Source organism: Pseudomonas sp. GW456-L13, from assembly GCF_017350115.1.
GTDB lineage: Bacteria > Pseudomonadota > Gammaproteobacteria > Pseudomonadales > Pseudomonadaceae > Aquipseudomonas > Aquipseudomonas jessenii.
This window is the reverse complement of the sequence record NZ_JACNAS010000002.1, coordinates 687,397-1,517,500: the sequence shown is the minus strand read 5'-3', so window position 1 is coordinate 1,517,500 and position 830,104 is coordinate 687,397. Positions and strand designations below refer to the sequence as shown.

Genomic DNA, 830,104 nt, shown 5'->3' with positions numbered 1-830,104 from the left:
TGCTTCCAAGAAAAGCTTCTAAGCTTCAGGTAACCAGGAACCGTACCCCAAACCGACACAGGTGGTTGGGTAGAGAATACCAAGGCGCTTGAGAGAACTCGGGTGAAGGAACTAGGCAAAATGGCACCGTAACTTCGGGAGAAGGTGCGCCGGTGAGGGTGAAGGACTTGCTCCGTAAGCCCACGCCGGTCGAAGATACCAGGCCGCTGCGACTGTTTATTAAAAACACAGCACTCTGCAAACACGAAAGTGGACGTATAGGGTGTGACGCCTGCCCGGTGCCGGAAGGTTAATTGATGGGGTTAGCTAACGCGAAGCTCTTGATCGAAGCCCCGGTAAACGGCGGCCGTAACTATAACGGTCCTAAGGTAGCGAAATTCCTTGTCGGGTAAGTTCCGACCTGCACGAATGGCGTAACGATGGCGGCGCTGTCTCCACCCGAGACTCAGTGAAATTGAAATCGCTGTGAAGATGCAGTGTATCCGCGGCTAGACGGAAAGACCCCGTGAACCTTTACTATAGCTTTGCACTGGACTTTGAATTTGCTTGTGTAGGATAGGTGGGAGGCTTTGAAGCGTGGACGCCAGTTCGCGTGGAGCCATCCTTGAAATACCACCCTGGCAACTTTGAGGTTCTAACTCAGGTCCGTTATCCGGATCGAGGACAGTGTATGGTGGGTAGTTTGACTGGGGCGGTCTCCTCCTAAAGAGTAACGGAGGAGTACGAAGGTGCGCTCAGACCGGTCGGAAATCGGTCGTAGAGTATAAAGGCAAAAGCGCGCTTGACTGCGAGACAGACACGTCGAGCAGGTACGAAAGTAGGTCTTAGTGATCCGGTGGTTCTGTATGGAAGGGCCATCGCTCAACGGATAAAAGGTACTCCGGGGATAACAGGCTGATACCGCCCAAGAGTTCATATCGACGGCGGTGTTTGGCACCTCGATGTCGGCTCATCACATCCTGGGGCTGAAGCCGGTCCCAAGGGTATGGCTGTTCGCCATTTAAAGTGGTACGCGAGCTGGGTTTAGAACGTCGTGAGACAGTTCGGTCCCTATCTGCCGTGGACGTTTGAGATTTGAGAGGGGCTGCTCCTAGTACGAGAGGACCGGAGTGGACGAACCTCTGGTGTTCCGGTTGTCACGCCAGTGGCATTGCCGGGTAGCTATGTTCGGAAAAGATAACCGCTGAAAGCATCTAAGCGGGAAACTTGCCTCAAGATGAGATCTCACTGGGACCTTGAGTCCCCTGAAGGGCCGTCGAAGACTACGACGTTGATAGGTTGGGTGTGTAAGCGCTGTGAGGCGTTGAGCTAACCAATACTAATTGCCCGTGAGGCTTGACCATATAACACCCAAGCAATTTGCTTACTTCGAAAGAAGCATCAGATTGCGGTGTGTGAAGACGAAAGAACCGAAAGTTCGACGCTCACAAAACACCGATTTTTATCACATACCCAATTTGCTGAAGCGAGGCCAGCCGGCCACGACTCAGTACCCGAATTTCTTGACGACCATAGAGCGTTGGAACCACCTGATCCCATCCCGAACTCAGCAGTGAAACGATGCATCGCCGATGGTAGTGTGGGGTTTCCCCATGTGAGAGTAGGTCATCGTCAAGATTAAATTCCGAAACCCCTATCTGCGTATGCAGGTAGGGGTTTTGTTTTTGTCGTAGAAAAAGCACGATCAATCAAGCACAAATTGGCGCAGTTATTTTTGTCCCGGGACACTAGAATAGGTCCAACTTTTTCAGAGTCAGAGCGCTTATGCCGGATTCGGTTGACGCCAAAGAGCTGTCAGAAATACCACTGGAAAATCTGGTTGCCTGCCATGAGTGCGACTTGCTCATGCGTAAACCCGAACTCGCCCATGGCGAAAAAGCCATGTGCCCGCGCTGTGGCTACGAGCTTTATGCCAATCGGTACAACGTCGTACAGCGCAGTCTCGCCCTTGTCATAGCCGCTTTGTTGTTGTTTATTCCGGCGAACTTTTTACCCATCATGCAGCTCAATCTACTCGGGCAGTCTTCGCAAGACACTGTCTGGAGCGGCGTTGTTGCCCTTTTTGACACGGGTATGCAAAGCGTTTCAGTGATTGTATTCCTGTGCAGCATGGGGATCCCGCTGCTCAAGCTGCTGTGCCAACTGACCGTATTGTTGAGTATCCGTTTTGATGTCGGACGCAGCTACGGCTTGCTGCTCTATCGCATTTATCACCATATACGCGAATGGGGGATGCTCGAGGTTTACTTCATGGGCGTACTGGTGGCGATCGTAAAACTGGCAGATATGGCAGCCATCACCGTAGGCCTCGGCTTGGTGTGCTTCATTGGTTTGTTGCTGATTCAAGTCTGGCTGGAGGTCGTAATGTCTCCACACCAGATCTGGCAGGCGTTATCAGGAGAGGATGCCCATGCGGGCGATTGATGCGGGCATTCTGATTTGCAAGGAATGTCATGAATTGAACAGGCAGGAAGCTGATACCGATGAGCAAGTCTGTACGCGCTGCGGGGCGCTGGTACACGCCCGCAGCCCGAATAGCCTGGTGCGCACCTGGGCATTACTGATTACCGCCGCCATTCTTTACATACCGGCCAATTTGCTGCCGATCATGACCGTGAACTCCTTGGGCAAAGGTGCGCCGAGCACGATCATGGCAGGTGTGATCGAACTGATGCACTACGGAATGTTCCCCATTGCGGCCGTGGTGTTTATCGCCAGTATCGTGGTGCCCACGTTCAAGCTGGTGGGCATCGCTCTGCTGCTGTTTTCCGTGCAGCGCCGTCAGCCCCTTTCGGCTCGCCAGCGTATATGGATGTACCGTTTCATTGAATTCATCGGCCGCTGGTCGATGCTCGATATCTTTGTGATTGCCATCCTCGTGGCGGTCGTGAATTTTGGCCGGCTTGCCAGCATTGAAGCCAATCTTGGCGCCATCGCTTTCGCCACGGTGGTGATTCTGACGATGCTTGCCGCGGTAACTTTTGATCCCCGACTGATTTGGGATAACACGGAGTCGGACGACGACCATGACTGATTTGCCTGTAGCGAAAACCCGACCGGCTTCGAACTGGTCTGCCATTTGGGTGTTGCCCCTGATCGCCTTGATCATCGGCGGCTGGCTCGGCTGGCGTGCCTATAACGAGACCGGTATCGAGATTCAGGTGCGTTTTGAGAGCGGCGAGGGCATTCAGGCCAACAAGACCGAAGTTGTCTATAAAGGCATGTCGGTCGGTAAGGTCAAAAGTCTCAAGCTCGACGACGAAGGCAGTTCCAAAGGCGTGATCGCCAGCATCGAAATGAACAAGGACGTAGAGCCATACCTGCGAACCAGCACGCGTTTCTGGCTGGTCAAGCCGAGCGTGACGCTGGCAGGGATTACCGGTCTCGAGACGCTGGTTTCAGGTAACTATGTCGCCATCAGCCCGGGGGAAGGCGAGCCGGTCCGCAAGTTCAAGGCCCTGGCCCAGGAACCGCCGCTCTCCGATGCCCAGCCCGGTCTGCACTTGACTATCAAGGCCGACCGCCTGGGCTCGCTGAACCGTGGCAGTCCGGTGTTTTACAAACAGATCAAAGTGGGCCAGATCAAAAGCTATGTATTGTCCGAGGACCAGAACACTGTCGAGCTCAAGGTCTTCATTGAGCCGACTTACGCCAAACTGGTGCGCAAACACACACGTTTCTGGAATGCCAGCGGCATCAGCATCGACGCCAATCTGTCGGGTGTGAAGGTCCGCAGTGAGTCCCTGGCCAGCATCGTCGCCGGTGGTATTGCGTTCGCCACACCCGAAAACCGAAAGGACAGTCCGCCTACCGATCCGAGCCTGCCGTTCAGACTCTATGAAGACTTTGACGCCGCCGCCGCCGGTATCCGGGTGAAGGTCAAGCTCAGTGATTTCGACGGCTTGCAGGCCGGTCGCACACCGGTGATGTACAAGGGTATTCAGGTGGGCAGCCTGAAAACGCTGAAGGTCGATGCGGATCTGTCTGGCGCAACCGCCGAGTTGACGATGGACCCATTGGCCGAGGATTACCTGGTCGAAGGCACCCAGTTCTGGGTGGTCAAGCCGTCGATTTCCCTGGCGGGGATTACCGGCCTCGAAGCGTTGGTCAAAGGCAACTACATCGCTGTGCGGCCTGGCGACAAGGGTTCGGCGCCACAGCGGGAGTTTGTAGCCCGGGCCAAGGCACCGCCGCTGGATCTGCGTGCACCGGGCCTGCACCTTGTTTTGTTCACGGAAAACCTCGGTTCGCTGGAAGTCGGCAGCCCGGTTCTCTACAAGCAGGTCAAAGTCGGCTCCGTACAGAGCTATCAGTTCTCCCGCAAAAAGAAACAACTGATCATTGGCGTGCACATCGAGAAGGAATATGAAGGCCTGGTCAACGCCTCGACGCGCTTCTGGAACGCCAGTGGCATCACCCTCACGGGCGGACTGACCGGCGGGGTCCAGGTTAAAAGCGAGTCATTGCAAAGCTTGATGGCCGGCGGCATTGCCTTCGAGACCCCGCAGGACAACGCCCCGTTGCAGAAGCGTATTCCACGTTTCCGTCTGTTCGCGAACCATGAAGACGCTACGCAGAAGGGCGAAGTCATCACGCTCAAGCTCGATCGCGCTGATGGCCTGCGTACCGGCACTCCGATTCGTTTCAAGGGGCTGGATGTCGGCAAGGTGGAGGATGTTGATCTCAGCGAGGACCTGCAATCGGTGCTGTTGACCGCGCGGATTACCGAAGTGCCAGAGCGCATTGCCCGGGTCGGCAGTCAGTTCTGGGTGGTCAAGCCTGAACTGGGCCTGATCAAGACGTCCAACCTCGAAACCCTGGTGACCGGGCAATACATCGAGGTACAACCGGCGCCGAAGAACCTGGGACCGCAGAAGAACTTTGTCGTTTTGGCCGCCGCGCCCGAAACTGCCAAGCAGGAAGCGGGATTGAGTCTGGTGCTGAGCGCGGCACGTCGCGGTTCGCTGAAGGCCGGCGTGCCGGTGACGTATCGCGAAATCACCGTGGGCAAGGTGACCGGTTATGAACTGGGCCAGACCGCTGATCGCGTGCTGATCCATATCCTGATCGAGCCGAAGTACGCGCCATTGGTACGCAGCGGTACACGATTCTGGAACACCAGCGGTTTCGACTTCGATGTCGGCCTGTTCAAAGGTGCAACGGTGCGTACTGAATCACTGGAGACGATGATTCAGGGCGGTGTCGCCTTTGCCACGCCGGATGGCGAGCGCATGGGTAGCCCGGCGCGACCGGAGCAGACGTTCGCGCTGTTCGACAAGTTCGAAGAGGAGTGGCTGGGCTGGGCGCCGAAGATTTCACTCGGTAAGTAGTTTTCTGGCGTCTGTGATGACGCCTTCGCGGGCAAACCCGCTCCCACAGGGGGGGCTGGGTTGTTCCTGAAGATATGCGATCAAATGTAGGAGCGGGCTTGCCCGCGAAGAGGCTCTGAAGTTCACTGCAAAGCTAAATGACACACCTATGAAAAAGGCCGCGATCCATTGGACCGCGGCCTTTTTATTGCCTTCGATTCAAGCCTCAGACCGCATCCAGCTCCGGTTCATCCGCTTGTTCGTTGATCGTCGCCCTTACCTGATCGTGACGACGGATGTACTTCCAGTCCGCCTCATCGATGTAGATACCGGCCGGGCCGCTGCCACCTTCCAGGTCGATGGCGACACTGGCGCAGACCTGCGGCTTCACGCTCGCCAGGATCGGCACGAAGCCCAGTTGCAGGCTGGTTTCCAGCAATGCGGCCTGGTTCTTCTCATCGATGTCCGCCGCCTCGTCGAGGTAGTACGGCAGGCGCACGCGACCTGCCTGGTCACGGTCCATCAAGTGCAGCAACAAGTACATGTTGGTCAGCGCCTTGATGGTCATGGTGGTGCCGTTGGACGCCGCGCCGTCGATGTCGGTGTGGATCACCGGTTGGCCGTTGACCTTGGTGATCTCGAACGCCAGTTCGAACAAGTCCTTGAGGCCGAGCTGGTTGTGGTTGGCCGCCACCAGCCGCGCCAGGTATTCCTTGGCCTCTTCGTTCTTGTTGTCCTGCTCGGCACTTTGGCTCAGATCGAAGACCGACAGGGTTTCGCCTTCTTCGTACTGACCTGCGCTGTGAATGATCTGGTCGATGTGCTTGAGCGCTTCCTTGTTCGGTGCGAGCACGATGCGGAAGCTTTGCAGGTTGGAGACCTGGCGTTTGTTGATCTCGCGGTTGAACAGTGCCAGTTGGTGTTCGAGGCTGTCATAGTCGCTGCGGATGTTGCGCAGGGTCCGGGCGATGTCTGTCACGGCGGCACGGCGAGCCTTGCCCAGGGTCAGGGCTTCGTCGGTACGGTGCGCATAGGCGTTGATCAGCAGTTGCAGGCGACGCTCCATATCGTCTTCGCTGTCGAACTTGGCCACGCCCTTGAGGCGTACCTGGGCGTACAGCGCTTCGATCTGGCCGTCGGCCCGCAGCAGGCCTTGCCAGCTGTCCTGATAGTCGTTGAGCAGTGGCAGCAGGTTGTCCATGGAATCGTCGATCGGGTCCATGAACGGTGTGCCGAACGGCAGGTCCGCCGGCAACAACTGGCGACGGCGCAGGGCGTCGTCGAGGGTGCGTTGCTTGGCTTCCATGTCGCCGATCTGCCGGCCGACCAGTTGCAGCTTGGCCGACAGTTGCTGGACGCGCTCGGTGAAGGCATCGCTGGAACGCTTCAATTCGTCCTGTGCGGCTTCCATCTGTGCCATCTGTTCCAGCTTGTCGCCTTCCTCGGCGCTCAGGGTTTGCGCGCGACGGAAATCTTCCAGGGCTTTCTGAGCATCCAGCACTTGCTGGTACAGCACTTCAGTCTGGGTCTTGCTCGCGGCGCGGTCGGCCGCCACGGCCTGCTGGGTCTTCAGTTGCTTGAGTTCTTTGTCCAGGCGCTCCTTCTGGTCGCGCAGGGCTGCGCGGTCAGCCAGGGCCTGCAGCGCCGGTGGTTCGATGTGCGAGATGTCGATGGACAGGCCCGGCACTTCGAAGCGTTCGCCTTTGAAACCGTCGAGGATCAGCTCCACGGATTTGACCCACTCGCCGTCGTCGTCGAGGGTGATCCCGTGTTCACCCAGCGGCAGGCTGAACAGTGCGCTGTTGAACAGGCGCATCAGGCGTTCGACGTCTTGCTGCGAGAATTCTTCACGCAGACGGGCGTAGCTGTTGTTGTCGGCGTGATCGAGCTGCTGCTTGACCGACTTCAGGCGTTTTTCCAGGTCGCGCAGGCGCTCGTCCAGGTCTTCCGCGCTGAACTGGCGGGACTGTGCCAGCGCACCGGCCAGTTCATCGTGAGCGTCCTTGGCGGCCAGCAGCTGCTGCTCCAGCACCTTGACGTCATCGACCAGGGCAAAGCGATGCTTGAGCACCGACAATTCGCCGAGCCAGCGCTGGATGCCGGTGATTTCCCGTTCCAGACGCATCAGTTCCTGGGTGCCACCGCGCTGGTCGTTTTGCAGGGCATCCTGCTCGTTGCGGTAGTGCTCGGCCTGAATGGTCAGCTCTTCCTTGCGCGCACTGGCGTAATCCGACCAGGTGCCCAGCAGCGAGTCGAGCAGCGGCGAGATCCGGTGCAGTTTGCCGCGCAGGATGTCGCGTTGCTTCACGCCGTTGGCCAGGGCTTCGACCAAGGGGCCGGCGGCGACCAGCGAGTTGTAGTCCTGCTCCATGCGTCGTACATCGCGGAACGCTTCTTCGCACGCGGCAATGTAATCGACGCTGCCGGAACGCAGGCTGTGCTCGAAGGCGTCGAGGAACAGTTGCTTGAGCTTGGCCGCGGTGATTTCGCGCATGTGCAGCAGGTTGATGAACAGCGCACGGAAGGTCTTCAGGCTTTGCTCGCTGGTGGAACGCAGCGGGATCAGCGTCAGGTCCAGCGGGATCGAGGTGTGGCCACCGACCAGCAAACGGCGCAGTTCATCCGGCTTGAGTTCGTAGGCTTTCAGGCCTTCACGCTCAAGGTTGGTGAACAGTTCTTTCTGGCGCAGGCAGGTGTCGTTTTTCTGGTAGTGGGCCAGGTCCAGTTTGCCGGCATAGGCAAAGAACTGGTGACCGAAGCCGCCGCCCGGGCCGCGGCCGACCACACCGATCACGTGGGGGCCGTGGGGCAGGTTCACCTCTACCAGGATGTAGCTGGTGTCCGAGGCGAAGTAGAAGCGCCGGGACTGCTCCAGGCTGTACTTGCCGAAGCTCATGTCCGACATGCGCGCCAGGATCGGGAACTGCAGGGCGTTGATCGAGGCGGATTTACCCAGGTTGTTGGCGCCGTATACCGATAGCGGCTCTTCCAGCGGGAACAGGCCGAGGCTGTAGCCGGCGGTGTTTAAAAGGGCAAAGCGGCGGATGCCGTAACGTTCCTTGCTCATGCGTCGAGCTCCTGTTCTTCGGCGATGGCGCGGGCCATCGCGTCTTCTTCGCTTTCGTCTTCAAAACCCGCGAGGTCGAGCGGGTCATCGGTCTGCAACAGCTTTTCGTCGCTGTCTTCGTCGATCAGCACCGGCACCGGCAACGGCAGGACACTGTGCAGGCTGGCGGCCAGGTCGCGGTCCTGCTGCACCGACAGGCACACATCGAGGAAACGGTGCATCGGTGGCAGGAAACGGTAGACGCCGTTCTCTTCGCTGGCGAAACCGAGCTGGGTCATGCGGCGCATGATCTTTTCTTCGAGCTCGTCCTGGGTCTGCACTTCGGCCTGGATGAACAGGTCGCGGTACTTTTCCAGCAGCGACGGCAATTCATCGCGACCGAGGCTGCCGCCGTCGAGCACGGCGATCGGGTCGCGGCCCTGATCGGCCAGGTGCTCGACGAGGATAAAGGTGAACAACGCCAGACGCTGGGCAGTCTTGTTCACCGCCGCCGCCGCGAGGTCCGGCACGAAGTAGTAGAAGCCACGGGTGTCGCAGACCAGTTCAAAGCCCAGGGCCTTGAACAGCGTGCGGTACTGGTCCTGGAAGTTCGACAACTGTGCGTACAGCTCCGGATCGCGGCGGCTGACGTGATAACCCTTGAACAGCTCGCGAAAGATCGGCGCCAGCTGGGACAGTTCGGATAGATCAAGATGCATAGGGAGTGCTCGCAGAATCCTCGGCGGCGGTGTCGCTGACCGAGAGCAGGGCGAAGGAGCGCAGGCTGACCTGGTGCTCGTGAGTATGGTATTCGCGACGTTCCAGGCGCTCGCGCTTGAAGCGTTTTTCCCGCGACAGGCGCGAGAACCAGTACAACAGTTCGTCGGTGGCACCGTCCGGTTCCTGCTCCAGCAGCCAGGTCATCAGGTCCGGCATCGGCAGGGCGTCTTCGCAGCGTTCGAGCATTTCCCGAACGGTGCGTGGCGCCCGTGGCGCTTCGCCTTTCTGGGTCTTGTGAGCCTTGGGGAAGCGCGCCGGTTTCGGTTCGAAGCGGGCCAGGGCATACACGTAGGCTTCGACCTGGCTGGCACTGCCGAGGAAGGTGCTCTGTGGGCGAGTGAACATCGGCATCGCCGCTTGCGGCACGGCGTCGATGCCTTTGCGGCGGATCATCGACAGGGCCAATGCGGCGCCACGGGTCACGGCGTTGTGCCGGCGCGCTTCTTCGCGCAGCGGCAGCAGCAGCTCGCGGGCGTGACGCAGGGTCAGCTGGGCGCTGGTCTGCATTTCGAGGATGCGCGCGTGGGTGCGCAGCAACATGTCGTCGTCGACCAGGTGGCCGAGGCGCTGCTGTTCGCTGAGCATCTTCAGCAGGACGGTTTCGACCTTGCGCACGCCTTGTTCGAAGGCGCCGTCGGCGTTCACCAGATCAATCATCGGCTCGACGTATTCGTCCCAGGTCGCCAGCACTTCGGCGTAACGCTGGCGCAACGGAATCTGCCGGTCGCTGGTTTTCGCCCGTTCGGCGACGGCCACCAGTGCCTGTTCGTCGTTATCGAGTTTTTTCAGCACGTCACGCACGCGCATGTCGAGCAGGCGCAATTGGCGGGCGAGGTCGTTGCCGTCGCGGATATCGAATGCGTCCTGGATGTAACCGGCCAGACGCTCGAGGTGGCGCAGGTAGGCTTCGATCTCCAGGCACAGGCCCAGACGGTGTTCACGGCGCAGATAGGCGAGAAAGTCGTGAATCTGCGCATTGAGCTCGAAACGGTTCGGGCTTTTGGCCACGGGAACCAGTATGTCGAGGCGAATCCACACATCCAGCAGGCTGGTGATGTCCTGCGGCGTACTGTCGAGTTGCTGGGCGGCCAGTTGCGTGCGCAGTTCGTTCAGGCTCAGTGTGCCTTGGTCGAAGTGCTCGCACAGTGGCTCCAGAAGTGCCCAGTGTTCAGCGAGGGCGCGCAAGACGCGCTTGGGTTCGATCATCGGAATGGCCGGCTGGTTGGCGATTAAAAGCCGCGATTGTACTGCATCGGGGGCAATGCGATTCACTCTCGGGACGGACTGTCGCCTTCTTTTCGGTAAGGTGCATCGATCAACTGCGGGCGATCTTCAGCGAACGGCGGTAGAATCAGCGCACTTTAGTTATCCACAAGTGGCCGACCTTTGCTTATCGAGTCCCGTCGTCGCGCTTATCTGGCCGCCATGCAGGTGGTCAACTGGCTGCCGCGCACCGAATTGCCCTTTGCCGCGCCGTCGCGGCCCGAGCTGCTCGAGATTCCCGAGCCGGTTGTGGTCGCGCCTGTCGTGCCCGCTGTTGTGGCCGATACGCCCGTGGCGCCTGTGGCCAAGCCGGCCGAGCGGGTGAAGATCGAGGTGCCACGGCCATCGCTGGCCAGCACCCGCACCGGCGCGAAACCGGTGGAAGAGGCCGAAGAGACGCCAGCCGTGGTCAAGGCACCCATCGTGCCGCCCCCGCGTTTCGCCCTGCAATTATTGCGGGCCGGGCGTTGCCTGCTGCTGGTGGAGTTACCCACAGGTGAATCCTTCCAGACTCGCGATCCTGCCTACCTGCTGCTCAAGGACATGCTGCGCGCCGCCGGTCTGCCGGACAGTCCGCAGATCGTCGGTGAGCCGGTGCGTTGGCCGTTGTTGGTGCGTGGCACGATGGATCAGGGCCCGGAAGCGGCCCGCGACTTCGTGCAAGGTTTTCTCTCGGTGCGCATGGAAGAAACGCCCTGCGCCTGCTTGTGGCTGATCGGCTTGCCTGCGGTGCGATTTGCCGGCGAAGCGGATGCCGAGGCGTTCAATCGCGAATTGCAGATCGAAGGCCTGGGCTCGGCCTGGGCGGTGCCGGGCCTGGAATTATTAATGGAAGAGCCACAGCGTAAGGCTGATGTCTGGCAAGCCATGCGTCGGCTGATGGCGCGCTGGAAAGAATCGAATGAGTGACGCTGTATCGTTTCGCCCGATGACCGAGGCGGACCTGGAAGCTGTACTGAAAATCGAATATGCGGCCTATAGCCATCCCTGGACCCGCGGGATTTTCCTCGATGGCCTGGGCAAGTATCAGATCTGGCTGATGTTCGAAGGTCAGCAACAGGTCGGCCACGGTGTGGTGCAGATCATCCTCGACGAGGCGCACCTGCTGAACATTACGGTCAAGCCGGAAAACCAGGGCCGGGGCCTGGGACTGACATTGCTTGAGCATTTGATGTCGATCGCCTACAAGGCAGACGCCCGGGAGTGTTTCCTGGAAGTGCGCGACAGCAATACCGCGGCGTTCAAGCTGTATGAGCGATATGGTTTCAACGAGATCGGCCGGCGACGGGATTACTACCCGGCGGTGGGCGGGCGCGAAGATGCGGTGGTCATGGCCTGCACTTTGGTGGATTGAGCTTCAAAAGCTTCGCGAGCAGGCTCGCTCCCACAGAGATTTGTGTCGTACATAAAACCTGTGGGAGCGAGCCTGCTCGCGATGGCGATCTTTCAGACACTGAAGATCAGCGCTTGCCGTCCATCGGATCGCGCTGAGCCAGTTCAGCCTCATCCAGGCCATTGCCACCGCCGATATCGTCCTCGTCGACGATGCTCAGGTCCCAATCCGCACGGCTATCATTGCCCGCCTCATGGGCATCCCGGGCGCCGTCCTCACGGATCAGGGTTTCCGGGCTCAAGTCGTCATCGGTAGGTTGATGGTCACCGGTCGAGGCAGCGGTCAGGCCCGCTTCACTTCCGCGCTTGCGCGACAGCAGTCGCTCGCGCTCCTTTTCCGGCAGTTCGTCACCGATTCTGGTGCTGGGTTCTTCAGCGTCGAAATCCAGCTCACGCACCGAGCCCATGCGGTCTTCGTTGTCATCGACGGGTTCCGGTTGCACCGCATCGTACGGACGTCGTGAATCATTCATGGCAATTCCTCATACTGTAGTCCCTACTACGGTTGACCCCCGTGGCTACCGAGAATTCCACCGGCATGGAGCCCCGTGTTCCGGATCAGGAGAGCATCTGCATTTTCGCGCGTGACCCCGACGGACGGTTGTCAGTCAAAGCTGCGCATCATTCTTGAGGCTTCAAAGCATGAACGAATTACAAGATCTGATTGATAACAACGAGCGTTGGGCCGCTGCGATCAAGGAGGAAGATCCTGACTTCTTCGCCAAGCTGGCTCGCCAACAGACCCCAGAGTTCCTGTGGATCGGTTGTTCCGACGCCCGGGTGCCGGCCAACGAGATCGTCGGCATGCTGCCGGGCGATCTGTTCGTACACCGTAATGTGGCCAACGTCGTGCTGCACACCGACCTCAACTGCCTGTCGGTGATTCAGTACGCGGTCGATGTACTGAAGGTCAAACACATCCTTGTCACCGGCCACTATGGTTGCGGCGGTGTGCGCGCTTCGATGCAGGATCGCCAGTTCGGCCTGATCGACGGCTGGCTGCGTTCGATTCGCGATCTCTACTACGAGAAGCGCGAAGAGCTGGCCAAACTGGCCACCGAAGAGGAACAGGTCGACCGCCTCTGCGAACTCAACGTGATTCAGCAAGTGGCCAACGTCGCCCATACCAGCATTGTGCAAAATGCCTGGCACCGCGGGCAGAGCCTGTCGGTCCACGGTTGCATCTACGGCATCAAGGACGGTCGCTGGAAAAGCCTGAACACCACCATCAGCGGCTTCGAGCAACTGCCGCCGCAGTACCGCCTGCGTCCGGTCGACCCTCAGTAATACCGTCAATAATGACGTTGCCGACGCCAGCGTTGCAGAAACGCCTGGCCGTCGGCGTTTGGCGACTCGTCGTAGCCGGTAATCCAGCCACGGCACTCGTATGAGCCGCACTGGCAGGCAAATTGGCGTTGCAGTTTGTCTTCGGTGGCGGCGAAGTCCATGGTCAGCCAGTCCCCCTTGCTGATGTCCTTCAGCGCCCATAACCACAACTCGCTCAAGTCCAGAAAGACATTGGGGTCGCAGGAGTGTCGCAACAGTCCGCAGAAGCGCGGGTCGTAGACGTGTATGCCCGGGGCGAGCTGGCGGGTATGCCGGCAGCGGTAGGGCAGCAAATGCCCCGACGCCCGGCAGATACGGGTGATTCGCGGGAATTCGCGCCGTGCGGCAATACCCGTGGCTTCGCCCTTGGCGTTTTCAATGATTTCGAAGTCGGCCAGGGAAGGAAATCCCAGGCGAACGGGCAGCTCCGAAAAGGGGTAAACACCTTGCGGCGGTTGTGGGCGCTTTCGTTGAGGGGCGTGAGCTTTCATAACAATCCCTGTCTGCTGGGTGCTGCGACTTCCTTGCACCGACGGTCCTGTCAGCACAGCAGCACATGGGTTCAGCCCAAGCCTCTCGCAGATACCACGGGCGGTCTACTGTCATAAGTGACAGATTTTTCGCCGTTCATCGGGTTACAGCGGCGGAGCAGGTTTCGCCGTGGCTGGCGCCGGAGCCTTGAGCTGCTTGAGCTGGGACACGATCGAAGCTGTCGCGCATTTGCCCACAGCCTGTTGGGGCGACAGGTTGCGGATCGAGGTGTAGAACAGCTCGCAGGTTTTTTCTTTCTGGGCCACTTGCCAGGTTTGCCTGCAGGTATTGAGCTCAACGTCCGGATTGCTGTCCGGTTGGCGGCCCATGGCGGCCTGCCAGCACGCAGCACTCAAATCCTGACCCATGACTTTCAGGCCTGCCGCATCGGCCTTGGCCTGGGCGTCACTGCCGGTGTAGCTTGCCGGATCGGCGGCATACCAAATGTAGCTCGGATGGTTGGAGCCCAGCACGGGGACTTTCACGCCGTTGTCCGGGGTGATCTGGACCAGGCCCAACACGTTCACCGTCTGCCCGTATTGCTCTTTGATCCAGTTACGCACCGGTGCGCCGAAGGCGACCATCGGCAGGGCTGCGCCGCTGGCGTTCAGGCTGACTTCCTTGACCATGGTGGTCTGGTAATCCTTGAAGTAGCCGTAGACGCCTTCGAGGTCTTTGCCCGCGTTGGACGGCGCGGCAATCGGGGCGATGTCGATGATTGTCTGGTAGCCCGGTGTCTGCCCGGCCGGGATGCCGTTGGCAGTCAGCAGCGTGGCCCAGCGATCCGTAGTGGCGGACCTCAGGTAATCCTGGGCCTGGGTCAGCGAATAGTCTGGCGGGAAGTGCAGCAGTTCGACGCTTTTGCGATTTTCCAGGGCCATACCCAACGGCAGGAACAGGTACCAGCTATACGCCCACTTGCCATCGGCATTCAGTTTGCTGGCGCCGTTGTAGGCCAGGTCACCGGCGTCGAGCAGCGCGGCCAGAGGCTTTTCATAGCCGTTGGGTACGCCGCTGATTTCGGCATAAAGCTGATTGTTATCGGTCTTGATCAGAACCTTCGCTCCGGTGTAGCCATCACGCTGCACGCTTTGGGTCAGGTAATGCTCGACGGTCTGTTCAAGTGTCCAGTTGCGAAAGCAGATCACGTTGCAGTTGTTGGGATAGGCGAAGAGACGGGTAACGCGTTCGGTACTGCCCAGTTTCAGGGCGACATCGGCGTGGGCAGCGGCGCTCAGGGTGAGGGCCGCGAGAGTCAGTCCTGCAAGTTTTAGCATGCTCAGATCCTTTTCAGCGTGGTTTCCCGTTGGCGTGGGTGCTACATACTGAAACCGCAGGCGGCGGTTGGTCTAGAGGGGGGAGGTAAAAAGCTGTCAGGCAACGTGCACTCTCAATGTGGGAGAAACCACAGTGGGAGCGGGTTTGCTCGCGATGGCGTCGGCACATTCAGTATCAATATGTCAGTGACATTGTCATCGCGAGCAAGCTCGCTCCCACAGGGTTCTATGTCATCACCACCATTTGGGTCACGGCATCACCGGCGGCGTATACGTCAGCGTCGTGCCCAGTGCCCACAGCAAAAACAGCACCAGTGGCGTGTGCACCAGCAACTGCACGAACGAGAAACCGATCAGGTCCCGCGCCTTCAACCCCAGTACGCCCAGCAACGGCAGCATGTAGAACGGATTGATCAGGTTCGGCAAGGCTTCGGCGGCGTTGTAGATCTGTACGGCCCAGCCCAGGTGATAGTTCAGGTCATTGGCCACCTGCATCACGTACGGCGCTTCGATGATCCACTTGCCGCCGCCGGACGGAATGAAGAAGCCGAGGATCGCCGAGTACACACCCATCAGCAGGGCATAGGTGTCGTGGGAGGCAATGCTGACGAAAAAGGTCGAGATGTGGTGCGCCAGGGTCTGCGCATCGGCACCCTTGACCGTAGTCATCAGCGCGGCGATCGAGCCGTACAGCGGGAACTGGATCAACACACCGGTGGTGGTCGGTACCGCACGGGACACGGCATCCAGAAAGCTGCGCGGACGCCAGTGCAGCAGCGCACCCAGCATGATGAACAGGAAGTTGTAGGTGTTCAGCCCGGAAATCGCGCTGATGGCCGGTTTGGTCGAGAACTCATGGAACAGCCATCCGGCTGCCAGCAGCACCAGCAGAATCGTCAGCAGCGGGCTATGTTCCAGCCATTCGCCGGGGCGGGTGCGTGGTTGCAGCGGTGGCAGGTTGAAGCTTGGGTCGATCCCGCAGGCGTTGGCGTCTCGCGCGGAGTTCGGGCCGGGGGCGGTGGCGTAGGCAACGATCAGTGAAACGATGATCAGAGCCAGCAACATCACACCGGACTGCCAAAGAAAGATCGTCTGGGTGAAAGGGATCACCCCGGTGATCGACAGGATCGACGGCGGCAGGCTGGCCGGGTTGGCCTGCAATTGCGCAGCGGACGATGACAGGCCCAGGGCCCAAACCGCGCCGAGACCCAGGTAGACAGCTGCACCGGCGGCGCGATAGTCCATCTTCAGATCGGTTCTGCGGGCCAGAGCGCGCACCAGCAAACCGCCGAACACCAGCGACAGACCCCAGTTCAGCAGCGAAGCAACCATGGAAATCAGCGCCACCCAGGCCACGGCGGAGCGGCCGTTTTTCGGGATTTTCGCCAGGCGGTCGATCAGCTTCACCGCCGGTGGCGAACTGGCGACCACGTAACCACCGATTACTACGAACGCCATCTGCATGGTGAACGGGATCAGGCTCCAGAAGCCGTCACCGAACGCCACCGCGGCATCGGTGGGCTTGGCACCCATCGCCATGGTGGCCAGGGCCACGATAATCACCGCCAGGGCAGCAAACACCCAAGAGTCGGGAAACCAGCGTTCGGCAAAACTTGAACAGCGCAGGGCAAAGCGGGCGGAGCGGCTATCTTCGATATCAGCGGCCACGGGGGGGTACCTCGGATTTATTATGTTTGTAGTGGTCTTCGGGGCAGTAACCGCCCGTCTGGACAGGCGCCAACATTAATTCAAGCCGAGGACTTTTGCGGGGCTGTTTCGTGGCTATGGGACTTTGGTCTAACGGGTTGTCCGCCGGTGCATTTGCGTAGACCATGGGCGCCTTGGTTTTTGCCTGTGCCAGAGTTCTTTTCATGACTAACACCGATTCGCTCCCGAAGCCGTTCAGCCGCTCGGACTACAAGACCCTGGGGCTCGCCGCTCTCGGCGGGGCGCTGGAAATCTACGACTTCATCATCTTCGTGTTTTTCGCCCTGACCCTCAGCCAGTTGTTCTTCCCGCCGGAAATGCCCGAGTGGCTTCGATTACTGCAAAGCTTCGGGATCTTCGTCACCGGTTACCTGGCGCGACCGTTGGGGGGCATCCTGATGGCGCACTTCGCCGACCGTCTGGGGCGAAAGAAAGTCTTCAGCCTGAGCATCCTGATGATGGCGTTGCCCTGTCTGCTGATCGGGATCATGCCGACCTACGCGCAAATCGGCTATTTCGCACCCTTGCTGCTGTTGGCCCTGCGCATCCTCCAGGGCGCGGCGGTGGGCGGTGAGGTACCCAGTGCCTGGGTATTCGTCGCCGAGCACGCACCCATTGCCCACCGCGGCTATGCCTTGGGCTTCTTGCAGGCGGGGCTGACCTTCGGCTATTTGATCGGGGCATTGACCGCGACCTTCCTGGCGCAGGCGTTCACTGCGGCGGAAATCCTCGATTACGCCTGGCGTTATCCCTTCCTGTTGGGCGGCGTGTTTGGGGTGATTGGCGTGTGGCTGCGTCGCTGGCTCAGCGAAACCCCAGTGTTCACGGCCATGCAGGCGCAGCGCGAGGCGGCTGGCGAACTGCCGCTGCGTACGGTCTTGCGCGAGCATCGCCTGGCCATTTTGCCGGCGATGATTCTCACTTGTGTGCTGACCTCGGCCGTGGTGGTGTTCGTGGTCATCACCCCGACCATGATGCAGAAAACCTTTGGTATGACCGCCAGTCGTACCTTCGCCTTGAGCGCGCTGGGCATCGTGTTCCTGAACATCGGCTGCGTGCTCGCCGGGCTGCTGGTCGATCGCATCGGCGCCTGGCGCACGGTGATGCTCTATAGCCTGCTGCTGCCGCTGGGCATCGGCGTGCTGTATGCCTGCCTGATCATGGGCGGCGACTGGAGCGGCCTGGCCTACGCGGTGGCCGGGCTGTCCTGCGGGGTAGTTGGCGCGGTGCCATCGGTGATGGTCAGCCTGTTCCCGGCGCGGATTCGCGTTTCGGGGATCTCGTTCACCTACAACATTGCCTATGCCGCATGGGCGAGTGTCACACCGCTGTTGTTGATCGGTCTGATGCCATGGAGCCCATGGATCTGCGTGATGTTCAGTGCGGTGATGGGCGCGGTGGGCATGGGCAGTGCGGCGTACTTCGGTGCGCGGATGCCGAGAATCTCAGGCTGTCCTGCGGCTGGCGCGCATTGATCGGACATGTCGTAACTATTTTTTGTAGGACAAGCCTGAAGCACGCTTAAGAAAATGTTTCCAAGGCCGATGGTTAGGCTGCATATCGCTTTCTACCCCTGTCCATCGGTGCTTTCCCATGTTCAATAAACGCTTGAAGCAGGAGCTGTCGGCTCTTCGTGAAGAACTCTCCAGCCTCCAGCAAGTGAAGGAAAGTCTGGAAAGCGAAATGCTGGTGCTGACCCTCGACAGCAACGGGCGGGTTCAGTCGGTCAACCAGAACTTCCTTGGCGAAATGCATTACAAGAGCGGCGACCTGATTGGCCGACACATCGACGATCTGGTCCCGGATCAAGTGAAATCCGATGAATTCCAGCTGCGCTTCAAGAACGCGTTGACCCGTGGCGAGCACTTCGCCGGCGCAGTGCGTCTGTTGCGCGGTACCGGCCAGGAAGCGTGGTTGCGTTCGATCCTGCAACCGGTGCGCTCGGCGGACGGGCGGATCAAGTGTTTTTCGATCTTTTCCAGCGACCTGACCCGCACCATCGAGGCTTCCCGCGAACACGAGAACCTGATCGGCGCGCTGGTGCGCTCCACGGCGGTGATCGAATTCGACCTCAACGGCAACGTGCTGACCGCCAACGACCGCTTCCTCAGCGGTATGGGTTACAGCCTGGCGCAGATCAAGGGCAAGCATCACCGCACCTTCTGCCTGCCGGAAGAATACAACAGTGACGCATACCATAACTTCTGGCGTCGCCTGAATGCGGGCGAGTACGTGGCCGACCGTTTCAAACGTGTCGACAGCCATGGTCGTGCGGTCTGGCTTGAGGCGTCCTACAACCCGGTGGCCGATGCCAACAATAATCTCTACAAGGTGGTGAAGTTCGCCACGGTGATTACCGATCAGGTCAATCAGGAGCAAGCCGTCGCCGAGGCGGCCAACATCGCCTACAGCACCTCGCAGCAAACCGACCAAAGCGCTCAGCGCGGCAACGCCGTGGTGACCCAGGCCGTGGACGTGATGCGCGACCTGGCCAGGCATATGCAAACCGCCGGCGATGGCATCGAAGCGCTGAACGAGCAGTCGCTGGTGATCGGTACCATTGTCAAAACCATCAGCGGCATTGCCGAGCAGACCAACCTGCTGGCGCTCAACGCGGCCATCGAAGCGGCCCGTGCGGGCGAGCAGGGGCGGGGGTTCGCCGTGGTGGCTGATGAGGTCCGGCAACTGGCTTCGCGCACCAGCCAGGCCACCGACGAAATCGTCCTCGTGGTGCGGCAGAACCAGGACATGGCGCGCAACGCCGTAGCGCTGATGTCCGACGGCAAGCTTCAGGCCGAGCAGGGCCTGGCACTGGCGGCGGAAGCGGGTACGGTGATTGTCGAGATCCAGGACGGCGCGCAGAAAGTGGTCAACGCGGTGGGGCAGTTTGCCAATCAACTCACCAACTGACCTGAGATCAGCTCTTGGTGGGAGCGGGCTTGCTCCGGGCGGCGTTCCGACGAAAGCGGTGTGTCATTCAATCCAGCGGTGACTGAATTGACGCCTTCGCGAGCAAGCCCGCTCCCACAGGGTTACGTGGGCGCTACAATCGGCTCTTTTCCCCCAGGAGCAGACTTCCATGAGCGTTCCCCACCGCCGTTCGGTTCCCTTGTCCAAGGCCTATCGTCTGCTCAATCATGGCCCGACCGTGCTGGTCAGCGCAGCCCACGATGGCCAGCGCAATATCATGGCGGCAGCCTGGGCCATGCCGCTGGATTTCGAACCACCGAAAATTGCCGTGGTGCTGGACAAGTCCACCTGGACTCGCCAGTTGCTGGAAGCCTCGGGCACGTTTGTGTTGAACGTTCCGTGCGCTGCACAGGCCGACATTGTGCAGACCGTCGGTTCGACCTCCGGCCTGGAGTTGACCCAGGGCCAGGGGCGCGACAAGTTTGAGACCTACGATTTACAGACGTTCACCGGCCAGTCGGTTGATGCGCCGATGCTCGAAGGCTGCGTGGCCTGGCTGGAATGTCGCCTGTTGCCGGAGCCAAACAACCACCAGCAGTACGATCTGTTCCTGGCTGAAGTGATTGCCGCCCAGGCTGACGAGCGCGTGTTCAGCGAAGGCCGCTGGCACTTCGAAGGGCAAGACGCCTTGCGCACCTTGCACCACGTGGCGGGCGGGCACTTCTTGACCATTGGTGATCCGGTGGACGGCAAGACCTTGCAGGCGTGAGGCGGCCAGCGCTCAAATCCAGACATCATTCTCGGCCGTGCGCTCGCCACCTTCGCGGCCGGTATTGAGCACGCCCTTGGGTTCGATCAGCAGGAGTTTTACCTCCTGCCCAGCGCTGGGTTTGTGCTCGACGCCTTTGGGCACCACATACATCTCCCCGGCGTTCACCAGCACATGGCCATCGCGAAAGTCGATACGTAACTGGCCCTCCAGAACGATGAAGGTTTCGTCGGTATCGAAGTGGTCGTGCCAGATGAAATCCCCCAGCAGCTTCACCACCTTGAACTGGTAGTCGTTCATTTCGGCGATGACCCGGGGCGACCAGTGCGAATCGATCCGGGCGAGTTTTTCCGCGAAGTTCAGGCTTTCGTAGGCGTTCATCATGGGGCTCTCGTGGTTGATCCTGGGCCACGATAGCCAGCAATCCGGCGCGATTCTTGAACGATTGTGCGTGGCTCAGCGCCGCTGCAGGTTCAGCCAGCGGGCCGGTGGCAAGCCGTAGGTTTTGCTGAATTGCCGAGTCATGTGGCTCTGGTCGGTGAAGCCGGCGATCAGCGCGGCGCTGACCAGTGTCTGCCCCTGAGTCAGCAGCGCGCGAACCATGTCCAGGCGTCGCATGGTCAGGTAGCGATAGGGACTGGTACCGAACAACAGGCGAAAATCCCGGGACAGGCTCCAGCGATCCCGGCCACTGTGTTGCGCCAGCTCATCGAGTGTCACGGTGCGATCGAGGGCGCTGTGGATGTATTCCCGCGCGCGCTGCGCGGCCACGTAATCGAAACCCGAGCGTTTGGCTGTCACACCGGAAACGGTGCTCAAGGCCTGCGCCAGATCGAACAGCGCATCCTGTTCTTCCAGTGGATCGAGCGGGCAATCAAGGCTGCGCAGCAAGGCTCCCGTGGCAGCAAACAGGCGGGGGTCGTCCGACAGTCCGGTCTTGATGAACGGCAGCGGTTGGCCGCCGAGCATCTGCTGGATCAGCGCCGGTTCGATGTACATCATCCGGTACTGGAAACCGGACTCGGTGCCGGCCTCGCCATCGTGGGCTTCGTCCGGGTGCAGCACGATCGTTGCGCCTGGCTGGCTGTGACGCCAGCCACCGCGATACTGAAAGCTCTGCACCCCGGCCAGGGTGTGGCCGATGGCATAGGTGTCGTGGCGGTGAAGATCGTAGCCATGGCCGGCGAAAAACGCCTCGAAACGCTGTAGCCCGCCGACATCGGGCGCGCGATGGAACCAGTCATTGCGAGGCAGGTACTTGGCCATGGTGATGATTGTCTTGAGCTCGATGCGCAACACGGTAACCCAGTCAGCGACTCCCTGTCTTCTGATCGCAAGGCGACAGGTACGCTAGAAAACCAAGGGCAAATACTGCACTGTGTGGCGCATTCTCTGCAGGTCGTTTTTTCTATTCGTCAGGTGAGGCCAGGTCATGAGCAAGCTGCGCGTGGGGATCATTTTCGGGGGCCGTTCGGCTGAGCATGAGGTGTCGCTGCAATCGGCGAAAAACATCGTCGATGCGCTGGACCGTTCACGCTTCGAGCCGGTGCTGATCGGCATCGACAAACAAGGCCACTGGCACCTCAACGATCCTTCGAATTTTTTGCTGAATCAGGAAAATCCGGCGCTGATCGCCCTCAACCAGTCCAACCGCGAACTGGCCGTGGTGCCGGGTAAGGCCAGTCAGCAACTGGTGGAAACTTCCAGCCAGGAGATGCTCGGCCACGTCGATGTGATCTTCCCGATTGTCCACGGCACCCTCGGTGAGGATGGTTGCCTGCAAGGCTTGCTGCGCATGGCCGATCTGCCGTTTGTCGGCTCCGATGTGCTCGGCTCGGCCGTGTGCATGGACAAGGACATCAGCAAGCGCCTGCTGCGCGATGCCGGCCTGTACGTGACACCGTTCGTGACATTGACCCGCGCCACGGCGGCGCGCACCGGTTTTGCCGAGGTGCGGGGCAAGTTGGGTTTGCCGCTGTTCGTCAAACCGGCGAATCAGGGCTCTTCCGTGGGCGTGAGTAAGGTCACCGACGAGGCTGAGTACAGCGCAGCGGTGGAGCTGGCCTTGAGTTTCGATACCAAGGTGTTGATCGAATCTGCCGTCAGCGGCCGCGAGATTGAATGCGCAGTGCTCGGCAATGAAGACGCCATCGCCAGTGGCTGCGGCGAGATCGTGGTTCGCAGCGGGTTCTATTCCTACGACAGCAAGTACATCGACGACAAGGCGGCTGAAGTGGTGGTGCCGGCCAATATCAGCGTCGAGGCCAGCGAGCGCATTCGCGCCCTGGCCGTCGAAGCGTTCCAGATACTGGGCTGCTCCGGCCTGGCCCGCGTCGACGTGTTCCTGACCGACAGCGGCGAAGTGCTGATCAACGAAATCAACTCGCTGCCCGGCTTCACCCGCATCAGCATGTACCCGAAACTGTGGCAGGCCACCGGCATGACCTACAGCGAGCTGGTGACGCGACTGATCGAGCTGGCGCTGGAAAAGCACCAGGTTCGGCAGGGGTTGAAGATCAGTCGATAGCGACTTGCTCATAAACAAAGGGCCTACCCACCGGTAAGCCCTTTCTCATCCCCGCGTACGACTCAATCCCCCAGCGCTTGCCCTTCACGTCGCGGATCGGCTCCGCCTGTCAGCGACGCTTTGCCTTGGGCGTCCTTGACCCGAACAATCGCCTGGGTCCCGCTGGTCATGTCGATCTCGCTCACGCTGTGCCCTTTGTCTTTCAGCGCCTGAATCAGCGTCGGGCTGAACTGCCCCTGTTCCAGTTCGGTCGGGCCGTTGCGGCTGCCGAAGTTGGGCAGGTTGATGGCGGCTTGTGCATCGAGGTTCCAGTCGAGCAGGCCGATGGTGGATTTGGCTACGTATTCGATGATTTGCGAGCCGCCGGGGGAACCGACGGTGGCGAGGAATTCGCCGCTCTGGCGGTCGAAGATCAGGGTTGGGGCCATGGACGAACGCGGGCGTTTGCCGGGCTCGACGCGGTTGGCGACTTTTTGCCCGTTTTCCTCGGGGATGAACGAGAAGTCGGTCATCTCGTTGTTGAGCATGAAACCCTGAACCATGATGTGCGAGCCGAACGCCGACTCGATGGTGGTGGTCATCGACACGGCGCCACCCGCGTCATCGACGGCCACCACTTGCGAGGTGGAAATCCGCAGCGGCGAACGGTCCGGCGCATAGGCCACACGGATGCCCGGCGGAGTGCCGTGTTTGGCCGTGCCCATGCTGCGTTCACCAATCAGGGCGGCGCGGCTGGCGAGGTAGGCCGGGTCGACCAGGCCCTTGACCGGCACGGGGACGAAGTCTGTATCGGCTAAGTATTGAGCGCGGTCGGCGTAGGCCAGGCGTTCGGCCTCAGAGATCAGGTGCACGGCTTGCGGGTCGGGTTCGATGCCGGCCGGGGCCGTGGTCTTGACCGGTTGCAGCGGTGCCAGCGCCAGGCGTTTATCGCGGGTCTCCAGGGCTTGCAGCGTGCCGAGGATCTGCGCCACGGCGATCCCGCCCGACGACGGCGGTGGCATGCCGCAGACCTGCCAGCGCTTGTAGTCGGTGCACAGTGGCGCGCGCTCCTTGGCCTGGTAGTTGGCGAGATCGGTCAGGGACAGGCTGCCGGGGTTGTCGTGCCCCTGCACCTTGGCCGCGATTTCCTCGGCGACCGGGCCTTTGTACAGGGCATCCGGGCCTTCATGGGCAATGCGCTTGAACACGGCGGCCAGTGCCGGGTTCTTCAAGTTTGTGCCGACGGCTTTTGGGCTGCCATCGGCATTGCGAAAGTAAGCCATCATTTCCGGCGAGCGAGGCATGGACGAATCCGCGGCGATCAACCGGTGCAGGCGTGGCGAAATGGCGAAGCCTTGTTCGGCGAGCTGGATGGCCGGTTCAAACAGCTGCGCCCAGGGCAGGCGTCCGTGTTTTTGATGGGCCAGTTCCAGGGCGCGCAGCACGCCGGGTGTGCCCACCGAACGACCGCCAATCTGCGCCTGGGTGAACCCCATCGGTTGTCCGTTGGCTTGCAGGAAAAGCTTTTCGGTGGCGCCGGCCGGGGCGGTTTCACGTCCGTCGTAGGTGCGCACGGCCTTGCCATCCCAGAGGACGATCAATGCGCCGCCGCCGATGCCCGAAGACTGTGGCTCGACTAGCGTCAACACGGCTTGCATCGCAATCGCCGCGTCGATGGCCGAGCCGCCCCGGCGCAGCATCTCCCGCCCGGCTTCGGCCGCCAGCGGATTGGCCGCCGCTGCCATGTATTTGTCGGCATGTTGAGTTTTCAGGTCGGTGCGGAACCCGGAAGCGCTTTCCGGAGCGAGCGGCAGCGTCGGCACCGAAGCGTTGTGGCACGCGGCCAGGGTCAAGGCACTGGCGAGCAGAACCAGGGTTGGCAGGCGATAGCGGCGCAATGGAAAGTTTGAGAACACGTGGGGGCACTCCGTCCGTTGGATCTACGATCAGTGGACTTTATCGGCCGACCGGGAGGGACGCAAACCAGGTCCCACGGCATTGACCCTTTTTGTCCTTCATCAAAAGCGGGATTTTCTGTAGGGTCGTTGCCAACAGGCAGGCCGGAAAATCAACAAGAGGCAGACATGCAAACCGAGTTCCCCACCCAGTCCAGCTATCGCACCCAGCGTGAACAGTTCCTGGCCGCCGCGACAACGGCAGGCGCAATGCTGACGGAGTATCCACACCCGCTCAAGGGGCCGTTTGGTGAGTCCCTGAGCACGGATGTGGCGGTATTGGGTGATCCGGGCGCCAAGCGCCTGTTGATCGCGCTGAGCGGCACCCACGGAGTCGAAGGCTTCTACGGCTCGGGTTGCCAGATCAAATGGCTGCAGGAGTTGGGCAAGCGTTCTCTGCCAGCGGATGTCGCCGTGGTCATGATCCATGCTATCAACCCTTGGGGCATGGCGTGGTTGCGCCGGGTCAACGAAGACAACATCGACCTGAACCGCAATCACCTGGATTTCCAGCGACCGCTGCCGGACAACCAGGCCTATGACGCCCTGCATGAAATCTATGCCTGCCCACAGTTGCAAGGTCCGGAGCGTGATCGTGCCGATGCCTTGCTCGACGAACAGATTCGCCTGCACGGCTGGCCGGCAGTCATGTCGATTGTCGAGGGCGGTCAGCATGCTCACCCCGACGGTCTGTTTTTCGGCGGGCTGGCGCCGAGCTGGTCGAACCGCACGTTGCACAAGATCGTGCAAATGCACGTAGCCCATGCCGAGGTCGCCATGTGTTTCGACTTGCACACGGGCGCTGGCGAATACGGTCATCCGATGTTGTTGACCATCACCGAGTCCGCCTATCCGGCGCTGGCGGATGCGCAGGCGATTTATGGCCCGTGGCTCTACAGCCTGCAGACCGGTGCCGATACCCTGAGCGAAACCGGCGTGGCGGCAACGGCCACCGGCTATACCTCGCAGGCATTGATCGATGCGCTGCCGCAGGTACGGCTGATGCCGTTTGTCATTGAGTGTGGGACTTACCCGGGGCCGGACGTTCACCGGCATCTGCGCGATGATCACTGGCTGCATCTGCACGGCAATCCGAGTGACGCAGCAGGACGCGAGATCAAGCTGAATCTGCTGGAGCAGTTCTATCCGGCCGACAGCGACTGGCAGGCGATGGTCTGGTTGCGCACGTGGCAGATCTGGGAACGGGCTTTGTCGGCATTGCCGACCATTGGCGTCTGATCGATGCGCGCATGCGGTTCAGGATTTCCTGCAACCGCAGCGTATTTTTTCAAGGCATAAAAAAACGGCTTACCTTGCGGTAAGCCGTTTTTAGTACTTGGTGGCTACACAGGGACTTGAACCCCGGACCCCAGCATTATGAATGCTATGCTCTAACCAACTGAGCTATGTAGCCAAGTGGCGCGCATTATTCACCGGTAACGGGGATGCGTCAAGCATAAATCTAAAATATTTCTCTGCGCTTTCAACCGTTTATCAAAATCTATCCTCTGAGCAGCGGTGAAGGGCAGCGCTGGAACCAGCGGCTGGCCTGTTCGTAGGTGTGGGCCAGTTGCAGGACAGCGAAGTCGGCCTGGTGTTTGCCGATGATTTGCAGGCCCATGGGCAGGCCGCTGGCGCTGAAGCCGACCTGTACGTTGGCTACCGGGCAGCCGGACAAGGTGCCGGGAATCACCACCTCCATCCAGCGGTGATAGGTGTCCATGGTCACGCCTTCGATGGTGGTGGGCCACGGTTGGGTTTTATCGAAGGGGAACACCTGGGCGCTGGGTAGCAGCAGGTAGTCGTATTTTTCGAACAACCTGGAGATCGCCCGATACCAGTCGCTGCGCGTCACCGAGGCGGCAAACACATCGGTGGCCGAGAGTTTCAGGCCGTTTTCCACTTCCCAGCAGGCTTCCGGTTTCAACAGCGCACGTTTTTGCGGGTCGGCATAGGTCGCGCCCAACGAGCCGGCGACCATCCAGTGGCGCAATGTCCGCCAACTGCTCCACAGCTTCTCTGGCGCGAATTCGCACTGGACGGGCTCGATGCGGCAACCCAGGCTTTCGAAATCGGCAAAGGCCTTTTCGCACAGCGAGAGGATGCCTTTTTCCATCGGCAGGTAGCCGTTGAAGTCGCCGAGCCAGCCCAGACGTGTGCCTTTGAAGTCCCGATCCAGCGGTGCCGCAAAGGCGCTGCCGGACTCGGCAATCGACAGCGGCGCCCGTGCATCGGCCCCGGCCTGTACCGATAGCAGCAACGCTGCATCGCGCACGCTGCGAGCCATGGGGCCTTCGTAGCCGAGTTGGTCGATGAACAGGTCGGCACTGTCATCGAAAGGCACGCGGCCCTGGGACGGACGGAAACCGAAGATGTTGTTGAAAGCCGCCGGGTTGCGCAGCGAGCCCATCATGTCGCTGCCGTCGGCCACCGGCACCAGGTGCATCGCCAGCGCCGCCGCTGCACCGCCGCTGCTGCCGCCAGCGGTCTTGCTCGGGTCGTAGGCGCAACCGGTCGCGCCGAACAGCGGGTTATAGCTTTGCGAACCGAGGCCGAATTCCGGGGTATTGCTCTTGCCGATGATGATCGCGCCCGCCGCTTTGATTCGCTCGACCATGATGCCGTCGCGCTCGGGGATGAAGTCCTTGTACAGCGGCGAACCCAGCGTGGTGCGGATGCCACGGGTCAGGGACAAGTCCTTGATGGCGTGGGGCAGGCCGTGCATCCAGCCACGGTATTGGCCTTTCGCCAGTTCGGCGTCGCGGATATCGGCCTGGGCCAGCAGGTCTTGCGGCGCTTGCAGGCTCACCAGTGCATTGATCTTCGGATTGAAACGTTCGATATGGGCAAGATAAGTCTGCATCACTTCCCGGCAGGAAACCTGGCGCAGGCGGATGCGTTCGGCGAGCTCGTGGGCCTGCAACAGGACCAGTTCGCTGATGTTATTAGAGTTCATTGCAAGCGGCCTTTCAGACGGCTGGAAAAACGCCCCGCCATTGCGTCGGGGCGGTAGAGGTCAACGCATCAGGTTGGTCCAGAGACGGTCGGCCAGGCGGATCGCGCCTTCGCCGCAGGTCTTGCTGAATACCACCTGGGTGCCTTCGGGAATGTGCAGTTCCGGGGCGTCTTTGAGGCCCGCGTCGAGGAACGGCTCCACACCCTTGATCGGGCTCTGGTGCTTGAGGAAATTCTGGGTCATCGCCGCGTTTTCAGGCTGGCTGAGGAACGCGATGAAGGCCTTGGCGTTTGCCGGGTTCTTGCTGCCGGTCGGGATGACCATGTTGTCGACCCAGGCCAGCACACCTTCTTTCGGGTACAGGTATTTCAGGCTCGGTTTCATCTCCCGGGCGCGCATCGACGAGCCACCCCAGAAGGTCGACATGTCGATTTCGCCGGAGGCGAGGTTTTCGCGGATCGAACCGGCCTTGGAACTGTAGGTTTTGACGAAGGGTTTCTGCGCCTTGAGCAGGGTCAGAATCTGCTGCATCTGCTTCGGGTCTTCGCTGCACAGTGGAATGTTCAGATACAGGCTGGCCATGTCCACCACGTCGCTGACCGAGTCGAACATGTTGATTCGTCCTTGCAGCTCGGCCGGTGGCTCGTAAAGCACCTTGAGGCTATCGGCAGGCCCCTTGTAGCGCTCGGTGTTGAGTACCACGCTGGTGGTGCCCCAGATGAACGGCACGGAATAGGCACCTTCCGGGTCCCAGGTGGGTTTTTTCAGGTTGTCGACGACGCTGGCGTAGTAAGGCTCGTTGACCGGGTCGAAGCGCTCCAGCAGTTTTTCCTTGATCAGGATCGGCACGAACTGGTGCGACGGGATCGCCACGTCATAACCGGCACCGCCCTGTTTCAATTTGGCCAGCAGGGTTTCGTTGGAATCGTAGGAGTCGACTGTAACTTCGATGCCGGTCTGCTTCTGGAACTTGGCGAGAATCTCCGGCGAAAAGTAGCCGCTCCAGCTCACCACGTTGAGTTTTTCCGCGGCCTGAACGCTGCCGACCATGGTCAGCGGTAAAGTCAGGAACAACGAAGTGCCGATGCTTTTAATCCACTTGCTCATGCTATTTCCCCACAGTGCGTAGAAGGTTCAGGTTTTCTTTTTGCCCAGCAGATAAGAGAGCGTGACGAACAGCACCGAGACGCCCAGGATCAGGGTCGAGACAGCGTTGACGTCCGGTGTCACACCCATGCGCAACAGGCCGAAGATGAAGATCGGCAAGGTGGTGGTGCCGGCCTGGGAGACCATCATCGAGATCACGAAGTTATCCAGCGACACGATGAAGGCCAGCATCAGCCCGGAGAAAATCCCTGGCATCAGCAGCGGCAACGTGACCTTGCGAAAGGTCCGCCACGGGCCGGCATAGAGGTCGGCCGAGGCCTGTTCCAGGGACAGGTCCATGTCGTTCAGGCGTGCCCGTATTGGCAGAAAGGCGAACGGGATACAGAACACCGTGTGCGCGATGATCAGATTGCCGTAGCCCAGGGACAGACCGATGGTGGAGAACAGCGCGAGGGTGGCGACGCCGACCACGATTTCCGGCAGCACCAGGGGCAACATGATCGCGCCCATGGACAATTGCAGGCCTTTGAACTTCGCACCCCGTGAAGTGCCGAGAGCGGCGAGGGTGGCGATGGCCGTGGCGACCATGCTGGCGCAGACCGCGATCAACAGGCTGTTGCCGGCCGCCTGGCGCAGGGCCTGGTTGGCGAAGGCCGCGCGATACCAGTCGAAGCTGAAACCGGTCCACACCGTGGCCGACTGGTTGGCGTTGAACGAAAACACCACCAGCACCACGATCGGCGCGTAGAGGTACAGGTAGAACAGGAAACTGAATCCGCCGAAGCCGGGGAAGTCCTGCACCCCCAGCGTGTTGCGTTTGAACAGGCCGATCATCACGCACCTCCTTTGGCGATGCGCTGGCGTTCGGCACGCAAGGCATAAACCGTCAGTACCAACATCACCGCCGCCATCAGCACCAGCGACAGAGCCGCACCGAAAGGCCAGTTACGCGCATCGCTGAACTGGCGGAAGATCAGGTTGCCGAGCATCATTCGCGTGCCGCCACCGAGCAGTTCCGGAGCGATCATCGCGCCCAGGCAAGGCACGAAAGTGAGGATGGCGCCGGCGAGAATTCCCGGTTTGGCAATCGGCAACACCACCTTGCGCAAGGTTCGAACGCGTCCGGCGTAGAGGTCTTGAGCGGCTTCGAGCAGGCGGATGTCCATTTTTTCCAGGGTGGCGTAGATCGGCAGCACGACGAAGGGCGCATAGGTATAAACCACCCCCAGTAGCACCGCGCCGTCGGTGTAGAGCAGTTGCAGCGGCTGGTCGATGACCCCGAGGCCCATCAGGCTGTTGTTGATCACCCCGGTGTTGCGCAGCAGCAGAATCCAGGCGTAGGTACGGATCAACAGGTTGGCCCAGAACGGCACGGTGATCAGGAAGATCAGCAAGCCACGGCGATGGGCCGGTTGCATGGCCAGCCATACCGCCACCGGAAAACCGATCAACAGGGTGATGAGCGTGGTCAGCCCGGCGATGCCGATGGAGCGCAGGGCAATGATCAGGTAGGAGTCGGCGAAGGCCAGGCTGTCGTCCAGTTGCCGCTCGAACAGCAGGGAGGTGTAGGCGTCACTGCTGAATACTTTGTTCACCCCGCCATAGGGGTTGGCCTCCATCAGCGAGTAACCGATGACGATCAGGATCGGCACGATCAGAAACAGGCCGATGGCGATCAGCGCGGGGCTGACACCGAGAAAGCTCTGGAAGGCCCGCCGACGTTCCAGTGTGTTGGCAATCGGTAAAGCGTGCATGGCAATTCCTCGTGCTCAATCGTGCAGGACGCTGGCGCTGCCCTGGTCGAACAACAGACCGGCCTGACTGCCGACGGCGAAGCGTTTGCTCTGGTCGACGCAGTTGGGGGTGCGCACGGTGAGGCGTGAACCGTCGCTCAGGCTGACCTGGTATTGCAGGTCGGTGCCGAGGTAGATCTGCGCTTCGATCCGGCACGGCAGAGCGTTCTCAGTGGTGGCTGGCACCAGATGCAAACGCTCGGGGCGCACGGACAATGTGACGTTGGCACCGACTCGCACATCGCTGCATGGCTGTGCAGGCAATGGATGACCGGCCGGACCGGCGAACCAGGCCAGGCCGTCTTCAACGCGGGTGACCGTACCTTCGATGAAGTTGGTTTCACCGATGAAGTCCGCCACGAAGCGATTGCGCGGGCGTTCGTAGATGTCTTCCGGACGACCGACCTGCTGCACCTCGCCTTCGGACAACACGGCGATGCGGTCGGACATGGTCAGGGCTTCTTCCTGGTCGTGGGTGACGAAGATGAAGGTGATGCCGGTGCGCGCCTGAATGGTTTTCAGCTCTTCGCGCATGGCCTGGCGCAGCTTGAGGTCCAACGCCGAAAGCGGTTCGTCGAGCAGCAAGACCTTGGGATGCGGCGCCAATGCACGAGCGAGGGCGACACGCTGTTGCTGACCGCCAGACAGTTGCGCTGGCTTGCGGTTGGCAAAGCGCTCCATCTGCACCAGGGCGAGCATCTCGCGCACCCGTTCGGCCAATTGCGTTTTGTGCAGGACTTTGCCCATCGGGTGGGACTCAAGGCCGAAGGCCAGGTTCTCGGCGATGGTCATGTGCGGGAACAGCGCGTAATGCTGGAACACCGTGTTGACCGGGCGCTGGAAGGGCGGGCGGTCGGCGATGTTTTCGCCGTAGAGCAGAATTTCGCCTTCGGTAGGGAATTCGAACCCGGCGATCATCCGCAGGAGCGTGGTTTTGCCGCAGCCCGAAGGGCCGAGAAGGGTGAAGAACTCGTTGTCGCGAATGTCCAGGTCGATGCTTTTGAGCGCCACCGGGCCAGTCTTTGGATCACCGTAGACTTTGCGCACTGAGCGGATGGACACCGCCAGCGTTTGCAGCGAATGCAGGGCATTCATGCGTTACCTCCGATTCCCCCATCGCCTGCGCACGTGCTGAAAACAGCTGTGTCGTCGGGCCATGGATATTATTTTTCTGGGCAGGATCGAGATTGCGTTCGGGTGTTGTAACCAGCTGTTTTGTTGTTCTGCTGTGGATCGATTATCAGCGAGGGGTTGCGGGGGCGAAACTTCAATTTTAACATAGGGGCTGTTAAAAAATTTAACAGCAGAAGGCGCCCGGAAACCATGCCTGACCACCGTTTGCCGCCGCTCAACGCGGTGCGTGCCTTTGATGCCGCGGCCCGGTTGGGCAGCTATGTCGAAGCCTCCAAAGCCCTGCACGTGACCCAGCCGGCCATCGGCCGCCACGTGAAATTGCTGGAAGACTGGCTGGGCATCCAACTGTTCGAGCGCACCTCTCGCGGGGTCAACCTGACGACGGCGGGGGAGAAGTACCACCGCAAGATCACCGCCGCCTTGCAGCTGATCATCGAAGCGGGAAAAGAGGCGCAGCCAAAACACGCCGAACGCTGGCTGCGCATCATGGTGGTGCCGGGGTTTGCCAAGCGCTGGCTGATGCCGCGCATCGAGGCCATGCGTCATCTGCGCCCGGGCTTGAAGTTCGCCATCGAACCCAACTCCACCTTCACCGAAGTGGATGGCAAAAGCGCTGACCTGGGCATCGTCTACGGGTTGGACGGCCAATATGCGCACTCGCGCACCAGCTTGATTTGTCCTCGGGTGTTTCCGATCTGTTCCCCCGACTATCTGGCCAGCGTCGAGCCCATCGACAGCCCCGCGGACCTGGTGAAACACAACCTGATCCATGTGGATGACGGCGAGTGGTGGAACCTGTGGTTCGCCGCCAACGACCTCGACATGCACCTCAATTCGGACATGCTCTACGTCAACAACGACCACGCGCTGTCGGTGGCCGAGAGCGGGCAGGGCATCGCACTGGCCAACGAAGTGCTGGTGCGCGACGAACTCCATAGCGGCAAGCTGGTGCGGGTGGTGGACGCGCAAGTGAAGCTGGAAAGCTATCGAGTGCTGACGCCGTCCGCCGAACTCTCGGCGGACGCGGCGTGGTTTATCGACTGGCTCAAGAGCGAACTGGAGCAGGACTTCCCGGAGGCGGTGATCCGCGCCTGAGAAGTCCTGGCGGGTTCAACTCAAACGGAAGCGCCCGGTGTTGTCGCTTAAGGCTTTGCTGCCGTGGCTCAGGGTGTCCGCGGCCTGGTTCACCGCGCGAGCCCCTTCGAGCAAGCGCACCGCCGCTTGATCGACCTGCTGGATATTGCCGCTGACCTCGTCGGCGGTACTGGCCTGTTCCTCCACCGCCGTGGCGATTTGCGCCAGGGTATCGGTGACGCTCTGCACCGCACTGGCGATTTCCCCGAGCCGTTCACCGAGGCCGGTGACCGCTTGCGCATCGCTCTCTGCCTGACTGCACGCGGCTTGCATCAGGCTGACGGCCTCATTCACGGTGTTGCGCAGGCTGTCGACCGTGCCGGCGATCTGTGCGGTCGACGACTGGGTGCGTTGGGACAGGCTGCGCACTTCATCGGCCACCACTGCGAAGCCACGCCCTTGCTCGCCCGCCCGGGCCGCCTCGATGGCGGCGTTGAGTGCCAACAGGTTGGTCTGCTCGGCGACGCCGCGAATGGTGTCGACCACCAGTTGAATCTGCTGTCCTTGTTCACTGACCCGGCCCAGCGCCGCAGCGGTCTCGTTCAGACGTTGATTGAGCTGCTGGATACTCGCGGTGGTGCGCTGGCTGTCACGGCTGCTGTCGGCGGCAATGCGCCGGGTGTGCTGGGCGCTGCCGGACGCCTGTTCGCAACTGTGGGCCACCCCTTGTGAGGTGGCGGCCAGTTGCGTCGCCGCAGCGGCAATCTGGCTGATCTGCAACTGCTGGGCTTCGACTTCGCCCAGGGCGTCGCTGGAATGATGGTTGAGGGTTTGCACCGCGTTGCTCAGTTGCAGGGTTTCGTGATCCACCCCTTGCAGGCTGGTGCGCAGTTGCACCACGGCGACGTTCAGCGCGGTGCTGATGACCGCCAGTTCGTCCCGGCCTTGAACCGGCACTTGCAGGCTCAGATTACCATCGCGCAGGGCCTCGGCCAGTACCGTGATGCCGCTGGCGCTGCGGCGGATCGAGGCCTGCAAACAGATGAACAGATACAGCGCGGCCAACAGCAGGCAGCCCAACACGGCGGCCACAACAACGAACTGGCGGATCGCCGAGTCGTGGTAGTAATCCAGTCGTTGATCCAGCGACACCAGCGACTGCTGACGCAACGAGGCGAGGTCAGAGAGCAGGGCATCGAGACTGCGTTCGAAGTCCTCCGGCTTGAGGTTGATGCTGCCGCCGAACACGCCGTCATCCAGCACCTTCAGGCCTGCATCGAGGCGCTTGAGGCTGTCGTGGTATTGCCCGGCCCAGGTTTGCAGGGCGCTGGGCAAGCGCGCTTCGAGCAGGCCAGCGGTTTTCACCAGCTGCTCTCGCGCATCGCCGATGCGGCTGCGCAGGTCGCGCAGTTGCAGGCGGCTTTGCAGGGTGAACTGTCCGGACACCACCGAGGCTTGGCCCACAGCAGCCAGACGGCCGACCCGTTCGATCAGGTCTGGTGCGTGCTGGGTGGAGATCTGCGTCAGCAAATAAGTTTCCAGCCACGGTGCCAGCGTCAGGCGATTGTCCATGGCGATCTGCTCGCGCAAGGCTTGCAGGGCGCTCAAGGCGTTGGTGAAGCGATCGTAGCCATCGGGCCACCAACCGACAGCACTCAGGCTTTTTGAGTCGAGGCCATCGAGGGCGGTTTGCAGGGCCTGATAACGCGACAGGGTTTCGCCCTCGGCGCTTTCTTTTTGCAGGGCATTGCCCAATTCGGCAGTGGCCTGGCTGACGGCGGGCTGAACCCCATCGAAGGCGGCCATCGCGGCGAGGGTGGCCGGCGTTGGCTGGCGATTGGTTTCCGTGGCGCGCCACCTGGCGGCGCGATCACGCTGGGCGGCGAGCAGGTCATCCAGCGCATCGAGCGCAAGCAGTTGCCGCACCCCGGCGCGTTCGCCGGAGATCAGGCTGAGTTTGTCGCGATAGTCCTGGCCGATCATCCACAGGCTGCCGGCCAGCGGCAGGATAAACAGCAGAAACAACAGCTGGAATTTACGTGCGAAGCCAAAACGCCCCAGCAGCCCGATCCCCGGTGATAAAAAAGCCTGCATGCCCCATGACTCCTCTGGACACCACGCACTATTGGCGTGCGACGGAGGTTGTCGCACCCCCGACTCGTGCCCTCTAAAAAGGCCTCGAAAGTTCACCCTTGTCCGCTCTGTAGGCTGACTCTGTAGCGAAACTTCCCATTGTCGGTCTCCTTTGTAAGGAGGCCGCGTTCAAGCAGACAAGGAAGGCAAGATTCAGACCATGGCTTTGCGCCATCAAGGTTGTGGTGATGAAAAACGAGGTCGTTAGCAGGCTAAGGGGATGGCGTTGCCGCACCGAAAAATGGCACATTGGCGCACCTGCACGTTCGTACCTCCTGTTGTCTGGAAATTCCCATGGCTATCAGCAACGCCCAGACCGGCTCAGTGCCGGCGTCCGCTACGCCCCAAAGCAGTCCCCTGGTGATGCGCATCATTGGCGCGGTAGCGCTGGCGCATTTGATCAACGACCTGATCCAGTCGGTGCTGCCGTCGATCTATCCGATGCTCAAGGCCAACTATGGGCTGACCTTCACTCAGGTCGGCCTGATCACCCTGACGTTCCAGTTGACGGCCTCGCTGCTGCAGCCGTGGGTCGGTTACTACACCGATCGTCATCCCAAGCCGTGGTTGTTGCCGGCGGGTACGGTCTGCACCCTGGTCGGGATTCTGATGATGTCGGTGGTCGGCAGCTTCCCGCTAATCCTGTTGGCGGCGGGGCTGATCGGCATCGGTTCATCGACCTTCCACCCGGAAGCGTCCCGCGTGGCGCGCCTGGCTTCAGGCGGGCGCTTCGGGCTGGCGCAATCGACCTTCCAGGTCGGCGGTAACGCAGGCTCGGCGTTCGGCCCGTTGCTGGCGGCGGCGATCATCATTCCCTACGGTCAAGGGCAGGTGGCCTGGTTCGGCCTGTTCGCGGTGTTTGCGCTGTTTGTCCTCTACCGGATCAGCCGCTGGTACGCCAACCACTTGAACCTGTTCAAGCTCAAGCAGGGCCAGGCGGCGACTCACGGTTTGTCCAAGGGCCGAGTGACCAGTGCGCTGGTGGTGCTCGGGTTACTGGTGTTCTCCAAGTATTTTTACATGTCGAGCCTCACCAGCTACTTCACCTTTTATCTGATCGAGAAGTTCGACCTGTCGGTGGCTAGCTCGCAGCTGCACCTGTTCCTGTTTCTCGGCGCGGTCGCGGCGGGGACGTTCTTTGGCGGGCCGATCGGTGACAGGATCGGGCGTAAGGCAGTGATCTGGTTCTCGATCCTCGGCGTTGCGCCGTTCACCTTGCTGCTGCCCCATGTCGACCTGTTCTGGACCAGCATTCTCAGCGTGGTCATCGGCTTCATTCTCGCCTCGGCGTTCTCGGCCATCGTGGTGTACGCCCAGGAACTGGTGCCGGGCAATGTCGGGATGATCGCCGGGATATTCTTCGGCCTGATGTTCGGCTTCGGCGGGATTGGCGCGGCGTTGCTGGGCCATTTGGCGGATATTCACGGCATCGAATACGTGTACTACCTGTGTTCGTTCCTGCCGCTGTTCGGGGTGTTGGCGATCTTCCTGCCGCGAACCAAAAAGGCCTGATCCAACACAAATCCCCTGTGGGAGCGAGCCTGCTCGCGATGACGGAGTGTCAGTCAGTATCTTTGTTGGCTGACACACCGCTATCGCGAGCAAGCTCGCTCCCACAGAAAAGCAAAAACAAGGCACAAAAAAGCCGCGTATCAAACGCGGCTTTTTCTTGGGCGTATGGCTTAGACGTTGAAACGGAAGTGCATCACGTCGCCGTCTTTAACGATGTAATCCTTGCCTTCCAGACGCCATTTACCGGCTTCCTTGGTACCGGCTTCGCCCTTGTACTGGATGAAGTCGTTGTAGGCGATCACTTCGGCGCGGATGAAGCCTTTTTCGAAGTCGGTGTGGATCACGCCAGCGGCTTGTGGTGCGGTGGCACCGACGCGGACGGTCCAGGCGCGGACTTCTTCGACACCGGCGGTGAAGTAGGTCTGCAGGTGCAGCATTTCGTAGCCGGCGCGGATCACGCGGTTCAGGCCAGGCTCTTCGAGGCCCAGGGCTTCGAGGAACATGTCTTTTTCTTCGCCGTCATCGAGCTCGGCGATTTCCGCTTCGATCTTGTTGCACACCGGAACAACCACGGCGCCTTCTTCTTCGGCGATGGCGCGTACAACGTCCAGGTGCGGGTTGTTCTCGAAACCGTCTTCAGCGACGTTGGCGATGTACATGACCGGCTTGGTGGTCAGCAGGTGGAAGCCCTTGATCACCGCTTTCTCGTCGGTGCCCATGTTCTTCATCAGGCTGCGCGCCGGCTTGCCTTCGGTGAAGTGAGCGATCAGTTGCTCCAGCAGGCCTTTCTGGACCACTGCGTCCTTGTCACCGCCCTTGGCGTTGCGCGCGACTTTCTGCAGTTGCTTCTCGCAGCTGTCGAGGTCGGCGAAGATCAGTTCCAGGTCGATGATTTCGATGTCGCGTTTCGGGTCGACGCTGTTGGAAACGTGAATCACGTTCTCGTCTTCGAAGCAGCGGACCACGTGGGCGATGGCATCGGTTTCACGGATGTTGGCCAGGAACTTGTTGCCCAGGCCTTCACCTTTCGACGCGCCGGCAACCAGGCCCGCGATGTCGACGAATTCCATGGTGGTCGGCAGGATGCGCTTTGGATTGACGATGGCTGCCAGGGCATCCAGACGCGGATCCGGCATCGGCACGATACCGCTGTTAGGCTCGATGGTGCAGAAGGGGAAGTTCTCGGCCGCGATCCCGGATTTGGTCAGGGCGTTGAACAGGGTGGACTTGCCGACGTTAGGCAGGCCGACGATGCCGCAATTGAATCCCATGGTGTTTCCCCTCGGATAAGAGTCAGGCCTTCTGGCTGTGCAGGTTTTTCATCGCGCGGTTCCATTCCCCGGCGAGGATATCCGGCAGCACGCCGAGGGCAAAGTCGATGCTGGCATCGAGTTTTTCCTGTTCGGCGCGTGGCGCACGACCCAGGACGAAATTTGAAACCATACTGGCGACGCCCGGATGACCGATGCCAAGCCGCAGGCGGTGGAAAGTGTTCTGATTGCCCAGTTGCGCAATGATGTCGCGTAGCCCGTTGTGACCGCCATGGCCACCGCCCACTTTGAGTTTGGCGACGCCTGGAGGCAGGTCGAGTTCGTCGTGTGCCACGAGGATTTCTTCAGGCTTGATGCGGAAGAAACCTGCAAGGGCCGCCACGGCCTGGCCGCTGCGGTTCATGTACGTGGTGGGAATCAGCAGACGAACATCCTGACCCTGATGCGAATAGCGCCCGGTCAGGCCGAAATATTTGCGGTCCGCCACAAGGTTTACGCCTTGTGCGTTCGCGATGCGCTCAACAAAAAGGGCCCCTGCGTTATGCCGGGTCTGTTCGTATTCAGCGCCTGGATTTCCCAGGCCAACGATCAGTTTGATGGCAGTCACGATAGGGGCCCTTCCTTGGAGTGGTGGATAACATCGCCGCAATCAGGGATAGCGGCGAAAGTGGACGAAAATTGCTCATTTACCATGATGTAAACTCCGCGTTCTCGCCCGCTTTCTCGCTATGCTCTAGTCCGCGATGTTTCCGGTCACTCCGGCGTACAGAGTAAAATTACTCTGCAGCGCCTTCTGCAGCTTCTGGAGCAACACGTGGAGCGTGGACGTTGGCAACAGCCTTGTCATCACCGTGTGCCAGGGCCACGAACTCAACGCCTTTAGGAGCCTTGAGGTCCGACAGGTGAATGATCGAACCGATTTCAGCGTTAGCCAGGTCGACTTCGATGAACTCAGGCAGATCTTTCGGCAGGCAGGAAACTTCGATCTCGGCAACAACGTGCGAGATTTCGCCGCCTTTCTTGGTCGGTGCTTCTTCGTTGATGAAGTGCACTGGAACGATAGCGGTCAGTTTCTGGCCGGCTACTACGCGTACGAAGTCAGCGTGCATCACGTGGCCTTTGGCCGGGTGACGCTGCAGGGCTTTGATCACGACGTTCTGCTTGGTGCCACCAACGTTCAGCTCGATGATGTGGCTGTAAGCCGCTTCGTTTTCGAGCAGTTTGGCAACTTCTTTGGCCAGCATGCTGATGGATTCAGGGGCTTTGTCGCCACCGTAAACTACAGCTGGAACCAGGCTTGCGAGACGACGCAGGCGGCGGCTCGCACCTTTCCCCAGGTCGGAACGCACTTCAGCATTCAGAGTAAAATCGTTCATGTTGTATCTCCAAAATAACCACACTCGCCCCAGCGTTTGCGACCAGCGCTAAAGGCGATATGGGCAAAAAAGCCCCGCCCCGACAGGAATGCCGGGGCGGGGCGCTTTTCGTCAACGAGACATTTCGAGAAGGGCAGGGCCCTTAGCGGAACATCGCGCTGATCGATTCTTCATTGCTGATGCGGCGGACCGCCTCGGCAACTACCGGTGCGATATCCAGTTGGCGGATACGCGCACAGGCTTGTGCTGCAGCGGACAGAGGAATGGTGTTAGTCACCACCAACTCGTCCAGCACGGAATTTTCGATGTTTTCGATTGCCCGACCCGACAGCACAGGGTGCGTGCAGTAGGCGAAAACCTTGGCAGCGCCATGCTCTTTCAAGGCCTTGGCCGCGTGGCACAGGGTGCCGGCGGTATCGACCATGTCATCGACCAGAATACAGGTACGCCCTTCGACATCACCGATGATATGCATCACTTCAGAGTGATTGGCTTTCTCACGGCGTTTGTCGATGATCCCGAGATCCACGCCCAGGGATTTGGCAACGGCACGTGCACGCACGACGCCGCCAATGTCCGGGGACACGATCATCAGGTTTTCGAAGCGCTGATCTTCGATGTCATCCACCAGAACCGGGGAGCCGTAGATGTTATCTACCGGAATATCGAAGAAACCCTGGATTTGGTCAGCATGCAGATCAACCGTGAGAACACGGTCGATGCCGACTACGGTAAGCATGTCAGCCACGACTTTCGCGCTGATAGCCACACGTGCGGAACGCGGACGGCGATCCTGACGGGCATAACCAAAGTAAGGAATAACAGCAGTGATACGAGTAGCCGAGGAGCGGCGGAAGGCATCAGCCATCACTACCAGTTCCATCAGGTTATCGTTGGTCGGAGCGCAAGTCGGCTGAATAATGAAGACGTCTTTACCGCGAACGTTTTCATTGATCTCGGCTGTAATTTCGCCGTCGGAGAATTTACCGACAGAGATGTCACCGAGAGGGATATGCAGCTGACGTACGACACGCCGAGCCAGATCGGGGTTAGCGTTCCCCGTAAAGACCATCATCTTGGACACGCGCAGTACCTGAAGGCTGAGGGTAACCTGGATGAGTATAGGAAAATGGCAGGGGCGGCTGGATTCGAACCAACGCATGGCAGGATCAAAACCTGCTGCCTTACCGCTTGGCGACGCCCCTGTATCTGTTGCAACGATTACCCAGTAATCGGTTCCTTTAGAGCAGACTTTGCAGCTTGCGATGCAACATCGAAACGTTGCTTCCTTTTGCTACAAATCCTGTAAGGGTCTCTGTCAGAAGGGCCGAGACTTTATCAGCTTCAGCTTTGCTTGGGAAGCCCCCAAACACACAACTTCCAGTTCCGGTGAGTTTTGCTTCGGTAAATTTACCTAACAAATTCAAAGCGTTACGTACCTCTGGATAACGCCTTGTTACCACCGGCAAGCAGTCATTTCGACTGTTTCCCTTGGGAACGGGGCGCACTTTAATGGGAGGAGTGTTACGTGTCAACAACGGATCTGAAAAAATTTCTGCCGTACTAACAGAGACTTGCGGCACCAGCACCAGATACCACGGTTCTTCCGGGTCCACAGGGGTCAGTTTCTCCCCCACGCCCTCGGCGAAAGCTGCGTGGCCACGTACGAAAACCGGGACGTCGGCGCCCAGCGTCAACCCCAGCCCGGCCAGGCGATCTTCATCCCAGCCCAATTGCCACAGATGATTCAAGCCCAGCAATGTTGTTGCGGCATTCGAGCTGCCGCCACCGATGCCGCCGCCCATGGGCAGGATCTTGTCGATCCAGATATCGACGCCTAGCGAGCAAGCGGATTGTTCCTGAAGTTTTCTGGCGGCCTTGACGATCAGGTTGCTGTCGTGGGGAACACCTTCGAACTCAGTGTGTAGATGAATGACACCGTCATCGCGCAGGGCGTAGGTGATTTCGTCGCCGTAATCGAGAAACTGAAACATTGTCTGCAGTTCGTGGTAGCCGTCTTCGCGGCGACCCAGGATGTGCAGCATCAAATTGAGTTTGGCTGGCGAGGGCAGCGTCAGGCGATTGGCTGGCATGTCATGACCCCAGTTTGCGCGGTTGCCAGATCTTGATCACCAGCGTGACATCAAGGTCGGTGCCGCTGAGCTTGATGCGCTCGGGTAGCCAGAAACCGTTTTGCTGGGTGTAGGCGGTGTAGTCGACCTTCCAGCCATCCTGTTCAAGGCTCGCCAGGCGGCTGTCGCCGTCCAGGGTCAGGCGACTTTTGCTGTCGGGAGCCGGGAGCCCGCGCACCCACCAGGCCAGGTTGGACACCGGCAGCTTCCAGCCAAGTTGTTCTTCGAGCAGCACTTCCGGATTCGGCGCGTCGTAACGTCCCTGGTTGGCGACTTCCAGCGACACCTTGCCCGGGCGTCCGGTCAGGCGAGCCGCGCCGCGGCCCAGTGGTCCCGACAGGCGAATGTCGTAGTAATCCTGGCGCTGCAACCAGAACAGCGTGCCGCTGCCCGAGTCTTTCGGGGCACGGATGCCGATCTTGCCGTCGATCTGCCAGCCATCGAGGCCGGTCAGTTGCTGTTTGTGCTCACGCCATTGGGCGGCGTTGCCATGGCCCTCGACCGACTCACGGGGACCCAGGCCTGCGCAACCGGCGAGCAGGGCGATAAAGCTGAAAACGATGAAATGGCGCAAAAACATAATCTTAAAGAGTCTCTGATCCGGTCAGGCGTTTGATGGTGCCGCGCAGGGTCGGGCTGTCAGGCTGTTCCTTGAGGAACTTGCCCCAGACTTGTTTCGCTTCACGCTGTTTGCCGTTGGCCCACAGGACTTCACCCAGGTGAGCGGCGACTTCCTGATCGGGGAAGCGATCCAGGGCCTGGCGCAGCAGGCGCTCGGCTTCGTCGAGATTGCCCAGGCGGTAATTCACCCAGCCAAGGCTGTCGAGTACCGCCGGGTCTTCCGGACTGATCTGGTGTGCCTGTTCGATCAGGGCCTTGGCTTCGGCGTAACGCGTGGTGCGGTCGGACAGGGTGTAGCCCAGGGCATTCAACGCCATGGCATTGTCCGGGTCGCGCTTGATGATCGTACGCAGGTCTTTTTCCATCTGCGCCAGGTCATTGCGTTTTTCCGCCTGCATGGCGCGGGTGTAGAGCAGGTTCAGGTCGTCCGGGTATTTCTGCAAGGCCTGTTGCAGAGCATTCCAGGCCTTGTCGCCCTGATTGTTGGCGGACAGGGTTTCGACTTCGATCAGGTACAACTGGATGGCGTAATCCGGCTGCTCATCGCGTTCTGCCGCCAGCTTACGTTGCGCTTCGGCGGTCTTGCCGTTGTTGATCAGGATGTCGGCCTGACGCAATTGCGCCGGCAGGAAGTCGTTGCCCGGGCCAACCTTGGCGTATTCGATCAGCGCGCCTTGCGGGTCGTTTTGTTCTTCGGCGATGCGGCCGAGGTTCAGGTGCGCCGAGTCAACATGGCTTTCCCGGGCGATCAGGTCTTCAAGATGACCCTTGGCCTCATTCCAGTCCTTGGCTTCCAGGCACACCAGCGCCAGGGAGTAACGCAGTTCGTCGTCTTCCGGGTATTGCTGGACCAGGCTCGAGAACTCGGCCTTGGCGTCGTCCATGCGGTCCTGTTCAACCAGCATCCTCGCGTAAGTCAGGCGCAGGCGCTTGTCGTCCGGGTATTTCTTGATGCTTTTCTGCAGCAGCGGCAGGGCTTCGTCACCGCGATTCAAGGTTTGCAGCAGGCGTGCACGCAGCAGGATCGGCGCAATTTCGCCGTCGTCCGGCGGATTGTCTTCCAGCAGCTTCAGCGCGCCCTTGGCGTCGCCATCCTGTTGCATCAGCAAGGCCTTGCCGAAAATCAGCTGGCCGTTGTCCGGATGACGCTGCAACAAACGATCGAAGCTTTTCATCAAGCCGTTGCGGGTGTCCTGGTCGGTGTCGGCCGCGGACAGCGCAAGGAAGTCGAAATGGGTGTCGCCTTTGCCTTGCAGGACTTTCTCCATATAGACCATGGAGTCGTCATAACGCCCGGCGCGTGCCAGTTGCACGGCGGCGGCGCGTTGCGCTTCGAGGTCGTCGGGGGCGTTCCTGGCCCAGATCAGCGCAGTATCCAGGGCTGCCTGGTCGGCGCCCAGATATTCGGCGATACGAAATGCCCGCTCGGAGATGCCCGGATCCTGGGTGTTGATGGCCTGGGTCACATAGTTGTCCAGGGCAATGTCAAAACGATTGCGCTGGCCGGCCAGTTCGGCGCTCAACAGGCTGAAGATGGTTTCCTCGCTGAATGGGCTGTAGACCTTGGGCTTTTCAGGGGCCGGGGTGCTGTCTTCAACCGGCGGCGCACCGTCCGACGAAACGGGTGCCAAGGCCTGGCAGCCGCTGAGGAAGACAAGAGCGAGGAGCAACGCGGAGGATCTATTCATATAGGAAGAGGACGACTAACCTGCGGTCGGATCATCATGACACAAGCTTTCGAGCAAACATAACCGGCCCGGCAATTTACCTGCCAGCCCGATCCGCGTCGCCCTGATGCTTGTGTAAACGAGAACTGCTCGCAACCCGCGGCGGCGCCTGATGGGGCGATAGATATCGAGTAGTTGTTCTGATTCCGTCGAAGTAGGACAATTGCCGGCTTCACGTCACCATCAGCGACTTTGAATGGCCTTCCTTGCACTCGGTATTAACCACAAGACTGCTTCAGTAGACGTCCGCGAGCGCGTGGCTTTTACCCCTGAGCAGCTGGTTGAGGCCTTGCAGCAGCTCTGCCGACTCACCGACAGCCGCGAAGCTGCGATCCTCTCCACCTGCAATCGCAGTGAACTCTATATAGAACAGGATCACCTGTCGGCGGACGTCGTGCTGCGCTGGCTGGCGGAATATCATCATTTGAGCTACGACGAGCTGCGCGAAAGCGCCTATGTGCATGAAGATGATGCGGCAGTTCGTCACATGATGCGGGTGGCTTCCGGGCTCGACTCGCTGGTGTTGGGCGAACCGCAGATTCTCGGCCAGATGAAGTCGGCCTATGCCGTGGCCCGCGAAGCCGGCACCATCGGGCCGTTGCTCGGTAGGCTGTTCCAGGCCACGTTCAATGCGGCCAAGCAGGTGCGCACCGACACGGCCATCGGCGAGAACCCGGTGTCGGTAGCGTTTGCCGCGGTGAGCCTGGCCAAGCAGATTTTCAGCGACCTGCAACGCAGCCAGGCCTTGTTGATCGGCGCCGGCGAGACCATCACCCTGGTCGCCCGCCATCTGCATGACCTGGGTGTAAAGCGCATCGTGGTCGCCAACCGCACCCTGGAGCGCGCGAGCATCCTGGCCGAACAGTTCGGTGCCCATGCGGTGCTGCTGTCGGATATTCCGGCAGAGCTGGTGCGCAGCGATATCGTCATCAGTTCCACCGCCAGCCAGTTGCCGATTCTGGGCAAGGGTGCGGTGGAAAGCGCCTTGAAACTGCGCAAGCACAAACCGATCTTCATGGTGGATATCGCTGTTCCCCGCGACATCGAGCCAGAAGTCGGCGAACTGGACGACGTTTACCTCTATAGCGTCGACGACCTCCACGAAGTGGTTGCCGAGAACCTCAAGAGCCGCCAGGGCGCAGCCCAGGCCGCCGAAGAGATGGTCTCGATCGGTGCCGAAGATTTCATGATCCGCCTGCGCGAATTGGCGGCGGTGGACGTGCTCAAGGCCTATCGTCAACAGAGCGAACGCCTGCGCGACGAAGAATTGCAAAAGGCCCAGCGCATGCTGGCCAACGGCACCAGTGCCGAAGAGGTGCTGGTGCAACTGGCCCGCGGGCTGACCAACAAACTGTTGCACGCACCGAGCGTGCAGTTGAAAAAGCTCTCTGCCGAAGGTCGCCTGGATGCGCTGGCGATGGCCCAGGAACTCTTTGCCCTCGGTGAGGGCTCATCGGATAGCTTTTCGGATAAAAAACCGCAATGAAAGCGTCACTGCTCAATAAGCTGGATATCCTCCAGGACCGTTTCGAGGAATTGACCGCCCTGTTGGGCGATGGCGAGGTCATTTCCGATCAGAACAAGTTCCGCACCTATTCCAAGGAGTACGCGGAAGTTGAACCGATCGTGGGCGCCTATAAAGAACTGCTGAAAGTGCAGGACGACCTCGAAGGCGCCCAGGCACTGCTCAAGGACAGCGACCCGGACATGCGGGAAATGGCCGTGGAAGAAGTCCGCGAGGCCAAGGAACGCCTGGTCACGCTCGAAGCCGACCTGCAGCGCATGCTGCTGCCCAAGGACCCGAACGACGGCCGCAACGTGTTCCTCGAGATCCGTGCCGGTACCGGTGGTGACGAAGCGGCGATTTTCTCCGGCGACCTGTTCCGCATGTATTCGCGTTACGCCGAGCGTCGTGGCTGGCGGGTGGAGATCCTTTCGGAGAACGAGGGTGAACACGGCGGCTATAAAGAGGTGATTGCCCGGGTCGAGGGCGACAACGTCTACGGCAAGCTGAAGTTCGAATCCGGCGCGCACCGCGTGCAGCGGGTTCCGGCGACCGAATCCCAAGGCCGCATTCACACGTCGGCCTGCACCGTGGCGGTATTGCCCGAGCCGGACGAACAGGAAGCCATCGAGATCAACCCGGCCGATCTGCGCATCGATACCTATCGCTCCTCCGGCGCCGGTGGCCAGCACGTCAACAAGACCGACTCGGCGATCCGTATCACGCACTTGCCATCCGGTATTGTGGTCGAGTGCCAGGAAGAACGTTCACAGCACAAGAACCGCGCCCGGGCGATGTCCTGGTTGTCGGCCAAGCTGAACGATCAGCAGACCTCCGCCGCGGCCAACGCCATCGCCAGCGAGCGCAAGTTGCTGGTCGGTTCCGGCGACCGCTCAGAGCGTATCCGCACCTATAATTTCGCCCAGGGCCGGGTCACCGATCATCGAGTCAACCTGACCTTGTATTCCCTCGACGAGATCCTCGCCGGCGGCGTCGAGGCGGTGATCGAGCCGTTGCTGGCCGAGTACCAGGCCGATCAACTGGCAGCGATAGGTGAGTAAATGACGATCATTGCCAGTTTGTTGCGCGCCGCCGATTTACCCGACTCGCCGACGGCGCGTCTGGATGCCGAACTGCTGCTGGCGGCGGCCTTGGGCAAGTCCCGCAGTTTCCTGCATACCTGGCCGGAGCGCATCGTGCCGAGCGAAGCGGCGCTGACGTTCGCCGAGTATTTGCAGCGTCGCCGCAGCGGCGAGCCGGTGGCCTATATCCTCGGCCAGCAGGGTTTCTGGAAGCTGGACCTGGAAGTGGCACCGCACACGCTGATCCCGCGCCCCGACACCGAACTGCTGGTGGAAGCCGCGCTGGAACTGTTGCCGGCCACACCGGCCAAGGTACTCGACCTTGGCACGGGCAGCGGCGCAATTGCCCTGGCCCTGGCCAGCGAGCGTCCGGCCTGGAGCGTCACTGCCGTGGATCGTGTTCTGGAAGCCGTGGCCCTGGCCGAACGCAATCGCCAGCGCCTGCACCTGGACAACGCCACCGTGCTGAGCAGCCATTGGTTCAGCGCCCTGGAAGGTCAGCTTTTTCAACTGATCATCAGCAATCCGCCCTACATCGCAGCGGCCGATCCGCATCTGGTCGAGGGCGACGTGCGCTTTGAACCGGCCAGCGCCCTGGTGGCGGGTGTCGACGGGCTCGACGATCTGCGCTTGATCGTTGCCCAGGCACCGGACCATCTGGACGCCGGCGGTTGGCTGATGCTTGAACACGGCTATGATCAGGCCGAGGCGGTTCGCGATTTGCTGCTGACCCGGGGTTTTGAAGAAGTCCACAGCCGCACCGATCTGGGCGGTCATCAACGCATCAGTCTGGGGCGCCTGCCGTGCTGAATGATCAGGAATTGCTGCGCTACAGCCGGCAGATTCTGCTGCAACACATCGATATCGACGGCCAGTTGCGGCTCAAGGAAAGCCGCGTATTGATCGTCGGTCTTGGCGGCCTTGGCGCGCCAGTGGCGCTGTATCTGGCGGCCGCCGGCGTTGGTGAGTTGCACCTGGCGGACTTCGATACGGTCGACCTGACCAACCTGCAACGCCAGATCATTCACGACACCGACAGCGTCGGCATGACCAAGGTCGATTCGGCAATCAAGCGCCTGACGGCGATCAACCCCGAGATTCAACTGATCGCCCATCGTGCGGCGCTGGACGAAGACTCCCTGGCCGCCGTAGTGGCCAGAGTGGATCTGGTCCTCGATTGTTCTGACAATTTTTCCACCCGTGAAGCGGTCAACGCCGCTTGCGTGGCGGCCGGCAAACCGCTGGTCAGCGGCGCGGCGATTCGCCTCGAAGGGCAGCTGTCGGTGTTCGATCCGCGTCGACCGGAGAGTCCGTGCTACCACTGTTTATACGGGCACGGCAGCGAAGCCGAATTGACCTGTAGCGAGGCCGGCGTGGTCGGTCCGCTGGTGGGGCTGGTCGGCAGTCTGCAAGCGCTTGAAGCGTTGAAGTTGCTGGCCGGATTCGGCGAGCCGCTGGTGGGGCGCCTGTTGTTGATCGATGCCTTGGGCACGCGCTTCCGTGAACTGCGGGTCAAGCGCGATCCGGGCTGCAGCGTCTGTGGGCCGAAACATGCGTGAAGCGCCGATCGGCGTGTTCGACTCCGGTGTCGGTGGGCTCTCGGTACTGGCCGAGATCCAGCGTTTGCTGCCCAATGAGTCTCTGTTGTACGTCGCCGACTGCGGAAATGTTCCCTACGGCGAAAAATCCCCGGCATTTATCCAGCAACGTTGCAGCGTGATGGCCGACTTCTTTCGGCAGCAGGGCGCCAAGGCTTTGGTGCTGGCGTGCAACACGGCGACGGTTGCCGGGGTCGCCGACCTGCGTCGCGACTATCCGGAATGGCCCATCGTTGGCATGGAGCCGGCAGTCAAGCCGGCCGCCGCCGCAACCCGTTCCGGCGTGGTGGGGGTGCTGGCCACCACAGGCACTTTGCAGAGCGCCAAGTTCGCCGCGTTGCTCGACCGCTTCGCCACGGATGTGAAAGTGATCACCCAGCCCTGTCCAGGGCTTGTGGAGCTGATTGAAAACGGCGACCTGCGCAGCCCCGAGTTGCGCCAGCTGTTGGCCGGGTATGTCGAGCCACTGCTGGCTGCCGGCGCGGACACTCTGATTCTCGGCTGCACCCATTACCCCTTTCTCAAGCCGATGTTGCGGCAGATGATCCCCGAGGACATCAGCCTGATCGACACCGGCGCCGCCGTCGCGCGACAACTTCAGCGTCTGCTGGTCGAAGGCGAGCTGCTCGCCGAGGGGCCTGCCCGTGAGGCACAGTTCTGGACCAGCGCCGATCCGCTTCATTTCAGAAATATCTTGCCGATACTGTGGAATACCTCTGGTGTTGTGCGAAGCTTCAACAGGTAGATGGCTGTCCGGGGGGATACGAAGAGTCGGGGTAAACTTCTGATAAATCGCTGACTTCTATAGTTTTGCAGGGCTTGGTAACAAAAAAACCATACGAAATCGTTCGGAAAAGGAAGTTTCAAGTGAAGCGACTATTCTGCTTGGCCGCGATTGCGACCGCACTTTTGGGGCACACTTTTACCGCGCAGGCGGCAGGTGTGGAATTTGCCGTGGGGCAAACCGGCGAGTCGACCATGACCTATCGATTGGGGATGCAATTCGATTGGGACCAGAGCTGGTGGCAGAGCGACGTTGGTCGTCTGACCGGTTACTGGGACGGCGCCTATACCTATTGGGAAGGTGACGAGAAATCCAGTAACCACAGCCTGTCGTTCTCACCCGTGCTTGTTTATGAATTTGCCGGCCAGAACGTCAAACCCTACATCGAGTTTGGGATTGGCGTGGCGGCGTTTGCCAGCACCGAAGTCGAAAGCAACGATCTGGGCAGCGCCTTTCAGTTCGAAGACCGCTTTGGTTTCGGTTTGCGCTTTGCCGGCGGACATGAAGTCGGGGTTCGTGCGACGCACTATTCCAACGCCGGGATCACCACTCCGAACGATGGTGTAGAAAGTTACGCATTGCATTACACGATGCCGTTGTAAGCACCACGGTTTCAGCGGGTTGTAAATCCCTCTGTGGGAGCGAGCTTGCTCGCGATGACGATGTTTCATTCAACATCAATGTTGAGTCTGAAATCGCTATCGCGAGCAAGCTCGCTCCCACAGGGGGGACACGTGGTTTTCCAGTTCAGCGATACGCCGTCGAAATCCCCTGGCGTTCGTCGATGCACTCCGGAGCGCCCATCTCGAACTCCCGGCAGATCAGCGGGCGTTTTTCGTAGATCGTGCACATCATCGTGTTGCGATCCAGCGCGGCACACCAACCGTCATCCAGGCGCAACATCACTTCCCCGCCCCAGTCATCGGTATCGATGAACCGTTCAGGCACGCCCGTATCTGTGATCAGCATGACTTCGAGCTGGCAGCAGCAGGCTGCGCAGGTCGAGCAGGTGACCGCGGGTTCCGCGATTTGCGTATGGGGGATGGTTTTCATGGCGCGCAGTGTAAGGCAGTCACCGGGTACTGTGTGAAAGGTCTGACGGACGCTCAAATATCGGAGCGCCCGAGACACCGCCGCCATTGATGACGACTTTCAGGGTTGATCCTTGATCGGCGGCTGGCTGCGCACCATGCGTTTGCCGATCTCCAGTTTTACTTGGTCCGGCCGCTTGGAGAGTGGCCAGAGGGCGGCCATGAACGCTGCCGGGAAAGCGATTTCCAACGGGCGGTCCTTGAGTTTTTCGAAGATGTGCCGCGCGGCTTTCTCCACCGGCCAGCTCAAGGCCATGGGCGAGTCGTTTTTTGCCGTCAGCGGCGTATCGACGAACCCGGGGCTGATTACCGTGAGTTCTATGCCTTCCGGGGCCAGGTCGATGCGCAGGGATTCGAACAGGTAACGTAGCCCGGCCTTCGAAGTGCCGTAGGCTTCTGCCTTGGGCAGCGGCAGGTAGGTCACCGTACTGGCCATGGCCACCATATGCGGTGCGGTGCCGGCACGCAGCAATGGCAGGGCGGCGTCGATGCAATAGCTGCTGGCCAACAGGTTAGTGCGCACCACATGCTCGACAATCGACGCATCGAACTGCTTGGCATCCACGTACTCGCAGGTGCCGGCGTTCAGTATCACGGTGTCCAGCGAGCCCCAGTCCTGGGCAATCTGCTCGCCGATCTCGCGTACGGTCTGGCTGTTGGTCAGGTCTCCGGGGACCACCAGCACTTGCCCCGGATAACGTAGCGACAAGTCTTTCAGGGGGGCCACGGTGCGCGAACTGACGGCCAGGTGCGCACCGGTTTTCAGGATTTCTTCGGCCAGGGCGGCACCGATGCCGCTGCTTGCACCGGTCAGCCAGTATCGTCGTGCGAGTGTCCGACTCATCCCAATCTCCTTTTCAGCCAGGCGATTGCCCGGCCCAATACGGGTAAATGTTCATAAAGCAAAGCCCCCGGCATCGAAGTAATCCCGGTGGCGGTAATTCATGACCCAACGGCGGCGTATTGCCGTGAGGGCAGGTTTTTGAATGCCGTCAACGCACGTGTACGGGAAGTACCCAGGTCGACGATCGGTGAGGGGTAATCCACAACACCGAAAAGGCCGCCGAGATTGGCGGGGTTGTGCACGTCTTTTTTATTCAACCCGGCCAGTTCTGGCAACCACTGCTTGATGAATACGCCTTCGGGGTCGAATTTTTCCGACTGGCTCAGCGGGTTGAAAATCCGGAAGTAAGGCGCCGAGTCGGTGCCGGTGGAAGAACTCCACTGCCAGCCACCATTGTTCGCCGCCAGGTCGCCATCAATCAGGTGACGCATGAAAAAGCGTTCGCCTTCGCGCCAGTCGATCAGCAGGTTTTTGGTCAGGAACATCGCCACCACCATGCGCAGGCGGTTGTGCATCCAGCCGGTTGCCAGCAGTTGGCGCATGGCGGCGTCGATGATCGGCAAGCCGGTGCGTGCCTGTTGCCAGGCGGCCAGTTCTTCGGGGGCGTTGCGCCAGGCCAGGGCTTCGGTTTCCGGACGGAACGCGCGGTGCCGGGAAACCCGTGGGTAGCCTACCAGGATGTGTTTGTAGAACTCGCGCCACAGCAGCTCGTTGATCCAGGTGACAGCGCCGGTCTTGCCGCTTTCGAATTCACCTTGATTGCTGTTCAAGGCCGCGTGCAGGCATTGGCGCGTAGAAATCACCCCGGCGGCGAGATAGGCCGAGAGCTGACTGGTGCCGGGCTTCGCCGGGAAATCCCGTGCGCTTTGATAGTGCTCGATCTGCACATCGCTAAAGCTGTCGAGGCGACGCCGGGCTTCGGCTTCGCCCGCCGGCCACAGGTTGCGCAGGTTATCAGCGGGTGTTGCGAAGCCGTCGATACCCAAGGGGATCGCATCGCTGGCAATGTTCAGCGGCGCTTGTTTGTGCGGCGCGCGTACCAGGCTGGGCAGCGAGTGGTGCAGTCGTTCGTAGCAGACTTTGCGGAACTGGCTGAAGACCTGAAAGTAAGTGCCGGTGCGGGTCAGTACGCTCCCGGGCTTGAACAGCAATTGATCGAGGTAGCGGCGAACTTCGATCCCTTCAGCCTGTAGCGTCCTGGCGACCGCTGCATCGCGACGTGACTCGTGGATGCCGTATTCCTCGTTGAGGTGCAACGCATCGACCTGCAGCTGTCGGCACAGGTTCAGCAATACGCCGGGTGCGTCATCCCAGCGAGGGGCCAGGCGGATCAGCAGGGGAATGTTCAGTTGACCCAGTTCGCGGCTCAACTCGCGCAGGTTGCGCAGCCAGAAGTCCACTTTGCAGGGCGCATCGTCGTGTTCCAGCCATTGTTCCGGACTCAGCAGATACACCGCCACGCACGGGCCGCGAGCCGCGGCGGCCGAGAGGGCGGTGTTGTCATGTAGGCGCAAGTCGCTGCGCAGCCAGATCAATTGCATTTTGGTATCCACGCGATCCATTTAAATCAGCCCGCGCTGAACGAGTGCCTGATGTGCCGACAACGGATCTTCGGCCAGGTACAAATCAGCGATCACGGCAGTACTTGCGGACAACTCGGTGTGGTGGATGCATACCGTTGGTCCGGCAATCATTTTTGGGCAACTGACGCCTTTGAAAAGTTTCGGCAGCTGCGCCGGATTCAGGGCTTTGCTTGAGTACAGCAGAACCCCTCGGGGTTGCAGAAGTTCGACCGCCAATGCCAATTCTCCGACAGGCAGTGGCCAGTCGAAGACCTCCACCGGGCAATCCGCGCTGCTGATCAGCCAGGCCGTGAGCCACAGGTGCGGTTCCACAGGCAGGTCCGAGTGGTTGACCAGCAGCAGCGGCGCGGTGCGCAACTGACGATTGTTATGGTAGATGCGCGCTCCGAACTTGCTGCGCAGCCAGGCACAAAAAAAGCCCCGCTCCATCTGCGCCCCGAACTGGCCTTGCCAGCGTTGCTCCAGAGCGGCCAGCAAGGGCATCAGCAATTGCTCGCACAGGGTTCGCGGCGGATACAGCGCCATGGCCTGATTGACGCTGTCATCCAGGGCGCGTTCCTGCAATCGGCTGACTGCCTGCAGCAACGTTTGCAGCAAGGCGTGCCAATCGTTGTCGACGGACTCGCTGAAGGCTTGCGGCGTGTCTAGCAATGGTTTGACCTGGCTGACGGCAACGCCACGGTTGAGCCAGGTGAGGATGGTCTGGATGCGTTGTACGTGGTCGGCCGAGAACAACCGATGGCCCTTGGGCGTGCGTAGCGGCACGATCAGACCGTAGCGCCGCTCCCAGGCACGCAAGGTCACGGCATTGACTCCGGTTTGCCGCGCCACCTCACGGATCGGCAGCCAACCTTCGTCCAGCGCCTTTTTAAAGTCATCGCCGAGGTCTTCGCGGGCGCTGGTGTCGAGTGCTTTTTTCATCAAATGGCGTTTCGCAGGCTGAGGTTTTCCGGGTGCGGTTGCAGGTAAACCTGCTGCGCGATGTACGGATCGGGGTGTTGGCGAAAGTGATGTTTGAGCAGTGTCAGCGGCACCACCAGCGGCACGATGCCCAGACGGTACTGGCTGATCACGTGCTGCACTTCCCGCTTGTCTTCGCCGCTGATGGCCTGTTTCAGGTAGCCACTGAGGTGTTGCAGGACGTTGGTGTGAGTGCGACGTGTGGCGCATTTTTTCAGCGCAGCCATCAGTTCGCTGAAATATCGGGGGCCCAGTTCCTGTGGATCGGTTTTGCCCATGTTGCCCAGCAGGTTGCCCAGGGTTTTGTATTGCACCGGGTTGTGGGCCATCAGCAGGTATTTGTAGCGCGAATGAAAGTCCGTGAGACCGCGCCGGCTCATGCCCTCTTGGCGTAGCTGCTGCCAGGCGTTGTAGGCGAACACCCGGGTGAGGAAGTTTTCCCGCAGCACCGGATCGTTGAGCCGGCCGTCTTCCTCCACCGGCAAGTCCGGGTGCCGCAGGCAGAAAGCCCGGGCGTAGATCCCGCGCCCGCCACTGTCCGCCCGTGCGCCGTTGGCGTGGTAGACCTTGACCCGCTCCAGGCCGCAGGACGGAGAATTTTGCATGAAGATGTAGCCGCAAATTTCCCCCAGCTGCACTGCCATTTCCTGGCCGTAGGTGGCCAGCGGTTGTGTCACGTTAAGGTTGTGATCGAGGGTGCCCAGGGCTTCGGGTTGATCTGCACTGCCCACCAGCCGAATCGGTTGGCGGGGTACGCCCAGGCCGATGGCCACTTCCGGGCATACCGGGATGAAATCGAAGTAGTCAGTGAGGGTGCGGCTGCACAACCGCGATTCCTTGTGTCCGCCGTTGTAGCGTACGTCGAGCCCCATCAGGCAGGCGCTGATGGCGATTTTCGGTTTGGCGGGGGAGTGGAACATCGGAGCACCTCGAATCTAAACCTGTACAAACATTCGGGTCTGTACAAGATAACTTCATCATAGATTCGAAGTTCTACAAGTCAAATTCTTTGTATAGGTTTTTGGCGGGCTGCTGTCAGGGCGACAGCAGCGATTTGCTCGGGTTGATGCTCTTTACTGCAGGTGCTCATGCAAGCGGCGGGCGGCCTCCTGACCGCTGAGCCAGGCCCCTTCGACGCGTCCGGACAGGCACCAGTCGCCACAGGCGTACAGCCCCAGGTCGGCATCGGCCAGGGTGCCCCATTCGTGACTGCTGGCGGGGCGGGCGTAGAGCCAGCGGTGGGCGAGGCTGAAGCTCGGCGCGGGCATTGAATCGTGCAGCAGTTCGGCAAATGCGCCGTGCAACTGTTCGATCACCGCTTCCTTGGACAGGTCGATGTGCTGGCGACTCCAGGCGCTGGTGGCATGCAAGACCCAGGTGTCGAGGGTGTTGTCGCGTCCGGGTTTGCTGCGGTTTCGGGCCAGCCAGTCGAGGGGGCTGTCCTGTACGAAGCAGCCTTCCATGGGCGTTTCCAGCGGTGTTTCGAAGGCCAGGGCGATGGCCCAGGTCGGGTCCATTTTCACCCCGGCGGCGGCCCCGGCGAGTTTCGGCGCAGATGCCAGCAGAGCCGTGGCCTGTGGGGCCGGCGTGGCGATGACCACATGGCTGAACGGTCCGTGGGTGAAGCCTTCGGCGTCCTGCAGGTGCCAGTGTTCTTCACCGCGATAGACCTCGGTGATCCGGCAGGCGAAATGCACTTCGAGGTCACCGAGCAGGGCGCGGGTGATGGCGCTCATGCGAGGCGTGCCGACCCAGCGGGTCTGCTCGTCCGGCGACAGGTTGAGTTGGCCGCCATGGTAGGTGTACAACTGCGGCGTCCACTCGGCGACCCAGCCCTTGGCTTGCCAGCGCTGGACTTCGTTGACAAAACGCCGGTCGCGGGCAGTGAAATACTGCGCGCCCATGTCCAGAGCACCCGCATCGCTGCGCTTGCTCGACATGCGCCCGCCGCTGCCGCGACTTTTATCGAACAGTTGGACCACGTGCCCGAGGTCCGTCAGGGCCTGGGCGGCGGAGAGTCCGGCAATGCCGGTGCCGATGATTGCGATAGGTACAGTCATAGGGGCCTCGTTTACCTTTCTGTACAGACTACGCCGGGGTTCAAACCTGTACAATATTGTTTTTTGGTATAACTTTTAGCGTTCTCGATCTGACAGGTTGGCCTATTGTTAAACACAGAGCCTGCTCGATACCAAAGATCCCTGCTTATAAAAATAGACTAATGGACAAGGTAAAACGCCACGCGAGGAAGAAGTCATGCACATATTGCTGACCGGCGGTACTGGTTTGATAGGACGTCAGCTCTGCCAGCACTGGTTGGGCCAAGGTCATCGCCTGACAGTCTGGAGTCGCCAACCTGAAAATGTCGCGAAAATATGTGGTGTCCAAGTGCGTGGAGTTGCACGGCTGGAGGATCTGGGGCAAGAACCTGTCGATGCGATTATCAATCTTGCCGGGGCACCGATCGCCGACCGACTCTGGACGCACAAACGCAAAGCCCTGCTGTGGAGTAGCCGAATCACGCTCACCGAAACCCTCCTGGCCTGGCTTGAAAGCCGCGCACAGAAACCGCAGGTGCTGATCTCCGGTTCTGCAATCGGTTGGTATGGCGATGGTGGCGAACGTGAGTTGACCGAAGAATCGCCACCGGTCATCGATGATTTTGCCAGCCAGTTATGCATCGCCTGGGAAGAGACCGCACAGCGAGCTGAGGTGCTGGGCATTCGCGTCATCCTTATTCGAACCGGTTTGGTGCTGTCGGCAGAGGGCGGCTTTTTGTCGCGGCTGTTACTGCCGTTCAAACTGGGCCTGGGAGGGCCGATCGGCAACGGCCGGCAGTGGATGCCGTGGATTCATATCGACGATCAAATCGCCTTGATTGATTTTCTTCTGCATCGCAACGAGGCCAGCGGTCCCTATAATGCGTGCGCGCCCGAACCCGTGCGTAATCGCGAGTTTGCCAAAACACTGGGTAGCGTGCTGCATCGCCCGGCGTTCATGCCGATGCCGACCCTTGCCTTGAAAGTGGGCCTGGGCGAATTGTCTTCGTTGTTGCTGGGCGGCCAGCGCGCCACTCCAGTGCGTTTGTTACAGGCAGGTTTCACTTTTAAGTTCACGGATTTGCACGCGGCTTTGGACGATCTGTCCAGTCGCCTTTGAAATAGGACGTTGCATGACCGATCACGCGTTGCTTCTGGTCAACCTGGGTTCACCTGCCTCCACCTCGGTGGCGGATGTGCGCAGCTACCTCAATCAATTTCTGATGGACCCGTACGTGATCGACCTGCCATGGCCGGTTCGACGGCTGCTGGTGTCGCTGATCCTGATCAAGCGTCCCGAGCAGTCGGCCCATGCTTATGCCTCGATCTGGTGGGACGAGGGCTCGCCGCTGGTGGTGCTCAGCCGTCGCCTGCAACAAGCGATGACCAGTCAGTGGCAACACGGCCCGGTCGAGCTGGCAATGCGTTACGGCGAGCCGTCGATCGAATCGACGCTGGTGCGCCTGGTCGCGGCGGGGCACAAGCGAATCACCCTGGCGCCGCTTTATCCACAGTTCGCCGACAGCACCACGACTACGGTCATAGAAGAGGCGAGGCGCGTGGTACGCGAGAAAAACCTCGACGTGCAGTTGTCGGTGCTCCAGCCGTTCTACGACCAACCGGAATACCTCGATGCGCTGGTGGCCACGACCCGGCCGCATTTGCAGCAGGATTTCGATCACTTGCTGATGAGCTTTCATGGCTTGCCGGAACGGCATCTGAAGAAGCTCAACCCCGGTCACAGCTTCGAGGGTGGCGGTGATTGCTGCGCCGGTGCGCCGCCGGAGGTGGTCGCCACCTGTTATCGCGGCCAGTGCCTGCGTACGGCGGCAGAGTTCGCCAAGCGCATGGGATTGCCGGAGGGCAAGTGGTCGGTGTCGTTTCAGTCGCGGTTGGGGCGCGCCAAATGGATCGAACCCTACACCGAAGCGCGCCTCGATGAGTTGGCCAAAAGCGGCGTGAAAAAGATTCTGGTGATGTGCCCGGCGTTCGTAGCCGATTGCATCGAGACCCTGGAAGAGATCGGTGATCGCGGCAAGGAGCAATTCCGCGCAGCGGGGGGGGAGGACCTGGTGCTGGTGCCGTGCCTCAACGATGACCCGCATTGGGCGAAGGCGTTGGCGACCTTGTGTGAAAGGGCACCGATTGCATTGTAGGCATACAAACTGTGGGTTGACGGGCTGTTGTGGCGAGGGGGCTTGCCCCCGTTGGGTCGCGGAGCGGCCCTGAATCCTTCAACCGCGAGTCAACTGACAGACCGCGCTCGCTGGATTTACGACTGCTTCGCAGCCGAACGGGGGCAAGCCCCCTCGCCACAAGGTATTGCCTGAGGCTTTAGATCAGCGGCTCATTCGCCTTCTTGTGCTTCCAGCTGTCATTGCCCGGCAGGATCAGGTTCAAGCCGATCGCCACCACCGCGCACAGCGCGATACCCTTGAGGCCGAAATCGTCCGGCCCGGTGCCGGTGCCGATCAGCACGCCGCCGATCCCGAACACCAGGGTCACCGAAACAATCACCAGATTGCGCGCCTCGCCCAGATCGATCTTGTGGCGGATCAGCGTATTCATCCCCACCGCCGCAATCGAACCGAACAACAGGCACAGAATCCCGCCCATCACCGGCACCGGAATGCTTTGCAGCAGTGCGCCGAATTTACCGATGAACGCCAGGCTGATGGCGAAGATCGCCGCCCAGGTCATGATTTTCGGGTTGTAGTTCTTGGTCAGCATGACTGCGCCGGTCACTTCGGCGTAGGTGGTGTTGGGCGGGCCGCCGAACAGACCGGCCGCCGTGGTGGCGATGCCATCGCCGAGCAGGGTGCGGTGCAGGCCGGGCTTCTTCAGGTAATCGCGACCGGTCACGCTACCCACGGCAATCACGCCGCCGATGTGTTCGATGGCCGGGGCCAGGGCCACCGGAACGATGAACAGAATCGCCTGCCAGTTGAATTCCGGTGCGGTGAAGTGCGGGATGGCGAACCACGGTGCCGCCGCAATCTTCGCGGTGTCGACCACACCGAAGTAGAACGCCATGCCAAAACCCACCAGCACGCCGGAGATGATCGGCACCAGGCGAAAGATGCCCTTGCCGAAAACCGCGACGATCAGTGTGGTCAGCAGTGCGGGCATCGAAATCATCATTGCCGTCTGGTAATGAATCAACTCACTGCCGTCGCCGGCCTTGCCCATGGCCATGTTGGCGGCAATCGGCGCCATGGCCAGGCCGATCGAAATGATCACCGGCCCGATCACCACCGGCGGCAGCAGGCGGTCGATGAAGCCGGTGCCTTTGATCTTCACCGCGAGGCCGAGGAAGGTGTAGACGAAACCTGCCGCCATCACGCCGCCCATGGTCGCGGCCAGGCCGAACTGGCCCTTGGCGAGAATGATCGGGGTGATGAAGGCAAAGCTCGATGCCAGGAACACCGGCACCTGACGCCCGGTGACGATCTGGAACAGGATCGTCCCCAGGCCGGCCGTGAACAGCGCCACGTTCGGGTCGAGACCGGTAATCAGCGGCATCAACACCAGGGCGCCGAAGGCCACGAACAGCATCTGTGCACCCGACAGTACCGTGCGCCAGAGCGGATCGTTGAACTCTTGCTGCATGGTCACGCGTCCTTCTGCTTGGTGCCGAAGATCTTGTCACCGGCATCGCCCAGCCCTGGGATGATGTAGCCGTGTTCGTTCAGTTTTTGATCAATGGAAGCGGTGTAGATGATCACGTCCGGGTGAGCTTTTTCTACAGCGGCGATGCCTTCCGGGGCGGCAACCAGCACCATGGCGCGGATGTCGCGGCAGCCGGCCTTTTTCAGCAGGTCGATGGTGGCAACCATGGAGCTGCCGGTGGCGAGCATCGGGTCGATGATCATCGCCAGGCGTTCGTCGATTTCCGGAACCAGTTTTTCCAGATAGGTGTGGGCCTGCAGGGTTTCTTCGTTGCGGGCAACGCCCACGGCGCTGACCTTGGCGCCCGGGATCAGGCTGAGCACGCCCTCAAGCATGCCGATGCCGGCGCGCAGGATCGGTACGACGGTTATCTTCTTGCCGGCGATTTTCTCGACCGACACTGTGCCGCACCAGCCTTCGATATCGTAGGATTCCAGCGGCAGGTCTTTGGTGGCTTCATAGGTCAGCAGCGCGCCGACTTCCTGAGCGAGCTCACGGAAATTCTTGGTGCTGATGTCTGCGCGGCGCATAAGGCCAAGTTTATGACGGATCAGCGGGTGGCGGATCTCATGGATGGGCATGGGGAAAGGCTCCGGCGGCGGGCAAAAAAACCGGCCTAGATTAATCTATCCGAGGGTGTTGTCCTATAGACATACAGTACGTTAGTCCACAAACGCTTGATCTGGCCTCGCTTGATGCGTACCTTTGCCCGCTTTTCCTGATTCCGCCACCCCTTTGGAGAGCACCATGTCTGCTGATCTCGAGCATATCCGTCAAATCATGCGAGAGGCTGACTGCCTGTACACCGAAGCTGAAGTCGAGGCGGCCATCGCCCGCGTCGGTGCACAAATCAACGATCAACTGGCGGATTCCAACCCAGTGGTGTTCTGCGTGATGAACGGCGGGCTGATTTTCTCCGGCAAGCTGCTGACCTATCTGCACTTCCCGCTGGAAGCGTCCTACCTGCACGCCACCCGCTATCGCAACGAAACCAGCGGCGGCGACCTGTTCTGGAAAGCCAAGCCGGAAGTTTCTTTCATCGACCGTGACGTACTGATCATCGACGACATCCTCGACGAAGGTCACACCCTGGGCGCGATCATCGACTTCTGCAAACACGCCGGTGCCCGCAAAGTGCACACCGCCGTGCTGATCGACAAAGACCACGACCGCAAGGCCCGCCCGGACCTCAAGGCCGATTTCGTCGGTTTGCCGTGCATTGACCGCTACATCTTCGGTTATGGCATGGACTACAAAGGTTACTGGCGTAACGCCAACGGGATTTTCGCCGTTAAAGGAATGTAAGACATGGATACGCCTCGCTTTCTGGATCAGACCTTGTTCGCCGAACTGGCCGGGAAAGCCGCGGCCAATCCTCGTGGGCGCCAGCACCACAATTTCCATCAGATGGAAGACGCCTGTCATCGCATGGCGGTGGGGCTGCAGCCGTCCACGTATATCCCGCCTCATCGGCATTTGGGCGATAACAAGGCCGAAACCCTGTTGGTCCTCAAGGGGCGGCTGGGTGTGTTGATCTTTGACGAGGCCGGTGCGGTGTTGAGCAAGACCGTGCTGCAGGCCGGTGGGGACTGTGTTGGCGTGGACCTGCCAACCGGTGTGTTCCACGGTTTGGTGGTGCTGGAGGCCGACAGCCTGATGTTCGAATGCAAGGCCGGTCCTTACCGCCCGGTCGGCGAGGGTGAGCTGGCGCATTGGGCGCCGCGCGAAGGCGAGCCGGGTGTTGCCGAGTATCAGGCCTGGATGCGCGCGCAGTTCGACTGATCGGTACCCTGTGGGAGCGAGCTTGCTCGCGATGGCGATGTCACTGACACATTGATGCTGGATGTGCCGACGTCATCGCGAGCAAGCTCGCTCCCACAGTGGCTTCTGTGCATTTGAACCACGTCCGTTTGCTCATGCTAGAGTGTTCGGCCCCGATTCCGGAACCTGTCATGAGCCCTTTGATCCGCAGTTGCGCCGCCCTGTTGCTGACCCTCAGCCTGCCACTGGCCGCCGCGCCGGCGCTCATGCACAGCCAATTCCTGCCGCCGGACGATCTCACGCTGCGCGATGCCGATCCCGAGCAGCAGCAACTGATGCAGGTCACCGATTATTCGGTGGTGGTCGGCGCTCAGCGTCAATCCAATCAACAGCCGATTCCGGTCACTTCGCCGCTGATGATTCGGCTCAAGGGCAAATCCCTGAACAAGGGCGCCACCATCAGTCAGGTGCTGGTCAACTTCGATGGTGAAAGCAAAAGCCTGAAGAAGCCGGTCTACGACGATAAGAGCAAAACCCTGACCCTCTTTTACCCGCTCGCTCAATACCGGGTGGTGATCGACTTGTTGCGCAACGACACGGTGTATTGCCAGTTTCTCAGCTACGCCAATGGCCATGTCTGGGCTGATCTGCACACCGGCAGCACTCGTGCGCGTTGAGCCTTGAGCCCGCGCAGGGGTAAACTGCCCGCCCCGTGAAATGTCTGCGAGCTGGAGTCGGCAATGCGTAAAGATAAAAAACAAGTGATTGGTGACGAGATCGGTGATGAGCAGATCAAGTTGTTCCTCGATTTCGAACCGGTCGACGCGACTTCTCCGTCCCTGCACAAACTGGTCAAGGCCTACCGTGGCCTGCGCATCGACGATTTCGAGCGTTTCCTGACGTTCTTCGTCGAAGCGGGTTACGACGTGAATGGCAAGGATGAGCACGGCAATGACTTCGTCGCCCTGATCAAGGATCAGCGCAACGCGCCGGACTACATTGAGCTGATCGAAAAAGCTCGCGGCTGAGTAAATTTCAGCCATAAAAAAAACGCCCCGCTCTCAGTGAGAACGGGGCGTTTTTTATAAGGCCGAATCAAGCGTAGCTTTCGGTCTCGCTGCTGGCTTCAACCAGTTCCAGGGCAACGTTGTTCTGCGTGTTGATCTTGCGATACAGCGCAGCGTCGGTTTCCAGGACCTTTTCCCGGGCCGGGAAAATTTCGGCCAGTTTGGTGGCCCATTCGCCCTTGGCTTTGCCCGGGAAGCATTTTTCGATCAGCTCAAGCATGATCGAAACGGTCACCGAGGCACCTGGCGAAGCGCCGAGCAGTGCCGCCAGGGAACCGTCCTTGGCCGCGACCAGTTCGGTACCGAATTGCAGGACGCCGCCTTTCTTCGGGTCTTTCTTGATGATCTGCACCCGTTGACCGGCCACTTCCAGGCGCCAGTCTTCAGCTTTCGCCTCAGGGTAGAAGCGACGCAGGGACTCCAGGCGCTGCTCCATCGACTGCATCACTTCGCTGACCAGGTATTTGGTCAGGTCCATGTTGTTTTTTGCCACGGACAGCATCGGCCCGATGTTGCCGGCGCGAACCGACATCGGCAGGTCCATGAAGGAACCGTGCTTGAGGAACTTGGTGGTGAAGCCGGCGTACGGTCCGAACAGCAGGGATTTCTTGCCTTCAACGACGCGGGTGTCCAGGTGCGGCACGGACATTGGTGGCGAACCCACGGCAGCCTGGCTGTAGACCTTGGCCTGGTGGTGCTTGACCACTTCCGGGTTGTCGCAACGCAGCCATTGGCCGCTGATCGGGAAGCCGCCGAAGCCTTTGCTCTCTTCGATGCCCGAGGCCTGCAGCAGCGGCAATGCCGCACCGCCCGCGCCGAGGAAAACGAACTTGGCGTCGACTTCACGGGTGTTGCCGCTGTTGACGTCCTTGATGCTGACAGTCCAGCCGCCGTTGCTGCGCTTGAGGCCGGTCACGCGCTTGCAGTACTTGACCTGGGCATCGGGTGCGCTGGTCAGGTGCTTGAGCAACTGGTTGGTCAGGGCGCCGAAGTTGACGTCGGTGCCATTGATCACGCGGGTCGCGGCGAGGGTTTCGCCAGGATCGCGACCAGGCATCATCAGCGGCATCCACTCGGCCATTTTGGCCTTGTCTTCGGTGTACTCCATGTCGGCGAAGGCGTGGTGCTTGCTCAGCACCTTGAAGCGTTCCTTGAGGAAGGACACGCCGCTGTCGCCCTGCACGAAACTCAGGTGTGGCACCGGGCTGATAAACGATTTGCACGAGCCGAACGTGCCTTTTTTGGTCAGGTACGACCAGAATTGCTTCGACACCTCGAACTGGGTGTTGATGTGCACGGCTTTCTTGATGTCGACGGCGCCATCGGCGGCCTGCGGCGTGTAGTTGAGCTCACACAGCCCGGCGTGACCGGTACCGGCGTTGTTCCACGGGTTGGAACTCTCCGCGGCACCGGAATCCATCAGCTCGACGACTTCCAGCTTGATCGCGGGGTCGAGCTCTTTGAGCAGTACTGCAAGGGTGGCACTCATGATGCCGGCCCCAACCAGTACTACGTCGACTGCTTCGTTATGCGCCATTTAACGCGTCTCCAAAATCTGCAGCACCAAATTGTCGGCATGGCTGCCAGGAGTGACGGGGCGTGTCAGTGTTGCCCCAGGTACCCATGGCAGGATCGCCATGTCCGAATCTTCGCAATTTATCGCAACTTCGACGGACGCTACCTGCCAGGCCTAATGAGCCATATGAACTCATTTCAGCGCGCGGGAGGCAATTCGACTTATGGTCGATACATCCGTTTGTGCAACCAAATCCGTAGCGGACAGGCTTCAGGCTCCGGTGTTCGAGAAATACTCGGTCCTGTGTCGTTGGGCTGTTGTAGACGCTAATGGTGCATGTTCAGACGCAAAACTATTCATTTGCTCGCCACACTCTTGTGAAGTTGTGAAAACCCGTTTTTTTCACGCTCTTTTGAAGACGTGAACCTCAAAAAGGGCTGTCCCAGCCTGGCACCGTGCCCGGATGGATTGCCGCCATGGGATACAGGGCAGGCAAAACGGGCAAACAGCTCAGTGACCGAGCGTAATGACAGCTCTGCAGATTCGCGAAAAGTGGAGGTTTTGCTCAACAAAACAGCAAGCGCGCCAGCTTCACTCGATCTGTGTGGGCGGCTCTCTGTGGGCGGTGCGGGGGTGTCAATACAAGCGCATTGACGATGCTGCGAGGCCCGATCAGGAGACGTCCTTATAATCGGGGGGAGATTGTATCTAAGAAACGCAGGGAAATGGTCGTGTTTAATGACTTTTATTAGGTGTTTGGTCAGGTCGTCATCATTTGCTGTGCACGCGAGCGTGGCCGGTGCTGCTGCGAAACAACGCGGGCACCGGCAGGCAGCGGCTGATTCAGCCAGTTCAGGCGGATCTCTTCGATTTCAACCCAGCCATCGCCCATGGGCTGGAGGCTGCACTGTTTGAAGGCCTGGCAACGGCCGTTGCGGTCGAGCAGGGCGAAGCAGCGATGCAGTGGGCGTGGCGCGAACAGAGAGATCAGATGGCGCATGGCGATATACCGTTTGGGTGTCTGCCGAGAAGATTGCCTGCAGGCCATTACGTGCAAGTGTATGGGGGGTGACATCTGCATGACAGGAACCGCGTTGCCAAGGGCTTGTCAGAGATTTCATCAAACACTGTGAGGTGCTGGTTACCCGCAGTGGCGCACCGCTATACTGCCGGCCTGTTTGTGCCTGATTCTGGAGAGAAGAGCATGTTGCAACGCCTGTTGTTCGGTTTGATCACTGTGACCAGTTTGACCCTGGTTGGCTGCGCCCACAGCCCGCAACAACTGAGCCCGGAACCCAAGCTGACGGCTCAACTGGCGCCCGTCGGCCACGGTCAGCCTGTTGTGGTGCGTGTGGTGGACGGACGTCCGTCGCCAACCCTCGGCACCCGTGGTGGCCTGTACCCGGAGACCAGCGCGATTACCGTACAAGGCGCGCAGATCCTGCCGAAACTGCAGGCTCAGGCCGAAGCTGCCGTGCGCCTGTTGGGTTTCACCCCGACCGCCAATGCGGCGAACGCACCGCAAATCACCGTGACCCTGGCCGAGCTGAAGTATCAGTCGCCTAAAGAAGGCATGTACGTGACCGAAGCGACCATCGGCGCGACTTTCCGCTCGGATGTGCAGAACGCCAACCGTCGCTACAGCGGCCGTTATGGTGCTTCCCTGGACCAGCGCTTCGGTATGGCGCCGAACCAGGAAACCAACACCAAGCTGGTCAGCGATGTGCTCAGTGATGCGTTGACCCGCCTGTTCAAGGACCCGACTGTGGGGCAGGTTCTCGGCGAGTAATGCGAGCCCTCTGTAGGGGCGAGCCTGCTCGCGATGGTCGTTAACGATTACGCGGGGAATCTGATACCCCGCGGCGTCCTCAAGTCCATCGCGAGCAGGCTCGCTCCTACAGATCGGTATCAGGCAGCTTGCGAGTAAAAATCCAGCACGCTCACGCCCGTCAGTAAATCCGCCTCCGGCAAATCCGCATGCTGGTGGCCGCCGAGTGCGCAATACACCAGCCAGTGGCGGTCCTGAACGTTGAAGGCGAGGCTGCCGACGAGGGCTTGTTGTTCTTCGCTGGGGGTGATGAGGTAAAGACGATCCTGGTTTTCGGCGTGGAGCATGACGTGATCCGTGTCGGTTTCGAGGCGCGCATGTTCGCCGATACAGATGACGAAGCCGTGACTCAGGACAGCTATTGATCAAACGCTTCGTTATTTGTCGGAAACATAGGGCAGGCGCGCAGGCTTTCGGTAGAATCCGCGCCGCGGTCGCCGGTCCGGCACCTGCCACCTGTGTTACTTGAGGTTTGTGATGTCGCTGCACTTGATGACGCTGTTTACCGCCCATCCCGCCAAATTGATCAATCTGCTGGCCTTGTTCTTTGCCTTCCCCGGCGGCTGGTTGCTGCACGCCACCCGTCGTCGCGAACTGCGCGCGATGGCCAGTCTGCAGGCGCAGCGCCAGAGCAGCCCCAGCGTAGAGCCCACGCTGGACTGGGCGACCTTGCGCAAGAACCGGTTTTTCTACATCTTCGGCTTTGCCTGCATGGGAATGGCACTGCTGGTGTCGTGGATCAGTACGCAGGTCTGAGGCTGAAGTAAACCCTGTGGCGAGGGGGCTTGCCCCCGTTCGGCGGCGAAGCCGTCGTCACCTCGACAGGGACGCTGTGTCAGAGGGAAAACCTTCTTGGGTTTTAGGGCCGCTTCGCAGCCCAACGGGGGCAAGCCCCCTCGCCACAAAAAGCGCCGTCAGGCCGATACCGCTTACAGCGGCAACCCTGCCTTCACCCGGTACTGATTGCGCACCGGTGTCGCATATTGCAGCACCAGGAATGGACGATGCTCTTCAGGGCAGGCGTCCAGGCGGCGTTGCCATTCTTCCTGGGCCTTGGCCAGTTCCTCGGCCGGGAACACTTCGGCGGCTTTCGGCACCTGCAACTGCGGATCGGTGTCCTTCCACTGCGCGTAAGCCAGGTAGTGCACGGGGAACAAGCGGTATCCGCTGAGGATTTGCCGGTCCATCTCGACCGCCAATTGCTTGGTGTCTTCGAACAGTTCAGTGATCGGTGCGGCAAAGTTCACATGCACCCGGCCCTTGTAGCCGGTGATGCCCTTGGCGATGCTCACGTCATCCTCGCCCGGCACCTTGGTGTAGCTGCCGGTGGTGGCGCGGATGTAAAGCTCGCGGGCCTTGGCCTGATCGCACGGGTCGTACTCGTAGCTGATCGACACCGGGGTCAGGTTCAGCGACTGAATGACTTCGCCGAACGGCTCGTCCTTGCGGCTCATGTGGAACATCTTGAGGATTGCCGATTCAGTACGGTCGTCACCGTCCTTGGCTCGTCCTTCGGCCTGGGCGATCCAGATCGAGGCGCAATCGTTGCGGATCGAATGATTGATGTACGCCGACAACAGCTGATAAGCCGCCATTTTTTCCCGACGTCCGCTGATCGAGCGGTGCACGATGAAGCTCTTGTTCAGGCGCATCAGGTCGCTGACGAAAGGCTTTTGCAGCAGGTTATCGCCAATGGCGATGCGTGGCGTCGGCAGGCCTGCGTGGTACACGGCATAGTTGACGAAGGCCGGGTCCATCACGATGTCGCGGTGGTTGGCGATGAACAGATAGGCGCTGCCGGACTTGAATTGCTCCACCCCGGTATAGGTGACACCGTCGGTGGCACGCTCAATGGTGTGGTCGACGTAAACCTCGACTTTGTCCTGCAGCGTGGCCACTGAGGTAATGCCGGCAAACTCACGGCGCAGCCGATGGGCTATAAGAGGTTTGAGTGCCCAGCCTAAAGCGCCGGCGAAACGCGGGAAGCGGAAGTGGGTGAGGATATCTAGAAACGCCTTGTCGCCGAGCAGCCGGTCCAGCACCGCTGGGACTTCGCTGTCGTCGTAAGGTCGGATGGCATCGAATTCGCCCATCATGCTCTCTTGTTAGAAACGGCTAGGGTAAGTAAAGGTTTTGATCGAAAACCGGCGGGGTACGGTCTGAAAAAGTAGTCAGACAAAAATAGCCCTGCAAATAGACCGGCGATTATACGCACAAGTCACTTGGGAGACCGCGATGCTGGAAACTGCGCAATATGAATGTCCGTATTGTGGTGAGGAAGTCGAGACGACGCTGGATTTGTCCGGTGGCGATCAGACCTATATTGAAGACTGCCAGGTGTGCTGTCGGCCGATAACCTTCGTGTTGCAGGTTCATGAAGAGGAATGGCATCTCGAAGTGTTCAGCGAAAACGAGTGAGGAGCGTGTATGCAGCGCATCTACGACCCGGAAAACCTGATGGAAGGCGAGTTGCTGCAAGGCATGCTCGCCAGCGAGGGCATCGAGGCGCATCTGGTGGGACGCGATCTGGTGGGAGCCACCGGTGAGTTGCCGATTTTCGGTTTGCTGGGTTTGGCAGTGGATAACGACCAGGCCGAATACGCCCGCGAGCTGATCACCGCGTACAATGCCGCGCTGCCGCTGTCTGGCGATGAACCGGACAGCTTCCCCGGCACGCTGGTCTGTTAGGCTGGCGTTCGTTTGATCAAGAGTCGTGCTGCCCCATGTGTGGACGTTATGCCCTGTTTCGCTGGAACCCCGCCTTCGCGGCGCTGCCCGGTTTTCCCGCCGACCAGCAGGCGCAGTGGAACATTTCCCCCAATGATTCGGTGTTGATGCTACGGGCCGAGCCAGACGGTCAGCGCACGCTGGCCCGCGCCCGCTGGGGCCTGACGCCACCCTGGCTGACCGATCTGTCCCGCACCCCGGCCCACGCCCGCGCCGAAACCGTTGCCGAACAGCCAATGTTTCGCCAGGCCTTGCGTGAGCGCCGCTGCCTGTTGCCGGCCAATGGTTTCTACGAATGGCGCGGCACGACGCGCAAGCGCCCGTATTGGCTGACACCAGGGGAGGGCTCGTCATTATTTTTTGCGGCGATCTGGGAGGCGTATCCGGTACAGGAGCAGGTGTGGCTGAGTACCGCGGTGATTACCCAGCCGGCAGCGAGCCAGCGGCGGCCGTTGATTCTTGATGAGGCGGGGCAGGCCGCGTGGCTGGATCCCGAGACGCCGCTGCATGCTTTGCAAGCATTGCTGGCCAGTGAACCTGCGGCATTGCGCGAACGGGTCCTGGCCAACATGGTGAATGATCCGAAGCTCAATGGACCGGAGTGCCTTACTCCGGGTTGAGCTATTGGGTGGCTGAACCGGCCCCATCGCGAGCAAGCTCGCTCCCACAGGGAATTTGTGGCGCCACAGATCCAATGTGGGAGCGAGCTTGCTCGCGATGGGGGCTTCGGATCAGACCCGGAACTGATTGATCAACCGCCGCTGCTGCTCAGCCAGTTTGGTCAAGTCCGCACTGGCCGCGCTCGACTCATCCGCACCACCGGCCACTTCATTGGCCACCTGGCCGATGTTGATCACGTTGCGGTTGATGTCGTCCGCCACCGCACTTTGCTCCTCGGCCGCGCTGGCAATCTGGGTGTTCATGTCGTTGATCACCGACACGGCCTGAGTAATGGTTTCCAGTGCTTCGGCAGCCTTCGATGCGTGCAGTACGCTTTCGTCCGTGCGGTTCTGGCTGTCCTCCATGACTCGCACCACATCACGCGTGCCTTGCTGCAGTTGCTGGATCATGGTCTGGATTTCTTCGGTGGCCTTTTGCGTCTTCTGCGCCAGGTTACGCACCTCGTCGGCCACCACGGCAAAACCTCGGCCCTGTTCACCGGCACGGGCGGCTTCGATGGCTGCGTTCAGGGCCAGCAGGTTGGTCTGCTCGGCGATCCCGCGAATGGCGGTGAGGATGGCGTTGATGTTTTCGCTGTCCTTGGCCAGGGTTTGCACCACGCCGACGGCCCGGCCGATCTCCACGGCGAGGGCACCAATGGAGTTCGAGGTGTCGCGCACGATCTGCATGCCCTGGCTGGCGGCCTGATCGGCATGGCTGGCGGCCTGTGCGGCCTGGGTCGCATTGCGCGCGACGTCCTGGGCGGTGGCGGTCATTTCCTGTACGGCGGTGGCCACTTGATCAATCTCGGCCATTTGCTTGTGCACACCGGTGTTGGTGCGGATGGCGATGTCGGCGGTGTGTTCCGACGAATCGCTGACGCTCTGCACCGAAGTCACCACTTGGGTGATCATCGCCTGCAACTTGGCCAGGAAAGTGTTGAAGCCTTTGGCGATCGAGCCCAGTTCATCGGCGCGATCGCTGGTCAGGCGTCGGGTCAGGTCGCCTTCGCCCTGGGCGATATCGTCGAGCATGGCCACCATCTGCTTGAGCGGGCGGGCGATGCCGTGGCCCACCAGCCAGATCACCAGCAAGCCGATACCGGCAATCACCAGGCCAACCATCGCCATGCCGAAGGTGTCGGATTTGCGCTGCGCGTCCAGGTCGGCCTGGAGCTTTTGCAGGTCGGCCATGACCGCATTCAGCGGCAACTGCAGCATCAGGGTCCAGCGGGCGTCGGTCTGGCCGATGCCGAACGGCAGGTACAACTCGATCCGGCCCTGGGCCTTGTCGACGGTATAGGTGACTTCGCCGCGCTTGAGATTGGCCATGTTGGCGATCTGTTTGCTGTCGAGGATGTCGCTGACCTTCTCGCCGAATTTGCTCGGATCCTTGGTGTAGGCAACGATCCGGCCATTGCCGCCGATCAGGGCCATTTCCCCGGCGCCGCTGTAAAGCTTCTGGTTGGCGCCCAGGAGCATTTCCTGGATGAAGTTCACCGACAGGTCGGCGCCGACGATGCCCTGGAAGGCACCGTTGAGCATGATTGGCTCAATAAAGGAGGCGAGCATGACGATTTTGTCGCCCACCTTATAAGGCGCCGGGTCGATCACGCAGGATTTTTTGGTTTCTTTCGAGCACAGGTAGTACTCGCTGGCGCGCACGCCAGTGGACAGGGTTTTCTGGTCGTCGACGTCCACCAGTTTGTCCAGACCCAGGGTGCCGTCGTCGTTGCGGAACCACCAGGGCAGGAAGCGCCCGTTGCTGGCGTCGATGCCGACCACCTGGGTGCCGACGTAGGCCGCATCGTTGTGATCCAGCGCGTCTTTTTCCCAGCCGATGTAGGTGCCGAGGATTTTCGGGTTCTTGACCACGTTTTCCTTGATCAGGCCGATCAGTTGCTCGCGGCTAAGGCTCAGTGAAGGCTGGCCATCGGTACCCGGTGTGCCGATCAGGGCGTTGACCCGCACCAGTCCGCCGGCAATCAGCAGCGGTGCTTCGAGTTCGCGCTGGATCTGGCTGACCTGGGTTTGCGCCAGGGACGTCAGGCGTTGTTCGATGACTTGCTCGAATTGGGCCTGGGTCCGCTCCTGGACCATGTCTTGCGTCCGGGCGCCGGAGAACAGTGCGTACACAACCAGCGCTGCCACGACACTAAGGACAATGGCGCCGGCAAGGGCCGCCACGGAAAACTGGATCGACTTGAATTTCATGGGGGCTCCGCACGCGAAAGGACGTCTGCCCAGGTGTATCGGCAGGGTGACGGGCGGGCATGAGCGTGGGCAGTTGAAAGGACCGTTTTTGCGTGCCGGATGTCGTAATTGAATCAATGAGCGGCGTGATGGGCAGCGGGTTGTCGTCGTATGTGAATTTTTTTCTACGGCGATGAGAGCTTTGTCCGAATTGTGCGTCTTACGTCCACTGTATCTGGCGTCGATACATTTCCACGCCTAGGATACTCGGCATGTTTTCAGGGAGTTTTTTGATGAACAAGATTTTGGGTGTCAGTGCACTGAGCGCAGCGCTGCTGCTCACCGGCTGCCAGTCGGTCAATACCACCAAAGGCGGCGCTGTAGGCATTGAGCGCAAGCAGTACATGTTCAGCATGTTGTCCTCGCAACAGGTCGACCAGATGTACGCCCAGTCCTATCAGAAAACAGTGGGCGAGGCGTCCAGCAAGGGTGTGCTGGACAAGACCAGCAATGAAGCCCAGCGGGTTCAGGCGATTGCCGACCGGCTGATTGCCCAGGCGCCGAACTTCCGTCCGGACGCGGCCCAGTGGAAGTGGGAAGTCAACCTGATCAAGAGCGATGAGCTCAACGCCAACTGCGGCCCTGGCGGCAAGATCATTTTCTACACCGGGTTGATCGACAAACTGCAACTGACCGACGATGAAATCGCCGCGATCATGGGCCATGAAATCGCCCACGCCCTGCGTGAGCACGGTCGTGAAGCGATGTCCAAGGCTTACGGCATCGAAATGGCGAAGCAGGGCGCGGGTACCTTGCTTGGGTTGGGGCAGGACAGTCTGGCCCTGGCCGATACCGTGGCCAACTACGGCATGACCTTGCCCAACAGCCGTGCCAATGAAAACGAAGCGGACCTGATCGGCCTGGAACTGGCCGCCCGCGCCGGTTACAACCCGAATGCCGCGATCACCCTGTGGAACAAGATGAGCAAGGCCTCGGAAGGTTCACCACCGGAGTTCATGAGCACTCACCCGGCGTCGTCGAGTCGTATTGCGGCGTTGCAGGCGGCGATTCCGAAGGTCATGCCTTTGTATGAGCAGGCCAAGAAGTCTTGACTATCAGATGCTGAAAATGTGGCGAGGGGGCTCGCCCCCGTTGGGCTGCGAAGCGGCCCCATTACCTGCAGCCACAATTCAACAGTTACACCGCGGTTGCAGGATTTACGACTGCTGCGCAGCCGAACGGGGGCAAGCCCCCTCGCCACAGATTGATCTCAGTACCCGGGTCAAACCCACCCGCTGCTCTGTATCGCCTTGTACACCGCGACAATCGCCAGGATGAAGAACGCCGACGCCGCCAGTCGACGGATCAGGGTCAACGGCAATTTGTCCGCGGCAAAGTTACCGGCCAATACCACGGGCACGTTGGCAATCAGCATGCCGAGGGTGGTGCCGATGATCACCAGCCACAGCTCCGGATACTGCGCAGCCAGCATCACGGTCGCGATCTGCGTCTTGTCGCCGATTTCCGCCAGGAAGAACGCGATCAGCGTGGTCAGGAACGGCCCGAACTTGCGGGCGGTGCTGGCTTCGTCGTCATCCATCTTGTCCGGGACCAGGGTCCACAGCGCCGTGGCGGCGAAGCTCGCGGCGAGGATCCAGTGCAACATCGTATCCGAGAAGAAACTGCCGACCCAGGCGCCCACTGCACCGGCGGCCGCATGGTTGGCCAGGGTCGCGGCGACGATACCGGCGATGATCGGCCAGGGCTTGCGGAAACGGGCAGCGAGAATGAGCGCGAGCAGTTGCGTCTTGTCGCCGATTTCGGCCAAGGCAACGATTGCGGTAGGTACGAGTAGTGAATCCAGCATCAGGGGTTTTCCTAAGGGGCGGGTCGACACGGCTATGACACGTACAGCCTCCCCGCCCCGGGTAAGGTGTTCGTGTCATAGGTCTTGTCAAACCCTGCGATCCATCTGATGTGGATGCTTGGGTCGCATGCGCCATGGTCTGAGGACCAAGTATGTTGACGCATGCCGGACGAGCGTGGCGCTCGTGGGAGACTACTCCCCTAGGACGGAGCGGATTCTGCCTTTGCAAAGCCCATTCGGCAAGCCTTCTTTTTCAAAGCAGTTCTATCCGCGCTTGGCTCGGTAGATCCGGAAGCCCTGTCCTTCGGCCTTGATCGCGCACACACCAAGATGCTCTTCGATCAACGGTTGATACTTCAGGAAGCTGTTCGCTACCAGACGAAGTTCGCCACCGTTTTTCAGATGTTTGGCCGCTTTTCGCAGCAAGTTCTCCGTTGCGAAATAGTCGGTGTGCACGCCGACATGGAACGGCGGATTGCTCAGGATCGCACTCAAACCCATCGGGGCGGCATCGATGCCGTCACCGGTAATCACCTCGGCTTCCAGACCATTGGCCGCCAGGGTCAGGCGACTGCTGGCAGCGGCAAAGGCATCCACATCCAGCAACGTGACCTGGTTATGCGGGTAACGACGTTTCACTGCCGCGCCCAAGACCCCTGCGCCGCAACCGAAATCGAGCAAGTGACCGCTGGGCAGTTTGTCCAGATGTTCCAGCAGCAGCGCGCTGCCGCGATCCAGGCGACCATGGCTGAACACCCCCGGCAGGCTGATGACCTTCAACGGGCCTTCGGCCAGCGGCAGTTCATAGGTCTGCGCCAGGCTTTCCAGCGGTTTGGCTTCAGGCGCGTTGGCCACGGTGACCAGCCAGAGCTGGCAGTGGCGCGCGCTGTCGAGTTTGCGTGGCTTGCCGAACGGGTTGAGTTGTTTGGCGGCACCTTCGATGCCGCTTTTTTTCTCGCCGACCAGGTACAGCTCACGGCCAGCCAGCCGCGAGGCGAGGGCGTTGAGAATGTAGTCGGTCAGGTCCTTGGCCTTGGGCAGAAACACCACCGCTGTATCGAACTCGCGCTCAGGAGCATTCACACCAAAATGGCTGCGCTCGGCGAAGCGGGCGTCCAGCGCGGCCTGATCGCCGGCGTGCCAGCACCAGCCATGAGCTTCGGGCAGACGGCCCAGCAAATCGTCGGCGGGCAAGCCGGCCAACAACACCGAGCCCTGGAATAACTCGGCCTGACGAAGCAGTACTTCACTGCGCGGATCCATAACTGCTCCTGTGAAAAAAAGTGCCGCAGTTTATCAACTGACGACCCGCAGCGCCTTACCGCTGAAGTATCCCAGTGCGTTTTCGGTCACCTGGCCAACGATTCGCTGGCGCGCTTCGCGGCTGCCCCAGGCGTTGTGCGGGGTGACGATCAGGCGCGGGATGTCATGGGCCAGCAGCGGATTGCCGTTGACGGGAGGCTCGACGCTCAGCACGTCAGTGGCGGCGCCGCCCAGATGCCCGTTGCGCAAGGCGTTGGCCAGCGCCTGTTCGTCGATCAGGCCACCGCGGGCGGTGTTGACCACGAACGCGCCGGGTTTCATCGCGGCCAGTTCGCGGGCGCCGATGAAGTGGCGGGTGTGTTCGTTGAGCGGGCAGTGCAGGGTCAGGGCATCGACTTGCGGTAGCAGTTCATCTAGTGGCAGGCGGTCCGGCCGTGCAGGGCGCCCTGGAATTTGCCCCAGCACAACGCGCATACCGAAGGCTTCAGCCAGCCGTGCGACCGCGCCGCCCAATTCGCCATGGCCCAAAAGACCAAGGGTTTTGCCTTCGAGTTCGACAATCGGGTAATCCAGCAAACAGAATTGTTTGGCTTGCTGCCAGCGGCCTTCGCCGACGGCTTTTTGATAATCGGCCAGGCGCGTGGCCAGGTTGAGCAGCAGCATGATCGTGTGCTGCGCCACCGACGGTGTGCCGTAGCCCTGGCAGTTGCACACGGTAATCCCGTGGGCGCGGGCGGCGGCGAGGTCGACATTGTTGGTGCCGGTGGCGGTGATCAGGATCAGCTTGAGATCAGGGCTGGCGGCCATGGCGGCGGCATCGATCAGGATCTTGTTGCTGATTGCGACGGTCGCACCCTTGAGGTGTTCGATGACTTGATCGGGCAAGGTCTGGGCGAACAGTTGCAAATCGCCGAAACAACTGCGCAGCGGGTCGAGGTCAAGGTCGCCGAGGTCCAGGGACGGGTGGTCGAGGAATACGGCGCGGCGAGTGTTCGTCATCAACTGTACCTTTTGTGCAATGAACTGAAGGCGTAATCTGCCGAGCCTACCAGATGAAATAAATAGTTACGCTTGGCCTGAAGGAGCCCCCAATGTACTGGACAGAGTTCTTGACCGTTGCCCTGATTCACCTGCTGGCCGTGGCCAGCCCTGGCCCGGACTTTGCCGTGGTGGTGCGCGAGAGTGTTACCCACGGTCGTCGCGCGGGCACCTGGACTGCGCTGGGCGTGGGCACGGCGATTTTCCTGCACGTGGGTTACTCGCTGTTGGGTATCGGCCTGATCGTGTCCCAGTCGATCGTGCTGTTCAATGCCTTGAAATGGGCCGCCGCCGCTTACCTGCTGTACATCGGTTACAAGGCGCTGCGCGCGCAACCGGCCAAGTCTGTGGCTGACGACCTGCACAAGGAAGCCGGCGAGCGCACCGCCCGTGGTGCCTTCACTTCGGGTTTCGTCACCAACGGTCTCAATCCGAAAGCCACGCTGTTCTTCCTCTCGCTGTTCACTGTGGTAATCAACCCGCACACGCCGCTGGCCGTGCAGGCCGGGTACGGGGTTTACCTGGCGGTGGCGACAGCGACCTGGTTCTGCCTGGTGGCGATGTTGTTCAGCCAGCAGCGCGTACGCGCCGGTTTCGCCCGCATGGGCCACTGGTTCGACCGGACCATGGGCGCGGTGCTGATCGCGATTGGCGTGAAGCTCGCTTTTACCGAGATGCACTGATCAGATATCTATCCCTGTAGGAGCTCGCTCGCGATGCGCGTCAACGATAACGCTTGATATCTGACCCCCCCGCGGTAATCCCGGGTTCATCGCGAGCAATCGAGCGTCGACCGGCTGCTCCTACAGATGATCAAACCTTGCAAATGATGGCGCAACGCTATCATTCATGGGGTTCTGCAAATCATTCCTTTGGCTGATTTGGCTGACGTTCAAGGGCACTACAGTGCGTACTTTCAGTCACGACCGTGCAGTCAGATTAAAGGGATTATTATGTTGAAGACTCGCGTTATCCCCCCGGCCGAAGGCGCTTACCAGTACCCGCTGTTGATCAAACGGCTGCTGATGTCCGGTGCCCGTTATGAGAAAACCCGCGAGATCATCTACCGCGACAAGTTGCGCTATAGCTACCCGACCCTGATCGAACGGGTAGCCCGCCTGGCCAACGTGCTGACAGCGGCCGGAGTCAAGCCCGGGGATGCCGTGGGTGTGATGGACTGGGACAGCCATCGTTACCTGGAATGCATGTTCGCCATCCCGATGATCGGTGCGGTGATCCACACCATCAACGTGCGCCTGTCGCCGGAACAGATCCTCTACACCATGAACCACGCCGAGGACCGCTTTGTGCTGGTCAACAGCGAGTTCGTCGGTCTCTACAAGGCCATCGAGGGGCAACTGACCACGGTCGACAAAACCCTGCTGTTGACTGACCTGCCGGAAAAAACCGCGGACCTGCCGAATCTCGTCGGCGAATACGAGCAACTGCTGGCCGCGGCGAGCCCGCAATACGACTTCGAGGATTTCGACGAAAACTCGGTCGCGACCACGTTCTATACCACCGGCACCACCGGCAACCCCAAGGGCGTGTACTTCACCCATCGGCAACTGGTGCTGCACACCATGGGCGTGTCGACCATCATGGGCGCGATCGATAGCGTGCGCCTGCTGGGCACCAACGACGTGTACATGCCGATCACCCCGATGTTCCACGTGCACGCCTGGGGCTTGCCGTATGTGGCGACCATGCTCGGGCTCAAGCAGGTGTATCCCGGCCGCTATGATCCGGAGTACCTGGTGGAGTTGTGGCGCAAGGAAAAGGTCACGTTCTCTCATTGCGTACCGACCATTTTGCAGATGGTCCTCAATGCCAAGGCCGCGCAGACCGTCGACTTCGGCGGTTGGAAAATCGTCATCGGCGGCAGCGCCCTGAACCGCACGTTGTACGAGGCGGCCAAGGCCAAAGGCATTCAGCTGACTGCCGCCTACGGCATGTCGGAAACCGGGCCACTGGTTTCGTGCGCGCACCTCAACGACGAATTGATGGCGGGTACCGAAGACGAACGCACCACTTACCGGATCAAGGCCGGCGTGCCGGGGCCACTGGTGGAGGCGGCGATCGTCGACTCCGAGGGCAACTTCCTGCCCGCCGATGGCGAGACCCAGGGCGAACTGGTGTTACGCGCGCCATGGCTGACCGAGGGGTATTTCAATGAGCCGCAGAAGGGCGCCGAGCTCTGGGCCGGAGGCTGGCTGCACACCGGTGACGTGGCGACCCTGGACAGCATGGGCGTGATCGACATTCGTGACCGGATCAAGGACGTGATCAAGACCGGTGGCGAGTGGATCTCCTCCCTGGACCTGGAAGACCTGATCAGTCGTCATGCGGCGGTACGTGAAGTAGCAGTGGTGGGGATCCCCGATCCGCAGTGGGGCGAGCGGCCGTTTGCCCTGCTGGTGCTCCGTGAGGGGCATGCAATCGGGGCGCGGGAACTCAAGGAACACCTCAAGCCGTTTGTGGAGCTGGGGCACTTGAGCAAGTGGGCGATTCCGAGCCAGATCGCCCTTGTTACTGAAATTCCCAAGACCAGTGTCGGCAAGCTCGACAAGAAGCGCATTCGTGTCGACATCAGCGAATGGCAAGCCACCAACAGCACCTTCCTCTCGACGCTTTAAGCGTCACCTGGCGTGCTCGAAAGGGCACGCCAGCCCCCACCAAGCAAGCGCTTGGCTTGTCAAAACGAAATTTTCAGCCATCCTTGCCGTGCCGACGGGTGTCGGACTGGCGAAAGGACTGTTCCAGAGTGGCTGGCAGCTGCAAATCACACTTTAGAGGGATCAAGCGCTACTACCTGCTGGCTATAGTCCACTCAAGGATTTTTAAGAACGGGGCAACCGCACGAACCGGGGCGATGCAACTTTGGAATGACTTTGGGATGCCATGGCTCCCGGTTATCCACAGCGTTTTTAGAAGTGCTCTTGCCATAAAAATAAAATGCACATGGAGTAGCGTCGATGACATCAGCAAACCAGTTCTGGCGCCGGGCGAAACTGCCCCTGGCTGTCAGTCTTGCCTCTACGCTCGCCGGGCCAGCATTCGGCGTCAGTTTCAACGTCGGTGAAATCGAAGGTCAGTTCGACTCATCCCTGTCGATCGGTGCCAGTTGGTCTACCGAAAGTGCCAACAAGAACCTCATCGGTGTCAACAACGGCGGCAAGGGTCTGTCCCAGACTTCTGATGACGGTCACCTGAACTTCAAGAGCGGGGAAACTTTCTCGAAGATCTTCAAGGGCATCCATGACCTTGAACTGAAATACGGCGATACCGGTGTTTTCGTCCGTGGCAAATACTGGTACGACTTTGAACTGAAGGACGAAAGCCGTCCGTTCAAGGACATCAGCGACGACAACCGCAAGGAAGGCGCCAAGTCTGCTGGCGGCCAGATCCTCGACGCCTTCGTCTACCACAACTACTCCATTGCCGATCAGCCAGGCTCCGTGCGTCTGGGCAAGCAGGTCGTGAGCTGGGGGGAAAGTACATTCATCGGTGGCGGCATCAACTCGATCAACCCGATCGACGTGTCCGCGTTCCGCCGTCCGGGGGCCGAGATCAAGGAAGGCCTGATCCCGGTCAACATGTTCTATGTGTCCCAGAGCCTGACCGAAAACCTCTCGGCCGAAGCGTTCTACCAAATTGAATGGGACCAGACCGTTGTCGACAACTGCGGCACGTTCTTCTCCCAGCCAGACATCGTTGCCGACGGCTGCGACGACAACCTGCGCGTACTGGCCAAGCGCTCGCAAATTCCGGCCATTGCCCTGGGGCCTTTGGCCGCCAACGGCGTCGACGTCAACAATGAGGGTGTTCTGGTGCGTCGTGGCCCCGATCGCGATGCCCGCGACAGCGGCCAGTGGGGCGCGTCCCTCAAGTACATGTTCGATCCGCTGGACACAGAGTTCGGCGCCTACTTCATGAATTACCACAGCCGTGCGCCGATCTTCAGCGCTACCGGTGCGCCGCAGTCGGTCTACAACACTGCAGCGGCCCTCCAGGGCGGCCCGTTCGCCGCACTGGCGCCATTGCTGGTGGCGGGTAATTCGCAGTACTTCATCGAATACCCGGAAGACATCCGCCTCTACGGCCTGAGCTTCTCCACCACCCTGCCTACCGGTACGGCGTGGAGCGGTGAGATCAGCTACCGTCCGAACGCTCCGGTGCAGCTCAACTCCACCGACATCCTGTTCTCCGGTGTTCGTCCTATAGGCAATAACAACCCGAACAACCCGTTGACCAATGCATCGCTGCTTACCGGCGTGCCGGGTCAGGACCTGCACGGGTATCGTCGCAAGGAAGTCACCCAGTTCCAGACCACCCTGACGCACTTCTTCGATCAGGTCATGGGCGCCAGCCGTCTGACCCTGGTGGGCGAAGTGGGCGTGACCCACGTTGGCGGCCTGGAAAGCACTTCCGACGTTCGTTATGGCCGCGATCCGGTCTACGGTCCGGGTGAATTGCCAGCCTCTGGCGCGCTCAATACCTGCGTGACACTCAACAACAGCACCATCAGCGGTGCCGGCCCGGGTACGCCGACCAACAACCGCAGCCGCAACTGCACCGACGAAGGCTTCACCACCGCGACTTCATGGGGCTACCGCGGTCGTGCCATCTGGGAATACAACGACGTGTTTGCCGGTGTGAACCTCAAGCCAAACGTAGCCTGGTCTCATGACGTGGAAGGCTACTCCCCTGGGCCTGGCGGCAACTTCGAGGAAGGCCGCAAGGCGGTGAGCCTGGGTGTCGACGCCGAGTACCAGAACACCTACACCGCGAGCCTGGCCTACACCAACTTCTTCGACGGCAGGTACACCACCGTGGATGACCGCGACTTCGTTGCGCTCAGCCTCGGCGTGAACTTCTAAGCACTGAATTTTCAGGACGAACGAACATATGAAAATAACAAAGAGTCTGTTCCACGCCGGTGTTCTGGGGCTTTCACTGCTGGCGACCAGCGTCATCGCAGCGGTTCCCCAGGCCGAAGCCGACAAACTGGGCAAGAGCCTGACCCCGATGGGCGCTGAAATGGCGGGTAACGCCGACGGTTCGATTCCGACCTGGAAACCGTTGCCGAAGAACGCCGGAGCGGTCGACAGCAAGGGCTTCCTGTCCGATCCGTACCCGGGTGAAAAACCGCTGTTCACCATCACGGCGCAGAACGTCGACCAGTACAAGGAAAAGCTTGCCCCGGGTCAGTACGCGATGTTCAAGCGCTACCCGGAAACCTTCAAGATGCCGGTCTATCCGTCCCACCGCGGTGCCACCGTGCCGGATGAGGTGTTCGCCTCCATCAAGAAGAACGCCACCAACACCAAGCTGGTGTCCGGCGGCAACGGCCTGGAGAACTTTGAAACCGCCATTCCGTTCCCGATCCCGAAAAGCGGCGTTGAAGTCATCTGGAACCACATCACCCGCTATCGCGGGGGCAGCGTGACCCGTCTGGTAACCCAGGCCACGCCACAGCCGAACGGCTCGTTCAGCCTGGTGTACTTCCAGGACCAGTTCGTGTTCCGCGACAAGATGAAGGACTACGATCCGGCGAACCCGGGCAACATCCTGTTCTACTTCAAGCAGAAAGTGACCGCGCCGGCGCGTCTGGCCGGTGGTGTACTGCTGGTTCACGAAACCCTCGACCAGGTCAAGGAGCCGCGCTCGGCATGGGTCTACAACGCCGGCCAGCGTCGTGTGCGCCGTGCGCCGCAAGTGTCCTATGACGGCCCGGGTACCGCAGCCGATGGCCTGCGTACCTCCGACAACCTGGACATGTACAACGGTGCACCGGATCGTTACGACTGGAAGCTCGAAGGCAAGAAAGAGATGTACATCGCTTCCGATGCCTACAAGCTCGACGATCCGAAGCTCAAGTACACCGACATCATCAAGGCCGGTCACATCAACCAGGACCTGGCTCGTTACGAATTGCGTCGTGTGTGGCATGTAGTTGCCACCCTGAAGGAAGGTCAGCGTCACATCTACGCCAAGCGTGACTTCTACATTGACGAAGACACCTGGCAGGCAGCGGTCATCGACCATTACGACGGTCGCGGTCAACTGTGGCGCGTCGCCGAGGCCCATGCCGAGAACTACTACGACAAGCAAGTGCCGTGGTATGCCCTTGAAACCCTGTACGACCTGCAATCGGGTCGTTACCTGGCGCTGGGCATGAAGAACGAAGAGAAGTCGGCTTATGACTTCGGCTTCACTGCCACCACCAGCGACTTCACCCCGGCCGCCTTGCGTCAGGATGGTGTTCGCTAAAGTGAACTGAGTAGAGGCCGCACCCTCTGAAAACGCCCCGACTGGTTCGGGGCGTTTTTTTTGCTTGTAGACTTTTTGTAGCCATTTGTAGCAATTACCTTCATTCCCTATCCGTTTACGGCTAGTCTGCGGACATCTGCAACGCCGCCACCCGCAATTCAAACAAGAGCCGGCTATGACTGATTTGTCTACATCCCCAGGTTCTGCAAACGTTGCTGTCGCGACACTCGACGGGCGCTTCTTCCGCCCGCCGTTGCCCGACGGCCATGTGCTGCGTCCACGTTTGTGCGAGCGCCTGAGTGCCGGGCTCGGTGGCAGGTTATTGCTGGTCAGCGCACCGGCAGGGTTCGGCAAGAGTTCGTTGGCGGTGGAGTTTTGTCAGGGGTTGCCGGCGCACTGGCAAAGTCTCTGGCTGGGTTTGAGCCCGCGAGACAGTGACCCGGGACGTTTTCTCGAGCGCCTGCTGGAAGGCCTCCAGGACTACTTCCCGCACCTGGGCAGGCAATCGCTCGGGCTGTTGAAAATGCGCCAGCGCCATCAGCCTTTCGCATTCGAAGAATGGCTGGATGGCCTGCTCGACGAATTGGCCGAGCACTTGTCTACCGCGACGCCATTGCTGCTGGTGCTGGATGATTACCATCTGGCCCAGGGGCCGGTACTGGACCGTTGCCTGCAATTTTTCCTCAATCATCTCCCTGATGGCTTGCTAGTGATGGTCACCAGTCGCCAACGTCCCGACTGGCATCTGGCGCGGCTGCGGCTGTCGCGACAACTGCTTGAATTGCATGAACAGGATCTGCGCCTGACCCACGACGAGGCCTTGAGCCTGCTCGACCGGCACAGCAGTTCCTTGCGCGGTGAAGCGCTGGAAAACCTGATCCAGCGCAGCGAAGGTTGGGTCGCGGGGTTGCGTTTCTGGCTGCTGGCCGCCTCGGAGGCGGGTACCGACGGCGCGCTGCCGCAATCCTTGCACGGCGGGGAAGGGCTGATCCGCGATTACCTGCTCGAAGAGGTCATCGATTGCCTGCCCGCCGAGGTCCAGTCGTTCCTCTACGACACGGCGCCCCAGGAACGTTTTTGCAGCGAACTGTGCGACGCTGTTCGCGACGCCCATGACAGCGGGGAAATCCTGCGCTTCCTGCTCGCCCACCAGGTGTTCCTGGTGCCGCTGGACGAGCACGGCCACTGGTATCGTTACCACCACCTGTTTTCCGATCTGTTGCGCACGCGCCCGACTTCCCAGTCGATGGTGCCGGCCGCCAGCCTGCACCTGCGTGCCTGCCGCTGGTTCAATGCCCAAGGACTGCTCGATGAGGCCGTGGAGCAGGCCTTGCGCGCCGGTCACCTGGACGTCGCGGCGAACCTGGTGCAGAACCTCTCCGAAGAGCAGCTGCTGGCCGAGCAGAATGTCGGCATGTTGCTGCGCTGGAAAATGGACTTGCCTGACAGCTTGCTGATCAGCACGCCGCGGCTGATCGTGCTTTATAGCTGGGCGTTGGGGATGGCTTGCCAACTGGATGCCGCCGAAGAGCTGGCCAGCCATTTGAGCCGTTTCCTGCCTGCTCCGTCGGCCACCGCACAGAAGTCGATGCTCGCGCAATGGCTGGCGTTGAGCGGCATCATTGCCCGTGGACGCGGCAACCGCGAACTGACGCTGCGGTACTGCCGCGAAGCGTTGGAAAGTCTTCCGTCCAAGCGTTACGGCCAGCGCCTGATGTGCCTTTCGACCCTGTCCAACCTCGCCATTGCCGACGGCGATTTGTGGCGGGCACGGGGATTGAACCGCGAATCGCTGGAGTTGGCGCAACGGGTCGGGAACCCCTTGTTCGAAGCACTGGCGCACTACGACCGCGCCCGGGTGTTGCAAGCACGCGGGGAAATCTGTCGGGCGCTGGAAGAAGTCCGTCAGGGAATGCAGCGCCTGCAGAGCTTGCCTGCGCAACGGCTATATGCAGTTCGCGCCCGGCTGACCTTGTACGAGGGCTTTTTGCTGGCCCTGCGCATGCAGCCGCAATTGGCGCGGGTGCGATTGCAGGCCGGTTTGAGCGAGGCGCGCGCCTGCCGTGACATCAGCGTGCTGATCGGCCACTGCGTGATTGCCAGGCTGGAAGGCAGCAGTGGCGAGTTCGCCAAGGCCTTTGCCGAACTTGCCGAAGCCGAACGGCTCATGCACATCTGGGATGTGCCACCGATCTACTACCTGGCCATGATCACCCTGGTCAAATGTGAACTCTGGCTGGCCCAGGGGCGCACCGATCTGGCCGAAGCCTGGCTGGCGCGTCTGGGACAGACCTATAACGGCGAAAACGCGGCGGCACCACCGGAGTTCCACCCGCAATTGCCGCTGCATATCGAATTGCAACAAGCCTTGCTCGACGTCATCCAGGGCCAACCGATGCTGGCCGAAGGGCGTTTGAATGCACTGCTCGAACATGGCCAGCAAAGCGGTCGGCAGATGCTCAGCGCCATGGCGCTGACCCAGAAAGTGGCGTTGTTGCTGGGTAGTGGACGGGAACCGGAAGCACGCAAGGCGCTGGCCCAGGCGCTGGACGCCGCCGGCGGAGGGGTGCTGCAACCCTTCGAGGGCTTGTTGGCCGAGCACCCGGACTGGCTGCGTGGGCAGCTTCAAAGCTGTCCGCCAACCCCCGTTTCCCTGAGCCTCAGTGAAAAACTGCCGGCATTGGCTGCCCGTCCCGGGCTGGAGTCCTGTGCAGCCGCGGAGCAACTCAGCACCCGGGAAATGGCGGTCCTGCGATTGATCGCCCGGGGCTGTTCGAACCAGGAAATCAGCGATCAGCTGTTTATTTCCCTGCACACGGTCAAGACCCACGCCAGCCATATCAATAGCAAGCTCGGGGTCGAGCGACGTACGCAGGCGGTGGCGCGAGCCAAGGAATTGGGGGTACTGGGTTAAGGATTTTTCACGTTACACATCGCGGCCATTGGCTGGATACTCAATTGTGAGAAAATCACTCATCCCCCGTTTATCGAGCAGGCCCCGCCGATGTCCCAGCAACCCACCCTCATTCGCGAAACCTTCCCCGTCGGCCCGTTGCAGTGCAACTGCACGATCATCGGCGATCCGGTAACGAAAAAGGCCATCGTCGTCGATCCGGGTGGCAATCATGAGCTGATCCTGGCGCGTCTCGATGCCCTTGGGCTGAAAGTGGTCAGCATCATTCACACCCACGCCCACCTCGATCATTTCCTGGCTTCCGGTCAACTCAAGGAGAAAACCGGCGCGACGCTGCATCTGCACAAGGAAGACCAGTTTCTCTGGGACAACCTGGAAATGCAGTGCCAGATGTTCGGCGTTCCTTATACCCCGGTGCCGTCCCCGGATCGCTGGCTGGCCGATGATGAAGAACTGGCCTGCGGTTGCGGCGTGGCGCTGCACACGCCAGGTCATACGCCGGGCTCCATGAGCTTCTGGTTTTCCGAGGCCAAGCTGCTGATTGCCGGAGATACCCTGTTTCGTCGCGGCGTCGGACGCACGGATTTGTGGGGTGGCGACCAGGCGACCATCGTGCGCTCGATCAAGCAGCGGTTGTACACCCTCGACGAAGACGCAACCGTGGTGACCGGGCATGGTCCGGACACCCGTCTGGGCGATGAAATGCGCGAAAACCCCTTTGTTCGGGGCTGATTTGTAACATTCGGAATTTTTACCCGTTAACATGATCCAACGCCCGCAAAGGCTGATGCCTTGGTCCGTTGCACCACAGAATGCAAAAAAAGTAGGAGCTTTACATGTTCACCATGCGTCGTTTGATGATTGTCGCTACTGCCGTGGCCGTACTGTCCGGCTGTGCCTCGCCCAACCCTTATGACGGTCAGCCGCAGGGTCAGGCGGATGGCAGCTCCCAAGGCATGAGCAAAACCGCGAAATACGGTGGCCTCGGCGCTCTGGCCGGTGCGCTGGCCGGTGCTGCGATCAACCACGATAACCGTGGCAAGGGCGCACTGATCGGTGCTGCGGTGGTCGGTGCTTCCGCCGCCGGTTACGGTTACTACGCCGATCAGCAAGAGAAAAAGCTGCGCGCCAGCATGGCCAACACCGGTGTTGAAGTGCAACGCCAGGGCGACCAGATCAAGCTGATCATGCCGGGCAACATCACGTTCGCTACCGATTCGGCGAACATTGCCCCAAGCTTCTATCAGCCGCTGAACAACCTGGCGGGCTCGCTCAAAGAGTTCAACCAGAACCAGATCGAGATCGTCGGCTATACCGACAGCACCGGCAGCCGCCAGCACAACATGGACCTGTCCCAGCGTCGCGCCCAGAGCGTGGCAACCTACCTGACCTCGCAAGGTGTCAGCGGTGCCAATCTGAGCGCCCGTGGCGCCGGTCCGGATAGCCCGGTTGCCAGCAACGGCGACGCCAATGGCCGGGCGCAGAACCGCCGTGTAGAGGTCAACCTCAAGGCGATTCCGGGCCAGCAGTATGGTGGTCAGCAGCAAGGTCAGGTTCAGCAGTACCCTTGATCGTCTGATTGAACCCCAGGCGTAGAAAAGCCCGCTCGATCTTCTACGGATCGGACGGGCTTTTTTTTTGTCGTCAGTTCCGGCCCCTTCGCGGGCAAGCCCGTTCCTACAGGTCATGTGTTGGATGCAGATTTTGTGTACGACATCGACCATTGTGGGAGCAGGCTTGCCCGCGAAGAGGCCAGACCAGGCAGCAGAAATCTGGAACAGACAGAAACAAAAAAGCCCCCGGACCAGTGAAAGTCCGGGGGCTTTTTGTATGGCGCGAAAGCTGATTACTTCTTCAGGCCATAATGCTCATCGAGCATGCCCGGCGAGTTCGGGGCTTTCGGTGCGTAATCGCGAGGCGGCTCCTGATCGCGCGGTGGCGTCAGGCGTTCACGGGGTGCCTGCGCCGCGTCAGCGTGCAGGGAAGCCAGCAGGCGTTGGCGAGTCTGTTCGTCCAGGGCCAGGCGGTTGGCGCCCTCGGCGAGATGGTCCTGCACTTCCTGATAGCTCTGAGTCAGTTTCTTGACCAGTGTCGCGGTGCTGTTGAAGTGGGTCACCACCTCGTTCTGATAACTGTCGAAACGTTCCTGAATATCGTCCAGCTGACGCTGCGTGCGGCTGGGCGCGGCGTTCGGTGCAACGCGAGCGATCAGGAACCCAATGGCGACACCCACAACCAGGGCAAGAGTCGGTAACAACCAAACTAAGAGCGAGTGTTCCACGAGTCCTTCCTCTATAAACGGCTTTGCTTTACGTTAACGGCTCGAACCTGCGCTGTATACCGCGATTCACTCGCAATAGACAGCCACAGACAATTTGCTAGACGAGTCGACCTGATCCGAGGTCACGGAGTTCCTTCCTTGCTTATGCGTGAAACCCCTGTAGTGATTGATGGCCCGGTGGGTCAACTGGAAGCACTGTACCTGGACAACGAGCAGGCGCGTGGCCTGGCGCTGATCTGCCATCCGAACCCGGTGCAGGGCGGCACCATGCTCAACAAAGTGGTCTCGACCCTGCAGCGCACCGCGCGTGATGCCGGTTTGATTACTTTGCGTTTCAACTACCGCGGGGTGGGTGCCAGTGAAGGTACACATGATATGGGCACCGGCGAAGTCGATGATGCCCAGGCTGTGGCCGAATGGTTTCGCGCCAGACACCCGCAATTGCCACTGACCCTGTTCGGTTTCTCCTTCGGTGGGTTTGTTGCAGCAAGTCTTGGCGGACGCCTGGAAGCGAAGGGCGAACCGCTCAAACATCTATTCATGGTCGCACCGGCGGTCATGCGCCTGAGCGCTCAGGACTCACTGCCACAGCAGGGCGAACTGACCCTGATCCAGCCGGAAACCGACGAAGTGATCGATCCGCAGTTGGTTTACCAATGGTCCGACACGCTTGAACGTCCCCATGAGCTGCTGAAAGTGGCAGAATGCGGACACTTTTTTCATGGCAAGCTGACCGATCTCAAGGATCTGATCCTGCCGCGTCTCTCGAATTGATTGCAGTCTGACAAGCGATTACCCATGACGACTCGTACCCGTATCCTCACCGGCATCACCACCACCGGCACGCCGCACCTGGGCAACTACGCTGGTGCCATCCGCCCGGCGATCCTGGCCAGCCGTGACAGCAATGCCGACTCGTTCTACTTTTTGGCGGATTACCACGCCCTGATCAAGTGCGATGACCCGCTGCGCATCCAGCGCTCGCGTCTGGAAATCGCTGCGACCTGGCTGGCCGGTGGCCTGAATGTCGACCGCGTGACCTTCTACCGCCAGTCCGACATCCCGGAAATCCCCGAACTGACCTGGCTGCTGACCTGCGTCGCCGCCAAGGGCCTGCTCAACCGCGCCCACGCCTACAAGGCTTCGGTGGACAAGAACGTCGAGACCGGCGAGGACCCGGATGCAGGCATCACCATGGGCCTTTACAGCTACCCGGTGCTGATGGCCGCGGACATCCTGATGTTCAATGCGCACAAGGTGCCGGTCGGTCGTGACCAGATCCAGCACGTGGAAATGGCGCGGGACATCGGCCAGCGCTTCAACCATCTTTTTGGCCAGGGCAAAGAGTTCTTCACCATGCCCGAGGCGTTGATCGAAGAGAGCGTCGCCACGTTGCCGGGCCTGGATGGCCGCAAGATGTCGAAGAGCTACGACAACACCATTCCGCTGTTCAGCAGTGCCAAAGAGATGAAGGACGCGATTTCGCGGATCGTCACCGACTCCCGCGCACCGGGCGAAGCCAAGGATCCGGACAACTCGCACCTGCTCACCCTGTTCCAGGCGTTCGCCACCCCGGCGCAAGCCGACGAGTTCCGCAGCGAACTGTTGCAGGGCCTGGGTTGGGGCGAGGCGAAGAATCGTCTGTTCCAGTTGCTCGACAACGAACTGGGCGAATCCCGCGAGCGTTACAACCAGCTGATCGAGCGCCCGGCGGATCTGGAGGACATCCTGCAACACGGCGCGAAAAAGGCCCGTGCGGTAGCGACACCCTTCCTCAACGAACTGCGTGAAGCGGTGGGCCTGCGCTCCTTCGTTGCCCAGACTCAAGTGGCGGCGACCACCAAGAAGAAAGCCGTGAAGGCTGCGCGTTTTGTCAGCTTCCGTGAAGACGACGGCAGTTTCCGCTTCCGTCTGCTGGCGGCAGATGGCGAACAACTGCTGCTGTCGCGCAACTTCGCCGACGGTAAAACCGCCGGGCAGGTGACCAAGCAACTGCAAGCGGGCCAGGCATTGGACGTGCGCAGTGAAGACCTGGGCTTCAGTGTCTGGCTGGAAGGCGAGTGCGTTGCCGACAGCCCGGCGTTTGCCGACAGCGCCGCCCGTGACGCTGCCATCGAAGCCTTGCGCATTGCCCTGACGCCGGTTCAGGAATAAACAACGGTTCGGCCCGACCAAGGGCCGATTGCCATTCCTCGGGGTCGTCGCTACAGTGTCGGCCCGTTTTTGTTGCCTTGCTAACGAATTATGACGCCCCTAGAACGATATCAAGCTGATCTGAAACGCCCGGAATTCTTCCATGACGCCGCGCAGGAAACTGCCGTGCGTCATTTGCAGCGCCTGTACGACGACCTGGTCGCGGCCGAGCAAAACAAGCCGGGCCTGCTGGGCAAGTTGTTTGGCAAGAAGGATCAGACCCCGGTCAAGGGCCTGTATTTCTGGGGCGGCGTAGGTCGCGGCAAGACTTACCTGGTGGACACCTTCTTCGAAGCGCTGCCCTTCAAGGAAAAGTCCCGCACCCACTTCCACCGATTCATGAAGCGCGTGCACGAAGAGATGAAAACCCTGGGCGGCGAGAAAAACCCGCTGACCATCATCGCCAAGCGCTTCGCCACCGAAGCCCGGGTCATCTGCTTCGATGAATTCTTCGTTTCCGACATCACCGACGCCATGATCCTCGGCACCCTGATGGAAGAACTGTTCAAGAACGGCGTAACCCTGGTCGCGACTTCGAACATCGTGCCGGATGGCCTGTACAAGGACGGCCTGCAACGCGCGCGCTTCCTGCCGGCCATTGCGCTGATCAAGCAGAATACCGAGATCGTCAACGTCGACAGCGGCGTCGACTATCGTCTGCGTCACCTCGAACAGGCCGAGCTGTTCCACTATCCACTCGACGAAGCCGCCAACGAAAGCCTGCGCAAGAGCTTCCGTGCACTGACACCGGAATGCACGGCAGCGGTCGAAAATGACGTGCTGATGATCGAAAACCGCGAAATCCGTGCCCTGCGCACCTGTGATGACGTGGCCTGGTTCAACTTCCGTGAACTGTGCGACGGCCCGCGCAGCCAGAACGATTACATCGAGCTGGGCAAGATCTTCCACGCCGTGCTGCTCAGCGATGTCGAGCAGATGAGCGTCACCACCGACGACATCGCCCGACGCTTCATCAACATGGTCGACGAGTTCTACGACCGTAACGTGAAGCTGATCATTTCTGCTGAAGTCGAGCTAAAGGATCTCTACACCGGCGGGCGCTTGAATTTCGAATTCCAGCGTACCCTCAGCCGACTGCTGGAAATGCAATCCCACGAATTCCTGTCCAGGGCGCACAAGCCGTAAGACAGTTCGGAAAATGAAAGAGGCCTGCAAATGCAGGCCTTTTTTGTGCGCGGAAGAACCTCTTTGGGCTCACCAAAGTCTGTGTGGGAGCGAGCTTGCTCGCGATGACGGCGGCACATTCAGTATTGATGTGACTGATGCGCCGCTATCGCTAGCAAGCTCGCTCCCACTGGGGGGCATTTGTATGCCTGTGATTACGCCGCCTGCTGAAACTGCTGCCGATACTGATTCGGTGACAACTCCGTGTGCTGGCGGAACAGCCGGGCGAAGAAGCTCGCATCGTCATAACCAACCTCGTAGCTGATGGTCTTGATGCTCTTGCGGCTGCCGGACAGCAAGCCCTTGGCGGTTTCGATGCGCAGGCGTTGCAGGTAATGCAGTGGCTTGTCGCCGGTGGCGGTCTGGAAGCGGCGCATGAAGTTGCGGATGCTCATGCCGTGTTCGCGGGCGACGTCCTCGAAACGGAACTTGTCGGCGAAGTGTTCTTCGAGCCAGTGCTGGATCTGCAGGATGATCACGTCCTGGTGCAGTTTCTGCCCGCCGAATCCAATCCGTCCTGGTGAATAGCTGCGCTGCACTTCATAGAGGATGTCTCGGGCTACGGCCTGGGACACGTTGGCGCCGCAGAAGCGCTCGATCAGGTAGATGTACAGGTCGCATGCCGAGGTGGTGCCGCCGGCGCAGTACAGGTTGTCGGCATCGGTCAGGTGTTTGTCCTGATTGAGCTGGACCTTGGGGAAGCGTTCGGCGAAGGCATTGAAGAAGCGCCAGTAAGTGGTCGCTTCCTTGCCATTGAGCAGCCCGGCTTCGGCCAGCCAGAAAACACCAGTGGCCTCGCCGCACAGTACGGCACCGCGTGCATGTTGCTGGCGCAGCCAGGGCAGGATTTGCGGGTAACGTTTGCTGAGGTTGTCGAAATCGTCCCAGAACGCGGGAAGAACGATGATGTCGGCGTTTTCCAGTCCGCCGTCCACCGGAATCATCACATCGCTGAAGGTGTTGACCGGCTTGCCATCGGGGCTGACCAGGCGGGTTTCGAACGCCGGTGTCAGGCCCTGGCCCAGCTGTTTGCCGTAGCGCAGGCTGGCGAGATGGAAGAAATCCTTGGCTTGCATGAGGGTGGAAGCGAAAACCCGGTCGATGGCCAGGATGCTGACGCGCCGCAGGGGCGTGGAGGCTTGGTTAGACATAATTCAACTTTATTTTTATAGGGGGAAGTGGTCACCAGACGGCTGGATCGTCTTATTTTTTGTCGGATGTGTCCAGTGTCCTGTATCGGAAGCGAGGCATAGTCTCTGAAGGTCAACTCCTTCTAAAAACAAAGAAAAGGTGCCGCATGATCCCCAGAACCCTGCTCAGTCCCGAGCACGAGCTTTTCCGCGACAGCGTGCGGACGTTTCTCGAAAAAGAGGCGGTGCCGTTCCATGGGCAATGGGAAAAACAAGGCTATATCGACCGCAAACTGTGGAACAAGGCAGGGGAGGCGGGGATGCTTTGCTCGCACTTGCCGGAAGAGTACGGCGGCCTGGGGGCGGACTTTCTCTACAGTGCGGTGGTGATCGAAGAAGTGGGGCGACTTGGCCTGACCGGCATCGGTTTTTCCTTGCACTCGGACATCGTGGCGCCCTACATCCTGCATTACGGCAGTGAGACGCTGAAGCACAAATACCTGCCGAAACTGGTGTCCGGCGAGATGGTAACCGCGATCGCCATGACTGAACCGGGCGCCGGTTCCGATCTGCAAGGGGTGAAAACCACGGCCGTGCTCGATGGCGATGAGTACGTGATCAATGGCTCCAAGACCTTTATCACCAACGGCTACCTGGCCGATCTGGTGATCGTCGTCGCCAAGACCGATCCGAAGGCTGGCGCGAAGGGCACCAGTCTGTTTCTGGTGGAGGCCAATACGCCGGGCTTCGACAAGGGCAAGCGCCTGGAGAAGGTCGGAATGAAAGCCCAGGACACCTCGGAGCTGTTCTTCCAGGACGTGCGTGTGCCCAAGGAAAACCTGCTGGGCCAGGCCGGGATGGGCTTTGCCTACCTGATGCAGGAGTTGCCCCAGGAGCGCCTCACGGTGGCCATTGGCGGGCTGGCTTCAGCCGAAGCGGCGCTGCAATGGACGCTGGACTACACCCGTGAGCGCAAGGCATTCGGCAAGTCGATCGCGGATTTCCAGAATACCCGGTTCAAGCTGGCGGAGATGGCCACGGAAATCCAGATCGGCCGGGTCTTCGTCGACCGTTGCCTGGAGCTGCACCTGCAAGGCAAGCTCGACGTGCCGACGGCGGCGATGGCCAAGTACTGGGGCACCGACCTGCAGTGCAAGGTGCTCGACGAGTGTGTGCAGTTGCACGGTGGCTACGGGTTCATGTGGGAGTACCCGATCGCGCGGGCATGGGCGGATGCACGGGTGCAGCGGATCTATGCCGGGACGAACGAGATCATGAAGGAGATTATTGCGCGGTCGCTTTGATTTGCGCTGACCGGGCGGACGCCATCGCGGGCAAGCCCGCTCCCACAGGTATCACCGAACCTGTGGGAGCGGGCTTGCCCGCGATTGGTTTTAAAGATCAATCAAGGCGCAGGATTCGGGTGATCCTTGTGAATCGCCTCGATCCCTTCCAGTACTTCCTCCGACAGCTTCAAGTCGAAACTGGCGATGTTGCTCTCCAGTTGCTCCATCGTCGTCGCGCCAATGATGTTACTGGTCACGAACGGCTGCTGCGTCACGAACGCCAGGGCCATTTGCGCCGGGTCCAGGCCGTGCTCGCGAGCCAGGGCCACGTAACGGCTGCATGCCGCTTCCGACTGCGGGTTGAAATAGCGGCTGAAGCGACTGTAGAGGCTCAGGCGACCTTTTGGCGGGCGGGCGCCACCTTCGTACTTGCCTGACAGGAAGCCGAACGCCAGCGGCGAATAGGCGAGCAGGCCGCATTGCTCGCGGATGGCGATTTCCGCCAGGCCGACTTCGAAGCTGCGGTTGAGCAGGTTGTACGGGTTCTGGATCGACACGGCGCGCGGCCAGCCACGGGCTTCGGCCAGGGCCAGGAAGCGCATGGTGCCCCATGGCGTCTCGTTGGACAGGCCGATGTGGCGGATCTTGCCGGCGCGGACCTGCTCGTCCAGCGCTTCGAGGGTGTCCTCCAGAGGCGTCAGGTTGGCTTCGATCTTGTGCTTGTAGCCCAGTTGCCCGAAGAAGTTGGTGCTGCGCTCCGGCCAGTGCAATTGGTACAGGTCGATGTAGTCGGTCTGCAGGCGCTGGAGGCTGGCATCCACCGCTTCGGTGATGTGCTGGCGGTTGTGGCGCAGGTTTTTGTCGCGGATGTAGTCGATGGTGTTGCCGGGGCCAGCGATCTTGCTGGCCAGGATCCAGTCGGCGCGATCGCCGCGGCTTTTGAAATAATTGCCGATGTAGCGTTCGGTGGTTGCGTAGGTTTCGGCCTTGGGTGGCACCGGGTACATCTCGGCGGTGTCGATGAAGTTGATCCCGGCGCTCTTGGCTCGCTCAATCTGGGCGAAGGCGTCTGCCTCGCTGTTTTGCTCGCCCCAGGTCATGGTTCCGAGGCAGAGGGCACTCACGTTCAGATTGGTTCGGCCTAGCTGGCGATAGTCCATCGGGTGCTCCTTGGGCAAAACAATCATAAAAGCAGGTTGAATTATTTTTCGCAATCTGCATAATTGCGCACCTCTTTCTGCAGTGGAAGTGATGCGCCGCCGCCGAAGAATCTTGCCGTTGAACGGACGCGCCGACCCGAGCCCCCGAAAGCGTCTGTATCCGGCTGCCTTTGACTTGTCAAAGTACGCACTATTCAGTAAGATCCGCCGTCTAATTTACAGGGCGGCCCCTGAGGCTATAAAGAATGAAAACTTTTACTGCTAAACCGGAAACAGTAAAGCGCGACTGGTTTGTCGTCGACGCTGCTGGTCAGACCCTGGGTCGTCTGGCCACCGAAATCGCGAGCCGTCTGCGTGGCAAGCACAAGCCTGAGTACACTCCTCACGTTGACACCGGCGACTACATCGTCGTAATCAACGCTGAGCAGATTCGTGTTACCGGTGCTAAAACCACTGACAAAATGTACTACTCCCACTCCGGTTTCCCGGGCGGCATCAAGTCGATCAACTTTGAAAAGCTGATCGCCAAGGCCCCTGAGCGCGTGATCGAGACCGCGGTTAAAGGCATGCTGCCTAAGAACCCACTGGGTCGCGACATGTACCGTAAGCTGAAAGTCTATGCGGGCGCTGCACACCCACATACTGCTCAGCAGCCCCAAGAACTGAAGTTTTAACGGAATAGTACATTATGTCGGCGACTCAAAATTACGGCACTGGCCGTCGCAAGACCGCAACCGCACGCGTTTTCCTGCGTCCGGGTACTGGTAACATCTCCATCAACAACCGTTCGCTGGATAACTTCTTCGGCCGCGAAACTGCCCGCATGGTAGTTCGTCAGCCGCTGGAGCTGACTGAGACCGTCGAGAAGTTCGACATCTACGTCACCGTGATCGGCGGTGGTGTGAGTGGTCAGGCTGGCGCAATCCGCCACGGCATCACTCGTGCTCTGATGGACTACGACGAGACTCTGCGCAGCGCCCTGCGTAAAGCCGGCTTCGTAACCCGCGATGCTCGTGAAGTTGAACGTAAGAAAGTCGGTCTGCGTAAAGCGCGTAAGCGTCCGCAGTACTCGAAGCGTTAATTCGCTTTCACGTTCAAAAAAGAACGCCCAGTTTCCTCACGGAGCTGGGCGTTTTTTTATGTCTGCGATTTATCAAAGAATTGCGCTGTGACAACTTGCCACATCCGCAGACACCCTATACTACAAGGCTTGGGGGTGATGGGTTCCGGTAATTACCTTGTCAGAATTGGGGCTTTTCATTACCATTCGGCAAAATTTTTATAAGTACATAGTTTTACTTAGTAGATGCCTGATTTAACAGGCCACAAAGCTGATGGGAGAGGACTGAATGAGCAATGACGGCGTGAATGCAGGCCGGCGTCGCTTCTTGGTAGCAGCCACATCCGTGGTGGGTGCTGCAGGAGCGGTGGGGGCTGCGGTCCCGTTCGTGGGGTCATGGTTTCCCAGTGCCAAGGCGAAAGCCGCAGGTGCACCGGTGAAAGTGAATGTCAGCAAAATCGAGCCAGGCCAGCAGATGATTGCTGAGTGGCGCGGCCAGCCGGTGTTCATCGTCCGCCGTACACAGGAAATCCTGGGGAATCTTAAGAAGATCGAGGGCCAGCTCGCTGACCCGGCCTCCAAGAACTCGACACAACCGACTTACGTTGATCCGGAAACCCGTTCGATCAAGCCCGAGGTCCTGCTGCTGATCGGTATCTGCACGCACCTGGGTTGCTCGCCGACCTTCCGTCCCGAAGTGGCACCTGCGGATCTGGGTAAGGACTGGGTAGGCGGCTATTTCTGCCCTTGCCACGGTTCCCACTACGATCTGGCTGGTCGCGTCTACAAGTCGCAGCCTGCGCCTTTGAACCTGCCAGTTCCCCCGCATTCCTATGAGACCGATGAAATTATTATCATTGGCGTCGATACGGAGAAAGCGTGATGAGCAAGTTCATGGATTGGGTTGATGCGCGCTTTCCCGCCACCAAGATGTGGGAAGACCATCTCAGCAAGTATTACGCTCCGAAGAACTTCAACTTCTTCTACTTCTTTGGCTCCCTGGCGCTGCTCGTTCTGGTCAACCAGATCGTTACCGGTGTCTGGCTGACCATGAGCTACACCCCGTCGGCGGAAGAGGCATTCGCCTCCGTCGAATACATCATGCGCGACGTCGAGTACGGCTCGATCCTGCGTCTGCTGCACTCCACCGGCGCTTCGGCGTTCTTCATCGTGGTCTATCTGCACATGTTCCGTGGCCTGCTCTACGGTTCGTACCAGAAGCCGCGTGAACTGGTGTGGGTCTTCGGCATGCTGATCTACCTGGCGCTGATGGCCGAAGCCTTTATGGGCTACCTGCTGCCGTGGGGCCAGATGTCCTACTGGGGTGCACAGGTGATCATCTCGCTGTTCGGTGCGATCCCGGTCATCGGCAACGACCTGACCCAGTGGATTCGTGGTGACTACCTGATTTCCGGTATTACCCTGAACCGCTTCTTCGCCTTGCACGTGGTTGCCCTGCCGATCGTTATCCTGGGTCTGGTAGTGCTGCACATCCTGGCGTTGCACGAAGTCGGTTCGAACAACCCGGACGGCGTGGACATCAAGAAGCACAAGGACGAAAACGGCATACCGCTGGACGGCATTGCCTTCCACCCGTACTACACCGTGAAAGATATCGTCGGCGTGGTGGTGTTCCTGTTCATCTTCTGCTCGATCGTGTTCTTCTTCCCGGAAATGGGCGGCTACTTCCTCGAAAAGCCGAACTTTGAAGTGGCGAACGCCTTCAAGACCCCAGAGCACATTGCTCCGGTCTGGTACTTCACTCCATTCTACGCCATCTTGCGTGCGGTTCCGGACAAGCTCCTGGGTGTGATCGCCATGGGCGCGGCCATCGCCGTGCTGTTCGTCCTGCCGTGGCTCGACCGCAGTCCGGTCAAGTCGATGCGCTACAAAGGCTGGCTGAGCAAGATCTGGCTCTGGGTGTTCTGCATTTCGTTCGTGATCCTGGGCGTGTTGGGTGTTCTGGCTCCGACTCCAGGCCGTACGCTGTTGTCGCAGGTGTGTACCTTCCTGTACTTCGCCTACTTCATTCTGATGCCGTTCTACACCAGGCTCGAGAAGACCAAACCGGTTCCGGAAAGGGTGACTGGCTGATGAAAAAACTATTTGCTGTATTGATGCTTGCTGCGCTGCCAGTGTTTGCTTTCGCAGCTGAACACGGTGGCCCCGAGCTGGAAAAAGTCGACATCGACGTTTCCGATAAAGCGGCCATGCAGGACGGCGCGCGTACCTTCGCCAACTACTGCATGGGTTGCCACAGTGCCAAGTTCCAGCGCTATGAGCGTGTTGCCGACGACCTGGGCATTCCCCATGAGTTGATGCTCGAGAAGCTGGTGTTCACTGGTGCCAAGATCGGCGATCACATGAGCATCGGCATGCAGCCAGCGGACGCCAAGGCCTGGTTTGGCGCAGCGCCGCCGGACCTGACCCTGGTTGCCCGTGTTCGCGGCACCGACTGGCTCTACGGTTACCTGAAGTCGTTCTACGAAGATCCTTCGCGCCCATGGGGTGTGAACAACAAGGTCTTCCCGAACGTGGGCATGCCTAACGTCCTGGTCGGCCTGCAGGGTCGCCAGGTGGTGGGTTGCAAACAGGTTCAGATCGTCGAAGACGGCAAGAAGCAATATGACCCTCTGACCGGTACGGCGCTGACTCATGAAGCGTGCGATCAGTTGACCATCGTGCCGAAAAGCGGTGCCCTGACTGCAGAGCAGTTCGATGAGAAGGTCAAGAATCTGGTAACCTTCCTGGCTTACTCGGCTAACCCGGTTAAGCTGCAACATCAGCGCATCGGTACATACGTATTGTTGTACCTGGCGTTCTTCTTCGTCTTCGCTTACCTGCTCAAGCGCGAATACTGGAAAGACGTGCACTGATAAAGCTTCAAGCTATTGCTGTTAATCGCGCGCGCCCAAGGGCGCCTCTGAAGATGTAGCGAAACTGGTGATCCAGTCGTTACGGGAGGCGCCCTCTGGGCGCGCTCGTTTTTCCGCTTTCGATAATTTCTACAAGCGAGGAGGATCGCCATGGGCGTGACCAATCGGTTGGCCTGTTACTCCGACCCCGCCGACCACTATTCCCACCGAGTGCGCATCGTACTGGCAGAGAAGGGTGTCAGCGCCGAGATCATTTACGTGGAGGCTGGTCGCCAGCCACCTAAACTGATTGAGGTGAACCCTTACGGCAGCTTGCCTACGCTGGTCGATCGCGACCTGGCGTTGTGGGAGTCGACTGTGGTGATGGAATATCTGGATGAGCGTTACCCGCACCCGCCGCTACTGCCGGTTTATCCCGTGGCGCGCGCCAACAGTCGCCTGCTGATGCACCGCATTCAGCGAGACTGGTGTGGTCTGGTGGACCTGATTCTGGATTCGCGGACCAAGGAAGCGGCTCGTGCCGTGGCTCGAAAAGAGTTGCGCGAAAGCCTGACGGGTGTGTCGCCACTGTTTGCCGACAAACCGTTTTTCCTCAGTGAGGAACAAAGTCTGGTGGATTGCTGCCTATTGCCAATACTCTGGCGATTGCCGATTCTGGGTATAGAACTGCCGCGGCCGGCGAAGCCGCTGCTTGATTATATGGAGCGCCAGTTTGCGCGTGAGGCTTTCCAGGCGAGTCTGTCTGGTGTCGAACGCGACATGCGCTAAGGCTTAAGGAGCCGTTATGAACTCCAGTCGACCTTATCTGGTCCGCGCGCTCTATGAGTGGATTGTGGACAACGATTGCACCCCGCACATGCTGGTCAATTCCGAGTACCCGTCGGTGCAGGTGCCTCAGGGGTTTGCCAGTGACGGACAGATCGTCCTGAACGTATCGCCACAAGCCGTGCGTCACTTGCACATGGATAACGAGGCGGTCAGTTTCGAGGGGCGCTTTGGTGGCGTACCGCACACCTTGTACGTGCCAATTGCTTCGATCCTGGGTATCTACGCCCGGGAGAATGGTCAGGGCATGGTGTTCGATCTGGAATCGCCCATGGGCGAGGACGACGAGATCGAGCCGGATGACGATCTTCCACCACCCGACAGTGAGCCACCGCGTCCAAGCGGTCGCCCGAGTTTGAAGGTGGTGAAATAAAAAAAAGGGTGATCCGCAAGGGTCACCCTTTTTTATTCCACCGCCTTCAAACGATGTAGGAGCGAGCCTGCTCGCGATGGGCGTGAGCGATGACGCGGGCTGTCTGGATGAGTGCATTCACCGGACGTTTTTCGCGAGCAGGCTCGCTCCTACAAGATGTAGATCAGTCGATGTACTCGAACAATTTCACGATCTTCTGCACACCGGAAACCCCTTGCACCAGGTTGGTCGCCTGCGCGGCTTCCTGCTTGGTCAGCAGACCCAGCAAGTAGACGATGCCGTTTTCAGTGACTACCTTGATGCGCGAGCCAGGGATGTTCGCATCGGCGAGCATCTGGGTCTTGATCTTGGTGGTCAGCCAGGTGTCGTTCTGGCGTGCCAGCAACGAAGAGGGTGGCAGGACTTGCAGTTCGTTGTGCACCTTTTTCACGCGCTGGACAGCGGCGGCAGCCTGTTCGGCCTTGGCCTTGAGGTCTGCGCGTGGCGTTTGCCCGGCGAGCAGTACGACACCGTTGAAGCTGGTGACGACGATATGCGAATCCTTGTCCAGGGCCGGGTCGGCCTTGGCGACGTTCACGCCAACCTTGGTGTCGATCAGGGAATCGTCGATCTTGCTGCCCAGTGTGCGAGTGCCGCGGTCATCTTCAATCGGTGCTTCACGGCTGGCAGTCACCACCGAGGTGCAGCCGCTGATGCTGAGGCACAGGGTCAAGGCCAGTAGGCCAAGGCGATTAGGGGTCATTCTTCACTCCCGAACAATTGGCTGTCGATCAAGTCGCAAAGGCAATGGATCGCCAGCAGGTGGACTTCTTGAATACGAGCGGTGACGTTGGCCGGTACGCGAATCTCGACGTCCTCGGGCAACAGTAGCGACGCCATGCCGCCGCCATCACGTCCCGTCAATGCTACGACAATCATTTCGCGATCATGTGCGGCCTGAATCGCTTGAATTATGTTGGCCGAGTTGCCGCTGGTGGAGATAGCCAGCAACACATCGCCCGGTTGGCCAAGCGCACGGATCTGCTTGGAGAAGATTTCGTTGTAGCTGTAGTCGTTGGCAATCGAGGTGATCGTTGAGCTGTCGGTCGTAAGGGCGATGGCCGGCAGGCTTGGGCGTTCGCGCTCAAAGCGATTGAGCAGCTCGGAGGAGAAGTGCTGGGCATCGCCGGCAGAGCCGCCATTGCCGCAGGAAAGCATTTTGCCTTCGTTGAGCAGGGCGTTGACCATGACCTGGCTGGCTTGCTCGATGTGCGGTGCAAGTACTTCCATCGCCTGTTGCTTGGTGTCGATACTGGCCTGAAAAAGCTGGCGAATTCGGGATTGCATGTCCATCTGTGTGACCTTAAGTAGCGCGGCTGTTCGGCACGTGAATGTGCAGCCCGCAAAGCAAAGAGCAAAATGTTGGGTGATAGTGTCCGGTTCGCAATGCCGGCGATCAGCCGTCGAAGGCATTCTGTAGCCAGTTCAACTGATCGAGGTGGCTGTCGATGGCAATCACGTCGAAGCGGCAAGGGGAATTGGCCCAGCGCGGCTCGCGCTGAAGATAATATTGCGCGGCGAAAATCAGTTTTTGCCGTTTGCGCTCATCGATGCTATCGAGCGCGTCACCCCATTGAGTGTTTTTTCTGTAGCGGACTTCAACGAATACTACTGTATCGCCGTCTAGCATGACCAGATCAAGCTCGCCGCGTTTACACAACCAGTTCTGCGCCAGCAGGCGCAGACCCTGTTGTTGAAGATGCTCGAGCGCATGGCGCTCGGCATCCTTGCCGCTTTGCTGGCGTGACCTGTCAGGCATCAGCGAGCGGTGTCCGGCAGGCGCTGAATCTGGCCATTGGCGAACTCGGCCCATGGTAACTGGCGCACGACCCGCTGGCTCTGGGACATGCCAAGGCTGCCCGATTCACCGTCGATGCGGCTGTCCGGCAGTGACTTGAGCTGGCCCAGGCGTGGCGCCAGACGATAGGCGTCCACACCCATGGCATACAGGCGCCCCAGGCTACCGGCGGCTTGTGGCCACTGGGCAGTGACCTGGCGGCGTAGTGGATCATTGGCGTCCAGCAACCATGGCGTCTCGCAGAAGCGAATGCCATTCATGTCGTTGTACTGGTTGACGTCACCGTTGGCGCTGAACACGTGGGAGGTGGCGTAGACCGGAACATCGCCGGCGTACTGGAAGTTCAGGGTCGGTTTGATCTGCTGGGCCTGTTGCGGTGTAGCGGCGAGGAAAATGAACTCGATGTCCTGGCGGCGCGATGGCTGGGCAGCCACTTGCGAGCCAACGGTGCTTTGCAGGCTCTTGGCGCGACCTTCGCTCTGACGCAGCTGGAACATGTCGGCAATTTGCTGGGCCAACTGGACCGGTTGGTCGACGCGTTCGGTGGCGACGATGGTGCCGCCATTGGCTTGCCAATCCTGGCTGAACGCCTTGAGCACGCGGTCGCCCCATTCACCTTTCGGCACCATGATGGCTGCGCGATGCAGGCCGTCGGCGCGAGCGCGGCGCGACACTTCGCGGGCTTCGTCTTCAGCGGCAAGGCCGAACTGGAACAGCTGCGCCGGGCCTTGATCGCCCTCGCTGTAATTCAGTGCCAGGGTGGTGATCGGCAACTGCGGGCGAGTGCTCAGCTGTTTGACCAGCGGCTTCTCCAGCGGGCCGACGACCAGTTGCACGCCATCGGCCTGGGCCTTGCGGTAGAACTCGTCCATGGAAGTCAGGCGCGAGCTGTCATAAAACTCGATGGCGGGTGGTTTCTGCCCGGCCTGTTGGGCCTGGTAGTGAGCGGCCATGAAGCCGTCGCGCAGCGCTTTGCCAACCGCGGCCAGTTGGCCGTCCTGAGGCAGCAGCAGGGCGATCTTGTTCAGGGGCTGGCTGGCCAGTTCCTTGAGTTGGGTCAGTGGCTGCGGCAATTGAATGGCTGCCGGGTGCTTCGGATTCTGCGCGCGCCAGTTGTCGATGGCGGCCTGTTGCTGCTCCAGGGTGCCGGCGGATTTCACGGCCAGTGCCAGGGCCATCCAGCCGCCGAGATCGTCGGTGGCACTTGGCTGCAACTGATTGGTCGGCAGCGAAGCGATCAGGGTCCAGATGGCTTCGTGGTTTTTGCTCGCGGCTTCGCCTTCGAGCATCGGGGCGATGAAAATGCGCTGGCGAGCGGCGGCAAGGGTCTGGCCATCGGCTTCAAGTGCGCGGGCGTGGATGGTGCCGGTGCGGACCTGTTGTTCGTCGGGCAGTTCGCTCAAGTATTGCAGGCTCGGATGGCTCAAGGCGGCCAGCGCGGCCTTGGGCTGATTGCGCGTCATGGCCAGTTCCGCCGCCAGGGTGTTGGCGAAAACCTGTGGGCCCGGCTTGAGCTGTTCGACAGGAACCTGTTGCAGGATTTGCGCGGATTGGCCGGCATTGCCCTGGCGATAAGCCAGGTCGGCGGCGCTCAGGCGCAGCAGGGCGGCATCTTCCGGTGATTTGCTTTGGGAGGCCTTCTCAAGCAGTTGCTCGATACTGGCGTCCGGTGTCCGTGGAAGCTCGCCAAGGCTGGAGGAGGGCGAGCTGGCGCAAGCCGTCAGCAAGGCAGCGAGGCAGAGGGCAGATAACAGCCGCAGGCAAGCGATCATGTAAGCGTTCCTGATACTCGATCAAATTAGCGTGGAATTGTACCCAAGCACTGGCCGGGGTGCGATGTTACTGGCGTGAATCAATCAATTTAGCTGGTGTAAATGTTGCGCCAGCGCACAAACGGTCACCGATACCTCGTTTGCTTGCGGGTATCGTGAGTCTCGCTACGCGCTACAATGGCGACTTTTACCGATCATGAGGTGTGCGCTTTGACTGCTCCAGGTGCTTTGAATTCCGCTGCTGGCTCGCTTTATGTGGTGGCGACGCCCATCGGCAACCTGGATGACATCAGTGCGCGGGCGCTGAAGATTCTCCGTGAAGTGGCCCTGATCGCCGCGGAAGACACCCGTCATTCCCAGCGCTTGATGCAGCACTTCGGCATTGCGACGCCATTGGCGGCCTGCCATGAACACAACGAGCGGGATGAAGGTAGTCGCTTTATCACTCGTCTGCTTGCCGGTGACAACGTGGCGTTGATCTCGGATGCCGGGACGCCGCTGATTTCCGATCCGGGTTATCACCTGGTGCGGCAGGCCCGGGCAGCGGGCATTAATGTAGTGCCGGTTCCGGGTGCCTGCGCGTTGATTGCAGCGCTGTCGGCAGCAGGGCTGCCTTCCGACCGCTTCATATTCGAAGGTTTTCTGCCTGCAAAGGCTGTGGGGCGACGTGCGCGTCTCGAGCAGGTAAAGGAAGAGCCTCGCACATTGATCTTCTATGAGGCCCCGCATCGCATCCTCGAATGTCTGCAAGACATGGAACTGGTGTTCGGTCCAGAGCGCCCGGCGCTGCTTGCCCGCGAGCTGACCAAGACGTTCGAGACCCTCAAGGGGCTGCCGCTGGCTGCGCTGCGCGAGTTCGTCGAGTCGGATAGCAACCAGCAGCGCGGCGAGTGCGTGGTACTGGTGGCGGGCTGGTCCGCGCCCGAAGAGGAAGGTGCCGTCAGCAGCGAGGCGATGCGCATCCTCAACCTGTTGCTTGAAGAAATGCCGCTCAAGCGTGCGGCGGCATTGGCGGCGAAAATCACCGGCGAGCGAAAGAATGTGCTGTACCAAATCGCGCTGGATCAGCAGAAGGGCGAGTAAAACCCGACGCGCAGGCGTGCCCAATGGCGCTTGGTGCTTGTTCTTCGGGCGCTCTGCCGGTAACCTTCGCGGCGGAGAGTCGATCGGACAGTCGCTGCCCCCTATGAAAATTAGGGGGGGGAGGAAAGTCCGGGCTCCATAGGGCGAAGTGCCAGGTAATGCCTGGGAGGCGTGAGCCTACGGAAAGTGCCACAGAAAATAACCGCCTAAGCGCTTCGGCGCCGGTAAGGGTGAAAAGGTGCGGTAAGAGCGCACCGCACGTCTGGCAACAGTTCGTGGCTAGGTAAACCCCACTTGGAGCAAGACCAAATAGGGTCCCAAGGCGTGGCCCGCGCTGGGACCGGGTAGGTTGCTAAAGATGTCCAGTGATGGCCATCGTAGACGAATGACTGTTCAAGACAGAACCCGGCTTACAGATCGACTCTCCACCTTTTTCTTTCCTCTGCTTGAATCATTGAGCAGGGGGTTGGGTGATAGCAATTTCCCTCCTTACACATTCATCCGCAGAACCTCTTTTGTAATACCAAAAAAATCTTACTCTTAATAAATTACTTTAACTTTCGAACGCAGCCTTCTGTGCTGATTCAAGTTATCGATCAGTTTCATCTGCCGGATTCTCGTTGTCCCTCCGTTAATGCTCCTAAATCTCAGTTCTGTAAGGGTTTTCCTTTACTCCGCGCCTTGACGGTGTGGTGGGCGCATTCCTATAGTGTGCGCAAGTGGCGGAAAGTGGCATGAAGTGGGTTTTTTGAACTCAAAACGCTAGAATTTGGAGAAACGCAGACGTGTTTCGCGGAGCCAACGCTATCAGTCTCGATGCAAAGGGCCGTCTCGCAATGCCGAGCCGGTACCGTGACGAGCTCGATTCGCGCAGTTCCGGGCAATTGATCGTGACAATTGATGCCGTTGATCCTTGTTTGTGTGTTTACCCCCTCGATGAGTGGGAAATTATTGAAACCAAACTGCGCGCACTGCCTTCGCTTCGCGAAGAGAACCGCCGCCTGCAACGTTTACTGATTGGTAATGCCGTCGACCTCGAGCTCGATGGCAGTGGTCGTTTTCTGGTTCCGCCGCGTCTTCGTGAATATGCCAAGTTGGATAAGCGCGCGATGTTGGTAGGCCAACTGAACAAGTTCCAATTGTGGGACGAGGATGCCTGGAACGCGGTTTCTGCCGCCGACCTGGCTGCCATTCAACAACCGGGCGCGATGCCTGATGAACTGCGTGATTTGATCCTGTGACTATTGATAGCGGCTTTAACCACATCACCGTACTGCTTGACGAAGCCGTCGAGGCTCTCGCCGTACGTCCTGATGGCTGCTATCTGGACGGCACGTTCGGACGCGGCGGACACAGCCGGTTGATCCTCAGTCAGCTCGGTCCCGATGGTCGGTTGCTCGGATTCGATAAAGATCCACAAGCGATTGCCACCGGGCAGACGCTAGCGGCCGAAGACGGCCGCTTTGTCGTTGTGCAGCGCAGCTTTGCCGAGCTCGGTTCGGAAGTCGCCGAACGCGGTCTGGCCGGCAAGGTCAGCGGCGTGTTGCTGGATCTTGGCGTGTCCTCGCCACAGCTCGACGACCCTGAGCGCGGCTTCAGCTTCCTCAACGACGGTCCGCTGGACATGCGCATGGATCCGTCCCGTGGCATCAGCGCCGCCGAATTCGTCAACACCGCGCCCGTGGAAGAAATCGCCCGGGTGTTCAAGGAATACGGCGAAGAGCGTTTCTCCGGCCGCATGGCCCGTGCTGTGGCCGAACGTCGCGACATCAAGCCATTCGAGCGCACCGGTGACCTGGCAGAAGTCCTGAAAGTCGCCAACCCAGCCTGGGAAAAGGGCAAGAACCCCGCAACCCGCGCGTTCCAGGGGTTGCGTATCCACGTCAACAACGAACTGGGTGATCTGGAAACCGGCCTCGAAGCCGCGCTGGAGTGCCTGGAAGTGGGCGGTCGCCTGGTGGTGATCAGCTTCCATTCGCTGGAAGACCGTATCGTCAAACTGTTCATGCGCAAACTGGTGAAAGGCGAAGCCGACAACCTGCCGCGCAACCTGCCGGTTCGGCATGTCGCCTTCGAACCGAAAATCAAAGTCCATGGCAAAGCGCAGACGGCCTCCGACGCCGAACTCAAAGCCAACCCACGTTCCCGTAGCGCTGTCATGCGTGTGGCGGAGAAGCTGCGGTGAGCAAGCTTTTCGCCAAGCCATTGCCCGGCGGAAGCTTCTTCATGCTGCTGCTGTTTGTCGGCGTGCTCGTGTCGGCCATCGGCGTGTCTTACAGCGCGCACTGGAACCGTCAGCTATTGAATTCGCTGTACAACGAACTGAGCGTGCGCGACAAGGCGCAGGCGGAGTGGGGCCGGTTGATTCTGGAGCAGAGCACCTGGACCGCCCACAGCCGTATCGAAGTGCTGGCCACCGAACAATTGAAAATGCACATCCCCGGTGCCGCTGACGTGAAGATGGTGGCGCCATGATGAAACTCGAAGGTGCACTCTTTCCTTGGCGGTTCCGCGTGGTGCTGGGTTTGCTCGGCATCATGGTGGCCGCGATTGCCTGGCGCATCATCGATTTGCAAGTGGTCGACCGTGCCTTCCTTAAAGGTCAGGGCGATGCCCGCAGTGTTCGTCATATTCCGATTCCGGCTCACCGTGGACTGATCACCGACCGTAACGGCGAGCCTTTGGCCGTGAGCACTCCGGTCACCACCCTTTGGGCCAATGCCAAGGAAATGCAAACGGCCAAAGAGAAGTGGCCGGCACTGGCGGCTGCCCTGGGGCAGGACCCGAAAGCCCTGGCCGAGCGCCTTGAAGCGCAGGCCAACAAGGAATTCATTTATCTGGTGCGCGGGCTGACGCCTGAGCAGGGCCAGGCGGTGCTCGATCTCAAAGTGCCTGGCGTCTATGGCATCGAAGAGTTCCGCCGTTTCTATCCGGCCGGTGAAGTGACCGCGCATATGGTCGGCTTTACCGACATCGATGACCATGGCAAGGAAGGTATCGAGCTGGCCTATGACGAATGGCTGGCCGGGGTGCCGGGTAAACGACAAGTCATCAAGGACCGGCGCGGCCGGTTGATCAAGGATGTCCAGGTCACCAAAAACGCCAAGGCCGGCAAGCCCTTGGCGTTGTCCATTGACCTGCGCCTGCAATACCTGGCCAACCGCGAACTGCGTAACGCGATCATCGAGAACGGCGCCAAGGCCGGCAGCCTGGTGATCATGGACGTGAAGACCGGCGAGATTCTCGCGATGGTCAACCAGCCGACCTACAACCCGAACAACCGCCGCAACCTGCAGCCGGCGATGATGCGTAACCGCGCGATGATCGACGTGTTCGAGCCAGGCTCGACCATGAAAGCGATCTCGATGAGCGCCGCCATCGAAACCGGCCGCTGGAAACCGAGTGATACCGTCGAGGTGTATCCGGGCTCCCTGCAGATTGGCAAGTACACCATCAAGGACGTATCCAAGACCGAAGGCCCGGTGCTCGACCTGACCGGCATCCTGATCAATTCCAGTAACGTCGGCATGAGCAAGGTCGCGTTCGATATCGGCGGCGAAACCATTTTCCGTCTGGCGCAGAAAGTCGGCCTCGGCCAGGACACTGGCCTGGGCTTCCCGGGCGAGCGCGTCGGCAATCTGCCGAACTACCGCGAATGGCGCAAGGCAGAAACCGCCACGCTGTCCTACGGCTACGGTGTTTCCGTGACCGCGATCCAGCTGGTCCACGCCTTCTCGGCCCTGGCCAACAACGGTCGCCTCGCACCGCTGACCCTGATCAAGACCGACAAGGCGCCGCAAACCACCCAGGTACTGCCGGAGGCCGTCGCAAAAACCATGCAAGGCATGCTGCAACAAGTGATCGAAGCCCCGCGCGGTGTGTTCCGTGCGCAGGTGCCGGCGTATCACGTGGGCGGCAAGTCGGGTACTGCGCGTAAAACCTCGGTCGGCACCAAGGGTTACGCCGTGAACTCCTACCGTTCGCTGTTCGCCGGTTTCGGCCCGATGAGCGATCCGCGTTACGCCATCGTGGTGGTCATCGACGAGCCGACCAAGGCCGGTTACTTCGGCGGCCTGGTTTCCGCGCCGGTGTTCAGCCGTGTGATGTCGGGGACCCTGCGCCTGATGAACATTACCCCGGACAACCTGCCACCTACTCAACAAGCGAACGCAACACCGGTCGTTCCGCTGAAAGCCAATGGAGGGCGCGGCTGATGTCCCTGAGCCTGAACAAGATTTTCCCTCACGCCGGCCACGATCTGCTGATTCGCGAACTCGCCCTGGACAGCCGCAATGTGCGTGCGGGTGATCTGTTCCTCGCTGTGCCGGGCGGGAAATTCGATGGGCGCGCGCATATGGTTGACGCCTTGCAGCGTGGTGCTGCCGCGGTGGCCTATGAAGTAGAAGGCGCCACGGTCCTGCCGATCACTGAAGTGCCGTTGATTCCGGTCAAAGGTCTGGCGGCTCAGCTGTCGGACATCGCCGGGCGTTTTTATGGCGAGCCGAGCCACCACCTGAACCTGGTGGGCGTGACCGGTACCAACGGCAAGACCAGCGTGACTCAATTGATCGCCCAGGCGCTGGACCTGCTCGGCCAGCACTGCGGCCTGGTCGGCACGCTCGGTTCGGGTTTCTATGGGGCGCTGGAAAGCGGCCTGCACACCACGCCGAACCCGATTGCCGTGCAAGCGACCCTGGCGGACCTGAAAAAGGCCGGGGCCAAGGCCGTGGCGATGGAAGTTTCTTCCCATGGCCTGGATCAGGGGCGCGTGACTGCCCTGGCGTTCGATGTGGCAGTGATGACCAACCTGTCCCGCGATCACCTGGATTATCACGGCACCATGCAGGCCTACGGCGAAGCCAAGGCCAGGCTGTTTGACTGGAATGACTTGAAATGCCGCGTGGTCAACCTCGACGACAAGTTCGGCCGGCAACTGGCCGCCGACAAGCGCGAGTCGCGGTTGATCACCTACAGCCTGGAAGACTCCAGCGCCTACCTGTATTGCCGTCAGGCGCAATTCGACGACGAAGGCGTGCGCGCCACGCTGGTCACGCCACAGGGCGAGCACCACTTGCGCAGCACCTTGCTCGGTCGCTTCAACCTGAGCAATGTCCTGGCGGCGGTCGGTGCGTTGCTCGGTCTGGATTACGCCCTGGACGAAATTCTCAAGGTGCTGCCGAAGCTTGAAGGCCCTGCCGGGCGCATGCAGCGCTTGGGCGGTGGCTCGCAGCCGCTGGTGGTGGTCGATTACGCCCACACCCCGGATGCCCTGGAAAAAGTGCTGCTGGCTCTGCGTCCACACGCCAAGGGCCGGTTGCTGTGCCTGTTCGGCTGTGGCGGCGACCGCGATCGCGGCAAGCGTCCGTTGATGGCCGAAGTGGTTGAGCGCCTGGCCGATGGCGTGCTGGTGACCGATGACAATCCGCGCACTGAAGACCCTGCAGTGATTTTCGATGACATCCGCGCCGGTTTCACGGCTGTGGATAAAGTGGAGTTCGTTGCCGGTCGTGGTCAGGCGATTGCCCGGTTGATCGCCAGTGCCTCGGCGGATGACGTGATTGTCCTGGCCGGGAAAGGTCACGAGGACTATCAGGAAATCAACGGCGAACGCCATGCCTTTTCCGATCTGGTCGAGGCCGATCATGCCTTGACCGCGTGGGAGGTGGCCCATGCTTAAGGCCTTGAAACTGAGTGAACTGACCGGTGCGCTGAGTGCTCGCCTGGTGTCCGCCGATGCCAGCTTCGACGGCGTGAGCATCGACAGCCGTGCAATCAAGCCGGGCCAGCTGTTTATTGCCCTGACCGGTCCGCGTTTTGACGGTCATGACTATCTGAATGAAGTCGCCGCCAAGGGCGCCGTGGCTGCGCTGGTCGAGCGTGAAGTCGCTGGCAGCACGCTGCCGCAGTTAGTGGTCAGCGACACTCGCCAGGCCCTCGGCCAGTTGGGCGCGCTCAATCGCGCCGCCTACACCCATCCGGTCGCGGCCGTCACCGGTTCCAGCGGCAAGACCACGGTCAAGGAGATGCTTGCGAGCATCCTGCGCACCCGTGGTCCGGTGCTGGCGACCCGTGGCAACCTGAACAACGACCTCGGCGTGCCGCTGACCTTGCTCGAACTGGCACCGGAACACACCGCTGCCGTGATCGAACTGGGCGCTTCGCGCCTGGGTGAAATTGCCTACACCGTCGGCCTGACCCGGCCGCACGTGGCCATTCTCAACAATGCCGGGACCGCCCACGTCGGCGAGTTCGGCGGCCCGGACAAAATCGTCGAAGCCAAGGGCGAGATCATCGAAGGGCTGGATGCCGATGGCGTCGCCGTTCTCAATCTTGACGACAAGGCATTCGGTATCTGGAAGGCACGCGCCGGTGATCGCAAAGTGCTGACGTTTGCGTTGAGCAACGCCAGCGCCGATTTTTACGCCAGTGACCTGACTACCGATGCCCGTGGCTGCCCGGCGTTCAACCTGCACAGCCCTGAAGGCGTGGAGCGCGTTCAATTGAACCTGCTCGGCACCCATAACGTCGCCAATGCCATGGCCGCCGCCGCAGCCGCCCATGCCCTGGGTGTGTCGCTGTTCGGTATCGCCACCGGCCTTGGCGCGATGCAACCGGTCAAGGGGCGCACCGTCGCGCAACTGGCCAGCAACGGCATGCGCGTGATCGATGACACTTACAACGCCAACCCCACCTCCATGTGCGCTGCCGTTGATATACTGGCCGGCTTTTCCGGTCGCACCGTCCTGGTGCTCGGGGATATCGGCGAGTTGGGCGAATGGGCGGAGCAGGGGCACCGCGACGTGGGCGCGTACGCCCGTGGCAAGGTTTCTGCGCTGTACGCCGTCGGGCCAATGATGGCTCACGCCGTGAACGCATTCGGTCCTCAGGCTTTTCACTTCAGCACGCAAGCTGAACTGATCAAGGCCCTGGACGCCGAGCAAGACACAAACACCACCATTTTGATCAAGGGGTCGCGCAGCGCTGCGATGGAAAACGTCGTCGCCGCCTTGTGCGGGTCCAGTCTGGAGAAACATTAATGCTGCTGCTGCTAGCGGAGTATCTGCAACAGTTCTACAAAGGCTTCGCGGTCTTCCAGTACCTGACCCTGCGCGGGATTCTCGGTGTACTGACCGCGCTGGTCCTGTCGCTGTGCTATGGCCCGTGGATGATCCGCACGTTGCAGAACCGTCAGATCGGTCAATCCGTTCGCAACGACGGCCCGCAGTCGCACCTGTCCAAGTCGGGTACACCGACCATGGGCGGCGCGCTGATTCTGTCGTCCATCGGTGTCAGCACCCTGCTGTGGGCTGACCTGAGCAACCGTTACGTCTGGGTCGTTCTGCTGGTGACCTTGCTGTTCGGCGCCATCGGCTGGGTCGACGACTACCGCAAGGTCATCGAGAAGAACTCCCGTGGCTTGCCGAGCCGCTGGAAATATTTCTGGCAATCGGTGTTCGGTCTGGGCGCGGCGATCTTCCTTTATATGACTGCCGCCACGCCAGTGGAGACCACGCTGATCCTGCCGATGCTCAAGGACTACAGCATTCCGCTGGGCGCCGGCTTCATCGTGCTGACCTATTTCGTGATTGTCGGTTCGAGCAATGCGGTCAACCTGACCGACGGCCTCGACGGCCTGGCGATCATGCCGACCGTGATGGTTGGTGGTGGCCTGGGCATTTTCTGCTACCTGTCGGGTAACGTGAAGTTCGCCGAATACCTGCTGATTCCTTACGTACCGGGCGCAGGCGAGTTGATTGTGTTCTGTGGCGCGTTGATCGGAGCCGGCCTGGGCTTCCTGTGGTTCAACACCTATCCGGCACAAGTCTTCATGGGTGACGTCGGCGCACTGGCGCTGGGCGCGGCCCTGGGCACCATCGCGGTGATCGTCCGTCAGGAAATCGTCCTGTTCATCATGGGCGGCGTGTTCGTGATGGAAACCCTGTCAGTCGTCATTCAGGTCGCCTCTTTTAAACTGACCGGTCGCCGCGTATTCCGCATGGCGCCCATTCACCATCACTTTGAACTCAAGGGCTGGCCCGAGCCGCGCGTGATCGTCCGTTTCTGGATCATCACCGTGATTCTCGTGCTGATCGGCCTTGCCACCCTGAAGCTGAGGTAGAAACAAGTGTCTCTGATCGCTTCTGACCACTTCCGCATCGTTGTCGGCCTCGGCAAGAGCGGCATGTCCCTGGTTCGCTTCCTGGCGAACCGGGGCGTGGCGTTTGCCGTGGCCGATACGCGGGAAAATCCACCGGAACTGGCCGCGCTCAAGCGTGACTATCCGCACGTGGAAGTGCGTTGTGGCGAGTTGGATGTCGAGTTCTTGTGCCGCGCCGACGAGCTCTACGTGAGCCCCGGCCTGGCGCTGGCGACCCCGGCCCTGCAGGCCGCCGCCGCCCGTGGCGTGAAATTGTCCGGTGACATCGAGCTGTTCGCGCGTAACGCGAAGGCGCCGATCGTGGCCATCAGCGGCTCCAATGCAAAAAGCACCGTGACCACGTTGGTCGGCGAAATGGCGGCGGCGGCGGGCAAGCGTGTTGCCGTCGGTGGCAACCTTGGCACGCCGGCGCTGGACCTGCTCAGCGACGATATCGAGTTGTACGTGATGGAGCTGTCGAGTTTCCAGCTGGAAACCACCGACCAACTCAACGCCGAAGTGGCGACCGTGCTCAACATCAGCGAAGACCACATGGACCGTTACAGCGGTCTGCCGGCCTATCACCTGGCCAAGCACCGGATCTTCCGTGGCGCCAGGCAGTTCGTGGTCAATCGCCAGGACGCCCTGAGCCGTCCGCTGATGGGCGAGGGCCAGCCATGCTGGACCTTCGGCCTGAGCAAACCCGATTTCAAGGCTTTTGGTATTCGTGAAGAAGACGGCGAGAAATACCTGGGCTTCGAGTTCCAGAACCTGATGCCAGTGCGCGAATTGAAGATTCGCGGCGCCCACAACCAGTCCAACGCCCTGGCAGCCCTGGCCCTGGGCCATGCGGTCGGCCTGCCGTTCGATGCCATGCTGTCGAGCCTGCGCACCTTCGCCGGTCTCGAGCATCGCTGCCAATGGGTCCGCGACCTCGACGGCGTGGGTTACTACAACGATTCCAAGGCCACCAACGTCGGTGCCGCACTGGCGGCCATCGAAGGCCTCGGCGCGGACATCGACGGCAAGATCGTGCTGATCGCCGGTGGCGACGGCAAGGGGGCCGAGTTCAAGGACCTGCGCGATCCGGTGGCGGCCAACTGCCGCGCCGTGGTCCTGATGGGGCGTGACTCCGACAAGATCGGTGAAGCCATCGGCGATGCCGTACCGCTGATCCGCGCCGGTTCCCTGGTCGAAGCCGTCGAGCAATGCCGCGCTGCAGCCCAGCCGGGCGACGTGGTGCTGCTGTCGCCTGCCTGCGCCAGTTTCGACATGTTCAAGAACTACGAAGACCGTGGTCACCAGTTCGTCCAAGCCGTGGAGGATCTGGCATGAGCCTCAAAGGCATCATCAAGCCGTATCCATCGCCGCTCATCACCGGGCGCGGTATCGACCTCGACTTCCCGATGCTCGCCGGCTGCCTGACGCTGCTCGGCCTGGGGCTGATCATGATCGCCTCGGCATCGACCGAAGTGGCGGCCGTGCAGTCGGGCAGCGCCCTGTATTACATGATTCGCCACCTTATTTACGTGGTGCTGGGCCTGGGTGCCTGCATCGTCACCATGATGATCCCGATTGCCACCTGGCAACGCCTGGGCTGGCTGATGCTGTTGGGGGCGTTCGGCTTGCTGGTGATGGTGATCATCCCGGGGATCGGCCGTGAAGTGAACGGTTCGATGCGCTGGATCGGATTCAGTTTCTTCAACGTCCAGCCATCCGAGATCGCCAAGGTGTTCGTGGTGATCTACCTCGCCGGTTATCTGGTGCGTCGCCAGAAAGAAGTGCGTGAAAGCTGGATGGGCTTCTTCAAGCCGTTCATCGTGCTGCTGCCGATGGCGGGCCTGCTGCTGATGGAGCCGGACTTCGGTGCCACCGTCGTGATGATGGGGGCCGCGGCGGCGATGCTGTTCCTTGGCGGCGTCGGGTTGTTCCGCTTTTCCCTGATGGTGGTCCTGGCCGTCGGCGCAGTGGTGCTGTTGATTCAAATGCAGCCGTATCGAATGGCGCGTCTGACCAACTTTGCCGACCCATGGGCCGACCAGTTCGGCGCTGGCTATCAGTTGTCCCAGGCATTGATCGCCTTCGGTCGCGGCGAATGGCTGGGCGTGGGTCTGGGCAACAGCGTGCAGAAACAGTTCTACCTGCCGGAAGCCCACACTGACTTCGTGTTCTCGGTCCTGGCCGAAGAGCTGGGTGCGGCGGGTTCGTTGTGCACCGTGGCACTGTTTGTCTTCGTGTGTATTCGTGGCATGTACATCGGTTTGTGGGCTGAAAAGGCCAAGCAGTTTTTCGCAGCTTATGTGGCATACGGTCTGTCGTTCCTGTGGATCGGCCAGTTCCTGATCAACATCGGCGTGAATGTCGGCCTGCTGCCGACCAAGGGGCTGACCCTGCCGTTCCTCAGTTATGGGGGTAGTTCGTTGGTGATTTGCTGCGCCTGTCTCGGCTTGTTGCTGCGCATCGAGTGGGAAAGTCGAACCCACCTGGGCAGCGAAGAGATGGAGTTCCATGAGAGCGACTTCGCCGAGGAGCCGAACCATGGGCGCTAACGTCATGATCATGGCTGGCGGTACCGGTGGCCACGTGTTCCCGGCGCTGGCGTGTGCCCGCGAATTCCAGGCGCGCGGCTACACCGTGCACTGGCTCGGCACCCCGCGTGGGATCGAGAACGATCTGGTGCCGGCGGCCGGTATCGAACTGCATCGGATCAATGCCAGCGGTCTGCGCGGCAAGGGCAAATTGTCCCTGCTAAAGGCACCGTTCATGTTGTTCAAGTCGGTCTGGCAGGCGCGGGCGATCATTCGCCGTCTGCAGCCGGTCTGCGTCGTTGGCTTTGGTGGGTTTGTGACCGGTCCTGGCGGCGTCGCGGCCAAACTGGCCGGTGTACCGGTGATCGTTCACGAACAGAACGCCGTTGCCGGTACCGCCAATCGGTTGCTGGTGCCGTTGGCCGCCCGAGTCTGTGAAGCGTTCCCCGACACCTTTACCCTGTCGGACAGCCGCCGGACCACCGGTAATCCGGTGCGCACCGAGCTGTTCCTCGAGACATCGCGACCTGCCCTGGCCGGTCGCAAGGCGCGTTTGCTGATCCTGGGCGGAAGTCTGGGCGCAGAACCGTTGAACAAGTTGCTGCCTGAAGCCCTGTCGCAAGTCGCTGCCGATTTGCGTCCGGAAGTGTTCCATCAGGCCGGCAAAAACCACGATGAAGTGACTGCAGAGCGTTATCGCGCGGCTGGCGTCGAGGCGCAGGTGCAGCCCTTCATCAAAGACATGGCCCAAGCCTACAGCTGGGCCGACCTGGTGGTATGTCGCGCAGGCGCGCTGACCATCAGTGAACTGGCCGCCGCCGGTCTGCCCTCGATGCTGGTGCCTTTGCCTCATGCAATCGACGATCACCAGACCCGCAACGCCGAATATTTGGCCCGTGAAGGTGCAGCCTTCCTGATGCCACAAAGAACGACTGGCGCAGCGGATCTTGCCGCTCGCCTGACAGAGGTCCTGATGCAACCACAACGACTCAACGAAATGGCTACCGCGGCACGCCGCCTCGCCAAACCCGATGCCACCCGTAACGTGGTCGATAGCTGCCTGGAGGTGGCCCATGGTTGAGAGTCAGAAAGCCATGCCGCAACCGGAAATGCGCCGCATCCGTCGCATCCACTTCGTCGGTATCGGCGGTGTGGGCATGTGCGGGATTGCCGAAGTGCTGCTGAACCTGGGTTATGCCGTGTCCGGCTCTGACCTGAAGGCTTCGCCGGTGACTGAACGCCTGGAGTCCTTCGGCGCGCAGATCTTCATCGGCCATCGCGCCGAGAACGCCGCGGCCGCCGACGTGCTGGTGGTGTCGAGCGCCGTGAACACGTCCAACCCGGAAGTCGCTACCGCGCTGGAACGCCGTATCCCGGTGGTGCCACGTGCAGAGATGCTGGCTGAGCTGATGCGTTATCGCCACGGTATCGCCGTTGCCGGTACCCACGGCAAAACCACGACCACCAGCCTGATCGCTTCGGTGTTCGCCGCCGGTGGCCTGGACCCGACATTCGTGATCGGTGGCCGCCTGAATGCCGCGGGCACCAATGCCCAGCTTGGCACCAGCCGCTACCTGATCGCCGAAGCCGACGAAAGCGACGCCAGCTTCCTGCACTTGCAGCCGCTGGTGGCTGTGGTCACCAACATCGACGCCGATCATATGGCGACCTACGACGGTGACTTCAACAAACTGAAGAAAACCTTCGTCGAGTTCCTCCACAACCTGCCGTTCTATGGTCTGGCCGTGGTGTGCCTGGACGATCCGGTGGTGCGTGAAATCCTCCCGCAGGTCAAGCGCCCGACCGTTACCTATGGCTTTGGCGAAGATTGCGACGTGCGCGCCATCAATGTGCGCCAGCAAGGCATGCAGACCTTCTTCACCGTGCTGCGCCCTGACCGTGAGCCGCTGGATGTTTCGGTCAACATGCCGGGCAACCACAACGTGCTGAACTCGCTGGCGACCATCTGCATCGCCACCGACGAAGGCGTCAGCGATGAAGCCATCGTCCAGGGCCTGTCCGGGTTCCAGGGTGTCGGCCGACGCTTCCAGGTCTACGGCGAACTGCCGGTGGACGGCGGCAATGTGATGCTGGTCGATGACTACGGTCACCACCCGACGGAAGTCGCGGCCGTGATCAAGGCCGTACGCGGTGGCTGGCCGGAGCGCCGCCTGGTGATGGTCTACCAGCCGCACCGTTACAGCCGCACCCGTGACCTGTACGACGATTTCGTCAATGTGCTGGCCGACGCCAACGTACTGCTGCTGATGGAAGTCTATCCGGCCGGCGAAGAGCCGATTCCAGGCGCCGACAGCCGCAAGCTGTGCAACAGCATCCGTCAGCGTGGCCAGCTCGACCCGATCTACATCGAGCGTGGCGTCGACCTCGCGCCAGTGGTCAAGCCGCTGCTGCGCGCCGGCGACATCCTGCTGTGCCAGGGCGCCGGTGATATCGGCGGTCTCGCACCAAAACTGTTGAAAAGTGAGTTGTTCGCCGGTGCCGTTGCCGCACCGGAGAAGGGGAAGTTGAAATGACTGTTGCCTACGCCAACCTGGTCTCCACGATCGCGCCGAAAGACTTCGGCCGCGTCGCCGTGCTGTTCGGCGGCAAGAGCGCCGAGCGTGAGGTCTCCCTGAAGTCGGGTAACGCCGTTCTGGACGCACTGCAAAGCGCCGGTGTGGACGCGTTCGGCCTCGACGTGGGCGATGACCTGCTGCAGCGTCTGCTCAACGAAAAAATCGACCGCGCCTTCATCATCCTCCACGGCCGTGGTGGTGAAGACGGCAGCATGCAGGGCTTGCTCGAATGCCTGGGCATTCCGTACACCGGCAGCGGCATCCTGGCTTCGGCCCTGGCCATGGACAAACTGCGCACCAAGCAGGTCTGGCACAGCCTGGGCATTCCAACCCCACGTCACGCGGTACTGAGCAGCGAGGCCGATTGTATTTCGGCGGCGACGGAACTGGGCTTCCCTTTGATCGTCAAACCGGCCCATGAAGGTTCAAGTATCGGTATGGCCAAAGTGAGTTCCGCGTCCGAATTGATCGACGCATGGAAAGCGGCCAGTACCTACGATTCGCAAGTGTTGGTCGAGCAATGGATTCACGGTCCGGAGTTCACCATCGCCACCCTGCGTGACCAGGTGTTGCCACCGATTGCCCTGGGTACCACGCACAGCTTCTACGACTACGACGCCAAGTACATCGCCAACGATACCCAGTACCGCATTCCGTGCGGTCTGGACAGCGCCAAGGAAAAGGAACTCATGGACCTCACGGCGAAAGCCTGTGAAGCGCTGGGTATCGCCGGTTGGGGCAGGGCAGACGTGATGCAGGACGCCGAAGGGCAGTTCTGGTTCCTGGAAGTCAACACCGCACCGGGCATGACCGATCACAGCCTGGTGCCGATGGCGGCCCGTGCCGCCGGTCTGGATTTCCAGCAACTGGTTCTGGCCATTCTGGCCGAGAGCGTTGTCGGCAAGACTGCCGGTAACCAAGAGTCGACGAGAGGTTAAGGCCATGCAAGGCGCTCAGCTCAGACATCAGCCCACCGCACCGACCGGCCGCAAGCCGGTACCGCGGGGTGCCAGCCGAATGGTGGCCAAAGAGCCGATGTCCGCGCGCCTGCCGAAAGCCAACTTCGGTTTTCTCAAAGCGTTGTTCTGGCCGGTACTGCTGGTGGCTTTGGGGTTCGGTACTTACGAAGGCGCGACACGGTTGTTGCCGTATGCCGACAGGCCGATCACCAAGATCAACGTGCAGGGCGACCTGAGTTACATCAGCCAGCAAGCGGTGCAGCAGCGGATCGCCCCTTACGTGGCGTCGAGCTTCTTCACCATCGACCTGGCGAGCATGCGCACCGAGCTGGAACAGATGCCATGGATTGCCCACGCCGAAGTGCGCAGGGTGTGGCCGGATCAAGTGGTGATCCGCCTGGAAGAACAACTGCCGGTGGCCCGTTGGGGCGACGAGTCGCTGTTGAACAACCAGGGCCAGGCCTTCACCCCGCGCGAGCTGGCGAACTATGAACACCTGCCACAGCTGTTCGGCCCACAGCGGGCTCAGCAGCAAGTGATGCAGCAATACCAGGTACTGAGCCAGATGCTCAGGCCGCTGGGCTTCTCGATTGCACGCCTCGAACTGCGTGATCGCGGCAGCTGGTTCCTGACCACCGGCCCCGGCAGTGCGGGTCCCGGGATCGAGCTGCTGCTGGGACGCGGCAACCAGGTGGAAAAGATGCGCCGTTTCATCGCCATCTATGACAAGACGCTCAAAGAACAGATTACGAACATTGCGCGCATCGATCTGCGCTACGCCAACGGCCTCGCTGTTGGCTGGCGGGAACCTGTAGCGCCCACGGCAGCCCAACCCGCTGTCGCGAAGAATTAAGAAGAGGCAGGACCCATGGCAAACGTGCAAAGCGGCAAAATGATCGTCGGTCTCGATATCGGCACCTCCAAGGTGGTGGCGCTGGTGGGCGAGGTCGCGGACGACGGCACGCTGGAAATCGTCGGGATCGGCACCCATCCGTCCCGTGGCCTGAAAAAAGGCGTGGTGGTGAACATCGAGTCCACCGTGCAATCGATCCAGCGCGCCATCGAAGAAGCGCAGCTGATGGCTGGTTGCCGCATTCACTCGGCGTTCGTCGGCGTGGCCGGTAATCACATCCGCAGCCTGAACTCCCACGGCATCGTGGCGATTCGTGATCGCGAAGTCAGCTCGGCGGACCTTGAGCGTGTGCTCGACGCTGCCCAGGCCGTGGCGATCCCGGCTGACCAGCGCGTGCTGCACACCCTGCCGCAGGATTACGTAATCGATAACCAGGAAGGCGTCCGCGAACCGCTGGGCATGTCCGGCGTACGTCTGGAAGCCAAGGTCCACGTGGTCACCTGCGCCGTCAACGCCGCACAGAACATTGAAAAATGCGTGCGCCGCTGCGGTCTGGAAATCGACGACATCATTCTCGAGCAACTGGCTTCCGCGTACTCGGTACTGACCGATGACGAGAAAGAGCTGGGCGTGTGCCTGGTGGACATCGGTGGCGGTACTACCGACATCGCGATCTTCACCGAAGGCGCGATCCGTCACACCGCGGTAATCCCGATTGCCGGTGACCAGGTGACCAACGACATCGCCATGGCGTTGCGCACTCCGACCCAGTACGCCGAAGAAATCAAGATCCGCTACGCCTGTGCCCTGGCCAAACTGGCCGGTGCCGGTGAAACCATCAAGGTGCCAAGCGTTGGTGACCGTCCGCCGCGCGAACTGTCCCGTCAGGCCTTGGCCGAAGTGGTCGAGCCGCGCTACGACGAGCTGTTCACGCTGATCCAGGCCGAACTGCGCCGCAGCGGCTACGAAGACCTGATCCCGGCCGGCATCGTGCTGACCGGCGGTACTTCGAAGATGGAAGGCGCTACCGAACTGGCCGAGGAAATCTTCCACATGCCGGTGCGCCTGGGCGTGCCTCACGGCGTGAAAGGTCTGGATGACGTGGTACGCAACCCGATCTATTCCACCGGCGTCGGCCTGTTGATGTACGGCCTGCAGAAGCAGTCCGACGGCATCTCGTTCTCGGGCATCGGCAGTCGCGACAGCTACAGCAATGAAGAGCCACAGGCTCCGCTGCTGGACCGCCTGAAGAAGTGGGTCCAGGGCAATTTCTGAAGATTTACCGCAATACCGTTACACCGAAGCACGCAGTAGGCGAAAAAACTAGAGAATGTAAAGGAGAGGGAAAATGTTCGAACTCGTAGACAACATCCCCGCAAGCCCGGTAATCAAAGTTATCGGTGTCGGCGGTGGCGGCGGCAACGCTGTCAACCATATGGTCAAGAGCAACATCGAAGGCGTCGAGTTCATCTGCGCCAACACCGATGCTCAAGCGCTGAAAAACATCGGCGCGCGGACCATCCTGCAACTGGGCACCGGTGTGACCAAGGGTCTGGGCGCTGGCGCCAACCCTGAAGTCGGCCGTCAAGCCGCTCTGGAAGACCGTGAGCGCATTGCCGAAGTGCTGCAGGGCACCAACATGGTGTTCATCACCACTGGCATGGGCGGCGGTACCGGTACCGGTGCTGCGCCGATCATCGCCGAAGTGGCCAAGGAAATGGGCATCCTGACCGTTGCGGTCGTGACCCGTCCGTTCCCGTTCGAAGGCCGCAAGCGTATGCAGATCGCCGACGAAGGCATCCGTATGCTCTCCGAAAGCGTCGACTCGTTGATCACCATTCCCAACGAGAAGCTGCTGACCATCCTCGGTAAAGACGCCAGCCTGCTGTCGGCTTTCGCCAAGGCAGACGATGTACTGGCCGGTGCCGTCCGCGGTATCTCCGACATCATCAAGCGTCCGGGCATGATCAACGTCGACTTCGCCGACGTGCGTACCGTGATGAGCGAAATGGGCATGGCGATGATGGGCACTGGCTGCGCCAGCGGTCCGAACCGTGCACGCGAAGCCACCGAAGCGGCCATTCGCAACCCGCTGCTGGAAGACGTGAACCTGCAAGGCGCTCGCGGCATCCTGGTGAACATTACCGCCGGTCCGGATCTCTCCCTGGGTGAATACTCCGACGTGGGTAGCATCATCGAGGCATTCGCCTCCGAGCACGCGATGGTCAAGGTCGGTACCGTTATCGATCCGGACATGCGCGACGAGCTGCACGTGACTGTCGTTGCCACAGGTCTGGGCGCTAAAATCGAGAAGCCTGTGAAGGTCATCGACAACACCGTCCACACCTCGATGGCTGCACAGCCACAACAACAGGCCCCTGTTCGTCAGGAAGCTCCAGCGGTGAACTACCGTGACCTGGACCGTCCGACCGTCATGCGCAACCAGGCTCAGGCCGGTGCTGCGACTGCCGCGAAGATGAATCCGCAAGATGATCTGGACTACCTGGACATCCCGGCTTTCCTGCGTCGTCAGGCCGATTGATGGAATGTATCAGGGCTATGAAGGTGATTGGTGTTCAGCAAAGGCGTGGTCTGCTATCATCGCCAGCCTTTGTTGATACCAGTTCGCAATTTGCGCTGAAGCGGCCCAAGCCATGATTAAACAACGCACACTGAAAAATATTATCCGTGCCACAGGTGTAGGCCTGCACTCCGGGGAGAAGGTCTACCTGACCCTCAAGCCTGCGCCTGTCGACACTGGCATTGTGTTTTGTCGCGCTGACCTCGACCCTGTGGTGCAAATTCCTGCCCGCGCGGAAAACGTCGGTGAAACCACTATGTCGACCACGCTGATCAATGGCGACGTCAAAGTGGACACGGTAGAGCACTTGCTCTCGGCCATGGCTGGCCTGGGCATCGATAACGCCTACGTCGAGCTCTCCGCGTCCGAAGTCCCGATCATGGATGGCAGCGCTGGACCCTTCGTATTCCTGATTCAATCGGCAGGCCTGGAAGAACAGGACGCCGCCAAGAAATTCATCCGCATCCTGCGTGAAGTGACAGTGGAAGACGGCGACAAGCGCGCCACTTTCGTCCCTTTCGAAGGGTTCAAGGTGAGCTTCGAGATCGATTTCGATCACCCGGTTTTCCGGGACCGCACCCAAAGTGCAAGCGTGGATTTTTCCAGCACTTCGTTCGTAAAAGAAGTCAGCCGCGCCCGTACTTTCGGTTTCATGAGTGACATCGAGTACCTGCGCAAGCACAACCTCGCACTCGGCGGCAGCGTTGAAAACGCTATTGTGGTCGACGCCGATGGCGTACTGAACGAAGACGGCCTTCGCTATGAAGACGAATTCGTGAAGCACAAGATTCTCGATGCAATTGGTGACCTCTACCTGCTGGGCAATAGCCTGATTGGTGAGTTCAAGGGCTTCAAGTCCGGCCACGCACTGAACAACCAGCTGCTGCGCAAGTTGATTGAGCAGACAGATGCCTGGGAAGTCGTGACGTTCGAAGACGCCAGCACCGCACCGATCTCTTACATGCGTCCGGTTGCGGCCGTGTAAGCAAAAAACCTCTCTAGTTTTTTAAAGGCTACCTTCGGGTGGCCTTTTTTTATGTCCGAAGTTTGTAGTGCCTGGGCTGACCTCATCGCGAGCAAGCTCGCTCCCACAGTGGATTGCATTCCCCTGTGGGAGCGAGCTTGCTCGCGATGGCGTCCGCCCATCCAATGAAAATCCTACTCGGCACACACCACCCGGTTACGCCCCCCTTCCTTGGCCTGATACAGCGCCTTGTCGGCACTGAACAGCAATTGCTCCAGGTTGATATCGCTGGCCGCCGTCCAGGTGGCAATACCGATACTCACACTCATCGGCGGCTCACCGACGTCCACCAGTGGCAGTTTCTGCACCGCCTCGCGGATGTACTCGGCGATCTGCTTCGCGCCTTCACTGTCAGTTTCGGCCAGGACCACCGAAAACTCCTCGCCGCCATAGCGCGCCACCAGATCCGTCGGGCGATGGACATTGGCGCGCAGGACCTCGGCCAACGCCCGCAAGGCTTCGTCGCCGGCCTGATGTCCGTGCCGGTCATTGAAGGCCTTGAAGTGATCGGCATCGATCATCAGCAACGACAACGGCCTGCCACTGCGCTGCGCACGAAACCACTCATGGCGCAGGGTCTGATCAAGGGATCGACGGTTGGCCACGCCGGTCAAGGCATCGGTGGCCGCCAGTTGCGCCAATTCCTGCTCGGCACTTTGGCGCCGTCGCAGCTCGCGGCAGAGCAGCCAGGTCAGCCACAACAGGCCGATGCACAAGACCCCTGTTGCACCGCTGATCACATAGGCCGTGCGGTTCCAGGTGGCGAACACTTCGTCGATGGAAAGGGCCACGATGACGGTCAGCGGAAGATTGCCGACCCGGGTAAAGGTGTACAGGCGCCGTTGATGATCGACACTCGATACGCTTTCAAAGGTACCACTGCGCTCGCGCAGCATGCGTACGACGTTGGGACGGCTGGAGAGGCTATTGCCGATGGCGTTTTGCTCCCGGTACGGTTTCTGCGCCAGGAGGATCCCGTCATCGTTGATGATGCCCAGCGTACTGCCGTTGCCGATGTCGAGGCTGTTGAACAGTTGGTCGAAGTAGCTCATGCGCATCGACGCCACCGCGACCCCCAGAAACTCACCCGTGGGCGAAGAAATGCGCCGGCTGAAACTGATGCGCCATTCGTCGCTGTCATCGCAGTCGCAGCGTGGCTTGAACGGTCGGCTAATAAACATGCCGGTGTCGTGATTGAAGGCATGGGCCAGGAAATAATCGCGGTCAGCGAAGTTGCCCGGTTTCGGCTCGATTAATGATGAGTCGGCCAGCACGTCGCCGTGCTTGTCCAGCAGCAGGATGTCGCCCTTGTAGCGCGCAGTGGTGGAGCGGTCGAACAGCACCAGATGACGGATCTGCGGTGCAACCTGTTTAAGGTCGTCCCGTTGGGCGGCGGCGATCAGGCCCTGCAAGGTCAAGTCATAGAGCTCGACCGTACGCAGGACATCGGTATCGATCAGTTGCGCGATGGTGGTCGCGCTGCGTGTGGCGGTCTGCTGGGCGTAGGCGTGTTCGCGGATCAGCAGGAAAGTGACGATGCACAGGATCGAGATGACGGTCAGGGTACTGCCGAAGATCACCATGATCTCGGGTCGCCCGGTCGGGCCTTGAAAATGTGCAGTGCGGCTTGCGGTCATAGGGCTGACGTTCGCTTAAGGGACGCTCTAAGCGTAGTTGCATAAACGTAGCAGCCGAGTGAATCGTTCCCGTTGCTCGAACGATTGATCTTGGGTGTGGGCGTCAGTGCCTTTCGTTGCGCAAATTGCAATGAAGGCCGAGTCGCCACTATAAAAAAAGCCGCTGACAGCAGCGGCTTTGAAGACAACTTCTCAAAGGGAAGAGCCGATGAAAAGTGTCGAGGGAAACGGGAGTGATCGGTGCGGATCAGCTGTCTTTCTCGGCCAGTGGCTGGGCCTGGATGCTGGATGCCTGCGGGGCTTGGGAGTCTTGAGCAGCCTTGGCCGTCATCTCGATCTGATGCTCTTCGAACGTTGCAGCGCGTGCGGCGTTATGCGCAACGAAAGTCTGCGATTCTTCCGCCATCGCCAATGGCGACAGGAACAAAGAGGACAAAACGAAAGCGCTGGCAATACCCATACTGTTGGACATTTTTAAAACCTTCTTGCTTGGCAAGTGCTGTTTGGTGCGGGCAAAGATAAGGATATGAGGCGAGGGGAAAAAGAGCGGATTCATGAAAGGACTGTTACAGCAAAAGCAAAGATCGATAGGAGGGAGCACACATTCACTGTGGCGAGGGGGCTTGCCCCCGTTCGGCGGCGAAGCCGTCGTAAATCCGGTATGCAAGGTGTATCAGATAAATCGTGGTTGCAGATTTTGGGGCCGCTGCGCAGCCCAACGGGGGCAAGCCCCCTCGCCACAGGGGTTGTGCCCGTCAGACGGGAAGGTGTATGCCGAACGTATTCATCCCATGATCACTGCGCACGAACACATCGCCGCCATGCATCAGCGCAATTGCCTTGACGATGGCCAGCCCCAGACCGTGATTGTGGCCGCTGTTGCTGCGCGACGCATCGACCCGGTAGAAGCGTTCGAACAGGCGCGGCAGATGTTCGTTGGCAATCGGCGAACCCGGGTTGGCGACGCCGATGCTGACTTGATGCTCCTGGGCTTCGATCCGCACTTGAATCACCTGCCCGGGCGCGGTGTGCTGCACCGCATTACTCAGCAAGTTGATCAACGCCCGGCGCAGATGAGCGATCTCGATGCACACCTGCGCGTCACCACTGACCTCAACCTGGACCTGAGCGTCTTCGAGAATGAAATCCAGATATTCCAGGGTCGTGGCCACCTCATCGGCCAGCGAGGTTGAGGTGAGCTTGGTCGCCTTGCTGCCCTGGTCGGCGCTGGCGAGAAACAGCATGTCGTTGATGATCGAACGCAGTCGCTCAAGCTCTTCGAGGTTCGATTGCAGCACTTCGAAGTAGTGCTCGGCGGAGCGCCCGCGGGTCAATGCGACCTGGGTCTGGCCGATCAGGTTGGTCAGTGGCGAGCGCAGTTCGTGGGCGACATCGGCGTTGAATGACTCAAGGCGCGAGTAGGCTTGCTCGACCCGTTCCAGGGTCGAGTTGAACGAGCTGACGAATTGATCGAGTTCCGGCGGCAACGGTGACAATCGCAAGCGCCCCGAGCGCAACGGCGGGGCCAGGCGCTGGGCTTCCTGGGACAGTTTGATCAGCGGCTTGAGCCCGATCCGCGCCACCCAATAACCCAGTGCCGAGGCAAGCAGAACACCGGCAATCGCCAGGCTGATCAGTGCGACCAGCAGGTGATGCTGGGTATGGAAAAACGTTTCGGTGTCGATGGCGATCATGAAGCGCAACGCTGGGCGCTGGTCCTTGGCCGGAAACTCGCTGACCAGCACTTTCAGCGGATACGGGTGCTCCGGCAGATGCATGTCGCGCGTGCCCAGCGGGCCTTGGGCAAAGGCACGGATCTGCGAGGTCAGGTTGCCGTATTCGTAGTGTGGATCGCCGCTGATGATCCAGAAACTGATGCGCTTGTCTTCTTCGCTCAGCAGGTTGAGCTTGTTGTTGATCTTCACCCAGTGCTCAGGCGTGCCGTAACGGCCGACCGTGGATTCGAGCACGCTGTAGCGCGCATCGAGTTCGGCTTCTGGCAGCAGGCCCAGGCCCTTGTCGACCTGCTGGTACAGCGCCCAGCCGATCAGCAGGAACACCAGCAGCGCCACCAGCGTGAACATTGCGCTCAGACGCAGGGCGATGGAATTACTGGACACCACGGCTCTCCAGCACATAACCCATGCCACGAATGGTGTGCAGCAGTTTCTCTTCGAACGGCCCGTCGAGCTTGGCCCGCAGGCGTTTGATCGCGACTTCGACGACGTTGGCGTCGCTGTCGAAATTGATGTCCCAGACCATCTCGGCAATGGCGGTTTTCGAGAGGATTTCACCCTGGCGCCGGGCCAGTACACTGAGCAGCGAGAACTCCTTGGCGGTCAGGTCCAGGCGTGTACCGGCGCGGGTGGCCTTGCGGCTGATCAAATCTATCCACAGGTCGGCGATGCTCACTTGCACCGGTTCATGACCGCCACTGCGCCGGGTCAGCGCTTGCAGGCGTGCCACCAGTTCAAGGAAGGAAAACGGTTTGCCCAGATAGTCATCGGCGCCTTCACGCAAGCCCTTGATGCGGTCTTCCACACGTTCGCGGGCGGTGAGCATGATCACCGGGGTTTGCTTGCGCGCACGCAAGGCGCGCAACACACCGAAGCCGTCGAGGCCCGGCAGCATGACGTCGAGGACGATCACCGCGTAGTCGCTCTCCAGCGCCAGGTGCAGACCTTCCACACCATCGCGGGCCAGATCCACGGTGAAACCCTGTTCCGTCAGGCCGCGATGCAAATAGTCTGCGGTTTTTTCTTCGTCTTCGATAATCAGAACGCGCATGACCCCGCCTCAGTCTGTGGTCGCCAGCACCGGTTCTGGCGCAGGTTTAGGTCGATGGAATAACCGCTCAAGCCACAAGTATATGACCGGTGTGGTGAACAGCGTCAGCGCCTGGCTCACCAGCAAACCGCCGACCACCGCGATCCCCAGGGGCTGGCGCAGCTCGGCACCGGTGCCATAGCCGAGCATCAACGGCAGAGCGCCGAGCAGGGCGGCGAGGGTGGTCATGATGATCGGCCTGAACCGTGTGATGCAGGCCTTGAAAATCGCTTCCTCAGGCGACATTCCGCCATTGCGCTGCGCTTCGAGGGCGAAGTCGATCATCAGGATGCCGTTCTTTTTCACGATACCGATCAGCAACACCAGCCCGATCAGCGCCATGATCGAAAAGTCCTGGCCGCAAATCCACAGCATGATCACCGCGCCGAGGCCTGCCGAAGGCAAGGTCGAAATGATCGTCAGCGGGTGCACGAAGCTCTCGTAGAGCACGCCGAGAATGATGTACACCGCCAACAGCGCCGCCAGGATCAACCACGGCTGGCTGGCCAGCGAACTCTGGAACGCCTGGGCCGCGCCCTGGAAATTACCGCTGATGGCGGTCGGCATGCCGATGTCGGCCTTGGCCTGGTTGAGCATGATCACCGCATCACCCAGTGCCACACCGGGGGCCAGGTTGAACGACAGGTTGGCGGCGGGGAACATCCCGTCATGGGCGATGGACAGCGGGCCGACAGTCGGCGCATCGAACCTGGCCAGGGCCGACAGCGGCACCATTTCCCCGCTCAGGGGCGAGCGCAGGTAGAAGTAGTTGAGGCTTTCGGCCTTGCCGCGCTGCTTGGTATCCAGTTCCAGGATCACGTTGTACTGGTTGATCTGGGTCTGGAATTCATTGACCTGACGCTGGCCGAAAGCATCGTACAGGGCTTCGTCGACGTCACTGGCGGTGAGGCCGAAACGTGCAGCGGCGCTACGGTCGATGCTGATGTGGGTGATGCTGCCGCCCAGTTGCAGGTCGTTGGAAATATCGCGGAACGCGGGGTTGCTGCGCAGTTTTTCCGTCAAGCGTTGGGTCCAGGTGCTGAGGGTCGCACCGTCGTTGCTCTTGAGCACGTATTGGTACTGGGCGCGGCTCGGGCCGGAGCTGAGGTTGATGTCTTGCCCCGCACGCAGGTACAGGACGATGCCCGGGACTTTCATCAGTTGCGGGCGAATCCGGTCAATGAATTCGCTGGCCGAAACATCTCGGTCGCCGCGTTTTTTTAGAGCGATCCAGAAGCGACCGTTAGCGATGGTCTGGTTGCTGCCCGAGACGCCGACCGAGTGGGAAAATGCTTGAACCGCAGGATCAGCGGCGACGATTTCGGCCATCACCAGGTGTTTTTTCACCATGTCGCCGTAGGAAATATCCGCAGCTGCTTCGGTGGTACCGAGAACAAAGCCAGTGTCCTGAATCGGGAAGAAACCTTTAGGGATAAAGATGTACCCGGCGACCGCCAACCCCAGGGACAAACCGAACACGCCGATCATCAATTTCTGGTGGGCGAGGGCACGGCGCAGGCCTTTTTCGTACCACGCCAACAGGCGCTCACCGAACCCCGGTTTGTCGTGGGCATGATGCACGGGCGCGCGCATGAACAGCGCAGCGAGGGTCGGTGCCAACGTCAGCGAAACCACCACCGAAATCATGATGGTGGAGGTGGCGGTCAGGGCGAACTCCTTGAACAACCGGCCGACCACACCGCCCATGAACAGCAGCGGAATGAACGCCGCCACCAGCGAGAAACTGATCGACACCACGGTAAAACCGATCTCGCCGGCGCCCTTGATCGCCGCCTCGCGCATGCCGTCGCCGGCTTCCAGATGCCGGTGAATGTTCTCCACCACCACGATCGCATCGTCCACCACAAAGCCCACGGCGACCACGATCGCCACCAGCGTGAGGTTGTTCAGGCTGAAGCCCATGACGTACATCAGCGCAAAGCTGGCGATCAGCGACACACCGAGCACTGCCGACACGATCAGCGTGGCCGACAGTTGGCGCAGGAACAGCGCCATCACCGCCACCACCAGCATCACAGCGATCATCAAGGTGATTTCCACCTCGTGCAGCGAGGCGCGGATGGTCTGGGTGCGGTCGATCAACACCTTGACCTGTACCGAGGCGGGCAACATCGCTTGCAGCGCCGGCAGCGCGGCCTGAATGCGATCCACGGTCTCGACGATGTTGGCGCCTGGCTGGCGGAAAATCACAAGGTTCACGCCCGGTTGCGAACCCGCCCAGGCCTGAACGTAGGCATCTTCCGAACCGTTGACGACTTTCGCGACATCCTTGAGGTGAACCGGTGCACCGTCCTTGTAGGAAACGATCAACTGGCTGTATTCGTCGGGGTGGAACAACTGGTCGTTGGTCGACAGGGTTGAAATGCTCGATTCGCCGTACAGCGCCCCTTTGGCCAGGTTGAGGCTGGTCTGCTGGATCGCCAGGCGAATGTCCGCCAGGGTCAGGCCGATGGCGGCGAGTTTGTCGGCGGACACCTGGACACGGATCGCCGGACGCTGCTGACCGGTGATGACGACCTGTCCTACACCGTCGACCTGACTGAGCTGACGGGACAACAGGGTTTCCGTCAGGTCGCTGAGCTCAGGACCTGGCATCAGCGAGGAGTTGACGCTGAGGATCAGCACCGGGCTGTCGGCCGGGTTGACCTTGCGCCAGGTCGGCAGGTTCGGCATGTCCTTGGGCAGTTTGCCCGCGGCGGTGTTGATCGCCGCCTGCACTTCCTGGGCGGCGGTGTCGATGCTCTTGTCGAGGGTGAATTGCAGGGTCAGGTTGGTCGAGCCCAGTGCACTGCTCGAGGTCATCTGGGTTACGCCGGGAATGGCACTGAATTGCACTTCAAGGGGTGTGGCCACCGAGGAAGCCATGGTTTCCGGGCTGGCGCCGGGCAGTTGCGCGGCCACCTGGATGGTCGGGAATTCTGCTTCCGGCAACGGCGCTACCGGCAGGCGCGGAAACGCGATGACACCCAGCAGCACCAGGGCGAACGTCAGCAGGACCGTGGCCACCGGGTGGTCGATGCACCAGGCTGAAATCGAACCATGGCCCTTCATTGCGCCGCCTCCGATCGCACCACTTGAGGTGGCTCGGTCAGCACTTGCACAGTAGCGCCGGGCTTGAGCCGCGACTGACCATCGCTGACCAGTACATCACCCGGCTTCACACCCTTGATGATGTCCTGGCCGCTGCCTTGATAGACCATCTGCACCTGCACGGCTTCGACCTTGTCCCCATTGACCCGGTACACGAAGTGCTGGTCGAGGCCGCGTTGTACGACTGTCGGCGGCACCACCAGCGCATCTTTATCCAGGGCAGTCTGAATCTTTACCGTCACCAGCAGGCCCGGCCAGAGTTTCTGTGCGTCGTTGTCGAATTCGGCTTTGGCGCGGATGGTGCCGGTGTTGGCGTTGATCTGGTTGTCGATCAGGGTCAGGTGACCTTCGCCGAGCAGGTTGCCGGTTTCGCCGTCGGTGTCGGCCCCGATGTAGGCCTTGACCCGGGCGTGCTGTGGGTCGTTGATCAGGCCTTGCAGGGTCGGCAGCATTTGCTGTGGCAGGGAGAATTCCACAGCGATCGGGTCGATCTGGGTCACGGTGAACAGGCCTTGGGTGTCGGTCATGCGCAGGAAGTTGCCTTCGTCGACGGTACGAATGCCGACACGACCGCTAACCGGGGAGCGAATTTGTGTGTAGGAAAGCTGTACCTCGGCGGAGTCAATCGAGGCCTGGTTACCTTGGGCGGTGGCCTTGAGCTGGTTGACCAGGGCTTGTTGCTGGTCGTAAGTCTGCTTGGACACGCCGTCGTCGACACTCAACAGCTTGTAGCGCTTGAGGTTGACCAGCGCCACTTGCAGTTGCGCCTGGCTTTCGCCCAGTTGTGCCCGGGCCTGGTCGAGGCTGGCGCGGATCGACCGGTCGTCGATGGTGGCCAGCAGGTCACCTTTTTTCACCAGTTGGCCTTCCTTGACCAGCAGTCTGGTGAGGATGCCGTCGATTTGCGGGCGGACCACGACGCTGTGCAGGGACAGTACCGAACCGATGCCGCTGACGTAGCGCGGTACGTCTTTTTCGGCGACGGCGACCACGCGCACCGGGATGGCGGTGGGGGTGGCGAGTTTGGCCTTGGCCGGTTTGGTGGCGTACCACAGGCCCAGCGCTGCCAGGACGATCAGAAGGGCGACGAGCAGGGCGGATTTTTTCTGGATTCGCATGCGAGTGGGGCGCCGGGGCTGGGTGGTCGGTAGGTGGGTAAGGTAGTTTCCTTTATAAACCTGTTTGCTGGTCAGGAGGGTGACGGCTAACTGACGGCGCTGTCAGTTTGGGGGGACTTGGCGGCCTTTGGGCCGACCATGTTCTTGGTTGACCGTGTACATATCCGTTTCTTCGGTAACGGCCACTTCTGGTTTCGCCCTTACGGCGACTCACTTTTTTTAACAAGCGCCTCAAAAAAAGTAAGCAAAAAAAGCGCTCGCCCCCAACGTCCGGCCCCTCGCTGGGGCTCGGCGTTCCTTCGCTCCGGCATTCATCCGGGGGCATCGCCTCCGGTCGGCTTCGCTTCGACCTCCTCTCGATGTGTTCGGCTTCGCCGAACGGCGCTGCGCGCCCACCCCCGGATGAACGCCTCCACTCAGCCTTCCGAGGGGGCGGGTGGATCAAGATCAAGAGCTGCAGGCGAGCTAACGCTCGGCCTGATGAGTGGTGAGAAGCGACGCGGTGGTGCGGGATGCTCTGCTTTTTGCTCTTCTGTGGGGGCGAGCCTGCTCGCGATGGCGGTGTATCTGCTCACAGAGATTTGAATGTGAGTACGCCATCGTGAACAGGCTCGCTCCCACAAGGGATCAATCTGATATGAGCCGGGCTCGGGCATCCATCAATTCGCCACCCGAACCCCACCCAGGCTCCCGCTCAATTCATACGCCGCCAATTCCGCCTGATGCGCCGCCAGCAATTCCGGCAACGATCCACGCAAATACTCGACCCAGGTCTTGATCTTCGCGTCCAGGTACTGGCGCGACGGGTAGATGGCGTACAGGTTCAGTTCCTGCGAGCGGTAGTTGGGCATCACGCGCACCAGTGTGCCGTTGCGCAGGCCTTCTATCGCGGCGTACAGCGGCAGCACCCCAACGCCCATGCCGCTGATGATCGCGGTTTTCATCGCGTCGGCGGAGTTCACCAGGAAGGGTGAGCTGTTGATGGTGACCATTTCCTGGCCATCAGGGCCGTCGAAGGCCCATTTCTCCAGCGGAATCACCGGGCTGACCAGGCGCAGGCAGGCGTGGTTGAGCAGGTCGCTGGGTTTTTGTGCGCAGCCGTTGGCTTTGACGTAGGCCGGCGAGGCGCAAACGATGCTGTAGGTGATGCCCAGGCGCTGGGAGACGAAACCCGAATCCGGCAGTTCGCTGGCGAGGACGATGGACACGTCGTAACCCTCGTCGAGCAGGTCCGGCACGCGGTTGGCCATGGTCAGGTCGAAGGTCACGTCCGGGTGGGTCTTGCGGTAGCGGGCGATGGCGTCGATCACGAAGTGCTGGCCGATGCCGGTCATGGTGTGCACTTTCAGTTGCCCGGCCGGGCGTGCGTGGGCGTCGCTGGCCTCGGCTTCGGCTTCTTCGACGTAGGCCAGGATCTGTTCGCAGCGCAACAGGTAGCGCTTGCCGGCTTCGGTCAGGGCGATGCGGCGGGTCGTTCGGTTGAGCAGGCGGGTTTGCAGGTGGGCTTCCAGGTTGGAGACCGCGCGCGAGACGTTGGCCGTGGTGGTGTCCAGTTGAATGGCGGCGGCGGTGAAGCTGCCGGCTTCGGCCACGTAACTGAAGGCGCGCATGTTTTGCAAAGTGTCCATGGGGTGCTCTCTCGTCGAATGACAAATTGTGACACGAAGTTTCTGTTTATTTACAGGCGACTAAAGATCTACCAACGGATTATCTCGTTAACGGTAACAAAGATTCACAGGAATCCCAGCTTATCGCCCTTCAGGCCGCCCCATAGAATTGCGCAACTTGGCAAACCGGGGGCACGGCCCCAGCCGCACAACCTGTGGGAGCGAGCTTGCTCGCGATGGCGGCGGTTCAGCCAACACAGATGTTGAATGTGGCTCCGCTATCGCGAGCAAGCTCGCTCCCACAAATGCGGCGCTGTTTCCAAAAAACGTGTACCTCTCCCTATTTCAGGAAATCGCAGCAGTGCCGCGTCGCATCAGCAGAGCGCTTCAGCCGCTCAGTGTTTTGGCTTTAACCCTGGCAATCAGCGGCTGCATCGGAACCGGAGGTATTGCCCCACAGGGCAAGGCGCTGGAGGCCAATTCACTGGCTACCGACGAAGCGATCCAGAGCGCCGCGCAGGATGCCCACTGGCCCACCGCACAATGGTGGCAAGCCTACGGCGACCCGCAACTGAATCGCTGGATCGACCTCGCCCTGCAAGACAGCCCGACCTTGGCCATGGCCGCCGCCCGGGTGCGTCAGGCCAGGTCCATGGCCGGCGTGGCCGAAGCGGCCGAATCGCTGCAGATCAATGGCGAGTCCACCCTCAAGCGTCACAACTGGCCTACCGACCAGTTCTATGGCCCCGGTGAGCTGGCCAACAGCACCACTTGGGACAATAACGCAGCGCTGGGTTTCAGCTATGCCCTCGACCTCTGGGGCCGCGAAAGCAATGCCACCGAGCGCGCCGTGGACATGGCGCACATGACCGTCGCCGAGGCTCGTCAGGCCCAGCTCGAATTGCAGGACAACATCGTCCGGGTCTACATCGAGTTGTCGTTGCACTACGCCCAGCGGAACATCGTTGAAGCGACCTTGAAGCAGCAACAGCAGATTCTCGAACTGGCGCAAAAGCGTCTGGACGGTGGCATCGGCACCCATTTCGAAGTCAGCCAAGCTGAAACACCGTTGCCGGAAACCCATCGTCAGATCGACGCCCTCGATGAAGAAATCGCCCTGAGCCGCAACCAGCTCGCCGCCCTCGCCGGCAAGGGCCCGGGGGAGGGCGCGCAGTTGCAGCGGCCAACGCTGTCACTGGGTGCGCCGCTGAAACTGCCGTCGTCGCTGCCGGCGCAATTGCTCGGTCAACGCCCGGACGTGGTCGCCAGCCGCTGGCAAGTGGCGGCGCAGGCGCGGGGTATCGATGTCGCCCATGCCGGTTTCTACCCGAACGTCGATCTGGTCGGCAGCCTTGGCTACATGGCCACCGGCGGTGGAGCCCTGGAGTTCTTGACCGGCAAGAAACTCAACTACAGCGTGGGACCGGCGATTTCGTTGCCGATCTTCGATGGCGGGCGCTTGCGCTCGGAGTTGGGCGAAGCCTCGGCGGGTTATGACATCGCCGTGGCCAAGTACAACCAGACCCTGGTCAACGCCCTGAAAAACATCTCCGACCAGTTGATCCGCCGCGAGTCCATGGACAAACAGCAGGCGTTCGCCGCCGAGTCGGTGGCCACTGCGCAGAAGACCTACGACATCGCGATGATCGCCTACCAGCGTGGCCTGACCGACTACCTCAACGTGCTCAATGCCCAGACCTTGTTGTTCAAGCAGCAGCAAGTGCAGCAGCAGGTTCAGGCGGCGCGCCTCAGTGCCCATGCCGAACTGGTGACGGCGTTGGGCGGTGGTCTCGGTGCCGGTATTGACGTGCCGAACGCCGAACAGACTCAAGTGCCGAAAACCCCGAGCCTTTTGCGTTGAACACGAACCCACAGGTCCTGAGTCTGACCTTATTTTTATTGAGCAGGATTTCATGACTCCCTTGCCCGCACCCTTGCGCTGGCTGTACTCCCTGGAATGGCGCCGGGGTTTCTTCGACTGGGCACGCAGCGACGGCGTGACTTGGGTCTACATTTTCAAGGTACTGTTCGCGGCATTCCTGACGTTATGGCTGGCCATGCGCCTGGAGCTGCCGCAACCGCGTACGGCGATGATCACCGTGTTCATTGTCATGCAGCCGCAAAGCGGCCAGGTGTTCGCCAAGAGTTTCTATCGTTTTCTCGGCACCCTGGCCGGTTCGGCGGTGATGGTCGCGCTGATCGCCGTGTTTGCGCAGAACACTGAGTTGTTCCTCGGTTCGCTGGCGATCTGGGTCGGTATCTGCACGGCTGGCGCCGCCCGCTGCCGCAACTTCCGCGCCTACGGTTTCGTACTCGCCGGATACACCGCGGCGATGGTCGGCTTGCCCGCGCTGGCCCATCCAGATGGCGCGTTCATGGCGGCGGTCTGGCGGGTGCTGGAAATCTCATTGGGCATTCTCTGTTCGACCCTGATCAGTGCCGCCATCCTGCCGCAATCGGCTAGCGCGGCGATGCGCAATGCCTTGTATCAGCGCTTTGGCGTGTTCGCCCTGTTCGTCACCGATGGCTTGCGCGGACGCAGTCAGCGGGAGGCGTTCGAGGCCGGCAACGTGCGTTTCATCGCCGAAGCCGTGGGCCTGGAAGGCTTGCGCAGCGTGACTGTTTTTGAAGACCCGCACATGCGTCGGCGCAATGGCCGGCTCAGTCGCCTGAACAGTGAGTTCATGGGCATCACCACGCGCTTCAATGCCTTGCACCAGTTGCTCGAACGCTTGCGCAGCAGCGCGGCGGACACCGTGGTGGCGGCCATCAAGCCGGGTCTGCAGGACCTCGCCGAGTTGCTCGACGGCTTCAGCGGTCGTGCCCTGACCAGCGCCGATGCGGCGCGTCTGGTCATGGTGCTGAGCGCCTACAAGGAAGGTTTGCCGGCGCGGGTGCGTTGTCTGCGGGCAACGTTCCAGCAGAGCGATCCGAGCGATGCCGAGCAACTGGATTTCCACACCGCGTACGAGCTGCTTTATCGTTTCGTCGACGACTTGCACGGTTATGCACAGACCCACGCCTCCCTGGCCGACCACAGTCACGAACGGGAGCGCTGGGACGAGCCGTTCACCCCGCAAACCAACTGGATGGCAGCGGCAGCATCGGGAATTCGCGCAGCGTTCATTCTGGCGGTATTGGGCAGCTATTGGGTGGCAACCGCCTGGCCGAGCGGGGCGACCATGACCCTGATTGCCGCCGCGACGGTGGGCCTGTCCGCCGCCACCCCGAACCCGAAACGCATGGCCTTTCAGATGGCGTGCGGGACATTGCTCGGGGCGCTGATCGGCTTCGTCGAGATGTTTTTCATTTTCCCGTGGATCGACGGATTCCCGTTGCTGTGCGTGATGCTCGCGCCGGTGATCGTGCTGGGCTCGTTCCTGACTTCGCGGCCGCAATACGTCGGCGTCGGCCTGGGTTTGCTGATCTTCTTCAGCACCGGTTCGGTGCCGGACAACCTCACGGTCTACAACCCCTACACCTTCATCAACGACTACATCGCCATGGTGCTGGGCATGCTGGTGTGTGCAGCGGCCGGGGCGATCATTCTGCCGCCCAACAGCCGCTGGTTGTGGCGTCGGCTGGAGCAGGATTTGCGCGGCCAGGTGGTGTACGCCATCAGCGGCAAGCTCAAGGGATTGGCGTCGAGTTTCGAAAGCCGCACCCGCGATCTGGTGCATCAGGCCTACGGCTTCGCGGCGGGCCAACCGCAAGTGCAGCGGGACTTGCTGCGCTGGATGTTCGTAGTGCTGGAAGTCGGCCACGCGATCATCGAGTTGCGCAAGGAACAGGCGATTTTGCCGGTGCATCCGGCCTATGCCGAATCCCGGCCGTGGCGCCAGGCGATCCGGGTGATGGGGCGTGCGCTGGTGCGGCTATTCCTGCAACCGAACAGCAGCAATCTCGAACGCGCGCTGATTGCCGTCGATCACGCGATCAGCCGTGTGCAGTCCACCGACGAACCCTTCGCCCCGCACTTCGATACCTCGGCGTTGCGCCGGGTGAAGAGCTACCTGCACTTCATCCGCACCTCTCTGCTCGATCCGCAATCACCGCTCGCCACCTTCGCAAGCAGCCAGCCCCAAGGACTTGAACATGCCTCGTGAAATCGCCTTCCACGGCGTGTACATGCCGACCATGACCCTGATGTTTTTCATCGCCGCGGCGCTTTCCTGGGTGCTGGACCGGTTCCTGTCCGGGTTCGACCTGTACCGTTTTTTCTGGCATCCGGCGTTGCTGCGCCTGAGCCTGTTTACCTGTCTGTTCGGCGCGTTGGCGCTGACTGTCTACCGTTGACTCTCTATCATTGAGAATGCCCCGATGAAAAAGTTTTTCAGCCTGCTCGCGACCTTGCTGGTGCTGGCCCTCGCGCTGTGGATCGGCCGCTCCTTGTGGGAGCACTACATGAACACGCCATGGACCCGCGACGGCCGCGTGCGCGCCGACATCATCAACGTCGCCGCCGACGTCACCGGCGAAGTGGTGGACGTGCCGGTGCGCGACAACCAGTTGGTGAAGAAGGGCGATTTACTGATGCAGATCGACCCCGAGCACTACCGTCTCGCAGTGAAACAGGCACAGAGTCTGGTGGCATCGCGCAAGGCGACCTGGGAGATGCGCAAGGTCAACGCCCATCGTCGCGCCGATATGGACAACCTGGTGATCTCCCGGGAAAACCGTGACGACGCCAGTAACCTCGCCGACTCGGCCCTGGCCGATTACCAGCAGGCCCAGGCGCAACTGGAAGCCGCCGAGCTCAATCTCAAGCGCACTGAGGTGCGCGCGGCGGTGGATGGCTACGTGACCAACCTCAACGTGCACCGCGGTGACTACGCGCGCATTGGCGAGGCGAAAATGGCCGTGGTCGACATGAACTCGTTCTGGGTCTACGGCTTCTTCGAAGAAACCAAGCTGCCCCACGTGCGCGTGGGTGATAAAGCCGACATGCAACTGATGAGCGGCGAAGTGCTCAAGGGCCACGTGGAAAGCATCTCGCGTGGCATCTACGACCGCGACAACCCGGAGAGTCGAGAGCTGATTGCCGATGTGAACCCGACGTTTAACTGGGTGCGTTTGGCGCAGCGGGTGCCGGTGCGGATTCACATCGATGAAGTGCCGGAGGGTGTGCTGTTGGCGGCGGGGATCACTTGTACGGTGGTGGTCAAGCAAGGTGATGGGGCATAATCCATTCCCCTGTAGGAGCGAGCCTGCTCGCGAAAAACCTGAGAGCGACGCGTGCTTTCTGAATGCCTGCGTTATCGTTGACGTCCATCGCGAGCAGGCTCGCTCCTACAGTTGATCAGCAAAACGTCTCCTGCAAATGCCGCCAAAGGATCTTGCCATCCACCTGCTCGAACACCACGGTCGAGCGACGATCCGAGTGCAGCCCGGTCGCATCGGTCTGCTGTTCGCGGTAACTCACGGTCGCGCCACCGTCGTGCAACGCAATACCACGCAACTCACTGAGCTCGATGCGGAACCCGAGCTTCTTGCCGCCCGCCAGCGAGAACAATTCGTTCAGCGCGTCAAAGTCCAGCACCCGGCCGAGCGGCGAGACCATGGAGAACTGCGGCGAAAAACGTGTCAGCAGTTTTTCGAGTTCACACGCGTCACGTTCTTCGGCCAGCCATTGTTCGATGGCCACGTGGGCCTGGATCACTTCGTCGAAATATTCGGTGTAGTCGGTCATGTTGATACCTGAATTCTGGGGTGTTTGTTCCGGCGCCATCGCGAGCAAGCTCGCTCCCACAGGGGGCATCTGGGTGGCATAGATGGCATTCATACCCACAATCCCTGTGGGAGCGAGCTTGCTCGCGATAGGGGCACCGTGGTCTCAGAGCTGCCCACGCAGCCCGAACCGCTTCATCAGCCCGGACTCGAGCCAACCCTTGGGCAGCAAACCCGCCAGCAGCGGCAACGCGCGGCTGCCATTGCCCAAGCGAATCAGTCGCGGTGGCTTGTCCTGCTGCACAGCCTTGAGCAAACCGACGGCAAATTCACTGGCCGGGGTCGGGTTGTCCTGAGAGGCTTTGGCCCGGGCACGTATGCCTTCGCGCAGCGGAAACCATGGCGACTGTTCGCTGATCAGTTGCTCGGCTTCGTGCCCGGCATTCCTGGCGAAACTGGAAGCGATGGCTCCCGGCTGGACTTCCATGACCCGCACACCGAACGGCGCCAGTTCCATGCGCAAGGCATCGCTCAAGGCATGCACGGCGGCTTTCGAGGCACAGTAGGCCCCGGCGAATGGCGTGACCAACACACCCGAAACGCTGCCGATATTCACGACCAATCCTTTGGTCCGGCGCAGCACGGGAAACATCGCGCGAGTGACGCCGACGATGGCGAACACATTGGTTTCGAACTGGCGCTGCATGGCTGGTACGCCACCATCGAGCAGCGGTCCCATGGCGCCATAACCTGCGTTGTTGATCAGCACGTCGAGACCACCGCGCTCCTGGTTGATGCGCTCGCTCAACTGCTCAAGGGCAACACCGTCGTTTACGTCAAGTTGCACGGCGGTAAAACCGGCAGCGCTCAGCATGGCAACATCTTCGGTCTTGCGCGCACTGGCCCAGACTTCATAGCCGGCGACTTTGAATGCGTCGGCAAGGGCGCGGCCAATGCCGCTGGAGCAACCGGTAATCAACGCAACGGGCATGGCGCATTCCTTGTGCAAAAGAGGGGGGAGGGATCAGTCGGAAAAACTACCCTGCAATCGCTCGGCGCGAAACTCCAGGGTTTCCGGACGGTAGCCAGGGCGCAGTGGCGGCAGCGGCAAACAGTCTTCCCAGTTGCCACCGGCCTGCAGTTCACCAGGGCCACGATAGCGCGGGGCGGTGTATTGATTGTCGGCCAGGTTCACCGTATCGCCCGGTGCATAAGCCGCGACCCGCCAGCGCAACTCAGTGAGCGGCACGTCATTGCCGTTGTTCAGGGTCAATTGCAATGGGCGGTCGGCGGGACACTGCTGCGGAGCGTAACTGATGCGCAACTCCAGGCGTTGCAGTTGCTTGAGTTCGTGGTGGTCCATCCAGATGACCCAGGTGGCGACGATGCCCAGCCCCACGGCGGCAGCCACGGATACGGGCAAGGCCTTGGCCGGATAGCGCAGCAACAGGATCAGCCAGGTGATGACCAGCAGGACGCCGATGAACATGACGTGAAATCTCGGGAATAGAGAGGGTCATCCTACCTAAGCGCAGGTGGGGTTGGCGATGGGCGATCGGTGGTGTGCCGACTGGCCCCATCGCGAGCAAGCTCGCTCCAACAGTGTACCGAGCCGAGCACAAAATATGTGATCAACCCAACACCCTGTGGGAGCGAGCTTGCTCGCGATGGGGCCAGGCAAGGCACTACAAAAACTCAGTACAAAAAAGCCCCCGCCCAGCCTGCTGCGGATAGGGAACGCAGCAGGCTGGACGGGGGCTTCTGTTTTACTGAACGTTACTGCGCGATGGTTTTCACCGACACGCCACGCTCGACCGGCGTCGAGCGCCCGTAGATATCTTCAAACCGCTCGATATCGTCTTCGCCCAGGTAGCTGCCCGATTGAACTTCGATGATCTCCAACGGAATCTTGCCCGGGTTGCGCAAACGGTGAACCGAAGCGATCGGAATGTAGGTCGACTGGTTCTCGGTCAGCAGGAACACGTTCTCGTCACAGGTCACCTCGGCGGTGCCGCTGACCACGATCCAGTGCTCGGCGCGGTGGTGGTGCATCTGCAGGGACAGGCAAGCCCCCGGTTTGACCGAGATGTGCTTGACCTGGAAACGGCCGCCCATGTCCACCGAGTCGTAGGAGCCCCACGGACGGTAGACCTCGCAGTGGTTCTGGGTTTCGCTGCGGCCTTGTTCGTTGAGGGTGTTGACCATCTGCTTCACGCCTTGGACCTTGTCCTTGTGGGCGATCATCATGGCGTCCTTGGTTTCGACCACGACGATGTTTTCCAGGCCGATCACCGACACCAGCTTGCCGTTGCCGTGGATCATGCAGTTTTTGCTGTCCTGGATCACCACGTCGCCTTTGGTGACGTTGCCGTTGGCGTCTTTTGCATTGACTTCCCACAGCGACGACCAGCAGCCGACATCGCTCCAGCCCGCGGTCAGCGGCACGACGCAGGCGCGTTGGGTTTTTTCCATCACCGAGTAGTCGATGGAATTGTCTGGGCAGCACGCGAAGGTGGCTTCGTCGAAGGTGATGGTGTCGGCATCCTGGTGGCTGCGCTCCAGGGTCAGCACGCAGGTGTCATAGATGTCCGGATCGTGCTTCTTCAGCTCTTCAAGGAAGCGGCTGGCGCGGAACAGGAACATGCCGCTGTTCCAGAAATAACCACCGGACTGGACGAACTCGGTGGCGCGCTTCACGTCGGGCTTTTCGACGAAGTGCGAGACGCGGCTGACGCCTTCAGGCAGCAGCGAGTCGTTGGTCGACTTGATGTAGCCATAACCGGTTTCCGGCTTGGTGGCCGGCACGCCGAACAGCACCATTTCACCGTTTTCTGCGGCGACGGTGGCCAGGGCCAGGGCGCGTTGCAGGGCTTTCTGGTCTTCCAGCACGTGGTCCGCCGGCAACACCAGCATCAGCTCGTCGCGACCTTCATTGACCAGCATCAACGCGGTCAGGGCCACGGCCGGCGCGGTGTTGCGACCGAACGGTTCCATCAGGATGCGCTGGGTTTCCAGCTTGCGCGCGGCCAACTGCTCGTTGACGATGAAGCGGTGGTCCTTGTTGCAGACCACGATTGGCGAATCCATGCCTTCGAACACCAGGCGTTCCAGGGTTTGCTGGAACAGGGTGTGTTCGCCGGTCAGGGCCAGGAACTGCTTGGGGAATTGCTTACGGGAAAGCGGCCAAAGACGTGAGCCACTACCACCTGACAAGATCACCGGAATCATGTTTTTACTCCTTGAAAATCGATTGGTTAGAGCTACTGCGTTCTGTCGTTTCACTCTTGTTTTTGTTCCGTGTCCGGATTGACGCCTCGGTCCTTGTGGGAGCTGGCTTGCCTGCGATGGCGGTCTCAAGGGCCTCATCGCGGGCAAGCCCGCTCCCACAGGGATTGGGTCAAGCCAGACGAATGTATTAGCGCGTCGACACCGGGCGTTTCACCCAGACCGGCGACAGGCTGCTGCCGCTGCCGGTGACGTACAGCACCGCGGCTTCACCGCGTTCCAGGGCGACCGGTTTCACGTCGCCGACTTTGGTGGTGCCGTCGTACAAGGCCAGGCTGACCTTGACCGGGTTGATTTCACGCTCGCCGCGACCCTTGGGCGCAACGTTCGGGACCACGTCGGTCTTACCGTCGGCGGTCTTCAGGGTCAGCGCCTTGTCACTGAGGTTTTGCACGCGTACCAGGGACTTCTGCTTGTTCTTGAACGGCGGCTCTTCGATCAGTTGCGGGGCGCCGCTGGCGTTGTTGACCAGGGTGTAATAGTGGTCGCCGGCCAGTTTCACCGGCAGGGTCTGGCTGCCAACCTTGGCGCTGTAGTCGCCGCCCGGCATGAAGCTGAAGTCAGTGCTGGACAGTGGCGCGACGTCGCTCAGGTTGGTGCTGCCGACGGTGGCGCTGACTTCGGCGTTGCCGGCGTTGTAGATACGCACGAAGGTCGAGCCTTTCGGTGCGGTCGGGCCGTACAGGGCGGCGTCGCCTGCGGCGAAAGCCTGTACCGACAGCACGCTGAGGCCGGCAACCAGGGCAAAGCTTTTAGCGAGACGACGAGGAGTTGTAGTGAAAGTCATGGTGTACCTCTCTTTCAGTTTTGCGCCCGGTCGGGCGTCTCGGATTTAGTGTTTGCAGCTACGTTTTGTTGGCGGGCGCCGGCTTGTTTAAGCTCTGCGACCCACTGCGGGTCGGCGTCGCCGATTTCGTTGTTCACGGGCAGATATCGTTCAGGGAACTCCCAGATCAGCACCTGTGGCGGGCTGTTCTTGAAGGCGTCGCTCTTGAGGTAGCTGAGCATCGGCAGAATCGGGCCGTGGCCGTCTTCGGCGTAATTGACCACGTCGCTGTTCAGCGCTTGCTTGAGCGCACCGACGAAGTTCCAGTTGGGGTTGGCGCTGTAGCTGGTGCCGATCAGGGCCACCGGCACTTCGGTGTTGGCGAACAGCGCGTCGTCACCGGCGGATTGATCTTCAGCCACGACCGTATTGCGCTTCTGCAATTGCTCCTGTTTAGGCATCAGGTTTTCGAACAGCGGGTCCAGTGGCAGGAACAGACGCAGGTCGCCCTTGTGCGTAATGGTTTCGGCAGGTTCAGTGACGAAACGCTGGGGCTCGCCGCTTAGCGGGTACTTGTCGGCAATGGTCCTGGCCAGACGGTTGGCGGCGATCTCGGCACCTTGCGGCGTCCAGTGGGTGTCGGTGCGCAGGAACACTTGCTGGCCATTCTGCTTGGCCTGTTGCAGCGGGCCGAGCAGGTCAGGGGCCGGAATACGGTCGGCGGCCAGGCGCTGGTGGAAGTCCTTGTAGAGGTTGGCGTGGATGCTCGCCGGTTTCACTTCACCGAGGTGTTCCGGGTACAGGCGCACCTTGGCCGGCACCACCGCCATCACCAGTTGCACGCCTTTTTCCTTCAAGGTCTGGCGTACGCCTTCGACCAGCGCGTAGTTGCCTTGCAGGTTCAGCTCTTCGTTGACTACCGGGTGGAATTCTTCATCGCTGTACAACCACTGGTCGCGACCGAGCACCACGCCCGGACGACCTTCGTTGAACAGTTTGAAATCCAGCGCGGCCCAGAGGTTGGTGCCCAGGCGTTTGATCGGGAACTCGTCGTCGTAGTGCGTTTCCACGGCTTTGCTCCAGCGGCCGTTGAGCACAGTCGCATCGGCGTTGGTGCTGAAGCCGAAGAAGCTGCGCACCGACCACAGACCGAGCACCAGCAAGGTCACCAGGAACAGCGCGATGTAGAAGATGCGTAATGAGCGGGTCATGGTCAGATCCCTCAGAACTGGAAGTAAAGGAACGGCGAGAAGCTCTGCGCCGAGAGTTTGAGAATCGAGGCAATGAACAGCAGCAGCACCAGCGCACGCATCACGTAACGCGACCAGTCAGCGGTCCAGTAGGCCGGTTGCACCTGGGCTTCGACGCCGACGGTGTAGCCTGGCTGGTGGATGCTCGCCGGGTTATCCCCAGGCACGGCCTTGATCGTTCCCGGTGTCGCAGCGGCCGGGCCGTCGGTGTCGACGCTCACGGCAGGCTTGGTCTTGACCGGAGGCTGGTTGGTGTAGAAGTCGCGCAGGCCGAAGAACGCCAGGGTCACGTAGGCCACGATCAGGGTCGCCACTTGCAGACCGGTGAGGCTGGCCTGGTTGAGTTCCGACAGCGACCAGTCGCCGAAGCTGAACATCGCGCCGTACATGCGCCCGGCGACGTGCAGGTTTTCCGCGCGGAAGATCACCCAGCCCATCACCACCAGCAGGAAGGTCAGTGCCCAGCGGATCGGGTTGAAACTGCGTGGCGAGGTGTTCAGGCCGATGGCTTTTTCAATCGCCAGCCACATGCCGTGCCACGCACCCCAGACGATGTAGGTGATGTTCGCGCCGTGCCACAGACCACCAAGCAGCATGGTCAGGAACAGGTTGCGATAGGTCATCAGCGTGCCTTTGCGGTTACCGCCGAGGGTGATGTACAGGTAGTCACGCAGCCAGGTCGACAGGCTGATGTGCCAGCGCCGCCAGAACTCGGTGATCGACTGGCTGATGTACGGCTGCTTGAAGTTTTCCATGAAGCGGAAACCCATCATCAAGCCCAGGCCGATGGCCATGTCGCTGTAACCGGAGAAGTCGAAATACAACTGCGCGGTATACGCCAGGGCGCCGAGCCAGGCATCGCCCGTGCTCGGGTTTTGCAGGGCAAAGCAGTGGTCGGCCACCACCGCCAGGGTGTCGGCGATGAAGACTTTCTTGATGAAACCCTGCATGAACCGCGTGCAGCCCTCGGAGAACTTGTCGAGGGTGTGGGTGCGGTTGTTGAACTGGTCGGCCAGGTCACGGAAACGCAACACGGGGCCCGCGATCAAGTGCGGGAAGATCGCCACGAACGCTGCGAAGTCGATCAGGTTGCGGGTCGCCGGGGTGTCGCCACGGTAGACGTCGATGATGTAGCTGATGGACTCGAAGACGTAGAACGAGATCCCGATCGGCAGCAGCACGTGGGTCAGGATGAAGGGTTCCAGGCCCACCGACGTCATCATTGCGTTGATGCTGTCGACGCCGAAGTTGGCGTACTTGAAGTAGCCGAGGATGCACAGGTCGACAGCCACGCCGAGCAGCAGCCAGCGCTGCGCCGGTTTGGTCCTGACCCCGGCGGCACCGACTTTCAGGCCGATCCAGTAGTTCCACAGCGTAACGCCGGCGAACAGCGCGAGGAAGTCCACACGCCACCAGGCGTAGAACACGTAACTGGCAATCAGCAGCAGCAAATTGCGATAGCGTTGCCCGCTCAGATAGTACAAGCCGAGGAAGATCGGCAAGAATAAAAACAGGAACACGTTGGACGAAAAAACCATCCCGATCTCTCCTTGTTTGAACCAACAGTCAAGGGCCAACGGCCCCCCCAAACCCCCCACGGAAATCCGGGGGGCTAACTCACAAAACTCACTTTCGACACCGACCCTGTGGGAGCGAGCTTGCTCGCGATGAGGGAGTGTCAGTCGACATCGATGTTGAATGTCAGACCGCTATCGCGAGCAAGCTCGCTCCCACAGGTTTTGTGTCTGTCTTCAAGAACCCTTGCTGCCCTTTTCATTGGCCGGGTCGTAGACCTTGGTCAGGTCACCGCCGAGGCGGAAGGTCTTGAACGGTTGCATCTTGTGCTTCTTCGCCAGCACCTCGGGCGAGCAGGTGTAGAGCGAGCAGAACGGTTCGAGCCAGGCGAATTTCGAGTCGACCTTCAAGTCGGTCATGTCCTGTTCCTTGCCGTTCTTTTCCTCGAACTCATCCGGGTCATTCACCCCGGCGAGCACGCGATCACCCAGGCGTTTCAATGCGCCGTTGTTTTCCTGACGCAAATCCACACCGTTGACCTGGGCGAAACTGGCGATCATCGCCAGCGGCGGCAGGGCGTAGTTGTGGTAGGCCAGGGCCCGTTGCTGACGCTTGAGTTCGTTGGGCAGGTAGCCGTCGGCGTCGACCTGGTTGGCGCCGACCTTGTATTCCTTCACTGCCCAGTCGAACAGGTCGCGACGGTTGGTGGCGACGGACGTGGCCATCACCGACCAGGCGGCCCAGTACGAGTGGTTGTTGGTCTGGTCGAGCGGCAGGTTGTCCCAGTCGCTGACCACCTGGTCGGCCATCTTGCTGAACCAGGCTTCGATCAGCTGCGACTCTTGCTGATGGTTGGCCAGCGGACGGGAGTCGGAGAATTTCAGGCGAATGTACGACGATGCCATGCTGCCCAACGCCCATTTGCGCATGGACTTGCCGGTGTGGTTGAAGTCCTTGGACATCAGCGCATCGGCCTTGGCCCAGGCGGTCAACCAGGTCAGCGTGCACTCCAGTTGTTCCGGGCGGCCGTCACGCATGAACTGCATCACGCGCTTACTGATGCCTCGCTCGATCTTGGTGATGTCGGCGGTGCTTTCGCGGAAGGCTTTTTCCGACTGCTCGTTCAGGGTCGCGCGGGCCTTGTCCGAACCTTCGTATTTGCTGCGAAATTGCAGCGAGCCGGTGTACGGCGTCGGCATCGCATCGCAGCCTTCGCTCTTGTCGCCGGTTTTGATTTTTTCAATCGGCGCGAAGTATCCCTGCGGCGGGCGCAGTGGCGCCGCAGCCTGCGCTGCACCGGCGAACATCGCCAGGCTTAACAGGGTGGGTGCCAACAATTTTGAAAGTATCGGATTTCGCATAGCAGACCTCATTGCCCGACCGAAGCAGTACGCTGTTCGGCGCTCGGGAATACGTTGCGTTTGCAGATTTTCGCTTCGACTTTCTGTGGCGTGGTGGCGTTTTCAGGCCCCTGGATTTCGACGGCCAGCAGATTCTGCGTGGCCCAGTCTTCGTCCGTGCGCAACTCGAAGGCGAAACGCCCGTCGGTATCGGAGGTTTCCGGTTTTTCGATCTTGATGTCCTCGTGGCGTCCGTTCATGTACCAGAGGGTGGCTTGCAGGGTTTTCACCGAGGTGTCGGCGAAGCGGATGTCGACCTGGTGACTGCCGTTTTGCAGGTTCAGGTTTTTGCTGTTGACCATCAGTTCATTCTTGCCCGGCTTCAGGGTGGTGCTGCCGGACATCTGCGCATCCTTGCCTTCGCAACCGTTGTCCAGCAGCGCCATCATCTGGCGGTAGATGGTTTCCTGGTCGAGGCGATACAGCGGCGAGAATTCCCAGATGAGAATCTTCGGCGGGTTCTTCTGGAACTCGTCGCTGCCCAGGTACTGCAGCATCGAACCTTCCAGGCCGCCGCCGGGGAACGCCACGTTGAGGATGTCGGCGCCGATGGCTTCTTCGAGGAAACCGGCGAAGTTGTAGTTCTTGCCGCTGTGGGAGGTACCGACCAGGGTGATTTCCGGATTGCCGGAATCGCCGAACAGATCGCCATCGCCCGCTTCGCCCTTCGGCTCGGTGGTGAACTGATCCATGTACTGGATCGCGTAGCTGGTGCCACAGAGTTGACCGGCCATGTTGTGCAATGTTCCGGTCTTGCCCATGCGACCCGACTTGTGGGTCTCGAATTCGCGCTTGGGAATGTCGGCGAACTCAGGCAATTGCTTGACCTTCTCGGCGACGATTTTCGCCGTGCGCTGGGCACCATACGGGGTCCAGTGCTGGTCGCCACGGAAGTAGAAATCGTGGGCGGGCAGGGTGTCGGGCAGTTGCTCGTTGGTCAGCGGCGACAGGTCCGGAACGACATAGCCCATCTGCGCAAAACGACCGAGCATGGACTTGTAGTTCCTCAGCGCCTTGTCGAAGTCGAAGCTGGCTTTCTCTGCCGGATTGAGCTTGTTGCGGTTCACCAGGCCACGGGTCGGCTGATAGACCACGACCAGTTCGACACCTTTGCTCTTGAACGCATCGTGCAGTTGTTTCATGCGTTTGTAACCGGCGGGTGTGGTGTCGAATTCGGTGCGCAAGTCTTCTTGCGTACGGAACAACCAGTCGCCCTGGGCCTGTACCAGCGTGGTGAAGTTCTGCTGATAACGGGTGGTGTAGTTCTTCGCGTCGTGGGCGGCCGGGCACAGGCTGCAGCACGGTTCTGCGGTGAAGCTAGGCGCTTTGACCTCATCGGCGCGAGCACCACCGCTGGCGGCGAGAATGCCGGCGGTCAAGGCCGACAGGCTGAGTAATTTGATCAAGTGTGGGTGCATAAGATTATCCTCAGTCCCGCATTTCGGTCTGGCGTTCGACGGGGTCGATCAGCACGGCTTTCTGCTGGCGCACCAGCAGGTCGAGAATTTCATCCTGGCGCTCGCCGAGAATCCCCGAAAAGCTGATGCCGCTGGATTTGGTCGGGGCGAGCATGGACACGCGATACAACTCGACACTCAGCGGCGAGTCGATGGACAGCGGCCCGCTACCATTGGCCGCCAACTCACCGCCGACCACGATCAGCGACACCTGGGCGTCGAACGGGTCGAGCTTGATGTCACGGTCGGTGTTGCTCAGGTCCTTGATGTGGCCATAGACGCCGGTCAGGCCGTTGGCCATGGCGACGTTTTCGTACAGGCGAATGTTCACGCTGTTACGAATGCGGATGCCGTGGCGACGGTTGCTGACGACTTTGTTGCCCCACAGCAGGTTGTCGGCACTCTCGTAGAGGGTGATGCCGTCGGTGTGGTTCTGGTAGATCTCGTTGTGGGCGATCAGGTTGTTCACGCTGTTACGGTCGATCACCAGGCCCGACAACTTGTTGTCGTAGCTGCGGTTGTTGAAGATGAAGCTGTCGTTGACCTCACGGGAAATAATGATCCCGTGCTTCTTCTTGGTCCCGTACACCGTGTTGTCGGCAATGATCAGACCGTGGGAACGGTCGTGGGGGTCGATGCCGTAGACGATGTTGTCTTTGTAGGTGTTGCCCTTGACCACGAAGTCGCGGGTTTCATAGCAGTAGAAGCCGTACCACATGTCCGAGAACTCGGATCCGACGATCCAGCCGGTCGGCTCAGGGCGCTTGAGCACCTTGGCCATGTTCGGCGTGTACTGGGAAATACTCACGCCGTAGGATTTACTGTTGGCGTAGCCGAAACTGGCGATCTTGCTGTTGGCGATGTAGGTTTCGGTGCCGCCCCAGGACAGCAGGAACGGACGGAATTCCTTGGGCGAATTGAACGTCGCCGGGCCGTTGTCCTTCTCGCGCCAGCCAGTGATTTTTGTGTCACGCACGAACAGCTGGCCGTCGTTGACCAGGAACGAGCCGGCCTCCTGGGACAGACGCAGTTCCTGGGTCTGCTTGTCGATTTCCAGGATGCCGTGGCGACCGACCACGATCGGCAACTTCGCCAGGAACACACCCGGCGAGGTTTCGCTGAAGTACTGCTTGGGGACCTTTTTCGCCAGGTCCTTGAGGTTCATGTAGCCGTCGTCGACGAAGATCGCCTGGGGGATGCCGTGCTGACGCACTACCCACTCGGCCATCTTGTTGTCGCCACCGATGAAGTCCTTCAGGGCGTCTTCCTGCATCATCCGGCGCAGGCTGATCTTGCCCGGTTTGCTGCGCACGATCTTCGCGGCGATGGCTTCGGCTGTGTAGCCGGAAACGTCCGGCAGTTTCGGCGTGGCCAGTTCCAGCGGCGCGGTCGGTGCGCTGCTGACGGTGTAGGTCTTGGCCTGTTGCAGTTCCTTGGCCGTGGTTGCCGGCTTCGCCGGCTCCACATTGGCGAAGCCAGTCGCACTGGCCAGCAGCATCGCGCCGGCCAGCAGGCTGATCGAGCCTTTTCGGGCTGGATGATTCATCTGGGAGACTCCCTTCGCAATGTGCATCAGAAGCGCCAGATCACGTCGATGAACGCGCGGTGCATGTACGAATCGACTTCCTTGCCGTACGCATCGCCTGGCTTGAACACGCCGCCACGCAAGCGCACCAGGGCCGAAGGCTCATCGATCGCCTGACTCATCGAAGCCGGCAACAGGCCTTGTTTGAAGTACTTAGTCACCACCAGGTCCATTTCCTGACCGAGGTCTTTCTCGCCATCGTTCAGCGGCAGGGACGTACTGGAGAGGATCGCGCCAGTCACGTCATCGGTATTGTTCTGCACAGCGTCGATGCCGTTGCTGCCGACCGGCTTGTTGCCGTCGACGCGCCAGAATTTGTGGTAGATCAGACTGGCGTCGTATTCGTCGTTGAGCATCCACGAACCGAACAGAGTGGCGCTCTGCATGTTGTTCATTTCGCCACGGAAGGCTTCGCCGAAACGGTGCACGCGCGAGCGGGTACCGGTGTAGTTCGAGCGGTTACTTTCCAGACCGTTCTGTTCATAGTCTTCGCTGGCGCGGGCGTAGGCCGCACCGACTTGCCATTGCGGATCGAGGCGCAGGCGAACACCCAGATCGGTGGCCCAGCCATCGACGTCGCCGCTGCGCTTGGCTTGTGCGGGAGCGGTGCCATCGGCGTTCAGCGGATTGACCGTGTCGCGGTCGCCGCTCATGCCGGTGATGCTGCCCCAGTAGTTGACTGTGTTGGTATTGCGCCAGTTGTAGGCGTCGCTGTCGGCGGTGAGGCCGAGCCAGCTGATGTCGCCGTTCTGTTTCTTGTCCAGCGAATCGCTCGGCACGCCCGGTTGTGCGTAGTCGAGTTTGCCGTCGTCGTGGGTGTGATGACCGCGGATGCCCACCCAGTTGCCCGGTGTCCACTGGTACGCCGCATCGGCGTAAGCGTGCAGGCGATCCTTGTCCTCTGGTGCGAGCTCCTTGAGGTCGGTGCGGTACTCGCTGAAGCGTTCGGCGATACCGACGTTGGCGCGCAGCAGGGTGGTGTCGAAGGTCCAGTTAAGGGCTTCGATGTTGGTGTCGCGCCATTGGCCGTCGTCATTGCGCAGGCGCTGGCGACCGAACTTCAGGATCTCGCCGGGGTAGGGCGTGAAGCCGCTGTAGCCGACCCAGAACTCACGCATCGCCAGGTAGTTTTTCTTGGTCTCGCGATCACCATTGTCGGTGTTCTCAGCGCCATCGGATTGTTGCAGGGTGTCGGTCTCGATGATGTCGGTGGACGTCACCGCCTGACCCATGGCGTAGGCGCTCCACGCGCCGCTTTCGCCGTAGACCCACGGACGCAGGTCGAGACCGACGCCGTTGACGTCGCCGCCGTCGGCGGTGCCGAGGTCACGGTCGTCTTCGGACTGGCCGGTGATTTTTACGTCCAGGCCGAAGTTCTTGGTTTCTTCAGTCATCGCAGCCAGCGTCGGGCAAGACCAGATCAGCGCGAATGTCAGGCCGATGCCGGCCTTCATGAATGGATTCAACTTCATTGGGATTCCTCGCCATCTTCTTCTTGCAGGGCATGCAGTTCCGGCGTGTTCGGGCTCAGGGCACCGCGCACGGCCTGTTCTTGTTTCAACAGGCGTTGGGCCTCGGCCAACCGGTCGGGCGGCAGTTGCGTTTGGATTGTTTGCGCAAGCTCGGTGGCTTGCGGAGTGTTCTGGGCCAGGGCCAGTTGGCTGAAGACATAGGCGTTCAGCGGATCCGGCTTGGTGCCCTTGCCTTGGGAAAACAGTTGGGCGATGGCGAAGTCGGCGCTGTTCTGGCCGTTGCGCGCAGCGGTCAACAGATGGTCGAGGGCCTTCTGCGGATAGACCTTGCCCAGGTAGCCACGGCGATAAATCTGGCCGAGGTAGTAATCGGCAGCGACTTCACGGCCGACGGCTTTCTGGAAATGCGCTTCGGCGACCTTGGCGTCGGCCGGCACCAGTTTGCCTTCGAAGTAGAGCTTGCCCAGCAACAGCTCGGCGCGGGGCTGGTCGGCGGCGCGGCCGTTGTCCAGGTACTTCATCATCTGGTCGACGTCGCCCAGTTCGGGGAAGTCGTAGAGCAGTTGCGCGAGGGAGACCCACGACGCCGGGTAGCCCGGTGCGATCGGCTCTAGCAGCGACTGCGCGGTTTTCTCGTCGGTCTTGCCCAGGGAGGCATCGGCGAGCACGCGGGCAACGCTGTCGACGCGCTGCGCGGAAACGGTGCCGTGTGCGTGCGCCGCTTGCATCTGCTTGATCAGCTCGGCCTGTTGCTCTGGCTTGGCCTGTTTCTGATAGACCGTGGCCAGTTCGACGTAGCAGATGTCGCTGGTGTTGAGCGCGGCCTTGCAGATTTTTTCCACGTCATCCAGATGCTGGTCGTAGGTGCCCTGGGTGCGATAGAGCAGCACCTGCGCCAGACCCGCTTCCGGCTTGCCTTCGGCGCGCCATTGGCTGATCTGCTGCTGGGCATTCACGTTGGGGAAGCTGTGCGGGTATTGCAGGTACAGCATCGCCAACGGGATCAGCGTATTGCCTTCGCCCGCTGCAGCGGCTTTTTTCAACAGGGTTTCGGCTTCGTGTTGTTCCGCTTCGGTGGAGCCGGGCTTGGCCACCAGCAGACGACCGAGGCGTGCCTGGGCGCGCGGCGAAACGCTGGCCGCGGCGCGGTAAGTCGCCTCGGCCTGTTTCATCTGCGTCGGGTCACGGCTGTCGACCTGGATATCGGCCAGGCCGACCTGGGCTTCGCTGTAGCCCAGGTCTGCCAGTTGCCGATAGTTCTGCGCGGCGGTGGCGGTATCGCCACGTTTGAGCGCTTCGTTGGCCAGGCGCTGGTCGGGCAGGCCGGCGCAGCCGCTGAGGCTGACCGCCAAGGCTAGCGAACAGAACGCAAATCCCATGTGGGAGCGAGCTTGCTCGCGATGCGGCTGGCTCGGTGCATCAGACAGACCGCGTCGATCCCATCGCGAGCAAGCTCGCTCCCACAGGGTCGGCGGCGTGTTGAGGGTTGGAGTAGTCACAGGCATGTCCTCGACTTAAAGACCGACAGCCATGGCTTTGTCGATCAGCCAGTTCAGGTTCGGGCCACGGTCGCTGTTCACTTCCACCGGGCGGCCGGCGAGGGAGCTGTCCAGGGTTTCGTCCGGCTGGATCAGCACGCGGATGTCCGAAGACAGGTCGGCGCTTTTCAGGCTGGTGCTGCTGACGATCTTGCCGGTGCGGCTCTTGTCCTCGCCGGCGATCTGGAAGCGCACCGAAGTACCCGGGCGCACGTCGCCGAACTGGCGATAGGAGAAGCGCGCTTCAACATTGGCTTCGCTGTTACGCGGCACCAGTTGGAAGATCACGTCGCCCTTGCTGGCGTACTGACCGTTGGCGACCATTTGCTGGGCCACGGTGCAGTCGCAAGGCGAGGTCAGGGTGCCGGTCATCTGCTTGCCGAACAGTTCTTCAACCTTGGCCGGTTGCAGTTGGTCTTCGTCCAGATGGCCCTTGAGCACGTCGAGCATGCTGGTACTGAAGGTCGCCAGCGGTGCGCCCTTGGCGGCCACGCCGTCGGCTTTCACCAGGCTCTGCACGGTGCCGTCGCGGGGCATGGTGATGTTCACGCCCGGCACGCTGACCAGACCGGCCTGGGCGTGGCTGACGAAGTACATGCCATACACCGATTTGAAGACAAAGCCGAATGCAGCCACGCCGACAACGAAGATCCCCAGGCTGAAGGTCACGGCTTTCAGGCGTCCGAACGCGGACATGCCGTGGCCGCCGTCCTTGACCTTGCGCGCCTTGGTGAAGTTGTCGCGCTGCAGGGTCGCCAGCATTTCACCCACGCTGACGATGTCGCCAGCCAGGTGCGAAGTGATCAGGTGGCGCAGGGTCGAGATGTCCCGTGGTTCCAGGTTCTGGAACTGGCAGCCGGCGCGTCCGGTCTCGCGATCGAAAGAGCGGACCTGCAACTCGACGTCCATGGCCAGGCCGAGGTTGTCGATGACGAATTGCAGGCGGGCCTTGTACACGTCACCCATCTTCAGCGGCAATTGACCGGCATTGAACGCCAGGCCACCGGCGGACAGGTCGATCACCCGGGCTTCGACCGGCGTCCGGTCAGGGCCGAAGAAACGCAACTTGGCCGGGATTTTCACTCGGGCGTGTTGGCGCTGGGCTTCGGATTCGTGCACTACGTTGGCGTTGACGGCGGTATTCATAAAGGCGATTTCCTGGTTAATTCAATAAGGGGGCGGTCAGACCATCAACAGCAGCACGGCGACAAAAATGCTGCCGGCAGAGAAGGTCATGGTCCGAGACGACCAGGTGTTGAACCAACGTTGAAAGCTGGCGAGATCACGGGTCAGAGACGTGGGTTGGCGGGTCCAGGACTGTTGGTCGAGGCGGAAGAACACGTAGATCTTCACCAGCGCGCCGACGATCTGGTTGTAATAGAGAATCGCCGGGTAAGCCGGGCCGATCCGGTGTCCGGAGCACGACAGCAACAAGGTCAGGATGAACCGGGTGATGCCGATCCACAGCAGGTACACCAGGATGAACGCGGTGCCGTACTTGAAGCTGGCGATCAGTGCCACGGTCAGGCCCAGCAGCGAGGTCCACATCGACACGCGCTGGTCGAACAGCACCACCGAAGTGAACACGCCGAGGCGTTTGACTCCCAGGCCCAGGGCACGGGAGTTCTGCCGCAGGTTGTTGCCGTACCAGCGGAACATCAGTTTGCGGCTGGCCTTGATGAAGCTCTTTTCCGGCGGGTGTTCAACGGTGTTGATCGCCGCGTCGGGCACGTAGAACGTGTCGTAGCCCAGGCGCATCAGGCTGAACCAGCTCGACTTGTCATCGCCGGTAAGGAACTTGAAGCGACCCAGGCGCCAATGTTGCAGCGAGTCGCTTTCCACGTCGGCGATGAAGTCCGGGTTGGTGACCACGGTGGCGCGGAACACCGACATGCGGCCAGTCATGGTCAGCACGCGCTTGGACAAGGCCATGGAGCACATGTTGATGTGACGCTGGGCGAAACGCAGCTTGTGCCATTCGCTCATGATGTAGCCGCCGCGCACTTCGCAGAATTCGTTGGTGGTCAGGCCACCGACGTTGCCGAACATCTGGAACCACGGCACGGTCTTGAGCACCACGCCTTCGGCCAGCACGGTGTCGCCATCGATCACCGCGACCACGGCGCGATCATCCGGCAGGTGCCGGGAGATGGCGCGGAAGCCGTAGGCCAGGCCATCGCGTTTGCCGGTGCCGGGAATGCGCACGAAGTCGAGCTTGACCCGGGACGGCGGGTTCATCCGTTTCCACAGGCTTTTGACCAGCAGCTCATCGGACATTTCCACGATGGAGCAGACCACGGTGGTCGGCAGACCGCAGTCGATGGCCTCGCGGATCACCGAGCTGTAGACCTGCGCGGTGGTCAGGGCGTCGATGCGGAAACTGGTGACCATCAGGAACACGTGGGACGGGTCAGCCGCTTTGCCCAGCTTGCGCACTTTGCGCCGCAGGTGCGGGTAGACGATGTACAGAAAAATCATGCCGCGCACAAAGTGGGTGGCACCCATCGAATAGCGCCAGATACCCACGGCGCCAATCAGGAAAATAAAGTCCTTCGACTCGGAGTCGAACGTGGACACGGGCAACGCCATGGCGAGGCCCATCAGTAAACTCAGGTAGAACAGCCAACCGGCGGCCTGGAGTAGGCCGTGTTTTAGCCTGTGCATAATCGGAATCCTAAAGTCAGTTGCAAGCCCCAAGCTTCAAGCCCCAAGCGAGGAGCTTTGAACTTGCGGCTTGGAGCTTGAAGCTTGCGGCTGCTTTACCAGCAGATACCTTCAGTCCGGCCAGTCACGCTGGTGGCCTTGGACATGAAACCGACCAGGTCGATCACTTGCTTGCCGTGTGGAACTTCCTGCACCAGCGCGCGGAACTTCTCGTCGCGGTTGCCGAGGATGATCACGTCGGAGTTGTTGATCACCGCGTCGAAGTCGGAGTTGAGCAAGGACGAGACGTGAGGGATCTTCGACTCGATGTAGTCCTTGTTCGCACCGTGAACGCGGGCGTACTCGACGTTGCTGTCGTAGATGCTCAGGTCATAGCCCTTGCCGATCAGCATTTCCGCCAGGTCGACCAGCGGACTTTCGCGCAGGTCGTCGGTGCCGGCCTTGAAGCTCAAGCCCAGCAGGGCGACTTTGCGTTTGTCGTGGCTGGAAACGATGTCGAAAGCGTTCTGCACCTGGGATTCGTTGCTGCGCATCAGCGAGTTGAGCAACGGGGCTTCCACGTCCAGGGAACCGGCGCGGTAGGTCAGGGCACGTACGTCTTTTGGCAGGCACGAGCCGCCGAAGGCGAAGCCTGGGCGCATGTAGTACTGGGACAGGTTGAGGGTCTTGTCCTGGCAGACCACGTCCATCACTTCACGACCGTCGACGCCGACCGCCTTGGCGATGTTGCCGATTTCGTTGGCGAAGGTGACCTTGGTGGCGTGCCACACGTTGCAGGTGTACTTGATCATCTCGGCGACCGCGATGTCCTTGCGGATGATCGGTGCGTCGAGCTCTTCGTACAGCGATTGCAGAACGTCGCCGGACGCCTTGTCGAATTCACCGATGACGGTCATTGGCGGCTGGTCGTAGTCGGCGATGGCGGTGCTTTCGCGCAGGAACTCAGGGTTCACGGCCACGCCGAAATCAACACCGGCCTTCTTGCCGGAGCAGTCTTCGAGAATCGGGATGACCACATTGGCCACGGTACCCGGCAGTACGGTGCTGCGCACCACGATGGTGTGGCGGGTGGTCTTGTCACGCAGGACAAAACCGATTTCGCGGCACACTGCCTCGATGTAGTTCAGTTCCAGATCGCCGTTCTTCTTGCTCGGCGTGCCTACGCAGATCATCGACAGGTCGGTGTCGCGAATCGCCTCGGCGAAGTTGGTGGTGCCACGCAGACGACCTGTCTGGATGCCTTGGGCCAGAAGTTCACCCAGGCCTGGTTCAACGATCGGCGATTTGCCGGCATTGATCATATCGATCTTGTCTTTGGCCACATCGACGCCAACGACGTCATGGCCCCGTGCAGACAGGCAACCGGCACATACTGCGCCGACGTAACCCAAACCAAAAATGCTGATGCGCATCGCAATTACCTCTCTGTTATCAAGCCTGTAAACATCAAGCCATTAAATGGCCGGAGTTAATGGTATTCAGCGTGTTTTAGTGCACTCGCAAGTGTGCCTTACAGGCACGACAATGCCCTGTGCTGGCATATAAGTTACGAGTGTCTAAATAAATGCACTCAAGGGGTGCGCAACTAGGCCTTGTTGTTATGATTTGCCCTGTTATGCAGCCGATCCTCCTGTCGGAAGGATGCAGGTGCAACAGCCTTGCACGCCTGATGTCAGGCCGAAAGCCCGTGGATCAAGCGGTTGGGTGCTCGGGTGAGCACGTTTATAGGGGCGCTGTCGTGGCCTTGTAGGGGATAGTCATACCGCGTTATCTCCTGTCCGATTGCTGTTGTCCAAATCGGTGATTAGTCAGCGCAAGTTAATATTACAACTTCGCTACACGAATCGCTTATCTGCGTAAGTTATCTCGTACACGCTCGGCGAGAATCGTTACCGGTGGTATGAGCGGCTCGTTTGGACATAGTTCCAGCCCACTCATCGCGAAATCTGAAATTTCTTGAAATATTGAGAAAGATGGCACTGCTCTCAAATTGATAGCACTTGCCGTTTCGCCCTTTATATATAGGCGGCTCAACAGAGGGGATATTTTTTTGCCACTACTGTTAAAAAAAGTCAGTGCCACTACGCAAAAAAATGATTGAAGTCGAGTGAAACTAAAGTTAGAAAATCAGCTGGTGTTTTTATGGCGCCAAAAAAATGGCGAAATGGCAGGGAAGTCTGAAGTGAATCAAGGGTCGGCGCACGAGGGTTTGTGGAGGTCGTGCACCGACCGGATGCATCACTCTGGTGCGTGATCGCGTAGAAACACCAGATTGTCCGGCTTGGACTGTTCGGCGCTGTAGCGATAGCCTTGAACGTCGAACTGCTTGAGGGTGGCCGGGTCGTTAATGCGTTCTTCGATGACGAAGCGACTCATCAAGCCACGGGCCTTTTTCGCGTAGAAGCTGATGATCTTGTACTGGCCGTTCTTCAGGTCCTTGAATTCGGTATTGATGATGCGCGCGTTCAAGGCGTTGCGTTTGACGGCCGAGAAGTACTCGTTGGACGCTAGGTTGAGCAGCACGTCATCGCCTTGATCGACCAGGGCTTCGTTCAGCCACTCGCTGATGCGCGTGCCCCAGAAGGCATACAAATCCTTGCCCCGAGCGTTGGCCAGTTTGGTGCCCATTTCCAGGCGATAGGGTTGCATCAGGTCCAGCGGGCGCAGCAGGCCATAGAGGCCCGAGAGCATGCGCAGGTGTTTTTGGGCGTAATCGAAATCGGCTTCGCTGAGGGTTTGCGCATTCATGCCGGTGTACACATCGCCCTTGAAGGCCAGCAGCGCCTGCTTGGCGTTTTCCGGGGTGAACGCGGGCGTCCAGCTGCCGAAACGCGCGGCGTTGAGCCCGCCGATCTTGTCGGAAACGTGCATCAATTCGCTGATTTGCGCGGGCGTCAGCTCGCGCAACTGCAGGATCAACTCCTGGGAGTGGTCGAGGTACTGCGGCTGGGTGAAGCGCTGGGTCGCCGGCGGTGTTTCATAGTCGAGGGTTTTGGCGGGTGAAATCACCATCAGCATGAAGTCGTCTCCTTTAATCGTGGCGGCGATTCTAGGGGGTTGTCCTCGTTGACTCCAGCTATCGCGTCCATAGGTGATGACTGGTGGCATAGCACAAAACCTGTGGGAGCGAGCTTGCTCGCGATGACGGTGTGTCAGCTGACATCATTGTTGAATGTCAGATCGCTATCGCGAGCAAGCTCGCTCCCACAGTGGTTCAGTGTTGCTGCAGGAGGTGTGTGTGGATCAGCTATAGTGCCGCGCGGGTTTTGTTATGGAGACATCCCATTGCGTATCGCTTTTCTCATTTCGATCTGGCTACTGAGCTTCGGCGCCATTGCGGCTCCGGGCGATGTGGCGACGCTCGATCGCAGCACCTGGCCGGAGAAACTCGGCAACCCGACACTGTTCGACGTGGCGTCCAGGGCCGAGATCCTCATGTTTTCCAGTGTCCTGTTGGCCAGCGAGTCGCTGGATGAACCCGCCCTGGCCCAACGCCTGGGCCTGCGCACGATCAATCTGGAGTCGGTCGACCGGGTTCGTCAGCGCATGTGGCAACGGCTGCTGGCCAACTACAACTTCGCCCAACAGAGTTGCGACCAGGATGCCTCCTTCTGTTTTCTGGTCGAAGACATGCCCACCTTGCGCGAGCAGGCTGCCAAATTCCAGGTCGGCGCAGACAGCTATTACATCAAGTGGGCCGAGCCGAGCCGTGTGTTCCACACCCAGTACCTGGACGAACAGCTGCGCAAGGCCGCTTTGTTCCCGCAAACCAGCAGCGAAGTCGATCATTTTGGCGACTATGAGCGCAGCGGCGACGGGATGCATGACCGGCTGTTTCTGCTGACCTTCGACAGTGCCGCCAACGCCGCACCGGATAACACCGCCTGGGTCGCCGAGTACCTGCGCAAGTCGAACATGAGCGGGACGTTCTTCGTCCTCGGCAAGGACATCCAGGCCCGTTTGGCCGAACATTCTGTGAGTAACCTGCAAGCGACCTACTCGAGCCAGTGCATCGGCGTACAAGGCTGGGAGTTCCGTTCCCACAGCCACTGGCAGGACTGGCAGGACTCGGTGCGCCGCAGCGCCGAACTGGTCAAGAGCAAGCTGCCGGAGAACTACGTGCCCCTGTTCCGTCCGCCCGACGGTCAGCGCCGTTCCGATGCCGAAGGCTTCTTCAAGACTCAGGGGTTGCAGGTAGCGTTGTGGGACATCGACGCCCAGGATGGTGCCGGCAAACTCAAGGGCAACCCGAGTGCGCAACGGGTGCTGACCCTGATGCTGCTGTGGCGGCACGGAGTGATCAATTTCAATGTGAAACAGGATGCAGTGAAAACGGCGTTGCCGTGGCTGGTCACGCAAACGGCGCCTGTCGGGATCGGCTGGGAGGATTGCCAGGATGCGTTTCGCTGAAAATGACAAAACCCCGTAAACATTGGGTTTTTGGCAATTTTGGAAGGGGATTCGTTGCAGGTGGACTTCCGACTTTAAACGGGTGATGGCAGTCCGCCAAGTGCTATTGGTCAATCTGCAAAATAAACTTCAAAAAAGCGTCAAAGTACTTTTTTCTGTCACACGTTTTGGAGTATTACGAAGACAGACCGCCGAAACCTGCAACACAGGTGGCGTCTTCCAAGACCCCGCATGTATGCAGAACACTTGAGTCCCCGCAGGTGTATTCGGCAGTCACTTCGAGGCGCAGCACCGTCAAGGTATTGCGTCGAATGGCTCCCACAAAGGTGACCGAGTATGGATGATCACGGACGTAGCTCTTCTTCCAACCAGCCAATCCTTTATGTACTCGATACCAACGTATTGATTCACGATCCAAACGCGCTGCTTAACTTCGAAGAACACCACGTCGCGATCCCGATGACCGTGCTTGAAGAGCTCGACAAGCTCAAGAGCGGGCATCACAGCGTAGCCGCCGAATGCCGCCAGGCCATCCGCCTGATCGACAAGACTCTGGGCGATGCCTCACCCGAGGACGTCGAGCAGGGTGTGCCGATCCAGCGTGGCAAAAGCGGACCCAAGGGTTTGCTGTCAATTTTGATGAGCAAGCATGCCGAGCCGAACCTGATTCTGCCCGAGCACCTGAACGACAACAAAATCATCAATCAACTGATCGACCTGCACGCGCGCGATCCGAAGAAGCCCGTGGTGCTGGTCACCAAAGACATCAACATGCGCCTCAAGGCGCGCGCCTGCGGAATCGCGGCCGAGGACTACAGCACCGACCAACTGGTCGATGACGTGTCCTTGCTGCCCAATGGCTACCACAACATGACCGGCTCTTTCTGGGACCGCGTGAGCAAGGTCGAAACCCGTCAGGACCACGGCCGCACCTGGCATCAGGTGCAATTGATCGACAACCTGCCGGCGGTGCACATCAACGAATTCATCATTGATGAACAGGGCTTTGTCGGCTGGATCAAGGAGATTGAAGAGGACCGCTTGCTGATCCTCGACCTGCACCAGGAACCGCTGCTGCACCAGGAAGCCTGGGGCCTCAAGCCGCGTGATATCTATCAGAGCCTGGCGTTGTACGCCTTGCTCGATCCGGATATCCACCTGGTCAACCTGTCGGGTGCCGCGGGCTCGGGTAAAACCATCCTGGCGCTGGCCGCTGCGATCGAGCAGACCATGGTCAGCAAACGTTATCGCCGCATCATCGCTACCCGTAGCGTGCAGGGCCTGGATCAGGAAATCGGCTTCCTGCCCGGTACCGAGGCGGAAAAAATGGAGCCGTGGCTGGGCGCCATCACCGACAACCTCGAAGCCTTGCACATGGATGACGAAAGCACCCATGGCAGCGTCGACTACATCCTCAGCAAAGTGCCGTTGCAGTTCAAATCCCTCAACTACATCCGGGGCCGCAGCTTCCAGCAGAGCCTGATTCTGATCGACGAATGCCAGAACCTCACGCCGCACCAGATGAAAACCATCATCACCCGTGCCGGTGCCGGTTCCAAAGTGGTGTGCCTGGGCAACCTGGCACAGATCGACACCCCTTACCTGTCCGCGACCAGCTCCGGGCTGACCTACCTCACTGAACGCTTCAAGGACTTCCCGAACGGGGTGCACATCACCCTGCAAGGGGTACCACGTTCGATCCTGGCCGAATACGCCGAATCGCATCTGTAACTGTCCACCGGAACCGGGCGGCCCTAAAGCCGCCCGGTTTTTTATGGGCGTATGAAAAACCTGTGGGAGCGAGCTTGCTCGCGATGACGGTGTGTCAGTCGACATTTCAGGTGAATGGCAGGTTGCTATCGCGAGCAAGCTCGCTCCCACATTGGTTTGTGGTGACCCGATAATCGTGCGTGCGGAAAATTGACCCGCAGGTTTACAATCGACGCTCCTGATCAGGAGTAATCCCGTGCTGACTCATCTCGATTCCCAAGGTCGCGCCAACATGGTCGACGTCACTGAAAAAGCCGTGACGTTCCGTGAGGCGACCGCTCAAGCGCTGGTGCGCATGCTGCCCGAAACCCTGCAGATGATCGTCAGCGGCGGCCACCCCAAGGGTGATGTGTTTGCCGTGGCTCGCATTGCCGGTATCCAGGCGGCGAAGAAAACCAGCGATCTGATTCCCCTGTGCCATCCGCTGATGCTGACCGGTGTCAAGGTCGAGCTCAGTGCCGAAGGCGAGGATTCGGTGCGCATCGTGGCGCGTTGCAAGCTGTCAGGGCAGACCGGTGTCGAGATGGAGGCCCTGACCGCCGCCAGTGTCGCCGCGCTGACGATCTACGACATGTGCAAGGCCGTGGACCGTGGCATGACCATCGAAAGCGTGCGTCTGCTGGAGAAGGTCGGCGGCAAGAGCGGACATTTCCAGGCGGAGCAGTCATGAACGTTACCGTAAAGTTTTTCGCCCGTTATCGTGAAGCGTTGGGTCTGGATTCGGTGAAAGTAGAAGGCAACTTCGCTACCGTCGACGACGTCCGCGCACTGTTGGCCCAACGTGATGGTGCCGAGGTGTTGAGCGAGCAGAACCTGATGTGCGCCCGCAACGAAGACCTGTGCCAGCTCGACGAACCGGTCAGCGACGGCGATGAAGTGGCGTTCTTTCCGACTGTGACCGGAGGCTGAACCATGGCGATTCGCGTGCAGTCCACGGCGTTCGACCCTGGGGCCGAAGTCAACGCCATGCACGATGCCAATGTCGGCGTGGGTGCAGTGGTGAGTTTTGTCGGCTACGTGCGCGACTTCAATGACGGCCTCGACGTCGCCGGGATGTTCCTCGAACACTATCCCGGCATGACTGAAAAAGCGTTAGGCAAGATCGCCATCGAGGCAGAGCAGCGCTGGCCGCTGCTCAAGCTGGAAGTGCTGCACCGCATCGGCGCCCTGGAGCCGGGCGAGCCGATAGTCTTCGTCGGCGCGGCCAGCGCCCATCGTCAGGCGGCATTCGACGCCTGCGCCTTTGTCATGGATTACCTGAAAACCCGTGCGCCGTTCTGGAAGAAAGAAAACACCAGTGACGGGCCGCGTTGGGTCGAGGGGCGTGACAGTGATCATGCGGCGGCGGATCGCTGGAAGCAGTAGTTTCTGCGGCGTTCTTTAGTCAGTCTTCGCGGGCAAGCCCGCTCCCACAGGGTTCTGCGTCGTACACAAAGTTAGTGTTCATCCAGATCCACTGTGGGAGCGAGCTTGCTCGCGATGAGGCCTTTCGATTCAACCAATCACTCCCGGATTCACCACCCGACCATCGGCCGGAACGGGCTGCATTTACCTCATTGACGGTTCATACATAAAAGTCCAGTATGGAATTATAAGTACAAAAAAGTTTCCACCCGTTTCAGCTTTTTCTTCTGTCTTGCCAAACCAACAACAACCGCGAGAAAACGAACATGAAGAAGTTCCCCCTCATCACCGGTCTGGCCCTGAGCCTGTTGGCGTGCAGCTCTGTGTTCGCCGCCGAGAAAACCCTGCGCATCGGTATCGAAGCGGCGTATCCACCGTTCGCCTCGAAAACCGACAAAGGCGAAATCGTCGGTTTCGACTATGACATCGGCAATGCCTTGTGCGCACAGATGAAGGCCAAGTGTGTGTGGGTCGAAGGCGAGTTCGATGGTCTGATTCCGTCCCTGAAGGTGAAGAAAATCGACATGGCGCTGTCGTCCATGACCATCAATGAAGACCGCAAGAAGTCGGTGGACTTCACCCACAAGTACTATTTCACTTCGTCGCGTCTGGTGATGAAGGACGGCGCGGTGGTGGATGACCAGTACGCCAGCCTCAAGGGCAAGACTGTCGGTGTGCAGCGCGCCACCACCACCGACCGTTACGCCTCCGAGGTGTTCGAGCCCAAGGGCATCAACGTCAAGCGCTACAGCAACAACGAAGAAATCTACATGGACCTGGCCGCCGGTCGCCTCGACGCGATTTTTGCCGACACCATTCCACTGAATGACTTCCTGTCGATGCCCCGTGGCAAGGGTTACGCCTTTGTCGGGCCGGAGCTCAAAGATCCGAAATATGTAGGCGAGGGTGCCGGGATTGCAGTGCGCAAGGGCAACACCGAGTTGGTCAGCGAGCTGAACACGGCCATTGATGGCATTCGCGCCAGTGGTGAGTACCAGAAGATTTCCGAGAAGTACTTCAAGTCTGATATCTACGGCGACTGACAAACCGCCATCGCGAGCAAGCTCGCTCCCACAGGTTCAGTGGTGTACATATCTCTTGCGCACGACTCGGACACTGTGGGAGCGAGCTTGCTCGCGATGAGGCCCTGCCAGCCAGTACATCTCTCAGGGTTCAGCCCTTCAATTCCTTCAAATGCTTGTACACCGTCGCCCGGCCCATGTTCAGCACATTGGCCACGTAGTTCGAGGCGCTTTTGCCCTTGAATGCGCCTTCGGCGTGCAACGCCAGCACCAGTTCGCGCTTGTGGTCGCGGGTCAGCAGATTCAGGCTCAACTGGCGCTCACGCAGCCAGGCGTGGAGGAAGGTGTTGATCCGCTCCTGCCAGTCATCGCGGAACAGTGCATCCGGTTGCGGGATCAGCTTGGTCGGCGACAGGAACAGGTCCAAAGCGGCCTTGGCATTTTCGAACAACGAAATATTCAGGTTGATGCACAGCACCGCCAGCGGACGACTTTCGCTGTCCCGTAGCACCGTGCTGAGGCTGCGAATCTTCTGACCATCCCAGTTGAGCTTTTCGTACGGCCCGATGTTTCGTTCGCTGACATCGTCGCTGAGCATGTCTTCCAGCGCCGAGTCGTCGCCGATTTCCCGCTTGGACAGGTTGTTGGCGATGTAGTCGACCTTTTGCGTGCGCAGGTCGTGCAGCACCACTTCGGCGTGGGGGAAAAACAACGTGGCGATGGCGTCGGCGATCGCGTGGAAGTTATCCAGGGACGTGTCGTCCAGGGCCGAGTCTTTTTCGGGGGCGTTCATACAGTGGAACTCCAGGCAGCGTCAGCGCCCCATCAAAGGGGCGCTGAAAGTGTGCCGTAATCGTGTGGACACGTCACCTGAGGATCAGGATCAGCCGAGGCGGGCAGGGGAGAGCATTTCGGCATTCAGGCCGAAACGGCCGAGCGACTCGGGCAACGCTGCACCGCGCACCAGTGCCGCGCTGGCCTGGCCCATGGCCGGCGAAGTCTGGATGCCATAACCGCCTTGTGCCGCGACCCAGAACAACCCCGCTACCTGTGGGTCGAAGCCGGACAACAGGTCGCCGTCGCTGACGAAGCTGCGCAGGCCGGCCCAGGTGCGGGTCGGGCGGCGAATGGTCAGGGTCGTGGCTTCTTCGATCTGGTAGATGCCCATGGCGATGTCCAGCTCTTCGGGCTGCACGTCGTGGGGTTCCACCGGGTCGGCGTTGGCCGGCGAGCCGAGGAACATCCCGGCGTCGGGTTTCATGTAGAAGGACTCGTCGAGGCTGACCAGCATCGGCCAATGGTGGATGTCCACGCCTTCGGGGCCGGCGAAGATGAACGCGGCACGGCGTTTGGGTTGCAGGCCCAGCGGTTTGGCGCCGGCCAGTTTGCCGATCTTGTCGGCCCAGGCGCCGGCGGCGTTGATGATGATTGGCGCGCTGAACGTCTGGCTGTTGGTCTGAACGTGCCATACACCTTGGCCGTCGCGGCTCAGGCCGACGACTTCGCTGTCGGTATGCACTTCGCCCTGGTTGCGGCGGATACCGCGCAAATAGCCCTGGTGCAGGGCGTCGGTGTCGATGTCGCTGGCGGTCGGGTCGTAGATGGCGCCGTGGACCTTTTCCCGGCGCAGGATCGGCACCAGCGCGCAGGCCTCGTCGGCGCCGAGCAATTGCATCTCCGGCACCGTGGTTTTTGCGCTCTGGTATTGCCTGTTCAGTTCGTCCGGGTCGCCGGTCAAGTCCACGGTCATTTCGCCCCGCGGGGTCAGCAGCGGGTGTTCGCAGAAACCGCTGGGCGGGTTGTCGAAAAAGTCCCGGCTGGCCAGGGTCAGCGCCCGTACTTGCGGGGTGCCGTAGGCCGCGGTGTACAGCGCCGCCGAACGGCCGGTGGAGTGATAGGCCGGATGGGATTCGCGTTCGAGCACGATCACGCGGCCGTGCTGCGACAACCAGAAACCTGTGGAAGCACCGGCAATTCCGCCGCCGATGATGATGAACTCTGCCTGGCTCATGAACGTCTCCTGATGGGGCGTAAGTGCCTATGGTGAAGAAATTTTCTGTGGGAGCGAGCTTGCTCGCGATTGCGGTCAATCATTCAGCATGGATGTCGACTGACTTGACGCTATCGCGAGCAAGCTCGCTCCCACAGATGAGTGGTGGTGTCAGTGAGATAGGCGATAGATCGCATTGGCCAGTGCAATGTCTTCCAGGCCCAAGCCGATGGAGCGGAAAAACACGTGACGGTCGTAGTCGGGGCGCTGCACCTTCTCGCTGAGCAGGTCGGGCAGGTCGCCGACAATCGCGCCCTTGTCCCAGCCGTGCCGTTCGGCGGCGATCAGCATTTCACCGGCCGAGCCCGGGGTGGTCAGGCGATAGTCGCAGAACACCTGCATGTCGTTGAGGCTCTGCGGCGGCACTTCGTGGGCACGCGGCGCATTGGTGCTGATGGAGGTGATCAACGCCGGTTTGCGCAAGCTCGATGGATCGATCACCGGACCGGCGGACGAGGTGCAGAGCATGATCACGTCGGCGTCCTGAACGGCAGCTTCGCGACTGTCGACGATGTTCAGGCGTGGCTCGATGTTTTTCAGCAGGCTCACGGTTTCGGCATCTTCGCTCAGGCTCGGCGAGTACAGGCAGATGCTCTGCCAGTCGCGCAGGCCTTTCACATAGTGCAGGTGCGCCTGGGCCACTTTACCGCTGCCGATGATGGCCAGGCGATTGGCTGTGAGTGGCGCGAGGGCGTCGACCGCCACGGCGGTGGTGGCCGCCGTGCGCGCGGTGGTCAGTTCTCCGGCATCGCACAACAACAGCGGCTGGCCGGTCTGCATCGACATCAGCAGCGTCCATGCAGTCACCAATGGCCCCTGTTCACGGACGATGTACGGTGACGTCTTGATCCCGTACACGCCGTCTTCAGCCAACACGCCCAGGTAGTTGATGAAATCGCCCGCGCCCTGTGGAAACTCCACCAGTTGCTGCGCCGGTTGTACGGCCTGCCCGGCGGCCAGCTCGCGGAACAGTTTGCGCAGGATCTGCGGTACATCGACCTGCGCCAGTAGCTCGCGAGCCTGGGCTTGGGGGATCACTTGGGGCGTGCTGGACATGGTCGGCTCCGGAGTTTGAAATAAACTAATTTGTCTATTATGGACTTTTAGTTATCGCGAGCAAGCTCCTGTTGAAAAAAAGCCGGGCGAAAAAAAAGCGCAGTCCGTTTCCGGCTGCGCTTGTCTTTTCAGCGTCGCTTAATGAGGACGCTTGCGTTCAACGGGCCGCAACAGATGCGTCGGTGGCGTTTCACAGCTGATCTTGCGCCCCAGCTTTTCCTCGATGGACGGTAGCTGGTAGGAGTCGTCTTCACCGGCAAAGCTGATGGATACGCCGTCGGCACCCGCACGACCGGTACGACCGATGCGGTGCACGTAGTCGTCCGGCACTTCCGGCAGGGTGAAGTTGATCACGTGGCTGATGCCGTCGATGTGGATACCGCGACCGGCCACATCGGTGGCGACCAGTACGCGGATCTTGCCTTCGCGGAAGCCTTCGAGGGTCTTGATGCGCTTGTGCTGCGGCACGTCGCCGGACAGTTGCGCGGCGTTGATGCCGTCGCGCACCAGGCGTTCTTCGATGCGCCGCACTTCATCCTTGCGGTTGGCGAAGACAATGACCCGCTCCCAACCATTGTCGTTGACCAGGTTGTAGAGCAGTTTGTACTTGTCGGCACCGGCCACCGCGTAGATGTGCTGCTCGACGTTTTCGTTGGCAACGTTCTGCGACTCGATCTCGACGATCGACGGATCGGTGGTCCATTGCTTGGCCAGGTTCATCACGTCTTCGGTGAAGGTCGCGGAGAACAGCAGCGTCTGGCGCTCGGACTTCGGCGGCGTCTGGCGGATGATCTGGCGCACTTGCGGGATGAAGCCCATGTCGAGCATGCGGTCGGCTTCGTCCAGCACCATCACTTCGACCATGTCCAGATGCACGTCGCCGCGCTGGTTGAAGTCCAGCAGGCGGCCCGGCGTGGCCACGAGGATGTCGCAGTGGCGGGCTTCGAGGTGCTTGAGCTGCTTGTCGAAGTCCATGCCACCGACGAACGTCATGACGTTGAGGCCGGTGTACTTGGTCAGGTCGGCGGCGTCCTTGGCGATCTGCACCACCAGTTCGCGGGTCGGCGCGATGATCAGTGCCCGTGGCTCACCCATGTAGCGCTCTTTCGGCGGCGGGGTCTGCAGCAACTGGGTGATGATCGAGATCAGGAACGCAGCGGTCTTGCCGGTACCGGTCTGGGCGCGGCCGATGGCGTCTTTGCCCGCGAGGGTGAAGCCCAGCACCTGTGCCTGGATCGGCGTGCAATACGGGAAGCCCAGATCCTGGATGGCGTGCATCAGTTCAGGGGCGAGTTTGAAATCGTGGAAGCGGGTCTTGCCTTCCTGGGGTTCGACGACGAAGTCTTCGAGTTTCCATGGGATGACCGGTGCCTTGGGCTTGGGTTCGCGGCGCGGTTTGGCGGGTTTCGGCGTGTCGCTGCGCGGCTGCTCCGGGGCTGTGATCGCCGCAGGCTGGGCGTCTTCTACGGTCTTCGGCTCGTGCTTGGGTGCAGTCGTGGTGGCGGTCCGTTCAGACTGATTGCCGTCGGTGCGGTGGCCGGGAGCGTGAGACGGAGCGCTGGGGACTGGCGCGAGTTGCTCAGTCTCGCTTTTACCGAACATTTTCTTGAGTGCTTTGAGCACGGTCATCTCATCAATTGGTTAAGGAATGTACGCCGGGCAGTGTAATGCAAGAATCGGGCGCGGCGTAGTGGGATGGATCAAAGGGCGCTTTTAAACAGAAATGCTTAACGCAAGCGCTCGGCGAGCCAGACGCCGATGTCGCGAATTTCTTCGGGTAACACTTCGTGACCCATTGGGTATTCCTGCCATGTCACGGTGACACCACGCAGCTTCAAATGCTCGTAGGCGCTGCGCCCCATCGAGTTCTGCACCACATCGTCGTACTGGCCGTGCAGGCACAGCACTGGAATGCGCTGCTGGCTGGCGGACATTTCCAGTTGGTCACTGAAAGTCGGTGCATAAGTGGAGAGGGCGAGTACGCCACCCAATGGTCCCTGCCATTTCAGAAACGCGGTGTGGAGCACCACCGCACCACCCTGTGAAAAACCTGCCAGGAAAATCCGCGAGGCGTCTATTCCGCTGGCCTTCTGCGTTTCGATCAGTTCGATGATCCAGTTGGCAGATTCTTCCAATTGCTCGCGGTTGATCGCGCGCGCGGGGCTCATGGCCAATATGTCGTACCAACTCGGCATCTCGTATCCGCCATTGATGGTGACGGCGCGGCTCGGCGCCTGGGGCAAAACAAAGCGGGTGCTCAACAGGGTTTCCTGCAGGGCTTCGGCCACTGGCAGGAAGTCGTAGCGATCGGCACCCAGGCCGTGCAGCCAGATAACGCAGGCATCTGCGGTCTTGACGGGTTCAAGAATCAAGGGGTTGGTCATGGCTGCTCCAAAAGTGTGCGTGCGCTCTTATTGAGTGCTAAGGCTGAGTGCGTGTCTGGTTGATCAGTTACGAAGATGTCGCAAGGTTACAAGTTTTGCTATTGACCTGCAGCTGAACCGCTTCGGAGAGCAGTGTGGTACGGGCTTTGCTATGGCGAAGTCTGTATGAAAAATCCCACGCCTGTCGGTAACACTATCAGGCCAAGGTTATTAGTGGGATTGAAAAGAATCCGGTGATGGATGTTCGCCAAAGGCCGATATGGGGCTTCGCGAACGTGAAAGGGCTACAGCCCGTTCGGCCGACTGGTGAGAGTGAGTTTTCCATGACGTGGATTTTCTCCTACTAGACTCATAGCTAACGTCTTACGTCGGTTGACCCCCAAAACAAGCCAACACGGGTCGACTACGCCTCAAAAGGGTGCGACAGGACTCACGCTCCGACACAACAAGAGCAAAACTGGAGGTTTGAATGAAGATGTTGAAATCCACCCTGGCTATCGTGACTGCAGCCGCAGTACTCGGTGTCAGCGGGTTTGCCCAGGCGGGCGCAACCCTGGATGCAGTGATGAAGAAAGGTTTCGTGCAGTGTGGCGTCAGCGATGGCTTGCCAGGCTTCTCGGTTCCGGATTCCACCGGCAAGATCGTGGGTATCGATGCTGACTACTGCCGTGCAGTAGCGGCGGCAGTCTTCGGCGACGCGACCAAGGTCAAGTTCAGCCAGTTGAACGCCAAGGAGCGCTTCACCGCGCTGCAGTCCGGCGAAATCGACATTCTGTCGCGCAACACCACCATGACCAGCTCCCGTGACGCGGGCATGGGCCTGAAATTCCCGGGCTTCATTACCTACTACGACGGTATCGGCTTCCTGGTAAACAACAAGCTGGGCGTCAAGAGCGCCAAGGAACTGGATGGTGCAACCATCTGCATCCAGGCCGGTACCACTACCGAGCTGAACGTTTCCGACTACTTCCGCGGCAACGGCCTGAAATACACCCCGATCACCTTCGACACCTCCGACGAAAGCGCCAAGTCGCTGGAATCCGGTCGTTGCGACGTACTGACCTCCGACAAATCCCAGCTGTTCGCCCAGCGCAGCAAGCTGGCTTCGCCGAAGGACTACGTGGTTCTGCCGGAAACCATTTCCAAGGAACCTCTGGGCCCGGTCGTACGTAATGGCGACGACGAGTGGCTGGCCATCGTGCGCTGGACTGGCTACGCCATGCTCAACGCTGAAGAGGCCGGCATCACTTCGAAGAACGTCGAAGCCGAAGCCAAGGGCACCAAGAACCCTGACGTTGCCCGTCTGCTGGGTACCGACGGTGAATACGGCAAAGACCTGAAAGTGAAGAAAGACTGGGTCGTGCAGATCATCAAGCAAGTCGGCAACTACGGCGAAGTGTTCGAGAAAAACCTCGGCAAGAGCACTCCGCTGGAAATCGACCGCGGGCTGAACGCTCTGTGGAACGCTGGCGGCATTCAATACGCACCACCAGTGCGCTGATGGTTCTATCACCCGGTGGGCCAACCACCGGGTGATGTTCTGTTCCATTATTTCCGGGGCACTTCATGCAAAATTCAATCGGCGCACCAAAGCAGAGGCTCAGCCTCAGCGATCCACGCGTGCGTGCTTGGGTATTCCAGATCATCACGATTATCGCGGTGGTCTCGCTGGGCTGGTATCTGTTCGATAACACCCAGACCAACCTGCAACACCGGGGCATTACCTCCGGTTTCGACTTTCTGGAGCGCAGTGCCGGTTTCGGCATCGCTCAACACCTGATCGACTACACCGAAGCGGACACATACGCCCGGGTGTTTGTCATTGGTCTGCTCAACACCTTGCTGGTGACCTTCATCGGCGTGATCCTGGCGACGATCCTGGGTTTCATCGTGGGTGTGGCGCGGCTGTCGAAGAACTGGATCATCGCCAAGCTGGCGACGGTGTATGTGGAAGTCTTCCGCAACATTCCGCCGCTGCTGCAGATCCTGTTCTGGTACTTCGCGGTGTTCCTGACCATGCCGGGGCCGCGCAACAGTCATAACTTCGGCGACACCTTCTTCGTCAGCAGCCGTGGCCTGAACATGCCGGCTGCGTTGATGGCGGACGGCTTCTGGCCGTTTATGACCAGTGTTGTAGTCGCCATCGTCGCCATCGTGCTGATGAGCCGCTGGGCCACCAAGCGCTTCGAAGCCACCGGTGTGCCGTTCCACAAGTTCTGGGTTGGCCTGGCGATGTTCCTGGTCATCCCTGCGCTGTGCGCGCTGATTTTCGGTGCACCGGTGCACTGGGAAATGCCGAAGCTGCAAGGCTTCAACTTCGTCGGCGGCTGGGTGTTGATCCCGGAACTGCTGGCGCTGACGCTGGCTTTGACCGTGTACACCGCGGCATTCATCGCCGAGATCGTGCGTTCGGGCATCAAGTCGGTCAGCCACGGCCAGACCGAAGCGGCGCACTCCCTCGGCCTGCGCAACGGTCCGACCCTGCGCAAGGTGATCATCCCGCAAGCCCTGCGCGTGATCATCCCGCCGCTGACCAGCCAATACCTGAACCTGGCGAAGAACTCCTCGCTGGCGGCCGGTATCGGTTATCCGGAAATGGTCTCGCTGTTTGCCGGGACCGTGCTCAACCAGACCGGCCAGGCGATCGAGGTGATTGCCATCACCATGAGCGTGTACCTGGCGATCAGTATCAGCATTTCCCTGCTGATGAACTGGTACAACAAGCGCATTGCGCTGATCGAGCGGTAAGGAAAAGCGCATGAGTACTCATACTTTCAAACCCGACATGCCACCGCCGGCCAAGGTCTTCGGCCCGATGGCGTGGATGCGCGCGAACATGTTCTCCAGCTGGCTCAACACCCTGCTGACCCTGTTTGCGTTCTACCTCATCTACCTGGTGGTACCGCCGATCCTGCAGTGGGCGATCCTTGACGCCAACTGGGTCGGCACCAGCCAGGCCGATTGCACGAAGGAGGGCGCCTGCTGGGTGTTCATCCAACAGCGCTTCGGCCAGTTCATGTACGGCTACTACCCGCCGGTACTGCGCTGGCGCGTGGACCTGACGGTGTGGCTGGCGATTGTCGGCGTGGCGCCGTTGTTCATCTCGCGCTTTCACCATAAGGCGGTGTACGGGCTGAGCTTCCTGGTGCTGTACCCGATCATTGCCTGGTGTCTGCTGCATGGCGGCGTATTGGGTCTGGACGCCGTGGCGACCAGCCAGTGGGGCGGCCTGATGCTGACCCTGGTGATTGCCACCGTCGGCATCGCCGGTGCGTTGCCACTGGGGATCGTCCTGGCGCTGGGCCGTCGTTCGAACATGCCGGCGATTCGCGTGGTCTGCGTGACCTTCATCGAGTTCTGGCGCGGCGTGCCGTTGATCACGGTGCTGTTCATGTCCTCGGTGATGCTGCCGTTGTTCCTGCCGGAAGGCATGAACTTCGACAAGCTGCTGCGGGCGCTGATCGGCGTGATCCTGTTCCAGTCGGCCTACGTGGCCGAAGTGGTGCGCGGTGGTCTGCAAGCAATTCCCAAGGGACAGTACGAAGCGGCGGCGGCGATGGGCCTGGGTTACTGGCGCAGCATGGGTCTGGTGATTCTGCCGCAGGCCCTGAAACTGGTGATCCCCGGCATCGTCAACACCTTCATTGCGCTGTTCAAGGATACGAGCCTGGTGATCATCATCGGCCTGTTCGACCTGCTCAACAGCGTCAAGCAAGCCGCCGCCGACCCGAAATGGCTGGGCATGGCCACCGAAGGCTATGTGTTCGCCGCCCTGGTGTTCTGGATTTTCTGTTTTGGTATGTCGCGCTATTCCATGCATCTGGAACGCAAGCTCGACACTGGCCACAAGCGCTAAGTCGCTACCTAATTTAGGAAGTTTTGTGATGAGCGAAGCAATCAAACAGCCTGTGAGCCCTGAAGGCATTATTCAGATGCAGGGCGTGAACAAGTGGTACGGTCAGTTTCACGTACTCAAGGACATCAACCTCAACGTCAAGCAGGGCGAGCGTATCGTGCTGTGCGGCCCGTCGGGTTCCGGAAAGTCCACCACCATCCGCTGCCTCAACCGTCTGGAAGAGCACCAGCAGGGCCGCATCGTGGTCGATGGCGTGGAGCTGACCAACGACCTCAAGCAGATCGAAGCGATCCGCCGTGAAGTCGGCATGGTGTTCCAGCACTTCAACCTGTTCCCGCACCTGACCATCTTGCAGAACTGCACCCTGGCGCCGATGTGGGTGCGCAAGATGCCCAAGCGCAAGGCCGAGGAAATTGCCATGCACTACCTGGAACGCGTACGCATTCCGGAGCAGGCGCACAAGTACCCGGGGCAACTGTCCGGCGGTCAGCAACAGCGTGTGGCGATCGCTCGCGCGCTGTGCATGAAGCCGAAGATCATGCTGTTCGACGAACCGACGTCGGCACTCGACCCGGAGATGGTGAAAGAGGTACTGGACACCATGATCGGCCTGGCCGAAGACGGCATGACCATGCTCTGCGTGACCCATGAAATGGGCTTCGCGCGTACCGTGGCCAACCGCGTGATCTTCATGGACAAGGGCGAAATCGTCGAACAGGCAGCGCCGAACGACTTCTTCGACAAGCCGCAGAACGAGCGCACCAAGCTGTTCCTGAGCCAGATCCTGCATTGATCAGCCCCTGGCACTGAAATAAACCCGGACTGAGTTCCGGGTTTATTTTTGTCTGCGGAAAACTCATACCCCAGTAGGAGCGAGCTTGCTCGCGATGGACTGGAGAGCGCTGCGGGGTGCCTGCCAACCAGCGTTATCGTTGACGACCATCGCGAGCAAGCTCGCTCCTACAGGGGGAGGGCTGTTGCCGTTCTGGGATATGTTGACTAACATGTCAGAAAATTCATCCTATGATTGGATGACAGGGCGAATTCCATGTCAGAAATTTCTCCATTAGTGAAACGATCCCTGGTCGATCAGGCCCTGGATCAGTTGCGCCTGCGCATCAACCAGGGCACCTGGGTCGTGGGTCAGCGCTTGCCCACCGAGCCTGAGTTGTCCGCCGAGCTGGGCATCAGTCGCAACACCGTGCGCGAAGCCATGCGCGTGTTGGCGTTTTCCGGGTTGATCGAAATCCGTCAGGGCGACGGCAGTTACCTGCGGGCGGTGGTCGATCCGCTCGATACTTTGAAGGCGCTGTCCCGTTGTTCTCTTGATCAGGCCCGGGAAACCCGGCACATCCTCGAAGTCGAGGCCATTGGCCTGGCGGCAGTGCGCCGAACCGATGAAGACCTGGTGGCATTGCGCGAGGCCCTGAGTGTCAGCGGCAGCCACTATCACGGCGATCTCGACACCTACATCGCCTGCGACCTGGTGTTTCACCGCCGGTTGGTGGACGCCGCACACAACCCGACCCTCAGCGAGTTGTATCGCTATTTCTCCAGCGTCGTCGGCGCCCAATTGCGCCAGATCCTGAACATCGTCCCGCGCCGTCAGGAAGTGTTCGACCTGCACATCGCGTTGCTCGATGCCGTCGAGCAACGCGACCCGGAACGAGCCAAAGCCCTGTCGAGGCAGTTGATCAATGAACCTTGAAACCGAGAAGTCCATGCACCGCAGTGAGTTATCCACAGCCCTCAAACGTTCGGCCGAGCTGGAAGAGTTGCTGATCGATGCCGAGGCCGATGACGAACAGGTCCAGCAAGCTCACCCGGTTCTGCACCGGCCCTGGCTGTTGCTGCTGGGCCTGATTTTGGTGGCGCTGAACCTGCGTCCGGCGCTGTCGAGCATGGCGCCGATGCTCAGCGAGGTCTCGAAGTCCCTTGGCTTGTCGGCGTCCGCGGCGGGGTTGCTGACCACGTTGCCGGTGCTTTGCCTTGGCCTGTTTGCGCCGTTGGCACCCGTGCTGGCGCGGCGATTTGGTGCGGAGCGGGTGGTGCTGGGCATTCTTCTGACCCTGGCGGGCGGGATCATCCTGCGTAGTTCGTTCGGTGAAATCGGTCTGTTTGCCGGCAGTGTGCTGGCCGGTGCCAGCATCGGCGTGATTGGCGTGTTGCTGCCGGGCATCGTCAAGCGCGACTTCCCGAAACAGGCCGGGACCATGACCGGTGTCTACACCATGGCCCTGTGCCTGGGCGCGGCGATGGCGGCGGGTGCGACCGTGCCGTTGAGTGAACACTTCGACAAGAATTGGGCGATGGGCCTCGGCTTCTGGGTCATTCCTGCATTAGCGGCCGCGCTGTTCTGGTTGCCGCAAGTCGGCCAGAAACACGGCGCGCACAACGTCGCCTACCGGGTTCGCGGATTGCTGCGCGATCCGCTGGCCTGGCAAGTGACCTTGTACATGGGCCTGCAATCGTCCCTGGCCTACATCGTATTCGGCTGGTTGCCGTCGATCCTGATCGGACGCGGCCTGACTCCGACACAGGCCGGTCTGGTGCTGTCGGGTTCGGTGATCGTTCAACTGGTCAGCTCCCTCGCCGCGCCATGGCTGGCGACGCGCGGCAAGGATCAGCGCCTGGCGATTGTGATCGTGATGGCCCTGACCCTCGGCGGTCTGTTCGGTTGCCTGTACGCCCCGATTGAAGGTCTGTGGGGCTGGGCGATTGTGCTGGGGCTGGGGCAGGGCGCCACGTTCAGCCTGGCATTGACTCTGATCGTGCTGCGCTCGCGGGACTCCCACGTTGCGGCGAACCTGTCGAGCATGGCCCAGGGCTTCGGTTACACCCTGGCGTCCATGGGGCCGTTCGCGGTCGGCATCGTGCATGACTGGACCGGCGGCTGGACGGCCGTGGGCTGGATCTTCGGTGTCATCGGCTTAGGTGCGATCCTCGCCGGCCTGGGGGCCGGACGTGCGTTGTTCGTGCAGGTCGAAAGCGAAAAGGTCTGATTCCCGCACACTGTCGGTATTCGTCTTGCGAATGCCGATAGTGTTCGACCCATTTGCAGACTATCGTGCAGGCAATCTTTCGATACCCATTGCACAACAGGGAGTCTGCCCATGAGTGAAGTCCACAGCGCCTTGATCACCCGTTTCTACCAGGCCTTCCAGCGTCTCGACGGCGAGGCGATGGCTGCCTGCTACACCGATGACGTGGTGTTCAGTGACCCGGCGTTCGGCGAGCTTCGTGGTCGTGATGCTGGCGATATGTGGTGCATGCTCACCACCCGCGCCAAGGATTTCTCCCTGACCTTCGATCATGTCCGTGCCGATGATCGTATCGGTAGCGCCCATTGGGTCGCGACCTATCTGTTCAGCCAGACTGGCAATACCGTGGTCAATGACATCCAGGCACGCTTTGTCTTTCGCGATGGCAAGATTTGCGAACATCACGACAGTTTCGACCTGTGGACATGGTCACGCCAGGCCCTGGGTTTCAAAGGTCTGCTGCTGGGCTGGACGCCACTTGTTCGCAACGCCGTTCGCTCACAGGCCCTGAAGGGGCTGAAGGCATTCCAGGCCAGTCGCTGATAAGATCGCGGCTTGTTTTCCTTCAAGCCCTGATCGTTACGTGACCACCCTCAGCGAAAGCCCTGTCGACGCCGACATCCCCGCGAGCAAAACCTGGTTCGTCTACCTCGTTCGCGCGGCCAACGGTTCGCTCTATTGCGGGATCAGCGATGATCCCGTGCGTCGCTTCGCCAAGCATCAAAGCGGCAAGGGCGCGCGATTCTTTCTTTCCAGCCCGGCCATGGCCCTGGTCTACACCGAACGCTGTCGCGACAAAAGCGATGCGTTGCGTCAGGAGCGGCTGATCAAGAAACTCAAGAAGAGCGCCAAGGAATGCCTGGTGGCGAGCGCAGCGAGCACAGCCCCTGGCTTATCACTCTGACTGATCGGTTCCCATCAGGCAGATCTGTAGGCTGCCAGGTGATTGCGCGCTAAGCTGCGGACTCCTGATCCTTGCGGCGGAGCCGAGCATGTCCGAGTTGATTCTGCATCATTACCCGACGTCCCCCTTTGCCGAGAAGGCCCGCCTGCTGCTGGGCTTCAAGGGCTTGTCCTGGCGCTCGGTGAAGATCTCGCCAGTGATGCCAAAACCGGATCTCACGGCGTTGACCGGTGGCTATCGCAAGACACCGGTGTTGCAGGTCGGTGCCGATATCTATTGCGACACGGCATTGATTGCCCGGCGACTGGAGCAGGAAAAGGCCTTGCCGGCGTTCTTCCCGGAAGGTCAGGAAATGATCGCCGCGTCCTTTGCCGCCTGGGCTGATTCGGTGGTGTTCCAGCATGCGGTGAGCCTGGTGTTCCAGCCGGAATCGATTGCCGTGCGTTTCGGTAATTTACCGCAGGAAGCGATCAAGGCGTTTCTGGCCGACCGCGCCGGTTTGTTCAGTGGTGGTAGCGCGACAAAATTGTCTACCGAACAGGCGAAGCACCAGTGGCCGACGATCATGTCGCGTCTGGAGCAACAGTTGCAGCGCGAGGAGGGTGACTACCTGTTTGGCGAGCCGTCGATTGCCGACTTCGCCCTGGCTCATTGCCTCTGGTTCCTCAAGGCCACGCCGGTGACGGCTCCGCTGGTCGAAGCTTATCCGGCAGTCAATGCATGGCATGCGCGGGTGTTGGGCTTCGGTCATGGCGCATCCAGCGAGATGAGTTCCGAGGAGGCTCTGGCAGTGGCGCGCACGTCCACGCCAGCGGCTTTGCCGGATGAGCAATTCGTCGATCCCAACGGGTTCACGGCGGGTCAGCAGGTGGTCATCGCGGCCACGGACTACGGTGTTGATCCGGTGGCGGGGGAATTACTGTTTGCCGGCCGCGAAGAACTGATTGTACGGCGAGAGGACGAACGCGGCGGTGTGGTGCATGTGCACTTCCCGCGGTTTGGTTTCCGGATCGAAGCCTGCTGAAAAAACTTTGTGGGAGCGAGCTTGCTCGCGATGGCGGACTGACATTCGACAAAATTGTTGGCTGTGTTGGCCTCATCGCGAGCAAGCTCGCTCCCACAGTTACTTCAACGCAGCCAGAATCGCATCCGGGTCATACCCGCGAATCAGCGTCCCGTTCACATCGATGATCGGAATGCCCCCACCGCCCAGCGCCTGATAGTCCTCGCGCGCGGCAGCATCCTTCTCGATGTCGAACTCCTTGTACGCAATGCCTTTCTGATCGAGGAAGCGCCGGGTCAGCTTGCAGTAACCACACCATTCGGTGGCGTAGAGCACAACGTTGGCCTTGGCCTGCGTCTGCGCCGACACCACTTGCGATGGATTGAACACCCGCTCGATCTTGCCCCAGTTCTGATAGGCCACGACCACCAGCAGGATCAGCAGGAATTTCTTCAGTACGCCGCCGAGCATCAGTTGCGACGCTTCAGCTGATCGGTGAGCGAAGTGGGCAGGCCCTTGATGATCAACGTGCCGGCTTCCTCGTCGTACTCGATCTTCGAGCCCAGCAGGTGTGCTTCGAAACTGATCGACAGGCCTTCGGCGCGACCAGTGAATCGGCGGAACTGGTTCAGGGTGCGTTTATCGGCCGGGATTTCCGGCGAGAGGCCGTAATCCTTGTTGCGGATGTGATCGTAGAAGGCCTTCGGGCGTTCTTCGTCGATCAGCCCCGACAACTCTTCCAGGCCCATCGGCTCACCGAGCTTGGCCTGGCTACTGGCGTAATCCACCAGGGTCTTGGTCTTCTCGCGGGCGTCGTCTTCCGGCAGGTCTTCGCTTTCAACGAAATCACTGAAGGCCTTGAGCAGGGTGCGGGTTTCACCCGGACCGTCGACGCCTTCCTGGCAGCCAATGAAGTCGCGGAAATACTCCGAAACCTTTTTGCCGTTCTTGCCTTTGATGAACGAAATGTACTGCTTGGACTGTTTGTTGTTCTGCCACTCGGAAACGTTGATCCGCGCCGCCAGGTGCAACTGGCCAAGGTCGAGGTGGCGGGATGGGGTCACGTCCAGTTCGTCGGTTACGGCCACGCCTTCACTGTGGTGCAGCAGGGCGATGGCCAGGTAGTCGGTCATGCCTTGCTGATAGTGTGCGAACAGCACGTGGCCGCCGACCGACAGGTTCGACTCCTCCATCAGTTTCTGCAGATGCTCGACCGCCACGCGGCTGAACGCAGTGAAATCCTGACCGCCCTCGAGGTACTCCTTCAGCCAGCCGCTGAACGGGAACGCGCCGGATTCCGGATGGAACAGGCCCCAGGCTTTACCCTGTTTGGCGTTATAGCTTTCGTTGAGGTCGGCGAGCATGTTCTCGATGGCCGCAGACTCAGCCAGTTCAGAGTCGCGGGCGTGGAGAACTGCAGGTGTGCCGTCGGGTTTTTTGTCGATCAGGTGGACGATGCAATGACGGATCGGCATGGGCTTCTCGGCTGAATGAAGAGAGGAGGGCGCGCTCCCCCGAAAAAGCGCCCAGTGTACCGCAACCACTGGTTTTGGCGCGGTGCGAAGGCCAATTCCCGGGCGACCGGCGGCGCTTATGCGATTTTTTCCCGATTTAGAGCAATAAAGCTGACCAAATGGGTAGCTGGAGGCGGATATTTCCCCGTCTCTGTGCTAGCTTTGCCCGGTCTTGCGCGAAGTCACTGCGTTAAGCGTGCAGTCAGCATTTGTCAGGTCGAACCAAACCCTGATTTCGGTATCTATAACCCCGATCCCGAGGTTATTTGGCCGAGGGTGCCAGATCCAGAAGATCGGGCTCGATAGCTGACATTGCACTCTGCAATCCATATGAATTTGATAGGGAAGGAACACTAAATGGCTCTTACTAAAGACCAACTGATCGCCGACATCGCTGAAGCTATCGACGCGCCGAAAACCACCGCGCGTAACGCTCTGGACCAACTGGGCCAAATCGTTGCCGATCAGCTGGAAAACGGCGGCGAAATCACTCTGCCAGGTATCGGCAAGCTGAAAGTGACTGAGCGCCCTGCCCGTACTGGCCGTAACCCTTCGACTGGCGCTGCCATCGAAATCGCTGCCAAGAAAGTGATCAAGCTGGTTGTGGCCAAAGGCCTGACCGACGCTGTTAACAAGTAAGACTTGTTAAAAAAAAACCGTGCACCGGAGCGATCCGGGCACGGTTTTTTTGTGCCTGCGATTGTAGGAGCGAGCCTGCTCGCGATGGGCGCAAACGATAACGCGGGCAGTCTGAATGAACGCGTTGCTCTCAGGTTTTTCGCGAGCAGGCTCGCTCCTGCAGGTGGACGTGTTTTAGTTTTTAGGCGCCCAACGTTCGCGCCAAACCTGTTGCTGGACTGGAGTCTGGAAAGTCCACGCCACGAAGCGGCTCTGCTTCTGTCCCTGACCCATTTCCACTACCTGACTGTCCAGCGCGCCAGCCTTGTTCAGGGCCGCCTGGATCGCCGGCAGGTTCGACGCCTTCGACACCAGTGTGCTGAACCACAGCACTTGTTGCGCCACCTGCACACTCTCGCTGACCAGTTGCGTGACGAAACGCACTTCTCCGCCCTCACACCACAATTCCGCCGCTTGGCCGCCAAAGTTCAATACCGGCAGCTTGCGTTTCGGATCGGCCTTGCCCAGGGCTCGCCATTTGCGTGTGCTACCCCGTGTGGCCTCGTCCAGCGAGGCGTGGAATGGCGGGTTGCACATGGTCAGGTCGAACCGCTCTGCGCTCTCCAGCAGGCCGGTGAGGATCTGCTTGGGGTTGCTCTGCTGGCGTACCTGGATCGCTTTGTTCAGGCCATTGGATTGAATGATGGCCTTCGCCGCGGCGATGGCGGTCGCATCGATATCGGAACCGAGGAACTGCCAGCGATAGTCGCTGTAACCGATCAGCGGATACACGCAGTTGGCGCCCATGCCGATGTCCAGCACCTTCACGGCGGCGCCACGGGGGATCACACCGTCATTGCCACTGGCCAGCAGGTCGGCGAGGAAGTGCACGTAATCGGCGCGGCCTGGCACCGGTGGGCACAAGTAGTCGGCCGGAATGTCCCAGTGAGCGATGCCATAGAACGACTTGAGCAGCGCTCGGTTGAACACCCGCACGGCTTCCGGGCTGGCGAAGTCGATGCTTTCCTTGCCGTACGGATTGATGATTACGAATTTCTTCAGTTCCGGGGCACTTTTGATCAGCGCCGGAAAGTCGTAGCGACCCTGATGGCGATTGCGCGGGTGCAGGCTGGCCTTTTCCTTCGGGGCGACGGCCGTGGCCGGGGTCTTCGGGGCAGGCTTTTTGCGCGCAGGCTTGGGGGAGCGGGGGGCGGTCATGGCGGTGGTCGATTCGGGTATGGCTAAAAGTGGCGGGCATTGTCCCACATCCGGCCCGTGTGAACCCAATTGTGGCAAACACCGCTGTCCCTTGTGGGAGCGAGCTTGCTCGCGATGGCGGTCGGTCAGTCAATATTGATGTTGAATGTTATGGCCTCATCGCGAGCAAGCTCGCTCCCACAGGGGATTTTTGGCGTTTGGGAAAATGGGACAACAGGCACAAAAAAGGGAGGCCATTGCTGGCCTCCCTTTTTCATTGCGACTCGCCGTTACAGGCTGGCAATCCGCGCATGCTGCTCGGCCAGCTTGCCCAGGGCCTGTTCGGCCTCGGCCAGTTTGGCGCGTTCTTTCTCGATGACTTCAGCCGGTGCCTTGTCAACGAAACCGGCGTTGGACAGCTTGCCGCCGACTCGTTGCACTTCACCTTGCAGACGCTGGATTTCCTTGTCCAGACGCGCCAGTTCCGCACCTTTGTCGATCAAGCCGGCCATTGGCACCAGCACTTCCATCTCGCCGACCAGTGCGGTGGCGGACAGCGGTGCTTCTTCGCCAGCAGCCAGCACAGTGATCGATTCCAGGCGCGCCAGTTTCTTCAGCAGGGCTTCATTCTCGGTCAGACGACGCTGGTCCTCGGCGCTGACGTTCTTCAGGAACAGCGGCAGCGGTTTGCCCGGGCCGATGTTCATTTCGCCGCGGATGTTACGGGTGCCGAGCATCAGGCCCTTGAGCCATTCGATGTCATCTTCGGCCGCCTGATCGATGCGTGTTTCGTTGGCCACTGGCCAAGGTTGCAGCATGATCGTCTTGCCTTCGATGCCGGCCAGCGGCGCGATGCGCTGCCAGATTTCTTCGGTGATGAACGGCATGAACGGGTGCGCCAGACGCAGGGCGACTTCCAGCACGCGCACCAGAGTGCGACGGGTGCCGCGCTGGCGTTCGACCGGTGCGTTTTCGTCCCACAGCACAGGCTTGGAGAGTTCCAGGTACCAGTCGCAATACTGGTTCCAGATGAACTCGTACAAGGCTTGTGCTGCCAGGTCGAAACGGAACTGGTCAAGCTGGCGGGTCACTTCGGCTTCGGTGCGCTGCAGCTGCGAAATGATCCAGCGGTCAGCCAGGGACAGCTCAAAGGCTTCGCCGTTCTGGCCGCAGTCTTCGCCCTTGTCCAGTACGTAGCGCGCCGCGTTCCAGATCTTGTTGCAGAAGTTGCGATAACCTTCGACGCGGCCCATGTCGAACTTGATGTCACGACCGGTGGACGCCAGCGAGCAGAAGGTGAAGCGCAGGGCGTCGGTGCCGTAGCTGGCGATGCCTTCGGCGAACTCGTCGCGGGTCTGCTTCTCGATCTTCTTCGCCAGTTTCGGCTGCATCATGCCGGAGGTGCGCTTCTGCACCAGGGCTTCGAGTTCGATGCCGTCGATGATGTCCAACGGGTCCAGGACGTTGCCCTTGGACTTGGACATCTTCTGGCCCTGGCCATCGCGCACCAGGCCGTGGACGTAGACGGTCTTGAACGGAACCTGCGGAGTGCCGTCTTCGTTTTTCACCAAATGCATGGTGAGCATGATCATCCGGGCAACCCAGAAGAAAATGATGTCGAAGCCAGTCACCAGGACGTCGGTGGAGTGGAATTTCTTCAGGAACTCGGTTTTTTCCGGCCAGCCGAGGGTGGAGAACGTCCACAGACCCGAGCTGAACCAGGTGTCGAGAACGTCGTTGTCCTGTTGTAGCGCAACGTCCGGGCCGAGGTTGTGCTTGGCCCGCACTTCGGCTTCGTCGCGACCGACATAGACCTTGCCCGACTCGTCGTACCAGGCCGGAATCCGGTGGCCCCACCACAACTGGCGGCTGATGCACCAGTCCTGGATGTCGCGCATCCACGAGAAGTACATGTTTTCGTACTGCTTCGGCACGAACTGGATACGACCGTCTTCAACGGCGGCAATCGCAGGCTCGGCCAAAGGTTTGGTGGACACGTACCACTGGTCGGTCAGCCAAGGCTCGATGACGGTGCCGGAGCGGTCGCCTTTCGGTACCTTCAGGGCGTGATCGTCAACGCTGACCAACAGGCCGGCGGCGTCGAACGCGGCCACGATCTGCTTGCGTGCTTCGAAGCGGTCGAGACCGGCGTATTCGGCCGGGATCTTGCCGTCGATGGTTTCGTTCAGCGTGCCGTCGAGGTTGAACACCTGGCAAGCCGGCAGGACCGATGCGTTCTTGTCGAAGATGTTCAGCAGCGGCAGGTTGTGACGCTTGCCGACTTCATAGTCGTTGAAGTCGTGGGCCGGGGTGATTTTCACGCAGCCGGTGCCGAATTCAGGGTCGCAATAATCGTCGGCGATGATCGGGATGCGGCGGCCAACCAGTGGCAGCTCGACAAATTTGCCGATCAGGGCTTTGTAGCGTTCATCGTTCGGGTTAACGGCCACGGCGGAGTCGCCGAGCATGGTTTCCGGGCGAGTGGTCGCGACGATCAGGAAGTCGTTGCCTTCAGCGGTCTTGGCGCCGTCGGCCAGCGGGTATTTCAGGTTCCACAGGAAACCTTTCTCGTCGTGGTTCTCCACTTCGAGGTCGGAAATCGCCGTGTGCAGCTTGGTGTCCCAGTTGACCAGGCGCTTGCCGCGGTAGATCAGGCCGTCTTCGTGCAGGCGGACGAAAGCCTCTTTAACGGCCTCCGAGAGGCCGTCGTCCATGGTGAAGCGCTCGCGGCTCCAATCTACGGACGAACCGAGGCGACGGATCTGACGGCTGATGTTGCCACCGGACTCATCTTTCCACTCCCAGACTTTCTCGAGGAATTTCTCGCGGCCCAGGTCATGGCGGCTCTGGCCCTTGGCTTCGAGCTGACGCTCCACCAACATCTGCGTGGCGATACCGGCGTGGTCGGTGCCCGGCTGCCACAGGGTGTTGCGACCCTGCATGCGGCGGAAACGGATCAGGGCGTCCATGATCGCGTTGTTGAAGCCGTGACCCATGTGCAGGCTGCCGGTGACGTTCGGCGGCGGGATCATGATGGTGTAGGACTCGCCCGCGCCTTGCGGGGCGAAGTAATTCTCTGACTCCCAGGTGTTGTACCAGGAAGTTTCAATGGCGTGCGGCTGGTAGGTCTTATCCATGCGCGGCGGGACCCTATTGGCATTTATTCAGGAAAAGCCGGGAAGTATAGCGGGGATGAGCCCATGCGCGTAGAGCGAGGTGACAATGGGTGGGGGAAAAGTTGTGGTTTTTCGGGGAGTGTTTTGTCTGCAATGACGCCATCGCGGGCAAGCCACGCTCCCACAGGATCAGTGTCGATCACAAAATAGTGGTTCGACAAAAAAACTGTGGGAGCGGGCTTGCCCGCGAAAGCAATCTGTCAGGCGACCTGATTCAAATCGTTATGCCGCGTTTCCTTCAGGCACAGCACCGCGATCAAACTCAGCACCGCCGCCGCGGACACATAACCGCCGACATAACTCAACCCGCCCATCGCCACCAGTTTCTGGGCGAAGAACGGCGCCGCGGAAGCACCGACGATACCGCCCAGGTTGTAGGCCGCCGAGGCGCCGGTGTAGCGCACGTGGGTGGGGAACAGCTCCGGCAGCAACGCCCCCATAGGCGCAAATGTCACACCCATCAGAAACAGTTCGATGCACAGGAACAACGCCACGCCCCAGGTCGAGCCTTGGGTCAACAGCGGTTCCATGAGGAAGCCGGACAGGATCGCCAGCACACCGCCGATGATCAGCACCGGTTTGCGACCATAACGGTCGCTGGCCCAGGCCGACAGCGGGGTGGCGGCAGCCATGAACAACACCGCGAAGCACAACAGGCCGAGGAAGGTTTCGCGGCTGTAGCCGAGCGTTGCCACGCCGTAACTCAGGGAAAACACGGTGGAGATGTAAAACAGCGCGTAGCACACGACCATCGCGCCGGCTCCCAGCAAGACGGGTACCCAGTATTGGCCGAACAGCTCGAACAGCGGGATCTTCACTCGTTCCTGGCGCGCCATGGCGTTGGCGAATACCGGGGTCTCATGCAGCTTGAGACGAACATACAGGCCGACCATCACCAGTGCGGCGCTGAGCAGGAACGGAATACGCCAGCCCCATGAGCGGAACTGTTCGTCATCCAGCACCACGGCCAGGGTCAGGAACAGGCCGTTGGCCGCCAGAAAGCCGATGGATGGACCCAGCTGCGGGAACATGCCGAACCACGCGCGCTTGCCTTTCGGCGCGTTCTCCGTGGCCAGCAATGCCGCGCCGCCCCATTCGCCGCCCAATCCAAGGCCTTGGCCGAATCGCAGGACGCAAAGCAGGATCGGTGCCCAGGCGCCAATGCTGTCGTATCCCGGCAGCACGCCGATCAGCGTGGTGCACACGCCCATCAGCAGCAGCGAGGCGACCAGGGTCGACTTGCGGCCGATACGGTCGCCGAAGTGACCGAAAAGAGCCGAACCCAAGGGGCGTGCAAGGAAGGCGATGCCGAACGTGAGAAAAGCCGAAAGCATCTGGGCGGTGCCGGATGTCTGCGGAAAGAACACCGGGCCGATCACTAGCGCGGCGGCGGTGGCATAGACGTAGAAGTCGTAGAACTCGATGGCGGTACCGATGAAGCTTGCGGTGGCCACGCGGGTGGCGGAGTTCGTCGGTTGCGCAGGTGTGGAGTCGCTGTAAGTCGTGCTGGTCGTCATGCGGTTATCCCTGACAGTCATGTGCTCCAGTGGAGCGAATTATTATGGTCGAGAACCCAGGGATGTGGGCGGAGGCACGGTCGCTGTTCAAGGTAGGAACAGTCGTCGGTTTGTTGCGGACTTTGCTGGTGGACAGGCCGGATGCTGCGAAGTGCGGGGTAAGCACGGGGCCGGCGAGGCTTGGGTAAGCGTTTCGATTATAGGAAGGTGGCTAACGATCGAACAAGAGGGCTTGCGAGGACATTGTGGCGAGGGGGCTTGTCGGAACGCCGCACCGCCCCGTTCGGCTGCGAAGCAGTCGTAAAGTCGGCAGCCACGGTGTACCAGATGAAAAGTAGTTGCATGGTTTAGCACTGCTTCGCAGCGCAACGGGGGCAAGCCCCCTCGCCACAAGGATTTGTGTTGGGTTTTAGATAACGACAGGCATCGGGCTGGTCTGCCAGATCAGCACTCGCGTGACACGGTTTTCCTCGGTCTCGAGAATTTCCAGGCGATACCGGCCGATCTTCAGGCACACCGCGCTTTCGGGAATGGTTTCCAGGGCCTCGGTGACCAGACCGTTCAGGGTTTTCGGGCCATCGCTGGGCAGGTGCCAGCCGAGGCTCTTGTTCAGCTCGCGAATGGACGCGGCACCGTCGATCACCAGGCGTCCGTCGGCTTGCGGATGAATGTGTGGGTTGTCCAGGCTCTGCTGGCTTTCGAACTCGCCGACGATTTCTTCGAGAATGTCTTCCAGGGTGACGATGCCCAGCACTTCGCCGTATTCGTCGACCACCATGCCCAGGCGCCGCTGCTGCTTGTGAAAGTTGAGCAGTTGCAGTTGCAACGGGGTACTTTCCGGCACGAAGTACGGCTCGTGGCTGGCCGCCAGCAACGCTTCCCTGGTCAGGCTCGCATCGGGCAGCAAGTGAAGGATGTGTCGGGTGTTGAGGACGGCTTCGACCTGGTTGATATCGCTGTGGAACACGGGCAGGCGCGTGCGTTTGTTGTGGCGCAATTGTTCGATGATTTCTTCGATGGAGTCATCGAGATTGATGCCGTCCACGTCGCTGCGCGGTACCAGGATGTCATTGACGGTAATGTTGTCCAGCGCGTGGATGCCTGGCAGCGGGTGAGGGCGGCTTGCGGTTTCGGAGGGCGCATGCCGCTCCGTCAGCGTTTCGTCCTCGCTTTGTTGCACCACTTTGGCTTTACGGGCGAATGGGCGCGTCAGCAGCTGACTGATGCTGTTGAGCAGCCATGCCGCGGGATAGATGATTTTCAGCGGCAACCGCAGCAGGTTGTTGCCCTGGGCCAGGATCGCATCCGGATAGCGGGTGGCGAGGGCGCGTGGCAAATAGTCGGAAAACACCAGCAACATGGCGCCCGCTCCGAGGCAGGCGACCCACGGGCCGTTCTCGGCCCAGGTGAACAAGGCCAGCAAGGTGCTGATGACCACCACGAGTGCACGGCAGAGGGTGTTGCAAAAAATCAGGCTGGCCAGTGGGAAGCTGAGTTTTGCTACCGGTTTGTCGCTGGAACGCGTTGCGGTGCGCTGGGCCAGCAAATGCTGGTGCGCCGCTTCGATGGCGGTAAACAGCCCTGACCATAAAACCAGCAGGGTCACTACCGCGAGCATCGGCCCTATGGGCAAGTCGTCCATTAATGCCGCCCGTCAGATATGCAGGATGTATTCACGAACCAGCTTGCTGCCGAAATACGCCAGCATCAGCAGGCAAAAACCGGCCAGGGTCCAGCGAATGGCTTTGTGCCCGCGCCAGCCAAGGCGATTGCGTCCCCACAGCAGCACGCTGAAAACGACCCAGGCCAGGCAGGCCAGCAGTGTTTTGTGCACCAGATGCTGGGCGAACAGGTTCTCGACGAACAACCAGCCGGAAATCAGCGACAGCGACAACAGCGTCCAGCCGGCCCATAGGAAACCGAACAGCAGGCTTTCCATGGTTTGCAGCGGCGGGAAGTTCTTGATCAGCCCGGATGGGTGTTTGTGCTTGAGCTGGTGGTCTTGAATCAGCAGCAGCAAGGACTGGAACACCGCGATGGTGAACATGCCATAGGCCAGAATCGAAAGCAGGATGTGGGCGAGGATGCCCGGCTCCTCATTGATGATCTGTACCGTGCCGGCGGGGGCAAAATGCGCCAGCAACACGGTCAAGGCCCCAAGCGGGAGCAGCAGGACCAGCAGGTTCTCCACCGGAATCCGCGAGCAGGCCAGCAGGGTCAGTGCGATGACCGCCACGGCTATCAGGCTGGCGGCACTGAAGAAGTCCAGGGCCAGGCCGGTCGGGGTCAGCAGGTGGGTGAGCAGGCTGACGCTGTGGGCCAATACGGCGAGCACGCCGAGCATGACCAGCAGGCGTTTGTTGACCTTGGCGCCGGACGCCAGGCGAGTGCCCTGGTAAATGGTCGCAGCGGCGTACAAGCAGGCGGCGGCGAGAGTAGTTAGCAAGCTGGGTGACAAGGGGAGCATAAATCCTGTTAGGCAAGCCCGAAAGTCGCTGAGTTTGGCATAGAACCCCCGCCACACGAAAGACCGCGCAACCCGACGGCGAGGTGTCCGCCGGCCGCAGTCTTCGCTATAATCCGCGACCTGCCCACGCCGCAGGCTCGCCGAGCACACGTTTAGTCCGGTCCGGGCCGCCATTATCCCGGTCTACACAGGGCCTGAAAGGATCGCGCAATGTTTGAAAACTTAACCGACCGTCTCTCGCAGACGCTGCGCCATGTCACCGGCAAGGCCAAGCTGACTGAAGACAACATCAAAGACACCCTGCGCGAAGTGCGCATGGCGTTGCTCGAAGCCGACGTCGCCCTGCCGGTGGTCAAGGACTTCGTCAATTCGGTCAAGGAACGCGCCGTCGGCACAGAGGTGTCACGCAGCCTGACGCCGGGCCAGGCCTTCGTGAAGATCGTCCAGGCCGAACTCGAAAGCCTGATGGGCGCGGCCAACGAAGATTTGAACCTGAGCGCAGTGCCGCCAGCGGTCATCCTCATGGCAGGTTTGCAGGGCGCTGGTAAAACCACCACCGCCGGCAAGCTCGCGCGCTTCCTTAAAGAGCGCAAGAAGAAGTCGGTCATGGTCGTGTCCGCCGACGTTTATCGTCCAGCGGCGATCAAACAGCTGGAAATGCTCGCCGGTGAAGTCGGCGTTACCTTCTTCCCGTCCGACCTGAGCCAGAAGCCGGTCGCGATCGCGCAAGCGGCTATTAAAGAAGCCAAACTCAAATTCATCGACGTGGTCATCGTCGATACCGCCGGTCGCCTGCACATCGATGAAGAGATGATGGGCGAGATCAAGGCCCTGCACGCCGCGATCAACCCGGTCGAAACCCTGTTCGTGGTCGACGCCATGACCGGCCAGGACGCCGCCAACACGGCCAAGGCCTTCGGCGATGCATTGCCGCTGACCGGTGTGATCCTGACCAAGGTCGACGGTGACGCCCGTGGCGGTGCCGCACTGTCGGTGCGCGCCATCACCGGCAAGCCGATCAAGTTCATCGGTATGGGCGAGAAGAGCGAAGCGCTCGATCCGTTCCATCCTGAGCGTATCGCCTCGCGCATCCTCGGCATGGGCGACGTGCTCAGTCTGATCGAGCAGGCAGAAGCGACCCTCGACAAGGACAAGGCCGACAAACTGGCCAAGAAGCTGAAGAAGGGCAAGGGCTTCGACCTCGAAGACTTCCGCGATCAGCTGCAACAGATGAAGAACATGGGCGGCCTCGGCGGGCTCATGGACAAGCTGCCGAACATGGGTGGCGTGAACCTGGCGCAAATGGGCAACGCCCAGGGTGCGGCAGAGAAGCAATTCAAGCAGATGGAAGCCATCATCAACTCCATGACCCCGGCCGAGCGCCGTGACCCTGAGATGATCAGTGGTTCGCGCAAGCGCCGGATCGCCATGGGTTCCGGCACCCAGGTGCAGGACATCGGCCGCTTGATCAAGCAGCACAAGCAGATGCAGAAGATGATGAAGAAGTTCTCCGCAAAAGGCGGAATGGCCAAGATGATGCGCGGCATGGGCGGAATGTTGCCCGGCGGCGGCATGCCAAAGATTTAGTGTCCAGTCACGCCAATACTGCTCAATTTTGGCGGCGCCTGTGGACCTCATGCTGCGTTGCCGCTCCTCGCCATAGCCAGCTATGACTCGTCGCGGCGCCTTGCCTGAGGTCCACAGTCACTCGCCAAAATATGAGCATTATTGGCGAGACTGGACAGAAGAATCCGCGCCGGTCATCGCACCGGCGCAGACCCGCAAGGAAGCGGGATCTCCAGCAAACCCGCACTTGGCGGGAGCTGACCGGCCGTTTTCAACGACGGCTCTATAGCAAATCTGCATGGCGGCCGATAGACCGCCGGAAAAAGTCATTTGCAAAAGTCCGGATATTCCTTAGAATATGCGGCCTTTCGGGCACCCATGCCCGCTGTGCCTTTAGATTTGCAGCACCGACTACAGGAACGATGTTCACATGCTAACAATCCGTCTTGCCCTTGGCGGCTCCAAAAAGCGCCCGTTTTACCACTTGACCGTAACCGACAGCCGCAACCCGCGCGACGGTTCGCACAAGGAACAGGTTGGCTACTTCAACCCTGTTGCCCGTGGTCAGGAAGTTCGTCTGTCCGTGAACCAAGAGCGCGTAGCCTACTGGCTGAGCGTTGGTGCACAACCTTCTGAGCGCGTTGCTCAGTTGTTGAAGGAATCTGCTAAGGCTGCGGCCTGAGCAATATGAACGCGACGCCTGCCATTGCTGATGATTTGATCGTTATCGGCAAGATTTATTCTGTTCACGGCGTTCGCGGCGAAGTGAAGGTGTACTCCTTTACTGATCCGATTAAAAACCTGCTGGACTACAAAACCTGGACGCTCAAGCGTGACGGTAATGTAAAGCAGGTAGAGCTGGTCAGCGGACGCGGGAATGACAAGTTCCTGGTCGCAAAGCTCAAGGGTCTCGATGATCGCGAAGAAGCTCGTCTTCTGGCCGGTTATGAGATCTGCGTGCCGCGCAACCTGTTCCCTGAACTGACCGACGGCGAGTACTACTGGTACCAGCTGGAAGGTCTCAAGGTCATCGATACGCACGGACAACTGTTCGGAAAAATCGATCACCTGCTGGAGACCGGCTCGAACGATGTCATGGTGGTCAAGCCTTGCGCTGGCAGCCTGGATGATCGCGAACGCCTGTTGCCCTATACGGAGCAATGCGTGTTGGCCGTCGACCTGGCCGCGGGCGAGATGAAGGTGGATTGGGACGCGGATTTCTAAGCGTGGCTAACTTGCGCGTAGAAGTGATCAGTCTGTTTCCCGAGATGTTTTCCGCCATCAGCGAGTACGGCATCACCAGTCGGGCGGTGAAACAGGGGCTCTTGCAGCTCACCTGTTGGAATCCGCGAGACTACACGACGGATCGACATCACACTGTGGACGATCGCCCGTTTGGCGGTGGTCCGGGCATGGTGATGAAGATCAAGCCCCTGGAAGATGCTCTGGTTCAGGCCAAGGCAGCAGCCGGGGAGGCGGCGAAGGTGATTTACCTGTCCCCCCAAGGCCGTCAACTGACTCAGTCGGCGGTACGCGAGTTGGCGAATCTGGATGCATTGATCCTGATTGCCGGCCGCTATGAAGGCATTGACGAGCGTTTTATTGATGCTCATGTCGATGAAGAGTGGTCGATTGGCGACTATGTACTGTCTGGCGGCGAGCTGCCGGCGATGGTCCTGATCGATGCGGTTACACGACTGCTGCCTGGAGCTTTAGGGCATGCGGACTCCGCAGAGGAAGATTCCTTTACGGATGGTTTGCTGGATTGCCCGCACTACACCCGACCGGAGGTGTATGCGGATCAGCGTGTTCCCGACGTATTGCTAAGTGGCAATCACGCGCACATCCGGCGTTGGCGTTTACAGCAGTCCCTTGGTCGGACCTTTGAACGACGCGCCGATCTTCTGGAAAGCCGCTCGCTTTCTGGAGAAGAGAAGAAGCTGCTCGAGGAATACATCCGCGAGCGGGACGATAGTTAACAACGTATCGATGGTAGATCCGACGATTTACCTTAGGAGCACAGCATGACTAACAAAATCATCCTTGCACTCGAAGCAGAGCAGATGACCAAAGAGATCCCTACCTTTGCCCCGGGCGACACCATTGTCGTTCAGGTGAAAGTGAAGGAAGGCGACCGTTCGCGTCTGCAAGCGTTCGAAGGTGTTGTTATCGCCAAGCGTAACCGCGGCGTAAACAGTGCATTCACCGTTCGTAAAATCTCCAACGGTGTTGGCGTAGAGCGTACTTTCCAGACCTACTCCCCGCAAATCGACAGCATGGCTGTCAAGCGTCGCGGTGACGTACGTAAAGCCAAGCTGTACTACCTGCGCGACCTGTCGGGCAAAGCAGCTCGCATCAAGGAAAAACTGGCTTAAGTCCAGCTTCCGATGCAAAAAAAGCAGCCTGCGGGCTGCTTTTTTGTTGCCTGCGGTTTAACGAATTCTCCGGATCGCGGCCTGACGCGAGACCGAGTTGCGGCCATCGCGAGCAAGCTCGCTCCCACAGTAGATCTTCTGCGACCGCAATGCCTGTGAACGCCATAGATCCCCTGTGGGAGCGAGCTTGCTCGCGATGCGATTTACGTAGCGTCGCTGGTTTCAGGCTGAATCAACGCCAACAACGTCCACCCTGCTGAAGGCTTGACCGCACTGTCCGGCGTCACCACATGCACCCAGCCACTGTCATCACGAGCAAACAGCAGAGTCGCACGCTCGCCATGCAACGCCTGATAATCCTCCCAGCCAAAGCCCTCGGTCAGGTTCGTGCTGTACAACTCACCCCCCTGATGCAGCTGATTGGCCAGCTTGATGTAGGTTAACTCCTCATTGCCTAGCAAACGCCCGCGATGTTCATGGCTGGCGCGATGTTTGTCGGTGCGTCGGCTCTCCTGGCCGCTGGCCAGTCCGAACAGCCGTTGATGGCCGAAATCATGGCGAAAACGCATTGCGGCGAGGGTGTTCAACTCCCCGGACGGTGACAACGCCAGCAAATGCCCGAGGCCGACCAGATCCAGATGCGCATCGGCATGTTGCGAGGCCGGGTTGCCAAAATAGGTCGGCAAGCCTTCCATCCGGGCTGCGCGAATGTTTTCCCAGCTCGAATCTGTCAACAGTACGCGACTGCCCAGTTGCTGCAGGGCCTTGCCCAGCGTGCGCGCAGGTCCGTTGGCGCCGATGATCAGAAAGCCGCTCGGTGCCGGTTCCGCCACCTTCAGCAGGCGCGCCAGCGGTCGTGCCGTGGCGCTTTGCAACACCACCGTGCCGATGATCACCGCAAAGGTGAGCGGCACCAGCAGCAACGCTCCCTGGTGACCGGCCTCATGCAGGCGAATGGCGAAGATTGCCGACACCGCCGCTGCCACGATGCCCCTTGGGGCAATCCACGCCAGCAGCGCCCGTTCGCGCCAGCCCAGGCTGGAGCCCGCCGTGCTCAGCAGCACATTCAAAGGGCGGGCGATGAACTGAATGACCAGCAGCAAAATCAGCACCAGAGGCCCGAGGCCGATCATGGCGTTCAGGTCCAGCCGTGCCGCCAGCAGAATGAACAGGCCGGAGATCAGCAACACGCTGAGGTTTTCCTTGAAATGCAGGATGTGCCGTACATCCACGCCTTTCATGTTGGCCAGCCACATGCCCATCAGTGTCACGGCCAGCAACCCGGATTCATGGGTGACCTCGTTGGAGGCAATGAAAATACCCAGGACTGCCGCGAGCGCCGCCAGGTTGTGCAGGTATTCCGGCAGCCACTGGCGGCGAATCAGGGTGCCGAGCAACCAGCCACCAAAAATACCGAACAGGCTCCCGCACAAAATCACGCCGCCGAAGGTCAGCAGGCTTTCCTTGAGGCCGTTACCTTCGGCACTGGCAATGATGAAGCTATAGACGACTACCGCCAGCAGGGCGCCGATGGGGTCGATGACAATGCCTTCCCAGCGCAGGATATTGGCAATCGACGCTTTCGGGCGCACGACGCGCAGCATCGGTACGATCACGGTCGGCCCTGTCACCAGGGTCAGGCTGCCGAACAGGATGGCCAGCAACCAGTCGAACCCCAGCAGCCAGTGAGTGGCGACAGCAATGACCACCCAGGTGGAGAGGGCGCCAATGGTGACCAGGCGATGGACGACGCTGCCGATTTCGCGCCACTCGGACAGATGCAGGGTCAGGCTGCCTTCGAACAGGATCAGCGCCACCGCCAAGGACACCAGCGGCATCAGCAATGGCCCGAACATTTCTTGCGGGTCGAGCAAGTGCAGCACGGGGCCAGCCAGGATGCCGGTCAGCAGCAGAAAAAGAATCGCCGGCAATTTCAAGCGCCAGGCCAGCCATTGGCAAAGCAGCGCCGCCGCGCCTATCCCGCCAAATGCCAATAAAATCTGCTGCTCGCTCATTGCTGCTCCCTGTTCCTTGAAATGGCGGCCTATGAAAGACTAGCGGCCGTTTTCATGTCCAATCTTAATTTTGCGTGCAGCCTCAAGGCTGCATGATTCGAGTACCCATGCCTGCCATCGATCACCCGCTGATAGACCAATTCCTCGATGCCCTGTGGTTGGAGAAAGGTCTTTCCGACAACACCCGCGATGCCTATCGCAGTGACCTGGCGCTGTTCAACGGCTGGTTGCAGGAAAAAGGGCTGGAGCTGATCAACGCTGGCCGCGAACTGATCCTTGATCACCTGGCTTGGCGTCTGGAACAAAACTACAAGCCTCGTTCCACTGCGCGATTTCTCTCCGGTGTGCGTGGGTTCTATCGCTACTTGCTGCGGGAAAAACTCATCGCCGTCGATCCGACCCTTCGCATCGACATGCCGCAGCTGGGTAGGCCGCTGCCGAAATCCTTGTCGGAAGCCGACGTGGAGGCGCTGTTGAAAGCGCCGGACCTGAGCGAAGCCATTGGCCAGCGTGACCGGGCCATGCTTGAAGTCCTGTACGCCTGCGGTCTGCGAGTGACGGAGTTGATCAGCCTGACGCTGGAGCAGGTCAATCTACGTCAGGGCGTGCTGCGCGTGATGGGCAAGGGCAGCAAGGAGCGTCTGGTGCCGATGGGTGAAGAGGCAATTGTCTGGGTCGAGCGCTACATGCGCGATGGCCGTGGCGAACTGCTCGGCGGGCGTCCCAGCGATGTGTTGTTCCCGAGTCAGCGTGGCGAGCAGATGACGCGTCAAACCTTCTGGCACCGGATCAAGCACCAGGCCAAGGTGGCCGGGATCGGCAAGTCGCTGTCGCCGCACACCTTGCGCCATGCCTTCGCCACGCATCTGCTCAATCACGGTGCAGACCTGCGGGTGGTGCAGATGCTGCTGGGGCACAGCGATTTGTCTACGACGCAGATCTACACCCATGTTGCCCGGGCGCGCTTGCAGGATCTGCATGCTAAGCATCATCCACGCGGGTGAACTTCCCGAGATTCGCTTTTCTGTGGGAGCGGGCTTGCCCGCGAAGAGGTCGGCACATACAACATTGATGTCGCCTGATACGACGCTTTCGCGAGCAAGCCCGCTCCCACAGGAGATTGTGTCGCCACAAATGTCTTGCATCAGGTGCATTCGGCCATGTGGGCCTTATGTGATAGGCTGGGCCGGTTTGCACGATGGGCGTTTATGACCCGGTGTTTCGGCACGGGCGTTCTGATCGTCCCATTTGTCCGTCTTCAGGAGTTCTCATGCGTCTGACCCAGATTTTCGCCGCCGCAGCCATTGCGTTGGTCAGCACCTTTGCCGTCGCCGATGACGCGGCCGACAAAGCCATTCGTAAAAGCCTGGAAAACCTCCAGCTCGAAGTGCCGGTAGAGACCATCACCGCCAGCCCGTTGCCAGGCCTGTACGAAGTCAAGCTCAAGGGCAGCCGTGTGCTGTACGCCAGCGCCGACGGCCAGTACGTGGTTCAGGGCTACCTGTTCGATCTCAAGGACGGCAAGCCGGTCAACCTGACCGAGAAGACCGAGCGCCAGGGCATCTCCAAACTGATCAACGCCATCCCGGTTGCCGAAACCGTTGTCTACCCGGCCATTGGCGAAACCAAGTCGCACATCACTGTATTCACCGACACCACCTGCCCGTACTGCCACAAGCTGCACGCCGAAGTGCCTGAGCTGAACAAGCGCGGCATCGAAGTGCGTTACGTTGCGTTCCCGCGTCAGGGCCTGGGCTCGCCGGGTGACGAGCAACTGCAAGCGGTGTGGTGCTCGAAAGACAAGAAAGCGGCCATGGACAAAATGGTCGACGGCAAGGAAATCAAGGCCGCCAAGTGCGATAACCCGGTCTCCAAACAGTTCGCCCTCGGCCAGTCGATCGGCGTGAATGGCACACCGGCCATCGTTTTGGCCGACGGTCAGGTCATTCCGGGCTACCAGCCTGCGCCACAAGTCGCCAAACTGGCGCTGGGCGCGAAGTAAATTCGCATCGTCACGGCAAGCCTTGACGATCATGGTCCGGTAGCGACATTCGCCGGGCCATCAATAGAGAGCCGCGAGTCTGCGGTTGTTTTCACGGCCGGCCTCGAGTCGGCCGTTTTATGGGGAGTTCACAGTGAAACCGGTCAAAGTAGGCATCTGTGGGTTAGGAACCGTCGGTGGCGGTACCTTCAACGTACTTCAGCGCAACGCCGAGGAAATTGCTCGTCGTGCCGGGCGTGGAATCGAAGTGGCACAAATTGCCATGCGCACGCCAAAGCCTCAGTTCCAAACGACCGGTATTGCGATTACCAACGATGTCTTCGAAGTGGCCACGAACCCTGAGATCGACATCGTCATAGAGCTGATGGGCGGCTACACCGTTGCCCGCGAGCTGGTACTCAAGGCCATCGAGAATGGCAAGCATGTGGTCACCGCGAACAAGGCGCTTATCGCCGTTCACGGTAATGAAATTTTCGCCAAGGCCCGCGAGAAGGGCGTGATCGTTGCGTTCGAAGCGGCGGTGGCCGGTGGCATCCCGGTGATCAAGGCGATCCGCGAAGGCCTGTCCGCCAACCGCATCAACTGGGTAGCCGGCATCATCAACGGCACCGGCAACTTCATCCTGACGGAAATGCGCGAGAAGGGTCGCACCTTCGAAGACGTATTGGCCGAAGCCCAGGCCCTGGGTTACGCCGAAGCCGATCCGACCTTCGACGTCGAGGGTATCGACGCCGCTCACAAGCTGACGATCCTGGCATCCATCGCGTTCGGTATTCCGTTGCAGTTCGACAAGGCTTACACCGAAGGCATCACCAAGCTGACCACCGCCGACGTGAACTACGCCGAAGCGCTGGGCTACCGCATCAAGCACCTGGGCGTGGCGCGCAGCACCGCGGCCGGTATCGAACTGCGCGTGCACCCGACGCTGATCCCGGCCGATCGCCTGATCGCCAACGTCAACGGCGTGATGAACGCGGTGATGGTCAACGGCGATGCTGCCGGTTCGACCCTGTTCTACGGCGCTGGCGCCGGCATGGAGCCGACCGCTTCGTCGGTGATCGCCGACCTGGTGGACGTGGTCCGCGCCATGACTTCCGACCCGGAAAACCGCGTACCGCACCTGGCGTTCCAGCCGGATTCGCTGTCGGCTCACCCGATCCTGCCGATCGAAGCCTGCGAAAGCGCCTACTACCTGCGCATCCAGGCCAAGGACCATCCGGGCGTATTGGCTCAGGTCGCGAGCATCCTTTCGGAGCGCGGCATCAACATCGAGTCGATCATGCAGAAGGAAGCCGAGGAGCACGACGGCCTGGTGCCGATGATCCTGCTGACCCACCGTGTGGTGGAACAGCGCATCAACGACGCCATCGCTGCTTTGGAAGCCTTGGCGGGTGTGGTCGGTCCAGTTGTACGGATCCGTGTCGAGCACCTGAACTAAGCCGATATCGTTGACCGGGCTCGCTTGCGGGCCCGGCACTACGAACACTGTCCATTGGAGTCAGTCATGCGTTACATCAGTACCCGCGGCCAGGCACCGGCCCTGAATTTCGAAGACGTCCTGCTGGCTGGTCTTGCCACCGACGGCGGTCTGTACGTCCCGGAAAACCTGCCACGTTTCACCCAGGAAGAAATCGCCTCCTGGGCCGGCCTGCCGTATCACGAACTGGCCTTCCGCGTCATGCGCCCGTTCGTCACCGGCAGCATTCCAGACGCCGATTTCAAAAAGATTCTTGAAGAAACCTACGGCGTGTTCGCCCACAGCGCCGTTGCGCCGCTGCGTCAGCTGAACGGCAACGAATGGGTGCTGGAGCTGTTCCACGGCCCGACCCTGGCGTTCAAGGACTTCGCCCTGCAACTGCTCGGTCGCCTGCTCGACTACGTGCTGGAAAAGCGCGGCGAGCGCGTGGTGATTGTCGGCGCTACTTCCGGTGATACCGGCTCGGCCGCCATCGAAGGCTGCAAGCACTGCGAAAACGTCGACATCTTCATCCTGCACCCGCACAACCGGGTATCCGAAGTGCAACGTCGGCAGATGACCACCATTTTCGGTGAGAACATCCACAATATTGCCATCGAAGGCAACTTCGATGACTGCCAGGAAATGGTCAAGGCGAGCTTCGCCGATCAGAGCTTCCTCAAAGGCACTCGCCTGGTCGCGGTGAACTCGATCAACTGGGCGCGGATCATGGCCCAGATCGTTTACTACTTCCACGCATCCCTGCAGTTGGGCGGCCCGGCGCGTTCGGTGTCGTTCTCGGTGCCAACCGGCAACTTCGGCGACATCTTCGCCGGTTACCTGGCGCGCAACATGGGCCTGCCGATCAATCAGTTGATCGTCGCCACCAACCGCAACGACATCCTGCACCGCTTCATGAGCGGCAATCAGTACGTCAAGGACACCCTGCACGCCACGCTGTCGCCGTCGATGGACATCATGGTCTCGTCGAACTTCGAACGCCTGCTGTTCGACCTGCACGGTCGCAACGGTGCGGCCATCGCCGGGCTGATGGATTCGTTCAAGCAGGGTGGCGGTTTCAGCGTCGAGCAAGAGCGCTGGACCGAAGCCCGCAAGTTGTTCGACTCGCTGGCCGTGGATGACGCGCAAACCTGTGAAACCATTGCCGAAGTCTACGAGCAGACTGGCGAAGTGCTGGATCCACACACGGCCATCGGCGTGAAAGCTGCCCGGGAATGCCGTCGCAGCCTGGATATTCCAATGGTGATCCTGGGCACCGCCCACCCGGTCAAATTCCCGGACGCCGTGGAAAAAGCCGGTGTAGGAAAAGCGCTCGAACTGCCGGTACATCTTTCTGATTTGTTTGAGCGAGACGAACGTTGCACCGTATTGCCAAATGACCTGAAGGCCGTGCAGGCCTTTGTCAGCCAGCATGGCAACCGCGGCAAGCCGCTGTAACCGGTCAGCACTGTTACATTTTGAAGCCCGTCTCCTGACGGGCTTTTTCATTTCTGCATGCACACTTGTCGTGTTATCGCCGCGAAGGGACAGGCGAATGGATCACCAAGGACGTGGGAATGCTGTTTACAAGTGTGTTCAAGCCAGTCGCGCGCTGGCTGTTTTTATTCGGCATGCTGGGAATCGCCGAATGGGGAGGGGCAAGCCCTGCATCGATTCAGGAGCGTGGGAAGTCTGCCGCACGGTCAATGGTCGTGCTGGATGACCAGGAGTTGCAGTGGATGGCCAAGCATCCTCGGGTCGTGGTCACGGCGCTGGAATACCCGTTGTACCTGTTCAAGGATGAACATGGCCAATGGACGGGCTTGAACAGTGACCTGCTCAAGCGCATCAGTGACATGACGGGGTTGCAGTTCGTTTACCAAGAGTCTTTTTCCACCGATCAGATGCTGGCCCATCTGGAAAGCGGCGCTGCGGATTTGAGTACGACCCTGGCGATGAATGACGAACGCAAGGCGTTTCTTGATTTCAGTCATGCGTTCGGCGGTGCAGGATGGGTCTTTCTCGGGCAGGCCGGAGCACCACCGGTGCAGTCGCTGGAGGATCTGGCGAAGCGGGTACTGGTGCTGCCGACCCGGCATGCACTGGAAGCGATGATCCGTCGCAATTATCCGTCCATCGAGTTGCGTTCGGTTAAAACCTACGCCGAAGCCCGTGCCTGGGTGGAAAGCGGCGAAGCCTACGCCACCATCGAAAGCGAAATCGGCGCCCAGCTTATTCCGTCGGGCCGGCTAAAGATCGACGCCGTGGTGCCGGGAAAATGGGATGCGGATTATCTGGCGGTGCGCAAAGGCCAGCCGCAGTTGCTGAGTATCCTCAACAAGGCGCTTGAGGCGTTTCCTGAACAGGAGTTGCGCGGCCTTCGCCTGAAGTGGTTCGGCGGCGCTACCGCGCCACAGGCGCCTGGCCTCTGGCAGCGGATTGACCAGTGGGTTTGCTGGGGCGTGTTGGTGGTCAGCCTGTTCGGTCTGTTGTCCCTGCTCTGGAATCGGCGGTTGGCGGTGGTGGTCAGGCAACGGGTCGAGGCTCAAAGCAGTCTGCGCGATCAGCTCGCCTTCCAGCATGCCCTGATGGATGCCATGCCTGACCCGATGTTTGTCCGTGATCTGCAAGGGCGCTTGATCATGTGCAACAAAAGTTATGAGGACGCCTTGTCGACGCGTTTTGACCGGATGCAGGGGCGGCAGTTGATCGAGGTCGATGCCATGCCCAGACAAACCGCGGAACTGCTGCATGCCGAGTTCATGGCGCAATTGAGTACGCGCAGGACGCGCTTTTTCGAGCGTCAATTGATGTTCAAGGACGGTGTCAGGGATATCTACCAGTGGACAGTGCCCTTTTATACGGCGGATGGCCAGCTACGAGGATTGTTGGGGGGATGGGCCGACATCGCCCGGCGCACCCGACAGACGTGATGGTTGGGTTTTTTCTCTGTCATGTTCGCCGTGCATGCTCTCTTGACTGGGCTGCAGGTTAGCCTGCAGTCAGTACCCAGAACTTTCTTCTCGGGCCAGCGGTCATTTGTAGTAGGCATGCCCCAGGCACGTTGTTTTCGGACTATTGAGTGGTGATCGGGATGGAAAGTATCAGTCTGTTGCTCGGTGAGGCGCTAAGCCCGTATCAGGTTACGTTGACCCCGTCAGGCATTCGTGGCGAATGCCGGGTGACCCTGAAGAATGCTATCGGCGCGACCGTGGTCGAGCGCGAGTTCAATCAGGCCCAGTTGAATGACAAACGCCTGCTGACGGATGTGGTCGACGGTTTGCATCGCGACGTGCTGATTGCTGAAGGACGTCTTGAGCCTTGTGTGATCGCGGCATTGCGTAATGCGGCGCAGGACAAGCTGCTGACCAGCCGCAATTGAACGGTTTTTTGCGGGAACCTTCCCGCGCCCAGGTCAGTCAGACTTTGTAACAGCAGGATCAAGCATTGTGCTCCGGTGCTTGTAGCTTGCTGCTACTGGTCTCCAAGCAGACCACGTTTGACCCCGAGTCGTCTCCCCACTTCTCGGGGTTTCTTTTGCCCGGGATTTGTCAGGGGTGCGCCAGATTATCGAAAAACGCCTTGGTGTCTTTCAGGTAGTCGCTGCGGCTTTCGGGATCCAGCCAGGCGGCGTAGGCCTCATCTAGGCGTTCACGGGGAAGGGTGCGCAACACCTGATTGATTTCGACAATGGCCTGCCGGCCCTTTGGCGTGTCGGTGCAACCGATATAACCGGACAGGTATTTGCCCGTGCCACGGATCGGATAGAACTGCAATTCATCCTCGGCAATGCCTTGCAGCGAGGCCTGGTAGCGTATTTCCGGGCGATAACCCAACAGCAGGCGCAAGCGTCCCAGGCGCTGCATCTGCAGCAGGCTGCCCAAGGCGTCGTTACCGTAATGAGGGGCCAGCGCGTCAGCTGGCGCTTGCTTGAGCAGTCCGTCGAGGTATTCGCCGTAATTGCGCTCGGCAATAATTCCCAGTTTTTCGCTACCGCTGGCGAGCAGCGCTGCCAGGTCCACTTCGTCGTCCTTGATGAAGGGTGTCAGCACTTTCTGGTCGACGCGCCGCACGGCCAGGCCATTGCTCATGGCGCGGAAGACCGGAATGGAAAAGGCGATCCACTTTTCCCGTTCCTTGCTCCAGTTCAGCGCCGCGTCGCAGACGAGGGACGGTTCGTGGAGCATTTGCAGTCCACGCGCGCGATTGACCCTCATCACGCTGTGCTGGTATTGCGGCATGCCGGCAATCAATAGTGGAAGCAATTGATCGATAACGCCCAGACCCTTTTTCGGCCCGTCGAAAATCGTCAGCGGCGGCAGGTCGCGCTTGAGCCAGATCAGGGGTTCCCCGGTTTGCGCCAGGGCTGACGGGATCGGTCCAGGGAGCAGGAACAAGATCGCCAGCATGCACAGCAGCCGCCCGCCGCGTGGCGGGCAGTGTCGAACGGGCCATGCGGGCAGGTGCCTCAGCCTAGATGGCTCCGTCTTTGCGCAACTGTGCAATCTGCGTCGCGTCATAGCCAAGTTCCTGGAGTACCTGTGCGTTGTGCTCACCCAGTTGTGGCCCGACCCATTCACATTCCCCGGGTGTCTCTGAGAGTTTCGGCACAATGCCCGGCATCTTGAAGTCTTTGCCGTCCGGCAGCTTGGCTTGCAGGAACATTTCCCGCGCCAGGTACTGGGGGTCATTGAACATGTCTTCGGCGCTGAAGATCCGGCTGGCCGGCACCTCGGCCTGATTGAGCTGCGCCAGCACCCTGTCCAGCGGCAACGAGTTGACCCAACGATCGATGACGCCATAAATCTCGTCGCGTCGGGCATCGCGGCCATCGTTGCTGGCAAGCTGGGGGTCGTTGGCCAAGTCTTCCCGGCCAATGATCAGCATGAAGCGTTTGAAAATCGCGTCGCCATTGGCGCCGATCTGCACGTGCTTGCCATCGGCACTGGTGTGGATCGAGGACGGGGTGATGCCGGGCATGATATTTCCCGTGCGTTCGCGGATGAAACCGAATACGTCGAACTCCGGAACCATGCTTTCCATCATCGCGAAGATGGCTTCGTACAGCGCCACGTCCACCACTTGCCCCAGACCGCCGTTGACTTCGCGATGACGCAGGGCCATCAGCGCGCCGATCACGCCCCAGAGCGCGGCAATCGAGTCGCCGATGGAAATGCCGGTGCGCACGGGTGGGCGGTCTTCGAAGCCGGTGATGTAGCGCAGGCCCCCCATCGACTCACCGACCGCGCCAAATCCGGGCTGATCCTTCATCGGGCCGGTCTGGCCGAAACCCGACAGCCGCACCATGACCAGCTTCGGGTTCAATGCGTGCAGGACGTCCCAGCCCAGGCCGAGTTTTTCCAGGACGCCGGGACGAAAGTTTTCGATCAGTATGTCTGCCTCACCCAGCAGCTGTTTCAGGATGGCCTGACCGTCGGGGTGCTTGAGGTTGAGGGTCAGGGACTTTTTGTTGCGGGCCTGGACGAACCACCACAACGAAGTGCCTTCATACAACTTGCGCCATTTGCGCAATGGATCACCGCCGTCCGGGGATTCGATCTTGATTACGTCGGCGCCGAATTCCGCGCAAATACGCGAGGCAAACGGGCCGGCAATCAAGGTGCCCAATTCGATGACTTTCAGACCGGAAAGCGGTTTGGCGGTGAACGGCATGCTGGATCCTGTGGGGCAAAGGTTGAGCGGATAGAGCGTTTTAACATAGCCGACTGTCAGACGCTCCAGCTTGATTGTGTTCAATTCGTGGATTGCCCGTCGCATCGGTTAGACTTGCCGCCTTTCCTCGTATCAAGAAGCCCGTACATGGCCCAGCCGTCCACGACCTACAAGTTTGAACTGAACCTCACCGACCTCGACCGCAGCGTCTATGAGAGCGTGAAGCAGACCATCGCCCGTCACCCTTCGGAAACCGAAGAGCGCATGACCGTGCGCCTGCTGGCCTACGCCCTCTGGTACAACGAGCAGTTGTCTTTTGGCCGTGGTCTGTCGGAAGTGGATGAACCGGCCTTGTGGGAAAAAAGCCTGGATGACCGCGTCCTGCACTGGATCGAAGTCGGCCAGCCGGATGCCGAGCGCCTGACCTGGTGCTCGCGCCGCACTGAACGTACCAGCCTGTTGGCCTACGGCAGCCTGCGCGTGTGGGAGGGCAAAGTGGTGCCGGCGGTGAAAAACCTGAAGAACGTCAACATCGCTGCCGTGCCTCAGGAAGTCCTGGAAACCCTGGCCAAAGACATGCCCCGCGTCATCAAGTGGGACGTGATGATCAGCGAAGGGACGATCTTCGTCACCGACGACCGTGGTCAGCACGAAGTCCAGTTGCAGTGGCTGGCCGGTGAGCGCGGCTGATTTTTCGCAACTGCCCCGCGTCACCCGGTTTTATCCTACGTATTGAAGAGAAGCATCTTTCACCCCATGCGCATCGAACCTCGCCTGCTGCCCGACACCCTGCCATTCCTCGGTGATATTCCGCCGCTGTTGACCCGCCTGTACGTGGCTCGGGGCGTGCTGTCCGAGGCGGAACTGGACAAGAGCCTGGCGCGGTTGATTCCGTTCCAGCAACTCAAGGGCATCGATGCCGCGGTGGATCTGCTGGTGACTGCGCTCGAACAGCGTCAGCGCATTCTGATCGTCGGCGACTTTGATGCCGACGGCGCGACGGCGAGCACCGTGGGCACCTTGGGTTTGCGTCTGTTGGGGGCGGCACATGTCGACTATCTGGTGCCCAACCGATTCGACTACGGCTATGGCCTGACACCGGAAATCGTCGCGGTGGCGCTTGAGCGTCAGCCGCATTTGCTGATCACCGTCGACAACGGCATCTCCAGCGTCGAAGGCGTGGCAGCGGCGAAAAAGGCCGGGCTCAAGGTGCTCGTCACCGACCACCACTTGCCCGGTGACGAGCGGCCGTTGGCCGATGCCATCGTCAATCCGAACCAGCCCGGTTGCGAGTTTCCGAGCAAGGCGCTGGCCGGCGTCGGGGTGATTTTCTATGTGTTGATGGCCCTGCGTGCGCGGTTGCGCGAGCTGGGCTGGTACACAAGCAGGCCGCAGCCGAATATCGGCGAACTGCTCGATCTGGTGGCTCTTGGCAGCGTGGCCGACGTGGTGCCGCTGGATGCCAACAACCGGATTCTGGTGCATCAGGGCCTGGAGCGGATTCGCGCTGGACGTGCCCGGCCGGGAATCAAGGCGATCCTCGAAGTGGCCAAGCGCGATCATGCGCGTATCACCTCCACCGATCTGGGCTTCATTGTCGGCCCGCGCCTGAACGCAGCAGGGCGCCTGGACGACATGAGCCTGGGCATCGAATGTCTGCTGACCGAAGACGCAGGTCTGGCCCGTGAGATGGCGGCGCAACTGGACGGCATGAACCAGGATCGCAAATCCATCGAGCAGGGCATGCAGCGTGAAGCGCTGGCGCAGCTCAAGGATTTGCCGGTGGAGTCGATGCCGTTTGGCTTGTGCCTGTTCGATCCCGAGTGGCACCAAGGCGTCATCGGTATCCTCGCGTCACGGATGAAAGAGCGCTATTTCCGCCCGACCATCGCCTTTGCCGATGCCGGGGATGGTTTGCTCAAGGGCTCGGGGCGTTCGGTCCAGGGCTTTCACATCCGCGACGCCTTGAGTGTGGTGGCGGCGCAGCATCCGAATCTGATCACCAAATACGGTGGCCACGCGATGGCGGCCGGCCTGACGCTGCCGGAAGCAAATTTCCCCTTGTTCGCCGAAGCCTTTGACGCTGAAGTGCGCCGGCAGCTGCGCGAAGAAGATCTGACTGGTCGCCTGTTGTCGGACGGCACCCTGGCGGTGGAAGAGTTCCACCTGGAGCTGGCTCGTGCCTTGCGGCATGCCGGTCCTTGGGGACAACACTTCCCGGAACCGTTGTTTCATGGGGTGTTCCAGTTGGTCGAGCAGCGCGTCGTTGGCGAGCGGCATCTTAAAGTCGTGCTCAAAAGTGAATGTGGTTCGGTGAAACTCGACGGCATTGCCTTCGGGATCGATCGCGAAATCTGGCCGAATCCGACCATCAAATGGGTGGAGCTGGCCTACAAACTCGACCTCAACGAGTTTCGCGGGAACGAGACGGTTCAATTGATGATTGCCCACATCGAACCGCGTTGACCCCCTGTAGGAGCGAGCTCGCTCGCGATGGACGACAGGACACCGCGGGGTATCAGGTCCCCAACGCTATCGTTCACGCCCATCGCGAGCGAGCTCGCTCCTACAAGGGGGCAACATCCCTCGATGTCGACTAGGCTCTAAGCACTGCTTGATTTTGGCCTTGTGACGTCTTGTCGAATTTTTTGCCCGCGGGGGCGGGTGTTGTACCTTTTTCCTGTCACTCGTCGACTATTCAAACAGAACCTGGAGCCTGCCCACTGATTCGAGAGGTGCCCCATGAGTCTGCTGCTTGAACCCTTTACCCTTCGCCAATTGACTCTGCCCAACCGCATCGCGGTATCGCCGATGTGCCAGTATTCCAGTGCCGATGGCCTGGCCAATGACTGGCATCTGGTCCACCTCGGCAGCCGTGCTGTCGGCGGGGCCGGGCTGGTGTTTACCGAAGCCACGGCGGTCACCGCCGACGGGCGTATCACGGCCGAGGATCTCGGTCTGTGGAATGATGAACAGATCGAACCCCTGCAACGCATCACCCGCTTCATCAACGCCCAGGGCGCCGTTGCCGGCATTCAGCTGGCCCATGCCGGGCGCAAGGCCAGCACCCACCGGCCGTGGCTCGGCAAGCATGGCAGCGTCAAACCCGACGAGGGCGGCTGGGTACCGGTCGGACCTTCGCCGATTGCGTTCGACCCGCAGCACACCCAACCCAAACAACTGGATGACGACGAGATCGCCAAGGTGATCCAGGCCTTTGTCGATGCGGCAAAGCGCTCACTGACGGCCGGTTTCAAAGTGGTCGAAGTGCACGCGGCCCATGGTTACCTGTTGCATCAATTCCTGTCGCCGTTGAGCAATCAGCGTCGCGATCAATATGGCGGTTCGTTCGAAAATCGTATTCGGCTGGTGCTGCAGGTCACCGAAGCGGTGCGTGCGGTGTGGCCTGAAGAGTTGCCGGTGTTTGTCCGGGTCTCGGCCACCGACTGGGTGGAAGACGGCTGGAACCCCGATGAAACCGTGGAGCTGGCCCGCCGCCTCAAAGCCTTGGGGGTCGACCTGATCGACGTCTCGTCGGGCGGGACGGCAGTCAATGCCGAAATTCCCACAGGCCCCGGTTACCAGACCCGCTTCGCCGAGCGGGTGCGCAAGGAGTCGGGCATGGCCACCGGCACAGTCGGCATGATCACCGAACCGGCCCAGGCCGAGCACATCCTGCGCACCTGTCAGGCGGACATCATCTTCCTGGCCCGTGAGTTGTTGCGCGATCCGTACTGGGCGCTGCACGCGGACGACGACCTGGGCGGGCACAAGGCCGTGTGGCCGGCGCAATATCAGCGGGCGACTCACCGTGAGCAGCCCATTCATGAATCGGATTTGCGCGACTGAAATCCATCGATACGAAAAAGCCCCTGAATCGTGAGATTCAGGGGCTTTCGTTTATCCGGATCGTGGTCAGGCCGCTTCGATCTTGTTGCGGTTTTGCTCGATCTTGTTCAGGTAATCCTTGAGTTTTTCCTGTTCGGCCGCCGTCGTGAACAAGCCGAGCTTGCTGCGACGCCAGAGGATGTCGTGTGCGGTAGTGGCCCATTCTTCACTGCACAGGTAATCGACCTCGCGGGTGTAGAGACCGCCGCCGATATGCTCGCCCATATCGCTGAGGTCCTGTACGCCTTCGAGCATGCGCCAGGTACGGCTGCCGTAGGAGGTGGCCCAGCGGCGAGCAATATCGCTTGGTACCCAGTCGAATTTGTCGCGGATACGTGAGCTCAAGGCCTGCGGGGTGGTCATGTCTTCACCGCCCGGCAGCGTGGCGCTTGCGGTCCAGCTTGGCTGGATGTGCTTGAAGTAGGGTGCCAGTTGCGCCAGCGCCGACTCGGCCAGTTTGCGATAGGTCGTGAGCTTGCCGCCGAACACCGACAGCAACGGAGCCTCTTCGCCAGTGCCAGACAGCGCCAGGGTGTAATCGCGGGTCACGGCCGACGGGTTGTCGGATTCGTCGTTGCACAGCGGGCGCACACCGGAATAGCTGTGCAGGATGTCCTCGCGGCTGATTTGCTTTTTGAAATGGGCGTTGACCACGTTCAACAGGTAATCGGTTTCGCCGTCGGTAATTGCAACCTTCGCCGGATCGCCGGTGTACTCGCGGTCGGTGGTGCCGATCAGGGTGAAGTGATTCAGGTACGGAATGGTGAACACGATGCGCTGATCTTCGTTTTGCAGGATGTGCGCGTGTTCGCCTTCGTACAGTTTCGGCACGATCAGGTGGCTGCCCTGGATCAGGCGGATGCCGTAAGGCGATTCCATCTTCAAGTCATCGCGAATGAACCTGGCGACCCAAGGCCCGGCCGCATTGACCAATGCCTTGGCGCGGATCGAAAACAGGCTGCCATCGGCGCGCTCCAGGTGCAGGTGCCACAGGCCCTTGGTGCGACGTGCGCTGACGCAGCGGGTCTGGGTGTGAACGTGGGCGCCTTTTTCCCGGGCGGCCATGGCGTTCAACACCACCAGGCGGGCGTCGTCGACCCAGCAGTCGGAGTATTCGAAGCCCTTGGTGATTTCGCTTTTGAGCGCGCTGTCGGGGCCGAACTTCAGGCTTTTCGAACCTTGCAGTTGCTCGCGCTTGCCCAGGTTGTCATAGAGGAACAGACCGGCGCGAATCATCCATGCCGGGCGCAGGTGTGGGCGGTGCGGCAACACGAATCGCATTTGCTTGACGATGTGCGGCGCCTTGGCCAACAACACTTCGCGTTCAGCCAGGGCCTCACGCACCAGGCGGAACTCGTAATGTTCGAGGTAGCGCAGGCCACCGTGAATCAGCTTGCTGCTGGCCGACGAGGTATGGCTGGCCAGGTCATCCTTTTCACAAAGGAACACCGAGAGACCGCGTCCGGCGGCGTCCGCTGCGATCCCCACGCCATTGATCCCGCCACCGATGACGGCGATATCGTAGACCTCGGCGAGAGGGGGCGTAGGCAAGGTGGAAGTGGGCATCGGCTCGGCCTCGGAATTCTTTGATGTTCTGTATTTGAATTCGAACATTAATGTTCATTTGCGAAAATACTAGCCCATAAAGACGCCCACAGCCAGTCAGCTTCGATTGAAAATACTCATCGAAGGGCCGTTAAAGGAAAATTTACGAACATTGAAAGGTTGCAGGCTGCTTTTGTGGCGAGGGGGCTTGCCCCCGTTCGACGGCGAAGCCGTCGCAGGTTGGGGCTATGAATGTGCCTGTCTGAACTCGGCTGAATGGTTTTAGGGCCGCTTCGCGACCCAACGGGGGGCAAGCCCCCTCGCCACAGGGGAAGGAGGGGGGTTAAACGACTTCCAGCCGAACCTTGTGCTGGTTCAACAACTGCGCCAGCGCCGGGGAGGGTTGCTGATCGGTGACCAGGCAATCGACCAGGCTGATCGGTCCCAGGCGAATCATGGCGTTGCGCCCGAACTTGCTGGAGTCGGCCGCGAGGATCACCTGCCGGGCATTGGCGATGATCGCCTGGGATACCCGCACTTCCTGATAGTCGAAGTCCAGCAGGCTGCCGTCTTCATCGATGCCGCTGATGCCGACCAGGGCGAAATCGACCTTGAACTGATTGATGAAGTCGACACTGGCCTGACCCACCACGCCACCATCGCGCCGCACGTTGCCGCCAGTGAGCAGGACATCGAAATCGTCCTTGGCGCTGAGCATGGAGGCGACGTGCAGGTTGTTGGTGATGATCTTCAGGTGACTGTGGTTGAGCAGTGCCCGGGCAATGGATTCGGTGGTCGTGCCGATGTTGATGAACAACGAGGCATGGTCGGGAATCTGCGCGGCAATGGCTTCGCCGATACGCTGTTTTTCATCGCGCATCTGATCGGCGCGCATGGCGTAGGCGGTGTTTTCAACGCTGGAGTCGTAAGCCGCGCCGCCGTGGTAGCGACGCAACAAATTGGCTTCCGCGAGCTGATTGATGTCGCGGCGAATGGTCTGCGGGGTAACTACGAACAGCGTGGCCATTTCCTCGATGCTGACATAGCCGCGTTCGCGGACCAGTTCGAGGATTTGCTGCTGACGGGGAGGCAGATTCATGGGGCGTCCTTTGGGCTGCCGTGCAAAATTTGCCCATGATGCCGCAGGAATCTGCTCCCGACCAGTTACATACAGATACGAGCCTGCGTCTTGGCTTATTCAGTCTCGTCTTCAGCCGCCCAATCGCGGGTACGGCTGACCGCTTTTTTCCACCCCGCGTAGAGTTTTTCCTTCGCCGTTTCATCCAGCGTCGGCTCGAACTTGCGTTCGATCACTGCCTTGCCACGCAACTCTTCCAGGCTGCCCCAGAAGCCGCAGGCCAGGCCTGCCAGGTAAGCCGCACCCAGAGCCGTGGTTTCGCGCATTTGCGGACGCTCGACCTGCGTGCCGAGGATGTCGGCCTGGAACTGCATCAGGAAATTGTTCGCCACCGCGCCGCCGTCCACGCGCAGGGCCTTGAGGCGTTCGCCGGAGTCCTGTTGCATGGCGTCGAGCACGTCGCGAGTCTGGTAGGCAATCGATTCCAGCGCTGCGCGAATGATGTGATCTACGCGTACGCCGCGGGTCAGGCCGAACAAGGCGCCACGGGCGTACGGGTCCCAGTAGGGAGCACCAAGACCGGTGAAGGCCGGCACCAGGTACACACCGTTGCTGTCTTTGACCTTGTTGGCGAAGTATTCGGTGTCGTGGGCGTCGTTGATGATCTTCAGTTCGTCACGCAGCCATTGCACGGTAGAGCCGCCGTTGAACACCGCGCCTTCCAGCGCGTAGGCCACTTCGCCACGTGGGCCGCAGGCGATGGTGGTGAGCATGCCGTGTTGGGACTTGACGGCTTTGTCGCCGGTGTTCATCAACAGGAAGCAGCCAGTGCCGTAGGTGTTTTTCGCCTGGCCTGGCTCGACGCACATCTGGCCGAACAGGGCAGCTTGTTGGTCGCCAGCGATGCCGCCGATGGCGATACCGCTTTTGGTGTGACCGTAGATTTCCGAAGAAGACTTCACCTGCGGGAGCATCTCACGCGGGATGTCGAGGACCTCCAGCATCTTCGCGTCCCACTCCAGGGTGTGGATGTTGAAGAGCATGGTGCGCGACGCGTTGGTGTAGTCGGTGACATGCACCTTGCCACCGGTGAATTTCCAGATCAGCCAGCTGTCGACGGTGCCGAACAACAGCTCACCGTTGCGCGCGCGCTCGCGGCTGCCTTCGACGTTGTCGAGGATCCACTTGAGCTTGGTGCCGGAGAAGTACGGGTCGGTGACCAGGCCGGTGGTGTCGCTGATGTATTGCTCGTGGCCATCGCGCTTGAGCTGCTGGCAGATCTCGGTGCTGCGTCGGCACTGCCAGACGATGGCGTTGTAGATCGGGCGGCCGGTGTTCTTGTCCCAGACCACGGTGGTTTCGCGCTGGTTGGTGATGCCGATGGCCGCCACCTGGTCGTGGTGCAGGCCGGCTTGTGCCAGGGCCTCGACCATCACGGCGCTTTGGGTAGCGAAGATTTCCATCGGATCGTGTTCGACCCAGCCGGCTTGGGGGTAATGCTGTGCGAACTCCCGTTGGGCGGTGCAGACCACGTTCGCGTCGCGGTCGAAAATGATCGCGCGGGAGCTGGTCGTACCCTGATCGAGGGCAATGATGTAGTTCTTATTCTGTGTGTCGGTCATGTCGATTGCCTTGGACGAAATAAGGGAGTGAGGTCTGGCGCGCGATTAAGGGGCAGGGGCACGCGCCAACGGTATCAAGAAGTTCTGGGTTTGCCGTCAATGGCAGCTGTTGCATCCTTTGTAGCAGGTACGGCGCTGGGCAGATGGCGGGCAATCAGCCCGCGATAGGCGGCAGCCCCGAGGCAGGCACCGACAATCGGTGCAAAAACAGGAATCAGGAAATACGGGATATCGCGTCCGCCAGTGAAGGAAATTTCACCCCAGCCAGCGAAGAAAGTCATCAGTTTAGGGCCGAAGTCCCGCGCAGGGTTCATGGCAAAACCGGTCAGCGGTCCCATCGAGCTACCGATCACCGCAATCAACAGGCCGATCAACAGCGGTGCCAGCGGGCCTTTGGGCAGGCCATTGTTGTCATCGGTCAGGGACATGATCACGCCCATCAGAATGGCCGTGATGATCACCTCGACCAGAAATGCCTGGGCGGTGGTCAGCACCGGGTTCGGGAAGGTGGAGAACACGGAGGCCAATTCGAGGCTGGCTTGAGTGCCGCGAACCATATGGTGCGTTTGTTCGAATTCGAAGAATAGATTGCTGTAGAGCGTGTAAACCAACAGCGCTCCACAGAAGGCACCCGCCACTTGGGCGAATATGTAGAAAGGCAATTTACGTTTTTCGAAGTCCGCGAAAATGCTCAGGGCAATGCTGACGGCAGGGTTCAGATGAGCCCCGGAAACCCCAGCGGTAAGGTAGATCGCCATGCTGACGCCGACGCCCCAGATAATGCTGATTTCCCACAAGCCAAAACTGGCACCCGCGACCTTGAGCGCGGCAACGCAACCTGTACCAAAAAAGATCAGCAGCGCCGTACCCAGAAACTCGGCCATGCATTGGCTCGAGAGCGACGGTTGTTGTAAATCAGTTGTCATTGAAACCTCATTTTTTTTGTTGTCTGGCGCTTTTTCCATCATGGTCGGAGCGCGTTTTTCGCCGAGGCAGGATCCCCATCCTGGTCGCAGTTTACTGCTGGGTGCAGCGGTAGGATGTTTCGTGCAGTTTCATAAACGAAAAAATATAGACAAGAAACGCTGCTGTCAAAGGTCGAAAGTGAACCATTGGTCACAAAGAAACTATTCGCTGTATGAATGACCGGGTTGTTGAGGAATGGGGTGGCCAGGCAATGGCGTCATGAATGCGCCGCCGTAGAGCCTTTTAATGATCAATGTCCTAGAATCGGGCGCAGTATTTTTCTTCTGCCGCCCAGTCTGGAGCTGTCATGACCCCCGCATTGGATTTGTTGAAAAAGGTTCGGGCCGAACATCGCGTACACAGTTACGAACATGACCCCAAGGCGGCCTCCTACGGGTTGGAAGCGGCGGAAAAACTCGGGCTCGATCCGGCGCAGGTGTTCAAGACCTTGCTGGCGGCCAGCGAAAAGGGCGAGTTGCTGGTGGCCGTGGTGCCGGTTGTCGGCAGCCTGGACTTGAAAGGACTGGCCCACGCCGCGGGCGTGAAAAAGGTCGAAATGGCCGACCCGGCGGCAGCGCAGCGCTCTACCGGCTATCTGTTGGGCGGGATCAGTCCGCTGGGGCAGAAAAAGCGCTTGCGTACCTTCATTGATAATTCGGCCCAGCCCTTCGCCAGCATTTTTGTCAGTGCGGGGCGGCGTGGGCTGGAAGTCGAACTGGCACCGGCGGTGCTGGCCGAGCACACCCAGGCCAGATTTGCCGATATCGGCCGTGCGTGAACATCATCGGAGTCCGCGCAGCGCTGTATGGTGAAAATCAGCCTGCTCTGTCACTGGTGCCGGCTGAGCCAGCGCGGCATGCTTGGTGGTCTGACAAAGGGAGAAGGTCATGCAACTGGAGTTTCATCAGGTCGACGCGTTCAGCAATCAGCCATTTAGCGGCAATCCGGCGATGGTCTATCGGCTCGACACCTGGCTCGCCGATGAGTTGATGCAAAAGATTGCCGCCGAACACAACCTCGCCGAAACGGCGTTTGTCGTGCGTGAAGGGCAGGGCTGGCACATCCGTTGGTTTACACCGACCACCGAGGTGCCATTGTGCGGTCACGCGACGCTGGCTAGCGCTCATGTGCTGTTCGAGATTTATAAGGAGCCCGTCGAGCGACTGGACTTCACCTGCAAATCCGGCCCGTTGGGTGTGACCCGTGAAGGTGGGCGGCTGTGGCTGGATTTCCCGGCGATCACTGCATCGCCGGTGAACGTGATCTCGGACATCGAGCGTGCACTGGGCGTGAAGGCTGTTGAGGTACTGGCTTCAAATGAGCTGTTTGTGGTGCTGGAGTCGGAGCAAGCCGTGCTCGACTGCAAGCCGGACATGGTGGCCCTGGCGAAACTGCCATGGCTGGGCGCCATCGTGACGGCGCGGGGCGAACAGCACGATTTCGTTTCCCGCTACTTCGCCCCGGCAATCGGTATCAATGAAGACCCGGTGACCGGATCGACCCATTGCCTTCTGATTCCGTACTGGTCAAAGCGTTTGGCCAAGTCGAGCCTGACGGCTTTTCAGCGTTCGGCGCGGGGTGGGGAATTGTTCTGCCAGCTGGAAGGCGATCGGGTGAGGATCGGCGGCAATGCGACCCTGGTTGCCAGTGGCACGCTGATGCTGGGATAACGCAAACCCACTGTAGGAGCGAGCTTGCTCGCGAAAAACGTCTGGATAACGCGTTCATTCCGGTTGCACGCGTTATCGTTGTCGTCCATCGCGAGCAAGCTCGCTCCTACAGTAGGGGGGGGTATCAGTTGGCCGTGCTGTAGCGCCGGACACCTGATTCAACAGTTGGAATCTGCGCCGCGGTGCTGCCGGACGCCTGGAACAGCACCAGGTGTTCAGCCGCGACACGAATACCCACCTCCGCCCCAACCTGACGATCGACATGGCTCGGGAAAATCGACTCCAGCTGTGCGCCTGTCGGCAGTTGCAAGCGATACAGGGTCGATGCACCCAGGAACGTCTTGCCGGCAATTCGCGCCTTCAGTGCGCTGTCCGGCGCATAGACGATATCGTCCGGGCGCAACAACACGTCCACGGCGCCGCCTACCGGCCAGGTGTAGGCCCGATTGCCGCGCAACTCACCCAGTTCGGTTTGCACCGATTCGGGGCTGCTCAACTGACCGCGAATGAAATAGCCCTGGCCGATGAAGCTCGCGACAAAAGGTGTCAGGGGTTCGTGATACAGGTTGTAGGGCGTATCCCACTGTTCCAGGCGACCTTCCTTGAACACACCAACGTGGTCGCTGACCGCGAAGGCTTCTTCCTGGTCGTGAGTCACCAGAATCGCGCTGGTGCCACGGGCCTTGAGGATGTCGCGTACTTCATGGCTGAGCTTGCGGCGCAATTCGCCATCAAGGTTGGAGAAGGGTTCGTCGAGCAACAGCAGTTGCGGTTCCGGCGCCAGGGCACGGGCCAGTGCGACACGTTGCTGCTGACCTCCTGAAAGCTCGTGGGGGAAACGCTTGCCGAGATTCTTCAGGTTGACCAGTTCCAGCAGCTCTTCGGTCACGCGATCTTTTTGCGGATGCTTGCGAATGCCGAAGGCGATGTTGTCGGCCACGCTCAAATGCGGAAACAGTGCGTAGTCCTGGAACACCATGCCGATGCGACGTTTCTCCGGCGCAAGGGTGAAGCCGGCGCTGGAGATGGTCTCGCCAGCCAGCTGGATTTCGCCTTCGTGCACCGGTTCGAAACCGGCAATCGCCCTCAGGGTGGTGGTCTTGCCGCAGCCCGACGAGCCCAGCAGGCAACCGATGTCGCCTGCGTTCAGGTGCAGGTTGAGGTTCTGCACCACGCGCTGGTCTTGATAGCCGCAGGCGAGGTTGCGCAGGTTAAGCAGTAATGGCTGGCTCATGCGTGGTGATACGCCGGTTCGACGAGGAACTCGAGCAGGGCTTTTTGCGCGTGCAGACGGTTTTCGGCTTGATCCCAGGCCACCGAGCGCTTGTCATCGAGCAGGTCGATGCTGATTTCCTCGCCGCGGTGCGCTGGCAAGCAGTGCATGAACAGCACGTCTTCAGCGGCCAGGTCGAGCAGGGCGCGGTTGACCTGATACGGCGCGAACAGTTGCAGACGCTTGGCGGTTTCCTCTTCCTGGCCCATGGAGGTCCAGACGTCGGTGCTCACCAGATGTGCACCACGCACGGCTTCCTTCGGATCGCGAACGATGGTGACCCGATCGCCGGCCTTGGCCAGGAACACCGGGTTGGGTTCATAGCCTTCCGGGCAGGCTACGCGCAACTGGAAGTCGAACTGGATCGCCGCTTCTATATAGCTGTTGCACATGTTGTTGCCGTCGCCAATCCAGGCCACGGTCTTGCCCTGGATGGAGCCGCGATGTTCGAGGAAGGTCTGCATGTCGGCCAGCAACTGGCACGGGTGCAGGTCATCGGACAGGCCGTTGATCACCGGTACGCGGGAGTTGGCGGCGAATTCGGTCAGATTGCTGTGGGCAAAGGTACGGATCATCACTGCATCGAGCATGCTCGACATGACGATGGCGCAGTCGCCGATCGGCTCGCCACGACCCAGTTGGGTGTCACGTGGCGACAGGAAGATCGCCTGCCCGCCGAGCTGGATCATGCCGGCCTCGAAGGAGATCCGGGTACGGGTCGAGGATTTCTCGAAAATCATTCCCAGGACGCGGTTTTTCAGAGGCTCGAACAGTACGCCGCGGTTACGCAGGTCCTTGAGCTCAACGCCTCGACGGATCACGCTGACCAGCTCTTCGGGCGTGCAATCCATCAGGGAGAGAAAGTGCCTTGCGCTCATCATTGACTACCTTTTGCTACAAACCGCAGATGCTCAAAGCCTTGTTTAACGGAACAACGGGCGAGACCTGCGGCGTAAGCCGCACGGGGCGACGAAATAGGGGAAGGCGCGATCTTATAATTAAATGTCGCGTCTTACCAATAGGGCTACAGTTTTTAGGGAGTTTCAGAGGTGCTACGGGTTTACCGAGGTAGCGCTTTTGAAGCCTGTTTCCTGATAGCGGCGGTTCATTTGTACACCGGCCCCTCTGGGCTTGGCAATCAGGCGCGGCGGCAATGGTGCGCTGACAGTCGGTTTTTGACTTGTCATTCATCAGCGCCGGGCTTGATGGGCACTGGCGCCTGATCGGCGAGCAGACCGGCGCGCATGGACCCCACGGACCGATTGAAACCCTTCAGGAATTTCAGTTGCAGGCGCCGCCCAGGCTGCCTTCGAACTGAACGCGGACGGCCATCGGCTGGCCTGATAACCCTCGATTCACAAGACGAACGTCGCTGGCGTGTCGGCGGCTCTGGCGCCATAGTTTTGTTTCCGCGGCCTACGTTGCCCGCCCATAACAAGACAGAGACTGGCCATGACCAAGACTCTCCATCACCGTGCTTGCCATTTGTGCGAAGCCATCTGTGGCCTGACTATCGAAACCACCAGGGGCGAAGGCGGTAACGTCCAGATCACTTCGATCAAGGGCGACCCCCAGGATACGTTCAGTCGTGGGCACATCTGCCCCAAGGCCGTGGCGTTGCAAGACATTCAGAACGATCCGGATCGCCTGCATCAGCCGATGCAGCGGGTGGGCAATGAATGGCAGCCCATCGAGTGGGAAGCGGCATTCAATCTGGTCGCCGAACGCCTCGCTGCCATTCAGGCGCATCACGGGCAAAACGCCGTGGCGGTCTATCAGGGCAACCCGAGTGTGCACAATTACGGACTGATGACCCACAGCAATTACTTCCTCGGCCTGCTGAAAACCCGCAACCGTTTTTCCGCCACCTCGGTCGATCAATTGCCCCATCACCTGACCAGTCATTTGATGTACGGCCACGGTCTGCTGCTGCCGATCCCGGACATCGACCACACCGATTTCATGCTGATCCTGGGCGGCAATCCACTGGCTTCGAACGGCAGCATCATGACCGTGCCGGATGTGGAGAAACGCTTGAAGGCGATACAGGCCCGGGGTGGCAAGGTGGTGGTGGTCGATCCGCGCCGTAGTGAAACGGCGGCGATTGCCGACCAGCATCTGTTCGTACGCCCGGGCGGTGATGCAGCGCTGTTGTTCGGCCTGCTCAATACCTTGTTCGCTGAAGGTCTGACCCGCGACAGCCATCTGCCGGTGGACGGCCTGGAGGACGTACGGGAGGCCGTCGCACCGTTCACTGCCGAGGCCATGAGTCCGTTGTGCGCCGTACCGGCCGAACAGATCCGCCAGTTGGCGCGGGACTTCGCCGCGGCACCGAGTGCAGTCTGCTATGGCCGCATGGGCGTCTCGACCCAGGCCTTCGGTACTCTGTGCCATTGGGTGGTGCAGTTGATCAACCTGGTCACCGGCAATCTCGATCGCGTGGGTGGTGCCTTGTGTACCGAGCCAGCAGTGGATCTGGTGGCGTCGACCTCGGGCGGGCATTTCAATCTGTGGCAGAGCCGGGTTTCCGGGCGCCCGGAGTACGCCGGAGAGCTACCTGTCTCGGCGCTGGCCGAAGAGATGCTCACTGAAGGGGAAGGGCAAGTCCGCGCGCTGATCACCGTGGCGGGCAATCCGGTGTTGTCCACACCCAATGGCCGACAACTCGAACAGGCGCTGGACGGGCTGGAGTTCATGGTCAGTATCGACCTGTACATCAATGAAACCACGCGTTACGCCGACCTGATCCTGCCGTCCACATCGGCGCTGGAAAACGACCATTACGACACCACGTTCAACCTGTTCGCGGTGCGCAACGTCAGCCGTTTCAACCGCGCCATCCTCGCCAAACCCCAGGGTGCATTGCACGACTGGGAGATTTTCGTCGGCCTGGCCAAGGCATTTGCCGTCAGGACCGGCAAAGAACTGAAGCCCACCATCGCCCCAGCGCAAATGATCGATCTCGGCTTGCGCATGGGAATGTACGGCGACAATTCAGAGCACAAGCTGTCGCTGGCGACTTTGTTCGATCATCCCCATGGCGTCGATCTGGGCGCGCTCAAGCCTAACCTGACGCCACGCCTGAAGACTGCCAATCAACGCATCCAGGCCGCGCCTGCGGCGATTCTCGCTGACCTGGCGCGCTTTGCAGCCTTGAAGGCGCCGGCCGCCGACGAGTTGTTGATGATTGGCCGCCGGCATGTACGCAGCAACAATTCATGGATGCATAACTATCATCGGTTGGTAAAGGGCAAGCCACGTCACCAGTTGCTGATGCATCCGGACGATCTGGCCAGTCGCGGGCTCAGCGACGGACAGCGTGTTCGGGTCAGTTCGCGGGTGGGTGTGATCGAAGTCGAAGTGCTTGGCAGTCTGGACATGATGAAAGGCGTGGTCAGCCTGCCTCACGGCTGGGGGCACGCGCGGCCGGGCGTGCAAATGTCGATTGCCAGCAGTCAACCGGGCTCCAGCGCCAACGACCTGACCGACGAACGCCAGATTGACGAACTGTCGGGAAATGCCGCGCTCAATGGTGTGCCGGTGATCGTGGTGGCGGCTTGAATCAGTCAGACGGAGAGACCGAGCAGGGCGCTCGGCTTTCCGTTACAATGCGCCACCGTGCCGACCCATGAGTCGGAAAGTTCAGCCGAGGTGCTCCATGGATATCATCGAAACGATTAAAGAGCAGATTGCCAACAACACCATTCTGCTTTACATGAAAGGCTCGCCGAATGCCCCGCAGTGCGGCTTCTCCGCGAAAGCCGCGCAGGCCGTGATGGCGTGTGGCGAAAAGTTTGCGTACGTGGACATCCTGCAGAACCCGGAAATCCGCGCCAACCTGCCAAAATACGCTAACTGGCCAACCTTCCCACAGCTGTGGGTTGCCGGTGAGCTGGTCGGCGGTAGCGACATCATGACTGAAATGGCTGCTGACGGTTCGCTGCAGAGCCTGATCAAGGACGCCGCCGCCAAGGCTGCTGCTCCAAAGACCGAAGCCTGATTCGCTTCCTGTAGGAGCGAGCTCGCTCGCGATGGACTAAAGAACGCCGCTGGGTGTCAGGCTCCCAGCGTTATCGTTAACGTCCATCGCGAGCAAGCTCGCTCCTACAAGAGCAGGCAATAAAAAGCCCCGCCACTCGAAAGAGGGCGGGGCTTTTTATTGCATCGAGATTAATGGCGTAGAACTTACTCGTCTTCGCCCATCTGCGATTGCAGATAGTTCTCAAGGCCCACTTTATCGATCAGGCCCAACTGGGTTTCCAGCCAGTCGATATGTTCTTCTTCGGACTCGAGGATATCTTCAAGCAGTTCACGGCTACCGAAGTCGCCAACTTTTTCGCAATGCGCGATAGCCACTTTGAGATCGGCATGGCCGGTTTTCTCGATACGCAGGTCACACTCAAGCATTTCCTTGGTGTGCTCGCCGATGTGCAGCTTGCCCAGGTCCTGGACATTCGGCAGGCCTTCAAGGAACAGGATGCGCTTGATCAGCTTGTCCGCGTGCTTCATCTCGTCGATGGATTCGTGGTACTCGTGCTTGCCGAGCTTGTTCAGGCCCCAATCTTCATACATGCGCGCATGCAGGAAGTATTGATTGATCGCGACCAGCTCATTGGCGAGGATCTTGTTGAGATGCTGGATGACTGTAACGTCGCCTTTCATGATGGGGTCCTGCCCTGTATTAGCTGTCAATAGAGCAGAGTTTGAGCCTCGTATTTAATAGTGTCAAACCTAAGTTATTGAAACTTAAATGAAAATTAATCGGAATAAGAATGTTTGTGTTCCGCGTCTAGAGCATAACTAGTTGATTTTGAGGCATAAAAAAACCGGACATATGTCCGGTTTTTTGAAATTCGATGTTTAAGCCGCGGTAAATTCTGCTGGATAAGGAATTGCAGCCTGGGCCGTTTGCAGTTTGGTCAGGGTCTCGCGGACCACTTCCTTGGCGAGGCAGGCACATTTGCCGCACTGGCTCGCAACGCCGGTGGCCACACGGACTTCCTTGTAGCTGCAGCATCCTTCATAGATCGCATCGCGGATTTGACCGTCGGTGACGCCAGTGCAGAGGCAAACATACATAGGGAAGGACCGTCGCTGATTGTGACTCAATTGCGATGGATCTTAATGTTAACGAGAATGATTGTCAAAGTGGTTTCAGAGCACTTTTCGTCATAAACGGGTATGGCTGACGAACGGTCTGCCTGGCAAATCGGTGATCCAAAACCGGCGGGGATTTCATCGTACGGGGAAAAAACAGCTAAGCCAGCTCAAACACGCGGTGTATGATGGCCGGTCTTTTGCGACCGGGGATCGTGTCACAGGGCTGTCGCCTCAGGGTGGCAGGCTGATGCGAACCCTGTTTCTCACGCTATTACACCAGGAGATATCCAATGAGCGTACTCGTAGGCAAACAAGCCCCTGACTTCACCGTACCGGCCGTACTCGGCAATGGCGAGATCGTTGACAGCTTCACCCTGTCCTCGGCGATCAAAGGCAAATACGGCCTGGTGTTCTTCTATCCACTGGACTTCACCTTCGTTTGCCCGTCCGAGCTGATCGCTCTGGACAACCGCATGTCTGACTTCAAGGCACGCAACGTTGAAGTGATCGCTGTTTCGATCGACTCGCACTTCACCCACAACGCATGGCGCAACACTCCAGTGAACAATGGCGGTATCGGCCAGGTTCGCTACACCATGGCTGCCGACATCAAGCAGGACATCATGAAGGCCTACGACGTTCAGTCCGCTGATGGCGTGGCTTTCCGTGGCGCGTTCCTGATCGACGACAAAGGCGTTGTCCGCTCGCAGATCGTCAACGACCTGCCGCTGGGCCGTAACATGGAAGAGCTGATCCGTCTGGTCGACGCTCTGCAATTCCACGAAGAGCACGGCGAAGTCTGCCCTGCCAACTGGAAAAAAGGCGACAAAGGCATGAACGCTTCGCCAGAAGGCGTTGCCGCTTACCTGACCGAGCACGCTGCCGCTCTGTAAGGCGTTCCAGGTATAAAAAAACCGGCCTTCGAGGCCGGTTTTTTTATGTGCTGAAGTCCTTGTAGGAGCGAGCTTGCTCCGGGCGGCGTTCCGACGATGGAATCATGAACACTGCGGGGAACCAGGCTCCCCGCGTTATCGTTCACGACCATCGCGAGCAAGCTCGCTCCCACATTGATTCGTGAGTGCACTCAGTCGCCGAAGTCTTCCCAACCACCCATCTGTTTCCAGCGATTGACGATGCCGCAGAACAGCTCTGCCGTCTTCTCGGTGTCGTAGCGAGCCGAGTGAGCCTCGCGACCGTCGAAGTCGATGTCCGCTGCCTGGCACGCCTTGGCCAACACGGTCTGGCCGTAAGCGAGACCGGCCAGCGTTGCGGTATCGAAGCTGGAGAACGGATGGAACGGATTGCGCTTCATGTCCAGCCGCGCAACCGCCGCATTCAGGAAGCCCAGGTCGAAACTGCTGTTATGCCCGACCAGGATCGCCCGTTTGCAACCGTTGGCCTTGAGGGCCTTGCGCACGCCGCGGAAGATATCGTTCAGGGCAGACTCTTCACTCACCGCCATGCGCAGCGGGTGATCGAGCTTGATCCCGGTGAATTCCAGGGCTGCCGCTTCGATGTTCGCGCCTTCGAACGGCTCGACACGGAAAAAGTAGGTGTGATCCGGGTAAACAAAACCCTTTTCATCCATGGCGATGGTGGTCGCGGCGATCTCCAGCAGGGCATCGGTGGCCGAGTTGAAGCCACCGGTCTCTACGTCGACGACAACCGGCAGGTAACCACGAAACCTTGCCGCCATTGGATGACGAGGGCCGCCTCCGCCGCCATTGCCTTCCAGTTCGTCGTCGAAATGGTCTTCACTCACGCGTGTTCCTCCAGCAGGCGCCAGCGCAGTTTTTCACCGGCGCGCAGCGGGATAACGGTCAGCTCGCCAAATGGCAGGCTGGTCGGGGCGGTCCACTCTTCGCGGACCAGGGTGATGCGATCGGTGTTGGCCGGCAGACCATAGAAGCGAGGGCCGTTGAGGCTGGCGAAGGCCTCGAGCTTGTCCAGCGCATTGCGCTGTTCGAAGGCTTCGGCGTACATCTCGATCGCCGCATAGGCGGTGTAGCAACCGGCGCAGCCGCAGGCCGCTTCCTTGGCATGCTGGGCGTGGGGAGCCGAGTCGGTGCCGAGGAAGAACTTGTCGCTGCCGCTGGTGGCCGCGTCGAGCAGGGCTTCCTGGTGGGTATTGCGCTTGAGGATCGGCAGGCAATAGAAGTGCGGCCGAATCCCGCCCACCAGCATGTGGTTGCGGTTGTACAACAGGTGATGCGCGGTAATGGTCGCGCCCACGTTGGCCGAAGCCGAGTTGACGAACTGCACGGCGTCCGCGGTGGTGATGTGTTCGAAGACCACTTTGAGGGTCGGGAAACGCTCGACCACACGACGCATGTGCTCGTCGATGAAGATTTTTTCTCGGTCGAACACGTCGACATCGCCCCGGGTGACTTCACCGTGGACCAACAACGGCATCCCGACTTCGGCCATGGCCTCTAGTGCAGGGAAGATCTTGTCGATGCTGGTGACGCCAGAATCCGAGTTGGTGGTCGCGCCGGCCGGGTACAGCTTGGCGGCGTGAATGAATCCGCTGGCCTTGGCCTCGCGAATTTCTTCAGGCTGGGTGCGGTCGGTCAGGTACAGGACCATCAGTGGCTCGAACAGGCTGCCGGCCGGGCGGGCAGCGAGAATCCGCTGCCGATAGCCGTCGGCTTCGGCCGCATTGCGTATCGGTGGAACCAGGTTGGGCATGATGATGGCGCGGCCAAAGGTGCGCGCGACATCCGCGACGGTATTGGTCAGCACGGCACCATCGCGAAGATGAATATGCCAGTCGTCGGGACGCAGCAGGGTCAGGCGGTCGGACATGAGGGGATTCCAGGCGGGTCAAACTCAAGGGAATGCTACCGGAAAAGACTCTTGCAGGCACTCGCTATCAAGTTTTGCAGGAAGCTTCCGATATCCAACAGGTATGCCGTAAACATGTGTGTGTCGGTCTTTTTGTTGTAGAAGCCAGTGGAGCCTCCCGTGCGCCAGCGTTATTTAGCCTTGCTCAGTGTGTTTGCCAGCCTTCCGGCGATGGCGCTCACTTTCCAGACACGTCTGGAGAACATTGAGTGGACGGTCGAGGGCGACAAGTTCGAATGCCGCCTGACTCAGCCGGTTACCGATTTCGGTTCTGGCGAGTTCGTGCGTCGTGCCGGCGAGCAGGCGACTTTTCGTCTGAAAGCCTACAACCCGATGATCGGCGGTGGTTCGGCCACCTTGCTGGCCGCCGCCGCGCCGTGGCAGCCGGGCCGTGACGATATCAACCTGGGCACGGTGAGAATCGGCAGTGGCAACGTATTGTTCAATAGCTCACAGGTTCAGGCCGGGCGTCTGATCAGTGGCCTGATGGACGGTCGCAGCCCGGTCGTTCGACATTCCTCGGGGGATGGGCGGGTGTCGGAAGTACGCTTGTTGCCGGTCAGGTTCACCAAGGCGTTTGCCGACTACCAGGGTTGCGTGGCGAAACTGTTGCCACAGAATTTCGAACAGGTGAAGCAATCGGAAATCGGCTTCCCCGGCGGCGGAATCGAACTCGACAGCGCCGCAAAAGCCAAACTGCAGGTAATGCTGGAGTACATGAAGGCCGATCCGACGGTCAATCACATCGAGCTCGACGGTCACTCCGACAACAGCGGCAACCGCCTGACCAACCGCGACCTGTCGCGGCGACGAGCCCTGGCAGTGATGGAGTTCTTCAAGGCCAACGGCATCCAGGAATCGCAAATCACTCTGCGTTTCCATGGCGAGCGTTATCCGGTGGCGCCGAACACCAACAACACCAACCGCGCGAAGAACCGTCGAGTAGCGGTGCGCCTGGAGCGCGGAGCACCCGCGGAACAAGTTGCCCCGCAAGCGACGAAAGCGGCCACTTCGGCCACTTCCTGACCCGGCTGTAATCGTCGCGCCCTCGACATAATCTGTCGCTTCGTCGTCATAAGCTGTCGCGCCACTGTAAATTATTCTGCATGAGCGGTAGACTTCCCGGCTTTCCGTAGAACCCCGTGGAGTGATGGCATGGCGGACGTAAACAAGGTCGTTCTGGCGTATTCCGGCGGCCTGGACACTTCGGTGATCCTCAAGTGGCTGCAGGATACTTATAACTGTGAAGTAGTGACCTTCACCGCTGACCTGGGTCAGGGCGAAGAGGTCGAACCTGCACGCGCCAAGGCTCAGGCCATGGGCGTCAAAGAGATCTACATCGACGACTTGCGCGAAGAGTTCGTGCGCGATTTCGTTTTCCCGATGTTCCGCGCCAACACCGTTTACGAAGGCGAGTACCTGCTGGGTACTTCCATCGCTCGTCCGCTGATCGCCAAGCGCCTGATCGAAATTGCCAACGAAACCGGTGCAGACGCCATTTCCCATGGCGCCACCGGCAAGGGTAACGACCAGGTTCGTTTCGAGCTCGGTGCGTACGCCTTGAAGCCAGGTGTGAAAGTGATCGCTCCTTGGCGCGAGTGGGACCTGCTGTCCCGTGAAAAGCTGATGGATTACGCCGCGAAGCACGCGATTCCGATCGAGCGCCACGGCAAGAAGAAGTCCCCGTACTCCATGGATGCCAACCTGCTGCACATCTCCTATGAAGGCGGCGTGCTGGAAGACACCTGGACCGAGCACGAAGAAGACATGTGGCGCTGGACCGTTTCCCCGGAAAACGCTCCAGACAAGCCGCAGTACCTGGAACTGACCTACCGCAACGGCGACATCGTCGCGCTGGACGGCGTCGAAATGACTCCTGCCACCGTGCTGGCGACCCTGAACCGTATCGGTGGTGAGCACGGTATCGGCCGTCTCGACATCGTCGAGAACCGCTACGTGGGCATGAAGTCCCGTGGCTGCTACGAAACCCCTGGCGGCACCATCATGCTGCGTGCCCACCGTGCGATCGAATCGATCACCCTGGACCGCGAAGTGGCTCACCTCAAGGACGAGCTGATGCCCAAGTACGCCAGCCTGATCTATACCGGCTACTGGTGGAGCCCTGAGCGTCTGATGCTGCAACAGATGATCGATGCGTCCCAGGTCAACGTGAACGGCGTTGTGCGCCTGAAACTGTACAAGGGCAATGTGATCGTCACTGGCCGCAAGTCCGACGACTCGCTGTTCGACGCCAACATCGCTACCTTCGAAGAAGATGGCGGCGCGTACAACCAGGCGGATGCCGCGGGCTTCATCAAGCTCAACGCCCTGCGCATGCGCATTGCGGCGAACAAAGGCCGGAAGCTGTTCTGAGACCTTTGACATCGTGATGGATACCTGACCTCGCCCTCGACGAGGTCAGGTACCTGAAAACGGGGTGTGATGCCAGTTACTGTGTTGTCGGGTGTTTTCGTTTCCGCTGATGATTTACTGTTTTTCTCCTTCTCGATGGCCTGACCTGTACTACAGGTTGCTGTTCGCCGGTTGCCCGGCGTGATCAATGACCGACAATCTGTGCGAGTCCGGATTGTAGGCCACATAAAAGGCGGCACCGCGTTTGCTGGCCTGCTTTGTATGTCCAAGCGCACTGGCTTTCAGTAATTTCTCCGAAACGGCACAAGTGACAAACAGAATCACGTACGCCGTCTTTTCCCGTGGCCTCTGGATTTTTTCCAGCAGCGCTCCAAACTCGACCTCTTCGCTCATCCAGCGTACATCAACGATGTACAGGTCTTTTACCGGTTCCGGTAACTGAAGGTGATGCTGAACAGAGACCGTGGTTTGCAGACCAATCCCGGTTGGCGGGTCCTGTGCGCCACAGGGCGTTCGGGCTGACCGCCAGTCATTCGCTGACGCTTCCAGTGTGGGGTTTTCAGGTGGTTTTGCGGACGCTTTTTTTTCCGAGCGCCCAACATCATCCATGACCTTCATGAAGTGCTTTCCCTTTTCAAAATCGGAGGGTGCATAAAGTGATTTATAGTTGAAGTTGAGTGTCGCGAAAAAAAGCAAAAGTAAATAAAACGGAAAGCTGATCAGGAACCAGACGTAGAGTTCTCTTTCCTCCTGATCAAGGAAGGGTAGAGAGACGGCTGCCGACGTTTCAGAGAGCGCTGCGAATATCGCGATAATTGTCATTGGGTTGGTGATTCGTTTTTTTATCATATTCTGTACTCATGCCGGGTTGTCTGTTCTCGAGTGGTTTATGAAGTTGGTTCGATGTGGTGCCTATTGTAGTGATTTTGATTGTCTGCTGGTTTTTGACAGGTTTTTATTTGTTTGTTGTATTGCTCTTCGGTTTCTTGAGTTTTTGGCGTGTTTTAATGATTGCTCAAAAAATATTATTTGCTGTAAGAGTAATTGGATGCGAAGTGTGTGATATTTCTGGTGTGAGTGTTGAGTGCGAAAATATCAGTTACGTTTTAGCGGAAAGGTAGAGGCTAGTGTTTGTCAGGGCGGGACCGGATCAAGCTGGCTCTCGAAAAAAACTGGTCGTAAATCGACACAGGTGGCTGCTGGAAAGTGCGACACACTGACGCTGATACAGTTTTAAATTCATTCTGTTCGAGGGATTTTTGTAGGAGGAATCCGTGTTGTTTGTAGGGGATGTCTCTTGGTGTGGGTGGCCGGGAGGGGCGACATGCCATGGGTGAAACGACTAGGCTATTGTGCGGGCTCTAAAAATTCGAACAGCGAAAATTGGACTTGCCCATGAATAAAGTGCTGATCGTGGATGATCACCCCGTCATTCGTCTTGCGGTACGTATGCTAATGGAGCGTCATGGCTACGAAGTTATTGCAGAAACCGATAATGGTGTGGACGCACTGCAACTAGCCCGAGAACTTATGCCGGACATTGTCATTCTGGATATCGGGATTCCGAAGCTGGACGGGTTGGAAGTCATCGCGCGTTTGTCTTCGACTTCAATGCCGATGAAAGTGCTGATTTTGACTTCCCAGGCGCCGGGACATTTTTCGATGCGTTGCATGCAATCCGGTGCAGCCGGTTATGTCTGCAAACAACAAGATCTCACGGAGTTGCTCAGTGCAATAAAGGCCGTTTTGTCAGGCTACAGTTACTTTCCTAATCAAGCCTTGCATACCGTACGATGCAGTTTGGGGAATGCCAGTGAGGCCGATATGGTCGATCGATTGTCGGGGCGGGAAATGATGGTCCTGCAGCAGTTGGCCCGAGGAAAGACCAATAAAGAGATTGCCGATGGGATGTTTCTCAGCAATAAAACAGTCAGTACTTACAAGACCCGCCTGTTGCTCAAGCTGAATGCGCGGTCTCTGGTCGATCTGATCGAACTGGCACAACGCAATGGTCTGGTGTGATGGCATAACTGCGCGACAAGGGGCGCCTATCGGGGTACGGCACTTAGCAAAAAAAGCCTCCGTTTCGGGAGGCTTTCAGGTGTCATAAATCAAAATCGTAATCGGCCAATTGCTTTTGCAGTCGGCGCTCCTCCAGCAGGTTGTCGATGGTGCGGCGTTTGCTCAGATTAGTTTTCGCTACTTCAACCACCGGTTCAGCGTCATCGGATTCGGCGGTGGTGAAATCGTCTTCTACGTCTAATTGCTCTTTGCCAGTACTCATTTAGTTGCTCCAGGCTAAGAAGGCCTTTGGCGCCCCTTATATCGACATTCTCCCGGCGGGTAAAAAAGATTTTTTCAATCGACAAATCAATAAACCCAATAGCGCCTCAATCGTCGGAGGTTTTGTGCTTGTATTCGCACAAATCCTCGATCCGGCAGCTTCCGCATCGGGGCTTGCGGGCCAGGCAAACATAGCGACCATGAAGGATCAGCCAGTGATGGGAGTCGAGCAGGTACTCCTTGGGCACGAACTTCATCAGTTTTTTCTCGACTTCCACCACATTCTTGCCGGGAGCAATGCCAGTCCGGTTGCTGACCCTGAAAATATGCGTGTCGACGGCCATGGTCAGCTGACGGAATGCCGTATTGAGTACCACGTTGGCGGTCTTGCGGCCGACGCCGGGCAGTGCTTCCAGCTCTTCGCGGGTTTGTGGGACCTCGCCGGCGTGACGCTCGACCAGCAAACGGCAGGTTTCGATCACGTTTTTCGCTTTGCTGTTGTACAGCCCGATGGTCTTGATGTACTCCGACAGCCCTTCGACACCCAGGGCATGCATCGCTGCCGGGGTATTGGCGACCGGGAAAAGCCTGGCTGTGGCCTTGTTGACGCCGACATCGGTGGACTGCGCCGAGAGAATCACGGCAATCAGTAATTCGAAGGGGGAGGAATAGGCCAGTTCGGTCTTTGGTTCCGGGTTGTCCTCGTGCAGTCGGCGGAAAATTTCCAGACGTTTTGCGGCATTCATGGGCAGTGCGTTTCCTCGAAGGCAATCAATGTGTGGGCGTGGGGTGCCAGGCCTGCCAGGCGGCGATCATGAGTCCGAGCAGGATGAACCCGCCAGGGACCAGTGTGGTCAGGCGCAGTCCGCCGTCAGCCACCAGCACCCAGCCATGCCAGTCAGTTTGCGTTGCACCGAACAGCCACGATAGATGGTTTCCAAGTGTTCCGTTGCCGATGAGTTCGCGCAGCAGGCCCAGCGTGATCATCAGCGTGGCAAACAGGCTATTGAGTCGCAGGCGTTGACGCCAATCGCTCTGAAAGACCCCGGTGTGTTCCAGTACAACGCATTGCAAGGCGATCAAGGCTCCATAAATCCCCAGATGCTGCTGCCATTGCAGCGACCAGGCTTGTGCCATGAGTTCCGCGCAACTGGTGAGGGTGGCTGCCAACAGGATGCTGGCCAGCATACGGGTCGCCGGGACCAGTCGAGATCGCAGGGCACCCATGGCCAGACCGAACAACTGAGTCACCACCAAGAACATCAGGCACAGGCCAACTGCAGCCATCAGCGAGTGGGTGACGCCGATCAGTGGCGTCAGCATCAAGGCGTTGCGCAGAGTCGATGAGTTATCCATGGGCAGGGATTCCGAGCAGTTGTTGCCGGTGTTCATCGAAGTAGCGCAAGGCATCGTGGACGGCATTGATCACCGCTCTTGAGGTGATGGTTGCGCCTGCGATCTGATCGAACTGTCCCTGATCCTTTTTCAGCGCCCAGCCGCTGTCACCGGGTTCTGTTCGAGACTTGCCGGAAAAAACCTGGAGCCAGGCATTGGGCCAGTCGGCGATCCGAGCCCCAAGTCCTGGTGTTTCCGACTGTTTGAGGGTTTTGACGCCCAGCAACCTGCCATTGGCGTCGACTGCGATCAACAGGTCGATGGCACCGGCGTAGCCAAGGGTTTGACTGCGCAGCAAGACCGCGACGGGTTGATCGGCCCGGGTCGCCAGATAACCACCCAGCAAGGTGCTGTTGGTCAGTGCGGCTGCTTCAATCGTTATGGGGTGTTCGAGTGGTTGATTGTCGTAGCTGTCCGGCGCGATCAGGTCCAGCAGGTTACGGCTGTCGATCAGGCGCTGTTCGGCTGCAATGCGTGGCGCGCTGCCGAGTTGTACGAAGTACGTCACGCCAAGGCCCAGTGCGGCCAAAAGCACCACAAGCGCGATGCTTGATGTCCGGTTCATGGCGCCTCCGGCTGTTGCCTGGCCGCCACGAACCGCTCCAGCGCCGGCACGCACAGGTTCATCAACAGCACAGCGAAGGCGATGCCGTCCGGGTAGCCACCCCAGGTACGAATCAGATAAGTGAGAAGCCCAACACCAGCGCCGAACAACAGTTTCGCGCCAGGGCTTCTGGCGCCGGACACCGGTTCGGTGATGATGAAGAACGCACCCAGCATGGTCGCGCCGGTCAGCAGATGAAACAACGGCGAGCCATGGGAGTCGGAGCCCGAGCCGTTCCAGCACAACAGGCTGATGATGAACAGGCTGGCCAGCATGCCGACCGGTGCATGCCAGCTGATCACCCTTCGTTGCAGGAGAAACGCTCCACCCGCCACAAATGCCAGGTTCACCCATTCCACCCCCCGGCCACCAAAGTGGCCGAATGCCGGGTTGCCGGCAAACAGTTCATCCATGGTCAGGCTTTTGTTGATCCGCAGACTGTCCAGTGCCGTGGCCTGCACCCACGCATCCGGCACATGGCCGATGCCAAACACGTGCTGCAGGCCGCTCAACAGATCCATGCCATGGGGCAATGGCCAATGGGTCATTGGTTGGGGAAAGGTCACCAGTACCAGAGCCAAGCCAAGCATCGCCGGGTTGAAGGGATTCGAACCGACGCCACCATACAAGTGCTTGCCGAACACCATCGCAGAAGCGGCAGCACTGAGGGTCAGCCACCATGGGCAGTAAGGCGGCAGTGCCAGAGCCAGCAATGTGGCACTGACCAGCGCGCTACCGTCACTCAAAGTTGGCCCCGGCGGCTGCTTGCGCCATTGCACGACGGCGGCCTCGACGGCCAACGCGGCAGTGGCCGCCAGAAGCAGATTGATCAACACACCCCAGCCGTACAGCCAGAACGCCGCCAGGATTCCCGGCAGCGTGGCCAACAGCACCAGTTTCATCGCCTGTTGCAGGCGATCATCCACCGCGTCAAGGGCTGGCATGGGCGTCCACCAGGCGTTCGGCTTCACCGAGTGCGCGTTCCAGGGCTTCGATTTGTTCCGCTGGTGCTTCGTTGGCCTGAGCCTTCTTGAGTTCGGCGCGGCGCATGGCCAACTGGATTTTGGCCCGTTTCAGATCGGCATCATTTGACGACGCAGCCGCGACCGTCGGTGCAGGGGAAGGTGGAGCGGCGCTTTCCAGTTGCGCCAGGTTTTGTTCGGCGGCTTCGAACTGTTGTTGCAGTGCGATCAACTGCGATTGCTGTTCGAAGGTCGGCGGATGCCCGAAGGCCTTCAGCGATTTGTGCAACTGCGCCCGACTCATCGCCACCTCGATCTTGGCCTTTTTCAGCGCGGCATCGGCATTGGCGGTTTTCTGTGCGCGGACGCGCTCGAGGGCCGCCTGCACCGGGTCGGCTGTCGTCTCGGCAGGTTGCGCGGCTCGCTGCCTTGCCTGGCGCTCGGCGATTTTCTGTTGCTCCTCACGCTGCAAGCGGGCATTGCGTTGTTCGAAGCGGCGCCGTGCGTGATCGCGCTTGAGGTTGCGGGCCTGCCGCGCCTGCGGTGTGAGGGCCAGGCCCCCGACAACAGGCAGTACAGTGTTCGGCGGCAGTGGGCGCATTTCGATGCAGTCCACCGGGCACGGTGCCACGCAGAGGTCGCAACCGGTGCACTCATCAATGATCACCGTGTGCATCAGCTTGGCCGCGCCGACGATGGCATCGATCGGGCAGGCCTGAATGCACTTGGTGCAACCAATGCACTCGGCCTCGCGGATATAGGCGATCTGCGCAGGTGCCGAGCCGCGAGTGATGTCCAACTCCAGCACCGGCACCTTCAGCAGTTCAGCCAGGGCCGCGATGGTTTCGTTGCCTCCGGGAGGGCACTTGTTGATCGGCTCACCGCTGGCGATGCCTTCGGCATACGGCTTGCACCCGGGGTGCCCGCACTTGCCGCATTGGGTTTGCGGCAAGAGTGCGTCGATGCATTGAATCAGACTCATGTTTTGATCAGTCCGCTGAATCCGAGAAAAGCCACTGCGATCAGGCCGGCACCAATCAGGTCGATCGGCAAGCCGCGAAAGGGCAGGGGAACATCGTTGTCGGCCGTGCGTTCACGCAAATCAGTGAACAGGCTCAACACCAGCCAGAAGCCCAACCCTGCACCGAGGCTCAAGGCAGTGGCGTGAAAGAAGCCCTTGTCTTCCTGAGCATTGAGCAGGGCCACGCCGAGTACGCCAGCATTGCCCAGCAGCAACGGCCAGAGGCCTTCGAATGGTAGTGTCGAAAACAACCGCGCCAGCAACTTCAGCAACGGGCTGATCAGCAGCACGCTCAATGGCAGAAACACAAACAGACGCAGCGGCGTCAATTGTAGTGGCACCAGCATCCATTGATAGAGCGCGTAGCCGAGCATGCTCACGACCAGCATCAGGCATGTCGTCGCAATGCCCAGGGCATGTACCTGACGACGCTGACCGGCCAACAGTGGATCGACGGCCAATGGCCATTGCAACACGAGGTTGTTGATCAGGGCAGCGCTGATAAGCGTAAGCAGGATTTCGGTCATTGTTCGTGCCGACAAGAACGGTAGTTTTTGTAGGAGCGAGCTTGGTCCGGGCGGCGTTCCGGCGATGGACTCAAGGGCGCTGCGTTCAACCTGTGGACACGCATAATCGTTAACGACCATCGCGAACGAGCTCGCTCCTACAGGAGATGGTCTAAAAAGCTTAGGCATTATCCGGCAAGGCGGGAGGGTGGGCCAGACATGAAAATCCCACAGCCGCGCCAGGCACGACTGTGGGATCGATTTGCCGCAGACCTTACTTGATGCGCTGGCCAGGCTTGGCGCCGCTGTCAGGGCTGAGCAGGTAGATTTCTTCTCCGCCAGGGCCTGCCGCCATCACCATGCCTTCGGAGATACCAAACTTCATTTTCCGTGGCTTGAGGTTGGCGATCATCATGGTCAGGCGCCCATCGAGCTTGGACGGGTCCGGGTAAGCGCTCTTGATCCCGGAGAACACGTTGCGTTGCTCGTCACCGATATCCAGGGTCAGGCGCAACAGCTTGTCGGCACCTTCCACGTGTTCAGCCTTGACGATCAGCGCGACACGCAGGTCGACAGCGGCAAAGGTGTCGAACTCGATTTCCGGCGACAGCGGATCCTTGGCCAGTTCGCCATTGCCGGCAGGTGCGGCTTCGCCAGTGTCGGTCTGGCTGGCGGTCAGGTCTTCTTTCGAAGCGTCGGTCATGGCTTGCACTTTTACAGGGTCGATGCGGGTCATCAGCGGCTTGAACTCGTTCAGCTGGTGATTGCTGAGCAAGGTCGCGTGATCGTTCCAGGTCAGCGGCGCGACGTTGAGGAACGCCTCGGCGTCGGCGGCCAGCAGCGGCAGCACCGGCTTGAGGAAGATCACCAGTTGGCGGAACAGGTTGACGCCTGTGGCGCAGATGGCCTGGACTTCATCCTGTTTGCCTTCCTGTTTGTTCAACGACCACGGCGCCTTGTCGGCGATCCAGGCGTTGGCGCGGTCGGCCAGGCCCATGATCTCGCGCATGGCACGGGCAAAGTCGCGGGCTTCATAGGCGTCGGCGATACCTGGCGCGGCGGCCAGGAAGGCTTCGGTCAGTTCAGGCGCGGCGTTGGTGTCGACCATTACGCCGGCATTGCCCTTGTTGATGAAGCCGGCGCAACGGCTGGCGATGTTGACGACCTTGCCCACCAGGTCGGAGTTGACCTTCTGCACGAAGTCTTCGAGGTTCAGGTCGAGGTCATCAACGCCACGGCCCAGCTTGGCCGCGTAGTAATAGCGCAGGTATTCCGGCGACAGGTGGTCCAGGTAGGTCCGGGCCTTGATGAAGGTGCCGCGGGACTTGGACATTTTCTGACCGTTGACAGTCAGGTAGCCGTGCACGTTGATGCCGGTCGGCTTGCGGTAGCCCGCGCCCTCGAGCATGGCTGGCCAGAACAGGGCGTGGAAGTTGACGATGTCCTTGCCGATGAAGTGGTACAGCTCGGCGGTGGAGTCCTTGCCCCAGAACGCGTCGAAGTCCAGCTCCGGCGTGCGGTTGCACAGGTTCTTGAAGCTGGCCATGTAACCGATCGGTGCATCCAGCCACACGTAGAAGTACTTGCCCGGCTCGTCGGGGATTTCAAAACCGAAATACGGTGCATCGCGGGAGATGTCCCACTGTTGCAGGCCGGCATCCAGCCATTCGGCGATCTTGTTGGCGACGGCATCCTGCAGGGTGCCGCTGCGGGTCCAGGTTTGCAGCATTTGCTGGAAGTCTGGCAGCTTGAAGAAGAAGTGCTGGGAATCCTTGAGCACCGGGGTGGCGCCGGAGATCGCCGACTTCGGATCCTTCAGGTCGGTCGGTGCGTAGGTCGCACCGCATTTTTCGCAGTTGTCGCCGTACTGGTCTTCGGTGCCGCATTTCGGGCACGTGCCCTTGATGAAGCGGTCGGCCAGGAACATTTTCTTTTCCGGGTCGAAGTACTGGGTGATCGACCGCGTGGCAATGTGCCCGGCGTCACGCAGCTTCAGGTAGATCTGGCTCGACAGCTCACGGTTTTCTTCGGCGTGAGTGGAGTGGAAATTGTCGAAGTCCACCAGGAAGTCGGCAAAGTCGGCGCTGTGTTCAGCCTGGACGTTGGCGATCAGTTGTTCCGGGGTGATGCCTTCCTTTTCCGCGCGCAGCATGATCGCCGAACCGTGGGCGTCGTCGGCGCAGACATAGATGCATTGATTGCCGCGGTGCTTCTGGAAGCGCACCCACATATCGGTCTGGATGTATTCCAGCATATGGCCGAGGTGAATCGAACCATTGGCATAGGGCAGGGCGCTGGTGACGAGGATCTTGCGTGGCTCGGACATGGGGCTCGGCTACTTGATGAAACGGAGGTCGGCCACTATAAAGCGCCGGCGCATATTTTTCACCCTGTGAGCCTGTTTCATTGGATGAGTAACAGGTGAAGGTTCAACATCCCGCCGAACGCTCGGAACAGGTACGATAGCCACTATCTTTTCCAGTCCTGTTTTCGGAGTTGCCCATGAGCGCCGTCAATCGCGCAGCGGTGGAAGCCGTCCTTCGCCAATACACCGACCCTTACCTGAACCTGGACCCGGTCAGCGCCGGGTGCGTGCGCAACATCGAGATTCAGGGCGACCGCGTCAGCGTTCAGCTTGAATTGGGTTACGCCGCCGGTCTGTTCAAGAGTGGCTGGGCGCAGATGCTGGAAATGGCCATTCAGGGGCTGGATGGCGTGGCAAGTGCCAAGGTCGAAATCACCAGCGTGATCGCCGCGCACAAGGCTCAGGCGCAGATTCCGGGCTTGGCGAACGTGAAAAACGTGGTGGCCGTGGCGTCCGGCAAGGGCGGCGTGGGCAAATCCACCACCGCGGCCAACCTGGCCCTGGCTCTGGCCCGGGAAGGCGCCAAGGTCGGGATTCTCGATGCGGATATCTACGGCCCGAGCCAGGGCATCATGTTCGGCATCCCCGAGCGCACCCGCCCCGAGGTCAAGGATCAGAAATGGTTCGTTCCGCTCAAGTCCCATGGCGTCGAAGTGATGTCCATGGCTTTCCTCACCGACGACAACACGCCGATGGTCTGGCGCGGGCCGATGGTTTCGGGCGCCCTGTTGCAACTGGTCACCCAGACCGCGTGGGGTGACCTCGATTACCTGGTCATCGACATGCCGCCAGGCACCGGTGACATCCAGTTGACCCTGGCGCAGAAAGTGCCGGTGGCCGGTGCGGTTATCGTGACCACCCCGCAGGACCTGGCATTACTGGACGCACGCAAGGGCGTGGAAATGTTCCGCAAGGTCAACATCCCGGTGCTGGGCGTGGTGGAAAACATGGCCGTGCACATCTGCTCCAACTGCGGGCATGCCGAGCATCTGTTTGGCGAAGGCGGTGGTGTGAAACTGGCCAACCAGTATGGCGTTGAACTGCTGGCTTCGCTGCCGCTGTCGATGGTCATCCGCGAGCAGGCCGATGGCGGCAAGCCAACAGTGATCGCCGAGCCTGATAGCCAGATTGCGATGGTTTACCAGGAACTGGCCCGCCATGTCGGCGCGCGGATCGTGTTGCAGGAAGCGTTGACGCCGGCGATGCCGAACATCAGCGTCAGCGACGACTAATAAGCTGAAATACGAATCCCTGTAGGAGCGAGCTTGCTCGCGATGGTGGGTCAGTTACACCAATGTGCCTGACACACCATCGCGAGCAAGCTCGCTCCTACAGTAGTTGTTTTGTGGTGGATTTAGAGACGCAACCCGCCATCCATCTCCAGAATCCGACCGGTGTAATAGTCGTTCTCGAAGATGTAAGCCGCCGAATGGGCGATTTCCTCAGGCTTGCCCATGCGCTTGAGCGGGATCCCCGCAGTCATCTTCTCCAGCGCTTCAGGCTTCATGCCCAGGGTCATTTCGGTTTCGATGAAGCCCGGTGCAATGCCGGCGACGCGAATGCCGTAGCGTGCCAGCTCCTTGGCCCAGGTCACGGTCGCCGCAGCAACACCGGCCTTGGCGGCGGAGTAGTTGGTCTGACCGACGTTGCCGGCGCGGGAAATCGACGAGATATTGATGATCGCGCCAGTGTTGTTCAGCTCGACCATTTTCGCCGCGACTTCACGGGTGCACAGGAACACGCCGGTCAGGTTGACGTCGATGACGGCCTGCCACTGGGCCAGGCTCATCTTGATCATTTCGCCATCCTTGACCTTGAGCAACAGGCCGTCGCGCAGGATCCCGGCGTTGTTGATCAAGCCATGGATCGCGCCGAAGTCTTCAGCGACCTGGGCAACCATGTGGGTCACTTGCTCTTCGTTGGCCACGTTGCACAGGTAGGCGCGGGCCTCGACACCTTGGGCCTTGCAGGCCGCGACGGCGTCGTCGAGTTTTTCCTGGTTCAGGTCCACCAGCGCGAGTTTCGCGCCCAGGCCTGCGAAATACTCGGCCATGGAGCGGCCTAAACCCTGGCAACCGCCAGTGATAATGATTACTTTGTCAGTGAGTTGCATTCGCATGCCCCGGTAGCAGGTCTGAGTGGTTTCCTTTAGAGAGCCTCTCGATCTGCGCCTGACCTGGCTTGGCTGCACATGAGAACTGCCCCGATGGCGTGCTGGGACTTTCGCCAGCAGCTCGTCCGTTTTTCTGACGGATTCTATTTAAGGAGTCATAAATTGAGCGTTGAAGCGGCTAAGCATGCACGAGAATTGCTTCTCAAGGAATACCGTGGGGTGCTCTCGACGCACTCCAAATCAATGCCCGGTTTTCCGTTCGGTTCCGTGGTTCCGTACTGCCTGGACGAGCAGGGCCGGCCGCTGATCCTGATCAGCCGCATCGCCCAGCACACTCATAATCTGCAAAAAGATCGGAAATGCTCGCTCTTTGTCGGCGAACGTGGTGCCGAAGATGTCCAGGCCGTTGGTCGACTGACTTACCTGGCTGAGGCGCAGCAGCTCGAAGACGAAGCCGCCATCGACGCTGCCTCCGAGCGTTACTACCGCTACTTCCCGGAGTCGAAGGGTTATCACAAGGCCCACGATTTCGATTTCTGGGTGCTTGAGCCTGTACGCCACCGTTACATCGGCGGTTTTGGCGCGATTCATTGGGTCAACGAGCTGACCCTGGCCAACCCGTTCGCCGGCAAGGCCGAAGTGAGCATGGTCGAGCACATGAACGCCGATCACGCCAAGGCCATCGCCCATTACGTCGATCTGGCCGGGCTGCCGAAAAACGTGCCGGCGCAAATGGTCGGCATCGATTGCGAAGGCATGCACCTGCGCATCGGTCAAAGTCTGTACTGGTTACCGTTCCAAGCGCCTTGTAATACGCCGACACAAGTTCGCGAAGCCTTGGTTTCTCTGGCCCACGCCGATCATTGGCCGAAAAATGAAGTGGCCGACGCTTGAATTCACGAAACGGCGACGTCATCTAAGGTGAACTGGCAAGGCATTCTTGCGTTGAGGAACCATTTGATGCGCCCTTTTTTGTTGCTCTTTCTGCTGTTCCCGGTGTTGGAGCTGTTCGTATTCGTCAAGGTGGCAGGGTCCATCGGGTTTTTCCCGGCCCTGCTGCTGATCATTCTCGGCTCGATGTTCGGCGTGTTTGTGCTGCGCATCGCCGGCCTGGCCACGGCCCTGCGTGCCCGTGAAAGCCTGAGCCGCGGCGAACTGCCGGCCCAGACCATGCTCGAAGGCCTGATGCTGGCATTGGCCGGTGGCCTGCTGATTCTTCCGGGCTTCATCAGCGATGTGATCGGCCTGTTCATGCTGCTGCCGTTCAGTCGTCGCCTGCTGGCGGGTAAAATGCGCCAGCGCGCCGAAGAGCAGGCGATGCGTCAGCGAGCGTTCGCCGACGACCTACAGGCCCGTGGCGGCCCGGCGCCTCGCGAGCCGCTGGGCCGCGAGCCCAACGTGATCGAAGGCGAGTTCGAACACCGCGATACCAAGTAATACGCACATCGACACGGCACCTTCGGGTGCCGTGTTCGTTTGCGGGGCATCGACCTGAAAAATTTTTCATCGCCGCCCTTGTAATAAGCTTATGCGCCCTTATGTAACGGTCACCGCAAGGTTTCTGGCGAACAAGCCAGACAGACTTCCGCGGTTCGCTTGACGAACCGCAACCGGCACCGCCGGCCTTTGTTAAACCCGCCGGGACTACACCGGCCGATGAAAACCACAATTAGGAGAGATCGACAATGAAGCTTCGTCCTCTGCATGACCGCGTCGTCATCCGTCGCAGCGAAGAAGAAAAGAAAACCGCTGGCGGTATCGTCCTGCCAGGTTCGGCTGCTGAAAAAGCCAACAGCGGCGAAATCCTCGCTGTAGGCACCGGCCGCGTACTGGAAAACGGTGAAGTGCGTGCACTGTCCGTGAAAGTGGGCGACAAGGTTGTGTTCGGTCCTTACTCCGGCAGCAACACTGTGAAAGTCGACGGCGAAGACCTGCTGGTAATGAGCGAGAACGAAATCCTCGCCGTTATCGAAGGCTGATACCCCCGTTCATTTTCCCGCTACTACAAAGTATTTAAGGAATATCGATCATGGCTGCTAAAGAAGTTCTGTTTGGCGATTCCGCCCGTAAAAAAATGCTCAAGGGCGTCAACGTCCTGGCTGACGCAGTAAAAGCGACCCTGGGCCCGAAAGGCCGTAACGTGATCATCGAGAAGAGCTTCGGCGCTCCGACCATCACCAAGGACGGCGTTTCCGTCGCCAAAGAAATCGAACTCGAAGACCGTTTCGAAAACATGGGTGCGCAGCTGGTCAAAGACGTTGCCTCCCGTGCCAACGATGACGCTGGTGACGGTACTACCACCGCTACCGTTCTGGCTCAGTCGATCGTCAACGAAGGCCTGAAAGCCGTCGCTGCCGGCATGAACCCGATGGACCTCAAGCGCGGCATCGACAAGGCGACCATCGCCATCGTCAAAGAGCTGAAAAACCTGTCCAAGCCATGCGCTGACACCAAGGCTATCGCTCAGGTCGGCACCATCTCGGCCAACTCCGACAACTCCATCGGCGACATCATTGCCGAAGCCATGGAAAAAGTCGGTAAAGAAGGCGTGATCACCGTTGAAGAGGGCTCGGGCCTGGAAAACGAACTGTCGGTTGTTGAAGGCATGCAGTTCGACCGTGGTTACCTGTCCCCGTACTTCGTCAACAAGCCAGAGACCATGGTCGCTGAGCTGGACGGCCCGCTGATCCTGCTGGTCGACAAGAAGATCTCGAACATCCGCGAAATGCTGCCAGTGCTGGAAGCCGTTGCCAAAGCCGGCCGTCCACTGCTGATCGTGGCCGAAGACGTTGAAGGCGAAGCCCTGGCGACTCTGGTTGTGAACAACATGCGTGGCATCGTTAAAGTCGCAGCCGTCAAGGCTCCAGGCTTCGGCGATCGCCGCAAGGCCATGCTGCAGGACATCGCCGTTCTGACCGGCGGTACCGTTATCTCCGAAGAGATCGGCCTGAGCCTGGAAAGCGCAACCCTGGAAAACCTGGGCAGCGCCAAGCGCGTGACCCTGTCCAAGGAAAACACCATCATCGTTGACGGTGCTGGCGTACACGGCGACATCGAAGCACGCATCACTCAGATCCGTGCTCAGGTTGCCGAAACTTCCTCGGACTACGACCGTGAAAAACTGCAAGAGCGTCTGGCCAAGCTGTCCGGCGGCGTTGCAGTGATCAAGGTTGGCGCTGGTTCCGAAGTTGAAATGAAAGAGAAGAAAGCCCGCGTTGAAGACGCCCTGCACGCTACCCGTGCAGCCGTTGAAGAAGGCGTCGTACCTGGCGGTGGCGTTGCACTGATCCGTGCTCTGCAAACCCTGAACGATCTGAAAGGCGACAACGCTGATCAGGACGTAGGTATCGCTGTTCTGCGTCGTGCCGTTGAAGCACCGCTGCGTCAGATCGCTGCCAACAGCGGTGACGAGCCAAGCGTTGTGGTCAACGAAGTCAAGAACGGCAAAGGTAACTTCGGTTACAACGCTGCGACTGGCGAATACGGCGACATGATCGAAATGGGCATCCTTGACCCAACCAAGGTCACCCGTTCCGCGCTGCAAGCTGCATCGTCGATCGGCGGTCTGATCCTGACCACCGAAGCCGCTGTTGCTGATGCACCGAAGAAAGACGGCGGTGCTGGCGGCGGTATGCCAGACATGGGCGGTATGGGCGGCATGGGCGGCATGATGTAAGCCAGCCTTACCCCTGTACGAAAAAACCCCGTCTGCGAAAGCAGGCGGGGTTTTTTATTGCCTTCAATTTGGGGTTGGCTGGAGATTGCGTCGCGCCCATCGCGGGCAAGCCACGCTCCCACAGGATCTGCATCGTCTCTGTGGGAGCGTGGCTTGCCCGCGAAGGCGTCAGGTCAGGCGCTGACAGGTTCTGCACTTGCCACGCGATCCGCCCTCAAGGCCGGTCGATACAGAACGTAGTAATACGACCCCAAACAAATCAGCCAGCAGAACACCGCCGTCCACACGTTGTGCGAGAAGAAGTGTGCGCCCTGCATCATCCGCCCGATGGAGAACACCGAGCCGAGGGAAAAGGCGAAGACCAACGCTGCGCGAGCCATGCGCGGGCGACGGTCGCGCAGTACGAAAAACAGGGCAAACAGGGTGAAGCCGGTGGCCGCATGGCCGCCGGGCCAGCAACGCCCTGGTTTATCGGTGTGCGGGCGAGGACTCAACAGTTCGCTGTAGGTCTCGTGACCGCCGAATTGTTCGAGGCTCCATGGGCATTGCACCGCGGTCACTGCTTTGATGGGCGTGACAAAGGAAGTCGCCAGGCCCAGGGACAGCACCAGGCAACCCAGTTCCCGCTTGAGCGGTTTGAGCCTGGCCATGAAGAACGAAGCGATGAAGGCGAGGATGGCAAACACCGAGAAGGCGATGACCACTTGCTTGGCGCGATCGTGCAGGATGTCCTCGAGGAAGTAACTGTGGCGTCCGATGAATTCCCCGGTGACCGGGTCGTAAAACAGCTTGGCCAGGTCCATGTCCAGACTGGTCAGTTCGAGCAATACCAGAATGATCGCAGCTACGGCGGGGACTCCAAGGCACACCCAGAAATTGAGCGGACGAGGGGCAGGGCGGGCAAGGGTCGAAACCATGCTAGTTCCTTGATCAGTGAAATGTTCTCAAATGCGCAGCCGCGCAGAGTTTGAACCCGATTCTGTCGCCAGCGTGTGAATCGCCGGTGAAAAACTCGTTAAGGCTGTAATCGGTCAATTTCCGCGCTTTTGCGCTTCACTCAGTCCTAGCCCTGAGCGGAACTTCGCCTTAAGCTGCGCGGGCCACGACGGCCGTTACTGTGGACGGAGAGATACCCATGCGAATTCTATTGGTTGAAGACAACCGCGATATCCTGGCCAACCTGGCCGATTACCTGGGGCTCAAAGGCTATACCGTCGATTGCGCTCAGGATGGTCTGTCGGGCCTGCATCTGGCGGCCACCGAGCACTACGATTTGATCGTGCTCGATATCATGTTGCCCGGCATCGATGGCTACACCCTGTGCAAGCGCCTGCGCGAGGATGCTCGCCGCGAAACGCCGGTGATCATGCTCACGGCCCGCGATCAACTGGATGACCGTCTGCAGGGCTTCAAGTCCGGCGCCGATGACTATCTGATTAAACCGTTCGCCCTGTCTGAGCTGGCGGCGCGGATCGAAGCGGTCATGCGCCGAACCCAGGGCGGCGGGCGGCGGACCTTGCAGGTCGGCGACCTGAGCTACGACCTCGACACACTGGAAGTCACTCGCGAAGGCCGGTTGCTGAAACTCAACCCGGTCGGCCTGAAGTTGCTGGCCGTGTTGATGCAGAAAAGCCCTCATGTGTTGCGCCGTGAAATTCTTGAAGAAGCGCTCTGGGGCGACGACTGCCCGGACAGCGACAGCCTGCGCAGTCATGTCCACCAACTGCGCCAGGTGATCGACAAGCCGTTCGCCAAACCATTACTGCAAACCGTGCACGGTGTGGGGTATCGCCTGGCCGAGGGCCGTGATGGAGTTTAAGCAGAGCCTTGCTCAACGCATCATCATTGCCTTTGCGCTGATGAGCGCACTGGTGGCGGGTGCCTTTGCCATGGGCATCGTGGCGACCGTGCACCTGGTGGAGGAAAAACTGATTTCGGCCGGTCTGGGCGGCGATTTGCAGCGCCTGTTGCTGATGGACAATGTCACGGACTGGAGCCACCGCCCCGAACCGGACCAATTGTTCTACTTCAGCAACGGGCCTGGCGATTTCAATTTGCCCAAGGATTTGCGGCATCTGGAGCCGGGTTTCCACGAAGTGTTCCGCGAAAACCTGTCGTACCACGCCATGGTCGAAATCGTCGACGGCCGACGTTACGTGCTGTTGCAGGACCAGAGCGATTTTGAAGAGCGCGAGCGGGTGCTGTTTGCCGTGGTGCTGGTGGGTTTCGTACTGAGCCTGGCACTGGCTGTATTTCTCGGCTGGGTGCTGGCACGCAAGGTCATGGCGCCGGTGGTACGGCTGGCCCGCCAGGTGCGCCATCGCGATCAACTGCTGGGTTTGGCTCCTCCCTTGGCTCCGGATTATGCCGCCGACGAAGTGGGCGAGCTGGCCGTGGCCTTCGACGCCACCCTCGGGCGCTTGCGTCAGGCCCTGACCCGCGAGCGTTTGTTCACCAGCGACGTCAGCCACGAATTGCGTACGCCCCTGATGATCCTGGCCAGTTCCTGCGAGTTGTTGCTGGAAAACCCAGGTCTCGATCAGCGCGGTCGCGCTCAGGTCGAGCGCATTGCCCGGGCATGTGAAGAAATGCGTGAGCTGGTGCAAACCTTCCTGATGCTGGCCCGCGCCAAGCGCGAAGACAACAGCATGTCGCCGCAGCAGCCCCTGGGCCAGGTAGCCGAGGGCCTGGTCGGTCTGTGGCGCGGCCCCATTGAAAGCAAAGGGTTGAAACTGATCTTCGAACCGGGCAACCCTGAGGCCAAGGGCTACAATGCGACGCTCCTGCACGCGGTGATGGGTAACTTGCTGCGCAACGCCTTGCACTACACAGAACGGGGCTTCATCCGCCTGAGCCTGACGGGCACGGGATTTCTGGTCGAAGACAGCGGTGTGGGCATTCCCGAAGAAAAACGCGAGGCGATGTTCGAACCCTTCGTTCGGGGCACTGAAAAACGCGGGGAAGGCTTGGGCCTGGGGCTTTCACTGGTGCAGCGGATTTGTGAAAACCAGGGCTGGAGCGTCAGCCTGACTACGATGGAGCCCAGTGGCTGCCGTTTTCAGGTGGAGCTGTCCCGAACTTGATCTGTTAAGTCAGGCGTCCAGCAAACCCTGTCAACTCCGTAAAACCCTGTAATATTTCAGGTTTTCCCATAACGATATTTTCACAAATGGATGACCAGACGCCGACACTACAAAATCTAAGGTAGCTGCTATCAGAAGTTCAGGAGACCTGATGATGGACGGCCCGATCAAGCTCGATTTTTCCGAAAAGTACGACGATCAACACGCGCAACGCTATTTGCGCAAACACCAGGAAGGTCTCGGCCGTCGATTGTCCCACTGGCGTGACGAACAACTGGCGCGCAAGGCACTGGCCCTGGTTGGCGAGCCTGGTCTGGTCCTCGATTTGCCTTGTGGTGCAGGGCGTTTTTGGCCCTTGTTGGCGGAAAAATCCAACCGAGTGATCATCGGTGCCGATAACTCGCCGTCCATGCTGAAGGTCGCAACCCAGGCGCAACCTGCCGATGTGGTGAAGCGGGTACAACCCTTGCACACATCTGTATTCGACATCGCCTTGCCGGACAACGCCGTCGACAGCATTTTTTGCATGCGTTTGCTCCACCACATCGGTGAAGCCAAGCATCGCATGGCTATTTTGCGTGAGTTCGAGCGGGTTTCCCGCGACAGCGTGATCCTTTCGCTGTGGGTCGATGGCAACTTCAAGGCCTGGAAACGCAAGCGTTCGGAGAAAACCCGTGGGCAGGAAGGTTACCAAAACCGGTTTGTGTTACCGGCCGCTACCGTAGAGAAGGAATTTGAGCAGGCGGGTTTCCGAATCCAGGAACAACTGGACTTTTTGCCGCTCTATGCCATGTGGCGAGTTTACGTATTACGCAAGAGGTAACAGGATGGCAGTGCAGTGTGCAGCAGAAACGGAAGTCGTTCCCCAGGACCGCTTCGATTACTTTTGGAATCAGCGCGGTGAATGGGTAGAAGAACCCAACGTCCGTCGCGGCGGGGAAAGCGGCGTTCAACGCCTGATGGGCAGTGATGGTCAACTGCTCTACGTCAAGCGCCAGACCGGGCATATCCATCGTAGCTTGCAGCACCCTTTCGGGCGGCCGACGGTCATGCGTGAGCATGCTGCGCTCACCGGTGTGACCGCGCTTGGCGTACGGGTTCCGGAAATCGTTTTCTGTGGCGCACAGCGCGATCCTGTGCACAAGTGGCGTGCCTTGCTGGTCACCAAGTCGCTGGACGGCTTCGAGGAAATCGATCGCTGGTACGCCGGTGGCGGTCGCGAGCGTCATGGTGAAGCCATAAACGAACGAGTGCTCAAGGACCTGGCTGAAAACCTGGCTCGCATGCACAAGGGCCGCTGGCAGCACGGATGTATTTACGACAAGCACGTATTCGTTCGCGTGACCGGTGAGGGCGAGACGGCCAAGGTCGAAGTGGCACTGATCGATCTGGAGAAATGCCGGCAGCGTTTGACGGCCCATCGCGCAGCTGTCCATGACATGAAGCAATTGCGTCGCCACTCGTCGTTCAGCGACGCAGACTGGGAAAAACTCATCTACTTTTATGAGACGGCGTTTGGCAGCGCTATCAAGGGTTTATAGCGATGAAACTCGAAATTGCACGAGGTTTGTTTCTGGTAGGAGCCTTGGCAGTTGCATCGATCGCGATGGCAACCTGGGAGCAACCACGCCCCCAGGTTCTCAGCTCGATAAACGCAGAAGAACATTGTCCGTTGCCTCGGATTGCCAAGGCATCCGTGGCCACTCGACCCGATCATGACTTGTTGCTGTTCATGTTCGGACTTTCTCAGGGATTGAGGCCGCAGAGTTGAACCGATTGAAGCCAAAATGAAAGGCCTCGCTGATGCGAGGCCTTTTTTATTGCCCTGACTTTCAACTCAACAAAATTCGATGTGGGAGCGAGCCTGCAGATACATCTGTTTCAGCGCTTATCCGGCTTGGCCAGCAAGGTGTAGACGCAGGGCAACACAAACAGGGTGAACAACGTACCGATCGACATACCGGTCGCGATGACCGTGCCGATGTCGAACCGGCTGACCGCGCCAGCACCGCTGGCGATGATCAATGGCACCATGCCGAACACCATTGCCGCCGTGGTCATCAAGACCGGACGCAGCCGGATGGCCGCCGCTTCCTCCACCGCTTCCCGTGCGCTCAGGCCCTTGTCCTTGCGTAACTGGTTGGCGAACTCGACGATCAGAATGCCGTGTTTGCTGATCAGCCCGATCAAGGTCACCAGCCCGACCTGGGTATAGATGTTCATGCTCGACCAGCCCAGGAACAGCGGAATCAATGCACCGCAGATAGACAGGGGCACGGTGACCAGGATCACCAGCGGGTCGCGGAAGCTTTCGAACTGGGCCGCCAGCACCAGGAAAATGATCGCCAGCGCCAGGGCAAAGGTGACCCACAGGGCACTGCCTTCCTGAACGTACTGCCTCGATGCGCCAGCGTAGTCGAAGGCAAAACCGGCGGGTGCCTCTTCCCGGGCGATCTGGCGCACGAGGTCGATGGCTTCCCCCATGCTCACCAGCGGCACGCCGGACAGGATGGCCGAGTTGAGTTGCTGGAACTGGTTCAGCTGTCTCGGTCGGGCACGGTCGGTGACGGTGATCAGGGTCGACAACGCCAACAGTTCACCCTTGGTGTTTTTCACGTAGTAATTGTTCAGCCAGTCCGGATTGTCACGGAACGGCCGCTCGACCTGGGCAATGACCTTGTAGCTGCGACCTTCAATGGTGAATCGGTTGATCTCGCCTTCACCCAGCAGGGTCGCCAGAGTCCCCCCCAGGTCCTGCATGGAAACCCCCATCTGCGCAGCCTTGGCACGGTCGATATCCACCACCACTTCCGGCTTGTCGAAGGCCAGGTCAACGTGGACAAACGCAAACTTGCCGGATTCCTTCGCACGTTTTTTTACCCGGTCGACCACCTGCAGCAGCAATTCGTAATCGTTGGCGGAGTTGATGACGAACTGGAACGGCACGCCTTCGCCGGTGCCCGGCAGCGACGGCAGGTTGAAGCCGAAGATCTGCAGCCCCGGGATCTTTTCCAGTTTGGCCTGCACCTCGGGCAGGATCGCCATTTGAGTTCGACTGCGATCGTCCCATGGCTTGAGCAGGAAACCGCCGATGCCCGATTGCACGCCGTTGAAACCGTTGATCTGGAACGACGAGTAGTACTCGGGAAACGCCTTGAAGATCGAGACGAACTCGTCGGTGTAGGTGTTCAGGTAGTCGAGGTTGGTCGGTTGCGGGGCGTTGGCAATCATGAAAATGATGCCCTGGTCCTCATCCGGCGCCAGTTCCGATTTGGTGAAGTTGAGAAGGACCGGAATCAGGCACAACACGATCACGGCGAACACCAGCACCACCGGCCGGGTGTTGAGGGTGCCATGAAGCAGGCTCTGGTAGCGGCGCTTGAGGCGTTCGAAAATCATGTCCAAGCGATGGGCCAGGCCGCTGGGGTTCTCGTCGTGACGCAGCAGAAACGCACACATCATCGGCGACAGGGTCAGGGCGACGATACCGGAAATCACCACCGCGCCGGCCAGGGTCAGGGCGAACTCCTTGAACAGCGCCCCGGTCAGGCCGGTCAGGAAACCGATCGGTGCGTACACCGCCGCCAGGGTGATAGTCATCGAAACCACCGGCATGGCGATTTCCCGGGCGCCTTCAATGGCGGCCTCGAGCGGTGTCTTGCCTTCCTCGATGTGACGGTGAATGTTTTCCACCACCACGATGGCATCGTCCACCACCAGGCCGATGGCCAATACCATCGCCAGCAGGGTGAGCAGGTTGATCGAGTACCCCATCATCTGCATGAAGAACATGACGCCGATCATCGACAGCGGGATGGTCACCACCGGGATCACCACCGAGCGCAGGGCACCGAGGAACAGGAACACCACCACAATCACGATCAGCACCGCTTCGAACAGGGTCTTCACCACTTCGTCGATCGAGGCCTGGATGAACAGAGTGGCGTCGTAGGCGATTTCACCGTTCAGGTTCGGCGGTAGCTGGGCCTCCAGGTCCGGCATGATCTTGCGCACTTCCTTGATCACTTCCAGCGGGTTGGCGCCGGGCGTCGCCTTGATGCCGATGTACACCGACGGGGTGCCACCGAACGAGCTGATGGAGTCGTAGTTCTCCGCACCCATTTCCACGCGCGCCACATCCCGCAGCAACACTCGGCTGTCGCCATCGACCTTGAGCGGAATCGTCCCGAAGGCTTCGGCGGACTTGAGTTCGGTATTGGCGTTGATGCTGGTGACCACGTATTCGCCCTTCACTTCGCCTGCGGCAGAGAGGAAGTTGTACTGGCGCACCGCATTGGTCACATCGCTGGCACTGAGGCCGAAACCCGCCAGCTTCATCGGGTCCAGCCACAGGCGCATGGCAAATACCTGGTTACCGAGGATCTCGGCTTCGGCCATGCCGGGCAAGGTCGCCAGCTTGGGCTGGATCACCCGTGACAGGTAATCGGTAATCTGCGGGTTGCTCAACTCCTTGCTGAAGTAGCTGATGTACATCAGCACTGACGCATCGGCCGATTCTTTGCTCAGCACCGGGTCTTCAGCGTCCTGGGGCAGCTGGTTCTTGACCTCGTTGGCCTTGGCCAGCAGTTCGGTAAACAGACGGTCGCTATTGGCGCCGACGCGCGCGTAGATCGAGATCACCGAGAAATTCTGGCGACTGACCGAGGTCATGTAGTCGATGCCCTCGGCGCTGGCCAGGCTTTGCTGCATCGGTTGGGTGATGTAGCCCTGGATGGTCTCGGCGTTGGCCCCGGGGTAGGCGGTGGTCACCGTGATCAGGGCGTTTTCCATTTGCGGGTACTGGCGTAGCGGCAGCTTGCTCCAGGCCTGAAAGCCCAGCAGTACAATCAACAGACTGACCACGGTAGCGAGAACCGGACGGCGGATGAACGGGTCGGTAAAAGCCATGGGAATTCCTTGATCAGTCCGCGCGTGGCTGGCTGTTCTGCCCGGCCAGGGTCTTGTCGTCGCTGATGGCAATGCGTGAGCCGTTATCCAGTTTGAGCTGGCCGGCGGTCACCACTTTCTCGCCGCTCTGCACGCCTTTGGTGATCATCACTTGCCCATCGCGGCGTTCGCCGGTCTCGACAAACCGCCGTTCGGCGATCAGCACCGGTTGGCCCTTGTCGTCCTTTACCAGGCTGCCATCCTCGGCTTTCTTTGGTACGGCCACATACACCGAGTTGCCGTAGAGCGTGTAGGTAATCGCGCTTTCCGGCACCACGATGCGCGGTTGCGGGTCGGGCAGGAGCACCTGGAGGCTGGCGAACATGCCTGGCATCAACTTGCCGTCGGGGTTGGCCAGGGTGGCGCGGACCTGCACGTTACGGGTGCTGTTCTCGATTTTAGGGTTGATTGCACTGATGGTGCCGGGGTACTCCACGGTCGGATACGCCGCGACAATGACCTGCACTGGCTGGCCGAGCGCAATCTTCGGCACCGACTGCTCGGGCACAAAAAAGTCGACATACAGGCTACTGAGGTCTTGCAGGGTGGCGATCATGGTGCCACTGGCCATGTAGTCGCCAACGTCCACCTGACGAATGCCAATGGTGCCGCTGAACGGCGCGATGATGCTTTTTTTGCCGAGCGCAGCCTTGAGTTGATTGACCGTGGCCTTGCTCTTTTTCAGCACCGCCGAAAGTCGGTCGAATTCGCCTTTGGAAATGGCCTGGCTGCCGACCAGTTGGCTACCGCGACCGTAATCAAGCTGTGCCAACCCGAGGTCGGCCAGAGCAGTTTCCAGCAGGGCACTTTCAACGGCGCTGTCGAGGCGCAGGAGTGGTTGGCCGGCCTTGACCTTCTGCCCCGACTCGAACTGGAGATCGATGACGGTGCCATCGGTCTCCAGGCTCAGGTCCACCCCCTGCAATGCCTTGAGCGTGCCAACGGTAGGCAGGCGGGCTTGCCATGGGCGCTCGGTGGCGGTGGCCACGGCAACGCTGACGGCCGGTCTGGGCACAGAGAAGCCTTGAACCATCGTATAGATCGAGAAGGCTTTGTACGCAGCCAGGGCCAGCACAATCAATAGAACCACACCCAACATGATCAGCATGCGGCGACGCAGCATATTCCAGTTCCTTGGAGAAAATCAGGTGAGACAGCAGGGAACATTACCGCGAGTGTAGAGGGTAAATCCAACTGCCGTTTTTACAGGTTGTGAGGTATTAGAGGGGGGAAAGCCTGAAAAGATTCGCCGTCTCGGTTCTCGCCTGCGGGGTGTACGTCATCCCGATGCAGGTGCGGCCCAGGCCGGCGATCTTTTCAATGATTCAGGCCATCAGATGCAGATGGTTGTCCCAGAGCCCTGCGGGTAGCTCCAGCGGTTTTGCAACGAGGTTTGTCTGGCGGCAATCGTAGTAGCGGCAGCGCCCCTGTCCCGAGGTCACGACAAAACCATCGGCCACGGCACCGACCCCGGCGCAATCGGGCAGTGGCGCGTCCAGGCGTACTTCACCGCTGTCCAGGTCCCAGATGAAAAAGCGGTTGCCCCGCGGTGCGGTCAACGCCACCAGGCGCAAGTCGCTGTGTATTGCGACGCTGGCGGTGTAGTGTCCCATGGCCTGCAACTGGTGCTCGGGTACCGGGAACGCGACGAAGGGCTGACCGGGGCGCTTGATCGCCAGCAACTCCGACGACTCGTGGGCCGCACCCATGAACTGCTGGCTGGCGACGATGGTGCCGTCGCTGGCGATGGCCAGATGACGCACGCTGTTCATCTGCTGGGCGAGGGTTTCCTTGCTCAGCAGGGTGCCGTCGCGGTGCATCAGGACCAGGCTCGGTTCCATGGCGCTGAGGTTCATCTCCACCCGGCTTTCGGCCTCGGTGCGAATCCCGCCGTTGGCCACCACCAGGGTTTCGCCATCGGGCATCCACGACACCTGATGCGGACCGAGGCCGTGGGTGGAAATCTCACCACTGTGCACCAGCCGTTCGCCTTCGAACTTATACACGCCGAGCAGGCCGCGCCCCGGATCGGAGGTGTCGTTTTCCGTGGCGTACAGCCAGTCGCCGCTGTGGTGAATGACCGCGTGCCCGTAGAAGTGCCGGTTCGGCTGTGACACCACGGTTTGCAGGAGCGCGCCGTCGCGCAGGTCGATCAGGTAGCTCTCGGTGCCCGGACGGCGAGCGACGAACAGCGCAATCGGCTGTGTCGGGTGGTTGATGATGTCGTGGCAACGCTGGCCGACCCGGGTGGCGAACACTTGGGTGCCATCGAGCCGGTAACCGACGGCGTAATGCTGGCCGTCGGTATCGTCCCGTGCCGAAAGCAACAACGGACTCCTGTCCTTTTGCTTGAACAGCTTCCAGCCGCCCAGCGTCACTGCACCCAGCAGCAAACTACCTAATGTCAGAACCTGGCGTCGCAGCATGGAACCGGCCCTCATCAGTCACCGTCGTTGGCGTTGAAGCCCAGCTGGATGCCCAGTGCCTTGGCCAGATCGGCCTCGTGCAGGCGATGGACGACGTTGAGGCTGTCATACAGCTCGTTGAGTTGCTGGCGGCCGGCCTCGTCATTGAGCATGTCGGTCAGCGAGCGCTGGTTGCCGGCGAACAGCTTCAGCGAGGCGGCATAGGCTGCATCGATCTTGTCGGCCAACGGCTTCTGCTCGCTCGGCAACAGGCCGCGCAGGCCTTTGTTATCCACACCTTCCCAGACGGTCCTGGCGGCCGCGAGGCTGGCTTCGAGGCTGGTCAGGGACGCCTGGCTGCGCCATGCATCGGCCTGGAACGGTTGCGGCACGCCCTTGCTTTGGCGGCCCATCGGCGTGCCGAGTTTCTTCTTCAGGGTGTCGATGGCGGTGACTTGCACGCGCAACAGATCGGCGATCGCCTCATGGGAGTCCGCGTAGCGCTGGTTCGGGAACTTGCTCATTTGCGCGAGCATGCCGTCGGTGTTGTTCCAGGTTTGCAGAATTTCTTCGGCCAATTGCTTCTGGCGTTCGCCGATGGCGATCAGCAGCGGGCAGTATTTGCTCTTCTGCTCAGCGTTGGCCACGTCGGGCTTGCTGTCGAACAGAATGTATTCGTAGGCCGAGAGCCCCTGTACCACGACGCTGGACTTGGCCAGGGCGGCGGCATCGATTTGCGGCTGGGCGGTGACCAGTTGCTCGACCTGACGGCCGACCAGGTTTTTCTTGTCCGGCCAGAACTGCACTTGCCACGAACGGTTGCCTTCGGCCAAAGGCCCGATCAGCAGCGGTTGCAGCTCGGCCCAGGCTTTTTGCGCATGCAGGAAGTCGGCACGGGCTGTTTCCAGGGTTTCCTTGCCTTCGCAGTAGGCGAGGGCGCTGACCGCCAATTGACGATCGGCCTCAACCCAGCGGGTGTAGGTCGGCAGGATCACCGACTTGGCAATGGCCGCCGACGTGACCGCTTGCGGGTCCTGGGGCGAGCAGGCGCCCAGGGCGAGGGCGGCAAGGCTGGTGAACAACAGTTTGGGACGGAACATGTCGGGCTCCCGCGAGTGGAATGCGTGTTAAAGGGAATTCAGGAACGCCAGCAACGCAGCGCGTTGCTCGGCATTGAAAGACAAAACCTGTTGTTGCGCCGCAGTCGCCTCGCCGCCATGCCAGAGCACGGCTTCGAGCAGGTTGCGGGCGCGGCCGTCGTGCAGGAACTGGGTGTGGCCGCTGACCGCCTGTGTCAGGCCGATGCCCCATAACGGCGGGGTGCGCCATTGGCGGCCGCTGGCCTGGAATTCGCTACGGTTGTCGGCCAGGCCGTCGCCCATGTCATGCAGCAGCAGATCGCTGTACGGGCGAATCACTTGATTGGCCAGTTCAGGTTCGGCGGCATTGGCGGCGGTGGTGTATTTCGATGTGTGACAGGACTGGCAACCGGCCTGATAAAACAGGGTCTTGCCGGCCAGCACTTCAGGGGCGTTGACGTCACGGCGGGCCGGTACGGCAAGGTTGCGGCTGTAGAACAGCACCAGGCGCAGGATGTTGTCGCTGACTTCCGGCTCGCCATCGGGGCCGTTGCCACTGGGTGCCTGTTTGCAGGCCGTTTGCGCGTCCGTGCAGTCATCAAGGGGTCTAAGGCTGGTTGTGAGCCCCATATCTCCCGAGAACGCGTGGACATTCTGTTGATTGAGGTTCGGTTGTCCGGCTTTCCAGCCAAATCGTCCCAGAACGGTCTTTTGCAGAGCGTCATCCCAGACCCGGTTCGGTCGCCCGTTGATGCCGTTGTTCGCCTTGGCCTGTGCCTCGGCGTTGGCCAGGATCGCCTCCTCGGGGATCGCTTCGAGCAGGCCCAGGCCAATCATTGGCGGCGCCACGCGGCCCGAGAAACGGGTGTCGGGGTGCATCGGGCCGTAACCCAGCTGGGTGATGTTCAGGCTCGGTTTGCGTAACTCGACTTCGGTGCCGTCCTTGAAGCGCACCGGCACGGGGGTGTAATCGACCCGCACTTTGCCTTCGGGGGCCACGCCGGGTACGGACATGTCCTGGAACTGGCCGCCGTAGACGGGCTCCGGCACCACGCCGAGCTGTTCGATGACCTTGGCATACGCCGGGGCGTCGGGAATCGACAGGCGTACCAGCATCGACACCGCGTTCACATCGTCGGGCGTCGGCGGATGGCCGCGGCCGTCCTTGATGTGGCAGCCCTGGCAGGCATTGGTGTTGAACAGTGGACCGAGACCATCGCGAGCTGTCGTCGTCGACGGGGCGATCACCCAAGGGCTGCGGAAGAAGCTGTTGCCGACACTGAAATCCACACGCCGTGATGGCGGCAGGTTTGCCGAGGGCATGGAAAACGCGTTCTGATCGGTCTTGCGCACCGTCGCACTGCCGCCGGAGCGGGCTTCACCGGGTTCGGCCCGGGTGAATTTCGGGGCGTCATCGCAGGCACTCAGGCCCAGGGCCAGAAACAGTGCGGACAAGCGAAGAGGCAGCGAGGGCATCAGACATCCTGCAAGACGAGCAAAACAAGGGCGCAAAGTCTAACAGGGGATGGGAATTTGAATAAGAGGAATTATCGTTTGCTTGATGTGAGGCAAGAGTCTATCTGCAAACCACGATCCCCTGTGTAGGAGCGAGCTTGCTCGCGATGGACGTGAACGGTGACGCGTGCTGACTGGAAAAATGCGTTGCCTTCAAATTCATCGCGAGCAAGCTCGCTCCTACAGGGGGGGGCACATCCGGGCAGACAAGAAAAAGGCGACCCGAAGGTCGCCTTTTTCACTCAGCCAGCGTTGATCAGAATTCGTGATCAGCGTTGTCCGGGTTCAGGTCGGCGATACCCAGTTTGCCAGCGGCGGCTTCGATCGAACCGGTCTGCTTGACCAGGGACGCGATAGCGTCACGGACGATCTGGTTGCCTGCGGTGTTGCCGGCAGCGATCAACTGGTCGTAGTGCTCGCCCTTGTTGGCGTGGTCGACCATGACCTGAAGCTTGGCTTCAGTGGCGGCCAGGTCGTCTTTGAGCGCGGTGTCGGCAGCCGGGTCGGCTTTGGCCACCAGGGACGACAGGCTGGCGCCGGTCATTTTGGTGCCATCGACGCGAGTGTATTCACCCAGGTACACGTTACGAATGCCCTTGGCATCGTAGAAGTGCGAGTTGTGGGTGTTGTCGCTGAAGCAATCCTGTTCGTCTTCCGGGGAGTTGGCTTCCAGGGAAACCTTCATGCGCTCGCCCGCCAGTTCGCCCAGGGACAGGCTGCCCATGCCGAACAGCATTTTGCGCAGGCCGGTTTCAGCCGGTTCTGCTTCCAGGGTGGCGCGGTAGTTGTCGGCCACGTTCGGCTTCCAGTTACCGACCATTTCTTCCAGATCGCTGACCAGCAGCTGGGTCACGGACTTCAGGTAGGCACGACGACGATCATTGTGACCGCCGGTAGCGCCTTTGCCTTCCAGGTAGTCCGAAGCCGGACGATTGCCGGCGCCAGGGCCGGTGCCGTTCAGGTCCTGGCCCCAGAGCAGGAATTCGATGGCGTGGTAGCCGGTGGCGACGTTGGCCTCGGAACCGCCCAGTTCGTTCAGGCTGGCGAGTTTTTCCGGGGTGATGTCTTTGACATCAACCTTGTCTTCGCCGATCTGCACTTGAGTGTTGGCGATGATGTTGGCAGTGGCACCCGGGTTGCCCAGGGCGTGTTCGTAGGATTTGTCGACGTAGTCGATCAGGCCTTCGTCCAGCGGCCAGGCGTTCAGCTGACCTTCCCAGTCGTCAACGATGGTGTTGCCGAAACGGAACACTTCGCTCTGCAGGTAAGGCACGCGAGCGGCAACCCAGGCAGCCTTGGCGGCTTTGAGGGTGTCGGCGTTCGGCTTGGCGAGGAAGGCGTCTACGGCGGTTTGCAGGGTCTTCGCGGTGGATTCGGCATCGCTGTAAACGGCGAAAACGATGTCGGCGTAATGGGCGACAACGGCTTTGGCGGCAGCTTCGTCGACTTTACCGGCAGCGGCAGGCGCAGTGGCTGGAGCAACCGGGGCAGCCGCAGTGCTGGCGGCAGGCGCGGCAGCTTTTTCTTGGTCTTTACCTTCGCCGCAACCGGCGAGGGAAATAGCGATGGCCAACAGACTGGCGGTAGCCAGAGGCATACGAATCATGGCGAACATCCTGCTTCGATAGGGGTGGAGTCGTGCTATGCACACGCAAAACTGCGACATAATGCAAATCTTTCGCATTATGTGTAAAGGGTTGTGCCTGTAAATATTTCTTATTCACGTGGCGTGGCGCACGGCCTTGTAGGAGCGAGCTTGCTCGCGAAGGACCTCAAGGCGACGCGTTTTTTCAGGCTGCCCGCGTCATCGTTCACGACCATCGCGAGCAAGCTCGCTCCTACAGGGGGGGTTACAAAATAGCCGCATTGCTGCGTTGGGCCTGCTTGAGGTAAACGCCCAGTTCCCGTGCCGGCAACGGTTTGCTGTAGTGATAGCCCTGACCTTCGTGGCAGCCTTCGGAAATGATGTAGGCCTCTTGCTCGGCGGTTTCCACGCCCTCGGCAATCACCTGCATGCCCAGGCTTTTGCCCAGCTGGATGATGGCGCGAACGATGGTCGCATCGTCGTCGTCATCGAGCAGGTCCTGGACGAAGCTCTTGTCGATCTTGATCTTGTCCAGAGGCAGGCTCTTGAGATAGCTCAAGGACGAATAGCCGGTTCCGAAATCGTCGATGGCGATCAGCGCGCCGGAGCGGCGCAGGCTGAGCAAGTGCTGGGCCGCGGTGCTGATGTCTTCCATCAGGCCGGTTTCGGTGACTTCCAGCTCCAGGCTGCGCGGTGGCAGGCGGTACATCTGCAGCAGGTTGTTGACCACTCGTGGCAGTTCGGCGTGGTGCAATTGAACCGTAGACAGGTTCACCGCCATGCGCAGGTCGGAGAAGCCCTGGTCATGCCACTCGCGTAGTTGTTTGCAGGCCTGGTCCAGCACCCATTCGCCGATGGCGATGATGGTGCCGTTCTGTTCGGCCAGCGGGATGAACAGGTCCGGCGGCACCATACCGTGCTCGGGGTGTTGCCAGCGAATCAGGGCTTCGACGCCCACCACACGGTTGTCGCGGTAGCTGATCTGCGGCTGGTAGACGAGGTAGAACTGATTGCGGATCAGCGCATCGCGCAGGTCTTTTTCCAGTTCGCGGCGGCGACGCATTTCGGTATCGACGCTGGCGATATAGAACTGATAGCGGTTGCGCGAACGGGTCTTGGCCAGCGTCATGGTCTGCTCGGCCTTTTGCAGCAACTTCTCGGTGCTGTTGCCGTCCTCGGGGAACAGGGTGATGCCGATGGTAGCGCGCAGGCGGATCTCCTGATGATCGAGGGCAAACGCCGCTTCCAGGTCATCGAGAATGCTTTGCGCCAGCTCGGCGGCTTCGTAGGGCTGCTCGATATCGGCCTGGACCAGGGCGAACTGGTCGCCACCGAGGCGGGCGAGGGCGCCCAGGCGACCGCTATGACCGCGCAGGCGATCGGCCAGGGCCAGCAGCAATTGGTCGCCGGTCTGGTAGCTGAACTGCTCGTTGATGCCCTTGAAGTCATCGAGGCCAACACACAACACCGCGACCCGGCGCTGCAATTTGCCGGCGTCGATAAGGATCTTGTCCAGTTGCTGCTGCAATTGCTGCCGGTTCGGCAGCCCCGTCAGGAAATCGTACTGGGACATGCGCACCAGGCTGTTTTCCGCTTCGTGGCGCAGATGGGTATTGCGTTCGATGGATTCGAGCAACTGGTTGGCGGTGTTGATCCAGATGCCCAGTTCGTTGTTCTCGTGGCCCTTGAGCAGCGGAATCTTGTGTTCGCTGGGACGATCCGGATTGATTTCCGTGAGGTGCTCGATGATCCGCGACAGCGGCTTGGTCAGCAGCCAGTGGTAGACCAGGTACAACACCAGTCCCATGGCGAGTGCGCGCAGGACGCCGGAAATGAAGATGATCACCGAGCTGACAATGAACCCTTGGCCGTAGGTGGCGGTATCGAGGGTGATGCTCAGGTCCCCGTAATACTCACTGTAGGGCCCGCGACCGACCAGTTGGGTGGTAAAGGTGCGTTCCTTGCCAAGAATCAGGTCGGTCAGCCAGCGGCTGTGGGAGTGCTGCAATTCGCGGGTTTTTTGCGCGAGCATGGCTTCGTTGGGGTGGCCGATGGAGGCCTTGCGCACGGCGGCGTCCTGAAACAGGCCTTCGATCACCTGCATGCCCATTTCCCGGTCCAGGCTATAGACGGCCTGGGTCGAGGGGTCGCGAAACATGTCGAGGATGCGTTCGGCATCGCTGGCGACGGCCTGACGTGTTTTATAGGCATCGAACACAATCTGCGCGCAGCTCAAGACCACGCCGACGATCAATGCCGACAGGAGTACGACCCGGAGCAACTTCACCGACAAGCTGTTCTTGAGTTCCAGCTTCAAAGGGTTATTCCTTGTTCCGTGCGGGTAGCATCAAGTTGCCATGAGTATTGGCAATCCCGTGATGGCAGTCAAAGGGACAATCATCCTTGGGGGATTTTGCCTGCTGCTTGGCCGATTTGCAGTTGACCTGGCGAGTTAGCCTATTAGTACTGTGTCGGTTGTCGAGTCCTTCAACTTGAGGGGCGGGATGGAGATATTTTCCTTTTGTTTGATGTTAGTCGGCGTGGGCGGGGGAGCAAGGGGCTGGAGGCTGGTTTCATCTTGGGAAATTGGCTTCGTCCGGGTTTTTTTTGGGGGGGCATATCCATTGCTGCGGTAACGGCAGCTGGCGGTTTCGCCCTTACGGCGAGTCCCTTTTGTCAAACGACACAAAAGGAACCAAAAAGTCTCGCCCCGAACGTACGGCCCCTCGCCAGGGCTCGGGGTTCCTTCGCTCCGGCATTCATCCGGGGGCATCGCCCTCCGGTTGGCTTCGCTGGCACCTACATGCGATGGGTTCGACTGCGTCGAACGGCGCTGCGCGCCCATCCCCGGATGAACGCCTCCACTCAGCCTGCCGAGGGGGCGGGTGGATCAAGATCAAGAGCTGCAGGCGAGCTAACGCTCGGCCTGTTGAGTGGTGAGAAGCGATGCGGTGATGCGGGATGCTCTGCTTTTTGCTCTTCTGTGGGAGCGAGCTTGCTCGCGATGGACGTCAACGATAACGCGGGCTGACTGGTTGATCGCGTTGTTCAGACGTTTTTCGCGAGCAAGCTCGCTCCCACGGGGATCTTCAGTGGCCACAAGTACCGACTAAAAACCGGGGAGGTATGACTCACCCACATAGGTAACAAAACAGTTCAAGCACATAGGTAACAGTTTTTAACTGGCCCGGGACGCTCCGCGTTACGTTTTGGGCGTTAGCGCGGTGTAGGAAAGCGCCAGAAGTTTCCCACGCAGTTTTCAGGTTGTCCGTCGGAAGCGGGCTGAATAACCTTTGGCTGTCGCTGAAACTCAGCGATCGGGTGTGAGAACCCGGCTACTTATGGTCATCCAGAGCCTGTGCACGCATAATCGCCGCCAGCTAATCCGCTGTCTGTAAATGCGTCATGGCGGCTGTGTGCGGGCAGACTTAGGTCTGGCCCGGGTGTCCATACCGGTTTCTCACCTCGCACATAGCTGCCACCTCTTCACCGCGTGAGAAACGGCAAGTGGTGGCCCCAGCGCTAGAGGAATGGTTTTATGGACAAATTAATCCCAGATCCCCCCTACAACACCACCAAACCCTACAGCCCTCGCACCATGTTCATGATCGTCCCCGACATGGACACTGAAAGCCTGCTTGCCCACGCTTGTGAATCACTGGCTTCAGCCAATGTCATGGCGAGTGATTTCGCTACCTGCCTGGCTGGCCCCCAGCGCAACACGGCGCTGGCCATTTCGCAGATTGTCATGTTGGCGGAGCTGGCGGTGAATCGCGCGTTGGATAACCTCGATCCGCAGTAGTTGGCAGGCTGACCGCGTTATCGTTCTTCGCGAGCAGGCTCGCTCCCACTGGCTCGGGGGGTGATCTGTGGGAGCGAGCCTGCTCGCGAAGGCGGCGGGACAATCACCACCGTCCCTTTGCTCATATTCCTTCCATAAAAAAACCCGGCACAAAGCCGGGTTTTTTGTCTGGCATCGAGCTTAAGCGGTGAAGGTTTTGCCTTCGAACTGCTCAGCCACGAATTTCCAGTTGACCAGGTTCCAGAACGCTTCGACGTACTTCGGACGCAGGTTGCGGTAGTCGATGTAGTAAGCGTGTTCCCAAACGTCGCAGGTCAGCAGCGGGGTGTCGCCGTTGGTCAGCGGGTTGCCGGCGCCGATGGTGCTGGCCAGGGCCAGGGAACCGTCAGCCTTCTTCACCAGCCAGCCCCAACCGGAACCGAAGGTGCCGATGGAAGTCTTGCTGAACTCTTCCTTGAACTTGTCGAACGAACCGAAGGCCGCGTTGATGGCTTCAGCCAGTGCGCCGGTTGGTTGACCGCCAGCGTTTGGCGCCAGGCAGTTCCAGTAGAAAGTGTGGTTCCAGACCTGAGCGGCGTTGTTGAAGATACCGCCCGAGGAAGTCTTGACGATTTCTTCCAGGGTCTTGCCTTCGAACTCGGTGCCTGGCACCAGGTTGTTCAGGTTCACGACGTAGGTGTTGTGGTGCTTGTCGTGGTGGAACTCCAGGGTTTCCTTGGAGATGTGCGGCTGCAGGGCATCGTGTGCGTACGGCAGTGGCGGCAATTCGAAAGCCATGATGATTCTCCTAATCAGGTCAGTTGCGGTGAGCGCAAGGCCGATCACGGGCGGCCAGACAAGCGCCGGGGAGTTTGTACTCTTTGCGGCGCAGGGAGTCGGATCATAGCACCGGGGGGGCGGCATAACCACGCAACAACTGTGTGGAATAGAGGTTCCGCCAATCAGATGGCCGCGATCAGCTGCAGCGCTACGGCAAACATCATCACCGCCACCAACAGATCGAGAATTCGCCAGGTGCCGGGCCGGGCGAGCCACGGTGCCAGCCATGCCGCACCGAGGGCCAGGGTGAAGAACCACAGCAGCGAGGCACTGGCCGCGCCTACGACATAAGCGCCCGGCTCGGTTTGTTGGGCGCCCAGGGAGCCGATCAGCAAAACGGTGTCCAGATAGACGTGCGGGTTGAGCAAGGTCACCGCCAGCGCGCTGAGCATCACCGCCCGCAGCGAACGTACGGTCTGGCCTTCGCCCTGCTCAAGGCTCTGCTTCGAGAAGGCCCGGCGCAGCGCCTGGCTGCCGTACCACAACAGGAACGCTGCGCCGCCCCAGCGTGCGATGGCCAACAGCGTCGGGTTCTGCGCCAGCACCGTCGCCAGGCCGAATACCCCGGCGGCTACCAACAGGGCATCGCAGGTCACGCAGAGTGCCGCCACCGGCAGGTGATGTTCACGTCGCAGGCTTTGCGCCAGGACAAACGCATTCTGGGTGCCGATCGCCATGATCAGGCCGAAGGCCACGAGCAGCCCGTTCACATAACTTTGCCACATGATTTTTTACTCCGCGTTGGCTGCCAGATCCCGCAGCACTTGCAGGGCACGGTCGGTGTCGGCCTGGCCGACGAACAAATGGTCGTGGTAGTAGCCGGCAATCACGTTGCAGCTGATTCCGGCCTTGCCCAGTGCCGTGGCGAACGCGGCGGTCAGGCCGACCGCTTCGAGGGCCGAATGTACGTTCAAGGTGATCCAGGCGGCGATGTAGTCGAAGCTGAATCCGGCTGTTTCGGCGTGGGAACGCTCGAGAATCACGGTCAGGCCTTCCTGCTCGCGGAAGCTGCCGACAATCTCCAGATCCGTAGGCAATTTACCGTCGCGCAGGGTGCAGAACACGTATTCGCCAGCGTTGAGTTGCGGGCTCATGCTGCGCAGCAGCGTTGCCAATGAAGTTTCGCCAGCCATGTGGGTGATCCTTGTTCAAGAGTTCTTGCTGGTCATTGTCCTTGTGAAGGCTGTATAAGAAAAACCAATCTTGCTGATCGCTCATTAGGAAAACTGATGTTCGACTATAAATTGCTTTCTGCCTTGGCCGCCGTGGTCGAACAGGCCGGTTTTGAACGGGCGGCTCAGGTACTGGGCTTGTCGCAATCGGCGATTTCCCAGCGCATCAAGCTGCTGGAGGCGCGGGTTGGCCAACCGGTGCTGGTGCGGGCCACGCCGCCAACGCCGACGGAAATCGGTCGACGGCTGCTCAACCACGTGCAGCAGGTGCGATTGCTTGAACGGGATTTGCAAAGCCTGGTGCCGGCGCTGGATGAAGAGGGCCTGCCGGAACGCCTGCGGATCGCCCTGAACGCCGACAGCCTGGCCACTTGGTGGGCGCAGGCCGTGGGGGCGTTTTGCGCCGAACAGCATCTGCTGATGGATCTGGTGGTCGAAGACCAGACCGTCGGTCTCAAGCGCATGCGCGCCGGTGAAGTGGCGGCTTGTGTCTGCGCCAGCGAGCGGCCGGTGGCGGGGGCGCGCAGTGTGTTGCTGGGGGCCATGCGTTACCGTGCGCTGGCCAGCCCCGCCTTTATTGCCCGGCATTTTCCGCAGGGCGTACGCGCCGATCAGTTGGCCCGAACCCCGGCGCTGGTATTTGGCCCGGACGATTTCCTGCAGCATCGCTACCTTGCGTCCCTCGGCGTCGAGGGGGGATTCGAACACCATTTGTGCCCGTCCTCCGAAGGTTTTATCCGCTTGGCGGAAGCCGGTCTGGGCTGGGGGCTGGTTCCGGAACTGCAGGTGCGCGAGCAACTGCAAAGGGGTGTATTGCAGGAGCTGCTGCCAGATAAGCCGATCGATGTGCCGCTGTACTGGCATCATTGGCGTAATGGCGGCCAACTGCTGGGGCTGCTCACCGATCAATTGGTCAGCGCATCGAAGCAATGGCTGGTGCCCTTGGACTGACGCGCAGCGTCAAGACCTCACGTAATACGCAAAACGAAATATTCGGAGCAATTCATGAAGATTCTGGTTACCGGCGCAAGCGGCTTCATCGGCGGGCGCTTTGCGCGTTTTGCCCTGGAGCAGGGCCTGGACGTGCGGGTCAACGGTCGCCGGGCCGAGAGTGTGGAGCATCTGGTACGCCGGGGAGCCGAGTTCATCCAGGGTGACTTGAGCGACCCGGAACTGGCGCGCGAGCTGTGCTCGGACGTCGAGGCCGTGGTGCATTGCGCCGGTGCTGTTGGATTATGGGGACGTTATCAGGACTTTCATCAGGGCAACGTCCAGGTCACCGAGAATGTGGTCGAAGCCTGCTTGAAGCAACGGGTTCGGCGGCTGGTGCATTTGTCGTCGCCGTCGATCTACTTCGATGGTCGCGATCACCTGGGTCTGACCGAAGATCAGGTGCCCAAGCGCTTCAAACACCCTTTCGCCGCCACCAAGTACCTGGCCGAGCAAAAAGTCTTCGGTGCCCAGGAGTTCGGTCTCGAAACCCTGGCCCTGCGCCCGCGTTTCGTCACCGGGGCCGGCGACATGAGCATCTTCCCGCGCCTGTTGAACATGCAGCGCAAGGGGCGCCTGGCGATCATCGGCAACGGTCTGAACAAAGTTGATTTCACCAGCGTGCAAAACCTCAACGAGGCGTTGCTCAGCAGTTTGCTGGCCAGCGGTTCTGCGCTGGGCAAGGCTTACAACATCAGCAACGGCACGCCGATTCCCCTGTGGGACGTGGTCAATTACGTGATGCGCAACATGGAAGTCCCACAGGTCACCCGCTACCGTTCCTACGGCCTGGCCTACAGCGTGGCGGCGCTCAACGAGGGCGTGTGCAAGTTGTGGCCGGGGCGTCCCGAACCGACGCTGTCGCGTCTGGGCATGCAGGTCATGAACAAAAATTTCACCCTGGACATCAGCCGCGCGCGGCATTATCTGGATTACGATCCCAAAGTCAGCCTCTGGACGGCGCTCGATGAATTCTGTGGCTGGTGGAAGGCCCAGGCTGTTCGCTGACGCTCGAACAACGACCCCCGACTGAACCGGATTCGGGCTTGGGGGTCAATGGTTGCGGCTGTGGGGTTTATACTGCGCGGCATAAAGCCATTATGTGATTCACTAAGGTTGATTCAATGTCCATGCGAAACGATGCCAACGACGACTTCGATGATGTACCGAGCCTGCGTGCAGACGTTCTCGATGACGACTTTGCGCCCACCGCCCGTACGGTCGTGCATTCGCGCACGACGCCGGTGGTGAAGGTCAAGGCGGCGAGTACCGGTGCCTTGTGGGCGTTGGTCGGGGCGTTGTTCTTTGCGTTCGCGGGCCTGGCCTGGTGGAGCTTTCAGCAGATCTCCCTGATGGAACAGCAACTGGTGGCGACCCAGGAAAGCTTCGCGCGAATCAGTGAGGAAGCGGCAGGGCGCCTGCAGGATATTTCCGGAAAGGTTGTTGCCAGCCAGACCAGTGTCAACACCGACAGCGAGGCCTTGAAGCTGCAAATCCGCCAGCTGGAAAGCAAGCTCCAGGACCAGAACGCCCAGCAGCAAGGTGTTGCCGGCCAGGCCTCGGACCTGGACAAGCGACTGGCACAAATGACCGCGCAAACCACCGAACTGGACAAACGCCTGGCGCAAATGAATGCCCAGAACACCGAACATCAGACGGCCAATACCCAGTTGCAGACCCAGGTCAAAGCATTGAGTGCTGAATTGGCCACCCTGAAAAGTGCCCCGTCGGACGCTGAAAAACTCGATGCACAACTGAAGAGCCTGGGCGCCGATATCACAGCGCTGAAGAAACAAGGCAACCCAAGCGCTGCTATCGAGCGTCTCGAGCAAGACATGATCGTGCTCAAGAGCGAGCAGGACAACCGTCCAGCGGTCACGCAGGGCTCGACCAATACCGCCGAGTTCGATGCGTTCCGCAGCCAGGTCACCCGCAACATCAATACCCTTCAGGCGCAGATCCAGAACCTTCAGCAGCAACTGCGCGCCCGGCAGTAATCCGAACACTTGTGGCGAGGGGGCTTGCCCCCGATGGGTGGCGAAGCCGCCCCAAATCCATTCGCCGCGGTTCACCAGATCAACCGCGGTGCCTGATTTACGACTGCTGCGCAGCCGAACGGGGGCAAGCCCCCTCGCCACAAAAGCCTATAACCCTGTTCTGGCGAATATTCGTACATATCCCATTGCCGTCTACGCTCTTGAAACACCACCAGGAACGAGGGATGCGCAATGGGGTTTCTGCATAGGTTTACCTTGCTGTGCGGCATGTTTTTGTTGTGCCTGGGCCAGGCGCAAGCCGCCGGGACGGAAAAGGACGACAGCAAGGCGGCCATTGCGCTACTGGAAAAAGCCCTGGCCTACTACCACCAGAATGGCGACAAGGCGTTGGCGGCGTTCAGTCGACAGGGTGAGTTTGTCGACAAGGATCGTTATGTCTTTGTGCTCGACACCAAGGGCGTGATGCTCGCCAGTGGCGGGCCGTCGTCGGCGCTGATTGGCCGGGACGTGTCGCAAGTGCTCGGGCCGGATCTGCAGAAAGCTTTCAAGGACGCCCTGAAGGTGCCGGAGGGCAATGGCATTCAGCAGGCGGAATATCGCTGGCAGAACTGGAATGACGGCAAGGTCGAGCGCAAGCATGTCTACTACCAGCGCGTTGGACAGCGGATTCTGGCGGTCGGTTATTACCTGCCACGGGCCTCCGCCGAACAGGCCATGGCCTTGCTGAACAAAGCGGCAACCGATCTGGCCAAGGACGAAAAGGGCACCCTGACGGCGATCAATTCCCTCAAGGGCGGCTACCTGCAGGATGATCTGTATGTGTTTGTCGTCGACCTGGATACCCAGCGTTACGTGGCCCACGGCACCAACCTGCGGCTGATCAATACCGACTTCAGCAAGATCGTGGACCCGGAAGGCAAACCGGTGGGCGAGCCGATTCTGGCGTTGATGGCCCAGCAGGATTACGGCGAATACGAATACCGCTGGAAAAACCCGGTGACGGGCAAGGTCGAGAACAAGCATGCCTACCTGAAGAAGGTCGGGCATTTTCTGGTGGCTGTCGGGTATTACAGTCCTTGAATGGTAGTGACTGTCAGACCGCTATCGCGAGCAGGCGACCCGGTCTATCTACCGAACCTTGTCCTCGCGCCCGCGCAACAACATGTTCGGCATGGCAATCGCCGCCGCCAGCCCAAGCAATGAAACGGCCGCGCTGACCGTCAGCAAGTGCCGGAATGTCAGTGACAATTCGGCACGCAGGGTGTTCTGCGCGTCACCCGGCGCGGCATTCAAACCGTCCAGCAACACATTCCCCGAGCTGCCTTCGGCAATCAGCGACGAACCGGCCAGGTGCGCGAAACTCGAATCCTGCAACAACGCCAACAGCAGCGCCGACATCAATGCCACACCCACGGCACCACCCAGCGAACGGAACAGGTTGGTGGTGCTGGTGGCTACACCGATGTCCCGCTGGTCCACCGAGTTCTGCGTGCCGACCAATGACGTCGGGAACTGCATGCCCGAGGATATCCCGCAGAGCAGCATGAACAGACTGCTCACGACGAACGCCTGCGGCGGGCTGAACGCCATGCCGATAATCGAGACAGGCATCAGCGCCGCACCGGTAAGGATCATCGGTTTGTAGCGCCCGGTGACCGAGGTGCGGCGGCCTGCGAAATACGCGCCAATCGGCAAACCCATGGCCAGGGGCAGCAGGTGCAGGGCGGCGCTGTCGGCACCGGCGCCGGTGACGCTCTGAAAGCGCAGCGGCATCAACACAATCAGCGAGATGGCCTGGAAACTGGTGAAGAAAATCGTGCACCAGCACAGGATCGCATTGCGGTTGGCGAACAGATGTATGGGCAACAACGGTTCTCGCGCCCGTCGCTCGTGGACGACGAACAGCCCCAGCACCAGCACCGCACAAGCGAGCAGCGCCAACACCTCGGCACTGCGCCACGAATGGCCCTGGCCGACCTGGGTGATGCCCAGCAACAATGCTGTCAGCCCGATGATCATCAACACGGTGCCCAGGTAGTCGATGATCGGTTTGCGTTGCGGAATCGGCAGGCCCACCAGCGTGCGATAGGCGACCAGCCAGGCGCCCAGGCCCAGTGGCAGGTTGATCAGGAACACCCAGCGCCAGGACAGGTATTCGGTCATGTAACCACCGAGCACCGGGCCGGCCACGCTGGCCACTGCATACATGCTGCTGAAATAGCCCTGATACCGGCCGCGCTCCCGTGGCGGCACGATGTCACCGATGATCGCCTGGCTCACCGAAATCATCCCGCCGGCCCCGATGCCCTGGAAGATTCGCGCCAGTACCAGTTGTTCCATGCTCTGTGCCATGCCGCAGAACACCGACGCCAGGGTGAACAGGCCCATGCCGAACAGCATCAGCTTGCGCCGCCCGTACAAGTCGCCCAGTTTGCCGTAGATCGGCACCGCCACGGTCATGGCCACCATGTAGCCGGAAATCACCCAGGCCAGCAGGCTGACGTCCTTGAATTGCGCGGAAATGGCCGGCATCGAAACGGCGACGATGGTCTGGTCCAACGCACCGAGAAAGATCGCCAGCATCAGGGCGATCAGCACGCTGCGAATGGCCGGTTTGGGCGTTTCAGGCTGATGGAGATTGGTCACGGGAAAACCTGCGGGCAGTGATTGACCCGCAAGAGGCAAGGCGAGCGGGGATGCTCGCCAGTGTAAGTCGATAGGAAGCTATTCGATAGCCTCATAAGGAAGCCCGACGTAGTTTTCTGCAATGGTTTTGCGACCCGCCTGCGAATCGACAAAATAGTCCAGTTCCGACTCGGCAATGCGTTGGCTAAAGGCATCGTGATCATCAAAGCGGTGCAGCATCGAGGTCATCCACCAGGAAAAACGCTCGGCTTTCCACACCCGGCGCAGGCAGATTTCCGAGTATTTCTCCAGCAGATCAAGGCGATCGTCGCGGTAAACCTTGACCAGGATGTTGAACAGCGTGCTGACGTCACTGGCCGCCAAGTTCAGGCCCTTGGCCCCGGTGGGCGGGACAATGTGCGCAGCATCACCGACGAGGAACATCCGCCCGTACTGCATGGGTTCGACGACGAAGCTGCGCAGCGGCGCGATGCTTTTCTCGATGGACGGGCCGGTCACCAGTTTTTGCGCAAGATCGACCGGCAGGCGGTTTTTGAGTTCGTCCCAGAAGCGTTGATCGGACCAATCCTCGACATTTTCCTCCGCGGGCACTTGCAGGTAATAACGGGTGCGCGTCGGCGAGCGCATGCTGCACAAGGCGAAACCGCGCTCATGGCGCGCGTAGACCAGTTCTTCGTGGACCGGCGGCGTGTCGGCCAGGATCCCGAGCCAGCCGAAGGGATAGATCCGTTCGAAGACTTTCAGGCTGTCGGCGGGAATCGATTGTCGCGCCACACCGTGGAAGCCGTCGCAACCGGCGATGTAGTCGCAGTCAAGTCGATACGGCTCGCCGTCCTTCTCAAAAGTGACAAACGCTTCATCGGTTTTCATGCCGTGGGGAACGACGTTGCTGGCCTGGTAAATCGTCTGCGCGCCCACCTCCCGACGAGCGGCCATCAGGTCACGGGTGACCTCGGTCTGGCCGTAGATCATCACCGTCTTGCCGCCGGTCAATGCTTGCAGATCGATGTGTACCTGGCGCCCGTCGAGGGCCAGTTCGAAGCCACCATGGACCAGTCCCTCGGCGTCCATGCGCTGACTCACGCCGGCCTGACGCAACAGCTCTACCATGCCTTGTTCAAGCACGCCGGCGCGGATTCGACCGAGTACATAATCGGGGGTTTGACGTTCGAGAACGATGTTGTCGATGCCGGCGTTGTGCAGCAATTGGCCGAGCAGCAAGCCTGAGGGGCCAGCACCGATAATGGCAACTTGGGTTTTCAGCGTTTTCATTGTTCTTATGACTCGCAAGCTCCACACGACCTGGGCCGGTGAATGATTTTTATGGATCGAGTGCTTGCATTTTTCCCTTGCGAGTCTGTCAATTGAAGGTGAAAACTGAGCCGATAGCTGTACATTCTGCCAATCGGTGCGATTATCGCCCCAGATCAACCCCGAGGCCTGGATTGAAGTGATGAACAAGCCTGACCTGCCTTCGATTCCGGTGTTCAAGCTCTACGGTGAAAGCCTGGATTGGCCGACCCCGGACTTGCTGCACTGTGAAACCATTTCCAAACGCAGTCGCGAACATCATTGGGAAATCAAACCTCACCGCCACGCTGACTTGTGCCAGTTGCTCTTCGTATTCAAAGGTCAGGCCGAGCTTGAAATCGAAGGCAAGCGAACGCAACTGGTGGAGCCGGCAATCCAGATCCTGCCACCGCTGTCGGTGCACGGCTTTCGTTTTTCCGAGGGCGTGGAAGGGTTTGTCGTAACCCTGGCCGCGCCGCTGATCGCCCACCTGCAGATGCAGTTGGGGCAATCGGTCAATGCCCTGGCCCAGTCCGAAAGCTACCCGGCAGGCAAGGACGCCGAGTACCTCAACAGCCTGTTCAGCGCCTTGCAGAACGAATACACCAGCCATCAACCGGCGCGGGAAATGCTCATGCATTCGCTGGTCAGCGTGATCGTGGTGTGGGTCAGCCGCCAGGTGATCCAGCGTCGCACCGCCATGGCGCGACCGCAGCGGGCCCGGGAATACCTCAACGGCTTTATTCAACTGGTGGAAGAGACGTATCGCCAGCACGTCAAGGTCGAGGATCTGGCACACCGGCTGGGGATTTCCGTGTCCCACCTCAACGGCACCTGTCGTGAGCTGGCGGGGCAACCGGCGTTGCAGATCATGCATGAGCGGCAATTGCTGGAGGCCAAGCGTTTGCTGACCTACACCAGCATGACCATTTATGAAATGTCCGACGTGTTGGGGTTTTCCGATCCGACCAACTTCACACGCCTGTTCCGACGTCGAGTGGGGATTTCGCCAAAGGCGTTCCGCGACCGCTTGAAGGCCGATCAGGACAACGAAGCCTGACCCCCTTCGTTACCGGAGGGCGTTGAGGGTGGCGTTGTGGGGGATGCAGCGCTCGAAGTTGCAGCTCGCGGCTTCACGGGGCAGGTTGCGCAGTTGCTCGACGCGCCAGGCCGCAGCGCCATAAAGCCCGAGCGTGACCGCACAGGTGATGAAAATCGCGAGGTATCTTCTTGTTCTGATGTTCATGGCGTTGACCTCTGAACGAATACCTTTCGGTACTACTTTGAGCATAGGTCAGCGCCGGTGAGTTACCAGCAATAGCGCGGTATTCAGAACACTGATCACCCCTGTGGGAGCGAGCTTGCTCGCGATAGCGGTGGATCAGTCGATATCATGGGTGAATGTTCGGCAGCCATCGCGAGCAAGCTCGCTCCCACAGGGCTTCCATTTACAACCCGATATCCCATTCCGGTTCTTGCGGAAACCTCACCACCAGAAAATCCAGCAAGCTGCGCAACGCCGCCGGCATGTGCTTGCGCGAGGCATACACCGCATACACGTTCATTTGCCGGGGTTCGGCCGTCGGCAGCAGGCGAATCAACTCGCCGCTGTGGATGTGTACGCCGGCCTGGTAGGTGGGCAGCATCGCCACCCCGGCGCCGGCAATCGTTGCGCGCAGCAGCGTGCTGGCTTCGTTGGCGCTGATGTTGCCTTGCACCGGTACTGAAACCTGCTCGCCGTCCTGTTCGAAATGCCACAGGCTTTTGCCGAAGTAGGAGTGGGTCAGGCAATTGTGCAGGCTCAAGTCCTCGACCCGTTGCGGCGCCGGGTGCTCGCGCAAGTAAGCGGGGGACGCGCAGATCACCGAGCGGCAAACCGTCAGGCGGCGGGCGATCAGGTTCGGGTCCAGGTCGTTGCTGGTACGGATCGCCAGGTCGATGCGCTCATCCACCAGGTTCACGGTGCGGTCGAGCATCTGCATGTCGATGCTGACGCCGGGGTAGCGTCGGACATAGGCGGCCATGGCGTCGGCCAATTGCGCCTGGCCGAAGGAGGTGCTGACGCTGATTCGCAGCAGGCCGCGGGGTGCGTCATCCGGTTCGCTGACGGCGGCTTGCATGTCGGTGGATAAATCGAGCATCTGCCGACAGCGGGGCAGGATCTCGGTGCCGGCGGCGGTGAGGCTCAACTTGCGTGTGGTGCGATGCATCAGGCGCGCGCCGACCCAGTCTTCCAGCTCCGCCAGATACCGCGACACCACCGGCCGTGACAGCTCCAGATGATCGGCGGCGGCCGACTGGCTGCCGAGGTCGACCACCGTGACGAACACACGCATTGCTTGAAGACGATCCATGATTTGCCCGCTTTCAGAAACAAACTATGTTCAAGCATCGCATTTTTTGTACCGAGTCAGGCAACTAAGCTCTGTTCCTCTGTGTAGGAGCGAGCTTGCTCGCGATGGTCGTTAACGATAACGCGGGATACCGGTTATACGCGGCGCCTTCAAGTCCATCGCGAGCAGGCTCGCTCCTACAAAAGGCATCGCCAAACATGGCATCGGGATCACGGAGCAACAGATGATCGGTTTCACCTCACTTAAGCGAGTTTTGCTGGCCACCACCTTCGGTTTTGCCGCCCACGCCAGCGCCTCGACCCTGACGCTGGATGTCTACAACCCCGGCGAAAAAGCCATCTTCCCGGTGACCTCGGTGCTGGTCAGTGGCGAGAAAGAAGCGATCCTGGTGGATGCGCAATTCGGTAAATCCCAGGCCGAACAGGTAGTGGAAAAAATCCGCGCCAGCGGCAAGCAGTTGACCACCATCTACATCAGCCACGGTGACCCGGACTACTACTTCGGCCTCGATACCCTGACGGCCGCATTCCCCAAGGCCAAGGTCCTCGCCTCGCAGCCGACCGTCGACCACATCAAGCACACCGTCGACGGCAAACTGGCATTCTGGGGCCCGAAAATGGGGGCCGATGTGCCGGCTAAAACCATCGTGCCGGACGTGCTCAAGGGTGACAGCCTGATCCTCGAAGGGCAGAAGTTGCAGGTGGTGGGTCTTGAGGGCCCGCAGCCGGATCGCAGCTTTGTGTGGATTCCATCGATCAAGGCCGTGGTTGGTGGTGTCGTGGTGGCGCAAAACATCCACGTCTGGATGGCTGACACGCAAACTCCGCAGTCCCATGCCGATTGGCTGACTACGCTGCATGCCATTGAAACCCTGAAACCGCAGACCGTGGTGCCGGGTCATTACCTTGGTGAGAGCGATCGCTCACTGACGGCCGTGCAGTTCACCGCTGCCTACATCAAGGCCTTCGACGAAGAAACCGCCAAGGCCAAGGATGCTGCCGCGCTGATCGCCGCGATGAAAAAACGCTTCCCGACCCTGGGCGATGAAAGCTCCCTGGAGCTGAGTGCCAAGGTCGCGAAGGGCGAGATGAAGTGGTAACCGGAAGTACATGAAGCTGAAGCAAGTTTTGAGATGAAATTGATTACCTGTGGCGAGGGGGCTTGCCCCCGTTGGAGTGCGAAGCGCTCCCCTGCAATCCATCAGTCACACCCTAAGCACAGGTTTTACGACTGCTACGCAGCCGAACGGGGGCAAGCCCCCTCGCCACAAAGGTCAGCGCAATTTGATACCGATACTTTCAAGCCAACTGGAGAACGTCATGAGCAAAGTCGCAATCATCGGTGCCACCGGTCGTGCCGGTAGCCAACTGCTGGAAGAGGCCCTGCGTCGCGGTCACAGCGTTACCGCCATTGCCCGCGACACATCGAAAATAGACGCGCGTGAAGGTGTGGTCAGCAACGCCGTCGATGCCCTTGATGCCGCTGCGTTGCAAGCTGCAATTGCGGGCCATGACGTAGTCATCAGCGCCGCACATTTCGCGACCCTGCCTGCCAGTGCAGTCGTTGGCCCGGTGAAAAAAACCGGGGTTAAACGTTTGCTGGTAGTGGGCGGGGCGGGTTCGCTGCTATTGCCCGATGGCGTTCGAGTGATCGATAGCGAAGGTTTCCCTGAGGCTTACAAGGCAGAGGCCAGCGCCGGTGCCGAATTCCTCGCAAACCTGCGTGAAGAGCGGGATCTGGACTGGACCTTCCTGTCGCCATCGGCCGAATTTGTCGAGGGCGAGCGCACCGGGAAATTCCGCACCGGCCAGGATGATTTGCTGGTGAGCAGCGCAGGGCGCAGCTGGATCACGTTTGCCGATTATGCGATTGCGATGCTCGATGAAGTGGAAACGCCGAAGCATTCTCGACTGCGGTTTACTGTCGGTTATTGAGTTCACTGATCTCCTGTAGGAGCGAGCTCGCTCGCGATTATCGCCAACGATAACGCTGGGAACCTGATACCCCGCGGCGTTCTCAGGTTCATCGCGAGCAAGCTCGCTCCCACAGGGTGGTGCACCAGGATTTTGCGGTTTTACCGCGATTGCGCCTGCTCCACCAACCACCCCATCAATTCACGCAACTTCGGCGAAGGCCCGGGTTTTTCGGGGAACACCAGGTAATACGCCAGCCCCGTTGTCACCTTCAAATCGAATGGCATGACCAGCCGCCCGGCGTTCAGATCATCGCCGATCAGCGACCAGTCGCCAATCGCCACACCCGTTCCCTGGGACGCCATCGACATCGCCAGGTCCAGGGTTTCGAAATGCTGGCCCTTGCCGACATTGGTCAAATGCACATCCGCGGCTTTCAACCAGGCTTTCCAGTCCCGTTCATCGCGGGTCGGGTGCAGCAACAGGTGCTGTTGCAGATCGGCCGGATTTTGCAGGGGCATGGGGCCTTCGAGCATCGGTCTGGAACATACCGGCGTGAGTTGTTCGTCGAAGAGTTTTTGCGACATCAATGAATCGTCCGGCGGTGCGCCGTACATCACCGCCGCATCGAATTGCTCGCGATGAAAATCCACCCCGTGCTTGACCGTGGTGGTCAGTTCCACCGGCACGTCCGGGCGTTCCCTTTGCCATTGCAACAGACGCGGCAGCAACCAGCGCATGACGCAGGTCGGTGCCTTGAGTTGCAGGGTTTCACGCTTCTCGCCAATCTGTTCAACGGCCTCGTCGATCAGGCCGAAAATCTGCTGGACCCGTGGCAGCCATTCCCGTCCCTCGGCTGTCAGGTCCAGGCCTCGGGCCAGGCGGATGAACAGTTCATAACCCAGATGATCTTCCAGCCCGGCGATCTGCCGACTCACCGCGCCCTGGGTGATGTGCAGCTGTTCGGCGGCCCGGGTGAAATTGCAGCACTGCGCGGTAATCAGAAAAGTGTGCAGCGCCGGCAGGGGAGGCAGTCGTTTCATTGGGATCCAAGGTATGACGTGAGGACATGGCTAGTATGACTTTTTATCCATTGTTGCGGCTACCTGTCGCCCGTTCCAATGAGGCCATTCCCGGGCCTGCGAATCCATCATAAACACAGCGCACGCCCGGCGTCTCAAACGAACAAAAAGGGCAAAGACATGGCGACGTGCGGCGAAGTATTGGTCAAGTTACTCGAAAACTACGGGGTCGAGCAGGTGTTCGGCATTCCAGGGGTGCATACCGTGGAGCTGTATCGCGGGCTGGCCCGTTCGAGCATCAACCACGTCACGCCGCGCCATGAACAGGGCGCCGGCTTCATGGCCGACGGCTACGCCCGCACCAGCGGCAAACCGGGTGTGTGCTTCATCATCACCGGCCCTGGCATGACCAACATCACCACCGCCATGGGCCAGGCCTACGCCGATTCGATCCCGATGCTGGTGATCTCCAGCGTGCAATCGCGCAGCCAGTTGGGCGGCGGTCGCGGCAAGCTGCATGAGCTGCCGAACCAGGGCGCACTGTGTGCCGGTGTCGCGGCGTTCTCCCACACCCTGATGTCGGCGTCGGAATTGCCGGGCGTGCTGGCTCGCGCCTTCGCGCTGTTCCAGGCTGGCCGTCCGCGTCCGGTGCACATTGAAATTCCGCTGGATGTTCTGGTTGAAGAAGCTGACGACTTGCTCGCCAGCCTGCCGGTCAACATCGACCGCGCCGGTGCTTCGCCGAGCGCCGTGTCGCGCATGGCCGAATTGCTGGCCGGCGCCAAGCGTCCGCTGATTCTCGCCGGTGGCGGCGCCATCGACGCGGCCGTCGAGCTGACTGAGCTGGCTGAACTGCTGGACGCGCCGGTCGCCCTGACCATCAATGCCAAGGGCATGCTTGCCTCCGGCCACCCGCTGCTGATCGGCTCGACCCAGAGCCTGGTCGCCACTCGTGCGCTGGTCGCCGAGGCCGACGTGGTACTGGCCATCGGCACTGAACTGGCCGAGACCGACTACGACGTGACCTTCGCCGGTGGCTTCGAAATTCCTGGCAAGTTGCTGCGCGTCGATATCGACCCGGACCAGACCGTGCGCAACTACCCGCCGCATGTGGCGCTGGTGGCCGACTCGCGTAACGCCGCCCAGGCGTTGCTCAGTGCCCTGTCGCACAAATCCCTGGCCGAGCGTCGCAACGATTGGGGACAAGTACGTGCCGCCCGTCTGCGTGAAGACCTGGCCGCAACCTGGGACGCACCGACCTTGGCCCAGACCCGCTTCCTCGAAACCGTGCTGCAGGAACTGCCGGATGCGGTTTTCGTCGGCGATTCGACCCAGCCGGTGTACACCGGCAACCTGACGTTCAACCCGGAGCGTCCGCGTCGCTGGTTCAACTCGTCCACCGGTTACGGCACCCTCGGCTACGCCTTGCCGGCGGCGATTGGCGCCTGGCTGGGTGGCCGCATCGAAGGTGGCGCGCGTCCTCCGGTGGTGTGCCTGATCGGCGACGGTGGCCTGCAGTTCACCTTGCCGGAACTGGCCAGTGCCGTTGAAGCGCGCACCCCGGTCATCGTGCTGCTGTGGAATAACCAAGGCTACGAAGAGATCAAGAAATACATGGTCAACCGCGCCATCGAGCCGGTGGGCGTGGATATCTACACCCCGGACTTCATCGGTGTGGCCAAGGCATTGGGTTGCGCCGCCGAAGCGGTCAGCAGTGTCGAGCAATTGCGCGGCGCATTGCGGGTGGCTACCGATCGCCAGGGCCCGACCCTGATTGAAATCGACCAGACCCAGTGGATGCAGGCGGTGTCGAAATGAGCTTCCCGACGACTCTGGATGGCCTGTACATCAACGGCCAATGGTCGGCCGGCAACGAACACCTGCGCGTGATCAACCCGGCGACCGAAGCCCTGTTGACCACCGTCAATGGCGGCGACGAACGCGCGGTTGATCAAGCCGTGAGCGCGGCGACCCAGGCGTTCGCCGACTGGTCGAAAACCTCGGGCGCCGAACGCGGTGCGATCCTGCGCAAAATCGCCACGGGCGTGCAGGCCAATCGTGAAAAGCTGATGCACTTGCAGTCGAGCAACAACGGCAAGCCGCAGTTCGAAGCCGCGATCGACGTCGATGACGTGATCGCCACGTTCGAGTATTACGCCGGTCTGGCCGAAGGCCTGGATGCCAAACAAGACAGCGCGGTAGAGCTGCCGACCGACGACTTCAGCGCTCGCCTGCGCCGCGAGCCGTGCGGTGTGGTCGGCCTGATCGTGCCGTGGAATTTTCCGATGGTCACCACCGCGTGGAAACTCGCCCCGGCCCTGGCCGCCGGTTGCTGCGTGGTGCTCAAGCCTTCGGAAGTGACGCCGCTGCCGGAACTGGAGCTGGCCGCGATCATCGCTGAAGCCGGTGTGCCGGCGGGTGTCTTTAACCTTGTGTGCGGCACCGGCCTGGCCGTTGGCGCTCCGCTGTCGGCAGACCCGCGCATCGCCAAGGTGTCGTTCACCGGCAGCAATGCCGTTGGCGTGCAGGTCATGCAACGGGCGGCGGAAACCGTCAAAGGCGTGAGCCTGGAACTGGGCGGTAAATCTTCGCTGTTGGTGCTGGCCGATGCCGATCCCGAACTGGCGGTGGAAGTGGCCTGTGGCGGTGGTTTCTTCAACGCCGGGCAGATGTGCTCCGCCACCAGCCGTGTGCTGGTCGCCGATGAACTGGCCGATGAATTCCTGAACCGAGTGAAGGCCCGTGCCGAAGCCATCCGCGTGGCCGACCCGTTCGACCCGAACGTGGAAATGGGCGCGCTGGTCAATCAGGCGCAATACCAGCGCGTGCTCGGTCACATCGATCGCGGTTTGAGTGCCGGTGCCAAGCTGGTTTGCGGTGGTAATCGCCCGGCCGACCTGCCGCGCGGATATTTTTTGCAGCCGACGGTGTTCACCGAAGTGCCCCTCGACAGTGCGCTGTGGAACGAAGAGATTTTCGGCCCGGTGATCTGCGTGCGCCGTTTCGCCTCCGAGGCCGAAGCGATTGCCCTGGCCAACGACAGTCAGTTTGGCCTGGTCGCCAGTGTGGTGACGCGCAATGCACAGACCGCCGACCGCGTTGCCAATGCTTTGCAGGCGGGGCTTGTGTGGATCAACGCGCCGCAGGTGATCTTCCCGCAGACCGCCTGGGGCGGCTACAAGCAGAGCAGCATCGGCCGCGAATTGGGGCCATGGGGCTTGCAGGCTTTCCAGGAAATCAAACACGTGATCCGGGCCGTCTGACGCCTGGCACTGTGTAGGAGCGAGCCTGCTCGCGATGGACGCATGGACGACACGGGCTGTCTGATGCCCCGCATTATCGTTGACGTCCATCGCGAGCAAGCTCGCTCCCACAAGGAAAAGGAGGCATGCGCTGGCGTCATGGCTTCAATGAGTTTTTATCGATAGTCAGGTGTTTTACGCGACCTCAGGATGAACTTGCCGGCTCAGTCAAGCCCCGAAAATACGAGGGATAACGCTGGTCCGGTCGCGCGGATGCAACAGTTTCGACCTGCCTCATACCTACAAAAACAAAGGGAGTCCGTAATGGGCGAGCATGATCTGAACAGACGTCAATTCATCAAGACCGTGGGCGTAGCCTCGGTTGCAGCGGCAGCCATGAGCATGCCGTTCATCAAGGCCAATGCCAGCGACACACGCTTTGCCGGCAAGACCCTTCGTCTGCTGACCTGGTCCGATGACACCGGCCTGGCCGCACTGCGCAACATCGCCGCGACGTTCGAAGACAAGTACGGCTGCAAGGTCATCGCTGACCGCACCGGCAGTACCTCGGAAATGGTCGCCAAACTAAAGGCCGGCGGTGATCGTCCGCAATACGACATCATCACCCTGGCAGGCGTTGGCGCCGAAGGTCTGGCCGCCGCCAACCTGCTGGAAAAACCCGACCTCAACCGCATTCCCAACCTCGTCGATGTACCCGAGAAATACCGCACCGGCGCCAATGGCCACGGTATCGGTTACCTGCTGTGGTGCAACAGCCTGGTCTACAGCACCCGCACCCAGAAAGAAGCCCCGACCAGCTACGCCTCCCTGTGGGATGCCGACGCGGCGCCGAACATCTTCCTGCCGCCGCCGAACTGGACCGAGGCCATGGACCTGATCATCATTGCCGCCAAACTGGCCGGTGGTGACGAACACAACATCGAGCCTGGCTTCAAGAAGCTCGCCGAGCTGAAGGATCGTGTGGTGACCCTGGGTGAAAACCCTAACCAGATCGCCGAACTGTTCCGCACCGGTTCCCTGGACATGGGCGGTCTGTACGCACCAGCGTTCTTCCCGAAACAGATCCGCGATCCGAACTACGGCCTGGGCGCCACGTTCGGCATGAAGGAAGGTTTCTACACCGACCTGATGCTGTCGGTGATGCCGAAGAACCGTCCGGGCGATACCGACATGGCCTACGCCTTCATCAACCACTCTCTGGACCCGCTGGTGCAGGGCAAGATGGCTGAAGACATCTACAACGGCCCGGTCAACGCCAAGGCGATCATTTCCGCCGAAGCACGCAAGAGCCCGTACATCCTCACGCCGGAGCAGATTGCCGAGAAGGCGATCATGCACGACAACGCCTTCCTGGCCAGCGTGCATGACCAATGGATTCGTCGTTACACGGAAATCTTTTCTTCCTGATCGAGTGACGTACACAGGATCTTCAAACACTGAAGATCCCCTGTGGGAGCGAGCTTGCTCGCGATATCGGAGTGTCAGTCGACATCATTGGCGACTGACAAGCAGTCATCGCGAGCAAGCTCGCTCCCACAAGGGGGCAAAGTGACCTTGAGGCTTGTGTTTGTCAGCTGCTGTCCATTGACGAGACCCTTTGCTATGGAACACCAACCTCTGACTCATCCGCTGAGTGCCGCCCCCGTGCGCGCCGCTCGGGGTGTTTCGCCGACCGCGCGCGCCTGGCTTTTCCTCACGCCGTCGATGCTGTTTCTCGGCGTTTTGATTGCCGCGAGCCTGCTGGTACTGCGCATGAGCGTGGGCACCAAAGGCGCGGAATGGTCCGGGTTCAGCCTGGCCAGTTACGCCCAGTTGCTGGAACCCTATTACCTCAAGTCGCTGATGCTGACCCTGCGCCTGGCGCTGATCAGCGCGGTGATCGCAGTGATTCTGGCGATCCCGGTGGCCTACACCATGTCGCGCCTGACCTCGCCGTTCGTGCGACGGATCTTCCTTGCGGCGGTGTTGCTGCCATTGCTGGTCAACCTGCTGCTGCAAAGCTACGGCTGGCTGGTGATCCTCGGCCCTGGCGGCATGCTCAACCAGGCACTGATGGGCCTGGGCCTGATCAAGCGCCCGATCATGCTGTTGTACAACCAGAACGGCGTGTTGATGGGCCTGGTGCAAACCGCCTTCCCGCTGGCCGTGTTGCCGATTGCCAGCGCCATGCGCGGTGTCGCCCGCAGCTACGAAGAAGCTGCCGCCACCCTGGGCGCCAGTCGCTTCCAGGTGTTCCGCCAGGTGGTATTGCCGATGAGTCTGCCGGGGATCATTACCGGTGCGACCCTGGTGTTCGCCTACAACGCCAGCAGTTTCGTGGTGCCCTTGCTGCTCGGAGGTCGGCGCGTGCCCATGCTGGCGGTGATGGTGCATGACCAGATCGCCCCGCTGATGAACTGGCCCGCCGCATCCGCTGCCGGTGTGGTGCTGATCGTCACCACCCTCGCGATCATGACCTTGTCCGAATACATCACTGGCCGTCGTCGGCGCATGCTGGAGGCTTCCCAATGAGCACCCTGATCAAAAAGCGTTATGGGCTGTTGCCCGGCGAGACCGGCAAGTTTGCCGGCATCCTTTCCGGCTTCATCCTGCTGCTGGCGGTACTGCCGATCCTGACCATGATCGTCATGTCCTTCAGCGGCGCGTCGAACCTCGACTTCCCGCCGAGCAGCTACAGCCTGCAATGGTACAAGGCCGCCTGGCACACCTTCGTGTCGCCGGACGCCAGTGACGTCCTGAGCCTCGGCCAGGCCATGTCTACCAGCCTGCTGGTGTCGTGCCTGACCATGATTTTCGCCACGATCATCGCGGTGCCGGCGGCCTACGCGCTGACCCGTTGCGAGTTCCGCGGCAAGGCGGTGGCGCTGCAACTGATGTCGTTGCCGCTGGTGTTTCCGATGGTGGTGCTGGGCCTGGCGTTGCTGCTGGTGTTCGACAGCCTGCCGTTCCACATGACCACCTCGCGCCTGGTGATTGCCCACGTGATCCTCGCGTTGCCATTCGTGGTGAAGAACTGCACGGCGGCGATGCTCTCCATCGGCAGCGAAGTCGAAGAGGCCGCGCAAATGCTCGGTGCTTCACCGCTGCGGGCGATTGTCGATGTGGTGGTGCCGTTGATGAAGTCGGGGATCCTGGCGGGCATGCTGCTGGCGTTCATCGTCTCGTTCAACGAATTCACCGTGACCTATTTCCTCTACACCATCGACGTCATGACCGTGCCGATCTGGATGTACAGCCGCACTGTGTCTTCGCTCGACCCAACCGTATTTTCGTTTGCCGTGCTGATCGTGCTGATCGACTTCGTCCTCATCTGGGCGCTGGAGAAGCTGGTTGGTGAAGGTGGCGTTTCGTTCTGATTTCTTGAGGTGATTCTTATGTCTGGTCTGATTCTGGAAAACGTCGAGAAACATTACGGCTCGGCCTGCGCGGTAAAGGATGTAAACCTGCATTTGCCCGAGGGCAAACTGGTGTGTTTCCTCGGTCCTTCGGGCTGTGGCAAAACCACCTTGCTGCGCATGATTGCCGGGCTGGAAACCCTGAGCGGTGGCGAGATTCGCCTGGACGGTGAGGACATCGGCCACACCCCGGCGCATCTGCGTAATTTCGGCATGGTGTTCCAGTCGCTGGCGCTGTTCCCGCACATGACGGTGGGGGAGAACATCGCCTATCCGCTGAAACTGCGTGGCGTCAGCAAGGCTGACCAGCAGGCGCGGGTGGTGGAATTGCTGGAACTGATCCAGCTGCAAGCGATGATCAATCGTCCGGTGGCCAAGCTGTCCGGCGGCCAACGCCAGCGCGTGGCGATTGCCCGGGCGATTGCCAATCACCCGAAAATCCTCCTGCTCGACGAACCTCTGTCAGCGCTGGATGCCAAGCTGCGCGAGTCGATGCAGGTGGAAATCCGCCAACTGCAACAACGCCTGAACATCACCACCATCATGGTGACCCACGACCAGCGCGAGGCCATGACCATGGCCGATATCGTGGTCGTATTGGGTGAGCACAAGGTGCAGCAGGTGGGCACGCCGATCGAGATCTATCGTCACCCGGCCAACGAGTTCGTCGCGGACTTCATCGGCTCGGGCAACATCTTCCCGGCCACGGTGCTGGGTAACGGCAAGGTCAGTTTGCCGGGCGGCGATGCGCTGCAAGTACCGATCTGCAGCAGCATCGTGGTCGGTGAAAAGGTGAAGATGCTGATTCGCCCGGAAGACCTGCAACTGTCCGCACCCCAGGCGACCGCGGGCAACCGCTTGCTGGGCAAGGTGACGTTCGTGCGCGATATCGGCGCGACCATCGAGACCACGGTGGAGTGTTCCGGGGTGTCGTTTACCGCGCTGAGCACGCCATGTCAGGGCTTTGGCCTGAGCGTTGGTCATCCGGTGTCGGTGACCTTGCCGGTGGAGGCATGCCGGGTACTGGGCGCCTGATCCGGATTTGATGTTGGCCTCGCTGGCCTCATCGCGAGCAAGCTCGCTCCCACACTATCGGTGTACACCGGACCCTGTGGGAGCGAGCTTGCTCGCGATGGGGTCGGCACAACCAACACAAATTCTGGATCAGACTGACTACCGCAATCGCGCCAGATCCCGCAACGGCGGCGCCCCGAACAACCGGCTGTACTCCCGGCTGAACTGCGACGGACTCTCATACCCGACCCGATACCCCGCCGCCGAAGCCTCCAGCCCTTCGGCGAGCATCAGCCGCCGTGCTTCCTGCAGGCGCAACTGCTTCTGATACTGCAACGGACTCATCGCCGTCATCGCCTTGAAGCGGTGATGCAGCGTCGACACGCTCAGGTTCACTTCCTTGGCCAATTCATCAATGCGCAACGGCTGTTCGAAATTGCCGTTGAGCCATTTGATCGCCTGGCTGATGCGATGGCTCTGGCTGTTGGCGATGGCGATTTCGTACAGCCGATGCCCCTGTTTACTGCGCAACAGGCGATAGAGGATCTCCCGGCGAATCAGCGGCGCGAGCATGGCGATGTCTTTTGGCGTGTCCAGTAACCGTGCCAGGCGCAGCACGGCGTCGAGCATCGCGGTGTCGAGTTTTTCGACATACAGCCCGCGCCCGGTCGGCCGGGTGGGCACGCCGAGGGGGCCGGCGTCAGCGATCAGTGCGGTGATTTCCGTCGGGTCGATGTCCAGGCGCAAGGCCAGGATCGGTTCCTCAGGCGAGACATCCACCACTCGTCCACTGAGCGGCATCGAGACCGAGACCACCAGGTAGTTCAGCGGGTCGTAGTTGAAGTATTCGTTGGCCAGCTGAACTTCCTTGCGCCCCTGGGCCATGATGCACAGCGCCGGTTGCGCGAGCACCGGGGCGAACTCGTGGGACTGGCTGTGGCGGGACATGAACAGCGAGCCGATGGCCGTGGCATAACTGCCATCTTCGGCGGTGTTGCGGCGGATGATGGCCGCCAGTTCCGCGCGCTGCTTTTCCATGTCGGTGTCCAGCGGGGCTTGAAAGTGATCGAGCGACGACATGCGAGGCATCCTCGGCAAGGCATGAAGGGAGTGGTGCAGAGCATAAGTTTGTGCAAGCGACAGCGGTAGACACATCCTGCCGGATGCTTGCCTGATTCTGCCTGGGGGCGACCGGCGGTGTAGCCAATAGAGCCTTGTGCCGCAAGAACTTGCTTGAAACTCGTATGGCAGAACCGTGACAGGGTTTTACAGCTTGTTACAGGCTGGCGATGAAGTTTCGCAGGATTGTGCAACGCGCCGGCAGGAATCGACTAACGAGACAGGCGTCGCGGCCCTTAACCTTTGATCCTGTCGCAGCCCGTCCCCCGGCTGCCACGCGACTCCCCGGGAGGGTTGAACATGTCCACGCAGATCCCCGTCAGTCATATGGCCTTCGTTCGAGCGCGCGCCGGGCGCTCGGAGGAACTCGGTGTGCGCCTCAGCGCCCTGATCGAACCGTCCCGCGCAGCGCCAGGCTGCCTGAGCTTTGCCTTGCAGCATTCGCAATGCGATCCGGAGCTGTGGCTGGTGTCCGGTTTCTGGAGCAATCAACAGGCCATGACCGCGTACTTCAGCACGCCGGCGATGGAGATTTTTGCCGAGCTGGTGCAGGAGCTGGTGGTCAACAGTCTGGATTTCCACACCTTCAAGGATGTCTCGGCGGCGCAGGCCCTGGGGCAGTCAGCAGTGGCGGTACACAAACTGGCCGGTTGAGGGTTTAATGACGGCATTCTCAACCAGCCAGGATTCGCGACATGGCACGTAAAGCCTTTGAACACTTCGAAGCTGTTTCCGCTGTAGTACCGGGCGAGGGTGGTTACCACGCCGCTATCGCCGTCAAAGCGCTGGGTGGTTCCGGCGCCCCGCGTTTTCACAAGGTGCTGGAAGGGCAGATCTTCAAGACCGCCCATGACGCCGACCTGGCAGCGGCCAAAGAGCTGACCCACCTCAAGGACGTCAAAGAAGACACCGACCTGCTCTGGTGATCACTTCACCACCTCCGGGCGGTACATCTTGAACAACGCCTCAGGCCCCAACTGGAAGTAATCCGCCGGCCCGCCGCCGCGCAGAATCGGTTCTGCCGCGGCGGTGTCGTATACCCCGTCCTTCAACAGCCATTTGGCGATATGCACGGCGACCACTTCGCCGAGGATCAGCCAGCTCGGCACCACGTTGCCGTCCGCCCGTTGCAACTGAATGATCTGCGTGACCTTGCACTCGAAGGACACCGGGCTCTCGGCGACCCGTGGCACCTGAATGACCTTCGAGGCAGCGGTCGTCAACCCGGCCAGTTCGAATTCGTTGACCTCAGGCCCGACCATGGCGCAGCTCTGGTTCATCTGCTCGGCCAGCGGCCGCGTGGCCAGGTTCCAGGCGAATTCGCCGGTCTGTTCGATGTTGTTCAGGCTGTCTTTGCGCCCGACGCTGGAAAACCCAATGATCGGCGGAATGTAGTTGAAGGCGTTGAAGAAACTGTAGGGCGCCAGGTTCAGGTGGCCCTCGGCATCCTGTGAAGAGATCCAGCCAATGGGGCGCGGGCCGACGATAGCGTTGAACGGATCGTGGGGCAGGCCGTGGCCGTTGGCGGGTTCGTAGAAGTGGATGTCGTCAGGCATTGGAGAGAATTTCCGGAGCGGGCTGGAGGCGCTCATGGTGCAAGCACGCGCCGCAGATTTCCAGCCCGACCTCACCCCCTGTAGGAGCGAGCTTGCTCGCGATGGTCGTTAACGATTACGCGTGTTCCCTGGCTGAACGCGGCGTGCTTGAGTCCATCGCGAGCAAGCTCGCTCCTACAGTTTTTGAAGCCGGATCAGCCGATAGCTTCAGCGCTACCGGTTTTGTCGAAACCGTCGGCAGCAATAGCGTCCGCGGTGCCGGTTTTATCGAAGCCGTCAGAAGCATAGGTGCCCGAGTGGCTGCGTTCGATGGCGGCGCTGGCGCCGGAGCCGTAAGAGGCCGAGCCGGTTTTGTCGTAGCCATCGGCGGCGAACGTGTTGGCGGCCAGTACGGAAAGGGCCAGGGCAAGGATCAGTTTGGTCTTCATGGTAGTGACTCCCGTCTCGTTGGCGTTTAGTGGAAAAAAGCCAAGACGCCAGATATATCGATTAATTTTCGCAATTAAATCCTGCTACTTATCGATTAATTGGATGTTAAGGCCGTCAGGCTTTTTCGCTTTCAAGGACTGAGTGAGCGCATCGCAATGAATCGATCAGGCCGTTAAAGGTTGGGCGGCGAGCATTAACGCGTGATTAATCGGCTCTTTTACCTGGGTGACGGATTTTTCATGAAGCCTGTGGAGAACAGGTTCGGCAAGCGCGAGGGTGCGCTGTTGTCCTGATAGACCGAGTTGCGCCTATCGCGAGCAGGCTCGCTCCCACATTGGACCGCATTCCTCCCGGGGTACGCGGTCAACCTGTGGGAGCGAGCCTGCTCGCGAAGGGGCCTTGGCAGTCACCCTTGCGGTAACTGCCTGACGTCTGTCAGTCAGTGACGATCCGCGAATGCTTGCGGGTGTCTTTCATGGTGATGTACACCAGCAACGACACGGCAATACACGCGGTGACATACCAGTAGTAACCCGTCTCCATGCCAATGCTCTTGAACCACAGCGCGATGTATTCGGCGGTGCCGCCGAAGATCGATACGGTCAGTGCGTACGGCAGGCCCACGCCCAGGGCGCGGATTTCGGTCGGGAACAGTTCGGCTTTCACCACGGCGTTGATCGAGGTGTAGCCGCTGACGATGATCAGCGCCGCCATGATCAGGAAGAACGCGCCCCACCAGGTCGTAATGGTGTGCAGGGTGGTCAGGATCGGTACGGTGAACAGCGTGCCCAGGATGCCGAAGGCAATCAGGATCGGCCGACGACCGATTTTATCCGACAGCCCGCCGATGATCGGTTGCAGGCACATGAACAGGAACAACGTGGCAGCGGAAATGGTGGTGGAGTCGGAAATGCTCATGCCGACGGTATTCACCAGGTATTTCTGCATGTAGGTGGTGTAGGTGTAGAACGCCAGCGTACCGCCCATGGTCAGGCCGACCACGGTCATCAGTTCCTTGGGGTGGCGCATCAAGGTGCGCATCGCGCTTTCCTTGGCTTTTTCTTTCTTGGTGAAGGACTCGGTTTCTTCCATGCCACGACGCAGGTACAGCGCAACCACGGCACACAGCGCGCCGATGGCGAACGGGATGCGCCAGCCCCAGGCGTAGAGCTCCTCGGTGGTCAGGAAGTTCTGCAGGACAATCAGCACCGCCAAAGCGATGAGCTGACCGGAGATCAGGGTCACGTACTGGAAGCTGGAGTAGAAGCCGCGACGCTCCTTGGTCGCCATCTCGCTGAGGTAAGTGGCGGAGGTGCCGTATTCGCCACCCACCGACAGGCCTTGCAGCAAGCGCGCGAACACCAGCAGGATCGGCGCGCCGATGCCGATGACTTCATAACCCGGGCTCAGGGCGATCAGCAGCGAGCCGAAGCACATCAGGTACACCGAGGCCATCAGGGCCTTTTTGCGCCCGACCTTGTCGGCATACAGACCCATCAGCCAGCCACCGATCGGACGCATCAGGAAGCCCACGGCGAAGATCGCGGCGGTGTTGAGCAGTTGGGCGGTGGTGTCGCCTTTGGGGAAGAAGGTCTTGGCGAAGTACAGGGAGAAGGCGGCGTAGACGTACCAGTCGTACCACTCGACCATGTTGCCAACGGAGCCGCTGAAGATCGACTTGATGCGGCTGGAAGTGGTTCTTTCTTTGGCCGGCGCGGCAGCCGACCCAAGCGGCAGGGAGTTGGAGTTATCCATTGAAGGATCCTTCATTTAATTGTTTTTGTGGAGCGCGATGAAACGCAGCCTGCCAGGGCTATAGCAGGAGCTGTGCCAACGGGGAGAGGGCCGGTTTAGAGGGGGTAGAGTGTTTCAGTGAGCGGAAATCCGCTTATTCGTGGCAGCTGATGGGCGGAAAATTGCTTACGGTTTGGTTGGTTGCTTTGCCTGTACAGGCCTCATCGCGAGCAAGCTCGCTCCCACAATGTTTGGCGTACACAGATCCACTGTGGGAGCGAGCTTGCTCGCGATGGGGCCAGGGCAGACACCACAAAAATCAGGCCTCGGGCAAAAACATCTCCCGGCTCAACCCATGCCGCTGCATCTTTTCATTGAAGGTCCGGCGCGGCAGTTGCAGTTCTTCGAGCACCGCTTTCACATCGCCCTTGTGCCGGGTCAATGCCGCACGCAGGCATTGCGCTTCGAACGCCTCCTGCTGAGCCGCCAGTGACTGGCCGGGCTCGATGCCCAAGGGCTCCGGCTCACCGAGCCCCAATACCTGACGCTCGGCGACATTCGCCAATTCGCGCACGTTGCCTGGCCAGTCGTGGCTCAGCAGGTGACTCAACTGGGCGCCGCTCAACGGTGGAAATTTGCGTCCCAGGCGTTCGGCGGCGTTTTGGGCAAAGGATTCGAACAGCAGGGGTATGTCTTCACGGCGTTCGCGCAAGGGCGGCAGGCGTAGCTCAGCGACGTTCAAGCGATAGGCCAGGTCTTCGCGAAAACGTCCGGCCCGCGCTTCGTCGAGCAGGTCCGGCTTGGTCGCGGCAATGATGCGCAAATCCACGCGGATGCTCTGGTTCGAGCCCAGCCGTTCAAGTTTTTGCTCCTGCAACACCCGCAGCAGTTTCACTTGCTGGGCCAACGGCATGCTTTCGATTTCATCGAGAAACAGTGTGCCGCCGTCGGCGTATTCGAGCTTGCCGATGCGCTTGCCGGACGCCCCGGTGAACGCGCCGCTTTCGTGACCGAACAGCTCGGCCTCGAACAATTGCTCGGGGATGGCCGCGCAGTTGAGTGCGACAAAGGGCTTGTCGGCCCGCGGCCCGAAGTCGTGCAGGCAACGCGCGACCAGTTCCTTGCCGCTACCGGTTTCGCCGCGAATCAGCACGTTGACCGGCAGTGCTGCCAGGTCCAAAACTTGCCGACGCAGGGTCTGCAGACCCCGGGACACGCCGAGCAGCGTGGCATCCAGTTTGGCGCGGTTGTCCGCCTGCTCGTGCAGCGCGCGGTTTTCCAGCACCAGCCGGCGTTTGTCGAGGGCGCGGCGCAGGCTGCCGAGCAGGGTTTCCGGGCTGAAGGGTTTTTCGAGGAAATCGTAGGCACCGTCGCGCATGGCTTCGACGGCCATCGGTACATCGCCGTGACCGGTCAGCAGGATCACCGGCAAATCAGCATCCCGGCGCTGCACCTCGGCCAGCAGTTCGAGGCCGGTCATGCCAGGCATGCGCACATCGCTGAGAATCACCCCGGCAAAATGCCTGGGCAATTGCGCCAGGCATTCATCGGCGCGACTGAACAACTGCACCTCGAAACCCGACAGGCTCAACCATTGCTCGACGGCACTGCGGATGCTGCTTTCGTCGTCGACCACGATCACTGAGTTCAGCATGGTTCATGCACCTCCAGGTCGATGGGCAAGGTCACGGTGAACACGGCACCTTTGTCATGATTGTCGGCACTCAAGCGCCCGCCGGATTCGTGAACGATGGCAAACGATACGGCCAAACCGATCCCCAGGCCATCGCCCACCGGTTTGGTGGTGAAGAACGGATCGAAGACCTTGGACAGGTTCTCTTCGGCGATACCGCCGCCGTTGTCGATCACACTCAGGCGCCATAGTTGTTCGTCGGCTTCGAGGCGGATTTCCAGGCGTTTGCAGGGCTTGTCCTGCATTGCATCGAGGGCATTGCGCAGCAGATTGATCAGCACCTGTTCCAGGCGAATCGCATCGCCACGCACCCAGGCCGGACGGGTCAGATGCAGCACGGTGCTGACCTGTTCGTCGCGCAGCCGGGTGTCGAGCAGTTGCAGCGACTGATCCACCACCGCCGCCAGGTCCAGGCGTTCGCGCAAACCGCTGGGGCTCTTGCGGGCGAAGGTTTTCAGGTGGCCGGTGAGGGCCGCCATGCGGGTGAGCATTTCATCCACCGGCTTGAGCGCCTTGTAGGCGTCGTCGACCCGGCCGTGGTCGAGCAGCAGGCGCAAGGTCGCCAGCTGCATGCGCTGGGCGGTAAGTGGCTGGTTGATCTCATGGGCCAGGGCGGCGGACATCTGCCCCAGCGCCGCGAGTTTGGCTGACTGCACCAGACCTTCCTGGGCGGTGCGCAGGTCGCGGGTACGCTCTTCTACAAGCTGTTCGAGTTCTTCGCGACTGCGCTGACGCAGTTTGGCCAGGCGCCAGCGCTGGTTGAGAAACAGCAGCAGGAACACCAGGGTCAGCCATAGCCCGGCCGCGGCGAGGGCAGCATTGCGGCTGTCTTCGAAGGCGACTTGTGGGCGCCGCAGCAGGTGCAGGGTCCAGCCCTCGGTATTCAGCGGCAGGGATTCCCACAGGTAATCCGCCTTGCCGTCGGGGCCATCGACCCGAGCCAGGTCGCTGTTGTCGTCGAAGCGCCGCAACGATTGAAACTCAAGCGGCGTCAGCGGCTGCTTGTCGTACTGGCGGGTGGTCTTGAGTTCGGCATGATCGCTGTCGCTCAGCGGCTTGAGCAGGCGATAGCGCCAGCCCGGCTGGTTGGCGATGAAGATTATTCCACGTGCGTCGCTGACCAGCAGTGTGTCGCTGCCCTGGCGCCACTCGCGTTCCAGTTCGGGGAACTCCAGTTTCACCACCATCGCACCGAGGAACTGGCCATCGTCATCGCTGACCGCGCTGGAGAGGAAGTAGCCGGGAATTCCGCTGGTCACCCCCACGGCGTAAAAGCGCCCGGTGCCCTGGGTGCGGGTCTGGTTGAAATAGGGACGGAAACCGTAGTTGTGGCCGACATAACTGCTGGGCAAACGCCAGTTGCTCGCCGCCACGGCGAGGCCGGTGCGATCGAGCAGTTCCAGGGTCGATGATTGGGCGGCGCCGTTGATTTTTTCCAGTTTGCGGTTCAATGCGTCCTGCTGTTCGGAACTGACCTTGCCCTTGAGCGCCGAGCGCAGCTCCGGGTCCAGCGCCAACACCGCGGGCAGGGCGCGGTAACGTTCGATCAGGGTATGCAGGGACGTGGCGTACAGCGCCAGTTGCTGATTGGCGCGAGCCGCGTCTTCGACCATTGACTGGCGCACGGTGTGGCGCATGGCCAGAGTGGCGGCGAAGGCGGCGCCGGCAATGATCAGCACGGTGTATAGCGTCAGACGCAGGGATCGAGATGACTCAAACATGCAGGGCTTACACAAGGAATACGGAGGGGGCGCACGATAACATGAGCGACTTGGCCCTTGTAGGAGCGAGCCTGCTCGCGATGGAAGTCAACGATAACGCGGGGCACCAGACAGCCCGTGTCGTCCATGCGTCCTTCGCGAGCGGGCTCGCTCCTGCAGGGGGATGGTTTGGCAATAAAAAAGGCGACAGGGATAACCCTGTCGCCTTTTCTGGAGCAGTCCAAGCGCTTACTGCACTTCTACCGCCAGGCTTTCACTGATCTTTTTCTGCCAGATGGCAGGACCGGTGATGTGTACCGACTCACCTTTGCTGTCGACGGCAACAGTCACAGGCATGTCTTTCACGTCGAACTCGTAGATCGCTTCCATGCCCAGTTCGGCGAAAGCCACTACGCGGGATTTCTTGATCGCTTGCGCTACAAGGTAAGCCGCGCCGCCGACTGCCATCAGGTAGACGGCCTTGTGGTCCTTGATCGCGTCGATTGCGGTCGGGCCGCGCTCGGATTTGCCGATCATGCCCAGCAGGCCGGTTTGCTCGAGGATCTGACGGGTGAACTTGTCCATCCGCGTGGCGGTGGTAGGACCGGCCGGGCCAACCACTTCGTCACCGACCGGATCGACCGGGCCGACGTAGTAGATGAAGCGACCCTTGAGGTCCACCGGCAGGGTTTCTCCCTTGTTCAGCATCTCGACCATGCGCTTGTGCGCAGCGTCGCGGCCGGTGAGCATCTTGCCGTTGAGCAGAACGGTTTCGCCCGGCTTCCAGCTCTGCACTTCTTCCGGGGTCAGGGTGTCGAGGTTGACACGACGGGCCGACGGACCTGCTTCCCAGACGATTTCCGGGTAGGCGTCCAGCGGTGGCGCTTCCAGCGAAGCAGGGCCGGAACCGTCGAGCACGAAGTGTGCGTGACGGGTGGCGGCGCAGTTCGGGATCATGCACACCGGCAGCGAAGCGGCGTGAGTCGGGTAGTCCATGATCTTCACGTCGAGCACGGTGGTCAGGCCACCCAGGCCCTGGGCGCCGATGCCCAGTTGGTTGACCTTCTCGAACAGCTCCAGGCGCATTTCTTCAATGCGGTTCTGTGGGCCACGGGCCTTCAGCTCGTGAATGTCGATGGATTCCATCAACACTTCCTTGGCCATGACGGCAGCTTTCTCGGCGGTGCCGCCGATGCCGATGCCGAGCATGCCCGGTGGGCACCAGCCGGCGCCCATTTCCGGAACTGTCTTGAGCACCCAGTCGACGATCGAGTCGGACGGGTTGAGCATGGCCATCTTCGACTTGTTCTCGGAGCCGCCGCCCTTGGCTGCCACGTCCACTTCCACGGTGTTACCCGGAACGATGGAGTAGTGGATGACCGCCGGGGTGTTGTCCTTGGTGTTCTTGCGAGCGCCCGCCGGGTCGGCGAGGATCGAAGCACGCAGGACGTTTTCCGGCAGGTTGTAGGCGCGACGTACGCCTTCGTTGATCATGTCGTCCAGGCCCATGGTGGCGCCATCCCAGCGCACGTCCATGCCGACACGCACGAACACGGTGACGATACCGGTGTCCTGGCAGATCGGGCGGTGGCCGGTGGCGCACATGCGCGAGTTGATCAGGATCTGTGCCATCGAGTCGCGGGCCGCTGGCGATTCTTCGCGCAGGTAGGCCTCGTGCATCGCCTGGATGAAATCCACGGGGTGGTAGTAGGAAATGAACTGCAGGGCGTCGGCAACGCTCTGAATCAGGTCGTCTTGCTTGATCACGGTCATGAGTCGCGCTCCTCTAAAAGACGGGAACATTCAATAAGGTGCTTGCAGCTTGGGTGCATCGGTCGGTTGCAAGCACCTTTCAAGGCACGCCGGGCAAGCTGGCGCGACGCTAAAAAGGCGCGGCAGTATACCGCGCCTCGCGGACAGGCACACGCGCCGGCAGTCAATCGTTGGTCGCATAGAAGCAGCTGCAAGAGGAGTGCGTGGCTTTTGTGGCGAGGGGGCTTGCCCCCGTTCGGTTGCGAAGCAGCCGCAAAACCGGTGAAAACAATCCGCCTGACACAACGACCTGTCTGTTACCGGGACTGCTCCGCAGTCCAACGGGGCGATGCGGCGATCCGACAAGCCCCCTCGCCACAGGGGCGCGCAAGGCCCGGACCGTCGATCCCGAAAATTGAATGGTCATTTATCGGCCACGCCACTAAAGTGACATTCGGTCTGTAGAGTAGGACGCTCTGTCAGTCTCCTTTCATTTGGTGAATCAACGATTGACCCAAAACGCCATCCAGCGCCTGTTGCTCAAACGTTTCGCCCTCGCGGCCGGCACCTATGCCCTGGCATTACTGTTGCTGTGGCTGGCGTTTTTTACCGGTCACTACAACGCGCCGCTTTCCAGTGTCGCCATCGGCAGCGCACTGGTAGTGATCAGTCAGGCCATCCTGTTCGCGGTGTTCTACAGCGGCTGCAACCTGCGTTTCGCCGACCCCAGCCTGACCGAGGCACAAGTGTTGCTGGGGCTGGGTTGGCAAACCTGGCTGATTGCCCATCTGGACGAAGCCCGGGGCGCGTTTCTGGTGTTTTACGTGCTGATCCTGCTGTTCGGCCTGTTCCATCTGTCTCGCCGGTCTTTAGTACGATGCGCGCTGCTGGTGTTTTTGAGTTTCAGTGCGATCACGCTGTGGGAGGGCTACCACTTCCAGCTGCCTGACCCGGCCATGGCGGTGTTGCAGGTCTGTGTGCTGTTCATCGTGCTGGTGTGGCTGGTGCTGTATGCCCGCTATGTCCAGGCCTCGCGACAACGCATGCGCCAGCGGCGTTTTGCCTTGCAGGCGCACCAGGACACGTTGCGCGGGATGATGCGCCAGCTCGAAGACCTGGTGGCCACCGACGAGCTCACGGGCCTGTTCAATCGTCGGCATTTCCTGCGCCTGGCGTCACGCGAGCTGAACGCCATGGACGCCGGTGTCGTGCATGGCCTGGCGCTGATAGACCTCGACCATTTCAAACGCATCAACGACCTGCACGGTCATGCTGCCGGCGATCAGGTGCTGCAAGCCTTTGCCGGCGTTGCCAGCGCGTGCCTGCGTGACGGTGACGTACTGGCTCGCTACGGTGGCGAAGAGTTCGTGGTGCTGCTGCCCGATTGCGATGCCGACAGTCTGACTTCGTGCTGCGAACGGCTGCGCATCGCGTTCACCGATGTCGAGCTGATTGGTCTGAATGTACGCAACCTCAGCCTGTCCGCCGGCATGACCCTGCTGGAATTGGGTGACGACCTCGATGATGCGTTGCAGCAGGCCGATCAGGCGCTCTATCGCGCCAAGCGTGACGGCCGCAACCGATGCGCGGCAGCGTGGGAGAACGTCGATGCCTGAGCTGCGGGTCGGCGAGCGCCATTGGTCGGTGGCGGCGGGCAGCAATCTGCTCGATGCACTGAATCAGAACGGTGTGCCAGTGCCTTACAGTTGCCGCGCCGGCAGTTGTCATGCGTGCCTGGTGCAGTGTGTGCGGGGCCTGCCGAACGACAGCCGCCCCGATGCCTTGAGTGCACAGCAGCGTGAACAAGGCTGGCGGCTGGCGTGCCAGTGCCAGGTGGTCGAGGACTTGCAGGTGCACGCCTTCGACCCGCAAACCGATGGTCATCCGGCCGAAGTCGCGGCGGTCGATTGGCTGACTACCACGGTGCTGCGCTTGCGGGTAATCCCCCAGCGACCGTTGCGTTATAGCGCCGGGCAGCACCTGGTGTTGTGGGCGGGCAGCGTGGCGCGGCCGTATTCCCTCGCCAGCCTGCCGCAGGAAGACCGTTTTCTGGAGTTTCATCTCGATTGCCGCACGCCCGGGGAATTCAGCGATGCCGCCAGGCAAATGCGCATCGGCGATCCGATCCGTCTCGGTGAACTGCGCGGCGGTGCCTTGCATTATGACCCTGACTGGCACGCCCGGCCGTTGTGGTTGATGGCGGCCGGCACCGGATTGGGGCCATTGTTTGGTGTCTTGCGCGAAGCATTGCGCCAGGATCACCAAGGCACCATCCGCGTCATCCACCTGGCCCATGATGCCAATGAGCACTACCTGGCCAAACCCCTGCAAGCCATGGCAACCAGCCGTCCGAACCTGAGTGTCGAACTGTGGACCCCGGCCGAGTTGCCAGCGGCTTTGGCGCAACTGCGGCTTGTTTCCCGGCAAACCCTGGCCTTACTCTGCGGAGGCCCCGACAGTGTCGACGCCTTTGCCCGGCGTCTGTACCTGGCGGGATTGCCGCGCAATCAACTGCTGGCCGATGTGTTCCTGCCCCGTGGTTGAGCGCTGACTTTTCAGACGCGAGACCTGCCATGACCGATGCCATCCAAGTTGAACGCGAACGCGGCCTGTTGACCCTGCGCCTGAATCGCCCGGACAAGAAAAACGCCCTGACCCGCGCCATGTACAGCCACTTGGCCGAGGCGCTGAAACAGGCCGACAGCGATCCGAATGTCAACGCCGTGTTGATCACCGGCTCTGCCGAATGCTTCACCGCCGGCAACGACATCGCCGATTTCATCCAGCAACCGCCGAACAGCCTCGACAGCCCGGTGTTCCATTTCATGCTCAACTTGCTCGAATGCCGCAAACCGGTGGTCGCCGCCGTGGCCGGAGCGGCGGTGGGCATTGGTACGACCATGTTGCTGCATTGCGACCTGGTCTACGTCAGCCGCGACGCCCGGCTGCGCATGCCGTTCGTCAACCTTGGTCTTTGCCCGGAGTTCGGCTCCAGCCTGATCCTGCCGCGTCTGCTCGGGCAGGCCAAGGCGGCGGAGTTGTTGCTGCTCGGTGAAGGTTTCAATGGGGAGCAGGCTGCCGCGTGGGGTATTGCGTCCGAAGCCTTGGGCAGTGGCGAAGAAACCTTGGCCAGGGCGCGGGAGATGGCGTTGCGATTCGAGTCGCTGCCGCCGGAAGCAGTGCGTATCAGCAAGCAATTGATGAAAGCGCCGGACCGGGAGCTGTTGCGCAAGGTGATTGAAGAGGAGGGTGCGTTGTTTACCCAGCGGCTGCGGTCGCCGGAGGCGTTGGCGGCGTTGACGGGGTTCATCAAGCGGCATTGAATCTTTCGCTGACTGGGCCGGCCCCATCGCGAGCAAGCTCGCTCCCACAGTAGATTTGTGTACACCAAACCATTGTGGGAGCGAGCTTGCTCGCGATGAGGCCAGCCTGAACAACACAACTATCGGATCAGAATGCAAAAAGCCCCGCCATTCACATGGCGGGGCTTTTGTTTTTCAGCAGCCGGTCACTCAGACCATCGGATCGCCAACGTGCAGGATCTTCATGCCGTTGGTGCCACCGGTAGTGTGGTAGCTGTCGCCTTTGGTCAGGATGACCCAGTCGCCTTTCTGTACCACGCCGCGCTTGACCAGCTCGTCGATAGCCTTCTGGCTGACTTCGTTCGGCGCCAGCGAAGCCGGGTCGAACGGGATGGTGTACACGCCACGGAACATTGCCGCGCGAGCCTGGGCTTCGCGGTGCGGGGTGAACGCGTAGATCGGCACCGAGGAGCGGATGCGCGACATGATCAGCGGGGTGTAGCCACTTTCGGTCAAGGCGATGATCGCCTTCACGCCCGGGAAGTGGTTGGCGGTGTACATGGTCGCCAGCGCGATGCTTTCGTCGCAGCGCTGGAATTCCTTGCCGATGCGGTGGCTGGAGGTCTTGCTGGTCGGGTGCTTTTCGGCACCGACGCAGATACGCGCCATGGCCTGAACGGCTTCCAGCGGGTACAGGCCAGCGGCGCTTTCGGCCGAGAGCATCACGGCATCGGTGTAGTCGAGCACGGCGTTGGCTACGTCGGACACTTCGGCGCGGGTCGGCATCGGGTTCTGGATCATCGACTCCATCATCTGGGTCGCCACGATCACCGCCTTGTTGTGGCGGCGTGCGTGCAGAATGATTTTCTTCTGGATGCCCACCAGCTCGGCGTCGCCGATTTCCACACCCAGGTCACCACGGGCAACCATCACCGCGTCGGACGCCTTGATCAGGCCGTCGAGGGTTTCGTCGTCGGCCACGGCTTCGGCGCGTTCGATCTTCGCCACCAGCCAGGCAGTGCCGCCGGCCTCGTCGCGCAGTTGACGGGCGTACTCCATGTCGGCGGCGTCACGCGGGAAGGATACCGCGAGGTAGTCGACTTCCATTTCCGCGGCGAGCTTGATGTCGGCCTTGTCTTTTTCAGTCAGGGCCGGAGCGGTCAGGCCGCCACCGCGACGGTTGATGCCTTTGTGATCGGACAGCGGGCCACCGATGGTCACGGTGCAGTTCAGTTCGGTGGCGGTGGCGGTATCGACGCGCATCACCACGCGACCGTCGTCGAGCAGCAGCTCGTCGCCCACACCGCAGTCCTTGACCAGGTCCGGGTAGTCGATGCCGACCACTTGCTGGTTGCCTTCGGTCAGAGGATGGCTGGTGGAGAAGGTGAATTGATCACCGATCTTCAGCTCGATCTTCTTGTTGGCGAATTTGGCGATACGGATTTTCGGGCCTTGCAGGTCACCCAGCAGGGCGACGAAGCGGCCGTGCTTGGCAGCGAGGTCACGCACCAGCTTCGCGCGAGCCTTGTGCTCGTCGGGGGTGCCGTGGGAGAAGTTCAGGCGGGCGACGTCCAGGCCAGCCAGAATCAGCTGTTCGAGAACTTCCGGCGAGTTACTGGCCGGGCCAAGGGTGGCGACGATTTTGGTACGACGGACGGACATGCAAAGACTCCTGAGTTCAAGCGCTGAGTGAGGCTACTATGCTCCGAAGGTGTAGTCATTGTTCGTATGCACTACTTTTCGTGAAGAGCTTGGTTTTTTCGAAGAACCTGGTTATTGCCTTCTTTATAGAACCGCGCAACTTTGCATCAGGCAGCCTGAAGATTTCCGACCATGGGTCGATACAGCGTTCATGACAGGAGATTTTCCCATGCGTTGCGTACTCATTGCCGCCCTTGCCATCAGCGCCCTCAGCGTCACGGGCTGCACCCGTTGGTCGATGAACCATCATTTGAACAATGCCTACAAAGCCTATGACCGGGGCAATTGCGAGCAAGTCATGCTTGAACTGTCCAAGGTCGAGCGCGAAAGCCGGGCGCGACCTTATGTGTGGCCGGAAGCATCGATGATGCGCGGCCTTTGCCTGGAACGGCAGAAGATGTTTGTCGATGCGGCGCAGACGTATCAGTTCATCATCGCGTCGTACCCACAGAGCGAATACGCCTACCGCGCCCGAGCTCGTCTGGAAACCCTGCAAAGCCTGGGTCACTACCCGTTGCGCAGTGCCGCCGCGACAAAATCCACGCAGTTCTGACGGCCGTAACCCTCTGATCGCTGGCTCCCCGGCGGTGGTGAGCTATAGTCCAGGGAACCGGTTTTAGAGCGTTGTCTCTGATGAACCGGGGCAACACCTGTGACCGGTACAAGCAAGACTCTGCGCTACAAGGACTGGCGCACCGGAAGCGGGGAGAGCGGGCAAAGACTTATGCATACCCGTTCCGAAGCAGTAGTGCGGCTCTGCTTAAGAGCCTTGCATAGCGAATTTGCGCATGTTCACTGACCGCCGAATCGAGCGGCATCAACTGCCGTACTTCCTGAAAGTGTTCAACGGCATCACCGGCAAACCCATCGGCTACCTGGGTAATGTCTCCGAAGACGGGCTGATGTTGATCAGCCAGCTGCCGATGATGATCGGCGCGGACTTCAGCCTGCGCCTGAAAATTCCCGCCAGCGAAGGTGGTCTGCGAATCATCGACCTGCAGGCCTGTTGCCTGTGGTGCCACGAAGACGCGACCCCCCAACATTTCGACGCCGGGTTCAGCCTGCAACGGGCACCGCCGGAGTATGGGCAACTGGTAGAGGCGTTGAAGCAGTATTTCAGTTTTCTGCCGCTGCCGGCTTCGGCCTGAGATCAATGGGAACCTGGCTGTGAGTGATTGCCCAGGCTCAGAGTCCGGTTCTCTTCCAGCCCAGGTACCGAGTCACCAACTCTGCCCCCAACTCACCGGGCCGCGCATCCATCACCAATACGCCATGAGCGTTCAAGCGCTCATTGAGTTCGGCGCGTGCATTCAGGTAGTCCACGGTCCCGCAATAGGCCAATGCTTCGGGCAAAGTCTGCACCGGTGACTGACGCAGGGTGTCGAGCACGTCTTCGCGCAGGCTCGCTACCAGCACCTGATGCTGCCGGCTCAGGCGGTGGATGGCCGGAAGCAATTCATCGTCGTCCTCTTCGCGCAGGTTGGTCACCAGCACCACCAGTGCCCGGCGTTTTTGCCGTGCCAGCAGTTGCGTGGCCGCGGCTTGATAGTCGGCGCTGCGTTGGGTGCTGTTCAAGTCATAGACGGTGTTGAGCAGGGTGTTGAGATGGCTGGTGCCTTTTACCGGCGCGAGGTAGCGCGGCTGTTCGCTGGCAAAAGTACTCAGGCCCACGGCGTCGCCCTGACGTAGAGCGACGTAGCTGAGCAACAAACAGGCGTTGAGGGCGTGATCGAAGTGCGACAGCTCATCATCCTGGCTGCGCATGTGCCGGCCGCAGTCGAGCATGAAAATGATTTGCTGATCGCGTTCGTCCTGATATTCCCGGGCAATCGGCGTGCGCTGGCGCGCGGTGGCTTTCCAGTCGATCTGGCGCAGGCTGTCGCCCTCGCGAAATTCGCGCAATTGATGGAATTCCAGGCCCAGGCCCCTCCGTTGTTTCTGGCGGACGCCAAGCTGGCTGAGCCAGTTGTCCACCGCCAGTAATTGCCCTTCATAGAGACGGGCGAAGTCGGGGTAGACGCGGGTGGCGTCGGGCAGGTCGAGCAAGCGTCTTTGCGACCAGAGTCCCAAGGGGCTTGGCAGGTTGATTTCGCAGTGTTCGAAGCTGAAGTGGCCGCGCTTGAGCGGGCGCAGGCGATAACCGGCCAGGCTGTGCTGGCCGGGTTGCAGCTCGACCGTCAGCGGCAGGTTTTCGAAACTCAAGCCCGGTGGCACATGGTCGAAGACTTGTACCTTCAGCGGTTGCGCAAAGTCGTGCTCGACCGTCAGTTGCACCTCGCTCCATCGACCCAGCGCCAGGCTGCCGGGTATCTGGCGTTTCAGGTGGGGCGACGGCAGGCGCTTCACGCGCACCGCATCCAGCAGTGCCAGGGCCAGCAGCGCCAGCAGCAACCCCCAGTTGATCGCCATGAGATTCGTCGGAACCGAGACCTCCAATGCCCGCAAAGTGCCCGACACAATGGTGCAGGCCAGCAGGATCAACAGCCAGACGAGCATCAGGCGCGAGGGTTTCACAGGCGCGGCGCCGGCACTTGGTCGAGCAACTGCTGGAGCACCTGATCGACATCCAGACCCTCGATATCCAGCTCCGGCGCGATGCGCACACGATGGCGCAGCACGGCCAGGGCGCAGCCTTTGATGTCATCCGGAATCACGAACTCACCGCCGCGCAGCAGCGCCCGGGCCCGGGCACATCGCACCAGCGCGATGGATGCGCGTGGGCCGGCGCCGAGGATCAAACCAGGCCAGTTGCGGGTGGAACGGGCCAGGCGCACGGCGTAATCGAGCACCTGGTCGTCCAGTGCCAGGTCGCTAGCGATGCGTTGCAGGGCCAGTACATCCCTGGCCTGCAATAACGTGCGCATCGGTTGGACATCAAGCATGTCGGCCCGGGTCGAGCGGCTGACCTGACGCACCATGTCCAGCTCCTGCTCGGCGTCGGGGTAATCCATGCGGACCTTGAGCATGAAGCGGTCCAGTTCAGCCTCCGGCAGGGGGTAAGTGCCTTCCTGTTCGATCGGGTTCTGCGTGGCAAGCACCATGAACGGTTGCGCAATCGGCAATGGACGGCCTTCGAGGGTGACTTGCCGTTCCTGCATGGCTTCGAGCAGCGCGGCCTGGGTTTTCGCAGGGGCACGGTTGATCTCGTCGGCCAGTAGCAGGTTGGTGAACAATGGCCCTTTGCGCAGTTTGAATTGTTCAGTCTGCAAGTCATACACGGCATGCCCGGTGACATCGCTGGGCATCAGGTCCGGGGTGAACTGGATGCGTGCGAACTCGCCGCCGAAGCAGCGGGCGAGGGCGCGCACCAACAGGGTCTTGCCCAAACCCGGCACGCCTTCGAGCAGCACGTGGCCGCCGGCGATCAGTGCCGTCAGGACGTCGTCGATCACGCTGTCCTGGCCAATCACCGCTTTTTGCAGTTCTTTGCGTACGGCCTGGGCCAGATGGCTGGCACGCTGACGCTGTTGAGCGGCATGGCTCGGTGCGTCGGGCTCGATCGGTTGACTCACGACTTCCGGAGCCTTGTTAACAGTTACATTTGTTTTATCTTCCATAAGTCAGTCACTTATCTAATCTAACTTTTTTCACGTATTTTTTTACGTGTGGAACGAGTGAGTGACTGCCAATCTGCCTCATTGCAAACCCATGGCAACCCTTCATTTGAGCGTTCGTCAGAGGTGGAGGTTAGTCTATGACGGTCAACTGCCGACATTACCTGCCTTGCTTGGGAGAATTTGGTTCGATGAGTGAATCAAACGCTGCTGTCAGGTCTGCACGATAAGGTGCAGTAAAGCCTTGCCGTGTCGCGGCAGTCATTCGGCCATCCCGGAACCAAGGGTGATGCGAGCGAAAAGCATGGCTGGAGCTGCTTGAAACGTATCTGCCGCACCGGTATCAGGCGGCAACGGCGCATGTCGTAGATAGCAGGGACGGGTTCAGCCAGTGACAATTTCACAACAGAGCAAGCCTGCAACACTCCTTCTGCCTACACAGAATTTAGCTGTGTTGCATCGACCGGTTGAATCCACAGCCGAAAGCTGCCGACCGTCAAGGGCTGCTACCGACCTGGAGCAGTCGGCGAACAGAATAATGGCAAATTAGTGGCTATGCTTGGTCTGTTGTCGAAGCTGATCAGGCAGTCCGGCAGGCTGCGCGGAAATGACCCGCAACGTGCCCTGTGTCACTCGACTATCCTGCATGAAGCATCCAGTTCAGGGGCGCAAATGCGCAACGACACTCGGGAGCTTCGCTCACGAAAACCAGCGTGAATCCAGAACAGAGAAAAAATTTGGCTAATGCTACGCGCGGTGTGTTCTCAGGTTCAGGTGTCGGCACAAAAGGTTGATTGGTTTCCGAATACTGCTTCTATTGGTCAATTTAGAAGGATTATGTTTGGAGTTTGTGAAATGGATTTTTTCAGGAATAAAACCGCCGCAAAGCAAGCCATACCCACCAGTTCAAATAAGCCGCGCTCGACCAAATGGCACCGCATGTACTTTTTTCTTGCGGGATTCGACGTGCTGGTTGTTGTGCTGAGCGTGCTATTGAATCACCTGATCGTCGATACCTATCACCGCTCCATCAAGGCAAACCAGTCGTGGGTCCAACAGCTGTCGAGCTATTCAACGCTGGGCAGCCTGGCTTCCACAGTCAATGCGCCGGGCAATAATGTGTTCGATACACATAATGTTGAAGCCGAATCGCGGAACATGAATGAAGCCTTGCGCGCCTTCAACGAGCATTTGGCAATGGCCAAAAAACAGTTGGAAGTACGGATCGCCAATGAGGCTGAACACAGTGCAGATATACAGGCCTTTACCCTTGCATTGAAGGATGAGGTGGGTGCAGTTGATGCCGCGATGGTCGAAATGGTGAACGAGGCCTTGCTGATCTTTTCCTACTTCAGGGAGGGGCAGTCGGACAATGCCGGCAAACGCATGGCAACGATGGACAGGAAGTTTGCCCTGTTGCTCGCCTCACTCAGTACCGTGCGGGATCGCGTTGGCCTGATTCAAAGCAAGCTCCTGGAGGAGGAGCTTGAGTCGGTCGAAGAACTGCGCCGGGTCGAATACGCGATCATGGTGTTCGTGCTACTGATGGTCAGTGCGGCCGTTATCTACGGGGGCAAGATCAGGCGCGAAATGGAGTCGCAAGCAGCCGAAAGGGAAGGTTATCTGGCAGTGCTGCGCGAAAGCGAGAAGCAGGCCCGCCAGCAAGCATCGCTGCTGGACAAGGCCCAGGACGCCATTGTCGTTCACGGGATGGATAACCGCATCCTGTACTGGAACAAAAGTGCCGAGCGTCTCTACGGTCTGTCAAAGGAAGAGGCGCTCGGCAAATCGGCACAGGAGTTGATCTACCAGGGTAGCGCCGCTTTCAATGCGGCCACTGACAGCCTGATAGAAACGGGTGACTGGGCGGACGAAGTTACACTTCGACGCCGGGATGGCTGCACCATCACGCTCGAAAGTCATCGAACCCTGGTGCGAGACGATGATGGCCAGCCGCAATCCGTTCTGTCGATCAATACTGACATCACCCACCGTAAGACCGCTGAGCAAGAGGTCCAGCGTTTGGCCTTCTACGATCAGTTGACCGGGCTGGCCAACAGGCGGCTCATGTTGGACCGGTTACAGCATCTGCTGGCGGGCAGCGCCCGTAGCCTGCATACGAACGGGATAATTCTCATTGACCTGGATAACTTCAAGGCACTGAACGACACGCTGGGTCATGACAGAGGCGACATGTTGCTGCAGCAAGTTGCTCTGCGCCTTTGCGGCTGCATACGCGAGAGCGACACCGTGGCTCGCCTGGGCGGAGACGAATTCGTCGTCCTGCTGGATGGCCTTAATGAGAATCCTCCAGAAGCAGCTATCCAGGCCAAGGCTATTGGCGAAAAGATTCTCAACTCTCTGAACATTTCCTACCAGTTGGATGGATATGAGCACCACAGCACCCCCAGCCTCGGCATTGCGCTGTTCCAGGGGCAACTGAGTACAGCGGACGATATTCTGAAGCGCGCTGACCTGGCGATGTATCGCGCCAAGGCAGCGGGCCGCAATACCATGCGCTTCTTCGATCCGGAAATGCAGGCGGTTGCCACGGCACGCGCCAGACTGGAAGTAGACTTGCGCCAAGGCTTGCAGGACAACGAATTCCTTCTTCATTACCAGCCGCAGGTGAATAGTGAGGGCCGTATCATTGGCGCGGAGGCACTGATGAGATGGCAGAATCCTGAGCGCGGAGTCGTGTTTCCAGGCGAGTTCATTCCATTGGCAGAGGAAACGGGGTTGATTCTGCCGTTAGGCCGTTGGGCGCTGCAGGCAGCCTGCACTCAGCTGGTTGCCTGGGCAAAGCGTTCGGAAACCGCCCGACTGGGTATGGCTGTGAATGTCAGCGCCCGCCAGTTTCACCATCCGGACTTCGTCGAGGAGGTACTGCAAGTACTGAGATACACGGGGGCCGATCCGAAGAAATTGAAACTGGAACTGACCGAAGGCCTGCTGATAGAGGATATGGAAGGTACTGTCGCCAAAATGATCGAGTTGAAAGAGATCGGCATAGGCCTTTCGCTGGATGATTTCGGAACCGGCTACTCGTCACTGTCATACCTGAAGAGCCTTCCGCTGGATCAACTCAAGATCGATCAGTCCTTCATCAGAGATGTGCTGGTTGATCCCAACGACGCCGCCATCGCCTGCGCGATTGTGAGCCTGAGCCAGATATTGGGGCTTTCGGTGATTGCAGAAGGTGTGGAGACAGAAGCTCAGCGCATCTTTTTGGTCAAGCATGGCTGCCAGACCTATCAGGGCTTCCTGTTTTCCCCGCCACTGCCAGCCGAACAATTTGAGGAGTATGTTCACGAAAGATTAATGGCGAGTACTGATTTCACACGGACCAAGACTAAATCGCCATAACTTCGTAGGTGCCGGGGACGTCCGCTTTCGGCTGTGGATTGAACCAAATGCGGACGATGAGAGGCCGACTCAAATGTGGCTCGCACCCGCAACTGCCGGAGGTAGCCTCGAACAGCTCGTAAGGGGCTGTCTTCTAATCCAATGGGAATCCAACACTTGTCAGGTGCCAGATCATAAGGCGTTCCTCAAGGTTTGCAGGTGGGCGACCTGGCGGCTGAATTCAACGCTGGAAAGCCGTTGTTTCGGCCGCGGGCTCATGGCCTGGCTGATGGCGCGTGTGGGTTGGCCGGTCAGGCGCGCGAGCACCAGCCATTGTTCGGCAACGCCGAGCTGTTCAAAACCGGGGTGACGACGCCGTACACGCCGCAGGATGTCTTGCTGCAAGGCTTGCAGCAGGACGGCCTGACCGTTGCGGCGCAACAGGAAGTCGGCACTGGCGCGCAGGTGCTCCTGCAATTGCCGGCGTGCTTTCGGAGCCGCTTCCAGCAGCGGTCCCTGGCGCACGCCAAAGTGCCAGAAACTCAGGCCGATCAAGGCGAGCAACGCGACCAGCGCCTGGGGGAAGTAACGCAGCAGCAACGTCAGCAGGCTGTCGTGATCGGTGTTGAAGATCAGCGTCACGCGGGTGTCGGCGGTCAGGTACCAGAGCAGCCAGGCGTTGTCGTACCGGTCGATGGCCGGGGTTTTCCACAGGTCGGCATCAGTGACCACGATGATCGAACCGAGCCCGTGGTCGAGTTGCATCATGTGCGTGGCCCTGGCGCTGTTGGCCCAGGCCAGGGCGAGGTTTTTCGGGTCTTCGAGATGGAACGCGGTATCGAAACCGGCATAGGCCGGGGCGTCTTCGTCTTCCAGGTAGAGCTTGGTCAGTTGCGGGTACGGATCGTCACCGATATCCGGCGGTGGGTCCTTGAGGTCTTTGCTCAAGGACTGGTGCAGTTGCACCCGGTCGAGCAGCAGGTCATTGCTATGGCCGAGTTTTTCATCCCACAGCGCCTCGGCGACGAACAGAAGCCGCCCGCCGGCCCGGGTCCAGTTCATCACCTGGTCGATCTGCCGTGGGGTCATGTTGTAGCGTTCCCCGAGCAACAGCAGGCTGTGTTGATGCGGGTCGAGGCTGGGCAGGATATCGAGGCCGTTGGCGTGGCCGACCTTCAGGCCTTGCTTGCGCAGGAACAACTCGGCCGCCAGATAAGGATTGGCATTGGCTTCGGGGGAGGGGCCGTGATCGATTTCGGTCTGGTAGGGAGTCGCCTTGAGGTACAGATAAACACTCAACGCAGCCAGCAACACGGCCATCAACGCACCGGCTATCGAACCCCGGCGCCGACTCAACGGACAGCCTCCGGACCGAACAGAACACGCCAGCCGTTACACAGTTCTTGTTGCACTTGAGCGGGCGGCAGGCGATGCCCGTAGGCCATGTTTTGCCAGTGCCCGGTAAGGTTTTGGCTGTAGGCCAGCAAGGCCGGCTGCTGCAGTAGCTCGACACGCCGAAGCACCTGACCCTCGGTGTCGGCGGCCTTGAGCACGATATTGAAGTCGTGCAGCAGGCGGCTGAGCAGAGCGCGATAGAGCAAGCCAAGCGCTTCGCGTGGGTGGGCTTGCCAGAGGCTTTCGGCGTGGGCGGCGATGTCGGCGGGCAGGGATTCGGGCTTGAGGTCCAGGCCGAACGCCTGCTGCGGTAACGGTCGCGTGGCTTTGACATTGAGGGGCGGTCGTCGGCTGACGAACGCCTGCAGCCAGTCGCGATAGCGCCAGATCAACAGGCCGACGGCGCCAATGACGATGCCCCACAGTACGATTTCGATCAGTGTCGCCAATGCCCCGAAGCGTTGCCCCTCGAGCATCTTCAACAGCGCCTTCAACCATTGTGGTGTCTTGCCGTCGTCCAAAGCTTCAGCATTCGGTTGCTCTTCGCCAAAGCGGTAGCGCGTGACCGATTCCCGGTTCTTGAAGGGCGCCTGTTCGAGGATCGCCTTGATGCTGTCCCTGGAGGCCTGACTGGTCAGGGGCTGGCCCAGCAGGCGCGGGCTGTCGGGTGAGAGGGCCGGTTCTGTGGCCCATGCGTTGTGGGTGGTTGGCATCAGCATAATCACGGCCATCAACAGGACAGCGCCTGCACTGACCAGACGTTGGCGCATCCGGCGAAACACCAGTTCGATATCCCAGGCCTCCAGTACGGTGCGCCGGTTCAGGTACAGACTGAAACCGCAGGCGACATAGATCGGTTCCCAGACCACCAGCACCAGTGCATAAAAGGCATTAGTCAGGTGTTCCAGCCAACGCCAGTCCTGGGTGGCCGCCGAGATCAGCGACTGCCAGCTCCAGTCGAGCGCGACCTGTTGTGGCAGCAGCAGATAGAACAACACCATCAAGCCGACCCACAATGCGCCTTCCAGGTGCGCGCCGATGATCGTCAGCCAGCGTGCGGCGCCGGCGTCTCGCTGCAACAGCACCTGTAGGCGTTGTTGCCGTTGCTGCCCGCCCAGTCCTTCGAGTTGCACCACCGGCATCACGAAACTGCGGGGCAAACTCAGGCGTCGCCAGGTCAGGCTGGCCAGCAATTGCGGCTTGAGCAGGCGTGGCCATTGGCGCAGGGCCTGTTTGAGCGTGGGCGTTTCACCGAACATGGCTTTGGACAGGATGTATAGGGGAAGGCGTTCGAACGCCGGCTTCAGCCACCAGAAAATGAACACGGCGAGATCGGGCGAATCCCAGAGCCCCCAACTGAGCAGCGCGAAAACCGGCAAGGTGACCAAGGCCCAACTGGTCATCAACAGACGTCGGTGGCGTTGGCTCAGCAGCACCCCCAGGTCCATGGCTTCCCAGGTCGAGCGCGGGCGAATCACCACCGTGGCGTCACTCAGGCGCATGGCGCTGACGTCCGGCAAACACGAGATAAACCACCACCGACAGCCAGAGCGCCGCGCCGACCAGATATTTGGTCTGGTGCGAAGGGCCGGTCATTGACGACCAATAGGCTTCGATAAACGCAGCGATCAACAGAAACAGCATGACCCCGCAGATCAGCAGCACGCTCTTGCGCGCAGCCAATCGCAAGGCCTCGGCCCGTGGCAGGCGCCCCGGGGCGACCAAGGCCCAGCCCAGCTTCAGACCGGCGGCACCGGCCAGGGCGATGGCGCTGAGTTCGAAAGCGCCATGGCCGATCACGAATGACCAAAAGGTTTGTCCGTAGCCGACGTAGGTCAGGTGCCCGGCCACCGCACCGATCATCAGGCCGTTGAAAATCAGGAAAAACACGCTGCCCAGACCGAACAGCAAACCACTGGCGAAGGTCTGAAAGGCAATGCCGATGTTGTGCATGATGTAGTAGCCGAACATCGCCCAGTCCTCGCTGGCGGCTCGTTCCGCCGTGCGCCCGAGGTGACCGGCAACGGGGTCGTACATGCTTTGCATCTCGCTGACCTGCTCGGCGGGGATCAGGTTGTAGACCAGCGCCGGGTACAGGTACACCAGCAGCGCGAAACCGGCCAGGCTGCCAAAAAACATCAGGCTGGCGGCGAGGACAAAACGCCACTGTTCGCGCACCAGTCGCGGAAAGTCGGCCAGGACGAACGCCAGCACATTGGCCCCCAAATGGCTGCGATGACGGTAAAGCTGTTGGTGTCCGCGCAGCACCTGTTGCTGCAAGGAGTCGATCAGAAAACTGCTGTAGCCACGCTCCCGTGCCAGTGCCAGGTGTTGGCAGAGGCGTCGGTAGTCCTTCGGGAAACTGCCGGCGTCGGTAGCCTTGCCGTCCCGTTCCAACTGCTCGAGCAGATGGGCGAAATGGTCCCATTCGGCCTTGTGCCGGCTTTCAAAAAGGCTTTGCTTCATGTCGGCCCCAACAACCCGCGGGCGATGCCGTTGAGCTCGGTCACTGCCTGCGGGGGGGCGACTTGCAAGGGGTGGGCGAGAATCGAAGCCAGTTCATTGACCCGCGCTTCGGAGAGTTCACCCTGGCGCTCGGCAAACCCGAGGATGGCCCGTTGCTCGGTGAGTGTCAGGACAAAGGCCGGGCGGCGGGGCCGGGCTTCGGGGAGCTGGGGGCGGGTGTGCGGTCGTTCGCGGTAGATCACCAGGGTCCCGGCGGCGATATCGCCGAGGCGCTTGAAGTGGGGATGTTGCAGGCAACTGATGGCCCCGAGGAAGTAACCGAACGGCAGCAGGTCGACAACGCGCAGCAGGTTGCGCAACAGCGACGCCGACCAGCCGACCGGGGTGCCATCGTCGTGCACCACCTGCAGGCCCATCCATTGCTTGCCCGGCGAGCGACCGTGATTCAGCACCTCGAACAGCACCATGTACCACCAGCTCACCACGAACAGCAGGATCGAGCCGAGCCCGGCTCCGAGTTTGCCGAGCATCGCCAGCACAATGAACAGCACGCCCAGGACCAGGCCGCGTAAACCAAGATCAATGGAGAATGCCAGCGCACGGACCATCAACCCGGCCGGGCGCAGTGGCAGGTCGACGCCCTCCGGCGTTTCGACCTGGTACCGCGTATCCAGCGGAGGTGACAGCGGCGCATTCCGTGGCTGTGCTGTGGTCTCGAGCATGGGCAACCTGATGATGTGGCCTTATTCGGGATTGTGTATCCATTCGATGCTAGCAGCCTATTCGAGGGGCGGGGGGCGGGGGAAACGACATAACTATGCATTGCATGGTGAGTCGCGCAAGGTGCTTGAATGACAAGACTACTGGCCGGGACGGGCGGTGAACGCCTAGACTTTGCCGATCTTCAGTTCAGGAATCGCCCGTGACCTCCATTTTCTGGTACGACTACGAAACCACTGGCATCAATCCCCGTAGTGACCGTCCGTTGCAAATGGCCGGCCTGCGCACCGACTTCGATCTCAATGAAATCGACGAGCCGGTCAATCTTTACTGCCAGCCCAGTGACGACATCCTGCCGCATCCTGCCGCCTGCGCGATCACGGGAATCACCCCCGGGCAACTGCAAGAGCACGGCTTGAGCGAAGCCGATTTCATGACCCGGGTGCATGCCCAACTCGCGGCGCCCGGTACCTGTGGTGCGGGGTATAACACCTTGCGTTTCGATGACGAGATGACCCGCTACAGCCTGTACCGAAACTTTTTCGACCCCTATGCGCGGGAGTGGCAGGGCGGCAATAGCCGCTGGGACCTAATTGATGTGGTGCGCGCCGCCTATGCCTTGCGTCCTGATGGCCTGGTCTGGCCGACCGATGACGAGGGGCGGGTCACGCTCAAGCTCGAACGCCTGACCGCTGCCAATGGCATCGATCATGGCAATGCCCACGAAGCACTGTCGGACGTTCGCGCGACGATCGCCCTGGCGCGCCTGATACGGGAAAAACAGCCAAAGCTGTACGACTGGCTATTTCAACTGCGCAGCAAGCAAAAAGTCATGGACCAGATACGCCTGCTGCAACCGCTGGTGCATGTTTCCGGACGTTTTTCGGCCGCTCGCAACTATGTGGGGGTGGTGTTGCCGCTGGCCTGGCACCCGCGCAACAAGAACGCCCTGATTGTCTGTGATCTGCACCTGGATCCCCAGGGCCTGCTCGACCTGGATGCCGAAAGTTTGCGCCAGCGCTTGTATACCCGCCGCGACGAACTGGCCGAAGGCGAGTTGCCGGTGCCGTTGAAGCTGATTCACATCAACAAGTGCCCGGTGGTGGCACCGTTGTCGGTACTTCGCCAGGAAGATCAGCAGCGTCTGGGGCTGGATATGGCGCTGTATCAGCAGAGGGTGTCGCAGCTCAATGACTCCCGGAAAGTTTGGCTGGATAAAATCCTGGCGATTTATGCCCGCGAAGACTTTTCCCAGAGCCAGGATCCGGAGCAACAGTTATACGATGGATTTATCGGTGATCGGGATCGACGATTGTGTGAACAAGTCAGGGCCGTTGACCCGATGCAATTGGCACAAGAGCAATGGCCTTTCGATGACGAACGTTTGCCTGAATTGCTGTTTCGATATCGCGCACGCAACTTTCCCGACACGCTGAATTCCGAAGAGCAAGAGCGCTGGCGAATATTCTGTCAGAAACGTTTGTCAGACCCTGAATGGGGTGCGCCAAATACCCTTGAAAGTTTTGTAGAAGCCGCGGCCCAATTGAGCGTTAGTGCTACTGCGTTTCAGCAGGGGGTGCTCGGTGAGTGGCAGGATTATGTCCAGGGACTGCGCCAGCGTTTGAGTCTTTGAAATCGAACATGCCAGGGCTTAAACGCCGGGCATAAATAACGCCAGCATTTGCTGGCGTTATTTTTTGTCACGGATCCATCTGCGACAAGCTCTGAGGCTTAGCCCAGCAGGGTAGCCCAGCCTTCCACCACGTCACCGCCCCACTTGGCTTTCCACTCTTTCAGAGTCTTGTGGTTGCCACCTTTGGTTTCGATGACTTCACCGTTGTGCGGGTTTTTGTATTGTTTAACTTTGCGAGCACGCTTGGTGCCGGTAGTTTTCACTGCACCGCCGCGTGGTGCCTTGGTTTTGGATTCTGGATCCAGCAGCGCGATGATGTCACGCAGGGACTTGGAGTATTCACCCATCAGGGTGCGCAGTTTGCCTTCGAATTCCAGCTCGGTTTGCAGTTTGTCGTCTTGGGACAGGTTCTTCAAACGGGCTTGCAGCTCTTTGATAGCTTCTTCGGTGGCGCGATATTCGTTGATCAAGGACATGTGGACTACCTTATGTTGTGCGCTGGATGGCAGGTGACAGTGCGGCAATAATAGTCACGGTGTTTCATCAAGTAAACATTTAAGGCAAGTTTATTCAATTTAATTGCCGGGGTTCTGGCGCGCATTGGTAGTGCGATTATTAGTGTGGTCCCGGTCTGTCAGATATACATAAATTAACAATTGGCCGGCACCGCAAGAGCATCTGTGCAAGCAGGCACTGCTGGTGTCCGCCCTGCCGCACTGACCTTCCGGCAGGGCGAAACGTCAACAATACTGCAGTTTTGTTGCGCAATCGCTAGAATGGCGGCCTTTGCGAAGTTCTGGAGTTCCCCCCTCATGCGCACTTTTCGTCTGGTGATTTCTTGCCCGGACCGTGTTGGCATCGTTGCCAAAGTCAGTAACTTTCTGGCATCACACAACGGCTGGATCACTGAAGCGAGCCATCACTCGGACAATCTCAGTGGCTGGTTCTTCATGCGTCACGAAATCCGTGCCGACTCCCTGCCATTTGGTATAGAAGCGTTTCGTGAAGCCTTTGCCCCGATCGCCGAAGAGTTCTCGATGGACTGGCGCATCACCGATACCGAGCAAAAGAAGCGCGTGGTCCTGATGGCCAGCCGCGAGTCGCACTGCCTGGCCGACTTGCTGCACCGCTGGCACAGCGATGAACTGGACTGCGAAATTTCCTGTGTGATTTCCAACCATGATGACTTGCGCAGCATGGTGGAGTGGCACGGTATTCCGTACTACCACGTCCCGGTCAATCCGCAGGACAAGCAGCCAGCCTTCACCGAGGTTTCGCGCCTGGTCAAGCAACACGATGCCGAAGTGGTGGTGCTTGCCCGCTACATGCAGATCCTGCCGCCTGAGTTGTGCAGCGAATACGCGCACAAGGTCATCAACATTCACCACAGCTTCCTGCCGTCGTTCGTCGGTGCCAAGCCGTACCACCAGGCCTCCCTGCGCGGCGTGAAGCTGATTGGCGCGACTTGCCACTATGTGACCGAAGAGCTGGATGCCGGCCCGATCATCGAGCAGGACGTGGTGCGCGTCAACCACAGCGACAGCATCGAAGACATGGTGCGTTTCGGCCGCGATGTCGAGAAAATGGTGCTGGCCCGTGGCTTGCGTTATCACCTGGAAGACCGCGTGCTGGTGCACGGCAACAAGACCGTCGTCTTCTGACAGACGTACGTCACAGTTGAAATTCGAAGGGCCTGGGCGTTCAATCGCTTCAGGCCCTTCGCCGTTTTTGCACCGAGGACATGACCATGGCCGATCCACTGGACAAAGCCACTTCCAAGGCTCCCGCCACGCTGGGCGAGGGTTGCCTGAGTCGCTACGACCCGGATGACATGGGGCCTGAAACCGGTACGGAGTTTCCCGACGCCGCGCAGTTGTGGGAACAGTTGCAGCAAGAGCCCGAGGACAAACCTAAGCCTGCCTGAGTTTCATCAACTTCTTCAGCAGCGGCCGACCCAGCATCAGCAGAAACACCGGCCCACCGACCAGTAAATAGAAGTAATAGGTTACCGCCCGCCAAATCAGAATCGCCGCGGCTGCCGTGGACTTCCCGACCATGGGCGCCAGCAGCGCGGCGGACGTCAACTCGGCCGCCCCGGCTCCGCCCGGCAGCAGGCTGAATTGCCCGGCGCTCAGTGCCAGCATCTGGATCAGAAAACTCCAGGCCCACTGCAAATCCGCGCCGAGCCCACGCAACGCCAGGTACAGCACGCTGTAGCGCAGGCCCCAATGCACACAGGTCAGGGCGAATACCTTGATCAAGGTCTGCACGGGCAACTTCAACGTGTCGGTAAACGCCGCCAGAAACTGCAGGAGTTTGCGCGCCCAGCGCATTCGAGTGGCCGCTTTGACATTGAGTCGGGCGAGCCAACGACCACTCAGGCGAATCAATAATCGGTGATAGCGCGCCACCATGACGCAACTGATCAGGCCGCCGAACAGCGAAACGGCGCTGACCATCAGCATCCATTCCATACGCTGGCTGAGGTGCTGGAACAGGGCGTAAATCAGAATCCCGCTCAGGGCACAGAGAAAAAACAGCAAGTCGCTCAGTTGATCCATGGCAAACACCGCACTGCCCCTGGCCGGACGCACGCCGTGACGCGCCAGCAAAGCCATGATCGTCAGAGGCCCGCCACTGCCGCCGGGCGTGGCGCAGTAGGCGAATTCGGCGGCCATCACCATGCCGAGGCTCCTGAGCCGGCCGACCTTGTCGCATTGATCCCCCAGCAATAGGCGCAAACGCAGGGTGTTCACCCCCCAGCACAACAGGATCATGCCGAACATGACCAGCAACCACGGCAGCGGAAAGGCGGTCAGCCGAGACCAGATTTCGCTGCCGCCCAACAGTAATGGAATCAGCACTGCCGCGAGCAGACCGACGAGCAACAGCAGTGCGCGACTCATGCGGCACGGCCCAGTCGGCCGTTTTGCATCGCCAGCCAGTGGGCCTTGGTCATTGGCACCCGTCCGTTGTCGAGCAGGCGCTCAAGGGTTTTTAGCCAGTATCGGCGCGAGAACTCATGGCGCATGTCCACCGGGTGCAGGCCCAGGCGAATCACCGGAGCGTGCTGCCAGCGCTGTTCACGCCGGTCGCTGACGAGCTTCGACACACCCCGGCGCCAGGCACTGCGCGCACTCCAGACCAGCCCCGGCGCCTCGAGCGCGGTGAAATCCGGTAGCCGGTATAAATGTTGCGAGTCGCTGGTGTAACTCAGCGGCAATTGGCGCAATGCCTGGCGAGTGCCTTGGCTCATCAGCCAGGCCGGGGCGACGAATCCTTCCAGCGGCCAGTCATGGCGGTGGAACATCTCGATGCCCGAACGCAGGCGGGCGAGGGCGTCTTCCTGCGACAAACGGTAGAACTCGCCTTCGTGGGTGTAGATCCGGCGCATGAACCAGTCGCTGGGATTGATGGTCATCGGCCCGTCGTCGTAATGGAAATAGCCATGCAGTGCCAGTTCGTCGCCCCGGGCGACCCTGGCACTGAGCTGGCGGCAAAACTGCGGATGGGCGTCCAGGTTGTTGTGTTTGTGCAAATCCGGCACCACCAGCCAGGTGATCGGTACGCCACCCAAAGCGTCGACGGCTTTGACGAACGGCTGGTAATCGGCCCAGGTGGGCGGCGCCACGTCGTGCAGTACCAGCAGTAAAGCGGGACTGTTCATGGGCTCAACCATTGGCTGTCAGCGGCCATTGGCTGCCGAGCACGGCGTGGTAGTGACGCAGCAAACTGGTGACCACCGTGTCCCAGGCATAATGTCGTTCGACATGTAATCGCGCCTGTTGGCCCAGCGCTACGCTGCCCGAGCCGAACAGTTCTCGAACAGCGGTGGCCATCGCGGCGGGATTGTTCGGCGCACAGAGCAGGCCGCAGTCCTCGGTGACGATTTCTTCGAACGCCCCGGCCGCCACGGCTACCACCGGAATACCGCTGGCCATGGCTTCGAGTATCACCAGGCCGAAGGTTTCCTGATCGCCAGCGTGGAGCAAGGCGTCGGCGCTGGCCATCAGGCGGGCCACCTGCGCCGCCGGGCAGAACTCGTCGATCACCGTCACGTTGGAGGGCACGGCCGTGGGCATCGACGACCCAACCAGTAGCAGGTGATAGCGTCGGCCCAGGCGTTTCATGCAGTCGAGCAGCACCGGCAGGTTTTTTTCCTTGGAACCGCGCCCGGCAAAGATCAAGAGGTGGGTGTTTTCGTCCAGACCCAGTTCGGCCCGCAGCCCGGGGTCTCTGGCATCGGGATTGAAGGTTTGCAGGTCGACGCCGAGCGGCTGCACGAAGACATTCCTGACCCCAAGCCCGGTGAGTTTGTCGGCCATGACCCGGCTGGGCGCCAGGACCCTGTCGAAGTTGCCGTAGAGCTTGCTGACATAGGCCTCGACGTTGTTGGTCACCCAGTTGCCCATGCGGTTGCTGACCAGCAGGGGCAGGTCCGAGTGATAAAAACCGATGATCGGCACATCGAGTTGGCGCCGCGCATCCAGCGCCGCCCAAGCGGTGAGGTAGGGGTCGCCGACTTCGATCAGGTCGGGTTGCAAGTCTTGCAGGACATTGCGCCAGGGCGCCAGACGCAGAGGAAAGCGATAGCCCTTGCCGAAGGGCAGGGCAGGGGCGGGAACTGTGAAGATGCCATCCTGCTCTCCAAAGGACGATCCGGGGATCAGCAAACTGTGGCGAATGCCTGGCTTGATGCCCAGGCGACGGTGCTTGGCATCCAGATAAGTGCGCACGCCTCCGCTGGCAGGGGCGTAGAACATGGTGATGTCCGCGATATGCACGATGAACGATCCTCCGGTCCTGTTACTCCTTTGGTTGACCTATATGAAGGATAGATGTTCGGTTGGGGGTGTGCGGGAGGGATGTCGGCGGGGGGGAAGTATCGTTTGGCAGGCCGCTATCGCGAGCAAGCTCGCTCCCACAGGAATCTTTGTCGCACTATAGATCTACTGTGGGAGCGAGCTTGCTCGCGATGAGGGCGGTGAGGTTGCCTTAGATCCTGAAGCTACCTACCAACTGCTTCAACCGCGCCGCCTGCTGCTCAAGGTCCGAGCACGCGCGCAATGTCGATTGCAGGTTTTCCACACCTTCCTGGTTCAGCGTGTTGATTTCGGTGATGTCGACGTTGATCGACTCCACTACGGCGGTCTGTTCTTCGGTCGCGGTGGCCACCGACTGGTTCATGCCGTCGATTTCACCGATACGCAGCGTCACGCTGTTCAGGCGCTCACCCGCAAGGTTGGCGATTTCCACGCTGTCCTGGCTGTGGCGCTGACTGTCGCTCATGGTGCTGACCGATTCCCGGGCGCCGACCTGCAGCTCCTCGATCATGGTTTGCACCTGTTGCGCCGATTCTTGCGTGCGATGTGCCAGGTTGCGCACTTCGTCCGCTACCACAGCAAATCCACGACCGGCTTCACCGGCGCGTGCGGCTTCAATGGCGGCGTTGAGTGCCAGCAAGTTGGTTTGCTGGGAAATGCTGGTGATCACTTCGAGAATCTGCCCGATGTTCACCGTTTTACTGTTCAGCGATTCGATGTTGGAACTCGACGCACTGAGCATGCTCGACAATTGATTCATCGCCACGATACTGCGGTCCACCACTTGCTGGCCGTCTTCGGCCAGGCTGCGGGCATCGCTGGCCTGGCTCGAAGCCTGAGCGGCGTTACGGGCAATTTCCTGGGCGGCGGCGCCGAGCTGGTTGATTGCGGCCGCGACGCTGCTGGTGCGCGAGGCTTGCTGGTCGGAGTTGAACATCGACGAATTGGAAGCCGCCACTACGCGCAATGCCACTTCGTTGACTTGCCCGGTGGCCGAAGACACTTCGCGGATCGAGCCGTGAATGCGCTCGACGAAACGGTTGAACGCGGTGCCCAGAGTGCCGAATTCGTCATTGTTCTGGATGGTCAGGCGCTTGGTCAGGTCGCCTTCGCCGTCGGCGATGTCGGCCATGGCGCGGGTCATGACGTGCAACGGCTGGGTCAGGATGCGAATCAGCATGCCGAGCAGGGCGATGATGATGGCCACGGCGATGATGGTCGCAACCACAGCCGAGGTGCGGAATTCGCTGAGCATCGAGTAGGCTTTTTCCTTATCGACCGACAGACCGATGTACCAGTTGACCGATGACAAGCCTTTGATCGGGGTGAAGGTCACGATGCGGGTTTTGCCGTCGACCAGGATTTCGCTCATGGCGCTGCTGATGGCCGGCGTGTCTTGCGGGTAGACATCCTTGAGCGTCTTCATCGCCAGCGCTTTGTCGGGATGTACCAGGATCTTGCCGTCGGAGCTGACCAGGAACGCATAACCCATGCCGTCGAAATCCAGCTTGCCAAGGCTGTCGGCGATCACCTGCAAACTCAGGTCGCCACCGACCACGCCGATGTTCTGGCCGTCCTTGATAACGCTGTCGACAATGGAAATCACCAGTTGGCCGGAGGCCAGATCAATATAAGGCTCGGTCAATGCCGAACCGCTGCTGCCTTGCGCGCTCTTGTACCAGGGACGTGCACGCGGGTCGTAGCCATCGGGCATCTTGCTGTCCGGGCGAATGATGAAAGAACCATCCTTGCTGCCGAGGTAGGCGCCCATGAAGGTCGAGGTCACGGCTTTTTGTACAAGCAGGCTGGAAACGTTGTCGGCATCGGGGTTGAGCGCAACAGTTTGTGACAGGTTTTCAATCAGCAGGCTGCGCCCGTTCAACCAGGTCTGGATATTGTTGGCGGTCACTGCGCCCATTTCCTGCAGATAATTTTCCAGGTCTTGGCGGATGGCGTTGCGCTGCAAGTAGTCGTTGTACAGCGTAAAGGAGGCGAAGGCGGCAATCACAATGAGGGCGGCAGCAAGCAGGATTTTATGGCTGAAACGCAGATTTTTGTTCATGGCTTGGGGTTCCGCTAAGGTCTTAATGTCCAGCGCGTGCTTTTATAAAGGGACGCACGACGGGCAAGGTTGAAAGCAAGTGAATTTTCCGACTCTCCTTAGGGAAATTTCCGACCAGATCGTGTCTGACTGCTTTGTCGTTATCTCTATCGGCCGTGTAGGACCAAAGATTAATCATGGGTGACCAAATGCCTGACTCATTGCAACTCGTTATCGGCGCCGATCCAGAAGGGCAGCCGGCTGCCCAGGCCATGCGCCTGGCGAACCGCCACGGATTGATCGCGGGCGCGACCGGCACCGGCAAGACCGTCACTTTGCAACGAATGGCCGAAGCTTTCAGCGATGCCGGCGTGGCGGTGTTCGCCGCGGACATCAAGGGTGACCTGTGCGGCCTCGGCGCCGCCGGCAATCCCCAGGGCAAGATCGCCGAGCGGATTGCCGGGATGCCCTGGCTCAACCACAAGCCTCAGGCTTATCCGGTGACGTTGTGGGACATACACGGTCAGTCCGGTCATCCTTTACGCACAACCTTGAGTGAAATGGGGCCGCTGCTGCTGGGCAGTCTGCTGGAGCTGACTGACAGTCAGCAGTCGGCGCTGTACGCCGCGTTCAAGGTGGCGGACCGCGAAGGCCTGTTGTTGCTTGATCTCAAGGACCTGAAGGCATTGCTCAATCACCTGCGGGACAACCCCCAGTTGCTGGGCGACGATGCGGCATTGATGACCACCGGCTCCAGCCAGGCATTGCTGCGACGTCTGGCGACCCTGGAGCAACAGGGCGCCGAAGCCTTGTTCGGCGAGCCGGCGCTGCAACTCGAAGACATCCTCCAGCCCACGGCGGACGGGCGCGGTCGCATTCATTTGCTGGATGCCAGCCGCCTGGTGCATGAAGCGCCGAAAGTCTACGCAACGTTCCTGCTGTGGCTGCTGGCAGAGCTGTTCGAACAGTTGCCTGAGCGTGGCGATGCCGACAAGCCATTGCTGGCGCTGTTCTTCGACGAGGCCCACTTGTTGTTCAACGGTACGCCCCAGGCCTTGCGTGACCGTCTGGAGCAAGTCGTGAGGCTGATTCGTTCGAAAGGCGTGGGCGTGTATTTCGTCACCCAGTCGCCGGGTGACCTGCCGGATGATGTGCTGGCGCAGTTGGGCTTGCGCATCCAGCACGGTCTGCGTGCGTTCACCGCCAAGGAACAGAAGTCCCTGCGCGCGGTAGCCGAGGGTTTCCGGCCGAACCCGGCGTTTGATGCGTTGTCGGTGCTGACCGAGCTCGGGATCGGGGAGGCGCTAGTCGGCACCCTGCAGGAAAAAGGCACGCCGGAAATGGTCCGGCGGGTTCTGGTCGCACCGCCGCAATCGCGGATCGGGCCTTTGACCGGTGCAGAACGCACAGCGTTGATTGCCGGTTCGCCGTTGCAGGGGCGTTATGACAAGCCGATTGACCGTGATTCGGCCTATGAGGTGCTGATGGGACGCAAGGGCCTGGCACCTGAGCCCGAAGCGGAGCAGGGTAAACAAGAACCGAGCTTCACCGAACAGGCGGGAGAGTTCCTCGGCACCGCGGCAGGGAAGGCACTGAAATCGGCGATGCAACAGGCGGCGAACCAGATTGGCCGACAGTTGGTGCGCGGGTTGATGGGGTCGTTGCTAGGCAGCAAAAAACGCCGCTAGCTTGAGCGAACACAATCTAACTGTGGGAGCGGGCTTGCTCGCGAAGGGGGCATGTCAGTCAACGTTATGTTGTTTGACACACCGCCTTCGCGAGCAAGCCCGCTCCCACATGGGTTCTGTGTCAGGATTTGGTTTTGGCGTGCGCCGCCAGTCGCTCCAGCGCTGCCCGCAAATTCGGGTCGCTGATCCCATCGGCCGTGGCCTGGATGGTCGCTGCCGCGTCGTTGGACAAGTCCATGGTATGCCCGGCCGCACCTTGCTGAACGGTCGGCGGTTGAACTTTGAACAGGATCCGGGTCAGATTGGCGAACTCATCGAACATCTGCAATTGCCGCTGCAAACGCTTTTGCTGGTAACGCAGGCGGGTTGCCCAATGACCGTCGGTGACAATCAGCAACAAACTGCCTTCGCGCCAGGAAGCCACGTGGCAATGCTCGCGAGCGGCGGGTTGCAATTGGCTTTCGAGCAAACGTTGCAGATGACCCAGGCGTTGAGCGTGGCCGAGAATGGCCTTCAGCGGCTTGGCTTCGCGTAGTAGAACGGCAGGTACTTTGGCCGTAAGTGGGCGAAATGCCATGATCAGACACCTGAAGTAACAGAGGCGCCATGGTAGCAGAAAGCACCGAGTGCACCCGCCCATTGCTTTTGTGGGCGCTTTACCCATTAAATCAACAACTAACTTCTGCCTTGAACGGCTTGAAGTTGAGCAAAACGCCCTTATTTTAAGTGAGCCCCGTCAAAGCGCTGTGCCAGCATCGTGGAATATCGCCACTTTCCTCTCCATCGTTTCCGGGTAGAATGCTCGTTCGCATGCGGCCATGAGGGCTGCACGGGCGACTCACGGGGCCGCCCTCCATCCCTTTAGTGTGGAAGATCCTGCCGATATGTTTGCGCCTTTGTTAAAGAAACTTTTTGGAAGCAAGAACGAGCGTGAAGTCAAACGCATGCTCAAGACGGTGCAACTCGTCAATGCCTTCGAAGAGCAAATGGTGGCCCTTTCGGACGATCAATTGCGTGCCAAGACAAGCGAGTTCAAGGCCCGCATCGCCAAAGGGGAATCCCTCGACAAACTGCTGCCAGAAGCCTTTGCGGTCGCCCGCGAAGCCGGCAAGCGTGTCATGGGCATGCGCCACTTCGATGTCCAGCTGATCGGCGGCATGACCTTGCATGAAGGCATGATCGCGGAAATGCGTACCGGTGAAGGCAAGACCCTGGTGGCAACACTGGGCGTTTACCTCAACGCGCTGTCCGGCAACGGCGTGCACGTTGTGACGGTGAACGACTACCTGGCCCGCCGTGACGCCAACTGGATGCGCCCGCTGTATGAGTTCCTCGGCCTGACGGTCGGAGTTGTCACGCCGTTCCAGCCGCCGGAAGAGAAGCGCGCTGCCTACGCCGCCGACATCACCTACGGCACCAACAACGAATTCGGTTTCGATTACCTGCGCGACAACATGGCGTTCAGCATGGAAGAAAAATTCCAGCGCGAACTCAATTTTGCCGTGATCGACGAAGTCGACTCGATCCTCATCGACGAAGCCCGTACGCCGCTGATCATCTCCGGTCAGGCCGAAGACAGCTCCAAGCTGTACATCGAGGTCAACAAGCTGATCCCGCAGCTCAAGCTGCACGTTGAAGAAGTCGAAGGCGAAGTGACCCAGGCCGGTCACTTCACCGTCGACGAGAAGACCCGTCAGGTCGAACTCAACGAAGCCGGTCACCAGTACGTCGAAGAAACGCTGACCCGCATCGGCCTGCTGGCTGAAGGCGAGAGCCTGTACTCGGCCCACAACCTGAGCCTGCTGACTCACGTTTACGCCGGCCTGCGCGCGCACAAGCTGTTCCATCGCAACGTCGAATACATCGTGCAGGACGGTCAGGTCGTACTGGTCGACGAGCACACCGGCCGTACCATGCCGGGCCGCCGCTTGTCCGAAGGCCTGCACCAGGCCATCGAAGCCAAGGAAAACCTGAACATCCAGGCCGAAAGCCAGACGCTGGCGTCGACCACTTTCCAGAACTACTTCCGTCTGTACAACAAACTGTCCGGCATGACCGGTACGGCCGACACCGAAGCGTTCGAGTTCCACCAGATCTATGGCCTGCAGGTCATGGTGATTCCACCGAACAAGCCGCTGGCCCGTAAGGACTACAACGACCTGGTGTTCCTGACCGCCGACGAGAAATACGCGGCAATCGTGGCCGACATCAAGGAAAGCATGGCCGCGGGCCGTCCGGTCCTGGTCGGTACCGCCACCATCGAAACCTCCGAGCACATGTCCAGCCTGCTCGTTAAGGAAGGCATCGAACACAAGGTCCTGAACGCCAAGTTCCACGAAAAGGAAGCCGAGATCATTGCCCAGGCCGGTCGTCCGGGCGCGCTGACCATCGCCACCAACATGGCCGGTCGTGGTACCGACATCCTGTTGGGTGGTAACTGGGAAGTGGAAGTGGCTTCCCTGGAAAACCCGACCCCTGAGCAGATTGCCCAGATCAAGGCCGACTGGCAGAAACGTCACCAGCAAGTGCTCGAATCGGGCGGTTTGCAGGTGATTGCCTCCGAGCGCCATGAATCGCGCCGTATCGACAACCAGCTGCGTGGTCGTGCCGGTCGTCAGGGCGACGCCGGTTCCAGCCGTTTCTACCTGTCGCTGGAAGACAGCCTGATGCGCATCTTCGCCTCTGACCGGGTGAAGAACTTCATGAAGGCCCTGGGCATGCAGCCTGGCGAAGCGATCGAGCACCGCATGGTGACCAACGCTATCGAAAAGGCCCAGCGCAAGGTTGAAGGCCGCAACTTCGACATTCGCAAGCAACTGCTCGAGTTCGACGACGTCAACAACGAACAGCGTAAAGTGATCTATCACATGCGTAACACGTTGCTGGCCGCCGACAACATCGGTGAGACCATCGCTGACTTCCGTCAGGATGTGCTCGAGGCCACCGTCAGCGCGCACATTCCTCCACAATCGCTGCCTGAGCAGTGGGACGTGGCCGGTCTGGAAGCCGCGTTGCAGAGCGATTTCGGTGTGGCTCTGCCGATCCAGCAGTGGCTCGACGAAGACGACCACCTGTACGAAGAAACCCTGCGCGAGAAACTGATGCAGGAACTGATCGCGGCGTACAACGAGAAAGAAGACCAGGCGGGCGCCGAAGCGCTGCGCACCTTCGAGAAGCAAATCGTTCTGCGCGTACTGGACGACCTGTGGAAAGACCACCTGTCGACCATGGATCACCTGCGCCACGGTATCCACTTGCGTGGCTATGCCCAGAAGAACCCGAAGCAGGAATACAAGCGCGAGTCCTTCACCCTGTTCTCCGAATTGCTGGATTCGATCAAGCGCGATTCGATCCGTGTGCTGTCCCACGTTCAGGTTCGTCGCGAAGACCCGATCGAAGAGGAGCAGCGCCTGCGTCAGGAAGCCGAGGCATTGGCCGCTCGCATGCAGTTCCTGCATGAAGAGGCTCCAGGCCTGGAGCAACCGGAAGCGTTGGGCGAAGAGATTGACGTTGCTCTCGCTGCTGCACCGGTTCGCAACGAGCAGAAGCTGGGTCGCAACGAGTTGTGCTACTGCGGTTCGGGCAAGAAGTTCAAGCATTGCCACGGGCAGATTCAGTAAAACCCGTTTCAATCGCTGAAATACCCGCGCCGCGACCGGCTTCTGCCGTCGCGGCGTTTTACCATTCGAACCACCGTTCTGCTGAAACGGTGCTGACATCATTTATAAAGGAGCGCATTCATGGCTGTTGGTCTTGGTCCTTTGCCAACGTTGCACCCGGTTGCCGGTTTTGAACTCGGTATCGCCTCGGCTGGCATCAAGCGCCCGGGGCGCAAGGATGTTGTGGTCATGCGCTGTGTTGAGGGCTCCACGGTTGCCGGCGTGTTCACCTTGAACGCCTTTTGCGCCGCACCGGTGATCCTGGCCAAGCAACGCGTACAAGGCCCTGTGCGTTACCTGTTGACCAACACCGGCAATGCCAACGCCGGCACGGGCGAACCTGGCCTGGCCGCCGCCGAGCGCACTTGCGCGAAACTGGCCGAGTTGACCGGTGTCGATGCCAGCCAGGTGCTGCCGTATTCCACCGGTGTGATCGGCGAGCCGCTGCCGGTCGAGAAAATCGAAGGCGCGCTGCAAGCGGCCCTCGATGACCTGTCGATCCACAACTGGGAAGCTGCCGCCACGGGCATCATGACCACCGACACCCTGCCAAAGGGCGCCAGTCGTCAGTTCCAGCACGACGGCGTGACCATCACCGTTACCGGCATCAGCAAAGGCGCCGGCATGATTCGCCCGAACATGGCGACCATGCTCGGCTACATCGCCACCGACGCCAAAGTCTCCCGCGACGTGCTGCAAAACCTGATGCTCGATGGCGCCAACAAGTCGTTCAACCGCATCACCATCGACGGTGATACCTCGACCAACGACTGCTGCATGCTGATCGCCACCGGTCAGGCTGCGCTGCCGGAAATCACCCGCGCCGAAGGCGAACTGTTTGCCAAGCTCAAGCAAGCGGTGTTCGAAGTGTGCATGGACGTAGCCCAGGCCATCGTTCGTGACGGTGAAGGCGCGACCAAATTCGTCACTGTCGAAGTCAATGGTGGCGGCAACCACCAGGAATGCCTGGACGTCGGTTACACCGTGGCCCACTCGCCGCTGATCAAGACCGCGCTCTTCGCTTCGGACCCGAACTGGGGCCGCATCCTGGCCGCCGTCGGCCGTGCCGGTGTACCGAACCTGGACGTGAGCAAGATCGACGTGTTCCTCGGCGACGTATGCATCGCCAGCCGTGGCGCGCGCGCGGCGACCTACACCGAAGCCCAGGGCGCGGCGGTGATGCAGCAGGAAGAAATCACCATCCGTATCGAGTTGGGTCGTGGCGATTGCAGCGAAACCATCTGGACTACCGACCTGTCCCACGAATACGTGAAGATCAACGCGGAGTACCGTACGTAAGATCGAGTCGCCCCTATCGCGAGCAGGCTCGCTCCCACATTGGATTTGTGTACACCTCGAACCACTGTGGGAGCGAGCCTGCTCGCGATGGCGATCTGTCAGTCGCTAGCTAGACTGGCCTGTCTCCCTCATCCCAAAGGTCCCGAACATGAGCCTGCACCTGATCATCGGCGACAAACTGCATTCCTCCTGGTCCCTGCGCGGGGCTCTGGCCCTCGATCTGGCTGGCGCCTCCTACACCGAAGAACTGATCAAACTGAACCAGCCGGACACCCGCGAGCGTCTGCTCAAGCATTCTCCGACCGGCAAGGTCCCGCTGCTGAAAACCGAACACGGAACCATCGCCGACTCCCTGGCGATTGCTGAATACCTGGCAGAACAGTTCCCCGACGCGAACCTGTGGCCCAAAGACACTGCCGCCCGTGCCCAGGCGCGTTCGGCGTGCGCGCAGATGCACAGTGGCTTTTTCGCCATGCGCGGCAACATGCCGTTCGACCTGGGCCATGACGCAGCGCTGTCGCCGGTCCCGGCCGATGTCCAGGCGGACATCGAGCGCATGTCAGCGTTGTGGGCCGAGTGTCGTGTCGCTGCGACCGAGAGCGGTCCGTACTTGTTTGGCCGCATCACGTTGGCCGACGCGTTCTTTGCACCCATCGCCGTGCGCCTGCGCACCTATCGGGTGAAACTGTCCGTGGCTGATGAAGCCTATGTTGAAACCCTCTACCAATGGCCAGCGTTCAAGGCCTGGCAGAAGGCCGGACTGGAGGAAATCGAGCGGTGAAACGAGTTCATGTAGCTGCCGCCGTTATCCGTGATAACAACGGCAAGATCCTTATCGCCCGCCGTGCCGATACCCAGCACCAGGGTGGCCTGTGGGAGTTTCCCGGGGGCAAGGTCGAGGCCGACGAGTCGGTCGAAACCGCACTGGCCCGCGAACTCCATGAGGAACTGGGCATCGTGGTCGGCGCGGCGCGCCCGCTGATCAAGGTCCGGCACGATTACCCGGACAAGCAGGTGTTGCTGGATGTCTGGGAAGTCTCGGCGTTTAGCGGCGAGCCCCACGGTGCCGAGGGACAGCCGCTGGCCTGGGTGACACCCCGCGACCTGTCGGATTATGAGTTCCCTGAAGCCAACCGGCCGATCGTCGCGGCCGCACGGTTACCCGAGCAGTACTTGATCACCCCGGAAGACCTGGAAACCCCCGCGTTGCTGCGTGGTATTCAGAAGGCCATTGCCGGCGGCGTCAAGCTGATCCAGTTGCGTGCACCGAACGGCTACGACCCGAAATACCGCGACCTGGCAGTGGATGCTGTGGGGTTGTGTGCCGGCAAGGCGCAATTGATGATCAAGGGGCCGTTCGAATGGCTGGGCGACTTCCCGTCCGCCGGTTGGCACATTACCGCGGCGCAACTGCGCAAATACGCAGCGGCTGGCCGACCGCTACCGGCATCGCGCTGGCTGGCGGCGTCTTGCCATAACGCTGAAGAGTTGGCGCTGGCCGAACAGATGGGGGTGGATTTCGTGACCCTGTCGCCGGTTCAACCGACCCTGACTCACCCTGGTGCCGAGCCGTTGGGTTGGGAGCAGGCATCGAGCCTGATCGAGGGCTTCAGCAAGCCGGTGTTCCTGCTCGGTGGTGTAGGTCCGTCGGAGGTCGAGAAAGCCTGGGCGACGGGTGCGCAGGGTGTGGCGGGGATTCGGGCGTTTTGGCCTGAGGCCTGATTCTGTGCTGTAGCTTCTGACGCCATCGCGAGCAAGCTCGCTCCCACAGGTTTTGTGAACGCCACAAGTCCACTGTGGGAGCGAGCTTGCTCGCGATGAGGGCCTGGCAGGCGCCGATTAAACCTCAGGCTTCGCCGCAGGCTGCCAAAGTATCTCCGCCACTCCCTGACGCTTGGCAATCAGCCGCGCCACCACAAACAACAAATCCGACAACCGATTGATGTACGCCAGGCCAACCCCGGCCAACGGTTCAATCGCGTTGAGCTGCTGACATCGCCGTTCTGCGCTGCGCGCCAGGCTGCGGCAGACATGGGCCTGGGCAATCAGCGTCGAGCCGCCGGGCAAGATGAAGTTTTCCAGCGGCCCCAGCTCTTCATTCCACAGATCAATCGCCGCTTCCAGTCGTTCGATTTCCGCTGCATTCAACGCCTGATACACCGGCATCGCCAGTTCGCCACCCAGATCAAATAACCGGTGCTGGCAGGGGGCCAATACCTCGATCACTTCGTTCAGGTCCGGAAACTGACCCGTTTGCGCTGCCAACCCGGCCAGCAACACGCCCACCTGACTGTTCAGCGTATCGACTTCGCCAATGGCCTCGATCCGCGGGTGATCCTTGGGCACGCGACGACCATCGCCCAGCCCGGTCTCGCCTTTGTCGCCAGTGCGGGTGTAAATCTTCGACAAACGAAAGCCCATGGTTACCTCGATAGCAGATTGAGTTGTTGCGAGACAGGCGGCGTGCTCGCCAGGGGCAGGCGCAAGGTGAAGCAGGTGCCTTGGCCAAGCGTCGATTGCACTTCCATCTGCCCTTTGTGGTTATTGGTGACGATGAAGTACGACACCGACAGGCCAAGCCCGGTGCCCTGGCCGATTTCCTTGGTGGTGAAGAATGGTTCGAAGGTCCGTTTGCGCACGCTTTCGCTCATGCCGATGCCGTTGTCCTCGACCTGAATTTCCGCCCATGGCGGGTTGAGCCTGGTGCGCAGAATGATCCGTCCAGGCTCGCTGTCATCTTCGCGCTGGTGGATGGCTTGCGCAGCGTTTTTCAACAGGTTGAGCAGCACTTGCTCCAGTTCGTTGGCGGTGCCGGGGACCGGTCCCAGCGCGGGATCGAACTGACGAATGATGGCCTGGCCCTTGAAGTCGAAGCCGATCGCCAGGTCAAAATCGTTACCGGCGATCTCCACCGCCTGGTCGATCAGGGCGGGCAGGTCGCAGGGGGCCATCTGGCGGGTGCTGCGACGACTGAAGCTGAGCATGTGGGTGACGATTTTCGCCGCCCGGGCACCTGCCTGCTGGATGCCGTCGAGCAACTGTGGCACCTCGCGAACTTGCAGGTACTGGTTGACCGTCGTCAGTTCGATGCCGGCCTGTTCAGCCACTTCGAGGTTCTTCGGCAAATCGGGTGACAGGCGTCGGCGAATGTTTTGCACGTTGTGCAGGATCGCGCCCAGCGGGTTGTTGATCTCGTGGGCCATGCCGGCGGCCAGACCACCCACCGAAAGCATTTTCTCCGACTGCACCATCATCTCTTCCAGGGACAGGCGCTGGGTGATGTCATCGATCCGGATTACCACGCCACGCCCGGCACCGCCCATCAGCGGGTAGAAAGTCAGGGCGTAGTGGCGGGGCTCATCGTCCTTGAGCCAGGTGACACGTTCGATCTTGGCCACCGTATGCTGCTCGACCGTTTCCTTGAGTTGCGGCAAGAACGGCTTGAGCGGTTCGAAGGCGAGGAAGATAGGCTGGTTCAGGGCTTCATCGAGACGCGTGCCGGACAGGGCACTGGCCTCCTGGTTCCATTGCGTCACGTAGAGCTGTTCGTCGAGTGCGATCAGCGCCGACGGCATGGAGTCGATGATGCTGTTGAGGTAGTTCTGGAAACCGGTGAGCTTTTTCTCGATCTTGCTGCGCACCTGGACTTCGAGCTCCAGTTTGCGGTTGGTGTGGCGGGTTTCCTCTGCCAGACCCTGGGCCTGGTCGTAGGCTGCCTGGGAGTCGTCCCTGGCCCGCTTGAGTTGCTGCTCCCTGGCCTCGATCCGCGAAAGCATGGTATTGAACGCCTCGGCGAGGCTGCCGATTTCATCGTGGTTTCCGCGCGAAGCACGCAGTGCATAGTTTTCTTCTCGGGTTACCTGCCGGGACAACTCCTCGAGTTGGTGGATCGGCCGGGTAATCAAGCGCTTGATCTGGCGGGCAATGATCAGCCACAGCAGCACGCTGAAGATCAGAATCCCCAGGCTGGCCGTCAGGGTCCCGGTGTAGAACGCCACTGGCAGTTCGCTCGTGGCCACCAACAGCAGGTGCCCTGGTGCCGCACCGGTGCGGGGCAGGGGGATGACCTGGTTGGTACGAAACTCGGTGGCCTGCCAGTCTTCTATATGCCGGAAACGCTTCGGCAGTTCCAGGTTGTCGCCATGCTGCAATTGCGCCAATCGCTCACCCTTTCCGTCATACAGGGCCGCCGCGCGCAACGGCGAATAGCTGTTGAGTTCATTGAGCAGGCGCTCGGCGCTTTGCGGTGACGCCAGCGCTTCGGAGGCCAGGCTCGGGTTGGATATCAGGCGGCCGATGGTCTGCAGAGCCTGGGGCGCCATGCTTTCCTGGGAGATGTAGTAGGCGGCACTGATAAAGGTCAGGTTGGCAACCAGCAGGACGGTGACCATCAGTACCAGCAGGGCGGCCAGCAGTTTCTGGCCGACGGGCAGGTTTTCAAGGCGCTGGCGCAATGGCATCGGATTGATCGCAGACAAGGAACAAGTGGCCAGCGTAGCCGCTGCTCAGTCGCTGGGCAATCCAAGGCTTTGCAGGCGAGCGATCAACCTTGTCTCAAGTTGATTGAGGTGAGGCAGGTTCAGTTGATGACGCCCGGCCACTTTGCAGGCGTAACCGAGCAGGTAGCTGATTTCCGTGCGGCGCTGGCTCGTGACGTCCTGATGCATCGAGGAGTAGTTGGCTGCGGTGGCGTGAATCACTCGTTCGACTTCCTGCTGCAGGTTTTCGGCGGCTGCCGGCTGACCACAACGCTCAAGCAACTCCGCCAGTTCGCCGCACAGGGTGGCGACCTCACATTGATGTTGCTGCAAACCGCCGTTGCGGCAATCGTGCAGCACCGTCAGCGGATTGATCGCACAGTTGAGGGCGAGTTTGCGCCACAGCCTGGTCAGAATCTCCGTGCTCCACTCGTGGGGAATACCGGCAGCGCTCAGGTCGTCGAGCCAGATCGGCGCCACCGGATGGCTCGCATCCCCCAGCCAGGTGAAGCCGTGCCCGGCAAACACCACGCGCCAATCGCCATCGCGGAAGGCACCTTCTGTGCTCGAGGCATAGATGCAGCGTGCCTGAGGAACCTGTGCGGCTACCGCGTCCTGACTGCCCAGGCCATTTTGCAGCAGGATCAGTTCGGCGCCTGGGGCCAGGCGTGGCGCCAATCGAGCCACCGCACTTTCGGTATCGTAGGCTTTGCACGCCACCAGCAGGCGGTGGATCGGTTGCGGGTTGTCGGCTGTCTCGGCGGGCACGGCATAGTGTTGCGCCTCGCCGTGTTCCACCAGTGTCAATCCACCGGCAGTCTCATAGGCCTGCAGTCTCGCGGTGTCCCGCAGGATCAGCCTGACCGGCACGCCAGCCCGTGCCAGACGTGTCGTCCATAATGTGCCGAGGCTGCCAGCGCCCAATACATGCCAGGTGGTGGACATCAGCTTTTTGCTCTGTTTAAGGCGTGCATCGGCAGCTCACAGTGAATGATGGGAAAGACCCGTTATAATCAGCGCGGATTTTAACCGCAAGCCAGGCGTGCTCCATCGGTGCGCCTTTATATTTGGAGAGATTACATGCCGTCGTTCGACGTGGTATCCGAACTGGACAAACACGAAGTCACCAACGCGGTCGAGAACGCCGTCAAGGAACTCGATCGTCGTTATGACCTGAAAGGCAAAGGCAGCTTCGAGTTCAAGGAAAAAGACCTGACCGTCAACCTGACCGCCGAAGCGGATTTCCAGCTTGAAGCGATGATTGAGATCCTCAAGCTGGCGCTGGTCAAGCGCAAAATCGACGTGCAGTGCCTTGAAGTCAAGGACGCGTTCGCGTCGGGCAAGCTGATGAAGCAGGACGCCGTCCTCAAGGAAGGCATCGACAAGGAGCTGGCGAAGAAAATCGTCGCTCATGTCAAAGACGCCAAGCTCAAGGTCCAGGCGGCCATTCAGGGCGAGCAGGTTCGTATCACCGGCAAAAAGCGTGATGACCTGCAAGAAGCCATTGCAGTGCTGCGGGCCAAGGAATTCGGCATGCCGCTGCAGTTCAACAACTTCCGCGACTGATCTTGAAAGCGGGAACCTCCTGGCGTTTGCGACGTCGGAGGCCCCAGCAACGGCAGAAACGATTGAGCCCGTCGCGGTTGGATCTTTCTGCCGCTTTTTTTACGCATGCCGGGTAGCCGGAAAACAGGAGAATGTAGATGGACTTAAATGCCGAGGTAGACAATCTGGTCAAGGTATCCCAAAGCTGGATCCCGATGATCATGGAATACGGCAGCCGTGTACTGCTGGCGGTCATCACCCTGGCCATCGGCTGGTGGCTGATCAACAAGGTCACGAAAAAGCTCGGCGGCCTGATTGCATTACGTAATGCCGACCTGGCGCTGCAAGGCTTTATCAGCAGTCTGGCGAACATCATCCTCAAGATCCTGCTGGTCGTCAGCGTGGCCTCGATGATCGGTGTGGAAACCACTTCGTTTGTGGCGGCGATTGGTGCGGCAGGCCTGGCCATTGGCCTGGCCTTGCAGGGCAGCCTGGCGAACTTCGCCGGTGGCGTGCTGATTTTGCTGTTCCGTCCGTTTCGCATCGGCGACTGGATCGAGGCTCAGGGTATCGCCGGTACTGTCGACAGCATCCAGATTTTCCATACCGTACTGCGTACTGGTGACAACAAGACCATCATCGTGCCGAACGGCAATCTGTCGAATGGCATCATCACTAACACAAACCGTCAGCCGACTCGTAAAGTCGTGTTTGATGTAGGCGTTGATTACGAAGCGGACCTTCAGAAAGCCCGTGAAGTTTTACTGGAATTGGCCAGGGACCCGCGAGTATTGACAGATCCGGAACCACAGGCAGTTGTTTCTACCCTGGGTGACAGTTCGATCACGCTTTCGCTTCGTGTCTGGGTAAAGACTGCCGATTACTGGGATGTGTTGTTCATGTTCAACGAACTATCCCGTGATCGCCTGAGAGAGGCCGGCATTGATATTCCATTTCCACAGCGGGTTATTCGTGTGGTTCAGGAGTCTGCGGTGCAGTGACAGGTCATTTGAACAATGTCTGACTCTTTGGTCAGGCATGTTCTGTAAGGGGCAGGTCGTTAAAGCAGTCAAGCGACAGCCAACAAAAAGGCCCATCCGAAGATGGGCCTTTTGTTTTGTTACCGCAAACTAACTGGATGCGATTACAAAACCGACAGCGGGTAGTCGACGATGAAACGGAACTCTTTCACGTCGCCTTCACCTTGGTCGGCGTTAGCGAAGTGCCATGCCTGACGAATACGGAAGGACAGGTCTTTTGCCGGGCCAGTCTGAACAACGTACTTGGCTTCGAAGTTGGTTTCGTTGTGCTTGCCATCTGCACCGTACAGACCAGCGTAAGCGCTGTTGGCTGGAGTGTTGGTGCCGTCGATGTCCCAACCTTTAACGTAACGGGTCATGAAGCTCAGACCTGGAACGCCGTACTCGGCCATTTTCAGGTCGTAACGAACCTGGGCAGACTTCTCGTTCGGAGCGTTGAAGTCAGAGTACTGGATGGAGTTGGCGAGGAAGATCGAGTCACCGCCGCGGTTGTTCTTGCCAATACCGATGTAGTCGAACGGAGTGTCACCGTTGACCTTCTGGAAGCCCAGGGTAATGGTGTGTGCTTTCAGGAACGAGAAAGCAGCCGCCAGGGAGAACGTGGTGTTGCTGATATCGCCGACTTTGGCATCGCCAGTGTCTTTGGTGTTGTAGATGTTACCGTCCAGGTTCAGCGACTCGGAGTCGGTGAACGGGATGGTGTAGTTCAGGTTGGCGTAGTACTGGTTCCAGATGTCTTCCAGCTTGGCGCCGTACAGCGATGCGCTCAGGTTTTCGGTGAAACCGTACTTGCCGCCGAAGTAGTCGATCTTGTTGGCGGAAACGCCGGCGTAGTTTGCAAACAGGTCGCCGTCACGGGCGTTTTTGTCCTGGCTGCTACCCGAGTAGAAGTGACCGGCCTCGAGGTCAAGGTCTTTGATCTCGCTGCTCTGCAGTTGGATACCGCTGGCAGTTTGCGGCAGGATACGGGAGCCGCCCACAGCGAACACTGGGGAAGTGCTTGGCTGCATGTCGCCGACTTTCAGCTCGGTTTTGGAAACGCGGAATTTAACGGCGCCACCGGCTTTACCCTGGCTGTCGTTGACATCGCGAGAACCGTTGGCGTTAACGGTGTCGCTACGGCTCATGTTGCCGCTACCGCTAGTGCCGTCACCACCGTCCAGCTTGATTGCCAGGTAACCGTACGCATCAACGCCGACACCGATCAGGCCTTGGGTGTAACCGGAGCTGTAGTTAGCCCAGATGCCCTGGGTCCAGTCTTTCTGGTCACGGCCACCGTCTTTGTTATCACGGTTGAAGTAGTAGTTGCGAACCAGCAAGTTCAGCGTGCTGTCTTCAACAAAACCTTTGGCTTCAGCCTGGTCACTTACGAAAGGGGCGGCCGTAGCCAATTGGGTACTGGCTGCTGCTGCAACTGCCAGTGCGATCATGCTCCACTTCATCACGCGCATCGTGATTTGCTCCTTTGGTTTTAGAAGAGTACTGCCGTCCCACCTGTTTTATTATCTGGGCGGCTCTTTCTTTTTGTGTCGGCGCAAACTTATATCACGCCGACAATGTTGGCGATACTTGCGCATCTAACCTTTCGCCTTCTTTACGACCCTGTCGCAAACAGCGTGGTAGATGTCGCAAATTTCCAGCTCCGACGCAACCGGGCGGACAACTTTAATGCTGTTTTTTGCGCCTTGTCGTCGGTAAAAAGAGTCCTGGTGAAACGTTTGAATCTCCATCGGGCTACCTTGCCACTGTTTTTTTTGCCTGAGGGCCTCCGCTTCCAGCGGGTGCGACTCGGGCGATGTTGGGTATGAATGCAACAAGCGTGCACAAAATCGTGTTTTTTCACGATTATTTTATAATTGACTGCCAGGTGCTGTAAAAACCTCATAAAACCGGGGGGTTCAAGCGCTTTTAGTTTGGGCTTGACGCCTTGCCTGACATCATGTTTCGGCCTTCTGGTCGACAGTCTGGCTACCAAAAATGTTACCGGTTCACCCCACCACTGAGTAAATGGCGGATGTCGAAGCGTTCAGCGTAGACCCACTGTGCGGTTTTGGTGCAAAAAATTTTAGCCCTGTACTGAATTCATCTCTGTTGGCCGCTTGCCTGTAGCGAACTTTTCCTTGTTGATCAGTCATTTCGACGTTTGTTGCCTGTCGTTCGGTTCTGTAAAGGTGCGCGGCAGCGAAAATTGTCCCATTCGGGGGCGGCTGTCAGCTTTCCACTGGCGCTCGTGGCTTCGATGCAAGGTTCGCCGTGAAGCCTGCGCCGTTCGCAGGTATGCTGCCGTCCGGTCGCTTGGTGCGCTGTCCCTCTGGATGGGCGCTAAGCTGAAAAATGATGGCCCGGCGGGAGTACGCGCAGTGTTCACTTTAGATCCACGACTTCAACAAGACACGTTACCGATCGGGGACTTTCCGCTCTGCCGGTTGCTGCTGTCCAACGATTCGAACTATCCCTGGTTCATCCTGGTACCTCGTCGCGAGGCTATCAGCGAGATATTTCAGTTAGATGTCCTAGAGCAACAACAGCTTTGGCAGGAAACAACAGTGCTGTCGCAAGTGCTCAAGGACGCGTTCGATGCGGACAAGTTGAATGTGGCGGCGCTGGGCAATGTCGTGAGTCAGTTGCACATGCATGTGATTGTGCGCAAGCGCGAAGATGCCGCCTGGCCAGCGCCGGTTTGGGGTAAGCATCCGGCGAAACCCTACAGTTCGGAGCAGATCGCCGCGATTCGCGAACGTTTGCGCTTGATTTTGACCGATGAATTTACGTTTCTGGAGGGCTGAAGCATGAGCCTGGAAGAGCGCGTTACCGAGCTTGAAAGCCGTCTGGCGTTTCAGGATGACACCATCCAGGCGTTGAACGATGTGCTGGTGGCGCAGCAGCGGGTGGTCGAGCGCCTGCAGCTGCAAATGGCTGCGCTGCTCAAACGGCAGGAGGAAATGGTCGGGCAGTTCGAGTCATTCGAAGAAGAGGCGCCGCCGCCGCACTATTAAGAGCGTCGCAGGCATGAAAAAACCGCGGACAGCTCAGCTGTGCGCGGTTTTTTTTAGCCTTGAATCAGCGGCGCGGCAGTGCGGCGATCACATCTTCGGCTTGCAGGCCCTTGTCACGATTCATGACGGAGAACTCCACGCGCTGGCCTTCGACCAGGACACGGTGGCCTTCGCCGCGAATGGCCCGGAAGTGGACGAAGATATCGTCACCGGAGTCGCGGGAGATAAAGCCGAAGCCTTTGGATGTGTTGAACCACTTGACGGTGCCGGTATCGCGGTTGCTCATGTCGTAGCTTGGCGAGGTGGCGGCTGGTGACGACTTGTAGAAGCTGATGCCCAGGTGCAGGGTAACGGCGATCAGGGCTGCGACCAGGCTGAACAATACAGCGGGTTGACCGGCGATGACGGGCATCGGTGCGATCAGCGTCAGGGTCTGCAGGACCACGCTCAGAACCAGCAGGGCGCTGACCAGGTTTTGCAGTTGGTGACGCGGGCCTTTGTTCCAGTAAGGGATGACAGGCGCAAGTGTGAGGTTGAGCAGGCCGAAAAAGGCCAGGTACAGCGCGTCGGGTTGTTGCAGGTAAGGTAAGGCTTCGGATTGCAGGCTAGGGATGAAGGACAGCAGCAAGGCCGCTGCGCCTATCAACAGATGGACGATTTTCAACATTTTGATTAACTCACGTTAAGACAGCTCACAAGGAAGAGCTGATGGCGCACGGTTCGCTTCAAGATAATAAAGAGGCGTTGGACACGTACCCGGTATCAGCCTATGCGCCGAGCCCGGTAAAAATGGGCGCTGGCGACACGCTGTCTATTTAACAGCAAAGCCGCAGGCTACTCAAATCAGCGCGTCCGGCGGCACTTTTTGGGGGGGATTTGCCACGGGTTGCCCGAAGTTCCGGGGCTGCGGCACAACGGCGGGTTTTGTCAGGCACCTTGAAGTGTTGTTCGCGCTCTTCTTTCCTACGCCATTCCATTAGGTGCTTCTGAAGGGGGTATCGCTTCGCTGCGTGGGAAAATGTCCGGAGTAGGACGCTCTCCGGGGTCTGCCAAACGTTGTTGGCTTATCCTACGTCGAGGGTCATAAAGTCGGCTGGAAAAGACCTTTGTATCTGCGTTTTTATAAGTCGACAGACAGTTGCGCTTAAAGAAACCAGGATGGCAAAGGAGTGTCAGCGTTATGGTTTATGAAAGGCAGGAAGAGGGGCGATACGGTTCGCACAAGGATGTAAAGGTTGATCCGTTTGTTCGCGAGTTCGATATGGGGCTGGCGCAGCCCTTGTCCCGCTCCGTGCGATTGAATGGCTTCGCCACCTGTTTGCGGCTCGAGCAGGTTTATTGGGATATTTTGGGGGGGATGGCCCGGGTCAATGGTTGCTCGGTCAACAACCTGTTGTCTCATGTGGATCGCGAAGTTCATTTGCGTCACGGCGGGGTAAGGAACTTCAGTGGGTTGGTGCGGGTTGTCTGTGTCGTGCACAGTCTCAAGGAAGGGGGTTGCATCGCCACGGCCTAGTCTGGGCGGCGAAAACAGCAGAGTGTCGGTCTGTGCAGTCTTACGGCTGCACAGGCCGCATTTAATGGATATAATCCCGCTCTTTGCCGCAAAACCCTGCGTTTACGGTAGCAATCTGATCGCCGAGACAACCTCCATGCCGATGTACGATTATCAATGTGCTTCCTGTGGTCATCAGTTGGAAGCCATTCAAAAGATCAGCGATGCACCGCTGGTCGACTGCCCTGCCTGTCAGGCGCCAGAGCTTAAAAAGTTGCTGTCCATGCCGGGCTTCCGCCTCAGCGGCACGGGTTGGTACGAAACCGATTTCAAGACCGGTTCCAAGAAGAACCTGGCCGGCGGCGACAAAGCTGACTAAGGTCTGGAACCTGAGTTGAACGACACGCGTGCTCTTGCATCACCCGACGACTTTTTAAAAGGCGGGGCTGCTGTAGGATCTCCACCGAATTTCGAATTACGAGAAGTGAAACCACGACCATGATGCGCAGCCATTATTGCGGCCAACTGAACGAAAGCCTGGACGGCCAGGAAATTACCCTTTGCGGATGGGTCCACCGTCGCCGTGACCACGGTGGGGTGATTTTCCTCGATATCCGTGATCGTGATGGTCTGGCCCAGGTCGTGTTCGATCCTGACCGTGCTGAAACCTTCGCCGCTGCCGATCGCGTGCGCAGCGAGTACGTCGTGAAGATCACCGGCAAGGTTCGCCTGCGTCCGGCCGGCGCGACCAACGCCAACATGGCGTCGGGCATGATCGAAGTCCTGGGCTACGAGCTGGAAGTGCTGAACGAGTCGGAAACCCCGCCGTTCCCGCTGAACGAGTTCTCCGACGTCGGCGAAGAAACCCGCCTGCGCTATCGCTTCCTCGACCTGCGTCGCCCGGAAATGGCCGAGAAGCTGCGTCTGCGCTCGCGCATGACCACAAGCATCCGCCGCTTCCTGGACGAGAACGGCTTCCTCGACGTCGAGACGCCGATCCTGACCCGTGCCACCCCGGAAGGCGCACGCGACTACCTGGTGCCGAGCCGTACTCATGCCGGTTCGTTCTTCGCCTTGCCTCAATCGCCGCAGCTGTTCAAGCAACTGCTGATGGTGGCCGGCTTCGACCGTTACTACCAGATCGCCAAGTGCTTCCGTGACGAAGACCTGCGTGCCGACCGTCAGCCGGAATTCACCCAGATCGACATCGAGACCAGCTTCCTCGATGAAAAAGAGATCATGGGCCTGACCGAGCAAATGATCCGCAACCTGTTCAAGGAAGTGCTGGGCCTGGAATTCGGCGAGTTCCCGCACATGACCTTCGAAGAAGCCATGCGCCGCTACGGTTCCGACAAGCCAGACCTGCGTAACCCGCTGGAACTGGTGGACGTGGCCGATCAGCTCAAGGAAGTCGACTTCAAGGTGTTCAGCGGCCCCGCCAATGACCCTAAATGCCGTATCGCTGCCTTGCGCGTCCCGGGCGGGGCGAGCATGCCGCGCAAGCAGATCGACGACTACACCAAGTTCGTCGGCATCTACGGTGCCAAGGGCCTGGCGTACATCAAGGTCAACGAGCGTGCCAAGGGCGTTGAAGGCCTGCAGTCGCCAATCGTGAAGAACATCCCTGAAGACAACCTCAACGTGATCCTCGATCGCGTCGGTGCGGTCGACGGCGATATCGTGTTCTTCGGCGCCGACAAGGCGAAGATCGTCAGCGAAGCCCTGGGCGCGCTGCGGATCAAGCTCGGCCACGACCTGGACCTGCTGACCTGCAAGTGGGCACCAATGTGGGTCGTCGACTTCCCGATGTTTGAAGAAAACGACGACGGCAGCTTCACCGCCTTGCACCACCCGTTCACCGCGCCGAAGTGCACCCCGCAAGAGCTGGAGGCCAACCCGGCTGGCGCTCTGTCCCGTGCCTACGACATGGTATTGAACGGTACCGAACTGGGTGGCGGTTCGATCCGTATCCACCGTAAAGAGATGCAGCAGTCGGTGTTCCGTCTGTTGGGCATCAACGAAGCGGAACAGGAAGAGAAATTCGGCTTCCTGCTCGATGCCCTGAAATACGGCGCGCCACCGCACGGTGGCCTGGCCTTCGGTCTGGACCGTCTGGTCATGCTGATGACCGGCGCCCAGTCGATCCGTGAAGTGATCGCCTTCCCGAAAACCCAGAGCGCGGCGGATGTCATGACTCAGGCGCCGGGCCAGGTGGATGCCAAGGCATTGCGCGAACTGCACATTCGTCTGCGCGAAACGCCTAAGGCCGAGTAAGGCTGACCTGAAGGGCGCATCTGTGGATGCGCCCTTTCCTTTATAGGCAGAGCAGTTCAAGATTTTTGTTTGCCGGCCGGCGCAATGCAGCGCGGCGGGCAATGTTTCAAAGAGAATTCGGAGCGAGTTATGGCAGGTCATTCCAAGTGGGCGAACATCAAGCACCGCAAAGAACGTCAGGATGCCAAGAGGGGCAAGATCTTCACCAAGTGGATTCGTGAGCTGACCGTCGCTGCCCGTCAGGGTGGTGGTGATCCAGGCTCCAATCCGCGTCTGCGCCTGGCCCTGGACAAGGCCCTGGGTGCGAACATGAGCCGCGACATCATCGATCGTGCCGTCGCCCGCGGAACCGGCGCTGCCGACACGGACGACGTGGTCGAACTGACCTACGAAGGTTACGGTCCGGGCGGCGTGGCGGTGATGGTCGAATGCATGACCGACAACCGTAATCGCACCGCAGCCGCTGTTCGTCACGCGTTCAGCAAGTGCGGTGGCAACCTGGGGACTGACGGTTCGGTGGCCTATCTGTTCGAGCGCAAGGGGCAGATCTCCTTCGCTGCCGGCGTTGACGAAGACGCACTGATGGAAGCCGCCATGGAAGCCGACGCCGATGACGTGGTGACCAACGAAGACGGTTCGATCGACGTTTTCACCTCGTTTGCCGGATTCTATTCCGTGCGTAACGCACTGGAAGCGGCGGGCTTCAAGGGTGACGACGCTGAAATCGTCATGTTGCCGACCACCAGCGCCGAGCTCGATCTGGAAGGCGCCGAGAAAGTCCTCAAGCTGATCGACATGCTCGAAGACCTGGATGACGTGCAAAACGTCTATTCCAACGCGGAGATTCCGGAGTCGGTGGCCGCGCAGCTCGGTTGAGAGCGCCGTCTTTGTAGGAGTGAGCTTGCTCGCGATAAACCTGAGAGCGACGCTGATTTCAAACGTTGCGTTATCGTTATGGTCCATCGCGAGCGAGCTCGCTCCTACAGCGTGCGGTGTTCTGGCCGACGCGTTATTTCAATTTATCCGCAGGCGTTATGACTTTAATTCTTGGTATCGACCCCGGTTCGCGCATCACCGGTTACGGTGTGGTTCGCGATACCGGCCGTGGCTGTGAGTACGTCGCCTCCGGTTGTATCCGCACCGGTGCCGGCGAGTTGCATGAGCGACTGCAGATTGTCTACCGCGGGGTGCGGGAGATCATCCAGACTTACCACCCGGTGACCATGGGGATCGAAAAGGTGTTCATGGCCCGTAACGCCGATTCCGCCCTGAAACTGGGACAGGCCCGTGGTGCCGCGATCGTGGCGGGAGCCGAGGAAAGCCTGGAAATTGCCGAATACACTGCAACCCAGGTCAAGCAGGCGGTCGTCGGTACCGGTGCGGCCAACAAGGAACAGGTGCAGATGATGGTCATGCACATGCTCAAACTCACCAGCAAACCGCAGATCGATGCTTCGGATGCCCTGGCTATTGCCATCTGCCACGCTCATACCCGTTCCAGTCTGTTACCCCATGGTCTGGGAGCTGCACGCAGTCGTGGCGGGCGCCTGCGTCTCTGATAGCATCAGCAATCATTTTCATGGAGTGAGGGCATTCCGCCTGTGTTGTCGGCGGTATTCCTCGCTCTATCAGTCGCTGGCCATGAGCTGGCCAACGCTCAAGGATTTGTAACGTGATTGGACGTTTGCGCGGCACCCTGGCTGAGAAGCAGCCTCCCCATCTGATCCTGGATGTAAATGGCCTGGGCTATGAACTTGAAGTGCCCATGACGACCCTTTACCGCTTGCCGTCGGTCGGTGAGCCGCTAACCTTGCACACGCATTTGGTCGTGCGCGAAGACGCACAGTTACTCTATGGTTTTGTCGGCAAGCGTGAACGCGACTTTTTTCGCGAATTGATCCGTCTCAATGGCGTCGGGCCGAAACTGGCCCTGGCCTTGATGTCGAGCCTGGAAGTCGACGAACTGGTTCGTTGTGTACAGTCACAGGACACGTCGGCGCTGACCAAGGTCCCGGGCGTCGGCAAGAAAACCGCCGAGCGTTTGCTGGTGGAACTCAAGGATCGCTTCAAGGCCTGGGAAACCGTACCGGCCATGTTCGCCTTGGTGCCGAACCAGCCGGATGGTCCGGCTCCGGTGAACACTGCCGAGACTGACGCCGTCAGTGCCTTGATTTCCCTGGGCTACAAGCCCCAGGAAGCGAGCAAGGCAGTGTCTGCGATCAAGGAGAAAGATTTGAGCAGTGAAGACATGATCCGCCGCGCCTTGAAGGGAATGATCTAAGTGATTGAAGCTGATCGTCTGATCGCTGCCACGCACAGTCCGCGTGAGCGCGAAGAAGTCCAGGACCGAGCCATTCGCCCGGTCAGCCTGGCCGAATACATTGGCCAACCGACCGTTCGCGAGCAGATGGAATTGTTCATTCAGGCTGCGCGCGGTCGTAATGAATCCCTGGATCACACGCTGATCTTCGGGCCGCCCGGCCTGGGCAAGACCACCCTCGCCAACATCATCGCCCAGGAAATGGGCGTATCGATCAAGAGCACCTCGGGGCCGGTGCTGGAGCGCCCCGGTGACCTGGCGGCGCTGTTGACCAACCTTGAACCCCACGATGTGCTGTTTATCGACGAAATCCATCGCCTGTCGCCCATCGTTGAAGAGGTGCTGTACCCGGCCATGGAGGATTTCCAGCTCGACATCATGATTGGTGAGGGGCCGGCCGCGCGTTCGATCAAGCTGGATCTGCCGCCGTTCACCCTGGTCGGCGCAACGACGCGGGCGGGGATGCTCACCAACCCGTTGCGTGACCGTTTCGGCATCGTTCAGCGTCTTGAGTTCTACAACAACGCCGACTTGTCGACGATTGTCAGTCGTTCGGCGAGCATCCTCGGTTTGCCGCTGGACCCGGAAGGCGCCTTCGAAATCGCCCGCCGTGCCCGTGGCACGCCACGGATCGCCAACAGGCTGCTGCGCCGGGTGCGTGATTTCGCCGAAGTTCGCGCCAAGGGGCATATCACCAAGCCGATTGCCGACCTGGCGCTGAACCTGCTGGACGTCGACGAACGTGGCTTCGATCACCAGGACCGACGTCTGTTGTTGACCATGATCGAGAAGTTCGACGGCGGGCCAGTCGGGGTCGACAGCCTGGCCGCCGCCATCAGTGAAGAGCGTCACACCATCGAAGACGTGCTGGAGCCTTACCTGATCCAGCAGGGTTACATCATGCGCACGCCACGGGGGCGGGTGGTGACGCGGCATGCCTACCTGCATTTCGGCTTAAACATTCCGTCACGATTGGGCGAAATGCCCGTGGTAGACGAGTTTCTTGAAGCCGCTGACGATTAATTAACATTGCGTGCTGATTTTTTCGGGCAATGTAGGGTCCCAGGACCGTACTTTCACGTGAAAGCCGCAGAACAATGAAAAACAGTTGCCATGCCGGATTGGCAACCTGAGGAGTAAGCACTAGAGTATGCGCGCGCAAAACGGGCTTGAGCCTTTCGCACATCGTTGTCGCGTTTATTACGAGGACACCGATGCGGGCGGCATCGTGTATTACGTTAATTACCTCAAGTTTATGGAACGGGCTCGAACCGAGCGGCTACGAGATCTGGGCTTTGCCCAATCGCAGCTGGCAGGGGAGGACCTGTTGTTCGTCGTGCATTCCAGCGAAGCGCGCTACCACGCGCCGGCGCGACTGGATGACGAACTGTTGGTAAGCGCTGAAGTAATCGAATTGAACCGTGCCAGCCTGCGCTTCAAGCAGCAGGTCAGGCGAGCAACGGATAATGCACTGCTCTGCGAAGGGCAGTTTCTGGTGGCCTGTGTGCGCACTGAAAGTTTAAAACCCCGGGCCATTCCCGAAGCTTTACGAGCGGCCTTTGCCGACGTGAGCGGCGCGGGTACACACTCAAAGCAGGAGATAAAGCGTGGAAGCTAACGTCGTCGACCATTCCTCCATGTGGAGCCTGGTCAGCAATGCCAGTATCGTGGTGCAACTGGTAATGCTGATCCTGGTAGCCGCATCGGTGACCTCGTGGATCATGATCTTTCAGCGCAGCAACCTGCTGCGCGCCGGTCGACGTGCCCTGGAGAGCTTTGAAGAGCGCTTCTGGTCAGGTATCGACCTGTCCAAGCTGTACCGTCAGGCCGGCAGCAATCCGGACCCTGATTCGGGTGTCGAACAAATCTTCCGTGCCGGTTTCAAGGAATTCTCCCGTCTGCGCCAGCAGTCAGGCGTTGACCCGGAAGCGGTCATGGAAGGCGTGGCGCGTGCCATGCGCGTTGCCATTTCCCGCGAAGAAGAAAAGCTTGAGCAGAGCCTGCCCTTCCTGGCCACCGTTGGCTCCGTCAGCCCGTACATCGGTCTGTTCGGTACCGTCTGGGGGATCATGAACTCCTTCCGCGGTCTGGCGACCGCCCAGCAAGCGACCCTGGCCACTGTGGCCCCGGGTATCGCCGAAGCACTGATTGCCACCGCGATCGGTCTGTTCGCTGCCATTCCAGCCGTTATCGCTTACAACCGTTTTGCTGCGCGCAGTGAAACCCTGCTGGGCCGCTACTACACCTTCGCCGACGAGTTCCAGGCGATCCTGCACCGCAAAGTGCACACCAGCGAAGAATAAGCAGGTAATTTCCAATGGCTTTAATCGCTCGAGCTCGCAAAAAGCGCAAGCCGGTCGCCGAGATGAACGTGGTGCCTTACATCGACGTGATGTTGGTACTGCTGGTCATCTTCATGGTGACCGCGCCGATGCTCAATCAGGGCGTGAAAGTTGATCTGCCCAAGGTTTCCAGCGAAGCCTTGCCGCAGGACAACAACACCCAGGTCCTGACCATTTCCATCAAATCCGACAAGACCTACTACTGGAACCTTGGTAGCGAAGTCGACACCGAAAAGCAGCAGGATCGGGCCATGACCCTGCCGCAGATGACTGACGCGGTGACCAAGATCATTCGCGTCGGTAACGAAGGCGGCAAGCGTACCCAGGTCTTCATTCGCGGCGACAAGAGTGTCGATTACGGCTCCGTCATGGGCGCCATGGGCGGGTTGCAGAAAGCCGGGGTCGGTAATGTTGGCTTGATTACCGAGGCGCCCTGATGCAGCAACAGCGAGAGCCGTCCGCCTCGGAAAGCTACTTCTGGCCTAGTGTCTGGGCGATTGGCTTGCACGTGCTGGTGTTCGGCATGCTGTTCGTCAGCTTTGCCTTTACCCCGGAACTGCCGCCGGCCAAGCCGATTGTCCAGGCGACCTTGTACCAGCTGAAATCGAAAAGTCGGGCCACCACCCAGACCAATCAGAAGATTGCCGGTGAGGCGCAGAAATCTGCTGCGCGTCAGACCGAAGTCGAGCAGATGGAACAGAAAAAGGTCGAGCAGGAAGCGGTGAAGGCTGCGGAACAAAAGAAAGAAGAGGCGGCTCAAAAGGCCGAAGAAGCCAAGAAGGCCGACGAGGCGAAGAAAGCGGACGAGGCGAAAAAGGCTGATGAAGCCAAGAAAGCCGACGATGCGAAGAAAACCGCGGAAGCCAAGAAGGCAGAAGAGAAACAATTGGCTGATATAGCCAAGAAGAAAGCCGAAGAAGAAGCCAAGAAAGCTGCGGAAGAAGAGGCCAAGAAAGCGGCCGCTGAAGAAGCCAAGAAAAAGATCGTCGAAGACGCGAAGAAGAAAGCCGCGGAAGACGCCAAGAAGAAAGCTGAAGCTGAAGAGGCGAAGAAGAAAGTCGCCGAGGAAGCGAAGAAGAAAGCTGCTGCCGATGCTGCGAAGAAGAAATCGCAGGACGCGGCGCGTAAATCCGCCGAAGACAAAAAGGCCCAGGCCCTGGCAGATTTGCTTTCAGACACGCCGCAGCGTCAGCAGGCCTTGGCCGATGAGCAGGGCGACGAAGTCGCCGGCAGTTTCGATGACCTGATTCGTGCGCGTGCAGCGGAAGGCTGGGCTCGTCCACCTTCGGCACGCAAAGGCATGACGGTCGTGTTGCAAATCGGCATGTTGCCGGACGGTACGGTGACTTCGGTCAGCGTGTCCAAGTCCAGTGGCGACGGTCCGTTTGACGCATCGGCTGTTGCAGCGGTGAAGAATATTGGACGTTTGACAGAAATGCAGGGAATGAAGCCGAGTGATTTCGCTCCGTATCGTTCATTCAAGATGACATTCACACCTGAGGATCTAGCCTTGTGAGAAACCTTCTTCGAGGAATGCTGGTCGTTATCTGCTGCATGGCAGGGATGGCGATGGCAGATGAGAAAAACATTCTGGTTACCAGCGGCAGCGATCGGGCGACCCCGATCGCAGTCGTGCCGTTCGGCTTCCAGGGCGGTAGCGTGCTGCCGGACGACATGGCGGAAATCATCGGTAACGACCTGCGCAACTCGGGTTACTACTCGCCGCTTCCAAAGCAGAACATGATCAGCCAGCCGAGCCAGGCCAGCGAAATCATCTTCCGTGACTTCAAGGCACTGGGCGCCCAGTACGTCATGGTCGGCAGCATTGTGCCGGCGGGCGGTCGCCTGCAGGTGCAATACGCACTGTTCAACGTGGCCACCGAGCAGCAAGTGCTGACCGGCAGCGTGTCCGGCGGCGTCGATCAGTTGCGCGACATGGCGCACTACATCTCCGACCAGTCGTTCGAAAAACTAACGGGTATCAAGGGTGCCTTCTCGACTCGCCTGCTGTACGTAACGGCCGAGCGTTTCTCCGAGAACAACACTCGATACACCCTGCAACGTTCGGACTACGACGGTGCTCGCGCCGTGACCCTGCTGCAGTCGCGCGAGCCGATCCTGTCGCCGCGTTTCGCACCGGATGGCAAGCGCATCGCTTATGTCTCCTTCGAGCAGAAGCGTCCACGCATCTTCATGCAGAACATCGACACCGGTCGCCGTGAACAGATCACCAACTTCGAAGGCCTGAACGGTGCGCCAGCCTGGTCGCCGGATGGCAATCGCCTGGCGTTCGTACTGTCGAAAGACGGTAACCCGGACATCTATGTGATGAACCTGGGTTCGCGTCAGATCAGCCGTGTCACCAACGGTCCTGGCATCAACACCGAACCGTTCTGGGGCAAGGATGGCTCGACCATCTACTTCACGTCCGACCGTGGCGGCAAACCGCAGATCTACAAGACCAGTGCCGGTGGTGGCGGTGCCGAACGCGTGACTTTCGTCGGTAACTACAACGCCAACCCTAAACTGTCGGCTGATGAAAAGACGCTTGTCATGATTCACCGTCAGGATGGCTTCACCAATTTCAAGGTGGCGGCCCAGGATTTGCAGCGCGGTAGTGTAAAAATCCTCACTGATAGCACTCTGGACGAGTCGCCCACTGTTGCGCCCAACGGCACCATGGTAATCTACGCCACCCGCCAGCAGGGCCGGGGAGTCTTGATGCTCGTGTCCATCAATGGACGCGTAAGGCTCCCGCTTCCTACCGCACAAGGCGAAGTCAGAGAACCTTCCTGGTCCCCTTACCTGAACTGACGCGGCGCTATACGTTGTACTTAACACACTGGGGTTCATTAGGAGTTTCACGATGGAAATGCTGAAGTTTGGTAAATTTGCTGCGCTGGCACTGGCCATGGCTGTAGCTGTAGGTTGCTCGTCCAAAGGCGGCGACAATGCCGGTGAAGGCGCGGTAGATCCAAACGCTGGTTACGGCGCAAACACTGGTGCAGTTGACGGCTCCCTGAGCGAAGAAGCTGCTCTGCGCGCTATCACCACTTTCTACTTCGAATACGACAGCTCGGACCTGAAGCCAGAAGCCATGCGCGCTCTGGACGTTCACGCCAAAGACCTGAAAGCAAACGGCGCTCGCGTTGTTCTGGAAGGCAACACCGACGAACGTGGTACTCGTGAGTACAACATGGCACTGGGCGAGCGTCGTGCGAAAGCCGTTCAGCGCTACCTGGTACTGCAAGGTGTTTCCCCAGCTCAGCTGGAACTGGTTTCCTACGGCGAAGAGCGTCCAGTTGCTACCGGCAACGACGAGCAGTCCTGGGCTCAAAACCGTCGCGTCGAACTGCGTAAGTAATTCGTCATGCGAACGTGCCGTCGTGCTGTAACTGTTCTGGCTCTCAGCCTCGCGCCGCTTGCGGTGTGGGCTGCGGTTCCTGTGGTCGATAACGACTCCGGCTATAACAATAGCGGGAGCAGTTATCCGCCTGCAGGTTACGGTACGAACGGCGCCTATGCCGGGGGAGGGGTTTCGGCCCCTGTCTCGGCACAGGGCGAGCTGTTCAACCAACTGCAATCAATGCAGCAACAGATCGAGCGCCAGCAAGGTGCGATTGAAGTTCTGCAAAATGATGTGGCGCGCATGAAGCAGGAAAACCTGGAGCGATATCAGGATCTTGATCGGCGCATAGGAACCGGCGTTGCACCAGCCGCGACTCCTGAAAATTCTTCCACCGGTGGCGATTTGAACGCCCCCGGTGCAGCAGCAGGTGCAGGGGCAGCTGCCGCCCAGGCACCGGCCGCAGGTAGCGAACCGGCGGATCCGGCGAAGGAAAAGCTCTACTACGATGCTGCCTTCGACCTGATCAAAGCCAAGGATTTCGACAAGGCCAGTCAGGCTTTTGCCGCATTCCTGCGCAAATACCCGAACAGCCAGTACGCGGGCAACGCCCAATACTGGTTGGGCGAAGTGAACCTGGCCAAAGGCGATCTGCAAGGCGCAGGTCAGGCATTTGCCAAGGTTTCGCAGTTGTATCCCAAGCACGCCAAAGTGCCGGACTCGCTGTACAAGCTCGCTGATGTAGAGCGCCGCTTGGGGCATACCGACCGAGTCAAAGGCATTCTGCAGCAGGTGGTTTCCCAATATCCGGGCACTTCCGCCGCTCAGTTGGCCCAGCGCGATCTGCAAAAAATGTAAGCCTGCTTGACCCGTTTCAAAGAAACCCGCGCTTGTCGCGGGTTTTTTCGTTAGAATTCACGCCCTTTTTATGAAACACGCTTTTGGGGGCCTGCGCTTTGCCGGGGTTCCTTCAAGTGCCTGACGGAGGCGGACAGCCTGTTTAGCTGTTACGCCCGTGGCGACTATGCAAGACACATTGAGAATCACCGAAGTTTTCTACTCGTTGCAGGGTGAAACGCGGACTGCCGGCCTGCCCACTGTTTTTGTGCGCCTGACCGGTTGCCCTCTGCGTTGCCAATACTGCGACAGCGCCTACGCGTTCACCGGCGGGACCATTCGCACGCTCGACGACATCCTCGAGCAGGTCGCAGGGTTTCGCCCGCGTTACGTCTGCGTCACGGGCGGCGAGCCCTTGGCACAGCCCAACGCCATTCCCTTGCTCAAGCGCTTGTGTGACGCCGCTTACGAAGTGTCACTGGAAACCAGTGGCTCCATCGATATCTCGGCAGTAGATTCCCGGGTCAGTCGCGTTGTCGACCTGAAAACCCCGGGTTCGAAGGAAGCACACCGCAACCGCTACGAAAACATCGAGCTGCTCACGCCCAACGATCAGGTGAAGTTTGTCATCTGCTCGCGAGAGGACTATGACTGGTCCGTTTCCAAGCTGATCCAGTACGGTCTGGACCAGCGTGCCGGTGAGGTTCTGTTCTCGCCAAGTCACCATGATCTCAATGCCCGGGATCTGGCGGACTGGGTGGTGGCGGACAACCTGCCAGTGCGTTTGCAATTGCAGCTGCATAAATATCTATGGAATGACGAGCCGGGGCGCTGAAATGACTGAACAACTCAATACTGCTGAAAAACGTGCGGTCATCCTGCTGTCCGGTGGCCTGGACTCGGCGACCGTCGTGGCCATGGCGCGCGCCGAAGGCTACAGCTGCTACACCATGAGCTTCGACTACGGCCAGCGCTCTCACGCTGAACTGTACGCCGCCGAGCGTGTGGCGCGGGACCTGGGTGTGGTCGAGCACAAGGTGATCGGCCTGAACCTGAACGGCATGGGCGGCTCGGCCCTGACCGACAGCAGCATCGATATTCCAGAGGAGCTCGGTGAAGGCATTCCCTTGACTTACGTGCCTGCGCGTAACACGGTGTTCCTGTCCCTGGCCCTGGGCTGGGCAGAAGTACTCGGCGCACGGGACATCTTCATCGGCGTCAACGCCGTGGATTACTCCGGTTACCCGGACTGCCGTCCCGAGTTCATCGAGTCGTTCGAGCGCATGGCCAACCTGGCAACCAAAGCCGGCGTTGAAGGCAATGGCTTCCGCATTCAGGCACCGCTGCAAAACCTCAGCAAGGCGCAGATCGTCCAGGCGGGCGTGAAGCTTGGCGTGAACTACGGGCTGACCGTTTCCTGCTATCAGGCCGACGATGAAGGCCGTGCGTGCGGCAAGTGCGACAGCTGCCGACTGCGTGCGGAAGGCTTTGCAGCGGCCGGAATCAGCGATCCAACCCCTTATTTTTGATTTATTTCAAAATAGGTGTTGAATAGTCCTTAAAAATCAGTATTATACGCGCCACCACACAGCGGGTCGTTAGCTCAGTTGGTAGAGCAGTTGGCTTTTAACCAATTGGTCGTAGGTTCGAATCCCACACGACCCACCATTTTTGGCGGTTTAGAAAATCCGGAAGGCCCACGCAAGTGAGGATTTCCGGGTTTTTTTTTGCCCGCGATTCAGGTCCGCCTCGTTGCGGGCTGCTGCCCATGACGCAGATCAGAATCACCTTTTGCATCCATCGGATATTCTGTAGCCTTGCGCAGCTTCAACGCTGTCCGTGCCTGATGAATACTCACTTTCCCGGCGGTACCCCGTAGGGTCCGGAGCCGGGTGTATACTCGACTTTCGCGCGAATGCGCCTGCAGGTCTTGCGAACATGACGCAAATTTCCGAACGCCTTCTGGTTCAAGCCCACCTCGACGCCAAACAGCCCAAGCCGCTGACTGCCGATGAAGAGGCTTATTACCGTGCTGCCATCGCTGCCGAGCTCAAGGCTCAGGACGCGGTGCTGGTGGCCCACTTCTATTGTGACCCTGTCATTCAGGCGCTGGCCGAAGAGACGGGCGGTTGTGTTTCCGACTCGCTGGAAATGGCCCGTTTCGGCAACGCCCATCCGGCCAAGACCGTGGTCGTCGCCGGCGTGAAGTTCATGGGTGAGACTGCCAAGATCCTCAACCCGGAAAAACGCGTGCTGATGCCTACGCTCGAAGCAACCTGTTCGCTCGACCTGGGTTGCCCTGTGGACGAGTTTTCCGCGTTCTGCGATCAGCACCCGGAGCGCACGGTGGTGGTGTACGCCAACACTTCGGCTGCGGTAAAGGCCCGAGCGGATTGGGTGGTGACTTCAAGCTGTGCGCTGGAGATCGTCGAAAGCCTGATGGACAACGGCGAGACCATCATCTGGGGCCCGGACAAGCACCTGGGGACCTACATCCAGCGCCAGACCGGTGCCGACATGCTGCTGTGGGACGGTGCCTGCATCGTTCACGAAGAGTTCAAGTCCAAGCAGCTTGAAGACATGAAGGCGCTGTACCCGGATGCGGCGATTCTGGTGCACCCGGAGTCGCCGACCTCGGTGATCGAACTGGCGGACGCCGTGGGCTCCACCAGTCAGTTGATCGCGGCGGCACAGAGCCTGCCGAACAAGACGCTGATCGTTGCGACCGACCGCGGCATTTTCTACAAGATGCAGCAGTTGTGCCCGGACAAGGTCTTTATCGAAGCCCCAACGGCGGGTAACGGCGCGGCGTGCCGCAGTTGTGCACATTGCCCGTGGATGGCCATGAACACCCTTGAGCGCACGCTCAAGGCGTTGAAGGAAGGGGCGAACGAGATCTTTGTCGATCCGGCACTGATCCCACAGGCGATCCGGCCGCTCAAGCGCATGCTCGATTTCACCCAGGCGGCGCGGATGAAGCTGGCCGGTAACGCCTGAGATCTTTCAACCAGGCCCAAAAAAACTGTGGGAGCGAGCTTGCTCGCGATAGCGGTGTATCAGTCACCATTGAAGTTGACTGACACCACGCCATCGCGAGCAAGCTCGCTCCCACAGTGGTTTCTGCGTCGGGAAATTATTTGGTCTTCTTCGGAATCCGCACCAGTTCGGTATTGGAGTAGATGTCATGCCAGCTGCGTTTCTGTTTGTCGAACAGCGACCAGAAGAATCCCAGGCCAACACACAGCAACGAAGCAATCGACACCACAAAGCGCAGCAGCGCCTGCCACAGGCTGATGGACGAGCCATCGGCATTCTGTACGCGGATGCACCAGACCTGCATGCCCAGGGTCTGACCGGACCAGGTCCAGAATTTGGCGAAGAAGCCGAACAGTACGAACAGCAGGACCGTGGAGAGCAGGGGATCGCCGTCCAGCGCCCCGGCTTCGGTAAGGGTGCGCATCCTTTCTTCGCCGATGATCGCCATCTGGATCATCTTGTAGATGCCGCTGGTGACGATCAGCAGGGCGGTGCACAGCAGGAAATCATAGAACATGGCTGCCAGGCGACGACCCAGGCCAGCGGCAGGAAAGTCGCCCTGGGGGGTAAGCAGGTGTTTCGACATGGCAGGCTCTCGGCGAAAAAGAAGCCATTTTACGGATTTACGCGCACAAAAAAGCCCCTGATGTCAGCATCAGGGGCTTTTTCGTTACAGAAGATTAGGCTTCTGCTTGTACTTCGTCAGCCTGCATGCCTTTCTGGCCCTGCACGGCGATGAAAGTCACTTTCTGGCCTTCTTTCAGGCTCTTGAAGCCGTTGCCCTGGATGGCGCGGAAATGCACGAACAGATCCGGACCGCTTTCAGGAGTGATAAAACCAAAACCTTTCTCGTCGTTAAACCACTTGACGGTACCGCTCTGACGTTGGGACATTTCTTATTTCCTTTGACGCAAAAATTAATGACAGTCTCCTTCTCATGAAAGAGTACTGGGGCTGGTTGCAGGAGAGTAAGAAGACGTCGAACGGGATGTAGCTAACTTGTAGGCTACTGCCCAGGTCACGATTCCAAGCGACCCATGCAAACACAGTGAACAAACTCTACGCCAACTACGGGAGAAAAAACAAGCCCCGTGTAGGCCCCGTATTTCCTCAGGTTGATGGCAAAGTAAGTCCACTAGTGGGGCCTTATTCACTAACCTTGTTCAATTGTTTTCGATCGTTATAAGCAAAGTTCATAATCGAAGCTTATAGCCAAACAATGCACTATTTTATGGCGGTTGCGTTACACATTAGTGCACCGTTAACGCAACCGCGTTACTTATAGGAACATTCAATCAGCCGCGATAGTAGCGTTGTGGAACAAATGGCATTTTGCTTACAAGCAAAGGCACCTTTTTCCCACGAACGATCGCCCAGACCGGTGTGTCCAGTGCGATGTAAGCGCTGTCGACGTAACCCATGGCTAGCGGGCCGCCCAGGGTTGGCCCGAAACCACCGCTGCAGACGCTGCCGATGATGTCACCGGCTTCGTTGACGATCTCGGCGCCTTCGCGCACGGGTGTACGTTCCTGTGGTAGCAGACCTACACGTTTGCGGCTCACGCCTGCCTGTTGCTGGGCGAATACGGTTTCGGCGCCTGGGAAGCCGCCGGCCCGTGCGCCATCAGCGCGACGTGGCTTGGAGATCGCCCACAGCAGGCTCGCTTCGATCGGGGTGGTGTCGGTGTTCATGTCGTGGCCGTACAGGCACAAACCCGCTTCCAGGCGCAGGGAGTCGCGGGCGCCCAGGCCGATGGCGGCCACTTCGGCTTCAGCGAGCAGGGCGCGAGCCAGGGCTTCGGCGTTGGTGGCGGGTACGGAAATTTCGAAACCGTCTTCACCGGTGTAACCCGAACGGCTGACAAAGCAGTCCACGCCCAGCAGCTTCACGCGGGCGAACTGCATGAAAGTCATCTTCGCCACTTCAGGGGCCAGACGTGCAAGCACGGTCACTGCAGCCGGGCCTTGCAGGGCGAGCAGGGCGCGCTCTTCGAACAGCGGTTCGATCGTGCACTGGTCGCCAATGTGCTTGCGCAGATGTGCCAGGTCCTGGTCCTTGCAGGCGGCGTTGACCACCAGGAACAGTTCGTCATTACCCAGGTTGGCGACCATCAGGTCATCGAGGATGCCGCCCGTCGCATTGGTGAACATCGCGTAGCGTTGCATGCCCACTGGCAGGTCGATGATGTCCACTGGCACCAGGGTTTCCAGGGCCTTGGCGGCATTGGCGCCGGTCAGGCGAATCTGGCCCATGTGCGAGACATCGAACAACCCCGCCTGGTCGCGGGTGTGCTGGTGTTCTTTCATCACGCCCAGCGGGTACTGCACGGGCATGTCGTAGCCGGCGAAGGGCACCATGCGGGCGCCGAGTTCGATGTGCAGTGCGTGCAACGGAGTTTTCAACAGTTGTTCGGTGGACATATTCAGCTCCTGAAAAAGGGTGCAGATGAGCGCGCATCAGCACTCGATAATGTTGACCGCCAAACCGCCACGGGCGGTTTCCTTGTATTTGCTTTTCATGTCGGCGCCGGTCTGGCGCATGGTGCGGATGACCTTGTCGAGGGAGACGAAGTGTTGTCCATCGCCGCGCAACGCCATGCGTACCGCGTTGATGGCCTTGACCGAGCCCATGGCGTTGCGCTCGATGCAAGGCACTTGCACCAGCCCGCCAATCGGGTCGCAGGTCAATCCGAGGTTGTGTTCCATGCCGATTTCCGCGGCGTTTTCCACTTGCTGCACGCTGCCGCCAAGTACTTCGCACAAGGCACCGGCGGCCATCGAGCAGGCGACGCCGACTTCACCCTGACAGCCGACTTCGGCGCCGGAGATCGAGGCGTTTTCCTTGTACAGAATGCCGATGGCCGCGGCGGTCAGCAGGAATCGCACCACGCCGTCGTCATTGGAGCCCGGGATAAAGCGCATGTAGTAGTGCAATACCGCTGGAATGATCCCCGCTGCACCATTGGTGGGTGCCGTTACGACGCGCCCACCGTTGGCGTTCTCCTCGTTGACGGCCAGGGCGTAGAGGTTGACCCAGTCCAGCACCGACAGGGGATCGCGCAACGACGATTCCGGGTTCTTGCACAATTGCCGATGCAGTGCGGCGGCCCGGCGCTTGACCTTCAACCCGCCAGGCAGGATGCCTTCGTTGCGGCATCCGGCGGCGACGCAGTCCTGCATCACTTGCCAGATTTTCAGCAGGCCGGCGCGGGTTTCCGCTTCCGGACGCCAGGCGCTTTCGTTGGTCAACATCACCTGGCTGATGGACAGCCCGTATTTGACGCAATGACCGAGAAGATCCTTGGCGCTTTTGAACGGAAAGGTCAGGGGTGTGGCGTCTTCGACGATGCGGTCGGCGCCGGCGGCGTCTTCATCGACCACAAAACCGCCGCCGACCGAGTAGTACTCGCGGCTGCGGATCTGCAGGCCCGCGGCGTCGAAGGCGCGGAAAATCATGCCGTTGGGGTGATAGGCCAACGGTTTGCGAATCATCGCCAGGTGTTCTTTCTCGTTGAACGCAATGCAGTGTTCGCCGAGCAGGTTCAAGCGGCCGTTGCCGCGAATCTCTTGCAGGCGCGCGGCGACGGTCTCTGTATCCACGGTGTCCGGGTGTTCGCCTTCCAGGCCGAGCAGCACAGCCTTGTCACTGCCGTGGCCTTTGCCGGTGGCACCAAGCGAACCATACAGCTCGACTTTGACGCAGGCGGTGGCTTCAAGCAGGTTTTCGCGGCGCAAACCTTCGGCGAAGCGCGCAGCGGCACGCATCGGGCCGACGGTGTGGGAACTGGAGGGGCCGATGCCAATCTTGAACAGGTCGAACACGCTTAACGACATGGTGGTTCTCCGGTTTCTTGTTATAGGAATTCACGGAACATAAGACTTGGCACAGATCCCTGTGGGAGCGAGCTTGCTCGCGATAGCGGTCGTTCAGTCGACATCGATGGTGGCTGTCAGTCCGTCATCGCGAGCAAGCTCGCTCCCACAGGGTTGTGGGGTGTTCTGGAAATTGGGGGCGGATCAATCCGCCCCCTCATTCGTTTAAGCGTAGCTTTCGATCGACGGGCAGGCGCAGACCAGGTTGCGGTCGCCGAACACGTTGTCGACGCGACCGACCGGTGGCCAGTACTTGCCTTCGATCAGCGACGCAACCGGGTAAACCGCCTGCTCACGGCTGTACGGGTGCGACCATTCGCCCACCAGTTCCTTGGCGGTGTGCGGCGCGTTTTTCAGCGGGTTGTCGTCCTTGTCCAGCGTGCCATTTTCCACTGCGCGGATTTCTTCGCGGATGCGGATCATGGCGTCGCAGAAGCGGTCCAGTTCTTCCTTGGATTCGCTTTCGGTCGGCTCGATCATCAGCGTGCCTGCCACCGGGAACGACATGGTCGGCGCGTGGAAGCCAAAGTCGATCAGACGCTTGGCGACGTCATCGACACTGATGCCGCTGCTGTCTTTCAGTGGACGCAGGTCGAGGATGCACTCGTGCGCCACCAGGCCGTTGCTGCCGGTGTACAGCACTGGATAGTGCTCTTCCAGGCGACGGGAGATGTAGTTGGCATTGAGGATCGCCAGCTGCGAAGCACGCTTGAGGCCCGCGCCACCCATCATACGAATGTACATCCAGGTGATCGGCAGGATGCTCGCGCTGCCGAACGGTGCCGCGCAAACGGCGCCTTCCTTGCGCTCCATCTGTGCGTGGCCCGGCAGGAATGGCGCCAGGTGCGATTTCACGCCGATCGGGCCGACGCCCGGGCCGCCACCACCGTGGGGAATGCAGAAGGTCTTGTGCAGGTTCAGGTGCGAAACGTCGCCGCCGAACTTGCCCGGGGCACAGAGGCCGACCATGGCGTTCATGTTGGCGCCGTCGATGTACACCTGGCCGCCGTTGTCATGAATGATGCCGCAGATTTCGCGGATCCCTTCTTCGAACACGCCGTGGGTCGACGGGTAGGTGATCATCAGCGCGGCGAGGTGTTCGCGGTGCTCGATGGCCTTGGCGCGCAGGTCTTCGATGTCGACGTTGCCTCGGGCGTCGCACGCGGTGACGACCACGCGCATGCCGGCCATTTGTGCGGTGGCCGGGTTGGTGCCGTGGGCCGACGACGGGATCAGGCAGATGTCGCGACGGTCTTCGCCACGGCTCTGGTGGTAGGCACGGATCGCCAGCAGACCTGCGTATTCACCCTGGGAGCCGGCGTTCGGTTGCAGGGACACCGAGTCATAACCGGTGGCAGCGCAGAGCATCGCTTCCAGCTCGTCGGTCAGTTGCTGGTAGCCAGCGCTTTGCTCGGCCGGGGCGAACGGGTGCAGGGCACCGAACTCGGCCCAGGTCACCGGGATCATTTCGCTGGCGGCGTTGAGTTTCATGGTGCACGAACCCAGTGGGATCATGGTGCGGTCCAGCGCCAGGTCCTTGTCCGCCAGTTTGCGCAGGTAGCGCATCAGCTCGGTTTCCGAGTGATAGCGGTTGAACACCGGGTGGCTGAGGATCGGCGACTGACGCACCAGCGTGGCCGGGATGGCGCTCTGCACCGAGGCGGCGAGGGCGGCGAAGTCCGGCAGGGCCTTGCCGTCGGACAGCAGGCTCCACAGGGTTTCAACGTCGGCCTGAGTGGTGGTTTCGTCCAGGGACAGGCCCAGGCGCTCACCATCGACCACGCGCAGATTGATGCGCTGGGCGTGTGCCTTGTCGTGCAGGGCGGCGGTTTGCGCGCCGGCCTTCACCGTCAGGGTGTCGAAGAAGCTCGCCTGCTCGACGCTCAGGCCCAGTGCGCTCAAGCCTTTGGCCAGGATCGCGGTCAGGTGATGCACGCGATTGGCGATTTGCGTCAGGCCTTTTGGACCGTGGTACACGGCGTACATGCTGGCGATGTTTGCCAGCAGTACTTGCGCGGTGCAGATGTTGCTGGTGGCTTTCTCGCGACGGATGTGTTGCTCGCGGGTCTGCATGGCCAGGCGCAGGGCCGGGTTGCCGAAACGGTCTACCGAAACACCGACCAGGCGGCCCGGCATGTCACGTTTGAATGCGTCCTTGGTGGAGAAGTACGCCGCGTGCGGGCCACCGAAGCCCAGCGGCACGCCGAAGCGTTGTGCGCTGCCGATGGCCACGTCGGCGCCGAATTCGCCCGGCGCGGTCAGCACGGTCAGGGCCAGTAGGTCCGCAGCCACGGCGACAAGGGCGTTGGCAGCGTGGAAGCGTTCGGTCAGCTCGCGGTAATCGAAAACGTCACCGTTGCTCGCCGGGTATTGCAGCAGGGCACCGAAGAACGGCGTTACGTCAGTCAGTTCGCGCTCGTCGCCAACCACCACGTCGATGCCCAAAGGCTCGGCACGGGTGCGCAGTACGTCGAGGGTTTGCGGGTGGCAATGCACGGAAGCGAAGAAGGCGTGGCTGCCTTTGTTCTTGCTCAGGCGTTTGCAGAAGGTCATGGCTTCGGCAGCGGCGGTGGCTTCGTCGAGCAGCGAGGCGTTGGCGATCGGCAGGCCGGTGAGGTCGCTGATCAGGGTCTGGAAGTTCAGCAGCGCTTCGAGACGACCCTGGGAAATTTCTGGCTGGTACGGGGTGTAGGCGGTGTACCAGGCCGGGTTTTCCAGCAGGTTGCGCAGGATCGGCGACGGCGTGTGGGTGCCGTAGTAACCCTGGCCGATGAAGGTCTTGAACAGCTGGTTTTTAGTCGCGATGGACTTGATCAAGGCCAGGGCATCGGCTTCGCTCAAGCCGTCCTCCAGGCCGAGGACACTGGTGCCCTTGATGCTGTCGGGAATCACGCTGGCGCTCAGGGCTTCCAGGGAGTCGAAACCGAGGCTGTTGAGCATGGCTTGCTCGTCACCGGCGCGTGGGCCGATGTGACGGGCGATGAATTCGTTGGCGGTAGTCAAATTGATCTGGGTCATGTCAGTGCTCCTCAGGCTTCGGCTTGGGCTTTGATCAGGCGGTCGTAGGCGTCCTGATCCAGCAGTTGGCCGACAGCGGCGGCGTCGCTTGGTTTGAAACGGAAGAACCAGCCTTCGCCCAGCGGATCTTCGTTGACCAGTTCAGGGCTGCTGTCGAGCGCCGGGTTCACTTCCAGCACTTCGCCGTCCAGCGGCATGTACACGCCGCTTGCAGCCTTTACCGATTCCACGGTGGCGGCTTCGGCGCCTTTGTCGTAGGACTGCAGCTCAGGCAGTTGAACGAAAACCACGTCGCCCAGGGCGTTCTGTGCGAAAGCGGTGATGCCGACCGTGACGCTGCCGTCAGCTTCGGTGCGCAGCCATTCGTGATCTTCAGTAAAACGCAACTCGCTCATGGAAACTCCTAAGGGGCCAGACTCGTCTGGTGGACGCGATTGAAGGCTTGGGCAATGCCCAGGTTATGGAGGACTACTTAGCAAGAACGCGGCCAACGTTGTTTTTATTGTTATTGATCAATGATTTAGGTGGTTTCGACAAACGCTGAAATTCACTCGTTGTAGCGAAATCGATACGGTATATGTCAAGGATAAAAGCCGAGGTGGATCAAAGCCTTGCACGGCCGTGATCGGAGAGGGGTGTAGCGATATCGTTCCGCTGTAGCGCTTTCAGTACAGGTGGAGGTCGTTTTTGGCGCGGTTTCGCACCGGACACAAAACCTGTGGGAGCGAGCTTGCTCGCGATGAGGGAGTATCAGCCGACACAAACGTTGAATGTAATACCGCCATCGCGAGCAAGCTCGCTCCCACAGGTTTGTTCGGTGTCAGGCCTCAGGCCTTGCTCGGAATCCCGTACTTGCGCAACCGATGGGCAATTGCCGTGTGGGAGGTTTGCAGCCGGGTCGCGAGTTGCCGGGTCGAGGGGTAGCTGGCGTAGAGTTTTTCCAGCAGGGTTTTCTCGAACTCGTCCATGGCCTGTTCCAGGCTGTCGACGTCATGATCGCCCTGGCGGGCTACCGAGGTGCCGGCGATGTCGAGGTCGCCGATGTCCACCAGACTGCTTTCGCAGATCGCCGCGGCGCGGAAGATCACGTTCTGCAATTGCCGCACGTTGCCTGGCCAGCGGTTGCCCAGCAGCGCCGGGTAAGTGCCCGGCGCCAGGCGACAGACCGGTCGCTGGATCTGCGCACAGGCCTGCTGCATGAAGTAGCGGGCCAGCAGCAGGATGTCCTGGCCGCGCTCGCGCAGGGGCGGCACTTCGACGTTGAGGACGTTGAGGCGATAGAACAGGTCCTCGCGGAACAGGCCTTCGCTGACCATTTTTTCCAGGTCGCGGTGGGTGGCGCTGAGGATCCGTACGTTGACCTTGACCTCACGGTCACCGCCGACCCGGCGAAAACTGCCGTCGTTGAGGAAACGCAGCAATTTGGCTTGCAAGTACGGCGACATCTCGCCGATTTCATCGAGAAACACCGTGCCCTGGTTGGCCAACTCCATCAGTCCCGGCTTACCCCCTCGTTGTGCGCCGGTGAAGGCGCCGGGGGCGTAGCCGAACAGTTCACTTTCGGCGAGGTTCTCCGGCAATGCCGCGCAGTTCAACGCCAGAAACGGTGCGCTGTGCCGGGCGCTGATGGCGTGGCAGGCGCGGGCCACCAGTTCCTTGCCGGTGCCGGTTTCGCCCTGTATCAGCAACGGTGCATCGAGGGCCGCCACCCGCTGGGCACGCGCCTTGAGGGTGCGGATCACCGGGGACTCGCCGAGCAGGGCATCGAAACCTTCGGCGTGGTCATGGTGCAGCGCGGAAAGGCGTTCGCCAATGCGGTTCGGTTGGTACAGGGTCAGCAGGGCGCCGGCGTCGGTGATCGGTGTGGCGTCGAGCAACAGGGTCTGGCCGTTGACGGTGATTTCCCGCAGCGGCAGGCGAAAGCCGTGTTCGAGCAGGGTGTCGAGCAAGGCCGGGTCGGCAAACAGGTCGGCAACGCTTTCACCGTCGGGCTCGCGGCCGTACAGGGCGATCAAGGCCGGGTTGGCCAGCAGCACCTTGCCGTCACTGTCCAGTGCCAGTACCGGGTCGGTCATGGCTGCGAGCAAGGCGTCGAGCTGCAGGTGTCGGCGCTGTCCGGGCAGGATGTCGACCACCGTCACCGCTTGCACGCCACGCACGCTGAACAGGGCATCGCGCAGTTCCTCGAGGACTTGCGGGCTCAGCGTCGGGGCGTCGATATAAACATTGGGCGGGACCATTTCCACCGCATCCAGGTTCAGATTGCGCCCGCCGAGCAGGGCCAGGACTTCCTGGGTGATACCGACGCGGTCGATGAAGCTGACGTGGATACGCATGGGGCGGTCTTGGGTTCTGCAGTGCGAAGGGTGGCAAGTATGCCTTGGGGCGGGCTAATGGTGAAATCCTGCGCGGACTTCAATTGAGCGAACGCCCCCTGTGGGAGCGAGCTTGCTCGCGATGGCAGTGTGTCAGTCAACATCAATGATGGATGACAGGCCGCTATCGCGAGCAAGCTCGCTCCCACAGGGATCGGTGGTGTTCACAGAGTCCGGGGTTATTCCAGGTGCTCGGGTTTGACCGGGTCGCCCGATTTCATGTTCAGTTGTACCCGCACGTCCTCGAACATGGCGTCGTAATGCTTGTGGATCGAACCGATGTTGCTATGGGTTTTCGGGATGCCGTGCTTCTCGGCAATCTTGGTGACGTTGCTGGCGAAGTTGTAGGCCATGTCCTTGGGCAGGAAGAACGTCTCGCTCATGTCCTTGCCCTGGATGCTGCCGTGCATCTTGAACTGCATCCCCTTGCCTTCCTTGGGATCCTGGGCGATTTCATAGTCGATGCAGATGTTGTAGCTGACGTCATCCTTGTTCAGCGCGTGTCGCTCGATGTGCAGGTGACCCGGCTCGAACGTTGCCATTGTTGACTCTCCTTCAAAAGATCTTGAATCAGGGCCGGCCCCAGGCCTGCCCCGCCGTTTCGTTTACTGATAGCTGATGCCCGGTGTCGCCGTACTGATGCGCGTACCGGCCTTGCCCTGGACGATCGCTTCGATGTCCGAGAGCGAGCCGATCACTGCGACTTTCCCAGTATGGCGCGCGAATTCGCAGGCTGCCTGCACCTTCGGTCCCATGGAGCCGGCGGCGAAGCCAAGCTTTTCCATTTCGTCGGGGTGAGCCTGGGCGATGGCTTTCTGTGTGGGTTTGCCAAAGTCGATGAAGGCGGCGTTGACGTCGGTAGCGATCACCAGCAGATCGGCCTCAAGCTGTTCGGCCAGCAGCGCCGAGCACAGGTCCTTGTCGATGACCGCTTCGACGCCCTCGAGTTTGCCGGGCGAGGTATACATGGTCGGAATGCCGCCACCGCCGGCGCAGATCACGATGCTGCTTTTTTCCAGCAGCCATTTGATCGGACGGATTTCGAAGATGCGTTTCGGTTTCGGGCTGGCGACCACTCGACGGTATTTGTCGCCGTCCGGGGCAATGGCCCAGCCTTTCTCGGCGGCGAGTGCTTCGGCCTCTTCCTTGGTATAGACAGGGCCGATGGGTTTGGTCGGGTTCTTGAAGGCCGGGTCATTGGCATCGACTTCGACCTGGGTCAGCAAGGTCGCGAAGGGCACTTCGAAGTCCAGCAGATTGCCCAGTTCCTGTTCGATGATGTAGCCGATCATGCCTTCGGTCTCGGCACCGAGCACGTCCAGCGGATAAGGCGAAACCGAGGTGTAGGCCGCCGCCTGCAATGACAGCAGGCCGACTTGAGGGCCATTGCCGTGGGCAATGACCAGTTGGTTGCCGGGATGGATCTTGGCGATCTGTTCGGTGGCGATCCGGATGTTGGCGCGCTGGTTGTCAGCGGTCATGGGTTCGCCCCGGCGGAGCAGGGCATTACCGCCCAGAGCAACGACGATACGCATGGTGCTAGTCCTTCTAAAAGTGAAGTAAACGGGCGACTCGGTCTGTCGATGGAACCCGATCCTGTGGGAGCGAGCTTGCTCGCGATGGGATCGCCTCGGTTTGTCAGATGCACCGCGGCGCTGCCATCGCAGGCGAGCCAGCTCCCACATTGACCGTGTTCCGTCAGTGGGAGCCAGTCAGCCGTTATAGATCAGCCAGCGTTGACACCAGAATCGCCTTGATGGTGTGCATGCGGTTTTCCGCTTGCTCGAAGGCGATGCAGGCCGGCGACTCGAACACGTCATCGGTCACTTCGATGCCGTTGCTCAGGTACGGGTACTGCTCGGCAATCTGCTTGCCGACTTTGGTATCACAGTTGTGGAACGCCGGCAGGCAGTGCATGAACTTGGTGCGCGGGTTACCGGTGGCTTTCATCAGTTCGGCGTTGACCTGGTACGGCAGCAGTTGCTGGATGCGTTCGGCCCAGGCTTCAACCGGCTCGCCCATCGACACCCAGACGTCGGTGTGGATGAAGTCCACACCCTTGACCGCCGCTTTCGGGTCTTCGGTGAGAGTAATGCGCGCACCGCTTTCTTCGCCGTACTGTTTGCAGCGCGCCACCAGGTCGTCCGCCGGCCACAGGGCTTTTGGCGCACAGATGCGCACGTCCATGCCGAGCTTGGCGCCGATCAGCAGCAGCGAGTTGCCCATGTTGTTGCGTGCATCGCCCAGGTAGGCGTAGCTGATCTCGTGGATCGGCTTGTCGGCGTGCTCACGCATAGTTAGCACGTCGGCGATCATTTGCGTCGGGTGATACTCGTCGGTCAAGCCGTTGAACACCGGTACGCCGGCGAACTTGGCCAGTTCCTCGACGATTTCCTGCTTGAAGCCACGGTACTCGATGGCGTCGTACATGCGCCCGAGCACGCGGGCGGTGTCCTTCATGCTTTCCTTGTGGCCGATCTGCGAGGAGTTCGGGTCGATGTAGGTGACATTGGCGCCCTGGTCATAGGCTGCAACTTCAAACGCGCAGCGGGTGCGGGTCGAGGTTTTTTCGAAGATCAGCGCGATGTTGTTGCCCTTGAGATGCTGCTGTTCGGTGCCGGTGTACTTGGCACGCTTGAGGTCGCGGGACAGGTCGAGCAGGTAGCGCAATTCGCGAGGGGTGTGGTGTTCCAGGCTCAGCAGATTGCGGTTATGGATATTGAACGCCATTTTGGATCTCCTAAGGTGTCGGTAATCCCCTTGGCCTGCGCATGCCCTTGGGTAGAGGGCAGCGCGGTCCAAGGCAATAGGTTAGTAGTCAATCGGGTCGCGGATGATCGGGCAGGTCATGCAATGGCCGCCGCCCCGTCCCCGGCCGAGTTCGCCGGCGCTGATGGTGATCACTTCCACACCGGCCTTGCGCAGCAGGGTGTTGGTGTAGGTATTGCGGTCGTAGCCGATGACCACGCCTGGCTCCACGGCCACTACGTTGTTGCCGTCGTCCCATTGCTCGCGTTCGGCGGCGAAGCTGTTGCCGCCGGTTTCCACCACGCGCAACGCTTTGAGGTTCAGGGCCTGGGCCACGGTGTCGAGGAAGCTGGTTTCTTCGCGGCGGATATCGATGCCGCCAGCCTTGCTTTCATCGGGACGCAGGGTGAAGGCGACAATCTGGTTCACCACTTCCGGGAAGATCGTGACGAGGTCGCGATCGCAGAAGCTGAAAACGGTGTCCAGGTGCATCGCCGCGCGGGATTTCGGCAGGCCGGCGACGATCACTTTCTCCACGGCTTTGTTTTTGAACAGGTTCACCGCCAGTTGGGCAATGGCCTGGCGCGACGAGCGTTCGCCCATGCCGATCAAGACCACGCCGTTGCCGATCGGCATCACATCACCACCCTCAAGGGTGGAGTTACCGTGGTCCAGGTCCGGGTCGCCGTACCAGATCTCGAAATCTGCTTTGGTGAACTCGGGGTGGAATTTGTAGATGGCGGTGGTCAGCAGGGTTTCCTGACGACGTGCCGGCCAGTACATCGGGTTGAGGGTGACGCCACCGTAAATCCAGCAGGTGGTGTCGCGGGTGAACTGGGTGTTGGGCAGCGGCGGCAGGATGAAGCTGGAGTTGCCGAGGAAGTCGCGGAACATCTCGATGGCCTTGCCACCGAAACTGGAGGGCAGATCGTCGCCCGAGACGCCGCCGATCAGGAACTCGGCGATCTTGCGCGGCTCCAGGCTGCGCAGCCACGAAGAGGTTTCATTGATCAGGCCAAGGCCCACCGAGTTGGCGGTGACCTTACGCTCCAGAATCCAGTCCAGGGCTTCGGGGATAGCGACGATGTCGGTCAGCAGGTTGTGCATTTCCAGCACATCGATGTTGCGTTCGCGCATCTTGGTAACGAAGTCGAAGTGGTCGCGCTTGGCCTGGGCCACCCACAGCACATCATCGAACAGCAGTTCATCGCAGTTGTTCGGGGTCAGCCGCTGATGGGCCAGGCCTGGGGAGCAAACCATGACTTTGCGCAGTTTGCCGGCCTCGGAATGGACGCCGTACTTAACTTTTTCCGTGGTCATTACAGTGATCCTCCAGATGACAAAAACAGGGGTTTTACAGAGTCAGGAAGCCGTCATAGAGACCGTAGGCCGCCACCATGGCGCCGACGACCACCGTAGCGAAAATCAGCTTCTCGACGTTGGTGAAAACCGGTTTGTTGATTTCCAGCTTGGCCTTGGCGAACAAGATCACACCGGGGGCGTAGAGCAGGGCGGACAGCAGCAGGTACTTGATGCCGCCGGCGTACAACAGCCAGACCGCGTAGATCAGGGCCACGGCGCCGATGATGAGATCCTTCTGCCGCTCGCCCGCGGCGCCTTCGTAGCTTTCGCCGCGCACCGCCAGCAGCAAGGCGTAGGCTGCCGACCACAGGTAAGGCACCAGAATCATCGAGGTGGCGAGGTAGATCAGCGACAGGTAAGTGCTGGCCGAGAACAACGTGATGATCAGGAAAACCTGCACCATGGCGTTGGTCAGCCACAGGGCGTTGACCGGTACATGGTTGGCGTTTTCCTTGCGCAGAAACTCCGGCATGGTGTGGTCCTTGGCGGCGGCGAACATGATCTCCGCGCACAGCAGCACCCACGACAGCAGCGCCCCCAGCAACGAGATGATCAAACCGACGCTGATCAGCACCGCACCCCAGTGACCGACCACGTGCTCCAGCACGGCGGCCATCGACGGATTCTGCAGTTTGGCCAGTTCCGGCTGGGTCATGATCCCCAACGACAGCACGTTGACCAGGACCAAAAACAGCAGCACGGTGACGAAGCCGATCACGGTGGCCTTACCCACGTCGCTGCGTTTTTCCGCCCGGGCCGAAAAGATGCTCGCGCCTTCGATGCCGATGAACACCCACACGGTGACCAGCATCATCTTGCGCACCTGGTCCATCACGCTGCCCAGGTCCGGGTTCTTCAGGCCCCAGATGTCGGCGGTGAAGATGTCCAGTTTGAAGGCGAACAACGCAATCAACATGAACAGCAGCAGCGGCACGATCTTGGCGACAGTGGTCACCAGGTTGATGAACGCTGCTTCCTTTATTCCTCGCAGTACGAGGAAATGTACCGCCCACAGCAGCACCGAGGCGCCGATCACGGCAGCGGGGGTATTCCCCTCCCCAAATATCGGAAAGAAGTAGCCGAGGGTGCTGAACAAAAGTACGAAGTACCCCACGTTGCCCAGCCAGGCACTGATCCAGTACCCCCAGGCGGACGAGAAACCCATGTAGTCGCCGAACCCGGCCTTGGCGTAGGCGTAAACCCCGCCATCAAGATCGGGTTTGCGGTTGGCCAGGGTCTGGAACACGAACGCCAGGGTCAACATGCCGACGGCGGTGATCGCCCAACCGATCAGAATGGCGCCGACATCCGCGCTGGCCGCCATGTTTTGTGGCAAGGAAAATATCCCGCCACCAATCATCGAACCCACGACTAACGCAACCAGCGCGCCGAGTTTCAGTTTTCCGGGAGCTTCAGACATTGCATGACTCCAATGCAGGAGAAGAGAGGCAACAGACTAATTCCGTTGACTGCTCAATCAGCTGACTTAGATCACTAAATGAGAGCGTTCACAGTTTGTTGGCTGAGTGCCATCATTTACGGTGTTTGTGTCTGTAATGCCTGTTCTAGAGCCTTTTTCAGTTTGTTTTAGCACTTTTTGTATTTGTTTCGAATTATGACGCTAGTTGGGGTTTTCGAATCTGCAAGTTTTGTTCATGGGTTTTTTGTACAGAGTTGACATATTAAAAGTGCGTATAAAACAAATGAATATATCGGTGTCAAAATAGCCATTTTGTGCAAGTTAAAAAGAGGCCGGTTGGCGTTTTCCAATAAACGTTATTACTCTTCATCAGTTTAGTTGACGCCCGTTATGTGACGATCTCGTGGCCGTTGCCGCCCACCAACGAAAAATGGAGATGCAACGATGTCGCAATCACCGAACAAGCTTCGCCTGAGCGCGCTGATCGCGCTGGTGGTGGGGTCGATGATCGGCGGCGGGATTTTTTCCCTGCCGCAGAACATGGCGGCCAGGGCCGATGCCGGGGCGATCCTGATCGGTTGGGCAATCACCGCCGTCGGCATGTTGACCCTGGCGTTCGTGTTCCAGACCCTGGCCAATCGCAAGCCGGAGCTGGACTCCGGGGTGTACGCCTATGCCAAGGCCGGGTTCGGCGATTACATGGGTTTTTCTTCGGCCTGGGGCTACTGGATCAGCGCCTGGCTGGGCAACGTCGGCTACTTCGTGCTGCTGTTCAGCACCCTCGGTTATTTCGTACCGGTGTTTGGCGAAGGCAACACGCCGATCGCCATCGCCTGCGCTTCGGTGCTGCTCTGGACCGTGCACTTTGTGGTGATGCGCGGGATCAAGGAGGCGGCGTTCATCAATCAAGTGACCACCGTGGCCAAGATCGTGCCGCTGATCATGTTCATCGTGATCGCCGCCGTGGCGTTCAAGGCGGATATCTTCACCGCCGACATCTGGGGGCGCAACAACCCGGAATTCGGCAGCGTGATGGATCAGGTTCGGCACATGATGCTGGTCACCGTGTTCGTGTTCATCGGTATCGAGGGGGCCAGTGTCTATTCGGCCCGGGCGGAGAAACGTTCCGACGTGGGCCGGGCGACGGTGATCGGGTTCATTGGGGTATTGGCACTGCTGGTGCTGGTGAACGTGCTGTCGCTGGGCATCATGACCCAGCCGCAACTGGCGAAACTGCAGAACCCTTCGCTGGCGGCAGTGCTTGAACATATCGTCGGCCCCTGGGGCGCGTTGCTGATCAGCGTCGGCCTGGCGATCTCGCTGTTGGGGGCCTTGTTGTCCTGGGCGTTGCTGTGCGCCGAAATCCTGTTCGCCACGGCGAAAGACAAGACCATGCCGGCATTCCTGACCAAGGAAAACGCCAACCATGTGCCGGTCAATGCGATGTGGCTGACCAACTCGATGATCCAGTTGTTCCTGCTGATCACCCTGTTCTCCGCCGGCACCTACACCAGCCTGATTTACCTGGCGTCCTCGATGATTCTGGTGCCGTACCTGTGGTCGGCGGCCTATGCGGTGTTGTTGTGCGCACGGGGTGAAACCTATCAACAGGCACCCGCCGAGCGGATCAAGGACCTGCTCATTGGTGGCATCGCTCTGGGCTACGCGGTGTGGTTGCTGTATGCCGGCGGCCTGAAGTATTTGCTGCTGTCGGCGCTGCTGTATGCGCCGGGTGTGATCCTGTTCGCCAAGGCTCGTAATGAGCAGGGCAAGCCACTGTTCACGGTTGTCGAGAAAGGTATTTTCACCTGTGTCATCGGTGGTGCGGGGCTGGCAGCCTACGGGTTGTACAGCGGGTTGCTCAGTCTGTGAGGTTGCTGCTGGCGTACCAGCCGCCCTATGACTGGCCGGCGCTCCTGGGGTTCTTGTCGGCGCGGGCGATCGTGGGCCTGGAAAGGGTGGTCGAGGGTGTGTATTCGCGCAGCATCGACCTGGATGGCGTTCACGGTACGTTTTCGATCCAGCCTGCTACATCCGATGCACTTGAGCTGACTCTGGACTTTCCGGAGGCTGCTGCCGTGCCTGAGATCGTTGCGCGAGTGCGGCGAATGTTCGACCTGGATGCCGACCTGTCCACGATTCACCGGCACCTGGCGGTTGATCCGCTGATGGCGCGGTTGATTGCCGAACGCCCGGGCCTGCGCGTACCCGGGGCGTGGGACGGGCTGGAGCTGGCGATCCGCGCGGTACTGGGGCAGCAGATTACGGTGGCGGCGGCGATCCGCCTGGCGGGGAAACTGGTAGCGCAGTACGGCACGCCGTTGAGTTCAGCGCTACCGGGATTGACCCATGCTTTTCCCCGGGCCAGCGTTTTGGCGGGCGCAGATCTGGCAGCGCTGGGCATGCCGAAAAGCCGAGGCCGGACCCTGTCGGATGTGGCTCAGGCACTGCTCGATGATCCGCGATTGTTTGAGCCCGGCCGGGAGGGGGGCGTAGCGCGGTTGCTGGCGTTGTACGGGATTGGTGACTGGACGGCGCAATACATTGCCTTGCGACAGTTGCGGGAGATGGATGGCTTTCCCAATGGTGATGTCGGGCTGATCAATGCGTTGGCGGCGCTGGAGGGGGGGCCGGTGACAGCCAGGCAACTGTTGCAGCGGGCTGAAGGGTGGCGACCGTATCGAGGGTATGCGGCACAGGTGCTGTGGACTTCCTTGAGTCGGGCGGACTGAGCTGATCCGGGATTTGTGCTGCTGTTTCTGGCGCTATCGCGAGCAAGCTCGCTCCCACAGGTGATCGCGGTCCCTCGGAAGGTCTCGGTCACCTGTGGGAGCGAGCTTGCTCGCGATGGCGATATGACTGTCACCACCACTGTGCGGGATGTGAACCCAGTTCAGTCGCGGGCAAGGTCCATTGCAGAGGCGTTCCTGTGATCTTCAGAGGCGCCTGCAACCGATGCGCCGGTCCCCAGGGTGTCTGCTCCACCATCAACCCCTGATCCTGCTCATCTTCCGCACGTAACGCTTCACTCGTCCCCGCCCCATGCTCGATCAACAACCTCGCCGTACGCGCCAACGACAATCGCGCCGAACCCCCGATACCATCGCTCAACCGCTGTGCCAGCAACCGGATCGCACTGGCCGCCATCAGATACCCGGTGGCGTGATCGAGGGCCTGCACCGGCAATGGCGTCGGTTTGTCCGACTGCTTCCAGCGCATGCCCGCTTCGGCAATGCCACTGCTCATCTGCACCAGGCTGTCGAAGCCCCGCCGATTTTGCCAGGGGCCGCTCCAGCCATAGGCGTTTAGACAAACATCGATCAGGCCCGGGTTCAGTTGCCGGCGCTCATTCATGCCCAGTCCAAGTCGTTCCAGCGCATCGGCACGATAACCATGAAGCAGAATGTCGGCGTCCTTGAGCAGGCATTCGAATACGGCGCGGTCGGACTTGTCGTTCAGATCAAGACGCGCACAGCGTTTTCCCAAGGTGACTTCCGGCACCACTCCAGGTTCGTTCCAGGTCGGCGGATCGATGCGCAGGACATCGGCGCCCAGGCCTGCCAGAAAGCGACTGGCGATGGGGCCGGCCAGTACCCGGGTCAAGTCCAGCACCTTGATGCCAGCCAGTGGTCGAGCCACAGAACCTGTCCACGGTTGGCGGCTCTGGCTTGGGTGGTTGGCGAATTGAATCAAGGGTTCGGCGTTTACTGCCTGGCCTTGAGGATGGACCTGCCATTGTTCCCAGGTGCGCATTTCGGCGGCACAGCCACCGGCATCGACCACAGCCTGCTCCAGATCGCTTTTCGCCCACCGAGCCACTTTGTCGGCCATCGTTGCGCGGTCGGTACAGGCACCGAGCACGCTTTCGGCAGCGGCGCGGTGATGGGGCGCGTTGGTGTGCAGGCGAATCCAGCCATCGCGGGTGGCGTAGTCACCCGCGATCGGGTCCCACAACGGCGGAACGCTCCAGCCAAGCGGGCGAATCGAGGTTGCGAACCAGAATGACGCCAGGCGTCGGTCAACTTCAAGGTCGGGCAGGCGCCCGGTTTGTTGGTGCAGCAGTTCGCTGGCAGCCTGGCCGGCGACGGCCATGCTGGCGCAGGCCAGATCAGTGACGGCAAACGCCGAGGGCAGGGCGCCACTGGACGTGAATGGAATCGGGGTGTGAGGCAAACCGAGTGCGGCTTGAATGGACGTGAGCAGATCAGTCATCGAAGGCCCTCCGGAGCGAGAGCCCGATCATAGTTCAAAAAAATCCAGGTCAGATGAAATCCCTGTGGGAGCGAGCTTGCTCGCGATAGCGGACTGTCAGTCGACATCAATGTTGAATGTCAGTGCGTCATCGCGAGCAAGCTCGCTCCCACAGGGGATCTTCGGTAGGTTCTTTAAACGCGGAACTGATCCATCAACTTCATCTGATGGGTGGTCAGGGAGTTGAGCTGGCTGCTGATCTGCGCCGATTCGGTGGCCTGGCCGGTCAGGGTTTCGGTGACGGTGCGGATCGCCGAGACGTTGCGGTTGACCTCTTCGGCGACGGCGCTTTGCTGTTCGGCGGCGCTGGCGATTTGCAGGTTCATATCGCTGATCACGGTGACTGCATCGCTGATCTTGCCCAAGGCCTGGACGGCCTGCTGGATCTGCCCGGCGTTGCTGTGGGCCTGGGTCTGGCTTGAGTGCATGGTGGCGACCACGCCGCGGGTGCCGCTCTGGATGCGTTCGATCACCAGGCGAATTTCTTCCACCGAGTCCTGGGTGCGTTTGGCCAGGTTGCGCACTTCATCGGCGACCACCGCAAAACCACGACCGCTTTCACCGGCACGGGCGGCTTCGATGGCGGCGTTGAGCGCCAGCAGGTTGGTTTGTTCGGCGATGCTGCGAATCACCTCCAGCACCGAACCGATCTGCTCGCTGTTGACCGCGAGGGCTTCGACTTCGGTCACGGCCTTGCTGACTTCTTCGGCCAGTTGATTGATGTCGCGGGTGCTGCGCTCGATGATTTGCATGCCGTCGCGGGCCGACTGGTCGGCACCTTTCGCCGCGTTGGCCGCGTTCGAGGCGCTGTTGGCGACATCGTGGGCGGTGGCGCTCATTTCGTTGGACGCGGTGGCGACCTGGTCGATTTCGCGGAACTGCACCTGCATGCCTTCACTGGTCTGGCGGGCGATTTCCGAAGACTGGTCGGCCGTGCCACGGGCATCGGTGATGCTTTGCTTGATCTGCGCGATGGTCGGTTGCAGCTTGTCGAGGAAGCGGTTGAACCAGCTCACCAGTTCGCCCAACTCGTCCTTCTTGCTGTAGTGCAGGCGCTGGGTCAGGTCGCCGTCGCCACTGGCAATCGCCTTGAGCATGTCGGCCACGCTGTTGATCGGGCGGGTCACGCCGGACGCGGTAAGCCACATCAGCAGCAGACCGATCACACCGGCAATCACTGCCACCGACAGTGCCTTGATCGTGCCGCTTTGCTGAGCATCGTCGAGTACCGCTTGCAGTTTCACTGAGTCGGCCAGCAGCACTTGCTTGGGCAGGTCGATCACCACGGCCCAGGCCTTGGCATCGGCAATCGGGCTGACCGGGTACACCGCGCGGATCAGGTCGCCTTGCTGGAGAATCTTCGGCGCGCCACTAGCGAGCAACTGCAGGATGTCCTTGCCATCGCCCCCCAGGGTGTCGCCGATGTTCTTGCCGACTTTGCCGGCGTCGACACTGTAGGCGGCCAGCACGCCAGTGCCGGAAACGATGAGCATGTGCCCGGCACTGTTGAACAGGTCGCGCTGGGAGTCGACCGCCGCCGCTTGCAGGGCGTCGAGGGCGATGTCGATGCCGACCACGCCGATGGACTTGCCATCGACCAGCAGCGGTACGGAAATGGTGGTCATCAACATTTCCTTGTTGCCGACGGTATCGGCATACGGGTCGAGCAGGCAGATACGTTTGCTGTCACGCGGGCAGGTGTACCAGACGTTGTACGGCGTGCCGCTGAGGTTCAGGGTGGTTTTGGTCATGTCTTCTTCGACCATGATCGTGTTCAGCGACTCACCCCCGGCGCGGCTCCAGTACGTGGCGAAACGGCCGATCTCGTTGGACTGGCGGGCGGCGTCATTGACGAATTCGCTGTCCTTGCCGTCCAGCCCATTGGGTTCGAACGCCAGCCAAATGCCCAGTACTTTGCTGTTGCGCTCGAAGGCGGTTTTCAGGCTCTGGTTCAACTCTTCTCGCAAGACGCCGGGCTCGAGGGAGCGTTTGGCGGCCAGGTTGCGCATGTCCTGGATCTGGTCCGCGAGGGCGGTCACCACCGTCAGGGTTTCACCGAAGGTCTTCTGCACCCGCACCGCTTGCTCGGCGGCCTTGGCCTGGAGCAGGTCCTGCACACTGGCGGTAAGCATTCTGCTGCTGGAATCGCTGACCAGATCATCGTTCTGATTGGTCTGGTAGATGTTCATACCCACTATCAAGGCGACTACGCCCAGCAGGCACAGACCGGACAGCAGGACGATTTTCAGGCGAATGGACAGTGAGTCGAACATAGGGCGAGCTCGCGAATGGATGAAGTGTTGGCTGTGGGCCGTTGTGGCTCACTCGCTAAATCCATTTAGCGCCGATCAATGCACATCGGCGTGGCGAAGAGGTTACATGAGGGGCAACCCGACGAGCGGTAGTTGTTGAACGTTTGCGCAGAAAAATGTGCCGAAAATGGGGATAAAAAGAGGAAAAAGCGCGGGGTGAATTCAGGGGGCATCAGGGACGCCGGTCTCGAAGCGCCTGAATGAAATTCACAAAATACATATGTACCGCTTCTCATAACCGGCAGGACGTTTCAATGCAGATGCCACCTCGGTGGAACACTTTCGGAAGCTTTGGCTTTCGGCATCTGACAGAAAATAATGAGAAGACTCTATGTGGATTACTTGCTTTAAAAGGACCGGGTTGCGCTCGGTGTTGTTGATTTGGGGGATGTTGTTGGCGGCAGGCGCGGCTCCTGCCATGTCTTTTCTGAACTCGGCAGCTATTTCGGGTATTGCCTCTCAAATTCCCTCGGCGGCCACGGTACTGCCGGACAAGCTGAACACCCTCAAGGAAAGTCTGGCTGACGAAACGGATGTGAAGCAATACAGCTTCATGGCGGTGCGGGGGCAGGATGTGTGGATCCGTGCGAGCGGGACGAAAGGCGGGCCATTGACGCTGGAATACAATCGCGATGGAAACTGGGCCGTAATCCCTTGGGGTACACCCTTAACGGTTTCTGGTTTGCAGCCGAATCAGGAAGTTCAGGTTCGCATCTCGAAGAAACCGTCCGCCCCGTTCGTGGCGGGTGATATCTACACGCTTGAGTTTGGTTCTGCACCTTACTACGCCGACAGTCGCGTCCGGGGCGATGCCGGTGAGCTGCCGCTGTACTGGGCGACCACGCAGGCCTACAGAGTCCTGAACTGGTCGGTCCGATTGAGGGATTCGACAGGGCAGCCGCTCGAAGGCGCTAAAGCTACCTTGATATTGAACAAGGGGGGGGATGACGAAAGGTTCGACCTTATAACGGACAGCACTGGTAGCGCCGCGCAAGCCCTTGAGTTGGGCAGGTGCTATGGCCAGTTGAAGTCTGATCCTTTCTGGACCAGCAGTGGCAAGTATCGCTATAAGTGGGAGGTCGAATACAACCTGGGATATTGGTCGATTCAGGTTCAAGACAAAGAGGCGTCGGGGGTGGGCGGTCACAACGTGCCGAACGTTTCATTCGCTCAGATATGCTATCAAAACATGTTGCATAACTAGATCCGGCATATTCCCGGCAATGCGGTGATGTACACCGCTTTGCCGGGCTTTTTTTCAAACGATCAGGCCTCGATGTGCAGTCCCTGCTTTCTCTCGCTCGGGTCCTTTTCGGCTTTTTTATGCAATTGATCCAGCCAGGAGTCTGAACTTCCCAGGTCCAGCGCACCTTTGTTCAGCAATAATCCATAGTCAATCATGTTGTGGAAGTTGCTCAGGTCCAGTTTCACCTTGCCCTCGAACTGTGGCTTATCCAGCTGAATCAACTCGATTACGGTCTTGGCGTGCTTGAGGGTCAGGGGTTGCAAGCCTTTGGCCTCGTTCAACAGGGTGTTCAATACTTCCTCATCCCTGGCAGTCAGGGTGTCGGGGGGCGAAGTGACTTTCAACTGACCGTCTTCGGCCACGGTGAAGCCCATTACGTTATGGGCCAGGCCAGACCATTTGTTTTGCAGGTCTTTTTTGAAGTCGGAGTAAATCCCTTCCATTTTTTTGAGCATCAAATTTGCCTGGAATTCATGATGCCTGATCATTGAATATCTAAAGCTTTTTATCTGAGGGGGTAGGTCATAGAACCCGTTAAGTGATTCGAGCGTATTCAAGAAATCCTCCACCTCATTCAGTTTTTCGCTGCTGAGATTTCTAGGTTCACTTCGAGGAGCTCGGAGTTTCTCGATGGTCAACCTTATCCTGTCATCCATTACCGGAATGTCGACTTTCTCAAGCTGGGATTTTTCCGTGTTCGCCTTCACTGTTTGCGGATACGGAACTTGAAAAGATGCAGCGGCACTTACATTCATGTCAGCTTCTCATTGTGGGGGTTCATGGTGCTTAACGGCCATGACCCGGTCATGGATGACCTGATAAACACGTAGGAGAAGTCCGAACAACAAGTAGGTACTTTCAAGTGTGCCGTTGTCGGCTGTCACAGGGCGGTTTGAAGAGGTTTCAGGTGCCCTGCGGCAGTGATTCCGGCCGTGACCAGATCCACAGATTGCCCAGCCCCATGCCGGCAATCGCCAGGTAAATCGGCCAGCCATGATCGAGCATTACCAGCATCAGACCGGCACACAACAGCATGCTGACCGTGGCGCTGATTTTTGCCCGACGCGCGATGATCTTGCCGTTGCGCCAGTTATGGAGGATGGGGCCGAACAGCCGGTGGTTTTCCAGCCAGGCACTCAGGCGCGGCGAACTGCGGGTCGCAGCCCAGGCGGCCAGCAGGATGAACTCGGTGGTTGGCAGGCCGGGTATGACGATGGCGATCAGGCCGATGCCCAGGCTGACATAGGCCAGCAGGCCGAAGAGGAGGCGGGAGAGTCTGGAGGAGGCTGGCATGGGCTCAAGGCAACATGTGAGGCTGATCGAAATCTTACGGATTTGCTTCGCTCCTTGTTGGAGCGAGCTTGCTCGCGATAGGGGGGTATCAGTCGACAGTAATGCTGTCTGGAATACCGTCATCGCGAGCAAGCTCGCTCCCACAGGGGAATGTGGTATGTCAGGCGACTTCCGGAGCGCTGGCGTAAGCCCGCTCCAGCAACACGGTAAAACGGTTGAACGCGTCGATTGCGCCTTTTTCCACTTCGGCTTCTTCCTGGGCGCTGAATGCCAGGCCGTCCAGGGTTTTGACGAAGCTCTTCCAGCCTTCAGCGCGGCCGCCGGCCGGTTCGCCGAGGTGGCGGGCGCCGAAGGTTTCGCTCAGGCCAAGGCCCACGGCACGCTTGATGAGGAACGCCGCGCCGAGCTTCGAGCCTTCGGAGACGAAGATCCAGCCCAGGGCCTCGGCCTTGGTCGGGTTCTTCAGTGCACCGGCGGCAGGTGCCGGCACGTCGGTGTCCAGGTCAGCGAGGTCGGCCCTGGCTGCATCGGCACGACAGCGGGCCGGCAGGTCCGGGACGATGGCGGTCAGTTCGGCATCGTTGTACAGCGACACCAGTTCCGACTGGAACAGGTACTGCGCCACCACGAAACGGGCGAAATTGGCCGGGGTTTCAAACGGGGCATGAGCCTTGACCAGGGCATCGAGCTTGCTGTGCGGCTCGTGGGTGATCTGGTTCAAACGTTGCGAACGCAGGTTGGGGCGTTGTTCGGTGGCCTGGGTAGTCATGGCAATTCCTTGGAGAAAGAGAGGCGCTTGGTAACGAGACGAACAGGAAGGCGCCTGACAGTAAAAAATCCTCACCGGGCGGCTTGATGAAACCGCCAGGCGAGATGAGCGGATCAGATATCCCAGATCAGGTTGACCGCAAAGTTGCGACCCGGCTGGGTCAGACGGTCGAGGTTGGCCGGTTGGGTCACCGAGGCTTCGCCGACGCTGTCGTAGCCGCGCACGTCATCCCACAGCCAGTACTTCTTGTCTGTGAGGTTGTAGACGCCGCCGCTGACGGTCACGTCGTCGGTCACCTTGTAGAACGCGCTCAGGTCCAGAATGCCGAAACCGGGCGTCTTGAACTGGGTGCTGGTGCCGTCCGGGGTTTTGAAGCTGGTGCTGTCGACGCGGTCTTTCTTTTTCACCAGCGTCCAGCTGAGCAAGCCGCCGTAGGTGTCCTGGTCGTAGCCAAGGCCGAATACGCCGGTCAGCGGGTTGACGCTGTTGAGCGGCTCGCCGTTGTCGTCGTTGCGACCGTAGGCATAGGCCACCGAGCCCTGGGTGTAGAGGCCTTGCGGCGCGCCGAAGGCGTCGAGGTTCAGGCGTCCCTTGACCTCGGCACCTTTGATGGTGGCGTGCTTGATGTTGTTGCTCTGGAACGTGGTCTCGGTGTATCCCGGAGTGATGGCGTTCTCGTTAATGAAGTCGCGGTATTTGTTGTAGAACACCGCTACGTCAAACGAGCCCTGCTCGAAGTTGCCGCGCAAACCCGTCTCGTAGCTTTTGCTTTTTTCCGGTTCGAGGTCAGGATTAGGCGCTACCCGATAGCCGCCGGCGATGTTTTCGAAACGACCGTACAACGCCTTGGCGGTCGGGGTGCGGAAGCCTTCAGCGTATTTGCCGTACCAGGTGTAATGGTCGTTGAAGCTGTAGGTGGTGCCAAAATTCGGCGACAGGCGATGCCAGGTTTTGGTCTCGTCGCTCACCGTACCGTTGCCGCTCTGGTCGGCGGTGGCCAGGAACTCTTCGGTGATGTGCGGCTTGAGCTCGGTGTAGTCGTAGCGAGCACCTGGCGCAAAGGTCCAGTTGCCCCAGCTGATCAGATCCTGGGCGAACAGGCTGTAGCTGTTGACGGTCGGGTCCGGGAAGTCACTGGCGGGTGTCAGCGTGTCGGTGGCACTAGGGGCGCCAATGACCCGGCAGGATCCGGCCACGGTCAGGCAGGTGCCGGTGCCGGTACGCAGGCCGGTGATTTTGTCCTGCTTGATGGTGGTGCCATAGGTGACGAGGTGGTCGGTGTCGGCGATGGCAAACGACTTGTCAGCCTGGGCATCGAATACCCATTGGCGGTCCTTGTAGGTGGTATCGCGGTTACGCAGCACGGTTCGTGACGGCGGCGCGTAGATTTCCTCGGTGCTCTGGTCGGTCTTGGCGATCTGGTAGTTCAGCGTCCACTTGATGTTGTCGGCCAGGGCGCTGTCCAGACCGAAGCTGTGTTCCAGGCCAAAGCGTTCGCGGGTGATCGTGTCGTTACCGGTACGGGACTTGTAGTAGCCGAAACCGCGTCCGGCATTGAACGGGCCGCCCACTGCGCTCAATTGATTGGTGTCGCGGTCGTCCTTGTAATGCTCATAGGTCAGGCCCAGGCGCGCGTCGTCGGCGTAATTCCAGCCCAGTTTGGCCAGCACGCTGGTGGTGCGAGCGTCCTGGGGGTTGGCTTCAGTACGGTTCAGGCCAGTGCCGCCGGTTTCGCCATAGGACTCTGTTTCATGACCGTTGCGTTGACTGAGATGCAACAGGCCATCGAGCTCGCCTGTACGGCCGGCGACGGTGCCGGACGTCAGCCAGCTGTCGTCGGCGGAGCTGTAACCGGTTTTCAGGCGCGCGCCGACATCCTTGCCCGGTTTGATGATGTCGTCCGGGTCCAGCGTGTAGTAACTGACGGCGCCGCCAATGGCATTGCTGCCGTACAAAACAGAGGCCGGGCCCCGGAGGATCTCCACACGCTTGACGATTTCCGGGTCGACATAGTTGCGGTTGGTCTGGGCATAGGGGCCATTGAAGAAGCCGTCGGGTACCTGCACGCCATCGACCTGGGTCAGCACGCGGTCGCCATCGATGCCGCGAATGTTGTAGCCGGTGATACCGGCCCGCTGGCCTGCGCCGCCTACCGAAACACCAGGTTCGTAGCGCACCAGCTCCTTGATGGTATTGACGTTGTTGCGGTCCAGATCTTCGCGGGTGTAGACAGAGACCGTGCTCGGCACGCTATTCACAGACTGTTCGTTACGGGTGGCGCTGATGGTCACCTGATCGAGATTCAGGGCGCTGCTACCACTGCGCTTTTCCAGAACGATGCTGTTGTTGCCCAGTTTGCGATAGCCCAGGTTGGTCCCCACCAACAGGCGATCCAGGGCTTTCTCCGGCGACAGCGAACCACGGACGCCCGGCGAGGCCACACCTTGCGCCAGCTCCGACGACACGCCGATCTGCCAGCCCGTTACGGTGGTAAAGGCATTGAGTGCCGACACCAGTGATTGCTGGGGAATGGCGAACGAGTAGTCGCCCATTTTGCGGGTCGACTGCTCGGTGGCGGTGGCGGCCATGAGCGGTGCGGTACCGGCCATCAGGATGGCGGCGGTCAGCAGCGACAGCACGCGGGAAGGTGTAGGGGCTTGGCGGGTAAGGCGAGGGGACATCGATAGCGCTCCGTGTCGCACGAATCTTTATAGGTGCTGATTGGCATGGTGAGATGCGAATCAATTGCATTGGCTATAACGAGACGTACGGGGTTTGGCTATCGAGTAAAAATAATTCTCATTCAGTTCAGGATGACCAGCGCCGGGAATTCCTGGAGCCGGGCCGAGGTGATGTGGGCCAGGGAGCGAACCACGTCCAGCGGCTGATCGAGACGGTAGTTGCCGGTCACGGTGACATCGGCCAACTGTTCGTTGTTGTTGATGATCCAGCCCGGGTAATAGCGGCGAAGTTCTGCCAGTACCTGGTTCAACGGGCAGTTTTCGAACACCAGCCGTCCCTGGACCCACGCCAGGTCGGTGGCGGCATCCAGCTTGGCCGGGCGGTCGAAGCCGTTGGGGCCGATGCGAATGCTTTCCCCGGCGGACAAGCGTACCCGCGCGTCATCCCGAGTGGCGCGCAAGTCGACGTCGCCGCGCTGTACCTGCACCTGCGCCACGCCGTCCAGGTAACTCACGGCAAATGCGGTATCGCGAACGCTGGCCGTGACCGGGCCGGCGTCGATTTCCAGTGGTTGGCCGCGATTGGCCTGCACTTCGAAAAACGCTTCGCCCTGATACAGGCGGGCAACACGTTGCTGGTCGTTGATGGTGCTTGAGAACGCCGAATTGGTATTGAGCAGAACCCTGGAACCGTCCTCCAGTTGCAGGCGCTGGCGCTCGCCGACCACAGTCAGGTGATCGGCCTGCAGGCGCATCGGCAAACTGCTGAAACTGAACAGCCCGAGCAGCAGCACGGCGGCGGTGGCCAGTGGTTTCCAGTGCGGACGCAGACGGGCGAGGACAGTGACTTTCGCCGGACGGGCGGCCAGGCTTTGCGCGCATTGCGCCACTTGCGGGCCGTCCCAGATCGCCTGGGCCTTGGCGAACGCCTGGGCATTCAACGGATCGGCGTCGAGCCATGCATGGAATTGGCGGCTCTGCTCCTCGTCGGGACTGCCGAGCACAATCAGCCAGTCCAGGGCCTGGTCCATCGCGCTTGCGGGGTCCTGCGCCGATGATGGCTCGGGGGAGCGGTGGTTGTCCGTCACGGTGTTTCCTCGGCAGTGTCTGTGCACGGCTGTTTTTTTAGTGAAGCGTAAAAGTGAGCCAAGGGTAGCAAAGCCCGATGATCAGCGCAGTCGGTCCAGGTAAGCGCAGGGGCTTGGCGCTCAGTTGGCGTTCAAGCGATCGGCAACCCCGATGCAGATCGACATGATCAGTTTGAGTTCTTTCTGCACGGTGCTGAGGGACACGTTCAACTCCTCGGCGATTTCCTGGTAACTGTGCCCGTGCAGGCGGCTGAGGATGAAAATCCGCTGTTGGCGGGCGCTGAGTTCACTGAGGCTCACGTTCAAGCGCTCCAGCAATTGTTCGGCGTGGGCGGCGTCTTCGGCGCTGCTGGTGGCGGCGGCGATGCTGTGCATCACCTCCTGCGGCACGTCATCGACCATCGTGCGCGAATGGATGCGCCGCGCGCGCAAATGGTCCAGCGCCAGGTTGCGCGCCGTCTGGAAGACAAAGGGCTCAAGATGATCGATGGCCCGTTCGCTCAAGGCCCGGGTCACCCGCAGGTAAGTTTCCTGCAAGAGGTCTTCAGCGGTGCTGTGATTGTTGACCATCCGCTCCAGCGTACGCAGCAGGGAGGTGCGCTGGGTGAGGAAAACGTGGTTGAAGCGCGACTGACTCACGGGAGAACCTGATCCATTTCGAGTAGATGATAATGCTTATCATCTACTCGAGTGGTCAAGCACTGATTTGTGACGCTTTACGCGCGACCCTGCAAATAGGTGGCGTAATCGGGAATCCGATGGAGGTGCGCCTGATCCATCAGCGGGCTGCTGAGCAGGTAGTCGGCGCTGCATTCGTTGCACGCCACCGGGATGTTCCACACTGCCGCGACCCGCAGCAACGCCTTGATATCCGGGTCGTGGGGCTGTGGCTCGAACGGGTCCCAGAAGAACACCAGCATGTCGACCCGCTGCTCGGCGATTTGCGCACCGAGCTGCTGATCGCCGCCCAGTGGCCCGCTGATCATGCTTTGCACCGGCAGATCGAGGCGTTGTTGCAACAACAACCCCGTGGTGCCGGTGGCGACCAGGTCATGCTGGGCCAGCCTGTCTTTTTGCCGTTCGGCCCAGTCCAGCAAGAACACCTTGCAGTGGTCATGGGCAACCAGGGCGATACGCTTGCGCGCCGCCATGGTCTTTTGCGTAAAGCTGATACCGATCATCGATGCTGGCTCCAGAAATGACACGTACCCTGTAGGAGCAGCCGGTCGACGCTCGATTGCTCGCGATGGACTGTAGAACACCGCGGGGCATCAGGTTCCCCGCGTTATCGTTCACGACCATCGCGAGCAAGCTCGCTCCTACAAGAAGGAAGGGACGTGCTGCTTATTCTGCGTTGCACAGCGCCAGGCAGTTATCGAGCATGCGGTTGGAGAAGCCCCACTCGTTGTCATACCACGCCAGTACCTTGAGCAGCTTGCCGCTGGATTTGGTGTGGTTGGCGTCGAAGATCGACGACAGCGGGTTGTGGTTGAAGTCGCTGGAGACCAGCGGCAGGGTGTTGTATCCAAGGATCTTCGAGTGCTGGCTGGCTTCTTTCATCAGCGCATTGACCTCAGCGGCCGAAGCTTCGCGCTTGAGCTGCACCGTCAGGTCCACCAGCGATACATTGATGACCGGTACGCGCACCGACATGCCGGTCAATTTGCCTGCCAGTTCCGGCAGCACCAGGCCCACCGCTTCAGCAGCACCGGTCTTGCTCGGGATCATGTTCTGGGTGGCCGAACGGGCGCGGTACGGATCGACGTGATAGACGTCGGTCAGATGCTGGTCGTTGGTATAGGCGTGAATGGTGGTCATCAGACCGCTTTCGATGCCCAGCTCGCGGTGCAGCACCTGGGCCACCGGGGCCAGGCAGTTGGTGGTGCACGACGCGTTGGAAATGATCTGGTGCGATTGGCGCAGAATGTCGTGGTTCACCCCGTAGACGACGGTGGCGTCGGCGCCTTTGGCCGGGGCAGAGATAATCACTTTGCGCGCGCCCGCCGTAATATGCGCAGCGGCCTTGGCCCGGTCGGTGAACAGACCGGTGCATTCGAACACCACATCAATCTTTTCCGCGGCCCAAGGCAAGTCGGCCGGGTTGCGGATGGCACTGACCGAAATACGGTCGCCGTTGACCGTCAGGCTCTCCTGGTCGTGCTGGACATCGGCATCGAATGTGCCGTGAACGGTGTCGTACTTGAGCAGATGAGCGTTGATCGCGCTGTCGCCCAGGTCGTTGATGGCGACAATCTGCAGATCCTGACGGTAGCCCTGGGTATAGAGTGCGCGCAGGACATTACGGCCGATGCGGCCAAAACCATTGATTGCGATTCGAAGAGTCATAGTGCGGCGCTACCGTCGTTTTGTTGTTGGAATTACAAGATTATTCGTAAAAAAATAGAAAACAAGCCTTTTTGATGGCAATATTTTGTTCGATCTACAACGAGTGACCTGAATCAACTGGTCCGAATGGTCAAACAAACCGTCTGTCATCCCATCGACACCGGCCTTTGATCAGCATAGACAATCAGGTCGCCACATCCGTTAGCCTGGAGTTCTACACATGCATCCCCGCGTCCTTGAGGTCACTGAACGGCTTATCGCCCGCAGCCGCGCCACGCGTGAGGCCTACCTTGCATTGATCCGCGGTGCGGCCAGCGACGGTCCGATGCGCGGCAAGCTGCAATGCGCCAACTTCGCCCATGGCGTGGCCGGTTGCGGCAGCGACGACAAGCACAGCCTGCGGATGATGAACTCCGCGAACATCGCGATAGTTTCGTCATATAACGACATGCTCTCGGCACACCAGCCGTACGAAGTCTTCCCCGAACTGATCAAGAAAGCCCTGCGCGAAATCGGCTCCGTCGGTCAGTTCGCCGGTGGCACGCCGGCCATGTGCGATGGCGTGACCCAGGGCGAGCCGGGCATGGAACTTAGCCTGCCGAGCCGCGAAGTGATCGCGTTGTCCACCGCCGTGGCGCTGTCCCACAACATGTTCGACGGCGCGCTGCTGCTCGGCATCTGCGACAAGATCGTGCCGGGCCTGATGATGGGCGCGCTGCGCTTCGGCCATCTGCCGATGATCTTCGTGCCGGGCGGGCCGATGGTGTCGGGCATTTCCAACAAGCAGAAAGCCGATGTGCGCCAGAAGTACGCCGAAGGCAAGGCGACTCGCGAAGAGCTGCTGGAATCGGAAATGAAGTCCTACCACAGCCCTGGCACCTGCACCTTCTACGGCACCGCCAACACCAACCAGTTGCTGATGGAGGTCATGGGGCTGCATCTGCCGGGCGCGTCCTTCGTCAACCCGAACACGCCGTTGCGCGATGCCTTGACCCGCGAAGCCGCGCACCAGGTCACGCGCCTGACCAAGCAGAACGGCGACTTCATGCCGATCGGCGAAATCGTCGACGAGCGTTCGCTGGTCAACTCGATTGTCGCGTTGCATGCCACGGGCGGCTCGACCAACCACACCCTGCACATGCCAGCCATCGCCATGGCGGCGGGCATTCAATTGACCTGGCAGGACATGGCCGACCTCTCCGAAGTCGTGCCGACCCTGAGCCACGTCTACCCGAACGGCAAAGCCGACATCAACCACTTCCAGGCTGCGGGCGGCATGTCGTTCCTGATTCGTGAACTGCTGGAAGCCGGGCTGCTCCACGAAAACGTCAACACCGTGATGGGCCACGGCCTGAGCCGCTACACCCAGGAGCCGTTCCTCGACAATGGCCAACTGGTCTGGCGTGAAGGCGTGACCGACAGCCTCGACGAAAGCATCCTGCGTCCGGTCGCCCGCGCGTTCTCGGCCGAAGGTGGCCTGCGGGTGATGGAAGGCAACCTCGGTCGTGGCGTGATGAAAGTCTCCGCCGTGGCCGTGGAAAACCAGATCGTCGAAGCGCCGGCCATGGTGTTCCAGGATCAACAGGACCTGGCCGATGCGTTCAAGGCCGGTTTGCTGGAGAAGGATTTTGTCGCGGTGATGCGCTTCCAGGGCCCGCGCTCCAACGGCATGCCAGAGCTGCACAAGATGACGCCGTTCCTCGGCGTGTTGCAGGATCGCGGCTTCAAAGTCGCGCTGGTGACCGACGGGCGCATGTCCGGTGCGTCGGGGAAAATCCCGGCGGCCATTCATGTCAGCCCCGAAGCTTATGTCGGCGGCGCTTTGGCGCGGGTACAAGAGGGCGATATCATCCGCGTCGATGGCGTCAAAGGCACCCTGGAGCTTAAGGTGGACGCCGAAGAATTCGCAGCGCGCACGCCGGCCAAGGGCCTGTTGGGCAACAACATCGGCACCGGTCGCGAGCTGTTCGGTTTCATGCGCATGGCCTTCAGCTCGGCGGAGCAGGGCGCCAGCGCCTTTACTTCTGCCCTGGAGACGCTTAATTGAAACTGGCTTTGGTCGGTGACATCGGTGGGACCAACGCACGTTTCGCGTTGTGGAAAAACCAGCAGCTGGAATCGGTCCAGGTGCTGGCAACGGCAGATTTTCCCAGCCCGGAAGAAGCTATCAGCCTGTACCTCAATGGTCTGGGGCTGGCGCCGGGTTCGATCGGTTCGGTGTGCCTGTCGGTGGCGGGCCCGGTGAGTGGCGACGAATTCAAGTTCACCAATAATCACTGGCGCCTGAGCCGCAAGGGCTTTTGCCAGACCTTGCAGGTGGATCAGCTGTTGTTGGTCAACGACTTCTCGGCCATGGCCCTGGGCATGACCCGTCTGCAGCCCGGCGAATTTCGCGTGGTCTGCGAAGGCACGCCGGAGCCGTTGCGCCCGGCGGTGGTGATTGGCCCGGGCACAGGCCTGGGCGTCGGCACCTTGCTCGATTTGGGCGCGGGCCGTTTTGCCGCGTTGCCGGGGGAGGGCGGTCACGTCGATCTGCCATTGAGCAGCCCGCGTGAAACACAGCTCTGGCAGCACATCTTCAACGAAATTGGCCATGTCAGTGCGGAAACAGCCTTGAGCGGTGGCGGCTTGCCCCGTGTCTATCGGGCGATCTGTGCGGTGGACGGGCACACGCCTGTGCTCGACACACCGGAAGCCATCACCGCTGCCGGGCTGGCGGGCGACCCGATTGCCGTGGAAGTGCTTGAACAGTTCTGCTGCTGGCTCGGTCGCGTGGCCGGCAATAACGTGCTGACCACCGGTGGACGCGGTGGCGTGTACATCGTGGGCGGGGTGATTCCGCGCTTTGCCGATTTCTTCCTCGAAAGCGGTTTCGCCCGCTGCTTCGCCGACAAGGGTTGCATGAGCGACTACTTCAAGGGGATTCCGGTGTGGCTGGTGACGGCGCCGTATTCCGGGTTGATGGGCGCGGGTGTGGCGTTGGAACAATCAATCCCCGCTTGAAACCCGATTACCTGTAGGAGCGAGCCTGCTCGCGATGGACGTCAACGATAACGCGTGCTTTCTGAATGTACGCGGTGCCTTCAAGTCCATCGCGAGCAGGCTCGCTCCTACAGTGGTTTTGTGGTGTTTGTAAAATCGGTGCTTAAGGCATAATCCGCCCCAATTCAAACAACAAGGACGCCGCCCGTGAGCTCAGTCAACAAGTCGATTTTGTTGGTCGATGACGATCAAGAGATACGCGAGTTGCTGGATACCTACCTGACCCGCGCCGGTTTCCAGGTACGTACCACGCCCGACGGTGCCGGCTTTCGCCAGGCGCTGAACGAGGCGCCGAGTGATCTGGTGATCCTTGATGTGATGTTGCCCGACGAAGACGGCTTCAGCCTGTGCCGCTGGATTCGCCAGCATCCGCGCCAGGCGCAGGTGCCGATCATCATGCTCACCGCCAGTTCCGACGAAGCCGATCGCGTCATCGGCCTGGAACTGGGCGCCGACGATTACCTCGGCAAGCCCTTCAGTCCACGGGAGTTGCAGGCACGGATCAAGGCGTTGCTGCGCCGCGCGCAGTTCGGTCAGGAGCGCAGTGGCGGTGAGGTGCTGGCCTTCGATGACTGGCGGCTGGACATGGTCAGCCATCGGCTGTTTCACATCGACGGCGAAGAGGTGATTCTTTCGGGCGCCGATTTCGCGCTGCTGAAACTGTTCCTCGATCATCCACAGGAAATCCTCGACCGCGACACTATCGGCAACGCCACCCGCGGCCGTGAACTGATGCCCCTGGATCGCATCGTCGACATGGCGGTCAGCCGGTTGCGCCAGCGTCTGCGCGACACGGAAAAACCGCCACGGCTGATCCGCACCGTGCGTGGCAGCGGCTACCAACTGGCGGCCAACGTGGTTGCCAGCAATGGTCACTGAGGCTTTGCGCAAGCTCGCCGCCAAGGTGCCGATGCCGCGTTCGCTGCTCGGGCGGATGTTGCTGTTGACCCTGCTGGCGGTGTTGTTCGCCCAGGCATTGTCGAGTGTGATCTGGGTGTCGCAACTGCGCGCCACGCAGCTCGAGGGCCTGGTCACCAGTGCCCGCAGTCTGGCCCATTCAATGACCGCCAGCGTCAGTTATTTCCGTTCGTTACCGGTGGCGTTTCGGCCCCTGGTGCTCGATCAATTGCGCAGCATGGGCGGTACCCGGTTCGTGGTGACGCTCAACGACAAACCCCTGGGCATGGAAGTGCTGCCCATCACCCCGCGCAAAGAGGCGGTGCTCAAGGCGGTGGACGAAGTGCTGCGCCAGTCCCTCGGCCAAGACACGGACATCTCGGTGACCTTCGTCAGCCCGGAAGACCTGCGCATCTTCAATGGCGGCCTGAAGCTCGATGAGTTGCCACGCTCCTGGGCGCACTACGCGCTGACCCTGGAACCGGTGAATCCTCCGGTGCTGGTCACGCAGATCCAGATGGCACCGGGGGAATGGCTGTACATCGCCTCGCTGTTGCCCGAGCCCTACACCAGTCTTGAAGAGCAGGGCCTGCCGGCGCAGCAGGTGTGGTTCATCGTCCTGACCAGCAGCTTTTTGCTGTTGTTCATCGGCCTGCTGGTGCACTGGCAGAGTCGTCCGCTCAAGCGCCTGGCGCGGGCGGCGCGGGACCTGTCGTTGGGTGCCGACGTGGAACCGGTGGCCGAGGGCGGTGGCAGCGAAGTGGTCGAGGTCGGGCGCGCCTTCAACACCATGCGCGAGCGCATCAGCCGTTACCTGACCGAACGCAGCCAGTTGTTCAGCGCCATTTCCCACGACCTGCGCACGCCGATCACCCGCTTGCGCCTGCGGGTTGAATTGCTCGAAGACGAAACACTGCAAGCCAAGTTCGGGCGCGATCTGGACGAGCTGGAGTTGCTGGTCAAGGGCGCGCTGCAATGCGTGAAAGACACCGACATCCACGAGAACATCGAGCCGGTGGACCTCAACCATGTGCTCGACTGTCTGGTGGAACCCTATCTCGCGCCGAACGGCAACGGCCGCGTGACCCAGCAGGGGCGGGCGCTGGCGGCGTACCCGGGCAAACCGCTGGCGCTCAAGCGCTGCATCGGCAACCTGATCGACAATGCGCTGAAGTACGGGCAGAACGCGCACCTGCACATCGATGACGACGAAAGCGCGTTCATCCTGCATGTCGATGACGAAGGGCCGGGCGTGCCGGAGCAGCGCCTGGAGCAGGTGTTCGAACCGCACTTCCGCCTGGCCGGGCAGCAGCAGGGTTACGGCTTGGGGCTGGGGATTGCCCGCAACATTGCCCATAGCCATGGTGGTGAGGTCAGCTTGCAGAATTTGCGTGAAGGCGGGTTGCGGGTAACGTTGCAGTTGCCCCGCTCAGTGGATTGACACCACCCTGTGGCGAGGGGGCTTGCCCCCGTTGGACCGCGAAGCGGTCCCAAAACCATCACCCACAGACTGCCTGTAAAAATCAGGTCGCTGATTTTACGACTGCTGCGCAGCCGGAAGGGGGCAAGCCCCCTCGCCACAAGTATTTCACTCAATGCCTGTGTCCATTGTCACAAGTTGGTGACATAACCCACCCCCTTCGTTACAAGCCGACCTTCGTCCGTTGTTTATGCTGCCCCACAGTCATAACAACAAAAAAGGTACGCCATGGACACCTTCCAACCGGCCTTCAGCAGTTGGCTGAACGCACCTGCCCATCAGCAATGGCTCGCCACCGAAGGCTTGCGCCTGCTGACCTTCGCCAAGGCTTCGAAACTGCCTGAAGGCTTCGGCAACCTCGATGAAAAAGGCCGCCTCCCGTCTGATGCGCAAGCCCAGACCATGAACACCGCGCGCATGACCCACAGCTTCGCTATGGCCCACATTCAGGGTTTACCGGGCTTTGCCGAACTGGTGGATCACGGCGTTGCCGCACTGCGCGGGCCGTTGCGCGACACGCTGTATGGCGGCTGGTTTGCGACCGCCGAACATCGTGACGGCAATACGGGCAAGAACGCCTATCTGCATGCCTTCGTCGCGCTGGCCGCCAGTTCTGCGGTGGTCGCGCAGCGCCCCGGTGCCCAAGCCTTGCTCGATGATGCCATCGATATCATCGACACTTATTTCTGGAGCGAAGAAGAAGGCGCGATGCGCGAGTCTTTCAATCGCGACTGGAGCGAAGAGGAGGCGTACCGGGGCGCCAACAGCAACATGCACGCCACCGAGGCCTTCCTCGCCCTGGCCGATGTCACCGATGACAACCGTTGGCTCAGCCGTGCCCATCGGATTGTCGAGCGCGTAATTCATGGCCACGCCGCCGCCAACGATTACCTGGTGATCGAGCATTTCGACCGCGCCTGGCAGCCACTGCGGGACTACAACCGCGACAACCCGGCAGACGGCTTCCGCCCCTACGGCACCACCCCGGGCCATGGTTTCGAGTGGGCGCGGCTGTTGCTGCATCTCGAAGCTTCGCGGGTGAAGGCCGGGATGCTCACGCCGGGCTGGCTGGTCACCGATGCGCAAAAACTGTTCGAGCACAATTGCTTCCATGGCTGGGACGTCGATGGCGCGCCGGGCATTGTCTACACCCTGGACTGGGACAACAAAGCGGTGGTCCGCCATCGCCTGCACTGGACCCATTGTGAAGCCAGTGCCGCCGCCAGTGCCTTGCTCAAGCGCACTGGCGATGAACAATACGAACACTGGTACCGACTGTTCTGGGAGTTCTGTGACAGTCATTTCATCGACCGCGAAGACGGCAGCTGGCATCACGAACTCGACCCGCAAAACCGCCCGAGTGCCGATATCTGGCCCGGCAAGCCTGATCTTTACCACGCCTGGCAAGCCGTGCTGATTCCGCGCCTGGCGCTGGCGCCGAGCATGGCCACGGCGCTGGCGCAGCCGTCCCAGAGCGGTTCTATGTAACCATGCGGTGACATTCGCGCATCCCTTCGTTACCTGCGAGGGGATATCCCCTGTTTAGAATCTTATGCAGCGCAAGCAACAGACTTGCATGCATAACAACAAGAAAGGTGCTCCTAGATGAATGCGATTTCTCGCCTCGCTACTGTCATTTCTCTCGCTTCCCTGTCTGCGCTCCCCCTCAGTGTCCTGGCCGCCGAATCCAAAGGTTCCGTTGAAGTCGTTCACTGGTGGACTTCCGGTGGTGAAAAAGCAGCGGTCGATGTCCTGAAGGCTCAAGTCGAAAAAGACGGCTTTACCTGGAAGGACGGCGCAGTCGCCGGTGGTGGCGGTTCCACGGCCATGACCGTACTCAAAAGTCGCGCCGTAGCCGGCAACCCTCCGGGCGTTGCCCAGATCAAAGGCCCGGACATCCAGGAGTGGGGCAGCACTGGCCTGCTCAGCACCGACGCGTTGAAAGACGTTTCCAAGGCGGAAAACTGGGATGGCCTGCTGTCGAAGAAAGTCTCCGACACTGTGAAGTACGAAGGTGACTACGTCGCCGTGCCGGTGAACATCCACCGCGTCAACTGGCTGTGGATCAACCCCGAAGTGTTCAAGAAAGCCGGGATCGAAAAAGCCCCGACGACCCTCGAAGAATTCTATGCCGCCGGCGACAAGCTCAAGGCCGCCGGCTTCATCGCGCTCGCCCACGGTGGTCAGCCTTGGCAGGACAGCACCGTGTTCGAAGACGTGGTGCTCTCGGTCATGGGCGCCGACGGTTACAAGAAAGCCCTGGTCGACCTGGACCAGAAAACCCTGTCCGGCCCGGAGATGACCAAGTCGTTCGCCGAGCTGAAAAAAATCACCGGCTACATGGACCCGAACCGTGCCGGTCGTGACTGGAACATCGCCGCCGCCGACGTCATCAGTGGCAAGGCCGGCATGCAGATGATGGGCGACTGGGCGAAAAGCGAGTGGACCGCCGCGAAGAAAATCGCCGGCAAGGACTACCAGTGCGTAGCGTTCCCGGGCACCGAAAAAGCCTTCACCTACAACATCGACTCGATGGCGGTGTTCAAGCTCAAGGCCGATCGCAAGGGAGACATCGCTGCCCAGCAAGACCTGGCCAAGGTCGCGTTGGGTACCGACTTCCAGAAAGTCTTCAGCATGAACAAGGGTTCGATCCCGGTGCGTAACGACATGCTGAACGAAATGGACAAGCTCGGCTTCGACGAGTGTGCCCAGAAGTCGGCCAAGGACTTCATCGCGGACGACAAGACCGGCGGCCTGCAACCGAGCATGGCGCACAACATGGCCACCTCCCTGGCCGTGCAGGGCGCGATCTTCGACGTGGTCACCAACTTCATGAACGACAAGGACGCTGACCCGGCCAAGGCCAGCGCCCAACTGGCCTCGGCTGTCAAAGCTGCCCAGTAACTCGTAATCGCCGCAGGTGATCCTGCGGCAAACCCCAGAGAGAGCTCCATCCCATTGTGGGAGCGAGCTTGCTCGCGATGGACTACCAGGCACCGCGCCAATCCAGACAGGCCCCGGTGTTCTTGATTCCATCGCGAGCAGGCTCGCTCCTACAGGGGGGAACTCTGTCCGGATTTCACTTCTCCACCTGGATTATCCCGATGAGCTCTGTGGCGGTTTTCAGCAAAGCCTCACCGTTCGATGCGCTGCAACGCTGGTTACCCAAGTTGGTACTCGCGCCGAGCATGCTGATCGTGTTGGTTGGCTTCTACGGTTACATCATCTGGACATTCATACTGTCCTTCACCAACTCCAGCTTCATGCCGAGCTACAAGTGGGTCGGCCTGCAGCAATACATGCGCCTGATGGACAACGACCGCTGGTGGGTCGCGAGCAAGAACCTCGCACTGTTCGGCGGCATGTTCATCAGCATCAGCCTGGTGCTGGGCGTGTTCCTCGCGGTGCTGCTGGATCAGCGCATTCGCAAGGAAGGCTTCATCCGCACCGTCTACCTGTACCCGATGGCGCTGTCGATGATCGTCACCGGTACCGCGTGGAAATGGCTGCTCAACCCAGGCCTGGGCCTGGACAAGATGCTGCGCGACTGGGGCTGGGAAGGCTTCCGTCTCGACTGGCTGGTGGATCAGGATCGCGTGGTCTATTGCCTGGTGATCGCCGCCGTGTGGCAAGCCTCCGGGTTTGTCATGGCGATGTTCCTCGCCGGCCTGCGCGGTGTCGATCAATCGATCATCCGCGCTGCGCAAGTCGATGGCGCGAGCTTGCCGACCATCTACCTGAAGATCGTCCTGCCGAGCCTGCGCCCGGTGTTCTTCAGTGCCTTCATGATCCTGGCGCACATCGCGATCAAGAGCTTCGACCTGGTCGCGGCGATGACCGCGGGCGGTCCGGGCTACTCCTCCGACCTGCCGGCGATGTTCATGTATTCCTTCACCTTCAGCCGTGGCCAGATGGGCATCGGTTCGGCCAGCGCCATGCTGATGCTCGGCGCCGTGCTGACCATCCTCGTGCCGTACCTGTACTCCGAGCTGCGAGGCAAACGCCATGACTAATCAACTCGGAAAATCGGGTATCAGTTTCAGCCGCATCGCGATCTACGCAACTCTGTTGCTGGCGGCAGCGGTGTACTTGATCCCGTTGGTGGTAATGCTGCTGACCAGCTTCAAATCCCCGGAAGACATCCGTACCGGCAACCTGCTGAGCTGGCCGACCGTGATCGACGGCATCGGCTGGATCAAGGCCTGGGACGTGGTCGGCGGCTACTTCTGGAACTCGGTGAAGATCACCGTGCCGGCGGTGCTGATCTCCACGTTCATCGGGGCCATGAACGGCTACGTGCTGTCGATGTGGCGCTTCCGTGGTTCGCAACTGTTCTTCGGCCTGTTGCTGTTCGGCTGCTTCCTGCCGTTCCAGACCGTGCTGCTGCCAGCCTCGTTCACCCTCGGCAAGTTCGGCCTGGCCAACACCACCACCGGCCTGGTGCTGGTGCACGTGGTCTACGGCCTGGCGTTCACCACGCTGTTCTTCCGCAACTACTACGTGAGCATTCCGGATGCGCTGGTCAAGGCCGCACGGCTCGATGGCGCGGGCTTCTTCACGATCTTCCTGAAGATCCTGCTGCCGATGTCGATCCCGATCGTGATGGTCTGCCTGATCTGGCAGTTCACCCAGATCTGGAACGACTTCCTGTTCGGCGTGGTGTTCGCCAGTGGCGACGCCCAGCCAATTACCGTGGCCCTGAACAACCTGGTCAACACCAGCACCGGGGCCAAGGAATACAACGTTGATATGGCCGCCGCGATGATCGCCGGGCTGCCGACACTGCTGGTCTACATATTCGCTGGCAAGTATTTCCTGCGCGGGCTGACGTCCGGCGCGGTCAAGGGGTAGAACATGGCAACTCTCGAATTACGCAACGTCAACAAGACCTACGGCCCCGGTTTGCCGGACACCCTGAAGAACATCGAACTGAAAATCGATGACGGTGAGTTCCTGATCCTGGTCGGCCCGTCGGGCTGCGGCAAGTCGACCTTGATGAACTGCATCGCGGGCCTTGAAACCATCAGCGGTGGCGCGATCCTGGTGGACGACGCCGACATCAGCGGCATGAGCCCCAAGGATCGCGACATCGCCATGGTGTTCCAGTCCTACGCGCTGTACCCGACCATGAGCGTGCGCGACAACATCGCCTTCGGCCTGAAAATCCGCAAAATGCCGACTGCCGAAATCGACGAAGAAGTCGCTCGGGTTTCCAAGCTGTTGCAGATCGAACACTTGCTCAGCCGCAAGCCCGGCCAGCTCTCCGGCGGCCAGCAACAGCGCGTGGCGATGGGCCGTGCCCTGGCGCGGCGGCCGAAGATTTATCTGTTCGACGAACCGCTGTCCAACCTCGACGCCAAGCTGCGGGTCGAGATGCGCACCGAAATGAAACTGATGCACCAGCGCCTGAAAACCACCACGGTCTACGTGACCCACGACCAGATCGAAGCCATGACCCTGGGCGACAAAGTGGCGGTGATGAAGGACGGGATCATCCAGCAGTTCGGTACGCCGAAGGACATCTACAACAACCCGGCCAACCTGTTCGTGGCGAGCTTCATCGGTTCGCCGCCGATGAACTTCATCCCGCTGCGCTTGCAACGCAAGGACGGTCGTCTGCTGGCGCTGCTCGACAGCGGCCAGGCCCGTTGCGAATTGCCGCTGGGCATGCAGGACGCCGGTCTTGAAGACCGCGAAGTGATCCTCGGCATCCGCCCTGAGCAGATCATTCTGGCCAACGGCGAAGCAAACGGGTTGCCGACCATTCGCGCCGAAGTCCAGGTCACCGAACCGACCGGGCCCGACACCCTGGTCTTCGTCAATCTCAACGACACCAAGGTCTGCTGCCGCCTGGCGCCGGACGTGGCGCCGGCGGTGGGCGAGACCCTGACCCTGCAATTCGATCCGGCGAAAGTGCTGTTGTTCGATGCCAAGACCGGGGAGCGTTTGGGGGTTGCCGGCGTGCCGAAAGCCGAGGCGCATGCTGACAACGTGGCCCAATTCAAAGGTCGCTGAAGAACAAGACTGTAGGAGCGAGCCTGCTCGCGATGGACGTCAATGATGACACTGGAAACCTGACACCCCGCGGTGTTCTCAAGTTTCTCGCGAGCAAGCTCGCTCCTACAGGGGGGGATTGGCAATGCGCGGCCTGTCGCGCGTTGCACCGGATGTAACCGCGTTAAAAAAAGAAAAGTTAATAACAATAAAACGAGGAAGTAGGGATGAAGATGAAGAACAAGGCCCGGTTGATCTGCCAGGTTTCAGCAGCGGCAGCACTGGTTCTGGCCGGCAATGCGATGGCCGATGAAGCGTTCAGCTCCGACTCCAGGTGGATGACGGGCGATTGGGGTGGCGAGCGTACCAAGCTGATCGAGCAAGGCATCGACATCAAGATGGATTACGTCGGTGAAGTCGGCGCTAACCTGCATGGCGGCTTCAACGATGACAAGACCGCGCGCTACGCCGACCAGTTTGGCCTGGGCGCGGCGCTGGACCTGGAGAAGCTGTTCGGCTGGGATAACACCCAGGCCAAGATCCAGCTCACCAACCGTAACGGTGAGAACATCTCCAACGACCGTATCGGCGATCCGCGTGCCGGCACCTTGAGTTCCTCCCAGGAAGTCTATGGTCGCGGCCACATGGTCCGTCTGACCCAGTTGTGGATTCAGCACCAGTTCTTCGACAACAAGCTGGACGTCAAGGCCGGTTACTTCGGTGAAGGTGAAGACTTCAACACCTTCCCGTGCGAGTTCCAGAACCTGGCGTTCTGCGGATCCCAGGTGGGTAACTGGGCCACCAACATCTGGTACAACTGGCCGGTCAGCCAGGCGGCGATCCGTGTGAAGTACAACATCAATGACGAGCTCTACGCCCAGATTGGCGCGTACAACCAGAACACGTCGCAACTGGAGCACGGTAACGGCTTCAAGCTCAGCGGCAGTGGCACCAATGGCACCGTCCTGCCGGTCGAGCTGGTCTGGTCGCCGAAGGTCAACAACCTGCCGGGCGAATACCGTGTCGGTTACTACAAAAGTACCTCTGATGCCGACGACGTTCTCAAGGACGACAACGGCCAGAACGCAGCGACCACCGGCAACCCTTATCGCGTCCACGATAGCAAGCACGGCTACTGGTTCGTCGCGCAACAGCAACTGACCAGCCACAATGGCGATGCTTCCCGTGGTCTGAACATCGCGGCCAACGCAACGTTCCACGACAAAGACACCAACTTCATCGACAACTACCAGTCGCTGATGTTTGTGTACAAGGGCCCGTTCGACGCGCGTCCGAAGGATGACGTGGGCATCGGTTTCGCCCGTATTCACGTCAACGATGACGTGAAGAAAAACGCTGAGCTGACCAACGCGGCCAACGGTGTTTCGGAATACGACAATCCGCTGTTCTCGCCCATTCGTGAAACCGAATACAACTACGAGATCAACTACGGCTTCCACGTGACCAACTGGCTGACCGTACGTCCCAACCTGCAATACGTCACTCACCCGGGTGGTGTGGATGAAGTCGACAACGCGCTGGTGGCCGGCCTGAAAATTCAGTCGGTGTTCTAACGCGTCTGCGATAAGCTTCTCTCCATGTGCGCATATTTGCGGACAGCCATGGCTGTCCGCTTTTTTTTGTGTGGCGAGGGGGCTCGCCCCCGTTGGACTGCGCAGCAGTCCCTTTTTGGGGCCGCTTCGCGACCCAACGGGGGCAAGCCCCCTCGCCACAAAAAGCGCTCTACAGGATTGTGAGAATGTTGAGTACACCCATGTTTTTCAGGACCGTGGCACATGCTTGAGCATCCGCTACAACGCTTCTTCAAATCCTTGCGCGAACGTCCGGTGTTCGCGTGGGAGCGCTATCAGACGCGCGATGTGCTGGTGATCGATCATCCGCTGTGTCAGGCGGTGTTCAGTCGTCAGGGCGCGCAGTTGTTGCACTTCCAGCCCAAGGGCCAGAAACCCTGGCTGTGGTGCGCGGCAAAGTGGCCGCAGGTCGGCGCCATTCGCGGCGGTGTGCCGGTGTGTTGGCCGTGGTATGGCCGGCATCCGAGCGAAAACGCCTGGCCGTCCCATGGCTGGGCGCGGTTGCTCGACTGGAAGCTGCTCGACAGCAACAGTGACGACGATGGCGTGCGATTGCACTGGCAACTGAAGTTGTGCGACTGGCAGGTGGACCTGCACGCGCACCTGGGTGAGCGCATGGAACTGCGTCTGAGCACCGAGCATCAGGACGACATGCCGTGCCAGTTGAGCCAGGCTTTGCACGCTTACTGGCGTATTGGCGATGTCAGTGAGATAGCGCTGTCTGGGCTCGAAGGCGCGCAGGGTTACGATCAGTTGAGCCGACAGGTTTGTCAGCAGGAAGGCGAGTTACGCGTTGATGGCGGGTGTCAGCGGGTGTTCCAGCACGACGGCGAATTGCAGTTGAACGACCATGCCTGGCAGCGGGCGTTGTGCATTGATACCGGGGATACGGCAGACACAGTGGTGTGGCATCCCGGTTCACGCCCGTTGCTCGGCGTGACCTGGAACGAGATATCCGAATTCGTTTGTGTAGAGGCAGCAAGCGGCGGCACCGACAGCCTGTGCCTTGCACCTGGGGAGCGGGCGCATTTGAGTTTGCAGGCGCGGGTGGGGGCTTAGCTCTGGATTTGCGGTGCTGCGTCTGCCGCCATCGCGAGCAAGCTCGCTCCCACACTGGATCTTCGGTGAACACAGTTTTTGTGTTCAACACCAATCCCCTGTGGGAGCGAGCTTGCTCCGGGCGGCGTTCCGACGATGAGGTCAGAACGATCAGCGCAAATGTTGGATCAGTTGAACTCATCTCCAACCGGATACCGGCTGGCATTCAAGCTTTCCTTGATCTTGCGCAAATGCGGCTGGAAGTCCACGCCACGGCGCAAGGTCATGCCGGTGGCGAGTACGTCCAGCACGGTCAGTTGGATGATCCGCGACGTCATCGGCATGTAGATGTCGGTGTCTTCCGGCAGCGGAATGTTCAGGCTCAGGGTGCTGGCCTTGGCCAGTGGCGAGTTCTCGGCGGTCAGGCCAAGCACCGAGGCGCCGTTTTCCCGGGCGATGCGCGCCACCTCCACCAGTTCGCGGGTGCGACCGGTGTAGGAAATGATCACGAACAGCTCGCCGGTATGGGCCACCGAGGCAATCATGCGCTGCATCAGCACATCCGCATGGGCCGTGACGGCGAGGTTGAAGCGGAAGAACTTGTGCTGCGCATCCAGTGCCACCGGGGCCGAGGCGCCGAGGCCGAAGAAGTGGATCTGCCGGGCCTGGATCAGAAGGTCGACGGCGCGACTGATCAGGTTCGGGTCCAGTGCCTGGCAGGCGCTGTCCAGCGAGGCGATGGCGCTGCCGAAGATCTTCTGGGTGTAGGCCTCCGGATTGTCATCGGCCTCCACCGCACGGCTGACATAGGCGGCGCCACTGGCCAGACTCTGGGCCAGTTGCAGTTTGAGCTCGGGGTAGCCGCTGACGCCGAACGAACGGCAGAAACGGTTGACCGTCGGCTCGCTGACCGAGGCGGCCTGGGCGAGGGCGGCGATGCTGAAGCGGGTGGCCTGCTGCGGGTTGAGCAGGATCACCTCGGCGACTTTGCGTTCGGCCTTGTTCAGCTCTTCAAGGCGATTCTGGATTTGCTCCAGTAAATTTCGCACGCGGTCCATATAAGTATCCTTTACACCTGCGCCAACAAGCGCGCGGCTAATGCAAAAAGGGCCTTTGGTGAGGCCCGTAACGGTGGCCTATCCTACTGATGGCTCCGACCGACCACCACTCGGAATCTGTATTTTGCGAAAATGTTGTGGTTATTACTACATTTTCCCTTGAGTGATGCCTTGAAAAAAGGTATTTGTAGCTTAACTTGATAAAAGAACAAACATCATGCTCTCGATTACGGTTGAACCGTGCACCTTTGCCTTGTTCGGCGCCCTTGGCGACCTGGCCTTGCGCAAGCTGTTTCCTGCCCTCTATCAACTCGACGGCGCCGGCCTGCTGCACGAGGACACGCGTATTATCGCGCTGGCCCGTGAGCCGGGCAGCGAGCAGGAGCACCTGGCGTTCATCACCTCCGAGCTGCGCCGCTATGTCGGTGCCAAAGAGCTGGACGAAGCCGTGGTCGAGCGTTTTCTGGCGCGCCTGAACTACCTGCACGTCGACTTCCTCAACCCCGATGATTATGTGGCCCTGGCCGAATCCGCCGGCAGTTCGCAGCGTGTCATCGCCTACTTTGCGACCCCTGCCGCCGTGTATGGCGCGATTTGCGAGAACCTGGCCAAGGTCGGCCTGGCGCAAAACACCCGTGTGGTGCTGGAAAAACCCATCGGTTCGGATCTGGAATCCTCGCGCAAGGTCAACGACGCCGTGGCGCAGTTCTTCCCGGAGAACCGCACCTACCGCATCGACCACTATCTGGGTAAAGAGACCGTCCAGAACCTGATCGCCCTGCGTTTCGCCAACAGCCTGTTCGAAACCCAGTGGAACCAGAATTACATTTCCCACGTGGAAATCACCGTGGCCGAGAAGGTCGGTATCGAAGGCCGCTGGGGTTACTTCGACAAGGCCGGCCAGCTGCGGGACATGATCCAGAACCACCTGCTGCAACTGCTCTGCCTGATCGCCATGGACCCGCCGGCCGACCTGTCCGCCGACAGCATCCGCGACGAGAAGGTCAAAGTGCTCAAGGCCCTGGCGCCGATCAGCCCGGAAGGCCTGACCACTCAAGTGGTGCGCGGCCAGTACATCGCCGGCTACAGCGAAGGCAAGGCAGTACCGGGGTACCTGGAAGAACCCAATTCCAACACCCAGAGCGACACCGAAACCTTCGTCGCCCTGCGTGCCGACATCCGCAACTGGCGCTGGGCCGGCGTGCCGTTCTACCTGCGTACCGGCAAGCGCATGCCGCAGAAGCTGTCGCAGATCGTCATCCACTTCAAGGAACCGTCGCACTACATCTTCGCTCCCGAGCAGCGCCTGCAAATCAGCAACAAGCTGATTATCCGCCTGCAACCGGATGAAGGCATTTCCTTGCGTGTCATGACCAAAGATCAAGGCCTGGACAAGGGCATGCAGCTGCGCAGCGGTCCGTTGCAGCTGAATTTTTCCGACACCTGGAGCAGCGCACGGATTCCCGATGCCTACGAGCGGTTGTTGCTGGAAGTGATGCGCGGCAATCAGAACCTGTTTGTCCGTAAAGATGAAATCGAAGCCGCGTGGAAGTGGTGTGACCAGTTGATCGCCGGGTGGAAAAAATCCGGTGATGCGCCCAAGCCGTACGCGGCCGGGTCCTGGGGGCCGATGAGCTCCATTGCACTGATCACGCGGGACGGGAGGTCGTGGTATGGCGATATCTGATTTGAAACTGCCGCAGGGCGTCAGCGCCCATGCATACAAGAGCCCGGTGCTGCTGGCTGAAAGCCTGGCACTGAACGTGGCGAAACAACTGAGCGACGCGATCGACGCCCAGGGCACTGCGACCCTGGTGGTGTCCGGTGGCCGCAGCCCGGTGGCGTTTTTCCAGCACCTGGCCAAGCAGACGCTGGACTGGTCGAACGTGGTGGTTAGCCTGGCCGACGAGCGCTGGGTGCCGGTCGAACACGCCGACAGCAACGCCGGCCTGATCAAGCGTTACCTGCTGCAAGGCCAAGCGGCCAAGGCGCAGTTCCTGAGCCTGTACAGCGCCAGTGCCAACCTGGAACAGGCGGCCGAGCAGGCCGACCGCTTGCTGTCGGAGTTGCCGGTGATAGACGTGCTGATCCTCGGCATGGGCGATGACGGCCACACCGCATCGCTGTTTCCCAACAGCCCGAACCTTGCCGAGGCATTACAGGTCGATGGCGTTCGTCGCTGCTGGCCGATGTTGGCGCCGACCGTGCCGCATCAGCGCCTGACCATGAGCCGCGCGCTGCTGGCTTCGGCCAAACATAAAATTCTGTCGATCTCCGGTCAGTCCAAGCTGACCACCCTGAGTTTCGCGCTGGCCGGTGACGATGTCGCCGAAATGCCGGTGCGCGCGTTTCTGCAACCCACGTTAGAGATTTACTGGTGCCCATGAGCCAAGGAACAGCCGCTATGACAAACCCATCCCCGACCGTTTCCATGGCGGACAAAGTTGCCCTGATCGACAGTATTTGCGCGAAAGCGCGGATTCTGCCGGTGATCACCATTGCCCGCGAGCAGGACGTTCTGCCGTTGGCCGACGCCCTCGCGGCCGGTGGCCTGACGGCCCTGGAAGTGACCCTGCGTTCGCAATTCGGCCTCAAGGCCATCCAGATTCTGCGTGAGCAGCGTCCGGAGCTGGTGACCGGTGCCGGCACCGTGCTGGATCGCCACATGCTGGCGGCGGCGGAAGCGGCCGGCTCGCAATTCATCGTCACGCCGGGTATCACCCGCGACCTGCTGGAAGCCAGCGTCGCCAGCCCGATTCCACTCTTGCCAGGCATCAGCAATGCCTCGGGCATCATGGAAGGCTACGGCCTGGGTTATCGCCGCTTCAAGCTATTCCCGGCCGAAGTCAGCGGCGGCGTCGCGGCCATCAAGGCTCTGGGCGGCCCGTTCGGCGAAGTGAAATTCTGCCCGACCGGTGGCGTGGGACCTGCCAATATCAAGAGCTACATGGCATTGAAAAACGTCATGTGCGTGGGCGGTAGCTGGATGCTTGATCCGGAGTGGATCAAGAACGGCGACTGGGCCCGCATTCAGGAATGCACCGCCGAGGCTTTGGCGCTGCTGGACTGATCGCTTCACCCTACACCTCGTTGTGTGTTCTACGGCTTTACGGTGCGCTTGGTCGGTGCACCGTTTTTTTTGCCTGAAGAAAGTTGTCGTACCCCTGTGGGAGCGAGCTTGCTCGCGATAGCGGTGTGACAGATTGTATGGATGTTGACTGACACGACGCCAGCTCGAGCAAGCTCACTCCCACTGGGACAAGGACATCATGCGATACATAGTTACCGCATAACGAAAATCGACCGGTGCTAGCCTGCGTTCATCTTATGGAAGAGAGAACGTCATGGACGCTACCACCTCAGCTGCACCCCCGGCACCGGTCTACCTGCTGTCTCCCGAACAGATTGCCGGCCCGTATTTCCGCAACCCCAAACTGATCCGCAGAAACATCAGCGAAGGCGCCGAAGGCGTTCCGTTGGTGCTGCGGCTGACCATTGTCGATGCCATGACCGGCGAGCCGGTCCCCGATGCGCTGGTGGATATCTGGCACTGCAATGCCCGCGGTGCCTATTCGGGCTGGAGCAAGATCAACCCGGACGTCGAGGTCGATACCGGTGACATCGGCGCCGTCCCGCGCACCGATGACGATACCTATCTGCGCGGCGGGCAGTTCACCGACAAGTCGGGCATCGTGCGCTTCACCACGATCTATCCCGGTTTTTACGCCGGTCGCGCATTGCACATTCACGTCGCCGTGCGCATCACGGCCGGCAACAACTATCTGCAAGAACGGCATGTCGCCTGGGTCGGGCAGCTTTATCTGCCTGAGGTGGCCTCTCGTTCGGTGCTCGGTAGCCGACCGTACAGCGGCCGAACCGTACCGGCACTGACCAACGCTCAGGACTATTTTTATTCAACCATGGGCGGTGAAAAATCGACCTTGAGTGTGCACACCCTGGGGCGGGATTCGGCTGAAGACGGTTACTTCGGGCAGATGACCATCGGCATCGACACCTTCGCCGTGTCGACACAGATCAAACCCGAGGACTTTGACAAGTACACCGTCTGAGGTCAGCCCAGTTCGGTCAGCGCCCTGACCAGCACATCCATGTCGGCCGCGGTGGTGGTAAGCCCCGGTGTAATGCGGATGCACGGACCGCATGCCGCGCCACTGCGGGTCACGGTGAACAGGTTGTATTCATTGAGCAGGCGCTCGACCATGGTTTGCTGGTCGGCATGCCGGGTAAAGCGCATCGAGGTAATGCCGCAATACAGGCGTGGGTCATCCGGGGTCAGGACTTCGACGCCCGGCAACTGCCGCGCGGCAGCGACCCAGCGGTTGCGCAGATAATTGAGCCGCGCGCCCTTGGCCGCGGCACCGCCCATCGCCCAATGTTCTTCGAGCACCAGCGGCAGGGTCATCAGCGCCGGGATGTTGGGGGTGCTGTACGAGGTACGGGCGCGAATGTCAGTGGGCGGAAAATGCATCTCGCCCATGTCCGGGTCGATGTCGGCCAGGCGTTCGGGTGCGATGTAGATAAAGCCGAGCGTCAGCGGTGCGCCGATCCACTTGTGCAGATTGAAGCCGGCGAAGGCGATACCGAGCTCGGTCAGGTCGAAATCAAACTGGCCGAGGGCATGGGCGCCGTCGAGGATGACGTCGATGCCCTGTTCCTTCGCAGCGGCTGCAATCGCCTGCACCGGCATCACCAGGCCCGTGCGATGGGTGACGTGGGTCAGGGCCATAAGCTTCAGCCGCGGATAGCGCGCGAAGGCTTCCCGATAGGTATTGAGCAAGCTGTCGAAGGTTGCCGGGTGTGCGTGTTCGATCTCGATCACTTCGACACCGCGATTACGCGCCAGCCAACGCATGGCGCCTTTGACCGTGTCGTATTCCAGATCGCAAACCAGTACCTGGTCGCCGGGCTGCAGCCGGTTGTAGTTGCGGATCAGCGACTGCAAACCTTCCGAGGCGTTACGGGTCAGGGCGATGCTGTCGGCGGGTACGCCAATCAACCTGGCCAGTTGCGCGCGGATCTTCAGGCTGTCGCCCTGTTCGAAACGCTGGCGCACATACACCGAATTGCTGCGGTTGATCAGTTCGATGTTGCGCTGGTATTCCTCGACCACCGTGCGTGACATGCGTGCGAAGTAACCGTTCTCCAGGTTGAGCGGGCCGGGTTCGATATCGTAGCGGTCGGCAAAGGTTCGCCAGAAGGCTTCATCACGGGCGCGGCGGGTGTTGTCGGGCATGGGGTACTCGGTAGGTGATTCAGTGGCGCGGGGCCGGCTTGCCGTGTTTGGCGCGCAGCGGTTCGAGCAAGTCCGACAAACCGTTGTGATCGATCTCCTGCATCAGGGCCAGCAGGCCGCCCAACTCGCCATGGGGGAAACCCTCCCGGGCGAACCAGTTCAGGTAAGGGCCGGGCAGGTCGGCAATGATTCGACCCTTGTATTTGCCGAAGGGCATTTCACGGGTGATCAGCAGTTCGAGCTTTTCAGGGTTCATCGATCAGTCGTCTTGATTCAGTCAGTCTGGAAAATACAGGCATTCTGCATGCAGGCCAAATGACAGATCATGCAAATAAAACGGATACAGATTTTTTGATAATGGATAACTATTTGAAAAGTAAAGAATAGTTAGACGATTCCGAGCTGGCACGCAGAGTGCAGCGTTCCTTACACCGTTCATCCGTCGTAAGGAGTTGAAAAATGACCGACATCAAAAAAGAAGCGATTTCTGTACTCAACGACCTGATTGAAACCAGCAAGGACGGTCAGGCCGGGTTCAAGACATGCGCTGAAGACATCAAGCACCCTGAACTCAAAACCCTGTTCATCAATCGTGCGAGCGATTGTGGTACGGCCGCTGCGGAGTTGCAGTCTGCCGTGCGTTCACTGGGTGGCGATCCGGAAACTTCCACCAGTGTCAGCGGCGACTTGCACCGTCGCTGGGTCGACGTGAAGTCGATGTTCACCGGCAAGGGCGAGGAGGCCGTGCTCAATGAAGCCGAGCGCGGTGAAGACCATGCGTTGAAGGCTTACCGCGACGCCATGGAGAAAATCAACAAGCACAACCTGGTGGGCATTCGCGACCTGGTTGAGCGCCAGTACCACGGCGTGCAGCGTAACCACGATCAGGTCAAGGCCCTGCGTAACCAGGCGCGTGCACGTTCGTAACGACTGGTTGAAACAACTGTGGGAGCGAGCTTGCTCGCGATAGCGCCAAATCAGTCAACATCAATGTTGAATGTCAGGCCCTCATCGCGAGCAAGCTCGCTCCCACAGTTTTTGCCCCGTCAATCAGCCAATGCTGATCGCCGGCAGCTCCGTCAACGTCACACTCTGTTGCTTGCGTGGCGCGAGGATTTCCGCCTCGCCATCCACCACCAGTTCATCGCGCTGGTTGAACACGCGAGTGGCGATGCGCACGCGAAACTTCGGCAGTTTTTCCAGGATTTCCAGGCGCACGGTCAGGGTGTCGCCGATCTTCACCGGTTTCTGAAAGCTCATTTGCTGGCCGATGTAGATGGTCCCCGGGCCAGGCAACTCGCAGGCGACCGCCGCGCTGATCAACGCGCCGCTGAACATGCCGTGGGCGATGCGCTCCTTGAACATGGTGCTGGCGGCGTATTCGGCATCCAGGTGTACCGGGTTGTGGTCGCCGGACATCGCAGCGAACAGCTGGATGTCGCGCTCTTCGACCGTCTTGCTGAAACTGGCGGTCTGCCCGACTTCGAGGGCTTCGTAAGGGGTGTTGGTAACCTGGGTCATCTGTCTCAATTCCTGTGACGAATTAAAAAATTCACAAAAAAATCTATTCGGACCGGTGCGGCCGAGGAGCGCTCAAGGCCTGTGCGATCCAGTTCAGCACATCGGCGATGATTTCATCGCGGTTGCTCTCGTTGAACAGTTCGTGCCGCGCCTGTGGGTAAACGGTCAGTTGCAGGTGCTGGCTGCCGGCCGCCCGCAGCGCGTCGGCCAGATCCTTGAGACGTTTGCCTTCGCTCACCGGATCACATTCGCCGCCAATCACCAGCAGCGGCAGGCCCGGGTCGATCTGGGCGAGATTGGACGCTTTGCTGATTTGCTGCAAGCCGCCGAGCAAGTCGATCCACAGTTGATTGGTGCAACGGAAACCGCAGAGCGGGTCGTTGACGTACAGATCGACTTGCGCCGGATCGCGGCTGAGCCAGTCGAACGGTGTGCGTGCCGGTTTGAATTTGTTGTTGAACGAGCCGAACGACAGCCATTCGATCAATGCGCTGCGTCCTGTGCGGCCCTGGCGCAGGCGTTCGAGACGGGCGATTTGCCGTGCCGCGCGATAAAGCGCCACAGGCTGGAAGTTCGAGCCGCTGAGGATTGCCCCGTGCAGGCTGGCACTGTGGTGCAGCAGATAGGCCTGGGCGATGTAACTGCCCATGCTGTGACCGAGCAGCACGATCGGGACGCCAGGGTGCTGCTGGCCGATGTGCTGGTTGAGGCTGGCCAGGTCGCTCACGACCTTGCACCAGCCATCGTCATCGGCGAAATGCCCGAGTGTCCCGTTTTCGGCAGTTTTGCCATGTCCACGCAGGTCCGGCGCGCACACGCCATAGCCCTGGTCACAGAGCTTTTGCGCAAGGGGGCCATAGCGACCGCTGTGTTCGGCCATGCCGTGGGCCAGCAGAATCATTGCCTTGAGGCTGCCCTCGGGTAGCCACTGGTTGACGAAGAGGCGGCTGTGGTCGCTCGTGGTCAGCCAGAAAGTGTCATGGATCATGGCGGTTCCTTTGCATGAGGCTGCCTGGTCGCAAACAGCTCGTTGCAGTTTATAGCGCATCCTTGGCCGGGCGTCTGATCAGCCTACGCCACGGCAAGAAGATTCATACGGTCAATGACGGCCGTGGGCATATTTGCCTGCTACGTCATAACTGCTAGTGTCCGTGAAGCTCCGCTTTTTGCATTTTTTTTGAGAAATGACAGAAAAGTGGCCCCGGATAGATTCAGGTCAAAGAGGACAAGAACAATGCAGCCTGATTTCTGGAATGACAAACGCCCGGCCGGTGTACCCCTGGATATCGATCTGGGAGCCTACAAGTCGGTGATCGAGGTGTTCGAGCGTTCCTGCAAGAAGTTTGCTGACCGCCCGGCGTTCAGCAACATGGGCGTGACCCTGACCTACGCCGAGCTGGAGCGCCAGAGCGCGGCCTTCGCCGGTTATCTGCAAGCCCACACCGACCTGGTGGCGGGGGACCGCATCGCGGTGCAGATGCCCAACGTCCTGCATTACCCGATCGCCGTGTTCGGTGCCTTGCGCGCCGGGTTGATCGTGGTCAACACCAATCCGCTGTATACCGCGCGGGAAATGCGCCATCAGTTCAAGGACTCCGGTGCCCGGGCGCTGGTGTACCTGAACATGTTCGGCCAGAAAGTCCAGGAAGTACTCCCCGACACCGATATCCAGTACCTGATCGAAGCGAAGATGGGCGACCTGATGCCCGCCGCCAAGGGGTGGCTGGTCAACACGGTGGTGAGCAAGGTCAAGAAGATGGTCCCGGACTATTCCTTGCCCCAGGCCGTTTCTTTCAAGAGCGCATTGCGCATGGGCCGTGGCCTGGGTATCAAGCCACTGAAGGTCGGCCTCGACGACATCGCCGTGCTGCAATACACCGGCGGCACCACGGGCCTGGCCAAGGGCGCGATGCTGACCCATGGCAACCTGGTGGCGAACATGCAACAGGCACGGGCCTGCCTGGGACAGTTCGGCAGCGACGGGCAACCGTTGTTGCGCGAAGGGCAGGAGGTGATGATCGCGCCGCTGCCGCTGTACCACATCTATGCCTTCACAGCGAACTGCATGTGCATGATGGTGACGGGCAACCACAACGTGCTGATCACCAATCCGAGGGACATCGCCGGCTTCATCAAGGAACTGAAGAACTGGCGGTTCTCGGCGTTGCTGGGGCTGAACACATTGTTCGTTGCGCTGATGGATCATCCGGACTTCAAGACCCTGGACTTTTCCAGCCTCAAGCTCACCAACTCCGGCGGCACTGCGCTGGTCAAGGCCACCGCCGAGCGTTGGGAACAACTGACCGGTTGCCGCATCACCGAAGGTTACGGCCTGACCGAAACTTCGCCGGTGGCCTGCACCAACCCCTATGGCGACCAGTCGCGGATCGGCACGGTCGGCCTGCCGGTGCCGGGTACCACGCTGAAAGTCATCAATGATGACGGTGTCGAACAACCTTTGGGCGAACGCGGCGAGTTGTGCATCAAGGGCCCGCAAATCATGAAGGGCTACTGGCAGAAACCTGATGCCACGGCCGAGGTGCTGGATGCCGAGGGCTGGTTCAAGTCCGGTGACATTGCGGTGATCGACCCGGATGGCTTCGTGCGCATCGTTGACCGCAAGAAGGACATGATCATTGTCTCGGGCTTCAACGTGTACCCGAACGAAATCGAAGACGTCGTGATGGCTCACCCGAATGTCGCCAACTGTGCGGTCATCGGTGTGCCCGACGAGCGGTCGGGGGAGGCGGTGAAGCTGTTCGTGGTGGCCCGTGAAGCGGGCGTCAGCCTTGAAGAGCTGAAGGCTTACTGCAAGGAGAACTTCACGGCGTACAAGGTACCCAAGCACATCGTGCTGCGGGAGTCCCTGCCGATGACGCCGGTGGGCAAGATCCTGCGGCGGGAGTTGCGTGATATCGCCTGATCGGTGAATGGCCGATCCCTGTAGGAGCGAGCGCGCTCGCGATGGACGTCAACGATAACGCGCTCTGTTTGAATAATCGCGTTGCCCGGACGTTTTTCGCGAGCAAGCTCGCTCCTACAGGTTTAAGCGAAAGCCCCGGATTTCGGGGCTTTCAGAGGCGTATAGAATTTTTGCTCTAAAATGACCAATCGCTAGTCTTGAGTCACAAATGTGACCGTAGAGGCCGCTTTTGGCTCTAGTCGACCCTTGGCAAAGCTGCTACTCTCGGCGCGCTTTGTGACTTCTCGGCCTTCTATCAGCCAGATTCACCAATGACCAAACACCAATAATAATCGCATCAAATGCGGTGCTGAATTCGCGTTGCTGAGGAGTGGGCTTCCATGATCGAAGACTTTTGGAAGGATAAGTACCCAGCTGGGATTGCTGCCGACATCAATCCCGACGAGTATCCGAATATTCAGGCAGTGTTGAAGCAATCCTGCCAACGCTTCGCCAACAAGCCGGCATTCAGCAACCTGGGCAAGACACTCACCTACGGTGAACTGTACGAATTGTCCGGTGCGTTTGCCGCTTACCTGCAACAGCATACCGATTTGCAACCCGGCGATCGAATCGCCGTGCAACTGCCCAACGTGTTGCAGTACCCGGTAGCCGTCTTCGGTGCAATCCGCGCCGGGCTGATCGTGGTCAACACCAACCCGCTCTACACTGCGCGGGAAATGGAACACCAATTCAACGACTCCGGTGCCAAGGCCCTGGTCTGCCTGGCCAACATGGCGCACCTGGCGGAAACCGTGGTGCCGAAAACCGGCGTCAAGCACGTGATCGTCACCGAAGTCGCCGACCTGCTGCCGCCCCTCAAGCGTCTGCTGATCAACAGCGTCATCAAGTACGTGAAGAAGATGGTGCCGGCCTATCACTTGCCCAAGGCCGTCAAGTTCAACGACGTGCTGAGCAAAGGCCTGGGCCAGCCAGTGGCGGAAGCCAACCCGGCCAGTGGTGATGTCGCGGTACTGCAATACACCGGTGGCACCACCGGCGTGGCCAAGGGCGCGATGCTGACCCACCGCAACCTGGTGGCGAACATGCTGCAGTGCAAGGCGCTGATGGGCTCCAACCTCAATGAAGGTTGCGAGATCCTGATCACGCCGCTGCCGCTGTACCACATCTATGCGTTCACCTTTCACTGCATGGCAATGATGCTGGCGGGCAACCACAACATCCTGATCAGCAACCCGCGCGATCTGCCGGCGATGGTCAAGGAACTGTCGAAGTGGAAGTTCAGCGGCTTCGTTGGCCTGAACACGCTGTTCGTGGCCCTGTGCAACAACGAAGGCTTCCGCAAGCTGGACTTCTCCGCGCTGAAAGTCACCTTGTCGGGCGGCATGGCCCTGCAACTGGCCGCGGCCGAACGCTGGAAAGCGGTGACCGGTTGCGCCATCTGCGAAGGCTACGGCATGACCGAAACCAGCCCGGTGGCGACGGTGAACCCGATCCAGCACATCCAGGTCGGCACCATTGGCATTCCGGTGCCGTCGACCCTGTGCAAAATCATCAATGATGCCGGTGTCGAGCAGCCGCTGGGCGAAATCGGCGAACTGTGCGTGAAGGGGCCGCAGGTCATGAAAGGCTACTGGCAGCGCCAGGAAGCCACGGATGAAATCCTCGACAGCGAAGGCTGGTTGAAGACCGGTGACATCGCACTGATCCAGCCCGATGGCTTCATGCGCATTGTCGATCGCAAGAAAGACATGATCCTGGTGTCCGGTTTCAACGTGTACCCGAACGAGCTCGAAGACGTGTTGGCCACTCTGCCGGGCGTGCTGCAATGCGCGGCCATCGGTGTGCCGGACGAAAAGTCGGGCGAGGCGATCAAGATTCTCATCGTTGCCAAGCCGGGCGTGACCCTGACCAAGGAACAGGTGATGGAGCACATGCGCGCCAATGTCACCGGCTACAAGGTCCCGCGCTCCGTGGAGTTCCGCGATGCACTGCCGACCACCAACGTCGGCAAGATCCTGCGTCGTGAATTGCGCGATGAAGAGCTGAAGAAGATCAACGCGAAGAAAGCCACCGCGTAATCAACAAAAAGCCCCGCAAATGCGGGGCTTTTTGTTTTTAGCGAAATCAGAAGTGCCTTTGTGGCGAGGGGGCTTGCCCCCGTTCGACTGCGCAGCAGTCGCAGATCCTGTGGGCTCGGTGAGTCTGATGGACTGCAGTTGCAGATTTCAGGGCCGCTTCGCAGCCCAACGGGGGCAAGCCCCCTCGCCACAGGGATCGGTGTTACAAGCGAAACGGTGCGAAGTTGACGTTGGTGCCTGCCGGGCGCATGTCCTGCAGGAATGAGTCCTTGTCGGCGCTCAGTTCCAGGCTCAATGCCGCCTTGCGCTTGCCTTCATTGCGCACCACCAGGCCTTCGAGCTTCTCACGCAGGAACACGGTCGGCACTTTCAGGTGCAGCAGTTCGTCGGTGTCCGGCGTGTGCATCAGCAGGTGAATCCACTCGTACTGACCCACGGCCAGGCGCGATACCGGGATGTCGAACCACCAGATATTGCGGTTGCGGTTCAATTCGGTGAAGTGGCAGTTGTTGACGCCAAGCACAGCACCGCCGAGTTCCTGGTTTCTGCGGGCAATGGCCTGCTTTTTATCGAGTTTCATAACGTTCCTACGGGATTGGATCTTCAGCGCCAAGGCCTGAATGTGTTGCGCATTCTCAGGGGTTGGCCCGCAAACATAAAGCGCAACCTGCACTGAACGATGAAATGTCGTGGTGAAATAAATGAAACTCCCTGCAAAAGCCCCCGGTCAACCTTGTGTAACGACTTTCCTGCATTGAAATGTCTTTAATGAAAAGAAGACGCGGCCATCTTCAGATGGCCGTTTTTGTGTCAGCCTGAACTTGCACGCCGAATTTGTTTCAAAGTCGCCAACTGGGCTACCTTGATGAAAGAAAACAGCCCCTGAGTCGCCACGACTTCACCCCAAATCCGTATGCGGCGAATGGAGACGCTAATGATTTTTCCGGACATGAGAGGCTTGCCCCTGCACCGTGTGATGATGCGCACGGTCACCGAGTTTATCGCCGACGAGATGTCGACCTATGCCTCGGCGTTGGCCTATCAAATGCTCTTTTCGCTGTTTCCGTTCATTCTGTTTCTGATCGCCCTGATCGGCTTCCTGCATCTGCCCGACTTTTTCTCCTGGCTGCGCCTGCAATCGGAACTCGTATTGCCGCCCCAGGCGCTGGAGCAGGTCAACCCGGTGATCGACCAGCTTCAGCAGTCCAAGGGGGGGCTGCTGTCAGTGGGTATCGTGATTGCGCTGTATACCGCCTCCGCCGGTGTGCGGCTGATGATGAGCGCGATGAACGCAGCCTACGACGTGGTTGAAGGGCGCCCGCTGTGGAAACGCTTTCCGTTGTCGATCATCTACACCGTCGGCATTGCCGGCATGCTGCTGATCGCCGCAGCGCTGATGGTGCTCGGACCGCAGGTGATGAGCTGGATCGCTGCGCAAGTCGGCCTTGAGTACTTCATCGTCACCCTCTGGACCATCGCGCGCTGGCCGGTGATCGTGATTCTGCTGATGGTCGCGGTGGCGTTGATCTACTACGTCATGCCCGACGTCAAACAGGAATTCCGCTTCATCACCCCAGGCTCGGTGCTGGCGGTGGTGGTATGGATCATCGCGTCCCTGGGCTTCGGTTTGTACGTCAAGGAGTTCGCCAACTACAACGCCATGTATGGCAGTATCGGTGCGATTATCGTGCTGTTGCTGTACTTCTACATTTCCGCCGCGGTGCTGCTGCTGGGCGCGGAGATGAATGCCGTGATCGAGCACATGTCACGAGAGGGCAAGGACCCTGGCGAAAAAGTGGCTGGCGAGCATGGTCCCGTCCATGAGGAAAAGCACCACGTGTCGGGGCTGGGCCGCGATCACTCACAACCGAAACCGACCATTGACGAAACCTGATCATGATTCGTGAAATTCTGAAAATGGGCGATGAGCGCCTGCTGCGCATTGCCCCGCCAGTGCCGGCCGAAATGTTTGACAGCCCCGAGCTGTGGCAGCTGATCGATGACATGTTCCAGACCATGGAAAGCGTGGGGGGCGTTGGCCTGGCTGCTCCGCAGATCGGCGTCGACCTGCAACTGGTGATCTTCGGTTTCGAGCACAGCGAGCGTTATCCGGATGCCGAGGCTGTGCCGCAGACGATCCTGATCAACCCGTTGATCACACCGCTGAGCCCGATCCTGGAAGAGGGCTTCGAAGGCTGTTTGTCCGTGCCTGGCCTGCGTGGCGCGGTGCAGCGTTACCAGCAGATTCGCTACGAAGGCGTAGACCCCAAGGGTGAGCCCATCGTGCGTTTTGCCTCGGGGTTTCATGCGCGGGTGGTGCAACATGAGTGTGATCACCTGATCGGCCGCCTGTACCCGTCGCGTATTACCGACTTCAGCAAGTTTGGCTTCACTGAGGTGATGTTCCCGGACCTGGATCCCAACGCGGACGAATAGACTCACTGCAAACCCCTGTGGGAGCGAGCTTGCTCGCGATGGCGGTGTATCAGTCGCCAACAATGTTGACTGACCGGACCTCATCGCGAGCAAGCTCGCTCCCACATTGGAGCTCCAACTGGCTTGAGTCAGTTAAACGCCTGGCGCCAACCCCATCGCAATCATCGGCTTGCTGCGCGCGTATCGGCTCAACCGTTCAACCATCGCGTAAGGCATCGGCGGATCGAAAGTAAACCCGCGCCGCTCATAAAACCCCCGCAAATCCGGATGACAGAACAACCACACCGGCTGTTCGCAATCCTTCACCGCTGCCGCAATCAACCCGGCGGCAAGCCCTTGTTCGCGACAGGCCGGATCGACAAACAACCCGGTCAGCCAATGCCCGCCGGACACCGGACGCAAACACAGCGCGGCAACTATCTGGTCACGCCGGGCTACCCACAACTGCGCGTCGCGCACGGCTTTCATCGACGATTGGTGAGCGCGGTAGAACTTGTTCATCAATGGCCATAAAGGCTCGTCGAGCAGGGTGTATCGGGTCTCGGGCATGGTTTTGGACTGTCGGTATGCAAAGCGGGCGATTATAAAAGAACGCGCGCGCCGGGATAGGTGTATACCTGATCTCACATCCCCATGAGTGGAGTACGCATCATGTCCAAAGGTATGGATTCAAAGAAATCGACGAAAAAGAAACCGGTGAAAACCGCCATTGAAAAGCGCGCGGACAAGAAGGCCAAAAAAGTTGGCGTATTCGGTCACTGATCCGCGTTGATTGATCGCTCCCATGCAACATGGGAGCGATCCTCCTGAAAATAATCTGCAAGATTTCCCAAGGCCATTGCACAGAAGGGGACTGGTCCCCGATCTGAGCAACGCCATGCCCCATTACTTTGATAGCGCCCACCAAGAAGAAATCGAAACACTGCGCCGACGCTTCACCGCGCGCACCGATTGGCCGACCTGGTTGCTGTTGATCGGTGTGTATGGCGGCTGGTTTGGCATCGTGTTGAACAGCCATCGATTGGGTTTATGGTGGAGCACGCTGTTGCTGACTCCATTGCTGGTGCTGTGGTTATCCGTGCAACACGAACTGCTGCACGGTCATCCCACGCGCTGGCCAACCCTGAACAAAATCCTTGGCTACGCGCCGTTTGCCGTCTGGTATCCGTACACCCTGTATCGCGACAGCCATTTGCAGCATCACCGCGACGAGGACCTGACGATCCCCGGTCGCGATCCGGAAAGCCGTTACTTGAGCGCCGGGCAGTGGCAGGGCAGTTCACCGCTGGTGCGCAGCCTGCATTGGCTGAACAAAACCGTGCTCGGTCGTTTTTCCCTGGGGGCACCGCTGGCCTTGCTGGCATTGGCCCGTGAAGAGCTGCAACGCCTCAGGGCAGGCGAGCGCCAGGCTTGGCTGATGTGGTTGAGTCACGGCTTGATGACCGGGTTGATGCTGCTGTTCATCGCGAACTTCAGCCTGTTGCCGGTTTGGCATTACCTGTTTTTGATCAGTGTGCCGGCGCTGTCGATCGCCATGATTCGCTCCTACTATGAACATCGACCTCATGCCGCTCCGGAGCAACGCACGGTGCTCAATGAAGCGGCGTGGCCGTGGCGCTGGCTGTTCCTGAACCTCAATTTTCATCTGGTGCACCACGAGTTGCCGGGGTTGCCCTGGTACGACTTGCCCCGCGCCTACAGGGCCCGCCGCGAGCAATGGCTGGCGCGTAGCGGCGGGTTTCTGGTGCGGGGTTATGGGCAGTTGTGGCGTGAACATGGAGTCAAAGCCATCGACAGCCCGAGGCATCCGTTTTACTGATTTGTTGCTACCAACTGAGTTCCCTTGTGGGAGCGAGCTTGCTCGCGATGGCGTCGTGTCAGTCAACATCTAGGCAATATGTCACACCGCTATCGCGAGCAAGCTCGCTCCCACAGGGGGGGGCTTTGTTACATGGAAAACTTCGATGACCCAACACTTCGCCGAACTGCTGATGTACACCGCCCCCGAACCCATCCACCAGGCCAACGAACGCTGGCTGACGCGAATCCTCGAGCACCTGTGCGACACCCGCCGGGATGCCAAAGGCCTGTCACTGCTGGACTTGTGGTTGTCGCCGAAATTGTTGCTCACCCAAACCTGCGGCTATCCGTTGATGACGGCATTGCGCGGCAAGGTCCGGGTGCTGGGGCGGCCTCGTTATGAACTGCCGGACAGCAGTGGCGGCAATCATTGCAGCCTGATTCTGGGACGCATCGAAGATGCACGGCGAACCCTGCCGGAGTTTCGCGACAGCCGAGGCGTGATCAATGGCCAGGACTCCAACAGCGGCATGAATCTGCTGCGCCACCAGTTGGCATCCTTGCAACGTGACGGGCGGTTTTTTGCCAAGGTCGGAATCAGCGGTAGCCATCGCGAAAGCCTGCGCTGGTTACGCGAAGACCTTGCCGATCTGGCGGCCATCGACAGCGTGACCTTTGCCTATCTGGCACGCCACGCCGCAGAGGAAGTGGCCGGTTTGCGGGTGATTGCCCGCAGTGCGCTCAGTCCTGCCTTACCGTTCATTACTGCCGCGACGGTCAGCGATGAGCAGGCTGAGGAGCTCCTGCGGGTGATGAACCTGGCGTTGCGCGAGCTGCCGGAGGTTGCCGAAACCCTCGGTTTGCCAGAGGTACTGCCCACCAACGAAAGCGACTATCAGATTGTGCTCGACTACCAGCGTGAGGCCGAGGTGCTGGGGTATGGGGATTTGCGATAGCGGCCTGTCAGGTGTTCTTTTTAATTCCATTAGAGAATATAAAAATAAGTTTTAAGTATTATTAATGAATAAGGCTCCTTGCTAGGATTCGCCTCACCGGACCACCGGACATTCAGCGACCCCTAACCCAGGAGCCCCTATGTCCGGCGCCGATATTCTTCATCGCAAACAGGTGGACGGATTGTTCCGCGCCCACTACCTCTGGCTCTGCACACGCCTGCGTCAGTCCCTGAACGATGCCGCCGCTGTCGAAGACATTGCCTGCGAAACCTTCGTGCAACTGCTGCAGGCTCCTGGCCTGACGGCAATCCGTGAACCCCGTGCGTTGCTCACCACCATCGCCCAGCGCCTGCTCTATCAGCGTTGGCGTCGAGGTGGCCTGGAGCGCCAGTACCTTCAACAACTGCAACAGGCCGAGCCGATCCACGCCCAATCGCCGGAAGAACTGGCCCAGGTGTCCCAGACCCTGACCCGTGTGGATCGCAGTCTTCAGCGGCTACCCGGCAAAGTCCGCTCGACCTTCCTTTTGTCACGGATCGACGGCCTGACCTATCCGCAAATTGCCGCTGCGCTGGGCATCTCCCTGCGTTCCGTCAGCGACTACATGACCCGCTCCCAGGCCCTGTGCGACCGGCACAGCGCCAACCAATCCCTGAACCGTCCCCTCCAGAACAAGAGGTCCGCATGAGATCGATCAAAACCCTGCTCGGCAGTTCGTTGCTGGCCCTGAGCCTGTTGTCCCACCCGGCATCGGCCACGGAAAAAGCGGCACCTATTCACTTTGGTGACATCACTTGGGAAAGCGGCAGCCTCATCACCGAAATCCTGCGCCTGATCGTCGAAAAAGGTTACGGCTACCCGACCGACACGCTGCCGGGCAGCACCGTCAGCCTTGAAGCGGCGCTGGCCAAAAACGACATCCAGGTCATCGGTGAAGAGTGGGCCGGGCGCAGCCCTGCCTGGGTCAAGGCGGCGGCGGAGGGCAAGGTGTTCGGCCTTGGCGATACGGTCAAGGGCGCCACCGAAGGCTGGTGGGTGCCGGAGTACGTGATCAAGGGCGATCCGGAGCGCGGCATCAAGCCCTTGGCCCCGGAGCTGAAATCCGTTGCCGACCTGGCGAAGTACAAGGACGTGTTCCGTGACCCCGAAGACCCGAGCCGCGGACGCTTCCTCAACAGCCCGACCGGCTGGACCTCGGAAATCGTCAACAGCCAGAAACTCAAGGCCTATGACCTGACCGCCAGCTACGTCAACTTCCGCACGGGGTCTGGTGCCGCACTGGATGCCGAGGTGGCGTCGTCGATCCGCCGTGGCAAACCCGTGCTGTTCTACTACTGGTCGCCGACACCGCTGTTGGGGCGGTTCAAACTGGTCAAACTCGATGAACCACCATTCGATGCCGAAGCCTGGAAAACCCTGGCCGATGCCAACAACCCGAACCCCAAAGGCACGCGCTCGATGCCGGCCAGCCTGGCCATCGGTGTATCGGCACCGTTCAAGGCGCAATACCCGGACCTGGTGACGTTCTTTGAAAAGGTCGACCTGCCGATTGATCTGTTGAACCAGACCTTGGGTCAGATGAGTGAAAAACGGCAGAAACCCCGGGAAGTCGCCGAAGCGTTTTTGCGTGAGCAGCCGCAGGTATGGAAGGGGTGGGTGCCGGGAGAGGTGGCCACCAAGGTGAGTGCCAGCTTGTAGTTTGTTCTGAAAGTTCTGCAGTGTTTGAGCTGCAACCATTCGCGAGCAAGCCCGCTCCCACATTGAATCTGTGATTTCCACAAAACCTGTGGTCACCGCCGATCCCCTGTGGGAGCGGGCTTGCTCGCGAATGGTCTACAGCCTTAAGCCAATTCGGCAGCCAGCGCCGCTCTCACTACCGACCGCTGATCTGTCTTGTTCTCCGAGTATTTCCCCCCTCGACAAGCTGCTGAAACGATTTTGTCCTCAGTAGTGGCAGACTAGTGGCCTTGCAAGCCCGAGGTTGCTGTCTATGATCAGGTGTAACTAACTGTATCGAGCCTCATGAGGTGGTCGATCTCTGGTCGCAGAGTGCGCAATCGAAGGCACCAACACTTGATGGCAAGGAGCTGTCCGCTAAATGGAATTTGTTGTGAATCTGTTAGGGCTGGCCCGAATGCGGGCTATCAAGAGAAGGATGTCTTGATGAGCGTGTCGCTGTAAGGACCCTCCGATTGAACATCATTTATCACCTGACTAGTCCTTCTTTTTGGAGGGGGGCGTGTGCCTGTTCCACGGAGCGTAGTGGTGGATTTGAAAGACCTGCAACGTTCATCAATCAAAAAACCGCGCGGAAGGTGATACGACAATGTTCAACCTACATCACAAGGCCGACCTGCTGGAAATTGAACGGTTCAGTTGCGCGCTGACTGAGGCTAATGCCAAGTTGGCGGCGATCAGTCATTCGATGGCGATGATTGAATTCACTCCGGACGGCATCGTCATCGATGCCAACGAAAACTTTTGCAATGCCATGGGCTACAGCGCTGACGAAGTGCGTGGCAAACATCACCGGGTCTTTTGTGAGGAACAGTATTACCGCAGCGATGAGTACGCCAAGTTATGGCGTGACCTGGCGCGGGGCGAGCCGCTGAGCGGGACCTTTTTGCGCTTGCACAAGAGTGGCCGGGAGATCTGGCTCGAAGCCAGTTACATGCCGGTGCTGGGCCCCGACCGGCAGGTGAAAAGTGTGATCAAGGTGGCCACCGACATCACCGCACGGATCAACAAGGAACACGAAAACGAAAGCAGGCTCTCCGCGATCGGCCGCTCGATGGCCGTGATCGAATTCACGCCCGAAGGCAAGGTCATCACCGCCAACGAGAACTTCCTGAAAACCATGCAGTACTCGCTCAACGAAGTGGTGGGGCAGCATCACAGCCTGTTCTGCCACCGTGCCGAAGCCGAGTCCCAGGGCTACCGGAATTTCTGGGCTTCGCTCAACCGCGGCGAATTTCACTCCCATCGTTTCGAGCGCAGGAACAAGCAAGGTCAGACGGTATTCCTGGAAGCCTCCTACAACCCGTTGTTCGACGCCAAGGGGCGGTTGTACAAGGTGGTCAAGTTCGCCAGCGATATCACCCACCAGATGACCACCCTGCAAACCGCCGCAGAATCGGCCCACAGCACTTCGGTACAAAACGACGTCTGCGCGCGCAAGGGCTCCGAGGTGGTGCAGCAGACTGTGCAGATCATTCAGGACATTTCCCGGGACTTGAACGAGGCGGCTCTGAGCATCGACGCCGTGAGCAAACAGTCCGACATCATCGGCACCATCGTGCAGACCATTCGCGGCATTGCCGATCAGACCAACCTGCTGGCGCTCAACGCGGCGATCGAAGCGGCCCGTGCCGGAGAGCACGGGCGCGGGTTTGCGGTGGTAGCCGATGAAGTGCGCAGTCTCGCGGCGCGCACCAGTCAGGCGACGCTGGAGATTGTCGAGGTGGTGCGCAAGAACCACGATTTGTCGCTCAGCGCGGTGTCGAGCATGCAATCGAGCCTGAGTCGAACCGGCCTCGGCGTGGAACTGGCGAACGAGGCAGGGGAGGTGATTCTGGAAATCCAGCAAGGTTCGCGGCATGTGGTGGATGCGATCAGTCAGTTCAACTCGACATTGCAATTGAACTAGTCGCGGTAACTGCGATGGTCGATAACGATGACGCGTGTTTCCTGGCTGAACGCGGCGCTCTTGCATCCATCGCGAGCGAGCTCGCTCCTACAAAAAACGTTGACCCACTGTAGGAGCGAGCTTGCTCGCGATGGTCGATAACGATAACGCGTATTTTCTGGTTATACGCGGTGCTCTTGCATCCATCGCGAGCAAGCTCGCTCCTACAAAAAAACAGCGCGGCATATTGCGGCTCCTCAAGGCAAGCCGTTGCAGCCGTGCTTGAGGAACCCCGGACGCTGCGCCAGGCGCTGGAAATATTCATCGACGGTGGGGTAGTCAGGCCGGTCGATCGGCGTCATCAGCCAGCGATTGACCGACAAACCGATGACAACGTCGGCCAGGGTAAAGTGTGGTCCGGCGACATACCCCTTGGTGGTCGCGAGTTGATGTTCGAGGATGCCCATTTTCTGGTTCCAGCTACGGATGCCGATTTCAAGGCTATGCGGGTCCTGGAATTCCGGGTCCTTACGCACCAGTGCCATGAACGGGTATCTCCAGGACGGATTGAGCTCGGTGGCTTGCCAGTCCATCCACTGCTCCACCCGAGCGCGGGCGGCCGGTTCGATGGGCAGCAACTCGCTGTGATGGTGGTGGTGTTTGCCAGCCAGATAGCGGCAGATGGTATTGGACTCCCACAACACGCCGGCTTCATCGATGATCACCGGCACCTGTGCGTTGGGATTGAAGCGCAGGAACTCGGGGCTGTGGGTGGACGCGAAACCACTGCCCCAGTCCTCGCGTTCGTAGACAATACCCAGCTCCTCGCAAGTCCACAGGACTTTTCGGACGTTGATGGACGAGGCTTTGCCGAGAATCTTTAGTGCATGTTCCATTTTGCTACTCCGTCAGCGAATCATGGCGTCGGGAATTCATAGTGTGCCTGCCGACGGCTGACATCAAGTCTGCAGGATCCGCAGGACCAGACGTAAACCTGTAGGAATGGTCCGTAGGCAAGGGGTATCAGAGGATTTCCGCAGTCAGTGATTTCTTGCGGAATTACCTACGACTACGCCAGAATCCGCCGACTTGTGCGCCTGGTATCCGGACTCGTATTGTTCCGTGTCGCTGCAAATTCAGCGACCGGGTCTAGCAGCCTGGATACTTTAGACGCATGGCGTCCACCGTTCGTGATCGATTCACGTTATGGCGGCTGTGTGTGGGAAGACCTTCGGGTCTACCGGGTTCTAGAGTCCTGGTCTGCTAGCCCGCGCACGGCTGCCACCTTAATTCGTCTAGCAGCGAATCGTGGCAGCTCCATCACTCTAGGAGCATTGCCATGTTCAAACCCACGCCCAACCCCCCACGCAATCCCAGCCCCATGTTCTCCATCTCGCCTGGCATCAACAACGAAACGCTGTTGGCGCACGCCTGTGAATCACTGGCCTCGGCGAGTGTCATGACCAATGACTTCGCTGCTTTTCTGGAAGGCAGCCATCGCAACACGGCGCTGGCGATTGCACAGATCATCATGCTGGCCGAGCTGGCGGTGAACCGGGTGCTGGATAACCTCGATCCGCAGGATTGAACACTGAGCGGGGGCGAGAGGCTTTCCCTGTGGCGAGGGGGCTTGCCCCCGTTCGGCTGCGGAGCAGTCGTAATCCAGTTCACGGGTTTTACCTGTAAGACTGCGGCGTCTGTTTTTGGGGCTGCTTCGCAACCCAACGCAACGGGGGCAAGCCCCCTCGCCACAAAATCTCACTTCACTGTGGGTGTGTCGTGCTTACGTGCTTTCGCGTACCTTCAACTCAAACCCCATGTCCTGCACCGGTTTGGCCACGGTGTTGCCGGCCATCAGCGTCAGCATCTGCTCCGCCGCGCGACGGCCGATGGCTTCACGGGGGGTATTGATGCTGCTCAGGCGCGGGACCATGTGTTCGGACATGGGCAAGTCGTTGAAGCCGAGGATCGCCACCTGTTCGGGGATCTTGATCCCGTTGCGCATGGCTTCGAGCAGGGCGCCCTGGGCCAGGTCGTCGTTGCCGAAGAAGATCGCATCGACGTCCGGATGACTGGCCAGCAGTTGCAGGAACAACTCACCGCCGAGGCCGACGGAGGAGGAGCGGGGCGTCAGCACTTCCAGGTCCGGGTCATACCGACCGGCCTTTTGCAGGGCTTTGCGGAAGCCTTCGCCGCGCAACAAGGTGCGCTGGTCCAGCTGCGCGCCGATGTAGGCCAGGCGCTTGCGGCCGCGGGACAGCAAGTGTTCGGCAGCCGTTTCGCCGGCCGCCAATTGCGAAAAGCCAACGCAATTGAGCCCGGCGGCGCTGTCCAGTTCCATCATGTACACGCAAGGAATATTGCTGGCTTCGATCATCCGCCGCGAACTTTCGGTGCGGTCGAAACCCGTCAGCAATAAGCCGCGCGGTTGATAGGCCATGTAGTTGCGCAGCAGGTTTTCTTCTTCATCGCGCGAATAGTGGAAGTTACCGATCAGCACTTCGAAACCCTTGGGGCGCAAAACCCGATGAATGGCTTCCAGGGTGTCGATGAACAGCAGGTTGGACAGCGACGGCACCAGCACCACGACTGACTGGCTCTGGGCCGAGGCCAGGGCGCGGGCGGCAGGGTTGACCACATAGTTGAGTTCCAGCGCCGCTTTCTGCACCTTTTCCACAAGTTCAGTGGCCACGGTGCTGACGCCACGCAAGGCGCGGGAGGCGGTGATCGGGCTGACGCCGGCCAGTCGGGCAACTTCGTTCAGGGTAGGGCGGCCAGTGGTGCGAGTATTTTTATCGTTCTTGGTTGTGTTCATCGACGGCTTGCCAAACAAAATTCAAGGCACTAAGGTAGCGCTGTCTCGATGCAGCTGCAAATGCGTGAGCGAGGGTTCGCCTGATCCTTGCTTTTTGGTGTTGGGACCTAACCTGCTGCAACCCATAAAATGACAAGAAAGGCGTCGGCAACTTCTGCTTTTGATCTGGTGTCATAACTGGCAAAGGTAGCGCTGTCTGCGCGCTGAGGTGTTACATGAATCATCCCATCACCGCCCTGGTCATCATGGGCGTTGCCGGTTGCGGCAAGACGTGCGTCAGCGAGGCCTTGTGCCATTTGAGCGGCGCCACTGCCATTGAAGGCGACTCTTTTCACCCTGCCGCCAATATCGAAAAGATGAGCGCGGGGATTCCCCTGAACGATGAAGACCGTGCCGGCTGGCTCGACAGCCTGTGCGATGAATTGCGCCGTGTCGACGCCAAGGGCCAGCGCCCGGTGCTGACCTGTTCGGCTCTCAAGCACGTCTATCGGGAACGTCTGCGCAGTGCCTTGCCGGGCCTGGGCTTTGTGTTCCTTGAGTTGACCCCCGAAGTCGCCGCCGACCGTGTCTCCCATCGGCCAGGCCACTTCATGCCGTCGACCCTGATCGACAGCCAGTTCGCCACCCTCGAATCGCCCGTCGGCGAGCCGTTGACCCTGGCGCTGGATGCTTCGACCCATAGTGTCGAGCAACTGGCGGCGCAGGCTCATGCCTGGTGGCAGGCGAACGGCCTGAAACAGGCGGTATGACTGTGCTCGCAAAGACAGCGCTGTCCTCACGACTTCTGATCAACCCGCTTAAATAACAACAACAACCAGGAGACACCCCTAATGTTTGGCATGTCCCACGAGACGTTCCTGCTGCTCGATGCAGTGGTCACGGTGATCGGGCTTATCGTCCTGATCACCAAGTTCAAGTTGCACCCATTCCTCGCACTGATCATCGCCGCAGCCTTCCTCGGGCTGACCTCCGGCATGCCGATCGGCACCATCATCAAGGCGTTCCAGGACGGCTTCGGCGGCGTGCTTGGTTTCGTCGGCATCATCCTGGCGCTGGGCACCATGCTCGGCAAAATGATGGCCGAATCAGGCGGTGCGGATCAGATTGCGCAGACGTTGATCCGCGCCTTCGGCAAGGACAAGGTGCAGTGGGCGATGATGTTCGCCGCGTTCCTGGTCGGCATTCCGCTGTTCTTCGAAATCGGCTTCGTGCTGCTGATTCCGCTGGTGTTCATCGTGGCCCGTCGCACTGGCGTGTCGATCATCAAGATCGGTATCCCGCTGCTGGCCGGTCTGTCCGCGGTACACGGCCTGGTGCCGCCGCACCCGGGTCCGCTGCTGGCCATCGGCGTGTTCGGTGCCGACATCGGTAAAACCATTCTGTACGGCCTGATCGTTGCGTTGCCAACCGCCATCATCGCTGGCCCGATCTTCGGTACGTTCATTGCCAAGCACATTCCCGGTCATCCGAACCAGGAGCTGGTGGATCAACTGTCGCGCGAAACGGATTCGGCTGAACTGCCGAGCTTCGGCATCACGCTGGTGACCGTGCTGCTGCCGGTGTTCCTGATGCTGCTCAAGACGTTTGCCGACGTGGTACTGCCCGATGGCAACATCTTCCGCGCCTTCATGGACCTGATCGGTCACCCGATTTCGGCGTTGCTGCTGGCATTGCTGCTGTCGCTGTATACCTTCGGCTACAAGCAGGGCATCGGTTCCAGCCAAATGATGAAATGGCTGGATGCCAGCCTCGCGCCGACCGCCGCGATCATCCTGATCATCGGTGCCGGTGGTGGCTTCAAGCAGATGCTGGTGACCAGCGGCGTGGGTGACGTGATCGGCCACATGGCGGTGAACGCACAGATCTCGCCGATCCTGCTGGCCTGGCTGGTGGCGGCGGTGATTCGTATCGCGACCGGTTCAGCGACCGTGGCGACCATCACTGGCGCCGGCATCGTGGTGCCGGTGGTGGGGATGATTCCGGGTGTGAACCGTGAGCTGCTGGTGCTGGCCACCGGTGCAGGCTCCCTGATCCTGTCCCACGTCAACGACGCCGGTTTCTGGTTGGTGAAGCAGTACTTCAACATGACCGTGGCCGAAACCTTCAAGACCTGGACCGCGATGGAAACCATCCTCTCCGTGGTTGGCCTGGGCTTTATCCTGTTGTTGTCGCTGTTCGTCTAAGCGATTCGACAGGCACAAAAAAACCGCAGCGATGCGGTTTTTTTGTGTTCGAAGGGTGAACCTGTTCATTGTGGCGAGGGGGCTTGCCCCCGTTCGGCGGCGAAGCCGTCGTAAAACCAGTTAACGCATTTTGCCTGAAGCACCGCGGTGACTGGTTTTGGGATTGCTGCGCAACCCAACGGGGGCAAGCCCCCTCGCCACAGGAATGTTCTTGCCACAGGGATATGTGTCAGGCGTTGGTTTTCGGTGCCAGCCCATCCGCCCTGAACATCCCGCGAATCCCGCGTACGGCCTGACGAATCCGGTCCTGGTTTTCGATCAGGGCGAAGCGCACGTGATCATCACCGTACTCGCCAAACCCGACGCCCGGCGAGACGCACACCTTGGCTTCGGCCAGCAGTTTCTTGGCGAACTCCAGCGAGCCCAGGTGCGCATAGGCCTCGGGAATCTTCGCCCAGACGTACATCGACGCTTTCGGGTTTTCGACCATCCAGCCCAGCTCATGCAGACCTTTGACCAGCACGTTGCGTCGCTGCCGGTACTGCTCGGCGATGTCGCGCACGCATTGCTGATCGCCTTCAAGCGCAGCGATGGCCGCCACTTGCAGCGGCGTGAAGGTGCCGTAGTCGTGGTAGCTCTTGATCCGCGCCAGGGCATTGACCAGTTCCGGGTTGCCGACCATGAAGCCAATGCGCCAGCCGGCCATGTTGTAGCTCTTGGACAGGGTGAAAAACTCCACCGCAATGTCCTTGGCCCCGGGCACTTGCATGATCGACGGGGCTTTCCAGCCGTCGTAGACGATGTCGGCGTAGGCCAGGTCGTGTACTACAAGCACGTCGTACTGCTTGGCGAGGGCGATCACTCGTTCGAAGAAATCCAGCTCCACGCACTGGGCGGTCGGGTTGGACGGGAATCCGAGGATCATCATCTTCGGCTTCGGGATCGAACCGCGAATGGCCCGCTCCAGTTCAGCGAAGAAATCCACGCCCGGCACCAGCGGCACCGACCGCACCTGGGCGCCGGCAATCACGGCACCGTAGATGTGAATCGGGTAGCTCGGGTTGGGCACGAGCACGGTGTCGCCCTGATCCAGGGTGGCCAGCATCAGATGCGCCAGGCCTTCCTTGGAACCGATGGTGACAATGGCCTCGCTTTCCGGGTCGATGTCGACCTCGTAGCGGTCCTTGTACCAGTTGGAAATCGCCCGGCGCAGGCGCGGAATGCCCTTGGACGTCGAGTAGCCGTGGGTGTCTTCGCGCTGGGCCACCGTGACGAGTTTTTCGACGATGTGCGGCGGCGTGGCGCCGTCGGGGTTGCCCATGCTCAAGTCGATGATGTCTTCGCCACGACGACGGGCGGCCATCTTCAGCTCGGCAGTGATGTTGAAAACGTAAGGGGGGAGTCGATCTATGCGCGCAAAGCGGCGCGGCGAACCTTGTTCGGCCATTGTTGCCTCGGATAACGTAAGCGCCCGGAACCGTCCGAGCGACGCTGGTCACTGCGGTGACCTGTGGCGGAATGTAAGGGCAGCTGTGGCAGACTGTCCAGCCTCAATGTAAACAAATTTTTCCGAAGGATAGGGTTCGATGGAATTTACCAGCGGCTTCTTGCTGAGCCTCTCGCTGTGCCTGGATATCGGCGTGGCCAACATCGCGATGATCACCCTGGCCATGCAGCGCGGCTATTTCCAGGGGTTTGCGCTGGGGCTGGGGACTTGTGTCGGCGACCTGATCTACGCGGTACTGGCACTGGCCGGCATGACCGTGTTGCTGCAATACGAAACCGTGCGCTGGGTGCTGTGGATCGGTGGCTCGGCGCTGCTGGTGTACTTCGCGGCGAAGATGATCTATTCGGCGATTCACCACGAAGCGGTGCTGGCGCAATCGGCCGAGGTGGGGCACAACTCCCATCGCAAGGAGTTCTTTCGCGGGATCTTCCTGGCCATGTCGTCGCCCAGCGCGATTCTCTGGTTCGCTGCGGTGGGTGGCACGCTGATCGCCCGTTCCGGCGGCGGTGGCGCCCTCAGTTCGGCGTTGTTTCTCGGCGGTTTTCTCTGCGCAGGGATTCTCTGGTGTGTCGGGCTGTGCTTCGCCGCGAGCCACGGCGGCAAGTTGCTGGGCGACAAGCTACTGCGGTATTCCTACATGGCATCGGCAGCGATCTTCTGCTATTTCGCGGTCTACGTGATCCTATCGGGTTACAACGAGTTTGTCGGTTCAGGCGCCGTCGAGCAATTGCACGCCCTGTAATTGGGCGAATCGGGTTTGGCTTCTATACTCCCAGCCGAACCCATTTTTATGCGTCAGGAGTCGAGTCATGGATGAGTTAGCACGCGTCGAACCGACGCAACCGCGCTTCGAACACGGGCACTTCCTGCTGATTGCAGGGCTTGGCGGAACATTTACCCAACAAACCGTTCAAGGCATTCCCGAACTCTGGGAGAAACTCATCCCGCATCTGGGCCATATTCCGGGCCAAAAAGGCGAAGTCACCTACGGTGTCTGCTGCAATTTCGACGGCAAGGGCGGCTTCGATTACATCGCCGGGGTCGAGATCAGCAAGCTCGACGACTTGCCCGAAATCTACCGCTGGGTAGAAGTTCAGCCGCAGCAGTACGTGGTGTTCGAACACAAAGGACCGCTGGACACCCTGCCGCAAACCTTTCAGTACATCCATGGCACGTGGCTGCCGCAGTCCGGCCACGAGCTATTGGCGGCTCCGGAGTTCGAACGCTACAGCGAAGACTTCAATCCCAAACTCAACACCGGCAAGCTGGAAATCTGGCTGCCGATCAAGGCATGACACCTGCGCGAGAGGCGGATCAGCCGATTCGTCTCTCGATGTCCCACGGCGGCTGATTTATCATCCCCAGCCTTTCCCATGCTGATCCCGAGCTGCCATGAACACCGTCATCCGCAACGTCACCCCCGTCGATCTGGACCGCTGCTTTGCCATCGAAACCCTTGCCTATGAAGGTGACGAAGCCGCGACCCGCGAGAAGATCGCCACCCGCATCGCCACCTGGCCCGAGGGTTTCATCGTCGCTGAAGTGGACGGGGTAGTCGCCGGATTCATCAACTCCGGTGCGGCGTTCCAGGTGGAAATGTCGGACGAGGCGTTCAAGGAACTGATCGGCCACGACCCGGCCGGGCCGCATGTGGTGATCATGTCGGTGGTGGTGCACCCGGATTATCAGGGCCAAGGCCTGGCCAAGCGCCTGATGGGCGAGTTCATCGAACGCATGCGTGGGATGGGCAAGGTCACCATCAACCTGATGTGCAAGGAGCGGCATATTCCGTTGTATGCCGGATTCGGCTTTGCCTACGTAAAACCCTCGGCCTCGGACCATGGTGGCATGGCGTGGCATGAGATGGTGCTGGAACTCTGATCCGACATAGATCCCCTGTGGGAGCGAGCTTGCTCGCGATAGCGGACTATCAGTCGACATCGATGTTGAATGTTACGCCGCCATCGCGAGCAAGCTCGCTCCCACAGTAGTTTTGTGGTGTTGGTGGGGGCTGTGTTCAAAACACCAACCCCATCCGCCGCTCATAGCCGATCCGGCCCTTGTACGCCTCGCCGCTGTCGACAAAGCCAAACCTGGCGTACAGGGCGATGGCGGCTTCGTTGTCGGCATCCACTGACAGCTCCAGCCCCCTGATTTCCGGCCAGACCAGGCGCGCCGCCTCGGGCAGCGCTTGCAGGCAGGCCTTGCCGTAGCCCTTGCCCTGGACGCGTTGATCGACTTGCAGCGCATGCAGCGTGGCGCTGTGCTCATCGGCCCAGGCCGGCAACACCGGCGGGCGCTTGAGCAGCAGGAACGCGACGGGCACATCCTCGGCCAGCAGGGCGAAGCCCTTGACGCCGGGGCCGGGCTTGGACAACAGCGTGTGCAAGGCGCCGTGGATGTCACCCGAGAATCTGATCTGTTCCGAATGCACTTCAATGGCCTCGACCTGTTGGCGCTGCAGTGCATTCAGGCTTTCATAAGGCACGAGTCGGGCTGTCACGGGAGTGTCCTTTTTCCATCACAAATGAGCCTCGGATTCTAGCGAGTTTGCTTTCCCGGATTATTTTTATTTCACCTGTCGATTCACCGGATCGCCAGACGACTAAGGGTGTCTTCACTATAAAAACCACGGAGAACCACCATGAACTCGCAAACCCAGATCCAGAACCTCATCGAGAACTATCGTCAGGCGGTCATGACCAAGGACATTGAAAAAGTCATGGCTCTGTACGCCGATGACATCGTCTCCTTCGACGCGGTCAAGGCCCTGCAATTCAAAGGCAAGCCGGCGTATCGCGCGCATTGGCAGGCCTGCATGGAAATGTGCCCCGGCCCGCACATCTTCGAATTCGACGAAATCACCATCGAGCCGTCCCAGGAAATTGCGTTCGCTCACTGGCTGGCACATTGCGGTGGCACCAACGACAAGGGCGAAACCCAGTCCTGCTGGATGCGCGTCACCGCCTGCTATCGGCAAGAAGCCGGGCTGTGGCAGATCGTCCACGAACATTGGTCGGCGCCATTCGACATGACCAGCGGCGCGACGCTATTCGACCTCAAGCCCTGATCGTCGGGAAGCCGAGCCAGAATGCCAATCAGCGGCCATAGTTGATCGTTCGATAAGGAGAGCGTGATGAAGTATTTATGCCTGGTCTACAGCGATGAGCGGTTGCTGCATTCGCTGCCGGAAAGCCCGAAGGACGAAGAGTGCATGGCCTATGCCGAGTCGATCCAGGGCAGTGGCCGGATGGTCGCCGCCGAGGCGCTGGAGTCGGTGCAGACCGCCACCACGGTGCGCATGCGCAACGGCAAGATGTCGATCACCGACGGGCCATTCGCTGAAACCAAGGAGCAGTTGGCCGGTTTTTATCTGATTGATGCCAAGGACCTCAACGAAGCCATCCAGGTCGCCGGGAACATTCCGGCGGCCCGGGTCGGCAGTGTCGAAGTGCGCCCCGTTCGGCAGTTGAATCCTTAAGATGCCGGGGCTGCCGGTTCAGGCGCAGGTCGAGCGGGTTTATCGCGAAGAGTCGCGGCGGATTCTTGCGACCCTGATTCGCTTGCTGGGTGATTTCGACCTCGCCGAAGAGGCCTTGCACGAGGCGTTTTTCATCGCGGTCGAACGCTGGCAGCGTGACGGCGTGCCGGACAATCCGCGGGCCTGGCTGGTGTCCACCGGGCGCTTCAAGGCCATCGATGCCTTGCGCCGACGCGCACGCTTTGCCGCGTCGCAGCCCTTGCTGATCGCGCAACTGGAGGAACTGGAGCAGGCCGACTGGAGTGATGAAGACGTGGAAGACGATCGCCTGCGGCTGATCTTCACTTGCTGCCACCCGGCCCTGGCGGCCGACGCACAAGTGCCACTGACGCTGCGGGAAGTCTGCGACCTGACCACGGAAGAAATCGCCCGGGCCTTTCTCTCGGCCCCGGCCACCATCGCCCAGCGCATCGTGCGCGCCAAGGCGAAGATCCGCGATGCGAAAATCCCTTATCAAGTGCCGACACTCGCTGAGCTACCCGAGCGCCTGGACAGTGTATTGCGGGTGATTTACCTGGTGTTCAACGAGGGCTACTCGGCGTCCATCGGGGCAGAACTGATCCGCGAGGATTTGACCCGTGAAGCGATCCGACTCGGGCGGTTGCTGGTGGAACTGCTGCCGGAACCGGAGGTGATGGGCTTGCTGGCGTTGATGCTGCTGCACGAGTCGCGCCGCCCGGCCAGGACCTCGGCGAGCGGCGAGCTGATTGTGCTGGACGAACAGGACCGTTCGCTGTGGACGCCGGGTTGATCAGTGAAGGCTGCACGCTGGTCGAGCGGGCGCTGACCATGGGACGATTCGGACCCTATTGCCTGCAAGCGGCGATCGCAGCGGTGCACGCCGAAGCCCCGACGGCGGGGGAAACCGATTGGCCGCAGATTGTCGGTCTGTATGACGTCCTGCTGCGGGCTGTGCCGTCGCCGGTGATCGAGTTGAATCGTGCGGCGGCGATTTCGCAACGGGATGGTCCGCTGGCGGGACTGACGTTGGTCGACGCCATTCTGGAGCGGGGAGAACTGCTCGACTACCACCTGGTGCATTCGGCGCGGGCGCAATTCTGTTGGCAACTGGGTCGCAAGCAGGAGGCGCGGGCCGCGTGGGAGCGGGCGCTGGCGTTGACCCGACAAGAGCCGGAGCGGCGGTTTATCGAAGAGCGGCTCAAGGCGTTGGAGTGATGTGGCCGTTCTGGCCTCATCGCGAGCAAGCTCGCTCCCACAGGGATTGATGGTGTACTCGATACTGTGGGAGCGAGCTTGCTCGCGATAAGGGCCGAAGGACCTTCACTCCAGCGTTTTGCCCAGCAACCAGCTCCCACAGGGATTGATGGTGTACTCGATACTGTGGGAGCGAGCTTGCTCGCGATAAGGGCCGAAGGACCTTCACTCCAGCATCTTGCCCAGCAACCAGCTCCCCGCCGGCCCCGGCGGATTCAGCCGCGACCACAACGCATCCACCGACACCGTTTTCGGCCAGCCGCGCACCACCAGTTCCTGCAACGTACCAGGCCCGAATCGCTCGACCAGCCAGCGGGGCAACGGCGCCCAGCCGAATCCGCCCTGGGCCATTTCCAGCAGCATCAGGTAACTTGGCGCCGACCAGACGCGGCCCTTCGCCCGGCTCTCATAGGGATTGATGATGGTGGCCAGACGCAGTTCGCGGTGTTGCTGCAGTACGTCCCGGTCGATGTGGTCCAACGTCGCCAAAGGATGCGTCGGGGACACGAACAAGGCGATTTCCGTGCGCTCGTCCACCGTCGAACTGACCAGGTCCGGCGGGTAGCTGTCCTGCATTTCGGCGAAGGCAATCTGCGCCCGGCCGCTTTGCACAAGGGACATCAGATCATCGCATTCGGCGATCAGACACTCGAGCTCCAGGTCCGGGTAACGCTGCTCGAAGGCACTGAGGGCGGCTTCGAAACGGTCCGACTGATAGGTATCGGACAGCGCCACCGTCAGCTTCGCTTCCACCCCTTGGGACAGTTGGCTGGCGGCTATTTCCAGGCGACTGGTGGCGGCCAGGATGTCTTCGGCCCGTTGCAGCATGACGTGTCCGGCCGGGGTCAAGCCGGGCTTGCGGCTGCTGCGGTCGAACAGCGTCAGGTTCAGGTCGATTTCCAGGCTGGCCACCGCCGCACTGATGGTCGACTGACTGCGGCCCAATTTGCGCGCCGCGGCGGAAAACGAGCCTTGGGTCGCGGCTTCGACAAACGCCAGTAACACTTCGTGAGAGGCCATGAACTATCGCCTTGATCGATGGTTATTGGTTATGAAGTATCGGTGTGCTGATGGATCATGGCAACCACAGTCACCCAAGGGAGTTCGGCCATGAGCGCCAACAAATCCATTACTGAACGTATTTTTCAAGCCATCGGCTTCGAACTGCTGGCCATCCTGATCTGTACCCCATTGCTGGCCTGGATCATGAAGAAACCGATGCTGGAAATGGGCATGGTCACCATCCTCATCGCCGGCCTGGCCCTGGCCTGGAACGTGGTCTTCAACGGTATGTTCGATCGGCTGCTCAAGCGCCTCGCCATCGCACACAACGCCTGGGTCCGCGTGGTGCATGCGCTGTTGTTCGAAGGCGGCCTGGTCGCCCTCGGCGTGCCGCTGATCGCCTGGTGGCTGAATGTCAGCCTGTGGCAGGCGTTCTTGCTGGATATCGGTGTGTTGCTGTTCTTCCTGCCGTACACCTACGTCTACCACTGGGTGTATGACGTGGTTCGGGAGCGGATGCTGGTGACTCGTGAGGTTTGCTGAGTCGTGTTTGAACCGGTTTTTGTGGGAGCGAGCTTGCTCGCGACGGCGGCGTGTCAGTCAACTTCATTGCTGAATGTCAGACCGCTTTCGCGAGCAGGCTCGCTCCCACAGGTTTTGCACCAGATCAGACGTGGAAGTAACCCACGCACGAATCGAACGGCAGACGCTTGAGTTCGATCTTGTTCAGGTCGAGCACTTCACGCAGGGCCTTGGTTTCGCCCGGGAAGTTACGGTAGGCGACTTCGTCGAGCACCACGATCGCGCCTTTGGGCATGTACGGCAGGAAGGTTTCCAGCGCGACTTTGGTCGACTCGTACAGGTCGGTGTCGAGGATCAGCATGGCCACGACCAGGTCCGGACGGGTCTTGACCCACTCCGGTACGGTCTTGACGATGTCGCCCTTGACCAGTTCGCAGCGCGGAATGCGGTTGACCGGGCGCAACAGGTCGTTGGCGTCGATCATGTCCTGGATCAGCGACTGGTCGGTGTCGGCGAACATGGTTTCGTTGACGTCGGCCGGGTCTTCTTTCTTGTCGATGCTCTGGAAGCCTTCGAAGGTGTCGAAACCCACGATCGAGCGGTTGATCGCATACGGTTCGAGAATCATCGACAAGTGCATGTAGAGCATCAACGAGTTGCCCTTGTACACGCCGCACTCAATGATCGCGCCCGGCACTTCCGCGACCTTCTTGAACAGCTCCATGCGCGACAACGCGGCAGTCACGCCAATGCGGTTGGCGAAGACGAACGGAGCGTCGGCCACGTATTCGGCATCGACCCGTTTCAGGACGTTGGTACGGGTTTCGTTGTACTGGGCCTCGGCGGGCGTGATGCGACGCTTGGTCATTGCGGGATTCCTCGGAAATTCGAAAAGTCGTGGACGTGGAAGTAGTCTTTGAAGCCGGCGCCGACATCCGGGCAGGCGCTGTCGACGTTAATCGCGCCGCGCTGGTGCTTGAGGTCGTCGAGGTGCATCAGGCGAAAGTCCACGCTGAAGCGGGTTTGTTGCGTGTAATTGGGAACGGTGCCGTGCAGGTGCGAACCCGAGAACACCAGCATCTCGGCGGTGTTGCCGGCGATGCGCAGTTCAGAGGCGCTGTTGATCGCTTCGGTGGGCACCGGGTGCTGGCGCGCCTCTTCCTTGACGTTGTCCTTGGCGCGCTGGCGTTGCACGCCGATCCAGTCGGACAGGCTCCACTGCGCCGAGGTGTTCTTCACCGGGACGTCGAAGTAGGCCGGGTTGATCATCATGGTCTGGTCAGGCTGGATCGTGTAGACCGGCATCCAGGTATTGATCTGGCAGTCGACACCGCCGTACCAGGTATCGCGATGGGGTTTGTAGGCGTAGCTGACGCCAGCGTGCAGGTAGTCGTAGTTGGGTACGACACGGATGCGCGGGACGTCGAAAATGAACTCCTCGGGAGCGGCACCGATTTCGTCGGTGAAGCTGCGGATCAGCTCCTTGGCACGCAGGCTGTTGGTGAACTGGCCCTTGAGCCGAGTCACCAGCACCACGAACTCTTCCACCGGCATCAGTGTGTGCAGCGCCTGGTGGTTGGTCTCGCCATCGAAGGCCGCCGTGATGCTTTCCTGGGCAAAGGCACAGAGTTCTTTGGCGGCGCGTAACTGCGTGTTCAGGAAAATATCGCCCGCGTAAATGGCTTCTTTAAAGTCAGCTTTCTGTTGCAGCTGATTGATGTACAGATTCACGGTTCCTCTCCTGAATACATCGAGTGTCTTATGAGTCGGCACCACGCTGGCAAACTGAAGGGCTGCCGGACGAGTTGTGCGTCAATAAAGCGCAGCCCTTGAGTTCGCGAGCAAATGCCGTGCCGCTGGACGAAAAAATCCCGACGGGAAAACCCGCCGGGATGATGTGCTTCGAACTTGTACCCTGTGGGAGCGGGCCTGTCGGAACGCCGCACCGCCCCGTTCGGCTGCAGAGCAGTCCTCAATCCTGCTAGTGCGGTTTGAATGACCGAGTGCTGGGGCGGCTGCGCCACCCAGCGGGGGCAAGCCCCCTCGCCACAGTTGATCCGTGTGTCAGGTGATGACGGGGACTCAATAATCCTGCTGCTTGCGAAACGCCCAGCGCCCGGCGATCACGGTAAAGGTCGCGACCAGCGCCACCAGGATCCAGAAACCCTGCGGGTCATCCGCCAGCGGAATGCCGCCGACGTTCATGCCGAAGAAACCGGCGATGATGTTGATCGGCAGCGCCAGCACCGTCACCACCGTCAGGGTGAACAGCGTGCGGTTGGTCTGTTCGTTGATGTTGGCGGCGATCTCTTCCTGCAACAGCTTGATCCGTTCACCCAGCGCCGTGAGGTCATTGATGATCAGCGCGAACTCCTCGGTGGATTTGCGCAGCTCCTTCACGTCTTCCTTTTGCAGCCATTGCGGCGGCCGGTTGAGCAGGCGCAGCAATGAGCCTGGCTCCAGCGCCAGCAGCCGTTGCAATCGCACCAGCACCCGGCGATTGGCGCCCAGTTCAGCGCGGTTGGTCGACAGCCGCGAGGACAGTAATTGGTCTTCGATCTGATCCACGCTCTGACTGGTCTTGCGCACGATCTGGGTCAGCACTTCACCCTGGTCGCGCAGCAAATGCACCAGCAGCTCCAGCGGGGAGCGAAAGCACTCCCGGGCCTTCACCGACGAGCGCAATTTGTCCACCGAGTGCAGCGGTTGCAGGCGGGCGCTGATGATCAATTGACTGCGGGCGCACACCCACAGGGTCGAGACATCCGACGAGACCATGTTGCTGAGGTTGAACACCACATCGTTGACCACTGCCAGCAGTGCGGAGTCGACATGCTCGATGCGCGTCGAACGCGAGCCTTCGTGCAGCGCTTCGAAAAACTCTTCGGGCAACTCCAGATGGCTTTTCATCCAGCGCTCGCACGCGGCATGGGCCAGGTTCAGGTGCAGCCAGAGAAATTGCTCATCGCTTTGCGGCTGTTGCAGGTACTGCAAGGCCTCGGCGGAATTGATTTCCCGACCGGCCTCACCGGGGCGAAAACTGAAAACGTAAAGCAGGCCGAACAGATCCGTGTCGCGATGGCTTTGATCGATGCTGTGGTTCATGAGGACTCGCAAGGGGAGGCGCCTGTCACGTGTTTTACAGGTTCACTTGAGCGGCATCATCGCAAACGGGAATGACGTTTTTGTGACAGAAAAACAACGCAAAAAATTGTTCTACCGGCGGTCGGGATTTTCTCAAGAACCGCTCTGGCTAGCCGATCACGCTTGGGTTAAGTTGCGCGCCGCAGGCCTCGGCCGGGACCGCAGACAGGGATGTCCGGACACTTTTCACGCCTTAACGGGCGTGCCCCATTCCTGTCATGAGTACCCTGCGATGCTTTTGCAAAAGTCCCTGAGAGCACAAATTCTCGCCCTGCTGAGCGGCAGCCTGCTGGCGATGCTGTTGATCGCCCTGGCGTGCTTTCACTTCCTGTCCAGCGGCGTGCAGAACTACGCCAATCTGATCGAAGGCCCGCTGCACACCTCGCAATTGATCGATGAAGCCAACCTGCAATTCAAGGTGCAGGTGCAGGAATGGAAAAACGTTCTGCTGCGCGGCAAGCAACCGGCGGACCTGAGCAAGTACTGGGGGCAATTCGAGGAGCGTCAGCGCGATGTGCAAAACATCCTCGGTGAGCTGGCCGCGCAGAAGGGCATCGAGCCGCAACTCAAGAGCCGCATCGAGCGCTTGCGTGACGAACATCGCCAGTTGGGCGCGGCCTATCAGAAGGGCCGGGACGCGTTCGTGGCCGCCGGTGGTGACCCTGCGGCGGGCGACGCGGCGGTCAAGGGCGTGGACCGCGCGACCAGCGATCAAATGAGTGAACTGGTCAGCGAGTTGCGCAAGCAGGGCGCCGAGCAATCGACACTGATCAGCGCCAGTGCCGAGCGCACGGTGTTGCTGGGGCTGGTCGTGATGCTGCTTTCGGGGGTACTGATCGGCCTGCTGAGCCTGTGGCTGGTGAACCGCAACCTGGTCGAGCCGATCCGCAAACTGATCGAATACGTGGCGCAACTCAGCCAGGGGCGTATTGCCGAGCGCGTGGCCAGCACCCGTCAGGACGAGTTGGGCAAACTGGCGATGGCCGCCAACACCCTGCGCGATTTCCTCGCCGAAACCTTCAGCCGTTTGCAGCGCAGCGCGTCGGACCTGGACAGCGCCAGCGGTGAGTTGAACTCGATCGCCACCGTGATGGCCGGCGGCACCAACGAGCAGTTCAACCGCACCGATCAGGTGGCCACGGCGATGAACGAAATGTCCGCCACCGCACAAGAAGTGGCCCGCCATGCCGCCGAAGCGGCGCGGGCCGCCGACGATGCCGACCAGTCCGCCCAGCAGGGCGAAAAAGTCATGCAGGGCACCATCCACACGATTACCCAGATGCGCGGCGAAATCGCCAACACCGCCACGGTCATCCGCCAACTGGAAACCGACAGCGGACGCATCGGCAAGGTTCTGGAGGTGATTCGCGGGATCGCCGAACAGACCAACCTGCTGGCACTCAACGCGGCCATCGAAGCGGCCCGCGCCGGTGAGGCCGGACGCGGATTCGCTGTGGTGGCCGACGAAGTGCGGAGCCTGGCCCAGCGCACGGCGGCGTCGATCATCGAGATCAACCAGATCATCCAGACCGTGCAGACCGGTGCAATCGAAGCGGCCCAGGCGATTGAAAGCGGTCAGTCGCGCAGCGAACAAAGCGTGCAGCAAGTGACGGAGGCCGGCGCCATGCTCGAACGCATCACCCTGGCCGTGGAAGCCATCCGCGACATGAACCGCCAGATCGCCACTGCCGCCGAAGAGCAGACCTCGGTGGCCGAAGACATCTCGCGCAACCTCACCGAAATCACCAGCATCGCCAGCACCAACCTGGACAACGTGCAGCGCACTGAAGCGGCCAGCACCAATCTGCACGGCTTGTCGGGGCAGTTGAACGAGGTGACGGCGCGCCTGAGCGCTTGAATCCCGAAAACGCAAAAGCCGCACGATGTTCCCATCGTGCGGCTTTTGTCTGTTTGGGGATTACGTGTCCTGTTTGTTTTCCAGGACCTTGCCGTTGGAGGCATCGATGTCCACATCCCACTCGACGTTCTTGGCGTCACGCAGTTCAACTTCGTACTCGTAACCGTTGAAGTGGTTGTCCAGCTCGGTCTTGGTAATCGTTGCACCCGGATGCAGATCCAGCGCGATCTTGTTCAAGTCTTCCAGTGGCTTGATCTTGCCGTCCTTGACCAGTTGCGGGATCTGATCGACTCGCACATCGGCCTGGGCCAGGCCGGCGGTGAGGGTCAGGGCTGCAGCGGTAAACAAAGCAGTCAGGGTCTTCATGGGCTTCTTTCCTTGGGTGATCTGTTTAAGTGAGATCAGGTTAGCCTGTGTAACTTAATCCACCCTTAAATCCCTCTACATGTCCTGCATCAATCCCAGTGGGAGCGTGGCTTGCCCGCGAAGGCGGAGTGTCAGTCAACGTTGATGTTGAAGCTGATGGCCCTATCGCGAGCAAGCTCGCTCCCACAAGTTTTTGTGCAATAGCGCATCAATACCCGTTGTTCTGTAGCACCTGCGCAACACTCGCCGCCGGGCGTTTATAGAACTTCAATAACTCACTGGCGCGATTGGTGAAAATGCCGTCGACACCGGCGTCCATGACTTTCTGGTAGTCCACCGCATCGTCGATGGTGTAGACGTGCACCAGCAGGCCCTGGTCGTGGGTGTACTGGTTCATCCAGGGTTGCACCAGATCCGAGTAGCTCTGGTCGCCACCCTGGGTCAGTGCGGCGGACGGGCCGGTGCCGATGGCACCCTGGGTCTTGGCGTAGTCGACCCAGTGCTGGAATTCGGCTTTGTCCTTCGGTTGCTGTTTGGCGTAGTAAGCGGCTTTGTCCTTTTCGCCGGACTCGGCAAATGTCACCTTGGACTTGGGCTCGATACTGCCTTCACCGACCCACAACAGCAGGATCTTCGGCACCTTCGGCATCTCTTTTTGCAGCAGTTCGAGGCTGCTCTTCTCGAAAGTCTGCAGGACCACCTTGCCTTTGCCCTGGCCGACCGCCAGCTCGTTTTTTGCCAGTTTCGAAGCGGTCGGGCTCAGCCAGCCCCGGTCCTGAAGTTTTTCCTTGAGGTCGCGTTCGATGCCGGGGAACTGTTTGGGCTCCTTGGTCTCGATGTACAGGCCGGGCTTGTGCAGGCTGTTGCCCTCGGCGATGTCGATGATTTCATCAAAGGTCAGAATCTTCAGGCCCGCGAAGGCGGGACGTGCGCGATCCGGGTACGCGGCATTGAACCAGCTGCCCGCGTCCAGGGTTTTCAGTTCGGCCATGGTGAACGCATTGGCGGGGCTGTCCTTGCGCTCGGGGAATTTGCTGGCGACGTCGGTGGTGCGTTGCAGATTGTTGTCGTGCAGGGCAAACAGCACGCCATCCTTGCTGCGCTGCAGATCCAGTTCCAGGTAGTCGGCGCCCAGGTCGCGGGCAGTCTTGTAGGCGGCGGCGGTGGATTCCGGCGCATCGAACGATGCGCCACGGTGGGCGATCACCGCTGGACGCGGAATGTCCAAGCGGGTCGCCAGTGCCGCGGGACCGGGTTCGCTGGCGGCCTGTGCGTGGCCGAGGGCGAGCAACAGGCTCAGTAACAGGGCGCTTTTAGTAAAGGTTGTGGGCATGGTCGAGATCCTTTCGCAATAAGTGAGCGGTCCCTTTTAACAACTCATCGTTGTAGACGCTATCACCAGACCGACATAAACCTGTCGAAAGCTGATTTTCGTCAGCGCTTTTGTGCGCCCGTTTGCAGTACGCTGAGGCCCTGCAATTTCCCCGGCAGAGGGAAACGCAGGCCCTGCGTGCAAACCAACGATCACCATTGCGGGGTTTACCATGCGCATCACTTCCCAGCTCATCTGCCAGGCTGCCGACCAACTCAAAGGCTTCGTCGGCCTCAACCGCAAGACCGGGCACTACATTGTGCGCTTCAGCGAAGACTCGTTTGGCATGGACGTGGCGGACGACGGCATCATCCCTGTCAGCGAATTCGTCTGGGCCGCGGGGCCCGGGCAGGTCATGACGCTCAAGCGGGAATTGATCCAGTTGCTGCTGGACCAGAACATCGATGACCGGATCAACATCACCGAGCCGTTGCGGGTGTACATGAACCGGCGGGAAGTGCCGGAGATTTCGGCGGTTCGTAGTCTGGTTCAGGGGTGAGTTTTTGCGGTGAATTGACGGGCCCCATCGCGAGCAAGCTCGCTCCCACAGTAGATCTTTGTCGCGCACAAATGTTGTGACCGACCGGGATCAAAATGTGGGAGCGAGCTTGCTCGCGATGGCGGCCCGAAGAACTCTAAATCAGTCACTGATTGAATCCGTAAGCCCGCTCAACCCGACACACCCGCGTATGACACCGCGCATACCAGGTCGAGCGCCCACACTCGCGAATCGCACTGTGCTCGGGATGATGCTTCCACGCCAGAATGGCCGCTTCACTGGCCCAGTACGACACGGTTATTCCCAACCCATCCTCGCCCCGTGCCGACTCCACACCAAGAAACCCCGGCTGTTCGCGGGCCAGTTCCAGCATCCGTTCGGCTGCTTCGGCGTAACCCTGGTCACCCTTGGTGCGCAGTGAAGTGAAGATCACCGCGTAATAAGGCGCAGCTGGTGTATCGGCGATCATGACGAGCGCCCCGCACAGGCTTCGACAAAGGCGCCAACCAACGGCGGCAATACGCCCTTGAGCGCCGCCCGCTCGGGCTGGAACAAGGTCGCGACAAAGAACGGATGACCGCTGAGTTCGACCGCCCGCAGTCCGTGTTCCGAATCGTGGCCGACGGCATGTAGTTCGCGCTTGAGCAACTCCCCTTCGAACTGCGGATTCACACCAAAACGACAGCGATAGCCTTCACGAATCTCGGTGTTTTCGTAGGCCTTGGCGAGCAACGAACCCTCAAGCAAATCAATCGTATCGACCGCTTCCACCAGCGCACACGACAGTGGCGTCAGCAGCGCCCGCGCGGCATCGGGATTTGTCTCGCCGTGTTCGGCATCTGACCAGCCCAGCACGTTGCGCGCATATTCCAGCACCGCGTGTTGGAAACCACCGCAGGTGCCGAGGAAAGGTCGCCGTTGTTCGCGGGCAAAGCGAATCGCCAGCAATGCACCGTCCATGCTCCGGTAAGGGCTGGCCGGCACACACCAGACCCCGTCGAATCTGTGCAGCGGTGTCTCGGCGTGGATGTCATCGGTGGCCAGCCATTGCCATTGCACGTTCAGACCACTGTGTTCAGCGGCCATTTCGAGGGCGACGGGAATGGCCTGGTGGGCGGTGACTTGCGGGTCGTAGTCGCCGATCAGGGCGATGCGAATCGGGCGGGTTTCCATGTGGGGCCTCTGCACTTGTTGATTGCTGGTGCCCACTATAGATTGGCGCTCACGCACTCAATATTGGCGTTTTCCCAAGTGATCAATGCAGCGACGCACTATCGATTGGACTACCCGGACCTGGCCCTGATCCTCGCGCTGGTACGTGGCGGCTCTCTGGCTCGCGCTGCGCAACTGCTGAAGGTGGATGTTTCGACGGTGTTTCGAGCGGTGCGCCGGCTGGAGGGTGCACTGGGTCAGCAACTGTTCGAAAAAAGCCGCGCCGGTTACCTGCCCACCACCCTGGCGCAGTCCCTTGCTGAACAGGCCGAGCGCGCTGAACAGGCTCTGGAGGCGGCGCGCATTGGTGTGGAGCAGGGCGGAGAAGTGATCAGCGGCATCGTGCGCCTGACCTGTACCGATTCGGTCCTGCAAGGTTTGCTGTTGCCGGCGCTGGCGCAGTTCATGCCGAACTATCCGGCGCTGACGCTCGAGCTCAGCACATCCAATGATTTTGCCAACCTCAGCCGTCGGGATGCCGATATCGCCCTGCGCCTGACCCGCACGCCACCGGAGCATCTGGTGGGACGGCGGCTGGCGGACATTTCCTATCGCGTGTGTGCCAGCGAGCGATACCTGCAATCGGTCAATACCCCTGACCTGGCCTCATTGACCTGGATAGCCCCGGATGACTTCCTGCCTGATCACCCGACCGTTACCTGGCGTCGCCAGGCCTTGCCGGGGGTAACGCCGGGCTATCGCTGCAACAGCATGCTGTCGGTGACCGAGCTGGTCAGGGCCGGCCTGGGTGTAGCGGCGTTGCCGGATTTTTTGATCGGCGACGGATTACAGCCGCTGAGCGAACCCCTGCACGGATACGACACCGCGCTGTGGCTGCTGACCCGTCCCGACTGCCGTGCCTTGCGCTCAGTGGTTACCTTGTTCGATGAGTTGGGGCGGGCGCTGAAACTGCCGTGAAACCGTTCAGGTTCCTGGCTGAAGCTCACTAAAGGCTCAGTGCCGGTTTCATTCTGAAACACATCGCGTCATTCAAATCAGAGCCATCGATCCTTCGACGCCGCCGTCGAACTTGTCATTTATTGCAACTGATAGCAGGCCAGAAACATGTCCAGCGCGGAGTCTGCCACCTGGTGTTGTTCTTCGGGTGACAAGCCTGGTTTGCCCATGGAAATCTGCGGCCAGAAGGCAAACGACTTGAGCAGCCCCTGCACCTGTTGTGCGGCAAAATCAGGGGCAATAGCTTTCAACCGACCATCGGCCTGAGCGGCACGAATCCATACCGTCAACCCTTCTTCACGTTCGCCCATTCGCGCCACCATATCCTGCGCCCGCTCCGGGGAATGAATCGTCGCCGCTATCGCCACCCGCGCCAGGTCGAGAAAATTGTCATCGCCCAACATTTGCAGCTTGGCCATCAGCAATCCGCGCAATTGCTCACGCAACGGCAGGTCGGGACGGTAGGCCGTTTCCTGTTCTGCCGTCACCCGGGTCCATAATTGATTGAGGATCTCGGCGAACAACTCTTCCTTGCTGGGAAAGTGGTTGTACACCGTGCGCTTCGACACACCGGCAGTGGCAGCAATCTTGTCCATGCTGGTGATCTCGAAACCGTTGTCACGGAATTCGTTGATCGCGGCATGAATGATCGCTTGGCGTTTTCGGTCGGTGAGGCGCTGTGGAGCTGTCATAAGTACGCTTCGGCAGGAAGAAGGGAGGAATTACACTCAGCAGTTTACTTGTCATCGACTTTGATGCAACCTAGAAACTACACTGTGCAGTGTAATGTTTTGTTAATCCTGCCCAGCAAAAATAGAAAGTCCGGCTGATGCGTGCGTGCTTTGGCCATTTATCGTCCCAAAACGGAAAGTCGCGTCATGCGCGGTTTTTCTGGAGTCATTCAGTCATGGCCAATTCAAACTCCCCGGCGGACAACGCCTCCACACCTGAAGCGTCCCGACAGGCTCAAGGGCAGTACCAAAACTTCACGCCGGTTCAACGTTTAAGCTTTGGCAAAACCATGGGCGTCCTTTGGAACGTGCTGTTCCACAAACCGCAAAACACCCGCCCGAGCGCGCCCGTCCCGGTGCAAGCCCTGACTCAAGCCGCGCTGATCGCAGCGCCCAACCACAGCGTCTATCGACTGGGCCACTCCACGGTGTTGCTCAAGCTGCGCGACAAATTCTGGATCACCGACCCGGTCTTCGCCGAGCGTGCCTCTCCGGTGCAATGGGCCGGCCCCAAGCGTTTCCACCAGCCACCGATCAGCCTGGAAGAATTGCCACCGATCGAAGCGGTGATCCTGTCCCACGACCACTACGATCACCTGGATCATCAGGCCGTGCTCAAGCTAGCGGACAAGACCAAACACTTCCTTACCCCGCTGGGCGTAGGCGACACCCTGATCAAGTGGGGCATCGACGCGAGCAAAGTCCGCCAGCTGGATTGGTGGCAAGGCACGGAAGTCGATGGCATCCAGTTTATCGCGACCCCGTCGCAGCACTTTTCCGGCCGCGGCCTGTTCGACAGCAACAGCACCCTCTGGGCTTCGTGGGTGATGATCGACGGCGACACACGCATCTTCTTCAGCGGCGACAGCGGCTACTTCGACGGCTTCAAACGCATCGGCGAACAGTACGGTCCATTCGACCTGACCCTGATGGAAACCGGTGCCTACAACGTCGACTGGCCACACGTGCACATGCAACCCGAACAAACCCTGCAAGCCCACCTCGACCTCAAGGGCCGCTGGCTACTGCCAATCCACAACGGTACGTTCGACCTGTCGATGCACGCCTGGTACGAACCCTTCGACCGTATCCTGGCCCTGGCCTGGGAACGCAACGTATCGATCACCACGCCGCAGATGGGCGAGGCGTTCAACCTGATGCATCCGCAGCGCGGTAGGGCGTGGTGGTTGGCGGTGGAAGGGGAGAGTGATCGGGTGGTGGCTCATAACGCGTAGAGTGATGACCTCTGTAGGAGCGAGCTTGCTCGCGAAAATCATCTGGACAACGCGATCATTCAGACAGCACGCGTTATCGTTAACGTCCATCGCGAGCGAGCTCGCTCCTACAGGGGGGCATTTATCGTCAATCGATAAGTTGGCTCACTCCACCATCGCAAAATCCGCTCGCCCAACCGGATTCGGCGTCGACCCCTTCACATTCATCCCTCGACCCGGCGCAAACCCCGGGAAGAACACCAACCCCTCCGATTCGAACCGATAGGCCAGCGCCAGGCGCGTGACATCCAGCACCTCCTGGCGTGCCTCGAAGCGTTGAATGGCATCCACCGAGACCCGGGACTCCCGCGACAGCTCTTCCACACTCCAGCCCAGCATCGCTCTGGCCTGGGCGCAGTGGGCCGGGGTGAATTGGAAGAGGGCGATACGTTCCAGGGTGATTTTCATCGCTTGAGAGGCCATGGTGTTCTCCGGGCTCGAGAGTGTTGGTTCAAAATATACTGTGTTTTTGTACAGTTGTTTTGAGCCCGGATCAAACGCATTTTTTGATTTGTCTTTTCAGGCAGACGAACGGTGCTGCGCTTACTTGCCCGCCAACTCCGGCGCTTCCCGCACGATAAAGTGATCCAGATTCTCGATGTTGGCGCTGAACACCCCGAACGTCTGCTCGGGGTTCTTTTTGCTCGGCACCTGCTTCAGCTCGGGCGTTACGCCATAAAAGAAGCAATACAACTCCCGCCCGCTCTCGATGGCGTGCTTGATCTCCTCCAGGAATGCCTTGCGCTTGCGGTAGCTGTCGATCAGCTTCTTGCTCAGGTAGACATTGACCGAGTAAGGCTTTTTCTCGAACCAGACCTTCTTCTCGAAATCGATGCGAAAGCTCTGGGTGTAGTCCTTGATCTCCTTGACCTTGCCCCAGTAAATCAGCCCCTTGTTGTCCTGCAGGTATTCGATTTTCTTGAAAAACGACGCGTAAGGCGCGGTGTGCTCGCCAATCTTCAGCGGCACACGCTTGAGCAAATCCTTGTCGTCGAAGTTCGACACAAAACACTCTACCGGATGGGCGAAGACGCTGGTCTTGTCCGGGGCCGATTCCCTGCCTGGTTGCTCGACATTGCTTGCCACCGAAGGCGTCAGCGACTCATCCCGCACCCCGTCCGCCGCGACCTTCGGGCTGGACGGCTTACGCACATATTCACGCCGAGTCAGTAACAATTCCGACGGGAAATTTTCCTCGCGGCTGTCATCCGTTTCCGTCTCATCCCCACCCGACGCAGGCGTCTTCAAGCTGACATAAGGGCAGCCCTCGACATGCCGCGTACTCGGCAGGTTCTTGAAGTGCGGCGTGCGCACGTAATTCACATTCTTGGCGTTGAACGTGCCCAGCTCATTGGTCGCATCGAACGCCAAACGACAGGCATCGTTGGGGCACTGGAAGTGTTCCTTGGCGGAGTCGAAATCCATCGTCTCGTCGAAATTCAGATCCCGAACGTCGTAGATCGACAACTTGTCGTTGAGGCCGAGGCAATAGGCGAGGTCGAATTTCATGTCGGGTTCCAAATCCTTTAGGTGAACAGCTTCCAGTGATGGCGCATTCGAAGCAATAGCTACACTCAGATCACTTCGATATCGCCGAGCCTGCACAGTCCATCAAAGAGGGCGGTTCATGAGCCATTCAGATGCTTCGCCCCCTCTCCCGGAGCCAGGCCGGATAGCCCGCCGGGATGAACAGACCGGCTGGCGCCGTTGGGTACCGGGGCTGAGCATGCTGCGCGAATACCAACCGGCATGGTTGCGTTACGACATCGTGGCCGGCCTGGTGCTGACCACGATGCTGGTGCCCGTCGGTATCGCCTATGCGGTGGCTTCGGGCGTGCCCGGCATATATGGCCTCTACGCGACCATCGTTCCGCTGCTGTTCTATGCCTTGTTCGGCCCCAGCCGAATTCTGGTGATGGGGCCGGATTCCTCCCTGGTGGCCGTCATCCTTGCCGTCATCATTCCACTCTCCGGCGGCGACCCGCAGCGTGCCGTCGCCCTGGCAGGGATGATGGCGATCGTCTCGGGAGCGGTGTGTATCCTGGCCGGTATCGCGCGCCTGGGTTTCATCACCGAGCTGCTGTCCAAACCGATCCGCTACGGCTACATGAACGGCATCGCACTGACCGTATTGATCAGCCAGTTGCCCAAGCTGTTCGGTTTTTCGATTGAATCCGACGGCCCATTGAACAACATAGGGGCCATCGCCTCCGCGGTGATGGAGGGAAAGGTCAACTGGACCACCTTCACGGTGGGCGGGCTCACCCTGGCGGTGATCCTGCTACTAAAAAGGTGGCCGCGACTGCCGGGCATCCTGATCGCCGTGGTTGGCGCGACAGTCGCCGTGGGCGTACTCGACCTTGCGACACGCGCCGGTGTGTCGGTCCTCGGTTCGCTCCCCCAGGGCTTGCCCGGTTTCGCCATTCCCTGGATCACCAGCGCCGACATCGTCCCGGTGTTGATCGGCGGTTGCGCCGTCGCACTCGTCTCGTTCGCCGACACCAGCGTGCTCTCCCGCGTCTATGCGGCGCGGACCCGAACCTACGTCAACCCGAACCAGGAAATGGTGGGCCTCGGCATCGCCAACCTGGCGGCCGGTTTTTTCCAAGGCTTCCCGATCAGCAGCAGCTCGTCCCGCACGCCCGTGGCCGAGGCCGCTGGCGCCAAAACCCAAATGACCGGCGTCGTCGGCGCATTGGCGGTTGCCTTGCTGTTGGTGGTGGCGCCGGACCTGCTGCAACATTTACCGTCCAGCGCACTGGCGGCAGTCGTGATCGCCTCGGCCATCGGCCTGATCGAAATCACCGACCTGCGTCGGATCTATCGCATCCAGCGCTGGGAATGCTGGCTGTCGATCGTCTGTACCGTCGGCGTGGCCGTGTTCGGGGCGATCGAGGGCATAGGCCTGGCCATCGTGATTGCCGTCATTGAATTCCTCTGGGACGGCTGGCGCCCGTACTCCGCGGTATTGGGCCGCGCCGATGGGGTCAAGGGCTACCACGACATCAAACGCTACCCCGACGCACGCCTGATCCCCGGCCTGGTCCTGTTTCGCTGGGATGCCCCCTTGTTTTTCGCCAACGCCGAACTGTTCAGCGACCGAGTGCTGGACGCCGTAGCGGCATCGCCCACGCCCGTGCGCTGGCTGGTAGTCGCCGCAGAGCCGGTCACCAGTGTCGATGTGACGTCTGCCGACATGCTGGCCGAACTGGACGACACCTTGCATGCGGCGGGTATTGAGTTGTGCATTGCCGAGATGAAGGATCCGGTGAAGGACAAGCTGAAGCGGTTTGGGTTGTTTGCACGGTTGGGGGAGACGGCGTTTTTTCCTACGATTGGGACGGCTGTGGATAGTTATGTGGCGAATTATCGGGTGGATTACAGGGAGCGGGAAGATGAAGGGAACGGATTGCCGTGAAACCCGCGAGATTGAAATAGAGACTTCACATCAAGGAGCGAACCATGCCGAACAACTGGCCCGCAGGGATTGAGCACGTCGTCGTGCTGATGATGGAAAATCGTTCGTTCGACCATTTGCTGGGGGATTACACAAGCATCAATGCCGCGTGTGACGGTATCAACCGCAAGGCGCCCAGCACCAACCCGTTGAAGCTGGCCAACGGTAATTCGACGGTGATCACTCAAGCGTCGGAGTTCCCGGGAAACTACAGCCTGTGGGCACCGCCGCCCCCTCTGCCTCCGGCGCTGCCGCCGGGCAACAGCGAGGGTTTCGACCTTGGCCACGAATTCGTCAACGTAGAGAAACAACTGGGCGTCTCCTTCAAGACCAGCCCGGCCAACCCTACGCTCGCCGGCTTTGCCCAGGACGCCTACGACAAGGCCCGCAGCGACCTGAAGGTGTACAAAACCTGGTCGCAGTCCATGGCTCAACGGGCGATGAACTACATCCCGTTCGGCGCCACGCCAGCGAAGGATACGCTGCCGGCCATCCACGGATTGGCGCGTAACTTCACCGTATGCGACCGCTGGTTTTCCTCGGTGCCGGGCCCCACCTGGCCGAACCGTTTTTTTGCCATGCTCGGCAGTTGCAATGGTCACCTGCTGATGCCCTCCACGGGCACGGTGCTGGCCGGCATCAAAAGCCTGATCGCACAGTTCGGCGGCGAGAGTATTTTTTCGCTGCTGCGCAACAACGGCCACGACGCGCGGATTTATTCCGATGGCGCGATCCCGCTGGCGGCGTTGGTCAAGGGTGGTTTGCAGCACCTGAGCATCGACGACTTTAAGTCGGACGTCGCCGGTAACAGGCTCCCCGAACTGTCCTGGATCGAACCGAGCTATGGCCTGCTCAACGGCAAACTCGGGCCCAATGTGTCGCATCATCCACCTGAAGACCTGCGCTTCGGCGATCAGTTTGTCGGTGAAGTGTTCAACGCCTTGTCGGCCAACACCGCTGTCTGGAACAAAACCCTGTTCGTGCTGCTGTACGACGAACATGGCGGCTTCCATGACCACGTGGTGCCGCCGACTTGCGTGGCGACCGGTTCAACGGCCGATGTCCCATGGAAAAATCCATTTACCCGCCTCGGCGTTCGGGTTCCGGCGATTCTGGCTTCGCCGTGGCTCAAGCCAGGCTTGATTCCCTGGACGGGCAGCGTCCAGGCCCAGCATTACGATCACACCAGCCTGCTGGCATTTCTTTGCGACCACTTCAAATTGCCGCGCAGTGCCCTCGGCCCACGGGTGGTCGCGGCGCAGCACTTCGGCAACGCACCTATCTGGCGCGCTGCACCGGGTGTAACGGCTGCGCCAAAATTGGCGGCCACTGTGGTGCCCAGTCGCGTCGGGTTGCCATTGATCGAGTCGGAACTGGCGACCCAGAGTCGGCAAGTGGTGGATAGCGCCACCGGTTACCTCGATGGCCTCGATCCAGAGCAGATCTGGAAGAGCAGCGCCCAATGGGTCAGCGGTTTTCTCGGCAACCGCAGCCGAGCCCTGGCTGATCCGGCTCAGGCCGCGCTCACGCCTGCCGCGCCCAGTGCCGACAGCCTGGAGGCGAAACTGCGACGCTTGCAGGATTTGATGGTGACCGCCCAAGGGCAAGCTGTTCGCCCCGTTGCAGTGCCTGCCAGCAAAGCCTTGGCAGAACCGGGAGCGGAAGTCGCGCCAACACGGCTGCGCGTCCTGTGCCTGCCGGGTGTCGGGTTCACGCCAGCCGGCCAGGGGCAGGGCGGCATCGATGCGAACTGGCAGGACCAGTGGCGCACATTGATCCGTACTCAACTGGCACAGAACGGTCGCCTCATCGATGACCAGGATATCGACTTCCTGTCCTTCGACGAGCAACTCAAGGAGGGGCCGGACTTCGCCCAGATTACCCGAGGCCTGGCGATGCTGAGCGCCGACGCCAGGGGCAAGGCCGACGAGAACTTCGGCAGTTGGGGCCTGCCGGTCAACCAGATGTTGCGAACCACCGTTGGCGCCATCGTGCAATGGATCGAGGACGCCGAGTTGCGCACTGCGTTGACGCAACATCTGTTGGCGAAGATCGAGGCATTCAATCCACAGATCATCTTCGCCCAAGGCCTGGGCAGCCTGATCGGCTACGACGCCCTGCGTCGCTCGGTGGCAAAAAAAGGTTCGGCACTCAAGCGCATCGATGGCCGAGTGTTCGTCAGCTTCGGCTCACCGATCGCACTGCCGCTGGTGATGCGCGAAGTGTGGGGCGGGCGGGTCCTGCGCCTGAGCGAAAACGGCCGAGGCATCCGCCGCTGGTTCCACCTCCACAACCCCAACGACGGCTTGCTGACCCGGCCCATCACATCGCCGGATTCAGCGCGAGTCGACCTGCAAACCGAATTCAGCGTGCAGCTGCGTGATGACCTGCTCGACCTCAATCACGCCGCCCAGGCCTACTTGTCCTCACCCACCAGCCAGACCGGCCTGTGGCCGCAACTCGCCCGCGATGTGGTGGCGGCGCGAGCGCTGGAAGTGCCGGCATTCCTGGCCCGCAGCGGTCAACGCAAACGTCGCGCCCTGGTGGTCGGCATCAACGACTACCTCGACCCAAGCGCACGCCTCGAGGGCTGCATCAACGACACCTACCTGATCAGCCGCATGCTTCAGGAAAGCGGCTACGATGCCGGCGACATCCGATTGCTGCACGATGCCCGAGCGACCCGGGCGAACTTCGTCGAGCGCCTAGAATGGCTGGTGGAAGGCGCCCGCGCCGGCGACGAGCGCGTATTGTTCTACTCCGGCCACGGCACCCAACTGCCGGTCTACAGCAGCAGCGGCGAAGCCGACTGCATGGACGAAACCCTGGTGCTCCACGACTTCGACTGGGACGACGAAAGCACCCACTTCACCGACAAACTGTTTCGCCAGTTCTACAGCCACCTGCCATTCGACCCGGACGGCCACGGCGCCAAACTCACCGTCCTGTTCGACTGCTGCTACGCCGGCGGCATGACCCGCGGCAACGGCCGCGTGCGCGGCATCACCCCACCCAGCGACATCCGCCACCGCATGCTGCGCTGGGACCCCTACGCCGGCGACTGGGATCGCCGCGTCTACGCCACCGACGCCGACCGCCGCGACTTCAGCGAACAAGACAACAAAACCCGCGGCCTCACCCGCACCCGCAACACCCAAGGCGCCGCCACCGGCCTGCGCCCCGAGAAAAAAGCCCAACTGCTGCGCCAAACCAGACTCTACGGCCACCACGGTCCCTACATGCCGCTGATGCTCTACGCAGCGCGGGAGAACGAAAAGGCCAGCGAATATGTGGTGGGCTCCAACCACTACGGTGCCTTCACCTATGCCATGGTCGAACAACTGCGCAAGTCGCAGCAGGAGGATGCGACGTTGGGGTTTGATCAGTTGATTGAGCGGGTGGGGAGTGTGTTGAGTGCGAGGTCGTTGGGGCAGACGCCGGAGATTGTTGGGCCGAGTGGGGTTAGGGCGGCGGTTTGTCCTTGGCGGAGTAGTGGGTTGGGGAGGTGATCTCGTAACCGCGGTCACAGCCAAAGAAAAGGGCCGCAGGATAATCCTGCGGCCCTGATACACAGACGTTTCCAAGCCAGCCGCTGAACCCCTGTGGGAGCGAGCTTGCTCGCGATGGCACCGGTGTATACGCCACTAAAACAAAATCAGCTGCTTGAAACTCAAGCAGCGGTTTGTTTGATACAGCCAAGAGATCAGAATCCGCGCATAACCCGTGATGCCTTCTGCCACCAGGACTCACGTCGATTGAAAGGATCATCCGCCAACACACACGGCATATCCCGCAATCGAATCCACGGCTCATCCTGCCAATGCAACATACAGAGCGACATCTTCGGCCAATCAAGCGCACTCAACGTCGGACGCTCCACCATACACGACGGCCGTGCATCACGTAGCGCAGGCACCACCTGATGAGTCAGCCACTCTCGCAGCAATCGATTCTCAGGGCAGTAGTGATAAATCAACAACGCATACACACCTGACTCGCTCACCATCAAACGCTCTTTAGCTGCGCCATAGAGGTCAACGAGCATCATTTGCCTCTGGTCCGCATCGAGCTTGCGCGTCACGCGCTCATCAAGGTGTTTGCCCATCAGTCGCCCGAGATCATGCGCGCAGAACCACGCCTGGTTCTCCAACAGAAGGGCATGCAGGTGGACGTTGTGACGAGTGAACTGGGTGGGTTTGAGTGATTCAGGCATGGCGAGCCTCCTGGAGCGGAAGCACGTGGTTGGATCTGTGGGTACGGCGATTCACCTTCATCGTGAAGGTCGGATGGTCAGGCATTTCCTTTACCTCTGGCTGCTTTCTTAGGGCATTCGTTAAGGGTGTCGGGAGCTAAGAAACCCACCAGAGACGGGCCGGACATATTCCCCTTTCGGGTCTTGTATTCGCCCACTCCCGACATAACGGGGATTTTCTCGCAGGCGTAGAGAAACCGCAGACGAAAAAAAGCCGCATGACTGTCGGGTGCGGAGGACCGCTCTGGTTTTCAGAGTTTCTTAGGCTCGGCGAACAGCCTATCAGGTGTTCGTAATTGGTCAAGTGAGTAAGACAAATATATGAGAAAAGGGTAATAAATTAATAGCGGCAAGTAATAGCTAAGTCTATTTAACTTTAAGATTGAGTGCGTGTTGACAGAGTGCGCGATTGTATCTGTTTGGCGAGTTCATCAAAGTTCGAGTGGTAACGATTTATCTCGCATTCCCAAATGATAATAACCTGCCAACCTAGTGTTTCTAGATTGCTGATATTGAGAATATCCCTCTCAATGGTTCGTCTAAATTTCTCACTCCAAAAATCGGTATGGGTTTTTGGATATGTAGCAAGTGAGCACCCTGGATGTCGGTGCCAAAAACAGCCATTTATGAAGATGCAAGTGTTGTATTTTTTTAAAACTATATCAGGTTGTCCTGGGAGAGTTTTTTGATGGATGCGGAAACGGAAGCCGTGTGAATGCAAAAGCTTTCTAATAAAAATTTCAGGCTTAGTGTTTTTACCGCGTATTGAGGACATCATTCTGGAGCGCGTTGTTGTGTCTACAATATCCATTTGATGATCCTCAAATTAGATGAGGTAAGATATTAATGTTCGTTAGATGTTATCATTGAGGCGGCTAATGTGAATTTTTTTGATATGAACTTTTTCAAATCAGCATCATTCTTCATGGAAAGGTCTATTATTTCGCCGTGTAGCCTTATTAATATTATAGCTTCACGCATTAATTTTTCTGTGTCTATCGTGGCATTTTTTTTGCTATTTGATGCATTAAGCCACCCTTCTGCAATAGCTAAGGCAACATTTTTAACTGCTACTAGTGACGCCCTCTCTGTAATTTGCACCATTGCGTCTTCAGGTAGCGTTGTCAGAAGCTCCCAGCGAGCCGCATGCCCATACCCCCTATCAAATATATCGCTACGAACCCATAGTCGCTGAAATGTATTGCGTACTCCTCCGCGGAATCTAGCTAAAATAGCTGGGGTAAGTTCTGCATTTAAAGTCAATCTGAAGCGCCAAATAACTACTGTAGGAAGCATTGCGGTGGAAATATATGACCAAATATCATCTCGTTGCAGCTCTCCGGAGCTAAGAGCTCTATATTCGGAAAGTGCAATACTCACATCGGCGTCAAATTGAGCTCTGGTTTTTTTTGTACCTTTATCTGGAAAACCGTTTTGCTCCGCAATTTTTATAATTTTTGCACACATATCGTCCATTATTTGCTTACTTATTCGGCTCCCTCCGCTAGCACCATAGCTTTTTCCTGGATAGCTATTAATGAAACTCTGAGCCGCAGTAGCAGTGATTTCACTCTGAAGTTCTTGTAGAGTTCGTTGTACCGCAAAATTGTTCAGTCTAGGAAATAGATAAACAGTCATTGTATTACTCCGAAACATCAGCAAGGGAAAGAAGAGCTGCTCTAAATTCCCCTGGCTTCTGGTTGGAAAAGTCGTAGAGTTGTTTTATTGTAAGATTGCCAAATGCGGTTCGTAGCCAGTTATTAATGTTAGCTCCGATAGATCCCTCCTCAAAAAAATCGGCGCGCTCTTGGAAGTCAGGGTTCGGAAGAGCTTTCTCTATTAATTGACTGATAACATCATTAAGAACAGTTTGAAGAGTAAATTTATCCTTTTGTTGGAAGCGGCTAACAAAGTCAGGGTAGTCAGAGTTTAGATACAATCGTACGGCACCTGAAAAAGAATGATCCAGCGTATCTGTTTGCCAGTGTAAATACCACAATGCGTTAGCTTCAGCCTTGTTCTTAAAAACTTGTCCTAAGCTGATCTCTTCAACAGGAAATCTTGGCTCACCGCCCTCAAGCCTGATATCAGATGTATCCAGCCATAGCCTCGCTCCGACTTCGGAAGGGGTTAATATATTAGTAGATATTATTTGATCTCTTAATACTATTTGGGTCTTGATGAATAGCCGTTGAGAGAGGTTTTCACTTATTATCGGAATAGTAATTTCTATTTCGTCGGCCCTATAGCTTATTGCTTTTTGATACTCGCTCCATAGTTTTCTTGGTAAATTTCCCGAGCCGGTGCCTATTTGGACTAAAATTTCTAGTGGTAGCTTGCTCTTGGGGTGTGAAAGATCCAGTGAAACTAAATCCCAGTCTATAGATAACGTTCGGTTTAGCGTGAGTTGTGAGGAGTAATCCCAGTTCGCAAGATGGTCAGATGCAGGTAAAAAAGGAGCATTGTTAAGAGATAATAACCAAGGTGATGTGGTAATACTGCCCTCAGTAATTGTAAGAAAAGGAAAGGCTAACCGCTTATTCATGACGTCACCTCTGAGAGCTCTACCTTAAGTGTAGTCGCATAGCCTCTAGGTAATTGAACTCGGATCTCATAGGTTCCTTCAATAGTCCCTATTTCTAATTCATCTGCTTTAGATATGATCGAAACAAACTCCTTATGCTTAATAGTTGATATTTTTGGCTTAGTAGTGATCAAGGAGTCTTCAGTAAAAGCCGATCCATCCGCAGCTAAATGAGCGAAGGCGTGTAACTTCATTGGTTTTGCGTTGTCAATGAGCTTAACTTGAGTTTCGAATATCGCGAAAATTTTTGAGTTGCTTGATTCTAATTTTATGAATACAGGGTTGGTCGCGCTATTTCCGTAGTTTTTTTTACCACCGGTGCTCCCAGTGTGTCGAGAGCCTCCCCCTTGACCGTCAATTTTAGAAAGAATGTTGCCAATGGCGCCGGCCGCGGCTGCCAGTGACTTCCCGTTAGTTCCTGCCTTATCAATATTCGATAAGGGGGAGGAAAATTGCATCGCTTCTTCTTTAATTCTTCTTAGCGCTATAGTGACGTAACTTTTTTGTGTAGCATCGTCTATAATTTTAGGTTGCCAGTCATCATGAGCAGGTGGCTCAGCTTTGGCAAATGCAGATTCAACTTGTTCATCTGCAATGAAAACGCCGGCCCATTCAAGTCGTTCATCAGGTAAGAAAGCACCTTCTATATACTTAACAACTAATTCCACTGGTCGCATAACCGCGATATGTGCTGATGCAAAAGGTATTATTGAGTTTTCTCCTAAGCGCATTGATGTTCTTGCACCCTTCATGCCTTTGATAAGTGACAAAGTACCAAGCTTTTTAGAAGCCTTCTGGGCATTAATTGGGATTAGTTCTTTGCTATTGTTTCTTATATTTTTAATAGCGATGGAAAATAAGTCTAATGGGGGGAAGTCTTCAGGGGAAGGGAGTTCAAATCGGCAGCCATCAACTTCAATTTGAAAATTGATTTTTTTTGATTTTGGAGTGTCACTAGTTAACCTTGGCCAAAAATTCCACAGTAAGCTTTCCTGAATTACTCCTGCCATTATCTCATTGGAGCTTTCTATGAATGGATCAAGTATCATTATAGATGTGCCGGTCTGCAGCTTATCTCTTTTTGGGAATCCGATTTCTAGTGAAAGTTCAGTTGCGGGCGTTCCTTCAACGGGGTCTACAAATGCGTCTGTGTTTTTGTTGCCCCACCAGTGTCGACCCGTAAAGCGTTGTACTTGGCCAAGTTTGTTAGCTACTTCATATTGAAGGCCAAGATGACAGCCCATAAGTCTTCGGACATGTTCTGTTTGATTTGTTGTGCATGTGTCTACTAGTACTGTCTGGCATTTGCTTGCTTGATAAAGAGATACTTTTCCGAATCCATATGTACCCCCTCTATTGTGAGTATCATGATTGGAGCCAAAGTTTCGCATAAAGTCTATAAAGTCAGTAACTTTCGTACCTTGGGGTACCCAATCTGCTCTCGTTGGTCCACCTAAGCCTACTGTTTGAAAGTCACATATTTCTAAAACATTTGGCGCTGCAGAATTTAAAAAGTTTAATATTCCTGCTCTTGAGTCGCGATTTATAGGGAGCTCACAAAATATAGTTTCTTTAAGGGTTTTTATTTGATCCTTGGTTAAAGTCCTAACTCGAATAAGTATTTCTGGACCCGTTCCTAACTTTGCTGCATCGCAGCTATTTTGTACGGCCTCGCGGATTACCATTTGCAACATGTTGAGGCTCGGTGCACCCAAGAGTTTTCTCAAGCCTCCGTCACCAATATTTCCCGATGCAGCATAGGGTTCAGGATAGATACTTACTCGTTTTGTAGGCATTGAATTAATTCCTTCAAAAGAAACGATTCCATATTTTTGTCAAGCTTTGATGCGTCAGACATGGTTAAGTCAATATCGTATTTGATTTTTGATATGCCTGCTGGAATTGCATTCTCTTTAAAACTGCTCTCTAAGATTTTTGGAAATGTTTCGTTAACGATGTAGTAGTTGTTTTCTTCTAATTGAAATTTGAAGTGGTTCCAGAGAGAGCTTTCAGTGTTTGAACAACCGATTATGCTTAATCTTCGAAGTACCTCCAATCTGTCGGATGCTTTGTTTAATATCTTTTGTGTGAGATAAGAAACGGATAAGCTTCCCCCGTTAACCTCTTCTAATGTTATGTGGCATATGTAGAGCTTTCCATTGATTGGCGGCTGAAGCTGCTCTATTGATGAAATAGATATGCTTTTATTTCCTTTGCGCTGTGTAGATTTTACCTCTATTGCTATAGTGCCCGCGCGAAAATCATGACGTTCGGAAAGTGGGCCTCGCCAAGTTTGCCACGCATCCGAATTGATTGATAAAAGCTTATCCAGGAGAATCAACTCTCCGATAAGTCCGCATACTATTTCTCTAGATGGACGTTCGCTTGATGATTCCGCAAATAACATGCGGAAGTCATTAAGTGTGCCTTTCAGCGCTTCAATAGAACCTTCACCAAAATTTATTCTATTGAGAAGCTCGATAATAACGTCCGAGAAGACTCCTTCAAGTTTTTGAGATGTGCATGTTATGTCTGCATAGTATTCAAATGCACCGTTCAAAGAAAGTTTCGATAACTTCACTACCAAAGATTCGGAAGATAGGTCATTCAAGGAGTGACTTCGGCCGCTTATTGGAATTAGAACTCTTGCTTCTTTAGCCGCACTGAGAGCATATCTCACTCTGCCGAAACTAGTGTTAATTTCGCTCGGCAAGGTTGGAATCTCCAAGTTTGAAGACTCCTTTTTTCCCAAGCGTAAAGTTCGCCATTGGGCTAATGGGTTTTCTAATTTATCAGACACCTGCAGCCTCTGATTGTGCTAACTCTTCCTGTTCGATAGCTTCTAGTTCATCCGCTGATATAGAATCTAAGCTAACAGAAACATATCCGCCACCTGCCTGTTCATCACCGGGGAAAACGATACCTATACCTATCAAGTCGCCCTTTGCATTAAGCGCGGATCGATCGGTGTTTGGGGTGGTTGGCTTAGAGTTTCGATTTATCGGATATATAATAATTAATGGAATCTCACCTACGATAGTTTCCCTGAATGCCTTTAAGGTCGACCAGTCATCAGCGCTCGGTTTTTTATCGGTAGAACAGTCAAAAATTACATCCCTGCGGGACATTAAGGCTTTGATATTTGCTATCTCGCCAGAGGTATCTAGCACAGATCTATTTGCCATTTTTATATGGCCAAGTGTTCCAAGAGGAAGTTTCGAGGATTCTCCATTTGCTGTTTCGAAAACTCCTACGTTCCATTTCAAAAGTGCAGGCACAGAGTTCTCTATGTATGCGAGTAAAGCCCTCGTTCCTAAGTCATGTCTTGAATCATGTAATGTGTAGTTTCTTAGAAACTTGACTACTAAGGCTTGCGGAACTTCTAGGTATAGTTTTCGTTGATCTATATCGGCCCGCTCTCCGAGCTGAGATGCTTGTGTTAGTAATTCAGAGGCAGCTTGCCAGTTTGCATGGATTTCTTTCGGGTTTGAATAATTTAAACGGATAGATTGGACATGTTTGCCTGAATAACTCAAATCACAAGATTTGGCCGCGCGCATTTTAGTTGCTGCCGTAATAGTCATTCCTGGCAAGGTTCTAATCCGTACTGCGAAGTCAGTAGGTGTCATGCGGTTTTTATATTGAGAAATATCATCTCGAATTTCAGCTTCAATTGCCGCTAAATCTCTAAATGATTTGGATAAGTCTTTCGGCATCCAAAGGCGCGGGAGGTCTTCGTAATTATGGCGATAGCCAAACCATCTACCCATTTGCAGTAAGGTGTCATACTGTCGAGTAGAGCTCCTGAGGAAGTAACTGACCATCAATCCTTCTAGAGTTAAGCCCCTGGCGAGAATTGATCCACCAACTACTACGTATTTTCTTGCCGGTTTCCTATAATCAATTCTGTCAGAGCTAGACCCGTTTTCTATGACGAAACTTAATTCATTAATAATATGCGGTAGATGATTTTCGAGGTCGTTAAAGTCAACAGGGTCAAGTGTTGTCAGTAACTTACTTGGAACCAGCTTGCTTTCGGAGTCCCAGAGTTTCTTCATCCGCAATCTGATAGGCGAACTAGGCAATAAAATGAGTTCGCGGTTTTTCTGTAACCATGCTTCCAGAAGAGACGCTACCCTCTCATGCATGATTACAAATGGTGAAGTATGGACGAGCATCGTCATATGCTGATGGTCATGACCCCTAGTACAGCGAGCAGAGCAACACATAAGGAAGTATAGAAGCGCGTCTTCCAAGCTAGCTGGGATCTTTGGAAAGAAGGAATCTTTTATTTTTATAGAGGCTGGTTGTAATAACGCAGAATCTTGTGCGCTTACCTCACGTATCATTTTTAGTGGTTGTTCATCAGGAGAGTCCGCGTCCGAGTTTGCAGAAGCGCGTCCGAAAAGGCGCTCAGCACCAAAGTAATCCAGCGGTAACGGTAGGCTTGTTATAAAGTCCTTTGGGTACAAGTCATCTAACCCAGATCCATCCACGGGGTAGGGATTGATCAGTACATTCGCGAATGGTGTCGCAGTGTAACCAATGTAAGAAATACAAGGTATGAACGTTAATATTTTTCGTATTAGCATATTAATCGACGTGATATCTAGCTCTTTCGAAGCCGAGTTTACGGACGCTTGATCGCATTCGTCGTCAATTAATAATACCTTTAGTCGTTGCAAATTTAGTATATGAGTCGAGCTTATGGTTTCCAAAAGTCGATTTAAGGGAGCAACGTTCTTTTTCACAACTGCAATTTGGGAATTGTCTTGAGCTAATCTTGGAAAGCCTCCATTAGTAAGGCCTCTAAAGTCTCCTTGGTCAGAAGTAAGTAAATTCCACCGTTCTGGTAAGCGTTTTACGACGTCCGATTCTAATCTGCGCTGCGTTTGCTGACGAAGTTTGTCAGTCAATCCTGCCAAAACAATTACGGTGTTGTACCCCGCATCAATAGCTTTAGCAATTACAGCAGTCATGTTTGCCGTTTTTCCGGATTGAACATAACCTAGAACTAGGCCTCGACAAGAAAATTTTTCTTTATGTGGGTTCTCTATGAGTGAAATTACCTCGGTAGACGAGGTATTCATACTGTTTACAGTCTCGATGCTCCAGCCTTTTTCTTGTTTTACATAGCCTTCTAATGCGGGCCAATGGCTATCCTTAGGTTTTGGTCCAAAGTACCAATCTGGTCTTTTACTAAAGATTGAGATGTTTCGCAGGATTTCTACTTGCTCATAATCTTTTCTTATAATTTTTTCTGCTTCTTTCAGTAGCTCTTCATGAAAGCTCGTGAGCTCGCCAAACATATTTTCCACTGAGCGCTTAACTATAGCTATTGCGCCATCTATGCTTTCAGCCTCTGGGAGAGCTCTTCGAATTTGATCGACCCAGCCGGCTAATTGAGGTGACATCACTGCGAGTTTCCTTTTCTGTACAGTTGGTGGCTCAATGATGGCATGCATTCTGCGGTCGGTCGACCATTTCGCTTATAAAATTATCCTATGATCTCTGAAACGATTTTTGCCATTTTAGCGGCGAGCATTGGAGGCACCGCATTTCCTACTTGATGAAATTGCTGTGTTCTATTTCCCTCAAAAAAATAATTATCAGGGAAAGTTTGTAACCTAGCTGCCTCTCTAACGGTGAGACTTCTACATTGCGTTGGATCGGGATGGATGAAATAGTGGCCATCTTTTGATATATGGCTTGTTATAGTTGTTGATGGTGAATTCTTAACTTGGACCTTGAATCGGTCACAAAATTTACCACTTTCCCAGTTTTTATGATCCGGAGCTAGGCCGGGCAAGTCAAATTCCAAATGACCTTTTGGAGCTCGGCCGTTGACTACTGCATAAACACTTGCGTAGATGTATCTTCTTAGATCCGATGCCATATGGCCGCGAGCTTCGTGATTCAACCAGACACCCAAATTTTTATCTATATACCAGTCATCGAGTGCCGGCTTGGAGGTGATTCCTTGGTAAATTCCCTTTTCATATCTTAGCGACCCAGTCGACAAGTATTTCCCTACTGCATTCCGCGTGTTACGAAGTTCAGCAACAAAATCAGAGCGGCCTCTTGCGACTGATGGAGCCTCAATGGCGTCGATTTGGTTCAGTATCTCCAAGCACCATTTATCCGACGTATCAGTATCTTTTGTTAATTTGCTTCTCAGTGGAGGAAGGTTTTTTAGTATGTCATCAAGAGTTACTTGTTCCTCAAGCTTGAGTTTTTCAAAGGTAAAGGGTTCGTTGTTATCCTGAACTAAAATTCCCAGCAGAATTACGCGATGACGAGCTTGGGGGATGCCATAATGCTCTGAGCGAATTATGTAATTTCGAGGGTCTATTTCGTTGGGGATTAGATCATGAGTACCATCTTCGTGTTCCACCAAAGAGCAAATTTTGTATCGCAGGCCTGTATCGCTTTTATTTAGTGCAGTATCTGGAGCAGCCAAGTCTTTCAATATTTTCGGGAACATACTTTCACCATTTACTTTTGATGAAAGAATTCCTTTAACATTCTCCATAAGAAAAACGGCAGGTTTGTTTTTTTGTATAATTCTTAGGTATTCGAGGTATAGGAAATGCCTATGATCATCTTCCGCCCGATAATCAACTTTCCCCATATTGCGAGATCTGCCTACTAGGGAGTACGCTTGGCAGGGAGGTCCACCAATAAGAATCCAAGGTTTACTTCTATCCAGTTTTTCGTTGATTATAGCGTCTAATATTTTATTGTCTTCAGGGTCGCCAAGTGTGATTCGACGAGCTTCATTTCCTGATTTTTCCCAATATGATTTTGTCCTATTGCTATAAGGCTCGGCCGAAATCCCATTGCAATAGTTGTAGTAATCTTCTAGAAACTCGGGTTTTTCTTTTTTTACTAACCGATAATAAGCTCTTAGGCGTAGGGTTTTTCTCGCTACCGGATCCATTTCAGCTGACACGATTATATTAAAACGAGTTCCGCGTTCGAAAGACGCAAATCCTTCGCCAAGTCCGCCTGGGCCAGCAAAAAGATCAACAATTTGAATTGGGGAGGAAGAGTTCATTAATCTTGAGGACTCATGAATGGCACCGTTGTGTGCTTAAAAATGATTGCTCAATGAGGCCGGCGCATTCTGTTTTTTTGTGATGTTTTCAGATGCTTGGTTTCCTGAAAATATTGCGCCTTACCCCATCACCGATGACTTAGTCTAATTACACTATGCTGTTTTACCAGGTTTTACACAAAATTCCAGCTTTTTATATCATCTGAGATTAGATTCGGGGCTACTAAAGATATTGCTTCAGATAAAAAAAGGCTGCCTAAAGGCAGCCTCATGACGAAAAATCTAACTCGTATCAATCCCAGCTCAAAGCCCCACCAGTCTGATACTCAATAACCCGAGTCTCAAAGAAGTTCTTCTCTTTCTTCAAGTCCATGATCTCGCTCATCCAAGGGAACGGGTTAGTCGTCCCTGGGTACTCTTCCTTCAACCCAATCTGCGACAAACGACGGTTAGCGATGAACTTCAGGTAGTCCTCCATCATCGCCGCGTTCATACCCAACACGCCGCGAGGCATGGTGTCACGCGCGTATTCGATCTCCAGCTGAGTTCCTTGCAGAATCATCTGCGAAGCTTCTTCCTTCATCTCGGCATCCCACAAATGCGGGTTTTCGATTTTGATCTGGTTGATCACGTCGATGCCGAAGTTCAGGTGCATGGATTCGTCGCGCAGGATGTATTGGAACTGCTCGGCGACGCCGGTCATTTTGTTGCGGCGGCCCATGGAGAGGATCTGGGTGAAGCCGCAGTAGAAGAAGATGCCTTCCAGAACGCAGTAGTAGGCGATCAGGTTGCGCAGCAGTTCTTTGTCGGTTTCGACGGTGCCGGTTTCGAACTTCGGATCGGAGATCGAGCGGGTGTATTTCAGGCCCCAGGTGGCTTTTTTCGCGACCGACGGGATCTCGTGGTACATGTTGAAGATTTCGCCTTCATCCATGGCCAGCGATTCGATGCAGTACTGGTAGGCGTGGGTGTGGATCGCCTCTTCGAAGGCCTGGCGCAGGATGTACTGGCGGCATTCCGGGTTGGTGATCAAACGGTACACGGCCAGGACCAGGTTGTTGGCAACCAGGGAGTCGGCGGTGGAGAAGAAGCCGAGGTTGCGCATTACGATGCGGCGCTCGTCGTCGGTCAGGCCTTCCGGGTTTTTCCAGAGGGCGATGTCGGCGGTCATGTTGACTTCTTGCGGCATCCAGTGGTTTGCACAGCCATCCAGGTATTTCTGCCAGGCCCAGTCGTACTTGAAGGGTACGAGTTGGTTGAGGTCGGCGCGGCAGTTGATCATGCGCTTTTCGTCAACGGCGACACGGGCGGAGGCGCCTTCGAGTTCGGCGAGGCCTTCGGCTACGTCGAGGGAATCCAGAGCGGCTTTGGCGCGGGCAACGGCGGCGGAGTCAGTGGCGGTCACGGCACGGGCTTCCAGGGCGGCGGCACCGCCGGCGCTGTCGAGACGGTCCATGTTGGCTTCGGTGGCGTGGCCAGCGTTGGCGCTCTTGACTGCTACTTCCGTGTCTTCTTTGTCGAATTCGTCCCAGCTCAGCATGACGTGTCGTCTCCTGCGTGAGGGCCAGTGTGCCCGTGTGAAATTGGATAGGTCGGTTTTTCACACGGCCTTACTGGCCGCGTTGGATCTAAAGGAATCGTTTTTTGCGGCAGCTATACGCAGGCATCAAACAGAATTTTGTACGGGGTTCCGAGAGCCACTGATGGGCGCAGCAAGCGTTGATCGCTTGTGCGGGGCTTCAGACTGGCTTTTCGTCCCTGTAAGGGAATATTGCAGGCCCGTTTAAGGCCGCATTATAGGGAAGTTTTGCGTGCTGTGGTGCGGCGAAATGGCTCACGGAACGGTCGACGGGGGCCGTTTTTCGGTCGGAGTGAGGGTTTACAGGGCTTTGAACGATGTTGGCGGGGGAAGATTTTTTTTCTTAATTTTTTGCCTCGGATTATTTTTGTTCAAGAAATGACCAAAAAAGGCTTTTTTCACTACATCTTGTGTTTCGGTGGGGTTTTCTCAGGCTCCAGACACAACTAAGCCCGACCGAAGTCGGGCTGTGAAGTCACGCTGGCGGATCAGCTCAGGCGAGCGGCACCGACGTGATCGGCACCATCGGCGGCTAGACGGGCTGCGCCGGTGTGGTCGGAGCCATCGGAAGCCAGTTTGCCTGCCCCGACGTGATCGGCGCCATCGGCGGCGAGGCGGGCTGCGCCGGTGTGGTCAGAGCCATCGGAAGCCAGTTTGCCTGCACCGACGTGATCGGCACCATCGGCAGCGAGGCGGGCGGTGCCGGTATGGTCGGAACCGTCGGAAGCGACAGCCGCTTCACTGGTGTAAACGGCAGAGCCGGTGCGGTCGTAACCATCGGCGGCGAAGGTGTTGGCTGCCAGGACGGAGAGGGTCAGGGCGAGGATCAGTTGGGTTTTCATGGTTGTTGCTCCAGATTCGTGGGTGTTGTTTGTCTTGGGTTGCAGTTGATTCTATGCCGATCATTTCGATTAAAAAGCGCAAATAAATGCTTAAAACAATCGAACTGATCGATTATTAAGGTTCGGCGCTTTATCTGCCTGATCGCGGCGGGTGGGTCGAACCTTTTGGGGGGAGGGGTGAAGCAGGGGATCAGCCGTTGGAGCAGCCATTGCCCATCATGCTGTAGCGCAGGATATGTCGTTGGCCGTGGGAGTCTTCGTATTCCATTTTCATCGGCACAACTTCACACACGTTCGGGGCTTCGCTCATGGAGATCACTTTGGCGATGTCCAGGTGGGTGGAGTAGGTGTATTCCTCTATTGCTGGTTGTTGCTGCGCGACATCAGTCGGGACCTCGTTTGCCATGGCGGTTGCGCACAGACTGCTGAGGGCCAGAACCAATAAAGCTTTCATTTGAAATTTACCTTTTAGAGGTCGAAAGGGGGCACGCAATCTTTTTGGGATTGCGTGTGGAGCTTCGGTATCAGGGGTTTGATTAACTGCCTTCGTGGGGGCTGCAACTTGGTTAATCAGGTTGCCTTGTTGGCGTGGCTGATTTTAGGCGTCGACGCTTCGTCCATATAGGCGTGGTTTTGATAAACACTTTTGACAGATCCTGTAACAATCCCTGAATAACCTTTTCTTTTGTAGGCGCGAGCTTGCACTGCGGGGTGTCAGATTGGGCGCGTTATCGTTGACGACCATCGCGAGCAAGCTCGCTCCCACAGGTACCGCGGCGGTAGTGGGGTTGACGGTTTTTCACGACATTTTGTAGGGACTTGTTACTACCATCGTCGAATGGTTCTATAGCCCCGGCCCGGCTAAAACAGGGTCATACAAAAACAACTATTCCACCGAGGTAAGAAAGATGAGTGCGGCTTCCCTGTATCCCGTTCGTCCCGAGGTTCTGGCTAACACGCTGACCGACGAGGCGACCTACAAGGCCATGTACCAGCAGTCGGTCGTCAACCCGGACGGCTTCTGGCGCGAGCAAGCCAAGCGCCTCGACTGGATCAAGCCTTTCACCACGGTGAAGCAGACTTCCTTCGACGATCACCATGTCGACATCAAATGGTTCGCCGACGGCACCCTGAACGTTTCCTACAACTGCCTGGACCGTCATCTGGCCGAGCGCGGCGATCAGGTCGCGATCATCTGGGAGGGCGATGACCCTGCCGAAAGCCGCAACATCACCTACCGCGAACTGCACGAGCAAGTGTGCAAGTTCGCCAACGCCCTGCGTGGTCAGGACGTGCACCGCGGCGACGTGGTGACTATCTATATGCCGATGATCCCCGAAGCCGTGGTCGCCATGCTGGCCTGTACCCGGATCGGCGCGATTCACTCGGTGGTGTTCGGCGGTTTCTCCCCGGAAGCCCTGGCCGGTCGCATCATCGACTGCCGCTCGAAAGTGGTGATCACTGCCGACGAAGGCATTCGTGCCGGCAAGAAGATCCCGCTCAAGGCCAACGTCGACGACGCGCTGACCAACCCGGAAACCAGCAGCATCCAGAAAGTCATCGTGTGCAAGCGCACCGGTGGCGACATCAAGTGGAACCAGCATCGCGACATCTGGTTCGAGGACCTGATGAAAGTGGCCGGCACCGTGTGTGCGCCGAAAGAAATGGGCGCCGAAGAAGCGCTGTTCATCCTTTACACCTCCGGCTCCACTGGCAAGCCGAAGGGCGTGCAGCACACCACCGGCGGCTACCTGTTGTACGCGGCCATGACCCACGAGCGCGTGTTCGACTACCGCCCGGGTGAAATCTACTGGTGCACCGCCGACGTCGGCTGGGTCACCGGCCACAGCTACATCGTCTACGGCCCGCTGGCCAATGGCGCGACCACGCTGCTGTTCGAAGGCGTGCCGAACTACCCGGACATCACCCGGGTGGCGAAGATCGTCGACAAGCACAAGGTCAACATCCTCTACACCGCACCGACCGCGATCCGCGCCATGATGGCCTCGGGCACCGCCGCCGTTGAAGGCGCCGATGGCAGCAGCCTGCGCCTGTTGGGTTCGGTGGGCGAGCCGATCAACCCGGAAGCCTGGGATTGGTACTACAAGAACGTCGGCAAGTCCCGTTGCCCGATCGTCGACACCTGGTGGCAGACCGAAACCGGCGGCAACATGATGAGCCCCCTGCCGGGCGCTCATGCGCTCAAGCCAGGCTCTGCGGCGCGTCCGTTCTTCGGCGTGGTGCCGGCCCTGGTGGACAACCTGGGCAACATCGTCGAAGGCGAGGCCGAGGGCAACCTGGTGATTCTCGATTCGTGGCCAGGCCAGGCGCGTACGCTGTTTGGCGACCATGACCGCTTCGTCGACACTTACTTCAAGACCTTCCGTGGCATGTACTTCACCGGTGACGGCGCCCGTCGCGATGCCGATGGTTACTACTGGATCACCGGTCGCGTGGACGACGTGCTCAACGTGTCCGGCCACCGCATGGGCACCGCCGAGATCGAAAGCGCGATGGTCGCGCACCCGAAAGTCGCCGAAGCGGCGGTGGTCGGCGTGCCGCACGACATCAAGGGGCAGGGCATTTATGTCTACGTCACCCTTAAGAACGGTGAAGAGCCGAACGAGCAACTGCGCCTGGAACTGAAAAACTGGGTGCGCAAGGAGATCGGCCCGATTGCTTCACCGGATGTGATCCAGTGGGCGCCGGGGCTGCCGAAGACTCGTTCGGGCAAGATCATGCGCCGGATTCTGCGCAAGATTGCCACGGCGGAATATGAGGGGTTGGGTGATATTTCCACCTTGGCTGATCCGAGTGTGGTGCAGCATTTGATTGATACCCACAAGACCATGAATGTCGCGTAAGCGGCGGTTCTGAGTCACTCATAAACGCCCCGTCAGGTGTTGAGCCTGGCGGGGCTTTTTTGTGCCTGGGTTTTTGTGTTGGTTGGGCTGGCCTCATCGCGAGCAAGCTCGCTCCCACAGGGGATCTGTGGTGAATGCGATATTTGCGTTCGACACAAAACCATTGTGGGAGCGAGCTTGCTCGCGATAGCGGTTTAGCAGGCGCTACAGCAACATCTACCAATAATTATCGGGATACTCTGTCGGCATTTTCCTACTGTTACCTGCTTTCTTTCAGGTTACTGAATGTGTAACCGCATCGCGCCAATACGGGGCATTGGGAAACGCCAGTGCTTAAATCCGGGCTTGAAATGCGCCTCAAAAAAATAAGCCGCTACACTGCGCTTGCCGGATTAGAAGGGTTTGCCAATAATAGGCCCGCAATTTGCAACATAGATCGGTTCACTATCTTTTGCTCTTGCATGATTTTGCAGGGCTGTCAACGTGCTAAAGCGGCTTTCTCGGTGCTTCTGTAATTAGTTGTCGCATTGAAGAAATATCGGCCTCGGGCCTGTCGTTAGAATGCCGATCACTCGCTCGTCGTTGCTCGTGTTGAATTTCAACACCCGCTTCCCAGGACGCAGCACTGCTTTCTGGTTCCACTCATTCGCATATTGGGCTGTTGCTCACTCTGCCGTTTTTGCCCTTTACCGATGGAGTCCCAAGATGAAGAAACTCGTGCTGCTTGGCGCCCTGGCACTGTCCGTGCTGTCCTTGCCAACCTTCGCCGATGAAAAACCTCTGAAAATCGGTATCGAGGCGGCTTACCCTCCGTTCGCGTCCAAGGCGCCGGATGGCAGCATCGTTGGTTTCGACTACGACATCGGCAACGCGCTGTGCGAAGAAATGAAGGTCAAGTGCGTGTGGGTCGAGCAAGAGTTCGACGGCCTGATCCCAGCGCTTAAAGTGCGCAAGATCGACGCGATCCTGTCGTCCATGTCGATCACTGAAGATCGCAAGAAGTCCGTGGACTTCACCAATAAGTACTACAACACCCCGGCTCGCCTGGTCATGAAGGCTGGCACTCAGGTCAGCGAAGGCCTGACCGAGCTCAAGGGCAAGAACATCGGCGTGCAGCGTGGTTCGATCCACGAGCGTTTCGCCCGCGAAGTCCTGGCCCCGCTGGGTGCCGAGATCAAGCCTTACGGTTCGCAGAACGAAATTTACCTCGACGTGGCCGCCGGCCGCCTCGACGGCACCGTGGCAGACGCTACGCTTTTGGATGACGGCTTCCTGAAAACCGATGCCGGTAAAGGCTTCGCCTTCGTCGGCCCTGCGTTCACCGACGTCAAATACTTCGGCGACGGCGTAGGTATCGCGGTGCGCAAGGGCGACAAGGAAGATCTGGACAAGCTCAACAACGCCATCGTAGCCATTCGTGCGAACGGCAAGTACAAGCAAATCCAGGACAAGTACTTCGCCTTCGATATCTACGGCAAGTAATTCGTCCCAGCGACAAGTCCGAAATGGCGCAAGCAACAGGATCTCTGAGGTTTGCGCCATTTTTTCATCCCAACTTTCGAGGACCTGAATCATGTTGAAAGGCTACGGGGCTGTCATCCTCGATGGCGCTTGGCTGACGCTTCAGCTCGCCTTGTCGTCCATGGCCATGGCCATCGTTCTGGGCCTGATCGGCGTGGCACTGCGTCTGTCGCCAGTGCGCTGGCTGGCCTGGCTGGGCGACCTGTATTCCACGGTGATCCGCGGTATTCCCGACCTGGTGCTGATCCTGCTGATTTTCTACGGCGGCCAGGACCTGCTCAACCGCGTCGCACCGCTGCTCGGCTTTGACGAGTACATCGACCTGAACCCGTTGGCGGCCGGTATCGGCACCCTGGGCTTCATCTTCGGTGCGTACCTGTCGGAAACCTTCCGTGGCGCCTTCATGGCGATCCCCAAGGGGCAGGCCGAAGCCGGCATGGCCTACGGCATGAGCAGTTTTCAGGTGTTCTTCCGGGTGTTGGTGCCACAGATGATTCGCCTGGCGATTCCGGGTTTCACCAACAACTGGCTGGTATTGACCAAGGCTACCGCGCTGATTTCGGTGGTGGGTCTGCAAGACATGATGTTCAAGGCCAAGCAGGCGGCCGATGCCACCCGCGAGCCTTTCACCTTCTTCCTCGCAGTAGCCGCGATGTACCTGGTGATCACCAGTGTGTCGTTGCTGGCATTGCGTCACCTTGAGAAGCGCTACTCCGTAGGCGTAAGGGCGGCTGATCTATGATCTTCGACTACAACGTCATTTGGGAGGCCATGCCGCTGTACCTTGGCGGCCTGGTGACCACCCTCAAACTGCTCGCGCTGTCGCTGTTCTTCGGCTTGCTGTGCGCCTTGCCGCTGGGCCTGATGCGCGTCTCGAAGAACTCGGTCGTCAACATGTCGGCCTGGCTCTACACCTACGTGATCCGCGGCACGCCGATGCTGGTGCAGCTGTTCTTGATTTACTACGGTCTGGCGCAGTTCGAAGCGGTGCGGGAAAGTTTCCTCTGGCCGTGGCTGTCCAGCGCAACGTTCTGTGCGTGCCTGGCGTTCGCGATCAACACCAGCGCCTACACCGCCGAAATCATCGCCGGCAGCCTGCGCGCCACGCCGAACGGCGAGATCGAAGCGGCCAAGGCCATGGGCATGTCGCGGGTCAAGATGTACAAGCGCATCCTGCTGCCGTCGGCCCTGCGTCGCGCGCTGCCGCAGTACAGCAACGAAGTGATCATGATGCTGCAGACCACCAGTCTGGCGTCCATCGTGACCCTGATCGACATCACCGGTGCCGCGCGCACGGTCAACGCCCAGTTCTACCTGCCGTTCGAGGCGTACATCACCGCTGGCGTGTTCTACCTGTGCCTGACCTTCATCCTGGTGAAGCTGTTCAAGATGGCCGAGCGCCGCTGGCTGGGCTACCTGGCCCCGCGCAAGCACTGATATCACTGACTGACTGTTTTTGTGAGAACCGACAGCATGTACAAACTTGAAGTCCAAGACCTGCATAAACGCTATGGCAGTCACGAAGTGCTCAAGGGCGTGTCCCTGAAAGCGGCAGCCGGCGATGTGATCAGCATCATCGGTTCCAGTGGCTCCGGCAAAAGTACTTTCCTGCGTTGCATCAACCTGCTGGAGCAGCCGCACGCGGGCAGGATTCTGCTCAACAACGAAGAGCTGAAGCTGGTGGCGAACAAGGACGGCGCGCTGAAGGCCGCCGACCCGAAACAGCTGCAACGCATGCGTTCGCGCCTGTCGATGGTGTTCCAGCATTTCAACCTGTGGTCGCACATGACCGCGCTGGAAAACATCATGGAAGCACCGGTGCATGTGCTGGGCGTGTCCAAGGCTGAAGCACGCGAGAAGGCCGAACATTACCTGAACAAGGTGGGCGTGGCCCATCGCAAGGATGCTTACCCTGGGCACATGTCCGGCGGCGAGCAGCAGCGCGTGGCGATTGCCCGTGCGCTGGCGATGGAGCCTGAGGTGATGCTGTTCGACGAACCGACCTCGGCCCTCGACCCGGAGTTGGTTGGCGACGTGTTGAAAGTCATGCAGGCTCTGGCCCAGGAAGGCCGGACCATGGTCGTGGTGACCCACGAAATGGGCTTCGCCCGTGAAGTGTCGAACCAGTTGGTGTTCCTGCACAAAGGTGTGGTTGAAGAAAGCGGTAACCCGCGCGAAGTGCTGGTGAACCCGCAATCCGAGCGTCTGCAGCAATTCCTGTCGGGTAGCCTGAAGTAATCGCTCCCGTTACGCACCAAATTAGGCCATGCTGCGCAGCGCGCGCCAGATGGTCTAATTTGGTTGCAGCCGCTTTTGGCTTCTAACACTGTTTTCGTTTCGGATTGCCCACCATGACTGCCCATCGAATTGGTTTCCTGATTTGGCCCAGCACTAAAGCACTGACGCTTGCGCTGGCTGAGGAGGCCTTGCGTGTTGCCCAGCGTGTGCATCCGGACGTGGTTTACGAGCTGTCGTTCCTGCAGGCCGAAGCGCCGAGCGAAAGCGCCTGGCAATTGCCGGGTGAAGCGTGGACCGGCAAGCTCGAAAACTTCCAGAAACTGTTCCTGCTCGCTGACGAACCACCGACCACACTGGCGCCGGCGCTCAGCAGTGCGCTCAAGCAACTGGTGCGTTCCGGTTGCGTGATCGGCGGTCTGTCGGCCGGTGTTTACCCGCTGGCGCAGTTGGGTTTGCTCGATGGTTATCGCGCGGCTGTGCATTGGCGCTGGCAGGACGATTTCGCCGAGCGCTTTCCGAAGGTCATCGCCACCAGTCACTTGTTCGACTGGGATCGCGATCGCCTGACCGCGTGCGGCGGGATGTCGGTGCTCGACTTGTTGCTGGCCGTGCTGGCCCGCGATCACGGTGCGGAACTGGCCGGTGCGGTGTCCGAAGAACTGGTGGTCGAACGCATCCGCGAGGGCGGCGAACGCCAGCGCATTCCGTTACAGAACCGCCTGGGTTCCAGCCATCCGAAGCTCACACAAGCAGTGTTGCTCATGGAAGCCAACATCGAAGAACCGCTGACCACCGACGAAATCGCCCAGCACGTGTGCGTATCCCGTCGGCAGCTGGAGCGGATCTTCAAGCAATACCTCAACCGCGTGCCGAGCCAGTATTACCTGGAACTGCGCCTGAACAAGGCCCGGCAGATGTTGATGCAAACCAGCAAGTCGATCATCCAGATCGGCCTGTCCTGTGGCTTCTCCTCGGGGCCGCATTTCTCCAGCGCCTACCGCAATTTCTTCGGTGCCACGCCGCGGGAAGATCGCAACCAGCGGCGCAGCAGCAGCCCGTTCGAATTGTCATCGGTGCCGCCGGAACGCGGGTGATCAGCACCTGATCCCGATCAGTCTTCCGGTTCGGACGCCTCGGACGTCGACACTTCCAATTCTGCCCGATCGATCACTTCCTGAACGCCGAAGTCGACACTGGTCAGCCTGAAATACTCAATCAGGATCTGCAGGCTGTCTTCGGAGAACGGATTGCCCCGCAAGTTGATGCTTTCGGCGACCTCCAGCGGCAGTTCGAGGAGGTCGGCGGGTATCCGGCTGATTGCGTTGTCGCTCAGGTCTACGGTTTCCAGGCTCTTGAGCTGCAACAGTCCAGCGGGTAATTCGGTGAGCCCGCAGTTGTCCAGTTGCAGGGTCGCCAGGTCCGCCATCTGGCTGATATCCGGAGCCAGCCCCAGCGGATTGTTCCTCAAGTCGATGAATTCCAGGCGGGCCATCTCGGCCAGGTTCAGGGCAGACTGCGGGGTCAGGGTGATGTTGCAGTCGAGGAGATTGAGCGATCTCAAATCGCTCATCCGGAAGATCGCCTCCGGGATATCGCCTAGCCTGAAGTCGTTGATAACGAGGGTCTTGAGTTTGGGGAAGCACTCCAGGAATCCGGTGACGCCTGTGGTCAGGCCACTCTCGCTACTCAGGTAAACCAGAGAAACATGGCTGAAGTCTGCGCTCAGTGTCGGCAAGTTACCGGTAATCCGTGTCTCCAGACTCAGGTCATAAGTAGTTGCTTGCAGTGAAACGTCGAAGTCCTCCGGGTCGCTTTCCCGGCGCCAGCAGCGCAGTACGGACTCTCTGAATGCGTCCCGCGTCGAATGTTCGATCAGCAGTTGCTGGGCAGTGAACGGTTGATTGCTGTGGGGGTGGACGGCGGGAATATTGCCGGTCCAGGCGGACAGGTCGTTCTCCAGGGTGGTGAGTTCGACTTCCAGGCGGGTCAGTTCGACTCGCCCCTCATCCAGGGTCCCGGGCAGTTTGTAGACGAATTTGCTGGCGTCTTCCTGGTCCATCCAGGGGTACAGTGCCTGCGCGCGGTGGATATCTGTTTCTTCGGCAAAGATACCGAAGTCCTGACGGGTCTGCTGGAAGTGCTGTTTGAGGCGTTCGCGGGCTGCGTTTGAAAGCGGATTGTTGCCCAGGTCGAAACCCTCCTGGGTGCGTTGTTGCAGTGTGAACAATGCGCTGGGCAACTCTTTGATCTGGTTGTTATTGAGCAGGGCGGTGCGCAGGCGTGGGCGAGTCAATAATTCGCGCGGGAGTTCAGTAATGCCCGTCTGCGATAAGTCGATGTAATTCAAATCGGGCATGCTGCCGACATCGGGTGTCAGGCCCAAGGGGTTCTTGTACAGGTCCATTGTGGTCAACCGATGCAGGCCCGCGAGCCCGACCTGGCTTTCGGGGCTGAGGGTGATCGCGCAATTGCTCAGAATGAGTTCTTCGAGTTGCAACGATGGAAGGGTGTCCGGTAAGCGGCCAAGGTTGAAATCGCGCAGTTTCAGGATGCGTAAACCGGTAAAGCTGCGCAGAAACTCATGCATGCCCCGCGTGGCGCTGCTGCCTTCCAGTGTGAGCATTGTGACGCCGCTGAAGTCGGTGCTCAGGGCTGGCAATTCGCCGATGATCGGTTGGAAGAAGTTGAAGTCGACTCTTTCAAGCGCGGTCTCGGGAAGGGTCCATTGCTGTCGCCAGCAGTCCATCAGGTCGATGGTGAACTGTCGACGGACCTGCTTTTGTGCAGCGAATTGCTCGGGAGTGACCCTGAGTTGTGTGTCTGGAATAAACAGCGGAATTTCGTCGCGCCAGGAAGAAAGCGTTTCCTGGAGCTGCGTGTGTTGAACCATAAGCCGATTCAGTTCTGCCCGCGGTCCGTTTGGGTGCTGTTGCAGGCGTTCGACGAAGGCGTCGAGCTCTTCGGCGGATAGATGGGGGAACAGTGTCTGAGCCCGAGCTTGCAAGGTAGGTGTGTTGCGTGGCATTTGACGATACCCGTCACCGCCACCGAGCAAGCGCATTACCTTTGGGTCGTAGGTGGGTTTGAGGTTGGGGTGTCGAGCCAGCAGCGAGCTTAATGCGTCACGGCTCAAGGCGTGATTGCGAATTAACTGTTTGAGTCGTTCACCTTCACCGATATGAAGGTTCAGGGCGGTGCGTTCACTGTCCGGCATGGCCTGTAATAGGCATGCGTAAAGCGAGTCCATGCCGCTGAGTTCTTCGCCGTCTTGATCGAACGCCTGATACTCGCCTTCTACTCTGAGCACCAGCACTTTACGCAGGGGCGCGTCGGCACTGCCAACGCTGTCGATCAGGAGGCCTTCATGGGCGTACTGGCGGACTTCCAGTCGTAGCTGTCCCGTCCAGCCCGGCAGTTTTTCCAGGGTGTGCAAGGCCAGCCGGTCGGTGTCGAGGTTGTTCTCGGTCGATGGCAAATCAAGCCCCTCGTAGGCGCGTGTCACCCGTACTTGTAATCTGGCCTCCTGGCTCAGCTCGACCAGGCGAGGGGAAATGGTTGGTTTTTTCAGCTGTTGCAGTTCCTGTTCGTTTGCTGTGTTCACAATCGCTTCTGCAACGCTGCTTGGTAGTCCGGGCTCAGCATCCATGACTGCTTGTATGGGGCCTTGAGCGCCACGTTCGAGTCTGCGATAACGCTGATCGAACAGGCCTTGCCGTTTCTGTTCGGCAAGCCGCGCGAGTATCTTGCGCAACCGCTGCGCCCGGTTTTCCAGGCCAGGGGAGGGGTGACCGAATTCTTCGCCCATCAGCGTTCTGGCTTCGCTGTCCGACAGGGTCAGGAGAAAGGTTTTCAGCAGGTCGCCGTCGGTGAGGCGGGTGGCGTCGATTTCCACCACGGGTACATCGGGCGCCGGGCTTTGCCAAAGGGTTTGCGCATTTTCGTCGATCAGTCGCAGGCCTTTGTTTGCCGGCCAGTAACCGTTTTCATTGAGCAGTTCCAGCTGTGTCACGGGATCCGCCTTGAGGAAGTGCTCCGGCTGGTCGCTGCCGATCTGATCAATAAAGGTTTGTATGTCCTGATCGATCCTGAAGCGTTTGAGTGTGTCGGCCAGTAACGGCGGCACCTGCCCGGCATGCACGTGTATCTTGCGCAGGGTATCTTCGTGGCTGCCGCTGATGCTGAGGATGCGCTCGCGGGTGCTGGCCGAAAATCGCTGCATGTCCGGGCCGATACGGTGCAGCACGGTGGCCTGGTCCCAGCTCAACGGCTGGTCGAGTTCGGTTTGCCAGGCGCCGGTGCCGTTGTGCCGCAGTTGTGGTTTGTAGGCGTCAGGGCGGGAGGGGTGGTCGATGCGGTACTCGCCGATGACGAAGTCCTCGCTGACGGCGTAGTTTTTGCCTTCCAGGGGTAACAGGGTTTTACCTTGATGCCTGTGCAGTCCGAGTGAATCCGGTTTTGAGTCCGCTGGGAGTGTGGCGGGGTGCTCGTAGGCGGTCAGGTCGGGTTTCCAATAGCGGGTTTCGCCATTGGGCCGCTTCACCGAATTGAAACGGTCGATGAACTGCACAATCTCCTTGGGCAGGATCGCGCGAAATTCTCCCGCCGCGATCACGCCACCCACCGCAAAGGTGCCCAGTTGTACGGCGGATTCAACAACGCCCATGAAATGCTCGAAGGCCTCGGTGGTGTGGCCCTCGGCCCAATCAACAATGCTTTCGAAGGTTTCGTCGAGCAACTGGTAGGCCATGTAGGCCAGCATCAACTCGCCAAGGAAGGGTACGAACGGCAGGGCAATAAAGGCCGCGATGTTCAGCAGGGTCGAAGCTATTTCCGTAAAGGAGTCCCATAACGCCCAGCGGGCTCTCTGGTCGACTGTTGCGGTGGACACGGCGATCACTCGCGCATCGTTGAGGATCTTGTTGAGCTTGCTCTGATAGAGGTGGGTCAAGAGATCGTCTTTCACCGGTGTGGCCGCAATGTGCAAGTCGGGACGTTGGTTAGGGCGCTCTCGCCAGGTCGGGTGCGGATCGCCCGGTGGAACAGGCTGCCAGGTTAAAGGTGATAGCTCGTTGTTCAACTGCGCGAAAAAGTGCCCACGATCCTCATGATTGATGAATCGACTGAAAAACTGTTGGTATTCGGGGGCACGCAAGCGCTGACCAAGTTCCTCGGCGAATGCGGCGGTTGAACTGTATTCCTTGATCGGGTGTTCGGGGTCGTCAGGAATGTAGGCCACCACTCTGACCACTTCTGTTGCGCGCTCCAGATCCGGTGCAAACAAAACGATGCCGGTCAGGCGAGCGTTCATGATTGTCAGTTCATGGTAGCCCCAGGGCAGACCATGCAAACGTAAAGAAGGCAGGTTGTCGAGCAAGCCAAGAGTCAGTCGGTGGACGTCACTGCCCAGCAATTTTTGCATCTGCGCCATGTGCAGGGCAGCGGTGAGTGCGGTTTTCTGGCTGTCGTGAATTTTCGATTTCAGTATTGCCGCGGCCACGGGATTGCTGATGCCAAGGTTGTCGTCCAGATACTCTTTATAGCGCTGGCCAATGTCCAGTTCCCGGCAGAGGCTGGTAAAAGCCGTGATGGGCATCTTCTCCAGTATCTGCGGCAATGTATTGAATTGCCCGGTAGCAGAGGGGGGCGTGATGTAAGTCGAGGCGGGCTCGAAGGCGTCTGCTTTGGTTTCGGTGCTTTCAAAATTGTGCAGTGCGGCATCCAGCAGGGACACCGTCCAGGTGCGCGCAGCGCCGGATTTCAGCCGAAGCCATGGGATGTGAGCCGGGATGTAAAGGCGAAGGAACGTTTTACGAGCGTCCAGTTCCAGGCCGAATCGGGTCTTGAGCGCCGTTTCGAGAAGTGGTTCGGCGAAGTCGGCGGGGCTCTGCAGCTTTGCCATCATTTGATCAACCTGGTTCTGGCTGGTCACATGACGGGCAATGAGTTTGCCCAGTTCTGCATGCTGATGGGGTGGAGCGTCCTTGAGCCCGGCCGGAATGCCTGGCGCGCTGTTGCGCAGTGCCTCACGCCGTTGAGGCGTTGCTTGGCGGAGCCAGGAGGGGATCACGTTGCTCAAGTGCTGATAGTGAGCGTCTGGCCTGAAGGCGTCGCTAGCAATGTCGGTATGTTGGGTATTCATGCGGTTAAGGTGACCATCGAAGTGGGATGAGGCCCTTAGGAAACCGCGCGAACCCGGACGCTGTGCGGTACATATTTACCGCACTCGGGTCATTGCCATGAGTTACAACGCAGCAAGCCTGCCGCAAACGTCCGCCGCCAGTTAAACTGCGCCTTTGCGACCCTATATGTCGCATTGCCGTAAACCCGGGAAAATCCGGGGTTTGCGCTATAAGAAGTTGTCGCTTGGCGGCAAGGCCGGGCTGAAAACTGTCCTTACAATCCTCACCAAGCTCGCCAGTTTCAGGCGAGTGTTTTCTCTTCAGGAGACTCCGATGTCCGTTGAGCACGCTGCGGTACAACGCGCCGATTTCGATCAGGTAATGGTTCCCAACTATGCGCCTGCCGCATTCATTCCTGTGCGTGGCGCCGGTTCCCGCGTTTGGGACCAGTCCGGTCGCGAGCTGATCGACTTCGCCGGCGGGATTGCCGTCAACGTATTGGGTCACGCGCATCCGGCGCTGGTCGGTGCCTTGACCGAGCAGGCGAACAAGCTGTGGCACGTGTCCAACGTGTTCACCAATGAGCCGGCGCTGCGCCTGGCGCACAAGCTGGTCGACGCCACCTTTGCCGAGCGCGCCTTCTTCTGCAACTCCGGCGCCGAAGCCAACGAGGCCGCCTTCAAGCTGGCCCGTCGTGTCGCGTTCGACCGTTATGGCAGCGAGAAGTACGAGATCATCGCCGCGCTCAACAGCTTCCACGGCCGTACCCTGTTCACCGTGAACGTCGGTGGCCAGTCGAAGTATTCCGATGGCTTCGGTCCGAAGATCACCGGCATCACCCACGTGCCATACAACGATCTGGCTGCGTTGAAAGCTGCCGTTTCCGACAAGACCTGCGCCGTGGTCCTGGAGCCTATTCAAGGTGAGGGCGGCGTACTGCCGGCCGAACTGGCCTACCTGCAAGGCGCCCGCGAACTGTGCAACGAGCACAACGCGCTGCTGGTGTTCGACGAAGTGCAAACCGGCATGGGCCGTACCGGCCACCTGTTCGCTTACCAGCATTACGGCGTGATCCCGGACATCCTGACCAGCGCCAAGAGCCTGGGCGGTGGTTTCCCGATCGCCGCCATGCTGACCACCGAAGACCTGGCCAAGCACCTGGTCGTCGGCACCCACGGCACCACTTACGGCGGCAACCCGCTGGCGTGCGCTGTCGCAGGTGCGGTGATCGACGTGATCAACACCCCAGAGGTGCTGGCTGGCGTCAATGCCAAGCACGACAAGTTCAAGGCACGCCTTGAGCAGATCGGCGAGAAATACGGCCTGTTCACCCAGGTCCGTGGCCTGGGTCTGTTGATCGGCTGTGTGCTGAGCGATGCCTGGAAAGGCAAGGCCAAGGACATCTTCAACGCCGCTGAACAAGAAGGCCTGATGATTCTGCAAGCCGGCCCGGACGTGGTGCGTTTCGCCCCGAGCCTGGTGGTGGAAGACGCCGATATCGATGCCGGTCTGGACCGCTTCGAACGTGCCGCGGCAAAACTGACGCAAGCCTGATAGACCCTTCGACGCCTGACCTTTCAGGCGTCGAACCCAATTTTTATGCCGGGCCCGCTTTACTGTAGGAGCGAGCTTGCTCGCGATGGTGGATCAGCCACATTGGTGTCGACTGACACTCCATCGCGAGCAAGCTCGCTCCCACAGGAGTTCCAAGGCGGCCCCGGCTTATTTCCCTCAAAAGAGTTTTAGAAAGGAGTGACACCATGCTGGTGATGCGCCCCGCGCAAATGGCTGATCTGGGCGAGGTACAGCGTCTGGCTGCGGACAGTCCGATTGGTGTCACTTCCTTGCCGGATGACGTTGAGCGCCTGAGCGACAAGATCGCGGCAAGCGAAGCCTCGTTCGCCGCCGAAGTGAGTTTCAACGGTGAGGAAAGCTATTTCTTCGTCCTCGAAGACTCCGCTACCGGCAAGCTGGTCGGTTGCTCGGCCATCGTGGCGTCGGCCGGTTACTCCGAGCCGTTCTACAGCTTTCGCAACGAAACCTTCGTGCACGCTTCCCGCGAGCTGAAGATTCACAACAAGATCCACGTGCTCTCCCAGTGCCACGACCTGACCGGCAACAGCTTGCTGACCAGCTTCTATGTGCAGCGCGAGTTGGTGGGGTCGCCTTGGTCGGAGCTCAACTCCCGTGGCCGTTTGCTGTTCGTGGCCAGCCATCCGGAGCGTTTTGCCGATTCCGTGGTGACCGAAATCGTCGGTTACAGCGATGAAAACGGCGACTCGCCGTTCTGGGATGCCATCGGCCGCAACTTCTTCGACCTCAACTACGCCGAAGCAGAGCGTCTGTGCGGGCTGAAAAGCCGTACGTTCCTTGCCGAACTGATGCCGCATTACCCGATCTACGTGCCACTGCTGCCGGACTCCGCTCAAGAGGCCATGGGCCAGGTGCACCCGCGCGCGCAGATCACCTTCGACATTCTGATGCGCGAAGGTTTCGAGACCGATCACTACATCGACATCTTCGACGGTGGCCCGACCCTGCATGCCCGTGTCTCGGGGATCCGTTCGATCGCCCAGAGCCGTGTGGTGCCGGTGAAGATCGGTGAGCCGGTCAAAGGCGTCGGTCGCCAGTACCTGGTTGCCAATGCCCAGTTGCAGGATTACCGCGCTGTCATGCTCGAGCTCGATTACGCGCCGGGCAAACCGGTGACCCTGGACCTGGAGGCGGCCGAAGCCCTGGGTGTCGGCGAGGGTGCCAGCGTGCGCCTGGTCGCGGTTTAACAGCGACCTGGCCTGATTGCTCGTTTAGAAAGCAGCGAAGTTTCACGGGTGGCGCAAGCGGCCCGTTTGAGGAGATAGCATGATCGTTCGTCCCGTACGCAGCAGCGATTTACCCGCTCTGATCGACCTGGCCCGCAGCACCGGCACCGGCCTGACCACCTTGCCGGCCAACGAAGAGCGGCTGGCCCATCGGGTCGGCTGGGCCGAGAAGACCTTTCGCGGCGAAGCCGGGCGGGGCGACGCGGACTACCTGTTCGTGCTCGAAGATGACGACGGGCGCGTGGTGGGTATTTCCGCCATTGCCGGCGCCGTTGGCCTGCGTGAGCCCTGGTACAACTTCCGGGTCGGTCTGACGGTCAGCGCTTCGCAAGAGCTGAACATCTATCGTGAAATCCCGACGCTGTTCCTGGCCAACGACCTGACCGGCAACTCCGAGCTGTGCTCGCTGTTCCTGCACGCCGATTACCGCAGTGGCCTCAACGGTCGCATGCTGTCCAAGGCGCGGATGCTGTTCATCGCCGAATTCCCGCAACTGTTCGGCAACAAGATCATTGCCGAAATGCGCGGTGTTTCCGACGAGGCCGGGCGTTCGCCGTTCTGGGAAAGCCTGGGCCGGCACTTCTTCAAGATGGAATTCAGCCAGGCTGACTACCTGACCGGCGTGGGCAACAAGGCGTTCATCGCCGAACTGATGCCGAAATTCCCGCTGTACACCTGCTTCCTGTCGCCGGATGCGCGTAACGTGATCGGTCAGGTTCATCCGGACACCGAGCCGGCGCTGGCCATGCTCAAGAGCGAAGGTTTCAGCTACCAGGGCTACGTCGATATCTTCGACGCAGGCCCGGCAATCGAGTGCGAAACCGGCAAGATCCGCGCCGTGCGCGACAGCCAGGCGCTGGTGCTGGCCGTCGGCACACCGGGTGACGATGCCACGCCATTCATCATTCACAACCGCAAGCGCGAGGACTGCCGGATCACTGCCGCGCCTGCACGTCTGGCCGCCGGCACCCTGGTGGTCGACCCGCTGACCGCCAAACGTCTTCAACTCAACGCGGGCGATCAAGTGCGCGCCGTGGCGTTGTCCGCAGCTCGGGAGTCGAAATAATGAAGTCGCTTTACATCGCAGGTGAATGGCTGGCAGGTGGGGGCGAAGCCTTCGAGTCGCTGAACCCGGTGACCCAGCAGGTGCTGTGGTCCGGCGTCGGAGCCACCGCCGGTCAGGTCGAGTCGGCTGTGCAAGCGGCGCGTCAGGCGTTCCCGGACTGGGCGCGGCGCACCCTGGAAGAGCGTATCTCGGTGCTGGAGGCCTTTGCCGCCGCGCTGAAGAATCACGCTGACGAATTGGCTCATACCATCGGCGAAGAAACCGGCAAACCCCTGTGGGAAGCGGCGACCGAAGTCACCAGCATGGTCAACAAGATTGCCATCTCGGTGCAGAGCTACCGCGAACGTACCGGCGAGAAGAGCGGGCCGCTGGGCGATGCCACCGCTGTGCTGCGCCACAAACCCCACGGTGTGGTGGCGGTATTTGGCCCGTACAACTTCCCGGGTCACCTGCCGAACGGCCATATCGTGCCGGCACTGTTGGCCGGTAACAGCGTGCTGTTCAAGCCAAGCGAACTGACACCGAAAGTCGCTGAGCTGACGGTCAAGTGCTGGATCGAGGCTGGCCTGCCGGCCGGTGTATTGAACCTGCTGCAAGGCGCTCGCGAAACCGGTATCGCCCTGGCGGCGAACCCGGGCATCGACGGGCTGTTCTTCACCGGTTCCAGCCGCACCGGCAATCACCTGCACCAACAATTCGCCGGTCGTCCGGACAAGATCCTGGCGCTGGAAATGGGCGGTAACAACCCGCTGGTGGTCGATCAGGTCGCCGACCTCGATGCCGCGGTGTACACCATCATTCAGTCGGCGTTCATTTCCGCCGGCCAGCGCTGCACCTGTGCCCGTCGCTTGCTGGTGCCGCAAGGTGCCTGGGGCGACTCGTTGCTGGCGCGCCTGGTGGCGGTCAGTTCGACCCTCTCAGTCGGAGCCTTCGATCAGCAACCGGCGCCGTTCATGGGCTCGGTGGTTTCCCTTGGCGCTGCGAAAGCGTTGATGGATGCGCAAGAACATCTGCTGGCCAACGGCGCCGTGGCGCTGCTGGAAATGACTCAGCCTCAGGCTCAATCGGCCTTGCTGACCCCTGGCATCCTGGACGTGAGCGCCGTTGCCGATCGTCCTGACGAAGAGCTGTTCGGTCCGTTGCTGCAGGTGATCCGCTACGCTGATTTTGAAGCGGCGATCGCTGAAGCCAACGACACCGCCTACGGTCTGGCGGCCGGCCTGCTGTCGGACTCCGAGGCGCGTTACCAGCAGTTCTGGCTGGAAAGCCGTGCCGGTATCGTCAACTGGAACAAGCAACTGACCGGTGCCGCGAGCAGCGCGCCATTCGGCGGCGTAGGGGCATCGGGCAACCACCGCGCCAGCGCTTACTACGCGGCGGATTACTGCGCGTACCCGGTGGCCTCGCTGGAAACGCCGAGCCTGGTGTTGCCGTCGGCCCTTACGCCTGGCGTGAAGATGGCGTGATGCCCATCGCGGGCAAGCCCGCTCCCACAGGTTCGGTGGCGTTCACATATCTTGTGTACGACGCAATCACTGTAGGAGCGAGCTCGCTCGCGATGGCCGCGACGCGGTCTAAAAGAACAGTTACTGAAGCCTATAACAACAGATTCTCGTGGAGCCTCGCTGATGAAATCCTATGAAGTCAATTTTGACGGTCTAGTGGGGCCGACCCATAACTACGGCGGCCTGTCCTACGGCAACGTCGCGTCCCAGAGCAACAGCCAGCAGTCTTCCAACCCCAAGGAAGCGGCGCTGCAAGGCCTGGCAAAGATGAAAGCGCTGATGGAAATGGGTTTCCAGCAAGGCGTACTGGCACCGCAAGAGCGCCCGGATGTGGCTGCACTGCGTCGCCTGGGCTTTGGCGGCACCGACGCTCAAGTGATCGAGCGCGCTGCCAAAGAGGCGATGCCGCTGCTGGTGGCCAGTTGCTCGGCGTCGAGCATGTGGGTGGCCAACGCGGCGACCGTCAGCCCGAGCGCCGACACCGCTGATGGCCGCGTGCATTTCACCGCCGCCAACCTCAACTGCAAATACCACCGCAGCATCGAACACCCGACCACCAGCCGCGTGCTGGGGGCGATGTTCGCTGACCAGAAACACTTCGCCCACCACGCCGCCTTGCCGGCCGTGGCGCAATTCGGTGACGAAGGCGCGGCCAACCACACGCGTTTCTGCCGTGAATACGGCGAAGCCGGTGTCGAATTCTTCGTGTTCGGCCGCAGTGCGTTCGACACCCGCTACCCGGCACCGCAGAAGTACCCGGCGCGCCAGACCCTCGAAGCGTCCCAGGCCGTTGCCCGTTTGCACGGCTTGAGCGATGACGGCGTGGTCTACGCCCAGCAGAACCCGTCGGTGATCGATCAGGGCGTGTTCCACAACGACGTGATCGCCGTGGGTAATGGTGAAGTGCTGTTCTATCACGAGGACGCGTTCCTCGAGACCGAGAAGATGCTCGCTGAATTGCAGAGCAAACTCGCCAAAGTTGGTGGGAAATTTCAGTCTGTGTGTGTGCCACGTTCCGCCGTCAGCGTGGAAGACGCGGTTCGTTCCTACCTGTTCAACAGCCAACTGCTGTCGCGTCCTGACGGCTCCATGCTGTTGATCGTGCCGGAAGAATGCCGTGGCAACGAGCGTGTCTGGCAGTACTTGCAGGGTTTGACCAGCTCCGGCGGCCTGATCCGCGAAGTGAAAGTCTTCGATCTCAAGCAGAGCATGCAGAACGGCGGTGGCCCTGCTTGCCTTCGACTGCGTGTCGCGCTCAACGAAACCGAACTGGCGGCCGTCAACCCAGGGGTTATCATGACGGCACCGTTGTACGGCACACTGACCGAATGGGTCGAGAAGCACTATCGCGACCGCATGACCGAAAACGATCTGGCGGACCCGCAATTGCTGCTTGAGTGCCGGACGGCACTGGATGAACTGACGCAAATCCTTAAACTGGGCGCGGTTTATCCATTCCAGATCAATTGATCGACGGCGCGCTTCGGGCACGACAGCGCGCCGCTTCATCTCAAACGAGAGCGTAATTACATGAGCGACAAACTGCAGCTGATCCTTGAAGACACTGACGGCACGCAACTGGAAACCTCCTGCACCCGCGTCGCGGTCATGTGGCAAGGCAAAGAGCTGTGGATCCAGCACGATGGCCGCGGCCAACTGCTGATCGGCGTGGACGTCGAAGAAGGCGACGCCGAGTACGCCAACCTGCTGTTGCGCCCATTGGCGACTAATCTGGTAAGTCTGCAACTGGAAATGGAACCGGCTGACCTCGGTGACGACGAGGAACACGTCCACGGCCCGGACTGCAACCACGATCACTAAGGAAACCGCTCTATGCTCGCCCTCGGCAAACTGCTTGAACTGACCCTCGCCGGCCGCGAACCGGCGGAGAAGACTCAACTGACTGTCGAAGGCGTGCGCATGCGCTGGTTGAGCGAAGGTGCGCTGGAAGTCCGGCCACCTGAAGCCCGTGACAACGGCCTGGACCTGCTGCTGTCGGCGGGGATCCATGGCAACGAAACAGCGCCGATCGAATTGCTCGATCGCCTGTTGCACGACATTGCCCGTGGCGACTTGAAGCCGCGTGCACGTATTCTGTTCCTGTTCGGCAACCCGGAAGCGATTCGCAAGGGCGAGCGTTTCGTCGAGCAGGACGTCAATCGGCTGTTCAATGGCCGTCACGAACAAAGCAGCGGTTGCGAAGCCCTGCGCGCCTGTGAGCTGGAACGTTTGGCTGCCAGCTTCTTCAGCCTGCCGGATCGCCAGCGCCTGCACTACGACCTGCACACGGCGATTCGTGGCTCGAAAATCGAGCAGTTCGCCTTGTACCCGTGGAAGGAAGACCGCCAGCATTCGCGTCAGGAACTGGCGCGCCTGCGTGCTGCCGGCATGGAAGCGGTGTTGCTGCAGAACAAGCCGTCCATCGTGTTCAGCTCCTATACCTACGACAAGCTGGGTGCCGAGGCCTTTACCCTGGAGTTGGGCAAGGCGCGGCCGTTCGGTCAGAACGACGGTGTCAACGTGTCGCTGCTGGAGAAGCGCCTCAAGCAGATCATCGAGGGCACCGAACCAGAACTGACTGAGGACGCGCTGGACGGTTTGCAGCTGTACAGCGTGGCGCGAGAAATCATCAAGCACAGCGACAGCTTCCGCCTGAACCTGCCGGCGGACATCGAGAACTTTTCGGAACTGGAAGTGGGTTACCTGCTGGCGGAAGATATCGCCAACACCCGCTGGATCATCGAGGAAGAGGGCGCCCGGATCATCTTCCCGAACCCCAGGGTGAAGAATGGTTTGCGTGCCGGCATCCTGGTCGTGCCGACCACCGACGAAAACCTCGCCTGATTACGGCATTTAACCTCTGTAGGAGCGAGCTTGCTCGCGATGAATCTGAAAACGCCGCGGGGTGCCAGGCTTCCCGCGTTATCGTTGACGACTATCGCGAGCAAGCTCGCTCCTACAAGGTTTTCGGCTTTTAGACAGCTACCGCGCGCGGTTCAGTGCGGCGCAGCGAACGGATTTTCAACAGCGTATCCGCACACGTCTTCGCCGCTTCCTGGCCTTTATGCAGGAAATGCTCGAAGAAGAACTTCTGGTGTTCTTCGCCGGCATGGAAGTGGTGCGGGGTCAGGGACACCGAGAACACCGGCACTTCGGTTTCCAGTTGAACCTGCATCAGGCCGCTGACCACCGACTGGGCAACGAACTCGTGACGGTAGATCCCGCCGTCCACCACCAGGGCTGCGGCGACGATGCCGGCATAACGACCGGTCTTGGCCAGCAACTTGGCGTGCAGGGGCATTTCAAAGGCGCCGCCGACTTCGAAGAAATCGATGTCGGATTCCTGATAACCCTGGGTAATCATTTCGGCGACGAAGCCTTTACGGCTCTGATCGACAATGTCCTTGTGCCAGCAGGCCTGGATGAACGCTACGCGCTCGCCCTGATGGTGTTTGCTTTTGCTGTCGATTGCGGTGGGTTGCATGTTCTGACTCCTGTTTGTGTGAAAAACAGGGCGTTATGAATCGAAGGGGATCTGAGGGTACGCACGCTCGCACGAATGCCGGCGGACGGCCCTTTGTTGTCAATCCCGTTCTCTCTTCATCCGGACTATGACCGTCGGCCCCGGGATCACACCGGGTCTGCTGACCTTGCTGTCAGGCACCGCCGAAGCCGTGCTGTCACCAAGCGCTCGCGGGCTATGCGCATTGCGCGCAATTACCGCCGGTGGGGAGTTGCACCCCGCCCTGAGAACGTTTTTGCCGCCCAAATGTTTGGCGGCGCAGCGTTTTTATCACATATTTGCGGTATGCGCATGACCCCTTTTGGATGATTGTCATCGACTTTTCCGTTGGTTTAATCGGCCTTTTCCTACGCAAGGGTTGATTAATCGTCGCCATGCCCGCAGTAATTCTTTCCTGAAAGGGATTTCCCCTGCTTACCGAGGCCAGATTCATGAGTGTTATCGATCTTCGCAGCGACACCGTCACCCAACCTTGCGCCGGCATGCTTGAGGCAATGACCAAGGCCGCCACCGGCGATGACGTGTATGGCGAAGATCCGACGGTCAATCACCTGGAAGCCGAACTGGCCAGGCGCCTGGGTTTCGCCGCAGCACTGTTCGTGCCGACCGGCACCATGAGCAACCTGCTGGGGTTGATGGCCCATTGCGAGCGCGGTGACGAATACATCGTCGGCCAGCAGGCCCACACTTATAAGTACGAAGGGGGTGGCGCGGCGGTGCTTGGCTCGATCCAGCCGCAACCGCTGGAAGTGCAGGCCGATGGTTCGCTGGACCTGGCACAGGTCGCAGCTGCGATCAAACCGGACGACTTCCATTTTGCCCGCACCCGTTTGCTGGCGCTGGAAAACACCATGCAAGGCAAGGTCCTGCCACTGGAATACCTGGCACGGGCGCGCAGTTTTACCCGCGAGCATGGCTTGCAACTGCACCTGGACGGCGCACGTCTGTACAACGCGGCAACGAAGCTGGGTGTGGATGCCCGGGAAATCACCCAGTATTTCGATTCCGTCTCGGTGTGCCTGTCCAAAGGCCTGGGCGCACCGGTCGGTTCGGTGCTCTGCGGCTCGGCCGAGTTGATCGGCAAGGCCCGGCGCCTGCGCAAGATGGTCGGTGGCGGCATGCGTCAGGCCGGTGTTCTCGCAGCGGCAGGCCTGTATGCGCTGGATAACAACGTAGAGCGCCTGGCCGATGACCATGTCAACGCGCAGTTGCTCGCCGAAGGCCTGCGCGGGGCGGGGTTCGAGGTCGAACCGGTGCAGACCAACATGGTTTATGTGCAGATGGGCGACCAGGCCGAGGCCATCAAGGCCTTTGCCGCCAACCGCGGGATCAAGCTCAGTGCCGCCGCGCGTCTGCGCATGGTCACGCACATGGACGTCAGCCGTGCGCAAATCGAGCAGGTCGTCGCGACATTCGTCGACTTTTCGCGCAAGTGATAGCGTTAGCACTCCAATTGACCGTTTCTATCGTATAAACACGCTGTACCCCGCGCGCAGGGCCGATATAATGCGGCCCTTTGCCGTCGCTTCGTCTGTTGACGTTTCGAACAGGCCTTTGGCCGCAGCCTCCGTGGAAGAACCTAATGAAAAGCGCAGAAATCCGTGAAGCCTTCCTTCGCTTCTTCGAAGAGCAAGGCCACACCCGTGTAGCCTCCAGCTCTTTGATTCCGGGCAACGACCCAACCCTGCTGTTCACCAACGCGGGGATGAACCAGTTCAAGGACTGCTTCCTGGGCCAGGAAAAGCGCGCGTACACCCGCGCTGTCAGCAGCCAGAAATGCGTGCGCGCCGGCGGCAAGCACAACGACCTGGAAAACGTCGGTTATACCGCTCGTCACCACACCTTCTTCGAAATGCTGGGTAACTTCAGCTTCGGTGATTATTTCAAGCGTGATGCCATCAGCTACGCCTGGAACTTCCTGACTTCCGACAAGTGGTTGAACCTGCCGAAGGAAAAGCTCTGGGTCACCGTCTACGCCAGCGATGACGAGGCGTACGACATCTGGACCAAGGAAATTGGGGTTCCGGCCGAGCGCATGGTGCGCATCGGCGACAACAAGGGCGCACCGTACGCCTCCGACAACTTCTGGACCATGGGCGATACCGGCCCGTGCGGTCCTTGCACCGAGATTTTCTACGATCACGGCGCCGACATCTGGGGTGGCCCGCCGGGCTCGCCGGAAGAAGACGGCGACCGTTACATTGAAATCTGGAACAACGTGTTCATGCAGTTCAACCGCACCGCCGATGGCGTGTTGCACCCGCTGCCAGCGCCGTCGGTCGACACCGGCATGGGCCTGGAGCGGATCAGTGCCGTGCTGCAGCACGTTCACTCGAACTATGAAATCGACCTGTTCCAGAGCCTGCTGAGCGCTTCGGCCAAGGCTATCGGCTGCACCAACGACGCCCAGGCTTCCCTGAAAGTCGTGGCTGACCACATCCGTTCCTGCGGCTTCCTGATCGCCGACGGCGTGCTGCCGTCCAACGAAGGCCGCGGCTACGTGCTGCGCCGGATCATCCGTCGCGCCTGCCGTCACGGTAACAAGCTGGGCGCCAAGGGCAGCTTCTTCTATCAGATCGTCGCGGCCCTGGTCGCCGAGATGGGCGAAGCCTTCCCGGAACTGAAATCCCAGCAGGCGCACATCGAACGCGTGCTGAAGGCCGAAGAAGAGCAATTCGCCAAGACCCTGGAGCAGGGCCTGAAGATCCTCGAGCAGGATCTGGCCGAGCTCAAGGGCGACGTGGTGCCGGGCGACGTGGTGTTCAAACTCTACGACACCTATGGCTTCCCGATGGACCTGACTGGCGACATCGCTCGCGAGCGCAGCCTGACCATCGACGAAGAAGGTTTCGAGCGTGAGATGGAAGCCCAGCGCGTTCGTGCCCGTTCCGCCAGTTCCTTCGGCATGGACTACAACAGCCTGGTCAAGGTTGATGTGGACACCGAATTCACCGGTTACACCGCTCACAGCGGTTCCGCCAAGATCGTTGCTCTCTATAAGGACGGGCAATCGGTCGACGTGTTGAGCGAAGGCGAAGAGGGCGTGGTCGTTCTCGATCAGACGCCGTTCTATGCGGAATCCGGTGGTCAGATTGGTGATTGCGGCTTCCTCCAGGCTGGCGCTGCGCGTTTCGACGTGCGCGACACCACCAAGACCGGCGGTGCGTTCCTGCACCACGGTGTGCTGGATTCGGGCAGCCTGATCGTTGGCTCGCCAGTTCAGGCGCAGGTGGATGCCGAGGTGCGTCACGCCACTTCGCTGAACCATTCCGCGACTCACTTGCTGCACGCAGCATTGCGTCAGGTGCTGGGCGATCACGTTCAGCAGAAAGGCTCGCTGGTCGACAGTCAGCGCCTGCGCTTCGACTTCAGCCACTTCGAAGCCATCAAGCCTGAACAACTGAAAGCGCTGGAAGACATCGTCAACGCCGAGATTCGCAAGAACTCCGAAGTTGAAACCGAAGAAACCGATATCGAAACCGCCAAGCAGAAAGGCGCCATGGCGCTGTTCGGCGAAAAATACGGCGACAACGTACGCGTACTGAGCATGGGCGATTTCTCCGTCGAGCTGTGCGGCGGTATCCACGCGAACCGTACCGGCGACATCGGCCTGCTGAAAATCATCAGCGAAGGCGGTGTGGCATCGGGCGTGCGTCGTATCGAGGCAGTCACCGGTGCACAAGCGCTGGCTTACTTGAACGCGGCGGAAGAACAACTCAAGGAAGCGGCCAGCCTGGTCAAGGGCAGCCGCGATAACCTGATCGACAAGCTGTCGGCTGTGCTCGAGCGCAACCGTCTGCTGGAGAAGCAACTCGAGCAGTTGCAAGCCAAGGCTGCCAGTGCCGCGGGCGACGATCTGTCGGCCCAGGCGCTGGACGTCAAGGATGTGAAAGTGCTGGCCGTGCGTCTGGACGGTCAGGATGGCAAGGCGCTGCTGGCGCTGGTCGATCAACTGAAAAACAAACTCGGCCGCGCAGTGATCCTGCTCGGCAGTGTCCATGAGGAAAAGGTCGTTCTGGTTGCAGGCGTAACCAAAGACCTGACTGGCCAACTCAAAGCCGGTGATTTGATGAAGCAAGCCGCTGCGGCAGTGGGCGGGAAGGGTGGTGGTCGTCCAGACATGGCGCAAGGCGGCGGTACCGACGCTGGCGCACTGGATGCGGCACTGGCCCTGACCGTTCCGTTTGTAGAGCAGGGTCTATAAGGCAGTACTTGCGGCCCGCAGTCTAGTGGTGGGCCGCAACGCTGTTTGAGTGATTATTTGGGCGCCCTTCATGGGCAGAGGCGGCTTTGAAATGGCTTTGATCGTACAGAAATTTGGAGGCACCTCGGTCGGCACTGTCGAGAGAATCGAGCAGGTCGCCGACAAGGTTAAGAAATTCCGCGATGCCGGCGATGACCTGGTGGTTGTGCTGTCTGCAATGAGCGGCGAAACCAACCGTCTGATCGATCTGGCCAAGCAAATCAGTGGCGACGGCCAACCGGTTCCGCGCGAGCTGGACGTGATCGTTTCCACCGGTGAGCAGGTGACGATTGCCCTGTTGGCCATGGCGCTGATCAAGCGCGGCGTGCCGGCGGTGTCGTACACCGGCAATCAGGTGCGGATTCTGACGGATAGCGCGCACAATAAAGCGCGTATCTTGCAGATTGATGACCAGAAGATTCGCGGTGACCTGAAGGCAGGTCGTGTGGTGGTTGTCGCCGGTTTCCAGGGCGTCGACGAGCACGGCAACATCACCACCCTCGGTCGTGGCGGTTCCGACACCACCGGCGTGGCGCTGGCGGCAGCCCTGAAGGCTGACGAATGCCAGATCTACACTGACGTCGACGGCGTCTACACCACCGACCCGCGTGTGGTGTCCGTGGCTCAGCGCCTGGACAAGATCACCTTCGAAGAGATGCTGGAAATGGCCAGCCTCGGTTCCAAGGTGTTGCAGATCCGCGCGGTCGAGTTCGCCGGCAAGTACAACGTTCCGCTGCGCGTACTGCACAGCTTCAAGGAGGGTCCGGGCACCCTCATTACTATTGATGAAGAGGAAACCATGGAACAGCCGATCATTTCCGGTATCGCTTTCAACCGCGATGAAGCCAAGCTGACCATCCGTGGCGTGCCAGACATCCCGGGCGTTGCCTTCAAGATTCTCGGCCCGATCAGTGCCGCGAACATCGAAGTCGACATGATCGTGCAGAACGTCGCGCACGATAACACCACCGACTTCACCTTCACCGTGCACCGCAACGACTACCAGGCGGCGCAGGCCGTGCTGGAAAAAACCGCTGGCGAGCTGGGTGCCCGTGAAGTCGTGGGCGACACCAAGATCGCCAAGGTGTCGATCGTCGGCGTTGGCATGCGCTCTCACGCAGGCGTGGCCAGCCGCATGTTCGAATCCCTGGCCAAGGAAAGCATCAACATCCAGATGATCTCGACTTCGGAAATCAAAGTCTCCGTAGTGATCGAAGAGAAGTATCTGGAACTGGCTGTGCGCGCTCTGCACACGGCTTTCGAACTGGACGCACCGGCCCGCCAGGGCGAGTGATGCGTTTGCCAAAAGGCGCGGTCTGACCGCGCCTTTTGTTTTTTTGAATGGCGTGACCCCCGAGACTGTTCTTTTGCTCGCGCTAGTCAATACTCAGGCATGTAGGGCTGCGACCGCTCCGGTTGTGGGTCGAGTGCCTTTTTTTTGCAGACTGTTGTCCCTGAAATGTAATGCGTGAGGAGAAAGGTATGCTGATTCTGACTCGTCGGTGTGCAGAAAGCCTGATTATCGGTGATGGCGAAATCACCGTGACCGTGCTCGGCGTCAAAGGAAATCAAGTGCGCATCGGTGTTAATGCCCCCAAAGAGGTAGCTGTTCACCGGGAAGAAATTTACCTGCGTATCAAGAAAGAGAAGGACGAAGAACCAAGCCATTAATTTTTATCGTTTTTTATGTTTGCAAACGGGGAAGAAGCTGGTTAATATACGCCCCGTGTTGCGGAGAGCTGGCCGAGTGGCCGAAGGCGCTCCCCTGCTAAGGGAGTACACCTCAAAAGGGTGTCGGGGGTTCGAATCCCCCGTTCTCCGCCATTATTTGCGTAGTACGTTGTAATCTGGCTTTTTCGGTAAGTTGTTGAAATTACTAGAAAAAGTGCTTGACATAGAGATTAGACGGCCTATAATGCGCGGCAACAAATGCACTCGTAGCTCAGCTGGATAGAGTACTCGGCTACGAACCGAGCGGTCACAGGTTCGAATCCTGTCGAGTGCACCATTTAAGAGTTAGTTACAGCAATGTAAGTAACTTGGTTTCAACCAGTTGTGATCTGGTATAAAAACACAAATTGCACTCGTAGCTCAGCTGGATAGAGTACTCGGCTACGAACCGAGCGGTCACAGGTTCGAATCCTGTCGAGTGCACCATACAACAGAAAGCCCGCATTTAATGCGGGCTTTTTGCCGTCCGGGATTTGGCTTTTCCTTTCGTGCATCCCCTCTCGTCGAACTCCACCTGTGCACTACGACCTCGCAGGGTGTCGTAGCGGTAGCTCGTGGCTGAATTTCGAATACTGATCCTGTCTGGCTTGCCGAGGGCGCTTTCGACGTCTTGCTGGCTCATGCCGGCGATCACTCGCTGATTGATGATCGCCTCCCGGCGCTCCCTGGCATTGATCAGGTTTCCACACTTGTCCTGCGCCTGACCGACCACGGTCGGCTCTCTGCTTCGAATTTTCATACCTGATGTTTCGCGGGGCTCGGCTGGCGGCATAAGCGCCATCGTGCTGCCAGGTGTAAAGGCACGGGCGTCCTGAAGTGAAATATTCTCTCCCGCGGCACAGCCCAGTGTGGTGAAGGTAATGCGCCCATTGGCAGCCTCACAGCGCTGAACGGTGGTGGCGACCGCCAAGGGCAGGGGGCTGAGCAGGGTGAAAACCAAAAAGAATTGAGCAACTGATGGCATCAGGCGTCCTCCGTGACGTTCCTTTTCAAGGGTAGCGGCTACAATTTTCGAAGGGGTGTGTGTTTTCTTTTCGGAATACGTCGTCGCATTTTCATGGATCAGGCCGATGCTCAGGTTTGTTGTGCAAGCGCTTGTTTCAGCCGAGATTTTTTAACGTTTAAAACCGTCAGGCGGTGTATCATTGCGCCCGTCAGCCCCGCCGGGGCTTGTGGAATACCTCCATGGACTTACCCAGTAGTTACTCAGTACCCCGTTTCACCAATCATGAATTGACTGATTGATCCTTCCGGCGTGCCCCGCTGCTGGGAGTGGAGTTCGCCTATGTCCGAAGTTGAAGTAAAGAAAACGCAGGAAAGCTTGCAGGATCGCCTGGCTCAGGTGGTTGAGTTGCTGCAGCGCCAGCGAGTTGTAGAAGACCTGACTCACCGCCAGGAAGGCCCGCATCATGACCGGGTCGAGAACCTGGTCCACCGGCAGAACCTCGTCGAGTTGCAACGCAAGCTCGATGACCTGCACTCCGCCGACGTCGCCTACATCCTTGAAGCCTTGCCGCTGGACGATCGTCTGACGCTCTGGCAACTGGTCAAGGCCGATCGCGACGGCGACATCCTTCTTGAAGTATCCGACTCGGTCCGTGAATCACTGATCGCCGACATGGACGATCACGAGCTCCTGGCAGCCGCCAAGGACATGGATGCCGACGAACTCGCTGACCTGGCCTCCGAGCTGCCGCGAGACGTCGTCCATGAGCTCATGGAGACCCTCGACCAGCAACAACGCGAGCGCGTGCGTTCGGCTCTGTCCTATGACGAGGAGCAGGTCGGTGCGCTGATGGACTTCGAGATGGTGACCATCCGCGAGGATGTCAGCCTTGAAGTGGTCTTGCGTTACCTGCGCCGTCTCAAGGAGTTACCGGGCCACACCGACAAGCTGTTCGTGGTCGATTACGACGGCGTGCTCAAGGGCGTGTTGCCGATCAAGCGTTTGCTGGTCAACGATCCGGACAAACAGGTTTCCGAGGTGATGGCCAGCGATCCGGTGAGTTTCCACCCGGACGAAGACGCCTACGATGCCGCCCAGGCATTCGAGCGTTATGACTTGATCTCCGCACCCGTGGTCGACAAGAACGGCAAGCTGATCGGCCGTCTGACCATCGATGAAATGGTCGACCTGATCCGTGAAGAGAGCGAAAGCGAAGTTCTCAACATGGCGGGTCTGCGTGAAGAAGAAGACATTTTTGCATCGGTCTGGAAATCCCTGCGTAACCGTTGGGCCTGGCTGGCGATCAACCTGATTACCGCGTTCGTGGCTTCTCGGGTCATCGGTTTGTTTGAGGGTTCGATCGAGAAGCTCGTGGCGCTTGCGGCGTTGATGCCGATCGTGGCGGGGATCGGTGGTAACTCGGGTAACCAGACCATCACCATGATTGTTCGGGCCATGGCGCTGGACCAGGTGAGCACCGGCAATACCTCGCGCCTGATGCGCAAGGAATTGGCGGTAGCGCTGATCAACGGCGTGATCTGGGGCGGGGTGATCGGTGTGGTTGCCTACCTGCTCTATGGCAGTTGGTCTTTGGGCGTGGTGATGACCGCCGCGATGACGCTTAACTTGCTACTGGCGGCGTTGATGGGGGTTTTGATCCCGATGACCCTGGCGAAGATGGGGCGCGACCCGGCGATGGGGGCCAGCGTGATGATCACGGCCATGACCGACAGCGGCGGCTTCTTCATCTTCCTGGGGCTGGCGACAATCTTCCTGCTCTGAAACCTTGTTCATCGAAAACCCGTCTTTGGCGGGTTTTTTTGTGCCCGGATTTCAGGCAAAAAAAAGCCAGCGATCAGGCTGGCTTGGGCTTACTGGCAGAATCAGGAAGCGTCGGCGGTCATTTCAGCGTCATGGGCGATCAGCGAAACAAGGGCGTTCTGCTGTCGATGGGAGAGCTGGCGGAAGCGCTGCAGCAACTCCCGTTCGTGCAAGGAAAGCTCCGGGCTGTCCAGGCGCATGCTCAACTCTTCTCCCAGTGCGCCTTCCTGAATAAGACTCTGCTCAAGGCGCGCAATGATTTCGGAGTTCATGCTGCGATGATGATTGCGAGCCACCTCGGCAATGCGTTCACGCATTCCGTCTGGCAGACGTACGACGAACTTGTCAGCCGTACGGCTGGAATAAATTGCCTGTTTCAATGGGCGCATATATTTAACCGGTTAGTTCAGGGGAGCGGTTTTCGGGATTGGCCGCAGGATGTCTGGTAGGACAAGCGCTCTGACCAAATGTTCAACCTGAATTGATAGAGGCGCGCATCATGCCTCAAAGCAGCCAGATCCTTGGCGCCAATTATGTGACAAATATTGAACCGAATAAAGGCGTTCTGCCAGCACCAATTATCAGAAACGCGGACTGGTTTGAAAAGTTCGACCAGGCCGCATCGCTTATCGCTTTCTCCACCCGACGAAAGGTTGCCGGTGGGCAGGAAAAAGTGAACTCGGACCCTGTTCCTTGTCTTTTATAGGATAGTGGCAAATTGCCGATTTACTAGGGGAAGTCGTATAGGGGGAGTGAATTCAAGATGGGTGGCAGGCCCTTGCAGCGGGTCTGCCATGTCAGGATCAACGCAGTACCGGATCGAACTTGATCTTGCGCCCGGCGATCAATGCGAGCACGAACAGCGTGCTGAATACGCCACAGGCGATCAGGGGGAGAGTGACGACCATGTCCTGGGTCAATGACAGATGGAAAATGCCGCTCAACAAGGCGAGGGTGAAGAAACTCGCGGCTGATCTGGACATGCTGTGCTCCTGGTAAAGGTCATTCAAAATACCAAACGTTCGGCAGACGGAGCCGGCATCAGGATGTTTTCCTGGTCGATCTCCTGACTGACCAGGCTGTGCCGGTCGCTCGTCACTGCCAGCTGCGGTGCCTTCTGCAACTGAAGGTAATGCGGCATACGTTGGGCAACCTGCGTAGCGCTGCTCTGGGGAACAAAATGAACGCCTGCTAAAACCACCAGTGCGATTGCAGACAAGAGTGAAAGGGCGCTCTTCATGGGGCGTACCTCGGTTGTTCTGTGAAAACAGCAGAAGCAGCTCGCATGCCAGAGTCTATCGACAATTAAATTCTTTAAAAACAATGAATTAAGTTATTTTTGGTAAAGCGCCATATTGCATTTTGCAATGGTGGCTTTTTGCAGTGATGCAATTTGCATGGTAAACAAGTCCGCGCCCGGCCGAGGCGTCTGCCTACACTTAAAAAGCCTACGGACGACATGACAAAAGCCAGCCCGGCCGTTAACATGCACGCCGTCCATCGCACCGCGTATCGTCGCGGTCAACCTGTGTCTCAGTAGCTCAATTGGATAGAGCATCCCCCTCCTAAGGGGAAGGTTGGCAGTTCGAACCTGCCCTGGGACACCATATTTTTCAGCTCCCTCCGCCTGTTTCAACGCTTCCTTTTCACGACTTGTAGATAAAGTTCTGCAAGTTCAGGCGCCTTGGATTTATCGAAGCCTTCAACTCTGCCTTCGCGCCTTTCCGCCTTCTCTCCCACGTAGTCTGAATCTCCCATCCCGTCTGGGAGTGCGCGGGGGAGTAGGTTCAGGTTGGTGCGGCAGGATTTACCGGGAACGAAATCAGTATTGCGGGCACTCAGTCCCGGGCCACCGACAAGGACGGCGAAACGGTGACGGCCTAACCCTTAAAGTGGGGGAGGCCGTCTTGTATCGACTTGAAATTCAATCCAGTTCTACCCAGGCGGACTCGGTTGGTGCTTCGTTGGTGAGCCCGTGTTTGAGCGCATACATCAACAAGTCGATGCGGTTGATGAGATCCAGCTTTTGATAGATGTTGCTGAGGTGGTTGTGCACGGTGTGCTCGCTGATCCCCAGGCGCCCGGCGATGCTCACATATTTGGCGGACGGTTCGCCCACGATGGCGCGAATCAGTTCTCTCTCGCGCAGCGTCAACCGCGCCTGTTTCGCCCGCTCCAGATTGCATTTCATGGGTGTATGTCTGGACGCGGCATAGCCGGAAAGGCCGCCAGCCCAGGCTCTATCCATTGCGATGTCGCTATGGTGGACCTTGAGGATGGCCTGGATGATCGATTCCGTCGGGTCTTCCGCCAGCACGATGCCGCGAGCGCCAGCCTCTATCGCCTGGGCGGCGGGGACGACTTCGTACAGGCCCTTGAGCAGCAGCACTTTCATTTCGGCGCTACGGGTGAGTCCCGCGACGACATCCAGAGGGTTCAGCGCATCCGGAAAGAAACTGAAAAAAATGACATCGGGCCGCAGCTGATCGGCAAGATCCAGCGCCTGGGTATAGGTGGTGGCCTGTCCTGTCACTTCCATGCAGGGCATTCTGGCATTGATCAAGTCGTGAAGGCCCTTGAGTACGAGGGGGCGACAATCGATCAACATCACGCCAATTGGCTCTTTTTGGTCAGTCATGATCTTCCTGACCTCCTTGAAAAACCAATGATGGCCTCCACCCGCTGGCCTTCCCGGGTCAGCAACTTGCTCACCGGGGCGCAGCGATTGAAGAATGGATTCGAACGCCGGGAGGCCATGATGATGCCCGCCCAGGCATTGGCAACCAGCGACCCGGGGGCCATTTCCATCAACAGCACTGGCACGTGGGGCGAACTTTTCCATAAGGCAGGCAAAGCCCGGGAGAGAAGTTCAATACAAATAATTATCAGTGGTTTACGCATGATGATGTGCTCCCTCCCGCCTCTCAACTGATTCTAGGTCAGCCCGGAGCGCTGCCAACCTGTCCATCCGTCAGTCCTCGATACAAGCCCGGTGCGGACAGACCTGAGCGATGTACTCAAGGAGGGGAGTAAACCTCGAAAATCAAGGTATTAGGCTCGCCATGGGTGGCCAATGGCCAAGGTCTGATCCGGATTGCGTTCGTCAATTAATCGACGAGTGGTGTTCACTTAGGAACGCTAATATCAGCTTAGTCAATTTATCGGCGATCCCTGTCTGGTCAGCCACCGGCATTTGCGGGTGTTCATGTATCGCTGGTGTTCATGTATCAGCACTTTTTCGTGCGCGAGGTCTCGTTTTCAGTAAGGCCTACACCTATTCAGAACGGGCGTAGGGGAAGGTTCTCAAGGGAATGCCATGGCTGGCCGATAACACGGGCAGTCAGGGACTTGTTCGTCTCTTCCGGTCGGCATGGGGCGCACTGTCTATGAGAAGGTGTTTGATAGCCTAGTGCCACCCGTTATCATCTGCGCGCCAAAACAGGGGCTGCGAAGCTGAGTCCGTCCGTGTATTTGCCTTTGGGTTCTTCTTCTTAAATTGCCTGGAAATCTTCGATGCTGTCGTATCACCAAAAGCGTTTTCTGATCGTCGATGATTTCTCGGACTTCCGCAGTTCGGTCAGGTCGATGTTGCGCGAACTGGGCGTCAAGGAAGTGGACACTGCCGATACCGGTGAGCAGGCGCTGAAAATGTGCTCGCAGAAGGCCTACGACTTCATCCTGCAGGACTTTCACCTGGGTGACGGCAAGAAGAACGGCCAGCAGGTGCTCGAAGACCTGATGGAAGAAAAGCTGATCAGCCATGAGGCGGTATTCGTCATGGTCACCGCCGAAACCAGCCAGGCCATGGTGCTCAGTGCATTGGAGCATGAGCCCGATGCCTACCTGACCAAGCCGTTCAATCGTTCCAGCCTGGCCCAGCGCCTGGAGCGCCTGGAGCAGCGCAAGACTCTGCTCAAGCCGATCCTGCAGGCCCTCGACCGGGGCAAGCCGATGGAGGTGCTCAACGCCTGTATCGCCCTGTGCAAACAAGATATTCGTTACTCGCCGTTGTGCCTGCGCTATCGCGCCGATGCCCTGCGCGATCTGAATCAGAACGAAGCGCTGGAGCGCCTCTATGACAGCATCATCGCCGACCGCCCGTTGCCATGGGCGTTTGCCGGGTTGGGCAAGTTGCTGTTCAAGCGCGGTCAGGTCGGGCAGGCCAAGGGTATTTATGAGAAAGCCTTGAAAGTCTTCCCGATGATGCCGTCGCTGTATGACGGCATGGCGGATGTATTGGTCGCCGAAGGGGACACCAAGGGGGCGCAGCGCGTCCTGGAAGAGGCGATTCGCCTGTCGCCGCTGGCGGTGCGCCGCCAGGCGTTGCTGGGCAAGCTGGCGATGACCAACGAGGACTTCGACACGGCGGCCAAGGCCTATCGCCAGGCTGTAAGCCAGGGTGCGCAGTCGCGGTTCAAGGATGCCGAGAGCAACCTCGGCCTGGCCCATGCATTGATCAGCAAGGGCAGCGAACGGGGCCTGGACACGCGGACCCGTCTGGAAATCAACACCACATTGAGTGCCGTGGCCAAGGAAAACCCTTCCGATCCGGGCCTGCAAATCCGCGCGCGCCTGATGAAGGCCACCAGTCTGTTGCTTAACGACGCCGAGACGGCCGACAAGCTCACCGAGCAAGCCTTGCTGCGTCTGGACGGCATGGAGCAATTCATGAGCGCCGAAGCGGCGTTGCTGGTGGCCAAGCAACTGAAACTGCTCGGGCAGACAGAGGCCGGTACCGCGATGCTGAAAAACTGCGTGGAAATCTACGGCGACGATCCGGTGGTCATGAAGGACATCGCCAAGCAGACCGACGACCCGAGCATCCTCAATTCCGGCAACGCCGCCGCGGAACTCAACCGTCAGGGCGTGCGCGTGTACAAGACCGGCAACCTGGTGGAGGCCCGGCAGGTATTTCGCAGGGCCCTGGCGATGCAACCGAAGAACATCAGTATCGCCCTGAACATGGCGCAATCGTTGTTGCACGGCACCGATACCAGCGTTCCCTCGGCAGAGCTTGAGGAGTGCCGGGTCTGTCTGAAAATGGTCGGCCTGATGCCCGACACCGACGCGCGCTATCCGCGTTACCAGAAGCTGAAAAGCAAGGCGCTTGGCCAATGAACGACAACGAACCGGCACTGGATTTCTCCACGGTGATCGCCTCGACCGTGCATGATATGAAGAACTCGCTGGCCATGCTGATGCAGGCCCACAGCCAGTGGCTGGGGCGATTGCCGGAGTCGGCGCGGCAGGCGCCGGAGCAGGGCGTAATCGACTTCGAATTCGCCCACCTCAACGGCATGCTGGTGCAGTTGCTGGGGCTGTACAAGCTCGGCGTCAACCAGATGCCGCTGCAACCGGCCTACCATGAACTGGACGACTTCATCGAAGCGCAACTGGCCTGTCATCAGGAGGTGTTCGCCAGCCGCGGGATCATGGCCACCTATGAAGTGGACCCGCTGAGCCCGCTGGGTTTCTTCGACCGTGAGTTGATCGCGTCGGTATTGGCCAACTGCATCAACAACGCCATTCGCTTTGCACGGCATGCCGTTTTGATCAGCGTCAGCGACGAAGCCGGGCAACTGGTGTTGACCATCAATGACGATGGCGAGGGGTATCCGGCGCAGATGATCGAACGTCAGGTCGATTACGTGCAGGGTATCAATCAAAGCACCGGCAGTACCGGGCTGGGCTTGTACTTTGCCGGGCGAATTGCCGCGCTGCATCAGCGCAACGGCGTGGGTGGGCGTACCGAAATCAGCAATGGCGGGCCGTTGGGCGGAGGGGTGTTCCGCCTTTACCTGCCCTGACCGACAGCATTTTTTTCGACGCTGCTTGAAATTCCGAACACGTGGAGCCTATTTTGTACGGTCGCCGTTCGCGGCCCGCACAATAACAAGGATAGCGTCATGACGACCGTTGGCCTGAGTTCACTCGCGCAGCGATTGACGGGCATTGATCAAGTTGAATGTGTCACGCCGGATTTGAATGGCGTACCACGGGGCAAAGTGATGACCTCCGAGGGCTTTCTCGACGGTCGACGTTTGCAGATGGCGCGGGGCGTGCTGCTGCAATGCATCATGGGCGGATATCCGCCGGCACGGTTTTACGGCAGCGATGATGGCGACCTGGCGCTGATCCCGGACCCTGCACAAATCCATCGCTTGCCCTGGAGCCATCCACCGCGGGCCTTGGCCATTTGCGATGCGGATGAACTGGGCACCACCACCAGCTCCAACCTGTCGACCCGTGGTCAGCTCAAGGCGGTGATTGCCCGTTACGCGGCCCGCGGCCTGGCGCCTGTGGTGGCGACCGAGCTCGAGTTTTTTGTCTTCGCCCCCAACACCGATCCGACCCTGGCTTTTCAACCGCCACTGGGGCTGGACGGTCGTCGCGAGGATGGTCAGTCGGCGTTCAGCGTCAGTTCCAACAACGGCTTGCGGCCGTTCTTCAATGAAGTCTACGAGTGCATGGCTGCGTTGGGGTTGCCTCGCGACACCTTCATGCACGAAATGGGTGTCAGCCAGTTCGAGATCAATCTGCTGCACGGTGATCCGCTGTTGCTGGCCGATCAGACATTCCTGTTCAAGCACCTGCTCAAGGAAGTGGCCCTCAAGCACGGCCTGAGCGTGGTGTGCATGGCCAAGCCGTTGGCGCATACGCCGGGCAGTTCGATGCATATCCATCAGAGCGTGGTTGAGATCGATTCCGGGCGTAACGTGTTCAGCGACGAGGCGGGGCAGGAGACGGCCACCTTCCGCCACTTCATTGCCGGTCAGCAAACGTGCATGGCCGATTTCACTGCGTTGTTTGCGCCGAACGTGAACTCCTATCAGCGCTTGTGCCACCCTTACGCCTCACCGAATAATGCCTGTTGGTCCTACGACAACCGGGCGGCCGGCCTGCGCATTCCGGCCAGTTTGCCGGTGGCCCGTCGGGTCGAGAACCGCTTGCCGGGGGCCGATGCCAACCCGTATCTGGCGATTGCCGCAAGCCTGGCGGCGGGGTTGCATGGCATCGAGAAGACATTGGAGCCGAGCGCGCCGATCCAGGGTGAGTTCGAGGTGCCGGACAATCTTTCGTTGCCGTGTACCTTGCATGCGGCACTCGAGCGTCTGAAACGTAGCCAGTTGGCCAAGGAACTGTTCGGCGCGGAATTCATCGAAGGCTACATCGCTTCGAAGACCCTGGAACTGACCAGTTTCCATGATGAAATTACTCCCTGGGAAAGGCGTGTTTTAGCAGCCCAGGCCTGACGTTCCGTCGACATCCGGCTATCGTTTAGCGATAGCCGATTCTCACTGCAAGGAGCCGCTCGGAACGCCGATGCGCCAAATCTGGAAATCCTTTCGAGCATTGTATTTCGCCTCGCTGATGATGTTGATCGGCTCGGGTCTGTTGAGTACTTACCTGGCGTTGCGCCTGGCTGCCGACCATGTCGACAGTCTGTGGGTCGGTGCGCTGATGGCTGCCAACTATTTCGGCCTGGTGCTGGGGGGCAAGATCGGTCACCGGTTGATTGCCCGGGTCGGGCATATCCGGGCCTATTCGGCGTGTGCCGGGATCGTTGGCGCGGCGGTGCTCGGCCATGGCCTGGTGGACTGGTTGCCGGCCTGGCTGTTTTTGCGGGTGATCGTCGGCCTCGGCATGATGTGCCAGTACATGGTGATCGAGAGCTGGCTCAATGAACAGGCCGATGCCAATCAGCGTGGCATGGTCTTCAGCGGCTACATGATCGCTTCGTACCTGGGGTTGGTGCTGGGGCAGTTGATTCTGGTCATGCACCCAGGGCTGGGGCTTGAATTGCTGATGTTGGTCGCCCTGTGCTTCGCGCTGTGCCTGGTACCCGTGGCCCTGACCCGGCGCATTCACCCGGCACCCTTGCACCCGGCACCGATGGAGCCACGGTTCTTTATCAAGCGCGTGCCGCAGTCACTGAGCACGGTGCTCGGAGCGGGCCTGATCGTCGGTTCGTTCTACGGTCTGGCGCCGCTGTATGCCTCGCAGCAAGGGTTGTCCACCGAGCAGGTCGGTCTGTTCATGGGTAGCTGCATTTTTGCCGGGCTGCTGGTGCAGTGGCCGTTGGGCTGGTTGTCCGACCGCTACGATCGGGCCGTGCTGATCCGCAGTTTCGCGTTCAGCCTGGCACTGGCTGCACTGCCGCTGGCAATCATGCCGCAGGTGCCGCTGGAGGTATTGTTCATCGCCGGGTTCCTCTGTTCGCTGGTGCAGTTCTGCCTGTATCCGTTGGCGGTGGCGTTCTCCAATGACCACGTCGAAGGTGATCGCCGGGTGTCCCTGACGGCGATGTTGCTGGTTACCTATGGCGTGGGTGCGAGTATCGGGCCGCTGGTGGCAGGTGTGCTGATGAAACTGTTCGGCAGCCAGATGCTCTATGCGTTCTTCAGTTTCTTTGCGTTGGTGCTGGTATGGCGGATTCGCCCGAAAGCAGTGACCAACCTGCATCAGGTCGACGACGCACCGCTGCATCACGTGGCCATGCCGGACAATATGACGAGTTCGCCACTGGTGGCCTGCCTCGACCCGCGTGTTGACGAGCAGGTGGTGCAGGACCAGATGCACAGTCCGGTGAGTACAGCGCCAGAGCCTGAATCAGAACCTGAAGCTGTCACCGAAACTGAAACCGATCAGCCGCCGCAAGACCCTGATACAGGGCGGGATCCTAACTTCAGCGAGGCCAGGCCTTAAAACCGGGGCACAAAAAAACGGGCAGTCACCGCAAGGGAGTGCCCGTTTTTTGTTGATGCGCTATCAGATGTCGTCTTTGTCGAAGCGACGCGCTTCGCGTTGCAACTGGTAGACGAAGCGTTCGACCTGACGTTGCACCAGCCCGCTCATGTTGTGGAAGCGAACGCCGGCGAAGGTGGTGGAAATCCTTTCTTCGAAGTGCAGATAACGCAACTCGACCGGCGCGGTCATCTTGCCGAAGGGCAGGTCGGCGTTGAAACGGTCGTAAACCTGACCCAGTTGCAGGCTGCCGGTGATGTCGCCGTCGAAGCGCAGTTTGCACCCGGTGGCGGAAATATCCAGCAGCTTGCCGCTGATGGGCGCCTTGAGTTTTTCGCCGTCGAGGTTGACGTTGACCAGTTGTGCCAGCTTCAGCGCGGCGCGGAAGGCATTGCGGCGCTGGTGGTACACCACTTCATCGGGCAGGGGGCCGCGATAGCAGCGGCTGCCACCGGATTCGTCGATGTTCAACTGGCCGTTGCTTTCCCATGCAATGCGTACGCCTTCGTGGAAGCCTTCGACCCTGAACGACTCGCCCGCCAGCAGGTAACGCTCGCCGTCACGGGGAATCATTTCGTCCAGGGCAATCATGTTGCTGTCACGGTCCAGATCCACCAGATAGCTCTGGAAGCGCTGGCTGCGCTCGTGGAACGTGATGATCAGCGGGTCATGGCTTTCGAGCAACTGGCGCAGGTTGCTGGAGATTTCCAAGGGCGTGGAGAGCACCTTGGGTGGCTGCGGAGCATCATCCACGGATAAGGCATTGGACACGTTTAATCAATCTCCAGACAAAATTTGACTACGACTGGCTAGCAGTTTGCCAGTATGTTGCGCGTCTTGATAGAGCGGGGGCATTGACCGGCTCATGCCTGACTGAGCGGGCGCGGCTTGGCAAGCTTGGAGAATGTTCCGCTGGCATCGTAAAGCGCCGGGGTTTCACCGCCGTTGAGGATTTTCAGCTGGGTGGCTGTAGCGGCCTGTTGAGTGAGGATCGACTGGCCGTTGTTGGCGTTGATGGCCTGGCACTGGGCCAGGAGATCGGTCAGCACGTCACTTTGCGCCAGCAACTGCTCGCCAATGCTCGACTGGCTGGCCAATTGCTCCAGACCGCCACGGTTGGTCGGCAGGTTGAGATTGGCAAGGATTTCACTGCGCTTGCGGCCATGCTGTTCGAGCAAAACGACCAATGCCTGTTTCTGCGCCAGGATGTTCTCGAGCAATGGCATGTCGCGGCCATGCAATGCGAGGGATTCGGTCTGCAGTAACTCCAGCAGGTGTTGCGCTGGGGCAAAGTCGTCGGTGATCAGTTGCAGTAAATGAGTGTCGTGCATGGCTGGCCTTGGGTTTTAAGCGTCCAAAAGCCTGGCGCCGGCGGTGGCCTAGCGCTGGGCTTCGAAGTTGAGCAGTTTGCTGGCTACACGGTTGCTGTCGACTTTATAGCTGCCATCGGCAATCGCTGCTTTCAATTCGGCCACGCGGGCTTTGTCGACGGCAGGCTGATCGCGCAGCTGTTCAGTGACCTTCTGCAACTGTTGAGCCTCATCGCTGAGATGTACCGATTCCCCGCTTTTGACGGTACCGGCCTGTTCGGCCGCGGACTCCAGCGGCGCGGATTTGCCGGCCTCGGCACTTTCCTTGCTGGCGCTGGTACGTGTACTGCCCGTCAGGGACGAGGAGCTGTTCAAACGGCTGAAATCGATGACCATGATAAAAAACCTCTGGGAATTTGGACGCTTGCCATGGTTTCGGCCATTCCCTGGAAAACTTTAGGCTCATTTATCAATGAACCTTGCGCGCGTCAGCGCATGCCCTGCATGGAGCACAGTCTAGGGAACAGCCGCGGCAAGCGCCACATTCTGATGAACAGAGCGAATTACATGGACACTTCCACCTGCCCCGGCGCCATGACCTGCGCCTTGATGACTCGTTGGGAGTTGAGGTTTTTCACCCGGATCTGCTCGCTCAGGCTGCCGTTTGACAGGGCTTCGCCCGGCATGCGCACGCTGAGGGTACCGCTGCGGGCGGTTATCACCACCTGATCACCCTTGCGGATGACTTCGGCCTGTTCGATATGCACCAGGGTAATCACCTGGTCGGCGACCATTGGTCGGGTCAGTCGCTGTCCGATCGCCTGATCGAGGGCGGTCAGGTAGCCCTGGCTGATGAGGCTGATATCGCGCTCGCGCAGGACCACATCCCCAGGCTCGACAATGGCGGCACGGCGCAGTGGCCGGGCGCTGGTCACGACATCGCGAAACAGGCGGACTTGAGCGGGTACGAACACCGTCCAGGGGGAAGCGCCCTCGCAGCGAACCTTGACCGTAACCCGTCCCAGCGGCTTGGGACTCTCGAGTGTTGCTGTCAATTCCCTGTCGCACATGGGCATGTGCATGCGCGGATCGAGCTGGTTGACCTGGATCTCGTAGCGACCCTCCGTTTGACTGGTCGCCAGATAGTCTTCTACGGTGAATTCAAGAAAGCCCTGAGTGACGCCGATAAGCATGTCAGGCAAGGTAACCGCGTCAGCAAGGGCAGGGCTGCCAGCGTTGAACAGGCAAACAGCCGCCAGCACGCCGAGCAATTTGCGGTACGGTGTGGTCAGGCGTCGAAAAAATGTCGGTTTTGTGTTCATAACGATTAAAAAAGCAAGCGCCGTGCCGTTTAGTGATGAAGGCGCGTCGCAACAACACTTGGCGTTGGCGTAGGAGTCTGGCATGGCTGGTGTAATGGATTCGGTAAACCAGCGCACGCAACTGGTGGGGCAGAATCGCCTTGAGTTGTTGTTGTTCCGTCTCGACGGCCAGCAACTGTACGGGATCAACGTGTTCAAGGTTCGGGAGGTGCTGCAATGCCCCAAACTGACGCTGATGCCCAAATCCAGTCCTGTCGTGTGCGGCGTGGCGAACATCCGGGGGGCGACCATTCCGATCCTTGATCTGGCGATGGCGACCGGTTCCGGCGCGTTGAAAGACAAGAACAACCCCTTCGTGATCATCACGGAGTACAACACCAAGACCCAGGGTTTCCTGGTCCGCTCGGTGGAACGCATCGTCAACATGAACTGGGAGGAGATCCATCCGCCGCCCAAGGGCACCGGGCGCGATCACTACCTGACGGCAGTGACGCGGGTCGACAATCAGTTGGTCGAAATCATCGACGTCGAGAAGGTGCTGGCGGAAGTGGCGCCGACGCCGGAAGCGATTTCCGTCGGCGTGGTGGATGTCGAAACCCAGCACAAGGCGCTTTCGTTGCGCGTGCTGACGGTCGACGACTCGTCGGTGGCGCGCAAGCAGGTCACGCGCTGCCTGCAAACGGTCGGCGTGGAAGTGGTGGCGTTGAACGACGGTCGGCAAGCGCTGGACTACCTGCGCAAACTGGTCGACGAGGGCAAGAAGCCGGAAGAAGAGTTCCTGATGATGATCTCCGACATCGAGATGCCGGAGATGGACGGGTACACCCTGACGGCGGAAATCCGCAACGACCCGCGCATGCAAAAGCTTCATATCATCCTGCATACTTCGTTGTCGGGGGTATTCAATCAGGCGATGGTCAAGAAGGTCGGTGCCGATGACTTCCTGGCCAAGTTCCGTCCTGATGACCTGGCATCCCGGGTAGTCGACCGGATCAAAGCAGCAGATATCAGCTAGGGGTTCGCACCCCTGGCAGTCAACACGATTTAAGAGGCGGCATCATTGTCTACGGGTAATTTGGATTTCGAACAGTTCCGGGTATTTCTGGAAAAAGCCTGTGGCATTTTGCTCGGTGAAAACAAGCAGTACCTGGTCTCCAGCCGTCTCAACAAACTGATGGAACAGCAAGGCATCAAGTCTTTGGGGGAACTGGTTCAGCGCATGCAGACCCAGCCGCGCAGCGGTTTGCGCGAGCAGGTGGTGGATGCCATGACCACTAACGAAACCCTGTGGTTTCGTGACACCTACCCGTTTGAAGTCTTGAAGAACAAGGTACTGCCCGAAGCGATCAAGGCCAGTCCCGGTCAGCGCCTGCGCATCTGGTCGGCAGCATGCTCGTCGGGCCAGGAGCCGTATTCGTTGTCGATGTCCATCGACGAGTTCGAGCGGGTCAACATGGGCCAGTTGAGGATGGGCGTACAGATTGTTGCCACCGACCTGTCCGGTACCATGCTGAACAACTGCAAGACCGGCGAGTACGACAGCCTGGCCATCGGCCGCGGCCTGTCGCCTGAGCGCTTGCAGCGTTATTTCGACCCGAAAGGGGCGGGGCGCTGGGCGATCAAGGCGCCGATCAAGAGCCGGGTGGAATTCCGTTCCTTCAACCTGCTGGACAGCTACGCGAGCCTCGGCAAGTTCGACATCGTGTTTTGCCGCAATGTGTTGATCTACTTCTCCGCCGAGGTGAAGAAGGACATCCTGCTGCGTATCCACAGCACATTGAAGCCAGGCGGTTACCTGTTTCTCGGTGCTTCCGAAGCGTTGAACGGTTTGCCGGATCATTACCAGATGGTCCAGTGCAGCCCGGGGATCATTTACCAGGCGAAGTGAATTTGCCGGCGTCATCGAAAACGGGAGTCCTTATAGGCTCCCGTTTTTTGTGTGCTGATTTCTTGCAAACGCTGCTGACCCCTGTGGGAGCGAGCTTGCTCGCGATAGCGTCCTGACAGTCGAGTTCAACTTTCCCTGACACACCGCAATCGCGAGCAAGCTCGCTCCCACAGGGGCGGCGGTGTTCTGAAAAGGGTGAGGAGGCGGCAGAAAAGCGGCATCCGGCGGAAAACCGTTGCCGCTTTTCTGGCATTGCCATGTTGCCATGGCCTGCAAGGCCCCGGTTTCCGGGGGTTTTTGAATTGGCATGGGGCTTGCTAAGTTGATTCTACGAAAAATCAGGTCACCCGAAGGTTTCCCGACATGAGCATCAGCTTCGATAAAGCGCTCGGTATCCACGAACAAGCCCTGGGCTTCCGAGCCCAGCGTGCCGAAGTCCTGGCCAACAACATCGCCAACGCCGATACCCCGAACTACAAGGCTCGGGACCTGGACTTCTCGAAAGTGCTCGCCGAGCAGAACGAGAAAACCAAAAGCGGCACTTTCGCCTTGAACATGACCAACAGCCGTCATATCGAGGCTGAAGGCCTGGGCAATGGCGACGAGTCGTTGCTGTATCGCACGCCGATGCAACCGTCGATTGACCAGAACACCGTGGACGCCCAGCTGGAGCAGTCGAACTACGCGGAAAACGCGATCGGCTTCCAGGCCAGCTTCACCCTGCTCAACAGCAAATTCAAAGGGCTGGTGTCAGCCCTGCGCGGAGAGTAAGCCATGTCTCTATCCAGTGTTTTCAACATTGCCGGTAGCGGCATGAGTGCGCAGACCACGCGTTTGAACACCGTCGCTTCGAACATCGCCAACGCCGAAACGGTCTCGTCGAGCATCGACCAGACCTACCGTGCGCGTCACCCGGTATTCGCCACCATGTTCCAGGGCGGGCAGAGCGGCGGCAGCGATTCGCTGTTCCAGAGCCAGGACGCCGCCGGTCAGGGTGTTCAGGTGCTGGGTGTGGTCGAAGACCAGAGCAATCTTGACGCGCGCTACGAGCCGAACCATCCGGCGGCCGATGCCAAGGGTTACGTCTATTACCCGAACGTCAATGTGGTGGAGGAAATGGCCGACATGATTTCCGCGAGCCGTTCGTTCCAGACCAACGCCGAAATGATGAACACCGCCAAAACCATGATGCAGAAGGTCCTGACCCTCGGTCAGTGATAAGGGGCGACTCAGATGAGTGTTACCGATTCCACCAGTGGTTTGAGCCTCAACGATATCCTGGCCAACTCCTCGATCAAGACCAGCACCACGACTGACGGCCTCGCGTCGGCAACCGGCAGCGCCACGGGCAACAAGGCCCTGGGCAAGGATGCATTCCTGAAATTGCTGGTTACTCAGTTGAAAAACCAGAACCCGCTGGAACCCCAGGACAACGGCGAATTCGTGGCCCAGCTGGCGCAATTCAGCAGCCTGGAAGGCATCACCACGCTCAACGATACGGTGACCGGCCTGGCCAGCAACTACAACTCGTCCCAAGCCTTGCAGGCATCGTCGCTGGTGGGGCGTTCGGTCATCGCTCCTGGCGACAAGGCCGTGGTCGATACCACCAAGAGCCTCAGCGGCACGGTGGTCGTTCCGTCTTCGGTGGCGTCTGCCACCCTGAAGATCACCGACGCAGCCGGCAAGACAGTGCGCACCATCGACCTCGGTTCACAGAAGGCCGGCAACGCCAGCTTCATCTGGGACGGCAAGAACGATGCGGGTGAGACCGTACCTGCAGGCACCTATACCTTCGGCGCCACGACCACGATCGATGGTCAGTCCGTTGCGTTGATCACCAACCTGCCCGCGACCGTCAACAGCGTGACCATCAGCCAGACCGGCGGTGAGTTGATGCTCAATCTGGCCGGGCTGGGCAGCGTTGCTCTGTCCAAAGTACAAACCATTGGTATGTAGAGCCGACTAATACGGCATAAAGGAGTGGATGATGTCTTTTAATATCGGCCTTAGCGGTCTCTATGCAGCCAACAAACAACTGGACGTGACCGGCAACAACATCGCCAACGTCGCGACCACCGGTTTCAAATCGTCCCGTGCAGAATTCGAAGACGTGTACTCGGCGACCCGCCTAGGCACCGGCAGCAAGACCGTCGGCAACGGCGTGCGCCTGGCCAACGTTTCCCAGCAGTTCGGCCAGGGTGACGTGAGCAACACCGGCAACGTGCTCGATATGGGTATCCAGGGCAACGGCTTCTTTGTCCTGAGCAACAACGGCTCGCTGACCTATACCCGTGCCGGTACGTTCAAGACCGACAAGGAAGGCTACGTCACCAACAGCGACGGTACTGCCCGCCTGCAAGGTTACGGTGTGGACTCCAACGGCAAGATCGTCAATGGCGTGCTGACGGACCTGCGGATCGACACGTCCAACCTGGCACCGAAGTCCACCAGCACCGTGTCGTCGACGATCAACCTGAACTCGACGTCGGCAGTGATCGACCAGACGGTTGCGGCGAACAAGTTCAACCCGTCCAAAACCGAGACTTTTACCAAATCGTTCAGTACCCCGATCTACGATACGCAGGGTAACCAGCACACCATGGATCAATACATGGTCAAGACTGGAGCGAACACGTGGGACACCTACACACTGATCGATGGCCGCAATCCGGATGGCAGTGATCCTACTGTTACCGCGCCGGTTGCTTCGACCATGTCGTTCGATTCCACCGGCAAACTGACTTCGGTCAGCACGCCAGTGACACCACCAACCACGCCACCGACTTCGGTGATCAGCAGTGACCTGAAGATCACCAACTGGACCCCGGGCAGTGTCACCAATGGCGTCTGGACAGCCAACGGTGCCGCAGCCGATCCAGCAGGGTTGACCATCGCCATGGCCAACACTACCCAGTTCAATGCCGACACCGCGCGTTCGATTCCGGCGCAAAACGGTTACGCCACCGGCCAGATCACCAACCTGACCATCGACGGCAGCGGTGTGCTGCTGGCCAACTTCAGCAACAACCAGACCAAGCCGATCGGCCAGATTTCCCTGGCCAGCTTCACCAACGAGCAAGGCCTGCAGCCGGTAGGCGGCACCAGCTGGAAAGAAACCTACGCGTCGGGTATCCCGGGCTACGATGCGCCGGAGACCGGCACCCTGGGTTCGATCGTTTCCAACTCCCTGGAAGAGTCCAACGTCAATCTGACCAACGAACTGGTCGACCTGATCAAGGCGCAGAGCAACTACCAGGCGAACGCCAAGACCATTTCCACCCAGAGCACCATCATGCAGACCATCATTCAGATGACTTGATGCTGGATCGCGCTGCATGAAAAGCCCCTCATCAGAGGGGCTTTTTTTTGGCCTGGGGTTTTGTATTGGCTGTGATGGCCTCTTCGCTTGTAGGAGCGAGCTTGCTCGCGATGGTCGTCAACGATAACGCGCGCTGTCTGGATTCACGCGGCGCCCTCAAGACCATCGCGAGCAAGCTCGCTCCTACAGGCAAAAGAAAACCCCCGACCCGCCAGAGGCTGATCGGGGGTTTCGAGCAAGCACCTTTGGGTGCTTGCTGGCTCAGCTTATTGGCAAGCTTCGCAATCCGGCTCGTCGATGGCGCAAGCCTTTGGCACTGGAGCGGGACCTGCAGGCGCCGCCAGGACCGAGTCGTCACCGTGGTTGCCGCCGCTGGAAACCGCGTTCAGCTTGCCGGTGTTGATGGTCGACTTCTCGGTGCTGGTCGCAGCCAGGGCACGGAGGTAGTAAGTGGTTTTCAGGCCACGGTACCAGGCCATGCGGTAGGTCACGTCCAGTTTCTTGCCCGAAGCGCCAGCGATGTACAGGTTCAGCGACTGAGCCTGGTCGATCCACTTCTGACGACGGCTGGCGGCGTCAACGATCCACTTGGTGTCCACTTCGAAGGCAGTCGCGTAGAGCTCTTTGAGTTCTTGCGGGATGCGCTCGATCTGCTGCACCGAACCGTCGTAGTACTTCAGGTCGTTGATCATGACCGAGTCCCACAGACCGCGAGCCTTCAGGTCGCGAACCAGGTACGGGTTGATCACGGTGAATTCGCCCGACAGGTTCGATTTCACATACAGGTTCTGGTAGGTCGGCTCGATCGACTGCGATACGCCAGTAATGTTGGCGATGGTTGCGGTCGGTGCGATGGCCATGATGTTGGAGTTACGGATACCTTTCTGCACACGGGCGCGAACCGGTGCCCAGTCCAGGGATTCCTTCAGGTCGACATCGATGTACTTCTGGCCACGGGCTTCGATCAGGATTTGTTGCGAATCCAGCGGCAGGATGCCTTTGGACCACAGCGAACCCTGGAAGGTCTCGTAGGCGCCACGCTCATCAGCCAGGTCGCAGGAAGCCTGGATCGCGTAGTAGCTGACCGCTTCCATCGACTTGTCGGCGAACTCGACGGCAGCGTCGGAACCGTAAGGAATGTGCTGCAGGTACAGCGCATCCTGGAAGCCCATGATGCCCAGGCCGACCGGACGGTGCTTGAAGTTGGAGTTCTTCGCTTGCGGCACCGAGTAGTAGTTGATGTCGATAACGTTATCTAGCATGCGCACGGCAGTGTTCACGGTGCGTTCCAGCTTGGCGGTGTCCAGCTTGCCGTCGACGATGTGGTTCGGCAGGTTGATCGAGCCCAGGTTGCAAACGGCGATCTCGTCCTTGTTGGTGTTCAAGGTGATCTCGGTGCACAGGTTCGAGCTGTGGACCACGCCCACGTGCTGCTGCGGGCTGCGCAGGTTGCACGGGTCCTTGAAGGTCAGCCATGGGTGGCCGGTTTCGAACAGCATGGACAGCATCTTGCGCCACAGGTCTTTGGCCTGGATGGTCTTGAACAGCTTGACCTTGCCCGGGTACTCGGTCAGGGCTTCGTAGTACTCGTAACGCTCTTCGAAGGCCTTGCCGGTCAGGTCGTGCAGATCCGGCACTTCGGATGGCGAGAACAGGGTCCACTTGCCGTCATCGAAGACACGCTTCATGAACAGGTCAGGGATCCAGTTGGCGGTGTTCATGTCGTGGGTACGACGACGATCATCACCGGTGTTCTTGCGCAGTTCGATGAACTCTTCGATGTCCATGTGCCAGGTTTCCAGGTAGGCACAGACAGCGCCTTTGCGCTTGCCACCCTGGTTAACGGCGACGGCGGTGTCGTTCACTACTTTGAGGAACGGTACAACGCCCTGGGACTTGCCGTTGGTGCCCTTGATGTACGAACCCAGTGCACGGACTGGCGTCCAGTCGTTGCCCAGGCCGCCGGCGAATTTGGACAGCATGGCGTTGTCGTGGATCGCGTGGTAGATGCCCGACAGGTCATCCGGCACGGTGGTCAGGTAGCAGCTCGACAGCTGTGGACGCAGGGTGCCGGCGTTGAACAGGGTTGGGGTCGACGACATGTAGTCGAAGGACGACAACAGGTTGTAGAACTCGATGGCACGGGCTTCGCGGTCTTTCTCTTCGATCGCCAGGCCCATGGCCACGCGCATGAAGAACACCTGCGGCAGTTCGAAACGGATACCGTCCTTGTGGATGAAGTAACGGTCGTACAGGGTTTGCAGGCCCAGGTAGGTGAACTGCTGGTCGCGCTCGTGGTTGATCGCCTTGCCGAGTTTTTCCAGGTCGAAATTGGCCAGCTCAGGGTTCAGCAGCTCGTATTCGATACCTTTGGCGATGTAGGCCGGCAGCGCCTTGGCGTACAGGTCGACCATCTCGTGGTGAGTGGCGCTCTCGGCTACACCGAGGAAGCCCAGGCCTTCGGCACGCAGGGTGTCCATCAGCAGGCGCGCGGTCACGAACGAGTAGTTCGGCTCGCGTTCAACCAGGGTGCGGGCAGTCATTACCAGGGCGGTGTTGACGTCGGTCAGGGCCACGCCGTCGTACAGGTTCTTCAGAGTTTCGCGCTGGATCAGGTCGCCGTCGACTTCTTCCAGGCCTTCGCACGCTTCGGTGACGATGGTGTTCAGGCGACCCATGTCCAGTGGCGCCAGGCTGCCGTCGGCGCGGGTGATGCGGATCGACGGGTGAGCGTTGACCGCTTCCTCGGCCGGGGCGTGGGCAGCGCGTTCTTTCGAACGACCGTCACGGTAGATTACGTAGTCGCGGGCGACTTTCTGCTCGCCGGCACGCATCAGGGCCAGTTCGACCTGGTCCTGGATTTCTTCGATGTGGATGGTGCCGCCCGATGGCATGCGACGCTTGAAGGTCGCGGTGACCTGTTCGGTCAGGCGGGCAACGGTGTCGTGGATTCGCGACGAGGCAGCGGCGGTGCCGCCTTCAACTGCGAGAAACGCTTTGGTGATGGCGACGGTGATTTTGTCATCGGTGTAGGGAACGACAGTGCCGTTACGCTTGATCACACGCAGTTGGCCTGGCGCGGTGGCGGACAGATCCGAATTCGAATCAGCGGCCTGCGGCAAGGTGCCCTGCGGGTTCTCGCGAGTTGTGTCGGTTTGCATGGGGGGGTGTCTCCACATTCTCTATGTTTGTTTGGGCACCATCACGGTGCCCACCGTTCCGTCCTGAAGCACTACAACCGGCGAGCGCCGGGCATAACAACTTCGGGACAGTAGGAAGGGGGCTATAGGGCGCCGCTTCCATGCCGAAGTCTTTGGTCTCACGCCTTGGGCCTGAGACCGGAGTCCTTTGAGGGTGACAGTTGGGACTGCAACACCCGTACCGTTTTGACCACTCGGGGCCGAAATACAGTAGCCATCCGCACGCGCGGTTTGGTCTTTCAAAAATACGTATGGTTCAACCGGACAGAGGCAATAAAAGCGCTTGAAATTGGTGTCTGGTTTGTGTTTGGTTTTTCGCGCAAAACCCTACATCTAGGGGTTTTTTAGCGCCGGGGTACAAGATAATGCGTTTTGGGGGGCGATTGCAACGTACTGCCTGTGGATAAACCTGTGCGTAAATTGTGTGTGAAAGAGGTAACCGGCGTGTAGGCCGCGACGCTGCTGGACCGGACCTTTTTTCAGCGATTTTCAACCATCGAAAACGCTCGGGCGGATTTTTAAGGGCGCGAACCCTATCACAAAAAACCCTGTTGTCCGAACGCATTTACCCGCTTGTGTTCTCGACGGGCGGCGTTTATACAATCGGCCCAGTGTGTATACATATTTATCCCCCCGAATCATTACAAAAAGAGGGGCGGATCCTTCCTTATTAGTGTTTTTGGCAAGCAGAGGTCACCCGTGGAGCAAGAAGCCTGGCAGGTATTGATTGTGGAGGACGACCAGCGACTGGCCGAACTGACCCGCGATTACCTGGAAGCCAATGGCCTGCGTGTATCGATCGAAGGCAATGGTGCGCTCGCTGCGAATCGCATCATCAAGGAACAACCGGACCTGGTGATCCTCGACCTGATGCTCCCCGGTGAAGATGGCCTGAGCATTTGCCGCAAGGTCCGCGCCCGATATGACGGCCCGATCCTGATGCTCACTGCCCGCACCGATGACACTGACCAGATTCTCGGCCTGGACCTGGGGGCTGACGACTACGTCTGCAAACCGGTACGCCCGCGCCTGCTGCTGGCGCGCATCCAGGCACTGCTGCGCCGTAGCGAAACGCCCGAAGTCGCCCCGGAAAAACAGCGGCGTCTACAGTTCGGCCCGCTGATCGTCGATAACGCCTTGCGCGAAGCCTGGCTGCAGGGCAACGGCATCGAGCTGACCAGCGCCGAATTCGACCTGCTCTGGCTACTGGTGGCCAATGCCGGGCGTATCCTCTCCCGGGAAGAGATCTTCACCGCGCTGCGGGGCATTGGCTATGACGGTCAGGACCGCTCCATCGATGTGCGCATCTCGCGCATCCGCCCGAAGATCGGCGATGACCCGGAGCATCCACGGCTGATCAAGACCGTGCGCAGCAAAGGTTATCTGTTCGTTCCCGAGGCTTGCGTAGATCCGTCCCTGTGAACTCGATCTTCCTGCGTATCTATGGCGGCATGTGCGCCGCGCTGATTCTGGTGGCGGTGCTCGGTGTGCTGGCGTTGCACCTGCTAAATGAGGTGCGCAGCGAGCAATACCGCGAGCGCCTGGCCCACGGCACGTTCTCGCTGATGGCCGACAACCTGCAACCGATGAACCAGACCGAACGACATCGGGCCTTGTTGGTGTGGGAGCGGCTGCTGGGGATTCCACTGGCGCTGAAAACTTTTGCCGAGACCGATCTCGACCTGACCCAGCGCACCCGTGTGTTGCGCGGTCAGGCACTGGTGGAACAGACCGGGCCGCACGCAGCGAAGGTCTACAAGCTGGTCAGCGACAAGGAACAGTTGATGCTCACCGGGGAAGTGCAGCAGATCAGCGAGCAACTGGCCCGGGCGACCATCTACCTGTTGACCGATGAACTGGTGCGCACCCCGGTCGCCGACCAACCCTTGCGCCTGGCGCAATTGAAGGAAAGCAAGGGTTTCGGCTTCGATCTGCGCCTGGTCACGGTTGACGAGGCGGACATGGATGAAGACCAGAGCCGTCGGGTATCCGAGGGCGATACGGTGATGGCGCTGGGCAAGGGGGGGGATTCGATCCGGGTATTTGCCGGTATGGTGGGCACGCCGTGGGTCCTGGAAATCGGCCCTTTGTATCAGATGAATCCTTATCCGCCGGAGTGGTTGGTGTTGATCGCCGCGCTGGGCCTGACGCTGATCGGTTTGATCGTCTATCTGTTGGTGCGTCAGCTGGAGCGACGCTTGCGTGGCCTGGAAGCCGCCGCCACGCGCATTGCCAAAGGCAGCCTGGAAACCCGTGTGCCTGCGCGCGGCGCGGACTCGGTGGGACGGCTGGCCTCGGCGTTCAACGGCATGGCCGAACACTTGCAGCAGTTGCTGGCGATCCAGCGCGAACTGGTGCGTGCGGTGTCCCATGAATTGCGCACGCCGGTTGCACGCCTGCGCTTTGGCCTGGAGATGATCGGCTCGGCCACCACACCGCAAGCCCTGGAAAAATACTGCCAGGGCATGGACCACGACATCGAGGACCTCGACCGGCTGGTGGACGAGATGCTGACTTACGCGCGGTTGGAGCAGGGCTCGCCGGCACTGAACTTTCAGCGGATCGATCTGGATGCCTTGGTCGATCAGGTGATCGAAGAACTGGCGCCGTTGCGCGCCGACGTCACGGTGCAACGGGGCTTGTGTCTATCGGCTGCCGATAACGACGACGCCTGGGTCGAGGCTGAACCGCGCTATCTGCATCGGGCGATCCAGAACCTGGTGACTAATGCCATGCGCCACGCGCAATCACGGGTAACCATCAGCTATCAAGTGGGGCAGCAGCGATGCCGAGTGGATATCGAGGATGACGGGCCGGGTGTGCCGGAGTCGGCGTGGGAGAAGATCTTTACGCCGTTCCTGCGTCTCGACGACAGCCGTACCCGCGCGTCTGGAGGCCATGGGTTAGGCCTGTCCATTGTGCGGCGCATCATCCATTGGCATGGCGGGCGCGCGTTGATCGGCAAGAGCAAGAGCCTGGGCGGGGCGTGCTTCAGTCTGAGCTGGCCGCGCAATCAGGAGAAGCGTTGAGCCTTGTGTTGTCTGTTGCGGCCCCATCGCGAGCAAGCTCGCTCCCACACTGGATCCCCTGTGGGAGCGAGCTTGCTCGCGATGGCGGCCTGACAGGCACCAAAGACTTCAGGCCTTGATGCTGACCAGACTCAGCAACTGCCCGTCCTTGACCCCGAACTGCGCATCCAGCTCGGTGCCATTGCGCCATTCGCTGGACAGATCGGTGAGCAGTCGCAACCGCACCTCACCCGACTCACGCCACTCCAGCACTTCGGCGTGTTCGAAATAAAAGCGTTGCTGAACGATCGGATAGAGCGCCTTGAACAGGCTTTCCTTGACCGAGAATGTCAGGGTGACCAGCAGCGCCCGTTGATCGTGATCACCGGCCGCCATGCGCTGTAGCTCCGGCGGATTGAGGATTTCCCCGGCCAGGCGTTCGGCCCGTTCGGCATTGAGCAGGTTTTCCAGGTCCATGCCCAGGCCGCGCCAATGGCTTTTGTTCGCCACGATCGCTGCGGCCCGGCCAGTGCTGTGGGTGATCGAACCAGTGATATGAGCAGGCCAGACCGGTGCCCGGTCTTCACCGATGGCCGGAATGAAACTCAAGCCTTCCAGTCGCTGTAACGCGGCCCGGGCACACACTCGCCCGGCGAGAAATTCCGCCTGCCGTTTGGCCACCGAGCGCTGGATGCTCGCCGGCGCTTCGACAGCGCTGCGCTGGAAGTCATCGCTGTCCAGTCGGGCGCTATCGAAATGAGTACTCAGCAGGACCGTATCGGGCAGCGCAAACGGCAGCGGCCAATGGTCATCGAGGGGCGTGCAGCAGACGGGCAGGGCGGGGGTTGAGTTCATATCTGGCATTTTGCCGGGTTGGCTTGAGGCTGGGTAGTGCAAAGCTTCTGACGAGTTGGTAGTCGGTGCCCGCCTTTTCCATTGCATGGTCGGATCTGCTGCTGAAACGTGTCGAAATATTCGGGGCGGGTCGGTTCAGCCCAGGTTCAGGGTGCGTTCAGGGGGAGTTCAGGGCGCGGTGCGTAACCTTGCCTCGTACCCAAAAAACAATCGGCACATGAGGAAACTCCCCAATGACTGGATTCAAAAAACTGCTTCTGGCATTCACGGTTCTGAGCGCAAGCACCGCAGCTTTCGCGTCCGACGACAACTTCGCCAGCCTTACTCTTGGACAGACCAGCGACAAGGTTAAAAAATCCCACGCCCTGAACGACAACCTCAATCACCCGAACGCCGATGGCGTAATCGGCAAGGACACCACCTGGGGTGTTCGTCTGGGCCAGCAAAACACCAAGGGCCGCTACTACGCCACTTACGACAATGTGTCGGGCTCGCACAACGGCATTAAACTGCGTCAGGAAAATCTCCTGGGCAGCTACGATCTGTTCTACCCGGTGGGCGCTAGCACCAGGCTGTTCGGTGGCGCCACGGCCGGCCTGACCAAAATGACTCAGGAGTCGCCAGGCTTCAGCCGCGACAGTGATATCGGCTACGCCATCGGTGGCCAAGTGGGTGTGCTGCAACAGGTTTCGCAAAACACCTCGGTTGAACTGGGTTACCGTTACCTGCGCAGCAACGCCAGCACCGAGATGAGTGAGCGCGGCGGCAGCAAGCAGGGTTCGCTGGACCTGACCAGCAGCGCCCAGACTTACCTGTCCGCCAACTACGCTTTCTGACAAGCGTTTCGTGAACGGCCTGCGCCGGATCAGCCCGAGTGACTGATCCGGCGTTGCCATGTTAGCTCTTGAGGTGCGACGTTGCGCCTATGGAGATGTTGATTTGCCCGGGAGAGCAATATGAAATTGCTGGTCGTCGAAGATGAAGCGCTGCTGCGTCATCACCTGCAAACCCGCCTGACGGAGAGCGGCCACGTGGTCGAGTCCGTGGCCAACGCCGAGGAGGCGCTGTACCAGACAGCCCAGTTCAACTTTGACCTGGCGGTGATCGACCTCGGTCTGCCGGGCATTAGCGGGCTCGACCTGATCCGGCAGTTGCGCTCAAGTGGCAAAACCTTCCCGATCCTGATCCTCACCGCGCGCGGTAACTGGCAGGACAAGGTCGAAGGCCTGGCCGCCGGCGCCGATGATTATCTGGTCAAGCCGTTTCAGTTCGAAGAACTGGAGGCCCGCCTGAATGCCTTGCTGCGACGCTCCAGCGGTTTCACCCAGTCGACCATCGTCGCTGGCCCGTTACTGCTGGATCTGAACCGCAAGCAGGCGTCCCTCGACGATCAGCCGTTGGCACTGACTGCGTATGAGTACCGCATTCTCGAATACCTGATGCGTCACCATCAGCAAGTGGTGCCCAAGGATCGCTTGATGGAACAGCTCTACCCGGATGACGACGAGCGTGATCCGAATGTGATCGAGGTGCTGGTCGGCCGTCTGCGCCGCAAACTGGAGGGGCCGGGCGGGTTCAAACCGATCGACACCGTGCGCGGCCTGGGCTACCTGTTCAACGAGCGTTGCACTTGATCCGTTCGCTGCGCATACGCTTGATGCTCGCCGCCACGCTGTTGGCGGTGTTGTTCATGCTGGCGTTGCTGCCTGCGATGCAGGGTGCCTTCAGCCTGGCGCTGCAGGACTCCATCGAGCAGCGTCTGGCATCCGACGTGACCACGCTGATCTCGGCTGCCCGGGTGGAGAACAACAGCCTGCAGATGCCAGCGCAATTGCCCGACGAGCGCTTCAACCTCACCGACAGCCGATTGCTCGGCTATATCTATGACCGTGAAGGGCAACTGGTCTGGCGTTCGAAGGCGACCCAGGAAGAACGCATCAACTACAAGCCGCGCTACGACGGACGTGGCAGCGAGTTTGCGCGGATCCGCGAAGCCAATGGCCAGGAGTTCTTCGTCTACGACGTCGAGGTCAAGTTGCTCGGCGGCAAAAGTGCAGCCTTCAGCATCGTGGCGTTGCAGCCGGTTCGCGAGTACGAACTGACCCTCGAAGGCCTGCGGGAAAATCTCTATCTGGGTTTTGGCGCGGCACTGCTGGTGCTGCTGGCGTTGCTGTGGATCGGCCTGACCTGGGGCTTGCAGGCATTGCGGCGCTTGAGCCAGGAACTGGACCAGATCGAAGGTGGCACCCGCGAAAGCCTCAGTGAGGAACATCCCCGGGAGTTGCTGCGCCTGACCGGTTCCCTCAACCGTTTGCTGCATAGTGAGCGTGAGCAGCGCAGTCGCTATCGTGATTCCCTCGACGACCTGGCTCATAGCCTGAAAACGCCCTTGGCGGTGCTGCAAGGCGTCAGTGAAGACATGGCCCAGCGTCCCGAGGATCGCGATCAGGCCTGGGTGCTGCAAACCCAGATCGAACGCATGAGCCAGCAGATCAGCTACCAGTTGCAGCGCGCCAGCCTGCGCAAAAGCGGCCTGGTACGTCATCAGGTGCATTTGCGGCCGGTACTGAAAAGCTTGTGTGACACGCTGGACAAGGTTTATCGCGACAAGCGCGTGCACGTCGCGTTCGATTTGCCCGACCCATGTTACGTACCGATCGAGCAGGGTGCCCTGCTGGAAATGATGGGCAATCTGCTGGAAAACGCCTATCGCCTGTGCCTGGGCGAAATACGCCTCAGTGTGCGTGAAACCCTCAGCGGCACGCAGTTGTGTGTCGAGGACGACGGCCCTGGCGTACCACAGGATCAGCGCGCACGGATTCTCGAGCGCGGAGAACGCCTGGACCGCCAGCACCCGGGGCAGGGTATCGGCCTGGCGGTGGTCAAGGACATCATCGAGAGCTACCACGCCCAGCTGACCCTGGGGGATTCACCAATGGGCGGAGCGGCGTTCCGGATTTATTTTCCGGCGGTGTGAACGGGTATTTGATAGCAGTCTTTTCGGGCTACAGGCATCAAGCGTTAAACGACCGGCAACAATGTTTTGTTGGCGTTCAGTCGTTTGGTGGCAAGTAATAAGCCTCGCCTTATTGACGACATGCACACGCAGAGTCTGTGTTGCTTGCATGAGTGGATAGGGGCTGAAGCGTTACAAGCCACCAAAGGAGATAAGGATGGAAAGGAAGAAAGTTTGGCTGACGTTTGACGACGGTCCTCGGCAAGCCCAGACCGAAACCGTGCTGGAAACACTGGAGCTGTTTGATATCAAGGCAACGTTTTTTATTGTTGGCAATCTGGTTGCCAGGCATGGCGAGCGTATCAAGCGCATCCTGGGCGAAGGGCACCGGATCGGCAATCACACTTACGATCATCTAAGACTGGTCGGCCAGGACAAAGACACCATCATCGATCAAGTCAAAATGACGGAGCAGGCGCTGACTCCCTACCAGCAGCCGGACCTGATCATGAGGCCGCCTTATGGCGCTCACGACGCGATGGTCGATCGCACTGTCGCCGAGTTGGGGTACCGGCAGGTTCTCTGGAGCGTGGATACCCTGGACTGGAGCAGCAACTACCAACCGGGGGGCTGGGTATCCCATGGTGTTGAGCAAGTAAGGAAAAGAAAGAATTCCATTGTGCTGATGCATGACATACATGCGACCACGGCCAATAATCTTGGCCGGTTCATCGGACAAGTGAACCTGCTGGGCGATGTGGACTTCGAGTCACCGGCCACACTGGCGATTGCGCCGGTCAGTCAGTTGAATATGTATGTGGTGGTAAGGGGCGATACATTGTCCACAATTGCCAGAGAGTTTTATGGCGATGCTGCCAAATACCTACTGATCTTTAATGCGAACAGGTCGGTGCTGGATCATCCAGACAAAATTTACCCTGGCCTGTCACTGATCATCCCGCCTCCAGGGTAAGCGTTCGCCAAATCTGGACGGGGTGTAACGCGGGTGCTGAAAATTCAGTTCTCCTGCGCCCGATAAGCCCCCGGCGTTAGCCCCGTCCATTTCTTGAACGCCCGGTGAAACGCCGATGGCTCGGAAAACCCCAACTGCTCGGCGATCTGTTGCAACGACAGGTCGGCGCGGCTCAGGTGATAAATCGCGATGTCCCGGCGCAACTGGTCCTTCAATTCCTGAAAGCTCGAACCCTCTTCCCGCAAATGCCGGCGCAAGGTCTGCGGGCTGATGTGCAGGTGGGCGGCCACGGCTTCCAGGTCGGGCCAGTGTGAACTGTCGCGACTGAGCAAGCGCCGCAGGCGGCTGCTCAAGCTGTCGCCATCGTCCGGGCGCGAGAGCAGGTCGGCGGGGGAGCGTTCGAGGAAATGCTTGAGGGTGCGTTCATCCTGCAACAACGGCATGGCCAGGTAGCGGCTGTGAAACAACAGGCTGCTCTGGGGCTTGGAAAACTCAAGCGGACAGGAAAACAGCAGGTCGTACTCGGCGCCGTGTTCCGGCCGGGGGTAGCTGAACGTGGCCTGTTCCAGGCGAATGCGCTGGCCGATCAGCCAGCTGCCGAAACGGTGCCAGATCACCAGCAGGCTTTCACTGAGGAAATGATCCGGGTCCCAGAGCTGCGAGTCGTCCAGGCTCAGGCGCACCCATTCATCTTCGCGGCTCAGGGTCAAACGCGGCGCCCCGGGGAACAGGCTGTAAAACAACAAGCCGCGATGGAGTGCCTTATCCAGGCTGCGGCAGTGAATCACGGCATGGCACATCATTGCGAAGCTGCCCGGCCTGCTTGGGGCTTGCCCGAACCCGAGGTACTCGTCGTCCAGTGCCAGCCATAACGCCTGGATCAGTTGGGTGAATTGCTCCGGAGCGATGCGTGCCCGGGGTTCGTCCAGCAACTCGGGGCTGATTCCCAGTTGCTGTAGCAAGCCCGAATAGTCGTAGCCGTGCCGACGCGCACCACACAGGGCGGCGCGGGCGAAGTGACTGGCGATGGTACGTTCGCGCATGGCAGCAGATCTGACCGTTGATCGACGGATGTTAGCTGCGCGCCGCGGGCGTGAACAGGGCGGATATCCGCCAAATTGCAGGACGACTTTCAGTGCAGGGGCGGAAATCCGCCACATGCTTGTAGCCGTTCGGTGACAGGGAATTCGCTGCAACCCCAGATATAAAAAGGCTTGCAGGGGGTTTTACGGAAGGTGGCACGGGCCTTGCGATACAACGAGCAGATGCCTGCCGTTGCGCAGCTCGAAAAAACAAATCCCTCCAGTGCAGGAGGGTTCGCAATCGCGGTGTTGCGGGCAACAGCTGGATGTTGTCACCGGGCACCTTTGAGGAACTTTGCAATGACGACTCGTCAGCCACTGTATAAATCCCTGTACTTCCAGGTGATCGTTGCCATCGCTATCGGCATTTTGCTCGGTCACTTCTACCCGCAGACCGGTGTAGCCCTCAAACCGCTGGGTGACGGGTTCATCAAACTGATCAAAATGGTCATCGCGCCGATCATCTTCTGTACCGTCGTCAGTGGTATCGCCGGCATGCAGAACATGAAATCGGTCGGCAAGACCGGCGGCTATGCGCTGCTGTACTTCGAAATCGTGTCCACCCTTGCCTTGCTGATCGGCCTGGTCGTGGTCAACGTCGTGCAACCGGGTGCCGGCATGCACATCGACGTATCGACCCTGGATACCAGCAAAATCGCTGGCTTCATCTCGGCTGGTAAAGACCAAAGCATCATTGCCTTTGTCCTCAACGTGATCCCGAACACCATCGTCGGCGCGTTCGCCAACGGCGACATCCTGCAAGTGCTGATGTTCTCGGTGATCTTCGGTTTCGCCCTGCATCGCCTGGGTGCCTACGGCAAGCCGGTGCTGGACTTCATCGATCGCTTTGCTCACGTGATGTTCAACATCATCAACATGATCATGAAGCTCGCTCCAGTCGGTGCGTTCGGTGCGATGGCGTTCACCATCGGTGCCTACGGCGTCGGTTCGCTGGTGCAACTGGGCCAGTTGATGATCTGCTTCTACATCACCTGCATCCTGTTCGTGCTCCTGGTACTGGGTGCCATCTGCCGCGCGCACGGTTTCAGCGTCATCAAATTGATTCGCTACATCCGTGAAGAACTGCTGATCGTGCTGGGCACTTCCTCTTCGGAATCCGCTCTGCCACGCATGCTGATCAAATTGGAACGCCTGGGTGCACAGAAATCCGTTGTGGGTCTGGTGATCCCGACTGGTTACTCGTTCAACCTCGACGGTACGTCGATCTACCTGACCATGGCCGCTGTGTTCATCGCTCAGGCGACTGACACCCCAATGGACCTCACTGCCCAGATCACCTTGCTGCTGGTGCTGCTGTTGTCCTCCAAGGGCGCCGCCGGTGTGACCGGTAGTGGCTTCATCGTGTTGGCTGCCACCCTGTCCGCCGTGGGCCACCTGCCGGTTGCCGGCTTGGCGCTGATCCTCGGTATCGACCGCTTCATGTCCGAAGCCCGTGCCCTGACCAACCTGGTGGGTAACGCTGTTGCGACCCTGGTCGTGGCCAAGTGGGTGAAAGAGCTGGACGAAGACACGCTGCAAGTCGAACTGGCTTCCGGCGGTCGCGGTATCTCCGACGAGCGTGAAGTAGACGACCTGGGCGTGGCCGAAGGCCCAGCCCCGGCCAGCGTCAAGTAAACGCTCAACAGAAACTCGGCCTGCAATGAAAAACCCGCTTCGGCGGGTTTTTCATGCCTGCGATTTGAGCGCAACGGTCACCGCCAGTGACGCATCAGGTGATTGCTGCGATGTTCTCGGCTGCCTAGGCTTGGAGGATCGCACTGGAGAACACTTATGCTCGGTCCACTGGCATCACTCAAGGTTCTGGATTTCTCGACACTGCTACCGGGGCCGTTCGCCTCGTTGCTGCTGGCGGACATGGGCGCCGAAGTGCTGCGCATCGAATCGCCGACCCGCATGGATTTGCTGCGGGTGTTGCCGCCCCACGATCAAGGTGTGTCAGCCAGTCATGCCTATCTCAATCGCAACAAGCGCAGCCTGGCCCTGGATCTCAAGCAGCCTGAGGCGCTGGAGGTGATCAGGTCGTTGCTGCAGGACTACGACATTGTGCTCGAGCAGTTCCGTCCGGGTGTCATGGAGCGTCTGGGCCTGGGTTACGAAGCCCTGAAGGCGATCAATCCGAGACTGATTTATGTGTCGATCACCGGCTATGGCCAGACGGGCCCCTACAAGGACCGCGCCGGTCATGACATCAACTACCTGGCCCTGTCCGGGCTGGCGAGTTACACCGGCCGTGCCGACACTGGGCCGTTGCCGTTGGGCATGCAGGTGGCGGATGTCGCCGGTGGTTCGCTGCACGGGGTGATTGGCTTGCTGGCGGCAGTCATCGCCCGACAGCAAACCGGGCAGGGCCAGCACCTGGATGTCAGCATGACCGACTGCGCGTTCAGCCTCAATGCGATGGCCGGTGCCGGGTATCTGGCCTGCGGCGTCGAGCCGGGACCGGAAAACCAGGTGCTCAATGGCGGCAGTTTCTACGATTACTACCGCTCCCGGGATGGGCGCTGGCTGTCGGTGGGCAGCCTGGAGCCGGTCTTCATGAAACAGTTGTGCACGGCATTGGGTCTGGAGGAATTGGCCGGCCTCGGCCTGTCACCGCAACCGGCGCATCAGAAACAGCTTAAAGACGCGCTGAAGCTCGAATTCGAAAAGCATGACTTTGCCGAGTTGCGCGCGCTGTTCGCAGAGCTGGATGCGTGTGTCGAGCCAGTGTTGAGCCTGGGAGAAGCGCTCGGTCATCCGCAGTTGCAGGCGCGGGAGTTGGTGGCCGACGTACCTCGTGGCGATGGCTCGACCCAGGCGCAGATGGCGTGCCCGTTGAAGTTTTCGCAAGGTTTGCCGGAGCCCCGGCATATTGGCGCGGCGCTGGGGCAGCATACGGATCAGGTGTTGGGAGAGTTGGGGTTCAGTGCTGAGCGGATCGAGCAGTTGCGGCGGGCCAAGGTGATTCTTTAGTGCCTGTCAGGCCGCCATCGCGAGCAAGCTCGCTCCCACACTGGGTTTGTGTCACGCCACAGATTCTCTGTGGGAGCGAGCTTGCTCGCGATAGCGGCAGCACAAACACCGAAAATCCAACTACTCGACCCGCATCTCGCCACTGAACACCAACGTATTGCGGCACCGCCGACACAAATACCGCCGTCCCTGCCGAACCAGGCTGTGGCGCTGTGCCGAAAACGGGAAGTCGCTGTCGACGCACGGGCACTTGTAGATGTAGCGGGTCACGCTGCGGCGTTTGACGTCATAGGTGTGGCAGCGGTTGGGCGGCAGTTCGTACACGCCGCGCATGATCAGTTGCCACTCTTCACCATGGGGTTGGATGCGGTCGCCGAACAGTTGGTGGGCGATCAGGTGCGCGACTTCATGGGCCACGGTCTGCTTGAGGAAATCTTCGGTATTTTCCCGGTACAGCTGCGGGTTGAAGCGCAGCAGGTTCTCGTGCAAATGCGCGACACCGGCTTTTTGCCCGCGCAGCTTGAGGCTCACCACGGGGCGCTTGAAAGGTCGTTTAAAAAAGGATTCGGCTAGTTGGAAACAGTCTTCGACGCGGGTATTGAGTTGCTCGGGCATGCTTGATGGATCTCCAGAGCGGTCGAGTATGCCGCAACCCTCGGACCTTGCGAATCACCAGGTTGCCGAATGGTCGTGTGCGTTCTCGTTGCTGAAGAATGAAAAGACCGCCTTGCGGCGGCCTTTGTCGGCAGTTCTGATTTTCAGTGATGAGCGGCTAACTGGTGTAGACCGGGCCCACGCCGAGTCCCCAGACAATTACTGTGAACGCCATGATGGCGACCAGCACCACCAGGCCTACGGCGAGCACCGAACTTGAAAACAGGAAGCCCTCGTCAGATGGAATGTTCATGAATGTCGGCAAGCCCACATACAGCAAGTACACCGTGTAGCAGATCGCTGCGGTACCGACGATCATCCCCAGCCACAGGTGCGGGTACAAGGCGGCGAGACCGCCGATGAACAGCGGTGTAGCGGTGTAGGTGGCAAACGCAATGCAGCGGGCCAGGCTTGGGTTGGCGTCATAGGTGCGGGCCATCCAGTGGATGAAGGCGCCCATTACGGCCACACCACCGAGCATCGCCAGGTACGACATGATCGTCATCCATATCGCGCTTTCTACGGTCAGCATTACGGGAGGTCGATTGCCGATGACCCAGCCGACCTGTGTGGTGCCAATAAAGGCAGACACGGCGGGGATCGCCGCCAGGATCAGCGTATGGGTCAGGTACATGTGGCTGATGCTTTCCTCCTGGTCGCCACGGATTTCTTTCCATTCTTGGTCAGGGTGGGTGAAGAGCCCCACTACGTGATGGATCATGCCAGTCACTCCTCTTGTTTTTACCGTCGCCCCCCAGTGGAGCGCCTACGGGCCAATGCGGCCAAGCAAGTCATAGGTCTGAATTTGTATGTGACCTTATGTCGCAGTATAGGGAGGAGTTTCCTCAGAGGGAGTAAGGGCTTTAGAGCAAATCGCGCTGTAAACGCAGTTGTTAATCGCCGCAGGGTCTGTGGCGAACAGCCCTTTTGGCGAGGCACTTCGCCCCTGAGGCGTTTTTGCGTAAAATGCCGGCCTTTCGTCACACCTCACGGATTTCGCGTCATGGGCACTCTCACGGTCAACCAGAACAAACTGCAAAAGCGCCTTCGCCGACTGGCCGGTGAGGCAGTTGCCGATTTCAACATGATTGAAGACGGCGACAAGGTCATGGTCTGCCTGTCCGGTGGCAAGGACAGCTATACCATGCTCGATGTGCTGATGCACTTGCAGAAGGTCGCGCCGATCAAGTTCGAGATCGTGGCCGTGAACATGGACCAGAAGCAGCCGGGTTTCCCGGAGCACGTGCTGCCGGCCTACCTCAAGGAACTGGGGATCGAGTACCACATCGTCGAGAAAGACACTTACTCGGTGGTCAAGGAGCTGATCCCGGAAGGCAAGACCACCTGCTCGTTGTGCTCGCGCCTGCGTCGCGGAACGCTCTACACCTTCGCCGATGAAATCGGCGCGACCAAGATGGCCCTCGGTCACCATCGCGACGACATCGTCGAAACGTTCTTCCTGAACATGTTCTTCAACGGTTCGCTCAAGGCCATGCCACCAAAACTGCGCGCCGACGATGGTCGTAATGTGGTGATCCGCCCGCTGGCCTACTGCAACGAAAAAGACATCCAGGCCTACTCGGACTTCAAGCAATTCCCGATCATTCCGTGCAACCTCTGCGGTTCCCAGGAGAACCTGCAGCGTCAGGTGGTCAAGGAAATGCTGCTGGACTGGGAACGCAAGACCCCGGGCCGTACCGAGAGCATTTTCCGTAGCCTGCAGAACGTGATCCCGTCCCAACTGGCGGATCGCAACCTGTTCGACTTCACCAGCCTCAAGATCGACGAAAGCGCCGCTTCGCGCTTCGTCAACGTGGTCAACCTCTGACCACAACTACTGTGGGAGCGAGCCTGTGGTGAGGGGGCTTGTCGGAACGCCGCACCGCCCCGTTTGAGTGCGTAGCACTCACAAGATCTTTGGTGCTTGGGAGATCTTGGGGCCGCTTCGCAGCCCAACGGGGGCAAGCCCCCTCGCCACAGGCTCACTCCTACAACTGTATTTTGTTTCAACCTCCAGGAGAGGGCATGCGCGACTACAAGTGGCTGAATGAGTACTGCTTGAACCGCTTCGGTTCGGCAGCTGAACTGGAAGCCCATCTGCCCGTTCCCAAGACTCCCGCGCAACTGCGCAAGATCAGCGACGATCGCTACCTCTCGATGATGGCGCTACGGGTGTTCCGCGCCGGGCTCAAGCACAGCCTGGTGGATGCCAAGTGGCCGGCCTTCGAAGAAGTGTTCTTCAGGTTCGACCCGGAAAAAGTCGTGCTGATGAGCGCCGAGCACCTTGAGCGCCTGATGCAGGACACGCGGATCATCCGTCACTTGGGCAAGCTCAAGAGCGTGCCGCGCAATGCGCAGTTCATACTGGACGTGGCCCATGAAAAGGGCAGCTTCGGCGCGCTCATCGCCGACTGGCCGGTGACCGATATCGTCGGGCTCTGGACCTTCCTGAAAAAACGTGGACATCAGTTGGGCGGGCTGTCAGCCCCGCGCTTCTTGCGGATGATCGGCAAGGACACCTTTGTACCGAGCTATGACGTAGTGGCGGCGCTGAATGCGCAGGACATCATCGACAAGGTGCCGAGCAGTCTGCGCGACCTGGCGTTGGTGCAGGACGTGTTCAACCAGTGGCATGAGGAAAGCGGCGGGCGGCCGATGAGCCAGATTTCGATGATGCTGGCTTACACAGTCAATCATTGAGACCGAGTCGCCCCAATCGCGGGCAAGCCCGCTCCCACATTGGATCTGTGTCGTTCACAAAATCCCCTGTGGGAGCGAGCCTGCTCGCGATAGCTGTGGGTCAGGCGACGGAGGGTTCGCCCTCGCCAGCCAACTTGCGGTTCAACTGATACCGCCAGCGCACATACAGCAGCGCCGAGCAAAACACCGCCAGACTCGCGCCCATCTCCAGCAAGCCGAAGACTTGCCGGTTCGGGTCATAGGCAGCCAATGCGCCCTTGATGAAGTACAGGTTCACCACAAAGCACATCCACGAATGCCCGCGAGGGCTGCCGACGATCATCCCCGGTGCCAGAATCAGCAGTGGCACCAGTTCGATCAACAGGATCACCCAGGGGCGTGCCCCATGCAGATCGGCAATCGCCAGGTAGTAAACACACAGCAGTCCCACCAGGCCGAAAAAGCACAGCAGGCTGATGGCGCGCATCGCCTTGACGCGTGGTTCGAGCCATTTGAGGGCGGGCAGGATCTTCGGCTTCTTGGCCACCTCAGCTCTCCAGTTTCTGTGCGGTCTTGGCCAGGCGCAGACCCAGCGCGCGGCACAACGCCACTTCATGGGCGTCCAGACCGCTTTTGCCGTCGGCGCCGGCGTGGTGGCTGGCGCCGTATGGCGTACCGCCTCCCTGGGTTTCCAGCAGTGCCGACTCGCTGTAGGGCAGGCCGGTGATCAGCATGCCGTGGTGCAGCAACGGCAGCATCATCGACAGCAGCGTGGTCTCCTGGCCGCCGTGCAGGCTCGCGGTGGAGGTGAACACACCCGCCGGTTTTCCCACCAGGGCGCCGGTCAGCCACAGGTTGCTGGTGCCGTCGAGGAAATACTTCAGTGGTGCCGCCATGTTGCCGAAGCGGGTCGGACTGCCGAGTGCCAGGCCGGCACAGTTCTTCAGGTCGTCGAGGCTGGCATACAGCGCGCCTTCGTCGGGAATCTCCGGCGAAACGGCTTCGCACTCGCTGGAAATCGCCGGCACCGTGCGCAGGCGGGCCTCAAGCCCGGCCTGTTCGACACCACGGGCGATCTGCCGGGCCATTTCGTTGGTCGAGCCGCTGCGGCTGTAGTACAGAACCAGAATGTACGGTGCACTCATGGCAACAGTTCCAGGATCTGCTCCGGTGGGCGGCCGATGATGGCCTTGTTGCCGACTTCGAGAATCGGTCGTTCCATCAGTTTCGGGTGGGCGGCGATGGCGGCAATCAATTGCGCTTCGCTCAGGCTGCTGTCGGCCAGGTCAAGGGTCTTGTACTCGTCCTCGCCGGTGCGCAGCAGTTGCCGGGCGCTGATCCCGAGTTTGCTCAGCAGGCTCTGGATCTGCGCGGCGTCCAGCGGGGTTTCCAGGTAGCGGACCACGGTCGGGGTCAGGCCACGGGCTTCAAGCAGTTCGAGCGCACCGCGGGATTTCGAGCAGCGCGGATTGTGATAAAGCGTCAGATCGGTCATGAGCGGGTCGCATCTTGCGTAAGGTGGCGGCTATTCTAACTGTGCAGCGCGCAATCCAGAACCGTAAGAGGCGATGGGTCGCAGGTGCATTCAATTTTTGACAAGGAACACGACATGACAAGGCGACTGGCAGCAGCATTGGCGATCATCGGAGCGTTGATGCTGGGGGGCTGCGGTAATGACTATGGCATCGACCAGGACGGCCACAAGATCGCCGCCGACCGACTGGACGGCAAATGGCTGGTCCTCAACTACTGGGCAGAATGGTGCGGGCCTTGCCGTACCGAGATACCGGAGTTGAATGCCTTGGCTGAGCAGCTCAAGGACAAGAAAATCGGTGTGTTCGGGGTCAACTTCGACAATGTCCAGGGGCAAGAGCTGAAGGACGCGAGCGAGAAACTTGGGATCAGGTTCACCGTGCTGGCCCAGGACCCTTCCGAACTGTTCGAGCTGCCGCGCAGCGAAGCATTGCCGGTGACCTACATCATCGATAACAAGGGCAAGGTGCGTGAGCAGTTGATGGGTGAACAGACGGCGGCGGGGGTGATGGCGAAGCTTGAGGCGTTGCAGGCGAAGAATTGATCAGATGATCGTTTTCATTGTGGTCAGGGGCTTTTTGTGGCGAGGGGGCTTGCCCCCTCCCCACAGGTTTCACCGTGCTGAAAGGGCGATCAACCCTCCTCGAGCCACCAACGCAACGGCTTGCCTTCGGCTGGCCAGAAGCGTATCTGCTCGATCGGGGAGACGTCCCAGCGCTGGACGTTTTCCAGGGCCTGAAGGAAGCGTTTTTCCTGTTCCATCAGTGCCGGCGCGCACAATTTGCGGGTGCTGCCGATTTTGCCGAAGGTCAGTTTGTCGCCATCGAGGGTGTACGGCGCGAACCAGTGGTTGCAGCCGCCATTGCCGTAGGCCCGGCCATCTTCGTCGAGGGTGACGGTCAGGTGGCTGTAGTCCATCAACGGCCGCTCGCCGATCCACTCCAGAATGTAGCTGCGGTTCTGTTGCAGTTGCACCGGCTCGGCGGCGCAGCCCAGCAGGCCGGCACCGACCATGGCGGTCAGAGCGAGGCCTTTCATCACGCAGGCTCCTGGCATTTCGGGCAGAGGTGTTTCTCGCCAACGCTGGTCCAGCCCAGCTCGGCAATCCGCGCGGTGGCGGCAGGCTTTTCGGCCTTGTTGCCCAGCTTGGCATCGACGGCAAACTCGAAGCTCAGCTCTTTGGCACAGCTGTCACAGTTCACTTGCCAGGTGTGGATGGCCAGTTCGCCGAACACCGGGCCACTGGCTACCGCGACCCATTGGCCGGGCGGGTTGATCAGGTGGCGAACCGTTTCGACGGTCAGGCGCATGGACAAGTCCTTGGCACCCTTGAGGGTCACAACCAGCACGTCATTGTTGCGAATCGAACCACCGTTGCCGGTGACTTGATAGCGCCCCGGCACCAGGGCGCGGCATTCAGTGAGGGTGTGTTGCGGGTTCATCAGGCTGTAGCGGAAATCGTGTTCGACCATGGGTCCTCCAAATATGCGCGATATGCTAGCACGGGCTTGTACGCCGCATCGCGCAGGTAGATGACCTTCGATCCGTTTCAGTCTCCCGTCACCAGGTTTTCCGGGGTGCCCGCCGTCCAGGCTGCAATGTTGTGTAATGTGGTGGCGGCAATCGCGTCCAGTGCTTCGCGGGTCAGGAACGCCTGGTGCGCGGTGACGATCACGTTGGGGAAGGTCAGCAGCCGTGCCAGCACATCGTCTTGCAGCGGCAGGTCGGAGCGGTCCTCGAAGAACAACTGCGCTTCCTCCTCATACACATCCAGCCCCAGGTAACCCAGGCGACCGTCTTTCAGGGCATCGATCAGTGCCGGGGTGTCCACCAGACCGCCACGCCCGGTATTGATCAACATCGCGCCCGGTTGCATGTGCGCCAGGGACTCGCGGTTGATCAAGTGCTTGCTCTGCTCGTTGAGCGGGCAGTGCAGGCTGATGATCTGCGATTCGGCCAGCAATTGCGGCAGGCTCAGGTAGCGAGCGCCGAGGGCTTCGACCTGCGGGTCGGGGTAGGGGTCATAGGCCAGCAACCGGCAGCCAAATCCGCTCATGATTTTGGCGAAGGTGGCACCAATCTGACCGGTGCCGACCACGCCGACGGTCTTGCCCACCAGATCGAAACCGGTCAGCCCCTGCAGTCTGAAATCCCCTTCGCGAGTGCGGTTGTAGGCGCGGGGCAAGCGGCGGTTGAGTGCGAGGATCAGCGCTACTGCATGTTCGGCAACGGCGTGGGGCGAATAGGCCGGGACACGCACGATGGCCAGTCCCAGGCGTTTTGCTGTCGGCAAGTCGACATGGTTGTAACCGGCCGAGCGCAGGGCGATCAGGCGTGTGCCTCCAGCGGCCAGGCGCTCGAGTACCGCAGCGCCAAGGTCATCATTGATGAACGCGCAGACCGCTTCATACCCTTGGGCGAGCGCTACCGTGTCGAGGCTCAGGCGCGCAGTCTGAAATTGCAGCTCGATGCCGGCCGGTTGCCCGGCCGCGAGAAAGCTGTCGCGGTCGTAGTTCTGGCTGCTGAAAAGAATCGTACGCATGCGGTGCTCCTTGAAGGTGGCCTGCGCCGTTGAGCAAGCCGGCATTCGACAGTCCTCAGGTTAACTCGCCGGCAGCCCTTCGCGATTGCGCTGCATCAAGCATTCATGCGCGCCTGGGCTGCCAGGCGATTGATTGCCCGGTCGAGCTCATCCAGTGCCAGGCTGGCTTTCGGGTCCTGTTGCTTGAGCAGGGTTTCGCTGCGTTGGCAGGCCGCACGCAATTGCGGTACGCCGCAGTAACGCGTCGCGCCATGCAGGCGATGGACCCGTTCGACCAGAGCGTTGTGTTCATTGCTTTGCCGAGCCAGTCGGATGGCTTCGCGGTCAGCCTCCAGTGACGCCAGCAGCATCGCCAGCATGTCCGCGGCCAGATCGGCCTTGCCGGCAGCCAGGCGCAATCCTTCCTCGTGGTCGAGCACCAACAGGTCATGGGTGCCAGCATGCCCATCGCCGGAGTGCTCCGGGCTGTGATTGCGCAGCGCCAGGCCGCTCCACTTCAGCACCACTTGTGCCAATTGCCGTTCGCTGATCGGTTTGGTCAGGTAGTCGTCCATGCCGCTTTGCAGCAGCGCGCGTTTTTCGTTGGCCATGGCGTGGGCAGTGAGGGCCACGATCGGCAGGGGCGTGCAATGGCGTTCGCTTTCCCACTGGCGGATCGCCTCGGTGCTCTGGCGACCGTCCATGCCGGGCATCTGCACGTCCATCAACACCAGATCGAATGTCTCGTTCTGCACCGCCTTGACGGCGGCATAACCGCTTTCCACCGCGAGTACCTTGGCGCCCATGTCTTCGAGCAGGGTTTGCACCAGCATCAGGTTGGCCGGATTGTCGTCGACGCAAAGCACCTTCGGGGCACGGCTGGATACCGGTTCGCCCGGCTCGCTGCGCATAGACCGCGGGTTGACCAGGTCAGACAGGGAGCGTCGCAGCTTGCGGGTGCAGGCCGGTTTAGCCTGGAGCTGGCTGTGGGGGTTGGGCACGGAAAGATGGAACAGCGTCTGTTCCGTGGTCGGGCACAGCACCAGCACTTTGCAGCCAAGATGCTCGAGGTCCCAGATGTGCTGGTTGAGGCGTTCCGGCGGCATGTCGTTACTGGTGATACCGAGTACGGCGAGGTCGATCGCCTGGTCGGTCTGGTGGGCGGCGGTGACGCCATTGGTCAGGCTTTCCAGGGTATTGAACGGTGTGGTGCTGAGGCCGCAGTCTTCCAGTTGATGCTGCAACGCCTGCCGTGCCAGCTCGTGGTTTTCCAGTACCGCCACCCGTCGCCCGAGCAAGGGTGCCGAGGGCAGGTCTTCGGCATCGTCGCGGGTTTTTGGCAGGCTCAGGCTGATCCAGAATTCCGACCCTTCCCCCGGTGTGCTGTCGACGCCGATCTCACCGCCCATCTGTTCGATCAGGCGCTTGGAAATCACCAGGCCCAGGCCAGTACCGCCGGGTTGCCGCGACAGCGAGTTGTCGGCCTGGCTGAAGGCCTGGAACAGGGCGCGTACGTCCTGGTTCGACAGACCGATGCCGGTGTCCTGAATGCTGATGCGCAACTGCACGGTGTCTTCGTGTTCTTCTTCGAGCATGGCGCGGGCGACGATGGTGCCTTCGCGGGTGAACTTGATCGCGTTGCTCACCAGGTTCGTCAGGATCTGCTTGAGCCGCAGTGGGTCGCCCACCAGCGACAGCGGCGTGTCCCGGTACACCAGGCTCACCAGTTCCAGCTGCTTGGCGTGGGCAGCCGGGGCGAGGATGGTCAGGGTGTCCTGTAGCAGGTCGCGCAGGTTGAACGGAATATGGTCGAGCACCAGCTTGCCGGCCTCGATTTTCGAAAAGTCGAGAATCTCGTTGATGATGCCTAGTAGGCTGTCGGCGGATTTTTCGATGGTGTCCAGGTAGTCGAGCTGGCGCGGGGTGAGCTCGCTTTTTTGCAGCAGGTGGGTGAAACCGAGAATGCCGTTGAGCGGCGTGCGGATTTCATGGCTCATGTTGGCCAGGAATTCGGACTTGATCCGGCTCGCTTCCAGGGCTTCCTTGCGCGCCAGGTCCAGTTCGATGTTCTGGATCTCGATGGTTTCCAGATTCTGGCGCACGTCTTCGGTGGCCTGGTCGATGCTGTGCTGCAATTCTTCCTGCGCATTTTGCAGGGTGCCGGCCATGCGGTTGATGCCGGAGGCCAACTCGTCCAGTTCCTGACTGCCGAGTGGCGGCAGGCGGGTTTCCAGATGACCGTCCTTGAGTTGAGCCACGGCTTGCTTGATCTGGCTCAATGGCCGATTGATCGTGCGACCCATGCGCAAGGCCAGCAGTGCCGCACCTATGAGCCCCGCCGCGATTAACATCAGGCTGGCGAACAGGCTGCGGTAACCGCGCAACAGCATGCTGTTATGGGACAGTTCAAGCTCGACCCAGCCCAGCAGGCGGTCGGCTTCTTCGGGAATCACGTCCCCGGCCAGGTTGCGGTGTTTGCCGAATACCGGCAGCAGATAGCGGGTCGCATCGTTGCCACTGCGGCGCAGCATCTGCGTGCCACTGCCGGAGGGTGTCTGGTTGAGCATGGTCGGGCCGGCGTGGGCCAGCAGCGTGCGGTCAGGAGCCAGGAAGGTCACGGCCCGCACGTCGGTTTGTTCCAGGGCCTGGGTGGCGATGCGTTCGAGCAGTTCGTTGTCCTGATGGCCCATGGCTGGCGCCGTCAGTGGAGCCAACTGCTCGGCGATCATTTCGCCGCGCTGCATGAGTTGGGTTTGCAGGTCAGCCTGTTGCATCCAGGTAAAGTATCCCCCCAGCACCAACGCCATCAGGCTGGTTGGCAACAGGGTCAGCAACAGCACGCGGCCTTTGATTCCCAGTTTCTTGAGCACGCATCTCTCCTGCATCCCGCTATTTATAGGCCTGCACATGCATCCGCCATGCACCACTTGCGCAGTGTAGCGATTTGCTCGCGGGCAATCTTCGTAAAAATGGTGCCGTCATTCGTCGGATCGGACGACTCATTGGCAATTGGGACAAACGGTGGGTTGCCCCTGGCGAGGCAATCTTGAATAATCGCTCAACTGAGAATTATTTGCAGATAGTCATGACTCCCATCACTGCCGGCCTTCCCCGAATCCTGTCCATCGAAGACGACCTTGTGCTCGGCGCCTACGTGCATGAGCATCTGGACCGCAGCGGCTTCCAGGTGACCTGGTGCCAGAACGGTCAGGAAGGCCTGGACATTGCCCGCCGGCAACCATTCGACGTGGTGTTGATGGATATTCTGCTGCCGGGCATGGACGGCCTGGCGGTACTGACCCAATTGCGCCAGAGCCATTCCACCCCGGTGTTGCTGATGTCGGCCCTCGGTGCCGAGGCCGATCGCATCAGCGGCTTTCGCCTGGGGGCTGATGATTACCTGCCAAAGCCCTTCAGCATGGTGGAGTTGCGGGTGCGCATCGAAGCCATTCTGCGGCGGGTGGCACTCGACCGCCGACCCGCGCCCGCAGTGCCGGCCCCGTCGATGGACAGCCTGCGTTTCGAAGATGAAAGCTTCGAGGTCTTTTATGGCGAACAGGCCGGTGGCCTGACCCGCAGCGAGTATCGGTTGCTGGAGACGCTGCACCGCAGCGCCGACGAAGTACTGAGCAAAGCCTTCCTTTATCAGCAGGTGCTGCAGCGCGGTTACGCGGCCCATGACCGCAGCCTGGACATGCACATCAGCCAGATCCGCCGCAAGCTCAAGGCCATTGGCTACACCGAGCGCGAAGTGCGTACGGTTTGGGGCAAGGGCTACATCCTGAGCGCCGCCGATGACATGTAACTTGCCGGGCAGGCATTCGCTGTTCTGGAAACTGGCCTGTCTATTGGTCGCTTTCTGTCTGTTGATGATCTGGCTGAGTTGGTCCTGGGGCCGTTACATGGAGCAGCGTAACCAGTTCCTCTCCGATGAGGCCCGCGGCACCCTGTCCGGTTATGCCGCCGAAGCCGAGCAGGTATGGCAGCAGCGTCAGAGCGCCGGTATCGATGACTGGCTGCAAGGCATGCATCAGCGGGAAAAAGGCTGGGTCGGTGTCATCGGCGGTGATTTGCAGTCCTTGAGCAACCAATCGCTGACGGACAAGGAAGTCGAACGCCTGACTTTTTTGCGCGGCCTCGATTGGCCCATCCACAAGAAAGGCCGGCCGTGGATGCGCATACCCTTTCCCGGTGACCCCTCCGTCGGCAGCCTGGTGATCGAGTTGCCCAAACGCTTCGTACCCGGGCGTTACCGGGTGTTCTGGCGGGTGATCACCAACGGCGTGATTCCGGGATTGTTCACCTTGCTGTTGTGCGTCGGGCTGTATCGTTTGTTGGTGGTGCCGCTCAACAGTCTGCGTGAACAGGCCAATGCCTGGCGTGCCGACCAACTGAATGTGCGCCTGTCGAGCCGCACTACCAATCGTTCCGATGAATTGGGCGAGTTGGGCAGGGCGTTCGATCACATGTCCGAGCGCCTGCAAAGTACTGTGGCCTTGCAGCAGCAACTGCTGCGCGACTTGTCCCACGAATTGCGCACGCCCTTGAGCCGCCTGCGGGTGGCCAGTGAAAGCGAGCAGGGGCTGGAGCCATTGCGCGAACGCATCGGCCGTGAAGTCGATGGCATGCAGCGGCTGGTGGAAGACACGCTGCAACTGGCGTGGCTCGATACCGAGCGCACCCGTTTGCCTGACGAGGCGATCCAGATCCAGGCCCTGTGGGAAATGCTCACGGAGAACGCCTGCTATGAAAGTGGTTGGCCCGATACGCAGTTGCAATGCACCGTAGATTCATCCTGTTGGGTTCGCGGTCATCTCAACACCTTGGCCCAGGCATTGGAAAACATTCTGCGCAATGCGATACGGCATTCACCTGATGGTGGGGTTGTCCTGCTCGGCGGCCGGCGTGATGGAGATTTCTGGCATCTATGGCTGGAAGATCAGGGCGGCGGCGTGGCGGAAGCTGATCTGGAGCGGATCTTCCTGCCGTTCACCCGACTCGACGGTTCGCGGCCGGGGGATGGTGGGTTTGGCCTGGGCTTGAGCATCGCCCGAAACGCGGTGCAGCGTCAGGGCGGACAGCTTTGGGCGCAGAACACCGGAACCGGGTTGCGCCTGAACATGCGGTTGTTGGCGGATGTTGATAGCGCCAGTGCCGACGCCATCGCGGTCAAGCCCGCTCCCACACTGACCGTTCTTGAACCGCGAAACCTGTGATCACCCCGGCACCCTGTGGGAGCGAGCTTGCTCGCGATGAAGCCCTCCTGTTCACCGCAACATATCTGCTTATTTCCATAAGCCATAAGCACCGCACTTTGCGTGATATGGCCTGGGAACGTTTGCCGGTATGATAGGCCCCCCCGCAGTCTGGATTGCGAATACGCCATGACCTTGCAGTACCCAACCATCGCCGATTGCGTCGGCAACACTCCGCTGGTCCGTTTGCAGCGCCTGCCCGGCGCCACCAGCAATACCCTTTTGCTCAAGCTCGAAGGGAACAACCCGGCGGGTTCGGTCAAGGACCGTCCGGCGCTGTCGATGATCACCCGCGCCGAGCTGCGCGGGCAGATCCACGCCGGCGATACGCTGATCGAGGCGACCTCGGGCAACACCGGGATCGCCTTGGCCATGGCCGCTGCGATCAAGGGTTACAAGATGATCCTGATCATGCCCGACAACTCCAGCGCCGAGCGCAAGGCAGCCATGACGGCCTATGGCGCCGAGCTGATTCTGGTCAGCCAGGAGCAGGGTATGGAAGGCGCCCGTGACCTCGCGCAGAAGATGGAAGCCGAAGGCCAGGGCAAGGTACTGGATCAGTTCGCCAACGGTGACAACCCCGAGGCGCACTACACCACCACCGGTCCGGAAATCTGGCGCCAGACCCAGGGCACCATCACCCATTTCGTCAGCTCCATGGGCACCACCGGTACCATCATGGGTGTGTCGCGCTACTTGAAAGAGCAGAACGACAACGTGCAAATCATCGGTCTGCAACCGATGGAAGGCTCGGCGATCCCGGGGATCCGCCGCTGGCCTCAGGAATACCTGCCGAAGATCTACCAGGCTGACCGCGTGGACCGGATCGTCGACATGGCGCAAAGCGAAGCCGAAGACGTGACCCGTCGTCTGGCCCGCGAAGAAGGCATTTTCTGTGGCGTGTCCTCGGGCGGTGCCGTGGCGGCAATGTTGCGCCTGTCCAAAGAAGTGGAAAACGCGGTGATCGTCGCGATCATCTGCGACCGTGGCGACCGTTACTTGTCGACCGGCATTTTCGACGCGCCCAACTGATGGCCAAACATGAAAGAGGCCTGCGCTTCCAGCCCACCGGCGGCAGCAAGGCCCCGCAAGTCCCGACCGGCAAAAAGCAGCGCCTGACCATCGAGCGCCTGGCCAATGACGGTCGCGGTATCGCGTTTTTCGAAGGTCGCACCTGGTTCGTCATCGGCGCATTGGCCGGTGAAGAGATCGAGGCGCGCGTCCTCGGTGCCCACGGCAAAGTGGTCGAGGCGCGCACCGAACGGGTGTTCAAGGCCAGCGAACTACGCCGCCCTGCACCGTGCGCCCATGCCGGCCGCTGTGGCGGTTGCAGCGTGCAGCATCTGCCCCACAACGAACAGCTTGCCCTGAAACAGCGCATGCTCGCCGAGCAGTTGTCGAGAGTCGCGGGCGTCGAACCCGATGAGTGGGCGGCGCCATTGAGCGGTGCGGAGTTCGCTTACCGCCGTCGCGCCCGCGTTGCGGTGCGCTGGGACATGAAGGCAAAAAAACTCGAAGTCGGTTTCCGTGCCGCTGGCAGCCAGGACATCGTGGGCATCGATGACTGCCCGGTGCTGGTACAGCCCTTGCAACCGATCATGGCCCGCTTGCCGGAGATGCTGCGACGCTTGAGCAAACCCCAGGCACTCGGGCATGTGGAGTTGTTCAGCGGCTCGACGCTGGCGGTGTTGCTGCGGCACATGGCGCCGTTGTCCGATGCCGACCTGACGATCCTCAAGGAATTCTGCGCGTTCCACGAAGCCCAGTTGTGGCTACATGGCGATGGCGAACCGCAACCGGTCGAGGCCGATCAGTCGTTGGGCTATCGTCTTGAACAGTGGGACCTGGAGCTGGCGTATCGTCCCGGGGATTTCATTCAGGTCAACGCCGCCGTCAACGAAGCGATGGTCGCCCAGGCGCTGGACTGGCTGAAGCCGACAGCGGATGAGCGCGTACTCGACCTGTTCTGTGGCCTGGGCAACTTTGCCTTGCCGCTGGCCAAGGCCGCTCGTGAAGTGGTGGCGGTCGAAGGCGTGCAGGTGATGGTCGATCGGGCCGCGGCGAATGCGGCCAGCAATAATCTGCATAACGCGAAGTTTTTTCAGGCCGATTTATCCCAGCCTTTGACGGACGCCGAATGGGCCGCCGAAGGCTTTTGTGCGGTACTCTTGGACCCACCGCGTGACGGTGCTTTCGAGGTTGTGCGCAAGCTCAGGAGCTTAGGCGCCGAACGTTTGGTGTATGTGTCGTGCAACCCTGCAACTCTGGCGCGCGACACGGTCGAATTGATCAAGCAGGGCTACCGGTTAAAACGTGCCGGGATTCTCGATATGTTTCCTCAAACGGCACATGTCGAGGCCATGGCGTTATTTGAAGCGAGCTAGGATGCTCGTCTGGTCCGACTGGCCCGCCCGTGCAGCCGCGCACCCAGCCCGACGTGGGCGCACCGGCAACGAAGGTCAGCGATTTGACGCATTGAATCTGCGTCGTAGGGAAGGTAAGCAAGATGGTACAGGTGAGAGCACACCAGCCGATCAACACCGACGGCAGTATCAATCTCGAGGCTTGGCTCGATCATGCGGTCAGTGTCGATCTGGCACTGGATCGCGAAGCCTTGAAAGAGGCCTGCGAGTACGCTCGCGAGGCCGAACAACAAGCCAATGCGGCACAGAATCTGTGGTCGGAAGGTAACTCGACTTTCCGTACAGGGCTTGAGATCGCCGAGATCCTCGCCGATCTCAAACTCGACCAGGACTCTTTGGTCGCCGCGATCCTGTATCGAGGCGTGCGCGAAGGCCAGATCAAGTTGCCCGCCGTCAGCCAGCGCTTCGGTCCGGTGGTGTCCAAGCTCATCGACGGCGTGCAGCGCATGGCCGCGATCAGCGACAGCCTGAGTCCGCGAAAATCCCTGGTGCTGGGCACCCAGGGCCAGGTGGAAAACCTGCGCAAGATGCTGGTGGCCATGGTTGACGACGTTCGCGTCGCCCTGATCAAACTGGCCGAACGCACGTGCGCGATCCGTGCGGTGAAAACCGCCGACGACGAAAAGCGCAACCGTGTGGCCCGTGAAGTCTTCGACATCTACGCGCCATTGGCCCATCGCCTGGGTATCGGTCATATCAAGTGGGAACTGGAAGACTTGTCCTTCCGGTACCTTGAACCGGACCAGTACAAGCAGATCGCCAAGTTGCTCCATGAGCGGCGACTGGATCGCGAGCGCTTCATCAGCGACGTGATGAGCCAGCTGAAAAACGAACTGCAGGCCACCGGCGTCGATGCCGACATCAGCGGCCGGGCCAAACACATCTATTCGATCTGGCGCAAAATGCAGCGCAAGGGTCTGGAGTTCAGCCAGATCTATGACGTGCGTGCCGTGCGCGTGCTGGTGCCGGAAATGCGCGACTGCTACACCGCGCTCGGCATCGTCCACACTCTGTGGCGGCATATCCCGAAAGAGTTCGACGACTACATCGCCAACCCGAAAGAAAACGGCTACCGCTCGCTGCACACGGCGGTGATCGGTCCGGAAGGCAAGGTACTGGAAGTGCAGATCCGCACCCACGCCATGCACGAAGAGGCTGAGCTGGGGGTATGCGCCCACTGGAAGTACAAAGGCACCGACGTCAAATCCGGTTCCAATCACTACGAAGAGAAAATTTCCTGGCTACGCCAGGTGCTCGAATGGCACGAAGAACTGGGCGACATCGGTGGCCTGGCGGAGCAACTGCGGGTCGACATCGAGCCGGACCGGGTCTACATCTTCACCCCGGACGGTCACGCCATCGACTTGCCGAAGGGCGCGACCCCGCTGGACTTCGCTTACCGCGTGCACACCGAAATCGGTCACAACTGCCGTGGCGCCAAGATCAACGGACGCATCGTACCGCTCAACTACAGCCTGCAAACCGGCGAACAGGTCGAGATCATCACCAGCAAGCACGGCACCCCAAGCCGTGACTGGCTGAACCCGAACCTGGGTTATGTCACTACGTCGCGGGCACGGGCGAAGATCGTTCACTGGTTCAAGTTGCAGGCTCGCGACCAGAACGTCGCGGCCGGTAAAACCTTGCTCGAGCGCGAACTCAATCGCCTCGGCCTGCCAGCGGTGGATTTCGACAAGCTGGCCGACAAGGCCAACATGAAAACCGCCGAAGACCTATTCGCCGCCCTCGGCGCCGGGGACTTGCGCCTGGCGCAACTGGTAAACCTCGCGCAGCAACTGGTCGAGCCGGAGCGTGGCAACGAACAGCTTGAACTCATACCACGCAAGGCCACCGGCTACAAACCGGGCAAGCGCGGGGACATCCAGATCCAGGGCGTCGGCAACCTGATGACCCAGATGGCCGGCTGCTGCCAGCCATTGCCGGGTGATGCCATCGTCGGTTACATCACCCAGGGCCGCGGCGTGAGCATTCACCGCCAGGACTGCGCCTCGGTGCTGCAACTGAGTGGGCGGGAGCCGGAGCGGATCATCCAGGTCAGCTGGGGCCCGGTACCGGTACTCACCTATCCGGTGGACATCATCATCCGCGCCTACGACCGTTCCGGGTTGCTGCGTGACGTCTCGCAGGTTTTGCTCAATGAGCGGATCAACGTGCTGGCGGTCAACACCCGTTCGAACAAGGAGGACAACACCGCGCTGATGTCCCTGACCATCGAGATTCCGGGGCTGGATGCATTGGGGCGGTTGCTGGGGCGGATTTCCCAGTTGCCGAATATCATCGAAACCCGGCGTAACCGTACATCTTGATGCATGTTCAGCGCCGATCCACTGTGGGAGCGAGCTTGCTCGCGATGACGGTTCAACATTCAACACAGGTGTTGTCTGACTGTCCGCTATCGCGAGCAAGCTCGCTCCCACAAGGGACTTTGCAGTGAGAGAGATTGATGTATTCACTTGAAGACCTGCTGCACCTCATGAACCGCCTGCGCGACCCGCAGTACGGTTGCCCGTGGGACATCAAGCAAACTTACGCCACCATCGTCCCCCACACTCTGGAAGAAGCCTACGAAGTCGCCGACGCCATTGAGCGCGGTGACTTCGATCACTTGCAGGGGGAGCTCGGCGACTTGTTGTTCCAGGTGGTGTATTACAGCCAGTTGGCTCGGGAAGAAGGGCGCTTCGAGTTTGAAGGTGTGGTCGACAGCATCACCCGCAAGCTGATCCGTCGTCACCCCCATGTGTTTCCTACGGGCGACCTCTATGCACCGCTGGATGTCCCGCGCCTCAGCGAAGAGCAGGTCAAGCAGCGCTGGGAAGAGATCAAGACCGAGGAGCGCGCAGAGAAGTCCTGCGCGCCCGAACAGCTGTCATTGCTCGATGACGTCCCCGCTGCATTACCGGCGTTGTCACGTTCGGCGAAATTGCAAAAGCGCGCGGGGCAGGTCGGGTTCGACTGGCCGGACGCCTTGCCGGTGCTCGACAAAGTGCGTGAAGAGCTCGATGAAGTCCTCGAAGCCATGTCGGAAAATGATCCCGAGGCCGTGGCCGAAGAGATCGGTGACCTGCTGTTCTCCGTGGTGAATCTGGCGCGGCACCTCAAGGTTGATCCGGAAACCGCACTGCGGAGTGCCAACGGCAAGTTTGAAAGACGCTTTCGTTTTATCGAACAGGCATTGCGCGACACCCGCCGTCCCATGGAAGATTGCACACTCGAAGAGTTGGACGCCTTGTGGGGCGAAGCCAAACGTCAGGAAAAGAATTTGCCCAGCTGCGGTTGAGCAGTGGCCTAAGTGAGTAATAAGCACCATGAGCATTTCCCTTCGCGACCAGTTGCTCAAAGCAGGGCTGGTCAACCAGAAGCAGGCCAAGCAGGTCAGCAAAGACAAGCAGAAACAGCAACGCCTGGCCCACAAAGGCCAGATCGAGCTGGATGACTCCCAGCAGCGCGCGGCACAGGAAGCCATGGCCGAGAAGGTCAAGCGCGACCAGGAGCTCAACCGCCAGCAGCAGGAAAAGGCTGAGGCCAAGGCCCGTGCCGCGCAGGTCAAGCAATTGATCGAAGTTTCGCGCCTGCCGAAATTGACGACCGAGGATTACTACAACTTCGTCGACGACAAAAAGGTCAAGCGCATCTGCGTCAACACCCTGATGCGCAACAAGCTCAGCAGCGGTTCGCTGGCCATCGTGCATCACGCTGGCGGCTACGAAGTGATTCCGCGCGAGGCGGCATTGAAGATTCAGGAGCGCGACCCGCAACGCATCGTGCAGATGAATGTGCAGACCGAAGAAGTCAGCGTCGAGGACGATCCGTATGCGGCCTACAAGATCCCTGATGATCTGATGTGGTAATCGCTCCTCTTCCATTACATGTTTGTTAGTACATTGCTGGATTAATGAATTGAACCCGAAAGATCGCGTCGATACGATCTCTCGGGTTTTCTTTTGCCCGAAATATTCTCAGGGGAGAGAACTAATGGAATGAAATTAAATGAATAAGGATATTGTCAATGCTGGTAAGTATCGCCTCGTTACGCCAACCTACTTTTAAATCGCAGCTTTCACAGCCGCGACAACCCGATCAATCCATTCACGATTATCTGGACGACGAGCTTGTCGCACGAGCGGAGCTTGTGCGCCGAAAGATCAAGATCGCTGCGAAAGCTGCTCGCGACGATCACGGCAGGCCCGCGTGCGTTTTCGTAACCCTGCCTGAGTTTTTCTGGAACATTCCCTGGCACGAAGTCCGTAATGAACAGGAACTTCACGAACTGAACTCTGCTTATCTGACGAAGGTGACCGAATGTGTGACGCTGTTGATAAGTGATCTGCCAGTGCAGCGCTACGGCAAGATCGTTTTATTGGCAGGAAGTTGTGCGACGCTGATCAAGGTGGGAGAGGGGGAGTCGAGCTATTACGATGTCATTAATTATGTGCTCACAATTTCCAATAAGGAATACGAGGTCGACATGCCGCTGATGTCGATGTGGCCGAAGCGTTATGTGTCAGGAATCGATTTTGGAAGACAAGTAGGGTCGGAAGACGGGTACTGGTTTTTCAAGTTGTTCGATGAGGTTGTGGTACGGGTAAAGAAGGTCAGTAGTGTACAGGCCGAGCACAGTTACTTTGGTGGCTACGAAGGAATATTTATTAATAGTCTTGTAGTGGGTTGCCCATTCGGTATCAACTTGTGCCTCGATTATGCGGTGTTGAAAGACGGTGAACGGGACAAGGAGGTTGAACTGGCGGAGGCAAAAATCGATTTTCTGATTGCCTGTGGCATGGACTTCGATTACGGCAAGCGTCATCTATCTTCGCTTCAGTTTGCCGTCCGCAATGACGGCATGGGCGATGGTGAGTGCGAGGTGGTGAAACTTGAGGCGGGCTGGATCGTCGGTGTTGTTCCTTCGGTGGTGATCGACGACTCCCTTCATTTAGCGGCCATTCAGATTGCCTGAGCTGCGTGCTCCGGTTGCAGCCTGCCCGTGCGGGAAGGGGCAGGCTGCACGGTGGTGGAGTCTGTCTTCAACCGGTTGCGAGCTCGCGGTTGCGCTCGAGCATTTCCAGTTCGGCCCTGTAGTTTTGCGCGTCGATCTCGGAGTGGAACATCCCGACCAGCAGGTCTTGTTGATGCACGTCCCAGATCCGGATACCGGCGGCTACACCCTCGTGGGATTTATGTGAATCGTCGCGTTCAGTTACTTTTACAGTCATCTGCTAGCTCCAATCTCTGTTATCTGCAGCAAGGCGTGTGCAGGTCTCTGTTATAGAGTTTGGTAGCTTGCTAAGTAAATAACTGAGTTTGGTAACGGTTTTTTGCAAAAACGGAAACAGTCCTGCAGCCCGCGAAATCCGCGACATTCAGTCGCAGGGCGTTAAGTTTCATGACAAACGTTTCATGTTGAAGGCACCACAAATCCAGTGTCGAGCACTGAAACTGTGGGAGCGAGCTTGCTCGCGATGGCGGTGGGTCAGACAGCAATGATGTCGATTGACACTCCCTCATCGCGAGCAAGCTCACTCCCACAATGGTTGTGGTGTCGAATTCTTTGAGGCCAAAAAAAACGCCCCGAGCCAGTCGGGGCGTTTTTATGTGTGACTCAGCAGAGGGAAATTACTTACCTTCCCAGCGCTTCAGTACCAAAGTGGCGTTGGTGCCACCGAAACCGAAGCTGTTGCTCATCACGGTGTTGATGGTGGCGTTTTCGCGGGTCTTGGTCAGCACCGGCAGGTCGGCCACTTCAGGGTCCAGCTCGTCGATGTTGGCGGAGCCGGCAATGAAGTTGCCTTCCATCATCAGCATGCAGTAGATCGCTTCGTGAACGCCGGCAGCGCCCAGGGAGTGACCCGACAGGCTCTTGGTGGAGCTGATGGCCGGAGCCTTGTCGCCGAACACTTCACGCACACCTTTCATTTCCGCGACGTCGCCGACCGGGGTCGAAGTGCCGTGGGTGTTCAGGTAGTCGATCGGGGTGTCGACGGTGGACAGCGCCTGCTGCATGCAGCGGATCGCGCCTTCGCCGCTCGGGGCAACCATGTCGTAGCCGTCGGAGGTCGCGCCGTAGCCAACGATTTCCGCGTAGATCTTCGCGCCGCGGGCCAGAGCATGTTCCAGCTCTTCAACCACGACCATGCCGCCACCGCCGGCGATGACGAAACCGTCACGGTCAGCGTCGTAGGCACGGGAAGCTTTTTCCGGGGTGTCGTTGCGCTTGCTGGACAGGGCGCCCATGGCGTCGAACAGGAACGACTGGCTCCAGTGCTCTTCTTCACCGCCGCCGGCGAAGACGATGTCCTGCTTGCCCATCTGGATCTGTTCCATGGCGGTACCGATGCAGTGAGCACTGGTGGCGCAGGCAGAAGCGATGGAGTAGTTCAGGCCCTTGATCTTGAACGGAGTGGCCAGGCAAGCGGAAACGGTGCTGCTCATGGTCCGCGTTACGCGGTATGGGCCGACGCGCTTGACGCCTTTCTCGCGCAGGATGTCCAGCGCTTCCATCTGGTTCAAGGTCGATGCGCCACCGGAACCGGCGATCAGGCCGGTACGCGGGTTGGAAACCTGCTCTTCGGTCAGGCCGGAGTCAGTGATGGCGTCTTTCATGGCCAGGTAGGCATAAGCTGCCGCGTGGCCGACGAAGCGATAGATCTTGCGATCGATCAGTTCTTCAAGGTTGAGGTCAATGGAGCCGGAAACCTGGCTACGCAGACCCATTTCGGCATATTCCGGGTTGAACCGGATGCCAGGGCGGCTTGCACGCAGGTTAGCGGAGACGGTCTCTTTGTCATTGCCCAGGCAAGAAACGATGCCCAGACCAGTGATAACGACGCGGCGCATGCGGATAACCCTTAGAAGTTGTCAGTGGAGGTGAACACGCCGACCCGGAGGCCTTCGGCGGTGTAGATTTCGCGACCGTCGACAGTGACCGAACCGTCGGCGATGGCCAGGTTCAGCTTGCCCTTGAGGACGCGCTTGATATGAATGTTATAGGTGACTTTCTTGGCGGTCGGCAGGACCTGGCCGAAGAATTTCACTTCGCCCGAACCCAGCGCACGGCCACGGCCCGGCAGGCCTTGCCAGCCCAGGAAGAAGCCGACCAGTTGCCACATGGCGTCGAGGCCCAGGCAGCCCGGCATCACCGGATCGCCTTCGAAGTGGCAGGCGAAGAACCACAGGTCCGGATTGATATCCAGCTCGGCGACCAATTCACCTTTGCCGTACTTGCCACCTTCTTCGCTGATCAGGGTGATGCGATCAACCATCAGCATGTTCGGGGCGGGCAGTTGCGCGTTACCAGGGCCGAACAGCTCACCGCGACTGCAGCGCAGCAGATCTTCCCGGGTAAAGGCGTTTTGTTTGGTCATGCGAGCTCCTCAATAGTCCCATGCGGCAGGTGGGGCAAATCTTCCCGGCCGATCGAAGCGTTCATGCCTCGAACCGGCAGCCTACTCATAGACTATTGCGTTGTGGTGAAAGTCACAGCACCAAGGACATGAATGTACACTTGTGCACTGAAATTATTATTCAAGCCCCTTTTCGGGCCTGTTCGGGTGACTAAGACTGCCGCACTTTCGCCTTTCACGCCAGTCGCAGATGGTCGAAAGGCCTGTACTACTGCACCCAACGCTGAAGAATTTGCTGCAGATCAGTCCGTTTGAACGGCTTGGCCAGGTAATCGTTCATCCCCACCGACAGGCAGGCTTCGCGGTCGCCCTGCAAGGCGTTGGCGGTCAGGGCGATGATCGGCAGGTCGGTGCAACCCGGTAATTGACGGATCTGTCGGGTGGCTTCATAGCCATCGATGATCGGCAAGCGGCAATCCATCAGGATCGCTTCGAAGATCAGGCTCTCGGCGCTGCGTACCGCCTGCGCGCCGTCGGCAGCGACACTGACCTTGAAGCCCAGGCTGCGCAACATGGCTTCGATGACGGTCTGGTTGACCGGGTTGTCTTCGACCAACAGCACATTGCGTCCTTCGCCGTTGCTGTTGCGCGATTGCGCGCGAGGGGGTAGGAGTGGTTGTGTCTGCTGGTGCAATGCCAGGGGAATTTCCAGGGTGAACACCGAACCGCGGCCTTCCTCACTCTGCGCGCGCAAGGTGCCGCCCATGCGTTCGGCCAGGGTACGGGCAATCGGCAGGCCCAGCCCCGTACCGCCGTAGCGTCTTGAAATAGAACTGTCGGCCTGCTGGAAAGCGCTGAACATCAATTCCAGACTTTGCGCCGGGATGCCGATGCCGCTGTCGCGCACGGTGCAGGTGAACCACAGCAACTCGTGGTCCAGCGACTGCCACTGCGCCTCGATCGTGACGCGGCCCTGCTCGGTGAACTTCAGCGCATTGCCGACCAGGTTGACCAGTATCTGACGGATACGCGTCGGGTCGCCCTTGACCTGCAAACCGCGCATGTCGTCGGGGATCATCAGTTGCAGGTCCAGACCGCGTTGCGCGGCGCTGTGCTGGAACGACTGGGCGCAACTGCCGATCAGGTCGGTGAGGTTGAATGCAATGTGCTCCAGTTCCAGCTCTGAACGTTCGATCCGCGAGAAATCCAGGATGTCGTTGATGACCTTGAGCAAGTGCTCGGTGGATTCGGAGGCCAGCGCCGCGTACTCCACCTGCTCCTCGGTCATGTCGGTGGTTTCCAGTAACTGCAGCATGCCCAGTACGCCATTCATCGGCGTGCGCAGTTCATGGCTCATCATCGCGAGGAAGTCGGATTTGGCGTTGTTGGCCTTTTCCGCTTCTTCGCGGGTCTGGATCAACTGCGCCATGGCCTGATGCTGTTCGCGGCTGGCCTGCTCGAGACCGCTGGCGAGGTTGTTGATGTGTTGCGACAGCGCCCCCAGCTCGGTGTCGTCGACAATGGGCAGCGGTGTGTTGTAATCGCCGTCCTGGATCGCCTTGACCGCATTGCCGATATCACGGATCGGTTTCGACAGGCTGCCCGCCAGGCGGCGGGCCACGATGAAGGTAAACAGCAGGGCAAACAGCGCCAGGATGGCGGCCTTGAGCACGATTTCCTGTTGGCGCCGGCTGAAGGCATCGTTGGACAGCCCGACGATCACCCGACCGAGGTAGTCCTCGGTGGGGGCGGCAGTGGCGGTTTTGCTGCTCTGGAAAAAATCATTGTGCAACGCGATACGCTGGAGCCGTATCGGTGCCTGGAACACTTCGAGCTGTTGCGCGCGATTGTGGTGTTCGCTCGGTTGTTCGACGTACACCAGAACCCGGTTTGCACTGTCCTGGATTTCCAGAAAACTCACGTTGGGCGTGGCCAGCGTTGCCTTGAGCAAGGTTTCGAGCACTTCGATGTTGCCCGAAATCACGCCGTACTCGGTGGCCGGGGCCAGTTGATTGGCGATCAACTGGCCGGTGTGGGAGATTTCCTGACGCAGATCCTGGATGCGCACGAACGTGAAGAAACTGATCAGCAACAAGGTCAGCAGCAGTGCAGGGCCGAGGCTGATCAGTTGGGTGCGAGTGTTGATGTCCCAGCGACGGCGCAAGCTCATGGACGGCGTTCTCCTTCAGCCAGCAGTGTGGCGACAGACGCTTCGTTTATCTGTTCGATACCCAATGAACGCGCGACTTGCGGGTTGCTCGCGACCTTGAATCGATGGGGATAGTGCGTGCGCGGCCAGGTGGCCGGTGGCTGGTCGAGCAATTCGTCGAGGACCGCCAGCCAGTCGCTCTGATCGCTATAGGTGCTGGCCAGGCTTCCGGCCTTGACGAATCCGGCGTTGGGTCCGATCAGGGCCACTTGCCGCGAGTAGCTGCTCAGCAGCAGGTTCTTTGCGGTTTGCGGGTTGTACAGGTCGGCATCGTCCAGTCCCAGCAACACGTCGCTGTTATTTAGCAGTGCCTGTAATGGACGACTGTCGTGAATGTTGTCCCAGCGCTGGGTGACCATCTCAAGACCCAGGGGGAGGGCGGCCTGACGCAGCTCATTCAACAGGAATTCACTGTGGGTGTCGTAGAGCACGCCGATGCGTCTGGCTTGTGGCAACAAGGTGCGGGTCAAGCGCAACTGGCGATCCAGTGGTGGATCGCTCCATAGCAGGCACAGGCGCGCAGGCAACGTATTGTTCAAGCGTTGCCGGGCTTGCAGGCGGCTGATGCGCAATACGAGAGTCGCCGGGCCCTGGGCGTTTTGCAGGCGCCAGTCGAGGCTGGGCAGGTCGAGCAGTATCAAGCGGATGTTTTCCGGCAGCTTGTCCGGTATCGGCATTTTGGCCAGCGTCTGGAAGCGTACGTTATCGCGTGGTCGCAACTCGCTCAGGGCCTGGGTAAACGCCCGCACACCGGGGCTGTCTTCGGCCCCCGTGAGCAAAATGTCGGCCGCGTTACTCGCCAGGCTGCCCAGCAGGCCGCTTGTCAGCAGGCAAAGTATGGCCAGCAGCCGACCCAGGGGCGGCATTCTGCAGGCCGGGCGATTCGGCATCTTAAAGCTCCAGCTCGGCGCTGAAATACATCACCTGGCGCTGGTCATAATTATTGTCGATGAAGGTGGTCGGCTGATTGTCCAGCCGTTGCTGGAGCACCCCGGCCAGTTCCAGGCTGGCCTTGCCCAAGGCGATGCGTTTGGCGATGCGCGCATCGACCCGTTCAAAGCGGTAGCCGTTGAGGGCGTCATCGCCATAGTAGAAAAGCGCACTGTTCCATCCTTGGCCCCAATCGCGCAGCCATCCGGCCGAACCACTGTTACTTGCAGTCTGTCTGGCATCCAGCGGATTGCTGGCATCGGTATCGACGTAGGCATAAGTCAGTCGCAGGCGATCGAGGCTGCCGACACGCCAGTCGAGCTGGGTTTCGACCCCCGAAAAGCGCGCCTTGTTGGCATTGCTGGCAATGTACTGATTGTTGCGCAGCGGCTCACTGATCATGCCGGTGATTTCGTCGTGGAACAGCTTCACGTCGAGCGCCAGCCCCGGTTCGGGAAAATAGCCGTTGTAGCCCAGTTCCCGGGAGCGCATGTGCTCTTGATCAAGGTCGCCGGGGCCGCGGGTCTTGACGAAATAACGGGCGCTGGACTGGCCAAGCGCACCGGGCTTGAGGTTGGTGACCTGATAACTCCAGTTGACGTTGTTCTCGAACATGTCCGGTGAGCGGATGGCCTCGGAGTACACCGCACGCAAGCCGTGGCGCGGGTTGATCAGGTAGTTGACTGCCATGCGAGGTGTCAGCGAGCTGCCGGTCAACCGGGTGTCCTCGAACATGGCGCCGCCTTGCAGCAGCCAGTGTTCGGTGGCACGCCACTCGAACTGGCCGAACGCTCGCCAGATCCTGTCATCGAGAGTGCCATTGAAGTAGGTCTCGGAATCCGCCCGGTCGTAACGATAGTTCATCCCGCTGACCAGTCGCAGGTTATCGGCAAGGCTCAGGGTGTCCTGCAGTTCGAGGTCGTAGCGCGATTCCCGGGTGCTCTGGTCGATGTCGCCGCAAACGGTCTGGCTCGCGCCGTTGCGCCATTGATCGAGTACCTGGTTGGCCAGCGCCTGCTCGGCGGGCGTGCCGGCCGGCGCACCAGAGCCGATGAAACGCGTGATATTGCGGGCCAGGCGCTCGGTGTAGTTCGGGTTCAATTGCCAGAGTTCGGTCAGTTGCGGGCTGAACGAAACTTCTGCATCGCAGGCGCGCCAGGTTTGCTGGCGATCCCAGTGTTGGGCCGAACCCTGGATGTAAAGGCTGTGGTCGGGATTGACGTCCAGATTCCAGCGCAATGACCCGGCGTAGTCCTTGGCGGTGACGTCGGAGTCGTCGCCGGCGCGGGTAATTCCCGGGAACACCGGCCGGTAGGTATAGGGCCGCTGGTTGGTGCCGTCCTTGGCATTCAATTGCCAATCGAGGCTTTGCCGTTCGTCGAGGCTCTGGCTGACGGTGAGGTTGAAGCGCTCGAGGCGACGACTGTCATGGTAGTCAGCGCCGGTTCTGTCGGTGTCGAAGCCGTCGTCTTGCTGGCCGGACAGGGACAGGCGCATGTCACCATCCTCCCAGCCCAGGCCCTGGCTGGCGTAAAAGTCGTTGATGCCGCGCTGGCCCCGGGTGACCTTCATCCGCGTGCCGTGACTGTCGGCCGGGCGCCGGGTAATGATGTTGACCACCGCCATCAGGGCGTTGGCGCCGTAGCTGACGGTATTCGGTCCGCGAAAGACTTCGATGCGCTCGATGTCTTCCATGGCCACCGGAATGTCACTCCAGTCCACGGTGGCCAGGCCGGCGCGATACACCGAGCGCCCGTCGATCAGCACTTGCATGCGCCGCGCTTCATTCGCATTGGTGCCGTGGTAGTTCACCGTCGCCTGATTGCCGCTGATGTTGCCGACCATCATCCCCGGCACCAGGCGCAGCAGTTCGCTGATGTCACGGGCACCGCTGGCGTGGATCAGGGCACTGTCGATCACCGTCATGCTTCCCGGCACGGCCGCCGGCGACTGCTTCAGGCGCGTGGCGGTGAGTACTTGCGGCAGCGGTTCGCTGTCCAGGAACAAGTCGTCGGCCAGCGCCGGCGAGCTGAAAATCAGCGCCAGTACCAGAGGTGAATGCGGTGAAGGAGAGCCCGGAGACACAACACATCCCTGTCAGTGATTGTTGGCGCGCATGTTAACCGAGCCGAATGACTTTTCCATTCACGATGTCTGCATTTTCCTCGGTTTTATTGGTCTTCTTCCTACGGGTGCAGGTATTTGATGTCGGGGCTGGCCGTCGATGGACTGCCCCGTATAATGCCGACATCGCCACTGGTATGGATTAACGGATTGCATATGACTGAACAGCGCCCGATTGCGGTCCTGGGAGGCGGAAGTTTTGGAACCGCCGTGGCTAATCTGCTGGCCGAGAACGGGCATCAGGTCCTTCAGTGGATGCGTGACCCCGAACAGGCCGAGGCCATTCGGGTCAATCGCGAGAACCCGCGTTACCTCAAAGGCATCAAGATTCTGCCCGGCGTCACACCGGTCACTGACCTGCAAGCCACCCTGGACGCCTGCGACCTGTGTTTCGTCGCATTGCCCTCCAGTGCGCTGCGCTCGGTGTTGGTACCGCACGCCGAACGTTTGAGCGGCAAAATGCTCGTGAGCCTGACCAAAGGCATCGAAGCCCACACGTTCAAGTTGATGAGCGAGATCCTCGAAGAGATCGCCCCGCAGGCGCGCATCGGCGTCCTGTCCGGACCCAACCTGGCCCGTGAAATCGCCGAGCACGCGCTGACCGCCACGGTGGTCGCCAGTGAAGACGAAGAACTCTGCCAGCAGGTTCAGGCCGCGCTGCACGGACGCACCTTTCGTGTGTACGCCAGCGCCGATCGTTTCGGCGTGGAGCTGGGTGGGGCGCTGAAAAATGTCTACGCGATCATCGCCGGCATGGCGGTGGCGCTGGGCATGGGAGAAAATACCAAGAGCATGCTGATTACCCGGGCATTGGCGGAAATGACCCGCTTCGCGGTGAACCAGGGTGCCAACCCGATGACCTTCCTGGGGCTGGCCGGCGTGGGCGATCTGATCGTGACCTGTTCGTCGCCCAAGAGCCGCAACTATCAGGTCGGCTTCGCCCTCGGCCAGGGCCTGAGCCTGGACGAGGCGGTCACGCGCCTGGGCGAAGTCGCCGAAGGGGTCAATACCCTTAAAGTGCTCAAGGCCAAGGCCCAGGAGGTTGGCGTGTACATGCCGCTGGTCGCCGGGCTGCACGCGATCCTGTTCGAGGGGCGCACGCTGGAGCAGGTCATCGGTCTGTTAATGCGTGGCGAGCCGAAAACCGACGTCGACTTTATTTCCACCAGTGGTTTCAACTAATCACGCTTGCCAGAAAAGCAGGGAGTTGCGCATGAACGATCCAAAAATAGAAGCCAAGTACGAGTCCATCCTGCTGCGGGTGCTGTGGATGATCCTCTTCGTGCTGGTGTGGCAAGTGGCGCAGTTCATCCTCGGCGCCGTCGTGCTGGTGCAGTTGATCTATCGTTTGTTCTATGGCGCCCCAAGCGCCAGCTTGATGAATTTCGGCGACAGCCTGAGCCAGTTTCTGGCGCAGATCGGTCGTTTCGGCAGCTTTCACAGCGACCAGAAGCCCTGGCCGTTCGCCGACTGGCCGACGCCGCGTACACCGGAAGGTGAGGCGCCGCATGTCGTGGCACCGGCACCGCATCCGGCCCGAGATGAGGAACCCAAGCTATGAAACTCTGGGTATTGCGTCATGGTGAAGCTGTACCACACGGCTCCCGCCCCCACGATTCGGAGCGGGAATTGACGGATAACGGTCGTAAGGAAGTATTGAAAATCGCCGCAGAGCTGATGGGTCAGCCACTGACCGGCATTTACGCCAGCCCGTACCTGCGAGCGCAGCAAACAGCGCATCTGGTGCGAGATGCATTGGGTTTCGAACCGGAGATCCGCACCGTCGAGTGGCTGACACCGGACACGGAGCCGGACAAGGTGGCCGAACAGATGGTCGCGGTAAGCAATGTTTTGCTGGTCAGTCACAACCCGCTGGTGGGGAATCTGCTGAGCTACCTGCAGCATGGTGCCGGACATCCGCCGGAAAGGGTCAGCACTGCCGGTCTGGCGGAGCTCAAGGGTGAAGAGCTGCTGGTCGGGTCAATGAAACTCGACAGCATCAAGCATCCGTAACACCGCTTTTCTGTGGGAGCGTGGCTTGCCCGCGAAGGCATCGACTCGGTCATGCCTGATAAACCGCGGAGCCTGTATCGCGGGCAAGCCACGCTCCCACAGGTACGTCATAACCCGAAAAGTTTTGTATGAAATAGTCAACCAAGCACTTGCTTGGTTGACTACGCTTGCTCCAGACCAAAATCACAGGAGCGAGTCGCATGTCTGCTGCTTTTCGTTTGCCGCTGGACGTTTTCTACGAGCGTGAAGCCCGTCATCCCCGCCAGCGCTTTCTGGTCCAGCCTGTCGGGGGCGGCCAGGTCGAGACTTTGACCTGGGCGGACGTCGGTCATCAAGCACGCTGCGCCGCCCACTGGCTGCGAGCGCGGGAATTGCCGCAGGGCAGCCATATCGCCCTGATCTCGAAAAACTGTGCGCACTGGATCGTTGCCGATCTCGCGATCTGGATGGCCGGGCATGTGTCGGTGCCGTTGTACCCAAACCTGACCGCCGAGACCGTTGCCCAGGTACTCGAACATTCGCAAGCAGCGCTGGCATTCATCGGCAAGCTCGACGACTGGCCAGGTATGTCCCGTGGTGTCAGCCCCGACCTGCCGACCATCAGCCTGCCCCTGCATCCTCCCGGCGACTTTGATTTCAGTTGGGACGACCTGCAACGCAGTTCGCCCATCCAGGACAATCCCAAGCCCGACGCCGATCAACTGGCGACCATCATTTACACGTCCGGCACCACGGGCATGCCCAAGGGCGTGATGCACAGCTTCGGCACTCTGGGGTTTGCCACCACCCGCGGCACTGCGTTGTTCGGTCTCAACGAGTCGGACCGGCTGTTGTCCTACCTGCCGCTGTGCCACGTTGCCGAGCGCATGTTCGTCGAGCTGGCATCGATCTATACCGGCCAAACGGTGTTTTTCGCCGAGAGCCTCGATACCTTCCTCACCGACCTGCGCCGTGCGCGCCCGACCGCACTGTTTGGCGTGCCGCGCATCTGGACCAAATTCCAGATGGGCGTGTACAGCAAGATCCCGGCAAAACGTCTCGACTTCCTGCTCGGCCTGCCGATCATCGGCAAACGGATCGGGCATAAAGTCCTCGCCGGGTTGGGGCTGGACGCGTTGCGCATCGCGTTGTCCGGCGCGGCTCCGGTGCCGCAGACCTTGTTGCAGTGGTACCGCAAACTGGGGCTGGATGTGCTGGAGGTCTACGGCATGACCGAGAGTTGCGGCTACTCCCACATCGGCATGCCGGGCCAGAACAAACCGGGCTGGATCGGCAAGCCGTGTCCGGAAGTCGAAGTGCGGATCGCCGAGACGGGGGAGGTCATGGTGCGCAGTGGTGCGACCATGCTCGGGTATTACAAGGAACCGGAAAAAACCGCCGACACCATTACCGAGGACGGCTTCCTGCGTACCGGCGATAAGGGCGAGGAGGACGCCGAAGGCAATCTGCGCCTGACCGGGCGCCTGAAGGAAATCTTCAAGACCAGCAAAGGCAAGTACGTGGCCCCGGCACCGATTGAAAATCGCCTGGCCGTGCATTCGCGCATCGAACAGGTTTGCGTGGTGGGCGATGGCTTGAGTGCGCCGCTGGGTTTGTGCGTGTTGTCGGCGGTGGGCCAGCAGGATGCCGGCGGGGCCGCGCGCGCCGGTTTGCATTCGAGCCTGGAAAAACTGCTGGAGGAGGTCAATGGTGCCCTCGACAAGCATGAACAACTTCGGCGCCTGGTGGTGGTCAAGGACAGTTGGGCCGTGGAAAACGGCTTTCTTACCCCGACCCTGAAGATCAAGCGCAACGTGATCGAAGCGGCTTACGGTAAACGCTTTGAGGAATGGAGCGAGCGCAGCGAAGCGGTGCTGTGGCAGGATTGATCCACGAACAAAACCAACGAGGAAACTCTGCGATGAGCCTGTGGCGCACCACCCCGAACATCGAGCAGTTGAACGCAATCCAGAAAAACACCATCGGCGAAGTGCTGGACATCCGTTTCGAAGCTTTTGACGATGAGTCCCTGACCGCCAGCATGGTCGTCGATCACCGCACCCATCAGCCTTACGGCTTGCTGCATGGCGGTGCCTCGGTGGTGCTGGCCGAATCGGTCGGCTCGATGGCCAGTTACCTGTGCATCGATGCCAGCAAATTCTATTGCGTGGGCCTGGAAATCAACGCCAACCATTTGCGCGGCCTGCGCAGCGGACGGGTGACGGCGGTGGCCAAGCCGATCCACATCGGCCGCACGACCCATGTCTGGGACATTCGGTTGACCAGCGATGAGGGCAAGGCCAGTTGTGTGTCGCGACTGACCATGGCTGTGGTGCCCTTGGGTGAGAATCCACCGGCGCGTTGAACCAAAACCATAGCTTTGACCGGACTGTCATCATTCCTGTCAGTTACGGTCATTGCTGTAGGACGCGGTCTTGCGGACAATCTACACCTGTTCTCGCTCATGGATTTGCAGGTATGTCGCAACAGATCTTTTTCGCCCACGCCAATGGTTTTCCTTCGGGGACCTACGGCAAGTTGTTTGCGGCGCTGGCACCCGAGTTTCAGGTGACGCATCTGGAGCAGCACGCCCACGACCCGCGTTTCCCGGCGGACGACAATTGGTACAACCTGGTGGATGAGCTGATCCATCACCTGCAACAACAGGCCGAACCCGTGTGGGGCGTCGGTCACTCCTTCGGTGGCGTGTTGCACCTGCATGCGGCCTTGCGTTGCCCCGAGTTGTATCGCGGCGTGGTGATGCTCGACTCGCCAGTGCTGACCCGGACCGATCAATGGGTCATACGGGCGGCCAAACGCTTTGGTTTCATCGACCGCTTGACCCCGGCCGGGCGTACCTTGGGCCGCCGTGAAGAATTCGCCGACCTGGAAAGCGCCCGGAAGTATTTCGCTGGAAAAACCCTGTTTCGTGGCTTCGACCCGGAATGTTTCGATGCCTACCTGCAACACGGCTTGCATCAGGTCGGCGACAAGTTGCGCCTGCGGTTCGACCCGGCCACGGAAATCAGTATCTATCGCGGTGTACCGCACACCAGCCCGGGCAGCACCCGGCAGTTGCAAGTGCCGCTGGCGGTGGTACGCGGGCACAACAGCCGCGTGGTGATGCGCCATCACGCCAGTTCGGTCGACCGCCTGCCGTTGGGCGAGTCGTTGACCATGCCTGGCGGCCACATGTTTCCGCTCGAACGTCCCCTTGATACCGCTGATATGCTCAAAGGCCTGTTCTACCGTTGGGGCGGCCGTCGACAACAGGATTGCGCATGAACCACGTCGTCGAAGAGGTCCGCCTGAGCCTGCCGCATATCGAACTGGCGGCGCACCTGTTCGGTCCTGAAGACGGATTGCCGGTCATTGCCCTGCATGGCTGGCTGGACAACGCCAACAGTTTTGCCCGTCTGGCGCCGAAGCTTAAAGGCCTGCGCATCATCGCCCTGGACATGGCCGGTCACGGTCATTCCGGGCATCGCCCGCCGGGAGCTGGCTACGCCATGTGGGACTATGCCCACGACGTGCTGCAAGTCGCCGAACAGCTTGGGCTGAAGAAGTTTGCGCTGATGGGGCATTCGATGGGCGCCATTGCTTCGTTGATCATCGCCGGGTCGATGCCCGAGCGGGTTACCCACCTGGCGTTGATCGACGGCATCATTCCTCCTACAGACAAAGGTGAAAACGCTGCCGAGCGCATGGGGATAGCCCTGCAGGCGCAACTGGATCTGCGGGAAAAGCGCAAACCGGTCTACGACACCCTCGACCGAGCCGTCGAAGCGCGCATGAAAGGCCTGGTGGCGGTCAGCCGCGAGGCCGCAGAACTGCTGGCGCAGCGTGGCCTGATGCCGGTGCCGGGCGGTTACACCTGGCGCACTGACAATCGCCTCACACTGCCATCGCCGTTGCGCCTTACCACCGAACAGGCCATGGCCTTCGTCCAGCGGGTCAAGTGTCCTGCAACACTGGTGGTTGCCGCCGACGGCATGCTCGCCAAACACCCAGAGTTGCTGGAGCGTCTACCCTTTAGCCGGGAACAGCTGCCAGGCGGCCACCATTTGCACCTCAATGATGAGTCTGGTGCCGATCTTGTCGCAGACTGTTTCAATCGGTTTTTCGCCATTCCTTGACTTGCGCCGGGCAACTGTCGAGGCTTGGCGGGTTGAAAAGGGAGACAACCATGATAGATCTCTACACCGCTGCGACCCCGAATGGCCACAAGGTCTCTATCGTGCTCGAGGAACTCGGCCTGCCCTACACGGTGCATGCCTTGAGTTTCGACAAAAAGGAGCAGAAGTCCGCGGACTTCCTCAAGATCAACCCCAATGGCCGGATTCCGGCGATTGTCGACCGCGTCAATGGCGATTTCGCCGTGTTCGAGTCAGGCGCCATCCTGATTTACCTCGCTGAACAGACCGGCAAACTGATGCCATCGGACCCGAAGGGGCGTTCGCTGGTATTGCAGTGGCTGATGTTCCAGATGGGGGGCATCGGCCCGATGCAGGGCCAGGCCAACGTGTTCTTCCGCTACTTTCCGGAAAAACTCCAGGGTGCCATCGACCGGTATCAGCATGAAACCCGTCGCCTCTACGAAGTGCTCGACACGCGGTTGCAAAGCGTGGAGTTCCTCGCCGATCAGTACAGCATTGCCGACATTGCCACCTTTCCCTGGGTGCGCGGCTACGAGTGGTCGGGCGTCTCGGTGGATGGCTTGACGGCGTTGCAACGCTGGATGGCAACCATGGAGGACCGGCCGGCGGTGCAGCGTGGCCTGCAAGTACCGAAACGCGCCGATGAAGCCAGTATTATCAAGGGCGCCCAGGCCATGCTGATCCGATGAGTCTATCCATGCGTTCATTCAGTTTGCTGGTGCTGTGCAGTTTCAGTCCCTTGTTATTCGCCGCCGATGTTCCGGGCAGTCAGGACCTGCCGATAGTGCCGCGCATGGTCGACGCCCAGATTGTCGACTATCGCCCCGCCGCCGAACTGGAGCGGATCTACCCGTTGGGCTCGATCCGTAAAATCAGTGGCCAGTTACGATTCGACGGCCAGGTCAGTGCCCGCGGCAACGTCACTTCGGTGACCTACGAATTACCCTCGGAGCATTCATCCATCGAGGCGTTCACCGCTGCCCGCGAGGCTTTGCAACAGCAGGACGCCGGGTTGCTCTTCTGGTGCCAGGCGCGCGATTGCGGTGAAAGCAGCCTCTGGGCCAACCAGGTCTTTGGCAACGCCAAGCTGTACGGCGCCGACGATCAGCAAGCCTATTTGTTGCTGCGACTTGCCGCTCCAAGGGACAACACGCTCGTTGCGCTGTACAGCATCACCCGCGGTAATCGCAAAGCCTACCTGCATGTCGAACAGTTCGAGGCTTCGACACCGCTGGGCGAGTTGTTACCGACCTCCGCGACCTTGCTGCGTGAACTCAAGAGCACCGGCGAACTTGATTTTGCCACGTTGAACAGCGCACCTGACGAGACCTGGCTCCGCTTGATTTCTCGCGGACTGAATCTGGACACCACCTTGCGGGTCAGCATTTCCGGAGCGAACGCCGAAGCCTGGCGTCAGGCCCTGATTGCCCAGGGCGTGCGTGCCGCGCGGCTGGAAACCGGTAGTGCCGAAGGCTCTGGCCTGCACATCGAGCTATTGCGCTAGGCTGTACCGGGCGAGCGTGTACGTCGCGTTCGCCTACTCTTTTGCTGACTGACTTTTTCGAGACTTTTGATGATCAATAACGATCGCCTGTTGGTGCAGATCCTGCTCGTGGCGTTGTTCGGCGCGAGCTTCTGGGTGATGGCGCCGTTCTGGTCGGCGATGTTCTGGGGCGCGGTCCTGGCGTTTGCCAGTTGGCCGCTGATGCGCTTGCTGACCCGTTGGCTCAATGGCCGCGAGTCGCTGGCGGCGGCATTGCTGACGCTGGGCTGGATGGTGTTGGTAGCGGCACCCTTGGTGTGGTTGGGTTTCAACCTTGCCGATCATGTGCGCGATGCCACGGTATTCATCAAGGATGCTCAGGTTGAGGGGCTTCCCGAAGCGCCGCTGTGGCTGGGTTCGATTCCCCTGGTGGGCGGGCGGCTGGTAGGGATCTGGAACAGTATCGATGAGCAGGGCGCGGCGATGATGGTGTCGCTCAAGCCTTATCTGGGGCAGGTGGGTAACTGGTTGCTGGCGCGCAGCGCGCAGATCGGCGGCGGTATTCTCGAACTGACCCTGAGCGTCGTCTTCGTATTCTTTTTCTATCGTGACGGGCCGCGCCTGGCGGCATTTGTACACACACTGCTGGAGCGGCTGATCGGTCAACGGGCCGGCTACTACATTGAACTGGTGGCAGGCACGGTACAGAGGGTGGTGAACGGTGTGATCGGCACTGCGGCGGCCCAGGCGATCCTGGCACTGATCGGGTTCCTGATTGCCGGCGTACCGGGTGCGCTGGTGCTTGGCATCGTGACGTTCATGCTCAGCCTGATCCCGATGGGCCCGCCGCTGGTGTGGATTCCGGCGACCGCGTGGCTGGTCTGGAAAGGCGAGTACGGGATGGCCATATTCCTCGGGATCTGGGGCACATTCATCATCAGCGGTGTCGACAACGTGCTCAAACCGTACCTGATCAGCCGTGGCGGCAACCTGCCGCTGGTCATTGTGCTGCTTGGGGTGTTTGGCGGGTTGATTGCCTTTGGCTTTATCGGCCTGTTCATCGGCCCGACATTGCTGGCGGTGGCCTACAGCCTGTTGATCGACTGGAGCACGACCCAGGCACGGGGTGAAGATCGCCGGCCCTGAGGCGGGAAGCGCTGTTGCAGGGACCTGTTGCGGTTGCCGAGGGTAGCGGGCCTGGGTGTTGCGGGCGTGTCGTGTGTGTATCGAACTCGACACAATGGCCTCAAGGGCTAGTCTTGCCTGAGCCGTCGCGACGATTTACCGATCATCGGGTCCCGCAGCGGCGCTGGTTCCGCTACAATGCGCGCCGATTTCGACTTGCCTGAGAGCCCACTCATGTCCGCCTGCCAGACTCCCATCATCGTCGCCCTGGATTTCCCTACCCGTGACGCCGCACTGAAGCTGGCCGATCAGTTGGACCCGAAGCTGTGCCGGGTCAAAGTCGGCAAGGAACTGTTCACCAGCTGCGCCTCGGAAATCGTCGGCACCCTGCGCGACAAGGGTTTCGAAGTGTTCCTGGACCTCAAGTTCCACGACATCCCGAACACCACCGCGATGGCTGTCAAGGCAGCGGCGGAAATGGGCGTGTGGATGGTTAACGTGCATTGCTCCGGCGGCCTGCGCATGATGGCGGCGTGCCGTGAAGTGCTGGATCAGCGCACCGGTCCTAAACCACTGCTGATCGGCGTGACCGTCTTGACCAGCATGGAGCGTGAAGACCTGGCGGGCATCGGCCTGGACATCGAGCCACAGGAGCAGGTGCTGCGCCTGGCCGCCCTGGCGGAAAAAGCCGGGATGGACGGCCTGGTGTGCTCGGCCCTCGAAGCCCAGGCACTGAAAGCGGCGCACCCGTCGCTGCAACTGGTGACCCCGGGGATTCGTCCGGCGGGCAGCGCCCAGGACGATCAGCGCCGCATTCTGACGCCACGTCAGGCGCTGGATGCCGGTTCCGACTATCTGGTGATCGGCCGTCCGATCAGCCAGGCGGCGGATCCAGCCAAGGCACTGGCGTCGGTTGTGGCTGAACTGGTCTAAACACCGCTAAACCTGTGGGAGCGAGCTTGCTCGCGATGGGGGAGGATCAGTGACATCAATGTTGCCTGACACTCCGCTATCGCGAGCAAGCTCGCTCCCACAGTGGTTTTTGGGTGAGTCTAAATATCGGGTTAGACCTTCAACACCAACTTCCCGAAGTTCTCGCCGCTGAACAATTTCATCAGCGTCTCCGGGAAAGTCTCCAGTCCTTCGACAATATCTTCCTTGCTCTTGAGCTGCCCCTTGGCCATCCAGCCGGCCATTTCCTGGGCGGCGCTGGCGTATTGGGCGGCGTAGTCCATCACCACAAAACCTTCCATGCGCGCGCGGTTGACCAGCAGTGACAGGTAATTGGCCGGTCCCTTGACCGCTTCCTTGTTGTTGTACTGGCTGATGGCACCGCAAATCACCACCCGCGCCTTCATGTTCAGGCGGCTCAACACCGCGTCGAGAATGTCGCCACCCACGTTATCGAAATACACGTCGACGCCCTTCGGGCACTCGCGCTTGAGGCCGGCGAGGACGTCTTCGCTCTTGTAGTCGATAGCGCCATCGAAACCCAGTTCATCGATCAGGAACTTGCACTTGTCGGCGCCACCGGCGATGCCAACCACCCGGCACCCTTTGATCTTGGCGATCTGCCCGGCAATGCTGCCCACGGCGCCCGCCGCGCCCGACAGCACCACGGTGTCACCGGCCTTCGGAGCGCCGACGTCGAGCAGGGCGAAGTACGCCGTCATCCCGGTCATGCCCAACGCGGACAAGTAACGTGGCAGCGGTGCCAGTTTCGGATCGACCTTGTAGAAGCCTCGCGGTTCGCCGAGGAAGAAGTCCTGCACGCCCAGGGCGCCGTTGACGTAATCCCCGACTGCGAACCCCGGGTTGTTCGACACAATGACTTTGCCCACACCCAAGGCGCGCATGACTTCGCCGAGCCCGACCGGCGGGATGTAGGACTTGCCCTCGTTCATCCATCCACGCATGGCCGGATCCAGGGACAGGTATTGGTTTTCGACCAGTATCTGACCCGCCGCCGGCTCGCCGACCGGTACTTCCTGGTAGGTGAATGTCTCGCGGGTCGCCGCGCCAACCGGACGTTTGGCGAGCAGGAATTGGCGATTGGTCTGGGAGGTCATGGCAGGCACTCAAGTTGAATGAAGCTTTGTTGATAGCCGGTCAGCGACGATGCTGCAAGTTCGGCTGATGCGGCGAATGCAGGTTGATCCAGTGCAGTGATAGTTGGTACGGCAGTTCCATCACTGCAACTCATGGGCGCCCAACCGGAGCCTTGATAGTGCTGCCGTGTTCAAGACCTCCATGGCTAGACTGGTCCTACGCGATTCCCCGCATTCTTCTTTTTGAGGACATAACAAAATGAGCATGACGTTTTCTGGCCAGGTGGTCGTGGTGACAGGCGGGGCGGCCGGTATTGGCCGCGCGACCGCCCAGGCATTTGCTGCCGAGGGCCTGAAGGTAGTAGTGGCCGATATGGACGTGGCAGGCGGCGAGGGCACGGTGGCGCTGATTCGTACCGCCGGTGGCGAAGCGACCTTCGTGCGCTGCAACGTTACCCTGGAAAGCGATGTAAAAAATCTGATGGAGGAGGTGATCAATACTTACGGTCGCCTCGACTATGCCTTCAACAATGCCGGCATCGAAATCGAGAAGGGCAAGTTGGCCGAAGGTACGCTCGACGAGTTCGACGCGATCATGGGCGTCAATGTCAAAGGTGTCTGGCTGTGCATGAAATACCAGTTGCCGTTGCTGCTGGCGCAAGGGGGCGGTGCGATCGTCAATACGGCATCGGTGGCCGGCCTTGGGGCGGCGCCGAAAATGAGCATCTACGCAGCCTCTAAACATGCAGTGATCGGCCTGACCAAGTCGGCGGCCATCGAATATGCCAAGAAGAAGATCCGGGTCAACGCCGTGTGTCCGGCGGTGATCGACACGGATATGTTCCGCCGCGCTTATGAAGCCGACCCGAAAAAAGGCGAGTTCGCCAACGCCATGCATCCGGTCGGTCGCATCGGCAAGGTCGAAGAGATCGCCAGCGCGGTGCTGTACCTGTGCAGCGATGGCGCGGCATTCACCACGGGGCACTCATTGGCCGTGGACGGTGGCGTTACCGCGTTTTAACTCGACATACCAATACCAGACACACTGCGAACCTGTGGGAGCAAGCTTGCTCGCGATGACGGAGTGTCAGTCGACATCTATGTTGGCTGGCTCCGCGCCATCGCGAGCAAGCTCGCTCCCACAGGTTTTTTTTGGGTTCCGCTGAAGGGCCAGGCAATGTGTATCAAATGATTAGATCGAATGGTTTTGGCGGCGTTGTCGCACAAGTCTTCGAGCACGCCTGTGATTAACTGCTAATCGCAAAATCAACAGGGGTTTGCTTGCTCATGGAATTGAGAATCGACCGACAGGCGCTGGTGCCCGTCGTACAGCAAATTGTTGACGCGCTGACCTGCTGGCTTCATTCCAGCGGGGTATCGCCCGGTACGCGCCTGCCTTCGGTGCGACAGATCGCGCGGATCAATTTGCTCAGTCAGTTAAGCGTCGCTCAGGCTTGTGAACGCCTGGTGACACAGGGAATGCTGGTGTCAGGTCATGGAGCCGGCTATGCGGTTGCCGATCCGGCATTGGCCACAGACACAAAGCACGAGCCGGTGTGGTTCGAGGGGGCGGAGCCCGATCACGGGGCTTTTTCGAGTGAGTTGAGGCTGGGCTGTGGCGGGCTGCCTGAAAGCTGGCGCGAGACAGACGATCTGACTTACGCGATTCGGCAAGTCAGTCGTACCGACACGGCCAGCCTGTTCAACTACAGCACGCCGCTGGGTTTGCCAGCCTTGCGACAACAGATCCTCAAGCACCTCAGGCAGCTGGATATCCGGGCAAAGGACAACCGGATCATGACCACGGCGGGTGCCAGTCAGGGGCTCGACCTGATTGTGCGGACGCTGTTCAGGGCCGGTGACTGTGTGATCGTGGAGAGTCCCGGTTATCCGGTGCTGTTCGATCTGCTCAGGCTGCACGGTATCCACATGGTCGAGATACCGCGAACACCGCGCGGGCCGGACGTGGAGGTGCTCGAGTCGGTGCTGGTCAAACACCGGCCCCAAGGGCTGTTCATCAATAGCTTCTATCACAACCCGACCGGCAGCAGCCTTGCACCGGTGGTGGCGCGCCGCGTGCTGCAACTGGCCAGGACCTTCGGCGTGCAGGTGATCGAAGACGACGTTTATGCGGATTTGCACAGCGGTTCCGGTATGCGACTGGCTGCGCTGGACGACGATGTGATCTACGTGGGCAGCTTTTCCAAGACCCTCAGCAGTTCCTTGCGGGTCGGTTTCGTGGTGGCCGATGCCGAAGTCATTACACGTCTGGCCGAGGTCAAGATGATCAGCGGCATGGGCGCCTCGCGATTTTGCGAATCGGTGCTGGCGTGCCTGTTGGCTAATGGTGCCTACCGCAAACTGGTACAGCGTCAGCGCCAACGCTTGAGCAGCGACCGGCTGGTGGTGCTGCAATTGCTCGAAGATGCCGAATGGGAAGTCTTCGGCAAGCCGGCGGGAGGCCTGTTCATCTGGGCGCGATCACGAATGTCCGACTACGATCAGCTGCGAACCCAGGCACGGCGCCTGGGTGTACTGCTGTCATCGAAGACCGCCTTCAACCCCTCGGGTGAGGCCAGTGACTGGCAGCGTATCAACGTGACATATGCCTGCGATCCGCGTGCCCGGGCGTTCTTTCAGGCCACTGCCCGGGATCGACCTCAAGCGTTCTGAAAACGACGTTGACGTAGCTTTTTGCCATTATTCCGGAGCCAGAGCCTTGTGTTGCCACTGGCCCGTTGCGAATCTGCGTCTACAGACTTTGGCAGGGGACTAAGTGCAATGAAATCGGCCGTGCAAGGACGTTTTGCCAACCTCGGTATGGCGAAAAAACTGGGTGTCGGGTTTGTCCTGGTGCTGTTGTTGACTGCGCTGGTGGCGGGCATTGGCGTTTGGTCCCTGCAAACCATCAGCCAGCGCTTCGATGGGCTCAAGCAAATGTCATCGCTCAACAGCGGTTTGCTCAAGGTGCGGCTACTGGAGCAGGAGTACGCCTTGCACGGCAATCCGAAAACCGTCGATGCCCTGCACGAGGGCGTCGATGGCTTGATCGCCCTGGCCGGCCAGCTCAAGGCCGCGTCTGCGGCCAACGTGCCGGTGATGAATGATGTCGAACAGTCCCTGGGAGCCTATCGCAAGGCCTTCGACGAGTTTGTCTCGCTCACCCAGGCCAAGGACCTGGCGCTGGAAATGGCCAGTTGGTCGGTGTCCAGCGTGGCCAATAACCTTGATGTATTGCAATCCGGGCTCACCGATGACGGCGCCTATACGCTGAAAGACTCCGAAGGCAAGGACGGTGCGCAATTCATCGAGCAGGCCAGTCAGGTCAGCCAGGTTTCACGCTTGATGCTGCAAGCCATGAATGAAGCGCGCGTGCGTCTGGATCAAAGCCGCAAAGGCGACGATAGCGCCGGGCAGGGCAAGATCGAACAGGCCAGCCAGGCATTGACCCAGGCCGAGCAGCTCAAGACCACGGTCAAGGACGAGGGTTACCAGACTGTCCTCAATGAGGTGATGGGTCATATCGTCAGTTTCAGTGACAAGCTCGCCGAGTACACCGGCCTGCTGGAACAGGAAAAAACCGTCTATCAACAATTGCACCAGCGCGCAGCCCAAGTGGTCGAGCGGGTGGATCAGGCTTATGTCGCGCAAGACCTGGCGATGCAGGCTGAACTGAAAAAGAACTCGCTGCTGATCATTGGCTCTTCCGCCCTGGCCTTGCTGGTTGGGCTGGTTGCCGCGTGGATCATCACCCGGTTGATCGTGGCACCGCTGCGCCGTGTGATTCAGGTGGCGCAGCAGATTGCCTCAGGGGATTTGAGTGCGACCATTGACGTGACCCGCCGTGACGAAATCGGCCAGTTGATGCAGGCAATGCAACAAATGGGCGCGGGACTCAGCCATATAGTCAGCGGCTTGCAATCGGGTATCGAGCAGTTGGCGACTTCCGCCCAGTCGTTGTCGGCGGTGACTGAACAGACCAATCTCGAAGTCAGCACGCAGAAGGAGGAAACCGAACAGGTCGCCACCGCAATGAATCAGATGACGGCCACGGTGCATGACGTCGCGCGTAATGCAGAGGAAGCTGCGCTGGCCGCGCAAACCGCTGACGGCAAGGTTGAAAGTGGTCAGCAGGTGGTGCGCCAGAGCATGGCGCGGATCGAGCAGTTGGCGGACTCGGCCACCTCGGCCAGTTCGAGCATCGAAAGCCTGAGTGCGGAAATACAGAACATCGGCACGGTCTTGAGCGTGATCAAAAGCGTGGCAGAGCAAACCAATCTGCTGGCGTTGAATGCGGCGATCGAGGCAGCCCGGGCCGGCGAGCAGGGCAGGGGCTTTGCAGTGGTGGCCGATGAAGTGCGTGCGCTGGCCAAGCGAACCCAGCAATCGACCGAGGAAATCGAACGCCTGGTCAGCGCTTTGCGCTCGGCGGCGCAGTCGTCGGTGCAGCAGATCCAGAGCAGTGGCGAATTGGTGAAGCTGGCGGTCAGCGATGCCTTGCAGACCGAGAGTGCGCTGGGAAGCATTGCGGCGGCGGTGTCGTTGATCCAGCAGATGAACCAACAGATTGCCGCGGCGGCCGAGGAACAGAGCTCGGTGGCCGAGGAGATCAACCGCAGTGTCACCAGTATTCGCGCCAGTGCCGATCAGTCATCGCTGGCGATGCAGGGCAATGCAGCGTCGAGTATTCAGCTGGCGCAACTGGGGGTTGAACTGAAGGGGATGGTGGGGCATTTCAGGCTTTGAAATGATCATCGGCCAGGCTAAAAAAGCCACCTCTCGGTTAATGCTCATCAGTTAACACACCAAACCTGTGGGAGCGAGCTTGCTCGCGATGGCGGACTGTCAGGCACCCCTTGTGTGACTGTCCAACCGTCATCGCGAGCAAGCTCGCTCCCACAGGGTGGCGGTGTTCAAACCGTTGACTGATTGGCATTAACCTCTAGGTGGCTTTTCCATTTTCGCTGATCAGTCGTAGATCGCTTTCTTCTTCCAGTCCGCGTCAGCCTCGACGTCCTTGAGGCCTTCGGTCAATTGGTTGACCTCGCCTTCGACCGGCGCGATGCGATCCATGACCTGGTCGTTGGCCCGGGCCAGGAGTTTTTCCAGGTACTCCAGTTGCTCGGCATAGACCTGTGGTTCCTGCTGTTTGCGCAGGTATTGCACGCCACGCTCGAATGCCAGGCGGGCCTGCCCGGGCTGGTTCTGTTGCAGGGAGTGCTGGCCGAGGTTGTTGAAGAACTCGATGTGCAGCAGCACCAGGATGTGGCGCACTTCACGAATCCAGCGCTTGGCTTCGTTGGGGGGCAGGAAGCCGTCCTGGGCCGCGCGGGTAACCTGGCCGTGCAGGGCTTCGAGCAGGAAGCGTACATCCTTGGCCTTGGCTTCAGTCTGGATCGGTGCCGGCGGATTGTTGACCGGGATGGATTCACCCTGGCCGACAAGGGCTTCCAGTTCGGCGATCCGTGCCTTGAGGTTGGCGCTGGATTTTTCCAGGTTAAGCAGGCGCTGGCAGACGTTCAGTTCCAGGCGGGCCAACAGCAGCTTGAGGGCCGGGGTCATCAGCTGGCCGGGGAACGTCTCGGTGATTTCGCCGCAGCGTCGCAGGCGATCGTTGAGCTCAATCTTGGTACGGGCCTTTTCCAGCTTGTTGTTTTCCACCACATGGTTCATGTAGCCAATGGCGATCAACAGTGCGATCCCGGCTACGACTAGCAGGGTGATCATGAGTGGCGTCACCGGTAAGACCTCTTTATAGGTTACGCATGCGAGTCTGGTGGATTGGCATTTGAGCGCCCAGGCCCGCACGACGGGTTGGATCGGACATGCTTGTTCTTGTATCGGCCGGAGCCTCGCTTCTATGAATGATGGCACTCGATACTCAGATTGCCATCATCGGGTGGACTATAACGTCTTGGCGGATGCCAGAATATAGGCGTCAAACGCCGGGCAGCGGAAAAACCGCAATGGCTCCCAAAAGCAGGGCGAAGTCATTGATTTAAATAAATTTATATCAGGGGGTTGACGACCTCTCAATCCATCCATAGAATGCGCGCCACTTGCAGCGTAAAGCACACAGCGAAACGAAGCAGGGAGTGAATGTTGTACGTGTGTCCCCTTCGTCTAGTGGCCTAGGACACCGCCCTTTCACGGCGGTAACAGGGGTTCGAGTCCCCTAGGGGACGCCAATGCGGGAATAGCTCAGTTGGTAGAGCACGACCTTGCCAAGGTCGGGGTCGCGAGTTCGAGTCTCGTTTCCCGCTCCAATTTTAAACAGCGTTGCTTTCGGGCAGGGCTGAGTGAAACCAGAACCAAGTCTTCGGATGCGGCTCTGGACACCGAAACACACACCATGTGTTCCGGGTAGCGTGTCCCCTTCGTCTAGTGGCCTAGGACACCGCCCTTTCACGGCGGTAACAGGGGTTCGAGTCCCCTAGGGGACGCCATTTGCGGGAATAGCTCAGTTGGTAGAGCACGACCTTGCCAAGGTCGGGGTCGCGAGTTCGAGTCTCGTTTCCCGCTCCATATTTAACGAAAACGCCGCTCATTGAGCGGCGTTTTTGTTTGCGCGTAAAAAAACAGGTCAACTGCTGAGGCTTTGTACCAGGCTTTCGAGCGCTTCAGAGGTTTCTTCATCCTGCTCCAGTTGCACAGCAGCAGCCGCTCTGAGTTGGCGTGCCAGGCGGTACTCGCTGGGTGTGCAGTTGGCGAACTGCTTGAAGGCACGGGCGAAGTAGGAAGGATCCTTGAAGCCGGCCTCATAGCCGATGCTGGTAATCGGCATCTGGCTGTTGTCGAGCAGGTCTTTGGCGAAGTTCATGCGCTTGTCCAGGATGTAATCCGTGAAGCCAAGCCCATTGGCTTCCTTGAACAGGCGGCTGAAGCGAAATGTCGTCATGCCGCAGCGCTGAGCCAATTCCCTCTGATCGATGCTGTCACGAAAGTGCTGTTCGATGTACAGCATGACATTGCTCAGCGCCTGGTGTTTTTGGTGTCCTGAGGTCCGCCGGATGCTGTCCGGCAGGGTCGGGGCGTGGTCGATTTGCGATGATTTGGCCTGGCCGTGGGCATTTCGGCGCAGCTCGCAGAGCTGCACCACCGCCGTCAGGTAACGCTTCTTCTCGGTGGTCGAGAGCGGGAGCACCATGTATTCCCAGACGCTGGAGCGCATGGCCCAGACAGCCAGTTCCTCCGAGTGCTGCACGGTGAACATGGTGATCGGGATGCTGGGGGTGGTGCGTTTGATCTCCAGCAACAGCCTCAAGCCTGGCGTGTCGGGGCGATCAAAATGGACGCAGATCATGTCTGCCTGTTCCCTGATGGGCAGCACGGAGTTTTTCGCCAGATTGCAGTCGCAGGAACCCTCGAACTGCGCGACGAGTTCTTTCGTGGACCGATCATGAGTCAGATCGAACCACAGGAGCGATGGCCTTTTGGTCAAATTGGACGTCATGTCTCTACTCTAGGGTTCTTGGTGACTCTCTCGCTAAGGAGTATTGCCAAGGTGCCATCACTTTGCAGATTTAATCCTGATAGGAAAGACGATTTTTAGTTCTTTTCGCTCTATGGGTTACCTGGAGGGCAGCCCCGGGCGAGTGTTTGCTCGTGTGTTGTCGATAAACCTGGGTTTAGCCGCCTGTCGCTTGTGAATCAATGACAATTGCCTTTGCGTTTCAATGCCTTGTTCACCCCTCCAGTTACTTCTGCAAAGGCCAATGCCCCGTATTTGGCCGCCCCGCAAAAAAGTCCTAACGATGTGCAAAATCTTCCTAACGCCAATGCCTTGTCCCTGACTAGGGTTGCATCAGGCAGCGCAGAAAGTACTGCCTCAGAAAAAACAACATTCGAGTGAGGTGGGCAAAATGATCATGCAAACAATCAAGGCTTCGGTAGTGAAGTTCATCAATGACGAAGATGGTTTGACCATCGTGGAGTACGCGGTGGCTGGCGGGCTAATAACCCTAGCGGTTGTCACTGCTTTTACCACCTTGGGCACCGCCATTACCACCCAGCTCGGTAGGCTAGCTACTTGTATGGTCCCAGGTGGGGCATGCGTGTAAGTCTATTCCCAGTGAGAGATGCAGCGATGCCTTTTGAGCAGATATTTATATCAATTGTTCTATTAGGGCTGCTAGGTATTGCGGTGGTGAGCGACCTTCGTCGCCACCGCATCCCCAACCTGCTGGTTCTTATAGGACTTGTTTTGGGTTTGACCAGTCAGGCTTACGCCAGTGGAGTTGAGGGGCTTGGTAATGCTGCGCTGGCCATGCTGATCGGATTTGCAGTGTTTCTACCCATGTACGCCTTGGGTGGTATGGCCGCCGGGGACGTCAAGTTGATGGCCATGGTCGGATGTTTTTTTACACCGCATGACGCGTTGTGGACGGCGCTTTTCAGTCTGACGGCCGGTGGTTTGTGCGGTTTTTTGATCATACTTTTTCGTGGCCAGCTGCTGCAAACCTTAGCGCGCTACGGGTTGATATTAAGGGCGCGAACCTACTTGGCTCCGGCGGTAGATGAAGTGGCCGGAAAGCCTTTCCCATACTCCGTTGCAATTTTGCTCGGAACCCTGGCCAGTGGCTATTGGCTGTAGATCGGCCCGCAGCCCAGGAGGCTAGCCATGCACGTCATCGTCGAAAGTGATGCCTACCCCAGCGATCGGGGAGCGGTACAACGCTTGGCTCCTCAGCCCTGCACTATCCGCGAAACTGGCCTGACGGACAGTTTTCTCGGAGAGTTGGTGTGCAAGCATTTGTTTGATGCCGGTGTGCTGGACATGTCGCGGCTGGTGGAACGCCTGGCGCTGACCGGCGCGGTACTTGAAGAGGTCCTGGCGTTTCTGCGCAAGGACGGCCGTGTCGAAGTGCTGGGCCAGGTGAGCCAAACCGGCGGGCAGATGTTGCGTTATGGCCTGACCGAACGTGGTCGCAGTGCCGCCCGTGATGCCCTGTCGCGCAGCGGTTATATAGGAGCGGCACCCTTCCCGGTGAGTACCTACCGGTCCCTGATCAAGCTACAGACCATTCACCATGGTCGCATCAATGCCAACGATATGCGCAATGCCCTGGCTGGCGTAGTGCTCACGGAGGAGATGCTCGATCAGTTGGGTGTGGCGATGAACTCCGGGCGCGCGATCATGATTTATGGTCCCGCGGGTACCGGCAAGACCTATGTCAGCAGTCGGCTGATCCGACTGTTCGCCGAGGCCATCTGGGTCCCTCATGCCATCGTCATCAACGAGTCGGTGATCGAGATCTATGACCCGCAGGTGCATCAGCGCCTTGATGACAACGCTCAGCAGAACACCCTGATGCTCAACGAAGGTATCGACCGTCGATTGCTGTGCTGCAAACGCCCGATCGTCATCACGGGCGGTGAGTTGAGCATGGAACAGCTGGACGTTCGCTATGACCCCTTCACCCGTCAATACCAGGCCGCCTTGCAGCTCAAGGCCAGCAATGGCCTGTTCATCATCGACGACATGGGACGCCAGCGCATGGCACCCGCCGAGCTGTTCAATCGCTGGATCGTCCCGATGGAAGAGAAACGCGATTTCCTCAACCTGGGCGGCGGTCGGCATTGCGAGCTGCCTTTCGATCTGATTCTGGTGTTTTCCACCAACCTCAATCCCCTGGAGCTGGCCGATGAGGCCTTCCTTCGCCGGATTGGCTACAAGCTGCAGTTCGGTTACCTGAAGCCCGAGCAGTACGAAAAGATCTGGCGTCAGGAAAGCGAGCGTCTGGGCATTTCCTATGACCCGCTGCTGGTGCGTTATGTGCTGCAAAGGCTTTATGCAAGTGAAGGCATGCCCCTGGTGCCTTGCCATCCCCGCGATCTCCTGAACATGGCACTCGATCGCCAGCGTTATATCGGCGGTTCCGGACCACTGTCACCGAAAGAGTTGGAATGGGCCTGGCACAACTACTTCGTCCAGCTCGACTTTCTTTGATACGGAGATACTGACATGAGCTCTCGTACGCTTACCCTGATAGGCGCTTCTCTGGTCATGGGCCTTGGGGCTGCATGGATGGCCGACTCTTGGCTGAGCGCACGGCTCAATGCCAGCCCGGATGACCACTTTCGAAGTGTGGTGGTCGCCACGGTAGAGATTCCATTCGGGCAGATGGTCGAGGCCCAGCAGGTCACGACCGTACGCATGCCCATGGATACGATCCCGGACGATGCCTTCGATGCCAGCGAAAAAGCCGTGGGCAAGATCGCAACGTTCGACATTCTGCGGGGCGACATCGTGCGCGGTGCACGTCTGAGCGAGCACCTGGGGGGCAGCACCCTGGCCTCTTTGATAGCGCCTGACAAACGTGCCATATCGGTACGGGTGGACGATGTGGTTGGTGTCGGCGGATTCCTGTTGCCGGGTAACCGGGTCGATGTATTGGCGACCAAACGCACGGAGAATGCCAGCAATAATGCTGTGTCCAAGACCATCCTCGAGAATTTACGGGTGTTGGCGGTGGACCAGACCGCAGGTACCGACAAAACCCAACCGGTGGTGGTGCGTGCAGTGACGCTGGAGATGACGGCCGCAGAGGCTGAAGCCCTGGTCACGGCGCAGACGGAAGGCAAGTTGCAACTGGCGCTGCGTAACCCACTGAACCTCGAGAAGAAAATCGCGGCCGTTGCACCTGCTGCACCTGTAGCGCCGGCCATGGCCGTGGCCACCGTCGCGGCGCCAAAACGTGTGGTACAGCACAGCAGCGGCGAGGGGGCGGGTATCACCGTTATCCGCGGGACTGAAGCCAAAGTAGTCAACATTCGCTGACTTTGCGCAGCAGCTGCCTGGATACCACGTTATTGGCGGAGCCGATCCGGATCAGTATCGGCAATCGAGGGCTTGATGATGAATCTTCGTATTCAGCGGCCGTTCACTTCGACGCCAAGGCGCCAGGAAGGATCGGTGAGTGTATTGATGGTGATCGCGTTGGCGGTGATGGCCATGATGGCGGCGTTGGCTCTGGACGGCGGGCATATGATGCTGAACAAAACGCGCCTGCAGAATGCGGTGGACGCCGCCGCCCTGAGTGGCGCCAAAACCCTGAGTCAGGTGGGAGGGGGTATCACCGGTGCCAGCGTGACGCAAACCGCCGCGCTCAATACGCTGATACAGAATGCCAATGCCACGGGCAACAAAGAATTGGCCACGGCGGTCGGCGGCAACGCAGGCGCATTTGCAGTGGTGGAAATGGCAAGCAGTGTCTATGGCCCGTTCTCTTTTCCCGGGCCGACGGATGCCAAGTACGTTCGGGTATCGGTAGCGAGCTATGGCCTGACGGAGTTTTTCTGGAACTTCGCCCAGTCATTAGGCGTCGTGGGGAACAAGGCGGTGGCGGCTATCGCCACCGCGGGACCCAGCCCTACCAGCCCCTGCGATCTCGCGCCTTTGATGGTCTGTGGCAACCCTGCTCAATACGACCCGGACGCGGGCATGTTCTGGGGCTTCCAGTTTGGTGATTTGAAGGTATTGAAGACGGCTTCCGGCAATCAGTCTCCAATTGGTCCAGGCAACTTTCAGTTGCTCGATTTTGGCTCGGGCGGCAATGCGGTCAGGGAGGAGATGGCGGGAGGCGGCAAGGTCTGTCGCAATGTGGGAGACAACGTCACGACCGAGCCTGGCAACAAGGTCGGCCCTGCGTCTCAAGGCCTGAATACGCGCTTCGGCATCTACAACGGCCCGGTCAGTGCCTCGGCCTATCCGCCGGACCTGGTGACGACGTCCAGTAATCCCGCCATCACTGACGACGGCACAGGCCCGAAGTACCAAGGGCAAACCATTACCTCAAGCAATGGCAATCTCACAGCGGGCGGCAACCCGATACTGGACTACAACGACTGGCGTGCGAGCGTTGCCGCGTGTGTGGCAGGGGGCAGCAGTGGTTGTCAGAGCAATGGGGTGTTCGAGCGCCGGATGCTGAAAATCGTGGTGGGCAACTGCGCTGGGAAAAATAGTGGTTCAACCTCGATCCCCGTCCTCGGTTTTGGCTGTTATTTCGTGGTGCAGCCCATGGATGGCGGCGGCGGGGAAGCGGAGATCTTCGGCCAGTTCGTGAAGGAGTGCGAAGGCGACAACGTGGCCGGCCCCTCGCCGTCCACCGATTCTGGCCCGCAGATCATTCAGCTCTACAAAACCTATCTCAACGGCAGCAGCACTCCGAGCACTGACTCGTAGGGGGGCGTCATGAGACTTCATGGATTTAAACATCGGCAGCGCCAGCAAGGCCTGGCCATGGTGGAATTCACCCTCGTCCTGCCGGTGTTGCTGTTGCTGTTACTGGGCTTCGGTGAGTTCGGCCGCATGTTCTATCAGTACAACTTGTTGCTGCAGGCCAGCCGCGATGCCGACCGTTTCGTCGCCAGCCAGGCTTGGGACTCGACGCTGGGTGCGGTCGCCATGAGCAGTACGCTACTGACCCAGACGAAAAACGTTGCGGTGTATGGCGTGCCTGCCAACACCGGGACCGCTGTGATGTCAGGGTTGACGACTGGCAATGTGGTCGTCGCCGCAGTGGGCACCGACCATGTTCGGGTCACCATCACTTATACGTTCTGCCCGGTGATTGGCGCTGGCAATTGCACCGGATCGCTTCCCGGTTTTTTTGGTAATCAGATTGCACTGGGCATTCCGCTGGTCGCCACTACCGTGATGAGGGCCCTGTAATGAATAGAAAATACATGCGCGGCACCTATACGGTGGAGTTCGCCATCGTTGGTCTGTTGGTGTTCACACTGTTGTTCGGCGTAGTGGAAATGGGCCGCCTGTACTTCACGGTCAATGCGCTGGATGAAGCCGTACGGCGTGGTACGCGCCTGGCGGCGGTGTGCGATATCAGCGATCCGGTGGTATTGCGGCGGGCGATCTTCAATGCCGCGGGCAATGCAGGTAATAGCCAGCTGATCGGCGATCTGGCCACCACTCACCTGACGTTGACCTACCTGGATGTAAACGGTGCACAGGTGGCCAACCCCGCTGATCTGGTCAGCGTCAATGGTTTTCGTGCAATCCGCTATGTCCGGTTGAGCCTGCAAAACTTCGTTTTCAATCTGTTCATTCCCGGGTTCGGCGTGCCCATTACCTTGCCTACATTCAGGGCAACGTTGCCACGCGAAAGCCTCGGGCGTCATTCCGATTCCGGGGAGATCACGCCATGCTGAATACCAAGGACACCCCACTCGCCAGTTCTACCGGCAAAGCCGGGCTCAGGTTGCTGATCAGCAGCCGTGATGCCACGTCGTTGCGCGACCTGCAAGGCGTCTGCCAACGCATGCCCAGCCTGGAGGTGAGTACTCGGCTGGTGAGCAATGGGCATGTCGACCCGCTCTACGGCCTGGACCGGATGCCCGATCTGTTGCTGTTGCGCGTCAGCCACCTGTGGCGCGAGGAGTTGGCGGCACTGTTGCTGCGCCCGGCCCATGAGCGTCCGCCGATGTTGGTGTGCGGGCTGCTGAGCGAACAGGAAGGCATGCGCCTGGCGATGCAGGCCGGCGCCCGTGACGTGCTGCCCGAGCCCGTCGCCGAGACGGAGCTGGTCGCCGCCTTGAATCGGCTGGTCATGGAGGTTCGGACCGGCAGCGGGACAGTAGGGAAATTGATCTCCGTGATCAGCGCCAAGGGTGGATCCGGCGGCACCATGCTGGCCTGCAACCTGGCCCAGCAGCTCAGCATGAAGGGTGGCTGTACCCTGTTGCTGGACATGGACCTGCAATTTGGCAGCGTGACGCATTACCTGGATGTGGCGCAGTCGCACAGTCATCTGGAGGTGTTGCACCAGATCGACGGCATGGACAGCGTCGCGTTACGCGGTTTTTGCAGCCACTTCAGCCCGACCTTGCATGTGCTGGGTGGGCGGGCCGGCGAGCTGTGCCTGCCGCAGGATGCCCAGCCCGAGCAACTTGATACCTTGTTGCAATTGGCCCGCGCCAGCTATGACTGGGTAGTGATCGATCTGCCGCGACAAATCGACCACCTCACCGGCTCCGTGCTGGAACAGGTGGATCGGGTGTACGTGGTGGTGCAGCAGAGCGTCAGCCATTTGCGCGATGCCAGCTCTCTGGTGCGGATTCTTCGCGAAGACCTGGGTGTGCGTGGAGATCAGTTGCAGATAGTGGTCAACCGCTATGACAAGACGGCAGCGGTCAGCCTCAAGGATATCGGCGAGGCGCTGCGTAGCACGAACCTGTCGAAATTACCCAACGACTTCAACCTGGTCAGCCAGAGTCAGAACACTGGCGTGCCGTTGGAGCTGCATGCGCCGAAGGCGGCGATCACCACTGCCCTGCGCAACGTGGCCGACGACTTGGTCGGCAACCAGATGGCTGGAAAAAAAGGTGTGTTCAAACGCGCCTTCAACCGTTTTTTCGGGGGGTGACCCATGATCAGCGACTTTCGTAACCGCTTGCGCAAACAGTCCGGTAAACCCGCCTCATCGTCGGCTAACCAGCCGGGGGACGACCTGCCGGATCCGGCAGAGGAAATAATGGCGTGGGAACGTGCAACGCCGGACGTTCTTTACGAAACCAAAAGTCAGGTCACCCCGGTGGAAGCCGAGTGGCGAGAAAAGATTTACCAGCAGTTGCTCAAGGTCATGGACCTGTCCTTGCTGGACTCCCTGGAACAGGCTGAGGCCGCGCGGCAGATTCGCGATATTTGCCAGCGCCTGCTCGATGAGCATTCGGCACCGGTGAGTACTTCCAGCCGCCAATTGATCATCAAGCAGATTATCGACGAGGTGCTCGGTCTGGGGCCTCTGGAACCCCTGCTGGCCGATCACAGTGTGTCCGACATTTTGGTCAACCGACATGACTCAGTGTATGTCGAGCGCTTCGGCAAGCTGCAACGCACCGATGTTCGTTTCCGCGATGATCGGCATTTGCTGAACATCATTGACCGCATCGTTTCCAGCCTGGGTCGGCGTATCGACGAGTCTTCGCCGTTGGTGGATGCGCGGCTCAAGGACGGTTCGCGGGTCAACGCGATTATCCCGCCGCTGGCCATCGACGGCCCTAGCATGTCGATCCGGCGCTTTGCCGTGGACCTGCTCAATACCGATAGCCTGATCCAGGTGGGGGCATTGACCCCGGCCATTGCCCTGCTGCTCAAGGCGATTGTCCGTGGGCGCTTGAACGTGCTGATTTCCGGCGGTACCGGCAGCGGCAAGACCACCATGCTCAATGTCCTGTCCAGTTTCATTCCGCACAACGAGCGCATCGTCACCATCGAAGACTCGGCCGAACTGCAACTGCAGCAACCCCATGTGGTGCGCTTGGAAACCCGGCCTTCGAATATCGAGGGACGTGGTGAGGTGAACCAGCGGGAGTTGGTGCGCAACAGCCTGCGGATGCGGCCGGACCGTATTGTGATCGGCGAAGTGCGCGGCGCCGAGGCGCTGGACATGCTGACTGCGATGAACACCGGTCACGACGGCTCGTTGACCACGATCCACGCCAACACCGCACGCGATGCATTGGGGCGAATCGAGAACATGGTGTCGATGACCGGGGCGACCTTCCCGATCAAGGCCATGCGCCAACAGATCGCTTCGGCCATCGGAGTGGTCATCCAGCTGGAACGCCAGGAGGACGGCAAGCGCCGCCTGGTCAGCGTGCAGGAGATCAACGGCATGGAGGGCGAGATCATCACCATGACCGAAATCTTCTCCTTCGTGCGCCACGGCGTAGGCGAAAACGGCGAAGTACTCGGTGATTTTCGGCCTAGCGGCATGATCCCCGCCTTCCGCGATGTGCTGGCCAAGCGCGGGATCGAGTTGCCGCTTGCGATGTTCAGGCCTGAGTGGATGGAGGCACGGCAATCATGAACCAGGTTCCTGGTGAATTCATTCTGATGTTCCTCGGCATGGTGTTTATTGCCGTCTTCCTCCTGTCCCAGGGCGTGGCGGTGCCGGTATTCGGCGAGGCCGGCAAGATGCGCAAGCGCATCCGCGGCCGCTTGCATGTACTGGAGAAAGCCAACAATCAGTCCAGCATGCATACCGTGTTGCGACAGAAATACCTGACGCGTTTGTCGCCATTGGAGGCCAGGCTTGAGCAGCTGCCTTTTATGGAGGCATTGACGCAAATGATCGAGCAGTCCGGGCACGAATACCGGGCCTATCGGGTATTGCTGCTCGGGCTGGCGCTGGGTGTCTGGGCGGGTATCTTGATCTGGATGGTTTGGTCAGTCTGGTGGATGGCGCTGCTGGCGGGTTTCGCGGTTTTCTGGTTACCCATACTGAAAATCTCTCACGACCGTGGCAAGCGTTTCGCTGCGTTCGAGGAAGGCCTGCCGGACGCGCTGGATGCCATGTGCCGCGCTTTGCGCGCTGGGCACCCATTCAACGAAACCCTGCGCCTGGTGGCCGAGGAGCACAAGGGGCCGGTGGCTCATGAGTTTGGCCTGACCTTCTCCGATATCAACTATGGCAACGATGTACGCCGGGCCATGCTCGGCTTACTGGAGCGCATGCCGAGCATGACGGTGATGATGCTGGTGACCTCGATCCTTATCCATCGTGAGACCGGCGGTAATCTGACCGAGGTGCTGGAGCGTCTGAGTCTGCTGATCCGCGGGCGCTTCCGTTTTCAGCGCAAGGTCAAAACTCTGTCGGCCGAAGGGCGGATGTCGGCCTGGATACTGGTGGCCATTCCCTTCGTACTGGCGGCTGTGATTTTGTTCACTACCCCTATGTACATGCCGTTGCTGCTCAATGATCCGATGGGCCATAGGCTGATACTTTGGGCTTTTGGTGCCATGTTGGTCGGGATTTTCTGGATTCGCAAAATTATCCGGATTCAGGTTTAAGCGGTATTCGCTGCCGGGAGGTACAGGTCATGGATTTTTTACTCGGGTTGTTCAGTCGGGTCACGGGGAACGAGGAGATGGCGCGCCTGTTGTTCCTTGGCGCGATCGGTTTGAGTACGGTACTTGCGGTTGGTGCCGTGATCCTGCTGATGATAGGGCTTCAGGATCCCGTGCAGCGTCGTCTTTCGCTGATCAAGCGTGGTTATTTAGGCAACGCGACCGGGCAGGAAGCTCCGGGTAACCTGCAACTGTTGCTGGAGCGGGTCGGCCAGCGCTTTGCCTCGGCCGAGTCAGCTCAAACATCCGCCACCCAGACCCTGTTAATGCATGCGGGGTACCGCTCCTCGTCGGCGGTGCAGATGTACTGGGCAGTGCGCTTGATGTTACCGCTGTTATTGATCGGTATTGCGTTGCTGCTGTTGCCGATGATTCCCAAGGTTTCCCTGATCATGGGGCTGCTGTTGGTGGTCTTGGTGGCGGGTATCGGATGGTTGATGCCAGCGCTGTATGTCGCCAAGCGCAAACAGAAGCGACAAGGCCGGCTGCGCGCCGCGTTTCCGGATGCACTGGATCTGATGGTGGTGTGCGTGGAGTCGGGCCTGGCCTTGCCCATGACCATCGAACGGGTGGCTGAGGAGATGTCGGTCAGTCAGGTCGAATTGGCTGAAGAACTGGCCCTGGTCAATGCACAAATCCGCGCAGGTATTTCGAGTACCGCGGCGCTCAAGCAACTGGCTGTGCGCACTGGGCTGGATGACGTACAAGGTCTGGTCAACCTGTTGGCGCAGAGTATCCGTTTTGGTACCAGCGTGGCCGACACCTTGCGCATCTATGCCGAAGAGTTCCGTGACCGGCGTACGCAGGCCGCCGAAGAGATGGGGGCGAAAATCGGTACCAAGCTGATATTTCCACTGATTTTCTGTCTATGGCCGAGCTTCTTTCTGGTCGCTATCGGCCCCGCCTTGATCGGGGTATTCAAAGCATTCGGGTGAGGTAAAACGGCCGGAGGCTGTCGAGCGCGATGGCCTCGCCATCCGAGCTTGATCTACACATCTCCCCAGAGCTGTCGCAGCCTGCGGCAGCTTCGGGGGTAATTCGGTAAGGATTGGATAATGTGTAGATACCACTGCTTTCCTGCACACGACATCAAGCCCGGCTTTGCAGCCAGGCTACTCTGGACGACACCAGAGGCTGATCACCCATCGACATGACTCAGTTGCCGATGGTCATTTCTCCCGCTGCATCCTGGTCATAAAATTCCGGAATCGGGTAGTTGAAGCTATTGAGCCAGCGCTGCATGGCCAGGTCACGTTCGGTGGCCGAAGCGGTTTGCAGTTTAGGGGAGGCAACCACTCCGCGAATCTGCAGCTGCAACCACTGCTCGGTGCCTTGTTGATACGGCGAGGAGGGGCCCGGCTCAATGGCCCAGGCAGTGGTTGACAGACAAGCCGTGCACACGATCAACAGCCGTTTGGTATTCATCTCGACTCCTCGAACGTTCTACTTGTTCGCACTGGCTGAGGCATCTGCTACCTCAGTCTTGCGATTCCCCTCGGATGCCACCACTTTTTTGGCGGAGGCCTTGAGTTTTTCCGCGCGGGTTTGAGCCTCTACGACTTGCTTGGGGCTCAAGTCGGCGCGGGTCACGAGTTCGGCGGCCGCCTTCCAATTATCCTGGTAGATCAGCAGCGTCACCATATTGAGTGCCGCCAGTGTGTTTGCCTGCTTGAGCTCCATGGCGGTCATGAACTCAAAGCGTGCTTCAGGGATCCGTTGCTGATTGAGGTAGACGACCCCCAGGTCATTGCGCATCCTGTCGTCGGTGGGGGCCATCCTCACCGCACGCTCGAGGTGAGTGGCAGCGGCGGCATTATCATTTCTGGCGGCGGCCAACTGGCCCAGGCCATGTTCCCCTTCAGCCGCCAGACAGGTGCCTAGCAAGCCTTCGTACAACGGCTGCGCGTCGCCGCTACGCCCCATCAAGCGCAGTACCCGAGCCTTGCGCAGGCGAACCTGGACCAGGTTATCGGGCAATCCTTCCAGATTCGCCAGGCTGGCATACAAACGGCCTTCGTCGGCCATGTTGTCGGCCAGGTTCAGGGCCAGTTCTTGCTCCGAACCGGGCTTGGCACAGCTGGCCGGTCGCGAAGACAGACCATTGCTGGCACAACCTGCGAGCATTAATGTCGCCGCTATTGCAATGACTGCTTTCATTGAAGGTCCTCTGGCGACAACAGGTTGAACGCCTGGCCAATGGCAATACAGCTGGCTCGGCAAGCGTTCAACGTCACCGTTACGAGTGAGGGCGAGGCACATCCGGTTCAGGCTTCGGTTCATTGCGAGAGCCCGCTACGACTGTCGAAATCGCCATTTTCCAGGAAAAACATGCGGTAGAAGTTCGGGTCGTAATTGCGCAGCTGTTCGCCAGGCAATGACGGCAGTTGTGCGTTGGCAGCCAGTGGCTGGACCAGATGCGGGGTTACGATCATCAGCAGTTCGCGCTCTTCACGGTTGATGGTGTTGTCGCGGAAAAACGCGCCCAGAACCGGGATATCGCCCAGCCCCGGAAACTTGTTCACCTGGGAATTGTTGCGGGAGCTGATCAGGCCGCTGATGACAAAGCTTTCGCCGTCGGCCAGGGAGATGCTGGTATCGGTACGGCGCACGGTCAGGGCCGGGACTATCGTGCCGGCGATGCTCACTGCATTGGTGAAGTCTAGTTCACTGACTTCCGGCGCCACCTTCAGTGCAATTCGGTTTTTCCCAACGATGGTCGGCGTCAGGGTCAGGCGGATACCGAACTCCTTGTACTCGATGAAAATGCTATCGCTGCCTGAACTGGGCACCGGAATCGGTATTTCACCGCCGGCCAGGAAGCTCGCACTCTGCCCGCTGAGCGCTACCAGGCTTGGCCGCGCCAGGGTGTAGGCGAAGCCGCTGCCCTCCAGCGCATTGAGCGCCACCAGGGTACTGCCGGTAGCAAACGTAAGGTTGAAGTTGTCGTTGTTCACCGGTATTGACGGCGTGACAATGCCGCCGATGGTGGGCAAGGTTCTCGGCGAGCCGAACAGCCAGTTGCCACGGACGCCGAAAATCGAGGCGGAGGCTTCCTTGAGTTTGGTCCGGCTGACTTCAACGAAGCGGATATCGGTCTGCACCTGGCTCGGTAGCAACGGGTCGTCGGAGGGCACCGACGGCACACTGGTCAGCGCCGATGTGGCTCTACCCTTGACGAACACCATGCTTTGGCGCGGCGTTTTCGAACAGGCGGTCCAGACCATCAGGCTGGTGGTCCCCGGCGCAATGCCCGTGAGTATGAATGCGCTGCTGCCGCTGGGCTGCACGTCGGCGATTTTCGGGTCACCCACCGCCAGTTGCGTCACCGGAACGGGGCTGCGCAGTTCATTCTGCAGCCCCTGACCGACCTCGTACGTTGTCGGCCAATTGTCCAGTTGTGAACAATTGGCCGGCGCGGCCTGAGCCGCATCCACGCTGAGGCCCATCCAGAACAGGCCATGGATAATTCGCTTGAAAGCGGGCTCGGTACGAAAGCTCATTAAGGACATCCTCGCTGGATAGGCCATCTTCAGGCTGACTAAGTTGTCTCGGATCACTCACGGGGACCGGACTACCTCTCCCAATGCGCCAGACCACTTATCCACGGCCTTGGCGTTATTCCTTGCGTGCTACACACGAGCGGGCGCAATTCGCTGATCTGGCTGGATAGCGAGCGACCATTGCTGAAACGGTTTTCAGTGATCCGGTGACCTGGACTGCCCGTCGGAGCGATACTCGCGCCTATGGTTCGACCTGGTCCCCCCGGAAAGTCATCGGCAATGCAGGTACAGAGCCGGAAAACGCCTGCCAGGATCATGGTGAGGTAACTCCTTTTGCCAATCCGCTATCTGATCACTGAAGCTAACGTGAAAACTCGAGCCGTTATGACTTCTTGTAGTTTGAAGGTAGTTCAATCAAACCAAAGTGCCATGAGATAGAGAGAAAACTATTGGTGCAAAGGCTGGAGCTAGGCAGGCGGACGCTGCGGAAAAGGTCGCAGCACTGTGCGGTTGCCTGAAGTTGACGGGGGGCGCTGAAGGAAAAAAAAGGCCCGCATGCTCAAGCATGCGGGCCTTGGCATCACTGATTGATGATCAGTGCTTGCTGTCCTGGTTCGACAGCGCCAGCAGCTGCTTTTCCTGGTTCCAATCGAAGGGTTCGTCGTTCTGTTCGGCTTCGAAGCGGCGCTCTTCCAGTGCCTGATACAGGTCGATTTCATCATCGGGCATGTAGTGCAGGCAGTCGCCGGCGAAATACCACAGCAGGTCGCGCGGGACCAGGTGAGCGATTTGCGGGTAGCGAGTGATGACCTGGCACAGGATGTCCTGGCCCAGGTACTGGCTTTCGATCGGGTCGACAGGCAGTAACGCAAGCAGTTCGTCGAAGCGCTCAAGGAACAAGGCATGACTTTCGTCGGGAACCTGCTCGGCCTCACCTACGGCGACCAGGATGCTGCGCAGGTGGTCGAGTAAAACGAGATGATCGGCAACGATGTTGGACACGAGATAAGTCCTCAAGAGCAAAACGGGCGCGGGAGTATAAAGCGCCCGCGCCCGTTTTTACATGCTTGACGGGATCAGCGGACTTTTCCCTCCGCCAGTGCCAAGGCCTCTTTGCCAAAGTCATCGACATCGATCACCTTGCGCCGGGCCGCCTCGGCTTCTCGCAGGGTTTGGGCCTCCACCGGCTGCAATACGCCAGCCTCGAGGGCGGCATCGATCACCGACTCGCCGGCCACCGGTTTGACCTGGCCACTTTTGAGTGCCATATGCAGTTTTTTCTGCAGCGGCTGTGCGGTGCTCAACAGATTGCAGGCGTGTTGCAGTGCACCGACCGGATCGTCGCTCGCTTGCGGGCGGTAGCACCCCAGGAGCACTTCTTCCAGTGCCGGGTCGCCCTTGGCGCGGCCGATCACCCCTGCGACTTCGGCGCCGAGTTTGTCCGATGGCCCTTTGTGCCGGCGCCCGAACGGGAACACGATCACTCGCAACACACAGCCCACGACTTTGTTCGGGAAGTTGCTCAGCAGTTCATCCATCGCCCGTTCCGCCTGGCCCAGGCTTTCTTCCATGGCCCAGGTCAGCAGTGGTGTCATGTACTGCGGTGAGTCAAGGTCGTTGTAGCGCTTGAGCGCGGCGGACGCCAGGTAAAGGTTGCTCAATACGTCGCCTAGCCGTGCGGACAGGCGTTCGCGGCGTTTCAGTGCGCCGCCCAGCAACATCATGCTCAGGTCGGCGAGCAGGGCGAAAGCAGCGGCCTGACGGTTGAGTGCGCGGAAATAACCTTGGCTGAGTTTGTCGCCCGGGGTGTGTTCCAGATGCCCGAAACCGAGATTGAGCACCAGCGTACTGGCGGCGTTGCCCACGGCAAAACCGATGTGCTTGAGCAGCAGGTCATCGAATTCTCTGAGCGCCTGATCCTTGTCTTCACGGCCGGCGAGGGCCATTTCCTTGAGCACGAAGGGATGGCAGCGAATCGCGCCCTGGCCGAAGATCATCAGGTTGCGCGAGAGAATGTTCGCGCCTTCGACGGTGATGAAAATCGGCGCGCCGTTCCATTTGCGACCGAGGTAGTTGTTCGGCCCCATGATGATCGCCTTGCCGCCGTGCACATCCATGGCGTCGCTAATGCAGTCGCGGGCGCGTTCGGTCAGGTGGTACTTGAGAATTGCCGACAGCACCGACGGTTTCTCGCCCAGATCGACTGCATTGGCGGTCAGCATGCGGGCGGCGTCCATCATCCAGGCGTTGCCGCCAATGCGGGCCATGGCTTCCTGGATGCCTTCGAACGAGGCAATCGGCACATTGAACTGCTCGCGAACCTGAGCGTATTGGCCCGTTACCAGACTGGTGAACTTGGCCATGCCGGTGCCCACCGCCGGCAGGGAAATCGAACGCCCGACCGACAGGCAGTTCATCAGCATCATCCAGCCTTTGCCGAGCATCTCCTGGCCGCCGATGAGGAACTCCAGCGGGACGAACACGTCCTTGCCCGAGTTCGGGCCATTCATGAATGCCGCGCCCAACGGCAGATGCCGGCGGCCGATCTCGACACCGGCGATGTCGGTCGGAATCAGTGCCAGGCTGATGCCCAGGTCTTCCTTGTCACCCAGCAGGTGATCCGGATCGTAGGCCTTGAAGGCCAGGCCGAGGAGGGTGGCCACCGGACCGAGGGTGATGTAGCGTTTTTCCCAGTTCAGGCGCAGGCCGAGGACTTCCTGGCCCTCCCATTCACCTTTGCAGATCACTCCTGAGTCCGGCATGCCGCCGGCGTCGGAGCCGGCCAGCGGGCCGGTCAGGGCAAAACACGGGATGTCGTCGCCGCGCGCCAGGCGAGGCAGGTAATGATTGCGTTGTTCGTCGGTGCCGTAATGCAGCAACAGTTCGGCCGGGCCGAGGGAATTGGGGACCATCACGGTTGAGGCAAGGTCGCCGCTGTGGCTCGCCAGTTTCATCGCCACTTGCGAGTGGGCATAGGCGGAGAAGCCCTTGCCGCCAAACTCCTTGGGGATGATCAGGGCGAAAAAGCCGTTGTCCTTGATGAATGTCCAGGCTTGCGGCGGCAGGTCCATGGTTTGACCGAGCTGCCATTCACTGACCATGGCGCAGAGTGTTTCGGTCGGCCCGTCGATGAAGGCCTGTTCCTCTTCATTCAATTGCGCCTTGGGATAGGACAGCAGCTTGCTCCAGTCCGGACGGCCACTGAACAGTTCGCCGTCCCACCAGACCGTGCCAGCGTCGATGGCATCGCGTTCGGTTTGCGACATCGGCGGCAGGGTTTTCTGGAACCAGTTGAACATCGGCGCGCTGAACAATTTGCGGCGCAGGTCGGGCAGCAGCAAAGGCGCGGCGACGGCGGCGATCAACGCCCAGAAAACCAGCAGCAGCCAGCCCGGTGCGCGGCTGAAAGCGCCCATGGCCACGACATAGATGGCCACGATGACCAAGGCGGGCAGCGGGGCGATGCGGCGGTGGGCCAAATAAGCAATCCCGACCAGCAAAACCAGTATCCACAACAACAGCATATTCATTCCTCCGTGAAACCAGGGCGAACCAGCCCACAGAGCTTAGACGGCATCCGCAAAACAGGCTGGTTGGAGCGATGTGATTCGAATCGTGGGAAACCCCGGATGATTTTCGTGCGACAAATGGGCCGCACACGTGGGAAATACGTTCATTGAGCGAGCGGCAAAGCGGCCATGTTTGGCCGAAACGTCGTTATCTCTGTGCTGAAGCTCTCGCTAGACTCGGAGCTTCCCCAGGAGATTATTTTCATGCGCGAGTATCTGAGTCCCGGCCGCTTCATCGATAGTGACCATCCGTCCGTGGTGGAGTTCGCCGAAAAGCACCGTGGCGCCAGTCGCGATCCTCTAGAGCAGGCGATCAGTCTCTATTACGCCGTGCGCGAAGCGGTGCGCTACAACCCGTACACGTTCAGTCGCGACCCGCAGACCCTGCGCGGCAGTTATGCGCTGGCGGCCGGGGAGAGTTATTGCGTGCCCAAGGCCACGTTGCTGGCAGGTGCAGCGCGGCATTGCGGGATTCCCGCGCGGATCGGCCTGGCGGATGTGCGCAATCATTTGTCGACGCCACGGCTGCTCGAATTGCTCAAGAGCGACATGTTCGCCATGCACGGCTACACCGAGTTTTACTTGCAGGATCGCTGGGTCAAGGCGACACCCGCGTTCAACCGCAAACTCTGCGACCTGTTCAATGTGGCGCCGCTGGAATTCGACGGGATCAACGACAGCGTTTTTCATCCCTTCAACCGCGATGGCGCGAAGCTGATGGAGTACCTGGTCGATCACGGCCAGTTCGCCGACGTACCTGAAGCGTTCTTTTTCGAACACCTGGAAAAGTGCTATCCGCACCTGTTCGGTGAGCAACAGCAACCACTATTGGGCGACATGCAGAGCGATTTGAGTCGCGCCTGATCCGGCGTATGCTGCCTGCCCACTTACCGAAAAAGAGGCGGTCATGCTGAAGATCTGGGGTCGGAAAAACTCGTCGAATGTCAGAAAACCATTGTGGGCCGCCGAAGAACTGGGACTGGCCTACGAGGCGATCGATGCCGGTGGCGCCTTTGGTGTCGTCGATACACCCGAATACCGCGCCATGAATCCCAATGGTCGCGTGCCTGTCATTGAAGACGGCGGTTTTGTGTTGTGGGAGTCCAACGCCATCGTGCGTTACCTGATGGCCTTGCATGCCGACGGCACGGCCTGGTACCCGAATAGTCCCAAGGCCCGGGCCACTGCCGACAAGTGGATGGACTGGACCACCTCAAGCTTTGCCGGCCCGTTCCGTACCGTGTTCTGGGGTGTGCTGCGTACCCCGGCAGACCAGCAGGACTGGCCCGCCATCAAGGCGGCGATCAAGGAGTGCGACACGCTGCTGGCAATGGCCGATCAGGCGTTGGCGAACAAGCCCTACCTGTCCGGAGACGAGATCGGCATGGGCGATATTCCCCTGGGCAGTTTCATTTATGCCTGGTTCGAGATGCCGATCGAACGTGCGCCACAACCGCATCTGCAGGCCTGGTATGGCCGGTTGAAGCAGCGTCCGGCGTATCAAAAGGCGGTCATGACCGCGTTGACTTAATACTCACTATCGACACGCTTGACTGTACTTGTGTGGCGGCGACAAGCACCATTGTGCCACTCCGCTGCGGTTGTTTTGTTCGCCGCCGCCCATACTTATCCTTTTCTTCCCATCTTGGTGCGTAAATCAGATATGAGTTCCGCTCTGTCCATCCGGCAGCTAACCAAAACCTACGGCAACGGTTTCCAGGCCCTGAGTGGTATCGATCTGGATGTCGCCGAAGGTGACTTTTTCGCCTTGCTAGGCCCGAACGGCGCCGGCAAGTCCACGACCATCGGCATTCTCTCGACCCTGGTGAACAAGACCAGCGGCACGGTGAACATCTTCGGTCACGACCTGGACAGGAATCCTGCGCAGCTCAAGCGCTCCATCGGCGTGGTGCCTCAGGAATTCAACTTCAACCAGTTCGAAAAGACCTTCGACATCGTCGTGACCCAGGCCGGCTACTACGGCATCCCGGCGAAAATCGCCAAGGAACGCGCCGAACAGTACCTGACCCAGCTCGGCCTGTGGGACAAGAAGGACGTGCCATCGCGCTCGCTGTCCGGCGGTATGAAGCGTCGCCTGATGATCGCCCGCGCGCTGGTTCATGAACCGCGTCTGCTGATCCTCGACGAGCCGACCGCCGGGGTGGACATCGAGCTGCGTCGCTCGATGTGGAGCTTCCTCACCGAGCTGAACCAGAAAGGCATCACCATCATCCTCACGACCCACTATCTGGAAGAGGCTGAGCAGCTGTGCCGCAACATCGGCATCATCGACCACGGCACCATCGTCGAGAACACCAGCATGCGGCAGTTGCTCAGCCAGTTGCATGTCGAAACCTTCCTGCTGGACCTCAAGGGCGACCTGCCAGCTGCGCCGCAGTTGCTCGGCTATCCATCCCGGCTGATCGACAGCCACACCCTGGAAGTCCAGGTGGAAAAGTCCATGGGCATCACCGCGCTGTTCACCCAGTTGGCGCAGCAGAACATCGAAGTGCTGAGCCTGCGTAACAAAACCAATCGCCTCGAGGAGTTGTTCGTGTCCCTGGTGGAGAAAAATCTGTCGAAGGTGGCGGTATGAGTTCCGAGCTGCGCCCCAACCTCGTTGCCCTCAACACCATCGTTTACCGTGAAGTCCGGCGTTTCACCCGGATCTGGCCCCAGACCCTGCTGCCGCCGGCCATCACCATGGTCCTGTACTTCGTGATCTTCGGTAATCTGATCGGTCGGCAGATCGGCGACATGGGTGGCTTCACTTACATGGAGTACATCGTGCCGGGGCTGATCATGATGTCGGTGATCACCAACTCCTACGGCAACGTGGTATCGAGTTTCTTCGGCAGCAAGTTCCAGCGGTCCATTGAAGAATTGATGGTCTCGCCGCTGTCGCCGCACACCATTCTGATTGGCTATACCCTGGGCGGCGTGCTGCGTGGCCTGATGGTGGGGATCATCGTGACTCTGCTGTCGCTGTTCTTCACCCACTTGCAGGTGCATCACCTGGGCGTGACCATTCTGGTGGTGGTGCTGACCGCGACCATCTTCTCGTTGCTGGGCTTCATCAACGCCGTGTTTGCGCGCAACTTCGATGACATTTCGATCATCCCGACTTTCGTGCTGACGCCACTGACCTACCTGGGCGGGGTCTTCTACTCGATCACCTTGCTGCCACCGTTCTGGCAGACCGTGTCCTTGGCCAACCCGGTGCTGCACATGGTCAACGCGTTCCGCTACGGCATTCTTGGCGTATCGGATATCCGCATCAGCGTGGCCATCGCCTTCATGCTGGTTGCGACCGCGGTGCTGTATTTCGGTAGTGCAAGGTTGCTGGTCAGCGGGCGCGGGATGCGGACTTAAGGAATACCGCGTCGCCTGCATCGCGAGCAAGCTCGCTCCCACAGGGGATCTTGTTCGCCGCGTAGATTGAATGTGGGAGCGAGCCTGCTCGCGATGGCGTCAGCCCGTACACCGCAAAAAAAAACGGCCTCCCAAGTGGAGGCCGTTTTGCATTCTCACATCCGGCTCTTCTTGCGCCGCTTCCACTGCCTGGCCACCCACCAGCGCCAATACATCATCACCAGGAAGTAGGCCAGTGCGCCGAGTACCAGCCCCGTTACCACCGAGCCCAACAGAAACGGTTGCCACAAGGTCGAGATTTCACCCGTGATCCATTCCCAGTTCAGTGAGTCCGGCAACTGCCGGGCGGGAACGTCCATCAGCCAGGCGCCGGTCTGGTACGTGCAGAAGAACACGGCGGGCATGGTGATCGGGTTGGTCAGCCAGACCAGGCTCACGGCAATCGGCATGTTGCCGCGCACGATGATGGCGAGGATTGCCGCCAGCAGCATCTGTAGCGGGATCGGCAGGAACGCGGCGAACAGCCCCACCGCCATGGCGCGGGCAACGGAGTGGCGGTTGAGGTGCCACAGGTTCGGGTCATGCAACAGCGTGCCGAGAAAGCGTAAGGACTTGTGTTCCCTGATGCTCATCGGGTCTGGCATGTAGCGTTTGAATAAGCGCCGGGGCATAAGGCTTCTCGGTCGGTCAGGGCGGCAAGTATGTCTGGATTCCATGAACTGCCTATTCAGATTTTGTGACAATTATTGACGGCGCCCATGCGACGAGCGGGCTAAGCCTTGAAGGGGACTTTCAAGGACGGGCTTATGCGCACAGGGATGATGGCGCTGGCGTTGGGTCTTTTGACCTTGCGTTTTTTACCGGCATTACCGCCGGTCTGGTTATGGCTGGCGATGCCAGTGGCGGGTTTGATGTTGCTGCCGTTCAGGACTTATCCGGTGGCGTTTTACTTGTTCGGCTTGAGTTGGGCCTGCGCGAATGCGCAATGGGCGCTGGATGACCGGTTACCGCCGGCGCTGGACGGAGAAACCCGTTGGGTCGAAGGGCGGGTCACTGGCTTGCCCCGGCATGACGACGGTGTCGTGCGTTTCGAGTTGACCGACATCCAGTCCCGACGTACCCGGCTGCCGCAGCAAATGCGTCTGGCCTGGTATGGCGGGCCGCCGGTGAACAGTGGCGAGCGCTGGCGCCTGGCAGTCAAGTTGAAGCGTCCGGTCGGGCTGCTCAATCCGCAGGCCTTCGACTACCAGGCCTGGTTGCTGGCACAACGCATCGGGGCGACCGGGACGATCAAGCAGGGCGAACGCCTTGCGCCAGCCCAATGGGCCTGGCGCGATGCAATCCGTCAGCGTTTGCTGGCGGTGGATGCCCAAGGGCGAAACGGCGCGTTGACGGCGTTGGTGCTCGGGGACGGCGCCGGGTTGAGTCGCGAAGACTGGCAGGTATTGCAGGACACCGGCACGGTTCATCTGTTGGTGATTTCCGGGCAGCACATCGGATTGCTGGCGGGCGTCGTGTATCTGCTGATCGCGGGCCTGGCCCGCTTTGGGTTATGGCCGAACCGTCTGCCATGGTTGCCCTGGGCGTGTGGCCTGGCATTCGCCGCTGCGCTCGGTTACGGGATGCTGGCCGGTTTCGAGGTGCCGGTGCGACGGGCCTGCTTGATGATTGGTCTGGTGTTGTTGTGGCGTCTGCGGTTCCGTCATCTCGGTGCGTGGTGGCCACTGTTGTTGGCACTCAACGGCATTTTGCTGCTGGCGCCGCTGGCGAGTCTCCAGCCTGGTTTCTGGCTGTCTTTCGCGGCCGTGGCAGTCTTGATATTGACCTTCGGCGGGCGTTTGGGGCCGTGGCGTTGGTGGCAGACCTGGACCCGTGCCCAGTGGCTGATTGCAATCGGGCTGTGTCCGTTGTTATTGGCACTGGGGTTGCCCATCAGTCTGAGCGGGCCGCTGGCCAATTTGTTTGCGGTGCCCTGGATCAGTCTGGCGGTACTGCCACCGGCGTTGCTCGGGACGCTGTTGCTGCCGGTGCCTTATGTGGGTGAGAAATTGCTGTGGCTGGCGGGCGGTCTGATCGACGGTTGGTTCAGCGGATTGGGGTTCGTCTCCGGTCAGGTTCCTGCTTGGGTGCCCGCGGCAGTCCCGCTATGGGCCTGGGCAATCGGTGCTATTGGCGCCTTTTTGCTCTTGCTGCCGCGAGGCTTGCCGATGCGCCCGTTAGGGTGGCCCATGCTGTTGATGCTGGTTTTTTCGCCCAGGCCGATGTTGCAGGAGGGCATGGCGGAAGTCTGGCAACTGGATGTCGGTCAAGGCCTGGCGATCCTGGTGCGCACCCGGCATCACACGTTGCTGTATGACGCCGGACCGCGTTTCGGAGAACTCGACCAGGGGGAACGGGTGGTGCTGCCGGCATTGCGCAAACTGGGGGTGAAGGGCATAGACCTGATGCTGATCAGCCACGCCCACGCCGATCATGCCGGCGGTGCCCCGGCGATTGCCAGGGGGTTGCCGGTGAAACAGGTGGTCAGTGGTGAACCGTCAGACTTGCCTGCGCAACTGCAGGCCGGGAGATGTGAGAGCGGTCGGCGATGGACCTGGGATGAAGTCGATTTCCAGCTTTGGCACTGGCCATTGGCCGGCGACAGCAACCAGAACTCTTGTGTTTTGCTGATCGAGGCCAATGGCGAACGGCTGCTGTTGAGTGGCGACATCGATGCCGCCGCCGAGAGAGCCCTGCTGGACAGTCCGTTGGCCCGGCCCATCGATTGGCTGCAGGCGCCACACCACGGCAGTCGCAGCTCGTCGTCCAATGCCCTGCTGGATGTCCTGCAACCCAAAGGTGCGCTGATCTCCCGCGGGCAGGGCAATTCGTTTGGCCATCCGCATCCCACGGTCATCGCGCGTTATCAAAAACGTGGAATGGCGATCTACGACAGCGTCGAACAGGGTGCCATTCGTCTGCAACTGGGACGCTTCGAGCCGCCGTGGTCATTGCGCCAGGAACGGCGTTTCTGGCGCGATCCGCCGCCCTTGAACCCATAACCGAGCGTTATCAAAGCCCGACCGGATGCGACATCACGGTCTTCGGTGCGTCCACCCCCTATGTTAGAGTGGCGCACTTTTTCGAGGGGGCTGTCACTGTGTGGGAATTGGTCAAATCCGGCGGCTGGATGATGCTGCCGATCATTTTGAGCTCCATCGCGGCCATGGCGATCGTTGCCGAGCGTCTGTGGACCCTGCGGGCCAGCCGCGTGACCCCGGAGCACTTGCTCGGGCAGGTATGGGTCTGGATCAAGGACAAACAGCTCAATAAGGAAAAGCTCAAGGAACTGCGCGCCAATTCGCCTTTGGGCGAGATCCTGGCGGCCGGCCTGGCCAACTCCAAGCATGGTCGCGAGATCATGAAGGAGTGCATCGAAGAGGCCGCTCAACGGGTCATCCATGAGCTCGAACGCTACGTCAACGCCCTGGGCACCATTGCTGCCATGGCCCCATTGCTGGGCTTGCTCGGTACCGTGCTGGGCATGATCGATATTTTCAGCGCGTTCACAGGCTCAGGCATGACCACCAACGCCTCGGTACTGGCCGGTGGTATTTCCAAGGCCCTGATCACCACGGCTGCCGGTTTGATGGTTGGTATCCCGGCGGTATTCTTCCATCGATTCCTGCAACGCCGGATCGATGAACTGGTGGTAGGGATGGAGCAGGAAGCGATCAAACTGGTCGAGGTAGTGCAGGGCGACCGCGATGTGGACCTGGCCGGGAGCAAAGCGTGAAATTCCGCCGCAAACCACGGGAAACGGTGGACATCAACCTCGCGTCGCTGATCGACGTGGTGTTCATCCTGCTGCTGTTTTTTGTCGTGACCACCACCTTCACTCGTGAAACCCAGCTGCGCGTCGATCTGCCGGAAGCGGTCAGCGGCGCGCCGGCCGACGATCAGAACAAGCCTCTGGACATTGCCATCAGTGCCGACGGTGTGTTCTCGGTGAACAACCAGATCCTGCCGAAAAGCGACCTGGCTTCGCTGATGGACGCGCTGCAAAAGGAAGCCAATGGCGACACCAACCGGCCACTGTCGATCAGCGCTGATGGCAAGACACAGCATCAGTCCGTCATCACCGCCATGGATGCGGCCGGCAAGCTCGGTTTCAGCCATTTGCGCATGACCACTGTCGAAGCGGCGCCCCCCGCGTCCTGATGGCCATGTCCGATCGATTGCTCGCCGCGTGGTACGCAGGTCATCCGGCCCTGAAACTGTTGCAGCCGCTGGAATGGCTGTACCGGCGCGTGGTCATGAACAAGCGCAAGCGCTTTCTGGCCGGTGAGGGCGAGATCTATCAGCCACCGGTGCCGCTGATCGTGGTCGGCAACATCACCGTGGGTGGCACCGGCAAGACACCGCTGATTCTGTGGATGATCGAGCACTGCCAGCGCAGCGGCCTGCGGGTCGGCGTGGTCAGCCGCGGCTACGGCGCCAAACCGCCGCAACTGCCATGGCGAGTCGAGGCCGAGCAAAGCGCCGACGTCGCCGGTGACGAGCCGTTGCTGATCGTCCAGCGCACGGGCGTCCCGCTGATGATCGACCCCAATCGCAGCAACGCCGTCAAAACCTTGTTGGCCAGTGAGCCGCTGGACCTGATCCTGTCCGACGACGGCATGCAGCACTACCGCATGGCCCGTGACCTGGAACTGGTGCTGATCGATGCCGCCCGTGGCCTGGGCAATCGCCGTTGCCTGCCTGCCGGGCCGTTGCGTGAGCCGGTCGAGCGCTTGCAAAGCGTCGACGCGGTCCTCTACAACGGTGCCGTGGCCGACCGCGATGATGGATTTGCCTTCCAGTTGCAACCCACCGCGCTGGTCAACCTGCGCAGCGGCGAACGTCGTCCCCTCGACCACTTTGGCGCAGGCCAGGCCGTGCACGCGGTGGCCGGCATCGGCAATCCACAACGTTTCTTCAAGACTCTCGAAACGCTACACTGGCAGCCAGTCCCACATGCGTTTGCCGACCACGCCGAATACAGCGTGGAGGCGTTGAATTTCATGCCGTCATTGCCGTTGGTGATGACGGAAAAGGACGCGGTGAAATGCCGTGCCTTTGCCGCCGCCGACTGGTGGTACCTGGCGGTCGATGCTGTGCCGTCGCCGGCCTTCGTGGCCTGGTTCGACACGCAGTTGATGCGCCTGCTGCCGGCTCGTTTGTTGCCTTAACTCCGTTTTTTCCAGGGAATGCTCATGGACACCAAATTGCTCGATATCCTCGCTTGCCCGGTCTGCAAAGGCCCGCTCAAGCTCAGCGCCGACAAGACCGAGCTGATCAGCAAGGGCGCAGGCCTGGCCTACCCGATTCGCGACGGTATCCCGGTGATGCTCGAATCCGAAGCGCGCACCCTGACCACCGACGAGCGCCTGGATAAATGACCACAGCCTTTACCGTCGTCATTCCATCGCGTTACGCCTCCACACGCCTGCCCGGCAAGCCGCTGCTGCTGATCGCCGGCAAGCCGATGATCCAGCACGTCTGGGAACAGGCGAGCAAAAGCAGCGCCGAGCGGGTGGTGGTGGCCACCGACGACGCGCGCATCGTCGAGGCCTGCAATGGCTTTGGCGCCGAAGTGGTGTTGACCCGTGAGGATCACAACTCCGGCACCGATCGCCTGGCCGAAGTCGCGATGAAGCTGGGCCTGGCGCCCGACGCTATCGTGGTCAACGTCCAGGGCGACGAGCCGCTGATCCCGCCGAACGTGATCGATCAGGTGGCCGCCAACCTGGCAGCCCACGCCGAAGCGCGCATGGCCACCCTGGCCGAACCGATCGAAGACGTGGACACCCTGTTCAATCCCAACGTGGTCAAGGTCGTCAGCGACCTCAATGGCCTGGCGCTGACGTTCAGCCGTTCTACCTTGCCCTGGGCGCGGGATGCCTTCGCCGTGAACCGTGAGCAGTTGCCCGAAGGTGTGCCGTACCGCCGCCATATCGGCATTTATGCCTATCGCGCCGGATTCCTGCAGGATTTCGTCAACTGGGGTCCATGCTGGCTGGAAAACACCGAGTGTCTGGAACAGCTGCGTGCGCTGTGGCACGGCGTACGAATTCACGTCGCCGATGCACTGATCGCGCCGCCACCCGGTGTCGACACCGTTGAAGACCTTGAGCGCGTTCGTCGCCTGCTGGAGGCGTGATGCGGGTTCTGTTTGTCTGCCTGGGCAACATCTGTCGCTCGCCCACGGCCGAAGGCGTGCTGCGGCATAAGTTGCGTCAAGCGGGGCTGGCCGACCAGGTCGAAGTCGCTTCCGCCGGCACCGGTGACTGGCATGTCGGCAAGGCGCCGGACAAGCGCAGTCAGGCCGCGGCGAAGCTGCGCGGTTATGACTTGTCCGCCCAGCGCGCCCGGCAAGTCAGTCGTGCCGATTTCGCCACCTACGACCTGATCCTGGCGATGGACAACAGCAACCTGCGCAACCTCAAGGCCTTGCAGCCGGCCAAGGGCAAGGCCGAATTGGACCTGTTCCTGCGTCGCTACCAGTCGCCAGTCGATGAAGTGCCGGACCCGTACTACGACGGCGAACAAGGCTTCGAGCAGGTGCTGGACCTGATCGAGCACGCCAGTGATTTGCTGGTGATCGAATTGAAGGGACGGTTATGAGTTTGCAGGTTCAATCACAGGTTTCGCTCAAGCCGTTCAACAGCTTTGGCGTGGATGTCCAGGCCCGGCTGTTTGCCCAGGCCCATAGCGACGCCGATGTGCGCGAGGCTCTGGCCTACGGGCTGGAGCACAAGGTCCCGGTGCTGGTGATCGGCGGCGGCAGCAACCTGTTGCTGACGGCGGATATCGAATCACTGGTTCTGCGCATGGCCACGCGCGGGATTCGCGTGCTGAGCGATGAGGGCGGCAAAGTGGTGATCGAGGCCGAGGCAGGCGAGCCCTGGCATCCATTTGTGCAACACACACTGTCCCAGGGGCTGTCCGGCCTGGAAAATCTCAGCCTGATTCCCGGCACTGTCGGTGCGGCACCGATGCAGAACATCGGCGCTTATGGCGTCGAGATCAAGGACGTGTTCGCCGGCCTGACCGCCCTCGATCGCCAGACCGGCGAACTGCGCGACTTTACCCTGCAAGAGTGCAACTTCGCCTACCGCGACAGCCTGTTCAAGCAGGAGCCGGGGCGTTGGTTGATCCTGCGTGTGCGTTTCGCCCTCGACCGCGCCGCGCATCTGCACCTGGAGTACGGCCCGGTGCGCCAGCGCCTGACCGAACAAGGCATCGAGCATCCGACCGCCAGCGATGTCAGCCAGGCCATTTGCAGCATCCGCAACGAAAAACTCCCGGACCCGGCCGTACTCGGCAATGCCGGCAGCTTTTTCAAGAACCCTTTGGTGTCGTCGGCGCTGGCTGCACGGCTCAAGGGTGAATACCCGGACCTGGTGGCCTATGCGCAACCCGACGGGCAGATGAAACTGGCCGCCGGTTGGCTGATCGAGCGGGCAGGGTGGAAAGGTTTCCGTGAAGCTGATGCTGGCGTGCATAAATTGCAGGCGCTGGTGCTGGTCAACTATGGAGGCGCGACGGGCCTGCAACTGTTGAACCTGGCGCAGCGCATCCAGAAAGACATTCTCGAGCGTTTCCATGTCGATCTGGAAATGGAGCCGAACCGGTATTGAGCTAAGCTTTCAAGACGGATCAAAAAGCCCTGCACAATGTTTATTGTGCAGGGCTTTTTTGTTAATGCTCGGTTAACTTAGTCAGCTAACGATGCACACTCTTGCTCCACCAAAGGCCCGGTGCAGACCGTATGAGTCAGCATAAGAGAGCCCATTAGCCTGAGTCGATCTGCGTGCGACCCACCGAGATCCAGCGGCAGATTGCTCGACCCCATAACTCAAGACCTATGCGGGCGTGCCCATGATTACCCTGAAACTCAATGGTCAAGACCATCAACTCGACGTCACCGAGGACATGCCGCTGCTCTGGGCGATCCGCGACGTGGCCGGTTACAACGGCACCAAATTCGGCTGCGGTATGGGCCTGTGCGGCGCCTGTACCATTCATATCGAAGGGGCTCCGGCACGCAGTTGCATTACACCCATCGGTTCAGTCGTCGGGCAGAATGTCAGCACCATCGACAACCTGCACACCGATCCGATCGGCAAAGTCGTGCAGCAAGCCTGGCTCGACACGGCAGTGGCTCAATGCGGCTTCTGCCAGGGCGGGCAAATCATGTCGGCGACGGCGCTGCTCAAGACCCATCCGAACCCGAGCGACGAGCAGATCGAAGAAGCCATGGTCGGCAACATCTGTCGCTGCGGCACCTATAACCGTATCAAGACCGCGATCCGTCAGGCTTCCACTCACCTGAAGGAGGCCAAGGCATGAGCCGGTTACCGAATGATTTCGCCCTGAGCAACCTCAGTCGCCGTGGTTTTCTCAAGGGTGTGGGGGCGACCGGTGCGCTGGTGGTCGCCGCGAGTTGGGGTTGGCAAGACGCGTTTGCCGAAGAGAAAGAGAAGAAGTTCGGCGCCGACGGCATGCCCCACGGCTGGTTCGACGATCCAAAAGTCTATGTGAGTATCGCCGCCGATGGCACGGTGACCGTTATCTGCAACCGCTCGGAGATGGGCCAGGGCGTGCGCACCAGCTTGACCATGGTGGTGGCCGATGAACTGGAAGCCGACTGGGCGATGGTCAAGGTACAGCAGGCCCCCGGCGATGAAGTGCGCTTCGGCAACCAGGACACCGACGGCTCGCGCAGCATGCGTCACTGGTACGAGCCGATGCGTCGCTGCGGTGCCGCCGCACGCGCGATGCTGGAACAAGCCGCCGCTGACCAATGGAAAGTGTCAGTCGGCGAGTGCCAGGCGCAACTTCATAAAGTCATTCATAAACCGTCGGGCCGTGAACTGGGCTATGGCGCGCTGGCCGCCGCCGCTGGCGCTTTGGCCGTGCCTGCGCGTGAAAGCCTGAGACTCAAGCAACCTTCGGAATTTCGATATATCGGTAAGGAAGGCACCAAGGCCATCGACGGTGAGGACATCGTCAATGGTCGTGCGGTGTACGGCGCCGACGTGCATTTCGACGGCATGCTGTACGCGACCATCGCGCGGCCTACGGTGTATGGCGGCAAGGTCAAAAGCTTCGATGGCAGCGCGGCGATGAAAGTCCCAGGCGTGGTCAAAGTGGTACAGATCGAAAGCCGTCCGTTGCCTTCGGAGTTCCAACCCCTGGGCGGCATCGCCGTGGTGGCGAGCAATACCTGGGCGGCGATAAAGGGCCGTGAGGCACTGAAAATCGAATGGGACGACGGCCCCAACGCCAGCTACGACTCGATTGCCTATCGCAAAGAACTCGAAGCCGCCTCGCTCAAGCCCGGCAAGGTGGTGCGCAAAACCGGCAACCTCGATGAGGCCATGGCCAGCGCCGATAGCACGCTGGAAGCCTCCTACTACTTGCCGCATTTGTCACAGTCGCCGATGGAACCGATGGTCGCCATTGCGCGGTTCAAGGACGGTGCGTGCCAAGCCTGGGGGCCAAGCCAGGCGCCGCAGGTCACCCGGGAACGGATCGGTGAGCGCCTGGGCCTGCCGTTCGACAAGGTCACGTTCAACGTGACTCTGCTCGGGGGCGGGTTCGGGCGCAAGTCCAAGCCTGACTTCATCATCGAGGCCGCCATCCTCGCCAAGGAATTCCCCGGTAAAGCGGTGCGGGTGCAATGGACCCGCGAAGACGACATCCACTGTTCCTATTTTCACACCGTGTCGGCCGAATACCTCAAGGCCAGCCTGAACAAGGATGGCCTGCCATCCGGCTGGTTGCACCGTACGGTGGCGCCGAGCATCACCGCGTTGTTTGCGCCGGGCATGAACCATGAGGCGGCGTTCGAACTGGGCATGGGGTTCACCAACATGGCGTATGCGATCCCCAACATTCGCCTGGAAAACCCCGAGGCAACGGTGCATACCCGGGTAGGTTGGTATCGCTCGGTGTCGAACATTCCCCATGGTTTCGCGATCCAGAGTTTTATCGATGAACTGGCGCACAAGGCCGGGCAGGATCCGCTGAAGTACCAGATCAGATTGCTCGGCCCGGACCGTCAGATCGATCCGCGTACCTTGAGTGAAGAGTGGAACTACGGCGAATCCCCCGAGCGTTATCCGATCGACACCGCGCGCCTGCGCACGGTACTGGAGACCGCCGCCAAAGCCGCCGGTTGGGGGCGTGAGTTGCCCAAGGGACGCGGCTTGGGCCTGGCAGTGCATTACAGCTTCGTGACCTATGTGGCGGCGGTGATCGAGGTGGAGGTCAAGGACGACGGCACGCTGGTGGTGCACAAGGCCGACATCGCCGTCGATTGCGGACCGCAGATCAACCCCGAGCGGATTCGCGCGCAATTCGAAGGCGCCTGCGTCATGGGCCTGGGTAATGCGGTGCTGGGGGAAATCAGCTTCAAGGACGGCAAGGTCCAGCAGGATAACTTCCATATGTATGAAGTGGCGCGCATGTCCCTGGCGCCGAAAGAAGTGGCGGTGCATCTGGTGACGCCGCCGGGCGACGTCCCGTTGGGTGGTGTGGGTGAACCGGGCGTGCCACCGATTGCGCCGGCACTGTGCAACGCGATCTTCGCCGCCACCGGCAAACGCATCCGCAATCTGCCTGTTCGTTATCAGTTGTCGGGTTGGCAGAAGGCCGGCGCCTGATGGACAGCGCCGATCTGAACGTCCTGCGCAGCGTGTTGCAATGGCATCGCGCCGGTCAGCGGGTGGTGTTGTACAGCGTGGTCGAAACCTGGGGCACTGCGCCCCGGGCACCCGGCGCCATGCTGGCTTTGCGCGAAGACGGCATGGTGATTGGTTCGGTCTCGGGCGGGTGTGTCGAAGATGACTTGATTGCCCGGCTGCACGACGGACGCCTCGCACTTGACGGGCCGCCGGTGCAATTGATCACCTACGGCGTGACCCGCGAGGAAGCCGCACGTTTCGGCTTGCCCTGCGGTGGCACCTTGCGCTTGACCGAGGAGCGTATCGACGATGGGGATTGGGTCGAGCAATTGCTCGCCCGTTGCGAGGCCCATGAAATCGTTGCGCGTGAACTGAACCTGACCACCGGCGCAGTACTTTTGCAGCCGGCCAGTAAAACTGACGTGTTGACGTTCGATGGACAGACCTTGCGGGTGATCCATGGCCCGCGCTGGCGCTTGCTGCTGATCGGCGCGGGGCAGCTGTCGCGCTATGTGGCGGAAATGGCCCGGCTGCTGGATTTCGAGGTGCTGATTTGCGACCCGCGTAGCGAGTTCGTCTACGGCTGGGAGGAGCAGCACGGACGATTCGTTTCGGGCATGCCGGATGAGGCGGTATTGAATATCCAGACCGATGAACGCACGGCTATCGTGGCCTTGACCCATGATCCGCGTCTGGATGACATGGCGCTGCTCACGGCCCTGGATTCCAGGGCTTTTTACGTCGGAGCGCTGGGGTCGCGGGTCAACAGCCAGAAGCGCCGGGAAAACCTGGCTCAACTGGGTTTGTCGCAATCGGCGATTGACCGCTTGCATGGTCCGATCGGTTTGCACATCGGCAGTCATAATCCAGCGGAAATTGCCTTGTCGCTCATGGCGGAAATCGTGGCGGTCAAAAACGGCATCGAACTGAAACAGAAGAAAGTCCTGCGGGAGAGCGTATGAGCAAATCCATCGGCGTTATCGTGTTGGCGGCGGGGCAGGGCAGCCGGTTTCGTCAGGTGGCGGGTGCCGAAAAGGATAAATTGGTGGCCGATTGCACCGGGCGTGACGGCGTGGTGCGGTCCGTCATCGAGCACACATTGGTCAACCTGCCGGCGACGCTGGACAAGCGCGTACTGGTGACCACTGCTGACCGCCCGCAAGTGATTCGCATGGCTCAGGCCTATGGCTGCGAGATTGTGCTGATCGAATCGACGGGAATGGGCGACAGCATTGCCGCGGGAGTCGCTGCCTGCAAGCAACTCGATGGCTGGCTGATGGTGCTCGGGGATATGCCGTTCATCCTGCCATCGAGTATCGAGCAAGTGGTGGCGGGGATTGGCGATGACAGTATCAGCGTGCCCGTGCAGGACGGCGGGTACGGGCATCCGGTCGGGTTCGGACGGGACTTCGCGGCGGGGTTGATGGCGTTATCGGGGGATCGCGGCGCCAAGCCGCTGTTCGCCCAAGGGCGGGTGGTTGAAGTGAGCGTGGATGATTCTGGTGTGGTGTGGGATGTGGATGTGCCTGAAGCACTAACCTTCAGGCCAGCATAGATCCTTGTGGGAGCGAGCTTGCTCGCGATAGCGGTGGATCAGCTAGCACCAATGTTGAATGTCATTCCGCCATCGCGAGCAATCGAGCGTCGACCGGCTGCTCCCACAGGGGAATGGTGTGATTTCACAGATGTAAAAAAAGCCCCGCCTGGGATCACCAGGCGGGGCTTTTTAGTGGCCGATGGAATCAGACGAGAGGTTTAGGCTCGTGTTCTTTTTCCTGGGCTTGCTCGTGTTGCTCTACCGCTTCCTGAACGGAGCGCGGTGCTTCGTGGATCACCGACTCAACCGGCTCGGCAGCCACTTCGGCAGCCGGGGCAGGAGCTGCCTCAACCACTTCAGCAGCAACCGGTGCAGGCTCGGCGGCGACAACCGCTTCAGCTGGAGCCGCAGCGGCAGCCAGTTCAGCTTCCTTCTGCAGACGCTCGGCTTCACGCTTGCGACGACGCACTTCACGCGGGTCGTTAGGCGCACGGCCACTTGGCGTCAGGGCGCTGGCAGGAGCGGCTTCGACCACTGGTGCAGGTGCCTGGGCAACGACCGGTGCTTCAACGGCTGGCGCTTCAACCACCGGCGCCGGGGCCGGTTCTGCTGCGGCAACCACCGGCTCGGAAACCATGGCTTCTGCCACTTGGGTTTCAGCGGCTGGTGCAGCGGTTTCAGCGACGGCTGGCTCGGCAACCCAGTTGAATGCGGTTTGCTCTTCGCGAACTTCACGCACGGTGTCAGTCACGGTTTCAACAACCGCTTCCGCAGCCTGGGCAGGTGCTTCTACCACTGGTGCTGGCTCGGCAGCCGCTTCAACAGCAGGCTGAGCTTCTGGCGCTGGCGCCACTTCGATTTCCGGCGAGGCGGTGACTTCGACCGGTGTGGTCGCTTCAACGACTGGCGCTTCAACCGGAGCTGCTTCCAGGGTCGCGGCAGTGGCGCGTTCGGCTTGCACATTGGCTTCAGCTTCTGCTGGAGCGCTGATCACGCTGCTGGCAACAGCTGCGGTGACAGCCAGGCCGGCGGCCAGATCGGCAGTGCTTGGCGCTTCAGCGTTTTCGCCGGACTCGGACTCTTCCGAACCTTCGATCACGTTGCCGTTGGCGTCACGCTGACGCTCGCGACGGTTGCTGCGACGACGCTGACCACGGGAGCGGCGGCGTGGACGGTCGCCTTCGGCGCTTTCCTGACCGTCTTCCGACAGTTGCTCTTCGTTGGTGGTCAGTTCTTCTTCAGTTGCGGCTGCGGCAGCTTGTTCGGCACGTGGCTGACGTTCTTCACGCGGTGGGCGTGGCGCGCGTTCTTCACGTGGCTGACGAGCCGGGCGTTCTTCAGCGGTAGCAGCCGTAGCGGTAGCAGCGGCGGCCGGAGCAGCCGGAGCGGCATCCAGAGGCTCGCGCAGTTCACGAACGCGTTCTTCACGCTCGCCACGTGGCTTGCGATCTTCACGCGGAGCGCGCGGTGCACGTTCTTCACGAGGCGCGCGTGGTGCGCGTTCTTCGCGGGCTACCGCTGGCGTTTCTTCGCGGGTTTCGCGAGGTTCACGCACTTCCCGTGGCTGACGCTCTTCACGCGGCTCACGTGGTGCGCGTTCTTCACGCGGTGCACGCTCTTCGCGAGGCTTGCGCTCTTCATCGCGGCGACCGTTACGGTTGCGGCTCTGCTGGCGACCGTTGCGACGCTCTTCGTTGCGGGCCGGACGCTCGGCGGCAGGTTTTTCAACCACAACCGGTGCGGCAGGCTCTTCCTTGGTGGCGAACAGGCTCACCAGCGACTTCACCAGGCCTTTGAACAGGCTTGGCTCCGGTACGGCGGCCGGGGCAGGGGCTGGAGCGGCCACCTCTGTTGGCACAGGAGCGTTGGCACGGGCCGGGGCCGTTTTGACCGCAGCTTCCTGGCGAACCAGGGTGCGGGTCGCAGCGGCTGGCTGGACTTCTTCGACTTCGGCAGCGGCAGCGGCGATTTCGTAGCTGGACTGGTTGGTCGCCGCTTCCGGGCTGTCGTCACGCAGGCGCTGTACTTCAAAGTGCGGCGTTTCGAGGTGATCGTTCGGCAGGATGACGATGCGGGCACGGGTGCGCAGTTCGATCTTGGTGATCGAGTTGCGTTTTTCGTTGAGCAGGAACGCCGCCACCGGGATCGGCACTTGTGCACGAACTTCGGCGGTACGGTCTTTCAGGGCTTCTTCTTCGATCAGGCGCAGGATCGCCAGGGACAGCGATTCAACGTCACGGATGATGCCGGTGCCGTTGCAACGCGGGCAGACGATGCCGCTGCTTTCACCCAGGGATGGACGCAGGCGCTGACGGGACATTTCCAGCAGGCCGAAGCGCGAAATGCGACCGACTTGCACGCGAGCGCGGTCGGCTTCCAGGCATTCGCGGACTTTTTCTTCCACGGCGCGCTGGTTCTTGGCTGGGGTCATGTCGATGAAGTCGATGACGATCAGGCCGCCGATGTCGCGCAGGCGCAACTGACGGGCGATTTCCTCGGCCGCTTCAAGGTTGGTTTGCAGCGCGGTTTCTTCGATGTCGCTGCCTTTGGTGGCGCGCGCCGAGTTGATGTCGATGGACACCAGGGCTTCGGTCGGATCGATCACGATGGAACCGCCGGAAGGCAGTTCGACAACGCGCTGGAAAGCGGTTTCGATCTGGCTTTCGATCTGGAAGCGGTTGAACAGCGGAACGCTGTCTTCGTACAGCTTGATCTTGCTGGCGTACTGCGGCATTACCTGGCGGATGAAGGTCAGGGCTTCGTCCTGGGCTTCAACGCTGTCGATCAGCACTTCGCCGATGTCCTGGCGCAGGTAATCGCGGATCGCGCGGATGATCACGTTACTTTCCTGGTAGATCAGGAATGGCGCGGCGCGGTCCAGCGAAGCTTCCTTGATGGCGGTCCACAGTTGCAGCAGGTAGTCGAGGTCCCACTGCATTTCTTCGCTGCTGCGGCCAAGGCCTGCAGTGCGCACGATCAGGCCCATGTCGGCCGGGGCAACCAGACCGTTCAGGGCTTCACGCAGTTCGTTGCGCTCTTCGCCTTCGATGCGACGGGAGATACCGCCGGCACGCGGGTTGTTCGGCATCAGCACCAGGTAACGACCGGCCAGGCTGATGAAGGTGGTCAGGGCGGCGCCCTTGTTGCCACGTTCTTCTTTTTCGACCTGAACGATGACTTCCTGGCCTTCGCTCAGGACGTCCTTGATGTTGACGCGACCTTCCGGGGCTTTCTTGAAGTATTCGCGGGAGATTTCTTTGAGGGGCAGGAAGCCGTGGCGCTCAGAGCCGAAATCGACAAAGGCAGCCTCGAGGCTTGGTTCGATGCGAGTAATCCGGCCTTTATAGATGTTGGCCTTCTTCTGCTCGCGTGCACCGGATTCGATGTCCAGGTCGTAGAGGCGCTGGCCATCTACCAGTGCAACACGCAACTCTTCGGGTTGAGTTGCGTTAATCAGCATTCTTTTCATGTAGTACCGTCGGTTTCCGGGCTGCCGGAAACGGCGTTCGGCACACACGACTTCTCACGGTCGGTGTCAGGTGCGTCGGGAGTGGTTGGCCATTTCCCGTGTCCAGCGAAGTCCGGCCAATGTGGGCCTTCATCGCGACGTACGCGTCCTGCTTGCTGTGGCTACTTAAGCACTCAGTCAGGAGGAGGAATCAACCAGCGGCTGTGGACGAGATGAAGCGTCTTGAGAAAGCCTGTTGCTACACAGTCCGGCGGTTGTGCATCTCCACCCTACACGTATCCCTGATAATTCGGGTGCTGCCGCGCGCAGAATCCGCAGCGGGTTGGCATTTACCGTGAGCTCCGAAAGGGGAGGTCACGCATCATGGCTAATTTAGGCGTTGTTTCCGATGCCTTCGCTCGGGGTCATTCGCAGCTGACTGCACTTTGTGAACTGGCCGTGAATATGGCTCGCAAAACGAGTGGAAAACTCTGCTTTGTGGCGTGATTCAGGCCTCATGTCACCTGCGCTCGTTACACCTGCAAACTCCACCGTTACGTAGCGAAAGCCCCGTAGGACGGCCTCGCGTCCTGGTGAATTGCGTTGGTCAGGGCCGGTTTTTGACCGTTGGTCCGCTGTCCAGGCCGCTTTTGGCGACGTTCGCGACTATAGCAGCAATGATTAAGTGCTTCAATTCCATAAAAAATTGTTATCATCCGCGCCATGACGACGACTACCCCCCCGACTCCAGGCGTACAACTGCTTGAGGTCTCGCCGGAATATGCCGGCCAACGCATTGATAATTTCCTTCTCGCCCGACTCAAAGGCGTGCCCAAGACCTTGATTTATCGCATTTTGCGCAAGGGCGAAGTGCGCGTGAACAAAGGTCGGATCAAGCCCGAGTACAAGCTGCAGGCGGGCGATATCGTGCGCGTGCCGCCGGTTCGCGTGCCTGAGCGCGACGAACCGGTGCCGCTGGCACAAGGCCTGTTGCAGCGGCTCGAGGCCTCGATTGTCTTCGAAGACAAGGCGCTGATCGTGATCAACAAGCCCGCGGGTATTGCTGTTCATGGTGGCAGCGGCCTGACTTTCGGGGTGATCGAAGCCTTTCGTCAGTTGCGCCCCGATTGCAAAGAGCTCGAACTGGTTCACCGTCTCGACCGTGATACGTCCGGCCTGTTGATGATCGCCAAGAAGCGCAGCATGTTGCGCCACTTGCACACCGCATTGCGCGGTGATGGCGTCGACAAGCGCTACATGGCGCTGGTCCGCGGTAACTGGGCGAGCTCGATCAAGCAAGTCCGTGCGTCGCTGGGCAAGAGCAATCTGCGCTCCGGCGAGCGCATGGTCGAGGTCGACGAGGAGGAGGGGAAGGAGTCCGTGACCGTGTTCAAGGTCCTGCGCCGCTTCGGCGACTTTGCCACCCTGATCGAAGCCAAGCCGATTACCGGCCGGACTCACCAGATCCGCGTCCATACCTTGCACGCCGGGCATTGCATCGCTGGCGACACCAAGTATGGCGACGAAGGTTTCAGCAAGGAAATCCGCGATCTGGGCGGCAAGCGCCTGTTCCTGCACGCCTACATGCTGACGGTGCCGCTCCCCGATGGTGGTGAGCTGAAGCTGCAAGCGCCGGTCGACGAGATGTGGGCCAAAACCGTGGAGCGATTGAGTGCGCCCATCTGACTACAAGCTGTTGATCTTTGATTGGGACGGCACTCTGGCCGATTCCATTGGTCGGATTGTCGAGGCGATGCACGTTGCCTCGCAGCGTTCCGGTTTTGAGCTGCGCGATGATCTGGCCGTCAAGGGCATCATCGGCCTGGGCTTGCCGGAAGCGATCCGCACCCTGTACCCCGAAATCGGCGACGCCGAGCTGATCGCGTTCCGCGAGCACTATGCTGAGCATTACATCGCGTCGGAGGCTGAGCCTTCGCCGCTGTTCGAGGGTGTGGTCGAGTCGCTCGAGGCATTTCGTGCCGAGGGCTATCATCTGGCTGTGGCGACCGGCAAGGCCCGTCGCGGGCTGGATCGGGTGTTGAAGTCCCATGGCTGGGAGAATTACTTCGATATCACTCGCGCCGCCGACGAAACCGCCAGCAAGCCCCATCCGCTGATGCTCGAACAGATTCTCGCCCATTGCGAGGTCCGCCCGGAACAGGCGTTGATGGTGGGTGATTCGTCCTTTGATTTGCAGATGGCGCGCAACGCCGGCATGGGTTCGGTGGCCGTCAGTTATGGCGCTCAATCGATCGATGCGTTGAGGTTGTATGAGCCGCGACTGGCCATCGACCGTTTTTCAGAATTGCATGCCTGGCTGAATCAGCGGGCTTAACCGGTTGTTTTTGGGGTGGATGGCATGACCGACGAATGGAAGGCGCCCGCCAAGGCGAGCGCAGAGAGCGGTGACGACAAAAGCTGGAAACTGCTGGAAAAGACCCTGCTGGCCGGCATACAGGAGCAGCGCCGGTCCCGTCGCTGGGGGATATTCTTCAAGTTTCTGATTTTTGTGTATCTGTTCGGCGCCATTGTCCTGTTTTCGCCTCTGATGGATATGGAAAAGGCCGGCACCCTTAGTGCCAATTACACGGCGTTGATCGATGTGAGAGGCATGATTGCCGATAAGGAGTCGGCCAGTGCAGACAATATCGTTGGCAGCTTGCGTGCGGCTTTTGAGGACAAGAAGGTCAAGGGCGTCATCCTGCGCATCAACAGCCCGGGCGGCAGTCCGGTGCAGTCGGGTTATGTCTATGACGAGATCAAGCGTCTGCGCGGCCTGCACCCGGATATCAAGTTGTATGCGGTGATTTCCGATCTGGGTGCTTCCGGCGCTTACTACATCGCCAGTGCGGCGGATCAGATCTACGCCGACAAGGCGAGCCTGGTCGGCTCCATCGGTGTGACGGCAGCCGGTTATGGCTTTGTCGGCACCATGGAGAAGCTGGGTGTCGAACGTCGTACCTACACCTCTGGCGAGCACAAGTCGTTCCTCGATCCGTTCCAGCCACAGAAGCCGGAAGAAACCGCCTTCTGGCAGGGCGTGCTCGATACGACCCACAAGCAGTTCATCAATAGCGTCAAGCAGGGTCGTGGCGACCGCCTGAAGGACAAGGAGCATCCGGAGCTGTTCTCTGGCCTGGTCTGGTCCGGCGAGCAGGCACTGCCATTGGGGTTGATCGATGGGCTGGGTAATGCCAGTTCGGTTGCGCGGGATGTGATCGGTGAGAAAGAACTGGTGGACTTCACCGTTCAGGAATCGCCATTCGATCGCTTTTCGAAAAAGCTCGGCGCCAGCGTGGCTGAGCATTTGGCGATGTGGATGGGTTTTAACGGTCCGTCGCTGCGCTGATTCTGATGTGACATGAAAAACCGGCCTGCGTGGCCGGTTTTTTGGTATCGGGATTCAGGGAACCTGTACGCCTTCAGCCAGCAGCATGTCGATCAGGCGAATCAGCGGCAGGCCGATCAGGCTGGTGGCGTCAGGTCCCTCGGTGCTGCGAAACAGGCTGACCCCCAGGCCTTCGGCCTTGAAGCTGCCTGCGCAGTCGTAGGGTTGTTCGGCGCGCAGGTAGCGTTCGATGCGAGGTGCGTCGAGTGTGCGCATGTGTACGGTGAACGGCACGCAATCGACCTGGCAGTGCCCGGTCTGGCTGTTGAGCAGGGCCAGGCCGGTGAGGAACGTCACGCTGGCACCGCTGGCGGCCAGCAGTTGTTCCCGGGCTTTTTCGAATGTGTGGGGTTTGCCGATAATCCGCTCTCCCAGCACGGCGACCTGGTCGGAGCCGATTATCAGATGAGCGGTATGGCTGTCGGCCAGGGCGCGCGCTTTCTCTTCGGCGAGGCGCTTGACCAGCTCGATGGCGGACTCACCCGGGCGATGGCTTTCGTCGATATCCGGCGAGCTGCAAGTGAAAGGCAGCTGCAGGCGGGTCAGCAATTCCCGGCGATAGGCCGAGCTGGAAGCGAGTAATAAAGGCAGCATGCACAACTCCATAAGGCGTGTGCGAATTCTAGCGAGGCTTCCAAGTGACGGACAGGGCTGAATTTCCTTTGACATGGGCGGGTGCATCCCTATAATGCTGCGCCTATGTTGAATGACCCGATTCCACCTCACGTTGACCCGCGCAAATTGGCTGATCGTGGCACCACCCTTCAAGGTGAAATGCTGCTGGCCGATTTGGAGAGACTCTGCGACCCGCTTTCCGACAATGTCGGTACGGTGCAGGCTAAATTCGTTTTTGAACGAGATGAACGTAAATCTGTGGTCATCCACAGCTTTATCGACACTGAAGTCAAAATGGTTTGCCAGCGTTGTCTTGAGCTGGTCACCCTGCCGATCCATAGCGAATGCAGTTACGCTGTGGTGAAGGAGGGTGCGAATACCCAGTCGTTGCCGAAAGGTTATGACGTGCTGGAACTGGGCGAAGATCCTTTGGATCTGCAGTCACTGATCGAGGAGGAGCTTCTGCTCGCCTTGCCCATTGTGCCTGCTCATCATCCGGAAGAATGCCAGCAGCCGGCGGGAGCAGATGAGCCCGAACCGAGCGAGGACGAGGTAACGCGGTCCAACCCGTTCAGTGTATTGGCGCAGTTAAAGCGTGACCCAAACGTTTAGGAGTTAATCAATTATGGCTGTTCAGCAGAACAAAAAATCCCGCTCTGCCCGTGACATGCGCCGTTCGCACGACGCTCTCGAGGCTAGCACCCTGTCTGTAGAAAAAACCACCGGTGAAGTTCACCTGCGTCACCACGTATCGCCAGAAGGCGTATACCGTGGTCGTAAAGTGATCGACAAGGGCGCTGACGAGTAATCACTTGTCCGCTCAAGTCATCGCGATTGACGCAATGGGCGGGGACTTCGGTCCCCGCAGCATTGTCCAGGCCAGCCTTGCTTGTCTGTCTGCCACACCCTCGCTGCACCTGACCCTCGTCGGTCAACCCTCCCTTCTTGAAGAACTGATCGCTGGCCATCCGGCTGTGGATCGCGCGCGCCTGTCGATAATGCCAGCGTCCGAAGTCATCACCATGGACGAAAAACCTGCCCAGGCTTTGCGCGGCAAGCCCGACTCGTCGATGCGCGTGGCGCTTGAGTTGTTGCGTGACGGCAAGGTCCAGGCTTGTGTCAGTGCCGGTAATACCGGTGCGTTGATGGCGTTGTCGCGGTTCGTGCTCAAGACCTTGCCCGGCATTGACCGTCCGGCCATGGTGGCGGCGATTCCGACACAAAAAGGTTATTGCCAGTTGCTCGACCTGGGCGCCAACGTCGATTGCAGTGCCGAGCATCTGTTGCAGTTTGCGGTCATGGGCTCGGTTGCGGCCGAGACCCTGGGCATAGCGCGTCCTCGGGTGGCGTTGCTGAACATCGGCACCGAAGACATCAAGGGCAATCAACAGGTCAAGCTGGCCGCGACTTTGTTGCAAGGCGCCCGTGGCATCAATTACATCGGCTTTATCGAAGGCGACGGTTTGTACCGTGGCGAAGCGGATGTGGTGGTGTGTGACGGTTTTGTCGGCAACATCCTGCTCAAATCCAGCGAAGGTCTGGCGACCATGATTGCCGGGCGCATCGAAGCGTTGTTCAGGAAGAGCGTGGCCTCTCGCGTGGTCGGTGCGCTTGCACTACCGCTGATGAAGCGCCTGCAGGCCGATCTGGCACCTGCCCGGCACAACGGTGCGAGCTTTCTCGGCTTGCAGGGCATTGTGGTGAAAAGCCACGGTTCTGCCGGGGTTCAGGGGTTTCAGAGTGCCATTCAGCGTGCCTTGATCGAGATTCAGGAGAATCTTCCCGAGCGCCTGCACGGTCGTCTGGAGGATTTGTTGCTTTAGGCGTTTTCGTCGGACAATGCTTAAATGTGACCGCTTGGTTCGATGGGCCATCCAACTGTCAGTTTCTTGCGTCCCCAAAGCGGGGCGCCAACTCTCCGACGACAAGATCATTAGGGGCTTGTTACATGTCTGCTTCCCTCGCATTCGTCTTTCCAGGACAGGGTTCGCAGTCCCTCGGCATGCTGGCCGAGCTGGGCGCGCAACATCCGGTTGTCCTTGAAACATTCAAAGAAGCTTCCGATGCACTGGGTTACGACCTGTGGGCACTGACCCAGCAAGGGCCGGAAGAGCAACTCAATCAAACCGATAAAACCCAGCCAGCCATTCTGACCGCCTCTATCGCCCTGTGGCGTTTGTGGCTGGCCGAAGGTGGTGCGCGCCCGGCTTACGTTGCCGGGCACAGCCTGGGTGAATACAGCGCGCTGGTCGCGGCAGGCAGTCTGAGCCTGGGCGATGCGGTGAAGCTCGTCGAGCGTCGTGGCCAGCTGATGCAGGAAGCCGTTCCGGCCGGGCAGGGCGGCATGGCCGCCATCCTGGGTCTGGACGATGCCGACGTACTGGCAGCCTGTGCCGAAGCGGCGCAAGGCGAAGTGGTCAGCGCGGTCAATTTCAACTCGCCGGGCCAGGTGGTCATCGCCGGTGCCAAGGCTGCCGTCGAGCGCGCCATCGAAGGCTGCAAGGCGCGTGGTGCCAAGCGCGCCATGCCGTTGCCGGTCAGCGTGCCGTCGCACTGCGAGCTGATGCGCCCGGCTGCCGAGCGTTTCGCCGAATCGATCGCGGCGATCGACTGGCAGGCACCGCAGATTCCCGTAGTGCAGAACGTCAGTGCCCAGGTGCCGGCCGATCTGGAAACCCTCAAGCGCGATCTGCTCGAGCAACTGTACAAGCCAGTACGCTGGGTTGAATCGGTCCAGGCACTGGCCGCCAAGGGTGCGACCAACCTGGTCGAGTGTGGCCCGGGTAAAGTACTGGCCGGTCTGAACAAGCGTTGCGCCGAAGGCGTGTCGACATCCAACCTCAATACCCCAGACGCTTTCGCTGCCGCCCGTGCAGCGTTGGCCTGAATCAGGAGAAGCTTGCATGAGTCTGCAAGGTAAAGTTGCACTGGTCACCGGTGCTAGCCGTGGCATCGGCCAGGCTATCGCCCTGGAACTGGGTCGTCAGGGCGCCGTCGTTGTTGGTACCGCGACCTCCGCGTCGGGTGCTGAGCGCATTGCCGCGACCCTGAAGGAAAACGGTATTCAGGGCACTGGCCTGGAACTCAATGTCACCAGCGACGAGTCCGTGGCAAGTGTTCTGGCGAGCATTCAGGAGCAGTTCGGTGCGCCGGCGATTCTGGTCAATAATGCCGGTATCACCCGCGATAACCTGATGATGCGCATGAAAGACGACGAGTGGCACGACGTTGTCGATACCAATCTGAACAGTCTGTTCCGCCTGTCCAAGGGCGTTTTGCGCGGCATGACCAAAGCTCGTTGGGGCCGAATTATCAGTATTGGCTCGGTTGTGGGTGCCATGGGCAACGCAGGCCAAGTAAACTACGCTGCCGCCAAGGCCGGTCTGGAAGGTTTCAGCCGTGCTCTGGCGCGCGAAGTCGGTTCGCGTTCGATTACGGTAAACTCGGTGGCTCCTGGGTTCATCGATACCGATATGACCCGTGAACTGCCCGAGGCACAGCGTGAAGCCTTGCAGACGCAGATTCCGCTGGGTCGTCTGGGGCAGGCTCAAGAGATCGCGTCCGTGGTCGCTTTTCTTGCGTCGGACGGTGCGGCTTACGTTACCGGAGCTACAATCCCGGTGAACGGCGGGATGTACATGTAATTCAAATGTGACGGATTGCTTCAAAAAAATGTCATACGAGCTGTCTAAAATCCGTTATAAAGCTGCAATCTATTTATAGGCAGAGGGTCACCGGGTTCGAGGAGTGAAGCTTTCAGTTGAAAAGCTGAAAAGCCTTTCTATACACTTACCCACTGGCCAGCTGCCTGAATTTGTCCATTAGGAGTGAAAACAAGGTATGAGCACCATCGAAGAGCGCGTCAAGAAAATCGTTGCTGAGCAACTGGGCGTTAAAGAAGAAGAAGTGGTCAACACTGCTTCCTTCGTTGAAGACCTGGGTGCCGACTCCCTTGACACCGTTGAGCTGGTGATGGCTCTGGAAGAGGAATTCGAGACCGAAATCCCTGACGAAGAAGCCGAGAAGATCACTACTGTACAAGCTGCAATCGACTACGTTACTAGCCACCAGGCGTAATAGTTTGTAATCGTTGCTCGCTGTCATGGAAAAACCGCACTGCCATCATGGCGTGCGGTTTTTTCTTTAGGCCTGATGCAAAGTCGTCATTTGAAAAAAGGAGAGTGCTGTGTCGCGTAGACGCGTCGTAGTCACCGGTATGGGTATGTTGTCGCCACTAGGCACGGATGTGCCGAGCAGCTGGCAGGGCATTCTGGCTGGCCGCAGTGGCATTGGTCTGATCGAACACACCGACCTTTCTGCCTATTCCACCCGTTTTGGCGGCTCGGTAAAGGACTTCAATGTCGAGGAATACCTGTCGGTCAAGGAAGCCCGCAAGCTCGACCTGTTCATTCAATACGGTCTGGCCGCAGGTTTTCAGGCGGTACGCAATGCCGGTCTGGAAGTCACTGACGCCAACCGTGAGCGTATCGGCGTGGCCATGGGCTCGGGTATTGGCGGTCTGACCAATATCGAAGAAACCGCCCGCACGCTGCACGAGACCGGCCCACGACGGATCTCTCCGTTCTTCGTGCCAGGCTCGATCATCAATATGATTTCCGGTTTCCTGTCCATCCACCTCGGTGCACAGGGACCCAACTACGCCATCGCCACGGCCTGTACCACCGGTACACACTGCATTGGCATGGCGGCCCGCAACATCATGTACGACGAAGCTGACGTGATGATTGCCGGCGGCGCCGAGATGGCGGCCTGCGGTCTGGGCATGGGCGGCTTCGGCGCTTCCCGCGCGCTGTCGACCCGCAACGACGAGCCGACCCGCGCCAGCCGTCCATGGGACAAGGGCCGCGATGGCTTCGTATTGTCCAATGGTGCCGGTGCGCTGGTACTGGAAGAACTCGAGCACGCCAAGGCGCGTGGCGCGACCATCTACGCCGAGCTGATCGGCTTCGGCACCAGTGGCGATGCCTACCACATGACCTCGCCGCCAGCCGATGGTGCGGGTGCTGCGCGCTGCATCACCAATGCGCTGCGCGATGCCAAAATCAATGGCGATCAAGTGCAGTACATCAACGCCCACGGCACCTCGACTCCTGCAGGCGACCTGGCCGAAGTCAATGCGATCAAGTCGGTATTCGGCGAGCACGCCTACAAGCTGGCCGTCAGTTCCACCAAGTCCATGACCGGTCACCTGCTGGGTGCGGCGGGCGCGGTCGAGGCGATCTTCAGCGTGCTGGCAATCAACAGTCAGGTAGCGCCGCCGACCATCAACCTCGATGAGCCGGACGAAGGCTGCGATCTCGATTTTGTGCCGCACACGGCGCGCAACATGGATATCGATGTGGTCGTTTCCAACTCCTTCGGTTTTGGCGGCACCAACGGTTCGCTGGTGTTCCGTCGGTTCGCAGGCTGATGGACAGCTGGGTCGACGGTCAGCCGGCTGACGCTTTGTCGCTGAAGGATCGCGGCCTGGCTTATGGCGATGGTCTGTTCGAGACCATCGCCGTGCGCAGCGGCCAGCCCGTGTTGCTGGACCGGCATCTGTCGCGTCTGGCGGATGGCTGTTCGCGCCTGGCGATAACTGCCGAGCAGGAGCTGATCCGCAGCGAACTGCTGGCCTACGCCGCGGCACTGGGTGACGGGGTGCTCAAGCTCATTCTTACCCGTGGCGACGGTCTGCGCGGTTATGCCCCCGATCCTTCGGCCCAGGCCCGACGCATTGTGCAAGGCAGTCCACCTGCGGCTTACCCTGCCGCGCACGGTGAGCAGGGTGTTCGCCTGTTTCCCTGCGTCACGCGATTGTCCAGGCAACCATTACTGGCTGGCCTCAAGCACCTCAATCGTCTTGAACAAGTCCTCGCCCGTGCCGAATGGCAGGACACCGAGCATGCCGAAGGTTTGATGCTCGATCAGGCCGGGCGCGTAATTGAGGGTGTGTTCAGCAACTTGTTCCTGGTGCGTGATGGCGTGCTCATCACCGCTGACCTCAAGCGCTGCGGCGTTGCAGGCGTGATGCGCGCAGAAATATTGTTTCAGGCCAAGTCGCTGGGAATCCCCACGCAAATCACCGATATCCCCCTCGAACAGCTGCAATGGGCTGACGAAGTCTTTGTCTGCAACAGCGTGTATGGTGTCTGGCCGGTGCGCGCCTATGCTGCTCTTCACTGGCCGGTTGGGCCGCTCACCCGTAAACTCCAAACCATTGCCCGTGTGCTACTGGATGCTTGATACGTGAGACGTAAACTCTTGCTGCTGCTGGAAACCGGTGTGGTTCTGGCGGGGCTGCTGATGGGTGCTTCAGCCTGGAAGATTCATTCGGCGCTGGTACAGCCGCTGAACATTACCCAGGAACAATTGCTGGATGTGCCCAAGGGCACCACGCCGACCCGCACCCTCTACCGACTCGAAGCCAACGGCGTCATCAAGGACGCATTCTGGCTGCGGGTGTATTGGCGCTTCAACCTCGCCAGACAACCCCTGCACAGCGGTGAATACCGCATTCAGCCCGGCATGACCGTCGAAGGCCTGATCGACCTGTGGAAACGCGGGGAAATGGTTCAGTACAGCCTGACCCTGGTCGAAGGCTGGAGTTTTCGTCAGGTCCGCGCAGCGCTGGCCAGGGAAGAGAAGCTCGAACATAGCCTCGACGGTTTGAGCGATAGCCAGGTCATGGACAAGCTCGGCCACACCGGGATTTTTCCGGAAGGGCGCTTCTTCCCTGACACTTATCGCTACGTGCGGGGCATGTCCGATGTCGAGGTGCTGAAAACCGCTTACGACCGCCTCGATGAAGTGCTCGCCAAGGAGTGGGAGAAGCGCGCTGCAGATACACCGTACACCGAACCCTACCAGGCGCTGATCATGGCTTCGCTGGTGGAAAAGGAAACCGGCGTACCGCAGGAGCGCGGGCAGATTGCCGGCGTGTTTGTGCGGCGCATGGCGATGGGCATGCTGCTGCAGACCGACCCGACGGTGATCTACGGCCTCGGCGACCGCTACAGCGGCAAGCTGACCCGGGCTCACCTCAAGGAATCGACGCCGTATAACACTTACATGAATGCGGGATTGCCGCCGACGCCGATTTCGATGGTCGGTCGCGAAGCCATCCATGCGGCACTCAATCCGGTGGACGGCAACAGCCTTTACTTCGTGGCGCGTGGCGATGGCACCCATGTGTTCTCCGATGACCTGGATGCCCACAACAATGCCGTGAAGGAGTTCCAGATCAAGCGCCGCGCCGATTACCGCTCCAGCCCGGCTCCCGCTACTGCGCCCGAGATGCCGCCAATCCAGGCTGAGCAAAACGGTATGCAGGAGGCCAAGTCTTCGCAGGAGCAGGCGCCGATCCCGGCCGCTTCACCGAACACGGCTCCCGAGGGGCTGCCGCAAGTACCGGCGCAAGATCCTGCGCCAGCCCCTGAAACGCCCGAACCCGATGCAAGCGCACCGAAAAGCCCGCAATGACTCTGATTAAGGACTGCCTGTGACTGGCTTGTTTATTACTCTGGAAGGCCCGGAAGGCGCCGGCAAGAGCACCAATCGCGAATACCTGGCCGAGCGCCTGCGCGCCGCCGGCATCGAGGTGGTGCTGACCCGCGAGCCGGGTGGCACGCCGTTGGCCGAGCGCATTCGTGAAGTGCTGCTGGCCCCGGTCGATGAAGTCATGAACCCGGATACCGAGTTGCTGTTGGTGTTCGCGGCGCGTGCCCAGCATCTGGCCGAGGTGATTCGCCCGGCGCTGGCCCGCGGTGCCGTGGTCTTGTGTGATCGTTTTACCGACTCGACATACGCCTATCAAGGCGGCGGTCGCGGCTTGTCGCTGGAGCGCATCGCGACCCTGGAAACCTTCGTCCAGGGCGATCTGCGCCCGGATCTCACGCTGATTTTCGATCTGCCTGTCGAGGTCGGCCTGGCCCGCGCCAGCGCTCGTGGTCGTCTGGATCGCTTCGAGCTCGAAGGCCGGACCTTTTTCGACGCGGTACGCAGTGCCTTCCTCAAGCGGGCCAAGGCGGATCCGGCGCGTTATGTGCTGGTCGATGCTGCCCAGCCGTTGGCACAGGTTCAGCAATCGCTGGATGCCTTGCTGCCGCGCCTGCTGGAGTTGAGCCGTGGCTGAGGCCTATCCGTGGCAGGAAAACCTCTGGCAGCAACTGGCCGGTCGCACCCAGCATGCGCACGCCTACCTGCTGCATGGCCCTGCCGGAATCGGCAAGCGGGCACTGGCCGAGCGCTTGATGGCCAGCTTGCTGTGCCAGCGCCCGAACGCGCTGCAAGCCTGCGGCGAATGCAAATCCTGCCTGCTGCTCAAGGCTGGCAGCCATCCGGATAACTACATCCTGGAGCCGGAAGAAGCCGACAAGGCGATCAAGGTCGACCAGGTTCGCGACCTGGTCGGTTTCGTGGTGCAGACCGCGCAGTTGGGCGGGCGCAAAGTGGTGCTGATCGAGCCGGCCGAGTCGATGAACATCAACGCCGCCAACGCCTTGCTCAAAAGCCTTGAAGAACCGTCCGGCGATACCGTTCTGTTGCTGGTCAGCCATCAGCCGAGCCGCTTGTTGCCAACCATCAAGAGTCGCTGCGTGCAGCAGGCCTGTCCGCTACCGGGCGAGGCCATGAGCTTGAAGTGGTTGGCCCAGGCGTTGCCGGAGTGCTCCGAAGATGAGCGCGTCGAACTGCTGACGCTGGCTGCCGGTTCGCCGCTGGCGGCGGTCAATCTCCAGGCCCAGGGCGTGCGTGAACAGCGCGCGCAAGTGGTGGAAGGGGTGAAAAAACTCCTCAAGCAACAGCAGTCGCCGACGCAACTGGCCGAAGAATGGAAAAACATTCCGATGTTGCGCCTGTTCGATTGGTTCTGCGATTGGTCGAGCCTGATCCTGCGCTATCAATTGACTCAGGATGAAGCCGGCCTCGGCCTGACCGACATGCGCAAGGTCGTGCAATACCTGGCGCAGAAAAGCGCCCAGGGCAAAGTCCTCGATATTCAGGACTGGATCCTCGCCCAGCGGCAGAAAGTCCTGAGCAAGGCCAACCTCAACCCGGCCTTGTTGCTGGAAGCATTGCTGGTGCAATGGGCGTCGTTGCCTGCCCAACGATGACTGTCTGCGCCTAGACTCTGAGTATCAGAACATCCGACCGTCCCACCCATACAAGTTGCAGCCCTTTATGCTCGTAGATTCCCATTGTCACCTTGATCGCCTTGACCTGACCGCCCACGAGGGCTCCCTGGATGCTGCCCTGGAAGCTGCCCGGCAGCGTGGGGTGGGGCACTTTCTGTGTATCGGTGTCAGCGCGGACAACGCGGCCGACGTCAAGGCCCTGGCCGAACGTTATGACGATGTCGACTGCTCGGTGGGCGTGCACCCTCTGGATGTGCAGCCGGGGGCCGCGCCGGCGCTGGACTGGCTGTTGCAGGAGCTCAATCACCCGCGGGTGGTGGCGATTGGCGAAACCGGCCTCGATTACCACTACGAGCCTGAAGCGGCAGAGTTGCAGCAGGAATCGTTCCGCCTGCACCTGCAAGCAGCGCAGCAGACCGGCAAACCGGTAATCATCCATACCCGCGGCGCCCGCACCGATACCCTGGACTTGCTGCGGGACGCCGCGCTGCCCCAGGCAGGCGTGTTGCATTGCTTCACCGAAGACTGGGAGATGGCGAAGGCCGCGCTGGACATGGGCTATTACATTTCCCTGTCCGGGATTGTCACTTTTCGCAATGCCGACGCATTGCGTGATGTGGCCAGCAAGGTGCCGGCCGACCGATTGCTGGTGGAAACCGACTCGCCGTACCTGGCACCGATCCCCTATCGCGGCAAACCAAACCTGCCGCAGTACGTGCGTGAAGTTGCGGAATTTCTGTCAATGTTGCGCGGTGAGCCCTACGAGCGGTTTGCCGAGCAAACCACGGCGAATTTCAAGCGACTGTTCCCGCTGGCACACGTAAAAGGTTAAATCGCAGGCAAAAAAAACCCGGGTTCTGGGGGGTGAATCCGGGTTAAGACCATTAGGAGTAAAACAATGGCACGCGGTCCGTTGGTACCAATATCGGCGTGACACTTGGGGGAGATGCCCCGCCGACAGTTCAAGTATTGATCAGGATTGCGCCTCGTCCAGTTTACCGGTCCGGGTTTTTAAACAAATTTGGAATACGTGCGCTTCGGAAGAGTTCTCATCACCCTGTAAACGTACGCGGAATGACCAGAAAGCGCAGATATGGTCGGATGATCCGTGCATTTTTGCGTAAGTTAGGCATAATACGCGGCTTCGAATTTTGACCCCGACAGACCTTTTCTTATGCATAAAGAACCTCGTAAGGTCCGTGAATTCCGTCGCCGCGAGCAGGAAATTCTCGATACCGCGCTCAAGCTATTCCTCGAACAAGGTGAAGACAGTGTCACCGTCGAGATGATTGCTGATGCCGTCGGTATCGGCAAAGGCACGATCTACAAGCACTTCAAATCCAAGGCGGAAATCTATCTGCGCCTGATGCTCGACTACGAGCGCGATTTGAACGCTCTGCTGCATTCGGCCGATGTCGACAAGGACAAGGAAGCCCTGTCCCGGGCCTACTTCGAATTCCGCATGCGCGATCCCCAACGCTATCGCCTGTTCGACCGCCTCGAAGAGAAAGTGGTCAAGGGCAACCAGGTGCCGGAGATGATCGAGGAACTGCACAAGATCCGTGCCTCGAACTTCGAACGCCTGACCTTGCTGATCAAGGGCCGGATCAGCGAAGGCAAGCTGGAAGACGTGCCACCTTACTTCCACTACTGCGCGTCCTGGGCGCTGGTGCACGGTGCCGTCGCGCTGTATCACTCGCCGTTCTGGAGCAATGTGCTGGAAGATCAGGAAGGTTTCTTCCAGTTCCTGATGGACATCGGCGTGCGCATGGGCAACAAGCGCAAGCGTGACACCGACACTTCCGGCAGCTGAGCCATTCAGTTGCCTTATTGCGCCATGATTTCGCTACATGGCGCAGTAGCGCAGGAATATACTCAGGTAGAGGACTTGCTAAAACTTGATTTCTGAGTCAAGTTTTAGTGGCCCGATATTCTTCCGCCGGAGTGACCATGATCGTTGATCGTCAAGGCAGGCGTTTTCGCAACTTGCGAATCAGTCTGACCTCTGCCTGCAATTACGCCTGTACCTACTGCGTGCCCAACGGCAAGCGGCTGGTGGCTGCGCAGGATGAATTGTCGGCCGAAGCCATGGCGCGCGGCGTGGCTTATCTGATTGAAGCGGCGGGCATCGAGCGTTTGCGCATTACCGGCGGCGAGCCACTGGTCAGCCCGAAACTCGAAGCGTTCATGACGGCGGTTGGGCAGATGGGCCTGGAAGACATCAGCCTGACCACCAATGGACAGTTACTGGCGAAGAAACTGCCGCTGCTGGTGAACGCCGGCATTCGGCGCCTCAACGTCTCCCTCGATACTCTCGACGCCAGTGCGTTCCGCAGTATTGCCCGGGGTGGCGACCTGGCCACCGTGCTCGACGGCATGAGCGAGGCCAGTGCGGTCGGCATGAAGATCAAGGTCAACATGGTGCCGCTGCGCGGACAGAACCTCGATCAAGTGATGCCGCTGCTCGACTACTGCCTGGAGCGCGGTTATGAACTGCGCTTCATCGAACTGATGCGCATGGGCCACCTGGCCAACGATTCCAATGCCTTTCTGCAGCAGTTCGTCAGTCTCCAGCAATTGCTGAGTCTGATCGGCGAACGCTACGAATACCTGCAAGCCGATGCCCCGGTCGATGCGACGGCCGTTCGATATGAAATTCCCGGCCAGGGTTATTTCGGCGTGATCGCCAACGAGAGCGTGCCTTTCTGTCGTACCTGTTCGCGCCTTCGTTTGTCTTCCACCGGGTGGCTGCATGGCTGCCTGTCGTCGAGCAATCGCCATTACATCGGTGATCTGCTGGACAAGCCACGCCATCAGGCCCTGCCGGCCTTGCAGCGGCTGCTGGTGAAAGCCTTGGGTGACAAGCAGGAAGTGGCGTTCTCTGGCGGCGCGACTGTCATGAAGATTATCGGCGGTTGAACCTGCGCAATCGCGAGCAAGCTCGCTCCCACGGGTGATATGCAATCCCCTGTGGGAGCGAGCTTGCTCGCGATTCGGTCTGTCAGATGCTGATGCTAATGAGCTGGCGCGGAAGCTGCATCCTACGGCCATTCGCCGGTTTTCCGACACCGGCCTCTGGAGGATAGGATGCGTAGCCTGGTTTTGCTGCTGGCCGTTTTGGCACTTGGTGGCTGCATGAACGTCAGCGATATGGCCGAAGGGACTCGTTACCATATGAGCGATGCGGGGCTGCTCGATCACAGTGACAGCCGTCGCGTAAACAACCTGCGCATTCAGCCGGACTCGTTCGTCTACATCGCCCAGGGCGCCTTCATGCCGCCGGGCAGCGCCGTTTATCCACGGCCCAACGTGATTGCCGAAGTCGCGTTCGACGGCTTCGTCGAATATTTCCCGATGGTCCGCCGTGCCCGTACGCCGGAAGGCCTCGACCAGGCCATGGGCGAAGCCCGTGCCGCCGGTGCGCACTATCTGCTCTACACCCGGTTTGCCAAGTCTGACGACCGTATCGGCAACTCGGACGAGTGGCTGGACCAGGAAGCCCTGGATCGTCTCGGCATCGACAGCGGTATGATTCAGATCATGTTGATCGAGACCAGCACCCAGTATTTGATTGATACTGCAACCATCAAGAGTCGTGGCGGTTTACTGACGTTCCACGATAAAAAACCCGAAGACCTGATGGGCCCGCCGCTGGAACAATACGCGCGCAGCCTGCTGGGGCTCAGCGACCAGTAATTTCAAGGAGAACGCCATGAGTGGCCCGCAAAAAGCCAACGACTTGCTGGGGCAAATCCCCAAGACCAAAGGCTTGCCGCCGGTGCACCTGTGGAATCCCGATTTCTGCGGCGACATCGACATGCGCATCGCCCGGGACGGCACCTGGTATTACCTGGGCACGCCGATCGGGCGCAAGCCGATGGTCAAACTGTTCTCCACTATCATTCGCCGCGACGGCGATGATTATTTCCTGATCACACCGGTGGAAAAGGTCGGGATCAAGGTCGACGATGCGCCGTTCGTGGCGATTGCGGTGGATGTGGAAGGCGAGGGCGAGGCGCAGGTGTTGCGCTTTACCACCAACGTCGATGAAACCATCGAGGCCGGCGCCGAGCACCTCCTGCGTGTGGTCATCGACCCGGTAACGCAAGAGCCTGCCCCTTACGTGCATGTGCGCAGCAATCTTGAAGCGTTGATCCATCGCAACGTGTTCTATCAATTGGTGGAGCTGGCGGTGAGTCGCGAGATCGACGGCCAGCGCTGGCTCGGTGTATGGAGTGGCGGCGAGTTCTTCCCCATCGGTCTCGAACCCTGACCCATAACCCTGTGGGAGCAAGCTCGCTCCCACAGTGGTTTGCGAACACTCAAAAAATCAAATTGACATCCAATCATATGATGATTAGCGTGGACCTCCATCGCGAACGGCATTGAGGTGTCCATGTCCAGCAGCTTTCATGCATCGACGGTTGACTGGCTGGGTTGCTGGCTCGCCACGGGGCAGGTCAAGCCAGGTGAGTCACTCAAGGTCGAAGCCGACCTCGGCGAACAACTCGGCGTGAGCCGCACGGTCATCCGTGAAGCCATCAAGACCCTGGTTGCCAAAGGCATGCTTGAGGTCGGGCCGAAAGTCGGCACGCGGGTATTGCCAGTGCGGCGCTGGAACCTCTTCGATCCACAAGTCGTTGGCTGGTTGTCGCGTAGCGGCTTACCGGAAAACTTCGTCGACGATCTGCTCGACCTGCGCCGCACCATCGAACCGATGGCCGTGCGCTGGGCCTGCGAGCGCGCAACCGGCGAACAGGTGAACGAGATCCTGTTGGCCTGCAACGCGCTGGAACGGGCGGTGGACAGCGGCATCGATTACAACCGTGCCGACCAGTTCTTTCACGAGTGCATCCTCGCCGCCAGCCACAATCAATTCATTGAACAAATGGTTCCCGCGCTCGGCGCGTTGCTGGCGGTGGCCTTTGAAGTGTCCGCCGCCGACCCGGATGAACTGCGTCGCACCTTGCCGATTCACCGGGACCTGGCCGAGGCTATCGCGGCCCGGGATACCGCCCGGGGTGTCTGGGCCTGCATGACCCTGATCGATAACGCGGACCTTGCGATCAAGCGTTACTACCCGCAAGTCATGGCCGATAAAAAAGCCAGCTGACAGCTCGAACCACTGTAGGAGCGAGCTTGCTCGCGATGGTGTATCAGCTACCACCAGGTCGACTGGCACACCTTCGCGAGCAAGCTGGCTCCTACACAATAAAAACAAGAACAACGCAGGAGGCTTCATGACGTGGAGCGTGGTTACCGGGCATCGGGCACGACTGGGCGAAGGCCCGTTCTGGGATGCGCCCACCCAAGCCCTGTACTGGGTGGATATCGCCGGTAAGCAGGCGTTGCGGTTGATCGGCGCCAACGTGCAGATCTGGCAGATGCCGGAGCACGTGTCGGCGTTCATTCCCTGCGAAAGCGGCGATGCCCTGGTGGCATTGAGCAGCGGCGTGTATCGGCTCGATCTCGACTCACCGGGCCTGGCGCCGCGCCTGACACTGTTTTGCGTTGCCGATCCGCAACCGGGCAACCGCCCCAATGAAGCCCGTTGCGACGCCCAAGGCCGGCTCTGGCTCGGCACCATGCAAAACAACATCGGCGCAAACGGCGAAGACCTGCCCATCGTCCACCGTTCCGGTGGACTGTTCCGCATCGATCGCGCCGGGCGGGTTGCGCCGTTGCTGCGCAATCTGGGCATTCCCAACACGCTGCTGTGGAGCGATGACGCCACCAGCGTGTATTTCGGCGACAGCCTCGACGGCACCTTGTATCGACATTTCATCCGTACCGACGGAGCCCTCGATGCGCCACAGGTCTGGTTTGGTCCGCACGAGCGTGGCGTCCCGGACGGTTCAGCGATGGATGCCGAAGGTTTTATCTGGAATGCCCGTTGGGACGGCAACTGCCTGCTCAGGTTGAGCCTGGACGGTAAAGTCGATCGGATCATCGAACTGCCGGTCAGTCGTCCCACCAGTTGCGTGTTCGGCGGTTCAGACCTCAAAACTCTGTACATCACCAGCGCGGCCAGTCCGCTGGGCCATCCGTTGGATGGGGCTGTGTTGTCGATCGCAGTGGATGTTCCTGGAAAACATTGCACGCGTTTTGCTGGATGAATCCCGGAATATGGGATGTAAATATATATATTGAGATTTGTCGCGGGCCGGGTTTATAGTCGGCCCCACCAGTTACATGCACTCACACTTAAAAAAACAAAACAGGTGAAGTGATGCAGCGAAGTTCCCCCGTGCTCCCTTGCGGAGCCTGTGCCTCAGAACGTTTCCAGGCTGAAACGTTTTCGCACTCACCTGTTTCCTACCCAGCGCCTTTTGACCGGACATCGACAGATGCCCGGTTTTCGTCGTGTTTTCGAACAGGAGTCTTGATCCATGGCTGAACCACTGTCATTGCCCCCGGTGCCCGAACCACCCAGGGGCGAACGCCTGAAAAACAAGGTCGTCTTGCTGACCGGTGCCGCCCAGGGTATTGGCGAAGCGATTGTGGCGACCTTCGCGTCCCAGCAGGCCAGGCTGATCATCAGCGACATTCAGGGCGAGAAAGTCGAGAAGGTCGCGGCGCATTGGCGAGACCAGGGCGCCGATGTGGTGGCGATCAAGGCCGACGTGTCGCGTCAGCAGGACCTGCACGCCATGGCCCGGCTGGCGATCGACCTGCACGGCCGGATCGATGTGCTGGTCAACTGCGCCGGGGTCAACGTATTCCGCGATCCGCTGGAAATGACCGAGGAAGACTGGCGTCGCTGCTTTGCCATCGACCTCGATGGTGCCTGGTACGGTTGCAAGGCGGTGCTGCCGCAGATGATCGAGCAGGGCATCGGCAGCATCATCAATATCGCGTCCACCCATTCCACCCACATCATTCCTGGCTGCTTCCCGTACCCGGTGGCCAAGCATGGCCTGCTCGGCCTGACCCGCGCGCTGGGCATCGAATATGCGCCCAAGGGTGTGCGCGTCAACGCGATTGCGCCGGGCTACATCGAAACCCAGTTGAACGTCGATTACTGGAACGGTTTTGCCGACCCCCACGCCGAACGCCAGCGAGCGTTTGACCTGCACCCGCCGCGCCGTATCGGGCAGCCGATCGAAGTGGCAATGACCGCCGTGTTCCTGGCCAGTGATGAAGCGCCGTTCATCAATGCCTCGTGCATCACCATCGATGGTGGTCGCTCGGTGATGTACCACGACTGAGTGATCGGGCTTTCCGGCTCCTTGCTACGCCTGAAATCCAATCATCATACGATATGACTATTGGCAGTATGTTTTTACCGCCCGTTGGTTAACAAAGAACGCTTTCAACGAGTGCTCAAGAAAAATAACAAGGAGTCAGCTTATGAATCGTCGTCATGCTATCCGTTCCCTGTGCTGTGCCGCGTTGGCGGTCTCGGCGTTCAGCCTGAGCAACACGCTGCTGGCAGCCGAGGAAGTGAAGATCGGTTTCCTGGTCAAGCAGGCCGAAGAACCCTGGTTCCAGACCGAGTGGGCCTTTGCCGAAAAGGCCGGGAAAGAGAAGGGCTTCACCCTGATCAAGATCGCCGTGCCCGACGGTGAGAAAACCCTTTCTGCCATCGACAGCCTCGCGGCCAACGGCGCCAAGGGGTTCGTGATCTGCCCGCCGGACGTGTCCCTCGGCCCGGCGATCATGGCCAAGGCCAAACTCAACGGGTTGAAAGTGATCGCCGTCGATGACCGTTTCGTCGATGCCAGCGGCAAGTTCATGGAAGACGTGCCGTACCTCGGCATGGCCGCTTTCGAAGTCGGTCAGAAACAAGGTAATGCCATGGCGACCGAAGCGAAGAAACGCGGCTGGGACTGGAAAGACACCTATGCGGTGATCAACACCTACAACGAACTCGACACCGGCAAGAAGCGCACCGACGGTTCGGTGAAAGCGCTGCAGGATGCCGGCATGCCGAAAGACCACATCCTGTTCGCGGCCCTCAAGACCCTCGACGTGCCGGGCAGCATGGACGCCACCAACTCGGCCCTGGTGAAACTGCCGGGGGCGGCGAAAAACCTGATCATCGGCGGCATGAACGACAACACCGTCCTCGGCGGGGTGCGCGCCACCGAGAGCGCCGGTTTCGCCGCGGCCAACGTGATCGGCATCGGCATCAACGGTACCGACGCCATCGGCGAGCTGAAGAAACCCGACAGCGGCTTCTACGGCTCGATGCTGCCGAGCCCGCACATCGAGGGCTACAACACCGCCAGCATGATGTACGAGTGGGTCACCACCGGCAAAGAACCGGCGAAGTACACCGCCATGGATGACGTGACGCTGATCACCCGCGACAACTTCAAGCAGGAACTGGAAAAGATCGGCCTGTGGAACTGACGGCCGTTTGACTTCAGCGGCGGCCTCGGCGGCGGGGTCGCCTGATCGGTGTGAAGAGGTGGTTATGCACGCGCAAACAATCCAACACGAACACAGCCTTACCGGCAGCTTGCGCTTCAACGGGATCGGCAAGACCTTTCCCGGGGTGAAGGCGCTGGACAACATCAGCTTCGTCGCCCATCCGGGGCAGGTTCACGCCTTGATGGGCGAGAACGGCGCCGGCAAGTCGACGCTGCTGAAAATTCTCGGTGGAGCCTACACGCCTTGCAGCGGTGCCTTGCAGATCGGCGAGCGGACGATGGACTTCAAGTCCACCGCCGACAGCATCGGCAGTGGCGTCGCGGTGATCCACCAGGAGTTGCATCTGGTGCCGGAAATGACCGTGGCCGAGAACCTGTTTCTCGGGCATCTGCCAGCCAGTTTCGGCCTGATCAATCGCAGCACCCTGCGCCAGCAGGCACTGGCCTGCCTCAAAGGCCTGGCCGATGAAATCGACCCGCAGGAGAAAGTCGGGCGCCTGTCCCTCGGCCAGCGGCAACTGGTGGAAATCGCCAAGGCTTTGTCCCGTGGCGCCCACGTGATTGCCTTCGACGAACCCACCAGCAGCCTTTCGGCAAGGGAGATCGACCGCTTGATGGCGATCATCGGCCGGCTGCGGGACGAAGGCAAAGTGGTGCTCTATGTCTCCCATCGCATGGAAGAAGTGTTCCGCATCTGCAACGCGGTGACGGTGTTCAAGGACGGGCGCTACGTGCGCACGTTCGATGACATGAGCCAACTGACCCACGATCAACTGGTCACCTGCATGGTCGGGCGCGACATCCAGGACATCTACGATTACCGCCCGCGCCAGCGCGGCGCCGTGGCACTCAAGGTCGACGGACTGCTCGGGCCGGGGTTGCGCGAGCCAGTGAGTTTCGAGGTGCACAAAGGCGAAATCCTCGGGCTGTTCGGGCTGGTTGGGGCCGGTCGCACCGAGCTGTTGCGCCTGCTCAGTGGTCTGGCACGCCACAGCGCCGGACAGCTGAAACTTCGAGGCCATGAACTGAAGCTGCGTTCACCCCGGGACGCGATTGCCGCCGGGATCCTGTTGTGCCCCGAGGACCGCAAGAAGGAAGGCATCCTGCCGCTGGCCAGCGTCGCGGAGAACATCAACATCAGCGCCCGAGGCGCCCACTCCACCTTCGGTTGCCTGTTGCGTGGCCTGTGGGAGAAGGACAACGCCGAGCAGCAGATCAAGGCGTTGAAAGTGAAGACGCCCAACGCGGCGCAGAAAATCATGTACCTGTCCGGTGGCAATCAGCAGAAGGCCATTCTCGGCCGCTGGCTGTCGATGCCGATGAAAGTGCTGCTGCTCGACGAACCCACACGCGGCATCGACATCGGTGCCAAGGCCGAGATCTACCAGATCATCCATAACCTGGCAGCCGAGGGGATCGCGGTGATTGTGGTGTCCAGCGACTTGATGGAAGTCATGGGCATTTCCGACCGCATCCTGGTGCTGTGCGAAGGCGCCCTGCGTGGCGAACTGAGCCGCGAACAGGCCAACGAATCCAACCTGCTGCAACTGGCTTTGCCGCGCCAACGCGCCGACGGCGTGGCGAACTGAGAGGTGACTATGATGACAACCCAAAACAACACCCTGCCGACCACGCGCAAACCGCTGGACTTGCGGCGCTTCCTTGATGACTGGGTGATGCTGCTGGCGGCGGTCGGCATCTTTGTCGCCTGCACCTTGCTGATCGACAACTTCCTTTCACCGCTGAACATGCGTGGCCTGGGCCTGGCGATTTCCACCACCGGCATTGCTGCCTGCACCATGTTGTATTGCCTGGCGTCCGGGCATTTCGACTTGTCGGTGGGCTCGGTGATTGCCTGTGCCGGGGTGGTCGCGGCGGTGGTGATGCGCGACACCAACAGCGTGTTTCTCGGTGTCTGTGCGGCGCTGGTGATGGGCCTGATCGTCGGGTTGATCAACGGGATAGTGATCGCCAAGCTGCGGGTCAATGCGTTGATCACCACGCTGGCGACCATGCAGATCGTGCGCGGTCTGGCCTACATCTTCGCCAACGGCAAAGCGGTGGGGGTGTCCCAGGAATCGTTCTTTGTGTTCGGTAACGGCCAGATGTTTGGCGTGCCGGTACCGATCCTGATCACCATCGTCTGCTTCCTGTTCTTCGGCTGGCTGCTGAACTACACCACCTACGGGCGCAACACCATGGCCATCGGCGGCAACCAGGAAGCGGCGCTGCTGGCCGGTGTGAATGTCGACCGGACCAAGATCATCATCTTCGCCGTGCACGGTGTGATCGGCGCGTTGGCCGGGGTGATCCTGGCCTCGCGCATGACCTCCGGCCAGCCAATGATCGGCCAGGGTTTCGAATTGACGGTGATCTCGGCCTGCGTGCTGGGCGGGGTGTCGTTGAGTGGCGGAATCGGCATGATCCGGCACGTGATTGCCGGGGTGTTGATTCTGGCGATCATCGAAAATGCGATGAACCTGAAGAACATCGATACGTTTTATCAGTATGTGATCCGGGGTTCGATTTTGCTTCTGGCCGTCGTGATTGACCGCCTGAAACAGCGCTGACACCCCATTACACCTGTGGGAGCGGGCTTGCCCGCGATGAGGCCAACAGCTTCAGCACAAAAAGTTGGCCTTAACCCGCCTTGCGCTTTTGCTCGGCGGTGTATTTGGTTTTGCTTCCACGAGGCATGGGATTTCTCCTGGCTTCATTACTCTCTCAAATGGCTTTCCTCGTCCTCGGTGGTGCTTGAACCGAGGCCACCACTGCCGGGTGTTTTTTTGTCCGGCAGGTTCGTCCCGCCCTGACGTCCCGCGTCGTTGCCTTGAATCCGCGGGTCGGTGCCGGTGGCGGGCGGCAGGTTCTGGTCGATCGTCGTGCCATCGGTGTTCATGCCGGGGGCACTCTGGATGGCGGGAGCCCTGGGTTTTTCCACCGGATTGGTAGGGCCGGTGCTCGAGCCGATGGTTCCGGCGAAGGAGGCGGCGGATAAAAGGGCAGTGAGAACGAGGGCGGTCAACCTGGACAGGGTCATGGTGGTGTCTCCAGCGAGTAGAGTCCTTACCTGATTAGTCCGCCCTCGATCCGGATGGGTGCATTGTCAGCGACGAACGGCTCAGGCCTCCTCCAGTGCCCTGACCGCTGTGGCTCTACGCCAGATCAAGCGGCCCACGGTGATCAGCCAGTTGAGCGAGGCAACTGCCAACACCGTGAGCAACAGCGTGGGCATGCCTTGCTCGACGATGATTTTCCCTGCCAGCAATGGAAATCCGAACACGCCGATGAAGTACGACAGGCTGAACAGCAGCAAGGATTGTGCGGTGGTGCCGTTCGGCGCTTCATTGGCGGCCAGGCCGTTGATCACCGAGTAGGTCAGGCCGTAACCGATCCCGAGCATCACTGCCGCGAGCACGTAGCTGACGCTGCTGTCGACGACAAAACCGAACATCACGATCGATGCCAGCATCAGCCCCGAAAGCAGGCACGATGCACGCAATGGATCGCGCTTGACCACGAAACCGGCAACCAGCATGCGGCCGCTGATCGCCGCGCTCATGAAGCCGAGGAAGAACAGCGAATAGTCGAGCGATCGCGCTGCGGCATAACTGGTTTGAAAGCTCGACAGACCACCGAACACGCTGCCGCCGAGACCAACCATGATGATCGGGAAAACGGCCCTGGACGACAGCACCTGACCCGCTGCACGCCAGGAAATTCGCGACACGCTGCCAGATTGCGCGGGCGCCGGTTTCAGTTGTCGATCCAGGCGCCAGAACAGCAATACGCCGATCAGGCTGGCCAGCGCCGCCAGGTAAAACGCCGCGGTCACCGGATAACCGAGCGCACTTGCCGCGCGGCCGAGCAACGGGCCGCTGCCGATCCCGGTCATCATGCTGCCGGACAACAGGGCGAAGTATCTGGCGCGCTGCGCGGGTGTCACCAGGCTTGCCACGATGATCGGCCCCAGGGTGTAGAACACGCCCCAGCCCAAGCCCAGCAGCAGGCCGAAAAACAACAACAGGTGACCGAAGCCCGGGGTCAGGGCGAAGCCCAGGCTGGCGGCTACCAGCAATACACCGAACAGCGCCACCGAGCGGGCGGCACCGAGCAGGTCGGACAAATGACCGGAAACAATCACCGCTGCAAAGGTGCTGAGCATTGCCGCCGAAATCACACTTCCGGCGTCGTGTTCGTTACCGCCGCGAGAACCAATCAGCAACGACAGCAGAAACGTCGAGCCGTAGGACAATGACAACAGGTAACTGGCGAGGCAAAAAAGGCCGAACAGCTTGTTTGAAACTGGGGGTGTTGCGGTGGGCATGACGCGGTTCCTTGACCGGATAAATGAGCAGCGCGTCTATCTAACCACGCAGACCCCGAATATTAGGTCCGAGGTTATCGATTCCAGGGTTAGTGCCGGCCGGAGTAAACCCCCTTTGTAGGAGCGAGCTTGCTCGCGATGAACCCGAGAACACCGCGTGTATCCAGAAAGCACGCGTTATCGTTAACGACCATCACGAGCGAGCTCGCTCCTACAGGTGTTGGGACAGTTCCCTCGCCACAAATACCGCGCCGACTTAGTATGGCGTTTTCCACTTTTGACAAGGCACGTCCATGACGATCGAAATCCGCCCGGCGACCCCCAGTGACGCACCGCAAATCCTCGCGTTCATCACTGAACTGGCCGACTACGAACGTGCCCGCCATGAAGTCATCGCCAGCGTTGCCGATATCGAGCGCAGTCTGTTCAGCGAAGGCGCCACAGCCCATGGCCTGATCTGCCTGCGCGAGGGTGCACCCATCGGTTTCGCGGTGTTCTTCTTCAGCTATTCCACCTGGCTTGGCAGCAACTGCCTGTACCTCGAAGACCTCTACATCACCCCGGAGCAACGCGGCGGTGGCGCGGGCAAGACCCTGTTGCGGCATCTGGCGAAAATCGCCTGCGCCAACGACTGCGGCCGTTTCGAGTGGAGCGTGCTGGAATGGAATACGCCGGCCATCGATTTCTACAAATCCCTGGGCGCGCAGCCGCAGGAGGAGTGGGTGCGCTATCGGATGGATGGGGCGGTGTTGCGGGATTTTGCAGCGGGTAACTGATCGCTTCCAAAAGATCGCAGCCTTCGGGCTGCGATTTTTTTGCCTTGTCTCATAATATGGGATTGATATTTATATATTGAGATTTGTCCCTCCGCAGGTTTATAGTCCCGCTCACTCACTGCCAAAAACCAAAACAGGTGAAGCGATGCAGGCGCAATTGATCGCGCTCGACTGGGGGACAACCTCATTACGTGCTTACAAACTGGCCGAAGGCGGGCAAGTGCTCGAACAGCGTTCGCTGTCGTCGGGGATCATGCAGCTGCCGAAAGCGCCGCGAATCATTGGCGGCCGGGAATGCGCCGATGGTTTCGAACTGGCCTTCGGTGAGGCTTGTGGCGACTGGCTCGACGCCCAGCCGGATTTGCCGGTGATTGCCTGCGGCATGGTCGGCAGCGCCCAGGGTTGGAGCGAAGCGGCCTACCGCGACACGCCGGCGAACGTCGCCACGCTCGGTACTTCCTTGCAAACCGTGCGCAGCCGGCGCGGCGTCGATGTGCACATCGTGCCCGGCGTCATCGAGCGTTCGCCTTTGCCGAACGTGATGCGCGGCGAAGAAACCCAGGTACTCGGCGTGCTGCAAAACCTGACGAGCGAGGCGGGGGCTGATCTGCTGATCGGCCTGCCGGGCAGCCATTCGAAATGGGTGGAAGTGGCCGACGGCTGCATCGTGCACTTCGACACTTTCATGACCGGCGAAGTCTTCGCCGTGCTCAGTCAACACAGCATTCTCGGGCGCACCCAACAATGTGGCGCGTCTTTCGATGGCGATGCGTTTGATCGCGGCGTGAAGGTCGCGTTGTCGGCGCACGGTGAAATCGGCCTGCTGTCGACGATGTTCAGCGCCCGCAGTCTCGGGCTGACCGGCGAGTTGAGCGCAATCGCCCAGGCGGACTATCTGTCCGGCCTGCTGATCGGCCACGAGTTGACGGCCGTGGCCAATGTCCAGCGGCGCCGACGCAACAGTGTGCATCTGCCTTCGATCATCCTCATCGGCAACACCCAACTCTGTGCCCGCTACAGCCGTGCGCTCGACGCCTGCGGTTTTGCCCGGGTGACTCTGGCCGATCAGGCCACCGAACGCGGGTTGTGGCAACTGGCGCTGGCTGCCGGCCTGGTCACGTGCACCGCATCCCGTTAAACCTGACTGGAGTCCTGACATGCTCAAACAAGCCCTGGCGCAAAACGGCCTGATCGCGATCCTGCGTGGCCTGCGCCCGCAGGAAGCGGCGGCCATCGGCGAAGTCCTGTACGCCGCCGGATTTCGCGTCATCGAAGTGCCGCTCAATTCCCCTGAACCGTACGAAAGTATCCGCATCCTGCGCAGTACCTTGCCCGCCGATTGCCTGATCGGTGCCGGTACGGTGTTGACGCCGGAGCAGGTCGAGCAAGTGAAAGCCGCGGGCGGCCAGGTGATCGTCATGCCCCATAGCGATCCGAAGGTCTTGCGCGCGGCGAAAGCGGCAGGGTTGTACCTGTCGCCGGGTGTCGCCACGCCGACCGAAGCCTTCACGGCACTGGCTGAAGGCGCGGATGTGCTGAAGCTGTTTCCGGCCGAGCAGATGGGGCCGGCAGTCGTCAAAGCCTGGCTCGCCGTATTGCCTGCCGGAACCCTTCTGGCGCCGGTCGGCGGGATCACGCCGGACAACATGCAGTCGTTCATCGACGCCGGCGTCAAAGGTTTCGGCCTCGGTTCCGGCCTGTTCAAACCGGGCATGACGCCTACGCAAGTGGCGGCCAATGCCGAGGCCTACGTCGCTGCCTGGAAAGCCCTTCGCTAAGACTTCATTGAGCGCCGAGCGCGCTGCATCTAATAAGAGAGCCAAAAGATGAAAATCACCAAACTGACCACCTTCATCGTTCCGCCGCGCTGGTGCTTCCTCAAGGTCGAAACCGACGAGGGCGTCACCGGTTGGGGTGAGCCCGTGGTCGAAGGCCGCGCCCACACCGTTGCCGCTGCCGTTGAAGAATTGTCCGACTACCTGATCGGTAAAGACCCGCGCAACATCGAAGACATCTGGACCGTGCTCTATCGCGGCGGCTTCTACCGTGGCGGCGCGATCCACATGAGCGCTCTGGCCGGTATCGATCAGGCCTTGTGGGACATCAAGGGCAAGGCGCTGGGCGTGTCGGTCAGCGATCTGCTGGGTGGCCAGGTGCGGGACAAGATTCGTGTGTACTCGTGGATCGGCGGTGACCGTCCAGCGGACACCGCGCGTGCGGCGAAAGAAGCGGTCGAGCGTGGTTTTACCGCGGTGAAAATGAACGGCACCGAAGAGCTGCAATTCCTCGATACCTTCGACAAGGTCGACCAGGCCCTGGCCAACGTCGCTGCGGTGCGCGATGCCGTCGGCCCGAACGTCGGCATAGGCGTGGACTTCCATGGCAGGGTGCACAAGCCCATGGCCAAGGTGCTGATGAAGGAGCTTGATCCGTACAAGCTGATGTTCATCGAAGAGCCGGTGCTGAGCGAAAACTACGAAGCGCTCAAAGAGTTGGCGCCGCTGACCAGTACGCCGATTGCCCTGGGCGAACGGCTGTTCTCGCGCTGGGATTTCAAGCGCGTGCTCAGCGAAGGTTATGTCGACATCATCCAGCCGGATGCCTCCCACGCTGGTGGCATCACCGAGACCCGCAAGATCGCCAACATGGCCGAAGCCTACGACGTGGCGCTGGCGCTGCATTGCCCGCTGGGCCCGATTGCCCTGGCGGCCTGCCTGCAACTGGACGCGGCTTGCTATAACGCGTTCATCCAGGAACAGAGCCTGGGCATCCATTACAACGAGAGCAACGACCTGCTCGACTACGTCAAAGACCCAAGGGTGTTCGACTACGACAAAGGCTTCGTGAAGATCCCGAACGGCCCGGGCCTGGGCATCGAGATCAACGAGGAATACGTGATCGAACGCGCCGCCATCGGTCACCGATGGCGCAACCCGATCTGGCGCCATGCCGATGGCAGTTTTGCCGAGTGGTGAGTCACTGACACACCACCGTCCCCTGTGGGAGCGGGCTTGCTCGCGAAAGCGTCCTGTCAGTCACATCAATGTTGGATGTGCAGCCGTCTTCGCGAGCAAGCCCGCTCCCACACTAGATCTCCATGGATAGAGGGATCTGCGTTTCCCCGGTTTTCTCATTGACCTCAATAACCATAAGAAGAGGCACCCCTCATGCAACCGCAAACCCTCACCGGGCAGGCGTCGTTGGTGACGCCCAGCCGCAAGCGTTTTTTCATCATGGTGCTGTTGTTCATCACCGTGGTGATCAACTACCTGGACCGCAGCAACCTGTCCATCGCTGCCCCGGCATTGACCAGTGACTTGGGCATCGACCCGATCCACGTCGGCCTGATCTTCTCCGCGTTCGGCTGGACCTACGCGGCCATGCAAATCCCCGGCGGCTGGCTGGTGGATCGCGTGCCACCGCGCATCCTTTACAGTGTTGCCTTGCTGCTGTGGTCGGTGGCCACGGTGATGCTCGGCTTCGCCGGCAGCTTCATCGCGCTGTTCGTGTTGCGCATGGCAGTCGGCGCCCTGGAAGCGCCGGCGTACCCGATCAACAGCCGTGTGGTCACCACCTGGTTCCCCGAGCGCGAGCGTGCCACGGCCATCGGTTTCTATACCTCCGGGCAATTCGTCGGTCTGGCCTTCCTGACGCCAGTGCTGGCCTGGCTGCAGCACGAGTTCGGCTGGCACATGGTGTTCGTCACCACTGGCGCGGTGGGCATTGTGTGGGCGGTGATCTGGTACGCGGTGTATCGCGAGCCACGGGATTTCAAAGGCGCCAATGACGCGGAAATCGATTTGATCCGCGAGGGCGGCGGGCTGGTGGATATCCAGGCCGAACAGGCCAGGGTCAAAGCCAAATTCAGCTGGACCGACCTGGGGATTGTCCTGACCAAGCGCAAGCTCTGGGGCATTTACCTCGGGCAGTTCTGCCTCAACTCGACACTGTGGTTCTTCCTCACCTGGTTCCCGACCTACCTGGTGAAGTATCGCGGCATGGACTTCATCAAGTCCGGCCTGTTGGCATCGCTGCCGTTTCTCGCCGCGTTTATCGGTGTGCTGTGTTCCGGTTTCTTCTCGGACTTTTTGATCCGTCGCGGTTACACGGTAGGTTTCGCCCGCAAGTTGCCGATCATCAGTGGCCTGCTGATTTCCACCTCGATCATCGGCGCCAACTTTGTCGAGTCGACGCCGTTGGTGATTGCCTTCCTCGCGCTGGCATTCTTCGGCAATGGCCTGGCTTCGATTACCTGGTCGCTGGTATCGACCTTGGCTCCGGCGCGCTTGCTCGGGCTGACCGGTGGTGTGTTCAACTTCATCGGCAACCTGTCGGCGATTGCCACGCCAATCGTGATCGGCTTCCTCGCGACGGGTGATTCTTTTGCCCCGGCGATCACCTACATCTCGGTGCTGGCACTGATTGGCGCACTGTCCTACATCTTGCTGGTGGGCAAGGTCGAGCGTATCAAGTTGTAGTCGTGGCACGCGGGCGACCATAATGCCGCCCGTTCACTCGCTCAACGGTAAAGGCTGGATATGCAGGAAGACGCCCCAAAAATCGCCAAGGACGCCGCGCCGACCGGCACCCAGACCCTGCTTCGCGGGTTGGGTGTGGTCCAGGCCGTGGCCAGCGGCGCCCGGGATCTCAAGGAAATCGCCCGGCTGATCGGCACCACGCGCAGCACCACCCATCGCCTGGCCAGTTGCCTGGTGGACGAGCGTTATCTGCGGGTGGTGCCGCAAGTCGGTTATTTGCTGGGGCCGAAACTGATCGAACTGGGCTTTCAGGCCCGTGAAGAGCTGCCGTTGGTGACCCTGGCCGGGCCGTACCTGGATGAGTTGTCGGCGTTGACCGGCGACACCATTCACCTGGCGATCCGTGAAGGCGACGAAGTGCTGTACCTGCACAAGAATCCGGGGCGCAATGGCCCGGAAATGCGTTCGCGGGTCGGCCATCGCATGCCGTTGGCGCGCACCGGGATCGGCAAGGCGCTGATGCTCGATGATTCACCGCAAGAGTGGCAGCGCCTGTACGAAGTCAGCCTGCCGGTGGGTGGGAAAAACCAGTTCTGGCCGCAGCACCCGGAGCAAACCTGGGAGCAGTTTCAGCAGCGCATGGTCGAGTATGTGGCCGGCGGTTATGCGTTCGACCTGGAAGACAACGAACCGTCGATTCGCTGTGTGGCCGCTCCGATCCGTGATGCCAGCAAGCGCATTGTGGCCGGCATCAGCATTGCCAGTACCGTGCCTTACATGCCGCTGGAAAAAATGGCCGAGCTGATTCCCCTGATCAAAGGGGTCACGGCCCGGCTGTCGGCGGAGCTTGGCTTGAAGGTTTAGATTTTCAAGGTCGCCATGTCGATGACGAAGCGGTACTTCACGTCACCGGCGATCATGCGGGCGTAAGCCTCGTTGATCTGGCGGATGTCGAGCATCTCTATGTCGCAGGTGATGTTGTGTTCGGCGCAGAAATCCAGCACTTCCTGGGTTTCTGCGATGCCGCCGATCAGCGAGCCGGCGAGCACGCGACGCCCCAACACCAGTTTGGCGGCATGAACCGGTGGCTCCACCGGTTCGATCAACCCCACCAGGATATGTACGCCGTCGAATCGCAGCGTATCGAGGTAAGGGTTGAGGTCGTGCTGCACCGGAATGGTGTCGAGCAGGAAATCGAAGTGCCCGGCCGCAGCCTGCATCTGGGCGTCATCGGTGGACACGATCACATGGTCCGCGCCCTGACGACGAGCCTCTTCGGCCTTGCTCGCCGAACGGGTGAACAAGGTCACCTCGGCGCCCATGGCCTTGGCGAACTTGATGCCCATGTGGCCCAGGCCGCCCATGCCGAGAATCCCGACCTTGTCACCGGCCTTCACGCCGTAGTGCTTGAGCGGTGAGTAGGTGGTGATGCCGGCGCACAGGATCGGCGCGGCGCTGGCCAGGGGCAGTTTTTCCGGGATACGCACCACAAAGTGCTCGCTGACCACGATGCTGTCGGAGTAGCCGCCCATGGTGTTGCTGCCATCCACGCGGTCCGGGGTGGCGTAGGTCATGGTCGGACCTTCGAGGCAGTATTGCTCGAGGTTGGCCTGGCAGGCTTCGCAGCTGCGACACGAATCGACCATGCAGCCGACACCGACCAGATCGCCGACTTTATGCTGGGTGACACTCGCACCTACGGCGGTCACCTTGCCTACGATTTCGTGGCCAGGCATCAGCGGGTAAACGGCAATGCCCCACTCGTTGCGGGCCTGATGGATGTCGGAATGGCAGACGCCGCAGTAGAGAATCTCGATGGCAACGTCGTCAGGCCTTGGGCTGCGACGTTCGAATTTCACGGGGGCGAGGGGAGTGGTGGCCGACTGGGCGGCGTATCCGATGGCGGTGTACATGGTGAACCTCGCAAAAGCGCTGACGGGTGAGGTGGCGCATTCTGGGCGTCGTCCCCTGTACCGGCCATGGCGATTCCTCCGGGTGTCATGCCTATTCCTCCGGCATCCGCCTCTGTTCGAACCCATTGGCAATCAGACCTGCGATGATGCTTTCGTCCCTTAATCCGTGACCTTTTTTGTGACCTTTTTTGTGAAGAGCCCCGATGCTGTTGACCCGTTACCTTGATGCCAATGCCACCCTGGTTTCACTGATCGAGCCGCTGTCCACTCGCGACGGTTTCGTCCCAACTGCGTTGCCGGGCGTACAGGTTCTGCGGGCCAGTTGTGACGTGGCCCGTGGGCCGCAGATCTATGAGCCGAGCCTGGTGATCATCGCCCAGGGCAGCAAACTGGCGTACCTGGGGCCGCGCACCCTGGAATATGGTGCTGGGCATTACCTGATTCAGGCGCTGCCGGTGCCGTTCGAGTGTGAAACCTTTGCCGCGCCCAGCGGGCCGATGCTGGGTGTTTCCGTCGCGATAGACCGGGTGATGCTGGGCGAGTTGGTGTTGGCGATGGGCCTGGCGCCGGGGCGGCATATTCCGGCGCAAACACCGGAGTCCATGACCTCGGCAGTGCTCGATGACGCCATGCGCGGTTGTGTCGAGCGGCTGCTGCGTTGCCTGCACGATCCGCTGGAATGCCAGATCATGGGGCAAGCGCGTTTGCGTGAGTTGCTGTTCGTCGCCTTGCGCGGTCCGCAAGCCGATGTATTGCGGGCACTGGTTGAGCAGCAGGGGCAGTTCGCCCGGATCGCGGCATCCCTCAGTCATCTGCATGCGCATTACACCGAACCGTTGAACGTCGAGACCCTGGCCAGTTGCGCCAACATGAGTGCGTCGACCTTTCACGAGCATTTCAAGCGCAGCACCTTGTTGTCACCGGTGCAGTACCTGAAGCGATTGCGTCTGCTGCGGGCGCAGCAGTTGTTGGTGGGAGAGGGGCTGGGTGTGGCGCAGGTGGCGCATCGGGTGGGGTATCAGAGCACGTCGCAGTTCAGTCGCGAGTACAAGCGGTACTTCGAGCGCAATCCCGGGGATGAACGCGCTGCCTGAGTTGGTAATAGATCCCCTGTGGGGGCGGTGTTATGTCCTGAATCGCACGCAACAAAAAGGCCCCCGTTTCGGGAGCCTTGATGTTCAGCGGTTCCGCTTACATGTTCGGGTAAGTCGGGCCGCCAGCGCCTTCCGGCGCCACCCAGGTGATGTTCTGAGCAGGATCCTTGATGTCGCAGGTCTTGCAGTGAACGCAGTTCTGGGCGTTGATCTGGAAGCGCTTCTCGCCGTCTTCCTTGGTGATCACTTCATACACGCCGGCCGGGCAGTAACGCTGGGCAGGTTCGTCGTACAGCGGCAGGTTCTTGCTGATCGGGATGCTCGCGTCGGCCAGCTTCAAGTGGCATGGCTGCTCTTCTTCGTGGTTGGTACCGGAGATGAACACCGAGCTGAGTTTGTCGAAGCTGAGCTTGCCGTCCGGTTTCGGGTAGTCGATCTTCTTGCAGTCGGCCGCGAGCTTGAGGCAAGCGTAATCCGGCTTGGTGTCGTGCAGGGTGAACGGCAGTTTGCCGCCGAAGATGTTCTGGTCGAGCCAGTTGAAACCGCCGCCGACGATGGCGCCGAACTTGTGGATCGCCGGGCCGAAGTTGCGGCTGGCGAACAGTTCTTCGTAGAGCCAGCTCTTCTTGAACGCGTCGACGTAAGTGGTCAGCTCTTCGGTGCCGTCCTTCTCGGCGAACAGCGCCTCGGCCACGGATTCAGCGGCGAGCATGCCGGACTTCATCGCGGTGTGGCTGCCTTTGATCTTGGCGAAGTTCAGGGTACCGAGGTCGCAACCGATCAGCGCGCCGCCCTTGAACACCATTTTCGGCAGCGAGTTCAGGCCGCCCTTGCAGATGGCACGTGCGCCGTAGCTGATGCGCTTGCCGCCTTCCAGGTACTGAGCAAGCACCGGGTGATGCTTGAGACGCTGGAACTCGTCGAACGGCGACAGGTAGGTGTTGCTGTAGGACAGGTCGACGATCAGGCCAACCACGACCTGGTTGTTTTCCAGGTGATAGAGGAACGAGCCACCGGTGTTCTCGGTGCCCATGATGTCCATCGGCCAACCGGCGGTGTGCACTACCAGGCCTGGCTGATGCTTGGCCGGGTCGACTTCCCAGATTTCCTTCAGGCCGATGCCGTAGTGCTGGGCATCAGCGTCAGTGTCCAGGTTGAAGCGCTTGATCAGTTGCTTGCCGATGTGGCCACGGCAACCTTCGGCGAACAGCGTGTACTTGCCACGCAGTTCCATGCCAGGAGTGTACAAGCCTTCCTTCGGGTTGCCTTCGCGGTCGACGCCCAGGTCGCCGGTGATGATCCCGCGAACCACGCCGTTTTCGTCGATCAGCGCTTCCTGAGCGGCGAAGCCAGGGTAGATTTCCACGCCCAGGTTCTCGGCCTGCTGGGCCAGCCATCGGCACAGGTTGCCCAGGGAGATGATGTAGTTGCCTTCGTTGTGCATGGTCTTGGGCACAAAGAAGTCTGGAATTTTCTGCGCGCTTTCAGCGTTCTTGAGCACGAAGATGTCGTCGCGGGTGACGGGCGTGTTCAGCGGCGCGCCGAGTTCTTTCCAGTTCGGGAACAGTTCGTTCAGGGCCCGTGGTTCGAACACGGCGCCGGACAGAATGTGAGCACCGACTTCGGAGCCTTTTTCGACCACGCAGACGCTGATTTCCTTACCGGCTTCGGCGGCCTTCTGCTTCAAGCGGCAGGCGGCGGAAAGACCAGCGGGGCCGGCACCGACGATGACCACGTCGAATTCCATGTATTCGCGTTCCACAGGTTATCTCCTACTCAAGGCTCAACAGTTTTTTTTCTAATTTGGAAGTCGGGTGTCGCATCCATGAATTCCGGCGCAACGCCGGAAGAGGACAATCGATTGACCACCTTTCTCTTTTGGTGGCGCATTATATCTACACCACTCTCAGCGTCCAATACAAACGTTTGTTTGAATTGGCTCAAAGCCAGAGAAATCAAAGTCACGCGCCTTATGAACGGCCATTTTGGCGTATTGACCGGAATAGGCGTTCCGGTCAAGATACGGGCGGTTTTGCGCTCGCCGTAGGCTGGCTGTTGGTTTCAAGAGCACCTCTAAAGACAGGGCGATGGCAGTAGAGAGTGATGCGCTGCGCGGGTTTGATGTGCAGTTTACACGCCGCGATGTTGAATGACTCGTCAGTCACCACTGACCAACGGTCATCCAGATCATGAGCGATGGTCACTTGACCGCTTTGCCGGCGTTTTTGGAGGTGCCCTTGCGCCCGATGAGCATCAACCGCCAGGTTCGCCTAGGCGACTTTCTTTTCACCGGAGAGTAACGAGGAATCCATGAAGGTTCTTGTAGCTGTCAAACGCGTTGTGGATTACAACGTCAAGGTTCGCGTCAAGGCGGACAATTCCGGCGTCGATCTTGCCAACGTCAAGATGTCGATGAACCCGTTCTGCGAAATCGCCGTGGAAGAAGCCGTACGCCTGAAAGAGAAGGGTGTTGCGACTGAAATCGTCGTCGTCTCCGTAGGCCCGTCCACCGCTCAAGAGCAACTGCGCACTGCGCTGGCTCTGGGTGCCGACCGCGCCATCCTCGTCGAGTCCGCCGAAGACCTGACTTCCCTGGCTGTTGCCAAACTGTTGAAAGCTGTTGTCGACAAGGAACAGCCTCAGCTGGTGATCCTTGGCAAACAGGCCATCGACAGCGACAACAACCAGACTGGCCAGATGCTTGCTGCATTGAGCGGCTACGGTCAGGGCACGTTCGCTTCGAAAGTCGAAATCAGCGGCGACAGCGTAGCTGTGACCCGTGAAATCGACGGCGGCGCGCAGACAGTTTCCCTGAAACTGCCGGCGATCGTCACCACCGACCTGCGTTTGAACGAGCCGCGCTATGCGTCTCTGCCAAACATCATGAAAGCCAAGAAGAAGCCTCTCGAAGTGCTGACTCCGGATGCTTTGGGCGTTTCCACCGCCTCCACCAACAAGACTTTGAAAGTCGAAGCGCCGGCTGCACGCAGCGCGGGTATCAAGGTCAAGTCGGTGGCTGAACTGGTCGAGAAACTGAAAAACGAAGCGAAGGTAATCTAATCATGACTATCTTGGTAATCGCTGAGCACGACAACAAGGTTGTGGCTCCTGCCACCCTGAACACCGTTGCTGCTGCCGCCAAAATCGGTGGCGACATCCACGTTCTGGTCGCTGGCCAGGGTGTGGGTGCCGTGGCTGAAGCCGCTGCGAAAATCGCTGGCGTGAGCAAAGTATTGGTAGCTGACAACGCTGCCTACGCGCACCAGCTGCCGGAAAACGTCGCTCCTCTGGTTGCAGAGTTGGGCAAGGGCTACAGCCACATCCTGGCTGCCGCTACTTCCAACGGCAAAAACATCCTGCCGCGCGTTGCCGCTGCCCTGGACGTTGACCAGATCTCCGAGATCATCTCGGTAGAAAGCGCCGACACCTTCAAGCGTCCGATCTACGCCGGTAACGCCATCGCTACCGTTCAGTCGAACGCTGCGGTCAAGGTGATCACCGTGCGTGCCACCGGTTTCGACCCGGTTGCAGCTGAAGGTGGCTCCGCTGCCGTTGAAGCTGTTGGCGCTGCCCACGACGCTGGCATCTCCAGCTTCGTTGGCGAAGAACTGGCCAAGTCCGATCGTCCGGAACTGACCGCTGCCAAGATCGTCGTTTCCGGCGGTCGCGGCATGCAGAACGGCGACAACTTCAAACACCTGTACGCCCTGGCCGACAAGCTGGGCGCTGCCGTCGGTGCATCGCGCGCCGCGGTCGACGCAGGTTTTGTACCCAACGACATGCAGGTCGGTCAGACCGGCAAGATCGTTGCTCCACAGCTGTACATCGCCGTCGGTATCTCCGGCGCGATCCAGCACCTGGCCGGCATGAAAGACTCCAAAGTGATCGTTGCGATCAACAAGGACGAAGAAGCGCCGATCTTCCAGGTGGCCGATTACGGCCTGGTGGCGGACCTGTTCGAAGCCATCCCTGAGTTGGAGAAGCTGGTCTAATCCGGCTGCTTCACTTATAAAGAGCCCGGCCTTTTGGTCGGGCTTTTTTTTGCTCTTCATTCTGTAGGAGCGAGCTTGCTCGCGATGGACGTTAACGATGACGCGTCGATCCTGGATAAACGCGGTGCCTTTGAATCCATCGCGAGCAAGCTCGCTCCTACAGGGGGGGGCATAACCAGGTATGAGTGGAGTGTGAAGCCATGGATCTGCGCTGTGTGTGGAGCTTGCTGGGATTGACGCTATTGCCGGCGCTGTCTGTCGCCGCGGGTAAATGCGAGCGGCTGGTGGTCACCGGCAGCCCGGATGCACCGCCGTACCTGTGGCAAGACCCGCACAATCCCAAATACCTGATCGGTGCCAGCGCCGATTTGCTGCAGCAAGTGGCGGGGGAGTTGGGGCTCAAGGTCGAACTGCTTTATGCCGGAAAACGCGCCCAGGCCCTGGACGAAGTGCGCAGCGGGCGCATGGACATGCTGGCGGACGCGACGTTGACCGTCAGCGAGCTGGAGACCCTGGACTACATCCATCCAGCCTTGCTGGAAAACGACTACCTGGTCTGGACTCGCAAGGACTCGACACTGGTCTACAACGAAGCACAGGACCTGCACGGCCATCCCGGTGCCGTGTCGGAAAAGGCCCGAATGACCCCGCAATTCAGCACCTTTGCTGGACAGCAACTGACCCTCACGCGCACGTCCAACCTGACCCAGGCCTTTCAGAAACTGCTGTTGGGCGAGGTCGAGTTTGTACTGGCAGGGCGTTACTCGGGCATGGCGACCGCACAGACACTGGGCATGGCCGCTGACCTGGTCGCGCGCGCGCAACCGGTCGACAAACCTGGCCTGTACCTGGCGATTTCCCATGACTCGGCGTGCAACGATCCGTGGTTGCGCGGACAGTTGGCCAAAAAGATGACAGAATTGCCCGCGTCCGGACTGACGGAGGCCGTGCTGATGCGCAATATCGAGCGATGGAAAGCACAACGCTCACAACCACAGCCAAGCCCCCCGCAACAACCCGTCAGTACCCCAAAACAGTAAGGATTTTCAGTGAGTATTCGACCTCTTTTCGCTGCCGTGGCCTTTGCCGCCCTGGCGGGTTGTGCAACCGATCCTGCGCCGAATGAACAGATTCGCCTGACCGAACAGGCACTCGAACAGGCCAAGGCCGTAGGCGCCACCGCCGACGATGTGCCGGAAATGAAACTGGCCGAAGACAAGTTCAACCGCGCCAAGGGCAACATGACCGATCAATCCTTCAAAAATGCACGCATGCGGGCCGAACAGGCCGAACTCGATGCGCGCCTGGCTGAAGCCAAGGTGTTGACGGCCAAGAGCGAGGAGCAGTTGAACGTGCTCAACACCCGCATCGCCCGCCTGCGCAAGCAACTGGGAGATGCCCAATGAGCCTCAAGAGCAAAGCCCTCGGCGGTTTGATCCTGGCAGGCTGCGCGAGCCTCTTTGGCTGCGCCAGCCAGCACAGCGAGTCCGCGTTGCAGCAGGCCGGTGCCGACTTTCAGAAGGTCAAGGAAGACTCCAATGTGCTGCGAATCGCCCCCAAGGACGTGATTCGCGCCGGTGAGTCCCTGGCCCGTGCCGATCGCCTGTCCAGCTATTGGGGCAGCGGTTCGGATGTGGTGCATTACGCCTACCTGAGCCAGCGCTACAGCGCCATTGCCCGGGAGCACACCAATCAGGTGCTCAACGAAGAGCAGGCGGCAAAACTCGAACTGGAGCGGCAGCGTCTGCAACTGGCATTGCGCGAGTCCAAACTGTTCAGCGTGCAGCAGCAAGGCAAATGGCTCGAGGAGCAGATCCTGGCATTGACGACCAGCCAGACCGACCGCGGTCTGGTGATGACCCTGGGCGACATGCTGTTCGACACCGGCGAAGCGGAATTGAAACCGTCGGCCAACCGTGTGGTGTTGAAGATCGTGCAGTTCCTGCAACTCAACCCCAAGCGAGTGGTGCGGATCGAAGGTTATACGGACAGTACCGGGGGCAAGCAGGAAAACCTCAAGCTGTCCCGCGACCGCGCGCAATCGGTGGCTGACGTGCTGATGGACCTGGGTATCGACGACAAGCGCATCCAGGTCGAGGGTTATGGCGACGAGTATCCGGTGGACGCGAACGCGTCGGAACGGGGCCGGGCGCAGAATCGTCGGGTGGAAATTGTGTTTTCCGACGAAAAGGGCCAGCTCGGCGCTGCCCGCTAAGGGTTGCGTCGCTGGAAAGCCCGGCCTGCCATGCAGTGCCGGGTTTTTTTATGCCTGCCGATTACCGCACAAAACAGTACAGATTTTGCTGACACTGCACTGTACGGTCGACTATTGTGGCAACTGTCCCCGTACACTTCTAAACTGTTCCGGTATTGTTTCACACAAGAATAAAATGCCCGTGAAATCGAGTGCTGCGTCATGACCAATCTTTTGCTCTATCAACGTATTGCTCAACAACTGGCCGAAGACATCCGCCGTGGGGTCTATCAGCCGGGGGAGCGCGTGCCTTCGGTGCGCAAGATGAGCTCGCAGCTCAATGTCAGCCATGCGACGGTGTTGCAGGCGTATGCCAATCTCGAGGATCAGGGGCTGATCCGCGCCCGGCCGCAGTCGGGTTACTACGTGCACCAGACGCCGGCGCTCACCGCGCCGACGCCGGACATCGCCCGGGTCGAGCGCCCCGGGCTGGTCACTCGCAGCAGCATCATTCAGCAAGTCCTGGTCGAGTCCCGTCGTGAAGGTGTCTTCCCGCTGGGCGCTGCGGTGCCGAGTGTCGACTATCTGCCGGTGCGGGCATTGCATCAGCAATTGGCCAAAGTCACCCGTTTCCATAGCCCGCGGGCCTTCAGCTACATGTTCAGCCCTGGTTTCGAGCCGTTGCGCCGACAGGTGGCGATCCGCATGCGCGATGCCGGCGTGGTGGTCGATCCGTCGGAAGTGGTGATCACCCACGGTTGCGTCGATGCGCTGCAGATGTCCTTGCGTGTGCTGACCCGTCCGGGCGATCTGATCGCGGCCGAGTCGCCGACCTATTACGGGTTGCTGCAACTGGCCGACCTGTTGGGTCTCAAAGTCATCGAGATCCCCAGTGATCCAGCCACGGGCATGAGCCTGGAAGCCCTGCAACTGGCGGCCAACCAATGGTCGATCAAGGCGTTGGTGCTGACCACCCGTCTGAGCAATCCGTTGGGTGGCACCATGCCGGAGGAGCGGCAGAAACAATTGCTGCGCCTGGCGTCGGACTTCGATATCCAGATTGTCGAAGACGATATCTACGGTGAGCTGATGTTCGAGCAGGGGCGCACCAAGTCTCTCAAGGCCTATGATCGGCTGGATCGGGTGATCTATTGCTCGAGTTTCTCCAAAACCCTGTCGCCTGGCGTGCGGATCGGCTGGATGATCGCCGGCAAGTATCAGCAGGAAATCCAGCGCTTGCAGACCTTCAGTACGCATTCCGCGTGCAGCGTGACCCAGATGGGCATTGCCGCGTACCTGGAAAATGGCGGGTACGACCGGCATTTGCGCTTCATCCGTCAGGAGTACCGGAAAAACCTCAGCGCCTTCCAATTGGCGGTGCAGCAGTATTTCCCTGAAGGCACGCAGATGACCCGACCTACCGGCGGCTTCATTCTGTGGGTCAGTCTGCCGGGGCGGGTCAACACGCAAGAGTTGCACGTGCGGGCATTGCAGCAGGGCATCAGTATCGCGCCGGGACTGATCTTCAGTAATACCGAGCAATTCAATCACTGCATCCGGCTCAATTGCGGCACCCCGTGGAACCGCGAGGCCGAGCGTGCATTGATGACCCTGGGCATGCTGGCCACCCAACTCTGCCAGGAGATGGCTGGCGGTTTGTAACAGGCTGCGACTGCGCTTGTCTTGTGGGCTGCAACAGGCGAGCATATGCATCTCTGCCGTTTGCACCCACCGTTGGATACATGAAACCGACTTTTCCTGCCGCCTGGCTTTGGCTCTGCCTGATTGCGAGTATTCAGCCGGCATCCGTCGTGGCTGCCACCGAGCAGGATCAGACTACCGGCAGTTTCCACGTCGCACCGAAAGAAGCCGCACCTGCGAAAAAAGCCTCGGCGGCCAGTAAGCAGGCTGCGCCCGTGAAAAAGCGTCCGCCCATTGCCTCCAAATCGAAACCGGCCAGCGAGGTGGCAAAGACTGAGCTTCCATCTACCAAACTGGATCTGAGCTTGCCCAAGGAAATGGTTCAAGAGCTCAAGCCGGTCGGAACGGTGCCGTTGGTCAGGCGCGAGCCGTTGTTACCCCAGATGTTCGGTGACAAAAGCGGCAACAGCGAGTTCCAGCTCAACGGCCGCCTGCTCAGCAACGAAATGCAGCTGCAACTGCGAAATGAAGAACGCCACGAGGTCGAAGGCGCGGCACTGGATTTCGAGTTCAAGCAGTAACCCCGTCAGGATCCGCGAGCCGCAGGCCAGACGCTTTGTCGGAGACTGGCCGGTCATGCTCGTTTGCGTTGAAAAACCCGCCCGCAGGTAATTTAAAACAACTGTTTTAACGGGTACTCTGTGCCCCGTCCATTAACACATTGCTCGTCGCGAGGAGCTTGTCGTCATGAAATGCCGTGAGGGCTGTGGCGCTTGTTGCATTGCCCCTTCCATCAGTTCACCGATTCCCGGTATGCCCAATGGCAAGGCCGCGGGGCAGCGTTGCCTGCAACTTTCCTCCGATAACCTGTGCAGTATTTTCGGCCAGCCGGAACGGCCGGCGGTGTGTTCTGCCTTCGAGGCCGACCCCGAGGTGTGCGGAAACAGCAGCGAAGAAGCCATCCGGTTGATTGGCTGGTGGGAGCAAATGACGGCGGCGTGATGTGTTCTACGAACGGAACTTCAACAATAAGGAATAAGACTATGGGTTCGCTGCATCGTATGGCTGTGCTGTGTGGTTTGACGGTTGTGCTGGCTACCTCGACGGCCCAGGCCGAAGACTGGAAGGTCAAGAAAGACGAAGACGGCATCAAGATCTCCCTGAGTGAAGTGGCCGGCTCCGACTACAAGGCCTACCAGGGCGTCACGCTGATGAAGACCACCATGGCCAAGCTGCGTGCGTTGCAGGACGACGTGTCCGGAGCCTGCGCCTGGATTCACGAATGCAAAACCCAGAAGCTGCTCAAGCACGAAGGTGAGCAGAGCTGGACCTACACTCAGTTCAACACCCCTTGGCCGGTTACTCCCCGTGATTCGGTGTTGCACATCACCACCATCGAAGGGGCCGATGGCAGCCTGACCCGCAAGCTCGAAGGCGTGCCGAAATACATTCCTGAAGAAAAAGGCTTCGTCCGGGTCACCAAGGTCGACGGTTTCTGGAAGTTCGTACCCAAGGGCGACCAGATCGAAGTGACCTATCAGGTGCACACCGAGCCGGGCGGCAGCGTGCCGTCGATGGTGGCCAACAAGTTCGTGGTGGATGCCCCGTTCAATACCTTGAAAGCCCTCAAGGAACGCGCCGAGAAGTAATTGTGTCACTCTTTTGAGGTGACTTCGTGACGCCCCGACTCGATCGGGGCGTTTGCTTTTTTGAACGCTGCTCAGGTTTTAATTTGTTACCGGATATGCGTTGCACGAAATTTTCACCCACTCTCCAAGACAATTCGCCGGCTCTCCCGTAACGCGCAGCGTATGGCTGAATGCAGGATGAAAGACTCGGGATGAGGGTAGTTATCAATGGCAATGCTGCCGTTGATCGTGCAACATTTGCGCACCGCGCAAACCCCCAGGCCTGGTACGGGCCGAAAAGAGGGCAAGGCGCAGCTGTATTTTTGAAACTTCAACTTCCAATGGGTCCTAAAACGACATGGCAATCCCGGACGCCCTGAGTCAGCAGCGAGCTTCTAGTCGCCTGCTGCAACCGACCGTCAAATCGCATCTGGCCTACACGCTGTTGTGTGCCCTGGTCATGATGGTCATGTTCAGCCTGCTGCGCGTCGCGCTGCTGGCTTACAACAGCTCGATGATCCTCGACACACCGGCCTCGACCTTCCTCGAGGCATTCGCCAACGGTCTGCGTTTCGACCTGCGCCTGGTGGTCTATCTCAGTATTCCGTTGCTGCTGGCCTTGTTCAGCGCCCGGGCCATGGCGGCACGCGGGCTGTTCCGACTCTGGCTGACAGTGGTCTCCAGCATCGCGCTGTTCCTCGGCCTGATGGAGATGGACTTCTATCGTGAATTCCACCAGCGCCTCAACGGCCTGGTCTTCCAGTACGTCAAGGAAGACCCGAAAACCGTGGCCAGCATGCTCTGGTATGGTTTTCCGGTGGTCCGCTATCTGCTGGCGTGGGCTCTGGGTACCGTGATCCTGAGCATGGCATTCAAGGGCGCCGACCGTGCGACCCGCCCTCGTGGCCCGTTCAGTGGCGGCAGCATCGGCACACGCAAGGTCGCGCCGTGGTATGCACGCATTGGCGTGTTCGTGGTTTGCCTGCTGATCTGCGTCGTCGCGGCCCGTGGCACCTTGCGCCAAGGCCCGCCGATGCGCTGGGGTGATGTCTACACCACAGATTCCAATTTCGCCAACCAGTTGGGTCTCAACGGTACGCTTTCTCTGGTCGCCGCCGCCAAGAGCCGGATGTCCGAGGATCGCGACAATATCTGGAAAGCCACGCTGCCACAGCCACAAGCCCAGCAAGTGGTGCGTGACATGCTGGTGATGGCGGATGACAAACTGGTGGATGGCGAGACCGCGGCGGTACGTCGCGATTACACCCCGCCAGCCGACAAGACCTTGCCGATCAAGAACGTCGTCGTGATCCTGATGGAAAGCATGGCCGGTCACTCGGTGGGTGCGCTGGGTGGGCCAGGCAACATCACGCCGTACCTCGACCAACTGTCGAAGGAAGGCTTGCTGTTCGACCGCTTCTTCTCCAACGGTACCCATACCCACCAGGGCATGTTCGCCACCATGGCCTGTTTCCCGAACCTGCCGGGCTTCGAATACCTGATGCAGACCCCGGAAGGCAGCCACAAGCTGTCCGGTCTGCCGCAGTTGCTCAGCGCCCGTGACTTCGACGACGTGTATGTCTACAACGGCGATTTCGCCTGGGACAACCAGTCGGGTTTCTTCAGCAACCAGGGCATGACCAACTTCATCGGCCGTAACGATTTCGTGAATCCGGTGTTCTCTGATCCGACCTGGGGCGTGTCCGACCAGGACATGTTCGACCGTGGCCTGGTCGAGCTCAAGGCGCGGGAAAACGGCAAGCCGTTCTATGCCTTGCTGCAAACCCTGTCCAACCACACGCCTTACGCCTTGCCGACGCCATTGCCGGTCGAGCGCGTGACCGATCGTGGCAACCTGAACGAACACCTGACCGCCATGCGTTACTCGGACTGGGCACTGGGCCAGTTCTTTGAAAAGGCCCGCAAGGAGCCGTACTTCAAGGAAACCCTGTTTGTCGTCGTCGGTGACCACGGTTTTGGTAACGAACGGCAGATCACCGAAATGGACCTGGGCCGCTTCAACGTGCCGATGCTGATGATCGCGCCGGGCATCCAGGAAAAATTCGGCCAACGTGACCACACCGTGGGCACTCAGATCGACATCGTGCCGACCATCATGGGCCGCATCGGTGGCGAAGTACGTCATCAGTGCTGGGGACGCGACCTGCTCAACCTGCCGCAAGGCGACGCCGGTATTGGTGTGATCAAGCCGTCGGGCAGTGAGCAGACCACGGCCGTCCTCACCGCGGACCAGATTCTGGTCCTGCCGAAGGACAAGGACATGGCGCCGAAGTTGTATCAGTATGAATTGGGTGCCAACCCTCGCGCCGAAGTCATTGCTGATGCGCCGCGTACCGCCGAGTTGAAACTCAAGCTCGAAGCGTTCCTGCAAACAGCGACCAAGAGCCTGCTGGACAACACCGCCGGTGTTGTTGATGGCAAGCCGGACTAAGTTGTGACGCAAGAAAAGAGGCCCTTCAAGGGCCTCTTTTTTTGCCTGGCGGATACTTATATTCGGCCAAGCAAGAGCAGGATCAACAGCACCACCAATACGACGCCGATGATACCGGACGGGCCGTAACCCCAACTTCTGGAGTGCGGGAAGACCGGTAAACCACCGATCAGTAACAGGATCAGAATGATGATCAGTATTGTGCCCATGTCTATTTCCTTGTCGAAAATGCAGTGGATTGACCATGCCAATCAAGGTCAGCGGGAATGAAGTAAATTCGAGCTGCTTAAAAATTCGGACTGTTGCGTTTGCAGGAAAATTCCAAGTTTTTTTGAAGTATTTCGCACGGGTTCTTATTTTTTGTAGTCGCCTTGATTGCGTCAGACGCTCCCGCAGTTTGCTCGGGCCATTCAGCAATCTGATGGAGCGTGGGTCGGGCAATTTCCTTCGCTACACTCGGTGCATCTTCCAAGAACAACAAGGCTGTCTGCTATGCAAAATCGCATGATGATCACTGGTGCAGGCTCTGGCCTGGGTCGCGAAATCGCGCTGCGCTGGGCGCGTGAAGGCTGGCAACTGGCTTTGTCGGACGTCAGCGAGCCCGGCTTGCAGGAAACCCTCAAGCTGGTCCGCGAAGCGGGCGGCGACGGTTTCATCCAGCGCTGCGACGTACGCGATTACAGCCAGTTGACAGCGTTCGCCCAGGCCTGCGAGGTCAAACTCGGCGGCATCGATGTCATCGTCAATAACGCGGGTGTAGCGTCTGGCGGGTTCTTCAGTGAGTTGTCCCTGGAGGACTGGGACTGGCAGATCGCGATCAACCTGATGGGCGTGGTCAAGGGCTGCAAGGCTTTCCTGCCACTGCTGGAAAAAAGCAAAGGCAAGATCATTAACATCGCGTCCATGGCCGCGCTGATGCAAGGCCCGGCGATGAGCAACTACAACGTGGCCAAGGCGGGCGTGGTGGCGTTGTCCGAAAGCCTGCTGATCGAGCTGGCGCATCAGGAAGTCGGCGTGCATGTGGTGTGTCCGTCGTTCTTCCAGACCAACCTGCTGGACTCCTTCCGTGGTCCGACCCCGGCCATGAAAGCCCAGGTCGGCAAGTTGCTGGAAAGCTCGCCCATCAGCGCCGCCGACATCGCCGACTACATCTATCAGCAGGTCGCCGCCGGCGAGTTCATGATCCTGCCCCACGAACAGGGCCGCATGGCCTGGGCGATCAAGCAGAAGAACCCGCAATTGCTCTACAACGAAATGACCGCCATGGCCGACAAAATGCGCGCCAAGGCCAGGCAATCCGCAAGCTGATCTTGCCCGCAGGCAACGCTGTGGTTAGGGTGGCCGCCATCGGCCATCCTCGCGAGACGCTTGCATGCTTAATTACCTGTGGTTTTTCGTCGCCGCGCTGTTCGAAATTGCCGGTTGCTTTGCCTTCTGGATGTGGCTGCGCCAGGGTAAAAGCATGTGGTGGGTGGTGCCGGCGCTCCTGAGCCTGACTCTGTTCGCCCTGCTGCTGACCCGGATCGAAGCCACCTACGCCGGCCGCGCCTACGCCGCTTACGGCGGCATCTACATCATTGCCTCAATCGGCTGGCTGGCCGTGGTCGAGCGGATTCGCCCGCTGGGTTCGGACTGGCTCGGCGTGGCGCTGTGTGTGATCGGCGCGAGCATCATCCTGTTCGGGCCACGATTCTCCGCGTCCTGACAGATCGGTCCTACAATCAACCGGTCTGTCAGACCTTTCCGTAAGTGGTGTGCGTCAAGGGCTGTCAGTCCGGTCTGGTTTGCTGTCGGAGCATTGTAGGCGTACCGCGGGCCGGGCATCTTCAAGGGCCAGAAACCCCTGAAGGACACTCCTCATGCTCGTACTCACTCGCGTTGTGGGCGAAACCATTTCCATCGGTGAAAACATTTCCGTGCGCGTTCTCGCGATCAACGGAAGCAACATCCGCTTTGGCGTTGAAGCGCCTCAGGACGTCAATGTGCACCGCTGTGAAATCTACGAACGCATCCAGAACAAACTGGCGAAAACCAAGGGACGCTGAAGACTTCAGTCGAACAGGTGCTTGGGCACATCGTGCTTGAGCATCAGTTGGCACTGCTCGCTTTCCGGGTCGAAGACAATCAGTGCCTGACCCTTGGTCAAGGCCTGGCGCACGCGCAGTACGCGGGTTTCCAGGGGGGTGTCGTCACCATTGTCCGTGCCGTCGCGGGTCACGAAATCCTCGATCAGGCGGGTGAGGGTGTCGACTTGAAGTTGGTCGTGGGGGATCAGCATAGGCACCTCGGTTGGATCAATGGCGCGATGCTACGGCGAATGACCGGTATCGGCTAGCCTGGGGTTTGATGTCGTCTGCTCTGACGCCATCGCGAGCAAGCTCGTTCCCACAGGCGACCGGGTTCTTTCATGGGAATGCGGTCGAGTGTGGGAGCGAGCTTGCTCGCGATAGCGGTATACCTTGGCGATGAAGATCCTGGATCAGCTCTCCGACCGCTGCCCCACCAGGCTGTCCACCGACGGCACCCGTGTATCGCTTTCCATCTGTGTGTCATGTTCGAGCTGATGGCTGAAGCGGTCCAGTGAGCCTTTGGCCGGTTGTGCATCGCTGGCAAACACGGGCGGGCTGAGGATGTATGCACCGAGCAGGCGGCTCAGGGCGGCGAGGCTGTCGATGTGGGTGCGCTCGTAACCGTGGGTGGCATCGCAGCCGAAGGCGAGCAGGGCGGTGCGAATGTCGTGGCCGGCGGTCACCGCTGAATGGGCGTCGCTGAAGTAGTAGCGGAACAGGTCCCGGCGTGCCGGCAAGTCGTTGTCGCTGGCCAGGCGCAGGAGGTGGCGCGACAGGTGATAGTCATACGGCCCGCCGGAATCCTGCATCGCGATGCTCACTGCGTGCTCGCTGGAATGTTGGCCAGGGGCGACCGGTGCGATGTCGATGCCGACGAACTCACTGACGTCCCAGGGCAACGCCGCCGCCGCGCCGCTGCCGGTTTCTTCGGTGATGGTGAACAGCGGATGGCAGTCGATCATCAGTTCTTCACCACTGTCGACAATGGCCTTGAGCGCCGCCAGCAGTGCGGCCACCCCGGCCTTGTCGTCGAGGTGACGGGCGCTGATGTGGCCGCTTTCGGTGAACTCCGGCAGCGGGTCGAAGGCGACGAAATCGCCGACGCTGATGCCCAGCGACTCGCAGTCGGCACGGGTGGCGCAGTAGGCGTCCAGACGCAATTCGATGTGATCCCAACTGATCGGCATCTCATCCACGGCGGTATTGAATGCGTGCCCGGAAGCCATCAGCGGCAAGACGCTGCCGCGGATCACGCCATTGTCGGTAAACAGGCTGACCCGGCTGCCCTCGGCAAAGCGGCTGGACCAGCAGCCGACGGGCGCGAGGGTCAGACGGCCGTTGTCCTTCACTGCACGCACCGCCGCGCCGATGGTGTCCAGATGGGCGGAAACGGCGCGGTCGGGGCTGTTCTTCTTGCCCTTGAGCGTGGCGCGGATGGTGCCGCGACGGGTCAGCTCGAAGGGAATGCCCAGTTCTTCAAGACGTTCGGCGACGTAGCGCACGATGGTGTCGGTGAACCCGGTGGGGCTGGGAATGGCGAGCATTTCCAGCAGCACTTTTTGCAGATAGCCGAGGTCCGGTTCGGGGATTTTGCTGGTCATGGAAACTCCTGATGAGTTGAGCGCATCGATGGTTTCGATGAGGGGTTTGTTTTGCCTGTCAGGCCGCCATCGCGAGCAAGCTCGCTCCCACAGGGAAATGCGATCAAAGGTGGGAGCGAGCTTGCTCGCGATGGCATCAGCCCAGACAACGCATCACTAAGAGACCACCGGCTGACTGTACGGAAACAACAGATCCACAAACCGCTCCGCCGTCGGCTGCGGTTCGTGGTTGGCCAGCCCGGCCCGTTCGTTGGCTTCGATAAACACATAGTCCGGCTGGTCAGCGGCGGACACCATCAAGTCGAGGCCGACCATGGGAATATCCAGGGCCCGAGCCGCGCGGACGGCGGCGTCCACCAGCGTCGGGTGCAGGATCGCCGTGACATCCTCAAGCACGCCGCCGGTGTGAAGATTCGCCGTGCGCCGTACGAACAGGTGCTCACCGGCCGGCAGAATGCTGTTGTAGTCGTATCCGGCGACACGCAAGGTGCGCAGGGTTTCCTGGTCCTGCGGGATCTTGCTTTCGCCGCCCGTGGCCGCCTGTCGCCGTCGGCTCTGGGCTTCGATCAATGCACCGATGGAGTGTTGGCCGTCGCCGACCACTTCGGCTGGCCGGCGAATGGCGGCGGCGACCACTTCAAAACCGATCACCACAATGCGCAGGTCCAGGCCCTCGTGGAAACTTTCCAGCAGCACGCGGCTGTCGAAGTGGCGAGCGGCTTCTATGGCTTGCTGCACTTCCTCTATGGTGCGCAAATCCACCGCCACCCCTTGGCCCTGTTCACCATCCAGTGGCTTGACCACCACGCGCTGGTGTTCATCGAGGAAGGCCAGATTGTCATCGGCGTTACCCGCCAGTTGCTGCGCTGGCAGATTCAACCCTGCTGCCTTGAGCACTTTGTGGGTCAGGCTTTTGTCCTGGCACAGGGTCATGCTGACGGCGCTGGTCAGGTCGCTCAGGGATTCACGGCAGCGTACCCGGCGCCCGCCATGGCTGAGGGTGAACATCCCGGCGTCGGCGTCATCGACGTGCACATCGATGCCACGACGGTGTGCTTCTTCGACAATGATCCGCGCGTAGGGGTTGAACGCGGCTTCCGGGCCGGGCCCGAGAAACAGCGGCTGATTGATGCCGTTCTTGCGCTTGATGGCGAAGGTCGTCAGGTTGCGAAAACCGAGCTTGGCGTAAAGGTTTTTCGCCTGGCGGTTGTCGTGCAGCACCGACAGGTCGAGGCAGGCGAGCCCGCGACTCATGAAGTGTTCGATCAAATGCCGCACCAACACTTCACCGACACCCGGCCGCGCACAATGCGGGTCGACCGCCAGGCACCACAGGCTGCTGCCGTTTTCCGGGTCGTTGAAGGCCTTGTGGTGGTTGAGGCCCATGACGCTGCCGATGACCGCGCCGCTGTCCTCGTCTTCGGCCAGCCAGTACACCGGGCCGCCCAGATGGCGCGGCGTCAGCAGGGTGGCATCGATCGGCAACATGCCGCGGGCCTGATACAGCTGATTGATCGCCTGCCAGTCGGCATCGCTTTGCGCGCGTCGAATGCGGAAACCGCGAAACACCCGGGTCGCCTGACGGTAGTCGCTGAACCACAGGCGCAAGGTATCGGACGGGTCGAGGAACAGCTGCGTCGGCTCCAGCCCCAGCACTTGCTGGGGCGCGGCAACGTACAGGGCAATGTCCCGTTCGCCGGGCTGCTCGTTGAGCAACTCCCCGGCCAGGCTCGCGGCATCGGCAAAGGTGTGGCCGATCAGCAAGCGCCCCCAGCCGCAATGCACGGCAATCGGCGCCCCGCCGAGTTCACTGCCATCCTCGGCCAGACGTGCCTGCAAGCGTTCGTAGGAGGGCGACTGGCCGCGCAACAGGCGTTGGCTGAAAGCCGTGGCGTGAGGTTTCATCGGTCAGATTCCTTGTTCGCTGAGCCACAGGTTGAGGGCCGCCAGTTGCCACAGCTTCGAGCCGCGCAACGGTGTCAATTGCCCCTGTGGATCAGTCAGCAGACGGTCGAGCATCGCGGGGTTGAACAGGCCGCGATCCTGGCTGGGGTCAAGCAGCAGCTCGCGCACCCATTCCAGCGTATCGCCCTGCAAATGCTTGAGGCCCGGCACCGGGAAGTAACCTTTCTTGCGGTCGATCACTTCACTGGGAATCACTTGTCGCGCGGCTTCTTTCAAGACTTGCTTGCCGCCGTCCGGCAGTTTGAAACGCCCCGGAATCCGTGCCGACAGCTCCACCAGGCGGTAATCGAGAAACGGCGTGCGCGCTTCCAGGCCCCAGGCCATGGTCATGTTGTCGACCCGTTTGACCGGGTCGTCCACCAGCATCACCGTGCTGTCCAGACGCAAGGCCTTGTCCACCGCAGCATCGGCACCGGGCTGGGCGAAATGCGCTTTGACGAAGTCACCGGCGGCGTCATTCGCGGTCAGCCATTTCGGTTGCACGGTGGCGGCGTAGTCGTCGTAACTGCGGTCGAAAAACGCTTCGCGGTACGCGGCATACGAATCACTCGCGCCGTCCACTTGCGGATACCAGTGGTAACCGGCGAACAGTTCATCGGCGCCCTGGCCGCTCTGGACGACTTTGCAGTGTTTGGCCACCTCCCGTGACAACAGGTAGAAGGCGATGCAGTCATGGCTGACCATCGGCTCGCTCATGGCACGGAACGCGGCGGGCAGTTGTTCGATGATTTCCTTTTCGTCGATGCGCAGTTGATGGTGCTGCGTGCCGTAGTGTCGGGCGATCAGGTCCGAATACTGGAACTCGTCTCCACGCTCGCCGCCGGCATCCTGGAAGCCGATGGAGAAGGTCGACAGATTGTCCACGCCGACTTCCCGCAACAGACCCACCAGCAGACTTGAATCGACACCGCCGGACAGCAGCACGCCGACATCCACCGCCGCACGCTGACGAATCGCTACCGCTTCGCGGGTGCTGTCGAGCACACGGTCGCGCCAGTCCTCGAGGGTCAGCTTCGTCTCATCGGCGTGAGGGCCGTAGGGCAGGGTCCACCAGGTTTTCTGCTCGGTGCGACCATCGGCTTCGATGCGCATCCAGGTGGCCGGCGGCAGTTTTTCAATGCCCGCCAGCAAAGTGCGCGGTGCCGGGACCACGGAGTGGAAGTTCAGATAGTGATTGAGCGCCGCGGGATCGAGGATCGGGTTGATGTCGCCGCCCTTGAGTAATGCCGGCAGCGCCGAGGCGAAGCGCAGGCGCTGGTCGGTGCGCGACAGGTACAGCGGTTTCACGCCGAGACGGTCGCGGGCGATGAACAGGCGTTGGGCATCGCGCTCCCAAACGGCAAAGGCAAACATGCCGTTGAGTTTCGGCAGCAAGGCTTCGCCCCAGGCGTGATAACCCTTGAGCAACACTTCGGTGTCGCCACCGGAATAGAAGGCGTAACCCAGGCTTTCAAGTTCCGCGCGCAGTTCCGGAAAGTTGTAGATCGCCCCGTTGAAGGCCAGGGACAAGCCCAGTTGCGGGTCGATCATCGGCTGCGCCGAGCCGTCCGACAGGTCCATGATCTTCAGGCGCCGATGGCCCAGGGCAACCGGCCCCTGGCTATGAAATCCCCAGGCGTCGGGGCCGCGGGGGGCCAGGTGATGGGTGATTCGTTCAATGGCTGCAAGGTCTGCAGGTTGATGATCAAAACGTAACTCGCCAGCTAATCCGCACATAAATTCCTTACCGGTTTTTCCGTTGGGGAGGGTCGATCGATACCGCGCCGAAACGGCGGGTACTCAGAAAGTGACCCTCCTCGGTAAGGGGAGTTTTAGATCGATGAGTTATATGCGCGACTGACCACGGCCGAATCGCCCCGTGAGGGCGACTTCGGCTGCTGTATCGACTACTTGCCCCGGATCAGGCGTCGCAGGGCAAATCGGTTGGGGTGACAGGCTTCGGCCACGCTTCTGGGCAACGGCAGGGGTTCGTTGTCCAGCCAGGCTGCCAGCAGTTCTGCGGACAGCGGCGCGGTGATCAGGCCGCGCGAGCCGTGACCGCTGTTGATGTACAAACCGTCAATCCATGGGCATTCGACGTCCGGCACCTGCCGGGCATCCTTGCCTAGCGCCGCATACGCCTGAGTGAACGCCTGGGTGTCGGCCAAGGGGCCGACGATTGGCAAGTAGTCGGGGCTGGTGCAGCGAAAAGCGGCGCGCCCCTGGAGACTTTCAGGCGCAAGTTTATCGGCCTGTAAACGCTCGACCAGATCATGGGAAATCTCTTCGAGCATGGCCAGGTTGCCCAAGTGTTCTGCCGTGGTCGGCGTCAGGTCATCGCTCTTGAAATCGAAACTGGCCCCCAGGGTGTGTTCGCCCAAACGGGCGGGGGCGACATAGCCTTCGGCACACACCACGGTGCTCAGGGCCTGGCTTTGCGGAGTTTGCGCCAAGCGGGTGATTTGCCCGCGAATGCGCTTGAGCGGCAGCTCGGCGCTCTCGGGGAAACGCTGGATTTCGGCGGCCCCGGCGAGCACCACCACGGGAGCATCGGCAAGCAACCGCTCGCCGTCCCAGGCTTGCCAACGGCCTTCAACCTTGCGCAGTTCCAGCGCATCGTGATGAGTGAGCAATTGAATCAGTGGATGCGCAGCCTGCCACTGGCACAGCGCCGGTGGGTGGACCCAGCCGCCTTCGGGATAGAACAGGCCGCCGTGTGCCAGTCCGATACCGGCCACGGCCTGTGCTTCGGGTTGATCCAGCAGGTGCAGCAAGTCCACGGGAAACGCCGCGGCCAATTGCGCCTGGCGTTCGGCTTCCTTGGCATTGAAGGCCAGTTGCAATACGCCGCAATCGTCCCAGTCGCGGCCCCGTTGCAAGTGTTCGAGCAGGCGTCGGGTGTAGCCGAATCCGCTGACGATCATTTGCGACAGCGCCGTGCCATGGGCGGATAGCTTCAGGTAGAGCACACCCTGCGGGTTGCCCGAGGCTTCCCGGGCGATGGCGTCGTGGCGCTCCAGCAATGTCACTTGCCAGCCCCGCGCGGCGAGGCTGGCGGCGCTGGCACATCCGGCCAGGCCGGCACCGATCACCAGTGCCTGGCGCTCGCCGGTCAGCGGGGCCGGGCGTGCGAACCAGGGTTTATCCAGGGCCGGGGCCGGCGTTTCCAGGGGCCAGCCGAGGAACTCACCGCGCAGGATCTCCCATTTGTGGCCGATGCCGGGGGTGCGTTTCATCTTGAAGCCGGCGGCGTTGAGCAGGCGCCGCACCCAGCCGGTGCTGGTGAAGGTGCTGATGGATGCACCGGGAGCGGCCAGGCGAGCCAGCTCGGCAAACAGTTCGGCGGTCCACATGTCGGGGTTTTTCGCCGGGGCGAAACCGTCGAGGAACCAGGCGTCGATTCGGGCATCGAGTTGCGGCAGTTGCTCCAGTGCATCGCCGATCAGCAGCGTCAGGGTGACGCGGCCGTGGTCCAGCGTCAGGCGCTGAAAACCCTGATGGATGGCCACGTATTGCTCAAGCAATTGATCGGCAAATACCTTGAGTTCCGGCCATAGCGCCAGGGCCCGTTGCAGGTCGGCCGGGCTCAACGGGTATTTCTCTACGCTGACAAAATGCAGCCGCGCTCCGGCCGCTGCGTGTTGCTCGAACACCTGCCAGGCGCACAAAAAATTCAGCCCGGTGCCGAACCCCGTCTCACCGATGACCAGCCGCCCCCCCTCGGGCAAGGCGGCAAAGCGTTCGGCCAGTCGATTCTGCTCGATGAATACATAGCGGGTTTCATCCAGCCCTGACTTGTCGGAGAAGTACACATCGTCGAACACTCGCGAATACGGGCGACCTTGGTCGTCCCAGTCGAGCTGGGCGTGGGGCAATACAGGTTTCATGGCAGGCTCTGCAGCGGCAAGGCGGCCATTCTAGCCGATTGAAGGTGTGGTGCTTGATCCGTGGCAAGGTATGAACGGGCTGAAACCGGGAAAATCATCAACCTGCACAAAGCCCTGTGGCGAGGGGGCTTGCCCCCGTTCGGCTGCGAAGCAGTCGTAAAACCAGCCAACCGGATTTACCTGACAGGCCCGGTTGGTTGATTCAGGGCTGCTTCGCAACCCAGCGGGGGCAAGCCCCCTCGCCACAGGAATCCGCAACCATCCGGAAAATCTCCACTGACCTTCAGGTCCATCCGCTAGTCTTGCTCACATCTGGAAGGGAGCCGCCCATGTTTGAATCCGCCGAAATCGATCACGCCATCGACAAAGAAACCTACGACGCCGAAATCCCGGCCCTGCGCGAAGCGTTGCTCGAAGCGCAATTCGAATTGCAGCAGCAACGCCGCTTCCCGGTGATCATTTTGATCAATGGCATCGAAGGTGCCGGCAAGGGTGAGACGATCAAGGTGCTCAACGAGTGGATGGACCCGCGCCTGATCGAAGTCCGCACGTTCGATCAGCAAACCGATGAAGAGCTGGCGAGGCCACCGGCCTGGCGATACTGGCGGATGCTCCCGGCCAAGGGGCGCATGGGGATTTTCTTCGGCAACTGGTACAGCCAGATGCTGCAGGGGCGGGTCCATGGCGAGTTCAAGGATCCGCGCCTGGACCAGGCGATCAATGCCGCCGAGCGCCTGGAAAAGATGCTCTGCGATGAAGGTGCGCTGATCTTCAAGTTCTGGTTTCACCTTTCAAAGAAGCAAATGAAGGCACGCCTCAAGGCACTGGCCGACGACCCGCTGCACAGCTGGCGCATCAGCCCGCTGGACTGGCAGCAGTCGCAAACCTACGACAGGTTCGTGAAGTATGGTGAACGGGCGCTGCGCCGCACCAGCCGTGTTTATGCACCCTGGCATGTGATCGCCGGGGCGGATGCCCATTATCGCAGCCTGGCCGTGGGGCGGATTCTGCTGGCGGGCCTGCAGGGCGCATTGAAGCGACCGAAGATCCATCCGGAAAAGGTTAGCGCCGCGCCAGTGTTCCCCAGTGTCGATCAAGTGAACCTGATCGACAGCCTGGACCTGACCCTGCAGTTGGACAAAGAAGATTACGAAGAACAACTGATCACCGAGCAGGCGCGGTTTTCCGGGTTGATGCGTGACAAACGCATGCGCCGCCACGCGCTGGTGGCGGTGTTCGAAGGCAACGACGCGGCCGGCAAGGGCGGGGCGATCCGCCGGGTAGCGGCAGCGCTTGATCCGCGCCAGTACAGCATCGTGCCGATTGCCGCGCCCACCGAGGAAGAACGGGCGCAACCGTATCTGTGGCGCTTCTGGCGGCACCTGCCGGCCCGGGGCAAGTTCACCGTGTTCGACCGCTCCTGGTATGGCCGGGTGTTGGTGGAGCGCATCGAAGGTTTTTGCAGCCCGGCAGACTGGCTGCGTGCCTACGGTGAAATCAACGATTTCGAAGAACAGCTCACCGACGCCGGTGTAATCGTGGTCAAGTTCTGGCTGTCCATCGACAAACAGACGCAACTGGAGCGCTTCGAAGAGCGCGAAAAGATCCCCTTCAAACGCTTCAAGATCACTGAGGACGACTGGCGCAACCGTGATAAATGGGACGACTATCGCGCGGCGGTCGGCGACATGGTCGATCGGACCAGCACCGAGATTGCGCCATGGACCCTGGTGGAAGCCAACGACAAACGCTGGGCGCGGGTGAAAGTCTTGCGCACCATCAACCGGGCACTGGAGGAGGCTTTCGAAAAATCCGCCCGGCATGAACGCAAGCGTAAGGACAAGGATTGAGGCCATGGTTACGCATACGCGGGGTGAATGATCGTCGCGGTCGGTCAAGAGCTGGACTTATGCTCGGTCCACTCTCAACCGATAACAACAATGAGGTATGTCATGCGTGAAGTGGTGATCGTCGACAGCGTGCGGACCGGCCTGGCCAAATCCTTTCGCGGTAAATTCAACATGACCCGCCCGGACGACATGGCGGCACACTGTGTCGATGCACTGTTGGCGCGCACCGGTATCGATCCGGCGAGCGTCGAGGACTGCATCGTTGGCGCCGGCTCCAACGAAGGCGCCCAGGGTTTCAATATCGGTCGCAATGTCGCGGTGCTTTCGCGCCTGGGCATCGGCACGGCCGGCATGACCCTCAACCGGTTCTGTTCCTCGGGCCTGCAGGCGATCGCCATTGCCGCCAACCAGATCGCTTCGGGTTGCAGCGACATCATCGTCGCCGGCGGCGTCGAGTCCATCAGCCTGACCATGAAGAGCGTCAACACCGACAACCTGATCAATCCGCTGCTCAAGGAACAGGTGCCGGGCATCTACTTCCCGATGGGCCAGACTGCTGAAATCGTCGCGCGTCGGTACAACGTCAGCCGCCAAGAGCAGGACCTGTATGCGTTGCAAAGCCAGCAGCGCACCGCAGAGGCTCAGGCCGCCGGGCTGTTCACTGATGAAATCGTGCCGATGTCGGTGAAGTATCGCGTTGAAGACAAGGCCACAGGTCAAGCACAGATCCTCGACGGCATCGTCGACCGCGATGACTGCAACCGCCCGGACACCACCCTGGAAAGTCTGACCGGGTTGAAGCCGGTGTTCGCCGAAGATGGCTCGGTCACGGCGGGTAACTCTTCGCAGCTGTCTGACGGCGCGTCCATGACTCTGGTGATGAGCCTGGAGAAAGCGCTGGAACTGGGGCTCAAGCCGAAAGCGTTCTTCCGCGGCTTTACCGTGGCCGGTTGCGCGCCGGACGAGATGGGCATCGGCCCGGTATTTTCGGTACCGAAACTGCTCAAGGCCAAAGGCTTGCGGATTGCCGACATCGACCTGTGGGAACTCAACGAAGCGTTCGCCTCGCAGTGCCTGTACAGCCGCAATCGCCTGGAAATCGACAACGCCCGGTACAACGTCAACGGCGGCTCGATTTCCATCGGTCACCCGTTCGGCATGACCGGCTCGCGCCAGGTCGGGCATCTGGTTCGTGAATTGCAGCGACGCAATCTGCGCTACGGCATCGTCACCATGTGCGTGGGTGGCGGGATGGGGGCAACCGGGCTGTTTGAAGCGGTGCGGTAAGCCTCGATATTTCTCGTTGTCAGTTCGATAGTCATCGCGAGCAAGCTCGCTCCCACAGTGTTCAGCGGCGATCACAAATGTTGTGTACGTCGCAAAACCTGTGGGAGCGAGCTTGCTCGCGATGGGTGCGCCACGGTCAAAAAAATCACCTGAAGATTACGACCCGCACAGTTTCATTCGCGGCCAGACCGAAACTGTGCCTGTGTACGCCACCGCTGCGGGCCTAGAATGACGACTCCTGTCAGTTGGCGTTGGGGTTCACATGCACATTTCATCGGGTCGCTGGGGTTATGGTCTGTTCCTGGCCTTGTTGACCGCGTTGTTGTGGGGAATCCTGCCGATCAAGCTCAAACAAGTGTTGCTGGTAATGGACCCGGTGACGGTGACCTGGTTTCGCCTGATGGTATCCGGCGGCTGCCTGTTCATTTACCTGGCGGCCACCAGGCGTCTGCCCAGCCGCAAGGTGCTCGGTCCTCGTGGTGGCTGGTTGGTGCTGATGGCGGTGCTCGGCCTGGTCGGTAACTATGTGTTGTATCTGATGGGCCTGAACCTGCTCAGCCCCGGTACGGCGCAACTGGTAGTGCAGATGGGACCGATCATGCTGCTGATCGCCAGTCTGTTTGTGTTCAAGGAGCGTTTCAGCCTGGGGCAGGGGATTGGCCTGCTGGTACTGCTGATCGGCTTTGCGCTGTTTTTCAACCAGCGCTTGAGTGAGTTGCTCACGTCTCTGACCGACTACACCGCCGGTGTGCTGCTTGTGTTGCTGGCGTCCACGGTCTGGACCTTCTATGCCCTGGGGCAGAAGCAATTGCTGACGGTGTGGAATTCGCTGCAGGTGATGATGGTGATCTACCTGTTCTGCGCGGCGCTGTTGACGCCGTGGGTGCATCCGCTCGAAGCGTTGCAATTAAGCCCCTTGCAGGGTTGGTTGCTGCTGGCGTGCTGCCTCAACACGCTGATTGCCTATGGCGCGTTTGCCGAGGCCCTGGCCCATTGGGAAGCCTCCCGGGTCAGCGCGACGCTGGCCATCACGCCGTTGGTGACCTTTGCCGCGGTTGCCATGGCTGCGTGGCTGTGGCCCGACTATGTGCATGCCGAGACGATCAATGGCCTGGGATATGGCGGTGCGGTGCTGGTGGTGCTGGGGTCGGCGCTGGTGGCGTTGGGGCCTTCGTTGATTGCCGGGCTGAAGGCGCGGAAGGTACGGATGGCAGCCAGTTAGACCGCGTTATCGTTCATCGCGGGCAAGCCACGCTCCCACAGGGTTTGCGTCGTCCACAGTATCAATGAACGACGCAAACCCTGTGGGAGCGCGGCTTGCCCGCGATGACGGACGATCAGGCGCTGCCGATTCAGCCCTTGGCCCCAGCCTCCAGCATGTTCTCCGGCCTCACCCACGCATCGAACTCTTCGTCTGTCAGATACCCGAGCTGCAACGCCGCCTCGCGCAAGGTCAGGCCTTCGCTATAGGCTTTCTTGGCGATCTCCGCCGATTTGTCATAGCCGATGTGCGGGTTGAGTGCCGTCACCAGCATCAAGCCACGCTCCAGGTGCTCAGCCATTTTTTCCGCATCCGGCTCCAGACCGGCCACGCAGTGCTGCTGGAAGTTGCTGCAGCCATCCGCCAGTAAACGGATCGATTGCAGCAGGTTGTGGATGATCACCGGTTTGAACACGTTGAGCTGCAAGTGGCCCTGACTGGCGGCAAAGCCGATGGCGACATCGTTGCCCAATACCTGGCAGGCCAGCATCGACAGCGCTTCGCATTGGGTCGGGTTGACCTTGCCCGGCATGATCGAACTGCCCGGTTCATTGGCCGGCAGCCTGACTTCGGCGAAGCCGGCGCGCGGGCCGGAACCCAGCAGGCGCAGATCGTTGGCGATTTTCATCAGCGTCACGGCGAGGGTTTTCAGCGCGCCGGACAGCGTGGTCAGCGGCTCATGACCGGCCAGCGCGGCAAACTTGTTCGGCGCGGTGATAAACGGCAAACCGGAGAGGGCGGCCAATTCTGCGGCGATGGCCTCACCGAAGCCGTGGGGTGAATTGAGCCCGGTGCCGACGGCCGTTCCACCCTGGGCCAGTTCGCAGACCGAGGGCAGTGCGCTGCGGATCGCCCGCTCGGCGTAATCGAGTTGCGCGATGAAGGCCGAGATTTCCTGGCCGAAGCTGATCGGTGTCGCATCCATCATGTGGGTGCGGCCGGTCTTGACCAGTTTCATGTGGCGTGCGGCCAGTTCGGCCAGCCCGCCAGACAGTTCGCTGATCGCCGGCAGCAAGTGCTGTTGCACTGCCTGGACGGCCGCGATATGCATGGCGGTGGGGAAGCAGTCGTTGGAGCTCTGGGAGCGATTGACGTGATCGTTGGGGTGCACCGGGGACTTGCCGCCACGGGGGTTGCCGGCCAGCTCGTTGGCGCGACCGGCGATCACTTCATTGACGTTCATGTTGCTCTGGGTACCGCTGCCGGTTTGCCAGACCACCAGCGGAAACTGGTCGTCGTGGTCGCCGGCGAGTACTTCGTCGGCCGCCTGCTCGATCAGGCGGGCGATATCGGCGGGCACATCGCCGTTGCGATCATTGACCCGTGCCGCGGCTTTCTTGATCAGCGCCAGGGCATGCAACACGGCCAGCGGCATGCGTTCGTTGCCGATGGCGAAGTTGATCAGCGAGCGTTGCGTCTGAGCGCCCCAATAGGCTTCATCCGGGACTTCAACCTGGCCGAGGCTGTCGGTTTCGATACGGCTCATCTTGCTCACTCCTGTAGGTCCGATTGCGCAGTTTAGGCCGTGATCGACGGCCGTGGTTCCATCAGTCTGAATTTGACCATTCAACCCCTCTAAATCAGGTGCGACAAGGCTTGGGGTTGAGCGACACACTTTTTTAGGCGCAGAATGGACGCCCTTGGGGTCTTACCTCGCCAGCTAGAAAAGGAAACTCGATGACTCGTCTTCGTGCCATCTGTACCGCCGTTGCTTTGGTCTGCGCCAGCGGCCAGGTTCTTGCCGACACCGCCAGCCATAACGCCAGTGCCGAGGCTTTCCTGACCATGGCGCACGCTGACAAACTGGGCACCCCGGTGTACATGCAAGTACAGCAGATGTTTGCCCAGCGTTTCGAACAGACCAAAGCCCCTGAGTCGAAAAAGGCTGTGCTGGAAACCTACCAGGCCAAGGCCAACGCCGCTCTGGACCAGGCCATTGGCTGGAACAAGCTGAAACCGGACATGGTCAAGCTCTACACCACCAACTTCACCGAATCCGAGCTCAAGGACCTGGTTGCGTTCTACCAGTCGCCACTGGGCAAGAAAGTCCTGGAAAAAATGCCTCAGCTGACCCAGCAATCGGCCCAGATGACCCAGGCCAAGCTGGAAAGCGCGGTGCCTGTGGTCAACAAGCTGCTGGCTGACATGACCGCCGAGCTGACGCCGAAAGACGCAGCCGCGCCAGCCAAGAAAAAGCCTTAAGCGGAGTTCGGTATGACCATGCAACAACGCATCGAATCGACGCTGGGCCTGCTTCAGCCCGAGCATCTGCAAGTGCTGGATGAAAGCCACATGCACAGCCGTGGGCTGCAAACCCATTTCAAGGCTGTGGTGGTCAGTGCGCAGTTCGAAGGCCTGAACCGGGTCAAGCGCCACCAGAAGGTCTACGGCACGCTCGGCGAGCTGATGGGAGAGTTCCATGCGTTGGCGCTGCATACCTACACGCCAGAAGAATGGGCACAGATCGACGCGGCTCCGGCCTCGCCGACCTGTGCCGGCGGCAGCAAGCACTAAACTCCGGTTTTTTGTTAGAATGCCCAACGCGCCGCTAACCCGGCGCGTTTTTTTTCGCATCCGGTTCACCCCTTACGAGGGTAGCCACCTGGAGATTTACCCATGACACAACAGATTGTCGTGGCGGCACTGTATAAGTTCGTCACCCTGGAAGATTACGTCGCCCTGCGCGAGCCCCTGCTGCAAGCGATGGTCGACAACGGCATCAAAGGCACGCTGCTGATTGCCGAAGAAGGCATCAACGGCACCGTGTCCGGCAGCCGCGAAGGCATCGACGGGCTGATGGCCTGGCTCAAGAACGACCCGCGCATGGACGACATCGACCACAAAGAGTCGTACTGCGACGAGCAGCCGTTCTACCGCACCAAGGTCAAACTCAAGAAAGAAATCGTCACCCTCGGCGTGGAAGGCGTGGACCCGAACAAAAAGGTCGGCACCTACGTCGATCCACAGGACTGGAACGAGCTGATCAGCGACCCGGAAGTGTTGTTGATCGACACCCGTAACGACTACGAAGTCTCGATCGGTACCTTCGAAGGCGCCATCGACCCGAAAACCACCAGTTTTCGCGAATTTCCCGATTACATCAAAGCCAACTTCGACCCGGCCGTGCACAAGAAGGTCGCGATGTTCTGCACCGGTGGCATCCGCTGCGAGAAGGCGTCGAGCTACATGCTCAGCGAGGGCTTCGGTGAGGTCTTTCACCTCAAGGGTGGCATCCTGAAGTACCTCGAGGAGGTGCCGCAGGAAGAAACCAAGTGGCAGGGCGATTGCTTCGTGTTCGACAACCGCGTGACCGTTCGTCACGACCTGAGCGAGGGCGACTACGATCAATGTCATGCCTGCCGCACACCGGTGAGTGTGGAAGACCGCGCGTCCGAGCATTACGTGGCCGGCATCAGTTGCCCGCATTGCTGGGATAAGCTGAGCGAGAAGACCCGTCGCAGTGCGATCGACCGGCAGAAGCAGATCGAACTGGCCAAGGCTCGTAACCAGCCTCACCCGATCGGCTTCAACTACAAGCAAGCATCTTCCGAGGCCTGAACCATGTCTGCGCGCCTGCTCTATGTGATGGACCCGATGTGTTCCTGGTGCTGGGGGTTTGCTCCCGTGGCCAAGTCACTGGTCGAGCAGGCGCAAGCCGCGGGTGTGGATGTGCACTTGATCGTGGGTGGTCTGCGCACCGGTAGCGGTGCGGCGCTGGAGCCGACCACCCGACGCTACATTCTTGAACACTGGCAGGCGGTCACCGAGGCCACCGGCCAGCCCTTCAAGTTTGAGGGTGCGTTACCCGATGGCTTTGTCTACGACACCGAGCCTGCCTGCCGGGCACTGGTGACGGCGCGCGGACTGGCGCCGGATTGTGCCTGGAAGCTGCTCGGGCTGATTCAGCATGCGTTTTATGTCGAAGGTCGGGACGTCACCCGCGCCAGCGTGCTGGTGGAACTGGCCGAGCAGGCCGGCGTGCCGCGCATCGAGTTCGCCGCCGCTTTCGACCGTGCCGACATGCACACTGCGACTGAAGCCGATTTCACCTGGGTCCAGGACCTGGGCATTGCCGGTTTCCCCACCCTGCTGGCCGAGCGTAACGGCCAACTGGCGTTGTTGACCAATGGCTATCAGCCGTTGAGCGAGTTGTCCCCGCTGCTCGGCCGCTGGCTGGAGCGTGCTGCCTGTGCATGACCTGCCTGATGATGTCGCACCCGCTAAACGTGTCGACCGTCTGAGCTGGGCGGAAATCCGCCGCCTGGCCCTGCATCACAAGAAATCCCTGTGGATCGCCAACGGCGTAGCCGTGCTGGCGACCTTGTGCAGCGTGCCGATTCCCTTGCTCCTGCCGTTGCTGGTGGACGAGGTGTTGCTGGGGCATGGTGATGCCGCGCTGAAGATCATGAACCACGTGCTGCCCGAAGGCTGGCAGAAGGCCGCTGGCTACATCGGCCTGATGCTGCTGGTGACCTTGACCCTGCGTTGCACGGCTCTGCTGTTCAACGTGGTGCAGGCGAAATTGTTCGCCGGCTTGGCCAAGGACATCGTCTACCGCATTCGCATACGCTTGATCGAGCGTCTCAAGGGTATTTCCCTGGGCGAATACGAAAGCCTGGGCAGCGGAACGGTGACTACACACCTGGTCACCGACCTGGACACGCTGGACAAATTCGTCGGCGAAACCCTCAGCCGTTTCCTCGTGGCCATGCTGACCCTGGTCGGCACGGCGGGCATTCTGATGTGGATGCACTGGCAACTGGCTTTGCTGATTCTGCTGTTCAACCCGCTGGTGATCTATGCCACGGTGCAGTTGGGCAAGCGGGTCAAACATCTGAAGAAACTCGAGAACGACAGCACTTCACGCTTTACCCAGGCGCTGACCGAAACGCTGGATGCCATCCAGGAAGTTCGCGCCGGCAACCGCCAGGGGTTTTTCCTCGGTCGCTTGGGCCAGCGCGCCCGGGACGTGCGTGACTATGCGGTGAATTCGCAATGGAAAACCGATGCATCGAACCGGGCCAGCGGTTTGCTGTTCCAGTTCGGTATCGATATTTTCCGGGCCGCGGCGATGCTCACCGTGCTGTTTTCCGACCTTTCAATCGGCCAGATGCTCGCGGTGTTCAGCTACCTGTGGTTCATGATCGGCCCGGTCGAACAGTTGCTGAACCTGCAATATGCCTACTACGCTGCCGGCGGTGCGCTGTCGCGGATCAACGAGTTGCTGTCCCGAGCCGATGAGCCCCAATACCCGGGCGGCATCGACCCTTTCGTCGGTCGCGAGACGGTCGGGCTGGAAGTACAAGGGTTGAGCTTCGGTTACGGTGATGAACTGGTCCTCAACCAGATGAACCTGTCCATCGCCCCTGGCGAAAAGGTCGCGATCGTCGGCGCCAGTGGTGGCGGCAAGAGCACGCTGGTGCAACTGCTGCTGGGCTTGTACACGCCGTTGGCCGGAACCATTCGCTTCGGCGGTTCGACCCAGCAGGAGATCGGCCTGGAAACCGTGCGGGAAAATGTTGCCGTGGTCCTGCAACATCCGGCGCTGTTCAACGATACCATCCGGGCCAACCTGACCATGGGCCGTGAACGCAGTGACGAGGCCTGCTGGCAGGCGCTGGAAATCGCCCAATTACACGGTACGGTCCGGGATTTGCCCAAGGGCCTGGACAGCATCGTCGGGCGCTCCGGGGTGCGGTTGTCCGGCGGGCAACGTCAACGCCTGGCCATCGCCCGGATGGTACTGGCCGAGCCCAAGGTGGTGATCCTCGACGAAGCCACCTCTGCGCTGGATGCCGCCACCGAATACAACCTGCACCAGGCCTTGGCGCGGTTTCTGAGCAACCGCACCACGTTGATCATTGCCCACCGCCTTTCGGCAGTAAAACAGGCCGACCGTGTGCTGGTGTTCGACGGCGGGCAAATTGCCGAGGATGGCGATCATCAGCAACTGATTGCCGACGGTGGCCTGTACGCCAAGCTGTATGGGCATTTGCAGCGGTTGTAGTGAAATGATATCAAGGTTGCAGGGCGCCACTTCAATACTATAAAAAACATCATCGCGGCCGAATTCAGTGGCCGCGATATTCCCTCCGGGCATAGCTTGTCGCTTGCCGGGATCGGAATCGCAACCTAGTCTAGCTATAGCGATTTCGTCCGGAAGACGAGCAAGCGGTGCTAATGCAAGGGACCTCATGAATCAAACGCGGACTCTCGGAACGCCACGGCTGTTGGGCATCGTCTGGCCATTTATCGCCGTTGTGGTGTTTCAAGCCTTGTTGGGCGGCGTTAGCCTTTACGTACTGTCGGCGGTTCGCGGCTATGTTGCCGGCGAAAGCCTCTGGTCCAAGGGCCAGAAGGACGCAATCTATTACCTCAACCTCTATGCCGACAGCGGCGACGAAGCGATTTTTCGTAAATACCAGCACGCCATTTCCGTGCCTCAGGGCGGGCATGAGTTGCGCGTGGCGCTGGATCATCAACCGCCGAATGTAGAGGCGGCACGTGTGGCGATTCTCAAGGGTGGCAACCACCCGGAAGACGTTTCCAGCCTGATCTGGCTGTACCTCAACTTTCGTCACTTCAGTTACCTCGAAAAAGCCATCAACCTTTGGACCGTGGGGGATGCCTATCTGGTCCAGCTCGATGACGTTGCGCGGGACATGCATCAGCACATCACTGCCGGCCCGGCCTCCGGTGCGGATGTACAGCGCTGGAAGGAGCAGATTTTCGCCATCAACGACGGCGTGACGCCGGCGGCAAAGGCGTTCAGCGATGCCTTGGGTGAAGGTTCGCGGGTCATTCTTCGTTTGCTGCTGCTGACTAACCTCGCCACTGCTCTTGGATTGATTGCGCTGGCGCTGATGCGCACCCATAAACTGCTCAAGCAGCGCCATGCGTTCGCCGATGCGCTGCAACTGGAAAAAGAACGGGCGCAGATCACCCTGCAATCAATTGGTGATGGGGTGATCACCACGGATGTTTCCGGTGCAATCGCCTACATGAATCCGGCGGCCGAGGCGATGACCCACTGGAAGGCCGAGCAGGCGACGGGATTGCCGCTGGCGGCGCTGTTCAACCTGTTGGACGAAAATGCCCAGACCGATGGTTTCACCCTGATCGAGCATATTCTGAGCGGCCAGCTCAGTGGCGGCAGTGAACACTCCAAGTTGATTCAACGCCTGGACGGCAGCACGGTGTCGGTCACGCTGGTGGGCGCGCCCATCCGCAATGCCGGAAAAGTCAGCGGGACGGTGCTGGTGCTGCATGACATGACCCAGGAGCGGCAGTACATCGCCAATCTGTCGTGGCAGGCGACCCACGATGCCTTGACCGGCCTTGCCAACCGTCGCGAGTTCGAATATCGCCTGGAACAGGCGCTGCACAACCTGACCCGCCATTCGGGTCGCCATGCCCTGATGTTCCTCGATCTGGATCAGTTCAAGCTGGTCAACGACACCTGCGGCCACGCGGCCGGGGACGAACTGCTGCGGCACATCTGCGCGCTGTTGCAATCGGGGCTGCGCGAAGGCGACACCCTGGCGCGCCTTGGCGGCGACGAGTTCGGCATCCTGCTGGAAAACTGCGCACCGGAAGCGGCGGAGAAAATTGCCGAAAGCCTGCGCCAGACGGTGCAGAATCTGCATTTTGTCTGGAAAGGCCGGCCTTTCGTGACCACTGTCAGTATCGGGCTGGTCCATGTCGCGCAGAACCCGACGACGCTCGAAGCCTCGCTGCGTGCTGCCGACATGGCGTGCTACATGGCCAAGGAAAAGGGTCGGAACCGGGTCCAGGTCTATCATCCGGATGACTCGGAATTGTCCCTGCGCTTCGGCGAGATGGCCTGGGTGCAGCGTTTGCACATGGCGCTGGAGGAAGACCGCTTCTGCCTGTACGCCCAGGAAATTGCCCCCTTGGGTCATGTCGATCAGGACGGCGGGCACATTGAAATCCTGCTGCGATTACATGATGAAGCCGGGCGGATGATCTTGCCCGACAGCTTCATTCCGGCAGCTGAACGCTATGGCCTGATGAGCTCGCTTGATCGTTGGGTGGTGCAGAACGTGTTCAAGATCATCGCCCAATGCCGGGCCGAGCAAGGCCACGGACCGCTGGCCATGTGTGCGATCAATCTGTCAGGCACGACGATTGGGGATGAGGCGTTTCTGGACTTCTTGCGCGAACAGTTTGTGACGTATTCGATTCCGCCTGAAATGATTTGTTTTGAAATTACTGAAACCAGTGCCATTTCAAATCTTGGCAGCGCCATTCGATTCATTAATGAACTCAAAGGCTTAGGCTGCCATTTTTCGCTGGATGACTTTTGCGCCGGAATGTCCTCATTCGCGTACCTGAAACATTTGCCTGTAGACTTCCTGAAGATCGACGGGAGTTTCGTAAAGGATATGCTGGACGACCCGATTAACCGCGCCATGGTCGAAGTGATCAATCACATTGGCCATGTGATGGGTAAGCGCACGATTGCCGAGTTTGTCGAAACGCCCCAGATCGAGCAGGCATTGCTGGAGATCGGGGTGGATTACGCTCAAGGGTATGTGATTGAACGCCCGCAGTTGTTTACCAGTGATAGTCTGTTAAGTCGTCCCGCCAGGCCGCAACCGCTGTTGTTCAAGGCGCCTGGCACGTTCCGTTGAGACTCCTGCCGGTCTTACAATCACAATCAAAAGGAGCTCGACAGTGATCGATACATTCAACCGAACCGGACCGCTCATGGAAGCTGCAAGTTACCCTGCCTGGGCCCAGCGCCTGATCCAGGATTGCAGCGAGAGCAAGCGCCGGGTTGTCGAACACGAACTGTACCAACGCATGCGAGACAACAAACTCAGTGCGAAGACCATGCGCCAGTACCTGATCGGTGGCTGGCCGGTGGTCGAACAGTTCGCGTTGTATATGGCACAAAACCTGACCAAGACCCGCTTTGCCCGTCATCCCGGCGAAGACATGGCCCGTCGCTGGCTGATGCGTAACATCCGCGTCGAACTGAACCACGCCGATTACTGGGTGAACTGGAGTCGCGCGCACGGTGTCAGCCTGGAAGAGCTGCAGGCTCAGCAGGTTCCCCCCGAGCTTCACGCCTTGAGCCATTGGTGCTGGCACACCAGTTCAGCCGACTCGCTGATCGTTGCGATTGCCGCTACCAACTACGCCATCGAAGGGGCGACCGGGGAATGGTCGGCGGTAGTGTGTTCCAACGGTATCTACGCCGCCTCGTTCCCCGAGGAAGATCGTAAGCGGGCGATGAAGTGGCTGAAGATGCATGCCCAGTACGACGATGCCCATCCATGGGAAGCCCTGGAGATCATCTGCACATTGGCGGGCACCAACCCCGGCAAATCCCTGCAGGTGGAGTTGCGTCAGGCCGTTTGCAAGAGCTACGACTATATGTACCTGTTTCTCGAACGTTGCATGCAAATGGAGCACGCAGAGTGGGTACCGGTCGTGCGTGAGCGGATGGCATTGGCCGAAGGCTGATTCAATCGCTGCTTGAAAAACAACTGTGGGAACGAGCTTGCTCGCGAATACGGACTGTCAGTCAACATCATCGTTGAAAGTCAGATCCCATTCGCGAGCAAGCCCGCTCCCACTTTGGTTTGTGTCGTGGCTGAAAAATCAGCCCGCCATCTCCAGCCGGTTACGACCTTCGCGCTTGGCCACATACAACGCGCTGTCTGCCCGTCGCAACAGGCTTTCGGCAGACTCGCCGGGCAACAGGGTCGAACAGCCGAGGCTGACCGTCAGCAGGATCCTGTGACCATCGGCCAGGTACTCTTCAGACTGGGCTGCAAACCGCAGCCGCTCACCGACCATGGCCGCGGCCTCGCGACAGGTATTCGACAGCAGGATCAGGAACTCCTCGCCGCCATAGCGGAACACCATGTCCACGTTGCGCAGCTGGTTTTTGATCGTTGCGGCGACCGCCTTGAGCACGTCATCACCTGTGCTGTGGCCATGGGTATCATTGACTAGCTTGAAATGATCGATGTCCAGCATCAGTACTGACAACGGTTGCAGATGGCGCCGGGACAGTTCGATTTCCCTTTGCAGCGTCTGGTCCATGGCGATGCGGTTACCGGCACCGGTCAGCGGGTCGCGCAGTGCGCTTTGGGTGGCGGTACGGTACAGCAGCGCATTGCGCATCGGGAAAAGCAGTGCGGCCAGCAGTGATTCGAGATTGCCCTGATCCTGTTCGCTGAAACGCTGATTGCGACGGAAGATCAGCTCACCCAGGTGTTCGCCTTCGTGGCTGAGGCTGTAACTGATGGAGTGGTGGCCGCGTTGGCCGAACTCCAGGCGCAGGTCACTGCTCTTGTGCTGGTAGCACAAGGCGTCCAACGGCACCAACCGCTGAATCTCGCGATAGAACGTCCCAAGAATGCGTTGCGGCTCCAGACTGGTTTGCAACTGCAGGCTCAGTTGCTGGCGCAATTGCGCAAGACTGACAGGTCTTTCCAGGAGGGGCGGCTGCTGACCAAAGCCCAGGCGCTGCAATTTGGCGCTATCGAAGTCAATTGCGTTGGTCTGGGAAGGTGGTTTCATAAGGCATGCGCCCCTAAGCAGTAAGGCTGTCTTACAAGCAGGGTGAGAGCGGCTTAGGGCTGCGCGTCGTACTGGTCCGTCAGTCCCGTAGGACATTTCGTACAAGTTTAATCCGCTTTGTAGAAGATGAGTAATCTCTGCGCTCAAGCTTCACCCCCGTCTGCTTTCACTTTACGTGTCTGAGCAAACTTAGAGCGAAAGTCGTGCCATTCGGTTCATCGGAATAAAAGTCGTATTAAATCAATTGGTTGTTGTTTGTCTACTACCTGTGTAGCGCAGCGTGTGACGTTTGTTTGACAGGTGCCTGGCTCGAACCCGAGAGCCTTCAAGTGCCGCGACAGGAAGCTGGCGCGGCACTAAAAAGCGACGTACGGTCGTTACTGGGCGTTGAACGCCTGGCCATTGATACCGGTGCTGTCCGGGCCCATCAGGTAAAGGTAGACCGGCATGATCTCCTCGGGTGTCGGGTTGTTCAGTGGGTTTTCACCCGGGTAAGCCTGGGCGCGCATGCTGGTGCGGGTGGCGCCCGGGTTGATGCTGTTGGAGCGCACCGGGGCCACGGTATCGACTTCGTCAGCCAGGGTTTGCATCAAGCCTTCAGTGGCGAATTTGGAGACGCCGTAAGCGCCCCAATACGCACGCCCCTTGCGGCCGACGCTGCTGGAAGTGAACACCACCGAGGCATCCTGCGACAACTTGAGCAGCGGCAGCAGGGTGCTGGTGAGCATGAACATGGCATTGACGTTGACTTGCATGACCCGCATGAAGTTTTCGCCGGAAAGCTGCTCGATCGGCGTGCGCGGGCCGATGATCGAGGCATTGTGCAGGAGACCGTCGAGATGCCCGAATTCGCTTTCGATCATCGCTGCCAGCTCATCGTATTGATGGGGCAGGGCGGTTTCGAGGTTGAAGGGGATGACTGCCGGTTGTGGATGGCCGGCGGCTTCGATTTCGTCGTAGACCTGGGTCAGGTTGGCTTCGGTCTTGCCCAGCAGCAGCACGGTTGCGCCGTGTGCCGCGTAGGTTTTTGCCGCTGCGGCACCGATACCGCGTCCTGCGCCGGTGACCAGAATGACCCGATCCTTGAGCAGTTCGGGGCGGGCGGAATAATCAAACATAAAAAACCTCTACGAAAATTCTTCAGGTCAAGCGCTATCCCTGTAGGAGCGAGCTTGCTCGCGACGGGCGTAAACGATGACGACCCGTGGCGCTCTCAGGTTCTTCGCGAGCAAGCTCGCTCCTACAGAGGTCAACGACAGTCTCAGCAGCTACAGAGGGCGCTATCCAAAACCTTGCGCAGCTCCAACGGATGATCGACCACCACGTCCGCTCCCCAGTGTCGCGGGTTGTCATCCGGGTGGATGTAGCCGAAGGTCACCGCAGCAGTCTTGGTGCCGGCATCACGGCCGGACTCGATGTCGCGCAGGTCATCGCCAACGAACAGCACGCTGGCCGGATCGAGGTCGAGCATCTTGCAGGCGAGGATCAGCGGCTCTGGATCGGGTTTGCTGTTCTTCACGTGATCCGGGCAGATCAGCAGCGCCGAACGCTCGGCCAGCCCCAGTTGCTGCATGATCGGCTCGGCAAAGCGCAGCGGCTTGTTGGTGACCACGCCCCAGATCAGGTTGGCCTTCTCGATGTCCGCCAGCAGTTCGCCCATGCCGTCGAACAGCTTGCTATGGACGGCACAACCGACGAGGTAGCGCTCCAGGAACTCCAGGCGCAACTCCTCGAATCCCGGCGATTCCGGGTCCATGGAGAAGGTCACTGCGACCATCGCCTTGGCGCCGCCGGAAATCTCGTCGCGAATGTGTTTGTCGTTCATCGGTGGCAAGCCACGGTCGGCACGCATCGCCTGGCAGATCGCAATGAAGTCCGGCGCGGTGTCGAGCAGGGTGCCGTCCATGTCGAAAAGAACTGCTCTGATAGGCATCGGCTTATTCCTCGCGCAGGGTCTGGATCATGTAGTTGACGTCCACGTCGGAGGCCAGTTTGTAGTGCTTGGTCAGCGGGTTGTAGGTCAGGCCGATGATGTCCTTGACGGACAGGCCGGCCATGCGGCTCCAGGCGCCAAGTTCGGAAGGGCGGATGAATTTCTTGAAGTCGTGGGTGCCGCGCGGCAGCAACTTCATGATGTATTCGGCACCGACGATGGCGAACAGGTACGCCTTCGGATTGCGGTTGATGGTCGAGAAGAACACCTGGCCGCCGGGCTTGACCATGCGGAAGCAGGCACGGATGACCGACGACGGGTCTGGCACGTGCTCAAGCATTTCCAGGCAGGTGACCACGTCGAACTGCTCGGGCATTTCCTCGGCCAGGGCTTCGGCGGTGATCTGCCGGTATTCGACGCTCACGCCCGACTCCAGCTGATGAAGCTGGGCAACCGCCAACGGCGCTTCGCCCATGTCGATACCCATCACGGTCGCGCCGCGCTGAGCCATGGCCTCGCTGAGGATGCCGCCGCCGCAACCGACGTCGAGGACCTTCTTGCCGGCCAGGTGGACGCGTTCATCAATCCAGTTGACCCGCAGCGGGTTGATGTCGTGCAGCGGTTTGAATTCGCTTTCGCGGTCCCACCAGCGATGGGCCAGGGCCTCGAATTTGGCGATTTCGGCGTAGTCGACGTTGCTCATGGTTTAAGTCCTCTAAAACTTGAAAAATCCTGTTGCCCCGGATTGTGCTCCAGGGTGCTTACGATTCGGTGCGGCCACTGATGCGCCGGCCCCAGGCCTTCGCGACAGTACTTAGCTGTTGTTCATCCAGGCGTGTCAGGCGACGGTCGTCGAGCAACTGCTTGCCGGCAACCCAAAGGTGTTTCACGCAGTCCCGGCCGGTGGCGTATATAAGCTGCGAAACCGGGTCGTAGACCGGCTGCTGGGCCAGCCCCGAGAGATCGAAAGCCACCATGTCCGCGGCCTTGCCGATTTCCAGCGAGCCGACTTCGGCCTCGATACCCAGTGCCCGGGCACCGTTGAGGGTGGCCATGCGCAAGGCTCGATGGGCATCCAGTGCGGTGGCCGAGCCGGCGACAGCCTTGGCCAGCAGGGCCGCGGTGCGGGTTTCGCCGAGCAGGTCCAGGTCGTTGTTGCTGGCCGCGCCATCGGTGCCGACCGCGACATTGACCCCGGCCTGCCACAAGCGCTCTACCGGGCAGAACCCGCTGGCCAGCTTCAGGTTCGATTCCGGGCAATGAATCACATTGCTGTTGCTTTCTACCAGCAGCGTCATGTCTTCTTCGCTGATCTGGGTCATGTGAACCGCCTGGAAGCGTGGCCCCAGCAAGCCCAGGCGCGCCAGTCGGGCCAGCGGTCGTTCACCGCGCTGCTCGACCGATTGCTGCACTTCAAATGCCGTTTCATGCACGTGCATGTGGATCGAGGCGTCCAGTTCTTCGGCGATCACCCGGATTTTTTCCAGGTTTTCATCGCCCACGGTGTAGGGTGCATGGGGGCCGAAGGTGATTTTGATGCGCTCGTGGTGCTTGAGATCGCCAAACAACTCGACGCCCTGACGAATGGCTTCGTCCGCTGTAGCGGCGCCCGGAATGGGGAAGTCGAGGATCGGAATCGCGATCTGCGCGCGAATGCCGCTGTTGTGCACGCGCTCGCTGGCAACCTTCGGGAAGAAGTACATGTCAGAGAAACAGGTGATGCCACCTTTGATTTGCTCGGCGATGGCCAGATCCGTGCCGTCGCGCACGAAGTCCTCGTTGACCCACTTGGCTTCGGCGGGCCAGATGTGGTTCTCCAGCCAGGTCATCAATGGCAGGTCATCGGCCAGGCCACGGAACAGCGTCATCGCCGCGTGCCCGTGGGCATTGATCAGGCCGGGGCTGAGCAACATGTCGGGCAACTCGCGGGTTTCGGTTGCGTTAAGCTTCAGTGCGGCGGAACGTGGGCCGATAAACACGATGCGTCCATCACGGATGCCCACGCCATGTTCCTTGAGGACAACACCAGCAGGTTCGACGGGTACCAGCCAGGTCGGCAGCAATAACAGGTCGAGCGCAGCGGCAGTGTTCGGCATCGAGGGACGGTTCCAGTGCTTTTGTAAAGGATGGCGAAGTATACCCGAGCGTCTTCGCGGGGGGATCGCTATAATCGGCGGCTTTTGTTCATGAGTGCGGGGTGAGGGATGCGCGATCGACTGTTGGCTGCGGAAAAGGTAAAGGCCATCGATTGGCGTGATGGCGCTCTCCATCTGCTGGATCAGCGCATTTTGCCGTTCGAGGAAACCTGGATCGCCTACACCAGTGCGGCCGGTGTGGCCGAGGCCATTCGCTCGATGGTGGTGCGCGGTGCGCCGGCGATTGGTATCAGTGCCGCTTATGGCATCGTGCTCGCGGCCCGTGCCCGGATTGCCGAAGGTGGCGACTGGTACGCGGCGCTGGAAGAGGATTTCGCGCTGCTGGCCGATTCCCGTCCCACTGCGGTCAACCTGTTCTGGGCGCTGGGACGCATGCACGACCGGCTCGATCGCCTGAAAGACAATGCCGATCCGCTGGAGGTGCTGGAAGCAGAGGCCATCGCCATTCACGAAAGTGATCGCGAAGCCAACCTGACCATGGCGCAACTGGGTGTGGACCTGATCCGCAAGCATCAGGGCAACGCCCAGGCGATCCTGACCCACTGCAACACCGGCGCACTGGCCACGGGCGGCTTTGGCACGGCGCTGGGGGTGATTCGTGGGGCTTTCATCGAGGGCATGGTCGAGCGGGTGTATGTCGACGAAACCCGCCCATGGCTGCAGGGCTCGCGGCTGACCGCGTGGGAACTGGCCAATGAAGGCATTCCCGTGACCCTCAATGTCGATTCCGCCGCCGCGCATATCATGAAGACCAAAGGCCCTACCTGGGTCATCGTCGGTGCTGACCGGATCACCGCCAATGGCGACGTGGCCAACAAGATCGGCACCTATCAACTGGCCGTCAACGCCATGCACCACGGCGTGCGCTTCATGGTGGTGGCGCCGAGTTCGACCATCGACATGCACCTGGCCAGCGGCGATGACATTCCGATTGAGGAGCGTGATGGCCGCGAGTTGCTGGAGGTCGGTGGCAAGCGGGTGGGTGCGGATGTCGAAGCGTTCAATCCGGTGTTCGATGTGACTCCGGCGGACCTGATCGATGCGATCGTCACCGAAAAAGGCATCGTCGAGCGCCCGGATACGGCGAAAATGGCGCAGTTGATGTGCCGTAAGCGCCTGCATTAATAGCTTCTGGCGTCTGAAAGATAGCCATCGCGAGCAAGCTCGCTCCCACAGTGTTTTCGGTGTACACAAAACCTGTGGGAGCGAGCTTGCTCGCGATGGGGTTGTCAAACCCAATGAACCAACCCGAATCAGCCACAAATTCTCCATTCAACACGGCTCTAAGCCCCTCTCGTCCCCTTCAAGCCTGTCACCGGTCAACTAACTACTCTCCATGCCCATCTGGGGGATAGGTGCGTGGCGGCTCTTGTGATAACATCCGGCGGTTTCCAGGGTTGCCCGAAGTGGCGACCCGTACTGCGCAGATCCATGGCATAACTCGTTGATTTGTCGTAAGTCGGTGCATGGCACTCAGCCTGTATCGGCGAGCTTCGTTGGTCCCATATGGATGTGACGAAGTTTCACCAGAAAAAGGAATCAGGCTTCTCATGGGCGAACTGGCCAAAGAAATCCTCCCGGTCAATATCGAAGACGAGCTGAAGCAGTCCTACCTCGACTACGCGATGAGCGTAATTGTCGGGCGGGCACTGCCGGATGCGCGCGATGGCTTGAAGCCCGTGCACCGGCGCGTGCTGTTCGCGATGAGCGAGCTGGGCAACGACTTCAACAAGCCGTACAAGAAATCTGCCCGTGTTGTCGGTGACGTGATCGGTAAGTATCACCCGCACGGTGATACCGCGGTATACGACACCATCGTTCGGATGGCGCAGCCATTCTCCCTGCGCTACCTGCTGGTAGACGGCCAGGGCAACTTCGGCTCGGTGGACGGCGACAACGCCGCGGCCATGCGATACACCGAAGTGCGCATGACCAAGCTGGCGCACGAGCTGCTGGCTGACCTGCATAAAGAAACCGTGGACTGGGTGCCGAACTACGACGGCACCGAAATGATCCCGGCGGTCATGCCGACCCGTATTCCCAACCTGCTGGTCAACGGCTCCAGCGGTATCGCCGTGGGCATGGCGACCAACATTCCGCCGCACAACCTCGGTGAAGTCATCGACGGTTGCCTGGCGCTCATCGACAATCCAGAGCTGACTGTCGACGAGCTGATGCAATACATCCCCGGTCCGGACTTCCCGACCGCCGCGATCATCAACGGTCGTGCCGGCATCATCGAAGCCTACCGCACCGGTCGCGGGCGCATTTACATGCGCGCCCGCTCGATGATCGAAGACATCGACAAGGTCGGTGGCCGCCAGCAGATCGTCATCACCGAACTCCCTTACCAGCTGAACAAGGCGCGTCTGATCGAGAAGATCGCCGAGCTGGTAAAAGAGAAGAAGCTCGAAGGCATCACCGAGCTGCGCGACGAGTCCGACAAGGACGGTATGCGCGTCGTGATCGAGTTGCGTCGCGGCGAAGTGCCTGAGGTCATCCTCAACAACCTCTACGCCCAGACCCAACTGCAAGCGGTGTTCGGTATCAACATCGTCGCGCTGATCGACGGCCGTCCGCGGATCCTGAACCTCAAGGATCTGCTGGAAGCCTTCGTCCGCCACCGTCGCGAAGTGGTGACTCGTCGTACCGTGTTCGAACTGCGCAAGGCGCGCGAGCGTGGTCACATCCTTGAAGGTCAAGCGGTTGCCCTGTCGAACATCGACCCGGTCATCGCCCTGATCAAGGCATCGCCAACGCCGTCGGAAGCCAAGGAAGCGCTGGTCAGCACCCCTTGGGAGTCTTCGGCCGTGGTGGCAATGGTTGAACGTGCCGGTGCCGATTCGTGCCGTCCGGAAAACCTCGATCCGCAATACGGTTTGCGCGACGGCAAGTACTTCCTGTCGCCAGAACAGGCGCAAGCCATTCTGGAACTGCGTCTGCACCGCCTGACTGGCCTGGAACACGAAAAGCTGCTGGCCGAGTATCAAGAGATCCTCAACCAGATCGGCGAGCTGATCCGCATCCTCAACAGCGCCACGCGCCTGATGGAAGTGATTCGCGAAGAGCTGGAAGTGATTCGCGCCGAGTACGGCGACGTGCGTCGTACCGAAATCCTCGATGCCCGTCTCGACCTGACCCTGGGTGACATGATCCCGGAAGAAGAGCGCGTCGTGACCATTTCCCACGGTGGCTACGCCAAGACCCAGCCGCTGGCTGCGTACCAGGCCCAGCGTCGTGGCGGTAAAGGCAAGTCAGCGACCGGCGTCAAGGATGAGGACTACATCGCTCACCTGCTGGTTGCCAACAGCCACACCACGCTGCTGCTGTTCTCCAGCAAGGGCAAGGTGTACTGGCTGAAAACCTACGAAATCCCTGAAGCGTCCCGCGCTGCCCGTGGTCGTCCGCTGGTCAACCTGCTGCCGCTGGATGACGGTGAGTACATCACCACCATGCTGCCGGTCGAGGAATACACTGAAGGTCACTACATCTTCATGGCCACCGCCAACGGCACCGTGAAGAAGACCCCGCTGGAATCCTTCAGCCGTCAACGCAGCGTCGGCCTGATCGCACTGGAACTGGACGAAGGCGACGTGCTGATTTCCGCGGCCATCACCGATGGCGAGCGTGAAGTCATGCTGTTCTCCGACGGTGGCAAGGTCACCCGCTTCAAGGAATCCGACGTTCGCGCCATGGGCCGTACCGCCCGCGGTGTGCGCGGCATGCGTCTACCGGAAGGTCAGAAGCTGATTTCCATGCTGATTCCGGAAGAAGGCAGCCAGATCCTCACCGCTTCGGCGCGTGGCTACGGCAAGCGCACGGCGATCACCGAGTTCCCTGAATACAAGCGTGGCGGTCAGGGCGTTATCGCCATGGTCAGCAACGAACGTAACGGCCGTCTGGTCGGTGCGGTCCAGGTACTCGACGGCGAGGAAATCATGCTGATTTCCGACCAGGGCACCCTGGTGCGTACCCGTGTCGACGAAGTGTCCAGCCTGGGTCGTAACACCCAGGGCGTGACCCTGATCAAACTGGCCAACGACGAAACACTGGTCGGGCTGGAGCGGGTTCAAGAGCCGTCGGAAGTCGAGGGTGAAGAGCTGGAAGGTGAAGAGGGTGAAGGGTTTGTCGGTGAAGTCGTGATCGACGATGTTGCCGAAGACCAGCAACTCGACGCCGCCGCTGACGAAGAACCACAGGAATAAGTGGGCAAGCAGGGGGCGGATGAAAATTCGCCCCCTTGTTGTTTGTCCCTTTTGAAATAATGAAATCCCCTGTAGGAGCGAGCTTGCTCGCGATGGTCGTCAACGATAACGCAGGGCGTCTGGTGCACCCTTGCGCTCTCAGGTTTTTCGCGAGCAAGCTCGCTCCTACAGTGATACCACCAAATCAGAGCGAGATTGGATGTGAGCAAGAGAGCCTATAACTTCTGTGCCGGTCCTGCGGCGCTTCCCGAAGCTGTCCTGCAGCGCGCCCAGGGTGAACTCCTCGACTGGCACGGCAAGGGTCTGTCGGTCATGGAAATGAGCCATCGCAGTGATGAGTTCGTGTCCATCGCCACCAAGGCCGAGCAGGATCTGCGTGATCTGCTGAATATCCCCTCGAACTATAAAGTGCTGTTTCTGCAAGGCGGCGCCAGCCAGCAATTTGCTCAGATTCCTCTGAACCTGTTGCCGGAAAACGGCTCGGCCGACTATATCGACACCGGTATCTGGTCGCAGAAGGCCATCGAAGAAGCTTCGCGCTTCGGCCATGTCAACGTTGCCGCCACCGCCAAGCCTTACGATTATTTCGCCATTCCCGGCCAGAACGAGTGGAAGCTGTCGAAAGACGCGGCCTACGTTCACTACGCGCCGAACGAAACCATCGGCGGCCTGGAGTTTCAGTGGATCCCGGAAACCGGCGATGTTCCGCTGGTGGCCGACATGTCCTCGGACATCCTGTCGCGCCCGGTGGATGTGTCGCGCTTCGGCATGATCTACGCCGGTGCCCAGAAAAACATCGGCCCGAGCGGTATCGTCGTCAACATCGTACGCGAAGACCTGTTGGGCAAGGCCCGTTCCCTGTGCCCGACCATGCTCGACTACAAGGTCGCGGCCGATAACGGCTCGATGTACAACACCCCGCCGACGCTGGCCTGGTACCTGTCCGGCCTGGTGTTCGAGTGGCTCAAGGAACAGGGCGGCGTCGAGGCCATCGGCAAGCTCAACGAAGTCAAGCAGCGCACGCTGTACAGCTTCATCGATGCCAGCGGCCTGTATAGCAACCCGATCAACAAGTCGGACCGCTCGTGGATGAACGTGCCGTTCCGTCTGGCTGATGATCGCCTGGACAAGCCGTTCCTGGCCGGTGCCGACGAGCGTGGCCTGTTGAACCTCAAGGGCCACCGTTCCGTGGGTGGCATGCGCGCCTCCATCTATAACGCCGTCGACATCAACGCCGTCAATGCGCTGATTTCGTACATGGCAGAGTTCGAGAAGGAACACGGCTAATGTCTGAGCAAGAACTCAAGGCACTGCGCCTGCGCATTGATGCCCTGGACGAAAAGGTCCTGGAGCTGATCAGTGAGCGTGCGCGCTGCGCCCAGGAAGTCGCGCGAGTAAAGATGGCCTCGCTGGCCGAAGGCGAAGTGCCGGTGTTCTATCGTCCCGAGCGCGAAGCTCAGGTGCTCAAGCGTGTCATGGAACGCAACCAGGGGCCGCTGGGCAACGAAGAGATGGCGCGGTTGTTCCGTGAAATCATGTCTTCGTGCCTGGCGCTCGAACAGCCGCTGAAAGTGGCTTATCTCGGCCCTGAAGGCACCTTCACTCAGGCGGCGGCCATGAAACACTTCGGCCACGCCGTGATCAGCAAGCCGATGGCGGCGATCGACGAAGTGTTCCGTGAAGTGGCGGCGGGGGCGGTGAATTTTGGTGTGGTGCCGGTGGAGAACTCCACCGAAGGCGCGGTCAACCACACCCTCGACAGCTTCCTCGAACATGACATGGTGATCTGTGGTGAAGTCGAGCTGCGTATCCACCATCACCTGTTGGTCGGTGAAAACACCAAGACCGACAGCATCAGCCGCATCTACTCCCACGCCCAGTCACTGGCCCAGTGCCGCAAGTGGCTGGACGCCCATTACCCGAATGTCGAGCGCGTGGCGGTCTCCAGCAACGCCGAGGCGGCCAAGCGGGTCAAGGGTGAGTGGAACTCGGCGGCGATTGCCGGCGATATGGCGGCCGGCCTGTACGGCTTGACCCGTCTGGCCGAAAAAATCGAGGACCGTCCGGATAACTCCACGCGCTTCCTCATGATCGGCAACCAGGAAGTGCCACCGACCGGCGACGACAAGACATCGATCATCGTTTCGATGAGCAACAAGCCGGGTGCGCTTCACGAGTTGCTGGTGCCGTTCCACGACAATGGCATCGACCTGACGCGAATCGAGACCCGTCCGTCGCGCAGCGGTAAATGGACCTATGTGTTCTTCATCGACTTCGTCGGCCACCACCGCGACCCCTTGGTCAAAGGTGTGCTGGAAAAGATCAGTCAGGAAGCAGTGGCACTCAAGGTGCTGGGTTCCTACCCGAAAGCAGTTCTCTAAGGGGCGGTAGCAAATGAGTGGCAATTTCCTCGCTCTGGCACAGCCGGGCGTGCAACAACTTTCGCCTTACGTTCCGGGCAAACCCGTGGACGAACTGGCGCGTGAGCTGGACCTCGATCCAGCCAGTATCATCAAGCTGGCGAGCAACGAAAACCCGCTGGGCGCTGGCCCCAAGGCGCTGGCGGCGATCCGCGATGCGCTGGCAGAGCTGACCCGTTATCCGGACGGCAACGGTTTTGCCCTCAAGAGTCTGCTGGCCGAGCAGTGCCGCGTCGAACTCGATCAGGTCACGTTGGGCAACGGTTCCAACGACATCCTGGAACTGGTTGCGCGTGCTTATCTGGCACCGGGCCTGAACGCCGTGTTCAGCGAGCATGCATTCGCTGTCTACCCGATTGCCACCCAGGCGGTTGGCGCACAGGCCAAAGTGGTTCCGGCCAAGGATTGGGGGCATGACCTGCCTGCCATGCTGGCGGCGATCGATGCCAACACCCGCGTGGTGTTCATCGCCAACCCGAACAACCCGACCGGGACCTGGTTCGACGCCGAGGCGCTGGACGAATTCCTGCAGGATGTGCCGGAGCATGTGCTGGTCGTACTGGACGAGGCTTACATCGAATACGCCGAAGGCAGCGATCTGCCGGATGGCCTGGACTTCCTGGCGGCTTATCCGAACCTGCTGGTTTCCCGCACCTTCTCCAAGGCCTATGGCCTGGCGGCGCTGCGCGTGGGTTATGGCTTGTCCACGGCGGTGGTCGCAGACGTGCTGAACCGTGTACGCCAGCCGTTCAACGTCAACAGCCTGGCCCTGGCCGCGGCCTGTGCAGCGTTGAAGGACGAAGAGTATCTGGCGCAAAGCCGTCAGTTGAACGAGTCCGGCATGCAGCAGCTGGAGGCCGGTTTCCGTGAGCTGGGGCTGAGCTGGATACCATCCAAAGGCAATTTCATTTGCGTCGATCTCGGTCAGGTTGCGGCCCCGGTGTTCCAGGGCTTGCTTCGTGAAGGCGTGATCGTGCGTCCGGTGGCCAACTACGGCATGCCAAACCACCTGCGCATCACCATTGGCCTGCCGGCAGAGAACAGCCGCTTCCTTGAGGCGCTGACCAAGGTTCTGGCTCGTGGTTGATGTCACTGCGCTGCAATCTGCTGAGCCTATGATCGGTCGCCTGGTGGTGGTCGGTCTCGGGTTGATCGGCGGTTCGTTTGCCAAGGGCTTGCGTGAAAGCGGTCTGTGCCGCGAAGTGGTCGGAGTCGATCTCGATCCGCAATCGCGCAAGCTCGCGGTCGAGTTGGGTGTGGTGGATCGCTGCGAGGAAGACCTGGGCGTTGCTTGTCAGGGCGCCGACGTCATCCAGCTGGCGGTGCCGATCCTGGCCATGGAGAAAGTGCTTGCGCGTCTGGCGGGCATGGATCTGGGGCAGGCGATCCTGACCGATGTCGGCAGTGCCAAGGGCAATGTGGTGCGCGCGGCCACCGAAGCATTTGGCAAGATGCCGTCATGCTTTGTGCCGGGGCACCCGATTGCCGGTTCAGAGCAGAGTGGGGTGGAAGCCTCCAACGCTGAACTGTTCCGTCGCCACAAGGTGATCCTGACGCCGCTGGAGCAAACCGATCCGGCAGCCCTGGCGGTAGTCGACCGTTTGTGGCGCGAGTTGGGCGCCGATGTCGAGCACATGCAGGTCGAGCGTCACGACGAAGTACTGGCCGCGACCAGCCATCTGCCGCACTTGTTGGCGTTCGGCCTGGTCGATTCGTTGGCCAAGCGCAATGAAAATCTTGAGATCTTCCGTTACGCTGCGGGCGGTTTCCGCGATTTCACAAGAATCGCCGGAAGCGACCCGGTCATGTGGCACGACATCTTCCTCGCCAACCGCGAAGCTGTCCTGCGCACACTCGATACATTTCGCAGCGATCTCGACGCCTTGCGCGACGCGGTCGATGCAGGGGATGGGCACCAATTGTTGGGCGTTTTCACTCGCGCCCGGGTTGCCCGCGAGCATTTCAGTAAAATCCTGGCCCGCAGGGCCTATGTGGACGCTATGAATTCCAACGATCTGATTTTCCTGGCTCAACCTGGTGGCCGCCTGTCCGGTCGGATTCGCGTACCGGGTGACAAATCGATTTCCCACCGTTCGATCATGCTTGGCTCCCTGGCCGAAGGCGTCACCGAAGTCGAAGGTTTCCTCGAGGGCGAAGATGCCCTGGCGACCTTGCAGGCGTTCCGTGACATGGGCGTGGTCATCGAAGGTCCGCACCACGGTCGCGTGACCATTCACGGCGTTGGCCTGCATGGCCTGAAGCCGGCACCGGGCCCGATCTATCTGGGCAACTCCGGTACTTCGATGCGTCTGCTGTCCGGCCTGTTGGCCGCGCAGAACTTCGACAGCACCCTGACCGGCGACGCTTCGCTGTCCAAGCGCCCGATGAATCGTGTGGCCAATCCGCTGCGTGAAATGGGCGCGGTGATCGAAACCGCCGCCGAAGGTCGTCCACCGATGACCATTCGTGGTGGCAACAAGCTCAAGGGCCTGACCTATACCATGCCGATGGCCAGTGCCCAGGTTAAGTCCTGCCTGCTGCTGGCCGGTCTGTATGCCGAAGGCAAGACCACGGTCACCGAGCCTGCTCCGACCCGTGACCATACCGAGCGCATGCTGCGTGGCTTCGGCTACCCGGTAACGGTCAACGGTGCGACCGCATCGGTCGAGTCCGGCAACAAGCTGACCGCGACCCACATTGAAGTCCCGGGTGATATTTCGTCCTCGGCGTTCTTCCTGGTAGCGGCATCGATCGCTGAAGGTTCGGAACTGGTGCTGGAACACGTCGGCATCAACCCGACCCGTACCGGCGTGATCGACATCCTGCGCCTGATGGGCGCTGACATCACCCTGGAAAACCAGCGTGAAGTGGGTGGCGAACCGGTGGCTGACTTGCGCGTACGTGCAGCTAAACTCAAGGGTATCGAGATTCCCGAGGCGCTGGTTCCGCTGGCGATCGACGAGTTCCCGGTGCTGTTCGTCGCCGCAGCCTGTGCCGAAGGGCGCACCGTGTTACGTGGTGCCGAAGAGCTGCGGGTCAAGGAGTCGGATCGCATCCAGGTCATGGCGGATGGTTTGCTGGCGCTGGGCGTCAGGTGCGAGCCAACCCCGGATGGCATCATCATCGACGGCGGCCAGATCGGCGGCGGTGAAGTGCACGGTCATGGTGATCACCGTATCTCCATGGCGTTCAGCGTCGCTTCGCTGCGCGCCAGTGCGCCAATCCGCATTCATGATTGCGCCAACGTCGCGACGTCGTTCCCGAATTTCCTGGCGCTGTGCGCACAGGTCGGTATTCGCGTGGCGCAAGAGGCACAGTCGTGAACAACATTGCACCGGTCATCACCATCGATGGGCCAAGCGGTTCGGGCAAGGGTACGGTAGCCGGGATTCTGGCCAAGCGCCTGGGCTGGAACCTGCTGGATTCCGGTGCGTTGTACCGATTGCTGGCCTTCGCCGCGCATAACCATGGTGTCGACCTGACCAATGAAGAGCTGCTGAAGAAACTCGCCGCTCATCTGGATGTGCAGTTCATCGCGGCGACGGACGGTCAGTTGCAACGCATCATCCTGGAAGGTGATGAAGTCAGCGATGTCATTCGTACCGAAAGCGTCGGTTCCGGCGCTTCCCAGGTGGCTGCGCTGCCCGCTGTACGCGAGGCGCTGCTGCAGCGCCAGCGGGCTTTTCAGGAGGCGCCGGGCCTTGTGGCGGATGGTCGCGACATGGGCACAGTGGTTTTTCCTGACGCGCCGCTGAAAATTTTTCTGACCGCCAGCGCCGAGGAGCGGGCGCGCCGTCGATATTTGCAGTTGAAGGGCAAGGTCGAGGGTGTTAGTCTGTCGAGTCTGCTAGATGAGATACGTGCGCGCGATGAGCGTGACACCCAGCGAGCGGTAGCCCCGCTTAAACCGGCGGCTGACGCCATACAGCTGGATTCCACGGAATTATCCATCGACCAGGTGCTGGAACGCATCATGAGCGAGATCGCCATTCGCGATATCGCCGGGTGACCAAGAAGGCCGCAGGGGACCAGTCATAGTCCTGCGGTGGCTTCTTTTAAATGAAACTAACCCACACCGTCTGGGGTGTGGAGATGGGCGTATTCTTCGCCCTCATCAACAGGAATTAAAATGAGCGAAAGCTTTGCGGAACTCTTTGAAGAAAGCCTAAAAACCCTGAACCTTCAGGCAGGCTCCATCATCACCGGTGTTATCGTTGATATCGATTACCAGGCTCGCTGGGTAACCGTTCACGCTGGCCTGAAGTCTGAAGCACTCATCCCGCTTGAGCAGTTCTACAACGACGCTGGCGAACTGAACATCAACGTCGGTGACGAAGTTCACGTTGCTCTGGACTCGGTTGAAGACGGCTTTGGTGAAACCAAGCTGTCCCGTGAAAAAGCCAAGCGCGCTGAATGCTGGATTGTTCTGGAAGCAGCCTTCGCAGCCGAAGAAGTGGTCAAGGGCGTTATCAACGGTAAGGTTAAAGGCGGCTTCACTGTCGACGTTAACGGCATCCGTGCGTTCCTGCCAGGTTCTCTGGTTGACGTCCGTCCAGTGCGCGACACCACGCACCTGGAAGGCAAAGAGCTGGAATTCAAGGTCATCAAGCTGGACCAGAAGCGCAACAACGTTGTCGTTTCCCGTCGCAGCGTCCTGGAAGCCGAGAACTCCGCCGAGCGCGAAGCTCTGCTGGAATCCCTGCAGGAAGGCCAACAAGTCAAAGGTATCGTCAAGAACCTCACCGATTACGGCGCATTCGTCGATCTGGGTGGCGTCGATGGCCTGCTGCACATTACCGACATGGCTTGGAAGCGTATCAAGCATCCTTCCGAAATCGTCAACGTTGGCGACGAGATCGATGTCAAGGTTCTGAAATACGATCGCGAGCGCAATCGTGTTTCCCTGGGCCTGAAGCAACTGGGCGAAGATCCATGGGTTGCTATCAAAGCCCGTTACCCAGAAAGCACTCGCGTTACCGCGCGTGTAACCAACCTGACCGACTACGGCTGCTTCGCTGAGCTGGAAGAAGGCGTTGAAGGTCTGGTACACGTTTCCGAAATGGACTGGACCAACAAGAACATCCACCCTTCGAAAGTCGTACAAGTCGGCGACGAAGTGGAAGTCATGGTTCTGGACATCGACGAAGAGCGTCGTCGTATCTCCCTGGGCATCAAGCAGTGCAAATCTAACCCATGGGAAGATTTCTCTGGCCAGTTCAACAAGGGCGATAAAATCTCCGGCACCATCAAGTCGATCACCGATTTCGGTATCTTCATTGGTCTGGACGGCGGCATCGACGGTCTGGTTCACCTGTCCGACATCTCCTGGAACGAAGTGGGCGAAGAAGCCGTTCGCCGCTTCAAGAAGGGCGACGAGCTGGACACCGTTATCCTGTCGGTTGACCCAGAGCGCGAGCGCATCTCCCTGGGTATCAAGCAACTGGAAAGCGATCCGTTCTCCGAGTACGTTCAAGAGAACGACAAAGGCGCCATCGTTAAAGGCATCGTGAAGGAAGTTGACGCTAAAGGCGCCATCATCACTCTGGCCGACGATATCGAAGCGACTCTGAAAGCCTCCGAAATCAGCCGTGACCGCGTTGAAGACGCGCGCAACGTTCTGAAAGAAGGCGAAGAAGTAGAAGCCAAGATCATCAGCGTTGACCGCAAGAGCCGTGTAATTCAGCTCTCGATCAAGTCGAAAGACGTTGAAGACGAGAAAGAAGCAATCCAGAGCCTGCGCGACAAGCCAGTAGCTACTGATGCTCCTGTGGCCACCACTCTGGGTGACCTGCTGCGTGCACAAATGGAAAAACAGAATTAAGTTCTGTCAAACCATAAAAAAGGGCGACTTCGGTCGCCCTTTTTTGTGCCTGGCGTTTGGTGAATTGCGTTCGGATGCCTGGGGCGTGAACCAAAAACGCCGAAAGAAGGTCTGAATGTTTAGTCGGATCAAGCGCTTATTTGCAGCTAGTCTTTAGCCTGAGACTAATGATCGCCTGACAGGCTTTCTGGCAAAAGGACGTGAATGAACAAGCTCATTGTCGCAGTCGCAGTGGCAGTGCTGGCATTGGCGGGTTGTACCACCAGTGCCAAAACTCACGTAGTGCGTGGGTTAGCGGTATTGAGGTCGATTGTTCGGGGCTTGGTTCGAAATGGGACAAGTGTTACAAGCGTGCGGCCAAGGAATGCAAGGGAGCGGGCTACCAGGTCGTGGCAAGGTCTGATGATCTCAAGGAAGTCGAGGAGGAGGATGGGCTTTTTGGGTTCAATCCGGCAGGTTTCCTGACGCGCACTATGCTGGTGATTTGCCGATGACAGGGTGATCGCCCAGAGTCTTCCCGTTCCGGGGATCAAGCATTTTGGGGGGCTGGGATAGATGGTAAAACTCAGGCTGTTCAAAATCGTGCAGGCGTGCTAAAACCTTTGAAGCGCTGATCTAGCTGCTTGAAAAAGAAGGGAAAAATATGACGAAGTCGGAGTTGATCGAACGAATTGTCACCCATCAAGGGCTGCTCTCATCCAAGGATGTGGAGCTGGCCATCAAGACCATGCTTGAGCAAATGTCCCAATGTCTGGCTACCGGGGATCGTATCGAGATCCGGGGGTTTGGCAGCTTCTCTCTGCACTACCGTGCGCCACGGGTCGGTCGTAATCCAAAGACCGGTCAGTCCGTTAGCCTGGATGGAAAATTCGTTCCACACTTCAAGCCAGGCAAGGAACTCAGGGATCGGGTGAATGAGGACGAGGAGGAGCAGCAGTGAGTGGAAAGGCTCGTAGCGCCGCCCCAATTCGTTATGTCGGGTTCATCCTGATGATCTTAATAGTTGTATTGATAGTGGCGTTTGTGCTGGAAAACCAAGAATTAGTTGGTGTGCAATTTCTAGGTTGGTTGATGCCTAAACTTCCAGTGTCACTGTATATGTTGCTGTCGTTGTTAATCGGTTTGGCGGTGGGGCCTCTGTTCAGTTGGTGTGCTAGCCTCAGAAAGTATCGGGGTTAGAAGTCTGTTAACTTTAGGTCAAGATAGGAAAGGCCGTTGCATTTTAGTCAGTTCGCAAGAAGTGGCGGGCTGTTTTGTTTCGTAGATAAGTCTTTTCTAGCGTTTAAGGGTACTGATCATTATGCTCCAACTCTCGACCGCCTCAACAAGCAGTGATGAGATAGATATTTTTGTCTTGATCAAAGCGCTTTGGGTGCAGAAGTGGGTAGTTATCAGTGTAATCATTCTGGTGACTATAGCCTCGGCGGTATATGCCTTTACAGCTAAGCCATTGTATGAGGCCAGAATTTACGTATTGCCTCCCACTCAAAACGATATTGCGGATTTTAACTATGGTCGAACATTGAATTCCGACCTGCCGCCTTTCACTGTTAAAGATGTTTATGACGTATTTGTTCGTAATCTCTTTAGTGAATCCTTGCGGCGTTCTTTTTTCGATGAGGTTTATTTACCGTCGTTGACTGAAAATGCACGCAAGGGTTCGCGCGACCGTCTGTATCAAAATTTCTCAAAGCAGTTGGTTATATCTGTGGGTGGTAAGGAAGGCCCAGACCGTTATTCTGTTACTGTGCAGGGCTACAACCCTTCGGAAGCTGGTGAATGGGTGCGCACTTATGTTCAAAATGCCGGTGTTGCAGCAAAAAACGAAATGATCAAAAACGTGGTTAGAGAGGCTCAGGTTAGAGCGCGCAACTTGGAACAACAGATTAATGGTCTCCGTGAAAGTGCTCGCCGAGAGCGAGAGGACAAAATAAAGGTCCTAAGTGAGGCTCTGGTGATTGCTAGGGCCGTTGGTTTGAACAAACCGGTCATTATCAGTGGGAGAACGTCTGCGGAGTTGTCTCTAGGTGTGGATAGTCAGGCTTTGTATATGCGTGGAAGTGATGCGCTCCAAGCCGAAATTGATGGCTTGGAAAGGCGTGAGTCTGATGATCCGTTCATTCAGAGTCTGCGAGTTTTGCAAGTTAAGTACTTATTTCTTAAAAATCTGACAATCGATTCCTCCAGTGTTTCGGTATATCGACAGGACGGAGCAGTTGACGATCCCGATAGTCCGATCAAGCCGAATAAATTATCAATTCTGATACAGGGGGCGTGCTTTGGGCTCTTCCTGGGGCTGGCGTTGGCTCTGTTCAGGTATTTCAAACCGTTGTTGCGCGCAAAAATTTTGGTTCCCTCCTCGCATACCTGAGGTGGGTAAATTGCCTATTGGCTGCAAGGGCGTCCGGGGCTTTCTTTTGGATGCTTGTGTTGCGTTCGGAAACGCAGCGCTCGCCACTCTGAGCAGTCGTTTTCAAATACGTGCCCTTCCTTACCCCCCCCTTTTTTTTGCTTGGTCGCGGAGGGGGGAGAGGGATGGCGCGCCAAGCGTTCGCGGTTCGATGGCAATATCAAGCCATAAAGCGCATGCCGATACGTAGAAATGCGGCTACCTATCAAAATCTGGTAACGCAATTGTGTCATCTAGGAGATAATAGCGAGCGGGGCAATTAGAAGGCCTTCGCCTGATGCCGGGAAAAGTGTATAGATTTTAGAATTGCCTTAAATATTATTGCGCTGGGCGTTGGTCTATGGTAGGCGAGTTGGTTATGGTTGCGGGACAGGGATTCGGAACAGAATGATTAGGCCAATCATCAACATTGGTTGTCAGGCAGTTTTTAAACTAATGTTCGCTATCGCATCTCTGAAAGTAGTGGCGTTTTATGTTGGGCCGAGCGGCATGGCTGTAGTTGGACAGATACAGGCCTTTCTTCAGATTTTAAGTGCTGGTGTATCTTCGGTAACGACCACCGGTGTGGTAAAGCTGATAGCTGAAGATAAATATCCAAAAGAGCGAGTCCTGCAGTCGTCATTGATGCTGCTATTGGCTTTTAGTTTTTCTTTCGCTTTGGTTTTGCTTTTCTCAAGCACACTTATTTCAAATTTTTTCTTACAAGGTGGGTGGGCAGAGGTGTTGATGCTTCTGCCTCTAGGTGCATTTTTTATAGGTTTGAATAATTTATTCATTTCTTATTTTAATGGTGGTCAAAAATACAGTGAGTATTTTTGGTATTCCGTGATAACAGCATTTTTTACAGCGCTGTTGACGTGTGCTTGTTCCATTGTTTTTGGCAAGCCAGGAGCTGTTTATTCAATAGCGCTGGCACCTGCTATTGCGGGTGTGTGCGTGCTGCTTCTGCCTGCGAGATTTCGACTTCCACGCCTCAATCTGGTTAGTTTGGATGTTGAAGTCATAAAAATATTGTTGTCTTACTCCCTTATGGCCTTGGGGTCGGTAGTCATAGTCTACGGCGTTCAGATTGTCCTGCGAGACTATATATCTACTAACGGCTCAATGGCTGAGGCTGGCACGTGGTATGCAGTGACTCGTCTGTCCGACATATACATGGGTATATGTAGTGTTCTCTTTTCTACGTTGTTGTTACCTAAGTACAGTTCACAAGAGGGTAGGGGGCTGACGAGTTTAGTGTTTCGTATAGGGGTAATGGCACTCGGTTTTGTTGTTGTGATGGCTGTCTCTGTAAACGTATTGGCGAGCTTCGCTATTTGGTTGATTTATGGTGATGCTTTTGCAGCTGCAACCGGAATCATGAAGGTTTATGTAATTGGCGATGCTTTAAAGTGTCTGAGTTGGGTGTTTCTTTATGTGATGATAGCTAAACAGCATGTTCGATTCTATCTCGCCTACGAAATGCTTAGTGCGTTGTTGTATCTCCTTTTCTGTGTTTTGTGTTATCGGTCTTATGGTTTCAATAATATGGCTTATGGATATCCACTGCAGGGGGCTGTTTCTCTGACTGTGGTATTAATATGGTTCTTGGTAACGCGATACAACTCAACGCCTTTAGAACAGAATAATAAGTATGACGCAGTATAATATTGTATATGTTGTGGTTTGGTTGCTGGCTATTCTCTCATTGAGAAAAGATAATCTTCCTTCGGCATGGTTGTTTTTTTTACAGGTGACGTTGCTTGCCTTGTTTGTGGGGTTGAAGTTTCAAACCGGATATGATTGGCCAATCTATGAGGCGCATTACGCTGCGGTCCAAAGTGGGGAGGCTTTTTATCTTGATTTTGAGTTTGGGTACGAGTGGCTTGTCCAGTTTTCAACAAGTATAGGGTTGGCGTTCGAGCAGTTTTCTGCGGTAATAAGTATATTGGAGGTTTCTTTTATAGCTTTCGCAGCAAGACGATTTTTTCCCAGGTATTGCCTGGTCGTTATGGCGATAATGTACTCGGTTCCAGATTTTTATTTGATACCTGCATTTTCTCTGCTTAGGCAAGGTCTTGCAGTTAGTATATTTTTGATAGGTGTGTATAAGTTTTTTTCAGATAAAAAAATCTCAGGCTTCGTCTTCTTTGCGATTGCTTGCTCGTTGCACTATTCGGTTGTAGGTGGGTTGTTGCTACTTGCATTGCTCTATATGTTTCCCTTAAGTCGAAGGGCGTTTTCATTGGTTTTTGCTGCTTCGGTGGCGCTGTATGTATCCTCTTTTGATATCATTCGCGGTGTTGTTGAGGTTCTGATTGTTTACGTCAATCCAAAATATATGATTTATTTGGATCGTGATGTTTTTAATGCGTCCTTTGCATATCGGGCTGCATTTGCTGTCGTTTCACTAGTGTTTTTTGTATGTATATATGGGGCATGGGTAAAACATGAGTCCTCTAGTGTTGAGAACCTTGGTGATGGGGGCGGGGTACAAACCTGTCGGCTAGCCTTGTTGGGGCTGCTCATTCCTTTGATTATATTTGGATTTCCAACTCTATCCACCCGGTATCAGTTTTTCTTCGCCATATTTCTTGTAGGGTGTGCACTCGGGGCTTTGCAGTATGTGACATACGCAAGTCGCATTATTGTCATATTTGTGGTTGCGATAATTGCATACTTGCCATTCTATAGATTTCTCTCAAGTCCGCTTTCTATTGTTTATATACCCTATCAAAGTCAGCTCTTTTATGATCATAAAAATTCGACTGGGCAAGATCGTACCAATGATTTGCTCAACCAATTAGACGTGCTGTGGTCCAAATAATGAAAACAAGTAAACATATCGTTCTGCTTACTACCAAATACGCAGATGACAAAAAAGATGCCTGGTTGACTAATGAGTTGGCCTACTCATTGAATGAGGAAGGGCATAATGTCTCGGTGGTTGTTTTCTCGTGGCTCAAGAATGAACCTGTGTCATTCACTAAGGTGATTGATGGTATCAAGGTTATCAGGGTCAAGCTTCCGGCTATATTTTACAATACAGGGGTCATCGGTACTGCCCTGAAGATTTTCCTGTTTCCCTTCCTGGCTCGCCATGAAGTGCGAAAGCAAGTGGATAAATGCGACTTGTTAATTGCCAATACGCCTTGTGTGACTATTTTGGGGATGTCGCGTTATTTTAGGAAGAAATATGACTCCCGGTCTTTTCTGGTGCTCTGGGATTTCTTCCCATATTACTTGAAAGACCTTGGTGCTATTAGAAATAAGCTGTTTTTTGGCTTTTTCCGTTATCTTGAGCAGATAATGTATAAAAGTTTTGATCGTATCGGATGCATGACTGAAGGGAATGCGACATTCCTGTTTGATAATTTTCCGGCAGTGGATAAGCAGCGTGTTGAAATTTTGCCTCTTTGGGCGAAGATCAAGCAGGTTGATCCGATAGATAAGTCTGAAATAAGGTTGAAGTACGATTTGCCATCGGCGGGGTTTATCGCTGTTTATGGTGGTGCAATGTCTATTGTTCAGGAGTTGGACAATATTCTCGATTTGGCCGAGCTTTACTCTGGCGGTGATGTGACCTTCCTTTTTATTGGCAAGGGGACTGAGAAGGAAAGGTTGGAGAAGTCGGTAATTGCTCGAGGGTTAAAGAACGTAAAGTTTATCGACTACGTGCCTCGTGATGAGTATCAGCATGTAGTTCAGGCCTGTGATGTGGGTCTGATTTCGCTGTCTAAGAAGTTAACTGTGCCGAGCTTTCCCTCTAAGTCATTAGATTATTTTAAAGTTTCTCTTCCGGTGCTTGCGTCTTTGGATTCAGTTACGGATTTTGGAGATATCCTTGAAAACAAAATATGTGCTGGTTTTGCCGTAGTGGCGGGAGATGTAACTAATCTAAAAGGCAAGTTGGACTTGTTGATTAAGGATGCTGAGCTCTGTAAGGCGCTAGGGGCCAATGGTCGGCGCTATTACGAAAAATACTTGAGCGTCGAGAACGCAAGAAGTATTATCATTTCATCACAATAAGTGGGGTCTTCTCATGGCTATTTCTTTCAGTAACTCAACGCTTTTGATCACCGGTGGCACCGGGTCGTTTGGTAATGCTGTGCTGAAACGGTTTCTCGATACCGATATCAAAGAAATCCGCGTGTTCAGCCGAGACGAGAAAAAGCAAGATGACATGCGTAAAAAATACGCAAACACCAAGCTGAAGTTTTATATTGGCGACGTCAGAGATTTCCAAAGTGTGCTCAACGCTACTCGTGGAGTAGATTATATTTTTCACGCCGCTGCCTTGAAGCAGGTCCCTTCATGCGAATTCCATCCAATGGAGGCTGTGAAAACAAATGTGCTTGGTACGGATAACGTACTGGAAGCGGCAATACAGAATAACGTCAAGCGCGTAGTTTGCCTGAGTACCGATAAAGCTGTTTATCCAATCAATGCAATGGGTATATCCAAAGCAATGATGGAAAAAGTAATGGTTGCCAAATCGCGTAACGATAATAATACGGTTATCTGCGGTACTCGCTACGGTAACGTGATGGCGTCCCGCGGTTCCGTTATTCCTTTGTTTGTTGATCAGATCCGCTCGGGCATACCTCTGAGCCTGACTGATCCAAACATGACGCGATTCATGATGACTTTGGCAGATGCGGTCGATCTGGTTTTGTATGCTTTTGAGCATGGCACAAATGGTGACATGTTCGTCCAGAAAGCTCCTGCAGCGACTGTGGAAGTATTGGCGAAAGCATTGATCAATATGCTTAATGTGCCAGATCATCCCGTTCAGGTTATTGGCACCCGTCATGGTGAAAAGCTTTTCGAAGCGTTGCTTAGTCGCGAAGAAATGGCCTGCGCAGAAGACCGCGGTGACTACTTCCGCGTACCGCCGGATCTGCGGGATCTGAATTACTCCAAGTTTGTGGAGCAGGGTGAGACTAAAATTTCTCGCACAGAAGACTACAACTCGCATAATACCGAGCGTCTTGATGTAGAAGGTATGCAGAAACTGCTCCTCAAGTTAAACTTTATGCGCGCTATCCAGCGTGGTGAGCACGCCACACCTGAGGAATAAGTAATGAAGGTTCTGATTACAGGTGCCAATGGTTTTGTCGGCCAGAATCTTATTTCGCATCTGAGCGAGAAGTCAGATGTCGAAGTGGTGCGCTTTACCCGCGAAGATTCGCTGGAAAACCTACCGAGTCTGGTTGCCCAGGTTGACTTTATTTTCCATCTGGCCGGTGTCAATCGTCCGTTGGACCCGCAGGAGTTTCATACCGGCAATACCGATTTGACTCGTGCGCTCTGTGATGCTATTCGTCTCGGTGGCCGGAAAGTTCCAGTATTGTATACGTCGTCGAGTCAAGCGGAGTTGGATAACCCATACGGCAGCAGTAAGCTTGGTGCCGAGCAAGTACTGCTTAATCTGAACTCGAAAAATGGTTCGGAAGTACACTTGTTTCGTTTGCCTAATGTATTTGGTAAGTGGGCTCGTCCTAACTATAATTCAGCGGTTGCAACTTTTTGCAATAATATCGCTCGCGGTCTGCCAATTCAAATCAATGATCCACATGCGCGCATTAATCTGGTTTACATAGATGATGTAATTGCATGCTTCATTGCTGTAATGGAAGGGAAGAAGTCGGGCTCGCCGTTTGTTAGTGTTGAGCCTCAATATAATATTACGGTGGGTGAGCTTTCTGAGCAATTGGCGGCCTTCCGTGATAGTCGAAAGTCGATGATTACCGAGTCGGTAGGGACTGGGCTTGTAAGGGCTCTTTATTCCACTTACTTGAGTTATCTGCCGCCCGAGCGTTTTACTTACGAAGTTCCCAAGCACGGTGATCCGCGCGGGGTTTTTGTGGAGATGCTTAAAACCAAAGAGGCCGGACAGTTTTCTTACTTTACTGCGCACCCAGGAATAACACGCGGCGGGCATTACCATCACACAAAGACGGAAAAGTTTCTTGTCATCAAAGGCACGGCATGTTTCCGTTTTCGTCATATTGTTTCGGGCGAGTTTTACGAATTGTTCACTTCCGGAGAAAATCCGGAAATTGTCGAAACAGTTCCAGGCTGGAGCCACGACATTACCAATATTGGCAGTGAGGAAATGATCGTTATGCTTTGGGCTAACGAGATTTTTGATCGCGAAGCACCTGATACGTTTACCTTTCCTGTTGGTACTGAAGCGTAATAACCGTATGCGCCGCTTTATTCCTTAAATAAGGAATGGGGCGGCGCTGTGCTTTTATGGGGGCTTGCGATCGCTTGAAGTGGTAGTCTTGTAAATCCGGTTTTTGACAGTTCGTCACCCACTCGCTGGGTCAAAAACAGGCCGGAAAGTCTGTTGGTATTGACTTTTTCGTTGGAGTTATTCCTCGAAGGGATCACCACGGGGTGATCGGATGTGGCCACCGAGCGTGGTGGAGATGAGGCGCGATCGATGGTGAACCGCCCTTTATCGCCCGTTCGCACTCAATCACCCAGGATGCAGAAGCCAAGTGGTGTAGCGTCCACTCGTCCATTAATGGCCCCCATTGGGCTTCATCCATGCTAATGGATAGCGTTAGTGGCAGTTGAAGATTAGAATTGTTGATCGTTTTTATCACTTATTAAAATGTGACGTTTAAAAATGAAAAAATTGAAAATCGTTACCGTAGTGGGTACTCGCCCGGAAATCATTCGCCTGTCGCGCGTCATGGCCGCTCTGGACAGGGACTGCGACCATGTTCTAGTGCACACCGGGCAGAATTATGACTATGAATTGAACGAGATTTTCTTTCAGGATCTCGGTATCCGTAAACCCGACCACTTTCTGAATGCTGCTGGTGCAACAGGTGCGGAAACCATCGGTAACGTCATTATTACCGTTGATCGCGTGCTGGCCGAGGTTCAGCCTGAGGCTCTTCTCGTCCTCGGCGACACCAACAGCTGCATGGCGGTCATTCCCGCCAAACGTCGCAAAATTCCGACCTTCCATATGGAAGCTGGTAACCGCTGCTTCGACATGCGTGTACCTGAAGAGATCAACCGACGTATTGTGGATCACACCGCAGATATCAATTTAACTTACAGTACCATTGCGCGTGACTATCTGCTAAGTGAAGGTTTGCCACCAGACAGGGTCATCAAAACTGGCAGCCCGATGTTTGAGGTACTTAATTATTATCGTGAAGGTATCGATTCTTCGGACGTGCTGGAGCGGCTTGGGCTTGAGCAGGGCAAGTTTTTTGTAGTGAGCGCACACCGTGAAGAAAATATTGATTCCGATACTAACTTCGGCAAGCTTGTTGACGTGCTCAACGCAGTCGCGGCGCACTATGACTATCCGGTAATTGTTTCCACTCACCCGCGGACACAGAAGCGTGTCGATGCCATGGGGGTGAAGTTTCACGAGAATGTTCGTCTGTTAAAGCCGCTCGGCTTCAAGGACTACAACAAGTTGCAGCTTGAGTCCAAAGCAGTACTTTCCGATAGCGGTACGATCAATGAAGAATCCTCCATTCTCAATTTCCCGGCGTTGAATATCCGTGAGGCGCACGAGCGTCCAGAGGGTATGGAAGAAGCCGCTGTGATGATGGTTGGCCTTGAGTCCGAGCGAGTGATGCAGGCCTTGCAGGTGCTGGACGGTCAAAGCCGAGGCGAGGTTCGCAGTCTGCGCCTGGTGGCAGACTACAGCATGCCGAATGTGGCCGATAAGGTGGTTCGAATCGTTCACAGCTACCTTGATTATGTAAATCGCGTGGTTTGGAAAAAGTATTGAGTTGAGCTGTGGGAATGTCTGAGAATAAATTAAGGATTTTAGTAGTTACTCAGTATTTTTGGCCTGAGAATATGCGTATCAATGATTTGGTACGCGATTTTTCGGATAATGGTCATGAGGTGACTGTTTTGACAGGATGGCCCAACTATCCTGAAGGCGCGGTATTCTCTGAATATAAGACCAATCCTGAGGGCTTCAAGAGTTACTTTGGTGCACGTATAGTCCGAGTTCCATTGGTCTCGCGCGGCAAGAGAAGTATCCGCTTGATGCTAAATTACCTTTCTTTTTTTTTCAGCGCTTCCACAATAGGTGCTGCGAAACTCCGTAACGAAAAATTCGATGCGGTTTTCGTATATGCGGTTTCTCCGATTATGGCTGCGATTCCGGCGGTTGTAATTGGACGTATGAAGAAAGCTCCGGTTTATGTTTGGGTTCTTGACCTATGGCCGGAAACCCTTCGAGCTGTTGGCGTATTGCGCAATCCTACCCTGCTGGCAATGGTTGGGCGCGTGGTTTCGTGGATCTATAACCGCGCCGATTATTTGCTTTTACAATCAGAAGGCTTCTCAAGCAGTGTAAAGCAATATTGTACTAAAGAGATTTCTCCAGAGCGCCTGGTTTATTTTCCAAGTTGGGCGGAAGATGAATTTTCGGGCTGTCCAGAAAAGTCATCAAGTTTGCTAGAGCGGGATGACTCTACCTTTACGGTCGTTTTTGCCGGTAATTTGGGTGACGCTCAGGATTTGCCAGCAGTGCTGGATGCCGCTGAGTCCTTGAAGCATAGCGCCTCAGTACGCTGGGTAATCGTCGGGGACGGCCGCATGAGTAAGTGGCTGGGCGAGCAAGTTGAATCAAGAGGCTTGCAGAACGTATTGCTGCTGGGCCGGCACCCGCTGAGCGCCATGCCAGAAATCTTTGCCTGCGCGGATGCGTTACTGGTTTCGCTGAAAACCAACGATGTGTTTGAAAAAACAGTTCCCGGGAAAGTCCAAGCCTATTTGGCATCGAGCAAACCAATCCTGGGGATGATCAATGGTGAGGCTGCGAGAATTATTGAGGACTCCGGTTGCGGTTACACCTGCCCTTCAGGAGATGCTCAGGGGCTTGCGCGAATCACCCTGAAAATGGCAACCACGGATTCTGTTCAGCGTGAATTCATGGGGCAGGCCGGCCGTTCGTATTATTGGAGCCACTTTTCGAAAGTTACTCTTTTACGACGTTTGGAAGCACTGTTCCGTGCAGGGACTTTACGAAGGGATGTCAAATAAATAATGACGAAGTCAATATTTTTAACCGGTGCAACCGGGTTCGTAGGCGGAGCAGTTTTTAGCCGTTTGCTCACGGATAATTACACTGTTATTGCCGCTTTACGTAAAGGGACGGACTTACGTGAAGATCATGTTGCGAAGATTCACGTAGACAACATTGACGGAACCACTGACTGGCAGGGTAGTCTTGCCGGCGTGGACGTCATCATACATTCAGCAGCTCGTGTTCATGTAATGAATGACACTGAAGCCAACCCCTTGGCTGCCTTTAGGCAGGTCAATGTGGATGGCACGCTCAACTTGGCACGTCATGCGGCTGCGGCCGGTGTTCGACGGTTTATCTTTATCAGTTCGATCAAGGTAAACGGAGAAGGCACATTGTCAAACACCACCTATTCGCCTGAGGATACACCTGCCCCGGCAGACCCGTATGGCATTTCCAAGATGGAGGCAGAGCAGGGGCTTCGTGAGCTCGCGGCGAAAACGGGTATGGAGGTTGTCATTATCCGCCCAGTGCTGGTTTATGGCCCCGGGGTAAAAGCTAATTTCCGGAATATGATGCAGTGGCTTGATAAAGGTGTTCCCTTGCCTTTCGGCGCCATTCATAACAGCCGCAGTCTGGTCGCCTTGGATAATCTGGTGGACTTGATTCTCACCTGCATCAGTCATCCCGCGGCGGCCAACCAGACATTCCTGGTCAGTGATGGCGAAGATCTTTCTACAACGCAGTTGCTGCGAAAAATGGCATTTGCTCTTGGGCGGTCGGCGCGTCTATTACCAGTGCCGTCCTGGGTATTAGGTGGCGGTGCGACAGTGTTGGGCAGAAAAGACCTGTCAAATCGACTGTGTGGGTCTCTGCGGGTAGACATCAGTAAAACGCGCGCCCTGCTTGGTTGGTCCCCACCGGTCTCGGTGGATGACGCTCTGAAAGCTACCGCACAATATTTTCGAGAAAGTAAAATAAAATGATTTATTGGTGGTTGATTCCCGCGGTGGCTGGTGTTTCATTGATATTAACTGCGCTACTGCGTCGTTATGCTTTGGCTCGCAGCATTGTTGATATTCCCAACGCTCGAAGTTCTCACTCGATACCAACTCCTCGCGGTGGCGGAGTTGCGATTGTTCTCGCGTTCTTGCTGGTACTGCCTTTTCTGGGTTGGGCTCAACTGGTCTCGTTGCCCGTATTGGTGGCTATCGGGGGAGCAGGGGCATTAGTAGCTGTGGTCGGCTTTATGGACGACCACGGTCATATCGCTGCTCGTTGGCGCTTGCTTGGACATTTTTGTGCTGCCGCTTGGGCTTTGATCTGGCTGGGGGGCTTACCTCCCCTCACCTTGTTCGGAATGGGCGTCGATCTTGGCTGGTTTGGTTATATTTTGGCTGCTTTCTATTTGGTATGGATGCTGAATCTGTATAACTTCATGGACGGAATCGACGGTATCGCCAGTGTTGAGGCGATTTGCTCCTGTTTGGGAGCCTGTCTGCTCTATTGGTTGAGCGGATTTGAAAACCTGATGTGGGTGTCGGGAATGTTGGCCATGGCCGTAGTGGGATTCTTGTTCTGGAACTTCCCTCCAGCACGAATTTTTATGGGGGACGCCGGTAGCGGGTTCCTTGGTGTAGTGCTTGCTGTCATCTCTATACAGGCTGCCTGGACGGCGCCGCAATTACTCTGGGCCTGGCTGATTTTATTGGGGGTTTTCATTGTTGATGCGACCTTCACTTTAATTCGACGCCTTGTTCGTGGTGATAAAGTTTACGAAGCTCATCGCAGCCACGCTTATCAGTTCGCATCGCGCAGATATGGCAAACACCTGCCAGTGACTCTAGCGGTAGGGGCAATTAACATTGGATGGTTGCTGCCCATCGCACTGTGCGTGAGTTACTTCGGGCTGGATGGCGCGTTAGGTCTGGTTCTTGCCTACATTCCCTTAGTGATTTTGGCGGTGAAGTTCCATGCGGGCGAACTCGAAAGAAGCCAGATGTTCGGCAACTGATTCATGGGTTTTTGAAGTGACGAGTGCGTCAGGAGACGTACACGCGTTCAACTGGGAAGCGTTTCGAGGTGTACGAGGGCGTTATGGATAAGTTACGCACGCTGTTGCTGGGGTTGCCGCGTCGGCAAAAGCGCCTCATTCAGGTTTCGACGGATGTCATTCTGGTATGGGTAGCGCTTTGGCTGGCATTTTTGGTACGGCTCGGCATTGACGACATGGTCAATCCGCTGATTGCCCACACTTGGCTTTTTTTGAGTGCCCCGGTGGTCGCAATCCCTTTGTTCATCCGCTTTGGCATGTATCGTGCTGTGATGCGATATTTTGGCAACGATGCTCTTATAGCGATTATCAAAGCGGTCAGTTTGTCGTCTCTAATTCTTGGTGTATTTGTTTATTGGTACAGCAATCATCAAAATCTTGTTCCGCGGTCGATCATTTTCAACTATTGGTGGCTGAGTCTGATTATGGTTGGCGGATTGCGTCTGGCGATGCGGCAATACTTCCTGGGTGATTGGTTTGCTGCTGCGCAGCATGTACCTTTTACCAATAGGGACGACGGTTTACCCAGAGTCGCCATTTTTGGCGCTGGCGCGGCAGGAAATCAGCTGGTAGCCGCACTGCGTATGGGGCGCATGATGCGTCCGGTGGCCTTTATAGACGATGATAAGAGCATCGCTGATCGTGTTATTTCCGGGCTTCAGGTTTATAAGCCAAAGCATATTCAACAGATGATCGACGAGACAGGGGCTCAGGAAATTCTGTTAGCAATTCCTTCTGCTAGTCGTGGCCGGCGTCGCGAAATTCTTGGTTTCCTCGAAGGTTTTCCGCTCCATGTTCGAAGCGTTCCCGGATTCATGGACCTGGCTAGTGGCCGGGTCAAAGTCGATGACATTCAGGAAGTAGACATTGCCGACCTGTTGGGGCGTGACGCTGTTCCGGCCCAAGGTGATTTGCTGGAGCATTGCATAACGGGACAATCTGTTCTGGTCACCGGCGCTGGCGGATCAATTGGCTCAGAACTATGTCGTCAGATTCTTTCTTTGGGACCGACGACGCTTCTGTTGTTTGAACACAGCGAGTTTAATCTTTACAGCATTTTGTCCGAACTTGAGCAGCGCGTAAGCAGAGAATCGCTCTCTGTTCGTCTTTTGCCCATCCTGGGGTCGGTACGAAATAAGGAAAAATTACTGGATGTGATGAGGGTTTGGCGCGTAGATACGGTTTATCACGCGGCAGCTTACAAGCATGTTCCGATGGTTGAGCACAATATTGCCGAGGGTGTCCTAAATAACGTAATCGGCACACTCAATACCGCTCAGGCGGCGTTAATGGCGGGTGTCGCCAACTTTGTTTTGATATCGACAGATAAAGCGGTGCGCCCGACAAACGTAATGGGCAGCACAAAACGTCTCGCTGAGTTGACGCTACAGGCGCTCAGTCGAGAACTTGCCCCGGCACTATTCGGTGATGACACCAACGTTTCGCGGGTAAACAAGACGCGCTTCACTATGGTACGTTTTGGCAATGTTCTTGGGTCCTCTGGTTCGGTCATCCCGTTATTTCACAAGCAGATTAAATCCGGCGGGCCACTGACGGTTACCCATCCCAAGATCACTCGTTATTTCATGACTATTCCCGAGGCGGCCCAGCTTGTAATCCAGGCAGGTTCGATGGGGCAGGGTGGCGACGTCTTTGTATTAGATATGGGAGAGCCAGTAAAAATCGTAGAGCTTGCTGAAAAGATGATCCATCTTTCGGGCTTGAGTGTGCGTTCGGAAAAGAACCCGCATGGGGATATTTCTATCGAGTTCACTGGTTTGCGACCCGGCGAAAAGCTTTACGAAGAGCTGCTGATTGGTGACAACGTGGCGGCCACCCAGCATCCGATGATCATGACTGCAAATGAGGACCATCTTCCCTGGGATGTACTCAAAATCAAGCTGGCAGAATTACTTTGCTCGATTGAACAGGACGATTACGTGCGTGTCCGCCAACTTCTACGCGAAACCGTCAGTGGTTACGCTCCTGACGGCGATATCGTCGACTGGATCTACCAGCAGCGCCGTTTGGAACCTTGATTGCTTCACATTCGGAAACGTACACGTTTTTGACAGTTCCATAACATGGCCTAAATTGGGGGAGCAGCTTAGGAAAAGCTGCTTCTTTCAACTCGTGTCATGGAGCATCATCATGCGTAAAGGTTACTTCTACTCTTTGTTTTTTGCCCTTTTGAGCGGCGCTTCTGTTGCAGCTATTGCTGCTCCGGAAGCTAAAGCTGTTGAGTCTTCCATGGTCACGGAAGCTGCTACTAGAGCGAACACCTATAAAGTTGATCTCAATGGTGCAGATGCACAAACACTTCAACGTGAACTAATCGGTGTCGGGGAGGCGAAGGCCAAGGCAATTGTTGCGTATCGTGACAATAATGGGCCGTTTGCGTCAGTGGATGAACTCCTTGAGGTCAAGGGGATTGGTAAGGCAATTCTGGAAAGTAACCGAGACAGGATTGAAGTGAATTAATCGCGAGAGTCAGAAAAAGGCCGATCATTGATCGGCCTTTTTATTGGAGCGGGAAATAAGTTTGCAGCTTTTAGTCTTCAATCGCTTTTTTAGGCAGCATGATTGTCCGGACAGCAGCGAGCATTGTTCCGAGCATCAGTCCGAATATCAAACCTAAACCAACGATTAACGCCTTCCTCGGCTTGATAGGGCCTTGCGGGGGAGACGCCGGCCTGTCGATATTAACCAGATTAATCTGTTCAAAATTGACATGCAGATTTTTCAAGTGTGCCAGCTCTTCCCTGATCTCACCCAGGCCTTTTAAGAACAGCTCTTCGTTACTACGCTGTTTAAGCAGAGCAACTTTTCGGTTGTTAGCGAGAAGACTGAGCTCTTTCTGGATTTCATCAACGCGAGGTTCAGTAAAATCATCGGAGTTTCGGGCGACGAGTGTTGCGCGCTCTGCTTCAAGTGCCGACTGCCCCATAAAATACAGAGGTATTTGTTGGTTGCTTACTTCTGTGCGAATCATGTTGCCTTGCCTTGTCTGCCCAGCCTCTCCAAGGGCAGATGGCGTGGTAGGGGTAACAATTCCCAGATTTTTGGCAATCGATATTGCCTCATCCAACTGTTTCACACGATTTTGTCGACGGGTTTGCAGTTGTTGTCGCAGGGCTTTGAGTTCGTCCTGTAGAGTTTCTTTTTTTAACTGATCCTTTTCAAGGAGCTCTGCGATTTCTGAGTCTTTTTCGGCTTCATAGGCAGCTTTCTTGGATAACAGCTTTTTTTCTGTTTGCGCGATCCGGTTCTCAATAAGTGTTTTAAAATCCGCTTCGACTTTTTCTTTTTCGCGTTTGATTACAAACTCGGTAAAGTTGTTAACAATAGCCACCCCATCCACGCCAGATGGATACTCTACGCCAAGTTGAATTGCTTCCGAAAGATTAGCAGTTTTTTTAGGGTCGATTTGTTCGACTGTAAACGCACTGGTATTGAAACGTTCGAGGGTCTCCTCGATTGACTTGCCGTTGGCTTGTAGGGGAGCGAGTAAACCCGGATTGGCCTGGAAGAAACTTAAACGTTCGGTATAAGAATCCATGGACGAACCAATGCGTCTTAAGGCTTGCTCTGGTTGAATCTTATAAAGGCCGGACTCGTTTAACATGTCCAGGTCTGTAGCTGCCACAGGCCTGATTTCGTTCTGTACTTTATATTGAGGTTGCGCCGTTAATGCATAAGTTACTGCGATCGCTGTGGAAAGCCCGGTGAAGAGCAGAATAATAGATCTTTGCTTCCATAAGTCGCGAAGAAACTCTGTAATATCGATTTCATGATGTTCAATGTCAGGACGTATTTTTGTAGGGAAGTTCATGAAACCCTCAAATTACAAAAAGTCAGCTGGCGTTGAGAAATGCTCTATCGGTCTTCGCTGACAGTGGTGGTGAAAAATAATTAGTAACGTTTTGCATTCTCCCGTATCTACATTCTGACGGCAAGCTGTTGACAAGTTAAACCGCTGTTTATGCAATCTATTCCTACTCAGCGGAGCCGGCAGACTCCGCAGTATGCAGCAGGCAGGTCTTTGGTGCGTTGCTGTAAGGGTTCGAGTTACCGTCGTGCTGAAGGAGGGGACAGGAAGGGGCCATATTTTTGGGCTTGTCCGCGTGGCCGCTTGCCCGTCAGAAAAATTATGTGTGTAATAAAACGGTTAAATTATGCTTATAATGAAATCTCTGTTCTCATCCTAGTGTTCCCAGGAGCATAGTCATGAACTCTACCCAGTCCCAAGGTACGGCCCTCGTCACCGGTGCTTCTTCCGGCATCGGGGCGGTTTACGCTGAGCGGTTGGCAGCTCGTGGTTTTGATTTGTTGCTGGTGGCTCGCGACGAGCAGCGACTGGAGGCGGCCGCGAGCACACTGCGCACGGCGCATGGGATCAAGGTCGAAGTGCTGAAGGCGGATCTGACCCAAAAACAAGACGTGCTGCAGCTCGAACAGCGGTTACGCAGCGATTCAAGTATCAGTTTGTTGCTCAATAACGCCGGCGTGGCGGCGGACGGGCTATTGGCCAATGCCGATACCGATCAACTGGAGCGAATGATTCAGTTGAACATCACGGCGGTCACGCGATTGGCCGCGGCGGCTGCAGCCAGTTTTACCAAGGCCGGGCGCGGCACGATCATCAATATTGCATCGGTGGTGGCGTTGTTCCCCGAGCGTTTCAATGCGACGTACAGCGCCAGCAAGGCCTATGTGTTGAGCTTGACTCAATCGTTGAACGCCGAGCTGGATGGCACCGGTGTGAAGATCCAGGCGGTCCTGCCCGGTGTGACACGCACCGAGATCTGGGAGCGTTCTGGTATCGATGCGTCAGAGATTCCTGCGGACATGGTGATGGAGGCGGGCGAGATGGTCGATGCGGCGTTGTCGGGTCTGGACCAGGGTGAATTGATCACCATTCCTTCGTTACCGGATACGGGCGATTGGGATGCCTTTGTGGCGGCGCGTCTTGTGATGGCGCCGAACCTTTCCAAAAGCAAGGCCGCTGCCCGTTATCGGTAAGCGCCATCAACCGGCTTGAGGTATGTGTGGTATGAGTAATTGTCGTGTGGTTGTAACAGGTATGGGCCTGGTGTCGCCGCTGGGGAGCGGTGTCGAAATGGTCTGGGAGCGTCTGCTGGCCGGGCGTTCCGGGCTGCGCAATCTGCCGCAGGAGGTGGTTGCCGATCTGCCGGCCACGGTCGGTGGTGCCGTGCCCACGCTGGCTGACGATCCGGAGGCGGGGTTCGATCCGGACCGGGCAACCCCACCCAAGGAACAGAAGAAGATGGACCGCTTTATTCTGTTCGCCATGGAAGCGGCGCGTCAGGCACTGGAGCAAGCAGGCTGGCAGGCGCTGGACGCCAACGCCCAGGAGCGCACGGCCACCATCATCGGTTCAGGTGTGGGCGGTTTTGGCGCGATTGCGGATGCGGTACGTACGACCGACAGCCGTGGGCCGCGACGCTTGTCTCCGTTCACAATTCCTTCGTTTTTGGTCAATCTCGCGGCCGGCCATGTCTCGATAGCGCATGGCTTCAAAGGTCCATTGGGTGCGCCAGTTACGGCTTGCGCGGCCGGTGTGCAGGCAATCGGCGATGCGGCGCGTTTGATTCGTGCGGGGGAAGCGGACATTGCGGTATGCGGTGGCGCCGAAGCGGCGATCGATCGGGTCAGCCTTGCCGGGTTTGCGGCTGCTCGCGCCTTGTCCAGCGCTTACAACGAAACGCCTGAGCGCGCTTCGCGACCGTTCGACAGTGGTCGAGATGGATTTGTCATGGGAGAAGGGGCCGGGCTGCTGGTCATCGAGTCTCTGGACCATGCACTGGCCCGGGGGGCACACCCGCTGGCGGAGCTGGTCGGCTACGGCACCAGCGCCGATGCCTTTCACCTGACCGCCGGCCCCGAGGACGGCAGCGGTGCGCGGCGAGCGATGTCGTTGGCGTTGGCACAAGCAGGTGTTTCACCGGCTCAGGTTCAGCATCTGAATGCGCATGCAACCTCGACTCCGGTGGGGGATCTGGGAGAGTTGGCGGCGATCAAGGCATTGTTCGGCGCGCAAAACGGCATCGCCGTGACGTCGACCAAGTCGGCGACCGGGCATTTGCTCGGTGCAGCGGGTGGACTCGAAGCGATCTTTACGCTGCTGGCGATCCGCGACCAGATCGTGCCGGCGACCCTCAACTTCGAAAACCCGGACCCTGCCGCTGAAGGCGTGGACATCGTTCATGGCAATGCTCGGCCCATGGCCATCGAATACGCATTGTCCAACGGCTTCGGATTTGGCGGGGTCAATGCCAGTGTGCTGTTCAAGCGTTGGCAGGGTTAATCCTGCGAGTGTTTGAGGTGTTCGCGTGCGACGTCGAGAATCCGTTGGGCAAATTCGGCGTCGGCAACGCTACGCGATAACAGCAAGGCGCCGACCAGCGTAGACATGATGACAATGCTGCGCTCGGCGCTCCGCTCTCCGTCAAGGGTGTGCTGGATCTGATCGAGTCGCGCCTGGAGCACGACATCGCTGGTTGGACTCGGTTGACCACGCAGTCCCAGTTCCGAAGAAATGGTCAACAGCGGGCAGCCTTCCTGAGGTGAGGTTTGATGCCATTCGGACAGATAAGCGTCGATGAAGGATTCGAGTGGATGCTCTTCGGCGAAGATTTGCGCGCACAACTCGTCGACTTGTGCGCCAGCCTCTTGCAAGGCTTTCTCTACCAGTTCGTCTTTGGACTTGAAGTGCGAGTAAAAGCCACCGTGGGTCAAGCCCAGTGCTTTCATCAGGGGTTGCAGCCCGGTCGCGCCGATACCATCGCGTCGAAATCGCGCTGAAGCTTCTTTGATTATGCGTTGGTGGGTCTGGGCTTTATGGTCCTGCGAGTAACGCATCTGATATCTCCGCATCAATGCGGACATATTAACCAATGAAAATTGCATGGTGACTGTACTTCTACTTCTAAAAAACATGCAGATGCTTCGATATGGGTCAAAAGCGGCATGATTTCAGGTGCTTTCACGCAAAAACAAACCCCGCCGTTTCAGGCGGGGTTTTCAGTCAGCGGTCCTGCGCTTCCTTGGCGTCCATTTCCGCATTGCGTTCGGCGACGCGCTTACGTTGCTCTTCGGTCAATTCGACCTTGTTGGCGGTGTCGCGCAGCATCATCAGACCACCAACGATCGAGCCGATGGCAACGACCAGAATCAACCAGGCATACCAGGGCATAGGACTCTCCTTGAAAGCAGGCGGGTTGGCGAGGGTTCGCCAACCGATCGTGCATACCACTTTGAGTGATGGGGTTTTGTCGCAGTTCCATCGCAATCACCCCCATTCTATGCCTGTTGTTTAAGGTTCACTCGAACGCTTTCAATGTCCGGTCAACATCGCATCCGCCGGTGCGTCAGCGCGCAATTGCGCGGTGAGCATGAAGTACAGGAAACCAGCCGCCATGAAGCCCAGGAAGATCAGGCCGATCAACGTGTTGAACCAGGCCATCGCCACCAGGCACACCACCGCCAGCATCAGTGCAATGAACGGCACCAGCGGGTAGCACGGGGCGCGGAAGGTGCGTTCCAGGTTCGGCTCGGTTTTACGCAGTTTGAACAGGCTGAGCATGCTCATGATGTACATCACGATGGCGCCGAACACGGCCATGGTGATCATTGCGGCAGTCAGTGTCATGCCGCCGAGGTTGATCAGGCTGTCGCTGTAGATGGCTGCAATGCCGATCACACCGCCGGCGATGATTGCCCGGTGCGGGGTTTGAAAACGCGACAATCTAGCCAGGGACGCCGGCAGGTAACCGGCCCGGGCGAGGGCGAAGAACTGCCGCGAGTAGCCGAGGATGATCCCGTGGAAACTCGCCACCAGGCCGAACAGGCCGATCCACACCAGCATATGCAACCAGCCTGAGCTTTCGCCGACCACGGTTTTCATTGCCTGCGGCAACGGGTCGTTGATGTTCGACAGGGTGCGCCAGTCACCGACACCACCGGCGAAGAACATCACACCCATCGCCAGCAGCACAAGGGTCAGAATACCGCTGATGTAAGCCTTGGGAATCGTGCGTTTCGGGTCCTTGGCTTCTTCGGCGGCCATGGCTGCGCCTTCGATGGCGAGGAAGAACCAGATGGCAAAGGGGATGGCCGCGAACATCCCGGCAATCGCCGGGGCACCGAACACGTCGGAGCCGGCCCAGCCATTGAGCGCGAAGTTGCTGAAGCTGAATGCCGGTGCGACCACGCCCATGAACACCAGTAATTCAGCGACCGCCAACACGCAGACCACCAGTTCGAAGGTCGCCGCCAGTTTCACGCCCAGAATGTTGAGGCCCATGAATACGAGGTAGGCACCGACTGCCGCGTGTTTCGGGTCCAGGGCAGGAAACTGGACATTGAGGTAGGCGCCGATGGCCAGGGCAATCGCCGGTGGGGCGAAGACGAATTCGATCAGTGTCGCCAGCCCGGCGATCAAACCGCCTTTCTCGCCAAAGGCGCGACGACTGTAGGCAAAGGGACCGCCAGCGTGAGGAATGGCTGTGGTCAGTTCGGTGAAGCTGAAAATGAAGCAGGTGTACATGGTGGCGACCATGAACGAAGTCACCAGAAAACCCAAGGTTCCGGCCACGCCCCAGCCATAGCTCCAGCCGAAATACTCTCCGGAAATCACCAGCCCGACCGCAATGCCCCACAGGTGCAAGGTGCCCAGCGTGGGTTTGAGTTGTGTGTTCATGGGTTTGCTCCCTGAGTGGTTTGGAAAGCTCAGGGGAGGCCAGTGCAGTGGGCGTGCCATTTCGCGATTGCACGTCGTAATGGGCTGAAAGCTGTCGTATCGGGGATGTTCGCCACTGGATGCGCGAATATTGTGCGTCAGTCAGGGGCGCGCCGGTTTCAAATGCGGCTTTCGCGAGCAAGCCCGCATACCCGCTCCCCACACCGCTGCAACGCGCAGGTTTGGTATTTCAATGCCGGTGCGGGCAGCGGTTGATATTCAGGCTTGCAGATTGAGGCACTCGCGCAACGCCGTTTGCCAGTCTGGTTGGCTGACACCCCAGTCGCGTTGCAAGCGACTGCAATCCAGGCGCGAGTTGAGCGGTCGGGCTGCGGGTGTCGGGTAGTCGCTGGACGGGATCGGTAACAGGTCGGCGCAGGGCTTGCCCTGTTGTCGCAGCGCTTCACCGATCGCCTGGGCGAAGCCGAACCAGGAGGTCTCACCTTGAGCGCTCAGGTGATAAGTACCCCAGTTGGTAACCTGACTCGTCTGCCAGCGTTCAATCAGGGCAAGGGTGCTATTGGCGATTGTACCGGCCCATGTAGGTGCGCCGATTTGATCGGCGACTACACGTAACTCAGGTTTCTCTTGCAGCAGACGTTGCATCGTCAGTAGAAAATTGCGGCCATGAGTCGAGTAGACCCAGCTGGTACGCAGAATCAGATGTTTACCTTGCACGTCCCTGATGGCCTGTTCACCGGCCAGCTTGCTCTTGCCGTACACCCCGAGCGGGTTGGGCGTGTCGTCCTCGTTGTAAGGTCCGGCTTTCGTCCCGTCGAATACATAGTCCGTGGAGTAATGTATCAACGGGATGTCGAGAGCCAGCGCTTCTTCGGCCAGGATGCCGGGAGCTACGGCGTTAATGGCAAAGGCTGATTGCGGTTCACTTTCTGCCAGATCAACCGCGGTATGGGCCGCCGCGTTGATGATCAGATCGGGTCGAATGTTTTGCACTTGACGGCGAATCTGATCGGGCTGCGCGAGATCGAGCTGATCGCGACCCAATACGACCAGTTCACCGACAGCCCCCAGCCGCTGTTGCAATTCATGTGAAACCTGACCGTGTCGGCCATTGATGAGTATTTTCACGGGAACAGTCCAGTCTCGTTACCGGGCGAATCGGGCTCGCACAGGTTCATTGCTCTTCCCCTGCCAGCTTGGCCAGGTACTGGCCATACCCGGTTTTGCCAAAGTACCGGGCGCGCTCCATCAACTGTTCGCGGTTGATCCAGGCGTTTTCATAGGCGATCTCTTCGAGACAGGCGACTTTGAGACCCTGGCGGTGTTCGATGGTCTGCACGTACTGAGAGGCTTCGAGCAAGCTATCGTGGGTGCCGGTGTCGAGCCAGGCGAAACCTCGACCAAAACGCTCGACCTGCAGATCGCCACGTTGCAGATAGGCATTGTTGACGTCTGTGATTTCCAGCTCGCCGCGAGGCGAAGGTTTCACCGCCTTGGCGATCTCGATCACATCGTTGTCGTAGAAGTACAGGCCGGTAACGGCATAACTGGATTTCGGCGCTTTCGGTTTTTCTTCGATCGAAAGGGCACGGCCATCGCTGTCGAAATCAATCACGCCGAAGCGCTCGGGGTCCTTGACCCAGTAGCCGAATACGGTGGCGCCGGAGGTGCGTTTTGCCGCGTTCTGCAATTGTTCGCCAAAGTGCTGACCATGGAAGATGTTGTCGCCCAGGATCAGGCACACAGGGTCATCGCCAATGAACTCTTCGCCAATCAGAAAGGCCTGGGCCAGACCGTCCGGTGATGGCTGCTCGGCAAAGCTGAAATTCACCCCGAACTGGCTGCCGTCACCCAGCAGATTGCGATACTGGGGCAGATCCTGCGGGGTGGAGATCAGCAGAATATCCTTGATGCCGGCCAGCATCAGCACCGAAATCGGATAGTAGATCATTGGCTTGTCGTAGACCGGCAACAGCTGTTTCGACACTCCAAGCGTAATCGGGTGCAGGCGCGTGCCCGAGCCACCCGCCAAAACGATGCCTTTCATCATGCGAGCAGCTCCTTTGGATTGATGGCGCCAAGGCGTTCGCCCTGATAGCTGCCGTCTTGAACGCGGCGGCACCATTCCAGATTGTCCAGGTACCATTGAACGGTTTTGCGCAGGCCGGTTTCGAAGGTCTCTTCGGGCACCCAGCCCAGTTCGCGTTCAATCTTGCTGGCGTCGATTGCGTAACGCAGGTCATGACCAGGGCGATCCTGGACGAACGTGATGAGGTCGGCGTAATGCGCAACGCCCTCGGGCTTGTGCGGTGCCAATTCTTCGAGCAGGGCGCAGATGCCACGCACCACGTCGATGTTCTTTTGTTCGTTATGCCCGCCGATGTTGTAAGTCTCGCCGACGGTGCCGGTGGTCACCACTTTGAGCAGCGCACGGGCGTGATCTTCGACGAACAGCCAGTCGCGCACTTGCAGGCCATTGCCATACACCGGCAGCGGCTTGCCGGCCAACGCATTGAGGATGACCAGCGGAATCAATTTCTCGGGGAAGTGGAACGGCCCGTAATTGTTCGAGCAATTGGTCAGCAGCACCGGCAAGCCATAGGTCCGTTGCCAGGCGCGGACCAGGTGGTCGGACGCTGCCTTGCTGGCGGAGTAGGGCGAGCTCGGCGCGTAGGGCGTCGTTTCCGTGAACAGATCATCGACACCGTGCAGGTCGCCGTAAACCTCGTCAGTGGAAATGTGATGAAAGCGGAAGGCGCTTTTCTCAGGTTCCGGGAGGGCTTGCCAATAGGCTCGGGCGGCTTCTAGCAGGCTGTAGGTGCCGACAATGTTAGTCTGGATGAATTCCGATGGCCCGTCGATGGAACGATCGACGTGGGACTCCGCTGCCAGGTGCATGATCGCGTGAGGCTGAAAGCGCGCCAGCACTGCACTGACGGTCGCCTGATCGACAATATCGGCCTGAACGAACTCGTAGCGAGTGTCGTTGGCAATGCTGGTCAGCGACTCGAGATTGCCGGCATACGTCAGTTTGTCCAGGTTGAGCACTTCATGCTCAGTGTGTTGAATCAGCTCGCGGACAAGGGCCGAGCCTATGAAACCGGCTCCGCCGGTAATTAGGATACGCACGTTGGGCCAGCCTTTTTCAGTAATGCGAATAGAGGTAGCTTGCAGGCGCAAGCGGGGAGGTGCAAGAGATCCTGACCCCATTCGGTTGCGTCGCGTCATTTGGGCCGGATTATCCATGACTTGCAACCAGCACTCACTACTCTCGCGCACAATTTAACGCTCTACGTACGACACTCCCGGTTTTTTCCGTGCTGGAACGCCTTCCCGCACCCTGTAACCCCCGCGTAAACCCACTCTTTACGCTTTCTTTATGCCCTGCGGGCACCCTCGATCTCGTTCCTTTACAGCCTCCTTTCCGACAATGACTCCACACGCGGCAATACGCCGTAACACGGAGAACTTCCATGAGCGTTCTGGACGGGGTGTCGCTGCTGCTGGCAGTGGGGCTGTTCATTTATCTGTTTGTTGCGCTGCTGCGCGCGGACCGGAACTAGGAGCGGCTATGCACAGTTATGACTATTGGCTGATCCTCGGTTTTTTTGCCCTGGTTTTGGTCCCGGCGCCGTTTCTCGGGCGCTTCTACTACAAGGTGATGGAAGGGCAGCGCACCTGGCTGACGCCGATTCTCGGTCCGGTCGAACGTGGTTGTTATCGTCTGGCCGGCGTCGATCCGCAAGCCGAACAGAGCTGGCAGAAATACGCCCTGGCCTTGATTGCCTTCAACCTCGCGGGTTTCCTGCTGCTGTTCACGATCCTGTTGTTCCAGGACCACCTGCCGCTCAACCCGCAGAACCTGCCGGGTCAGGAGTGGACGCTGGCGTTCAACACCGCCGTCAGCTTCATGACCAACACCAACTGGCAGGCCTACAGCGGCGAAGCGTCCCTGAGCTACTTGAGCCAGATGGCTGGCCTCACCGTGCAGAACTTCGTCAGCGCCGCCACCGGTCTGGCGGTACTGGTCGCGTTGTGTCGCGGCATCGGCCGCAAATCCACCCGGACTCTGGGCAACTTCTGGGTCGACATGACCCGTGCCACCCTCTACGGCTTGCTGCCGCTGTGCCTGCTGCTGGCGCTGTACCTGGTCTGGCAGGGCGTGCCGCAAACTTTCTCGCAGTACGTGAATGCAGTGACCATGCAGGGTGTTGACCAAGTGATTCCGCTGGGACCGGCTGCCAGTCAGATTGCGATCAAGCAATTGGGCACCAACGGTGGTGGCTTCTTCGGCGTGAACTCGGCGCATCCGTTCGAGAACCCGACGGCGTGGAGCAACCTGTTCGAAGTGGCCTCGATCATCCTGATCCCGGTGGCACTGGTGTTCACTTTCGGTCACTACGTAAAGGACCTGCGTCAGAGTCGCGCGATCATCGCCTGCATGCTGGCGCTGTTCCTGATCGGCGGCGCGACCTCGCTGTGGGCTGAATACCAACCTAACCCTGCCTTGAACAATGTCGCTGTCGAGCAGACCGCGCCGCTGGAAGGCAAGGAAGCGCGTTTCGGCACCACCGCCACCGTGCTCTGGTCGGTGACCACCACGTCCGCGTCGAACGGTTCGGTAAACGGCATGCACGACAGCCTCAACCCACTGAGCGGCATGGTGGCCCTGGTCAACATGATGGTCGGCGAAGTGATCTTCGGCGGCGTTGGCGCCGGGCTCTACGGCATGTTGCTCAACGTGCTGATCGCGGTGTTCCTCGCCGGCCTGATGATCGGCCGCACTCCGGAATACCTCGGCAAGAAACTGCAAGCCAGGGAAGTGCAATTGCTGGTGGTGACCCTGATGGTCATGCCGATTGGCGTACTGGTGCTCGGCGCGATCGCCGCCAGCCTGCCAGGCCCGGTGGCTGCGGTGAGCAACCCTGGGCCTCACGGATTCAGTCAGCTGCTCTACGCCTACACCTCGGCCAGTGCCAACAACGGTTCCGCTTTCGCTGGCTTCGGCGCCAACACCCCCTTCCACAACCTGATGCTGGGCCTGGGCATGTTGATCGGTCGCTTCGGCTACATCCTCCCGGTCCTGGCCCTGGCCGGCAGCCTGGCGCTGAAGAAAACCGCCCCGATCGGGCAGAACAGTTTCCCGACCCACGGTCCGCTGTTCGTCACCCTGCTGACCGTGACCATTTTGCTGGTGGGTGGATTGACCTTCCTGCCGACTTTGGCACTGGGCCCAATCGCTGAACATCTGGGTATGGCTGCTTTTGGGTTAAAGAGCTAAGGAGCTGATGATGAATATGCCCGTAACCAAAACCGTCGCCGCCAAGGCACCGGAACAAACTAAAACCGCGATCTCGGCCCTGTGGCGCCCGGCGCTGCTGCAAGCCTTCGTCAAGTTCGACCCAAGGCAATTGCAGCGTGCGCCGGTGATGCTGGTGGTCGAACTGACGGCGATCCTGACCACCGTGCTGTGCTTCATTCCCGACACCGCAGTGCCGACTTTCGTTGCCGTGCAAATCGCTGTGTGGCTGTGGTTCACCGTCCTGTTCGCCAACTTCGCCGAGGCCTTGGCCGAAGGTCGCGGCAAGGCCCGTGCCGACAGCCTCAAGGCCGGCAGCGAAGGCCTCGGTGCCCGGCGCAAGACCAGCAACGGCAGCTTTCAGGTGGTGCCCGCCGCTAGCCTGCGAAAAGGGGATGTGGTGCGCGTCGAAGCCGGGGAGATGATCCCCGGTGACGGCGAAGTGATCGAAGGCATCGCGGCGGTCAACGAAGCGGCGATTACCGGTGAATCGGCCCCCGTGATTCGCGAATCCGGTGGCGACCGTTCGGCCGTCACCGGCAACACTCGGCTGGTGTCCGACTGGCTGCTGGTGAAGATTACCGCCAACCCCGGTGAGTCGACCCTGGACCGCATGATCGCCCTGGTCGAAGGCGCCAAGCGCCAGAAAACCCCGAACGAAGTGGCGCTCGATATCCTGCTGATCGGCCTGACCCTGATCTTCCTGCTGGTGGTCGTCACCCTGCAACCGTTCGCCCACTTCGCCAATGGCAGCCTGCCGCTGGTGTTCCTGGTGGCGCTGTTGGTCACGTTGATTCCGACCACCATCGGCGGCTTGCTGTCGGCCATCGGTATCGCCGGTATGGATCGCCTGGTGCGCCTGAACGTGATCGCCAAGTCCGGTCGTGCGGTGGAAGCGGCGGGGGACGTGCACGTCCTGCTGCTGGACAAGACCGGCACCATCACCTTCGGTAACCGTCGTTGCTCGGCGGTATATGCCGCGCCTGGCGTGACAGCCGGGGAGTTGGCCGAAGGCGCGTTGCTGGCCTCGCTGGCTGACGACACTGCGGAAGGCAAGTCGATCGTCGAGTACCTGCGCGGCACCCATCCGCAACCGGAACCGTCCGCTGAAGTGCTGACAGCCGTGCCATTCAGTGCCGAAACCCGCTTGTCCGGTGTCGACTATCAGGGGCGCGTGTACCGCAAGGGCGCGGTGGATTCGTTGCTGGCGTTCGTTGGCCTCAAGCGTGCTGACCTGGCACCGGCCCTGTCCCGTGAAATCGACAAGATCGCCCAAAGCGGCGGCACCCCGTTGCTGGTGTGTGCCGACGGCAAGTTGCTCGGGGCGATCCACCTCAAGGACGTAGTCAAGCCCGGTATCCGCGAGCGTTTCGCCGAGTTGCGCAAACTGGGGATCCGCACCGTCATGGTCACCGGCGACAACCCGTTGACCGCCGCTGCCATCGCCGCTGAGGCGGGTGTGGACGATGTGTTGGCCGAAGCCACGCCGGAGAAAAAACTGGCGCGCATTCGTCACGAGCAAAACGACGGTCGTCTGGTCGCCATGTGCGGCGACGGCGCCAACGACGCCCCGGCCCTGGCCCAGGCGGACGTCGGCATGGCGATGAACGACGGCACGCAGGCGGCCCGTGAAGCGGCCAACATGGTCGACCTCGACAGCGACCCGACCAAGCTGCTGGACGTGGTGCAGATTGGCAAGGAGCTGCTGGTAACCCGCGGTGCGTTGACGACTTTTTCCATCGCCAACGACGTGGCCAAGTACTTCGCGATCCTGCCGGCGCTGTTTGCTGCGATCTACCCGCAGCTTGGTGTGCTCAATGTGATGCACTTGAGCAGCCCGCAGAGCGCGATCCTCTCGGCGATCGTGTTTAACGCCCTGATCATTGTGGTGCTGATTCCGCTGGCGCTACGCGGTGTGCGGGTTCATGCGGCGAGTGCGGCAGCGTTGTTGCGGCGCAATCTGTTGATCTACGGCCTGGGCGGGATTCTGGTGCCGTTCGTGGGGATCAAGGCGATCGACATGCTGTTGACGGCGTTGCATCTGGTTTGACTGAACACCCCCCCTGTAGGAGCGAGCTCGCTCGCGATGGTGGTTAACGATAACGAGTGCTTCCTGACTGTACGCGGCGCTCTCAATTGCATCGCGAGCAAGCTCGCTCCTACAGGTTTTTCCTGTGAATTCGAGGATTTTCAAATGTCCACATTGATACGCCCGGCCCTGAGCCTGCTGGTCCTGATGACGCTGATCACCGGCGTCGCTTATCCACTGGTGGTCACCGGCGTGGCCCAGGTCGCGTTCCCGGATCAGGCCAACGGCAGCCTGGTGCGGGATGCCGAGGGCAAGGTCCGCGGGTCCTCTCAGATCGCTCAGGATTTCGTTGGCGACGCCTGGTTCCACCCGCGTCCTTCGGCCGGTGCCTTTGCCACCGTGTCGAGCAGTGCCAGCAACCTGTCGCCGAGCAACCCGGCGCTGGCGATGCGGGTGATCGACGATGCCAGCAAACTGCTGGTGCCAGACCAGGGGCCGGTGCCATTGGCGCTGATCACTACGTCCGGCAGCGGTCTCGATCCGCACTTGCCACCGGCGGCGATTGCCTATCAACTGGCGCGTGTCGCGACGGCGCGCAATCTGCCGGTAGCGACCCTGCAACAACTGCTGGACGCCCACATCGAGCAGCCATTGGTAGGCCCGCCGGTGGTGAATGTGCTTGAGTTGAATCGGGCGCTGGAAAAACTGTAAATCAGCGGCGCAGCCAATCGCGGGCAAGCCCGCTCTCACATTGGCGTGCGTACACCTGTGGGAGCGGGCTTGCTCGCGAAGACTGCAGAACAGTCACTACATCAATCCAGGTAAAAAGAGACCCCAAGCATGAGCAACTCCGGCCGCGCCGACGCGCTGTTAGCAGACCTGCCCCGCGATGGCCGTGGCCGGCTCAAAGTGTTTCTCGGTGCCGCGCCGGGTGTCGGCAAGACCTACGCCATGCTGCAATCGGCCCATACCCAGTTACGCCAAGGGGTGAAAGTCATTGCCGGCGTCGTCGAAACCCACGGCCGGGCCGAAACCGAAGCACTGCTCGGCGGCTTGTCGCAGCAGCCGTTGGTACGTTCGGAGTACCGTGGCGTGTTGCTCGAAGAAATGGACCTTGACGGTCTGCTCCTCGCCAAACCCAAGCTGGTGCTGGTCGACGAACTGGCGCACACCAATGCACCGGGCAGTCGTCACGAAAAACGCTGGCAAGACATTCAGGAACTGCTCGCCGCCGGCATCGATGTATACACCACGGTCAACGTTCAGCATCTGGAAAGCCTCAACGATCAGGTGCGCGGCATCACCGGCGTGCAGGTCCGCGAAACCCTGCCGGACTGGGTATTGCAGGAAGCCTACGAACTGCTGCTGATCGACTTGCCACCACGGGAGCTGCTCGAGCGATTGCGCGATGGCAAGGTCTATGTGCCGGAGCAGGCGCGGGCGGCCATCGATGCGTTCTTTTCCCAGACCAACCTGACGGCCCTGCGCGAACTGGCGATGCAAACCGCGGCGGCTCAAGTCGATAACGATCTGGCCCAAGGGTATCGTCAGTTGGGGCAAGCGGCGCCGGCCGTGCGCGGGCGTTTGCTGGTAGGGGTCGACGGCGATGCCCAGGCCGAGCGCCTGGTGCGTCATGCCAGTCGCGTGGCCCAGCGGCGGCACCTGCCCTGGAGCCTGGTGCACGTGGACAACGGCAGCGTGCGTGACGAGCAGTCCCGCCTGCGCCTGCAAAGCGCCCAGCAACTGGCCGAGCGCCTGGGCGGCGAAGTGGTGTTGCTGCGCGCCGGTGAAGTGGCGAAAACCTTGATCCAGCATGCCGCCGAACGCCGCGCCAGCCTGGTGCTGGTGGGCCAGTCCCGGCCGCGTTTGCGCCGACGTCTGTTCGGTGGCGGGCTGGCGGCGCGTCTGCTGCGTAATGCGCGCGGGCTGGAAATCAACGTTCTCGACAGCGATCACCAACCGCATCAACCCCATCGGCGGTCGATGCATTCACTGGTCTGGTTCGACTACGCATTGGCCGTGGTGGCGACGATTTCGGCCAGCGCTCTGGCCTGGGCCGTGGCGAGCGTACTGCCACTGCCGAACATCTCCCTGGTGTTCCTTGCGGCGGTATTGCTGGTGGCGGTGCGCAGCAGTCTCGGGCCGGCGCTGGCCTGTGCGGTGCTGTCGTTCCTGACCTATGACTTCCTGTTCATTCCGCCGAATTTCTCTTTCAGCATCCAGCGCGAAGAAGACGTGCTGACCTTGCTGTTTTTCCTGCTGATGGCGGCCCTCACCGGCAACCTCGCGGCGCGCCAGCGCAGACAATTGCAGGCACTGCGCGATACCCAGGAAGAGACCACCGAACTGCTCGACCTGTCACGCAAACTGACCGCCGCCACCGATCGCCAGGCCGTGGTCAGCGCGGCTACCCAGCACCTCAACGGTTGGAGCGACGTGCAACTGTGCCTGCTCAATCGCGACGGGCAAAACGGCTGGAAAGTAGAAACCGGTGGCCCGCTGGAGTTCACCGAAGCTGAGCGCGCCGCCGCCGATTGGGCCTGGCAGCACGATCAACCCGCGGGTGCGGGCACCGGCACCTTGCCGTTCGGCCGCTGGTGGTGGTGGCCGTTATCGGTGGAAGACGGTCCGCTGGCGTTGCTCGGCGTGTGCGCCAGGGACGGCCAGACCCTGAGCGGCCAACGCCGACGCTTGTTGACCGCGCTGACCCAACCGCTGGCCCAGGCGCTGGCCCGGGCGCAACTGGCCGATGATCTGGAAGCGGCTCGGCTGCACGGCGAAACCGAGCAATTGCGCAGTGCCTTGCTGGCTTCGGTGTCCCACGATTTACGCACACCGTTGACCTCCATGCGCGGCAGTATCGATAGCCTGCTGGCCCTGGGTGAAGCGATCCCGCTGGAGGATCGACGTGAACTGCTCGAAGGCACCCGTGATGAAGCCGAGCGCCTGGACCGGTACATTCAAAACCTGCTCGACATGACCCGGCTCGGCCACGGTGCGCTGAAGCTGGCGCGGGACTGGGTATCGCCGGCAGACATCGTCGGCAGTGCGCTCAACCGTCTGCGGACAGTCCTTGCGCCGTTGCAGGTCAGCACCGACGTGCCGGCGGAGTTACCGTTGCTGTTCGTGCATGCCGCACTGATCGAACAGGCGCTGATCAACGTGATGGAAAACGCCGCGCGGTTTTCGCCACCCCGCGGGCGTTTGCAATTGCACGCCGGGGCCGATGACAGTGAGCTGTTTTTCTCGGTCAGCGACGAGGGCCCGGGGATTCCGGAGGAGGATCGGGCGAAGATTTTCGACATGTTCTACACCGCGGCGCGGGGTGATCGCGGCGGGCAGGGTACCGGGCTGGGGCTGGCGATTTGTCAGGGCATGGTCGGTGCCCATGGCGGGCGTATCAGCGTCGCCGACGGCATCGAGGGGCGCGGCACCTGCATCACGTTGCACCTGCCGCTACAGGCTCAGCCGGGATACGAAAGTGAAGCCTGATCGCGCTTGCGCTACTCTCTTGCCACTTCTTTGTGTTGATGTGAATTCATGAGCCAGACCGCGACCATTTTGGTCATTGACGACGAACCGCAGATCCGCAAATTCCTGCGCATCAGCCTCGCCTCCCAGGGCTACAAAGTGCTGGAGGCGGGCAGCGGCAGTGAAGGATTGGCGCAAGCTGCGTTGAACAAACCGGACTTGCTGGTACTCGATCTCGGCTTGCCGGACATGGACGGCCAACAGGTATTGCGCGATTTTCGCGAATGGTCGACGGTGCCGGTACTGGTGCTCTCCGTGCGCGCCAGTGAAGGGCAGAAAGTCGAGGCCCTGGATGGCGGCGCCAATGACTATGTGACCAAGCCATTCGGCATTCAGGAATTCCTGGCGCGGATCCGTGCGTTATTGCGCCAGGCGCCCGCAGGCGAGGTGCAACAAGCGGAGCTGAACTTCGGTCCGTTGACGGTCGACCTGGCGTATCGCCGGGTGCTGCTCGACGATGTCGAAGTCGCGCTGACTCGCAAGGAGTACGCCGTGCTGGCGCAACTGGCGCGGCATCCCGGGCGGGTGATCACCCAGCAGCAATTGCTCAAGGACATCTGGGGGCCGACTCACACCGAAGACACTCACTACCTGCGCATCGTGGTCGGGCATTTGCGCCAGAAACTGGCGGATGACCCGACCCGGCCACGATTCATCGTGACCGAGGCTGGGGTGGGGTATCGGTTGTTGAGTGAAGGCAGCCTTTAGAACTTCGTTGCCTGGTCTGACGTCATCGCGAGCAAGCTCGCTCCCACATAGGATCCTGGTCAGACACACATTTTGTGAACACCAAAGATTCACTGTGGGAGCGAGCTTGCTCGCGATGAGGCCCTTGCATTCAATCGAGAATTTTCAGACGTTCAGTTCTGCTCATTCTCATACCGGTCCAGCGTATCCCGCGCAATCTCCCGTCCCAGCGCGATCAACTCCGGCGCCTTGTAGAACTCGAAAAACCGACACACGCGCTTGGGCACGTTGATCAGGATGTCCGGCGGATACCCGGCAATCTTGTACTGCGCCAGTGACGTCTGCATCACCTCGAAACTCTGGTTGATCAAATCCAGCAAGGACGCCGGCCCGACGTTGTCGATGATGAACGAACCGGTGGCGGAGCGGGGGGCGCCACTGGTTTCCGGAGCGGCCGCGGGTTGCTGCGCCTGGGGCTCGGCGGATTCGATCCACGGGTTGAGCTCCGCACCTTCGGCCTTCAAGGCTTCCTGTTCCAGAATCAACAATTGCTCGGCTTGTTTGCGCCGGAACGGCAACTTCGAGCCGACGGAGTTGATCAGGCTGTCGAAGCGGGTCTTGAAGGCGGCGGGACGCTGGATGACCGGCAATTGATAGTGGCGCTGGTTGGTGGCGTTGAGGTTGACCGCGATGATCAAGTCGCAATGGCTCGACACCACCGGCACGATCGGCAGCGGGTTGAGAATGCCGCCATCGACCAGCATGCGGTTGCCTTGCATCACCGGGGTAAACAGGCTGGGAATCGCTGCCGAGGCGCGCATGGCCTGATGCAGGCAACCTTCCTGGAACCAGATTTCCTGCTGGTTGGTCAGGTCGGTGGCAACCGCGGTGTAGGGGATACGCAAATCTTCGATGTTGATCTCGCCGACGATCTTGCGGATCTGTCCGAAGACTTTCTCGCCACGGATCGCCCCCAGACGAAAACTGACGTCCACCAGACGCAACACGTCGAGATAATCCAGGCTCTCGATCCAGTCACGGTAGTCATTGAGTTTGCCGGCGGCGTAGATCCCTCCCACCACCGCGCCCATGGAGCATCCGGCGATACAGGCAATGTCATAGCCGCGCCGTTCGATCTCTTCAATGACCCCGATATGTGCATAACCCCGGGCTCCACCCGAGCCCAATACCAGTGCGACACGCTTTTTCATGAATCGCCCTCGTTTGAATGATTCAACAATGCACCCATCGAGGGCCTTGCTTCAATCGCCATGGTCGTTCGAGGGGACAAGAGCGTCGTATTTTCGACACTCCATGGCGGCACATGGTTATTCTCGTCGGCGCTATAGTTTGCACAGCGGACCAACGGCACTTTTCAGGTGCCACAACGTCTTACCTGCATGACTGTTGACCTATTCTTGAGGAGTGAGTGATGAAAGCTTGGATCTGCGTGCCTTTGATTGCCCTGGCGTTGGCTGGTTGTGCCGGCAAAACCGCTTATCGCGACAGCTGCGGTAGTAACCTGGATGCGGCATGGCATGAACTGGACCTGGCCAAAGCCGAAGGTTTCGCCGGGACCGTCAGCTACTCCAAGGCCCTGTCGTTGTTGACCGCGGCCAAGACCCAGCAGCAATTCGAGGGATTCGAAGGCTGCACCAAAAAAGCCGAGAAGGCTCGTTTCTATATTCGTGAATCGCGCGCAGGGCGTTAAAAGCAAAAAGCGGTGACAAGCTCTAAGCTGCAAGAGCCTTCGAGCTTTCAGCCTGGAGCTTGCAACCTGGCGCTGTTTACGGAGTAAACCCCCATGATCGATCGGTTGGTGGCTCAGGTTCTGGGCCTGGAAGTTCGTCTGCTGGCCTGTCAGGCCCGCTTGAAAGAGCGTACAGACCCTGAAGCGTTACATGATCTGCGTACAACCATGCGACGGTTACGCAGTCTGTTGCGACCCTTGCGCGGGTTGCCCGGCGTCGAACAACAGGAAGCGGCGGCCTCCCGGGTGGGCGATCTGACCACACCATTGCGTGATCGCGAAGTGCTGGCGGCGTACCTGCTCCAGCACCATCAACCCCAAGCCGCACAGTGGCGCATGGCGCAAATGGCCGAGGCTTACCCGGCCGTGGCGACCAGTCCCGAACTCGCGCAAATGCTGATCGTCCTCGATGCGTTTCCGCGTTTTCTGCGTGCCGCCCAGCGCCAGGGATTGCTCAAGGGCCTGCGCAAGCGCATCGAAAAACGCCTGGGCAAGCAATGGAAAAAACTCGACGAGGCACTGCACGATCCGACCCACGACCGTCATCGGCTGCGCCTGCTGATCAAGCGCGTGCGCTATGGCATCGACGCTTACCCCGAACTGGACCGTTTGCCGAAAGCGGCCATGCCCCGGCTGAAATCGGCCCAGGGTGCGCTGGGCGACTGGCACGATTGCGTGCAATGGCTGGCGATGGCTGAACGGGAAGCGGATTTGCAACCCTGTGTTGCCGTATGGGAAGCCACGATGGCCGAGGCCGAAACCCGAGCGGACCGCGTTCTGGAAAAATTCAGCAAGGCCTGTTTCAAATCCTGAGACCACTCGAGATCCTTTGTGGGAGCGAGCTTGCTCGCGATGAGGTCGTGACATTCAACATTGATGTTGGCTGTCCGGGCGCTATCGCGAGCAGGCTCGCTCCTGCAGGTTATATGTCCGGCACGAGCCTTGTGCGACTTATCTGTCAGTCAATTTGGCCGGAATAGGCGATGTATCAACGTCGCCAGATGGTTAAGATCCCTTCATCTTTTTCCATTCCCAGAGGTTTTCATGCGTTTTTCCGAACTGCTCAACGCTGTCCGCTGCCAGCCGATTGAGCTGTCTATCCCGGCCTCATGGGCCCAGGGGCGAGCCAGTTTCGGTGGCCTGGTGGCCGCTTTGCAGTACGAAGCCATGCGCGCCCGGGTTCCGGCGGATCGACCGGTGCGTTCGTTGGCAATCACCTTTGTCGGCCCGGTTGAGCCCGAGGTGCCGGTCAGTTTTGACGTCGAGGTGCTGCGCGAAGGCAAGGCCGTCAGCCAAGTGCTGGGCCGGGTGATGCAGAAGGGCCAGGTGGTGACGTTGATCCAGGGCAGCTTCGGCGCCTCGCGACCTTCGGAAGTGGCGGTGGCCGCTGAACCGGCACCTGAAATGAAGCACTGGGACGAATGCCAGGAATTGCCTTTCGTCGAAGGCGTCATCCCGGAGTTCATGCGGCATCTGGCGATGCGCTGGAGTGTCGGCGGGCTGCCGTTCAGCGGTAGCACATCCCGGCAAATGGGTGGCTGGGTACGTTTGCGCGGCGACGTAAAGGAAGAGGCTATCGGCGAGGCGCATATCCTGGCGCTGGTGGACGCCTGGCCGCCGGCCCTGATGCCGTTTTTGAAGAAGCCGGCGATGGGCAGCACGCTGACCTGGACCATCGAATTCGTGCAGCCGCTGCTGGAACTGAACACCCTGGACTGGTGCAAATACCTCGTCGAAACCGAATACGCCGCCGACGGCTACGGGCATGCCGCCGCAAAAATGTGGAGCGCGGATGGTCGGTTGATCGCCATGAGCCGGCAGACCGTGACTGTGTTCGCCTGATCAGTGCCGGCGGTGGCGCTCACGCCAGGCGCGCCACCAGCCGCCGCTGAGGAAGAACCGTGGAAACGTCAGGAACTGCTCGACCAACAGGCGTGATACCGCATCCTTGCGATCACTGAAGGGTTCGGAGGCTTGGGTCTCCAGGTTGTGGCCGTGGCGTTGCAAGGCCAGCGCCGCAATGACACCGATTACGCCGATGGCGATATTTGCCAGGCTCAGGCTGAACACCCCGGTCACAATCAGCAGAAATGCCACGATGAACAGCGGCACCGCGATCAGGTGCAGCACCAGATTGGTCGGGTGCTGATGATTGTTCGGGTAGGCTCGCCATTGCCAGGCGGGTAGGTTGGGGTGACGTTTGCCCATGATGCCGATCCTCGATCCATGTTGAACACATGTGATTAAGAATAGGCCCGGTCTATGCTGGCGGCGAATCAAGGCTGGCTATTGGCTTGATAGGTGCCATGACTGGAATAGATGGTGCCAGTTCTGAAGCCTTCGCGAGCAATCCCGTTCCTACATTTTGACCGTATTCCAATGAAAGAACGCGGTCACCTGTGGGAGCGGGCTTGCCCGCGAAGAGGCTCTCAAAGTTTCAGTTGACCTATCGCCTTGCTCAACTCACCGGCCAACGCCGCCAGCTCATTGCTGGTGGTCGCCGACGTCACCGTCTGATGCACCGTGTTCTCGGTCACGTCACGGATGCTCACCACCGCCCGGTTCATCTCCTCCGCCACCTGGCTCTGCTGCTCGGCCGCCACCGCGATCTGCGTGTTGCTTTCACGCATCTGCGCCACCGCTCCGGTGATCTCGGCCAATGCCGCGCCGGCCTCTTGCGCCTGTTGTACGCAGTCGTCGGCCTTGAACGAGCTCTCTTGCATGAAATCCACGGCGTCCCGTGTGCCGGCCTGCAACGCCGAGACCATGAGGGTGATCTCATCCGTGGAGGCCTGCACGCGTTTGGCGAGGTTGCGTACTTCATCGGCGACTACCGCGAAACCGCGACCCATTTCGCCGGCCCGGGCCGCTTCGATGGCGGCGTTGAGCGCCAACAGGTTGGTCTGCTCGGCGATGCTGTGAATCACGTTGACCACGCCGTTGATTTTCTGGCTGTCCTCGGCCAGGCGTTGAATCATCTCGGCAGTCTGCTGGACGCCGGTGGACAGTCCGGCAATCGACCGCTGCACCCGTGTCACAACCGCCTGCCCGCTGCCGGCCAGGGTATCGGCCGATTGCGAAAGGTCACGGGTGGCACCCGCGTGTTGAGCGATGTGATAGACCGTGGCGGTCATTTCATTGATCGCTGTGGCGGCCTGATCGGTTTCGCTTTGCTGGCCCAGCATGCCGTGGCGCACTTCATTCATGCTGGCCGCCAGCCGTGCGGCGCCGACGTCCAGTTGCCGGGCGGTGCTGGCGACGGTGTTGACCACCCGTTGATAACCGGCCTGCATGGCGTTGAAGGCGTTGGCCATTTGTCCGACTTCGTCGCTGCAGGCCAATGGCACGCGGGCCGACAGGTCGCCGGTTTTCTCCACGTGCAACATGACGTCTTTCAAGGTGTTGAGCTGGCTGAGCAGGAAGCGGATCAATAACTGCGATGCACCGAGCATTGCCAGCATCAGGATGAACACCGCCACCGCGTAGTTGGCAAAACGCTCGTTGAACACCTGGCTCAGGCTCGGACCATGGGCAATCACGGCGACCCGCTGGCCGTCGGCACGGGTAAACACTTCGGCACCCATCAGCGGATTGTCACCGAACAGCGGCATCAAGTTGATCTCGACCCAGCCATTGGCGTCGGCCAGTTCTTGCACGGGTTGCTCATTGAGCGTGGGTGCCTGTCCTCGGCTGAACGCAAGGAAGTTGTCGGCGTGGGGCAACGTTTGCCCGGCGGGCCAGGCTTCGAGCAATCGCGCCTGAGCCTGGGCCGAAGCCTGGGCGGCGCGACTGCGGGCCTGCTGTTCGAGTTGCACCGCGTACAGCACCAACAACAGGGTGGTGACGAAAGCGACGGCGTTGACCGCCCAGAATTTGTATTTCAGCGAGATATTGCTAAGCCAGGCACCCATGGAGGTCTTCTCTGATAGCGGAAACAGTTTTGGCAAGACGCCATCATTGTGCCGCTATACAGGTGACTGACTCTTGATGCAGATCAACTTCAATCCTGTGGGATTTATGGCAATCAGGAGATCAATGGCAGACCATAAAACGCCCGCGCGCACGCGGTGGTATGCGCTGCCAGATCTTCCTGGCTTTCCCCGCGATGCAGTGCCACTTCGCGTAGTACTTCGGTCAGGTACGCCGGCTCGTTTCGCCCGTTTTTCGGCTTGGGGCGCAGGCTGCGCGGCAGCAGATACGGTGCGTCGCTTTCGAGCATCAGGCGTCCGCGCTTGATCTCCTTGACCAGTGGGTGCAAATGCGTGCCCCGGCGTTCGTCGCAGATCCAGCCGGTAATGCCGATGTGCAAGTCCAGGTCGAGATAGCTGAACAGTGCCTTCTGCTCTCCAGTGAAGCAGTGCACTACGGCGGCCGGCAGTCGGTCGCGGAAGTCGCGCAGGATTTCCAGCAGGCGCTGGCTGGCGTCGCGTTCGTGCAGAAAAACCGGCAGCTGCAATTCGACGGCCATGGCCAGGTGTTCTTCGAGGACCTTCTCCTGTTGCGGGCGCGGCGAGAAATCACGGTTGAAATCCAGCCCGCATTCGCCCACGGCCACTACATTCGGCTCCAGGAGCAAGCTGCGCAAACGTCGGGCGCTGTCGGCGTTCCAGTCGCTGGCGCAGTGAGGGTGAATACCGGCGGTGGCGAACAGGCGCTGGGCGCTTTCGTCCAGTTGCTGGCACAGCTCAAGGGCCTGTTCACTGCCCTCGACACTGGTGCCGGTCAGCACCAGTTGGCACACGCCGGCCGCGTAGGCGCGGTCAAGTACGGCTTGGTGTTTGTCGGCAAAACTGGCGTTGGTCAGGTTGACGCCGATATCGATGAGTTGCATGGTGCTACCTCGGCCCAAAGGCCGGAAAGCATATCAGAGCCGTGGATTTATAAGAAAAACCAAGAACTACAACGGGTTAACGCTGTCTCTTGAGCCGCGGACCAGGCCTGGTTGGTAGTTTTGCCATCATTGTGCCAGTCTTTCGCACGTTGCCAGCGCCTTGGGCGCTCTGTTTTTGTCGCCGCGCTTGATGGTTTTCGTCATTGAAGCGGGCCTCATATTCTTTCCGGAGAGTGGATGATTCGTCCCTCGGTTTTGCTACTGCTGTGTTGTTCGCTGCTACTGCCGATGACGGCGGTCGCGCGTCTGCCCGGGCCGTTGCAAGCGGTACCGGCGAGCAAGGTGCGCGACCTTGCGGAAATACGCAGCAGTCGTGTGCTGCGGGTGTTGGTCAACCAGAGCCGCAACAGTTCCGGTGAAGTCCAGGGGCAGGCGATCGGGGTCGAGTACCATCGCCTGAGAGCGTTCGAGCAATACCTCAACGGCCACGCCCGTGACGGCCAGGAAATCACCCTCAAGATCATTCCCAAGGCCAAGGATCAACTGCTTGGCGCATTGCAGCGGGGGGAGGGCGATCTGGTGGCGCCAGGCGAGTTGCTCGAGCTGCAACCCGGCTTCGCCGTCAGCACCAGTGAGCCGATTGCCAGCAACATCCCGTTGGTCCTGGTGGGCATCAAGGGCGAACGCCGCTACACCAGGCTTGAACAGCTTTCCGGCAAGACCCTGGCATTACCCGCAGGCAGTGCCGCCGGGGATGCCGTCAGCCAGATCAATCAAAAGCTCGCCTTGCACAAACTGCCACCGGTCACGATCGAATGGGTCGATCCGAGCCTTGCCGTCGAGGATGTACTGGAGATGGTGCAGGGCGGGATCTTCCACCTGACCATCGTCGAGCAACCGATCGCCGAACGCTGGGGCAAGATCCTGCCCAGGCTGCGTTTCGACAAACAGGTACTCGTCAGTGATCCGGGAGAGGAATTCTGGTTCGTGCGCCGTGATGCCTCGATGCTGCGGGCCAGCATTGATCGCTTCCTCACCGTCTACAAAAAACCATCGGATCAGGACGCCGCGTTCCTGCGGATCTATCGTCGTCTCTATCAAGTGCACTATCCACTGGCCAAGGCGGACCGACAGCGCCTGGAAAAACTTCGCCCAGTGTTGCAAAAACACGCCGACGCCCAGGGCATGGACTGGCTGAACCTGGCGGCGCTGGCCTTCAAGGAGTCATCCCTGCAACCCGCCGCCCGCAGTGGCGGTGGCCCCACCGGTCTGATGCAGATCACGCCTTCTGCGGCGCAGCGGGTGGGGGTCAACAATATTCAGGACCTTGATGGCAATGTGCAGGCCGGGGCCAAGTACCTGGCGATGATCCGGCGCAAATTCTTTGCCAGTCCGAAACTCAACGAGCGCGAACGCATGGCCTTCGTGCTGGCGGCCTACAACATCGGGCCGGAGCGGGTGCAAGGCATGCGCGCCGAAGCCCGCCGGCGAGGCTTGAATCCCAACCAGTGGTTCTTCCAGGTCGAACGCATTGCCATGGAGCAAGTGGGTATGGGGCCTGTCAGTTATGTTAATAGCGTGAACAAGTATTACTTGGCGTTCGACCGGGAGCGGGAGTCGTTGGAGCCCCAGGGGCAAAAGGTTGTCTCACGCAAATGATCAACAAATTTGATTGTTATTACGGGTTTTTTGCGCTTTTAGAATGTGAATTACTGATTAATATGGCGGCCAACCCACACACACTGACAAGGAATGAAACAGCATGAGCACTCTGATCAATAAGGTACTGTCTACCCGCGCTGGCTACGGCCTGACCGTTCTGCGCATCGTGGTCGGTATTGTTTTCGCCGCTCACGGTTCGCAAAAACTCTTCGGGGCATTCGGTGGCTATGGTCTGGCTGGAACCGCGCAGTACATGGAAAGCCTCGGACTGACGCCGGGTTACCTGATGGCGGCACTGGCGGGCGGCACCGAATTCTTCGCCGGCCTGGCCCTGATCATCGGCTTGCTGGTTCGACCGGCTGCACTGGGCCTGATCTTCCTGTCGCTGGTTGCGATTTTCTCGGTGCACATCAGCAACGGTCTGTTCATGGCCAACAACGGTTATGAGTTCGCCCTGGCGTTGCTCGGTGGCAGTATCGCGGTATTGATCGAAGGTGCGGGCAAGCTCTCGGCGGACCGTGCCATCGCCGGTTGACCGCTCTGGTTCAACGAAAAGGCCCGCATTGTGCGGGCCTTTTTTGTTGAGCGTCATTCTTGACACTGTCCAGTCAGCTTCTCTAGGATGTTGCTCATGCGCCGATTTAAACAGCTACTTGCGGGGCGCCAGGTGACTCATCCAGTTGCCGATAGAAGCCGGAACAGGCTTCGAAATACCGCTAAAGCGCTGGTTCGGTGTTGCCTCTCACCTGCCATGCAGACTTTTGAGGCAGAGACACGACACAATGAATGCACTAAACCCCGTTGTACGTCCCGCGCCGATCACGGCACATCTCACCCAGCGCAATCCAAAAATCCTGCTTGGCGGCAAACATCAGCCGACGCTCTTGCGTTATCTCGATGGCTGGCCACGTCGTACCGGCGGTCCCGCTGCCTTCCTGATCCAGTTTGTCGAAGACGGTGAGTCGCTCGCTCGTTTCGCCAACGACAGTTTCGATCTGGCAGTGATTCAGTCCCCCAGCCTCGAAGATGCGCCTGAAGTGATCCGGCAACTGACCCGCGTTGCCCGGCAGGGACTGATTACCCGGCTTTAACGCTCACGGGTACTCGATTGCCACGATGTACACGCACTGCTCACCCGTCGGTGTCTGGACCCGGACTTCGGCGTCCAGTGCCTTGCCGATCAATGCGCGGGCCAGGGGCGAGTCGATGCTGATCAGGCCCTGTTTGAGGTCCAGTTCATCCGGCCCGACAATGCGGTAGCGCGACTCTTTGCCATCCTCGTCCTCGATCGTGACCCAGGCGCCGAAATAGACCTTGTTCGGATCGCTGGGTTTTTCGCTGACCACCTTGAGCGCTTCCAGGCGTTTGGTGAGAAAACGCACGCGGCTGTCGATCTCTCGCAGCATCTTTTTGCCATAGGTGTATTCGGCGTTCTCCGAGCGATCACCCTGGGCCGCGGCTTCGCTGACAGCCTGGGTAACCTGGGGCCGACGTACATGCCACAACTCATGGAACTCGGCGCGCATCCGCGCTTCACCCTCGGGGGTGATCAGCGCGGTGCCAGCGGTGCGGGGAGGGCGGTAACGGCTCATGACAGCTTCTTGTGGTGAGGATGGCAGGAGTCTATCAACCCTCGCGCAGAACTGTCAGCGGGCTGGCGTTCAATGCCCGACGGGTGCCGAACACCCCTGCACCACCAATGAGCACGGCGCCCACCAGTGGGAGCAACAACAGCCATGGATGTGGATGCCACGGCAGGTCAAAGGCGTAGCGATAGAGCACCCAACTCACCACTTCCGAACCCAGTGCCGCCAGCAAGCCACTGACTGCGCCCAGCAAACCGAACTCGATACGCCGGGCCTTGACCAGCAATTGCCGCTCCGCCCCCAGCGCACGCAACAGCGCGCCCTGGCGAATGCGTTCATCCAGCGTCGCTTGCAGGCCGGAGAACAGCACCGCCATCCCCGCCGCCAACACGAACAACAACACGTACTCCACCGCCAGGGTCACCTGGGCGAGGATGCTGCGCAGTTGCTCCAGCAAGGCTTCGACCTGCAGGATGGTCACCGCCGGGAAGGCGCGGGACAGGTCGACAATCTGTTGGTCGTGACCCGCTGCCAGATAAAAACTGGTCAGGTAGGTCGCTGGCAGATCCTTGAGGGTGCCGGGCTGGAAGATCATGAAGAAGTTCGGCTGGAAGTTGTCCCAGTTGATATCCCGCAGGCTGGTGACCTTCGCCTCGCGATTGACTCCGCCAACGCTGAATACCAGGTGGTCGCCGAGCTTTATTTTCAAACTCTCGGCGACCTTGCCTTCTACCGATACGCCGGGAACATCGTCCGGCATCTGTTGGTTCCACCAATTGCCGGCCGTGAGTTTGTTGCCCGACGGCAGGTCCGCGGCCCAGGTCAGGCTCAGGTCGCGCTGGATCGCCCGGTCCCCGGCCGATTCCTTGGTGACGATTTGCTGCACTGGCTCGCCGTTGATGCTGATCAAGCGTCCAGGCACCACCGGGTACAGCGGTGCCGATTGCGCCGATACGGTGATCAGGTGATCGGTGAAGGCCTGTTTGTCCGCCGGCAGGATGTTCAGCGCGAAGTAGTTTGGAGCGTTTTTCGGCAGCTGGTTCTGCCAGGTGTCCAGCAACTCGCCGCGCAGCAACGCAATCAGCGCCATTGACAGCAGAATCAGGCCGAACGCCAGGGACTGGCCCGCGGCAGTGAGCGGGTGACGCAGCAGTTGGCCCAGTCCCAGGCGCCAGGGCAAGGACGCACGAGCAAGCATGCGCCGCAGGCTCTTCAACAGCAGCAACAACAAGCCGCCCAGCACCAACGCTGCAATCACGCCGCCGCCGAGCAGGGCAAAGGTCAGCACCAGGTCCAGGCTCAGGCGCCACATGATCAGGGCGAGGGCGCCCAGCGCTGCGCCGTAGACCATCCAGGTGCTGGAAGGGATCGGCAGCATGTCCCGGCGCAGCACGCGCAATGGCGGAACCCGACCCAGAGCCGCCAGTGGCGGCAAGGCGAATCCGGCCAACGCCACCAGTCCGGTACCGATCCCGGCAATGGCCGGAAACAGCCCGCCCGGAGGCACGTCGGTCGGCAACAAGTCATGCAGCAGGGCAAACAACCCCAGCTGTGCGAGCCAGCCGAGGAGGGCGCCGCTGATGCTGGCCAGCAGCCCGAGGACAGTCAGTTGCAGGCTGAACAGCACCATGGTTTCCCGGCGCGACAGCCCGAGGCAGCGCAGCAAGGCACTGGCATCGAACCGTCGGGTGGCGAAGCGGGTTGCCGACAGCGCCACCGCCACGCCGGACAGCAACACCGCCACCAGGCTGGCCATGTTCAGGTAGCGTTCGGCTTTGCCCAGGGCGCCACCGATCTGTCGATTACCGTCGCGGGCGTCCTGCAAGCGCTGGTTGGCGGCAAGCCCCGGTTTGATCAGTTGCCGATACGTCTCGAGTGCCTGAGCGCTGCCTCGCCATAATTCGCGATAGCTGACCCTGCTGCCGGGCTGCACCACGCCGGTGGCTGCAAGGTCGTCGAGGTTGATCAGCACCCGCGGTGTCAGGCTGTAGAAATTGCCGGCGCGATCGGGTTCGTAAGTCAGCACCCGCGCCAGTTTCAGGGTTTTCATGCCGACATCGATGCTGTCGCCGATCTTCAGGTCCAGGGCGGTCAGCAGGCGTGCCTCGACCCAGGCTTCACCGGGGTGCGGTCCGCCACCGACTATTTGCGTGGCAAAGGGGGCGGGCGCGCTTTTCAATTCGCCGCGTAGCGGGTAGGTGTCATCGGCCGCCTTGATGCTGGACAGTTGAATGCTGTTGTCGGTGGCGATGACGCTGGAGAACTCCACCACTTGAGCGTGTTCCAGACCCAGTTCGGTGCCGCTTCTTATCTGTTCGGGGCGCGCAGGCGAACTGCCTTCGAGCAGCAGGTCGGCACCAAGGAATTCGGTAGCGCGCAGCATCATGGCGCCGTTCAGGCGCGCGCCAAAGTAACCGATGGCAGTGCTGGCGGCCACGGCCACCAGCAAGGCGAAAAACAACACGCGCAATTCACCGGCGCGGGCATCGCGCAGCAATTGGCGGATGGCGAGACTGAACAGGCGCAACAGCGGCAGGCGTGCCATCAAGGCTCCAGAGGGGCGACCAGCAGGCCGGCTTCAAGACGGATCAGGCGCCGGCAGCGATGGGCCAGGCGTTCATCGTGAGTCACCAGCACCAGGGTCGTGCCGCGCTCCTGGTTGAGCTCGAACAGCAAGTCGCTGATGCGCTCGCCGGTGTGGCTGTCGAGGTTGCCGGTCGGTTCGTCGGCGAACAGCACATCGGGCTCGGCGGCAAACGCTCGGGCAATCGCCACGCGTTGTTGCTCGCCTCCGGAGAGCTGGCGCGGCGAGTGAGTCAGGCGTTGGCCCAGTCCCACGCGTTGGAGCAATTGGGTGGCGCGTTCGCGGGCGTCTTTGCGGCCATCGAGCTCCAGTGGCAACATGACGTTTTCCAGGGCATTGAGACTGTCGAGCAGCTGAAACGATTGAAAGACAAAACCCACGTGCTCGGCGCGGATGCGCGCACGCTGGTCTTCATCGAGGTTGCTCAGGCCTTGCCCGGCGAGTGTGACTTCGCCGCTGCTCGGCAGGTCGAGGCCGGCAAGCAGACCCAGCAGGGTGGACTTGCCGGAGCCGGAAGCGCCGACGATGGCCAGGCTGTCGCCCTTGTTCAGTTCCAGGCTGAGTTGGTGCAGGATGGTCAGTTCACCTTCCGCGCTGGGAACCACTTTGCTAAGGTCCTTCGCGATGAGAATGCTTGCGCCCATGGAGAGTCCGATGCGTGTCTGGTTTTTGAGTGCTGGCCTGGCCTTGATGTGCATGGCCCAAAACGCAGCGGCGGGTACAGTCCTGATCGTTGGCGATAGTATCAGCGCCGGTTTCGGGCTGGATACCCGGCTGGGGTGGGTGTCGCTGCTTGAGCAACGGCTCAGGCAGGAAGGTTTCGACGACAAAGTGATCAATGCGTCCATCAGTGGCGACACCAGTGCCGGAGGCCAGGCGCGCCTGCCCGCGCTGCTTGCAGAGCATAAACCGGAACTGGTGATCCTCGAGCTGGGCGGCAATGATGGTCTGCGCGGGATGCTGCCAACTCAATTGCAACAAAATCTTGCTTCGATGATCGACAGCTCCCGGGCCAGCGGTGCCAAGGTGTTGCTGCTCGGCATGCAATTGCCACCCAATTATGGTGCGCGTTACACCAAGGCGTTCGCCGAGGTCTACAGCAACCTGGCCGATGAGAAAAAGATCCCGCTGGTGCCGTTTTTCCTCGATGGCGTAGGCGGCCATCCGGACTTGATGCAGGCTGACGGCATACACCCGGCGGCCGGGGCCCAGGACAAGTTGCTGGAAAATGTCTGGCCTACTCTAAAACCGCTGTTATGACACTTTTCTAGAAGCAGGCTTTCGGCTAAGGTGGCGCCCCGATTTGGAGCCCCCGATGCCGCGTCCCGCCTGGTCACTATTTGCCTATCAACTGATCGAGCCTGACGAACAGCTGGATCTGTTCGCCTGCCAGGAAGTGCGGGTGCATCTGGTGACCCGTCAGCTGGAGTTGGGCGGTTCGGCGGACCGGACCCTGTGCGGCAGTCTGTTGCCGGCGCAACCGCGCTGGTCGAGTGTTGATCGCCGGGTGTTTCAGGACCAGCGGCTGTGTTCGTTGTGCCGGGCCATTCTTGAGTCGCAGAAGCGGGGGACGTCGCCGATCTGGCCGGAATTGCGGTTTGAGCTTTGATCCGTCAGGAGTCGGGGCGGCCTTCGAGCCGACCTGTCTTTTGTTGACCGTGTACATATCCGTTGCTGCGGTAACGGCGGCTTATGGTTTCGCCCTTACGGCGAGTCCCTTTGGCAAACGCCCCAAAGGAACCAAAGGTCTCGCCCCTTACGTACGGCCCCTCGCTAAAGCTCGGGGTTCCTTCGCTCCGGTATTCATCAGGGCGCATCGCCTCCGGTCTGCTTCGCGACGACCTCCTCTCGATGTGTTCGACTTCGTCGAACGGCGCTGCGCGCCTGCCCCCTGATGAACACCTCCACTCAGCCTGCCGAGGGGGCGGGTGGATCAAGATCAAAAGCTGCAGGCGAGCTAACGCTCGGCCTGATGAGTGGTAAAGAGCACGGGTGTACGCCGACCTGCCGTTGCTCTGCTCTTCTGTAGGAGCGAGCTTGCTCGCGATGGACGTCAACGATAACGCGTGCTGCCTGAATGCCCGCGTTGTCCTGGCGTTTTTCGCGAGCAAGCTCGCTCCCACACGGGATCGAAGATAATCGCAAAATCGGCCCGCACTGCCTGTAATCGGGCGATCTCCCCGAAATAACGGACTGCAGTGTACAATCGCGTTCTTATACTCTCAGTTGATCATGCATAGGATTTTCCGGATGTTGTCGCGCTTTCCTGCCGTCACCCGCTGCCTGACTCTTGCCGCCCTCTTAGTGGCCGGTCCAGTCGCAGCATTGGAGCTTCCCCTGCCACCGCCCGGTGAGGACATCATCGGCCAGGTGCAGGTGATCAAGGCCAAGTACGAAGATACCTTCGCCGACCTTGGTACCGCCTACGATCTGGGCTACACGGAAATGGTCGCGGCCAACCCGGGTGTCGATGCCTGGTTGCCTGGCGCCGGTACGGAAATCATTCTGCCGACTCGCTTCATCCTGCCACCAGGTCCGCGTGAAGGCATCGTGATCAACCTGGCCGAGTACCGCCTCTATTACTACCCGAAAGGCAAGAACGTGGTGTACACGTTCCCGCTGGGTATCGGTCGTGAAGGCTGGGGCTCGCCGATTGCCCACACCAGCATCACCGCCAAGACACCGAACCCTACCTGGACGCCTCCGGCTTCGATCAAGGCCGAGCACGCAGCAGACGGTGATCCGCTGCCCAACGTCGTGCCGGCCGGCCCTGACAACCCGCTGGGGCCGTTCAAGTTCACCCTGGGCACACCGGGCTACCTGATCCACGGTTCGAACAAGAAGTTCGGTATCGGCATGCGCACCAGCCACGGTTGCTTCCGCATGTTCAACAACAACGTGCTGGAAATGGCGGGCATGGTACCGGTCGGAACGTCCGTGCGGATCATCAACGACCCGTACAAGTTTGGTCTGAGTGGCGGCAAGGTCTATCTGGAGGCGCATACGCCGCTGGACGACAAGGGCAACCCGTCGGTGGTCGACAAGCACACCGCAGTCATCAATGCGATGCTCAAGCGTGAAGACATCACCAACAACCTGCGTATGAACTGGGATGTGGTGCGTGATGTGGTCGCCGCTGAAGACGGCCTGCCGGTTGAGATCGCTGTGCCGGGCAACGGCGTTGCACCGATGGTATCGAGCATGCCGATCGACCCGCTGCAGTAACGCTGGCAAAGAGCCCGTCGGCGCGGACAGCGTCGACGGGTTTTTTATTGCCTGGAGAAACGCCAGGCAATAAAAAAGCCGACCCAAAAAATGGGTCGGCTTGATAACAATCCCGAAGGATTATTACTTGCGGCTAGCTTTGTCCAGCATGCGCAGAGCACGCTCGTTAGCTTCGTCAGCAGTCTGTTGTGCTTTTTGAGCAGCAGCCAGAGCTTCATCAGCTTTACGGTAAGCTTCGTCTGCACGAGCCTGGGAGCGAGCAGCTGCGTCTTCAGTAGCGGTCAGACGTGCTTCGGTTTCTTTCGATGCGCTGCTGCAACCGGTAGCCAGAACTGCGGCCAGAGCCAGAGCAGAGAATTTCAGAACGTTGTTCATCGTGTTCCCCTTCAAGGACTTTCTATTAAGTAGCTATCTCCTCCGATTGAGGAAAGAGCCGGCGTACATACTACCCATTACTTGTAGTAAGTAAAACTGACGTGACGCAAGAAGCAAAAAAAATTGTAGGCGTTGATTCTTTTTCGAGCAACTTTTAACTGAACTGTTTAAAAAATATCCAGCTGCAAGGCCCGTGGCTGAGCGAACTGGAGAGAAAAAGTTCCTTCGGCACACCGCTCTTTTTCCCGCCTGGCTAAAGTCCGCCTACATGGATTCGTCTACACTTTTGTTCGGCTTTTGCGTAGCGCCTCCCAATATCTTTCTCGATGTTCAGGTGACTTTAACAGCGGGCGCTCGTCTTAAGTCTCAACATCCGGCAATGTTCAGGCTATCGACCCGGAGTGATCTTCGGTCGAGCGCAATCCTGCGTGATCCGGAGCAGCACCCGCCAACCCGCACGATGACGAGCGCACCTTGAGCATTTCTGCCAATGGTGCCTACTATTTGTACGTGCTCGGTAGCGCGAGATCGGTGCAGCTCTTCTCGGTGCCCACTCAGGCACGGGGTGGCGTAGATGTTCCTTCGCCGGAAAAACATCGGTAAGGTAGGGGTCGGAATTCCAGACCCGCGAGGAGTAGTGATGAGCGAGGCGTTGTCCATCCACCATGACCAGGCTGGTCATCAGTTCGAGACCAATGTGGACGGTCATCGTGCCTATCTGACCTATATGGATCTGGGGAAACAGACCCTGGATATCTATCGCACCTTCGTGCCCAACGCATTGCGTGGTCGCGGTATTGCGGCAGCCTTGACCGAGAAGGCGCTGGAGTACGCTGACGAAATGGGCTACACCGTCATTCCATCGTGCTCCTACGTCGAGCGCTACATGGAGCGTCACCAGCGGCATGCGGCCAAGCTGAGTCAGTGACCTTCAACAAAACGAACACATAAAAAAACGCCGGGTCCAGCCCGGCGTTTTTTTTTGTGTGTGCTTTTTGCACCGCCAAACAGGCGATCAGCTGCGATCGCGTTTAGGCAGCACATCCTTGAGCTTGGCATGCATGCTGCGCAAGGTGTTTTCGGTCGCGGTCCAGTCGATGCAGGCGTCGGTGATCGACACGCCGTATTGCAGGTCGGCGAGGTCTTTCGGGATCGCCTGGGCGCCCCAGTTCAAGTGGCTTTCAACCATCAGGCCGATGATCGACTTGTTGCCTTCGAGGATCTGGTTGGCGACGTTCTCCATCACCAGCGGTTGCAGGGCCGGATCCTTGTTGGAGTTGGCGTGGCTGCAATCGACCATGATGTTCGGCTTGATCTTCGCCTTGTTCAGCGCCTGCTCGCAGAGCGCAACGCTGACCGAATCGTAGTTCGGTTTGCCGTTGCCGCCGCGCAGCACCACGTGACCGTAGGCATTGCCCTTGGTGGTCACGATCGACACGCCACCTTCCTGGTTGATACCCAGGAAGCGGTGCGGGCTGGAAACCGATTGCAGGGCGTTGATCGCCACGGTCAGGCCGCCATCTGTGCCGTTCTTGAAGCCGACGGCCGAGGACAGCCCGGAGGCCATTTCACGGTGAGTCTGGGATTCGGTGGTGCGCGCGCCGATGGCCGACCAGCTGATCAGGTCCTGCAAGTATTGCGGGGAGATCGGGTCGAGGGCTTCGGTGGCGGTCGGCAGGCCTTTTTCGGCCAGGTCCAGCAGCAACTGGCGACCGATGTGCAAGCCGTCCTGGATCTTGAACGAGTCGTCCAGGTACGGGTCGTTGATCAAGCCTTTCCAGCCGACGGTGGTACGTGGCTTCTCGAAATACACGCGCATAACCAGATACAGGGTATCGGACACTTCGGCGGCGAGAACTTTCAGGCGCTCGGCATATTCGTGGGCGGCCTTGATGTCGTGGATCGAGCAAGGCCCGATGACGACGAACAGGCGATGGTCGGTGCCATCCAGAATGTTGCGAATGACTTCGCGGCCCTTGGTGACGGTGCGCAGTGCGGCGTCGCTCAGGGGAATATCGCGCTTGAGCTGATCGGGAGTGATCAGTGTCTCGTTGGAGGCGACGTTTAGGTCGTTGATCGGTAAATCAGCCATCGTTTACTCGTCAGGTCACGGGTGCCGGCCGCCAGCGAACCCGCGCGGCGGAGCACAGCAAATTAAGCGCGTCGGGGAGCTGAACCTTAGCGCGTTACACCGTGGCTCGACAATGGGCAGACGCCGGTTTGGTGGGGTTTCGCAGTCAGTTTCCCTGCCGCGAGGGGCAAACCGATCAAGAATGCCTCTATTCCAGCACCGGTTGCGCAAAAGCCTTGCGCACCGAATCGTGAGAGAACTCGTCGGCATGCTCCTGGACCCATTCGAGGGCCAGGGCCTGGATGTCCTGCAAGTCTTCGTGGGCCTCATGCAGGCGGCAGTAGCGTTCGATCTGGCACACCTGTTCGCCCATCCGGGCGCTGAACAGCGTTTGTTCATCGACGAAAGCGATGCCTACCAGATAACCGCGCTTGCGTCGCAGGCACCAGGCGACATAGCCCAGGTAGCGCATGTCCGGGTTCACGGTCGGCATGCGTACCTCCAGCGCCGTGCCGTGACGCCACGCACGGTGATAATTGCAAGCCATGCCCCCGAGACTGATAGTGTGCAGCTGTCGTCGCGAAAGACACTCAGGTTTCAGCAACGTTAATTCGACGGGCACATCGTCAGGGTGAGGAATGAATCGTCCCATGAACACAGACTCCATGTGTCGGCCATCTGACATTGTTCCTCCCAGTATAGTGGTCGAATTGGAACTGACCGATTTTGACGCCGACCAACGGCTGCTGGCGATGAGCGGTGTATCGCTGGTCATTTTCACCAGTGTCGGCTGCGCCAGTTGCCGTTTTGCCCGCGAGCAATTGCCGACACTCGACCTGGCAGTCGATCGACTGTGCTGGATCGATGCCGGCAACAACGGCGGGGTGGTCGAGCGTTATCAGGTTTTTCACTTGCCGGCGCTGTTTGTCGTTCGCGACGGTGAATTCTTTGGAGCACTGAAATCGCGCCTGACCGGCACCGAGCTCAATCGGGCCGTGCACCAGGCGCTGAGTCGAACAGCAGAGGAGTTGCCATGATGGGGACAGTTGCCAAGCCGACGATCGGCATTATCGGGACCGGCGCAATCGGCGGTTTCTACGGGGTGATGCTGGCACGTGCCGGTTTTGATGTGCATTTTCTGCTGCGCAGCGAGTTCTCCGCGGTGGCCGAGCATGGCTTGCGAGTCGATAGCGCGCCCCACGGTGTACTGACGTTGAACCCGGTGCAGGCCTATTCGGACGCGCAAGACATGCCACCTTGCGATTGGCTGCTGGTGGGCGCGAAAACCACCAGCAACGCCGACCTGGCACCTGCCATCCTGCAGGCGGCGGCACCGAACGCCAAGGTACTGCTGTTGCAAAACGGTCTGGACGTCGAAGACAGCCTGCGCGCGTTGCTCCCCGATTCGCTGCATGTGCTTGGAGGGCTCTGCTACATCTGCGTCCATCGCGAGGCGCCGGGTGTCATTACCCATCAGGCGCTGGGCGCGGTGCATGTGGGTTATCACAGCGGTCCTGCCGATGGGCCGGCACGCAGCGCAATTGTCGAGGAGGGCGTCGGGCTGTTTCGCAGTGCCGGCCTCGATTCCCAGGCCATGGCGAATCTGCATCAGGCGCGTTGGCAAAAACTGGTCTGGAATATCCCTTACAACGGTCTCTCGGTTTTGCTGGGGGCGAGCACTACACCGTTGATGGCCGATGCCGACAGCCGCGAGCTGGTCAAGGCGCTGATGGCTGAAGTGGTGCAAGGCGCTGTTGCCTGCGGGCACGACGTACCGGCAGGCTATGCCGAGCATTTGTTCATGGTGACCGAAAAGATGCCCGACTACTGGCCGAGCATGTACCACGATTATTTGCACAAGCGACCGCTGGAACTGGCCGCGATCTACGCCCGGCCTTTGGCGGCGGCGAAGGCAGCCGGGTGTGAGATGCCACGCATCGAGGCCTTGTATCGCAGTTTGAGTTTCATTGATCGACGCAATACCTGATTCGACCGACCTGAGGGGGAAGGGCATGCCAAAGGCAATTGACGACAAGCTGGTGCTGGCGATTTCTTCGCGGGCGCTGTTCGACCTGAGCGAAAGCCACAAGGTCTACCTGTCGAGTGGTGTCGAGGCCTACCGGCAATATCAGATCGAACACGAAGACGAAATCCTCGAGCCCGGCGATGCCTTCCCGTTGGTGCAGAAACTCCTGAACCTCAACAACAGCCTCGGCCGCGCCCGGGTCGAGGTGATTCTGGTGTCGCGCAACAGCGCCGACACCGGGCTGCGGGTGTTCAACTCGATTGACCACTACGGACTGGCCATTTCCCGTGCGGCCTTTGTCGGCGGGCGCAGTCCGTATCCCTACCTCAAGGCCTTTGGCTGCGACCTGTTTCTCTCGACCCACGCTGAAGACGTGCGCAATGCACTGGACGCCGGGTTCGCGGCAGCGACCATTCTGTCGGGCGGTGCCAGCCGTGCGGCCAGCGACGAGTTACGCATTGCCTTCGATGGAGACGCGGTACTGTTTTCCGATGAGTCGGAACGCGTTTATCAGGCCGGTGGTCTGGAGGCGTTCCAGGCCAGCGAGCGTGAGGCCGCCCGCGAACCGTTGCGCGGTGGGCCGTTCAAAGGGTTTCTCGCGGCCCTCAACCTGTTGCAGCGTGAGTTCCCGGAGGACACCTGTCCGATCCGAACCGCGCTGGTCACGGCGCGATCGGCGCCGGCCCATGAGCGGGTCATTCGCACGTTGCGCGAATGGGACATCCGTCTCGACGAGTCGCTGTTCCTCGGCGGCCTGACCAAGTCGGCCTTTCTCGAAGCCTTCGCGGCCGACGTGTTTTTCGACGATCAGGCCGGTCACTGCGAGTTGGCCCGAGAAGTCGTCGCCACCGGTCATGTGCCCCATGGCATAAGCAACGAGCAAAAGGTTTAAGCCCACCGTTCAATGCGTTGCGCGGGACGTCGTAGTCGCCAAGGCACTGCTAAGCTGAATCAAATCTCCGCCATGTTGGCAGTCGAGGAGGTCATATGATTCGTTCGATGCTGTATGCCACTGACCTTGGTCTGTACGCGCCCGTGGTGATGCAGCATGCCCTGGAACTGGCCAGGACCTTCAATGCCAGTTTGTATGTCGTGCATGCGGTTGAACCCATGGGGTTGTTTGCCGAATCGGTGCTGCAAAGTTATCTCGATGAACAGGCGCTGAACGAGTTTCACAGCCAGGGCCTCAATACGGTGATTGCCAGTATCGAGCAGCGGGTGCTCGACAGTTTTCGTGAGGAGTTGGGGGATGAAGGGGAGCACGACCTGGAGCGGATTCAGGCAGTACGGGTGCTGCAGGGCGATCCGTCGCAGGTGATTCTGGACCAGGCGCAGAAACTCTCCGTGGATTTGTTGATCGTAGGTAGTCACAGCCATGGTGCTGGTGCGGAAACGCCTCTGGGGCGAACCGCCGCCCGTGTGTTGCAACTGTCCAAGGTGCCGGTCTATCTGGTGCCGCTGGTGCAACGTCGTCGTCAAGGGGATCTCTAGAACACGAATAATGGCAATTTGATAAAAAAGTTCTAGATTTATTCTTCGAGCCATTAATATAGTTATATACCGTCGCTGATGCCCGTGGCGTCTACCTGCTTTGAGGGATTCATATGAAGCTTCAACAATTGCGCTACATCTGGGAAGTGGCGCACCACGACCTCAACGTTTCCGCTACAGCCCAAAGCCTTTACACCTCTCAACCGGGCATCAGCAAGCAGATCCGTCTGCTGGAAGACGAACTGGGCGTCGAGGTTTTTGCCCGTAGCGGTAAGCACCTGACCCGTGTCACCCCGGCCGGCGAGCGCATCATCACCACCGCTGGCGAGATTCTGCGCAAGGTTGAAAGCATCAAGCAGATCGCCCAGGAGTTCTCCAACGAGAAGAAAGGCACCCTGTCGATTGCCACCACTCATACCCAGGCGCGTTATGCGTTGCCGCCGGTAATCAGCAATTTCATCAAGCAATACCCGGACGTGGCCCTGCACATGCATCAGGGATCGCCGATGCAAATCGCCGAAATGGCCGCTGACGGCACCGTGGATTTCGCCATTGCCACCGAAGCGCTCGAGCTGTTCGGTGATCTGGTGATGATGCCGTGCTACCGCTGGAACCGTTGTGTGGTCGTGCCTCAGGGCCACCCGCTGACCAAACTGTCGAAACTGACCCTCGAAGCACTGGCCGAATACCCGATCGTGACGTACGTGTTCGGTTTTACCGGCCGTTCGAAACTCGACGAAGCCTTCAGCCATCGCGGCCTGACGCCGAAAGTGGTGTTCACCGCCGCCGACGCCGACGTGATCAAGACCTATGTTCGCCTGGGTCTGGGCGTAGGCATCGTGGCAAAAATGGCTGTCGACACCAAGCTCGATAGCGACCTGGTGGTACTCGATGCCAGCGAACTGTTCGAGTCCAGCGTAACCAAGATCGGCTTCCGTCGCGGCACCTTCCTGCGGGGTTTCATGTGCGACTTCATCGAGAAGTTCGCGCCGCACCTGACCCGCGAAGTCATGGCCAAGGCCATTCAGTGCCACAACAAGCAGGAACTGGAAGAGCTGTTCGAGGGCGTCGAACTACCCGTTCACTGATAGCGTTTCCTGCCGGTCAAACCACCTCGGTGACAGCGAACTGTTGCCGAGCACCCGCCACCATGATCTCCACCTCATCGCCCTCGAACTTGCCCAGCAGGCTTTTGCCCAGCGGTGAGCGCGGGGTGATGACGGTAATCAGTTGCCCCACCAGATCGACCTTCAACCCTGCTGCATCGGGGGCCAGAAACAGCCATTGTTCGCGCCCCTTTTCGTCCTCCAGCCCCAGCAGCGCGCCCACTTCGATGCCCCGCTGATCGTCATACGGACGCAGGGCGAGGTTCTGGCAGAGGCTCAGTGACTGGCGAATTTCCTCGACCCGCCTGGCTTGCCCGGCCGCGAGATAGGACGCTTCCAGCCCCAGGGTGTCGTACTTGTTCTCGGCGATGTTTTCTTCGTGGGTCGCCGTTTCGTAGGCGGTTTGCGCGGCCCGCTCGGCGATGTCGAGATCGATCCGCAGCCTGTCGAGAATCAGTTGGTGGACGGTTTGCTTATTCATGATCAATCGCAGAATTGCAGGACGTTGGCGCGGCTTTTTTCGCTGGGTGCAGTCCGGTCCTGTTGCAGCCAGAACTGACAGTTCGGGTTGGCCAGGTTGCGACTGCTGCTGCGTGCCTGATCAAGCCGTTGCTGCTGTTCGTTCTTGCGCAGGTTTTCTTCATATTGCTCGAACAGCGGGCTCTGTGGCGGAATGTTCGGCAGCGGTTGAGCCGCTGCGGGTGGTTGGGCCAGCTGCTCAACCGCCGCCGCGACCGGGGCGAGTTGCTCGCTGAAAAGCAGGCGCGACGCGAGCCAGCAGGTCAACACAATGGCAATGAACCCGAGCCACATGCCGAGGGCGATACTGCCGGTCAGTTGCAGGGCGCTGAGGCTGATCGGGAAGGATCGGCGCGGAGTGGGGCGGTGGGGCATGGTTGCTTCCTGGCGAAAGGTCACTGGCGAGTGGCGATTGTCGCATGAAGAATAATCGCCGTCGGCTCTTCTGCACGGGGTAATTTATGCGGACAATCGGCGCCTTTGCCAACGGGAGCCTGGAATGCCTGAAATGAAAACCCGCTGGGATATTTTTTGCACCGTGGTCGACAACTTCGGCGACATCGGCGTGACCTGGCGACTGGCCCGGCAACTGGTGGCCGAACATGGGCTGGCGGTGCGTCTATGGGTCGATGACCTGCGAGCGTTCGAGCGCCTGTGCCCGGAAATCGACATCCATGCTCCCAGGCAGTTGCAGCAAGGCGTCGAAGTGCGCCAATGGCCAGCCGAGTGGCAACCGACCGAAGCCGCCGATGTGGTGATCGCTGCATTTGCCTGCCAATTGCCGAGCGCCTATATGGAGGCCATGGCCGAACGGGAGAAGACGCCGCTGTGGATGAACCTGGATTACCTGAGCGCCGAGGACTGGGTCATCGGCTGCCACGGTTTGCCCTCGGTGAAGTACAAAAACGTGCAGAAGTTCTTCTTCTTCCCAGGATTCCAGAAGGGCACCGGCGGACTGCTGCGTGAGCGAGGGTTGCTGGAACGGCGTCGGCAATTTCAGCAAAACCCGCAGGCTCAAAGAAAATTCCTGCAAGGCTTGGGAATTGATCCTGCGCCCGGCGCGCAGCTGATCTCATTGTTTGCCTACGAAAACACCGGTCTGGCCAGTTGGCTTGATGCAATGGCCGGCGATTCTACTGCCACTCATCTGCTGGTGCCGGAAGGGCGGATTCTCGGCGACGTCGAGCGTTGGCTCGGTGTACAGGGTTTGGCGGCCGGTGCCGTGCATGTGCGTGATGCCTTGACCGTGCAAGTGCTGCCATTCGTCCGCCAGGACCAGTACGACCGGTTGCTGTGGTGCTGCGATTTCAATGCCGTGCGCGGCGAAGATTCCTTTGTGCGCGCCCAATGGGCTGGCCGGCCATTTCTCTGGCATATCTACCGGCAAGAAGAAGACATCCACCTGGACAAGCTCGAAGCCTTCCTCGAACTCTATGTGAAGGGGTTATCTGCGCCTGCGCGGGAGGCGATCAGCGGTCTCTGGCGGGCGTGGAACGCCGGTGAAAAAATGGCCGACCACTGGCAATTCACTCGTAAACACTGGCCAGAGCTGGAAAAACACGCTGAGGCGTGGTGTCTGGAGCAGGCCTTGCAGGCCGATCTTGCCACGGCGCTGGTACAGTTTTATGGAAATTGGATATGATACGCGGCCTAGATTTTTGTAAATCCCATCCAAATTCGGATATTCGCAATGAAAACTGGTAAAGAACTGAAACCCGGGACCGTGATTCGTCTCGAAAACGATCCTTGGCTGGTTCAGAAAGCTGAATTCACCAAGTCCGGTCGTAACAGCGCGATCATGAAGACCAAGCTGAAAAACCTGCTGACCGGTTACAAGACCGAGATCGTTTACAGCGCCGACGACAAACTGGACGACGTAATCCTCGACCGCAAAGAAGCGACCCTGTCCTTCATCAGCGGCGACACCTACACGTTCATGGACACCACCGACTACACCATGTACGAGCTGAACGCTGAAGACATCGAAGCCGTTCTGCCTTTCGTTGAAGAAGGCATGACCGATGTTTGCGAAGCGATCTTCTTCGAAGAGCGTCTGGTTTCCGTAGAGCTGCCGACCACTATCGTGCGTCAGGTTGACTACACCGAAGGTTCCGCTCGCGGCGACACTTCCGGCAAGGTGATGAAGCCTGCCAAACTGAAGAACGGTACCGAGCTGTCGGTTGCTGACTTCATCGAAATCGGCGACATGATCGAGATCGATACCCGCGAAGGCGGTTCCTACAAAGGCCGTGCCAAATAAGCACAGCTTCAGGAATGAAAAAGCCCGACCATTGAGTCGGGCTTTTTTTTGCCTGAAACACTCCACCCTCTGTAGGAGCGAGCTTGCTCGCGATGGTCGTTAACGATAACGCGGGCTATCTAAATGACCGCGTTGTCTGGCCGTCCATCGCGAGCAAGCTCGCTCCTACAGAGGCAGTGTTATTTCTTCAGGTGTTGCTTGAGTTCTTCAGACGCCTGCAGCATCGCCGAACGCACCGCTGGCACCTGGCTCACTACGTTGAGCAAACCGTAGTCGTGGATCAGGCCGTTGTAGCGAACCGAGGTCACTGGCACACCGGCCTCGTCCAGCTTGCGGGCGTAGGCTTCGCCTTCGTCGCGCAATACGTCGGCCCCGGCGGTCTGCACCAGCGCTGGAGGCAATCCTTTCAACTGGGCGGTGGTTGCGCGCAGTGGCGAGGCGTAGATCTCGTTCCGTTGCTTGGCGTCGGTGGTGTAGTTGTCCCAGAACCACTTCATCATGTTTTTGGTGAGGAAGTGCCCTTCGGCAAACTGGTTGTAGGACGCGGTTTCGAAGTTGGCATCAGTTACCGGCCACAACAGCACCTGGAACCTGATCGCCGGTGTGCCCTTGTCCTTGGCCATCAGCGCAACCACAGCCGCCATGTTGCCGCCGACACTGTTGCCGGCTACCGCCAGGCGCTGGCCATCGACGTTGATCTCTTTGCCGTGCTCGGCCACCCATCGGGTTGCGGCGTAAGCCTGGTTGATCGCCACCGGGTAATGCGCTTCCGGCGACGGCGTGTAGTTCACGAATACGGCCGCGGCACCCGAACCCGTCACCAGGTCACGCACCAGCCGCTCGTGGGTCGGGAAGTCCCCCAGCACCCAGCCACCGCCGTGGAAGAACATGAACACCGGCAGCTCGCCCTTGACCCCGGCCGGCCGGACGATGGTCAGGCTGATCGGTTGGCCGTCGACTTGAACGGTCTTCTGGCTGACATCGGCTTTTGGCAGCGTCAGCTTCACTCCCGCCTGCGCGCCCACCAGCACCGCGCGGGCCTCGGCGGGCGTCATTTGCTCCATCGGCTTGCCGGTTCCGGCGTTGAGAACGTCGAGGAACGCCTGGGTGTTGTGTTCAACCCCGGTACCTGCGAACGCGTTGCTGATGGACAAGGTGAGAAGGGTACCGGTCAAGACTTTGCTGAAAGTGTTCATGTTCGTTTCCTGTTCGGGCCTGGGTAGTCAGCGCTTAGACGGTTACGTGCAGACGCACATCGACGTTGCCACGGGTGGCGTTGGAGTACGGGCAGACCTGGTGGGCCGCATCGACCAGTGCTTGAGCATCGGCTTGTTCAAGACCCGGCAGGCTGATGTGCAGGTCGATGTCCAGGCCGAAGCCGCCAGGGATCTGGCCGATGCCGACATGAGCGGTGATCGAAGCGTCGTTAGGAATGCTGCGCTTGGTCTGGCTGGCCACGAATTTCAGGGCACCGATGAAGCAGGCGGAGTAGCCGGCAGCGAACAGTTGCTCTGGGTTGGTGGCTGCGCCGCCGGCACCGCCGAGTTCTTTGGGCGTGGCGAGCTTGACGTCGAGGATGTTGTCGCTGGAAACCGCACGACCGTCACGGCCACCGGTGGAGGTTGCGATTGCGGTGTAGAGAGTTTGCATGGTGAAAGCCTCGTTCAGGGTTTTGTTTGTTTTGCGCTAAATGTTTGCGCGCTAAGTAAGTGCGAAATAAATGTATCGCGCTAATGTTTAGCGCGCAAGATATTTTTTCAAGGAAATTTGAAAAAAGACGCAAGGCTGTGAGGTGGTTTAGCTTGAAAGTATTGAGCTAGAGCTATCGAGGGGGATTTTCAGCGGGTTTTTTTCTGGGGAGGGTGGCGAACCCGGTTTTCTGGTGGGCCGCAGAGCCGCTGTGGGAGCGAGCTTGCTCGCGATTGCAGTCTCACATTCAGCAATGATGCTGACTGATACACCGCCATCGCGAGCAAGCTCGCTCCCACAAGGGATTTGTGGTGGTTTGGAGACTAGAGGCTATCTTGCAGGTGGCGACGCAACTCCTGCAGTTCCGCCTGCAGGTTTTTCAGGCGCTCCAGGGTCATCCCGCTGGCGCCGAGGATGCATTGGGGAATGTCCCGGGCCTTGTCGCGCAACGCCCGGCCCTGTTCGGTGAGTTCGACGATCACCACCCGCTCATCTTCGCGGCTGCGGGTTCGGCTGAGCAGGCCTTCGGCTTCCAGGCGCTTGAGCAGCGGCGTCAACGAGCCAGGATCGGTCAGCAACCGCGTGCTGATTTCACCTACGGTCAAACCGTCCTTTTCCCACAACACCATCATCGCCAGGTATTGCGGGTAGGTCAGGCCCAGCGCTTGCAGCAAGGGTTTGTAGACCTTGGTCATCATCAGCGAAGTGGAATGCAGGGCGAAGCACGCCTGATTGTCCAGCATCAGGTTGTCGCAGTTGTCCGGGGTGTTGCGCTCGGTGGTCATGTCGAAGCCTTGATCTGTGATCTGAAGAATCTAGCGGGCGAATCTTTAATGCGCCAGATAATTTTGATCAGTGCCGTTGCAAATGGGTTTGCAGCTCCAGGTCCCAGGGCGGAATCGGGCTGAAGCGGGTTTTCAGGTACTCCAGCAACAAGCGACTGCGGGAGTTGGGCTGCTGTTCCAGGCGCAAGGCGTAGATGCCGGCGCTTTCCGGTTTCGGCAGACCGCTGTCGCAGAACAGCGGCAGCAACTCACCCCGCAACAAGTATTCGCTGGCCAGCCAGGTCGGCAGGTGCGCGATACCCAGTCCGGCCAATGCGCCGCACACCAGCGCCTCGGCATTGTTGGCGCTCATGCGGATCCGCGCCGGCCGGTGCAAGTGCATTTGCCCGTCGCGCTCGAAACGCCAGGCGAAGGGCGGAGCCAGGCCATCCCAGTCGAGTCCGTCGTGTTCAATCAGCTGTGTCGGCTCGGTCGGCACGCCGCGACGCCGCAAATAATCAGGGCTGGCGCAGGCGATACGCACCATGCTCGCCAGTGGTGTGGCCACCAGCCGGGTATCGGCCAGTTGCCCGGCGCGCAGCACCAGATCGACCTTGCCGAGGTTCAGGCCCTGCATGTCGACGAAGCTGTCGATCAAGTGCAGCTGCACATCGAGCCCGGGGTAGAGCATCAGGAAATCGGCAATCACCGGTGCCAGGTGCCGGCGACCAAAGGCTGCCGGCGCATCGATACGAATCAGGCCTTCCGGCGCGCTGCTCAGGGACACCGCCTCGGCCCGGGCCAGGCGCAATTCGGCGACGATCCGCCGTGCGCGCTCGGCAAAGGCCAATCCCGCCGGCGTGGCGCGTACCGCATGCGTGCTGCGCAGGAACAGCTGACTGCCGACCGCGCTTTCCAGGCTGTCGATACGCCGTGCCACGGCCGAAGGGGTTAGCGGATGACGGCGCGAGGCGGCGGAAAAACTGCCGGTTTCCAGCACGTCGAGGAACAAGGCCAGTTGGTCGGTCAGTTGATTGGGGTTCATGGCAGGTTTGTGCTTGTGCGAATTTGGCACAGCCATTGTGCGTTGCTATGCGTTTCCGTGCCAGAAGCAACTGCGTAGGATCAAAGGCCTGACGGCAACGGGGAAAATGCTGTGATTGAGTTCTTGATGTATCTGGTGTTCGGCGCTGCGTTGGGCACGCTCGGCGGTTTGTTTGGCATCGGCGGCGGCCTGATCGCCATTCCGCTGCTGGGCGTGCTGTTCGGGCTCGATCAGCAGATTGCCCAAGGCACCGCGCTGGTGATGGTGGTGCCGAACGTGATGCTGGCGCTGTGGCGCTATCATCAGCGCATCCGTATCGAACTGCGTCACGCGTTACCGCTGGCCATCATGGGGTTTTGCTTCGCCTGGCTCGGGTCGATCTGGGCGGTGGGCATTGATGCGCAAACCATGCGCATAGGCTTTGTTGCGTTTCTGATCGCACTGTCGGCGTACAACCTCGTTCGCATGTTCGCCGCCAGTGCTCCGCCGGCTTCGCAGATGAACTACTCATGGCCCTGGCTGGGCCTGCTTGGCGCTGCATCCGGCACGATGGGCGGGCTGTTCGGCGTGGGTGGCGCGGTGGTGGCGACACCGGTGCTGACCAGTCTGTTCGGCACGAGCCAAGTGGTTGCGCAGGGGCTGTCGTTGGCGCTGGCCTTGCCGAGTACGGGGGTGACGCTGGTGACTTACGCCGCACACCATCAGGTCAGCTGGGTGATCGGCTTGCCCTTGGCGGTCGGTGGGCTGATGAGCATCAGTTGGGGCGTGAAGGTTGCCCACGCATTGCCGGAGCGACTGCTGCGCGGGCTGTTTTGCGGGTTCCTGGTGTTCTGCGCGGTGATGCTCGCCTTCAAAGTTTGAAGCCTTCGATGATGTGCTCGGCCAGGCACTCGGTGATGGGTGACGGGTTATGCAGGTTGCGCACGAGCATGATGCTGGCCTCCGGCAGCAGCGGCAGGTCCTGGGCCTCACCGAGGATGCGCATGTCCGCGGTGATCAGGCTTTCAAGTTGCGCCGTGACGGCCAGGCCGGCGCTGACCACGGCCATGATCGCCGACAGGCTGTCGCTGTTGTATGCCACCCGGTAATCGCGCCCCCGGGCATCCAGGGCATTGCAGGCCCACTGGCGGCAGAAGCAATCACTGTTGAACATCGCCAGTGGCAGCGGCGTCTGCTCGTGGGCGCTGTAGCATTGTGCCTCGGCCCAGACAAAGCGTTCCTTGCGCAACAACTGGCCGATTTCGCTGCCCGGTTCACGGGTCACGATGGACAGGTCGAGGTCCTGGCGCATCAGCAGTTGTTTTGATGATTCGCAGTGCACTTCTATCTGAATCAGCGGGTAAGACTGGGCAAACCGGCGCAGAATCCCCGGGAGGAACCGCATCACATAATCGTCCGGCGTGCCGATACGCACCGTGCCAACCATGTCGGGCTCACGCAACGTATTGAAGACCTCGCTGTGCAGCTTGAGGATGCGTCGCGCATAGCCGAGCAGCACCTGGCCTTCAGCCGTCAGTCGCACCTGCCGCCCGTCGCGCTGGAACAACTGACGCTGCAGCACATCTTCTTCCAGTCGTTTCATCTGCATGCTGACGGCGGACTGGGTGCGGTTGACCAATTCCCCGGCGCGGGTAAAGCCGCCCTGGTCGGCGATGGCGACGAAGGTGCGCAAGACTTCGGTATCGATACTCGGGTAGGCGGACATCCATCAATCTCCGAGATATGTGACATCAGAAACATTCGTTGGATTGATCTTAGACCCGGCGCGAGACTGGAGCCATCCAAACGGAGGGCAACAAGATGAAAGGTCAACATGAGTTCCAAGGATCAGAAAAACACTCGATTCACGTGATATCCGATCTGCTGCACAAGGTCGGCCGCTGGTACGAATTGCATCGCGAGCGCGAATTGCTGGCGAGCTTGAGCGACGAAGCACTCAAGGACATCGGCATGAGCCGTGCGGATGTGGAGAACGAGTCGATCAAGCCGTTCTGGAATGACCCGATGCATAAATGATGAATGCCACGCTACACAAACCCCTTACCGGTGAGGTAGGTTGCGAGCAGACAAGGAGGCACCCATGCCCGCAACGTTGTCCTTTACCCTCAAACAGGCTCGGCGTCTGGCGCTGGCCGCCCAAGGGTTCAACGGGCGGTCGCCGCCAGCGGCGATCAAGGCTGTTGCGCTCAATCGCCTGATCGAACGGCTGGGCATTTTGCAGATCGATTCGGTCAATGCATTGGTGCGTTCGCACTACCTTCCGCTATTTTCCCGCCTCGGTAACTACTCCTCCGATTTGCTCGACCAGGCTGCCTGGAGTCAGGGCCGGCGCCGTACGTTGTTCGAGTATTGGGGCCACGAAGCCTCGTTGTTGCCACTTTCCATGTTCCCGCTGATGCGCTGGCGCATGCAGCGTGCCAGACGTGGCGAGGATATTTATCAGCAGCTGGCGCGCTTCGGTCGTGAGCAACAGGACACAATTCGCCGGGTGCTGGCCTCGGTCGAGGAGCAGGGCGCGCTGGGGGCCGGCAGCCTGTCGACCCGTCAGGAACGGGCCGGCCCCTGGTGGGACTGGAGCGCGGAAAAGCATGCGCTGGAATGGTTGTTCGCTGCCGGTGAAGTGACTGTTGCCGGACGGCGCGGATTCGAAAGGCTCTACGATCTGCCGGAGCGAGTGATTCCCTCGGCGGTGCTTGCGCACCCCGTCCTGAGTGAAGACGAGGCCCAGCGCGGCCTGTTGCGGCATGCGGCAACGGCCTTGGGGGTCGGTACGGAGAAGGATTTGCGTGACTATTTCCGCTTGAACCCTGCGGACAGTCGTCCACGTTTGGCCGAGTTGGTCGAGGCCGGGGAATTGCTGACCTGCGAAGTGCAGGGCTGGCGACAACCGGCCTATTGTCTGCCCGAGCCAAAAGTGCCGCGTAAAGTCGTGGCCAGTGCCTTGCTCTCGCCGTTCGATTCGCTGATCTGGGAACGCAGCCGGACCGAGCGGCTGTTTGATTTCCGCTATCGGCTGGAGATTTACACGCCGCCGGACAAACGGGTGTACGGCTATTACGTCCTGCCGTTTTTGCACAACGAACGGATTGCCGCACGAGTCGATCTGCGCGCCGAACGGGGGGGGGGCCGTTTGGCGGTGCATGCGGTGCATGAGGAGGAGGCGGGGCTGGATGACGAGGGGATGTTGGCGTTGGCGGTCAATCTGCGGCAGATGGCGGATTGGCTGGGGCTGGCGCAGGTTCAGCTGAATTGCCCGCGGGCGAGTGCGGCGAGGTTGCGGGTGGCACTGGCACAGATTGAGGGTGGCTGAGCTGGCCTCTTCGCGAGCAAGCTCGCTCCCACAGGGGAGCGCGGTCCAATGTGGGAGCGAGCTTGCTCGCGATGGCGGTCTATCAGAGAAGCAAAATCTAGCGCCGAACCTGCTTCAAGGTTTCAGCAATCAAAAACGCCAGCTCCAGCGACTGATCGGCATTCATCCGCGGGTCGCAGTGGGTGTGATAACGATCCGACAAGCCATCCTCGGTAATCGGCCGCGCACCACCGATGCACTCGGTCACGTTCTGCCCGGTCATTTCAATGTGGATACCCCCGGCATAACTGCCTTCGGCTTCGTGTACCTGGAAGAACTGCTTCACCTCGCCAAGGATCTGTGCAAAGTCACGGGTCTTGTAGCCGCTGCTGGCCTTGATGGTGTTGCCGTGCATCGGGTCCGAACTCCACAGCACCTGCTTGCCTTCGCGCTGGACGGCGCGGATCAGCTGCGGCAAGTGATCGCCGACCTTGTTCGCGCCCATCCGTGCGATCAGGTTCAGGCGACCCGGATCGTTCTGCGGGTTGAGCACGTCGATCAAGCGAATCAGGTCGTCCGGGTTCATGCTCGGGCCGACCTTGACCCCGATCGGGTTGTTCACCCCGCGCAGGAATTCGACGTGGGCGCCGTCCAGCTGACGGGTGCGATCGCCGATCCACAGCATGTGGGCCGAGCAGTCGTAGTAGTCGTTGGTCAGGCTGTCGCGACGCACGAAGGCTTCTTCGTAGTTCAGCAGCAGCGCTTCGTGGGCGGTGAAGAAACTGGTTTCGCGCAACTGCGGCGAACTGTCCATGCCGCAGGCGCGCATGAATGCCAGGGTTTCATCGATACGGTCGGCCAGGTGGCTGTACTTTTCCGCCAGCGCCGAGTTGGCAATGAAGTCCAGGTTCCACTTGTGCACCTGGTGCAGATCGGCAAAACCGCCCTGGGCAAATGCACGCAACAGGTTCAGGGTGGCGGTGGACTGGTGATAGGACTGCAGCAGGCGTTCCGGGTCCGGTACGCGGCTTTTTTCGTCGAAACCGATGCCGTTGACGATGTCGCCACGGTAGGCGGGCAAGGTCACGCCATCGATGGTTTCGTCATTGGCCGAACGGGGCTTGGCGAACTGCCCGGCCATGCGCCCGACCTTGACCACCGGACAGCCGGCGGCAAAGGTCATCACGATCGCCATCTGCAACAACACCTTGAAGGTGTCGCGGATTTTCGCCGCGGAGAATTCGGCGAAGCTTTCGGCGCAGTCGCCACCCTGCAACAGAAACGCGCGGCCTTGGGTCACCTCGGCAAACTGACGGCGCAACTCCCGGGCTTCACCGGCAAACACTAGTGGCGGATAGCTTGCCAGGGTCTGCTCGACCTGCTGCAAATGCGCGGCGTCGGGGTATTGGGGTTGTTGCTGGATCGGCAAGGCGCGCCAGCTGTCGGGGCTCCAGGGTTGGCTCATCACGGTCTCTAGTGTTTTCGCTCGGACCTCCATGTTATCAGCAAATTAGTGCGTGACCTGTTCCTGTCGCTTCGCCGACAATCTCGCCTTTGCCGCTCTCTACACGCGGTGTTATTGCGTTGCCGGCCCCGGTGACGATCAGGAGATGAAATGACTGAGGAGCGCGTCGAGCATCTGCTCGCCGAGGTACAGGACGAGTTCGGCGTGATTCGTGTGCTGGAAGTGGCCGATTACCGTTTTCTCGAATTCGGTGATGCCATCGAGCAAAGCTGCGTGTTCACGGCCGATCCGAGCTGGCTCGAGTACGACTACACCCGGGCGATGCTGATTGGTGCGCTGTGCCACCAGCAACCGGAAAGTGCGCTGTTTCTCGGCCTCGGCGCCGGGACGCTGACCCAGGCCTGCCTCAAGTTCCTGCCGCTGGAAGATGTCGAAGCCATCGAACTACGCCCGGACGTACCGCGCCTGGCTATTGAATATCTGGGGCTGGATGACGATCCGCGCCTGTACATCCGCGTTGGCGATGCGCTGGAACTGCTGGACACCGCTGAGTCGGCCGACCTGATTTTCGTCGACCTTTATACCGATGTCGGTCCGGGCGTCGGTCATCTGGCCTGGAGCTTTCTGGAAAACTGCCAGAAGCGATTGAATCCGGGTGGCTGGCTGGTCATCAATCAGTGGGCGACCGACGATGGCAAACCTCTGGGCGCCGCCTTATTGCGCGGTTTGTATCACCGACATTACTGGGAGCTGCCGGTGAAGGAGGGCAACGTGATTCTGATCGTGCCGTCGGAGCTGGACCAGGAACTGGACATGGACGGCCTGATCGCCCGCGCCGAAGCGCTGGCGCCGCGGTTGGGGTACTCGCTGGATTCGTTGATCAAGTGCATTCGTCCGGCTACCTGAGTTGTCAGTGATGGCCCTATCGCGAGCAGGCTCGCTCCCACATTTGACCGCGATCCCCTGTGGGAGCGAGCTTGCTCGCGATAGCTTTCTTACTGGCAATACAAGGCTAAAGCCCTTTGAACACGCCCGGCCGCCGCTCCACCATCGACCGCACACCTTCCTTGACGTCCTCGGTAGCCATCAACTTCTTGACTAGCTGCGGCAACGCCTGTGCCGCCGCGGTTTCCCCTTCATACCGGGCCTGTCGCGCAGACATCAGCGTCGCCTGCACCCCAAGCGGTGCCTGACGGGCGATCCGTTCGGCCAGTTCAATCGCCCGGGGCAGCAAGTCCTCACTGGCCATGACCTCCTGTACCAGACCCAGGTGCAAGGCATCACGGGCATCGAATTCATCACCGGTCAACAACCAGCGCATGGCATTGCCCCAGCCGGCCACTTGATGCAGGCGCAGGGTGGCGCCGCCGAACGGGAAGATTCCGCGTTGCACTTCCATCTGCGCGAACCGGGTGTTGCTGGCGCACAGGTTGATGTCGGCGGCCAGCATCAACTCGATGCCGATGGTCAGGCAGTAGCCCTGGGCGGCGACGATTACCGGTTTGCTGACCCTGGGACCTGCGAACACCGCCCACGGATCACAGCCGCCGGGTGGAACCTGCCAGCCATCTGTCAGTGTGACGCTGGCATTGACCAGGTCGAGCCCGGCGGTGAAGTGTTCGCCATGAGCGAACAACACCGCCACCCGCGCCTCGCTGTCGGCTTCGAACTCGCCATAGGCCAGGCTCAACGCGTTGAGCAGGTCGAGATCGAAGGCATTGCGCTTGGCCACCCGATCCAGACCTATCAGGAACACATGACCATGCCGTTCGCGGCTGACTCGACTGGAGCTGGGCTGATTCATGGAGCGTTCCTCGGGGTGGGAAAGGCGTGCCAGACCGGCGGTCTGCACGGTAAAGGGTGAACCGTTTTAGCGCCATCACCCGCAAGGCCGGGCCTTTGAAAAATAGACGGCTGACCGATTATTCGCAAAGCCTGTTACACAACGGTGTATCCGGTGGATTTCCGATAAAAAAAGCTCCCTTTTTGGGCGAATTCCGGTATAGTGCGCGCCGGCCTTTAACCGGGCCGCGTTTAGGTAGCGCAATTCCCCGAAGCCAGCTTCGGCTGCACGTCCGCCCAGCGGACTCTTCCTTGACGATTCTTTTCATTCATTCGTTTTCGCAAATCCCCGCCGACAAAGCTGCCAGGGCGACTCTTGAGTCTCAACACGGCATGTGCAGCTTTGGAGCATGGGTCTTTGCGGATGCACTTAGAGGCAGACCCATGACCCAGGAAATCGGCGGCTTCGCCGCTCTTGAACTTCATCCAAATATTGTCGCTGCAGTAGTCGCTACCGGCTATGAAGAGCCTTCGGCCATTCAGCAGCAGTCGATCCCGATCATTCTCGCCGGTCACGATATGATTGGTCAGGCGCAAACCGGTACCGGTAAAACCGCTGCCTTTGCCCTGCCAATTCTGCACCGCATTGATCCGTCCAAGCGCGAGCCGCAAGCTCTGATCCTGGCCCCAACTCGTGAGTTGGCGCTACAAGTTGCAACCGCTTTCGAAACCTACGCCAAGCAAATGCCGGGCGTGACTGTTGTGGCTGTCTACGGCGGCGCGCCGATGGGCCCACAACTGAAAGCAATCCGTAATGGCGCACAAATCGTTGTCGCCACTCCGGGCCGTCTGTGCGACCACCTGCGTCGCGACGAAAAAGTACTGGCGACCGTGAACCACCTGGTTCTCGACGAAGCCGACGAAATGCTCAAGCTGGGCTTCATGGACGACCTGGAAGTCATCTTCAAGGCCATGCCGGAAACCCGTCAGACCGTACTGTTCTCGGCCACCTTGCCTCAATCGATCCGTGCCATCGCCGAACGCCACCTGCGCGATCCGAAGCACGTCAAGATTCAGAGCAAGACCCAGACCGTTACCGCGATCGAGCAGGCTCACCTGCTGGTTCACGCTGACCAGAAGACTTCGGCCGTTCTCAGCTTGCTGGAAGTGGAAGATTTCGACGCCCTGATCATGTTCGTGCGCACCAAGCAAGCGACCCTGGACCTGGCCAGTGCCCTGGAAGCCAAAGGCTACAAAGCCGCTGCGCTGAACGGTGACATCGCCCAGAACCAGCGTGAGCGTGTGATCGACTCCCTCAAGGATGGCCGTCTGGACATCGTTGTGGCGACCGACGTTGCGGCTCGTGGCCTGGACGTTCCGCGCATCACTCACGTGTTCAACGTTGACATGCCGTACGATCCAGAGTCCTACGTTCACCGTATCGGCCGTACCGGCCGTGCCGGTCGCGAAGGTCGTGCACTGCTGCTGGTGACTCCGCGTGAGCGCCGCATGCTGCAAGTGATCGAGCGTGTAACCGGTCAAAAGGTTGCTGAAGTTCGCCTGCCGGACGCTCAAGCCGTTCTGGATGCGCGCATCAAGAAGCTGACCAACAGCCTGTCGCCGCTGGTGGCTGAAGCCGAATCGACCCACGGTGATCTGCTCGATCGCCTGACCGCCGACATCGGTTGCAGCCCGCGTGCCCTGGCCGCAGCCCTGCTGCGCAAGGCTACCAATGGTCAAGCGCTGAACCTGGCCGCTATCGAGAAAGAGCGTCCACTGGTGCCGAACAATGCACCGCGTGGCGATCGTCCAGAGCGTTCCGGTGATCGTCCTGAGCGTGGTGACCGCGAGCGTCGCGCTCCGATGCCACTGGGCGAAGGTCGTGCACGTTGCCGTACCGCGCTGGGCGCGCGTGACGGTATCGCCGCCAAGAACCTGCTGGGCGCCATCCTCAACGAAGGTGGCCTGGCGCGTGAAGCGATCGGTCGCATCCAGGTGCGTGACAGCTTCAGCCTCGTCGAGCTGCCGGAAGATGGTCTGGAGAAGTTGCTGACCAAGCTGAAGGACACTCGCGTTGCCGGTAAGCAGTTGAAGCTGCGTCGCTACCGCGAAGATTGATCCGCTCTCGGGCTGATTGATCGAACATAAAAAATCCCCGACTGGTTCGGGGATTTTTTTTGCCTTTCAATCGGCGGTGCGGCATTCGCGAGCAGGCTCGCTCCCACAGGTGCCGCAGATCAAATGTGGGAGCGAGCCTGCTCGCGATGGGGGCGACTCGGTCGGTCTGTCAGCCGAAACGGTAAATATCCATGCCCAGCGCTCCCATGGTGAACCCTTGGTGAGCAACGCTGAACTGCCCGCCAGCGGCGCGGGCAAAGTACAACGGCAACAAGTGCTCATCACTCGGATGATTGCGTACAGCGTTTGGCGCCTGCGCGCGATAGTCGTGCAGCGCGGCTTCGTCGTTCGCTGCGAGTTTGTCGATCATCCAGTCGCGAAACGCCAGGGCCCAGGGCTCAATGCTCTCGGGGCCGGCATGCCAGTCCAGTTCCCGCAGGTTGTGAGTGATGCTGCCGGAGCCGATCAGCAGGACGCCATGCTCGCGCAGGCTGGCCAGCGCGTGGCCAACACGGGTCTGCAGGGCGGGACCGCCACGGGTGGGCAATGAGACCTGGACAATCGGGATGTCTGCCAGCGGATACATCAGCGATAAAGGCACCCAGACGCCATGGTCAAAAGGCCGATTGCTGTCGATACGTGCAGCAAAGCCAGCGGTTTTCAATAGTTCGGCAACCTCGGCGGCGAGTCGTGGGTCACCGGGAGCCGGGTACTGGACTTCGAACAGGGCTTTGGGGAAGCCGCCGAAGTCATGCCAGGTTTCCGGTTGTGGATTGCCGCTGACCAGCAGCTCATTGCTTTCCCAGTGCGCGGAAACAATCACGATGGCCTTGGGCTTCGGTATCTCGGTGGCCAGGCGGGCAAGTGCCGGCCCGCTGGCGCCGGGTTCCAGGGCGAGCATGGGGGAGCCGTGGGATATGTACAGGCTGGGGAACATGAATGAGCTCCTGAGAGTTAAGATGCAACATCTTCAGTCAGATCATTAATCTAAATCTAATATAAGTTTTAGAGTGTTTTGATCGAATTTTCGGGGTTATTTATGCAGCCGGAGTTTTGGCACAAGAAATGGGCGGCGAACCAGATCGGCTTTCATCTGCCGCAGGTGAACCCTCATCTGAAGCGGTTCTGGCCGGCGTTAAGCCTTGAAGAAGGCACACGCGTGTTGGTGCCGTTATGTGGAAAAAGCCTGGATTTGCTATGGCTCGCCCATCAAGGCCATGAGGTCTTGGGGGTCGAACTGTCGGAAAAAGCCATCGAGGAGTTTTTCAGCGAACATGGCTTTGATCCGGCCATCAGTGAGCAGGGGCCGTTCAAGGTTTATCGGGCAGGTTCCATTGAGCTGTGGTGCGGCGATTTCTTCGAGCTGACGGCAGGCGATGTGGCCGACTGCTCCGCGCTTTATGATCGCGCGGCGTTGATCGCGCTGCCGGCGGAAATGCGAGAGCGCTACGCCGCCCATTTGAAGCGGATATTGCCGAAGGAGTCCCACGGCCTGGTGATTACCCTGGACTATGACCAGGCGCAAATGCCCGGCCCGCCGTTTGCTGTGCTCGATGATGAGGTGCGGCGGTTGTTCGGGGACTCATGGGCGCTGAAGATCCTGGAAGATCAGGATGTGTTGAGCGAGAGCGGGAAATTCCTGGAGGCGGGTGTCACGCGGCTTGAGGAGCGGGTTTATCGGGTTTCCAGTCGGTAATAGTGGCTGGCTGTACTGGCCTCATCGCGAGCAAGCTCGCTCCCACAGTGAATTTGTGTGCGACTCAGAACCTGTGTGGGAGCGAGCTTGCTCGCGATGAGGCCAGAATGAGCACCGCGGCAATCTGCAGACAAAAAAAGGCCCGCATCGCTGCGGGCCTTTTGCTTTGCTGTGGAGTGTATTAGCCCCGACGACGAGCCAGAGCGTCGATGCGCTCTTCCAGCGGCGGGTGGCTCATGAACATGCGAGCGAACCCTTGCTTGATGCCACCGTTGATGCCGAAGGCGTTCAGGGTGTCGGGCATGTGCACCGGCAATCCTTGTTCCGCCCGCAGACGTTGCAGGGCGCCAATCATCGCGGCGGTGCCGGCCAGGTTTGCACCGGCTTCGTCGGCACGGAATTCACGCTTGCGCGAGAACCACATGACGATGGCGCTGGCCAGGATGCCCAGAACCAGTTCGGCGAAGATGGTCGCCACGTAGTAGGCAATACCCTGGCCTTCTTCGTTCTTGAAGATCACCTTGTCGACGAAATTGCCGATGATCCGTGCGAAGAACATCACGAAGGTGTTCACCACGCCCTGGATCAACGCCAGGGTGACCATGTCACCATTGGCCACGTGACCGATTTCGTGGGCCAGGACGGCTTTCACTTCATCCGGCGAGAAGCGCTCGAGCAATCCCTGGCTGACCGCGACCAATGCGTCGTTCTTGTTCCAGCCGGTGGCGAAGGCGTTCGCCTCGTAGGCCGGGAAGATACCGACTTCGGGCATCTTGATCCCGGCTTCGCGAGACAGTTGCTCGACGGTTTGCAGCAGCCATTGCTCGTGACGGGTGCGTGGCTGGGTGATGATCTGGGTGCTGGTGCTCATCTTCGCCATCCACTTGGAGATGAACAGCGAGAACAGCGAACCTGCGAAACCAAAGACCGCACAGAAGATCAGCAGCTGATTGAGGTTAAGGTCAACCCCATTGGCCGCCATGAACCCGTTGAAGCCGAAAAGGCTCAGGGTGATGCTGGCAATCAGCACGACCGCCAGGTTAGTGGCCAAGAACAGCAGGATGCGCATCATGGTTGTAGAAATCTCCTCATGCTAAAGATGTGGCGTACTGCGGGGTATATAAGGTGCTGCACCGGGGTATTCAACCGGGTGACTATTTCAAACTGTGTCCTACGGCAACAGTCTAGCTGCTTGCAGGGCATTTCCGACAAGTATGCGGGAAGTGTTTGTCAGTCAATTCATGTCGAAGGCCCCGCCTTTGTTAGGCGCGAGCAGGCAAGGCGCGATCCGGCAGCGGTCAAGGCGGCTGTCAGTGGCGCAATGCAAACAAATGTTGCCGGATGAATCACCGTGCGACGTTCGGGAACGTCGCACGGTGACAGATCGCTTACTGGCGGTAGGACTTCAGGAAGCCGCCAATGCGTCCGATAGCCATCTCCAGGTCATCGACACGGGGCAGGGTCACGACGCGGAAGTGGTCTGGCCATGGCCAGTTGAAAGCGGTGCCTTGAACCACCAGCAGCTTCTCGGAGAGCAGCAGGTCGAGGACGAATTTTTCGTCGTTATGGATCGGGCAGACCTTGGGGTCGATCCGCGGGAATGCATACAGCGCCCCCATCGGCTTGACGCAGCTCACGCCCGGAATGTCGTTGAGCAACTCCCAGGTGCGGTTGCGTTGCTCCAGCAGGCGGCCCTGGGGCAGCACCAGGTCATTGATGCTCTGATAGCCACCCAGGGCGGTCTGGATCGCATGCTGGCTCGGCACGTTGGCACACAGGCGCATGTTGGCCAGCATGTCGATGCCTTCGATGTAGCTCTGGGCGTGGTGTTTCGGGCCGGAGATGGCGATCCAGCCGGAACGGAAACCGGCCACGCGATAGGACTTGGACAGGCCGTTGAAGGTCAGGCAGAGCAGGTCCGGCGCCAGGGAGGCGGTGCAGATGTGCACGGCGTCATCGTAGAGGATCTTGTCGTAGATCTCGTCGGAGAACACCACCAGATTGTGCTGGCGAGCCAGTTCCAGCATGCCCAGCAGGACTTCTTTGGAGTACACCGCGCCGGTCGGGTTGTTCGGGTTGATGATTACCAGGGCCTTGGTGTTCGGGGTGATCTTGGCCTTGATGTCGGCCAGGTCTGGCCACCAGTTGGCTTGCTCGTCGCACAGGTAATGCACCGGGTTACCGCCCGATAGGCTTACCGCTGCGGTCCACAACGGATAGTCCGGCGCTGGCACCAGCACTTCGTCGCCGTTGTTGAGCAGGGCCTGCATCGACATCACGATCAGTTCGGAAACGCCGTTGCCCAGGTAGATGTCTTCAATGCCGACGCCTTCCACCTGCTTTTGCTGGTAGTACTGCATGACGGCCTTGCGCGCACTGAACAGGCCCTTGGAATCGCTGTAGCCCTGGGCGGTCGGCAGGTTGCGGATTACGTCCTGGAGGATTTCATCCGGTGCTTCGAAACCAAAGGGCGCCGGGTTGCCGATGTTCAGCTTGAGGATGCGATGGCCTTCCTCTTCCAGGCGCTTGGCGTGCTTGAGCACCGGGCCGCGAATGTCGTAGCAGACGTTGGCGAGCTTGTTCGATTTGCTGACCTGCATGGCGATGTGTTCCCGAAAATGAACGATCCAGACGGCGTTTGGGCAGCCGTGCTGGGAATCCTGCGTATTCACACAGGCCTGACGCCTTGAGATGCAGCACCCATATTTCCGTTTGAATGCGCGTGGTCTGGCTGCCAGACTGGCGTTTGACGAGGCGCAATCATACGTGCCGCCCGATCCGTGGAAAAGGTACAGATCGGGCTTTTTCAGCCGCTGAGGTGTGATGATGGAAAAGTTGGAAAAAACCCTGGAAGAATGGAAGGCGATGCTCGACCCGGAGCAGTACAACGTGTGCCGCCTCAAAGGCACCGAACGACCGTTTTCCGGCAAGTACAACGCCACCAAGACCGACGGTATCTACCACTGCATCTGCTGTAACGAGCCGCTGTTCGACTCCAAAACCAAGTTCGACTCGGGTTGCGGCTGGCCGAGCTTCTACGCGCCAATCGGCGACAGCGCCATGACCGAAATCCGTGATGTCAGCCACGGCATGATCCGCACCGAAGTGGTCTGCGCCAAATGCGACGCGCACCTGGGGCACGTTTTTCCCGACGGCCCGCCGCCAACGGGCCTGCGTTACTGCATCAATTCGGTGTGCCTGGACCTCGTGCCGCGCGTGTAATGCGAGCCCTGTAGGAGCGAGCCTGCTCGCGATGGTCGTCAACGATAACGCGGGAAGCCTGGTGCCCCGAGTTGTTCTCTGGTCCATCGCGAGCAAGCGCGCTCCTACAGTGGATTGGCGTTCGATAATTTAAATTGCACACAATTCAATTGCTCGCTATTTTGTTGTCTCTTCCATTCAATCGGAACCTCAAACATGAGCGACAACCTGCTGAGCATTCCTTGCACCACGATCAAGGGTGAGCAAAAGACCCTGGCGGATTTCGCCGGCAAAGCCGTGTTGGTGGTCAACACGGCCAGCAAGTGCGGTTTCACTCCGCAGTACAAAGGCCTGGAAGAGCTGTGGCAGACCTACAAGGACCAGGGTCTGGTGGTGCTCGGCTTTCCCTGCAACCAGTTCGGCAAGCAAGAGCCGGGCAATGAAGGGGCGATCTCCGAGTTTTGCGAGCTGAACTTCGGTGTCAGCTTCCCGCTGTTCAAAAAGATCGACGTCAATGGTGCCGATGCCCATCCGCTGTTCGTGCAATTGAAAAAGCGCGCACCGGGGGTGCTGGGTTCCCAGGGCATCAAGTGGAACTTCACCAAGTTCCTGATCGGCAAGGACGGGCAACTGGTCAAGCGCTTCGCTCCGGCGACCAAGCCGCAGGACCTGACCCGCGAGATCGAAGCCCTGCTCAAATGAACACCTTGTCAGTTGATTCCCTGAAGCTCGACAGCCAGTTGTGCTTCAAGCTGTACGCGGCATCCCGGGCGGTGATTCGCGGCTACAAGCCAATGCTCGATCAGTTGGGCCTGACTTACCCTCAGTACCTGGCGATGCTGGTTTTATGGGAGTGGCAGGAAGCGACCCCGGAGCAACCGACCGTCAAGGCATTGGGCGAGCGTTTGGCTCTGGATTCCGGCACGCTGACACCCTTGCTCAAGCGCCTGGAACAACTGCAACTGGTGCAGCGTCAGCGTTCGGCGCGCGATGAACGTGAAGTGCACTTGAGCCTGTCGCCAGCCGGCACGGCCTTGCGCGAACAGGTTGGGCCACTCAAGGCGCGCCTGTTGTGCGACAGCGGGGTCGATCTGAATCGTCTCAACGAATTGCGCGATGGCCTCGATCACCTGTTGGGGCAGATCAAGGCGCTGTCATAGCGGGGATCCACAGGTCCAGCAGGGCGGCCAGTTCTTCGCGCCGGAAGGGTTTGGCCAGGTAGTCACTCATGCCCGCGGCACGACAGCGTTCACGCTCCTCCGACATGGCGTTGGCCGTCAGGGCAACGATGGGCAGTTGTGGCCAGCGTCCGCTGCGGCGGATTTGCCGGCTGGCTTCATAGCCGTCCATTACCGGCATGTTGCAGTCCATCAGCACCAGGTCGAAATCCCGTTGCTCGAGTTGATCCAGTGCCTCGCCACCATGAGCGGCGGTGGTGACCTCGCAGCCGAGTTTGCCGAGCATGCCCTTGGCCACCAACTGGTTGACCGGGTTGTCTTCCACTAACAGCACGCGCCCGCGACGTTGCGGACATTGTGTGTCGAGTCGAGCCTCGTTGACCGGTTGGGTTTGCGGTTGCAGGATCCTGCGCAACGTTTGAAGTAGCATACTGCGGGCCAAAGGGCGGGCCTGCTGTTGCAAGGGGGCGAGTGCGTTGACCTCTTCGCTGGGCATGAAGTTGCCATACGCGGTGATCAGCAGGATTGGCGCGCTGAGGGTGGGGCGCAAACTGAACAGGCATTCGGGGCAGTCGGTGATGAGCACGTCGGCTGCCAGGCCAAGCAATGGGTCATCCATGGAACGCCGTTCATAGTCCAGCCCCCAGACAGGCAACAGGCTGTTCAACAGTTCCCCCAGTCCGCTGCTGGCGGCCGTGATGGCAATGACTTTGCCCCTGAGCGAAACAGCTGGCATTGCACGGGTATGGCTGGGCAATGGCAACTCCGCGCAGAACTGGCTGCCAAAACCTGCCTCGGAGCTGATGGTCAGACGCCCCTGCATGGCTTCGCAAAGGTTATAGGTCAGGGCCAGGCCCAGCCCGGTGCCGCCAAATTGACGGGTAATGCCGGCACCGGCCTGGGTGAAAGGCTGGAGGATCTTGACCTGCGCCTCCTGAGGGATGCCGATGCCGGTGTCGCAGACTTCGATTCTGACGCCGTCGCCAAACGTCGACAGGCGTACGTCGACCCGCCCGAAACGGGTGAACTTGAGGGCGTTGGACAGCAGGTTACTGACGATCTGCCGCACCCGGGTCGGATCGCCGAGCACCAGTGCCGGGAAATGCGGATCGATCAGGCAGGTCAGTTCGACGCTGGGGGCGGCGTTCTGCGACAACAGGTTGGCGGTGTCTTCGATCAGCGAGCCCAGGTCGAAGGGGATGTGTTCGAGTTCGAGTTGGCCGGCATCGAACTTCGACAAATCGAGAATATCGTTGAGCAATTCCACCAGCACTTTACCCGAGTCATGGGCGATCGACAGTTGCTGCTGTTGTTCGGCATTGAGCGGTCCGTCGAGGGATAGCGCGATCATCCCGAGCAAGCCATTGAGGGGCGTGCGGATTTCATGGCTCATGTTGGCCAGGAACACCGAGCGGGCTTCGGCCATGTCCAGTGCTGTGCTGCGGGCGGCTTCCAGTTCCTCGTTGGATTGGCTCAGCCGGTCGTTGATCGCCTTGAGTTCGGCAGTGCGGGCCGAGACGATGTTTTCCAGTTGGCCAAGATATTCGGTCAGGCGGTTTTCCGCATTGCGCCGCTGCTGGATTTCGGTGGCGATGTTCCTGAATTGCTGGTTGGCAGCCTTGACCAGCACGCCGATCTCATCGTTGGCGTGCCCGGCGGGACACTCCAGCGAGGTCGGCTCGGTGCTGCTCGGGTCGCGACCGCTGAGTTCACGGATGACCCGCACCAGGGGTTTGGTCAGCATCACATAGAACAGCGCCAGCAGGATGCCGGACAGCAGCAGGCTGCGGGCGAAACCATTGAGCAGGGTCACTTCGGCCCGGCGCAGGAACCGGTTGCCGAAGGCGTAAGTATCGACTTTCAGCCGCAGCGTACCCAGGGATTCGTTGGGTAAATTATCCAGGTAAAGCCGGTCTTCGAACTGTCGGCTGGCGCCGAACAGGAAGTCACTGAGCATCCTGTAACCGTTTTCCACACCGGGTCGCTTGACGTTGGCCAGCACGGTGCCGTTGTTGTCGATCAGTTTTGCGCTAATGATCGCTGGCGAGCGCAGCAGGCCCAGGGTCAGTTCCTTGGCGAGTTCGGCGTCGATGTTGTAGGCGATTCGTGAGGCCGGGTTGTGGCTGATTTCCAGCAATGAAAGGATTTCACGATTGATGGAGGCGTCTTCACTGGCATAATCGATGCCTATTTGCAGCAGGCTGAGCAGCGTGCCCAGAATGAAACCGACCAGCACGGTAAGCCGGGCTTGCTTGAATGACAGCCGGTTGGTGAATTTGATGTCCATGGGGGGGTGAACCACTTCCGTTTCCTTTCGCTGCTCAAGCATAGTCGATCATGCCTGCCTGCTGATGTTCTCGCGAGGGCTGTACCGCGGGGGTAGCCGCTTGTGTGACGCTGTGTTTCGTCGCTGTATCACCATCATTACTGTGAACGTGCCCGAGGAGAAGTCGTGGATTCCCGATTGAATGCTTTTCTTGAACGCGCCGATGCCGTTCTGGCCCGTATCGAGCCGTTGCTGCCGGCACCACGGCCAGCCATCGACTGGACGCAGTGCCTGGCCGCGCGCTGGCAGCGTGAGTCGCGCGGCGGTTATCTGATGCCGCTGGAGGTCAGCCTCGACATGCGTTTGTCGGACCTGATCGGCGTCGACCGGCAAGTCGAGCAGCTTGGGCGCAATACCCGGCAATTCCTTGACGGCATGCCAGCCAACCATGCCTTGCTCTGGGGCTCGCGCGGCACCGGCAAGTCGTCGCTGGTGCGCGCCTTGTTGGCCGAACACGCTCACGCCGGTTTGCGCTTGATCGAGATTGAACGTGATCACCTGGCAGACCTGCCGCGGGTGGTCGAACAGATCGGCAAACTGCCCCAGCGTTTCGTGCTGTTTTGCGATGATCTCTCGTTCGAGTCGGGCGAGGGGGATTACCGAGTGCTCAAGAGCGTCCTTGATGGCTCCCTGGAACAGGCGCCGGACAACGTTTTGTTGTACGCCACGTCCAACCGTCGCCACCTGGTGCCGGAAAAGGAAAGTGACAACGAAAACTGGAAACGGGTCGACGGCGAACTGCATCCGAGCGAGGCAGTGGAAGACAAGATCGCACTGTCGGACCGCTTCGGCCTGTGGTTGTCGTTCTATCCGTTTACCCAGGAACACTTCCTCGACGTCGTCGAGCACTGGATCGGCCAGTTGGCCGGCAAGGCCGGACTGGCGTGGCAGCGCACCGAAGAGCTGGACATTCTGGCGGTACGCTGGGCCACCGGCCGAGGCAACCGCAATGGGCGTTGCGCCTATCAATTTGCCCGTTACTGGGTCGGGCTGAAACTGTTGGAGCACAAGGCATGATCGATTTACAAAAGAGCGGCCAGGGCCTCGAAGGCTACGGCATGCTACACGCGCAGCTGGAATCATTGCTGGCGGACGAGCGGGATTTCATCGCCAATGCCGCACAGTTCTCGGCGTTTCTGTTCAATCAACTCGATGATTTGAACTGGGCCGGTTTTTACCTCAACCGTAATGAAGAACTGGTGCTGGGCCCGTTTCAGGGGCAGATCGCTTGCGTGCGGATTCCGTTCGGTCGTGGCGTTTGCGGGGCGGCGGCAGCCACCCTGCAGACTCAACGAGTCGAAGATGTGCACGCTTTTCCCGGTCACATTGCTTGCGACAGCGCCTCGAACAGCGAACTGGTGGTGCCGTTGGTCAAGGACGGCCGATTGATCGGTGTGCTCGACCTCGACAGTCCGAAACTCGCGCGCTTCACCGCGCAGGACCAGGCTGGAATCGAACAGCTGGCGGCGATTTTCCTGCGCCTGACCGACTGCTGATCAAGACGCCAGGCCGGCCTTGGTCAGCAGGCCCGACGCGTCCACCGCATCGATCTGCTCGGGGTCGAGGAAGCGCCTGGCGTACTGCAAATAGATCTGTGCCTTGATGAACAGCCCGAACAGCTCCGGGTCGATGTGGGCATCACGGCACATGAACGCCATGATGCCCAGCGCCTCGCTCAAGGTCTTGGCTTTTTTGTAGGGGCGGTCGGCGGCCGTCAACGCTTCGAAAATATCGGCAATCGCCATCATCCGCGCCGGCAAGCTCATTTCTTCTCGCTTCAAGCGTTTCGGATACCCGGTGCCGTCCATTTTTTCGTGGTGCCCGCCGGCTATTTCCGCGACGCTGCGCAAGTGCTCGGGGAACGGCAGATGGTTGAGCATCAGTATCGTCTGAACGATGTGGTTATTGATGACATACCGCTCCTCGCTCGTCAGGGTGCCCCGGACAATGCTCAGGTTGTACAACTCGCCCCGGTTGTATTTGTGGGGCGGAACGTCGAGCTTGAAGCCCAGGGGATTGTCTTGCGGTATCACTTCGTTTTCGCTGCGTTCGAACAGGTGCTCGGGTTTGTCCGCCAGTAACGGTTCGCTGACGGGCAGGTTGGGGGCGGGCGTTCGGGCCTGACGCCGGTTTTCTTCCCAGGACACGCCCAGCCGGTCATCCAGGGTCCGGGTCCAGGTTCGTTCAGCCAGGCGGCGCAGGCGTTGCAGGTCAGCGTCGGCCATGGCTTCGCCGCCGAGATTGCAGCGGGCAACGAAGGCGAAATCATCATCGAGCCCGGCCAGGCTGGCATTGCGCAGTTCCGCCAACGGTTGCTCGTCACCGCCCAGGGCAATGCCCCGCCAGTAGCTGATCCAGGCATCGCACTTGAGTACCTCGAAGCGGGTACGGATTTCGTGGATACGATCGGTCAGGGTTTCCAGCTTCGTGGCTTTGTCGACGACATATTCCGGGGTGGTGACCTTGCCGCAATCGTGCAGCCAGGCGGCGATGTGCAGTGCCTCCCATTCATCTTCGGTCGGCTGATAGGCGCTGAAGGCGGGTTCCTGGCTCGCTGCCGCCGCTTGGGCGAGCATCAGGGTCAGTTCCGGCACGCGCTGGCAATGGCCGCCGGTGTAGGGGCTTTTGGCGTCGATGGCGCCGGCCAGCAGTTGAATGAAGGCGTCCAGCAGCTGTTTTTGCCGGGCTTGCAGGCGCTGGCTTTCGATGCACACGGCAGCCGCGCCGGACACCGCCTGGAGAAACGCAATGCGGTCCGGCCGCAGCTTGTCCAGATCGCTCTGCTCGCCGCTGTCGGCTAAGAGCAACACCAGCAGACCCACGGTTTCGTTGTGGCGATTGTGCAGGCGGATCCCGATCAGATGGACCCGAGGACTTTCCAGCGCGAGCAGGATTTTCTGCAGATCACCCGCCTGCTCGAACCCCAGGTTGCTGACGACATTGTCGACGTTGGCCAACTGGTGCAGCCATGGGGGGCTTTGCGGGTTCTCGAGCGAGTGTCCGCAGATGTCGAAGTCTTGCAGGTTTTCGGCGGTGTTATTGATGACCAGTCCGTGGGGTTTCATGTGCTCGCCATCACCTTCGCGCAGATAGATCAGGCCGGCCTGGGCCTGGCCGATTTTCACGGTTTCAAACAACACCCGTTCCAGCAGCGGGGCGAAACGGGTTTCGGCGCTGAGGCTGTCAGTGATCTGGAAGAAGCTCGCCAGGGTGTCTTTCATTCGTGCCATCGACACACTCAACTGGTCGACTTCGAGCACCGGCGAGCGACGGGAAAGCGGAAAATTGAAATCGAAACTGCGAATCGCATCGGCCTCCTGCACCAGGGCGCGCAAGGGTTTGACCAGGATTCTTGATGTCAGCCAACCCAGCGGCACGCATAACAGCAAGGTTGCCAGGGTAATCAACGCACCCTGCCAGCGCATCCGGTAAGCGTCGACGAGCAACTCGTCTTCCGGTACCAGCAGCGCCAATTGCAGGCCTTGGGGGCCGCCTTCCTGCATGCTGCTGCGGGCCACGATCCACTGCCGGCCGTCGGCGTTCAGGCGACTGCCCCGAGGGGGGCTGTTGAGCAATGCGTCCAGGCCGGGGCTCAGGTCCGCCGCCTTGACCAGGCGGGACGTCTGATCATCGATGATCAGCTTGCGGCTGTCGGGGTAGGCAATGGCATTGCCTTCGGCGTCGAACAGCACGATTTCGGTACTGGGGGTCACGACGTGCTTGGCCAGGGTCGCGCTGAGTTCGGCCAGAGTCAGGTCGGCGGCCAGGATTGCCTTGTCGCCGCTGCGTCGTGCCAGCGTCGTGCCGATGTTGTGGGTGGAAAAGAAGATATAGGGTTCGGTCGTGATCTGGTCGTTGTCGCCGCGGGCGCTGGTGAACCAGGCGCGGTTGCGTGGGTCGTACGTGTCGTTCAGGTTGTCCTGACGGCTGACAAGTGCCAGGTTCCGGTCGAAAAACAACGACTGGGAGTGGGGCTGGCCGTTGCTGTCGTGCTCGATGCTCCAGACTTGGAAAACCGCCGTATCCGGAGCCTTGACCAGGGCTTTGACTTCCGGGGTGCGCAGCGGGCGGACCATGAAAAAGTCACCATTGTCGTAGCCCAGGTACAGTGAAGCCAGGTTGGGGTTGTCCTCGAGTGACTGGCTGAACGGTTCGAGCAGTGCCAGGCGCTGTTCCAGATCAGGGGACTGGCCCGCCGGATTGAGTGCCAGCAGGCTCAACAGATGACGAATGGGGTCATAGGTCGCGTGCAGGTCCAGGCGGACATCCTGCTCAATGCGGTTGAAGAGTTTTTCGCTGCTGGACAAGATGATCTGTGTGGTTTGCCGGTAGTTGAAAAGCCCCAGCACCGCCCCGGTCAGCAACAGCAAAAAGGTGAACATCACGCTGATATGGACATGCAGCGGAAACCGGCGTGGATCCGTGCGCAGTGGGTCAGGCATTGCGGGTTTCTCCATGATGGTCAACACACCGCTGAGGGACCAAGCATAGTTAAGGCTCTGGCAGTTTGCCTTCGTCGTAATGCTCGATCTGACGTAGCAACGCGTCCTCCAGTTCGAGCATGGTGCGCTCCATGGATTTGCAGCATCCGGCCACTTTTTCGCGATCGGAATCCTCATGACAGGCGGCTTCGAGTGCCTCGCAGCGGTCGATCAGTCGGGAGGCTTGTACTATCCGGGCTGCGCCTTTGATTTTGTGGGCAATGTCCTGCAGCGCTTGCGTATCCCCAGAGCTGGATAGCGACAGCAGCGTTGGCAGATCCTGGCGGTTGCTGTTCACCAACTCGTTCAGCAATCGTCGGTTCAATTTCGGGTTGCCCCCGGTCAGCAGTTTCAACCCGTGAAGGCTGAACGCCGGGGCTACATGGGTTGGTTCAATGCCTTGCACCCATTGACTCAAGGCTCCGAGGCTGAGGGGTTTGAACAGGCAGTCGTCCATTCCGGCCTGTTTGCAGCGTTGTATTTCTTCCGGTTGGGCGTTGGCGGTAAAGCCGAGAACGGTGCAGGGAGGACGATGGAGTTGTCGCTCATGCTGGCGAATGGCACGGGCAAGCTCATAACCGTTCATGACCGGCATGTTGCAATCGGCGATCACCAGATCAAAAGGCTGGTCCTTCCATGCCTCCAATCCCTCCTGTCCATCGGCCGCGACGGTAAATCGATGTCCAAGAAACTCTAGTTGCTGGCATGTGAGCAATCGATTGGCCGAGTGATCGTCGACTACCAGAACATTCAATGGGGTTGTGGCGACGACGACTTGGGTTTCGACCGCACGGGCCGACTGTTGCAGCGGCAACGTTTCCAGCTGCAGCAACACCTCCACTTGGGTACCGATGCCCGGCTCGCTGCGCAATTGCAGACTGCCGCCCATCATCTCGCAGAGATTTCGGCTGATCACCAGCCCCAGCCCTGCGCCTCCCCTGGCCGATTGCATGGCATGGTCGGCCTGAGCGAAGGGTTCGAACAGGCGTTGTTGATCCTGTTCGCTGATCCCGATACCACTGTCGTGAACCTGCACCCGCATCTGCACATGCTCAGGTTGCGTTGCCGGGTGCAGGTCGACAATGACCCGGACCTGGCCTTGCTCGGTAAACTTGATGGCATTGCTGATCAGGTTGGACAGCACCTGTTTGAAGCGCAATGGGTCCAGCAATACATCGAAGGTCGGGTTCGCCGATGAAAACTCCAGCATCAGCTCGAGTTCCTTCTGTCGGGCCAGACCTTCGAAAATCCGCACGACCGAGGTCACAAGTTCACCCGGATCAACCCGCTCCGGAGTCAGGCTCAAGCGTCCTGATTCGATTCTGGCGATGTCGAGAATGTCGCCGATCAATTCCAGCAACCCATTCGCCGAGTTGTACGCGACATCGATGGCCGGACGCTCCGGGTGCTGATGATCAAGACGCTTGAGTGTCAGTTCAAGCATGCCGATGATTGCATTCATCGGCGTGCGGATCTCATGGCTCATCGTGGCCAAAAACGTGCTTTTGGCCCGGTTGGCGTTATCGGCGCGTTCTTTCGCGCAACGCAGATCGTCGAGCAGTTGCCGCCGTTCGCTGATGTCGATCCAGCCACCGATAATGCCTTGCACTTTTGCGCTGGAATCCCGATAGGGAAGAATCCAGTGATAGATCGTCAGCCGCCGGCCACCAATGTGCAGCTCGCGATCGACGATCAACGGTCTGCCCTCGGCCACTACGCGCTGGTAGTCGGCCTGGTACTCCCGGGCTTCGAACACATTGCTCATCGATCCCTGCATGACGCTTTTGCCAATGACATCTTCACGCCGGGCGCAGAACGCTTGCAGGTAACTGTCGTTGCAACTTTGCAGCAGCCCCTGGCGATCACGTACGTAGATCGGATGGGGCGTGCCATTGACCAGCGATCGCATGAACTCGAACTGGTCGTTCAGCGCACGCTCGGCGGCCTTGCGCTGCTTGATCTGGCGTCGCATGTAGTCGTTCCACGCAATGGAAATCAGCAATAGCACGCCGGCACCGATGACGATTTGGTAGAACAGTCTTTGATAGTTGCGCCAGGTGCTTTGCGAGGACGCCGAATAGCCGCGCCAGCGACTGTTGATGATGCCCAGTTCTTCCGGCGAGATGCTCAGCAATGCCTTGTCGAGAATGGCGTTCAGCTCTTTGGCGCCCCGAGCGGTGGCAAGGGAAAACGCTGCCTGCTCGGTGCCGATGGTGGTGCTGATTTGCAATGTGTGCTCGAACAGCCGCGAGGAAATAAAGTAATTGGCAATGACCAGTGAGTTCACCGCGCCCTCTGCCTGGCCTTCGGCGAGCAACTCCACGGCGCTGAAGGTGTCCGGGGTTTCGATCAAATTGATTCGGGGAAACTCTCTGCGCAGGTAATCGATGATTGGATTGCCGCGGGCAATGGCCAGGCGCTTGTCCTGTAGCTGCGCGAGGTTGGTCGAGCTGTCGGCGGCCTTGCGGGTCAGCAGGACGTAGGAATTTTCCAGAAAGGGGCGGGTAAAGTTCAGCTGGGTTTGACGTTCGGCACTGGGGAGCAACGCGGCGATCACATCTACCTTGTTGTCCTTGATCTGTTTGATCATCTCGTCATCGCTTCGACTGCTCCGGATATCGAAGCGCAAGCCGGTACGCAGCCTGATAAGCTCAAGCAAATCTGCGGTGACCCCGCGAAAATTGCCATTGCTATCGAAAAATGTCAGTGGCGCAAAGGCTTCGTTGACGACAACGCGCACAACCGGGTGGTGGCTCAGCCAGCGTTCTTCGCGGTCAGTGAGTTGCAGCTTTTGATCGGTCAGCAGAATGTCGCTACCGGCGCTCCAGCGTTTGGCGATGTTTTCTCGTTCACTGGAGGGGATGGCCGTGATCATGGAGTTGATGATGCCGAGCAGCTCAGGGTTGTTCCGGTTGACGGCGAAGCTGAAACCAAAGGCTTCATGTTTGCCGAAGTTGGCCATGCGGATGTTGTTCAGATACCCCTTGTTGATCATGTAGTGAGTTGAAATGGTGTCACCGAGAAACACGTCCGCCTGATCGAAAGCAACGGCATTGATCGCATTCTGGTAGGACGGATAAGACGTGATGATCGCCTTCGGATACAACGCCTTGACTTCCGCCAGTGGCAAGTAGTGATACACCATGCTCAGGCGCAATCCGGCCAGGCCATCGGTGAGCGATCGTGTTTCCCCTTCGCGGGTGACCAATACGGGTTGGTCGACGGCATAAGGTATGGACAGTGCAATGTCGGCGTTGCCAGCTTCGAATCCATTGGCGGTGCCGAGCAGATCGACTTCGCCATTTTCCAGCGCAGTGATCGCGGCCCCTCGGGAATCGAAACGCTGAACCGTGACGGGCAGACCGGTTACTTTTTCCAGGAGACCGGCGTAATCGGCGGTAAAACCTTCATAGTCCTGACCACTGGTGGTCAGGTCGAATGGTGGATAGTCCGGGGCTGACGTACCGAGCGTCAGTTGGTTTTTTTGTTTTATCCATTGTCGCTGGGATTCATCCAGCCGAACCTCCAGCGCTCCGACCTTCGAGCGGCTGAGCAGCGTGTAGTTTTCATTGCCCGGTGCCCCGAACAACGAGGTGCTCACGCATAGACCTGCGGTCAATTGAATCAGATAGACCTTCAAACGTCTGGGCATCCAGGTTCTCACACGAGTGCGTTACGTTTTGCCATCTCGATCAGTTCAACCAGGGATTTGGCTTTGAGTTTCTGCATGAGGCGCTTTTTGTAGGTGCTCACGGTCTTGTTGCTCAGAAACATGCCCTTGGCGATTTCCTTGTTTGTGCGGCCTTGGGCAAAAAGTTGCAGGACCATCAGTTCCCGGTCGTTTACGGATTTGAACAGTTCCAGTTCCATGCAGCGTGTTTCATCTCCGCGGATGGGGTTCAAAGCCTCGCTCGGAAAATAGTTGTAACCTGCAAATACCGCTTTTATGGCGCTGACCAGTTCACTGATGTCCTCTTGTTTGCAGACATAGCCCGATGCACCCGATTGCATGCAACGAATACCGAAAAGTGTCGGGCATTGCGCTGTCAGTACCAGGGTTTTAAGAGGGGTGCTCATTGCATTGAATCGGGATAGCACTTCCAGGCCATCCAGTTTTGGAATGCTGATGTCGAGAATGACCAGGTCCGGCATGCATTCGCGAACCATCTGCATGGCATCGACCCCATTGTCAGTTTCGCCGACGACTTTGTAACCTTCATGTTCCAGTAACATTCGAACGGCAAGGCGGATAACCGGGTGATCGTCGACAATAAAAACGGAGTTCATAATCAAGTCCCATGCGAGCTCAAATAAAGCGCGCACCATAGCTCAGATACTTGAAGGGACGCATGAACTGACCAGTCTGTAGCAGCAATATAGGAAAAATCCTACAGATGAAAAAGAATGGGACTACGTATTAACTAGGTTTCTTATTAGGAAGGCTGAAAGAAGTCCAGCATGCGGGTGTGCTTTAAATGGAAGTTGTTTGTAAACTTTTCAATGTATGTTTGTCAGTTTTTATATGTTTTTTTCTATAGTGGTGCTGAGGTCAACAAGTCTCTAAATTCAGATTGTTTCAGTGGTTTTATCAAATAACCCAATAATGGCAGCCCCTGTTCAGAGGCCGTTTTTTCAAGCTCATCCAGTTCAGATGTCGTCAGGCTACTGAGAATGATCGCCTGCCTGATCAACCCTCGCTGGCTGGCGAACCGGACCAGATCGAGTCCCGTCAGGTCGGGCAGGCATTGATCGCATAAAAGGATGTCGAACGGTTGGTCGGCCCCGAGCAGTTGCAGCAGGGCGCCTTTGGCGCTGTCGGTGGTCGTCAGCCGGGTGAAGCCATAACTTTCCAGCAGGCATTGAGTGGCTATCAGTTGGAAGGGATGGTCTTCCACCACGAGGATGCGTAGATCGTCTTCGGCCATGGCGCACACTTCATCTGTCGAACGGAAGGGAGGGCGATTGTTTCGCGAGAGTACCGGGCAAGCGATCAGTTTGCTCGACATGTGCTGTAGGGCAATTCGACGAAACTTGAGTGCAGTTGGATGCTGAAGGGGGTATCAGCCATAACGAATGCCGTAATGGCTGATCAATCGATACACCTCAGTGGCTGGCGCGGCCGGTCATTTCCAAGGCCATGTCACTGGCATAGCTGTCGGTCATGCCTGCGATGAAATCAATCATGCGCAAAAACGAAGTGTGCAGCGGGCCGTGAGGATCGGGTGCATTGTTGCCCAGCAGGTCAAGGATGCGGCGGCTCTTGAACGACGGTGTACGCCCATTGTGCTGTTCCAGTGCGGCACCGCAAAAGGCGTTGAGCAGGATTTCCAGCGTGGTGTAGGCGCCGATCTCATGCAGGGTCTTGCGCTTGTCCTGGAAGATTTTTTTGCGGGCCATGTCCTTGGCATTGAGCACGCAACGCTTGGCGGGACCGTGCATGTGTTCCACCAGATCGCCGGGCAGTGTACCGGCCAGCAGAGCATCCTGTTGCTCGACGAAGGCGCGGGCCGCAGCATTGGTCAAGTGCTCGATGGCTTTACCGCGCAGGATAGCCAGTTTGCGTCGGCGCGAATCGTCCGGACCGAGCTGGCGATAGGTCTCCGGCAAGTCATCGCCCACCAGGCCCAACAGCAGGGATTCGACTTCGGCGTATTCCAGCAACTCCATTTCCAGGCCGTCTTCCAGGTCGATCAGCGCATAGCAGATGTCGTCGGCGGCCTCCATCAGGTACACCAGCGGGTGCCGCGCCCAGCGTTGCTCCTCCAGTTGTGGCAGGCCGAGTTTTTGGGCGATCTGCTCCAGCAGTGGCAGCTCGCTCTGATAACAGCCGAACTTGTGTTTCTTGTAGCCCAGCGAGTCGGCGTGCCTGGCCGTCCATGGATACTTCAAGTACGTGCCCAGCGTTGCATAGGTCAGGCGGGTGCCGCCGTCGAACTGGTGATACTCAAGTTGGGTGAGTACCCGAAAGCCTTGGGCATTGCCTTCGAAATTCAGGAAGTCATTGCGCTCGGCTTCACTCATTGCATCCAGCCAGCCACGGCCGGCGGCTTGCTGGAACCAATGGCGGATCGCGTCTTCACCGGAATGGCCGAACGGCGGGTTGCCGATGTCGTGTGCCAGGCAGGCCGATTGCACCACCATCCCCAGATCGCTGGGTTCGCACCATTCGGGCAGGGTCCTGCGGATGGTTTCGCCGACGCGCATGCCCAGTGAGCGACCCACACAACTGACTTCCAGCGAGTGGGTCAGGCGCGTATGAATGTGATCGTTGCTGGACACCGGATGGACCTGGGTCTTGCGCCCGAGACGGCGGAAAGCTCCCGAGAAAATGATGCGGTCGTGGTCTTTGTGAAAAGGGCTGCGGCCGAGTTCTTCCGGGCTGTGCAAAGGTTTTCCGAGGCGTTCGCGGGTAAGCAGGGTATGCCAATCCAAGGCGGGTCACTCCGTCAGGTGTCTGATGGCCTAGCTTCCCGTTTCGCGCCATGACCTGCAAGCGGAACTACAACCCGGCGGCGTTGATATCGAGGCCTCCTTGCAAGATCATTTTCTGGAGGGTGCCTGTTGACCGGGTAGGCGCACAGGATTGCACCCCTCGATAGAGGAGCGCATCCCGTCGACTTTGCAAGCATGCAGCCAGAAAGAAACTGATCAGTCTTTGCGCGAAGAGCCTTGCATGATCAGTTTGATCAGCGGCCCCAGTGTGGTGCCGAGGCGGATCAGCCGGGTCAGACTGCTGAGGCCACCCCCGTTTTTCGCACCCTTGCCGGTCAGAAAGCCCAGCAAGGTGACGGCGGCCACGCCCCAGAGTGGAGCGTGCTTGATGCCGAAGCCGTCCTGCAGGTTTTGCGTCATCCCGCGCACCCGTTGCAAGGGCTGCAGCAGTTGCGAGGATTCGTGGCGGATTTCCTGGCGGTGCATTTCCATGCGCAGGCGGATCAGGGCCTTGCGCATTTCCGTGCGTGAGCTGTTTTGTGGCAATTCAGGCAGGTTCATGGCAGCAGGCGCTCCCGATCGTTGGCCAGCTCTTCCAGGGTGCCATGGAAGGGCGAGGACTCATCGAAAATCGCCGCTCTCAAGCGCATTCCACAGAATATGGCGGCGAGGGAGTAGAACACACAGAGCCCGATGATGGCGGTCAGGCGATACGTGTCCCAGAACACGATAAGCACCAACGTCGACAGCCCCACCAACAGCAGCAACGCAAACACCAGCGCCAGGCCCGCAAACAGCAAGAGGCTGACGGTGCGGGCTTTTTGTTCCTGCAGTTCGATACCGAACAGCTCGACATGGCTGTGCAGCAACCCAAGGAAGGCAGCACCCAGGCGCCGCGATGAGGAGCTTGTTCCCGTCACGGACGGGCCGGATTCGCCGATCGACATATCAGCGCCGGCTGGCCAGCAGGCCGATCAGGAAACCCACGCCGGCCGCGATCCCGACAGATTGCCAAGGGTTGGCCTGGACATAGTCTTCCGTGGCGGTGACAGCAGCCTTGCCGCGTTCGCGCAGGGAGTCTTCGGTCAGCTTCAGGGTTTCACGGGCACGCAAGAGACTTTCGTGGATCTGCTCGCGCAACTCGTCGGCCTGATCGCCGGCCAGGGTCGCGGTGTGCTCCAGCAAGCGTTCGGTGTCACTGACCAGTGTCTGAAAGTCGTTCATCAGGATTTCTTGAGCAGTCTTTGCCTGAGGGCGGGCCATGGTGGATCTCCTTAAGTGGCTTTCTGATGCGTTCGAGTATGAGCCTTCGGCGAAGGTTCAGTACAAATGACTGGTACAACTTTTGCTGAGTCGTGGTGCGCCGGTCCGCACCATTGCGCTATTGCCGGGCATGATTTCAGTAAAACCGTAGGACCAACAATCAAAAACTCGCGTAAACGTCCGGGGCGCGTTTTTCCTGGACGGCGTCCGTGCGCCAAAGTGGTTCAACGAGATCAGTGCGCTGATGTCTTTAAGCTGCAACTTGGTGCATGGCCAGTCATCGCGAACTGCTTTGGTGCTTTTTTCTGCCATAAGGTCTGCCCATCCCATGGAAAACCTGCAAAGCGCTGTGGACACCCTGGTCCATAGCTCCAACACGCTGTTCATTCTGATCGGTGCGGTCATGGTTCTGGCCATGCACGCCGGTTTCGCCTTTCTCGAAGTCGGAACCGTGCGACAGAAAAACCAGGTCAATGCGTTGTCGAAAATCCTCAGCGACTTCGCCGTTTCGACACTGGCCTACTTCTTTATAGGCTATTGGATTTCCTATGGCGTGACGTTCATGCAACCAGCGGCGGTGCTCAATGCCGACCATGGTTATGGCCTGGTGAAGTTTTTCTTCCTGCTGACCTTTGCCGCGGCGATCCCGGCGATCATTTCCGGAGGCATCGCCGAGCGCGCCCGGTTTGTTCCCCAGTTGTGTGCAACCGCATTGATCGTCGCGTTCATCTATCCGTTCTTCGAAGGCATTGTCTGGAACGGCAACCTGGGTCTGCAAGCCTGGTTGCTGGAGCGCTTTGGCGCCGGTTTCCATGACTTCGCAGGATCGGTGGTGGTGCATGCCATGGGCGGTTGGCTGGCACTGGCGGCGGTGTTGTTGCTCGGACCGCGTAATGGCCGCTATCGCGACGGTCGGCTGGTCGCGTTCGCGCCATCGAGCATCCCGTTTCTGGCACTGGGCTCGTGGATCCTGATTGTTGGCTGGTTCGGCTTCAACGTCATGAGCGCGCAAACCCTGCAAGGTGCCAGCGGACTGGTGGCGGTGAACTCGTTGATGGCCATGGTTGGCGGTACGGTGGCGGCGCTGATTGTCGGGCGCAATGACCCCGGCTTTCTGCACAACGGCCCGTTGGCGGGGCTCGTGGCAATCTGTGCCGGTTCCGACCTGATGCATCCTGTGGGGGCGCTGGTCACCGGTGCCGTCGCGGGGGCGATGTTTGTCTGGTGCTTTACCGCGGCCCAAGGCAAATGGCACATCGACGATGTGTTGGGTGTGTGGCCGTTGCATGGTTTGTGCGGCGTGTGGGGCGGCATCGCCTGCGGCATTTTCGGCCAGACCGCTTTGGGCGGGTTGGGTGGGGTCAGCCTGATCAGCCAGTTGATCGGCACTGCGCTGGGCATCACTGTGGCACTGGCCGGCGGGTTTGCGGTGTATGGCGTGATCAAGGCGCTGCATGGATTGCGCCTGAGTCAGGAAGAAGAGTATTACGGCGCGGACCTGTCGATCCACAAGATCGGCGCCGTGAGCCAGGACTGACTCAGGTCTTTTCATGGCCTGCGGCATCATGGCAGGGGCCGCAATGGCTCGACGGTTTTTCGGGGCAGGCCTAGAATGATCACTTCATTTTCTGGTTGAGCGCTCATGCTTCCCGAATGTCAGCTGTTCGGCACCCTTGGATGCCATCTTTGTGAAGTAGCCGAAGCCATGTTGATGGAATTCGTCGAGCGCGGCCTGCTGGTGGAGCTGGTGGATATCGCTGACGATGAAACATGGTTCGCAGCCTACAGCCTGCGAATTCCGGTGTTGCGGCGAGTCGATACCGGTGCTGAACTGGGCTGGCCTTTCAGTGCCGATCAGGTGGTGGCGTTCCTGGGTTGAGCGGTTTTTGCGTTGGTGGCGTGTCCCGCCTGTCGAACTTTACGATTGATCCCCTTGGCTTATTCGGTGTTGATCGGATACTGTATGCGTATACAGTTATTCGAAGTGCCTGTCTTGCCGTTCCTGATTTTCGGGAGTGAGCAGGCAAGCCCGGGCGTGAGAGGGATGAATCGTGGTCAATGTCGAACAGTTGAAGAATAGCGTGAACCGGATGTCCGCGGACGTCGTGCGCGAGGCTGTCCTTGAGTTGCGCCTGGATGGTCTGGTGACCGAGGGGAAAACGCCCTTCAACAAAACGCATTTCAATACCTGTTTCGCAGAAATCGAAGCCTTGTTTCAACGCGCGGGTTATCACCGGCAACTCGATGTCGTGGGTTATCAGGGATTGTTGTACGCCCTGTATGATCCCGCCCGCTGGGAGGCGGTCGATGTACTGCGCTGGCTCAAGGAGTACACCGAAGCGGCGGCGCGCACGCGGATCCCTGCTTGAGGAATCTTCTCTAGGTTCGTACCCTTTGCTGTTGGATAATGCCGCTCTGCACTGAGGGTTAGAGCTTTCGTATGTCCACTTCTTCTTTTTCCGCGGCACACAGTCAGGCCAGTACGCTCTACTTGCCACCTGGCCCGTGGCAGACCGTTGTCGATTGCCTGTGTGAGCATTTCAGCGCCATCGGTCGTGAACAATGGCTGGACAGAATTGCCCGTGGCCGGGTCCTCGATGGGCAGGGCATGCCGATTGCTCTCGACCTGGCCTACAGGGAAGGTTTGCGGATTCATTACTTTCGCGAAGTGCCGGATGAAAAACCGATCCCGGTGATCGAGTCGATTCTGTACGCGGATGAGCACCTGGTGGTCGCCGACAAGCCGCATTTCCTGCCGGTGACCCCGGCTGGCGAATACGTCGAACAAACGCTGCTCCGGCGCTTGATCCGTCGCCTGGACAATCCGCACCTGGTGCCATTGCATCGCATCGACCGGCACACCGCGGGGCTGGTGCTGTTTTCCGCCAATCCGCAGACCCGTTCGGCTTATCAGGCGTTGTTTCCAACCCGGCAGATCGAAAAGCGCTACGAGGCCATCGCAAAGGCGCTGCCCGGCCTGGCTTTTCCGTTGGTGCATAAAAGCCGACTGGTCGATGGCGAACCGTTCTTCCGCATGCAGGAAGGCCCGGGGGCCAGCAATACCGAGACGGCGGTCGAAGTCAGGGAGAAACTGGGAGAGCTCTGGCGTTATGCTCTTTACCCGGTGACGGGCAAGAAACATCAGCTACGGGTACATATGGCGGCGTTGGGAGCCGCTATCTGCAACGACCCGTTTTACCCCGAGGTGCTCAAGGATGCGCAGGATGACTACGCCAATCCTTTGAAGTTGCTGGCTCAGGGGCTGAAGTTTATCGATCCGGTCACGGGCCAGGCGCGTGAGTTCGAGAGTGAAATCACCCTGCAATGGTGATCGGGGCGCGATCCTGAAGCGCTGTTCTCCAGGCATGAAAAAGCCCGCATCAAGCGGGCTTTTCTGTATCCGGCGGCGTCGGGATTACAGCTCCTTGACGGTCCGAACCTGATCTTTGTTGATGCGGGTCTGCTTGCCGTCGAGCTGTTCGAATTCGTAGAAACCGGAATCCTTGTCGAATTGCGGCGTGTCGACGGCCTGGATTTCGCGACCGTCATTCAAGGTGATCACTGTAGGCGATGCACAACCGGCGAGGGTGGCAAGGCCCAGTGCGAGCATGAAAGTGGCGAGGGTCCGTTGAGTCATGAGTTGTGTCTCCGAATAAGAATTCTGTGGTTGCTGAACTTGAGACGTGCAGCGTCCGCGCAAGTTCCTGATCGATATCAGTCTGACACAGTGTCATGACCGCTTAAAAGTTCCGGCGTGTTGAGATTTGCCAGCCGAGGGTCGTTGTCGGGGCATTGCAGCGCGGTCGCGCCGAGATTGCGCATCAACCGGCCAGGGCTGCGCTCACCCTCGTTCCAGGCATTTTCGAATGCTGCCCTGTGTAGCACGGGAATCACACACAACAACGGCTCCCAGTGGTGATCATGCCGCACCATCAGCGGCTTGTCCGGATGCAGGTTGGCGGCCTCGCGCATATTGCCGATCAGCGCCGCATCAATGCCCGGAACGTCACAGGGCATGACCAGCAGATGGGTATGGCGAGCAGCTTTCAGGCCTGCGCGAATACCGGCCAGCGGCCCGGGGAAGTCACCTTCATCATCGTGGACCAACTGGTCGGCGTAGGGGGCGTACTTCTCAGGGTTACGATTGCAGGAGATGATCAGGTCATCGGTCAACGGGCGGGTCTTGCGATGCAGATGCACAATCAGCGGTTCGCCGTGCCAGTCCAGCAACCCTTTATCCCGCCCACCCATACGTTGGCCGCGGCCGCCCGCCAGGAGCAGAATGGAGCAGGGTGGCAATTGTGAATTCGTGGTCATGGCAAGCCTCCATGGGGGCGGCGAAAAAACGGAGCGCTGTGATATAACACCGGGCTGTTTCTCCTACAACTGGACGAGCCTATGAAAGCCAAGGCTGATGTACCTTTCGCACCGCTGAATATTGCAGTGCTGACTGTCAGCGATACCCGCACACTGGAAACCGACACCTCAGGCCAGGCCTTTGTCGACGGCTTGACCGCTGCCGGTCATTACCTGGCGGCCCGGGTGTTGCTCAAAGATGACCTGTACAAAATTCGCGCGCAAGTCGCCAACTGGATTGCCGACGATGTCGTGCAGGTGGTGCTGATCACCGGCGGCACCGGTTTTACCGGGCGTGATAGCACGCCGGAAGCCGTTGCGTGCCTGCTGGACAAACAGGTCGATGGATTTGGTGAGCTGTTCCGCCAGATTTCGGTTGCCGATATCGGTACCTCGACCGTTCAGTCCCGGGCGTTGGCCGGTCTGGCCAACGGCACGCTGGTTTGCTGCTTGCCGGGCTCGACCAATGCCGTGCGCACCGCTTGGGACGGCATTTTGGCCGAGCAGCTGGATGCGCGGCATCGGCCGTGCAATTTCGTGCCTCATTTGAAACAGGCCGCGCCTTGTGAATCCCGTGGGTAAGCCTGGCAAGTCTGGCAGCCTGATGCCTGTCGAGCAGGCGTTGGCGCGCTTGCTGGAAATGGCCGAGGCCTCAAGGATTGTCGAGCGTGAACGCTTGCCGTTGGCGCAGGTACAGGGGCGTGTACTGGCGCAAAATCTGGTATCGACGCTTGATCTGCCGCCCTGGCCCAACAGTGCCATGGATGGTTATGCCTTGCGCATGGTCGACTGGACGGGAGAGCCGTTGCCGGTCAGTCAGAAGGTGTTTGCCGGCCAGGCCCCCGGTCCGTTGCAGCCAGGCACCTGTGCGCGCATTTTCACCGGGGCGCCTGTTCCCGCCGGTGCCGATTGCGTCGAGATGCAGGAGAACGCCGAGGTTCAGGCCGATGAGCGAGTACGTTTCACTCAAGCCTTGACCCAAGGCCAGAACATCCGTCCGCAAGGCCAGGAAACCACTGTCGGCGAGTTGATTCTGCCAGCAGGTACGCAGATGGGGCCGATCGAGCAAGGATTGGCTGCCTCCCTGGGATGCGCTGAGCTGGAGGTGGTTCGAAAGGTGCGCGTGGCGGTGCTGTCTACCGGCGACGAGTTGATTGAGCCGGGGCAGGCGCTGGGGCCAGGACAGATCTACAACAGCAACCGGGTGTTGTTGTGCAGCTGGTTGCAGCGTTTGGGGTGTGAGGTCGTCGACGCGGGAATTCTGCCGGACAATCTGGAAACCACTCGCACCCGATTAGGTGAGTTGAAAGATGTCGACCTGATCCTCTCGACCGGTGGCGTATCGGTGGGGGAAGCCGATTTTCTGGGCATCGCTTTGCGCGAGGAGGGCGAACTGACGCTTTGGAAACTCGCCATCAAGCCCGGTAAACCGCTGACGTTCGGGCATTTTCGCGGTGTGCCGGTGATTGGCTTGCCGGGCAATCCCGCATCGACCCTCGTGACCTTTGCCTTGTTGACCAGGCCCTATCTCTTGCGCCGTCAGGGGGTAATCGACGTTGAGCCGCTGAAGGTACAGGTGCCGGCAGGGTTTGACTGGCTCCAGCCAGGCAATCGGCGTGAGTATTTGCGCGGACGGCTGGAAAGCGGCAGGGCGACGATCTACAAAAACCAGAGTTCCGGTGTTCTGCGCAGCGCTGCCTGGGCTGATGGACTGGTAGAGGTCCTGGAAGGGCGCACGCTGGCTCAGGGCGATAGCGTTTTCTTCATTCCGCTGAGCGAAGTCCTGAGCTGATAGCTTCAGCGGCGTTGTCACACAAGACCCGGTTGATTGAGTCGGGTCTTGTGTGGGGGGCCACTCAATGGGCCAGAAGCAATGAAATGACCTGCTCGAAACGGCTATTGGCGATCCAGCCAAGGAGACAGAGGATCACGGCTGTTCCGCAGGCGGAATAGACAAGCCGGTGCCTGATGGATTTGACGTCATCCCGGGCTTCTTCAATGTCCCGGCGTATGCACTTGAGGTGTGTTTCCAGCTCGGTGACGCGAGGTTCCATATCAATTTCTCCCGTGGCTTTTGTGCTGTTGCGGCATTCAGCTCGATGGCCTGTATTTTTGTTATCTGCGAGCGGCAAGACCAGGATGGCCGGTGATGCGAGGTTTTGGTGTTGCATGGCACGTCCTTGTGATGTCCAGCTGGATCCTCAAAGTCTACCAATTCAGATTTTCGGTCAATTGAGCCGATTCCTAACGTTTTGTAAGAAAAGTCCTGCCGTGTGGGGGCCAAGACTTTCCGACTGGAAATAATTCGATTTCTGGCGACTTTTACCGGAGCCTTCGCGGTCAACATCTCCCAGATGCCATTCAAACCGGGAGTGAGTAATGAGCGATCGCAAGGCGCTATTGATTCTGCATGGCAAGCAAGCGCTCAACGAGGCGGTTCGCACCGCCGTCGAAAGCCAGCGTGAGCGAGGTCGGGAGCTGGCTGTTCGATTGACCTGGGAAGCCGGCGATGCGCAAAGGCTGGTGGGCGAAGCGTTGGCGGCCGGGTATCGATACATCATTGCCGGCGGTGGCGATGGCACCTTGCGCGATATTGCCGAGGCTATGGCGCAGCATTCGATAAAAGCCAGCCTGGTATTGATGCCGCTAGGTACCGCCAATGATTTTGCGCGTGCGGCGGGTGTGTCCCTGGAACCCGATCAGGCGCTGGAGCTGCTCGATAGCGTGCCGACTGCCATTGATCTGGGGGAGGTTGATGGGCAGATATTCCTGAACATGGCGACCGGTGGGTTCGGCAGTCATGTCACAGCGAACACCCCGGAGGATCTGAAGAAAATCCTCGGCGGTGCGGCGTATCTGTTCACCGGCTTGTCACGCTTCAATGAGCTGCATACCGCGTACGGTGAATTGCAGGGGTCGGACTTTCACTGGCGAGGCGATCTGCTGGCACTGGGCATCGGCAATGGTCGGCAGGCCGGAGGCGGGCGGGAATTGTGCCCGCAGGCACTGGTTGATGACGGTTTGCTGGATATCAGCATCCTGCCGGCACCGCAGGAGGTGGTCAGTACTTTGAAAAACCTGCTGACCGAAGGCTTTGGCATCGACAGCATGTTTGTTCGGGCGCGCCTGCCCTGGGTCGAGATCAAGGTTTCGGAAGGGTTGTACATCAACCTTGACGGTGAACCGCTGGAAGGGGACAGCCTGCGTTTCTCGGTTCGCCCGGCGGCGTTACTCGTGCATCTGCCTGAGAATTCGCCGTTGTTACGCGACAGTGAAGTGCCTAGTCATCGAGGCTGATGATTTGTTCACGTACGGCAAACAACACCAGGCCGGCCACATCGTAGATCTGCAAGCGCTTCATGATCTGCGAGCGGTGGGTTTCGACGGTCTTGACGCTCAACCCCAGGCCGTTGGCGATCTCTCGGGTGGATTTTCCGCGAACGATCAACCGCAGGATTTCCAGCTGACGTGCCGTCAGGTTGTGCGAGTCGGCAGGTTCGGGTCGGTGCTTCTGGTTTCGGGTCAGTGCCTGAGTGATCACCGTGTGGGCAATGGCCGGGCTCAGATAGCGCTCGTTGTTGCGCAAGGCTTCCAGCGCGTGCTCGAGTTCGGTAGCCGTGGTGTCCTTGAGCAGGTAGCCATGGGCTCCGGACTCCAGCGCCTGCATGATCAGGGCAGGGTCGGTGTGCATCGAGAGGATCAGGACCTTGCTCTGCGGGCGCACCCGCTTGAGTTGCTGCAAGGCTTCGAGGCCGCCGGTCTGGCGCATCGAAATATCCAGCAGGATAATATCCGGGGACAGACGCCCAACCATTTCGAGCAGCTGCGAGCCGTCACTGGCCTCACCGATGACGGCATAGCCGGGCAGATCCATTACCAGGGCGCGCACGCCAGCCCTGATCAGCGAGTGGTCATCCACCAGTAGTAAGTTACAAGTCAATGCATAACCTTATTCGAACTGGCCCGTTCGAGCGCACGGGGCGCCCAGGGAAAAAGAGCTTCGATTTGAGTGCCTTTGCCCGGCTCGCTGGTAACGGTCAGTGTGCCGCCCAGTTGATCGATCCGTTCCGACATCCCGGCCATACCGCGCTGCCCTTCACGACCAGGGTCTGTTGCGGGCGCGAAACCCTGACCATCATCGCTGATCTGCAACTTCAGGCCTTGGGGCAGGCGCTGCAGGCATACCAGCAGGTTCTTGGCCTGGGCATGTCGCAGGATGTTGGTGACCGCTTCCTGGGTAATACGGAAAGCCGCCACGGCCATTTCCTCCGGTATGCCGGTCAGGCGCTGCTGGCATTCCAGGCTCCAGTGCACCGGGGTGTTGGCCAGGGTCTTGAGCAGGTGTGCCCGCAGACTGGCTTCCAGCCCAAGGCTGGTCAACTGCCGGGGATTAAGAATGGCGGATACGTCACGAACTTTGGCCAGGGTTTCTTCCAGCGTGTCGCAGAGGACCGCGCATTGTCCCTGGAGCTCTTCGGGCATCCGGCGTTTGAGCCAGTCGCTTTGCAGTTTGGCGGCGGTCAGCAATTGACCGATGTCGTCATGCAGTTCGCGGCTCAGCCGGTGACGCTCGTTTTCCTGGACCTGCAACAGCCGGTCCGCCAGTTCCTGAGGCTGGAATTTGATCGATTTGCGCGAGAGGCAGTACTGCACGGCAACACTGGTCAGCGCCGCAACGTTGAGCACCAGCAATGACAGGGGCAACGGAATGGACAAGCCATGGACCAGCAAGCTGCCGAGGGTCGAGCAGGCACATAGCAACAGCGTGAATAGGCGTGCATTTGCTCGGGAGGGTGGCCACGTGGCGATTGACTTGAGGCTGGCGTGCATAGCGGATGGAGCCAATGGATGTTCGCTGCGGGCTGACCGGTCATGCTGGCTGACAGGCCCCTGTTTTTTTATGTGGAGCGCCGACGAGTTCAGCTGCGAACTGCAGCGACCTGTATTCGGCTGCGATCACACTGCCATTAATTGGCGTCAACTAACAGGCGGCATAGTAGCACCTAAGATACCGTTGGTCGCGTCCGTATGTATGTCCGAAAAGTCAGGAATCCAGTCGTTTTGACGATGCTTCCATAATGGAACAAGTGGGTTGTTGCCGTCGCAAAATGCCAGTTGTTTAAAAGTGTCGCTTATAGCTACGAAGTATTCATTTGCGACGTGTGCGCACTCAAGTTACAGCGCGGTATTGATAACCAAAACACGCCATGCGGCATGGTGTGGAAAGTTCAGGCCTGTCGCTCTGAATAGGATACGAGGGTGAAGGGCCTGGAGTTGACAGGTGGTTGAAACCGGCTTTGCCCGACCTGAAAGGCAAAGGCTTCGATCAGGGTGACCTGCTCGCTGTCGTCGAGACTGAGCTGTCCGGTGGTCTGGTCGATGAGTTCGAGTTGCCAGGCAACCAGGGTCAGGCAGTCTTTCAGGGCACTCAGCGCCTCGTCGTGCAGACACATGGTGTTCTGTGCGTGGTTCAGCAGGCCATGAATATGCAGAGAAAATTCAGACACGGCCGCCAACGCCAGGGCATCAGCCTTGTTGGCCAGCTTGAGCAGTGTGCTGAGCAAACAGTCGATGGCGTCCTTGTCATTGCTGATCAACTGCAGATGACTCAGGCATTCCTCGGTTTTAGCCAGGAGTGTTTCAGCCTCGACAAGAAACCCCGTGAGACGCTGGGCCCACTCTTTACGGTCGTTCGGCATACTTATCTCCACAACGTCATGTCAAATGAGGGGATATCGTGTGTGTCGACGAGGGCGGTCGGAACTCCGGCATTACCGAGTCGTCGGATGAACAAGTAGCGGCTGGCCCGGAAGCAGGCTGGGGAACACGAGAGGGTGGTTGGCCACTGACTTGCGATCGCACACAAAAGCCTGACTCCGTTCATGCAATGAGAATGGCGTCACATTAATGGCTATCGGATATTGCGAATATCAGGTTGCGCCTGATTATTGATAGGGGAATCCCTTACGCAGTGGAACTTTTCGCTCGAACAATGGTCGCGGGGCGCAGAAGTGCAGCAGATGTAATCACCGCGCCAGTAAAGCATGATGTTAATGTGACATCAATGGCCGGGCGTGGCATTTTAGAGAGGGTCAAGCTTCGGCAAAAACAGCCGATAACCTTCCTTGAGTGAATTCATCCGAACAAGACCTGGAGTCATTGATGGCCGGCATTCTCGACACGGTAGACCAACGCACGCAACTGGTGGGTGAGAATCGCCTGGAAATTCTCATGTTCCGGCTCGCCGGACGGCAATTGTTCGCGATCAACGTCTTTAAAGTACAGGAAGTCCTGCAGCTGCCAAAGTTGACGCTGATGCCGCAGCGGCATCCTTTTGTGTGCGGCGTGGTCAACCTGCGTGGCCAGACCCTGCCGGTGATCGACCTTTCCCAGGCCATTGGCATGCGCCCGCTGGTGCCGGGGCCTGGCAGCACGATTATCGTCACCGAATACAACCGTTCGGTTCAGGCCTTCCTGGTCGGTGGCGTGGACCGGATCGTCAACATGAACTGGGAAGCCATCCTGCCGCCCCCGAGCAGCGCCGGCCGCCAGCACTACCTGACGGCCATCAGCAAGGTCGATGATCAACTGGTGGAAATCATCGACGTCGAAAAGGTTCTGGCCGAAATCGTCCCGTACAACGCCAAAGTCTCCCGCGACAAGCTCGAAGATCCGGTGCTGGAACGCGCCCGTGGCCGTGAGGTGCTGCTGGTGGATGACTCGAACGTGGCCCTGGCGCAATTGCGCGATACCCTGGGACAGCTGGGCGTGAAGATGCATATTGCCAGCGACGGGTTGAAGGCCTTGAACATGCTCAAGGCCTGGGCTGATACCGGCGTGGACATGACCGAAAAACTGCTGATGGTCTTCACCGATGCGGAAATGCCGGAAATGGATGGCTATCGCCTGACCACCGAGATCCGTAACGACCCGCGCCTGCGCGGCTTGTACGTGGTGCTGCACACCTCGCTGTCCGGCAGCTTCAACGACTCGATGGTGAAAAAGGTTGGCTGCGACAATTTCCTCTCCAAATTCCAGCCGGACAAACTCGTCGACGTGGTGCGCCAGCGTTTGATGCTCGACGAAGTACCGGCCTGATCAGGCCATGGTCAACCTGTAGGATGTAGGAGCGAGCTCGCTCGCGATGGTCTTGAACGATAACGCGTAAACCGGAGCCCAGCGGCGTCCTTGGGTTTTTCGCGAGCGAGCTCGCTCCTGCAGGGTTTTTGCACTTTGATTCGCTGACCAAGCTCGTATAGGGTGGCGTTTTTACCTACCAGGGAGCTGGCCATGTTGCGTCTGAGCGCGCTGTATCGTTATCCGTTGAAATCCGGCAAAGGCGAGGTCTTGCAGCAAGTCGGCCTCGACAAGCTGGGGCTGGACGGCGATCGACGCTGGATGCTGGTGGATGAGGCCAGCGGGCGTTTCCTGACCCAGCGTGCGGTGGCGCAGATGAGCCAGTTGTCGGCGCTGTGGAATGCCGAAGGTGGCTTGACCCTCAACGCGCCCGGCCAATCGCCGATCGACATTGCTGTGCCCGGTAACGATGCAGAACTGCGTGGCGTGACGATCTGGCGCGATACCTTGCGCGTCCCCGATGCAGGCGATGAAGCAGGGGCCTGGGTCAGCCAGTTCATCGGCAAACCGACACGCCTGGTGCAAGTGCCACTGGATCGGGCGCGGATGACGGAAGCTGGCTACGGCAAGGATGACGACCAGGTGGCGTTCGCCGACGGCTATCCGCTGTTGCTGATTGGTCAGGCCTCCCTCGAGGACTTGTCGCAACGGGTCGGGCGTCCGTTGGAGATGCTGCGTTTCCGGCCGAACCTGGTGATCGAAGGCAGTGCAGCCTTCGCCGAGGACGGCTGGAAGCGTATCCGTATCGGCGAGGTCGAGTTCCGCGTGGTCAAGTCCTGTTCACGCTGCATCCTGACCACCATTGACCCGCAAACCGGGGAGCGCAGCGATGATCGCGAACCCTTGGCCACGTTGCAGAAGTATCGCTCGCAGGCAGACGGTGCAATGTTCGGCCAGAACCTGGTCAACGACGGCAACGGACGACTCGAAGTCGGCATGCCGGTGGAGATCCTCGAGTAATTTTGCGCAGAATAAAAAATGCCCGTGTCGAAAAACACGGGCATTTTTTATTGCAGTGAAGCCTGCGGGTTTTAGCCGCGGTATTCGCACAGGTAAGCGGTGTCGACGGCGACTTTCAGCTGGAACTTGCTGTTGGCCGGCACGTTGAACTGGCTGCCGGCGGCGAAGGTTTCCCAGTCGCTGCTGTCGGGCAGTTTGACGGTCAATGCGCCGCTGACCACGTGCATGATTTCACGCTGGCTGGTGCCGAATTCGTACTCGCCCGGAGCCATGACGCCGATGGTCGCTGGACCTTCTGCGGTGCCAAAGGCGATCGACTTGACGGTGCCGTCGAAGTACTCGTTGACTTTAAACATGGGCGATTCCTCGAAAAGGGCTAAAAAGGGCCGGCCAGTATGCACAAGGCCCTTGGCGTCGTCACCTGTCTAAAGCGGCAGAACCAGCGGCAGCAGGCGTGCGGTATTGCGCGCATCTTCCAGCGCCCGGTGTTGTTGGCCGTTGAACTGCAAGCCGGCCAGTTGCAACGCGCCGTTTAATCCCAACGGACGTTCCAGGCGCCTGGCCTTGGCAAAACGCTGTTTGAGGTTCATGTGCGGTACGTTGGCCAGCATGCTGGCGAGTCCCAGTTGCTGCCAATCCTGAAGCAGTTGTTTGCGATCGTAATCGCCCCAACTGGCCCAGCCCTCAAGTCGCGTGTGGTGTTGGCCGAGCCAACGTTCGAACGCCGGCCAGACTTCGCCCAGCGGTTGCGCGGCATCGATGTTGGCTTGGGTGATGTGCGTCAGCTCGCGGCAAAACGGCGTCAGCAACGGCCGCCGAACAGGGCGGACGAAGCGCTGGAACTGGTCCAGTTCACGCCCCTTGCGGTCCACCAGAGTGGCGCCGATTTCAATGATTTCCATATCTGTTACGGGCCATCCACCCTCATCGGTGGTGGCCTCCAGATCAATGACCAGCCAATGAGGCATTGCAGGGTTCCTGGTATCCGCGTCCTGATAGCTTTGAGCGTAGCCAAACCCGGTGGTTCCGCCTAGCGGCTTATTCGACCTCCAATAGAATCTGCCGGTTTTTCACCTGATCCCCGACTTTGACTTGCAAGCGTTTGAGAACACCGTCGATGCCCGATTTCAATGGGTGCTCCATTTTCATCGCCTCCAGTACCACCAGCAGTTGGCCCTTGGTCACCTGGCTGCCTTCGTTGACCAGGACGTCGACAATCGCCCCGTCCATCGGTGCCTTGAGGGTGCCGGAGCTGACACTGGCCTGGCCGGTAACCTGCACCTGGGTGCGATCCACGAACTGCAGACTGCCCGGTCGGGTGAACAGCCGAAGACGCCCGGCCTCCAGGCGATAAGCGTGGCGTTGGCGAACGCCTTCGATTTCCAGGGTGGCCCAGCGTCCGTCGCTGTGGATGATCTTCAGTTCGAGGCTGCGCTCGGCGACCTGAATGCGCAACGGCTCGCCCGGGATCGCTTGCAACGCTACCGGCCAGTCCTGATCCTCAAGGCCGATGCGATAGTGCAGCGGCACGCTGGCGTTGTTGCGCCAACCGCCAAGCGGGGCCAGGTGAGCCTGCGCCGCAGCCTGATAGAACAGGGCGGCGGCAATGGCCAAGTGGTGCGCGCCAGGGGTTTCGGGATGCAGGCAGGTGTGATCGGTGAAGTGCTGCGCGATGAACCCGGTACTGAAATCACCGCTGGCGAACTGCGGATGTTCCAGCAGGCTGGCAAGCAGGCGTTGATTGCTTTTCAGCCCCAGCAGCACGCTGTCTTGGACCGCCCGCAACAATTTGCGACGGGCTTCTTCGCGGGTGGCACCGTGAGCGATGAGCTTGCCGAGCATCGGGTCGTAGAAAGGGCTGATGACCTGGCCTTCGATCAGGCCGTGGTCGATCCGCACGCCGTCCTGCAATGCCGGTTCCCAGGCCACGACGCGCCCGGTTTGCGGCAGGAAACCCTGGGCCGGGTCTTCGGCATACAGGCGCACTTCCATGGCGTGGCCCGTGAGTTGCACCTGTTCCTGACGCAAAGGCAGCGGTTGCCCTTCGGCGATGCTCAACTGCCAGGCCACCAGATCCAGCCCGGTGATCAGTTCGGTCACCGGGTGCTCCACTTGCAGCCGGGTGTTCATCTCCAGGAAGTAGAACTGCCCGCGCGCATCCAGCAGAAACTCCACGGTGCCCGCGCCGACGTACTTTACCGCTCGCCCGGCCTTGAGCGCCGCTTCGCCCATGGCCTGGCGCAGCTCGGCGGTCATCACCGGGCAGGGCGCTTCCTCGATGACTTTCTGATGCCGGCGCTGCACTGAACAATCGCGCTCGCCGAGGTAAATCAGGTTGCCATGCCGGTCACCGAACAGCTGGACCTCGACGTGACGGGGTTCGACCAGTGCCTGTTCGAGGATCAGTTCACCGCTGCCAAAACCGTTCAGGGCTTCGGAGCGCGCGGTGCGAATCTGTTCCAGCAAATCGCTGGCGTCGTGCACCAGGCGCATACCGCGTCCCCCGCCGCCGGCGCTGGCCTTGATCATCAACGGATAGCCGATGCGCTCGGCTTCACGGCCCAGGGTGGCATCGTCCTGCCCGGCGCCTTGATAGCCGTTGATGCACGGCACACCGGCTTCGATCATGGCGATTTTCGACAGGCGCTTGCTGCCCATCAGTTCAATGGCCTCGGGGCTGGGGCCGATGAAGGTGATGCCAGCGTCCCTGCACGCGAGGGCAAACCCGGCGTTTTCCGAGAGGAAACCGTAGCCCGGATGGATCGCATCCGCGCCCGTGCGCCGGGCTGCGTCGAGGATCGCCTGGATGTTCAGGTAAGACTGTTGCACCGGGGCCGGACCGATGTTGACCGCCTCGTCGGCTATCCGCACGTGCAGTGCATCGGCGTCAGCGTCGCTGAACACGGCGACCGTGCGATAGCCCAGCGCCTGGGCCGTGCGCTGGATGCGGCAGGCGATTTCACCGCGGTTGGCGATGAGGATTTTTTTGAGTCCGGGCATGGGTAGGCTCTCTGATTTTTAGCGGTGTCTGGTCGGGACTCATCGCGAGCAAGCTCGCTCCCACAGGGTTTATGAACGGCATAAATCCAAGGTGGGAGCGAGCTTGCTCGCGATGCTTTTCAGGAGGCCCACCCCGGTTTGCGTTTTTGCACGAAGGCCATCGTTCCCTCGATGCCTTCGGCTCCGGTCACCGCTTCGCTGAACCATTCGGCAGCCTGATCCAGCAGGGCATCGGAGGGCTGACCCGCACTTGCGAGCAAGAGTTTCTTGGTCGCCGCATTCGCCCCCGGCGCGCAACACAACACATGGGCCAACACCTCATCGAGACGCTCGGCCAGGGCCTGCGGATCATGTTCGACAAAATGCACCAGGCCCATGCGCCGTGCCTGGTGGCCATCAAAACGCGCCGCCGTCAGGGCCAGGCGCCGGGTCTGGGTCAAGCCGATGCGTTGCACCACGAACGGTACGATCTGGGCCGGCAACAGGCCGAGACTGGTTTCCGGCAGGCCGAATTGCGCCTGGTGATCGGACAGGGCGATATCGCTGACACAGGCCAGGCCGAGACCGCCGCCGAGCACCGCGCCCTGCAGCACGGTAATCACCACTTGCGGAGCGTGTTGCACTTCTTGCAATAGCGTACCGAACACCCGGTTCAGATCCCGGTGCGCAGTTGGGCCTTGAGCGCGGGCGTTGGCCATGTCCTTGATGTCACCGCCGGCACAGAAGTGCCCGCCGACGCCGCCGATCACCAGTGCGCGAACCCCTGGTTTATCGCGTACCGCGGCCAGCACCGAGCGCAACTCGGCGACCATTTGCAAGCTCATCGCATTGCGGCTTTCGGGGCGGTTGAGGGTGATGTGCAACACGCCGTTGTGCAGCTCCAGCAGCAAAGTCTGGCAAACCGGCAGGCTGTTCATTTCTTTTTCCCCGGCAGAATGCCCATGAGTTTGCAGATGATTCCCAGCATGATTTCGTCGGCGCCGCCGCCGATCGACACCAGCCGTACATCGCGGTAAGCCCGGGCCACCGGGTTGTCCCACATGAAGCCCATGCCGCCCCAGTATTGCAGGCAACTGTCACTGACTTCGCGGCCCAGCCGCCCGGCCTTGAGCTTGGCCATGGAGGCCAAGCGCGTGACGTCCTGGCCTTTGATGTATTGCTCGGTGGCCTGATAGACCAGCGCCCGCAGGCATTCGATTTCGGTTTGCAGTTCCGCCAGGCGGAAGTGGATCACCTGATTGTCGATCAGCGCGTTGCCGAAGGTTTTGCGCTCCTTGCAGTATTCGATGGTGCTGTCGACGCAGTACTCCAGGCCCTTGATCATGTTGGCCGCACCGAACAGGCGTTCCTCCTGGAACTGCAGCATCTGCATCATGAACCCCGCACCTTCATGGCCGATGCGGTTGCGCTGCGGTACGCGCACGTTGTCGAAAAACACCTGGGCGGTTTCCGAGCTGCGCATGCCGAGCTTGTCCAGGTGCGAGCTCAAGCTGATGCCCGGTGTGTTCATCGGCACCATGATCAGCGACTTGTTGATGTGCGGTTTGTCGTCCGAGGTGTTGGCCAGCAGGCAGATGAAGTCGGCGCTCGGCGAGTTGGTGATCCACATCTTGCTGCCGTTGATCACGTAATCGTCGCCGTCCTTGCGCGCCGTGGTTTTCAGCCCGGCGACGTCAGAGCCGGCGCCGACTTCGGAGACGCCGATGCAGCCGACCTGCTCACCGCTGATGGCCGGGCGCAGGAATTCCTCGCGCAGTTCATCGGAACCGAACCGGGCCAGCGCAGGCGTGCACATGTCGGTCTGCACGCCGATGGACATTGGAATGCCGCCGCAATGGATGGTGCCGAACTCTTCGGCGGCGACGATCGAATAGCTGTAGTCGAGCCCCATGCCGCCGAACTTTTCCGGTTTCGAAATACCCAGCAATCCGAGGTCGCCGGCCTTGCGGAAGATATCGTGGATGGGGAAGCGCCCGGCTTTTTCCCATTCCTCGACATGCGGGTTGATCTCGTGCTCGACGAACTGGCGAACGGTGCGGCGCAGTGCTTCGTGTTCCTGGGTGAAGATCATTTTTATTGTTCTCCTGATAGTCGGCTTAGAACCGCGCCACACCGAAACTGTTGGCTTGCAATGGCCGCACCTCGGCCTCGTGACAGATATCCAGCAAGTAACCCAGCAAGGTCCGGGTATCGCGCGGGTCGATCAAACCATCGTCCCAGAGGTTGGCGCTGCCATAGAGCGCCGTGGACTGGCTGTCGAGTTTCTGCGCGGTGACCTGTTCGAGCATGTCGAGCATTTTCGGATCGGGCACCAGGCCGTCCTTGGCCTGTTTGGCCTCGGTGACGATGCGCAGCACCTTGCCCGCTTGCGCGCCGCCCATCACGGCGGTACGGCTGTTGGGCCAGGCGAAGATGAAACGCGGGTCAAGACCGCGACCGCACATCGCATAGTTGCCCGCGCCGTAGGAGCCGCCAACCACGATGGTCAGCTTCGGCACCCGGGCGTTGGCCACCGCCTGAATCATCTTCGCTCCGTGCTTGATCACGCCTTGCTGTTCCGATTCGGTGCCGACCATGAACCCGGTGGTGTTGTGGAAAAACAGTAGCGGCGTCTGGCTCTGGTCGCACAGCTGGATGAACTGGGCGGCCTTGCTCGCGCCTTTTGGCGTGATCGGGCCGTTGTTGCCGATGAAGCCACAGGCGCGGCCCTGAATTTTCAGATGACCGCACAGGGTCTGCTGATCGAACTCGCCCTTGAATTCAAGAAAGTTCGAAGCGTCGGCGAGGCGGGCGATGATTTCGCGCGCGTCGTAGGGTTTTTTCGGATCATCCGGGATCAGGCCCAGCAGTTCGTCGATGGGGTAGAGCGGCTCCTCCCAGCGACGTTCGGGTAGTGGAGGCAACTGCTCGTTCCACGGCAACAGGCTGATAATCTCGCGTACCTGTCGCACGCCATCGGCGTCGTTTTCAGCCAGGTATTCGGCGGTGCCGGCGGTTTGTGCGTGCATCTCGGCACCGCCCAATTCTTCATCGGTGGCGACTTCGCCGGTGGCGGCTTTGAGCAGTGGCGGGCCGGCGAGAAACAGCTTGGCCTTGCCACGCACCACCACCACGTAATCCGACAGCCCCGGCTGATAGGCGCCACCCGCCGTGGCGGAGCCATGCACCACGGTGACCTGCGGCAATCCCATGGCCGACATCCGCGCCTGATTGGCAAAGCTGCGCGCGCCTTCGACGAAAATTTCCGCCGCGTAATTGAGGTTGGCGCCGCCGCTTTCGGCGAGGGTGATCACTGGCAGTTTGTTTTCCATGGCGATCTGTTGCAGGCGCAGGGATTTCTTCAAGCCGCTGGGGGAGATGGTCCCGCCCCTGATCGCGCTGTTGTTCGCCACCACCAGCACGCGCACGCCGGACACGTAGCCGATACCGGCGATCAAGCCGCCACCGGCGGAGCTGCCATCCTTGTCGTCGTGCAGCTTGTAGCCGGCCAGGCTCGCCAGTTCGAGAAACGGTGCGCCGGGGTCCAGCAGCAGGTTGAGGCGCTCGCGAGGCAACAATTGGCCGCGTTTTTCGAACTTCGGCCTGGCTTCGGCGGCCTTGTTCAGCAGGTTCTGTTCGAGCACGCGAACTTGCTCGATGGCGCTCAGCATCGCCGCACGGTTCTGGGCGAACGACTCGCTGTGGGGGTCGAGTTGCGACTGAATCACCGGCATGGGTTATTCCTTGTCCTTCAACACGTCTGGTATGTACGCGCGGTGGAAACCGTTGTACGACTCGCTGTTGGTCGCTTTATGGATCGGCCAGGCGCGGCCGCCGAGGCTGGCGGCGCCGTCGATGCGCAAGGTGCTGCCGCTGACAAACGCCGCTGCCGGGCTGAGCAGGAAAACTATCGCCGCGCTGACTTCCGATTCGGTGCCGATGCGCTTGAGCGGCACGTGTTCGCGCAGGGTCGGGATCACGGCCTTGAAGGCGCCTTCGTAGGTGTCCATGCCGCTGGAGGCAATCCAGCCCGGCGCCACGGCATTGACCCGCACCCCGGCATGACCCCATTCGTACGCGGCGGTCTTGGTCAGGTTGTCCATGCCCGAACGTGCCGCGCCGGAGTGGCCCATACCGGGCATGCCGCCCCACATGTCGGCGAGCATGTTGACGATGGCCCCGCCGTGCTTGCTCATGGACTGGTTGAACACTTCCCGGGCCATCAGGAAGCCGCCCACCAGATTGGTACGCATCACGGTTTCGAAACCCTTCTGATTGATCGAGGCCAGGGGCGAGGGGTATTGCCCGCCAGCATTGTTGACCAGGCCGTGGATCGGACCGTGCTTGCGGATAAGCTCGCTGACCAGATGCGTCACCGCTTCTTCCTCGCGGATATCACAGGTGCTCCAGTCGGCCTTGCCGCCGTCGTCGGCGATCTCCGCCGCAACGGTTTTCAGCTTGTCGGCATTGCGCCCGACCAGCAGCACATGGGCGCCGAGGGCCGCCAGTTCGTGGGCAGTACAGCGGCCGATGCCACTGCCGCCACCGGTGACGATGATGTTTTGGCCAGCAAACAAATCGGCTTTGAAAATCGAATCGTAGGCCATGGCGGCAATCCTCTAATTGAACTGGTCGGCGATGCGCTGCGGCACCGGGATCTGGATTTCCAGCAGCTGCTGGGCGAAGGCCTTGCCTTGCGGATCGATTCGCAGGCTGGCGACACCGCCGCCGCCGAGGGCGTTTTCCAGCAGGAAATTCAGGCTGTGGCTGGCGGGCAAGTACCAGCGCTCGACCCGCCCGTGGATTGGATCGAGGACGTGGCCCATCCAGTCGACGATCACTTCCGGGGTCAAGGCTTCTGCAATCCATGGCAGGAATTCCGGCTCGCGGGCCATGACGCCGATGTTGCTGTGGTTGCCCTTGTCGCCCGAGCGGGCGACCGCCAGTTTGACCAGGGCCACACTGGCGTCGGCCAGGCCATCCGGTTTCGGTGGCGCGAGCAGGGCTGGCAGGTCCAGCGGGTCGAGCACATCGAGGGCGGGCAGGGCACACGGGTGGCGCTGGCCCATGAAATCAATGTCCAGCGTGCAGGCGGTTTTGTCGATCAGGAACGAGAACAGCCGGATCAGCGGGTACACCGTTGGCCGGCCACCGACAATGCCGGTCAGCCCCGGCGCCATGCCGGTGGCGGCCTGAGCGATTTCCCGGGAGAACACGATCAATGCCTGCTTGTCCGGATGGCGCACCGCGAGTTTGATCACCACTTCGCGGCTGTCCTGACGCTGGCCATGGGGGCCGTAGGTGGCCTCGCTGCCCAGCAACTCGATACTCACGTCGCTGTACGGCGCCCAGCCGCGCTGGCGGAACATTTCCGAGGTCTTGTTGATGATCGCTTCGCCGACACGCCGCGCCTTGTCGACGGCATCGATGCCGGCGATCAGGCAACTGGCGGTGCAGCGAAAACCATCAGGGTACGTGGCGCTGACTTTGTATTGAGCGGTCGGCGGCAGGCCTTTGGCGCCGTGCACCTGCACCGCGTTCTTGCCTTGTTGCAGCAGTTTGACCTGAGTGAAATCGCACACCACGTCGGGCAGCAGATACGCGCGCGGGTCACCGATTTCGTACAGCATCTGTTCGCCCACCGTCAGCGGCGTGACCAGCCCGCCTGTACCTTCGGGTTTGCTGACGATGAACTGGCTGTCGGCGCTGACTTCGACGATGGGAAAACCGATGTGTTCGTAGTCGGGCACGTCGCGCCAGTCGGTGAAGTTGCCGCCCGTGCATTGGGCGCCGCATTCGATGATGTGCCCGGCCAATGCCGCCTGGGCGAGCTTGTCATAGTCGTGCCACGACCAACCGAACTCATGCACCAGCGCGGCGCTGACCACCGCACTGTCGACCACCCGCCCGGTGATCACGATGTCCGCCCCCAGGCGCAGGGCTTCGACAATGCCGGGTGCGCCGAGGTAGGCGTTGGTCGAGACGCACATCGATGGCAGGGGCGCGCCGCTGAACATTTCATGAATGCCCAGGTTGCCCGGCTTTTTGAATTGCGGCTGCAGGTCATCACCCAGCAGCACGGCGATCTTCAGCGCCACCCCGGCCTTGTCGCAGGCCGCTTGCAGGGCGGCGGCGCAGGCTTGGGGGTTGACCCCGCCGGCATTACTGATGACCCGGATGTTTTGCTGCGCGAGTTGCCCCAGCAAGGGCGCGAGCACTTCGATGAAGTCGCCCGCATAGCCGGCCTGGGGATCTTTCATCCGCGCGCCGGCCATGATCGACAGGGTGATTTCGGCCAGGTAATCGAAGACCAGATAGTCCAGATGCCCGTGTTCCACCAGTTGCGCGGCAGCGGTCGAGGTATCGCCCCAGAAGGCGCTGGCACAACCGATGCGAATTGTTTCAGGCGCAGTCCATTCCATAGCCACCTCCAACCGAAGTGCGTCGACATTACCAAGCAAGCGCTTGGTTTGTAAATGACTTGATTATCTTCTGCCCAAGCGCTTGCTTGGTTGCATCCATGCGCTTAAATTGCCCGCGCAACCCCGTTGTTTTCGGGGGGATCGGCGTTATTGATTGAACGACTGTAGGAGAGAACGGGTGGACGAGCAAAAAGCCCTGAGGGTGATGCGCCAATTGGTGGACGACGGCCAATTGACCGACCCGGACAGCGCCCGTGGCAAATTGCTGCAAGTGGCGGCCCACCTGTTCCGCAATAAAGGCTATGAGCGCACGACCGTGCGCGACCTGGCCGGCGCCGTGGGCATTCAGTCCGGGAGCATTTTCCATCACTTCAAGAGCAAGGACGAAATCCTGCGCGCCGTGATGGAAGAAACCATACGCTACAACACCGCGTTGATGCGTGCGGCCATCGCCGAGGCCGGCAGTGTGCGCGAGCAGGTGCTGGCGCTGATCCGCTGTGAATTGCAGTCGATCATGGGCGGTAGCGGCGAGGCCATGGCCGTGCTGGTCTACGAATGGCGCTCGCTGTCCGAAGAGGGCCAGGCCAAGGTCCTGGCGCTGCGGGACATCTACGAAGACATCTGGCTGCAAGTATTGGGCGAAGCCAAGACCGCCGGGTTTATCCGCGGCGATGTGTTCATCACCCGACGCTTCCTGACTGGCGCATTGTCCTGGACAACCACCTGGTTTCGCGCCGATGGCAGCATGAGTCTCGATCAGTTGGCCGATGAGGCGTTGATTCTGGTGCTGGAAGACCGGCAATAAGCTTGTGTTGGCCAGCATTAAACTGGCTAACTGGACAAAACCGCCTAGCTTGAATGCATTGGTACCGTTTTATTAGGGGAGTGGGGACGTTTTGATGGGTACGCCAATTCGGTCAGCCTCGCGGCTTTTGCTGACGATGCTTGCGGCGTCAACGATGATGCCGTCCCAGGCTGCGCAACTGGTGCGCATCGGTGCCGCGCACTTTCCGCCCTACACCGTGCGCCCGGAATCCGGGGCCGATACCGGGTTGCTGCCGCAACTGGTCGAGGCCCTGAACGCATCGCAAACTGACTACCAGTTTGTCCTGGTGCCCACTTCCATTCCCCGGCGCTTCGGTGATTTCAAGCAGGGCCGGGTCGACATGGCCATCTTCGAAAATCCCGCCTGGGGTTGGGAAGAGATCCCCCACACAGCCGTCGACATGGGGCTGGAGGACGCCGAAATTTTTGTCGCGCAACGCCTGCCCGATCGACAGCAAAGCTATTTCGCCGACCTGAACGGCAAGCGCCTGGCGCTGTTCAGCGGCTATCACTACGAGTTCGCCAATTTCAATGCCGACCCCCTGTACCTCGCGAAAAACTACAACGCCACGCTGACCTATTCCCATGACAGCAATCTGCTGATGGTATTGCGCGGCCGGGCCGACATCGCCCTGGTCACGCGTTCGTACCTGAGCGATTACTTCCTGCGCAATGAAAAAGTCGCCGGCGAGTTGCTGGCGTCCCAACGCATCGATCAGGTCTATCACCATTACGCCATCCTGCGCCCGACGGCTCCCATCAGCGGCGAGGCATTCGCCAAGGTGCTGCAAGGCTTGCGGGACAACGGCCAGATGTTGAAGATTTTCGATCCGTACAAGATTGCGCTTGTGCCGGTCCCGCACAACGAACCGGCATCACAAGTCGCCAAATGATGGTCTTTTCCTAAATTTCCCGCCCTGGCTCACGTCACTTCGTTGAACTGTCGACGACTATCGTGAGCCCGACCCATGCCCAATCTCAATGACCTGACTGCCCTGTGTCTGCCGACAGGCAGTCGTCTTGCCGCTGATGAAACCGATTGCCGCCTGAGCCTCAGTCTGGAAGGGCAACCGTTGCTTGCCCTGCGGCTGAATCGTGGCCCCGAGTTGCACGTGCAACTGGAGGAGCGTTTCAGTCGCCCTGAAGGACAGGCATTGTGGGCGGCCTGTTACTGGCTGTTCGCTCGCAACCCCGACTGTCAGCGCCTGGTCTGGCAACTGCAGGAGGTGCCGGACGAAGCCGTGTTCAGCGGTCTGCTGATTCCGACTCCCGTCAACGGCCAGTATCACTGCGAGCGCACCTTGTTCTGGCAGTTGCCGCAGCCTTGGCTGGGGCATTCCCTGACCGGCAGCTACCCGCAGCAAATGCTCATCACCGACGGCAAGCGTCATCCACGGCGGCCGGTCAAACCCCGTGGTGAAGTGTATCATCGCTTCGATGCACGGCTGGGTGCTCGGGTTTCCCTGCGCACGCTGGACATCGAGCAAGACCTGGCACGCTTCAACCGCTGGCAGAACAGCCCGCGTGTCGCGAGTTTCTGGCAGGAGGAGGGCAGCCTCGAACAGCATCGCCAATACCTGAGCAAACTCGAAGCCGACCCGCACGCGCTGACGCTGATCGGTTGTTTCGACGATCAGCCCTTCGCTTATTTCGAGGCCTACTGGGCCAGGGAAGATCGCATCGCGCCGTTCTACGAGGCCGGCGATTACGACCGTGGCATTCACATGCTGGTGGGCGAAGAAAATCACCGTGGTCCGCACAAGGTGGCGAGTTGGTTATCGGCGCTGGTGCATTATCTGTTTCTCGATGACCCGCGCACGCAGCGCGTGGTTGCCGAGCCTCGTGCCGATAACGCGAAGATGATCGGATACATGCAAGAGCAGCGCTTTCACTGCGAGAAAGAGTTCGACTTTCCGCACAAGCGCGCGGCCCTGATGGTGTTGGGGCGGGAGCGGTTTTTTGATCGGTGCGCACTGGCCTGAGGCTTGAGGCTAAATATCTTCGGCGCTCTTGAGTGCCCCATCGCGAGCAGGCTCGCTCCTACATTTTCCTGTGTGCGCTGAACCTGTGGGAGCGAGCTTGCTCGCGATGGGCGCGATGCAGATTTCAGAACTTAGTGGCGAGCAGCCATATCGCCACGCTGGCCCGACACCTTGCGGCAGTGCACCAGCGCATCACGGATCATGAAGTTCACCAGGGTCGGCGAGACGCCAAGTTCCTTGGCGATGTCTTTTTGCGGTACGCCGTGCAGGCGGTACATCTCGAAGGCGTAGCGGGTGCGGCTCGGCAACTCGGTCAACGCATCGGCGATGTGCTCCAGCGTCGAGAAATTGATGTGCGACGTTTCCGGTGACGCACCCTGGATCACCACATTCAGCCCTTCCTCTTCAGGGCCGGAATACTTCTGCTCCAGCGCCTGTTTGCGGTAGTGGTCGATCGCCAGGTTGCGCACGATCTGGAACAGGTAGCTGAGCTGAGCCTTGATCGAACTGGTGATGGGCGGGGCCGATTGCAGCCGGAAGAATGCATCCTGCACAACATCTTCGGCACGTGAGCGGCAACCGGTAATTCGGGCTGCGATCTTCACCAGAATCAATCGATTGTCGACGAATGCCTGAAGTAGCGGTGTATCGCACCTGCTTGTGGATACTGGTTCCATCATGGAAATCACCTTGCTGCCAAAAGGTTAGTGGGACGGCGAATGAGCCGGGGGGGCCGTCCTACACATCGAGCGACAAATTAGGCTTAATGATAATGATTGTCAAATGAGAAAAAGAACTAATGCGTTACAAAGGTAAAGAGTGAGAACTGCGACACGCTGACTCACTTCAGTCCGCTTTGCGTTCCAGCCTGGCGACTAATTATTTCCAGACGTCATCCGTTCTCATTGGTGAATTGCACAGCGCAACCCTCATCACCCTGTAGGAGCGAGCTCGCTCGCGATGGTCGTCAACGATGGGCGCCTGACACCCCGCGGCGTTCTTCGGATTTTCGCGAGCAGGCTCGCTCCTACCAAGCCGAATTCAGGCAGGAAACCTCATGACCGACGCGTTCGAACTCCCCAGCACAATGGTCCAAGCCCTTCAGCGCCGCGCGGCGCTGACGCCGGATCGGGTGGCCCTGCGCTTTCTCGCCGAGACCCCGGACCAGGCTGTGGTGCTCAGCTATCGCGAACTGGATCTGCGGGCACGGACGATTGCCGGCGCGTTGCAGGCCCGGACGGATGTTGGCGACCGCGCGGTGTTGCTGTTCCCCAGTGGCCCGGATTACGTTGCGGCGTTCTTCGGTTGCCTGTACGCCGGGGTGATCGCGGTACCAGCCTACCCGCCGGAGTCGACACGCCGTCATCACCAGGAGCGCCTGTTGTCGATCATCAGCGACGCCCAGTCTCGCTTGCTGTTGACCAGCGCCGGGCTGCGCGATGGGTTGCAGCAGATCGACGGCGCGCCGCCGCTGTTGTGTGTCGATACCCTCGACGGTGCACTGGCCGAGCGCTGGGTCGCGGTGGACTTGCAGGACGATCACATCGCCTTCCTGCAATACACCTCTGGCTCCACCGCGCTGCCCAAAGGCGTGCAAGTCAGCCACGGCAATCTGGTGGCCAACGAATTGCTGATTCGCCACGGTTTCGGCATTGACCTGAACCCCGACGACGTCATCGTCAGCTGGCTGCCGCTGTATCACGATATGGGCCTGATCGGCGGCTTGCTGCAGCCGATTTTCAGCGGCGTGCCTTGCGTGTTGATGTCCCCGGCGTATTTTCTCGGTCGGCCGTTACGCTGGCTGGAGGCGATCAGCGAATACGGCGGCACCATCAGCGGCGGGCCGGATTTTGCCTATCGCTTGTGCAGTGAGCGGGTCAGCGAGTCGGCCCTGGAACGGCTCGACCTGAGTGGCTGGCGCGTGGCGTATTCCGGTTCCGAACCGATTCGCCTCGACACTCTGGAACGCTTCGCCGGGAAGTTCGCGACCTGCGGCTTCACCGCGGACAGTTTCATGGCCTCCTACGGTCTGGCCGAAGCCACCTTGTTCGTGGCCGGCACAGCTCGCGGCCAAGGCATCGGCAACCTGCGGGTAGACGATCAGGCCCTGGCGCAGAACCGCATCGAAGCGGGCGAGGGCAGCCCGATCATGAGTTGCGGTATCAGCCAGCCGGCGCACGCGGTGTTGATCTTCGATCCTGTCTCGCTCAGCGAACAGGCCGACAACGTCGTCGGCGAAGTCTGGGCCAGCGGGCCGAGCATCGCCTCAGGCTACTGGCGCAACCCCGAGGCGTCCGCCAAGACCTTCGTCCAGCACGCCGGGCAGACCTGGCTGCGCACCGGTGACCTGGGTTTTCTGCGCAACGGCGAACTGTTTATCACCGGGCGCCTGAAGGACATGCTGATCGTGCGCGGGCATAACCTGTACCCGCAGGACATCGAGCAGACTGTCGAGCGCGAAGTGGAAGTGGTGCGCAAAGGACGCGTCGCCGCCTTCGCCGTCACGGTTGACGGTCAGGAAGGCATCGGCATCGCCGCTGAAATCAGCCGCAGCGTGCAGAAAATCCTGCCGCCTGAATCCTTGATCAAAGCCATTCGCCAGGCCGTCGCCGAGGCGTATCAGGAGGCGCCGAGCGTGGTGGTGCTGCTCAATCCGGGCGCGCTTCCCAAAACGTCCAGCGGTAAATTGCAGCGCTCGGCGTGTCGCAATCGCTTGGCGGACGGCAGCCTCGACAGCTACGCGGTGTTCCCGTCGGCCAGCAACGAAAGCACGGGCAATAGCGAGTCGGGATCGACGCTGCAAAGCTTGATCGCACGTATCTGGTGTGAGCAGTTGCAAGTGGCGCAGGTGGGCGCCGACGATCATTTCTTCCTGCTCGGCGGCAACTCCATTGCAGCGACGCAAGTGGTGGCGCGTCTGCGGGAAGAGTTGGGTCTGGAGTTGAGCCTGCGCCTGCTGTTCGAAGCGCCGACCCTCGGTGCATTCGCCGATGTCGTGACCCGTCTGCAACAGGACGGTGGCCTGGCCCAGGGCGCGATCACGGCACTGTCGCGCCAGCAACCGATGCCGCAATCCCTGGCACAAAACCGCCTGTGGATCACCTGGCAACTCGACCCACACAGCAGCGCCTACAACATTCCTGGCGGCTTGCGCCTGCGCGGTGAGCTGGATGAGGACGCCTTGCGCGCCAGTTTCCAGCAGTTGATCGAGCGCCACGAATCCCTGCGCACACGATTCTTCGAGCGTGATGGCGTGGCGCTGCAACAGGTCGATCCGGCGGGTGAGTTCAACCTGCAACTGATCGACATCAGCGACCTGCCGGCCGCCGAGCGTGAGGCCCGGGCGCAGCAGATCCGCGAGGACGAAGCACGGACCCGGTTCGATCTGGAGAAAGGCCCGCTGCTGTGGGTGACGCTGGTGCGCCTCGACGACGAAGACCATCAGTTGTTGGTGACCCTGCACCACATCATCGCTGACGGCTGGTCGCTGAATGTGTTGATCGACGAGTTCTCGCGCCTGTATGCGACCGCCTCCCAGGGCCTGCAAGGGGTGCTTGCGCCATTGCCGACGCAGTACGCCGACTACGGCAGTTGGCAACGGCAATGGCTGGCGCAAGGGGAAGGCGAGCGGCAACTGGCTTATTGGAAAGACCGCTTGGGTGATGAACATCTAACCCTGAGCCTGGCCACCGACCATCCACGCTCAGCACAACAACTGCACAGCGCCGCTCGCCACACCGTGCGTCTGGGCGCTCCCCTGAGCGATGCGATTCGTCAGACCGCCCAGGCCCATGAATCGACCGTCTTCATGTTGTTGCTGGCTGCGTTCCAGACCTTGTTGCACCGCTACAGCGGCCAACGAGATATCCGCATCGGCGTGCCCAATGCCAACCGTCCACGCCTGGAAACCCAGGGTCTGATCGGCTTCTTCATCAATACCCAGGTGCTGCGTGTCGAAGTGGACTCAAGTCTGCCATTCGTTGAGTTGCTGGCGCAGACCCGTCAGGCGGCGTTGGGTGCGCAAGCACATCAGGACTTGCCGTTCGAGCAACTGCTCGAGGCCTTCCCGCAGGCCCGTGAACAGGGCCTGTTCCAGGTCATGTTCAACCATCAGCAACGGGACCTTGGCGCCTTGAAGCGCCTGCCGGGGCTGTTGGCCGAAGAGTTGCCTTGGCATAGCCGCGAAGCCAAGTTCGATGTGCAGCTGCACAGCGAAGAAGACCGCAACGGTCGCCTGACCTTGTCCTTCGACTACGCCAACGAATTGTTCGACGCCGCGACCATCGGGCGCCTGGCCGACCATTTCAGCAACCTGCTGGGGGCTGTCTGCGAGCAAGCGGACATCGCCATCGGTGACTTACCGCTGTTGACGGCCGCCGAGCAGCATCAGCAATCGGACTGGGCCAGCGCACCCTGTGCAGCGGCCAGTCAATGGCTACCCGAATCGCTCAACCAACAGGCCCGGCTGACACCTGGGCGCCCGGCGTTGATCTGGGAGGGCGGCCATATGGACTTCGCCGAACTCCACACCCAGGCCAACCGTCTGGCCCATTACCTGCGCGACAAAGGCGTCGGCCCGGACGTTTGCGTGGCCATCGCCTGCGAGCGTTCGCCGCAACTGCTGATCGGCCTGCTGGCGATCATCAAGGCCGGTGGCGCCTACGTGCCGCTGGACCCGGATTACCCCGCCGAACGCCTGGCCTACATGCTCAGCGACAGCGGTGTTCAATTGCTGCTGACGCACACCCGGCTGCTCGAGCGCTTGCCGGCCAGCGAGGGTGTCAGTGTGATCGCCATGGACACCCTGCACCTGGACAGTTGGCCAAGCCATGCGCCGGGGCTGCATCTGCACGGCGACAATCTTGCCTATGTGATTTACACCTCCGGTTCCACCGGCCAGCCCAAAGGCGTCGGCAACACCCACGCGGCGCTGGCCGAGCGCCTGCAATGGATGCAGGACACTTATCGCCTGAACGAAACCGACGTGCTGATGCAAAAGGCGCCGATCAGTTTCGACGTGTCGGTGTGGGAGTGCTTCTGGCCGCTGATCACAGGCGCACGTCTGTTGATCGCCGGTCCCGGCGAACACCGCGATCCACATCGCATCGCGCAGCTGGTGCAAGCGTACGGCGTGACCACGTTGCACTTCGTGCCGCCGCTGCTTTCGTTGTTCATCGACGAACCGCTCAGTGCTGAATGCACCAGCCTGCGCCGGCTGTTCTCCGGGGGCGAGGCCTTGCCCGCGGAGCTGCGCAACCGGGTGCTGGCGCAACTGCCGGCGATGCAACTGCACAACCGCTACGGACCGACCGAAACCGCGATCAACGTCACCCACTGGCAATGCTCCAGCGCCGATGGCGAACGCTCGCCGATTGGCCGGCCGCTGGGCAATGTGATCTGCCGCGTGCTCGACAGCGATCTGCATCCCGTTCCGGTCGGTGTGCCGGGTGAGTTGTGCATCAGCGGCGTTGGCTTGGCCCGTGGTTACCTCGGTCGCCCGGCGTTGACCGCCGAACGATTTGTGGTCGATCCGTTGGGCGAGCCGGGCGCACGCCTGTATCGCACCGGCGACCGGGCACGCTGGACGGCGGATGGCGTGATCGAATACCTCGGTCGTCTCGATCAACAGGTCAAGTTGCGCGGGTTCCGGGTCGAGCCGGAGGAAATCCAGGCACGGCTGCTGGCCCAGGACGGCGTTGCGCAAGCCGTGGTGCTGGTGCGCGACACCATGGCCGGGGCGCAGTTGATCGGTTACTACACCGCTGCGGACAATGCCGGGGACGAGGTCGAGCAAACCGCGCGCCTGAAAAGCGCATTGGCCGCCGAACTGCCGGAATACATGGTGCCGGCGCAACTGATGCGCCTGGACCAAATGCCCCTCGGCCCGAGCGGCAAGCTCGACCGCCGCGCGTTGCCGGAACCGCAGTGGCAGGTTCGCGAGCACGTCGAGCCTGTGACAGAACTGGAACAACGCATCGCCGGCATCTGGCGCGAAGTGCTGGGTTTGACGCAAGTCGGTTTGCGCGATGATTTTTTTGCCCTCGGCGGTCACTCGCTGCTGGCCACGCAAATCATCTCCCGCACCCGCCAGGCCTGCGACGTCGAGTTGCCGCTGCGGGCGCTGTTCGAGCACAGCGAACTCGGTGCGTTTGCCGAACAGGTTCGCCTGATCCAGGCCAGTGGCAGCACCAACAAACAGCCGCCGATTGAAAAAGTCGACCGCGGGCAGCCGGTGCCGCTGTCCTATTCCCAGCAGCGCATGTGGTTCCTCTGGCAGATGGAGCCCGACAGCCCGGCCTACAACGTCGGCGGCATGGCGCGGCTGCGTGGCGTGCTCGACGTGGCGCGCTTCGAGGCCGCGCTGCAAGCCCTGATCCTGCGTCACGAAACCCTGCGCACCACGTTCCCGAGCATCGACGGCGTCGCCCGCCAGCAAGTACACGCGCAAACCGGCGTGCGCATGGCGTGGAAGGATTTCACCGCGCTGGATGCCGAGGTCCGCGAGTGGCAGGTCCAGCAACTGGCCGACGACGAAGCGCACCAGCCGTTCGATCTGGAGACCGGACCCTTGCTGCGCGCCTGCCTGGTCAAGACCGCCGAACAGGAACACTACTTCGTTCTGACCCTGCACCACATCGTCACCGAAGGCTGGGCGATGGACATTTTTGCCCGGGAGCTCAGCGCGCTGTACGAAGCGTTCGTCGATGACCGTGAATCACCGCTGGCGCCGTTGCCGGTGCAGTACCTGGATTACAGCGTGTGGCAGCGTCAGTGGCTGGAGTCCGGCGAGCGTCAGCGCCAGCTCGATTACTGGACCACGCAACTGGGCCGCGAACACCCGTTGCTGGAGTTGCCGGCCGACCGTCCGCGTCCGCCGGTGCAAAGCCATCAGGGTGAGTTGTATCGCTTTGACCTGAGCGACGACCTCGCGGCACGGGTCCGCGCCTTCAATGCGCGACACGGCCTGACCCTGTTCATGACCATGACCGCCGCCCTGGCTACGCTGCTGTACCGCTACAGCGGCCAGACCGATCTGCGCATCGGCGCGCCGGTGGCCAACCGCATTCGCCCGGAAAGCGAAGGGCTGATCGGCGCGTTCCTCAACACACAGGTGCTGCGCTGCCAGCTCGACGGGCGGATGTCCGTGGGCGAATTGTTCGAGCAGGTGCGCCACACGGTGATCGAAGGCCAGTCCCATCAGGACCTGCCGTTCGATCATCTGGTGGAAGCCTTGCAACCACCCCGCAGCGCGGCCTACAACCCATTGTTCCAGGTGATGTGCAACGTGCAGCGCTGGGAGTTCCAGCAAAGCCGCACCCTGGCCGGCATGACGGTCGAGTACCTGGCCAACGATGCCCGCGCGACCAAGTTCGACCTCAACCTGGAAGTCACCGACCTGGACCATCGCCTGGGTTGCTGCCTGACCTACAGCACCGATCTGTTCGACGAGCCGCGCATTGCGCGCATGGCCGAGCATTGGCGCAACCTGCTGGAGGCGCTGATTGCCGATCCGCAGCAGCGCTTGAGCGAACTGCCGCTGCTGGCGTGTGGCGAACAACAACATCTGCTCGACAGTCTCGGCGTCGAGCCGGGCGAGCATCGGCTGGACCAGTGCATCCATCACCTGTTCGCCGAGCAAGCCTTGATGCGCCAGGACGCTCCGGCCCTGACCTTCGCCGGGCAAACCCTGAGCTATGCCGAACTCGACGGCCGGGCCAATCGCCTGGCCTGGATGCTACGCGAGCGTGGTGTCGGACCGCAGGTTCGTGTAGGGCTGGCACTGGAGCGCTCGCTGGAGATGGTCGTCGGCCTGCTGGCGATCCTCAAGGCTGGCGGCGCCTATGTGCCGCTGGATCCGGAATACCCGCTGGACCGCTTGCATTACATGATTAAAGACAGCGGCATCGGTTTGCTGCTCAGCGATGCGGCGATGTTCAAGGCCCTGGGCGAGTTGCCGGCGACCGTTGGCCGCTGGTGTCTTGAAGAAGACGCCGCTGCACTGGCCAATTACCCGGCCACCGAATTGCCGTTGATCAGCCTGCCGCAGCATCAGGCCTACCTGATTTACACCTCGGGTTCGACCGGCAAACCGAAAGGCGTGGTGGTATCCCACGGCGAAATCGCCATGCACTGCCGCGCGGTGATCGAGCGTTTCACCATGCGCCCTGACGATTGCGAACTGCACTTCTATTCGATCAACTTCGACGCCGCGACCGAGCGTTTGCTGGTGCCGCTGCTCAGCGGTGCGCAAGTGGTGCTGCGGGCTCAAGGGCAGTGGGACGCGGAAGAAATCTGTGACCTGATCCGTCGTCATCAGATCAACGTCCTCGGATTCACGCCGAGCTATGGCAGCCAGTTGGCGCAATGGCTGGCAACACAAAATGAAACCCTGGCGGTGCGCATGATCATTACCGGCGGCGAAGCACTGACCGGTGAACACCTGGCGCGCATTCGCGCAGCCTTCAAGCCGAGCCTGTTCTTCAACGCCTACGGCCCGACCGAAACCGTGGTCATGCCGCTGGCCAGTCTCGCCCCCGAAGTGCTGGAAGAGGGCGCCGGCAGTGTGCCGATCGGCAGCATCATCGGCGACCGCGTGGCCTACATTCTCGACGCCGACCTGGCGTTGGTGCCGCAAGGCGCGACGGGCGAGTTGTACGTCGGTGGCGCGGGTCTGGCCCAGGGTTATCACCAGCGTCCGGGCATGACCGCGGAGCGCTTTGTGGCCGATCCGTTTGCCGCCAACGGCGAACGTATCTACCGCACCGGCGACCTGGTGCGCCAGCGCGCCGACGGCCTGGTGGAATACCTCGGACGCATCGACCATCAAGTGAAGATTCGTGGTTTCCGCATCGAACTGGGCGAGATCGAAACCCGTCTGCTGGAGCATGAATCGATTCGTGAAGCCGTTGTGCTGGCGCTCGATGCACCGAGTGGCAAGCAACTGGTCGGCTATCTGGTGACTGACGTCGCCGAACAGAACGAAGCACAGCAATCGGTCTTGCGCGAGGCCCTCAAGGCGCATCTGAAATCGCAACTGCCAGACTACATGGTGCCCACGCACCTGATCCTGCTGGGCAGCATGCCGCTAACCGCCAACGGCAAACTCGACCGCCGCGCGCTGCCGGCGCCGGACCCGGAGCTGAATCGCCATCACTACGTAGCGCCGAGCAACGAGCTTGAAGTCAGCCTCGCGCAGATCTGGTGCGAAGTGCTGAACGTCGGACAGGTCGGCCTCAACGACAACTTCTTCGAGTTGGGCGGTGACTCGATCCTGTCGATCCAGGTGGTCAGCCGGGCACGGCAGCAGGGCATTCACTTCAGCCCTCGCGACCTGTTCCAGCACCAGACCGTGCAGACCCTCGCCGCCGTGGCCAGCCGCAGCGAGCAGGTCAGCGCCGAGCAGGGCTTGATCATGGGTGAGTCGCGTCTGACGCCGATCCAGCACTGGTTCTTCGACACCGACATCCCGCAGCGCCAGCACTGGAACCAGGCGTTGTTGCTGCAACCGACCGCACCTCTGGAGCCCCATCGACTGGAGCAAGCGCTGCTGGCGGTAATCGAACAGCACGACGCCTTGCGTCTGCGCTTCAGCAAGGTCGCCGGTCAGTGGCAAGCACAGCATCAGCCGATTTCCGAGGCTCCGGTGTTGTGGCAGGTACGCGTTTCGTCGATGGACAAATGCGCGGCCTTGTTCGCCGATGCCCAGCGCAGCCTCGACCTCGAAGAGGGACCGCTAATACGCGTGTTGCTGGTCGATGGTCCCGAGGGCCAGCAACGGCTGTTCATCGCGATTCACCACTTGGTCGTCGATGGTGTTTCATGGCGCGTACTGCTGGACGACCTGCAAACCGTGTACCGCCAACTGGACGCGCAGCAGTCGGTGAAACTGCCGGCGAAAACCAGCGCCTTCAAGGACTGGGCCGCACGGCTGCAAGCCTACGCCGGCAGTGAGTCCCTGCGCGAAGAACTGGGCTGGTGGCAGGCGCACCTGGCCGGGCCCACTGCCGATTTGCCCTGTGATCACCCCGCAGGCGGGCGGCAGAACCGACATGCGCAAACCGTAAGTGTGCGCCTCGACAGCGAGCGTACCCGGCAGTTGCTGCAACAGGCACCGAGTGCCTATCGCACCCAGGTCAACGACTTGCTGCTGACCGCATTGGCCCGCGTGCTGTGCCGCTGGAGCGGTCAGCCATCGGCGCTGATTCAACTGGAAGGCCACGGCCGCGAAGCGCTGTTCGACGAGATCGACCTGACCCGCACCGTCGGCTGGTTCACCAGCGCCTACCCACTGCGCCTGACGCCGCTGAACATCGAAGAAGCCGCCGGGCAGGGCGTGTCGATCAAGGCGATCAAGGAGCAATTGCGTGCCGTGCCGCACAAAGGCCTGGGCTATGGCGTGCTGCGTTACCTGGCCGATGACCTGAGCCGCCACAGCATGGCGCAGTTGCCGGTGGCGCCGATCACCTTCAACTACCTCGGCCAGTTCGACCAGAGCTTCGGGGCGGACGCGCTGCTCCATCCACTGGATGAAGCCATTGGCGCGGCCCACGATGCCAATGCCCCGTTGCCCAACGAGCTGAGCGTCGACGGCCAGGTGTATGGCGGTGAACTGGTACTGCGCTGGACTTTCAGCGCCGAACGCTTCGATGGGCAAACCATCGACGAGTTGGCCGATGCCTACCTCGGTGAGTTGAACAGCCTGATCGAGCATTGCCTGCGCGACGACGCGGGTGGCCTGACGCCGTCGGACTTCCCGCTGGCGAATCTCAGCCAGACTCAACTGGATGCGCTGCCGGTCCCGGCCGCCGTCATCGAAGACGTCTACCCGTTGACCCCGATGCAGGAAGGCATGCTGTTGCACACCTTGCTGGAGCCGGGCACCGGCCTGTACTACATGCAGGACCGCTACCGCATCAACAGCGAACTGGACCCGCAGCGTTTCGCCCAGGCCTGGCAAGCAGTGATCGCCCGCCACGAAGCATTGCGCGCGTCGTTCTGCTGGAACGTCGGCGAAGACATGCTGCAAGTGATCCACAAACCGGGCAGCACGCCGATCGAATACCTCGACTGGATCAATCTCGCCGAAGCCGAGCAAGAGCCGAAGCTGCAAACCTTGCTCAAGACCGAACGCGAGGCGGGGTTCGATCTGCTCAACCAGGCGCCGTTCCACTTGCGTTTGATCCGTGTGGGCGCGGCGCGCTACTGGTTCATGATGAGCAACCACCACATCCTCATCGATGCCTGGTGCCGTTCGCTGCTGATGAATGATTTCTTCGAGATCTACAGCGCCCTCGGCGAAGGCCGGGAAGCGCAGTTGGAGGTACCACCACGTTATCGCGACTACATCGGTTGGCTGCAGCATCAGAGCCTGGCCGAAGCACGGCAGTGGTGGAAAACCAACCTGCAGGGTTTCGAACGGACCACGCCGATCCCGAGCGACCGGCCATTGCTGCGTGAACATGCCGGCGACAGCGGTGGCATGATCGTCGGCGACCGCTATGCAAGGCTCGATGCCCGTGACGGTGCGCAATTGCGCGAACTGGCCCAGGCCCATCAGTTGACCATCAACACCTTTGCCCAGGCGGCGTGGGCCCTGGTGCTGCGGCGCTTGAGCGGTGATCGCGACGTGCTGTTCGGCGTCACCGTGGCCGGGCGTCCGGTGGACATGCCGCAGATGCAGCGCACCGTCGGCCTGTTCATCAACAGCATCGCGCTGCGGGTGAAAATGCCTGAGGACGGCCAGCGATGCAGCGTGCGCCAGTGGCTCACCGGTCTGCTCGACAACAATATGCAACTGCGTGAATACGAATACCTGCCACTGGTGAACATCCAGGAGCAAAGCGAACTGCCCAAAGGCCAGCCGCTGTTCGACAGCCTGTTCGTGTTCGAAAACGCCCCGGTGGAAGTCTCGGTGCTCGACCGTGCGCAGAGCCTCAACGCGACCTCGGACTCGGGCCGAACCCATACCAACTTCCCGCTCACGGCCGTGTGCTATCCGGGCGATGACCTGGGCTTGCACCTGTCCTACGACCAACGCTACTTCGATGAGGCCACGGTCGAGCGCATGCTCGCTGAGTTCAAGCGTCTGCTGCTGGCATTGGTGGAAGGTTTCCATGGCGACATGGCCGACCTGCCGTTGCTGGGGACTGAGGAGCAGGACTTCCTCATCCATGGCTGCAACCAGAGCGAACACGATTACCCGCTGGAGCAGAGCTACGTTTCATTGTTCGAAACGCAGGTCGCCCGGCATCCACTGCGAATTGCCGCCAGTTGTCTGGACCGGCAATACAGTTATCTGGAGCTGAACCAGCGCAGCAACCGCCTCGGTCATGCATTGATCGCCGCCGGTGTCGGGCGCGATCAACCGGTGGCCTTGCTGGCCGAACGCAGCCTCGATTTGCTGGGCATGATCATCGGCAGCTTCAAGGCAGGGGCGGGTTACCTGCCGCTGGATCCGGGTTTGCCGGGTCAGCGTCTGAGCCGGATCATCGATCTGAGCCGCACGCCATTGCTGGTGTGCACGCAAGCCTGTCGTGAGCAGGCGCAAGCCTTGCTCGAGGAGTTCGGCTGCTCCAGCCGGCCACGGCTGCTGGTCTGGGAAGAAGTCCAGGCCCTTGCGCTGTCGGCGGACAATCCTGGTGTCTACAGTGGTCCGGACAACCTCGCCTATGTGATCTACACCTCTGGCTCCACCGGTTTGCCCAAAGGCGTGATGGTCGAACAGCGCGGCATGCTCAACAACCAGTTGAGCAAGGTGCCGTACCTGAACCTGAGCGACGCCGACGTGATCGCGCAAACCGCGTCGCAAAGCTTCGACATTTCCGTGTGGCAGTTCCTCGCCGCGCCGTTGTTCGGCGCCCGGGTGGACATCGTGCCGAACACCATTGCCCACGATCCCCAGGGTTTGCTGGCCCATGTGCAAAGCCAGGGCATCACCGTGCTGGAAAGCGTGCCTTCGCTGATCCAGGGCATGCTCGCCCAGGAACGCATGAGCCTCGATGGCCTGCGCTGGATGTTGCCGACGGGGGAGGCGATGCCGCCGGAACTGGCGCATCAATGGTTGCTGCGCTATCCGCAGATCGGCCTGGTGAATGCCTATGGCCCGGCGGAGTGCTCGGATGACGTGGCGTTCTTCCGCGTCGATATGGCGTCGACTCGCGGCAGCTACCTGCCGATTGGTACGCCGACTGACAACAACAAATTGTACCTGCTCGACGGAGCGCTGGAACTGGTGCCGCTGGGCGCGGTGGGTGAACTGTGCGTGGCGGGGACCGGGGTCGGTCGCGGCTATGTCAGCGATCCGCTGCGCACGGCACCGGTGTTTGTGCCGAACCCGTTCGGCGCACCGGGTGAGCGCCTGTATCGCACCGGCGACCTGGCCCGCCGTCGCAGTGACGGCGTTCTGGAATATGTCGGCCGGGTCGACCATCAGGTGAAGATCCGCGGTTACCGCATCGAGCTCGGTGAAATCGAAGCTCGCCTGCACGAACAACCGCAAGTCCGCGATGCGGCGGTGGGTGTGCAGGAAGGGGCGAACGGCAAGCACCTGGTGGGCTATCTGGTCGCGGCGGATGTTGCGCTCGATCCGGCGGAACGCCTGGAGCGCATCAAGCAACGCCTGCGTGTCGAGTTGCCGGAATACATGGTGCCTCTGCACTGGTTATGGCTGGACAAGCTACCGCTCAACGCCAACGGTAAACTGGACCGCAAGGCCCTGCCGACGCTGGAGATCGGTCAATTGCAAAGCCAGGATTACCAGGCGCCGCGCAATGAGCTGGAGCAGACCCTGGCAGACATTTGGGCCGAGGTATTGAAGGTCGAGAAGGTGGGTGTTCGTGACAACTTCTTCGAGTTGGGCGGGCATTCGCTGCTGGCCACACAGATCGCCTCGCGGGTGCAGAAATCCCTGCAACGGGATGTGCCGCTGCGGGCGATGTTCGAATGCAGCACGGTGGAAGAGTTGGCCCGGTACATCGACGGGTTGACGGCCAGCGAGCTCACCGAGGAGAAAGTGGATCGCTTGAATGACCTGATGGCGGAGCTGGAGGGGCTTTGATTCCCTGGCGTCAGTACTGGCCCCATCGCAAGCAAGCTCGCTCCCCCAGTGGGTGGTGAACACATCATTTGTGATCAGCATGAATCCCTGTGGGAGCGGCGGTGCGGCGAGGCGGTTGTACAAACGCATACATTCTCGCGATTGACTGCGATCCGTCAGCCGCTCAGTCTTCGGGCTCCCTTTTTGCTCGCGGAGACAGTCGATGCCCTTCGTAACGATAGACGGACAAGCCCTCCACTACATCGATCAAGGTACCGGCCCGGCGGTACTGCTGGCCGGTAGTTACCTGTGGGACCAGGCCATGTGGGCGCCGCAGATTGCCGCGCTCTCGCAACAGTATCGTGTGATAGCCCTGGACCTGTGGGGGCACGGCCAATCCGGGCCGTTGCCTGTCGGTACGACGTCGCTGGATGACCTGGCGCGTCAGGCCCTGGTCCTGCTCGATCATCTGGACATCGAGCGGGTCACGCTGGTCGGCCTGTCGGTCGGCGGCATGTGGGGCGCGCGCCTGGCCTTATCGGCAGCGCAGCGGATCAACGGACTGGTGCTGATGGACACCTACGCCGGCGCCGAACCGGAGCCGACTCGCCAGTACTACTTTTCACTGTTGAAGCAGATCGAAGAGGCGGGTGTCATCACGCCAGCGCTGCTGGATATCGTGGTGCCGATTTTCTTCCGGCCGGGCATTGATCCGCAGTCGGCGCTCTACCGGGATTTTCGTGCTTCCCTCGCGGCTCTACCCGCGGATCGCCTGCGTGAAAGCATCGCGCCGATGGGGCGGATTACATTTGGACGCGATGACCAGTTATCGCGTCTGGGCGAACTGGACGCAGCGACCACGCTGGTGATGTGCGGCGATCAGGACAAGCCTCGGCCACCGGGTGAAGCCCGTGAAATGGCTGAGCTGATTGGCTGCCCGTGGGTGCTGGTGCCGGAGGCGGGGCATATTTCCAATCTGGAGAACCCAGGGTTTGTGACGGAAACCTTGTTGGCATTTTTGGCCGACAGAAATTAGTCGAATCTACCGATGCCATCGCGAGCAAGCTCGCTCCCACAGGTGATCACCTTTCCCTGTGGGAGCGAGCTTGCTCGCGATGGGGGCGCTGAACTCACTTCGGCCCGAGAATCTTCGCCAACTTATCCGGCGACGGAGCGCCTTGCTGCTGTTGCAGATTGCCCTTGTCATCCATGTAGAAAATCGCCGGCGTCGCCTGCAACTCCAGCTCTTCCATCAATTGCATGTTGGCCGCGAACTTTGCCTGAATCGCCGGCGGCACTTCCTTCAAGGCCTTGAGCGAACTCTCCTTGCCAGCGGCTTCGTGATCCTGCAGGGCTTTTTCCGGGTCTTTGGCGGCGAGCAGCGCGGCGGATTTCCCCGGGCTGTCTTCGCGGATGATGCCCACCATGATGTGGCGCAACTGCACTTTGCCGGCCTTGACCCACGGTCGGGCCTGTTCCCAGAACATGTTGCAGTACGGGCAGTTCGGGTCACTGAACAGGTACACCACGCGCGGCGCATCCTTCTTGCCGTCGCCGATCCAGTTGCTGGTTTCGAACTTGGCCCAGACTTCCTTGGCCATCGGCGCATACACCAGTTTCTGCAAAGGTGCGCTGCTCAGGTCATTGCCCTCGGCGTCATACAGGTTGCCCAGCAACACGTGTTTGCCATCCGGGGTCAGGTACAGCGCCATGCCGCGGTTCTGGTATTGCGCGGCATAACCACGCAAGCCGTCGGGGGCGTCGAACTGGCCGACGATTTTCGCGCCCTTGGCCTCGATTTTCTTGATGGCATCGGGCAACTCTTCGGCCTGCACCGATGGCAGGTGCAACAGGGCAGCACCAAGGCTCAGGGTCAGCAGGTGGCGGAGGCGGGGCATGGCAGTTTCCTTGAAGAGGTGGCGGGTACGGTGTCGAAGTTTTCCAGCGCGCGGGCCAGGCTGGCTTCCGACAACTCGCCCAGATGGCTGCCCAGCAGGCGACCCTCGGGGTTGTAGAACAGCGTAGTCGGCAATGCCATGGAACCGACGGCCTGGCTCAGACGCCCACTGCCGTCGAACAGCACGTTGGACAGGCTCAGGCCCTGGGTTTCCAGAAAGATCGCGACGCTTTGCATGCTTTCTGACTGATTGACGAACAGGAACGTCAGGTCCGGCCGTTGTTGCTGGGCGTTTTCCAGCACCGGCATTTCCCGGCGGCACGGCGGGCACCAGGTGGCCCAGAGATTGATCACTAACGGGCCTCCCTTGTAGTCGGCCAGTTGCACGGTTTCGCCGGCGGCGTTGCGCAGGATGATTTCCGGCAGGCGTGTGCCTTGTTCATAAATCGACAGGGAGAACGTCGCCAACAGCCAGAACGCCAGGCCACTGGCCACGCCAAAGCCCAATGGACGGCGCAGACCCGGGCGACGCCAGCCGCGATACAGCGTGGCGAGCAAAACGACCACTACCCCCGGCCAGGCGAGGAAACCGCCATCGCGCAGGTCGATGACCTGCCACGGATCGTTGCGATAGTGCACCCAATAGGCCGCCACGAAACTGATTCGGGCTGCCAGCATGCCCATCAGAAACAGGCTGAACAGCACCGACTCAGGGTTTTCACCACCACGCTTGGCGACCCGCCAGCCGACAAAAGTGGCCAGCGCCAGCGCACTGATCAACAGCAGGTGATTGAGCGCGATGGCAAAGGTGCCGAGGGTGAAAGTCAGCATTAACGGGCATCTCGGGTGGTGGTCCAGCGTTGCAGGAATGTATCGGCATCGACCTCGCCGGTGATGCGCTGGCTGCGCCGCTCTTCACCGTCCACGCCAATCCATAGCAGGCTCGGTGGCCCTGGCACTTGGTAACGGCCGAGCAGTTCGCGGCTGGCGGCATTGTCGGCGGTGACGTCCAGTCGCAGCAAGCGCACATCGCTCAAGGCCTCGAGGACACGGGTTTTGCCGAAGACCTGTTTCTCCATGACCTTGCACGACACGCACCAGTCGGCGTAGTAGTCCAGCAGCACCCACTGACCCTGAGCCTGTGCGGCGTCGAGTTCCCGTTGCAGTGCCTGCGGATCCTTGATGGTGATGAAGGCATCGTGGCCAACCGGCACGGCGGCCACAGCCTGGTTCGAGGCGCGGTAGACCTGCAATGGCTTGAACGGATCATCGCCGCCACCGGCTGCACCGATCACCAACAGGCCACCCCATAAACCGAGCAGTAACGAACTGGCGCCAAACAGGTGAGCGATACGGCCAAAACCTTCCGACTGCTTCCAGGCGCTGTAGGCCGCGATCAACAGCAGCGCACCGCACAAGCCGACCCACAGGGATTCGTCGAGCACCGGCCGCAGCATCAACAATGCGGTGGCGAGGAACAGGAAACCGAAAATGCCTTTGACCAGATTCATCCAGGCGCCTGGCTTGGGCATGAAACGATTGCCGACGGTCACCAGCAGCAACAGCGGCACACCGATGCCGATGCCCATGGCAAACAGAATCAATCCGCCATGCAGCGCGTTACCGCTTTGCGCGATGTAGAGCAGGGCGCCGGCCAGTGGCGCGGTCATGCAGGGACCAACCAGCAGACCGGACAGCGCCCCCAGCACCCCGGCGCCGATCAGACTGCCGCCGCGTTGATTGCGCGAGACGTTTTCCAGGCGATCACGCACGGCCACCGGCAGTTGCAGTTCGAAGAAACCGAACATCGGCAGCGCCAGCAACACGAAAATCGCCGCGAAACTGCCCAGCAGCCAGGGGTTCTGCAACCAGGCTTGCAGGTTCGCCCCGAGGGAGGCGGCCAGGACACCCATCGCCGCATACACCAGCGCCATGCTGACTACATAACTGCTGGCCAGGGCGAATCCGCGTCTGGGCGTGGCGCCACTGCCGACGATCAACCCGGCCAGAATCGGCAGCATCGGCAATGAACAAGGCGTGAAGGCCAGCAACAGGCCCAGGCCGAAGAACAGCACAAGGCTCCAGCCCAGCGCTCGTTGTTGCAGGCCGCTGGCCAGCGCCTGGTCCGGCGCTTCAGTGGCCGCATTCAGTGCATTGGTATTGCCCAGGTCCACGACTCTGGTTTGTGGCGGATAACACAAGCCGGCATCGGCGCAGCCCTGGTAACTGACCTTGACCTGACCGCTGGCACCCGCCGGAATTTTCAGTTCCAGGCCCTGACGGTAGACTTGCTGTTCACCGAAAAACTCGTCGCTGTGGGCTTCGCCTTCCGGTAGCACAGGATGCTGGTCGGCAGGCAAGCCATCGAACTTCAAGCGTTTCTGATACAGGTAATAGCCGTCGGTGATCTGCCAATAGAGCTGGGTTTCACCGGACTCCAGGCGTTCAGAGGTAAACGCGAAGGCTTTATCAACCGGGAGGAATTCAGGTTTGGTGTCGAACGGATTGGTTCCCGCCTGGGCCAGGCCCACGATCAAGAGAGTAAAAAGTAAAAACAGACGACGCATGGATAAGCCTTTGTCCTGTGCTAATGAGGTGCACAGTGGCGGGTGGCGATTAACCGATGATTAACCCCGTCCGTTGTGGCATTAAAAATGCGTCGTTTGATTCCAGCTTTTCGGGCAGTTGATCGATGAAGGGTGCCCGAATCATGTGGGTGCTGATGCTTAGTTTGCAATTAGTCCTGGCCACGACTCTTCATCGATCGCGATCGGATCCGATATACTCCGTTTATTCACGTCAAATCTCAGATATTCATTATTGGTCAGGAAAATATAAAAAAATGTGTCGAGTAGTGGGTAGTCGTTAAGTGCTGCCGTTATCATGCGACCTCTATATTGCTCCAATTTGCCCCATATAGAGTCTTTGAGGGGTTTTAATTTCGGTGCTTTTTTCAACCACGGACTGTAGGTGAGATAGTTTCCGTCATTCAGCAATATGTGGAAAGTGTGCTTGATTTCCGCTTTTTCATCCCACATGACACCAATAATTCTGTCAAAGTAAGGTTGTAGTGGCGACCAGTCAGTTTCTGAAATGTTTTTTTTGAATATTACTTTGTCGTTTTGTTGATCGTACTTGCATACCATCGGTGTATTGCCATTGTAATAGAAAAACCAAGTTATATCACTTTCGAATTCGAGGTTCCAATTGCGGCCCGAAGTATTAAATCCGAAACGCAGGTCTTTCACATGTTGGTCGAAGTCGTCCCAGTGAGAGACTACAGAGGGGGGATGGTTATCCGCGGCCTTGTTGTCCCCCAAGTTGAAACGAGAGTAGGTGTTTGTGTCCTTGAAAAAAAAGTAAATGCGATCGGGTCCGTTACGGTGGTCGACAGCTACAAAATTTTTAAGTTCTGGCATGATCTGATTCCTTTCAGATTGTTTAAGTGCTGAAGTACTTCGAGATGTGCTGTTTTCGGTTTTCGAAGTTGGTGCGAGATTATCGTTTTTACTTGAATGAGTTTAAGGTGTTTTTATCGGCTTTATGTTTCCAGGCTAGTTGAGGTGATTAATCTTGCGTGTTCCTGTAAACGCGCGTGTCGGGCGCGACGGATGGGCTGGAGCTTTTCCGTGCTGTTCGTCAGTCAGTCGCCTTGTCATAATTGCGCCTTAATCCACAGGTGTTTGACTCTGGTTTTTACTCTTGGAGCGCCCATGCACGTACTGGTTTGCGAAGACGATGAATTGATCGCCAGCGGTATCGTCGCCGGCCTGACCGCCCAGGGCCTGACCGTGGAACACGTCGCCACGGCGTCCGCCGCCCGGGCGATGCTCAAGGTGGCGGAGTTCGACGTGATGGTGCTCGACCTTGGGTTGCCGGACGAGGATGGCCTCAAGCTGCTGCAGCAGTTGCGCCATCAAGGCCTGGAGTTGCCGGTTTTGATCCTCACCGCCCGGGACTCGGTCACTGATCGCGTCGATGGCCTGCAAGCCGGTGCCGACGACTATCTGCTCAAACCGTTCGACTTGCGCGAACTCGCTGCACGCTTGCACACGCTGTTGCGGCGGGTGGCGGGGCGCAGCGTCAACCTGATCGAGCATGGTGCCCTGACCTACGACCCGAGCAGCCGCGAAACCACGCTCGCGGGGCAGCCGGTGGACCTGTCGCGCCGTGAGCAGTCATTGCTGCAAGCCTTGCTGCATAACCGTGGCCGTGTGTTGTCCACCGAGCAACTCAAGGACAGCGTCTACGGTTTCAACGACGAACTGGAAAGCAACGCCCTTAACGTCCATATCCATCACCTGCGGCGCAAACTCGGCAATGGCATTGTCGAGACCGTGCGCGGTCTGGGCTATCGCCTGGGGCCGGCTGATGGCGGAGAAAAATCGAAGTGATGAGTCTGCGTTTGCGCCTGAGTCTGACGCTCGGCGCCGCATTTGCCTTGATCTGGGCCCTGGCCGCGGCCTGGATGCTCAGCGATCTGCGCAATCAAATGATGTTTTCCCTCGACCAGCGCCTGGTGGCCTCGGCACGCATGGTCGCCGGCCTGATGGAGCAACTGCCGCCCGTACCGAGCAAGGGCGAGGGCACCCACTTCAGTGCCGAACAGCTGAACATTCCGGGTGGCATGGCTTGCCAGGTCAGCTCGTTGCGCGGCGAAATCCTTGCCCGCAGTCACACCGATCCGCAGCAGACCCTGGAGGCCGAGAAACTCGGGTTTCACGATCAGATGATCGACGGCGCGCCGTGGCGCAGTTTCACATTGGCCCGGGGCGATCTGCGCATCACCACCGCCGACCGGCAGATCGAGCGTGAGGCGTTGAACATGTCGATCCTGCTGGCCGCTTCGGTGCCGGTGGGCGTGGCGCTGCTCGGTTGCCTGTGTTTGCTCTGGCTGGGCATCGGCCAGGGGCTGGCGCCGCTCAACCGCATGCGCGATGCCTTGATGCGCCGTAGCGCCGACTCCCTCGAACCCTTGCAGATCCAGCCACTGCCCAGCGAGCTGCAACCCTTGCTGGAAACCCAGAACCAGTTGCTCCAGCGCATCGGCAAGACCATTGAGCGCGAACGTCGCCTGACCGGAGACGCGGCCCACGAACTGCGCAGCCCGCTGACCGCGATCAAGACCCACCTGCAAGTGGCGCGGATGACGCAAGGCAGCGCCCGGGACCAGTCCCTGGCCCGGGCCGAAGAGGGCGCCGACCGTATGCACCGGACCCTCGAACAATTACTGTTGTTGGCGCGCGTCGAGGGCAGTCTGTCATTCGACGACGGTGTGCAGTGCAACGCCGAACAAGTGGCGAAACTGGCGATCCAGGACGCGGCAAGCGGCGATCGCCAGCGCATCAGGTTTCAGGCGCCGGGCAAGGTTTCCGCCGCGCCGGTACAAATGCCCGCCGTGCTGTCGATTGCCGCGCTGCGCAACTTGCTCGACAACGCACTGCGCCATACTCCCGCCGACAAAGCGGTGGAGTTGAGCCTGGAAACCACCGGCAATCGTGTGCAGTTTGTGGTGCGCGACCATGGGCCGGGGATTGCCGAAGAAGATCTGCAACACCTGACCCAGCGCTTCTGGCGCAACGGTCAGAGCACCGGATGTGGTCTGGGGCTGGCGATTGTGCAGGCCATCGTTCAGCGTTGCGGTTGCACGTTGCATTTCGATAGCCGGCCGGACGGCTTGCGGGTTGAGCTGACGATGCCGCTGCAACCGGTCTGAAAAACACCACCTCCCCTGTAGCAGCGAGCTTGCTCGCGATGGTCGATAACGATAACGCGTGCTTTCTGAATGCACGCGCTGTTCTTGAGTCCATCGCGAGCAGAGCTCGCTCCTGCAAAGGTTTCCGGGTTACCGCCTAAATCCCTCAAGCGCTGATGCGTTTCCAGAACAGGAAAACCTTATTGAGGGGTCGAGAGATGTCAGTCGCTACCAACCTTATCGAAGAGCAGCCGGCGACGTCCGCCGAGACGCTTTATCAATTCAACGAATCGCCATTGCTCGCCCGTCAGAGCCGGCAGGAATCCAACGCCCGCAGCTATCCGCGACGCATTCCCCTGGCACTCAAGCGCGCCAAGGGCATCTACGTCGAAGATGTCGAAGGCCGCACCTTCATCGATTGCCTGGCCGGAGCCGGAACCCTGGCCCTGGGGCACAACCACCCGGTGGTGATCGAAGCCATCCAGCAAGTGCTGGCCGATGAGCTGCCGCTGCACACCCTGGACCTGACCACACCGGTCAAGGACCGGTTCGTCCAGGATCTGTTCGGGCTGCTGCCGCCTGCCCTGGCCGCTGAAGCGAAGATCCAGTTTTGCGGCCCGACCGGCACCGACGCCGTGGAAGCGGCACTGAAACTGGTGCGTACCGCCACTGGTCGCAGCACCGTGATCTCGTTCCAGGGTGGCTATCACGGCATGAGTCAGGGCGCGTTGAGCCTGATGGGCAGTCTGGGGCCGAAAAAGCCCTTGGGCGCCTTGCTCGGCAGCGGCGTGCAGTTCATGCCGTACCCCTACGATTACCGCTGCCCGTTCGGGCTCGGCGGCGCGCAAGGGGTCAAAGCCAACCTGAGTTACCTGGAAAACCTGCTCAATGATCCCGAGGCTGGTGTGCAATTGCCGGCGGCGGTGATCGTGGAAGTGGTGCAGGGCGAGGGCGGGGTGATTCCGGCGGATCTGGACTGGTTGCGCGGTGTGCGGCGGATCACTGAACAGGCGGGTGTCGCGCTGATCGTCGATGAAATCCAGAGTGGCTTCGCCCGCACCGGCAAGATGTTCGCCTTCGAGCATGCCGGGATCATTCCCGATGTCGTGGTGATGTCCAAGGCCATCGGTGGCAGCCTGCCGCTGGCGGTGGTGGTCTATCGCGACTGGCTCGACACCTGGCTGCCGGGTGCCCATGCCGGAACGTTCCGTGGCAACCAGATGGCCATGGCCGCCGGTTGCGCGGTGATGCGTTATCTGGTCGAACACAAGGTCTGCGAGCATGCCGCCGCGATGGGCGAGCGTCTGGCCGAGCACCTGCGCATCCTGCAGCGGGACTTCCCGCAACTGGGGGACATTCGCGGTCGTGGCTTGATGCTCGGCGTCGAACTGGTGGACCCGACGGGCGCGCTGGATGCCCAAGGCCATCCACCGGCTTTCGCCCGTCTGGCACCACTGGTGCAGCGCGAATGCCTCAAGCGTGGCTTGATCCTGGAACTCGGTGGCCGCCACGGCGCGGTGGTGCGCTTCCTGCCGCCACTGGTGATTACCGCTGCGCAAATCGATCGCGTGGCCGAGATTTTCGGGCGAGCCCTGGCCGCCGCCACGGCCAATCCTTAAATTTTCCGCCCTGCGGATCGTTCCTTCTACATAACGGTTGCGTGCACAACGCAACCCGCCCGAAAACGATGGAGAGACAGCATGACGTCAGTATTCGACCGCGAGGACATCCTCTTTCAGGTCGTGGTCAACCACGAAGAGCAATACTCGATCTGGCCCGACTACAAAGCCGTGCCACAAGGCTGGCGCACCGTGGGTAAAAGCGGGCTGAAAAAGGAATGCCTGGCCTACATCGAAGAAACCTGGACCGACATGCGTCCATTGAGCCTGCGGCAGAAGATGGACGAGCAGGCGGCTGTGGCGCACTGATCCGTCATGCAAAAACAAGCCCGCTGGACTGGTGACAGTCAGCGGGCTTTTTCAGGTCTGGAGTCTTGTGTCGCCTATCAGGCCGCTATCGCGAGCAAGTTCGCTCCCACAGTGATCTGCGGCATGGCACAAATCCTGTGGGAGCGAGCTTGCTCGCGATGAACGATAACGCGGTCGTACTGACCTTAAACGCCGCTCAACCCCTTGATCAGCAAATCCACATTCCCCTCCAGTTCCGCCACCGGATCCTCGGCATCGGTACTCAACACCACCAATCGGCTACCCGACCCGGCAATCACCGCTTTCAGCGCATCCGACGGCTGCCGGTGATGCAGTACCACCGTCACGTCATTGTCCTTGAGCGTTGCGCCCAATTGCTTCAGCGCCTCCGGTGTCCACTCGGCATCGGCGCGTGCATCCTGGCCGATCAATTCCAGATTGAGACCGCCGATCAGGTAGCCGAAGTGATCGCTGAGACTCATCACACTGAGGTTGTCCACATTGGCCAACCGCGCTTCGCTGTCGGCACTGAGCTTGAGCAAACGCTGCTTGAGCGTTGCCAGGTTGGCGTCGATCTTCGGCTTGGCCTTGGGGGCCAGGCGCACCAGGTCCGCCGCCATCACATCGGCCATGCGCCCCATGTTATTGCTGGAGAACCACGGCTGACTGTTCAGCCCGTCGACCTTGTTGTCGGGCTGTACGGCTATGCCGGGCAGGGCGCCGTCCACGGGGCGAGCGGCGTCGACTTCGACGATGCGGATATTGCTGCGCCGGGCGATCGGGTACAGCGGGTCATCCGGCCACAGTGAGCGCAGGCCGATCACCGCATCGGCGTCGCTTGCCAGTTTGGCCAGCGCCGGGGCGCCACGGCCGGTGAAGTAGGCGGTCTGGCGGCTGCCGGGCAGGTTGGCCGGGGTCGCGCGTTCGAGGCTGACATCGGTGCCCTTGAGCAAGACTTCACCCAGGCCATAAGTAATCGGCAAGGAGGCCAGCACACGCAGCGGTTTGCCGTTGTCGGCGGCCATGGTCGTTGTCGCCAGCCCGCACAGGGCGATGGCGAGGGTCAGTTGGCGCAGTGAAAAAATCATTTATCCAAGGTTCCCTTTCAGGCTGGGGACGA

Annotated in this window: 747 protein-coding genes, 11 tRNA genes, 2 rRNA genes, 1 other RNA gene, 10 pseudogenes and 2 riboswitches (2 of these 773 running past the window's edge); of the genes and pseudogenes, 450 read left to right on the top strand and 321 right to left on the bottom strand. The window is 59.7% G+C overall.

Translation table 11 applies throughout. From position 1 onward, the window contains the following. From J4D25_RS20975 to J4D25_RS20955, 5 genes are all read left to right on the top strand, one after another. Window positions 1–1,343 (top strand): 23S ribosomal RNA (locus J4D25_RS20975) (it extends 1,549 nt beyond the left edge of the window). A gap of 158 nt (window positions 1,344–1,501) precedes the next feature. Further along, window positions 1,502–1,617 (top strand): 5S ribosomal RNA (gene rrf, locus J4D25_RS20970). Window positions 1,618–1,764: 147 nt separating this feature from the next. Further along, a complete protein-coding gene (locus J4D25_RS20965; protein ID WP_057713288.1) occupies window positions 1,765–2,424 on the top strand; it encodes a paraquat-inducible protein A in 660 nt (219 codons plus the stop codon). Further along, complete coding sequence (locus tag J4D25_RS20960) at window positions 2,411–3,034, top strand: paraquat-inducible protein A (protein WP_007997011.1); 624 nt, start codon at window positions 2,411–2,413, stop codon at window positions 3,032–3,034. Before J4D25_RS20965 ends, J4D25_RS20960 begins: the two co-directional genes overlap by 14 nt. Beyond that, the gene (locus J4D25_RS20955) at window positions 3,027–5,330 is read left to right on the top strand and encodes an intermembrane transport protein PqiB (protein WP_057713289.1); all 2,304 of its coding nucleotides are present in this window, start codon (window positions 3,027–3,029) and stop codon (window positions 5,328–5,330) included. Before J4D25_RS20960 ends, J4D25_RS20955 begins: the two co-directional genes overlap by 8 nt. A gap of 205 nt (window positions 5,331–5,535) precedes the next feature. On the opposite strand, the gene mksF is transcribed toward J4D25_RS20955, so the two are convergent. From mksF to mksB, 3 genes are read right to left on the bottom strand one after another with little or no spacing between them, the layout of a single operon-like run. After that, window positions 5,536–8,376: an Mks condensin complex protein MksF gene (mksF, locus tag J4D25_RS20950; RefSeq protein ID WP_057713290.1), complete on the bottom strand. Its 2,841-nt coding sequence runs from the start codon at window positions 8,374–8,376 to the stop codon at window positions 5,536–5,538. Further along, window positions 8,373–9,074: an Mks condensin complex protein MksE gene (mksE, locus tag J4D25_RS20945; RefSeq protein ID WP_057713291.1), complete on the bottom strand. Its 702-nt coding sequence runs from the start codon at window positions 9,072–9,074 to the stop codon at window positions 8,373–8,375. The genes mksF and mksE overlap by 4 nt, the downstream gene beginning before the upstream one ends. Continuing rightward, on the bottom strand, window positions 9,064–10,341 hold the full coding sequence (gene mksB, locus J4D25_RS20940) for an Mks condensin complex protein MksB (protein WP_174245530.1): 1,278 nt from the start codon (window positions 10,339–10,341) through the stop codon (window positions 9,064–9,066). The genes mksE and mksB overlap by 11 nt, the downstream gene beginning before the upstream one ends. A gap of 219 nt (window positions 10,342–10,560) precedes the next feature. Here mksB and J4D25_RS20935 point away from each other — a divergent pair, with 219 nt between their 5' ends. After that, on the top strand, window positions 10,561–11,307 hold the full coding sequence (locus tag J4D25_RS20935; protein ID WP_057713293.1) for a hypothetical protein: 747 nt from the start codon (window positions 10,561–10,563) through the stop codon (window positions 11,305–11,307). Further along, entirely contained in the window at window positions 11,300–11,752 is a 453-nt protein-coding gene (rimI, locus tag J4D25_RS20930; RefSeq protein ID WP_007981794.1) for a ribosomal protein S18-alanine N-acetyltransferase, read from the top strand. Before J4D25_RS20935 ends, rimI begins: the two co-directional genes overlap by 8 nt. Before the next feature lie 106 nt (window positions 11,753–11,858). Here rimI and J4D25_RS20925 read toward each other — a convergent pair whose 3' ends face one another. Next, complete coding sequence (locus J4D25_RS20925; RefSeq protein WP_057713294.1) at window positions 11,859–12,263, bottom strand: hypothetical protein; 405 nt, start codon at window positions 12,261–12,263, stop codon at window positions 11,859–11,861. A 169-nt stretch (window positions 12,264–12,432) separates the two neighbouring features. Between J4D25_RS20925 and can the strand changes: the two genes are divergently transcribed. Further along, window positions 12,433–13,077, top strand: a complete 645-nt coding sequence (can, locus tag J4D25_RS20920; protein WP_057713295.1) for a carbonate dehydratase — start codon at window positions 12,433–12,435, stop codon at window positions 13,075–13,077. A 5-nt stretch (window positions 13,078–13,082) separates the two neighbouring features. Here can and J4D25_RS20915 read toward each other — a convergent pair whose 3' ends face one another. The 3 genes from J4D25_RS20915 to J4D25_RS20905 all read right to left on the bottom strand — a co-directional run bounded on the left by J4D25_RS20915 (window position 13,083) and on the right by J4D25_RS20905 (window position 16,592). Then, a complete protein-coding gene (locus tag J4D25_RS20915; protein ID WP_057713296.1) occupies window positions 13,083–13,607 on the bottom strand; it encodes a hypothetical protein in 525 nt (174 codons plus the stop codon). Between the two features lie 144 nt (window positions 13,608–13,751). Beyond that, a complete protein-coding gene (locus J4D25_RS20910) occupies window positions 13,752–14,924 on the bottom strand; it encodes a hypothetical protein (RefSeq protein ID WP_057713297.1) in 1,173 nt (390 codons plus the stop codon). A 249-nt stretch (window positions 14,925–15,173) separates the two neighbouring features. Beyond that, entirely contained in the window at window positions 15,174–16,592 is a 1,419-nt protein-coding gene (locus tag J4D25_RS20905; RefSeq protein ID WP_057713298.1) for a short-chain fatty acid transporter, read from the bottom strand. Between the two features lie 203 nt (window positions 16,593–16,795). Between J4D25_RS20905 and J4D25_RS20900 the strand changes: the two genes are divergently transcribed. The 4 genes and pseudogenes from J4D25_RS20900 (at window position 16,796) to J4D25_RS20890 (ending at window position 20,310) form a co-directional block, all read left to right on the top strand. Beyond that, window positions 16,796–18,106: an MFS transporter gene (locus J4D25_RS20900; RefSeq protein WP_198530229.1), complete on the top strand. Its 1,311-nt coding sequence runs from the start codon at window positions 16,796–16,798 to the stop codon at window positions 18,104–18,106. 118 nt (window positions 18,107–18,224) lie between these two features. Then, a pseudogene (locus tag J4D25_RS27420) lies at window positions 18,225–18,953 on the top strand (PAS domain-containing protein); the annotation flags it as partial. Further along, window positions 18,933–19,541, top strand: a complete 609-nt coding sequence (locus tag J4D25_RS27415; RefSeq protein ID WP_373423043.1) for a methyl-accepting chemotaxis protein — start codon at window positions 18,933–18,935, stop codon at window positions 19,539–19,541. The pseudogene J4D25_RS27420 and the gene J4D25_RS27415, both read left to right, overlap by 21 nt. Window positions 19,542–19,710: 169 nt before the next feature. Continuing rightward, window positions 19,711–20,310, top strand: a complete 600-nt coding sequence (locus J4D25_RS20890) for a flavin reductase family protein (RefSeq protein ID WP_057713301.1) — start codon at window positions 19,711–19,713, stop codon at window positions 20,308–20,310. 12 nt (window positions 20,311–20,322) lie between these two features. Here J4D25_RS20890 and J4D25_RS20885 read toward each other — a convergent pair whose 3' ends face one another. Then, a complete protein-coding gene (locus J4D25_RS20885) occupies window positions 20,323–20,691 on the bottom strand; it encodes a cupin domain-containing protein (protein ID WP_057716562.1) in 369 nt (122 codons plus the stop codon). A gap of 75 nt (window positions 20,692–20,766) precedes the next feature. Beyond that, on the bottom strand, window positions 20,767–21,576 hold the full coding sequence (locus J4D25_RS20880) for an AraC family transcriptional regulator (RefSeq protein WP_057716563.1): 810 nt from the start codon (window positions 21,574–21,576) through the stop codon (window positions 20,767–20,769). 166 nt (window positions 21,577–21,742) lie between these two features. Between J4D25_RS20880 and ddlA the strand changes: the two genes are divergently transcribed. Further along, window positions 21,743–22,837: a D-alanine--D-alanine ligase gene (gene ddlA, locus J4D25_RS20875; RefSeq protein ID WP_057713302.1), complete on the top strand. Its 1,095-nt coding sequence runs from the start codon at window positions 21,743–21,745 to the stop codon at window positions 22,835–22,837. Window positions 22,838–22,899: 62 nt separating this feature from the next. Here ddlA and ggt read toward each other — a convergent pair whose 3' ends face one another. Then, on the bottom strand, window positions 22,900–24,732 hold the full coding sequence (gene ggt / locus J4D25_RS20870) for a gamma-glutamyltransferase (protein ID WP_057713303.1): 1,833 nt from the start codon (window positions 24,730–24,732) through the stop codon (window positions 22,900–22,902). 168 nt (window positions 24,733–24,900) lie between these two features. On the opposite strand from ggt, the gene J4D25_RS20865 reads away from it, so the two are divergent. Further along, window positions 24,901–26,010 carry a M14 family metallopeptidase gene (locus tag J4D25_RS20865; RefSeq protein WP_057713304.1) on the top strand — a complete coding sequence of 370 codons (1,110 nt, stop codon included), beginning with the start codon at window positions 24,901–24,903 and terminating at the stop codon, window positions 26,008–26,010. A 98-nt stretch (window positions 26,011–26,108) separates the two neighbouring features. Here J4D25_RS20865 and J4D25_RS20860 read toward each other — a convergent pair. The 6 genes from J4D25_RS20860 to J4D25_RS20835 all read right to left on the bottom strand — a co-directional run bounded on the left by J4D25_RS20860 (window position 26,109) and on the right by J4D25_RS20835 (window position 31,722). Continuing rightward, a tRNA-Met gene (locus J4D25_RS20860) sits at window positions 26,109–26,185 on the bottom strand. 87 nt (window positions 26,186–26,272) lie between these two features. Beyond that, window positions 26,273–27,727, bottom strand: coding sequence for an amidase (locus J4D25_RS20855; protein WP_057713305.1), 1,455 nt, complete (start codon window positions 27,725–27,727; stop codon window positions 26,273–26,275). 60 nt (window positions 27,728–27,787) lie between these two features. Continuing rightward, a complete protein-coding gene (locus J4D25_RS20850) occupies window positions 27,788–28,834 on the bottom strand; it encodes an extracellular solute-binding protein (RefSeq protein ID WP_057713306.1) in 1,047 nt (348 codons plus the stop codon). A gap of 27 nt (window positions 28,835–28,861) precedes the next feature. Beyond that, window positions 28,862–29,668, bottom strand: a complete 807-nt coding sequence (locus tag J4D25_RS20845) for an ABC transporter permease (RefSeq protein WP_057713307.1) — start codon at window positions 29,666–29,668, stop codon at window positions 28,862–28,864. Beyond that, window positions 29,668–30,588 (bottom strand): ABC transporter permease, encoded by a 921-nt coding sequence (locus J4D25_RS20840; protein ID WP_057713308.1) that lies wholly within the window; start codon window positions 30,586–30,588, stop codon window positions 29,668–29,670. Before J4D25_RS20840 ends, J4D25_RS20845 begins: the two co-directional genes overlap by 1 nt. Window positions 30,589–30,603: 15 nt before the next feature. After that, window positions 30,604–31,722 (bottom strand): ABC transporter ATP-binding protein, encoded by a 1,119-nt coding sequence (locus tag J4D25_RS20835; protein ID WP_057713309.1) that lies wholly within the window; start codon window positions 31,720–31,722, stop codon window positions 30,604–30,606. 228 nt (window positions 31,723–31,950) lie between these two features. Here J4D25_RS20835 and J4D25_RS20830 point away from each other — a divergent pair, with 228 nt between their 5' ends. Then, entirely contained in the window at window positions 31,951–32,856 is a 906-nt protein-coding gene (locus J4D25_RS20830; RefSeq protein WP_057713310.1) for a LysR substrate-binding domain-containing protein, read from the top strand. A gap of 15 nt (window positions 32,857–32,871) precedes the next feature. On the opposite strand, the gene J4D25_RS20825 is transcribed toward J4D25_RS20830, so the two are convergent. Beyond that, complete coding sequence (locus J4D25_RS20825) at window positions 32,872–34,929, bottom strand: methyl-accepting chemotaxis protein (protein WP_057713311.1); 2,058 nt, start codon at window positions 34,927–34,929, stop codon at window positions 32,872–32,874. Window positions 34,930–35,262: 333 nt separating this feature from the next. Here J4D25_RS20825 and J4D25_RS20820 point away from each other — a divergent pair, with 333 nt between their 5' ends. Next, window positions 35,263–36,480 (top strand): MFS transporter, encoded by a 1,218-nt coding sequence (locus J4D25_RS20820; protein WP_057713312.1) that lies wholly within the window; start codon window positions 35,263–35,265, stop codon window positions 36,478–36,480. A 170-nt stretch (window positions 36,481–36,650) separates the two neighbouring features. Here J4D25_RS20820 and ychF read toward each other — a convergent pair whose 3' ends face one another. The 8 genes from ychF to J4D25_RS20780 all read right to left on the bottom strand — a co-directional run bounded on the left by ychF (window position 36,651) and on the right by J4D25_RS20780 (window position 43,568). Continuing rightward, a complete protein-coding gene (ychF, locus tag J4D25_RS20815) occupies window positions 36,651–37,751 on the bottom strand; it encodes a redox-regulated ATPase YchF (protein ID WP_057713313.1) in 1,101 nt (366 codons plus the stop codon). A 22-nt stretch (window positions 37,752–37,773) separates the two neighbouring features. Continuing rightward, window positions 37,774–38,358, bottom strand: coding sequence for an aminoacyl-tRNA hydrolase (gene pth / locus J4D25_RS20810; RefSeq protein ID WP_007973893.1), 585 nt, complete (start codon window positions 38,356–38,358; stop codon window positions 37,774–37,776). A 169-nt stretch (window positions 38,359–38,527) separates the two neighbouring features. After that, window positions 38,528–39,127 (bottom strand): 50S ribosomal protein L25/general stress protein Ctc, encoded by a 600-nt coding sequence (locus J4D25_RS20805; RefSeq protein ID WP_007973891.1) that lies wholly within the window; start codon window positions 39,125–39,127, stop codon window positions 38,528–38,530. 142 nt (window positions 39,128–39,269) lie between these two features. Further along, complete coding sequence (locus tag J4D25_RS20800; RefSeq protein ID WP_003171603.1) at window positions 39,270–40,211, bottom strand: ribose-phosphate pyrophosphokinase; 942 nt, start codon at window positions 40,209–40,211, stop codon at window positions 39,270–39,272. Between the two features lie 46 nt (window positions 40,212–40,257). Continuing rightward, a tRNA-Gln gene (locus tag J4D25_RS20795) sits at window positions 40,258–40,332 on the bottom strand. 36 nt (window positions 40,333–40,368) lie between these two features. Beyond that, window positions 40,369–41,220, bottom strand: a complete 852-nt coding sequence (gene ispE, locus J4D25_RS20790; protein ID WP_057713314.1) for a 4-(cytidine 5'-diphospho)-2-C-methyl-D-erythritol kinase — start codon at window positions 41,218–41,220, stop codon at window positions 40,369–40,371. A gap of 1 nt (window position 41,221) precedes the next feature. After that, window positions 41,222–41,839: a lipoprotein insertase outer membrane protein LolB gene (gene lolB, locus J4D25_RS20785; RefSeq protein ID WP_057713315.1), complete on the bottom strand. Its 618-nt coding sequence runs from the start codon at window positions 41,837–41,839 to the stop codon at window positions 41,222–41,224. Between the two features lie 4 nt (window positions 41,840–41,843). Next, the gene (locus tag J4D25_RS20780) at window positions 41,844–43,568 is read right to left on the bottom strand and encodes a tetratricopeptide repeat protein (RefSeq protein WP_057713316.1); all 1,725 of its coding nucleotides are present in this window, start codon (window positions 43,566–43,568) and stop codon (window positions 41,844–41,846) included. A gap of 235 nt (window positions 43,569–43,803) precedes the next feature. Between J4D25_RS20780 and hemA the strand changes: the two genes are divergently transcribed. The 6 genes from hemA to J4D25_RS20750 all read left to right on the top strand — a co-directional run bounded on the left by hemA (window position 43,804) and on the right by J4D25_RS20750 (window position 49,177). After that, window positions 43,804–45,093 carry a glutamyl-tRNA reductase gene (gene hemA, locus J4D25_RS20775; protein WP_057713317.1) on the top strand — a complete coding sequence of 430 codons (1,290 nt, stop codon included), beginning with the start codon at window positions 43,804–43,806 and terminating at the stop codon, window positions 45,091–45,093. Then, window positions 45,090–46,172, top strand: a complete 1,083-nt coding sequence (gene prfA / locus J4D25_RS20770; RefSeq protein ID WP_007981853.1) for a peptide chain release factor 1 — start codon at window positions 45,090–45,092, stop codon at window positions 46,170–46,172. The genes hemA and prfA overlap by 4 nt, the downstream gene beginning before the upstream one ends. Continuing rightward, window positions 46,173–47,003 carry a peptide chain release factor N(5)-glutamine methyltransferase gene (prmC, locus tag J4D25_RS20765; RefSeq protein WP_057713318.1) on the top strand — a complete coding sequence of 277 codons (831 nt, stop codon included), beginning with the start codon at window positions 46,173–46,175 and terminating at the stop codon, window positions 47,001–47,003. After that, a complete protein-coding gene (locus J4D25_RS20760) occupies window positions 46,997–47,752 on the top strand; it encodes a molybdopterin-synthase adenylyltransferase MoeB (RefSeq protein WP_057713319.1) in 756 nt (251 codons plus the stop codon). The genes prmC and J4D25_RS20760 overlap by 7 nt, the downstream gene beginning before the upstream one ends. After that, window positions 47,745–48,536: a glutamate racemase gene (gene murI, locus J4D25_RS20755; protein WP_057713320.1), complete on the top strand. Its 792-nt coding sequence runs from the start codon at window positions 47,745–47,747 to the stop codon at window positions 48,534–48,536. The genes J4D25_RS20760 and murI overlap by 8 nt, the downstream gene beginning before the upstream one ends. 122 nt (window positions 48,537–48,658) lie before the next feature. Next, the gene (locus tag J4D25_RS20750; RefSeq protein ID WP_057713321.1) at window positions 48,659–49,177 is read left to right on the top strand and encodes an acyloxyacyl hydrolase; all 519 of its coding nucleotides are present in this window, start codon (window positions 48,659–48,661) and stop codon (window positions 49,175–49,177) included. Window positions 49,178–49,322: 145 nt separating this feature from the next. Here J4D25_RS20750 and J4D25_RS20745 read toward each other — a convergent pair whose 3' ends face one another. The 7 genes and pseudogenes from J4D25_RS20745 to J4D25_RS20715 form a co-directional block, all read right to left on the bottom strand. Further along, window positions 49,323–49,628, bottom strand: a complete 306-nt coding sequence (locus tag J4D25_RS20745) for a YkgJ family cysteine cluster protein (RefSeq protein ID WP_007981864.1) — start codon at window positions 49,626–49,628, stop codon at window positions 49,323–49,325. A gap of 99 nt (window positions 49,629–49,727) precedes the next feature. Further along, window positions 49,728–50,510, bottom strand: coding sequence for an SDR family oxidoreductase (locus J4D25_RS20740; protein ID WP_057713322.1), 783 nt, complete (start codon window positions 50,508–50,510; stop codon window positions 49,728–49,730). After that, window positions 50,507–50,606: pseudogene (locus J4D25_RS20735) on the bottom strand (nuclear transport factor 2 family protein); the annotation flags it as partial. The pseudogene J4D25_RS20735 and the gene J4D25_RS20740, both read right to left, overlap by 4 nt. 2 nt (window positions 50,607–50,608) lie before the next feature. Next, window positions 50,609–52,051 (bottom strand): deoxyribodipyrimidine photo-lyase, encoded by a 1,443-nt coding sequence (gene phrB / locus J4D25_RS20730; protein WP_057716564.1) that lies wholly within the window; start codon window positions 52,049–52,051, stop codon window positions 50,609–50,611. Window positions 52,052–52,072: 21 nt separating this feature from the next. Further along, the gene (locus tag J4D25_RS20725; protein ID WP_057713323.1) at window positions 52,073–53,014 is read right to left on the bottom strand and encodes a MerR family transcriptional regulator; all 942 of its coding nucleotides are present in this window, start codon (window positions 53,012–53,014) and stop codon (window positions 52,073–52,075) included. Beyond that, the gene (locus J4D25_RS20720) at window positions 53,014–53,973 is read right to left on the bottom strand and encodes a DUF523 and DUF1722 domain-containing protein (RefSeq protein WP_057713324.1); all 960 of its coding nucleotides are present in this window, start codon (window positions 53,971–53,973) and stop codon (window positions 53,014–53,016) included. Before J4D25_RS20720 ends, J4D25_RS20725 begins: the two co-directional genes overlap by 1 nt. Window positions 53,974–54,126: 153 nt before the next feature. Further along, a complete protein-coding gene (locus tag J4D25_RS20715; RefSeq protein ID WP_057713325.1) occupies window positions 54,127–55,113 on the bottom strand; it encodes an NAD(P)/FAD-dependent oxidoreductase in 987 nt (328 codons plus the stop codon). Window positions 55,114–55,309: 196 nt separating this feature from the next. Between J4D25_RS20715 and J4D25_RS20710 the strand changes: the two genes are divergently transcribed. Then, on the top strand, window positions 55,310–56,212 hold the full coding sequence (locus J4D25_RS20710) for a TIGR01777 family oxidoreductase (RefSeq protein ID WP_057713326.1): 903 nt from the start codon (window positions 55,310–55,312) through the stop codon (window positions 56,210–56,212). A gap of 13 nt (window positions 56,213–56,225) precedes the next feature. Further along, window positions 56,226–57,248: a ferrochelatase gene (gene hemH, locus J4D25_RS20705; protein WP_057713327.1), complete on the top strand. Its 1,023-nt coding sequence runs from the start codon at window positions 56,226–56,228 to the stop codon at window positions 57,246–57,248. 178 nt (window positions 57,249–57,426) lie between these two features. On the opposite strand, the gene J4D25_RS20700 is transcribed toward hemH, so the two are convergent. Together J4D25_RS20700 and upp are read right to left on the bottom strand one after the other, a co-directional pair. After that, entirely contained in the window at window positions 57,427–58,701 is a 1,275-nt protein-coding gene (locus tag J4D25_RS20700; RefSeq protein WP_057713328.1) for a uracil-xanthine permease family protein, read from the bottom strand. A gap of 2 nt (window positions 58,702–58,703) precedes the next feature. Continuing rightward, window positions 58,704–59,342 carry a uracil phosphoribosyltransferase gene (gene upp, locus J4D25_RS20695; RefSeq protein ID WP_053159679.1) on the bottom strand — a complete coding sequence of 213 codons (639 nt, stop codon included), beginning with the start codon at window positions 59,340–59,342 and terminating at the stop codon, window positions 58,704–58,706. A 166-nt stretch (window positions 59,343–59,508) separates the two neighbouring features. On the opposite strand from upp, the gene J4D25_RS20690 reads away from it, so the two are divergent. From J4D25_RS20690 to J4D25_RS20675, 4 genes are all read left to right on the top strand, one after another. Beyond that, complete coding sequence (locus J4D25_RS20690; RefSeq protein WP_008045996.1) at window positions 59,509–60,066, top strand: hypoxanthine-guanine phosphoribosyltransferase; 558 nt, start codon at window positions 59,509–59,511, stop codon at window positions 60,064–60,066. Between the two features lie 3 nt (window positions 60,067–60,069). Further along, on the top strand, window positions 60,070–60,543 hold the full coding sequence (locus J4D25_RS20685; RefSeq protein WP_057713329.1) for a WbuC family cupin fold metalloprotein: 474 nt from the start codon (window positions 60,070–60,072) through the stop codon (window positions 60,541–60,543). A gap of 170 nt (window positions 60,544–60,713) precedes the next feature. Beyond that, window positions 60,714–61,199, top strand: coding sequence for a hypothetical protein (locus tag J4D25_RS20680; protein ID WP_057713330.1), 486 nt, complete (start codon window positions 60,714–60,716; stop codon window positions 61,197–61,199). 63 nt (window positions 61,200–61,262) lie between these two features. After that, a complete protein-coding gene (locus J4D25_RS20675; RefSeq protein WP_015096805.1) occupies window positions 61,263–61,550 on the top strand; it encodes a PA4642 family protein in 288 nt (95 codons plus the stop codon). Between the two features lie 67 nt (window positions 61,551–61,617). Here J4D25_RS20675 and mqo read toward each other — a convergent pair whose 3' ends face one another. Continuing rightward, the gene (gene mqo / locus J4D25_RS20670) at window positions 61,618–63,126 is read right to left on the bottom strand and encodes a malate dehydrogenase (quinone) (RefSeq protein ID WP_057713331.1); all 1,509 of its coding nucleotides are present in this window, start codon (window positions 63,124–63,126) and stop codon (window positions 61,618–61,620) included. A 739-nt stretch (window positions 63,127–63,865) separates the two neighbouring features. Further along, on the bottom strand, window positions 63,866–64,105 hold the full coding sequence (locus J4D25_RS20665) for a hypothetical protein (protein WP_057713332.1): 240 nt from the start codon (window positions 64,103–64,105) through the stop codon (window positions 63,866–63,868). A gap of 204 nt (window positions 64,106–64,309) precedes the next feature. Between J4D25_RS20665 and J4D25_RS20660 the strand changes: the two genes are divergently transcribed. Beyond that, window positions 64,310–64,894, top strand: a complete 585-nt coding sequence (locus tag J4D25_RS20660) for a YajG family lipoprotein (RefSeq protein WP_057713333.1) — start codon at window positions 64,310–64,312, stop codon at window positions 64,892–64,894. Window positions 64,895–65,013: 119 nt separating this feature from the next. Here J4D25_RS20660 and J4D25_RS20655 read toward each other — a convergent pair whose 3' ends face one another. Next, window positions 65,014–65,220 carry a hypothetical protein gene (locus J4D25_RS20655; protein ID WP_033052291.1) on the bottom strand — a complete coding sequence of 69 codons (207 nt, stop codon included), beginning with the start codon at window positions 65,218–65,220 and terminating at the stop codon, window positions 65,014–65,016. Between the two features lie 190 nt (window positions 65,221–65,410). Between J4D25_RS20655 and J4D25_RS20650 the strand changes: the two genes are divergently transcribed. Further along, window positions 65,411–65,689: a hypothetical protein gene (locus J4D25_RS20650; RefSeq protein WP_057713334.1), complete on the top strand. Its 279-nt coding sequence runs from the start codon at window positions 65,411–65,413 to the stop codon at window positions 65,687–65,689. Window positions 65,690–65,862: 173 nt separating this feature from the next. Here J4D25_RS20650 and J4D25_RS20645 read toward each other — a convergent pair whose 3' ends face one another. Next, on the bottom strand, window positions 65,863–67,029 hold the full coding sequence (locus J4D25_RS20645) for a 1-acyl-sn-glycerol-3-phosphate acyltransferase (RefSeq protein WP_057713335.1): 1,167 nt from the start codon (window positions 67,027–67,029) through the stop codon (window positions 65,863–65,865). 139 nt (window positions 67,030–67,168) lie between these two features. On the opposite strand from J4D25_RS20645, the gene J4D25_RS20640 reads away from it, so the two are divergent. From J4D25_RS20640 to J4D25_RS20630, 3 genes are read left to right on the top strand one after another with little or no spacing between them, the layout of a single operon-like run. Beyond that, entirely contained in the window at window positions 67,169–67,351 is a 183-nt protein-coding gene (locus J4D25_RS20640; RefSeq protein WP_053159662.1) for a CPXCG motif-containing cysteine-rich protein, read from the top strand. A 9-nt stretch (window positions 67,352–67,360) separates the two neighbouring features. Then, window positions 67,361–67,621 carry a putative signal transducing protein gene (locus J4D25_RS20635; protein ID WP_057713336.1) on the top strand — a complete coding sequence of 87 codons (261 nt, stop codon included), beginning with the start codon at window positions 67,361–67,363 and terminating at the stop codon, window positions 67,619–67,621. 35 nt (window positions 67,622–67,656) lie between these two features. After that, the gene (locus J4D25_RS20630; protein ID WP_046041890.1) at window positions 67,657–68,280 is read left to right on the top strand and encodes an SOS response-associated peptidase; all 624 of its coding nucleotides are present in this window, start codon (window positions 67,657–67,659) and stop codon (window positions 68,278–68,280) included. A gap of 111 nt (window positions 68,281–68,391) precedes the next feature. Here the strand turns inward: J4D25_RS20630 and J4D25_RS27410 are convergent, their stop codons facing one another. Beyond that, window positions 68,392–69,135, bottom strand: coding sequence for a methyl-accepting chemotaxis protein (locus tag J4D25_RS27410; RefSeq protein ID WP_371918691.1), 744 nt, complete (start codon window positions 69,133–69,135; stop codon window positions 68,392–68,394). Window positions 69,136–69,246: 111 nt separating this feature from the next. Continuing rightward, window positions 69,247–69,444 (bottom strand): annotated as a pseudogene (locus tag J4D25_RS27405) (HAMP domain-containing protein); the annotation flags it as partial. A 1,361-nt stretch (window positions 69,445–70,805) separates the two neighbouring features. Here J4D25_RS27405 and J4D25_RS20620 point away from each other — a divergent pair. Next, window positions 70,806–71,624, top strand: coding sequence for a M48 family metallopeptidase (locus J4D25_RS20620; protein WP_057713338.1), 819 nt, complete (start codon window positions 70,806–70,808; stop codon window positions 71,622–71,624). Window positions 71,625–71,794: 170 nt separating this feature from the next. Here the strand turns inward: J4D25_RS20620 and J4D25_RS20615 are convergent, their stop codons facing one another. The 3 genes from J4D25_RS20615 to J4D25_RS20605 form a co-directional block, all read right to left on the bottom strand. Beyond that, window positions 71,795–72,379: a TMEM165/GDT1 family protein gene (locus J4D25_RS20615; protein WP_057713339.1), complete on the bottom strand. Its 585-nt coding sequence runs from the start codon at window positions 72,377–72,379 to the stop codon at window positions 71,795–71,797. A 90-nt stretch (window positions 72,380–72,469) separates the two neighbouring features. Continuing rightward, window positions 72,470–72,592, bottom strand: a riboswitch (yybP-ykoY riboswitch). A gap of 51 nt (window positions 72,593–72,643) precedes the next feature. Then, window positions 72,644–73,642, bottom strand: coding sequence for a class I SAM-dependent methyltransferase (locus tag J4D25_RS20610; protein WP_008045980.1), 999 nt, complete (start codon window positions 73,640–73,642; stop codon window positions 72,644–72,646). A gap of 33 nt (window positions 73,643–73,675) precedes the next feature. After that, window positions 73,676–74,641 (bottom strand): 2-hydroxyacid dehydrogenase, encoded by a 966-nt coding sequence (locus J4D25_RS20605; RefSeq protein WP_057713340.1) that lies wholly within the window; start codon window positions 74,639–74,641, stop codon window positions 73,676–73,678. A gap of 92 nt (window positions 74,642–74,733) precedes the next feature. On the opposite strand from J4D25_RS20605, the gene J4D25_RS20600 reads away from it, so the two are divergent. The 7 genes from J4D25_RS20600 to J4D25_RS20570 all read left to right on the top strand — a co-directional run bounded on the left by J4D25_RS20600 (window position 74,734) and on the right by J4D25_RS20570 (window position 85,438). Beyond that, a complete protein-coding gene (locus J4D25_RS20600; protein WP_057713341.1) occupies window positions 74,734–75,363 on the top strand; it encodes a LysE family translocator in 630 nt (209 codons plus the stop codon). A gap of 270 nt (window positions 75,364–75,633) precedes the next feature. Then, entirely contained in the window at window positions 75,634–77,316 is a 1,683-nt protein-coding gene (locus tag J4D25_RS20595; RefSeq protein ID WP_057713342.1) for a fatty acid--CoA ligase, read from the top strand. Between the two features lie 339 nt (window positions 77,317–77,655). Further along, window positions 77,656–79,560 carry a DUF1302 domain-containing protein gene (locus J4D25_RS20590; protein ID WP_057713343.1) on the top strand — a complete coding sequence of 635 codons (1,905 nt, stop codon included), beginning with the start codon at window positions 77,656–77,658 and terminating at the stop codon, window positions 79,558–79,560. A gap of 28 nt (window positions 79,561–79,588) precedes the next feature. Next, window positions 79,589–80,953, top strand: a complete 1,365-nt coding sequence (locus tag J4D25_RS20585; RefSeq protein ID WP_057713344.1) for a DUF1329 domain-containing protein — start codon at window positions 79,589–79,591, stop codon at window positions 80,951–80,953. A gap of 175 nt (window positions 80,954–81,128) precedes the next feature. Then, window positions 81,129–83,867, top strand: coding sequence for a LuxR C-terminal-related transcriptional regulator (locus J4D25_RS20580; protein ID WP_057713345.1), 2,739 nt, complete (start codon window positions 81,129–81,131; stop codon window positions 83,865–83,867). A 90-nt stretch (window positions 83,868–83,957) separates the two neighbouring features. After that, the gene (locus J4D25_RS20575) at window positions 83,958–84,599 is read left to right on the top strand and encodes an MBL fold metallo-hydrolase (RefSeq protein WP_057713346.1); all 642 of its coding nucleotides are present in this window, start codon (window positions 83,958–83,960) and stop codon (window positions 84,597–84,599) included. Between the two features lie 104 nt (window positions 84,600–84,703). Continuing rightward, a complete protein-coding gene (locus J4D25_RS20570) occupies window positions 84,704–85,438 on the top strand; it encodes an OmpA family protein (RefSeq protein WP_057713347.1) in 735 nt (244 codons plus the stop codon). A 275-nt stretch (window positions 85,439–85,713) separates the two neighbouring features. On the opposite strand, the gene J4D25_RS20565 is transcribed toward J4D25_RS20570, so the two are convergent. Further along, the gene (locus tag J4D25_RS20565; protein WP_008045970.1) at window positions 85,714–86,148 is read right to left on the bottom strand and encodes a YhcB family protein; all 435 of its coding nucleotides are present in this window, start codon (window positions 86,146–86,148) and stop codon (window positions 85,714–85,716) included. Window positions 86,149–86,292: 144 nt separating this feature from the next. Between J4D25_RS20565 and J4D25_RS20560 the strand changes: the two genes are divergently transcribed. The 3 genes from J4D25_RS20560 (at window position 86,293) to zapE (ending at window position 89,487) form a co-directional block, all read left to right on the top strand. Beyond that, a complete protein-coding gene (locus J4D25_RS20560) occupies window positions 86,293–86,922 on the top strand; it encodes an alpha/beta hydrolase (protein WP_057713348.1) in 630 nt (209 codons plus the stop codon). A gap of 24 nt (window positions 86,923–86,946) precedes the next feature. Next, a complete protein-coding gene (locus J4D25_RS20555; protein ID WP_057713349.1) occupies window positions 86,947–88,302 on the top strand; it encodes a tryptophan--tRNA ligase in 1,356 nt (451 codons plus the stop codon). Between the two features lie 90 nt (window positions 88,303–88,392). Further along, window positions 88,393–89,487, top strand: coding sequence for a cell division protein ZapE (gene zapE, locus J4D25_RS20550; protein ID WP_007998226.1), 1,095 nt, complete (start codon window positions 88,393–88,395; stop codon window positions 89,485–89,487). A 194-nt stretch (window positions 89,488–89,681) separates the two neighbouring features. Here the strand turns inward: zapE and J4D25_RS20545 are convergent, their stop codons facing one another. Then, a complete protein-coding gene (locus J4D25_RS20545; protein ID WP_174245557.1) occupies window positions 89,682–90,602 on the bottom strand; it encodes a GlxA family transcriptional regulator in 921 nt (306 codons plus the stop codon). A 221-nt stretch (window positions 90,603–90,823) separates the two neighbouring features. On the opposite strand from J4D25_RS20545, the gene J4D25_RS20540 reads away from it, so the two are divergent. Then, window positions 90,824–91,960, top strand: a complete 1,137-nt coding sequence (locus J4D25_RS20540; protein ID WP_057713351.1) for an acyl-CoA dehydrogenase family protein — start codon at window positions 90,824–90,826, stop codon at window positions 91,958–91,960. A gap of 101 nt (window positions 91,961–92,061) precedes the next feature. On the opposite strand, the gene J4D25_RS20535 is transcribed toward J4D25_RS20540, so the two are convergent. After that, window positions 92,062–93,102 carry an NADP(H)-dependent aldo-keto reductase gene (locus J4D25_RS20535; protein ID WP_057713352.1) on the bottom strand — a complete coding sequence of 347 codons (1,041 nt, stop codon included), beginning with the start codon at window positions 93,100–93,102 and terminating at the stop codon, window positions 92,062–92,064. 245 nt (window positions 93,103–93,347) lie between these two features. Here J4D25_RS20535 and rplM point away from each other — a divergent pair, with 245 nt between their 5' ends. From rplM to J4D25_RS20500, 7 genes are all read left to right on the top strand, one after another. After that, complete coding sequence (rplM, locus tag J4D25_RS20530) at window positions 93,348–93,776, top strand: 50S ribosomal protein L13 (protein ID WP_007917032.1); 429 nt, start codon at window positions 93,348–93,350, stop codon at window positions 93,774–93,776. 14 nt (window positions 93,777–93,790) lie between these two features. After that, the gene (gene rpsI / locus J4D25_RS20525) at window positions 93,791–94,183 is read left to right on the top strand and encodes a 30S ribosomal protein S9 (protein ID WP_003228056.1); all 393 of its coding nucleotides are present in this window, start codon (window positions 93,791–93,793) and stop codon (window positions 94,181–94,183) included. Window positions 94,184–94,451: 268 nt separating this feature from the next. Next, window positions 94,452–95,045: a ubiquinol-cytochrome c reductase iron-sulfur subunit gene (gene petA, locus J4D25_RS20520; RefSeq protein ID WP_057713353.1), complete on the top strand. Its 594-nt coding sequence runs from the start codon at window positions 94,452–94,454 to the stop codon at window positions 95,043–95,045. After that, on the top strand, window positions 95,045–96,256 hold the full coding sequence (locus J4D25_RS20515; protein WP_034149536.1) for a cytochrome bc complex cytochrome b subunit: 1,212 nt from the start codon (window positions 95,045–95,047) through the stop codon (window positions 96,254–96,256). Before petA ends, J4D25_RS20515 begins: the two co-directional genes overlap by 1 nt. Further along, window positions 96,256–97,038, top strand: a complete 783-nt coding sequence (locus J4D25_RS20510; protein ID WP_057713354.1) for a cytochrome c1 — start codon at window positions 96,256–96,258, stop codon at window positions 97,036–97,038. The genes J4D25_RS20515 and J4D25_RS20510 overlap by 1 nt, the downstream gene beginning before the upstream one ends. A 150-nt stretch (window positions 97,039–97,188) precedes the next feature. After that, the gene (locus J4D25_RS20505) at window positions 97,189–97,806 is read left to right on the top strand and encodes a glutathione S-transferase N-terminal domain-containing protein (protein ID WP_007989864.1); all 618 of its coding nucleotides are present in this window, start codon (window positions 97,189–97,191) and stop codon (window positions 97,804–97,806) included. Window positions 97,807–97,822: 16 nt separating this feature from the next. Then, window positions 97,823–98,236, top strand: coding sequence for a ClpXP protease specificity-enhancing factor (locus J4D25_RS20500; RefSeq protein ID WP_007998247.1), 414 nt, complete (start codon window positions 97,823–97,825; stop codon window positions 98,234–98,236). Window positions 98,237–98,399: 163 nt separating this feature from the next. Here the strand turns inward: J4D25_RS20500 and J4D25_RS20495 are convergent, their stop codons facing one another. The 4 genes from J4D25_RS20495 to J4D25_RS20480 all read right to left on the bottom strand — a co-directional run bounded on the left by J4D25_RS20495 (window position 98,400) and on the right by J4D25_RS20480 (window position 101,845). Further along, complete coding sequence (locus J4D25_RS20495; protein ID WP_057713355.1) at window positions 98,400–98,978, bottom strand: BON domain-containing protein; 579 nt, start codon at window positions 98,976–98,978, stop codon at window positions 98,400–98,402. Further along, entirely contained in the window at window positions 98,975–99,568 is a 594-nt protein-coding gene (locus J4D25_RS20490; RefSeq protein ID WP_007972584.1) for a phosphoheptose isomerase, read from the bottom strand. Before J4D25_RS20490 ends, J4D25_RS20495 begins: the two co-directional genes overlap by 4 nt. Before the next feature lie 103 nt (window positions 99,569–99,671). Then, window positions 99,672–100,034 carry a YraN family protein gene (locus tag J4D25_RS20485; RefSeq protein ID WP_057713356.1) on the bottom strand — a complete coding sequence of 121 codons (363 nt, stop codon included), beginning with the start codon at window positions 100,032–100,034 and terminating at the stop codon, window positions 99,672–99,674. Next, window positions 100,034–101,845, bottom strand: coding sequence for a penicillin-binding protein activator (locus J4D25_RS20480; protein ID WP_057713357.1), 1,812 nt, complete (start codon window positions 101,843–101,845; stop codon window positions 100,034–100,036). The genes J4D25_RS20485 and J4D25_RS20480 overlap by 1 nt, the downstream gene beginning before the upstream one ends. A 177-nt stretch (window positions 101,846–102,022) precedes the next feature. Here J4D25_RS20480 and rsmI point away from each other — a divergent pair, with 177 nt between their 5' ends. From rsmI to lpxC, 18 genes are all read left to right on the top strand, one after another. Beyond that, the gene (gene rsmI, locus J4D25_RS20475; RefSeq protein WP_198530230.1) at window positions 102,023–102,928 is read left to right on the top strand and encodes a 16S rRNA (cytidine(1402)-2'-O)-methyltransferase; all 906 of its coding nucleotides are present in this window, start codon (window positions 102,023–102,025) and stop codon (window positions 102,926–102,928) included. 75 nt (window positions 102,929–103,003) lie between these two features. Further along, window positions 103,004–103,357, top strand: an RNA gene (gene rnpB, locus J4D25_RS20470) — RNase P RNA component class A. A gap of 356 nt (window positions 103,358–103,713) precedes the next feature. Beyond that, entirely contained in the window at window positions 103,714–104,169 is a 456-nt protein-coding gene (gene mraZ, locus J4D25_RS20465) for a division/cell wall cluster transcriptional repressor MraZ (RefSeq protein ID WP_007917012.1), read from the top strand. Beyond that, the gene (gene rsmH, locus J4D25_RS20460; protein ID WP_007972589.1) at window positions 104,166–105,113 is read left to right on the top strand and encodes a 16S rRNA (cytosine(1402)-N(4))-methyltransferase RsmH; all 948 of its coding nucleotides are present in this window, start codon (window positions 104,166–104,168) and stop codon (window positions 105,111–105,113) included. Before mraZ ends, rsmH begins: the two co-directional genes overlap by 4 nt. Further along, window positions 105,110–105,403, top strand: a complete 294-nt coding sequence (gene ftsL, locus J4D25_RS20455) for a cell division protein FtsL (RefSeq protein WP_007998257.1) — start codon at window positions 105,110–105,112, stop codon at window positions 105,401–105,403. The genes rsmH and ftsL overlap by 4 nt, the downstream gene beginning before the upstream one ends. Further along, on the top strand, window positions 105,403–107,142 hold the full coding sequence (locus J4D25_RS20450; RefSeq protein WP_173677933.1) for a penicillin-binding protein 2: 1,740 nt from the start codon (window positions 105,403–105,405) through the stop codon (window positions 107,140–107,142). Before ftsL ends, J4D25_RS20450 begins: the two co-directional genes overlap by 1 nt. Next, window positions 107,142–108,605, top strand: coding sequence for a UDP-N-acetylmuramoyl-L-alanyl-D-glutamate--2,6-diaminopimelate ligase (locus J4D25_RS20445; RefSeq protein WP_057713360.1), 1,464 nt, complete (start codon window positions 107,142–107,144; stop codon window positions 108,603–108,605). The genes J4D25_RS20450 and J4D25_RS20445 overlap by 1 nt, the downstream gene beginning before the upstream one ends. Further along, complete coding sequence (gene murF, locus J4D25_RS20440; protein WP_057713361.1) at window positions 108,598–109,965, top strand: UDP-N-acetylmuramoyl-tripeptide--D-alanyl-D-alanine ligase; 1,368 nt, start codon at window positions 108,598–108,600, stop codon at window positions 109,963–109,965. Before J4D25_RS20445 ends, murF begins: the two co-directional genes overlap by 8 nt. Continuing rightward, complete coding sequence (gene mraY / locus J4D25_RS20435; protein WP_015096766.1) at window positions 109,965–111,047, top strand: phospho-N-acetylmuramoyl-pentapeptide-transferase; 1,083 nt, start codon at window positions 109,965–109,967, stop codon at window positions 111,045–111,047. The genes murF and mraY overlap by 1 nt, the downstream gene beginning before the upstream one ends. A 6-nt stretch (window positions 111,048–111,053) precedes the next feature. After that, the gene (gene murD, locus J4D25_RS20430) at window positions 111,054–112,400 is read left to right on the top strand and encodes a UDP-N-acetylmuramoyl-L-alanine--D-glutamate ligase (protein WP_057713362.1); all 1,347 of its coding nucleotides are present in this window, start codon (window positions 111,054–111,056) and stop codon (window positions 112,398–112,400) included. After that, window positions 112,397–113,614, top strand: a complete 1,218-nt coding sequence (ftsW, locus tag J4D25_RS20425; RefSeq protein ID WP_057713363.1) for a putative lipid II flippase FtsW — start codon at window positions 112,397–112,399, stop codon at window positions 113,612–113,614. Before murD ends, ftsW begins: the two co-directional genes overlap by 4 nt. Continuing rightward, window positions 113,604–114,674, top strand: a complete 1,071-nt coding sequence (gene murG, locus J4D25_RS20420; RefSeq protein ID WP_046041926.1) for an undecaprenyldiphospho-muramoylpentapeptide beta-N-acetylglucosaminyltransferase — start codon at window positions 113,604–113,606, stop codon at window positions 114,672–114,674. Before ftsW ends, murG begins: the two co-directional genes overlap by 11 nt. Beyond that, window positions 114,667–116,127: a UDP-N-acetylmuramate--L-alanine ligase gene (murC, locus tag J4D25_RS20415; RefSeq protein WP_057713364.1), complete on the top strand. Its 1,461-nt coding sequence runs from the start codon at window positions 114,667–114,669 to the stop codon at window positions 116,125–116,127. The genes murG and murC overlap by 8 nt, the downstream gene beginning before the upstream one ends. Then, on the top strand, window positions 116,124–117,107 hold the full coding sequence (locus J4D25_RS20410) for a D-alanine--D-alanine ligase (protein ID WP_057713365.1): 984 nt from the start codon (window positions 116,124–116,126) through the stop codon (window positions 117,105–117,107). Before murC ends, J4D25_RS20410 begins: the two co-directional genes overlap by 4 nt. A gap of 4 nt (window positions 117,108–117,111) precedes the next feature. After that, window positions 117,112–117,981, top strand: a complete 870-nt coding sequence (locus J4D25_RS20405) for a cell division protein FtsQ/DivIB (protein ID WP_057713366.1) — start codon at window positions 117,112–117,114, stop codon at window positions 117,979–117,981. 15 nt (window positions 117,982–117,996) lie between these two features. Then, window positions 117,997–119,256, top strand: a complete 1,260-nt coding sequence (gene ftsA, locus J4D25_RS20400; RefSeq protein WP_007989901.1) for a cell division protein FtsA — start codon at window positions 117,997–117,999, stop codon at window positions 119,254–119,256. 73 nt (window positions 119,257–119,329) lie between these two features. Continuing rightward, complete coding sequence (gene ftsZ, locus J4D25_RS20395) at window positions 119,330–120,523, top strand: cell division protein FtsZ (RefSeq protein ID WP_007972612.1); 1,194 nt, start codon at window positions 119,330–119,332, stop codon at window positions 120,521–120,523. Between the two features lie 112 nt (window positions 120,524–120,635). Then, on the top strand, window positions 120,636–121,547 hold the full coding sequence (lpxC, locus tag J4D25_RS20390) for a UDP-3-O-acyl-N-acetylglucosamine deacetylase (RefSeq protein ID WP_007916984.1): 912 nt from the start codon (window positions 120,636–120,638) through the stop codon (window positions 121,545–121,547). Window positions 121,548–121,720: 173 nt separating this feature from the next. Here the strand turns inward: lpxC and J4D25_RS20385 are convergent, their stop codons facing one another. From J4D25_RS20385 to J4D25_RS20355, 7 genes are all read right to left on the bottom strand, one after another. Beyond that, complete coding sequence (locus tag J4D25_RS20385; RefSeq protein WP_057713367.1) at window positions 121,721–123,223, bottom strand: sensor domain-containing diguanylate cyclase; 1,503 nt, start codon at window positions 123,221–123,223, stop codon at window positions 121,721–121,723. A gap of 247 nt (window positions 123,224–123,470) precedes the next feature. Next, the gene (locus J4D25_RS20380; protein WP_057713368.1) at window positions 123,471–123,695 is read right to left on the bottom strand and encodes a hypothetical protein; all 225 of its coding nucleotides are present in this window, start codon (window positions 123,693–123,695) and stop codon (window positions 123,471–123,473) included. 283 nt (window positions 123,696–123,978) lie between these two features. Beyond that, the gene (locus tag J4D25_RS20375) at window positions 123,979–125,343 is read right to left on the bottom strand and encodes a heavy metal sensor histidine kinase (protein ID WP_057713369.1); all 1,365 of its coding nucleotides are present in this window, start codon (window positions 125,341–125,343) and stop codon (window positions 123,979–123,981) included. Beyond that, window positions 125,333–126,010 (bottom strand): heavy metal response regulator transcription factor, encoded by a 678-nt coding sequence (locus tag J4D25_RS20370; RefSeq protein WP_056726212.1) that lies wholly within the window; start codon window positions 126,008–126,010, stop codon window positions 125,333–125,335. The genes J4D25_RS20375 and J4D25_RS20370 overlap by 11 nt, the downstream gene beginning before the upstream one ends. Window positions 126,011–126,019: 9 nt before the next feature. Then, window positions 126,020–129,121, bottom strand: coding sequence for a multidrug efflux RND transporter permease subunit (locus tag J4D25_RS20365; protein WP_057713370.1), 3,102 nt, complete (start codon window positions 129,119–129,121; stop codon window positions 126,020–126,022). Continuing rightward, window positions 129,118–130,278, bottom strand: coding sequence for an efflux RND transporter periplasmic adaptor subunit (locus J4D25_RS20360; protein WP_057713371.1), 1,161 nt, complete (start codon window positions 130,276–130,278; stop codon window positions 129,118–129,120). The genes J4D25_RS20365 and J4D25_RS20360 overlap by 4 nt, the downstream gene beginning before the upstream one ends. 659 nt (window positions 130,279–130,937) lie before the next feature. Further along, window positions 130,938–131,906, bottom strand: coding sequence for a LysR family transcriptional regulator (locus tag J4D25_RS20355; protein WP_057713372.1), 969 nt, complete (start codon window positions 131,904–131,906; stop codon window positions 130,938–130,940). A gap of 340 nt (window positions 131,907–132,246) precedes the next feature. On the opposite strand from J4D25_RS20355, the gene J4D25_RS20350 reads away from it, so the two are divergent. From J4D25_RS20350 to J4D25_RS20335, 4 genes are read left to right on the top strand one after another with little or no spacing between them, the layout of a single operon-like run. Next, window positions 132,247–133,746: an efflux transporter outer membrane subunit gene (locus tag J4D25_RS20350; RefSeq protein ID WP_057713373.1), complete on the top strand. Its 1,500-nt coding sequence runs from the start codon at window positions 132,247–132,249 to the stop codon at window positions 133,744–133,746. A gap of 52 nt (window positions 133,747–133,798) precedes the next feature. Beyond that, window positions 133,799–135,991, top strand: coding sequence for an FUSC family protein (locus J4D25_RS20345; RefSeq protein WP_057713374.1), 2,193 nt, complete (start codon window positions 133,799–133,801; stop codon window positions 135,989–135,991). Next, the gene (locus tag J4D25_RS20340) at window positions 135,981–136,181 is read left to right on the top strand and encodes a DUF1656 domain-containing protein (RefSeq protein WP_057713375.1); all 201 of its coding nucleotides are present in this window, start codon (window positions 135,981–135,983) and stop codon (window positions 136,179–136,181) included. Before J4D25_RS20345 ends, J4D25_RS20340 begins: the two co-directional genes overlap by 11 nt. A gap of 24 nt (window positions 136,182–136,205) precedes the next feature. Beyond that, a complete protein-coding gene (locus tag J4D25_RS20335) occupies window positions 136,206–137,069 on the top strand; it encodes an HlyD family secretion protein (RefSeq protein ID WP_057395860.1) in 864 nt (287 codons plus the stop codon). Window positions 137,070–137,184: 115 nt separating this feature from the next. Here J4D25_RS20335 and J4D25_RS20330 read toward each other — a convergent pair whose 3' ends face one another. The 16 genes from J4D25_RS20330 to yaaA all read right to left on the bottom strand — a co-directional run bounded on the left by J4D25_RS20330 (window position 137,185) and on the right by yaaA (window position 157,502). Beyond that, window positions 137,185–137,574, bottom strand: a complete 390-nt coding sequence (locus J4D25_RS20330; protein WP_057716565.1) for a DUF4440 domain-containing protein — start codon at window positions 137,572–137,574, stop codon at window positions 137,185–137,187. A gap of 144 nt (window positions 137,575–137,718) precedes the next feature. Beyond that, window positions 137,719–138,543: an SDR family oxidoreductase gene (locus J4D25_RS20325; protein ID WP_057713376.1), complete on the bottom strand. Its 825-nt coding sequence runs from the start codon at window positions 138,541–138,543 to the stop codon at window positions 137,719–137,721. 33 nt (window positions 138,544–138,576) lie between these two features. Beyond that, on the bottom strand, window positions 138,577–139,041 hold the full coding sequence (locus J4D25_RS20320) for a hypothetical protein (protein ID WP_057713377.1): 465 nt from the start codon (window positions 139,039–139,041) through the stop codon (window positions 138,577–138,579). Window positions 139,042–139,328: 287 nt separating this feature from the next. Further along, window positions 139,329–140,780, bottom strand: coding sequence for a mannose-1-phosphate guanylyltransferase/mannose-6-phosphate isomerase (locus tag J4D25_RS20315; protein ID WP_057713378.1), 1,452 nt, complete (start codon window positions 140,778–140,780; stop codon window positions 139,329–139,331). 187 nt (window positions 140,781–140,967) lie between these two features. Further along, entirely contained in the window at window positions 140,968–141,624 is a 657-nt protein-coding gene (locus J4D25_RS20310) for an alginate O-acetyltransferase AlgF (protein ID WP_057713379.1), read from the bottom strand. Between the two features lie 14 nt (window positions 141,625–141,638). Beyond that, window positions 141,639–142,814: an alginate O-acetyltransferase gene (locus J4D25_RS20305; RefSeq protein ID WP_057713380.1), complete on the bottom strand. Its 1,176-nt coding sequence runs from the start codon at window positions 142,812–142,814 to the stop codon at window positions 141,639–141,641. Between the two features lie 11 nt (window positions 142,815–142,825). Then, complete coding sequence (locus tag J4D25_RS20300) at window positions 142,826–144,391, bottom strand: MBOAT family protein (protein ID WP_057713381.1); 1,566 nt, start codon at window positions 144,389–144,391, stop codon at window positions 142,826–142,828. Window positions 144,392–144,604: 213 nt separating this feature from the next. After that, window positions 144,605–145,729, bottom strand: coding sequence for a mannuronate-specific alginate lyase (locus J4D25_RS20295; RefSeq protein ID WP_057713382.1), 1,125 nt, complete (start codon window positions 145,727–145,729; stop codon window positions 144,605–144,607). A gap of 8 nt (window positions 145,730–145,737) precedes the next feature. Beyond that, window positions 145,738–147,186, bottom strand: coding sequence for an alginate O-acetyltransferase (locus J4D25_RS20290; protein WP_057713383.1), 1,449 nt, complete (start codon window positions 147,184–147,186; stop codon window positions 145,738–145,740). A 10-nt stretch (window positions 147,187–147,196) separates the two neighbouring features. After that, window positions 147,197–148,771 carry a mannuronan 5-epimerase AlgG gene (gene algG, locus J4D25_RS20285; RefSeq protein ID WP_057713384.1) on the bottom strand — a complete coding sequence of 525 codons (1,575 nt, stop codon included), beginning with the start codon at window positions 148,769–148,771 and terminating at the stop codon, window positions 147,197–147,199. 26 nt (window positions 148,772–148,797) lie between these two features. Next, window positions 148,798–150,282, bottom strand: coding sequence for an alginate export family protein (locus tag J4D25_RS20280; RefSeq protein WP_057713385.1), 1,485 nt, complete (start codon window positions 150,280–150,282; stop codon window positions 148,798–148,800). Then, a complete protein-coding gene (gene algK, locus J4D25_RS20275) occupies window positions 150,279–151,781 on the bottom strand; it encodes an alginate biosynthesis TPR repeat lipoprotein AlgK (RefSeq protein ID WP_079246711.1) in 1,503 nt (500 codons plus the stop codon). Before algK ends, J4D25_RS20280 begins: the two co-directional genes overlap by 4 nt. Before the next feature lie 15 nt (window positions 151,782–151,796). Continuing rightward, window positions 151,797–152,966, bottom strand: a complete 1,170-nt coding sequence (locus tag J4D25_RS20270; RefSeq protein ID WP_057713387.1) for an alginate biosynthesis protein Alg44 — start codon at window positions 152,964–152,966, stop codon at window positions 151,797–151,799. A gap of 36 nt (window positions 152,967–153,002) precedes the next feature. Beyond that, the gene (alg8, locus tag J4D25_RS20265) at window positions 153,003–154,484 is read right to left on the bottom strand and encodes a mannuronan synthase (protein WP_057713388.1); all 1,482 of its coding nucleotides are present in this window, start codon (window positions 154,482–154,484) and stop codon (window positions 153,003–153,005) included. Window positions 154,485–154,579: 95 nt separating this feature from the next. Further along, window positions 154,580–155,896 (bottom strand): nucleotide sugar dehydrogenase, encoded by a 1,317-nt coding sequence (locus J4D25_RS20260; RefSeq protein ID WP_057713389.1) that lies wholly within the window; start codon window positions 155,894–155,896, stop codon window positions 154,580–154,582. An 826-nt stretch (window positions 155,897–156,722) separates the two neighbouring features. After that, entirely contained in the window at window positions 156,723–157,502 is a 780-nt protein-coding gene (gene yaaA, locus J4D25_RS20255) for a peroxide stress protein YaaA (protein ID WP_057713390.1), read from the bottom strand. Window positions 157,503–157,769: 267 nt separating this feature from the next. Here yaaA and J4D25_RS20250 point away from each other — a divergent pair, with 267 nt between their 5' ends. From J4D25_RS20250 to J4D25_RS20225, 6 genes are all read left to right on the top strand, one after another. Further along, complete coding sequence (locus J4D25_RS20250; protein ID WP_057713391.1) at window positions 157,770–158,894, top strand: polysaccharide deacetylase family protein; 1,125 nt, start codon at window positions 157,770–157,772, stop codon at window positions 158,892–158,894. Window positions 158,895–159,230: 336 nt separating this feature from the next. Further along, window positions 159,231–160,625 carry a PhoH family protein gene (locus J4D25_RS20245; RefSeq protein ID WP_008050144.1) on the top strand — a complete coding sequence of 465 codons (1,395 nt, stop codon included), beginning with the start codon at window positions 159,231–159,233 and terminating at the stop codon, window positions 160,623–160,625. A 235-nt stretch (window positions 160,626–160,860) separates the two neighbouring features. Continuing rightward, window positions 160,861–161,334 (top strand): cyclic pyranopterin monophosphate synthase MoaC, encoded by a 474-nt coding sequence (gene moaC / locus J4D25_RS20240; RefSeq protein WP_057713392.1) that lies wholly within the window; start codon window positions 160,861–160,863, stop codon window positions 161,332–161,334. Then, window positions 161,331–161,573: a molybdopterin converting factor subunit 1 gene (gene moaD, locus J4D25_RS20235; protein ID WP_057713393.1), complete on the top strand. Its 243-nt coding sequence runs from the start codon at window positions 161,331–161,333 to the stop codon at window positions 161,571–161,573. Before moaC ends, moaD begins: the two co-directional genes overlap by 4 nt. 3 nt (window positions 161,574–161,576) lie before the next feature. Further along, the gene (moaE, locus tag J4D25_RS20230) at window positions 161,577–162,029 is read left to right on the top strand and encodes a molybdopterin synthase catalytic subunit MoaE (RefSeq protein WP_007989960.1); all 453 of its coding nucleotides are present in this window, start codon (window positions 161,577–161,579) and stop codon (window positions 162,027–162,029) included. Window positions 162,030–162,334: 305 nt separating this feature from the next. Further along, window positions 162,335–163,111 (top strand): ABC transporter substrate-binding protein, encoded by a 777-nt coding sequence (locus J4D25_RS20225; RefSeq protein ID WP_057713394.1) that lies wholly within the window; start codon window positions 162,335–162,337, stop codon window positions 163,109–163,111. 130 nt (window positions 163,112–163,241) lie between these two features. On the opposite strand, the gene J4D25_RS20220 is transcribed toward J4D25_RS20225, so the two are convergent. The 5 genes from J4D25_RS20220 to J4D25_RS20200 all read right to left on the bottom strand — a co-directional run bounded on the left by J4D25_RS20220 (window position 163,242) and on the right by J4D25_RS20200 (window position 168,580). Further along, complete coding sequence (locus tag J4D25_RS20220) at window positions 163,242–163,883, bottom strand: transcriptional regulator (RefSeq protein ID WP_057713395.1); 642 nt, start codon at window positions 163,881–163,883, stop codon at window positions 163,242–163,244. A 90-nt stretch (window positions 163,884–163,973) separates the two neighbouring features. Further along, on the bottom strand, window positions 163,974–165,101 hold the full coding sequence (locus J4D25_RS20215) for an FAD-binding oxidoreductase (RefSeq protein WP_057713396.1): 1,128 nt from the start codon (window positions 165,099–165,101) through the stop codon (window positions 163,974–163,976). A 150-nt stretch (window positions 165,102–165,251) separates the two neighbouring features. Next, window positions 165,252–166,196 (bottom strand): ornithine cyclodeaminase family protein, encoded by a 945-nt coding sequence (locus J4D25_RS20210; protein WP_057713397.1) that lies wholly within the window; start codon window positions 166,194–166,196, stop codon window positions 165,252–165,254. A gap of 138 nt (window positions 166,197–166,334) precedes the next feature. After that, window positions 166,335–167,825 carry an ATP-dependent RNA helicase RhlB gene (gene rhlB, locus J4D25_RS20205; protein WP_057713398.1) on the bottom strand — a complete coding sequence of 497 codons (1,491 nt, stop codon included), beginning with the start codon at window positions 167,823–167,825 and terminating at the stop codon, window positions 166,335–166,337. Window positions 167,826–167,923: 98 nt separating this feature from the next. Continuing rightward, window positions 167,924–168,580 carry an alpha/beta hydrolase gene (locus tag J4D25_RS20200; protein WP_057713399.1) on the bottom strand — a complete coding sequence of 219 codons (657 nt, stop codon included), beginning with the start codon at window positions 168,578–168,580 and terminating at the stop codon, window positions 167,924–167,926. 469 nt (window positions 168,581–169,049) lie between these two features. Here J4D25_RS20200 and J4D25_RS20195 point away from each other — a divergent pair, with 469 nt between their 5' ends. The 9 genes from J4D25_RS20195 to J4D25_RS20155 all read left to right on the top strand — a co-directional run bounded on the left by J4D25_RS20195 (window position 169,050) and on the right by J4D25_RS20155 (window position 177,405). Further along, window positions 169,050–170,081, top strand: a complete 1,032-nt coding sequence (locus tag J4D25_RS20195) for an amino acid ABC transporter substrate-binding protein (protein ID WP_008018591.1) — start codon at window positions 169,050–169,052, stop codon at window positions 170,079–170,081. 65 nt (window positions 170,082–170,146) lie between these two features. Further along, complete coding sequence (locus J4D25_RS20190; protein WP_057713400.1) at window positions 170,147–171,328, top strand: amino acid ABC transporter permease; 1,182 nt, start codon at window positions 170,147–170,149, stop codon at window positions 171,326–171,328. A 10-nt stretch (window positions 171,329–171,338) separates the two neighbouring features. Continuing rightward, entirely contained in the window at window positions 171,339–172,436 is a 1,098-nt protein-coding gene (locus J4D25_RS20185; protein WP_057713401.1) for an amino acid ABC transporter permease, read from the top strand. Window positions 172,437–172,464: 28 nt separating this feature from the next. Then, window positions 172,465–173,229, top strand: coding sequence for an amino acid ABC transporter ATP-binding protein (locus tag J4D25_RS20180; RefSeq protein ID WP_007989979.1), 765 nt, complete (start codon window positions 172,465–172,467; stop codon window positions 173,227–173,229). Between the two features lie 255 nt (window positions 173,230–173,484). After that, on the top strand, window positions 173,485–174,144 hold the full coding sequence (locus tag J4D25_RS20175) for a FadR/GntR family transcriptional regulator (protein ID WP_057713402.1): 660 nt from the start codon (window positions 173,485–173,487) through the stop codon (window positions 174,142–174,144). Continuing rightward, window positions 174,134–175,438 (top strand): CynX/NimT family MFS transporter, encoded by a 1,305-nt coding sequence (locus J4D25_RS20170; protein ID WP_057713403.1) that lies wholly within the window; start codon window positions 174,134–174,136, stop codon window positions 175,436–175,438. Before J4D25_RS20175 ends, J4D25_RS20170 begins: the two co-directional genes overlap by 11 nt. Window positions 175,439–175,549: 111 nt before the next feature. Next, complete coding sequence (locus tag J4D25_RS20165) at window positions 175,550–176,020, top strand: nuclear transport factor 2 family protein (protein WP_057713404.1); 471 nt, start codon at window positions 175,550–175,552, stop codon at window positions 176,018–176,020. Window positions 176,021–176,060: 40 nt separating this feature from the next. Further along, entirely contained in the window at window positions 176,061–176,381 is a 321-nt protein-coding gene (locus tag J4D25_RS20160) for a GIY-YIG nuclease family protein (RefSeq protein WP_057713405.1), read from the top strand. 88 nt (window positions 176,382–176,469) lie between these two features. Further along, on the top strand, window positions 176,470–177,405 hold the full coding sequence (locus J4D25_RS20155; RefSeq protein ID WP_057713406.1) for a glutathione S-transferase family protein: 936 nt from the start codon (window positions 176,470–176,472) through the stop codon (window positions 177,403–177,405). A 99-nt stretch (window positions 177,406–177,504) separates the two neighbouring features. On the opposite strand, the gene J4D25_RS20150 is transcribed toward J4D25_RS20155, so the two are convergent. Beyond that, window positions 177,505–177,855, bottom strand: coding sequence for a glutaredoxin family protein (locus tag J4D25_RS20150; protein ID WP_057713407.1), 351 nt, complete (start codon window positions 177,853–177,855; stop codon window positions 177,505–177,507). Beyond that, window positions 177,855–178,859: a nucleoid-associated protein YejK gene (yejK, locus tag J4D25_RS20145; RefSeq protein WP_008018580.1), complete on the bottom strand. Its 1,005-nt coding sequence runs from the start codon at window positions 178,857–178,859 to the stop codon at window positions 177,855–177,857. Before yejK ends, J4D25_RS20150 begins: the two co-directional genes overlap by 1 nt. A 396-nt stretch (window positions 178,860–179,255) precedes the next feature. Between yejK and J4D25_RS20140 the strand changes: the two genes are divergently transcribed. Further along, window positions 179,256–179,537, top strand: coding sequence for an HU family DNA-binding protein (locus J4D25_RS20140; protein ID WP_007905514.1), 282 nt, complete (start codon window positions 179,256–179,258; stop codon window positions 179,535–179,537). Between the two features lie 174 nt (window positions 179,538–179,711). Here J4D25_RS20140 and rlmF read toward each other — a convergent pair whose 3' ends face one another. The 5 genes from rlmF to J4D25_RS20115 all read right to left on the bottom strand — a co-directional run bounded on the left by rlmF (window position 179,712) and on the right by J4D25_RS20115 (window position 187,873). Beyond that, window positions 179,712–180,734: a 23S rRNA (adenine(1618)-N(6))-methyltransferase RlmF gene (gene rlmF, locus J4D25_RS20135; RefSeq protein ID WP_057713408.1), complete on the bottom strand. Its 1,023-nt coding sequence runs from the start codon at window positions 180,732–180,734 to the stop codon at window positions 179,712–179,714. A 269-nt stretch (window positions 180,735–181,003) separates the two neighbouring features. Then, window positions 181,004–183,850, bottom strand: coding sequence for a valine--tRNA ligase (locus J4D25_RS20130; RefSeq protein ID WP_057713409.1), 2,847 nt, complete (start codon window positions 183,848–183,850; stop codon window positions 181,004–181,006). Window positions 183,851–184,089: 239 nt separating this feature from the next. Next, on the bottom strand, window positions 184,090–185,406 hold the full coding sequence (locus tag J4D25_RS20125) for an MFS transporter (protein WP_057713410.1): 1,317 nt from the start codon (window positions 185,404–185,406) through the stop codon (window positions 184,090–184,092). Between the two features lie 409 nt (window positions 185,407–185,815). Further along, window positions 185,816–187,048, bottom strand: a complete 1,233-nt coding sequence (locus J4D25_RS20120; protein WP_057713411.1) for a transporter associated domain-containing protein — start codon at window positions 187,046–187,048, stop codon at window positions 185,816–185,818. A gap of 12 nt (window positions 187,049–187,060) precedes the next feature. Then, complete coding sequence (locus J4D25_RS20115; protein ID WP_057713412.1) at window positions 187,061–187,873, bottom strand: inner membrane protein YpjD; 813 nt, start codon at window positions 187,871–187,873, stop codon at window positions 187,061–187,063. A 210-nt stretch (window positions 187,874–188,083) separates the two neighbouring features. Between J4D25_RS20115 and ffh the strand changes: the two genes are divergently transcribed. The 5 genes from ffh to rplS all read left to right on the top strand — a co-directional run bounded on the left by ffh (window position 188,084) and on the right by rplS (window position 191,814). Continuing rightward, on the top strand, window positions 188,084–189,460 hold the full coding sequence (gene ffh / locus J4D25_RS20110) for a signal recognition particle protein (protein WP_057713413.1): 1,377 nt from the start codon (window positions 188,084–188,086) through the stop codon (window positions 189,458–189,460). A 409-nt stretch (window positions 189,461–189,869) separates the two neighbouring features. Continuing rightward, the gene (gene rpsP, locus J4D25_RS20105; RefSeq protein WP_007972721.1) at window positions 189,870–190,121 is read left to right on the top strand and encodes a 30S ribosomal protein S16; all 252 of its coding nucleotides are present in this window, start codon (window positions 189,870–189,872) and stop codon (window positions 190,119–190,121) included. Window positions 190,122–190,126: 5 nt separating this feature from the next. Continuing rightward, window positions 190,127–190,663, top strand: a complete 537-nt coding sequence (rimM, locus tag J4D25_RS20100; protein WP_057713414.1) for a ribosome maturation factor RimM — start codon at window positions 190,127–190,129, stop codon at window positions 190,661–190,663. A 2-nt stretch (window positions 190,664–190,665) separates the two neighbouring features. Beyond that, a complete protein-coding gene (gene trmD, locus J4D25_RS20095; protein WP_007897583.1) occupies window positions 190,666–191,418 on the top strand; it encodes a tRNA (guanosine(37)-N1)-methyltransferase TrmD in 753 nt (250 codons plus the stop codon). Window positions 191,419–191,463: 45 nt separating this feature from the next. After that, window positions 191,464–191,814, top strand: a complete 351-nt coding sequence (gene rplS, locus J4D25_RS20090; protein ID WP_003175895.1) for a 50S ribosomal protein L19 — start codon at window positions 191,464–191,466, stop codon at window positions 191,812–191,814. Window positions 191,815–192,017: 203 nt separating this feature from the next. On the opposite strand, the gene J4D25_RS20085 is transcribed toward rplS, so the two are convergent. After that, a complete protein-coding gene (locus J4D25_RS20085) occupies window positions 192,018–193,829 on the bottom strand; it encodes a sodium:proton antiporter (protein ID WP_057713415.1) in 1,812 nt (603 codons plus the stop codon). A gap of 107 nt (window positions 193,830–193,936) precedes the next feature. On the opposite strand from J4D25_RS20085, the gene xerD reads away from it, so the two are divergent. The 6 genes from xerD (at window position 193,937) to J4D25_RS20055 (ending at window position 200,669) form a co-directional block, all read left to right on the top strand. After that, window positions 193,937–194,833 (top strand): site-specific tyrosine recombinase XerD, encoded by an 897-nt coding sequence (xerD, locus tag J4D25_RS20080; protein ID WP_056853624.1) that lies wholly within the window; start codon window positions 193,937–193,939, stop codon window positions 194,831–194,833. Between the two features lie 266 nt (window positions 194,834–195,099). Further along, window positions 195,100–195,831: a bifunctional protein-disulfide isomerase/oxidoreductase DsbC gene (gene dsbC, locus J4D25_RS20075; RefSeq protein WP_057713416.1), complete on the top strand. Its 732-nt coding sequence runs from the start codon at window positions 195,100–195,102 to the stop codon at window positions 195,829–195,831. Window positions 195,832–195,964: 133 nt separating this feature from the next. Next, window positions 195,965–197,269: a homoserine dehydrogenase gene (locus J4D25_RS20070; RefSeq protein ID WP_057713417.1), complete on the top strand. Its 1,305-nt coding sequence runs from the start codon at window positions 195,965–195,967 to the stop codon at window positions 197,267–197,269. A 66-nt stretch (window positions 197,270–197,335) separates the two neighbouring features. Next, window positions 197,336–198,745, top strand: coding sequence for a threonine synthase (gene thrC, locus J4D25_RS20065; RefSeq protein ID WP_057713418.1), 1,410 nt, complete (start codon window positions 197,336–197,338; stop codon window positions 198,743–198,745). A gap of 119 nt (window positions 198,746–198,864) precedes the next feature. Continuing rightward, window positions 198,865–200,220, top strand: coding sequence for a transporter substrate-binding domain-containing protein (locus J4D25_RS20060; RefSeq protein WP_057713419.1), 1,356 nt, complete (start codon window positions 198,865–198,867; stop codon window positions 200,218–200,220). 161 nt (window positions 200,221–200,381) lie between these two features. Then, complete coding sequence (locus tag J4D25_RS20055) at window positions 200,382–200,669, top strand: DUF3509 domain-containing protein (RefSeq protein WP_057713420.1); 288 nt, start codon at window positions 200,382–200,384, stop codon at window positions 200,667–200,669. Window positions 200,670–200,838: 169 nt separating this feature from the next. Here J4D25_RS20055 and J4D25_RS20050 read toward each other — a convergent pair whose 3' ends face one another. Then, the gene (locus J4D25_RS20050; protein ID WP_057713421.1) at window positions 200,839–201,807 is read right to left on the bottom strand and encodes a TIGR02285 family protein; all 969 of its coding nucleotides are present in this window, start codon (window positions 201,805–201,807) and stop codon (window positions 200,839–200,841) included. Continuing rightward, window positions 201,761–202,960, bottom strand: a complete 1,200-nt coding sequence (locus J4D25_RS20045; RefSeq protein ID WP_057713422.1) for a CaiB/BaiF CoA-transferase family protein — start codon at window positions 202,958–202,960, stop codon at window positions 201,761–201,763. The genes J4D25_RS20050 and J4D25_RS20045 overlap by 47 nt, the downstream gene beginning before the upstream one ends. Before the next feature lie 147 nt (window positions 202,961–203,107). Here J4D25_RS20045 and J4D25_RS20040 point away from each other — a divergent pair, with 147 nt between their 5' ends. The 3 genes from J4D25_RS20040 to J4D25_RS20030 all read left to right on the top strand — a co-directional run bounded on the left by J4D25_RS20040 (window position 203,108) and on the right by J4D25_RS20030 (window position 206,809). Next, window positions 203,108–203,650 carry a YaeQ family protein gene (locus J4D25_RS20040; protein WP_007971297.1) on the top strand — a complete coding sequence of 181 codons (543 nt, stop codon included), beginning with the start codon at window positions 203,108–203,110 and terminating at the stop codon, window positions 203,648–203,650. A gap of 66 nt (window positions 203,651–203,716) precedes the next feature. Then, the gene (gene recJ / locus J4D25_RS20035) at window positions 203,717–205,426 is read left to right on the top strand and encodes a single-stranded-DNA-specific exonuclease RecJ (protein WP_057713423.1); all 1,710 of its coding nucleotides are present in this window, start codon (window positions 203,717–203,719) and stop codon (window positions 205,424–205,426) included. Between the two features lie 276 nt (window positions 205,427–205,702). Next, a complete protein-coding gene (locus J4D25_RS20030) occupies window positions 205,703–206,809 on the top strand; it encodes an NADH:flavin oxidoreductase/NADH oxidase (protein ID WP_057713424.1) in 1,107 nt (368 codons plus the stop codon). Between the two features lie 66 nt (window positions 206,810–206,875). Here the strand turns inward: J4D25_RS20030 and glpD are convergent, their stop codons facing one another. The 4 genes from glpD to J4D25_RS20010 all read right to left on the bottom strand — a co-directional run bounded on the left by glpD (window position 206,876) and on the right by J4D25_RS20010 (window position 212,019). Continuing rightward, a complete protein-coding gene (gene glpD / locus J4D25_RS20025; RefSeq protein WP_057716566.1) occupies window positions 206,876–208,414 on the bottom strand; it encodes a glycerol-3-phosphate dehydrogenase in 1,539 nt (512 codons plus the stop codon). Window positions 208,415–208,736: 322 nt separating this feature from the next. Beyond that, the gene (locus J4D25_RS20020; protein ID WP_007971301.1) at window positions 208,737–209,492 is read right to left on the bottom strand and encodes a DeoR/GlpR family transcriptional regulator; all 756 of its coding nucleotides are present in this window, start codon (window positions 209,490–209,492) and stop codon (window positions 208,737–208,739) included. Between the two features lie 95 nt (window positions 209,493–209,587). Next, window positions 209,588–211,093 (bottom strand): glycerol kinase GlpK, encoded by a 1,506-nt coding sequence (gene glpK, locus J4D25_RS20015; RefSeq protein WP_057713425.1) that lies wholly within the window; start codon window positions 211,091–211,093, stop codon window positions 209,588–209,590. Between the two features lie 74 nt (window positions 211,094–211,167). Continuing rightward, the gene (locus J4D25_RS20010; protein ID WP_057713426.1) at window positions 211,168–212,019 is read right to left on the bottom strand and encodes an MIP/aquaporin family protein; all 852 of its coding nucleotides are present in this window, start codon (window positions 212,017–212,019) and stop codon (window positions 211,168–211,170) included. Between the two features lie 347 nt (window positions 212,020–212,366). On the opposite strand from J4D25_RS20010, the gene ybaK reads away from it, so the two are divergent. Both ybaK and J4D25_RS20000 read left to right on the top strand, forming a co-directional pair. Further along, window positions 212,367–212,837 (top strand): Cys-tRNA(Pro) deacylase, encoded by a 471-nt coding sequence (ybaK, locus tag J4D25_RS20005; protein WP_057713427.1) that lies wholly within the window; start codon window positions 212,367–212,369, stop codon window positions 212,835–212,837. A 109-nt stretch (window positions 212,838–212,946) separates the two neighbouring features. Next, complete coding sequence (locus J4D25_RS20000) at window positions 212,947–213,729, top strand: PhzF family phenazine biosynthesis protein (RefSeq protein ID WP_057713428.1); 783 nt, start codon at window positions 212,947–212,949, stop codon at window positions 213,727–213,729. Between the two features lie 124 nt (window positions 213,730–213,853). Here J4D25_RS20000 and J4D25_RS19995 read toward each other — a convergent pair whose 3' ends face one another. After that, the gene (locus J4D25_RS19995; RefSeq protein WP_057713429.1) at window positions 213,854–214,963 is read right to left on the bottom strand and encodes an ABC transporter ATP-binding protein; all 1,110 of its coding nucleotides are present in this window, start codon (window positions 214,961–214,963) and stop codon (window positions 213,854–213,856) included. Next, complete coding sequence (argF, locus tag J4D25_RS19990; protein WP_057713430.1) at window positions 214,960–215,880, bottom strand: ornithine carbamoyltransferase; 921 nt, start codon at window positions 215,878–215,880, stop codon at window positions 214,960–214,962. The genes J4D25_RS19995 and argF overlap by 4 nt, the downstream gene beginning before the upstream one ends. 574 nt (window positions 215,881–216,454) lie before the next feature. Here argF and J4D25_RS19985 point away from each other — a divergent pair. Beyond that, the gene (locus J4D25_RS19985) at window positions 216,455–218,563 is read left to right on the top strand and encodes a molybdopterin oxidoreductase family protein (RefSeq protein ID WP_057713431.1); all 2,109 of its coding nucleotides are present in this window, start codon (window positions 216,455–216,457) and stop codon (window positions 218,561–218,563) included. A gap of 97 nt (window positions 218,564–218,660) precedes the next feature. Further along, a complete protein-coding gene (gene grxD / locus J4D25_RS19980; RefSeq protein ID WP_007971318.1) occupies window positions 218,661–219,002 on the top strand; it encodes a Grx4 family monothiol glutaredoxin in 342 nt (113 codons plus the stop codon). Window positions 219,003–219,187: 185 nt separating this feature from the next. Here the strand turns inward: grxD and bfr are convergent, their stop codons facing one another. Further along, the gene (bfr, locus tag J4D25_RS19975; protein WP_057713432.1) at window positions 219,188–219,664 is read right to left on the bottom strand and encodes a bacterioferritin; all 477 of its coding nucleotides are present in this window, start codon (window positions 219,662–219,664) and stop codon (window positions 219,188–219,190) included. Between the two features lie 198 nt (window positions 219,665–219,862). Continuing rightward, the gene (locus J4D25_RS19970) at window positions 219,863–220,081 is read right to left on the bottom strand and encodes a bacterioferritin-associated ferredoxin (protein WP_007985869.1); all 219 of its coding nucleotides are present in this window, start codon (window positions 220,079–220,081) and stop codon (window positions 219,863–219,865) included. 311 nt (window positions 220,082–220,392) lie between these two features. Here J4D25_RS19970 and J4D25_RS19965 point away from each other — a divergent pair, with 311 nt between their 5' ends. After that, a complete protein-coding gene (locus J4D25_RS19965) occupies window positions 220,393–220,995 on the top strand; it encodes a peroxiredoxin (RefSeq protein ID WP_057713433.1) in 603 nt (200 codons plus the stop codon). Between the two features lie 191 nt (window positions 220,996–221,186). Here the strand turns inward: J4D25_RS19965 and rnt are convergent, their stop codons facing one another. Together rnt and pyrC are read right to left on the bottom strand one after the other, a co-directional pair. Next, window positions 221,187–221,864, bottom strand: a complete 678-nt coding sequence (rnt, locus tag J4D25_RS19960; protein WP_057713434.1) for a ribonuclease T — start codon at window positions 221,862–221,864, stop codon at window positions 221,187–221,189. After that, window positions 221,861–222,907: a dihydroorotase gene (gene pyrC, locus J4D25_RS19955; RefSeq protein WP_057713435.1), complete on the bottom strand. Its 1,047-nt coding sequence runs from the start codon at window positions 222,905–222,907 to the stop codon at window positions 221,861–221,863. The genes rnt and pyrC overlap by 4 nt, the downstream gene beginning before the upstream one ends. A gap of 159 nt (window positions 222,908–223,066) precedes the next feature. On the opposite strand from pyrC, the gene J4D25_RS19950 reads away from it, so the two are divergent. Both J4D25_RS19950 and J4D25_RS19945 read left to right on the top strand, forming a co-directional pair. After that, window positions 223,067–223,972, top strand: coding sequence for an OmpA family protein (locus J4D25_RS19950; RefSeq protein ID WP_057713436.1), 906 nt, complete (start codon window positions 223,067–223,069; stop codon window positions 223,970–223,972). 129 nt (window positions 223,973–224,101) lie between these two features. After that, a complete protein-coding gene (locus J4D25_RS19945) occupies window positions 224,102–225,319 on the top strand; it encodes an argininosuccinate synthase (RefSeq protein ID WP_007972320.1) in 1,218 nt (405 codons plus the stop codon). A 150-nt stretch (window positions 225,320–225,469) separates the two neighbouring features. On the opposite strand, the gene J4D25_RS19940 is transcribed toward J4D25_RS19945, so the two are convergent. Beyond that, window positions 225,470–226,168, bottom strand: coding sequence for a hypothetical protein (locus tag J4D25_RS19940; protein WP_057713437.1), 699 nt, complete (start codon window positions 226,166–226,168; stop codon window positions 225,470–225,472). 546 nt (window positions 226,169–226,714) lie between these two features. Between J4D25_RS19940 and J4D25_RS19935 the strand changes: the two genes are divergently transcribed. Beyond that, the gene (locus J4D25_RS19935; protein WP_008053528.1) at window positions 226,715–227,341 is read left to right on the top strand and encodes a response regulator transcription factor; all 627 of its coding nucleotides are present in this window, start codon (window positions 226,715–226,717) and stop codon (window positions 227,339–227,341) included. Between the two features lie 82 nt (window positions 227,342–227,423). On the opposite strand, the gene J4D25_RS19930 is transcribed toward J4D25_RS19935, so the two are convergent. From J4D25_RS19930 to metG, 8 genes are all read right to left on the bottom strand, one after another. After that, a complete protein-coding gene (locus J4D25_RS19930) occupies window positions 227,424–227,603 on the bottom strand; it encodes a PA3496 family putative envelope integrity protein (RefSeq protein WP_057713438.1) in 180 nt (59 codons plus the stop codon). Window positions 227,604–227,709: 106 nt separating this feature from the next. Further along, complete coding sequence (gene nth, locus J4D25_RS19925; protein ID WP_057713439.1) at window positions 227,710–228,348, bottom strand: endonuclease III; 639 nt, start codon at window positions 228,346–228,348, stop codon at window positions 227,710–227,712. A 25-nt stretch (window positions 228,349–228,373) separates the two neighbouring features. After that, window positions 228,374–228,958 (bottom strand): Rnf-Nqr domain containing protein, encoded by a 585-nt coding sequence (locus J4D25_RS19920; protein ID WP_057713440.1) that lies wholly within the window; start codon window positions 228,956–228,958, stop codon window positions 228,374–228,376. Continuing rightward, window positions 228,951–229,562 carry an RnfABCDGE type electron transport complex subunit G gene (locus tag J4D25_RS19915; protein WP_057713441.1) on the bottom strand — a complete coding sequence of 204 codons (612 nt, stop codon included), beginning with the start codon at window positions 229,560–229,562 and terminating at the stop codon, window positions 228,951–228,953. The genes J4D25_RS19920 and J4D25_RS19915 overlap by 8 nt, the downstream gene beginning before the upstream one ends. After that, window positions 229,559–230,545: an RnfABCDGE type electron transport complex subunit D gene (locus tag J4D25_RS19910; protein ID WP_057713442.1), complete on the bottom strand. Its 987-nt coding sequence runs from the start codon at window positions 230,543–230,545 to the stop codon at window positions 229,559–229,561. The genes J4D25_RS19915 and J4D25_RS19910 overlap by 4 nt, the downstream gene beginning before the upstream one ends. Next, window positions 230,532–231,545 (bottom strand): electron transport complex subunit RsxB, encoded by a 1,014-nt coding sequence (gene rsxB, locus J4D25_RS19905; RefSeq protein ID WP_057713443.1) that lies wholly within the window; start codon window positions 231,543–231,545, stop codon window positions 230,532–230,534. Before rsxB ends, J4D25_RS19910 begins: the two co-directional genes overlap by 14 nt. Further along, window positions 231,542–232,111, bottom strand: coding sequence for an electron transport complex protein RnfA (locus J4D25_RS19900; RefSeq protein ID WP_057713444.1), 570 nt, complete (start codon window positions 232,109–232,111; stop codon window positions 231,542–231,544). The genes rsxB and J4D25_RS19900 overlap by 4 nt, the downstream gene beginning before the upstream one ends. Before the next feature lie 253 nt (window positions 232,112–232,364). Beyond that, window positions 232,365–234,416 carry a methionine--tRNA ligase gene (gene metG, locus J4D25_RS19895; protein WP_057713445.1) on the bottom strand — a complete coding sequence of 684 codons (2,052 nt, stop codon included), beginning with the start codon at window positions 234,414–234,416 and terminating at the stop codon, window positions 232,365–232,367. A 176-nt stretch (window positions 234,417–234,592) separates the two neighbouring features. Here metG and apbC point away from each other — a divergent pair, with 176 nt between their 5' ends. Next, window positions 234,593–235,687, top strand: a complete 1,095-nt coding sequence (apbC, locus tag J4D25_RS19890; RefSeq protein ID WP_057713446.1) for an iron-sulfur cluster carrier protein ApbC — start codon at window positions 234,593–234,595, stop codon at window positions 235,685–235,687. A gap of 122 nt (window positions 235,688–235,809) precedes the next feature. On the opposite strand, the gene J4D25_RS19885 is transcribed toward apbC, so the two are convergent. Continuing rightward, window positions 235,810–236,568: an SDR family oxidoreductase gene (locus J4D25_RS19885; RefSeq protein WP_057713447.1), complete on the bottom strand. Its 759-nt coding sequence runs from the start codon at window positions 236,566–236,568 to the stop codon at window positions 235,810–235,812. Between the two features lie 162 nt (window positions 236,569–236,730). On the opposite strand from J4D25_RS19885, the gene J4D25_RS19880 reads away from it, so the two are divergent. From J4D25_RS19880 to groL, 4 genes are all read left to right on the top strand, one after another. Beyond that, window positions 236,731–237,462: a HugZ family protein gene (locus J4D25_RS19880; RefSeq protein WP_057713448.1), complete on the top strand. Its 732-nt coding sequence runs from the start codon at window positions 236,731–236,733 to the stop codon at window positions 237,460–237,462. Between the two features lie 66 nt (window positions 237,463–237,528). Beyond that, the gene (locus J4D25_RS19875; RefSeq protein WP_057713449.1) at window positions 237,529–238,005 is read left to right on the top strand and encodes an FxsA family protein; all 477 of its coding nucleotides are present in this window, start codon (window positions 237,529–237,531) and stop codon (window positions 238,003–238,005) included. A 248-nt stretch (window positions 238,006–238,253) separates the two neighbouring features. Continuing rightward, complete coding sequence (locus J4D25_RS19870) at window positions 238,254–238,547, top strand: co-chaperone GroES (RefSeq protein WP_007985847.1); 294 nt, start codon at window positions 238,254–238,256, stop codon at window positions 238,545–238,547. A gap of 50 nt (window positions 238,548–238,597) precedes the next feature. Next, complete coding sequence (gene groL / locus J4D25_RS19865; RefSeq protein ID WP_007985845.1) at window positions 238,598–240,244, top strand: chaperonin GroEL; 1,647 nt, start codon at window positions 238,598–238,600, stop codon at window positions 240,242–240,244. A gap of 173 nt (window positions 240,245–240,417) precedes the next feature. On the opposite strand, the gene J4D25_RS19860 is transcribed toward groL, so the two are convergent. Next, complete coding sequence (locus J4D25_RS19860; protein ID WP_057713450.1) at window positions 240,418–241,161, bottom strand: phosphatase PAP2 family protein; 744 nt, start codon at window positions 241,159–241,161, stop codon at window positions 240,418–240,420. 218 nt (window positions 241,162–241,379) lie between these two features. On the opposite strand from J4D25_RS19860, the gene colR reads away from it, so the two are divergent. The 5 genes from colR (at window position 241,380) to J4D25_RS27085 (ending at window position 245,098) form a co-directional block, all read left to right on the top strand. Then, window positions 241,380–242,063: a two-component system response regulator ColR gene (colR, locus tag J4D25_RS19855; RefSeq protein WP_007985839.1), complete on the top strand. Its 684-nt coding sequence runs from the start codon at window positions 241,380–241,382 to the stop codon at window positions 242,061–242,063. Next, window positions 242,053–243,327 (top strand): HAMP domain-containing sensor histidine kinase, encoded by a 1,275-nt coding sequence (locus tag J4D25_RS19850; protein ID WP_057713451.1) that lies wholly within the window; start codon window positions 242,053–242,055, stop codon window positions 243,325–243,327. The genes colR and J4D25_RS19850 overlap by 11 nt, the downstream gene beginning before the upstream one ends. A gap of 154 nt (window positions 243,328–243,481) precedes the next feature. Then, window positions 243,482–244,150, top strand: a complete 669-nt coding sequence (locus tag J4D25_RS19845; RefSeq protein ID WP_057716567.1) for a class I SAM-dependent methyltransferase — start codon at window positions 243,482–243,484, stop codon at window positions 244,148–244,150. Window positions 244,151–244,154: 4 nt separating this feature from the next. Then, on the top strand, window positions 244,155–244,868 hold the full coding sequence (locus J4D25_RS19840; protein ID WP_057713452.1) for a lipopolysaccharide kinase InaA family protein: 714 nt from the start codon (window positions 244,155–244,157) through the stop codon (window positions 244,866–244,868). Window positions 244,869–244,870: 2 nt separating this feature from the next. Then, the gene (locus tag J4D25_RS27085) at window positions 244,871–245,098 is read left to right on the top strand and encodes a hypothetical protein (RefSeq protein ID WP_079246712.1); all 228 of its coding nucleotides are present in this window, start codon (window positions 244,871–244,873) and stop codon (window positions 245,096–245,098) included. Between the two features lie 110 nt (window positions 245,099–245,208). Here J4D25_RS27085 and J4D25_RS19835 read toward each other — a convergent pair whose 3' ends face one another. From J4D25_RS19835 to J4D25_RS19805, 7 genes are all read right to left on the bottom strand, one after another. Further along, window positions 245,209–248,235 carry a multidrug efflux RND transporter permease subunit gene (locus J4D25_RS19835; protein WP_057713453.1) on the bottom strand — a complete coding sequence of 1,009 codons (3,027 nt, stop codon included), beginning with the start codon at window positions 248,233–248,235 and terminating at the stop codon, window positions 245,209–245,211. Between the two features lie 13 nt (window positions 248,236–248,248). Then, window positions 248,249–249,397, bottom strand: coding sequence for an efflux RND transporter periplasmic adaptor subunit (locus J4D25_RS19830; RefSeq protein ID WP_057713454.1), 1,149 nt, complete (start codon window positions 249,395–249,397; stop codon window positions 248,249–248,251). A 202-nt stretch (window positions 249,398–249,599) separates the two neighbouring features. Further along, the gene (locus J4D25_RS19825; protein ID WP_057716568.1) at window positions 249,600–250,700 is read right to left on the bottom strand and encodes a DUF1513 domain-containing protein; all 1,101 of its coding nucleotides are present in this window, start codon (window positions 250,698–250,700) and stop codon (window positions 249,600–249,602) included. Between the two features lie 14 nt (window positions 250,701–250,714). Next, on the bottom strand, window positions 250,715–251,779 hold the full coding sequence (locus J4D25_RS19820; protein ID WP_057713455.1) for an imelysin family protein: 1,065 nt from the start codon (window positions 251,777–251,779) through the stop codon (window positions 250,715–250,717). 27 nt (window positions 251,780–251,806) lie between these two features. Beyond that, on the bottom strand, window positions 251,807–253,234 hold the full coding sequence (locus J4D25_RS19815) for a di-heme oxidoredictase family protein (protein ID WP_057713456.1): 1,428 nt from the start codon (window positions 253,232–253,234) through the stop codon (window positions 251,807–251,809). A gap of 295 nt (window positions 253,235–253,529) precedes the next feature. Then, window positions 253,530–254,879, bottom strand: coding sequence for an imelysin family protein (locus tag J4D25_RS19810; RefSeq protein WP_057713457.1), 1,350 nt, complete (start codon window positions 254,877–254,879; stop codon window positions 253,530–253,532). A 244-nt stretch (window positions 254,880–255,123) separates the two neighbouring features. Beyond that, window positions 255,124–257,175: a bifunctional diguanylate cyclase/phosphodiesterase gene (locus J4D25_RS19805; RefSeq protein WP_057713458.1), complete on the bottom strand. Its 2,052-nt coding sequence runs from the start codon at window positions 257,173–257,175 to the stop codon at window positions 255,124–255,126. A 1,221-nt stretch (window positions 257,176–258,396) separates the two neighbouring features. Here J4D25_RS19805 and J4D25_RS19800 point away from each other — a divergent pair. Continuing rightward, window positions 258,397–258,660, top strand: coding sequence for a DUF6124 family protein (locus J4D25_RS19800; RefSeq protein WP_057713459.1), 264 nt, complete (start codon window positions 258,397–258,399; stop codon window positions 258,658–258,660). A 180-nt stretch (window positions 258,661–258,840) separates the two neighbouring features. Here the strand turns inward: J4D25_RS19800 and J4D25_RS19795 are convergent, their stop codons facing one another. From J4D25_RS19795 to J4D25_RS19785, 3 genes are all read right to left on the bottom strand, one after another. Further along, window positions 258,841–259,437, bottom strand: coding sequence for a superoxide dismutase (locus tag J4D25_RS19795; RefSeq protein WP_008022038.1), 597 nt, complete (start codon window positions 259,435–259,437; stop codon window positions 258,841–258,843). Window positions 259,438–259,601: 164 nt separating this feature from the next. Next, window positions 259,602–260,204: a LysE/ArgO family amino acid transporter gene (locus J4D25_RS19790; protein ID WP_057713460.1), complete on the bottom strand. Its 603-nt coding sequence runs from the start codon at window positions 260,202–260,204 to the stop codon at window positions 259,602–259,604. A 6-nt stretch (window positions 260,205–260,210) separates the two neighbouring features. Further along, the gene (locus J4D25_RS19785; protein WP_057713461.1) at window positions 260,211–260,612 is read right to left on the bottom strand and encodes an ACT domain-containing protein; all 402 of its coding nucleotides are present in this window, start codon (window positions 260,610–260,612) and stop codon (window positions 260,211–260,213) included. 96 nt (window positions 260,613–260,708) lie between these two features. On the opposite strand from J4D25_RS19785, the gene J4D25_RS19780 reads away from it, so the two are divergent. From J4D25_RS19780 to J4D25_RS19765, 4 genes are all read left to right on the top strand, one after another. Then, window positions 260,709–261,602: a LysR family transcriptional regulator ArgP gene (locus tag J4D25_RS19780; protein ID WP_057713462.1), complete on the top strand. Its 894-nt coding sequence runs from the start codon at window positions 260,709–260,711 to the stop codon at window positions 261,600–261,602. A gap of 54 nt (window positions 261,603–261,656) precedes the next feature. After that, on the top strand, window positions 261,657–262,649 hold the full coding sequence (locus J4D25_RS19775) for an NAD(P)-dependent oxidoreductase (protein WP_057713463.1): 993 nt from the start codon (window positions 261,657–261,659) through the stop codon (window positions 262,647–262,649). Window positions 262,650–262,765: 116 nt separating this feature from the next. Beyond that, window positions 262,766–263,638, top strand: coding sequence for a hypothetical protein (locus J4D25_RS19770; RefSeq protein ID WP_057713464.1), 873 nt, complete (start codon window positions 262,766–262,768; stop codon window positions 263,636–263,638). A 231-nt stretch (window positions 263,639–263,869) separates the two neighbouring features. Continuing rightward, window positions 263,870–264,718, top strand: coding sequence for a cache domain-containing protein (locus J4D25_RS19765; protein ID WP_057713465.1), 849 nt, complete (start codon window positions 263,870–263,872; stop codon window positions 264,716–264,718). Between the two features lie 48 nt (window positions 264,719–264,766). On the opposite strand, the gene J4D25_RS19760 is transcribed toward J4D25_RS19765, so the two are convergent. Further along, complete coding sequence (locus tag J4D25_RS19760) at window positions 264,767–266,284, bottom strand: MDR family MFS transporter (protein WP_057713466.1); 1,518 nt, start codon at window positions 266,282–266,284, stop codon at window positions 264,767–264,769. A gap of 78 nt (window positions 266,285–266,362) precedes the next feature. Then, window positions 266,363–267,556: a 4-hydroxybenzoate 3-monooxygenase gene (gene pobA / locus J4D25_RS19755; RefSeq protein WP_057713467.1), complete on the bottom strand. Its 1,194-nt coding sequence runs from the start codon at window positions 267,554–267,556 to the stop codon at window positions 266,363–266,365. Between the two features lie 181 nt (window positions 267,557–267,737). On the opposite strand from pobA, the gene J4D25_RS19750 reads away from it, so the two are divergent. After that, complete coding sequence (locus J4D25_RS19750) at window positions 267,738–268,634, top strand: helix-turn-helix domain-containing protein (RefSeq protein ID WP_057713468.1); 897 nt, start codon at window positions 267,738–267,740, stop codon at window positions 268,632–268,634. A gap of 9 nt (window positions 268,635–268,643) precedes the next feature. On the opposite strand, the gene J4D25_RS19745 is transcribed toward J4D25_RS19750, so the two are convergent. After that, window positions 268,644–268,865 (bottom strand): hypothetical protein, encoded by a 222-nt coding sequence (locus J4D25_RS19745; RefSeq protein WP_057713469.1) that lies wholly within the window; start codon window positions 268,863–268,865, stop codon window positions 268,644–268,646. A gap of 157 nt (window positions 268,866–269,022) precedes the next feature. Then, window positions 269,023–269,928: a LysR family transcriptional regulator gene (locus J4D25_RS19740; RefSeq protein WP_206743389.1), complete on the bottom strand. Its 906-nt coding sequence runs from the start codon at window positions 269,926–269,928 to the stop codon at window positions 269,023–269,025. Between the two features lie 223 nt (window positions 269,929–270,151). On the opposite strand from J4D25_RS19740, the gene J4D25_RS19735 reads away from it, so the two are divergent. Both J4D25_RS19735 and J4D25_RS19730 read left to right on the top strand, forming a co-directional pair. Then, the gene (locus J4D25_RS19735) at window positions 270,152–271,027 is read left to right on the top strand and encodes an MBL fold metallo-hydrolase (protein ID WP_057713471.1); all 876 of its coding nucleotides are present in this window, start codon (window positions 270,152–270,154) and stop codon (window positions 271,025–271,027) included. Between the two features lie 220 nt (window positions 271,028–271,247). Beyond that, the gene (locus J4D25_RS19730; RefSeq protein ID WP_057713472.1) at window positions 271,248–271,862 is read left to right on the top strand and encodes an NAD(P)-dependent oxidoreductase; all 615 of its coding nucleotides are present in this window, start codon (window positions 271,248–271,250) and stop codon (window positions 271,860–271,862) included. A gap of 140 nt (window positions 271,863–272,002) precedes the next feature. On the opposite strand, the gene J4D25_RS19725 is transcribed toward J4D25_RS19730, so the two are convergent. Further along, window positions 272,003–272,884: a LysR substrate-binding domain-containing protein gene (locus J4D25_RS19725; RefSeq protein WP_057713473.1), complete on the bottom strand. Its 882-nt coding sequence runs from the start codon at window positions 272,882–272,884 to the stop codon at window positions 272,003–272,005. A 159-nt stretch (window positions 272,885–273,043) separates the two neighbouring features. On the opposite strand from J4D25_RS19725, the gene J4D25_RS19720 reads away from it, so the two are divergent. From J4D25_RS19720 to J4D25_RS19695, 6 genes are all read left to right on the top strand, one after another. Further along, window positions 273,044–274,681 carry a 5-guanidino-2-oxopentanoate decarboxylase gene (locus J4D25_RS19720; protein WP_057713474.1) on the top strand — a complete coding sequence of 546 codons (1,638 nt, stop codon included), beginning with the start codon at window positions 273,044–273,046 and terminating at the stop codon, window positions 274,679–274,681. Further along, entirely contained in the window at window positions 274,678–276,126 is a 1,449-nt protein-coding gene (locus tag J4D25_RS19715; RefSeq protein ID WP_057713475.1) for an aldehyde dehydrogenase family protein, read from the top strand. Before J4D25_RS19720 ends, J4D25_RS19715 begins: the two co-directional genes overlap by 4 nt. Window positions 276,127–276,429: 303 nt before the next feature. Beyond that, window positions 276,430–277,533 carry an extracellular solute-binding protein gene (locus tag J4D25_RS19710; protein WP_057713476.1) on the top strand — a complete coding sequence of 368 codons (1,104 nt, stop codon included), beginning with the start codon at window positions 276,430–276,432 and terminating at the stop codon, window positions 277,531–277,533. 195 nt (window positions 277,534–277,728) lie between these two features. Continuing rightward, window positions 277,729–278,637 (top strand): ABC transporter permease, encoded by a 909-nt coding sequence (locus J4D25_RS19705; protein WP_057713477.1) that lies wholly within the window; start codon window positions 277,729–277,731, stop codon window positions 278,635–278,637. Beyond that, the gene (locus J4D25_RS19700) at window positions 278,634–279,482 is read left to right on the top strand and encodes an ABC transporter permease (protein WP_057713478.1); all 849 of its coding nucleotides are present in this window, start codon (window positions 278,634–278,636) and stop codon (window positions 279,480–279,482) included. The genes J4D25_RS19705 and J4D25_RS19700 overlap by 4 nt, the downstream gene beginning before the upstream one ends. 18 nt (window positions 279,483–279,500) lie before the next feature. Next, on the top strand, window positions 279,501–280,556 hold the full coding sequence (locus tag J4D25_RS19695) for an ABC transporter ATP-binding protein (RefSeq protein WP_057713479.1): 1,056 nt from the start codon (window positions 279,501–279,503) through the stop codon (window positions 280,554–280,556). Between the two features lie 138 nt (window positions 280,557–280,694). On the opposite strand, the gene J4D25_RS19690 is transcribed toward J4D25_RS19695, so the two are convergent. Then, window positions 280,695–281,615, bottom strand: a complete 921-nt coding sequence (locus J4D25_RS19690) for an AraC family transcriptional regulator (RefSeq protein ID WP_057713480.1) — start codon at window positions 281,613–281,615, stop codon at window positions 280,695–280,697. A 339-nt stretch (window positions 281,616–281,954) separates the two neighbouring features. Between J4D25_RS19690 and J4D25_RS19685 the strand changes: the two genes are divergently transcribed. Both J4D25_RS19685 and J4D25_RS19680 read left to right on the top strand, forming a co-directional pair. Beyond that, complete coding sequence (locus tag J4D25_RS19685; protein WP_057713481.1) at window positions 281,955–282,308, top strand: putative quinol monooxygenase; 354 nt, start codon at window positions 281,955–281,957, stop codon at window positions 282,306–282,308. A 41-nt stretch (window positions 282,309–282,349) separates the two neighbouring features. After that, window positions 282,350–282,580: a hypothetical protein gene (locus tag J4D25_RS19680; protein WP_057713482.1), complete on the top strand. Its 231-nt coding sequence runs from the start codon at window positions 282,350–282,352 to the stop codon at window positions 282,578–282,580. Here the strand turns inward: J4D25_RS19680 and J4D25_RS19675 are convergent, their stop codons facing one another. The 6 genes from J4D25_RS19675 to J4D25_RS19650 all read right to left on the bottom strand — a co-directional run bounded on the left by J4D25_RS19675 (window position 282,581) and on the right by J4D25_RS19650 (window position 290,539). Continuing rightward, complete coding sequence (locus tag J4D25_RS19675) at window positions 282,581–283,210, bottom strand: flavin reductase family protein (RefSeq protein ID WP_057713483.1); 630 nt, start codon at window positions 283,208–283,210, stop codon at window positions 282,581–282,583. A 194-nt stretch (window positions 283,211–283,404) separates the two neighbouring features. Further along, window positions 283,405–283,638, bottom strand: a complete 234-nt coding sequence (locus tag J4D25_RS19670) for a hypothetical protein (RefSeq protein ID WP_057713484.1) — start codon at window positions 283,636–283,638, stop codon at window positions 283,405–283,407. Window positions 283,639–284,074: 436 nt separating this feature from the next. Beyond that, entirely contained in the window at window positions 284,075–285,394 is a 1,320-nt protein-coding gene (locus tag J4D25_RS19665; RefSeq protein WP_057713485.1) for an MFS transporter, read from the bottom strand. Window positions 285,395–285,692: 298 nt separating this feature from the next. Beyond that, entirely contained in the window at window positions 285,693–287,027 is a 1,335-nt protein-coding gene (locus J4D25_RS19660; RefSeq protein ID WP_057713486.1) for a sigma-54 dependent transcriptional regulator, read from the bottom strand. Continuing rightward, complete coding sequence (locus J4D25_RS19655) at window positions 287,021–288,787, bottom strand: ATP-binding protein (protein WP_057713487.1); 1,767 nt, start codon at window positions 288,785–288,787, stop codon at window positions 287,021–287,023. The genes J4D25_RS19660 and J4D25_RS19655 overlap by 7 nt, the downstream gene beginning before the upstream one ends. Window positions 288,788–289,015: 228 nt before the next feature. Further along, a complete protein-coding gene (locus J4D25_RS19650) occupies window positions 289,016–290,539 on the bottom strand; it encodes a fumarate hydratase (RefSeq protein WP_057396275.1) in 1,524 nt (507 codons plus the stop codon). Between the two features lie 488 nt (window positions 290,540–291,027). Here J4D25_RS19650 and J4D25_RS19645 point away from each other — a divergent pair, with 488 nt between their 5' ends. The 3 genes from J4D25_RS19645 to J4D25_RS19635 are packed head-to-tail and all read left to right on the top strand — an operon-like array spanning window position 291,028 to window position 293,841. Continuing rightward, complete coding sequence (locus J4D25_RS19645) at window positions 291,028–292,134, top strand: GGDEF domain-containing protein (RefSeq protein ID WP_057713488.1); 1,107 nt, start codon at window positions 291,028–291,030, stop codon at window positions 292,132–292,134. Then, window positions 292,127–293,062, top strand: a complete 936-nt coding sequence (locus tag J4D25_RS19640; RefSeq protein ID WP_057713489.1) for an iron-sulfur-binding ferredoxin reductase — start codon at window positions 292,127–292,129, stop codon at window positions 293,060–293,062. The genes J4D25_RS19645 and J4D25_RS19640 overlap by 8 nt, the downstream gene beginning before the upstream one ends. Window positions 293,063–293,091: 29 nt before the next feature. Next, window positions 293,092–293,841: an enoyl-CoA hydratase-related protein gene (locus J4D25_RS19635; RefSeq protein ID WP_057713490.1), complete on the top strand. Its 750-nt coding sequence runs from the start codon at window positions 293,092–293,094 to the stop codon at window positions 293,839–293,841. A 189-nt stretch (window positions 293,842–294,030) separates the two neighbouring features. Here the strand turns inward: J4D25_RS19635 and pyk are convergent, their stop codons facing one another. Beyond that, window positions 294,031–295,482, bottom strand: a complete 1,452-nt coding sequence (pyk, locus tag J4D25_RS19630) for a pyruvate kinase (RefSeq protein WP_007978464.1) — start codon at window positions 295,480–295,482, stop codon at window positions 294,031–294,033. Between the two features lie 208 nt (window positions 295,483–295,690). Between pyk and J4D25_RS19625 the strand changes: the two genes are divergently transcribed. Further along, window positions 295,691–296,074, top strand: a complete 384-nt coding sequence (locus J4D25_RS19625) for a tol-pal system YbgF family protein (protein WP_057713491.1) — start codon at window positions 295,691–295,693, stop codon at window positions 296,072–296,074. Between the two features lie 235 nt (window positions 296,075–296,309). Beyond that, window positions 296,310–296,669 (top strand): PilZ domain-containing protein, encoded by a 360-nt coding sequence (locus tag J4D25_RS19620; protein WP_057713492.1) that lies wholly within the window; start codon window positions 296,310–296,312, stop codon window positions 296,667–296,669. Window positions 296,670–296,706: 37 nt separating this feature from the next. Here J4D25_RS19620 and J4D25_RS19615 read toward each other — a convergent pair whose 3' ends face one another. Further along, window positions 296,707–298,035 (bottom strand): DUF58 domain-containing protein, encoded by a 1,329-nt coding sequence (locus J4D25_RS19615; protein ID WP_057713493.1) that lies wholly within the window; start codon window positions 298,033–298,035, stop codon window positions 296,707–296,709. Further along, window positions 298,032–299,033, bottom strand: a complete 1,002-nt coding sequence (locus J4D25_RS19610; protein ID WP_057713494.1) for a MoxR family ATPase — start codon at window positions 299,031–299,033, stop codon at window positions 298,032–298,034. Before J4D25_RS19610 ends, J4D25_RS19615 begins: the two co-directional genes overlap by 4 nt. Window positions 299,034–299,930: 897 nt before the next feature. Between J4D25_RS19610 and J4D25_RS19605 the strand changes: the two genes are divergently transcribed. Then, window positions 299,931–302,441 carry a bifunctional diguanylate cyclase/phosphodiesterase gene (locus J4D25_RS19605; protein ID WP_057713495.1) on the top strand — a complete coding sequence of 837 codons (2,511 nt, stop codon included), beginning with the start codon at window positions 299,931–299,933 and terminating at the stop codon, window positions 302,439–302,441. Between the two features lie 171 nt (window positions 302,442–302,612). Here the strand turns inward: J4D25_RS19605 and J4D25_RS19600 are convergent, their stop codons facing one another. Genes J4D25_RS19600 through J4D25_RS19585 form a run of 4 tightly spaced genes read right to left on the bottom strand, consistent with a single transcriptional unit; the run spans window position 302,613 to window position 307,003 of the window. Next, window positions 302,613–303,740 (bottom strand): DUF4350 domain-containing protein, encoded by a 1,128-nt coding sequence (locus tag J4D25_RS19600; protein ID WP_198530254.1) that lies wholly within the window; start codon window positions 303,738–303,740, stop codon window positions 302,613–302,615. A gap of 32 nt (window positions 303,741–303,772) precedes the next feature. Next, window positions 303,773–305,317, bottom strand: a complete 1,545-nt coding sequence (locus tag J4D25_RS19595) for a DUF4129 domain-containing protein (protein ID WP_057713497.1) — start codon at window positions 305,315–305,317, stop codon at window positions 303,773–303,775. Then, entirely contained in the window at window positions 305,304–306,281 is a 978-nt protein-coding gene (locus tag J4D25_RS19590; protein ID WP_057713498.1) for a stage II sporulation protein M, read from the bottom strand. Before J4D25_RS19590 ends, J4D25_RS19595 begins: the two co-directional genes overlap by 14 nt. Continuing rightward, on the bottom strand, window positions 306,278–307,003 hold the full coding sequence (locus tag J4D25_RS19585) for an RDD family protein (protein WP_057713499.1): 726 nt from the start codon (window positions 307,001–307,003) through the stop codon (window positions 306,278–306,280). Before J4D25_RS19585 ends, J4D25_RS19590 begins: the two co-directional genes overlap by 4 nt. Before the next feature lie 200 nt (window positions 307,004–307,203). Between J4D25_RS19585 and sbcB the strand changes: the two genes are divergently transcribed. Further along, window positions 307,204–308,634, top strand: a complete 1,431-nt coding sequence (gene sbcB, locus J4D25_RS19580) for an exodeoxyribonuclease I (RefSeq protein WP_057713500.1) — start codon at window positions 307,204–307,206, stop codon at window positions 308,632–308,634. Window positions 308,635–308,732: 98 nt separating this feature from the next. Here sbcB and mvaT read toward each other — a convergent pair whose 3' ends face one another. Next, window positions 308,733–309,110: a histone-like nucleoid-structuring protein MvaT gene (mvaT, locus tag J4D25_RS19575; RefSeq protein ID WP_007933316.1), complete on the bottom strand. Its 378-nt coding sequence runs from the start codon at window positions 309,108–309,110 to the stop codon at window positions 308,733–308,735. A 336-nt stretch (window positions 309,111–309,446) separates the two neighbouring features. On the opposite strand from mvaT, the gene purU reads away from it, so the two are divergent. Beyond that, complete coding sequence (gene purU / locus J4D25_RS19570; protein ID WP_057713501.1) at window positions 309,447–310,295, top strand: formyltetrahydrofolate deformylase; 849 nt, start codon at window positions 309,447–309,449, stop codon at window positions 310,293–310,295. A gap of 86 nt (window positions 310,296–310,381) precedes the next feature. Continuing rightward, a complete protein-coding gene (locus J4D25_RS19565) occupies window positions 310,382–310,558 on the top strand; it encodes a hypothetical protein (protein ID WP_173677941.1) in 177 nt (58 codons plus the stop codon). Here J4D25_RS19565 and J4D25_RS19560 read toward each other — a convergent pair. The 4 genes from J4D25_RS19560 to J4D25_RS19545 form a co-directional block, all read right to left on the bottom strand. Further along, entirely contained in the window at window positions 310,545–311,540 is a 996-nt protein-coding gene (locus tag J4D25_RS19560; protein WP_057713502.1) for a lysylphosphatidylglycerol synthase transmembrane domain-containing protein, read from the bottom strand. The genes J4D25_RS19565 and J4D25_RS19560 overlap by 14 nt on opposite strands. Continuing rightward, window positions 311,537–312,313, bottom strand: coding sequence for a DUF2334 domain-containing protein (locus J4D25_RS19555; RefSeq protein ID WP_057713503.1), 777 nt, complete (start codon window positions 312,311–312,313; stop codon window positions 311,537–311,539). The genes J4D25_RS19560 and J4D25_RS19555 overlap by 4 nt, the downstream gene beginning before the upstream one ends. After that, entirely contained in the window at window positions 312,306–313,418 is a 1,113-nt protein-coding gene (locus J4D25_RS19550; protein WP_057713504.1) for a glycosyltransferase family 1 protein, read from the bottom strand. Before J4D25_RS19550 ends, J4D25_RS19555 begins: the two co-directional genes overlap by 8 nt. A gap of 211 nt (window positions 313,419–313,629) precedes the next feature. After that, window positions 313,630–315,519: a methyl-accepting chemotaxis protein gene (locus J4D25_RS19545; RefSeq protein WP_057713505.1), complete on the bottom strand. Its 1,890-nt coding sequence runs from the start codon at window positions 315,517–315,519 to the stop codon at window positions 313,630–313,632. A 188-nt stretch (window positions 315,520–315,707) separates the two neighbouring features. Between J4D25_RS19545 and J4D25_RS19540 the strand changes: the two genes are divergently transcribed. Continuing rightward, window positions 315,708–317,186 carry a helicase HerA-like domain-containing protein gene (locus tag J4D25_RS19540; protein ID WP_057716569.1) on the top strand — a complete coding sequence of 493 codons (1,479 nt, stop codon included), beginning with the start codon at window positions 315,708–315,710 and terminating at the stop codon, window positions 317,184–317,186. Between the two features lie 121 nt (window positions 317,187–317,307). Here the strand turns inward: J4D25_RS19540 and J4D25_RS19535 are convergent, their stop codons facing one another. Further along, window positions 317,308–317,763, bottom strand: coding sequence for a DUF721 domain-containing protein (locus tag J4D25_RS19535; RefSeq protein WP_057713506.1), 456 nt, complete (start codon window positions 317,761–317,763; stop codon window positions 317,308–317,310). A 307-nt stretch (window positions 317,764–318,070) separates the two neighbouring features. Here J4D25_RS19535 and secA point away from each other — a divergent pair, with 307 nt between their 5' ends. The 4 genes from secA to J4D25_RS19515 all read left to right on the top strand — a co-directional run bounded on the left by secA (window position 318,071) and on the right by J4D25_RS19515 (window position 323,866). Next, window positions 318,071–320,806 (top strand): preprotein translocase subunit SecA, encoded by a 2,736-nt coding sequence (secA, locus tag J4D25_RS19530; RefSeq protein WP_057713507.1) that lies wholly within the window; start codon window positions 318,071–318,073, stop codon window positions 320,804–320,806. Between the two features lie 120 nt (window positions 320,807–320,926). Continuing rightward, window positions 320,927–322,144 (top strand): bifunctional glutamate N-acetyltransferase/amino-acid acetyltransferase ArgJ, encoded by a 1,218-nt coding sequence (gene argJ / locus J4D25_RS19525; RefSeq protein ID WP_056726069.1) that lies wholly within the window; start codon window positions 320,927–320,929, stop codon window positions 322,142–322,144. A gap of 148 nt (window positions 322,145–322,292) precedes the next feature. After that, window positions 322,293–322,925, top strand: a complete 633-nt coding sequence (locus J4D25_RS19520) for a glutathione S-transferase family protein (RefSeq protein WP_057713508.1) — start codon at window positions 322,293–322,295, stop codon at window positions 322,923–322,925. Next, a complete protein-coding gene (locus J4D25_RS19515; RefSeq protein WP_057713509.1) occupies window positions 322,922–323,866 on the top strand; it encodes a Nudix family hydrolase in 945 nt (314 codons plus the stop codon). Before J4D25_RS19520 ends, J4D25_RS19515 begins: the two co-directional genes overlap by 4 nt. A 117-nt stretch (window positions 323,867–323,983) precedes the next feature. Here the strand turns inward: J4D25_RS19515 and J4D25_RS19510 are convergent, their stop codons facing one another. The 3 genes from J4D25_RS19510 to J4D25_RS19500 are packed head-to-tail and all read right to left on the bottom strand — an operon-like array spanning window position 323,984 to window position 327,567. Then, complete coding sequence (locus tag J4D25_RS19510) at window positions 323,984–324,565, bottom strand: cob(I)yrinic acid a,c-diamide adenosyltransferase (protein WP_057713510.1); 582 nt, start codon at window positions 324,563–324,565, stop codon at window positions 323,984–323,986. A 2-nt stretch (window positions 324,566–324,567) separates the two neighbouring features. Then, on the bottom strand, window positions 324,568–326,604 hold the full coding sequence (locus J4D25_RS19505; protein ID WP_057716570.1) for an ATP-binding protein: 2,037 nt from the start codon (window positions 326,602–326,604) through the stop codon (window positions 324,568–324,570). Between the two features lie 45 nt (window positions 326,605–326,649). Further along, the gene (locus J4D25_RS19500) at window positions 326,650–327,567 is read right to left on the bottom strand and encodes a putative 2-dehydropantoate 2-reductase (RefSeq protein ID WP_057713511.1); all 918 of its coding nucleotides are present in this window, start codon (window positions 327,565–327,567) and stop codon (window positions 326,650–326,652) included. 135 nt (window positions 327,568–327,702) lie between these two features. On the opposite strand from J4D25_RS19500, the gene J4D25_RS19495 reads away from it, so the two are divergent. Further along, window positions 327,703–328,188 (top strand): YajQ family cyclic di-GMP-binding protein, encoded by a 486-nt coding sequence (locus J4D25_RS19495; protein WP_007990750.1) that lies wholly within the window; start codon window positions 327,703–327,705, stop codon window positions 328,186–328,188. A 137-nt stretch (window positions 328,189–328,325) separates the two neighbouring features. Continuing rightward, window positions 328,326–329,168, top strand: coding sequence for a mechanosensitive ion channel family protein (locus tag J4D25_RS19490; protein WP_057713512.1), 843 nt, complete (start codon window positions 328,326–328,328; stop codon window positions 329,166–329,168). Between the two features lie 143 nt (window positions 329,169–329,311). Here J4D25_RS19490 and J4D25_RS19485 read toward each other — a convergent pair whose 3' ends face one another. Next, the gene (locus J4D25_RS19485; protein WP_057713513.1) at window positions 329,312–330,658 is read right to left on the bottom strand and encodes an OprD family porin; all 1,347 of its coding nucleotides are present in this window, start codon (window positions 330,656–330,658) and stop codon (window positions 329,312–329,314) included. Between the two features lie 909 nt (window positions 330,659–331,567). On the opposite strand from J4D25_RS19485, the gene J4D25_RS19480 reads away from it, so the two are divergent. Then, entirely contained in the window at window positions 331,568–331,993 is a 426-nt protein-coding gene (locus J4D25_RS19480) for an HIT domain-containing protein (protein WP_057713514.1), read from the top strand. A gap of 3 nt (window positions 331,994–331,996) precedes the next feature. Further along, a complete protein-coding gene (locus tag J4D25_RS19475; RefSeq protein ID WP_008052459.1) occupies window positions 331,997–332,203 on the top strand; it encodes a SlyX family protein in 207 nt (68 codons plus the stop codon). Between the two features lie 64 nt (window positions 332,204–332,267). Here the strand turns inward: J4D25_RS19475 and J4D25_RS27195 are convergent, their stop codons facing one another. Beyond that, window positions 332,268–332,870 (bottom strand): cold-shock protein, encoded by a 603-nt coding sequence (locus J4D25_RS27195; protein WP_057713515.1) that lies wholly within the window; start codon window positions 332,868–332,870, stop codon window positions 332,268–332,270. Window positions 332,871–333,383: 513 nt separating this feature from the next. On the opposite strand from J4D25_RS27195, the gene J4D25_RS19465 reads away from it, so the two are divergent. From J4D25_RS19465 to nadA, 18 genes are all read left to right on the top strand, one after another. Beyond that, window positions 333,384–333,719 carry a ribbon-helix-helix domain-containing protein gene (locus J4D25_RS19465; RefSeq protein ID WP_057713516.1) on the top strand — a complete coding sequence of 112 codons (336 nt, stop codon included), beginning with the start codon at window positions 333,384–333,386 and terminating at the stop codon, window positions 333,717–333,719. A gap of 136 nt (window positions 333,720–333,855) precedes the next feature. Further along, complete coding sequence (locus J4D25_RS19460; RefSeq protein ID WP_032829812.1) at window positions 333,856–334,077, top strand: FmdB family zinc ribbon protein; 222 nt, start codon at window positions 333,856–333,858, stop codon at window positions 334,075–334,077. A gap of 119 nt (window positions 334,078–334,196) precedes the next feature. After that, the gene (gene aspS, locus J4D25_RS19455; protein WP_007995642.1) at window positions 334,197–335,972 is read left to right on the top strand and encodes an aspartate--tRNA ligase; all 1,776 of its coding nucleotides are present in this window, start codon (window positions 334,197–334,199) and stop codon (window positions 335,970–335,972) included. A 129-nt stretch (window positions 335,973–336,101) separates the two neighbouring features. After that, on the top strand, window positions 336,102–336,848 hold the full coding sequence (locus J4D25_RS19450; protein ID WP_007995641.1) for a YebC/PmpR family DNA-binding transcriptional regulator: 747 nt from the start codon (window positions 336,102–336,104) through the stop codon (window positions 336,846–336,848). A 158-nt stretch (window positions 336,849–337,006) separates the two neighbouring features. Then, window positions 337,007–337,531, top strand: a complete 525-nt coding sequence (ruvC, locus tag J4D25_RS19445; protein WP_008015799.1) for a crossover junction endodeoxyribonuclease RuvC — start codon at window positions 337,007–337,009, stop codon at window positions 337,529–337,531. Between the two features lie 113 nt (window positions 337,532–337,644). Beyond that, entirely contained in the window at window positions 337,645–338,253 is a 609-nt protein-coding gene (gene ruvA, locus J4D25_RS19440) for a Holliday junction branch migration protein RuvA (RefSeq protein ID WP_008052450.1), read from the top strand. Further along, window positions 338,254–339,315: a Holliday junction branch migration DNA helicase RuvB gene (gene ruvB / locus J4D25_RS19435; RefSeq protein WP_057713517.1), complete on the top strand. Its 1,062-nt coding sequence runs from the start codon at window positions 338,254–338,256 to the stop codon at window positions 339,313–339,315. It abuts the gene before it with no gap. A 127-nt stretch (window positions 339,316–339,442) separates the two neighbouring features. Further along, window positions 339,443–339,910 carry a tol-pal system-associated acyl-CoA thioesterase gene (gene ybgC / locus J4D25_RS19430; RefSeq protein WP_057713518.1) on the top strand — a complete coding sequence of 156 codons (468 nt, stop codon included), beginning with the start codon at window positions 339,443–339,445 and terminating at the stop codon, window positions 339,908–339,910. Continuing rightward, the gene (gene tolQ / locus J4D25_RS19425) at window positions 339,900–340,595 is read left to right on the top strand and encodes a protein TolQ (RefSeq protein ID WP_007897030.1); all 696 of its coding nucleotides are present in this window, start codon (window positions 339,900–339,902) and stop codon (window positions 340,593–340,595) included. Before ybgC ends, tolQ begins: the two co-directional genes overlap by 11 nt. A 23-nt stretch (window positions 340,596–340,618) precedes the next feature. Then, window positions 340,619–341,071, top strand: a complete 453-nt coding sequence (gene tolR / locus J4D25_RS19420) for a protein TolR (protein WP_162135951.1) — start codon at window positions 340,619–340,621, stop codon at window positions 341,069–341,071. Then, complete coding sequence (tolA, locus tag J4D25_RS19415) at window positions 341,071–342,150, top strand: cell envelope integrity protein TolA (RefSeq protein ID WP_056726036.1); 1,080 nt, start codon at window positions 341,071–341,073, stop codon at window positions 342,148–342,150. The genes tolR and tolA overlap by 1 nt, the downstream gene beginning before the upstream one ends. Before the next feature lie 17 nt (window positions 342,151–342,167). Further along, on the top strand, window positions 342,168–343,448 hold the full coding sequence (gene tolB / locus J4D25_RS19410) for a Tol-Pal system beta propeller repeat protein TolB (protein WP_167362903.1): 1,281 nt from the start codon (window positions 342,168–342,170) through the stop codon (window positions 343,446–343,448). 52 nt (window positions 343,449–343,500) lie between these two features. Continuing rightward, window positions 343,501–343,998 carry a peptidoglycan-associated lipoprotein Pal gene (gene pal, locus J4D25_RS19405; RefSeq protein WP_003178634.1) on the top strand — a complete coding sequence of 166 codons (498 nt, stop codon included), beginning with the start codon at window positions 343,501–343,503 and terminating at the stop codon, window positions 343,996–343,998. 6 nt (window positions 343,999–344,004) lie between these two features. Next, window positions 344,005–344,838 (top strand): tol-pal system protein YbgF, encoded by an 834-nt coding sequence (gene ybgF / locus J4D25_RS19400; protein WP_057713519.1) that lies wholly within the window; start codon window positions 344,005–344,007, stop codon window positions 344,836–344,838. A gap of 166 nt (window positions 344,839–345,004) precedes the next feature. Beyond that, window positions 345,005–345,652 carry a 7-carboxy-7-deazaguanine synthase QueE gene (gene queE, locus J4D25_RS19395; protein ID WP_057713520.1) on the top strand — a complete coding sequence of 216 codons (648 nt, stop codon included), beginning with the start codon at window positions 345,005–345,007 and terminating at the stop codon, window positions 345,650–345,652. Between the two features lies 1 nt (window position 345,653). Next, complete coding sequence (queC, locus tag J4D25_RS19390; RefSeq protein ID WP_057713521.1) at window positions 345,654–346,346, top strand: 7-cyano-7-deazaguanine synthase QueC; 693 nt, start codon at window positions 345,654–345,656, stop codon at window positions 346,344–346,346. A 63-nt stretch (window positions 346,347–346,409) separates the two neighbouring features. After that, window positions 346,410–346,485, top strand: a tRNA-Lys gene (locus tag J4D25_RS19385). Window positions 346,486–346,755: 270 nt separating this feature from the next. Next, complete coding sequence (nadA, locus tag J4D25_RS19380) at window positions 346,756–347,814, top strand: quinolinate synthase NadA (RefSeq protein ID WP_007995624.1); 1,059 nt, start codon at window positions 346,756–346,758, stop codon at window positions 347,812–347,814. A gap of 136 nt (window positions 347,815–347,950) precedes the next feature. Here nadA and J4D25_RS19375 read toward each other — a convergent pair whose 3' ends face one another. From J4D25_RS19375 to arcD (J4D25_RS19320), 12 genes are all read right to left on the bottom strand, one after another. Further along, entirely contained in the window at window positions 347,951–348,439 is a 489-nt protein-coding gene (locus J4D25_RS19375) for an RDD family protein (protein ID WP_057713522.1), read from the bottom strand. A 94-nt stretch (window positions 348,440–348,533) separates the two neighbouring features. Further along, window positions 348,534–348,746 carry a cold-shock protein gene (locus tag J4D25_RS19370; RefSeq protein ID WP_007977299.1) on the bottom strand — a complete coding sequence of 71 codons (213 nt, stop codon included), beginning with the start codon at window positions 348,744–348,746 and terminating at the stop codon, window positions 348,534–348,536. Window positions 348,747–349,148: 402 nt separating this feature from the next. Further along, complete coding sequence (gcvT, locus tag J4D25_RS19365) at window positions 349,149–350,273, bottom strand: glycine cleavage system aminomethyltransferase GcvT (protein WP_057713523.1); 1,125 nt, start codon at window positions 350,271–350,273, stop codon at window positions 349,149–349,151. Window positions 350,274–350,309: 36 nt separating this feature from the next. After that, the gene (locus tag J4D25_RS19360) at window positions 350,310–351,686 is read right to left on the bottom strand and encodes an L-serine ammonia-lyase (protein ID WP_057713524.1); all 1,377 of its coding nucleotides are present in this window, start codon (window positions 351,684–351,686) and stop codon (window positions 350,310–350,312) included. A 204-nt stretch (window positions 351,687–351,890) separates the two neighbouring features. Next, window positions 351,891–354,743, bottom strand: coding sequence for an aminomethyl-transferring glycine dehydrogenase (gcvP, locus tag J4D25_RS19355; RefSeq protein WP_057713525.1), 2,853 nt, complete (start codon window positions 354,741–354,743; stop codon window positions 351,891–351,893). Between the two features lie 11 nt (window positions 354,744–354,754). After that, window positions 354,755–355,138 (bottom strand): glycine cleavage system protein GcvH, encoded by a 384-nt coding sequence (gcvH, locus tag J4D25_RS19350; RefSeq protein WP_007996035.1) that lies wholly within the window; start codon window positions 355,136–355,138, stop codon window positions 354,755–354,757. A gap of 432 nt (window positions 355,139–355,570) precedes the next feature. Further along, window positions 355,571–357,079, bottom strand: a complete 1,509-nt coding sequence (locus tag J4D25_RS19345) for a sigma-54-dependent transcriptional regulator (protein ID WP_057713526.1) — start codon at window positions 357,077–357,079, stop codon at window positions 355,571–355,573. Window positions 357,080–357,297: 218 nt separating this feature from the next. After that, window positions 357,298–357,660, bottom strand: a complete 363-nt coding sequence (locus J4D25_RS19340; RefSeq protein WP_057713527.1) for a DUF5064 family protein — start codon at window positions 357,658–357,660, stop codon at window positions 357,298–357,300. A gap of 63 nt (window positions 357,661–357,723) precedes the next feature. Next, entirely contained in the window at window positions 357,724–358,653 is a 930-nt protein-coding gene (gene arcC / locus J4D25_RS19335; RefSeq protein WP_057713528.1) for a carbamate kinase, read from the bottom strand. Between the two features lie 184 nt (window positions 358,654–358,837). Further along, window positions 358,838–359,848, bottom strand: coding sequence for an ornithine carbamoyltransferase (locus J4D25_RS19330; protein ID WP_057713529.1), 1,011 nt, complete (start codon window positions 359,846–359,848; stop codon window positions 358,838–358,840). An 81-nt stretch (window positions 359,849–359,929) separates the two neighbouring features. Continuing rightward, the gene (gene arcA, locus J4D25_RS19325; RefSeq protein WP_057713530.1) at window positions 359,930–361,186 is read right to left on the bottom strand and encodes an arginine deiminase; all 1,257 of its coding nucleotides are present in this window, start codon (window positions 361,184–361,186) and stop codon (window positions 359,930–359,932) included. Between the two features lie 34 nt (window positions 361,187–361,220). Next, entirely contained in the window at window positions 361,221–362,648 is a 1,428-nt protein-coding gene (gene arcD, locus J4D25_RS19320) for an arginine-ornithine antiporter (RefSeq protein WP_057713531.1), read from the bottom strand. Between the two features lie 444 nt (window positions 362,649–363,092). Here arcD (J4D25_RS19320) and arcD (J4D25_RS19315) point away from each other — a divergent pair, with 444 nt between their 5' ends. Together arcD (J4D25_RS19315) and J4D25_RS19310 are read left to right on the top strand one after the other, a co-directional pair. Beyond that, a complete protein-coding gene (gene arcD / locus J4D25_RS19315; protein WP_057713532.1) occupies window positions 363,093–364,520 on the top strand; it encodes an arginine-ornithine antiporter in 1,428 nt (475 codons plus the stop codon). After that, complete coding sequence (locus tag J4D25_RS19310) at window positions 364,517–365,380, top strand: DNA-3-methyladenine glycosylase (RefSeq protein WP_057713533.1); 864 nt, start codon at window positions 364,517–364,519, stop codon at window positions 365,378–365,380. Before arcD (J4D25_RS19315) ends, J4D25_RS19310 begins: the two co-directional genes overlap by 4 nt. 130 nt (window positions 365,381–365,510) lie before the next feature. On the opposite strand, the gene J4D25_RS19305 is transcribed toward J4D25_RS19310, so the two are convergent. The 3 genes and pseudogenes from J4D25_RS19305 to J4D25_RS27395 all read right to left on the bottom strand — a co-directional run. Beyond that, window positions 365,511–366,860: a CoA transferase gene (locus J4D25_RS19305; RefSeq protein WP_057713534.1), complete on the bottom strand. Its 1,350-nt coding sequence runs from the start codon at window positions 366,858–366,860 to the stop codon at window positions 365,511–365,513. Between the two features lie 173 nt (window positions 366,861–367,033). Then, a pseudogene (locus tag J4D25_RS27400) lies at window positions 367,034–367,567 on the bottom strand (methyl-accepting chemotaxis protein); the annotation flags it as partial. Window positions 367,568–367,939: 372 nt separating this feature from the next. Beyond that, a pseudogene (locus J4D25_RS27395) lies at window positions 367,940–368,908 on the bottom strand (chemotaxis protein); the annotation flags it as partial. Between the two features lie 721 nt (window positions 368,909–369,629). On the opposite strand from J4D25_RS27395, the gene J4D25_RS19295 reads away from it, so the two are divergent. Beyond that, a complete protein-coding gene (locus J4D25_RS19295; RefSeq protein WP_131726847.1) occupies window positions 369,630–370,415 on the top strand; it encodes a hypothetical protein in 786 nt (261 codons plus the stop codon). 62 nt (window positions 370,416–370,477) lie between these two features. On the opposite strand, the gene J4D25_RS19290 is transcribed toward J4D25_RS19295, so the two are convergent. The 8 genes from J4D25_RS19290 to gap form a co-directional block, all read right to left on the bottom strand. Further along, the gene (locus J4D25_RS19290; RefSeq protein WP_131726848.1) at window positions 370,478–371,212 is read right to left on the bottom strand and encodes a hypothetical protein; all 735 of its coding nucleotides are present in this window, start codon (window positions 371,210–371,212) and stop codon (window positions 370,478–370,480) included. A 148-nt stretch (window positions 371,213–371,360) separates the two neighbouring features. Continuing rightward, a complete protein-coding gene (locus tag J4D25_RS19285) occupies window positions 371,361–371,750 on the bottom strand; it encodes a YbaN family protein (RefSeq protein ID WP_057713538.1) in 390 nt (129 codons plus the stop codon). 160 nt (window positions 371,751–371,910) lie between these two features. Next, window positions 371,911–372,519 (bottom strand): biliverdin-producing heme oxygenase, encoded by a 609-nt coding sequence (locus J4D25_RS19280; protein WP_057713539.1) that lies wholly within the window; start codon window positions 372,517–372,519, stop codon window positions 371,911–371,913. A gap of 113 nt (window positions 372,520–372,632) precedes the next feature. After that, window positions 372,633–375,200, bottom strand: a complete 2,568-nt coding sequence (locus tag J4D25_RS19275) for a TonB-dependent receptor (protein WP_057713540.1) — start codon at window positions 375,198–375,200, stop codon at window positions 372,633–372,635. Between the two features lie 122 nt (window positions 375,201–375,322). Next, entirely contained in the window at window positions 375,323–376,288 is a 966-nt protein-coding gene (locus J4D25_RS19270; RefSeq protein ID WP_057713541.1) for a FecR domain-containing protein, read from the bottom strand. Window positions 376,289–376,408: 120 nt separating this feature from the next. After that, window positions 376,409–376,927: an RNA polymerase sigma factor gene (locus J4D25_RS19265; RefSeq protein WP_057713542.1), complete on the bottom strand. Its 519-nt coding sequence runs from the start codon at window positions 376,925–376,927 to the stop codon at window positions 376,409–376,411. Between the two features lie 77 nt (window positions 376,928–377,004). Further along, the gene (locus tag J4D25_RS19260; protein ID WP_057713543.1) at window positions 377,005–377,469 is read right to left on the bottom strand and encodes a methylglyoxal synthase; all 465 of its coding nucleotides are present in this window, start codon (window positions 377,467–377,469) and stop codon (window positions 377,005–377,007) included. 163 nt (window positions 377,470–377,632) lie between these two features. Further along, window positions 377,633–378,634 (bottom strand): type I glyceraldehyde-3-phosphate dehydrogenase, encoded by a 1,002-nt coding sequence (gene gap, locus J4D25_RS19255; protein ID WP_057713544.1) that lies wholly within the window; start codon window positions 378,632–378,634, stop codon window positions 377,633–377,635. A 220-nt stretch (window positions 378,635–378,854) separates the two neighbouring features. Here gap and edd point away from each other — a divergent pair, with 220 nt between their 5' ends. The 11 genes from edd (at window position 378,855) to J4D25_RS19200 (ending at window position 392,698) form a co-directional block, all read left to right on the top strand. After that, a complete protein-coding gene (gene edd, locus J4D25_RS19250; protein WP_057713545.1) occupies window positions 378,855–380,681 on the top strand; it encodes a phosphogluconate dehydratase in 1,827 nt (608 codons plus the stop codon). Continuing rightward, window positions 380,678–381,637 (top strand): glucokinase, encoded by a 960-nt coding sequence (locus J4D25_RS19245; protein WP_057713546.1) that lies wholly within the window; start codon window positions 380,678–380,680, stop codon window positions 381,635–381,637. The genes edd and J4D25_RS19245 overlap by 4 nt, the downstream gene beginning before the upstream one ends. Window positions 381,638–381,823: 186 nt before the next feature. After that, window positions 381,824–382,555, top strand: coding sequence for a response regulator (locus J4D25_RS19240; protein WP_008050538.1), 732 nt, complete (start codon window positions 381,824–381,826; stop codon window positions 382,553–382,555). A gap of 31 nt (window positions 382,556–382,586) precedes the next feature. After that, window positions 382,587–384,014, top strand: a complete 1,428-nt coding sequence (locus J4D25_RS19235) for an ATP-binding protein (RefSeq protein ID WP_198530255.1) — start codon at window positions 382,587–382,589, stop codon at window positions 384,012–384,014. A gap of 267 nt (window positions 384,015–384,281) precedes the next feature. Then, window positions 384,282–385,541: an AGE family epimerase/isomerase gene (locus J4D25_RS19230; protein WP_057713548.1), complete on the top strand. Its 1,260-nt coding sequence runs from the start codon at window positions 384,282–384,284 to the stop codon at window positions 385,539–385,541. Window positions 385,542–385,658: 117 nt separating this feature from the next. Further along, entirely contained in the window at window positions 385,659–386,957 is a 1,299-nt protein-coding gene (locus J4D25_RS19225) for an ABC transporter substrate-binding protein (protein ID WP_057713549.1), read from the top strand. 200 nt (window positions 386,958–387,157) lie between these two features. After that, the gene (locus J4D25_RS19220) at window positions 387,158–388,066 is read left to right on the top strand and encodes a carbohydrate ABC transporter permease (protein ID WP_057713550.1); all 909 of its coding nucleotides are present in this window, start codon (window positions 387,158–387,160) and stop codon (window positions 388,064–388,066) included. Then, window positions 388,059–388,904, top strand: coding sequence for a carbohydrate ABC transporter permease (locus tag J4D25_RS19215; RefSeq protein ID WP_007974434.1), 846 nt, complete (start codon window positions 388,059–388,061; stop codon window positions 388,902–388,904). The genes J4D25_RS19220 and J4D25_RS19215 overlap by 8 nt, the downstream gene beginning before the upstream one ends. 3 nt (window positions 388,905–388,907) lie before the next feature. Beyond that, window positions 388,908–390,068, top strand: coding sequence for an ABC transporter ATP-binding protein (locus tag J4D25_RS19210; RefSeq protein ID WP_057713551.1), 1,161 nt, complete (start codon window positions 388,908–388,910; stop codon window positions 390,066–390,068). A 206-nt stretch (window positions 390,069–390,274) separates the two neighbouring features. After that, the gene (locus J4D25_RS19205; protein ID WP_057713552.1) at window positions 390,275–391,621 is read left to right on the top strand and encodes a carbohydrate porin; all 1,347 of its coding nucleotides are present in this window, start codon (window positions 390,275–390,277) and stop codon (window positions 391,619–391,621) included. 222 nt (window positions 391,622–391,843) lie between these two features. Then, entirely contained in the window at window positions 391,844–392,698 is an 855-nt protein-coding gene (locus J4D25_RS19200) for a D-hexose-6-phosphate mutarotase (RefSeq protein ID WP_057713553.1), read from the top strand. 167 nt (window positions 392,699–392,865) lie between these two features. On the opposite strand, the gene J4D25_RS19195 is transcribed toward J4D25_RS19200, so the two are convergent. Next, window positions 392,866–393,726, bottom strand: coding sequence for a MurR/RpiR family transcriptional regulator (locus J4D25_RS19195; RefSeq protein ID WP_170948639.1), 861 nt, complete (start codon window positions 393,724–393,726; stop codon window positions 392,866–392,868). A gap of 226 nt (window positions 393,727–393,952) precedes the next feature. Between J4D25_RS19195 and zwf the strand changes: the two genes are divergently transcribed. The 4 genes from zwf (at window position 393,953) to J4D25_RS19175 (ending at window position 397,805) form a co-directional block, all read left to right on the top strand. Then, window positions 393,953–395,422, top strand: coding sequence for a glucose-6-phosphate dehydrogenase (gene zwf, locus J4D25_RS19190; protein WP_057713554.1), 1,470 nt, complete (start codon window positions 393,953–393,955; stop codon window positions 395,420–395,422). After that, window positions 395,409–396,122, top strand: coding sequence for a 6-phosphogluconolactonase (pgl, locus tag J4D25_RS19185; protein ID WP_057713555.1), 714 nt, complete (start codon window positions 395,409–395,411; stop codon window positions 396,120–396,122). The genes zwf and pgl overlap by 14 nt, the downstream gene beginning before the upstream one ends. A gap of 17 nt (window positions 396,123–396,139) precedes the next feature. Continuing rightward, complete coding sequence (locus J4D25_RS19180; RefSeq protein ID WP_008050561.1) at window positions 396,140–396,805, top strand: bifunctional 4-hydroxy-2-oxoglutarate aldolase/2-dehydro-3-deoxy-phosphogluconate aldolase; 666 nt, start codon at window positions 396,140–396,142, stop codon at window positions 396,803–396,805. A 274-nt stretch (window positions 396,806–397,079) separates the two neighbouring features. Further along, a complete protein-coding gene (locus J4D25_RS19175) occupies window positions 397,080–397,805 on the top strand; it encodes an intradiol ring-cleavage dioxygenase (RefSeq protein WP_057713556.1) in 726 nt (241 codons plus the stop codon). Between the two features lie 2 nt (window positions 397,806–397,807). On the opposite strand, the gene J4D25_RS19170 is transcribed toward J4D25_RS19175, so the two are convergent. Continuing rightward, entirely contained in the window at window positions 397,808–398,989 is a 1,182-nt protein-coding gene (locus tag J4D25_RS19170; protein WP_057713557.1) for an aminotransferase class V-fold PLP-dependent enzyme, read from the bottom strand. 19 nt (window positions 398,990–399,008) lie between these two features. Next, window positions 399,009–399,245, bottom strand: coding sequence for a DUF3820 family protein (locus J4D25_RS19165; protein WP_003227425.1), 237 nt, complete (start codon window positions 399,243–399,245; stop codon window positions 399,009–399,011). A gap of 203 nt (window positions 399,246–399,448) precedes the next feature. Between J4D25_RS19165 and J4D25_RS19160 the strand changes: the two genes are divergently transcribed. Next, window positions 399,449–399,916, top strand: a complete 468-nt coding sequence (locus tag J4D25_RS19160; protein ID WP_057713558.1) for a PA2169 family four-helix-bundle protein — start codon at window positions 399,449–399,451, stop codon at window positions 399,914–399,916. A gap of 123 nt (window positions 399,917–400,039) precedes the next feature. Here the strand turns inward: J4D25_RS19160 and J4D25_RS19155 are convergent, their stop codons facing one another. Next, window positions 400,040–400,510, bottom strand: coding sequence for a MaoC family dehydratase (locus J4D25_RS19155; RefSeq protein WP_007974451.1), 471 nt, complete (start codon window positions 400,508–400,510; stop codon window positions 400,040–400,042). Between the two features lie 43 nt (window positions 400,511–400,553). Further along, entirely contained in the window at window positions 400,554–401,498 is a 945-nt protein-coding gene (locus J4D25_RS19150; protein WP_057713559.1) for an alpha/beta hydrolase, read from the bottom strand. A gap of 246 nt (window positions 401,499–401,744) precedes the next feature. On the opposite strand from J4D25_RS19150, the gene fadD2 reads away from it, so the two are divergent. Continuing rightward, window positions 401,745–403,433, top strand: coding sequence for a long-chain-fatty-acid--CoA ligase FadD2 (fadD2, locus tag J4D25_RS19145; RefSeq protein WP_057713560.1), 1,689 nt, complete (start codon window positions 401,745–401,747; stop codon window positions 403,431–403,433). Window positions 403,434–403,813: 380 nt separating this feature from the next. Next, the gene (gene fadD1 / locus J4D25_RS19140; protein WP_057713561.1) at window positions 403,814–405,514 is read left to right on the top strand and encodes a long-chain-fatty-acid--CoA ligase FadD1; all 1,701 of its coding nucleotides are present in this window, start codon (window positions 403,814–403,816) and stop codon (window positions 405,512–405,514) included. Between the two features lie 202 nt (window positions 405,515–405,716). Here the strand turns inward: fadD1 and J4D25_RS19135 are convergent, their stop codons facing one another. After that, complete coding sequence (locus tag J4D25_RS19135) at window positions 405,717–406,094, bottom strand: hypothetical protein (protein ID WP_057713562.1); 378 nt, start codon at window positions 406,092–406,094, stop codon at window positions 405,717–405,719. A 354-nt stretch (window positions 406,095–406,448) separates the two neighbouring features. Here J4D25_RS19135 and J4D25_RS19130 point away from each other — a divergent pair, with 354 nt between their 5' ends. Then, a complete protein-coding gene (locus J4D25_RS19130; RefSeq protein WP_057713563.1) occupies window positions 406,449–407,408 on the top strand; it encodes a YihY/virulence factor BrkB family protein in 960 nt (319 codons plus the stop codon). Between the two features lie 2 nt (window positions 407,409–407,410). Continuing rightward, the gene (def, locus tag J4D25_RS19125) at window positions 407,411–407,950 is read left to right on the top strand and encodes a peptide deformylase (RefSeq protein WP_057713564.1); all 540 of its coding nucleotides are present in this window, start codon (window positions 407,411–407,413) and stop codon (window positions 407,948–407,950) included. 132 nt (window positions 407,951–408,082) lie between these two features. On the opposite strand, the gene J4D25_RS19120 is transcribed toward def, so the two are convergent. Further along, complete coding sequence (locus J4D25_RS19120; protein WP_057713565.1) at window positions 408,083–408,499, bottom strand: GNAT family N-acetyltransferase; 417 nt, start codon at window positions 408,497–408,499, stop codon at window positions 408,083–408,085. A 328-nt stretch (window positions 408,500–408,827) separates the two neighbouring features. On the opposite strand from J4D25_RS19120, the gene J4D25_RS19115 reads away from it, so the two are divergent. From J4D25_RS19115 to J4D25_RS27385, 6 genes and pseudogenes are all read left to right on the top strand, one after another. Further along, entirely contained in the window at window positions 408,828–409,769 is a 942-nt protein-coding gene (locus J4D25_RS19115; protein ID WP_057713566.1) for a fatty acid desaturase, read from the top strand. 145 nt (window positions 409,770–409,914) lie between these two features. Then, window positions 409,915–410,706 (top strand): phosphate/phosphite/phosphonate ABC transporter substrate-binding protein, encoded by a 792-nt coding sequence (locus J4D25_RS19110; RefSeq protein WP_057713567.1) that lies wholly within the window; start codon window positions 409,915–409,917, stop codon window positions 410,704–410,706. A gap of 139 nt (window positions 410,707–410,845) precedes the next feature. Beyond that, window positions 410,846–411,394: a sigma-70 family RNA polymerase sigma factor gene (locus tag J4D25_RS19105; protein WP_057713568.1), complete on the top strand. Its 549-nt coding sequence runs from the start codon at window positions 410,846–410,848 to the stop codon at window positions 411,392–411,394. After that, window positions 411,391–412,404, top strand: coding sequence for an ABC transporter substrate-binding protein (locus J4D25_RS19100; protein WP_057399024.1), 1,014 nt, complete (start codon window positions 411,391–411,393; stop codon window positions 412,402–412,404). The genes J4D25_RS19105 and J4D25_RS19100 overlap by 4 nt, the downstream gene beginning before the upstream one ends. Window positions 412,405–413,032: 628 nt before the next feature. After that, window positions 413,033–413,806, top strand: a pseudogene (locus J4D25_RS27390) (PAS domain-containing protein); the annotation flags it as partial. A 6-nt stretch (window positions 413,807–413,812) separates the two neighbouring features. Continuing rightward, window positions 413,813–414,352 carry a methyl-accepting chemotaxis protein gene (locus tag J4D25_RS27385; protein ID WP_227698141.1) on the top strand — a complete coding sequence of 180 codons (540 nt, stop codon included), beginning with the start codon at window positions 413,813–413,815 and terminating at the stop codon, window positions 414,350–414,352. Between the two features lie 236 nt (window positions 414,353–414,588). Here the strand turns inward: J4D25_RS27385 and J4D25_RS19090 are convergent, their stop codons facing one another. Then, window positions 414,589–415,227: a glutathione S-transferase family protein gene (locus tag J4D25_RS19090; protein ID WP_057713570.1), complete on the bottom strand. Its 639-nt coding sequence runs from the start codon at window positions 415,225–415,227 to the stop codon at window positions 414,589–414,591. Window positions 415,228–415,670: 443 nt separating this feature from the next. Here J4D25_RS19090 and J4D25_RS19085 point away from each other — a divergent pair, with 443 nt between their 5' ends. Beyond that, window positions 415,671–415,919, top strand: coding sequence for a DUF6124 family protein (locus J4D25_RS19085; RefSeq protein ID WP_057713571.1), 249 nt, complete (start codon window positions 415,671–415,673; stop codon window positions 415,917–415,919). A 195-nt stretch (window positions 415,920–416,114) separates the two neighbouring features. Here J4D25_RS19085 and J4D25_RS19080 read toward each other — a convergent pair whose 3' ends face one another. Then, complete coding sequence (locus J4D25_RS19080) at window positions 416,115–417,146, bottom strand: LacI family DNA-binding transcriptional regulator (RefSeq protein ID WP_057713572.1); 1,032 nt, start codon at window positions 417,144–417,146, stop codon at window positions 416,115–416,117. Window positions 417,147–417,361: 215 nt separating this feature from the next. Here J4D25_RS19080 and J4D25_RS19075 point away from each other — a divergent pair, with 215 nt between their 5' ends. Both J4D25_RS19075 and J4D25_RS19070 read left to right on the top strand, forming a co-directional pair. Further along, window positions 417,362–417,895, top strand: coding sequence for a gluconokinase (locus J4D25_RS19075; protein WP_057713573.1), 534 nt, complete (start codon window positions 417,362–417,364; stop codon window positions 417,893–417,895). Window positions 417,896–417,976: 81 nt separating this feature from the next. Continuing rightward, window positions 417,977–419,329 carry a GntP family permease gene (locus J4D25_RS19070; protein ID WP_057713574.1) on the top strand — a complete coding sequence of 451 codons (1,353 nt, stop codon included), beginning with the start codon at window positions 417,977–417,979 and terminating at the stop codon, window positions 419,327–419,329. 229 nt (window positions 419,330–419,558) lie between these two features. Here the strand turns inward: J4D25_RS19070 and alaC are convergent, their stop codons facing one another. After that, on the bottom strand, window positions 419,559–420,776 hold the full coding sequence (alaC, locus tag J4D25_RS19065) for an alanine transaminase (RefSeq protein ID WP_057713575.1): 1,218 nt from the start codon (window positions 420,774–420,776) through the stop codon (window positions 419,559–419,561). Window positions 420,777–420,915: 139 nt separating this feature from the next. On the opposite strand from alaC, the gene J4D25_RS19060 reads away from it, so the two are divergent. From J4D25_RS19060 to J4D25_RS19050, 3 genes are all read left to right on the top strand, one after another. After that, complete coding sequence (locus J4D25_RS19060) at window positions 420,916–421,578, top strand: LysE family translocator (RefSeq protein ID WP_057713576.1); 663 nt, start codon at window positions 420,916–420,918, stop codon at window positions 421,576–421,578. A 67-nt stretch (window positions 421,579–421,645) separates the two neighbouring features. Beyond that, window positions 421,646–422,131 carry a GyrI-like domain-containing protein gene (locus tag J4D25_RS19055; protein WP_057713577.1) on the top strand — a complete coding sequence of 162 codons (486 nt, stop codon included), beginning with the start codon at window positions 421,646–421,648 and terminating at the stop codon, window positions 422,129–422,131. A gap of 97 nt (window positions 422,132–422,228) precedes the next feature. Then, the gene (locus J4D25_RS19050; RefSeq protein WP_057713578.1) at window positions 422,229–422,717 is read left to right on the top strand and encodes a GNAT family N-acetyltransferase; all 489 of its coding nucleotides are present in this window, start codon (window positions 422,229–422,231) and stop codon (window positions 422,715–422,717) included. Between the two features lie 136 nt (window positions 422,718–422,853). Here J4D25_RS19050 and J4D25_RS19045 read toward each other — a convergent pair whose 3' ends face one another. Then, on the bottom strand, window positions 422,854–423,339 hold the full coding sequence (locus J4D25_RS19045; protein WP_057713579.1) for a GNAT family N-acetyltransferase: 486 nt from the start codon (window positions 423,337–423,339) through the stop codon (window positions 422,854–422,856). A gap of 141 nt (window positions 423,340–423,480) precedes the next feature. Here J4D25_RS19045 and J4D25_RS19040 point away from each other — a divergent pair, with 141 nt between their 5' ends. The 3 genes and pseudogenes from J4D25_RS19040 to J4D25_RS19030 all read left to right on the top strand — a co-directional run bounded on the left by J4D25_RS19040 (window position 423,481) and on the right by J4D25_RS19030 (window position 425,553). Beyond that, window positions 423,481–423,906: a nuclear transport factor 2 family protein gene (locus J4D25_RS19040; protein WP_057713580.1), complete on the top strand. Its 426-nt coding sequence runs from the start codon at window positions 423,481–423,483 to the stop codon at window positions 423,904–423,906. Between the two features lie 66 nt (window positions 423,907–423,972). Next, window positions 423,973–424,317 carry a YciI family protein gene (locus J4D25_RS19035; protein ID WP_057713581.1) on the top strand — a complete coding sequence of 115 codons (345 nt, stop codon included), beginning with the start codon at window positions 423,973–423,975 and terminating at the stop codon, window positions 424,315–424,317. Between the two features lies 1 nt (window position 424,318). Beyond that, a pseudogene (locus J4D25_RS19030) lies at window positions 424,319–425,553 on the top strand (RNA polymerase sigma factor). A 204-nt stretch (window positions 425,554–425,757) separates the two neighbouring features. Here J4D25_RS19030 and J4D25_RS19025 read toward each other — a convergent pair. Further along, window positions 425,758–426,612 (bottom strand): LysR family transcriptional regulator, encoded by an 855-nt coding sequence (locus tag J4D25_RS19025; protein WP_057713582.1) that lies wholly within the window; start codon window positions 426,610–426,612, stop codon window positions 425,758–425,760. 90 nt (window positions 426,613–426,702) lie between these two features. On the opposite strand from J4D25_RS19025, the gene J4D25_RS19020 reads away from it, so the two are divergent. After that, the gene (locus tag J4D25_RS19020) at window positions 426,703–427,137 is read left to right on the top strand and encodes a multidrug/biocide efflux PACE transporter (RefSeq protein ID WP_057713583.1); all 435 of its coding nucleotides are present in this window, start codon (window positions 426,703–426,705) and stop codon (window positions 427,135–427,137) included. A 124-nt stretch (window positions 427,138–427,261) separates the two neighbouring features. Here J4D25_RS19020 and J4D25_RS19015 read toward each other — a convergent pair whose 3' ends face one another. The 3 genes from J4D25_RS19015 to J4D25_RS19005 all read right to left on the bottom strand — a co-directional run bounded on the left by J4D25_RS19015 (window position 427,262) and on the right by J4D25_RS19005 (window position 430,221). Beyond that, on the bottom strand, window positions 427,262–427,984 hold the full coding sequence (locus tag J4D25_RS19015; protein WP_056725897.1) for a TylF/MycF/NovP-related O-methyltransferase: 723 nt from the start codon (window positions 427,982–427,984) through the stop codon (window positions 427,262–427,264). After that, complete coding sequence (locus J4D25_RS19010; RefSeq protein WP_057713584.1) at window positions 427,981–428,847, bottom strand: hypothetical protein; 867 nt, start codon at window positions 428,845–428,847, stop codon at window positions 427,981–427,983. The genes J4D25_RS19015 and J4D25_RS19010 overlap by 4 nt, the downstream gene beginning before the upstream one ends. 351 nt (window positions 428,848–429,198) lie before the next feature. Next, on the bottom strand, window positions 429,199–430,221 hold the full coding sequence (locus tag J4D25_RS19005; RefSeq protein WP_057713585.1) for a transporter: 1,023 nt from the start codon (window positions 430,219–430,221) through the stop codon (window positions 429,199–429,201). A gap of 271 nt (window positions 430,222–430,492) precedes the next feature. On the opposite strand from J4D25_RS19005, the gene J4D25_RS19000 reads away from it, so the two are divergent. Continuing rightward, window positions 430,493–432,118 (top strand): methyl-accepting chemotaxis protein, encoded by a 1,626-nt coding sequence (locus J4D25_RS19000; RefSeq protein ID WP_057713586.1) that lies wholly within the window; start codon window positions 430,493–430,495, stop codon window positions 432,116–432,118. 60 nt (window positions 432,119–432,178) lie between these two features. Here the strand turns inward: J4D25_RS19000 and J4D25_RS18995 are convergent, their stop codons facing one another. After that, window positions 432,179–432,484 (bottom strand): PepSY domain-containing protein, encoded by a 306-nt coding sequence (locus J4D25_RS18995; RefSeq protein WP_057713587.1) that lies wholly within the window; start codon window positions 432,482–432,484, stop codon window positions 432,179–432,181. A 208-nt stretch (window positions 432,485–432,692) separates the two neighbouring features. Beyond that, window positions 432,693–433,817 (bottom strand): glycerophosphodiester phosphodiesterase, encoded by a 1,125-nt coding sequence (locus tag J4D25_RS18990; protein ID WP_057713588.1) that lies wholly within the window; start codon window positions 433,815–433,817, stop codon window positions 432,693–432,695. Between the two features lie 211 nt (window positions 433,818–434,028). Between J4D25_RS18990 and J4D25_RS18985 the strand changes: the two genes are divergently transcribed. Continuing rightward, complete coding sequence (locus J4D25_RS18985) at window positions 434,029–434,355, top strand: DUF2025 family protein (RefSeq protein WP_057713589.1); 327 nt, start codon at window positions 434,029–434,031, stop codon at window positions 434,353–434,355. A 145-nt stretch (window positions 434,356–434,500) separates the two neighbouring features. On the opposite strand, the gene J4D25_RS18980 is transcribed toward J4D25_RS18985, so the two are convergent. Continuing rightward, a complete protein-coding gene (locus J4D25_RS18980; RefSeq protein ID WP_057713590.1) occupies window positions 434,501–434,824 on the bottom strand; it encodes an antibiotic biosynthesis monooxygenase in 324 nt (107 codons plus the stop codon). Then, the gene (locus J4D25_RS18975) at window positions 434,821–435,528 is read right to left on the bottom strand and encodes a CTP synthase (protein ID WP_057713591.1); all 708 of its coding nucleotides are present in this window, start codon (window positions 435,526–435,528) and stop codon (window positions 434,821–434,823) included. Before J4D25_RS18975 ends, J4D25_RS18980 begins: the two co-directional genes overlap by 4 nt. 15 nt (window positions 435,529–435,543) lie before the next feature. On the opposite strand from J4D25_RS18975, the gene J4D25_RS18970 reads away from it, so the two are divergent. Beyond that, window positions 435,544–436,485: a LysR family transcriptional regulator gene (locus tag J4D25_RS18970; RefSeq protein ID WP_057716571.1), complete on the top strand. Its 942-nt coding sequence runs from the start codon at window positions 435,544–435,546 to the stop codon at window positions 436,483–436,485. Between the two features lie 119 nt (window positions 436,486–436,604). Here the strand turns inward: J4D25_RS18970 and J4D25_RS18965 are convergent, their stop codons facing one another. After that, entirely contained in the window at window positions 436,605–437,216 is a 612-nt protein-coding gene (locus tag J4D25_RS18965; protein WP_057713592.1) for a TetR/AcrR family transcriptional regulator, read from the bottom strand. Between the two features lie 215 nt (window positions 437,217–437,431). Between J4D25_RS18965 and J4D25_RS18960 the strand changes: the two genes are divergently transcribed. After that, complete coding sequence (locus tag J4D25_RS18960) at window positions 437,432–438,490, top strand: MBL fold metallo-hydrolase (RefSeq protein WP_057713593.1); 1,059 nt, start codon at window positions 437,432–437,434, stop codon at window positions 438,488–438,490. 144 nt (window positions 438,491–438,634) lie between these two features. On the opposite strand, the gene J4D25_RS18955 is transcribed toward J4D25_RS18960, so the two are convergent. Then, window positions 438,635–438,952, bottom strand: coding sequence for a helix-turn-helix transcriptional regulator (locus J4D25_RS18955; protein WP_007998876.1), 318 nt, complete (start codon window positions 438,950–438,952; stop codon window positions 438,635–438,637). A 120-nt stretch (window positions 438,953–439,072) separates the two neighbouring features. Further along, on the bottom strand, window positions 439,073–440,038 hold the full coding sequence (locus tag J4D25_RS18950; RefSeq protein ID WP_057713594.1) for a hypothetical protein: 966 nt from the start codon (window positions 440,036–440,038) through the stop codon (window positions 439,073–439,075). A 118-nt stretch (window positions 440,039–440,156) separates the two neighbouring features. Here J4D25_RS18950 and J4D25_RS18945 point away from each other — a divergent pair, with 118 nt between their 5' ends. Continuing rightward, window positions 440,157–441,947, top strand: coding sequence for a SulP family inorganic anion transporter (locus J4D25_RS18945; RefSeq protein ID WP_057713595.1), 1,791 nt, complete (start codon window positions 440,157–440,159; stop codon window positions 441,945–441,947). 44 nt (window positions 441,948–441,991) lie between these two features. Continuing rightward, window positions 441,992–445,495, top strand: a complete 3,504-nt coding sequence (locus J4D25_RS18940; protein WP_057713596.1) for an alkaline phosphatase family protein — start codon at window positions 441,992–441,994, stop codon at window positions 445,493–445,495. A gap of 194 nt (window positions 445,496–445,689) precedes the next feature. Here the strand turns inward: J4D25_RS18940 and J4D25_RS18935 are convergent, their stop codons facing one another. The 11 genes from J4D25_RS18935 to J4D25_RS18885 form a co-directional block, all read right to left on the bottom strand. Then, window positions 445,690–446,199, bottom strand: coding sequence for a Bro-N domain-containing protein (locus J4D25_RS18935; protein ID WP_057713597.1), 510 nt, complete (start codon window positions 446,197–446,199; stop codon window positions 445,690–445,692). A gap of 415 nt (window positions 446,200–446,614) precedes the next feature. Continuing rightward, window positions 446,615–447,049 carry a very short patch repair endonuclease gene (locus tag J4D25_RS18930; RefSeq protein WP_079246714.1) on the bottom strand — a complete coding sequence of 145 codons (435 nt, stop codon included), beginning with the start codon at window positions 447,047–447,049 and terminating at the stop codon, window positions 446,615–446,617. Between the two features lie 32 nt (window positions 447,050–447,081). After that, window positions 447,082–447,876 carry a DUF6339 family protein gene (locus tag J4D25_RS18925; RefSeq protein WP_131726849.1) on the bottom strand — a complete coding sequence of 265 codons (795 nt, stop codon included), beginning with the start codon at window positions 447,874–447,876 and terminating at the stop codon, window positions 447,082–447,084. A 4-nt stretch (window positions 447,877–447,880) separates the two neighbouring features. Next, a complete protein-coding gene (locus J4D25_RS18920) occupies window positions 447,881–448,783 on the bottom strand; it encodes a hypothetical protein (RefSeq protein WP_131726850.1) in 903 nt (300 codons plus the stop codon). Continuing rightward, entirely contained in the window at window positions 448,780–450,618 is a 1,839-nt protein-coding gene (locus J4D25_RS18915) for a hypothetical protein (protein WP_131726851.1), read from the bottom strand. The genes J4D25_RS18920 and J4D25_RS18915 overlap by 4 nt, the downstream gene beginning before the upstream one ends. Beyond that, window positions 450,600–451,622, bottom strand: a complete 1,023-nt coding sequence (locus tag J4D25_RS18910) for a PD-(D/E)XK motif protein (RefSeq protein ID WP_157858920.1) — start codon at window positions 451,620–451,622, stop codon at window positions 450,600–450,602. Before J4D25_RS18910 ends, J4D25_RS18915 begins: the two co-directional genes overlap by 19 nt. Beyond that, window positions 451,615–454,287, bottom strand: coding sequence for a Z1 domain-containing protein (locus J4D25_RS18905; RefSeq protein WP_219733190.1), 2,673 nt, complete (start codon window positions 454,285–454,287; stop codon window positions 451,615–451,617). Before J4D25_RS18905 ends, J4D25_RS18910 begins: the two co-directional genes overlap by 8 nt. Before the next feature lie 32 nt (window positions 454,288–454,319). Next, on the bottom strand, window positions 454,320–455,879 hold the full coding sequence (locus J4D25_RS18900; RefSeq protein WP_057713601.1) for a DNA cytosine methyltransferase: 1,560 nt from the start codon (window positions 455,877–455,879) through the stop codon (window positions 454,320–454,322). Window positions 455,880–456,171: 292 nt separating this feature from the next. Next, entirely contained in the window at window positions 456,172–457,419 is a 1,248-nt protein-coding gene (locus J4D25_RS18895; RefSeq protein ID WP_057713602.1) for a ribonucleotide-diphosphate reductase subunit beta, read from the bottom strand. A gap of 527 nt (window positions 457,420–457,946) precedes the next feature. After that, the gene (locus tag J4D25_RS18890; RefSeq protein ID WP_057713603.1) at window positions 457,947–458,300 is read right to left on the bottom strand and encodes a hypothetical protein; all 354 of its coding nucleotides are present in this window, start codon (window positions 458,298–458,300) and stop codon (window positions 457,947–457,949) included. A gap of 190 nt (window positions 458,301–458,490) precedes the next feature. Further along, window positions 458,491–458,754, bottom strand: a complete 264-nt coding sequence (locus J4D25_RS18885; protein WP_057713604.1) for a DUF2790 domain-containing protein — start codon at window positions 458,752–458,754, stop codon at window positions 458,491–458,493. 454 nt (window positions 458,755–459,208) lie between these two features. Between J4D25_RS18885 and acs the strand changes: the two genes are divergently transcribed. From acs to argR, 6 genes are all read left to right on the top strand, one after another. Continuing rightward, window positions 459,209–461,164: an acetate--CoA ligase gene (gene acs / locus J4D25_RS18880; RefSeq protein WP_057713605.1), complete on the top strand. Its 1,956-nt coding sequence runs from the start codon at window positions 459,209–459,211 to the stop codon at window positions 461,162–461,164. 705 nt (window positions 461,165–461,869) lie between these two features. Next, on the top strand, window positions 461,870–462,646 hold the full coding sequence (locus J4D25_RS18875; RefSeq protein WP_057713606.1) for an ABC transporter substrate-binding protein: 777 nt from the start codon (window positions 461,870–461,872) through the stop codon (window positions 462,644–462,646). A 91-nt stretch (window positions 462,647–462,737) separates the two neighbouring features. Beyond that, the gene (locus tag J4D25_RS18870; RefSeq protein WP_015096506.1) at window positions 462,738–463,427 is read left to right on the top strand and encodes an ABC transporter permease; all 690 of its coding nucleotides are present in this window, start codon (window positions 462,738–462,740) and stop codon (window positions 463,425–463,427) included. Further along, window positions 463,424–464,122, top strand: a complete 699-nt coding sequence (locus J4D25_RS18865; protein WP_056724135.1) for an ABC transporter permease — start codon at window positions 463,424–463,426, stop codon at window positions 464,120–464,122. Before J4D25_RS18870 ends, J4D25_RS18865 begins: the two co-directional genes overlap by 4 nt. A 36-nt stretch (window positions 464,123–464,158) precedes the next feature. Next, entirely contained in the window at window positions 464,159–464,923 is a 765-nt protein-coding gene (locus J4D25_RS18860) for an ABC transporter ATP-binding protein (RefSeq protein ID WP_057713607.1), read from the top strand. 113 nt (window positions 464,924–465,036) lie between these two features. Further along, the gene (argR, locus tag J4D25_RS18855) at window positions 465,037–466,017 is read left to right on the top strand and encodes a transcriptional regulator ArgR (protein WP_057713608.1); all 981 of its coding nucleotides are present in this window, start codon (window positions 465,037–465,039) and stop codon (window positions 466,015–466,017) included. Window positions 466,018–466,034: 17 nt separating this feature from the next. Here argR and J4D25_RS18850 read toward each other — a convergent pair whose 3' ends face one another. Then, complete coding sequence (locus J4D25_RS18850; RefSeq protein WP_057713609.1) at window positions 466,035–471,062, bottom strand: dermonecrotic toxin domain-containing protein; 5,028 nt, start codon at window positions 471,060–471,062, stop codon at window positions 466,035–466,037. Window positions 471,063–471,375: 313 nt separating this feature from the next. Here J4D25_RS18850 and J4D25_RS18845 point away from each other — a divergent pair, with 313 nt between their 5' ends. The 7 genes from J4D25_RS18845 (at window position 471,376) to astE (ending at window position 479,276) form a co-directional block, all read left to right on the top strand. Beyond that, complete coding sequence (locus tag J4D25_RS18845) at window positions 471,376–472,596, top strand: aspartate aminotransferase family protein (protein WP_057713610.1); 1,221 nt, start codon at window positions 471,376–471,378, stop codon at window positions 472,594–472,596. 206 nt (window positions 472,597–472,802) lie between these two features. Next, a complete protein-coding gene (aruF, locus tag J4D25_RS18840; protein WP_046042322.1) occupies window positions 472,803–473,822 on the top strand; it encodes an arginine/ornithine succinyltransferase subunit alpha in 1,020 nt (339 codons plus the stop codon). Window positions 473,823–473,901: 79 nt separating this feature from the next. Next, on the top strand, window positions 473,902–474,927 hold the full coding sequence (gene astA / locus J4D25_RS18835) for an arginine N-succinyltransferase (protein WP_057713611.1): 1,026 nt from the start codon (window positions 473,902–473,904) through the stop codon (window positions 474,925–474,927). After that, entirely contained in the window at window positions 474,924–476,393 is a 1,470-nt protein-coding gene (astD, locus tag J4D25_RS18830) for a succinylglutamate-semialdehyde dehydrogenase (protein ID WP_198530256.1), read from the top strand. Before astA ends, astD begins: the two co-directional genes overlap by 4 nt. 162 nt (window positions 476,394–476,555) lie before the next feature. Next, window positions 476,556–477,902, top strand: a complete 1,347-nt coding sequence (gene astB / locus J4D25_RS18825; RefSeq protein ID WP_057713613.1) for an N-succinylarginine dihydrolase — start codon at window positions 476,556–476,558, stop codon at window positions 477,900–477,902. A gap of 60 nt (window positions 477,903–477,962) precedes the next feature. Then, a complete protein-coding gene (locus tag J4D25_RS18820; RefSeq protein ID WP_008057983.1) occupies window positions 477,963–478,253 on the top strand; it encodes a hypothetical protein in 291 nt (96 codons plus the stop codon). A gap of 12 nt (window positions 478,254–478,265) precedes the next feature. Further along, window positions 478,266–479,276: a succinylglutamate desuccinylase gene (gene astE / locus J4D25_RS18815; RefSeq protein ID WP_057713614.1), complete on the top strand. Its 1,011-nt coding sequence runs from the start codon at window positions 478,266–478,268 to the stop codon at window positions 479,274–479,276. 130 nt (window positions 479,277–479,406) lie between these two features. Here astE and J4D25_RS18810 read toward each other — a convergent pair whose 3' ends face one another. Further along, window positions 479,407–479,916 (bottom strand): 6,7-dimethyl-8-ribityllumazine synthase, encoded by a 510-nt coding sequence (locus J4D25_RS18810; protein WP_057713615.1) that lies wholly within the window; start codon window positions 479,914–479,916, stop codon window positions 479,407–479,409. A gap of 103 nt (window positions 479,917–480,019) precedes the next feature. Next, window positions 480,020–480,190: riboswitch (FMN riboswitch) on the bottom strand. 196 nt (window positions 480,191–480,386) lie between these two features. Here J4D25_RS18810 and ltaE point away from each other — a divergent pair. From ltaE to J4D25_RS18775, 7 genes are all read left to right on the top strand, one after another. Next, on the top strand, window positions 480,387–481,391 hold the full coding sequence (gene ltaE / locus J4D25_RS18805) for a low-specificity L-threonine aldolase (protein ID WP_057713616.1): 1,005 nt from the start codon (window positions 480,387–480,389) through the stop codon (window positions 481,389–481,391). 146 nt (window positions 481,392–481,537) lie between these two features. After that, window positions 481,538–484,159, top strand: coding sequence for an alanine--tRNA ligase (gene alaS, locus J4D25_RS18800; RefSeq protein ID WP_057713617.1), 2,622 nt, complete (start codon window positions 481,538–481,540; stop codon window positions 484,157–484,159). 91 nt (window positions 484,160–484,250) lie between these two features. Beyond that, window positions 484,251–485,492 carry an aspartate kinase gene (locus J4D25_RS18795; RefSeq protein WP_007971040.1) on the top strand — a complete coding sequence of 414 codons (1,242 nt, stop codon included), beginning with the start codon at window positions 484,251–484,253 and terminating at the stop codon, window positions 485,490–485,492. A 188-nt stretch (window positions 485,493–485,680) separates the two neighbouring features. Continuing rightward, a complete protein-coding gene (csrA, locus tag J4D25_RS18790; protein ID WP_002554426.1) occupies window positions 485,681–485,869 on the top strand; it encodes a carbon storage regulator CsrA in 189 nt (62 codons plus the stop codon). 62 nt (window positions 485,870–485,931) lie between these two features. Then, a tRNA-Ser gene (locus tag J4D25_RS18785) sits at window positions 485,932–486,022 on the top strand. A 107-nt stretch (window positions 486,023–486,129) separates the two neighbouring features. Beyond that, a tRNA-Arg gene (locus J4D25_RS18780) sits at window positions 486,130–486,206 on the top strand. Window positions 486,207–486,278: 72 nt separating this feature from the next. Further along, window positions 486,279–486,355: transfer RNA gene (locus J4D25_RS18775), tRNA-Arg, on the top strand. A 19-nt stretch (window positions 486,356–486,374) separates the two neighbouring features. Here J4D25_RS18775 and J4D25_RS18770 read toward each other — a convergent pair. Continuing rightward, complete coding sequence (locus J4D25_RS18770; RefSeq protein ID WP_057713618.1) at window positions 486,375–486,893, bottom strand: hypothetical protein; 519 nt, start codon at window positions 486,891–486,893, stop codon at window positions 486,375–486,377. A gap of 321 nt (window positions 486,894–487,214) precedes the next feature. On the opposite strand from J4D25_RS18770, the gene mgtE reads away from it, so the two are divergent. Continuing rightward, window positions 487,215–488,657 (top strand): magnesium transporter, encoded by a 1,443-nt coding sequence (gene mgtE / locus J4D25_RS18765; protein WP_007971042.1) that lies wholly within the window; start codon window positions 487,215–487,217, stop codon window positions 488,655–488,657. A gap of 101 nt (window positions 488,658–488,758) precedes the next feature. On the opposite strand, the gene J4D25_RS18760 is transcribed toward mgtE, so the two are convergent. Then, window positions 488,759–489,085, bottom strand: a complete 327-nt coding sequence (locus J4D25_RS18760) for an Arc family DNA-binding protein (protein WP_008066583.1) — start codon at window positions 489,083–489,085, stop codon at window positions 488,759–488,761. 110 nt (window positions 489,086–489,195) lie between these two features. Here J4D25_RS18760 and J4D25_RS18755 point away from each other — a divergent pair, with 110 nt between their 5' ends. Next, window positions 489,196–489,402 (top strand): hypothetical protein, encoded by a 207-nt coding sequence (locus J4D25_RS18755; RefSeq protein ID WP_079246716.1) that lies wholly within the window; start codon window positions 489,196–489,198, stop codon window positions 489,400–489,402. A gap of 97 nt (window positions 489,403–489,499) precedes the next feature. Here J4D25_RS18755 and J4D25_RS18750 read toward each other — a convergent pair whose 3' ends face one another. Next, the gene (locus J4D25_RS18750) at window positions 489,500–489,679 is read right to left on the bottom strand and encodes a PA3371 family protein (protein ID WP_057713619.1); all 180 of its coding nucleotides are present in this window, start codon (window positions 489,677–489,679) and stop codon (window positions 489,500–489,502) included. A 23-nt stretch (window positions 489,680–489,702) separates the two neighbouring features. Next, on the bottom strand, window positions 489,703–489,936 hold the full coding sequence (locus J4D25_RS18745) for a hypothetical protein (protein ID WP_057713620.1): 234 nt from the start codon (window positions 489,934–489,936) through the stop codon (window positions 489,703–489,705). Between the two features lie 290 nt (window positions 489,937–490,226). Between J4D25_RS18745 and J4D25_RS18740 the strand changes: the two genes are divergently transcribed. Further along, a tRNA-Arg gene (locus J4D25_RS18740) sits at window positions 490,227–490,303 on the top strand. 317 nt (window positions 490,304–490,620) lie between these two features. On the opposite strand, the gene J4D25_RS18735 is transcribed toward J4D25_RS18740, so the two are convergent. Both J4D25_RS18735 and J4D25_RS18730 read right to left on the bottom strand, forming a co-directional pair. Further along, entirely contained in the window at window positions 490,621–491,334 is a 714-nt protein-coding gene (locus J4D25_RS18735; protein ID WP_057713621.1) for a response regulator transcription factor, read from the bottom strand. Next, window positions 491,331–491,597, bottom strand: coding sequence for a hypothetical protein (locus J4D25_RS18730; protein WP_079246718.1), 267 nt, complete (start codon window positions 491,595–491,597; stop codon window positions 491,331–491,333). Before J4D25_RS18730 ends, J4D25_RS18735 begins: the two co-directional genes overlap by 4 nt. A gap of 612 nt (window positions 491,598–492,209) precedes the next feature. Between J4D25_RS18730 and J4D25_RS18725 the strand changes: the two genes are divergently transcribed. The 4 genes from J4D25_RS18725 (at window position 492,210) to J4D25_RS18710 (ending at window position 497,402) form a co-directional block, all read left to right on the top strand. Then, the gene (locus J4D25_RS18725; protein ID WP_057713623.1) at window positions 492,210–493,814 is read left to right on the top strand and encodes a tetratricopeptide repeat-containing response regulator; all 1,605 of its coding nucleotides are present in this window, start codon (window positions 492,210–492,212) and stop codon (window positions 493,812–493,814) included. After that, complete coding sequence (locus J4D25_RS18720) at window positions 493,811–494,503, top strand: sensor histidine kinase KdpD (protein ID WP_057713624.1); 693 nt, start codon at window positions 493,811–493,813, stop codon at window positions 494,501–494,503. Before J4D25_RS18725 ends, J4D25_RS18720 begins: the two co-directional genes overlap by 4 nt. Window positions 494,504–494,704: 201 nt before the next feature. Further along, on the top strand, window positions 494,705–495,949 hold the full coding sequence (locus tag J4D25_RS18715; protein ID WP_167362901.1) for a glutamine synthetase family protein: 1,245 nt from the start codon (window positions 494,705–494,707) through the stop codon (window positions 495,947–495,949). Between the two features lie 70 nt (window positions 495,950–496,019). Continuing rightward, window positions 496,020–497,402, top strand: coding sequence for an MFS transporter (locus J4D25_RS18710; protein WP_057713626.1), 1,383 nt, complete (start codon window positions 496,020–496,022; stop codon window positions 497,400–497,402). A gap of 63 nt (window positions 497,403–497,465) precedes the next feature. Here the strand turns inward: J4D25_RS18710 and J4D25_RS18705 are convergent, their stop codons facing one another. The 4 genes from J4D25_RS18705 to flgA form a co-directional block, all read right to left on the bottom strand. Next, window positions 497,466–498,212, bottom strand: coding sequence for a flagellar brake protein (locus tag J4D25_RS18705; RefSeq protein WP_057713627.1), 747 nt, complete (start codon window positions 498,210–498,212; stop codon window positions 497,466–497,468). 92 nt (window positions 498,213–498,304) lie between these two features. Further along, window positions 498,305–498,772, bottom strand: a complete 468-nt coding sequence (locus J4D25_RS18700; RefSeq protein WP_057713628.1) for a flagella synthesis protein FlgN — start codon at window positions 498,770–498,772, stop codon at window positions 498,305–498,307. A 48-nt stretch (window positions 498,773–498,820) separates the two neighbouring features. Next, complete coding sequence (gene flgM, locus J4D25_RS18695; RefSeq protein ID WP_057713629.1) at window positions 498,821–499,147, bottom strand: flagellar biosynthesis anti-sigma factor FlgM; 327 nt, start codon at window positions 499,145–499,147, stop codon at window positions 498,821–498,823. 167 nt (window positions 499,148–499,314) lie between these two features. After that, the gene (flgA, locus tag J4D25_RS18690; protein ID WP_057713630.1) at window positions 499,315–500,073 is read right to left on the bottom strand and encodes a flagellar basal body P-ring formation chaperone FlgA; all 759 of its coding nucleotides are present in this window, start codon (window positions 500,071–500,073) and stop codon (window positions 499,315–499,317) included. A gap of 82 nt (window positions 500,074–500,155) precedes the next feature. On the opposite strand from flgA, the gene J4D25_RS18685 reads away from it, so the two are divergent. From J4D25_RS18685 to flgE, 6 genes are all read left to right on the top strand, one after another. Further along, window positions 500,156–501,088 carry a chemotaxis protein CheV gene (locus J4D25_RS18685; RefSeq protein ID WP_007980130.1) on the top strand — a complete coding sequence of 311 codons (933 nt, stop codon included), beginning with the start codon at window positions 500,156–500,158 and terminating at the stop codon, window positions 501,086–501,088. Window positions 501,089–501,133: 45 nt separating this feature from the next. Next, window positions 501,134–501,961, top strand: coding sequence for a protein-glutamate O-methyltransferase CheR (cheR, locus tag J4D25_RS18680; RefSeq protein WP_057713631.1), 828 nt, complete (start codon window positions 501,134–501,136; stop codon window positions 501,959–501,961). 363 nt (window positions 501,962–502,324) lie between these two features. Further along, window positions 502,325–502,732 (top strand): flagellar basal body rod protein FlgB, encoded by a 408-nt coding sequence (flgB, locus tag J4D25_RS18675; protein WP_008051530.1) that lies wholly within the window; start codon window positions 502,325–502,327, stop codon window positions 502,730–502,732. A gap of 3 nt (window positions 502,733–502,735) precedes the next feature. Then, a complete protein-coding gene (gene flgC, locus J4D25_RS18670; RefSeq protein ID WP_057713632.1) occupies window positions 502,736–503,179 on the top strand; it encodes a flagellar basal body rod protein FlgC in 444 nt (147 codons plus the stop codon). A 15-nt stretch (window positions 503,180–503,194) separates the two neighbouring features. Beyond that, complete coding sequence (gene flgD, locus J4D25_RS18665; RefSeq protein WP_057713633.1) at window positions 503,195–503,917, top strand: flagellar hook assembly protein FlgD; 723 nt, start codon at window positions 503,195–503,197, stop codon at window positions 503,915–503,917. Between the two features lie 31 nt (window positions 503,918–503,948). Further along, complete coding sequence (gene flgE, locus J4D25_RS18660) at window positions 503,949–505,280, top strand: flagellar hook protein FlgE (RefSeq protein ID WP_057713634.1); 1,332 nt, start codon at window positions 503,949–503,951, stop codon at window positions 505,278–505,280. Between the two features lie 266 nt (window positions 505,281–505,546). On the opposite strand, the gene J4D25_RS18655 is transcribed toward flgE, so the two are convergent. Next, on the bottom strand, window positions 505,547–508,441 hold the full coding sequence (locus J4D25_RS18655) for a ribonucleoside-diphosphate reductase subunit alpha (protein ID WP_057713635.1): 2,895 nt from the start codon (window positions 508,439–508,441) through the stop codon (window positions 505,547–505,549). Window positions 508,442–509,179: 738 nt separating this feature from the next. Between J4D25_RS18655 and J4D25_RS18650 the strand changes: the two genes are divergently transcribed. Beyond that, window positions 509,180–509,902 (top strand): response regulator, encoded by a 723-nt coding sequence (locus J4D25_RS18650; protein WP_008051517.1) that lies wholly within the window; start codon window positions 509,180–509,182, stop codon window positions 509,900–509,902. Next, entirely contained in the window at window positions 509,899–511,509 is a 1,611-nt protein-coding gene (locus tag J4D25_RS18645; RefSeq protein ID WP_057713636.1) for an ATP-binding protein, read from the top strand. The genes J4D25_RS18650 and J4D25_RS18645 overlap by 4 nt, the downstream gene beginning before the upstream one ends. A 108-nt stretch (window positions 511,510–511,617) precedes the next feature. Here the strand turns inward: J4D25_RS18645 and J4D25_RS18640 are convergent, their stop codons facing one another. Then, on the bottom strand, window positions 511,618–512,343 hold the full coding sequence (locus J4D25_RS18640) for a 4'-phosphopantetheinyl transferase (protein WP_198530231.1): 726 nt from the start codon (window positions 512,341–512,343) through the stop codon (window positions 511,618–511,620). Window positions 512,344–512,576: 233 nt separating this feature from the next. Between J4D25_RS18640 and J4D25_RS18635 the strand changes: the two genes are divergently transcribed. From J4D25_RS18635 to J4D25_RS18620, 4 genes are all read left to right on the top strand, one after another. Further along, window positions 512,577–513,179, top strand: a complete 603-nt coding sequence (locus J4D25_RS18635; RefSeq protein ID WP_057713637.1) for a hypothetical protein — start codon at window positions 512,577–512,579, stop codon at window positions 513,177–513,179. 120 nt (window positions 513,180–513,299) lie between these two features. Continuing rightward, window positions 513,300–513,977 carry a response regulator transcription factor gene (locus J4D25_RS18630; protein ID WP_057713638.1) on the top strand — a complete coding sequence of 226 codons (678 nt, stop codon included), beginning with the start codon at window positions 513,300–513,302 and terminating at the stop codon, window positions 513,975–513,977. Continuing rightward, window positions 513,974–515,320, top strand: a complete 1,347-nt coding sequence (locus J4D25_RS18625; protein ID WP_057713639.1) for an ATP-binding protein — start codon at window positions 513,974–513,976, stop codon at window positions 515,318–515,320. Before J4D25_RS18630 ends, J4D25_RS18625 begins: the two co-directional genes overlap by 4 nt. Window positions 515,321–515,516: 196 nt before the next feature. After that, window positions 515,517–516,272, top strand: a complete 756-nt coding sequence (locus J4D25_RS18620; RefSeq protein ID WP_057713640.1) for a polysaccharide deacetylase family protein — start codon at window positions 515,517–515,519, stop codon at window positions 516,270–516,272. 44 nt (window positions 516,273–516,316) lie between these two features. Here the strand turns inward: J4D25_RS18620 and J4D25_RS18615 are convergent, their stop codons facing one another. Then, a complete protein-coding gene (locus J4D25_RS18615) occupies window positions 516,317–517,315 on the bottom strand; it encodes an AraC family transcriptional regulator (RefSeq protein ID WP_057713641.1) in 999 nt (332 codons plus the stop codon). A gap of 339 nt (window positions 517,316–517,654) precedes the next feature. On the opposite strand from J4D25_RS18615, the gene J4D25_RS18610 reads away from it, so the two are divergent. Next, window positions 517,655–518,989 carry a dicarboxylate/amino acid:cation symporter gene (locus tag J4D25_RS18610; RefSeq protein ID WP_057713642.1) on the top strand — a complete coding sequence of 445 codons (1,335 nt, stop codon included), beginning with the start codon at window positions 517,655–517,657 and terminating at the stop codon, window positions 518,987–518,989. Window positions 518,990–519,145: 156 nt separating this feature from the next. Next, window positions 519,146–520,327 carry a CaiB/BaiF CoA-transferase family protein gene (locus tag J4D25_RS18605; protein WP_057713643.1) on the top strand — a complete coding sequence of 394 codons (1,182 nt, stop codon included), beginning with the start codon at window positions 519,146–519,148 and terminating at the stop codon, window positions 520,325–520,327. 120 nt (window positions 520,328–520,447) lie between these two features. On the opposite strand, the gene J4D25_RS18600 is transcribed toward J4D25_RS18605, so the two are convergent. Then, the gene (locus J4D25_RS18600; protein WP_057713644.1) at window positions 520,448–520,942 is read right to left on the bottom strand and encodes a SprT family zinc-dependent metalloprotease; all 495 of its coding nucleotides are present in this window, start codon (window positions 520,940–520,942) and stop codon (window positions 520,448–520,450) included. 157 nt (window positions 520,943–521,099) lie between these two features. Continuing rightward, window positions 521,100–521,702, bottom strand: coding sequence for a Yip1 family protein (locus J4D25_RS18595; protein ID WP_008051494.1), 603 nt, complete (start codon window positions 521,700–521,702; stop codon window positions 521,100–521,102). A gap of 282 nt (window positions 521,703–521,984) precedes the next feature. Here J4D25_RS18595 and ttcA point away from each other — a divergent pair, with 282 nt between their 5' ends. Further along, window positions 521,985–522,809 (top strand): tRNA 2-thiocytidine(32) synthetase TtcA, encoded by an 825-nt coding sequence (gene ttcA, locus J4D25_RS18590; protein WP_008051493.1) that lies wholly within the window; start codon window positions 521,985–521,987, stop codon window positions 522,807–522,809. A 197-nt stretch (window positions 522,810–523,006) separates the two neighbouring features. Then, the gene (locus J4D25_RS18585; RefSeq protein WP_057713645.1) at window positions 523,007–523,681 is read left to right on the top strand and encodes a DNA-3-methyladenine glycosylase I; all 675 of its coding nucleotides are present in this window, start codon (window positions 523,007–523,009) and stop codon (window positions 523,679–523,681) included. A gap of 100 nt (window positions 523,682–523,781) precedes the next feature. On the opposite strand, the gene J4D25_RS18580 is transcribed toward J4D25_RS18585, so the two are convergent. Genes J4D25_RS18580 through arsC form a run of 3 tightly spaced genes read right to left on the bottom strand, consistent with a single transcriptional unit; the run spans window position 523,782 to window position 525,155 of the window. Further along, window positions 523,782–524,207, bottom strand: coding sequence for a DUF2069 domain-containing protein (locus tag J4D25_RS18580; protein WP_057713646.1), 426 nt, complete (start codon window positions 524,205–524,207; stop codon window positions 523,782–523,784). Window position 524,208: 1 nt separating this feature from the next. After that, window positions 524,209–524,805 (bottom strand): NAD(P)H:quinone oxidoreductase, encoded by a 597-nt coding sequence (gene wrbA / locus J4D25_RS18575; RefSeq protein ID WP_057713647.1) that lies wholly within the window; start codon window positions 524,803–524,805, stop codon window positions 524,209–524,211. After that, a complete protein-coding gene (gene arsC / locus J4D25_RS18570) occupies window positions 524,802–525,155 on the bottom strand; it encodes an arsenate reductase (glutaredoxin) (protein WP_057713648.1) in 354 nt (117 codons plus the stop codon). The genes wrbA and arsC overlap by 4 nt, the downstream gene beginning before the upstream one ends. Window positions 525,156–525,269: 114 nt before the next feature. On the opposite strand from arsC, the gene J4D25_RS18565 reads away from it, so the two are divergent. Further along, on the top strand, window positions 525,270–525,737 hold the full coding sequence (locus J4D25_RS18565; protein ID WP_057713649.1) for a TlpA disulfide reductase family protein: 468 nt from the start codon (window positions 525,270–525,272) through the stop codon (window positions 525,735–525,737). An 89-nt stretch (window positions 525,738–525,826) separates the two neighbouring features. On the opposite strand, the gene J4D25_RS18560 is transcribed toward J4D25_RS18565, so the two are convergent. From J4D25_RS18560 to J4D25_RS18545, 4 genes are all read right to left on the bottom strand, one after another. After that, on the bottom strand, window positions 525,827–526,231 hold the full coding sequence (locus tag J4D25_RS18560; protein WP_057713650.1) for an META domain-containing protein: 405 nt from the start codon (window positions 526,229–526,231) through the stop codon (window positions 525,827–525,829). Beyond that, on the bottom strand, window positions 526,231–526,665 hold the full coding sequence (locus J4D25_RS18555; protein ID WP_056728017.1) for a hypothetical protein: 435 nt from the start codon (window positions 526,663–526,665) through the stop codon (window positions 526,231–526,233). The genes J4D25_RS18560 and J4D25_RS18555 overlap by 1 nt, the downstream gene beginning before the upstream one ends. Before the next feature lie 77 nt (window positions 526,666–526,742). Then, a complete protein-coding gene (locus J4D25_RS18550; RefSeq protein WP_057713651.1) occupies window positions 526,743–527,735 on the bottom strand; it encodes a 2-hydroxyacid dehydrogenase in 993 nt (330 codons plus the stop codon). Between the two features lie 95 nt (window positions 527,736–527,830). Then, entirely contained in the window at window positions 527,831–530,584 is a 2,754-nt protein-coding gene (locus J4D25_RS18545) for a response regulator (protein ID WP_057713652.1), read from the bottom strand. A gap of 215 nt (window positions 530,585–530,799) precedes the next feature. Between J4D25_RS18545 and J4D25_RS18540 the strand changes: the two genes are divergently transcribed. From J4D25_RS18540 to J4D25_RS18505, 8 genes are all read left to right on the top strand, one after another. Further along, a complete protein-coding gene (locus J4D25_RS18540) occupies window positions 530,800–531,519 on the top strand; it encodes a response regulator transcription factor (protein WP_057713653.1) in 720 nt (239 codons plus the stop codon). After that, complete coding sequence (locus J4D25_RS18535; protein ID WP_057713654.1) at window positions 531,509–532,930, top strand: sensor histidine kinase; 1,422 nt, start codon at window positions 531,509–531,511, stop codon at window positions 532,928–532,930. The genes J4D25_RS18540 and J4D25_RS18535 overlap by 11 nt, the downstream gene beginning before the upstream one ends. A gap of 168 nt (window positions 532,931–533,098) precedes the next feature. Beyond that, window positions 533,099–534,001, top strand: coding sequence for a cysteine synthase CysM (gene cysM, locus J4D25_RS18530; RefSeq protein ID WP_057713655.1), 903 nt, complete (start codon window positions 533,099–533,101; stop codon window positions 533,999–534,001). Beyond that, on the top strand, window positions 534,001–535,353 hold the full coding sequence (gene rlmD / locus J4D25_RS18525; protein ID WP_057713656.1) for a 23S rRNA (uracil(1939)-C(5))-methyltransferase RlmD: 1,353 nt from the start codon (window positions 534,001–534,003) through the stop codon (window positions 535,351–535,353). The genes cysM and rlmD overlap by 1 nt, the downstream gene beginning before the upstream one ends. 122 nt (window positions 535,354–535,475) lie before the next feature. After that, entirely contained in the window at window positions 535,476–537,719 is a 2,244-nt protein-coding gene (gene relA / locus J4D25_RS18520) for a GTP diphosphokinase (RefSeq protein WP_057713657.1), read from the top strand. 137 nt (window positions 537,720–537,856) lie between these two features. Continuing rightward, the gene (gene mazG, locus J4D25_RS18515; protein WP_057713658.1) at window positions 537,857–538,690 is read left to right on the top strand and encodes a nucleoside triphosphate pyrophosphohydrolase; all 834 of its coding nucleotides are present in this window, start codon (window positions 537,857–537,859) and stop codon (window positions 538,688–538,690) included. Window positions 538,691–538,718: 28 nt separating this feature from the next. Continuing rightward, on the top strand, window positions 538,719–539,261 hold the full coding sequence (locus J4D25_RS18510; protein ID WP_057713659.1) for a DUF2058 domain-containing protein: 543 nt from the start codon (window positions 538,719–538,721) through the stop codon (window positions 539,259–539,261). A 158-nt stretch (window positions 539,262–539,419) separates the two neighbouring features. Then, entirely contained in the window at window positions 539,420–540,367 is a 948-nt protein-coding gene (locus J4D25_RS18505; RefSeq protein WP_057713660.1) for a hypothetical protein, read from the top strand. 67 nt (window positions 540,368–540,434) lie between these two features. On the opposite strand, the gene J4D25_RS18500 is transcribed toward J4D25_RS18505, so the two are convergent. The 6 genes from J4D25_RS18500 to J4D25_RS18475 form a co-directional block, all read right to left on the bottom strand. Then, complete coding sequence (locus J4D25_RS18500) at window positions 540,435–540,623, bottom strand: hypothetical protein (protein WP_057713661.1); 189 nt, start codon at window positions 540,621–540,623, stop codon at window positions 540,435–540,437. Window positions 540,624–541,023: 400 nt separating this feature from the next. Further along, a complete protein-coding gene (fabB, locus tag J4D25_RS18495) occupies window positions 541,024–542,244 on the bottom strand; it encodes a beta-ketoacyl-ACP synthase I (RefSeq protein WP_007974551.1) in 1,221 nt (406 codons plus the stop codon). Between the two features lie 11 nt (window positions 542,245–542,255). Next, on the bottom strand, window positions 542,256–542,771 hold the full coding sequence (gene fabA / locus J4D25_RS18490) for a 3-hydroxyacyl-[acyl-carrier-protein] dehydratase FabA (protein ID WP_003227150.1): 516 nt from the start codon (window positions 542,769–542,771) through the stop codon (window positions 542,256–542,258). A 247-nt stretch (window positions 542,772–543,018) separates the two neighbouring features. Continuing rightward, on the bottom strand, window positions 543,019–544,920 hold the full coding sequence (locus tag J4D25_RS18485; RefSeq protein WP_057713662.1) for an ATP-binding protein: 1,902 nt from the start codon (window positions 544,918–544,920) through the stop codon (window positions 543,019–543,021). Then, entirely contained in the window at window positions 544,917–545,849 is a 933-nt protein-coding gene (locus J4D25_RS18480; protein ID WP_057713663.1) for an ABC transporter substrate-binding protein, read from the bottom strand. Before J4D25_RS18480 ends, J4D25_RS18485 begins: the two co-directional genes overlap by 4 nt. A gap of 1 nt (window position 545,850) precedes the next feature. Further along, a complete protein-coding gene (locus tag J4D25_RS18475; RefSeq protein WP_057713664.1) occupies window positions 545,851–547,974 on the bottom strand; it encodes a TonB-dependent siderophore receptor in 2,124 nt (707 codons plus the stop codon). Between the two features lie 195 nt (window positions 547,975–548,169). Between J4D25_RS18475 and J4D25_RS18470 the strand changes: the two genes are divergently transcribed. The 11 genes from J4D25_RS18470 (at window position 548,170) to pyrF (ending at window position 557,703) form a co-directional block, all read left to right on the top strand. After that, a complete protein-coding gene (locus J4D25_RS18470; protein ID WP_057713665.1) occupies window positions 548,170–549,195 on the top strand; it encodes an NAD(P)H-dependent glycerol-3-phosphate dehydrogenase in 1,026 nt (341 codons plus the stop codon). A 31-nt stretch (window positions 549,196–549,226) separates the two neighbouring features. Continuing rightward, the gene (locus tag J4D25_RS18465) at window positions 549,227–549,574 is read left to right on the top strand and encodes a DUF4389 domain-containing protein (protein WP_057713666.1); all 348 of its coding nucleotides are present in this window, start codon (window positions 549,227–549,229) and stop codon (window positions 549,572–549,574) included. After that, the gene (gene sixA, locus J4D25_RS18460; RefSeq protein ID WP_057713667.1) at window positions 549,571–550,026 is read left to right on the top strand and encodes a phosphohistidine phosphatase SixA; all 456 of its coding nucleotides are present in this window, start codon (window positions 549,571–549,573) and stop codon (window positions 550,024–550,026) included. Before J4D25_RS18465 ends, sixA begins: the two co-directional genes overlap by 4 nt. Window positions 550,027–550,226: 200 nt before the next feature. After that, window positions 550,227–551,894: an AMP-binding protein gene (locus tag J4D25_RS18455; RefSeq protein ID WP_057713668.1), complete on the top strand. Its 1,668-nt coding sequence runs from the start codon at window positions 550,227–550,229 to the stop codon at window positions 551,892–551,894. Between the two features lie 32 nt (window positions 551,895–551,926). Further along, on the top strand, window positions 551,927–552,370 hold the full coding sequence (locus tag J4D25_RS18450; protein ID WP_008003274.1) for a hotdog fold thioesterase: 444 nt from the start codon (window positions 551,927–551,929) through the stop codon (window positions 552,368–552,370). Window positions 552,371–552,483: 113 nt separating this feature from the next. Then, on the top strand, window positions 552,484–553,290 hold the full coding sequence (locus tag J4D25_RS18445) for an alpha/beta fold hydrolase (protein WP_046042984.1): 807 nt from the start codon (window positions 552,484–552,486) through the stop codon (window positions 553,288–553,290). Beyond that, on the top strand, window positions 553,287–554,141 hold the full coding sequence (locus J4D25_RS18440) for an alpha/beta hydrolase (protein ID WP_057713669.1): 855 nt from the start codon (window positions 553,287–553,289) through the stop codon (window positions 554,139–554,141). The genes J4D25_RS18445 and J4D25_RS18440 overlap by 4 nt, the downstream gene beginning before the upstream one ends. 50 nt (window positions 554,142–554,191) lie before the next feature. Then, window positions 554,192–554,851 carry a glutathione S-transferase family protein gene (locus tag J4D25_RS18435; protein ID WP_057713670.1) on the top strand — a complete coding sequence of 220 codons (660 nt, stop codon included), beginning with the start codon at window positions 554,192–554,194 and terminating at the stop codon, window positions 554,849–554,851. Window positions 554,852–554,859: 8 nt separating this feature from the next. Beyond that, the gene (locus J4D25_RS18430) at window positions 554,860–555,666 is read left to right on the top strand and encodes a DUF4892 domain-containing protein (protein ID WP_057713671.1); all 807 of its coding nucleotides are present in this window, start codon (window positions 554,860–554,862) and stop codon (window positions 555,664–555,666) included. A 69-nt stretch (window positions 555,667–555,735) separates the two neighbouring features. After that, complete coding sequence (locus tag J4D25_RS18425) at window positions 555,736–556,791, top strand: AI-2E family transporter (protein WP_057713672.1); 1,056 nt, start codon at window positions 555,736–555,738, stop codon at window positions 556,789–556,791. A 213-nt stretch (window positions 556,792–557,004) separates the two neighbouring features. Continuing rightward, window positions 557,005–557,703, top strand: a complete 699-nt coding sequence (gene pyrF, locus J4D25_RS18420; protein WP_191626062.1) for an orotidine-5'-phosphate decarboxylase — start codon at window positions 557,005–557,007, stop codon at window positions 557,701–557,703. Between the two features lie 131 nt (window positions 557,704–557,834). On the opposite strand, the gene J4D25_RS18415 is transcribed toward pyrF, so the two are convergent. Further along, window positions 557,835–558,839, bottom strand: coding sequence for an NADP-dependent oxidoreductase (locus J4D25_RS18415; protein ID WP_057713674.1), 1,005 nt, complete (start codon window positions 558,837–558,839; stop codon window positions 557,835–557,837). Window positions 558,840–559,077: 238 nt separating this feature from the next. On the opposite strand from J4D25_RS18415, the gene J4D25_RS18410 reads away from it, so the two are divergent. The 4 genes and pseudogenes from J4D25_RS18410 to J4D25_RS27375 all read left to right on the top strand — a co-directional run bounded on the left by J4D25_RS18410 (window position 559,078) and on the right by J4D25_RS27375 (window position 563,564). Continuing rightward, entirely contained in the window at window positions 559,078–559,839 is a 762-nt protein-coding gene (locus J4D25_RS18410) for an SDR family oxidoreductase (RefSeq protein WP_046037522.1), read from the top strand. 266 nt (window positions 559,840–560,105) lie between these two features. Further along, window positions 560,106–561,491 (top strand): PLP-dependent aminotransferase family protein, encoded by a 1,386-nt coding sequence (locus tag J4D25_RS18405; protein ID WP_057713675.1) that lies wholly within the window; start codon window positions 560,106–560,108, stop codon window positions 561,489–561,491. Between the two features lie 108 nt (window positions 561,492–561,599). Then, a pseudogene (locus J4D25_RS27380) lies at window positions 561,600–562,703 on the top strand (HAMP domain-containing protein); the annotation flags it as partial. Next, window positions 562,683–563,564 (top strand): methyl-accepting chemotaxis protein, encoded by an 882-nt coding sequence (locus J4D25_RS27375; RefSeq protein ID WP_371918576.1) that lies wholly within the window; start codon window positions 562,683–562,685, stop codon window positions 563,562–563,564. The pseudogene J4D25_RS27380 and the gene J4D25_RS27375, both read left to right, overlap by 21 nt. A gap of 222 nt (window positions 563,565–563,786) precedes the next feature. Here the strand turns inward: J4D25_RS27375 and J4D25_RS18395 are convergent, their stop codons facing one another. Then, window positions 563,787–564,545: a hypothetical protein gene (locus J4D25_RS18395; protein WP_057713677.1), complete on the bottom strand. Its 759-nt coding sequence runs from the start codon at window positions 564,543–564,545 to the stop codon at window positions 563,787–563,789. Between the two features lie 385 nt (window positions 564,546–564,930). On the opposite strand from J4D25_RS18395, the gene J4D25_RS18390 reads away from it, so the two are divergent. From J4D25_RS18390 to J4D25_RS18375, 4 genes are all read left to right on the top strand, one after another. Beyond that, window positions 564,931–565,006, top strand: a tRNA-Glu gene (locus tag J4D25_RS18390). Between the two features lie 2 nt (window positions 565,007–565,008). Next, window positions 565,009–565,084 (top strand) — tRNA-Gly (locus J4D25_RS18385). 104 nt (window positions 565,085–565,188) lie between these two features. Beyond that, a tRNA-Glu gene (locus J4D25_RS18380) sits at window positions 565,189–565,264 on the top strand. Window positions 565,265–565,267: 3 nt separating this feature from the next. Further along, window positions 565,268–565,343, top strand: a tRNA-Gly gene (locus tag J4D25_RS18375). 58 nt (window positions 565,344–565,401) lie between these two features. Here J4D25_RS18375 and J4D25_RS18370 read toward each other — a convergent pair. After that, complete coding sequence (locus J4D25_RS18370; protein ID WP_057713678.1) at window positions 565,402–566,271, bottom strand: DNA-binding response regulator; 870 nt, start codon at window positions 566,269–566,271, stop codon at window positions 565,402–565,404. Window positions 566,272–566,680: 409 nt separating this feature from the next. On the opposite strand from J4D25_RS18370, the gene J4D25_RS18365 reads away from it, so the two are divergent. From J4D25_RS18365 to J4D25_RS18315, 11 genes are all read left to right on the top strand, one after another. Next, window positions 566,681–566,878: a Flp family type IVb pilin gene (locus J4D25_RS18365; RefSeq protein WP_057713679.1), complete on the top strand. Its 198-nt coding sequence runs from the start codon at window positions 566,681–566,683 to the stop codon at window positions 566,876–566,878. Window positions 566,879–566,904: 26 nt separating this feature from the next. Next, entirely contained in the window at window positions 566,905–567,411 is a 507-nt protein-coding gene (locus J4D25_RS18360; protein WP_057713680.1) for a prepilin peptidase, read from the top strand. A 27-nt stretch (window positions 567,412–567,438) separates the two neighbouring features. Then, window positions 567,439–568,767: a hypothetical protein gene (locus J4D25_RS18355; RefSeq protein ID WP_057713681.1), complete on the top strand. Its 1,329-nt coding sequence runs from the start codon at window positions 567,439–567,441 to the stop codon at window positions 568,765–568,767. A gap of 15 nt (window positions 568,768–568,782) precedes the next feature. Further along, window positions 568,783–569,598, top strand: coding sequence for a Flp pilus assembly protein CpaB (cpaB, locus tag J4D25_RS18350; protein ID WP_057713682.1), 816 nt, complete (start codon window positions 568,783–568,785; stop codon window positions 569,596–569,598). A 75-nt stretch (window positions 569,599–569,673) separates the two neighbouring features. Beyond that, window positions 569,674–571,002 (top strand): TadE/TadG family type IV pilus assembly protein, encoded by a 1,329-nt coding sequence (locus tag J4D25_RS18345; RefSeq protein WP_057713683.1) that lies wholly within the window; start codon window positions 569,674–569,676, stop codon window positions 571,000–571,002. A 9-nt stretch (window positions 571,003–571,011) separates the two neighbouring features. Continuing rightward, window positions 571,012–571,491: a TadE/TadG family type IV pilus assembly protein gene (locus J4D25_RS18340; protein WP_057713684.1), complete on the top strand. Its 480-nt coding sequence runs from the start codon at window positions 571,012–571,014 to the stop codon at window positions 571,489–571,491. Continuing rightward, window positions 571,491–571,985, top strand: a complete 495-nt coding sequence (locus tag J4D25_RS18335) for a TadE/TadG family type IV pilus assembly protein (RefSeq protein WP_057713685.1) — start codon at window positions 571,491–571,493, stop codon at window positions 571,983–571,985. Before J4D25_RS18340 ends, J4D25_RS18335 begins: the two co-directional genes overlap by 1 nt. Further along, the gene (locus tag J4D25_RS18330) at window positions 571,979–573,199 is read left to right on the top strand and encodes an AAA family ATPase (RefSeq protein WP_057713686.1); all 1,221 of its coding nucleotides are present in this window, start codon (window positions 571,979–571,981) and stop codon (window positions 573,197–573,199) included. Before J4D25_RS18335 ends, J4D25_RS18330 begins: the two co-directional genes overlap by 7 nt. Window positions 573,200–573,202: 3 nt before the next feature. Beyond that, window positions 573,203–574,645, top strand: a complete 1,443-nt coding sequence (locus J4D25_RS18325; RefSeq protein WP_057713687.1) for a CpaF family protein — start codon at window positions 573,203–573,205, stop codon at window positions 574,643–574,645. Beyond that, window positions 574,642–575,628, top strand: coding sequence for a type II secretion system F family protein (locus J4D25_RS18320; RefSeq protein WP_057713688.1), 987 nt, complete (start codon window positions 574,642–574,644; stop codon window positions 575,626–575,628). Before J4D25_RS18325 ends, J4D25_RS18320 begins: the two co-directional genes overlap by 4 nt. A 29-nt stretch (window positions 575,629–575,657) precedes the next feature. Next, complete coding sequence (locus J4D25_RS18315) at window positions 575,658–576,620, top strand: type II secretion system F family protein (protein ID WP_057713689.1); 963 nt, start codon at window positions 575,658–575,660, stop codon at window positions 576,618–576,620. A gap of 220 nt (window positions 576,621–576,840) precedes the next feature. On the opposite strand, the gene J4D25_RS18310 is transcribed toward J4D25_RS18315, so the two are convergent. The 5 genes from J4D25_RS18310 to J4D25_RS18290 form a co-directional block, all read right to left on the bottom strand. After that, window positions 576,841–577,110, bottom strand: a complete 270-nt coding sequence (locus tag J4D25_RS18310; RefSeq protein WP_057713690.1) for a DUF3613 domain-containing protein — start codon at window positions 577,108–577,110, stop codon at window positions 576,841–576,843. 18 nt (window positions 577,111–577,128) lie between these two features. After that, window positions 577,129–577,842 (bottom strand): tetratricopeptide repeat protein, encoded by a 714-nt coding sequence (locus J4D25_RS18305; RefSeq protein WP_057713691.1) that lies wholly within the window; start codon window positions 577,840–577,842, stop codon window positions 577,129–577,131. Between the two features lie 119 nt (window positions 577,843–577,961). Continuing rightward, entirely contained in the window at window positions 577,962–579,185 is a 1,224-nt protein-coding gene (locus tag J4D25_RS18300; protein ID WP_057713692.1) for a type II and III secretion system protein family protein, read from the bottom strand. A gap of 594 nt (window positions 579,186–579,779) precedes the next feature. Further along, a complete protein-coding gene (locus J4D25_RS18295; RefSeq protein WP_007972361.1) occupies window positions 579,780–580,187 on the bottom strand; it encodes a PA2817 family protein in 408 nt (135 codons plus the stop codon). Between the two features lie 74 nt (window positions 580,188–580,261). Next, window positions 580,262–582,709, bottom strand: coding sequence for an acyl-CoA dehydrogenase (locus J4D25_RS18290; protein ID WP_057713693.1), 2,448 nt, complete (start codon window positions 582,707–582,709; stop codon window positions 580,262–580,264). 249 nt (window positions 582,710–582,958) lie between these two features. Between J4D25_RS18290 and J4D25_RS18285 the strand changes: the two genes are divergently transcribed. The 4 genes from J4D25_RS18285 to J4D25_RS18270 all read left to right on the top strand — a co-directional run bounded on the left by J4D25_RS18285 (window position 582,959) and on the right by J4D25_RS18270 (window position 586,126). Continuing rightward, window positions 582,959–583,618 (top strand): transglutaminase family protein, encoded by a 660-nt coding sequence (locus tag J4D25_RS18285; protein WP_057713694.1) that lies wholly within the window; start codon window positions 582,959–582,961, stop codon window positions 583,616–583,618. A 43-nt stretch (window positions 583,619–583,661) separates the two neighbouring features. Next, window positions 583,662–584,285, top strand: coding sequence for a glutathione S-transferase family protein (locus tag J4D25_RS18280; RefSeq protein ID WP_057713695.1), 624 nt, complete (start codon window positions 583,662–583,664; stop codon window positions 584,283–584,285). A gap of 132 nt (window positions 584,286–584,417) precedes the next feature. Next, entirely contained in the window at window positions 584,418–585,350 is a 933-nt protein-coding gene (locus J4D25_RS18275; RefSeq protein ID WP_057713696.1) for an ABC transporter ATP-binding protein, read from the top strand. Further along, the gene (locus J4D25_RS18270; RefSeq protein WP_057713697.1) at window positions 585,347–586,126 is read left to right on the top strand and encodes an ABC transporter permease; all 780 of its coding nucleotides are present in this window, start codon (window positions 585,347–585,349) and stop codon (window positions 586,124–586,126) included. Before J4D25_RS18275 ends, J4D25_RS18270 begins: the two co-directional genes overlap by 4 nt. A 155-nt stretch (window positions 586,127–586,281) precedes the next feature. Here the strand turns inward: J4D25_RS18270 and J4D25_RS18265 are convergent, their stop codons facing one another. Beyond that, window positions 586,282–586,797 (bottom strand): DUF2062 domain-containing protein, encoded by a 516-nt coding sequence (locus tag J4D25_RS18265; protein WP_057713698.1) that lies wholly within the window; start codon window positions 586,795–586,797, stop codon window positions 586,282–586,284. A 135-nt stretch (window positions 586,798–586,932) separates the two neighbouring features. Between J4D25_RS18265 and J4D25_RS18260 the strand changes: the two genes are divergently transcribed. The 12 genes from J4D25_RS18260 (at window position 586,933) to J4D25_RS18205 (ending at window position 598,393) form a co-directional block, all read left to right on the top strand. Continuing rightward, window positions 586,933–589,167 carry a DNA internalization-related competence protein ComEC/Rec2 gene (locus J4D25_RS18260; protein WP_057713699.1) on the top strand — a complete coding sequence of 745 codons (2,235 nt, stop codon included), beginning with the start codon at window positions 586,933–586,935 and terminating at the stop codon, window positions 589,165–589,167. A 98-nt stretch (window positions 589,168–589,265) separates the two neighbouring features. Next, the gene (locus J4D25_RS18255; protein ID WP_057713700.1) at window positions 589,266–589,901 is read left to right on the top strand and encodes a MotA/TolQ/ExbB proton channel family protein; all 636 of its coding nucleotides are present in this window, start codon (window positions 589,266–589,268) and stop codon (window positions 589,899–589,901) included. Next, entirely contained in the window at window positions 589,898–590,326 is a 429-nt protein-coding gene (locus tag J4D25_RS18250) for a biopolymer transporter ExbD (protein ID WP_057713701.1), read from the top strand. Before J4D25_RS18255 ends, J4D25_RS18250 begins: the two co-directional genes overlap by 4 nt. Beyond that, window positions 590,326–591,336, top strand: a complete 1,011-nt coding sequence (gene lpxK / locus J4D25_RS18245) for a tetraacyldisaccharide 4'-kinase (protein ID WP_057713702.1) — start codon at window positions 590,326–590,328, stop codon at window positions 591,334–591,336. Before J4D25_RS18250 ends, lpxK begins: the two co-directional genes overlap by 1 nt. A 24-nt stretch (window positions 591,337–591,360) precedes the next feature. Beyond that, window positions 591,361–591,546 (top strand): Trm112 family protein, encoded by a 186-nt coding sequence (locus J4D25_RS18240; protein WP_003179363.1) that lies wholly within the window; start codon window positions 591,361–591,363, stop codon window positions 591,544–591,546. Next, entirely contained in the window at window positions 591,543–592,307 is a 765-nt protein-coding gene (gene kdsB, locus J4D25_RS18235) for a 3-deoxy-manno-octulosonate cytidylyltransferase (RefSeq protein WP_057713703.1), read from the top strand. Before J4D25_RS18240 ends, kdsB begins: the two co-directional genes overlap by 4 nt. Beyond that, window positions 592,307–592,771 carry a low molecular weight protein-tyrosine-phosphatase gene (locus J4D25_RS18230; RefSeq protein ID WP_057713704.1) on the top strand — a complete coding sequence of 155 codons (465 nt, stop codon included), beginning with the start codon at window positions 592,307–592,309 and terminating at the stop codon, window positions 592,769–592,771. Before kdsB ends, J4D25_RS18230 begins: the two co-directional genes overlap by 1 nt. Further along, window positions 592,768–593,787: a UDP-N-acetylmuramate dehydrogenase gene (murB, locus tag J4D25_RS18225; RefSeq protein ID WP_057713705.1), complete on the top strand. Its 1,020-nt coding sequence runs from the start codon at window positions 592,768–592,770 to the stop codon at window positions 593,785–593,787. The genes J4D25_RS18230 and murB overlap by 4 nt, the downstream gene beginning before the upstream one ends. Before the next feature lie 241 nt (window positions 593,788–594,028). After that, the gene (locus J4D25_RS18220; protein WP_057713706.1) at window positions 594,029–594,499 is read left to right on the top strand and encodes a (2Fe-2S)-binding protein; all 471 of its coding nucleotides are present in this window, start codon (window positions 594,029–594,031) and stop codon (window positions 594,497–594,499) included. Continuing rightward, window positions 594,496–596,817 (top strand): xanthine dehydrogenase family protein molybdopterin-binding subunit, encoded by a 2,322-nt coding sequence (locus tag J4D25_RS18215; protein ID WP_057713707.1) that lies wholly within the window; start codon window positions 594,496–594,498, stop codon window positions 596,815–596,817. Before J4D25_RS18220 ends, J4D25_RS18215 begins: the two co-directional genes overlap by 4 nt. Beyond that, window positions 596,817–597,800, top strand: coding sequence for an XdhC family protein (locus tag J4D25_RS18210; protein ID WP_057713708.1), 984 nt, complete (start codon window positions 596,817–596,819; stop codon window positions 597,798–597,800). Before J4D25_RS18215 ends, J4D25_RS18210 begins: the two co-directional genes overlap by 1 nt. Then, a complete protein-coding gene (locus J4D25_RS18205; protein WP_057713709.1) occupies window positions 597,797–598,393 on the top strand; it encodes an NTP transferase domain-containing protein in 597 nt (198 codons plus the stop codon). The genes J4D25_RS18210 and J4D25_RS18205 overlap by 4 nt, the downstream gene beginning before the upstream one ends. 187 nt (window positions 598,394–598,580) lie before the next feature. On the opposite strand, the gene rne is transcribed toward J4D25_RS18205, so the two are convergent. Further along, window positions 598,581–601,844 carry a ribonuclease E gene (rne, locus tag J4D25_RS18200; RefSeq protein ID WP_057713710.1) on the bottom strand — a complete coding sequence of 1,088 codons (3,264 nt, stop codon included), beginning with the start codon at window positions 601,842–601,844 and terminating at the stop codon, window positions 598,581–598,583. A 702-nt stretch (window positions 601,845–602,546) separates the two neighbouring features. On the opposite strand from rne, the gene rluC reads away from it, so the two are divergent. Genes rluC through J4D25_RS18185 form a run of 3 tightly spaced genes read left to right on the top strand, consistent with a single transcriptional unit; the run spans window position 602,547 to window position 605,172 of the window. Then, the gene (rluC, locus tag J4D25_RS18195; protein WP_007977058.1) at window positions 602,547–603,509 is read left to right on the top strand and encodes a 23S rRNA pseudouridine(955/2504/2580) synthase RluC; all 963 of its coding nucleotides are present in this window, start codon (window positions 602,547–602,549) and stop codon (window positions 603,507–603,509) included. Then, window positions 603,496–604,158: an HAD-IA family hydrolase gene (locus J4D25_RS18190; RefSeq protein ID WP_057713711.1), complete on the top strand. Its 663-nt coding sequence runs from the start codon at window positions 603,496–603,498 to the stop codon at window positions 604,156–604,158. Before rluC ends, J4D25_RS18190 begins: the two co-directional genes overlap by 14 nt. 24 nt (window positions 604,159–604,182) lie before the next feature. After that, window positions 604,183–605,172: a S49 family peptidase gene (locus J4D25_RS18185; protein WP_057713712.1), complete on the top strand. Its 990-nt coding sequence runs from the start codon at window positions 604,183–604,185 to the stop codon at window positions 605,170–605,172. Between the two features lie 54 nt (window positions 605,173–605,226). On the opposite strand, the gene J4D25_RS18180 is transcribed toward J4D25_RS18185, so the two are convergent. Beyond that, window positions 605,227–605,805, bottom strand: a complete 579-nt coding sequence (locus J4D25_RS18180; protein ID WP_057713713.1) for a nucleoside triphosphate pyrophosphatase — start codon at window positions 605,803–605,805, stop codon at window positions 605,227–605,229. 105 nt (window positions 605,806–605,910) lie between these two features. Between J4D25_RS18180 and J4D25_RS18175 the strand changes: the two genes are divergently transcribed. The 22 genes from J4D25_RS18175 (at window position 605,911) to araH (ending at window position 625,905) form a co-directional block, all read left to right on the top strand. Next, window positions 605,911–606,438, top strand: a complete 528-nt coding sequence (locus tag J4D25_RS18175) for a YceD family protein (RefSeq protein WP_007942001.1) — start codon at window positions 605,911–605,913, stop codon at window positions 606,436–606,438. 13 nt (window positions 606,439–606,451) lie between these two features. After that, window positions 606,452–606,634, top strand: a complete 183-nt coding sequence (gene rpmF, locus J4D25_RS18170) for a 50S ribosomal protein L32 (RefSeq protein ID WP_003179396.1) — start codon at window positions 606,452–606,454, stop codon at window positions 606,632–606,634. A gap of 4 nt (window positions 606,635–606,638) precedes the next feature. After that, entirely contained in the window at window positions 606,639–607,649 is a 1,011-nt protein-coding gene (plsX, locus tag J4D25_RS18165) for a phosphate acyltransferase PlsX (protein WP_079246722.1), read from the top strand. A gap of 125 nt (window positions 607,650–607,774) precedes the next feature. Beyond that, the gene (fabD, locus tag J4D25_RS18160; protein ID WP_008050436.1) at window positions 607,775–608,713 is read left to right on the top strand and encodes an ACP S-malonyltransferase; all 939 of its coding nucleotides are present in this window, start codon (window positions 607,775–607,777) and stop codon (window positions 608,711–608,713) included. Between the two features lie 16 nt (window positions 608,714–608,729). Then, window positions 608,730–609,470: a 3-oxoacyl-ACP reductase FabG gene (gene fabG / locus J4D25_RS18155; RefSeq protein WP_057713715.1), complete on the top strand. Its 741-nt coding sequence runs from the start codon at window positions 608,730–608,732 to the stop codon at window positions 609,468–609,470. A 196-nt stretch (window positions 609,471–609,666) separates the two neighbouring features. After that, window positions 609,667–609,903: an acyl carrier protein gene (gene acpP, locus J4D25_RS18150; RefSeq protein ID WP_003175607.1), complete on the top strand. Its 237-nt coding sequence runs from the start codon at window positions 609,667–609,669 to the stop codon at window positions 609,901–609,903. 109 nt (window positions 609,904–610,012) lie between these two features. Next, window positions 610,013–611,257 carry a beta-ketoacyl-ACP synthase II gene (fabF, locus tag J4D25_RS18145; protein WP_057713716.1) on the top strand — a complete coding sequence of 415 codons (1,245 nt, stop codon included), beginning with the start codon at window positions 610,013–610,015 and terminating at the stop codon, window positions 611,255–611,257. After that, complete coding sequence (pabC, locus tag J4D25_RS18140; RefSeq protein ID WP_057713717.1) at window positions 611,257–612,072, top strand: aminodeoxychorismate lyase; 816 nt, start codon at window positions 611,257–611,259, stop codon at window positions 612,070–612,072. Before fabF (J4D25_RS18145) ends, pabC begins: the two co-directional genes overlap by 1 nt. 3 nt (window positions 612,073–612,075) lie before the next feature. Beyond that, the gene (gene mltG / locus J4D25_RS18135) at window positions 612,076–613,308 is read left to right on the top strand and encodes an endolytic transglycosylase MltG (protein WP_057713718.1); all 1,233 of its coding nucleotides are present in this window, start codon (window positions 612,076–612,078) and stop codon (window positions 613,306–613,308) included. A 19-nt stretch (window positions 613,309–613,327) separates the two neighbouring features. After that, the gene (gene tmk / locus J4D25_RS18130; RefSeq protein WP_057713719.1) at window positions 613,328–613,960 is read left to right on the top strand and encodes a dTMP kinase; all 633 of its coding nucleotides are present in this window, start codon (window positions 613,328–613,330) and stop codon (window positions 613,958–613,960) included. Next, entirely contained in the window at window positions 613,953–614,939 is a 987-nt protein-coding gene (locus J4D25_RS18125; RefSeq protein WP_057713720.1) for a DNA polymerase III subunit delta', read from the top strand. Before tmk ends, J4D25_RS18125 begins: the two co-directional genes overlap by 8 nt. 67 nt (window positions 614,940–615,006) lie before the next feature. Beyond that, a complete protein-coding gene (locus J4D25_RS18120; RefSeq protein ID WP_057713721.1) occupies window positions 615,007–615,792 on the top strand; it encodes a TatD family hydrolase in 786 nt (261 codons plus the stop codon). 342 nt (window positions 615,793–616,134) lie between these two features. After that, window positions 616,135–616,773, top strand: coding sequence for a TetR/AcrR family transcriptional regulator (locus J4D25_RS18115; protein ID WP_007977040.1), 639 nt, complete (start codon window positions 616,135–616,137; stop codon window positions 616,771–616,773). A 137-nt stretch (window positions 616,774–616,910) separates the two neighbouring features. Further along, window positions 616,911–617,879, top strand: a complete 969-nt coding sequence (locus tag J4D25_RS18110) for a GTP 3',8-cyclase MoaA (protein WP_057713722.1) — start codon at window positions 616,911–616,913, stop codon at window positions 617,877–617,879. 168 nt (window positions 617,880–618,047) lie between these two features. Next, a complete protein-coding gene (locus J4D25_RS18105; RefSeq protein WP_057713723.1) occupies window positions 618,048–618,656 on the top strand; it encodes a DUF4823 domain-containing protein in 609 nt (202 codons plus the stop codon). A gap of 16 nt (window positions 618,657–618,672) precedes the next feature. Further along, entirely contained in the window at window positions 618,673–619,233 is a 561-nt protein-coding gene (locus J4D25_RS18100) for a DUF1285 domain-containing protein (RefSeq protein WP_057713724.1), read from the top strand. A gap of 123 nt (window positions 619,234–619,356) precedes the next feature. Then, window positions 619,357–620,073: a FadR/GntR family transcriptional regulator gene (locus tag J4D25_RS18095; protein WP_057713725.1), complete on the top strand. Its 717-nt coding sequence runs from the start codon at window positions 619,357–619,359 to the stop codon at window positions 620,071–620,073. A 127-nt stretch (window positions 620,074–620,200) separates the two neighbouring features. Beyond that, a complete protein-coding gene (locus J4D25_RS18090) occupies window positions 620,201–621,076 on the top strand; it encodes an SMP-30/gluconolactonase/LRE family protein (RefSeq protein ID WP_057713726.1) in 876 nt (291 codons plus the stop codon). Window positions 621,077–621,349: 273 nt separating this feature from the next. Continuing rightward, window positions 621,350–622,168 (top strand): SDR family oxidoreductase, encoded by an 819-nt coding sequence (locus J4D25_RS18085; protein ID WP_057713727.1) that lies wholly within the window; start codon window positions 621,350–621,352, stop codon window positions 622,166–622,168. A 142-nt stretch (window positions 622,169–622,310) separates the two neighbouring features. Next, entirely contained in the window at window positions 622,311–623,315 is a 1,005-nt protein-coding gene (locus tag J4D25_RS18080; protein ID WP_057713728.1) for a substrate-binding domain-containing protein, read from the top strand. Between the two features lie 64 nt (window positions 623,316–623,379). Beyond that, complete coding sequence (araG, locus tag J4D25_RS18075; protein ID WP_057713729.1) at window positions 623,380–624,924, top strand: L-arabinose ABC transporter ATP-binding protein AraG; 1,545 nt, start codon at window positions 623,380–623,382, stop codon at window positions 624,922–624,924. A 12-nt stretch (window positions 624,925–624,936) separates the two neighbouring features. Beyond that, a complete protein-coding gene (gene araH, locus J4D25_RS18070) occupies window positions 624,937–625,905 on the top strand; it encodes an L-arabinose ABC transporter permease AraH (RefSeq protein ID WP_056727447.1) in 969 nt (322 codons plus the stop codon). 146 nt (window positions 625,906–626,051) lie between these two features. Here the strand turns inward: araH and J4D25_RS18065 are convergent, their stop codons facing one another. Then, window positions 626,052–626,375, bottom strand: coding sequence for a hypothetical protein (locus tag J4D25_RS18065; protein WP_057713730.1), 324 nt, complete (start codon window positions 626,373–626,375; stop codon window positions 626,052–626,054). Window positions 626,376–626,456: 81 nt separating this feature from the next. After that, window positions 626,457–627,662: an MFS transporter gene (locus J4D25_RS18060; RefSeq protein ID WP_057713731.1), complete on the bottom strand. Its 1,206-nt coding sequence runs from the start codon at window positions 627,660–627,662 to the stop codon at window positions 626,457–626,459. Between the two features lie 293 nt (window positions 627,663–627,955). On the opposite strand from J4D25_RS18060, the gene J4D25_RS18055 reads away from it, so the two are divergent. The 6 genes from J4D25_RS18055 (at window position 627,956) to J4D25_RS18030 (ending at window position 633,780) form a co-directional block, all read left to right on the top strand. Beyond that, the gene (locus J4D25_RS18055; RefSeq protein ID WP_057713732.1) at window positions 627,956–628,438 is read left to right on the top strand and encodes a GNAT family N-acetyltransferase; all 483 of its coding nucleotides are present in this window, start codon (window positions 627,956–627,958) and stop codon (window positions 628,436–628,438) included. A gap of 145 nt (window positions 628,439–628,583) precedes the next feature. After that, window positions 628,584–629,576 carry a 2-dehydro-3-deoxygalactonokinase gene (locus J4D25_RS18050; protein ID WP_057713733.1) on the top strand — a complete coding sequence of 331 codons (993 nt, stop codon included), beginning with the start codon at window positions 628,584–628,586 and terminating at the stop codon, window positions 629,574–629,576. Between the two features lie 19 nt (window positions 629,577–629,595). Beyond that, entirely contained in the window at window positions 629,596–630,216 is a 621-nt protein-coding gene (locus J4D25_RS18045) for a 2-dehydro-3-deoxy-6-phosphogalactonate aldolase (protein ID WP_057713734.1), read from the top strand. Between the two features lie 48 nt (window positions 630,217–630,264). Continuing rightward, window positions 630,265–631,413 carry a galactonate dehydratase gene (gene dgoD / locus J4D25_RS18040; RefSeq protein ID WP_008047041.1) on the top strand — a complete coding sequence of 383 codons (1,149 nt, stop codon included), beginning with the start codon at window positions 630,265–630,267 and terminating at the stop codon, window positions 631,411–631,413. 192 nt (window positions 631,414–631,605) lie between these two features. Further along, window positions 631,606–632,916: an MFS transporter gene (locus tag J4D25_RS18035; protein ID WP_057713735.1), complete on the top strand. Its 1,311-nt coding sequence runs from the start codon at window positions 631,606–631,608 to the stop codon at window positions 632,914–632,916. Window positions 632,917–632,976: 60 nt separating this feature from the next. Then, a complete protein-coding gene (locus tag J4D25_RS18030; RefSeq protein ID WP_057713736.1) occupies window positions 632,977–633,780 on the top strand; it encodes an IclR family transcriptional regulator in 804 nt (267 codons plus the stop codon). On the opposite strand, the gene J4D25_RS18025 is transcribed toward J4D25_RS18030, so the two are convergent. Continuing rightward, the gene (locus J4D25_RS18025) at window positions 633,777–634,829 is read right to left on the bottom strand and encodes an NAD(P)-dependent alcohol dehydrogenase (protein ID WP_057713737.1); all 1,053 of its coding nucleotides are present in this window, start codon (window positions 634,827–634,829) and stop codon (window positions 633,777–633,779) included. The two genes, J4D25_RS18030 and J4D25_RS18025, sit on opposite strands and share 4 nt — an antisense overlap. A 203-nt stretch (window positions 634,830–635,032) precedes the next feature. Here J4D25_RS18025 and J4D25_RS18020 point away from each other — a divergent pair, with 203 nt between their 5' ends. Then, the gene (locus J4D25_RS18020) at window positions 635,033–635,923 is read left to right on the top strand and encodes an AraC family transcriptional regulator (protein ID WP_057713738.1); all 891 of its coding nucleotides are present in this window, start codon (window positions 635,033–635,035) and stop codon (window positions 635,921–635,923) included. Between the two features lie 97 nt (window positions 635,924–636,020). Here the strand turns inward: J4D25_RS18020 and J4D25_RS18015 are convergent, their stop codons facing one another. Next, window positions 636,021–637,685, bottom strand: a complete 1,665-nt coding sequence (locus tag J4D25_RS18015) for an electron transfer flavoprotein-ubiquinone oxidoreductase (protein ID WP_057713739.1) — start codon at window positions 637,683–637,685, stop codon at window positions 636,021–636,023. A 548-nt stretch (window positions 637,686–638,233) separates the two neighbouring features. Between J4D25_RS18015 and J4D25_RS18010 the strand changes: the two genes are divergently transcribed. From J4D25_RS18010 to J4D25_RS17965, 10 genes are all read left to right on the top strand, one after another. Then, window positions 638,234–638,983 (top strand): electron transfer flavoprotein subunit beta/FixA family protein, encoded by a 750-nt coding sequence (locus J4D25_RS18010; protein ID WP_015093946.1) that lies wholly within the window; start codon window positions 638,234–638,236, stop codon window positions 638,981–638,983. 2 nt (window positions 638,984–638,985) lie between these two features. Beyond that, on the top strand, window positions 638,986–639,915 hold the full coding sequence (locus tag J4D25_RS18005) for an electron transfer flavoprotein subunit alpha/FixB family protein (RefSeq protein ID WP_057713740.1): 930 nt from the start codon (window positions 638,986–638,988) through the stop codon (window positions 639,913–639,915). A 200-nt stretch (window positions 639,916–640,115) separates the two neighbouring features. Beyond that, a complete protein-coding gene (locus J4D25_RS18000; RefSeq protein ID WP_057713741.1) occupies window positions 640,116–640,955 on the top strand; it encodes an ABC transporter substrate-binding protein in 840 nt (279 codons plus the stop codon). Between the two features lie 9 nt (window positions 640,956–640,964). After that, window positions 640,965–641,321, top strand: coding sequence for a DUF4398 domain-containing protein (locus J4D25_RS17995; RefSeq protein ID WP_056727192.1), 357 nt, complete (start codon window positions 640,965–640,967; stop codon window positions 641,319–641,321). Further along, window positions 641,318–642,130, top strand: coding sequence for an OmpA family protein (locus J4D25_RS17990; RefSeq protein ID WP_057713742.1), 813 nt, complete (start codon window positions 641,318–641,320; stop codon window positions 642,128–642,130). The genes J4D25_RS17995 and J4D25_RS17990 overlap by 4 nt, the downstream gene beginning before the upstream one ends. A gap of 201 nt (window positions 642,131–642,331) precedes the next feature. Beyond that, complete coding sequence (locus J4D25_RS17985) at window positions 642,332–643,771, top strand: PLP-dependent aminotransferase family protein (RefSeq protein ID WP_007973699.1); 1,440 nt, start codon at window positions 642,332–642,334, stop codon at window positions 643,769–643,771. An 80-nt stretch (window positions 643,772–643,851) separates the two neighbouring features. Then, window positions 643,852–644,331 (top strand): hypothetical protein, encoded by a 480-nt coding sequence (locus J4D25_RS17980; RefSeq protein ID WP_057713743.1) that lies wholly within the window; start codon window positions 643,852–643,854, stop codon window positions 644,329–644,331. 166 nt (window positions 644,332–644,497) lie between these two features. After that, window positions 644,498–644,752 carry a YkgJ family cysteine cluster protein gene (locus tag J4D25_RS17975; RefSeq protein WP_057713744.1) on the top strand — a complete coding sequence of 85 codons (255 nt, stop codon included), beginning with the start codon at window positions 644,498–644,500 and terminating at the stop codon, window positions 644,750–644,752. Window positions 644,753–644,793: 41 nt separating this feature from the next. Next, window positions 644,794–645,399, top strand: coding sequence for an START domain-containing protein (locus J4D25_RS17970; protein WP_057713745.1), 606 nt, complete (start codon window positions 644,794–644,796; stop codon window positions 645,397–645,399). A gap of 337 nt (window positions 645,400–645,736) precedes the next feature. After that, on the top strand, window positions 645,737–647,830 hold the full coding sequence (locus J4D25_RS17965; RefSeq protein ID WP_057713746.1) for an LTA synthase family protein: 2,094 nt from the start codon (window positions 645,737–645,739) through the stop codon (window positions 647,828–647,830). 56 nt (window positions 647,831–647,886) lie between these two features. Here the strand turns inward: J4D25_RS17965 and J4D25_RS17960 are convergent, their stop codons facing one another. After that, window positions 647,887–648,045 (bottom strand): DUF3309 family protein, encoded by a 159-nt coding sequence (locus J4D25_RS17960; RefSeq protein ID WP_172435350.1) that lies wholly within the window; start codon window positions 648,043–648,045, stop codon window positions 647,887–647,889. 277 nt (window positions 648,046–648,322) lie between these two features. On the opposite strand from J4D25_RS17960, the gene J4D25_RS17955 reads away from it, so the two are divergent. The 3 genes from J4D25_RS17955 (at window position 648,323) to csrA (J4D25_RS17945) (ending at window position 649,875) form a co-directional block, all read left to right on the top strand. Further along, entirely contained in the window at window positions 648,323–649,138 is an 816-nt protein-coding gene (locus J4D25_RS17955) for an SDR family oxidoreductase (protein ID WP_057713747.1), read from the top strand. Window positions 649,139–649,202: 64 nt separating this feature from the next. Then, window positions 649,203–649,535, top strand: coding sequence for a YnfA family protein (locus J4D25_RS17950; protein WP_057713748.1), 333 nt, complete (start codon window positions 649,203–649,205; stop codon window positions 649,533–649,535). A 154-nt stretch (window positions 649,536–649,689) separates the two neighbouring features. Next, complete coding sequence (csrA, locus tag J4D25_RS17945; RefSeq protein WP_057713749.1) at window positions 649,690–649,875, top strand: carbon storage regulator CsrA; 186 nt, start codon at window positions 649,690–649,692, stop codon at window positions 649,873–649,875. 5 nt (window positions 649,876–649,880) lie between these two features. Here csrA (J4D25_RS17945) and J4D25_RS17940 read toward each other — a convergent pair whose 3' ends face one another. From J4D25_RS17940 to mnmC, 5 genes are all read right to left on the bottom strand, one after another. Next, window positions 649,881–650,108, bottom strand: coding sequence for a YheU family protein (locus J4D25_RS17940; protein WP_056727184.1), 228 nt, complete (start codon window positions 650,106–650,108; stop codon window positions 649,881–649,883). A 201-nt stretch (window positions 650,109–650,309) separates the two neighbouring features. Beyond that, a complete protein-coding gene (locus tag J4D25_RS17935; RefSeq protein ID WP_057713750.1) occupies window positions 650,310–651,500 on the bottom strand; it encodes an osmoprotectant NAGGN system M42 family peptidase in 1,191 nt (396 codons plus the stop codon). Between the two features lie 156 nt (window positions 651,501–651,656). Then, window positions 651,657–653,405, bottom strand: a complete 1,749-nt coding sequence (ngg, locus tag J4D25_RS17930) for an N-acetylglutaminylglutamine synthetase (protein WP_057713751.1) — start codon at window positions 653,403–653,405, stop codon at window positions 651,657–651,659. 3 nt (window positions 653,406–653,408) lie between these two features. Then, entirely contained in the window at window positions 653,409–655,181 is a 1,773-nt protein-coding gene (locus J4D25_RS17925; protein WP_057713752.1) for an N-acetylglutaminylglutamine amidotransferase, read from the bottom strand. A 170-nt stretch (window positions 655,182–655,351) separates the two neighbouring features. Further along, the gene (mnmC, locus tag J4D25_RS17920) at window positions 655,352–657,331 is read right to left on the bottom strand and encodes a bifunctional tRNA (5-methylaminomethyl-2-thiouridine)(34)-methyltransferase MnmD/FAD-dependent 5-carboxymethylaminomethyl-2-thiouridine(34) oxidoreductase MnmC (protein WP_057713753.1); all 1,980 of its coding nucleotides are present in this window, start codon (window positions 657,329–657,331) and stop codon (window positions 655,352–655,354) included. Window positions 657,332–657,660: 329 nt separating this feature from the next. On the opposite strand from mnmC, the gene pap reads away from it, so the two are divergent. From pap to J4D25_RS17905, 3 genes are all read left to right on the top strand, one after another. Beyond that, window positions 657,661–659,181, top strand: coding sequence for a polyphosphate:AMP phosphotransferase (gene pap / locus J4D25_RS17915; RefSeq protein ID WP_057713754.1), 1,521 nt, complete (start codon window positions 657,661–657,663; stop codon window positions 659,179–659,181). A 102-nt stretch (window positions 659,182–659,283) separates the two neighbouring features. Further along, window positions 659,284–660,468, top strand: a complete 1,185-nt coding sequence (locus J4D25_RS17910) for a thiolase family protein (protein ID WP_057713755.1) — start codon at window positions 659,284–659,286, stop codon at window positions 660,466–660,468. Window positions 660,469–660,730: 262 nt separating this feature from the next. After that, the gene (locus J4D25_RS17905; protein ID WP_057713756.1) at window positions 660,731–661,690 is read left to right on the top strand and encodes a DMT family transporter; all 960 of its coding nucleotides are present in this window, start codon (window positions 660,731–660,733) and stop codon (window positions 661,688–661,690) included. Between the two features lie 130 nt (window positions 661,691–661,820). Here the strand turns inward: J4D25_RS17905 and J4D25_RS17900 are convergent, their stop codons facing one another. Then, window positions 661,821–663,215 (bottom strand): class II fumarate hydratase, encoded by a 1,395-nt coding sequence (locus J4D25_RS17900; protein ID WP_057713757.1) that lies wholly within the window; start codon window positions 663,213–663,215, stop codon window positions 661,821–661,823. 191 nt (window positions 663,216–663,406) lie between these two features. Here J4D25_RS17900 and J4D25_RS17895 point away from each other — a divergent pair, with 191 nt between their 5' ends. The 7 genes from J4D25_RS17895 to J4D25_RS17865 all read left to right on the top strand — a co-directional run bounded on the left by J4D25_RS17895 (window position 663,407) and on the right by J4D25_RS17865 (window position 671,221). Continuing rightward, window positions 663,407–663,931, top strand: coding sequence for a DUF2059 domain-containing protein (locus J4D25_RS17895; RefSeq protein WP_007997268.1), 525 nt, complete (start codon window positions 663,407–663,409; stop codon window positions 663,929–663,931). Between the two features lie 12 nt (window positions 663,932–663,943). Next, complete coding sequence (locus J4D25_RS17890) at window positions 663,944–664,243, top strand: BolA family transcriptional regulator (RefSeq protein ID WP_057713758.1); 300 nt, start codon at window positions 663,944–663,946, stop codon at window positions 664,241–664,243. Window positions 664,244–664,345: 102 nt separating this feature from the next. Further along, the gene (locus tag J4D25_RS17885; RefSeq protein WP_057713759.1) at window positions 664,346–665,287 is read left to right on the top strand and encodes a rhodanese-related sulfurtransferase; all 942 of its coding nucleotides are present in this window, start codon (window positions 664,346–664,348) and stop codon (window positions 665,285–665,287) included. Window positions 665,288–665,290: 3 nt separating this feature from the next. Next, window positions 665,291–665,926: a DsbA family protein gene (locus J4D25_RS17880; RefSeq protein ID WP_057713760.1), complete on the top strand. Its 636-nt coding sequence runs from the start codon at window positions 665,291–665,293 to the stop codon at window positions 665,924–665,926. Further along, window positions 665,919–667,736 carry an ABC transporter ATP-binding protein gene (locus J4D25_RS17875; RefSeq protein ID WP_057713761.1) on the top strand — a complete coding sequence of 606 codons (1,818 nt, stop codon included), beginning with the start codon at window positions 665,919–665,921 and terminating at the stop codon, window positions 667,734–667,736. The genes J4D25_RS17880 and J4D25_RS17875 overlap by 8 nt, the downstream gene beginning before the upstream one ends. Before the next feature lie 187 nt (window positions 667,737–667,923). Then, window positions 667,924–670,383, top strand: a complete 2,460-nt coding sequence (locus J4D25_RS17870) for an EAL domain-containing protein (protein ID WP_057713762.1) — start codon at window positions 667,924–667,926, stop codon at window positions 670,381–670,383. A gap of 76 nt (window positions 670,384–670,459) precedes the next feature. Next, window positions 670,460–671,221: a TenA family transcriptional regulator gene (locus J4D25_RS17865; RefSeq protein ID WP_219733187.1), complete on the top strand. Its 762-nt coding sequence runs from the start codon at window positions 670,460–670,462 to the stop codon at window positions 671,219–671,221. A 138-nt stretch (window positions 671,222–671,359) separates the two neighbouring features. Here the strand turns inward: J4D25_RS17865 and J4D25_RS17860 are convergent, their stop codons facing one another. The 5 genes from J4D25_RS17860 to J4D25_RS17840 all read right to left on the bottom strand — a co-directional run bounded on the left by J4D25_RS17860 (window position 671,360) and on the right by J4D25_RS17840 (window position 676,315). Then, on the bottom strand, window positions 671,360–672,286 hold the full coding sequence (locus tag J4D25_RS17860) for a GGDEF domain-containing protein (protein WP_057713764.1): 927 nt from the start codon (window positions 672,284–672,286) through the stop codon (window positions 671,360–671,362). A 377-nt stretch (window positions 672,287–672,663) separates the two neighbouring features. Further along, on the bottom strand, window positions 672,664–673,404 hold the full coding sequence (locus J4D25_RS17855) for a YciK family oxidoreductase (RefSeq protein ID WP_007999919.1): 741 nt from the start codon (window positions 673,402–673,404) through the stop codon (window positions 672,664–672,666). Between the two features lie 143 nt (window positions 673,405–673,547). Continuing rightward, window positions 673,548–674,219 carry an N-acetylmuramic acid 6-phosphate phosphatase MupP gene (mupP, locus tag J4D25_RS17850; RefSeq protein ID WP_057713765.1) on the bottom strand — a complete coding sequence of 224 codons (672 nt, stop codon included), beginning with the start codon at window positions 674,217–674,219 and terminating at the stop codon, window positions 673,548–673,550. Window positions 674,220–674,223: 4 nt separating this feature from the next. Continuing rightward, complete coding sequence (gene ubiG, locus J4D25_RS17845; protein ID WP_057713766.1) at window positions 674,224–674,922, bottom strand: bifunctional 2-polyprenyl-6-hydroxyphenol methylase/3-demethylubiquinol 3-O-methyltransferase UbiG; 699 nt, start codon at window positions 674,920–674,922, stop codon at window positions 674,224–674,226. A 58-nt stretch (window positions 674,923–674,980) separates the two neighbouring features. Next, window positions 674,981–676,315, bottom strand: coding sequence for a TRZ/ATZ family hydrolase (locus J4D25_RS17840; RefSeq protein ID WP_057713767.1), 1,335 nt, complete (start codon window positions 676,313–676,315; stop codon window positions 674,981–674,983). A gap of 108 nt (window positions 676,316–676,423) precedes the next feature. Here J4D25_RS17840 and mtnA point away from each other — a divergent pair, with 108 nt between their 5' ends. The 24 genes and pseudogenes from mtnA to J4D25_RS17725 all read left to right on the top strand — a co-directional run bounded on the left by mtnA (window position 676,424) and on the right by J4D25_RS17725 (window position 704,766). Continuing rightward, complete coding sequence (mtnA, locus tag J4D25_RS17835; RefSeq protein WP_057713768.1) at window positions 676,424–677,500, top strand: S-methyl-5-thioribose-1-phosphate isomerase; 1,077 nt, start codon at window positions 676,424–676,426, stop codon at window positions 677,498–677,500. Window positions 677,501–677,925: 425 nt separating this feature from the next. Next, window positions 677,926–680,580, top strand: coding sequence for a DNA gyrase subunit A (gene gyrA, locus J4D25_RS17830; protein ID WP_057713769.1), 2,655 nt, complete (start codon window positions 677,926–677,928; stop codon window positions 680,578–680,580). Window positions 680,581–680,639: 59 nt separating this feature from the next. Then, window positions 680,640–680,753, top strand: a pseudogene (locus J4D25_RS27065) (outer membrane lipoprotein carrier protein LolA); the annotation flags it as partial. Between the two features lie 28 nt (window positions 680,754–680,781). After that, window positions 680,782–681,867, top strand: coding sequence for a 3-phosphoserine/phosphohydroxythreonine transaminase (gene serC / locus J4D25_RS17825; RefSeq protein WP_057713770.1), 1,086 nt, complete (start codon window positions 680,782–680,784; stop codon window positions 681,865–681,867). Further along, window positions 681,867–682,961, top strand: coding sequence for a prephenate dehydratase (gene pheA, locus J4D25_RS17820; protein ID WP_007939916.1), 1,095 nt, complete (start codon window positions 681,867–681,869; stop codon window positions 682,959–682,961). Before serC ends, pheA begins: the two co-directional genes overlap by 1 nt. A 13-nt stretch (window positions 682,962–682,974) precedes the next feature. Then, on the top strand, window positions 682,975–684,087 hold the full coding sequence (gene hisC / locus J4D25_RS17815; protein ID WP_057713771.1) for a histidinol-phosphate transaminase: 1,113 nt from the start codon (window positions 682,975–682,977) through the stop codon (window positions 684,085–684,087). A gap of 28 nt (window positions 684,088–684,115) precedes the next feature. Continuing rightward, complete coding sequence (locus J4D25_RS17810) at window positions 684,116–686,323, top strand: bifunctional prephenate dehydrogenase/3-phosphoshikimate 1-carboxyvinyltransferase (RefSeq protein ID WP_057713772.1); 2,208 nt, start codon at window positions 684,116–684,118, stop codon at window positions 686,321–686,323. After that, complete coding sequence (gene cmk, locus J4D25_RS17805; protein WP_007973641.1) at window positions 686,320–687,009, top strand: (d)CMP kinase; 690 nt, start codon at window positions 686,320–686,322, stop codon at window positions 687,007–687,009. Before J4D25_RS17810 ends, cmk begins: the two co-directional genes overlap by 4 nt. Window positions 687,010–687,129: 120 nt before the next feature. After that, the gene (gene rpsA, locus J4D25_RS17800) at window positions 687,130–688,821 is read left to right on the top strand and encodes a 30S ribosomal protein S1 (protein ID WP_007973639.1); all 1,692 of its coding nucleotides are present in this window, start codon (window positions 687,130–687,132) and stop codon (window positions 688,819–688,821) included. Window positions 688,822–689,025: 204 nt separating this feature from the next. Then, window positions 689,026–689,315: pseudogene (locus tag J4D25_RS17795) on the top strand (hypothetical protein). Between the two features lie 149 nt (window positions 689,316–689,464). After that, the gene (gene ihfB, locus J4D25_RS17790; protein WP_046042607.1) at window positions 689,465–689,761 is read left to right on the top strand and encodes an integration host factor subunit beta; all 297 of its coding nucleotides are present in this window, start codon (window positions 689,465–689,467) and stop codon (window positions 689,759–689,761) included. Window positions 689,762–689,811: 50 nt separating this feature from the next. Next, window positions 689,812–690,000: a LapA family protein gene (locus J4D25_RS17785; RefSeq protein ID WP_057716573.1), complete on the top strand. Its 189-nt coding sequence runs from the start codon at window positions 689,812–689,814 to the stop codon at window positions 689,998–690,000. Between the two features lie 121 nt (window positions 690,001–690,121). After that, entirely contained in the window at window positions 690,122–691,192 is a 1,071-nt protein-coding gene (locus tag J4D25_RS17780) for an LPS O-antigen chain length determinant protein WzzB (protein WP_057713773.1), read from the top strand. 426 nt (window positions 691,193–691,618) lie between these two features. Beyond that, entirely contained in the window at window positions 691,619–692,878 is a 1,260-nt protein-coding gene (locus J4D25_RS17775) for an oligosaccharide flippase family protein (protein WP_057713774.1), read from the top strand. After that, a complete protein-coding gene (locus J4D25_RS17770; RefSeq protein ID WP_057713775.1) occupies window positions 692,865–694,037 on the top strand; it encodes an EpsG family protein in 1,173 nt (390 codons plus the stop codon). Before J4D25_RS17775 ends, J4D25_RS17770 begins: the two co-directional genes overlap by 14 nt. Beyond that, complete coding sequence (locus tag J4D25_RS17765; RefSeq protein WP_198530232.1) at window positions 694,037–695,239, top strand: glycosyltransferase family 4 protein; 1,203 nt, start codon at window positions 694,037–694,039, stop codon at window positions 695,237–695,239. The genes J4D25_RS17770 and J4D25_RS17765 overlap by 1 nt, the downstream gene beginning before the upstream one ends. A 13-nt stretch (window positions 695,240–695,252) precedes the next feature. Then, window positions 695,253–696,290, top strand: a complete 1,038-nt coding sequence (locus J4D25_RS17760) for a polysaccharide biosynthesis protein (protein WP_057713776.1) — start codon at window positions 695,253–695,255, stop codon at window positions 696,288–696,290. 3 nt (window positions 696,291–696,293) lie between these two features. Then, on the top strand, window positions 696,294–697,412 hold the full coding sequence (locus tag J4D25_RS17755; RefSeq protein ID WP_057713777.1) for an NAD-dependent epimerase/dehydratase family protein: 1,119 nt from the start codon (window positions 696,294–696,296) through the stop codon (window positions 697,410–697,412). A 438-nt stretch (window positions 697,413–697,850) separates the two neighbouring features. Continuing rightward, complete coding sequence (gene wecB / locus J4D25_RS17750; RefSeq protein ID WP_057713778.1) at window positions 697,851–698,981, top strand: non-hydrolyzing UDP-N-acetylglucosamine 2-epimerase; 1,131 nt, start codon at window positions 697,851–697,853, stop codon at window positions 698,979–698,981. A gap of 14 nt (window positions 698,982–698,995) precedes the next feature. Further along, window positions 698,996–700,249: a glycosyltransferase family 4 protein gene (locus J4D25_RS17745; protein WP_057713779.1), complete on the top strand. Its 1,254-nt coding sequence runs from the start codon at window positions 698,996–698,998 to the stop codon at window positions 700,247–700,249. A gap of 3 nt (window positions 700,250–700,252) precedes the next feature. Next, window positions 700,253–701,218, top strand: a complete 966-nt coding sequence (locus tag J4D25_RS17740; RefSeq protein WP_057713780.1) for an SDR family oxidoreductase — start codon at window positions 700,253–700,255, stop codon at window positions 701,216–701,218. Beyond that, window positions 701,215–702,246, top strand: coding sequence for a glycosyltransferase family 4 protein (locus tag J4D25_RS17735; RefSeq protein WP_057713781.1), 1,032 nt, complete (start codon window positions 701,215–701,217; stop codon window positions 702,244–702,246). The genes J4D25_RS17740 and J4D25_RS17735 overlap by 4 nt, the downstream gene beginning before the upstream one ends. 83 nt (window positions 702,247–702,329) lie before the next feature. Next, the gene (locus J4D25_RS17730) at window positions 702,330–704,324 is read left to right on the top strand and encodes a nucleoside-diphosphate sugar epimerase/dehydratase (protein WP_057716575.1); all 1,995 of its coding nucleotides are present in this window, start codon (window positions 702,330–702,332) and stop codon (window positions 704,322–704,324) included. A gap of 112 nt (window positions 704,325–704,436) precedes the next feature. Next, window positions 704,437–704,766, top strand: a complete 330-nt coding sequence (locus J4D25_RS17725; RefSeq protein WP_057713782.1) for a helix-hairpin-helix domain-containing protein — start codon at window positions 704,437–704,439, stop codon at window positions 704,764–704,766. Between the two features lie 70 nt (window positions 704,767–704,836). On the opposite strand, the gene J4D25_RS17720 is transcribed toward J4D25_RS17725, so the two are convergent. After that, window positions 704,837–706,117, bottom strand: coding sequence for a Wzz/FepE/Etk N-terminal domain-containing protein (locus J4D25_RS17720; RefSeq protein WP_057713783.1), 1,281 nt, complete (start codon window positions 706,115–706,117; stop codon window positions 704,837–704,839). Window positions 706,118–706,512: 395 nt separating this feature from the next. Here J4D25_RS17720 and J4D25_RS17715 point away from each other — a divergent pair, with 395 nt between their 5' ends. Next, window positions 706,513–707,307: an SDR family oxidoreductase gene (locus J4D25_RS17715; RefSeq protein ID WP_057713784.1), complete on the top strand. Its 795-nt coding sequence runs from the start codon at window positions 706,513–706,515 to the stop codon at window positions 707,305–707,307. 31 nt (window positions 707,308–707,338) lie between these two features. Next, a complete protein-coding gene (gene fabF / locus J4D25_RS17710) occupies window positions 707,339–708,613 on the top strand; it encodes a beta-ketoacyl-ACP synthase II (protein ID WP_057713785.1) in 1,275 nt (424 codons plus the stop codon). Here fabF (J4D25_RS17710) and J4D25_RS17705 read toward each other — a convergent pair. The 6 genes from J4D25_RS17705 to rfbB form a co-directional block, all read right to left on the bottom strand. After that, the gene (locus tag J4D25_RS17705) at window positions 708,610–709,167 is read right to left on the bottom strand and encodes a TetR/AcrR family transcriptional regulator (RefSeq protein WP_057713786.1); all 558 of its coding nucleotides are present in this window, start codon (window positions 709,165–709,167) and stop codon (window positions 708,610–708,612) included. The genes fabF (J4D25_RS17710) and J4D25_RS17705 overlap by 4 nt on opposite strands. A 166-nt stretch (window positions 709,168–709,333) precedes the next feature. Then, complete coding sequence (locus J4D25_RS17700; protein ID WP_079246726.1) at window positions 709,334–709,501, bottom strand: DUF2897 family protein; 168 nt, start codon at window positions 709,499–709,501, stop codon at window positions 709,334–709,336. A gap of 141 nt (window positions 709,502–709,642) precedes the next feature. Further along, window positions 709,643–711,007: an ethanolamine permease gene (eat, locus tag J4D25_RS17695; protein ID WP_057713787.1), complete on the bottom strand. Its 1,365-nt coding sequence runs from the start codon at window positions 711,005–711,007 to the stop codon at window positions 709,643–709,645. A gap of 258 nt (window positions 711,008–711,265) precedes the next feature. Beyond that, window positions 711,266–712,135 (bottom strand): dTDP-4-dehydrorhamnose reductase, encoded by an 870-nt coding sequence (gene rfbD / locus J4D25_RS17690; protein WP_057713788.1) that lies wholly within the window; start codon window positions 712,133–712,135, stop codon window positions 711,266–711,268. Between the two features lie 46 nt (window positions 712,136–712,181). Continuing rightward, window positions 712,182–713,057 carry a glucose-1-phosphate thymidylyltransferase RfbA gene (gene rfbA, locus J4D25_RS17685; RefSeq protein WP_057713789.1) on the bottom strand — a complete coding sequence of 292 codons (876 nt, stop codon included), beginning with the start codon at window positions 713,055–713,057 and terminating at the stop codon, window positions 712,182–712,184. Then, on the bottom strand, window positions 713,054–714,136 hold the full coding sequence (rfbB, locus tag J4D25_RS17680) for a dTDP-glucose 4,6-dehydratase (RefSeq protein ID WP_057716576.1): 1,083 nt from the start codon (window positions 714,134–714,136) through the stop codon (window positions 713,054–713,056). The genes rfbA and rfbB overlap by 4 nt, the downstream gene beginning before the upstream one ends. 344 nt (window positions 714,137–714,480) lie before the next feature. Here rfbB and kdpF point away from each other — a divergent pair, with 344 nt between their 5' ends. From kdpF to J4D25_RS17650, 6 genes are all read left to right on the top strand, one after another. Next, a complete protein-coding gene (gene kdpF / locus J4D25_RS17675) occupies window positions 714,481–714,570 on the top strand; it encodes a K(+)-transporting ATPase subunit F (protein ID WP_079246727.1) in 90 nt (29 codons plus the stop codon). 8 nt (window positions 714,571–714,578) lie between these two features. After that, window positions 714,579–716,288 (top strand): potassium-transporting ATPase subunit KdpA, encoded by a 1,710-nt coding sequence (gene kdpA / locus J4D25_RS17670; protein ID WP_057713790.1) that lies wholly within the window; start codon window positions 714,579–714,581, stop codon window positions 716,286–716,288. A gap of 10 nt (window positions 716,289–716,298) precedes the next feature. Continuing rightward, window positions 716,299–718,356, top strand: a complete 2,058-nt coding sequence (gene kdpB / locus J4D25_RS17665; RefSeq protein ID WP_057713791.1) for a potassium-transporting ATPase subunit KdpB — start codon at window positions 716,299–716,301, stop codon at window positions 718,354–718,356. Between the two features lie 144 nt (window positions 718,357–718,500). After that, the gene (gene kdpC, locus J4D25_RS17660) at window positions 718,501–719,046 is read left to right on the top strand and encodes a potassium-transporting ATPase subunit KdpC (protein WP_057713792.1); all 546 of its coding nucleotides are present in this window, start codon (window positions 718,501–718,503) and stop codon (window positions 719,044–719,046) included. Between the two features lie 129 nt (window positions 719,047–719,175). Then, complete coding sequence (locus J4D25_RS17655; RefSeq protein WP_057713793.1) at window positions 719,176–721,827, top strand: sensor histidine kinase KdpD; 2,652 nt, start codon at window positions 719,176–719,178, stop codon at window positions 721,825–721,827. Between the two features lie 48 nt (window positions 721,828–721,875). Beyond that, window positions 721,876–722,574, top strand: a complete 699-nt coding sequence (locus tag J4D25_RS17650; protein WP_057713794.1) for a response regulator — start codon at window positions 721,876–721,878, stop codon at window positions 722,572–722,574. 152 nt (window positions 722,575–722,726) lie between these two features. On the opposite strand, the gene J4D25_RS17645 is transcribed toward J4D25_RS17650, so the two are convergent. After that, window positions 722,727–723,764: a patatin-like phospholipase family protein gene (locus J4D25_RS17645; protein ID WP_057713795.1), complete on the bottom strand. Its 1,038-nt coding sequence runs from the start codon at window positions 723,762–723,764 to the stop codon at window positions 722,727–722,729. A gap of 221 nt (window positions 723,765–723,985) precedes the next feature. On the opposite strand from J4D25_RS17645, the gene J4D25_RS17640 reads away from it, so the two are divergent. The 3 genes from J4D25_RS17640 to J4D25_RS17630 all read left to right on the top strand — a co-directional run bounded on the left by J4D25_RS17640 (window position 723,986) and on the right by J4D25_RS17630 (window position 726,145). Then, on the top strand, window positions 723,986–724,264 hold the full coding sequence (locus tag J4D25_RS17640; protein WP_034150181.1) for a hypothetical protein: 279 nt from the start codon (window positions 723,986–723,988) through the stop codon (window positions 724,262–724,264). Window positions 724,265–724,357: 93 nt separating this feature from the next. Further along, window positions 724,358–725,116: a CHAD domain-containing protein gene (locus J4D25_RS17635; RefSeq protein ID WP_057713796.1), complete on the top strand. Its 759-nt coding sequence runs from the start codon at window positions 724,358–724,360 to the stop codon at window positions 725,114–725,116. 231 nt (window positions 725,117–725,347) lie between these two features. Continuing rightward, window positions 725,348–726,145, top strand: a complete 798-nt coding sequence (locus J4D25_RS17630; protein ID WP_057713797.1) for an acyl-CoA thioesterase II — start codon at window positions 725,348–725,350, stop codon at window positions 726,143–726,145. Here J4D25_RS17630 and J4D25_RS17625 read toward each other — a convergent pair whose 3' ends face one another. From J4D25_RS17625 to J4D25_RS17615, 3 genes are all read right to left on the bottom strand, one after another. Further along, entirely contained in the window at window positions 726,146–726,511 is a 366-nt protein-coding gene (locus J4D25_RS17625; RefSeq protein WP_057713798.1) for an Mpo1-like protein, read from the bottom strand. Window positions 726,512–726,732: 221 nt separating this feature from the next. Further along, complete coding sequence (locus J4D25_RS17620) at window positions 726,733–728,214, bottom strand: methyl-accepting chemotaxis protein (protein ID WP_057713799.1); 1,482 nt, start codon at window positions 728,212–728,214, stop codon at window positions 726,733–726,735. A 113-nt stretch (window positions 728,215–728,327) separates the two neighbouring features. Further along, window positions 728,328–729,134: a TatD family hydrolase gene (locus tag J4D25_RS17615; protein ID WP_057713800.1), complete on the bottom strand. Its 807-nt coding sequence runs from the start codon at window positions 729,132–729,134 to the stop codon at window positions 728,328–728,330. A 237-nt stretch (window positions 729,135–729,371) separates the two neighbouring features. Between J4D25_RS17615 and J4D25_RS17610 the strand changes: the two genes are divergently transcribed. From J4D25_RS17610 to J4D25_RS17600, 3 genes are all read left to right on the top strand, one after another. Then, window positions 729,372–730,793, top strand: coding sequence for a transglycosylase SLT domain-containing protein (locus J4D25_RS17610; RefSeq protein WP_057713801.1), 1,422 nt, complete (start codon window positions 729,372–729,374; stop codon window positions 730,791–730,793). Window positions 730,794–730,896: 103 nt separating this feature from the next. Beyond that, window positions 730,897–731,331, top strand: coding sequence for a DoxX family protein (locus tag J4D25_RS17605; RefSeq protein WP_057713802.1), 435 nt, complete (start codon window positions 730,897–730,899; stop codon window positions 731,329–731,331). 247 nt (window positions 731,332–731,578) lie between these two features. After that, window positions 731,579–731,887 (top strand): hypothetical protein, encoded by a 309-nt coding sequence (locus J4D25_RS17600; protein WP_057713803.1) that lies wholly within the window; start codon window positions 731,579–731,581, stop codon window positions 731,885–731,887. A 3-nt stretch (window positions 731,888–731,890) separates the two neighbouring features. On the opposite strand, the gene greB is transcribed toward J4D25_RS17600, so the two are convergent. From greB to J4D25_RS17585, 3 genes are read right to left on the bottom strand one after another with little or no spacing between them, the layout of a single operon-like run. After that, on the bottom strand, window positions 731,891–732,388 hold the full coding sequence (gene greB, locus J4D25_RS17595; RefSeq protein WP_057713804.1) for a transcription elongation factor GreB: 498 nt from the start codon (window positions 732,386–732,388) through the stop codon (window positions 731,891–731,893). A 34-nt stretch (window positions 732,389–732,422) separates the two neighbouring features. Then, complete coding sequence (locus tag J4D25_RS17590) at window positions 732,423–734,927, bottom strand: ABC transporter permease (protein WP_057713805.1); 2,505 nt, start codon at window positions 734,925–734,927, stop codon at window positions 732,423–732,425. Beyond that, window positions 734,927–735,610 carry an ABC transporter ATP-binding protein gene (locus J4D25_RS17585; protein WP_046043370.1) on the bottom strand — a complete coding sequence of 228 codons (684 nt, stop codon included), beginning with the start codon at window positions 735,608–735,610 and terminating at the stop codon, window positions 734,927–734,929. The genes J4D25_RS17590 and J4D25_RS17585 overlap by 1 nt, the downstream gene beginning before the upstream one ends. Window positions 735,611–735,620: 10 nt before the next feature. Here J4D25_RS17585 and J4D25_RS17580 point away from each other — a divergent pair, with 10 nt between their 5' ends. From J4D25_RS17580 to J4D25_RS17570, 3 genes are all read left to right on the top strand, one after another. Next, on the top strand, window positions 735,621–736,226 hold the full coding sequence (locus J4D25_RS17580; protein WP_057713806.1) for an arylesterase: 606 nt from the start codon (window positions 735,621–735,623) through the stop codon (window positions 736,224–736,226). A 55-nt stretch (window positions 736,227–736,281) separates the two neighbouring features. Then, a complete protein-coding gene (locus tag J4D25_RS17575) occupies window positions 736,282–736,575 on the top strand; it encodes a hypothetical protein (RefSeq protein ID WP_003226812.1) in 294 nt (97 codons plus the stop codon). 641 nt (window positions 736,576–737,216) lie between these two features. After that, the gene (locus J4D25_RS17570; protein WP_057713807.1) at window positions 737,217–738,191 is read left to right on the top strand and encodes a L,D-transpeptidase family protein; all 975 of its coding nucleotides are present in this window, start codon (window positions 737,217–737,219) and stop codon (window positions 738,189–738,191) included. A gap of 123 nt (window positions 738,192–738,314) precedes the next feature. On the opposite strand, the gene oprI is transcribed toward J4D25_RS17570, so the two are convergent. After that, the gene (gene oprI / locus J4D25_RS17565; protein ID WP_003199355.1) at window positions 738,315–738,566 is read right to left on the bottom strand and encodes an outer membrane lipoprotei OprI; all 252 of its coding nucleotides are present in this window, start codon (window positions 738,564–738,566) and stop codon (window positions 738,315–738,317) included. 640 nt (window positions 738,567–739,206) lie between these two features. On the opposite strand from oprI, the gene J4D25_RS17560 reads away from it, so the two are divergent. Beyond that, window positions 739,207–739,494, top strand: coding sequence for a GNAT family N-acetyltransferase (locus J4D25_RS17560; protein WP_007973562.1), 288 nt, complete (start codon window positions 739,207–739,209; stop codon window positions 739,492–739,494). Window positions 739,495–739,581: 87 nt separating this feature from the next. Here J4D25_RS17560 and J4D25_RS17555 read toward each other — a convergent pair whose 3' ends face one another. Then, a complete protein-coding gene (locus J4D25_RS17555) occupies window positions 739,582–740,658 on the bottom strand; it encodes a 3-deoxy-7-phosphoheptulonate synthase (protein WP_007973561.1) in 1,077 nt (358 codons plus the stop codon). A 187-nt stretch (window positions 740,659–740,845) separates the two neighbouring features. Continuing rightward, window positions 740,846–741,289 (bottom strand): PilZ domain-containing protein, encoded by a 444-nt coding sequence (locus tag J4D25_RS17550; protein WP_079246728.1) that lies wholly within the window; start codon window positions 741,287–741,289, stop codon window positions 740,846–740,848. Between J4D25_RS17550 and J4D25_RS17545 the strand changes: the two genes are divergently transcribed. From J4D25_RS17545 to cysB, 5 genes are all read left to right on the top strand, one after another. Continuing rightward, the gene (locus J4D25_RS17545) at window positions 741,288–741,674 is read left to right on the top strand and encodes a co-chaperone YbbN (protein WP_057713808.1); all 387 of its coding nucleotides are present in this window, start codon (window positions 741,288–741,290) and stop codon (window positions 741,672–741,674) included. The genes J4D25_RS17550 and J4D25_RS17545 overlap by 2 nt on opposite strands. Further along, entirely contained in the window at window positions 741,671–742,624 is a 954-nt protein-coding gene (locus J4D25_RS17540) for a putative 2-dehydropantoate 2-reductase (protein WP_057713809.1), read from the top strand. The genes J4D25_RS17545 and J4D25_RS17540 overlap by 4 nt, the downstream gene beginning before the upstream one ends. 25 nt (window positions 742,625–742,649) lie before the next feature. Beyond that, the gene (locus J4D25_RS17535) at window positions 742,650–743,555 is read left to right on the top strand and encodes a 5'-nucleotidase (protein ID WP_057713810.1); all 906 of its coding nucleotides are present in this window, start codon (window positions 742,650–742,652) and stop codon (window positions 743,553–743,555) included. Window positions 743,556–743,650: 95 nt separating this feature from the next. After that, a complete protein-coding gene (locus J4D25_RS17530; protein WP_057713811.1) occupies window positions 743,651–744,154 on the top strand; it encodes a universal stress protein in 504 nt (167 codons plus the stop codon). A 113-nt stretch (window positions 744,155–744,267) separates the two neighbouring features. After that, the gene (gene cysB, locus J4D25_RS17525) at window positions 744,268–745,242 is read left to right on the top strand and encodes an HTH-type transcriptional regulator CysB (RefSeq protein ID WP_015094029.1); all 975 of its coding nucleotides are present in this window, start codon (window positions 744,268–744,270) and stop codon (window positions 745,240–745,242) included. Window positions 745,243–745,258: 16 nt separating this feature from the next. Here cysB and J4D25_RS17520 read toward each other — a convergent pair whose 3' ends face one another. Then, window positions 745,259–745,741 (bottom strand): GreA/GreB family elongation factor, encoded by a 483-nt coding sequence (locus J4D25_RS17520; protein ID WP_057713812.1) that lies wholly within the window; start codon window positions 745,739–745,741, stop codon window positions 745,259–745,261. A 2-nt stretch (window positions 745,742–745,743) separates the two neighbouring features. Beyond that, the gene (locus tag J4D25_RS17515) at window positions 745,744–746,154 is read right to left on the bottom strand and encodes a hypothetical protein (protein WP_057713813.1); all 411 of its coding nucleotides are present in this window, start codon (window positions 746,152–746,154) and stop codon (window positions 745,744–745,746) included. A 124-nt stretch (window positions 746,155–746,278) separates the two neighbouring features. On the opposite strand from J4D25_RS17515, the gene earP reads away from it, so the two are divergent. Further along, entirely contained in the window at window positions 746,279–747,421 is a 1,143-nt protein-coding gene (gene earP, locus J4D25_RS17510; RefSeq protein WP_057713814.1) for an elongation factor P maturation arginine rhamnosyltransferase EarP, read from the top strand. A gap of 48 nt (window positions 747,422–747,469) precedes the next feature. Next, on the top strand, window positions 747,470–748,039 hold the full coding sequence (locus J4D25_RS17505; RefSeq protein ID WP_007943632.1) for an elongation factor P: 570 nt from the start codon (window positions 747,470–747,472) through the stop codon (window positions 748,037–748,039). Between the two features lie 179 nt (window positions 748,040–748,218). On the opposite strand, the gene J4D25_RS17500 is transcribed toward J4D25_RS17505, so the two are convergent. The 4 genes from J4D25_RS17500 to J4D25_RS17485 form a co-directional block, all read right to left on the bottom strand. Then, a complete protein-coding gene (locus J4D25_RS17500) occupies window positions 748,219–749,235 on the bottom strand; it encodes an alpha/beta hydrolase (protein WP_057713815.1) in 1,017 nt (338 codons plus the stop codon). A 34-nt stretch (window positions 749,236–749,269) separates the two neighbouring features. After that, entirely contained in the window at window positions 749,270–749,689 is a 420-nt protein-coding gene (locus tag J4D25_RS17495; protein WP_046031808.1) for an organic hydroperoxide resistance protein, read from the bottom strand. A gap of 362 nt (window positions 749,690–750,051) precedes the next feature. Continuing rightward, window positions 750,052–750,513 (bottom strand): MarR family winged helix-turn-helix transcriptional regulator, encoded by a 462-nt coding sequence (locus tag J4D25_RS17490; RefSeq protein WP_057713816.1) that lies wholly within the window; start codon window positions 750,511–750,513, stop codon window positions 750,052–750,054. Between the two features lie 67 nt (window positions 750,514–750,580). Beyond that, complete coding sequence (locus tag J4D25_RS17485; protein ID WP_057716577.1) at window positions 750,581–751,537, bottom strand: LysR family transcriptional regulator; 957 nt, start codon at window positions 751,535–751,537, stop codon at window positions 750,581–750,583. Between the two features lie 111 nt (window positions 751,538–751,648). On the opposite strand from J4D25_RS17485, the gene J4D25_RS17480 reads away from it, so the two are divergent. Continuing rightward, window positions 751,649–752,398 carry a sulfite exporter TauE/SafE family protein gene (locus tag J4D25_RS17480; protein WP_057713817.1) on the top strand — a complete coding sequence of 250 codons (750 nt, stop codon included), beginning with the start codon at window positions 751,649–751,651 and terminating at the stop codon, window positions 752,396–752,398. Here the strand turns inward: J4D25_RS17480 and J4D25_RS17475 are convergent. Continuing rightward, a complete protein-coding gene (locus J4D25_RS17475) occupies window positions 752,388–753,242 on the bottom strand; it encodes a LysR substrate-binding domain-containing protein (RefSeq protein ID WP_057713818.1) in 855 nt (284 codons plus the stop codon). The genes J4D25_RS17480 and J4D25_RS17475 overlap by 11 nt on opposite strands. A gap of 95 nt (window positions 753,243–753,337) precedes the next feature. On the opposite strand from J4D25_RS17475, the gene J4D25_RS17470 reads away from it, so the two are divergent. Beyond that, the gene (locus J4D25_RS17470) at window positions 753,338–753,553 is read left to right on the top strand and encodes a DUF1127 domain-containing protein (protein WP_008049076.1); all 216 of its coding nucleotides are present in this window, start codon (window positions 753,338–753,340) and stop codon (window positions 753,551–753,553) included. Between the two features lie 64 nt (window positions 753,554–753,617). Beyond that, window positions 753,618–754,847, top strand: a complete 1,230-nt coding sequence (locus J4D25_RS17465; protein WP_057713819.1) for a winged helix-turn-helix domain-containing protein — start codon at window positions 753,618–753,620, stop codon at window positions 754,845–754,847. Between the two features lie 97 nt (window positions 754,848–754,944). Here the strand turns inward: J4D25_RS17465 and J4D25_RS17460 are convergent, their stop codons facing one another. Continuing rightward, window positions 754,945–756,291, bottom strand: a complete 1,347-nt coding sequence (locus tag J4D25_RS17460; RefSeq protein WP_057713820.1) for a class II 3-deoxy-7-phosphoheptulonate synthase — start codon at window positions 756,289–756,291, stop codon at window positions 754,945–754,947. Between the two features lie 150 nt (window positions 756,292–756,441). Here J4D25_RS17460 and J4D25_RS17455 point away from each other — a divergent pair, with 150 nt between their 5' ends. After that, entirely contained in the window at window positions 756,442–757,197 is a 756-nt protein-coding gene (locus tag J4D25_RS17455; RefSeq protein ID WP_057713821.1) for a spermidine synthase, read from the top strand. A 106-nt stretch (window positions 757,198–757,303) separates the two neighbouring features. Here the strand turns inward: J4D25_RS17455 and J4D25_RS17450 are convergent, their stop codons facing one another. Beyond that, window positions 757,304–758,095: a crotonase/enoyl-CoA hydratase family protein gene (locus tag J4D25_RS17450; protein ID WP_057713822.1), complete on the bottom strand. Its 792-nt coding sequence runs from the start codon at window positions 758,093–758,095 to the stop codon at window positions 757,304–757,306. 422 nt (window positions 758,096–758,517) lie between these two features. On the opposite strand from J4D25_RS17450, the gene J4D25_RS17445 reads away from it, so the two are divergent. Continuing rightward, window positions 758,518–760,191, top strand: a complete 1,674-nt coding sequence (locus J4D25_RS17445; RefSeq protein ID WP_007973525.1) for a DEAD/DEAH box helicase — start codon at window positions 758,518–758,520, stop codon at window positions 760,189–760,191. 169 nt (window positions 760,192–760,360) lie between these two features. Here the strand turns inward: J4D25_RS17445 and J4D25_RS17440 are convergent, their stop codons facing one another. Continuing rightward, window positions 760,361–761,128 (bottom strand): class III extradiol ring-cleavage dioxygenase, encoded by a 768-nt coding sequence (locus J4D25_RS17440; protein ID WP_057713823.1) that lies wholly within the window; start codon window positions 761,126–761,128, stop codon window positions 760,361–760,363. Between the two features lie 102 nt (window positions 761,129–761,230). Between J4D25_RS17440 and J4D25_RS17435 the strand changes: the two genes are divergently transcribed. After that, window positions 761,231–761,887 (top strand): thiopurine S-methyltransferase, encoded by a 657-nt coding sequence (locus J4D25_RS17435; protein WP_057713824.1) that lies wholly within the window; start codon window positions 761,231–761,233, stop codon window positions 761,885–761,887. A 181-nt stretch (window positions 761,888–762,068) separates the two neighbouring features. On the opposite strand, the gene htpX is transcribed toward J4D25_RS17435, so the two are convergent. Together htpX and J4D25_RS17425 are read right to left on the bottom strand one after the other, a co-directional pair. Then, window positions 762,069–762,959 (bottom strand): protease HtpX, encoded by an 891-nt coding sequence (gene htpX / locus J4D25_RS17430; protein ID WP_007973520.1) that lies wholly within the window; start codon window positions 762,957–762,959, stop codon window positions 762,069–762,071. A 316-nt stretch (window positions 762,960–763,275) separates the two neighbouring features. Continuing rightward, a complete protein-coding gene (locus J4D25_RS17425) occupies window positions 763,276–764,487 on the bottom strand; it encodes a pyridoxal phosphate-dependent aminotransferase (RefSeq protein ID WP_007973513.1) in 1,212 nt (403 codons plus the stop codon). A gap of 226 nt (window positions 764,488–764,713) precedes the next feature. On the opposite strand from J4D25_RS17425, the gene msrB reads away from it, so the two are divergent. From msrB to J4D25_RS17410, 3 genes are all read left to right on the top strand, one after another. Beyond that, a complete protein-coding gene (msrB, locus tag J4D25_RS17420) occupies window positions 764,714–765,109 on the top strand; it encodes a peptide-methionine (R)-S-oxide reductase MsrB (protein WP_057716578.1) in 396 nt (131 codons plus the stop codon). 195 nt (window positions 765,110–765,304) lie between these two features. Continuing rightward, window positions 765,305–765,790: a glutathione peroxidase gene (locus J4D25_RS17415; RefSeq protein WP_056727098.1), complete on the top strand. Its 486-nt coding sequence runs from the start codon at window positions 765,305–765,307 to the stop codon at window positions 765,788–765,790. Further along, window positions 765,787–766,248, top strand: a complete 462-nt coding sequence (locus tag J4D25_RS17410; RefSeq protein ID WP_057713825.1) for a MarR family winged helix-turn-helix transcriptional regulator — start codon at window positions 765,787–765,789, stop codon at window positions 766,246–766,248. The genes J4D25_RS17415 and J4D25_RS17410 overlap by 4 nt, the downstream gene beginning before the upstream one ends. On the opposite strand, the gene J4D25_RS17405 is transcribed toward J4D25_RS17410, so the two are convergent. Then, window positions 766,232–768,595, bottom strand: coding sequence for a response regulator (locus J4D25_RS17405; protein WP_079246729.1), 2,364 nt, complete (start codon window positions 768,593–768,595; stop codon window positions 766,232–766,234). The two genes, J4D25_RS17410 and J4D25_RS17405, sit on opposite strands and share 17 nt — an antisense overlap. A 123-nt stretch (window positions 768,596–768,718) precedes the next feature. On the opposite strand from J4D25_RS17405, the gene J4D25_RS17400 reads away from it, so the two are divergent. After that, a complete protein-coding gene (locus J4D25_RS17400; protein ID WP_057713827.1) occupies window positions 768,719–769,609 on the top strand; it encodes an ATP-binding protein in 891 nt (296 codons plus the stop codon). Further along, window positions 769,606–770,088: a GAF domain-containing protein gene (locus J4D25_RS17395; RefSeq protein ID WP_057713828.1), complete on the top strand. Its 483-nt coding sequence runs from the start codon at window positions 769,606–769,608 to the stop codon at window positions 770,086–770,088. Before J4D25_RS17400 ends, J4D25_RS17395 begins: the two co-directional genes overlap by 4 nt. Here J4D25_RS17395 and J4D25_RS17390 read toward each other — a convergent pair whose 3' ends face one another. From J4D25_RS17390 to J4D25_RS17355, 8 genes are all read right to left on the bottom strand, one after another. Beyond that, window positions 770,089–773,034 (bottom strand): HD domain-containing phosphohydrolase, encoded by a 2,946-nt coding sequence (locus J4D25_RS17390; RefSeq protein ID WP_057713829.1) that lies wholly within the window; start codon window positions 773,032–773,034, stop codon window positions 770,089–770,091. It abuts the gene before it with no gap. A 49-nt stretch (window positions 773,035–773,083) separates the two neighbouring features. Next, the gene (locus tag J4D25_RS17385) at window positions 773,084–776,725 is read right to left on the bottom strand and encodes a transporter substrate-binding domain-containing protein (protein ID WP_057713830.1); all 3,642 of its coding nucleotides are present in this window, start codon (window positions 776,723–776,725) and stop codon (window positions 773,084–773,086) included. 8 nt (window positions 776,726–776,733) lie between these two features. Continuing rightward, window positions 776,734–777,360, bottom strand: coding sequence for a response regulator transcription factor (locus tag J4D25_RS17380; RefSeq protein ID WP_057713831.1), 627 nt, complete (start codon window positions 777,358–777,360; stop codon window positions 776,734–776,736). Window positions 777,361–777,605: 245 nt separating this feature from the next. After that, on the bottom strand, window positions 777,606–777,998 hold the full coding sequence (locus J4D25_RS17375) for a response regulator (protein ID WP_057713832.1): 393 nt from the start codon (window positions 777,996–777,998) through the stop codon (window positions 777,606–777,608). A 178-nt stretch (window positions 777,999–778,176) separates the two neighbouring features. Continuing rightward, the gene (locus J4D25_RS17370) at window positions 778,177–779,505 is read right to left on the bottom strand and encodes a deoxyguanosinetriphosphate triphosphohydrolase (RefSeq protein WP_057713833.1); all 1,329 of its coding nucleotides are present in this window, start codon (window positions 779,503–779,505) and stop codon (window positions 778,177–778,179) included. Window positions 779,506–779,721: 216 nt separating this feature from the next. After that, on the bottom strand, window positions 779,722–780,066 hold the full coding sequence (locus J4D25_RS17365) for a hypothetical protein (protein WP_057713834.1): 345 nt from the start codon (window positions 780,064–780,066) through the stop codon (window positions 779,722–779,724). Next, window positions 780,063–780,452 (bottom strand): phage holin family protein, encoded by a 390-nt coding sequence (locus J4D25_RS17360; RefSeq protein ID WP_057713835.1) that lies wholly within the window; start codon window positions 780,450–780,452, stop codon window positions 780,063–780,065. Before J4D25_RS17360 ends, J4D25_RS17365 begins: the two co-directional genes overlap by 4 nt. A gap of 1 nt (window position 780,453) precedes the next feature. Beyond that, on the bottom strand, window positions 780,454–780,768 hold the full coding sequence (locus J4D25_RS17355; RefSeq protein ID WP_057713836.1) for a YqjD family protein: 315 nt from the start codon (window positions 780,766–780,768) through the stop codon (window positions 780,454–780,456). Between the two features lie 328 nt (window positions 780,769–781,096). Between J4D25_RS17355 and J4D25_RS17350 the strand changes: the two genes are divergently transcribed. The 4 genes from J4D25_RS17350 to J4D25_RS17335 all read left to right on the top strand — a co-directional run bounded on the left by J4D25_RS17350 (window position 781,097) and on the right by J4D25_RS17335 (window position 784,099). Then, window positions 781,097–782,305, top strand: a complete 1,209-nt coding sequence (locus tag J4D25_RS17350; protein ID WP_057713837.1) for an ammonium transporter — start codon at window positions 781,097–781,099, stop codon at window positions 782,303–782,305. 105 nt (window positions 782,306–782,410) lie between these two features. Further along, the gene (locus tag J4D25_RS17345; RefSeq protein ID WP_057713838.1) at window positions 782,411–782,647 is read left to right on the top strand and encodes a glutaredoxin family protein; all 237 of its coding nucleotides are present in this window, start codon (window positions 782,411–782,413) and stop codon (window positions 782,645–782,647) included. A 172-nt stretch (window positions 782,648–782,819) separates the two neighbouring features. Further along, the gene (locus J4D25_RS17340) at window positions 782,820–783,137 is read left to right on the top strand and encodes a hypothetical protein (RefSeq protein WP_057713839.1); all 318 of its coding nucleotides are present in this window, start codon (window positions 782,820–782,822) and stop codon (window positions 783,135–783,137) included. A 71-nt stretch (window positions 783,138–783,208) separates the two neighbouring features. Continuing rightward, a complete protein-coding gene (locus tag J4D25_RS17335; protein WP_057713840.1) occupies window positions 783,209–784,099 on the top strand; it encodes a pseudouridine synthase in 891 nt (296 codons plus the stop codon). A gap of 84 nt (window positions 784,100–784,183) precedes the next feature. Here J4D25_RS17335 and J4D25_RS17330 read toward each other — a convergent pair whose 3' ends face one another. Both J4D25_RS17330 and mobA read right to left on the bottom strand, forming a co-directional pair. Then, window positions 784,184–784,405, bottom strand: coding sequence for a YgdI/YgdR family lipoprotein (locus J4D25_RS17330; RefSeq protein ID WP_007994800.1), 222 nt, complete (start codon window positions 784,403–784,405; stop codon window positions 784,184–784,186). 77 nt (window positions 784,406–784,482) lie between these two features. Then, entirely contained in the window at window positions 784,483–785,085 is a 603-nt protein-coding gene (mobA, locus tag J4D25_RS17325) for a molybdenum cofactor guanylyltransferase MobA (RefSeq protein WP_057713841.1), read from the bottom strand. Window positions 785,086–785,166: 81 nt separating this feature from the next. On the opposite strand from mobA, the gene moaB reads away from it, so the two are divergent. Both moaB and glp read left to right on the top strand, forming a co-directional pair. After that, the gene (gene moaB / locus J4D25_RS17320; RefSeq protein WP_057713842.1) at window positions 785,167–785,706 is read left to right on the top strand and encodes a molybdenum cofactor biosynthesis protein B; all 540 of its coding nucleotides are present in this window, start codon (window positions 785,167–785,169) and stop codon (window positions 785,704–785,706) included. After that, window positions 785,690–786,916, top strand: a complete 1,227-nt coding sequence (glp, locus tag J4D25_RS17315) for a gephyrin-like molybdotransferase Glp (RefSeq protein ID WP_057713843.1) — start codon at window positions 785,690–785,692, stop codon at window positions 786,914–786,916. The genes moaB and glp overlap by 17 nt, the downstream gene beginning before the upstream one ends. A gap of 64 nt (window positions 786,917–786,980) precedes the next feature. Here the strand turns inward: glp and J4D25_RS27060 are convergent, their stop codons facing one another. Next, the gene (locus tag J4D25_RS27060; protein WP_224795438.1) at window positions 786,981–787,295 is read right to left on the bottom strand and encodes a hypothetical protein; all 315 of its coding nucleotides are present in this window, start codon (window positions 787,293–787,295) and stop codon (window positions 786,981–786,983) included. 208 nt (window positions 787,296–787,503) lie between these two features. On the opposite strand from J4D25_RS27060, the gene yegS reads away from it, so the two are divergent. Further along, the gene (gene yegS, locus J4D25_RS17305) at window positions 787,504–788,421 is read left to right on the top strand and encodes a lipid kinase YegS (protein ID WP_057713844.1); all 918 of its coding nucleotides are present in this window, start codon (window positions 787,504–787,506) and stop codon (window positions 788,419–788,421) included. Here the strand turns inward: yegS and J4D25_RS17300 are convergent. The 3 genes from J4D25_RS17300 to J4D25_RS17290 all read right to left on the bottom strand — a co-directional run bounded on the left by J4D25_RS17300 (window position 788,405) and on the right by J4D25_RS17290 (window position 790,823). Continuing rightward, window positions 788,405–789,064, bottom strand: coding sequence for a response regulator transcription factor (locus tag J4D25_RS17300; RefSeq protein ID WP_057713845.1), 660 nt, complete (start codon window positions 789,062–789,064; stop codon window positions 788,405–788,407). The genes yegS and J4D25_RS17300 overlap by 17 nt on opposite strands. Continuing rightward, a complete protein-coding gene (locus J4D25_RS17295) occupies window positions 789,061–789,954 on the bottom strand; it encodes a sensor histidine kinase (protein WP_057713846.1) in 894 nt (297 codons plus the stop codon). The genes J4D25_RS17300 and J4D25_RS17295 overlap by 4 nt, the downstream gene beginning before the upstream one ends. Before the next feature lie 398 nt (window positions 789,955–790,352). Next, window positions 790,353–790,823, bottom strand: a complete 471-nt coding sequence (locus J4D25_RS17290; RefSeq protein ID WP_057713847.1) for a hypothetical protein — start codon at window positions 790,821–790,823, stop codon at window positions 790,353–790,355. Window positions 790,824–791,286: 463 nt separating this feature from the next. On the opposite strand from J4D25_RS17290, the gene J4D25_RS17285 reads away from it, so the two are divergent. Beyond that, entirely contained in the window at window positions 791,287–792,222 is a 936-nt protein-coding gene (locus tag J4D25_RS17285; RefSeq protein WP_007973464.1) for a chemotaxis protein CheV, read from the top strand. Between the two features lie 192 nt (window positions 792,223–792,414). Beyond that, window positions 792,415–793,221 (top strand): MOSC domain-containing protein, encoded by an 807-nt coding sequence (locus J4D25_RS17280; protein WP_057713848.1) that lies wholly within the window; start codon window positions 792,415–792,417, stop codon window positions 793,219–793,221. Window positions 793,222–793,292: 71 nt separating this feature from the next. Here J4D25_RS17280 and J4D25_RS17275 read toward each other — a convergent pair whose 3' ends face one another. From J4D25_RS17275 to J4D25_RS17240, 8 genes are all read right to left on the bottom strand, one after another. Continuing rightward, entirely contained in the window at window positions 793,293–793,577 is a 285-nt protein-coding gene (locus J4D25_RS17275; protein WP_007940055.1) for a pyrimidine/purine nucleoside phosphorylase, read from the bottom strand. Window positions 793,578–793,646: 69 nt separating this feature from the next. After that, window positions 793,647–794,189: an exonuclease domain-containing protein gene (locus tag J4D25_RS17270; protein WP_057713849.1), complete on the bottom strand. Its 543-nt coding sequence runs from the start codon at window positions 794,187–794,189 to the stop codon at window positions 793,647–793,649. Between the two features lie 70 nt (window positions 794,190–794,259). Further along, the gene (locus tag J4D25_RS17265; protein ID WP_057713850.1) at window positions 794,260–796,221 is read right to left on the bottom strand and encodes an acetyl/propionyl/methylcrotonyl-CoA carboxylase subunit alpha; all 1,962 of its coding nucleotides are present in this window, start codon (window positions 796,219–796,221) and stop codon (window positions 794,260–794,262) included. Window positions 796,222–796,340: 119 nt separating this feature from the next. Then, complete coding sequence (locus J4D25_RS17260) at window positions 796,341–797,138, bottom strand: enoyl-CoA hydratase/isomerase family protein (protein WP_057713851.1); 798 nt, start codon at window positions 797,136–797,138, stop codon at window positions 796,341–796,343. Then, window positions 797,135–798,292, bottom strand: coding sequence for a citronellyl-CoA dehydrogenase (atuD, locus tag J4D25_RS17255; protein WP_057713852.1), 1,158 nt, complete (start codon window positions 798,290–798,292; stop codon window positions 797,135–797,137). Before atuD ends, J4D25_RS17260 begins: the two co-directional genes overlap by 4 nt. 25 nt (window positions 798,293–798,317) lie before the next feature. Then, complete coding sequence (gene atuC / locus J4D25_RS17250; protein ID WP_057713853.1) at window positions 798,318–799,934, bottom strand: geranyl-CoA carboxylase subunit beta; 1,617 nt, start codon at window positions 799,932–799,934, stop codon at window positions 798,318–798,320. A 3-nt stretch (window positions 799,935–799,937) separates the two neighbouring features. Then, window positions 799,938–800,807 (bottom strand): SDR family oxidoreductase, encoded by an 870-nt coding sequence (locus J4D25_RS17245; RefSeq protein ID WP_057713854.1) that lies wholly within the window; start codon window positions 800,805–800,807, stop codon window positions 799,938–799,940. A 12-nt stretch (window positions 800,808–800,819) separates the two neighbouring features. Next, window positions 800,820–802,622, bottom strand: a complete 1,803-nt coding sequence (locus tag J4D25_RS17240) for an acyclic terpene utilization AtuA family protein (protein ID WP_057713855.1) — start codon at window positions 802,620–802,622, stop codon at window positions 800,820–800,822. A gap of 178 nt (window positions 802,623–802,800) precedes the next feature. Here J4D25_RS17240 and J4D25_RS17235 point away from each other — a divergent pair, with 178 nt between their 5' ends. From J4D25_RS17235 to J4D25_RS17225, 3 genes are all read left to right on the top strand, one after another. After that, complete coding sequence (locus J4D25_RS17235; protein ID WP_057713856.1) at window positions 802,801–803,427, top strand: TetR/AcrR family transcriptional regulator; 627 nt, start codon at window positions 802,801–802,803, stop codon at window positions 803,425–803,427. 94 nt (window positions 803,428–803,521) lie between these two features. Continuing rightward, complete coding sequence (locus J4D25_RS17230; protein ID WP_057713857.1) at window positions 803,522–804,340, top strand: ABC transporter substrate-binding protein; 819 nt, start codon at window positions 803,522–803,524, stop codon at window positions 804,338–804,340. 75 nt (window positions 804,341–804,415) lie between these two features. Further along, entirely contained in the window at window positions 804,416–805,429 is a 1,014-nt protein-coding gene (locus tag J4D25_RS17225) for a GNAT family N-acetyltransferase (RefSeq protein WP_057713858.1), read from the top strand. A gap of 131 nt (window positions 805,430–805,560) precedes the next feature. Here the strand turns inward: J4D25_RS17225 and J4D25_RS17220 are convergent, their stop codons facing one another. Beyond that, window positions 805,561–806,109: an RNA polymerase factor sigma-70 gene (locus J4D25_RS17220; protein ID WP_057713859.1), complete on the bottom strand. Its 549-nt coding sequence runs from the start codon at window positions 806,107–806,109 to the stop codon at window positions 805,561–805,563. A gap of 377 nt (window positions 806,110–806,486) precedes the next feature. On the opposite strand from J4D25_RS17220, the gene J4D25_RS17215 reads away from it, so the two are divergent. Beyond that, entirely contained in the window at window positions 806,487–819,485 is a 12,999-nt protein-coding gene (locus tag J4D25_RS17215; RefSeq protein WP_057713860.1) for a non-ribosomal peptide synthetase, read from the top strand. 202 nt (window positions 819,486–819,687) lie between these two features. Next, complete coding sequence (locus tag J4D25_RS17210) at window positions 819,688–820,500, top strand: alpha/beta fold hydrolase (RefSeq protein WP_057713861.1); 813 nt, start codon at window positions 819,688–819,690, stop codon at window positions 820,498–820,500. 94 nt (window positions 820,501–820,594) lie between these two features. Here J4D25_RS17210 and dsbG read toward each other — a convergent pair whose 3' ends face one another. From dsbG to J4D25_RS17190, 4 genes are all read right to left on the bottom strand, one after another. After that, window positions 820,595–821,362, bottom strand: a complete 768-nt coding sequence (gene dsbG, locus J4D25_RS17205) for a thiol:disulfide interchange protein DsbG (RefSeq protein ID WP_057713862.1) — start codon at window positions 821,360–821,362, stop codon at window positions 820,595–820,597. Beyond that, window positions 821,338–822,192 (bottom strand): TlpA disulfide reductase family protein, encoded by an 855-nt coding sequence (locus tag J4D25_RS17200; protein WP_057713863.1) that lies wholly within the window; start codon window positions 822,190–822,192, stop codon window positions 821,338–821,340. Before J4D25_RS17200 ends, dsbG begins: the two co-directional genes overlap by 25 nt. Further along, window positions 822,192–823,928: a protein-disulfide reductase DsbD gene (dsbD, locus tag J4D25_RS17195; RefSeq protein WP_057713864.1), complete on the bottom strand. Its 1,737-nt coding sequence runs from the start codon at window positions 823,926–823,928 to the stop codon at window positions 822,192–822,194. Before dsbD ends, J4D25_RS17200 begins: the two co-directional genes overlap by 1 nt. A 159-nt stretch (window positions 823,929–824,087) precedes the next feature. Continuing rightward, window positions 824,088–824,780, bottom strand: a complete 693-nt coding sequence (locus tag J4D25_RS17190; RefSeq protein WP_057713865.1) for a hypothetical protein — start codon at window positions 824,778–824,780, stop codon at window positions 824,088–824,090. A gap of 294 nt (window positions 824,781–825,074) precedes the next feature. On the opposite strand from J4D25_RS17190, the gene J4D25_RS17185 reads away from it, so the two are divergent. From J4D25_RS17185 to J4D25_RS17170, 4 genes are all read left to right on the top strand, one after another. Next, complete coding sequence (locus J4D25_RS17185; protein WP_057713866.1) at window positions 825,075–825,755, top strand: response regulator; 681 nt, start codon at window positions 825,075–825,077, stop codon at window positions 825,753–825,755. Then, the gene (locus J4D25_RS17180) at window positions 825,752–827,077 is read left to right on the top strand and encodes an ATP-binding protein (protein ID WP_057713867.1); all 1,326 of its coding nucleotides are present in this window, start codon (window positions 825,752–825,754) and stop codon (window positions 827,075–827,077) included. Before J4D25_RS17185 ends, J4D25_RS17180 begins: the two co-directional genes overlap by 4 nt. Before the next feature lie 197 nt (window positions 827,078–827,274). After that, on the top strand, window positions 827,275–828,675 hold the full coding sequence (locus J4D25_RS17175; RefSeq protein ID WP_057713868.1) for an aspartate aminotransferase family protein: 1,401 nt from the start codon (window positions 827,275–827,277) through the stop codon (window positions 828,673–828,675). A gap of 81 nt (window positions 828,676–828,756) precedes the next feature. Continuing rightward, on the top strand, window positions 828,757–828,984 hold the full coding sequence (locus J4D25_RS17170; protein ID WP_057713869.1) for an MbtH family protein: 228 nt from the start codon (window positions 828,757–828,759) through the stop codon (window positions 828,982–828,984). Between the two features lie 185 nt (window positions 828,985–829,169). Here J4D25_RS17170 and J4D25_RS17165 read toward each other — a convergent pair whose 3' ends face one another. Continuing rightward, a complete protein-coding gene (locus J4D25_RS17165) occupies window positions 829,170–830,072 on the bottom strand; it encodes a metal ABC transporter solute-binding protein, Zn/Mn family (protein ID WP_057713870.1) in 903 nt (300 codons plus the stop codon). After that, window positions 830,073–830,104 carry the 3' portion of a metal ABC transporter permease gene (locus tag J4D25_RS17160; RefSeq protein WP_003226663.1) on the bottom strand. Its footprint extends 868 nt past the window's final position, so only the last 32 of its 900 coding nucleotides appear in the window; the start codon falls outside the window, past its right edge — the gene reads right to left on this strand; its stop codon occupies window positions 830,073–830,075.

Coding starts and splice junctions, on each gene's coding strand:
- J4D25_RS20965 (WP_057713288.1), top strand. CDS start 1,765: ATGCCGGATTCGGTTGACGCCAAAGAGCTGTCAGAAATACCACTGGAA.
- J4D25_RS20960 (WP_007997011.1), top strand. CDS start 2,411: ATGCGGGCGATTGATGCGGGCATTCTGATTTGCAAGGAATGTCATGAA.
- J4D25_RS20955 (WP_057713289.1), top strand. CDS start 3,027: ATGACTGATTTGCCTGTAGCGAAAACCCGACCGGCTTCGAACTGGTCT.
- mksF (WP_057713290.1), bottom strand. CDS start 8,376: ATGAGCAAGGAACGTTACGGCATCCGCCGCTTTGCCCTTTTAAACACC.
- mksE (WP_057713291.1), bottom strand. CDS start 9,074: ATGCATCTTGATCTATCCGAACTGTCCCAGCTGGCGCCGATCTTTCGC.
- mksB (WP_174245530.1), bottom strand. CDS start 10,341: ATGATCGAACCCAAGCGCGTCTTGCGCGCCCTCGCTGAACACTGGGCA.
- J4D25_RS20935 (WP_057713293.1), top strand. CDS start 10,561: ATGCAGGTGGTCAACTGGCTGCCGCGCACCGAATTGCCCTTTGCCGCG.
- rimI (WP_007981794.1), top strand. CDS start 11,300: ATGAGTGACGCTGTATCGTTTCGCCCGATGACCGAGGCGGACCTGGAA.
- J4D25_RS20925 (WP_057713294.1), bottom strand. CDS start 12,263: ATGAATGATTCACGACGTCCGTACGATGCGGTGCAACCGGAACCCGTC.
- can (WP_057713295.1), top strand. CDS start 12,433: ATGAACGAATTACAAGATCTGATTGATAACAACGAGCGTTGGGCCGCT.
- J4D25_RS20915 (WP_057713296.1), bottom strand. CDS start 13,607: ATGAAAGCTCACGCCCCTCAACGAAAGCGCCCACAACCGCCGCAAGGT.
- J4D25_RS20910 (WP_057713297.1), bottom strand. CDS start 14,924: ATGCTAAAACTTGCAGGACTGACTCTCGCGGCCCTCACCCTGAGCGCC.
- J4D25_RS20900 (WP_198530229.1), top strand. CDS start 16,796: ATGACTAACACCGATTCGCTCCCGAAGCCGTTCAGCCGCTCGGACTAC.
- J4D25_RS20890 (WP_057713301.1), top strand. CDS start 19,711: ATGAGCGTTCCCCACCGCCGTTCGGTTCCCTTGTCCAAGGCCTATCGT.
- J4D25_RS20885 (WP_057716562.1), bottom strand. CDS start 20,691: ATGAACGCCTACGAAAGCCTGAACTTCGCGGAAAAACTCGCCCGGATC.
- J4D25_RS20880 (WP_057716563.1), bottom strand. CDS start 21,576: ATGGCCAAGTACCTGCCTCGCAATGACTGGTTCCATCGCGCGCCCGAT.
- ddlA (WP_057713302.1), top strand. CDS start 21,743: ATGAGCAAGCTGCGCGTGGGGATCATTTTCGGGGGCCGTTCGGCTGAG.
- J4D25_RS20865 (WP_057713304.1), top strand. CDS start 24,901: ATGCAAACCGAGTTCCCCACCCAGTCCAGCTATCGCACCCAGCGTGAA.
- J4D25_RS20855 (WP_057713305.1), bottom strand. CDS start 27,727: ATGAACTCTAATAACATCAGCGAACTGGTCCTGTTGCAGGCCCACGAG.
- J4D25_RS20850 (WP_057713306.1), bottom strand. CDS start 28,834: ATGAGCAAGTGGATTAAAAGCATCGGCACTTCGTTGTTCCTGACTTTA.
- J4D25_RS20845 (WP_057713307.1), bottom strand. CDS start 29,668: ATGATCGGCCTGTTCAAACGCAACACGCTGGGGGTGCAGGACTTCCCC.
- J4D25_RS20840 (WP_057713308.1), bottom strand. CDS start 30,588: ATGCACGCTTTACCGATTGCCAACACACTGGAACGTCGGCGGGCCTTC.
- J4D25_RS20835 (WP_057713309.1), bottom strand. CDS start 31,722: ATGAATGCCCTGCATTCGCTGCAAACGCTGGCGGTGTCCATCCGCTCA.
- J4D25_RS20830 (WP_057713310.1), top strand. CDS start 31,951: ATGCCTGACCACCGTTTGCCGCCGCTCAACGCGGTGCGTGCCTTTGAT.
- J4D25_RS20825 (WP_057713311.1), bottom strand. CDS start 34,929: ATGCAGGCTTTTTTATCACCGGGGATCGGGCTGCTGGGGCGTTTTGGC.
- J4D25_RS20820 (WP_057713312.1), top strand. CDS start 35,263: ATGGCTATCAGCAACGCCCAGACCGGCTCAGTGCCGGCGTCCGCTACG.
- ychF (WP_057713313.1), bottom strand. CDS start 37,751: ATGGGATTCAATTGCGGCATCGTCGGCCTGCCTAACGTCGGCAAGTCC.
- J4D25_RS20805 (WP_007973891.1), bottom strand. CDS start 39,127: ATGAACGATTTTACTCTGAATGCTGAAGTGCGTTCCGACCTGGGGAAA.
- ispE (WP_057713314.1), bottom strand. CDS start 41,220: ATGCCAGCCAATCGCCTGACGCTGCCCTCGCCAGCCAAACTCAATTTG.
- lolB (WP_057713315.1), bottom strand. CDS start 41,839: ATGTTTTTGCGCCATTTCATCGTTTTCAGCTTTATCGCCCTGCTCGCC.
- J4D25_RS20780 (WP_057713316.1), bottom strand. CDS start 43,568: ATGAATAGATCCTCCGCGTTGCTCCTCGCTCTTGTCTTCCTCAGCGGC.
- hemA (WP_057713317.1), top strand. CDS start 43,804: ATGGCCTTCCTTGCACTCGGTATTAACCACAAGACTGCTTCAGTAGAC.
- prfA (WP_007981853.1), top strand. CDS start 45,090: ATGAAAGCGTCACTGCTCAATAAGCTGGATATCCTCCAGGACCGTTTC.
- prmC (WP_057713318.1), top strand. CDS start 46,173: ATGACGATCATTGCCAGTTTGTTGCGCGCCGCCGATTTACCCGACTCG.
- murI (WP_057713320.1), top strand. CDS start 47,745: ATGCGTGAAGCGCCGATCGGCGTGTTCGACTCCGGTGTCGGTGGGCTC.
- J4D25_RS20745 (WP_007981864.1), bottom strand. CDS start 49,628: ATGAAAACCATCCCCCATACGCAAATCGCGGAACCCGCGGTCACCTGC.
- J4D25_RS20740 (WP_057713322.1), bottom strand. CDS start 50,510: ATGAGTCGGACACTCGCACGACGATACTGGCTGACCGGTGCAAGCAGC.
- phrB (WP_057716564.1), bottom strand. CDS start 52,051: ATGCAATTGATCTGGCTGCGCAGCGACTTGCGCCTACATGACAACACC.
- J4D25_RS20725 (WP_057713323.1), bottom strand. CDS start 53,014: ATGAAAAAAGCACTCGACACCAGCGCCCGCGAAGACCTCGGCGATGAC.
- J4D25_RS20720 (WP_057713324.1), bottom strand. CDS start 53,973: ATGTTCCACTCCCCCGCCAAACCGAAAATCGCCATCAGCGCCTGCCTG.
- J4D25_RS20715 (WP_057713325.1), bottom strand. CDS start 55,113: ATGACTGTACCTATCGCAATCATCGGCACCGGCATTGCCGGACTCTCC.
- J4D25_RS20710 (WP_057713326.1), top strand. CDS start 55,310: ATGCACATATTGCTGACCGGCGGTACTGGTTTGATAGGACGTCAGCTC.
- hemH (WP_057713327.1), top strand. CDS start 56,226: ATGACCGATCACGCGTTGCTTCTGGTCAACCTGGGTTCACCTGCCTCC.
- J4D25_RS20700 (WP_057713328.1), bottom strand. CDS start 58,701: ATGCAGCAAGAGTTCAACGATCCGCTCTGGCGCACGGTACTGTCGGGT.
- upp (WP_053159679.1), bottom strand. CDS start 59,342: ATGCCCATCCATGAGATCCGCCACCCGCTGATCCGTCATAAACTTGGC.
- J4D25_RS20690 (WP_008045996.1), top strand. CDS start 59,509: ATGTCTGCTGATCTCGAGCATATCCGTCAAATCATGCGAGAGGCTGAC.
- J4D25_RS20685 (WP_057713329.1), top strand. CDS start 60,070: ATGGATACGCCTCGCTTTCTGGATCAGACCTTGTTCGCCGAACTGGCC.
- J4D25_RS20680 (WP_057713330.1), top strand. CDS start 60,714: ATGAGCCCTTTGATCCGCAGTTGCGCCGCCCTGTTGCTGACCCTCAGC.
- J4D25_RS20675 (WP_015096805.1), top strand. CDS start 61,263: ATGCGTAAAGATAAAAAACAAGTGATTGGTGACGAGATCGGTGATGAG.
- mqo (WP_057713331.1), bottom strand. CDS start 63,126: ATGGCGCATAACGAAGCAGTCGACGTAGTACTGGTTGGGGCCGGCATC.
- J4D25_RS20665 (WP_057713332.1), bottom strand. CDS start 64,105: ATGCGCCATCTGATCTCTCTGTTCGCGCCACGCCCACTGCATCGCTGC.
- J4D25_RS20660 (WP_057713333.1), top strand. CDS start 64,310: ATGTTGCAACGCCTGTTGTTCGGTTTGATCACTGTGACCAGTTTGACC.
- J4D25_RS20655 (WP_033052291.1), bottom strand. CDS start 65,220: ATGCTCCACGCCGAAAACCAGGATCGTCTTTACCTCATCACCCCCAGC.
- J4D25_RS20650 (WP_057713334.1), top strand. CDS start 65,411: ATGTCGCTGCACTTGATGACGCTGTTTACCGCCCATCCCGCCAAATTG.
- J4D25_RS20645 (WP_057713335.1), bottom strand. CDS start 67,029: ATGATGGGCGAATTCGATGCCATCCGACCTTACGACGACAGCGAAGTC.
- J4D25_RS20640 (WP_053159662.1), top strand. CDS start 67,169: ATGCTGGAAACTGCGCAATATGAATGTCCGTATTGTGGTGAGGAAGTC.
- J4D25_RS20635 (WP_057713336.1), top strand. CDS start 67,361: ATGCAGCGCATCTACGACCCGGAAAACCTGATGGAAGGCGAGTTGCTG.
- J4D25_RS20630 (WP_046041890.1), top strand. CDS start 67,657: ATGTGTGGACGTTATGCCCTGTTTCGCTGGAACCCCGCCTTCGCGGCG.
- J4D25_RS27410 (WP_371918691.1), bottom strand. CDS start 69,135: ATGGCCGAGATTGATCAAGTGGCCACCGCCGTACAGGAAATGACCGCC.
- J4D25_RS20620 (WP_057713338.1), top strand. CDS start 70,806: ATGAACAAGATTTTGGGTGTCAGTGCACTGAGCGCAGCGCTGCTGCTC.
- J4D25_RS20615 (WP_057713339.1), bottom strand. CDS start 72,379: ATGCTGGATTCACTACTCGTACCTACCGCAATCGTTGCCTTGGCCGAA.
- J4D25_RS20610 (WP_008045980.1), bottom strand. CDS start 73,642: ATGGATCCGCGCAGTGAAGTACTGCTTCGTCAGGCCGAGTTATTCCAG.
- J4D25_RS20605 (WP_057713340.1), bottom strand. CDS start 74,641: ATGACGAACACTCGCCGCGCCGTATTCCTCGACCACCCGTCCCTGGAC.
- J4D25_RS20600 (WP_057713341.1), top strand. CDS start 74,734: ATGTACTGGACAGAGTTCTTGACCGTTGCCCTGATTCACCTGCTGGCC.
- J4D25_RS20595 (WP_057713342.1), top strand. CDS start 75,634: ATGTTGAAGACTCGCGTTATCCCCCCGGCCGAAGGCGCTTACCAGTAC.
- J4D25_RS20590 (WP_057713343.1), top strand. CDS start 77,656: ATGACATCAGCAAACCAGTTCTGGCGCCGGGCGAAACTGCCCCTGGCT.
- J4D25_RS20585 (WP_057713344.1), top strand. CDS start 79,589: ATGAAAATAACAAAGAGTCTGTTCCACGCCGGTGTTCTGGGGCTTTCA.
- J4D25_RS20580 (WP_057713345.1), top strand. CDS start 81,129: ATGACTGATTTGTCTACATCCCCAGGTTCTGCAAACGTTGCTGTCGCG.
- J4D25_RS20575 (WP_057713346.1), top strand. CDS start 83,958: ATGTCCCAGCAACCCACCCTCATTCGCGAAACCTTCCCCGTCGGCCCG.
- J4D25_RS20570 (WP_057713347.1), top strand. CDS start 84,704: ATGTTCACCATGCGTCGTTTGATGATTGTCGCTACTGCCGTGGCCGTA.
- J4D25_RS20560 (WP_057713348.1), top strand. CDS start 86,293: ATGCGTGAAACCCCTGTAGTGATTGATGGCCCGGTGGGTCAACTGGAA.
- J4D25_RS20555 (WP_057713349.1), top strand. CDS start 86,947: ATGACGACTCGTACCCGTATCCTCACCGGCATCACCACCACCGGCACG.
- zapE (WP_007998226.1), top strand. CDS start 88,393: ATGACGCCCCTAGAACGATATCAAGCTGATCTGAAACGCCCGGAATTC.
- J4D25_RS20545 (WP_174245557.1), bottom strand. CDS start 90,602: ATGCAAGCCAAGGATTTCTTCCATCTCGCCAGCCTGCGCTACGGCAAA.
- J4D25_RS20540 (WP_057713351.1), top strand. CDS start 90,824: ATGATCCCCAGAACCCTGCTCAGTCCCGAGCACGAGCTTTTCCGCGAC.
- J4D25_RS20535 (WP_057713352.1), bottom strand. CDS start 93,102: ATGGACTATCGCCAGCTAGGCCGAACCAATCTGAACGTGAGTGCCCTC.
- rplM (WP_007917032.1), top strand. CDS start 93,348: ATGAAAACTTTTACTGCTAAACCGGAAACAGTAAAGCGCGACTGGTTT.
- rpsI (WP_003228056.1), top strand. CDS start 93,791: ATGTCGGCGACTCAAAATTACGGCACTGGCCGTCGCAAGACCGCAACC.
- petA (WP_057713353.1), top strand. CDS start 94,452: ATGAGCAATGACGGCGTGAATGCAGGCCGGCGTCGCTTCTTGGTAGCA.
- J4D25_RS20515 (WP_034149536.1), top strand. CDS start 95,045: ATGAGCAAGTTCATGGATTGGGTTGATGCGCGCTTTCCCGCCACCAAG.
- J4D25_RS20510 (WP_057713354.1), top strand. CDS start 96,256: ATGAAAAAACTATTTGCTGTATTGATGCTTGCTGCGCTGCCAGTGTTT.
- J4D25_RS20505 (WP_007989864.1), top strand. CDS start 97,189: ATGGGCGTGACCAATCGGTTGGCCTGTTACTCCGACCCCGCCGACCAC.
- J4D25_RS20500 (WP_007998247.1), top strand. CDS start 97,823: ATGAACTCCAGTCGACCTTATCTGGTCCGCGCGCTCTATGAGTGGATT.
- J4D25_RS20495 (WP_057713355.1), bottom strand. CDS start 98,978: ATGACCCCTAATCGCCTTGGCCTACTGGCCTTGACCCTGTGCCTCAGC.
- J4D25_RS20490 (WP_007972584.1), bottom strand. CDS start 99,568: ATGGACATGCAATCCCGAATTCGCCAGCTTTTTCAGGCCAGTATCGAC.
- J4D25_RS20485 (WP_057713356.1), bottom strand. CDS start 100,034: ATGCCTGACAGGTCACGCCAGCAAAGCGGCAAGGATGCCGAGCGCCAT.
- J4D25_RS20480 (WP_057713357.1), bottom strand. CDS start 101,845: ATGATCGCTTGCCTGCGGCTGTTATCTGCCCTCTGCCTCGCTGCCTTG.
- rsmI (WP_198530230.1), top strand. CDS start 102,023: ATGGCGACTTTTACCGATCATGAGGTGTGCGCTTTGACTGCTCCAGGT.
- J4D25_RS20450 (WP_173677933.1), top strand. CDS start 105,403: ATGAAACTCGAAGGTGCACTCTTTCCTTGGCGGTTCCGCGTGGTGCTG.
- J4D25_RS20445 (WP_057713360.1), top strand. CDS start 107,142: ATGTCCCTGAGCCTGAACAAGATTTTCCCTCACGCCGGCCACGATCTG.
- murF (WP_057713361.1), top strand. CDS start 108,598: ATGCTTAAGGCCTTGAAACTGAGTGAACTGACCGGTGCGCTGAGTGCT.
- mraY (WP_015096766.1), top strand. CDS start 109,965: ATGCTGCTGCTGCTAGCGGAGTATCTGCAACAGTTCTACAAAGGCTTC.
- ftsW (WP_057713363.1), top strand. CDS start 112,397: ATGAGCCTCAAAGGCATCATCAAGCCGTATCCATCGCCGCTCATCACC.
- murG (WP_046041926.1), top strand. CDS start 113,604: ATGGGCGCTAACGTCATGATCATGGCTGGCGGTACCGGTGGCCACGTG.
- murC (WP_057713364.1), top strand. CDS start 114,667: ATGGTTGAGAGTCAGAAAGCCATGCCGCAACCGGAAATGCGCCGCATC.
- J4D25_RS20410 (WP_057713365.1), top strand. CDS start 116,124: ATGACTGTTGCCTACGCCAACCTGGTCTCCACGATCGCGCCGAAAGAC.
- J4D25_RS20405 (WP_057713366.1), top strand. CDS start 117,112: ATGCAAGGCGCTCAGCTCAGACATCAGCCCACCGCACCGACCGGCCGC.
- ftsA (WP_007989901.1), top strand. CDS start 117,997: ATGGCAAACGTGCAAAGCGGCAAAATGATCGTCGGTCTCGATATCGGC.
- ftsZ (WP_007972612.1), top strand. CDS start 119,330: ATGTTCGAACTCGTAGACAACATCCCCGCAAGCCCGGTAATCAAAGTT.
- lpxC (WP_007916984.1), top strand. CDS start 120,636: ATGATTAAACAACGCACACTGAAAAATATTATCCGTGCCACAGGTGTA.
- J4D25_RS20385 (WP_057713367.1), bottom strand. CDS start 123,223: ATGACCGCAAGCCGCACTGCACATTTTCAAGGCCCGACCGGGCGACCC.
- J4D25_RS20380 (WP_057713368.1), bottom strand. CDS start 123,695: ATGTCCAACAGTATGGGTATTGCCAGCGCTTTCGTTTTGTCCTCTTTG.
- J4D25_RS20370 (WP_056726212.1), bottom strand. CDS start 126,010: ATGCGCGTTCTGATTATCGAAGACGAAGAAAAAACCGCAGACTATTTG.
- J4D25_RS20365 (WP_057713370.1), bottom strand. CDS start 129,121: ATGAAGGGCCATGGTTCGATTTCAGCCTGGTGCATCGACCACCCGGTG.
- J4D25_RS20360 (WP_057713371.1), bottom strand. CDS start 130,278: ATGCGAATCCAGAAAAAATCCGCCCTGCTCGTCGCCCTTCTGATCGTC.
- J4D25_RS20355 (WP_057713372.1), bottom strand. CDS start 131,906: ATGGACACTTTGCAAAACATGCGCGCCTTCAGTTACGTGGCCGAAGCC.
- J4D25_RS20345 (WP_057713374.1), top strand. CDS start 133,799: ATGACTCCCTTGCCCGCACCCTTGCGCTGGCTGTACTCCCTGGAATGG.
- J4D25_RS20340 (WP_057713375.1), top strand. CDS start 135,981: ATGCCTCGTGAAATCGCCTTCCACGGCGTGTACATGCCGACCATGACC.
- J4D25_RS20335 (WP_057395860.1), top strand. CDS start 136,206: ATGAAAAAGTTTTTCAGCCTGCTCGCGACCTTGCTGGTGCTGGCCCTC.
- J4D25_RS20330 (WP_057716565.1), bottom strand. CDS start 137,574: ATGACCGACTACACCGAATATTTCGACGAAGTGATCCAGGCCCACGTG.
- J4D25_RS20325 (WP_057713376.1), bottom strand. CDS start 138,543: ATGCCCGTTGCGTTGATTACCGGTTGCTCCAGCGGCATTGGCCGCGCC.
- J4D25_RS20320 (WP_057713377.1), bottom strand. CDS start 139,041: ATGTTCATCGGCGTCCTGCTGGTCATCACCTGGCTGATCCTGTTGCTG.
- J4D25_RS20315 (WP_057713378.1), bottom strand. CDS start 140,780: ATGATTCCGGTGATCTTGTCAGGTGGTAGTGGCTCACGTCTTTGGCCG.
- J4D25_RS20310 (WP_057713379.1), bottom strand. CDS start 141,624: ATGACTTTCACTACAACTCCTCGTCGTCTCGCTAAAAGCTTTGCCCTG.
- J4D25_RS20305 (WP_057713380.1), bottom strand. CDS start 142,814: ATGACCCGCTCATTACGCATCTTCTACATCGCGCTGTTCCTGGTGACC.
- J4D25_RS20300 (WP_057713381.1), bottom strand. CDS start 144,391: ATGGTTTTTTCGTCCAACGTGTTCCTGTTTTTATTCTTGCCGATCTTC.
- J4D25_RS20295 (WP_057713382.1), bottom strand. CDS start 145,729: ATGCGAAATCCGATACTTTCAAAATTGTTGGCACCCACCCTGTTAAGC.
- J4D25_RS20290 (WP_057713383.1), bottom strand. CDS start 147,186: ATGCACCCACACTTGATCAAATTACTCAGCCTGTCGGCCTTGACCGCC.
- algG (WP_057713384.1), bottom strand. CDS start 148,771: ATGAATCATCCAGCCCGAAAAGGCTCGATCAGCCTGCTGGCCGGCGCG.
- J4D25_RS20280 (WP_057713385.1), bottom strand. CDS start 150,282: ATGAAGTTGAATCCATTCATGAAGGCCGGCATCGGCCTGACATTCGCG.
- J4D25_RS20270 (WP_057713387.1), bottom strand. CDS start 152,966: ATGAATACCGCCGTCAACGCCAACGTAGTGCACGAATCCGAAGCCCAG.
- alg8 (WP_057713388.1), bottom strand. CDS start 154,484: ATGCACAGGCTAAAACACGGCCTACTCCAGGCCGCCGGTTGGCTGTTC.
- J4D25_RS20260 (WP_057713389.1), bottom strand. CDS start 155,896: ATGCGCATCAGCATTTTTGGTTTGGGTTACGTCGGCGCAGTATGTGCC.
- yaaA (WP_057713390.1), bottom strand. CDS start 157,502: ATGCTGATGGTGATTTCACCCGCCAAAACCCTCGACTATGAAACACCG.
- J4D25_RS20245 (WP_008050144.1), top strand. CDS start 159,231: ATGGATGATCACGGACGTAGCTCTTCTTCCAACCAGCCAATCCTTTAT.
- moaD (WP_057713393.1), top strand. CDS start 161,331: ATGAACGTTACCGTAAAGTTTTTCGCCCGTTATCGTGAAGCGTTGGGT.
- moaE (WP_007989960.1), top strand. CDS start 161,577: ATGGCGATTCGCGTGCAGTCCACGGCGTTCGACCCTGGGGCCGAAGTC.
- J4D25_RS20225 (WP_057713394.1), top strand. CDS start 162,335: ATGAAGAAGTTCCCCCTCATCACCGGTCTGGCCCTGAGCCTGTTGGCG.
- J4D25_RS20220 (WP_057713395.1), bottom strand. CDS start 163,883: ATGAACGCCCCCGAAAAAGACTCGGCCCTGGACGACACGTCCCTGGAT.
- J4D25_RS20215 (WP_057713396.1), bottom strand. CDS start 165,101: ATGAGCCAGGCAGAGTTCATCATCATCGGCGGCGGAATTGCCGGTGCT.
- J4D25_RS20210 (WP_057713397.1), bottom strand. CDS start 166,196: ATGTCCAGCACGCCCCAAGTGATCCCCCAAGCCCAGGCTCGCGAGCTA.
- rhlB (WP_057713398.1), bottom strand. CDS start 167,825: ATGACCGTGCTCAAAGCACTCAAGAAAATGTTCGGTAAAAGCGAGACT.
- J4D25_RS20200 (WP_057713399.1), bottom strand. CDS start 168,580: ATGACCAACCCCTTGATTCTTGAACCCGTCAAGACCGCAGATGCCTGC.
- J4D25_RS20195 (WP_008018591.1), top strand. CDS start 169,050: ATGAAGATGTTGAAATCCACCCTGGCTATCGTGACTGCAGCCGCAGTA.
- J4D25_RS20190 (WP_057713400.1), top strand. CDS start 170,147: ATGCAAAATTCAATCGGCGCACCAAAGCAGAGGCTCAGCCTCAGCGAT.
- J4D25_RS20185 (WP_057713401.1), top strand. CDS start 171,339: ATGAGTACTCATACTTTCAAACCCGACATGCCACCGCCGGCCAAGGTC.
- J4D25_RS20180 (WP_007989979.1), top strand. CDS start 172,465: ATGAGCGAAGCAATCAAACAGCCTGTGAGCCCTGAAGGCATTATTCAG.
- J4D25_RS20175 (WP_057713402.1), top strand. CDS start 173,485: ATGTCAGAAATTTCTCCATTAGTGAAACGATCCCTGGTCGATCAGGCC.
- J4D25_RS20170 (WP_057713403.1), top strand. CDS start 174,134: ATGAACCTTGAAACCGAGAAGTCCATGCACCGCAGTGAGTTATCCACA.
- J4D25_RS20165 (WP_057713404.1), top strand. CDS start 175,550: ATGAGTGAAGTCCACAGCGCCTTGATCACCCGTTTCTACCAGGCCTTC.
- J4D25_RS20155 (WP_057713406.1), top strand. CDS start 176,470: ATGTCCGAGTTGATTCTGCATCATTACCCGACGTCCCCCTTTGCCGAG.
- J4D25_RS20150 (WP_057713407.1), bottom strand. CDS start 177,855: ATGCTCGGCGGCGTACTGAAGAAATTCCTGCTGATCCTGCTGGTGGTC.
- yejK (WP_008018580.1), bottom strand. CDS start 178,859: ATGCCGATCCGTCATTGCATCGTCCACCTGATCGACAAAAAACCCGAC.
- J4D25_RS20140 (WP_007905514.1), top strand. CDS start 179,256: ATGGCTCTTACTAAAGACCAACTGATCGCCGACATCGCTGAAGCTATC.
- rlmF (WP_057713408.1), bottom strand. CDS start 180,734: ATGACCGCCCCCCGCTCCCCCAAGCCTGCGCGCAAAAAGCCTGCCCCG.
- J4D25_RS20130 (WP_057713409.1), bottom strand. CDS start 183,850: ATGGATAAGACCTACCAGCCGCACGCCATTGAAACTTCCTGGTACAAC.
- J4D25_RS20125 (WP_057713410.1), bottom strand. CDS start 185,406: ATGACGACCAGCACGACTTACAGCGACTCCACACCTGCGCAACCGACG.
- J4D25_RS20120 (WP_057713411.1), bottom strand. CDS start 187,048: ATGGACGACTTGCCCATAGGGCCGATGCTCGCGGTAGTGACCCTGCTG.
- J4D25_RS20115 (WP_057713412.1), bottom strand. CDS start 187,873: ATGCTCCCCTTGTCACCCAGCTTGCTAACTACTCTCGCCGCCGCCTGC.
- ffh (WP_057713413.1), top strand. CDS start 188,084: ATGTTTGAAAACTTAACCGACCGTCTCTCGCAGACGCTGCGCCATGTC.
- rpsP (WP_007972721.1), top strand. CDS start 189,870: ATGCTAACAATCCGTCTTGCCCTTGGCGGCTCCAAAAAGCGCCCGTTT.
- rimM (WP_057713414.1), top strand. CDS start 190,127: ATGAACGCGACGCCTGCCATTGCTGATGATTTGATCGTTATCGGCAAG.
- rplS (WP_003175895.1), top strand. CDS start 191,464: ATGACTAACAAAATCATCCTTGCACTCGAAGCAGAGCAGATGACCAAA.
- J4D25_RS20085 (WP_057713415.1), bottom strand. CDS start 193,829: ATGAGCGAGCAGCAGATTTTATTGGCATTTGGCGGGATAGGCGCGGCG.
- xerD (WP_056853624.1), top strand. CDS start 193,937: ATGCCTGCCATCGATCACCCGCTGATAGACCAATTCCTCGATGCCCTG.
- dsbC (WP_057713416.1), top strand. CDS start 195,100: ATGCGTCTGACCCAGATTTTCGCCGCCGCAGCCATTGCGTTGGTCAGC.
- thrC (WP_057713418.1), top strand. CDS start 197,336: ATGCGTTACATCAGTACCCGCGGCCAGGCACCGGCCCTGAATTTCGAA.
- J4D25_RS20060 (WP_057713419.1), top strand. CDS start 198,865: ATGCTGTTTACAAGTGTGTTCAAGCCAGTCGCGCGCTGGCTGTTTTTA.
- J4D25_RS20055 (WP_057713420.1), top strand. CDS start 200,382: ATGGAAAGTATCAGTCTGTTGCTCGGTGAGGCGCTAAGCCCGTATCAG.
- J4D25_RS20050 (WP_057713421.1), bottom strand. CDS start 201,807: ATGACGCGACGCAGATTGCACAGTTGCGCAAAGACGGAGCCATCTAGG.
- J4D25_RS20045 (WP_057713422.1), bottom strand. CDS start 202,960: ATGCCGTTCACCGCCAAACCGCTTTCCGGTCTGAAAGTCATCGAATTG.
- J4D25_RS20040 (WP_007971297.1), top strand. CDS start 203,108: ATGGCCCAGCCGTCCACGACCTACAAGTTTGAACTGAACCTCACCGAC.
- recJ (WP_057713423.1), top strand. CDS start 203,717: ATGCGCATCGAACCTCGCCTGCTGCCCGACACCCTGCCATTCCTCGGT.
- J4D25_RS20030 (WP_057713424.1), top strand. CDS start 205,703: ATGAGTCTGCTGCTTGAACCCTTTACCCTTCGCCAATTGACTCTGCCC.
- glpD (WP_057716566.1), bottom strand. CDS start 208,414: ATGCCCACTTCCACCTTGCCTACGCCCCCTCTCGCCGAGGTCTACGAT.
- J4D25_RS20020 (WP_007971301.1), bottom strand. CDS start 209,492: ATGAATCTGCCTCCCCGTCAGCAGCAAATCCTCGAACTGGTCCGCGAA.
- glpK (WP_057713425.1), bottom strand. CDS start 211,093: ATGACCGACACACAGAATAAGAACTACATCATTGCCCTCGATCAGGGT.
- J4D25_RS20010 (WP_057713426.1), bottom strand. CDS start 212,019: ATGACAACTGATTTACAACAACCGTCGCTCTCGAGCCAATGCATGGCC.
- ybaK (WP_057713427.1), top strand. CDS start 212,367: ATGACCCCCGCATTGGATTTGTTGAAAAAGGTTCGGGCCGAACATCGC.
- J4D25_RS20000 (WP_057713428.1), top strand. CDS start 212,947: ATGCAACTGGAGTTTCATCAGGTCGACGCGTTCAGCAATCAGCCATTT.
- J4D25_RS19995 (WP_057713429.1), bottom strand. CDS start 214,963: ATGAGCCAGCCATTACTGCTTAACCTGCGCAACCTCGCCTGCGGCTAT.
- argF (WP_057713430.1), bottom strand. CDS start 215,880: ATGAGCGCAAGGCACTTTCTCTCCCTGATGGATTGCACGCCCGAAGAG.
- J4D25_RS19985 (WP_057713431.1), top strand. CDS start 216,455: ATGACCAAGACTCTCCATCACCGTGCTTGCCATTTGTGCGAAGCCATC.
- grxD (WP_007971318.1), top strand. CDS start 218,661: ATGGATATCATCGAAACGATTAAAGAGCAGATTGCCAACAACACCATT.
- bfr (WP_057713432.1), bottom strand. CDS start 219,664: ATGAAAGGCGACGTTACAGTCATCCAGCATCTCAACAAGATCCTCGCC.
- J4D25_RS19970 (WP_007985869.1), bottom strand. CDS start 220,081: ATGTATGTTTGCCTCTGCACTGGCGTCACCGACGGTCAAATCCGCGAT.
- J4D25_RS19965 (WP_057713433.1), top strand. CDS start 220,393: ATGAGCGTACTCGTAGGCAAACAAGCCCCTGACTTCACCGTACCGGCC.
- pyrC (WP_057713435.1), bottom strand. CDS start 222,907: ATGTCCGACCGCCTGACCCTGCTGCGTCCCGACGACTGGCATATTCAT.
- J4D25_RS19945 (WP_007972320.1), top strand. CDS start 224,102: ATGGCGGACGTAAACAAGGTCGTTCTGGCGTATTCCGGCGGCCTGGAC.
- J4D25_RS19940 (WP_057713437.1), bottom strand. CDS start 226,168: ATGATAAAAAAACGAATCACCAACCCAATGACAATTATCGCGATATTC.
- J4D25_RS19935 (WP_008053528.1), top strand. CDS start 226,715: ATGAATAAAGTGCTGATCGTGGATGATCACCCCGTCATTCGTCTTGCG.
- J4D25_RS19930 (WP_057713438.1), bottom strand. CDS start 227,603: ATGAGTACTGGCAAAGAGCAATTAGACGTAGAAGACGATTTCACCACC.
- nth (WP_057713439.1), bottom strand. CDS start 228,348: ATGAATGCCGCAAAACGTCTGGAAATTTTCCGCCGACTGCACGAGGAC.
- J4D25_RS19920 (WP_057713440.1), bottom strand. CDS start 228,958: ATGGATAACTCATCGACTCTGCGCAACGCCTTGATGCTGACGCCACTG.
- J4D25_RS19915 (WP_057713441.1), bottom strand. CDS start 229,562: ATGAACCGGACATCAAGCATCGCGCTTGTGGTGCTTTTGGCCGCACTG.
- J4D25_RS19910 (WP_057713442.1), bottom strand. CDS start 230,545: ATGCCAGCCCTTGACGCGGTGGATGATCGCCTGCAACAGGCGATGAAA.
- rsxB (WP_057713443.1), bottom strand. CDS start 231,545: ATGAGTCTGATTCAATGCATCGACGCACTCTTGCCGCAAACCCAATGC.
- J4D25_RS19900 (WP_057713444.1), bottom strand. CDS start 232,111: ATGACCGAAATCCTGCTTACGCTTATCAGCGCTGCCCTGATCAACAAC.
- metG (WP_057713445.1), bottom strand. CDS start 234,416: ATGTCCGAGCCACGCAAGATCCTCGTCACCAGCGCCCTGCCCTATGCC.
- apbC (WP_057713446.1), top strand. CDS start 234,593: ATGAGCGCCGTCAATCGCGCAGCGGTGGAAGCCGTCCTTCGCCAATAC.
- J4D25_RS19885 (WP_057713447.1), bottom strand. CDS start 236,568: ATGCAACTCACTGACAAAGTAATCATTATCACTGGCGGTTGCCAGGGT.
- J4D25_RS19875 (WP_057713449.1), top strand. CDS start 237,529: ATGCGCCCTTTTTTGTTGCTCTTTCTGCTGTTCCCGGTGTTGGAGCTG.
- J4D25_RS19870 (WP_007985847.1), top strand. CDS start 238,254: ATGAAGCTTCGTCCTCTGCATGACCGCGTCGTCATCCGTCGCAGCGAA.
- groL (WP_007985845.1), top strand. CDS start 238,598: ATGGCTGCTAAAGAAGTTCTGTTTGGCGATTCCGCCCGTAAAAAAATG.
- J4D25_RS19860 (WP_057713450.1), bottom strand. CDS start 241,161: ATGGTTTCGACCCTTGCCCGCCCTGCCCCTCGTCCGCTCAATTTCTGG.
- colR (WP_007985839.1), top strand. CDS start 241,380: ATGCGAATTCTATTGGTTGAAGACAACCGCGATATCCTGGCCAACCTG.
- J4D25_RS19850 (WP_057713451.1), top strand. CDS start 242,053: ATGGAGTTTAAGCAGAGCCTTGCTCAACGCATCATCATTGCCTTTGCG.
- J4D25_RS19845 (WP_057716567.1), top strand. CDS start 243,482: ATGGACGGCCCGATCAAGCTCGATTTTTCCGAAAAGTACGACGATCAA.
- J4D25_RS19840 (WP_057713452.1), top strand. CDS start 244,155: ATGGCAGTGCAGTGTGCAGCAGAAACGGAAGTCGTTCCCCAGGACCGC.
- J4D25_RS27085 (WP_079246712.1), top strand. CDS start 244,871: ATGAAACTCGAAATTGCACGAGGTTTGTTTCTGGTAGGAGCCTTGGCA.
- J4D25_RS19835 (WP_057713453.1), bottom strand. CDS start 248,235: ATGGCTTTTACCGACCCGTTCATCCGCCGTCCGGTTCTCGCTACCGTG.
- J4D25_RS19830 (WP_057713454.1), bottom strand. CDS start 249,397: ATGCTGCGTCGCCGCATGCTGATCATGTTGGGTGTGGTTCTATTGATT.
- J4D25_RS19825 (WP_057716568.1), bottom strand. CDS start 250,700: ATGCTGCGACGCCAGGTTCTGACATTAGGTAGTTTGCTGCTGGGTGCA.
- J4D25_RS19820 (WP_057713455.1), bottom strand. CDS start 251,779: ATGTTCCGTCCCAAACTGTTGTTCACCAGCCTTGCCGCCCTCGCCCTG.
- J4D25_RS19815 (WP_057713456.1), bottom strand. CDS start 253,234: ATGCCCTCGCTGCCTCTTCGCTTGTCCGCACTGTTTCTGGCCCTGGGC.
- J4D25_RS19810 (WP_057713457.1), bottom strand. CDS start 254,879: ATGATTCGTATGCCTCTGGCTACCGCCAGTCTGTTGGCCATCGCTATT.
- J4D25_RS19800 (WP_057713459.1), top strand. CDS start 258,397: ATGGACAAATTAATCCCAGATCCCCCCTACAACACCACCAAACCCTAC.
- J4D25_RS19795 (WP_008022038.1), bottom strand. CDS start 259,437: ATGGCTTTCGAATTGCCGCCACTGCCGTACGCACACGATGCCCTGCAG.
- J4D25_RS19790 (WP_057713460.1), bottom strand. CDS start 260,204: ATGTGGCAAAGTTATGTGAACGGGCTGCTCGTGGCCTTCGGCCTGATC.
- J4D25_RS19785 (WP_057713461.1), bottom strand. CDS start 260,612: ATGGCTGGCGAAACTTCATTGGCAACGCTGCTGCGCAGCATGAGCCCG.
- J4D25_RS19780 (WP_057713462.1), top strand. CDS start 260,709: ATGTTCGACTATAAATTGCTTTCTGCCTTGGCCGCCGTGGTCGAACAG.
- J4D25_RS19775 (WP_057713463.1), top strand. CDS start 261,657: ATGAAGATTCTGGTTACCGGCGCAAGCGGCTTCATCGGCGGGCGCTTT.
- J4D25_RS19770 (WP_057713464.1), top strand. CDS start 262,766: ATGTCCATGCGAAACGATGCCAACGACGACTTCGATGATGTACCGAGC.
- J4D25_RS19765 (WP_057713465.1), top strand. CDS start 263,870: ATGGGGTTTCTGCATAGGTTTACCTTGCTGTGCGGCATGTTTTTGTTG.
- pobA (WP_057713467.1), bottom strand. CDS start 267,556: ATGAAAACGCTGAAAACCCAAGTTGCCATTATCGGTGCTGGCCCCTCA.
- J4D25_RS19750 (WP_057713468.1), top strand. CDS start 267,738: ATGAACAAGCCTGACCTGCCTTCGATTCCGGTGTTCAAGCTCTACGGT.
- J4D25_RS19745 (WP_057713469.1), bottom strand. CDS start 268,865: ATGCTCAAAGTAGTACCGAAAGGTATTCGTTCAGAGGTCAACGCCATG.
- J4D25_RS19740 (WP_206743389.1), bottom strand. CDS start 269,928: ATGGATCGTCTTCAAGCAATGCGTGTGTTCGTCACGGTGGTCGACCTC.
- J4D25_RS19735 (WP_057713471.1), top strand. CDS start 270,152: ATGATCGGTTTCACCTCACTTAAGCGAGTTTTGCTGGCCACCACCTTC.
- J4D25_RS19730 (WP_057713472.1), top strand. CDS start 271,248: ATGAGCAAAGTCGCAATCATCGGTGCCACCGGTCGTGCCGGTAGCCAA.
- J4D25_RS19725 (WP_057713473.1), bottom strand. CDS start 272,884: ATGAAACGACTGCCTCCCCTGCCGGCGCTGCACACTTTTCTGATTACC.
- J4D25_RS19720 (WP_057713474.1), top strand. CDS start 273,044: ATGGCGACGTGCGGCGAAGTATTGGTCAAGTTACTCGAAAACTACGGG.
- J4D25_RS19715 (WP_057713475.1), top strand. CDS start 274,678: ATGAGCTTCCCGACGACTCTGGATGGCCTGTACATCAACGGCCAATGG.
- J4D25_RS19710 (WP_057713476.1), top strand. CDS start 276,430: ATGGGCGAGCATGATCTGAACAGACGTCAATTCATCAAGACCGTGGGC.
- J4D25_RS19705 (WP_057713477.1), top strand. CDS start 277,729: ATGGAACACCAACCTCTGACTCATCCGCTGAGTGCCGCCCCCGTGCGC.
- J4D25_RS19700 (WP_057713478.1), top strand. CDS start 278,634: ATGAGCACCCTGATCAAAAAGCGTTATGGGCTGTTGCCCGGCGAGACC.
- J4D25_RS19695 (WP_057713479.1), top strand. CDS start 279,501: ATGTCTGGTCTGATTCTGGAAAACGTCGAGAAACATTACGGCTCGGCC.
- J4D25_RS19690 (WP_057713480.1), bottom strand. CDS start 281,615: ATGTCGTCGCTCGATCACTTTCAAGCCCCGCTGGACACCGACATGGAA.
- J4D25_RS19685 (WP_057713481.1), top strand. CDS start 281,955: ATGTCCACGCAGATCCCCGTCAGTCATATGGCCTTCGTTCGAGCGCGC.
- J4D25_RS19680 (WP_057713482.1), top strand. CDS start 282,350: ATGGCACGTAAAGCCTTTGAACACTTCGAAGCTGTTTCCGCTGTAGTA.
- J4D25_RS19675 (WP_057713483.1), bottom strand. CDS start 283,210: ATGCCTGACGACATCCACTTCTACGAACCCGCCAACGGCCACGGCCTG.
- J4D25_RS19670 (WP_057713484.1), bottom strand. CDS start 283,638: ATGAAGACCAAACTGATCCTTGCCCTGGCCCTTTCCGTACTGGCCGCC.
- J4D25_RS19665 (WP_057713485.1), bottom strand. CDS start 285,394: ATGGATAACTCCAACTCCCTGCCGCTTGGGTCGGCTGCCGCGCCGGCC.
- J4D25_RS19660 (WP_057713486.1), bottom strand. CDS start 287,027: ATGCTGAACTCAGTGATCGTGGTCGACGACGAAAGCAGCATCCGCAGT.
- J4D25_RS19655 (WP_057713487.1), bottom strand. CDS start 288,787: ATGTTTGAGTCATCTCGATCCCTGCGTCTGACGCTATACACCGTGCTG.
- J4D25_RS19650 (WP_057396275.1), bottom strand. CDS start 290,539: ATGACCGTGATCAAGCAAGACGACCTGATTCAGAGCGTTGCCGACGCC.
- J4D25_RS19640 (WP_057713489.1), top strand. CDS start 292,127: ATGCCTGAGCTGCGGGTCGGCGAGCGCCATTGGTCGGTGGCGGCGGGC.
- J4D25_RS19635 (WP_057713490.1), top strand. CDS start 293,092: ATGACCGATGCCATCCAAGTTGAACGCGAACGCGGCCTGTTGACCCTG.
- pyk (WP_007978464.1), bottom strand. CDS start 295,482: ATGTCCGTCCGTCGTACCAAAATCGTCGCCACCCTTGGCCCGGCCAGT.
- J4D25_RS19625 (WP_057713491.1), top strand. CDS start 295,691: ATGCGTTGCGTACTCATTGCCGCCCTTGCCATCAGCGCCCTCAGCGTC.
- J4D25_RS19620 (WP_057713492.1), top strand. CDS start 296,310: ATGTTCACTGACCGCCGAATCGAGCGGCATCAACTGCCGTACTTCCTG.
- J4D25_RS19605 (WP_057713495.1), top strand. CDS start 299,931: ATGGATTTTTTCAGGAATAAAACCGCCGCAAAGCAAGCCATACCCACC.
- J4D25_RS19600 (WP_198530254.1), bottom strand. CDS start 303,740: ATGGCCGTGTTGCTGGCTGCGTTGAGTGTTTATCTGTACCTCAAGGCG.
- J4D25_RS19595 (WP_057713497.1), bottom strand. CDS start 305,317: ATGCGCCTGAGTGACGCCACGGTGGTGATTCGCCCGCGCTCGACCTGG.
- J4D25_RS19590 (WP_057713498.1), bottom strand. CDS start 306,281: ATGAAGCAAAGCCTTTTTGAAAGCCGGCACAAGGCCGAATGGGACCAT.
- J4D25_RS19585 (WP_057713499.1), bottom strand. CDS start 307,003: ATGCTCGAGACCACAGCACAGCCACGGAATGCGCCGCTGTCACCTCCG.
- mvaT (WP_007933316.1), bottom strand. CDS start 309,110: ATGTCCTTGATCAACGAATATCGCGCCACCGAAGAAGCTATCAAAGAG.
- purU (WP_057713501.1), top strand. CDS start 309,447: ATGCGCACTTTTCGTCTGGTGATTTCTTGCCCGGACCGTGTTGGCATC.
- J4D25_RS19565 (WP_173677941.1), top strand. CDS start 310,382: ATGGCCGATCCACTGGACAAAGCCACTTCCAAGGCTCCCGCCACGCTG.
- J4D25_RS19560 (WP_057713502.1), bottom strand. CDS start 311,540: ATGAGTCGCGCACTGCTGTTGCTCGTCGGTCTGCTCGCGGCAGTGCTG.
- J4D25_RS19555 (WP_057713503.1), bottom strand. CDS start 312,313: ATGGTTGAGCCCATGAACAGTCCCGCTTTACTGCTGGTACTGCACGAC.
- J4D25_RS19545 (WP_057713505.1), bottom strand. CDS start 315,519: ATGAACAAAAATCTGCGTTTCAGCCATAAAATCCTGCTTGCTGCCGCC.
- J4D25_RS19540 (WP_057716569.1), top strand. CDS start 315,708: ATGCCTGACTCATTGCAACTCGTTATCGGCGCCGATCCAGAAGGGCAG.
- J4D25_RS19535 (WP_057713506.1), bottom strand. CDS start 317,763: ATGGCATTTCGCCCACTTACGGCCAAAGTACCTGCCGTTCTACTACGC.
- secA (WP_057713507.1), top strand. CDS start 318,071: ATGTTTGCGCCTTTGTTAAAGAAACTTTTTGGAAGCAAGAACGAGCGT.
- argJ (WP_056726069.1), top strand. CDS start 320,927: ATGGCTGTTGGTCTTGGTCCTTTGCCAACGTTGCACCCGGTTGCCGGT.
- J4D25_RS19520 (WP_057713508.1), top strand. CDS start 322,293: ATGAGCCTGCACCTGATCATCGGCGACAAACTGCATTCCTCCTGGTCC.
- J4D25_RS19510 (WP_057713510.1), bottom strand. CDS start 324,565: ATGGGCTTTCGTTTGTCGAAGATTTACACCCGCACTGGCGACAAAGGC.
- J4D25_RS19505 (WP_057716570.1), bottom strand. CDS start 326,604: ATGCCATTGCGCCAGCGCCTTGAAAACCTGCCCGTCGGCCAGAAACTG.
- J4D25_RS19500 (WP_057713511.1), bottom strand. CDS start 327,567: ATGTCCACCACCTGGCATGTATTGGGCGCTGGCAGCCTCGGCACATTA.
- J4D25_RS19495 (WP_007990750.1), top strand. CDS start 327,703: ATGCCGTCGTTCGACGTGGTATCCGAACTGGACAAACACGAAGTCACC.
- J4D25_RS19490 (WP_057713512.1), top strand. CDS start 328,326: ATGGACTTAAATGCCGAGGTAGACAATCTGGTCAAGGTATCCCAAAGC.
- J4D25_RS19485 (WP_057713513.1), bottom strand. CDS start 330,658: ATGCGCGTGATGAAGTGGAGCATGATCGCACTGGCAGTTGCAGCAGCA.
- J4D25_RS19475 (WP_008052459.1), top strand. CDS start 331,997: ATGAGCCTGGAAGAGCGCGTTACCGAGCTTGAAAGCCGTCTGGCGTTT.
- J4D25_RS27195 (WP_057713515.1), bottom strand. CDS start 332,870: ATGTTGAAAATCGTCCATCTGTTGATAGGCGCAGCGGCCTTGCTGCTG.
- J4D25_RS19465 (WP_057713516.1), top strand. CDS start 333,384: ATGGTTTATGAAAGGCAGGAAGAGGGGCGATACGGTTCGCACAAGGAT.
- J4D25_RS19460 (WP_032829812.1), top strand. CDS start 333,856: ATGCCGATGTACGATTATCAATGTGCTTCCTGTGGTCATCAGTTGGAA.
- aspS (WP_007995642.1), top strand. CDS start 334,197: ATGATGCGCAGCCATTATTGCGGCCAACTGAACGAAAGCCTGGACGGC.
- J4D25_RS19450 (WP_007995641.1), top strand. CDS start 336,102: ATGGCAGGTCATTCCAAGTGGGCGAACATCAAGCACCGCAAAGAACGT.
- ruvC (WP_008015799.1), top strand. CDS start 337,007: ATGACTTTAATTCTTGGTATCGACCCCGGTTCGCGCATCACCGGTTAC.
- ybgC (WP_057713518.1), top strand. CDS start 339,443: ATGCGCGCGCAAAACGGGCTTGAGCCTTTCGCACATCGTTGTCGCGTT.
- tolA (WP_056726036.1), top strand. CDS start 341,071: ATGCAGCAACAGCGAGAGCCGTCCGCCTCGGAAAGCTACTTCTGGCCT.
- tolB (WP_167362903.1), top strand. CDS start 342,168: ATGCTGGTCGTTATCTGCTGCATGGCAGGGATGGCGATGGCAGATGAG.
- pal (WP_003178634.1), top strand. CDS start 343,501: ATGGAAATGCTGAAGTTTGGTAAATTTGCTGCGCTGGCACTGGCCATG.
- ybgF (WP_057713519.1), top strand. CDS start 344,005: ATGCGAACGTGCCGTCGTGCTGTAACTGTTCTGGCTCTCAGCCTCGCG.
- queE (WP_057713520.1), top strand. CDS start 345,005: ATGCAAGACACATTGAGAATCACCGAAGTTTTCTACTCGTTGCAGGGT.
- queC (WP_057713521.1), top strand. CDS start 345,654: ATGACTGAACAACTCAATACTGCTGAAAAACGTGCGGTCATCCTGCTG.
- nadA (WP_007995624.1), top strand. CDS start 346,756: ATGACGCAAATTTCCGAACGCCTTCTGGTTCAAGCCCACCTCGACGCC.
- J4D25_RS19375 (WP_057713522.1), bottom strand. CDS start 348,439: ATGTCGAAACACCTGCTTACCCCCCAGGGCGACTTTCCTGCCGCTGGC.
- J4D25_RS19370 (WP_007977299.1), bottom strand. CDS start 348,746: ATGTCCCAACGTCAGAGCGGTACCGTCAAGTGGTTTAACGACGAGAAA.
- gcvT (WP_057713523.1), bottom strand. CDS start 350,273: ATGTCCACCGAACAACTGTTGAAAACTCCGTTGCACGCACTGCACATC.
- J4D25_RS19360 (WP_057713524.1), bottom strand. CDS start 351,686: ATGTCGTTAAGCGTGTTCGACCTGTTCAAGATTGGCATCGGCCCCTCC.
- gcvP (WP_057713525.1), bottom strand. CDS start 354,743: ATGACCCAGATCAATTTGACTACCGCCAACGAATTCATCGCCCGTCAC.
- gcvH (WP_007996035.1), bottom strand. CDS start 355,138: ATGAGCGAGTTGCGTTTTACTGAAGATCACGAATGGCTGCGCACCGAA.
- J4D25_RS19345 (WP_057713526.1), bottom strand. CDS start 357,079: ATGCGTATCCACGTCAGCTTCATCGACCGCGTCGGTATCACCCAGGAA.
- J4D25_RS19340 (WP_057713527.1), bottom strand. CDS start 357,660: ATGGCAACGTTCGAGCCGGGTCACCTGCACATCGAGCGACACGCGCTG.
- arcC (WP_057713528.1), bottom strand. CDS start 358,653: ATGCGTATCGTCGTTGCTCTGGGCGGTAATGCCCTGCTCCGCCGGGGC.
- J4D25_RS19330 (WP_057713529.1), bottom strand. CDS start 359,848: ATGGCGTTCAATATCCATAACCGCAATCTGCTGAGCCTGGAACACCAC.
- arcA (WP_057713530.1), bottom strand. CDS start 361,186: ATGACCACGGAAAAAGTTAAGTACGGCGTCCATTCCGAGGCCGGCAAA.
- arcD (WP_057713531.1), bottom strand. CDS start 362,648: ATGTCTGAAGCTCCCGGAAAACTGAAACTCGGCGCGCTGGTTGCGTTA.
- arcD (WP_057713532.1), top strand. CDS start 363,093: ATGTCGCAATCACCGAACAAGCTTCGCCTGAGCGCGCTGATCGCGCTG.
- J4D25_RS19305 (WP_057713534.1), bottom strand. CDS start 366,860: ATGACTGATCTGCTCACGTCCATTCAAGCCGCACTCGGTTTGCCTCAC.
- J4D25_RS19295 (WP_131726847.1), top strand. CDS start 369,630: ATGTCTTTTCTGAACTCGGCAGCTATTTCGGGTATTGCCTCTCAAATT.
- J4D25_RS19290 (WP_131726848.1), bottom strand. CDS start 371,212: ATGAATGTAAGTGCCGCTGCATCTTTTCAAGTTCCGTATCCGCAAACA.
- J4D25_RS19285 (WP_057713538.1), bottom strand. CDS start 371,750: ATGCCAGCCTCCTCCAGACTCTCCCGCCTCCTCTTCGGCCTGCTGGCC.
- J4D25_RS19280 (WP_057713539.1), bottom strand. CDS start 372,519: ATGACTACCCAGGCCACCGAACAACGCCCCAACCTGCGTTCGCAACGT.
- J4D25_RS19275 (WP_057713540.1), bottom strand. CDS start 375,200: ATGTCCCCTCGCCTTACCCGCCAAGCCCCTACACCTTCCCGCGTGCTG.
- J4D25_RS19260 (WP_057713543.1), bottom strand. CDS start 377,469: ATGATCGGTATCAGCTTTACGCAAAAGACCATGGCGGCGCGCAAGCGT.
- gap (WP_057713544.1), bottom strand. CDS start 378,634: ATGACTCTTCGAATCGCAATCAATGGTTTTGGCCGCATCGGCCGTAAT.
- edd (WP_057713545.1), top strand. CDS start 378,855: ATGCATCCCCGCGTCCTTGAGGTCACTGAACGGCTTATCGCCCGCAGC.
- J4D25_RS19235 (WP_198530255.1), top strand. CDS start 382,587: ATGCCGCGTTCGCTGCTCGGGCGGATGTTGCTGTTGACCCTGCTGGCG.
- J4D25_RS19230 (WP_057713548.1), top strand. CDS start 384,282: ATGGACACCTTCCAACCGGCCTTCAGCAGTTGGCTGAACGCACCTGCC.
- J4D25_RS19225 (WP_057713549.1), top strand. CDS start 385,659: ATGAATGCGATTTCTCGCCTCGCTACTGTCATTTCTCTCGCTTCCCTG.
- J4D25_RS19220 (WP_057713550.1), top strand. CDS start 387,158: ATGAGCTCTGTGGCGGTTTTCAGCAAAGCCTCACCGTTCGATGCGCTG.
- J4D25_RS19215 (WP_007974434.1), top strand. CDS start 388,059: ATGACTAATCAACTCGGAAAATCGGGTATCAGTTTCAGCCGCATCGCG.
- J4D25_RS19210 (WP_057713551.1), top strand. CDS start 388,908: ATGGCAACTCTCGAATTACGCAACGTCAACAAGACCTACGGCCCCGGT.
- J4D25_RS19205 (WP_057713552.1), top strand. CDS start 390,275: ATGAAGATGAAGAACAAGGCCCGGTTGATCTGCCAGGTTTCAGCAGCG.
- J4D25_RS19200 (WP_057713553.1), top strand. CDS start 391,844: ATGCTTGAGCATCCGCTACAACGCTTCTTCAAATCCTTGCGCGAACGT.
- zwf (WP_057713554.1), top strand. CDS start 393,953: ATGCTCTCGATTACGGTTGAACCGTGCACCTTTGCCTTGTTCGGCGCC.
- pgl (WP_057713555.1), top strand. CDS start 395,409: ATGGCGATATCTGATTTGAAACTGCCGCAGGGCGTCAGCGCCCATGCA.
- J4D25_RS19180 (WP_008050561.1), top strand. CDS start 396,140: ATGACAAACCCATCCCCGACCGTTTCCATGGCGGACAAAGTTGCCCTG.
- J4D25_RS19175 (WP_057713556.1), top strand. CDS start 397,080: ATGGACGCTACCACCTCAGCTGCACCCCCGGCACCGGTCTACCTGCTG.
- J4D25_RS19170 (WP_057713557.1), bottom strand. CDS start 398,989: ATGCCCGACAACACCCGCCGCGCCCGTGATGAAGCCTTCTGGCGAACC.
- J4D25_RS19165 (WP_003227425.1), bottom strand. CDS start 399,245: ATGAACCCTGAAAAGCTCGAACTGCTGATCACCCGTGAAATGCCCTTC.
- J4D25_RS19160 (WP_057713558.1), top strand. CDS start 399,449: ATGACCGACATCAAAAAAGAAGCGATTTCTGTACTCAACGACCTGATT.
- J4D25_RS19155 (WP_007974451.1), bottom strand. CDS start 400,510: ATGACCCAGGTTACCAACACCCCTTACGAAGCCCTCGAAGTCGGGCAG.
- J4D25_RS19150 (WP_057713559.1), bottom strand. CDS start 401,498: ATGATCCATGACACTTTCTGGCTGACCACGAGCGACCACAGCCGCCTC.
- fadD2 (WP_057713560.1), top strand. CDS start 401,745: ATGCAGCCTGATTTCTGGAATGACAAACGCCCGGCCGGTGTACCCCTG.
- fadD1 (WP_057713561.1), top strand. CDS start 403,814: ATGATCGAAGACTTTTGGAAGGATAAGTACCCAGCTGGGATTGCTGCC.
- J4D25_RS19135 (WP_057713562.1), bottom strand. CDS start 406,094: ATGAAACTCGATAAAAAGCAGGCCATTGCCCGCAGAAACCAGGAACTC.
- J4D25_RS19130 (WP_057713563.1), top strand. CDS start 406,449: ATGATTTTTCCGGACATGAGAGGCTTGCCCCTGCACCGTGTGATGATG.
- def (WP_057713564.1), top strand. CDS start 407,411: ATGATTCGTGAAATTCTGAAAATGGGCGATGAGCGCCTGCTGCGCATT.
- J4D25_RS19120 (WP_057713565.1), bottom strand. CDS start 408,499: ATGCCCGAGACCCGATACACCCTGCTCGACGAGCCTTTATGGCCATTG.
- J4D25_RS19115 (WP_057713566.1), top strand. CDS start 408,828: ATGCCCCATTACTTTGATAGCGCCCACCAAGAAGAAATCGAAACACTG.
- J4D25_RS19110 (WP_057713567.1), top strand. CDS start 409,915: ATGACCCAACACTTCGCCGAACTGCTGATGTACACCGCCCCCGAACCC.
- J4D25_RS19105 (WP_057713568.1), top strand. CDS start 410,846: ATGTCCGGCGCCGATATTCTTCATCGCAAACAGGTGGACGGATTGTTC.
- J4D25_RS19100 (WP_057399024.1), top strand. CDS start 411,391: ATGAGATCGATCAAAACCCTGCTCGGCAGTTCGTTGCTGGCCCTGAGC.
- J4D25_RS27385 (WP_227698141.1), top strand. CDS start 413,813: ATGACCACCCTGCAAACCGCCGCAGAATCGGCCCACAGCACTTCGGTA.
- J4D25_RS19090 (WP_057713570.1), bottom strand. CDS start 415,227: ATGGAACATGCACTAAAGATTCTCGGCAAAGCCTCGTCCATCAACGTC.
- J4D25_RS19085 (WP_057713571.1), top strand. CDS start 415,671: ATGTTCAAACCCACGCCCAACCCCCCACGCAATCCCAGCCCCATGTTC.
- J4D25_RS19080 (WP_057713572.1), bottom strand. CDS start 417,146: ATGAACACAACCAAGAACGATAAAAATACTCGCACCACTGGCCGCCCT.
- J4D25_RS19075 (WP_057713573.1), top strand. CDS start 417,362: ATGAATCATCCCATCACCGCCCTGGTCATCATGGGCGTTGCCGGTTGC.
- J4D25_RS19070 (WP_057713574.1), top strand. CDS start 417,977: ATGTTTGGCATGTCCCACGAGACGTTCCTGCTGCTCGATGCAGTGGTC.
- alaC (WP_057713575.1), bottom strand. CDS start 420,776: ATGGCCGAACAAGGTTCGCCGCGCCGCTTTGCGCGCATAGATCGACTC.
- J4D25_RS19060 (WP_057713576.1), top strand. CDS start 420,916: ATGGAATTTACCAGCGGCTTCTTGCTGAGCCTCTCGCTGTGCCTGGAT.
- J4D25_RS19055 (WP_057713577.1), top strand. CDS start 421,646: ATGGATGAGTTAGCACGCGTCGAACCGACGCAACCGCGCTTCGAACAC.
- J4D25_RS19050 (WP_057713578.1), top strand. CDS start 422,229: ATGAACACCGTCATCCGCAACGTCACCCCCGTCGATCTGGACCGCTGC.
- J4D25_RS19040 (WP_057713580.1), top strand. CDS start 423,481: ATGAACTCGCAAACCCAGATCCAGAACCTCATCGAGAACTATCGTCAG.
- J4D25_RS19035 (WP_057713581.1), top strand. CDS start 423,973: ATGAAGTATTTATGCCTGGTCTACAGCGATGAGCGGTTGCTGCATTCG.
- J4D25_RS19025 (WP_057713582.1), bottom strand. CDS start 426,612: ATGGCCTCTCACGAAGTGTTACTGGCGTTTGTCGAAGCCGCGACCCAA.
- J4D25_RS19020 (WP_057713583.1), top strand. CDS start 426,703: ATGAGCGCCAACAAATCCATTACTGAACGTATTTTTCAAGCCATCGGC.
- J4D25_RS19015 (WP_056725897.1), bottom strand. CDS start 427,984: ATGACCAAGCGTCGCATCACGCCCGCCGAGGCCCAGTACAACGAAACC.
- J4D25_RS19005 (WP_057713585.1), bottom strand. CDS start 430,221: ATGAACCACAGCATCGATCAAAGCCATCGCGACACGGATCTGTTCGGC.
- J4D25_RS19000 (WP_057713586.1), top strand. CDS start 430,493: ATGCTTTTGCAAAAGTCCCTGAGAGCACAAATTCTCGCCCTGCTGAGC.
- J4D25_RS18995 (WP_057713587.1), bottom strand. CDS start 432,484: ATGAAGACCCTGACTGCTTTGTTTACCGCTGCAGCCCTGACCCTCACC.
- J4D25_RS18990 (WP_057713588.1), bottom strand. CDS start 433,817: ATGCCCACAACCTTTACTAAAAGCGCCCTGTTACTGAGCCTGTTGCTC.
- J4D25_RS18985 (WP_057713589.1), top strand. CDS start 434,029: ATGCGCATCACTTCCCAGCTCATCTGCCAGGCTGCCGACCAACTCAAA.
- J4D25_RS18980 (WP_057713590.1), bottom strand. CDS start 434,824: ATGATCGCCGATACACCAGCTGCGCCTTATTACGCGGTGATCTTCACT.
- J4D25_RS18975 (WP_057713591.1), bottom strand. CDS start 435,528: ATGGAAACCCGCCCGATTCGCATCGCCCTGATCGGCGACTACGACCCG.
- J4D25_RS18965 (WP_057713592.1), bottom strand. CDS start 437,216: ATGACAGCTCCACAGCGCCTCACCGACCGAAAACGCCAAGCGATCATT.
- J4D25_RS18960 (WP_057713593.1), top strand. CDS start 437,432: ATGGCCAATTCAAACTCCCCGGCGGACAACGCCTCCACACCTGAAGCG.
- J4D25_RS18955 (WP_007998876.1), bottom strand. CDS start 438,952: ATGGCCTCTCAAGCGATGAAAATCACCCTGGAACGTATCGCCCTCTTC.
- J4D25_RS18950 (WP_057713594.1), bottom strand. CDS start 440,038: ATGAAATTCGACCTCGCCTATTGCCTCGGCCTCAACGACAAGTTGTCG.
- J4D25_RS18945 (WP_057713595.1), top strand. CDS start 440,157: ATGAGCCATTCAGATGCTTCGCCCCCTCTCCCGGAGCCAGGCCGGATA.
- J4D25_RS18940 (WP_057713596.1), top strand. CDS start 441,992: ATGCCGAACAACTGGCCCGCAGGGATTGAGCACGTCGTCGTGCTGATG.
- J4D25_RS18935 (WP_057713597.1), bottom strand. CDS start 446,199: ATGCCTGAATCACTCAAACCCACCCAGTTCACTCGTCACAACGTCCAC.
- J4D25_RS18930 (WP_079246714.1), bottom strand. CDS start 447,049: ATGGATATTGTAGACACAACAACGCGCTCCAGAATGATGTCCTCAATA.
- J4D25_RS18925 (WP_131726849.1), bottom strand. CDS start 447,876: ATGACTGTTTATCTATTTCCTAGACTGAACAATTTTGCGGTACAACGA.
- J4D25_RS18920 (WP_131726850.1), bottom strand. CDS start 448,783: ATGAATAAGCGGTTAGCCTTTCCTTTTCTTACAATTACTGAGGGCAGT.
- J4D25_RS18915 (WP_131726851.1), bottom strand. CDS start 450,618: ATGCCTACAAAACGAGTAAGTATCTATCCTGAACCCTATGCTGCATCG.
- J4D25_RS18905 (WP_219733190.1), bottom strand. CDS start 454,287: ATGCATGCCATCATTGAGCCACCAACTGTACAGAAAAGGAAACTCGCA.
- J4D25_RS18900 (WP_057713601.1), bottom strand. CDS start 455,879: ATGAACTCTTCCTCCCCAATTCAAATTGTTGATCTTTTTGCTGGCCCA.
- J4D25_RS18895 (WP_057713602.1), bottom strand. CDS start 457,419: ATGCTGAGCTGGGACGAATTCGACAAAGAAGACACGGAAGTAGCAGTC.
- J4D25_RS18890 (WP_057713603.1), bottom strand. CDS start 458,300: ATGAAAACCCAACTGATCCTCGCCCTGACCCTCTCCGTCCTGGCAGCC.
- J4D25_RS18885 (WP_057713604.1), bottom strand. CDS start 458,754: ATGAAAGCTTTATTGGTTCTGGCCCTCAGCAGTCTGTGCGCAACCGCC.
- acs (WP_057713605.1), top strand. CDS start 459,209: ATGAGTGCGGCTTCCCTGTATCCCGTTCGTCCCGAGGTTCTGGCTAAC.
- J4D25_RS18875 (WP_057713606.1), top strand. CDS start 461,870: ATGAAGAAACTCGTGCTGCTTGGCGCCCTGGCACTGTCCGTGCTGTCC.
- J4D25_RS18870 (WP_015096506.1), top strand. CDS start 462,738: ATGTTGAAAGGCTACGGGGCTGTCATCCTCGATGGCGCTTGGCTGACG.
- J4D25_RS18865 (WP_056724135.1), top strand. CDS start 463,424: ATGATCTTCGACTACAACGTCATTTGGGAGGCCATGCCGCTGTACCTT.
- J4D25_RS18860 (WP_057713607.1), top strand. CDS start 464,159: ATGTACAAACTTGAAGTCCAAGACCTGCATAAACGCTATGGCAGTCAC.
- argR (WP_057713608.1), top strand. CDS start 465,037: ATGACTGCCCATCGAATTGGTTTCCTGATTTGGCCCAGCACTAAAGCA.
- J4D25_RS18850 (WP_057713609.1), bottom strand. CDS start 471,062: ATGAATACCCAACATACCGACATTGCTAGCGACGCCTTCAGGCCAGAC.
- J4D25_RS18845 (WP_057713610.1), top strand. CDS start 471,376: ATGTCCGTTGAGCACGCTGCGGTACAACGCGCCGATTTCGATCAGGTA.
- aruF (WP_046042322.1), top strand. CDS start 472,803: ATGCTGGTGATGCGCCCCGCGCAAATGGCTGATCTGGGCGAGGTACAG.
- astA (WP_057713611.1), top strand. CDS start 473,902: ATGATCGTTCGTCCCGTACGCAGCAGCGATTTACCCGCTCTGATCGAC.
- astB (WP_057713613.1), top strand. CDS start 476,556: ATGAAATCCTATGAAGTCAATTTTGACGGTCTAGTGGGGCCGACCCAT.
- J4D25_RS18820 (WP_008057983.1), top strand. CDS start 477,963: ATGAGCGACAAACTGCAGCTGATCCTTGAAGACACTGACGGCACGCAA.
- astE (WP_057713614.1), top strand. CDS start 478,266: ATGCTCGCCCTCGGCAAACTGCTTGAACTGACCCTCGCCGGCCGCGAA.
- J4D25_RS18810 (WP_057713615.1), bottom strand. CDS start 479,916: ATGCAACCCACCGCAATCGACAGCAAAAGCAAACACCATCAGGGCGAG.
- ltaE (WP_057713616.1), top strand. CDS start 480,387: ATGAGTGTTATCGATCTTCGCAGCGACACCGTCACCCAACCTTGCGCC.
- alaS (WP_057713617.1), top strand. CDS start 481,538: ATGAAAAGCGCAGAAATCCGTGAAGCCTTCCTTCGCTTCTTCGAAGAG.
- J4D25_RS18795 (WP_007971040.1), top strand. CDS start 484,251: ATGGCTTTGATCGTACAGAAATTTGGAGGCACCTCGGTCGGCACTGTC.
- csrA (WP_002554426.1), top strand. CDS start 485,681: ATGCTGATTCTGACTCGTCGGTGTGCAGAAAGCCTGATTATCGGTGAT.
- J4D25_RS18770 (WP_057713618.1), bottom strand. CDS start 486,893: ATGCCATCAGTTGCTCAATTCTTTTTGGTTTTCACCCTGCTCAGCCCC.
- mgtE (WP_007971042.1), top strand. CDS start 487,215: ATGTCCGAAGTTGAAGTAAAGAAAACGCAGGAAAGCTTGCAGGATCGC.
- J4D25_RS18760 (WP_008066583.1), bottom strand. CDS start 489,085: ATGCGCCCATTGAAACAGGCAATTTATTCCAGCCGTACGGCTGACAAG.
- J4D25_RS18755 (WP_079246716.1), top strand. CDS start 489,196: ATGCCTCAAAGCAGCCAGATCCTTGGCGCCAATTATGTGACAAATATT.
- J4D25_RS18750 (WP_057713619.1), bottom strand. CDS start 489,679: ATGTCCAGATCAGCCGCGAGTTTCTTCACCCTCGCCTTGTTGAGCGGC.
- J4D25_RS18745 (WP_057713620.1), bottom strand. CDS start 489,936: ATGAAGAGCGCCCTTTCACTCTTGTCTGCAATCGCACTGGTGGTTTTA.
- J4D25_RS18735 (WP_057713621.1), bottom strand. CDS start 491,334: ATGACTGACCAAAAAGAGCCAATTGGCGTGATGTTGATCGATTGTCGC.
- J4D25_RS18730 (WP_079246718.1), bottom strand. CDS start 491,597: ATGCGTAAACCACTGATAATTATTTGTATTGAACTTCTCTCCCGGGCT.
- J4D25_RS18725 (WP_057713623.1), top strand. CDS start 492,210: ATGCTGTCGTATCACCAAAAGCGTTTTCTGATCGTCGATGATTTCTCG.
- J4D25_RS18720 (WP_057713624.1), top strand. CDS start 493,811: ATGAACGACAACGAACCGGCACTGGATTTCTCCACGGTGATCGCCTCG.
- J4D25_RS18715 (WP_167362901.1), top strand. CDS start 494,705: ATGACCTCCGAGGGCTTTCTCGACGGTCGACGTTTGCAGATGGCGCGG.
- J4D25_RS18710 (WP_057713626.1), top strand. CDS start 496,020: ATGCGCCAAATCTGGAAATCCTTTCGAGCATTGTATTTCGCCTCGCTG.
- J4D25_RS18700 (WP_057713628.1), bottom strand. CDS start 498,772: ATGCACGACACTCATTTACTGCAACTGATCACCGACGACTTTGCCCCA.
- flgM (WP_057713629.1), bottom strand. CDS start 499,147: ATGGTCATCGATTTCAGCCGTTTGAACAGCTCCTCGTCCCTGACGGGC.
- flgA (WP_057713630.1), bottom strand. CDS start 500,073: ATGAACACAAAACCGACATTTTTTCGACGCCTGACCACACCGTACCGC.
- J4D25_RS18685 (WP_007980130.1), top strand. CDS start 500,156: ATGGCTGGTGTAATGGATTCGGTAAACCAGCGCACGCAACTGGTGGGG.
- flgB (WP_008051530.1), top strand. CDS start 502,325: ATGAGCATCAGCTTCGATAAAGCGCTCGGTATCCACGAACAAGCCCTG.
- flgC (WP_057713632.1), top strand. CDS start 502,736: ATGTCTCTATCCAGTGTTTTCAACATTGCCGGTAGCGGCATGAGTGCG.
- flgD (WP_057713633.1), top strand. CDS start 503,195: ATGAGTGTTACCGATTCCACCAGTGGTTTGAGCCTCAACGATATCCTG.
- flgE (WP_057713634.1), top strand. CDS start 503,949: ATGTCTTTTAATATCGGCCTTAGCGGTCTCTATGCAGCCAACAAACAA.
- J4D25_RS18655 (WP_057713635.1), bottom strand. CDS start 508,441: ATGCAAACCGACACAACTCGCGAGAACCCGCAGGGCACCTTGCCGCAG.
- J4D25_RS18640 (WP_198530231.1), bottom strand. CDS start 512,343: ATGAACTCAACCCCCGCCCTGCCCGTCTGCTGCACGCCCCTCGATGAC.
- J4D25_RS18635 (WP_057713637.1), top strand. CDS start 512,577: ATGACTGGATTCAAAAAACTGCTTCTGGCATTCACGGTTCTGAGCGCA.
- J4D25_RS18630 (WP_057713638.1), top strand. CDS start 513,300: ATGAAATTGCTGGTCGTCGAAGATGAAGCGCTGCTGCGTCATCACCTG.
- J4D25_RS18620 (WP_057713640.1), top strand. CDS start 515,517: ATGGAAAGGAAGAAAGTTTGGCTGACGTTTGACGACGGTCCTCGGCAA.
- J4D25_RS18615 (WP_057713641.1), bottom strand. CDS start 517,315: ATGCGCGAACGTACCATCGCCAGTCACTTCGCCCGCGCCGCCCTGTGT.
- J4D25_RS18610 (WP_057713642.1), top strand. CDS start 517,655: ATGACGACTCGTCAGCCACTGTATAAATCCCTGTACTTCCAGGTGATC.
- J4D25_RS18605 (WP_057713643.1), top strand. CDS start 519,146: ATGCTCGGTCCACTGGCATCACTCAAGGTTCTGGATTTCTCGACACTG.
- J4D25_RS18600 (WP_057713644.1), bottom strand. CDS start 520,942: ATGCCCGAGCAACTCAATACCCGCGTCGAAGACTGTTTCCAACTAGCC.
- J4D25_RS18595 (WP_008051494.1), bottom strand. CDS start 521,702: ATGATCCATCACGTAGTGGGGCTCTTCACCCACCCTGACCAAGAATGG.
- ttcA (WP_008051493.1), top strand. CDS start 521,985: ATGGGCACTCTCACGGTCAACCAGAACAAACTGCAAAAGCGCCTTCGC.
- J4D25_RS18585 (WP_057713645.1), top strand. CDS start 523,007: ATGCGCGACTACAAGTGGCTGAATGAGTACTGCTTGAACCGCTTCGGT.
- wrbA (WP_057713647.1), bottom strand. CDS start 524,805: ATGAGTGCACCGTACATTCTGGTTCTGTACTACAGCCGCAGCGGCTCG.
- arsC (WP_057713648.1), bottom strand. CDS start 525,155: ATGACCGATCTGACGCTTTATCACAATCCGCGCTGCTCGAAATCCCGC.
- J4D25_RS18565 (WP_057713649.1), top strand. CDS start 525,270: ATGACAAGGCGACTGGCAGCAGCATTGGCGATCATCGGAGCGTTGATG.
- J4D25_RS18560 (WP_057713650.1), bottom strand. CDS start 526,231: ATGAAAGGCCTCGCTCTGACCGCCATGGTCGGTGCCGGCCTGCTGGGC.
- J4D25_RS18555 (WP_056728017.1), bottom strand. CDS start 526,665: ATGGTCGAACACGATTTCCGCTACAGCCTGATGAACCCGCAACACACC.
- J4D25_RS18550 (WP_057713651.1), bottom strand. CDS start 527,735: ATGCGTACGATTCTTTTCAGCAGCCAGAACTACGACCGCGACAGCTTT.
- J4D25_RS18540 (WP_057713653.1), top strand. CDS start 530,800: ATGACTCCCATCACTGCCGGCCTTCCCCGAATCCTGTCCATCGAAGAC.
- J4D25_RS18535 (WP_057713654.1), top strand. CDS start 531,509: ATGACATGTAACTTGCCGGGCAGGCATTCGCTGTTCTGGAAACTGGCC.
- cysM (WP_057713655.1), top strand. CDS start 533,099: ATGACCTTGCAGTACCCAACCATCGCCGATTGCGTCGGCAACACTCCG.
- rlmD (WP_057713656.1), top strand. CDS start 534,001: ATGGCCAAACATGAAAGAGGCCTGCGCTTCCAGCCCACCGGCGGCAGC.
- relA (WP_057713657.1), top strand. CDS start 535,476: ATGGTACAGGTGAGAGCACACCAGCCGATCAACACCGACGGCAGTATC.
- mazG (WP_057713658.1), top strand. CDS start 537,857: ATGTATTCACTTGAAGACCTGCTGCACCTCATGAACCGCCTGCGCGAC.
- J4D25_RS18510 (WP_057713659.1), top strand. CDS start 538,719: ATGAGCATTTCCCTTCGCGACCAGTTGCTCAAAGCAGGGCTGGTCAAC.
- J4D25_RS18505 (WP_057713660.1), top strand. CDS start 539,420: ATGCTGGTAAGTATCGCCTCGTTACGCCAACCTACTTTTAAATCGCAG.
- J4D25_RS18500 (WP_057713661.1), bottom strand. CDS start 540,623: ATGACTGTAAAAGTAACTGAACGCGACGATTCACATAAATCCCACGAG.
- fabB (WP_007974551.1), bottom strand. CDS start 542,244: ATGCGCCGCGTCGTTATCACTGGTCTGGGCATCGTTTCTTGCCTGGGC.
- fabA (WP_003227150.1), bottom strand. CDS start 542,771: ATGACCAAACAAAACGCCTTTACCCGGGAAGATCTGCTGCGCTGCAGT.
- J4D25_RS18485 (WP_057713662.1), bottom strand. CDS start 544,920: ATGAGCTTGCGCCGTCGCTGGGACATCAACACTCGCACCCAACTGATC.
- J4D25_RS18480 (WP_057713663.1), bottom strand. CDS start 545,849: ATGCCGAATCGCCCGGCCTGCAGAATGCCGCCCCTGGGTCGGCTGCTG.
- J4D25_RS18470 (WP_057713665.1), top strand. CDS start 548,170: ATGACTGAACAGCGCCCGATTGCGGTCCTGGGAGGCGGAAGTTTTGGA.
- J4D25_RS18465 (WP_057713666.1), top strand. CDS start 549,227: ATGAACGATCCAAAAATAGAAGCCAAGTACGAGTCCATCCTGCTGCGG.
- sixA (WP_057713667.1), top strand. CDS start 549,571: ATGAAACTCTGGGTATTGCGTCATGGTGAAGCTGTACCACACGGCTCC.
- J4D25_RS18455 (WP_057713668.1), top strand. CDS start 550,227: ATGTCTGCTGCTTTTCGTTTGCCGCTGGACGTTTTCTACGAGCGTGAA.
- J4D25_RS18450 (WP_008003274.1), top strand. CDS start 551,927: ATGAGCCTGTGGCGCACCACCCCGAACATCGAGCAGTTGAACGCAATC.
- J4D25_RS18445 (WP_046042984.1), top strand. CDS start 552,484: ATGTCGCAACAGATCTTTTTCGCCCACGCCAATGGTTTTCCTTCGGGG.
- J4D25_RS18440 (WP_057713669.1), top strand. CDS start 553,287: ATGAACCACGTCGTCGAAGAGGTCCGCCTGAGCCTGCCGCATATCGAA.
- J4D25_RS18435 (WP_057713670.1), top strand. CDS start 554,192: ATGATAGATCTCTACACCGCTGCGACCCCGAATGGCCACAAGGTCTCT.
- J4D25_RS18430 (WP_057713671.1), top strand. CDS start 554,860: ATGCGTTCATTCAGTTTGCTGGTGCTGTGCAGTTTCAGTCCCTTGTTA.
- J4D25_RS18425 (WP_057713672.1), top strand. CDS start 555,736: ATGATCAATAACGATCGCCTGTTGGTGCAGATCCTGCTCGTGGCGTTG.
- pyrF (WP_191626062.1), top strand. CDS start 557,005: ATGTCCGCCTGCCAGACTCCCATCATCGTCGCCCTGGATTTCCCTACC.
- J4D25_RS18415 (WP_057713674.1), bottom strand. CDS start 558,839: ATGACCTCCCAGACCAATCGCCAATTCCTGCTCGCCAAACGTCCGGTT.
- J4D25_RS18410 (WP_046037522.1), top strand. CDS start 559,078: ATGAGCATGACGTTTTCTGGCCAGGTGGTCGTGGTGACAGGCGGGGCG.
- J4D25_RS18405 (WP_057713675.1), top strand. CDS start 560,106: ATGGAATTGAGAATCGACCGACAGGCGCTGGTGCCCGTCGTACAGCAA.
- J4D25_RS27375 (WP_371918576.1), top strand. CDS start 562,683: ATGCAGGCAATGCAACAAATGGGCGCGGGACTCAGCCATATAGTCAGC.
- J4D25_RS18395 (WP_057713677.1), bottom strand. CDS start 564,545: ATGATCACCCTGCTAGTCGTAGCCGGGATCGCACTGTTGATCGCCATT.
- J4D25_RS18370 (WP_057713678.1), bottom strand. CDS start 566,271: ATGACGTCCAATTTGACCAAAAGGCCATCGCTCCTGTGGTTCGATCTG.
- J4D25_RS18365 (WP_057713679.1), top strand. CDS start 566,681: ATGATCATGCAAACAATCAAGGCTTCGGTAGTGAAGTTCATCAATGAC.
- J4D25_RS18360 (WP_057713680.1), top strand. CDS start 566,905: ATGCCTTTTGAGCAGATATTTATATCAATTGTTCTATTAGGGCTGCTA.
- J4D25_RS18355 (WP_057713681.1), top strand. CDS start 567,439: ATGCACGTCATCGTCGAAAGTGATGCCTACCCCAGCGATCGGGGAGCG.
- cpaB (WP_057713682.1), top strand. CDS start 568,783: ATGAGCTCTCGTACGCTTACCCTGATAGGCGCTTCTCTGGTCATGGGC.
- J4D25_RS18345 (WP_057713683.1), top strand. CDS start 569,674: ATGATGAATCTTCGTATTCAGCGGCCGTTCACTTCGACGCCAAGGCGC.
- J4D25_RS18340 (WP_057713684.1), top strand. CDS start 571,012: ATGAGACTTCATGGATTTAAACATCGGCAGCGCCAGCAAGGCCTGGCC.
- J4D25_RS18335 (WP_057713685.1), top strand. CDS start 571,491: ATGAATAGAAAATACATGCGCGGCACCTATACGGTGGAGTTCGCCATC.
- J4D25_RS18330 (WP_057713686.1), top strand. CDS start 571,979: ATGCTGAATACCAAGGACACCCCACTCGCCAGTTCTACCGGCAAAGCC.
- J4D25_RS18325 (WP_057713687.1), top strand. CDS start 573,203: ATGATCAGCGACTTTCGTAACCGCTTGCGCAAACAGTCCGGTAAACCC.
- J4D25_RS18320 (WP_057713688.1), top strand. CDS start 574,642: ATGAACCAGGTTCCTGGTGAATTCATTCTGATGTTCCTCGGCATGGTG.
- J4D25_RS18315 (WP_057713689.1), top strand. CDS start 575,658: ATGGATTTTTTACTCGGGTTGTTCAGTCGGGTCACGGGGAACGAGGAG.
- J4D25_RS18310 (WP_057713690.1), bottom strand. CDS start 577,110: ATGAATACCAAACGGCTGTTGATCGTGTGCACGGCTTGTCTGTCAACC.
- J4D25_RS18305 (WP_057713691.1), bottom strand. CDS start 577,842: ATGAAAGCAGTCATTGCAATAGCGGCGACATTAATGCTCGCAGGTTGT.
- J4D25_RS18300 (WP_057713692.1), bottom strand. CDS start 579,185: ATGAGCTTTCGTACCGAGCCCGCTTTCAAGCGAATTATCCATGGCCTG.
- J4D25_RS18290 (WP_057713693.1), bottom strand. CDS start 582,709: ATGCTGTTGTTGTGGATACTGGTTTTGCTGGTCGGGATTGCTTATTTG.
- J4D25_RS18285 (WP_057713694.1), top strand. CDS start 582,959: ATGCGCGAGTATCTGAGTCCCGGCCGCTTCATCGATAGTGACCATCCG.
- J4D25_RS18280 (WP_057713695.1), top strand. CDS start 583,662: ATGCTGAAGATCTGGGGTCGGAAAAACTCGTCGAATGTCAGAAAACCA.
- J4D25_RS18275 (WP_057713696.1), top strand. CDS start 584,418: ATGAGTTCCGCTCTGTCCATCCGGCAGCTAACCAAAACCTACGGCAAC.
- J4D25_RS18270 (WP_057713697.1), top strand. CDS start 585,347: ATGAGTTCCGAGCTGCGCCCCAACCTCGTTGCCCTCAACACCATCGTT.
- J4D25_RS18265 (WP_057713698.1), bottom strand. CDS start 586,797: ATGCCCCGGCGCTTATTCAAACGCTACATGCCAGACCCGATGAGCATC.
- J4D25_RS18260 (WP_057713699.1), top strand. CDS start 586,933: ATGCGCACAGGGATGATGGCGCTGGCGTTGGGTCTTTTGACCTTGCGT.
- lpxK (WP_057713702.1), top strand. CDS start 590,326: ATGGCCATGTCCGATCGATTGCTCGCCGCGTGGTACGCAGGTCATCCG.
- J4D25_RS18240 (WP_003179363.1), top strand. CDS start 591,361: ATGGACACCAAATTGCTCGATATCCTCGCTTGCCCGGTCTGCAAAGGC.
- kdsB (WP_057713703.1), top strand. CDS start 591,543: ATGACCACAGCCTTTACCGTCGTCATTCCATCGCGTTACGCCTCCACA.
- J4D25_RS18230 (WP_057713704.1), top strand. CDS start 592,307: ATGCGGGTTCTGTTTGTCTGCCTGGGCAACATCTGTCGCTCGCCCACG.
- murB (WP_057713705.1), top strand. CDS start 592,768: ATGAGTTTGCAGGTTCAATCACAGGTTTCGCTCAAGCCGTTCAACAGC.
- J4D25_RS18220 (WP_057713706.1), top strand. CDS start 594,029: ATGATTACCCTGAAACTCAATGGTCAAGACCATCAACTCGACGTCACC.
- J4D25_RS18215 (WP_057713707.1), top strand. CDS start 594,496: ATGAGCCGGTTACCGAATGATTTCGCCCTGAGCAACCTCAGTCGCCGT.
- J4D25_RS18210 (WP_057713708.1), top strand. CDS start 596,817: ATGGACAGCGCCGATCTGAACGTCCTGCGCAGCGTGTTGCAATGGCAT.
- J4D25_RS18205 (WP_057713709.1), top strand. CDS start 597,797: ATGAGCAAATCCATCGGCGTTATCGTGTTGGCGGCGGGGCAGGGCAGC.
- rne (WP_057713710.1), bottom strand. CDS start 601,844: ATGAAAAGAATGCTGATTAACGCAACTCAACCCGAAGAGTTGCGTGTT.
- rluC (WP_007977058.1), top strand. CDS start 602,547: ATGACGACGACTACCCCCCCGACTCCAGGCGTACAACTGCTTGAGGTC.
- J4D25_RS18185 (WP_057713712.1), top strand. CDS start 604,183: ATGACCGACGAATGGAAGGCGCCCGCCAAGGCGAGCGCAGAGAGCGGT.
- J4D25_RS18180 (WP_057713713.1), bottom strand. CDS start 605,805: ATGCTGCCTTTATTACTCGCTTCCAGCTCGGCCTATCGCCGGGAATTG.
- J4D25_RS18175 (WP_007942001.1), top strand. CDS start 605,911: ATGTTGAATGACCCGATTCCACCTCACGTTGACCCGCGCAAATTGGCT.
- rpmF (WP_003179396.1), top strand. CDS start 606,452: ATGGCTGTTCAGCAGAACAAAAAATCCCGCTCTGCCCGTGACATGCGC.
- fabD (WP_008050436.1), top strand. CDS start 607,775: ATGTCTGCTTCCCTCGCATTCGTCTTTCCAGGACAGGGTTCGCAGTCC.
- fabG (WP_057713715.1), top strand. CDS start 608,730: ATGAGTCTGCAAGGTAAAGTTGCACTGGTCACCGGTGCTAGCCGTGGC.
- acpP (WP_003175607.1), top strand. CDS start 609,667: ATGAGCACCATCGAAGAGCGCGTCAAGAAAATCGTTGCTGAGCAACTG.
- pabC (WP_057713717.1), top strand. CDS start 611,257: ATGGACAGCTGGGTCGACGGTCAGCCGGCTGACGCTTTGTCGCTGAAG.
- J4D25_RS18120 (WP_057713721.1), top strand. CDS start 615,007: ATGCTCGTAGATTCCCATTGTCACCTTGATCGCCTTGACCTGACCGCC.
- J4D25_RS18115 (WP_007977040.1), top strand. CDS start 616,135: ATGCATAAAGAACCTCGTAAGGTCCGTGAATTCCGTCGCCGCGAGCAG.
- J4D25_RS18110 (WP_057713722.1), top strand. CDS start 616,911: ATGATCGTTGATCGTCAAGGCAGGCGTTTTCGCAACTTGCGAATCAGT.
- J4D25_RS18105 (WP_057713723.1), top strand. CDS start 618,048: ATGCGTAGCCTGGTTTTGCTGCTGGCCGTTTTGGCACTTGGTGGCTGC.
- J4D25_RS18100 (WP_057713724.1), top strand. CDS start 618,673: ATGAGTGGCCCGCAAAAAGCCAACGACTTGCTGGGGCAAATCCCCAAG.
- J4D25_RS18095 (WP_057713725.1), top strand. CDS start 619,357: ATGTCCAGCAGCTTTCATGCATCGACGGTTGACTGGCTGGGTTGCTGG.
- J4D25_RS18090 (WP_057713726.1), top strand. CDS start 620,201: ATGACGTGGAGCGTGGTTACCGGGCATCGGGCACGACTGGGCGAAGGC.
- J4D25_RS18085 (WP_057713727.1), top strand. CDS start 621,350: ATGGCTGAACCACTGTCATTGCCCCCGGTGCCCGAACCACCCAGGGGC.
- J4D25_RS18080 (WP_057713728.1), top strand. CDS start 622,311: ATGAATCGTCGTCATGCTATCCGTTCCCTGTGCTGTGCCGCGTTGGCG.
- araG (WP_057713729.1), top strand. CDS start 623,380: ATGCACGCGCAAACAATCCAACACGAACACAGCCTTACCGGCAGCTTG.
- araH (WP_056727447.1), top strand. CDS start 624,937: ATGACAACCCAAAACAACACCCTGCCGACCACGCGCAAACCGCTGGAC.
- J4D25_RS18065 (WP_057713730.1), bottom strand. CDS start 626,375: ATGACCCTGTCCAGGTTGACCGCCCTCGTTCTCACTGCCCTTTTATCC.
- J4D25_RS18060 (WP_057713731.1), bottom strand. CDS start 627,662: ATGCCCACCGCAACACCCCCAGTTTCAAACAAGCTGTTCGGCCTTTTT.
- J4D25_RS18055 (WP_057713732.1), top strand. CDS start 627,956: ATGACGATCGAAATCCGCCCGGCGACCCCCAGTGACGCACCGCAAATC.
- J4D25_RS18050 (WP_057713733.1), top strand. CDS start 628,584: ATGCAGGCGCAATTGATCGCGCTCGACTGGGGGACAACCTCATTACGT.
- J4D25_RS18045 (WP_057713734.1), top strand. CDS start 629,596: ATGCTCAAACAAGCCCTGGCGCAAAACGGCCTGATCGCGATCCTGCGT.
- dgoD (WP_008047041.1), top strand. CDS start 630,265: ATGAAAATCACCAAACTGACCACCTTCATCGTTCCGCCGCGCTGGTGC.
- J4D25_RS18035 (WP_057713735.1), top strand. CDS start 631,606: ATGCAACCGCAAACCCTCACCGGGCAGGCGTCGTTGGTGACGCCCAGC.
- J4D25_RS18030 (WP_057713736.1), top strand. CDS start 632,977: ATGCAGGAAGACGCCCCAAAAATCGCCAAGGACGCCGCGCCGACCGGC.
- J4D25_RS18025 (WP_057713737.1), bottom strand. CDS start 634,829: ATGTACACCGCCATCGGATACGCCGCCCAGTCGGCCACCACTCCCCTC.
- J4D25_RS18020 (WP_057713738.1), top strand. CDS start 635,033: ATGCTGTTGACCCGTTACCTTGATGCCAATGCCACCCTGGTTTCACTG.
- J4D25_RS18010 (WP_015093946.1), top strand. CDS start 638,234: ATGAAGGTTCTTGTAGCTGTCAAACGCGTTGTGGATTACAACGTCAAG.
- J4D25_RS18005 (WP_057713740.1), top strand. CDS start 638,986: ATGACTATCTTGGTAATCGCTGAGCACGACAACAAGGTTGTGGCTCCT.
- J4D25_RS18000 (WP_057713741.1), top strand. CDS start 640,116: ATGGATCTGCGCTGTGTGTGGAGCTTGCTGGGATTGACGCTATTGCCG.
- J4D25_RS17990 (WP_057713742.1), top strand. CDS start 641,318: ATGAGCCTCAAGAGCAAAGCCCTCGGCGGTTTGATCCTGGCAGGCTGC.
- J4D25_RS17985 (WP_007973699.1), top strand. CDS start 642,332: ATGACCAATCTTTTGCTCTATCAACGTATTGCTCAACAACTGGCCGAA.
- J4D25_RS17980 (WP_057713743.1), top strand. CDS start 643,852: ATGAAACCGACTTTTCCTGCCGCCTGGCTTTGGCTCTGCCTGATTGCG.
- J4D25_RS17975 (WP_057713744.1), top strand. CDS start 644,498: ATGAAATGCCGTGAGGGCTGTGGCGCTTGTTGCATTGCCCCTTCCATC.
- J4D25_RS17970 (WP_057713745.1), top strand. CDS start 644,794: ATGGGTTCGCTGCATCGTATGGCTGTGCTGTGTGGTTTGACGGTTGTG.
- J4D25_RS17965 (WP_057713746.1), top strand. CDS start 645,737: ATGGCAATCCCGGACGCCCTGAGTCAGCAGCGAGCTTCTAGTCGCCTG.
- J4D25_RS17955 (WP_057713747.1), top strand. CDS start 648,323: ATGCAAAATCGCATGATGATCACTGGTGCAGGCTCTGGCCTGGGTCGC.
- J4D25_RS17950 (WP_057713748.1), top strand. CDS start 649,203: ATGCTTAATTACCTGTGGTTTTTCGTCGCCGCGCTGTTCGAAATTGCC.
- csrA (WP_057713749.1), top strand. CDS start 649,690: ATGCTCGTACTCACTCGCGTTGTGGGCGAAACCATTTCCATCGGTGAA.
- J4D25_RS17940 (WP_056727184.1), bottom strand. CDS start 650,108: ATGCTGATCCCCCACGACCAACTTCAAGTCGACACCCTCACCCGCCTG.
- J4D25_RS17935 (WP_057713750.1), bottom strand. CDS start 651,500: ATGACCAGCAAAATCCCCGAACCGGACCTCGGCTATCTGCAAAAAGTG.
- ngg (WP_057713751.1), bottom strand. CDS start 653,405: ATGAAACCTCACGCCACGGCTTTCAGCCAACGCCTGTTGCGCGGCCAG.
- J4D25_RS17925 (WP_057713752.1), bottom strand. CDS start 655,181: ATGTGCGGATTAGCTGGCGAGTTACGTTTTGATCATCAACCTGCAGAC.
- mnmC (WP_057713753.1), bottom strand. CDS start 657,331: ATGAAACCTGTATTGCCCCACGCCCAGCTCGACTGGGACGACCAAGGT.
- pap (WP_057713754.1), top strand. CDS start 657,661: ATGTTTGAATCCGCCGAAATCGATCACGCCATCGACAAAGAAACCTAC.
- J4D25_RS17910 (WP_057713755.1), top strand. CDS start 659,284: ATGCGTGAAGTGGTGATCGTCGACAGCGTGCGGACCGGCCTGGCCAAA.
- J4D25_RS17905 (WP_057713756.1), top strand. CDS start 660,731: ATGCACATTTCATCGGGTCGCTGGGGTTATGGTCTGTTCCTGGCCTTG.
- J4D25_RS17900 (WP_057713757.1), bottom strand. CDS start 663,215: ATGAGCCGTATCGAAACCGACAGCCTCGGCCAGGTTGAAGTCCCGGAT.
- J4D25_RS17895 (WP_007997268.1), top strand. CDS start 663,407: ATGACTCGTCTTCGTGCCATCTGTACCGCCGTTGCTTTGGTCTGCGCC.
- J4D25_RS17890 (WP_057713758.1), top strand. CDS start 663,944: ATGACCATGCAACAACGCATCGAATCGACGCTGGGCCTGCTTCAGCCC.
- J4D25_RS17885 (WP_057713759.1), top strand. CDS start 664,346: ATGACACAACAGATTGTCGTGGCGGCACTGTATAAGTTCGTCACCCTG.
- J4D25_RS17880 (WP_057713760.1), top strand. CDS start 665,291: ATGTCTGCGCGCCTGCTCTATGTGATGGACCCGATGTGTTCCTGGTGC.
- J4D25_RS17870 (WP_057713762.1), top strand. CDS start 667,924: ATGAATCAAACGCGGACTCTCGGAACGCCACGGCTGTTGGGCATCGTC.
- J4D25_RS17865 (WP_219733187.1), top strand. CDS start 670,460: ATGGAAGCTGCAAGTTACCCTGCCTGGGCCCAGCGCCTGATCCAGGAT.
- J4D25_RS17860 (WP_057713764.1), bottom strand. CDS start 672,286: ATGAAACCACCTTCCCAGACCAACGCAATTGACTTCGATAGCGCCAAA.
- J4D25_RS17855 (WP_007999919.1), bottom strand. CDS start 673,404: ATGTTTGATTATTCCGCCCGCCCCGAACTGCTCAAGGATCGGGTCATT.
- mupP (WP_057713765.1), bottom strand. CDS start 674,219: ATGCCTATCAGAGCAGTTCTTTTCGACATGGACGGCACCCTGCTCGAC.
- ubiG (WP_057713766.1), bottom strand. CDS start 674,922: ATGAGCAACGTCGACTACGCCGAAATCGCCAAATTCGAGGCCCTGGCC.
- J4D25_RS17840 (WP_057713767.1), bottom strand. CDS start 676,315: ATGCCGAACACTGCCGCTGCGCTCGACCTGTTATTGCTGCCGACCTGG.
- mtnA (WP_057713768.1), top strand. CDS start 676,424: ATGCGCGATCGACTGTTGGCTGCGGAAAAGGTAAAGGCCATCGATTGG.
- gyrA (WP_057713769.1), top strand. CDS start 677,926: ATGGGCGAACTGGCCAAAGAAATCCTCCCGGTCAATATCGAAGACGAG.
- pheA (WP_007939916.1), top strand. CDS start 681,867: ATGTCTGAGCAAGAACTCAAGGCACTGCGCCTGCGCATTGATGCCCTG.
- hisC (WP_057713771.1), top strand. CDS start 682,975: ATGAGTGGCAATTTCCTCGCTCTGGCACAGCCGGGCGTGCAACAACTT.
- J4D25_RS17810 (WP_057713772.1), top strand. CDS start 684,116: ATGATCGGTCGCCTGGTGGTGGTCGGTCTCGGGTTGATCGGCGGTTCG.
- rpsA (WP_007973639.1), top strand. CDS start 687,130: ATGAGCGAAAGCTTTGCGGAACTCTTTGAAGAAAGCCTAAAAACCCTG.
- ihfB (WP_046042607.1), top strand. CDS start 689,465: ATGACGAAGTCGGAGTTGATCGAACGAATTGTCACCCATCAAGGGCTG.
- J4D25_RS17785 (WP_057716573.1), top strand. CDS start 689,812: ATGATCTTAATAGTTGTATTGATAGTGGCGTTTGTGCTGGAAAACCAA.
- J4D25_RS17780 (WP_057713773.1), top strand. CDS start 690,122: ATGCTCCAACTCTCGACCGCCTCAACAAGCAGTGATGAGATAGATATT.
- J4D25_RS17775 (WP_057713774.1), top strand. CDS start 691,619: ATGATTAGGCCAATCATCAACATTGGTTGTCAGGCAGTTTTTAAACTA.
- J4D25_RS17770 (WP_057713775.1), top strand. CDS start 692,865: ATGACGCAGTATAATATTGTATATGTTGTGGTTTGGTTGCTGGCTATT.
- J4D25_RS17765 (WP_198530232.1), top strand. CDS start 694,037: ATGAAAACAAGTAAACATATCGTTCTGCTTACTACCAAATACGCAGAT.
- J4D25_RS17760 (WP_057713776.1), top strand. CDS start 695,253: ATGGCTATTTCTTTCAGTAACTCAACGCTTTTGATCACCGGTGGCACC.
- J4D25_RS17755 (WP_057713777.1), top strand. CDS start 696,294: ATGAAGGTTCTGATTACAGGTGCCAATGGTTTTGTCGGCCAGAATCTT.
- wecB (WP_057713778.1), top strand. CDS start 697,851: ATGAAAAAATTGAAAATCGTTACCGTAGTGGGTACTCGCCCGGAAATC.
- J4D25_RS17745 (WP_057713779.1), top strand. CDS start 698,996: ATGTCTGAGAATAAATTAAGGATTTTAGTAGTTACTCAGTATTTTTGG.
- J4D25_RS17740 (WP_057713780.1), top strand. CDS start 700,253: ATGACGAAGTCAATATTTTTAACCGGTGCAACCGGGTTCGTAGGCGGA.
- J4D25_RS17735 (WP_057713781.1), top strand. CDS start 701,215: ATGATTTATTGGTGGTTGATTCCCGCGGTGGCTGGTGTTTCATTGATA.
- J4D25_RS17730 (WP_057716575.1), top strand. CDS start 702,330: ATGGATAAGTTACGCACGCTGTTGCTGGGGTTGCCGCGTCGGCAAAAG.
- J4D25_RS17725 (WP_057713782.1), top strand. CDS start 704,437: ATGCGTAAAGGTTACTTCTACTCTTTGTTTTTTGCCCTTTTGAGCGGC.
- J4D25_RS17720 (WP_057713783.1), bottom strand. CDS start 706,117: ATGAACTTCCCTACAAAAATACGTCCTGACATTGAACATCATGAAATC.
- J4D25_RS17715 (WP_057713784.1), top strand. CDS start 706,513: ATGAACTCTACCCAGTCCCAAGGTACGGCCCTCGTCACCGGTGCTTCT.
- fabF (WP_057713785.1), top strand. CDS start 707,339: ATGAGTAATTGTCGTGTGGTTGTAACAGGTATGGGCCTGGTGTCGCCG.
- J4D25_RS17705 (WP_057713786.1), bottom strand. CDS start 709,167: ATGCGTTACTCGCAGGACCATAAAGCCCAGACCCACCAACGCATAATC.
- J4D25_RS17700 (WP_079246726.1), bottom strand. CDS start 709,501: ATGCCCTGGTATGCCTGGTTGATTCTGGTCGTTGCCATCGGCTCGATC.
- eat (WP_057713787.1), bottom strand. CDS start 711,007: ATGAACACACAACTCAAACCCACGCTGGGCACCTTGCACCTGTGGGGC.
- rfbA (WP_057713789.1), bottom strand. CDS start 713,057: ATGATGAAAGGCATCGTTTTGGCGGGTGGCTCGGGCACGCGCCTGCAC.
- kdpF (WP_079246727.1), top strand. CDS start 714,481: ATGAGCGTTCTGGACGGGGTGTCGCTGCTGCTGGCAGTGGGGCTGTTC.
- kdpA (WP_057713790.1), top strand. CDS start 714,579: ATGCACAGTTATGACTATTGGCTGATCCTCGGTTTTTTTGCCCTGGTT.
- kdpB (WP_057713791.1), top strand. CDS start 716,299: ATGAATATGCCCGTAACCAAAACCGTCGCCGCCAAGGCACCGGAACAA.
- kdpC (WP_057713792.1), top strand. CDS start 718,501: ATGTCCACATTGATACGCCCGGCCCTGAGCCTGCTGGTCCTGATGACG.
- J4D25_RS17655 (WP_057713793.1), top strand. CDS start 719,176: ATGAGCAACTCCGGCCGCGCCGACGCGCTGTTAGCAGACCTGCCCCGC.
- J4D25_RS17650 (WP_057713794.1), top strand. CDS start 721,876: ATGAGCCAGACCGCGACCATTTTGGTCATTGACGACGAACCGCAGATC.
- J4D25_RS17645 (WP_057713795.1), bottom strand. CDS start 723,764: ATGAAAAAGCGTGTCGCACTGGTATTGGGCTCGGGTGGAGCCCGGGGT.
- J4D25_RS17640 (WP_034150181.1), top strand. CDS start 723,986: ATGAAAGCTTGGATCTGCGTGCCTTTGATTGCCCTGGCGTTGGCTGGT.
- J4D25_RS17635 (WP_057713796.1), top strand. CDS start 724,358: ATGATCGATCGGTTGGTGGCTCAGGTTCTGGGCCTGGAAGTTCGTCTG.
- J4D25_RS17630 (WP_057713797.1), top strand. CDS start 725,348: ATGCGTTTTTCCGAACTGCTCAACGCTGTCCGCTGCCAGCCGATTGAG.
- J4D25_RS17625 (WP_057713798.1), bottom strand. CDS start 726,511: ATGGGCAAACGTCACCCCAACCTACCCGCCTGGCAATGGCGAGCCTAC.
- J4D25_RS17620 (WP_057713799.1), bottom strand. CDS start 728,214: ATGGGTGCCTGGCTTAGCAATATCTCGCTGAAATACAAATTCTGGGCG.
- J4D25_RS17615 (WP_057713800.1), bottom strand. CDS start 729,134: ATGCAACTCATCGATATCGGCGTCAACCTGACCAACGCCAGTTTTGCC.
- J4D25_RS17610 (WP_057713801.1), top strand. CDS start 729,372: ATGATTCGTCCCTCGGTTTTGCTACTGCTGTGTTGTTCGCTGCTACTG.
- J4D25_RS17605 (WP_057713802.1), top strand. CDS start 730,897: ATGAGCACTCTGATCAATAAGGTACTGTCTACCCGCGCTGGCTACGGC.
- J4D25_RS17600 (WP_057713803.1), top strand. CDS start 731,579: ATGAATGCACTAAACCCCGTTGTACGTCCCGCGCCGATCACGGCACAT.
- greB (WP_057713804.1), bottom strand. CDS start 732,388: ATGAGCCGTTACCGCCCTCCCCGCACCGCTGGCACCGCGCTGATCACC.
- J4D25_RS17590 (WP_057713805.1), bottom strand. CDS start 734,927: ATGGCACGCCTGCCGCTGTTGCGCCTGTTCAGTCTCGCCATCCGCCAA.
- J4D25_RS17585 (WP_046043370.1), bottom strand. CDS start 735,610: ATGGGCGCAAGCATTCTCATCGCGAAGGACCTTAGCAAAGTGGTTCCC.
- J4D25_RS17580 (WP_057713806.1), top strand. CDS start 735,621: ATGCGTGTCTGGTTTTTGAGTGCTGGCCTGGCCTTGATGTGCATGGCC.
- J4D25_RS17575 (WP_003226812.1), top strand. CDS start 736,282: ATGCCGCGTCCCGCCTGGTCACTATTTGCCTATCAACTGATCGAGCCT.
- J4D25_RS17570 (WP_057713807.1), top strand. CDS start 737,217: ATGTTGTCGCGCTTTCCTGCCGTCACCCGCTGCCTGACTCTTGCCGCC.
- oprI (WP_003199355.1), bottom strand. CDS start 738,566: ATGAACAACGTTCTGAAATTCTCTGCTCTGGCTCTGGCCGCAGTTCTG.
- J4D25_RS17560 (WP_007973562.1), top strand. CDS start 739,207: ATGAGCGAGGCGTTGTCCATCCACCATGACCAGGCTGGTCATCAGTTC.
- J4D25_RS17555 (WP_007973561.1), bottom strand. CDS start 740,658: ATGGCTGATTTACCGATCAACGACCTAAACGTCGCCTCCAACGAGACA.
- J4D25_RS17545 (WP_057713808.1), top strand. CDS start 741,288: ATGAACACAGACTCCATGTGTCGGCCATCTGACATTGTTCCTCCCAGT.
- J4D25_RS17550 (WP_079246728.1), bottom strand. CDS start 741,289: ATGGGACGATTCATTCCTCACCCTGACGATGTGCCCGTCGAATTAACG.
- J4D25_RS17540 (WP_057713809.1), top strand. CDS start 741,671: ATGATGGGGACAGTTGCCAAGCCGACGATCGGCATTATCGGGACCGGC.
- J4D25_RS17535 (WP_057713810.1), top strand. CDS start 742,650: ATGCCAAAGGCAATTGACGACAAGCTGGTGCTGGCGATTTCTTCGCGG.
- J4D25_RS17530 (WP_057713811.1), top strand. CDS start 743,651: ATGATTCGTTCGATGCTGTATGCCACTGACCTTGGTCTGTACGCGCCC.
- cysB (WP_015094029.1), top strand. CDS start 744,268: ATGAAGCTTCAACAATTGCGCTACATCTGGGAAGTGGCGCACCACGAC.
- J4D25_RS17520 (WP_057713812.1), bottom strand. CDS start 745,741: ATGAATAAGCAAACCGTCCACCAACTGATTCTCGACAGGCTGCGGATC.
- J4D25_RS17515 (WP_057713813.1), bottom strand. CDS start 746,154: ATGCCCCACCGCCCCACTCCGCGCCGATCCTTCCCGATCAGCCTCAGC.
- earP (WP_057713814.1), top strand. CDS start 746,279: ATGCCTGAAATGAAAACCCGCTGGGATATTTTTTGCACCGTGGTCGAC.
- J4D25_RS17505 (WP_007943632.1), top strand. CDS start 747,470: ATGAAAACTGGTAAAGAACTGAAACCCGGGACCGTGATTCGTCTCGAA.
- J4D25_RS17500 (WP_057713815.1), bottom strand. CDS start 749,235: ATGAACACTTTCAGCAAAGTCTTGACCGGTACCCTTCTCACCTTGTCC.
- J4D25_RS17495 (WP_046031808.1), bottom strand. CDS start 749,689: ATGCAAACTCTCTACACCGCAATCGCAACCTCCACCGGTGGCCGTGAC.
- J4D25_RS17490 (WP_057713816.1), bottom strand. CDS start 750,513: ATGACCACCGAGCGCAACACCCCGGACAACTGCGACAACCTGATGCTG.
- J4D25_RS17485 (WP_057716577.1), bottom strand. CDS start 751,537: ATGAACCCCAATCAACTGACCGACCAACTGGCCTTGTTCCTCGACGTG.
- J4D25_RS17475 (WP_057713818.1), bottom strand. CDS start 753,242: ATGTCCGCCTACCCGAGTATCGATACCGAAGTCTTGCGCACCTTCGTC.
- J4D25_RS17470 (WP_008049076.1), top strand. CDS start 753,338: ATGAAAGGTCAACATGAGTTCCAAGGATCAGAAAAACACTCGATTCAC.
- J4D25_RS17465 (WP_057713819.1), top strand. CDS start 753,618: ATGCCCGCAACGTTGTCCTTTACCCTCAAACAGGCTCGGCGTCTGGCG.
- J4D25_RS17460 (WP_057713820.1), bottom strand. CDS start 756,291: ATGAGCCAACCCTGGAGCCCCGACAGCTGGCGCGCCTTGCCGATCCAG.
- J4D25_RS17455 (WP_057713821.1), top strand. CDS start 756,442: ATGACTGAGGAGCGCGTCGAGCATCTGCTCGCCGAGGTACAGGACGAG.
- J4D25_RS17450 (WP_057713822.1), bottom strand. CDS start 758,095: ATGAATCAGCCCAGCTCCAGTCGAGTCAGCCGCGAACGGCATGGTCAT.
- J4D25_RS17445 (WP_007973525.1), top strand. CDS start 758,518: ATGACCCAGGAAATCGGCGGCTTCGCCGCTCTTGAACTTCATCCAAAT.
- J4D25_RS17440 (WP_057713823.1), bottom strand. CDS start 761,128: ATGTTCCCCAGCCTGTACATATCCCACGGCTCCCCCATGCTCGCCCTG.
- J4D25_RS17435 (WP_057713824.1), top strand. CDS start 761,231: ATGCAGCCGGAGTTTTGGCACAAGAAATGGGCGGCGAACCAGATCGGC.
- htpX (WP_007973520.1), bottom strand. CDS start 762,959: ATGATGCGCATCCTGCTGTTCTTGGCCACTAACCTGGCGGTCGTGCTG.
- J4D25_RS17425 (WP_007973513.1), bottom strand. CDS start 764,487: ATGCAGGTCAGCAAATCGAACAAGCTCGCCAACGTCTGCTACGACATT.
- msrB (WP_057716578.1), top strand. CDS start 764,714: ATGGAAAAGTTGGAAAAAACCCTGGAAGAATGGAAGGCGATGCTCGAC.
- J4D25_RS17415 (WP_056727098.1), top strand. CDS start 765,305: ATGAGCGACAACCTGCTGAGCATTCCTTGCACCACGATCAAGGGTGAG.
- J4D25_RS17410 (WP_057713825.1), top strand. CDS start 765,787: ATGAACACCTTGTCAGTTGATTCCCTGAAGCTCGACAGCCAGTTGTGC.
- J4D25_RS17405 (WP_079246729.1), bottom strand. CDS start 768,595: ATGCTTGAGCAGCGAAAGGAAACGGAAGTGGTTCACCCCCCCATGGAC.
- J4D25_RS17395 (WP_057713828.1), top strand. CDS start 769,606: ATGATCGATTTACAAAAGAGCGGCCAGGGCCTCGAAGGCTACGGCATG.
- J4D25_RS17390 (WP_057713829.1), bottom strand. CDS start 773,034: ATGCCTGACCCACTGCGCACGGATCCACGCCGGTTTCCGCTGCATGTC.
- J4D25_RS17385 (WP_057713830.1), bottom strand. CDS start 776,725: ATGCCCAGACGTTTGAAGGTCTATCTGATTCAATTGACCGCAGGTCTA.
- J4D25_RS17380 (WP_057713831.1), bottom strand. CDS start 777,360: ATGAACTCCGTTTTTATTGTCGACGATCACCCGGTTATCCGCCTTGCC.
- J4D25_RS17375 (WP_057713832.1), bottom strand. CDS start 777,998: ATGGCCGAAGACGATCTACGCATCCTCGTGGTGGAAGACCATCCCTTC.
- J4D25_RS17365 (WP_057713834.1), bottom strand. CDS start 780,066: ATGAACCTGCCTGAATTGCCACAAAACAGCTCACGCACGGAAATGCGC.
- J4D25_RS17360 (WP_057713835.1), bottom strand. CDS start 780,452: ATGTCGATCGGCGAATCCGGCCCGTCCGTGACGGGAACAAGCTCCTCA.
- J4D25_RS17355 (WP_057713836.1), bottom strand. CDS start 780,768: ATGGCCCGCCCTCAGGCAAAGACTGCTCAAGAAATCCTGATGAACGAC.
- J4D25_RS17350 (WP_057713837.1), top strand. CDS start 781,097: ATGGAAAACCTGCAAAGCGCTGTGGACACCCTGGTCCATAGCTCCAAC.
- J4D25_RS17345 (WP_057713838.1), top strand. CDS start 782,411: ATGCTTCCCGAATGTCAGCTGTTCGGCACCCTTGGATGCCATCTTTGT.
- J4D25_RS17335 (WP_057713840.1), top strand. CDS start 783,209: ATGTCCACTTCTTCTTTTTCCGCGGCACACAGTCAGGCCAGTACGCTC.
- J4D25_RS17330 (WP_007994800.1), bottom strand. CDS start 784,405: ATGACTCAACGGACCCTCGCCACTTTCATGCTCGCACTGGGCCTTGCC.
- mobA (WP_057713841.1), bottom strand. CDS start 785,085: ATGACCACGAATTCACAATTGCCACCCTGCTCCATTCTGCTCCTGGCG.
- moaB (WP_057713842.1), top strand. CDS start 785,167: ATGAAAGCCAAGGCTGATGTACCTTTCGCACCGCTGAATATTGCAGTG.
- J4D25_RS27060 (WP_224795438.1), bottom strand. CDS start 787,295: ATGCAACACCAAAACCTCGCATCACCGGCCATCCTGGTCTTGCCGCTC.
- yegS (WP_057713844.1), top strand. CDS start 787,504: ATGAGCGATCGCAAGGCGCTATTGATTCTGCATGGCAAGCAAGCGCTC.
- J4D25_RS17295 (WP_057713846.1), bottom strand. CDS start 789,954: ATGCACGCCAGCCTCAAGTCAATCGCCACGTGGCCACCCTCCCGAGCA.
- J4D25_RS17290 (WP_057713847.1), bottom strand. CDS start 790,823: ATGCCGAACGACCGTAAAGAGTGGGCCCAGCGTCTCACGGGGTTTCTT.
- J4D25_RS17285 (WP_007973464.1), top strand. CDS start 791,287: ATGGCCGGCATTCTCGACACGGTAGACCAACGCACGCAACTGGTGGGT.
- J4D25_RS17280 (WP_057713848.1), top strand. CDS start 792,415: ATGTTGCGTCTGAGCGCGCTGTATCGTTATCCGTTGAAATCCGGCAAA.
- J4D25_RS17275 (WP_007940055.1), bottom strand. CDS start 793,577: ATGTTTAAAGTCAACGAGTACTTCGACGGCACCGTCAAGTCGATCGCC.
- J4D25_RS17270 (WP_057713849.1), bottom strand. CDS start 794,189: ATGCCTCATTGGCTGGTCATTGATCTGGAGGCCACCACCGATGAGGGT.
- J4D25_RS17265 (WP_057713850.1), bottom strand. CDS start 796,221: ATGCCCGGACTCAAAAAAATCCTCATCGCCAACCGCGGTGAAATCGCC.
- J4D25_RS17260 (WP_057713851.1), bottom strand. CDS start 797,138: ATGAACAGCCTGCCGGTTTGCCAGACTTTGCTGCTGGAGCTGCACAAC.
- atuD (WP_057713852.1), bottom strand. CDS start 798,292: ATGATCTTCACCCAGGAACACGAAGCACTGCGCCGCACCGTTCGCCAG.
- atuC (WP_057713853.1), bottom strand. CDS start 799,934: ATGCCGGTGATTCAGTCGCAACTCGACCCCCACAGCGAGTCGTTCGCC.
- J4D25_RS17245 (WP_057713854.1), bottom strand. CDS start 800,807: ATGGCCTACGATTCGATTTTCAAAGCCGATTTGTTTGCTGGCCAAAAC.
- J4D25_RS17240 (WP_057713855.1), bottom strand. CDS start 802,622: ATGGAATGGACTGCGCCTGAAACAATTCGCATCGGTTGTGCCAGCGCC.
- J4D25_RS17230 (WP_057713857.1), top strand. CDS start 803,522: ATGGGTACGCCAATTCGGTCAGCCTCGCGGCTTTTGCTGACGATGCTT.
- J4D25_RS17225 (WP_057713858.1), top strand. CDS start 804,416: ATGCCCAATCTCAATGACCTGACTGCCCTGTGTCTGCCGACAGGCAGT.
- J4D25_RS17220 (WP_057713859.1), bottom strand. CDS start 806,109: ATGATGGAACCAGTATCCACAAGCAGGTGCGATACACCGCTACTTCAG.
- J4D25_RS17215 (WP_057713860.1), top strand. CDS start 806,487: ATGACCGACGCGTTCGAACTCCCCAGCACAATGGTCCAAGCCCTTCAG.
- J4D25_RS17210 (WP_057713861.1), top strand. CDS start 819,688: ATGCCCTTCGTAACGATAGACGGACAAGCCCTCCACTACATCGATCAA.
- dsbG (WP_057713862.1), bottom strand. CDS start 821,362: ATGCCCCGCCTCCGCCACCTGCTGACCCTGAGCCTTGGTGCTGCCCTG.
- J4D25_RS17200 (WP_057713863.1), bottom strand. CDS start 822,192: ATGCTGACTTTCACCCTCGGCACCTTTGCCATCGCGCTCAATCACCTG.
- dsbD (WP_057713864.1), bottom strand. CDS start 823,928: ATGCGTCGTCTGTTTTTACTTTTTACTCTCTTGATCGTGGGCCTGGCC.
- J4D25_RS17190 (WP_057713865.1), bottom strand. CDS start 824,780: ATGCCAGAACTTAAAAATTTTGTAGCTGTCGACCACCGTAACGGACCC.
- J4D25_RS17185 (WP_057713866.1), top strand. CDS start 825,075: ATGCACGTACTGGTTTGCGAAGACGATGAATTGATCGCCAGCGGTATC.
- J4D25_RS17175 (WP_057713868.1), top strand. CDS start 827,275: ATGTCAGTCGCTACCAACCTTATCGAAGAGCAGCCGGCGACGTCCGCC.
- J4D25_RS17170 (WP_057713869.1), top strand. CDS start 828,757: ATGACGTCAGTATTCGACCGCGAGGACATCCTCTTTCAGGTCGTGGTC.
- J4D25_RS17165 (WP_057713870.1), bottom strand. CDS start 830,072: ATGATTTTTTCACTGCGCCAACTGACCCTCGCCATCGCCCTGTGCGGG.